Here is a 919,447-nt window from a genome sequence, read left to right on the forward strand (position 1 = left end):
AGTAGCCCTGCCACCGCGACGCCGACCAACCATCTGTTTTTAAGCATCGTTTTCTCCTTTGGAAACGAAACCCAGCGATGCGGCGCCGCCAGCGGCCTCGCCCGAGACCGATCGTCGCAATACGTGCGAGGCGAGCGCCACATCTGTCCAATGAAATAGCTTGCAGGTCAAAGCGTACACGGCTTGTGTGACGAGGCCAGTCGCGCGAGCCCGGGCTCGCCGCAGAGGCGTTGGGGCGGCGCCGCATCGGTCGTCTGCGGCTGAATTGACAAATTCCGGTAATATTGCGGGTCGCCGCGCCGCCCCATAAAGGGGCAGAGCAAGCCGGCCATTGCATTGAACGAGAGAGCGTGTCGTGAGCGAAGTAATCGAAGTGACGGAATTCAAGAGCTGGGTCTGCCTGATTTGCGGTTGGATCTACAACGAGGAAGACGGTCTGCCCGAAGAAGGTATCGCACCGGGCACGCGTTTCGCCGACATTCGGGAAGACTGGCGCTGCCCGCTGTGCGACGTGGGCAAGGCGGAGTTCGCGGTGGTGGAGTTTTGACAGTGAAATGACGTTGGGGCGATGCGCGCGGTTGCGTGCGCTTCGCCAGATGCTCAGGTAGTTTGCGCGGCCTGGCAGGCGATGTCTGCGGGGCCGTTTGTTTTTGCGGGATTTGTGCGAGGCGCGGGCGGCTGCTGGCTTGGCTCTCCTTTTGCCCGCGCCGGTTTGATATACTCTGCGCTCGCCGATCTGTCCGGCTCGGTCCCTCTCCCTGTAGTTCAATGGATAGAACAAGTGCCTCCTAAGCGCTAGATACAGGTTCGATTCCTGTCAGGGGGACCACCTAAGCTCCAAACGATCACCACGTTTCACCACAGAACCCCGCTCAGCCCAGCCGAGCGGGGTTTTTTGTTGCCAACGTCGCCAAGGTTTCACCATTAACAGCGGGGGTACATCGGGGGTACTTATAGGGGTACCGTGACATACCCCCTCGCGAGATACCCCCAATGGCACTGACTGACACCGCGATCAAGAACACAAAGGCCGCCGAGAAGCCGAACAAGCTGTTTGACGGCGGCGGGCTGTTCCTGCTAATCACACCCGCTGGTCAGAAGTACTGGCGTCAGAAGTACCGGTTTGGCGGCAAGGAGAAGCTGTTAGCGATTGGCGTCTATCCTGATGTTGGCTTGGCGGCTGCACGAAAGAAGCGCGACGAGGCGCGCGAGCTGCTGGCGGCTGGCATTGATCCGGGCGAGGCAAGAAAGGATGACAAGCGCTTGCGCGCCCTGAGTGCGGCGAATTCATTCGAGGCGGTCGCGCGGGAGTGGTTTGAAGGGCAGCGAGGCGGATGGACGGCGGGCTATGCCGAGAAGGTCATTGCGTCGCTGGAGGGCGACGTGTTCCCGTCCATTGGCTCCCGCCCTATCGCTGAGATCGAGGCTCCCCGCCTGGTCGAACTGCTGCGCACCATAGAAGCGCGAGGCGTCCGCGAGACGGCGAAGCGGATATTGCAGCGTAGCCGGGCCGTGTTCCAGTCCGCCATCATGACCGGGCGATGCGCGCGCAACCCGGCAAGCGACGTTGACGCCGCCGTCATCCTGAAAAAAGGGCCGGGAGTACAGCACATGGCCCGCGTGAAGGCGCTGGAACTGCCCGAACTGATGCGAGACATAGGCGCGTACAGTGGCGACCTTGTAACCCGTCTAGCGCTTGAACTGATGGCATCACGTTCGTCCGAACCGGCGAGTTGATCGGCGCGACATGGGACGAGATCAATGTCGAGGCGGCGGAATGGCGGATTCCCGCCGAACGCATGAAGATGCGAACCCCACATGTCGTCCCGCTGAGCCGCCAGGCGCTCGCTGTCATCGAACAGTTACGCACGCTCAACGGTAACCGGGAATACGTGTTCCATAGCCCGCAGAGCCGGGGCCGATCTCGAATAACACCATGCTCTACGCGCTGTACCGGATGGGCTACAAGTCCCGCATGACTGGACACGGGTTCCGGGACGACGCTCCGTGAAATGGGCTACTCGCGTGACTTGGTGGACCGCCAGCTAGCGCACGCCGAACGCAATCAGGTATGGGCTGTTTGATGACCTGCGAGGCCGCACGGCGGGCGGCGTGCTGTCGGATGATGTGCGCAACCTGTCTGCGAAACATTACGGCCACGCAGGGCCGCGATTCGTCGAAGCGCTCGTTAGCAACCTTCGTTCAGGTTTCAGGCTGGCCGATGCGCTGCAACCCCTTGTTGACCGGTTCGGAGCATCGGAAGGTCAGGAACGGCGGGCGGCGCGCACCTTTGCTATCTGCGCATTGGCGGGGGAACTGTCGGTGCTGTGGGGTGTGACGCCGTGGGCCATCGGAGATCCGATCAAGTCAGCAATCCAAGCATTCAATCTTTGGCGCGGCCGTCGTTCAACCAACGGCCAGAGCGCGGAACATGCCGCGATCCTTCGTGCTGTCTCCGACTTCATCGACCGGCACAGCGACAGCCGCTTTTCCAATATTGAGGGCAGCGCGGACCTTGTGCGGGATCGGGTCGGCTACTGGAAGCAGGATGGCGAGCGCCGACTTTATCTGTTCTCGTCTGGCGGCCTGCGTGAAGCGACGAAGGGTTACGACCTCACGCGGGTAACGGCCGCACTCGAAAAGGTGGCGGCGCTCGTCGACACCGACAGCGGGAAGCGCTCGAAAACCACCAGAACACCGGATGGACGCACGACCCGCCTGTATCACGTGGACGCCGGAAAACTGGCGGAGGGCGAGTGATGCCCAGCCGATCAATTGCCCGGTGCAACAGGTGCAACACGTGCAACACGCCCGCCAGTAAAGGCGTTCGGGCGTTGCACCGTTCATTCGTCAACGTGCAACAGGTGCAACAGACGCAATCAGGAAGCCCGTGCGATGTTGCACCTGTTGCACCTTCCTGTTTTCCGGTGCAACAGCTGGAAGGCCCACCCCAGAAGGCTGTTGCACCTGTTGCACTTGTTGCACCACAGAACACAGGAGGAAGCCGTGATTACTAATCCGAACGCCACCCGGCTATCTGACCGTATCGTGATGCATCCGGCAAATTGAGCAACCGGGCGCGCAGCCGCTATGGTTCGCGCGCCCAGAAACAGCAGGAGATGTTCAGATGGCGAACGGAAAGCAGATCACGCAACCGGCGCAGATTACGCAAGTGGATGACGCCGCCGAGAAGAAGGCACGAGAGAGAAAGGCCGAGGTCTCAAAAATTTCCGCTGACCTGATGACTACACCGTCATTTTGCAATGCGCTGACTAGCAGTGAATTCATCAACGGCGCTATAAAGCAGTTCGGCGACGTGAGCATGATGGACCTGGCCGGTGAAGTGAAAGAGCAGGTCGCAAAGGTTGTCGTCGAAGGCGACATGGCATACCCGGAGGCCATACTCATATCTCAGGCTATGTCGTTGAGTTCAGTCTACAACCGCTGTGCCGAACTGGCCGGCGTGAACATCATAAATAAGTTGCCGCAAGCGGAAGTCCTAATGAGGATGGCCCTGAAGGCGCAATCCCAATGCACGCAGACCTTGCGAGTCCTTGGCGAGCTGAAAAACCCGAAGTCGGTTGCATTCATCAAGCAGCAGAACAATGCGCACCAGCAGCAAGTGAACAACGGGACCGCGCCGCCGACTGTCGCACGCGTACACGAGGAAAAGCCGAACCAATCAAACGAACTATTAACTGACAACCGGGACGAGCAACATGGGGCGACGCTGGACACTGGAGCAACGAGCGCGGCAGGCCGAGCGCATCAGACAGTGGAAGCCGTGGGAGCAGTCGACAGGGCCGACGACCGACGAGGGTAAAGCCGTGTCATCGCAAAACGCAGTTGTGCATGGTCTACGGGCGCGCGAATGGCTCGACTATCAGAAGCGCATCAATGATCTATTGCGGGCCTGCCGGGAGCGACTGAACCAGGTTTAACAATCACGGACCCCGCCCCGTGCGGGGTTTTCACTGTGCGGTTTCTGAACGCTCAGGGCCGCTGGGAGATAAGCGGGACGGGCCAGTGCGGAGGATCGCATCGGGAATTTCCGAACGGCTTTCGCGACCAGTAGTTGGATGGTGCCTAGATGGATTCGCGCGGCGGCGCGGTGTCGTGCCTGTGTGGATTCGCCGCCCGGCGGGCTTGCGCGAGTGTGGGTGAGCCGCTGGGCGAAAAGCGTCATCAAGGCACGCGCGCCGCCGAGGTACGCAGCGTGGTACGCACCGAAAGCGAAGTTGCCACGCGCGAAGTTGCCACTCATGTTGCCACGGGAAACGCCTGTTTCCAGTGCCGCAGTTTCCACCGTGTTTCCACGAAAAGGCAGGGTAGTCAGTCGCGGTTTCCATTGTGGTCTCCCCGGTTTCGGGGCGTTTGGGAGCTGCAGCTGCAGGGTTGCGCGCCTACAAAAAAGAGCCCGCCTAGGTGGGCGGGCTAAATCCATAGTCCAGGGGATAGACATGGAGGAGACGCGGATAACGGGCTTGGCTGCTGGTCCCGCTGACGAGGCACATCGCCATGAACTAAATCTACATGCGATCGGTACGTCGTGCCATCGCACTAAGGTATAGCGGTCCTCACACACGAGTATTGGAAGTCATACGAAGGTTTAACGGAGCCGCGGCAACCGGCACGCAGTCCCGTCCTGCTGATCGGGCGCTGTTCGATTTGGAGTGAACGCGCCGCCGATTCCGGCGGATGGCCTGTCTTTGCGAAATAAACCCAGTCGCAATTCGCAGCGGCGTCAAATAATATGCCGCCCTTAGACAGAATATGCCGCCCTTAGACAGGGCAATTGCATCAAAAGACCGGCATTCCAAGCACTCGAGCCCGATAGTGTTCATCGAATCCGGCCTTGAGCCGCTTGTTCTTTATGCCGACCTTGGTGGCTTTGTCAGCGCGCAGTAGATTCGACACGATGCGGCGCAAGATCGCGAAGTTTTGCGCCGCATTGTCCACCCGGGCACGACATTGATCCTCGCCAAAGGCAACATCGAGCACCCAATGCATGCTGTTTTCGATGGCCCAGTGAGGGCGTACCGCCTCGTTGATCCGTTTCGGGTCAGCAGGCAGGCTGTTCACGTAGTACCGCCGCTCCAGCGAAGCACGGCCGTCGATCTCGCGGGTGGCCTCAACCATCGCCACCGAGCGCAGGCCGGCCCATTTGCCGTCCTCATCCAGCCAGTCAATCATGTCGGTCGCAACGCACTGGCGCGTCTCGATTCTTCCGTGCACTTTCTTGCCTGTCTGACAGTGCTCAGCGAAGCGCACGCTGCGCAGGGACTGTGTGCGCTGTGCATCGAACAGCTGCACGATCGCTTCATGCAAGGCAGGCTGGTTGCCTTTGACCGCAAGCACATAGTCGGCACCTCCAGCCACGAACTTCGCCGCGATCTCCCGCTGGCAACCCATCGCGTCGATCGTCACGATCGCACCCTTGAGCAGCAAGGCATCCAGCAATGCCGGGATCGCGGTGATCTCGTTGCTTTTGTCGGCAGTCCTCACCTGACCCAAGGTCGCCCCCAACGCGCCGCAATAGGCCGATACCAGATGGATCGCGCTACGCCCCATGCCGTGCGAGCGCCGTACCGTCTTGCCGTCAATTGCCACCACCTGGCCCGCGACTGCAGGACAGATACCGCTTACCCACCGCACAAAGCAAGCCTCGAACTGCCGCGCATCAAGCGCTGCGAATACGCGCCCGAACGTGTCATGCGAGGCAATCCCGTTGCGCAGCGGCAAGTACCGGCGCAGCCACTCCAGTTGTCCTTGCCCCCACAAAGCGATCCCCACCCAGCCGTCGGCACCTGACAGGATCGCCGCCAGTGCAACCACCAGCATTTCCATCAGATCATGCTCCGGGGTGCGTACACGCGGGTCCTTCAGGTCCCCAAACGCGTCTTGCAAACTCAACGGCTCGTATTCGTCGTCCACTCTCGGCCCTTGGCAAAACCAAGAGTTAACGCTTCTTCGCAGCAGTTTACAACCCCCATTCGTAACCCATTGGGTGTAAACAATTTTTCATGCGATTGCCCTGCCATGCGACCCACGCCACCGAGGAAACGCGGGCATCCTCCCAGTCTTGAGCGCCCTCGACAGAACCGGCCATGGAGACGACATGACTCCGGTTACATGGACACCCCAAATCAACCTTATGGCGTCCACTTTTCGGGGACCAGATCATCAGCGACAGGTGTCTGACCATGGTGAATGACGCTGACTAGGGTTCATTGGATTGGCGACGTATGACTTGTCTGTGATGGGGGGGACGCAAGGATTACGCCATAAACCTGCAGACCGATTCCTCCCGGTGACAGTGCCGGAGCCCGTTAGCAAGCTATTCGTGCTTCCTGCGGTCGGCGCCGCGCGGGCTACGGCCGCGGTCGTGGCGAGCGGTATTCGCTATAGACCGAAGGCATGAATCTTGTGATCGCTGCCGCCCGCAACGAACAGCTGTCCGTTCACGACGGTCGGCGATGCGAAGATGCCCCCGGTGATCCGGTCAGCCGGCGCTAGGCTATCGGTGCTCCAGAGTACATTTCCAGTCGTCGCGTCCAAGGCGAACACCTGGCTTGCGACGCCATCGGCGTAGTACACGACGCCGTTTGCGACGATGGGCGAAATGGCGGGGTTGTTCTTCGTCGCGTTTGCGCCGATCGGCTGCTGCCAGGCAAGGCTGACGGAACAGTTGCTGCCAACGGCCAGCGCGAGGAGCCCGTGGTTGTTCAACGCGACAGGTGAGTCGGACGGCGCCGCGACGTAAAGTTGGTTCAACACCGGATCGAACGCAGGCTGGCCGATGTTGACGCCGGCACTCGAACTCTGGGCAATCGCCAACGTCTGGATGGGGCCTGACTGCTGGATGGTGGCCCGGTTATAGATGAACAGGTTGCCGCTCTTTTGGTAGGCCGCAAGCATCGTTGGGCAGCCGGGACGCTGGAACAGCACCGCCGTCGCACCGAAGTCCACGTCTGGCACAGCAACGGTCGGAGCGAGCGGCGAGTTGGACGCGGCCGCCGCCAGCGTTGGGGTTAGCTTGACGACGTGTTCTGCGAACCCGGCATTTTCCGGATTGGCGAAAGCGTTTCCCGTTAGCGCGTAGACGACTGTCCCGTCAGGCGGGATCGATACGCCTCCCGCACCCCAGATGCCGCCCCCTTCCGGCCCGTTCGCACCGGTCGGGTACCAGCGTGCCAGAATCGTCGGCGGGTTGCTGGTCGATACGTGGACGAGCTGTCCATGGTACGGCCGGGTATCGCACGGGTCGCCGGCCGTAGCGACGTATAGCGAGGTGCCGATGATCGCGGGGCTGCCGTAGACGAACGTCCTCGGCCAGGAATTCGCCGCGTCGGGAATAGGCAGGTTGAAGCCGGGCGTATCCGCGCCGGTTGCGAGGTTGTATGCGTGCAGGTAGCCTCTGCCGCTCACGATGTATAGCCGGTTGGTGGAACGATCGATGGTGGGCGTCCCCATGAAACCGGCGTTGCCGCCCGACAAGGCCAAGTCCTCGCAGCTGGTTTGCACGGCAGGCACGCTTTGTTGCCAGATGATGGCCCCGGTGGAAGCGTTCAGCGCGAACGTGGTCCCCAGCAGCGTCGCCGCATAGACGACATCGGTCAACGTGCCGTTGATGTTCACGCCTGTAGCCAACGTCGGCTGAGTCAGGATGGCGCCGCCAAGGTCGGTCGCCCAGTGCGTCACCAAGCCCTTGCGCACAGTGGTCGGGTTAAGCACGGTCTCGACGGGGTTGTTCCCGGTTCGCTGCATGTCCATGCCGAATGTGGGCCAGTCGGTCGCCGTGAAGGACGAGGCAGCCGCTGCTCCGGGTGTCCGGGCTCGTGTCGCGGCGCTCACAGCCGCAGGCGCCTGGTATGGCGCGTTCGCCGTCAGCGTCGGACCCTGACCGCCGGGGACGCTGGGCGGAAGGTGGCCGTTCACGAAATTCTGTTGGCTCACCGGCGATCCATCGAGCGCACTGGCGGGCGGCATGTTCGGTTTGGCGGACGAACCCGAGGGGCCATGAGGCGGCATTGGAGAGGTTTGCGCGAGCGCGCTTAAGCCGGCAAAAATGGCGAGAATCATAGTGGCGACCCGCTCAACCTTCTTAAGACCGGCGTGTGCGGTGGTCATGGGGACACCTTCGGGAACGTGGAGTTGGTGCGCTTATCGTGTGAAGACAGCACACCGACGGCCTTTGGCCGTAGCACCCTTGCTTAAGACCCGCTTCAGCGTGCGGGTGGCGGTGACGTTACAGACAGAAAGAGCCCAAGAAGAGCTCGGGAAGGACGGCACGCCAGCGAATATATCTTAGTATTCCGTCATGCGAAATTCAAACGCATGGGCTGGCCGCCAGGACCATCCTGGAACCCAGCATCTCGCAACGTTACCCAAAAAGCCCCGCTCCGCCTTGCGCGACGGGGCTTTTTGCTGCCATCATCCCGCAAGGTTGCCCGATTGAAATCAGTGCGATCAGGGGCATTTTTGGGGCAACCGGCAAATGCCCCCATTGCCGATGCCCCCAACAGATGGCGAAAACCGCCGCCCCGCTCACAGACATACAAATCCGCAAGGCCAAGCCCTCCGAGAAACCGTACAGGCTGGCTGACGGCAAAGGCCTCTACTTGGAAGTGATGCCCAACGGCTCTCGTTACTGGCGCATGAAGTACCGGTTTGATGGCAAGGAGAAGCGCGCCGCATTCGGTGTTTCCCCGTTTCGCACAATCTGGCCCTAGTCGAAGCCCTGCGCAATGTGGCAGACCGCAAAGGTATGACGGTCGCGCAACTAGCGATTGCGTGGGCGGCAGCGCAGGGTGCGGACGTTGTGCCCCTGGTGGGCGCCCGCACGCGAGCGAGACTTGCCGAGGCTCTCGGTTCAGTTAGCCTTCCGCTCACGGATGATGACCTCCTGGAAATAGAGCGCGTCATACCGAAAGGCGCTGCGGCGGGGGAGCGTTATGCATCGACTCTTCTCGCCGAGCTGGACAGTGAGAAGCGGCCCTCGGAGCGCTAATTCACTGCGAGCGGCTGAAACTGGCCGAACCCAGGTCGGCGCCGGCCTCGCAGGATCGCTAATCGCAGCAGATATGCGAAAGGAATGGGCCGACACTGAACTGCCCTTCGTCGTCACACCGCCGCAACAACCGTTTCCGAACTACTACGGTCTCACGCGTAATCGAGCGGTCGGACGCTATTGATCTCAGTCGGGTTCAAGGATCAACGCTAACTCGCATAGTCCGTCTGGCCGGCCGGTCAAAGTACGACGACGAACAGTTGGTACCGACCTCGGCGAGCGGCAGACTTGACCAGTGCTTCAAGATTGCAAGACAAACGTCGGCTTTTGGCACGTAAGTGTAAGCGTTCGTCCCCTACCAACAGGAAATTCACAGTTTGTCGCGACGATCTTGCGGTCTTCAGTTAGGTTGCCGAAGCACTCGTCGTGCTGATCGAAGCGGGGATACCCAACTCATTTGTCCCAGCAGAATTTACTTTTTGCGCATTAAACGTTCCCTAAAGTCGATCGTCCCGCTGTCGTTATGTAGGTGGGTTCGATACTGATGTTCGGCCCGCGCAGCAGGCGCCACATCGCCGCCTGCTATCGCGCGTTACGCGGTGCGGTACCTTGGGGACAACATGTTTTCGACGATAAAAGGCCGCCTGGCGCTGGCCATGGCATTCTTGAGCGCGCTTCTCGTGGCAATCGGCACTGTCGGCCTGATCGGCATGAGTCGCTCGAACTACACGACCTACGATCTCTTCACAAACGAGATGCCGAGCGCGGTGTCAGTCGGAAACGCCGAGATGTTCATGGCACGCGAACGCCTGAGTTTCGATCGCGCCGCGATGAACGCCGGCACGCCCGCCGCGGAAGAGGCAATCGGCCGCGGTGCGCTGATGCGCAAGACCTCGGACGAGGCCTGGGCGACGTATGCGGCATTGCCGCAAGGCCCGGGCGAAAAGCAACTGGCTGATACCTTCAATCGCCAGCGGCTCGCACTACAAAAGCTGCTGGAAGAGAGCTACGCTGAGGTACGCTCCGACGACCACGACAGAATCATTGCTGCTGCGAATGCCATGCAGGTCGCGTTCAATCAGTTTGCCAAGTCGGGCGTCGAGTTGCGCAAATTCCAGTTCGAGGCTGCCAAAACGGCGTACGACGAGGGTCAGGCGACTTTCAACCAATTCCGCGCGCTCGGCATTTCGGCCATTTTGCTGGGGTTGGCCGCAGCGGGCTACTCATGGTTCTCATTGCGTCAGAAGATCGCACGTCCACTCGATACCGCGCTGGCCCAATTTGACGCGATTGCCTCGGGCGACCTTCGCCGCGACGTCATCGTGACTTCGAACGATGAAATGGGTCAGTTGCTTCGCGGCCTCTCGAAGATGCAGACAAGCCTCGTCAATACGGTGCGCACGGTACGCTCAGGCAGCGAATCGATCGCCTCGGCCACGAGGCAGATCGCGGCGGGCAATATCGATCTGTCGTCGCGCACGGAAGAGCAGGCGTCCGCGCTGCAGCAAACGTCGTCAAGCATGGATGAACTGACCGGCACCGTGAAGCAGAATGCTGACAACGCGCGCCAGGCCAGCTCGCTTGCCGCGAACGCGTCGGAAATCGCGGACAAGGGCAGCCGCGTCGTTTCGCAGGTAGTTGAAACGATGGGCGAGATCAATCAGAGCTCAGCAAAAATTGCAGACATCATCACGATCATCGAAGGCATTGCGTTCCAGACGAACATTCTCGCGCTGAACGCGGCCGTGGAAGCGGCGCGCGCCGGCGAGGAAGGGCGTGGCTTTGCCGTCGTTGCGGGCGAAGTGCGCTCGCTCGCCCAGCGCTCGTCGGCGGCCGCGAAAGAAATCAAGCAGCTCATCGACAATTCGGTCGAACGCGTTCAGTCGGGTACCTCGCTAGTCGATGAGGCGGGTCGCACGATGGCTGAAATTATCGGCGCAGTGCAGCGCGTGACCGACATCATGGGCGAGATCGCGGCAGCATCCGCAGAGCAGAGCAGCGGTATCGAACAGGTGGCACGCGCGGTGACGCAGATGGACGAAGTCACACAGCAGAACGCGGCGCTCGTGGAGGAAGCAGCAGCAGCGGCGCAATCGCTTGAACATCAGGCCGGTGCGTTAAGTACGGCTGTCGCGACCTTCCGCCTTCGCGATGAAGCGCCGCTCGGCATCTCCCCGGTGGTGAAGCCGAGGACGGAAACGCCTGCACTGGCTGCGCGCCTTGGGGCGCCAAAAATGTCCCAGGCGCGTGTCGAGTACCCGGCCGACGGACCGCAGCGGGCGACGGTACACGCCGAATGGGAAACGTTCTGAACTGAGCACGGCAACGCCGGGCGCCCACCCGCGCGCTTGCTGAACAGTGAAGTCGATACTCGCTTTGTGGACGCGCGGGCGGGCACTCCGCGAGGCCGAGATGAGGTTGGCAGGGCACCCGCCGGCGAACATAGTCGAGTGAATAGCGGCTATCAGTGGCCTGCTGACCACGTAGGCGCTACACCCCCTGAAAAATTGAACGGAATGCACGTCCCCGATCTGAAACCGAAGCACACAGCCATCCTGGTTGCAACTGAAGCCGTCGCCGACGCGGAACTGGTCTCCACCCTGATCCACTTGGCTGGGTAATGCGACTGCTTCGCCGGTCATTTCCTTGGCGATGGAGCGAAGGTCAGGATCAGGCAATCAGCACTCCACCGTCAGCACCGGCTGATTTATCAACAGAGCAGGACAAAAATGCGCTCGCCAGGTCTTACCGACGGTCGATCGGTATCGGACAACGAAGCGGTCACGCCCGAATACGTCTATCTCGGCCGCCAGCCGATTCTCGATCGCAACGGAACATTGACTGCGTTCGAATTGCTCTTCCGCGCGCAGGCCGGCAATTTCGCGCAGATCACGGATGATGCAACCGCCACGGCCCAGGTCATCGCGCGACTCGTCGGCGATGTCGGTCTCAGTACTGCGCTGGGCGATCGCGCCGGCTACGTGAACGTCGAGCGGTCGGTGTTGATGTCCGACATTGTCCGGTTGTTGCCGCCAGAGCGTTTCGTGTTGGAGATCCTCGAAACTGTCACGTTCGACGATGCGCTATTCAGGCGCTGCCAGGAACTGCGGCGCGTTGGTTTCCGCTTTGCGCTGGACGATGTTTCGCAACCATCCGCTCGGCTGGTCGAATTTCTGCCATGCGTCGATATCGTCAAGATCGACCTCCTCGATTGCCCGCGCAAACACCTTGCCGAACTCGTCGGCGTCGTCAGGCAGCATGGGAAATTATTGCTTGCGGAAAAGGTCGAAACACCGGAAGACCGTGACGCCGCCATGCGCGCCGGCTTCGAACTGTTTCAGGGCTACTACTTTGCGAAGCCGCAGACGCTGACATCGCGGCGTATCAGGCCATCGCGTGAAGCACTGTTGCGCCTGCTGGTGCTGTTGAGCGAGGAACCGGAGATTGCCGAGCTCGAAGCCGAACTCAAGCTGAATCCGCACCTCGTGATGCAGTTGTTGCGGTTACTCAATTCGAGTGCATTCGGGCTTGGCCACACGATTTCCTCACTGCGCGCGGCGATCATGGTAGTCGGCACGCGACAGATCACGCGCTGGGCGCAGTTGTTGCTCTTCGCAAATGAGAGTCTGTTGGCACTGCGCTGCGATCCCCTCGCGCAACTGTGCGGCACGCGCGCGCGTTTCATGGAACTTGTCGCCGGCCGGCTGCGTCCCGGTGACGAGCGATTTGCCGATACGGCGTTCATCACGGGCGTCTTCTCGCTGGTCCATGTCCTGTTCGGCGGTGCGCTTGAAGACGTTGTGTCGACGCTGCCGATTCACGCCAGTATTCGGCGGGCCCTGCTCGAAAAGGGCGGCCAGTTAGGTCTGTTGCTGAACGCCGCTGAGGCAGCCGAATCTGGCGAACTCAACGCGATCCGCGCGGCGTGTGATGCGCTGCATGCCATTACCGCGTGCGAGCTGACCGCGCTCGGGCTCGCTGCGGCCGCCTGGCATGACGACCATGTGCGTGACGTCCACAGTCCCTGAACAGCCGTACTTAACGCACGCCGGGTCGACATCGGGGTTTGTACCAATGAAAATATCGAGAAGGGACGCCGTAATACCGCCCTGCATCCAACGATGCATTGGTCGGGAAGCGGGGATGAAAGCAAACGTTTGCGTACAACTGTGGTTGTCATTACTCGCGCGCTTCGCCTGTTTGACCGCGATCATCGGATATGACGTCTGGTTGTTGCGCCGACTGCATCGAACGGCCTGGGTGCCGGATCATCACCATCCGATCGTGATCACGGAATGCAAGCTGTAACGTGACACGTTGTTATTGGGTTCATGCTGAGAAAAGACCAACATGTTCGACGCCGAAATTGCCGCGACGCTCCTGAACCGGTGGGACCTTAAGCGCGCGTCCCCCGGTGACCGGCCACCGCTGAACCTCTTGCAGGAAGGCAACCTGCATTTCAAGTATCAAGGTGGCAATATCGGCGCGGACGATTCCGCCGCAGACCGATGCCTTCGCGTTGAATGCCTGACATTCCCGGACGGATCGCGCGCCTTGCGTGTAGCTGAGTCAGATGGACAGAGCGGCTGGTCGCGGTGGACGGCTGCCGAGCCGATCCGAACACGCGAAACGAGCGCATGCATCGAGCATGTCGACATCTCTTAGCCTCATTTTGCGTTGGCTTTTTGTGGTCGCCGAAGCCCTTGCACTGATACGGTTCTTCGCGGCCTGCTGACAGCGGGAGTCCCGCCGCAACGGATAACTGAGCCTTGCCGGAGTCGCGCTGTGTGACGCCTCTCGATGCCGGCAGCACAAGGCACGCATGCAGATCTCCTCGGGTATTACGCACCCACCGTCGCGCTTATGCTCGTCGGATCTACGTCGTAGCGTTCCCTGCAAGTAGTCGGCTTTAGTGATATTCGACACCTCATCCCGCTACGCCGCCTCAAATCCGCGTCTTGTTCGTCAGGCCAGCGCTTTACCTTCAGCTTCCTCCAGATTCGCGGTCGTCCGCGACACCCTTGCCATTCGGCTAACACTTCCGCTCGCCGGGTGTGTAGAGGACTCTCATCTCCAAGTACGGCGCCCTGCCGGGCGCACGAAAAAAGCCGACAGAATTGCGTCGGCCGGAAGGTTCTGAGGATTCCGAGGGCCATGCCAGAACCTGAGAGGCACGAATTATTGCATTGTCTTCGTCGCCAATTCGCACGGATAAAACTAGGGTGTACACCTATATTCCATTCACCTTTTCCGTCCGTAAACATTTGCAATGTCCATTTAATACGTCCCGGCGGTCAAAAAGAACATGGATAGGCTAACGTTTGCGCAGAAGCTTTGGTTGCCGTTGCTCTTGAGCCTTGCCTGTCTGACCGCAATGACAGGGTTTGACGCGTGGTCATTGCATCAGGTGCGAATCGAAGAACGCGAGAACGACCTGGCGAACAACGCCGACAATGTGGTCAGCCTGGTTCGTCACTATCCCGACCTGGTGCTGCACGGGGTGCTCACGCGTGACGCCGCGCAAAAGGAAGCAATCGAGCGCATCAAGGCCATGCGCTTCGGCAAGGACGGCTACTACACCGTCATGACCGATGAACCGAGGATGTTGCGGCACCCGTTCAAACCTGAACTGGTGGGTCGGGCGCTTGGCGATTTCAAGGATGCCAACGGCACGCTGCTATATCGCGATGCGGTCAATATCGCTAAAGCAGCCGGCGCCGGTTTTATCCGCTATGTGTGGCCACGTCCGGGCGAGGACCGACCGATTCCGAAGCTCACGCGCGTCGCGACCTTCAAGCCGTGGGGCTGGACTTTTCTGAATGGCGTCTACATAGACGACATTGATACCGCGTTCTACCGGTCCCTTATCGAGTCCGGGTCCGTCCTGACCGCTGTTGCAGTGGCGCTGTCAGTCCTGGTTATCGTGATTAATCGAGGGTTGCAACGCTCACTCGGTGGCGAGCCGGCTTCTGCAGCAGAAGCCGCGCGCCGCATTGCAAGCGGCGATCTGAGCGTCCCGGTCAGTTCCAGCGGTGCGAGTTCAGACAGTCTGCTATCTACGATTGAAACGATGCGCGCGCAGCTTGCCCGCACCGTCGGTGCGATCGGAGGTTCCACCGAATCCATCGCCTCAGCGACAAAGGAAATCGCCGCCGGCAACAGCGACCTTTCCCAGCGTACGGAGGAGCGGGCCGCATCACTTCAGGAAACGGCATCGAGCATGGAACAGATGACGTCCATGGTGACAAACAATGCAGACAATGCGCTCCACGCCAACGAGATGGCAAGCACGGCATCAGACATTGCCGCCGGGGAAGCGAACTGGTCGAGAGGGTGATCGGGACTATGCAGGAAATCTCGAACTCATCGGCCAGGATCGCAGAGATCGTCAGCGTCATCGAAGGTATCGCGTTCCAGACAAACATCCTCGCCCTGAACGCAGCGGTCGAAGCCGCGCGGGCCGGCGAACAGGGGCGCGGGTTTGCCGTCGTGGCAAGCGAAGTGCGAAGCCTTGCCCTGCGCGCAGCGGCCGCAGCCAAGGATGTGAAGGCTCTGATCGGGGAATCGGTCAACCGGGTCGAGAGTGGCTCCGCGCTGGTTGCTGAAATCGGAACTGCCATTCGGGAAATTGTTGGTGCGGTCAAGCGCGTCGACGCGATCGTCCACGAGATAGCGGCGGCCTCGAACGAACAAAGCGCGGGCATCCAGCAGGTCGGCAAAGCGATTTCCCAGATGGACTCAATAACTCAGCAGAACGCGGCGCTCGTTGAGCAGGCAGCGGCAGCCGCTCATTCACTTAGCGGACAGGCTAGCGGCCTGGCGGACATCGTCGAGGCATTCCGGCTGGAGGCCGCCGATCGTGGCGAAAGTAACGCGGATCATCGCCGGGGAGCAATGGAGAGGGTCCATGTCGCGTTCGCTTAGACCCGTCGTTCGTTGGCTCTTTGTGGTGGCCGGCGTCGGCGCGCTGATATGGTTCTTCGCAACCTACTGGTAGTACTGTCGCGCCACAGGCGGACATCTGACGCGGGAGAAGGTCAACCCGGGGGCGGCAATTCACCGTACAACGAGGCGAACCAGGTGGTTCTGGCGTGACCCAGGACCTGTTTTGGCAATCAGACTGTGCAGGCGTCGGAGGGAGTTCACATGAACGTGGTGAAGACCGAGATTGGACAACTGGAGAAGGCGCTGAATGTCCTGATCTGGCGTCCGCGACTTATTCGTCGCGACTATTGGACAATGCAGATCGAACGCTTGCTGGCACGCACTCCCCTCACTGTGCAGGACAGGCAGCGCTTACTCGCGCTGCTCGACCTCCTTGGTCGCACAGGTGAATCGGGCGATTGAAAGAAAACTACCCGACAGTCGGGACGTCTTCTGAATGCAATGGTGCCCTTTAGCGACCTGCGTCGTCAGTCGGCGGCCTTGCGGTACACGCGGTAACAACGGGGAACGCGGACACTGGCTGCCGAGGCCATCTCGACAGAGTATCCGCCTGCAGTTGTGGTCACAATCTCGCGATGAACACTTTCGATGCCGAACTTGCAACTAGCCGCAAACGCTTTTAATGCCTGGCGTTTCCCGGCGGTCCGTGCAATTGCGGCAACCAGGAGCGTGATGCCGGTAGCCCGGCCGTGCATGCGACGACGATCGAGGCCAGGGTGAGGTCGCCCGCTCCACCGGTATGTGGTGAAAATTGCGTAACTAGCGTGCCGGCCGTAATAACGGCACTCAAGGAGCTCTACATCGTTTCGAGCGCAGCCGCACAGCGCGGTGCTCACGGGCTGGATGTTCTTGACGCCCAATGGAAGGCCTTGTATCGGGCGACCCGGCAGGCGAAAGTGATCACGAGCCAACTGTTGCCCGGGAGTGAAACCCAGGCCAGTGCGCTACTGCGCGAACTGGCAGAAACGTGCGCGAAGCTTCTTGACCGCCACGCCTCCACTCAGGGCTGCCCGACCGCGGTGTGGCGCGAAATACCCCGGCTTGGGCGCGAGGTTTACGAATGTCTGAATCTCTTCCCCACTCACCGAACCTGAACAAGGATCAAGCGCGACTCATGTCTGAGTTTAGTGCCTCGCTGGGCCGGATAGCCCGCCCCGCCCGTGACCGGCGAATCCCTGGCCGCAGGTTCCCTGGGGAACCCGAGGGTCACTGCCAGCGCCTCCGAGTACTTCGAGTAGACACTGGACGGTCGGGGCAGACGAGTAGCGCCACGGGTGTCGCAATTGCACGAAGGTCGGACTACACATGAATGCTCGCAGCCAAGGGCGGACCACTATTCCAGCCGTTCCAGAATTGTGGGAGAGGCGATGAACCCTGACGGAATTCACAAGGCCGCGTTGTTGATGATGTCGCTCGGCGAAGACGAGGCGGGCGAAGCCTTCCGGTTCCTCGGCCCACGTGAGGTGCAGAAAATCAGTTCCGCGATGGCCGCGCTGAGAAACGTTACACGTGGCTCCATCGACGCCGTGCTGCAAGACTTTATCAAGGAAGCAGAAACGCACACCTACCCGCATCACTACTACAACATGACAGCCGAGGGGATTCTCAACCTCTTCGGATCTGCGATCAATGTCGAACGTGTGTCGTACCGGAATCGACAACGGCCATCTGGTCGATTTACTGGATCATGAGCGACTGGGCCGATGGTCTCGACGAGAATGCGCTGAAAGAATTCAAAGCGCTCACGGTCGAAGAAATTCCGCAGGGACCGCCGACGTTGCTGGATCGATCGTTTGTGAAGCAGTAAAGCGCAAAAAAGAATCTCGACATTGCGAGTTCGACGACTGTGATCGCGAAACGCGTTTGAGACGAGGCCAGTCCAACGGCTCCATTATTTTTGCATCGGCCGACGGACACTTTGCTCGTATATCGAAGGATCGACGACGTTCATCTGATCCTTTGGGCGTTCACCAAAAACTCGCTCGAAGTCGTCGGGACCCAGAATGTCAGCAGCGTCGTGGAGAAAAGACGAATAGGCCTGGTTCAGCTCCGAGGCGGACGGAACATCGCTGCCCTGCGGGGCATGTTGCAAACGCTCGACCCGCACCATAAATACGCGTCGATGATTCATCAACGACTTGATCTTCGCATCCGCGTCGGGACCCTTCAAAGTCGCCTGTAGATGCTCCTGAAAATCATCGACATCGGATTCCTGATGTCCTGGCTTCATGGCGTTACTCCCGCTTGGTGTCGAGCACTGAATCTTCTTGCTCGCCCATGCAGCATGCTGCTTGCCGTATGTTCCGAAGATCGCGATGCTCAACCAGTAGCCCCTGCACATGCGGACCGTAACCGGAACTGCTCCACCGCTGCCGGTCCCCCACAGAATCTGATTTGACAGCTGATGGCATACACCATCGAGACCATAGCTGAAAATCGTTCCACGAGCGGCCGGATCGATGTTCGAGTCCACATCGGGCTTACATAGACAACTAGCATAAAGCAGATTTGCCGCGCCGGAAGCCAAAAAACCATCCGCACTGACAGGCGTCCCACCTCGGGCGTGGAAGCTGCCCCAGCTGTACCAATAGTGCTCGCCAGCGATCAGGACATCCGCCAGCGCTGGGTAAATCTTCACGCGGCTGTCGTAGGTCGTCACCCATGTATGGTCGACCACGGAATCCTGGAAATACGCCGGAACGGACCACGCGAACAATGTAACGGCGCTCATTGCTTCACCTTTTCGTCCGGTCGCATCACAGAACTGCCGCGCGATTCTCGCCCGATAAGCCGGTAAGAACTTTACTCACCTCAAAGGTTATACATCTCGTAGTTCAACGTCCAGCCGACGCCCCGCACGGACGCGGCCATGCCGGTCCAGCTCATCGACGGTAGAAACTGAAACGACGACAGCGCATGCCAGGCGCTCACGCGCGCATGACCGAACGCTTGGGGAACGCCCCGCACGAACGCGACGAGCGCGATAAACAACGCGGTGAGAATCCAGTAGAGCGGCACGACCCGCGCGTTGCGGGCGCAAATGAACGAGCGCGCCGACTGGATTCCCGACGGCAAACCCCGAGTCACCTGCGCCATCACGAAGCCGGAGATCACGAAGAAGACGTCGACGCCGATTTCGCCATAGCGCGACACGCGCGGAAAAACATGGACGAGCCAGCCATGCGCGGCGACGATGCCGTCGGTATGAAACGCGCCGACGCCAAGCGCGGCGAGCGCGCGCAACGCCTGAATTGATCGATCCTTCCTGATACCTGTCACGCCCTTCGATCCGGCAAAGTGCGTAACGGGGCATGGTAGCGCAGAGCGTCGCACGATGCCGCGTGGCCGGGCGCGTCCGATTCGCGCCCGCCCGGCCGAGCGGTCAAGCTCGCGAAACGCTCAGGCCATCAAGCCGGCCGCTGCGGAATATTCAGGCCGCGCGCCACCGCCGGACGCTCGACGAACGCCGCCAGCACGCGCCGCACGTTCGGGAAGTCGTGAATGCCGACCAGTTCTCCCGCCTCATAGAAGCCGACCAGATTGCGCACCCACGGGAAGATCGCGATATCGGCGATCGAATACTGATCGCCCATCACCCATGTGCGTCCTTCCAGGCGCTGCTCCAGCACGCCGAGCAGCCGCTTCGATTCGGCGATGTAGCGATCGCGCGGACGCTTGTCCTCGTACTCCCTGCCAGCGAATTTGTGGAAGAAGCCGACCTGGCCGAACATCGGACCGATGCCGCCCATCTGGAACATCACCCACTGGATCGTCTCGTAGCGCCCGGCGGCGTCCTGCGGGATCAGCCGGCCGCTTTTGTCGGCGAGATAAATCAGGATCGCGCCCGATTCGAACAGCGGCAGCGGTTTGCCGTCGGGACCGTTCGGATCGAGGATCGCCGGAATCTTGTTGTTCGGGTTCAACGACAGAAACGCCGGCGTCATCTGATCGTTGGTATCGAAGCGCACCAGATGTGGCTCGTACGGCAAGCCGGTTTCCTCGAGCATGATCGAGATTTTTACGCCATTGGGCGTCGGCAGCGAATAGAGCTGAATCCGGTCCGGATGCTCGGCCGGCCATTTCTTCGTGATCGCGAAAGCGGATAAATCGGTCATGGGTTCGGGTCGCCCTATGGGACAGAAATTGCAAGACCGCCCAATATAAACCGACTCGCCACAACGCGTGCGAGGCCGCGTGAAGACCTTACAAACGCTGCGGCAACGGCGCCGCTCGCGATCGGCGGTTCACCACAAGTCCTTCGTCGCCGTACCCGCGCGCACGTTGAAGCCATCGCGCCACAGCGCCGCGCCGACCGTCAGCAGCAGCGTCTTTTCGGTGCCGTCGAGCAGTTCCCACGCGGCCGCGAGCCACGTCGCGAAGTTCGCGCAGGTCGCTTCGAGATCTGGCGGCGCCTTGCCTTCCAAATACTGCCGTTCGAACATCGAAAGTATCTTTGCGGGTGTCATGGGCGCGACCTCCTGATGGGATTGCGCCAAGTCTAAAGGGCTCGCAGCGCGTGCGGAATGCCGATCATCGCGATCACGGGTTACTCCCAGGCCGGCCGCCGCGCCAACGTCAGCCGCGACCCATCTTGTGAAATCGGACGCGTCGTGTCCGACCTACGCCGTACAAAAAACAAAGGCGCCGCGACGATCGCGACGCCTCCGCCGTTACGGCAACCTGCACCGAACGGGTTCTCAGTGACGGCCGCGCTTTGCATCGTCCCTAGCGTCTTCCTTCGCATCGCCATAGGCCTTCTGCACCTTGCCGGCGCCCTGCTGCAGGTCGCCCTTGAGTTCCTTCGCAGGGTCGTTCGTGGCCTTGCCGATGCCCTTGTTGACCTTGCCCTTGACCTGCTCGCCAACGCCCTTCACTTGATCCTTGTTCATGCTCGGCTCCCATATGCGTAGTCGACAGAGATGCCGGCGCGGTATTCCGCCGGTGTGTGGGAAGTAGCAACGGCTGTTCCCGGGAACTGCTCCGCGCGCGGGGCCGCGGCACCGACGAACGCCGACGCGCGATCTGGCAAATTTTTTATCAAAAGGCCTAAAGTCTCGCCGCGCACCGCCGTAAATCCGTTCAGGGAGGAGTCATGGACCGCACGGACACTACGATTTCGGGATCATCGCAAGCTGCGTTGATCGACCACGACATCGCGCACATCGCGCGGGTGATGCACGTATCGCTGCGCGGCGATTTCGGCGGTCCGATCCTGCCAGCCACCTATTGGCGCAAACGACTGACCGCGCTGGTCGACAGCGGCCAGCTTTCTACCGCCCAATTGGACAAAGTCGACAGCCTGCTGCTGCAACTCGATCGGCTGGCCTCGACGCCGCTGCCCGAATGGGAACGCTTCGCGCCCGCGCCGACCTCGCGATTCGAGCCGGCTGACCCGGTGAAGAAGGTGAAGTCGGCCTGACCGCAGCCGCCCCAGCCGCTGCACCCGCACGCGTCGCGCTAGGCCGGCACGCGGCTCGTCTTGCGCGCCGCAAATAAGCGGCCGGGCACGAGTTCGCGGCCGCCAACACACCTCGCAACGCCGGAAACCAGCGTCACAGGACAAACGTATATCCGCATTCGTGACAGGCATGTTTCGCCGCAGACAAATGCAGCAGCGCGACGTATCGCGGAAAATTCCTGATCAGTCGGCGCCGCCAATAGGGAAAGGGGCGACCTTAGGTCATAAAAATTCCAAGGACGCCTCGTGACCCTCGCCGCCCGGTTCGACCTGCTCAAGCAGGCGCGCGCCCGTTTCACCCAACGCGAAATCGCAGACCATGTCGGCAAGGACATCAAGACGGTGCGTCGCTGGGAAAAAGGTGAAACGCCTTGTCCCGCGATGCTGGAACCCGCGTTGCGCGATCTGCTGCGGCAAGGCGCGCGTGAGGCGCAACACGCGGGCGACGCGGCGCGCTTCCGCTTCATCGATCTGTTCGCGGGTATCGGCGGCATTCGCATGGGCTTCGAGGCGCACGGCGACGAATGCGTGTTCACCAGCGAGTGGAACGAGTTCTCGACGCGGACTTATCGCGAGAACTACGGCGACAACTCCGCGAGCGGCGGCGCGCACGCGCTGATCGGCGACATCGTCACGTTTCCCGCCGAGGACGTGCCGAGCCACGACGTACTGCTCGGCGGCTTTCCGTGCCAGCCGTTTTCGATCGCCGGCGTCAGCAAGAAAAACGCGCTTGGCCGGCCGCACGGCTTCGAATGCACGACCCAGGCACGCTGTTTTCGACGTCGCGCACATCATCGCCGCGAAGCGCCCCGCCGCGTTCCTGCTCGAAAACGCAAAGAACCTGCTGTCGCACGACAAGGGCCGCACCTTCGACGTGATCCTGCAAACGCTGCGCGACGAGCTCGGCTACGAGGTGCACTACCGCGTGATCGATGGCCAGCATTTCACGCCTCAGCATCGCGAGCGCATCATCATGGTGGGCTTTCGCGGCAAGACCAGGTTCACGTGGGACGACCTGCGCCTGAAGCCGCGCGACGCGTGCAGCCGAAGTACACGCTCACCCCGAAGCTATGGGCGTATCTACAAAACTACGCTGCCACCCTCTGGTCCGGCGCGACCCATCTCCGCGGGCGCAGATCCCCTACCATCCAGTGAACGCTTCAACGCACAAGATTTGTCGACCGCCTTCTTGAAATACAAGAAACCGCCTTGCGACGAAGTGCGGCGTAGCAAGGCTATGCATCCATCAGTAGCTATAGTTTTCAGCAATTATCGTAAATGCCTTGTGCTCACTTCATTCGTGCTTCCTATCGATCCGTGAGGTGTTCTGGGTGCACCATCGCTCGCCGTGTAAAGCTGACGTTAGAACTCGAATTTAATGAACGGAGTAGACCAGACGACAAGTCACGCGTTGAGACTTTCCCCCGCCTGCTTAAAGACACTGGCTTTGGAGACAAACCCGATAAATCGCATCAGCACGAATTTCATGGCGTAGTAGCCCTCAAGGCGATTTTCGGGACGGATCGCACCGAAATGAATGCAATTTTTCGGTCCGGGGCAACGATGTGCGGGACACTGCGAAGGTCACGTGATACGACGCCCGCATTGACCATCCCACGCGCACCGAGTACCGCCTTTATTTTCAACAGAACGACGTCATGGCGTGCGCCCAAGCTGGGGACAACATCCTCGTGGGATCCGACGGTACGGGGCAGCCCAACTTCATCCTCGTCCCAAGCGGAGCTGAAGGCCATACGCCTGGGATCAATAGCTGACAGCCTGTTTGAACGCCCTCGACGTCGATTCTTGATACGACTTGTTTGTTTGTATCGCGACACAAAGGCGCAAAAAGACATGACGACGGCCCAATCATTCGTCACCGAGGTCGAGACGAAAGCATAGTGCCGCACGACGATGGCAAATAGTCTATCGCGCCGGCACAATCACCGAATCGCGGAACTCACTTCATAGCGTGGGCCGTTTTCATCACGCTCGTGACATACGGCATCATCAGGCGTGCGACTTGATCGATAACTGGAACGACCACACTGTTCCCAAATTGCCGATAGGCTTGAGTATCGCTAACGGGTATCACAAAATCATCCGGAAAACCCATCAGTCGTGCGCACTCACGAGGCGTGAGACGCCGAGGCCGCTTTTTGCCTCCTTGCGAGAGCAAAATTTCACTCCCGTCTTTGAAATAGCGCGCTGACAACGTGCGCGTAACGCTCTCCGGGTCGACTAATCCATATCCAAACCCGTTGCCTGCCGCACGGTGCTTGTCCGCATACCCTTGAAGATATGTCCACAGATTCGGTGTCAACGTGTACTTGTCTTGGACCTTTTGCAGTTCATGGTCGAAGAATCGATTGCCGTCGTGCGCAAGCACAGGCTCCGTGCCATCTGTCTTGTGTAGGATCGATCCAAGTCGCGGACCCACTGCTGGAAGTTCGAGTGCGCTGAAATCGAAGTCCGTGCTCTGCCGAAAGCCAACAATCACGATTCGCTCACGATGCTGAGGCGTAAAGTGTTGACCGTCAATGACCTTGTAATGGACGTCGTACTTTAGTTCATTTCGCAAGACCGACAAAATCGTTCTAAAGGTATTCCCCTTGTCATGCGAAATAAGATTCTTAACGTTTTCCAAGAGGAAAGCTGCCGGCCGTTTTGCGTCAATGATTCGCGCCACATCATAAAAGAGCGTGCCCTGAGTTGTGCACTCAAAGCCATGTGGCCGCCCCAACGAATTCTTTTTGCTGACACCTGCAATGCTGAATGGCTGGCAAGGAAAGCCAGCTAACAGTACGTCATGTGAGGGAACGGCGCCCGACGGGAACGCGGTTATATCACCAATAAACTGATGATCATGTTGTGAGCCGTAATTCTCCAGATACGTCTTTTTTGAGAATTCATTCCACTCGCTCGTGAAGACGCAATGACCTCCAAATGACTCAAAGCCACGACGTATGCCTCCAATCCCCGCGAATAAATCGATAAACCGAAACTTCGCAAATGCCGGCGTGCGTGGCCTCTTCATTTTCGCACTGATCAATTCCCGCAAGGCCGCTTCCGCAATTACAGGGAATTGACCGCCGTTTGCCTCCCACCTCCGGATCGTGCGCACATTCCGGCCGATTCGCTCGGCCAGTTCGCACTGGGAATAAAGCTCCAGGGCTTGACGTAGGAGTTGCTGCGGCGCGGACATTGTCATATTTATCGACTTTGGGAATTTTAGCGGACATTTTGGCCATTCGCTTTCCGTATGTCCAGGATTTCGTTCCGTTTGCCGCGCGAAGAACTGGGCAGGTTTCGGCGAGGAGTCGGCGATACGATGAGCTTCACTGGATCCCCCGCCTGGGCCGCGTTGCGACGAATGGCCCGGGCATGCCGTACCGAGGATTGGTACACTATCGGTTCAAAGCCAATTGGTGGTTGATAAAAGATCGACAAACCGAACTCGTATGTGGTGCCGCCGGTCAGGCCGTGGCCCACTGACGGAGCCGCCCGCGGCGCATTCAAGTGTATTGGAGCGTTCCGGGCCCCGGCGGGCGGGATCGGCTGTCTAAACTGGTGAAAGGTTGATCGAAGCATGGAACCGAAGTTCTACCGCGGCTGGCACCTGGCAAAATCGGACATGGAATACAAGGCAACGGAGTTCGAGTGGGCACTGATCCGCTTCTACGAGTCTTTTTCGCGCTTCGTGCTAACGACCGGCATGATCACAATTGCGGCGGACGTTGACATCAAGTACCAGGAGCACGTCATCCTGCATGTGATCCGCATGCAGGATCGGCCGAAGAATAGTGCGACCATTGCGCGGCTGATGAATCGGGATGACATCCCAAACATTCAGTACAGCTTGCGCAAGCTTGAATCGGCCGGACTGATCGAAAAACAGAAGGACAAGAACAGCAAGACTTATTCGTATACGGCGAGCGAGCTCGGAGTGAAGCTCACCGACGAATACAATAAGGTCCGGCAGGAGATTCTCGTCAAGCGCTTCGAAGAGATCAGCGACGTTGATGAGAAATTCGAGCGCTGCGCGCGCTTCATGTCGCTGCTGACGGGAATTTATGAAGAAGCAGCCCGTGATTCGGCGACGATCACGCCGCAAACCGACGAGCCGCCGCCGAAACCGAAGACTTCACGCAAATCCGCATAACCGTCGGCGCGACCACGCGCGCCGGCTCGCGCGAACGTTACAGTGCCGGATGAAGTTTGTGCCAGTGGGTGGCGTGCTGGAACGCCATGCCGGCGCGGCACAACAGGGCTTCGGCGCCATGCGCCGCGACGAACTGGAAGCCGATCGGCAGGCCGACTTCCGTGAGTCCGCACGGCAATGTGATCGCAGGGTGGCCGCTGGAGTTGAACGGCGCCGTGAACTGGATGAGGCGCGCATTGAGCTCGGGGTCTTGCGCCAGCGCGCCGAGCTGTTCATGGGTCGGCGCAGCGAACGGCTGCACCGGCACGATCAGCAGATCGAGTCCATGCATCAGCCGGTTGATCTTGCCGCGTAGTGCGGCGCGGTTCAACAGCACCTGCTGATACGCCATTGCGCTGGTTTCGCGCCCAATCTCGATCAGGCGCGTGAGCGCCGGGCCGTAGTGCGCCGCGAGCCGCGGATAGGTATCGGCGTGATCCACCGCCACTTCGACGCCACAGTTCACCTGCCACTCGTCGACTACCGTGCGCACATCGGGAAAGCTCACTTCCTCGACCTGTGCACCGAGGGACCTCACCGCTTCGACGACCTGCGCGAGCGCACGCACGATGACGTCGTCGGTGCCGTGGCTGTTCCATGCCGGGTCGATGCCAATTCGCAGTCCGCGTAGATCGTGCGCGTCGTTCGGTAACGCGAGCTTCGACTCGGGCAACGAGGTCGGATCGAGCGGATCGTGCCCGGCAATCGCACCGAGCAGAAGCGTCGCGTCGGCGGCATTGCGGGCCATGGGCCCGGCATGATCGAGACTGGCACCCAGCGCAAACACACCATGACGACTCACACGTCCCCACGTCGGCTTGATGCCGGTGAGACCGTTAGCCGCTGAAGGGAAGCGGATCGAGCCGCCGGTATCGGTACCGAGCGACGCATAGCACAGGCCAGCCGCCGTCGCGACGCCGGAACCGCTCGACGAAGCGCCCGCCCAGTGCCCCGGATGCCACGGATTGACCGGCTCGGCGATCTCGGGGTGATGCGTTGCGAATGCGCCCTCCGTGAGCTGAAGTTTGCCGAGCACGATTGCGCCGGCACCGCGCAGCCGCTTGACGGCGGTCGCGTCTTCGGTCGGCACGAAGTTGCGATGAATGATTGTGCCGGCGGCAGTCGGCGAACCCGCGCACCAGTACAGGTCCTTCACCGCCAGCGGTACGCCGTGCAGCGGCCCGAGCGCCTCACCATTCAGCACTTTTCGTTCGGCTTGGCGCGCGGATGCGAGCGCCTCTTCACGCATTACGAGCGCGTAGCTGTGCAGCGTGGCGTCGAGCCGCTCGATGCGTTCAAGCATCGCGGTCGTGACTTCCACGGGGGAGATCTCGCGCGTGGCGATCAGGTGCGCCAACTCGCGCACCTCCATGTAGTGCAGTCCGGAATGGGACATGGTCAATCTGCCTCCGTACTCAAAGTCCGAGCTCTGCGCGCTGCCGCGTGAGCGTATCGATCACGGCGTACATGATCTTGTGCGCGCAAGGCATCAGGTCGGGAATGTAAGTCGCGCCCATGCCGCCCAGCCCCTCGGCCACCGGCACCGGCGAGCGTTCGGCGGGCCATGGCCAGCCGATGCGCGCGGTCGGAATGCCGAAGCGGCGCAACGCGGCACCGTCGGTCTGACCGCCGAGCAGCTCGGGTGTCGGATGCGCACGCTGCTCGATATGCTCCCAGCCGCGCCGCGCGGACTGCACGATCCAGTTCGACGGGGACGTCGTGCCGCCGGGCACGGAGCCATACATTTCCCAGTCGAGATCGAAATCGGGATGACGCTCCCGTAGTGCCGCGACGAATGCGGCGAACTGCGCCTTCACTTCGCCCGGTGAGGTACGGGGATTGATGCGCACGTCGAAGAAGATCTCGGTGACGGCCGAAGGAAACGCCGGCCGTTCAGGCCAGCCCGCCCGCACGCCCGAGATCCAGCCGTGCGGCTTGACCGCGCCGGACGTATTGCGCTCGGCGTACTCGATCAGCCATTGTTCCAGCTCCAGTATCACGTGCGCGGCGGGCACGACCGAGCTGCGAAAACCCGGCGTGTCACGCGGCACACCCGCGTAACCGAGCGTGCCTTTGACCTTCAGCTTGAACCAGCCCATGCCGGGCTCTTCGTGATAGACCCAGTTCCAGGGCTTCATCACGATCGCAAAATCGGGCGCGACGCCGCGGCTCAACAGGTGCGTGACGCCCGCGGACATGCCCGCGTGGTCACGCGCGGCAAGATCGACGGGCATGCCGCCATCGGCCATCGCGACGATCAGGTCGCCGACCAGCGGCACGTCGGCTTCGATCAGCGCGGTCGCGACTTCGGTGAGCGTCGCGATCATCCCTTTGGGGTTCGACGCGCCAAGGCCATAGACCCAGTCACCTTGCATGCGTGCGCGCGGCTTCAGGTCCGCGAAGTCCGGTGGACCGATCCACGGGTCGTCGCTTTCGTCGCCTTCGAGATGGGTGTCGATCGGCGCGTAGAGCATCAGCGCGGCACCGCCGCCGCTGCCGCGTTTCTCCGCGACGACGTTGCCGGTGCGCTCGTTCATGGGCCGATAGCTCGAGTTCAGGCCGACGCGCGCCAGATGGCTGACCATGAACTGGCTCGCGTCGCGCGCCGCGCCGGTCGGGCTGTGAATGTCCGTGAGTTCGAAGAGCAGCTGTTGCAGCCGCCGCGCGTCGAGCTTTGCGCAGGCCCGGTCGTACCAGGCCTGTTGCTCGGGAGAAAAGGGCAGTGGCGTAGTGCTGACCACGATGGATACCTCCAGATTGCGTTGCGATGTGTGGTCAGTTCGACGGCGCGAACTGCTCGGCGTAGATGTTTTCCGGTCGCAGGCCGAGATTCACGAGCTTCGTCGTGGCGGCCTCGATCATGCGCGGCGGACCGCACAGATAGGCGACGGCGCTTTCATGCGCTATGTCGCCTTCGCTGATCGCATCGACGGGATTGCCGGCGAGCAGTTCCCCGCTCGCGTGGTGGTCCACCGAAACACGCGTCGTGAGATTCGGCAGCCATTGCCGGCGCAGTTCCAGATCGTCGAGGCAGAAAAGCTGCTCGGGCGTAGCACAGCCGAAGCTCAGCAGGATCGGCGGCTTGCGTCCGGGCTGGCGACGCAGCGCGTCGATCATCGACAGGATGGGCGCGAGGCCGGTCCCGCCCGCCACCATGATGTGCGGTGCAGGTACCTTCTCACGCAGGAAGAAACTGCCGAACGGGCCTTCGATTTCCAGGACGTCGTCGGGTTTCGCCTCGTGCTCCAGCCACTTCGACATCACGCCATCTTCAAGCACACGAATCAGCAGTTCGAGCTTTGGCAGGTCGGCCGCCGTGCTGGCGGGCGAATAGCTGCGCGTGACATTCGTGCCCGGCACGCGTACCTGAATGAACTGCCCCGGCTTGAAGTCGAGCCATGCGCCTTCGGCCAGTTCGAGCCGCAGGCGCACAACGTTCGACGCCACTTTCTCGACGCTGTCGACGAATGCGTGCGCCTTGACCGCCTGCACGTCGGCCGCATCGCTCGCATAGTTCAGCGTGAACGTGCAGTCGGTTTCAGGTTCGGTCAGGCACAGCAGCCGGTCGCCGGCTTCGTATTCGCTGCGCAGGAGCGTCGAGCTGGCGCCCGCGCGCATACCGGCGTGGCCCTCGACAAGCTTTGCCACGCAGCTCGAACAGGAACCCGACCGGCACTGGTGGATGACCGGGATACCTGCGGCGAGGGCAGCGTCCAGCACGCTCACGCCCTGCTGCACGGCAACCGATGTCGCTTTCCCGTCGCGGAAGTTCAATGTGACGTATTTAACGGAAGACATACGGATACCTTCAGTGCTGCTGTGATTAGTGTTCCTCTTCGATCTTCTCGACGAAGTACGAAGGACGTTTGCCGTCTGCGGTCCGCTTCATGCGGATGCTCGACGCCTTGATAGTGCCGTCGATCCCATTGCCGGGCTTGGCGATGCCACGATTCCAGCGTGAAGCGATCTTGCGCCAGGTGATCGGCGACACGTCGGTTGCAACGAGTTGTTCGTTGTCCCAGCCGGTGCCGTCAGCATAGAAGTCCTGCATCGCTTCGCGTGCGTACAGGTCGCAGTTGTTGAAGCCATGCAGGCACAGCGGCTTGAACAGATAGTCGTAGCGATACTTGAAGTCCTTGCGCTCCTTGTCGGTCGGGCACACGCGCGCGAGGATTTCCCAGTACTCGTAGGTGTCGTCGGTGATCGGCACATACCACTCGAACTGGACGACATGCTCTTCCGGCCAGTTCTCGACCATCAGCACGCCGGGCAGGAACACGGAGGTGCGGTACGGGCGGGCATTGACGTTCTCGACCTTCAGGTCGACTCTCTCGTTCTCGAGGACAGGGTCCCACTTCTCTGTGAAGAGCCATTGCACGAGCCCCTTCGGACCGTTCTCGTCTTCGACCGGCGCGATACAGTCGTCTGCGGTCGGCACGATGCCAAGCGGCAGCACCCAGTCCTTCGCATGAATGATCGCGTTGTCCTTGTGCACGAGGATGTGTGCGTTATCGAAACCGTTTTCGCAGGCGATGCGCCAGTTCGCGAAACCCGTGCGGTGCATGCCGTATGCGACGACGTCCTTGTCCAGCAGGCTTGGCGCGGACGGCCACAGCGGATGCGGGAAGCGTTCGTCGTTCTCCGGGAAGCGGATGGGCAGGTCGTGCGCAAGCGGCGGCACGTCTTCATCCGGATAGTCGTCTTCGCGCACGAAGACGAAGATCATGCCGGCGATTTCCTCGACCGGATAGGTCGTGATGCCCGTTGTGCCAATCAGCTTGTCGTCCGGATTGCCGGCGATGGTCGCAAGCTTGCCGCTTTCCAGGTCGAACGTGAAGCCGTGGTACCAGCAGCTGATCGTGTCCTTGGTCAGACACATCGGCTTGGCGGAGAGCCGCACGCCGCGGTGAATGCACTGATCCTTCAGCGCGTAGATCTTGCCGTTCACGCGGCGCAACACGATCTGCACTCCGCAGATCTGGATGCCTTCGACGGCATCTTCCGGCAACTCATGGCTGAACAGCGCCGGATACCAGTGGTTGATGAAGCCCCATGCCGCGTCCTTGTACGGCTGGTACTGGCTCTGGACTTTCGCGTCATTGACGCGGGCATCGCTGATCTCGTTGAGTCTCTGACCGGTGCTGCGCCGGCGGACGATGGGCGTGTCGCTCATGGAGTGCTCCTTGATGTGTGGGCTGGGCGCGTCTCGTGACCGCTCACGAGCGCTGATTTCTGTACAGCTTGTCGAGGTTCGATGCGCCTCGCCGTGCGCCTCTCGACCGATGCTGTGAGTGAAGACTACGAAATCATAAATTGACAGTCAATTTATTTTCAATCAATCTTCCGTCGTACATTGATTGCAAATCGATCGAACGTGATGCGATAAAAATCGGTGAAGGCCCGTGGGAAGGCGCTTAGCGGGCGATTTGCGGATTTGCAGCGGGTGCCGCAGCGGGCAATCTCACCAGGGTTGTCCCTGGCGATGCAGGCGGCAAAAACGAGACCGGGACGAACACCTGCCGCCGTTAAGAGCGTCACGCAGGCAAAAAAAGCGGCCCGAAAAGCGGCCGCCTGACAACTCGCCGGTCGGCAGGCGCAGCAAAGGCTATTGACGAAAGGAAGAGGAGAACGCGGTGAAACTGAAGCAGTCCGTACTACTAATCGGCTTGGCGTTGGCCGCCAATGCCCATGCGCAAAGCAGCGTCGAAGTCTACGGGATCATCGACACGGGCGTGATGTACGTGTCGAACGTGGGCGGCCACAGCAACTGGCTGGCTGATCCCGACACGATAGCGCCGAACCTGTTCGGCTTTCGCGGAACCGAAGATCTCGGCAATGGCCGGAAGGCGATCTTCAAGCTCGAAGGCATGTTCAGCGTGAACAACGGGGAATCCAGCAACGGGCTTTTCGGGCATGAAACCTATGTGGGATTGCGTGACGAGCGATGGGGCACGCTGACCGCCGGCAACCAGATCGACTTCATGTTCTATTCGCTCGTGGTCGACCACTGGGGTCCGGCTTTCCCGTTCGTCAATTCACTGGGTCTGCGGCAAGGCTCGTTCTCAGGGCTGAACATTCCGGGGCCGCCGGGTAATAACTCGTTCGACTTCGATCGCACACTCGGCGCTCCGATCGCGAACTCGGTCAAGTACATGAGCCCGACAATCGGTGGCCTCTCGATGGGCGCGCAGTACAGCTTCGGCGGACAGGCTGGTTCGTTCGGTCAGGATAGCGGGCAGAGCTTCGGCCTGAACTATCACATCGGCACCGTCGCGCTGAATGGCGCGTACACGTACGTCAAGTATCCCGAGTTGAACAACGGCAACGACGGTATCCGTAACATAGGTCTCGCCGCTTCGTGGGTCGTGGGGCCGACAGTGCTGGCCGCGATGTACACGAGCACGCAGAACACGCAGAACGGCGCCCGTGTCGGCGTCTACGAGGCCGACGTGACGTGGACGGCCTCCCCGTTCCTGCATGCGAATCTCGCCTACCAGTACATGAAAGGCAACGACGTCTTGAAAGACCAGAAGGCCAGTCAGGAGACGTTGTCGCTCATGTATTCGCTCTCCAAACGCACGAGCATTTACTCAGCGCTGGCGCTACAGCAGGCCTCGGGCGGTCCCGCCTGGATTTCACTTGTGCCAGGACCCGCCTCGGGCGGCCGGCAGACGGCAGTCGACATCGGTTTGCTGCATGTGTTCTGACGATATGACCTCAGCGCGGACGCTCGCTCAGCAGACTGTGGCGGCGGCACCGCGCTTCTCGACTGGCGCCGGCCAGTCATGCCCCACTGAACCCAAACAGGAGACACCATTTTGAACACCCGCTCAACCATGCGCGCAATGCGCGTTCACGAACCCGGTGGCCGCTTCGTGCTCGACACGATCCCGCGCCCCGAGCTGCTGCGTCCGACCGACGTCCTCGTCGACGTGAAGGCGTCCGGCGTCGTCCCGAATCTGCGCAACGTAATGAGCAATTACGGCGAGCGTGCTTACCTCACCGTGCCGGATCTGCCCGCTATCTACGGGCTGGACGCGGCCGGCGTGGTTGCCGAGGTGGGCAGCGCCGTAACCGGCCTCGTGCCGGGCGATCGTGTCTATATCAATCCGGGCCGCTCGTGCGGATCGTGCGACGCGTGCCGGACAGGTCAGTCGATCAACTGCGTGGCCTTCACGTTTCAGGGCTACTTCGGCTTTGGCCCGCAATCGAAGACGATGTACCGGCAATACCCATACGGCGGCTTCAGCGAGTTCGCAACGGCGCCCGCCGACGGCCTCGTCAAGCTGCCTGAGGCAGTGAGCTTCGAGCAGGCGGCGCGTTTCGGCTACCTGGGCACCGCGTATTCGGGCCTACGCAAGGCAGGCGTCGGTGCGGGCCGGACCGTGCTGATCGTGGGCGCAAGTGGCACGCTGGGTCTGGGGGCCGTGCAGATCGCACGCGCGATGGGCGCGACTCGTATCCTGTGCGTCGCGCGCAACGAGGCGCTTCTCGCCCGAGTGCGTGCGCTCGATCCGCAGCGCATCCGCACGTTTTCGCACGGCACCGGCTCGCTGGCCGACTGGGCCCGTGAGCAGACGGACGGAGTGGGCGTCGACGCGGTCATCGACGCGATCGCGCCAGGCGCCTCGCATCAGGTCACGCTCGACAGCATGGAGGCACTCAGGCGCGGTGGCCGGCTCGTCGAAATCGGCGCGATGACCGACCCACTGCCGCTGAACCTGCACGAGATGATGTGCGCGCAGGTCAGCGTGATCGGCTCACTCTGGTTCTCGGTTGCCGAAGGCCAGGACCTGGCTGCAATGGCCGCGGCCGGCACGCTCGAGCTCGGCGTGTTCGAACACCACCGCTACACGCTCGACCAGGCCAACGAAGCACTCTCGGAAGCGGAAAAACGCGCTGGTGGCTTCGTCAACGTCGTCATCGTTCAATGAAACAGCCCGAATTGAACAGGAGAACATCATGGTAAGACGCGTCGTGACAGGCGAGAAAGACGGCAAGTCAGTCATCGTCTCCGATGGCCCCGTCGCCAATACGCACGACTACGCAGCCGTGCCCGGCTTCCAGACTACGCTGGCATGGGCGACGCTGCAGGACGTGGCGCCCCTGCCGCACGACGGCAAGGACCCGGTGGTCGGCATTCAGTCGGTCGTGCCCGATCCGCATGGCACGCGCCTGCTCGTCGTGCAGTTCCCGCCCGAGAGCTCGCTCGATTCCGGCGACTTCGACCCGGTTGCGGCTGGCGCGGAATACGAAGCCCATCTGCCAGGCCTCGCCCAGGCGTTCGAACCCGATGGCTCAGGCATGCACCGCACCACGTCGGTCGACTACGACATCATCGTTTCCGGCGAACTGTGGCTCGAACTCGATGACGGCGAGATCCGCCATTTGCAGGCGGGCGACATCGTGATCCAGAACGGCACGCGCCACGCGTGGCGTAACCGCGGCACGGTGCCGGCGGTGATGGTGGCGGTATTGATCGGCGCCGAGACGCAGGCAGCGCGGTAACGGCAAACGAAGTGAGAGAGCAAACGATGAGTCAGCAAGCAGAACATCCCCACGACGGGCCGCCCAGGGCACCACGCGCCGAAACGCTGGAATGGAGCGACGCGATGTTGCTCGGTCACGCGCCGATCGACGCCGCGCACGAAGAGTTTGTCGAAGTGGTGACGGCGCTCGCCGGTTGTACGCAGCATACGGCGCTGGCCTGCTTGCAGGCGGTGGAGGCGCATCTGCTGTCCCACTTCGCAGTCGAGCAGGAATGGATGGAAAAGACTGATTTTCCCGCCGCCGAATGCCATCTCGACGAGCACCAACGGGTGATGGAGGCCGTGCAAAAGGTGAATGCACTCGCAGCCATTGGCCAGGTCGGCCTGCAGGACGTCAAGCGTCTCGCACAGGCATTGGCCGACTGGTTTCCAGGTCACGCCGACTATATGGATTCGGCATTGTCGGCGTGGATCAACAAGAAGATGCATGGCGGCGCACCCGTCGTGTTGCGACGCGATCTGCAGGTGGCCGAAGTGGCCTGAACGAAGTAACGGAGCTAAACATGATCATGAAGGACAAGGTGGGACTCGTAACGGGCGGCGGCTCGGGCATGGGGCGCGCGGCGGCGCTGGCGCTGGCGCGCGAGGGCGCGATCGTCGTGCTCGCTGGGCGTGGTGAAGAAAAGCTTGCGGCAGTGAGCGACGAAATCCAGCGAGCCGGCGGGCGCGCGGAAATCCGCTCGGCCGACGTTTCGCGTCGCGAGGACAACGAGGCGCTCGTCGCATTCGTCGAGTCGCGCTTCGGCAGGCTCGACTTCGCATTCAACAACGCGGGCGGCCACGCAGACTTCAAGCCCATCGACCAGACTCCAGTCGAAGAGTCGGAATGGGTGATCGATCTGAACTTCAAGGGCGTCTATTACGGCGTCAAGTATCAGGTTGAAGCGATGCTGCGCGCGCGCGGCGGGGCGATCGTCAACAACGCGTCCATCTTCGGCTTGCGCGGCATGAATGGCATCGCTCACTACGTTGCAAGCAAGCACGCAGTAGTCGGCCTCACGCGCGCAGTCGCGAAGGAATATGCCGGTAGCGGTATCCGCATTAACGCCGTGTGTCCGGGCGCAACCGAGACGCCGAACTACATGCGCTCGACCAACGGCGATGTGCACCTGCTCGACGACATGATTCCGATGCGCCGCATCGGCCAGCCTCATGAAGTCGCCGACGCGGTGCTCTGGCTGCTCTCCGACAAGGCGGCCTACGTGACGGGCACCAGCCTGTCCGTCGACGGCGGCATGACAACCTGAACGACAGTTTCAGGCTCACGGGACACAAGGAGAAAGAACGATGAAATCGAATCGTGCAGCACGGTATATCGGCGGCGCGCTCCTCGCGCTGGTTGTCTTCGGTGCGAATGCCAAGGGAGCAAGTGCAACCGCTTCGACGCCGGCTGCAAGCGCGGCTTCGGGCGAGAGCAAAAGCGCGGCGCGCGCAGCGAACCGGGAACTGCAGAAGAAAGTGCGCCGCGCGCTGGCTCACACCAAGGGCCTCAACGCGTCGGGCATTGCAGTACGCGCGCACGACGGCACGCTCACTTTGCAGGGGTGGGTGCCGGAGCAGTCGCAAATCCGGCTTGCATTGCGCACGGCGCAAGGTGTGCCCGGTGTCGTGTCGGTGAACAACCAGTTGACCATACGGCCAGTGGGACAGTGAGACATCGTCCCGGCGCGGGCGTTCAGGCGTTGAACGGTCACGCCCGGGACGACGAATCAATGTGGAATCAGGCAAAAGAAATCGAACAAGATCGCCGGCGGCAATCTCGAGTTGTCGGCGCGCACGGAGTCGCAGGCGGCGTCGCTAGAAGAGACCGCTTCATCGATGGAGCAACTGAGTTGGACGGTCAAGCTCTGAACGCCGAAAACGCCCGCGAGGCAGACCAGTTGGCCCGTTCGGCCTGCGAAGTGGCCGTTCGCGGCGGCGCTGCGGTCGGGCGCGTGGTCGAGACAATGGCGTGGATCGACGAGTCGTCGAGGCGGCGCGCGCAGATGATCAGGGGCGTGGGTTCTCGATAGTGGCCTCCGAAGTGCGCAGTCTGGCGACGCGTTCGGCCGAAGCCGCGAAGGACATCAACGTCCTGATCGACGACTCCGTGTCGAAGGTCGGTGCGGGCAGCCGGCTCGTCCACGAGGCGGGAGCGACGACGACCGAGGTGGTCGAAAGCATCCGTTGCGTCGCCTCCATCGTGGGCGAGATCTCGGCGGCGAGCCAGGAGCAGTCGGCGGGCATTGCCCAGATCAATCGCGCGGTAATGCAGATGGATGACGCGGTGCAACCGAGTTCTGCGATGGTGGAAGAAGCCGCGGCCGCCGCAAACGCGCTGCATGACGAGGCAGGTCAACTGACCCGTGTCGCGTCGGCGTTCAGCCTGGAGGCGCAGTCAGCGGTTTGAGTGAGTGCCGGTCGGCTCCGGAGAAATGCCCCTCGGCCACGAAGGGCGAATGAGTAGTGGAAGCAGTCTCTTGATTTTACGTTGGCATCGCTAATTAAACATTTTGATACGCCGAATGGCGCTACGTTTGGAGAGAGTCATGTCTAGCTCGATTGAATTGGCGCAGGAAGACGAAGTCGATGTCTCAACCGTCCGGGTGCCGGACAGCTCGCGCATGCCGAAGTTCGCACTCACGATGGCCTGGTGGGGGTTGTGCAGTGCGATGGTGTATCTGATCATCGGCGCAACGCTGGCGCTTTACTACGGCACGACCAACGCGCTGATCGGAATGCTGATGTCGGTGATCGTCTATTCCGCCGTGAACTATGTACTGACGAACCATGCAATCCGCACGGGCCTTTCCGTGTCGCTTTTCTCCCGTGTGCTGTTCGGCAGCGCAGGCGCTGCGCTGGCCACGCTGATATTCGCGGCAACCGTCATCTACTACGCCGTCTTTGAGAGCTCGGTCATCGCGGTGGCCTTGAACAGTCTCTTTCCGTCTGTTTCCTATCCATTGGCGTGCCTGATCGTGGTCGCCTATAGCGTGCCTCTGGTCTTCGGCAGCGTGCAGAACTGGCTCGACAAGCTCAACGGTGTGCTCCTGCCTTTTTACGCGGCCGGTCTGATCGCAGCAGTGGTCGTAGCGACGACAACGCGTGGCTATAGCCCGGCGTGGATGCAGTTCGGCGAGTCGTCGAAAGGACCCGCTGTGTCGAACGGCTGGTGGGACTGCTTCGTCTATTACATGGGCGTCTGGCTCTTCATGCTCGCCGCATTCGACTTCGCCCGCTTCGGCAAAAAACAGCATGCCCGCTACCACAGCCTGATCAACTTCGGCATGCCGTTCTGGATTGTCACCTTCATGGTGAACGGCATCGTTGGGATTTATCTCGTCAGTACGATCTCCGGGCAAGGTGCACTTTCCGAGGTGTCGGTCGTGCTCGCGCTGCTCAAGCTGATGGGGCTCTGGGGACTCGCGTTTCTCGTCGTCACGCAGACGCGCATCAACACCGCAAACTACTATCTCGCGACGATCAACACGCAGGCGCTGTTCGAAGCGGGGCTCGGCCTGAAGCTGCCGAAATTCGTCTGGACGATCGCCGTCGGCGCGATCGTGTACGCGCTGATGCTGTCCGGCATCTTCTCGAAGCTGCTGCTCGCGCTCGCGTATCAAGGGGTGTTCGTCGTCGCGTGGGTGGCGGTGGCGCTTGCTCATATCCTCTCGCACAAGTCGGAGCGGACTTCCGACGACACAGTTGAAGCGTCCCTGCGCGACGTGCCGACCTTCAACGCGGGCGGACTGATCGCGTGGTTTGTTGGGGTCGCGGCTGGCATTGGCGTGATGAGCGGACCGGAATCGATCCACTCCTTTTCCGCGCCGGCGACGTTTGTGATTTCGGTCGCGGCGTACCTGATGGTGTCGACCTATACGAAGCGCTCCGTACCGATCGCGACGTAGTCACGCATTTGGCTTCAATAAGGGCCTGGAGTTCGCGCCCGGTTCATCCTGACCTGTCTGACCAACGGGGCTGCGCTCACAACAAGTCTGCGGCCCCCTATTTCATCAAGGAGCAAAGTAATGTCAGATCCGACGATCATCCGCCGCCGCACGGTGAGCGGCGGCAATGGTGGTACATCGAGTCAGTATCAGCCCTATCGGGACGCTGCATGGGGCTTCGTCAATCATTGGTATCCGGCGCTTTTCAGCCGCGAACTGGTGGAGGACCAGGTGGAAGGCGTGCAGATATGCGGGATTCCGATCGTATTGCGGCGCGCGAACGGCAAGGTTCATGCGCTCAAGGATCAATGTCTGCACCGTGGCGTTCGCCTTTCCGAAAAGCCGATGTGCTTCAACAAGAAGACGATCTCGTGCTGGTATCACGGCTTCACGTTCGACCTTGAAACGGGCAATCTTGCGACCATCATCGCGAACCCGGAAGACAAGCTAATTGGCACGGTCGGCATTACGAGCTATCCGGTGCACGAAGTAGCGGGGATGATCTTCGTGTTCGTGCGTGACGACGATTTTCCGCTTGCGGACGTTCCCCCGCTGGAACAGGACCTGCCGGTGCGCTTTCCGACGCACAGTGACCGCTACCCGCACCCACTGTGGCCGGCCGTGCCCAGTCTGCTCGACGAGAACGCGGTCGCGATGGGCATTCACCGGATCGGCTTTACGAACTGGCGCATTGCGTGCGAGAACGGCATCGACAACGCACATCTACTGCTGCACAAGGACAACAGCATCATTCACGCGATGGAATGGGTCCTGCCGCTTGGCCTGTTGCCGAACGGCGAAGACTGCGTGGAAGTCCTCGAGGACCCGGACGGGCCCAAGGGCATGCTGCAATGGCTCGGTACGGACAAATGGCAACCGGTGCTGGAAAACAAGGAGCTCGGGCTGAAAGTCGCCGGACTCGTAGGCCGGCCCTATCGGACTTCGATTGTGCTGCCGGGACTCGTGGCGGTCGAGAACTGGCCGGGCGAACATATGACCCAATTGGAGTGGTTCGTGCCGATTACCGACGATACACACGAGTACTGGGAGGTGATCGTACGTATTTGCAATACTCCGGAGGAACTGGAAGCGCACAAGTACCGCTATGAGCGTGTCTACGAGCCGCTGGCCCTGCACGGCTTCAACGACTGCGATATCTATGCGCGTGAGTCGATGGAGGACTTTTACGGCGATGGCACAGGCTGGGAGAACGAGAAGATGGTCGCAACGGACATTTCAGCCGTCACCTGGCGCAAGGTGGCGTCGCGATGGAATCGCGGCATCGCGAAACCGGGACGGGGCGTGCCGGGCGCACGAAAGGACAGCAGCCTGCGCTTCAAGCGCGCGGCGGACGGCAAGCGAATGACCTATAAGACGGAGCAGATCGAAGACTGATCTGCGCCTTGTGCCCCCTTCCCCGGACTTTGCACCGGGAAGGGAGGCTTTTCGTCGGGGGTCAGGTCTGGTTCAGGTTTCTTTCCGCCTTATCACGCTCGGCGCCGATCCGGTGGCTGGCGCGCTTTTTTCAGCCCGCGGGGCGATGGTGGCGGCGTCGCGAGCTGCCTCATCGTAGATCCCGGTAAGCAGAGACATGAAGCGCCCGTAGCGCTCGAACTTTTCCTCCGGGTCGTTGATTTCCCCAAGGCGCTGGACCAGTATTTCTTTTCGAACCTTGTAATACTCGTCCGTCAATCGAATCCCCAGATCGCTCGCAAAATACGAGTACGTCTTGCTGTTCGTGTCCTGTCGCTTCTCGATCAATCCAGCGGCTTCCAGCTTTCTCAGGCTGTACTGGATATTGGGAATATCGTCGCGATTCATCAATCGTCCGATCATGGCGCTCGTCTTGGGGCGGTCCTGCATACGGATGACGTGAAGGATTACGTGCTCCTGATGTTTGAGATCGACGTTCGCTGTAATCGTAACGACGCCGGTTGCCAGAACGAAGCGGCTGAACGATTCGTAAAACCGAATCAGTGACCACTCGAACTCGGCGATCTTGAACTCGGTGTCCGATTTTGCTAGGTGCCACGACCGGTAGAACCTGGGATCCATTGCTTGACTCGCTCATTAAAAGTTGTCGATGGGGGAATGCGGCCCAATTGGTTGGGCCGCCGACGGATACCGGCATCACCAGAGAGTTCCGCGTGGGTAGCTAGCTACTTGCTGCGATGAGGCACGGACAATGGATTATCAATCGACAAAATATTGAACAACATTGGATGTCCACCAGTACTCGTGGGCGTGTGGAAACGCCATTTTTGCTGCTGAGCGCGAGATTGCCGGTCAGGTCGATCGAGTTTAATACGTCGAGCTTGTCAATCGAACATCGCTAGCACAAGAAAGCCCCTCGGGGAACCAACACAATGCTCTTCATGGCTTCATTGTTTAGCCCGTCGAGAGCGACTGTTGCCCCAAAAGCCTTGGCTCGATCCAGAAATATATGCAAGGCGGATACGTCAAATTCGAACACAGGAACGCATCCGCTCCCGACGAACTCATCGCCAAAATCATTTAGCAGCAACCCGAAGCGGACTTCACCGAGCGAGAATTCGGTCCACTTATCCGACCTGCGGTTCGGCGCGCGTTCCAACAGGTTTTCCCAGAAAGCAGAACTGCGTTCCATGTCCGACACTTTCAAATAGGTGGTTCTAATCCGCATTGAATGCTCCAAGAACGTTTTCGGAAAGACGCAACAGATAAAGAGGTTTCAAAAGTTTCACGTGAACAATTAATTGTCCACGATCTATGCACGAATATAGACTGACCGTTCGTGGCCGAGCATCGCCTCATGCGACTGGCATATCCCCAGCAATAGGCAGTTGCTTTCCCATCTCGAACGCACGAAGCTCGTAGCCAAGTTCCTGATACAAATCGACCGCCTGTTCATTAAACGCCCAAACGGTCAGCCTCATGTCGTTGGCACCGTTTTTTCGTGCCCACTCTTCAGCAAGTTTCATCAGCGTGCTCCCGACGCCGCGTCCCCGCAGTCGTTCCAAAACAGCGACTGAGCCAATGCGGCCAACGGTCAACGGTTGCAACAGTGGACTTGTCGGCTGCATCACTTGAACGGTGATAAAGCCGACCGCCGTGCTGCCATGCTCGGCGAGAAACATGGCTCGATCTTCTCCCTGAAGGCTAGATAGCCAGTGCGGCTTGTCTCGAGCGAACTCTTCAGTGGCGTTTGCATAGACGTCAGGACGTGCCTGATGGTGGATCGCGTTCAAGATTTGACCCAACTCGCAAATTTTCAAAATGTCGTCCACGGTTGCGCGGCGATAGCTTATCGAGTCGGTCATCTTCAGCTCTTGATGGTGGGGAAATAAAAAAAGGCGCCTTAAGCGCCTTGGTCGTTTGCACATGGAATTGACCGTGAGGTCGAATTCCTTGCTATGGACGTAACGACCCACGGCGCAGCGGATAGCGACCGTGATGATGGTGGTGAGCCTTGCTCGGGACGTTACGAAGTTCCATGCTGTCAATATTGGCACAAAAACAATTTCTGCGTGAGTACATTATTTTTTTGAGTGGCGGCTGTGTCTAACCGGGCATTTCGGCCAGCAACGCCCATCGCTCGTGGTCGCGCCATTCGCCATTTATGCGGAGATAGCGAGGAGAAAAACCTTCCTGTTTAAAACCCAACCGCCGCACAAGTGCGATCGACGCAATATTCCCTGGTTGAATATTTGCCTCCACCCGATGCAATCCAAGTTCGCTGAAAGCATAGATCACAGCTGCCCGTACCGCGTCCGTCATCAACCCTGCCCGGGCGAAGTTCGACATTCCGTAATACCCGAGATAGGCGCTGCGAAAAGCGCCCATTACTATTTCGTTAATGTTCACCACACCGACAATTTGAATCGATGCCACTTCACGCGCAATGAGGCCGACGTTCGACCCGGTGAGACCACCTGAAAACCAGTTATCGAAGCCCGTTTGATCGGTAAAGGATGTGACCCAAGGCAGGTGATAGTCCTGACTTGCTGAGTTTGCGGCGATCAAATCGGCGGCGTCGGCACGGATCACTCGGCTTAGCTGAATGCCACTCATGATGCTCCATCGTATAGGCGTGTGCAGGGCTTGAATTGTCGCCGATCCAACAGAGATGGATCAATCTCCGGAGTTGGCCGAACAGGGTCCGACAGGTTTCTCAGTCGTCTAGCTCAATGCGATAACGAAGAGTTTCCGCGAATCCATAGGCGGCGGTCTTTTTGAACCGGTCAATCAGGACACCACTGCATGCTGCGATCACCCGCTGTGAGGCTATATTTTCAGGATCAACCGTTAGTTCCACGTAGGGCAAGCCTTGCAGCCTCGCTTCGCCAAGCATCAAATTGAGCGCCTGCTTGGCGTAGCCGTTGCCTCGCTTCCACGGCACGACTGAGAAGCCGATATGTCCGAGCACATACGGCGGCAATTCGGCAGATCCAGCCTGCCAACGAAATCCGATCGCACCGCTAACATCGCCGTCCCAAATCCATCGGATGGTGCCTGGAAGACGGGCAACGGTCGAGCCATCGGGCAAAGGAATCGGGCCGCCTGATGCGGTCGGATCATCCAGCCCGTCGACGAATGCCTGTGCGTTCAACTCGATAGCATTCAACTGTTCGCGCGCAGCGACCTCCTTACGAACATTGTCAGGTGACCATCCCGCCTCAAGGGCCGAAACGTAGCTTGCCAGCAACGCAGTCGTAGGCCTCAAGAGTTCGATCTCAGTTGTCATTTTCTTCGCCTCAGGAGGAATGATTGACAACAGTTTAAGCGGCGGCGTCGAGTGTCTCAAAGTGGCCGGTCCGTGCCGGTGATCTAGCCACGAGACACGAGTCAATATGGGCTCTCCTCGTCGATGAGCTCAACAAGATGCGCTCTATTGACGGGCGCAGCATAAGGCTCGGGCCAGTATTCGACAATCTTAGTTATCTTCCCGGCTTCGGCTGAGAAAAACGATATGGCTCGCGCCGTCAACGCACCGTCGGTAACGGTCACATCGGATACTGCTTCATGACCGGTGTTGGCGACGACTCGGTTCACCGTAAAGCGCCAGGGCCCTTCTGCCGGATACTCCGAGTTCATTTGCGCAAACCGCGCCGCGCCTCTGATGCGTTCGTTCGACTGGGGCCATTCGAGGATGAATTGCTCACTTAGCACCGACTCGACTGACGCAAAGTCGTTTGAGCTCATGAGTGTCCAAAATTCGTGGACGAGCGTCGAGATATCAGTAACAGTTGCTGTCATAGCTCTTCCGCGTCAATCTGAATTAAGAGAATTTCGAAGGCTGATTGAAAATCATCTAGCGGACCTCCTGCCGCCGAACCCGGTCCGATAGCTGAATTGAGAACCGCTTGCCGGCCCGCAGCGGATGATCGTCGCAAGTCGGCCCCACAAGATACAGTCACTGCTCCCCGAAGCGGTCACTCGGAATCATCGTCTTCGTGTTCGTGAATTTTACCGAGCCGACGCTTCCGCTCATGGGATTTGGGACGTCAAGCCGCAAATGGTCGTATCGTCGTGTCTCAACGTCATGCCAGGTTCGAGTTTCAGCGAAGGTGCCGTTGAGACATTTGTCGTCAACTGGATGCGGTCGTCCAGCGAGCCCCACGTGTATTGCACTTCCTTCAGCGCGATATCTGTGAACGAGCGTATCGTCTGGTCACGGGCTGATATCGCTGGAGTTCCGTGCAACTTCATAAGCTCGGATAACGTATTGATGAAGTTCGCGGGAGTAAACGATTCAATTTTTGTGACTGCAGCGAGACGGCCATCGCAGAAGTTGAGATGAAAAATTTCATATGCTCCGGTGTTTGATTGATATCGATTGATCACCGTGAAACCTTCCAACTGCTGCATCGTCTCGCCCCGTGCGCTCGCGCTACGTTCGATCGTGGATTTGTTCTCGCCGCTGACGAAGTCCCATGCATCAAATGCCATGCTCCTTGTCGCGACGATCAACGAGATAATCGGCACCAAAAATAGGACTCTCATGTCGTGTGGTCTACAGATACCGCTGTTGTTTTTGGGATCAGTTTGCGTTGCCTTCAACCTGTGCGACTTTTATCAGGCCAAGCGACTGAGGCAGACGGGTCATTAGTACACTTCTGTCGAGATTCATGCCGGTTGTCGACGATTCGTGCGAGCCTGTCCAAAGACCGTTGTTGGCCGGCCGCTGCCGATCACGCGTAGCTGGCTTGTCATCAGCTTTTAGAACTTGCGGAACAAATCGTCGATCGAATACGGTAATGCCAGTTCGGGCATTTCGTGCCTTTTGAAATACCGGGTGGACTTGGTTTCGGTGTCGGTAGGAATTCCGGAACCGCCAGTGATCTTGCACTGAAACAACGTCGCAACGTATTCAACCTGATCGCCATTGGGATACGTGTACCGGAATGCTCGGCCGCCGAAGACGCCAAGAATGCCATGAATGCGGATGGCGTATCCAGTCTCTTCCATCATCTCCCGGGCAATTGCTTCTTGGGGGCTTTCACCCAGTTCGATTCCCCCAGCTGGCAAACTCCAAGCCTCATCCGAAGATTTCTCTTGCAAGAGAAGTCTGCCCTCGTGATCGTGAATCACCGCCCCAACCGACGGGCTCAGTATCAAACCATTCCCGACCTTCTGTCTTAACCAACCGATGTAGCTCTCGTCATTCAAACTGCCACCCGCATAGGAAAGTCGAACCGTTGAGATAGAAAACCGAACCTCGACATCGGAGGCGATTGTCGCGGATCTGAACGGCCTTGTCGAACGGCCGAAAGTGGCCGGCGGATTCAACCGGTGGATGCAACACACTGAAGACTGCGCAAGCAGTGGGAGTGTTGCAGATGAAACAGCGACGCCGGATTTACTACAGCGAGAAGCAGAAAGCGCTGATGTGGGAACGTTGGCGGAAGGGAGAGTCTCTCCAGAAGATCGCCCAGCTTTTTGACCGGAACCACTCGTCTGTACAGGGGATTCTGGCTGAGACAGGTGGAATCCAGCCACCACAAAGGCATCGATCGGGATTGGCATTGACGCTGGAGGAGCGCGAAGAGATCTCACGGGCACTTGCGGCCGACGATTCGATCCAGTCAATCGCCATGCGACTTTCGCGAGCTCCCTCCACCATCTGTCGTGAGATCAAACGTAACAGCGGCCCGGACGGCTATCGGGCAAGCCACGCCGATCAGCTCGCGTGGGATCGCGCGCAGCGACCCAAAGCCTGTAAACTGGTTGAGCACCGGATGTTGGCGCACATCGTGGCAGCCAAGCTACAACTGCAGTGGTCACCGCAGCAGATCGCCGGATGGCTCAGACGCGCGTACCCAGACAACGAGGACTACCACGTGTCCCACGAGACAATCTATCGTTCTCTCTTCATACAGGCCCGTGGGGCCCTGAAGAAGGAGTTGCTGGAGCACCTGCGGCGCACCCGGGCCATGCGCCGTTCGCGCCATCACACGCTAAAGACGGAGGATCACGGCAGGATTCGCGACACCGTATCGATCAGCGAACGCCCGGCTAGCGTTGAAGACCGCGCGGTACTGGGCCACTGGGAAGGTGATCTGCTGTGCGGTAGCGGCAGCAGCCAGATTGCGACGCTCGTCGAGCGCCAGACACGCTATGTCATGCTGGTGAAGATCGCCAGCAAGGACAGCGAAACGGTCATCAATGCGCTCATCAAACATGCCAGCAAGTTACCGCAGGAACTCTACAAGTCGCTCACCTGGGATCGGGGGACGGAGATGGCCGGGCACAAGCGCTTCACCGTCGCCACCGACATTGCCGTCTACTTCTGCGACCCGCAACATCCCTGGCAGCGTGGGTCGAATGAGAACACGAATGGACTATTGAGGCAGTACTTCCCGAAAGGTACCGATCTGTCAGTGTATTCGCAGGCCAAACTCAACGCCGTGGCAAGACGACTGAACGAGCGTCCAAGAAAGACACTGGACTACGAGACGCCCGCCGAACGATTCCAGCAAACTATTGCATCCACCGGTTGAATCCGCCGCCCGACTGCCGTCGCATGCAAAACAGGTAACGTGACCCGTCAACCCGTCGATTGTTCCAGAATCAGCCGTTGAGGCGGTGCGGATAGCCCGACCCGTCCTCACCGAATCAAACCGCGAGTCGAGCGATCAAGGAATTCGTAAAAAGGCTTAACCTCGGCATGGGCTGTTGCAATCTCAGCGATCTCCGGCTTTGCTTCGTCAAGCGTCTTCCCGCTCCTGTAGAGCAGCTTGTAGGCATTTCGGATGGCTTGTATCGCCTCCTTGCTGAAGCCACGGCGCTGTAGCCCGGTGGTGTTCACTCCGACTGGTGAGGCGTGGTTGCCTTGGGCAATTACAAACGGCGGCACATCTTGCGCGACACCAGAACAGCCTCCCACCATAACGTGCGCGCCGATGACGCAGAATTGATGGACTGCGCACATACCGCCGATGATCACGTGATCATCCACGATAACGTGACCGCCTAGCGTTGCATTGTTTGCCAGAATGCAATGGTCGCCAACGATGCAATCGTGGGCAACGTGAGCGTTGACCATCAGAAGGTTGTCGTTTCCAACCTTGGTGATACCGCCTCCTTGGACCGTGCCGCGATGGATCGTGACACTCTCCCGGATTCTGTTGCGATCGCCCACTTCCACGACGGTCGGCTCTCCGGCGTACTTCAAATCCTGATTGTCTTCTCCGATCGTGGCGAAAGGGTAGATTGCGTTGTCTCGACCAATGCGCGTGTGCCCACTTACGACAACGTGCGACTTAAGTACGGTGCCCTCGCCAATCTCGACGTGACCGCCTATGCAGCAATAGGGACCAATGCGAACGCGAGCCCCGATGATGGCACCTTCTTCAACAACTGCACTCGGGTGGATGACAGCCGTTTCGTCAATCACAAACGTAGCCTCTCAGGAATGTCAGCATTGGACTTTAGCTTAAATAAAATGCCTGGGCAGCAAGCCGTGGTTCGCTTTCCGGGCTGGTTAAGTAAGTCTTCAATTTCGCTCGGCGCATAGCTTTCAATTTGCTATCGACAACTGAAGCCAGCAGAGATTGTTGACGATCGTGGCCCATGTCCCGACCGTCCGAAATTGGACGATCAGTGCCTCATGCGATTTGCATACGGAGCCAGCGCCCGCCGGCGAAGGCGGGTGGCTGTCCGCGCCCCGCACTTCCGACGTTCAAGCATCCCTCACTGGAACGGCTGCTCATTAATGGCAGAGGAGACGTACACGCAATCAGCTTTGGGCGGCCGGGCGGCTAGCCCATTTAGAATCCACGCAGTCTTCCACTGCGGCGGGCTACGAGGATCGCCGCGCGCATGTTCATCGAATATGCGATCGCGGACCTTTCTAAAGAAGCCGGAGAAGGAGACTCGATCTCAGCATTAAGCGATGCGCGCAGCATCGAGTCCAACCTCCTCGCACAACCAGTCGCAGAAGCACTTCACCTTCTCCGTGTTGCGCTCGTTCACGCGATACGACAGAAAATGCGTCTCGCGGGAGATCGGCTCGAAGACATCCGCGCCCAGCTCAACCAGTTCACCGCGCGACAACTCGCGCTCGGCGAGACGCGTGGTTTCGAGCGCGACGCCCATCCGATCGACAGCGGCGGAGATCGCGAGCGCCCCGCGATCGAACGAGGGCCGCGCCCGCGACGGGAACGGGAGTCCGTTGAGCGCGAACCAGTCGGACCACGTCACGCGGCTGAGCTGGGAATCGATCAGCGTCATTTCCCCGATCTGCTTCTCGATGGGAACGCCGCTTCGCACGAGCGCAGGCGAACACATCGGCACGATGCGTTCTGCGCCGAGCGCGCGTGTCACGATGCCCGCGCGCTCGTGTGCGACCGCGTATGAGATGGCGACATCGACTTCATGCACCCGGGTGAGGTCGATCGGCTCGGGACCGGACGACAGACGGATCGTCACGCCCGGATGCGCCTGCGTGAATTCAGGCAGGCGCGGACCGAGCCACTTGGCGGCGAAGCTCGGCGCGCTGTGCACCGCGAGCACTTGCGCATCGGGCGCGAGCGCGACCTCGCTGCATGCAGCCTCGATCACATCGAACACGCGTCCGAGGCTCTCATAAAGGCGCCGTCCTTCCGATGTCGCTTCCACCCGCCGATTGCGCCGATGAAACAGCGGCCGGCCGAAATATTCTTCGAGTTCCTTGACCTGATGACTGATCGCGGACTGCGTCAGATGCAGTTCCTCGGCCGCGAGCGTGAAGCTCTCCAGCCGCGCGGCCGCTTCGAAGGCGCGCAGCAGCACGAAATTGGGAATTCGTCTCATGTCTTTCACCGAAACATGAATGTGGTTCATCTTTGTATGAACAGCCGTCGTTTGTCAATGACGGCAGCGACCGCGACCATAGGACCCATCGAAGCAATCCGCTTCGACCGGTTCAAACCTCACTTAAAAAAGGAGTCGACCCATGGCAGCAGTGATGGAAACGCGGCCGCAGGCGCTGATCAAGGACGGCAAGGTTTCGATCTATCAGCCGGAGCAGGGAGGGCTCATCTTTCCGGAGCTTCCGTCATTTTCGAATCCCGCCGCGCAGCGGCAGCATGTGAAGGAACGGCTGGTCGGCGCCTGTCGCGCGTTCGCCCAGCAAGGGTTCGACTACGGGTTCGCCGGACATCTGACCGTGCGCGATCCCGAGAATCCCGGCCTTTACTGGACCAATCCGATGGCCATTCACTTCTCGCAAGTGAAGGTCTCGAACCTGATCTGCGCGGACCATCAGGGGCACGTCGTCGAGGGGCGCCATGCAATCAACCGCGCGGGCTTCGTGCTGCATGCGGCCGTGCACGAGATGCACCAGGACATCGTCGCGATGTGCCATGCGCATACGGTCTACGGCACCGCGTTCGCGTCGCTCGGCAGGCAACTCGAGCCGATCACGCAGGACGCCGCGGCGTTCTACGAGGATCACGTCGTGATCGGCGACGAGGCGGGGCAAGTAGCCGTCGAGGTGAAGGCGGGTCACAAGGTCGCGAACGCGTTCAAGGACGTGAAGGCCGCGATCCACCAGAATCACGGGCTTCTGACGGCAAGCCGGCACAGCATCGAATCGGCGGCGTTCTGGTTCATCGCGCTCGAACGGTGCTGCCAGCAGCAACTGCTGGTCGAGTCGACCGGCATCGCACCCAAGCTCGTCACGCCCGAACGCGCGCGCTACAGCCGCGAGCACGTCGGCAGCGACTACATCGGCTGGCTGCACTTTCAGGCGATCTGGGACGACCTCGTCGCCACGCAGCCGGACATGTTCGACTGATTCCGTAGAAGCAGTCCGAGCACGGCGACAACGCGAGACGAGCGCTAAAAAACGCAGCGTTGCGCCGCAACCTGAACACCAGGAGACACCACAATGAGTTCCCCCAGTCCGGTTGCGTATTACCAGGGCAGCGAGTCGTCCACCTATGCGAAGGTGACATGGCGGCTCTTGCCGTTTCTGTTCCTGTGCTATCTATGCGCGTATCTCGATCGAATCAACGTGAGCTTCGCGAAGCTGCAGATGCTGCAAGCGCTCAAGTTCAGCGACGCGGTCTATGGCGCGGGCGCCGGCGTCTTCTTCGTGGGCTATCTTCTCTTCGAGGTGCCCAGTAACCTGATCCTGCTGCGCGTCGGCGCGCGCCGCTGGATCGCCCGCATCATGATCACCTGGGGCATCGTCTCGGCGGGCATGATGTTCGTCAGAACGCCGATGAGCTTCTACATCATGCGCTTCCTGCTGGGCGTCGCCGAAGCGGGCTTTATCCCCGCGATCCTGCTCTATCTCACGTACTGGTTCCCGGCCTCGCGCCGCAGCAAGGTCACCGCGCTCTTCTTGACGGGCATTCCGATGTCGGGAGTCGTCGGCGGGCCGCTGTCGGGCTGGATCATGAATCATATGAATGCATCGCACGGGCTGGCGGGCTGGCAATGGCTGTTCCTGATAGAAGGCATTCCGACCGCGATCCTTGGGCTGGTCGCGTTCTTCTATCTCGACGACAAGCTTGCCGATGCGAAGTGGCTCACAGACTCGCAGAAAGCCATGCTCGAAGCCGGCCTGAAGGACGAAGAGCCGGCTCACGCGCTGCATTCGGTGAAGGACGGCCTGATGCATCCGAAGGTGCTGCTCCTGAGTGCGATCTACTTCTTCTTCACGATGGGCCTGTACGGCGTGAGCTTCTGGCTGCCCACGCTCGTCAAGGCGAGCGGCGTGGCCGATCCGCTCAATATCGGCCTGCTTTCCGCGATCCCTTACGCGGCGGCGGCCGTCTCCATGCTGCTCGTCGGTCAGAGCTCGGACGCCCGCGGCGAGCGGCGCTGGCATCTCGCGTTGCCCGGGGTGGTCGGAGCGGCCGGACTGTGCACGAGCGTCGCGTTCGCCCATTCGACGCCAATCGCGATGATCGCCCTCACGATCGGCGCGATGGGCGTGATGACGACAATTTCGCAGTTCTGGGTGTTGCCGCCCGCTATCCTGGGCGGCGCCGCTGCGGCGGCGGGGCTTGCGCTGGCGAATTCGGTCGGCAGCGTATCGGGTGTCGTGAGCCCTTACGTGATCGGGCTGATTCAGACAGGCACGGGATCGACCGGCAACGGCGTACTGGGGCTGGCGGCGAGCCTGATCATCGGCAGCGCGCTCGTCTTCACCGTGCCGGCCGCACTCGTGAACGGCCGGCGCAAGCGGGCTTGAGCGAAGTCCCGCTCCATGCAAAGACCCAGCGTTCGCGGGATCATCGCATCAGCTCACTTTTTCTTCCTGCCGATTGCTCAGCACCTGCCCGAGCCGCTCGACGAGATTCTGCCGCGCCCGAGTCGTATGAAGATCGGTCAGTTCCGTCGCGCGCTGCGGGTCGCCATCGGCGATGGCCGCAGCGATGGCTGCGTGCTCGTCCCAGATCGCCTGGCGCTGCCCCGACGACTGCAGCACCGCGCCCATCACCCGTCGCAGATGGACCCAGTGCATCTGCGCGGTCTCCACGATTAGCGGATTGCCCGACGCGGCATAGATCGCGGTATGGAACGCCATGTCGGCATCGATCATCGCCTTCACGTCGTCGCCCTTCGACGCGCGGCGGCCGTTCGTGATCAATGCCTTGTCCAGCTTCGCGCCGCGACCGGCGGCAAGACGCGCGGCGAGCGAGTCGAGCGCGCCGCGGATTTCATAGAGATGGCTGATCCAGGCCGCGTCGAGCGGAGTCACGAGCAAACCCCGACCGGGCGCGTCCTGCACCAGTCCGTCCTTCTTGAGCAAGCGCAGCGCCTGCAACACCGGCGAGCGCGACACCGCAAGTTGCTCGGCGATTTCTTCCTGCGTGATGCGCGTCCCGGGCGCGAGCGTCCCAGAGCTAATGGCATCGAGCAGCACCTTGTAGACCTCGTCCACGTAGTCGGTGCGCGCCTGAAGCTTGAGCAGTTTCGTCGCCATGATCAAAGCTCGTTTTTGGATACAGAATACGGCAAGGGTATAACCGCACCGCGGGACGCGTCAATCTCCGGCGCTAAAGCGAAAAGGTGAATCTCCGCGTTTACCCATAGAGACATCGCCGTATCGCGCGACTAATCTTTGGATACAGAGTACGGTGTTCTGAATTTCGAGTTCGGCGTTCAAAGTGCCGGCGACTGACCACTCCACCACCTCAAATAGGATTTGCGATGACGATCAAGGAAGACAAGCTGGAAGGACAGAAGACGAGCGGCGGCAATGTCGTGTCGAAGAAGCTGATTCCGTACGGCGGTTACTACACAAGCAAGGTGCCGGGCCACGATCCCGAGCTCACCGAGACCGGCCCCGGTACACCGATGGGCGAGTTCATGCGCGCGTTCTGGCATCCCGTGTGCTTGTCGATCGAACTGACGGACACACCGCGTTATCTCAAGATCCTCGGCGAGGAACTGGTGGCGTTTCGCGATGGCAGCGGGCGCGTGGGCGTGCTGCATGCGCATTGCGTGCACCGCGGCGCGTCGCTCGAATACGGCGCGATCCAGGAGCGCGGCATCCGGTGCTGCTATCACGGCATGGTGTTCGACGTGGACGGCACGTGCCTGCATGTGCCGTTTCCGAAGGGCGAAGAGAAGGAAGCCGAGAAATACGCGTGCTCGATCCAGCAGGGTGCGTACAAGGCTGTCGAGCGCAACGGCCTCGTGTTCGCGTACATGGGACCGCCCGATGCCGAGCCGCCCTTTCCCGAATGGGAAGGCGACTTCACGGTGTTGCCGGGCGACGAGCTTGTGCCGTACAGCAACTTCCAGCATTGCAATTGGCTGCAGGTGCAGGACAACGCCGCCGACAACTATCACCCCACCGCGCTGCATGCCGGCAAGAATGTCGTGAATGGGCAGTACCAGGGCACGACATTCGACGAGGTCGGCGCGGCATCGATGGAAGTCGCGCCCGACATGCACTTCGTGCCGGTGCAGCAGGGCCGCAGCCTCGCCTGCGCGGGCGCGCGTCGAGTCGATAAGGACCGGCTCTTCGTGCGCGTGCAACATCAGGTGCTGCCGAATCTGAGCCTGCATGCGTACACGTCGGAAGACGGATCGAAGAAGAAGCTGTTCAGCCGCTTTCACATCATCCGATGGACCGTTCCCGTCGACGACGAGAACAGCAAGATGATCGGCTGGCGCGTGATGGGGCCGGGCATCGATACGCGCGGCGTCGGCAAGAAGGAACTCGTCGGCTATGAGTCGATCGACTTTCTCGAAGGACAGGTCGCGATGCGGCGCCCCGAGCGCTTCGGCGAATACAAGCTCGAAGATCTGCCGCCCATTCCGCCGAATCATCGCGAGCGCGAGAACTACAAGGCCGCGCAATACGCGCCCGGCGACTACGAAGCGATCATCAGCCAGCGACCGATCGCCGTGCACGCACTCGAGAACCCGACGAAGTTCGACGCCGGCCTCTTCCTCTTTCGCAAGTTGCTACGCGATGCGTTGCGCGGCACGAATCCGGCGGCATCGGCGCAGAGCTTCGCCGAGTGGTTCCGTGCGAACGCGGGCGCACCCAACAGCTATTGCTCGGGCAACGTGTTCGAGATTCCCGAAGGCGACACGGTCGAAGAAGAAGTCGCGCGGCGCCGCAAGGTCACGAAGACGATCGTCTCGATCCTCACTGAGAGCGAGCGGCTAAAGGCGCATGAACGCGCAGTGTTCGTGCGCGAGAAGTTCGAGGAACTCGAACAATCGATGAAGAACTGAAGCGCCACGACAAGCAAGGGGCGCGTTGCGCGCCTCGTGCGGCGAATCGGGATTCGGCAGCACATATGAGGGATCAGGAAAATGGCAAGCGAACAGACATCGAACTCCGGCGGCAGCACGCTCCAGTTGCTCGTGCGGCAGGTTCGTTTCGAAGGCAAAGGCATCAACTCTTATGAACTGGTCGATCCGTCCGGCGCCGAGTTGCCGGCCTTCACTGCCGGCGCTCATATCGACATCCATCTCGGCGACGGCCTCGTGCGCCAGTATTCGCTGTGCAACGCACCCAACGAGCGCCATCGCTATGTGATCGCCGTGCTGCGCGACGAGCGCGGCCGTGGCGGATCGAGAGCGCTGCACGAGCGCGTGCATGTGCAGGACATCGTGCGCGTGAGCCGTCCGCGCAACCAATTTCAGCTCGTCGACGATGCGCGCAGGGTGATCCTCATTGCGGGCGGCATCGGTGTGACGCCGCTCACGTCGATGGCGCATTGGTTGGAGGATGCCGGCATCGAATACGAAATGCACTACTGCGCGAGAGATGCGGACTGTGCCGCGCTTTCCGGGGAACTCGAGCCGATGCGCGTGATCGGCCGCGTGCACTTTCACTTCGACGGCGGTGATCCGAAGGCGGGGCTCGACATCCGCCGCTTGCTGAGCGAGCCGTCGCACGGCGTGCACGTGTATTACTGCGGTCCAGCTGGTTTCATGCAGGCATGCGCGGATGCGAGCGCGCACTGGCCCGCCGGCACCGTCCACTTCGAGCACTTCAAGGCGCCGGAACGAAGCGAACCCGCGAGCGCGGCGAACGATGTGGCGGACACGTTCAGCGTGAAGATCGCGAGCACGGGACAGATGATCGAAGTCGCGAACGATCAGAGCATCGCGGACGCACTCGAACAAGCGGGCGTCGCAATCGAAACATCGTGTCATGCGGGGCTGTGCGGGACATGCAAGGTGCGGTATCTGTCCGGGGAAGTTGAGCACAACGACTGCATTCTCAACGACGACGAGAAGGCCGAATTCCTGACGGCCTGCGTATCGCGCGCGAGAAGCAAGGTACTGGTGCTCGATCTTTAGCCGAGATGTTCGATTAGACTCGCGATGGAGCTGTAGCCTCTCGTGCGCAAGGGGCCGTTGTCGGATATGAGGCCGACCTCCGTATGTCTCTTCTCACGCACGGACGAAAGGCTGATGATGGCCGGACACCGCCGACGGAAGGGATCGAAGCTAATCTCGCCCACCAGCTTTGACAAAGGCGAGCCAGTTCCAGGTCACACCCATCCGCTGATTTCCTCGTTGGGTGGATTCGGTCCGGACATTTAGCACAGTCCTCAAGCTATGGGCACTTGCTAACCGAATGGTCTCTGCTGCCGAAACATCAAACATTCGGCGTGGCTGAATGCAAGCACAGTTGCAGTTAATCCGAGCACGCGCGTCGCGTCAGTTTCAGTCATTTCGAGCAGGAAGCGGCGTCAATTGCAAGCACAGTCGTTTTCAAATCCAAGTCGCTACAATTAATGGTCGGTCCAGCGCCTGGCCGAGCCCGTCTTTATGACTGGCGCATAGCGTGTGGGGGCCGGCTCCGCCTCTTGATTGCCTTATCAGAAGCCGTCCGTCAGCGGCTCGCAGCGTATGCGAAGGCGCTGGCAAGTGGAGATTTACTTATGCGTAGCTCCGAAATTCTCTTCTATCAGAGCGAGGCGCTGCGCCCGCATCGCCTGACGCCGCGCGAATGCGCGCGACTGATGGGCTTTCCCGACGCCTTCAGGATTCCGGTCAGCGATACGCAGGCCTACCGGCAGTTCGGCAATAGCGTCGTGATGCCGGTGATGCGCGAAGTGTCGCGTATCATGCTCCCGCATGTGCAAACCCTGCTTGCCCACCCCACCCGCGATGCATCAAAACACTCCCTGCCGCTCTACGCGTGAGCGGCCGCGCGACCCATTGGCCCGCTGACGATGGTCGATATCGTCGATAGCGCGACGCGCAGCCGGATGATGTCCGGCATTCGCGGCCGCAATACCAAGCCGGAGATCCTGATCCGCAGCCTGCTGCATCGGCGGGGCCTGCGCTTTCGGCTCAACGCGCGCGATCTGCCCGGCCGCCCCGACATCGTGCTGCCGCGCTATCGCGCGGTGGTGCTCGTGCATGGCTGCTTCTGGCATGGCCACGACTGTCATCTGTTCAAATGGCCGCAGACGCGGCCCGACTTCTGGCGCGACAAGATCGGCCGCAATCGCAGGAACGACGACAAGGTGCGCGCCGCGCTGCTCGCGAGCGGCTGGCGCGTCGCGGTGGTGTGGGAATGCGCTTTGCGAGGCGCGAATTGCGATATCGCGGGCGTGATCGAGCGGCTCGTAGCGTGGATCGGAAGCGACGCGCCGGAGTTGGAGGAACGCGGCTGAAAACCGCGCGCGAGCTGCCCTGCTCGCGCGAGTCTCGCGGCCGCTGGTGCTACACTCGAAAGGCTCACCCGGCGCGCTTTCGAGATGCCTTCGAGGCACGCTTCGGCAGCGTTTTCCGGGTGCTTCCCGGCGCTTTCGCGGCACGTCCTCACGCGCTTCGGCATGCCACGAGATGCGCCTCGCCCGCCGCGACATCGCGCACTCTGACGATCCCAGAACCAATCAACAAGGGAGGCACATCATGGCTGACTTCCGTCTCTGGTCCGACGATTTTCCCACCAACGGGTTCATGCCGAGAGCCCACGAGTACAACGACAAGGCGTTCGGCGGCGACGGCGAAAACATCTCGCCGTCGCTGCAATGGGAAGCGCCGCCCGCGGACACGCAAAGCTTCGCGCTCACCGTTCACGATCCCGACGCGCCGACCGGCAGCGGCTTCTGGCATTGGGTCGTCGTGAACATTCCGGCCGACGCGCGCTCGCTGCCGCGCAACGCCGGCAAGGCCGACGGCTCGCTGCTGCCGCAGGGCGCGATGCAGGTGCGCAACGACTATGGGACCGTCGGCTTCGGCGGCGCTGCGCCGCCGCGCGGCGATCGCACGCATCGCTATATCTTCCGGCTGCATGCGCTGAAAGTGCCGCATCTGCCGGTCAGCGCGGAAACCACCAACGCGGTCGCGCGCTTCATGACGCACCTGAACGAAATCGATTCGACGACCCACACGGGCCTTTACGAACTCAAATAACGCACGCGCGGCGCCGGCGCCCGGTAACACCGGCGGCGCGCCGACCGATACGCCTGCAGCGGCCAGCGCGTGAGCCGCGCGCAGGCGCGCCAACATCTCCGACAAATCAAACAATCGATGCACGCACCCTCCCCGCGCACGGACGGCTCGACGCCGTCCACTTCCCGCTTCGAAGGCAAGGAACTGGGCCTACCGGTTCCACAACGCTACTGGGCGATGCTCGTCATCGCGCTCTCGCTGACGCTCGCGGTGCTCGACAGCGCGATCGCCAACGTCGCGCTGCCGACGATCGCGCGCAACCTCAATGCGAGCGCCGCCGCGTCGATCTGGGTCGTCAACGCGTATCAGCTCGCCATCACGATCTCGCTGCTGCCGCTGGCGTCGCTCGGCGACCGCATCGGCTACCGGCGCATTTATCTGTCGGGCCTGATCCTGTTCACGGTCGCGTCGTTCGGTTGCGCGCTGTCGAACTCGCTGGCGACGCTCGCGCTCGCGCGAGTGGTCCAGGGCTTCGGCGCGGCCGGCATCATGAGCGTGAACACCGCGATCGTGCGCATGATCTATCCGCCCACCCAGCTCGGGCGCGGCGTCTCGATCAACGCGATGGTGGTGGCGGTGTCGTCGGCGGTCGGGCCGACGGTCGCCTCGGGCGTGCTCGCGGTCGCGAGCTGGCCGTGGCTGTTCGCGATCAACGTGCCGATCGGGATCGCGGCGATCGTCGGCGGCTTCAAGGCGCTGCCGATGAACCCCGGCCACGAGTCCCCGTATGACTATCTGAGCGCGGTGATGAACGCGTTCGTGTTCGGCCTGCTGATTTTCGCGGTCGATGGCCTCGGCCACGGCGAGCATTTCGGCTACGTGACGCTCGAGGCGCTCGGAGCGCTGGTAATCGGCTACTTCTTCGTGCGTCGCCAGCTGACGCGGCCCGCCCCGCTGCTGCCGATCGACCTGCTGCGTATTCCGGTGTTCGCGCTGTCGGTCGGCACGTCGGTCTGCTCGTTCTGCGCGCAGATGCTCGCGTTCGTGTCGCTGCCGTTCCTGCTGCAGGAAACGCTCGGCATGTCGCAGGTCGAAACGGGTCTTTTGATGACGCCGTGGCCCGCGATCATCATCATCGCGGCGCCCATTGCCGGCGTGCTGTCGGACAGGATATCGGCCGGCTGGCTCGGCGGCGTCGGGCTCGCCGCGATGACGGTCGGCCTGCTGCTGCTCGCGACGCTCGGGCCTCACCCGGACGCGCTGCAGATTTCGTGGCGCATGGCGCTGTGCGGCGCGGGCTTCGGCATCTTCCAGTCGCCGAACAATCGCACGATGCTGTCGTCCGCGCCGCGCGAACGCAGCGGCGGCGCGAGCGGCATGCTCGGCACCGCGCGCCTGACCGGGCAAACGCTCGGCGCGGCGCTGGTCGCGCTGATCTTCGGCGTCGCGCCGCAGAGCGGGACGATCATCGCGCTGTATGTGGCCGCGGGGTTCTCGGCGGTCGCGGCGGTCGTCAGCACGATGCGGGTCATGCAGAAGGTGGCGCAGCCGGCCTGAGGGCTGTGGCCGCTACGCGCGCAAGACATGCACGATAAAAGGCGCGCATCGCACGAGGCGATGCACGCCTTTTTGCTTTGATCTTCCCTGTCACTCCATGCACGACGTGAGCGGCATACGCGCGGCCCGCGCGGGCCGCGCGTGTCGGCTCAGGGTGATGCCGTCACGTCAGCGAGCTTTACCGCTTTGGCCGTCACCGAAGACGCGGTCGCGACGTGGCGCAGATCATCGAGCAACGTATCGCGCCACACCGACAGGTTGCTCTCGCGCATCGGCTCCATCATGTCCGCATGACGCGCCTGACGTTCGGCGAGCGGCATCGCTAATGCGCGCTCGAGCGCTTCGGCCATCTGCGACAGATCGAACGGATTGACGACGAGCGCGCCCGGCAACTGCTCGGCCGCACCCGCGAATTGCGACAGCACGAGCACGCCCGGATCGGCCGGATCCTGCGACGCGACGTACTCCTTGGCCACCAGATTCATGCCGTCGCGCAGCGGCGTCACATAGCCGACCTGCGACTGGCGGAAGAGCGCCATCAGCAGATTGCGTTCGTACTTGCGGTTCAGATACTGGATCGGCGTCCAGTCGAGCTGCGCGAACCGGCCGTTGATGCGGCCCGCCTCGCCTTCGAGCGTTTGCCGGATGCGCTGATAGGTCTGCACGTCGGCGCGGGTCGGCGGCGCGATCTGCACGAGCGACACGCGGCCGTGCCAGCCGGGCGCGTTCTGCAACAGCCGCTCGAATGCCTGGAAGCGCTCGACCAGCCCCTTCGAATAATCGAGCCGGTCGACGCTCATGATCAGCTTGCGCCCGCGCATGCCGTCGCGCAGGCTGCGCACCGCCTTGCGGTCGGTGAACTGCTCGGCGGCCTTCGCGATCGCATCGGGATAGATGCCGATCGGGTACGCGCCGACCTTCAGGAAGCGGTCGTACGCGTGCACCATGCCGTCTTCGCTCGACGTGCCGTGGTGACCGCGCTCGATATAGTCGACGAACGACTGGCGATCCGCCTCGGTCTGAAAGCCGATCACGTCGTAGCTGCACATCGCCTTGACGATCTCCTCGTGAGGCGGGATCGTGCGCAACACTTCGGGCACCGGAAACGGAATGTGCAGGAAGAAGCCGATCGGGTTCTTCACGCCGAGTTCGCGCAGGCAGCGCGCGAACGGCAGCAGATGGTAGTCGTGCACCCAGATGATGTCGCTGGGCTTGAGCAGTTCCTTGAGCTGCTTCGCGAGCGTCGCGTTGACGCGCTGGTAGCCCGCGTAGTCTTCGCGGTTGTAGCGGGACAGGTCGTTGCGATAGTGGAAGGTCGGCCACAACGTGGTGTTCGAAAAACCGCGGTAGTACTCGTCGTAATCGCGCTTGGTGAGGCCCACGGTCGCGTAGGTGACGTTGCCCTGCTTCTCGATCACGGGCGCGGATGGCTCGCTGACCGTTTCGCCGCTCCAGCCGAACCAGACGCCGCCGGTCTCCTTCAGTGCGTCCAGCACGCCGATCGCGAGCCCGCCCGCTGCCGGACGCGCTTCCTGAATCGGTGCGACACGATTCGATACCACGATCAATCTGCTCATTAGTGCTCCATTGTTTCGTTGTATGCGGAATTGCGCCAAAACGGTGCACGCAAGCACCGTGCCGATATATGGGAGATCGGAAATAAAGTTGTATAAAAATGTGACAAAACGAGCAAATCCCCGCAATCATCAAGGATGGCGAAGAAAATTTTTCTGTTAAATCCGACGAATGCGACGGTCTTTCTTACCGGCATTCGGTCGCCCGGACACTCCGCCCGGGTGCTACGCTGCCTCAGGCATCCTGCTCCGACCCCAGATCGCGCTGGTATTCGAGCCCTTCCTGACGCACCCCGCCCTGGTTGTGCTCGCCGTCCGGCGGCGTGTGCGGGGCGATCCGATTCTGCGCGGCCGGGTCCGGCGACACCACCGGCTCAGTCTCGACCTCGGCCGGCCGTGGCCCGCGCTTGGAGTGCCGCGCGGAACGTCGCAATGCGGGGTGTCTCATGATCGTGCCTCCGGGGGAAGCCTGCCGCTTGTCGCGGCATCCCTACAGTCTAGGGGGCGAAACCGTAAATTGCCGGTAAAACATGCGCCGGCTTTGTAACAAATACAGCAATGCGCTGCACCGCTCCAGAGCATGGCCCGGTGCATCGAGTGCGCAACAGAGCGCCGACATCGAGGTCGTATCAACATTGCCGTGGTCGCGACAGGCGGTCGGCGGCCTGAGGCGTTTGCGTTGGCTGCGGCGGCGGATCGCCGATCGGCGGCGTGACTGGTTCGACGGGTTCGATCGGATCGGGTGTCGGGCCGGGGATCGTGTCGGGCTCGGCCGGGTCCGGCGGCGCGACGGGCGGTGCAGTGGGGGGCTCGACCGGTTCGGGCCGATGAGCGTGCAACGGCCTGGACGGCGCGGAAACGGCAGCGTAATGCGGCAGGTGCAGCATGTCGGTGACCTCGTTTTGCGTTCCACTGGAGGGCAGCAAGGCTTGTGCCGTTCGGGTGTCCGCCCGGAAGCCCGGGCGGGCGGATGCTGGGGACGGGGATGACGTGCGAACGAGCGCGGATCAGGCGTCCGCGCCGCCGAGTGCGCGTGATTCGTCGGTGGGATCGCCGTCGTCGCGCGCATCGTTGCCGTACTCGACGAGCCGGTTGTACAGGGTCTTCAGGCTGATGCCGAGAATTTCCGCGGCCCGCGTCTTCACGCCGCCGCATTGCTCGAGCGTCGCAAGAATCAACTGACGGTCGGCTTCCGCGAGCGAGGTGCCGAACGGGATCGTGATCGCGGTGCCGGCCGCGGGCTTCGACAGCGTGATTTGCAACGGCACCGTCGCCGTGCTATCCGAATCCCCGCTCGACATGATGTGCGCGCGCTGCACGTAGTTCTTCAGCTCGCGCACATTGCCCGGCCACGGATACGACAGCAGCATCTCCTTCACCGCGACAGGAAAATGCTTCTTCGTGCCGTGACGCTCGTTGAGCTCATCGAGGAACGACTGCGCGAGTAGCTCGACGTCCTTGCCGCGATCGCGCAGCGGCGGCAGGCTGATCGGAAACACGTTCAGCCGGTGGTACAGATCGAGCCGCAGCTTGCCTTCGAGCACCGCCTGCTCGGGATCGCGATTGGTGGCCGCGATCAGACGCACGTCGGTTTCGATTTCCTTGGTCGTGCCTACGCGCATGAACATGCCGGTCTCGAGCACGCGCAGCAGCTTCACCTGCAGCTCGATCGGCATCTCGGTGATTTCGTCGAGGAACAGCGTGCCGCCGTTCGCGCGCTCGAAATAGCCCTTGTGCTGCCGGTCCGCGCCGGTGAACGAACCGCGCTCGTGGCCGAACATTTCCGATTCGATCAGGTTCGGCGAAATCGCGCCGCAGTTGACCGCGAGGAACGCGTGCTTGCGGCGCAGGCTCAGCTCGTGCAGCGTCTGCGCGGCAACTTCCTTGCCGGTGCCCGATTCGCCGACGAGCATCACCGAGGCCGCCGTCGGCGCGACGCGGCTGATCTGGTCGTAGACCTCCTGCATAGCCGGCGAATTGCCGAGCATCAGACCGAAGCGGCCCATGCGGCGCAACTCGCCGCGCAGCGTGCCGATTTCGGCCTTCAGGTCGCCGGCGCGCGGCAGGCGCGACAGGATCGACTTCACGCGCTGCATGTTGATCGGTTTCACGAGGTAGTCGGCCGCGCCCATTTTCAGAGCGCTGACCGCCGACTCGACCGTCGCGTGGCCGGTGATCACGATCACTTCGACGCCGGAGCGCGGATCGAGATCTTCGAACAGATCGACCCCGCTGCCGTCGGGCAGCTTCAGGTCGGTGAATACGACGTCCGGCATCTGCCGGATCAGTTGAATACGCGCTTCGCGCAGATCGCCCGCGGTGGCGGTGGTCAGCCCGTCTTCCCCGATGACGGCGGAAAGTGCCTCGCGGGTACCTGCGTCGTCATCGACAATGAGTACATGTGGCATCGCGTTTCGAAAGCCTGCAAGCGTGGGTCAGAAAATATGCGGAACATGCCAATGGGCATGCCGCTGGGTCGGGTCGGCTGCATGACCCGGAATCGACTGCGTTCCGTTCAGCCGACCATTCGATGAAAAACGGCAACAATCACGGGCAAGTTCGCACCGATTTCCGCGTCATTGTTGTCAATTTATCTATTATACGGCTTTATAAGGTTCATTTAACAATCCCGTTCCAGGCGCCGGCCGCAGGCCGCTTGATTCGAGCGAACCGCGTCAGCCGCGCGGAAACGGCCATGCGCGGGGTTCGCCGTTGACCTGCCCCGAGCCGTTGGCGCTGTGCGAGGCGGGCGCCAGTTCGGTCGACAAGGTCGCCGGCGCCGCCACCGCGCCGCCCTCGTTTTCCCAGCGGCTCAGCTCGCGCGCCGGTGAGACCTGGCCCGTGCGTTTGTGTTGCACGTAGCGAACCGCCAGGAAGCCGCCGATTGCCATCAATGCGCCAAAAAAACCAATTGCGGGTCGTGTCATCATGAACTCCTTGGATCGTGATGCGGATGAATGCAGCCGTGCCAAGCGTGCGCCGCGTCTAACGCGCGACCAGCACGCCGAGCAGAAAACCGGTGCCCGCCGCGAGCGCGAGCGAGCGCCACGGGTTATGGCGCACATAGTGCTCGGTGCTGACCGCCGCCTCGCGATACCGGCGATGCACGTTGCGTTGCGCATCGCCGAGCGCCGATTGCAGCGTTTCCACGTGCGTGCCGAGCCGGTCGCGCAAGGCATCGACACCTTCGCCCGGCACATTGGCGGCGAGCCGCAGCATTTCCTCGGAGTCCCTCAGCAGCACCCGAAGGTCCTCGACGATCTTCTGTCCGCCGAGTGCAAGTTGTTGCGTGGTGGTGTCAGTCATCGTTCACTCCTCGTCTGATTCGGCGTTCGTGAGTTGCCGCGGAATCGGTGCGTCGACCGGTGCAACAGTTCGGGCTTCGGGCGCACGATGCAGGTTGCCGGTTTGCGCTGGCCGGCGGCGCTGGGACGTAGCAATCAAAGCTCGCACGACTCGATCAAACGGTCAATGAGGCAATGCATGTGCCCGGTATATTTACCGCTTCAGCGCACTGATAAAGCCAATCTCGCGCACTTTCGACCGATTGCGCCCACGGCTATTTCAGCGGCTGCCAGTTCGATTGCCGGAATCAGTGTCGAAGTGGTTAAATCGTCTTTTATGAGATAGTGGCCGTACGGTCTATCGCATTCAAGGCCTGCGCGCCGCAACACGAACTCCATTTGCACAGGACTTCCCTTTTTATGGCGTCAATCGATCTGGACTCGCCCACCGTGTCCGCCGGCGGCAATGCTTCGCCACAGGCGAAGCAGCGCGTCGCGGACGCCGTCGCGGGACTGAAATCGTACGGGCTGCTGTACGGCTCGTCGCCGGTAATGCTCGATCTGTACGAGCAGATCGAACGCGTCGCCAATACCGACGCGACCGCGCTGATCATCGGCGAATCGGGCACCGGCAAGGAGCTGATCGCCCGCACCATCCACGAGCGCAGTGGCCGCAAGGACGGCGCGTTCGTCGCCGTGAACTGCGGCGCGATTCCCGATGAGCTGATCGAAGCCGAACTGTTTGGCCACGAAAAAGGCAGCTTCACCGGCGCGGTCCAGGGCCGCGTCGGCTACTTCGAACATGCGAACGGCGGCACGCTGTTTCTGGACGAAATCACCGAAATGGCGCCGGTGCGCCAGGTCAAGCTGCTGCGCGCGCTCGAAACCGGCACGTTCTATCGCGTCGGCGGCAACGAGTTGATCAGCGGCAACGTGCGCGTGATCGCCGCGACCAATCGCGACCCCGCGGTGGCCGTCAAGGAAAACGGCTTGCGCGAGGATCTGATGTACCGGCTCGCGGTGTTTCCGCTGCGCGCGCCGCCGCTGCGCGAGCGCGAAAACGATCGCGAACTGCTCGCGCAACACTTCCTCGCGCAATTGAATCAGCAGGAAGGCACCAACAAGAGCTTCAGCAAACGCTCGATCGAAACGCTGCGTTCATGGTCGTGGCCGGGCAACGTGCGCGAGTTGAAGAACGCCGTGTATCGCGCGTTCATTCTCGCGGAAAAGACGGTTGAATTGCCGCATCCGCATCTTGCGTCGCGAGTCAAGAAAGCGGTCACGCAAGGCGACGCGATGAGCGTGTGGATCGGCACGCCGCTCGCCGACGCGCAGAAGCAGATCATTCTCGGCACCCTCAAGTACTGCGGCGGCGACAAGCGGCGCGCTGCCAAAGCGCTCGGCGTGAGCCTCAAAACGCTGTACAACCGGCTGAGCGCATACGGCGACGAAAGCGGGGAAGACGAAGCCGACTCATAGGCACGGTGCAACGCGAGCCGTCCGCCGATGGCGACGGCCAGCTGTTGTGTCGTTCGTCATGAACCCTTCGCCGCGCGTTTCGCGGCGCCGGATTCACCTGCTCAACGTCTCACGCCGACGGCAAATTCACCTGATGTCCGAGATACCTGGCAGAGCCAGGCAAGCCCGCCCATCCATGCAACAGAAAACATCGCAGCGCACGATGTTTTGCAATTTCTTGCATTTTTTCCCTGCCAATTACAAAACCCATCCTGCACAATGCGGCAGCGTAATAAACGACGTGTCCTTCGTTTACACGCGCGAAGCGTGAACGCAGGCACCTGTACGGGCAGGGATGGGAGAAATGCAAAAGAACATGGTGTGGGCTGTCAACGCGAAGTCCGTCGTCGCTGGCAAGCGCCCGCACGTAACAGCGCTGATCGCGCTGGCGCTGGCGGTGTCGTCGGCATTGAGCGGCTGTAGTTCGTTGTACACGGAAGGCGCGGTCGCGGGCGCCGGTGTCGCGGGAGCCGCGGTCGCCAACACGGTCACCAGCAATGCGGCGGTCGCGACCGGTATCGGTCTTGGCGCGGTGGCCGCCGCGCGCGCGGGTGTGCAGTACTCGGAGCGCGTGGTCCACACGAATTCGCAGAACAGCATCGCGCAGGCGGCCGGTCCGCTCGAGGTCGGCGCGGTCGCCCCGTGGAGCATCACCCACTCTTTCCCAATCGAAGACGACGAACACGGCCGCGTGACCGTCAGCCGTCTGATCAGCACCGGCCCGCTCGACTGCAAGGAAATCGTCTTTTCCGTCGATCAGAACGCAACGCGCGACAAGCCCGCGAGCAGCGCGTTCTACATCGCATCGGTGTGCCGTGATGGTAAGGACTGGCGTTGGGCATCGGCCGAACCCGCCACCGAGCGCTGGGGTGCGCTGCAATGAAATTTCGTTCGCTTGGCGTTCCGATGGGTGATCGGATGCGGCTCATCGCGGCCGGCGCGCTATGCGTCGGCGCGAGCCTGCTGGCGAGCGGCTGCGCGTCGATCGGCGCGGCGAGCGGCGCGGCGGCGGGTATCGCGTCAGGCCTCGTGACCAGCAATCCGGCCGTCGCGCTCGGCGTCGGCGTGGCCGTGCAGGCCGCGACCGACGAAGCGGTCGCGCGCTACATGCGCAGCATGCACAAGGATCAGCAGGATCTGATGGCGGCGCTGGTCGGCACGATGCCGGTCGGCGAAACGAAACCGTGGTCGGTCAAGCACACCTTGCCGATCGAAAACGGCCACGGCGAGGTGCGCGTGACCCGCGCGTTCAGCTCGGCGCTCGCGCTGTGCAAGGATTTCGTGTTCTCGGTGCAGGACGGCGACGGCCCGAATGCGCCCGAGAGGTGGTTCACCGCGAGCGCGTGCCAGCAGGACAAGGGTTGGAAGTGGGCAACGGCCGAGCCGGCGGTTGCACGCTGGGGCAATCTGCAATAAAAAAGCGGCGAGGTTTTCCTCGCCGCTTTTTTATCTGTACCGCAGTCGTTTCCGCGGCAACTTTGGCTTAAGACTCCACGTCTTCCAGACTGAAGATTTCAGTCTGGTCGTTATACGAAAAGATCTCGCCGTAACGGCCCCAGTTGATGACCGCGTCGAGCGTCTCTTCTGCCGCGCTGTCCGACAGGAAGTCCTCGAGCTCCTGCTCGAAACGCACGCGCGGCGCGCGATGTCCCGGCCGCTCGTTCAACACCTTCTTGATCCGCGCCGCGAGCGGCACGTGCCGCAGCAGATGCTCGGCGAACATCATCTTCCGTTCCTGCGTGCCGAACTCGGAGAACACGCGCGCCGGCGGCGTCAGGAAAATGTCGCCCTCGCGCACGTCGGCGAAACCGAGGTGCTGCAGCACTTCGGCGATCGGGAACAGATCGTCGACCTCCAGATGCAGCGAGCGCGCGATTTCCGGCATGTCCGCGCGGCCGTGATACGGCGCGGCGGCGAGCGTTTCGATCAGACCGGCCATCAGGTTGGTCGACACGTGCGGCAGCCAGCTACCGAGCTCCAGCCCCTTCTTGGTCTTTTCGTCGGTCTGACGCGCGGTCATCTTCGCGTAGATCTCGTCGACGAGGCGGCGGAATGCCGGGTCCAGACGGTTGCGCGGATGCTTGAACGGCACCTTGATCTCGGCGATCACGCGGCCCGGGTTCGACGACAGCACCAGAATGCGGTCGCACATGAACACCGCTTCCTCGATGTTGTGCGTCACGATCAGCACCGCCTTGATCGGCATGCGCCCCTGAGTCCAGAGATCGAGCAGGTCGGTACGCAGCGTTTCGGCGGTCAGCACGTCGAGCGCGGAGAACGGCTCGTCCATCAGCAGCAGCGTCGGATCGACGACGAGCGCGCGCGCAAAGCCGACGCGCTGGCGCATGCCGCCCGACAGCTCGCGCGGATAGGCGTTTTCGAAACCGTCGAGGCCGATCAGGTCGATCGCGGCGAGCGCGCGCGTGCGCCGCTCCGACGCGCCGACGCCTTGCGCCTCGAGACCCGCTTCCACGTTCTGCAGCACGGTCAGCCACGGAAACAGCGCGAAGGTCTGGAACACCATCGCGACACCCTTCGCCGGACCTGCGAGCGGCTTGCCCATGTACGTGACTTCGCCGTCGGTCGGCTCGATCAGACCGGCGATGATGCGCAACAGCGTCGACTTGCCCGAGCCCGAACGGCCAAGCAGACCGACGATCTCGCCCTCGCGCAGCGACAGATTCGCGTCGTCGAGGACGAGCAGTTCGCCCTGCGTCTTGTTGAAGCCGCGGCACACGTCCTTCACGCGCAGGATTTCCTCGCCGAGGCGCGGCGGCTTCGGCGGCGTCTGGATCGGCGCGGCGGTCATAGCAGCTTTAGGATTTTGCATCGCGTTAAGCCTTCATTTCTCAATCTAGACGGAGCTTGCCTTCGGCGTAGGCGTACATCGGACGCCACAGCAGACGGTTGAAGAGGGTCACGAACAGGGACATCACGGCGATGCCCACGATGATCTTCGGATAGTCGCCCGCCGCGGTAGTCTGCGCGATATAGGCGCCGAGGCCATGCGCGGCGACCTTGGTATCGCCCCACTGCACGAACTCGGCAACGATGCTTGCGTTCCACGCGCCGCCCGACGCGGTGATCGCGCCGGTCACGTAGTACGGAAAAATACCCGGCAGCATCGCCTGACGCCACCACTGCCAGCCGCGAATGTGGAAATTCTTGGCCGCCTCGCGGTAGTCGTTCGGATACGAGCTTGCACCGGCAATCACGTTGAACAGGATATACCACTGCGTGCCGAGCACGATCAGCGGCGACAGCCAGATGTCTGGATTCAGGTGAAAGCGCACGATCGCGATCACGAACACCGGGAACAGCAGGTTCGCCGGGAACGCCGCGAGGAACTGCGCGAGTGGCTGCACCTTTTCCGCGAGCGCGGGGCGCAGGCCAATCAGCACGCCGACGGGCACCCAGATCACGGAAGCGATCGCGATCAGCACGACCACGCGCAGGAGCGTGATCAGGCCCAGCACGAACACGTGGCCGATCTCGTCGAGCGTCACGCCAGTACGCACATACAGGAACACGCGGTACACCACATACACCGTGGCGAGCAGCACGATCGCCGCCCAGACGATGTCGCCGAGCTTCGAGTTCTTCTCGCGCTGCGGGATGTGAAAGCGCGGCGCGCTGAACGCTGGCAGTTGGAAGCGCACCCGGGCCGCGCGCGCGAACATCCAGCCCAGCGGCACGAGCAACCGGTGAATCAGCCGCGTGCGGCGGATCAGGTCGAGCAGCCACGATTCCGGCGCATCGCCCGAACTCGTGAACTCCATGCGGAACTTGTCCGCCCACGCGACGAGCGGACGGAACAGCAACTGGTCGTAGGCGAGAATCACGACCGTCATCGCGAGGATGACCCAGCCGATCGCGTGCAGGTTCTTGTCGCTGATCGCCTGCGCCAGGTAGGCGCCGATGCCCGGCAGCTTAATCGTGTTATTGCCGACCGTAATCGCCTCGGAAGCCACGACGAAGAACCAGCCGCCCGACATCGACATCATCATGTTCCAGATCAGGCCGGGCATCGAGAAAGGCACTTCGAGTTTCCAGAAGCGCTGCCATGAAGTCAGATGAAAGCCGCGCGAGACTTCGTCGAGATCGCGCGGCACCGTGCGCAGCGACTGATAGAAGCTGAACGTCATGTTCCACGCCTGGCTCGTGAAGATCGCGAAGATCGCGGCGAGTTCGGCGCCGAGCACGCGGCCCGGGAACATCGCGAGGAAGAACGTGACCGTGAACGAGATGTAGCCGAGCACCGGCACCGACTGCAGGATGTCCAGAATCGGCACCAGCACGAGACCGGCGCGGCGGCTCTTGGCGGCCAGCGTCCCGTAGACCAGCGTGAAGATCAGCGACGCGACCATCGCCGCGAGCATGCGCAGCGTGGTGCGCATCGCGTACTCGGGCAGGTTGGCCGGATCGAGCGAGATCGCCTGCGTGTTGAGCGTCGACATCGGCGCGAGCGTCTCGTGAAAGCCGATCGACGCCATCGCGATCAGGCAGATGATCAGCGGGAACGCGACGAAGTCCCAGCGGTTGGGCAACACGCGCCATGCCGATGCATTGGCGGTGCGCTTCAGGTCGAAGCTGAAATCCATCAGATGCCCTCCCTCTTCAAACAGGCATTCGAACGCTCGAAGGAGGCCGCGGCTGCTCCGCGGCGGTCTATGGGTCGGTCCGGAAAGCGGAAATCAGGCATGGCAAAACGCGCGTGCGTGGTAAATCGTTAGCGTTGGAGACACATGGGCCGGCAATGGACAGGTTCGTGAACGCGTCGCCCACGACCACAACCATCACGCCGAACTCCTGTCGCCGCAGGCGCCGCCCGAGGGCTGGCGGGCTTTCCTCGTTTTGGACGGCACGACACTACACCATCCTATGTTTCAGGCACAACCTTTTGGCCGCAAATTGCGAGGCGGCGCCGCGAGGCCGTGGCGTAAGGCTTCAGCAAGCCCCGGCACGCGTCGCCGCGCCGCACCGTACCCTGCTGCCGCGTACTTCAGGGTGACAGGTCGCGAGGCCGTCTCGCGGCGTGGCGCACAAGCCACATCGGCGCGTCGCCCCGGCCGTCGTCGCTCGATCGCTCCATTGGCCCGCACAGCTATCAAGAAAGCGGCGCGACTGCCGTTAAGAACCTGATCGGCGCGGCATATGCAGGCGGCATCCCAGCAATAACGGTGGCATCGTGCTCCGCGACGGTTAAAATCGGGAAACGACGTACCTGTTTATCCAGCGGTTCATCCCGGACATGGCGACGGCGCAGCGCGCCTCGCTCGCGACGGGATGAAACCGCAGCTGATGCAGATAACGACACAGCGTTGAGAGCGCGCTGCCCACGAACGAGCAAGTTGCATGTCACAGCCAGACGGATCAGAGGGTCGATGAACAGGACAATCTTGCGCCAGGTAGCCGGGCCGGTCAGCTTCGTGCTGATCGTACTCGTCTGCTGGTTCGTGGCTGGCATGGTCGCGGACCGGATGGTACAGCAAGAGCTGGACGCGGCGTTGCGCACGCAGCGGCAAATGTCCACGTCGATCGTCGACAACATGGCTGAAGTGATTGCCAGCGATCTCGCGATGTCCCGCGCCATCCCCGCAACCATGGCCGAAATGGACGTGGTCCAGCGTGCCCTGGTGCAATCGCAGAATTATGCCGTGAACGGCGAGGCGGCGGAACCCGCCTTGCGGGCCGCCTTGCTCAAGGATCCGAAGATGGCCGCGGTCAGCAGGTTCCTGCACGAAGCGCAGGGCTTCTCCGGGCTCGATCAGGTCTGGATCGTCAACGCGAACGGGATTTGCGTCGCGTCGAGCGGCACGATGTCGAACCCCGAGGGCGCGCAGCAATCGTTCGTCGGCGTGGACATGCGCGCGCGCGGCTATCTGACCAACGCGCTGCTCGGTGCATTCTCCGAAGCCTACGGCGTGGGTCGCGCGAGCGGAGAGCCGGGCATCTTCATCGCCGCGCCGGTGTACGCGGACGGGCTGCTGGTCGGCGCGGTGGTCGCGAAGGTCGGCATCGCGCGGTTGCGCCACTGGGTCGCGCACGCGGGCACCTTCGTGTCCGACGACAACGGCGTCATCATCATGGCGCACAACAGCGCGCTCGAAGGCCACGCGTTGCCGAACTCGCGCGTCACGCTGATGAGCCCCGCCGAGCGGCGCATCGTCTACCGCCGGGAGACGTTCCCCGACATGCTGATCCGCGAAGACACGCAAGTGCGTGAGCAGGCGCCGTGGGTGCCGGCGTCGGTCGCCGCGCAGCTGTTCGGCATGATCGAACGGCCGGCCCCGGCTCTCTATCAGAACCGCGGCGGCCTGAACTCGGGGCTCTCCGCGCACCTGGTCGATCCGCTCGCCGCGTGGCCGGAGCTGCTGCGCAACCACAAGCGCGACCACCTGCTGGTGTTCTTGACGCTGGCCGGCACCGTCGCGCTCGCGTGGGTGATCACCGTGTCCTACGTGCGCGAGCGGCGCCACCATCGCGCGACACGCGATCTCGCCGAGCAGTTGCAGTCGGCCAATACGCTGCTGTCGGCGGAGGCGCGGCACGATGCGTTGACCGGCGCGCTGTCGCGGCGCTATTTCCTCGACCTGCTACGCCACGAGATCGATCGCGCGCACGCGGGGCGCGAGCCGCTGTGCATGGCGATCGCCGATCTCGACCACTTCAAGCAGATCAACGACCGCTTCGGCCACGCCGCCGGCGACCGCGCGCTCGAACATTTCGTCGATACGTGTCGCGCCGAGCTGCGTGGCTCCGACGCGGTCGGCCGGCTCGGCGGCGAAGAGTTCGGCCTGCTGCTGCCGGCCACCGATCTGACGGGCGGGCGCGAGGTCGTCGAGCGTCTGCGGCTGCGGTTGAAAGCGGTGCCCTCGCCGAAGCTGCCGGCCTCGGCGGGGCTGAGCGTGAGCATCGGCATCACCGAACTGTCGCCCGACGATCTGCCCGAGCGCCTCATGAGCCGCGCCGATACCGCGCTGTACGCGGCGAAGACCGGCGGGCGCGACCGCACCGAAGCACTGCGGCCCGACGATACGGCGCCGCCTACGCGCACGGCGGTGAATGCCTGGTGAATGCCTGGCGCTCGCCGAAAGATTCAGCGCGCGACGGTATCGCCCTCTCCGCTCAGCCAACCCACGCCGACCCCCTACCTGCGCTGAAGACGACGCCGAGCCTCCCGCAACGAAGCAGGTATCATCAATCCTGATATCGGATTGTCACCACCGCACTAACGGGAGATTCGCATGAAGGGAAATCTGGTGATCGTCTGTCGCGATCACGACGCTGATGCATTCGACCATCTGCTCGCCGAATACGGTGCGTTCCAGACGCGTCTGTCGTCGACCGCGTGGTATCTGAAACTGGAGGTCGCGCCGGACCTGATTCAGGAGGAAATACTCGCGCGTCTCGGCAAATATACGACGCACTATATTTTCGAGGCGGAATCGGTGACATGGAATACCGTCGATAGCGAAACGGCGAACGCGTTGAATACGCTGTTTTCGGACTGAGCTCTCGCCGCTCGCGATGCCGACGCCCCGCGCTCATCGCGACTCCAACACCCCTGCTTCTACCAGGCGATTTCCGAGGCGGTCGCGACCCGCGGCAACACGTCGAACGGAAAACTCATCAACACCCGCAATCCGCGGCCGCCATGATTGCCGATTTCCCATTCACCGCCCGCGCGCCGCACGAGCCGCTCGACGATCGCAAGGCCCAGGCCGCTATGGCCGTTGCCGCCGCGCGCCGGATCGAGCCGCACGAACGGCCGGCTCGCGCTGATCAGGTCCTGGGCGGCGATGCCCGTGCCGTTGTCGCTAATTGATAGCGTAAAGCCCTGCGGTGTGCGCGCGGTCGCGACGACCACCGGCGGCGCGCCATACGCATGCGCGTTGTCGATCAGATTCGACAGAATCCGGTCGAGCGTGGCCGCCGGCAGCAGAAATGACGGCCCGGCGTTCAGTTCCGTGCGCACGGTCGGCGCACTGGCAGCCACCGCCCGATAGCTGCGCACGACACGCTCGCACTGCGCATCCACTTCCACGGGTTCGCTGCGGTCCGCGCCGTCGTGCGCGAACAGCAGGAACTGCTCGACGATATGCGTCATCGAATCGACGTCGCGCACGACGCCGTCGCGCGTCTTCGCGTCGTCCATCATTTCGGCGCGCAGCCGCAGACGCGCGAGCGGCGTCTTCAGGTCATGCGCGACACCGGCAAGCATCACCGCACGATCGTTCTCGGTACGCGCGACTTCCTGCACCATTTGATTGAAGCCATGGGTGAGTTGCCGCAACTCGCGCGGCCCGCGCTCGGGCACCGGCGGTACCGGCAGCCCGCGACCGAAGCGCGCCACCGCCTGCGCGAGCAAGCGCAGCGGCCGCTGCAGCGCCCACGCGGCGAACAGCGCCGCCATCACCGCAAACGAGAAAATGATGACGAGCCACAAGACCGTGCGGTCGAGCGAGCGCGGCATGCGCAGCGGCTGCACCGGCACGACGATCCAGTTCTGATCGGTCGCGGCGCGCACCCATAGCGTGGGCGGAGCGCCGGGCGGACCGACGCGCACCTGGGTGTCGGCCGGCATGCGGTCGCGCACGTCCTCGACGAAACGCACGAGCGGCGGCGGCATGTTAGCGCTGGCCGCCGGCACGTCCGGGCTCGCCGGATCGACCAGCTTCACACGCGACGGCAGCGGTTGATCCGGTGTGCGGGCGACGTGCTGACGCACCGCGTCGACGAGGAAGGTCGCTTCCTCGACCGCGTAGCGCGTTTGCAGTTGCGAACGTTCGAGTCGCATCAGCGCATACCACGCGAAATGCGACAGCAACAGCACCGCGACGACGAGCAGCGCAAGCCGCCCGAACAGCGAATCAATGGGCCGACGCATGCTGCTCGCCGTCCGGCACGAACACGTAACCACGGCCGCGCACGGTCTGGATGAAGCGCGGCGTGGATGGATCGGTTTCGAGAATGCGACGCAGGCGCCACACCTGCACGTCGATGCCGCGGTCGGTGCCGTCGTACTCGGGACCGTGCAGCAGTTCCAGCAGGCGCTCGCGCGTGAGCGTGCGCATGGGGTGATTGACGAAAATCTTCAGCAGCGCGAACTCGCTGCCCGACAGCGTGAGCGGCTTGTCTTCGAGATGCAGCGTACGCGACTGGAAATCCAGCGTGAAGCGGCCGAAGCTGAACGGCTCGCGCTGCTCGGGCGCGGCCGCCGACGGCAGCGTGCGGCGCCGCCGCAGCACCGCCTGCACGCGCGCGAGCAGTTCGCGCGGATTGAACGGTTTGCCGAGGTAATCGTCCGCGCCGAGTTCGAGCCCGACGATACGATCGACGTCGTCCGCACGCGCGGTCAGCATGATGACGGGGATATCGTCGCCCGACGCGCGCAGCTTGCGCAGCGCGGTGAGGCCGTCCACGCCTGGCATCATCAGGTCCAGCACGATGAGGTCGGGGCGCTCGCGCTCGAGGCGCCGTTCGAGCGAGCCCGCGTCGTGCAGCACTGAAACTTCGATGCCCTGACGGGCGAGATAGTCGCGCAACAGATCGCGCAGTTCGACGTCGTCGTCGACGACCAGAATTTGAGTAGCCATGGAATGAAGTTTAACGCGCAGCCAAAAGGGATTTCGTTTTCCAAACGGTCTGAAGGGTTACCGGGTGTTACGGTGAAAGCCACACGTAATTGCTGGTAATAGCGGCGTCCGGGCGCGTAACACGGCGGCGCACGCGGTTCTCTACGCTGTGCCTTACCGAGTGCAGGCAGTCCAAAGACCGGTTGCTTCGTCGGCTATTCCATTACAAGGAGCCTCATATGTCCACCAAAAAGATGTCGCGCGTTCTCGCCGTTGCTGCCACCGCTCTCGCCATCGGCGCGGGCGCCGCTTACGCCGCCCAACCCGCCGAGCAGGCGCACGGCGGGCCCGGCGGCTGGCATGGCCATTTCATGAAGGAACTGACCCAACTCCACGACCAGCTGAAGCTGAACGCGGATCAGGAAAAGCTGTGGCAAAACGCGCTCGATACGATGAAGCAGAACCACGAAGCGATGCGCGCCAACCACAAGCAGGTTCAAGATCAGTTCAAGGCCGCACAGCAACAGCCGATCCTGGACCTGAACGCGATGGCCGCGACGCATCAGCAGATCGAGCAGAAGGACGCGCAACTGCGTCAGCAAACCACCGACGCGTGGCTGAAGTTCTATAACGGCCTGAACGACCAGCAGAAGACCACCGTCAGCACGGCGCTGAAGCAGCGCTTCGCGCGGATGGAGCAGCGTCACGAGAAGATGCGCGAGCGCTGGGAGCATCACAAGGGCGCGGCGTCGGCGCCGGCCGCCAATCAATAAGCGGCGCGTTGCATCCGGGAGGCGGGCCAGGGAGGGCGCCTCGCTAATAGAAAAACGCCACGGAAGATGTTTTCCGTGGCGTTGCTGTTTGGCGCTGCTCGCTGCCCGATCGGCGGCCCGCGCGAATCAACTGCTTGAATCAGCCGTTCAACTGACCCAGATCGAACAGCAGCACTTCCGCGTCGTCGCCCTTTTCCAGCGTCACCGTGTCGACGTCGCTGAGCTTCGCGGCATCGCCCGCCTCGAGCACCGTGCCGTTCACGCTCAGCGTGCCGCGCGCGACGTGCAGATAGCCGAGGCGCCCCGCCGGCAGCGCGAACGTCGCGTGTTCGGCGCCGTCGAACAGTCCCGCGTAGATCGACGCGTCCGCATGGATCGTCACCGAGCCGTCGCGGCCGTCGGGCGACGCGATCACGCGCAGGCGGCCGCGCTTGCTGTCGGCGTCAAAGCGCTTTTCCTCGTAGCCGGGCTGGTCGCCCGCGCGGCGCGGGATGATCCAGATCTGCAGCAAGTGCGCGAGTTCGTCGCGCGACGCGTTGAACTCGCTATGCTGCACGCCGGTGCCCGCGCTCATGCGCTGCACGTCGCCGGGACGGATCGTCGAGCCATTGCCCATGCTGTCGCGATGCGCAAGCGCGCCTTCGAGCACATACGTGACGATCTCCATGTCGCGATGCCCGTGCGCGCCGAAACCCTGACCGCCGGCGATGCGGTCTTCGTTAATCACGCGCAGCGGCCCGAAGTGCACGTGCTCGGGGTCGCGGTAATCGGCAAACGAGAAGCTGTGATACGAGTCGAGCCAGCCGTGGTTGGCGTGACCGCGTTCTGCGGAGCGGCGAATCTCGATCATGGAAAGTCTCCCGGTAAGTAGTCAATCAGAGCGATGTTGGGAATGTAGGGGTTGCGCCCCCCCATAACAATCGTGCGCGACCGCACCGCAGCGTTCCATCGCTGCATGCAATCGCGCGGGCGGCGCGACCGGCGAGCCTATTGCGCGGACAGCCCGACGCCCGGCAGCCCGGCGCCCGCAAAACCGCGCCGGCGTCGCCCACGCACAACGCGTTGCACGGCGTCTTGCCGCTCGATGCCGAGCTGCGCTGGCAGCTTGCCGCTGTTCGGGTAAAATACCGCGCTTTTCAAGCCGCGTGGACGTCCCGCGGGACGTGCAGGCCGCGCCGGCAAGCCTCGGCGGGCGGGCCGCAACCGGTGCGCGACGGGCTTCGACTCGGCACCAAACCGTGCGAGCCGCGCCCGATAAGCACCGAACGCGCCCGACCGGCGCGCCACGTCGGACGAACCGCCCGCGCAAGGACGACCAGAGCGCGGCGACAATCCCTGCGGCACGGCAATTTTGACCGCCTAGAATAGCGACCGTCTGCCCTCGGCCGGCGCTCGTCGAGTCGTGTCATCACGACGATCAGTTTGATTCAGGAGAAACATGAAGAAGTTCGCACTGTGCGTGGCTCTGGCAGTCATGGCCACCGGCGCGATGGCGAAAGAATGGAAAACGGTGCGCATCGGGGTCGACGCCAGTTATCCGCCGTTCGAATCGAAGGCGCCTAATGGCGACATCGTCGGTTTCGATGCCGATCTGACCCGCGCGCTGTGCGCGAAGATGAACGTGAAGTGCGTGTGGGTCACGCAGGATCTCGATGGCATCATCCCGGCGCTGAAAGCTCGCAAGTTTGACGCGATCGTTTCCTCGCTGAGCGTCACCGACAAGCGCCGCGAGCAGATCGACTTCTCCGACAAGATGTTCGACGCGCCGGCCCGCATGATTGCGAAAACCGGTTCGCCGCTTCTGCCCACCCCTGAATCGCTGAAAGGCAAGCACGTCGGCGTCGAGCAGGGTTCGACGCAGGAACAGTACGCCAAGGCCTGGTGGGAGCCGAAGGGCGTGCTCGTCGTGTCGTACCAGAATCAGGACCAGGCGTACGCGGATCTCGCGTCGGGGCGCCTCGACGCCGCGCTGCAGGACGAAGTGCAGGCCGACGCCGGCTTTCTGAAGACGCCGCGCGGCAAAGGGTTCTCCTGGGCCGGTCCGGAAGTGAAGGATCCGCAGACGATCGGCGAAGGCACTGCGATCGGTCTGCGCAAGGGCGATGCCGAGCTGAAGGCGAAGTTCAATCAGGCGCTCGCCGAGGTTCATCAGGACGGCACGTTCAAGAAGCTCGAAAAGCAGTACTTCGATTTCGACATTTATCCTGGCCGTTGAGCGAAACAGGCAGGATACTGCGTGGTAAGCCGGCTCGTGCCGGTGGCAGTGAAAGCGGCAACGAAGGTGGCGACGCCAGGCAGTAGATTCAAAACAATCCGAGACGAAAGTCCCACAAGCGCGCTGCAGGAGCACCAACGTTTCTGCAGCATGATTTGCACAGCGGTACGCTGTGCGCCGCGGATCACGGCGAGCCAGGCGCTCGTCCCCGACGCGGCGCTACGTGGACCGCGTCTTTCGCGGTGCGCGAGAAGCGCATCGTCGTGGACTACCTATGTTCCTTCAAGGCTACGGCCCGCTGCTTCTCAGCGGCACCTGGCAAACCGTCAAGCTGGCGGTGTTCTCGCTCGCGCTCGCGTTCGTGCTCGGCCTGCTCGGCGCGGCGGCGAAATTGTCGAAGAACCGTCTGTCGAACGGCATCGGCACCGTGTATACGACGCTCGTGCGCGGCGTGCCCGATCTCGTGCTGATGCTGCTGCTGTTCTATAGCATCCAGATCTGGCTGAACAACCTGACCGACGCGTTAGGCTGGGAGCAGATCGACATCGACCCGTTCGTGGCCGGCGTCGCGGTGCTCGGCTTCATCTACGGCGCGTACTTCACCGAGACGTTCCGCGGCGCGTTTATCGCGGTGCCGCGCGGTCAGCTCGAAGCGGGCGCCGCCTACGGCATGACGAGCTGGCAGGTGTTCTCGCGCGTGATGTTCCCGCAAATGATGCGCTTCGCGCTGCCGGGCATCGGCAATAACTGGCAGGTGATGGTCAAGGCGACGGCGCTCGTGTCGATCATCGGTCTCGCCGACGTCGTCAAGGCCTCGCAGGACGCCGGCAAGGGTACCTTGCGGTTCTTCTTCTTTACCCTGCTCGCGGGGGCGATCTATCTCGTCATCACCACAGTGTCGAACTTCGTGCTGATGTACCTCGAAAAGCGTTACTCGACCGGCGTGCGAAAGGCGGATCTATGATCGAGATCATTCAGCAATACTGGCGCAACTATCTGTTCACCGACGGCTATCGCTTCACCGGTGTCGCGATCACGTTGTGGCTGCTGGTCGTGTCGATCGGCCTGGGCTTCTGTCTGTCGGTGCCGCTCGCGGTCGCGCGCGTGTCGAAGAAGAAATGGCTCGCGGGCCTCGTGTGGCTCTATACGTACATCTTCCGCGGCACGCCGCTCTACGTGCAGCTGCTGCTGTGCTACACGGGTCTCTACAGCCTCGAGATCATCCGCAACAACGAGCTGACCAACGCGTTCTTCCGCGACGGCATGCACTGCACGCTGCTCGCGTTCACGCTGAATACCTGCGCGTACACGACCGAAATCTTCGCGGGCGCGATCAAGGCGACGCCCTACGGCGAGATCGAAGCGGCGCGCGCGTACGGTATGTCGTCGTTCACGCTGTACCGGCGCGTGATTCTGCCGTCGGCGCTGCGCCGCGCACTGCCCTACTACAGCAACGAAGTGATCCTGATGCTGCACGCGACCACCGTCGCGTTCACGGCCACGGTGCCGGACATCCTGAAGATCGCGCGCGACGTGAACTCCGCGACGTACCAGTCGTTCAATGCGTTCGGCATCGCCGCGCTGCTGTATCTGTGTATTTCTTTCGCGCTCGTGTGGCTGTTCCGCCGCGCCGAGCGTCGCTGGCTCGCTTACCTGCGGCCGCAAGGCAAGTAACTGCGCGTCCCTGGACAAGCAAGCTCGTTAAGGATCCTGATGAACTCCAAGAAGCAGAAGCTCTTCGTCGACGAGCTTCACAAAAAGTACGGCGACAACGAAGTCCTCAAGGGCGTGTCGCTGAAAGCCAATGCCGGCGACGTGATCAGCGTGATCGGTTCGTCCGGTTCGGGCAAGAGCACGATGCTCCGCTGCATCAACTTTCTCGAACAGCCGAACGCGGGGCGCATTTTCGTCGACGGCGAGGAAGTGCGCACGCAGACCGCCAGGAACGGCGCGTTGCGCGTGTCGGACCCGAAGCAGTTGCAGCGCGTGCGCACGAAGCTTTCGATGGTGTTCCAGCACTTCAATCTGTGGTCGCACATGAATGTGCTCGAGAACATCATCGAGGCGCCGGTGCATGTGCTCGGGCTGAAGCGCAAGGAAGCCGAGGACCGCGCGCGCGAATATCTGGAGAAGGTCGGTCTCGCGCCGCGTCTCGAGAAGCAGTATCCGTCGCATCTGTCGGGCGGCCAGCAGCAGCGTGTCGCGATCGCGCGGGCGCTGGCGATGCACCCCGACGTGATGCTGTTCGACGAGCCGACCTCCGCGCTCGACCCGGAGCTCGTCGGCGAAGTGCTGAAGGTAATGCAGAAGCTCGCCGAGGAAGGCCGCACGATGATCGTCGTCACTCACGAAATGGGCTTCGCGCGCAACGTGTCGAACCACGTGATGTTTCTGCACCAGGGCCGCGTCGAGGAAGAAGGCCATCCCGACGAAGTGTTCAGGAACACGAAGAGCGAACGTCTGAAGCAGTTCCTGTCGGGCAGTCTCAAGTAATAAAATTACCCGCCACTTATGATGCGAACGGCATCGCAAATGTAGTCAATGTAGTTTTACAAGGCGCTTACGAGCGCCTTTTGCGTTTCTGCCACGTCCTTCCACCCGGCCATTCGAACGACGAAAAAGCGCCGAAAATCCCAAAAAACGGGCCATTCGGGCCAAGTTTTCGCCCTACCCTGCCACTTTTGACTCGTCAATAGTGGCAATCCTTAATGCGCCCCCTTGCAGGCCGCGATTTCCTTGCCGAACAAGGCTTTGCGCCTTTTCCCGAGGAACTGCTTCGGGTGCCGGCGCGCATTCGTATTGCAATTTGGCGACACCCCTTATGGACGGTACTAATTTCTTCTTCCAGTTAAAGTTATTTTTGATAAATTGGTAACCAAAGTAGCAAAACAAAGTTGATTAAAAGTAGTTTCACTTCAAAACACAGAGGAGAACCGGTCGGCGTGGGATCGGCATGATGCAAAGATAGCTCGACGCTACATGTCATGACAGGAGAATCCCTATCCACCCGCCACTCTCCCTGGTACCGCTTTCTGTTCGGTGCTTATCGCGTCCGAACACCACTCGCAGTACTGGGTTTCTTTTTTGACAGGGTATGGAGGAGAAGATGAAGAAAGCTTTGCTCGTCGCCGCGCTGATGTCGGCCGGCGTTGTTGCACACGCTCAGAGTAGCGTCACGCTGTATGGCCGTTTGGATGCAGGTCTCGAGTACATGTCGGGCGTCCCGACCGGCGCTAACGCCAACGGCGCGGCCAACACCAGCTCGAACCGCTTCAAGGCGGAAAGCGGCGACTGGGGCACCAGCCTGTGGGGCATGAAGGGTGTCGAGGACATCGGCGCCGGCAACAAGATCCTGTTCCAGTTGGAAGGCTCGTTCAACACGATGACGGGCGCAGGTCCTGGCGGCGGCGGTCTCTTCAATCGCTGGGCAACGGTCGGTATTTCGAACAACCAGTACGGTACGTTCACGATGGGCCGCATGCTCTTCATCTCGAACGGCGTGTGGGACTTCGACCCGTTCGGTCAGTCGAACTGGTCGTCGGCATCGCTGGTGCGTGGCCGCAACTGGCCGCAGTCGAGCAACAACTTCGCGTACCAGTCGCCGAAGATCGCAGGCTTTGACTTCTACGGTCAGTACGCGCTGTCGAACGCGACGAGCTGGAACGGTAACGGCTCGACGCCGCAAGGTCGCGAAGCTGGCGCGCAGATCACCTACACGACGTCGCTCTTCCAGGTCCGCGGTCTGTACGACGAAATCCGCAACCCGGCGAACGGCCAGTTGTGGGGTGGCCCGGTCGCCAACAACGGTATCAATACGGCTAACACGGCCAACGGCGTATTCGCTGCATCGCGCGAGTACTCCGCTCTGCTGAACGTGTTCCTCGGCCAGTTCAAGATTCAGGCTGCTTACCAGGCGGTCCGTTCGGCAGGCGCTACGGGCGTTCTGCCCGGTCAGCCGACCACGCTCAATCACGAATGGGGCGGTGTGACGTGGCAGGCAACGCCGGCTGCAGCACTGATCGCGGCGGTCTACCACGTGAACGGCAACAACGGCGCGGGCAATGCGACGATCTACACGGTTGGCGGTTCGTACAACCTGTCGAAGCGCACGCTGCTCGATCTGCAGGCCGCGACGGTGCGCAACAGCCGTAATGCTAACTTCGGTCTGAACGCGAACAATGCGGGCTTCGCCGCTGCAACGGACAACCCGCTGCAAGGCCGCCAGCAAAGCGGCGTGTACGCAGGTATCCAGCACTCGTTCTAATCGAACGGTGCGCCCCGAGGGTCATCCCTCGGGGTGTAACACGAATTTCTTCGAGAGAATCTTTTTCACGCTGCTGCGAGAGGCGCGTATCGGTGCGATATCCGCAAGGGTATTGCACCGTTTTTTATTCGGCGCACGGTTTTTGCCGTTGCGCGCACCGGGCCGGTGCGTGATTGCGTCGGCTTATACCGCTGCTTCGTTCTCTTCGCCGGTACGGATTCGGATCACGCGCTCGACGTCCGAGACGAAGATCTTGCCGTCGCCGATCTTGCCGGTACGCGCCGCGCCGATGATCGCGTCGATGACCTGATCGCACTGGTTGTCCGCGACCACGACTTCGATCTTCACTTTCGGCAGAAAGTCGACCACGTATTCCGCACCACGATAGAGCTCGGTATGCCCCTTCTGGCGGCCGAACCCCTTGACCTCGGTAACGGTCAGGCCGGTGAGGCCGACTTCCGCGAGCGCCTCGCGCACTTCGTCGAGTTTGAACGGTTTGATGACTGCGGTGATGCGCTTCATGGCGAACCTCGTCTCTTGATGGGAAGAGTGGAAAGGGAAAGGATGATTTTTATTCTACGCCGCGCCGGATGCATTGCGGCATCCGCGCGCGGATGTCGTCTTTCACTCCACCGGTTCGGTGTAGCGCGACGTGATCGGATAACGCCAGTCGCGGCCGAACGCGCGATGCGTGACGCGAATGCCGATCGGCGCCTGACGGCGCTTGTACTCGTTGATCTTGATCAGGCGCGTGACGCGCTTCACGTCGTCGACCTGATAACCCGCCGCGATGATCTCCGCGAGCGAACGGTCCTCCTCCATATACATGCGCATGATCGCGTCGAGTACTTCGTATTCGGGCAGGCTGTCCTGGTCGGTCTGGTTCTCGCGCAGCTCAGCGGACGGCGCGCGCGTCAGAATCCGCTCGGGAATCACCTCGCGCGTCGCAAACGTGGTGGCCGCGTTGCGATAGCGGCACAGCCGGTACACGAGCGTCTTCGCGATGTCCTTGATCACCGCGAAGCCGCCGGCCATGTCGCCGTACAGCGTGCAATAGCCGACCGCCATCTCGCTCTTGTTGCCGGTGGTCAGCACGATCGAGCCGAACTTGTTCGACAGCGCCATCAGCAGCGTGCCGCGAATGCGCGCCTGAATGTTCTCTTCGGTCGCATCTTCGGCGCGGCCCGCGAACTCTTCGGCGAGCGAGCCGCGGAACGCGTCGAACATCGGCGCGATCGCGATCTCGTCGTAACGCACGCCGACGCGGCGCGCCATCTCGGCGGCGTCGCTGGTCGAGATATCGGCCGTGTAGCGCGACGGCATCATCACCGCGCGTACCTTGTCGGCGCCGAGCGCATCGCATGCAACGGCCAGCACAAGCGCCGAATCGACGCCGCCCGACAGACCGATCAAAGCACCAGGAAAACCGTTCTTGCCGATGTAGTCGCGCACACCCATGACGAGCGCCGCGTAGACCTGCGCTTCGATCGACTGCTCCGGCGCGATCGCGGCCGCCAGCGGCGTGCCGTCGTCGAACTCGACGATCGCCGTGGCTTCCTCGAACTGCGCGAGCTTCGCGACGAGTTCGCCCCGCGCGTCGAGCACGAACGAACCGCCATCGAACACGAGTTCGTCCTGGGCGCCGACCATGTTCACGTAGACCATCGGAATACCGGTCTCGCGAATGCGCGCGCGCAGGATGTCGAAGCGCACCGCTTCCTTGTTCAGGTGGTACGGCGAGCCGTTCGGAATCAGCAGCACCTGCGCTCCCGCGGCCTTTGCCATCTGCGCGGCCGACGCATGCCACGCGTCCTCGCAGATCACGACACCGTACTTGACGCCAGCGAGTTCGAACACGAAAGGCTGCGGGTCGGAGGCGAAGTAGCGTTTCTCGTCGAACACCTCGGTGTTCGGCAGATCCTGCTTGCGATAGGTGCCCTTCACTTCGCCGTCGACGATCAGCGATGCCGCATTGAACGTATCGACTGGCGGCAAGCCGCGCTCGATCGGCGCGTTTGCATTACCATGGCCGTTCGCCGGGCGGTGCGCGAGGTTGTCCGACCCGTCGCGCAGCGGATGGCCGACGATCACATGCAGACCGGTGAACGGCTTCAACTGTGCGGCGAGATCGGCCAACGCGGCCGCGCTCGCGGTGTAGAACGCGGGGCGCAGCAGCAGGTCTTCGGGCGGATAACCCGACAGCGCGAGTTCAGGCGCGACCAGCAGCTTCGCACCATCGCTGTGCGCGGCGCGCGCGGCGGCGACGATCTTCGCGACGTTGCCGGCGAAGTCGCCGACGGTGACATTGATTTGAGCAAGAGCGATTCGGGTCTTCATGGCAGGATCGACAGGCAAGCCTTCACGGCTCGCGGTACCGCGGCTCGATGGCTCGACGGGATTGAACAAACCGGATAAACCAACTCAACGAACGACGTGGCAGCTTCAGTTTCACGGCGCCGCGCCGGTCATTGCACACAGTCACTCAGATTGAACCAGCAACGTATCGATTATCGCACGGGCATTCTGGCATCGCCCTCCGAGGTGGACGCCGCCGAGTGGAACGCCCTCCTCGCCGCGCAGCCGCAGCCCACGCCGTTTTTGCGGCACGAGTTTCTGAGCGCGCTCAACGCGACGCAATGCGCGGTTCCCGACACCGGTTGGGCGCCGCAATTCGTCACGCTGACCGACGCGCGCACGGGCATGCTCGCGGCGGCGGCGCCCGTCTATCTGAAGGGACACTCGTACGGCGAGTACGTGTTCGACTGGGCCTGGGCCGACGCGTACAAGCGCAACGGCCTGCCCTATTACCCGAAGCTGCTGTGCGCGGTGCCCTTCACGCCGGTACAGGGCAACCGGCTGCTGTCGGCGAACGAGCATGCGTTGCGCCATCTCGCGGCCACGTTGATGGCGTTCGCCGAGCAGGCCGAGGTGTCGTCGCTGCATGTGCTGTTTCCGACGCAGAGCGAAGCGGACGCGCTCACCGATATCGGCATGATGCAACGCGAAGGCGTGCAGTTTCACTGGCTCAACGACGGCTATCGCGACTTCGAAGACTTTCTGTCGACGCTCGAACAGAAGAAGCGCAAGAACATCCGCGCCGAACGGCGCAAGGTGCACGAGGCCGGCATCACGATGCGAAGGATCCGCGGCGCAGACATCGAGGATGCCGACTGGCGCTTCTTCAGCAAGTGCTATCGGCAAACCTATCGCGAGCATTTTTCGAGTCCGTATCTGAACCTCGATTTCTTCCGGATGATCGGCGCGTCGATGCCGGAGAATCTGCTGCTCGTGATCGCCGAATATGAAGGCAAGCCGATCGCGAGCTCGCTCGTCGTCTATCAGCGCGACGAGAAAACCGGCGGCACCTTGTATGGCCGCTACTGGGGCGCGCTCGAACACGTGCCGTGCCTGCACTTCGAAACCGCGTACTATCAGCCGCTCGAATTCTGCATCGAAGAAAAGCTCGGCGCATTCGAAGGCGGCGCGCAGGGCGAGCACAAGATGGCGCGCGGCTTTCTGCCCACGGTCACGCGCTCGACGCATTGGCTCGCGCACCCGGCGTTCGCCGATGCGGTCGGCCATTTCCTCGATAACGAAAAAAACAGCATCCACGCGTACGTGGACGAGCTGCGCGAACACAATCCATTCAAAGGCTAGAAGCGCGGTTATGGCGTGGTTTCTCTATCTGCTCGAATGCTCGGACGGCAGCGTCTATACCGGCATCGCGACCGATGTCGCTGCTCGCTTCGACAAACATCTGAGCGGCACGGGCGCGCGTTATACGCGCTCGCGCAGGCCGGTGCGGGTGCTGGCGTCGTTCGAGCTGGCGGACCGGTCGAGCGCGTCGAGCGCCGAGTATTGGGTCAAGCGGCTCACGGCGGCCGATAAACGGGCGTTGGCGGCCGGGATGTTCACGCTGCAGTCGGTGTTGCCGGTGGCAGCGGTGAATGACGTCGCGGAAGACGGTGAACGTTCCGACTGCTGAGTCGAGCTATCCCCTCGCCTCCCGCATCCGCTCCGTCAGCAGCCGATGCACCCGCGCCAGCTCGCCCACCACATCTGCTTCCAGCGACGTCAACTGCTCGCGAGCGGGTAACTCGAGCCGCACCGGCCGTAACGTGCGATTCAGCGCGGCCTCGATCGCCGCGCTCGTCGCCTCGACCCATTCGTCGAGTTCGCTATGCAGGTCGCGACGGTTCGCGGTGAGGCGCAATTGCGTCGCGGTGCCGGCCATCCGTCGCAGCAGGCTCAGCACCGTCAGCGTGACCGTATCGGCCATCGAGTCCTCGAGCTTTTCGAGCCGCGCGCGGCCAATCGCTTCTTCCGCGTTGTTGCTGGTGAGGCCCGCAGCGCGGCGCAATTGCTCGATCTCCTTGCCGCCGTGTCGAGGCGCTTCGAGCGACGCGCGCAGATACGCGAGATTCGCGCGCACCGCGTCGCCGAGATAGACGCGCACATCGAGCTTCTCGCGCGTCGGCCATAGAAGGAACGTCGCGAGCAGCGCGAGCACGCAACCGAGCACGTTGTTGCCGAGCCGCGTCAGCGCGAACGTCAACTGGTTGGCGCCCGGCGTCGCGAAGTCGGCGACCAGCACGAAGGTCGGCGTCAGGAACAGCACGAACAGGCTGTAACTGACGGGGCGCAGCGCCATCGTCGCCATCACCAGCGGGAACACCGCGAGCGAGATACCGAGCGGCGAATGAATCGCATAGCCGATCGCCGCCGCGAGCACGCCGCCGACGATACTGCCCGTCGCGCGTTCGATGCTGCGCGGCCAGGTCGCGGCGATCGACGGCTGCAGGATCAGCAGCGTGGCCATCGTGGCCCAATAGCCGAACGGCAGACCGAGCGCGCGAATCACGACGAAGCCCGCCGTCGTCGTCACGCCGACACGCGCCGCATGGCGCAAGCCGACCGACTGCCACGACAGGTTGGCCTTCAGCGTCGACCACGCGCGCGCCGTATAACGCGCGACGCACGCGCTCCACGGCTCGACGTGCACCTCACGCGGCGCGAAATCGACGAGCTCGAAACCGGATTGCAGCTTCACCGGTTCGAGCAACGCCCTTTCGAGCCGATGCGCGAGACGCCGCAGACGCGCCTGCTGGTCCGCGAGACGTTCCCAGCGCGCGTCGCCGGTCGCGCTGCCGATGTCGCTGAGCACTTCGCCGATCGCATTGAGCGAGCGCACCGCGCGTTGCGTGCGGCGCGGATCGTCGGGCACTTTCGCGCCCGCGCCCGACACTGCGATCAGATACGCGAACAGCGCTTCGCCGTCGGTCAACAAGCCGAGCAGCGTGTCGTAGACGGCCGCGCCGCCCGCTTTCGATGCGGGCACGCTCGCCAGCGCATCGCGCGAACGTTCGAGCGCCGCGCGCGCATCGGCGCGAAACCGCGCGGCATGCGTGGCCCATTCGCGCGGCGCGGCACGTCCGCCGACAAGCCGCGCGCTATCGAACGCGACATCGGCGAGGCGCAGATACACCGCGCGCAACGACGCGCGGCTCGCGCCGAATGGATGAATGCGCCACACCGTCAAGCTCAGCACGATCGCGAACAGGCAGCCGACCAGGTAGACGCCGAGAAACGCAACACCGGTACGCGCGTCGTGCATCGGCCGATCGACCATCACGACGCAGGCGGTCGCCGTGAGGATCGTCACCTGCGACGTGGCCGCGCCCCAGATGCGGCCGAACGCGCCGAGCGTCGTGAACGCGAGCACCGCGAGTGCGGCGAACGTGGTGCTCGCGGCGGACGCGAATGCGGCGATGCCGCCGCACAGCGTCGACAGCAGCGCGAAGCCCATCATCGACATGAAGCGCGCGCGGTTCGAGCCGGCGGCATCGGCGAGGCAGGTCCAGAACGCGCCGATCGCGGCCCACGCGAACACTGGATCGTGCAGCAGGTTGCCGAGCGCGAGCATCGCCGTCGACGCGCATGCTGCTCGCAAGCCCTCCGACAGATTCGCCTCGCTCGCCGCGAACGACACCATCCAGACCGGCCGCTTGCGGTAGATCGCGGTGACGACCGAATGCAGCCGGGTCGACCAGCGCGGCGATGTCGAGTGGGACTTGCTGCGGTTCATCATCCGGACAGTGGGTTTGGTTAAGCTTATGGAAACGCGCGGGGGGTGCCGAAGTGAGTTCGCGCGCGCAAGGGCGTGCGACGAATGATAAGGGTTTACACCTAAATATAAAAATGCGTTCCGTTCATCGCGGCAATGCGTTCAGCTTATGTGCGCGAGACGAAAATCGTGGCGCTCTTTGCACGGTAGACGAACGCCGCGCAAATCACATGAAAAAACCGCGCGGTCCTTGCGGACTCGCGCGGTTTTCGTACTGCACGCAGCGAGCGGATGAACCGCGGCGCGCTTACTTCTTGTAGTTCGCGACGCCTTCGCTGATTTCCTTGTGGGCAGCATCGACGTCGGCCCAGCCTTCGACCTTCACCCACTTGCCCTTCTCGAGCGCCTTGTATTGCTCGAAGAAGTGCTTGATCTGGTCCTTCAGGTACGCCGGCACGTCGTCGATCGACTTCAGGTTCGCCGTCATCGGGCAGATCTTGTCGTGCGGCACAGCGATCAGCTTCGCGTCGACACCCGACTCATCGGTCATCTGCAGCATGCCGAGCGCGCGGGCACGCACGACCGAGCCCGCCAGCAGCGGGAACGGCGTGATTACCAGCACGTCGACCGGATCGCCGTCGCCCGACAGCGTCTGCGGAATGAAGCCGTAGTTGGCCGGATAGCGCATGCCGGTGCCGATGAAACGGTCGACGACGAGCAGGCCCAGGTCCTTGTCGGCTTCGTACTTCACCGGGTCGCTTTGCGCCGGGATTTCGATGATGACGTTGAAATCCTGCGGAAGGTCTTTGCCTGCGGGAACGTGATTGAAGCTCATGAGCGCTCTCTGAAGGGGATGGAAATCGAAGGCGGCGAACGGCGCACGGGCTGCGGATGCGGTGCGAACTGTGTGCGAACCGCGAACGTCGGGCCCTGATGAAACCCTCTCGCCCCGAACGACGGGGCCGCGCACCGGACCGTACGGAATGCGCCATTATAGCCAATCGGCAGGTGGCATCCGCGGTCGGATCGGCGCGATAATCGTCTGGCGAGTCTCGCTTCGCGTCTCTACCGTTTTGTGTCTCCCTTTCGAACCCGCGCCGCCGCACGCCGGCCGCACGTCATCAAGGAGCATGCATGGAAGAAGCACGGCATTTCATCGGCGGCGAGTGGTGCGCCGCTTCCGGCGGCGAATCGATCGCCGTACTCGATCCCTCGGACGGCCAGCCGTTCACGCGCATCGCGCGCGGCACCGAGGCCGATATCGACACCGCCGTGCACACCGCACGCGCAGCGTTCGACGGCGCATGGGGCGCGCTGAGCGCCGCCGAGCGCGGCCGCGTGCTGTACCGGCTGTCGCTGCTGGTGGCAGCGCGCCAGGAAGACCTTGCACAGCTCGAAGCGCGCGACACCGGCAAACCGCTCAAGCAGGCGCGCGCCGACGCCGCCGCCCTGACCCGCTACTTCGAGTTCTACGCCGGCGCGGCCGACAAGCTGCACGGCGAAACCCTGCCCTACCAATCCGGCTACACGGTGCTGACAATCCGCGAGCCGCACGGCGTGACCGGCCACATCGTGCCGTGGAATTACCCGATGCAGATCTTCGGGCGCAGCGTCGGCGCGGCGCTCGCGACCGGCAATGCGTGCGTCGTCAAACCGGCCGAGGACGCGTGCCTTTCCGTGCTGCGGGTCGCAGAGCTCGCCGCCGAGGCCGGCTTGCCGGCCGGTGCGCTGAACATCGTGACCGGCTATGGACACGAAGCGGGCGCCGCGCTCGCGCGTCATCCGGGCATCGATCACATCTCGTTCACGGGCTCGCCCGAAACCGGCAAGCTCGTCACGCAGATGGCCGCCGAAAACCACGTGCCGGTCACGCTCGAACTTGGCGGCAAGTCGCCGCAAATCGTGTTCGCCGACGCGGATCTCGACGCCGCGCTGCCAGTGCTGATCTCCGCGATCGTGCAGAACGCCGGGCAAACCTGCTCGGCGGGCAGTCGCGTGCTGATCGAGCAGGCGATTTACGAGCCGCTGCTCGACAGACTCAGCAGCGCCTTTCAGGCGTTGCGCGTCGGGCCGTCGAATGCCGACCTCGACTGCGGACCGCTGATCAGCGCGAAACAGCAGCAACGCGTGTGGGACTTTCTGTCGGACGCGCAACACGACGGCATCGCGATGGCCGCGCACGGCGAGGTGATTCCCGAAGCGCCCGAAAGCGGCTTCTATCAGGCCCCGACCTTGCTGCGCGACGTGCCCGCGAGCCACCGCCTCGCGCGCGACGAAGTGTTCGGTCCGGTGCTCGCCGCGATGTCGTTCCGCGACGAAGCCGAAGCGCTCGCGCTCGCGAACGGCACGCAATTCGGGCTCGTCGCCGGCATCTGGACACGCGATGGCGCGCGCCAGATGCGCCTCGCCCGACGGTTGCGCTCGGGCCAGGTGTTCATCAACAACTATGGCGCGGGCGGCGGCGTCGAATTGCCGTTCGGCGGCGTCAAGCATTCGGGACATGGCCGCGAGAAAGGCTTCGAGGCGCTGTATGGCTTTACGGTGCTGAAGACGATCGCGATCCGGCACGGCTAGCGGGTGCCGTAGGGCCCGCTCGCGAGCAGCGCGAGCAGCACGTTACACGCAACAACGCATCGCTCTATCCATCACAAACAACGGAGACATCATGCGGTTGACAGGTAAAACGGCCATCGTCACGGGTGGCGGTTCGGGTTTCGGCGAAGGCATCGCAAAGACCTTTGCGCGCGAAGGCGCGAACGTCGTGGTCAACGACCTCAACGGGCCGGCCGCCGAACGCGTCGCGAGTGAGATCGCGATTGCGGGCGGCAAGGCGATCGCCGTCCCCGGCAACGTCGCGCAACGCGACGACTGGCGCACGCTGCGCGAGGCCGCGCTGCAAGACTTCGGCAGCGTGCAGATCGTCGTCAACAACGCGGGCACCACGCATCGCAACAAGCCGGTACTCGAAGTGACCGAGGCCGAGTTCGACCGCGTCTATGCGGTGAACGTGAAGAGCATCTACTGGAGCGTGCAGGAGTTCGTGCCGTATTTTCGCGAGCAAGGCGGCGGCAGCTTCATCAATATCGCGTCGACGGCGGGCGTGCGGCCGCGGCCCGGGCTCGTCTGGTACAACGGCAGCAAGGGCGCGGTGATCGTCGCTAGCAAGTCGCTCGCCGTTGAGCTGGGGCCGGAGCGGATTCGCGTGAACTGCGTGAATCCGGTGATCGGTGAGACCGCGCTGTTGTCCGAGTTCATGGGGGTTGAGGATACGCCGCAGAACCGGCAGAAGTTCCTGGCAGGGATTCCTCTCGGGCGGTTTTCGACGCCGCAGGATATTGCGAATGCGGCGCTGTATCTGGCTTCGGATGAGGCGGAGTTTATTACCGGCGTGTGCCTCGAAGTGGATGGGGGGCGCTGCGTGTAGCGGTAGGTGAAGCGCTGCGCACGCACAGCGTGCGCAGTCAGTGTTTTCCCCCAATATCGATTCGTCCTGCAAAAGACCTGGCGCGGATAGAATCGTTCAGCGACTGCACTTCAATTCCATAAAAAAGAGGAGACATTGTCATGGCTAGTCCTGCAAATCCGCTGCGCCATCCCGGCGCTGGCGCGCCGCCTTCGACGTTCGAAGAGGCGACTTATCGCAAGGTTACCTGGCGGCTCGCGCCGCTATTGATGCTCTGCTACATCGTTGCGTATCTGGACCGCGTGAACGTCGGCTTCGCGAAGCTGGGGATGAGCACGGATCTTGGCTTGAGCGATACCGTGTATGGCTTCGGCGCGGGGATTTTCTTCCTCGGTTATTTCATCTTCGAAGTGCCGAGCAACGTGATCCTGCATAAGGTCGGCGCGCGTGTCTGGATCGCGCGGATCATGATTTCGTGGGGCGTGATATCCATACTGACGATGTTCGTCACCACGCCGACGATGTTTTATGTGATGCGCTTTCTGCTCGGGCTTGCAGAGGCGGGCTTCTTTCCTGGGATTATTTTGTATCTCACCTACTGGTATCCGGCACATCGGCGTGGACGGATGACGACCTGGTTTATGACCGCGATTGCGTTGTCGGGGGTGATTGGTGGGCCGGTGTCTGGCTATATCCTGAAGAACTTTAATGGCGTGAACGGGTGGCACGGGTGGCAGTGGCTGTTTCTGCTCGAAGGGGTGCCGTCGGTGTTGGTTGGGATCATCGTGTTTGTGATGCTCGATGATCGGATTTCGAAGGCCAAGTGGCTCACCCGGGAAGAGCAGCAGTTGCTTGAGAGTCAGGTGTCGGCTGAGGAAGCGACCAAGCACGATATGCCGATTCGGCAGGTACTCACTAGCGGGCGGGTGTTGATGTTGAGCCTCACCTACTTTTCGTTTGTGATGGGCCTTTATGGGGTGAGCTTCTGGTTGCCGACGATTATCAAATCGACCGGCGTCACCGATGCGTTTTTGATTGGGCTGCTATCGGCGGTGCCGTTTGCGGCGGCTGTTGTGACGATGGTCTTTGTGGCGCGGAGTGCGGATTGGTCGAGGGAACGACGCTGGCATATTGCGTTGCCGGCGTTTCTTGGTGCTGTGGGGCTCGTGCTTTCCGTCGTTTGGGCGCATAACACCTTGCTTGCCATGACTGGGTTGACGCTGGCTACTATGGGCATCCTCACTACACTGCCGTTGTTTTGGAGTTTGCCTACGGCGATTCTTGCAGGCACCGGCGCCGCTGCCGGGATTGCGATGATTAATTCGATTGGGAACCTTGCCGGTTTCCTTAGTCCTTATGCTGTGGGGTGGTTGAAGGAGGTTACTGCGGCGAACGACTCAGGCATGTATATGCTCGCGGCGTTTATGGTGCTTGGCGGTTTGCTTGCTATTAGTGTGCCGGCGAGGATGGTTGATAAGTGAACGGAATCGCTGCTGCGAGAGTCTAGCGACACTCGTTACTGGCCCCTCTCTTCTTACAAGCGGAAAGCCCCGAAAAACGGGGCCTTCCGCTAAGGCTTCGGAAGAAGCATTGTGGTGCAAAAGGAACGACCCAACGAGGCAAGTGATCGAACAGGCCGAGCGCCCCGTATGACTTCCTATCAGAACAGACGTACAGCGTCCGTTGCTGTCAAATGGGTGACGAAAAACATCGCGGTCAAACCTGGCCAAAATTTCAATGACCGCCGCGGCTTACTTCCGACTGCGGCAATACAGGCGAAAGCACTCGACGGTCCCGAGTACACCACGCCAGAAAAGCGTTGACGCCAATATCGCCCAGCTCACGAAGCGCGATATAAGCGGGCAGATCATCTGGCATCGTAGGCATCCCACCATCTACAAACGTTGCCTTGAGGTTCTCGATGTCTAGCCCGAAGACGTGTTCGATTGCTTTTATCTGTCGGTTTCTAGACTTCGAAGCGAACCGTCACTCTTGCCCCTTGCGGCTGATATCGTCGATCATTCTCTGTAGTGAGAACACGTTGTCTCCGGTTAATGCGCCGGCATTCGCGCGGCGGCAAAGCTTCCGCCGAGATAGCCGATTGCCCGAAAACTATCCCGCCAATCATGCCTGTCACAACGGCGCCCGGTCCTGTCTCCACACCAATCATGGCCCCCGCTGCTGCGCCTATTCTTGCCCCAGCTATTGCGCCTCCCCAGCCGCCCATCTGTCGCACCGCCTCTTTTTCAATGGGGCGAACCGACGCCGCCTTAAACGACTGATCGGTAGCAACCGAAAGATCGTAAGCTGTGAATGCAATGCTGAACACCTGGACTACGCGCACATATTTCAGCAAACCTAGGCCAACAGGAACGACATCAGCGCAAAGATCCGAAGTGCAATTTGCTCAGGCCGCGTTCCTGATGAATCCGCAGCGCAGCGAATGTTATCAGGCTAGCAGCCAGGAAGAGGCGCCCCACGAGTGCACCTGCGCCCGCTAGTGAGCCAGTAAATCAGTATCGACTCGACGGCGGCGGGCAATCCGACCCACAGTGCGGCGTTCAGGTGGTAGTTTCGTGTCGCCAGCAGGCAAGAGATCGCGAACAAGCCCAATACGACAGCAAGCATGACGGCTTTTACATAAACCGTGTGCAGCAACTCATCCGGCTGTGTCATGCGGGGATACACCGCTCTGGTGGGCGTCCCCCAGGCCGTTACGCCGGCCCGGCTAGCATCAAGCGGATGGCCTAACTCGTGGCGCTCGAACCCGGAAGCGCTTCAGCATCCCCTGCATTGGCGCTTCAACGTAACGGAAACATAGCCATCCCGAAACACACACGGCGACAATCGCAATCAGCGCAGCAAAGGCACCCGTTGCAGTACTGATACCGGCGTGAACATGAAGGACCTTTTCCATCGCTCCGATGGCATAGGGGTGAAGCAAATAGATGGAGTAGCTCGCTGCGCCCATTTGAGCTAGCACAGGGTTGCGGAATATGACTCCCGATCGTTCAAGCCCAAGAAGTGAAACGATGATAGCGAATGCTGGCATGCCATATCTTGCAACCCGCTGGAATCCCTCTGGATCACCGAAGACCGCGTTGAGTCCGGCTATCGTGATTACGCTGAGAATCGCTACCGTAACCCATATCGCAGGTTTGATCCGGCCGAAATGATTGCTCCGGAAAATCCAGTAGCAGGCGACACCAAGACAGAACTCCAGCACCAAGGGCTGCATCAGATAGTTGGCAATGAGATTTCCAGTTCCGTGTGCCGATGCAAAACCGCACGCCAGAATGAGAATCACACTGCTGAGTAAGGTGGCATATTTTGCGCGGACACATAAAATCGATACCGCAACGACTAGGTAGAAGAACATCTCGTAGATTAGGGTCCATCCATTTCTAAGCAGTGGTCCCCAGTTGCCATTTTCCTTGATATACGGAATGAACAGAAGCGACTTGACGAGATAGGAGGCACCTTCTGTCGTCGTGTTCAACCATTGGGGCTCGAGGACAGCGATCGCATACACACCAAAGGTCAGCAGCCAGTATAGCGGGACAATTCTTGCAATTCGCTTGGCGAGAAACGCGCGTCCATCCGAAGGCGCGATGTACGACATGATGAAGCCGCTGATGACGAAGAAAACATCCACGCCGACTTGTCCGAAGGGCATGGCGCCGAGGTGATAGGCTACAACGCTTAAGGCGGCCACAGCTCGCGCCACTTGAATATTCTTCAGCGTGCCGGCATGCGCATCCATCGCGAGACCTCTCTTTTGGGACCATTAATGAGAATTCCACGACGATTACCTTTGAAAGCGACAAGACACTGTCGCTTTCGGCCGCATGCATGCAAGCGCCCCCCTTCGAGCCAATGTGCTGATAGGGTGTCAAATAGCATCCCGCCGATTGCATTGTTTTGAATGATATGAACGCCCCCACCCAGTCGGTCCGTGTGAGCGATCCACTGCTATGCGGATTTCTACCGTATTGAGAAGTGGTTGATCATATTCATCTGCTCAACCGAACCGGGGGTCTGTCATGGCATATACGATCGTGGGTGTGGACATCGCAAAGAATGTAATGCAGGTTCACTGGGTGGATCCCGAGAGCGGCGAAATCGTGAACCGGCCGGTCAAGCGAGCGGCGTTTCTCGAATACTTTACCAACCGCAAATCCTGCCTTGTCGGCATGGAGTCGTGCAGCGGATCACAGCATTGGGCCTGACGGTTGATCGAAATGGGGCATCAAGCTGACAATTGCCTGCGCATCTCTCGCGGTGAGATCTGACAGACGATACGGACCACGCTGAGCGGACGTTCAAACCGAATTTCACAGCCGATATCCCATTTAGCGTCGGTGCGGCGTTAGGAACCATCCATGAGAATCGTCAAGGTGCCCAGTCTTATCGGCGGTCATGCTACACCGGACCTCTCGGCGGCTACGTGGTGCGTCGTGTTGCTTGTGCTATGCATTGTGGCAACGGCCCACGACTCGGTGCTGCCTGCGAAATTTCTGCTCGACGAGCTCGTTATCAGCGACCGGATGAAGACCGTGACAAAAGTTGAGGCGTACGGAGATTCGTTCGACAACCTGGCGTGGATCTTCAAGTATTTCAGCTTGACCAATCCTGGGATAACGCTGATTGGCTTCGCCGCCTCGGTCCTCAGTTTGACCATCGCGGTTTGGAGGGCACGAGTTGAGTCCCTTACCGTTATCGAAATGGTTCTTGTCGCTTTCTGGCTTGTCAATCAGACTGTGTATGTCGGTCTGCCTTCCAAGGAGATTGTCATTGCGCTTCTGATGCTCGTGGTATTCAGCCTGCACGGCTCCCGAGCGGTGATGCCCATCTTCGCCATTGGCGCGATGCTTGTGGCAGTTTATTTCCGATCGTATTGGGCCATTACCTTATGCGCGACGTTCGTCTTGTATTTCGCGCCGCCATTTATGAGGCGGCCAGTCGCTCTTCTGTTCATGGGACTCTTGCTGTTCGCAGTGGTGTCCGTGGTGTTTGCCAATGTCTATGGTCAATCGATTGAATTTGCGCGCCAGGCCGTCAACCAATACCGCGATGAGAATGACGCCAGCTCAATCATCCAGCCTTTCTTCAACGGCGACGGAATGATTATCGGCATCGTGAATGTTGTGCTCACATGGACTACCTTTTTCGTGCCACTAAGGTTGATAACGTCCGGGTCGCCACTCCAGACTGCTGGCGGCATTGGCGTGTTTCTTACCTTCGTCATGCTTTTCAATCGCTATCGCCTGGTGATTGCACTCTTTCCCGCGATGCAATTCGATAGGCTGTGTTTCTGTTTCCTCTTCAGTTTCATCGCCACTCAGGCCTTGTTCGAACCGGACTATGGGTCATATCTCAAGCACCTGTCGCCGATTTCACCCATCATCCTTTATCTGATACTTCGCCTTCGCGGACTCAAAATCTCTAACGAAATGAGTCGAAGGGTCGTTAACCCGTAGTCGGCTCTGTTACCCCCTTCATTGTTTCGGCAACGAGGAGGCCACGGCTAAACCAATACTCGATGACGAATTGTGGTCCCTGATCGAACCTCTTCTGCCACGACCGAAGCCACGACGAACCCGGTACCCGGGGTGCAAGCCGCTGGACGACCGGGCCGTATTGACCGGCATACTATTCGTGCTGCAGGCGGGTATTCCGTTGGAAATACTTCCTCAGGAAATGGGCTGCTTCTCCGGCATGAGTTGCTGGCGCAGACTGTGCGACTGGCAGCAAGCCGACGTTTGGGACCGGTTGTACGAGGTGCCACTGGCCAAACTCCGGTCAGCCGATCGCATCGACTGGTCACATACTGTCATCTATTGATCCTCCATTTGTGCGGTTGGATCAGGTCAAAAGCAGGACCGGATCTCAGCGGTTCGAAGCACCATCTCATCACGGAAGCGCAGGGCATCCCACTCGCGTTGATCCTCACGAGCGCGAATCGCAACGACGTGATTCAACTGCTGCTGCTCGTCGAGGCCATTCCCCTGATTCACGGCAAGCGCGGCCGGCCGCTGTCAAAACCCAAGGTTGGGCAGACCGATCGCGGCTACGATCACGACAAGTTCCGTCGCCCGCTACATGCCGCTGGCATTGCCACGCACATTGCCCGCCGTGGCGAACCGCGCGGCAGCGGCCTCGGCAAGACCCGATGGGTCGTCGAGCGTACCGTTGCCTGGTTGCACAACTTCCGGCGTTTTCGCGTCCGGTTCGAACGCCTCGTTCTCATGCATGAGCCATTCATGAAAATCGCCTCCTGTGTCAACCATTTGGCGACAACTACAAATTTCATTGCGTTAGGGCTTCTTAGGAAACTGGCATTGTCGCAAGGCTCCGATCAAAACCTTCTAATAGCAACTTCTCAATGAGCGAACCAAGACGCAACTTTCTAGCAAGGCTTGCGACAGGTGCCGGCGCTGTGATCGGAGGATGCGCGGCCGCCACGGGTGCAACATTGACGGCGCAACGAGAAGACAAACACCAGGCGGTCAATCTGCTCGATTGCATGTCGTCGAGAGTGTGCAAGGATGCATTATCCGGGAAGCCGTTGCTGGATCACACGCGCGAGTTTCAGGCCGCACTCGACATTGCCGCTTCCGCGCTCATCGTCCCGGAGAATTGTGTTTTCAATCTGACTGGGCCACTCAGTGTAAATAAGAGAATTCGCCTTTCGGGCGGCGGCGAACTGCGGTTCACAGCCGGCATTGCGAACGCCGCGGCGATCACCGTGAACGCAAGCGGTTGTGACTTCGACGGCGTGTTTATCACCAATCCCAATCTTCTTCAGGAACGAACAGGCAATAGAAATGTGGGTATCTTGTTCCGGGCAAATATTGGAAGCGTGACGCATTCGACTATTTTCCAGTTTCAGAACGGCATACAGGTTGAGTCGGACGGGGAATACCATGACTTCACCATTGCCAACAACAAGATCTTGGATTGCATCGGAGCAGGAGGAGGACCGGCCGACACCCAATCCGAGTACGGCGAAGATCGGGGAGACGGCATCACAATCTGGGGCTGCTGTGCCACCGTGACCGGCAACCTCGTGACGGCCAAGGCGGGACAGGATTGTCGCACAGGCATTCATGTCGAGGGGCTGGCGGAATACCATGCGTACTCGTTTCCACTGCAAGATAACCAGTGCACGATCGTTGGCAACGTGGTGCGAGGCGCGTTTCGCAGAGGCGTGGTGACAGAGAACGTCAACAATACCGCGATCACAGGCAATACGTGTGAAGGCTCGACGTGGTGGGGTATCGCGGTGGTTCGCTCGCGTTCATGCACGGTGATGGGTAACGCCGTGATAGTCAGCCGTCCGGCTAGTGACCGGTCAGGTTCCAGTTATGCGCCGATTCGGGCTGGAATCCAGGTGTATGGCGGCGCAATTCAATGCATCATTTCCGGCAATACCGTGGATTTGACTCAAGGCTCGGCCGACGCAGCCATTTCCCTGCAAGGACTGAATCCGGACTCGGTCGCGGTCTTGCCCAAGCAGCAGGCCACGGCAAACGGCACGCCGAATATCACGCTCGCCACAGCTAATCCCGCTATCCAGATCGGGCAGCGCATCAGCGGCACAGGTGTTCCACCTCTTACGTATGTGCTGAGCGTTGCTGGCGCCGCCGTGGTCGCGAGCCAGTCTATCAAGGCGGGTTCGCTTGATCTGACTTTCACCTGGCACGACCGGGGTCAAGGCATCACTGTTACAGATAACAGTGTGTCCTGCCTTGCTGCTGGGCATGTGATCGGCATCTGGGCGCAAAGCCAGGATTACCCCACCATCAGTAATAACAGTCTTCGAGCAATGGGAGACTTTGGAATTAGCTGCTATGACGTCGCCGATCCGGTCGTGAACGGCAATACGGTAATTGGCCAGAACAGCCCGCGCAACGGCATCGATCTTCGCTCGAACACAAGCGCGGCCGTATTGGTCGGCAATATCGTGGAAGGCTTCAACGGACCAGATGCAGTCGGCATCGCGGTGGAGGGCCGGGTTGGCGGCGTCATCTCGGGAAATTTCTTGCGAGACTGTAAGACCGACATCGATCTATACCGGTGCAAATCTATGTCGGTGACGGGGAACAGTTCAGCGGGTTGTTCGCGTCACTACGCCGTGGAAAGCAGCGAGCGCATGATCGTGGAGAACAACGCGAATTGCTAACGCTGCACAGCCGTTGCGGCGAAATTTTTTCGACGCGACAACACGGGCCGCATGCGCTCTTCTATAACCTGCGGAAGGTATCAATAGAAGAGAGTCAATTAAAGGTCAGTTCAAAAAAGAACCGCGGAGGGCGGATTACTTTCCGCATAACGGCTGACCTTGGATGTCTGAACAACGGACCAAGGAATGCCAGCACCCGTCATCGATGACAAACTGTGGGCACTGATCGAACCACTATTTACGTCGCACAAGCCGGAGCAAGCGATATCGTGGGCGCCTGCAGGCTCGGACCTTGCAGCGCTCAATGGCACCAAGGGCGGTCCGTAGGACTGTCCGAATGGCCCACTCTGGCCGATGGCCGGTCCAGCAGGATCCGACTTTGAAAGTCAGCAGTTTGATGGCGGATTCAACCGGTCGAATGACCGTGTTGCAGCGACGGCGAACGGCTGCACCTGGCCGGTTGTACCCATTCAGTTCTGGTGCCGCAAAGCTGCCGCTGCCGCAGGGAACGGCGGCCTTCGGAACGAGGTTTCGGCGTCATCAGAACAATGCTGCGATATCGCGAATTGGGTGCAGTGCCAGGTTATTCGTCATCGTCCCCGTGACGATGATGGTGCTCCCAGCCCTGTGCCAACCATGGTCATGGTGCCAGTGCCTGTCACGGTCGTCATTGTATTCGTACCCATAGCCATACCCGTAGCCATAGGCCGGAGCAGGCACGTAAGTCACTGGTGGCGCCTCATAGACCACTGGGGGCGGCGCGACATAAACTGGCCCCGGCGCGCCAAGGTAAACACCAAGGTCTACATAAGCCAGCGCCGCGCCCGAAGTGCACGCTGCGGAAACGCCTGCAATACACAAAATGAAGGTGCGCTTCATCCCTTGCCCAACCTGATTGCCCAGCAGCCCGCCTGCCACCGAACCGCCTACTGCGCCGAGCCCGGTGGTCGGCTCTTGCGTTTGGACTGCGTTGACCGCGACAACTTCACCTGCATTAGGGTCGACGGCAACGGGTCGAGGTGGCGGCTGGGTGGCATTACGGTAAATATCGTCGTGCGCGTACCTGGGCGCTGGCGACGACGCACTGCTATGGTGGTGATGAACATGGGGTTCGCTCACCGTGTTGGTCCGCGTGCCTTGTTGCTCCGCATACGGTTGAGCCGAGTCGAGCGGCGTGCTGGCTGGCTGCGCGGCCACCGCTGCAGTTTGCGACAGCGGCGGCGTTACCGCTCGGGATTTCGGAAGCAGACCGGTCATTGCGGCGATGCCGGTGAGATTTGCAAGCAGTAGTAGCTCGCCGGGACGCGTTGGCATCACCCGCTCCAACGGGCCACGGATGCGTCACGCGCCTGCAAGCGATCCGCGTGCGGTGCGCGCCGCCGGTAGAGTCGTGAAAATGAAAAGTGCTTCGACTACTGTGGACCGCACGCAAGCAAGTCGACTCATAGAGAAAACAATGGCCGGTCACCGCGGCCATTATCGACTGGTCCTGCGCAAACTCCCGCATCAATCCTGTTCCGCCACCCGCCCCGGCTGCACAGCCGGCATCCTGCGATAGATAGTGTTCCGCGAGACCCCGAGCGCACGCGCCGCGGCAGACACGTTTCCGCCATAGCGCGCCAGCGTCATCGCAACCACAGAGGTGGCAACATCCTGCAGCCGAGCACCGTCGGGCAGCGACGCATCGCCAGCAGCAGGCGCATTCGCAGCCGAACCGGCCGAAAGGGCTGCAGAGCTCGAAGCGGCCGACGCAGCAGAGTCCCCCTGTCCAAGCTCGCCATCGCCGCAACCCGCGCCCCCCACATCATCCAGAAAATCATCCGGCAAATGCTCCCACCGAATCACCCCATCCTCCTCCACCATCGCCGCCGCAGTGCGCAGCAGATTAGCCAGCTGCCGACAGTTACCCGGCCACGCATGTCGCCCGAACGCCGCCATCACATCAGCCGAAACGCTGAGCGCCTGCCGCCCCCCGCTTTCGACTGATTCCCACAGCAACATCTTTTGAACGACGACCGCGAGATCGCTCCGCTCACGCAACGCCGGCAACCGAACCGCAAGCCCGTTGATCCGATAGTAAAGATCCTCGCGAAACTGGTTCTGCGCAATCATCTCGCGCAAGTTGCGGTGTGTCGCGCAAATAATGGCGACATCAACAGGAACCGCCCGCGTCGCCCCAAGCGGCGTCACAACCCGCTCCTGCAAAACACGCAGCAACCGCACCTGCAACGAATGCGGCATATCCCCAATCTCATCGAGAAACAGCGTGCCTCCATGCGCCTGCATCAGCTTGCCGATCGCCCCTTTACGCCGCGCGCCGGTAAACGCTCCCTCTTCATACCCGAATAGCTCGGATTCGATCAGCGACTCCGGAATCGAAGCACAGTTAACCGCCACAAACGGCCCATCACCTCGCGGCGAATCGTTATGAATCGCTTGCGCGAGCAACTCCTTGCCGGTACCGGTCTCGCCGGTGATCAGAATCGGAATATCCTTGCCGAGCACCCTGTGAACCTTCGCGATCAGTGCGGACACACGGGCATCGCCAGTATCGAGATCGCCGAGCCGCGACAGTCCCGCAGCCGGTTGACGCGCATTCGCACACACCGGTCGCGGCGCGACAGCACCCTGCACATCGACGGCCCCACGCCCCAGCCCAAACGACGACCGCCTGAACTGCCCGCGCGCGCAAACCACCGCACCGTTGTGCAAATTCAGCAGCAGATGCGGCGCGACGCCATGCGTCAACCGGTCGATCAATTGCGCATACGAGATCTGAAACAGCGACGACAGCGTATGCGCGCGCAACGCAGCGAGCGAAAAGCCCAACTGAAACTGCGCACTCCGATTGGCGGACAGAAAGCGACCATCATCGGTAAACGCAATGATCCCTTCCATCAGCGTGCCGAGAAATTCCGGCCGTCCGTGGAAAGACACTTGCAGCACGTCGCGAAACGCTGTCGAGAACAGATGGTTTTCGATCATCTGCACCGACATCTTCGCGAGCGCCATCGTGTGCTGGTGATAGCTGCGGTGGTCGCCCGTCACGTCGAGCACGCCGGTCAGATCGCCGTACGGATCGAGAATCGGCACGCTCGAACAGGTCAGGAAGCGGTTTGCCGCCAGATAGTGCTGATCGCCATGAACGACCATCGCACACCCCTCGGCCAGCGAGGTACCGATCGCGTTGGTCCCCTGACGATCCTCGGCCCAGTTCGCGCCAGGCCGCAGCGCCACTTTTTCCGCGCGATGCAGAAAGTCGTCGTCGCCGATCGAATGCAGGATCAACCCTTCGGCGTTGGTCAGCACGATCATGCTTTGCGTATTGACGATCTGCTCGCGCAGCGTCTCCATGACCGGCATCGCATGCGCGCACAGCACCTGGTTCTGTTCGCGCTTCAGCGCGAGTCCCTTGTCGGACAGGATGTCGTAATCCGGCCGGATCGATGCGCGCAGGCCGAACGTCTCGGAGCGTTCGTGGGCTTTCTGGATCGCCGGTGCGGGCCAACCTTTGGAGCGGTTAGCCGCCGCCACGCCGAGCGGATGAACGTCGTCGCGCATTGTCTCCTCCTGAATGCGCCCAGGTCGTGCCGGACGCTTCGATGCGTGTCAACAGAATACTCCCTTTGTCATTCCGCCCGACGCGTGCGGCGACCTCGCGCGGGCCCGCATCCTTGATCTGCGTCAGCGTCGGCCGAATCTGCGGCGTTTCTGAACACCCGCTGCCCGCGCAACTGTTCCGAAACGGAACACTTCCGCCATGCAGCTCACCGTAATCCCTGAAATATCCCACTTCGATGCATTGGTACGGTTCGTGCCTGATGTGGTCCCGCGCAGTCACCCGATCAACATCACAAAACGGAGACAAGTGATGAATCCATTTGACCTGAAAGCCCTCGGCATCGACATCGAGTATCCCTATCGCCAGCGTTACGAAAACTACATCGGCGGCAAGTGGGTACCGCCGGTCGGCGGCGACTATTTCGACAACGTGTCGCCGATCAACGGGCAGCCGTTTTGTCGCGTGCCTCGCTCGAGCGCTGCCGATATCGACCTCGCCATCGACGCCGCGCACGCAGCGCGCCGCAAATGGGCGAAGACCTCGGTGACAGAGCGCGCGAACCTGCTGCTGGCGGTGGCCGAGCGCATGGAGAAGAACCTGAAGCTGCTCGCGGTCGCCGAGACGATCGACAACGGCAAGCCGCTGCGCGAAACGATGGCCGCGGACCTGCCGCTCGCCGTCGATCATTTCCGCTATTTCGCGGGCTGCATCCGCGCGCAGGAAGGCGGCATCTCGGAGATCGACGACAACACGGTCGCTTATCACTTTCACGAGCCGGCTGGGGTGGTCGGTCAGATCATCCCGTGGAATTTTCCGCTGCTGATGGCGGCATGGAAGCTCGCGCCCGCGCTCGCGGCCGGCTGCTGCGTCGTGATGAAGCCCGCCGAGCAGACGCCTGCTTCGGTACTCGTGCTGGTCGAACTGATCGGCGACCTGTTCCCTCCCGGGGTCATCAACATCGTCAACGGCTTCGGCAAGGAAGCGGGCGAAGCGCTCGCCACCAGCAAGCGCATCGCGAAGATCGCGTTCACCGGCTCGACGCCGGTCGGCAAGCGCATCCTGCACGCAGCCGCGGACAACCTGATCCCGTCGACGGTCGAACTCGGCGGCAAGAGCCCGAACATCTTTTTCGCCGACGTGCTCGATCGCGACGACGCGTTCCTCGACAAGGCGCTCGAAGGTCTCGCGATGTTCGCGCTGAATCAGGGCGAAGTGTGCACGTGCCCGTCGCGCGTGCTGGTTCAGGAGTCGATTTACGAGCGCTTCATCGAGAAGGCGATCGCCCGGGTGGAACGCATCAAGGCCGGCCATCCGTTGAACCTCGAAACGATGATCGGTGCGCAGGCATCGCAGCAGCAGCTCGACAAGATCCTGTCGTATATCGACATCGGCCGGGACGAAGGGGCGCGGTGTCTCGTCGGCGGCGAGCGCGCAACGCCTGGCGCCGGCCTCGGCGAAGGTTTCTACGTGAAGCCGACGATGCTGTTCGGCAACAACGATATGCGTGTGTTCCAGGAGGAGATCTTCGGGCCGGTCGCTTCGGTGATGACGTTCAAGGACGAACAGCAAGCGATCGAACTCGCGAACGACACGTACTATGGCCTGGGCGCGGGCGTGTGGACTCGCGACGGTACCCGCGCTTACAAGATGGGACGCGAGATCGAGGCGGGACGCGTGTGGACCAACTGCTATCACCTGTATCCGGCGCATGCGGCCTTCGGTGGCTACAAGCAGTCGGGGATCGGGCGCGAAACACACAAGATGGCGTTGTCGAACTATCAGCAGACGAAGTGTCTGCTGGTCAGCTATCAGGCGGAAGCGCTGGGGTTCTTCTAAGCGAAGGGCGCGTCGTCTATGGACGGCGCATGCCGGCTCTCCGGTGACCCAGCTCCAAGTCTGAATACTATTCCTTCCCAACCCCCTCGACATAGTTATCAACCGCACTGCTCACGGTCGGATGAAAGCACGCATCGCCAATCAGATCGGTCAACTCGAAGCGTCTGAGCTTGTCGCGAACCGGATCCTTCATCTCTGCGAAGTGCAGCGCGATCCCGCGCTCGTCGAGCGTGCGCGTCAGTTCCCGCAGCATGTCGGCGGAGGTGACGTCCACGCTCGTCACCGGTTCGGCCGCCACCACCACACGCCGCACCGGTGCCGGCGATTCGGCGACGGCTTCCTGCAGGCGCTCCTGAAACTGCTCGGCATTCGCAAAGAACAGCGGTGCATCCCAGCGAAACAGCACGAGCCCGGGGATTCGCTGGGCATGCGGATAGCGCTGCAAGTCGTGATAGCCGCGCAAACCTTCGACGCGACCGAGCACCGCGTAGTGCGGTCGCCAGCCGTCCCACAGAAATTCGATGACCGCGATCACCACCGCGAAGCAGATGCCGGGAATCGCACCGAACACCGCGACGCCGGCAAAGCAGGCCATCGACAGCCAGAACTCCCATTGCTGGATGCGGAAAATCCGCTTCAGGTCCGTGATCTCGAACAGACCGATCGCCGCCGCGATGACGACCGCGGCGAGCGCACTGTTGGGCAGGTAGCGCATCAGATTGGGCGCGGCCATCAGCAGCGCCGCGACCGCCAGCGCGCCGACGACGCCCGTCAGTTGCGTCTTCGCACCCGCCGCCTCGGCGACCGGCGTGCGCGACGAACTGCTGCTGATCGGGAAGCCGTGGAACAGGCCGGCCGCGAGATTGGCCGCGCCGAGCCCGACCATCTCCTGATTGGGGTCGACGCGGCTGCGAAAACGTGCCGCAAAAGTTCGCGACAGCACGCTGGTATCCGCGAACGAGATCAGCGCGACCGCGCAGCCGCCGAGCAGTATCTTGACCAGATCGGCGTCGGTGACCCACGGCAGCGCAAAGGTCGGCAGGCCTTGAGGAATCTTGCCGAGCACCTTCACACCAATGCTATCGAGGTGCAATGCGGTTACACACAACGTCGCAACGATCACGGCGATCAGGATGCCCGGCAGCTTTTCGAAGCGCTTGAGAAACAGGATCAGCACGAGGCTTCCAGCGCCCACCGCGAAGCTATACCAGTTGGATTTGCCATCGGCGATGGCCTGCACGAGGCTCACGATGTCCCGCAATGGCCCGCGCTCTTCGATCGAGATGGCAAACAGTTTGGGCAGCTGACTGATCAGCACGGCGAGCGCAATGCCGTTCATATAGCCGTAGCGAATGGGTTTCGACAACAATTCAGTGATGAATCCCAGCCGCAGCAAGCCCATCACGATACAGAACAGGCCGGACACGATCGCCATCATGCTGGCCGCCGCGATCGCGCGCGACGGGTCGCCCGCAGCGATTTGCACGACGACCGCCAGAATCGGAGCGGCGAGCGCGGAGTCGGGACCGAGCACGAGAATCCGGCTCGGACCGAACAGCGCATACGCCAACAGCGGAACGATCGTCGCGTAGAGGCCGTACACGCCAGGGACGCCGGACGCCTCCGCGTAAGCGATCCCAACCGGCACCAGCATCGTGGTCAGCACCAGTCCCGCCGTCAGATCGTTCGGCAGCCAGCTCAGCCGGTACGCCTTGAGCACCGTCAGTCCCGGCAGCCAGCGCATCCAGCGGTGTGCGCTGCTTACAGCAGTCTGTTCTTTGCGAGGAACTGGCCTGTCCGCTTCCATTTTTGGAATGTCCGTAGTCGAGGACGCCGCACCACGGTTTGTGGACGGTACCGTCATTCGAAGGATAGTCCAGACATTCCGTCGGCGACAGGGATGAGGCCGACCGGCCGCGCATCAGGACCGCTGGCGCCTCAGCAGCCACGCGACGCCCCCGGCCAGCGCCATCACTGCCGCGCCGTACACCGCATGGCGATGCCGATCGGTGAACATCTGCCAGCAGTACGCACGCGCTTCATCATCGAAGCGACCATGCGAAGTGTAGTGGCCCGGCACCGGCTCGTAGAGATTCGCGGGCGCATCGGCGGGCAACGGTTCATCGGTCAATTGCCCGTCGTAACCCGCACGCGCGAGATAGCGGTCGAGCAGCGTCGGCGCGATCCGGTTCGCGAGGATCGCCTTGACCGTCGACCACCCGACCCACACCTGCCGCCGCCGATGGGTGGCCGCAAAGTAGATCGCCCGTGCCGCCACTTCCGGCTGAAACACCGGCGCCACCGGCCGCGCCTTGCGCCCCGTGCGATTGAGCGCCCAGTCGAATTGCGGCGTATTGACCGCGGGCAGATCGACCATCGTCAGATGGATATCGACTCCGTCGTGCAGCAACTCGGAACGCAACGAATCGGTGAAGCCGCGCACGGCAAACTTCGCGCCGCAATAGATCGACTGCAACGGCACCGACCGGTACCCGAGCGCCGAGCCGACATTGACGATCGTCCCGTGCCCGCGCGCGCGCATCACGGGGAGCGCCGCCAGCATGCCGTTGACCTGCCCCAGATAGGTCACCTGCGTGCCGCGTTCGACATCGCGCGCGCTGAGCGCCGACACCGGCGCAAACGCGGTCGCCATCGCGACGTTGACCCAGACGTCGATGCCGCCCCACTCGCGCTTCACACGCTGCGCGGCGCGCTCGATCGCGTCGGCATCGGCGACATCGGCCGCAATGGCGAGTGCGCGCACGCCATAGGTCGCGGCGATCTCCTCGGCGGCACGAGCGAGCCGTCGCGGTTCGCGCGCGATGAGCCCAACGTCATAGCCCTGCCGCGCAAATTCGGACGCGCTCGCGCGCCCCACGCCGGCACTTGCCCCTGTAATGACGACGACGCCCTTGCGCTCGACGTCGCCGCTGCGGGTCCCGGTTTGCACCGTCACAGCGTCGCTGGCCACTTTGAACACCTCCGAGGTTGCGCATCCAGTGAGGTGGTGAAGCAAAGCGCAGTCCCGACGATTCGAGCTGGGGATCTGCGAATTGCGCGCGAGTCCAGCGCACGCTCGGCCGGCGGGACGCCGGAAAAACAAATGGCCGCAGCGCGGGGCTGCGGCCATCAGGTAGCGGTTTGCGGGGCTTGCGCGCTTCAGCGCATGGCCGAAAGCGCCGAACTCACGTCACATTCATCGCCAACGCACTCTCGCGATAGTGCTGGCTCGCCTTGTCGGTATCGCCCAACTGCTCGTGCAGACGCGCGAGCGCGCGATGCGAGCGGATCTTCAGCGTCTCGTTGTCGGCAAGCTTCAGCGCGCGTTCGAGGAACGACTGCGCCTTGCCCCACAACTGCTGATGCAGGCACAGGCGCCCCAGCGCGAACATCAGGTCCGCGTCTTCCGGCCGATCCTTCTGCCACGCCTCGGCCTTCTGGATCAGCGGCAACGCATCGCCGCCGGCCGTGTCCGGATAGCGTCGCAACAGGCGCGCATCCCAGTTCTGCGCGAGCGCCTCCTCGACGATCTTGCGCGCCTCCTGCGGACGGTTCAGCGCGACCAGCAGTTCGGCGGCGGTGTCGGCGAGGCGCGGCGAATGACGCTCGGTCGCCGACAGCGAGTTCCACAGTTCGAGCAGCGCGTCCGCATTGTGGCGACGATCGCGCAGCAGATTTTCCGCCGCCAGTTGACGCAGCCGCACCGCGACCGCCGGATGGATCGCCTCGCGCTTCTCCAGCGTCTTCACGAGCTTCAGCACTTCGCCCCAGTTCTTCAGCTGCTGCTGCGCGCGCAGCATGATTTGCTGCGCGTGAATGCGCCGCGCGCCCTGCGATTGCATCTCGGTCAGCGCATTGAGCGCGCCGTCGGCGTCGCGGCCGTCGGCGCGCATGTCGGCGGTGGCCATCAGGCGCGCGTCCTGCCAGTCGGCTTCGTCGATCTGCGCGAGCCATTCGTCGCGCCGCGCGTACTCATGCATGCGATGCGCGGCGGTCGCCGCGATCAAACCGGCCGCGCCCTTGTTGTCGCCATTCGTGAGCGCGTCCTTGGCGGCCTTTTCCGCGCGCGAGAAACGCCCCGCGTACAGGTTGCCGATCGCGTCGCGCAACGCCGCATGCGCCTTCGCGACACGCGCGCGTGCGCGGTACGCGGCGACGCGCTGCGGCATGCGCCAGACATTGCGGACGATGCGCAACAGCGCATAGAGCAGGATGAACAGCACCACTAGCCCGACGACGAACAGATTCAGCGACATGTCGACGCGGTACGGCGGATAGATCAGCAGCACTTGCCCAGCGTCGAAGCGCCCGCCCACCGCGAGCACGACCGCGACGGCGAACAGCGCCGCGAGCCATAGGAGTCCCCGGATCGCCATGATTAACCCCGGTTCCGGTATTGATTGACGGCCTGCAGGCTCGTATCGAGGTTCGGCAGCTCGACGGCGGCCGAACCGGCGTCCACCTGCTTGACCAGATCGATGACCGTCTGCGTGTCTTTCGACGACGCGTCGAAGTAGCGCGTCAACGCGGACTGCGCCGCCTGCAGGTCGGACTTCAGCGTGGTCTGGTTGCGCGACAGCAGCGCGAGACGCGCCGACAGCAGACGCAGCTTCAGGTTCTCGCGCACGAAGTAGCCTTGATCCGGCGTGACCAGCATCGCGTCGGCGTTGTCGATACGGCGCACCTGCACGAGGCTCGTCAGCTGTTCGCCGATGCCGTGCGTGACCTCGTCGATCCACACTTCCCAGCGCGGCTTGCCGGTGGCCGCGGCCACCTTCGCGGTGTCGGCCCACGTGGCCGCATGCGGCGTGGCACGCGGAATCGGTGCTTCACCCGACAGCGGCAGGCCGTTCACGTGATCGATCGCGTTGTCGAGCTTGATCGCGAGGCCGGTCAGATCGGTGGACGGCGCGGCCTTCAGCTTGTCGATGTCCTGCGCGATCGCCTTGCGCACCGCGACCGCCTGCGGACTGTCCGACGCCGCGAGGCGTGTATCGGCGCTTTGCAATGCGAACAGCGCGAGCTGCGTATTGCCGGTCAGCTGCAACTGCTGGCTCGCCGCAGACAGCATCTGCCCGACTTCGGCGAGCGTCCAGTCGTCGCGATTGCGCGCGAGATCCGCGTATTGCTGTTGCAGCGCCTGCTGCGCGGCCTGCGCATCGGCGAGCTTGCCTTCGAGCTGCGCGACCTGCGAGTCCGATTGATGCACGGTGGCGAGCGCCTGGTCGATCTTGATGCGCAGTTCGTTGGTCTGCGTGTCGTTGGCCTGCTGACGCTGCGCGAGTTCCTGCTCGGTGCGCACCAGCTTGCGGTTCATCGCGAAGCCGCCCACGCCCGCCGCGCACGCGATGACCACGATGACAAACCACAGCAGCGGTCCGCTCGTGCTGCGGCGCTTTTGCGCTTCGTACGGCGTGAAGGGTTGGTTCGGCGGCAAGGCGGCGCTTGCGGGCGGCTGAGGTGAGGCGTTCGTGGATGCGTTCGTTTCAGTCATGCGTGATTGAGCCGGGTTGGACGATACCGGTTGGACGACGGGAGGCACGGCGGCCGCGGCAACGAGGGCTCGGACTATGCGCTCGTCGCCCGCGCCGGACACCGTAATCCTATCAAAACCCAATGCCCGCGCGGTCTGCGCGATGCGCGGATGCGGCGTGACGAGCGGCGCGTGTTTGAGCTGCTCGAGCTCGCCGGCGGTCAGATGCTCGTGCGCGAGTTCGTGCAGATTGCGTACGCCTTCGGAGCTGGTCAGAAGCCATGCGTGCGGCGTGCCCGCGAGCAGTTCGTGCACGCGCGCCCATGCGCCGATCGACGGCTCCGGCACGATGCGCCGGTAAGCGGCCACCGCGTCGACTTCGGCGCCGGCTTCACGCAGGCGCTCGCTCAGCCATTCGCGGCCGCCGTCGCCGCGCACGATCAACACGCGCTTGCCTTCGAGGCCCGCGGCACCGAGTTGCGCCTCGATCGCGGCAAACAGGCTCTCGGAGTCGAAGCTCGTCGATTCGTCGTCGGCGCCCGCGGCGGGGCTGATCACGCGATGCTCGGGCGCGCTGACGCCGTGGCGCGCGAGCGCATGCACGCTGCCGGGGCCGACCACGCCGATCGGCAGCGCATGCGGCCAGATATCGTTCTGGCGCGCGAACGCGTGATCGACTGCGTTCGGCGACACGAACACGACGAGCGCGTAGCGTTCGAGCGACGCGAGCGCGGCGCACAACGGCGCGTCATCGATGACGGGCGCGATGTCGATCAGCGGGAAGTCGAGCGACGCGAGTCCGGCTGCTTCGAGCTGTTCGACGAGTTCGCTCGACTGGCCGGCCGGCCGCGTGATCACGACCGTGAAGGGCGCCTTCTCGGGCGAGACGGCGGCCATCACTCGCTGGCCGCCGCGCCGGGCGCGGCCGCGGGACCGCTCGCCGTGCTGAGCGCGCGGACGATGTCGAGGGCACCCTGCTGCACGAGCGAGTGCGCCACTTCCTCGCCGAGCGCGAGCGCGTGTTCGACGGTGGGCGCCGGCGCCGACGCCTGCGCGCTCAGCACGCGCTGGCCGTCCGGCGTCGCGACGATGCCGCGCAGATGCAGCGCGCCATCGCCCCAGGTTGCGTAGGCGGCGAGCGGCACCTCGCAGCTGCCGCCGAGCGCGCGCGATACCATGCGCTCCGCTTCGACGGCCGCCGCCGTGTGCTGATGATGCAGCGGCGCGAGCCATGCGGCGAGGTCCGCGCGATCGGCGCGAATCTCGATGCCGAGTGCGCCCTGGCCCGCCGCGGGCAGACTGTCCTCGGGATCGAGCAGCGCGCGGATGCGATCGGCGAGACCCAGCCGCTTCAGCCCGGCCGCGGCCAGAATGATCGCCGCGTAATCGCCGCGATCGAGCTTGGCGAGTCGGGTATCGAGATTGCCGCGCAACGGCCGCACGTCGAGATGCGGATAGCGCATGCGCAGCATCGCCTCACGCCGCAGGCTCGAGGTGCCGACCACGGCGCCGGCCGGCAGCGCGGCGAGCGAGTCATACTGAGTGGACACGAGCGCATCGCGCGGGTCCTCGCGCTCCATGATGGTGGACAGCGCGAAACCGGCCGGCAACTCCATCGGCACGTCCTTCAGCGAATGCACCGCGAGGTCGGCGCGGCCATCGGCGAGCGCGGCTTCGAGCTCCTTCACGAAGAGCCCCTTGCCACCCACCTTCGACAGCGTGCGATCGAGAATCTGATCGCCACGTGTCGTCATTCCGAGGATTTTTACGTCACAAGATGGATATAATTTGTGCAGCGCACATCGCACATGCTCGGCTTGCCACATGGCAAGGCGGCTCTCTCGCGACGCAATCACAAGCGTGTGGGGTGGCGTGGAAAACGTCTCGGTGTTCATTAGCTTGCTGCTGGATGTCGGGATGGAATAACAATCAATGTTAGCACGCGGCCTCGTTCGCGCCCTTTGGTTCCAAGGCACGGCGAAGCGCCGTGCGCAAGCGATATCGACGGAGGAGACGGGCTTCGCGTCATGCGCGAAAGGCCCCCATTCCGCGTTGTCACGTACGGTCGTTCGCACACTGCGCGGCGGCATGCGGGATGATGCAATGCGGCGAACATGCTGAGGCAATGCCTGCCGCGGGTTCGTCCCAGCGCGGGCTGGCAGCCCGTGGCCCCTCTCTCCCTCGTCGGCGTCGCGCGATTCGGCAGCGCTCTTGTCGTTCCGCGTACGCGGTGCGGCACGCGCGGACCGCTTCGTAGTGGGTCGAGCAATCGCGGTGTGCAGTCGCCGTTTCAAGTCTCCTCCGTTGCAGTTGCACTAGCAGTCCGTCTTGTAGTCCGTTGCGTAGTCCCTGTTGCACGCAGTTCACGTTGCACTTGCTGGTGGCAGTTCCGCAGTCGCAGTTCATCAATCAACAGACCCTGGCTTCCCCGAGGAAACTCATCGTGACGTCTTCCGGATCGGCGCGCCCCGCCCGCCGCAACACTGCCTCGCCCACCGCTCGCCCGGCCGACGCCGCGGCGCCTGACGCCCTGTCCGACGTTGTCGCGCACGCCATATCGTCGAGCGTCGGTCAACCTGGCGACACGCGCGCCGACCAGCGCGCCAGGCGCCGCGCCCTCGCCGCTCGCGCCACCAAAGCCCCGAAGGCCGCGCAGACCTCGGTGCCCGTCAAGCAGGACAAGGCGCAAAAGGCGTCGAAAGCCGGCAAGGCCAGCAAGGCTGAACAGGACGCGACGTCGGCCACCGCGCGCAAGCCGGCCAAGGCCAAGGTCGATGGCGACACAACACTCCCGCGCGCCGCGAAACCGTCGAAACTGAAGGACCTGCCGCAGGCTCAGTCCGCCGCCGCGACCACCGCGAAGAGCAGCGGTCGCACGCGCGAGGACAAGGACCACCCGTTGTTCCAGGACATCCGCTATCTCGGGCGTCTGCTCGGCGACGTGCTGCGCGAGCAGGAAGGCGAGGCGGTGTTCGACATCGTCGAGACGATCCGGCAGACGGCAGTGCGTTTCCGTCGCGAGGACGACAGCGCCGCCGCGCAGACGCTCGACAAGAAGCTGCGCACGCTGACGCCCGAGCAGACCGTCAGCGTCGTGCGCGCGTTCAGCTACTTTTCGCATCTCGCGAATATCGCCGAGGACCGTCACCGCAACCGCCGTCACCGAATTCACGCGCTCGCGGGCTCGGCCTCGCAGCCGGGCACGATCGCCCATGCGCTCGAGCGGCTCGCCGCGGCTGGTGCCGCCGCGACACCGGTGCTGCAGCGGTTTTTCGACGACGCGCTGATCATGCCGGTGCTGACCGCGCATCCGACCGAAGTGCAGCGCAAGAGCATTCTCGACGCGCAGCACGACATAGCGCGTCTGCTCGCCGAGCGCGACCAGCCGCTGACGAACCGCGAGCGCGCGCACAACGAAGCGATGCTGCGCGCGCGCGTCACGTCGCTGTGGCAAACGCGCATGCTGCGCGACTCGCGTCTGACGGTCGCCGACGAAATCGAAAACGCGCTGTCGTACTACCGCAGCACCTTCCTCGAAGAACTGCCGGCGCTGTACGCCGACATCGAGGAGGCGCTGAAGGAGCATGGCCTCGAAGCGCGCCTGCCGCCGTTCTTCCAGATGGGCAGCTGGATCGGCGGCGATCGCGACGGCAATCCGAACGTCACCGCCGAAACGCTCGAAAACGCGATCACGCGGCAGGCCGCGGTGATCTTCGAGCACTACCTGGAGCAGGTGCACAAGCTCGGCGCGGAGCTATCGATGTCGAATGTGCTCGTCGGCGCGAGCGATGCGCTGAATGAGCTCGCGGCCATCTCGCCCGACCATTCGCCGCATCGCACCGACGAGCCGTATCGTCGCGCGCTGATCGGCATATACACACGGCTCGCGGCGAGCGCGCGCGTGCGCCTGGGCGAAGGCAGCGTGCCGCTGCGCAGCGCCGGCCGAGGCGCGGCGCCGATCCGGGCGCTTCCCTACGACGACGCCGCCGACTTCGTGCGCGACCTCCACGTGCTGATGGACTCGCTCGCCGAGCATCACGGCGCGCCGCTCGCCGCACCGCGTCTCGCGCCACTCGCGCGCGCGGCCGAAGTGTTCGGCTTCCATCTCGCGAGCATCGATCTGCGACAAAGCTCCGACATCCACGAAGCGGTAATCGCCGAGCTGCTCAAGCGCGCCGGTGTCGAGGACGATTACGCGGCGTTGCCGGAAGCCGACAAGCTGAACGTGCTGGTCGCCGAGCTCGCGCAGCCGCGCGCGCTGCGCGTGCCTTCCGCCGACTACTCCGAGCTCGTGAAAAGCGAACTCGCGGTGCTCGAGGAAGCGCGCATGACGCGCGAGAAGTTCGGCGCGCGCGCGGTGCGCAACTACATCATTTCGCACACGGAGACCGTTTCCGATCTGGTCGAGGTGATGCTGCTGCAGAAGGAAACCGGCCTGTTGCGCGGACGCCTCGGCGACGAGCACGACCCCGCGCGCGCCGGCCTGATGGTGATCCCGCTGTTCGAGACGATCCCCGACCTGCGCAACGCGCCGCACATCATGCGCGATCTGATCGCGCTGCCAGGCATTAGCGCGCTGATCGAACATCAGGGCAACGAGCAGGAAGTGATGCTCGGCTACTCGGACAGCAACAAGGACGGCGGCTTCCTGACGTCGAACTGGGAGCTGTATCGCGCGGAGCTTGCGCTCGTGTCGCTGTTCAACGAACGCGGCGTGACGCTGCGTCTGTTCCATGGGCGCGGCGGCACCGTCGGGCGCGGCGGCGGCCCGACCTACCAGGCGATCCTGTCGCAGCCGCCGGGCACCGTCGACGGTCAGATCCGTTTGACCGAGCAGGGCGAAGTGATCGCGAGCAAGTTCGCGAATCCGGAAATCGGCCGGCGCAATCTGGAAACCGTCGTGGCCGCGACGCTCGAAGCGTCGCTGCTGCCGCACGACCACACGTTGGCCGAGCTGCCGGTGTACGAGGAAACGATGCAGCAGCTGTCCGATACGGCGATGGCCGCGTATCGCGCGCTCGTCTACGAAACGCCGGGGTTCAAGGAGTATTTCTTCGAGTCGACGCCGATCGCGGAGATCGCCGAGCTGAACATCGGCAGCCGCCCCGCGTCGCGCAAGCTGCAGGATCCGAAGCAACGCAAGATCGAGGATCTGCGCGCGATTCCGTGGGGCTTCTCGTGGGGTCAATGCCGGCTGCTACTGACCGGCTGGTACGGCTTCGGCAGCGCGGTGGCCGAGCACCTCGACAGCGCGCCGTCCGACGCCGAACGCGCGCGCCGTCTCGCGCTGCTGCAGAAGATGCACAAGAGCTGGCCGTTCTTTTCGAACCTGATGTCGAACATGGACATGGTCATCGCGAAGACCGACCTAGCGGTCGCGTCGCGTTATGCCGCGCTCGTGACCGACAAGAAGCTGCGCAAGCATGTGTTCGAGCGCATCGTCGCCGAGTGGGAACGCACGTCGAAGGCGTTGTCGGAGATCACCGGCAAGAGCGACCGGCTCGCCGAGAATCCGCTGCTCGCGCGCTCGATCAAGAATCGCTTCCCGTACCTCGATCCGCTCAATCACCTGCAGGTCGAACTGCTCAAACGCTACCGCGCGGGCGACACGAATGCGCGCGTGCGGCGCGGCATTCATTTGAGCATCAACGGAATCGCGGCGGGGTTGCGCAATACCGGTTGAGGTTGCCGCATTGGTGGACAAAAAGCCGGGTGTGGCCGACGCAGGTCACACCCGGCTTTTCTCATTGCGCGAATCCAGCCGCTACAATGGAGCCCGCCATGTACCAGTACAAGTTCATCAATTATTCTGGTATCTCAATTACCCCCTCCACGCGCAGCCGATAGCATGACGACGCCGTCCTCCGCCGATCACCCGCCGCCGCTCGACGCCACCCCGGCCCGCGCGCTCGGCGACTTCATCCGCGCCCATCGCGAGCGGCTGTCGCCGCAGGCGGTCGGGCTGCCGCCGGGGCCGCGTCGCCGCACGCCCGGTCTGCGGCGCGAGGAAGTCGCGCAGCTGTGCGGCGTGAGTCCGACCTGGTATACGTGGATCGAGCAGGGTCGGCCAGTGTCCGCTTCCGCCGATGCGCTCGCGCGCATCGCGGTCGCGTTGCGGCTATCGCGCGCCGAGCGCGCGTATCTGTTCGAGCTGGCCGCGCAACGCGATCCGGCCGACCCCGACCCCGCCGCCGCCGATGCGCCCGCCACGCTGCTGCAAACCGTGCAGCTCATCGACACGCCCGCCTACGTGCTCGACCGGCAGTGGAATGCGCTTGCGTGGAACGAGCGCGCGGCCGATCTGTTCGTCGGCTGGCTCGACGGCGCGCACGACCGCAACCTGCTGCGCTACACATTCACCGAGCCGGCCGCGCGCGCGTTGATCGTCGATTGGGAAACGCGCGCGCGGCGGCTCGCCGCCGAATTCCGCGCCGACTCGATCCGCCATCTGAACGATGCGCCCACACGTGGGCTGATCGATTCGCTGTCGGCCGCGAGCGACGAGTTCGCACGCTACTGGGCCTCCCAGGACGTCGGCGGGCGCGAAGGTGGCAGGCGCGAGTTCAACCATCCGCGCGACGGGCGCATCGTTTATGACCAGATCACGTTCAAGCCCGCGCATCGCGAGGATCTGAAGCTCGTGGTGCTGGTGCGCGAATAGGCCCGCGATGGGCGGCAGCGCTTTGGCCGCCCTCCCCCGGTGTTAAAATCTTCGTCTTTCTTCGCTGCGGCGGCGCTTTTGCACGATTCGCGCACTCGCGTTGCCAGCCTCTTCACCGCTCGTTTTTACCGCCCAACACCATGACGTCCCAACTGCACAAAAAAGGCGAAGCCTGGTCGGCTCGCTTCTCGGAGCCGATGTCGGAACTCGTCAAACGCTACACGTCGTCGGTTTTCTTCGACAAGCGTCTGGCGTTCGTCGACATCGAAGGGTCGCTCGCGCACGCGTCGATGCTCGCCGCGCAGAAGATCATTTCCGCCGACGACCTCGCCGCGATCCAGCGCGGCATGGCGCAGATCAAAGGTGAAATCGAGCGCGGCGAGTTCGAATGGCAGCTCGATCTCGAAGACGTGCACCTGAACATCGAAGCGCGCCTGACCGCGCTGATCGGCGACGCCGGCAAGCGCCTGCACACCGGCCGCTCACGCAACGACCAGGTCGCGACCGACATCCGCCTGTGGCTGCGCGGCGAGATCGACCGCATCGGCGAGCTGCTCACCGAACTGCGCGCGGCGCTGCTCGAGATCGCGGAGAAGAACGCCGCGACCATCATGCCGGGCTTCACGCACCTGCAGGTCGCGCAGCCCGTTACGTTCGGCCACCATCTGCTCGCGTACGTCGAAATGTTCTCGCGCGACGCCGAGCGCATGATCGACTGCCGCAAGCGCGTGAACCGTCTGCCGCTCGGCGCGGCCGCGCTCGCCGGCACCAGCTATCCGATCGACCGTCACGCCGTGGCGAAGACCCTCGGCTTCGACGGCATCTGTGCGAATTCGCTCGATGCAGTCTCCGACCGCGACTTCGCGATCGAATTCACGGCCGCCTCCGCGCTCGTGATGACGCACGTGTCGCGCTTCTCCGAAGAACTGGTGCTGTGGATGAGCCCGCGCGTCGGCTTCATCGATCTGGCCGACCGTTTCTGCACCGGCTCGTCGATCATGCCGCAGAAGAAGAACCCGGACGTGCCCGAACTCGCGCGCGGCAAGACCGGCCGCGTGAACGGCCATCTGATGGCGCTGCTCACGCTGATGAAGGGCCAACCGCTCGCGTACAACAAGGACAACCAGGAAGACAAGGAGCCGCTGTTCGACACCGTCGATACCGTCGCCGACACGCTGCGCATCTTCTCTGAAATGGTCGCCGGCATCTCGGTCAAGCCGCAGGCGATGCGCGACGCCGCGCTGCAAGGCTTCTCGACCGCGACGGACCTCGCCGACTATCTCGTCAAGCGCGGCCTGCCGTTCCGCGACGCTCACGAAGCAGTCGCGCTCGCGGTGCGCGTGTGCGCCGATCGCGGCTGCGATCTCGCGGACCTGACGCTCGACGAAATGCGCGGCGAACTGCCGAACGTCGCGCATCTGATCGGCGAGGACGTGTTCTCGTATCTGACGCTCGAGGGCTCGGTGGCGAGCCGCAATCATCCGGGCGGCACCGCGCCCGAGCAGGTGCTGGCCGCGGTGAAAGTGGCGCGTGCGGCGTTGAGGTAATCGACGCCTGGGCAGCGCCGTGAGTCTCAGCTTGCGGCGCGGCTGGTTGAACCGGGATCGAAAAGGTGGACCCGTTTGGCGGGTTCGCCTTTTTTATTGCCGCGTGTGAATGGCGAATCGAAGGCAAAAGAAAGCCCGCCAGAAGCGGGCTGAAAAGACTTCCACCGATACCTCAGCAAGAGGCCATCAGAGTGTAGGCGGGTTTCGCTCGCCGACCAATGCGCGCACATTTCCGGCCATTACAGCGGAAAGCAAAACGCGTCAGCGGGGCGCACGCACAATGACATCCGGCGGGCGAACGCCAATTGAATCCCGACGGTTTTTGACTACCATTCAATCAGGTTCTCCTCGTGGTTCGTCGACCATGCTCTCTCGCACTTCTCCCCCTCGTGTTTCTCACCGTGTGGCTCTGCGCTCCTTCACGGCCGCTCGCATGCATCGGCTATCGCTCGTCGCGCTCGGTGTTGTCGCCGTAGCCGGTTGCACGATCACACCGCTGACGCCGCACGAAACCGTCAGCACACCGGTGGCCGCGATCAACAGCGCGACGCTCGATCAATATCGCGAGGCGGTCGCACGACGGATCGTCGAGCGCAATCCGTCGTATGTGCTCCAGGGCAGGCCTCAGCCGATGCTGCGCTCGCTGGTGGTGGTGTCGTTCACGGTCGATCGTGATGGACACATCGTCGAGTCGTCGGTGTATCGCACGAACGGCGACGACGAAGCCGAAAGCACCGCGCTCGCGACGCTGCGCCGCTCGGCGCCGCTGCCGCTACCGCCCGGCAAGCTGCTGAATGGCCGCGGCCAGCTCGAGCTATTCGAAGACTGGCTGTTCAACGACAACGGCAAATTCCAGCTGCGCGAGCTCGCCTCGCCGCAAGCGGAAGCGTACGACTGAGCGCGGTTGGCGCGTGCGCTGACACGCACCGCCCAGCGCATCCGCGCATGGGTCGGCCACGCGCGAGCTACTCGAGTCATCGCGCATAACTCATAAAGCCCCTCTCGTTGCCGCGCAAACTTACGCCGCCATTGCTGCGCGACGAGCGCGCTCGCTATAATTTTCCGATTCCCCGCGCCGGAGCCTTCCGGCATGGCTCACGCCGTCCGCACACCCGCCGGCGCGGCGCATGAGCCGACTGCAGTGCCGCGCCGCCACCCCGCGTGCGGCGCCCAAACCTATACCTCAACGAGGATGCCGCCGTTGCGCGCCGCCTGTCTGCGAAGACGGCTCAGCGCGCCGCGGCCTCATACAATTGGAGACCCTGCATGTCCACTTCGCCGATTTCCGCCGCTCAGCCCGCAAGCGGGCAAAACAGTAGCGCGCGGATCATCTTCGCGAGCTTCATCGGCACCGCGATCGAGTTCTACGATTTCTATGTCTACGCGACCGCCGCGGCGCTCGTGATCGGACCGGTATTCTTCCCGCATGGCTCGGCCACCGCCCAGGCGCTGTCGGCGTTCGTCACGTTCGGCATTGCGTTCGTCGCGAGACCGATCGGCTCGTTCCTGTTCGGCCACTTCGGCGACCGCATCGGCCGCAAATCGACTCTGGTTGCGTCGCTGCTCGTGATGGGCCTGTCGACCACGCTGATCGGCTTCGTGCCGGGCTACGACGCGATCGGCAGCCTCGCGCCGATCCTGCTGTGCGTGCTGCGTTTCGGCCAGGGTATCGGCCTCGGCGGCGAATGGGGCGGCGCCGCGCTGCTCGCCACCGAAAACGCGCCGGCCGGCAAACGCGGCTGGTTCGGCATGTTCCCGCAGCTCGGGCCCTCGATCGGCTTTCTCGCGTCCAACGGCCTGTTCTTCGCGCTCGCAATGTCGCTCTCCGACGAGCAGTTCCGCAGCTGGGGCTGGCGCGTGCCGTTCATCGTCAGCTCGGTGCTCGTCGCGCTCGGGCTGTACGTGCGGCTGAAGATTGCCGAAACGCCCGCGTTCCAGGTAGCGATCGAGCGCAAGGAGCGCGTGCGCGTGCCGATCGCGACGCTGTTCTCGCAGCACTGGCAGCCGACCGTGCTCGGCGCGCTCGCGATGGTGGTCTGCTACACGCTGTTCTACAACGCGACGACGTTCTCGCTGTCGTACGGCGTCGGGTCGCTGCATATTCCGCGGCAGACGTTCCTCGGCCTGCTGTGCGTCGCGGTCGTGTTCATGGCAATCGCGACGCCGCTGTCGGCCCGTGCAAGCGATCGCTTCGGGCGCAAGCCGGTGCTGATCGTCGGCATCATCGCGGCGATCCTGTCGGGCTTCACGATGGCGCCGCTGCTCGGCAGCGGCGAGCCGTTGCTCGTGCTGCTGTTTCTCGTGATCCAGCTGTTCCTGATGGGCGTGACCTTCGCGCCGATGGGTGCGCTGCTGCCGGAACTGTTTCCGACCAACGTGCGCTATACGGGCGCCGGTGTCGCGTACAACCTCGGCGGGATTCTCGGCGCGTCGGTCGCACCGTATATCGCGCAGGTACTCGCCGCGCACGGCGGCTTGGCGTGGGTCGGCGCGTACGTGTCGGTCGCCGCGGCCGTGAGCCTTGTCGGCGTGCTGTGCATGCGCGAGACGCGTGATGAGAGTTTGATGAAATGATGCAAGGCGCATCGGCGAAACAACGCTTCCGTCGATGCGCGTTTGCCGAGGTTCGATCGATGCTGGACCCGCGCAGTTTTTACGCGTCTGCGGCAGCATGCAGCAGGCATTATTTCCTCGCTGTTTCCGCGGGCCGGCCCGGGTAAAACCCCCGCCTTGCGCGTCCTTTTGACTTGCCTATACTCCCTGACATAACCCTATAAAAAACGGGGAGATCCGCATGAACGTCCATCTTCACAATGCCGATATCGTGACGATCATCGCGCTGGCTTTGCTCGGCTCGCTGCTGCTCGCGCTGCGCTTCCGTCCGACGACATGGAAATCCATCGTCGTCGAGGCGCTGGCCGCGAACGCCGCGGCCATTGCCGCGGTGGTCGCGTTCGAAATGCTGGTCGCCTGAGGCTGGTGCTCCGGGCCTGAGCACGGCGCGCGGCTTAGCGGTAGTAGTAGCCGTGATGGTTGTAGCCACCGCCGCCGTAGTAATAGCCCGGCGCCGGCGCGACAACGCAGCCGCCGAGTGCCGATGCGAGCAGCGTGCCGGCCACGAGAGTCAGGATCAAGCGTTTCATGTTGTTCTCCATCGAGTCAGATTGATTCGAGCGCAAACCCCGAATGACCCGATTGGACACGATGCGCGCCGCTGCGAACGTTGCCATTTGTAAGGGAACATCACCGAGCGGTTACAGGACCGGCGCGCTGGATCGGCGCGTTCGATCGACCCGCACCGCTGCCGCCGGATCGCGCCACCATGGCGGAAAACACCGCCTATACTCCGTTGAGCGCACTGTTGCGATAGAAGCCTTGCTGGCCGCGCCAGCGTCGCCGCAATCGAGCGGGTCAACGCGCGCCGTGCGAGCCTCGACGCGCCGCGGCGTATCAGCTTGCCGCCTTGGCGTCCGCGCATCGGACGCTTCGGCCTCAAACGAAAAGCGACAGTTTTAACAGACGTGTAATCGATTCCTCTCCGCCCGCTGTTCCCCGACACGGGCGTTGTTTGAGGCGCGACGATGCAGTCCCCGCCAGCAAGGGCGGACTACGCATCGCGCCTCTTTTCTTTTGCGCAAACGATTGCGCGAGCGGGCGAACGGACTCAGGCGGCGGCTGATCCGTGCTGCATCGCGAGCACAGGCTCTGCCGCGTACACGTAATCGATCGCTTCGAGCGCCGCGCTGATGGGCGGCACCGAGTGGCCGTCGCCGATCGAGGTCGAGCGATACGGCGCCTCGACGCCGCAATGCAATGGCGACGTCGCGACGAAGATCATCACGGTGCGCTTCTGCAGCGCATGCGCGAGGTGCACGAAACCCGTATCGGTACCGACCACGAGCGCGCACGCGCCGATCATCTGCGCAACTTCAGTCACACTCAATCGCGGCAGCACGGTCGCGCCTGGCACCTGCGCGGCGATCTGCCCGGCTTCGGCAAGCTCACCGTCCGAACCCCACGGCAGCACCACCCGAAAACCGCGCTCGCTCAACTCGCGTCCAAGCGCCGCCCAGTGCGTGAGCGGCCATTTCTTGTCGGCTTTCGAGGTGGCGTGAAAGAGCGCGGCGACAGGCGCGTCGTGCGTCGCGAACGGCTGCGGGACGGTTTCGGGTAGCTGCAGGTCGTAGATGGGCGGCCCTTCCACTTCGTAGCCGAGCGCCTCGCTGGCGCTGATGCGCATGCCGTGCCACGCGTTGCCTTGCGGACGTGGGCCGAAACGCCCGGTGTAGGCGAACGCGGCGCCACCCTCGCCCAGATCCTGCGATTGATAGCCGATGCGCCGCGACGAGCGCGCGAGGAAGGCGATGATCGCGCTCTTGTAGACGCCGTGAATGTCGATGATGTAGTCGTAGCGATACGCGCGCAGCTCGGCGATCGATGCCCAGATCGCCTTCAGATCACTCCAGCGACGCGCCTTCTTGAAGCGGCGCAGCGGCGCGCACAGCACGCGATCGACGCCCTGGCTCCAATGCACGACGTGCGCAAATGCTTCGTCCGCCGCCCAGTCCACCTGAACGCCAGGAAATGCGCGTTTGATGTCGGCGACGACTGGCAACGCCTGCACGATATCGCCTAGTGAAGTGACCTTGACGATAAGGATTCGCTTCATTGAGGGTCTGTTGGTTGTTCGAAATTGAAAGTATTCTAGCTGACCTTCTTACCGATCCCCGCCAAATGGCCGTTGCGCGCGGTTCGATTCTCAATACGGCGCGTTACAGCAAAAAGATATCCGCCTCACGATTCACTTCACTTCATTATTTCAAACATCTTTCACGTATTCTGGTTGGTCCCGCACGCTTTATACTTGGCCCTTTGCACGAATCTAATTCATGTCCCGGCCCTTCCCTTCCCGTTCGCCCGCTGTCATGCGTCACGCAAAACGCCTGTGGCGGCAATACGGCATCTTCTGGCTCGGTGCCATCGCCGTCGGCCTGGTCGCGGTGCTGTATGCGCGTCTGATCGACTGGGGGTATGACGCGTTTCTCCATGTCCGGCAGCGGTATGTGTGGGCGCCGCTCGTGATCACGCCCGCGGTCGCCGCACTCGCGGTCTGGCTCACGCGCAAGTTCTTTCGCGGCTCCGAGGGCAGCGGCATCCCGCAGGTGATCGCGACGCTGCACATGAAACAGCGCGGATACGGCACGCGGCTGCTGTCGCTGCGAATTCTGCTCGGCAAAATCGGCGTGTCGTTTCTCGCGATTCTCGGCGGCTTTACGATCGGCCGTGAAGGACCGACCGTGCAGGTCGGCGCCGCGCTGATGTTCAATCTGCGCCGGTTCTATCCGCGCTCGAATGCGCAGATCGAACGGCAGCTCGCGTTGGCGGGCGCGGCAGCGGGTTTGTCGGCGGCGTTCAATACGCCGCTCGCGGGCGTCGTATTCGCAATCGAGGAATTGACGCGCAGCTTCGAGGCGCGCACGAGTGGCGTGCTGATCACGGCGATCATCATCGCGGGTGTGGTCGCACTCGGCCTGAACGGCAACTACACGTATTTCGGCACGATCCAGATCGGCGCGCATTTTCCCGATCTGCTCGCCGTCGCGGTGGTGCTCACCGCGATCGTGACGGGAATCGCGGGCGGTATTTTCGGCTGGCTGCTGCTCAATACCGCGCGCTGGATTCCGGAACCGCTGCGTCAGTTGCACGGCGAGCGGCCGGTCGTGTTCGCCGCGCTGTGCGGCTTCGCGATCGCGGTGGTCGGCGTGATCTCGGGCGGCACGACGTTCGGCAGCGGCTATACGGAAGCGCGCGGCCTGCTCGAGGGACACGAGCAGTTGTCGGTGTTCTATCCGTTCCTGAAGATGATCGCGATGGTCGGCTCATACCTGCCCGGCATTCCGGGCGGCATCTTCGCGCCGTCGCTGTCGATCGGCGCGGGCTTCGGCAATCTGCTGCACATGGTGTTCGATTCGATGCAATTGCCGATGCTGATCGCGCTCGCGATGGTCGGCTATCTGGCCGCAGTCACGCAGTCGCCGATCACCTCGTTCGTGATCGTGATGGAGATGATCGATGGCCACGCGCTCGTGATTTCGCTAATGGCCACCGCGTTGATCGCGAGCCGAGTGTCCCGCCTGTTCGCGCCGCCGCTCTATGAGTCGCTCGCCGAGCGCTACGTGGCGCCGCTGCCGCAGCCCACGCCTGCGCCAGTGCCGGAAGTGCCCGAGGTCGAGGTGCCGGAAGCGGAAAGCGAGGACGGCGAGCCGCGCGCCGACGATGCCGCAGACGACATCACGACGGATACCTCCGACTCGCCGCGTCAGTAGATGCGCGAGGGCGACGCGAGGCTGACGTTGCGCGTGTAACGGCACCGCTGGAGTGCAACGGTCATTTCGACAGGGAAATGGCGAGCGCCGTGGAGATGCGAAGAGATGGCTTCAGACAGAAGCCCGAGAACGAGCCGAACGCCGCACGGCATCGCATCGCTCCGACGCGACGCCATGCGACGTCCTGCACATGATGCGAGATGGACCGCGGTCCATCCGAAGCTCAGGCCTGCGGTATTTCGATCTTGACTTCGAGCACTTCGAGATCGTCCTGACGCTCGAGACTGACGCGTATGTCGTCGTCGGAAATCTTCACGTACTTCGAGATCACGGCCACCAGTTCGCGTTGCAACGCAGGCAGATAATCGGCGGGCGCATGGCCGCCGGCGCGCTCGTGCGCGATGATCAACTGCAGGCGTTCCTTCGCTACCGACGCGGACTTCTTTTTCTCGCCCAGCAAAAACGAAAGAATCGACATTACGTGCGCTCCCCTTACTTGGTGCCGAAGAGGCGCTGCAGCAGCCCGGGCTTCTGGTAATCGACAAAGCGAAGCGATTTCTGCTCGCCGAGGAAACGCGACACGACGTCCTTATAGGCTTCGGCCACATCGGTGCCGTCCATATGCACGGCCGGCAGACCCTGGTTCGACGCGTGCAGCACCGCTTCCGATTCCGGAATCACGCCGATCAGATCAATGCGCAGAATTTCCTGGATGTCGGTCAGCGACAGCATTTCGCCTTCGCTGACGCGCTTCGGGTTGTAGCGGGTGATCAGCAGGTGCTCCTTGATCGGTTCCTTGCCTTCGATCGCGCGCTTGGTCTTCGACGACAGGATGCCGAGAATGCGATCGGAGTCGCGCACCGACGACACTTCCGGGTTCGTCACGATCAGCGCTTCGTCGGCGAAGTGCATCGCAAGCAGCGCGCCCGACTCGATACCGGCCGGCGAATCGCAGACGATGTATTCGAAGTCCATCGCGATCAGATCGTTGATGACCTTTTCGACACCTTCCATTGTCAGCGCGTCTTTATCGCGCGTCTGCGAGGCCGGCAGAATGAACAGGTTCTCGCATTTCTTGTCTTTGATCAGCGCCTGATTCAGATTCGCTTCGCCCTGGATCACGTTGATCAGGTCGTACACGACGCGGCGCTCGCAGCCCATGATGAGGTCGAGGTTGCGCAGGCCGACGTCGAAGTCGATCACCGCGGTCTTGCTGCCGCGCAACGCGAGGGCCGACGCGAAGCTCGCGCTCGTGGTCGTTTTGCCCACGCCACCCTTGCCCGAAGTCACCACAATGATTTTTGCCATTACCCTTACCTTGTGTTCATCAAATGCGTCAATTGGTGCGCGGCCCGCCTCGCCGTGAAACGCCGCGTGCCGCAATCGCTCGGGGCAGCGCGTTTCGCGGCGCTTTACGTGAGCCGCAGCGGTTCGATCATCAGTTTTTCTTCTTCGAGCCAGATCTGCACCGCCTTGCCGAGCACGTCGGCCGGCAGCGGGTTCTCGGTCGTTCGATAGATGCCCGCAATCGAGATCAGTTCCGGTTCGAGACACGTGCAGAAGATGCGCGCGTCGTGATTGCCCTGCACGCCGGCCAATGCCCGGCCGCGCAGCGGCGCGTAAATGTGGATGTTGCCTTCCGCGATCACCTCGGCGCCATAGCTGACCAGACCGAGCACGACCAGATCGCCTTTTGCGTAAATACGCTGCCCCGAGCGCAACGGCTTGTCGACCACGAGCGTTTGCGGCGACGTGGCAAGACGCACCGGCTCGGCGGCAGGCGTGGGTTCGACGGCAGCGGCCGTGCCCGTGGCCGCACTGGCGGTTGCGGATGCAGAGCTGGCGGACGCGCTCGTGCCCGCGCTTGCCTCGGTGCCTGCTGCCGCGTTTGCCGCGCTCGCCGTGCTGTCCTCATCGGCCTGCTTCGCCGGCGCGCCGCGACGATCGCGCGCTTCGAGCAGCGGCAATCCCGACTCCGTCGCCCACTGTTGCTCCGCATTCGCGACCACGCCGACCGGACGCATGCGCACGCTGTCGAGCAGTTGCGCGATGTCGGCGAGCGGCACGCGTTCGTTGCCGGCGAGACGCCGCACGTCGATCGCGACGACGTCGTTAGCGAAGAATTCGGGGGTCGCCTCGAAGCGTCGCGTCAGCTCGGCACGCATCGCATCGAGGTCGGTCGTTTTGACCACGAACATCAGCGTGTCGACAGAGCCGCTGCGCAGTTCGAAAAAGGGCGATTTCTTGGGCGACATAGCGTTCGGCGAAAAATTTTGCGTATTTTACAGGCGTACACGCGCGCGGCCACTATTTTTCCCGGGAGAATCGGTGCTCGCGCGCGCGAGCAACGCGTGTCGTCGATGCGATCGACGCGCGACGGTGCGAAAGAAACGCTGGCCGGAAAAAGACCGTGATGAAGGGACGGCGAAGACGAGCGGCGCGCGCGACGCGCCGCTTGGGCGATCACTGCTGTAACACCTGCGAAGTAGTCGGCACGTGCCGCACCAGCAGACTCTCGACCTGCTCGGGTGCGCGCTCGACGCGCCGGTGCTCGCCGGTCGGGCCAAAGCCGAGCGCTTCGTAAAAGCGCATCGCGTTGCGGTTCGCGTCGGCGACCCACGCGTAGATTTCCGTGGCGCCCGCATTTGCGAGCCAGCTGCTCGCGGTATCGACGAGCAGCTCGCCGCCGCGCAGATGGCGCACGGCCGGCGCCACCCACAACTCGCAGACGAACGCGCGGCGCGCCGCGGTGTCGTCGAAATGCGCCTCGATCAGCCCGGCCGGATGGCCCTCGGTATAGAGCAGGAATGTACCGACGGACTGCGAAACCGCGTGATTCGCCGCGGTCGCGTCGAAACTGGCGGCATCGGCCGACAACGCGTCCTCGAGCGTCGCGCCGAAGGCGTACGGCGCCTCCCGCAGCGAGGCAGTGCGGAGTTCGCGAAAAACGGCGCCCTGATCAGCAGTGATGCGGCGAACGGTCAATGACGGACTCATGCAGACGAAAACCCCTGGAAACCCTAACGCGTAGCTTTAACCGAACCGGCCGGCGAGTCAAATTTATTATTGACCACAATAGGCGGTTCCGCTCACGGCGCGTCGTAGTCGCCCGTGCCGTCCGGCCACGGCGTCAGCAGTTCATAGCCGTCGTCGGTCACGGCGACCATGTGCTCCCACTGCGCCGACAGCGAGCGGTCCTTCGTGATCACGGTCCAGCCGTCGCGCTGCACCGACGTGCCGGCGCGGCCCGCGTTGATCATCGGCTCGATCGTGAAGACCATGCCCGGCTTCAGACGCGCCCCCTGTCCCGGCTGGCCGTAGTGCAGCACCTGCGGGTCCTCGTGATAGACCTTGCCGATGCCGTGTCCGCAGTAGTCGCGCACGATCGAGAAGCCCTCGCGTTGCGCGATCTTCTGGATCGCGTGGCCGACGTCGCCGAGCGTCGCGCCCGGCTTCACCTCGCGGATGCCGGCCACCATCGCCTCGTAGGTCGTGTCGATCAGCGCACGCGCGACCGTGCTCGGCTGGCCGACGCAGTACATGCGGCTCGTGTCGCCGAAATAGCCGTCCTTGATGATCGCGACGTCGATGTTGATGATGTCGCCATCCTTCAGGATCTCGTTGCGATTCGGGATGCCGTGACACACGACATGATTGACCGACGTGCAGACGGTCTTCGGAAAGCCCAGATAGCCGACGTTGGCCGGAATCGCTCTCTGCGTGTGGACGATGTAGTCGTTGCACAGCGCGTCGAGGTCGTCGGTGGAGACGCCAGCCTTGATGTGCTCGCCGATCATTGCCAGCACATCGGCCGCGAGGCGGCCCGCAATGCGCAGCTTCGCGATATCGTCGGGAGTCTTGTAGGTAATGGCCATGAATTCAGTCGATGTGAGTCGCGGGTCAAGCGCGAGATGACCCGCCGCGCCCGAAAGCCCGGCGGCCCGCAACCGCCACTCGATCGGGCGATTTCGGGCAATTGTACAGAGGATCGCGGATGGACCCCGCGCAAATCGGCTGACGCGGTGCGCGGGAGGAGGCGGTGGCGCTATCGGAGCTATGCCGTGGCGCGCGCCCGAATCACAATGACGGGCTTTTGCCCGGCCAGCTTGCAGGCCTGTTCGTTCAGATGGACTAACGGCAAAGGGACTCGAACGATCATCGAGCCGGACATCGTGATCGTTCAGTTTCCCGAACTAAATTTCGGGCGTCCCGTCATGCCGCCCGCTGCGTTCCGCCCTTCGCCATATCGTACGGATCACGCTGATTGCGGGCGTACTGCTTCGGCGCCATTCCCGACCAGCGCCGGAACGCGCGAATGAACGCCTTCTCCGACGCATAACCGCCGCTCTCGGCGATTTCGATCAGACGCCGCCGCGGATCGCGCAGCGCACCGCTCGCAAGGTACATGCGATAGGAGGTCAGATCCCCGAGCGGCGTGTCGCCGAACAGCTCGACGAAGCGCGCGCTAAAGCGCGAGCGCGACATGCCCGCCGCCGACAGCGATTCGACGGTCCAGTTCCGCTCGGGCTGCCGATGCAGCAGATCGAAGCGGCGATCGCGCGCGTGACCAGCATCGTCGGTGAAATTGCGCAGGCATCGCGTGAGCAGAGCGATGGGATTTAGCAGGTGAGCATCGCGATCACGCAGATGGACGAGGTCACGCAGCAGAATGCGGCGCTCGTCGAGGAAAGCGCGGCGGCGGCTGCGTCGCTCGCGGATCAGGCGCGGGCGTTGAGGGAGGAAGGGTTTCGGGTGGGATGAGACGCCCGTCCCCTCGCCTCGATACGCTGAAGGTAAGGGTTGGGCGCCGCTGTCAGGCCCGGCGACGTGCTGCCCTTGACACCGGGCAGCACCGATTCCCACTGACGCGCAGGGCCGCTTGCGTCGATATCCGCGGCTTAGTTGTCGGGATGGGCGGCCGTGAAGCTTTGGAACGCACTGTACGACGGATTCAACGGCGAGCCGTTCATCACGATGCCGAAGGTCTCGTTGCCGCTGTCGAGCACGTAATACATGACGCTTTGGATATTGTGCGTCTTGCGGTTCTGATAGAACTCGCCGAGCTTCGTCGTGATGTAGTTCCCACGATAGGTCTCAGTTTGCTCCGGTCCGGTGTTCCACTCGGTGACGATGAACGGCACGCCATACCGGGCCTTGCAATAGATCGGCAGATCGAAGCCTGGCTGCGCGCCGTCCGTCCCGAGGTCGAACAGATCGCCATACACCTCGTAGTTGTGCCACGTGGTGATGTCCCAGCGCACGGTCGGGTGACCGCCGCTACCATCCGGTTGCATACCGTCCCACAGCGCGTCCGCCGCGCCGACATCGTTCACGCAGAAGTTGATGCCGCATTTGGCGTTGGACTGAACCGACTTCACGCCGTCGATCATCCCGCGCATCACGCCGCGCATCACCGGCCAGTTCGCGTTGTTGAAGTCCGACGCCCTTGTGCCCGCACAGGTGAAGTCGAGCACGGTGGCGTTCGTCCGCGTCAGCTCATTGCCGCATTCGTAGATCGTGACGCCATACGGCTTCAGTGCGTTCGCGATGCCCTGAGCTACCGCGTAACCCTGGCTGTAAGCGGCATTCTCGCCAGCCATCAGGTTGCCGTTGGAGTCGTAGACGCCCTGACTGATCAGCACGATCAGCGTCATCCCCGCCGACTGGAAAGCCTGCGCGAGCCCGATCACCGCGTTCAACTGGGTCGACGTGTTGGTGCAGCCGACGCGATAGCTCGTGCAACCCATGCCCTTCAGGATCGACACGATCTGTTGGGGCGTGTAGTTGTAGTCGAAGTGACCGTTCATGCCGTAGAACATGCCGGCGGACGGTGCGATCGCGATGCGCGGATCGTTACAGGGCAACCACTGGCCGGCGGTGTCGTTGTTCACGTAGAACTGGCCACCCGAGCCGCAATGCCAGATCTTGCCGCCGTACCACAACACGAGCGAGACGTTGTACGTATCGCCGACCGTCGCCCCGTTCCGGTAAATGACGCCATTACTCAGCGTCCAGATCGCGCCGGACTTGTCGATGATGTACGGCGAATCGGGCAGCGAGGTGCCGTCGGCCGAGGTGCCGCCAAGGCGCGGGTCGTTGCAGCCCGTCCAGCCCGAGCCCGTCCATTGGTAGAACTGACCACCCGTACCTTCGTGATAAATCACGCCGCCGTAAAACAGCACGAGCGAGACGTTGTAGGTGTTGCCTGCTGCCGACCCGTTGCGGTAGACCGAACCTCCGGAAAGAGTCCAGACGTTGCCGGAGTTGTCCGTGATGGACGTGGCGGGCGGCATGGAGATGCTGTTCGGGTCGCTCGTCTTCGCAGTCGGCGTTGTATTGCTCGATGCACCGGACGCACCCGAAGCTGCCGCTGCACCGGAAGCACCGGTCGCGGCGGCTGCCTTGCCACTCGCGTTCGATGACCCACTGCCCCCACCACACGCGGCCAAAAGATAACTTGCGCTCAGGGCCGTGAGGCCCCCAATGAATTGACGTCGTTTTATCATCGCGGAGTAATTCCAAAGGTCGGGAAAATTCCCGATAAAAAGACCAAAAGGTGAATTCGCTGTGATTCGGACGGACAATGAATAAGGATTCGCTGCAAAAAATTTGCAGGCCTTAAAAAACTGTTGTCCTGAAGTGCTTAGAACGCACGTCTGTGTTGTCCGATTGAACCGATGCGCGAAGTGCTCCTCGCGGTGATTCAGATTGACAGGGCTGGGTGCGCGTTGGTTCGCAAACGTTTGCGGTGCGAACCCTTTACCGATTCATTGCCGAAGCTTTCATTTTTAGGAAAATCCTTCCTGTAAAAGCTTCTGACGGCGTAAATCGTACCCTGAACGAATGACCGAGCCCACCCAAAAATCGTATTTATTTGTAAAAAAGGCACTTCTTGCGGAGATCTGTGGGGTCGGCGAAGATTCGCACTTTCACAAGTCGATCGGGGGGCGGGTCACCCGCAAATTTTCTGACTTCGACCCCTTATAGCGTGCAATAGCCACGCCCCGAGTATTCCGATATATGAATTAGGGGACCGTGCAGCACGGATGACTTAAGATACTTGTATGGAAATGAGATGAAAAAGACCACGAGCAACGAATGGCTCATGTAAAAAATTGAAACAAAGGATTTCGCCAAAATAGAAATGATGCTTGAATAATTTCGAATTGCCTTGGCAAAGCCGTTCGAGAATTCAAAGCAAAAAACCCCTTGAACTCGGTGAAATCAAGGGGTTTCAGAATTTGGCGGAAAGGGTGGGATTCGAACCCACGGTACGGGGAAACCGTACGCCTGATTTCGAGTCAGGTACATTCGACCACTCTGCCACCTTTCCGGGTATTCCAACTCGTTACTTCTTCGTCGGATCCAAGCGGGCCGTTGCTTGGGAGAAAAAGATTATATCAGCTCGAACAAGTTTTCCAAGCCCCCGTCGAAAAAACTTCTGGAAAATTTTCGCGGGACCTCGATGCCGTTCGCGGCATCGTCAGACACGCGACGACACCGCGCCTGCAGGCGCATCGGCGACGCTCAGGCCGCCGGCACTTGCAGCCGCTCGACGCCGCCGAGGTAAGGCCGCAGTGCCGTGGGCACTGTCACCGAGCCATCGGCGTTCTGGAAGTTCTCGAGCACCGCGACGAGCGTGCGGCCCACCGCGAGACCCGAGCCGTTGAGCGTATGCACGAGCTCTGGCTTGCCCTGCGCGTTGCGGAAGCGTGCCTGCATGCGTCGCGCCTGGAACGACTCGGTATTCGAGCAACTCGAAATCTCACGATAGGTGTTCTGCGCGGGCAGCCACACTTCGAGGTCGTAGGTCTTCGCTGCGGAGAAGCCCATGTCGCCGGTGCACAGCGTGATCACGCGATACGGCAGTTCGAGCTTTTGCAGAATCGCCTCCGCATGGCCGACCATCTGCTCGAGCGCGTCGTACGATGCGTCTGGCGCTACGACCTGCACCATCTCGACCTTGTCGAACTGATGCTGGCGGATCATGCCGCGCGTGTCACGGCCATACGAGCCCGCTTCCGAGCGAAAGCACGGCGAGTGCGCGGTCAGCTTGATCGGCAGCGTGTCCGCTTCGACGATGCTCTCACGCACCGTGTTCGTCAGCGAAATTTCCGAGGTCGAGATCAGGTACTGCGTGACCGTGTTTTCACCGCCGCCCTTTTCGACGCGGAACATATCGTCCGCGAACTTCGGCAGCTGGCCCGTGCCGTACAGGATGTCGGGATTGACGATGTACGGCGTGTAGATCTCGGTATAGCCGTGCTGCTGCGTGTGCGTGTCGATCATGAACTGCGCGAGCGCGCGATGCAGCCGCGCAATCTGGCCGCGCAGCATCGTGAAGCGCGCGCCCGACAGCTTAGCGCCGGTCTCGAAGTCGAGGCCGAGCGGCGTGCCGACGTCAACGTGATCCTTGACCTCGAAGTCGAACTGACGCGGCGTGCCCCAGCGGCGCACTTCGACGTTGCCGGCTTCGTCGTTGCCGACCGGCACGCTTTCGTGCGCGAGATTCGGCACGTCGAGCAGCAGATCGGACAGACGCTTCTGGATGTGTTCGAGCTTGACCGCCGACGCCTTCATCTCGTCGCCGATGCCGCCGACTTCGGCCATCACCGCCGACGTGTCTTCGCCGCGTCCTTTCATCGCGCCGATCTGCTTGGACAGGCTGTTGCGGCGCGCCTGCAGTTCTTCGGTACGGGTCTGGGTATCGCGGCGCTCCGCTTCGAGCGCGGTGAAGGCCGCGACGTCGAGGGTATAGCCGCGGTCGGCGAGGCGCTTTGCGACGCCGTCGAGGTCTTTGCGCAGCAACTGGATGTCGAGCATGGGATGGGACGGATGTTCGTTGTATGAAAACGCGATTTTAACGCACCGGCAAAGGCGAAACGCCTCAAGCCTTCTTCGGCTTGTTGTCGGCGCGCCACCGCGCATCGAGCTCGCCAAGGCGCGCGAGCTTCTCGCCGATCTTGCCTTCGAGACCACGCGGTGTCGGCTCGTACCAATGCGGCTCGCGCATGCCGTCAGGCAGATAGGTTTCGCCGGCCGCGTACGCATCGGGTTCGTCGTGCGCGTAGCGGTAGTCGTGGCCGTAGCCGAGTTCCTTCATCAGCTTCGTCGGCGCGTTGCGCAGATGCACCGGCACCGCGCGCGACTGGTCCTTGCCGACGAAGCGCCGCGCCTCGTTGTACGCGTTGTACCCGGCATTCGATTTCGGCGCGACCGCCAGATAGATGATCGCCTGCGCAAGCGCGAGCTCACCTTCGGGCGACCCCAGACGCTCGTAGGTTTCGGCGGCGTCGAGCGTGATGCGCGCGGCGCGCGGGTCCGCGAGGCCGATGTCTTCCCACGCCATGCGCACGATGCGACGCGCGAGATAGCGCGGGTCCGCACCGCCGTCGAGCATGCGGCAGAACCAGTACAACGCGCCGTCCGGGTTGCTGCCGCGCACGGATTTATGCAGCGCGCTGATCTGGTCGTAGAAGGCGTCGCCGCCCTTGTCGAAGCGGCGCAGATTCTCCGCGAGCGCGCTGCCCAATAACGCGCCGTCGATTTCGGTGGTCTTCTGCCGGGCGGCCGCGCGCGCGACGATCTCGAGGTTGTTCAACAGCTTGCGGCCGTCGCCGTCGGCGGATCCGATCAGCGCGGCGCGCGCTTCGTCGGTGAACGTGAGGCCGCCGAGTTCCTTCCGCGCGCGCTCGAGCAGCTCGCCCTGTTCGTCGTCGGTCAGGCTTTTCAGCACGTAGACGGCGGCGCGCGACAGCAATGCGCTATTGACCTCGAACGACGGATTCTCGGTCGTCGCGCCGACGAACACGAACAGGCCCGACTCGACGTGCGGCAAGAACGCGTCTTGCTGGCTCTTGTTGAAGCGATGCACTTCGTCGACGAACACCAGCGTCTGATGGCCGTTCGCGCGATGGATCTGCGCGGTTTCGACCGCCTCGCGGATATCCTTCACGCCCGACAGCACCGCCGACAACGCGATGAACTGCGCGTGAAACGCATCGGCCATCAGCCGCGCGAGCGTGGTCTTGCCGACGCCCGGCGGGCCCCACAGGATCATCGAATGGGCCTCGCCCGATTCGAACGCGACCCTGAGCGGCTTGTTCGCACCGAGCAGATGCGACTGGCCGATCACTTCGTCGATATTGCGTGGCCGCAGGCGTTCGGCGAGCGGAACATTGGCACGGGTTTCTTCAAACATGACGTTTTGGGGATAATCTCGGCTTTCCGGGGCACGCACCGCTTCGGAGCAGCGCCTCGCGGGACAGGCGCAAAGCCCGCGCCCGGCCGGAAACACAGGCACGAACGCGGGCAACGTCCTGCATTATGACAGTGACGGCGGCCAGGCGATGGTCGACCCGGGGCGCCGGCAACGCAAAGAATCACAGCACCACCAACAGGAACGAACATCAGATGGCTCAAGATTCTGTCGCCGGCGACGCCGGCTCCACCTACGCGCCGCTCACGCCGGTGCCCGATGCGCGCCGCGCGTTTCGCACCGGCGACGCGTTCGCGCTGTGGTTCTCGCTCGGCATCGGCCTGCTCGTCGCCCAGGCGGGCGCGCTGCTGGTGCCGGGGCTGTCGCTGCCGCATGCGCTCGTCGCGATCGTGCTCGGCAGCGTGATCGGCGTCGTGCTGCTCGCGCTCGTGGGCGTGATCGGCACCGACACCGGGCTCGCGGCGATGTCGTCGCTGCGTCCGACGCTCGGCGTGCGCGGCGCGTCGGTGCCGGCCGTGCTGAACATGGTGCAACTGGTCGGCTGGGGCTCGTTCGAGGTGATCGTGATGCGCGATTCCGCCGATGCGCTCGCGAAACAGGCGTTCGGCCTGTCGATGCCGCTCATGTGGACCGTGATCTTCGGCGTGCTCGCGACGCTGCTCGCGATCAGCGGCCCGCTGTCGTTCGTGCGGCGCTTTCTGCGCAAGTGGGGGATCTGGCTGCTGCTCGCGGGCGCCGCGTGGCTTACGTGGAACCTGCTCGCGCGCCACAATCTCGCGGACCTGATGCGTCGTCCCGGCACCGGCGAGATGTCGTTCGGCGGCGCGGTCGACCTCGTGGTCGCGATGCCGCTGTCGTGGCTGCCGCTGATCGCCGACTACACGCGCTTCGGCCGCCGCGCCGGCGAGACGTTCCGCGGCACGCTATACGGCTACGGCATCGCGAACATCTGGTTCTATGCGCTCGGCGCGGTCTATGGGCTCGCGGCCGGCGGCGGCGATGCATTGCTGACCGGCGCGCTCGCGCAAGCGGGCGGCGGGTTTGCGCTGCTGCTGATTCTGATCGACGAAATCGACAATGCGTTCGCCGACATCCACTCGGCCGCGGTGTCGACCGGCACGTTCTGGACACGCGCGAGCGTGCCGTTGCTGTCGGCCGCGTTCGGTGCGCTGTGCACGCTGATCGCGCTGCTCGTGCCGATGGCGAAGTACCAGAACTTCCTGCTGCTGATCGGCTCGGTATTCGCGCCGCTGTTCGGCGTCGTGCTGATAGATCACTTCATCGTGCGCAAGCGTCGCGTCGACGCCGCGGTGCTCGCCGATGTGCGCGGCCGCTACGGCTTCTCGGGCGGCTGGCACCTGCGCGCGTTCGTCGCGTGGGCGATCGGCATCGCCTCGTACCAGGTGATCAATCAATGGCTACCGAATGTCGGCGCGACGCTGCCGTCGCTCGCGATCAGCGCGGTATGCTATTACGCGTTCGTATCGGCGCGCAAGACCGCGTATGCGTGAGCGCGTCATCCTGAGCGCGTTGCATCAGACGCAGCTGTCACAAAAATAAAAAAGACCTGCAATCCATATGCAGGTCTTTTTTTGTGACCGTCGAACGGCCAATCACAGTGCGCGCGGCGGGCTATTTTTTCGCCGCTTTGCGTCGACGCGATTCGGCCTTGCGACACAGATCCGTGAGCAGCCAACGGGCGACAGTCTCCGGCCGATTCGGCGCATACGAGGCGAATTTGCTCTCGTTCGCGAAATGGACGACGACGGTGCCCGTCATTACGCGATAAGCTCCGGCGTAGTTTATGCCGTCCAGTTCCACACTTAGCGCGTGGGTGGTTTCATATTCCGCGAAAGTCAAAATAATGCGATATCTCGAAACGAGACATTATCGCTACGATTTTTCGGGAGTCAAAGAAATATGCAATTGGTTGCATATTAAATCATCACCGGCGGTAATAGTTGCGTCTTCCGCTCTAAAACCCAAATAACGGGCTGCCGAATACGTTAGATAACCTGACTGCCTTACTGCCGTTCAAGCGGAACCGCCGGCGTATCGGCGAAACGCTCAAGCGCGCGATTGCCTTCCCGATGGGCTTCGGCCTCATCGATAAAGGTTTTTTCACTATATGCAACGACCTTGAAACCACTTCCGGCCGCGCGCGGAACCGTTATTCCCCAATGCCACCCGCCCTCCTGCTGAAACACATGGAGGGATGGGGACAAGCGTGAATCGTGTGAAGAAGACAATCTCATGACATGCCTCACCTTTCCAGACATCTGAAGCGACAACCAGTTTCGATCAGTTTAGGCGTTATTTTGTTGCGTCGCAGCAAAAAAATTGTTAGAGATTGCGCACCCAATCCTGGAAAATGATCGGACGCGTCAAATCCAGCCCATGAGCAACGCCGGTCTTTCCAGTCTCGCACTAAATCATTACGTCTGCCGGTACGACGATTTCATGTTCGTCGCGGCGCCGGGCGCGCATCCCCAAGCAATCCACGCGCCGCGAAATAAAAAGCCGCGCTCGACAAGCGCGGCTTCGCGGGCGTTTGCAAAGGCGCCACGTGTCGGCGCCTACCGCGCGGTTTATCCGTTGATCACATCCGCGCCCTTCGGCACCGTGAACTTGAATGCATCGAGCGGCAGTTGCGGATTTTTCTGGATGTTCGAGAACGTGAGCAGCGTCACGTTACCGAACACGTCGTGCAATTCCATCGCCTCGAGATTGCCGTCCTTGAAGCCGATGCCGACGCGCTCGAACTGCGTGTCCTTCGCCTTCGGCGTCAGTTCGAGCCAGTCGATGCCGGCCTTCACGCCCGCGTCGCGCAGCGAGAAGTTCTTGTCCAGATCGTTGCTGCCGAACAGGATCGCCGCCGGGCTTGCGCCGAGCGCGTTGCCGAGCGGGCGCACCGTCACCTGGTTCAGATCCTTGTCGTAGACGTAGAGCTTGTCGCCGTCCGCCTGCAGCAATTGCGAGTAGGGCTTCTGGTATTGCCAGATGAACTTGCCGGGCCGCGCGAACATGAACGTGCCGCTCGACGTGGTCGGCCTGGCCGGGTTCGCGGTGGACAGCGCGCCGCTCGCGCCCTGCGCCTTGCTCGGCGCGCGCACTTCCTGCTGCACGAAGGTGCCGCGCGCCGAATGGACCTGCGCGATGAATGCCTTCAGTTGCTCGGTGCCGCTCGCGAACGCGTGCGAGGCGACGAGCAGCGACGCACCGATCGCGACACTGCCCACGGCGCGCGCGATCTTGCGCATGCCGCGGGACACGCGCTCGCCGAGGCGGCCCGCTCGACGCTGTCGGGCATCCTGCTGCGCGATTGCTTGCATAGGTTTTTCTCCCTTGAATGAATTCGGTGATGGGCTGCGCCGGCTCGATGCACTCGCTGCACCCAGAGCGACTGGCCCGGCGTCGAGCCGAAATGGCGCACCCGACGGTGCACGCGGCGTCGCTCGCGATGGCCGCAATGGCTCGTTGCGGCTATTCCGCCTCGCGCGCCGGCGCCAGGATCTCGCGATTGCCGTTCGACGACATCGCCGACACCACGCCCGAATTCTCCATCTGTTCGAGTAGACGCGCCGCCCGGTTGTAGCCGATGCGCAGGTGCCGCTGCACGAGTGAAATCGACGCGCGGCGATTCTTCAGCACGACGTCGACCGCCTGATCGTACAACGGGTCCGACTCGCCTTCGGTGGACGCGGTTCCCGCCGAGCCTTCGTCGCCCTCGCCGCTCACGCCGCCTTCGAGAATGCCCTCGATATAGTTCGGCTCGCCCTGCTCCTTGAGCTTGTCGACGACGCGATGCACTTCATCATCCGACACGAACGCGCCGTGCACGCGCACCGGCAAACCGCTGCCTGGCGGCAGATAGAGCATGTCGCCCATGCCGAGCAGCGACTCGGCGCCCTGCTGGTCGAGAATCGTGCGCGAGTCGATCTTCGACGACACCTGGAACGCCATACGGGTCGGCACGTTGGCCTTGATCAGGCCGGTGATCACGTCGACCGACGGACGCTGCGTAGCGAGAATCAGATGGATGCCGGCCGCGCGCGCCTTCTGCGCGATCCGCGCGATCAGCTCTTCGACCTTCTTGCCGACGACCATCATCAGGTCGGCCAGTTCGTCGATGACGATCACGATGTTCGGCAAACGCGTCAGCGGTTCCGGATCGTCCGGCGTCAGGCTGAACGGATTCGGCAGCTTCTCTTCGCGCTTGGCCGCTTCGTCGATCTTGTTGTTGTAGCCACCGAGGTTGCGCACGCCGACCTTGCTCATCAGCTTGTAGCGGCGCTCCATTTCGGCGACCGCCCAGTTCAGCGCGTGGCCCGCCTGGCGCATGTCGGTGACGACCGGACACAGCAGATGCGGGATGCCTTCGTAGACGCTCATCTCGAGCATCTTCGGATCGATCAGGATCATGCGCACCTGCTCGGCGCTCGCCTTGTACAGCAGCGACAGGATCATCGCGTTGATACCCACAGACTTGCCCGAACCAGTCGTGCCGGCGACGAGCAAATGCGGCATCTTCGCGAGATCCGCGCACACAGGCTTGCCGCCGATGTCCTTGCCGAGACCCATCGTGAGCGGCGACGCGGCATCGGCATACACGGCCGAGCCGAGGATTTCGGACAGGCTCACGGTCTGACGGCGCTGGTTCGGCAGCTCCAACGCCATGTAGTTCTTGCCCGGAATCGTTTCGACGACGCGAATCGACACGAGCGACAGCGAGCGCGCGAGATCCTTCGCGAGATTAACGATCTGACTGCCCTTCACGCCCGTGGCCGGCTCGATTTCATAGCGCGTGACGACGGGCCCCGGATACGCGGCGACCACGCTCACGTCGACACCGAAGTCCTTCAGCTTCTTCTCGATCAGGCGCGACGTGAATTCGAGCGTGTCCGCGGAAATGGTTTCCTGCGCGGCCGGCGCGGGGTCGAGCAGCGAGATGGGCGGCAGCGTGGAGTCGCCGGGCAGATCGGTAAAGAGCGGCACCTGGCGTTCCTTCTCGACACGCTCCGACTTCGCCGGCGTGGCGAGCGGCGGCACGATCACCACGGGCTCGTGCTCCTCGATGCGCACGCGGCCCTTCTCGACCTTGCCTTCGCGCTTCACGGCGGCCGCTTCGCCGAGCTTGCGATCGAGCCCGGCCTCGCGGCGCAGCTTCGCGAACGTCACCGCGGAAATGATCGATTCGCCGACCTTCTCCGCGACCGACAACCACGAAAAACGAAAGTACAGCGACAGCCCGATCCCGAGACCGAGCAGCAGCGCGAGCGTGCCACCGGTGAAGCCGAGCGCATGCGAGATGCCGCGCGCGACAGCCTCGCCGATCACGCCGCCCGGCGCGCGCGGCAACTGAACCTTCAGCGACCACATGCGCAGCGCCTCGAGGCCGTTGCACGACAGCAGCACGAGCATGAACGCGAACGGGTCCGCGAGCCAGCTGACGCCGCGCGGCGCGTCGTTGTCCTGCGGCTCTTCGTTGCGGGTGATGCGCCTGTAGTTCGCGGAGATGTGGCGGCCGAGCAGCACGATCCACCAGTAGGCGGACAGGCCGAACAGCAGCAGCAGGATGTCGGAAGTCCACGCGCCGACGCGGCCCGCCCAGTTCGAGATATGGTCGACCTGCGCGGCATGGGTCCAGCTCGGGTCGTGCCTGCTGTAGCTGACGAGCGACATCAGCAGGAACACGCCGAGGGCCACCTGCAGAATCCAGCGGATTTCGGTGAAGAGGCGCGACATGCGGTGCGGCAATGCCTGCGCGCTCGCGGTATAGGGAGCTTTTGCCATTGATCCTGTTGCCTGGGGTAGCCGGTTCAGGCTGAAACTGCCGCCGGGAACGCGGCCCGAGCCTCGCCGCGCACGGCTTCGGGCCCGATCCCGGCTACCGGAAACTTCGATCCGGGCTATTGTAAACGCTGTCTCCCGCGCGAGGCTGTAAATGACGGTAACTTGACTGTTTGACCACAGACGCATGCGCGAGGCGCGCTGAATTCGTCGTATCGCGCCGCGGGCTCGCCCCGAGCGCCCACGCCGCCACGCTATCGCGGCGATCAGAAAGCTTGATGGCGCAGCGGCACGCCCCGCCCTTTATAATGCCCGACTGATACCCATCTACAGTTTCAGCTCAAAAACGCACGGCTACGCAGCGGCGAGCCGCGCGCCGTACAAGGATTCGATCATGCCCGCAACTGCAACGAAACACGCCAAGGTTCTGATTCTCGGTTCCGGTCCCGCCGGCTACACGGCGGCGGTTTACGCGGCGCGCGCCAACCTCGCGCCGGTGCTCGTCACCGGCATCGCGCAAGGCGGCCAGCTGATGACCACGACCGACGTCGAAAACTGGCCCGCCGACGCCAACGGCGTGCAAGGCCCGGAACTGATGGCGCGCTTCCTCGAGCACGCCGAGCGCTTCAATACCGAGATCATCTTCGACCACATCCACACGGCGAAGCTAGATGAGAAGCCGATTCGCCTGATCGGCGATTCGGGCGAGTACACGTGCGATTCGCTGATCATCTCGACGGGCGCATCGGCGCAGTATCTCGGCCTGCCGTCGGAAGAGGCGTTCATGGGCAAGGGCGTGTCGGCCTGCGCGACCTGCGACGGCTTCTTCTACAAGCAGCAGCACGTCGCCGTGATCGGCGGCGGCAATACGGCCGTCGAAGAGGCGCTGTACCTCTCCGGCATCGCGAAGAAGGTGACCGTGATCCATCGCCGCGACAAGTTCCGCGCCGAGCCGATCCTGATCGACCGTCTGCTCGCGAAGGAGAAGGAAGGCGTCGTCGAGATCAAGTGGAACCATGTGCTCGAAGAAGTAACCGGCGACAACTCCGGCGTGACCGGCCTGCGCATCAAGCACACGCAGACTGGCGAGACCACCAACATCGCGCTGCAGGGCCTGTTCGTCGCGATCGGCCACAAGCCGAACACGGACATCTTCGAAGGTCAGCTCGAGATGAAGAACGGCTACATCATCACGAAGGGCGGCCTGAACGGTTTCGCGACCGCGACCAGCGTGCCGGGCGTGTTCGCCGCGGGCGACGTGCAGGACCACATCTATCGCCAGGCGATCACGAGCGCGGGCACCGGCTGTATGGCCGCGCTCGACGCGCAGCGCTATCTCGAGACCATCAATGAGATGGCCGGCGAGCACGCGATGAGCGCTGAAGCGGACCGCTGATCCGGCAGCGCGCTGCCGGATGGCGAGACGAAGTCCCGACAAACGGGCGCGACAGTAGAATGACGGTGGCGCAGCGCTGCTGTCATTGGCTCACGAAGGCCGCGGCTGAAATGCCGGCGGCCTTTGTCGTTTTTGCCGCTTTGTCAATGTGCGTCGAGCGCATTGGCAGCACCACCGACCGACCTTTCCGCCTGTATTGCCACCATGCCGAAGAATCAGCCCCATCCGAACGAACCGAAACGCCCGCAAGCCGCCACGCGTCCCGCGCCCGCAACGGCTGCGCCCGCCGTCGCACCGAAGCTCGATCGCGCATCGGGGCTCGCCGGACTCGGTGCGTTGCGTGAAGCGTTGAAGGGCGAAGCCGAGCGGCGCGAGTGCGAACAGGCGGCGGCGCGAGCGGCGCAGCGCGAAGCGGCCGCGGACGCCGATCTGTTCCGCCGCGAGATCGGCGAAGTCGCGCCGCTGCCGATTCCGCCGCGCGCGACGCTCACGCGCAATCCTCCGCCGCCGCTGCCGGTGCAGACGCTGCTCGACGAGGAAGCGGTGCTGCACGAAGCGATCTCCGACGAATTCGACCCCGAAGTGCTGCTCGAAACCGACGAAACGCTGTCGTATTGCCGCCCCGGCGTGAGCCGCGACGTAGTGCGCAAGCTGCGGCGCGGCGACTGGATCGTGCAGGCGCAGATCGACCTGCACGGCATGCGGCGCGACGAGGCACGCGAGGCGCTCGCGGAATTCATCCGCGAATCGGTCAAGCGCGGCCTGCGATGCCTGCGCGTGATTCACGGCAAGGGTTTGGGGTCGATCGGCAAGGAGCCGGTGCTGAAGGGCAAAGTGCGCGCGTGGCTCGTGCAGAAATCCGAAGTGATCGCGTTCTGTCAGGCGCGCCCGCATGACGGCGGCGCCGGCGCGGTGGTCGTGCTGTTGCAGCCGGGGTCGTTGCCGCCGCATGGGGCAAGCGCGAAGGTCTGAGGTCGATTTTTTCAGCCGTCGTTCGTCGTGGGGTAAACGGCCAGCCTGGCCGTCGCGCGGTGTGGCTCTCGTCGTCACCGCGTAGTCGTGCTGTGCAACCGTCAAAGGTGATCGCGATGCCCGTGCTGCTTTATGCCCATCCGTTCTCGTCCTACTGCCAGAAGGCCCTGACCGCGCTGTACGAAAACGGTACGCCGTTCGAGATGCGCGTGCTCGCGCACGACGACCCGAAGGTCATGGCCGAATTGGCCGCACTGTGGCCGATCAGGCGCTTCCCGGTGCTCGTCGACGGCGGGCGCACGGTGGTCGAGGCGAGCATCATCATCGAATATCTGGGCCTGCATTATCCGGGGCCGGTCACGCTGTTGCCCGCCGATCCGCGCGCAGCGCTCGAGGTGCGCACGATGGACCGCTTCTTCGACAATTACATTTCGACTCCACAGCAAAAGGTCGTGTTCGATAGCCTGCGTCCCGAAGCCGAGCGCGACCGGCGTGGCGTCGCCGATGCGCGCGCGCTGCTGGACACATCGTACGCATGGCTCGACCGTCACATGGCCGAGCGCGAATGGGCCGCCGGCGACAGCTTCAGCCTCGCCGACTGCGGCGCCGCCCCGTCCCTGTTCTACGCCGACTGGACGCACCCGATCGACCCCGCGTTCGCGCACGTGCGCGCGTACCGGCAGCGGCTGCTCGCGCGGCCCTCGTTCGCACGCGCGGTCGACGAGGCGCGGCCCTACCGGCCGCTATTTCCGTTGGGCGCGCCGGAGCGGGATTGAGCCACGAGCGGCGGTCGCAGATGCGCGCGAACCAGGCGCGGCAGACAACCTGTTTTGCTGGCTGTAGACTTCCTGTCGTGTCGCAAACCTGCCCCGCCCTTCTTCTGGCTCACCACCCACAAGGCACACCATGGACCGTTTCGAAGCGATGGAGATCTTCACCCGCGTGGTCGAAGCGAACAGCTTCACCAAGGTTTCGGAATCGCTCGATCTGCCGCGCGCGAAGGTCAGCCGCACGATCCAGGCGCTCGAGGAACACGTCGGCGTGCGGCTCCTGAACCGCTCGACGCGCCAGGTCAGCGTGACCGAAGACGGCGCATCGTTCTACGAGCGCTGCGTGCGCATTCTCGCCGACGTCGCCGATGCCGAGTCGTCGCTGTCGAGCAAGCGCGAGAATCCGGCCGGGACGATCCGCGTCGACACCTCCGGCACGCTCGCGCGCTCGCTGCTGCTGCCCGCGCTCGACGACTTCTACGCGCAATACCCCGCGATCGACGTGCGCCTTGGTCTCGCGGACCGCAACATCGATCTGATCCAGGACGGCGTCGATTGCGTAATCCGCATGGGCACGCTCGACGAGTCGAGCCTCGTTGCGAAGCGCATCGGGCTTGCGCGCATCGTCACGTGCGCATCGCCCGCGTATCTGCGGAAGTTCGGCACGCCGACCACACTGGCGGAGCTCGGCGAGCATCGCGCGGTCAACTACGTGTCCGCGCGCAGCGGCAGGACCTTCCCGTTCGAATACGAAGTGGACGGCGAAATCGAGCGCGTCGCGATGGATAGCACGCTCGCCGTCAACGACGGCTCGGTGTACATCACGGCGGCTGTGTTGGGCCACGGCATCATCCAGCCGTCGCGCTTCATGGTCGCCGAGCTGATCGAGCAAGGCGCGCTCACGGAGATTCTCGGCAACTACACGAGCCCCGGTACACCGCTGTCGATTCTGTATGCGCATCGCCGCAATCTGAGTTCGCGGCTACGCGCGTTTATCGACTGGGCCAGCGAGCTCGCGCGCAACAATCCGGACTTGCGTTTGCCCGAGGCGGCGTAACGGCTGCAAAAGAACAAAAGCCCCATGCGCAATTCAACGCATCGGGCTTTTCCGTAGCGACGAATTCAGCGCTTACGCGACGACTTACGCAATCCGCTCTTCATTCGCCGGATCGAACAACACCGCCTTCGACGTATCGAACAGCAGCGTCGTATTCTTCTCCGGTTGCGGGTTCGACGCCGGGTGCACGCGGCTCACCGCGCGCTTGCCGTTGATCTGCGCGAACACCAGCGTGTCCGGACCAGTCGGCTCGATCACGTCGACCTTCACTTCGACCGGCTGCAGCTTCGCGTCGTCGCCGTGCGCGCCGCGCGCATCGGTGATGCGTTCCGGACGCAGGCCGAGAATCACGTTGTTGCCGACGTGCGAGCGCACCTTCGCCGAATCGAACGGCAGCACCAGCACCTTGCGCGCGACGCCCGTATCGAGTTCGATACCGACGCCCGAGCCCTGCTCGACCAGCTTGCCTTCGATGAAGTTCATCGGCGGTGCGCCGATGAAGCCCGCGACGAACAGGTTCGACGGCGAGTCGTAGATTTCCTGCGGCGCGCCGAACTGCTGAACGATGCCGTCCTTCATCACCGCGATGCGGTCGCCGAGCGTCATCGCTTCGATCTGGTCGTGCGTCACGTAGACGATCGTCGTGCCGAGGCGTTGATGCAGCAGCTTGATTTCCGAGCGCATCTCGATGCGCAGCTTCGCGTCGAGGTTCGACAGCGGCTCGTCGAACAGGAACATCACCGGATCGCGCGCGAGCGCGCGACCCATCGCGACGCGCTGACGCTGGCCGCCCGACAGCTGACCCGGCTTGCGATCGAGCAGATGCTTGATCTGCAGCGTGTTCGACACACGCTCGACAATCTGCGTCTGCTCCTGCTTCGGCACCTTGCGGATGTTCAGGCCGAACGAGATGTTGTCGCGCACCGTCATCGACGGATAAAGCGCGTACGACTGGAACACCATCGCGATGTCGCGATCTTTCGGCGACAGGTTGTTGACCGTCTTGCCGTCGATCTGGATCTCGCCCTTGGTCACGGTTTCGAGACCGGCAATCATGTTGAGCAGCGTCGACTTACCGCAGCCCGAGCCGCCGACCAGAATCAGGAACTGGCCGTCTTCGATGTCGATGTTGACACCCTTCAGAACCGGCACCCCGTTCGGGTAGGTCTTGTACACGTCACGGATGGAAAGGCTTGCCATGCTGTGAATCCTCTAGTCTCTGGTACTGCTTGAAAACGTCTTGTCAGGCGACGACGGCACGCGTTCGGTGAAACGCCGTCGCTCCAGGGTGATTTAGCCCTTCACCGCGCCCGCGGTCAGGCCGCGCACGAAGTAACGTCCGGCGATGATGTAGACGAGCAGCGTGGGCATCGCCGCGATGATCGCGCCGGCCATGTCCACGTTGTATTCCTTCACGCCGGTCGAGGTGTTGACGAGGTTGTTCAGCGCCACGGTGATCGGCATCGAATCGACGCCGGAGAACACGATACCGAACAGGAAGTCGTTCCAGATCTGCGTGAATTGCCAGATCAGGCACACCATGAAGATCGGCAGCGACACCGGCAGCAGGATCTTCGTGAAGATCGTGAAGAAACCCGCACCGTCGATACGCGCGGCCTTCACGAGTTCAGCCGGCACGCTCACGTAGAAGTTGCGGAAGAACATCGTCGTGAACGCGATACCGTAGATCACGTGCACGAGCACCAGACCGCTCACCGTGTTCGCCAGGCCGAGGATGCCTTCGAGGCGCGCCATCGGCAGCAGGATCGCCTGGAACGGAATGAAGCAGCCGACCAGCAGCATCGTGAAGATCGGATCGGCGCCGCGGAAACGCCAGTGCGTGAGCACGTAGCCGTTGAACGCGCCGATGATCGACGAGATCAGCACCGCCGGAATCACCATGCGCACCGAGTTCATGAAGAACGGCTGCATGCCGTCGCAGCGCACCCCCGTACACGCGCCGCTCCACGCCTTGACCCACGGCGCGAAACTCCAGCTCGTCGGCGGCGTCAGCAGGTTGCCGGTGCGCAGCTGGTCGATGTCCTTGAACGAAGTCGACAGCATCACGTACAGCGGGAACAGGAAGTACAGGGCGAACAGAACCAGGGCCGCGTAAATGACGGCACGGCTAATCGTCATCTTAGGCTGCATTGCGGGTGCTCCTCGATTCCAGATACATCAGCGGCACGAGCACGGCCACCACGGTAGCGAGCATCATGATCGACGATGCCGCGCCGACGCCGAGCTGCCCACGGTTGAACGAAAACGTGTACATGAAGATGGCCGGCAGCGACGACGACGTGCCCGGACCGCCGGCGGTCAGCGCGACGACCAGGTCGAACGTCTTGATGGTGATGTGACAAAGGATCAGCAGCACGGAGAAGAACACCGGCCGCATGCTCGGAATCACGATCTTGCGGTAGATGGTCGGCAGGTTCGCGCCGTCCATCTGCGCGGCCTTGAAGATCTCGCTGTCGACGCCGCGCAAACCGGCGAGGAACAGCGCCATCACGAAGCCGGTGGACTGCCAGACCGCCGCGATCACGATACAGAAGATCGCCCTGTCCGGGTCGCCGAGCCAGTTGAATGAGAAGCTCGTCCAGCCCCAGTCGTGAAACACCTTCTCGATGCCGATGCTCGGCGTCAGAATCCATTGCCACGCGGTGCCGGTCACGATGAACGACAGCGCCATCGGATACAGGAACACGGCGCGCAGCGCGCCTTCGTTGCGGATCTGCTGATCGAGCAGGATCGCGAGCAACAGACCCAGACCGATGCAGATACCGATGAACGGAATGCCGAACCAGCCGAGGTTCGCGGCCGAAGTCCAGAACACGTCGTTCTGGAACAGTTCGCGATAGCGGTCGAGACCCGCGAACTCCCACCGAGGCATCAGCCGCGAAGTAGACAGCGACAGATAGCCGGTGATTGCGATAAAGCCATACACGAAGATCAGGCTGATCACGACGCTGGGTGCGAGCACCAGCTTCGGAATATAGCGATCGGCAAGGGCCGCCATGGGCGACGTGCGGCGGGCGACGGTGGCCGTTTTCCCGTTCCCGCTGATGGAAGCAGTCACTACTCGACTCCTGCTGAAACTGTACCGCCGGGCTGCCCGTGCACGCATGGCGCGGGACCGCGACGGCCTGGGTGTGACTCCATGAAACCAGGGTGAGCCGCGTGGCACCGGACTGCGCTGCGAACGAAAGCAGCGAGGTCCGATCCCCCACGGCCCGAAGGGCGCGCCCGGTGCTTCGGATGCAAGCCGCCGGGCGCAACGCTTCGTACTTACGCTTACTTGGTCTTCGCTGCCTTCGCGAGAGCCTGAACCGCGGTCTTCGAATCTTCCTGCGAGTTCATGAACTTCGTGACGACGTCGGAGATCGCGCCTGCCGCGGCATCCGGCTGAGCCATGCCGTGAGCGAGCGACGGCACATAACCGCCGGCCTTGATCGCAATCTGCTCATCCGCGTACGACTTCTTCGCGCAGTCGTCGAACTTGTCCATCGGCACGCCGAGACGCACCGGGATCGAGCCCTTGTACAGGCTGAACTGCTCCTGGAACGCCGGCGACATGATCGTCTTCGCGAGCGCGAGCTGGCCCGGCGTCGCGGCCTTCTGGCCTTTCTGCTGGAAGAACACGAACGAGTCGACGTTGAACGTGTAAGCCTTGTCGGTATTCGGCACCACCGCGCAGATGTAGTCCGTGCCCGACTTCTTGCCAGCGTTGGTGAACTCGCCCTTCGCCCAGTCGCCCATGAACTGCATGCCGGCCTTGCCGTTGATGACCATGGCCGTGGCGAGGTTCCAGTCACGGCCCGTACGGCCCGCGTCGAAGTAGCCCTGGATCTTGCGGACCGTGTCGAACACCTGAACCATCTTTTCCGAGGTCAGCGTCTTCTCGTCGAGGTCGACGAGCGCCTTCTTGTAGAAGTCCGCGCCTTCCGACAGCACGACGTCTTCCCACAGCGTCAGGTCTTGCCACGGCTGGCCGCCCATTGCGATCGGCTGAATGCCCGCGGCCTTCATCTTGTCGGCCACCGCGAAGAACTCAGGCCACGTGGTCGGCACCTTGCCGCCTGCCTTGTCCAACGCTGCCTTGTTGATGTACAGCCAGTTCACGCGGTGCACCGAGAACGGCGCGGCGACGTAGTGGCCGTCCGCTTGGATGATCTTGTCGATTTGCGGCGGCAGGTTCTTCTTCCAGTCGCCCGCGACCGAGTCGATCGGCACCAGCACGCCCTGCGAAGCCCATTCCTGGATCAGCGGACCCTTGATTTGCGCGGCGCTCGGTGCGTTGCCCGAGATCACCTGCGTCTTCAGTGCCGTCATGGCAGCCGCGCCAGCGCCGCCCGCGACCGCGAAGTCCTTCCACGTGTAGCCCTGCTTCGTCATGTCGTCCTTGAGGACGCCGACGGCCTTGGATTCGCCGCCCGAAGTCCACCAGTGCAGCACTTCGATCGACTCGGCGGCCTGCACGGCCGACACGCCACACATCAGACCCGCAGCGCACAGAGCGCCCATGATCGCGCGAAATTTCATTGCTTATCTCCTCCAGACACCTGAACAAAAAAACGAATGGCCCCTGATGTCGCCAGGGTGCTGTGGTTGGTTCAAACAGGCAAAACACTGGGCGATCGAGCACGGTCGGGCGCATGCGCGAAGGCATGTGCCGGCGGACCGATGTCCGGCCGCTGGACGCTCAAGAGGTGAGTGGTTCGGGATGCAACTGACTGTCTCCTCTTTTGATTTTTGCCTGCCCGCATCGCGCTGCAGACTCGAGGTACCTCATACGCCAACTCGACGCCAGCCTGACGTCGGCTGCGGGCAACGACCCCGCAAGCCCGTCGACTCCCCGGCTTTCCATAAGGTCCGCCGGCACCCTGCTGGCGCGTACCGGAAGGCGTTGTCCCATTGTCCGTTAGCGTGCCGGGGACGCCCGCCGATTCGCAAAAAGTGTGCATTCCGTCAGTACAGCGCACGCTTTTTTCATCGAATTAACGCTACCTCTTGATTTGGATTGTAGTTAAACTACAATTCAGTGTCAAAAAATATTTTATCGGACTACGGTCGCTCTTCCGGGGCGCTGCGCGTGCAGTGTCCGATCAGCGCGGCGGCCCTTCAGGACATCGACGGAGACTCATGCATACCGACACAAGCTTCACCTTCGTTCTCTTCGGCGGAACCGGCGATCTGTCGATGCGCAAGATCCTGCCCGCGCTGTTCGAGGCGCACCGCGCGGGCGGCATGCTCGCCGACAGCGGCAAGATCGTCGCGGTCGCGCGGCACGTCGAGGATCGCGGCGAGTATCTGCAGTGGGTCGACGGGCACGTCAAGCCGCATGTGTCGAAGAACGGCCTCGACGAAGCCGCGTGGACGAGCTTCCTCGCGCGCATCGAGTTCGTGAAGATCGATCTCGGCAATCCGGATGACTTCGCGCAACTGCGCGACGCGATCCAGGAGATGCCCGGCATCCGCGTGTTCTATCTGGCGACGGGTCCGTCGCTGTTCGTGCCGATCTGCCATGCGCTCGCCGCGGTGGGCCTGAACCAGAACGCGCGCATCGTGCTCGAGAAGCCGCTCGGCTACGACCTGAAGTCGTCGAACGCAATTAATGATGCGGTCGGCGAAATCTTCGCGGAAGAACAGATCTACCGGATCGACCATTACCTCGGCAAGGAGCCGGTGCAAAACCTGCTCGCGCTGCGCTTCGGCAATGCGCTGTTCGAGCCGCTGTGGCGCCGCGAGTGGGTCGAAAGCATCCAGATCACGATCGCCGAGGAGCTCGGCGTCGAAGCGCGCGGCGATTTCTACGACAATACCGGCGCGCTGCGCGACATGGTGCAGAACCACCTGTTGCAGTTGCTGTCGATCGTCGCGATGGAGCCGCCCCACTCGATGGATTCCGACTCGGTGCGCGACGAAAAGCTGCGCGTGCTGCGCGCGCTCAAACCAATCGAGCCGCAGGAAATCGGCAAGGTTGCGGTGCGCGGCCAGTATCATTCGGGCGTGATCCGTGGCAACACGGTCCCGGCCTACGCGACCGAGCACGGCGTGAAGCCCGATAGCTCGACCGAGACCTTCGTCGCGCTGAAGGTCGAGATCGAGAATTGGCGCTGGGCCGGCGTGCCGTTTTTCCTGCGCACGGGCAAGCGGCTCGCCGACCGCGTCGCCGAGATCGTCGTGAATTTCCGTGCGGTGCCGCATTCGGCGCTTGGCGCGTCGGCGCTGCGCGCGGGCGCGAACCGCCTCGTGATCCGTCTGCAGCCTAACGAGACGATTCGTCTGTACTGTCTCGCGAAGCAGCCCGGCGAGGGTATGAACCTCGCGAGCGTATACCTCGATCTCGCGTTCGACCGGTTCTTCCGCGAAGGCCAGATGGAGGCCTATCAGCGGCTGCTGCTCGACGTGATCAACGGGCGCCTCGCGCTGTTCGTGCGGCGCGACGAACAGGAAGCCGCGTGGCGCTGGGTCGAGCCGATCCTCAACGAGTGGAAGGCCTCGACCAAGCCGCCCAAGCCGTACGCGGCGGGCACGTGGGGACCGTCCGCGGCGAGCGCGATGCTCGCCCAGCACGGCACCTGCTGGCTCGAGGAAGAGAATTGAGTTTGATGAATTGATGGACGGCGCCGCGCGCAATGAACACTTCGGCGCGCGGCGCCGGCAACACCACCGACGAACTGAACGGAGTCGCGCCGGTATCGCGTCATGCGTCCGCAGGCCACCCGCCTTGCAGGCATCGCGCGAGAGCAGTCAGGCTGATTCCGCAGACCTAACAAGAAAGCAGCACGGAGGAGAAGTGATCGAGCTTCACGCTTTCGACGACCAGCGCGCCCAATCCGACGCGCTGGCGAAAGCGGTGGGCGACGCGTTACATGCGTCGCTTGCCGCACAGGCGGCCGGCACCGGCACGTCAACCCCGCTCGCGCGCCCGGCCATGCTAGCCGTGTCCGGCGGCAGCAGCCCGCGTCCGTTCCTGCAAACGTTGTCGACGCAGACGTTCGACTGGCCCCGCATCGCGATCACGCTGGTCGACGACCGCTGGGTGCCGGAGACCGATAGCGCGAGCAACGCGCAGCTCGCGCGCGCCACGTTGCTGCAGAACGCGGCGCAACACGCGACCTTCTGGCCGCTCGTCGACACCACCCAGGATCTGCATTCGCACGTCGCCGCGCTGAATGCGGACGCGCGCTTCGCCACGGCGCCCGACATCGCGGTGCTGGGCATGGGCGAAGACGGCCACACCGCGTCGATCTTCGCCGACGCGCCCGAATGGAATCACGCGATCAACACGACCGAGCGTTTCGTCGCCGTGCATCCGGGCGCGGCGCCGCACGCGCGCGTGAGCTGGTCGCTGTCCGCGCTGAAGGACGTGAAGCATCTGTTTCTGCTGATCGCAGGGCCGCGCAAGATGGACGTGCTCAACGCCGCGTCCGCCGCGCTACAAAAAAATGCCATCTCGCAGCTGGCAAACGACAAGGGAGTGAGACTCGATGTCTACTGGTGTGCAAACTAAGGCTGTGCCGGGCGCGGTCCAGCACGCCGATGGACCGAGGCTCCTGGCCGACATCGGCGGTACCAATGCGCGTTTCGCGCTCGAGACGGGCCCCGGCGAAATCGGCTCGGTGCAGGTCTATCCTTGCGCCGACTACCCGAGTGTCGCCGACGTCATCAAGAAGTATCTGAAGGACATGAAGATCGGTCGCGTCAATCACGCGGCGATCGCGATTGCGAACCCGGTCGACGGCGACCAGGTCAGCATGACCAATCACGACTGGACCTTTTCGATCGAAGCGACGCGCCGCGCGCTCGGCTTCGACACGCTGCTCGTCGTCAACGACTTCACCGCGCTTGCGATGGCGCTGCCCGGCCTCACCGACACGCAGCGCGTGCAGGTGGGCGGCGGCCAGCGCCGGCCGAACAGCGTGATCGGCCTGCTCGGCCCCGGCACGGGCATGGGCGTGTCGGGTCTGATCCCCGCCGACGACCGCTGGATCGCGCTCGGCAGCGAAGGCGGCCATGCCACCTTCGCGCCCGCCGACGAGCGTGAAGATATCGTGCTGCAGTACGCGCGCAAGAAGTGGTCACACGTGTCGTTCGAACGCGTGGCCGCGGGTCCCGGCATCGAGATGATCTATCGCGCGCTCGCGGGCCGCGACAAGAAGCGCGTGCCGGCCAGCGTCAATACGGCCGATGTGGTCAAGCGCGCGCTCGAAGGCGAGCCGCTCGCGGCCGAATCGGTCGACGTGTTCTGCGGCATTCTCGGCACCTTCGCCGGCAATATCGCGGTGACGCTCGGCGCGCTCGGCGGCATCTATATCGGCGGCGGCGTCGTGCCACGCCTCGGCGAGTTCTTCGCGCGTTCGTCGTTCCGCCAGCGCTTCGAGGCGAAGGGCCGCTTCGAGGCGTATCTGCAGAACGTGCCGACCTATGTGATTACCGCCGAGTACCCGGCGTTCCTCGGCGTATCGGCGATTCTGGCGGAGCAGCTGTCGAACCGCGCGGGCGGCAGCTCGTCGGCGGTGTTCGAGCGGATTCGCCAGATGCGCGACGCGCTGACGCCGGCCGAGCGCCGCGTCGCCGATCTCGCGTTGAACCACCCGCGTTCGATCATCAATGATCCGATCGTCGATATCGCGCGCAAGGCCGACGTCAGTCAGCCGACCGTGATCCGCTTCTGCCGCTCGCTCGGCTGCCAGGGGCTGTCGGACTTCAAGCTCAAGCTCGCGACCGGTTTGACCGGCACGATTCCGGTCAGCCACAGCCAGGTGCATCTCGGCGACACCGCGACCGACTTCGGCGCGAAGGTGCTCGACAACACCGTGTCCGCGATTCTGCAATTGCGCGAGCATCTGAACTTCGAGCACGTGGAACGCGCCATCGACCTGCTGAACGGCGCGCGGCGCATCGAGTTCTACGGACTCGGCAATTCGAACATCGTCGCGCAGGACGCGCACTACAAGTTCTTCCGCTTCGGCATTCCGACCATCGCATACGGTGACCTGTACATGCAGGCGGCCTCGGCCGCGCTGCTCGGCAAGGGCGACGTGATCGTCGCGGTGTCGAAGTCGGGGCGCGCGCCCGAGCTGCTGCGCGTGCTCGACGTCGCGATGCAGGCCGGCGCGCAGGTGATCGCGATCACGTCGAGCAACACACCGCTCGCGAAGCGTGCGACGGTCGCGCTGGAAACCGATCACATCGAGATTCGCGAGTCGCAACTGTCGATGATCTCGCGCATCCTGCACCTCGTGATGATCGACATTCTCGCTGTCGGTGTGGCGATTCGGCGCGCGATGCCGAGCGACGACGTCGCCGAGACGGTCGAGAAAGCGCGCGAAGGCGCCGACGACGACGCGACGGCCGTGCTCGACTGGCTCAGCCACGGCGCTGCTTCGTCGGCGCGCGACTGAGCCTCCGCTCACGGCTGTCCCGATCCGCTTGCGGTGAACGAACCCGCGGCGTGTGCATCGTCTTCGATGCGCCCGCCGCGGGTTTTCCTGTTTGGGGACGCGAAAAGCGACCGATAATAGGCGCTCTATCTCCTGGCCGAACCGCTTTGCCATGATCATCCGCCCGCATCTCCACTGGTTTCGCATGCTGCTCGCATGGCGCGGCTCGGTGCTGCCGCAGTTGCTGCCGCGGCTCCTGCTGATCTTCTTCATCTCGATCATTGCGCTCGCCGCACACGATCATCTGCTGCCCGTCAGCCTGAACCTGAGCTCGATCGCGCCGTTCTCGCTGGTCGGCATTGCGCTCGCGGTGTTTCTCGGCTTTCGCAACAATGCGAGCTACGACCGCTGGTGGGAGGCGCGCAAGCTGTGGGGGCAGTTGCTCAATGAGTCGCGCTCGCTGACGCGCCAGGCGCTGACGCTGCCGTCGCGCGAGTTGCCCAAAGAAGAAGCCGCCGCGTTTCTGGCGATACTGAGCGCGCTCCCGCATGCGCTGCGTCATCAGTTGCGCAAGACCGAACCGCGCGACGACCTTGCCGCGCGGCTGCCCCGCGCACTGTTTGAACGTGTAATTCGATCGCGCTACAAGCCAGCCGCGCTGTTGCTGTGCCTCGGCGAATGGGTGCAGCGCTCGGCACGCGCGGGGGCGCTCGATCCGATGGCGGTGCTCGCGTTCGACCGCAATCTGAGCGGACTGTCGGATGTGATCGGCGGGTGCGAGCGCATCGCGTCGACGCCACTGCCGTTCGCGTATTCGGTGATGATCCACCGCACCGTGTACTTCTTCTGCGCGTCGTTGCCATTCGGACTCGTCAATAGCATCGGCATTTTCACGCCGGTGTTCGCGGTGTTCGTCGCGTACACGTTCATGGCGCACGAAGCGATCGCGTCGCAGCTCGAAGAACCGTTCGGCACCGACGACAACGATCTCGCGCTCAACATGATGTCGGCGATGATCGAGGATGCGATGCGCGATCTGCGCGGCGAGCCGGCACTCGCGCTGCCGCAGCCGCGCGAAGACCGGTATCAATGGGATTGAATGCGCGGTGGGCGGCGCCGGTCGGCGGCCGTCAGTGGTTGCCGGCCGTTTCGGAGAGCCGTTTGATCGTCGCGACGCGCGCGCCGATGATGTCGATACGCCCGTGCTCGTCGACGAGGCGCGTCGACGCCGTCAGATACGCGCTCCACGCGCGTTGCGCGTGCACGAGCGTCGGCCGCGATTGCGCCGGCATCTTCGATTCGAGCACACGGTAGTAGCGCTTCAGATCGAACATCGCGTGTTCGCACCGCGCGTCGGCATTGCAAGCGCGCGGCCGGCGCGGCGCCGGACCGTTCGCATCGGCGAGCGCGCTGCGCAGCGCGAGCGCGCGGTCGCGCACCGGCTGCAGCTGCATGTCGGCTTCGGAAAGCACGTACATCGAACCCTGGGTCGTGGCGAAGACCGCGGCGAGCAACTGCTTCTCGGCATCGCGCGACGCAAGCCAGCTCGACTGGCTCCTTTCCCACAGCCTGCGCCGCGCGGGCGGCAGCTTCGCAAGCAACTGCTGGTACGCGTTGTCGACCGCGACCTTCCAGCCGATGCGCGCAGCGTCCATGCACTGCACCTGCCCCATCGTCGTCGACATGTCGGCGCGCGCGAGACACGCGCGCATCGACGCGTCGATCGGATCGGCGGCGGCCACCTCGGCATGCGCCGCCGGACTCGCGATACCGCCGAACACCACCGTGCCGGCCGCCAGCGCGAAGGCCAGCATGCCGGCCCCGCGCCGCCAGCGGCCGATCGCTGCCAGGCCCGGCAGAAACGTCACCCACCCCATCGTCAGATGCGCACGCAATCGACGAAGTATTCGATGCGCCCGTTGACCATTTCGCCGACGAGCCCGTGGATATCCGTATGGAAACCCGGGAAGCGCTCGTTGAACTCGCGCGCGAAACGCAGATAGTTGACGATGGTCCTGTTGAAACGCTCGCCCGGAATCAGCAGCGGAATGCCCGGCGGATACGGCGTCAACAGGATCGACGTGACACGGCCTTCGAGCTCGTCGATCGGTACCCGATCGATCTCGCGGTGGGCGAGCTTCGCGAACGCGTCGGACGGCTTCATCGCCGGCTCCATGCTCGACAGGTACATCTCGGTCGTCAGACGCGCGATGTCGTTCGCGCGATACACGCTGTGGATCTGCTGGCACAGGTCGCGCAGGCCGACACGCTCGTACATCGGATGATGCTGCACGAACTCGGGCAGCACACGCCACAGCGGCTGGTTGTTGTCGTAGTCGTCCTTGAACTGCTGCAGCTCGGTCACCATCGAGTTCCAGCGGCCCTTCGTGATGCCGATCGTGAACATGATGAAGAACGAGTACAGGCCCGTCTTCTCGACGATGATGCCGTGCTCGGCCAGGTACTTCGTGACGATCGCGGCCGGAATGCCGGTTTCGCCGAAGCCGCCGTCCATGTCGAGACCCGGCGTGACGATCGTCGCCTTGATCGGATCGAGCATGTTGAAGCCTTCGGCGAGCGGGCCGAAGCCGTGCCACGCGTCGTTGGGGCGCAGCATCCAGTCGTCGCGCGAGCCGATGCCTTCCTCGGCGAACTGGTCCGGGCCCCACACCTTGAAGAACCAGTCGTCGCCGTATTCGGTGTCGACCTTGGTCATCGCGCGGCGGAAGTCGAGCGCTTCAGCGATCGACTCCTCGACGAGCGCGGTGCCGCCCGGCGCTTCCATCATCGCCGCGGCCACGTCGCACGACGCGATGATCGCGTACTGCGGGCTCGTCGACGTATGCATCAGATACGCCTCGTTGAAGCGATGCTTGTCGAAGCGGCTGTTCTTCGAATCCTGCACGACGATCTGCGACGCCTGCGAGATGCCGGCGAGCAGCTTGTGCGTGGAGTGCGTCGCGTACACCATCGCGCCGATGCGCGGACGGCCCGCGCCGATAGCGTGCATGTCCTGATAGAACTCGTGGAATTCGGCGTGCGGCAGCCACGCTTCGTCGAAGTGCAGCGTGTCGAGCCATTCGCCCAACATCTCCTTGATCATCTCGACGTTGTAGATCACGCCGTCGTAGGTGCTTTGCGTGATCGTCAGAATGCGCGGCTTCAGGTTCGGGTTCTTCGCGAGCGCTTCGCGCGCGAACGGGTTCGCCTCGATCTTCTTGCGGATGTTCTCCGGTTCGAACTCGCTGCGCGGAATCGGGCCGATGATGCCGAAGTTGTTGCGGGTCGGCGTCAGAAACACCGGGATCGCGCCAGTCATCGTGATCGCGTGCAGGATCGACTTGTGGCAGTTGCGGTCGACCAGCACGATGTCGCCGGGCGCCACCGTGCCGTGCCAGACGATCTTGTTCGAGGTGGAGGTGCCGTTGGTCACGAAGAACACGTGGTCGGCGCTGAAGATCCGCGCGGCGTTGCGCTCCGAGGCCGCGACCGGACCGGTATGGTCGAGCAGCTGGCCCAGTTCGTCGACCGCGTTGCAGACGTCGGCGCGCAGCATGTTCTCGCCGAAGAACTGGTGGAACATCTGGCCGAGCGGGCTCTTCAGGAACGCGACGCCGCCCGAGTGACCCGGGCAGTGCCACGAGTACGAACCTTCTTCCGCGTACTGCACCAGTTCCTTGAAGAACGGCGGCGCAAGCGAGTCGAGATACACCTTCGCCTCGCGGATGATATGGCGCGCGACGAACTCCGGCGTGTCCTCGAACATATGGATGAAGCCGTGCAGCTCGCGCAGGATGTCGTTCGGCAGATGGCGCGAAGTGCGCGTTTCGCCGTACAGGAAGATCGGAATATCGGCGTTGCGGCGGCGCACTTCGGTCACGAACGCGCGCAGCGCGACGATCGCGGCGGCAAGCTCGGGCGTCTCGCCTTCGACGACCACGTTATCGACGTACGGCAGCAGTTCGTCGTCGTCGATCGACAGGATGAAGCACGACGCGCGGCTCGACTGCTGCGCGAACGAGGTCAGATCGCCGTAGCTCGTCAACCCGAGCACTTCCGCGCCTTCTTTCTCGATGGCTTCGGCCAAAGCCCGGATGCCGGAACCCGAGATGTTCTCGGAGCGGAAATCTTCGTCGATGATGACGACGGGAAAACGGAACTTCATGGGCGATTCTCCAAAAAGAAAACGACCGCTGCGTTACGTAAAAAGCGCAGCGGTCACCCGAATAACTGGTGGGTCAAGATGCTGCCGGCGTCACGTTTTCGGCAACGTGACGCCGTGCTGACCTTGATACTTGCCGCCGCGATCCGCGTACGACGTTTCACAAATCTCGTCGCTTTCGAAAAACAGCACCTGGGCGACGCCTTCGTTCGCGTAAATTTTCGCAGGCAATGGTGTCGTATTCGAGAATTCGAGCGTGACGTGGCCTTCCCATTCCGGCTCGAACGGCGTCACGTTGACGATGATCCCGCAACGCGCGTATGTCGATTTGCCGAGGCACACGGTCAGCACGCTGCGCGGAATACGGAAATATTCGACCGTGCGCGCGAGCGCGAACGAGTTCGGCGGGATGATGCAGACGTCGCCCTTGAAATCGACAAACGACTTCTCGTCGAAGTTCTTCGGATCGACGATCGTCGAGTTGATGTTGGTGAAGATCTTGAATTCGTCGGCGCAGCGGATGTCGTAGCCGTAGCTCGAGGTGCCGTAGCTGACAATCTTCCGGCCGTCTTCGGAGACGCGAACCTGATCGGGCGCAAACGGCTCGATCATCTTGTGCGACTCGGCCATGCGCCGGATCCACTTGTCAGATTTGATGGTCATAGGTGAGAGCTGCTCGACGTGAATATCAGGAGTGACGAAAGGTAGATGAAAACGGCCGCCCGGCGCTTCGGCGCCCAGCCGGCGAAGGCCGCTCATTTTACGCGATCACGGAGACGCTGCCGCCGATGGCGCGAGCCGCGCCCGATGAAGGAGGTCCGCCGACTGGCACGACGCCGTTGCGGGGCGGGTCACCGAACGGCGGCCGAGCGGCGAGAGCGCGCTCGCGGTTCACTGCTGGCGAATCACGCCGCAGGCGATCGCCGCGCCCGCGCCATGCTGAGGGTACGCGTAGGGATCGGTCGCGTCGTGGTGGAGCAGTACCGCGCGCTGCAGCACCGAGCGGATGCCGTCGAGCGACACGTCCGGCGCGACGATGAAGCCGGTGGCCACGCCGTTCGCGTCCGCATGGATGTTGCCGAGATCGCCCTCGACGCGCGCGCCGGCCTTGAGCCGTTCGGCTGCCGGCGAAAACACCGGACCGGCGCTGGAGCCGTCGGCGGCGTTGCAGTCGCCGCGCTCGTGCACCTGCAGCGCGTGGTCGCTGTTGGGCGGCAAGCCCGTGAGATTGTAGGTGACCTGGACGCCGTCCGAGCGCTCGATAAACGTCACGAGGCCGTGCGCCTGATTGCCCACGGTGGGCAGCAATTGCGCGTCGGCGCGCTTTTCCTGTGGTCTCAGGAATACGCCACAGCCGCTCAACAGCACACAGCTGGCAGTCAGGACGATGAACGCATGTACCGCGTGCCCGTCGATTCGTTTTCCCATGCGATCCTCTTGTCGGCCTGGCGGCCGCCCCTGCGGCCGCCGAGCCGAACTCGTGAAGTCGACATGATACCGCGAGAGTTCGTGAAAATAGGGATCGAGATCGCCCCTAATCCCTCGCCCGAACGGCCGCTCAGGTGTTCTGCACGACGATGTTCGGAAACTTCGAGCTCATGTCGCGCGCGCGCTCGGCGATATGCACCGCGACCTTGCGCGCGATCGAGCGATAGAGCTCCGCAATGCGCCCGTTCGGGTCCGCGACGACCGTGGGACGGCCCGAGTCGGCCTGCTCGCGGATCGTGATGTCGAGCGGCAGGCTGCCGAGCACGTCGACGCCATACTCCTTGCCCATGCGCTCGCCGCCGCCGGCGCCGAAGATGTGCTCCTCGTGCCCGCAATTCGAACAGATGTGCAGGCCCATGTTCTCGACGATGCCGAGAATCGGGATGCCGACCTTTTCGAACATCTTGAGGCCCTTCTTCGCGTCGAGCAGCGCGATGTCCTGCGGCGTCGTGACGATCACGGCGCCCGTAACCGGCACGCGCTGCGCGAGCGTCAGCTGGATGTCGCCGGTGCCCGGCGGCATGTCGACGATCAGATAGTCGAGTTCGTGCCAGTTGGTCTGGCGCAGCAGCTGTTCGAGCGCCGAGGTCGCCATCGGGCCGCGCCACACCATCGGGTTGTCCGCCTCGATCAGGAAACCTATCGAGCTGGCCTGCACGCCGTGGCCGGTCATCGGGTTCATCGATTTGTCGTCGGGCGATTCGGGGCGGCCCTCGATGCCGAGCATGGTGGGCAGCGACGGGCCATAGATGTCGGCGTCGAGAATGCCGACCGCCGCGCCTTCGCTCGCGAGCGCGAGCGCGAGATTCACGGCGGTCGTGCTCTTGCCGACGCCGCCCTTGCCCGAGGCCACCGCGACGATGTTCTTCACGCCGGGCAGCAGTTTCACGCCGCGCTGCACGGTGTGCGCGGCAATCTGTTGCGAAACCTCGACGCGCACGTTCGCGACGCCGGGCACCGCGCGCAGCGCGTCGGCGAACCGCTGGCGGATCGCGTCGAACTGGCTTTTCGCCGGGTAGCCGAGCGTCACCTGAATGCTGACCGCGTCGCCCTCCACAACCACGTTGCGGATGCTCTTCGCGGCCGCGTACGGCGCGCCCGTGTTGGGGTCAGTGACGGCCGCGACGGCGACGTCGACCAAAGCCCGATCGATACTCATTGATACTCCGTGGGGAAGAGGTGCGGCGCGGCGAGATGGACCGATCGGCCACGCGGCGGAATTTGCAAGAAATTGTTATGCGGCATTGCGAAAAACGAGCGTGCCGGGCACCCTTCGGGGCACGCGGGACGCCGTAGGGTCGCATCGCTGCGTGTTTCAGGCATTATTGTAGTGTCTGACGGCAGACGGTGCCGGAAGACCCTTCTTCGCTGTAGGACCGCGCGAAGCAAGGCGCAGGAATCGTTCCCGAACTTTCTGAATGGTCGCTGCATTGCCGGAATGTTCGCTGCATAGACTGACCGCTTCCCGCTGGTTTATTCGCACTCGAAAGGAAATCAGAATGAATGCAAGAATCATGACTCGCGTGGCCGTATTCGCCGTGGCCGGCTCGCTGGTGGCCGGCTGCGCAACCCAACAGGGCACCAACACAGCAGTCGGCACCGGCGTGGGCGCTGGGGCCGGCGCGGCGATCGGCGCGATCTTCGGCGGCGGCAAGGGCGCGGCGATCGGCGCGGCCACCGGCGCCGCGGTGGGCGGCATCACCGGCTACAACTGGGACAACATCCGCAACCGCATGTCGGGCGCGACCAAGGGCACCGGCACGCAGATCACCGAGCAGCCGGACGGCTCGCTCAAGCTGAACATTCCGAGTTCGGTCACGTTCGACACCAGCAGCTACGCGATCAAGCCGTCGTTCGCACCGGTGCTCGACCAGCTCGCGCAGACGCTGCAGCAGAATCCGGAAGTCGTCGCGTCGGTCGTCGGCCATACGGACAGCACCGGCTCGCTGCAATACAACGAAACGCTGTCGGTCAATCGCGCGCAGAGCGTGACCGGCTATCTGGCGCAACGCGGCATCGCGCCGCAACGCCTGTCGGCCACCGGCATGGGCCCGAACCAGCCGATCGCCGACAACAACACCGAAGCCGGCCGCGCGGCCAACCGTCGCGTCGAGATCTATCTGCGCGCGACGGCCCAGCACGCGACGCAATAAGGGCAAGTCTCAAGGATAAGGCGCCGCCGGGCCGGCCGGGCGTTTCAGCCGCACGCGCCCGGCTTGCGGGCGGGACGAGCCGCCGGACCGGTTTGTCGACCGATCGAAAAAAATTTCGAACTCTGCGGAAAATCTGCGGTCTGTGTTTACGGTACGTGGCTGGCGAAGCCATCACGTCACCATTCTCCTCTTGTCGTTGTTGCTCCGGGGTTTATCGACCCCGGTTTTTTTTGCCCGCGCGGTTTTGCCCCCGCTTCGCCAGGCGTCGTTCCTGGCTGTCCCCCACCGCAGCGCCCGCCCCCATCCCCCTCTGTTCCGCGCGTCCAGCCCCGCCGCGCCCCGCCCGCGTGCGGCGTGCGCCCTGCTAAAATCACCGTTTCGTCCCACCGCAGGCACCCCCGATCCTTATGTCAGCACCCGCCACCGATCTCCCAGCAGGCGAGCCGTCCGGCCGCCGTCAGATTCTCGTCACGTCGGCCCTTCCTTATGCGAACGGGCAGATTCATATCGGCCATCTGGTCGAATATATCCAGACGGACATCTGGGTCCGGGTGCTGCGAATGCACGGCCACGAGGTCTACTACGTCGGCGCTGACGACACGCACGGCACGCCGGTGATGCTGCGCGCGGAACAGGAAGGTCTGACGCCGAAACAGCTGATCGATCGCGTCTGGCTGGAGCACAAGCGCGACTTCGACAGCTTCGGCATTTCGTTCGACAACTACTACTCGACGGACTCCGACGAAAACCGCGTGCTCAGCGAAAACGTCTACCTCGCGCTGAAGGAAGCGGGGCTGATCGACGCGCGCGAGATCGAACAGGCGTACGACCCGGTCAAGGAAATGTTCCTGCCGGACCGCTTCATCAAGGGCGAGTGCCCCAAATGCGGCGCCAAAGACCAATACGGCGACAGCTGCGAAGTCTGCGGCTCGACCTACCAGCCCACCGAGCTCGTCAATCCGTACTCGGTCGTCTCGGGCGCGACGCCGATTCGCAAGACGTCGACGCACTACTTCTTCCGCCTGTCCGATCCGCGCTGCGAGAACTTCCTGCGCGCCTGGGTCGGCGGCCTCGCGCAGCCGGAAGCCACCAACAAGATGCGCGAATGGCTCGGCGACGCTGGCGAAGCCAAGCTCGCCGACTGGGACATTTCGCGCGACGCGCCGTACTTCGGCTTCGAGATTCCGGGCGCGCCCGGCAAGTATTTCTACGTGTGGCTCGACGCGCCGGTCGGCTACTACGCAAGCTTCAAGAACCTCGCCGAAAAGCGCGGCCTCGACTTCGACGCGTGGGTCCGCAAGGGCTCGACGGCCGAGCAGTACCACTTCATCGGCAAGGACATCCTGTATTTCCACACGCTGTTCTGGCCCGCGATGCTCGAGTTCTCGGGCCATCGCACACCGACCAACGTGTTCGCGCACGGCTTTTTGACCGTCGACGGCGCGAAGATGTCGAAGTCGCGCGGCACCTTCATTACCGCGCAAAGCGTGATCGACACCGGCCTGAACCCGGAATGGCTGCGCTACTACTTCGCGGCCAAGCTGAACAGCACGATGGAAGACCTCGACCTGAACCTCGACGACTTCCAGGCGCGCGTGAACAGCGACCTGGTCGGCAAGTACGTGAACATCGCGAGCCGCGCGGCCGGCTTCCTGATCAAGCGCTTCGACGGCCGCGTGCAGGACAGCGCAATGCATCATCCGCTGCTCGGCACGCTGCGCGCGGCGCTGCCGCAGATCGCCGCGCACTACGAGGCGCGCGAGTACAGCCGCGCGCTGCGTCAGACCATGGAGCTCGCCGACTCGGTCAACGCCTACGTCGATACCGCCAAGCCCTGGGATCAGGCGAAAGACCCGGCCAACGCGGTCGCGCTGCACGAGACCTGCAGCGTCAGCATCGAGGCGTTCCGTCTGCTGTCGCTGGCCCTGAAGCCGGTGTTGCCGAAGCTCGCCGAAGCGGTCGAGGCTTTCCTCGGCATCGAGCCGCTCGTGTGGGCCGACGCCACCGTGCCGCTCAGCTCGGCGCGCCCGATCAACGCGTACAAGCATCTGATGACGCGCGTCGATCCGAAGCAGATCGAGGCGCTGCTCGCCGCCAATCGCGACTCGCTGCAGGCCACGCCGGAAGCGGCGCCGGCCGACGCGAAGGCCAAGGCGAAGGCCCACGCCAAGGCCGTCGCCGCGAAGGAAGAAGAGTCCGGCATCATCACGATCGACGACTTCGCGAAGGTCGATCTGCGCATCGCGAAGATCGTCGACTGCAAGGCGGTGGAAGGCTCGGACAAGCTGCTGCAACTGACGCTCGACGTCGGCGAAGAGAAGACCCGCAACGTGTTCTCGGGCATCAAGTCCGCCTATCAGCCGGAGCAGCTGATCGGCAAGCTGACCGTGATGGTCGCGAACCTCGCGCCGCGCAAGATGAAGTTCGGCATGTCCGAGGGCATGGTGCTGGCGGCATCGGCGGCGGACGAGAAGGCCGAACCGGGCCTCTACGTGCTCGAGCCGCACAGCGGCGCGAAGCCCGGCATGCGCGTGAAGTAACGCGCGGCGTCTTCGGGCGCCTGGGCCTCACCTCGCCGCAGGCAGGTATGACGAAAAAGGCACGCTTCCAGGCGTGCCTTTTTTATGTTGCCCGCGTCACCATGAGATCCGATCGAAGCGCCGCGTGTACAGCACGTCGGCGCCATAGAACGTGCCGCCATACACGACCAGCGACCAGTATCGCGTCAGATTGATCGTCGCCTTGATCGCATTGCTCGCCGACTGCAACCCCTGCTCGTAGCCGATCACCAGCCGCTCGTTGATCGCCTTCGACACCATCACGACTTGCGGATCGGTCAGGCCGACGTCGCTGCGGCCGATCGAAAACTCGTCGAGCCCGACGGTCTGCGCGATCCGATGACCCGTCGCGCTGCCGAGCAGCGCGAGCGCGGTCGTCATCGTGCTCTGCTGGCCGAGGTTGTTACCCTGGTCGGTGCCGTGGCCGAACAGCAGCCACGACAGTTTTTCATTGTCCGGCACGCTTGGCTCCGACACGAGCCGCGCGACCGGCGCCTGCAGCGTGCCTGTTACCTGCACGCCGGCCTCGACCTGCTGGTTGCGGCGCATCGCGAGAATGTTGATGCCCGGATTCGTGACCGGACCGTTGAACGTGAAGAAGCCGTTCTCGATCGTGAGCTTGCGGCCGAATGCGGTGTAGGTCGAACCCGGTGTGACGCGCACGTTGCCGACCGCACGCAGCGGCGTATTCGGCGCGCTCGTCGCGGTGATCGTGCCGGCGAGGCCGAGATCGGCGCCCTTGCCACGGAAGCGGAAGGCGTTGCCGAGGCCGATCTCGATGTTGGCGCGTGGCGCGAACGGGCTCGCCGGCCGCTCGCCGCCTTCGGACGGACGCGGCCGGCCGCCCGAGCGCGTGCCGTCCGGGCGGATGATCACCACGTCGTCGCCGAGGCTCGGCGCGGCCTGCTCGGGCAGATCGAACAGCGCGCTGTCGACCACGAATTTGCCGTCGATCACGGGGCCGCGCTCCACGGCGCCGTTCGAGATGTTCGCACTGCCCGACAGCGACAGATGGCGGTCCGGCGACGCGAACACATCGAGCTTGTCCGCGACGATGCTCGCGGTCATGTCGGGCTCCGAGCTGTCGAGACGCACGCGCCCAGTCGCGCGCAGCGTGCCGCTCGCGCCGTGGAACTCGACCTGCTGGAAGTCCACCATGTTCTGCGACAGCGCGATGCGCACGACCCCGTCCTTCAGTTGCACGCTCTGGCTCACGACCGTCGCGGACAGACCGTCGCCGGTCAGCGCGCCGGTCACGTTCGGCTTCGCGACGGTGCCGCCGAGCGCGAGCTTCAGCGCGAGATGGCCGTCGAGCAGATAGCTGGGGCCGAGCAGGCCGCCCGTCGTGCGCAGCGACGGCACGTTCGCGTTCACGTTGCCCGACAGCGCGCTTTGCGGATCGACGCTCAACATGCCGTCGCGCAGCACGAGCGGCGTGTGCGCGTCGGCATCGATCACGCCGACGCGGCTCGCCTGCGCATGCACGGTCGCGCTGAGCCGGTTGCCGCCGGTGAATTCGGCGCGCGCTCGGACGTCGCCAATGCCCATCGACGCGAGCCCGCGGCCGATCTCGACCGTCACGTCGCCGCTGCGCCGGCGCAGCTCGATGTGGCCGCTCGCCGTCGCGCCGAGCGAGAAGTCCCAGTCGCCGTCGAACACGAGGTCGGTGCGCACGGCGGGCGGCTCGCCGGTGATCTGGCGACGCAGCTCCTGCAAGTGCGCGAGCGACACGTCGGTCAGACTGCCGGCCGACTGGATGCGGCCGTGGTCGAACGCGAATGACTTCAGGGTCAGCACCGAGCCTTCGATCGTCAGGCGCGTCGCGCCGAGCGTGAGGTGCCCCGGCCCGGCGCTGACCGCGAGCGGCGATTCGAGATTGAGAGCCGGCGTGCCGCGATTCTGCAAACGCGTGACGGTGCCGTCCCAGCGCGAGCCGTCGCGCGTGTCGGTCAGCTTGCCGTTGGCGGCGAGCGTCAGATCGAGCGGCCGGTCCTGCAGCTTGCCGGTCGCGGTGGCTTCGAGCGTGTGGTTCGCGCGTGTGCCGGACAGGCGGGCGGTCAGCGTGGCGAGGTCGACGCCGCCCGCGCTGACATTGCGCGCGTCGGTCGTGAACGCGAGCGCGCCGTTCGCGCCGTCGCGCAACTCGGCGTGGCCTTCCGCGTGGCCGATGCGGTTGCTCGCGAACACGACGCTGTCGGCCTTGTAATTCAGCGTGACGTTCGGATGCGCGAACGAGCCGGTAACGTCGCCGTCCGCAGCGACCGCGCCCGCGAGGCGGAAGCCGAGCCGATCGAGCTGCCGCGCGTCGATGCCGAAGCGCAGCCGGTCGCCGGCTGCGCCGAAGCTGCCTTGCAGATTCACCCGGTTGCCCGCCACCGAAAGATTCGCGTGGCTCGGCAGGATTCGCGAGCCGGCCAGCTGGATCATGCCGCCGCCCGTGAGCGGCAAGTCGTTGTAGACGCTCGGACCGAGCGTGAATTCGGCGCGCGTCGTGAAGACCGGCGCGAGCACACCTGCTGCCGTGACCGTGGCGTTCACGCGCGCCTCGATCCGGCGCGCTGGCGAACCTGCATGCGCGGCTGCGCGTGGCGCAGGGCCCGCGCGATGCGCGGGCGGTGGCGTCCTGCGCTCGAGCACTTCGGTCTGCACCGCAGCCTGCGCGGTGTTCTTTGCGATGGCGGCGGCCTGATCGCCGGGCGCCGAAGTCTTCGCGCCGGCGGTGCTGCCCACGAGCGCCGCGGCTTGCGCTTGCCGCTCACGTTGCGCGCCGCTCGCGGCGGACGCGCCGGATGTCGTGACGGGCGTGCGGGCGGGCATCTGCGAGGTCAGCGACAGCGGATCGAAATCGGTCAGTTGCGCCTTCAGGTTGTAGGTCGAGTTCTCATCGTGCTTCAGCGCACCCGATAGATCGATGCGGCCGCGGCCCGACGTGACGCGCACGTCGTTGAAGCTGATGCGTGCCGGGTCGAACGTGATCTTGCCCTGGGCGCGCAGCGCGGCGGCGGGGTCGGCGAGATCGAGCGTCAGGGTCTGGATGTCGTCGTTCAGGCGGATGCCGATCGGGCCGGACAGCTGCGTCGGCCGCACGGTCGCCTGCAGCGCGTTCAGGTCGAGCCGCGCGACGTTCAGATCGAGCCGGCCGTGCCGGCCGCTCAGCGCGCCGCCGCCGGTGAGCGTCGCATTGCGCACGAGCCGCACGTTCAGGTTCGAGATGCTCTGTGTGTGGGCGTCGAGGCGCACGTCGGCGTTCGCATCGATCAGCGGCAGCAGTTTCTGGTCGATGGCACCGGGTTTCGCGTTGACGATCGAGACATGGCCGGCGACGGCGAAACCCGCCGCCGGTTTGGCCGGCGCGTGGTGGCCGCCGAAGACGTGGTCCGGATGGCTGGCGGCCGACGGTTTCGCCGCGCTGGCTGTGCCAGGCGCGGTCGCCGCGCCCTGCTCCACCGGCTGCAGTTCCGCGCGCACCGCCAGATCGGCCAGCGGCGCACCCGGCGCAAAAGCCTGCGGATTCACATGATCGAAGCTCAGCGTCGCGCGCTGCAACGGCACTGCGGCGAACGGCGCCGCTTCGACCCGCGCGTGGCCGGCGAGCTTCATGCCGCTCGCATCGAGCTCGGCGACGAGCTGCTCGAGCGTGCCGCTCAGGTGGCCGGCCACCTGCACCGCTTCATCGTTGATCTTGCCCGCATAACCGACTTCGCCGCTGAGCGGAAACGGCCGCACGCCATCGAGTTTCGCCGCTGCCGTCAGCGCCCCGAACGGCGTGTCGAGCCGATCGATCGCGGCCTCGTGATGACGCCCGTCGCTGCGGCCGTGAAACGCGAAGCTGGACAGCTCCGTCGTCGACGCGCCCTGGTGCAGCAGCAGCCGCGCGACCTGCACGTCGCGAATCTCCAGCTGCATCGGTAGCTGCAGATCCGGCGGCACGCTCAGCGGCTCGCTGGTGCTCGACGACGGGCCGACGCGTGCCTCGATCGTGCCGACGTGCAGGTAGTCGATCGTGAACCGCCACGGCTCGCGCGCGAGCGCCCAGCTGCCCGCGACGCGGTCGATCTCGATGTCGGTGCCGCTGCCGTCGAGGCTGCGCCAGCGCACGTCGCGCAGTTGCACGCCGCGCGCGAGCGTGCCGCCGTCGAGCGTGCCGGCGAGCCGGCCGCCGAGCAGCTTCACGGCCGCGTGCCACGCGTACGCGGTGCCGCGCTCGGTTGTCAGCGCCCCGTACAGCAGACCGACCGCGAGTGCGGCGAGCAGTACCAGCATGACCACCGTGCCCGCGACCGCCTTCAGCAGCAACCGGCCCCAGCGCCGCTTCGGCGGCGGCGTGTCGGGCGGCTGCTGCCCATCCGGCGGTCCTGGCGGCATGGCGCCGGGCGGCTGCGCGGGGGGCGGGGCGGTGACGTCGGTGGTCATGCGTGAATGCGATGGCAAATAAGGTAGAGGGTTGTCGTCAAAACGTCAGAACGCGATGCCGAGCGTGATATACGGCCGCACCCTGTTATCGCGGATCCCGTAAGCGACATCGAGATTGACCGGGCCGACCGGGCTGCGCCAGCGCGCTCCGACGCCGGCGCCCGGATAGAAAACTTTTTCGCCCCAGGTGTCGGTCGCGGTGCCGATGTCGAAGAACACGGCCGCGCCCCAGTTGTGCGAGAACCAGTGCTGGTATTCGGCCGCGCTCGTCACCAGGTACTTGGTCGGCAGGATCGAGCCGGCGACGTTGTTACCGATGCTCTGGAAGCCGTAGCCGCGCACCGAGTTCGAGCCGCCCGCGCGGAACAGCAGCGACGCCGGAATGCCCCTCGAGCTGCCGCTCGTGAATACGCCGCCGAGTTCGGCGCGGATCAGCACGATGTCGTCGACGCCGATCGGGAAATACTGCTGGCCGCGCGCGTAGCCGCGGATGAACGACTGGTCGGCGAGCAGACCTTTCACCGCGAAGCCCGCCTCGACGTGCATCAGGTTGCCGCGGCGCGGGAACAGCGGGTCGTCGGTGTCGCGCCGCGTCCACGACCACCCCGGCACCAGCGCGTGCGCGCGGGTCGGCGGCGCCGCGTTCTGGTTGAGCTGATCGTCGTAGAACAGCAGCGAATAGCTGTAGTCGAGGAACTGCGACGTACGCGAGCGTTGCACGCCGCCGCGGATGCTGTAGATGCGCGTGTCGGAGACGTCGGTGGTCGTGTACGACGCGAGCACGCTATTGGTCCACCCGTGTTTGCCCGGCGGCATCGACAGCTGGATCTGCCCGTATTGCTGCGTCTTGTCGGCGCGGCCCTCGACGGTGAACGGCCACGCCGCGCCGAACGTGTTCAGATACGTGTAGCCGCCCTGCACGAGCGGGCCGTTGTCGGTCGAATAGCCGACGCCGCCGCGGAAACTGTGATACGGAAACTCCGACACCTTCACGTGCACCGGCGTGTCGAGCGGCTTGGCGGGGTCGTTGTCGAGGTCGATCGCGACGCTCGCGAAGTACGGCGTGTTCTGCAGTTGCCGCTGCAGTTCGGCAACGGTGCGCGTGTCGTAGATGTCGCCCGGCGAGATCGGATTGACGTTGTGGACAATGCGTTCCGGATAGCGCTTCGTGCCCTGCACGTCGAGTTGGCCCATCGTGAAGGTCGGCCCGCTGTCGTAGATCACCGACAGCTTCGCCGTGTGCGTGCGCGGATCGATCAGCGCCTCCGAGTGGTAGATCTTCGCGGCGAGGTAGCGGCGCGATTGCAGCTCGCGCAGCGACGCGTTCTTCGCGTCGTCCCAGTCGCCCTGTGAGAACGGCTGGCCCTCGCGCAGCGAGAACGCGAAGCGCGTCGCGTTTTCGCGCGACGGGTCTTCGGTCAGCACCGCGCCGCGAAACGACAGATCGACCGACGTGACTTTTGTCTGCGGGCCCGGCTCCACGCGCACGGTGACCTGCCGCAGGTTGTCGACGGTGCGCACGTCGGTGCTGACGAGCGGCGAGAAATAGCCCTGCGTCGCGGCGAGATCGCGCACCTGCTGTGGCGTCGCGGTGATCAGGAACGAGAACTGGTCGTCGGTGACGTCAGGCCGCGTCGCGAAACGCGAGATATCGAGGTGCTGTTCGAGCAGCCGGCGCAGCGCGCGCGGCTCGGCGACCACCTCGACCTTGTAGCTCGGTGCCTTGCTCGCCGCGTGAGCCTTGCCCACGGCGAGCAGCCACATCAGGAGGCCGAGGCCGATGGCGAGCGACACACGCAGCCAGCACCGCGCGAGCGCCTTGCACGCACGCGCGCGCCCGCGCGCCTGGCCGGTCTCGCCGCGCAACGCACGCGGCATGTCGATCGTACCTCCCGCCAAACAGGACCTCCGGCCAATGAGTGAATTCTCGCGCCCCGGCCGCGCATGCGAACGAGGCATGCTATTTGACCACAACGCGACCCCGATCGGCCTCTCTCGTGCCCCCGGCGGAGCCCCGCGCTTCATCTCAAAAATGGGTGGCCCGCGGCGATTTTCGACCGCGCGCGACGCATGCGGTAAAATCGCGGACGACGGCGCCCTCCCCGCGGCACCGCGCAGCGGCCAGCCCAAGAGCCGCCACCCTATCCACCACGGACGTCGAGCCATGTATCAATCGGACATCACGCAGTTCCTGAACCAGCTCAAGCAACAGAAGCCCAATCTGGAGGCCGAGCAACGCAAAGGCCGCGCACTGCTGTGGGACAAACAGCCGATCGATCTGGAAGAGCGCGCCGAGCAGAAAGCTTCGCGCGTGCAGCAGACGCCTTACTCGTACTACCAGAATTTCTAAGCGCCCCAGTCACGCCGACGATGAGTCACGCTGACAAGGTGCATGGTCCGCTTCACGGTCCGATACACGGCCCGGTTCACGGCCCAGCGCCGGCACCGTCCGACACCGCGCTTTCCACGCCCGCCACCGATTCGACGCCCGACACGGTCGACGGCGTCGCGTTCGCGCGTCTGTACGGCGAGCCGCTGTTCAAGCTGCCGAACGATCTGTACATCCCTCCGGACGCGCTCGAGGTGTTCCTCGAGACCTTCGAGGGGCCGCTCGACCTGCTGCTGTACCTGATCCGCAAGCAGAACTTCAACGTGCTCGACATCCCGATGGCGGATGTCACCGTGCAATATCTCGGCTATGTCGAGCAACTGCGCAAGACCAATCTCGAACTCGCGTCCGAGTATCTGCTGATGGCCGCGATGCTGATCGAAATCAAGTCGCGCATGCTGCTGCCGGTCAAGAAGGCCGACACCGGCGAGGAAGCCGAAGACCCGCGCGCCGAACTGGTGCGCCGCCTGCTCGAATACGAGCAGATGAAGCTCGCCGCGCAACGCATCGACCAGTTGCCGCAGCTCGGGCGCGATTTCCTGCGCGCCGAGGTTTACATCGAGCAGAGCATCACGCCGCGTTTCCCCGACGTGAACAGCGACGACCTGCGCGCCGCGTGGGCCGACGTGATCAAGCGCGCGAAGCTGGTCCAGCATCACAAGATTTCGCGCGAGGAGCTGTCGGTGCGCGAGCACATGAGCCTGATCCTGCGGCAGTTGCAGAATGCGCGCTTCATCGAGTTTTCCGATCTGTTCGACACGAGCCGCGGCGTACCGGTCGTCGTCGTGAATTTCATCGCCGTGCTCGAGCTGTGCCGTGAATCGCTCGTCGAAATCACCCAGGCGGAGCCGTTCGCGCCGATTTACGTGCGGCTGGCGTATCTGCCGGCCTGAGTGCTGAATGACGGCCGCTTGACGGCCGGACCGCGGCCGGACCCTGGAAATCTCGCTACGAAAACCATCGCAGCGAACCCTGGCAGGCCTCAGCGGGGAGCGCGCGGCAAGTGCGTCGCGCGCCGCTCGGAAGTGCCGCCGCGTTTCGGTGCGTCCGCTGCCCAAATCCACTACAATCCGCGCTCCGAACCCGTCATTTGCCGGTGAGGCGATGACCCGTGCGATTCCGCCAGGTATCGCGCCAACCGGATCGCGCGCCGCGCGAGCCTATCCCTGTCCGATCATGAAAGTCATCAGCTCGATCCATGAATTGCGCGACCAGTTGCGCGGCCAGAATCGCACGGCCTTCGTGCCGACGATGGGCAACCTGCACGAGGGCCATCTGTCGCTGATGCGCCTCGCGCGCCAGCACGGCGACCCGGTCGTGGCGAGCATCTTCGTCAACCGCCTGCAGTTCGGCCCGAACGAGGATTTCGACAAATATCCGCGCACGCTCGAAGCCGACATCGAGAAGCTGCAAAAGGAAGGTGTCTACGTGCTGTTCGCGCCAACCGAAAGGGACATGTATCCGGAGCCGCAGGAATACCGCGTGCATCCGCCGCACGATCTCGGCGACATCCTCGAGGGCGAATTCCGCCCCGGCTTCTTTCACGGTGTGTGCACGGTCGTGATGAAGCTGATGTCGTGCGTGCAGCCGCGCGTCGCGGTGTTCGGCAAGAAGGATTACCAGCAGCTGATGATCGTGCGCCAGATGTGCCACCAGTTCGCGCTGCCGACCGAGATCGTCGCCGCCGAAACCGTGCGCGACACCGACGGCCTCGCGCTCAGCTCGCGCAACCGGTTCCTTTCGGCCGCCGAGCGCGCCGAGGCGCCGATGCTGGCCGCCGAACTCAATCGGGTGCGCGACGCGGTGCTCGCGGGCGAGCGCGACTTCGCGAAGCTCGAAGAGTCGGCCAAAGCGACGCTCGCGGCACGCGGCTGGAATCCCGATTACATCGCGATCCGCAAGCGCTCGAACCTGATCGCGCCCGGCGCGCAGGACGCCAACGCACCGCTCGTGGTGCTGGCCGCCGCGAAGCTCGGCGCGACGCGACTCATCGACAACCTCGAAATCTGACGCCGCAACCGTCCGCGCGAACACAGTTACACTGCGCAGTCACACAGGATTGGATTGATCATGCAACGCAATATGCTGAAGTCGAAGATTCACCGCGTCGCGGTCACGCACTGCGAGCTCCACTACGAGGGCTCGTGCGCGATCGACGAAGATCTGCTCGAAGCGGCGAACATCGTCGAAAACGAGCGTATCGACATCTGGAACATCAACAACGGCGAGCGCTTCTCGACGTACGCGATCAAGGGTGAGCGCGGCAGCGGCATGATTTCGCTGAACGGCTCGGCCGCGCGTCGCGCGCAGCTCGGCGATCTGGTCATCATCGCGGCGTTCGCGGTGGTCGACGAGGCGGAGTTGAAGGCGGGCTGGAAGCCGGACCTCGTGTTCGTCGATGAAAACAACAAGATCAAGGGCAGCCGCGACCACGTGCCCACGCAGGCCTGGAACTGAGCCAAGCTCAGCTTGACGCTTGACTGATGGCGGGCAGCTCCCGCCTCAGCCCTTCTTCCCCGCGCCGTTCGTCCACTCGACGATCGGCTGCCACTGCTCCAGATCCTTCTCCACGCGGCTTTTCGCGACGTCCCACAGCGTCAGGCCGTGCGCCGCGAGCTGCACGTAGTTCTGCGTGTCGCGCAGAAAACCGAGCACCGGCAGCTTCAATCCCTCGACGAAGCGATGCAGCTGCTCAGCCGAGCGCGTGCGCGCATCGACGCGCATGCCGACCACGCCGACCTCGATCGCGCCCTTCCTGACCGCCTTTTCCTTCGCCAGCCGCTCGAGAAATTCCTGGGTCGCGAGAATATCGAACAGCGACGGCTGCAACGGCACGATCACCTTGTCGGCGAGATCGAGCGCGATGTTCAGGCGATTGCCGTGCAGGCCGGCCGGCGTGTCGACGACCGCGTGCTCGAGGCCTTTCGGCGGCTTGGCCGGCGTGTCGGGATTGACCTCCCAGGTTTCGATGTTCGGCAGCGTGGCGGGCCGTAATTCGAGCCACGCATGCGCGGAGTGCTGCTTGTCGAGGTCGGCCAGCGCGACCCATTCGCCCGCCGCTGCGAAATAGCCGGCCAGATTGGTCGATATCGTGCTCTTGCCCACGCCGCCCTTCGGATTCGCCACCACAATCACCGACATGAAATCTCCCGGAAAGAAGGCTGGACGCTGCCAGCCGGTTTGCCGCGCTATTGCTCCATTCCCGCCGATCCGTTGTGACCGGCGCCGGCGGGCCCCACGATCGCTGCCGTTCGAAGTTCGGATTCCAGGGACGCCCACCGGTCCAGCCGTTGATAATATCGACAAATTCAGCGCGGCCGAAGCCCCCACATCGCGAATCGGCCGCTCCAACCCGCCGTTTTTTTCGACAAGGACCTGAATCTCATGAGCAAACTGCGCCCGGAATACACGGTCGAACGCCTGCTGGAGCGCCAGAAGGGCACGCTGCCGGACCTGCTGGGCCTGCGCGTGCTGACTGTGGACCAGGGCACGCTGGTCGCCGAACTGTCCGTGCGCGAGGAGCTGCTCGCGCCGAACGGCTTCCTGCACGCGGCCACGGTGATCGGCCTCGCCGACACCGCGTGCGGCTACGCGTGCATCGCGCATCTGCCCGAAAACTCGCGCAGCTTCACGACGATCGAGCTGAAGAGCAACTTCCTCGGCACCGCGACCCAGGGCACGATCCGCGCGGTCGCGAAGGGTGTGCACCTTGGGCGCAGCACGCAGGTCTGGGACGCGACGGTCACCGGTCCGGATGGTAAGACCATCGCGCTGTTTCGTTGCACGCAGATGGTGTTGTACTGAGCGAACCGCCCGCGCAGCAATCGCGTTCAAGCCGATAAAAAAGGCCGGCCCAAAGCGTCACCCCAGCGCCGCGAACAGCCTGCGCATATCGACGTGCCCGGCCAGCGTATCGGCCAGCCGCTCCAGCGACGCCTCGCGCAACGCCGGATAGTCGACCGCTTCGGCATCGCTCAAACCCGCCCATGCGAGCAGCGCCGCGCACGCGGCCGGCGTGTCGAACAGGCCATGCACGTAGGTCGCGAGAATCTGGCCATCGGCGGATATCGCGCCATCGGGACGGCCAAAGTCCGCGCCGCCCTCGTGGGGGCCAGCGTGGTCGAGTCGCAGCGCCGGCGTGTCCAATGCCGGCCCGCGCGTCTCGCCCATATGAATCTCGTAGCCGGCGACGTCCGGCGTGCCGGGCAGCGCCAGGCGCCCGGTCACATTCTTGAGCGTCTTGTCGCGCGTGAGCACCGTCGCATAGTCGAGCCAGCCGAAGCCCGCGAAGGTGCCCGGCGCGCCCTCGACGCCATGCGGATCGGCGATCTCGCGGCCGAGCATCTGCATGCCGCCGCAAATGCCGATCACGCGGCCGCCGTAGCGCAGATGCCGCGCGAGCACGTCGTCCCAGCCCTGTGCGCGCAGAAACGCGAGGTCGTCCGGCACGTTCTTCGAGCCCGGCAGGATGATCAGATCGGCGGCCGGCGGCCGCGTACCCGCGCGCACATAGTGAAAATCGACCTGCGGATGTGCGCGCAACGCGTCGAAGTCGGTGTGATTGCTGATGTGCGGCAGCACCGGCACGACCACGCGCAGCAGACGGCGCGAATCAACGCTCGCCGCCGCGCGCAGCTCGGGCGGCAGCATGTCCTCGGCGTCGAGCGTCAGGCCATGCAGATACGGCACGACGCCGAGCACCGGCTTGCCGGTCTTCGCTTCCAGCCAGTCGAGCCCTGGCTTCAGCAGACCGATGTCGCCGCGAAAGCGGTTGATGATGAAGCCGCGCACGCGCGCCTGCTCGCTGTCGGACAGACACGCGAGCGTGCCGGTCAGGTGCGCGAACACGCCGCCGCGATCGATGTCGGCGACCAGCACGACCGGGCAGTCGACCGCCTCCGCGAAACCCATGTTCGCGATGTCGCGCTCGCGCAGATTGATCTCGGCCGGACTGCCCGCGCCTTCGACGAAAATCGTGTCGTACGACGCGCGCAGCCGCGCATACGACTCCAGCACCGCCTCGAACGCGATCGGCTTGTAGTCGTGATACGCGCGCGCGTCGAGATTCATGCGCGCCTTGCCGTGGATGATCACCTGCGCGCCGCGATCGCTGGTCGGCTTCAGCAGCACCGGGTTCAGATCGGTGTGCGCGTCGATGCCCGCGGCGAGCGCCTGCAATGCCTGCGCGCGGCCGATCTCGCCGCCGTCGACGGTCACCGCGCTGTTCAACGCCATGTTCTGCGGCTTGAACGGCGCGACCCGCGCACCCGCGCGCCGCGCGAGGCGGCACAGTCCCGCGACCAGCGTGCTCTTGCCCGCGTCGGACGTGGTGCCCTGGATCATCAGCGTGCCGCGGGGCACGGGCAGGGTGTCGGGAGGAATGGGCATTCGGGTCACGGCGGTGCAGGTGGAAGATGGACAGTGGCGTTGCAATGCAATCGAGCGGCATTATCCCATCGCGCCGGTACAATCATAGGATGACTCTCCGCGACCTCACCTTCGTCCTCGGCGGCGCCCGCTCGGGCAAGAGCGCGCATGCCGAGCGGCTCGCCAGCGACAGCGCCCTCCCCGTCACCTACATCGCCACCGCCCGCGTAACCGACGACGCCGAATTCAACGCGCGCATTGCGCATCATCGCGAGCGGCGGCCCGCGCGTTGGGGGCTCGTCGAAGCGGACGACGACCTCGCCGGCGCGCTCGCGCAACACGACGCGCCGGGCCAGTGTCTGCTGATCGACTGCCTGACGCTGTGGCTCGCAAACCTGCTGTGTCCCGCCGGCGGCGCGGCGGCGCCGCTGTCGCACTACTACGAGCAGGCCGCCGCGTTCGAAGCGGCGCTCGCCGGCGCGCGCGGCAAGATCATCGTCGTCAGCAACGAGATCGGCCTCGGCGTCGTGCCGCTCGGCGAAGCCACGCGTCTTTACGTCGACGAACTCGGGCGCTTGAATCAGCGCATCGCCGCGTTGAGCAGCGCGGCCACGCTGATGGTCGCGGGGCTGCCGCTCGTGCTGAAAAGCGCGATCCGCGAGTGATGGCGCCGCTGACCATGCCGCTGGTCGCGACGCTCGCGGTCGCGGGCGTCGCCGTCGATCGCTGGTTCGGCGAACCTAGCCGCCGGCATCCGCTCGTCGGTTTCGGTAGCTGGGCCGCGCGCATCGAGGCGCGCTTCAATCACGACCGGCGTCTGCGGCTCAAGGGCCTGCTCGCATGGGCGCTCGCCGTTCTGCCGCCGGTGTTGATCGCGTGGTGGCTCGTCGCCGTGCTGCCGTTGTTCGCGGCCTGCGCGCTGCATGTCGCGCTGCTGTGGTTCGCGCTCGGCGCGCGCAGCCTGCGCGATCACATCGCGCCGATCGCGCGGGCGCTCGGCCAACGCGATCTCGCCACGGCACGTGAATTGACCGCACGGATCGTCTCGCGCGACACCGCACAGTCGGACGAAGCAGCGCTCGCGCGCGCCGCGATCGAATCGGCGCTCGAAAACGGCAACGACGCGATCTTCGGCGCGCTGTTCTGGTTCGCGCTCGCGGGCGGGCCTGGCGCGCTCGGCTTTCGCCTCGCCAATACGCTCGACGCGATGTGGGGTTATCGCACGCCGCGCTATCTGCGCTTCGGCTGGGCCGCCGCGCGCATCGACGACGTGCTGAACTGGATTCCCGCACGGCTGACCGCCACGAGCTACGCGCTGCTCGGCGACACGCTGACCGCCTGGCGCTGCTGGCGCGAGCAGGCGCCGCGCTGGGACAGCCCGAACGCGGGCCCGGTGATGGCCGCCGGCGCCGGCAGCCTGAACGTGCTGATCGGCGGGCCGGCCGTGTATCACGGCACGCTCGAGCATCGGCCGACGCTGGGCTTCGGGCGTCCCGCCGAGGCGCGTCATGTGGGCGCCGCGTTGATGCTGGTCGAACGCACGGTGATTCTCTGGCTGGCCGTGCTGATCGTGCTGGCGTTGTTGAGCGTGCCGTTTCATGGCTGAGCGGAACGACGCGCGTAGCGATGGGATGAGCGCATGAGCGACTGGACGCAACCGCGCGAGCACGCCGCAAGCAGCCCGATCGCGCACGGCGGCAACCTGCACGAAGCTGCGGCGCGCTACGGCATTGCGTACGCGCAGTGGCTCGATCTGTCGACCGGCATCAATCCGCACGGCTATCCGGTGCCGCCGCTGCCCGCCGACGCGTGGCGCCGTTTGCCCGATGAAGGCGACGGCTTCGCCGAGCGGGCCGCGCGCTACTACGGCGCGCCCGATGCCGCGCACGTGCTGCCCGTGGCCGGCAGCCAGGCGGCGATTCGCGCGCTGCCCGCGTTACTGTCGCCCGCGACGGTCGGCATCGCGCCGCTGACCTACGGCGAGTACGCTCCCGCGTTCGCGCGCGCCGGACACGCGGTCGCGCCGCTCGACGTGCATCACGACACGCTGCCCGCCGCGCTCACGCACGTCGCGATCGTCAACCCCGACAATCCGACCGCCACGCATATCGATGCCGCCAGGCTGCTGCACTGGCACGCGCAGTTGCGCGAACGCGGCGGCGCGCTGCTCGTCGACGAAGCGTTCGCCGATACGCTGCCGGCCGCGCGGGTCGCGTCGCTGGCGGCGCATACGCATCGGGACGGGCTCGTCGTGTTGCGCTCGCCCGGCAAGTTCTTCGGACTCGCGGGTGTGCGCGCCGGCTTCGTGCTGGGCGCGCCCGCATTGCTCGCCGCGTTGCGCGACAGGCTGGGGGCGTGGACGGTCAGCGGTCCCGCGCGTCATGCGGTGAGCGCCGCGTTCGACGATGCCGCGTGGCAAACGCGGATGCGTGAGCGGCTCATCGGCGACAGCGCGCGGCTTGCCGCGCTGTTGCATGCGCACGGTTTCGCGACACGCGGCACGCCGCTTTTCGCATGGACCGACGATGCGCGTGCCGCTGCGTTGCATGAAGCGCTCGCGCGGCGCGGCGTGTGGACGCGTCTTTTTCCGCCATCGCTTCGGGTGCCATCGGCCAGCGTGCGCTTCGGGCTGCCGGGCGATGAAGCCGAATGGACCCGCTTCGAGCAACAGTTGCAACAGGCGGTTGACTCGATCGATACCGCGCGGTCGAGTTAGCGCAGTGACCTTCGCACCCAAGCCGCTCAACGCTTCGTGATCCGCCCTCGTCCGATGATCCACTTTGCTCGTTCCATCCGCTTTGCCCCGCCCGCGCATGGCTTCATCCATTGGTTCGGCGCCGCAGCGCTCGCGCTGACCGCACTGAGCGCACTGAGCGCGCACGCCGCGATCACCGTCACCGACGACAGCGGCGCGACCGTCACGCTCGCCGCGCCCGCGCAGCGCGTGATCAGCCTCGCCCCGCACGTGACCGAATTGCTGTACGCCGCGGGCGGCGGCCCGAAGATGGTCGGCGCGGTGTCGTACAGCGACTATCCGCCCGAAGCGAAGCAACTCCCGCGCGTCGGCGACAACAAGGCGCTCGACCTCGAACGCATCGTCGCGCTGAAACCGGACCTGATCGTCGTGTGGCGGCACGGCAACGCGCAGCGCCAGCTCGAACGCTTGCGCGAGCTACACGTGCCGCTCTTTTTCAGCGAGCCGCGCCGTCTCGACGATATCGCCGTGTCGCTGACCAAGCTCGGCCGGCTGCTCGGCACATCGGCGAGCGCGGATGCGGCGGCGGCCGCCTTCCGCGACGACATCGCCCGTCTGCGCGCGCGGTATGCGAACCGCCCGGCCGTCAGCGTGTTTTATCAGGTATGGGACCGGCCGCTGATGACGCTCAACGGCGAGCACATGATCAGCGACGCGATCACGCTATGCGGCGGCCGCAATGTGTTCGCGGACCTGCAGCCGCTCGTGCCGACCGTGTCGACCGAAGCGGTGCTCGCGGCGAATCCTCAGGCGATCGTCACCGCCGCGCCCGGCGCGACGCGGCCCGACACGATGCTGCCGCAACTCGACACATGGCGCGCATGGCCGGATCTCGCGGCCGTCGCGAACAACAACCTGTTTGCGATCGACGGCGATCTGATCAATCGCCCCGCGCCGCGCATCGCGCAAGGCGCGCGGCAACTGTGCGAGGACCTCGAACTGGCGCGCTCGCGCAGAAAGCAACCCGCGCCATGACGGCGCCGCGTGTGGCGAGAAAAAGGGATCAGTTTTCCCGATGACCACGCGTGGTCACGCATTCCATCGCACGAGCGACCACTGCAGCGTCTCGTCGTTACGTCGCAACCAGACGATCCCCGTCATATCTAGCGACCACTGCACGCAATGCGCGAGCGGCACCTCCAGCACCCACGACGCGATCGCGCGCATCACGCCCGCGTGCGTGACTACGTATGCGGGCGACAGCTCGCGCGTCAGCGCGAACGCATCGAACCACGCTCGCACACGCGCGACGAATTGCGCGACGCTCTCGCCGCCATGCGTGCGCGCATGTTCGAAATTGGCGGCCCAGTCGTCGAGCAGCGCGCGATCGATCGTATCCCAGCGCTGCGCTTCCCAGTCGCCGAAATCCATTTCCTTCAAGCGCTCGTCGTGGCTGACCACGCAGCCGAAGTCGTTCGCGATCTCGGTCGCTAGCGCGGCGCAGCGCGTCAGCGGACTCGTGATCAGCACACGCGGCGCCGGCACCTGCAAGCTCGCGAGCTTCACCGCCAACGCATTGGACGTGACCTCGGCGCTCTCCGCCAACGCGACATCACTATTGCCGTAACAAACCCCCGCCTCGAGCGCGACAGCGGGATGTCGAATCAGGACGATATCCATGCAAGCCCCACCAGGTAGATGCTCAATTCGAAGATCTGCTGCGCGAAGCCGAGGCAATCGCCGGTATAGCCGCCGATGCGTCTGACGAAATAACGGCCCATCGCAAAGCGCAGCGCGAACAGCACAGCACACGTGAGCGCGGCAAAACGCCAGTCGGGCATGCCGGGGCCGTTCGGCCACAGCAGCCACGGCAGACCGAACAGCGCGGCGCACAACAGCGCCGGCCCGCTCAGACGCTGCGCGACCGGCTTGGCTTTGCCGGCCGCGCGCACATAGTCGAGCGTGGCCAGGTAACTGATCGCGCACGCGCGGCTCGCGCCATGCGCCGCAAGCATCAGGCTTGCGGCGCGCAGCGGTGGCAACGCCGCGAGCGTTTGCCACTTGATTGCCAGGGCGATCACGAGCGCGATGGTGCCGAAAGCACCGATGCGCGGGTCCTGCATGATGCGCAGCGCATCGTCGCGCGTATAGGCGCCACCGAACGCATCGATGCAATCGGCGAGACCGTCCTCGTGAAATGCGCCCGTGACCACGAGCGACGCGGCCATCGACAGCAGCACCGCGACACTCGCCGGAAACACGCGGAGCGCGGCCACATAGACGAGCGCGCTGAGGCCACCGACCAACACGCCGACGAGCGGAAAATAGCGCGCCGCGGCGTTCAGATAATGCGGCTCGAAGCCGACCCAACGCGGCACGGGCACGCGCGTGAAGTAACCGAGCGCCGTGAAGAAATAGCGCAGTTCCGCGAGCGGGTTCATGAACGTGGCGAGTGCAGGTTCACGGCGCTGCGGGCCGAGCTTCGCGTTATCGCGAAGCGCGTGCTCACGCGCTTCACGGTTCGCGATCGGCGACGCTCGCCGAATCAAAGCTGGCCATCTCGTTGACGAAGGCCACCGCCGCGCGCAGCAACGGCACCGCGAGCGCGGCGCCCGTGCCTTCGCCGAGCCGCAGGTCGAGCGACAGCAGCGGCTGCGCGCCGAAATGATCGAGCATGCGCCGATGCCCGGCCTCGTTCGACGCATGCGCGAACACGCAGTACTCGCGTACCTCGGGCGAGAACGCATCGGCAACCAGCAGCGCGGACGTCGCGATGAAGCCATCGACGAGGATGGTCATGCGCGCCTCGGCGGCCGCCAGATACGCGCCCGCCATCATCGCGATTTCGAAGCCGCCGAAGGTCGCGAGCACGTCGAGCGGCGCGCGTGCATCCGCATGGCGCGCGAGCGCCGCCGCGAGCACGTTGCGCTTCTTCGCGAGTCCGGCGTTGTCGAGACCGGTGCCGCGGCCGACGCAGTCGTCGATCGGCACACCGCACAGGCGGCTCATCAGACACGCGGCCGCCGAGGTGTTCGCGATGCCCATCTCGCCGAAGCCGATCACGTTCGTGCCGAGCGCCGCGTGATGACGCACACGCGCGGCGCCCGCCTGCATCGCGGCGAGCGCTTCGGCGTGCGTCATCGCGGCTTCGTGTGCGAAGTTGCGCGTGCCGGGGCCGACCGGGATGTCGACGAGTCCGTCCGTGGACGGCAGCGGCGTCGCGATGCCCGCGTTGACCACTTCGAGTTCGAGACCCGCGACGCGACTGAGCGCGTTGATCGCCGCGCCGCCAGCGATGAAGTTCGCGACCATCTGCGCGGTCACCGCTTGCGGATACGGGCTCACGCCTTCGGCGGCGATGCCATGATCGCCCGCGAAAACGATCATCGCGGCACGCTGCACGGTGGGACGCGTACTGCGTTGGATCAGGCCCATCTGGCGCGCCAGCGTTTCGAGCCGGCCGAGGCTGCCGGGCGGTTTGGTGCGCGTATCGATGATCCGTTGCAGCTCGGCGCGCAGCGTTTGATCGAGCGGGGCGACTTCGGGCAAACCGGTCAGGAGTGGGATGCGAGTCATAGGTAGGATCGAAACAAGGAATAGGAGTAAATAATCAGCCTGACTGTGCGTCATGACCGGCAGGCGATTCGTGACGCGCGCGCGGCGCGGGAATCAGCGCCTCGTGCTCGCCGTCGCGAATCAGAATCAGCGGATAGCCGAACGCGCGGCTCGTCAACGCGGGCGTCAGCACGTCGCGCACCGGGCCCGCATACGCGCCGCCCGCGCCGTCGAGCAGCAACGCATGCGTCGCGAAGCGGCGTGCAAGGTTCAGGTCGTGGCAGGAGAACAGCACGCTGCGGCGCGGTTCGCGTGTCCATGCGACGAGCGCTTCGAGGCAGTCGATCTGATAATGCAGGTCGAGGTGCGACAACGGTTCGTCGAGCAGCAACAGCGGCGCGTCCTGGCACAGCACTGCCGCGAGGGCAACGCGCTGACGCTCGCCGCCCGATAGCGTCAGCACGTCGCGCACCGCGAAGTCCGCGAGGCCGAGCCGTTCGAGCGCCGCCCGCGCGGCCGCGCGATCCTCGTCGCGCTCCCAGCCCCAGCCGCCCAGATGCGGGAAGCGGTTTAGCAGCACGATGTCGAGCACGCTTGCGTTGAACGCATCGGCCGCGCTTTGCGGCATCAACGCGCGGCGCCGTGCGAGCGGCAGCGGCTGCCAGTCGGCCACGCGCACGCCATCGAGTTCGACATGGCCCGCCGCCGGATGCAACAGGCCCGCCAGCGTCGACAGCAAGGTCGTCTTGCCCGCGCCGTTCGGCCCGGCGATGCACCAGATTTCGCCCGCATGGAACGTGTGCGTGAACGCGTCGAGCAAAGTGCGCGCGCCGGCGCGCAACGTCAGGCGCTGCGTGCTCAGCATGGAAGGGGAGGGGCTGGGTTCGGCTCGCATCATCGGCGGCGTTTGAGAAGCATCCACAGGAACACCGGCACGCCGACCAGCGACGTGATCACGCCGACCGGCAATTGCGCGGGCGCGATCACGGTACGCGCGATCAGATCCGCGCCCATCACCGCGACACCGCCGCCGAGCGCGGCCGCCGGCAGCAGCATGCGCTGATCGTTGCCGAACGCGAGCCGCAGCATGTGCGGCACGACGAGACCGACGAAGCCGATCGTGCCCGCGGTCGTCACCGCCGCGGCTGCCGCCAGCGACGCGACCAGGTACACACGCAAACGCAGCGGCATCACCGCGACGCCCAACGCCTGCGCGGCCGCGTCGCCGCGCAGCAACACGTTCAGACGCGGCGCGGCCGGCACGATCGCAAGCAACACGAGCGCGAGCGCGATCAGCGCGGTCCACGGCAGCGCGCCGCCGCTGAGGTCGCCGGTGAGCCAGAACAGCATGCCGCGCAGACGGCTGTCGGGCGCGAGATTGAGCAGCAGCGTGATCAGCGCGCCCCACCCGGCCGCGATCACCGCGCCGGTCAATAGCAAACGGGGCGACGTGTCTTGCGGCTCGCCGCGCCATAGCTCACGACGCGCGAGGCCGAGCACCAGCAGGATCGACACGAACGAACCCGCGAACGCGCTCGCATCGACGATCCACCATGCGCCGCCCGCGATCATCGCGACGAGCGCGAACGTGGCCGCGCCGCCCGACACGCCGAGCACGTACGGCTCGGCAAGCGGATTGCGCAGCAGCACCTGCAGCAGCGCGCCGGCGAGCGCGAGCAACGCGCCGCACGCGAAGCCCGCGAGCGCGCGCGGCAAACGCAACGTGCGCACGATTTCGCCGGCGAGATCGTCTCTGCCCGTGCCGCCGAACGTGTGCGTCGGCACGAGCGCCGCAAGCACGCGCGACGGCGCGAGCGGCACGCTGCCGAGCACCAGCGAGGCGCCGAGCACCGCGATGGCGGCGAGCGCGAGGCCGAGCCAGATCGCGGCCGCGCGTTTCGCGTTCATCGGGCGCGGCGTCGCCATCGCGGCGCACAGCGCAGCGGACGCGCGACTCATCCGCGTGCGCTCACGCATGCGACCACCCCGGCGCGCGCGTCACTGCTGCTGCCAGCCGAGCGTGACATACGCACCGCGTCGCGGCGAGTTATACGAGTAGGCCGTTTCATAATCCTTGTTGAACAGATTGTCGATTTGCGCACTGACGTACCACGCTTTGGTGACGTTGTAGCGCGCCGACAGATTCACGATGCCATAACCGCCGAGGTTGCCGGTGCTATCGGTACGCGGACCGCTGACAATCCACTCGCCGCCAACCCGCCATCCACCGATGCTGCGATTCACCGCGAATGACCCGAACCGACGCGCGCGCCGCACGAGGTCGGTACCGTTGTCGAGATCGACCGGGTTCTGCAGCGTCACCGTTGCGCGCACGTCGGTCTTGCCGACATGACCGCTCCACGATCCTTCGAGTCCCTGCACCTTCGCATGGCCGACGTTCTCCGCGAGGTAGATGCCAGGGATCGTCTGCACGTAGTCAATCAGATTCGTATAGCGCGTCTGGAATGCATTCAGACGCATCACGCCGAGCGCATCGGTCGCGTACTGCAAACCGGCTTCGACCGAATGACTGCGCTCGGGCTGGATCGACGGGTTGCCGCTGATCGGATAGTACAGATCGTCGAAGCTCGGCGCGCGGAACGCATCCGAATAGCTTGCGGTTACCTTCCAGCGCGACGTGATGTCGAATCCGTAGCCGAGATAGTAACTGTTCGCTCCACCGAAATCCGAGTACTGGTCGCGTCGCACGTTGGCCTGTATCTGGTTGCGGCCGAAGCGCGCGCTGTAGCCCGCGAAGACCGAATCGACGTGACGGTCGGGCGCGGCGAACGTGTCGGAGTCGAGCGTCTGGTCGAGATGCTCGTAGCCGAATTGCAGCTTCTGGTTCGCGGCGAACGCGAAATCGTTCTGCCACGTGTACTGGCGATTGTCGGTATCGAAGCGGCCGTTGTAGATGCCATTGGTGTTCGACACGCTGCGGTCGTCGCCCTCGGCGACCGTGAAGTGGGTGGTCCACCAGTCGGTCAGCTTGCCGTTCGCGAATACCGACACCTGACGCACCTTGCTATAGAGATTGTTCAGATCGGTGGGCTCGCCGTATGCATTGTCGTAGCTGTTGTCGTTGTTCGACTGGAAGTAGCTGACGCCCGCGTCCCACCTGTCGGTGAACTTGTGACGCAGCGACGCGCTGATGCTCTCGTTCAGATTGCCGTTCGCGTTCGGATTCGCGGCCGGCGCCTCGAGCGGATTGAGCGACGAAAAGCCGTCGTCCTTCGTGCGCGCGAGCGAGATGTTGAAGGTCGTGCGCCCGTCCTGATCGAGCGCGCCGTTCACGCCGGCCGTTTGCGTCTGCGTGTGATAGCTCCCGTAGCCGACCGAAAAATTGAAACGCGGCGGATGATCACCGCCGTCTTTCGTGAACACCTGCACGACGCCGCCGATCGCGCCCGAGCCATACAACGCCGACACGTTGCCGTTCACCACTTCGACGTGATCGACCTGATCGAGTGGAATCTGCGCGAGCTGAGCGGAGCCGAGGCTCACCGAATCGACGCGCACGCCGTCGATCAGCAGCAGCGATTGCGTCGACGATGCGCCGCGCAGAAAGAGGCTCGTGGTCGAACCAGGGCCACCCGTGCGCGAGATTTGCGCGCCTGGCGCGAGTTGCAGCAGGCCGGGCAGATCGGTCGCGGTCGTGTCGGCGATGTCCTGCTGATCGAACTGCGTGGTCTGCGGAATCGCATCGCGCAACGCTTGCGGTCCGCGTTGCGCGGTCACGACGATCGGCGACAGCACGTTGCCCGACGCATCGGCGGAGGCGGCATTGGCAGCGATTGCAGCGTTTGCGGCGGTGGCATCCGTGGCGGACGATGAAGACGAATGCGGCGTCGCGGATGCGGACGCAGGCTCGGCGCTTTGCGCATGCACGACGAGCGGCAGGCTCGCGAACGCGAGCAGCGTTGCGCGGGCGATGGGGGACAGCATGGGATGACATTCCTGTGGATAGCGTGCGCGGCCTGCTTCCCCGCGGGCCGACGCGTCACGAGGCGTCCCCTTGTTCAACGTTTTCGCGGGGGACGTCCCTCTTTTCTGGCCGGTATCCGGGCTACGACACATCGATCCCGCCTTCCCACGCGTGACGCGCAGTGGCACACTCGCACGTTGAACTTCCAACCTTGCGATCAGGACCGACCTGCATGAGCACATCACATGCGGTCGCTTACCGTTGCGGGGGCAGCGCAGGTTCGCGCATCCGGTTTTGGCACCGCGCGCGCCCTGCTTCCCGTTTAACTGCGCGCGCCGAGAAGCGCGCGCGGGCACCAGAGTGCGGGAAGTTTACGAGCGGCCTCGCGGGGCGTCAAGAAAGGTCAACCGGAGCGCAATCGGTTCTGTTGAATGCAGGTTATTGTCCGATGGATTACCGGTTTTTTACCTTATGGTCGACGACACGACACGCAACGAACCGGCACGAAGCGATGCTGTTACGTCTCGAAACGAGACAATTGTCGGAACCTGTAATATTCCGCGCTAAAATGCGATGTCTTTAGAGGACGCAGCACATGCTCACCGAACTCGAATCACTCTCCCAGAACATCGGCAAGCTGATTGCGATCAGCCAGCGCCACAACGAAGCGCGGCTCGCGCTCGAAGAGCAGCTCGCACAAACGCGTGCCGAAGTACAAGCCACGCATGCGGAACTCGTGCAATTGCGCGAAGAGCGCGACGCGCTGCAGGCGGAACGCGACGCGCTGTCCGCCAAGATCGACGACGCTCAGGTGCGCCTGAATGCGATTCTCGAAAAATTGCCGCGCGCACGCGCGAGCAGCGAACCGGATAACCAGCTCGATCTGCTCGAGTCCGCCCAGCCCGAACACGAGGAAGCGGAAAGCGACGTGAGCCGACACGGAGAAAGCGCATGACCACCAAGCAGATCGAGGTATCGATTCTCGAAGTACCCTATCGTCTCGCCTGTTCGCCGGAAACGGAAGGCGCGCTGCTCGAGGCGGTCGCGCGCGTCGACGCCGAGATGAAGAAAATTCGCAGCGGCAGCAACGTGCGCGGCACCGATCGCATCGCGGTGATGGCGGCGCTGTCGCTGGCATCGGAACTGCTTAAGCTGCAAAGCAGCGTGCGGCACGGAGAAGCATTTCCCGCTGAAGAAATCCGGCGTACAATGCAGCAAATGAACGAACAGCTAGGTACTGTGATCGAGCAGTACAGCTTGCAGTAAGCAGTAATGGGCCGGTTTCGAACCGGTCACGTGTTCAACGGTATGTGTTGTAGCTTCATCGGTTTAGCTTCCCTGCCTGGTTCGCCAAGGTCATATATTCCTTGAACCAATGCCATGTGCACGGTTGCGGAAATTTGTAGCACGGGTGTGCGCGTCACTCAGTCTGATGTACCCGAAGTGTTGCTAACTGCGACCAATTCTGAACCCTCGGTTCAGGATGCCGGCCTAGCGGCTAAGGCGGGGACCTTATCTGGAACGGCATCGGACTTCGGTTCGATGCCGTTTTTGTTTGGTCGTCGTTTTTTCGTTTGAGCGCCTTTTTCAGGGGCTTTTCCGTACGCGCCTGCTGTTGTTGCGCTTCGTTCAATCTCACACGCTCACTCCGATTCATGCGCTACTGGCTGATGAAGTCCGAACCGGACGAAGCAAGCATCGACGACCTCGCCAACGCACCGCATCGCACCTTGCCGTGGACCGGCGTACGCAACTATCAGGCGCGCAACTTCATGCGCGACGTGATGCAGGTCGGCGACGGCGTGCTCTTCTATCATTCGAGCTGTCCGGAGCCCGGCATCGCGGGCATCGCGGAGGTCTCGTCGACCGCGTATCCGGACCCTACGCAGTTCGATAAAAAGAGTCCGTACTACGACGCGAAATCGTCGCCGGAAACGCCGCGCTGGATGCTCGTCGACGTCGTGTTCAAGAAGAAAATCGCGCTGATTCCGCTTGCCGCGCTGCGCGAGCATGCCGAATTGCAGGACATGCGCGTGCTCGCCAAAGGCAACCGCCTGTCGATCACGCCGGTGACCGACGCCGAATGGCGCTTCATCACTAATCAGCTGGTTTAAGGGCGAACGCGCGACGCGGCACTTGTCGTGATCGCATCCAGGTCATCGTTTCCGATGCGGCGGCGAAGCACTAATTGGGGAACCAAGCGTCGGTAAAACACGCCTAATCGGTCGACGAAAGCGTGAGCTCGAACTGACCGCTCGACGGCAAGCCGATCCATTCGCCAGCGCATCCGTCAAACCGCGCGCCACCACCCGTCGCTCGCGTCGAACGTGCACAACCTGTTCAAACAAGGATTCCAGTCATGACGACAAAAACCGCACGGTCCCTCGCACTCGCGCTCGCCTTGGGCGCGCCTGTGGCACTCGCACTGAACCCTGCGCCCGCTCGAGCGCAGACCATGATGCCGCAGCCTTCGGGCGTGCTGTCGTTGAATGCGCAGGCGAGCGCGGAAATCCCGCAGGATGAAGTCGAAATCACGCTGTTTTACGAACAGGAAGCGAGCGAGCCGTCGTCGCTGACGTCGACGCTGAACGAACGCGCCGACGCGGCATTGCAGAAAGCGCGCGGCGTCAGCGGCGTGACCGCGCGCTCGGGCGCGTTCTCGATCTTCCCGTCGACGGACCGCGACGGACGCATCTCGACGTGGCGCGGCCGCGCGGAAGTCGTGCTCGAATCGCGCGACTTCGCTGCGGCTTCGAAGCTCGCCGGACAGATGGCATCGATCATGCAGGTTGGCAACGTGCGTTTCTCGCTGTCGCCGGAAGCGCAGCGCGCGGCCGAACAGCGGCTCAGCGGCGAGGCGATCAAATCGTTTCGCGAGCAGGCCGCGGCGTCCTCGCAGGCGTTCGGCTTTAGCGGCTATTCGATCCGCGAGGTCAACGTGAATCACAGCGGCGTGATGCCGCGTCCGGTGATGATGATGAGCGCACGCGCGATGGGCACCGACGCGAAGAGCGCGCCGCTGTCGCTCGAAGGCGGCACGTCGACGGTGACGGTCAACGTGTCGGGGTCGGTGCAGATGAAGTGACGCGCAAGCGCAAGCCCAAACAGAAAACGCTTGCTACGCTGGCCGAGCGCCGCTCAGTTCGCGCCAACCGCCTGCGCCGGCTCGCGACGCCCACGGCGATACGCCCACACCATCAGGCCGATGCCCGCGAGAATCATGGGCAGCGACAGCCATTGACCCATCGACAGCCCCATCGCGAGCAGGCCGAGGAAATCGTCCGGCTCGCGCGCGAATTCGACCGTGAAGCGCGCAAGGCCGTAGCCGATCAGGAACATCGCGGAAATCGCGCCGAGCGGCTTCGGTTTGCGCGAGAAAAAGATCAGCACGAAGAACAGCGCCACGCCTTCGAGCGCGATCTCGTACAGCTCCGACGGATGTCGCGGCAGCATGTGATATTGCGCGAACACTTCGTTCAGATGCCATTGCGCGGCCAGTTGCGGATGCGCGGCGAGCCATGTGGCGTCGTCAGGTGCGGCGCCGGGAAACAGCATCGCCCACGGCGCGGACGGCTCGGTCACGCGGCCCCACAGCTCGCCGTTGATGAAGTTGCCGAGGCGTCCCGCCGCGAGGCCCGTGGGCACCATCGGCGCGACGAAGTCGGTGACTTGCAGCCACGAGCGCTTGCGCTGATAAGCGAACAGCATCATCGCGATCGTCACGCCGAGAAAGCCGCCGTGAAACGACATGCCGCCTTCCCACACCTTGAAGATGTCTAGCGGATGCGCGAAATAAAAGCTCGCCTTGTAGAACAGCACATAGCCGAGCCGGCCGCCGAGGATCGTACCCAGCACGCCGTAGAACAGCATGTCGTCAATATCCTTCGGGGTCCAGCCTTGCGCGGCGACGTACGGCAGCCGCAGCCGCAGTCGGGCGACGACGATCGCCGCGACGAACGCGACGAGGTACATCAAGCCATACCAGCGCACGGCGAGCGGCCCCAGATGGATGGCGACAGGGTCGAAATTGGGGTGAATGAGCATCGTGTGGTTATGGGCAGTTCAGGTTCGAAAGCAGTTTTTACAGGGAATCAGAAGCGGGATCTAGACACGCGACGCGACGCTCGCCGCATGCGCGCGCACGATGTCGATGAAGCCCGCCAGCACCGGGCTGACCTCGTCGGTGCGCCAGACGAGGCCCGTCTCGATCGCGGGCACCGACTCGGACAGCGTCCGGTACACGACGCCCGTGCGCCGCAGGTTACGCAACGATTGCGGCACCAGCGCGACGCCCATGCCGGCCGACACGAGACTCACGATGGTCTGCATCTGGATCGCCTCCTGGCCGATCCGTGGCGCGAGGCCCGCAACGCCGTAGCAATCCATAATGATGTCATAAAAGCCTGGCGCGAGACGCCTTGGGAAGATCACGAGCGGCGCGTCGGCGACATCGCGCAGGCTGACGGGCGCGTCGAGCCATTCGGCGGCGGGGTCTTCAGCAGCGCTGCCCTTGCCGTTTGTGTTCACGCTGCCCCCCAAGCGTTGCGCCATCTCCGTCGACAGCGCGATCACGAGCGGCTCGCGCGCGATCGGCAGCCACGACAGCTGCGCCGCATGCCGCGACGGCAGCGGCGCGATCACCAGACCCGCGTCGATACGCCCGGCCACCAGTTCCTCGACCTGCACGTCGCTGGTCGCCTCGGTCAGTTCGAGCCGCACGCGCGGATGCCGCGCGCCGAAATCGCGCAGCAGCAGCGGCAGCAGGCCGTAATCCGCAGTCGACACGAACGCGAGCGACAGCACGCCCGCCTCGCCGCGCGCGAGGCTCTGCGCGAGCGGCCTGAGCCCTTCCGCGGCCGCGAGCAGCCGCTGCACCTCCGGCAACAGATCGGCGCCGACCGCCGTCAACTCGACCGAGCGCTTGGTGCGCGCAAACAGTTCGACGCCGAGCGTCTCCTCGAGCGCGCGGATCGCCTGCGACAGCGGCGGCTGCGTCATCGACAGACGCGCGGCCGCGCGCCCGAAGTGCTTTTCTTCGGCGACGGTGACGAAATAGCGCAACTGGCGCAGGTCGGGGATCGTGGGCAGCATGATTAATATATTTTACGACCTGAACAACCGCGAATAATACACACGACGCGTGTCACGCAAAACCGCCTGTTTGCACGGTCTGGCGGAACTACACTGAACGGATGCGCGCGCACGCCGCCGCGCGCTTTCATCAGAACAGCCAGACTGGAGCGCCCCATGGCCTACAACCGTCGTTCGAAGAACATCACGCAAGGCATCGCGCGTTCACCGAATCGCTCGATGTACTACGCGCTCGGTTACCAGAAGGAGGATTTCGACAAACCGATGATCGGCGTCGCCAACGGCCACTCGACGATTACGCCGTGCAACGCCGGCCTGCAGCGTCTCGCCGACGCGGCCGTCACCGCGATCAGGCGCGCCGACGCGAACCCGCAGACCTTCGGCACGCCGACGATCTCGGACGGCATGTCGATGGGCACCGAGGGCATGAAGTACTCGCTCGTGTCGCGCGAGGTGATCGCAGATTGCATCGAGACCTGCGTGCAAGGGCAATGGATGGACGGCGTGGTCGTGATCGGCGGCTGCGACAAGAACATGCCGGGCGGCATGATCGGCCTCGCGCGCATGAACGTGCCGGGCATCTACGTGTACGGCGGCACGATCCGGCCTGGCAACTGGAAAGGCACCGATCTGACGATCGTGTCGTCGTTCGAGGCGGTCGGCGAATTCACGGCGGGCCGCATGTCGCAGGAGGATTTCGAGGGCATCGAGAAAAATGCGTGTCCGTCGACCGGTTCGTGCGGCGGCATGTACACGGCCAATACAATGAGCTCGTCGTTCGAGGCGCTCGGCATGTCGCTCATGTATTCGTCGACGATGGCGAATCCCGACCAGGAGAAGGTCGACTCGGCCGCCGAATCGGCGCGTGTGCTCGTCGAAGCCGTCAAGAAGGATCTGAAGCCGCGCGACATCATCACGAAGCAGTCGATCGAAAACGCGGTTGCCTTGATCATGGCGACCGGCGGCTCGACCAACGCGGTGCTGCACTACCTGGCGATCGCGCACGCGGCCGAGATCGAATGGACGATCGAGGACTTCGAGCGCATGCGCAAAAAAGTGCCGGTGATCTGCAACCTGAAGCCGTCGGGCCAGTACGTCGCCACCGATCTGCACAAGGCGGGCGGCATTCCGCAGGTGCTGAAGATCCTGCTCGACGCAGGGCTTCTGCACGGCGATTGCATGACGATCACCGGCAAAACGATCGCCGAGGAGTTGAAGGACGTACCAGCCAAGCCGCGCAGCGATCAGCAGGTGATCTTCCCGATCGACAAGGCGCTCTACGCCGAAGGCCATCTCGCGATCCTGAAGGGCAATCTGGCCGAGGACGGCGCGGTCGCCAAGATCACGGGGCTGAAGAACCCGGTCATCACGGGCCCGGCGCGCGTGTTCGACGACGAGCAGAGCGCGCTCGAAGCGATCCTCGCCGACAAGATCGTCGCCGGCGACGTCGTCGTGCTGCGCTATCTTGGCCCGAAGGGCGGCCCCGGCATGCCGGAAATGCTCGCGCCGACTTCGGCGATCATCGGCAAGGGGCTCGGCGAATCGGTCGGGCTCATCACCGACGGCCGCTTCTCGGGCGGCACCTGGGGCATGGTGGTTGGGCACGTCGCGCCGGAGGCGTTCGTCGGTGGCACGATCGCGCTCGTGCAGGAAGGCGATTCGATCACGATCGACGCGCACCAGCTGCTGCTGCAACTGAACATCGACGATGCCGAGCTGCAGCGCCGCCGCGCCGCATGGCAGGCGCCGAAGCCGCGCTACACCCGCGGCGTGATGGCCAAGTATTTCGCGCTCGCCCAGCCGGCGAATCGGGGGGCGGTGACGGGGTAATGACCGGGGCCGGCGTGGCCCGCCCCGACAGGGATAACCCGCCGCCGCGCTACGCAAAGACGCAAGGGGCGCACGAAAATCCGTGCGCCCCTTTGCTCTTATAATGCGTGGACCACGAGCCGGGCATCTGCACTGGCGGAGACCATAATGACATCGATGTCGTACGCAGCCGTAGCAGCCGCTGTTGCGCTCGCCGCCGCATTGAGCGCCGCCAGTCCCGCAGCCCGTGCCGAAGCAGCCGGGCTCGTGCTCGCCCAGCAGAAGAACTGCATGAGCTGCCACTCGGTCACCCGCCCGTTCATGGGGCCGGCGCTGCACGACGTTGCTATCCGGTATGCGGGACGCGACGACGCCGCGACCTATCTGAAGCACAAGATCCTCGATGGCGGCACCGGCGCATGGGGAACCGTACCGATGCCTGCGAACACGCAACTGACGCCCGATCAGGCGGCCACGCTGGCGGCTTGGGTGCTGACGCTCAAATAACGGCGCTCTCAGGTCACCGCGGCGTCAACGCGAGTGCCGCGCGATTTCTTCTTCCACCGCTTCACGTACCCAATCGGTCATCTCGGCTTCGAGCGTCTGCGCGACCTCGCGGGTGATCTGACTCACGAGCAGACTCGTGTGCTGCTGCACTGCATCGCGGCAGCGCGCCTCGATGATGCCGCGCCCCTCGCCCGTCAGAAATCGCTGGAAGCGTCCGTGCAAACGTGCGGCGAGCGTGTCGGCATCGAGTGTGGGCTGAGCGGGAGCGGCTTCGTGCGCGCCTTCATGGTCGATATCCGGCGGCACGGTCGCGCCGGCTTCGAGCGGTATGAAGGGCTCGGTACGATCGAACACGCCGGGCGACACCTCCACGTCCTCATGCAAGTCATCATGCCCATGTCGCACATGAATGCCGTGATGCGGCCGTGCGTGTTTTCTCGGGTGCGTGTGATCAGCCACGCGCGGCTGATGAAGCTCGGTCTGTGCGAGAGGCTCGTGCTCCGCCGCATGCGCGGCTTCTCGCGTCGGCATCGGCTCCGGCACGAGCACGGGCTCCGGCGAACTCAGTTGCTCGGGCGTGGGCACCGGTTGGGGCGCGAGTACCGGCTCGGGCGCCAGCGTCGGGTCGGCTTGATGCGCGGGCGGTGGCACGAACGCGGGCTCCGTGCGGGAAGCGGGCTCGGGCACCGCCGCCGGTTGCGCGACGGCTGGGGTTGCGGGCTCGGCGCCCGGCTGGGATGCAGGCGCGGCGGCATCGGTCGACGCCTCGCGCGTCTCGCGCGCGCGGCCCGGCACGAGGACCTCGTTCAGGACCGGAATCGAATTGTCGTGGGGATCGGACACGTGCGCTCTCCGTGTTTGAGTCGAAGCCAGGGCAGGCGGTCCGTATGCCGCGTTCCTCGCGGCCATGACGTGCAGCGCAACGAACTAGCCGCCCTGCTTGTAGTTGTTCAAAGCATAGCCGCGATCGCGATAGAAGCGATAGCGCTCGCGGCCCGCAGCGAGTTCCTCGTGTGCGTTACCGACCACTTCGAGCAATCTTTCGAAGCGCGCGAACTGCGCCGGCACCGTTGCGCCCAGATTGAGCAGCACCTGATGATGCGGCACGTCGTCGAGATTCGTGGCCAGCACGACGGGCGTGTCGGCGGCAAGCGGCGTGCCCGCCATGCAATGCGGCACGAAGTCGAGGGGCGAGAAGGTCCACAGCATTTCGTCGAAGGCGCGCAGGCGCGCGGGCTCGGCCAGCACGACGAGCGGCTGGCCCGCCAGATACGCCTTGCGCACGAGGCGGCACGCGTACAGCAGCGAATCGCCGACGTTCGAGTGAAAGTCGATTCTCGTCATCGGCCGCTCCGCCCCGCTTGCCGCGCGCCGTGCGCGCGCTTACCGCACTGCGTCATTGGCCGGCGCGGTCGATCAGGAACTGCGCGAGCAGCGGCACCGGACGGCCCGTCGCGCCCTTCGCGGTGCCGCTCTTCCACGCAGTGCCGGCGATGTCGAGATGCGCCCACGGGTACGAATCCGTGAAACGCGACAGGAAGCATGCGGCCGTCACGCTGCCCGCCGGACGCCCGCCGACGTTAGCGACGTCCGCGAAGTTCGACTTCAGCTGGTCCTGGTACTCGTCGTCGAGCGGCAGGCGCCAGGCCGGGTCGGCCGCTTCGCGCGACGCGTCGAGCAGTTCGCCCGCGAGCGCGTCGTCCTTCGAGAACAGGCCGCTGTTGTGATGGCCGAGCGCGATGATGCAGGCGCCCGTCAGCGTCGCGATGTCGATAACCGCGGCCGGCTTGAAGCGCTCCGCGTAGGTGAGCGCGTCGCACAGAATCAGGCGGCCCTCGGCGTCGGTGTTCAGCACCTCGATCGTGAGGCCCTTCATGCTGGTGACGATGTCGCCCGGCTTGGTGGCCGTGCCCGACGGCATGTTCTCGACGGCCGGAATGATGCCGACCACGTTGATCTTCAGGCCCATCTCTGCGACCGCGCGCAGCGTGCCGAGCACCGAGCCCGCGCCGCACATGTCGTACTTCATCTCGTCCATGCCCTCGCCCGGCTTCAGCGAGATGCCGCCCGTGTCGAACGTGACGCCCTTGCCGACCAGCACGACCGGCGCGGCCTTCGCGGCGGCGCCCTGGTACTGCAGCACGATGAACTGCGCCGGCTCGACCGCGCCCGCGGTGACCGACAGGAACGAGCCCATCTTCAGCGCTTCACACTGTTTCTCGCCGAGCACCTCGACCTTCAGCTTCCAGTCTTTCGCGAGCTTCTTCGCGGTGTTCGCCAGATAGATCGGCGTGCAGACGTTGCTCGGCAGATTGCCGAGCTCGCGCGTCAGGTCCATGCCGTTGGCGAGCGCGGCGCCCTGCTTGGCGGCGAGCTTGGCGGCCTTCTCGTCACCGGTGTTGACGCTGAACACGATGCGCTTCAACGCGCGCGGCGTGTTGTCCTGCTTGCTCTTCATTTGCGTGAAGCGGTAGGTCAGCTCGCGCAGCGCGAGGATCGCGGCGCGCACGCACCAGTCGGCCGTGCGTTCGAGCACCGGCAGTTGCGCGAGCGTGAACGTGACCTGCACGATCTTCGTGCCGAGCAGCGCGCGCCATGCGGCGCGGACCGCCTCGCCGTAGGCTTTCTGACTGAAAGCATCCTGTTTGCCGAGGCCGACGAGCAGCACGCGCGACGCGCCGATGCCCGACACCTCGTGCAGGAACAGCGTGGTACCCGCCTTGCCGTCCATGTCGCCCGCCTTGATGATGCGCGTGAGCAGGCCCTTGGTGGCCGCGTCGATCTCGAGCGCGGCGCCCGACAGCGTTTGCGACTCGAACACACCGATCACGATGCAATCGGATTTCCCGGTCAGGAAACCGTTCGTCGAGCCTTTGGTCCAATCACAGGCTTTTATGCTAAAGTCCATCGCGCTTGTCCTCGGATAAAATCTGGGCTTAGGATGAAAGCCGCAATTATCCGCTATTTTTCCCGCGGCGGCTGCACCGGAGGCGTGACGGGAACGAACCCGAGCGTCGCCGTGAGCGCCCCCTCTCGTCATCAATAATGATTTTCGAACGCTCCCTCCAGCGCGAGCTCGCGTACACGGCTGGCGCCGTGTTCATGGTTCTCCTCACGCTCGTGCTGACGACGATGATGATCCGCATCGTCGGCTTCGCGGCCTCGGGCGAGGTCGACCCGCGCGACGTGCTGGTCCTGATCGGCCTCACCGTGATTGGCTATCTGGCCATCATGCTCGTCGCGACGCTGTTCGTGTCGATCCTGTTCGTGCTCACGCGCTGGTACAAGGACTCCGAGATGGTCGTGTGGCTGTCCTCGGGCGTCAGTCTCACGCAATTCATCAAGCCGATCGGCATTTTCGCCACGCCGATCATCATCCTGATCATGTTCTTCGTGTTCGTCGGCTGGCCGTGGTCGAACCAGCAGAGCAAGCTGATCCGCGCGCGCTTCCAGCAGCGCGACGAAGTCTCGCTGCTCGCGCCGGGGCAGTTCCGCGAATCGCCGAGCACGCACCGCGTGTTCTTCATCGAGAAGATGTCGCCCGACCAGGGGCATGTGGAAAACGTGTTCGTGACGAGCACCGAGGGCGGCAAGGTCAACGTCGTGGTGTCGAAGAACGGCCACATCGAGACGCACAAGAACGGCGACCGCTTCGTCGTGCTGGAAAACGGCCGCCGCTACGACGGCGAACCGGGCCACCCCGATTTCCGCATCATGGAGTTCGAGCGCTACGGCGTGAAGATCCAGAGCCAGCCGGTCGTCAATACGCCGACCACCACCGGCTTGCCGACGCTCACGCTGCTGCGCAATCCCACTAAAGAGAACCTCGCCGAATTCGCGTGGCGCGCGGGTCTTCCGTTGATCGCGATCAACCTGGTGCTGCTCGCCATTCCGCTCGCGCACCAGAACCCGCGGCGCAGCCGCACGATCAACCTCGTGATGGCCGTGTTGATCTACCTCACTTATTCGAATCTGCTGAACGTCGTGCAGGCGTGGATCGAGCAGGGCAAGATGTCGTTCGGCGTCGGGCTCGTGATCCTGCACGTGATCGTGCTCGGGATCGTCGCGTTCATCTTCTGGATGCGGGTGCGCAACCGGCCGCTATTTACGCGCGCCATGTTCAGCCGTTCGCAGGGAGCCTGACCGATGCGCATTTATGAAAGGTATTTCGCGCGTCAGATCTATCTCACGTTCGTCTTCATCCTGTTCGCATTTTCAGGTCTGTTCTTCTTCTTCGACCTGATCAACGAACTGAACTCGGTCGGCCACGGCAACTACAAGTTTCAGTACGCGGTGCTGCGCGTCGCGCTGCAAACGCCGTCGCGTTTCTACGAAATCATTCCGGTCGCGGCGCTGATCAGCGCGATCTACGTGTTCGCGCAGATGGCGGCGAACTCCGAATACACGATCTTCCGCGTATCAGGCCTCGCGACGAATCAGGCGCTGCGCTCGCTGCTGAAGATCGGCATTCCGCTCGTGATCGTCACCTATCTGATCGGCGAAGTGGTCGGCCCGTATACGGATCAGCTGTCCGAGCGCGTGCGGCTCGAGGCGCTCGGCTCGTCGGTGTCGAGCAACTTCCAGTCGGGCGTGTGGGTCAAGGACACGCTGACCGAGCGCGCCGACGGCGAGCAGGTCACGCGCTTCGTCAACGTCGGCGAGCTGAAGCCCGACGCGACGATCAGCAACGTGCGCATCTACGAGTTCGATTCGAAGTTCCGCCTGTCGAACATTCGCATCGCGCAGAGCGGCCGCTATCAGCCGCCGGGCCACTGGCTGCTGACCGGCGTGACCGATACGCAACTGCTCGACGTGGCCCCCGCTCCGGGTACGCCGGCAGATGCGCTCAATCCGGTCTATCGCGCGAAGCAGGTCACGCTGCCCGAGTATTCGCTGCGCTCGGAGCTGACGCCGCAGATCCTGTCGGTGCTGCTGGTGTCGCCGGACCGGATGTCGATGTTCAATCTATTCCGCTATATCCAGCATCTGACCGAAAACCATCAGGACACGCAGCGCTATGAAATCGCGCTGTGGCGCAAGGTGCTGTATCCGTTCGCGGTGTTCGTGATGCTGGTGCTGTCGCTGCCGTTCGCATATTTGCATACGCGCGCGGGCGTGGTCGGCGTGAAGGTGTTCGGCGGCATCATGCTCGGCATGAGCTTCCAGCTGTTCAACACGCTGTTCTCGCATATCGGCACGCTCAATACGTGGCCCGCGCCGTTGACCGCGGCGACACCTGGGCTCGTCTACCTGGTGCTGGGGCTCGTAGGGTTGAAGTGGGTCGACCGGCACTAACGCCAGTGCGTTGAGGGGCATCGTCAGGAGCTGATGCGATGGCTATGCACGGACTGATTCTGTTTGGCCACGGCGCGCGCGATGCGCGCTGGCGGGAGCCGTTCGAGCGGCTCGCCGACAAGCTACGTGCCGCGCGCGCGGCGACGGGCGAAGCTCCTGCGGTTACGCTCGCCTTTCTCGAACTGATGGAACCCGACCTGCCGACGGCCGTCGCGCAACTCGTCACGCAAGGCTGCGATGCGATCACCGTGGTGCCGGTGTTCTTCGGGCAAGGCGGTCATGTCCGCAAGGATTTGCCCGCGATCGTCGATCATTGCCGCGCCGCGCATCCCGGTGTCGAGATTCGCTGCGCGGTGGCGGTCGGCGAGGATGATTCGGTGCTGGATGCGCTCGCGCAGTATTGCCTGCGGCAGCTCTGATTTTTTCGTTCTGGTTGCTCAGATTCGCCGCTCTCGGGTCGGCCCTGCCGAGGATATTCAGGCCGCGACCAGCATCCCATTCGACGAGTGCTTCGCCTCGGTCTGCCGCGCCGCGAACGCCTCGCCGATCATCAACAGACTCGGCTGCGACGCATCGACCCAGCGCTGCGCTTCGCCGGCCGCAAGATCTTCCAATGTCAGCGTCAGCATGCGTTCGCGCGGCGTGCTGCACGCCTCGACGATCGCCACGGGCGTCGTCGCGGGCTTGCCAGCATCGATCAGTTGCTGCGCGATCTCGACGCCGCTGTCGCGGCCCATGTAGAACACCAGCGAATCGGCGTTGACCTGCTCGCGGATCTCATCGGAACCTGGCGCGCGGCTGAACGTCGCGAGCGCGACGCTGCGCGACACGCCGCGCAGCGTCAGCGAACGCTTCAGCGTGGCCGCGCTCGCCAGCGCGGCGGTGATGCCCGGCACGACTTCATACTCGATGCCCGCGGCTTCGAGCGCGCGCATCTCTTCGTCGGCGCGGCCGAACAGCATCGGATCGCCGCCCTTCAAACGCACGACCACGCCGTGCTCCAAAGCCGCATCGACGATCTGCTTGTTGATGAACTGCTGGGCCGTCGATAGCTGGCCGCAGCGCTTGCCGACCGCAATGCGCTTCGCCCGCGTGGGCGCGTAGTCGAGCATCGCCGGCTCGACCAGCGCGTCGTGCAGCACGACGTCGGCGGCGCCGAGCAGCCGCGCGCCGCGCACCGTAATCAGGTCCGCGGCACCGGGTCCCGCACCAATCAGATAAACCTTACCCATTTACATCAACCTGTTCGTTGGAGCGTACGCGGCGGCGCGTTGCGTCGCCTGTGTGGCCCATCCGTCGCCTGCTAGCCTTGCCGTGCTCAGGCGGAAAACGCGCGGATCATGCCGGCGGCGACCGTGTGGTTCGTTGCCTCGTCGATCAGCACGAATGCGCCGGTGCCCTGATGCGAGTCGTACGCGTCGCACACGAGCGGCTTCTGCAAGGTCAGCGCGACACGACCGATGTCGTTCATCGCCAGTTCCTTGCGATCGGTCGCCTGCGACAGCGTATGCACGTCGAGCACTTCCTTGATCGCGCCGATCTTCGCGAACACGGTGCTGGTGGTCTGCTTCAGCAGATACTTACGCTGCGTCGACAGCGGCGCGTCGTCGAACCAGCAGAGGTCCGCTTCGAGCTTCTTCGCCGGCTCCGGTGCCGCTTCGCGCAGCACGAAGGTGTCGCCGCGCGACACGTCGACATCTTCCGCGAGACGGATCGTCACCGTCTGACCGGCGAACGCACGGTCCACCTGTGCGGTGCCGCCGACCACCGGCGCGATGATCTCCGCCACGGTCGCTTCGCGATTGGCCGGCAGCACGACGATCGTGTCGCCGAGCTTCACTTCACCCGATTCAACACGGCCCATGTAGCCGCGGAAATCGTCGGCCTGACTGCCGTCCTGACGCGCAACCCACTGCACCGGGAAGCGCAGCGCCTCGCCGCTCGCGGTTTCGACCGGCAACGCTTCGAGCACGTCGAGCAGCGGCTCGCCCGCGTACCACGGCATGCGCTCGCTCGCCGTGACGATGTTGTCGCCCTTCAGCGCCGACACCGGCACGAAGCGCACATCCTGCAGACCGAGGTGACGCGCGAGCTCGACGTACGCGTCGCGGATCTCGTTGAAGCGTGCTTCGCTGTAGTCGACGAGGTCCATCTTGTTGATCGCGACGATCGCGTGCTGCAGCCCGAGCAGCTTGACGATCGCGCTATGACGCTTGGTTTGCGGCAGCAGTTGCGCGACGCCGTTTTCGAACGTCACGCGCGTCGCGTCGACGAGGATGATCGCCGCATGCGCGGTCGACGCGCCCGTCACCATGTTGCGCGTGTACTGCTCGTGGCCCGGCGTATCGGCGATGATGAACTTACGCTTGGCGGTGGCGAAGTAGCGGTAGGCGACATCGATCGTGATGCCCTGCTCGCGCTCGGCTTCCAGGCCGTCGGTCAGCAGCGACAGATCGATTTCGTCGCCGACCGTGCGCTTGTTTTTCACGCGCGACAGCGCCGAGAGCTGGTCGCTCAATACAGCCTTGCTGTCGTACAACAGGCGGCCGATCAGCGTGCTCTTGCCGTCGTCGACGCTGCCCGCGGTGATGAAACGCAGCACGCCGAGGTCTTCTGGTTGATGAATACTGCTCATGATTTTCCTTGTCCCTCTGTCGGCCGGAGTTAGCGCTTCAGCGCTTACTCCGGTCCCAAGTGTGCTTAGAAATAACCCTGCTTCTTGCGCTGTTCCATTGCCGCTTCCGACACCTGGTCGTCCATCCGCGTCGCGCCGCGTTCCGTAATTTCGGTGACGGCCGTCTCGGCGATGATCTTCTCGAGGTCGTCCGCGTCGCTTTCGACCGGGCAGGTGCAGCTGATGTCGCCGACCGTGCGGAAACGCACGATCGCCTGTTCGCTCGTCTCACCCTCGCGCATCGGCGTGAGCGGCGTGACCGGCACGAGCAGGCCGTTGCGGCGCACGATCTCGCGCTGGTGCGCGTAGTAGATCGACGGCAGTTCGAGCTGTTCACGCGCGATGTACTGCCACACGTCGAGCTCGGTCCAGTTCGAGATCGGGAACACGCGCATGTGTTCGCCGTTGTGCAGACGCGCGTTGTACAGGCTCCACAGTTCCGGGCGCTGCGCCTTCGGGTCCCACTGGCCGAATTCGTCACGGAACGAGAAGATGCGCTCTTTCGCGCGGGCCTTTTCTTCGTCGCGGCGCGCGCCGCCGATCATCGCGGTATAGCCGTATTGCTCGATGGTTTCGAGCAGCGTCACCGCCTGCGCGGCATTGCGCGAATCCGTTTCGCGACGCAGACGCACGGTGCCGCGCTTGATCGAATCTTCAACATGGCCGACCACCAGTTCCGCGCCAATCTGTTGCGCGCGACGATCGCGGAAGTCGATCACTTCGTCGTAGTTGTGGCCCGTGTCGATATGCACGAGCGGGAACGGTAGCTGCGTTTTGCGGTTCGCACCGAGGCCGAACGCCTTCAGTGCGAGCGCGAGCACCACGACGGAATCCTTGCCGCCCGAAAACAGCAGCGCCGGCTTGCTGCATTCGGCGACCAGTTCGCGCAGGATGTGAATCGACTCGGCTTCGAGCCAATCGAGGTGATCCATCCGGTTGACCGTGTTGGCAAGCGGAGCGTTGACAGTGGAATCGAGCGTGGTGCTCATGGCGGGTCCTTCGTTGGTTCGTCCGGCAAGCGCTGCTCGCACGGGCGAAAGTATTCAGATCGGTTTCGGCGTAGTGCGCCGCAAGCTCGGTTCGCGGCGCTCAGGCCGACGCGTTTTCGTTGCGCTCGACCGCAATCGGAGTAATCGCCGTGATGTGCAAGCCGCATTCCTTCGTATCGCGCGACTCCCACCACCAGCGCCCCGCCCGGCTGTCTTCGCCGGGGCGGATCGCACGCGTACACGGCTCGCAGCCGATGCTCGGATAACCGCGCGCATGCAGCGGATTGACCGGCACGTCGAACGCACCAAGATAATCCCAGACTTCGGCTTCGGTCCAGTCCGCGAGCGGATTGAACTTGGCGATGTTGCGCGCGCCGTCGTGCTCTTCCTCGTGCAGCTCGGCACGCGTGACCGACTGCTCGCGACGCTGCCCGGTCACCCAGGCGCTGAGCTCGGCAAGCGCGCGATTGAGCGGCTCGACCTTGCGGATCTCGCAGCAGCGCTTGCGCAGCTCGACGCTTTCGTAGAACGCGTTCAGGCCGTGTTCGCCCACATACTGTTCGACCGCGGCCGGCTGCGGATGAAACTGCTCGATGTCGTAGCCGTAGCGCTCTTTCACGCGATCGAGCATGCCGAGCGTTTCCGCATGCAGACGGCCCGTGTTCAGCGAGAAGATGCCGATCTTCACGCCGCGCGACAGGATCGCGTGCGTGAGCAGCATGTCTTCGGCCGCGAGGCTGCTTGCGAGCTTCACGTTCGCGTGACGCGCCGCGATCGAGTCGAGCAGCGCGTCGAGACGCTCGACCTTCGCTGCCAGCTCCGGGCTCAACGATTGCGCGGTGCTCATGCCGGAACCTTGTCGGCGCCAGCCTGCGCGGCACGGCGGCGGAACAGCGGCGACGTGTCCACGGCGCCCTGGTACTGCACGCTAAAGTCGTCGAACGCTTTCAACGCGTCGTTGATGTCCTTGTCGGCGCGCAGTGCATACGCGTCGAAGCCGCAGCGGAACATGAACGTGATCTGGTCGCGAAGCACGTCGCCGATCGCGCGCAGTTCGCCCTTGTAGCCATAGCGCTCGCGCAGCAGACGGCCGATGCTGTAGCCCCGGCCGTCGCGGAACACCGGGAAGTCCACGGCGATCAGCGCGAGCTTGTCGAAGTCGCCGGCGATATCCGCCGGTTCGCTATCCGGCGCGAGCCACACGCCGAGGTCGGCGGCGCTACGCGCAGCGACGAGCGCTTCACGCTCGGCCTGCCACAGCGCCAGCGGTACGATGACCTTGCCGGCCGGCAGTTCGCTCACTGCCGGCAAAGCGCCGTCTTCCGCGGCACGCACGACGCTCCAGGCGTCGTTGACGATCGCGCGGTTCTTGATGATAGAAGCCATCTGTTCATTATCCTTTCGCGGTTACGCGTGAGCCGGTTGACGCGCGGCGTACACGCGCTCCTTGAACGGCGCGATGCCGATGCGGGTGTACGTATCGATGAAACGCTCGCCTTCCTGGCGGTTTTCCACGAACGTATCGATCACCTTCGTCATCACGTCGGGCATTTCCTCGGCCGAGAACGACGGGCCGATCACACGGCCAAGGTGAGCGCCGGTCGCGCCGGTGCCCTGCTCGCCGCCGAGCGTCACCTGGTACCACTCGGAGCCGTCCTTGTCGACGCCCAGAATGCCGATGTTGCCGACGTGATGGTGACCGCACGCGTTGATGCAGCCCGAGATGTTCAGCGACACGTCGCCGAGGTCGTACACGTAGTCGAGATCGTTGAAACGTTCCTGGATCGCGAGCGCGATCGGAATCGACTTCGCGTTCGCGAGCGAGCAGAAGTCACCGCCCGGGCACGAGATGATGTCGGTCAACAAGCCGATGTTCGGCGTCGCGAAACCCTGCGCCTTGGCCTTTTCCCACAGCGCGAACAGGTCACGCTTCTTGACGTCGGCGAGGATCAGGTTCTGTTCGTGCGATACGCGGACCTTGCCGAACGAGTATTCGTCGGCCCAGTCGGCGACCGCGTCCATCTGCACGTCCGTCGCGTCGCCCGGCGCAACCGTGGTCGGCTTCAGCGACAGCGTGACCGACGCGTAGCCCGCCACCTTGTGCGGACGCACGTTACGCTCGACCCAGCGCGCGAACGCGCGGTTTTCGAGCAGATGCTTTTCGAACGACGTATCGGTGTCCGGCAGTTTGTCGTAAGCGGGCGGCGCGAAGTATTGCGTCACGCGATCGACTTCGGCCTGCGTGAGCGTCGACGGGCCGTCCTTCAGGTGCTGCCACTCTTCTTCGACCTGCGCGGCGAACTTCTCCGGCGACAGCGCCTTCACCAGAATCTTGATACGCGCCTTGTACATGTTGTCGCGGCGGCCGTAGCGGTTGTACACACGCAACACGGCTTCGCTATAGGTCAGCAGGTGCTGCCACGGCAGATCGCGGCGGATCACCGCGCCGACGATCGGCGTGCGGCCCAGACCACCACCGGCGAGGATGTCGGCCACCAGTTCGCCCTGTTCGTTCTTGCGCAGATACACGCCCATGTCGTGGATCTGCACAGCCGCGCGGTCTTCCTTCGAACCCGACACGGCGATCTTGAACTTGCGCGGCAGCCACGCGAATTCGGGGTGGAACGTCGACCATTGCCGAAGGATTTCGGCCCACGGACGCGGATCGACCACTTCGTCGGGCGCGACGCCGGCGAATTGGTCCGCGGTGATGTTGCGAATGCAGTTGCCCGAGGTCTGAATGCCGTGCATCTGCACCGAGGCGAGCTTGCGCAGAATCTCCGGCGTTTCTTCGAGCTTGATCCAGTTGTACTGGATGTTCGAACGCGTCGAGAAATGGCCGTAGCCGCGGTCGTGCTCACGCGCGATCTGCGCGAGCACGCGCATCTGGTCGCTGCGCAAGTTGCCGTACGGAATCGCGATGCGGTGCATGTACGCGTGGCGCTGATAGTACAGGCCGTTCTGCAGCCGCAGCGGACGGAATTCCTCTTCGCTCAATTCGCCCGACAAGCGGCGGCGAACCTGATCGGCGTACTGCGCGACCCGTTCATCGACGATGGTCTGGTCGTACTGATCGTATTGGTACATTCGGGGGCCCCAATTTTTTCGAAACTTGCTTGACACGCGACCGTCCGGCTCGGCCGCGGCTTGAATACCGGCTTTGTCAGCTATCGCAAGCGAGCGTTTAGACCCATCGCTCATTTGCTTATAACAAATACAGATATCCATATTGAAAAAGATGGACAGATCGTAATAAACTCGCCTTATATTTCAAACGACTAAAAAATTCTTTTTATATGCGGCGAGGTTATATATGAACCTGCACCAATTCCGCTTCGTCCGCGAGGCTGTGCGGCAGAACTTCAACCTCACCGAAGCGGCCAAGGCGTTGTTTACCAGCCAGCCGGGCGTCTCGAAGGCGATCATCGAGCTGGAGGACGAACTTGGCGTCGAAATCTTCACCCGCCACGGCAAGCGCGTGCGCTCGCTGACCGAGCCGGGCCGCATCATATTGCAATCGGTCGAAAAAATCCTGCAGGAAGTGGAAAGCCTGAGGCGGGTCGGCAAGGACTTCGCGGCGCAGGACCAGGGCAATCTGACGATCGCCGCGACCCACACGCAGGCGCGCTACTCGCTGCCCGCGGCGATCGCGGAGTTCAAGAAGCGCTTTCCGAAGGTTCACCTTTCAATTCTGCAAGGCAGTCCCACCCAGGTCGCCGAAATGGTGTTGCACGACCAGGCCGACCTCGCGATCGCGACCGAGGCGATCTCGAACTACAAGGATCTGGTGTCGCTGCCCTGCTTCCAGTGGCACCACGTCGCGGTGATGCAGCCCGACCATCCGCTGCTCGACCGCAAGCTGCTGGCGCTCGACGACCTGACCCAGTACCCGCTGATTACGTACGACAACGCGTTCGCCGGCCGCACCAAGATCAATGAAGCGTTCCGCCTGCGCGGGCTGCATCCGGACATCGTGCTGGAGGCGATCGACGCCGACGTGATCAAGACCTACGTCGAGCTGGGCCTCGGCGTCGGCATCATGGCCGACATCGCGTTCAACGCCGAGCGCGACCGCCATTTGCGCGCGATGCCGGTCGGCCATCTGTTCGGCAGCAACGTGACGCGCGTCGCGCTGAAACAGGGCGCGTATCTGCGCAGCTACGTGTACACGCTCGTCGAGCTGCTGTCGCCGAGCCTGAACCGCAAGCTGATCGAGCAGGCGCTGAATGGGGAACACGAAACCTATGAGCTTTGAACCGCTTCCATACCGCTCTCTCGCTACGGAGACCTTCCGATGAAGTTGCATAACAATAAAGTACGCAACACCCTGCGCGGCCTCGCGGCCGCGGCGCTGCTCGTCGCCGGCGCGGCGCACGCCGACCTGAAAGTCGGCATCGACCTGTCGAACACGGGGCCGGCCGCCGTCATCGGCATCACGAGCAAGAACGCGATGCTGATGTGGCCGCAGACGATCGCCGGCCAGAAAGCCGACTACATCTTCCTCGACGACGCGTCCGACCCCGGCAACGCCGTGCGCAACATCCGCAAGCTGATCACCGAGGACCACGTCGACGTGATCGTCGGCCCGAACATCACGCCGGCCGCGATGGCCGCGCTCGATCCGGTCGCCGACAGCCAGACGCCGATGATCACGCTGATCGGCTCGGCCATCGTCGTCGAGCCGCAGGAAGGCAAGAAGGTCTGGGCCTACAAGATGGCGCAGACCGATAGCGCGATGGCCGACGTGATGACGCGCTACATGTCGAACCACGACGTGAAGACGGTCGGCTTCATCGGTTTCGCGGATGGCTACGGCGAAAGCTGGCTCAACGAGTTCAGCAAGTTCGCGGCGCTGCGCCATATCCAGCTGGTCGCGACCGAGCGCTACAACCGCACCGACGCGAGCGTGACCGGCCAGATCCTGAAGCTGATGGCCGCGAAGCCCGACGCGATCCTGATCGCCGGCGCGGGCACCCCAACGGTACTGCCGCAGCGCACGCTGATCGAGCGCGGCTACAAGGGCCCGATCTATCAGACGCATGGCATCGCGACGCCGGAGTTCATCAAGCTCGGCGGTAAAGACGTGGAAGGCACGCTGTTCCCGACGCAACCGGTCGTCGTCGCGCGCACGCTGCCGGCCGATCATCCGTCGAAGAAGGCGGCGCTCGCGTTCGTCGACGCGTACGAGGCGAAGTACGGCCCCGGCAGCGTCACGCAGTTCGCGGGCGACGCGGCCGGCGTGTACCCGCGCCTGCAGGACGCCGTCGCGCGCGCGTCGAAGACCGCGCAGCCGGGTACGCCGGCGTTTCGCGTCGCGTTGCGCGACGAGCTCGAACACGCGCATGAGCTGGTGGTGCCGAACGGGGTCGTCAATACGAGCCCGAAGGATCACGTCGGTCTCGATCAGCGGGCGAGCGTGATGGGCACCATCAAGAATGGCAAGTTTGTTTACATGAGCCAGTAATCCGGCATCGGGGCGCCGATCGGGTGCCCCTGACGGCGGCTTCGCGAACGTGGACGCCGCCGTTCGTGCAGCGGGCACCCCATCCGCTTGCATCTGCCTTTCGGTAGAACTTCCCTCACAGCGCGTCCGCACGATCGGCCACACCGCGCCAGCGAACGCCTACACTGCATGGGTCCGCTTCTCCGTTGGCGCATTGCACGCAGGCGACGCATGCTGCGTCACGGTCAACGCGTTGCCCGTCCGGCAGACCTGACCACGCGAACGCTGCCGGAGCACAACATCCACACGGGAGCCATGATGGCCACCGCTTCGATCGCAGAGAACGCCAGCGCTGGCATCGTCACCGTTGCAAGCACCCATGCGGGCGACGCGACCGCCGAGCATCTTCAAGCCTTGATTCTGGAGCGAGGGCTGACGGTTTTCGCGTGCATCGATTTCAGCGGTGACGCTGGGCGCGAGGGACTGGCGATGCCGTTCAGCCGGCTCCTGATCTTCGGCAATCCCAAAGCCGGTACACCGTTGATGCAACTCGCGCCGACCGCCGCGCTCGATCTTCCTTTGAAGGTGCTCGTCTGGGAGGACGCGGACGGCCGTGCGTGGCTATCGTTCAACTCGACGGCCTATCTTCGTGAGCGGCATGGTCTGCCGGACGACTTGATGAAGCCGGTGAGCGGTGTGGCCGCCCTCGTCGATGCGGCCGCGCGGTAACGCGTCAAACGAAGGAGACCGCCATGTCCATGCACGCTCTGATCCTCAGCCAATACAACGGCCCGCTCGAATACACGACGCTGCCCCGCCCGGAACCCGCTGCCGGCCAGGTCCTGGTGCGCGTCGCCGCGAGCGGCCTCAATCCGCTCGACATCAAGATTCGCGCGGGCGAAGCCGCGCACGCGCAACACCCGTTGCCGCTCGTCCTCGGTATCGACCTCGCGGGCACGGTGGAGGCGCTCGGCGATGGCGTCGGCGGATTCGCTGTCGGCGACAACGTGTATGGCATGACCGGCGGCGTCGGCGGCATTCAGGGGTCACTCGCCGAGTACGCTGCGGTCGATGCCGCCCTGCTCGCCCATGCGCCGCGCAATCTGTCGATGCGCGAGGCCGCCGCGTTGCCGCTCGCGTTCATCACGTCGTATGCGGGTATCGTCGATCGCGCGCATCTGCAAGGTGGGACCAAAGTGCTGGTCCAGGGTGGCGCCGGAGGGGTCGGCCACATCGCCGTGCAACTGGCGCGCGCGCTCGGCGCCGACGTATATGCAACCGCGAGCGCACACAATGCCGAGCTGGTTCGGCGGCTCGGCGCGACGCCGATCGACTACCGCGCACAGACGGTCGAACAGTACGTGGCGAGTTTGACCGATGGCGAAGGATTCGATCTGGTCGTCGATACGGTAGGGAGGGCCTCGCTCGATGCGTCGTTTGCCGCGGTCCGGCACTTCGGGCACGTGGTCAGTGCGCTTGGCTGGGGGACGCATGCGCTTGCGCCGCTCTCGTTTCGCGAAGCCAGCTATTCAGGGATCTTCACGCTGTATCCGTTTCTGACCGGTCGATATCGCGCGCACCTCGGCGAGATGATGCGCGAAGCGACGCGGCTCGTGGAAAGCGGCGCGATCGCGCCCGTGGTCGATCAGACACGGTTCGATTTGCGCAGCGCGGACGAGGCCTATCAGCTCGTTGCCAGTGGGACTGGACGTGTGAAGGTGGTGGTCGACGTGGATACCGCGCAACGCTGACCCGGTCACGAACAACCCGTCGAAATCAGCGCCGTCACCCGACTCAGGTATGCTGGGCCCTTCGTAACCGCTTCCGTTCAAGGGGAGACCATGCGGCGCGTTGTATTCAATCAGAAAGGTGGCGTAGGCAAATCGACCATCGTCTGCAACCTGGCGGCCATCAGCGCGAACGAAGGTCTGCGTACGCTGGTGATCGACCTCGACGCCCAGGCGAATTCGACCCAGTATCTGCTCGGCCCGCAGGCGAGCGAGGTCAACCCCACTGTCGCGGGCTTCTTCGAAACCGCGCTCGGCTTCAGCTTCAGGCCCGTGGAAGCAACCTCGTTCATCCACCCGACGCGCTTCGAGAATCTCGACGTCATGCCCGCCCATCCCGACCTCGACACTCTCCACGGCAAGCTCGAATCGCGCTACAAGATCTACAAGCTTCGCGACGCGTTGAACGAACTCGACATGTACGACGCTATTTACATCGACACGCCGCCCGCGCTGAACTTCTACACGCGCTCGGCGCTGATCGCCGTCGAGCGTTGTCTGATTCCGTTCGACTGCGACGACTTCTCGCGTCGCGCGCTCTACACGCTGCTCGAAAACGTCAAGGAGATCCAGCAGGATCACAACGACGGGTTGCAGGTGGAAGGCATCGTCATCAACCAGTTCCAGCCTCGCGCGAGCCTGCCGCAGAAGCTCGTCGACGAACTGATCGGCGAAGGCTTGCCGGTGCTGGGGTCGCGCTTGTCATCGTCGGTGAAGATCCGTGAGTCGCATCAGCTGGCGACGCCCGTCATCCATCTCGATCCGGGGCATAAGCTCGCGCAGGAGTATCGGGCGTTGCATCGGGAGCTGAGCGAGTGAGCCGGAGCGCGGCGCCGAAGCGCGAGCGCGAGCCACCCTTCTTCGCTGTCGCTGAGCGGGTCGTGGTTCATCGCGTGTTTTCGTCCATAGTCCCCGACCGCATACCGTCGGCATAATTGTTAAAGTAACGCTCTCGTCAATCAGCCGCCGCAGTCCCCATCATGCGCACCACCCGAGCCATCCACGCCGTCGAGCGCCTGAAAACGCGCACCGGCAACCCGCGCTTCGCCGCGATCAGTCTGTCCGGCGGCCTGTTCTACCTGGTCGACAAATCGAGCGGAGCCGACAAGAAAGTGTCGGACCCGCTGACGCTCGACGACTTCGTCAAGTTCGTCGACGCCTACGGCCCGCAGAAACCGCGCAAGGCCAGCAAGCTCGATATCGCGTTCGAAGCGCAGATCAAGAAAAGCAAGGGCGGTTGACGCTTCGGCAGCTTCGCCGACCTGGCGTTTCGTTGCAACGCTTCACGCCTCTTCGATCTCCACCCACCGTCCATCCGTCGCACTGCTTTTCAGCACCGCCTCGATAAACCGCAAACCGTCGACGCCATCATCGACCGTCGTCAACAGCAGGCTCTCGGCTGGTGGCGGGCGACCAACGTTCAACGCATCGATCTGCAACGCCGCATCCAGGTACAACTGCGCGAACGCTTCCAGATAGCCTTCCGGATGCCCGGCCGGCACGCGCGTCGCATGCGCGGCAACCTGACTTTTCACCCGAGCGCGCGTCAATCGTTCGGCAGCGCCGCCCAACGGCGTGAACCACAAGGCGTTCGGCTCCTCCTGATCGAACGCGAGTCCCGCCTTCGTGCCATACACGCGCAAGCGCAGCGCGTTTTCCGCGCCGCTCGCCACCTGGCTCGCCCACAACATGCCGCGCGCGCCGTTCGCATAACGCAGCATTGCCTGCACGTGATCGTCGACACGACGCCCCGGTACGAACGTGTGCAACTCGGCCGACAGCGCACGCGGCATCATCCCCGTGACGAAAGCGGCCAGTTGATACGCGTGCGTGCCGATATCGCCGAGGCACCCGGCCGGCCCCGCCAACGCCGGATCGGTGCGCCAGCTTGCCTGTCTGTTCGCGCCGCCTGTTTCGACCGGCTCGGCGAGCCAGTCCTGCGCATACTCGACCTGCACGACGCGAATCTCGCCCAGTTCGCCACGTTCGACCAGCTCGCGCGCATGCCGCACGAGCGGGTAGCCCGAATAGGTGTGCGTCAACGCGAACAGCCGCTTTTTTGACTGCGCGAGCTTTGCGAGCGCCTCACCTTCGGCGAGCGAAACCGCGAGCGGCTTGTCGCAGATCACGTGGATGCCGGCTTCGAGAAACGCCGTCGCGACCGGCGCGTGCAGATGATTCGGCGTGACGATCGCGACCGCGTCGATGCCGTCCTCGCGCGCGGCCTCGGCGCGCGCCATCTCGCGCCAATCCGCGTAGCTGCGCGCGATGCCCGCTTCGACGGCGCTCGCCCGCGCGCGCTCCGAATCGGACGACAACGCGCCCGCCACCAGTTCGAAACGATCGTCGAGCCGCGCGGCGATCCGGTGCACGGCGCCGATGAACGCGCCCTGCCCGCCGCCGACCATCCCCAGCCTGAGCCTTCTTCGCTGCATTGTTTGCGCTCCCATGTGTTGCGTCGGCTGTAACCGCCCGACTGTCAGATGCCGAGCACGCTCTTTAGCTGCGCGGTGTCGACACCGCTTCCCGCGAAGTCATCGAACGCACGCTCGGCCACGCGGATGATGTGCCGGCGAATGAACTCCGCGCCTTCGCGCGCGCCGTCGTGCGGATGCTTCAATGCGCATTCCCATTCGAGCACGGCCCAGCCCGGAAAATCGAACTGCGCCATCTTCGAGAAGATCGCGCCGAAGTCGATCTGTCCATCGCCGAGCGAGCGAAACCGCCCCGCGCGTTCGACCCAGCCGCTGTACCCGCCGTACACGCCCTGCTTGCCGGTCGGACGAAACTCCGCGTCCTTCACATGAAACGCCTTGATGCGCTCGTGGTAGATATCGATGAACGCGAGATAGTCGAGCTGTTGCAGCACGAAGTGGCTCGGGTCGTACAGGATGTTCGCGCGCGGATGCTGATCGACCGCAGCGAGAAAGCGCTCGAACGTCACGCCGTCGTGCAGGTCTTCGCCCGGATGCAGTTCGTAGCAGACATCGACGCCGGCCGCGTCGAACGCATCGAGAATCGGCGTCCAGCGGCGCGCGAGCTCGTCGAACGCGGCTTCGACGAGACCGGCCGGCCGCTGCGGCCACGGGTACACATACGGCCACGCGAGCGCGCCCGAAAACGACACGTGCGTGCTCAGGCCCAAACGACGCGACGCCTGCGCCGCGAGCTTCATCTGCGCGATCGCCCATTCGGTGCGCGCCGCCGGATTGCCGCGCATCTGCGGCGCGGCGAAGCCGTCGAACAGCGTGTCGTAAGCCGGATGCACGGCGACCAGTTGCCCTTGCAGATGGGTCGATAGTTCCGTGATCGCGACGCCCGCGTTGTCGGCGCTCTCGCGCAGTTCGTCGCAATACGCGTCGCTCGCGGCCGCCTTGTCGAGATCGATCAGGCGCGGGTCGCACGGCACCTGGATGCCCTTGAAGCCGAGACCCGCGGCCCAGTCCGCGAGATGCGCGAGGTTGTCGAACGGCACGTCGTCGCCCATGAACTGTGCGAGAAAAATCGCCGGCCCTTTGATGGTTTTCATCGTACGGTTCCTCGAACTTTGCGCGCGGGCCGCGCCCGCGCGTGCTAGACGATGCCCGGCGCGCCGCTCAGAACGGCGAGTCGGGGAAATAGAACTGCTGGGCGTTTTCCTTCGTAATCAGCACCGACGGAATGATCGTGGTGGCCGGCAGCTTGTCGCCCTTCAGCCGCGCTTCGGCCGTCAGCTTGATCGCGTCGTAGATGAATTTCGGCGAGTACGACACGTCGGCCTTGATCATCGGCGCGCCGTCCATCACGTTCTTCACCATGCCCTTCGAGCCCGCGCCGCCGAACACGATCTTGATGTCGTTGCGCTTCGCCTGATCGATGGCCTTCAGCACGCCGACCGCCATGTCGTCGTCGGCGGCCCATACGGCGTCGATGTGCTTGAAGCGCGTCAGGTAGTCCTGCATCACCTTGAACGCGTCGTCTCGATTCCAGTTCGCGTATTTCGCGTCGAGAATCTTGATATCCGGATAGTTTTTCATCACGCCGGTGAAGGCGGTCCAGCGTTCGTTGTCGAGCGTGGTCGGAATGCCGCGCAGCGCGACGACGTTGCCCTTGCCGTCGAGTGCCTTCGCCAGATATTCGGCGGGAATCTTGCCGAACGCGGTGTTGTCGCCGGCCACGTAGGCATCCTGCGCGCTCGTGTTCGTCAGGCCGCGATCGACCACCGTCACGTACACGCCTTTCTTCTTCACCTGCTCGACCGGCTGGGTCAGCGTCGCCGATTCGTACGGGAAGATCACGAGCGCGTTGATCTTGTTGACCGTCACGAGATCCTGCAACTGGTTCGCCTGCTCGGGCGCGTTGGCGGCCGTTTTCACGATCACTTTCAGATCGGGATGCGCCTTCTCGAGATCCGCCTTCGCCTTGTTCGCCCACCAGACGATGCCGCCGGTGAAGCCGTGATCGGCCGTCGGAATCGCGACGCCCAGCGTGACCTTGTCGTCGGCGCGCGCCGCGCCGCTCGTGCCCAGTATCCCCAACGCCAGCACGCCGGCGCCGATCGCTCGAATGACTTGCTTCATGGTGTGTGTCTCCAATCATGAGGCGTTCGCTCGCCCCGATTTTTCGGACCTGCCGTTGGTTTACCGCGCCTGCCTTGCTACGCCTGCTTTGCTGCGTTTTCTTCGCTGCGCTGTCGTCACTGCGGCGCCGCCGCCTTGAAGCGCTCCGCTAGCGCCGCCCACGCTGCACGAACGCGACGAAAATAATCACGACGCCCTGCACCGCCGCGTTCAGATACACGCTGATGATGCTGGTCAGGTTCAGGATGTTCGCGATCACCGACAGCAGGATCGCGCCGATCACGGTGCCGATCACGCGTCCCTCGCCGCCCTTGAGCGCGGTGCCGCCGACCACCACCGACGCGATCGCTTCGAGCTCCCACAACAGGCCCGTGGTCGGCGTGGCGGAGCCGAGGCGCGGCACGTAGAGCACGGTGGCCACGCCCACGCAAATCCCCAGCAGCACGTACGTGACGATCTTCACCGTATCGACGCGAATCGCCGCAAAACGCGCGACCTGTTCGTTCGAACCGATCGCCTGCACGTGCCGGCCGAACGCGGTGCGATTGAGGATCAGCGCGCCGCCCGCCGCGACCACGAGAAACACCCAGATCGGCACGGGCACGCCGAACAGGCTCGCGTAATAGACGGGACCGTAGAGGTCCGATAGAGAATCATTGAGCGTCAGCGCGCCGCCATCGGCGAGCCATGTCAGCACCGCGCGAAAAATCCCGAGCGTGCCCAGGGTGACGATGAACGGCTCGATGCGCCCTTTGGTGATCAGCAGCCCATGCGCGCAGCCGAACAGCGCGCCGAGCACGAACGCCGCGACGATGCCGATCGTCACGATCACGAGCGGCGGCAACGCATGACCGGCGGCGCCCGCCGCGAGCCCGTTCATCAGCCAGATCATGATGCCCGCGATCAGCGCGGCCATCGAGCCGACCGACAGATCGATGCCGCCCGAGATGATCACGAAGGTCATGCCGACCGCGATGATGCCGATGAACGACGTGCGCGTAAGCACGTTCATCAGGTTGTCGAGCGTCGCGAAGTCGCGATTGAGCAGCGTGCCGACGATGCACAGTACGATCAGTCCGGCGAGCGGCCCGAGCGTGTAGAGCCGCTGCGCGACGCGCAGCGCGCGCCGTGATTGCACGGCTTCAGTGGGTGCCGGTCGCATGAGCGATCAACTCCTCTTCAGTCAGATGCTCGAGCGTCAGCGTCGCTTGCAGATGTCCCGCGCGCATGACGGCGACGCGATGACACAAGCCGATCAGCTCGACCAGTTCGGATGAAATGACGATTACCGCGCGGCCCTGCGCGGCGAGACGGTGAATCAGGAAGTAGATGTCGCGTTTCGCGCCGACGTCGACGCCGCGCGTCGGCTCGTCGAGCACGATCACGTTCGGGTCGGGCTGCAGGAACTTCGCGAGCGCGAGCTTCTGCTGGTTGCCGCCCGACAGCATGCGCGCGCGGCTCGACAGGTTGCCGGTACGAATGCCGAATTCGCCGACGGCCTTCTGCAAGGCCGCGCGCCCTGCTTTCATGTCGAGCAGCGGATGCGCGTAGCGTTCGAGCGTCATCAGCGTGACGTTGTCCTGCAGACTCAGGTCGACGTGCAGACCCTTGCCCTTACGGTCCTCGCTCAGATACGTGAGACCGTGGCGCATCGCGTCGCGCGGGTTCTTCAGATCGACTGCCCGGCCGGCGATTTCAATCGTGCCGCCCGTGCGTTTGCGCAAGCCGATGATCGCCTCGAACGCCTCGGTGCGGCCCGCGCCGACGAGGCCCGCGAAGCCGAGCACTTCGCCCGCACGCACCTCGAAGCTTAGATCCTCGACCCAGTCGGGCACCGTCAGGCCGTTCACACGCAACGCGATCGGCGTGTCGGCGGGCACCGTCTGCTTGTCGGGGAACATGTCGGACACGTCGCGCCCGACCATCAGGTTCGCCATCTGCTGACGTGCGAGCCCCGCGGTTTCACCGCGCGCGACGAAGCGGCCATCGCGCATCACGATCACTTCGTCGGTGATGCGCTCCACTTCATCGAGCTTGTGCGAGATGTAGACGATCGTCACGCCATCGGCCTTGAGCTTCAGCATCAGCGCGAAGAGCCGTTCGGTTTCGGCGGGCGTCAGCGTCGCGGTCGGCTCGTCCATGATCAGGAGACGCGCGCGGCGCGACAGCGCCTTCGCGATCTCGACCATCTGCTTTTCCGCGACGATCAGCTCGCGCACCTTCGTGTCCGGCGCGCGCTCGAGCCCGACCTGCGCGAGATAGCGCGCAGCGTCGCTGCGCATCGCGGCATCGTCGACTAACCAGCCGCGGCGCTTCTCGTGACCGAGGTACATGTTCTGCGCGATCGTCAGATGCTCGGCGAGGTTGAACTCCTGGTGGATCAGCACGATGCCCTTCGCCTCGGCGTCGCGTGAGCCGGCGAAGCGCTGCGCGTGGCCATCGACCAGCACGCTGCCTGACGTTGCCGTTTCATAACCGGCGAGGATTTTCATCAGCGTCGACTTGCCCGCGCCGTTCTCGCCAAGCAGACCGTAGATGCGGCCGGGTGCGAGTTCGAAGCTCACGCCGTGCAGCACGCGCACGGGCCCGAAGTCCTTGCGGATGTCGTCGAAACGGATCGCGAGGCTCATGGCTCACGCACTCCCACGGATCACGAGGCGATGCGGCAGCAGTACGCCCGGCACGTTGGCCTGCGGATTCGCGAGGCGTTGCAGCAGCAGACGCGCGGCGGTCTCGCCGAGCTCGCGCATCGGCTGCGCGATCGTCGTGAGCGGCGGATCGATCTGCGCGGCGAGCGAGATGTCGTCGAAGCCGGCCACCGCGACGTCGTCGGGCACGCGCTTGCCGACGCTGCGCAAGCCGTGGATCACGCCGATCGCGAGCGTGTCCGACACCGCGAAAATCGCGCTCGGTGCATCGGGCTGCAGCATCAAGCCGGCCACGGCCGAGGCGCCCGCCTCGTAATCGAGGCTGTTCAGATTCATGCGCCAGCGCGGATCGGGCGCGATGCCCGCGTCGCTCAAGGCGTCGAGGTAGCCCTGCTGACGCTGGCGCGCATACAGATAGTCGACGTCGGAATTGATCAAGCCGATGCGCCGGTGGCCGCGCGTGAGCAGGTGGCGCACGGCGTCGCCCGCCGCGCGGTAGTTGTCGATGCCGACGTACGGCACGCCCATTTGCGGATCGAACTCGCAGCACGCGACCCACGGCAGCGCCTGCGACGCTTCGCCGAGCGCCTGCTGGATCGTCGCCGGATCGAGGCAGATCGCGCCGTCCGCGCGGCGCCGCCGCAGCATGTCGAAGTAGCTGCGCTCACGCCCCGGGTCCGCGCCGGTGTCGCATAGCAGCATGAAATAGCCGTGCTGACGCGCGACGCTGTCGATACCGCGCACGATCTCCGCGTAAAACGGATTGCCGAAGTCCGGCACCATCGTCAGCAGCAGGCGGCTTTCGGCGGTGCGCAGATTGCGCGCGAGTTCGTTGACGCGGTAGCCGCTCGCGTCGATGGCGGCGAGCACCCTGTCGCGGGTGGCGGGCCGCACGTTCTCGTGGCCGTTCAACACGCGCGACACCGTCGCGACCGATACGCCCGCCTGCTCGGCCACGCCGGCGATCGACGGCCCGTCGGCCGCGCGCGGAGAGCGCCTCTGCGGCTGAGGTTGCGGTTGACTGCTCGCGCCGGACACCACGGCCGGCGACGATCGGGACGGCGTTCGGGACACACGACCTCGCAGCGAAAATGTAATCGATTACATTTTGTGGCGATGGCGATGCGAATCGCAAGGATGGATCGCTAGGGATTAACACGGGGGCCGCCCGGCCTGGCGCTTGCCCGCGAGCGGCCGGCGCGAGTCAGCCATTTGGTACAATCCCGCAGTTCCCCTGACGCGGCTTGCGATGCGAATGCCTTGCTCCGAAGCCGTGGCCGCCGGCCATCCGCCGGGGCCGGGTCAGGACGAAAGTTAGCGGCAGCCGCCGCCCGCTCGCCAAACCAAAACCGCCGAATCCACCATGAACATCGAGCAAGCGCGTTTCAACATGATCGAACAGCAGATCCGCCCCTGGGAAGTGCTCGACCAGGACGTGCTGAATTTGCTGTCGATCGTCAAACGTGAGAACTTCGTCCCCGCCGCTTACCGCGATCTGGCTTTTGCGGACTTCGAAGTGCCGCTGCCGACCGGCCAGCACATGCTGGCGCCGCGCGTCGAGGCGCGCGTGCTGCAGGAGCTCGCGGTGAAGAAGCACGAAAGCGTTCTGGAAATCGGCGCGGGCTCGGGTTACATGGCGGCGCTGCTCGCGCATCGCGCGCAACACGTATTGACCGTCGACATCGAACCGGAACTGGCCGAATTCGCGAAGAGCAATCTGATCGCCAACGGCGTGCTGAACGTCGAAGTCGCAACCGGCGACGCCGCGCGCGGCTGGACCGGCGCGGCACCGTACGACGTGATCTGCGTGTCGGGCGGTTTGCCGGTGCTGCCGCAGGAAATTCTCGAACAGCTGAAGGTCGGCGGCCGTCTCGCGGCGTTCGTCGGCAGCGCGCCGGTGATGAAGGCGCAAGTCATCACGCGCATCGACGAAAAGCAATACCGCATCTCCGACGTGTTCGAAACCTATGTCGAGCCGCTCGCCAATGCGGTGCAGCCGGCGCGGTTCAGGTTCTAAGCGGCTCTTTTTCGCCGCGCTTCGCGCTGTATTGTTGATCCGGACGAGCGGCGAGTAAGCCGTCGTCCTTTTAACTGGATGTCTCGCTGATGCAAAACCTGACCGCTCCCGCACTCGCCGAATGGCTCGCCGATACCTCGCGCCCCGCACCCGTGCTCCTCGACGTACGCGAGCCGTGGGAACTGCAAACGGCGTCGATCGCCGGCATCGTGTCGATCCCGATGCGCGAGATTCCCGCGCGCAGCGAAGAACTCGATGACGACGCGCAGATCGTCTGCATCTGCCATCACGGTGCGCGTAGCGCGCAGGTCGCGATGTTCCTCGAATCGCGCGGACACACCAACGTGTTCAATCTGCAAGGCGGGATCGACGCGTGGTCGCGTCAGGTCGATCCGTCGGTTCCGACTTATTGAGTCGAGCTCGATAGACGCGATGCGAAACATTTGGTGATTGAAGGCGGGACAGTCGCTCCAGAAGCGTTCGACTGAGCTTCATCGAACAGTACGTATCATTTCACGACCCCTTGAAGTAAATCCCGAACCATCGGTCCAAGACACTGGCAAACGGAAAGCCGACCCTCGCGAGTCGGCTTTTTTGTACCCACGCCGTGTGAATCAGCGCCATACCACGGACCGAAATCCCACCGAAGCCGAACCCGACGCCTCGATAGCCGCGCTCGCGTCCGATGAACCGGGTGCGCTGCCCTCCGCCTTTCGCGTGCTAGCAGGCGAGCACTGTCCATTTCCCCGCCCTGCACCCGTTCGCGCATGTCGGGCCTCCTTGTTCCGCATCACTAGTCGTCCGATGTAGCCAGAGCGCACGACATGCACAAAGACGCGGCGCACTGATGCCGCCGATGCACCGCCGATGCACGCCGATGCCCCGCGCGCGCCACCGGCGCTTCGCTGGCGGCGAAGTACGCTTCGTCGCGGCACGACACGCACCCGAACGAAGCGCGGCGCGCGCGACTGCACCAGTTTCGCGCCGCGGCACCGATGGCTCGACGCGCCGCCCTCGCGCCGATAGCCGCGCCGCAATGGGCATCGCACGCGCACCGCGTCGAGTGTGTCACATGGCATGTGCCTTGCAGTAGACGAGCGGCTACTCGTGCGAGCTCAGCCAGGCTGGCTGAAATCGACGCTCATAAACATTGACCATCAATGACAAGGGGAAAGCACATGAAACGTCGCAGTCTGTTGAAGTACGGCTCCATGTCCGGCGCGCTCGCGCTCGCCGGCCGCGTGCCGTTCGCGCACGCGCAGTCCGGTAGCGGCCCGATCAAGGTGGGCATCCTGCATTCGCTGTCCGGCACGATGGCGATCTCCGAAACGTCGCTGAAAGACACCGCGTTGATGACGATCGCCGACATCAACAAGAACGGCGGTGTGATGGGCCGTCAGATCCAGCCAGTGGTCGTCGATCCGGCGTCGAACTGGCCGCTGTTCGCCGAGAAGGCGCGCCAGCTTCTGACGCAGGACAAGTGCGCGGTCGTGTTCGGCTGCTGGACCTCGGTGTCGCGCAAGTCGGTGCTGCCGGTGTTCGAGGAGCTGAACGGCCTGCTGTTCTATCCGGTGCAGTACGAAGGCGAGGAAATGTCGCGCAACGTGTTCTATACGGGCGCCGCGCCGAACCAGCAGGCGATTCCCGCGACCGAATACCTGATGAGCGCCGAAGGCGGCGGCGCGAAGCGCTTCTTCCTGCTCGGCACGGACTATGTATATCCGCGCACGACCAACAAGATCCTGCGCGCGTTCCTCAAATCGAAGGGCGTGCAGGAAGCCGACATTCAGGAGGTCTATACACCGTTCGGCCACAGCGACTATCAGACCATCGTCGCGAACATCAAGACCTTCTCGCAAGGCGGCAAGACCGCCGTGATCTCGACCGTGAACGGCGATTCGAACGTGCCGTTCTACAAGGAGCTCGGCAACCAGGGGCTGAAGGCATCGGATGTGCCGGTCGTCGCGTTCTCGGTCGGCGAAGAGGAGCTGCGCGGTATCGATACGAAGCCGCTCGTCGGCAATCTCGCGGCCTGGAACTACTTCATGTCGTTGCGCAATCCGTCCAACGAGAAGTTCAAGAAGCAATGGGCCACGTGGGTCAAGGACAACAACCTGCCGGGCGGCACGAAGCGCGTGACCAACGATCCGATGGAAGCGACCTTCGTCGGCATGCATATGTGGAAGCAGGCGGTCGAGAAAGCAAAGAGCACCGACGTCGACAAGGTGCGCGTCGCGATGGTCGGCCAGACTTTCGCCGCACCGTCGGGCTTCACGCTGGAGATGGACGGCAACCACCATCTGCACAAGCCGGTGATGATCGGCGAGGTACGCGCGGATGGCCAGTTCAACGTCGTGTGGCGCACCAAGGGACCGATTCGCGCGCAACCGTGGAGCCCGTTCATCGCCGGCAATGCGGGCAAGCCGGATGTGGTCAGCTCGATTCCGGCGTTCCTGCGGCGCGCGCGAGTCGCATGACTTGTCGGCGTGAGCCTCGTCGCGGCTCGCGGCGGCAATGTGGCGCGCGGCTCACCGCGCGTGTATCGCCGCTTCGGTCGCGACGCGCGACCTGCGTGCCGACGCGCGCGCGCGTGACCCAGACGCGCTGCGCTTCGCGCCGCCGCGCGTTCGCTGCGTCGCGCGGCGTGACCGCGCACGCCAATGCGCGGCAACGTCCCGCTGAAGCGGCGGCGACGTCTGCGCGACGCCCTCGCGCTCTCGAGCGGCTCATCGATTCAACCAGTGCAAAAGGCCATCATGGCGTTTTCATTTCCGACTTCCGTACGACGACGCGGCGCGAAGCTCCTGCTGCTGCTCGCGGTCCTTCTCGCCGCCGCGCCGGGCGCTGCATTCGCGCTGACCCAGGCCGACGTCGCGCCGCTCGCTGGCGACGACTTCGAGGCGAAGTCCGCCGCGATCGACAAGCTGATCGCCACGCACGATGCCGCGTCGCTCGCGGTGCTCAAGGCGCTCGCCGACGACAACGCGCTCGCCACCGACGCAGGCGCGGTACTGCTGCAGGACGGGGACGCCACCCGCGATGCCGTCACCGGCCAGCCCGTCGCCACGAGCGACGCGCAACCGGTCACGCTGAACAACCTGCTGCGCTCCAAAGTGGCGGGCGCGTTGTCGGGTCTGCAACTCGCCTCGCCCGATCGGGCGACACGCGCAGCCGCCGTCGATGCGCTGCTGCAAAACCCCGATCCGTCGATCAAGCCACTCGTCGACGCGGCGCGCGCAAAAGAAACCGATCCCGCTCTGAAGAAACGTCTCGACACGCTGTGGGCGATGAGCGCATTGCACGACCCGGATCCGGCCAAGCGCCTCGAAGCGGTGCAACTGGTCGCCGCGCGCCACGACCTCGACATGAACGAACTGCTGCGCCCGCTGGTCGCGAAGAAAGCCGACGGCACGTTTGCCGAAGCCGACGAACGCGTGCGCGCGGCCGCGCAAAGCGGCATCGATGAGCTCGATGCGATCCAGCGCCGCAGCCAGATCGCGGGCACGCTGTTCGCGGGGCTGTCGCTCGGCAGCGTGCTGCTGCTCGCCGCGCTCGGCCTCGCCATCACGTATGGCCTGATCGGCGTGATCAACATGGCGCACGGCGAATTCCTGATGATCGGCGCGTACGCGACCTACGTCGTGCAGAACCTCGTTCAGCGCTTCGCGCCCAATGCGTTCGACTGGTATCCGCTGCTTGCGATACCGGCCGCGTTCGTCGCGGCGGCGCTGGTCGGCATCGTGCTCGAACGGCTCGTGCTGAAGCACCTGTACGGCCGCCCGCTCGAAACGTTGCTGACCACCTTCGGCGTGAGCCTGATCCTGATTCAGGCAACTCGCATGCTGTTCGGCGCGCAGAACGTCCAGGTCGTCAATCCGTCGTGGATGAGCGGCGGCGTGACCGTGCTGCCGAATCTGATCCTGCCGTACAACCGGCTCGCGATTCTCGCGTTCTCGCTGATCGTCGTTGCGATCGCGTGGGCCGTGCTCACGCGCACGCGGCTGGGTCTGTTCGTGCGCGCGGTCACGCAGAACCGTCGCATGGCCGCGTGCGTCGGCGTGAAGACCGCGCGCGTCGATTCGTATGCGTTCGCGTTCGGCGCGGGCATCGCGGGGCTCGGCGGCTGCGCGCTGTCGCAGATCGGCAATGTCGGGCCGGACCTCGGCCAGAGCTACATCATCGATTCGTTCATGGCGGTCGTGCTCGGCGGCGTCGGCCAGCTCGCGGGCACCGTGCTCGGCGGCTTCGGGCTGGGACTCGTCAGCAAGGCGATCGAACCGTTCTGGGGCGCGGTGCTCGCGAAGATCGCGGTGCTCGTGCTGATCGTGCTGTTCATCCAGAAGCGTCCGCAGGGCATGTTCGCCTTGAAGGGCCGTAGCGCGGAGGCATGAGATGACATCGGCTACTTCATCGGCAGACCCCGCTTCCGCTTCGTCGTCGCGCGCCAGTGCCGCTGGCGCTGGCGGCGCGCGCGAGTCCAACACCGGCTTCGCGCTCGGCCTGCCACCGCGGCCCGCGCTGTTGTCGCGTCGCGCGTGGCTCGCGCTGATCGCGCTGATCATCGTGTTCGGCCTCGGCGTGCCGTTCGCCGCGCTGGTGATTCCGGAGACGAGCGCCTTTCATCTGTCCGCGTATGCGATGACGCTGACCGGCAAGTTCATGTGCTATGCGATCGCCGCGCTCGCACTCGATCTGGTGTGGGGCTACTGCGGCATCCTGAGTTTGGGTCACGCCTTGTTCTTCGCGCTCGGCGGCTACGCGATCGGCATGTACCTGATGCGCGCGATCGGCCACGACGGCAAGTACGGCAGCGATCTGCCCGACTTCATGGTGTTTCTCGACTGGCACCAGTTGCCGTGGTACTGGCAGGGCACGCAGCATCTCGGCTACGCGCTCTTGCTTGTGGTGCTGGTACCCGCCGTGGTCGCGTGGGTGTTCGGCTTCTTCACGTTCCGCTCGCGCGTGAAGGGCGTCTATCTGTCGATCATCACGCAGGCCATGACCTTCGCCGCGATGCTGCTGTTCTATCGCAACGAGACGGGCTTCGGCGGCAATAACGGCTTTACCGACTTCAAGCGCATCGGCGGTTTTCCGATCACGCATCAGGGCACGCGCGCCGCCTTGCTGCTCATTACGTTCGCGGTGCTGATCGCCGCGTTCATCGGCGCGCGCGCGATCGTCACGTCGAAGCTCGGCCGCGTGGTGACCGCGGTGCGCGACGGCGAAACGCGGCTGATGTTCCTCGGCTACAGCCCGCTCGCGTACAAGCTGTTCGTGTGGACCGTGTCGGCGGTGCTGTGCGGCATCGCGGGCGCGTTGTACGTGCCGCAGGTCGGCATCATCAATCCGGGCGAGATGTCGCCGGGCAACTCGATCGAAATGGCGATCTGGGTGGCGGTCGGCGGACGCGGCACGCTGATCGGCCCCATCATCGGCGCGTTCGCCGTGAACGGTGCGAAGAGCTTCTTCACGGCGAACTTCCCCGAATACTGGCTGTTCTTTCTCGGCCTGATCTTCGTGCTGGTGCCGCTGCTGCTGCCGAACGGCATCATGGGGCTCGCCGATCTGCTGACGCGTAAAAGGAACCGCTGATGAACGAAAACCCGATGGTTCCCGATCTGGATTTACCCGAAGCACCACCGGAACGCTCGCTGAGCGGCGTCGCGAGCATGGGACACGCGGTCGTGCCCGGCGAGATCGACGTATCGCACGGCACGATCCTCTACCTCGAAGACGTGACGGTCAGCTTCGACGGCTTTCGCGCGCTGAACGCGCTGTCGCTCGCGATCGACGCGGGCGAACTGCGCTGCATCATCGGCCCGAACGGCGCGGGCAAGACGACGATGATGGACGTGATCACGGGCAAGACCGCGCCCGATCACGGCAAGGTGTTTCTCGGCCAGTCGATCGATCTCACGCGCATGAACGAACCGGCGATCGCGCGCGCCGGCATCGGCCGCAAGTTCCAGAAGCCGACCGTGTTCGAGCAGCATCCGGTGTGGGAAAACCTCGAACTCGCGATGAAGACCGACAAGGGCTGGTGGGCGTCGCTGCGCGCGCGGCTCGATGGCGACGCGCAGGCCCGCATCGAGGAAACGCTCGCGCTGATCGGGCTGGAAAGCGAAGCGCGAAGGCTCGCCGGCGAGCTGTCGCATGGCCAGAAGCAGCGCCTCGAAATCGGCATGCTGCTGATGCAGCAACCGGCGCTGCTGCTGCTCGACGAACCCGCGGCCGGCATGACCGACGACGAAACGATGCAACTCGCCGAATTGCTCAACCACCTGCGCGGCACCTGCTCGATGATGGTCGTCGAGCACGACATGGAGTTCGTCGCGGCGCTCGCGGGCGACACAGGCAAGGTTACGGTGATGGCCGAAGGCCGCGTGCTCGCGCACGGCACGCTCGACGAAGTCAAGCGCGACGAGACGGTGATCGAGTCTTATCTGGGCCGCTGATTGCTCCCGGAAGCGGCACCGCATCGTCAACCCGACAGGACGACTGAACAATGCTCGAAGTAGACCGACTGAACCAATACTACGGCGGCAGCCATATTCTGCGCGACGTGAAGCTCACGGTGCCCGACGGCAAGCTGACGGTGCTGCTCGGGCGCAACGGCGTCGGCAAGACCACGCTGCTGCGCTGCCTGATGGGCGTCGTGCCCGCGAAAAGCGGCGCGATCGCGTGGCGCGGCGAACAGTTGATGAAACTGCCGACCCATGCCCGCGTCACCCAGGGGCTCGCCTACGTGCCGCAGGGCCGCGATATCTTTCCGCGCCTCACCGTCGAGGAAAATCTGCTGGTGGGCGCGGCGAGCAGAAGGGCGCCGAAAAAAATCCCCGAGCGCATCTACGAGCTTTTCCCGGTACTGAAGGACATGCGCAACCGGCGCGGCGGCGATCTCTCCGGCGGTCAGCAGCAACAGCTCGCGATTGGCCGCGCGCTGATGAGCGAGCCGCAACTGCTGATCCTCGATGAGCCGACCGAGGGCATCCAGCCGTCGATCATTCAGGACATCGGCCGCACGCTGCGGCAGCTCGTCGAGGACATGGGCATGACGGTGCTGCTGGTCGAGCAGTATTACGACTTCGCCAAAGCGATCGCCGATCGTTACTGGGTGATGAGTCGCGGCGAGATCGTCGCGGGCGGCGAGGGGGCGAACATGGATACGGATGGGGTAAGAGGGTTGATTGCCGTGTAAGCGAGCTCAAGTTATCCGCCGCGCAACCGTTACACAGGCTAGGCAACGCCGCAACGGTTCGACGAGGTGGACACCATGAACGACAACAAGCAGGTCAGACGCGAGTTTTACAGAAACCCAGCCTCCTATTGCAGGGTGATGAACGTCGTGTCGGCGGTCACTTTCGGTCTATTCGAGGTGGACAACGGCGGTACGGTCGGCATGCTGTCGGTGCGCTGGGAGAAGCTCGGCAACGAACTCGCGCCCCAGCTGCACGCGTATTACGACAGCTGGCACGTGCTCGCGTCGTTCCCCGACGTTCTCGCGAGAATGGCCGGGACGACCGGGCCGTCGTGTTCGCCGGAAGCTTTCTGTCAGCTATTGCTCGACTGCGGATTCATCAATCGCGCGGAACGGGGCGTGGACGATCACGCCGAGCCGACACTAGTACGCTAGACGCCGCCGCGATACGGCCTGGGTCGGCGACACAACATCGATATAGAGGGAGAAAAGCATGTCCGTGACGGTTCATGTCGAATATCAGTATTGCCAACATGGCAAGAAAGCAATCCAGACAGGCAGCGACTCGTTGACCGTCCAGGAAAACACCCCCCGCGCGATCCTTGCGTTGCTGCGACTGTTGCATCCGCAGTGGGAGGGCATCAAGGTGCTGTCGGTGACCGAGGCCTCGCCAGAAGGGGCCGCATCGTAGCCGCTTGCGCGGCTTCCGCGCTTCGACACGCGTGCTATCCTCGCCGCACGCCGATTCCCCCATCCATCCGCATGTCGCTTCACGAAAATCACGCCACGCTCGCCGCCGGGCACACGCCGTGGCGCGCGCGACTCGAACTCGGCTTCGTCGGCGGCGACGCTCGCACGACGCTCGCGCACCGGCGGCACGACGGACCGCTGCGCGTGCAACGGCCGCTCTATCCGGAAGGCCCGGCGATCTGTCACGCGGTGATCGTGCATCCGCCCGGCGGCGTCGCGGGTGGCGATCAGCTCGACATCGACATCACGCTCGCCGCGCACACGCATGCGGTGCTGACGACGCCGGGCGCAACCAAGTGGTACAAGTCGAACGGCCGCGCGGCGCGGCAGCGCATCGCGCTGCGTGTCGGTGAGCACGCGAAGCTCGACTGGCTGCCGCAGAACAACATCGTGTTCGATCATGCGAACGCGCAACTCGATTTTTCGTTGACGCTCGGCGCCGGCGCGAGCGCGATCGGCTGGGACGCGACCCAGCTCGGACGCCAGGCGGCCGGCGAACGCTGGTCGGCGGGTAGCTTGCGCGCGGTGTCGCGCATCGTCGGCGCGAATGGCGAGCTGCTGTGGTTCGAACGCGCGAGCCTCACCGCCGACGATCCGCTGCGCGGCGCGCCGCAGGGGCTCGCCGGCTTTCCGGCCTACGGCACGCTGTGGGCCGTAGGCGCCGCTTGCGACGACGCGCTCGCCGAATCGCTGAGCGCGCAACTGCCGTTCGACGATACGTTGCGAGCGGCCGCGTCGTGCGTGACGAACGGCGTGCTGCTCGTGCGCGCGGTGTCGCGCTCGATGGAAACGCTGCAGCACGCGCTCACGCGCTGCTGGCTGCAATTGCGGCCGGTCGTGCATGGTGTCACGGCGGTGCCGTTGCGGATCTGGTCGACCTGAGAGCACGGCTTCCCGCTTTCGTCTTCATCACGCTCTTTGCGCACCAAGGCGGCGCACGCGCACGCCCCAACCATGTGCGCGAACTGGCGCAGCACGCCGCCACGCCGCGCCGCAGAGGGATGGCACACAGCTTGCGTTGCACTCGCCACTTCGCGGCCGGCCACGATGAAGCCAGCGACGACCCGACTCCAACGACACTACCACCGCTCACGCCCATGACCCGCACTCTCTCCCGCTCCGCGCGCCGCGCCTTGCTGGCCGCATTGCTCGCCCTGCCCATCGTCGCCGATCTCGCGTTTCATGCGGGCCCCGCGCACGCCGACACGCTCGACAACATCGCCAAGGCCGGCGTGCTGAAGGTCGCCGTGCCCGAGGACTATCCGCCGTTCGGCTCGGTCGGCCCCGACATGAAGCCGCAGGGCTATGACATCGACACGGCCGCGCTGCTCGCCAAAGCGATGAACGTGAAGCTCGAACTCGTGCCGGTCAACAGCGCGAACCGCATTCCGTATCTGCAAACGGGCAAGGTCGACCTCGTGATCTCGTCGCTCGGCAAAACGCCCGAGCGCGAGAAGGTGATCGACTTTTCGAACGCGTACGCGCCGTACTACCAGGGCGTGTTCGGTCCCGCCGACATCAAGGTGAGCGGTCCCGCCGATCTCACCGGCAAGACCGTCGGCGCGACGCGCGGCGCGCTCGAGGAAATCGGTCTCACGCAGATGGCGCCGAACGCGACGATCAAGCGCTTCGAGGACAACAACGCGACGATCGCCGCGTTCCTGTCCGGCCAGGTGCAACTGATCGCGGCCGGCAACATCGTCGCGGCCGCGATCCTCGCGAAAAATCCGCCGCGCCGTCCGGAGCCGAAGTTCGTGATCAAGAACTCGCCGTGCTTCGTCGGCATGAACAAGAACGAGCCGCGCCTGCAACAGAAGGTCGATACCGCGATCGCCCAGGCCAAACACGACGGCACGCTCGGTGCGATGTCGAAGAAGTGGTTCGGCGCACCGCTGCCCGCCGACCTGTAATTTTGCAGACGCGGTGGCATGCGCGGTCGCAAACGCAGTTGTAAGCGCGCCGTTAGCCGGACTTGATACCGTGATCGGCTGATCGCGCGACGCCAGGACCCCGTCACCGCGGCGCGACCACGACGCCGCCACGACACATCAAACGCCGAGACCCACACCCGATGAAGCTGACACCTCGCGAGAAGGACAAGCTGCTGATCTTCACCGCCGCGCTGCTCGCCGAACGGCGCCGCGCGCGCGGCCTCAAGCTGAACTATCCGGAGGCGGTCGCCTTCATCACCGCCGCGCTGATGGAAGCCGCGCGCGACGGCAAGAGCGTCGCCGAGGTGATGCACTATGGCACCACGCTGCTCACGCGCGCCGACGTGATGGAGGGCGTGCCCGAGATGATCCCCGACATCCAGGTCGAAGCGACGTTTCCCGACGGCACCAAGCTCGTCACCGTCCATCACCCGATTCCCTGAACTCCTCTTCGTCAAGGCAGGCCCCATGATTCCCGGCGAACTCCTCATCGACGACGGCGAGCACGAACTGAACGCGGGCCGCGCGACGGTCACGGTGGTCGTGTCGAATACCGGCGACCGTCCCGTGCAGATCGGCTCGCATTATCATTTCTACGAGGTGAACGACGCGCTGTCGTTCGATCGCGAAGCGGCGCGCGGCTTTCGCCTGAACATCGCGGCGGGCACCGCGGTGCGCTTCGAGCCCGGTCAGGAGCGCACGGTCGAACTCGTCGCGCTGGCCGGCGAGCGCGTCGTCTACGGCTTCAACGGCAAGGTGATGGGCAAGCTGTGATGCGCTGCCCGCGCCCTGGCGTTTCGACCGCCCTGCTCCGCCTTGCCTTGCCTGTCGCTCATTTCGGACCCACACCATGACACTACGCATTGGCCGCCGCGCGTACGCGGAGATGTTCGGCCCCACCACCGGCGACCGCGTGCGCCTCGCCGACACCGAACTGCTGATCGAGATCGAGCGCGACTTCACGACCTACGGTGAAGAGGTCAAGTTCGGCGGCGGCAAGGTGATTCGCGACGGCATGGGCCAGTCGCAGCGCGTGCATGCCGAGGTCGTCGATACCGTCGTGACGAACGCGGTGATCCTCGATCACTGGGGCATCGTGAAGGCCGACATCGGCATCAAGGACGGCCGCATCGCGGCGATCGGCAAGGCCGGCAATCCGGACATCCAGCCGAACGTGACGATCGCGATTGGCGCGGCCACCGAAGTGATCGCGGGCGAAGGGCTGATCGTGACCGCGGGCGGCATCGATACGCACATCCACTTCATCAGCCCGCAGCAGATCGAGGAAGCGCTCGCGAGCGGCGTGACGACGATGCTCGGCGGCGGCACCGGCCCCGCGACCGGCACGAATGCGACGACCTGCACGCCGGGGCCGTGGCATCTCGAACGCATGCTGCAAGCGGCCGACGGCTATCCGATGAACCTCGGCTTTCTCGGCAAGGGCAACGTGAGCCAGCCGGCCCCGCTGACCGAACAGATCGCCGCGGGCGCGATCGGCCTGAAGCTGCACGAGGACTGGGGCACGACGCCCGCGGCGATCGACAACTGCCTTGGCGTCGCCGACGATACCGACACGCAGGTCGCGATCCACACGGATACGCTAAACGAAGCGGGCTTCGTCGAAGCGACCGTCGCCGCGTTCAAGGGCCGCACGATCCACACGTATCACACCGAAGGCGCGGGCGGCGGCCACGCCCCCGACATCATCAAGGTGTGCGGCGAAGCGAACGTGCTGCCGTCATCGACGAATCCGACGCGGCCCTACACGGTCAACACGCTCGACGAGCATCTCGACATGCTGATGGTGTGCCATCACCTCGATCCGTCGATCGCCGAAGACATCGCGTTCGCCGAATCGCGGATTCGCCGCGAGACGATCGCCGCCGAGGACATCCTGCACGATCTCGGCGCGCTGTCGATGCTTTCTTCGGATTCGCAGGCGATGGGCCGCGTCGGCGAAGTGATCATCCGCACGTGGCAGACCGCGCACAAGTTGAAGGTGCAACGCGGCGCGCTGCCCGAGGACAACGCGCGCCACGACAATTTCCGCGCGAAACGCTATGTCGCGAAGTACACGATCAATCCGGCGATCACGCACGGCATCGCGCATGAAGTCGGTTCGATCGAACCGGGCAAGTGGGCCGACCTCGTGTTCTGGGAGCCGGCGTTCTTTGGCATCAAGCCGTCGCTGATCCTGAAGGGCGGCATGATCGCGATGGCGCAGATGGGCGATCCGAATGCGTCGATTCCGACGCCGCAGCCCGTGCACTATCGCGAGATGTTCGCGACGCGCGGCGGAGCGCTGGGCCGCACGTCGCTGACCTTCGTGTCGCAACTCGCCGCCGATGCGAACGTGGCCGAACGCTATGGTTTGCAGAAACGCATCGTCGCGGTAAAAAACTGCCGTAACGTGACGAAGGCCGACATGATTCACAACGCGTGGCGCCCGAACATCAGCGTCGATCCGGAAACCTACCAGGTGATCGCCGACGGCCAGTTGCTGACCTGCGATCCGGCCACCGTGCTGCCGATGGCGCAACGCTATTTCCTGTTCTGATCATGCGTACACTGAACAAACTTCTCGCGCCGCATCTGAAGATCGCGCCGGTACTCGTCAAGCGTGCGCCGACTTTGACGCTCGCGTTCGATGAACGTCGCAAGAGCCGTCTCGCCGCGACGCTCGATGACGGCGAGGAAATCGCCTTGCTGTTGCCGCGCGGCACCGTGCTGCGCGATGGCGACGTGCTCGTCGCCGATGATGGCGGGCTCGTGCGTGTCGTTGCTGCTGATGAAGCCGTGCTTGTCGTACGCGCATCGGACGCGTTGACGTTGACGCGCGCCGCCTATCACCTCGGCAATCGTCATACGCCGGTCGAAGTGGGCGCCGATTATCTGAAGCTCGAATACGATCCGGTGCTCGCCGACATGCTCAAGCGCATCGGCGTGACGGTCGAGCAGGTGTCGCTGCCGTTTCAGCCTGAAGCCGGGGCGTATGGCGGTGGACATAAGCATGGGCACGACGAGACGTTCGCCGAGGACTATGCGATCGCGCAGCAGGTGTTTGGTGAGCATCACGGGCATGAGCATGCGCATGAGGGTTCTCCGCACTCGCACGATCACGACCATGACCACGTGCACGACGAAACGTGCGGACATGAACACCACTCGCATCACCATGCGCATCGCTGAACTCACCGCGCTGCTGCATCTCGCGTCGCCGGCGCTGCCGATTGGCGCGTTCAGCTATTCCCAGGGACTCGAAGCGGCGATCGAAGCGCAGCTCATCACCGATGCCGACTCCGCGCGCATATGGATTGAACGCGGCCTGACCGACGTGCTCGCGCGCGGCGAGTTGCCGTTCCTCGCGCAGCAGATCGAGCGCTGGCGCACGCACGACGCCGTGGAACTCGCCGACGCCAACGCCGAATTCCTCGCGAGTCGCGAGTCCGCCGAACTGCGCCGCGAAACGGAGCAGATGGGCTGGTCGCTGCGACAACTGTGCGTGTCGCTCGAATGGGGCGATGTGGCGAGGCGCGAAACGCTCGCGTCGCTCACGCCACTCGCGCTGCCGAGCGCGTTCGCATTCGCCGCCCACGCGCACAATGCTCCGGTCGATGCCGCGCTCGCCGCCTATGCGTTCAGCTGGGTCGAGAACCAGGCCGCCGCCGCGTTGAAGGCGGTGCCGCTCGGCCAACTCGCGGGGCAGCGCATCATCGTCGCGCTGCGTGAGCCGATCGACGCGGCCGTCGCGCGCGCGCTCGCGACCTCGCGCGACGACCTCAACACGTTCGCACCGCAGCTCGGCATTCTGTCGGCGCGCCACGAGTCGCAGTATTCGCGGCTCTTCCGCTCGTAACACGATTCCCACGATCCATCATGAACGCACCTCATCATCCTGCTTCCCATACCGCGACCCAGACCCGCACGAAGAAGCTGCCGCCGCTGCGCGTGGGCGTCGGCGGCCCGGTCGGCTCGGGCAAGACCACGCTGCTCGAAATGCTGTGCAAGGCGATGCGCGACCAGTACGACCTCGTCGCGATCACGAACGACATCTACACGAAAGAGGATCAGCGTCTGCTGACCGTCGCGGGCGCGCTGCCGGCCGAGCGCATCATGGGCGTCGAGACGGGCGGCTGCCCGCACACGGCGATCCGCGAGGACGCATCGATCAACCTCGAAGCGGTCGACCGCATGCTCACGCGTTTTCCGGATGCGGACATCGTGTTCATCGAATCGGGCGGCGACAACCTCGCGGCGACCTTCAGCCCGGAGCTGTCGGACCTGACGATCTACGTGATCGACGTCGCGGGCGGCGAGAAGATTCCGCGCAAGGGCGGACCCGGCATCACGAAGTCGGATCTGCTCGTGATCAACAAGACCGATCTCGCGCCGCTGGTGGGCGCGAACCTCGACGTGATGGCATCCGATGCGAAGAAGATGCGCGGCGAGCGGCCGTTTGTGATGTGTAATCTGAAGGTGCTCGAGGGTCTCGACGACGTGGTTAAGTTTATTGAAAAGAAGGGGTTGTTGAAGGTGTAAGCAAGTGACGCTTCACTCGCCAGGATGGCGTTCGCACTTCTTCGCTGAGCGCGCGGGTCCCTGCGCCGAAAACCCAGTTGAGCTCTAAAAAGTACAACAGAGTCGGGCGTCCCTTTTTTGCTAACCGCGGCACCACAGTCACCCCTATTCCGGCAACAACGCCGCCAACACATCCACCGTCCTCGCCGTCGCCCCGCGATGCCTCGCCGCAAACGCGGCAGCCGCACCGCCCATCGCGAGCCGCCGCGACTTGTCGCCGAACAGCTCGCGCAGCGCGCGCGCCAGATCGGCCGGGTCCTGCACCTGCACGGCGGCACCGGCCGCGACCGCATCGGCGGTGGCTTGCGTGAAGTTGAACACGTGCGGCCCGATCAGCACCGGCACGCCGACCGCGCACGCTTCGATCAGGTTCTGTCCGCCAAGCGGCAACAGACTGCCGCCGATAAACGCAAGATCCGACGCCGCGTAGTAAGCGCCCAACTCGCCCATCGAATCGCCGAGCAGCACGTTCACGTCGCGAGGCAGCGGCGCCACGCCATCGTCAGCGGTGCGCGCCGCCGACGCGACCTTCGCATCGGGCGCCCAACTCGATCGGCGTTCGAGCCGCAACCCCGCTTTCTCGACGAGCGCCGCGACTTCATTGAAGCGCTGCGGATGACGCGGCACCAGAATCAGCAGCGCATCATCGATGCCTAGCGCCGCGAACGCCTCGAGCACGAGCGCTTCTTCGCCCTCGCGCGTGCTCGCCGCGACCCACACGGGCCGCGTGCCGATCGCCGCGCGCCATGCGTGGCCGCGTGCCGCGAGTTCGGGCGGCGTGCTCATGTCGAACTTCAGATTGCCGAGCACCGCGACATTGCGCGCGCCGAGCGAGGTCAACCGCTCGGCATCGGACGGACTCTGCGCGAGCACGCGCGCGAAGCCGCCGAACACGTCCTTCGTCGCACCGCCGAATTTCGCCGCGCGCTTGAACGAACGCGCCGACATCCGCGCGTTGGTCAGCACGAGCGGCACGTCGGCGCGACGGCACTCGTCGATCAAGGTCGGCCACACCTCGGTTTCCATCACGAGACCGAGCGACGGCCGCCACACGCGCAAGAAGCGCCGTACCGCATGCGGCATGTCGTACGGTAGATAACTGCGCAACACGCGGTCGCCGAAAATCTCGATGCCTGTCGCACGGCCGCTCGGCGTCATGTGCGTAAGCAGAATGCGCGCGTCGGGGCGCGCATTCATCAGCGCATCGATCAGCGGCTGCGCGGCGCGCGTCTCGCCGACCGACACCGCATGCACCCAGATCAACGGCGCGCTGTCTTCTGGCAAGCGCCCGCGCGAATAACCGAAGCGCTCGCCGATATGCTCGCGATAACCGCGCTCCTTGCGCGAACGGATCAACAGACGCAGCACCGCAAGCGGCGCGATGAGCCACCAGAGCGCGCGATAGATCGCCCTTAGCATCGGCGCCCCGCGTGATTCGGAAAGCGCAGCGCGCTCACGCGCGCGATGCGGGCCGGCATCTGCCCGGCCTTCGAATCGACCGCCGCGCTCAAACCAGCGCCCTGCCCTTCAGGCGCTCGAGAATGCCGAGCGGCGCGCATTCCGGCTGCGCCATCGCCTTCACTGGCAGGAAGAAAGTCTGCTCCAGCATGAACTGGCCGGACATCACCGCATGCGAGGTCTGATCCGAGAAACACACCCACACGCTGCCCGGTGGAAACGGCATGGTTTGTTGCGGGCTCGTCTTCTGATAGTCGAGGTCGGCCTTCATGCCATCGTGCAGACTGAGCATCAGATGATCGTATTCGCTGCGCAGCGATTTGGTCACATGCAGCAGGTTCAGCAGCCACGCGGAGCCCGGCATCTGCGGCTTGATACGCGGCAGGAAGCGCCGCGCCATGTCCTCGAACGGCTCGCCGACGCGCCATACGCGCGGCACGCCATGCGGATTGACGTTGGTGAACACGCGCAGGATGCGCTCGCCGTAATTCGGCCGCGACGGAAACGCGTCGACGTGCAGACGGCTATCGTCCTTGCGCCACGAGGTTTCGCGTGTCTCGACCTGATGCAACCGCAGGCTCGTCGGCGCGACACGCAGCTTGCCGCTGTACTCGGGAAAGAGCCCGTCGACGAGCGTGCGCGCATTCGCCTGATAACGCGCGATCAACGCGCGCACCGCCGACTGCGTGACCGCATCGCCGGCCACGCCATGCAGCGCGCCGCCGTTCGGTTCGAGGCTGATGTTCTTGCGGTTCGGATCGGCGAGCGCCGGGTCGAGCAGCGCCTGCTCGCCACCGTCGATCGCGAAGCGCAGGTTCGGGAAGTACAGCACCTTGCCGCGCTCGACGCCGGCGAGCAGCGTCTCACGCGGCACGGACAGATTGCAGCCGTGCCAGTCGGCGTTCGCTACTTCGATGATCTGGGATTCGTTCATGGTCGCCCTTTGGAACGGAGGGTGCGCAAGGCGAAGCGCACCGACAGGTTGCAGCAGGTGCTGATGCCTGCCGGCCCGGGTTACAACAGCCCGAAGCCGGCAAGCGCCGACTTCACCTGCTGCAGCGTAGGCGGCTGCCCCGCCGCACCGAGATTGACGACGTTCGGCGACCAGTAGCCGCCGGTGCGCCACGCGGTCGAGAAATTGTACAACTCGAGCGTGGGCCGCTTCAGCGCCGCCGCGATGTGGACCAGACCTGTGTCGACCCCGACCGTCGCGGCCGCGCCATCGATCAGCCCCACCACCGCCGGCAGCGACAGCTTCGGCGGCACGATCGCGGCCGCGCCGAACTCTTTCGCGAGCCGCTCGCTGGTCGCGCGCTCGGCGTCGCTGCCCCACGGCAGCACGATCGACGCGCCGCGCCGCACCAGCGCTTGCCCGAGTTCGATCCACGCGGCATCGGGCCACTGCTTGTCGGCGCGCGAAGTCGCGTGCACGAAGACCACGTACGGCACCGGCAGATTCAGATTCGCCTGCGACAGCGCGAGCGCGGCGCGGCCCGTGTCGAGGCCGAAGTCGATGTCGTCGGTGGGTTGCGGCGGCGGATCGTTCAGCGCCGCGGCCACCAGTTGACGCGTGCGTTCGACCACGTGCGTGCGCGGCGCGATCGGCACGCGCCGCCCGTAGAAAAAGCGCACCGGCCATTCGTAGCCGGCGCCGTCGGTACGGTTGCCGAGGCCGACGAGCGGTCCGCGCGCCATGTTCGCGAGCCACGCGGTCTTGATGAGGCCCTGGCAGTCGATCACCAGATCGTAGTGCTCGGCGGCGAGCGCGCGGCGAAACGCGCCGATCTCGCGCCAGTTGTCGACGGACAGGATGCGCTTGCGCCAGCGCCGCAGCGACACCGGAATCGCGCGCCGCACACCGCTCACGAGTTCCACGAGCCCGACGAAGCTTTCCTCGACGAGCCAGTCGATCTGCGCGTCGGGATGGCGGCGCCGGATGTCGGCGATCACGGGCATGTTGTGAACGACGTCGCCCAGCGACGACACCCTCACGATCAGTATCTTTTGCGCGCTCAAGAGTGGGAAAACCGGCTATCCGGCATCGAAGATGCGTTGAAAGGACCGCAATTCTAGCGCGCCGTCCACGAAAGACATGAAAAACGCGGCGCGGTAAGGCAACCCGCGCCGCGTTCGGTAGCGGCGACGCTTCGAGCCGTCTTGACGAACTTCGAAGCGCCGTGCCGCATCAGCCGTTAGAACGGCAGTTTCGCATCGGCCTTCTCCGCGAGAATCACGCGGCGGAAGTCGTCCTGGATGCGTTTGAGCGCCGCGTCGTTGTCGGCCTCGAAACGCATCACCACGACCGGCGTCGTGTTCGACGAACGCGCGAGGCCGAAGCCGTCCGGATACTCGACGCGCAGACCGTCGATCTTCACGACGTTGTCCGCGCCGGTGAACTTCGCGTTCTGCTGCATACGCGCGATCAGCTCGAAGTTCTCGCCTTCCTCGAGTTTCAGTTGCAGCTCGGGCGTGGAGTGCGAGTTCGGCAGCGAGTTCAGCAGCTTGCTCGGGTCGGCGACACGCGTGAGGATCTCAAGCAGACGCGCTCCCGTGTACAGGCCGTCGTCGAAACCATACCAGCGGTCCTTGAAGAACACGTGGCCGCTCATTTCGCCAGCCAGCGGCGCGCCGGTTTCGCGCAGCTTCGCCTTCACGAGCGAGTGGCCGGTCTTCCACATCAGCGGCTCGCCGCCCTTGTCCTTGACCCACTTCGCGAGATTGCGCGTGCACTTCACGTCGTAGATGATCTGCGCGCCCTTGTTGCGCGACAGCACTTCTTCGGCGAACAGCATCAGCTGACGGTCCGGGTAGATGATCTGGCCGTCTTTGGTGACGACGCCGAGGCGGTCGCCGTCGCCGTCGAACGCGAAGCCGATTTCCGCATCCGTTTCCTTCAGCGCGCGAATCACGTCTTCGAGGTTCTCCGGGTGCGCCGGGTCCGGGTGGTGATTCGGGAAGTTGCCGTCGATTTCGGTGAACAGTTCGACGAGTTCGCAGCCGAGCTTCCTGAACAGCTTCGGCGCGAGCCCACCGGCCACGCCGTTGCCGGTATCGACGACGATCTTGATCGGACGCGCGAGCTTCACGTCGCTCGCGATGCGCTCGAGATACGCGTCGGCGATGTCGTACTCGGCGTAGCTGCCGCTGCCGTCGGCGAAGTTCTCGTCGACGATGCGCTGATGCAGCGCGAGGATCTGCTCGCCGTAAATGGCCGCGCCGCGCAGCACCATCTTGAAGCCGTTGTAGTCCGGCGGATTATGGCTACCCGTCACGACGATGCACGAGTCGACGCGCCGCTCGCCGCCCGCCAGTTTCAACGGTACGCTCGCCGCGAAGTAGCCGACCGGCGTGGGCACCATACCCACGTTCACGACATCGACGCCGGCCGCACGCAAGCCGTCGGACAGCGCCCCGATCAGCTCGGGGCCCGACAGGCGTCCGTCGCGCGCGACCACGACCGCGTCGCCGCCCTGCGCACGCACTTCGCTTCCGAATGCGCGACCGATGGAACGCGCGGCGTCGGCGTCGAGCGTCTTGCCAATGACGCCACGAATGTCATAGGCCTTGAAAATGGATTTGGAGATCATGTTGGCTCACTTGCGTGCAATGGAAAATTTTGACCTGCGCACCGACCTCGACCGGTAACAATCGCCGGCAAAAACGCGCTAAAAATTCGCGTTAAAAACCACGGTAATACTCGCGTTAAAAACACGTGTTGCCGCGCCTCGATGCGACCTTGCCGGAAGCGGTCCGGTTCCAATTTATAATTGCGCTTTTCTGACCAGCCTGAATATCGCCATTCTAATGCTTAGACGCCCTCCTTTTGTAAAGTTGCCGTGGCTGCCGGCCGGGCGGGCGAATGCGCATAGCGCCGCATGCATGGCCGTACGAGGCGGCTTGACCGACGCGCAGCGGCGAGCGGCCAACGGATGCTGACACTCAAGCGCTTCGCCAATCCCGACGTCACCCGAGCGTTCACGAACATCGTCTGGCTGGGTCTCGAGCGGCTCACGCAGATCGGCGTCGCAATCGTGATCAGCGGCATGCTCGCGCGTTACTTCGGGCCCGAAACCTTCGGCAAATGGCAGTACGCGAATACGCTGCTGCTGGTGCTGTCGCCGATCACCTGGGTCTGCGGCGCGGAAATCCTCGTACCGACCATCGTCAACCGGCCGCCCGAACAACTCGGCACCGTCCTCGGCAGCGCGTTCGCGTTGCGCTTTTCCGTCTCGGCCGTTGCGCTGCTGCTTACATGGCTCGGCATTGCGCTGCACTTCTTCGAACCGCTCGTCGGTGCGATGCTCGCCGGCCTCGCGGTGACGATGCTGTTTCGCGAGCCGTTCGTCGGCGTGATCAACGCGTGGCTGCAAAGCATGACCTACAGCAAGCCGCAATTGCTGACCAGCATGAGCACCGCGGTGATCAAGGCGGGTCTCGTCTATCTGCTGGTGCGCGCGACGGCCGCGCCCGCGCGTTTCGGCTGGCTGTGGGCGCTCGAATCGGCGGCGATCGGCGCGGTGCTGTTGCTCTACTTCATGCGCCGGCATGGCGGCAAGCTGGGCTGGCACGTCGAACGTTCGCTCTTCAGGCACTTCGCGAGCGCGGGCACCGTGTTCTGGCTCGGGCTGATCTGTATGTATCTGTTTCTGAAACTGGACCGGCTGATGCTTGAACGCGCGATTTCGTTCGCCGACCTCGGACGCTACTCGGCCGCCCAGCAGTTGAATGAAAACTGGATCACGCTCGCGCTGATGCTCGCGCAAACCATTGCGCCCGCATTCGTCTACCGCGTGCAAGGCATCGCGCAACTGCGCCGCAACATGTGGCGGCTCACCGCGCTGACCGCCGTGCTGATGGTGTGCGGCGCGTTCGTGCTCGATCTGCTCGCGGGCTTCATCATCCGCCGTGTGTTCGGGCCGGACTTCGAAGGCGCGATCGAAATCTTCCGCTGGGCGGTGTGGCTGTCGGTGCCGGCCGGCATCGAGGCGATCGGCAATCTGGTCGTGCTCAAATATCAGGCCAAGTTCGTGTTGCTCGCCAAGTGGCTGCTCGCGCTCGCCGTCGCGTTCGCGGTCAATCTGCTGGCGATCCCGCGGCTCGGCGCGTATGGCGCGCTCGTCGGCCTCGCGGCCGGCTATCTGGCGGCCGTCTCGGTCAATCTTTATTACATCCGTTTCAAATTGCGCCCATGACGAATTCATCCGCCACCGCGCAAACCACGCTCGACGACGTCGCAGTGCTGATACCCGCCTATAACGGCCAGGCGGACGTCGATTCTACGCTCGCGTCGTTCGAAGAAAGTGCGCTGGTGCACGTACTGATCGTCGATGACGGCAGCATGCCGCCGATCGTCGCGCCCACGCTGCCGAACCTGAAGATCGAAGTGCTGCGCATGGCGCAGAACGGCGGCATCGAGCGTGCGCTGCGAACCGGCATCGACGCGCTCGCGCAGCGCGGCTTTCGCTATGCGGCGCGCATCGACGCGGGCGATCGCGCGGTGCCACAGCGGCTCGCGAAACAGCGCGCGTTCATGGAAGCGCATCCGAACGTGGCGGGCCTCGGCATGTGGACCCAGGTCGTCACGCGCGCGGGCGAGCCGCTTTTCATGCTGACGCCGCCGGCCGAGCCGAACGTGATCCGGCGCCAGCGCTTTTTCCGCTCGTGCCTCGCGCATCCGTCGATGATGCTGCGTATCGATGCCGTCCGCACAGTCGGCAGCTACCGCGCCGCGTATCGTTCGGCGGAGGACCTCGATCTGTTCGTTCGTCTGATGGAACGCTACGACTGCGCGAATCTGCCGGAACTCGGCCTTTTCTATGAGCTGAACGAAGGCGGCATCAGCGCGACGAAACGGCGCCGGCAGATCGGTTCGACGCTGCGTTTGCAGTTGCGCTACTTCAACGTGGCCAATCCGTACGACTGGTTGGGCCTCGCGAAGAATCTGTTGCATCTCATGCTGCCTTATCGCACGTTGCAGCGGGTCAAGCGCGCGCTGCTCACGCCGCGCGCGAGCCGTTGAGTCGCGCCGCGTGTGAGCGCTGTCGTTGCCGCTGTCGCTTCATTCGCTGAGTTTCGCGCCGCATCGTAGGGCGCTGTATTCGTATCAATGGTCCACACTTCATTCAACGCCCGGCATTTCTTCGCATGAAGCCCTCTTTCAAGTCGACGCCCGCGCTACGCATTACACTCGTTTGCAACACGGCCTGGGCAATCTATACCTATCGGCAAGGGCTGATCCGCACGCTGATCGGGCGCGGCGTCGACGTGACGGTGCTCGCGCCGCGCGACCGCACGTTCGAGTTGCTCGCCGCGATGGGCTGCCGTTGCATCGAGCTGCCGATGGCGTCGAAAGGCACGAGTCCGGGCGAAGATCTGCGCACGCTCGTCGCGCTCTATCGGCAGTACAGGACCATCCGTCCGCATGTCGTGTTTCACTACACGATCAAGCCGAACATCTACGGCTCGATCGCCGCGAAGCTGGCTGGCGTGCAGTCGGTGGCGGTCACCACCGGGCTCGGCTACGTGTTCATCCAGCACAGCCGCGCCGCGCAGATCGCCAAAAGGCTGTATCGTTTTGCGTTCCGCTTTCCGCGTGAAGTGTGGTTCCTGAATCGCGACGATCAGGCCGCGTTCATCGACGGCAAGCTGCTCGTGCATCCGGAGCGCGCGCGGCTGTTGCACGGCGAGGGCGTCGATCTCGAGCAGTTCGCGTTCACGCCGCTGCGCGAGCGCGCGGAGTTTCGCTTCCTGCTGATCGGGCGGCTGCTGTGGGACAAGGGCGTCGGCGAATACGTCGAGGCCGCGCGGCAATTGCGCGCGCGCTACCGCCACGCGCGCTTTCAGCTGCTCGGGCCGGTCGGCGTCGACAATCCGAGCGCGATCACGCGCGACGAAGTCGCCGCGTGGGAACAGGAAGGCGTGATCGAATATCTGGGCGAGGCGCACGACGTGCGGCCGTTCATCGCCGACGCCGATTGCGTGGTGCTGCCGTCGTATCGCGAAGGCGTGCCGCGCACGCTGATGGAAGCGTCGGCGATGGGCCGGCCGATCGTCGCCACCGACGTGCCCGGCTGCCGCGAAGTAGTGGCCGACGGCGTCAACGGCTTGCTGTGCGAAGTGCGCAATGCGCAGAGCCTCGCCGCGAGTCTCGCGCGCATGCTCGACATGAGCGGCGCGGAGCGGCGCGCGATGGCGGAACGCGGCCGGCAGAAAGTCGCAACCGAATTCGACGAACGCATGGTCGTCGAAACCTATAAAGACCTGGTGCAAAAAATCACGGGTGTTTTACTTTAATGGGAGCAACAGCATGACCACGAAGGGCACGATTCTGGTAACGGGCGGCGCGGGTTTCATCGGCTCGCACACCTGCGTCGAACTGCTGAACGGCGGCTACGACGTCGTGGTGATCGACAACCTCGTGAACAGCAAGCGCGAAGCGGTGCGGCGGGTCGAGAAAATCACCGGGCGTGCGGTGAGCTTCTATGACGACGACGCGCGCGACGCAGCCGCGCTGCAGCGGATTTTCGATGCGCATCCGATCACCGGCGCGATTCATTTCGCGGCGCTGAAAGCGGTCGGCGAGTCGGTCGCGAAGCCGATCGAGTACTACGCGAACAACGTCGGCAGCCTGCTGACGCTACTCGGCGTGATGCGCGATCGCAACGTCAAGCAGTTCGTGTTCAGTTCGTCGGCAACGGTGTACGGCGTGCCGAAGAGCTCGCCTATCGACGAATCGTTCCCGCTGTCGGCGACCAATCCGTATGGTCAATCGAAGCTGATCGCCGAGCAGATCCTGCGCGATCTCGAAGTGTCGGACCCGTCGTGGCGCATCGCGACGCTGCGCTACTTCAATCCGGTCGGCGCGCATGAAAGTGGCCTGATCGGCGAAGATCCGGCCGGCATTCCGAACAACCTGATGCCGTACGTCGCACAGGTCGCGGTCGGCAAGCTCGACAAGCTGCGCGTGTTCGGCGGCGACTACGAGACGCCCGACGGCACCGGCGTGCGTGACTACATCCACGTGGTCGATCTCGCGCGCGGGCATCTCGCCGCGCTCGATGCGCTCGTCGAGCGCGATGCGAGCTTCGTCGTCAATCTCGGCACGGGCCAGGGCTATAGCGTGCTCGACGTGGTGCGCTCGTTCGAGAAGGCGTCGGGGCGGCCGGTGCCGTATGAGATCGTCGCGCGCCGCCCGGGCGATGTCGCGCAGTGTTTCGCGGACCCGAGCGCGGCCGAGAAAATCATCGGCTGGCGCGCGCAGTTCGGCATCGAGCGCATGTGCGCGGACCACTGGCGCTGGCAGTCCACAAATCCGCAGGGGTTTGCATAAAGCGCTTCGGCACCAGCGCATCCCGTTAAAAAACGGCGGCGGCATTCGCGTAGCGCGGATGCCGCCGCCGTTTGCTTTGGCGCTCACCTCGTCAGAACGGTGAGCGCCGTGGCTGGTGAACGCGTTACGCCGTTGCCCCTTCCAGCTGGAACACCGCGACCGCATCACGCAACGCCATCGCATGCTCCTCCAGCGACTTCGCCGCGGCCGCCGCCTGCTCGACGAGAGCCGCGTTGTGCTGGGTGACCTCGTCGATCTGCGACACCGCCTTGTTGACCTGCTCGATACCGTCGCTCTGTTCGAGCGCCGACGCCTCGATCTCGCTCATCACGCCGGTCACGCGCTCGACGGCCGTCAGCGCTTCCTGAATCGTCTTCTGCGCATCCGACACCAGCGAGGCACCCTCCTCGACCTTTGCCGCCGACTCGCCGATCAGCTCCTTGATCTCCTTGGCCGCCGCGCCCGAGCGCTGCGCGAGGCTGCGCACTTCCGAGGCGACCACCGCGAAGCCGCGTCCCTGCTCGCCCGCGCGCGCCGCTTCGACGGCCGCGTTCAACGCGAGAATGTTGGTCTGGAACGCGATCCCCTCGATCATGCCGATGATCTCCGTGACCTTGCGCGACGACTGGCTGATGCCGTCCATCGTCTCCGTCACGCGCGACACCACCTTGCCGCCGCGCGAGACCGTATCGAGCGCGCCGTGCGCGAGGCGGTTCGCCTGCTTGGCGTTGTCGGCGTTCTGTTTCACGGTCGCCGACAGCTGCTCCATGCTCGCCGCGGTCTGCTGCAGCGCGGCCGCCTGCTGCTCGGTGCGCGCCGACAGATCGGCATTGCCCGAGGCGATCTCGTTCGCGCCCTGTGTGATCGCGCTCGTGCTGCCGCGTACTTTGCCGACCGTTTCGACGAGGCCGTCGCGCATCCGCGTCAGCGCGCCGAGGAGCTGGCCCATCTCGTTGCGCGATTTCACCTTGATCGCGCCGCTCAGGTCGCCGGCCGCGATGCGCTCGAAGTGCTTGACCGTCGCGTTGACCGGCTTGATCAGCGCCGACGACAACGCGACGCGCGCGCCCACCGCAATCACGAGCGCGATCACCGCGATCGCGCCGAACAGCACTGTCGCGAGCTGGAAGCGTCGCGCGCCGGTCGCGGCCTGCTGATGCTGATTGTCCATCTGCGCTTTTTCGAGCGCGTCGATCGCTTTCGAGTACGACGCGTACAGGCTGTTCGCCGTGTCGCCCTGGATGTTGCGGAAGGTGTTGAAGTCGAAATCGGTCAACGCCTTGAATTCCGGCTCGATCGCCTTGTCGACGAGCGCCGCGCGCGCGTCGCCGACGCTCTGCGCGAGCTTGCGCTCGGCGTCGCTCTCGAACGGGCCGGCCATGTAGTTGCGGAAGTCGTGGTTAGATTCGAGCAGCACCTTGTGCGCGGCCGGCAGCAGATCGTCGGTCTGCTTGCCGACGCTGAACAAGGTCTGATAGGTGCCCAATGCGAGCTGCACCTGCAGAAGCTTCTCGGAACTCGCCTTCAGATGCGACAGCGCGACCGCACTGCGCTGCGTGTCGTCGAGGCTGTCGTTGGCGAGCTTCAGCGCGCCGTAGCCGACAGCGATCACCGTCAAAAGGAAGGCGACGAATACGCTGATCACGAGCGTCAGTCCGCCACGAATTGTGATGTTATTTAGCATTGGGTCTCCGGAACGCCTTTGTTGCGCGCGACTTACACTTCGTCGCATCCAGGTTTACGGTTGCGGCGCGCGCGCGCCGCATAGGGGGAATCCATGAGGAGCGAGCGCTCACGGGCCTGTGCGGGCCGCTTCGGTCTCGCTATCTGGGATTTTTTGCTGGCCTGGATGAAAGCTTCGCGCCCGTGCCGCGCGCCGGCCGCCGCACGTTTCGTTTGTATAATTCCGCGTCTTCGCTCAGGCCCACTTTCATGCTTAGTTTCGCGCTCGGCTTTCTCGTCTCTCTGCTGATCACGCTGTTGATCGTGCGCTATGCGCATCTGCATGAAAAGTTCTCGACCGACACCGATCTGGCCGGCGTCCAGAAATTCCACGTGCGTCCGGTGCCGCGCATCGGCGGGATCGGGATTCTGGTGGGGCTGATCGTCTCCGCGGTGCAATTGCATCGCGCGTATCCCGCCGTATCGGGCAGCATTCTTGGGCTGGTCGCGTGCGGCATGCCGGCGTTCGGCTCGGGGCTCGTCGAGGATCTGACCAAGCGCGTGTCGCCGCTCGCACGCCTCATCTGCACGATGGCGGCGGCCGCGCTCGCCTGGTTCTTTCTCGACATCGCGGTCACGCGCATCAGCGTGCCGCCGCTCGACTTTCTGCTGTCATATGCGGCGATCTCGTTCGTGGTCACGGTGCTCGCGGTCGCGGCGCTCGCCAACGCGATCAATATCATCGACGGCTTCAACGGCCTCGCGTCGATGGTCGCGTTCATGATGTTCGCGTCGCTCGCGTATGTGGCGTTCCAGGTGCACGACCCGGTCGTGCTGTCCGCGTCGTTCATGATGATGGGCGCGGTGCTCGGCTTCTTCATCTGGAACTTCCCGGCCGGGCTGATTTTTCTCGGCGACGGCGGTGCTTACTTCATCGGCTTCATGCTCGCCGAGCTGTCGATCCTGCTCGTGATGCGCAATCGCGACGTATCCGCGTGGTATCCGGTGCTGCTCTTCATGTACCCGATCTTCGAGACCTGCTTCTCGATCTACCGCAAGAAGTTCATTCGCGGCATGTCGCCGGGCATTCCGGATGGCGTGCATCTGCATATGCTGGTCTACAAGCGGCTGATGCGCTGGGCGGTCGGCGCGCGCACCGCGCGCGAGCTGACGCGCCGCAACTCGCTGACGTCGCCGTATCTGTGGCTGCTGTGCCTGATCGCGGTCGTGCCGGCGACGCTGTTCTGGCGGCACACGCTGCATCTGTTCTGCTTCGTTGTGGTGTTCGCGGCGACTTATGTGTGGCTTTACGTGAGCATCGTGCGGTTCAAGTCGCCGCGGTGGATGGTGGTGCGGAAGGGGAAGCGGTGAGGTGCGAGCAGAGACCGAAAAGGTGCACGTCGATTTACGGTCCCGCGAATGATCGCTGGTGTCTGAAGGGCCCGACGTCCATGAAAACGCCCTGATGAGCTACCCGTATCCAATGGCCGACACGGCGCTGACTCGAAATCCGTTTCATTCGGTCCGAGATAGAGCAATGCATCCTTCTTGCACGCGAAATTCATCGGAATTCTTCAAAACGCGAATTCGCGCCGAATGCGCTTCCTACGAAGCTATTGCTAACACACGGCAATATCCGCTTTAGCGCATCGATGCAGGTTCACCCACGTCTTGGCGACGTCCGTGCCCAGCTTGATCCAGACAGCCCAGGAGCGGTAGCTCGTCGGTGCCATCGCGAAGCCGTCACCCGCATCCGCCTGCCTCTTCACCCCACCGCGCCGGTAGCGCACCGGCTCTCGCATCGGACTCCAAGCGGTGGTACCGGCCCGATGGAAGCATTTCCCGCCCGCTCAAGAGTGAGCTCGATCGTCATGTTCACGAGGAGATGCAATCTCGCTCGCGTGCGGTTCTGCTACTCGATGTGGCGCGCCAGTTCATGCGCCAGCTCTTCGGCGTAGCTCAGCGCTTCGCTCTCGACCGTATATACGGTGTCGCCCGTAAAACGGTTGTGCGACGGAGGTGTCTTGCTGTGATCGATATGGACGATCATGACCGTCCATGCACCTTCCGATGTCTTGGGAGCGTTGAATCTAAACTCGTGCGCACCGACAAAAAATGCCTTTCCGCTCATATCCGTCTCCGCATCCGCCAAAAACATATTATGCGCGCCACTGCGCATTCCGGTCACCGTGGCGCATGCGCCTGAGGATCGTTCAGCACTTCCCGTCTGCGACGCCCTGACGAGCGGCAGCCGGGAGCGATCAGCCACCTCCCGGCACACCGTCCGGCGCACGAATCCGCCGTGTGAAACAGACATCGGCTCGCGCAACTACAACACGGCGCCGATTTGATCTTATGGGAGAATCGTGCCCGCGGGACGAACGCCCGTCATATCAACGTGAATTGGCCGCCCAAATGATATCCAACGCAACTGAGGACACCACAGCAGCACAGATCGCCGTCCTGATCCCTTGCTACAACGAACAGACCACCATCCGTGCCGTCGTGCAGGATTTCGCGGCCCATCTGCCGGGCGCTTCGATCTACGTGTTCGACAACAACTCTTCGGACGCCACGATCGAGCTCGCTCGCGAGGCTGGCGCGACGATCCGCTCGGTGCGACTGCAAGGCAAGGGTAACGTAGTGCGACGCATGTTCGCGGACGTCGATGCGGACGTCTATGTTGTTGTTGACGGCGATGACACCTACGATGCGGCTGACGCGCCTGCTTTCGTCGACAGGCTGCTCGCGGAAGATCTTGACATGGTCGTCGGCGCACGCGTCTCAGACGAAGATGCGGCATACCGTCGAGGGCACCGCTTCGGTAACGTGATGCTCACAAGGTTTGCGGCGCATATTTTTGGTAACTCATTTTCAGACATGTTGTCCGGTTATCGCGTGTTTTCGCGGCGTTTCGCCAAATCGTTTGCCGCCCATTCCAGAGGTTTCGAAATCGAAACGGAACTGGCCGTCCATGCGCTCGAACTGCGCATGCCGGTTGAAGAGATGCAGACTCGCTACAAGTCTCGACCGGAAGGCTCCGCCAGCAAGCTGAACACCTATCGCGACGGCGCACGCATTCTGTTCATGACTTTGCGCCTGTTCAAGGCCGAGAAACCGCTGGTGTTCTTCTCGATCGGCTTTGCGATATGTGCTCTGGCGTCGATCGTGCTCGCCGTGCCTGTTTTGCAAACCTTTGTCGAAACGGGCCTCGTGCCCCGTCTGCCAACCGCACTGCTGTGCGCGGCTCTGATGCTGTTCGGCGCGCTGCTACTGGTCTGCGGACTCGTCTCCGACACGATTACCCGCGGTCGCGCCGAGGCGAAACGGCTTGTCTACCTGAGTTTTCGCGAGCCGTCGCAACAGCGTCGGGCCCGCTAATGAGACGTCAACTAATTCGTTTCACACTCGTCGGAGCAGCAGGATTCGTGGTCGACACGTCTGTGCTGTATCTCGCCCTGCACGCCGGCGCCGGCTATTACATCGGTCGGCTACTGTCTTTTCTGGCGGCCGTTTTTGCGACGTGGCTATTGAACCGGCGCTTTACGTTTGGCGCGGCTAGTGCAGCTTCCGCCTCCGGCAGCCATCCCGCGCAGAGCAGTCAATCCGGAAACATCCTGCGCGAGGGCGGCAAATATCTGGTCGCGATGTGCGGCGGCGGCGCAGTCAATTACGCGACGTATTGCGTTTGCGTGGCCCTGCTGCCCGATTTCGCGATGCTGCCCCTGGTTGCAGTAGCGGCGGGATCACTGGGTGGGCTCGCCCTCAATTTCGTATTGGCTCGCCGCTGGGTATACCGGCCGTCTTGCTGACTCCCATCTCCGACTCATGCTCAACCATCTCAAGCATACCAATCCAGAACGACCCGACCGTGGACTCGGGCGGTGGTGTTCGATCGGTCCTGGCAGCGAGCGTGCCGCACTGATCGCGCGATACGTCGTTCCCATACTATTCGGTCTCTACGCGTTGCTGCTCGGCCAGGATAACAACTGGGATATGCGGAACTATCATCTGTACAACGGATTCGCGTTCCTGCACGACAAACTGGCAATCGATCTGGCGCCGGGCGGAATGCAGACTTACTTCACCCCAACGCTTGATGTGCTCACGTGGCTGCTGTACGCGTGGTTGCCGGCGCCTCTAATCGGGTTTGCTCTGGGCGTTTTGCACGGCCTCGCATTCGTGATCGTATTCGACATCGCGCGGTGCGTGCTGGACGGCGAGACCCCGAGGCGTAACGAGCGAACCTCGCTGTGGATTGCACTCGCAGGCGCCCTCACCGCCAACTACCTCAGCGGCATTGGCAACAGCATGGGCGACAATACGACCGCCCTGCTGGTGCTGCTCGCGGTATCGCTGACACTGAAGCATTGGGACATGCTGGCACAGGCCTCGCTGCGTGCCGTCGCGCTTGGGCTGACGATCGGAGCATTGACCGGCGTCGCGTCGGGCCTAAAACTGACCAACGCGATCTACGCGATCGCGCTATGTGCCGGCTGCCTCGTGCACCCAGGCAACGCGATCACCCGTCTGCGTATCGGGATCGCTGTAGGTATGGGCGTAATCGTTGGACTCGCCGCGAGCGGCGGGTACTGGTTCGCAACGATGTGGCGCATATTTCGAAATCCGTTCTTTCCACAGTTCAGCAATCTCTTTCCGAATCCGCTGGTGCCCCCCATCGGAGTCGCGGATTTACGCTGGTTTCCCCGAAGCGTGCTGGATGCGCTGCTCTGGCCTTTTATTTTTTCATTGCACTCACAGCGAGTCAGTGACACGCCGATCCGCCAGGTCATCTGGGCACTCCTCTATGCGGCGGCGATCCTATGGGTGGCGCGCGCGGTCTGGCGGGCATTGAACGCACGAAGGGCCACGTCGCTGACGTCGCGACAAGCTTTCGTGCTGGTATTCATTGCGGTCGGCTACGTCATGTGGCTCAAGACTTTCAGCGTCTATCGTTACGTCGTCGCGATGGAAGTGCTGGCGCCGCTCGCACTGTATGTTCTCATCGACGACATGCTGCCTGGCAGGGCCGGAAAGCGTATCGCCACATGGCTGATCGCATTCGCGACGTTAGTCGTCGTTGCGCATGGCGCGCCGACCTACGGACATGTTCGCTGGGCCCGAAAAGGATTCCATGCCGACACTCCGGCAATCAGCGATCCGCGCCGCACCACCGGCGTCCTGCCAGGGGGAGCGCAAGGACTGAGCTGGCTCGTCACCCAATTTCCGCCGGACGTCGCATTCGTCACGCTGGATCCGAACGTCCTCGTCACCTCGCGCTACAACGAACGTCTGAAAGACATCATCGCGCAGCGCGGTGGCCCGGCCTATGTCGTCCTCGGCGATGTCGAGAATAGTCGTCTCGAGACCGTTCGAAAGGCACAGGCACTCGCGGACGAGACTGGGTTTCTGCGATCGGAATGGGGCTGCACCCTCGCGCGCCGCGTGATCGACGGGCTCCGTTTGCCTCTCGTACTGAAGCCGGGAGAAGCCGACCGTTGCCGTTTCGCGCTGCGCGCCAGCGACGAGGAAGACTTGCAGGCAGAAAACGCCGCGCAGGCAAAAAAGACAGCCGCGTCGCTCGAGGCACATGGACTACGCATGACCTCGACGGCTTGCGGCACTTACCACGGCTGGATCGGCAACCATTCGATCGTGTATCAATGGTGCCCGATTGAATTGCTCCGTTGAGGCTGTCGATGCCTCACGGCGCAGCCGAGGCAACGTTGGACGCCACGAGCGCTTCAGTTCCTAAGTAGCACCGTGATTCAGTGGCTACCGTCACGCATGGCGTGACCGCCCCATCGAGCGATCGGCTGCCGCGCCCATTTTGTCGCGGACGCTAGCCTGCGGCGCGAATCCAGCGCCGCCACTTCGCGTCGACGCACAAGCCGACCATCGCCAGCACGCCATACCATGCAATGCAGATCGTCCATTGCATGGCTGTAGTCGTCCAGGTAGCCATGATCGCCAGCACGGACCCGCACAGCATCAACGCACCGTACGTCAGCGCCACGCGCGCGTGACTGCCGGTCATTTGCACGAGCCGTTGATAATAATGCTGGCGGTGCGCCTCCCAAAAACGTTCGCCACGCGCCAGCCGAGCTAGCAAAGTTACGGTCGCATCCGCGACGAACGGTGCAAAAACCAGCGGGGTCATCCACACAGGCCAGGCACCGTGTTGCCAACCCCAATAGCCCAGAGCGCCGGCCAGGAACCCGAGCGGAATCGAACCCATATCGCCAAGGAACACGCGCGCCGGCTGGAAGTTGAACAGCAGGAAACCCACTGCTGCTCCAGCAATGGCTGCGCAGATCGATGCGAGGTCGCCGTGCGTCGATGACGCGGCGAGCGCATAAGTCGAGAATCCGAACAGCGTCATGCCGCCTGCAAGACCGTTCGAGCCGTCCATGAAGTTATACAGGTTGACGAGCCAAACGAGCGCCACGCCCACGACGATCGCGAACCACCAGCTAATCCCGTTGGCGCCGGCCACTACCGCCACAGCAACGGCAAGCACGTGCGCCGCGAAGCGTACCCGCGCCGGCAGTCCCCGTCGGTCGTCAATCTGTGACACGACACCGAGCAACACAGCACTGGCTGCGATCCATCGCAGAGAAGGCGCATACAGGACGATCGCCAAGACAGTGGTTGGCAATACGCCCCATCCTCCAACGCGTGGTATTGGGCGCTCGTGCAGCGAGCGATGATTGGGAATGTCGACCGCGATGTCCCATGCCCACCCCGTACGCAGCAGTAGCGCGAGAATTCCGGAGCACAACACTGCGGAAACAACTCCTATCGTCACTAGCAAGCCGACATCCGACAATTGCAGTTGCCCCGACATCAATGTTCAGCCCGGTATGCACGCACTGTGTGCGCGAGCCCTTCTGCAACCGACCAGGGCGGTGTCCAACCAATATCATCGCGCAGTTTCGAAATGTCGAGGCGCAACGGGCTGGTTAGACGGTCGACTTGTGCGATACGGCCGGTCAGACGGCCAAGCCCGCGCAGCAATGCAACCGGCACCGGCACGAGGCGCGTTGGCCTGGAAAGCGCCAATGCGATGGCGCGCACCATGTCGGGTACGGTGAGATCATCGCCATCGCTGACATGAAAGACCCCTTCGGTGGACTCGGCACGTGTCGCGAGCAGTCGGATCGCGTCCGCGAGATTGCCGACGTAGATCATGCTGCGACGCGCGTCGATCGCGCCCAGCGGCAGTGGAATGCCACGGTCCACCACACGGATCAAGCCTCGGAAGTTGGCCCGCACGCCGGGTCCATAAACGAGCGGCGGTCGCACCGTGACGATCTGCATGCCGTTGGCACGACCGAATGCCGCAAGTTCGCGTTCCGCTTCGAGTTTTGACACGCCATATGGATCTGTCGGGCTCGCCGGATCGTCTTCGCGCCACGGCCGGCCTGGCTCGCTTTCGCCGAGCGCCTTGATGCTGCTGACGAATACGAAGCGCCGCGCGCCCGCGTGGAAGGCCGCCGACGCCGCATCCAAGGCTCCTCGCACGTTGACGGCGCGATGTTCGGCAAGCGGATCGGCCGCGCGGTCCTGCATCACATGCACGCGCGCGGCCAGATGTACGAATACATCGACGGGCCCAATGGCAGGATTGCCGCGCGCAATGCTAGCGAAATGATCATCGGGAATCACAAGCTCGGTCGCCCCTTCTACTACCGACGACGAGCGGCGCACCAGTGCGGTTACCCCATGTCCGGCATCCCGCAGGACGCTGCACAACGAACGCCCGACGAAACCATTCGCGCCGCTGACGGCGATCTGCATGACTTTATTCCTCTCTAGCCCACCGGTCTGTCGCATGATTTCGTGCGTTCGATCGTGTATGTCGTCAAACCCCGCTACGCGGCGAGCGAGCCGTAGACGTCGAAGGTCTGGCGAACCGTTGCGTCCCACGTGAGCTCCGATGCGCGCGCCAACCCTTTGGCAATCAACGTAGCGCGCAGCGCCTCGTCGTACAGTAGCCGCTCGAGTCCTGTCGCGATCTCGTCGACCGAGTATGGATCGACTTCCAGCGCTGCGCCCGCCGTCACTTCAGGTAGCGAAGTGACATTCGAAGTCAGCACCGCGACGCCACTCGCCATGGCTTCGGCCACGGGCAAGCCAAAACCCTCAAATAACGACGGATAGGCGAATACGGCGGCCGACGAATAGAGCTTCAGAAGCGACTCTCTTGCCAAATAACCCGGCAAGATGACCTGTTTCGCTCGCGCCAGCCGCTCGATGTCACGCAAGAGGCCGGAATTCATCCAGCCGTCAGCGCCGATCAGCACGAGCGGAAAGGCTTCCCGCACGTCGGCAGGCAGTTTCGCGAACGCCGCCACAAGTCGCGTCAGATTCTTGCGGGGCTGCAGCGTACATACGGACAGGATGAAGCCTCGTTGCCTGAGCCCCAGTTTGGTCAGGAAGGACTCGCACTCCTCTGCCCGATGCGGTCGAAAGCAAGGCTCGACACCGAGAGGAATGGACACCACCTTCTCTTGCGGCAAACCATAGACTTCGATCGCGTCGCGTCGCGTGTACTCGCTGACCGCGATGACTTTCTGGACCTGTTTGAGCGTGTCCGGGAGATTCCTGTCGAGATAGTCGACGGCGGCCTGCGGATGAAACTCTGGGAAGTGACGATGGGAAAGATCGTGGATCGTCACGACACTGGGCCCTCTATACGGAGACGCGACGAAGTTCGTCTCATGATAAATAAAGCCCCGGCGCGCGCATTGTGCCCGCAGATCCGCGGACTTAATACGCCGCACCACCGTGCGCCCGTGATACACGCCGGGGAGACTGCGCGCCGCGCGCAGCAGACTCGCCTTCCACCCCTCGCTGAATTGCGCTCCCGCCTCCAGCAGATTTTCCCCGGACAACAGCCCGGTGACTCCGCGACGATCGTAGTATTTCGAGCCGACCCACCCGCCGATTTCCTCGATGTCGTCTCGCTCGAAGAGCCCTTCCAGAAGATGCTGGGTGTAATAGCCGATGCCGCTTCGCGGAGGCCGCAACGAGTTCAGGTCGTAAAGCAGTTTCATTTGAATATTGTGTGGCTGGCGAACTCGAACCGATCACGAAGCGCGAGGCGCTCGCCTGTTGTAGTCTTAGGCGGGAAGAGACGGCCGCCATCCGCGCGTCAGTTGCGGGCGGCGCGTGCGTCGTTGGTGGACGTGAAGCCCTGCAGCACCGGCGCGCTCGTCGGCTGGTACTCCGCCACCCAGCGACGCAAGTCCCGCCTGACTTCGTCGTCGCTCGGTATACGGTGTTGCATGAGCCACGGCAACAAGTCGTCGAGCAGGTGATCGGGCACTTCGCGCGCCTTTGCAATGCGCAGTTTCGGATGCATCGTGCGAGTAGTGGTCTCGTCCTCGGCCAGCAGCTCTTCGTAGAGCTTTTCTCCCGGTCGCAGACCAGTGAAGCTGATCTTGATCTGCTCTCCGCTGAACCCGTATATCCGGATCAAATCTCGCGCGAGATCGACGATGCGAACGGGCTCGCCCATGTCCAGAACGAAGATTTCGCCGCCTTGCCCCATGCTGGACGCCTGCAACACGAGTTGCGAGGCTTCCGGGATCGTCATGAAAAAGCGGGTGATCTCAGGGTGGGTGACGGTGACGGGCCCCCCCTTCAGGATCTGCTGCTGAAACTTGGGTATCACACTGCCTGCGCTACCCAGCACGTTGCCAAAGCGCACTGTCTCGAACCGGGTGTGTTGGGTGGTTTGTTGCAGCGCCTGACAGGCCATCTCTGCAAGCCGCTTGCTCGCGCCCATCACGTTGGTCGGATTCACCGCCTTATCGGTCGAAATCAGCACGAAATGGCGGATGTCATGACGGATTGCCGCCCGCGCGACGCGATAAGTGCCCAGCACGTTGTTGCGCACGGCCTGCCACGAATTCAGTTCCTCCATCAGCGGGACATGCTTGTAGGCGGCTGCGTGAAAGACGATGTGCGGCGTGAAGCGGCTCATGATCTGATCAAGTAGTACCGAGTCTTTTGTGTCGCCGACCATCGGAACGACCGACAACTCCGCGAAATGCTCGCGCAACTCTTCGTTGAGCCGGTAGATTGCATATTCGGAGACATCCAGCGCGACGAGCTGCGCGGGTACAAAGCGCAAAATCTGTCGACACAGCTCTGAACCGATCGACCCCCCTGCGCCCGTCACCATAACGACGCGGCCACGCAGCAACGCTTCAACATGCGGCATGTCAATCTTGACCGGCTCGCGGCCCAGTAAATCTTCGAGATCGACATCGCGCACTCGCGACAGGAAACCGCCCTGCCCTTCAGTGACCGCCGTCAGCGCCGGCAGCACCATTGCCCGCACGCCGGCGCGCACGCATTGGGTAGCGACGCGACGCTGCGCCTCCGACGAGGCGGAAGGAATCGCGACGATGGCATGCTCGACGCGTAGATCGGCGGCCCAACGCGGCAGATCGGCAATCGCGCCATGCACCTTGTGCCCGTAGATCTCGCGGCCTTGCTTGGCAGGATCATCATCGAGCAGGCCAACCAGCCGCCACTCGCTCGAGCGCGACAGCTCACGGGCCAGACTGGCCCCCGCAGTGCCAGCACCGAGGACCAGTACCGGCTTGCCTTGCGCGATCAGCCCACCATAACGGTGGAATTCCTTCGTCGCCCGGTATAACGCTCGCGAGCCCCCCATGACGAGGAACAGTAACAGAGGCGAAACAACCAACACCGAGCGGGGAATAGTAGGCACAGGTTGAAACAGGACCGAGCCGATCATCACCAGCAGCAATCCAGCAACGACGGCCTTCGAAATTCGCACGAGGTCCGGCAGACTCGCAAAGACCCACATGCCGCGGTACAGACCAAATACCCGGAACATCGCAGCATAGGTAACGACGACCCAGCCCAGCGCCACTGTTCCGCTATGCCAGAAGGCCGGTGGAACATCGCCGTTGAAGCGGATCATGTAAGCGGCCAGCCACGTCAGCGTCACTGCGAACAGGTCAAACGCGAACGCGCTCAGCGACAACCATGAGGACTTGAATCGCACGGTTATGGTCATCGATAGGGTCCAAGCAAACTAATGGATAACGGATTCAATCGTAGCGCACGGTTAATCCGTTCGGAAACGCACATCAGCAACAAGGCAGGCCGCAAAGCATCGAGTTGCCAATAGCAGCTTCCGGCTAGCAAATTTTACGCCCAGCAATCGCGCGCAGTGCCTGCCGAGAAAGGTCAAAATGTAACAAACCTGGCGCGGAAGGCGACCATCCGGAGACCGCGGTGACGCTAGCTCTTTGGTGGCAGTTGCGCGGAGTCAGCGGCGCACCGCTGTATCAAGCCCCAGCGACGTACTCCAGCGCCGGCGCCAACGAAGCCGCCAATTATGGCAAATTTTTCAAATTCTTCTCTCAGCTCGCCAAGGCGCGATAGACATCGCAGGTCTGCTGTACGGTCGAATCCCACGTGAGTTCCGCAGCGCGGCGCAAGCCCTTCGCAGCAAGCTCGGCACGTAATGGCGCATTGTTGAGCAGCGCCTCCAGCCCCTCCGTAATGGCATCGACTGACAGCGGATCGACCTCCAGCGCCGCGCCGCCCGCCACTTCCGGAATCGACGTGACGTTGGACGTCAGCACTGGCGTGCCGCTCGCCATCGCCTCGGCAACCGGCAAACCAAACCCCTCGTACAGCGATGGGTATGCGAATACCGTCGCCGATGCGTACAAGTGAAGGAGATCGGCGCGTTGAAGATAGCCAGGCACGACGATCTCGCGTGCTGCGACCATGGACTCAACCAGCGACAGCAGCTCGCTGTTCTTCCAGCCATCGGCACCGATCAACACCAGCGGAAACTCACGGCGGACAGAGGTCGGTAGCCTGCCAAATGCCGCAACAAGACGCGCCAGGTTCTTCCGCGGTTGCAGCGTACATACCGAAAGCACAAAACCGTCGCGACGCAGCCCTAGTCGTTCAAGTGTGGGCGCACATTCGGGTGCGGCATACGGGTGGAAGCTTGCATCGACGCCGAGGTAGATCGTCACAACTTTGTGCTCGGGCACATCATAGAGTGCGAGTAATTCCCTCTTGGTGTACTCGCTATCGACAATGATCGTGCGAGCCTGCTCTAGCGTTCGCGGCAGGCCTCTATTCAGATGGTCGACCGCAACCTTCTGATGGAACTCGGGATGTCGCCGGTGCGAGAGGTCGTGGATAGTGACGACGGTCGGCCCCCGATACTGCGATGCAATGAAATTGGTCTCGTGGTAGACGTAGCCACGCGTTGCGAAATCATCGCGCAACACTCGCGAGGCTCTGCGATGCATCGCCGTACGAAGGGGCTGCAAGGCCGGCAGGCGGCGGAGTGAACTCATCAGCGAGGGAGATGCACCGTTAGCGGCACCGGGCATAACGGGCGCCGCTATCTCCCCGTCCACGAGCCTTGACAGCTTTTCGCCCTGGAATATCTCCGACACCATCCAGCCCGCCACGTCCTGGACGTCTGACCGCGCGCGCAGTCCTTCCAGTAAATGCTGGGTGTAATACCCGATGCCACTTCGCGGCGGGCGTAGTGAATTGAGGTCGAACAGCAACTTCATTACAGTGTTATCCCTTATCGCCTGGCCGAAGAGGCGTCATGATACGCGAGTGAATTGAGCTTCGGAGGGATCTGCGGACAATGGCGCGATCCGGCAGCGGCGCCGGTCATACGAAACACCTGGTTACAATTTCGCTGCACCAACGTTCGAATAAGGCGCATCCCGGCGGCACATCGCCCTCTGCAATTCGGCAAGTCCGCGCATGCGCTTTGCGCTCATACCTGGAAATGGCGTTTTGGCGGATTGGAATCCGCTAGAATGACACGTTCTTCAGAACGTGCGCCTTACTCGTCAATGAAAATTATCCCCGTCATCATCTGCGGCGGCGCCGGTACACGGCTGTGGCCTGTCTCTCGCGAAACGTTCCCCAAGCCGTTGCTCAAGTTGGCAGACGGTCAGAGCTTGCTGCAGAAGACCTTCCTCCGCGCAACGCATGTCACTGAAGCGCCCGAAGTCTTGATCGTGACGAACCGGGAAACCTACTTCCTGATTAAAGACGAATGTGTTGAAGTAGACTCTGTCGCGTCGCAGATTGGATTCATTCTTGAGCCGACCGCGCGCAATACCGCGGCGGCGATCGGCGTAGCGGCAGAGGTGGTGCGTCAACGCCATGGGCCTGAAGCGGTGATGCTGGTCATCCCGGCGGACCAGTTGGTTCAGGACGAGGACGCTTTTCGTCTCGCGACGGAGCGTGCTGCGGCAGCGGCCAATATGGGTGCACTCGTGACCTTCGGAATCCGCCCGACCGCTCCAGAAACGGGCTACGGATACATCCAGCACGAAGAGGCCGAGGTGACCGGTTCGAAAGGCGTACATAAGGTAGCCCGCTTCCTCGAAAAGCCCGAGTTCAGCGTGGCGGAGCGTCTGGTCGCTGAAGGCACTTACCTTTGGAATGCCGGCATGTTCTGCTTCCGGGCGGACACCATGCTCGAAGAGCTCGCGCAACATGCGCCGGCCGTACTGGAACCATCGCTAGGCGCGGTCGAACACGCCAAATGTAGTACCTCCAGCGACGGCTACATGATCGAACTCGACGCGACTCAGTTCCGCAAAGCAGAGAACATTTCGATTGACTATGCGGTTATGGAGCGTTCCAGCCGGGTTCAGGTCGTGCCTTGCGAAATGGGCTGGAGCGACATCGGATCGTGGCAGTCCATCAGCGATCTTACGGCGCCGGACGAGCGCGGCAATCGGATTGACGGCATTGCTGAACTGCACGACGTGGACAACTGCTTCATCCGCAGCGACGACGGCCGACTGATCGGCGCGGTGGGCATTCATGATCTGATCGTCGTGGACACGTCGGACGCACTGCTGATCGCTGCGCGTGACCGCGCGCAGGACGTCAAACACATCGTTGGCCGACTGAAGGCCGCGAATCACGATGCATTCCGCCTGCACCGCACGGTGCATCGCCCATGGGGCACCTACACCGTTCTGGAAGAAGGTGAGCGCTTCAAAATGAAGCGTATTGTGGTGAAACCGGGCGCCTCCCTGTCGCTGCAGATGCATCATCATCGTAGCGAGCATTGGATCGTGGTGAGCGGCTGTGCGGAAATCGTTAACGGTGACAAGGTCATTTCGCTTCAGCCAAACGAGTCGACTTATATCCCGGCCGGTCACAAGCACAGACTGATTAATCCCGGCGTAATGAACCTTGTCCTGATCGAGGTGCAATGCGGCGAGTATCTGGGCGAAGACGACATCGTCCGCTTTGAGGACATCTACGGGCGCGCTCCGGCAAACTGACACCCCAACCAGTTGGCCGCCGGGCGTTGGCGGTCAACGACGGGGCTTTCCATTCGCGCCGACGCGAGACGCACCACGTGTCCTCGACTTGCGACCTTGCAGGCGCCGGGGCTTTCTGCTGGCGTGAGCCAATTGGCCTGAACCTGCCTGCGCTGAACGACAATACTAGCGGGATCTATGCGCGTTCTACATTTCTATAAGACCTACAAACCTGACTCGATGGGAGGCGTCGAAGAACTGATCGGCCAGATCTGCTCCGGCGCAGCCAGGCATGGCGTGACCAGTGAAGTGTTGACCGTGAGCAAGGACACCACGACGATCGATTTCGGCGATCACCTGCATCACCGGGCCAAGCTCGACATCGAGATCGCGTCGTCCGCATTTTCGATGGCGGCGTTCAAGAAGTTCTCCAGACTGGCGGCGCACGCTGACCTGATTCACTACCATTATCCGTGGCCGTTCGCGGACATCGTGCACTTCGCGACGGGCGTCGACAAGCCGTCGGTCGTCACCTACCATTCGGACATCATCCGGCAGAAGGTGCTTTTGCAGGTCTACAAGCCGTTGCGCGACCGCTTTCTGTCGAGCGTCGATGCGATCGTCGCGACATCTCCAAACTATCTGGCGACGAGCGACGTGCTGCAACGGTATCGCGACAAGGTCGAGGTGATTCCGATCGGGCTGGACAGCGACAGTTATGCGCCGCCGAGGGAAGACAGGCTGCGCTACTGGCGCGAGCGAGTGGGCGACAAATTCTTTTTGTTCGTGGGCAACCTGCGATATTACAAGGGGCTGCATGTGCTGCTCGACGCGCTGCAACGCACTGAGGTTCGCGTCGTGATCGTCGGTGCGGGGCCTGTCGAACGCGAACTGCGCGCACAAGCCGCAAGACTCGCGTTGGCCCATGTGGATTTTGTCGGGCCGGTCGCAGACGACGACAAGATTGCGCTGCTCACGCTGTGTCGCGCGCTCATGTTCCCGTCGCACCTGCGTTCGGAGGCGTTCGGCATTTCGCTGCTGGAAGGCGCAATGTTCGGCAAGCCGATGATCTCGACCGAGATCGGCACTGGCACGTCGTACGTGAACGTCAATGGCGAGACCGGTCTTGTCGTCCCGCCGAGCGATCCCGCTGCATTGCGCGACGCCATGCAGCGGTTGTGGGACGACGATGCGATGGTCACGGAGTTCGGAATAGCGGCGGCAAAGCGTTTCACAGCGAACTTTACGGCAGACAAAATGGTTCGCTCCTATGTCGATCTTTACGAGAAGCTGGTGAGCTAATGCAAATGAACATGCCCGACGCGCCAATCCGACGGACGGACAATAACCTGTCGCTCGCGCCTGGCGAAATGACCAACCATCAAGGGTGCTTCGAGATGAACGTTGCAAAGACCCTGACAATCGCAATTGTCGCGCCTTGCTATAACGAGGCCGAAGTTCTTCCAATTTCCATTCCTCGGCTGCTCGCGCTGGTAAGAGAGCTGGCGGACAAACATGGCTGCTCCCCGGATAGCTATGTGGTTCTGGTTGACGACGGATCGAAAGATTCGACGTGGGAGCAAATCGAATCGGCGGCCCACGCCTACCCAAACACTATACGTGGGCTAAGGCTTTCGAAGAACGCTGGGCATCAGAACGCACTCGTCGCAGGACTAACATACGTAACCGGCAAGTGCGACGCGGCTATCAGCATCGACGCGGACCTGCAGGACGACTTAGCTGCGTTGCCGAAAATGATCACCGAGCATCGCGCCGGCGCGGAAATCGTGCTTGGGGTTAAGGCGTCGCGTGCGGATGACCCCTTTCTAAAGACGCTAACAGCGACAGTGTTTTATCGGGGAATGAAATGGATGGGGGTTGAACTTGTCGAGAACCATGCAGACTGCCGCTTGATGTCTGAGCGCGCATTGGAAAATCTGGCAAAGTTCCCCGAGTTTGTTCTTTTTTTGCGTGGGTTGCAGCCACTCCTGCACGGCAGGATCTCGACTGTTAGGTATGACCTGTCCCCCCGCCCGGCGGGCCACAGCAAGTACGGCATCAAGAAGATGCTGGGACTTGCACTGAACGGCATTACGTCTTTCTCGACGACGCCGCTGCGCATGATCACGTGGACCGGCGCGATTGTGTTCGCTGTCTCGCTTCTTTTCGCACTGACCGCTTTCATCAAAGCGCTTTCCGGCGAGACGCTTCCTGGGTGGGCGTCGATCACTGTGCCTCTGTATTTGCTGGGCGGCCTCATTATGCTGTCGATCGGCGTTGCCGGTGAATACATCGGCAAGATTTACCTTGAAGTCAAACATCGTCCCCGCTTCCTGGTAGACGAAGTCGCCCACTTTGGGAATCGTGTCGATGAATAAAGTAACCAGCACCGCAGTGCGACCGCTCAACGATGCGCCGAAGCAAAAAGATAGCCCGCTGCTGGGTTTGAGTGGCGCCGGGGCTAAAGTACTGGCCGCTTCAGTGCTAGTGTGGGCACTGTTTTCAATGCCAACGATCCTTTGGTCGCAATTGTTCCCCTTGGACATGGGGGGAATTTTTCTTATTGGCGAACATTTCCGCAGTTGGGTTCACTGGATCTTGTCTCCGTATAATGGTGCCGGACGATATTTTCCTTTCTACTGGCTTTACCACTCCGCAGAGTACGAGATCTTCGGGTCGCACGTCGGTCCGTATTTTTTTGTCCAGAGTTTGGTCTTTCTGGCGGCCACCCTGTTGAGCTGTCAGATCATTTATCGGCTGACAAAACGGCATACGTATGCAGCGATACTACTACCGCTCGTCTATGTCAGTTCACCTGTGGCCGAAAACCTTAACACTATTGGCAAAGCCGAACCGCTTTCTTATCTTTTCCTGGTTGCCATCATCGCATTGTTCGCGCGGCGGTATCTATCCAATGCAGCGTTGAATATACGGGATGGTATTGGCATCGCCGTCATCTTCACTCTCGCGATTTGGACTAAGGAAACCTCCGTCGCATTGTTGGGCTTTGCGTTGACAGGTGTCGCACTATCGCTTGGCGCGTGGCGATTCGCAAAGATAGATTGGGCGCTTACTTCGGCGAAGAGGTTTGGCGCGCTGGTTGTATGGCTGCTATTCGGCCTTGCATGGGCGAAGATACCCTATGCCCTGTTCGCAAAAACCAATGCGAGCACGAATTACACTGCATATACGATTACCCTCAAACTGATAAAAGAAAATATAGCCTTCTACGCTACGCAGCAGCCTGACGTGATGTTCTTCGGGTTGCTGGCCTTGCTGCTGCCTTTCTTCGCGCTCAAGGAAATGATCACCCGTCGTGAGGCGCGTACAGATGATGCCGTTCGCGGCCTTATTTTTGTCTTCAGCGTTTGTGCAATGTCATGGGCTTATTACCTTGCACTACTGGTTTGGCGCTGGGCGATGCCCTATTACATGCTCATCCCTGCGGTGATGTTCAAATGTTGCGTGGTCTATTGGCTCTATTTACTTGCCTGGCGGCTCAGACGCAAGCCAGTACTGCGATACAGCCTCTACTCGTTGATCGCACTATTTGCCCTTGCAGGTGCCCTGTGCACTTACTATGTCACGATTAGTCAGATCGAGTATTCGCGGATCTACACGAGCGCGATTGAAGAATACAAGCAAATCGCAACGGAGAAACAAAATCTCGTAATTGAGTCCTATCCTTTCTATGCTGAGCAGATCATCAATACTCCAAATCTGCTTTCACCTGCAAACCCATGGTCGGGTCGGGTGAAAGGGATCGCGGACCTCTTGGACCCCGCGGCACTCAATCCTGAATTGATGGCAATTCTCGACGTGACGCCCGCGCAGATTGAACAGAACAAGAAAAGTCTACCGCGCAAGGGCGACTATTTGCTTGTGTTCACTGGCAGCAAGCTGGCCACATGGTTCCTCCGAGGCGTCACACCGTATTACAGGCCGGAATCACTGCTCAAGAGCGAGAAAATGTATCCCATGCATCTCGTTTCGGAACAGACCACGTCAAGTCCCGCGATTTTTATCCATACATGGACGCATCGCCCGAAATCTGCGACGACGTGGCTTGGTTACAAGCTTTATCAGATCGATGGAAACGAGCCGCGCTACCTCTGGAACGGACGTTACCCGGATGGGTGGATGGGAGCTAGAGGCACGCTCCACATAAATCCGGAATTTAGCCAGCCGGTGATCGTGCGCGTTAGCGCGCCGCCATTTACGCTTCCGAACAGGGTAACAATTACCAAGAATGGCCGACCTTTTCAAGTCATCGAATTAACCGACACAAACGAAAGGGCTGTCCAATTGCGCCCATCTAGCAGCGGCACCGACGTGTTCGACTTCACCATCGAACGGACTTCGACACCGCACATGCTTGGCCTATCTGATGACAAGCGTGAACTAGGAATTCGGATCTCGCTGGATATTGACGGATTGCCCGGCAGTTAGACCGACGAGCGATCGTTGCCGGAAAGGGTTCGATGGCAAGGCGATCTCGTAGCGACGAGCGTCCCCTCTTGTCCCCGCGGTTGGCCCACGTTACCATCTATGGGCTTGGCAAAAACTCATTATTGGTGACGCGATTCCCTGGAGCATCGACCACGCCACCTATTTAATTTACCAAGGAGTTCGATTGCTCTATCTAGACGTCGTCTGCGAGTATTTTGGCCAATTTGATTCAACTGTTAAACATTGTCCGAGGTGAATTTTGTGAGCGTAGATTGGATTAATTCACTTCGTACGGCAGTGTTATTTTCGGCGTATATTGCGGTAAGCTGTGTGGGTTTGTTCTTGATAAAATCGGCCGGTTCATGGAAATCCGTAACGTTTTTGTTTGGTTTTTCGCTCTATGCCGGTGGAGCAGTCATGTGGATGGTAATCCTTCGTCTCTTGCCGCTTTCATTCGCATTCCCTATTGCTGCCGGCTCGCTTGTGATAGGCACCATGCTAACGGGCGCCCTTTTTCTTAAGGAAACCGTAGGTGTTTGGCAGTCTGTCGGGGCTGCAATGATCGTCGCTGGCATTTCTCTAATAGCTGGAACGCGTTGAGAGGCTTTATGGATAACAGTGTTGAGCAGCAACGGCAGCATTTCAACGAGATTTCGGAAAAATATTTCAGTGCAAGAAAGGATCCAAATCATCTCTTGTTGAAAGAGTTGATCTGGAAGAACTTTCTTTCGCGCAATAAGCGGATAGCGCCAGAAATCCGAAGAGTGTTGGAACCCATGTGTGGCATGGCGGAAGGATACGATATTCTGTCGAAACACCTCATTGAACACATGGAATATCACGGGTTTGACTATAGTGAAAAAATGGTCGAATTCGCTAAAGAAGTGCGTCCTACGCTGTTCATAGAGTGGGATGACGTAACGAGTTTCAAAGCGTCCGAAAATCCGTACGACATGATCATTCTGATTGGCGGACTTCATCACGTTTATTCTCGCGCACCAGAAGTTATAAAGAATTTGGCGCAGTCTTTGCGGTCCGGCGGCTACTTTATAAATTTCGAACCAACACAGAATAATTGGTTGACTCGCTTTGTTAGAAATCGCATTTACAAGTCAAACGATATTTTTGACGAAGACACCGAACAAGGATTTGACTATTCAGATCTTGATCGATATTTCCGTGAAGCGGGGTACACCAAGGTTGACCAGGTATATCCGGGATTGTCTGCTTACGTTTTATACTACAATCCGGATGCGTTCCCACTCTTGAATATTGGCGGGAAAGCAGCCGTCAGATTTTTATTCGCGCTCGATCGCTTATTTTGGGGGAATCTGATCGGTCGAAAACTCTCGTTTGCCACAATGAGCTTATGGAAAAAGAGCTAAAAAATTAACTGGCTGTCAGAGGGAAAGGTAGTTTCGGCGTTTTGTAGAGCGCTTACGGCTGCCTTAGTAACATGCATACTGGGTATAAATGGACCAAAATGAAGTCGCGACCAAGCTATTTGGCCCCCCTGTTCTTTTCCATGGCATAGGAGCTCTGAAAGTGGCCCTATGTTACGGCCTCTTGGTGGGCTCCTTTTCCACAGTGCGCCGGCACTTCAGCGCCGAAGACCGGCACCGCTGGCGACTGCCATGACGACGCAATGTGTGAGTCGTTCTTCGGCGCGCTCGAGGCGAAACTGCTGACGCGCGAACGCTTCGAAACGCCAGAGCAAGCGCGGTGTGCGATCTTCCGCATCATTGAAGGCTGGGTACAACGTCCGTCGCCTTCACAGCAGTCCTATGCTACTGCTCGCTGGAGCAGCAACACGAAAAGAGATAAAAGCCTTCACGACGCGGATTGCCCACTGTCGGGTAGCGTCGTGGTCGTGATTCCGACCCGCCGCCCGCCCGTGGACGACCCGCGAGTCAACACCGAACGGAGGACACGTTCCGTAAGCACCTCACGACGACCGTCGTAGACGGCGGCGAGAACCGACATCAAAGTGGTGCCCATCATTTTCGATTTGATGGACATCACTGTGACAGAGTCGGAAGCCAGGCCGGGTAGCCGCAAGGAACGCCCGAATTATGATCGCGAGTTTCGACGCCGGCTTGCGGCCGCGGCATGTGAGCCTGGTGCGTCGGTCGCGAAGCTGGCGCGGGACAATGGCATCAATGCAAACATGCTGTTCACCTGGCGGCGTCGCTATCGCGAGCAATTGCAGGCGGAAACGACGTGCCTGATTCCAGTGGCGGTGGTTCATGAGACGCCGCCGCAGCGCGTGGCGATGCCCCCAGATGCAAGGGACGTCTGCAACCGGACTGCACGAGCCGGGACGATCGAGATCCGGTTCGGTGACGTGGTAGTCAAGGTCAACGGCGTTGTCGACGCCGACACGCTACGCGTCGTCCTGGGGAGCGTGCGATCGTGATCTCTCTACCCACGGGTACACGCGTCTGGCTGGTGGCAGGCGTCACCGACATGCGCTGCGGATTCCAGGGGCTGGCGGCGAAGGTGCAGACGGCGCTCAAGGACAATGCGCTGAGTGGCAACGTGTTCATCTTCCGGGGCCGGCGCGGCGATCTGGTGAAGGTCATGTGGGCGACCGAGGACGGGCTCTGGCTTCTTGCGAAGCGGCTTGAGCGTGGTCGCTTCGTCTGGCCGCAGGCCGATGGCGGCAAGGTCCATCTGACGGCGGCGCAACTGTCGATGTTGCTCGAAGGCATCGATTGGCGGCAGCCGCGTCGTACGGCTGCGCTGTCGATGTTGTAAACCGAGCAGAAGGCTCGTAAACTGCGCCGCATGTCGAACGGCGCCGAACTTCCTGACGATGTTGAAACTCTGCGGGCCTTGCTGGTCGAGGCCCGTGCCCAGCTTGCCGAGCGCGATCTGGAGATCGGGCAGCTCAAGGCGCAGATCGACAAGCTCAAGCGCATGCAGTTCGGCCGCAAGTCCGAGCAGTTGGACCGGGAGGTCGCGCGGCTCGAAACCGCGCTCGAGGACTTGACCGGTGAGCGTGGTGTCGCTGATGTGCGACGCGCCCGCCAATCAAGCGCGAGCACGCCTGTGGGCAACGCATCGCCAAAAGAAGCGCTGCCGCCGCATCTGCCACGCGAAGAACGTGTACTGGAGGCTGACGCAACGTGTCCGAAATGCGGCAGCGCGATGCAGCCTCTCGGAGAAGACGTGTCCGAGCAGCTCGCCCGCGTCGCGGCAATGTTCAAGGTGATTCGCACGATCCGGCGCAAGACGGTCTGTCCGTGCGGCCACCACTTCTCGCAGCCGCCGATGCCCGGCCTGCCGATTACGCGCAGCATTGCCCATCCGAGCCTGCTGGCCGACATCCTCGTCTCGAAGTACGCTGACCACGCGCCGTTGTACCGGCAGTCGCAGATTGCCGCGCGCGACGGCGTGAAGCTCGACCCGGCCAGCATGGGCCGCTGGGTCGGCCAGTGCGAGGCCCTTTGCGTGCCGCTGACCGAGGCGCTGCGCCGCTACACGGTGGCACCGTCGAAGCTGCACGCGGATGACACGCCGATCCCGGTGCTCGAACCGGGCAGGAAGAAGACAAGGACCGGGCGACTGTGGGTGTATGTGCGCGATGACACCCGTTCGGGCTCGACCGAACCGGCCGCGGTGTGGTTTGCTTACTCGCCCGACCGCAAAGGCATCCACCCCCAGACCCATCTCGCTGGATTCGAGGGCATCCTGCAGGCCGACGCCTACAGTGGCTTCAACGAGCTGTACGAGAGCGGCAAGATCCGTGAAGCTGCATGCTGGGACCACGCGAGACGGTACCTCTACGACGTGCATGCCCGAACGCCTACCGAGGCGACCCGAGAGGTGCTCGAACTGATCGGTGGACTTTACGGCATCGAGGCGGACATCCGTGGCAAACCCGCTGCTGAACGGCTGTGCGTGCGGCAGGAGAAAAGCGTGCCGCTGCTCGCGACCATCAGGACGTGGATGACGGACAAGCTCGCAACGCTGTCGAAGAAATCCGAACTGGCCAAAGCGATCCGTTACTCGCTCAACCAGTGGGACGCGCTCGCGCTGTACTGCGAAGAGGGTCGTGCTGAGATCAGCAACGCCCTGGCCGAAAACGCGCTGCGCTGTGTGAGTCTGGGCCGCAAGAACTTCCTGTTCGCCGGCTCCGACAGCGGAGGCGAGCGGGCAGCCGCGATGTACGGTCTGATCGGCACATGCAAGCTCAACGGGATCAACCCGCGCGCCTACCTCGAATACGTCCTGACCCATATCGCTGACCATCCCATTAACCGCATCGACGAACTGTTGCCCTGGAACGTGGTCACGAAGCTGCCTCGGCAGTCTGGCCCATCGGCGTCTGCTGACACGTAACCCGGTTCCCGATCATGCCTCACGCGGGCGCCGCGTTGCGGACGGCCGTCGCGAGGTGCTTACCACGTTCCACCGTAAAACTCAACTGCAAATCTATCCGTCGAGGCGGGTCAATCTCGATACAACCCTGATCGGCTGATGGAACCGCTCGGCTATATCCCGTCCGCTGAGGCTGAGGCTGAGGCAAACTACTACAGGCAACTCAGAAATGCCGCTGACGTACCTGCGATAACTTAAAGCCACCAGCTGCCACGATTCCCGGGGCAGTTCAGACGATCATCTAGCCGCTTTCCTGGCAACGAATAGCCGCCCCTCATCCGAATTGCGCTCATAGTTGTGAAAGTCTTGAAACCGTGGCCCGTTTCCGCGTGGGAACCATTTTTCATTGAATGGATGTTCGGCCTGAACCTCAAGTCCGAATTCGCGAAATCTCTCTTCCCACCATTCCCACGACTTGAGTGTCACGTGATATGGGTTACCGTCTGGGTCGTTGTATTCCACAAAGGAGACGGACCCGATGAAGAACCCGTCGTCCCGCAGGTGCTTGCGAACGTTTGCGAAGAGGGAGGGTAACCCTTCCTCTTCAATATGCTCGAGCACTTCCCACATCGTGACTAGGTCAAATTGGCTGACTGCGTTGGTATCCCTGTCCACAAAACTGAATTCACGCGTGATGTCACAGGTGAACAAGTTGTTCCCAAGCAATGGCCAGTAACCAATCTTGTTCCGCCGGCAAAAATCCGAACCATCGATGCCGACCGCTAGAACACCGTTCATCGCGAACTCGTAGACGATTCCCGCTGCCCCGGTTCCGAGATCTAATGCATGCATGTCCTTACCGAGAGCAGCGATGCAGTTCTGAACAAACAAAGTGGGGCGGGACACGCCTTCCATTGTCGAATCCGGGCTCAGATGATCATTACTCTCATACGCGATTGGAAAATCGGTCTTCAATTCGATGAGTCTCGCAGCGTCGAACACGACACTGTCCGAGAACGTCCGGGAGGCGGACATCGTCTCTACATACATCTTCAGCAGAAAATCGATCTGATAGTTCGACGCCAGCACGCCTTGACGTGTCTCGTATTCGAGCGTCCGTGATCGTTCTTCCACGATACGCAAGAGGTCATCAATCGTCCGTGATCGCTCTTCCACGACACGTAACAGGCTATCCATCGCAGAAAGTTGGGAGATGAACATCGTCGACCTCTCATCCGCAGTTGCGAGGAGAGTCTCGATATGTGCAATGCGCGTTCGCAAGTCATTCAATCTTTCCAATGGCTCGAGACGCTTATCAAGATCCCGAACCTTCGCGTCAATTTCTGCAGACCGCAAATCGGCAATTTGCGTCAGGTTCAATAGATGATCCAGACTGGCACGTACATCCGGTTCAAAGGAGGTACTCAGCTTCGGTTCGCGCCTGGTTGTATTAGCTAACCGCCGCAAGATCGAAAGCATTAAACTTTTGGTAGAACCGTTAGACATCGTCAACTTCTGTCAAGTGGATTGTGCTTCAGCGTGCTGGACGCGGACATTCAACTCAGATCGAAGTTCTAGGTCGCAAACACCATCGAACACGTACTCCCTGTTCTTCAGTATCACTGTGAAGTGTCCGGCATCGTCGGCCCAGTGAAGCACCTGCTGGTTCCCGTAATATCGGTCGTGTTCGCGAGCGACAACCGCCTGGACTTCATAGAGGTTCGCTCCCAGCGTGCAGCGACCGCTGAATCTCACTGTAAAGCGATCCCCCTTCGCGAACTTCCGGCTCCAGAACGCAGTTTCGGGCGCAGATTCGAATCGGCGCATGTCCTCGTTCAAGGTACCCCAAGTGGTGACCTTTATGCCCTCTTTGCTAACGATTCGGAAGGCTACGTTAAGGCTATCGATATCGACATTACACACGCACTCTATCGCTAGCGTGATCTCGTCACCGGCGTAGAGCACACTCTGAGGGTTCCCTTGGCCATCGAATACGTCGACCTTCCGAATTTCGACTTCCCTGCTTCCATAAGATTTTTGTGGGCTTTGCGTCTTCAATGTCGTCTGGCTACGCTGCTGCAGGTCCAGGAAGGCGGCCTCTTCTTGCTGCTGCAAAAACTCCCGGTAGGCGAACAAAACATCCGACGTGCCGCCGCATTTCTGCGCGTGGCCGGCATTCAGAAACACAGCCCGCTGCGTCAGCGTTCGAACGATCTCCTGGTCATGCGAAACGAACAGCAACGTCGTGCCGTTGTTCAACAACTTCTCGATCTGTCGATAGCAACGCTTCTGAAAAAGCGCATCGCCTACCGCAAGCGCCTCGTCGACAATCAGAATGTCCGGTTCGACCTGCGTTTGAACAGCGATCGCCAGACGCACGACCATACCGCTCGAATACGACTTAACTGGTTGATCAATATGCTGACCGATGTCCGCAAAGCCGACGATCGCATCGTACTTCTGCTCGATCTCCTGGCGACTGAAGCCAAGGAGTGCTCCATTCAGAAAGACATTTTCCTTGCCCGTGAACTCGGGATTGAACCCAGACCCGAGTTCGAGCAACGCGGCGACGCGGCCGTTGGTATTGACGAGGCCCGTCGTAGGTGACAACGTGCCCGTAATGATTTGCAGCAGCGTACTCTTGCCACTACCGTTTCGTCCGACGATGGCAAAGGCCTCGCCGCGGCGCACGTCGAACGACACATCTTTGAGCGCCCAGAATTCGCGGAAGTAATCTCGCGGTGGGCTGCCCGTCAGTCGGTTCAGCCGCGGCAAAATGAACTGCTTCAGCCGATCACTCGGCTTGTCGTAAAGCTCGAAGCGTTTTGACACGCCTTGTACACTGATCGCAATATCGTTAGATGACATCGGCGAAACCCTTCCGCGTTTTCTGAAACCACGCATAGCCAAGCCACGCGATGACCAACGCTGTCGCGCCATAAATGGCAAGGGCCGACCAGTCCGGCAGTTGCCCAAATAGCAGTACCGCTCGCGCTTGCTCGATGATCAGGGTAAGCGGATTGAGCATGAGCCATGGCCTGATGGCCACCGGCAACGCTGTGATTGGGTAAAAAACCGGAGATGCAAAGAGGAGTACGGTCATGATCAGACCAATGGGCTGAGCCACGTCTCTCAGGAATACGCCCAGCGACGCAAGCGCCCACGCGATGCCAACGGTCAGCATGATCAGCGGTAGCAGGACAAGTGGCATGAAAATGACCGTCCAGTGTATGAAGCCGTTGAACAGGACAAAGAACGCGAGCCAGACCGCCAGACTAACGCAAGCATGGAACAGTGCTGTTCCGAGTGCGGCGACGGGTAGGATTTCCAGCGGAAAAATAATCTTCTTGACGTAACTTACGTTGTTCACGATCAACATCGGCGCCTGCGTCAGCGTCTCGGCGAACAAGGTATGAATGATCATGCCGACGAACAGCAGAAGTGCAAACTCCGTTTTGCTTGCGGGAAGGGCTCCCCCCCACCGAGCCTTGAACACCACGGAGAACACGAAGGTGTAAATGGTGAGCAACAGCAGTGGGTTGAAGAACGACCACATCACGCCCATCACTGAGCCTTTGTAGCGTCCGATGACGTCGCGACGAGCCATCTGCAAGATCAACTGACGGTTCGCCCACAGACTGCGGACAAGAGCCGCCAGCGATACCGGTTTGTTTTCGTGGGGATTCATATAGCAATGGAACCATTAGGCCGGCTAGTCGGACGCGTTTGATCAGCTAGCGCGTTTGACGCGACGGCCGATTTTCGTCCTCAGCAGATTGAGCCGCTCGCCTACGCCCTTCTCCCGCAGCGCTTCGATCTGATATAGCACCCAACGCCGGCTAAGGCGCGAATACGGCACCGAAGCGGGCACGGCGACCACACGCGGCGCAAGTGAAGGCATTTCGCGGAAATAACCACGATATACAGTGAACACTTCAGGACAGAAGTCGCCGAGGAGTTTGTTCTCCATTCCCTGGTCCCATTTGCCCGTGGGGAACGGCGCCTGAATATCGATGAGCACCGTCGACGGAATCTCCTGCTGAATCTTTTGCTCACCGACAAGCGCAGCAAGCGGCTTGCGATGCAGATACGGAAGTGCAAGATTCAGATTGGCCGGCAACGATGCACGCCGGAATATCAGGCGCGCGTAACCGATTGGCGCATCGTCGTTCAAGAAGCCGAATTCCAGCAGCTCGGATACCGTATGCACGGTCGCGTCGCCATTTTTGATGATAGCGGCGGTGGTTGCGCAGTGTCGTTGCGGATCGCGAATCAGACTGCCGGCGAGCACCTGCACGTGGTTTGACAGAAGACGTTCGTTCGGCGCGACGAACATCAGCGCGTCGACATCTCGCGCGTCGTCGACGATTTCCGCGATGACGTTGCCGAGCTTACGTTCGCCTTTGACGAAACCGGTTGGGCCGTGATCGAAGAAATCCAGCTCCAAAACGCGGACTGCCGGGCTCGTGCTTACAAGGCTCTCTTCGATCTCGGCGCGGTGTTCGCGCGCCTCGACGCGATCGATCACGAGCACTGGCTCGATGTCACGGTAGTCTTGCGCCGCGAGACTCGACAGATGTGACTCCCACGATCTCCTTGGAGAATTCGGGAACCAGGAAATATGCGCCGACTTTCAGCTTCGCCGAGTTGTCGCGCAGTCCCTGCCGCGCAAGCAACTCTTCCTTGCGATGCTGATAGCCTAGGTACAAATCGCTCAGATTGCGGATCAGGCTAAATTTCTCGCGGAAAATCTGCTGCGCCTTCTCGATCTTCGCGAGCGCAAGCTCCGGGTTGGCCTTTGCCCACTCGATATGCGCGAGAATGTCCTCGCATATTTTTGCGACCGAGCAACGACTATCGATATACAGCAACGCATCGCCGAAGTACTTCGACGCAAAACGGTTCTCGTCACAAATCACGAGTGCGCCGGCGGCCACGCTTTCGAATAGCCGGTTCGACATCAACTCGGACTCCTTGTGAGCCGCCGAGGACAGCACGAGCGAAATTCCGGCCTTCGAAATCTCGTCGATCATGGAGATACCGTCGAACGGAATTTCCTTTACGTAGCTCTGGTAGCCCGCCCAAACCTTGACGTTCAGAAAGACAGCCGGACCGTAGATGCGCATCGCGCCGGTCTGGTCCAGACGCTTCAGCACGTCCTGGTGGCGCGACTGCCCGCCATTGACGGCTTCCCAGTTGATCCCGACATAGAACAGTTTGTGGTCGCCGAGCGAAGGCGGTCGCACAATGTCGGCGAGAGAGTGGTAAAGATTGAAATGCGCGGGCAAATGCGTCGGCGCGTTGCGAATCATCCGGGCGACATGATCGTCGGCGGCCGTCGAACTGCAGCTCACGAAATCGTCGTGCGACAGCAGATTGCGCGAGGTTCGCTGATAACCCCACTCATGATAGAACTGCAGCGGGTTCCACAGCGCGACGAACGAGAACACGTCGTAGTACTTTGGCGTGTCGTAGTGCAAGTGCAGGACGAAATCGACGAGCTGCCTGCTGACCACCGTGCTCGGGTCCTGAAGGAGCGTGCCGTCGGCGTGGATCTCGATGCATTCAACGCCTATCGCTGCGGCCGCGATCTTCAGACGCGCAATACACTCGTCTTCGGCTGTCTTCAGTTTCGGCCATAGCTTGACCACGGCGAAGCGGCCAATCAGTCCGGTGGGCAGTTTAAAGTTGTTGGAAACGCTGTTGTTCATGCCCGCTCATCTCGGATGCAGATATCGCACTGGAACGGGTGCAAGCCTCGCGACCAGCACCAAGTGCCCTACTTATCAAGGAATGCCGTGCAACGATCGTTGCCTGCGGGTTAGAGTCGACCGTTTCCACCCGACGTTGCGAACAGCCTGAGCAAATCGTCGTACGAACTCTGCAAGCCGCTGCGCTCATCGACCTTGGGGCGCCATCCCAGCGACAAGATGCGGGAACTGTCCAGAAGCTTGGCCATCGTACCGTTGGGCTTGGACGTGTCGTACACGATTTCCCCCTTGAAACCCACCACATCCGCGATCATGGTGGCCAGTTCAGCGATCGAGTGATCGAAACCTGGGCCGACGTTATAGAGGTCGTATTGCGTATCCGCAGCCATCAAGCATTTCATCGCGTCGGCCAGATCGGCGACGTGAAGCAGTTCGCGGCGCGGCGTGCCGTCGCCCCATACCACGAACTCTTTCTTGCCCGCGAGTTTCGCCTCGTGCGTACGACGCAGAATACCAGCCACCACATGGCTGTGCTGTGGGTGATAGTTGTCGCCCGGCCCATACAGGTTGGGGGGAATCACCGAGATGAAGTTGCTGCCGTGCTGCTTCCTGTACGCGCGACACATTTCAATGCCGGCAATCTTGCTGACCGCGTACGCCTTGATGTTCTGGTCCAGCGGCCCGGTGAGCAGCGCTTCTTCCTTGATAGGCTGTTCCGCCTTGGTGGGATAGGTGCAATTCGACGCGACAAACACCATTTTCTTCACGCCAAAGCGATGTGCTGCGTTGATGACGTTGGTCTGCACCATGATGTTGTCGTACAGAAAATCCGCCGGCAACGTAGCATTCGCGTGGATGCCGCCCACCTTCGCACCGATGTGGAAGATCATTTCCGGGCGGTTGCGTTCCACCCACTCGAAGACCGCATGCTGGTTACAAAGATCCAGTTCCTGACGTGACGTCAGCAGAAGCTCCGCGTTCTCGTTTGCGAAGCTGCGAACCATCGCGGACCCCAGCATGCCGCGGTGACCCGTGATCCATACCTTCGTGCCTGCGAAGAATTGAGCAGGTCTTTCTGCAACCAGAGAGTCTTTTGTCTCAGCCATTCGACGGCCCCTTAAAAGAGTTCACACCGGCGTGCCGCTACACGCCGGTGAAATTAATCATGCTTAAGCGCGACTCAACCTTGCAGGGAAGTCTGCGCCGCTCTGGTAGTCTCAGCCACTTCCTCGCCGCGCCGCACCATCCATTCGATCGTGTCCGAAAACGCAATTGGCATGATATCCGGAACTAAGCGCTGCAATTTTTCAGCCGATCCCACCAGCAACCTGACTTCGTTGGCTCTCACGAACTGCGGGTTGATGCGAATCTGGAGTTCGTGACCAGACACGTTTCGCACCATCTCGACCACTTCCTGAAGCGTATACGGTCGCCCGCTGCAGACGTTGACGACTTCACCAGCCGCGTCCGCCTCGAGCAGCGCGCGGTAGATATACGCCACTCCACGGACATCGGAAAAGTCACGCGCGACGTCGAGATTGCCGAGTTCGATGAACGGCTGCTTGTCCACGAATGACGCGACGATCTTCGGCACCAGAAAGCGCTCCGACTGACCGCAGCCGGTGTAGTTGAAAGGCCGGGTGATCAAGATCGGCAAACGGTCGAACCACGTGCGCACGAGGTGCTCCATCGCGATCTTGCTCGCACCGTAATGATTGACCGGTGCAGGCGTCATGCTCTCGTCGACTGTGCCCGGCGTATTACCGTAGACGTTCGCGCTGCTGGCGATCACGATCTTGTCCGGCCGATGCCCCGTGTCCGCGCAAGCTTGCAGCAGATTCAGCGTCCCCATCACATTGACACGGTACATGTCGAGCTTGTCGTCATCCGCCACGAAGCTGCTTGCAGCGAGATGGACGATATGGGAAGGCCGGACGACGTCGATGACGTGCCGGCACTCCTCCAGCGACGTGATATCGAGCACATGCTCGCCCGGTCCCGGAGCAGACATCACGCTGCCGCTCACGTCGTACCCAGCGCGCAGTAACTCATCACGCAAGTAGGCACCCGTGAAGCCGCTTATACCCGTGATGAACGCACGGCGCATGCTCGCCTCAATAGGACTGACCAATCTTGTTTCTCCGCAGATCGGCTTCCACCATCATTGCGCAGAGACCTTCCAGCGTCGTCTTGGGCTCCCAGCCCAGCTTTTCTTTGGCTCGCGTGGCGTCGCCGATCAACAGGTCGACTTCCGCCGGGCGATAAAATTTGGGGTTCACCCTCACAATCACCTTACCACTCGATACATCGACACCTTCTTCCTTTTCGTCCTTACCGCGCCACTCGATGTCGGTGCCGATCGCACGGAAGGCCATAGTCACGAAGTTGCGGACAGTTACGGTGCGATTGGTCGCAAGCACGAAAGTGTCCGGTTCATCGACCTGGAGCATTCGCCACATGCCTTCGACGTACTCTTTCGCGAAACCCCAGTCGCGCTGCGCATCAAGGTTGCCCAACTCAAGGACATCGAGTTGGCCGAGTGCAATCTTCGCGACCGAATCCGTGATCTTGCGCGTGACGAATTCACGCCCGCGCAGCGGCGATTCGTGATTGAACAGAATGCCGCTCGTCGCAAAAAGGTCGTACGATTCACGGTAGTTGACGGTCATCCAGTGCGCGTACAACTTGGCCACACCGTACGGGCTGCGAGGATAGAAAGGCGTGTCTTCTTTCTGCGGCACGGCCTGGACCTTACCGAACATTTCCGAGGTGGAGGCCTGGTAATAGCGAATAGAACGGTCGGTAAGACGAATGGCTTCCAGCAGATTCAGCGCTCCAACACCGGTGATTTCTGCAGTCGTGGCTGGCTGGTCGAACGAGACACCGACAAAACTTTGAGCGGCAAGGTTGTACAGTTCGCTCGGCTGGGCCTTTTCTAGCAGGCGCAGTGTAGAACCCAGGTCGGTCAAATCATGCTCGATCAGTCGGAGCTTCGGATGGTTAGTAAGACCGAGTTCTTCCATTCGCCAAAAGTGCACCGAACTCGTACGCCGATACGCGCCGTACACATCGTAACCTTTTTCAAGCAGCATCTGAGTCAGATATGCCCCATCCTGCCCTGTAATGCCAGTCACAACTGCGCTCGTCAATTCCGTCTCCGATGATGACTTCTCCGCCCCATGCGACGTGCCCTAACGCGAAGAAAAAAGTTAATAAATCGGGGCGATTATAGCGGATCTCTATTTCCCCCCATTCCTGTGCGCGACTCTTGGCAATGCCGACAACGTTTGCTTCATGCTCACGCCACCGGCTCGGTAATAATGCACTGAGAGCACTCATTTCTGACTTTTTTACCGCGCCAACTGTCGTCTGTCAGTTCAACCTGCAAATTGAGCGTCAAATCGAGTGCACGCGAACAAGGATTGCTCGCCGCATGCGGCGGCTAACGGGCCACGCGAGTCTTTCTCGTTGGCCGATATTGTACTCCGGCCTCCTTTTCATAACGCTCACAGGTAGCTTACGTAAATTGGCGAGGCCCCCTCGGCAGAAGAACGGCCGGCAAACCATGCGCAACACGCGTTGCCGCATGAATCGCGAGTGCGCGCGAGCTTCTCGTTCGACATCCGCGAATTGATGGGACGTCTCGCAGGCGTCGGATAGTCGGCGGTGGGGTTCGGCGGCGTTTTTGGCTTGCTCGGCAAGTCTGCTAGCTCGAAGATGGCCGATGCGAAGGCGTGCCACGAAGTCGCGCCGCCGGCGCACAGGTGATAAACACCCGAGCGCTCGCCCCACCACTTCGCGCTGGCCTCCGCGGCGAATGCCCTGCGCGACCAGATGGGAACTCAGCCCGATCAACAGCGTGCCCAAGAACGCGCACACCGACGAGACTGCGTGCTGCCTCAGCGCCCAATAAATCGCCCACAACTGCAGCAGTGCGCACAGGTAGATCCACGCGCCGTATGTCTGCGCGACCGGGCCGAGGAACGGCCCGAGCAACTTCGTGACGATCGCCAATGGCAGGTTGCCGTCCATGAACACGATATTCGTGCCGACAGGAAAATCGCTCGTCCCGATATGTCCAGGCGGAAATTGCCACGGCGCGCTACGGAACAGGTTGATTGCGGCCAGGTTCCGCCGGTAGTCCCCGATGTACAACCATTCGAGATGCGAAGGACGCAAGGCCGACAGGCGGCGATGATTCGGATGCGGGGCCGCGCTGTGCGCCCGCCTCACGAAAAAACGAATCGCTTGTCGAGTTGGTATTTCACTACATAGCCGATCGTGAGGCCAATGGCGCCGCCGACGAAACGCGCTGGCTCGGAATGAAAGATGGCGTCCGCTCCGAACTCGAATCCCCAGAAGATGACCGTGGTCGCCACGCCCATCAACGAGTACAGGAAGAAACTCGCCACGCCATGCGAAATATTCTTGTGGCGGTAGCGAAAGATCCAGATCTTGTCGAGTACGAACTTCAGCACGAGGCCGCCTCCGGTGCCGACCAGCACCGAGAGCAGCACGTCGAAACGGCCGCCATAAGCCATCAGCGACAGCTTTTGCAGACCTATGTTCGCGGCGATGGACAGCGCCGCGAAGAGCGCATAAAGGACCACGAGGTGGGGCGTGGCGAGTGATTTGGCCGATGAATTCACGGTATCGATGCGTTGATGTATCGAGTGCCGGAAACGGTCGGCCTTCGCGAGCGCGACAGGCCGACCGCCTTCCATTACAACGACAGACGGTTATAGATGCGGCGCGGAATCGATCGAATGATGAGCATGATGCCCGCCCAGAACCACGGGGTGTACAGCACGTCGCGGTGACGCGACACGGCTTTCACGATATCGGCGGCCACGGCTTGCGGCGTCGCCACGAGGGGCTTGGGCAGCGGCAGGCCCTGCGTCATCGGCGTGGCGACGAAGCCCGGCTTGATCGTCACCACGTGTGCGCCGACCTTCTTCAGGCGCGCATTGAGCCCTTCGCAGAATGTGGCCAGTGCGGCCTTCGCACTGCCGTACAGGTAGTTCGATGGACGACCCCGATCCCCTGCGACCGAGGCGATCACCGCCAGGGTGCCGCTGCGCTGCTGCTCGACGATGTTCGCGAAACGCGTAAGCAGTGCGATCACCGAAACGACGTTCGTCGTGAATTCGCGCACCGCGACGGCCGCGTCGCGCTCGCATTCATGCTGATCGGGCAAGGTGCCCGGCGCAACCAGCACGATGTCGATGCTGCCGAGGGCGCTCTGGCATGCCTGCACAACGGCCGCGTGCGCATTCAGATCGTCGATGTCCAGATGGTGGCAGGTGACGAGCTCGGCGCCGCGCGCCTTCAGGTCGTCTGCAGTTTCCTGAAGGCGCCGCGCGTTGCGGGCGACCAGCGCGAAGCGCACGCCCGGCCCATTCCATGCACGTGCACAGGCGGAAGCGATGGCCGAAGTTGCACCAATGATCACGATGTTCTTCATAAGCGAGTCGTTCGCTCCCAAAATCGAGAAAGCAATGCAGGGTCCCTCAGTGCCTCCAGATCCGTCCAACGGGGGTAGGCTGCGCGAAAATCGTTCCCCGACATGTGCGCATCCTTTGCCGGATAGAGACGTCCACCGCTCTCGCGGACGATCGCATCGAGCGTGTCGAACAGGCGCTGGTTCGACGCCTCGCGCTGCGGGAAGTCGAGCGCAAGGGAAGTCCCCTCCCGCGGAAAGGACAGCCACCCCGGCGACAAAAGATCACCGCAGCGCTTGAGCACGGCGAGGAACGAGCCGGTGCCGCTGCGCGAAATCGCATCGAGCACTTCGCGTATAGCTTCGCGTGCGCAACTCGGCGGAATCACGCATTGATATTGCTGGAAGCCGGAGCGGCCATAAACTCGGTTCCATTGCAACAGCGCGTCGAGCGGATAGAAATAGCTATCGTATCCGACCTTCGCCTTTATCTCGCCCGCAACCTGGCGGCGATAATACGTCTCATTGAGCACGCGCAGCGTTACCTTGTTGAACACAGGGACTGGTGAGACGATCGGAATCGTGTGCTTCTTGCGGCGCTCGACTGCGAGCGGCCCTTCCGCCGCATGGTCGCCGACCATGAAGATGCCACGTCCGAGCGCCGCACCGCGGCTTTGGCAATCGATCCATGCGACGCTGTATTCATGAAGCGGATCGAGGCGCTCGGACAGGACAAAGAATTCGTCAACGTTGTCGAAGCGGATGCTCGATACATCCATCAAGCTCGTGCGGATCGGCATGAGTTGAATCTCAACCCAGGTAATCAGTCCCGTGAGCCCCAGTCCGCCGATGGTCGCGCCGAAAAAATCGGCCTCTGCGCCAGCCCCGTCCCCAGGGGTACATTCGTGCTCGCTGCCATCGCTGCGCAGTAGGCCGAAGCGGCGCACGTAGCGGCCGAAGGTACCTCGCACGTGATGATTCTTGCCGTGAACGTCATTGGCCACGGCTCCGCCAAGCGTGACGTACTTGGTCCCCGGCGTAACCGGCAGCATCCAGCCGCGCGGAATCGCGAGCTCGAGAATCATTTCCAACGTTACGCCCGCCTCCGCGCGCAACACGCCGCTCGCGGTGTCGAAGTTGATCAGACGATCGAGGCCGCGCATGCACACGACATGGCCCGAAGACGCGAGACAGCTGTCGCCATAGCTGCGGCCCTGGCCAAATCCGAGCGTCGTGCCGCTATGTGAAGCGGCCGCGCGCCACGCCGTTACAACTGCGTCGCGCCACGCGGGTGTGTGCGGATTCTGCGGTGCATACGGATAGAGCCCCCAGGACTGAACGTGCGCCATCTTCTAGATCGCCAACCAGAAAACGATGGCGCACAACCCGATTACCACCCAACTACCACGATCCTTGGCGGCGAAAACGACAGGATCGTCATGCATGTGACCGCGATGGGCGATGATCCAGATACGGCTTACCCAGTAGAGTAGAAGCGGGCAGGCAAGCCAAATATATTGGGGATGGCGATACAGCAAACGTGTATTGTCGTCCTGGATATAGAGAGCCAGCACCAGCACCGACAGATAGCCCGCAGCCGCACCGAGCGATGAGACGAGCGACAGGTCAGCCGCCACATATCCCCGGCCCCGCGTCTTGACGAGTCCGCGCGCCTGCAGCAGATGCAGTTCGGCAAAGCGCTTGACGAGGGCGAGGCTCAGGAAGATGAACATCGAGAAGGCGAGCAGCCAGAAGCTCAGTCGCGCGTCGATGGCCGCGCTCCCCGCAACGATGCGCGAAGTGTAGAGGCAAGCGAGTGCCACCACGTCCACCATGACTTGCCTCTTCAGATAGAACGAATAGGCGAGCGTGAGCGCGTAGTACGCGAACAGCACCAAGGTAAATCGGATGGGCAACAATACGTGGGCGATACAGAATCCGATCACCATTAAAACCGGAAATAATATTGCGCCCTGCCATAGCGGCAAAGTCCCTGCCGCGAGCGGGCGCCGACGCTTGGTCGGGTGATGCCGATCGTCCTCGAGATCGAGCAGGTCGTTCAGCAGGTAGACGCTCGACGCGCACAGCCCGAACGAAACGAAACCGAAGACGGCCGCGGCGAGCAGATGCATCGACGATACCTCGTGCGCAGCCAGCAGCGGCAAGAAAATGAGCAGGTTCTTGAGCCATTGATGCAGCCGAAATGACTTCGCCCAAACCTTGGTACGCGGCGGACGCGTCTCGATGACGTTCTCGACATTACCTTGCCTGCGCGCGACCCGCTCGACTCCTACCGACGGATTGACCACGTAGGCACGGTCGGCGGCCTGCCACACGGCGATGTCCGCGTGCGAATTTCCGGCGTAGTCGAAGCCCTTTTCGCTGAATTCGGCGACGAGCCGATCGCGCTTGTTGCGCGAGCTCAGATTGACGTTGCTATTGGTAGCGAAGGTTTGGTCGAACAGACTCAGGTGATCGGCAATCGCGTACGCGAAGCGCTCATGGCTCGCGGTGGCGAGGACAAGGCGGCGCCCGGCGGCGCGTTCCTGCTTGAGCCATTCCAGCACCTTCTCGTCATAGGGCAGCACCGTCACGTCGATATCGGTCGTCTCAGCGAGACGGGACTTGAGCCCGGGCTTGCCAAAGCGCATCAGCCAAAGCAGCGGCTGATAAAAACGATGAGGCGCGGCCTTGAAAAACGCAAAGACGGATTCGATCAGAACGTCGGAGCGCATCAGCGTTCCATCGAGATCGACTACGAGGGGCTTTTGGCTCATTTGAATGGCCTTGAATTCCGAAAAATGTGAATGAGCAAAAGGCTGCTCCGCTCCTCGTGACATTGAATGATGGCAGTAAGTGACGGCCGGCGCGAGAGTCTCGCTCGCCAGAGACGCTGCGTCAGCAACGATTGACAGGCGACCTCGGAAACCCATCCGTCAGGCACAACCTCAACGCATCCTTCCAATGCGGCGCGGCGAGCCCGAACACGCGCGCCAGCTTGCCGTTCGACATTCTGGAATTGGTTGGGCGCTTCGCGGGCGTCGGGTAATCCGCGGCCGGAATCGGCAGCGTGTTCGGCCTGTTCGGCAAATCCGCGAGTTCAAAGATCGCCGACGCGAAACCGTGCCACGACGTCGAGTCGCCCGCGCACAGGTGATAGATGCCCGAACGCTCGTCCCACCACTTCGCGCCGTCTTCGGCGGCGAAGGACTGCGCGCACAGATGCGCGCTCAGCGCCGCGATCGTATTGCACCAGGTGGGCGCGCCGAACTGGTCGGCCACCACCTTCAGCTCCGGACGATCGGCGCCGAGCCGCAACATCGTCAGCAGAAAGTTCTTGCCGCGCGTGCCGTACACCCAGCTCGTGCGCAATACGAGGTGATTCACTCCGCTCGCCGCGATTGCCTGCTCGCCCGCGAGCTTGCTGCGGCCGTAGACGTTCTGCGGATCGGTTGGATCGTCTTCGACGTACGCGCCTTCTTTCGTGCCGTTGAACACGTAGTCGGTCGAATAGTGGATCAGCGCGGCGCCGAGCTTTTTCGCCTCCTCGGCGAGCACGCCCGGTGCTTCGCCGTTGATGCGCATTGCCAGGTCGCGCTCTTCTTCGGCCTTGTCCACCGCCGTATAAGCGGCCGGATTGACGATCAGCGCGGGACGCACGTCGCGCACCACCGCGCGAATCTGATCGAGGTTCGACAGATCGAGCCGCGAGCGGTCGACCGCGACCACGTTGCCGAGCCCTTGCAGCGTGCGCGCGAGCTCATAACCGACCTGGCCGTTCACGCCGGTGACGAGGATGGTCCGTTTCGCGTGATGTGCGGTCATGCGATCCTCTTATGCGTAGACTTCGGCGTCGGCGAGACGCTTGCCCGCCGCATCCTTGGCCGCGAGCAGCGGCTCGAAGTCGACCGGCCATTCGATCCCGATCGCCGGATCGTTCCACACGATGCTGCGCTCGTGCTCGGGGAACCAATAGTCCGTGGTCTTGTAGAGGAACTGCGCGGACTCCGACAGCACGACGAAGCCGTGCGCAAAACCGGGCGGCACCCACACCTGCCGATGGTTCTCGACCGACAGCGTCACGCCGACCCACTTGCCGAAGTTCGGCGAGTTCTTGCGGATGTCGACGGCGACGTCGAACACCTCGCCCTCGACCACACGCACGAGCTTGCCCTGCGCATGCTGGATCTGATAGTGCAGACCGCGCAGCACGCCTCTCGCCGAACGCGAATGATTATCCTGCACGAACTCGACGCCCGGCTCGACCTTCTCGGCGAATTCGAGCGCATTGAAGCTTTCGAAAAAAAAGCCGCGCGCATCGCCGAACACCTTCGGCTCGATGATCTTGACTTCGGGCAGTGAGGTTGCGGTTACCTGGATGGCCATGCGACGTGATCCGTGAGAATGTTTTGCAGGTATTGCCCGTAGGCATTCTTCGCGAGCGGTTTGGCGAGTGCGAGCAACTGCTCGCCGTCGATCCACTGGCGCCGGTACGCGATCTCTTCCGGGCACGCGACCACCAGACCCTGGCGCTTTTGCAGCGTTGCGATGAAGGTCGCGGCTTCGATCAACGAATCATGCGTGCCGGTGTCGAGCCACGCATAACCGCGGCCCATGATCTCGACGTTGAGCGCCGCGTTCGCGAGGTAGCGCGAGTTCACGTCGGTGATTTCGAGCTCGCCGCGCGGCGACGGCTTGATGTCCGCGGCGATGTCGCAGACCTGCTTGTCGTAGAAGTACAGACCCGTGACCGCGTAGTTCGAACGCGGCTTGAGCGGCTTCTCTTCGATCGACAACGCGCGGAACTGCTTGTCGAATTCGACCACGCCGTAGCGCTCCGGGTCCTGCACGTGATACGCGAACACGGTGGCGCCGTCGGTCTGATCGTCGGCGCGTTCGAGGTGCTTCGCGAGATCGTGGCCGTAAAAGATGTTGTCGCCGAGAATCAACGCCGACGGATCATTGTTCACGAACTCGCGGCCGATGATGAACGCCTGCGCGAGCCCATCCGGCGACGGCTGCACCGCATACTGGATGTTCATGCCCCACTGGCTGCCGTCACCGAGCATCGCCTCGAAGCGCGGCGTGTCTTGCGGCGTGGAGATGATCAGCACGTCGCGAATACCCGCCACCATCAGCGTGGACAGCGGGTAGTAGATCATCGGCTTGTCGTACACCGGCAGCAGCTGCTTGGAGACGACGTGCGTGATCGGATACAGGCGGGTGCCCGAGCCGCCCGCGAGAATAATGCCTTTGCGCGCCATTGCCGTGCCTTTACGCGCGCTGCGCGTAGTTGGTCTCGACCCACTTCCGGTATTCGCCCGAAGCGACTTCGTCGACCCATTGCTGGTTGTCGAGATACCACTGAACCGTTTTGGCGAGCCCCGTCTCGAACGTCTCCGCCGGCTTCCAGCCGAGTTCGCGCTCGAGCTTGCGGGCGTCGATCGCGTAACGGCGGTCGTGACCCGGACGATCTTTCACATAGGTGATCTGGTCGCGATACGAGCCGGCCGCCTTCGGGCGCTGCTGGTCGAGCAGGTCGCACAGCGTGTGCACGACCTCGAGATTCTTCTTCTCGTTCCAGCCGCCGACGTTGTACGTCTCGCCCGGCGTGCCGCGCGCGAGCACTTCACGAATCGCGCTGCAGTGGTCGCCGACGTACAGCCAGTCGCGCACGTTCTGCCCGTCGCCATACACGGGCAGCGGCTTGCCGCCGAGTGCGTTGGCGATCATCAGCGGAATCAGCTTTTCGGGAAACTGGTACGGGCCGTAGTTGTTCGAGCAGTTGGTGGTCAGCACCGGCAGGCCGTACGTGTGGTGGTAGGCGCGCACGAGGTGATCCGAACCCGCCTTGGTCGCCGAATAGGGGCTATTCGGCGCATAAGGCGTCGTTTCGGAGAACTGCGGATCGGTTGCCGACAGCGAGCCGAACACTTCGTCGGTCGACACGTGCAGGAAGCGGAACGCGGCGCGCTCCGCAGCGCCCAGCGTGTTCCAGTAGCTGCGCGTCGCTTCGAGCAGCGTGAAGGTCCCGACGACGTTGGTTTGCACGAAATCGGCCGGACCGTGGATTGAGCGATCCACATGGCTCTCGGCCGCGAAATGCAGCACGGCGCGCGGCTTGTGCTCGGCCAATAGCGTGTCGAGCGCGGCGCGATCGCAAATGTCGACGCGCGCGAAAATGTGTTTGGGATTGCCCTGTAGCGACTTCAGCGTGCCCAGGTTGCCGGCGTAGGTCAGTTTGTCTACGTTGAGCACCGCTTCGTCCGACGCATTCAGCCAGTCGAGCACGAAATTAGCGCCGATAAAGCCGGCACCGCCCGTTATCAGGATCATGTAATTCCTTTGTCGATGTGAGTGGCGCCCGGAATCGACTCGCCGACCTTCCCATGATGCGTGATGGTTTGCGATTCTGCAGCAGTCCGTTGCATCCGCCTGTGCGCAAGCAAACGCTCGGACGCTATTCTTATGATGACCCGATTATAAGGTTGTCCACGCCAAAACTCGAACCCAACAACTTGAAACAGCTTCACCAGCCTGGTTGCCGTTGACTGTCGTAGTGACCATTTATGCGGCCGATAGCGCGAACCGGGCACAGAAACGCTATGCCATCTCGCGATCGACACCGCCGGTGAATCGTGTCAAGCCGAGCGGACGCCGCCGCGACACGTGCCGAGCCCGACGCGTGTCGGCGTGTCGGGTTCGTCGCGGCCGGACACCGCTTCGATCACGGTATGGCCACGCCCGGTCAGCTTCTCGACCAGATAGCGGCCGGTAAAACCGTTCGCACCGGTGACGAGCGTGCGAAATGATCGCTTCGCCGCAGAAGACGATATGCTGGCTTCGTTCACGAAAGAGTCATCCTGTTGTTGTATTGGAATCGCGCGCGGTCCATGCGGGGTTGCCGCCGTGCCGTGTTACGGCGGTGTTCCACCCGCGTCCCGCAACGTGATCGCACGATACGCGAACCCCAAACGGGCTATTATGTCACGCTAGCTTGCTGCTCCGCCCAGCGTGGCACGCGCCGTGCAGCACCGCGCGTATCGAATCGCCTTGATTTCCTCGATGACACCCCTCAACGCTTCCAGTACCTCCGCTCGCCTCGCCCCTCTTGCTTTCGGCGATCTGCAAGGCTGTCGCGCACCGTTTCAGAAACTGCTCGCCAAAGCCGCGCCGCCGGACGGCACACCGCTGTGGTTCGCCGGCGATCTGATCAACCGCGGCCCCGACTCGCTCGACACCTTGCGCGACGTGATCGCGCTCGGCGAGCGCGCGGTGCCGGTGCTCGGCAATCACGATCTGCATCTGCTGTCGGTGTCGGCGGGGATTCGCAAGTCGAAGAAAGGCGACACGATCGAAGACATCCTCGCCGCGCCCGATGCCGCCGATCTGCTCGAGTGGATACGCCACCGCCCGCTCGCGCATTTCGACAACGGCATGCTGATGGTGCATGCGGGCGTGCTGCCGCAATGGGATGCGACGCTGACGCTCGAACTCGCCGACGAGTTGCAACGCGCGCTGCGTGCGCCGAACTGGAAAGATACGCTTGCCGGCTTGTACGGCAATGAACCGAACCGCTGGAAGCCGGGCCTGAAGGGTATCGAGCGGCTGCGCGTCACGTGCAGCGCGTTGACGCGCATGCGCTTTTGCAGCGCCGATGGCGTGATGGATTTCAGCAGCAGCGGCACGCTCGCATCCACACCGAGCGGCTGCATGCCGTGGTTCGACGTGCCGTCGCGCCAGACCGCCGACGTGACCGTCGTGTTCGGTCATTGGGCCGCGCTCGGCCTGATGTTGCGCGACAACCTGATCGGCCTCGACTCGGGTTGCGTGTGGGGGCACAAGCTGTCGGCGGTACGGCTCGCGAAAAACCCGGCTGAGCGGACGTTGACGCAAGTCGATTGCGATTCGTGCGGCGGGCCGCGCGGGGGCAACTAACAGAAGACGGCGACGCGGCCCGGCAGCGCCGCCGCTTAGACCGAGCGGCGCGGCTGATCGACGGGCTCGATCAGCGTTTCCGCCGTCCCGGCAGCGTCGCTCGACGACGCAGCATCTTCAACGTCGCCCTCTTGCGCGACCGTCCCCGCCACTGCGTTGCCGGCCTGCATGTCCCGCAACGCGTTCGCCACCACCTGCTGAGCCTGCGCCGCGAGCACCCGCCGGTCCGCGTCCGGCGCGAGCGGTGCGCCAACATATACGTGGGCGGTCAGAGGACCACCACGCAACAGCATGTCGAGCGAGTCGGACAACGACACGTCGACGATATATGCGGGTGCCGTCGACTGCCGGCCCTGCGCGTCCTCGTACATGATGCACAGCGGCTGCACCGGCACACCGGCCGACACCGCGGCCTGGAACATGTTCGCGTGAAACGGCAGCAACTCGAGCCCGTTCGACGTCGTGCCTTCGGGGAACACGCACATCAGTTCGCCCGCGCTGAGCCGTGCGGCGAGTTCGTGCATGATGCGCTTCGCGTCACTGCGCTTCTCGCGCTGGATGAACACCGTATCGAGCTGCTGCGCGAGCCATCCGACCACCGGCCATTGCCGGATCTCCGCCTTCGACACGAACGGCGTCGGCCGCCACGCGTTGATCACGTAGATGTCGATCCACGAGATGTGATTGGCGACGACGAGCGCGCCACGATCGAGCCGCGCCGCGTCGTTATGCACGACGAGGCGCATGCCGCACAGCCGCAGCATCTTCAGCGACCACGCTCGATTGAGCGCGTGACGCCGCTCGGCGCTCGCGTTCGGAAAGCGCGTCGCGACGGTCCACATGCCGTGCAGCAGATGCGTAATGAGACGGACCTTGCGTAACGCGAGCTTCATGGCCGGAGCTTTCCTTGACTGGACCGAAACGATACCGCTCAGCGCTGTTCGTAGGCGAGCTGACCGGACACGACGGTCGCGCGCACCTGTGCCGGCAGTTCGTAGCCGAGGAACGGCGTGTTGTGCCCCTGGCTCTTCAGCGCACGCGGCTCGACGCGCCAGTGAGCGTGACGGTCGAACACGAAGAGGTCGGCCACCGCGCCGAGCGCGATACGGCCAGCCGCTTCGAGGCCGAGCACCTGCGCCGGAGCCGCGGTGATGCGATTCAGCGCGGTCGCAAGCGGCACGCCCGCTTCGTCGGCCCACTTCACCGTCAGCGACAGGAACAATTCGAGGCCGGTTGCGCCCGGCGTCGCTTCGGCGAACGGCAGCAGCTTTTCGTCGTCGTCGACCGGCGTGTGCGCGGAGCAGATCGCGTCGATCGTGCCGTCGACGAGGCCCGCGCGGATCGCTTCGCGATCGCGCTGCTGGCGCAGCGGCGGATCGAGCCGGAACTGCGCGTCGAAATAGCCGATGTCGAGGTCGATCAGATGCACGTGGTTCACGGTGACGTCGCACGACACCGGCAGGCCCTCGCCCTTCGCCGCGCGCATGAGCGCCACGCCCGCCGCCGACGACACATGCGACACATGCACGCGCGCGCCGGTCACGCGCACGAGTTCAAAGATTGTATGCAGCGCGATAGTTTCGGCCGCCACCGGGACACCCGACAGCCCGAGCCGCGACGCCAGCGCGCCGCTCGCGGCGACGCCGCCCTTGCCCAGATACGCATCGACGGGACGCAGCCACACGGTGAAACCATAGGTCTTCGCGTATTGCAGCGCGCGCATCAGCACCTGGGTATCGACGATCGGCGTGTCGGCCTGCGAGAAGCCGACGCAGCCCGCCTCGGTCAGCTGCACCATCTCGGTGATGGTCTGCCCTTTGAGACCGACCGTCAGTGCGCCGAGCGGATACACATGCGCCTTGTTCAGATTGCGCGCGCGGAACTTCAGCATTTCGACGAGGCCCGGTTCGTCGAGCGTCGGATCGGTGTCCGGCGGACATACGAGGCTCGTCACGCCGCCCGCGAGCGCCGCGGCCATTTCCGAGCCAAGCGTCGCCTTGTGCTCATAGCCCGGCTCACGCAAACGCGCGCACAGGTCGACGAGACCCGGCGCGATCGACAGGCCGCGCGCGTCGATCGTGCGCTCTGCCTGGAAGCCGGCCGGCGCGTTGCCGAGGGCGGCGATCTCGCCCGCCTCGATAAAGATGTCCTGCTGCTGTTCGGTGCCCGCTGCCGGATCGATCAGCGTGCCGCCTTGAATATGAATCTTCATGCGCTGCCTTTGTTAAACCTGTGGTTCAGCCTATCGTTCGGCTTCCTGATCAGGCGTTGCTTAGTCGTTGTTGCCCGCGACGATCCCCATCACCGCCATGCGCACCGCGATACCGAACGTGACCTGATTCAGGATCACCGATTGCGGGCCGTCCGCGACCTGCGAGTCGATCTCGACGCCGCGGTTCATCGGGCCGGGGTGCATCACGATCGCGTCGGGGGCGGCAAGCGCGAGACGCTCGGGCGTCAACCCCCAGCTCTTGAAGTACTCCTGCGACGACGGCAGCAGCGCGCCGCTCATGCGTTCGTTCTGCAGGCGCAGCATGATGATCACGTCGACATCCTTGAGACCTTCGTCGAGGTTGTGGAACACGCGCACGCCCATCTGTTCGATGCCGCCCGGCAGCAGCGTGCGCGGACCGATCGCGCGCACTTCGGGCACGCCGAGCGTGGTCAGCGCATGAATGTCCGAGCGCGCGACGCGCGAATGCAGGATGTCGCCGACGATCGCCACGCGCAGCTTCGTGAAGTCCTTCTTGTAGTGGCGGATCGTGTACATGTCGAGCAGACCCTGCGTCGGGTGCGCGTGACGGCCGTCGCCGGCGTTGATCACGTGGACCTGCGGCGCGCAGTGCTGCGCGATCAGGAACGGCGCGCCGCTCGACGCATGACGCACGACGAACAGATCCGCGTGCATCGCCGACAGGTTGTTGATCGTGTCGAGCAGCGATTCGCCCTTGCTCGTCGACGACGCGTTGATGTTCAGATTCAGCACGTCGGCCGACAGCCGCGTGGCCGCGATCTCGAACGTGGTACGCGTGCGCGTCGAGTTTTCGAAGAACAGGTTGAACACCGACTTGCCGCGCAACAGCGGCACCTTCTTCACTTCGCGATCGGTCACGCTGACGAACTGGTCGGCGGTCTCGAGAATGTGATTGACGATAGCCTTCGGCAACCCCTCGATCGACAGCAGATGTTTGAGCTCGCCGTTCTTGGTGAGCTGCGGGTTGCCCTTCAGGAAGCCGTAGCGGAAGCGCTCGGATGCGCTAGCGGAGGAATCTTGCGGAGCCGGGGTGGCGGTGTTCATGATGTACCTGCTTCAAATACGGGCTTCAACGTGCTCGAGGTCGGCGCGTCGCTCGCGCGAGGTTCAATCGACGCGTGCTTCAGTGTGAAAAGAGAACCGCTGGCCGCCCGCGCCGTCGTCTTCACGGGCCAGCACGAGCGTCGCGTCGGCCGGCACGTCGACCACGCCGCCGACGAAGCGCGCCGCCACCGGCAACTCGCGTCCACCGCGATCGGCGAGCACCGCGAGTTCGACCGATGCCGGCCGGCCGTAGTCATACAGCTCGTTCACCGCCGCGCGAATCGTGCGGCCGGTGTACAGCACGTCGTCGACCAGCACGATGCGCCGGCCATCGACCTCGAACGGCAGCGAGGTCGGTCTTGCTTGCGCGTGCAGCCCTTTCTTCGCGTAGTCGTCGCGATGCAGCGCGACGTTCACCACGCCAAAGCTCGGCAGTTTCAGATCGCGCGCGAGCCGCTCGGCGAGCCACGCGCCGCCGCTATGGATACCCGCCAGAACCGCCGCTTCGGCACCGTCTTGCGTGGCGGCGAGATGGTCGCCATACGCCGCTCGAATCTGGTCGAGCAACGCGCGATACAGCGCTTCGGCGTCAATGGAACTCATGATCGTCGGAAAGTCCGTCAAGATATTGCTGGAGGATGATGCTCGCGGCTTCGGCATCGAGCATGTCGGCGCGGGCATTGCCGGCGCGGATTTCCGCCTCGGCCTCGACCGACGAGTAGCGCTCGTCGACCCACGTGACCGGCAGATTGAAGCGGCCGTTCAGCTGGTTGCCGAAGCGCTTCGCGAGTTGCGTGCGCTCGTGCGGTGTGCCGTCGGGATGCATCGGCAGGCCGACCACCAGCGCATCGGGCTTCCATTCGGCGATCAGCTTGCCGAGCGCTTCGAAGCGGTACTCCTTGCTGCGGTTCTGCACGACGACGAGCGGCCGCGCGCGGCGCGTCAGCGAATTGCCGACTGCCACGCCGATGCGTTTCTCTCCGTAGTCGAACGCAAGCAGCGTCGCCTCACGTCCGACCGGCAGATTCATGCGCGGCCCCTCATGCGTGCCCGGCCTCGCCCGACAGCATCGACAACGACACGCCGAGCAGCGCGAGCGCCGCTTCGAGACGATCTTCGGCGGGCACGTCGAAAACGATCTTCGGATCGGCCTCGACCGTCAGCCAGCCGTTCTTGGAGATTTCGTCTTCGAGCTGACCCGCGCCCCAGCCGGCGTGGCCGAGCGTCAGCAGGAAACGCTCCGGACCGCTGCCGCTCGCGACGGCCTCGAGCACGTCTTTCGACGTGGTCATTTCGAGCCCGCCCGGCACCGACATCGACGACGTGTATGCGCTGCCGCCTTTCGGATCGTGCAGCACGAAGCCGCGCTCGGTTTGCACCGGGCCGCCGAAATACACGGGGACATGGAGAAGCGGTTCGATCTCGAGCTTCAGATCGATGCGACTGAAGAGCGCCTGCAGGTCGATATCGGTCGGCCGGTTGATCACGAGGCCGAGCGCGCCGCGCTCACTGTGATCGCAAAGGTAGACCACCGTTCCTGAAAACGTGGGATCGGCCATGTTCGGCATGGCGATCAGGAACTGGTTGGTCAGATTGATGCGATCGGTACTCTTGGACATAGTTCGGATTTTAGCAAAGACGATGCGCGATGGCGGGCTGCTTCGAGCACTGCAACGCGTTGGTTGCACGCTACGCGACGCGCCATCGACGCCGGATCAAGTTGCACTCTATCACGCGCGCGACTTGCGCCATGCCGCGATCAGGCGCCGAAACACCGCGTAGAACGGCACGTTCGGCGCGCGTCGCCAAGTAGCGGGATTGTGACTTGTCACAATGGATTTCAGCGGGTTCGGCGCGCGTCGGTCGAGGCGTTGCGGATGCAATTCGCGCGCCACGTCGCGCGTTTGGTCCGGCCCGGCATGCGCTTCACGCGCCGCCCTGCTCGATCGCACGCGTGAGCGCGGCGAGCGCCGCCTGCGTGAAGCTGCCGCCGGCCGGCCCAACGCCCGCGGCGACCTTGTGCAGCGACGCACGCAAAGCCTCGGCGGCCTGCTCGAGCGTGTCGGCCGGCGGCGCGCCGACCATCACGTGCGCGCGCACCGCCGGCGTCGCGACGCCCGCATGCGCACGACGCCGCCATGCGAGACCGAGCGCGTCGGCGAGCAGCGCCACGTGACCGAGACCGAGTGCGCAGGCGGCCGAGCCGAGCCGGTAGGCGGCGTCGCCTGCCTGCAGCGCTTCGCTCGGGTCGGCTTTTTCCGGCTGATCGGCCGCGCGCGCATGGGCGGCGAGCGCCTCGATGGACGCGTCGGCGGTCTGCAGGAAGTCTTCGTACGCGTTCGCGTTGACGCTCAGCACGCCGAGATCGCGCGTGTGCGGCAGCGACTGCGCCTCGAGCGCACTCGCCTCCCACAGCGCTTCCGACGACTGCGTGCCGGCGACGTGCCAGTCGACGGTCAAGCCATAATCGTGCAGCACCTCGACCTGGTCGGCGTCTTGCGCGGCCGCGCCGAACAGCGCGTAGTCGCGCCACAACAGCGCGAGCGTCGCGCGCACCAGCGAACGCGGCGCGCGCTCGATACCGCGCGCGTGATCGGCGAGCGCCAGGTTGCAGCGCGCGTAGAAGCGCCGCGCCTCGATATCGCGGATTGCGTGGCCGCGCGCGCGCAGCGCCTTCGCGCAGGCGCGCGCGAGCCGCCAGAAGTCATAGGGATCGGGGCCGGCGAGTTCGGTAAACACGGCGTCGAGCTCGTCGAGCGCGGCGTTCGTGACCGCAAGCGCCACCGCGCTGCCTGTGTCGGCCTGCGAGCGCAGCACCGGCAGCAACGCGCGCTCGTAGCGCGCCCGCAGATGGGCAAGCTGATCGGCCGATTGCGCGTGCAGCGAAGCCGGCGGCACTGGCCGCGCGCACAGCGCGAGGTCTTCGAACGCGACGGCGGAGCCCGGCGTGGGTTCGATGAGTTGCGCGCACAGCTCGCGGTAGTGGTTAAACAGCGTCGGCGAGCAACTGAGCTCGCGCAGATTGTGACGCTCGAGCGCCGCGCGGAAGTCGCGCAGCGCCGCGCCGAACACTGGCCGCGCGCTTTCCGCTTCGGCTGGCTCGCCGCTCGCGAGCGGCGAGAGCCGCACGAGGGCGTCGGTGAAACGCTGCGCGCTGAGCCAGCCCACCGTGCGCAATGCATGCGACGCGCGCAGCAGCGCGGCACCGCTCTCGTCGCGCTGCTCGAACGCGAGCGACGCCTCGGCGAGCGCGAGTTCCGCAGGGCGGACCGCACCGCCGCGCGGGTTCGGCAGTGCATCGATGGAAACGGGTGCTGCGGATCGAAGAGTCATGGGCAGGCGACACGAAGCTGACGGGGCCGTCGCTTCGCGCCGCATGCTGAGTGAGCGGCCACCGCGCGAACCGGCGACAGGACAATGACAGACTACCGTTGCGACACGACGCGACCGGCGATGTTCCGCGCCGGCGCGCTCAGACAGGCGCCGGGCGCGCCGGACGCATCAAGCGATTGCAGCAATTGCGCGGCGGATGACGCCGCTGACTTTTCGGGATCGAAGCTCAGGGTTCAGGTTCGGGACCGAATCTCGGGACCCGGTTTGGGGGCCGAAGCTTCCGGCGTGTCGCACGAACCCATCAAACCGCGACGCCGGAACAATGATCAAGCGACTCGAACGACCGACCGGCTGACGGCAGCTTGCCGACTTCAGATCTGGACCATTTCGAAGTCTTCCTTGCGCGCTCCGCACTCCGGACACGTCCAGTTGATGGGCACGTCTTCCCAGCGCGTGCCCGGCGCAATGCCTTCGTCGGGCAAGCCGGCCTCTTCGTCGTAAATCCAGCCGCAAATCAGGCACATCCAGCTTTGATATTCCATTCTTTTGTCGCGTCATTGAGTCCGTGGAAGCGGGAGCCATGATGGTACCGTGTTGCCGCCCCCATGCCTAGCAGTCGAAAACGCGCAATCGTAGCGTGGACCGGGCTTCGGCGGTGCGCCCGCGCGCCGTGCGGACGACGCTTGCGGCGTCATTCCGCACGGCGGTGGGGGCATCCGGCAGCGCGATATAGGGCGTCCTCGGCAAGCTCGCGGCGCTAGCGTGGCAACCTCAAAGCGATCCCCGCCGCGCGAAAAAACGCCCTCTCCACGGTTTAGGCCGCATAATTGAGCCAATTGCGCATTGCGCGCCGAAATCCTGCTTTCTTTATCCATTTTCATGCCCAGCGACACGCCTCCGATCGTCCTCACCTTCGGTCTCTCCGACCCCACCGGCGGCTCTGGCCTGCAGGCGGACCTGTTGACACTTGCCAGCATGGGCTGCCACGGCGTTTCCGTGCTCACGGGCTATACCGTGCGCGACTCGGCGAATTGCGACGAAGTCACCGGGCTCGACCCGGACGTCGTCGCGACGCAGGCGCGCATGCTGCTCGAGGACATGCCGATCGCCGCATTCAAGGTCGGCGCGTGCACGCGCGCCGAAGTGGTCAGCGCGATCGCGGAAGTTGTCGCCGACTACGACGACATCCCGCTGATCCTCGCCCCCGACTTCACGCTCGACGACGAACACGTGCTCGCCGCCGACGAACTCCGCGAAGCGATCGCCGATCTGCTCGCGCCGCAAACCACGCTGCTGGTCGCCGACTCGGCGACGCTGCTCGCGCTCGCGCAGCCCGACGGCGACGCGGAGGCGCCGAGCCTCGACGCGGCGATCTCGCATCTGCTGTCGCAGGGCTGCGAGTACATTCTATCGACCGAAACCGGCACGCATCGGCTCGTCAACACACTCTTCAGCGAGGACGGCCAGTTGCGTCAGGACATGTGGGACCGCGCGCCGCATCGGTTGACGGGCCTGACCGATACGCTCGGCTCCGCAATCGCCGCGCTTCTCGCCAACGGCCAGGAGCCCGCGGAAGCGGTGCGCGAAAGCCAGGAGTATCTGTATCAGGCAGTGCGCAATGCGTTCCGGCCCGGCATGGGGGCGTACACGCCCGATCGCTTCTTCTGGGCGCGCAGCAGCGATGAAGACGAAACGCCGCCCGCGCAAGGCAAGGGCGCGGCGCCGGGGGAAGCGCGGCACTGACCTCGCCATTCGTCGGCATCGACTGAAAGCCCGCTGTCAGCCGTTTTTTTCATTCATGCGAATTTCGCGATTGGCGCAACTTTCCATTCGACGATCCTGCGCGATCCGCTCGCGCGCCAGATCTCGCACTACCGGGTATACGGCGAACGGCAAGAACGGCCAGATCACGCGCGGCGTCAGCGTGTCGGCGACCGAGGCCCTGGCGCTGCAAGGCGTACTGTCGCTCGACGAGTGGGTCAGCGAATCGCTCGGCGGCAGGAACCTGTTCGTGCAGATGCTGAGCGGCGAGCCGGCGGCCAACGAAGCGAGCCTTGCCGTGGCGCAAATCCATTTGCGCGAACAGATCGGTACCGTCGGCGTCTGCGAGGACATGAGCGAATTCTTATTGCGGCTGTGCGGTTCGACGGGGTTGAAATTACCGTTCTGTTTCGAATCGAATCGCATCCATGGCGCGCCGAAAGGCAAAGCTCACGTAAGCGAAGCAGCAAGACAAAAGTTCATCGACGACAATAGCCTTGATTACGAGCTGTTCCGCGACGCGAATCGAATCGTCGAAGCCTATGCGAAAGAAACGGGCAGCGTCTTTTCGAATGCGCTCGAATTGGTGCGCGTGATTCAGTCCGAAATAGATCAGCTCGAGAATCCGCACGTCTATAACTCAACGTATTTGGGCATCGATGGCTCATTCCTGTCGCGCGTGCATGAGGTGATCGGCCGCTTCGATCTCGCGCCGATCGACACCTATCTGGAGTTCGCGCGAAGCCGGCGGCGTCCGCTCGCCGACCTGTTCGACGGTTTTGTCGACACGGTGCGCGACGGCGTAGTGTGCGGCTGGGCCGTCAACCTGAACGAGCCGCAGCGGCAGGTACCGCTCGCGGTGCGGGTCGGCACGCGGATCGTCGCGACCGGCTGCAGCGGTGAGCCGCGGCCCGAGGTGGCGAGCGCCGGCTATCCGAGCGCATACAGCGGATTTTCGATTCCACTGCCGAACGATATCCCGGAAGCCTTTCGCGTTACCATTGCCAATTCCACCGAAAGCCTGCACAACGCCGGCACGTGGCGGCAAGGCTGGCACTGCGAATGAGCCAGAAGAGCCAAGAGAACCTATCCATGAAAGAGCCGCCCCAATTCGTGCAACGCTTCCACGGCAAGATCGCGGTGCAGGACCGCATACGCATGTTCGATCAGATGCCCACCACGATCTGGCTGACCGGCCTGTCCGGCGCCGGCAAATCGACGCTCGCGTTCGCGCTCGAGGAGCAGCTGATCGCGCTCGGTCACGCCTGCTATGTGCTCGACGGCGACAACATCCGCCACGGTCTGGCGAGCGACCTTGGATTCGAGCCCCACGACCGGCGCGAAAACATCCGCCGGGTCGCGCACGTCGCCCAATTGATGAACGACGCGGGTCTGATCGTGATTTCCGCACTGATTTCGCCGCTACGCGAAGATCGGGCGATGGCGCGCGAGATCATCGGAGCCGACAGGTTCGTCGAAACCTACGTGTCCGCCTCGCTCGCCACCTGCGCGAGCCGCGATCCCAAAGGTCTTTACGCGAAAGCGAGGTCTGGCGAGATCAGCTCGTTCACCGGCTTATCAGCGCCCTATGAAGCGCCGATCGATCCCGACCTGCACGTCGACACGGGCACGCTGAGCCCCGCGCAAAGCGTCGCGCAGATCTTCCACTACCTGCGCGAAAAGTGCCTCGGAAGGTCCTCTCATCGCACGGCTCACGCCGCGGGCGCCTGATCCGGCCAAAAAGGGCGTCCCGAAGCGCTCCCCAGCAAGCACATCAACGCCGGCCCCAAACGAAAAAAAACCCGCCTAAGCGGGTTTTTTTCGTTTGGGGAAACGCCTCGCGGCGCACTCCCCACATGGACTTCCAGCCGGGCCCCGTCCGTGATCCAGACGCGCGGCAGTTCAACCACGCGGCCGGACCACGAGGCCCGAGCGGAATTACATGTCCATGCCCATGCCGCCCATGCCGCCGGGCATGCCGCCAGGCATCGGAGCATCTTCCTTCGGCAGTTCACAGACAGCTGCGTCGGTCGTCAGCAACAGGCCAGCAACCGAAGCTGCGTTTTGCAGCGCCGTGCGCGTCACCTTCGTCGGGTCCACGACACCTGCGTCGACCAGGTCGACGTACTCGCCGGTCGCTGCGTTGTAGCCGTAGTTGCCCTTGCCAGCAGCAACCGCTGCCACGACGACACTCGCTTCTTCGCCACCGTTGGCGACGATCTGGCGCAGCGGCTCTTCCATGGCGCGCAGAACGATCTTGATACCTGCGTCCTGATCGGCGTTAGCGCCCTTCAGGCCAGCGATTGCCGTACGTGCACGGATCAGCGCGACGCCGCCGCCTGCCACGATGCCTTCTTCCACAGCCGCGCGCGTTGCGTGCAGTGCGTCTTCGACACGTGCCTTCTTTTCCTTCATTTCGACTTCGGTCGCAGCACCGACCTTGATCACCGCAACACCGCCTGCCAGCTTGGCAACGCGCTCTTGCAGCTTTTCACGGTCGTAGTCCGAGGTCGCTTCTTCGATCTGCGTGCGCACTTGCTTGACGCGAGCTTCGATGTTCGCTGCTTCGCCAGCGCCGTCGATGATCGTGGTGTTTTCCTTGCCCACTTCGATGCGCTTCGCCTGGCCCAGTTCAGCCAGCGTTGCCTTCTCGAGCGTGAGGCCGGTTTCTTCAGCGATGACCTGACCGCCGGTCAGGATCGCGATGTCTTCCAGCATCGCCTTACGACGATCGCCGAAGCCCGGAGCCTTGACGGCAACGGTCTTGAGGATGCCGCGGATGTTGTTGACGACCAGCGTTGCGAGCGCTTCGCCTTCGACGTCTTCAGCGATGATCAGCAGCGGACGGCCAGCCTTCGCGACTTGCTCGAGCACCGGCAGCAGGTCACGGATGTTCGACACCTTCTTGTCGTGCAGCAGCACGAACGGGTTCTCGAGCACGGCGACTTGCTTGTCCGGGTTGTTGATGAAATACGGCGACAGGTAGCCGCGGTCGAATTGCATACCTTCGACGACGTCCAGCTCGTCTTGCAGCGACTTGCCGTCTTCGACGGTGATCACGCCTTCCTTGCCGACCTTGTCCATTGCTTCAGCGATGCGCTCGCCGATCGACGAATCGCTGTTCGCCGAGATCGCGCCAACCTGGGCGATTTCCTTGTTGGTCGTGCACGGCTTGCTGATCTTGCGCAGTTCTTCGATTGCCGCTGCAACAGCCTTGTCGATGCCGCGCTTCAGGTCCATCGGGTTCATGCCCGATGCGACGTACTTCATGCCTTCGCGGACGATCGATTGCGCGAGAACCGTAGCGGTCGTCGTGCCGTCGCCTGCGTTGTCGCTGGTCTTGGAAGCGACTTCCTTGACCATTTGCGCGCCCATGTTCTGGAGCTTGTCCTTCAGTTCGATCTCTTTCGCGACCGACACACCGTCCTTGGTGACCGTCGGGCCGCCGAAGCTGCGCTCGAGAACCACGTTGCGGCCCTTCGGACCCAGCGTGACCTTCACGGCGTTGGCGAGAATATTCACGCCTTCGACCATCTTGGCACGGGCGGAATCACCGAATACGACGTCTTTAGCTGCCATCTTCTAACTCCTTGAATACTTTGGATATAACCGGGGAAGTAGCGAGCTTGCGCTTACTTCTGGACCACGGCCATGATGTCTTCTTCGCGCATCACGAGCAGTTCGTTGCCGTCGACCTTGACGGTCTGGCCTGCGTACTTGCCGAACAGGACGCGGTCGCCGACCTTCACGTCGAGCGCAATGGCTGCGCCCTTGTCGTCGCGCTTGCCCGGGCCGACTGCGAGGATTTCACCTTGATCCGGCTTTTCCGCTGCGGCTTCGGGGATCACGATGCCCGACGCGGTCTTGGTTTCCTGATCCAGACGTTTGACGATCACGCGATCATGCAAAGGACGAAGGTTCATACATACTCCTCTCTGATTGAGACTGAAGAACGCTGAGAAAAACCCGGCTGGCCGAGCCAACCGGAGATGTTGTTAGCACTCTCGTGCAGCGAGTGCTAATTATATGGACGGGCGGTGACAAATTCAAGAAGCGGGGAACTCTGTCGAGATCACTGATGCTTGAACTTATTCGCTCAAGCTTGAGCCTGCCCCAAGGCGAAGAGTCGGTCGTTGGGAATTTTCTCTATAAAAACAATGCTTACCGACGCATGACGCTGACATTCGGCCCCTCGCAAAGCGAACGGCGGGCCACGACGAGGCAGCGACCGCGGAGCGGAGCGCCGGCTCGTAACGTCAAACCTAGGGAATTCCCGGAGCGCGCGCCGCTGCCGCCGCTGCAGTAGTCAGCCCTGCCCCGCCTTGGGGCGACTCTCCATTTGATGAGGTTTGCGGCTGGGGCGAGTTGAAGATCTGCGGGAGGTTGAATCGATGTCTGGACGTCGCGACAACAATCTTGGGGCTATAACTGGATGCGAAAGATTTGAGATTTTTCCACTCTGAAGATCAGTGAAAGATGTGTCCAACCGACGAGTCGGTAATTGCGCTCTTCCAAATAGCGAAATATGGCGGAATCTATCACTTCCCTGATCGATGCCAACGTCGTTTCCACAATAATGATCTTCGGTTTGTATCTGCCGATATCGATCGATCGCAAGGCTTCGAAATCGTGACCTTCCACGTCGATGGAAAGCAGATCGATTTCCTGACTGGCGTAGGGACTGTGCTCCAGAACGTCGTTCAACGTGGTGGTTTCAACAGTCCGGACAGAGGTGGGCTGATGGCCTTCTGTCGCAGCGAATGCGGGGTCTATGGTTGAAGTCAACCCATAATTGGAGAAATTATAAACTTCCTTGACCTGTTTCTCGTTGGAGATGGCCGCGCATACATTTACGTCGCCAGTCCGCGCAAGAGAAAACGCTTCGATTTTCACCGGATCCATGTCTATGTTGATACCGCGCCAACCACGCTTGTACAGCGCATGCGTGTTCGAGAATTTGACAGGGTGGTATGCACCCACGTCTACATAAATCCCCTTATTACACCGCGGACTGATTATTTCGCGCAATACTACGTCTTCCCCAAACTGCGAATAGTACAAACGCGGTCCGCGCGTTATCCAGGTCTTACGAACGAGCCAAAGGAAGTGTCCCAACGTCTTGAAGTTCACGATAGTCGCTCCCCAACATGGAAAGGCAACGGCAAAAGATCAAACAGCGTTTGACCTGTAGACTTGTCCAGCAGAAGGTCGGTCCTGTATTGCGTTGCTAATTACGCGTCGCCAATGCGGCACAGGGCCGACGGAACGATATTCGCGAACTAGATACATGCTCGAATAATCGCTCAGACTAAGATCTGCAGCTACTCGACGCATGGCTGAACACTGAGCAAAAGTCATAAATTTTGTATCTTTGGCCGAAACCGTGGAGTGGCTTAAAAACTTCCGGTTTGAGCCGGGTCCCGTGTTTCAGCCTCCCGACAGCGCCCGTTCACTTCACTTCTGCGCAGGCCGGTGCAACGCATTACCCGCCATCCACTTGAGCCGTTCGCAATTGACCTTGATGCGCGCCGCGAATTCCTTCGGATCTCGCTCGCGCAGTGCGTTCATCTGGCCATTGGTGATGTCGGCGCGGTGCCAGCCCGTGTCCCAGTGCTGATCGAAATCGGTCGCACCGGTCAGGACCTTTCGGAGCCGCTGCTTATAGGCGCCGATCCGCTCGGGCGACACGTCGCAAAACGCCTGCGCGAAGCTTGCGCGCTCGCCCGCCGTCTCCGCGCTCATATCGGCGTCGCTCGCGCCGCTCGCTAGCGGCGCGGCGAGCGACAGCACCGACAGACAGAACGCTGCGCAAAGCGGCCGATAGCGATACGATAGGTTTTTCATCTTCGACTCCTGACGATCCTTCGTGGCGACCAGGGATTGTCCCGATCTTAAACGCCGCCTCGCCGATTGTGTCCTGATTGCACTGCACGATGGCGTTTTCGCGCGCTATCCGATGCATCGCGTGGCCAAACCGCGGTGCTACGCTCGTTAGAGCGGCATTCGCGACGTGCCCGTTCCGGGGAGCCGTGGCGCAAGCACCGCAACGCCACGGCCTATCGGCAGGCCGCGACAGAAGCACGAGCGCCAGGCATGAGAACGAGCTCGAACACGACGCGCAACGAGCACAGAACGAAAGCACGACACGAAATCAAACACAAAAAGGCGAGACATCGCTGCGGGAGTGACTGCGATGGCATTTAGAACATATACCGTACTGACGCTGTTGGTGACGAGCACTGCCGCGTTCGCGTGGCGGCCTGTCACCTATCCGATCCGAAGTCAGAGCCCTTACGAGCGCAGCATCGACAACGCGATGTGCTACGCCGAGGCGAACCGCGTGACCGGGGTCAACATGGCCCACGAGTCGCAGATTCCACCGCGTCAGCCGCCCGCGGCCAAAGGTGCGTCGACCGGCGTACCGTCGAAGCCGCCGCTTCCGCCTAGTTCCTTCTCAGCCACGCCGCTGCCGTGGAGCGCGAGCGCGCCCGAAGCCGCGAGCGCGCCGTTGGCTGGCGCGCAAGCGCCTGGCGGCGCATCGTCGGCGAAACCGGTGGACGAAGCCGCGGCCGGCGCCAGCGCGCCAGGCGCGCCAGCCACCGCGGCGGCGAATGCACCGCCGAACGCATCGGCAGCGGCAACGGGCCCCAGTGCGACCGCGGCACCCGGCGCGTCGGATGGGGCGGCCGCTTCGCTGCAGGCCAACGCGGCGTCGAACGTGAAGCTGCCGCCCCTGCCCGCGCCCGAGCCGCCGATGACCCGCTATTGGGCCGCCTACGGCGCGTGCATGCAGGCGCGCGGTTACGTCGTCCAGTAGTCCGGCCGACGCCGCTTGCGGGCGTCGTTGCATTCATTCTTTTTGATGGCGCCGCCCTTCGGCGCCAGTGGAGCGACACGGCCATGCCGCGCGACACGATCTCCGACCAGCCATTTTTCCATCACTGCGCATACTGCGGCGTGCCGCTGTCGGGCCGCTTTTCGCCGTGCCCCGCATGCCATGCGCTGCCGCTCGATTCGTTCGATACGGACGACAAGCCCGGCGAGCGCTCCGCGCGATCCCGGGCGCTGAGCGCATCGCGCACGCAACTCGAACCGCTGCCAGCGGCCGCGAGCTTGCCTGCGGACCGTTCGTCGCGACGCTCCGCGCAAACGAAGATGAGCCCCTACGATCTGATCGACGAAGCGACGTTCGAGCCAGGCGGGCGTCGACGGCGGCATCCGCTCGCGCTTGCCGCAGCCGCGCTCGCGACGCTCGGCGTCGTGTACGTCGGCTTCGTTCTACTCAACGACGACGATGCGAGCGTCGACACGCCGCTCACGGTCTTCGGCACGGTGCGCCCGGACAACCCTGGCCAAGCCCCTGCACAGAACGTTGCGCAGAATGCGGCGCCGTCGGTTGCCGCGGCGCCGAAGCCCGCGTCGACCGTCGCACAACCGCCTCGTCCCGTTGTCGTCGCGCGGCAACAACCGGCGAACGTGCACGCGGCCCCCGTCGCGCCACCGGCACCGCCCGTCGTGGCAACCGCGTCCACCGTAGCGCGATCGTCACCGCCGGTCGTCACGACCGCGCCTGCCGTAGCGCGATCGAGCCCGCCTATCGTGGCGACCACGCCGACCGTCGCGCCATCGTCAACGCAGGTCGTTGCGACCGTGCCCGCCGTCGCGCCATCGTCAACGCCCATCGTGGCGACCACGCCGACCGTTGCGCGACCGACACCGCCGGTCTTCACGACCGCGCCTGCCGTAGCGCGATCGGCTCCGCCCGTCGTGGCGACCGCGCCCGTCCCAGCGCGACCGTCAACGCCCGTCGTTGCGACCGCGCCGACCGTAGCGCGACCGACACCGCCGGTCGTCACGACCGCGCCCACCGTAGCGTCAACGAAGACATCGGGCGCGGCCATCTCCGCGCCTACGCCGCGTGGCACGGCGGTCGCGTCGACCAACACCAACGCCAGCACCAACACGATGGCCGCCCCGCTCACGCAAGCCGACAAACAGCGCGCCGACGCCGAGCGCAATCTGAAAGCCGCGCACGGCTATCTGCAACGAGGCAATCTGTCGGCGACCAAAGCACGCCTCGCCGCCGTCATCACCGCGCAGCCCGGCAATCGCGACGCGCGCAGCATTCGCGCCCAGGTGAGCACGCTAGAGCAGCAACGGGACGCATTGCTGAGTCTCGCGCGCGGCTGCGGCAACGTCGGACGTTGGGAGTGCGCGTCGCACAACGCCAACGAAGCGTTGCGGATCGATTCGAGCAGCAAGGCCGCGCAGCGGCTCGTCGCGCTCGCGTCGCACGAGTCGGCGTGGCAAACCATGCAACCGACGGCGGAAGAGTCGCGCGAATTGCGCGATCTGCTGCGTCATCACTAAGGATTGCGAGGTATCTCGCGGGACGGCGGCACGGGCGTGCAGTCGATCACGCCCGCCCGCGTGGCGCCCGAAAGACGCGCGGCTGGCAGCAGTGTCAGCCGGCGATGCTGTCGTAGCCGTAATAGCCGCCCTGATACCCTGAGCCGAGGAACGCCGCTTCCTGCGGCACGTCGGTGAGCAGCACGCCGCGCAGACCAACGCCACCGTTACGCAGTCGTTTGGTGGTTTCGACGATCTCATGCAGCGGTTGACGCCCATGCCGCACGACGAGCAGCGTCGTCGCCGCGTATTTGCCGATCAGCGTCGAGTCGGTCACGGCGAGCACCGGCGGCGTGTCGATGATCACGACGTCGTATTGCGGCTTCAGCACCTCGAGCATCGCTTCGAAGCGTTTGCTCATCAGCAGCTCGGCCGGGTGCGAGGGCAGCGTGCCTTTCGCGAGCACGTCGAGGTTGGGCAGCACGTCGCGCTGGATCATCGCGTCGAGATCGCCGCCGCACAGCACGTCGGATAGTCCCGGCCGATGGCTGATGCCGAAATGCGAATGCACGTCGCCGCGTCGCATGTCGGCGTCGATGATCAGCACGCGCTTGTTCGCCGACGCGACCAGCGTCGCCAGATTCACCGACAGGAACGACTTGCCCGCATCGGGCCGCGAGCCGGTGATCATCACGACGTTGTTGGCCGCATGATCGAGCGACAGCTGCAGCGAGGTGCGCAGATTGCGCACCCCTTCCACCGCGATATCTTCGGGCGCCTGTTGCGCCAGCACATGCTGCCCGCGCTGGCGCAGCGACACTTTTTCCTGCAGGCGCAATTGCGTCTGGCTGCGCGGCACCACCGCGAATACCGGCACGCCGAGCATCCCCTCGAGTTCGTCCGGGCGCTCCACGCCGCCGCGCATCGCGCGCCGCAAGAGGACCAGCAGCAAGCCGAGCGCGAGGCCGCCGCCGAGGGAGATCAGGATCACCAGCATGCGCTTCGGCCACACCGGATCGTCGGGCGTTTCGGCGAAGTCCACCACGCGCACGCCGCCCACCTGCCCCGCCTGCGCGACCCGCAGTCGCTGCACGCTGTTGAGCAGGTTCGTGTACAGATCGGTGTTCACGTGCACGTCGCGCTGCAGACGCAGCGCGGTCTGCTCGGTGTCGGGCATCGTCGAGACGCTGTGGTTCATCGTGCTCTGCGCGCCCTGCAACGCGGCGATCTGCGCATCGAGCGCGGCGACCATCGGATGATTCGGCGTAAAACGCTGCAACAGCTCCGCGCGCTGCTGCTGCAGATCGAGCAGCTTCGTCTTGTTGTCGACGATCTGCTGCAGCAGCAGCTTGCTTTCTTCACCGAGATCGACGGTGCCATGTGTATTGCGGAACTTGCCGTAGCGCTCTTCCGCATCGTCGAGCGCCTTGCGCGCGTCGGGCAGTTGCTGTTCGAGATACGCGAGCGTATGGTCGGATTCGGTCGAACGGCTCGCAAGATCCTGCCGCACGAACTGGCGCGCCACGTTGTTGACGATCGCCGCGGTCAGCGCCGGATCGGCGCCTTCGAGACTCACGCGGATCACGCCGGAGTCCTCCGCCGTTTCCTGCACGACCATCGTCTTCGCCAGACGCTCCACCGTGCCGAGCGTCGACGCGCGCGTCAGCTCGAAACGCGAGCCGGGCGCGCCGATCAGTGTGTCGACGTGCAGCGTGACCGGGCCGACCGCGGTATCGGTTTGCACGGTCTCGCCGACGCGCCCCGACAGGATCGCGCTGCCGTGAGGATCGCGCAGCATGAAGGTGTTGCCGGCGCCCGCGATCAGCGTGAAGTTCTCGCCATACAAGTCCTTCGACGTGTCGAAGCGCGACACCGCGATGCTCTCGTTGCCCCACGCGAACCCGCGCAGGTTGACGAACGACGGCAGCCGGAACCACCAGTGCCCATTCACGAGGCCGGCGATCTTGCTGCCGATCACCGGCAGATAACGCGGCTTCGCCGTGATGTCGAGGTGCAGCGCCCGGACCGCCTCCTCGGTGACGAGACGCGACTTCAAAAGCTCGATCTGCGCCGCGGTCGACGGCTTCGAATCGTACGCGCCGGGAAGCGGCGCCGCCGCGTCCCGGCCGTTCGCATTGACGTTCACCGCGTTCGCCGTCCTGTCCTGGACGTGAAACAGCACGTCCGAACGATAGACCGGCGGCGTGAGGAACGCGTACGCGCAACCGAGCGCGAGCGCGATCAGCGTCACGGTGAGGATCGTGCGCCAACCGCGCACGATCGTGCGCGCGTAGTCCGACAGATGCGACTGCCCCGGTTCATACACGCCGGCGTAACGATTTTCGTAATTGATTGCCATGTTTTCACCCAACAAGGCCTGCCGGTTCAGATATCGCGTCACGCATGCGTCACTTCGACACGACGACTCCCGTCACCGCCGCGTTGATCGCAGGCAACAGCAGGTTCAACACACGGTTGAAGCGAACCAGACCGCCCTGACCGACGTACACGATGTCCTTCGGCTGCAGCTCGAACTGGTTCGCGAGCAGCATCGCCACCGGCGAGGTCGCATCGAGGTGATAGATCTGCGGCGAGTCGCTGGTCGAATCGCGGATCACGAACAGCTGCTGCCCCGAGGCCGTGTTCGAGTCGAAGCTGCCGCCGTCGGAGATCGCCTGCGACAGCGTCAGCGAGCCATTGCGCAACGGCAGCACCGTGGCCGGCTTGTTGACTTCGCCCATCACGTAGACGCCGCTGTCTTCGCGCGCGTTCACGCGCACGGTATCGCCCGGCTGCAGATAGATATCCGACGGATTGCGGCCGCGCTTGACGAGGTCGTCGATGTTCAGCCTATAGGTCTTGCCGTCGCGGATCAGATCGACCCGGCTGCGATCCGCGGTCGTGTTGAAGCCGCCGCTCAGGCCGATCGCGTTCGTCAGCGACAGCGGAATGTCGTTGATCGATTGCGTGCCCGGTGTGCGCACTTCGCCGTCGATATACACCGTCGCGTTGCGAAACGACGCGACGCGCACCGTCACCTCGGGCTTCTGATAGACCTTGCTCAGCCGTTGATGCAGCTCGCGCTGGATCGTCGCGACGTCCTTGCCGGCGACGTGCAGGTTGCCCGCGTACGGAAACTGGATGTCGCCGTTCTCGTCGATCAGGAAGCCCGGAATTGCATCGGCAGGGCGCGAGGTCGTCGGCGGCTGTCCCAGCGCGGCCGCGAGTTCCGGGTGATCCCACACGACGATCTGCAGCACGTCTCCGGGGCCGACCCTGTAGACGGCCGGCTTGCCGAACAGACCCGTCGTCGTCGGCGGCAACACCGAGGCAGTCTGGTCGGCATTCATCTTCTTCAGCAGTTCCAGATTGATATCGGTAATCGGAATCTGCTTCTGCTGCGAGGCTTCGGTACTGAATTCGCCACCCGTGTCCTGAACCGCGGCAGGCGTGATCATCCGTTGTCCCGGTACGATCTGACATCCGGAAAGCAATGCTGCGCTTGCGAAAACCACAAGACTTCCTGTGCGAAAACCAAGTGAGCTCATGATCTTTACTCCTTCGCCCCGAGGCGTTGTTATCGACTTTCTAGTAAGCGTTTCGATGCACCAGTCCGGCGACAATCGTCGCGCCGATGATCCGCATGTCGAGTGCGAACGACCAGTGACCCAGGTAGTACAGGTCATGTTCGACGCGACGCTCCATCTTCTCGATGCGGTCGGTTTCGCCACGGAAGCCGTTGATTTGCGCCCAGCCCGTGATTCCCGGTTTGATCCGGTAGCGATTGATATAGCCCGCGACCACCTTCTGATAGAGGTCGTCGTGCTCGAGCGCATGGGGACGCGGTCCTACGACCGACATGTCGCCACGCAACACGTTGAAAAATTGCGGCAGTTCGTCGAGGCTCGTGCGACGCAGAAACGCGCCCACTTTCGTCACGCGCTTGTCGTTGCGCGTCGCCTGGCTCAAGGTGCCCTTCGCTTCGGTATGCACCCGCATCGAGCGGAACTTGTAGATCGTAAACACACGGCCGTCCGCGCCCTTGCGCTTCTGTTTGAACAGCACCGGTCCGCGCGAGGAGAGCTTGACCGCGATCGCGATGCCAAGCAGCAGCGGCGCGAGGGCAACGATCGCGGCCGCGGCGAACAGCCGGTCGAAGATTTCCTTTTTCAGCATCGCGTTGGCCGACAGCGGCGAGGCGACCAGATTGATCGCCGGCACGCCGAGCAGATCGACCACGCCACTGCCTTCGAACAGCGCATGGCTGCGCACGTCCGGCATGAAGCGGATATTCACGAGGTCGTCGCGGAACTCGTCGATCAGCGCGCAGATCAGCGGCTCCTCGGACAGCGACAGCATCAGCCATAGCTCGTGCACGTCGTTGGAGCGGATGTAGTCGGCCAGCAGATCCACGCGATCGAACACCGGCACGCTCGGTTTCGTCACGCCGGAGTCGTCCGGGCGCGTGTTGTAGACGGCGGTCGCGCGAAAGCCCGCGGTCGGCGCCGACTCGATGCGGCGCAGGAGCGCATCGCACTGCGAACCGCTGCCGACGATCGCCACCTGATGCAGGTTCATACCCGCGCCGCGCGCCCGCGCGAGCACCGCGTGCGTGATCACCCGATTCGCGATCAGCATGCCACCCGTCGTCGCGGTCCAGTACGAGAACCACAGCCGCGACACGATATCGATGCGATGCAGCGAGTACATCAGCACGAGCGCGCAGGCCTGCACGATCAGCCACGCGAGCGACACCTGACCGGCGAGCCCGAGCTTCGAGCGGCCGCGCCATGACTCATAGACGCCGAACGCGGGGAAGATCGCGAGCGCGAACGCAGCCGAAAACATCACCAGCGCCCAGTAGAAACCCGACTGCCCGAGATAATCAAAGCGGATCCGCGACGCCACGGTCGCACCCGCCAATACCAGAGCGACATCGAAAATCCGCGCGAGCAGATCCTGAAACTTGCGCATTTCACTTACCTCGTTCTGCCGTTCCTGTACGCAAAAAGGGGCGTGCATGGGCTGCCTATGGGCAGCGGCCGTAGTTGTCGTCAAACCTCACGATGTCGTCTTCGCCGAGATAGGTACCCGACTGGATTTCGATGATTTCGAGCGGCACCCTGCCGGGGTTTTCGAGCCGGTGACGCGTGCCGAGCGGAATGTAGGTCGATTCGTTTTCGCTGAGCAGGAACTGCTCTTCGCCGCGCGTGACGAGCGCGGTGCCGCGCACGACCACCCAATGCTCAGCGCGATGATGATGGAGTTGCAGCGACAGCTTTGCGCCGGGCGTCACGACGATGCGCTTGACCTGGAAGCGCTCGCCGCGATCGATCGAGTCGTAGAAGCCCCACGGGCGCCGCACCTTGCGATGCGCGTCGGCCTCCGGCGCGTGCTGCGCCTTGATGCGCGACACGAGCCCCTTGACGTCCTGCACATGCGAGCGATCCACCACGAGCACCGCGTCGGCGGTCTCGACCACGACGACGTTCGCGGTGCCGACGCACGCGACGAGCCGCCCTTCCGAGTGCGCATAGCAGGACACCGCGCCTTCGAACGTCACGCGGCCGCGCCCGGCGTTGCCGTTCGGGTCCTTCTCCATCGCGGCCCATACCGCGTCCCATGAGCCGAGGTCGGACCAGCCGGCTTCGAGCGGGATCACGACGCCGGGCGGAATGACCGCGGCTCGACTTTGAGCTTGCATATCGTTCTGTGGCGCGCCTTGCGCTTCGACGTTGCTCGCGCTGTCGTCTTGCGCCGGCGGCGGTTCGGTCAAACGCTCCATCACCGCGTAGTCGATCGAATCGGCGGGCGCGTCGAGGAACGCGTCGTGCGATGGCCGGAATACGTCGCCGTCCTGCTTGCCGCTCGCGAACGAGGTTGCGCACGGCGCATGCATGTCGGGCCGCAGCGCCGCGAGCGTGTCGAGCCACACGCGCGCACGCACGATGAAGATGCCGCTATTCCACCAGTAGGTGCCCGCCGTCAGGTATTGCCTTGCGATTTCCTCGGCGGGCTTCTCGACGAAACCGTCGATCGCGTGGCCGCCAGCGGCCAATGCCGCGCCGATACGGATATAGCCGAAGCCGGTGTCGGGACGCGTCGGCGGCACACCGAGCGTCGCAATCGCGCCCTCGCTCGCGTGGTGCGCCGCGCACGCTAGCGCGCGCTGCAGGGCAGGCACGTCCGCGATCGCGTGGTCGGCCGGCATCACGATCAGGATCGCGTCGTCGCCGGCCGCGCACGCGAGCGATGCCGCGAGCGTCAGCGCAGGCGCCGTGTCGCGGCGCGCAGGCTCGACGATCAGACGCGCGTCGACGCCGTTTTCATGCAACTGTTCGGCGATCACGAAGCGATGCTCCTCGCCGCACACGACGATCGGCGAAGCGTCGACGCTCCAGCCCGCCGGGAAGCCCTCGAGCCGCCGCGCGGTCGCCTGCAGCAGCGAGTCGGAGCCGACCACGTCGATCAGCTGCTTCGGGAAGTTCTCGCGCGACACCGGCCAAAGCCGCGTGCCCGAGCCGCCCGCGAGAATGACGGGGACGATGTGCGCGCAGCGCGCGCCAGCAACCCCGGCGCTTGCGCCGTTCGGCTCGACGGATCGGGCGCTCACACCTGCCTGCGTCAACATATCGGGAATCCTTTTCGATCTGCAAGGTACGACGAACAACGGACCAGTCCCCGCCTTTCACGCGCGGTTACCGGGCTGGCTCCGTCGGTGCTACTCGCCTGCCATACGGCGGCTTTGAATCCTGAACTCGGTCGGCGAAATCCTCATCCGCTTGCGAAACACTTTCGCGAGCCGGTCGCCGTTGCCCATCCCGGTGCGCCGGGCGATCTTGTCGACCGGCAATTCCGATTCGGTCAACAGGCTGCACGTCACCGCGAGGCGCTCGTGCAACAGGAAACTCGACGGCGTGATACCCATTTCCATCTTGAAGCGGCGCAGAAAGTTGCGCTCGCTCATCGCCGCGAACTGCGCGGCATCCGCAATCGAAATCGCCTGCTGGCAGTTTTCCTGCAGCCAGCGCGCCGCCGCGCGAACCTTGTCGCCGGGACTCATGCCGCCGTCCTCGCCGAGCAGCGGCGCGAGGTTCGTGCACGAGTCGGACAGCAGCCGCTCGGCAGCCGAGCGCGCGGTCGCGTTGCCCAGATCGCGCTTGATCATCGCGAGCGCGCTGCGCATCGATTCCAGCCGGTCGTTAAGGTCGACGACGCCCTGCTCCGCCGAGCCCGCGCCATTTCTGGCCAAGGCCGGCTGGTGCGGGTCGCTCCCGTCCTTGTCCTCGGGCAGGGCCGCCGCGTCGAGCACCGCGCGTCCTTCGGCGATCGGCCGGATCATCGCGGTGTTGCGACGCACGCGCCGCAGCCAACCAAGCAGACGCTCATCGCGCGCCGCCGACGCCGCGCCCTTGCCGCCCGCCACATAGAGCGCGTCGAAGCCGGCGTAATGGCGCGCGTCGAGTCCGTCGGTCCATACGCGCAAACCCGACGACGAAGTCACCATGCCGCCGCCGGCGGACAAGAACGATACGTCGTACAGCCATGCGCCCGAACCGGAAGTGGCGAGTTCGTTGGCAGCCTGGAACACCTCGGCGATCACGCCCGCCCCTTGCAGCGAGCAGTCGTTGAACAACAGAATCGCGACACGACGCACGCCCTTGTTCGGAGCATGCACCCAGCGCAGCATTGCAGACTCGAGACTCGCGCAGGTCATAGTCATCCTCTCGACAGAAAACGATCTACTACACCTTTTACGATCACGCACAATGCGAACCCCGCGCAGTGCATCATAGCGACGGCCTCCGGCGCTCCGCCGCCATGTCCGAAAGTGCAGACATATTGGCGCTAGGACTACGTGATCGGCCAGTGCAATTCGGCACAATGCCGAAATGACCGTCTTTTCAATGGATTAATCGTCTAACCGCATATGGTTGAATATGCACTCGCAAATCTTAAGGCAATTTAGAAAATGAATGCGTACGCCAGCGCACACTGCGGGGCTACTCGAAAAACGGCGTGTCTCCGCCTTATGTACCCACGGAGGCGTATTTTAAAAGAGATTTTTGCCGTAATTGGCTATTGATGAGTGGAACACCCCCCGCCCCTACCAAGCGTGCCCGGCTGCATCGACAACTTCCCCTGTCGACCCGCGCAAGCGCCGCGCAACCGACCCCTTCCGCCGTCCAATGCAAGCACTCAACGCGCCAGAACAGATTATTTAATCTATTTTTATTGATGGCGGGAATATAAACGTGGCGATTAACGTTTCAAACCTGAAACACGGATATCGGACGACTTTAGCGCCCCTGCAATAGATGAGCCAATGACGGAATAAGTCGGGTGCGAGCGGGTGCATTTCCGCCAACCGATTGCGGAAATGGACTGCGAGGTTTCCGCAAAGGGGGTTGGGGACAGCGAACGAAGTCTGCCATCCCTATGCAACGACTGTGACACCCGTCGAGAACGCGCCGCGCAATGGCACGACGCGACGATAGTTCGGCGTCGCCTGACAGGTTTACGGCGGGCAAGCGCACATAGAAGTGGTTCTGAACGGGTTACGATGCCCCCGAGAAACGCGCTGGAACCGCACACATGAACGGCATTTCATGGATCACGCTGATACTTGCCACGATGATCGGCGGGTTCCTGTTCGCAATGATCGGCGTGGTGCTGCTCGCGCTGCTGCTCGGCAGCGTATCGGACCGGCTTTCGAGCAACGACGAGACTCGCCAGGACTCCTAGGGCCTGTTCACGCTAATAACGGGCTTGCGCTGGCCGCCAGAAGGGCCGAGCGCAAGGATTGCGACGCAACGAATACTCGACGTATTCGCAAGGAGCATGACGCGGCGATCGGCCCTTCTGGCGGCCAGCCCCTTGAAGGTTTTTTTAAAACAGGGGAAGCCCGTTATTAGCGTGAACAGGCCCTAGCTACTTCGAAAGATCCTCGAGCGCGACATCGCGCGTCTTCGGTCCCAGCGTACCGATCGCGACCATGACGATCGCCATTGCCCCCGAGATGAACACGAACACACCGTTCACGCCGAAGCGACCGAGGCAGGCGGCGATCACGAACGCCGAGAACATCGCCGACATCCGGCTCCACGAGTAAACAAAGCCGACCGCGCGCGCGCGGATGCCGGTCGGAAACAGTTCGGCCTGGTACGCGTGATAGCTGTATGAAATGATGTTGCCCGCGAGCACGAGGCACACGCCGAGACTCACGAGCAGCACCGTCTCCCGCGCCTGGCTGAACGCGAGTCCGCACACGACGTTGACCGCCGCCATGCAGACGATGACGGTCTTGCGCTCGAAGCGATCGGCGATCAGTAGCCCCAGCAACGGCCCGAGCGGCGCCGCGATCGCGATGATGCTCGCGTACATCAGACTCGTCGTCACCGTGATGCCTTGCCTGATCAGCAGCGTCGGAATCCAGTTCGCGAAGCCGTAGTAGCCCATCGTCTGGAACACGTGAAAGATGATCAGCATCAGCGTGCGCCTGCGATACGGCGGCACCAGCAGATCGCGAAACGCCGCGCGCGCGCGCACCGGTTCAGGCAGCGCCGGCTCGGGCAACGGCAGGCCGCATTGGCGCCGATACTCGCGTGCGACGCGTGCTTCGAGACGCGTCATCACCGCGTCGGCTTCGTCGAGGCGGCCTTTTTGCGCGAGCCAGCGGGGGCTCTCCGGCAAGCCGCGGCGAATCCACCACACCACGATCGCGCCGAGCGCGCCGATCAGCACGACCACACGCCAGCCGTCGAGGCCGAACACGTGTTGCGGCACCAGCAGATACGACAGAAACGCGACGATCGGCACCGCGCAGAAGCCGACCGCCTGCGAGCACGCCGAAGCGCGCCCGCGAATGTGCTTCGGCACGAGTTCGGAAATATACGTGCCGATCGTGACGATCTCGACGCCGATGCCGATTCCCGCGATAAAGCGCCAGCAGTTCAATCCGAGCGCCGTGTGCTGGAACGCCATCACGACGTTGGCCGCCGTGTACCACAGCAGCGACCAGGTGAAGATCGCGCGCCGGCCGAAGCGGTCGGCGAGAAAGCCGCAGGCCGCCGTGCCGATGAACAGGCCCGCGAACAGCGCGGCGATGAAACTCGCGACGCCACTCGTGCCGAACAGGCCGCGCGTCGTGGCCGTCAGCAGGCCGCTGTGCACGAGTCCCGGCGCGATATAGCCGGAGTACATCAGGTCGTAGAGTTCGAAGAACATGCCGAAGCTCAGCAGCATCACGAGCTGCCAGATCGTGCGGGTCGCGGGTAGCCGGTCGAGCCGCGCGGAAATGCGCGCGCCGTCGAGCGCGATCGCGCCGGCGCGGTCCGAGCCTGCTGCATCCGCGCCCGCGTCCGTGGGTGAGCCGTCGAGCGCGCCGGCATCGCCGAGCGCCGTTGCGTACATCGCCTGATTCGACGATTTCATCGTCTGTCTCCAGAATTATTGGTCTATTGCCCGCTGCACCGGGTCAAGCGCGGCACGACGCTCATGCAGCCGCGCGCGGCGCGCGCGATTCCACGCCACCGCCGAGCTCCGCGATCCGCGCGTCGTCGAACCCGAGTTCGCGCAGCACCTCGACGGTGTGCTCGCCGATCTTCGCGATCGGCCGACGCGGCCCGAGACGCGCACCGTCGAGCGAAATCGGCAGCAACGGCATCGCGGTTTCGCTGCCGTCGTCGAGCGTCAGCGGCACCAGGCCGCCGCTCGCGTTCAGGTGCGGATCGTCGAACAACTCCTCGGGCTTCGTGATCGACGCGAACGGAATGTGATTGCGCTCGAACAGCGGCACGAGCGTCGCGCCGTCGAAACGGCTCAGGCTTTCGCCGAGCGTCTGCAGCAGCCAGCCGCGCGCGAGCACACGGTCGTTGTTGGTCGCGAGGCGCGCATCGGCGAGCAGATCGTCGCGTTCGAGAATCGCGCACAGCGCGCGCCACTGCGCGTCGCCGGTCGCGGCGATGAACATCTGCTCGCCGTGCGCGAGCGTAAACACGTCGTAGACGGCCCAGGCGCTGATGCGCTCGGGCATCGGCGCGGCGGCCACGCCGGTCGCCGCGAACTGCTGCATGTGCTGCGCCGAGAGCAGCACGCAGTTCTCGAACAGCGCGCTCTGCACCTCCTTGCCGCGGCCGCTCGCGTGCCGCTCGTGCAGCGCCGCCAGCACGCCGATCGCGCCGAACATGCCGCCCATGATGTCGTTGACCGAGCTGCCCGCGCGTAGCGGACGGCCCACCGGACCGGTCATGTACGCGAGGCCCGCCATCATCTGCACGACTTCGTCGAGCGCCAGACGATGTTCGTACGGACCATTGAGAAAGCCCTTGTGGGACACGTAAATCAGCCGCGGATTGCGCTCGCGCAACGTCGCGTAATCGAGGCCGAGACTCGCCATGCGGCCGGGCTTGAAGTTTTCGACGAAGACGTCGGCGCTATCGACGAGTTGCTTCAGCGCGGCGAGACCGGCTTCACTCCCGAGATCGAGCGCGACGCTCTTCTTGTTGCGATTGAAGGTGCGGAAAAAGCCCGCGCCGGTGCCGAGCAGCCGGCGCGTGCTGTCGCCGCGCGGCGGCTCGACCTTGATCACTTCGGCGCCGAGGTCGCCGAGAATCATGCCGCAGGTCGGACCCATCACCATATGCGACAACTCGATCACGCGGATGCCAGCGAGCGGCAAGGTACCCGGTTGCGGCGTGGACGTCGACGACGAAGCTGAAGTAGCGGAGGAAAGCGGAGTCATTGCGGCACCTGCGGAACAGAAGAATGGGGACAACGCAAAGATTCGGCGTCGCTGGCGGAGTCGCGCGCGACCGCTTGCGCGTGCGCGAACTGTTTCGGCAATCCCGCTCGCGCGAGATAGCCGTACAGCGGCTCGCCCGGCAGCGCTTGCGCCAGCACCGCGCGCGATGCGAGTAGCCGCGCGATGTCGATACCGGTGTCGTAGCCCATGCTGTGGAGCATGAACACGAGGTCTTCGGTATTGACGTTGCCGGTTGCGCCCGGCGCATGCGGACAGCCGCCGAGACCAGCCAGCGACGCATCGAACTCGCGGATCCCGTGCTGCAGCGCGACCAGCGTATTGGCGAGCGCGAGGCCGCGCGTGTCGTGGAAATGCAGCGAGCGCAGCCTGTCGCCCGCGATGTCGCGCACCAGCTCGATGACCTCGCCGACCTGACGCGGCGTCGCTTCGCCGGTCGTATCGCCGAGCGCGATTACGTCGGCGCCGGCCTGCACCGCGGCGCGCGCGATCGCGGCGATATCCGCGTACGGCACGGCGCCCTGCAGCGTGCAGCCGAACACCGTCGACAAACCGGCGATCAACTCGACGCGGCGCCCGCCTGCCGGGGACGCGCCATCGATCAGCTCACGCATCGCGGCGAACGCGTCGATCATCTCGGCGGGTGTCTTGCGCACGTTCGCGGCGCTATGCGCGGCGCTCACCGAAATCGGCGCGACGATGCGCTCTACGCCAGCCTCGAGCGCGTGCCGCGCGCCTTTCAGGTTCGGCACGAGCGCGGTCACGCTGAGATCGTCGTAGCTACGGGCGTGGGCGACCACGTCGGCGGCGTCCGCCATTTGCGGCAGCAGCTTCGCCGGCACGAACGAGGCGACTTCCATGTGGCGTACGCCGGCCGCGTAGGCGGCGTCGATCCAGCGCCGCTTGTCGTCGGTGGACATGATGCGGGCAATGCTTTGCAGACCGTCGCGCAGACCGACTTCGGTCACGACGACGCGCTCGCGGGTTTCATTCATTGGCTGGAGTCCTGGTCGTGGACGCGGGCATCAGAAGCCCGTGGAATGGAAGTGATGCGCTAACTGGATCACAGCGTGCCCGCGTGACGACGCGCGGCAAAGTCTGCTTTGACGAAGCACACCATCGCCGCTCGCGATGGCCGCTCAGGCCGATGGGGCGGGCTTTGACGCTCGCCTGGGTGAAATGCCTAGGGGTTTGTCTGTGGAGGTGGCGAAGGCGCGGGTGACGAGGTGCGTCGCCCGTCTTACATCGCGCCCAGCAGATGCTCGAGCAAACGCGCGGCCGCCAGAGTCAACGCCGCGCGATCGCGCATGCAGATGACGAAGCGCCGCTCGGCCCAAGCCTCGCGCAACGGCACGGCGACGATGCCGTACTCGTCGGCCGCATGGCGCGGCAGCGCCTCGCGCGGCAGGATCGCGACCGCGAGACCCGCCTGGATGAAGCGATAGGCGGCATCGAACGTCGATACAAAGGTGCGGTAATTCAACTCGCTGCCCTTCTCCAGCGCGATGCGCTGCATCAGCGCATTGACCGACGCGTTCGATGCGAGCCCCAGATGATCGAACCCGAGCGTCTGCTCGAAGCCGATCTGCGTCTCGCCCGCGAGCGGGTGCGTGCGCGGCACGATCAGCGCGAGATGGTCGGCGCGATACGGCAACGTGTCGAGACTGCCGAGCGGCACGGTATCGCGGCAGACGCCCAGATCGGCGATGCCCTCTTCGAGCCCGCGCACGATGTCCGCGCTGACGCGCTCCTCGACGTCGACGCGAATCGCAGGATTCGCCTGAAGAAACGCCGACAACGCCTCGGGCAAAAACTCCACCATCGACGACACGTTGGCGAGCACGCGCACATGCCCACGCGCGCCGGCCGCGTATTCGCTGAGCTCGGCCTGCAGGCGTTCGTGGCCGCGCATGATGAGCCGCGCGTGGCGCAACAGCGCTTCGCCGGCGGCGGTCGCGCGCACGCCGCGCTGGCTGCGCGACAGCAACGCGACATCGACGAGCGCTTCGAGATCGGCGAGCCGCTTGCTGACCGCCGACGGCGCGATGAACTCACGCTCGGCCGCGCGCGCGATCGTGCCTTCCTCGCACACGGCGATGAACAAGCGCAGCGTCACCTGATCGATTTGCCACATCGGCGAAGCGGATTCGTGGGTTGGGGGTGGGGGAAATTATGGTTGATCGTTGAAAACTGTGGAGGGATTTCTGGCGCTTGCGGTTTCGGAGATTTTCGACAATTCCCACGCTTGGCGCTCAAATGGAAAGCCCCGCAAAGCAGGTCGGCTATTGCAGTAGTACGATTCGAAGCTTCGAACCTATTGTGCTTCGGGTGGCGCGACTTCGATAGAGTCCAGCGTTTCCGCAATTGAAGTGGTTCCACGTAGTTCGCTGCCCGTTATTTGCCGACCGTGGCTATCAAAAAACTCGGTTTTAGTATCGATTACAAGAGTCACGATGATATCGTTGAAAGCTAATCGACCCTTCTGCGTAGGCGGTCGGAAGAAGCAGGGTACAGAACAACCAGGCGCTGAGTGCCTGTGCTAAACGTTTGTTTATCCATAACTCTATTCCTCGATGGTGGCGCCGGTTTGCGTGACCCGGCTTTGCGGAGACGACCGAAAAAAGCCCCACCGTAGCGGGGCATGATGGCATGTGCGAGCATCAGCGCGATCTGATTGAGGCGTTACGCATGGAGCGGAGCCGCGTCCCTCCATCATTTGCGTCGAAGTCGTATTTGTCTTCTTTAGAAAAAACGTTCAGTTCGATGATTCAGGAAGCCGGGCGACGACGGGTGAGGATGTAATCAGGCATGCCGTTGGCCAACGCCGCGCGCCAACTCGAACGCAGCGGCGCCGATCTCATGATTCTCGCGACGAACACGCGCCGGAAGATTCAGTGCTGCCCGGCTTCGATACCGCCGCCTTGCATGACGAGGCGGCGGTGCAGTGGGCGATTGGAGGAGAGTGACGATGGGCTCGAGGCCTCGATCCCGCGCGAATCGTGTTGCATCTATTCACGCGCGCAGGGGCGAGCGCAACGACTACCTTTCAGCGGCGACGGTAGAGAAGGCTATTCCGGCTGGCTTGACTGGCGGACGCGCGAAAAACGGCCGCAAATCCTGATAGGTTTGATTCGGCGTTGAATCGGCGCGCCGGTTCAACCCTGCGCCGATTCAATGCGCCGATTCAACGTACACCGCAAACCCGCGCCAGACAAAGCGCTCAGCGGGCGCGTTGATTGTTTGACAGGCGTATGCGCCGATTCTGAAATTGAGTCTGCTCTAACGACAGATGAGGTTTCAGATGCAGATGGTCAACTCGCTGATGCAGCGCGCTGGATTGCTGCAAGTCCTGCCGACTGATGAAGCCGCCGCTGTGCTTAACCGCAAGCCGCAGACGTTGCGCAAGTTGGCCTGCCTCGAAAATGGTCCGATCCGCATCAATGGTCGTCTCGCCTGGAAAGTCTCGGACCTCGCCCTGCTGCTGAACGGAGGCGCAGCATGAGCACGCTTCCGATACTTCCGGCTTTCACCAAAGCCTGGATCAAGGGTGGCCGCCATGACGTCCTGCCCGTCACGCTGCTGCAATTCTATGGAGAGGCGCTGCGCAAACGATATGCGCCTTGTTGCTGTGTGTCGTGCTGATTGTCTTGTTTTTCTTGGGCCGGCGGCAGGAAGTGTCAAGTCGCTTGCCAGGCGAGGGCGGCCGGAGCCGTTCTGATGCGCAATGAATCACATGTGCCGGATTTTCTTTAACGATTGTCAAGATGCGCCTATCTCATATTGTTTCCGTTGACCTCGCGAAATCTAAATGGTCAGTTAACGGGTTTTACAGCCAATGCTGTGTCGCTGGTCTTTTCAAGGAGCAGGGAGTGGCAGAATTCGACCCGTTAAGCCAGGGTATCACGGGGCGCCAGGCGTGCCACCTGTCGGTGCCAGGCACCGACAGCGCGTCAGCCTTATCGGTCTTTTCGTTCACGGCCACCGAGACGATGGGCGAACCCAACGTCGTCCATATCGAGTTGACCCACCCGCAGCAACTGCTGCGCTCGGACTATCTCAACCTCGATGCGGTGTTCACCATCGTGGCCGTGGACGGGACCGTACGGAAGTTCTCGGGCTATATCGAGCGCTTCTCGACCATTCAGACAACGAAGGATTTTACGAAGTATGCGATCACGCTGAGGTCGCACTTCGGGCGGCTCGCCGCCGTCACGACCACCCATCCGTACCAGCACCTCACAACACCGCAGATCATCCAGGCCATCCTGCGCCGGCACGGCATCCCGGATCACCTGGTAGCGTTCCGCCTGCGCCGCCAGTATCCGGTTCACCTGTGGCGCTTCCAGTACCAGGTGAATGATCTGGCCTATGTCCAGACGCTGATGCAGAAGGCCGGCATCTACAGCTATATCGTGGAAACGGAACATGGCGACATGACCGTTTTCGCCGATGACATCGACCACTACCGCTACGACGAGCCGCAACGGATCGTGCCGTACCGCGAGGCGGCGGGACTCGAAGCGGACGGGGTGGAAGCCGTCACGGCCATCCGGACCCATACCGTGACGGTGCCGCAATCGTTCATCGTGGCAGACTACAACCCGGAAGGCGCCTGGGAGCGTTTGCGCGACACGGCGAATGTCGCGCCTGCCGATCCGACCACCTACGGCCAGCCGTACCTCTATGGCACGAACCACCTGGACCAGGCGGGCGCAAAGTGGGAGGCGCAGCTGCGCCACGAAGCGGCCATTGCCCGCCAGGTGGTCTACGAAGGCGGGAGCAACCTGCTCGCATTGCAGTGCGCAAGCGTACTCGAAACGGATATCGTGCTGCCCGATGCGCCCAAAGGTCAGGTCGTGATCGAGGTCACGCACAGCGGCGCGCGTGACGCGTCCTACACCAACAGCTACAAGGCGATCCCTGCCGACCGGCGTTTCCGGCTGGAACTGGAGCCGGAAAAATGGGCCAGGGTAAGCGGCACACTCAGCGGGCGGATTTGCAGCCCGGACAAATACACCTACGGTTACCTGAACGCGGCGGGCTACTACGTGGTTCGGCTCGATGCCGATTTCGGCACCTGGCCCAACGGCGGTGAGAGTGTGCCGCTACGTCTCGCGAAACCGTTTGCAGGCAAGCAGCAGACCGGCATGCATTTCGTCGCGCTGGACAATGACGAGGCGGTCATTTCCTTCCGGGACGGCGACCCGGACAAGCCTGAGATTGTCGCGTTTCATCATCACAGCCAGGCGCGCGACCTGGTGACGAATGACCGGCGCTGGCTGTCGCGCAACATGATCCGCACGCAGAAAAACAACAAGCTGCGCATGGAGGACTGGGAGGGTCAGGAAGGCATCAAGCTCAGCACGGAGCACTCGGGCAAGTCGCAGCTGAATCTCGGCTACCTGGTTGACAGCAAGCTCGAATATAGGGGCGAAGGGTATGAGCTGAGATCGTCGGGCTGGGGGGCGCTTCGCGCAGGCAAAGGCGTGATGGTTACGACCTATGACCGTCCCGGCGCCACCGGCAAGCAGCTTGACATGCAGGAGACCATCGCGCAGCTTGAAAGCGCGCTGGCGACCGCAAAGGCGCTCGCCGCATCGGCCGCGAGCGCGAAGGCCGAGCCAGCCGATACCGACGCCCAGCAGCAGATGAAGGACGATCTGGACGGCCTGAAGAAGCCAGGCCTGCTGATGAGCACGCCCGCATCGGCGGGCATCGTCGCGGGCGGCGGCGTGCAGTTTTCGGCGCAGGAGAACATCAACGCCGTGGCTGGCAAAAACGCCGACTGGAGCGTGGTCAAGCGCTTTACGATTGCGGCGGGCGAAAAGATATCGCTGTTCGCGCAGAAACTTGGCATCAGGATTTTTGCTGCCAAAGGGCCGGTCGAATTTCAGGCCCAGAGCGGCCCGATGTCGTTCATTGCGGACAAGGATGTGACCGTTGCAAGCGTCAACGGCAGGGTCAACCTCTCCGCAGCGAAGGAAATCATCCTCGAATGCGGCGGTGCGTTCATTCACATGAAGGACGGCAGCATCACCTTGGGCGGCCCGCTCGACCTGTTCATCAAGACGATCACGGTGCAGAAGAAAGGCAAGGCATCGATGCGCAATCCCGTATCGCTTCCGCCTGTGCCAATTGAGCAGAACCCGGACGAACTGTACACGCAGATGTTTGATGTCAGCACTGTTGTGAAAAGCCAAGGGGATGGACTTACGCTCGCTAACCAGCCCTATCACATCTATTTGCCCGATGGCACGCTCAAGCAGCAGGGCGTGCTGGTCGAAGGCTCGACGTTTAGCGTCAGCACAGCGGAACCGGTAAAGGTCAGGTGTGAAATTGGAGCCGGGGATTGGAAGGTGGTCGAAGACGCCTACGATTACCCTGAACTGGAAGACGCCGCCGCGCAGGCTTGAGACAGTCTTGCTCTTTAAAGTAACTTGTGAAAGGTAACAGATGACTCATCCGCATCACGCACCGCATCCGGCAGCCCCCAAGGCTCCGCCAGCGCCCTACGTCAAAGTGACCTTCCTGTTCAGGGACACCCTGCAAAAGCCGATTGAAGGACTGTCGGTACTGGTTAAGGCCGGCGCGGGCGCACCGCAAGCGCCTGAATGGAAACTTGGACAGGACCGTGACGATCCGCCAGCCGTGAATCCGGCATCTGCACCGGGTGGAGCATCGGCCCCTGGTGAAGCATCGGCTTCAGCGCCAACGGTAAGCAACAGGACGGAAGTGGTTACAGACGCTAACGGATATGCCGTGACAATCCAGAACGCCGCGCGTAGCCAGCCGATCGCTGTCTGGGTAAAGAACCGGAGTGGGAAGTACGTGTTGAAGGCGACAGTGACGCCCAAAAAGGATATCAGCGCGTTCACCGTTGTCAGTCCCGAGTATCACCTGGAAGCGACGACGAAGCTAACACCGAAGGATGAACTTGAGCAGGAGCTGGATTTACCTGTTGTGAAACAAGACGAGGTCATGACGATCGAACGCCTGGTTAAGGATTTTGGCCCGTACATTGGCTGGTCGCAGAAGGTCACCGAGCAGGGGCAGGTTAAGAAGGACTTTCCGACAAAAAAGAAGGATGTGACCGAGGATGCGACGACTCATAAGAAGACAACAAAAATTACGATAGAGCACCACTATAAGGTTGTCGATACGAACAAACCCATGACCGTCGCATTTAACGTATTAGGTTCGCGGCTCAACTACCCCAAGACAATTGAAATATCAGAGGCCAAATTCCAAGCAGTTGCGAACGAGTTAAAAGTCGAAGTGGCCGCACTCAAAGCTGTTGCGGCGACAGAATCATCTGGCACCCCCTTTTGTCACAATGGGCTGCCGAAAATTCGGTATGAGCGACATTATTTTTTTCGGGCAACTCAAGATAAGTCACATTGGGAAGATCGGGATATTTCAAAATTGCCGAATTTGTTTCCTAAGTATCCTGATCTTTGCTTGCCAAAGGTAGGAGGATATTCAATTGGAAGAGCAAGGGGAGACGACGGTGGATGGGGACATGAAGACGGCGATGTAATGTACCAATACGAGCGATTAGGAAGGGCGGCGAATTTAAGTCTTCCCGCTTCGATTATGGCGTGCTCATGGGGGGCATTTCAAGTCATGGGGTTCTTTTACTATCGAATGGGATATTCAACCCCAATGGAGCTGGCAAACAAGGCGATGATGGGTGTGGATGAGCAATTCGAAATATTTGTAGCGTATATGACGAAGGTTAGCGCAGGAGCTTTGGATGCCCTTCAAAAAAAGCACTGGGATAAGTTTGCGAGTAGCTACAACGGAGGGGGCTATCCGCCTGCCTATCCGGCACGGATGGAGGCGCATTACAATGAATTCAAGTAAAATATTTCGCCTGTTTTGCGCCGTTGTGGGATTTTTGTTCTGGCATTTTGCAGTGGCCGGTGTGGTTTCTTTATATGATGAATCTAGATTCGTGACGTTTTCGGATGGTCAAAAAATTTACGGACTCTATTCTGCTCATAATGAATTGTTTTATTGCAATTTCTTGTTTATGTCGAAAAAATCAGTTCACGATCGGGATGAAAATGTACCGATAGAAACATTTTCTCTTGATTATCAAAGGCATGGATATACATATGCTCAGATCGAGCATAATTCTTTTATTCGTGGAGTTTTATCAAAAAATGGAAACACCGTAACGATAAGTACTGAAAGGCCTCAGGGCGGATGTCAAAGTGCAGCTGGATTGTTTTCGGGTGATGGGGGTCTTCCTTACACAGAGATAGCGAAAACTTCCGGCATGGGAATTGGTGTTGTTAACAGGAGGTCGTTTATTTATCAGAATCCGGATTCAATAAATAAGCATGGCTATCTTTTGCCGGGAGACATGGTTGTTGTGATTAATAAAAAATATAATTATTCATATATTCGTTATGTCAATCCCGATATGCTAATCGAAGATGACGATAAAAGGCACATCTCAACCGGCTGGGTCCGCTCAGCTGATCTCGTGAACCCATTCCCGGCAGCGAGTAAGCAATGATTGATTTCATTTGTTTTGGCGAATCCACCGACATAACAAAGCCACGAACAGTGCAAATACTGGGGGGATAGTGAATGGGCGCATTCCGCACGCGGGACCCGGTTGCCTACGTGATCATGTTCGAGAAGGACGATGGAGAACGCCGCTATCTCGGCAGCGAATTGGCGGATGGACAGGTGGCGCTGCGCTGCTACCCGTCGCCTTTCGATGCACTGCTTGATATCTCGCGGAATCCCGCAGTCGTTGTTGGACGAGAACAATCCATCGTCATCCATCCGGTCGATGCACTGCGGCCGGAAGCGGGCGGGACACCAGGCGACCGGCCGGTGATCGCCTGCGTTCATGTCGCGTGGCGGGCGTGTTCGGGCAAACTGCTGATTCGCCCGGACGGCATGCCGGATGCCGTGCTGTCCACCTCGCCTGAACTGGAGTCGGGGGGGGGGGCACTGTACGGAAACTGCCAGGCGGGCTGTTGCGTCTGATTGATGAAATTCATGAGCAGGCAGGGCTGTTTGCCTGGAACGAAACAGTGAATACCTTCTCGGACTGGAGTGAACGCGACCTGCGGGCGCTGGCGCATCAGGCGTGGCGGGATGCGCCGACGATGGAAGCGGATCGCGCGGAACCCGGTTTTGACCAGTTCGCGCTTTACGACCCGGAGTTCCGGCAATGGCACTTCGTTCAGGCGGATGAGGTCATCGCATCAGCCTGACGTTCTGATGCCCGTTACGCCGCCTCCGGCAGCGCGGCGCTTGCTCGGGGCCGAGGTCGTAGACCCGTTGAAATCCTCTATGAGAGGCATAAATTTTCTAAGCATTCGAATCACCGCTTTGATGCGGCAAACGCCGATATTTCCAGCGAAAAACACTATACGCGGAAAAAACTTGACAAGGCTGGGCATCCCATCGCCCCGAACGATCGATATGGTGCAGACCAGTATGAACGTTTCGAGCGCGCATACCTGCTGGATGCGGATGCAGCGATCCAGGCCTGTTCGTGGGGTAAATTTCAGGTGCTAGAAGAGAATTGGAAAGATTTGAGATTTCAGACGATTCAGCAGTTTCTGGAGGCGGCTTGCACTTCCGAGCGCAGACATCTTCTCGATCTTTTTATACCATTCGCTCTGAGCAAGAGTGATCCAAAGCATGGCAATGGGACGTTGAGAAATGCGTTAATTGAGAAAAACTGGGTAAACGCCGCCTGGCTCTACAATGGACCGGGCTACAGTGAAAATAACTACGATGACCAACTCAAGAAAGCATATGAAAAAATCAAAACTGGTGCTCTGCGCGTTTAGCATATTCGCTGCATTGTGCGGACAAGTGGCCTTTTCGAAAACTATCTCCCTTGATAAGCCTGAAGCCGTATTTGATAATCGGCTAGAGTTGGCTGTAAAGCAGCGACCGGAATTTTCCTGGTGGGACGGGCAGGATACATATCGAGCAAGATTTGAGAATGGGAGTACCTACTTTCTTTCGTCAAGCACGATGCTTTCGCCAGTCGTAAAGCCTGTTACCCACGGGTATCCTGGCGGGCGTGGCTGGTGCGAATTCGATTTCTTTGACCAAAACTACAGGTACGTGAATGGCATCCGGGTCAATATTCAGGACCATAGCGACACCAACGTCTGCAACTGGATTGAAGGCGTTTCTGCCGTGACATATAAGGGTCAGCCCGCATTGCTCACCACGGTTCAATACCATCGCGGCATCGACCCGGCCAAGTCGATAGACGAGATCGGGAACAACTATCACCGTTTCACTGCGCTGCTTGTGCTGACCCCTCACTCGGACGGTTCACTCTCGATCCGCCAGGACGATAGTTGCCTGGGTCCGGGGAACCAGTTTGGCGAGCTTGCTACCGCACGAAAACGGCTTGCTGAATGTAACCAATAGCACGAGCCCTCCTTGCGGGTAGGCATTTTGACTGTTTCGCCTTTGTTAAAAAATATTTCGTGGCAGCCTTTCTAAGAATGAGGACGTGAAATTGAATTTTTTTCGCAGATTTGATTGTGCAAAAATTCTTTCTTACTTGCCCTGTTTACGGCGGGCATGGTCCACGCAGCCGTATTGCCAGCAAACATTGTCAAACTCATACCGAAGGGGTTTGAGGTATTGAGCTACGCAGTGGGCCAGCTACCTGATGATAATCGTCAAGACTATCTGATCGTCATCCATCATCCTGTTGACACTATGCACCGGCCATCTGGGGGTTGGCCATCGTTTTTTTTGAGCACGTAATACTCGTCGTGAGTGCGAATTTTCGACGTCAGCGCTGAGGCTGCCGTGCGACCGCGGCAATCGCACGCCCATGCATAACCCAGGGCGTCGGCCATTTCGTAACCGTTCGAATACGACCGAAGCCTATCCTGCGGAAACCATTCGCCAGTTTCGACGTTCATCACCATTGCAGACGGCATTGGCGGGAAGTTTGAGTATATTGAATAGGTGACACGACAAACTTGGCACTCTTCCTCGCCCGCGGCACCTGTCTTTTTCTGTTGGCCCATTTGACCTCTTTTGATTTTCCATAAAACACCCGGCGAATTAAGCATCTAAACGGGGGCACGGTCAATGATTTTAATTTGAGACAAAACTTCATTGACAGATATTAACGATTGCTCTGGCCATCTCATTTTTAGGCGAATTTTCCCCGATATCACGGCCAAACAAAAAAGCGGCATTGAGCCGCAATGCCGTTCAATTAAGCCACTGAGCGGCATTTTTGTTTTCTGGCAAAAAAGCCGTTGTAAGCGAGCGCGGCGATGTTAGCTTTCATCGCCATGCTGGCCGATCCGCTGAAGCGAGTCATCGCGCGTCGAGTCTCACCCATCCCCGCCCTTGCCCGCGATTTTCGGTCTGGCTATGCTGGCGGGTGCGCCGGCTGCCCGCAGGCGACCGCCCCAACCAGAACAACGCTCGAGAACCTGCCCATGTCCACCACCAGTCTGTTTTTCACCGCTGCCGGCGTCGGCCTCGCGATCGCCGCGCCGGTCGGTCCGATGGGCATGCTGTGCATCCGCCGAACGCTGAGCGGCGGTCCGCGAGCGGGACTCGCGATCGGCTTCGGCATCGCCAGCGGCGACGCGGCCTACGGGCTGATCGCGGCGCTCGGCCTCGTCGGCATTTCGCAGTTCATGCTCGCGTACGACCGCCCGCTGCATCTGCTCGCTGGCCTGTTCCTGCTGTATCTCGGCGTGCGCGCGCTGCTGCAGAAGCCGTCCTCTGAAACCGCCGACGGCAATGGCAATGGCAATTGCAACGGCAAGCTCGCGCAGATCGGCCGCGCCGGCGCGCTGCGTGCGTACGCGAGCGCGCTGCTTTTGACGCTGACCAATCCGCAGACCGTCATTATGTTCGCGGCGCTATTCACGACGCTCGCGCCACGCGGCGCGTTCTCGCCGGCCATCGCGCTGACGACGGTCGGCGGTGTGTTCGCCGGCTCGATCGCGTGGTGGTGCTGTCTGGTGACCATGGTATCGCTCGCGCGTCACGCGATCGGCAGCAGGCTTCGCGTCGCAATCGATCGCGTGGTCGGCCTTACGCTCGCGGCGTTCGGCGTCGTCGAAATCCGCCGCGCGCTCTGAGCGGCACCTCACACGCCATGCGGCACACCGGTGCCGTACACGCCGAACGCAGCCCGCTGCCAGCGGCAACGCGCTCACCCTGAGCAAGTGCCGCACGCTGGTGCGGCAGTTTTGCGACAATAGCGCCTTTCGCCGCTGAGGCGACAGCCGACGCGGCCGTGCGGCGCACCGCACGCCGCCGCACTCACCCGCCCCGGCGCGTACGCCGGTCTTGCCGCCCAACCCTTCACCCGCGCTGCGTCAGCTGTCCGCTCAATGGCTCTACCCCACATCAATCTGCTGTACTCCGTCTCCGGCCTGTTCGTCGGCTTTCTGGTCGGGCTGACGGGCGTCGGCGGCGGCTCGCTGATGACGCCGATCCTCGTCCTGCTGTTCAAGGTGCACCCTGCCACCGCGGTCGGCACCGACCTGCTGTACGCGGCCGCCACCAAGGCGACCGGCACGCTGGTGCACGGGCTGAAGGGCTCGGTCGACTGGCAGGTCACGCTGCGCCTCGCGGCCGGCAGCGTGCCCGCGGCGACCGTCACGCTGATCCTGCTGCATCGCTATGGAATGGATACGCCTGGCGCGGGCCGGCTGATCCAGGTCGTGCTCGGCGCGGCGCTGCTGATTACCGCGATCGCGCTGGTGTTCCGTCCGCAGCTCGCGGCGCTCGGCGCGCGCAAGCAACGTGCGCCGAGCCAGGCACGCACGCTCGCGCTGACCATGCTGACCGGCGCGACCCTCGGCGTGCTGGTGTCGTTGACGTCGGTGGGCGCGGGCGCGATCGGCGTGACGGTGTTGTTGCTGCTGTATCCGATGCTGCCGACAACGCGCATCGTCGGCTCCGACATCGCGCACGCGGTGCCGCTGACCTTGCTCGCGGGCGCCGGACATTGGCTGCTCGGCTCGATCGACTGGTCGATGCTGCTGTCGCTGCTGGTGGGATCGCTGCCCGGCATCGCGCTCGGCAGCTATCTGGCCTCGCGCGCGCCGGATGCGCTGCTGCGCAATCTGCTCGCCGCGACGCTGACGCTGGTCGGCGTGCGGCTGGTGTTGTCGTGAGGCGCTGAAGACGCGTCAACCGCGCACGCCGCAACCCGTGTCTATTTGAAAAACCGGCAGGTCAGATCGGCCTCGAACTGCCTGACCCACTGACCGTGGCGGTCGTAATACGACTGTGACCAGCTGCCGCGCCGCACGGTGACGACCCGCTCGTGCGCCGGCTCACCGGGTGCCGCGCTCGCGCTGATGTGGAAATGCGCGGGCGCGAAACCGTGGCGCGCGCACACCAGTTCGAATGCCGCGCGATCGCCGATCGGCAGATCGATATAGCGAAACAGCGTGGTTTCCATGACCTTGGCTCCCCCTTCCCTGCTGGTCACAGTACGCCTCGCGATGCGTCGGTAATGTGTCGCAGCGCACGAATCCGCGACGGCCGCGCCTCCATCGCGACCTGTGCGTGTGGCAAGCCGCATTGCTGCGGTCCCGCAAACCTCGCGAGTGCCACGTGCTAAAACCGGCGGCGAAAAAAAAGCTCCGGCGATCACGCCGGAGCCTCCGAATTGATAGACAGACCTCGCGACGCGATGCAAGCGCGGCGTCAAACCGTCTTCGCGACGCCGACGACGGCGCCCATGCACCACGCCGCTGCGCACCACCGCGCGACGCGGCCCGTGCGGCGCCGCGCGCGCACGCGCATCGCTTACTGCTGCATCACGGTCAGCTTGTTTGACACCGACGTCACGCCCGCGACACCCTTGGCGGCTTCCCCGGCCGAATCGATCTGACCCTGGTCCGGCACCGTACCGGTCAGCGTCACTGCGCCGCCGCGCGCGCGCACGGCGATGTTCGACACATCGAGACCCTGGGTCTTGGTCAGCGCGGCGCGCACCTTGCGGCCGAGTTCGTGATTCGCGTGCTTGCCGGCCTTGACTGCGGCTGCCGCCGACGCCGTATCGGTTGCCGGAGCGTTTTGGGCGTAGACGTTGCACGCCACCACCATCGCCACAACCGGACCCAGTGCTTTCAGAAAACCGACCGTCTTCATAGCTCTCTTCTCCTTGGTTTCACATTGGACCGCATGAACAAGCGGCATCGTTACGACTACGGGCGGCCGTCCTCGCGCGAACGCGCGCGTGAGGTTCGGCCGGCAACGGCTGTGACACGATGTGCAAGAGGCGAGAGACGCCGATTACCAGTAACCGGCCAACCGCGACGTCCGCCGACGCACCCGGTTCTTGTCCGTCTTGCCGGGGTCGCGCCGCAAACGTTGGATCGCGGTAGCGATGCACAATTTAATCTAGCCGGCACAGAAGCGCAAAGGGTTTAGCGCGTGGCGTGGCGCGCCGACAGCAGGTGCGTCATGCGTGCCGGATAGAAGCGGACACGCTCCGTGATCGCGCAAAAATTTGCACGGGCATCATGCCAGCGCTCATGCTGGCGGTTCACCGCGACGCTCACCATTTGTTACGCGTTTGTCGGCGTGACGGGCGGCTACGCGTTTCGCGGCCGCGCCGATCTCAGGTACCATCGGCGCGACGCGTGCTGGCGCGCACCGCCCAAGCCGCCTTCGCGCATTCGAGTCCGATCGACCGCCGCTTTCAGATGATCCGATGAAGCCTGACACCGGCCGCACCCGCCCTACCCGTCTCGTCGCCCGTTTTGTCGCGATCTCGTGGCGCGACCTGGCGGTCTCGTTCGGCCCGCTCGTGCTGCTCGTGATCGTCGCAATCTGGGCCGCCGTGCGGCTGATCCAGCCCGCGCCGCCGAATACGCTGACGATTAGCGCCGGTCCCGTCGGCAGCACCTTCTGGATCGCCGCGCAGAAGTACAAGACGATCCTCGCGCGCAACCGCATCACGCTGAACGTGCTGGCCTCGCAGGGCTCGCAGGAAAATCTGAAGCGGCTGTTGGATCCGAACGCAAACGTCGACGCCGGTTTCGTGCAGAGCGGCATCGCGCCCGCCGGGCTCGACAAGGACAAAAGCCTGATGTCGCTCGGCAGCGTCGCTTACGTGCCGCTCGCGATCTTCTACCGCGGCGCCCCCGTCGACTGGCTGTCCGGGTTCAAGGGCGAACGCCTCGCGATCGGCCCCGAGGGCAGCGGCACGCGCGAGCTCGCGCTCGCGCTGCTGAAGGCCAACGGCATCGTGCCCGGCGGTCCGACCCAACTGCTGCCGCTGACGGGCGACGCAGCCGCCGACGCGCTGATCGACGGCACGATCGACGCGACCTTCCTCGCGGGCGACTCTGCGCAGCCGGCCGTGATGGGCAAGCTCTACCGCACGCAGAACGTGCGCTTCTACGATTTTTCGCAGGCCGACGCGTACACGCGCCGCTTTCCGTACCTGACGCAGCTGAAGGTGCCGATGGGCGCCTTCGACCTTGGCAAGAACCTGCCGGCGAACTCGATCAGCATCGTCGCGCCGACCGCCGAACTGATCGCGCGCGATTCGCTGCATCCGGCGCTGTCCGATCTGCTGATCGAAGCCGCCCGCGAGGTGCACGGCGGCGCGACGACGATGCAGCGCGCCGGCGAATTCCCCGCCCCGCTCGCGCACGACTTCCCACTTTCCGACGACGCCGCGCGCTACTACAAGTCGGGCAAGAGCTTCCTGTACCGGACGCTGCCGTTCTGGATCGCGAGTCTCGCGGACCGCCTGCTGGTGATCATCGTGCCGCTGATCGTGCTGCTGGTGCCGGCGCTGCGCGTCGTGCCCGGGTTGTACGCGTGGCGCGTCAAATCGCGCATCTATCGCTGGTACGGCTCTCTGATCGCGATCGAGCGCAGCGCGCTCAGCGAACATTCGTCGGCCGAACGCGCGTCGCTGATCGAGCGGCTCGACGCGATCGAAGACTCGGTCAACGGCATGAAGATGCCGCTCGCGTACGCGGACCAGTTCTACGTGCTGCGCGAGCACATCGGCTTCGTGCGGCGACGGCTCACGGAAAGCCGCGACACGCGGGGCGGGCTGAACGAGGCCGACGAGCAGGCGGCCGATAAAGTCAAAGGCTGAGCACCTCTGACGACACCGCCGGAACTACGCCCACCTGCCGCCACCAGGGGATATCGACCGGTGCAAGCCAGGACCGCACCTGGTAAGATCGCTACAATTTTGATGAGATAACGGACGCACCGTCCGCATCGTCCGACACAGGCAATCCGGGAGACATTTATGACCGTTGGCATCGACGCCCAACAGCGGCAGTGGTTTTACGATTTCGTCTCGCCGTTCACCTACCTGTTGCTCGAGCAATACGACAAATGGCCCGGCTTCGACTTCGCGTTCACGCCGGTCGTGCTGAACGATCTGTATCGCCACTGGGGCCAGCGCTCCGCGTACAGCGTGCCCGCCAAGCGCGCCTTCATGTACCGGCACGCGCTGTTTCGCGCGGAGCAGCTCGGCATTCCGTACAAAATGCCGCCCGCCCATCCCTTCGATTCGACGAAGCCGCTGCTGCTCGCGACCGCCGCGAACGGCGACGTGCAATTCGTGCGCGAGATTTTCCGCTTCATCTGGCGCGACGGGCGCGATCCGTCGAGCGACGAAGCGTTCGCCGAGCTGTGCGAGCGCGTCGGCAAGCCGGACGGCCCGGAACTGATCCAGGACGAAGCCGTGCAGGCGCAATTGCAGCGCAATACCGCCGATGCGATCGAACTCGGCGTCTATGGCGTGCCGACGTTTCGTCTGAACGATCAGCTGTTCTGGGGCGAGGACGCGCTGCCGATGGTGCTGTACTGCGCGCGCACGCCGAACTGGCTCGAATCGCGCGAGGTGAAGCGGATCAGTTCGCTACCGTGGGGGCTGCCGGACAAGCCAACACCGGCATAACACGGCGGCCGCAGCGGGCCGCGCCCTGGTTGCGGCTTCGGCCCGAACGGCTCGATGCCGGCAGGCGTCGCGCTGATGCCGGCCATACCGCGCCCGCTATGCCGCCGAAGCGCAAACGGGCCTAAGGTTAAGCTTTCGCACCCCATGCGCGCGCCGCGCGGCGAGCTCATCGGCAGCGCCCGCGCCACCACGCTTCGATCATGGACGACACCGCCGCCTCACTCGATATCTGGCTCGTGCGCGTGCTGCGCACGCTGCTCGTCGAGCGCAGCGTCACGCAGAGCGCGTTGCGGCTGAACCAGACCCAGCCCGCGATCAGCACCGCGCTGCGCAAGCTGCGCGAAACGCTCGGCGATCCGATTCTGGTGCGCGGCAAGTCGGGCATGGTGCCGACCGAATACGGCGAGTCGCTGCTCGCGGCCGCGCAGCGCGTGTTGCGCGATGTCGATTTCGTCGCGACGCCGCATGGCGATTTCGACCCGAGCCGCTCGCGCCGCACTTTTCGCGTCGCCGCGCCCGACTATCTGAACGATTTCTTCATGCCGACCGTGATCGCGCGTTTTCGCGAAGCGGCGCCGCATGCGCGGCTCGAAATCGAATCGCTGGGGCCGCTGCTCGATCATTCGGCCGCGCTCGACGCCGGCGAACTCGATCTGGTGATCGGCAACTGGCCGAAGCCCGATCCGCGCTTCGAGCGCAGCGACCTGTTCGCCGATACCGTCGTATGCATGATGCGCGCGGACCATCCGCTGACACACGAGCCGCTCACCCGCGAAGCCTATCTGGCCGCGCCGCATCTCGCGCCGACGCCCTACAGCGGCGCGCGCGGCGGCGCGATCGATACCGGCTTCGCGCGGGCGAAGGCGAGCCGGCGCATCGTCGCGACGCTGCCCTACTTCGGGCTCGTCGCGCAGACGCTTCTGCAATCCGATCTGATCTTCACGACGACGCGGCGCTTCGCGATGCACTACGCGAGCATGTTGCCGCTCGCGGTCGTCGACGTACCGATCGCGTTTCCGCGCATCCGCTGCTATCAGTTGTGGCATCCGCAGCCGGATCGGCCGAGCGATATCGGCTGGCTGAGGACGTTGATGTCCGAGGTGTCGGGTGAGCTGGTCGCGCGCAAGCCCCCGTTGCGCCGTCGTATGGCCTAAACCGTGATCTGCGCCGTTGCGCGGACGTGGCTCGCGGCCTGCCCCAAAGCATGAACCGTCGCGGCCTGCCGTGTCCTCAGTCGCAGCAGTTGCGCGCACACCGCAATCGCGATCGCGGCAGGCGCCTTGTCGACGATCCCTTCGACGCCGATCGGGCAGGTCATCTCCGCGAGCCGCTCCAACTCCACGCCTCGTTCGAGCAGTCGCCGCTCGAACTTCACGCGCTTCGTGTTCGAGCCGATCATGCCGAAGTAGCTGAAATCACGCCGTCGCATGATGCGTGAGGCCAGCGAAAAATCGAGCGCATGGTTGTGCGTCATCACCAGAAACCACGCGCCGGGCGGCGCCGCGTCGACGATCGCCTCGGGCGTGTCGGTCGCTTCGACCTGCACATTGGGCGGCGTTTCGTCGGGGAACAGCTCGTCGCGTTCGTCGACCCACTGGACCACGCACGGCAGGCTGCCAAGCAGATGCACGAGCGCATGGCCGACGTGTCCCGCGCCGAACAACACGATATGCATCGGCGCCGGCCGCGGTGCAAGCTCGGGTCCGGTCCCGCCCGGACAATAATTCAGGCGTGCTTCCATATTGCGCTCCCAACTCGTTTGCCACTCGCCATCACGCCTGCCGCGCGGCCGCCGTCGCGGCCCGCACCGCGCCGACCGCCTTCAGGATTTCCTCGCTGGTCGCGGGCGCATTGAGCGGCGGATTGACCTGATGGCCGCCGACCGCCGACACCGCGTCGCGCACCGCGAAGAACACCGAGAACGGCAGCAGCAGCGGCGGCTCGCCGGTCGCCTTCGAACGATGGATGCTGTCTTCCGCGTTGCGGTTCCTGAACAGCCTGACATTGAAAACCGGCGGCACGTCGTTGACGGTCGGGATCTTGTACGTCGAGGGCGCGTGCGTCATCAGCTTGCCGCCGGCGTCCCACCACAGCTCCTCGGTGGTGAGCCAGCCCATGCCCTGAATGAACGCGCCTTCCACCTGGCCGACGTCGAGCGCCGGATTCAGCGAGGCGCCGACGTCGTGCAGCGCATCGGCGCGCAGCACGCGCATTTCGCCGGTCAGCGTGTCGATCACGACTTCCGATACCGCCGCGCCATACGAGTAGTAGTAGAACGGCCGTCCTTGCAGCTTCGACTGATCCCAGTAGAGCTTCGGTGTCGCATAGAAGCCGTCGGACCACAACTGGATGCGCGCGAGATAAGCCTTCGCGACCACTTCCTCGAACCGGATGGCGACCTCGCCGACCATCACGCGATCATGCGCGAAGCGCACGTCTCGCGGATTCACGCTGCCCGCGCCGAAGCGCTCGGCCGCGAACGCGGCGAGCCGCTCGCGCAACTGGCGCGCGGCGTCCTGCGCGGCTTTGCCGTTCAGGTCGGACCCGGTCGACGCGGCCGTCGCAGACGTATTGGCGACCTTGCTGGTATCGGTCGCGGTCACCCGAATCCGGTTGAAACCGACGCCGAGTTCATGCGCGACGACCTGCGCGACCTTCGTGTTCAGCCCCTGGCCCATTTCGGTGCCACCGTGGTTCACGAGCACCGAGCCGTCGGTGTAGATATGCACGAGCGCGCCGGCCTGGTTGAAGTGCGTGACGTTGAACGCGATGCCGAACTTGACCGGCGTGAGTGCCAGGCCCTTCTTCAGGATCTCGTTGTTCGCGTTGAATGCGTCGATCTCCTTGCGGCGCACGCGATAGTCGCTGGTCGCTTCTAGTTCGTCGATCAGCTCGTGAATCACGTTGTCTTCGACCAGCTGGCCGTACGGCGTCTGGTTGCGTTCGGTCTTGCCGTAGAGATTGCGGCGGCGCACGTCGAGCGCATCGATGCCGCACGAGCGCGCGACGTTGTCGAGGATGTACTCGATCGCGAACGCGCCCTGCGGGCCGCCGAAGCCGCGAAACGCCGTGTTCGACTGCGTGTTGGTCTTGCCGCAGAAGCCGTCGATCGAGACGTCCGACAGCCAGTACGCGTTGTCGAAGTGGCACAGCGCGCGCGTCATCACCGGACCCGACAGGTCGGCGGAAAAGCCGCAGCGCGAGGTCATGTCGACCGCGACGCCTTCGATCACGCCCTCTTCGTCGTAGCCGACTTCGTAGGTGTAGTGGAAATCGTGACGCTTGCCGGTCACCATCATGTCGTCGTCGCGATCCGGGCGCAGCTTGACCGGGCACAGCAGCTTCCACGCGGCGAGCGCGGCGCAGCAGGCGAACAGCGCCGACTGCGATTCCTTGCCGCCGAAACCGCCGCCCATGCGCCGACATTCGATCAATACGTTATGCGATGCAACGCCCAACGTCTGCGCGACGAGGTGCTGCATTTCGGTCGGATGCTGGGTCGAGCAGTAGACGTGCATGCCGTCGTCGTCTTTCGGCACCGCGTACGAGATCTGCCCTTCCAGATAGAACTGCTCCTGGCCGCCGAGCAGCATCTCACCGGCGTCGCGATGCGCGGCGCGCGCGATTTTCGTGCCGGCGTCGCCGCGCGCGAGCTTCATCGGCGGCAGCACGAACTGGTTCGCGGCGCGCGCCTGCTGCGCGCTCAGCACCGCCGGCAGTTCCTCGTAGACCACCTCGGCGCGCCGTGCGCCGAGACGCGCCGCCTCGTGCGATTTCGCGACCACCATGAACATCGGCTGGCCGACGTATTGCACGACGCCGTCAGCGAGGATCGGATCGTCGCCATGAACGATCGGGCCGACGTCGTTGACGCCGGGGATGTCGTCGGCGGTGAAGACCGCGACGACGCCGGGTGTCGCGCGCACATTGTCGAGCGCGATCGAGACGATCTTCGCGTGCGCCTTCGACGACAGCCCCAGCGCCGCGTGCAGCGTGCCGGCCAGCTCGGGGATGTCGTCGGTGTAGGTCGCGCGGCCGCTTACGTGCAGATGCGCGGACTCGTGCGGGCGCGACACGTGCACCTGGGTGAAGTCGTCGAGTTCCTGAAGCTCTTTCAGGAACGGTTCGGCTTGCTGGTTCATGGTTGTGTTCTCCGTATCCTTGAACGCGCGGCGCTCAGGCGCTCGCGCCGGCCGGCGCGACCGCGCGCACGTCGAGCGCGCTCTTCGGCAGCGGCTGCCGCGCGCGCGTTTCGAGCCAGAAGCGGTACAGCGTGTTCTTCGCCGCTTCGAGCCGGTAGTCGCTGGTCGCGCGCATATCGGTGAGCGGCGCGTAGTCGGTGCCCAGCGCGAGCATCGCGGCCTGCGCGGTCGCCTCGTGCCATTCGGCGTCGCGCAGCACGGCTTCGGCCTGGAGCGCGCGCTTCGGCGTTGCGGCCATGCCGCCGAACGCGATGCGCGGCTCGCGGATCGCGTCGCCGTCGGCGATGAACGAGAACGCCGCGCAGACGGCCGAGATATCCGAATCGAAGCGCTTCGACAGCTTGTAGGTACGAAAGCGCAGGTTCGCGCGCGCATCGCCGCGCGCGGGAACCTTCAGACCGACGACGAACTCGTGCCCGGCCATGTCCTTCTTCTGATACGCGAGGTATAGGTCTTCGAGAGGCATCTCGCGCTCGATGTCGCCGCCACGCACGATCACGCGCGCGCCGAGCGCGATCAGCCCCGGCATCGAATCGCCGATCGGCGAGCCGTTCGCGATGTTGCCGCCGAGCGTGCCGGCGTTGCGGATCGGCAGCGACGCGAAGCGCTGCCACATTTCGGTCAGCTCTGGGTACTGCTTCGCGATCTCGGCATACGCTTTTTCGATGCTGACGCCCGCGCCGATCTCGATCCAGTCGTCATTGGTTTCGAGCTTTTGCAGCTCGGCGACCTGTCCGACGTAGACGAGGTCGCCGAGCTCGCGCATCTGCTTGGTGACCCACAGGCCGATGTCGGTGCTGCCCGCGAGCAGGCGCGCGGCCGGTTCCTGCTGTTTGATCCGCGCGAGCGCCGCGACCGTGCGCGGCGCGGCGAAGCGCTGGCCCGCGTGCTCGTACTGAAACGTGTCGCGGCGTTCGAGCGTCGCGAGCGTGTCGGCGAGCGCCTTTATGTCGACTGGCGCTTGCGGCGCGGGCGCGTCGAACATGCGCTCGGCCGCATCGACGATCGGCCGGTAGCCGGTGCAGCGGCACAGGTTGCCGGTCAGCGCATTGCCGATCGCCTCGCGCGACGGCACCGTGCGGTTCGCGCAGCCATGCTCGTGACCGTGCTTCTCGTAGAGCGCCCACATCGACATGATGAAGCCCGGCGTGCAGAAGCCGCACTGCGAGCCGTGGCAGTCCACCATCGCCTGCTGCACCGGATGCAGCGAGCCGTCCGGCTGGCGCAGGTCTTCGACCGTGAAGAGCGCGCGGCCGTCGAGGGTCGGCACGAACTGGATGCAGGCGTTGACCGCCTTGAACTCGACGCCGCCCGCCGGATTGCGCTCGCCGATCACGACGGTGCAGGCGCCGCAGTCGCCTTCGGCGCAGCCCTCCTTGGTGCCGGTGCAATGCGCGTCCTCGCGCAGATACTGCAGCACCGTGCGGGTGACGGGCGCGTCCTCGATTTCGCGGATCGCGTTGCGGTGATAGAAACGAATCGGCTCGGTCATGTTTCGGTGCTCTCGTCTGTTCTGGGTGCGCGCGGACGCGCCGCGTCGATGGTTTGAAAGCTATCACCGTCAATAAACCTAACCCATAGCCTGAATCGCATGGGGGACATATTGTTCGCGCGATATGACCCGCCATTGATTCATCCCATTTTTTGAGCAAACTCTGCAAAGGAATCGGTTCCATGGGAGAATCATGCCTTCCCGCCGAATTCAAGTCTGGTTTTCCCGATGTCCACCGACTCCGCGTCCGCCCGCAGCGAATTTGCGACGACCCTGCACATCATTCCGGTCGTCTTTTTCACCTTTCTTTGCTACCTCGCGATTGGTATTCCGCTCGCGGTGCTGCCCGGTTATGTGCACGCCGACCTCGGCTACAGCGCGGTGCTGGCCGGCGCGGCGATCAGCGTGCAGTACCTCGCGACGCTCGCGTCGCGGCCGCTCGCGGGTCGCTCGGCCGATACGCTCGGGCCGAAGCGCACGGTGTCGATCGGTCTGCTCGGCTGCGGCGCGAGCGGCGTGCTGCTGTTGCTCGCCGCGCTGACCGCTCACTGGCCGGGGCTGAGCCTCGCACTGCTCGTGTGCAGCCGGCTCGTGCTCGGTTTCGGCGAAAGTCTGTGCGGCACCGGCGCGATCCTGTGGGGGATCGGCCGGGTCGGCACGTCCAACAACGCCCGGGTGATCTCGTGGAACGGCATCGCGACCTACGGGGCACTGGCGATCGGCGCACCGCTCGGCGTGATGATCTCGCGCTCGATCGGCTTTAGCGCGCTCGGCATTCTGGTGATCGCGCTCGCGGGGCTCGGCTACTACCTCGCGCGTCTGATCGCGCCGGTGCCGGTCGTGCACGGCGAGCGGATGTCGTATCGCAGCGTGTTGACGCGCGTGCTGCCGCACGGTATGGGTCTCGCGCTCGGCTCGGCCGGCTTCGGTTCGATCGCGACCTTCATCACGCTGTTCTATGCGGCGAAGCACTGGCCGAATGCGGCGCTGTCGCTGACGCTGTTCGGCACGCTGTTCATCGGCGCGCGCCTGCTGTTCGCGAACACGATCAAGACCTACGGCGGCTTTCGTGTCGCAATCGTGTCGTTCTCGTTCGAATGCGCGGGTCTGTTGATGCTGTGGCTCGCGCCCGAGCCGCATATCGCGCTCGCGGGCGCCGCGCTGACGGGCTTTGGCTTCGCGCTGGTGTTTCCGGCGCTCGGCGTCGAGGCGGTCGGGCTCGTGCCGCCGGCGAGCCGCGGCGCAGCGCTGTCCGCGTACTCGGTGTTTCTCGATCTGTCGCTCGGCATTACCGGGCCGCTGGCGGGGTATATCGCCGGCGAGTTCGGTTACGGCTCGGTGTTCCTGTTTGCCGCGATCGCGGCTGCCGCGGCGGTCGTGCTGTCGACGGTGCTGTATCTGCGCAACGCGAAAGTAACCAGTCTGTCGACCGCGCAGTAAGCACTCGCCGTGAACGCGCGCAACGAACGCGCGGCGCTGACGCAACAAGGCCGCGACGCGCAAAGTCTTCACGACGCGCGCCGCGGCCGTTCGATCCCGCTGTCCATCCTCGCGGCTATTCCCTCTCCGCCGCCATCTCCTGCTTGATCGTCGTCTGCGCGCGCACCGCGATCTGGCCGTGATTGATTCGGCTCGATACGTTGTACACGCCGATCAGCATGAACAGCTCGGTCGCGGCCACCGAGCACGCGGTGCCGACACCGCCCCAGAAGTAGATGCTGATCGGTGCCTGCACCAGATGGAACAGCGCGCCGTAGATATAGATCCGCTTCAGCAACGACTGATTGCCCGACGCGATGATCGTCAGCATCACCTGGGTCGTCGTCATGCCGACGATCGCCGGCACGAACACGAGAATGCGCAAAATGCGGAAAGTCTCGCCGAATGCCTCGCCGAGAAAACGTCCGACGAACCATTCGCCGAGCACCGTAAAGCCGACCAGAATCAGCACCGCCGACGCCGCGAACGCGAGCATGAAACCGCGGTTGACCTTGTGGATATAGGCGATGTCGTTGCGCTCGTAAGCGACGCAGATCTTCGGAAAGAACGCCTGGATGGCCGGCGCCGTGCACGCGCGTAGCGCGTTGGTGAGTCGCTCGGCCGCCACGTAATAGCCGACCGCGCCCGGGCCGCTGATCATGCGCAGCATGATCACGTTCGCGTACATGTACACGGACGTCAGCGCCGAACCGAGAAAGATGTGATACGCCTCTTTCGCCTCGGCCATCACGTCGGCCCAAGTGACCCGCACGGTCAGCAGGATCTCGCGCTTCCAGATCAGCGCGCCCATCAGGATCACGCCGCACACGAAGGTCGGCGCATATTGCAGAGCGGCCGCGAGCATCACGTCGTCGCGAGTCCTCACGAACAGGAACAGCGGAATCAGCAGACCCACGCGCGTCGCGAGCAGCGTGCCCGCGAGCACCGGCAGGCGCTGCGTGCCTTCGTAGAAGCAGCCGGGCGTCAGCACGCCGCCCCAGATCACGAGCGAGCCCAGCAGCGTCGCACCGCGCTCCTGCGGCGACATGTGCGCGGCGAAGGCCCAGCCGACCAGCACCAGCGAGCACAGCAACGCGAGAATCGTGCGGCCGATCGTGGTCGACCAGTAGATGCGGTTCACGACCTCCGGGTTATCGATGTGCACCGCCACCTTGCGCGCGCTCGACAGTCCGAAGCCGAAGTCGACGATGACGAGAAGAATCTGCGAAATCGATTGCGCGTAACCGATCACGCCCAACCCGGCCGGCCCAAGTACGTGCGACAGATACGGCAACGTAACGAGCGGCAGCACGTAGTTCAGGGCGTACACCGAATACAGCGCGATGATGACGTTTCTCGTCGACACAATCGTCCTGTCTGCAGTAGGCGGTTAAAACTCAGGTCGAAAAAACAGAATACGACACGAAAGCAGGTTCACTTAGTACGATATCGATCTTGTTGTAGCGATCGTCTTCGCCATTTGCGTTCAACACCGCGCCCTTCACCGCATTGCCGATCAGATTGCTTACCACGGTCTTGTAGTTGGCGTCGGTTGCGTCGGTTGCGAACAGGATTTCGGCGAGTAGAGCATGGCCGCGTGTGGCCGCGCGCAACACCACCCGGCCCGAGGTCGAGCGCAGCACGTTGATCGAGATGCGCGTCGTCTCCTGCGACACGGTCTGGTTTCCGCAATGCAGCGCCGCCGCGACGCCGCCGCGTTCGTAGCCGACGCCGAGATTCAACGCATGCACGAGGCTCGCGTCCTTGCCGCCCGCGATCGCGCCGCCGCCCGGATACGCCTTGGCGTAACCGACGATCGTGTCACCCGCGCGATCGCCGAAATTGCCCTGAATCGTGATGCCGTCGAGCGGTGTGCTGCCCGGCGCGGTAGAACTGCCGTAGACGAACTGCGGGCCGTCGCAGCCGGCGTTCTCGTCGTCCTGGCCGGGACGGTAGCGATTGCCGACGATCGTCGCCGCCTGCTGGTAATCGATCTGGATGTGGCAACTCTGACCGGGCGGCACATCGAGGTACGACGGATGGCCGCGCGTCGAGAATTTCCAGCGGCCGATCTTGCCGTCGCCGCCGCAACCGTTGCGCGAGAAGTAATTGCCGTTCACCACCTTGCCCCAGTTGCCGCTCTTCATATAGACGCCGGCACAGCCATTGCGATCGAACACCGCGCCGACGATCAGCGACTCCGCGCCGAGAATCACGCCGTGTCGCGCGTTCCATTCCCAGCGTCCGCCGATCACCTGCCAGAAGTTGTCGACGATATCGGCGCCGGCCGTATGGCAGAACATGCCGACGCAATTGATCAGCGAGCCGTCGGTGTGCTCGGTCGCGTAGAAGCCGCGCTCGCACATGTACGCATAGCAGCGCTCGAGCGTCGAGGTGACGCCGAGTTCGTAGCCCGCGCGCGAAAAACCGATCGCCGTGCAACGACTAGCCCCGGCCGACGTACCGAAGTGGATGCCGATCGCCGTGTTGCCGGTGTGCGCCGGATAGTTGGCGAGGTAGTAGATGACCTTGTCGTAATGCGCGGGCCGCACCTGCACATGCTCGACGAACGCCGAGTCGCCGAGCGTCAGCGCCGCCGACCTCGGGCCGCCCGAGTCCTGTCTCTCCAGCACGGTCGCCCCCATCGCGATGTCGGTGATCACCACGTATTCGCCGCCGCCGTCGCCGCGCAGTCTCGAGCCGTTCGCGGTGGCCAGGTCGCCGGTGTAACGCCAGATGCCGCGCGGTAGATACAGCCCGCGCGCACCACTCGCGAACGCTTCCCTGAGTTCAGCGCCGCAGTCGTAACCGGACGCGCCGCGCTGGATCGCCGCCAGCCGGTGCGGATCGACGAAGCGCGCGACGCTGACCTCGAGTCCCGCGACGATATCGCTGAGCGTCTTCAGATAGCTCGGCGCAACCGGTTCCGATGCGGCACGCTCGGGCACGGACGCGGCGACGCGCAGGATGCCGCCGGCACCGTCGCCCGCGCCGTTACCCATACTCGCGAACGCGTCGCGCTCGCGCAGCGCGTGCCCCGTCGCGCGCGCGACGCCCAAATCGGCGGTGCTTGCACTGGCCCCGGCCAGGCCGCCGAGCAGGAACGTCTTGAGCGCCTGTCGCCGGGTTTTCATCTAGCCTTCCCCCATTGCGTTACTCCGTTTTTTTTCACGTCGAGAGATCGACAGGCGTCACTCCACCGTGATGCTTTGCGCCTGCTCGGCGGCCACCTGACGCGCGCTCACGGTCATGGGAACCGGCACCGCACGCGCCTTCGCGCTGCGAATCAGGCCCTGCACGCCTGGCGGTCTGAACAGCGGCACACGATACTTGCGGCTGAAACGCCACAAGCTGTTCATATGCCGGCGCCCCGCCTTGCTCAGGAAGCCCGCTGCCGACGCACGCTGATGCTCGTGCGTGAGTCGCGCGCCCGGCACGCACAGCACGCGGTAGCCCGCCTGCCAGATGCGCGCGCAAAAATCGACGTCCTCCATATAGAGAAAGAAGTGCTCGTCCATGCCGCCGAGTTCGCCGAATAACGCGCGCCGCACGATAAAGCCCGTGCCCAGCACCCAGTCGGCCTCGAACGGCGTGCCCGCGGCCCACGCTTCGCGCATCATGTGGTTGTCGATGCGGCGCTTGAACGCGCCGAGCCGCCCGAGCGGCGAACGCCGGCCGAGTATGTCGAGCACTGAATAAAACCGCCGCGCGGAAAACTGCCGCTCGCCATCCGGATAGACCAGATCGAGACCGACGAGGCCGACATCCTTCTCCGTTCTGAACAACTGCACCGCGTTTTCGAGCGATGTATCGACGAAATAGGTGTCCGGGTTCAGCACGAGCACGAGCTCGCGCAGACAGCCGACCATGCCGAAGTTGACGCCGGCTCCGAAGCCGCGATTGATCGACGTTTTGACGAGCCTCACTCCCGTCGGTAGCGTCTCCCTCAGATAGGAAAACGAATTGTCGGGTGAAGCGTTGTCCACCACGACGATGTCCTCCTTATCCGCAATCGAAAGTTCGAGCACGGAGCGAACGCAATTTCCGACCAGTTTTGGCGTGTTGTAATTGACGATCACAACGCTAAACATTCCCTTCAGGTTCATCCCCACCTCCTGCTTTACATCAGGTGTTCGTGGAATTACCCCCAAACACGGCTTTCTGGTTCTTGCACCTTGCTTCGCGCTCTTCGCGCGCACTACCGACTACTCACTGCTCGTCCGCGCGACGCAGACGATCTGGAGCGCACTGCCTTCCCGTTCGCTACGTGCTGTTTGGACGCGGTCCGCCCACGTAATCGAACACTGGCAATGTCATCAGGATGAAGAGAAACGGAATCACTTCGATCGATTGATAGAAGAGCGTTTGAAATAAAGCGGCCCAGACGCACAACGAAATCCGGCTCGCGCTGCTCGCGAGTTTCGTCACCGATATCAGCACGCCGTAATAGAAGATCGCGCCCATCAGGCCGATATTCAGAATCTGCTGCAGCACGCTCGATTCGACGACGCCGAACTCCTGTTTCACCGGCTCGGGTGCCGAGTTCGTGACGAGCCCAAAGTACGTGCCGGCGATCACGTTGACCGGCAATACGAGCGACTTGGCCTTCTCCCATGCTTCGGTGCGGCCGTCGTTGCCGTCCGATTGCGGATCGGTCGCGCCCATGAGCCGTTCGGTGCCGACGTTGACGACACTATCGTTCTGACTGCTCACGGCGACGCCGAAGATCATGATTGCCATCGTCGCGAACACGGTGGCAACGATCAGTTTCGCGTTTCTCGTGATGAACTGGATCGGCGCCTGCACGAACGCGAGCCCGAACGTGCCGAGAATGATCAGCATGCCGCTACGCGACAGCGCCGAGAAAATCGCAAAGCTGAGCACCGCGCACGCGAGGCCCGACAGCACGTTCTTGCGCACCAGATAGTCGACGCCGCACAGCGACGCGGCAATCGCGACGAACAGCGGGTAGTGCAGATAGCTGCCGGTCAGCGACGGCGCGCGCAGATTGTCGAAGCCGTACGTCGCGCCGGGCAGATCGATCGGGAAAACGTTCTGCTGCTGCGCGAGCGCGACGGCCGCCTCGATCAGCGCGATCAGCACGAGCCCCGCATAGGCGACGCGCGGCCGCACGAAGCGCTTCTGATAGTTCGAGATCGTGTAGAAATAGATGAACAGCGTGAAGATGAAGACGAACAGATAGGACGGCCCGAGCTCACCGGTGAGCGCGAGCGTCGCGACGATCGACAGCCCGGTCGAGAACAGCATGCCCACGAGGAAGCCGAACGACAGGCGTCCTTCGTCGCGGAAGTAAGCGGCAATCGCCGTCGGCGAGATGTACCACACGAGCAGCCCGACGATGCCGCCGACCTGGATCAGATAGGCGGCGTCCTTGCCGATCAGATACTCGAGCACGCCGCGCGAGGCACACAGCACGACGGCCAGCAGATAGGCGATGGTTGCGATCATGGCGTCAGGCCTGATACGCCACGGAGGCGTTGACGTTGACCGGATCACCGCGGTAGATGCGCTCGATCACGTCCTGGAACTCATCGATTTCGCAGACGTTGAGCAAGGTGCCATCGTGCTCGACGCCTTCCGCGCCGAGCGGCGTCGAGACGACAGGCAGTTTCGCCGCGAGCATTTCGAGCGTCTTGAGCTTGACGCCGGCGCCCGACAGCAGCGGCACCACGCCGATATCGGCGGACTCGAAGTACTTGCCCGGATTTTCGACGAAGCCGGTCACGCAAATATCGTCGCTATTCAGGCGCTTTACGCGGTCGCTCGGATCGGAGCCGACCACGAACAGCTTCAGTTGCAGGCCGCGCCGGCGCAGCGGCAGAAAAATCGTGTCGACGAAATTGAGCAGCGCCTCTTCGTTTTCACGGCGTTGCATCGCCCCCCAGAACAGGATGTTGCCTTTCTCGACCGTGTCTTTGGAGCGCCGCACTTCCTTCAGAAACGCCGGCAGTGAGATCGGCACGACCTGCAACGCGCCGACCCCGGGGTACAGGCCGTTGATCAGCTGCGAGTCCTTGCTGGACAGCACGAGCACCTTGTCGGCCAGCTTCAGCAGACGCTGCTCGAGCATGAACGTCTGCCGGATGAACAGCCATCCTTCGATGGACTTGATGCGCAACATGACCTGGATCTGCAAGTCATGCGCGCACATCACGATCTTCACGCGGTCGTGGAAACGGTCGCGCAGATTCTGGGCATACGCAAAGCATTGCGAGAACTCGAGCCGCACGGTGTCGTATCGGTTCCTGTCGACGAGCTCGCAGAGGAACTTGCCGATCGCGGGTTTATAGCGCGAGAACAGGCGCGGTGAAAAAGTCAGCGGATTCGCGAGGAACGACGGGATCAGGTCGAACCGGCTCACGTACTGGATGTACACGTTGCGCACGTTCGCGCGGAACTCGATGTCCTTTTCGTCGACCGGCACGCGCGACACGATCAGCACGTCGAGCTCCGATTCCGCGCTCAGTTTGACCAGGTAGTCGTAGGCCAAACGGTGGCCAGCTTGCGGCGCGTTTTTCTGAGGCAGAAAAGGCGTGACAAATAGCTGTTTCATCCGAGTAGTCCCTTGCCTGTACGGTATGCGCCCGGTAAGCGCGGCCGTAAGATCCCTTCGCATTGCCATGTTGGTTTTCTGAGCGGTCCAGTCGGGCGCTACGCCCCGCTCCGCGGGCGCGTCGCGAACCAGGCGCCGCGCTTATCTGTCGTACGGTTTGTAGATGTAGGCCGCGTAGCGATAGCGTCCGTAGCCGTAGCTGTAGCGTCCCGGCCGCATCCGCAGTCCGTTCATGATCACGCCGCGCACCGGCAGACCGACCTTCTGCATCTGGCGGACCGACTCACGCAGCTCGCCGATGCCCGTGACACCCTGACGCGCGACGAAGAACGTCGTCCCTGCCACGCAGGCGAGCCGGACCGCATCCGCGGCGAGCAGCACCGGCGGTCCGTCGAGCAGTACGACGTCGTAGCCGGTCGCGACCTGGCGCAGCACCGCTTCGAGCCGTGTGTTCGACAGTACGTCGCTCGGGCTCGTAACCTGGCGGCCGCTCGCGATGAAGTCGACACCCTGGAAACGGGTCGCGCGAATCAGCTCTTCGGGACGGTGCGCGCCCTGGATCAGATCGGTGAGGCCGGGACCGCGATCGCCGCCGAGATGCCGATGCAGGAAGCCGCGACGCAGGTCGCCGTCGATCAGCAGGACGCGCTTGCCGGTCGCACCGATTACCGCGGCGAGATTCAGCGACACGAACGACTTGCCGATGCCCGGCGTCGGGCCCGTGATCAGCACAATCTGGTTGCGCGCCTTGGTCATCGTGAATTCGAGCGCGGTGCGAAAGCCACGCAGACTTTCGATGGCCGGATCGATCACCGCTTCGCCCGCAAGCACGAGCGCCTTCGATTCCGGACGGCGACGGCTGTGCGCGAACCGCTCTTCCTGACGGCTGAACGGCACGCTCGCGTAGACCGGCAAACCGGTGCGCAGCTCGACTTCGTACGGATCGTCGATCGCGTCGAACAGACGCTGACGCACGAGCGCGATCACCGAGCCGACGAACACGCCCAGCATCAGCGCGCCGATGATGATCAGCAGCGGCTTGGGCCGCACCGGCGTATCGGGAGCGACGGCGCCGTCGACGATGCGCACGTTGCCGGCCTTACCCGCCTTGATCAGCTTCAGCTGTTCGAGCGTATTGCGCAGCGACGTATCGAGCTCGGTGCCGACCTGCACGTCGCGCTGCAGGCGCAGCACGTTCTGTTCGAGCGGCGGCAGCGATTGCGTCCGGCTCGCGAGATCTTTCGCTTCCTGTTGCGCCGCATGCAACTGCGCGTTGACCGACTGCACGGCCGGATGCTGGTCGGTGAAGCGCGTCAGCAGTTCATTGCGCTTCTGTTGAAGTTCCGCGAGCCGCGTCTGCGTCTGAACCGACAGTTGCAGCAGGTTGGTCGCTTCCTCGCCGAGATCGACGGTGCCATGCTTCGCGCGGAAGTCGTTGAAGCGCGTTTCCGAAGCGGAAAGCTGCTGGCGCATTTCCGGAAGCTGTATTTCGAGGAAACGGATCGAACGCTCCGCTTCCTCGGATTTGCGCTTCAGGTTCTGGCTCACGTATTCGCCAGCGATGGTCGCGAGAATCGCGCTGATCCTCTTCGGATCGCTGCCTTCGAGCGACACGCCGAGGATGTCCGATTCCTTGCCTTTTTCCGAGATCGTCAGTTCCTTGCGCAGCTTTTCGGTCGTCGTCAGCGCGGACTGGCGCCGCACTTCGAAGGTCGCGCCGGGCTTCGCCTCGATCCGGTCGACGACGAGCGTGAGCGGCCCGTAGTTGGTCGTCGCGGTCAGCGGTTCGCCGACCGTGCCGTCGAGCTTCAGCTTGCCGTATTGCAACTCGTAGCTCGATCCCTCGCCCATCTTCAGTACGAACGGACGGTCGAATAGCTCTTCGGGGACGTCGAACTTCGACACCGTGATGCGCTCGTTGCCGTACACGTAGCCGTGCGGTCCCGGCGTCGACAGACGATCGGAATGACGGCCGAGCCAGCGGCCCAACAGCGGGAAGTAGCGCGGCGCCGCTTCGATGTCGAGATTGAGCTTCTCGACCGCGCGGCCCACCACCATGCGCGAGCCGATCACCTGCGCCTCGCCTGACGTCGCGGTCTTCACGTCGAACATCGCGGACACGTCGCCGATCACGCTCTTGGACGAGGTACCCGCGTTCTCCTCGACCTGCACCAGAATGTCCGCGCGATACACGGGTTGGGAGAACACCGAATAAGCGATGCCGAGCGCGACCGCGATGGCCGTCGTGATGGCAATCAGCTTGCGATTGTCGTACAGCGCATCCAGATAGTTCGCGAAGCCTGCCGGCGGATGTTCGATGTTGTTGTTCCGGCTATCGAACGGTGTACTGCTTTGGTTCATGCGAGTTCTCCCAAAGTCTCGACGGTTTGCCACTTATTCTCGGCGCCGGGACCGGCACGTCGCCGCATCCAGTCATGCCTGTGTCCATCGAGCTGACCGCCTCGATCGGACGGGGGTAGCTGATTTACGCCACATCGGCTACCTTTGTGTGTAACAGCGCCTATGCGAAGTCGGCTCTTTTCCCTAACATCGCACCACATGCTTTCTTACGGACCCCGAAATGAACAAACTTCTTGCCGCCGTATTGCCGGTATTGCTGACCGCCCAGGTGGGTTACGCGCAGAGCATCGTGTCCGCCGCCTCTTCCGCTTATGCGCCGCGTTATGTGGCCAAACACTCGCAACTCGACGCGATGACGCCTCATGCGGCCAGTTCCACCACGCTCTACGGCTCCTCGTCGGATTTCGCGTACGCTAAAAAGAACCGCTATGTCGCGCCCAACGTGTACACCCAAACGAAAAACAGCCTTCCGAAGCAGAAACGTACAAGCGTTGCACAGCCTGTCCGCGGCAAGAACTCAGCGGACCCCTACGGCAGCGATTTGTGGAATTCAGACCAGACCTACGCGTCTCCCGATACCTCCGATCCGTACAGCGCGCGCTGAGCTGTAGCGCATCACCGTCTGGATCCCCCGTATCGCCGATGTGGCCGCTTGCGGCCACATTCCTGTTTGGTTGAACTGACTGCCTGGCCCGGTAGCGAAGGTTCCCCGATTAGCCGCGTCTCGTCCGCCGTTTTTCCACGCAAACGCTCACGACATACACATGCTTTTGTTCTGATGAGTCTGGCTTTTTCGCCGACCCACTGAGCCGATCATCGCCGACTCCGCGCCGTCACCGCGGCCTCGTTTACCCTGTCGAACCACGCGCTTCAGCGCTCGATAAAATACCTTTCCTTGGCGATCATAATATTCAGAGAGCCCGTCCTTACAACGTTCGGCAGCGCACACAAAAGCCGATTGCCACAGGGTTGCTTCAGACAAATCACGCGATAAGAAACGCGTGTGTTAAAGCTACGATAACGGCGCGGATATACACGCCGTTTGCCACAATCAGCGCCGGCTATTTTCAGGGCACCGGACGCGGATTATCCGCATAGCGCGCGCGTCGGCGCGACGATGCGAGGTGCGTCGAACTTTCGCCGATGTGCATGATTTCAGCCAGACGCCGCGCGTAATGCTCGGGCAGATATTCTTCGACGTCGTACTTTCTGTGTTCATCGGCAAGATGAATGGCGAGTTCGCCGAGCGCCTGTTTCAGACTGCCCGGATCGAACTTGAACTTGATCTTGTTGCCGACCGATTCCGCGGTCACCGCCATGCTGCCGCCATCGCGAACCAGCACCGGCAGACCGAGCATCGCCGCCTCGATCACGACAAGGGGCGCGTTCTCCGCGCCCACCGACGGCACGACCACCGCATCGGCGAACTCGCGCATGGCGGGAAACAACTGCTGCTGCGGCATCGTGCCGAACAGGATCAGCTTGCGCTGTGCGATCAGCGACGCGTAGCGCTGCTCGATCGCCGCGCGGTCCGGGCCGTCGCCGTAAACGCCGATGCTATTGATGCGCTCGAAGCCCGCCGCCTCGCAGAGCGTCAGAAATTGCAGCAGGCCTTTCTCAGGCGAGATCCGTCCGACGAACGCGATGTTGAAGCGCTCCTTGTCACGCACCGTGACAATTGGCATCGCGGTCGGCACCGCCGACGGATTGTGCACGATGACCGTATTCTCGATGCCGACGCGATGCAGCGCCTGCTGCATGAACAGGCTCGGACACAAGATCCTGTCGAACACGCGCGCAGGCTGATAGGCCGCGCGCACCGCGTGCCACCACGCCTTCGTCATCAGATCGTGCACGAGGCCCTTCGGCGTCGGCCGCAACGTGAAGACCGCGCGTGTGCGCAGCACGTCGAGCGGCAGAATGATCGGACGCTTATCCTTGTCGAAGTACTGCAGCGACGGGTTGTAGTAGACGAGATGATAGTCGTGGCAGGTGTGATACGCGCGGTAACCGAACTGACGCTCGTGCCGCGCGATCACGCTGAGAATGGAAGGCGACAGCACGTTGTGGTAGTTGTGCACCATCAGCCGATGCGGCCGGAAACGATGCAGCGCCTTTTCGAGCGCGCGCGCGGCGGTCGTGTTCCAGGAGCGCGACAGCATCGTCGAGCGCGCGGAAAACTGGCTATCGTCGAAACGCTCGACCTCGACGCCGGGCAGCGTGCCCAACAGCTCGGCCGATTGTTGATAGACCACTTCCGCGCCGCCCATGTGCGCGTAATCGTTGATCACCAGTACCCTGCAGCGCTGCATGTTCTCCTCCTGTCGTATGTCCCTCGTGCCGTCTCGCGAAAAACCCGGACGGCTTTGCCCGGACGAACCGCTTCGTCCAGGCGCTCCCTCTGTTCAAAACTGCGGAAACTTGCCGCGCCAGCCTCCACCCTCGCGCAGATACCGCAGAAACAGTGCAATGCCGCTCAATTGCGCCGCGAAGCGCAGCGTCGATGCCGCATCGTCGATGATGATCGTGCGTAGCCGGTACGGATCGGTGTGCTGATCGTTCCAGCCGATGTCGCAGGTGCGCGCGGTTTTGAAGCCCGCGGCCCGCACGAACTCCACTTCGCGTTCACCGTAATTGCCGTTCGGATACGCGAAGTGCTCGCACGGTTGTTGCAGCAGCGCCGCGATCTCATGGCGGCTGTCGCGGATTTCGGCCTCGCTTTCAGCGTCGCTGCAATGCGTGAGGATCGGATGGAAGCGCGTATGCGCCTGGAAGTCGATGTGCTCGCGCATCGCCTGCATCGCTTCGATCGACAGGCCGGTCGGCCGGTCGTCGCCGTCCTGCTGGTAGCCTTGGGCCGCCAGCGCGGCGAGGCGCTCGTCGTTCGTCATCCGCTTCAGACGTTCGTGGCCGACGCGCAGCGAGCCCGGATGCAGCCACCAGTGACTGCGTGGCCGTCCGACGATGCGGCTGCACAGGAAGATCGTCGGGCGCACGTTGTGCTTGATGAACACCGGCAACAGCTTCGCGTTGCCCGCGTGGCCGTCGTCGAGCGTGATCGCCACGCGTGGCCGGCCGCGGCCGGGCGCGCTGACGTCGGTCAACGGCACGAACTCGCACAGCTTGCCGAGATAAGTCAGGTGACGGTCGAGCGTGTCCGGATCGGGATCGTGATAAAGCAGCACGGCCACGCGATCGCGCCACAGCACCTTGCGCGTGAACCAGGCGAGACCCGAAATCAGGACGAAGCCCGCGAGCATCTCCTTCACGAGCAGCTTGTAGCGCTTCATGCGGCGCCCGCGGTAGCTGTCGGACAGGTGCGAGCGCGCAGGCGCGCCAGTTGCCTGGGTTTTATTCACCTGAGCGCTCCGGCATGGGTGCATGGGCGACGGGCCACGTGCGTTGCCGCGCACCCGCTTTCAACGAACCGATAATGTGCCGCGCCACGGTCGGCGACGCGTGCTTGGTTCCATAGACGAAGCGCATCACGGGCCCGAAGCTGTGCGCGCACGCGGGTCCGATCACATAGAGGCCGCGCACACGCGTTTCGTAATGCGACGTCAGGTCGGGCATGCCGCCCTGATTCGAAATCGCGTCGGCCAGATCTTTGGACAGGAACGCGTGCTGCCGCATGTCGGTTTTGAAACCGGTCGCGGCGATCACGTGATCGGCGCTCACCCGCGCTTCCTTGCCGTCGGTCAGCACGCTCAGTACGACGCGGTCGTTTTCGACCGCCGCGGAGCGCACCACGGTGCGATGCGAAATCTGCACCTTGCCGACCACGCGATCGTGCAGCCACCACGCGCCGGACGCGCCGTACGTGTGCTCCATGATCTGCTTGCGGCGTCGCGGGTCGAGCATGTGGAACACGCCCGGAAACTCGGACAGGAACAGCGAGCGCCAGCCGCGCCCCAGTCCCGCGTCGGGCCGCTTGATGCGCGACAGGATGTTGCGACCGCCCTGCGGCCGCTCATGCCACACCACGCTGCTCTCGCGCATCAGCACATGCGCGCGCGCGCCGAGCTCGTTGAGCAGCGCGGACAGCCCGAGCGCCGACTGCCCGCCGCCGACGATCGCAATGTCCTTGCCGCGCGCCCACTCGAGGTTCCCATACAGCTCCGAATGCGACGCATATTGCGCCGGCAAGTCCCGCAGCGCCGGCGGGGTTTGCGCGAAGCCCTTCAGGCCGAGCGCGATCACGACTCTGCGCGCGGCGAGCGAGCGGCCGTCGCTCAGCGACAGCTTGAACTGATCGCCGACGCGGCGCAATGCGAGCACGTCGACCGGCCGGATTTCGCCGACCAGATTCGACTGGAACCACAGCCCGTACTCGACGAAGGTTTCGAGCGTCAGCGCCATGCCGAGCGGTTGGTAAGGCAGTCCTTTCAGGCGGCAGTAGTCTTCGACGGTAAAGCCGCTGCGCGGCGCGTGCAGGCTCGACGCGAAAGCCTCGGAGCGCAGCAGCATGCCGGGCGGCATGTAGTTGCGCCACGCTCCCATCGGTTCCCCGAGGATCTGGTGATCCACGCCGGCGGCCTTCAGATGCGCGGCCAGAGAAGATCCGTAGGGCCCCGCGCCAATGATGATGGTATCGGTCAAAGACATTGCTGGTCTCCAGGGGGAACGGCTTGCGTCGCCAGCGTCAGGCTTTGGCCTGACGCGACTCAGGCGCCCTGATCGCTTTTTTCCAGCTGCGCTTCATGCGTCGCAGCGGATTCATCACGACATAGTGCTGCAACGCTGGTAACGGATCGTTCCAGCGGAAATAGCCATCGAAAATTTTTGTGCGCTCGCTCAGCAATTCGGGCGGCGGCCGGTCGGAAAACGTCGCGCGCCACGCAACCGGTTGCCGGCTCAGGCGCTCGACGGGCAATGGCAGGCCGAGTTCATGGCGGTACGCGGCAAGCGGAATGTTGACGCCGCACAGCGTCGCGATCTCCTCCTGCCAGTCCGTGCGGCCGACCGTCGGCTCGACCATCACGAACTCGTTGTAGTTGTCGTCCCACTTGTACTCGATGCTGCCCATGCCGTCGAAACCGGCCAGCTCGGCGAAGCGCCGCGTCAGCGGTTCGAGCGTCCCGCGCGCTTCGGGCGCGGCCACGCAGATCGCGGTATTGCCGACGCCCGGCGGCGAGCTCAACACCTTGCGGCCGGTGAACATGCTGACCACGTTGCCGTCGGCGCCGCGATAGAACAGCGTGAAGTGGATGTTGCTGTCAGGCCCCTCGATCCACTCCTGCGCGATGATGCCGCCCGGCGTCGCGAGCATCGCGATAGCGCGATCGCGTGCCTGCTGCAGCGTGTCGACGCGCACCGCGCGTTCTTTCTCGCCGCGCAGCACGTTGCGCTTGTCGTCCGGTTTCAGCACGCACGGGTAGCGCAATTCGGCCAGCCGTTCGATGTCGGCAAGCTTGTCGAGCACGACCGAGCGCGGCACCGGAAAGCCATGCCGCTGCGCGAATTCGTGAAAGCGCGCCTTGCTCGACAACATCTTGACGGTGTCGTCGGCCGGCAGGCGGAACCGATACCAGTGCGACAAAGCCGCCCGATTTTCCGACACGGCATGCACCGCGTCTTCGTCGGTCAGAATCAGAACTGGCAGACGATCGAACCGCTTGCCGAGTTCGATCATTTCATCAACGAATATTTTCCCGACAAAACTCTTTACCTGATGCGCATGAACGTGTCGGCACCACGTCGCCGCGCGGGTCCTCGTATCGACTGCGATAACCGGAACACGGGCCTGCGCGAGCGATCGCGCCACCCCCAGTCCGTTCAACTCTGCTCCAACGATAACTCCTGCCGATTGACCTGAGTCGTATGCGCTCGCCATAGTGTCGATATCCTTGCTTCGTACGTGCGCGGACCCTCGAAGACAGACTTCGAGACTCCGCGCAATCGAATTATCGAATCGGATAGAAATCCTTTTTATCGCCTCGCGGGGGCGCTTTGGCGTTAAAGCCTGGTTCCGGCGGCATGCATGCATGAGCGCGGCAGGCGCGTCCTGGCACGCGCCGTGTGTCGAATCATGGTCTTGCGATTTACCGCAGCGTGAGCATTGCGCTGCTCTCGCCGTGACCTACTTTACGTTTCGGCCTGATCTCGATACGTGCGCCGGCGCACAGAGAACAATAGAAAGCAGGAAAGGAAGAAAAACCCTTTAAAAAGGCGCAGAGCCTTATTCGGTAAGGGTTTCGACGATTTCTTCATTGTTATGTAAAAAGGTTGCGAAGCATTAATTTATTGCAGCGCGATAATGGCGGAAAAAAACTTTCTAATGGGGCTATAAAGTGCTGGATCGCACAAAAGATATGCGCTGCGAATGCTATTCGTAGCGCGTCGGGAAAATGCTTATTTACCTTCGCTCAAGCCGCGCTCGAGTGCCGCGACTCCCGCCGGCAGATCGACCTTGACGCCGAGATCGACCATCGTGCGCCCCAGCGCATGCACGGTGCGAAACAGGTTGTGCTCGCGGCACTGTTCACCCATCTGGCCGATACGCACGATCGGCAGACCGAACGAGCCCGAGATTTCCACCTGATGCTGCCGCGAGATATGCGCGCAGACGTCGGCGGGACTGAGGCCGTCCGGCACTTCGATGCCGACCACCGAATTCAGCCGGCAATTCTCCGGCGCATACAGTTGCAGGCCCATCGCGGTGACGCCTTGTTGCAACGCGAGCGAGCATTTCAGATGGCGCGCGAAGCGCTTCTCCAGCGTCTCCGCGCAGACGAGCCGCAGCGCCTCGTGCAGCGCGAGCACGCCCGACACCGGCGCCGTGTAGTGATACCCGGCGTTGTGCCAGAAGTTTTCCGCCAGCGACGCATCGAGGCACCAGTGCGTATTGGGCACCGTGCGGCCTTTGACGCGCGCCCAGGCCGCGTCTGAAAACGCAATCAGCGACACGCCCGGAATCGATGACAAGCCCTTCTGGCCGCCGGTGATCACCGCATCGATGCCCCAGGTATCCATTTCGAGCGGCATGGTGCTCAGCGTGCAGACCGCGTCGACGATCACGAGCGCGCCCGCTTCCTTCGCAAGCGCGGCGATGTCTTTCAGATGATGATTCCACACGGTGTTCGAGGTCTCGCCCTGCACGACCGTGACGACCTCGGGACGCTCGCGGCGCAGCGCGTCGGCGATCTGGTCGAGACTCGCGACCGTGCGGTCCGCGACTTCGAGCATGCTCACGCGCGCGCCGACGCGCCGGCCCATTTCGCCCATGCGGTCGCTGAAGAAGCCGTTCTTGATGCACAGCATGCGCGTGCCTTCCCACGCGAGATTGGAGATCGCCATCTCCATCGCGCCCGATCCCGGTCCCGCGACGCCGAGCACCCACTTCGACTGCGTCTGGAACACGTAGCGCGCCATCGTTTTCACCTGGTTCACCACCTTCGCCATCGTGCCGCCCAGATGGTTGATCACGATCGCATTGGCCTTCGCGACCGCGACGGGAATCGGCACGGGGCCGGCGCCCATCATCAGCAGCGGTTCTTCGGGAAGGATGGCGTCGAGTGATTCGACTATCGGACAGGGGACGGACGAAGCAACGGTAGTGGAGGTCGAAGTCGGCACGATCGGTGTATGAATGTGAAGCGCAAAGGAACGAACGGCCTCGCGGCAGGCACGCCGCTCGAGGCCGTTCGTCCGATCATTCACCGAACCGTGTGATTGCGCAAGTTTTTTGGCCAAGGTAGCCAGCCGTCATGCGCGAGCGGTACCCGCGTTCACCACATCACCCTACTCTTTCATCCGCGAAGTCGCCTAACATCGAGAAACAGCTTCTTCGGAGCCCGATATGCGCACGATCCTGTTCAGCAGTCGTCAATACGACGTCGATACATTCACCGAGGCCAATGCCGCGCATGGCTATGAACTGCATTTCCAGGAATCCCCTCTCGACAGCGAGACCGCGATCCTCGCGCATGGCTACGACGTGGTCTGCCCGTTCGTCAACGACAGCGTCGACGCCGCCACGCTCGAACGGCTTCATGCGGGCGGCACGCGCATGATCGCGCTGCGCTCGGCGGGCTTCAATCACGTCGACCTCGCGGCGGCCGAGCGGCTCGGCATGCCGGTCGCACGCGTGCCGGCCTACTCGCCGTACGCGGTCGCCGAACATGCGGCCGGGCTGATTCTCGCGCTGAACCGGCGCCTGCCGCGCGCGGTCGCGCGAACGCGCGAAGGCGACTTCTCGCTGCATGGGCTGCTCGGCTTCGACCTGCATGGCAAGACGGTCGGCGTGATCGGCGCGGGCATCATCGGCCGGGTGTTCGCGCGCATCATGGCGGGCTTCGGCATGCAGGTGCTCGCCTACGATCCGGGGCCGCCGGCCGACGAACTGCTCGCGCTCGGCGCGCGCTACGTGCCGCTCGATACCTTGCTCGCCGAATCGGACGTCGTCAGTCTGCATTGCCCGCTGTTGCCCGACACCTATCACCTGATCGACCGCGCCGCGCTGGCGAAGATGAAGCGCGGCGCGATGCTGATCAACACCGGGCGCGGCGGGCTCGTCGAGGCGAACGCACTGATCGGCGCGTTGAAGGACGGCCAGCTCGGCCATCTCGGGCTCGACGTGTACGAGGAAGAAGGCGGCATCTTTTTCGAGGATCATTCGAATCTGCCGCTACAGGACGACGTGCTCGCGCGTCTGTTGATGTTTCCGAACGTGATCGTCACCGCGCACCAGGCGTTCTTCACGCGCGAGGCGATGACCGAGATCGCGCAGACCACGCTCGCGAACATCGCGGCGTGGCAGGCGGGCACGCCGCGCAACGTCGTGCAGGCGGGGTAGCCGTGATAACCGAGGCGCACGCGAATTGCCGCCGACCGCGAAAGTCAGACGTCGCTGTCGCTGCCCAATTGGGTCGCGCGAATCGCGGTGCGGGCATCATCGGCCGCGCCGCACAGCTCACGGAGCAATCCCGCCTCGCGCTCGTGCACTTCGACCGGACACCAGCGCGCGCCCGCCTCGGCCAGATAGCGCGCGCGATGCTGGCCGTTGCGAAACGCCACCACCCCCTCGCGCTCGATGCCGACCCAGCCGAGCAATCCCGGCGCGCGACGCGTGGAGATCGTCACGTAGGGCATCTGCGGAATCCGCGGGCTGTCGGGATCGAGAAACTCGCGAATGCCGCGGACCTTGCCCGCGTGCCATTCGGCGACCGGCTTCAGCACGTAATCGGTGTTGTCGCGATTCGCGCACACGAGCAGCTTGCGCAGATCGACGAGCACGACCTGGTGACGTGTGCCGTCGGCGACGAAGACGCGCTTCAGACGCACATGGTCGTACCACGCATGCTCGTGCAACGGCACGATCCAGACAGCTTCGGCGTAGCCCGGCGCGGGTGCCGGCGATGAATTGGGCAAAGGCAGGGACAAAGGCAGGCTCGGCAAGCTGGCGGCAGAACGCCAGAGCATTAATAGAGCGCTAACGCTACGAGCCGGACGTGACGGAAACATGACAGCCTACCGGATTAATTACGCCGCATGAGCGCACGGCAACACTGCCTGATCGACAGGCAATCGGGGAGCTTCAGATACCCTTCAGATATACACAACGATGATAGCCTTCCAATATTTGAATAACCATGTGCGAATCGAGTCGAATGACGGCAACGGCGTCGCTACGATCGTGCTGGAGAGGCCCGCGCGGCGCAATGCGGTCGATCGGCAGGTGGCCGAGGCGTTGAGCGCTGCGTTCAGCCGCTTCGAGGCCGAGCCGGCGTGGCACGCGGCCGTGCTGTTCGGCGCGGGCGGCACGTTTTGCGCGGGCGCGGACCTCGGCGCGCTCGCCGACGCTACGCGCCGCAATGAGCTGCACGCGGACGGCAGCGGCCCGGGGCCGATGGGACCGACACGCACATGCTTCAGCAAGCCGGTGATCGCCGCGATCGCCGGCTATGCGGTGGCGGGTGGGCTCGAGCTTGCCGCGATGTGCGACCTGCGCGTCGTCGAGGAAGATGCGGTGCTCGGCGTGTTCTGCCGGCGTGTCGGCATTCCGCTGATCGACGGCGGCACGATCCGGCTGCCGCGACTGATCGGTCTGTCGCGTGCGCTCGATCTGATCCTGACCGGCCGCGCGGTCGATGCGCGCGAGGCGCTTTCGTTCGGGCTCGCCAACCGCGTGGTGCCGAAGGGCGAAGCGCGCGCGGCCGCCGAGCAACTGGCCGCGGAGCTCGCCGCGTTTCCGCAGGCGGCGCTGCTCGCCGATCGTCGCTCCGCACTCGAGAACAGCACGCTGGACGATCTCGCCGAGGCATTGCGGCGCGAAGGCGCGGGCGGCTACGCGGCGGTCTTCGCCGAGGGCGTGGCAGGCGCGGCGCGCTTTGCATCCGGCGCGGGCCGTCATGGCGACGCGTTCGACGCGGATCGCGGATAAGTCGGCGCCGCGCGATCGGTGACAGGTTTGCAATCGCCGGTCGCGACACCCCGCGCGCACGAGACCTGGGTTACCCGAAACGAACAGGAGGAAATGCGATGGCGACGATCTACCGGGAAATCGCCGTGGCAACCATCGCGGCCGATGCATGGGCCGCGCTGCGCGATCCCGCCGAGGTCGCCCGCGTATTCGCGGGCGTGCTGATCGCGGCGCGCATGGAAGGCGACCTGCGCTGGGTCACCTTCGCCGACGGCACCGTGGTCGAGGAACGCGTGATTGCCGTCGACGATGCCCACATGCGGCTCGCCTACTCGGTGGGCGGCGGGCGCTTCGAGCATCATCATGCGACGCTGCAGGTCGTGGCCGACACGTCCGCACATTGCCGCGTGATCTGGATCGCCGACTTCAAGCCCGACGATCGCAGCAACGTGGTCGAAGCGCTGACGGATGCGGGCTGCGCGGCACTCGGGCGCAACCTCGCGCGGCGCTGAACGGCGCCCGGCGGCTCGGGCTCCCGCCGCCGCGTTCCACAAAAAACAACAGCTTTCCTGACAGCCTGCAGGCCAGATTTGACTTAGGTAGAATCCCCTACTGTTTTTCCCTATCCGGCGACAGCGTTTCCGCCTTCGGAATCGCCCGCCCGGCGCCCGTTTTTCGCGCCGCTTCGCGCGTCACACTCCATCATCGCCATGCCATTGCCTCTGCTTGCCCTTGCCGTTGCCGCGTTTGGAATCGGTACCACCGAGTTCGTCATCATGGGCCTGTTGCCCGATGTCGCGCGCGATCTGTCCGTGTCGATTCCGGCGGCTGGCATGCTGGTGTCCGCGTATGCGCTCGGCGTCACGATCGGCGCGCCGATCGTCGCGATCGCGGTTGCCAACATGCCGCGCAAAAAGGCGCTGATGAGCCTGATCGGCGTGTTCATCGTCGGCAATCTGCTTTGCGCGATCGCGCCGGGCTATGCGGTGCTGATGGCCGCGCGCATCGTCACCGCGTTCTGCCACGGCGCGTTTTTCGGCATCGGCTCGGTGGTCGCGGCCGGGCTCGTCGCGCCGAATCGCCGCGCGCAGGCAATCGCGCTGATGTTCACCGGCCTCACGCTCGCCAACGTGCTCGGCGTGCCGCTCGGCACCGCGCTCGGCCAGGCGGTCGGCTGGCGCGCTACTTTCTGGGCCGTGACCGGCATCGGCGTGCTGGCGGCGGCCGCGCTCGCGGTGTGCCTGCCCGCGAAGATCGAGATGCACAAGGCGAGCCTCGTGCGCGAATTCAGCGTGCTGAAGAACCCGCAGGTGCTGATGGTGCTCGGTATCAGCGTGCTCGCGTCGGCGAGCCTGTTTTCGACCTTCACCTACATCACGCCGATTCTCGAAGACGTGGCCGGCTTCACGCCGCACGCGGTCACCATGGTGCTGCTCTTGTTCGGCCTCGGCCTGACGGTCGGCAGCACGCTCGGCGGCAAGCTCGCGGACTGGCGGCTGATGCCGTCGCTGGTCGCGTTCCTGATGGCGATCGTCGTGATCCTGTGCGTGTTCGCGGGCACGATGCACGCGCGCACTCCGGCGATGCTGACCGTGTTCGTGTGGGGGGTGCTCGCATTCGCGATCGTGCCGCCGCTGCAGATGTTGATCGTCGATCGGGCGAGCCACGCGCCGAATCTGGCGTCGACGCTGAATCAGGGGGCGTTCAACCTCGGCAACGCGACCGGCGCGTGGCTCGGCGGCATGGCGATCGGCGCCGGCGCGCCGCTGACGACGCTGCCGTGGGTCGGCGTCGCGACCGCGCTCGGCGCGCTGTTGTTGACATTGTGGTCGGTGTCGATCGAGCGGCGGGTGGCCGTGACGGGGTGAGCCGGCCGGCTCGAAGTCGTCCGCGTCTCACTGGTACGGTATTGCGTCAGCGCTCGCGATCGGCGTCGATGAAAACGGCCGGCCACGATGCCGTGATCGGCGTGCTGTTGTGCGCGGCGCTCGCGTTTCTGGCGGCGGCGCGGTGGGAGCGCCGGCGGATCTCGCTGCGGGCGCCGAATTGACGAATAGACGCTAATTGCTGGCTTTTACGATCTATACGCAGGGTGATAATCTCAACCCACGTTGCGCGGACACTCGACAAACGGCCCATACTTCGTGGCGCCGCCGCAAGCAACGGGGAGTCCGCCATGGTCTCGATGCGCCTGTTGCTCCGTGCCAGCCTGTTGGGCACGGCGATCGCGGTAGCCGCGATCGTCGCGGCGAACTGTGGAGGCGGCGGAGGCGGAGACAGCAGTGCCCCGACGGGCGCGAGCGTCGGCGCCGGCGGTAGCGGCGCATCCGGCGCATCGACCCCGGCCGCAGCGAGCGGCGGCACCACCAGCGGTGGCACCACGAGCGGCGGCACCACCACCGGTAGCACCGGCGGCTCGGGCACCGCGATGGGGGGCACATCGGCGGCAGCCGTGCACGACGTGCTCACCTATCACGACGACATCGCGCGCACCGGCCAGAACCTCGGCGAAACCACGCTGACGCCCGCCAACGTGGCGGCTTCGACGTTCGGCAAGGTCGGCTTCTTTAGCGTCGACGGCAAGGTCGACGCGCAGCCGCTATTCGTCGCTTCGCTGGCGATCGCGGGCGGCACGCACAACGTGCTGTACGTCGCGACCGAGAACGACAGTGTGTACGCATTCGATGCCGACACCGGCGCGACCCTGTGGCAGGTGCGCACACTCGGCACCGGCGAAACCCCGAGCGACGACCTCGGCTGCACCCAGATCGTGAACACCATCGGCATCACCTCGACACCGGTGATCGACCGTTCGCGCGGCACGCACGGCACGATCTACGTGGTCGCGATGTCGAAGGACGCGGCCGGCGGCTACCATCATCGCATTCACGCGCTCGACCTCGCGACCGGCGCCGAGCTGCTGAACGGTCCCACCGAAGTCGCCGCCTCTTACCCGGGCACCGGCGCGGGCAATACGAACGGCGTCTTGCCGTTCACCACGTCGTTGTACGCGGAGCGCGCGGGGCTGCTGTTGCTCGGCAACACGGTCTACACGTCATGGACCTCGCACTGCGACCACGGCGGCTATACGGGCTGGATCATGGGCTACGGCGCCGACACGTTGCAGCAGACCACCGTGCTCAACCTGGCACCTAACGGCATCGGCGGCGCGATCTGGATGAGCGGCGCGGGACCGGCGTCGGACGGCTCGTCGATCTATCTGCTCGATGCCAACGGCACCTTCGACACGACGATGACGTCGAGCGGCTTCCCCGCCAACAACGATTTCGGCAATACGTTCCTGAAGCTCGGCACGGCGGGAGGCCTGTCGGTGGCGGACTACTTCGCGATGACGAACGTCGTGCACGAGTCCAACGACGACATCGACCTCGGCTCCGGCGGCGCACTGGTGCTGCCGGACCTGACCGACGCGGGCGGCACCGTACAGCATCTGACGCTCGGCGCGGGCAAGGACAGCACCATCTACGTGCTGAATCGCGACTCGATGGGCAAGTTCAACCCGACGGCCGACAACATCTATCAGGAGATTCCCGCGCAGCTGGCCGGCGGCGAGTTCGGCATGCCCGCCTATTTCAACGGGCGCGTGTATTTCGGCTCGGTCGGCGATCATCTGAAGGCATTCACCGTGACCAACGCGAAGCTGTCGATCACACCGACCGCGCAAAGCGCGATGACGTTCGCCTATCCCGGGACGACGCCGAGCATCTCGGCGAACGGCACCACGAACGGCATCGTGTGGGCCGCCGAAAACGGCACCGTCGCGGCCCTGCATGCGTTCGACCCGATAACGCTCAACGAGCTGTACAACAGCAACCAGATGGGCACGCGCGATCAGTTCGGCACGGGCAACAAGTTCATCACACCATTGATCGCAAACGGCAAGGTGTATGTCGGCACGACGAATGGGGTGGCCGTATTCGGGTTGCTGGGTGGGTGAAGCGGACGACGCGCCGATTAATTGCGACACGGTACGCCCAAGGTCTCGCACAAACGACGAGGGCCGGCATTGCGCGCCGGCCCTCGCTCATCGTGACTGCCGCGCGCTCACCCTCGCGCCGGCAGAACCTCTCCGGCACACGCGCCGAACCCCACGCGATACCCGTTGCCCTGGCACCAGCCGACGAGCGTCAACTCATCGCCGTCCTCGATGAACGTGCGCGTGCCGCCCTCCTTCAACGCCAGCGGCTTCTTGCCGTTCCACGTCAGCTCCAGCAGGCTGCCGTACGAATCCTCGGTCGGCCCGCTGATCGTCCCCGAGCCCATCAGGTCGCCCACCCGCGTATTGCAGCCCGCCACCGTGTGATGCGCGAGCTGCTGCGCCATCGTCCAGTACATGTATTTGAAGTTGGTCCGCGCGATCGTGCTCGCTTGCCGCGCGGGTTGCGCACGCAATGTCACTTCGAGGTGAATGTCGAACGCATGCTTTCCTCGATGCCGCAGATAGGCGAGCGGCTCTGGCTCCTGCACCGGCTGCGCGACGCGGAAGGGTTCGAGCGCATCGAGCGTGACGACCCACGGTGAGATCGTCGTCGCGAAGGTCTTTGCATTGAATGGGCCGAGCGGCACGTATTCCCATTGCTGGATGTCGCGCGCGCTCCAGTCGTTCAGCAGCACCATGCCGAAAATGTGCGCCTCCGCGTCCTCGCACGCGATCGGCTCGCCCAGCGCATTGCCGCCGCCGATGATGAAACCCGTCTCCAGTTCGATATCGAGCTTGCGGCTCGCGCCGAACACCGGACGCTCCCGGTCGGGCAACTTCAGCTGACCATTGGGACGACGCACCGGCGTCCCGCTCACGACCACCGACGACGCCCGTCCGTTGTAGCCGATCGGCATCTCCGACCAGTTCGGCAGCAGCGCATTCTTCGGATCGCGGAACATCGCGCCGACGTTGGTCGCGTGTTCCTTCGATGAATAGAAATCCGTGTAGCCCGGAATCTGCACCGGCAGATGCAGACGCGCATCGGCCGCGCGCACGAGCACCTTCGCGCGCAACGCGGCATCGTCGCGCAGCGTCGCGGTGTCGCGCGCGAGCAGTTCGCTCAGCTGGATACGCACGCTGCGCCACACGTCGCGGCCAAGCGCGATGAAATCGTTCAGCGCATCGCGCGCGAACACGTTGTGCGCCGGCACGTTCAGCAGACCCGCGGCCTGCAACGCGGCGAGATCGACGATCCGATCGCCGATCGCGACGCCCACGCGACGCGCGTCGTTGCCATGGTCGCTGAAAATGCCGAACGGCAGGTTCTGGATCGGGAAGTCGCCAGCCGGGTCGTTGGCCGACTCGATCCAGCTCTTGCGCGACGCATCGAGCGTCGCCTGGAGATCGTTCACCGCGTTCATCGTTGCTCCGGATTGAAGTGTTTCTTGAGGCCTTGCCAGCACTCGGAGTAATGCGCCTGCAATTGCGCGGTTTCGAGCGCGAAGCGCGTCGGCTTGATCAGCGTGCGGGTCTCGAACATGAAGGCCATCGTGTCGTCGACCTTCTTCGGCACCGAGGTATCGAGATGCGACGCCTTCTCGAACGTGTCCGCGTCCGGGCCGTGTCCCGTCATGCAATTGTGCAGGCTCGCGCCGCCGGGCACGAAGCCCTCGGCCTTCGCGTCGTAGACGCCATGCACGAGGCCCATGAACTCGCTCGCGACGTTGCGATGGAACCAGGGCGGCCGGAACGTATCTTCGGCGGCGAGCCAGCGCGGCGGGAAGATCACGAAGTCGATCGTATCGACACCCGGCGTGTCGCTTTGCGATTGCAGCACGAGGAAGATCGACGGATCCGGATGGTCGAAGCTGATCGAGCCGATCGTGTTGAAGCGGCGCAGGTCGTATTTGTACGGCGCGTAGTTGCCGTGCCATGCCACTACGTCGAGGGGCGAATGGCCGGTGTCCGCGCGCCACAGATTGCCGTTCATCTTCGCGACGAGTTCGAACGCGCCTTCGCGGTCTTCGTACGCGGCGTGCGGCGTCAGGAAATCGCGTGGATTCGCGAGACCGTTGGAGCCGATCGGCCCCAGTTCCGGCAGACGCAGCAGCGCACCGAAGTTCTCGCAGATATACCCGCGCGCGCTGCCGTCCGGCAGGCTGACCGCGAAGCGCACGCCGCGCGGAATTACCGCGATCTCGAACGGCTCGATATCGACGTGGCCCATTTCGGTCGCGATATGCAGGCGCCCTTGTTGCGGCACGATCAGGAGCTCACCGTCGGCGCTGTAGAAGAAGCGATCGCGCATCGAGCGGTTCGCCGCGTAGAGATGAATCGCGCAACCGCTCATCGCTTCGGCCGAGCCGTTGCCCGCCATCGTGACCCAGCCGTCGATGAAATCGGTCGGTTCGCTGGGCATCGGCAGGGGGTCCCAGCGCAGTTGGTTCGGCGGCGTCGGCGGCACCTCGGCGAAGTTCGCGACGAGCCGCTCCGACGGCATCGACGTGAACGGCTTGTGCATGGCCGCCGGACGAATCCGGTACAGCCACGAGCGACGGTTGTGACCGCGTGGCGCCGTAAACGCCGTGCCGGAAATCTGTTCGGCATACAAACCATAGGCCGCGCGTTGCGGCGAATTGCGGCCGGTCGGCAACGCGCCCGGCAACGCCTCGGTCGCGAATTCATTCGCGAAACCCGACTGATAGCCGGGCTCGATTTCAGGCCGCAGGCGTTCGTCGGCCGGCGTACGTGTTGAGGTATCCATACAAGGTTCTCCGCGAGTTGCTCGATTCTTTCCCGGTCGATACGTGATTTTTGCAGTCAGGCTCAGGCCGGCTCCGCTTCGGACGCTCGGTTGGGTTGCCGCGTCGCACCGGCGAGCACGACCACCAGCAGCGCCGAGCACAGCACCGGCAGCGCCGCCGCATGAAACAGCGCGGCATTCGACCAGTTCAACGCGATCAGCTGTCCGCCGACGAGCGGGCCGATCACGGAACCGATCCGGCCAATGCCGAGACTCCAGCCGATGCCGGTCGAGCGCAGCGCGGTCGGATAGAAATGCCCGGCAAGCGCATTGACGGCCGGCTGTCCGCCGACCACACAGAAGCCGCCCGCGAACACGACGACGAGCAGCCACGGCAGCACATGCGCGACCGCACCGATCGTGCCGACTGCGACCGTGGCTACCGCGAAGCACGCGAACAGCACGCGCACGAAACCCATGCGCTCGATGAACCAGCCGAGCAGCAGCGTGCCGATTACACCGCCCGTCTGCAGCACCGTGCCGACGATCACGGCCGTGCCCGGCGTGTAGCCGGCGTCGCGCATTACGGTGGGCAGCCAGTTCGACAGGAAGTACAGCACGATCAGGTTCATGAAGCTGATCGCCCACAGAATCAGCGTGACCGGCCCCCGGCCCGCGCGGAACAACTCGGCGACCGGCGCGCCGTCGCTGCGCTTTTCGCTGACGACGAGGCGCGTGTTCGCGTCGATCGGCAAGGCCGGGTCGAACTTCGCAAGCCAACTCACCGCGCGCTCGCTGCGGCCCTTCAGCGCCAGAAACTGCAGCGACTCTGGCAGCATCGCCAGCATCGCGAACGCGAGCAGAAACGGCACCGCGCCGCCAACCCAGAACACCGCGCGCCAGCCATAGGCCGGAATCAGCGCAGCGCTGACGAAGCCGCCGACCGCCGCGCCGAGCGTGAAGCCGCACGACACCAACATCATGCGCTTGACGCGATGCGCGGGCGTCGAGAATTCGCCCACCAGCGCCATCGCGTTCGGCATGATGCAGCCGAGCCCGAGACCCGTGATGAAACGCAGCGTGATCAGCGCGGGAATCGTCGCTACGAACGGCGTGGCGAGCATCGACAGCGAGAAGAAGAACGTCGCGCCGATCAGCACCGGTCGGCGGCCGATGCGGTCGGCCAGCACCGACAGCCCGAGCGCGCCCAGCAGCATGCCGAACAGGCTCGCGCTGAAAACCGGGCCAAGCGCGGTTTTTGCGACGTGCCATTCGGCGATTACGCTGGGCGCGACATAGCCCATCGCCTGCGCGTCGAAACCGTCGATCAGCAGACACAGCCCGCACAGTGCAAGCAGCATCGCCTGAAAAGTCGGGCGATCGGTTTCAGCGAGCACGCGCTCGACTTCGATCACATTGGCGGCGGGTTGGTCACTCATTGGGTCGTCCCCTCAGGCTGGCTAAAATTGCGTTTTACGAATAGTAAAACGAATTACGAATAGTGAAACTAACGTATACCCTTGGAAACACGCCCGCGAACCTCGTCATTCCGCGCTCAGCCCCGGCCGATAAGCGTGAGGCCAATAACGATATGAGCATTTTGTTAATCTGCGCAGGGCCCGTACTGCTACCATCAGTGAATGCGGCCATCGCGTCGCGCTGCCACGCGCCCGGTGCGCGTTCATCGTCGCCTTTCATATGCCTTCATGATTTCGCCGACCATCCCCGATCTGATCGCCCGCGCCGCTCATCACCCGTTTCTCGGCGAGCATCTGGCATTGGGGCAAGGCGCGCACGCCGGCATCGCGCTCGCGCATTTCGACGGCATCGAGCTGACGAGTGCCTACGAGCCGATCTTCGACATCAGCGTGCACGCGCTTGCGCAGTCGCTGTCATGCGGCCCGGAAGGGGTCGACCGCTTCGGTGATGAACTCGGCTTTCAGGCGGTCACACACCGGCTCGACGCGCCGCCGTTCGAGGTGTTCGATCCGTTCGACAACATCGCCGACGATCAGCAGCTGGTCGCGCTAGACCGCATGTCGCGCGCGCTGCACGCAATCAACTTCTTCGGCCCGCAGCGGCATGGGTTGCTGTTTCTGCGGGTGCACGAGAGGCTGTTGAAGAGCGTGAAGTACGACCACGGCCGGCATTTTTCGAGCGTGCTGACCTCGTTCAATTTGAGTCCGACGCGCATCGTGATCGAGTTGCCGGCGGCGGCGGTCGCACACAAGACGTTCCTGGGCTATCTGACGCGCAGCTATCAGCACTACGGGTTCAAGGTGGCGGGCAATCTGTCGAACGCGGGGCAGATCCTGTCGGTATCCGAAACCGCGCGGCTCGACTTCATCAAGATGGATGCGGCGGCCGCATTGCGCGACGCGACCGTGAAGCCGCTCGTCGGCTACGCGGGCCGGCTGCGGGTGCCGCTGATTTTCAATCGCGTGATGGATGAGGCGCAATTCTCCGCGCTACAGCAGTACGACGTGCGGTTCGTGCAAGGGCCATTATTCAACGCGCATTATCACGACCGGGCGGCGTGACACGGTGTGGGCCCGGTTAGCCGGGGCGCCCCGGCATTACCTCAGCCCGGCTCCCCCAGCCGCGCCGCGAGCGCCTTCAGGCGCGGCGCGACATTCTCGCGAAATACTTCCTCCCCCATCGACGACGCCGGCCCGCTGCAGCTGAGCACGAGCCAGCGCTTTTCGCGCGGCTCGCGAAACGGCACCGCGACTGCGTTCACGTCGTCATGCCACGCACGAAACGAGTAGCAGCATCGCTCGTTCGCGAACGCGGCGATCTCCTGTTCGGCTTCGGCGACGAGCATCGCCCCCACTCTGCCAGCCGCTTTTTTCAGTTCCGCGAGTAACGCGGTACGCACGTCGGGCGGCTGCACGGCGAGATAGGCGCGGCCCATCGAGCTCGTCAGCATCGACAGTTTCGAGCCGGATGCGAGGCCGAGCGTCAATGCGGTTTCGCTGCGAATCGTCTCCAGATACACCATGTCGAGCCCGTCCCGGCACCCGAGCGAGACCGCCGCGCCGACCTCGCGCGCCAGGCTGCGCAGGTGCGGGCGCGCCAGTTCGAGCATGTCGGTGCCCGACAGCAGCGCGAAACCGAGCGACAGCACGCCCGCGTCGAGCGCATATTTGCCGTGTCTCTCGTCCAGCCGCAGATAGCCGAGCACGGTCAGCGTGTAGGCGAGCCGGTTCACGGTTGCCTTCGGCAACCCCGTGCGTTCGACGAAATCCCGATTGCCGAGCATCGTCTCGCCTGGCCGGAACACGCGCAACAGGTCCAGCCCGCGAGCAAGGGCGACGACAAATTTGCGTTCGTCGAGCGGAGCGCAGAAAGTGGATGGCAGCGTCATAGGGTGATACACTCGGGCGTCGTTTGCAAAACATTGTTTCGCAAAGCGGAACTCTAGTCAAGCTGGTTCTGAGCAGGAAATCAGGAGATACGTCATGGCCGTAGCCGCGCAGTTTCACTGGGAAGACCCATTGCTGCTGGATCAGCAGCTCACCGAAGACGAACGTATGGTGCGCGATGCCGCTGCGGCTTACTCGCAGGACAAGCTGCTGCCGCGCGTGCTGGAGGCGTTCCGCCACGAAAAGACCGATATCGGGATCTTTCGCGAAATGGGCGAGCTTGGCTTGCTCGGTCCGACGATTCCCGAACAGTACGGGGGCCCCGGTCTGAACTATGTCGCGTACGGGCTGATCGCGCGTGAAGTGGAACGCGTCGACTCCGGCTATCGCTCGATGATGTCGGTGCAGTCGTCACTGGTGATGGTGCCGATCTACGAATTCGGCTCGGACGCGCAGAAGGAAAAATATCTGCCGAAGCTCGCGCGCGGCGAGTGGATCGGCTGCTTCGGCCTGACCGAGCCGAACCACGGTTCCGATCCGGGTGGCATGGTCACGCGCGCGAAGAAGGTCGATGGCGGCTACTCGTTGTCGGGCTCGAAGATGTGGATCACCAATTCGCCGATCGCGGACGTGTTCGTCGTATGGGCGAAGCTCGAGGAAGACGGCGAGGACAACATCCGCGGCTTCATTCTCGAGAAGGGCTGGAAGGGTCTGTCGGCACCGGCGATCCACGGCAAGATCGGTCTGCGCGCGTCGATCACCGGCGAGATCGTGCTCGACGAAGCGTTCGTGCCGGAAGAGAACATCATGCCGGGTGTCAGCGGCCTGCGCGGTCCGTTCACGTGTCTGAACTCGGCGCGCTACGGCATCGCCTGGGGCGCGCTCGGGGCGGCCGAAGCGTGCTGGCACATCGCGCGTCAGTACGTGCTCGATCGCAAGCAATTTGGCCGGCCGCTCGCCGCGAACCAGCTGATCCAGAAGAAGCTCGCCGACATGCAGACCGAAATCACGCTCGGCCTGCAAGGCGTACTCCGCCTCGGCCGCATGAAAGACGAAGGCACGGCCGCAGTCGAAATCACCTCGATCATGAAGCGCAATTCGTGCGGCAAAGCGCTCGACATCGCCCGCCTCGCGCGCGACATGCTCGGCGGCAACGGTATTTCGGACGAGTTCGGCGTCGCCCGTCATCTGGTGAACCTCGAGGTCGTCAACACCTACGAAGGCACCCACGACGTTCACGCGCTGATCCTCGGCCGTGCGCAGACCGGTATTCAGGCGTTCTTCTGATTCCGATGCTGGTGCATCGATAATGCCAAAAAGCCGGTTCCTTCGAACCGGCTTTTTGGTTCATGCCGCGCCGCTTACGGGTTCGGCTGCGGCGTCAGGCGCAGGTACGGACGCAACGCCTTGTAGCCCTTCGGGAATTTCTGCTTGATGACTTCCTCGTCCTTCAGCGACGGCACGATCACGACGTCATCGCCCTGCTTCCAGTTGCCCGGCGTCGCGACCGAGTGACTGTCGGTCAGTTGCAGCGAATCGATCACGCGCAGCACTTCGTCGAAGTTGCGGCCGGTGCTCGCCGGATACGTGATGATCAGACGCACCTTCCTGTTCGGATCGATGACGAACAGCGAGCGCACCGTGAACGTTTCGTTCGCGTTCGGATGAATCATGTCGTAAAGCCCGGAGACCTTGCGATCCCCATCCGCGAGAATCGGAAAACCGACGTTGGCGGCCTGCGTCTCGTTGATGTCCTTGATCCACTCCTTGTGCGACTCCGCGCTGTCGACCGACAACGCGATCGTCTTCACGTTGCGCTTTTCGAACTCGCCCGCGAGCTTCGCGGTCAGGCCCAGCTCGGTCGTGCAGACCGGCGTGAAGTCGGCCGGATGCGAGAACAGCACGCCCCAGCTATTGCCGAGCCACTCGTGGAACCTGATGCGGCCAATGCTCGACTCCTGTTCGAAATCCGGCGCAATGTCGCCAAGACGTAGACTCATAGTGCATCTCCTGTAGGTATTCGGAAGGTATCCGGATAAGGTCGCGGGCGTGTGCCCGCGGCGGCCCGTCACGATAAAGCATAAGGCCGCGGTGGTACATGGCGAACCAACATCGCGTCAGGACTTTATGCCTTTTTGTAATTTTCTCCCGTTTGACGGAAACTTTGCGGGACAGATCAACTCAATCCGATACCGGGCTGGAACAGAGTGCCCTCAAACGGGTGTCTGGACGCCACACGCTGCCGGGAACGGATCGTGCGGCTGCGGCATGCAACCGGCACTATGCTCGCCAGCGACCGTTTCTTTGGTTACGATTTACGCGTAGCGTGAGACAAAGGGAGCTGTCAATGTCGGAAGTCAACAAGGAGAGATTGATGTCGGATATCAAAACCGTCCTCGCGGACGCTGAAGACCTGCTGAAACAGGCCGCGAGCGCTACCGGCGAACGCGCGTCGGAACTGCGCGAAACCGCGCTGACGCGCCTGAAGCAGGCGAAAGAAAAGGCAGCCGACGTTCAGGTCGTGGTCGTCGAAAAAGGCAAGAAGGCCGCCCGCGCCACCGACGACTACGTGCACGAGCATCCGTGGGCGTCGATCGGCATCGCCGCGGGCATCGGCGTGGTGGTCGGTTTGCTGATCAATCGCAAGTAAAGGCCGGTGAGGCCGCCGGAGCAGGCATGTCCGGCGCACCGGCGACACGGGCGGACCGGCGCGAGCCTCGCCGGTCCGCTTCTGCTGGCGCGCGCGCGCCGGCCAGGCCCTCACGCGCAACGCCCACAGCCATGACGACCGAAACACACTCGCAGCGCGCAGAACGCAGCCCGTTGCGCCGCATTCTCAGTTCCGTGTTTGCGATCCTGCAGACGCGGCTCGAACTGGCGGGCATCGAACTCGCCGAAGAAAAAGACCGCCTGCTCGGCGTGCTGTTTCTCGGTCTTGCCGCGATGATGCTCGCCACGATGGCCTTGATCGCGTTGACCGCACTCGTCGCCATTGCCTTCTGGGACACCTACCGATGGCAGGCGCTTGCCGGCATCACCGCGGTCTACGCGATTGCCGGGCTCGCCTGTGCGCTGAAGGCGCGCAGCGGTTTGCGCAACGCGCCGATGGTATTCGAAGCGACCATCGCGGAGTTCGAAAAGGATCGCGAAGCGTTTCGCAGCCGCGACTGATGGGAAAGTTCGTCTGCATCCGATCCATCGCCTCACCCTCACTGCCGCCGACACGCCATGAGCCCCTCCCGTCCTGATACCGCCTTTCGTAACAAGCGCCATCCGTCGAAGGATCTGAGCGCGCCGCATCTGCGGGCGCTGCGCAAGGAATTGCTGCTCGTGCGCGCGGACGTCGAGCGCGTCGAGCTCGCACAGGCCACCTTCGAACTGCGCCAGGCCGTCACGCATTTCAGCTGGCTCAGGTTCGTGATCCCCGGCTTCGGCGGCGTGCGCGTCGGTAAAGGGCCAAAGGCGAGCGTGCTCAACGCGGGCACGATCGGCGCGTTGCTCAAGCAGTACCCGCTCATCAGCTCGATCGCTTCGCTGTTGCTCGCCAAACCGCTGCGCGCGACGGTCGTCGCGAGCGCGAAACCCGCGCTCAAGTGGGGCAGCCTTGCGCTCGGCGCGTGGGAAGCGTTCCGGATCTGGCAACAGATGAAGAACGAGTCGGCGGCGGCGCGGGCGGCCGCGGCGGCTTCCGCTACGGCGCAGTCGGCGGCGACGCAGGACGATTCGATGCGAAGCGGCTATTGAGGTCGTGGCCGCTGCGGGTGGCAGCGATCTATCGGACCTCCCGCTCGCAAGGTTGCGCGTGTCGGCCTTCAATCACCCGCTAACTGGTATTCCAGCATTCGCTGCTTGTGGGCGTCGCGCCGCTCGCATCGTTTCTATTGCCTCGCTGACCCGTCGCATCTAGCGTGAACGTGCCGCACGGGTCGTCGCGCATCGGGCCCGCTTCCGCGGGCGCCGCTTCGATCGAATAGCCGCCGTTCGTATCGTCCGCGGGCAGCACGCGCACTCGATACACCGGGGCGCCGAACTGCGGCGCCTGATCGATACCCGGTGGCAAGGCCGGCGCCCCATCGCTCGCCGCGGCCTCGACGAATTGCGCAGCCCGATATAACGCCGACGCCGCATCGATGCGATGCGTGCGCGCAATGTGGCTGCGATACGAAGGAATCGCAAACGCGGCGAGCGTGGCGGCAATCGCGAGCGCGATCACGAGTTCGAGCAGCGTGAATGCGGATGTGTTCGGCCTTTTCATACGTGTCCAGTCGGTGCGTTCTTCAGAATGGTCTTGCTGCAACGCTCCGCCAATGACGTTCGATCGCGCCATCTTCGGTCACGACCTCCATCTGCAACCAGACCTGCGACTCGCTGCTCCGCCCGAAGCCGCGCGCGGTCAGCAGATAAGCGCTGGCGTTGGGTCGACTCGCGAGACGCCAAGGCTCGATCAGGCATTGCGGCGCGCGCGATGATCCCGGCCATTGCGCCACAGGCGTGATGGCGCCTGCGTCGAACGCGGTTTCAAGCCTCCATTGAGTCGGCTCGCCGAATATGAGCGGTGCATCGGGCGCGTCGCCACTTGCCGATAGCACGTTGCGCTCGCACAAGCTCAGCGCCGAATCCGCCGCGTGGAAAGCCTGCAGATAGTCGCGCACATTGGTCGCCGCGCGAGCGGCCGCGAGCGATGTTTCGAACCATATCGCGGACGTGGCGAGCATCATGGCCGAGATCAACAGCACGATGGCTAGCACGACGCCGCGTTGATGTGCCCGTCGGGCACCGCCCCGACAATTTTGCCTGCCTAATTGTTTCGCTGTTCCGCCTGGCCCGCCGCATATGTCGTACGCGCGGCCGCGTTGCGTTGCTGTGTCGCGATCCATCACGACGACACCTCCGCGCGATTACGCAGCGCAACTCGGCGGGAAAACACCTGTCGAGGCCGCAAGTCGGTACCGAGTGTACTCACGCCATCGCAGTCGATGTACTTCGAACGCTGTCCTTGCGGCGCGCCGCGCACCAGCACGCAGACATCGACCGCAACGACGTTCGCCCATTGATCCGCCGCCACGGCCGACGCAGTCACCGCATTCGCCGCGCCGTCCAGCCAGTAGCGCAACCGCACGCGCTCGACGCCTTCGACCAGCGGCTGCGCGGACCCCGCATTGCCGCTGCCCACGCAGTAAAGCTCCGGCTCGCCCGTCGAGCCGCTGACGTTGGCGAAGTAGCGATTGACCACCGGCGCGCCCTCATCGCCAAGGACCGCGTCGCTGCTTTTGACGGCTTGTCCGACACAGTCGGTGACCTGACCGCTCGACGATGGCCATGTCGATACGACGTCTGCGACGTAACGGATCGCGACGCCATCGGAGCCGGTGCTCAACGTGGTGCAAGCGAGGCTATCGTCGGCGCCGGTCGGACGACCGCCCGAGCAGCCGAATAGCGCAGGCGCCGCGTTGTAGCCAATGATATTGGCAGGAACGAAGCCGGCCATCTGCAATTGCTGGCCGATCAGCATCAGCGCGGTCAAGCCCGCTTCGCGAATCCGGGTCGCGTTGCTCGCCTGCACGAACGCGTTGCGCTGCGCCGTGTAAAGGGACACGGCGCCCGCGATCACGATCAACCCGAGTGCCATCGCGATCAGGAATTCGATTAGCGTATGACCGAGTGGGCAATGCGGCCGCTTCATTTCGCGAACGCCAACGCGACACACGACGATCCAGCCGGTGCATCGACGTCGCCGCAAGGCTCCGCCGGCTCGGCGCTCGCATCGCCCAAAGCGGGCCGGTCCCGCACGGACGCCCACGTCACGCGCGCCGCCGCGACCGCGCCGCTCTCGCCAATCGATGCGTCGCCGTGCGGCAGCAGAACGCTCGCCCAGGTGCGCCATTGATTGAGCGCGACATCGCCCGTGGAAGGCGTGCGCGTCGCTTCGGCAATCGAGTCGGCTATCCACGCGGCGCTCTCGCGCAGCGTCATCGCGCGCGCTTCGCGTGCGGTCCACACCTGAACCGCGATCAAACCCAGCGCGCTCACCGCGACCAACGCGACCGCCAGCATCACCTCGATCAACGAGCTGCCATTACATGTCGATGCGTGCACACGCAAACCGGTCTTGAATGCGGGCTGTCTCATGACGTCGCTCCGCACGCGCCCTCCGAGATCCGCGCGCGACCTCCTGCAGCGACACTGATACAGCGCCGCCACGGGTTCCCCTGCATCGATTTCGATGGGCTTCGCGGCGCGATATCAAAACTTCGAAACGCGCCGATCAGTTGCCCAGCCGGCGGCGTGAACGTCATATCCGTCTGCACGCCGGTGATGCTCACCGCCGCGAGCGCCGGCTGCGCGCGCAACAACGACGGCTTGCCGCCACGTTCGGCGAATACGGCCCAGCCGCAGGCCCAATCGGCGATGCCGCCGGCGCAGGCTTGGCCCGACACGAGACAGACGCGCGCTGCATCGACGCGGCACACCGTGATGCGCGCACCGCGCCGCAGCGCCTCGCTGCGGGCGTAGGCGAACGTGGACAGCAGCGCCTTCGCGCGCGCGTCGACCTGATCGCGCATATGCCATGCGGCGAACGACGGCACCGCCATCACGGCCATCAGCATCACGAGCGCTGTCACCGCCAGCGTTTCGACGAGTGTGAAACCGGCGCGCGATGGCCGGTAAATCCCCTTGAATTTCATCTGCATCCCTGAGCGTTACGAACGGATGCAGCCAATCTAGCGATTTGCGAGCGCGCCGACCATCGTCCGAACGGCCAGGTGGCATTCAGACGTTAGCGGGCGCAACAATGCACGTGACGATCGATCACGGAGGCGGGAGAAGCGATGCGTGAAAAAAAGCGCGAAATGCGCGAGGCGATGGATGCGCATGACCGCAGCTCAGCTGCGAAACGCGTGCGCTCAGCGCTTGCGGGAAGGCTTGGGCGGGGAAGAGGCGCGGCGGAATTCCTCGATCACGTCCTCGAATTCGGAGACGTCTTCGAAGCGCCGGTACACGGAAGCGAAACGGACGTAAGCGATCGTGTCGAGCGCGCGCAACTCGTTCATCACGAGTTCGCCGAGGCGCTCGCTACGCACCTCTCGCTCGCCGCTGCCGAGCAGCTGATACTCGATACGGGCGACAGCCGCTTCGATCGCGTCCACCGCAACCGGGCGCTTGCGCAGCGCCAGTTGCATGCTCGCGACGATCTTGCGGCGATCGAATTCCGTGCGCGTGCCGTCCTTCTTGACGACCGACGGCAACGCCAGCTCGACCCGCTCATACGTCGTGAAACGCTTGTCGCAGGCCGGGCAGCGGCGGCGCCGGCGGATCGTCGCGCCGTCTTCGGATACGCGCGAGTCGACGACTTGCGTATCGGCGTGGCGGCAGAAGGGGCAATGCATGGTTTAGCCGTAAACCGGAAAGCGCTTGGTCAGATCGGCGACCTGAGCCTTCACGCGCTCGACCGTCGCGGCATCTTCCGGGTTGTCCAGCACGTCGGCGATCAGGTTGCCGACCTGCTCGGCTTCCTTCACGCCGAAGCCGCGCGTGGTCATGGCCGGAGAACCGAGGCGGATACCCGAGGTCACGAACGGCTTTTCCGGATCGTTCGGGATCGCGTTCTTGTTGACAGTGATGTGTGCCGAGCCGAGTGCCGCTTCCGCGGCCTTGCCAGTGATCTTCTTCGCGCGCAGGTCGACCAGCATCACGTGGCTTTCGGTGCGACCCGACACGATGCGCAGACCGCGCTTGACCAGCGTTTCAGCAAGCACACGCGCGTTCTCGACGACCTGCTGCTGATACGCCTTGAATTCCGGCGAAAGCGCTTCCTTGAACGCGACGGCCTTCGCGGCGATCACGTGCATCAACGGACCGCCCTGGATGCCCGGGAAAATCGCCGAGTTGATCGGCTTCTCGAACTCGGCCTTCATCAGGATCACGCCGCCGCGCGGGCCGCGCAGGCTCTTGTGCGTGGTAGTGGTGACGAAATCCGCGTGCGGCACCGGGTTCGGATAAACGCCCGCGGCGACGAGACCGGCGTAGTGCGCCATGTCGACCATGAAATAGGCGCCGACCGACTTCGCGATCTTCGACATGCGTTCGAAATCGATGCGCAGCGCGAACGCGGACGCGCCCGCTACGATCAGCTTCGGCTTGTGTTCTTGCGCGAGCTTCTCGGCGGCGTCGTAGTCGATGTCTTCGGCTTCGTTCAGGCCGTAGCTGACCACGTTGAACCACTTGCCCGACATGTTGACCGGCGATCCGTGCGTGAGGTGGCCGCCGTGCGCAAGGCTCATGCCCATGATCGTGTCGCCCGGCTTGAGCATGGCGAAGAACACGCCCTGGTTCGCCTGCGAGCCCGAGTTCGGCTGCACGTTCGCGGCTTCGGCGCCGAACAGCTGCTTCACGCGGTCGATTGCCAGCTGCTCGGCAACGTCGACGTATTCACAGCCGCCGTAGTAGCGCTTGCCCGGATACCCTTCGGCGTACTTGTTCGTGAGTTGCGAGCCTTGCGCGGCCATCACGGCCGGGCTCGTGTAGTTTTCCGACGCGATCAGTTCGATGTGCTCTTCCTGACGGCGGTTTTCCTGCTCGATGACCTTCCAGAGTTCAGGATCGACGTTGGCGATGGTGCTTTGGGCTCTGTCAAACATACGGGTTCCGTTGAGTGTTTTCAGGTTGACCGGATCGTGCGCCGAATCCTGCGTAGAGGGTACACAGCGGGGTACGCAGCGCTGTGGGCGGCGAGGCTTGCCCTGACGTGGCGAGTGGAGAGTCGCCGCATGCGCGAGGCAGGCCAGCCACCGTCAGCGCAGATTAATGCGCGCGGTTCACGGCTGCCCAGGCGAACGGCAAAACGGCACCCTGCGCTTCACGGTGGGTTGTTCCACCTTGAACCCGATTGGTTGAATCGGCTGAGTCGGACGACTCGGTTCTATCGCCAGTCACGCAGGGTCGAGCGCGTTAGTGTATTGGAAGAGACCCGAATAGGCAACCGACTTGCGGATGCTCCGGCGGCCCCTGGCGGGGCCTCCGGACGGTCCGGCGGCCCCGCCGCGCAACCATCTGAGGAAAGCTCGCCGGTCGCGCCGCGCACCCGTTGCGCGCCGCCGCGGCAGCCGCCGATCCGGCTCGTGCATCCTTGCCGCAGCGTGGCATTGGAAGTACGCTTTGGGCCTTTGTCTCTTACCGACCAGGGAACTGCAATGATCGTGTTTGTCACAGGAGCGTCGGCCGGATTCGGCGCCGCCATCGCCCGCTCGTTCGTCAAGGGCGGCCATCGTGTCGTCGCCACTGCACGCCGCAAGGACCGTCTGCAAGCACTCGCCGACGAGCTCGGCGACGCGCTGCTGCCGTACGAGCTCGACGTGCGCGATCGCGCCGCCGTCGAAGCCGTGCCCGCCTCGCTGCCGGCGGACTTCGCCGCGCTCGACGTGCTCGTCAACAACGCCGGCCTCGCGCTCGGCACCGAGCCGGCTCACAAGGCAAGTCTCGATGAATGGAACACCATGATCGAGACCAATTGCACGGGCCTCGTGCAGGTTACGCATGCGCTGTTGCCCGGCATGGTCGAGCGCAACCGCGGGCATATCTTCAATCTGGGTTCGGTGGCGGGCCGCTGGCCGTACGCGGGCGGCAACGTGTACGGCGCGACCAAGGCGTTCGTGCGCCAGTTCAGCCTGAACCTGCGCGCCGAGCTCGCCGGCACCGCGCTGCGCGTGACCGACATCGAGCCGGGTCTGTGCGGCGGCACCGAATTCTCGAACGTGCGTTATCGCGGCGACGACGACAAGGCCGCCAAGGTCTACGAAAACGTGCAACCGCTGACGGCCGAAGACATCGCCGATTCCATCTACTGGATCGCCACGCGCCCAGCCCACGTCAACATCAACACCATCGAGCTGATGCCGGTCGCGCAGTCGTTCGCCGGTCTGTCCGTGCATCGCGGCTGAGTTTGAAGGCGGGCGGCGGCGGCCGCCGCTACCATCGGTCGCGCCGCCGCCCATCATCGTGCTGGCTTTTTCCTGCGGCACGTCGATAGCCGCTCCGCCAGTCCCGGCGCGGCCGGCAAAGCCGGCTCCTATCGCCGCCGACGCCCGCCACAAGCAACTCACACTTCGAAACAGACCCCGGGTTGTGCGTTCCGGTAGAATGCGCCGCATGAATATGTCGACCAGCCAGCCAGGCACGGAAATCGGCTATACGTGGCCCATCCGCGTGTACTACGAAGATACCGACGCCGGCGGCATCGTGTTTTACGCCAATTACCTGAAATTTTTCGAACGCGCTCGCACCGAATGGCTGCGCGCGTGCGGCGTCGACCAGCATCGGCTTGCGGAAGAAAACGACGCGATTTTCATCGTGCGCAGTACCGCGGTCGATTACCGGGCTCCGGCCCGGCTCGACGACATCGTGAAAATTGTCAGCCGGATCGAGCGTCTTGGCCGAGCTTCGGTAGACTTCGTGCAGGAAGCATGGCGCGAAGGCACGCTGCTTGCCACCGGTTCGGTCAGGGTTGGCTGTGTGGACCGCGCGACGCTGCGGCCAGCCGCAATCCCGCCCGCGGTTCTCGCCGCGCTGCGGCACGGGCCGGGCCCTGGCGAGAGCGCGGACTGAACGGCGGCGGGCATGTCAACGGACGATACCTGAGCCTCGTTGTTACGGGGCCAGTGAACTCATACCGGTCAGGTAACACAAAGCATGGTTCGGCTTCGATATCGCCGAAGCTTCCGTTTTGCCCACGGCAAGCTTGAAGCGGCCTTGCAGCCGGACGCCCCCTTCCCGGGACGTTAAAACGAACCTTTATGAACACTACACAAGATCTGTCGATCGTTTCACTTGTACTCAACGCGAGCCTGCTGGCCCAGGCCGTCATGGCTCTGCTGCTGTTGCTGTCGCTACTCTCCTGGACTTTCATCTTTCGCAAGTGGTTTGCGATTCGCCGGGCGCGCGCGCAAACTGAACGCTTCGAGCGTGATTTCTGGTCGGGCGGCGACCTGCAGGCCCTGTATCAGAGCGCCGCGAACAACCGTCACACGATCGGCGCGCTCGAGCGGATTTTCGAGTCCGGTATGCGTGAATTCCTGAAGGGCAAAGAGAAGCGCCTGAACGATCCGGGCGCGATTCTCGACGGCGCCCGGCGCGCGATGCGCGCGGCGTTCCAGCGCGAAATGGACGTGCTCGAAGCGAATCTCGCGTTCCTCGCGTCGGTCGGTTCGGTCAGCCCGTATATCGGTCTGTTCGGCACGGTGTGGGGGATCATGAATGCGTTCCGCGGCCTCGCCAATGTGCAGCAGGCCACGCTCGCGAACGTCGCGCCGGGCATCGCCGAGGCCTTGACCGCCACCGCGATCGGCCTGTTCGCCGCGATTCCGGCCGTGGTCGCCTACAACCGCTACGCGCACGACATCGACCGTCTGGCGATCCGTTTCGAAACCTTCATCGAAGAGTTCTCGAACATCCTGCAGCGCCAGGCACACTGAGGAGGCCAAGATGGCAGGCTCCCGTTCCTCCAGCATGCGCGGCTCGCGCTCGCGTCGCGCAATGGCCGACATCAACGTCGTGCCGTACATCGACGTGATGCTCGTGCTGCTAGTGATCTTCATGGTCACGGCGCCGCTCGTCGCGCCGTCGATCGTCAATCTGCCGACCGTCGGCGGCGCGGCGCCCCAACAGCAGACGCCACCCGTAATCGTCAACATCCGCGCCGACGGCAACATGAGCGTCAAGTACAAGGACGACTCCGGCACGCAGCAGCAGGAAGACATGACGAAGGCTGGCCTCAACGGTTTCATCGCCGATCGGGCACAATCGCACCCCGATCAGCCCGTCGTGATCGCCGCCGACAAAACCGTGAAGTACGAAGTCGTGATGAACGTGATGTCCGAGCTGAAGGCTCGGGGCGTCAAGCGCGTCGGATTGCTCGTCAAATCGCAATGATCCGCAAGAACTCCGAATACCCGCTTCAGCCGCCGCGTGAACGCGGCACCGGGCGAGCTTTTCTGTTCGCGCTGGTGATGCATGCGCTGCTCGGATTCTTCCTGTATCACGGCATCCAATGGCAGAACAGCACGCCCGAGGGCGAGCAAGCGGAACTGTGGACAGAGGTGCCGGATTCCGCGATTCCGCGTCCCGTCGTCACGCCGCCGCCCGCGCCGGTCGCCCCTGCTCCGCCCGTGCGCGACGAACAGGCCGACATCGCGCTGCAGGAAAAGAAGCGCCAGCAGCAGGAAGCGGCTCGCGCGGCCCAACTGGCCGAACAGCAGCGCCAGTTGAAGCTGAAAGAGCAGCAGGAAGCGGAAGCGAAGCGTCAGCAACAACTGGCGGCCGAACAGGCGGCCCAGCTCGCGGCGCAGAAGGCCGCGAAGCTCAAGCAGCAGCAGGCGCAACAGCAGCAACAGCAGCAGGCCGAGAAGCTCAAGCAACAGCAGCTCGCCGAGCAGCAGAAGCAACAGCAACTGAAAGAACAGCAGGAGCAGCAGCAAAAGCAGGCTCAGGCAGAAGCGCAGAAGAAGGCCGAGGCGGAGAAAGCGGCGAAGGCCAAGGCGCAAGCCGATGCGGCCGCGCAGGCGAAAAAGCAGATCGACAACGAACGTCGCGCGCGGCTTGCGCAGATGCAGGGTCTCGCTGGCGGCGTGGGCGGCAGCAGTTCGAGCAGCAACGGACTGGGCAAGAGCGGAACGGGTAGCGGCTCGGGCGGCACGGCGGCATCGCCGGGTTACGCGGACAAGGTACGACGGCTGGTGCTTCAGCATGTGAACTGGGGCGGCGAAACGGAAGGTCTCGAGACCGTGATCGCCGTGCGTTGTTCGCCGGACGGCAATCAGTTGAGCGCAAACATTACCCACAGCAGCGGCAACGCCGCGTGGGACGCCGCCGCGTTGCGGGCGGTGAGAGCCTCCGATCCGATGCCTCGGGACGTCAATGGCAAGACGCCGGACTACTTTACTATCACGCTGCGTCCGGCGGCTTGATGTGCAGGCTGACAGCCGACCGGCGGCCAACGCCGCGCCCCACCCGGCGCGGCGTTGCGCGGGAACGAAATAGCCGTTTTCCGGTCTGTCTGCTGTCTTCGAGTATTAAGTAAAACCGTTTTGAGGAACCCATACAGCATGAGTTTGATGACCAAGCTAGGCCTGCGAACACTCGTGGCAACGTGCCTGATCGGCGTCGGCGGCGCCGCCAACGCACAACTCAACGTCCTCGTGACGGGCGTCGGATCCACTCAGTTTCCGATCGCAACGGCGAATTTCGCCAATGAAGCGAACTCCCCGCAGCAGGTCAGCACGATCGTGCGTCAGGATCTGCAACGCAGCGGCAAATTCACGAATATCGACGCAGGCTCGACGCCGGTGTCCGAGACCGATTCCGTCGACCTCGGCGCATGGAAGGCGAAGGGCGCCAACGCGTTCGTCGCGGGCAGCGTGAACCGCCTGCCGAACGGCCAGTACGAAGTGCGCTTCAAGCTGTACGATACGGTCAAGGGCGAAAGCCTCGGCGGCCTCGTGCTGGTGAGCCCGGAAAGCGGTCTGCGCATGAGCGCGCACAAGGTCGCGGACTACATTTACGCCAAGCTCATGGGCAATCGCGGCGTGTTCGCCACGCGCCTGTCGTATGTGATCAAGTCGGGCAACCGCTACCAGCTGCAGATCTCGGATTCGGACGGTCAGGACGCGCACATCGCGCTGTCGAGTCCCGAGCCGATCATCTCGCCGGCCTGGTCGCCCGACGGCACCAAGGTCGCTTACGTGTCGTTCGAGAAGAAGAAGCCGATCGTCTATATCCACGACCTGCCCACGGGCCGGCGCATCGTCGTATCGGACCAGAAGGGCAACAACAGTGCGCCGGCGTGGTCGCCGGATGGCCGCACGCTCGCCGTCGCGCTGTCGCGTACCGGCAATACGCAGATTTTCGCGGTCAACGCGGACGGCAGCGGTCTGCGTCGTCTGACGCAAGGCAGCTCGATCGACACCGAGCCGACCTACTCTCCTGACGGTCAGTGGATCTATTTCACGAGCGACCGCGGCGGCGCACCGCAGATCTACAAGATGCCGGCGCAAGGTGAAAGCGCGGGCGGCGCGCAACGCGTCACGTTTACGGGCAGCTACAACACCAGCCCGCGTGTGAGTCCTGACGGCAAGGAGCTTGCCTACATCTCGCGCGTCGGCGGTGCGTTCAAGCTGTACATCCAGGACCTGCAAGGCGGAACCGCCACGGGCCTGACGGACACGACACATGACGAATCGCCAAGCTTCGCGGCGAACGGTCAGTACATTCTTTACGCCACTCAGGTGAACGGCCGTGGCGTGTTGGCCGCAGTATCGACCGACGGTCGCACTCGGCAGGTCCTGTCCGTTCAGGGGGGCAGCGTACGCGAGCCGTCCTGGGGCCCGTTTATGCAATAACGTTGATGCAATAACACAAGGAGAGTAATCAAATGATGTCCAAACTTCGTTTCGCATTCGCCGTCGTGATGGTCGGTGCACTGGCCGCATGTCACTCGGGCGTCAAGCTCGACGAAAACGCCAACAAGGGCGCTGGCTCGGCCCAACCGAACCCGAACGACGTCGCGACGGTCAACGTCGATCCGCTGAACGATCCGAACAGCCCGCTCGCGAAGCGCAGCATCTACTTCGACTTCGACAGCTACTCGGTGAAGGATGACTATCAACCGCTGCTGCAACAACACGCGCAATATCTGAAGAGCCACCCGCAGCGTCACGTGCTGATCCAGGGCAACACCGACGAGCGCGGCACCAGCGAATACAACCTCGCACTCGGCCAGAAGCGTGCTGAAGCCGTGCGTCGTTCGCTGTCGCTGATGGGCGTGTCGGATTCGCAAATGGAGGCCGTGAGCCTCGGCAAGGAAAAGCCGCTGGCAACGGGTCATGACGAAGCGTCGTGGGCACAGAACCGCCGCGCCGACCTCGCATATCAACAGTAAGTCAACGGGTGATGAGCCGAATGACGCATCGTTTCTCCTGGCTGCGGTTTGCCGCAGTGGCCTGCGTCGCAGGCACGGCCCTCACGGCCGTGCCCGCCCATGCGGGCATGTTCGACGACGATCAGGCCCGCCAGGCCATTCTCGATCTGCGCTCGAAGACCGATAGTCTGTCGAGCCAGCTATCGGCGGCGCAACGCACGATCCTCGATCAGTCCAACCGTCTCGACCAGCTCAACCAGCAGGTCGCGACGCTGCGCGGACAGAACGAGGACATGGCGAACCAGCTCACGACGCTGCAAAAGCAGCAGAAGGACTACTACACCGATCTCGACACGCGCCTGAAGAAATTCGAGCCGCAGCAGCAGACGGTGGACGGCGTCCAGGGCGAGGTGCAGCCGGGTGAAACAGATGCGTTCAACGCGGCTTCACAGCAATTCCGCAGCGGCGACTTCAAGAACGCGGCGGCATCGTTCCGCAGCTTCATCTCCAAATATCCGAACAGCCCCTATCAGCCGACCGCGCAATACTGGCTCGGCAACGCGCTGTATGCGCTGCGCGACTACAAGGGTTCGACGGCGGTTTGGCAAGGTGTCGTGAAGAACTATCCGCAGCATCCGCGTGCACCGGAAGCGCTGCTCGCGATCGCGAACAATCAGCTCGAACAAGGCCAGAAGGCCGCGGCGAAAAAAACGCTCGAGCAGATCGTCGCGCAATACGCCGGCTCGGACGTCGCGCAGTCGGCGCAGAACAAGCTGTCGCAGATCAAGTAGATCGTGGTGTTGGATTGATCACGTTTTGATGTAGTTGGCAGTAACGCGCAGTGTCCGAATTGATAACCACGCGCGCCTCTCGCTGGAAAGCCCGGGTAGTGATGCCCGGGCTTTGCATTTTGGGCCGATGGTCTTGCAGAGTTGACAGGGCATTGGTGCGCCGATATAATTTCGCTTCTCTTTTGGGTCGTTAGCTCAGCTGGTAGAGCAGCGGACTTTTAATCCGTTGGTCACAGGTTCGAATCCCGTACGGCCTACCAAAAGATTCGAGGGCTGACATGCGAAAGCACGTCGGCCCTTTTCTTTTTCCTTTGCCCGCGTGTGCAAACAGGTACGCGCGCGGTAAACGAGCCGCCTCTTCCCGCCCGCCTCAATGTAGCCTACCGTTCAGGCACTGCCCTCCGCCCTCCAACACCGCCAAAAAACACCCGGCATCGCGCAACGACATCGCGCCAACGCGGCAGCGCATTCTTATCTTTTTAGTAATTTTCGATTCATGTTTGTGCCACGGGTGGTTTGTAGCCTCGCGACTTGCAATACCGGCTGCAACTTTTAAAAAATTTCACCCACCCTACTCAAACACACAGAATGCAAACCACCCTGAAGGCGCTTCCGATCGCGTTTCTGATCTCCGCCATCTACGGCTGCGGCGGCAGCACCCAAAACACGAGCACAAGGCACCACGAGCAGCACCCCGGCCACGACGACGACGCCCTCGACTTCCGCCAGCAACTACACGGCTGGCAACCTGCTGGTCTCGCGCACAGCCTATGACCCGGCGTTCGCTCTGAGCGGCACACTGCCTTATAACGCGACGCCCACGAGCACCAATGCAGCCCCCGTGACCGAAACGCTGTCTGAGCAGTTGTGGGTCGACTTCAAACTCGACGACCACGAATGATGATCCGCTAACGCCCCACCGTACCCAAGACGTCATTCGCTCAACGGAATGGAGTCCATGCTCCCAATCTATACGCAGTACTAGTCTGAATCCACTCGACGTGAAACCGAAACAAATCCTGTCCACACTGATCGCCGGCAGCGTCGCTTCCCTGCTCGCGCTGTCGAACGTCCATGCGGCGACGGGCGCCAACGCCGATCAATTCGAAATCGCGAAACGCTATGGCCTCGAAGGCGGCGAGCGTTGGGATTACGTGGCGTACGACGCAGTTCGGCAGCACCTCTTCATCAGCCGCGACAGGCACGTGCAGGTGATCGATACGCGCACCGGCAAACCGGTCGGCGAGATCGCCAACACCGACGGCATGCACGGCTTCGCGTTCGTGGAGGACCTCAAGCTCGGCTTCGTCACCAACGGCCGCGCCAATACGGTGAGCGTCGTCGATCTCGACACACTCAAGGTCGTCGACAGCATCAAGGCCGCGGGCCCCAATCTGGACGGCATCCTCTACGTGCCGGCCTTGCGGCGCATCTTCGTGAGCAATGGCCACGACGGCAGCGTCAGCGCAATCGACGTCGCGACGCGCAAGGTGGTCGCCACGATGAGCGTGGGTGGCAAGCCGGAGGCGCTCGCGGCGGACAGCCACGGGCACGTGTTCGTCAATGTGGAAGATCGCGCCGAGATCGTCGAGATGGACGGTCGGTCCTCGACGGTGCTGGCGCATTGGCCACTCGCGCGGTGCGAGTCGCCGACCGGACTCGCGATCGATCCGGCGAGCGAGCGCCTGTTTTCGGTTTGCGCCAATCACCGCATGATGAACGTCGATGCTACGTCGGGCCGTCGCGTGGCCGAGGTGCTGATAGGTGGTCACCCCGACGCGGCGGCTTTCGATCCGGCCTTGAAGCTCGCGTTCAGTTCGAGCGGCGCGGACGGCACGCTGACGATCGTGCATGAAGACAATGCGGACCGTTACACGGTCGCGCAGAACATGCCAACGCTGGAAGGCGCGAAAACGATCGCGCTCGATGAACAGCAGCACCGGATCTATCTGGTGTCGTCGAAGTTCGGCGCGGCCGACCCGGCCACGGCTGCCAATCCTCATCCGCGCTCATCCGCGCGCGACGGTCATCCCCGGCACGTTCGAAGTGCTCGAGACGCAGCTCAAGGCACGCTCACGCGCGGCATCGACGCACGGCCGCCCGTTGATCGCGGCGGCGCATCAGACATCGGTTCGCCTAGATGAGGCCGTGCGCGACGCCGCTCGACGTCGCCCAGCGCTCGCTGTCGTTCGACACGCCGAAATCGGCGGCCCGTAGTGAAACGGTGGCCGAGCAGGCCGTCCCACGCTTTGCGCTGGCGCGCGCGAGGATGCGCTGCTCGTGCACGTAGAAGAATTCGAGTTGGCGCGCGTCGGACGCTTTTCGTTCGAGCTCGAACACATCCTCGAACACGCGCCGCGACAGGTGAAAACGCTGAAGTCCGCGGCCAAGCCGGATCTGAAAGACAACACCGTCGCTGTTATGCGGCACCGCTGCCCAGATAAGCGGAATGCTACTCATGGAGCCCCCGTAACTGGATCTTCACGTCAGGAACATTGACGATTTCATCCTCGCACGGATAAACGCACGGCGCGACTTGTCAAAATTAAACAACGTTGATTTGGCGTTTTCGCGACAGTGGCAGGTGTTGCGACGCAACGCCCCATTGATCGACGACGCACCGATCTGGAACGAATCCTTACTCGACAGCAGTCCGTCGCTTGCGCCGCGCGGTCGTTCGTCGGGTACGATGCAATGCGGCCCGATTTAATTTGCCACGCTTCTCGCTGTCTTTTCGGTGGCCGGCCATGCAGGGAATCATTCGCTTTTGCGTCGTCGGGAATCCACACGCAAGGAATATGCGTTGGCTCGTTTGCGTCTTGCCACGAGCCGCCTTATGCGCGCTGAGTCAGAAGCTGAAAAGACGCTCGCCACTTGCTGGATGAAGGCGTGGGCAAGCGTCATCGGCGATGCGCAGTTCCCTAAGCTTCCTTACCGACCGGCCACACCCAAAGCGAGGCGGCGCTCCCCGCCAAGGGCCCGCGATTGACATCTGCCGTCGCTCGAACTGAATGGCGACGCGGCGACATCGTCGCGCACTCCGACCCATTCACTTGACCGTATGGTTCGCCACCTCACTGACCGTCTACGCCCTCTGCTCGCATGATCGCTTCACGACGCCTTAGAGCGTTCGCGACAAAGACAGCAACAAAGAAGAGACGACAAAACGGCGAGCGCGGGACCCGAGATGAGTCAGCAGATCATCAACACCGGCTTGCAGCAACTGCGCGATAAGGTCTCGCCTTATCGATGGTATCCGACGTTGCAGATCGGCATTTCTTGTCGCTTCTGAGGTGCAGCGCACGGAAACCGTCGCAGTACTATAAATTTGCAAAGGACTTTTCACATTCCGATTGCATAAAAAACAAACGAAAGAAAGAGCGATACGACCTTCGCTTTTTCTGGTTATTTATCGAGATGAAAAGATATGCAATGATCGCCGCCGAATCAGCGGAGCATGTCTGAACCTTGCGCGAGCATACGTTCCGGCAACCCCACGGCGTATTGCTTTTTCATTGAACCGATAATGACCACCTTTCTGTTCGATCTGCTGTCGAACCTCGCCTTGTTCGCCATCGTATCGATGGCCTGTCGACTGTATAACCGGTTCGGGTCGGGTGCCGCGTTGAGCGGCCCTGCGATTTTCATCGTGCTCGCGCTGGCCGCGTGCGTGCTCGACGGCTTGTTGACGTTCGTCGTGTTCGCCGACGCGCAGAACCGCTATGGACAATTCGCGCTGCCGATGTCGTTTCTTCAGCGTGCCGGCGCGTATGCGCTAGCGATCGTGATCGCGTTCTCGTGGCATCGGATGTCGAGGCGCCGGTGCGCCGTGAAAAACGCCCCGGACAACGCGGTTGTCATCCAGACGTCACCGTACTCCGAATCGCGGCTGCGCATGTGAACCCGGCACGCCCCGACCGGCTATTCACGTACGCCCCGCCATGTTTCATCTCTTTATTGCCGCGCGCGAGCGGTGCAGGAACGGTCCTTGCGCATGCGGGCGCCGTCGGCTATAACTCCCGAAGACCGCGCGTTGTGGGTCATGGCACCACCGTCGTTCAATCCGTTGATGGCAACCTGTAACGAGGAAACATCTTGGATATCGAAACCGTACGTGCATTCATCATGACCCGTGGCATCGACATCGGCACCAAGGTCGTCGGCGCAATCGTGCTGTGGCTCGTCGGCCGCTGGATCATCGGGCTGATCTCCAACCTGTCGCGCAAGCTGCTCGCACGCAACGGCCGGGTCGACCCGACACTCGCCCACTACCTCGCGTCGATTCTCGCCGGGTTGCTGAACCTGCTGCTCGTCCTCGCGATCCTGGAAATCTTCGGTGTGCAGACGACGTCGTTCGCCGCGTTGCTCGCCGGCCTCGGCCTAGCGATCGGTACTGCGTGGGGCGGCCTGCTCGCGCACTTCGCGGCCGGCGTGTTCATGCAGGTGCTGCGGCCGTTCAAGGTCGGCGATTTCGTCATGGCCGCGGGCGTCACCGGCACCGTGACGGAGTTGGGCCTGTTCGGCACCACGATCGTGACGCCGGACAACGTGACGACCATCATCGGCAACAACAAGATCTTCTCCGACACGATCTCGAACTACAGCGTGCTGCCGTTCCGGCGCGTCGAGCTGACCGCGAAGATCGCCAATGGCGTCGATCCGACCGATGCGATCGCGCGTTTGAAAGCCGCCGTCGCGAAGATTCCGAACGTGGCCGAAAACCCCGCGCCGGATATCGAGGTCTTGAGCTTCACGCCAGAAGGACCGCTGCTGTGCGTGCGCCCTTACTCGTCCAACCAGAACTACTGGCAGGTCTACTTCGACACCAATCGCGCGATCGTTCAGACCTTCAAGGAAGCCGGCTATCCGACGCCGGAAACGCCACTCGCACCGCGAGCGATCACGCGCGATTGATCTGATCGAACCTCCGCGCGCACCCGACACGGGTCGTCGGCATGGCGGCATGAAAAAAGGCGTCGCGAGATTCGCGACGCCTTTCGTGTTTTCAAGGCCCGAAATACCGCAAACAACTCGTCATCCACGCGTACTCGCGTTCGCGCCATTCTTGCGCAGCATCTTCCACAGCGCGCCGAGCACGATCGGCACGATCGCCGCGCCGATACCGACCAGCACGATCACGTTCAGATACTGACGGATGAACGGGATGTTGCCGAAGAAATAGCCGAGCAGTGTCAGCAGCAGCACCCACGACAGCGCGCCGACAACGTTGAACATCTGGAAGCGGCTCCACGTCATCGACGACGCGCCCGCGACGAACGGCGCAAACGTCCGCACGACCGGGATGAAACGCGCGAGCACGATCGTCTTGCCGCCGTGCTTTTCATAGAAGTTGTGAGTCTTCTGCAGCGCGGCGCGATCGAGAAAGCGCTCGAGCACCGGAATGTGCGTATTGAACACGCGCGGTCCGATCGCGCGGCCGATCAGATAGTTGGTCGTATTGCCCGAGACCGCCGCCACCAGCAGCAACAGGATCAGCAGCCCGAGATGCATGTGCCCGGTCGCGCAGAACGCGCCGCCGATGAACAGCAGCGAATCGCCCGGCAGAAACGGCAGCACCACGAGCCCCGTTTCAGCGAACACGATCGCGAACAGCACCGCGTAGACCCAGACACCGTACACGTGAATGAAGTCTCCGAGAAACTTGTCGATGTGCAGGACAAGATTGGCGAAATGTAGCAGCGTATCCAAGGAACGTCCTTTTAAACCGGTATGTGCGTAGAGGGAAAACGGCCGCCGCGCGACCCAGCAACAAGGGCAGCAAGCGGCGAGCCGACCGCTGCGAATTGACCGCGACATGATACCGAAAGTGCCTCGGGTCGAATGAAAATCTGCTGGTTGGGCGTCTGCGCGGCGGGGTGCGCCAAGTCGCTATAATTTCGCCATGTCCGAATTCTCCGAAACGCCTGCGGGCACCGCGGCCGCGGCCGCACCTTCCGACGCCTCTCGCGCGGCGCCCGCGCCGCGTCCGTTGCGCGCCATCCAGCCGCTACCCGATCAATTGATCAGCCAGATCGCCGCCGGCGAAGTGGTCGAGCGGCCGGCGTCGGTAGTCAAGGAGCTGCTCGAGAATGCGCTCGACGCGGGCGCGCAGACGCTGCGCATCCTGCTCGACGAAGGCGGCGTCAAACGCATCTCGATCACCGACGACGGCTGCGGCATCCCCGAGAACGAACTCGTGCTCGCCCTGACGCGCCATGCGACCAGCAAGATCCGCTCGCTCGCCGAGCTCGAAGCGGTCGCGACGCTCGGGTTCCGCGGCGAAGCGCTGGCGTCGATCGCGTCGGTCGCGCAGATGAGCATCACGAGCCGCACCGCAGATGTGCCGCACGCGGTGCGCATCGACGCGGAAACCGGCGTGCTGAGTCCCGCCGCCGGCACCCAGGGCACGACGATCGAAGTCCGCGAGCTGTACTTCAACACCCCGGCACGCCGCAAATTCCTGAAAAGCGAACAGACCGAACTCGGCCACTGTCTTGAACAGATCCGCCGCGCCGCGCTCGCGCGGCCGGACGTCGCGATCTCGGTGCTGCACAACGGCAAGGCCGTCGAGCACTGGAACGCGAGCGAGCCGCCCGCGCGGGTTGCGAAGATTCTCGGCGAGACGTTCGCGACCGCCCATCTGCCGCTCGACGAATCCGCCGGTCCGCTTGCGATCTACGGCTGCGCCGGTCTGCCGACCGCGAGCCGCGGTCGCGCCGATCAGCAGTATTTCTTCGTCAACGGCCGCTTCGTGCGGGACAAGCTGCTCACGCACGCGGTGCGCGCCGCGTATGAAGACGTGCTGCACGGCGAGCGTTATCCATCGTACGTGCTGTTCCTCGATCTGCCGCCCGAAGGCGTCGACGTGAACGTACATCCGTCGAAAATCGAGGTGCGTTTCCGCGATTCGCGCTCGATCCACCAGTTCGTGTTCCATGCGGTACAGCGCGCGCTCGCGCGGCACGCGGGCGCGTCGCCTGAAACGACGGCGGGCGGGCATGCGGCGCACCTGGAACCGTCGGCCGGTGGACCGGCTTCATCTGGTTCGCCGCCGCCGGGTGTCACAAGCGGCGTAGGCGACGGCATTGGAACGGGCGCCGGTCTTTCGAGCGGCGCGGGCTTCGGCGCGGGAAGCCGCGGCGTCCTTGGCGGCGGCAGCGGCTTCAGCAGCTTCGGCGCCCCGGGCGCCTCGCAGCCTGGCAACACGTGGATGCGCCAGGCACGCATGACGCAAGGCACGCTGCCGGTCGCGCAACCGCTCGCCGGTTACGACGCGCTGTTCGGCCGCAAGGATCCGCTTGCCGGCCGGGTCGAAGGTGCGTCGCTGTTCGAAGCGCGCGACTCCGCAACCGACACGACGTCGCCATACGACGCAGCGCCGTTCGCGTCGCGCCCCGCTTCCCCCGCATTCGACGCCACCGACGACCAGCCGCTCGGCTTCGCGCTCGGCCAGATCCACGGCATCTACGTGCTCGCACAGAACCGCCAAGGGCTCGTGATCGTCGACATGCATGCGGCACACGAGCGCATCCTGTACGAGCAGTTCAAGAGCGCGCTCGCCGACCGCGCAATCGCCGTGCAGCCGCTGCTGATCCCGCAGACGATGCAGGCCGATCCGGTCGAAATCGGCACGGTCGAGGAAGAGAGCGATACGCTCGATGCGCTCGGCTTCGACCTCGCGGTGCTGTCGCCGACCACGCTCGCGATCCGCGCGGTCCCCGCGTTGCTGAAGGACGCCGACCTGCAAGCGCTGGCGCGCGCGGTGCTGTCCGACCTACATGCATTCGGCGGCTCGCGCGTGCTGACCGAGCGTCAGCACGAACTGCTCGGCACGCTCGCGTGCCATCACGCGGTGCGCGCGAACCGGCGTCTGACGCTCGACGAAATGAACGCGCTGTTGCGCCAGATGGAAGCGACCGAGCGCGCCGATCAGTGCAACCACGGGCGTCCGACCTGGTATCAGCTGACGCTGGCCGATCTCGATCGGCTGTTCATGCGCGGGCAGTAACGCCGCTGCGTTTCGATCACACCGTTGCGCCGCGCGCCCGCTTGCCCATGACGTCACGCCCTACCCCCATCCCGTGCCTGCTCGGCCCGACAGCGTCCGGCAAGACCGCCGCCGCGCTCGCGCTCGCCGCGCGGCGGCCGGTCGAAATCATCAGCGTCGACTCGGCGCTCGTCTATCGCGGGATGGACATCGGCACCGCGAAGCCGACCGCGGAAGAACGCGCGGTCGCGCCGCATCATCTGATCGATATCGTCGATCCAGCCGACTCGTACTCGGCCGCGCAGTTTCGCGCCGATACGCTGCGGCTCGTCGGAGAAATTCATGCGCGCGGGCGGCTGTCGCTGTTGGTCGGCGGCACGATGCTGTACTACAAGGCGCTCACGCAGGGGCTCAACGACCTGCCCGCCGCCGATGCCGAAGTACGCGCGAGGCTCGACGCCGACGCCGCCCGCGACGGCTGGCCGGCGCTTCACGCGCGGCTCGGCGCGCTCGATCCGGTCACGGCCGCGCGTCTCGCGCCGAACGATTCGCAGCGCATCCAGCGCGCGCTGGAGGTGTTCATGCTGACCGGTCAGCCGATGTCGACGCTGCTCGCCGCGCCCGCGCGCACCGACGACGCAGCATCGGCACGCTTCGTGCCGGTCGCGCTGGAGCCGTCCGAGCGTGGCGTGCTGCACGCGCGCATCGAGCAGCGCTTCGATTCGATGCTCGCGCACGGTTTCGTCGATGAAGTGGTGAAGCTGCGCGCGCGCGGCGATCTACTGCCCGAGATGCCGTCGATGCGCTGCGTCGGGTATCGGCAGGTGTGGGAATACCTCGATGGCGCGGTCGACTATCGGACCATGCGCGACAAGGGCGTCTTCGCGACGCGGCAACTCTGCAAGCGGCAGCTCACGTGGTTGCGCAGCATGCCGGAAAGACAGGTGGTGGATTGCTGCGATCCGCACGCGACGGCGCGGGTGGTGGAGTTGATCGAAACGCTGGTTTGAGGCGCCGATCAGCGTGAGGGAATCGGAGGGACGTAAAGCGGGAATTTGAAGCGGGAAATGTGAAGCAAAGGATTCGAAGCCCGCGCGGCGCACCATTGCGGCACGCCACGCGAGCCCTCGTCCACCTTTAGACCACGACCGTCTGCGCTTCACCCGCTGCGCTCTCACGGACCGTGCCGATCTTCCAGACCTGCTCGCCCGCCGCGGACAGCAGACCGATCGCCGCTTCGGCATCCGCCGCGGACACGATCACCGCCATACCGATACCGCAGTTGAACACGCGATGCATCTCCGCATCGGCGACGCCGCCGTGCTTCTGCAGCCACGAGAACAGCGGCGGCAGCGGCCACGCGCGATGGTCGAGCTCGGCCGTCAGGCCTTCGCGCAGCACGCGCGGAATGTTCTCGACCAGCCCGCCGCCCGTGATGTGCGCCATACCCTTGACCTCGATCTGCTGCATCAGCGCGAGCAGCGGCTTCACGTAGATGTGCGTCGGCGCCATCAGCGCGTCGGCGAGCGTGCGGCCGTCGAAATCCGCGTTCAGATCGGGATTGGCACGCTCGATGATCTTGCGCACGAGCGAAAAGCCGTTCGAATGGATGCCGCTCGACGCGAGCCCGAGCACCACGTCGCCCGACGCGATCTTGCTGCCGTCGATGATCTTGCTCTTTTCGACCGCGCCGACCGCGAACCCAGCCAGATCGTATTCGCCGTCCGGGTACATGCCCGGCATTTCCGCGGTTTCGCCGCCGATCAGCGCGCAGCCCGACAGCTCGCAGCCGTGCGCAATGCCCTTCACGACGGTCGCCGCCGTGCCGACGTCGAGCTTGCCGCAGGCGAAATAGTCGAGGAAGAACAGCGGCTCGGCGCCCTGCACGAGGATGTCGTTGACGCTCATCGCGACCAGATCCTGGCCGACCGTGTCGTGCTTGTTCAGCTGGAACGCGAGACGCAGCTTGGTGCCGACGCCGTCGGTGCCGGACACTAGCACCGGTTCCTTGTACTTCTTCGGCACTTCGAACAACGCGCCGAATCCACCGATGCCGCCCAGCACGCCGTCGCGCAGGGTTTTCTTGGCAAAGGGCTTGATGGCGTCGACGAGCGCGTCACCCGCATCGATGTCCACGCCGGCGTCGCGATACGACAAACCTTGGGCCGAATCGGTTGAATGCTCGGCGGATTTCGGTTGATTCATGGGGAAAAGCTCGAAGGTCGGTAAAATGCGATTTTACCCGATGCTGGCCCCCTGGCTGGAATTCACGCGACGCGCGGCCTCACGACCCGGCGAGCACGCTTCACGACAACTGAGCGCCTGGCAACGGTCCAGGCCCCGAGGTCCGGGCCACTCGCGGCCTGAGCCTCATTTTCGGCATTAACCTACTGTGCTTCGTCAACTGACGCTCGATCTCGGCACCCCGCCGCCATCGACATTCGACAATTTCTTCGCCGGCGCGAACGCCGAGCTGGTCACGCGCCTGCGTGAGCTCGACGATGCGCTCGCCTCCGGACCGGTCGCCGATCGCACCTTCTACATCTGGGGCGAAGCCGGCAGCGGCCGCACGCACCTGCTGCAGGCGCTCGTGCACGAAGCGCCGCCGGGGCATGCGCGCTTCGCCGGCCCGCAAAGCAGCCTCGCCGCCTTCGGCTTCGATCCGCGCGTCGCGCTCTATGCGATCGACGACTGCGATGCGCTGTCGGCCGCGCAGCAGATCGCCGTGTTCAACCTGTTCAACGAAGTGCGCGCGCATCCGACCAGCGCGCTTGTCGCTGCGGGCAACGCGGCGCCGATCGGCATGACGGTGCGCGAAGATTTGCGCACGCGCCTCGGCTGGGGACTGGTGTTTCATCTTGCGCCGTTGCCCGACGACGCGAAGGCCGCGGTATTGAAACGCGCGGCGCGCGAGCGCGGCATCATGCTCGCCGACGACGTGCCGGCCTACCTGCTCACGCACTTTCGCCGCGACATGCCAAGCCTGATGGCGCTGCTCGACGCGCTCGACCGCTTCTCGCTCGAACAGAAACGCGCGGTCACGCTGCCGCTGTTGCGCACGATGCTCGCGTCGCCCGACCCCGCCGCCGCGCCGGGTTCACACGCCGCTCTTCCCGCTTCAAGTAAAATAGGCCCCCATGGCTAACCTTGCACTCTTCGATCTCGACCACACGCTCATTCCCACCGACAGCGACCACGAATGGGGCCGCTTCATGGTGAAAAAAGGCATGGTCGACGCCGAAAATTTCGCCCGTGAGAACGATCGCTTTTACGCCGACTACAAGGCCGGCAAGCTCGACATTCACGCTTATCTCATCGCCATGCTGACGCCGCTCGCGAAGTACACACGCGCACAGCTCGCCGACTTTCACGCGCAGTACATGCACGAGGTCATCACGCCGGCCATCCAGCCGGTGGCGCTCGAACTCGTGAAACAGCATCGTGAAGCGGGCGACCTGTGCTGCGTCGTCACCGCGACCAACGAGTTCATCACGCGGCCGATCGCGCAGGCGTTCGGCGTCGACACGCTGATCGCGTGCGAGGCGGAGACCGTCGGCGGCGAGCCGCACGGCGCCTACACCGGTCGCCCGACCGGCACGCCGAGCTACAAGGAAGGCAAGATCGTGCGCACCGAAATGTGGCTCGCATCGCTCGGCAAGAGCTGGAGCGACTTCGAGCACAGCTATTTCTATAGCGATTCGCACAACGACATCCCGCTGCTCGAAAAAGTCACCGATCCCATCGCGACCAATCCGGACGACACGTTGCGCGCCCATGCGCAGGCCAAAGGCTGGCGCATCCTCGAACTCTTCCAACCCTCGTGATCAAGAAACTCATCCGCAAGCTATTCGGCCAGGACACGGCGACCGCTGACGACACGCTCTCCCCCGCCGCCAGCGTCGACGGCAATGCCAATGGCAAGCCGCCGGCGCGCGGCAAGTCCGTATCCGGCACGACCGCTTCCGGCACGGCCGCGCGGCCGCGCCGCAAGTCCGCAGGAGCCGCTGCTGCCGCGAAAGCGCCGCGCGAGCCGGACGTACCCGTCATCATTCCGCACGACGTGCACGGCATCGACCCCACGCTGATCTCGCGCAATGCGATCCGCGTGACCGAGGGCCTGCAACAGGGGGGCTTCCGTGCGTTCATCGTCGGCGGCGCGGTGCGCGATCTGCTGCTCGGCGTCAAGCCAAAAGACTTCGACGTCGCGACCGACGCGACCCCCGAACAGGTGCAGAAGCTGTTCCGCCGCGCGCGCATTATTGGCAGGCGCTTCCAGATCGTGCACGTGCAGTTCGGCCAGGAAATCATCGAGACCTCGACGTTCCGCGCGCTGGTCGATTCGCCCGCGGCCGACGCGCCGCCGCCGAAGCGTCTGAAGCGCGACGAGCTCGACCGCCGCACCCACGCGGTCGATGCGAGCGGCCGCGTGCTGCGCGACAACGTGTGGGGCGAGCAGCACGAGGACGCCACGCGCCGCGACTTCACGATCAACGCGATGTACTACGATCCGGCCACGCAAACCGTGCTGGACTACCACAACGGCATGGCCGACATGCGCGCGCGCCTGTTGCGCATGATCGGCGACCCGGCCACGCGCTATCGCGAGGATCCAGTGCGCATGCTGCGCGTCGTGCGCTTCGCCGCCAAGCTCGACTTCGACATCGACGACGCCACGCGCGCGCCGATCGAGAAGATGGCCGATCTGATCAACAACGTGCCCGCCGCGCGTCTGTTCGACGAAATGCTGAAGCTGATGCTGTCGGGTCACGCGCTCGCGTGCCTGAAGCGATTGCGCCAGGAAGGCCTGCATCACGGGCTGTTGCCGCTGATCGACGTCGTGCTCGAGCAGCCGACCGGCGAAAAATTCATTTCTCTGGCACTCTCTAACACAGATGCACGCGTGCTCGCCGGCAAGCCGGTGTCGCCGGGCTTCCTGTTCGCGACGCTGTTGTGGCACGACGTGCAGCAGCGCTGGCAGAAGTTCGAGGCCGAAGGCGAGTATCCGGTGCCCGCGCTGCATCGCTCGATGGACGAAGTGCTCGACATGCAGACCGAAAAGCTCGCGATCCACAAGCGCTTCTCGGCCGACATGCGCGAGATCTGGGGCCTGCAGCTGCGCCTCGAAAAACGCTCGGGCCGCAGCGCGCTGAAGCTGCTGGAACACCAAAGATTTAGAGCGGGGTATGATTTCCTCCTGTTGCGCTGCGCATCGGGCGAACTCGACGAGTCGGTCGGTGCGTGGTGGACGGAGTTCATCGAAGGAGACGCCGCCGCGCGCGAGACATTGCTCACGCAAGGCGGGAAGGACCGGAGCCCCAGAAAACGACGGCGGCGCGGTGGCGCCGGAAGCCGCAAATCAGGTGACGGGGTGGAGGGCGGCTCGTCCGCCGAACGCACGGACAACGACGCGGGCCGCGAAGGCTCGCACGAAGACTGACGCGGCGTTCGCGGAAAAGCCGTCAAAACGATAGTTGCAGGAAGATATGCCATGACGGTTGCTTATCTTGGCCTCGGCGCGAATCTCGGGGACGCGCGCCAGACCCTGAAAGACGCGGTGGTGTGCCTCGCACAACAGCACGCCATCACCGTGCTCGCCAAATCGAGCCTGTATCGCACTGCCCCGATCGACGCGGGCGGCGACGACTTTTTCAACTGCGTCGTGAAGCTGGAAACGACGCTCCCCGTGCGGCATCTGCTCGCGCTGTGCCACAAGATCGAGCATCAGTTCGGCCGTGAGCGGCCGTTCCGCAATGCGCCGCGCACGCTCGATCTCGACATCCTGCTGTATGGCGATCAATCGATCGACGAAGCCGATCTGATCGTGCCGCACCCACGCCTCGTCGAGCGCGCGTTTGCGCTGGTGCCGCTCGTCGAGATCGACGCGGCGATCGTCATTCCGCTGCATGGCCGGGCCGCCGCGCTGCTCGACAGCGTCAGCGATCAGCGCATCGAGAAGGTGAAGTCGCCCTGCCTGTGCCCGATGCTCAATGCGCTGACCGGCAATTCCGCCGAGAAAGGCCGTTGCGAATGAGTTCGCCGCCGCTCACGGTCACCGCGCCGCAGCTGCGCCCGCCGTTCGGCTATATCGCGATCGAGGGGCCGATCGGCGTCGGCAAAACCTCACTTGCGCGGCGCCTCGCGCAACGCTGGTCGATGCATGAACTGTTCGAACGCTCGCAAGACAATCCGTTTCTTGAACGCTTCTATCGCGACACCACGCGGTATGCGCTACCGGTGCAGTTGCACTTCGCGCTGCAACGCGCGCAGCAGGCGCAGGAAGTCAGCGCCGCGCAGGCGAGCGGCACGCCGCTGATCGCCGACTTCATCACGCAGCGGAACGACATCTTCGCGCGTCTGACCTTGCAGGAAGACGAGTGGCAGTTGTACCGCGCGCTTGCCATGCGGCTCGAGGTCAGCGCGCCGGAGCCGGACTTCGTCGTCTATCTGCAGGCGAGCCCAGAGGTGCTGTTCGCGCGCATCCAGAAGCGCGCGGTGCCGATGGAGCTGCAGATTTCCGATGCCTATCTGCGCGCTCTGTGCGACGCGTACAACGAGTTCTTCTACCACTACGACCGCACGCCCGTGCTGACGGTCAACGCCGAACACCTGAATCCGCTCGACTCCGACGCGGACCTTGCGCTGCTCGCCGAACGCATCGAGACGATGCGCGGCCGCAAGGAATTCTTTGTTAAAGCCACGTCGCTGTAAGCGGCGCGGCTAGTTCATTTTTTTCACTGGATTGACCATGACTTATTTGCAGGAAGCGAGCCGGAGCGCGATCACCGTGCCGAAACTGCAGGCAATGCGCGACGCTGGCGAAAAGATCGCCATGCTCACCTGTTACGACGCGAGCTTCGCCGCGCTGCTCGATCGCGCGGGCGTCGACGTGCTGCTGATCGGCGACTCCCTCGGCAACGTGCTGCAAGGCCAGGCGACCACGCTGCCGGTGTCGCTTGCCGACATCGCGTATCACACGGCGAGCGTCGCGCGCGCGCGGCCGTCGGCGCTGATCGTCGCGGACCTGCCGTTCGGCACCTACGGCACGCGCGAAGACGCATTCAGGAGCTCGGTCGAACTGATGCGCGCGGGCGCGCAGATGGTCAAGCTCGAAGGCGGCGAATGGCTCGCCGACACGGTGCGGTTTCTGGTCGAGCGCTCGATTCCGGTGTGCGCGCATGTGGGTCTCACGCCGCAGTCGGTGCATGCGTTCGGCGGCTTCAAGGTGCAGGCCAGGACCGAAGCGGGCGCGAGCCAGTTGCTGCGCGATTCGCTCGCCGTGCAGGAAGCCGGCGCGCAATTGATCGTGATGGAAGCGATCCCGTCGCAACTCGCGGGCGAGGTCACGCAGCAGCTGCGCATTCCGACGATTGGTATCGGCGCGGGCCTCGGCTGCTCGGGTCAGGTGCTGGTGCTGCACGACATGCTCGGGATTTTTCCTGGCAAGCGACCGCGCTTCGTGAAGGATTTCATGCAGGGGCAGCCGAATATTCAGGCGGCCGTCGAGGCGTATGTGCGGGCGGTAAAGGACGGCACGTTTCCCGGCGCCGAGCACACGTTCTGATGCTTCGTTGCCGCGCGAGCGCGCGGCATTCCCGTATTTTTCAGTGCTCTAACCAACTAGCCGTGCCGGCACCGCGCCGCGCAACGCGTTGCACACGAGCAGCGCTTCGGCGTTCAGCACATCCGCCCGCGTCAGCACTTTTTCACCTGCCCGCAAGCCCGACGCGTCGTCGAGCAACACGCTTCGCATTACACCTGGCAGCACGCCTGACGCGAGCGGCGGCGTCCACCATTGTCCCGCGAGCTTCACGAACACGTTCGACCTGCCGCCTTCGGTCAGTTCGCCCCGTTCGTTGAAAAACAGCGTATCGAAGCCGCCCTTCGCCTCGGCTTCCCGCCAGCCGCGGTCGTAGTCTGCTCGGCGCGTGGTCTTGTGGCGCAGCAGCGGATCGGCGGCGTGGGTCGGCGCGAACTGCGCTTCGGGACCGAGCAGAACACCAACGATCGCATCCGCCAACGGCGCAAGTATCGCGGCCGAGATCTGGGTCACCCCGCTCTTGCTCAAAGCAAGCCGCATACGATGCGGCATCTGCGCCGGGAGCGTGGCGCACTGCGCTGAAATCTCCTCACGAATGCGCGCTTCGTCGAACCCGAAGCCAAGCGTCGCGGCGCTCGACGACAAGCGCCGCAGATGTCGTTCTACGTGCCGCACGCCATCTTCCCGCGTGGCGTACATCGTTTCGAACAGTTCGAAACCCGGCTCGGCGCCCGTCAGAAAACGTGCTTTCAATCGACACTCCTCGTGCTCGTCGGCGGCCACGCTGTCGAGCACGATGCCCGCGCCGATGCCCAGGCTGCCGCGCAGACCGTTCGTGCCACCGTCTGACGCCGATGACACGGTCAATGTCAACGTGCGAATCGCGACCGACATGCAGAAGTCGCCGCAATCGTGATCATCGCCCGGCGCATCGAGCCAGCCGATCGCGCCGGTATAGAGCCCGCGCGGCGTGCTTTCCAGTTCGTCGATCAACTGCATCGTGCGATGCTTCGGCGCACCGGTAATCGAGCCGCACGGGAACAGCGCGCGCAGGATCGTCGCGAACGAGGTGCCGTCGAGCAACATCGCCTCGACCGTCGACGTCATCTGCCACACCGACGCATACGGCTCGACCGAAAACAACGCCGGCACGCTGACCGAGCCGATCCGCGCGACTCGCGACAGATCGTTGCGCAACAGATCGACGATCATGACGTTCTCGGCGCGGTTCTTCGGATCCGTGGCCAGGAACTCGGCGTTACCCCGGTCGACGGCAGGATCTTGTGAGCGCGGCGCCGTGCCCTTCATCGGCCGCGCGCGCAACGTCGGGCCGTGCTTTTCGACGAACAGTTCGGGCGAACACGACAGCACCCACGCATCGTCCGGCAACGCGATCAGCGCGCCGAACGACACGGGCTGGCGCGCGCGCAACCGCCGATAGAACGCGAGCGGCGAGCCGAACACGTCGAAGCCGAGGCGGTACGTGTAGTTGACCTGATAGGAATCGCCCGCGCGGAGGGCGGCGTGAATCGCGTCGATCGCCGCGTCGAACTCGGCGCAATCGACGCTCTCGCGCACGTTCGCCGTGCCCGCGACCGACGGCTCCAGAGCGCCGTTGTCGCGCGTCATCAGCCACGCGTCGACCTCGTCGCGCGAAAGCTTCGCACAGCGTTCGAACAATAAAAAACGCAGCGAGGCATTGCCACGCTGCGTTTCAGAAGACCGGCGCGCATCGAAACCCATCAGCGCGCGGCCAAATTCATAATCGGCGAGCACGACAGCGTGCAAACCGCTCCGGGTATCCGCCGCGACGCTTTCGCACACGCCTTCGAGCTGCGCCGCGTCCGTGCAGACCCGCTCGCGCACGAAACCCGTGTACAAGCGGCTGGACGGAAGCGCCGCCGTTGCACCGCAATCGTCGAGCAACGCGAACACCGCGCCGCGACTGTCCACCGTCATACTGACCGCCGAATCAAATCAATCGAAAAAGCTCTTTACGCGATCGAACCAGCTCTTGCTTTGCGGACTATGCCGCGAACCGCCTTCCACGAGCGCCTTTTCGAACTGCTTGAGCAGATCGCGCTGCGCTTCGGTGAGCTTGACCGGCGTTTCGACCTGCACGTGTACGTACAGATCGCCGGCGATGCTCGAACGCAACCCCTTGATGCCCTTGCCGCGCAAACGGAACGTCTTGCCGGACTGCGTGCCCTCCGGCACCGTGAAGCTGGCGCGACCGGCGAGCGTCGGCACTTCTATATCGCCGCCGAGCGCCGCGGTAGTGAACGGGATCGGCATCTGGCAATGCAGATCGTCGCCGTCACGCTCGAACACCGAGTGCTGCTTGATATGAATCTCGACGTACAGATCGCCCGACGGACCGCCGTTGATGCCCGGCTCGCCATTGCCGGCCGAGCGGATGCGCATGCCGTCGTCGATACCGGCCGGGATCTTCACTTCGAGCGTCTTGGTTTCCTTCACCTTACCCGCGCCGTGGCAGTGATTGCACGGCTCGGGGATGTAGGTACCGGTGCCGTGGCACTTCGGGCAAGTCTGCTGGATGCTGAAGAAGCCCTGCGACATGCGCACCGAACCCGAGCCGCTACAGGTCGGGCAGGTTTCCGGCTTGGTGCCCGGCTTCGCGCCCGAGCCATGGCAGACTTCGCACGAAACCCAGCTCGGCACGCGAATCTGCGTGTCGTAGCCGTGCGCGGCCTGCTCGAGCGTGATTTCCATGCTGTAGCGCAGATCGGCGCCGCGATACACCTGCGGGCCCGCGCGGCCGCCTCCGCGTGCGCCGCCGCCGGCCGCCTGGCCGAAGATGTCGCCGAAGATGTCGCCGAATGCATCGGCAAAGCCGCCGAAACCTTGCGCGCCGGCCCCACCCATGTTCGGATCGACGCCCGCGTGACCGTACTGATCGTACGCGGCGCGCTTTTGCGAATCCGACAGCATTTCATAGGCTTCCTTCACCTCCTTGAAATGCTCTTCCGCATCCTTGTGGCCCGGATTGCGGTCGGGGTGGTGCTTCATCGCGAGCTTGCGATAAGCCTTCTTGATTTCGTCGTCGCTCGCGTTCTTTGCGACGCCCAGAACCTCGTAGTAATCCCGTTTCGCCATATCGGTTCAACGCCACCGCGCAAAGCGACGCGGTAGCTCCTTGTGAATGCTGTGGAGTCTCACGACTCGTCCGGCCGCTGTCTGCGCCGCGCCAGGGCACGGTTCAAAACAACGCCCTCCATAAAACAAACGTGCCCGGAGAGCCCCAAAAAGGCTCGCCAGGCGCGAAAACCGCTCTTGCACTCGAGGCGCCCCATGGGCGCCGATCTCGTGCAGCCGGGCCGTGCACATCGCTGTGCACGGCTTTACGGTCGGATGCCGACCTGGCTTTAGTCTTTCTTCACTTCCTTGAAGTCAGCGTCGACCACATCGTCGGCCTGCTGGCTCGCACCCGCCGATGCACCGGCACCGCCCGCCGCGCCCGCCGCCGCTTCGGCACCTTGCGCAGCCTGCATGTCGGCGTACATCTTCTCGCCCATCTTCTGCGAGGCCGTGGCCACCGCTTCGATCTTCGCTTCGATCGCGGCTTTGTCGCTCGAGTTGCTCTTCAGCGTGTCTTCGAGGTCCTTCAACGCAGCTTCGATCTTGTCCTTCTCGCCAGCTTCGAGCTTGTCGCCGTACTCGGTCAGCGCCTTCTTCGTGCTGTGGACGAGCGCATCACCCTGGTTGCGGGCGTCGGCCAGCTCACGCAGCTTGTGATCTTCTTCCGCGTTCGCTTCGGCGTCCTTCACCATCTTCTCGATTTCGGCTTCGGACAGACCCGAGTTCGCCTTGATCGTGATGCGGTTCTCCTTGCCGGTCGCCTTGTCCTTCGCGCCGACGTGCAGAATGCCGTTCGCGTCGATGTCGAAGCTCACTTCGATCTGCGGCACGCCGCGCGGTGCCGGCGGAATGCCTTCGAGGTTGAACTCGCCGAGCAGCTTGTTGCCCGCTGCCATTTCGCGTTCGCCCTGGAACACCTTGATCGTCACGGCGCCTTGATTATCATCAGCCGTCGAGTAGACCTGCGCGTGCTTGGTCGGGATCGTCGTGTTCTTGTTGATCATCTTCGTCATCACGCCGCCGAGCGTTTCGATGCCGAGCGACAACGGGGTCACGTCGAGCAGCAGCACGTCCTTGCGGTCGCCCGACAGAACCTGGCCCTGGATCGCGGCACCAACGGCCACGGCTTCGTCCGGGTTCACGTCACGGCGCGGGTCCTTGCCGAAGAACTCCTTCACCTTTTCCTGCACCTTCGGCATACGGGTCATACCGCCGACCAGGATCACGTCGTCGACTTCACCGACCTTCACGCCCGCGTCCTTGATCGCGACGCGGCACGGCTCGATGGTGCGTTCGATCAGGTCTTCGACCAGCGCTTCCAGCTTGGCGCGCGTGATCTTCAGGTTCAGGTGCTTCGGACCCGATGCGTCCGCCGTGATGTACGGCAGGTTGATTTCGGTCTGCTGGCTCGACGACAGCTCGATCTTGGCCTTTTCAGCCGATTCCTTCAGGCGCTGCAGCGCGAGCACGTCTTTCGACAAATCGACGCCCTGCTCCTTCTTGAACTCGCCGATGATGTAGTCGATGATGCGCTGGTCGAAGTCTTCTCCGCCGAGGAACGTATCGCCGTTCGTGGATAGCACTTCGAACTGCATTTCACCGTCGACGTCCGCGATTTCGATGATCGACACGTCGAACGTACCGCCGCCCAGGTCGTACACCGCGATCTTGCGATCGCCCTTTTCAGCTTTGTCCAGACCGAACGCGAGAGCCGCGGCGGTCGGTTCGTTGATGATCCGCTTGACTTCCAGACCGGCGATGCGGCCGGCGTCCTTGGTTGCCTGACGCTGGCTGTCGTTGAAGTACGCCGGCACCGTGATCACGGCTTCCGTGACGGTCTCGCCAAGGTAGTCCTCAGCGGTCTTCTTCATCTTGCGCAGGACTTCGGCGGAGATTTGCGGCGGCGCGAGCTTCTGGTCGCGCACTTCGACCCACGCGTCACCGTTGTCGGCCTTGATGATCTTGTAGGGCATCAGGCCGATGTCCTTCTGCACCTCCTTCTCTTCGAAGCGGCGGCCGATCAGGCGCTTGACCGCGAACAGCGTGTTCTTCGGGTTCGTGACCGACTGACGCTTGGCCGGCGCGCCGACCAGGATCTCGCTGTCATCCATGTAAGCGATGATCGACGGCGTGGTGCGCGCGCCTTCCGAGTTCTCGATGACCTTGACCGAGTTGCCTTCCATGATCGCCACGCACGAGTTGGTCGTGCCGAGGTCGATACCGATGATTTTGCCCATTTTTACAAATCTCCTGACTTTGATCGCTGCGGAAAGCGCCCGGTTGACCCATTTGGCGGCGGGACGATCCGCTCTCAATTCATACCTGCACTCAAAATAAGTGCGGCCACATCGTTTTCAAGACCTCTTTTGCGATGCGGTCTTTAATTTTTTTCAATCACGGGGCGAGGCGCCTGAATCTTCCTGCGAGCCCGCTCCGTCAGTCTGCGCGGCGCTCCCGGCGTGGTTCGCCGGAAGTGCCTGAATCGATGGGATCTTTGCGGCACGTAGCGAGGCGAAGCGACGCAGCAGACGCCACCGGCGCAAACGCCCGGAGCGATTGTCGACGTGATTACTTCGGCGCCGCGACGGTCACGAGCGCGGGACGCAGTACGCGATCCGCGATCACAAAGCCCTTTTGCAGCACCGCGACGACGGTGTTCGGCTCCTGGTCGGCCGGCACCATCGAAATGGCCTGATGGCGATGCGGATCGAACTTTTCGCCGACCGGATTGATCGCCATGACGCGCCCCTTCTCGAGCGCGCCGCTCAACTGCCGCAGCGTGAGCTCGACGCCTTCGCGGACCTTCTGCAAGTCGTCGGACGAATGGGCGACGGCCGCCTCGAGACTGTCGACCACCGGCAGCAGATGCTCGGCGAAGCTCTCGATCGCAAACTTGTGCGCCTTGGCCACGTCTTCCTGAGCGCGACGGCGCACGTTTTCGGTTTCGGCCTTCGCGCGCAGGAAGCTTTCCTGCAACTCGGCGATCTTCGCCTGAGCGTCGGCCAGCGCCTGCTCGGCGGCACCCTGGGCCGGTTCCGCGGGGGCGCCGGTGTCCGGCTGTTGAGCAGCGGCCTCGGCCGCCTCGGCGGCCTGGCGCGCGGCTTCGTCGGCGGGCGTGGGATTCTGGCTCGTCGGGTTCTCTTGCGTGTTTTCCATGTCGCTGAAAGTCGTTAAAAAGTAAAAGCCAAAGGCGGTGCAAGCCGTTCCGACACATTGCGATTCATGCTTTGCAAAATCGCGACACGCGTCTTCGCGACGATCCGCCAGACCGGACCCCAGATGGGGCCCGAAAAAGCCGTTTCAAGCGGGTCGAGGGTTTTTTCGCACCACCGACGTGCGGGCGAAATGCGCCGTAACAAGCCTCAACGTGGCGCAATCAGATAGAGATTGAGTGCGGCCCGCAACTGACCTATTCTCCAGTCATGGAGCGGCAACGCCACGTTAACCCTAATCTGACGTAAGCTTACCGACACCTGACAGTCGTTCCGAAAGCCTGTTTCAGCCCATCAAGGGGAGTACCGTGAAGCTGACCTTTGCAATCGGGGTGGTCGCACTGGTACTGATCGCGGGCACCACGACCATCTGCATGTCCGGTGCGGTCAACGACCACACCACCGAGTACGGCGGCGCACACGCCACCGTGGAGCAGTTTTTCAATCCCCACCTGAAAATCTGTCGATAGTGCGCCGGTCGCGTTTGGTCGGTCGGCCATGCAGCGCGGCGGCCGGCTCGTGGTACACCTTGCGCCGCTCCTGCTCGACCTGCCGCTTCGCCTTGCTCTGCGCGGTTTCCACATAAAGCGTCTGCGCGACGCTCGCCGGACCGCGTACGTCGCATACGCCCAGCACTTCCACCTGCCACACGTAGCGCTCGATCTCGATTTCGACCAGATCGCCGACACGCACGTCCTTCGCCGGCTTCACGGCCACGCCGCCGATACGCACCCGCCCCTTGTCGACCGCCTCCGCGGCCAGCGAACGCGTCTTGAAGAAGCGCGCGGCCCACAGCCATTTGTCGATGCGCAGTTTCGTGCCCGGTTCGGTTGAAATGCGGTAGTTCATCTGCGTATTCAAGCTCCTGTCGTGTGCGGCACCGGCACCGCCTGCACGGGCCAGCCCTGCAGATGCTGCGCAACGATTTCGCCAAGCGCGGCAACCCACGGGTGCGACGCGTTCAGACAGGCGATCCGGTGAAACTCCTTGCCACCCGCCTGCAGAAATTCGTCGCGCACTTCCATGCCGATTTCCTCGATCGTTTCGAGGCAGTCGGCGGTGAAACCCGGGCAAAACACGTCAGCACGCCGCACGCCTGCCGCGCCGAGCTCCTTCAACGTTGGCGCCGTGTAGGGCTGCAGCCATTCGGCCTTGCCGAAGCGCGACTGGAACGTGATGCGGCATTCGACCGGCGTCAAATCGAGCGCCTGGATCAGCAGCGCGCCGGTCTGCTGGCATTGCTCGTGGTACGGGTCGCCGAGGTCGAGCGTGCGCTTGGGCACGCCGTGGAAACTGAGCACGAGCTTGTCGCCCGCCGCGAAATCGGGGCGGCCGTGCAGATGCCAGTAGTGGTGCACCTGTGCGGCGAGCGCCGCGATGTACGCCGGGTGATCGGCGTACTGGCGCACGGTGCGGATTTCCGGCTGGTTGCGCATGCGTTTGAGCGCGGAAAAGGCTTCGTCGAACGCGGTCGCAGTGGTCGACGCCGAATATTGCGGATACATCGGCATCAGCAACACGCGCTCGGCGCCCGCGAGCTTCAGCTGGTTCAGCATCGCCGGAATGCCGGGCGTGCCGTAGCGCATCGCGTAGTCGACCAGCACCGTGTAGTCGTTCAGTTGCAGCAGATGGCGCAGGCCTTCGACCTGCTTTTCGGTGTGGACGCGCAGCGGTGAGCCCTCGGGCATCCACACCGCCGCGTACTTTTTCGCAGAGCTGCGGCCGCGAAACGGCAGAATCAGCAGACGCAGAATGAGCTGCCACAGCAGCGCCGGAATTTCGACCACGCGAGGATCGGACAGGAACTGCGCGAGGTAGCGGCGCACCGCGCGCGGCGTCGGCGCGTCGGGCGTGCCGAGATTGATCAGCAACACGGCGACGCGATGCGACGTGGCGTTCTGCGAAGGCCGCTCGAGGTCGAAGCGCATAGGTAGCAGAAATCACCGCATCATGCGGCGAGTCGATTCAATGGAGATTCATTATAGCGGCGCGGGTTCTGTCCGGCGCCGCCAGACCCTGGCCATTCGGCCGATTGGCAGGCGCCGCGCGTTCGCGCATCATGGTCGCCACGGACTGCGATGACGCCAGTTCCGCGGAGCCCGAGAACTACTGCTGGCTGAGCGTTATGGACAACAGCCGCGCGGTTATGTCCACGATCGGAATCACGCGGTTGTAGGCCATGCGGGTCGGTCCGATCACACCGAGCGTGCCGACGATCTTGCCGTTCACCTCGTACGGCGCGGTGACGACGCTCATTTCCTCGATCGGTACCAGATTCGATTCGCCGCCAATGAATATTTGCACGCCCGCCGCGTGACTCGACACGTCTAGCAACTGAAGGAGGCTGGTCTTCTGGTCGAACACATCGAACAGCTTGCGCAGGCGCGCCATGTCCGACGAAAGATCGGCGACTTCGAGCAGATTGCGCTCGCCCGAGATCAGCACGGTCTCGCCGGTGTCGGATTCGTCGGTGCTCGCGGTGACGGCCGCGTGCATCAGCGAGGTCATGTCGCCACGCAGCTCGTCGATTTCCTCGCGCAGGCGGCGGCGCACCTCGTCGAACGAGAGGCCCGCGAAGTGCGCGTTGATGTAATTGGAGGCTTCCACCAGCTGCGAAGGCGAAAAGTCGCGCTGGGTGGCGAGGATGCGGTTTTGCACGTCGCCTTCGGGCGTCACGATGATCAGCAGAATGCGCTGATCGGACAGGCGCATGAATTCGATCTGCTTGAACACGTGGCTGCGACGCGGCGTGAGCACGACGCCGGCGAACTGCGACAGATTTGACAGCACGCTCGCCGCCGCGGCGACGATCTTCTGCGGCTCGCCCACCTGCAGCGTGGTCTTGACGGTGCGCGTCACCGCCTCCTCGTCGGCGGCGGATTCGACCGTCAGCATCGTGTCGACGAACAGGCGGTAGCCGCGTGGCGTCGGAATGCGCCCTGCCGACGTATGCGGACTGATCACGAGCCCCAGATCCTCGAGGTCCGACATCACGTTGCGGATCGTGGCCGGACTCAGTTCGAGGCCCGAATAACGTGACAGCGTGCGCGAGCCGACCGGCTGACCTTCGGCGATGTAGCGCTCAATCAGCGTTTTGAGGAGGGTTTGTGCGCGAGGATCTAGCATGACGAAAAATTTTAGCTCAATGGCACCGCAGCCGCGAGCGCCCGCGGCGCCCGCTCCCGCCGAATGCGCCGCCGTCAGCAGGCTCGCACGTCATCAGGTCTTCACCATTCTAACGATAATCGCGACATACGCAGACGCCCTGCGTGCGCCGCCCCACAACCGGGTTGGTCAGCGGTTCTTTTCAGGCCCTACCTATGGTGTAATGCCGGCATGCAAGTGACCAGCCAGTTCAAGACCGTCGCGCTCGTCGGGCGCAGCAATACGCCAGGCATCGGCGAGCCGCTGACCGCGCTCGCCGCGTGCATCGCGAAGCTCGGCCTCGAAGTCGTGTTCGAAGCCGACACCGCCGCCGAAATCGGCGTGACCGACTATCCGGCGCTGCGTCTCGCCGAGATCGGCGCGCGCGCCGACGTCGCCGTGGTGCTCGGCGGCGACGGCACGATGCTCGGCATCGGCCGCCAGCTCGCGCCGTATCGCACGCCCTTGATCGGCATCAACCACGGGCGCCTCGGCTTCATCACGGACATCCCGATTTCCGACATGCGCGAGATCGTGCCGCAGATGCTGTCCGGCAATTTCGAGCGCGAGGAGCGCGTGCTGCTCGAAGCGCGCATCGTGCGCGACGGCACGCCGATCTACCACGCGCTCGCGTTCAACGACGTGGTGGTCAACCGCAGCGGCTTCTCGGGCATGGCGGAGCTGCGCGTGTCGGTCGACGGCCGCTTCATGTACAACCAGCGCTCGGACGGCCTGATCGTCGCGACGCCGACCGGCTCGACCGCGTACGCGCTGTCCTCGCAGGGGCCGATCCTGCATCCGCAACTACAGGGCATCGTGCTCGTGCCGATCGCGCCGCACGCGCTGTCGAACCGGCCGATCGTGCTGCCCGACGAATCGAAGGTCGGCATCCAGATCGTTTCCGGGCGCGAAGTGAACGTCAATTTCGACATGCAGTCGTTCACGTCGCTGGAGCTCGGTGACACGATCGAGGTGCGCCGTTCGCGCCACACGGTGCCGATGCTGCATCCGGTCGGCTACAGCTACTACGCGACGCTACGCAAGAAGCTGCACTGGCACGAGTACCCGTCGCACGAAGAAGACCCGCGGCCGTAAGCGGCACTTTGATTTCGCACGCCGCCGCGGCCGCCACCCGAATCCCAAGCTCACCCGACGACCTCCATGCTTCGCCACCTCTCGATACGCGACTTCGTCATCGTCGCCGCGCTCGATCTCGAATTCGACAGCGGCTTTACCGTTTTCTCGGGCGAAACCGGCGCCGGCAAATCGATCCTGATCGACGCGCTCGCGCTGGCACTAGGCGCGCGCGCCGAGGCGAGCGTCGTGCGCACCGGCGAGAGCCGCGCCGACATCACCGCGGAGTTCGAGACGCACGCACAGGTCGATCAATGGCTCGACACGCAGGCGCTCGGCGCGGACGACGACGGCCAGCACGGCGGCACCGTGATGCTGCGGCGGGTGGTCGACGCGAACGGCCGCTCGCGCGCGTTCATCAACGGTACGGCGGCCACGCTCGCGCAGCTGCGCGAGGTCGGCGAGATGCTCGTCGATATTCACGGCCAGCACGCGCACCAGTTGCTGATGCGCCCGGACGCGCAGCGCGAGCTGTTCGACACGCACGCGGGCCTGTCCGACCTGGCCGCCGCCGTCACGCGCGCGTGGCGCACGTGGCGCGACAAGGCGCAGGCCGTCGAGCAGGCGCAAACGCGCGATCGCGAGCTGCAACTCGAACGCGAGCGACTCGCGTGGCAACTCACCGAACTCGACAAGCTCGCGCCACAGCCGGGCGAATGGGAAGAAGTCAACACCGAGCATCGGCGGCTGTCGCATTCCGCGAATCTGATCGACGGCGTGCAGGGAGCGCTTGGCGCGCTGTCCGAATCGGACGACGCGATGATCACGCATCTCGGCTCGATCGTGTCGAAGGTGCGCGACCTCGCGGAGATCGACCCCGCGCTGAACGACGTGCTCGCCGCGCTCGAACCGGCCGAAATCCAGTTGCAGGAAGCCGCGTATTCGCTGAGCCACTACGCGCAGAAGCTCGAGCTCGATCCGGAGCGGCTCGCGCAGGTCGAAAAGCGCCTCGACGCGCTGCACTCGGCTGCGCGCAAGTTTCGCCTGCGGCCTGAGACGCTGCCGGAAGAACACGCAGAGCGGCGCAAGCAGTTGGCCGCGCTCGACGCCGCCGCCGACCTCGACGGCCTGCGCGCCGCCGAGGCGCAAGCGAAGGAAGTGTTCGTCGCCGAGGCGAAAAAGCTGTCGAAGGCACGCGCGAAAGCAGGCAAGGCGCTCGGCGAGGCGGTCACGACCGGCATGCAGGAACTGTCGATGAAAGGCGGCAGCTTCGAGGTCGCGCTGGTGCCGCTGCCCGAAGGCGGCGCGCACGGGCTCGAGCAGATCGAGTTTCGCGTCGCCGGTCATGCCGGCGTGCCGCTGCGGCCGCTCGCGAAGGTTGCGTCAGGCGGCGAACTCGCGCGTATCAGTCTCGCGCTCGCAGTGATCGCGAGCGCGGCCAGCCCGACACCGACGCTGATCTTCGACGAAGTGGATACGGGCATCGGCGGCGGCGTGGCCGAAGTGGTCGGACGGCTATTGCATCAGCTCGGCGAGGCGCGCCAGGTGCTGTGCGTGACCCATCTGCCGCAGGTCGCCGCGCGCGGCGATCATCATTTCCAGGTCGCAAAGACGAGCAACGGCACCGGCGGCACGCTCAGCAGCGTGAGCTCGCTCGACAAGGCGAGCCGCATCGAGGAAGTCGCGCGCATGCTCGGCGGCCTCGAAATCACGGCGACCACGCGCAAGCACGCGAAGGAAATGCTGGCCGCCTGAAATTGCGCCGCGCATAGGCGGCCGCACACGGCTGGGTCGGCCTGGCCGGGACGTCACACCGATCCCGGCCGCGCATGATGCGCTACGCGAAGTGCGTGAGCGCCATTACCCAAACACCCTCTTCCACAACGCCAGCACCGCCTCGCGCTCGGCCGCCACCTGCGCCGGATCGACCCGCGCCTTCTCCATCCCATCGAGCCGCAGCGTGTGCTGCAGCTTGCGATAGCGCCGATAGGCCGCGCCGACCGTCTCCGCTTCCGCTTCGCTCATCAGCCCGAAACGCGACACCTCACGCAGCAGCGCGATATTGCCGGTATTGCGGATCAGCTCGGGATCGCGCGCCGCATGCAGCAGCACCCAGTACTGCACGGTGAACTCGATATCGACCATGCCGCCGCGGTCGTGCTTCAGGTCGAACAGCGCCGGCGTATGGTTCGGGTGTCCCGCCTCGACACGCGCGCGCATCTCGACGATCTCTTTCGCGAGCGGCGCCGCTTCGCGCGGCGTCGTCAGCACCTGTTCGCGGATCGCCTCGAACTTCGCGCCGATCTCCGGATCGCCCGCGCAGTAGCGCGCACGCGTCAGCGCCTGATGCTCCCACACCCACGCGGTATTCGCCGCGTCGCCCTCGCGCAACTGGTAGCGGCGGAACGCATCGAGGTCGGTGACGAGCAGGCCCGACTCGCCGTTGGGCCGCAGCCGCAGGTCGATGTCGAACAATGTGCCGGCGCCGGTCGCGGTGGTCAGCCATGTGATCAGACGCCGTGTGTAGGTTGCGTAGACGTCGGCGGCGGCATCGTCGGGATCGTCGTACAGGAAGATCAGGTCGAGGTCCGACGCGTAGCCGAGCTCCTTGCCGCCGAGCTTGCCGTAGGCGATCACCGCGAAGCGCGGCACGTCGCGATGACGTTTGGCCAACTGCTTCCACACGGCTTCGATCGTCACGTCGAGCACTGCGTCGGCGAGCTCGGACAGCCGGTCGCTGACGTGCTCGACGGACAGCTTGCCGGCAAGATCGATCAGCAGAATGCGGAACACCTCGGCCTGATGCGCGTGACGCAGCAGATCCATCTGCTGCTCGACGCCATCGGCGGCGGCGAGCCGCAAACACAGCGTACGCTTGAATTCAGCCCAGTCGAACGGACTGTTGATCGCCTCGACGTCGAGCAGCTCGTCGAGCAGCTGCGGATGGCGGATCAGATAGCCGGCCGCCCAGCGCGAGCCGCCCAGCACCGACAGCACCTGGTGCAGCGCCTGCGGATACTCGGTCAGAAGCGCCAGATACGCGCCGCGCCGGCTCACCGCTTCGAGCAGATCGAACAGGCGGGCGACCGTATCGCCGCGCCGCCCGGCCGGCTCCAGCGTGCGCGCGGCTTCGAGCGCGCGCTGCGCGACGATGTCGAAACGCTGCCGGCTGCGCTCGTTCAGGCCCGCGTAGCGCGACGAACGCCACACCGCCTGCAGCCGGGCGAGCAGCTCACCGGGCTCGGCCACCCCCAGTTCGACGAGGCGCGCGCGCAGTGCGTCGTCGGCGCTATCGTCGGCGAGCGCGCTGCTCCATACCCACGCGGCCGCGCCGTCCTCGGGCGCGCCGCAACCGTCGCGGCCGCCCACCTTGTCGGCGAAAATCTGGTCGAACTGCTGTTCGACGAACTCGCGGTGCGCGTCGAGCTTCGTCATCAATTGCGGGTAGTCGTCGCAGCCCATCGCGCGCGCGAGCGCCATGCGGTCGTCGGCATCGATGGGCATCGCGTGGGTCTGCGCGTCGTTGCGATATTGCAAACGATGCTCGAGCTCCCGCAGAAAGCGATACGCCTGCGACAGCTTCACGCACACCGACGGGTCCATCAACCCATGCGTGGCCGCGTGGCGCAGCACGGCGAGCGTCGGCCGCACGCGAAAGCCGGCGTCCTGGCCGCCGCGGATCAGCTGGAACACCTGCGCGCTGAATTCGATTTCACGGATGCCGCCACGGCCGAGCTTGATGTCGTCGGCCTTGTCGGGGCGCATCGACGCGCGGCGCTGCGCCTCCTGGCGGATCTGCAGATGCAGCGCGCGAATCGCGCTGATCACGCCGAAATCCAGATAGCGTCGATAGACGAACGGCGTGACGATCGCCCCGAGCTGCTTCTGCAGCCGCTGCGCCGAGGCGCTCGCGCCCTCGGACACGAGCCGGCCCTTGATCCACGCGTAGCGCTCCCACTCGCGGCCCTGCACATAGAAATACTCTTCGAGCATGCCGAGGCTGCATACGAGCGGCCCCGAATCGCCGTTCGGCCGCAGACGCATATCGACGCGAAACACGTAGCCGTCGGCGGTGACTTCGGCGAGCGCGCCGATCAGCCGCTTGCCGAGCCGCGTGAAGAACTCCTGGGTCGCGAGCGGCGAGCGCTGGCCGCCGGCGGTCTCGCCGTCGTCCTCATAGACGAAGATCAGGTCGATATCCGACGACACGTTCAGCTCGCGCCCGCCGAGCTTGCCCATACCGACCACGCCGAGCGTGAGTCGTTCGCCCTGCTGGTCGCGCGGCTCGCCATACAGTGCTTCGAGCTCGGCGCTCAGCACCGTCAGCGCGCGCTGGATCGTCGTTTCCGCGAGATCGGTCATCGCGCCGGTGACTTCGGCGATATCGGCCTCGCCGGCCAGGTCGCGCTCCATCACCGCACAGAATACTTCGGTGCGCAGCTGGCGCAGCGCGCGCTTCAGCGCATCTTCGTTGACCGGCGCACCGGCTGGGCCCGCCGCCTCGGCGCACAGTTCGTCGAGACGCGCGTCGATGCGCTCGCGCGTCAGCGGTTCGTCGGCCAGCGCGCCGACATGCGCGACCAGTTGCGGGCGGGCCGCGGCGGCGCGCGCGGCATAGTGCGAATAGCTGGAACTCAGGAGGGTGGCGTCGGTCATCAAAAATCTGGCTCGCTCGTTGCTTGATCGAATTTGTCCGGCGGTATTCTGACGGTGTCCGGGTATCGTTCCGGGGTCGTTGTCGTGACGTTCCGTCGTGCCATCGGCACACGGCGACAAGCGTGCCGAACCGCATGCCGGACGGCCTCGCCAATCCGCGTCACGGGCCGTCGGACAGGGTTTGCAGGAGGTCCGCCGACGCTTTCCCGTGTGATACATTTCGTCGTTAACACGCAAAACTACCATACGCCCAGCCGCCGCAGCATGTCCGAGCGAAACGAATCCGCCGACCCGCAAGCCCCCCCGCAGGTCCGGCATGTGAGCGGAAGCGACCACATCGTGCTGCGTCGGACGTTGCGCGTGCTCGCCACGCTCGCGCTCGTCCTCTATTTCATCGCGGGCGGACTGTTTCTGGGTTTGCGCTACGTGGTGCTGCCGCGCGTCGACACGTTCCGGCCGCGCATCGAAGCCGCGGTCTCCGACAAGCTGCGCACCCAATTCACGATCGGCCGGCTCGCGCCGCACTGGAGCGGCTTCCAGCCAGGGCTCGATGTCACGAATCTCGTCATCCGCGATCACGACGGCCTACCCGCGCTGACGATTCCGCACGCCACCGCGTCGGTGTCCTGGCGCTCGTTGTGGGAGTTTCATCTGGCGCTGTCGAGCCTGATCGTCGATCAGCCGGACGTGCTGGTGTCGCGCAGCGAGGACGGCGTGCTGTCGGTCGCGGGCGTGCCGGTGCCGACGCGCCACAGCGGCAACGACGCGCTGTCCACCTGGTTGTTGCGTCAGCAGGCGATCGTCGTGCGCGGCGGCGTGCTGCGCTGGCGCGATGCGACGCGCAACGAATCCGAACTGGCGCTGCGCGACATCCGCCTCGCGATCCTCAATGACGGCCGCGACCACCGCATGGCGCTGCAGGCGCCACCCGACGGCCAGGTGCTGAAAGGCCCACTCGACTTCCGCACGCACTTCCGCCACGCGCCGCTCTCCGCGATCGGCAAGCCGATCAACTGGAGCGGGCAGGTGTACATGTCGACGGGCCCGGTCGATCTGCCGACGCTCGCGCGCTACATCCAGTTCCCGATCGAGACGTTCGCCGGCCGCATCGACAATGCAATCTGGATCGACTTCAGCGAAGGCCGCATGACCCAGGCGACCGGCCAGTTGAACGGCAACGACGTCGCGATGCGCGTGCGCCCGACCCAGCCAAGGCTGCTCGTGCCGATCGCCCACTTTCTGTGGCGCGTCGAGGCAAACGAAGGCGAGTACCGGCTGCAGCTGTCGGACCTGCGTGCCGAGCTCGGCCAGCCGCCGCTCGAAGACGGCACGCCGCTCACGCGCATCCTGCGCTTCCGGACCCTCGACAGCCGCTACCGGATGGCGTCGCAGCAGCATGGGCAGCTTTTGAGCGTCAGCGGCGATCGCGTCGATCTCGGCATCCTCGCCGAATTCAGCCGCGCGCTGCCGCTGCCGCGGCACTTTCTCAATGAACTCGTGCGCATCAATCCGCGCGGGCGCGTCGCGAACTACGTGATCGAGCTCGAGCGCGGCAAGCCGGAATCCGGAGAAGTGGGCAGCGACCGTCGGCCCACGGGTGCTGAACCGATCGAGCGTTATCGCTTCAAGGGCGATTTGCAGGGCATCAGCTTTGCCGCCCAGGAGCCGGGGCCGGGCCTGACGCCGCGCGGCCACCCGCGCGCCGGCGTTCCTGGCATCGAAAACCTGTGGGGCAACGTCGACGCCGATGAAAAAGGCGGCCACGCGAACCTCGATACGACCAACGTGGCGATCACGCTGCCGGGCGTGTTCGACGATCCGCGTCTCACGCTTGCGCGTCTGCACGGCCGCGCCGACTGGACGATGGGCACGAAGGCACCGGGCGACACGCGTCCCGCGTTCGCGGTCAAGCTCAACGATTTCAGCGTATCGAACCCTGACGTCGAGGCGAGCGCGACTGCGAGCTACAGCAATCCCGGCCACGGCCGCGGCTCGCTCGACCTGAAAGCCGACTTCCAGCGCGCGCAGGTGACGCACATCGCCCGCTATCTGCCGACCGCGGTCAGCGAAAAGCTGCGCATTTACCTCGGCCACGGCTTGCAGGCTGGCGTGTCGCGTGGCGGCACGATCGAAGTGCACGGCGACCTGACCAAGTTCCCCTACGCGCGCGACCCCGACGCCGGCATCTTCCGCATCGTCGCGCCGTTCACCGGCGGCAAGTTCGATCCGACGCCGTTCCCGCCGCGCAACATGCGCAACGGCACGCCAAACGTTTGGCCGCCGCTCGACGGAATCGACGGCGTGTTCGAACTCAAGCAGAACGTGCTGCGCTTCGACATCGACCGCGGCCGTTACAAGCGCGTCGCGCTGACCGGCGTGAACGGCCGCATCGACGACCTCGGCACCAAAGGCTCGAACCTCACCATAGAGGGCAACGGCCGCGGCCCGCTCGCCGATATGCTCGACTACGTGAACGGCAGCTCGCTCGGCATCATGGCGCGGCACCAGACCGAAAAGATTCGCGCGGAAGGGCCCGCGTCGCTCGCGCTGAAGCTGACGATCCCGCGTACGCCGAAGCCGCATATCGGCGTGGAAGGCGCGCTCGGCTTCCAGAACAATCGCCTGAGCGTGAGCAATGCGCCGTCGCTGTCGCAGCTGAACGGCCGGGTGCGCTTCACCGAGCGCACGGCCGAAGTCGAGCGGCTCTCCGGCCAGTTCCTCGGCGGTGACGTGCATGCGAACGGCGGCTTGCGGCAAGACGGCACGTACGCGCTCGCACTCAACGGCCACATCGCCGTCGATGCCGCGCGCGAACTGCATCTGCATGGCCCGGCCGCACAGGTGCTCACGCATATGAGCGGCAGCGCGCCTTATGCATTGCGCGTCACCGGCGCGAAGGGCCGCCTGCCCGAGGTCAGCGCCAACTCTGATCTGAGCGGCCTCGGGCTCGATTTTCCAGCGCCGTTCAAAAAGACTGCCGGCACACCGATGCCGCTGCACTTCTCGGTCAATCCGTCGACGGTGCCGGGCGAAGCCGGCCTCGAACGCGCCGACCTGACGTTGGGGCCGGTCGCCGCCGCGTATCTGCTGCGCTATCGGCCCAACGCGCAGCCGCGTACGTCACCGACCGTCGTGCGCGGCGCGATCGGCGTGAACCGGCCGGTCGACCTGCCGTCCGAGGGCGTGGTCGCCGTGGTGGACATCAAGGAGTTCAATGCCGACGCCTGGCGCGTGCTCGCCGCGCAGCTGCGCGCGGGCGCGAGCGCGGACGGGGCGAATGGCGTGAACGGCAGTGCGAACGGCGGTAATACCGCCAGCAGCGCGGCCACACCCGCGGCCGCGCCGAATCCCATGCTCACGCAGTTCCTGCCGAACCGCTTCGCGCTGCACATCGACATGCTTACGCTGCTCAAGCGTCACTGGGACAACGTGATCGTCGGCGCGTCGCACGCGGACCGCACGTGGCAGGCGAACATCGCGTCGAATCAGGTGTCGGGCCACGTGTCGTGGCTACCGGGAGCGACCCGCGAATCGCCGGGCGAACTGCAGGCGCGCTTCGCGCGCGTCGTGATTCCGTCGGTCGCGGACAAGGACCTGCTTGGTCCGGCGATGTCGGCGCCCGCGCTGAACATGCCGTCGATCGATCTGGTCGTAAACGAACTGATCGTGCACGATCGCAACGTCGGCCGGCTCGAGGTCGATGCGCACAACTTCGAAGAAAACGGCGTGCCGGTCTGGCAGCTCGACAAGCTCGACGTGACGAACCCCACCGCGACGCTGACCGCGACCGCGAACTGGCGCACCTCGACCGAACTGCCCACCTCGGCCGACGAAGCCATGCCGCGCCGCACCGTGTTCGATTTCAAGCTCGACATCAAGGATGCCGGCGCGATGCTCGAGCGCTTCGGTCTGCCGAGGACGCTCAGGGGCGGCACCGGCTCGATTCAGGGCAAGGCCGTGTGGCAGGGCGGCCCGACCACGATCGACTATTCGACGCTGAACGGCAACCTCGCGCTGGATCTACACCACGGTCAGATCCTGAAGGTCGATCCGGGCGTCGCGACGCTGCTCGGCGTGCTGAGCCTGCAAAGCCTCGCGCGCATCGCCACACTCAATTTCCGCGATGTGATCGGCGAGGGCCTGCCGTTTTCGAGCGTGACGGGTACTGCGCATATTCATGACGGCATCGCCCGCACCGACAACTTCAGGATGGTGACCGCGCCGGCCCGCGCCGAGATGGTGGGCTCGGTCGACATCGCGCAGAAGAGCCAGGACCTGCACCTGCACGTAGTGCCGACCGTCAGCGCCGGCTCCGCGGTGATCGCCGCGACGGTCATCAATCCGCTGATCGGCCTCGGCGCGCTGATCGCCGATATCGCGTTCACACATGGGGTGTCGCACGTATTCGCGCGCGACTACGCGATCACCGGCTCGTGGTCGAAACCGCACGTCGAGCGGGTGACGGGCGAACGGGGTAAGATTGACGCTCCGGCTTCGGCCGTGGAAGCGCACTGAGCTCCGGCTTCCCTGGCGCCGCCGTCTCGAACCACGCGGCCGCTCGTGCCGCTCTATCGACTCAATGCGCCAACGGGGCCGAGCCAGCCCAGAACCATGCATGCGGCGCCCGCGCTTCACACCGCCGCCCGCCGGGAGTCTTTCGACACGCTCATGAGCGAAACACACGTCACTTCATCCGCATCCGCCGCAACGTCCAGCGGCCTTGTAGCCAGCCCCTTCCGGGTTGCCGCGCTGCAGATGGTCAGTTCGCCGGATCGCGATCGCAATCTCGCCGACGCAGAGCGCCTGATCACCGAAGCCGCCGCCGACGGCGCGCAACTCGTGCTGCTTCCCGAGTATTTCTGTTTCATGGGCTTCAAGGACACCGACAAGCTCGCCGTGCGCGAGCCGCATCAGGACGGCCCGATCCAACGCTTTCTCGCCGACGCCGCGCGCCGCCACCAGATCTGGGTGATCGGCGGCACCCTGCCGCTGAACGCACCGGAGCCGTCGCGCGTACTGAACACGACGCTGGTGTTCGACCCGAACGGCAACGAGGCCGCGCGCTACGACAAGATCCACCTGTTCAACTTCGAAAAGGGCGAAGAATCGTTCGACGAAGCGCGCACGATTCGACCCGGCACCTCGGTGCAAAGCTTCGAGGCGCCATTCGGCCGGGTCGGCCTGTCGGTCTGCTACGATCTGCGCTTTCCCGAGCTGTACCGGCGCATGGGCGACTGCACGCTGATCGTGGTGCCGTCCGCGTTTACCTACACGACCGGCCGCGCGCATTGGGAGCTGCTGCTGCGCACTCGCGCGATCGAAAACCAGTGCTACGTGCTCGCCGCGGCGCAAGGCGGCAAACATGAAAACGGCCGCCGCACCTGGGGCCACAGCATGCTGATCGACCCGTGGGGCGAGATCGTCGCGGTGCGCGATGAGGGCGCCGGCGTGGTCGCGGGCAACCTCGAACGCGCGCGCATCGACGAGGTGCGGCAGAGCCTGCCGGCATGGCGTCATCGCGTGCTGACCTGAAACCGACATTGAAACTGCGGCGCCTGCCACGCATATTGCGACGCAGGCGCTCCCCGACCCCTTCGTATCGAGCAGAACATACTTCGCATGAACATCATCGAACCCGGTATCCGTAATCTCGCCGCCGCCAAGGACATCCTCCTCACGCCCTATGGTCTCGACGAATCGCTGCTCACGCGCACGCTCGCCGAAATCTTCACGCACCGCGTCGACTACGCGGACCTGTACTTCCAGACCACCCGCAGCGAAGCGTGGAGTCTCGAGGAAGGCATCGTGAAGTCGGGCAGCTTCAGCATCGATCAGGGTGTCGGCGTGCGCGCCGTGTCGGGCGACCGCACCGCGTTCGCCTACTCGGACGACCTGTCGCCCGAAGCGATCCGCCAGGCGGCCATCGCCACACGCGCGATCGCCAAGACAGGCGGCGGCAAGCAGAAGATCAAGGCGGCGTCGTCGCTGACCGGCATCGCCGGGCGCGATCTGTACCTGCCGTCCGACCCGCTGCATTCGCTCGACGCCACCGCCAAGGTCAAACTGCTCGAGCGCATCGAGCAGATGGCGCGCGGCCGCGACCCGCGCATCCAGCAGGTGATGGCGGGCCTCGCCGGCGAATACGACGTGGTGCTGGTCGCGCGCAGCGACGGCGGCTTCGCGGCCGACATCCGGCCGCTCGTGCGTGTCTCGGTGACGGTGATCGCCGAGCAGAACGGCCGCCGCGAGATCGGCAGCGGCGGCGGCGGCGGGCGTTTCGACTACGGCTATTTCACCGATGAAGTGCTATCGCGCTATGTCGACGATGCGGTGCACGCCGCTCTCGTCAATCTCGACGCGCGTCCGGCGCCGGCCGGCGCGATGACCGTCGTGCTCGGGCCGGGCTGGCCCGGCGTGCTGCTGCACGAGGCGATCGGCCACGGGCTCGAGGGCGACTTCAACCGCAAAGGGTCGTCGGCATTCGCGGGACGCATCGGCGAGCAAGTCGCCGCGAAGGGCGTCACCGTGGTCGACGACGGCACGCTGCCGAATCGTCGCGGCTCGCTCAATATCGACGACGAAGGCAATCCGACCCAGTGCACGACGCTGATCGAGGACGGCATCCTGAAGGGCTACATCCAGGACACGCTGAACGCGCGTCTGATGAAGATGCCGGTCACCGGCAACGCTCGACGCGAATCGTACGCGGCGCTGCCGATGCCGCGCATGACCAACACCTACATGCTGAACGGCGACAAGGACCCGCAAGAAATCCTCGCGTCCGTGAAGAACGGCCTGTATGCGGTGAACTTCGGCGGCGGTCAGGTCGACATCACGAACGGCAAATTCGTGTTCTCGGCCTCCGAGGCGTACATGATCGAGAACGGCAAGATCACGTATCCGGTCAAGGGCGCGACGCTGATCGGCAGCGGACCGGAATCGCTGAAGTACGTCACGATGATCGGCAACGACATGAAGCTCGATTCGGGCGTGGGCGTGTGCGGCAAGGAAGGCCAGAGCGTGCCGGTGGGCGTCGGTCAACCGACGCTGCGCATCGAGCGGATGACGGTCGGCGGCACGGCCTGATTTCGTCGCGGATGCACGCTTCGCGCACGCAAGGCGAGAAGCGTGCGGGTTTTCCGCATTTTTCGACGCCCCAGCTTGTCAGCCGAGCCTGTACCGGGTTATAAAGTCACTCACCCTTTTTGACCAGCGACGCATTCACTTCGCCATGTCCGCCAAATTTTATTTTTACTTTTTTTGGTATCTCAGACCGCTGGCGGATCGAGAGGGGTGTTAGTGCACGCAGGACACCGAGAATTCCCGAAAAACCGCCAGCTAGCCTGGCGGTTTTTTTTCGGCTCACGCTTTTCGATACCTGACTGACATTTTGTCGTTGACCATTTTTTGATCGTCGTCCGCTCTGGCCTCGCTGTTTGATCGCTGACTGATCGCCCCCGTTGCCCGCGCGAACACGCTACGAACCGATTCAGGAGAACAACATGCCCCCGCACAATACCGATGATGTCCGCATCCGCGAATTGAAGGAACTCACGCCGCCCGCTCACCTGATCCGCGAATTTGCCTGCGACGAGAAGGTTTCCAACGTGATCTACGACTCGCGCACCGCAATGCATCGCATTCTGCACGGCATGGACGATCGTCTGATCGTCGTGATCGGACCGTGCTCGATTCACGATCCGAAGGCCGCGATCGAATACGCGGGGCGTCTGATCGAGCAGCGCAAGCGCTTTGCCGGCGAACTCGAAGTCGTGATGCGCGTGTACTTCGAAAAGCCGCGTACGACGGTGGGCTGGAAGGGTCTCATCAACGACCCGCATATGGACAACAGCTTCAAGATCAACGAAGGTCTGCGCACCGCGCGCGAGCTGCTTCTGCGCATCAACGAACTCGGCCTGCCGGCCGGCACCGAGTACCTCGACATGATCAGCCCGCAGTACATCGCGGATCTGATCTCGTGGGGTGCCATCGGCGCGCGCACGACCGAATCGCAGGTGCACCGGGAACTGGCTTCGGGACTGTCGTGCCCGGTCGGCTTCAAGAACGGCACGGACGGCAACGTGAAGATCGCCGTCGACGCGATCAAGGCCGCCTCGCAGCCGCACCATTTCCTGTCGGTCACGAAGGGCGGCCACTCGGCGATCGTATCGACCGCGGGCAACGAGGACTGCCACGTGATTCTGCGTGGCGGCAAAACGCCGAACTACGACGCCGACAGCGTCAACGCGGCCTGCGCGGACATCGGTAAGGCGGGCCTCGCCGCGCGTCTGATGATCGATGCGAGCCACGCCAACAGCTCGAAGAAGCACGAGAACCAGATTCCTGTGTGCGCGGACATCGGCCGTCAGATTGCCACGGGTGACGAGCGGATCGTCGGCGTGATGGTGGAGTCGCATCTCGTCGCGGGCCGCCAGGATCTGCAGGAAGGCTGCGAGCTCACGTACGGGCAGAGCATTACCGATGCGTGCATCGGCTGGGATGAGAGCGTCGCCGTGCTCGAAGGCCTTGCCGAAGCGGTCAGGCAGCGCCGCGTCGCGCGCGGCAGCGGCAACTGAACACCTGCCCCCGCAGCCACTGCGGGGGCTTGTCGGCAGTCCGTGGAAGAAACCCGGTTCAATATCGAACCGGGTTTTTTATTGGCCATTCGGACGAATGGTAGTCAGCCTGCCGCCTCGATATCGTCATAACTCGTTGCCTGGTCGCTTACACGCTTGACCAGGCTGGAGAATGCGTATAAGATTTTATACACGAGGTGGCGATGGAGCAGGAAAAAGAAATTCGCTGGTTAGGCTCCCGCTACTGTGATTTGCTCGTTTTTCCCGACGAAGCACGTCGTCTCGCAGGGTTTCAGCTTCACAAGATTCAGTCAGGACTCGACCCTGACGACTGGAAACCATTCGAGTCTATCGGCGCGGGAACGCGCGAAATTCGCATCAGAGACCAGGACGGCATTTTTCGCGTGATGTACGTGACCAAATACGCCGAAGCGCTGTACGTGCTGCATTGCTTTCAGAAGAAAACGCAGAGGCTCGGACCGCGCGACAGAAAAATTGCCGAAATGCGCTACCGCGCCATCACCCATTACAGGACCACCCAGCCATGACGATCGACACCAACATTCGTCACGTAACGCGAGCCGGCGCGAACGTGTTCCTCGAACTCGGTTTTTCCGCCGAGGAAGCGAAGCGCCTTCACGATGCGTCGCAAAAGCAGATCAACGACACGCGGCTGCTCAAGGAACAGCTGATGACCGAGCTGTCCACGTGGATCGAACAGCATCATCTGAAGCAGGCCGAGGCGGCCGAAATTCTGATGGTGTCGCGCCCGCGCGTGTCCGACGTCGTCAACAAGAAAACCAACAAGTTCACGATCGACACGCTCGTGGAAATGCTGAGCCGCATCGGCAAGCCGGTCACGCTCGCCGTCGGTTGAGCGTCGGCTCGTGCGAAGCACCATGCGTGTCTATGCGCACATGTGCGTCGCCATTCAAGGCGCGCCGCGATCGTGCTGCCAGAGCACGTCGGTGCCGCCGTCCGCGCGATTGAGCACGCGCGCCAGCACGAACAGCAGATCGGACAGCCGGTTCACGTACTGACGTGGCGCCGCGTTCAGCGCCTCGTATTCGCCAAGCGCGACGATCGCCCGCTCCGCGCGGCGGCAAACGGTACGGCACACATGCGCGAGCGCGGCCGCGCGCGAACCGCCCGGCAGAATGAATTCCTTCAGCGGCGGCAGCGTGGCGTTGTAGTCGGCGAGCCAACCGTCGAGCTGCGCGAGATGCTGTTCGGTAATCATCGTGTGACCGGGAATGCACAGCTCGCCGCCCAGATCGAACAGGTCGTGCTGGATTGCGACCAGCGCCGCGCGCACGTTCTCGGGCAGCTTCTCGCACAACAGCACGCCGAGATTCGAATTGAGTTCGTCGACGTCGCCAATCGCGGCGATACGCGCGCTGTCCTTGCGCACGCGGCGGCCGTCGCCGAGACCGGTGGTGCCGTCGTCGCCGGTGCGAGTGGTGATCTTGCTGAGGCGATTGCCCATGACGTCTCCCATGCATTAGTGACGATGCTGCCAGCTGGTTTGTCCATATTGCACGCATCGCGAAATCGCCGCCATTATATGAGCGGAAGCCGCCCCAGCGCCGCCTGGTGGGCGAACGGCGTAAAATGAAACAGTTGCTGCAAACAGACCGTTATCTAAAGAAACTTTCATGGGACCGGAGTAAGCGCTGTAGCGCTAACTCCGGTCGACACAGGAGACATGCGTGAACCATCCCGTGCCGCCGGCGCCGCTACGCCGGCCGTTTCCCGCCGCATTGCTGAACCAGCTCAAAGCCGCTTTCGGCGATCGGGTCTCCGTTGCCGAAGCCGTGCGTGCGCACCACGGCCGCGACGAATCACCGTTCGATCCGCAACTGCCTGACGCCGTCGTGTTCGCGCGTACAACCGAAGACGTGCAAACCGCCGTCAAGCTGTGCGGCCAGTACGACGTGCCGATCATTCCGTACGGCAATGGCTCGTCGCTCGAAGGACATCTGCTTGCCGTGCAAGGCGGCGTGTCGATCGATCTGTCGGAAATGAACCGGGTGTTGTCGATCAACGCCGCAGACCTGACCGTCACCGTCGAGCCCGGCATCTCGCGCAAGCAACTGAACGAAGCGCTGCGCGACACCGGCCTGTTCTTCCCGATCGACCCCGGCGCGGACGCGAGCATCGGCGGGATGTCGGCAACCCGCGCGTCGGGTACCAACGCCGTGCGCTACGGCACGATGCGCGAGAACGTGCTCGGCCTGACGGTCGTGCTCGCCGATGGCCGCGTGATCAAGACCGGCTCGCGCGCGCGCAAATCGTCGGCGGGGTACGACCTCACGCGCCTGTTCGTCGGCTCGGAAGGCACACTCGGCGTGATAACGGAAATCACGCTGCGCCTCTATCCGCAGCCGGAGGCGGTGTCGGCCGCGGTGTGCACGTTCCCGTCGATGGGCGACGCGGTGCGCGCGGTCATCGAGACGATCCAGATCGGCGTGCCGATCGCGCGTGTCGAGTTCGTCGATTCACTTGCGATCCGCTCGATCAATCGCCATTCGAATCTGACACTGCGCGAAGCGCCCACATTGTTCTTCGAATTTCACGGCACCGAGGCCGGCGTCAAGGAACAGGCCGAACTCGTGCAGGAAATCGCCGCACAGAATGCCGGTGAAGGCTTCGAATGGGCGACGCGCCCCGAAGACCGCAGCCGTCTGTGGAACGCGCGTCACAACGCCTATTTCGCGATGCTGCAACTGAAGCCCGGCTCGCGCGCGGTGACCACCGACGTCTGTGTGCCGATCTCGCGTCTCGCGGAGTGTGTGGTCGAAACGGAGCAGGATCTGTTGGCGTCGCCGCTGCCCTGCCCGATCGTCGGCCATGTCGGCGACGGAAACTTCCACGTCGCGATCCTGATCGACCCGGACAAGCGCGAAGAGCTCGAGGAAGCCGAGCGCCTGAACCATCGCATCGTGCAGCGCGCGCTGCGGATGGACGGCACCTGCACCGGCGAGCATGGCATCGGCCTGCACAAGATGGGCTTTCTGCTCGAGGAGCACGGCGACGTCGCGGTCGACACGATGCGCTCCATCAAGCACGCGCTAGACCCTCGCAATCTGATGAACCCGGGCAAGATTTTCGCCTGGGCGGCGGCCTGATCGACACTGCGCATGGCGGCCGCGGCAAACCGCTGACACGCCCAGCGGCAACCGCGCCAAGCTGAACACGCAAGTGATGCGAAGCAGGCAGCACGAAACAGCCGGCTCGAACCACGAAGCCGGACCGGCGCAAGCCACGAGGAGACAACTCACATGAACGCACCCGCTGAACTGTCGGCCGAAGTCCTCGCGCGGCGTCAGCGCGAAGTCGCGCAGGCGCTGATGGCCGTGTTGCCGACCCACTGTCTGCTGTATCGCGAAGAAGACACCGTCGCGTACGAATGCGACGGACTCGCTGCGTACCGGCGTCTGCCGCTCGCGGTCGTGTTGCCGGAAACCGAGTCGCAGGTGCAGCGCATCGTGCAGATCTGCCATCGCCTCGAGGTGCCCATCGTGCCGCGCGGCGCGGGCACCGGCCTGTCCGGCGGCGCGATGCCGATTCGGCACGGCGTGGTGGTATCGCTCGCGCGCTTTCGCAAGATCGTCGAAGTCGACTCGTACGCGCGCATCGCGACCGTGCAGCCGGGCGTGCGCAATCTGGCGATCTCCGAAGCCGCGGCGCCGTATGGTCTTTACTATGCGCCGGATCCGTCGTCGCAGATCGCCTGCACGATCGGTGGCAACGTGTCAGAGAATTCGGGCGGCGTGCATTGTCTGAAGTACGGCCTCACCGTGCACAACGTGCTGCGCGTGCGCGCGGTCACGATGGAAGGCGAGATCGTCGAATTCGGCTCGCTCGCGCCTGACGCGCCGGGGCTCGATCTGCTCGCGGTGCTGATCGGCAGCGAGGGCATGTTCGCGATCGTCACCGAGGTCACCGTCAAGCTGATCCCGAAGCCGCAAACGGCGCAGGTCATCATGGCCAGCTTCGACGACGTCGTCAAAGGCGGCGACGCCGTTGCGGGCATCATCGCGGCGGGCATCATTCCGGCCGGCCTCGAGATGATGGACAAGCCCGCCACGCGCGCGGTCGAGGAGTTCGTCAACGCGGGCTACGACCTCGACGCGGCGGCGATCCTGCTGTGCGAATCGGACGGCACGCCCGAGGAAGTCGCGGCCGAGATCGTGCGCATGACCGCGGTGCTGCGCGAGCATGGCGCGACCCGTATCCAGATTTCACGCACGGAAGCCGAGCGCCTGCGCTTCTGGTCCGGGCGCAAGAACGCGTTTCCGGCCGCCGGCCGCATTTCGCCGGACTACTACTGCATGGACGGCACCGTGCCGCGCCGCAGTATCGGGCCGCTGCTCGCGCGCATCGAGGAGATGGAGAAGACCTACCAGTTGCGCTGCATCAACGTGTTCCATGCCGGCGACGGCAACATGCACCCGCTGATCCTGTTCAACGGCAACGACCAGGACGAGTGGCATCGCGCCGAGTTGTTCGGTTGCGACATCCTCGAAGCTTGCGTCGAGCTGGGCGGCACGGTGACGGGCGAGCATGGCGTCGGCATCGAGAAGATCAATTCGATGTGCGTGCAGTTCTCGCCCGAAGAGCGCGACACGTTCCACGCGGTTAAGCGAGCATTCGACGCGCCCGGCCTGTTGAACCCCGACAAGGGCATCCCGACGCGGGCGCGCTGTGCCGAATACGGCAAGATGCACGTGCGCGGCGGGCTGCTGCCTCATCCCGAGCTGCCGCGCTTCTAGCGGCTGGCGTTTGCAGCGCGCATCCGCTCGCCGCGCCCGCGCTGATGCTCGCGCGGCCTGCGCGGCGCTTTGCGCGCGCCCCTCCAGACCGATGCCGCGCCCCGTCATGCGGGTGCGCTCCGGCTTGCCAGCGAGCCGCCGCCCGGTACAATCAAACGAAACACGACGAGCAGGACACCATGGAAGAGGACGACATCGTCGCCGTATGGTCCGAACGCGTGCGTTCGGCCAGCGCCGAGGGACGCGCGCTGCGCATACGCGGCGGCGGCACCAAAGACTGGTATGGCCAGACGCTGGAAGGTGAGATCCTCGACACGCGCGCTTATCGCGGCATCATTGCGTACGATCCGGCCGAGCTCGTGATCACCGCGCGCGCGGGAACACCGCTGCTGGAAATCGAAGCCGCGCTCGCCGAGCACGACCAGATGCTGCCGTTCGAGCCGCCGCACTTCGGGCCGCAGGCCACCTTCGGCGGCTGCATCGCCGCTGGCATTTCGGGGCCGCGCAGGCCGGCCGTCGGCGCCGCGCGCGATTTCGTGCTCGGCGCCGTCGTGATGAACGGCCAGGGGCAGGTGCTGCACTTCGGCGGCCAGGTCGTCAAGAACGTCGCGGGTTACGACGTGTCGCGGCTGCTTGCGGGCTCGCTCGGCACGCTCGGGCTGATCCTCGAGCTGTCGGTCAAAGTGCTGCCGCGGCCGCAAGTCGAAGCCACGCTGAAGTTCGACATGAACGGCACCGATGCGGTACGCAAGCTCAACGAATGGGGCGGCCGGCCGCTGCCGATCACCGCGAGCGCATGGCGCAACGGCACGCTCGCGGTGCGCCTGGGCGGCGCGGAAGCCGCGGTCAAGGCAGCGCGCACCGGGCTCGGCGGCGAAGTCGTCGATGCGGTCGAAGCTGAACGCTTCTGGGCCGGCCTGCGCGAACAGACCGATTCGTTTTTCGCGGGCATTCCGCCGAAGGCCGCGCTGTGGCGCCTCGCGCTACCGTCGATCACCGAGCCGCTGCAGCTGCCCGGCGCGCAACTGATGGAATGGGGCGGCGGCCAGCGCTGGTGGATCACCGACACCGACGCGCAAACCGTGCGCATCAGCGCGAAACAGGCCGGCGGCCACGCGACCATCTTCCGCGGCGGCCACGGCTACGACCGCAGCGCCGGCGTATTCACACCGCTGCCCGCGCCGCTGATGAAAATCCATCGCGGCCTCAAACATGCATTCGACCCGGCCCGCATCTTCAACCGCGGCCGTCTCTACTCCGACTTCTGAGCGACGCGATGCAAACCAACCTCGCGGACTTCATTCGCAATACGCCCGATGGCAACGAAGCGGACGCCATCCTGCACAAATGCGTGCATTGCGGTTTCTGCACGGCCACCTGCCCGACCTACCAACTGCTTGGCGACGAGCTCGACGGCCCGCGCGGGCGCATCTATCTGATCAAGCAGATGGTCGAAGGCGCGCCGGTCACGCGCAGCACGCAGGTTCACCTCGACCGCTGCCTGACCTGCCGCAATTGCGAGTCGACCTGCCCGTCGGGCGTGCAATATGGGCGGCTCGTCGAAATCGGCCGCAAGCTCACCGAAGAGAAAGTCAAGCGTCCGCTCAATCAGCGGCTGATGCGGCGCCTGCTCGCGAGCGTGCTGCCGAACAGCGCGATCTTCACGCCGGCGATGCGTCTGGGTCAGCACGTGCGCGGCCTGCTGCCGAAGAAGCTGCGCGACAAGGTGCCCGCGCGCCAACGCCCGCTCGCATGGCCGGGCGCAAAACACGAACGCAAGGTGCTGATGCTGGCGGGCTGCGTGCAACCGTCGATGATGCCGAACGTCAACATCGCGACCGCGCGCGTGTTCGATGCGCTCGGCATCGAAACGCTGATCGCGCCCGACGCCGGCTGCTGCGGCGCGATCCGCCTGCACCTCGGCTACCACGACGAAGCGCTCGACGACCTGCGCGCGAACATCGACGCATGGTGGCCCTACGTCGAACAGGGCGTTGAAGCGATCGTGATGAACGCGTCGGGCTGCGGCGCGACGGTCAAGGAATACGCGCACCTGCTGCGCCTCGATCCGAACTATGCCGAGAAGGCGCGCCGCATCGTCGAATTGACGCGCGACGTCTCCGAGGTCCTGTCCGAGTTCGAAGAAAAGCTCGTCGCCATCACGCGCCGTCGCTCGGTACACACGGTCGCGTTTCATCCACCCTGCACGCTGCAGCATGGCCAGCAGATCCGCGGCAAGGTCGAGCAACTGCTCAGCGCGCTCGGCGTCGAAGTGCGCCTGCCCGCCGACAGCCATCTGTGCTGCGGCTCGGCCGGCACCTACTCGCTGCTGCAGCCGCGCCTGTCGTACGCGCTGCGCGACCAGAAGCTCGAGCGTTTGCAGGCGCAGGAGCCGCAGGTGATCGTGTCGGCGAACGTCGGTTGCATCGCGCATCTGCAAAGCGGTACGTCGACGCCGGTCGCGCACTGGATCGAATTGGTCGAGCACATGCTGTCCGTATAATCGGGCCATCGTCTTCGCTGAACACCGGTTCGTTCCATGTCCGATCTGCCTCACAATCTCGCCGACGTTCACGAGCGTATCGCCAGGGCCGCGCAAGCGGCCCACCGCGACGCGCAGTCCGTGACGCTGCTCGCGGTCTCCAAGACGTTTCCCGCCGATGCCGTGCGCGCCGCTCATGCGGCCGGTCAGCGCGCATTCGGCGAGAACTACGTGCAGGAAGCGCTCGACAAGATCCAGGCACTTGCCGATCTGCGCGCGTCGCTCGAATGGCATTTCATCGGACCGCTGCAATCGAACAAGACGCGGCCCGTCGCCGAGCATTTCGACTGGGTACATTCGGTCGATCGGCTGAAGATCGCGCAGCGGCTGTCGGAGCAGCGCCCGGACAACCTGCCGCCGCTCAACGTGTGCCTGCAGGTCAACGTCAGCGGTGAAGCGTCGAAGAGTGGCGTCGCCATCGCCGAGGCGGCCGCTATCGCGCAACAGATCGCCGCGCTGCCGAAGCTGAAGCTGCGCGGACTGATGTCGATTCCCGAACCTGGCGGCGATCTCGCAGAACAACGCGCGCCGCATCGCCAATTGCGCGAGCTGTTCGAGCGCTTGCGTAACGACGGGCTCGCGCTCGATACGCTGTCGATGGGCATGTCGGCCGATCTCGAAGCAGCCGTGCTCGAAGGCGCAACGATCGTGCGCGTCGGCACCGCGATCTTCGGCGCACGCGATTATTCCCGCTGAGCTTTTCCACGGGCCTTGCGCGAACCTGGCTGCGCGAAGCCCTCACCGCATCTCATCTGAACCTATCCGGACCATCATGAAAATTGCGTTTATCGGCGGCGGCAACATGGCCGCGGCGTTGATCGGCGGCCTCATCAAGCGGGGCGTCGCGCCCGCGGACCTGTACGCGATCGATCCGAACGAAGACGCGCGCCAGCGCAACGAGCAGCAATTCGGTATCCGCACCGGCGCGGCCGCCGACGTCACGCTCGCCGACTACGACGCGGTCGTGCTCGCGGTGAAACCGCAGATCCTGAAGAGCGTAGCCGGGACGCTGGCGCCGCATCTGCGCGCGTCGCAACTCGTCGTCAGCATCGTCGCGGGCATTCGCATCGACGACATGTCGCGCTGGCTCGCTGGCCACAACCGCGTCGTGCGCGTGATGCCGAATACGCCGGCGCTGATCGGCATGGGCGTCACGGGTCTCGTCGCCAGCGGCAGCGTCGACGAAGGGGGCCGCGCGCTCGCGTCACAGGTGCTCGGCGCGGTCGGCGAAACCGTCTGGTTCGACGACGAAGCGAAGATCGACGCGGTCACCGCGATCTCGGGCAGCGGGCCGGCCTACGTGTTCTATTTCATCGAAGCGCTGCAGGAAGCCGCGCGCCAGCTCGGTATGGACGAAGCGCAGGGCCGCGCGCTGGCGGTCGCGACCTTCACGGGCGCCGCGCAACTTGCGGCCAATTCCGACGAGCCGCCGAGCGTGCTGCGCGAGCGCGTGACATCCAAAGGCGGCACGACCGCGGCAGCGCTCGCCTCGTTCGAAGCGAGCGGCATCAAGGACGCGATCGTGCGCGGCGCACTGGCCGCCGACGCGCGGGCGCGCGAGATGGGCGACGAATTCGGCAAGCAGTAACGCGAACCGGCGTCGAAAGGAAACAGCGGAAACAGACACGCCGTAGCGCGACTGTCCTTCTTCTAATCAGGGCAGGCGCCTACGGCGTGTAGAAACGCAGCGGTCTGAAGCCAGAAAAGCGCTGACGCGAATTAAAACGAAGCCACCACGTAATGCGCGGCGATCCCCGCGAACAACGCGCCGCCGAGCCAGTTGTTGTGACGGAACGCGGCAAAGCACTGCATGCGCTCGCGATGGCGGATCAGCGTGTAGTGATAGATCGCGCAACCCACCGCGACCGCCCAGCCGAGCCAGTACAGCGGACCAAACCCGAGCGTCACGCCAATGCCGACGTAAATCCCGAGCGTCACTGCATAGCACAGCATGACCGCGGCCACGTCGAAACGGCCGAACGTCAGCGCCGACGTACGGATGCCGATCTTGATGTCGTCGTCGCGATCGACCATCGCGTATTCGGTGTCGTACGCAACGGCCCAGAAGATATTCGCGACCAGCATCACCCACGCGAGCAGCGGCACGTGATCCTGCACCGCGGCGAACCCCATCGGAATACCGAAGCCGAACGCGATGCCAAGATACGCCTGCGGAATCGCGAAGAAGCGCTTCATGAACGGATACGTGCCGGCGACGAACAGCGCGACCATCGACAACTCCTTGGTCAATGCATTGAGCGGCTGAATCAGCAGAAACGCGATCAGCGACAGCACGGTTGCCAGCACGACCGCTTCCCACGCATTGATCTTGCCGGACGTGATCGGCCGGTTCTCGGTGCGCTTCACGTGACGGTCGAAATCGCGGTCCGCGTAGTCGTTGATCGCGCAGCCGGCCGAGCGCATCAGCACCGTGCCGAGCGTGAAGATCACCAGCAATTGCCACGACGGATGACCGCCGGACGCGATCCACAGTGCGTTGAGCGTCGGCCACAGCAGCAGCAGGCTGCCGATCGGCTTGTCCATGCGCACGAGGCGCAGATACAGGGGAAATCGGGCGAACATGGGACGAATTCGGTGAAGTGCGAACACGGTGCGCCTATTTTACGGGAAGCGCACGGCGGCCCAGGATTCGCACGGCCGCGTATCGAAGTGCCACGCGCTCGCATCAGTGCGTTACGCGGCAGCGGCGCAAAAAACAAAGCCTCCCGTGCAGGGAGGCTTGTGCGTTTTTAGCACGGCTCAACTGCGCCAAATCAGGCGAGCAGCGAGCGCAGCATCCATGCGGTCTTTTCGTGTGTCTGCATACGTTGCGTGAGCAGGTCGGCGGTCGGCTCGTCGTTGGCGGCTTCCGTCGACGGGAAAATCGCGCGCGCGGTGCGCACCACGGCTTCCTGACCTTCGACCAGCTGACGGATCATGTCTTCCGCGGCCGGCACGCCGTCCGCTTCGGGGATCGACGACAGCTTCGCGAAATCCTTGTAGCTGCCCGGCGCATGCACGCCCAATGCACGGATGCGTTCGGCGATCGAGTCGACCGCGAGCGCGAGTTCGTTGTACTGCGTTTCGAACATCAGGTGCAGCGTATTGAACATCGGACCCGTGACGTTCCAGTGGAAGTTGTGGGTCTTCAGGTACAGCGTGTAGGTGTCGGCGAGCAGACGCGACAGCCCTTCGGCGATCTTCTTGCGATCCTTGTCGCTGATCCCGATGTTGACGTGCTGTACTGCTGTTGCGGCTTCTTTCTTGGCCATGATGACTCCTTTGAAGAGTGATACGAACCGGTCGGCAGATGACGGTCTGCGGAAACACGAATAAAACGTCCGACAGTGTAGCGTGAATGCCGCAAGGATTGCGCAACACGTGCCCGAGAGCCTTGCTGCGCGGCCATTCTGGCGGTACTGCGCTCAGCCGCCCAGCGCGTGTTGCAACGCCTGCGCGGCGATTACCGCAAAGCCGCTCGCGACGATCGCAAAGCCCAGCGCCTTGCGAAACATCAACGCCTGCCATTGCGCCTGCTTGCCCGGCGCGACGGCCCGACCGCCGATGCTCGCCATCATCATCCGAATCATGATCGTACTCCGGGTTCGTCTCGTGACGGCCCGCAGCAATGCGCCGCGCCGTCGATTACTTTGACACTGCTTTGCCATCCGCCGCGTATATGACGCCTAGCGGTTCCTGCCTTCCCGCAACGCGGCGAGCGCCGCGATCACACCTTCCGCGTAAGCCGGATCGGCGCGGCGGAAATGCTCGATCTGACGCGCGACGATTTGCGGCGGCACGCCGTCGATATGTCGCGCGATATTGGCGAACAGACGCTCACGGTGCGCGTCGTCGAACAGCGCGAACAACATGCGCGGCTGCGTGTAGTAGTCGTCGTCCTCGCGATGCTCGTAACGCGCGACCGCGCCCGCCGCGAGCGGCGGCTCGGACGCGTTCTCGTCCTGCACGAAGTCGCCGAAGCGATTCGGCTCGTAATTCACGTTGCCGCCGCTATTGCCGTCGGTGCGCATCGCGCCATCGCGATGAAACGAATGCGGGTTCGGCACGCGCGGCGCATTCACCGGAATCTGGTGATGATTGATGCCGAGCCGGTAACGCTGCGTATCGCCGTACGAGAACAGCCGCCCCTGCAACAGACGGTCCGGCGAAAATCCGATGCCCGGCACCACGTTCGCCGGCGTGAACGCCGCCTGCTCGACGTCCGCGAAATAGTTCGCCGCGTTGCGATTCAGTTCAAGCGTGCCGACGTCGATCAACGGATAGTCCTTCTGCGACCACACCTTCGTGATGTCGAACGGATTGAAGCGGTAGTTCGCCGCATCCGCTTCCGGCATCACCTGAATTGCGAAGCGCCACTTCGGGAAGTTGCCCGCATCGATGCTGCTCACGAGATCGCGCTGCGCGCTTTCGCGGTCATTGGCGACCACCTGCGCGGCTTCGGCGTCGCTGAAATTTTCGATGCCCTGCAGCGACTTGAAGTGGAACTTGACCCAGAAACGCTCGTTGTTCGCGTTGATGAACGAGTACGTGTGCGAGCCGAAGCCGTGCATCTGCCGGTAGTTCTTCGGAATGCCGCGATCGCTCATCAGAATCGTCACCTGATGCAGCGACTCCGGATGAGTCGACCAGAAATCCCACGCGGCGACATTGCTGCGCAGATTCGTGTACGGATCGCGCTTCTGCGTATGGATGAAGTCCGGGAACTTCAGCGGATCGCGGATGAAGAACACCGGCGTGTTGTTGCCGACCACGTCCCAGTTGCCTTCTTCGGTGTAGAACTTGATCGAGAAGCCGCGCACGTCGCGCTCGGCGTCGGCCGCGCCACGCTCGCCGGCCACCGTCGAAAAGCGCATGAAAAGCGGCGTTTCCTGGCCGACCTGCGCGAATACCTTCGCCTTCGTGTAGCGCGAAATGTCGTGCGTGACCGTCAGCGTGCCGAACGCGCCCGAACCCTTCGCGTGAACGCGCCGCTCGGGAATCACTTCGCGATCGAAGTGCGCAAGTTTTTCGAGCAGCCAGACGTCCTGCAGCACCACGGGGCCACGCGGGCCGGCGGTCATCGAGTTCTGGTTATCGGCGACGGGCGCGCCGGCGGCATTGGTGAGCTTACGTTCGGACATGGGCACTCCTGCGTGGTTTCTATCGAATCGGGGGAAAAGCATGCGGCATCCGTGCGCGACGGACGCCGTCACGGGTAGGCACGTCAGGCGGCCAGCACCCGGTCGGCCAGCAACGACACGGCGACCGTACGGATACTCGGCGCGGCGACCGTCGTGGCCGGTTGCGCGGGAAAAGCGTGGATGGGCTGTGAAACCGCTTGCATGGTGTTTTCCTCCTGGCTTGTCTCGCGCCCCGACTCGGAGTCTGGGCGCTGAGCCTTGTCGAATAAGGGGATCGGGCGATCCATGGAGGAAACTATAGCAATATCTATCGAATATTCGTATTTGATTAAATTAATCTATTCGATAGGGCTTGCGCCCTTTTTTGCGGCAGGCCGCACCGGTGTCCGGCGCGGCTGCGGATGATGGCGAGTCAGTTGACGGCGGCCGGCAGATCGAGCTTTCTGACGCCCGGCAGGTCGCACGCGGCGATTGCTTCGCAGATCGCGTCGATCGCGGGCATGCGCGTGAAGCTCTTGCGCCACGCCAGCACGACGCGGCGATCGGGCACCGGCTCGTCGAACGCGACATAGCTGAGCAGGCCCGCGTCGATACCGCCCGCATGCGGCTTGACCTCGTGCACCGACATGCGCGGCAGCACGGTAATGCCGACGCCGCTTGCGACCATGTGACGAATCGTTTCGAGCGACGAGCCCTCGAAGGTCTTCTGGATGCCGTCGGCGTTCTGCGAAAAGCGCATCAGCTCGGGACACACGCCCAGCACGTGATCACGGAAGCAGTGGCCGCTGCCGAGCAGCAGCATGGTTTCCTGCTTCAGGTCGTCGGGGTCGATCTTCGGGCGGCTTTCCCATGCGTGGCCGGACGGCAGCGCGACCACGAACGGCTCGTCGTACAGCGGACGCAGCATCAGCCCGGTTTCGGGAAACGGCAGCGCCATGATCGCCACGTCGATTTCGCCCTGCTTGAGCAGCTCGATCAGTTTCAGCGTGAAGTTTTCCTGCAGCATCAGCGGCATCTGCGGGACGCGCTGGATCATCTGCTTGACGAGCGTCGGCAGCAGGTACGGCCCGATCGTGTAGATGACGCCGAGGCGCAGTGGACCGACCAACGGGTCCTTGCCCTGCTTGGCGATTTCCTTGATCGCGAGCGTCTGCTCGAGCACGCGTTGGGCTTGCGTGACGATCTGTTCGCCGATCGGCGTCACGCTGACCTCGCTGGTGCCGCGCTCGAAAATCTGCACGTTCAGCTCGTCTTCGAGCTTCTTGATGGCGACGGACAGCGTGGGCTGGCTGACGAAACACGCTTCGGCGGCCCGGCCGAAGTGCCGCTCGCGGGCCACCGCCACGATGTATTTCAATTCGGTGAGCGTCATTCGGGGATCAATCAGTCCGATGGATTCGATAGGTTCTAGTTATACACCTATAGGGTCGGTTCGCCAACTTTTTAGCCGTTGCGCTTGCGGCGGGCACGGCGGTCAGGCTTTCAGATACTGCTCGCGCGCACCGAGCCAGCGCGCCAGATGCTGAATGACCACGTCCGGATATTGGTCGAGCAGCGTCGCGGCGGCTTCGCGCGCCGGCTCGATCAGGTGCTGATCGTTCTGCAAGTCGGCGAAACGCAGCATCGCGGCGCCTGACTGCCGCGCGCCGAGGAACTCGCCGGGCCCGCGGATTTCGAGGTCGCGGCGGGCGATCTCGAAGCCGTCTGTGGTTTCGCGCATCGTTTGCAGGCGCGCGCGGGCGGTCATCGACAGCGGTCCGGTGTAGAGCAGCACGCAGACCGACGCGGCGCTGCCGCGCCCCACGCGTCCGCGCAACTGATGCAGCTGCGCGAGACCGAAGCGCTCCGCATGCTCGATCACCATCAACGATGCGTTCGGCACGTCGACACCGACCTCGATCACCGTGGTCGCGACCAGCAGCTGGATCTCGTTGCGCGAGAACGCGTCCATCACCGTGGCCTTTTCGACGGGCGCGAGGCGCCCGTGCACCAGCCCGACCTTCAGCTCGGGCAGCGCGGCCACCAGCGTCTCGTAGGTCTCGACCGCGGTTTGCAGCTGCAGGGTCTCGCTTTCCTCGATCAGCGGACACACCCAGTACACCTGGCGCCCCGTCAACGCCGCCTCGCGCACGCGGCCGATCACCTCTTCGCGGCGCGCGTCGGACACGAGCTTCGTGAGGATCGGGGTGCGGCCGGGCGGCAGTTCGTCGATCGTGGAGACGTCGAGGTCCGCGTAGTAGGTCATGGCGAGCGTGCGCGGAATCGGCGTCGCCGACATCATGAGTTGATGCGGCTGGAAGTCGGCCGCGCCGTCGGCGGCGCCCTGCGCCTTCGCGCGCAACGCGAGCCGTTGCGCGACGCCGAAGCGATGCTGTTCATCGACTATCACGAGCCCGAGGCGCGCGAACTCGACCGCGTCCTGGATAATCGCGTGCGTGCCGATCACGAGCTGCGCGGTGCCGAGCGCGGCCGCTTCGATCGCGGCGCGCTTCTCCTTGGTCTTCAGACTGCCCGCGAGCCACGCGACATTCACGCCGAGCGGCTCGAGCCAGCCGCGCAATTTGCGCGCGTGCTGCTCGGCGAGAATTTCGGTCGGCGCCATCAGCGCGGCCTGGTAGCCGGCGTCGATCGCCTGCGCGGCGGCGAGCGCCGCGACGATCGTCTTGCCGCTGCCGACGTCGCCTTGCAACAGCCGCTGCATCGGATGCGGCTGCGTCAGATCCAGCGCGATCTCGCCGCCGACGCGCTGCTGCGCGGCCGTCAGCGAAAACGGCAGCGCCTTCAGCAGCCGCGCGACCAGCGCTGACTCGTCGCCGAGCTTGCGGCGCGGCATGGCCGGCGCGGCGCGCGTGCGCCGCTCGTCGTGCGCGCGCTTCAGCGACATCTGCTGCGCGAGCAGTTCCTCGAACTTGATGCGCACCCAAGCCGGATGCGTGCCATCGATCAGCGCCGTTTCGTCCGACTGCGGGCCCGGATGATGCAGCGTGCGCACCGCGTCCATCAGCGCCGGCACCCCGAGCGGGTCGAGAAACGCGCGCGCGACCGGCGCGGGCAGCAGCTCCGGCAGCGACGTGCGCGCGAGCGCGTTGTCGATCGCCTTGCGCAGATACGCCTGCGACACGCCCGCGGTGCTCGGATAGACCGGCGTCAGCGCCTGCGGCAGCGGCGTGTCTTCATCGACGACGCGCACGGTCGGATGCACCATCTCCATGCCGAAGAAGCCGCCGCGCACGTCGCCGCGCACGCGCAGGCGCGCGCCGGGCGCCATCTGCTTGACCTGCGAGCCGTAGAAATTCAGAAAGCGCAGCACGAGCTCGTCGCCGTCGGCGTCGCGCAGCTTCACCAGCAGCTGCCGGCGCGGACGATAGGCGATCTCATTGTCGAACACCACGCCTTCGGTTTGCGCGATGCCGCCGGGCAGCAGGTGAGCGATCGGCGTCAGCGAGGTTTCGTCTTCGTAGCGCATCGGCAGATGCAGCACGAGGTCGATGTCGCGTGTGAGGCCGAGTTTGGCGAGCTTGTCGGCGGTTTTGACGGGAGCTTTGGCTGCAGGTTTGGCGGCGGCCTTCGTCGTAGCCTTGGTTTTAGCGGCGGGTTTGTCGCCGTTCGCGGAGCCGGCCGCGAATTCATCGGGAGAGTCGCCCGCGGCGGCGCCGGCATGGTCGCCGTCGCGCCCGGCATCGTGGCCGGCGGCCATCATGCCACCTTGCGCGCCACGTTCCGCCGCATCCCGCCCCCCCGCCTCCGCCCGCGCACCGCGGCGCCTCGGTTCGGCGCCCGCTTCGAGGGTGGCAACGGACGATCGGCGGTCGGACAAAGGCATGGGCAGCTTCGCAAGTACAATATCGGCTGTTGTCGAAAAGAAGTCGTGCCGCCCTTCGCGCGTCCAGCGTAGGCAGGATGCGGCACAAAGCGCGCGGGCCGCTTCGGCGTCCCGCCATCATAGCCGCCCGGCTCCGGCTTCGGCTCAATTCAGTCCCAAATCCGTCCCAACCCGCTTCCAGTCGTTCGCATGTTTACGCTTTCCGATTTCGATTTCGATCTGCCGCCCGAGCTGATCGCGCAAGTCGCGCTGCCCGAGCGCAGCGCAAGCCGTCTGCTCGACGTGGACGCCGCAGGCGCCGCCGATGGCGCCGCGCGCCTGATCGACCGCCGCTTCACCGAACTGCCCGAGTGCCTCGCGTCGGGCGATCTGCTCGTCTTCAACGATACCAAAGTGCTGAAGGCGCGCTTCTTCGGCCAGAAGTCAAGCGGCGGCAAGATCGAAGTGCTGGTCGAGCGCCTGACTGGCGAGCGCAGCGCGCTCGCGCAGATCCGGGCGAGCAAGAGCCCGCAGGCAGGCACGACGATCCGTCTCGCGGATGCGTTCGACGTCACCGTCGGCGAGCGCGTCGATCAGTTCTACACGCTGCATTTCCCCAACGACTGCCTGACGCTGATCGAGCAGTACGGCCGTCTGCCGCTGCCGCCGTACATCGAGCACGACCCCGACGCGACCGACGAAACCCGCTATCAAACCGTATTCGCGCAGAACCCGGGCGCGGTCGCCGCGCCGACCGCCGGCCTGCACTTCGACGACGCGCTGCTCGCGAGGCTCGACGCCCACGGCGTCGAACGCGCAACGCTGACGCTGCACGTCGGCGCGGGCACGTTCCAGCCGGTGCGGGTCGAAAAAATCGCCGAGCACAAGATGCACAGCGAGTGGTATCACCTGCCGCAATCGCTCGCGGACAAGATCGCCGCGACGAAAGCGCGCGGCAACCGCGTGATCGCGGTCGGCACGACGTCGATGCGCGCGCTCGAAGCCGCCGCGCGCGACGCCGAAGCGGCCGGCCATCCGCTCGCCGCGGCGAGCGCGGAAACCGACATCTTCATCACGCCGGGCTACCGGTTCCGCGTGGTCGACCGGCTGGTCACGAACTTCCATTTGCCGAAATCTACGCTGCTGATGCTGGTGTCGGCGTTCGCGGGCGTCGAGACGATTCGCGCCGCGTACCGTCATGCGATCGACGAGCGCTATCGCTTTTTCAGCTACGGTGACGCGATGCTGCTCACGCGGCGCGATGCATGAGCCGGTTCGAGCACTGCTTCAGCGTATTGGCAGTTTTCCTGGCCGCCGCGATCCCTCGTGGCGGTTTTTCATTGATTGCGCCGGACTGTTTTCCGGTAGCACCGGAGTGATCCCCATGACCCTCGGTCATCCCTCGCAACAACCTGCCCACGAGCGCCCCGAGAACGGCCTCAAATTCGAACTGCTCGGCACCGACGGTCAGGCGCGCCGCGGCCGCGTCACGCTCAATCACGGCGTGGTGGAGACGCCGATCTTCATGCCGGTCGGCACCTATGGCACCGTGAAGGCGGTGCAGCCGCGCGAGCTCGACGAAATGCACGCGCAGATCATCCTCGGCAACACGTTTCACCTTTGGCTGCGACCCGGCCTCGAAACCATCGAGGCGCACGGCGGCCTGCACGGCTTCATGGGCTGGAAGAAGCCGATCCTGACCGACTCGGGCGGCTTTCAGGTGTTCTCACTCGGCGATCTGCGCAAGATCACCGAGGACGGCGTCACATTCGCATCGCCGATCAACGGCGACCGGCTGTTCCTGTCGCCGGAAGTGTCGATGCAGATCCAGAAGGTGCTGAACTCGGATATCGTGATGCAGTTCGACGAATGCACGCCGTACGCGACCAACAACATCCCGACCTCGCACAAGGAAGCCGCCGAATCGATGCGCATGTCGATGCGCTGGGCGCAACGCTCGATCGACGAATTCCAGTGCCTCGGCAATCCGAATGCACTGTTCGGCATCGTGCAGGGCGGCATGTTCGAGGATCTGCGCGACGAGTCGCTCGCCGGCCTCGCGGAGAAGAACTTCCACGGCCTCGCGATCGGCGGTCTGTCAGTCGGCGAGCCGAAGGAAGACATGATGCGGATCCTGAACCACATCGGCCCGAAGCTGCCGGCCGACAAGCCGCACTACCTGATGGGCGTCGGCACGCCGGAAGACCTGGTGGCCGGCGTCGCGGCCGGCGTCGACATGTTCGACTGCGTGATGCCCACGCGCAACGCGCGCAACGGCTGGCTCTTCACGCGTTTCGGCGACATCAAGATCCGCAACGCGACGCACAAAAACTCGCTGCGCCCGCTCGACGATCAATGCGGCTGCTACACCTGCCGCAACTTCACGCGCGGCTATCTGCACCACCTGCATCGCGTCGGCGAAATTCTCGGCGCGCAGTTGAACACGATCCACAACCTGCATTACTACTTGGAACTGATGCAGGAAATGCGCGATGCGATCGAGGCGAAACTGTTCGACGCGTTCCGCAAGCGCTTCCACGAAGATCGCGCGCGCGGCGTCGAACCGTCGTCCTGACGGCGCGATAGCTTACAATTTACTTTCGCCCCGGGGCTGAATTTGCCCCGAATCGGACCTTTAAACGGTTGATCCCAAAGCCGATTCGCCGCGCCGGCGCGCGTGTGGCCGGTGGTAGAATAACCGGCTGATTTTTTTGATCGTTTGACTGATAACGGAGAGACCAACGTGTCGTTCATTTCCAATGCCTTCGCGCAAGGCGCAGCAGCAGGTGGTATCGAATCGAACCTGATGAGCTTCCTGCCGCTGATCCTGATGTTCGGCGTGCTGTACTTCATCATGATTCGCCCGCAAATGAAGCGTCAGAAGGAACATCGCAATATGCTCGCAGCGATGGCCAGGGGCGACGAAGTCGTGACGAACGGCGGCATCGTCGGCAAGGTGACGAAGGTGGGCGAAGCCTACGTCGGCATCGAAATCTCGGAAGGCACGGAAATCACCGTGCAAAAGGCGTCGGTCACGACAATTCTCCCGAAGGGCACGATCAAGTCGCTGTAAGGCCTGCACTCCCCGCGTCCGGTGCGGCCTCGCCGGCGGTTCAGGCACTTCGCTGAACGGCCCGCGCTCATCGCCGGACGCATTGCATCCAAGCCAACCTTCCCGTTGGACCACTCATGAATCGCTACCCCCTCTGGAAATACGCCGTGATGCTGGTGGCTCTGGTCATCGGCCTCGTGTACACGCTGCCCAATCTGTACGGCGAAGCGCCGGCGGTGCAGGTGTCGAGCGGCAAGGCCACGGTCAGGCTCGACGCCACCACGCTAGCGTCGGTCGAAGCCGCGCTCGCGGGCAATCAGATCAAGCCGACCGCAATCACGTTCGACAACTCGCAGAACAACGCGAACATCCGGGTGCGCCTGACGGACACGGACACGCAGTTGCGCGTGAAAGACCTGCTGCAGAAGTCGCTCAATAGCGACCCGAACGATCCGCAGTACGTCGTCGCACTGAACCTGCAAAGCGCGTCGCCGACCTGGATGACCGCGCTGCACGCGCTGCCGATGTACCTCGGTCTCGACCTGCGCGGCGGTGTGCACTTCCTGCTGCAGGTCGACATGGCCGGCGCGCTGAACAAGAAGCTCGATTCGGACGCCTCGGACGTGCGCACGCTGCTGCGCGACAACAACGTGCGCGACGGCGGCGTGAATCGCGTGAACCAGTCGGTGGTAGTGAATCTGGCCGATCAGGCCACGGCGGACGCGGCGCTCAAGCTGCTCGGCCGCAGCGTCAGCGAATTGCAGTGGGCGTCTCAGCCGAACACCGGCGCGGACGGCGGCGTGCAGCTCGTCGGCACCTTCACGCCGGCCGTGCAGCGCGCGGTGCAGGACGCCGCGCTCAAGCAGAACATCACGACGCTGCATAACCGCGTGAACGAACTCGGCGTGGCCGAGCCGGTGATCCAGCAACAGGGCACGGACCGCATCGTGGTCGAGCTGCCGGGCGTGCAGGACACCGCGAAGGCGAAGGACATCATCGGCCGCACGGCGACGCTCGAAGCGCGCCTCGCCGATCCGGTCAACACGCATCCGAACCCGAACGACCCGGTGCCGCCGGGCGATGAACTCTTCACTCAAGGCAACCAGACGCCGGTGCTGCTGCGCAAGCAGGTGATCTTCACCGGCGACCGCATCATCGACGCATCGGCGGGCTTCGACGAGCATCAGCGTCCGTCGGTCAACATCCGTCTCGATTCGGCAGGCGGCCGCGCGGTGCGCGCAGTGTCGCGCGACAACATCGGCAAACCGATGGCGATGGTGCTGTTCGAACGCGGCAAGGGCGAAGTGCTGACAGTCGCGACCATTCAGTCGGAACTGGGCGACCGCTTCCAGATCACCGGCCAGCCGACCCCGCAAGCGGCCGCCGACCTCGCGCTGCTGCTGCGCGCCGGTTCGCTCGCCGCGCCGATGGAAATCATCGAGGAACGCACGATCGGCCCGAGCCTCGGCGCCGACAACATCAAGAAGGGCTTCCACTCGGTCGTGTGGGGCTTCGCGGCGATCGCCGTGTTCATGATCGCGTACTACATGCTGTTCGGCGTGATCTCGACGATCGGCCTGTCCGTGAACCTGTTGCTGCTGGTCGCGGTGCTGTCGATGCTGCAGGCCACGCTCACGCTGCCGGGTATCGCCGCTATCGCGCTCGCGCTCGGTATGGCGATCGACTCGAACGTGCTGATCAACGAGCGCGTGCGCGAGGAACTGCGCCACGGCGCGCCGCCGCAACTGGCCATCCAGAACGGCTACGCGCATGCATGGGCGACGATTCTCGACTCGAACGTGACCACGCTGATCGCCGGCCTCGCGCTGCTCGCTTTCGGCTCCGGTCCGGTGCGCGGCTTCGCGATCGTCCACTGTATCGGCATACTGACGTCGATGTTCTCGGCGGTGTTCTTCTCGCGCGGCCTGGTCAACTTCTGGTACGGCGGCAAGAAGAAGCTGAAGTCGCTGTCCATCGGCCAGGTGTGGCGTCCGCAAGCGGCGGCCGCCGGATCGGCTGCGTACGCCGGCGGCAACAGCCTCGGCAGCAGCGACGCCGCGACCGACACCGCGCAGGCCATCGCCACGGCGAAGGCAAGCTCGAAGGCAAGCTCGAAGGCACCGGCCGCGGCCGGCTCGCAGGGTCGCGCGAAGCCGTCCGTGCGCCGCCGCAATGCGCCGGGCACACCGACGTCGAATAACTCGACGCCGCAGAAACCGGGTTCATCCCGCTGAGTCCCGGAGAACAAGACCATGGAATTTTTCCGTTTCCGTAAAGACATTCCGTTCATGCAGCGCGCGTTGATCTTCAACGCGATCTCGCTGATCACCTTCCTCGCCGCCGTGTTTTTCCTCGTGCATCGCGGGCTGCATCTGTCGGTGGAATTCACCGGCGGCACCGTAATCGAGGTGCAGTATCCGGGCGCGGTGCCGCTCGACCCGGTGCGTAACACGCTCGGCAAGCTCGGCTATGCCGACGCGCAGGTGCAGAACTTCGGCTCCTCGCGCGACGTGCTGATCCGTCTGCCGCTGAAGACGGGCTACACGTCCGCGCAGCAGAGCGAGCAGGTGATGGGCGCGCTGAAAGCCGACACGCCGGAAGTGCAGTTGCAGCGCGTCGAGTTCGTCGGTCCGCAGGTCGGCAAGGAGCTCGCCACCGACGGTCTGCTCGCGCTCGCCTGCGTGGTGGCAGGCATCGTGATCTACCTGTCGTTCCGCTTCGAATGGAAGTACGCGGTCGCCGGCGTGATCGCCAACCTGCACGACGTCGTCATCATTCTCGGCTTCTTCGCGTTCTTCCAGTGGGAGTTCTCGCTCTCGGTGCTGGCCGCGGTGCTCGCGGTGCTCGGCTATTCGGTCAACGAGTCGGTCGTTATCTTCGACCGGATTCGCGAAACCTTCCGCCGCGAACGCAAGATGACCGTGATCGAAGTGATCAACCACGCAATCACCAGCACGATGTCGCGAACCGTCATCACGCACGGCTGTACACAGATGATGGTGCTGTCGATGTTCCTGTTCGGCGGCCCGACGCTGCACTACTTCGCGCTCGCGCTGACGGTCGGTATTCTGTTCGGTATCTACTCGTCGGTGTTCGTCGCCGCGGCTCTTGCCATGTGGTTCGGCGTCAAGCGCGAAGACCTGATCAAGGACAAGAAGGAACGCGTCGATCCGGACGATCCGAACGCGGGCGCGCAGGTTTGACGCGCGCGTAACCGCTGAGGATTGCGCGAACAAAAAAAGGCCGGTTCTGTCGAACCGGCCTTTTGCGTTTACGTACGCGGTCGTTACCGCGTCATTCCTAGCGGAACCCCAGCTTGCGCCGCGCGCCGATCAGCGCCGCGATGCTCAGCAGCGCGGCAAACATCACGTAGTAGCTCGGCGCTGCCTTCGAACCGGTCGCGCTGATCAGCCACGCGATGATGAACGGCCCGAAGCCGCCGAAGATCGTCACCGCGATGTTATACGCGAGCGACATGCCGGTCGTGCGCGTCTGCACCGGGAATATCTCCGACAGCAGTCCCGGCGTCGCGCCAAAGTAGCCGCTGACGAGAAAACCGAACACGATCTGCCACACGATCAGCGTGCCGAAGCTCGGATGCGCGATCAGGAGCGCGAACGCCGGATAGACGAGCACGAACAGCAGCACGGCCGCCCCCAGCATGATGCGTGTGCGTCCATGCAGGTCCGACCAATGCCCGGCCACCGGCGAGAACACCATCTGGATCAGACCCGTCACCGCGATCGCCGAGAACGCGACCGACGGCGCGAGCCCCAGTTGCCGCACGCCATAGGTCGGCATGAACAGCATCAGATACGCGGACACGGTCCCGAGGATCACCACGCCCATCGCGATCACGAGCCGCAGCTTCTGCGTCGCGAACGTATCGCGCAGCGGCGTCTGCGTCGTTTCGGCGGCGAGGAATTCGGGCGTCTCGTCGAGCCTGGTGCGGATGTATAACGCAACGGGCCCGATCAGCAGACCGAAGAAGAACGGCACCCGCCAGCCCCACGATGCCATCTGTTCCGGCGACAGCTGGCCGGTCAGCAACGCGCCGAAACCGGCCGCGAGCAGCGTCGTCAGGCCTTGGCTCGCCATCTGCCAGCTCGCGTAGAAGCCGCGCCGGCCCGGCACGTGCTCGGCGAGAAACGCAGTCGCGCTGCCGAATTCGCCGCCGGCCGAGAAGCCTTGGATCAGCCGCGCGAGCACGAGGATCAGCGGCGCGGCGAGACCGATGCTCTGGTAGGTCGGCAAAATCGCGATGATCAGCGTGCCGCTCATCATCAGCAGGATGGAAAGCGTGAGCGCCGCCTTGCGCCCGGCGCGGTCCGAGTACGCGCCGATCACGATCGCGCCGAGCGGCCGCATGAAGAATGACACGCCGAACGTGCCGAGCGTGAGCAGCAGCGATACGGTCTCGTTGCCGGCCGGAAAAAACAGCTTGGAGATGGTCACGGCGAAAAAGCCGTACACCACGAGGTCGAACCATTCGAGCGCGTTGCCGATCGAGGCGGCCACCACCGCGCGCCACGAATTTTGCCGGCTTCCCGCGACGCTTGCTGCTGTCGTTGCATTCATCCAGATCTCCTGTACTGCGCGAAATATTTATCGACACGAACGCATAACGTCCGCCCAGGCCATCCCGGCAACGCGCAGCACCGGCATGACTGTTTGCGCTCTATTTAACTGAAAAAATAAAAGTGTTGCGAGCGACAAATGGCCGATGCGCGCCACCATGGCCGAGGCGTTCGCTACGGGCGACAAAAAACCGCTTCGTCGGTGAACGACCGAAGCGGTTTTCGTATTGCGGCGCAGCGCGGATCGAATCGCAACAGCGGCCCGCGCGCGGCGCCGGCCGCGAAGCTGCCGGCGCGCCTACTGCTGCTTGATACCTTCCGACTGGATATGCAGGCGCGTCTGCATGCTGAAGCCGTACTTCGCGCCGAACTCCATGCCGTAATCGGCGCGATTGAATTCGGTGCTCGCCTCGACGCCGCATACTTCGCGCTTGAGGACCGGGTGCTGCATGCACTTGAACGAATCGATCTTCAGATTCACCGGCTTCGTGATGCCGCGAATCGTCAGCGCGCCGATCACCTCGACGGGCTTGTCGCCGTCGAACTTGATCTCAGTGCCCTTGTAGGTCACGGTCGGATACTTCTCGACGTCGAAGAACTCGGCGGCCCTCAGGTGATCGTCGAGCTTCGGGTTACCGGTCTGCACCGAAGCGGGATCGACGGTGACGTCGATGGTGCCGGTTTTGGCCGCGCGATCGAGCGTCACCGTTCCCGTGGTCTTCGTGAATTTGCCGCGCCAGATCGACAGACCGCCAAAGTGGTCGGCCTCGAAGCTCGGAAACGTATGCATCGGATCAAGCAGATAGGTATCGGCGGCGAAGGCGCCGAGCGACAGCGACGAAGCCAGCGCGCCAACAGCGATCAACATGGACGTTTTCAATTCGTGCTCCTGTTTTGCGTTGAAAATCGCGGTGCAACCTGCGATGGGAAAGCGGCCGCGCCCCACGTGGCCCGGCGGACCTCGCGATCGCCGTGCGCGTTACGTGCGCGCGGCGACGATATGAAACTTGATCACCACCTCGTCGGCGACGACCGATGTGTCCTTCCATTCGCCGGTGCCGATGTCGAATTGCGAGCGCTTGATCGGCAGCGCGCCGTCGAAAGTCTGCATCGCGCCCTGCTGGCCGACCGTGACCGGCACCACGACCGTCTCCGACTTGCCCTTGATGGTCAGCTTACCGGTCACCTTGAACTGGTTGCCGCCGGCCGGCGCGATCGCGCTCGACACGAACGTCGCGCTCGGAAAGGTCTTCGCGTCGAACCATTCCTTGCCGCGCACCTGCTCGTTGTAGCTCTCGTCGCCGAGATCGTAGCTGGCGACATCGATGTTGAGCTGCGCGCTGCCGGCCGTCGGTTTGGCCGGATCGAAGCTGACCTGCGCCGTGAACTTGTTGAACTTGCCTTCGACCGGCACGTTCATCTGCTTCGAGGTGGCCGTCACCGAACTCTTCGCGACGTCGACCTGCGCGAGCGCCGCGCCCGCGGCGCTCAGCGACGCCGCCGCGAACGCGGCCAGCATGTAGCGATAAAACGAAACCTTCATGGTTGTCCTTATTTGAGGAAAGGGAGCATGCGCGACAGCAGGCCGTCGCGATCGAGCCATTGATGCTTGAGCGCCGCCGCGGTGTGTAGCGCGACCAGCACGAGCAACGTGTAATTCAACGCGATGTGCACGTTCTTCAGCACTTCCTTCAGGTGCGGATCGGGCGCGATGATTCGCGGCAGCGGAATCAGCCCGAGGTAGACGACCGGCACGTTCGCCGCCGAGCTATACAGATAGCCGGACACGGGAATCACGATCATCAGCACGTACAGCAACAGATGTGTGACATGCGCGGCGCCACGCTGCCAGGTGGGCATGCGGCGCGGCATCGGCGGCGCGGCGTGGGTCGCGCGCCACAGCACGCGCACGATCGCGAGCGCGAACACGGTCACGCCGATCCATTTGTGCCACGAGAAATAGCGCAGCTTAGTGGGCGTGAAGCCCGGGATGTCGGTCATCACCCAGCCGAGCGCAAAGCCGCAGACGATCAGCAGAGCGATCAGCCAGTGAAAAGCGATGGCGGTCCGCGTGTACGACTCCCGGGTACCGAACGATGGATTGAGTGTCATGACAGTTCAACGCAGGCTGTTAGAAGTTAACGGCGCGCCGCGGCCAGCTATTCCGCGATCACCGCCGCGCATCGGCGCTGCGCGCGCGGCCGATGCGGCGGATATCATCGCCGCGCAAGGCCGCCGGGCATGCCACGGGCGCCATGCTACCCCAAGCGCGAGAAGCTGGCTGGAGCGCGTCGGCGGAACCGGCCCGAATTTTGCGGCGCAATGGCCCCAAGGCGTCGCGCCACCGCCCTTGCGTTGAACGATTCGGGGACGGAAAGCCCCGAAGCGACGCAATTTCAGGCCCGGACCAGCGCGCGGCGGGGACGGCGCCACGCCCCGCGCCGCGCGCGGCTCGCCTCGGTCGCGAGGCCGCGTTTGGTACTATTGCTGCTCACCGCCGCCCGACCCCTCGTAATGAGCAAGCCTTGCACGCCGCCATTACCTCGTTAGCCCATCTGCCGCATGGAACATGACAACCTGATCGCGTGCCATGAATGCGATACGCTGTTCCGCAAGCCACGGCTTGTCGGGCGCGTCGCCGCGCGTTGTCCGCGCTGCGGCGCGTCGCTCTACCGCGGCGTCTCGCGCAAGCTCGACGCGATCTGTGCACTGACACTCGCCGCGCTGATCACGTTCGTGATCGCGCAGGGCTTTCCGATCGTCGAACTCGAAACCAACGGCATCACGTCACAGACTACGCTGTTCGGCGCGCTCGTCGCGCTGTGGGGCGAGGACATGGAGATCGTCGCCGTGATGGTGTTCTGCTCGACGATCCTCTTTCCGTTCACCGAACTCGTCGCGCTGCTGTACGTGCTGGTGCCGCTACGCGCCGGCTACGTGCCCGCGCACTTCAATCGCGTGCTGCGCGCGATCCAGTTCGTGCGGCCGTGGGGCATGATCGAAGTGTTCATGCTCGGCGTGCTGATCACGATCGTGAAGATGGTGAGCCTCGCGCGCGTGATTCCCGAGGCGGCGCTGTTCGCGTTCGGCGCGCTGACGCTGATGTTCGCGGTCGTCGTCACATTCGATCCGCGCGTGCTGTGGGATGTCGCCGACGAGATCGACGCGAGCGGCGATCGGCCGTTGCCGCGCACGTCGGCCGACAGCGCGGCGGTCGCGGTCGGCTCGCTCGCCGGTCCGCCGGCGCCGTCCGCGCTCGCGGGCTCGACCAGCGGCAACGCTGGTGGCCCAACCAACAGCACGGCGGAGGGCACCCAGCCAGGCTTGCCGCCCACGCCGCGCGAAGGATGAGCCCGCGATGAAATACGTCACCGCGAAACGCGCGGGCCTGCTGTCCTGCCATTCGTGCGGGCGCGTCGAACCGCGCATCCGCTCGGTCACGCCGCAGCACTGCGGCCGCTGCGGCGCGCATCTGCACTCGCGCAACCCCGACAGCCTGATGCGCACATGGGCACTGCTGATCGCCGCGGCGCTGCTGTATATTCCGGCGAACCTGCTGCCGGTGATGCACACGTCGTCGCTGCTCGGCTCCGAGGACGACACCATCATGAGCGGCGTCGTCTATTTCTGGACCTCCGGCGACTGGCCGCTCGCGATGATCGTGTTCATCGCCAGCATCCTGGTGCCGATGCTGAAGCTCTCGGTGCTCGTGCTGCTCACCGTCACCGCGCAGCGCCGCTCGCGCTGGCGTCCGCAACAGCGCACGACGCTGTACCGGATGGTCGAGCGGATCGGCCGCTGGTCGATGCTCGACGTGTTCGTCGTCACGCTCACCGTGGCGCTCGTGCGTTTCAAATCGCTGGCCGAGATCACTGCCGGGCCGGGCGCGATCGCGTTCGGCTCGGTCGTGATCCTGACGATGCTGGCCTCCATGCAATTCGATCCACGACTCATCTGGGACCCCGTGGAAAGCAGTACCCCAACACCTCAGGATCTCGACCATGACTAGCCCGCAAGGACCGACGCCCGCTTCCGATGACGCGCCGCGCAACGATTCGAACGGACCCAGACTGCCGCCCCAACTGCCCGACCCCGACATCGAACCACGCAGCCGCTGGCTGCCGTCGCTCGTCTGGGTGATTCCGCTGATCGCCGCGCTGATCGGCATCGCGCTCGTGATCAGGTCGGTTACCGAGCGCGGCCCCGTGATCACGATCAGCTTCATCAGCGCGGAAGGGCTCGAGCCGGGCAAGACCAAGGTCAAGTACAAGGACGTCGATGTCGGTGCGGTGAAGACAATCACGCTGTCGCCGGATCTGTCGCACGTGCTCGTGCAGGTGCAGCTCACCAAGGAAGGCGGAAAGTTCGCGGTCAAGGACTCACGCTTCTGGGTGGTGCGTCCGCGCATCGGCGCGAGCGGCGTTTCGGGTCTGACGACGCTGCTGTCCGGCTCGTACATCGGCGCCGACGCGGGCCGTTCGTCCGATAGCGAGAGCAACTTCGTCGGCCTCGAAACGCCCCCGCCCATCACCGGCGACCAGAAAGGCCATCAGTACACGCTGCACGGCGATTCGCTCGGTTCGATCGACATCGGCTCGCCGATCTTCTATCGGCGCGTACAGGTCGGCCAGGTGGTCGGCTTTTCGCTCGACAAGAGCGGCACCGGCGTGACGATGCAGGTGTTCGTGTCGGCGCCGTTCGACCAGTACGTCGGCACCAACACGCGCTGGTGGCATGCGAGCGGCGTCGATCTGCGGCTCGATTCGAGCGGCTTCAAGCTGAACACGCAGTCGCTCGCCACGGTGATCGTCGGCGGTCTGTCTTTCCAGTCGCCGCCCGGCCAGAACATGGGCCCGCAGGCGCCGAACAACCAGACCTTCCGCCTCGGCTCGGACGAAGCGGACGCCATGCGCGAACCGGACGGCGTGCCCTTGCGCGTCGTGATGAACTTCAACCAGTCGCTGCGCGGGCTGTCGATCGGCGCGCCGGTCGATTTCCGCGGCATCGTGCTCGGCCAGGTGACCAATATCGGCATCGACTACGATCCGAAGACGCAGAGCTTCACGATGCCGGTCACGATGAACCTGTACCCGGACCGCCTCGGCAAGCGCTTCCGCGAGAGCTCGCCGCAGCCGGGCACGCTCGCCGGCGAGAACCTGCTGCAGGAACTCGTCAGGCACGGCCTGCGCGGCCAGTTGCGCACCGGCAACCTGATCACGAGCCAGCTGTACGTGGCGCTCGATATCTTCCCGAAAGCGCCGCCGGCCAAGGTCGACGTGACGACCGATCCGCTCGAGCTGCCGACCATTCCGAACACGCTCGACGAACTGCAACTGCAGGTCGCCGACATCGCGAAGAAGCTCGACAAGGTGCCGTTCGACCAGATCGGCGCGAATCTGAACACCGCGCTGAAGAACGCCGACCAGCTGTTCTCGCGTCTCGACAAGGAAGTCGTGCCGCAGGCGCGCGACACGCTGACGGCCGCGAAGCAGACCTTCAGTTCGGCCCAGGCGACCTTGCAGCAGGATTCGCCGATGCAGTCCGACGTTCATCAGGCGTTGCAGGAACTGACGCGCACGTTGCAGTCGCTGAACGCGCTGTCGGACTACCTCGAGCGTCATCCCGAATCGCTGTTGCGCGGTAAATCAGGAGATAAACCATGATGTCTGCCCGGCTCCCCCGTCCGCCGCGCGCGCTCGTGCGCGGTGCCGTACGCGGCGTCGCGTATGGCACCGCGCTGGCTGCGGCTCTCGCCATCGCGGCGTGCTCGTCGCCGTCGAGCCGTTTCTATACGCTGGGTGGCGCGGATAGCGCAAGCACCGCTGCGAATGGCGCGGCGCCGGCCGTTGCGCGCACGAGCGCCGCGCCTGCCTGGCTGATCGAAGTCGCGCCGGTCAACGTGCCGCCGCAGGTGGCGAGAAATCAGCTGGTCGTGCAGACGGGGCCGACTCAGGTGCAGTTGCTCGAACAGGAGCGTTGGGCGTCGCTGCCCGGCGATGAAATCCGCCGCGCGTTGTCGACGAATCTGACGCAGCAGCTCGGCACCATCGATACGTTCGGCACCGCGCACCCCGACGACGCGGCCGTCTACCGGATCGCCATGAACGTGCAGCGCTTCGAGTCGTGGCCCGGCTCGCATGCGTTGATCGATGCGGTGTGGAGCGTGCGAGCCGTGCGCAGCAATGCGGTGATGACGTGTCGCAGCGTGGTCAGCGAGACGGTTGGCGGCGGGTACGACGCGCTCGTCGATGGACATCGGCGCGCGCTCGCGGAAGTGTCGACACAGATCGCGATGGGCGTGCGCGCGATGGCGGCAACGGCCGTCGCTTCCACGAACACGACGGGCCGGCCTTCGTCTCCGGCCAGACCGGCCGCGGCGCCGGCCGTGCCGCCCTGTCCTTCGGCGGGAACGGCCGCGGGAGCCGGCGCCTGACAGTCCCGGCTGGCGCGGCGAGCTCAACGGTGTCCGGATGCCGGCGGGCGTCGCCGGCCAAAGCGGGACGCGAGGCGAGATGACGCGACGACAGACGACGACAGCCCGGCGCGCCAATCGCGCCGGCCCGCCGATCTCGACCGCGTACAATAGCGCCTTATCCAACGCCTTGCGGCAACCTCAATGTCCTTCGATTTCTTCCTTCCTTGCCCGCGCGGGCTCGAAGTTCCGCTCGCGGCCGAACTCGCCGAAATTGCCGCCAAACATCTGAACGGCGCCGCCTTCACGGACGGCGCCCAGGTACCGGGCGGCGTGCATTTTCGCGGCGGCTGGGCCGCCGGCATGGCAGCCAATCTGCACTCGCGTCTCGCGAGCCGCGTGCTGCTGAAAATCGCGCAGCGGCCCTATCGCAGCGAGCAGGACATCTACGCGCTCGCGCTCGAGCAGCGCTGGGAACAGTGGTTCTCCGCGCACGATACGCTGCGCGTCGACGTTACCGCGATCAAGTCGCCGCTGCGCAGTCTCGAGTTCACGACGCTGCGCGTGAAGGACGCGATCTGCGATCGTCTGCGCGAAAAAAGCGGCGCGCGGCCGAGCATCGACACCGCGATGCCCGACGTGCGCGTGTTCGCGTTCCTGACCGCGACCGACTGCACGCTGTACCTCGACACTTCCGGCGATCCGCTGTTCAAGCGCGGCTGGCGTCTCGACAAGGGCGCGGCGCCGCTGCGCGAAAACCTCGCGGCTGGGATTCTGCGTCTGACTGGCTGGCAGGCCGACACGCCGCTCTACGATCCGATGTGCGGCAGCGGCACGTTCCTCGCGGAAGCGGCGCAGGTCGCGTTGAACATCGCGCCGGGCGTCGAACGGCGCTTCGGCTTCGAGAAGCTCAAGCAGTTCGACGCGCGGAGCTGGCAAGCGCTGAAGGGCGCCGCGCTCGAAGCGAAAGACGCGGCGCGCGGCTCGCGCGGCGCGGATCTGCAGATTTTCGGCAGCGACATCTCCGGCGACATGCTCGAAAAAGCGCGCGCGAACTTCGAGCGCGCCGGCTTGCCGCCCATTTCGCTCAAGCAGCTCGATGCGCGCGACATGACGCCGCCTAGCTCGGCGCCGGGCATCCTCGTCGCGAATCCGCCGTATGGCGAGCGGATCGAAGTGCGCGGCCGCAATGCGCGCGGCGAGCTTCGCGAAGGCCGCGGCAATCGCGACGACGACGGCTTCCGCCGCATTCAGGAAGAAGCGCCGGACAGCGAGTTTTTCCAGTTGCTCGGCAATGCGTTGAAGCAGCGCTTTGCCGGATGGCATGCGTTCATCCTGACGTCGGATCGCAAGCTTCCGGGGCAACTGCGGCTGCGAGAATCGACGAAGACGCCGCTCTTCAACGGCGCGCTCGAATGCCGGCTGTTCCGCTTCGATCTGATCGCGGGCAGCGTGCGGCAGCGTCCGCAGGGCGATACGCCGGCGGCTTGAGGCTGTTTCTAGCGGGGCGGCGCGCTGTCGTCGCCCTGTCGTCATCGCGTCGCTCGAAAAGCAGGCCACGCGCATGAGCGATGTGGTCGGCGTGTTTCAGTTGCTGGTGGGGTGAAGCGGGCGCGTCTTCGCACCCTACTGCCACCACGCTGTCAGCAGCACCCCCGCACACTCCTTCTCACGCCATCCGGCGCTTGAACGGCCTACTGCCAACCGAAGGAGAGTGTCATGTCCGCATTGCCCAAAGTCGTTGCCTGGTTCGAAATCCCGTCCGTCGATTTCGATCGCGCGGTGCGCTTTTACGAAGCCGCGCTCGACGCCCCGTTGAATCGACAGGAGATCGGCGGCCAGCCGATCGCCGTGTTCAGCTACGAGGAGCCCGCGAGCGGCGGCGCGGTCGTCCATAGTCCGTCGATGACACCCGGCGCCGACGGCGTCACCGTCTACCTGAACGCGCTGCCCACCGTCGACGCGGCGCTTGCGCGCATCGAACGGGCGGGCGGCAAGACTGACGGCCCGGTGATCAAGCTGCCGCAGGACATCGGCTATATCGCGTTCTTCACCGATACCGAAGGCAACCGCGTCGGCCTGCATTCGCGCACCAACGGCTAAGCGCGCCTGAAGCCGCCGCGCCCCAACCGAAGGCCGCCATGCGGCGCTATCATCGCGGGACCGTCCCCCTCCTCCTCTACCCGACGCCCACGATGACGCGCCGCGCCGACCGCCTGTTCCAGATCGCCGAACTGCTGCGCGGCCGGCGCCTGACCACCGCTCAGCAACTGGCCGACTGGCTGAACATCTCGCCGCGCACGGTCTATCGCGACGTGCGCGATCTGCAATTGTCAGGGGTGCCGATCGAAGGCGAAGCGGGTATCGGTTATCGGCTGTCGCGCTCGGCGAGTCTGCCGCCGCTCACCTTCACCGCCGACGAACTCGCCGCGCTCGCCGCCGGCGCGCGCATGCTCGAATCATGGGGTGGCGCGGGCTTCGCGAGCGGCGCGCGGGGCGCGCTGGCCAAAATCGCATCGGCGATGCCCGCCGACAAGCGCGCGACACTCGAACGGCTCGCGATCTTCGCGCCGTCGTTTCACATCAAGGGTGATTTTTCGACGCAGCTCGACACGCTGCATCGCGCGATCGATGCGCGCCAGGTGGTGCGCTTCGCGTACACCGACGCGAACGGCGCCGACACCGAGCGCCGCGTCTGGCCGCTCGCGCTCGCGTACTGGGGCGCGCGCTGGACGCTCGGCGCATGGTGCGAGCTGCGTGCTGATTTCCGCAACTTCGGACTGGAGAAGATGCGCGATCTCGAAGTGCTCGAGACGTATCCGGATCAGGAAGGCAGGCGGCTCGCGGATCTGCTGCGGCACGTAAACGCTAGGCCGAAAATATGAAAAGGATCGCGGCGCGACGCACCGCGATCTCAGGGACTGTTTACCGCTAACGAGCTACTCGACCGACTTCACCATATCCTCGATCACCTTCTTCGCGTCGCCGAACACCATCATCGTCTTGTCCATGTAGATGCGTTGATGGTCATTGGGTCAAGCTCCCTATGAAAGCCCGCCGCATCAGGCTTACGGCCGGGGTGCCTGGCGATTCAGGCGGTTATCGCAGGTAAAACGCATTCCGGTAAGTCCAGTTACCGGCATTGACCCGACGCGAAATTTTTCGCGTCCGCGAAAAATCACGCGGCCTGCCAAGGGTTCACAAGGGAGACGCCCGTTGCTACGAAATCAGCGACATTTCGCGTCACCACGGTCATACCATGAACGATCGCCGTAGCGGCGATAAGCGCATCACGCTCCGAGCGCCGATCCGGTACATGCAAGCGTGCGCAGCGTAAGGCAACGCCCGTATCGACAGGCAGCACGCGATCCGCAAATTCAGTTAAGACGTGCTCATCGAGCCATGCGCGCAGCAACGCGCCTTGGCTCGGGTCGCTGCGCTCCTTCAGCAAAACGCCCGTTGCCAGCTCCATGATCGTGATTGCAGAGACAAAGAGCGCCGAAGCATCGACGCTCTTTGCCCAGGCGACGAGGTTGGCATCCGCCCTGCGCCCCTTACGGAGTTCTGAAACGACATTCGTATCGATAACAAACATCAGAGTTCAGCCGGCCGGATAGATATATCCACGCGCGGCGGATCGAATTCAATGTCAGCAACCTCGGGCATGGCCAAGGCGTCCACGATGTTGCGACGCTGTCGGGCGAGAAGCCAGTATTCCTCGATGCTCAGCAAAACATGAGCGGGCCTGCCGCGATCGGTGATGAATACAGGGCCGTCTTTGGTAGCCTTTTTCGCCCGGGTCACGTCTTGATTGAGTTCCCTGCTGGATAAGGTCGTAATCGTCATATTCACTCCGCCACTTAATGTAGTAACGTTACTACATATCAGGAGCGTAGGCAAGTCACTATGTTGTGAGTTCCGAAAGAGAAATTTTTCGCGTCCGAGAAAATCCGCGAAAACGAGGCGGGCAGCGTCCTCGCTCGCTACTCGCTCTCTTTCCGGCGAGCGAGTATCTCGGCTAACTGGTTCTCCAGTTGGTGTCGAAGGCGGCGCAGCCCATCCAATTTGGTCGTCTGCTCCGAATAAAACCTGAAAAGCGCTGGAGGGTCGTCGGCCTCCGAAAGCGTCGCGTCACTGGCTTCTTTGGCCGTCGAAAATTCAGGGCCCAGCGTCATAGCATTTTCCACGCGGGTAATTTCTTTGGTTACAGCCACGAGGTTGGCCTTTACTCGAGCCATTTCATACTTGGTCGCCGCGATCGAGGGATTCATGTTCTTTAGGCTGCGCCAGATGCGATGTGCCCCAGCTGAATAATCTTCCTGGATCGGGACCGCTTCGAGGAATTCGGCCAGGTCGCGGGCTTCGACAGTGGCGACACGCTGATCGCGAACCGTTGCAGCTTCTTCGATGGACTCCTCGCTAAGCTCCGGGCTCTCCGTTTTCTTAACATATGACAAAAAGCGCGGCACCGCATAAATCTGGAAGTCCTGTCCGGTCTCCGTTATCAGTTCTTGCCGCAGTGCCGGCAATGCGCAGATTTTCTTTCCTTCGACTTCAAGGACCCAATCCTCCTTCTGGTCGTCGCTCACAAAGACGATGGGGGATTTCTCTGTCTTGGCTAGGTTTATCACTTCCTTCCAGATGAGGGCATCGCCAACGCCACCATCGGGCTTTTTCGTGTCTTCCGTACCAGGCGGGATACCAGCCTTGATCCGTTCCAGCGCCCACTTGCGATACTTCGCCAGATCTTCCTCAGACGGGGAAGGCAGAATTTTTCCTTCGAGCAGTCGCGCCAACTCGTCCAACACGAAAATCTTCGTTAGCCAGCAGGTCGGGGTGCGTCTTTTGAAGTTCAGCCACTTCATCGATGAACGGCTGAAACGATACAGCGAGTCGCGCTCTCAGATGGTCGGCGTTCAATAGTCCATTTTTTCGATCGTGTTTCGAAATAGCTTTCTCGATGGTTTCTTTGGCGCTTTGCGCTGCGTTCAGCACCTCCCGATAGGCTCTCCGCTGTTCGCCAATGACGGTGACCCGGTTCCGAAAAAACTCCTCTGCTACCTGATAAGGCACGCGCACGCGATCGCCGACGGCCTGAATTTGCAGAAAGCAGCGCTACACGCGTTGACTCGGTGTACCGGTAGACGTTGAGCAATGCGTTGGTGTCGAATACTACGAGACCGGTTTCCCAAATTTTCTTGGCGTCATCTTCTGTGGGTTTGAAGTGACCCGGAAACTCTTTTTTCATAGTTGCTCTCTCGCGTCGGCTGGCGAGACGGCTGCGCCTCAATCATTGCCAGTATCTTACCCGGACGACCCCACGCAACGGACCTGCTCGCTCAGCAGTTCGCGGCGTAAAAGGGCCGATGCACCTCTCATGTCAAGACCGTCATTTGATACCGCTTGGGCTGGCAAACTTGGTTCCCTGTTTGCCGAAAACGCGAGCAGCGCGTTTTCGGCCCGACCTCCCATATCTTCGGGTACGCGAAAATCACTTCAGGAAACCGCATCAGCGATCGCCATCTCATTTTTCGCGTACGCGAAAAATCAAGCTTCGCCCCTCCTTCTCCGATGTCGGGGCACTCGCGGAGTGCCCCCAAATTTCCTGACTGGCCGTTGAACGCTTCGCGCAAGCTGATCCGCTGCCCTTCAGGCTGCAGAGAATTCGCCACGCGTACACCGACGCGAACGTAGCCGACACCGAGCGCCGCGTCTGGCCGCTCGCGCTCGCGTACTGGGGCGCGCGCTGGACGCTCGGCGCATGGTGCGAGCTGCGTGCTGATTTCCGCAACTTCGGACTGGAGAAGATGCGCGATCTCGAAGTGCTCGAGACGTATCCGGATCAGGAAGGCAGGCGGCTCGCGGATCTTCTGCGGCATCTGAACGCGAAGCCGAACAGATGAAAACGATCGCGGCAAAGGATCGCGGTGACCCACCGCGATCCTGACGCATGTTCACCGCTAGCGATCTAGTCGACCGCCTTCACCATATCCTCGATCACCTTCTTCGCGTCGCCGAACACCATCATCGTCTTGTCCATGTAGAACAGGTCGTTGTCGAGCCCGGCGTAGCCCGCCGCCATCGAGCGCTTGTTGACGATCACGGTGCGCGCCTTGTACGCCTCGATGATCGGCATGCCCGCGATCGGCGACTTCGGATCGTTCTTCGCGGCCGGATTCACCACGTCGTTCGCGCCGAGCACCAGCACCACGTCGACCTGGCCGAACTCGCCGTTGATGTCCTCCATCTCGTACACCATGTCGTACGGCACTTCGGCCTCGGCGAGCAGCACGTTCATGTGACCCGGCATGCGGCCGGCCACCGGGTGAATGGCGTACTTCACCTCGATGCCCTTCTCGACCAGCTTGTCGGTCAGCTCCTTCAACGCGTGCTGCGCGCGCGCGACGGCCAGCCCGTAGCCCGGCACGATCACGACCGTTTCCGCGTTGCCCATCATGAACGACGCGTCATCGGCCGAACCCGATTTCACCGGACGCTGCTCCGCTGAGCCGCCCGCGGCCGCGCCCGGCTCGTTGCCGAAACCGCCGAGGATCACGTTGAAGAACGAGCGGTTCATCGCGCGGCACATGATGTACGACAGGATCGCACCCGACGACCCCACCAGCGACCCGGCGATGATCAGCATCGGATTGTTCAGCGAAAAGCCGATGCCCGCCGCCGCCCAGCCCGAGTACGAGTTCAGCATCGACACGACGACTGGCATGTCCGCACCGCCGATCGGAATGATGATCAGTACGCCGAGCACGAAGGCGATGATCGTCATGATGATGAACGGCAGCCACGACTGCGTGAGGAAGAAGAGGACGCCGAAGCCGAGCATCGCGAGCGCGAGCATCAGGTTGATCAGATGCTGGCCGCCGTAGACGACCGGTGCACCCTGAAACAGCCGGAACTTGTACTTGCCCGACAGCTTGCCGAACGCGATCACCGAGCCGCTAAAAGTAATCGCGCCGACGAAAGTGCCGATGAACAGTTCGATGCGGTTGCCGTACGGCAGGAAGCCCTCGATCGGCACGTCGGGATCGACGAGGCCGAACGCGGCCGGCTCCGACACCACCCCATACGCGATGCACACGGCCGCGAGACCGATCAGCGAGTGCATCGCCGCGACCAGTTCAGGCATCCTGGTCATCTCGACGCGCGCGGCGACGAACGCGCCGATCGCGCCGCCGATCACGAGCCCGAACAGCAGCAGGCCGAGACCGAGACCGAGATTGGAGCCAAGTGCTTCGGCCTGCCGCGAGATCAGCGCGATGGTCGTCAGAATCGCGATCGCCATGCCGACCATGCCGAAGGTATTGCCGACGCGCGCGGTCTTCGGATTCGACAGACCCTTGAGCGCCTGGATGAAGCAGACCGACGCGACCAGATACAGCAGCGTGACGACGTTCAGGTTCATTTACGTACCCTCCTTGCCGCCAGCCGGTAGTTTCCTGGGTTCCTTCTTCTTGAACATCTCCAGCATTCGCCGTGTGACGAGAAATCCGCCGAACACGTTGACGGCCGCGAGCGCCACCGCGATCGTGCCGAAGAACTTTCCGGCGCTGCCGACGGTGAGACCGGCCGCGAGCATCGCGCCGACGATCACGATCGCCGAGATCGCATTGGTCACCGCCATCAGCGGCGTATGCAACGCGGGTGTGACGTTCCAGACCACGTGATAGCCGACGTAGATCGCCAGCACGAAGATGATCAGGTTGATCACCGTGTGATTGATGACTTCCATCTTCGGCTTCCCCCTATGCGTTGCGCGTGACCTGGCCGTCGCGAGCCAGCAGCGTGGCCGCGACGATGTCGTCCGCGAGATCGATGTTCAGCGTGCCTTCCTTGGCGATAATCAGCTTCAGGAAGTCCAGCACGTTGCGCGCGTACAGCGACGACGCGTCGGCGGGCACCATCGCGGCGAGATTCGTATAGCCGACGATCTGCACGCCATAGCGCACCACCACCTGGTCCTCCTCGGTCAGCGGACAATTGCCGCCGCGCCGGCCGTCGACTTCCGCGCCGCGGCCGGCCGCGAGGTCGACGAGCACCGAGCCCGGTTTCATCGCCTGCACGGTTTCGACCGACAGCAGCGTCGGCGCGGGGCGGCCTGGAATCAATGCGGTCGAGATCACCACGTCGGCCTGCTTCGCGCGCTCGTGCACGAGCGCCGACTGGCGCGCGAGCCACGACGGCGGCATCGGCCGTGCATAGCCGCCCACGCCTTGCGCGGCCTCGCGCTCCTCGTCGGTCTCGTAGGGCACGTCGAGGAACTTCGCGCCGAGCGACTCGATCTGCTCCTTGACCGCCGGGCGCACGTCGGACGCCTCCAGCACGGCGCCGAGGCGCTTCGCGGTGGCGATCGCCTGCAGGCCAGCCACACCCGCGCCGAGAATCAGCACGCGCGCGGCCTTCACGGTGCCGGCCGCGGTCATCAGCATCGGCATGAAGCGTGGATATAGCGTCGCCGCGAGCAGCACCGCCTTGTAGCCGGCGATGTTCGCCTGCGACGACAGCACGTCGAGGCTTTGCGCGCGCGTGGTGCGCGGCGCGGCTTCGAGCGCGAACGCGGTGACGCCGGCCGCGGCGAGCTTGCCCGCGTTGTCGGCGTTGAACGGATCGAGCATGCCGACGAGCGTCGCGCCGCGCTTGAGCAGCGGCAGTTCGGAATCGGTGGGGGATTGGACTTTGAGGACGAGATCTGCGCCGAATGCAGTGGCGGCATCGACGATTTCCGCGCCCACGGCCGTATAGGCGTCGTCGGGAAAGCTCGCGCCGGCGCCGGCGCCGCTCTGGAGCGTGACCCGGTGGCCTTGCGCCACGTATTTCTTGACCGTCTCGGGCGTCGCGGCAACGCGGGTTTCATGCGCGCGCGTCTCGGCTGGCACTCCGATGTGCATCGTTGTTCCTCCTCGACTTCCTGTTTGACGACAGACCTGCCGACGAGGCTCGCCGGCTTGCACATGCAACGGCTAACGCAGGCCCCACTTTAACCGGAAACCGCCACATCACAAATATCGGGGTCGATGCGAATGCGCGGCAGACCGCCAAACTGGTACGGATCGGTCGCGATCCCTCCTCGAACGCGCTGCGAACCGGCTGCCAGCGGTCACCGGCCGTAGCTTGGCCCAGCGCCCGCCCGCCGCCCGGCAGCCGGCGCGCATAACCGGTAAAATGCGCACCCATGAAACCGGAAACCTGGCTGCCGCACGTGACCGTCGCGGCGATCGTCGAGCGTGACGGGCGCTTCCTGCTAGTCGAGGAACACACTCCCGCCGGCCTGCGCCTGAACCAGCCCGCCGGCCACCTCGAGGCGGGCGAAACGCTGCTGGAAGCGGTGGTCCGCGAAACGTTCGAGGAAACCGCGCATCCGTTCGTGCCCCAGGCGCTCGTCGGCATGTACATGACCCACTTCGAGCGGCCGGACCGCGCGGGCACCACGTACCTGCGCTTCACCTATTGCGGCGCGGGCGGCGAGCCGGACCCGGCGAGTTCGCTCGATCCCGACATCGTCCGCGCGCTGTGGATGAGCCCCGATGAGTTGCGCGCGTGCCCCGAGCGGCATCGCACGCCGCTCGTGATGCAGTGTATCGACGATTACCTGGCCGGCCGGCGTTTCCCGCTCGACTTCGTCCATACGCATTCGGTTGGGCCGAAGCAATAAGGCCGTCACGAGCGGCCCCATAGATCCGTGCAGTCATGCAGCACCCAGTGAGTACCTTATGAACAAGCGTAAAGTCGTAGTAGGCATGTCGGGCGGCGTCGATTCGTCGGTCACCGCGTGGCTGCTGAAGGAACAGGGCTACGACGTGGTCGGCCTGTTCATGAAGAACTGGGAAGACGACGACGACAGCGAATACTGCTCGACGCGCCAGGACTGGATCGACGTGGTGTCGGTGGCGGACCTGATCGGCATCGACGTCGAGGCGGTCAACTTCGCGGCCGAGTACAAGGACCGCGTGTTCGCCGAATTCCTGCGCGAATATTCGGCCGGCCGCACGCCGAATCCGGACGTGCTGTGCAACGCCGAGATCAAGTTCAAGGCCTTCCTCGATCACGCGATGTCGCTCGGCGCGGAAACGATCGCGACCGGCCACTACGCGCGCGTGCGCGAGAACGATGGCCGCTTCGAGCTGCTGAAGGCGCTCGACCATACCAAGGACCAGTCTTACTTCCTGCATCGGCTGAACCAGGCGCAGTTGTCGAAAACACTGTTCCCGCTCGGCGAGATTCCCAAGACGAAGGTTCGCGAGATCGCCGCGCAGATCGGCCTGCCGAACGCGAAGAAAAAGGATTCGACCGGCATCTGCTTCATCGGCGAGCGGCCGTTCCGCGACTTCCTGAACCGCTATCTGCCGACCAGGCCCGGCCCGATGAAGACCACCGACGGCAAGATCGTCGGCGAGCACATCGGCCTCGCGTTCTACACGTTCGGCCAGCGCAAGGGCATCGGTCTCGGCGGCAGCAAGGACGGCAGCGGCGAGCCCTGGTTCGCCGCCGGCAAGGATATTCCGACGAATACGCTGTACGTCGCGCAGGGACACGACCATCCGTGGCTGCTGTGCCATACGCTTTCGGCGGGCAACACGAGCTGGGTCGCGGGCGAGCCGCCGGCCGACGGCTTCGCGTGCGGCGCGAAGACGCGCTACCGACAGGCCGACGCGGCGTGCACGTTCAACGCCTCGGCGGGAGGCGGTTCGGGCGAAGGCCTCTTCGAACTTACCTTCGACGCCGCGCAATGGGCCGTCACGCCGGGCCAATCGGCGGTGCTGTACGACGGCGACGTGTGCCTCGGCGGCGGCATCATCGAACGCGCGATGACCGGGCAACCGGCCGAACTGCCGCAGGATCAGGCGCCGAAGCAAACCCGCGCGCAGCGTCGCAAGCAGGCGCACAAGCCAAAGCAGCCGCAAGGCCACGCGCAGGACGAGCCGCCAACCCCGCGGCAAAAAGCGGCTCTGCTCGGCGCGCGTTGAGCGATGCATAACGGCGGGCGCGGCGGGTCGTACCACTCCGGCAGGTTCGCGCCGTTCACTAAGTTTCCCCCGCCTTGCGCATTCACACACGCTTCACCTTCGCGTGCAACGCTTGGCTTCCATTCGCAGGCCTTATCTTCGGGCTTCGCCGGTCCGCGCCGCACCTTGACCCGCAACCGCCAGTTTTCCTTCGCGACCGGTAGCGCCCGCGCCCCCGTGCGGACGATCCCGCCGCAATGATCTTCACTGCACTGGAGTCCTCATGTTTTCTCGACGCTATCTGGCCATGTGGTGCGCAATCGCGCTCACCGCGGCATGTGCCGCGCTCGCCGCGACGCATCGCCTGTCGTGGTTCTGGATCCTCGTGCCGGCCGCGCTCGTCGCGCTCGGCGTGTTCGACCTGAGCCAACAGCGCCATGCAATCCTGCGCAATTACCCGCTGTGGGGCCACCTGCGTTTCATTTTTGAATTCATCCGCCCCGAAATCCGTCAGTATTTCGTCGAAGACGATACAGACGAAAAGCCGTTCTCGCGCGCGCAACGCAGCATCGTCTATCAGCGCGCGAAGAACGATGTCGACAGCCGCCCGTACGGCACGCGGATCGACGTGAAGGCGGTCGCGCACGAATGGATCAGCCACTCGCTCGCGCCGACCACGCTCGACGGTCACGACTTTCGCATCGTCGTCGGCCCCGATCGCGCGCGGCCGTATTCGATGTCGATCTTCAACGTGTCGGCGATGAGCTTCGGCTCGCTATCGGCCAATGCGATCATGGCGCTGAACCTCGGCGCGAAGAAAGGCAACTTCGCGCACGACACCGGCGAAGGTTCGATGTCGAAATATCATCGCGAACATGGCGGCGACATCATCTGGGAAATCGCGTCCGGCTATTTTGGATGCCGTAACGACGACGGCACCTTCAACGCCGGGAAGTTCGCGAAGCAGGCCGCCGAACCGCAGGTGAAGATGATCGAGGTGAAGCTGTCGCAAGGCGCGAAGCCCGGTCACGGCGGCGTGCTGCCGGCCGCGAAGATCACGCCCGAAATCGCCGAGACGCGCGGCGTGCCGATGGGCCGCGACTGCATCTCGCCGGCGACGCACTCCGAGTTCTCGACGCCGCGCGAGCTGCTCGAATTCGTGGAGCGGCTGCGCACGCTGTCGGGCGGCAAGCCGACCGGCTTCAAACTGTGCATCGGGCATCCGTGGGAATTCTTCGGTATCGCCAAGGCGATGCTGGAAACGGGCATTCTGCCGGACTTCATCGTCGTGGACGGCGCGGAAGGCGGCACGGGCGCGGCACCGCTCGAATTCACCGATCACGTCGGCGTGCCGTTGCAGGAGGGGCTGCTGCTCGTGCACAACACGCTGGTCGGCATCGGTCTGCGGCAACGCATCCGCATCGGCGCGAGCGGCAAGATGATCACCGCATTCGATATCGCGAAGACGCTCGCGATCGGCGCGGACTGGGTCAACGCGGCGCGCGGCTTCATGTTCGCGGTCGGCTGCATCCAGGCGCAGACCTGCCATACCGGCCGCTGTCCGACCGGCGTCGCGACCCAGGATCCGGTGCGCCAGCGCGCGCTGGTGGTGCCGGACAAGGCCGATCGCGTGTTCAACTTCCACCACAACACGCTGCACGCGTTGCAGGAAATCATCCAGGCGGCCGGGCTCCGGCATCCGGCGGAGCTGCGCGCGCATCACATCGTGCGGCGCGTGTCCTCGCATGAGGTGCGGCTGATGTCGGATCTGCTCAAATATCTCGAACCTAACGATCTACTCAACGGCAACTATCGCTATACGCTGTTCGAGACGTACTGGCCGATCGCGCAAAGCGATTCGTTCTCGCCGAAGGCGGAGCTGGCGGCGAGCTGAACGTGCGCGCGGCCCTTGCCGCGTCGCCTGTCGCCCAAAAATCGCATCGCGGCCCGTCCGACCCCGCAAAACGGGCCGCCCCCCTTCCTTTCCGCTAAAATCTCGGGTTTAGCACTTCGCTCCACGGCCCCGTCGCGCGCTTAGGCGCACGCGGAATGGCCCCATGCCCGAAAGGCACTTCATGCTCACGTTTCAGCAAATCATCCTGACCTTGCAGTCCTACTGGGACAAGCAGGGCTGCGCGTTGCTCCAGCCGATCGACATGGAAGTCGGCGCGGGCACGTCCCACGTCCATACGTTCCTGCGCGCGATCGGCCCCGAGCCGTGGCGCGCCGCCTACGTGCAGCCGTCGCGCCGCCCGAAAGATGGTCGCTACGGCGAGAACCCGAACCGTCTGCAGCACTACTACCAGTATCAGGTGGTGCTCAAGCCCGCGCCGGAAAACATTCTCGACCTGTACCTCGGCTCGCTCGAAGCGCTCGGCTTCGACCTGAAGCAGAACGACGTGCGTTTCGTCGAGGACGACTGGGAAAACCCGACGCTCGGCGCATGGGGGCTGGGCTGGGAAGTGTGGCTGAACGGCATGGAAGTGACGCAGTTCACGTACTTCCAGCAGGTCGGCGGTCTCGACTGCAAGCCGGTGCTCGGCGAAATCACCTACGGGCTCGAGCGCCTCGCGATGTATCTGCAGAAGGTCGAGAACGTCTACGACCTCGTCTGGACCGAGTGGGAAGAACAAGGCCCGAACGGCCCCGAACTGCGCCGCCTGACCTACGGCGACGTGTATCACCAGAACGAGGTCGAGCAGTCCACCTACAACTTCGAGCACGCGAACGTCGATCTGCTGTTCACGTTCTTCAACAGCTACGAAGCGGAAGCGAAGCGCATGATCGATGCGCAGATCGCGCTGCCCGCCTATGAACTCGTGCTGAAGGCCGGCCACACGTTCAACCTGCTCGACGCGCGCGGCGCGATTTCGGTCACGGAACGCGCGGCGTACATCGGCCGGATTCGCGCGCTGTCGCGTATGGTCGCGCAGGCCTACTACGACTCGCGCGAAAAGCTCGGCTTCCCGATGCTCGGCAATCCGGTGCACGGCGTGCCGGGCCTCACCACCGACGAGCAGGAAGCCGCGATGCCCGCGTGGGCGCCTCCGCTGAAAGTCGAACGCAAGATCGACCAGGACTGACGAGAACTTCAACCAATGACTCAATCTCAACACGCTACCCTGCTCGTCGAGCTGCTGACCGAAGAACTGCCGCCGAAGGCGCTCGCGCGTCTCGGCGACGCCTTCGCCGAAGGCATTGCGCAGCGCCTCGCGGCGCGCGACCTGATCGAAGGCGAGCCGTCGTTCGAACGCTTTGCTACGCCGCGTCGTCTCGCGGTGACGATTCACAGCGTGCGCGCGGTCGCGCCGGAAAAACACGTGCGCGAAAAAGTGCTGCCGGTTTCCGTCGCGCTCGATAAAGACGGCCAGCCCACCGCGCCGCTCGCGAAGAAACTCGCCTCGCTCGGCTTCCCCGACTTCACGGTGAACGACCTCGAACGCGCCCAGGACGGTAAAGCCGAAGCGTTCTTCCTGCGCTACGCGGCGCCGGGCGCGACGCTCGCCGACGGCTTGCAGGGCGCGCTCGACGAAACGCTCGCGAAGCTGCCGATTCCGAATCCGATGACGTATCAGCGCCCCGACGGTTCGAGCGTGAAATTCGTGCGCCCGGTGCATCGTCTGACCGCGCTGCACGGCGAGGAAATCGTGCCGGTCAGCGCACTCGGCATCGACGCCGACGACACCACGCTCGGCCACCGCTTCCTGTCTGAAGGCTTCGTGCAGATCCAGCACGCGCAGTCGTATGCCGAAACGCTCGAACACAGAGGCCGCGTGATCGCGAGCTTCGCGAAGCGCAAGGAATCGATCCGCTCGCAACTGCTCGCACAAGCCGGTGACGACAAGGTCGTGATGCCCGAAGCGCTGCTCGACGAAGTGACGTCACTGGTCGAATGGCCGGTCGTCTATGAGTGCCGCTTCGAGGACGAATTCCTGCAAGTGCCCCAGGAATGCCTGATCCTGACGATGCAGACGAACCAGAAGTACTTCGCGCTGACCGATGCGAACGGCAAGCTGCGCTCGCGCTTCCTGATCGTGTCGAACATCGAGACGGCGACGCCGGTCGAGATCGTCGAAGGCAATGAGCGCGTGGTGCGTCCGCGTCTCGCCGATGCGAAGTTCTTCTTCACGCAAGACAAGAAGAAACCGCTCGCGGATCGCGTGCCACTGCTCGCGAACGTCGTTTATCACAACAAGCTCGGCTCGGCGCTGCAACGCGTGGAGCGGCTCGAAGGGCTGGCCGGCGCGATCGCCGCACTGACCGGCGCCAACGTCGCGCTCGCGACGCGCGCCGCGCGCCTCGCGAAGGCCGACCTGATCACCGACATGGTCGGCGAATTCCCCGAGCTGCAAGGCACGATGGGCACGTACTACGCGCGCCACGACGGCGAGCCGGAAGAAGTCGCGCTCGCATGCTCGGAACACTACCAGCCGCGCTTCTCGGGCGACGCCTTGCCCACCACCGCGACCGGCACCGTCGTCGCGCTCGCCGACAAGCTCGAAACGCTGGTCGGCATCTGGGGCATCGGCCTGCAGCCCACCGGCGAGAAAGACCCGTTCGCGCTGCGCCGTCATGCGCTCGGCGTGCTGCGCATTCTGGTCGAGAAGCAGCTGAACGTCGACTTCGTCGAGCTGCTGCGCATCGCTTATGCGCAATTCGCCGGTGTGCCGAACGTTGCCGATTCGACCGACGCGATCTACGAATTCAGCATGGACCGCCTGCGCGGCCTGCTGCGCGAACGCGGCTACGCGGCCGGCGAATCCGACGCGGTGCTCGCGCTGAACCCGACGCGGCTCGACGACCTCGTCGCGCGCCTCGACGCGGTGCGCGAATTCGCGTCGCTCGCCGAAGCGGCGTCGCTCGCGGCGGCCAACAAGCGTATCTCGAACATCCTGAAGAAGTCGGAAGGCGTGACGAATGGCGGCGTGCAGCCCGGCTTGCTCACCGAGGCAGCGGAGAAGGCGCTCAACGCGCAGCTCGAACAGGTCACGCCGCGCGTGCAATCGCAACTGGCCGTGCGCGACTACACCGGCGCGCTGACGGCGCTGGCCGCGCTGCGCGAACCGGTGGACACGTTCTTTAACGACGTGATGGTCAACGCCGAAGACCCCGCGTTGCGCGCGAACCGTCTGGCTCTGCTCGGCGCGCTGCATCAGCAGATGAACTGCGTCGCCGATATTTCCCGACTCGCCGCCTGAGCACCGCGCCATGCCGATCAAGAAAGTGGTGATCCTCGACCGCGACGGTGTGATCAACGTCGACTCCGACGCGTTCATCAAGTCGCCGGACGAATGGGTCCCGCTGCCCGGCTCGCTGGAAGCGATCGCACGCCTGAACCAGGCGGGCTATCGCGTCGCGATCGCGACGAACCAGTCGGGCATCGGCCGCGGTCTGTTCGACATGGATGCGTTGAACGCGATGCATCTGAAGATGCACCGGATGGCGGCGGCGGTCGGCGCGCGCATCGAAGCGGTGTTCTTCTGCCCGCACACGGCGGAAGATCACTGCGATTGCCGCAAGCCGAAGCCCGGCATGCTGAAGATGATCACCGAGCGATTCGAAATCGATCCGGCGCATACGCCGACAGTCGGCGATTCTCTGCGCGATCTGCAGGCGGGCGCGGCGCTCGGTCACCCGGTGCATCTGGTGCTGACCGGCAAGGGCCGCAAGACCCTCGCCGCGGGCGGCTTGCCCGAAGGCACGATCGTGCACGACGACTTGCGCGCGTTCGCGCTCGACTTTCTCGCCGACGCTCAGGAGTAAACGCGCACCGCGCGCTCCCAACCCTCACCGACCACGCCGATGCGCTTTATCCGTTCCCTGCTGCTGCTGATTTATTTCGTTGTGGTCACGGTGCCGTACGCGACCGCATGCTTCATCGCGTTTCCGTTCCTGCCCGCGGAAAACCGCTACTGGATGGCGGCCGGCTGGTGTCGTCTGACGCTGTGGACGGTGCGCTACCTGAACGGCATCCGCTACCGTATCGAAGGTTTCGAGAACCTGCCCAACGGCCCGGCCGTGCTGCTGTCGAAGCATCAGTCGGCGTGGGAAACGCTCGCATTTCCGGCGATCATGCCGCGCCCGCTGTGCTACGTGTTCAAGCGCGAGCTCTTGTATGTGCCGTTCTTCGGCTGGGCGCTCGGCATGCTGAAGATGGTTCACATCAACCGCAAGGCAGGCAAATACGCGTTCGTATCGGTCACGAACCAGGGCAAGGCCCGCATGGCCGAAGGCGCATGGGTCATCATGTTTCCGGAAGGCACGCGCACGCCGACCGGCAAGCAGGGCAAGTACAAGACCGGCGGCGCGCGCTTCGCGATCGCCACCGGTGCGCCCGTCGTGCCGATCGCGCACAACGCGGGCCGCGTGTGGCCGCGCAACTCGTTTCTCAAATATCCGGGTATAGTCACGGTGTCGATTGGCAAGCCGATCGACACGACGGGGCTCACGCCCGACGAAGTGAACACGCGCGTCGAGCAGTGGATCGAAGCCGAGATGCGCCGCATCGATCCGACTGCCTACAGCGCGGCGGCTAACGATTCCGCCGCCGCTCCCATCTGACGCGCCACGCCCTCGAAGTCCGAAGGCGTATTGCGCGAAGCGAAGCCGATGCAGAAGTCTCCCACGCCGCAGCCCGCCGCGGCGCTCGAAAACCGGCAGCTCGATCTCCCGCTCTTCGCCGAGCCGGGGTCGACGTCGTCGTCTCCTTCACCTTCCGCGCCGGGTTCATTGGGCTCAGCGCCGGCCCTGCCGCCCGCCGCACCGCTCGCGCCGGACGGCAGCAAGCTACGTAGTCTCACCATCGGCTCACGCACGCTGCATTACGCGCTCAAGCGTTCCGCGCGCCGCTCGATCGGCTTTGCGATCGACAGCACCGGCCTCACGATCACCGCGCCGCGCTGGGTCACGCTCGCCGATATCGAAACCGCGATCACCGAAAAACAACGCTGGATTTTTACGAAGCTGATCGAATGGCAAACGCGCGTCGAGCAGCGTGCATTGCCGAAGATCGACTGGAAAGACGGCACCGAAGTGCCCTACCTCGGTCAGCCGGTGCGCGTGACGCTCGGCGCGCCGCAAGGCGTGCTCGCGTTCAGCGCCGAACATGGGTCGCTGCAATTGCCGCTGCCGTTGCAAGCCGACCCGCAGCAGATCAAGGATCGCGTGCAGGGCTGGCTGCAAGGAGAGGCGAAGCGGCTGTTCGGCGAGCGTCTGGCGATCTACGCGCAGAAGCTCGGCGTCAACTATCGCGCGTATGCGTTGTCTTCGGCGGCGACGCGCTGGGGCAGTTGTTCGAGCGACGGCAAAATCCGCCTGAACTGGCGGCTCATCCACTTTCCGCTGTCAATCATCGACTACGTCGTCGCGCACGAGCTGTCGCATCTGCGCGAGATGAATCACAGTCCGCGCTTCTGGCAGACGGTCGAATCGATTTTTCCGGAATTCCGCGAGGCGCGGCAGACACTGAAGTCGCATCCGCCGGAGCTGTTGCCGACGCTTTGAGGCCGGGCGCTATCTATGCGAGAGCGCTTTCGCGGACTGCAACAGATCGGCGAGCATCACGCCGCGCCTGTCCGGGCTCGTGTCGCGGCCGGTCATGAAACACAGCGCCGCAATAGGCAGTCCCGCACGGTCGCGAATCGGCGCTGCCATACAAAGCCTGAACGCATTCGAGAGTCCTTCGGTGCAGCAGTAGCCTCGTTCTTTTGCGGTCTGCACGTCATTCAGGAATTCGTCGAATTCGATATTCACCCCGTTGTCGAGGATGAAATCTTCGGCCGGAATGAGCGCGCGAATCTCGTCGGCATTCAGGTGACCTAGCAGCAGACGTCCCGTGGCGGTCCACGGAATCGGCACTCTCACGCCGATGTCCGAACTGATGTTGAATGGCCGGGCACTGTTCTCGGACAACACGACCGTGTACTTGTTGCCTTCCAGCATGCACAGCTGCGTGGTCTCGTCGTACTTCCGTACCAATGCCAGAATGGATTGATGCGCGCGGCTAATCAGATCGTTGTGCGTTGCATAGTCGGACCCGTAGTAGTGCATCTCGCGCCCGAAGAACACGCTCCCATCCGCGGCCGCCTCGAGCCAGCCCACTTCCGCGAGAATCGCGACCAGCTCGTAAATGCTCGAACGCGGTGCGCCGGTCGCCTCGATTAATTCGCGCATGGTCAGCGGGCGTTGGGCGACGTGCAATTGCCGGAACATCGCGATGACGCGATCCACGCCTCTCGCCCGAGACGATTCTGTTACAGCCATGCGTTCACTCCGTAAAGCGTTCATCCGACCGGTTGTCTTTCAAGCGACGGGAGTTTATCGCGCGCTGACCCGCGAAAGCGACTTTCAGGCCGCGACAGGTCAATGGTCGAGAACTCTGTGCAGAAACTGCCGCGTGCGATCGTTCGCGGGATTGACGAAGATCTGTTCCGGATCGCCCTGCTCGGCGATGACGCCCTTGTCCATGAAGACGACGCGGTCGGCGGTCTTGCGGGCAAAGCCCATTTCATGCGTAACGACGACCATCGTCATGCCGTCGCGCGCGAGCCCACGCATCACCTCGGTGACCTCGCCGACCAGCTCCGGATCCAGCGCGGACGTCGCCTCGTCGAAGAACATGATGCCGGGCTCGACCGCGAGCGCTCGCGCAATCGCCACGCGTTGCTGCTGACCGCCCGACAACTGGCTTGGATAGTGTTCCGCGCGGTCCGCGAGCCCGACACGGTCGAGTGTGTCCATGGCGCGCTTGCGCGCGTCGTCCGGACTCATGCGGCGTGCCTTGATAAGCGCGAGCGTGACATTGCCGAGCGCGGTCTTGTGAGGAAACAGATTGAACTGCTGGAAGACCATGCCGACATGGCCGCGAATCTCTCGCGCTCGGCGCGGATCATGCATGGGCACATCGTTGACCCAGACCTCGCCGGAATCGGTGGTCTCCAATCCCGCCATGATTCGCAAGACCGTGCTCTTACCCGAGCCGGATGCGCCAATGAGCACCAGCACCTCGCCCGAGCGAACCTGGAGATTGATTTCGTTCAACACCCGAATCGAACCGAATGCTTTGCTGACGCCCGTCAGTGAAATGATGGGTCTGGTTTGGCTTTGGTTACTCACGACAATCTCCTGCGGTCATGGTGGCGCACCCATTGCGAGAGCGGGAAGCACACGGCGAAGTAAATGAGTGCGACGAGTCCGTAGATTTCCACGGGCTTTCCGACCCGGTCGACGATGGCCTGGCCACCATGCATCAACTCGGACATTCCGATCATGCTGACGATCGACGTGTCCTTGATGAGCGACAGATACTGACCGACGAGAGGCGGCAACACGATCTTTCCCGTCTGAGGCAGCACGACGAACGAGAACGACTGAGCCCGCGTGAGGCCGAGGATCTGAGATACCTCCCATTGACCTTTGGGTACCGCCTCGATCCCTGAGCGGAAGATTTCGGCGATGTAGGCGCCCTGATAGATGCTCAAGCCGATGACGCCGGCTGCGAAGACGTCGATCGCGTAACCGAAGTACGACACGCCGAAATAGATGAACATCAGCGTGATGAGTACCGGCGTGCCGCGAAACAGCTCCGTATAGAGTCTGGCAATGCGGGCTGTGCCCCACGGTCCGAACGACCGCAAGACCGCGGCGAAAAGACCGATCAGCGTGCTGCCCACGATGGACGCAATGGAAAGCAACAGCGTCGTCACCAGACCCTGCAGCAGGATGGAGAAACTGGTTTTCAGCAATTCGACTGACATGATCCAACTCCAATCCGGGAATCAGGCCCGTTTCGTCCGGCGCATGAAGCCGGTCCCGAAACCGGTGCGCGCCGGCATGACGAGGGGAGGATGGAAGATCCGCGCTCCGAGCTGGCCCGCAAGCCAGGACAGTACGTTACTGAGCACGAGATACGCGACGAGCGTCACGCTGAACGTCTGAAGGTAGAGAAGCGTCCGCGAGTTGATCACGGTCGCAGTGCCGGTCAACTCCGGCAACGCAATGGCGGATAGCAGCGACGTACCGAGCAGCAACTGGATCAGGTAGTTGACGATGGCCGGATAGACCGCGCGCGTCGCCTGCGGTAGCACGACCTCGACGAAGATCTGCGCGCGTTCGAGACCGAGAATGCCGGCGGCCTCGAGTTGTCCGCGCGGCACCGACTGTATGCCGGCGCGGAACACTTCCGATAGGTAAGCACCGACGTTGACGCCGAGCGCAATGACGCCCGCCCAGTATGCGTCGAGCGAAATACCCGCCGACGGCAGACCGAAGAAAACGATGAAAATCTGCAAGAGAACAGGCGTGTTGCGGATGATTTCAACGTAGCCGCGAGCAATCAACCGAAATGGCGCGAGCGGAGAAACGCTGGCAAGCGCGGTCAACAAGCCGAGGACTAGCGCCAGTACGAATGCCAGCACGGTGACTTGCAACGTCAGCCAGCTCGCGCTCAAAAACTCGGGCACGTAGCCCCACAGAGTGAGCCACTCGTAACTCATCTCACCCTCCGCATCGTTCGAGTTTCATTGGATATCGGCATCTCGCGCTCCTCAAAACTGCGGATTGAGCGGGTAGCGCGGATCGGTGCCGAACCACTTGTTGTAGAGCTGCGCGTTGAGCTTCGACGCATTGACGTTGAAGAGGAACAGATTCAGGTAGTTGAGCCATTCCTGATCGCCGGCCTTGACACCGAACGCGTTGTATTCGAGCGGGACCAGCGCTTCGTTCGTGACGGCAAGTTCAGGATCGAGCTTGGCCTGATACGCGAGAAAGTTGTTGTCCTCGATCATCGCGTCGGCCTGCCCCTGCTTGACGGCAAGAATCGCGGCCTGCGAGCTGTCGTATTCCTGGATCTTGATCGGGATATTCAGCGAGCGCACTTCGTCGCCATTGGTCGAGCCCTTGACCGTCGCAATCGTGCGACCGCCCATGTCCTTGATCGACTGAACGCCACTATTTTTTCTGACCAGCAGTGCTTCGCTGGCAACCACGTAGGGGGTCGTGAATTCGATTACTTTCGCGCGCTCCAGATTACGCGTGAAGTTGCAGAACACGACATCCACTTTGCTGGTCTGCAGATTCGGAATCCGGTTCGCGCTCGTCGTATTCACGACCTCGAGCTTCACGCCCATCTGCTTCGCGAGTTCCTTCGCGAGGTCCACGTCATAGCCGTCTGGTTGGCCGTCCTTGTTATAGAACCCGAACGGCGCGAACGTCAGGCAGTCGCCGACGCGCAGCGTGCCTCGCTGCAGCACGGCCTGAAGCGTCGAGGGGGATGCCGCTGCGCTCTGCCCTGGCGTGGCAACCTTGGTGCAGCCAGAAATTGCGAGCAATCCAGCAACAGCGAACAGGAAGGCGGCTTGGGCGCCTCGTTTGGCAAGCTTCATGGCAGGGTCCTAAGCGGAGAAGAGTGGTCCGGAGCGGACGAATCGGCTTTAGCGCCTGTCTGCACGCTCAGCGAATCGCCGGGTCACGCATCGATTGTCCGGTATATCAGACTGTTATCTGACAAACCGGATTGATGCTGAGTGTTGGACGCTAATATCAAACCGGCAACCGCACACAAACCCTTATTGCCTATACTTTTTTGTTCAAATAGGTCCGTTCGAATTCCACGCGGCACATCGAGTCCGCGGTGGGCCGGGCGGCCGGCGCGGCGTCGGGCTCACGCTATACGGCAATCATTTACAATTGCCGCAGGTCGACGCATTTATCGACAAACTATCAAAGGAGTCCTCATGCGAATCTTGCATACCATGCTTCGAGTCGGTGATCTGGATGCATCGATCCGGTTCTACACCGAAGTTCTAGGAATGCGCCTGCTTCGAAAGAACGACTACCCGGACGGGAAGTTCACTCTCGCATTCGTCGGTTACGAGGACGAATCCGAAGGCGCAGCGATCGAACTGACGTACAACTGGGACACGAGCAAGTACGACCTCGGAACCGGCTACGGTCACATCGCCCTCGAAGTCGACGACGCCTATGCGGCATGCGAGGAAGTGAAGAAACGCGGCGGTGTCGTTACACGCGAAGCGGGGCCCATGAAACACGGCACGACTGTCATCGCCTTCGTCGCCGATCCGGACGGGTACAAGATCGAGCTGATACAGAAGAAGGGGCGAGTCGACTGACGTCCGGTGGCGGGCACGAGTCGCGCTGTCAGCCAGAACGATGAAAACACAGCCCGGCTTCACGTTGCACCCGGCGAATTGACGCCGGGCGAATTCGCCCGGCAATCTTGCCTCGTGCCGACGCCATCAAAAAACGCCGACTACTGACGCTCGGCGTTGCCTGCAAGAAAATCAGGCAACTCAGACGCATCAACGACCGGCATCCGAGCGCGCCCACCGAAATCCCTACGGCTCGGCGCGCGCTCGCAGAAGACAGGGCTTCGGCTCGCGCAGGCAGGTTTGCTATCGTATGGCCTTCGCCGCGCACCGGACCGACCGGCTCGCCGTGCACTCTCCACCTCTTCACCGCACCGCCATGAGCACGACCACTGCCCTGCCCGCGCGCCGCGCCCCGGATAGCTTCGCGATCCTGTTGATGATCGGCCTGTGCGCAATCTGGGGGCTGCAGCAAGTCGCGATCAAGACCACCAATGCGGCGGTGCCGCCGGTATTTCAGGCGGGGCTGCGCTCGACGATCGCGGCGCTGCTCGTGTGGGCATGGGCACGCTCGCGCGGCACGCCGCTCTTTCGCGATGACGGCACGCTCGGCGCGGGCCTGCTCGCGGGCGTGCTGTTCGCGGCCGAGTTCGTCTGCATCTTTCTCGGCCTGACGCTGACGAGCGCGTCGCGCATGGCGGTCTTTCTGTACACGGCGCCGTGTTTCACGGCACTCGGCCTGCACTGGTTCGTCGATGGCGAACGCATGCGGCGCATCCAGTGGCTCGGCATCGTCGTCGCGTTCGGGGGGATGGCGCTCGCGTTCGCGGACGGCTTCCTGCACACGGACGCGGGCACGGCTGCAAGCGCGGCCCACGGCTCGACGCTCGCGGGCGCGGCCGGCGATGCGCTCGGCGTGCTCGGCGGCATCGCGTGGGCCGCGACCACGGTGGTCGTGCGCGGCTCGCGGCTCGCGCGGACGAGCGCGAGCAAGACGCTGTTCTATCAGCTGACTGTGTCGGCGGTGGTGCTGCTCGCGCTGGCGCTGGGGCTCGGCGAGGTGCGCGTGGAAAGCGTGACGCCGCTCGCGCTCGCGAGCCTCGCGTATCAAGCCGTGATCGTCGCGTTCGTCAGCTATCTGTTGTGGTTCTGGCTGTTGACGCGTTACATCGCGTCGAGGCTGTCGGTGTTTTCGTTTCTGACGCCGCTGTTCGGTGTCACCTTCGGCGTGCTGCTGCTCGGCGAGTCGTTCAGCGCGCGCTTTCTGATCGCCGCGCTGCTGGTGCTGAGCGGCATCGCGCTCGTCAACGCGCCGGCGAAACGGTAAGCGGGCTCGACGGCGGCGCCCTGCCGCCGTCGAGCGTCGAATCTATTCCGGCGCAGCGGCCGAGCGCGCCGCCACCGCTTGCGCCACTCTCACGTATTCGGCGACCGGCACGTCCTCCGCGCGGCGTTGCAGATCGAAGCCGAGCGCGTCGAAATCGACGGTGTCGCGCAGCGCGGCAAGCGTGTTGCGCAACATCTTGCGACGCTGCGAGAACGCCGCCGTCACCACCCCGCCGAGCACGCTTTCGTCGACCACCGGCAGTTCGTGCCGCTCGTACGGAATCATCCGCACGATCGCCGAATCGACCTTCGGCGGCGGCTGGAACGACTCGGGCGGCACGTCGAGCTGCTTGTCGATCACATAGCGGTACTGCAGCATCACCGACAGGCGACTGAACGCCTTCGTGCCCGGCTCCGCCACCATCCGCTCCACCACCTCGTTCTGCAGCATGAAGTGCTGATCGATCACGCGCTCCGCGAACGCCGCCAGATGAAACAGCAGCGGGCTCGAAATGTTGTACGGCAGATTGCCGACGATGCGCAGCGACGCCTTGTCGCCCGGTGCCGCGAGCGAGCCGAAGTCGAACTCGAGCGCGTCGCCCGCGTGCAGTTCGAGCAGGTTGCCGAACTTCGTTTTCAGACGGCCGATCAGATCGCGGTCGAGTTCGACCGCGTGCAGCGGCGTCTCGGGCGTCGCGAGCCGCTCGATCAGCGGCTCGGTCAGCGCGCCGAGGCCCGGACCGATTTCGACCATGCGCTCGCCGCGCTGCGGCCGGATCACGTCGACGATCGAATCGATCACGCCCATGTCGACCAGAAAGTTCTGACCGAAACGCTTGCGCGCGAGATGGCCCTGGTGCCGGCCTTGCTGTCTGCTGGTGGACATCGGAGCAACGCTAGAAAGAAAACTGCTTGAGAATGAAAGACGTACCGGTGGAAACACGTCGCCGCGCGGCGCGTCACGCGCGCCGCATCCGCTCACGTCAACCGCCCGTCAGCCCGCGCGACGATGCTGCGCCATCGACACCGCCGTGTCGACGGCGGCCATCAGGCTACCCGCGTCGGCGCGGCCGGTGCCGGCCAGATCGAGCGCGGTGCCGTGATCGACCGAGGTGCGGATGATCGGCAGGCCGAGCGTCACGTTGATCCCTTCGCCGAACGTCGCGAATTTCAGCACCGGCAGGCCCTGGTCGTGGAACATCGCGAGCACGCAGTCGGCTTCGTCGAGATAACGTGGCTGGAACAGCGTGTCGGCCGGATACGGACCGCGCGCGTCGACGCCCTCGCCGTTCACCTGCCGCAACGCCGGCGTGATCACGTCGATTTCCTCGCGGCCCAGATAGCCGTTTTCGCCAGCGTGCGGATTGAGCCCCGTCACGAGGATGCGCGGCGCGGGCAAGCCGAAGTGGTGACGCAGGTCGTGATCGATGATGCGCAGCGTTGCAACGAGGCTTTCGATCGTCAAAGCCGCCGACACGTCCTTCAACGGCAGATGCGTGGTCGCAAGCGCGACGCGCAGCGGCCGCTTGCCGGTGCCCGCGAGCATCATCACGACGCGCGGCGTATGGGTGCGCTCGGCCAGATATTCGGTGTGGCCGGTGAACGGCACACCCGCGTCGTTGATCGTGCTTTTTTGCAGCGGCGCGGTGACGATCGCGTCGAACCTGCCGGCCACCGCGCCGTCGATCGCCGCATCGAGCAGATCGAGCACATAGCGGCCGTTCGCGGCGTCGAGCTTGCCTGCCTGCGCTGGTGCGCCAAGCGAGTGATGTTCGAGCCGCACGCGCGGGCCCTGCGCGAGCAGCGCGGCCCAATCGACGCCGACCGCGCGCGCCCGCTCAGCGAGCAGTTGCGCATCACCGAGCACGGTGAATTGCGCCTGCGGCCAGTGCGCCGCCGCGCCGGCCAGCGCCTGCGCGGTCAGCTCGGGACCGACGCCGGCGGGCTCGCCGGTCGTGATCGCGATCTGCAGCGGGCGGTGGGTGGGCTGGGCAGCGCTGGTCATCGCATTGGCTCTGTTATTGCACGTTCGCCGTGGTCGGCTTCACTTCGACGTACGCGGTATCGCGCAGCTCGCGCAGCCAGTCGGCATATGCCTGTTCCGCCTTGCGCTGGCCGATGGCCTGACGCGCGAGATCCATCTGCTGCGCAATCGAGCCTTCCGCATCGCGGCGGCCGAGCACCTGAATCAGGTGGTAGCCGTATTCGCTGCGCACCGGGTCGCTGATCTGACCGTCCTGCAGCGAGTTCATTGCGCGCTCGAACTCGGGCACCGTCTCGCCCGGGCTGACCCAGCCGAGGTCACCGCCTTGCGACGCCGAGCCGTCCTGCGAGTAGGTGCGCGCGAACTTCGCGAAGTCGCCGCCGGCGGCGATCTGGTTGCGGATGTCGAGCAGCTTCTGGCGTGCCTGCGGTTCGGACAGACCGTCGCCGACGCGCAGCAGAATATGGCGCACGTGCGTCTGCACGAGCTTCGGCGCGTCCGCGCTGGTGCCCTGGCCGGCACGGCGCTCGACCAGACGCACGATCTCGAAGCCGTCGTTGGTGCGGATCAGATCCGGATTGATCTCACCCGGACGCAGTGCCGACGCAGCCTTCACGAACTCGGGCGGCAGCTTCGACGGCGCGAGGAAGCCGAGATCGCCGCCGTTCTTCGACGCGTCCGGCGCCTGCGAATTGGCTTTCGCGAGCTTTTCGAAATTCGCGCCGCCCTTCGCTTCGGCGAGCAAACCCTCGGCCTTCTTCTGCGCCGCCTCGATGTCGGTCTCGGACGCGTTCAGCGGCGCCTTCACGAAAATGTGCTGGACGTGCAGGTCGTTCGTCTGGCCGGCGCCCGGGCCGCGCTGGCTGGCGATATAGTTCGCGACCTCGGCGTCCGTCACCGTGATCTTGCTGTCCACTTCCTTCTCGCGCAGACGCGACAGCGTCAGCTCCGTGCGCGCGTCGCTCGAGAAGGTGGTCCAGGGCACGCCTTGCGCCTCGATGCGCGCGCGGTACATGGCGAGCGACATGTTGTTCGCCTGCGCGAGACGCTCGAGCGTGCGCTGCACGGCTGCGTCGTCGATGGTGATGCCGTCTTCCTTGGCCTTCTGCAGCTGGATGCGCTCGAGCACCATCTGCGTGAGCACCTGCTGGCGCAACTGGTCCGTCGGCGGCACCGGAGCGTTCTGCTGGTTCAGCCGGTGCGCGATCAGACCGACCCGCTCGTCGAGCTCGCGCTGCGTGATGACACCGTTGTTGACCACTGCGGCGATGGTGTCCACCGTCTGGCCGCTATTGCCGCCCAATGCCTGCGCCTGTACCGACGCGACTGGAACGAAGGACGCCGCGGCGACGAGACCCGCCGCGAGTATTGCCAAGCGAAGCTGTTTCATGATTGCCACAGATACTCCAATGATGTCGGGCGCTTCGCCCGTCTTTTCGCAAGCCGTGAATGACCGGGCGACCGTCATTCGTAGTTGGTGAACCGCGACTCCGGCGGTGGCGGTGGCGGCAACGGCGTGTAGCCGGCGACACTGCTGCGGAACGCGGTCATCAGCCCGTTGTCGACGCTCGACAAGCCCTTGAACGTCAACTGCGCCAGAAACCGTGTGCTCGACTGATTCTGTCCCGACGAGTTCAGGCCGTTCGCGTAGCGCTGGATGCCGGCGCCGAGCGTCCAGCAGTCCGCGTCGTATTGCAGGCCGACCAGGCCGTCGACGATACGGTGGCCACCGAGGTCGTAGTTGAACCGGCCGACACCGTACATCCGGTGCGACAGCGGCCATTGGCCCGAAATCAGCACCTGATTGATCGGCTGGTTGTCGAGCGTGGTGTTGGCGCGCGTGTAGCGGTACGCGACGTTGATGACCTTGCCGCTCTCCGGACTGAATCCGAAGCCGACACTCGTCTTCGTGAGTTGGTTATTGTCCGCATTATATTGGAACGCCGTTTCCGAAGCGAAACCGGCGCCCAGCTTGATCGATGCACCCGCGATCAGGTCCGAGTGCGTGGCCTGGGTACTGGTCTGGCTCGGCGTCAGCGTGACGCGCTGATCACGGAAGTAGTACTGCTGCGCGATCACGAAGCGCGCGCGTTCGTCGCCGGTGGCCGCGTTGATGAAGCGCGTGGTGAGACCGGCGGTCAGGCGGTTCGCGTCGGCGATCCGGTCGTTACCGACGAACGTATTCGGCGTGAAGATCTCCGCGAGACCGAAGTCGGATTCGGCGGTATCGAACAGCGGCGCGTTGTTCTGGTTGCGGTACGGCGTGTACACGTAGTACAGGCGCGGCTCCAGCGTCTGGATATAGTCCGCGCCGAAAATGCGCACCGAGCGCTCGAACGTCAGTCCCGTGTCGAACGTGAAGGTCGGAATCGACTCGGTGAAATTCTTCTGCGCCCCCGGCACGTTCGCCAGATCGGTGCCGATGTTGTTCAGGTTGTACGACGCAAAGTGCCACTGCACCTTCGGCGTGACGAAGTAGCCCGGCCCCACCACCGAATACGACAGGTACGGGTTGAACAGCACCCGCTGGCCTTCGGTCAGATCCCCGGTGGTGATGCGGAAGTTCGTGTAGTCGGCTTCGGCGCCGAAGTCGAAGCCGCCGATGTTGTACTTCGCGTACTTGACGTTCAACTGCGGCTCGCGGCCGTACGGCGCGACCGACGGCTCCAGCGTCTGCCAGTGCTGCTCGCGCGCGAGCACGGACCACGGTCCGTTGTTGTAGGTCAACCCGGCTTCCTGCTGATACAGGAGCTGGGTGCCGTTCATGAACTGGTTGACCGACGACGCCAGGTCTTCCGGATAGGTGTTGTCCGAAACCTTGTTGTAATAGATGTAGCCGCCGAAGCCGTTACCGAAATTCTGGTTGTGCTGGATGTACAGCGCGTAGCGGTTGGTCTTCGTCAGACGATCGTCGGGCAGAAATTCACCGGTGATCGACCCGGAATACGTTGGCGACAGATAGCGGAACGTGCTCTGCAACTGCACACCGCGCTTCGAGATCAGACGCGGCGTGACCGTCAGATCGCGATTCGGCGCGATGTTGAAGTAATACGGCACCGACAGCTCGAAACCGTTCGTCGAGCTCAGCGAGAACGTGGGCGGCAACAGGCCGCTGCGCCGATCGCCCGACAGCGGGAACGACAGCCACGGCGACGCGAACACCGGCACGCCCTGGAAGAACAGCACGCTGTTATAGGCGACGCCTTCGTCCGCGCCGGTGTCGAAATCGAACTCGCTGCCCTTGATGTACCAGGCCGGATTGTCCGTGCACGCGCACGCCGTGTAGGTGCCCTTCGTGAACACGGAGCGCTCGGCGTCGAGCAGGTCGACGCGCTGCGCGCTGCCCGAGCCGCCAGTCAGCGTGAAGTGGTACTTCGGTGCGGTCATGAAGCCTTCGGTCGAATCGACGCGCAGATGCGCTTCGGGTCCGATGAAGGTATTGCCGGTATTGATCACGTGGACATTGCCGTACGCATCGGCCATGTCCGTGTCCTGATCGTAGTGCAGCGCGTCGGCCTTGATCACGGACGTGTTGTGCCGCACTTCCGCCGAGCCCTTGGCGGCCAGATCCTGGTCGATCGTGCCGCTCGCGTGGTCGCCGAGCACGAAGGTGGCCGGCCGCTGGCCCGTCTGCAACGGATGATCCTCGAGCTGCGGCGCAAGCTGCATGCCCCACGGCGGGTAGACCGCCTGCGGTTGCGCAGCTTCCCCCACCAGCTGGGCGTGCGCAAGCGCGGGCATCAGGCCCGGAACGGCGATCAGCGCCGCGACGAGCCGCCTTTTGCGCGGCACTACTGCACAGGAAGGAGTGGTATCGGAAAGCTGTCTGGGCGGCATGTATCGTTTGGCGAGTCGACCCGTGCGCAAGCTTTCGTCGTCACGATCCACCGCCTGCACACCGCGACCGTTAGAGTCGGCTGCACGTCTGGATTCCCAATTTGCCGAGTAATAAGGCGGGCGGTAAAACGGAGCACGCGAAAGCTGGCGTGTGAGTCGCGTCAAAAAAGTCGTGGGGTATTATATGGCAAGACGTTGTCCCCAAGAATTTGCCGCCGCTTTTCATGACGCTGCCTTCCACCCAAGATTTCACCGACCCCCGTCTCTCCCTGCTCAAGGCCTGGCTGCAAGGCCACGCGGCGCGCCATGCGCTCGAGCCCGACACCCTCGTTCCGGCCTCGTCCGACGCCAGTTTCCGTCGTTATTTCCGGCTCGCGGGTAAGGCGCCGCAAGGCAACGGCGCGGCCACGCTGATCGCCGTCGACGCGCCGCCGCCCGAAAAATGCCGCGAATTCGCGCAGATCGCGCAATTGCTCGCCGCCGCCGGCGTGCACGTGCCGCGCGTGCTCGAGGCCGACTTCGACGCGGGCTTCATGCTCGTCACCGATCTCGGCACCGCGTCGTATCTGGGCGCGCTGACCGACGCGCAGGCCGCGGGCGACACGCGCGCGGCTCGCGCGCTGATGCGCGACGCGCTCGACGCGCTGATCCGCTGGCAACTCAGCTCGCGCGAAGACGTGCTGCCGCCGTTCGACGAAGCGTTCCTGCACCGCGAGATGGAGCTGATGCCCGAGTGGTTCATCGGCCGGCACCTTGGCCGCGAGGTCGATGCCGCCACGCGCGCGCAGCTCGATCGCACGTTCGCGCTGCTGATCGCGAGCGCGCGCGCGCAGCCGCAATGCTTCATGCTGCGCGATTTCATGCCGCGCAATCTGATGATCGCCTCGGCGCCCAACCCGGTGAACCCCGGCGTGCTCGACTTCCAGGACGCGGTGTACGGACCGATCACATACGACGTCGTGTCGCTGCTGCGCGACGCGTTCCTCAGCTGGGACGAGGAGTTCGAGCTCGACTGCTTCGCGTACTACTGGGAGCGCGCCAAAAAAGCCGGCCTGCCGGTCGATGCCGATTTCGGCGAGTTCTACCGGCAGCTCGAATGGATGGGGCTGCAGCGGCACATCAAGGTGCTCGGCCTGTTCTGCCGCATCAACTACCGCGACGGCAAGGCGCATTACATGAACGACCTGCCGCGCTTCATCGGCTATGCACGCAAGGTGGCGGAGCGTTACGCGCCGCTGCGCGGGTTCGCGAAACTGCTCGACGACCTCGACGGCCGCGCGCAGGAAATCGGCTACACCTTCTGACCGATGACGATGTCCGTAAAGAAAGCGATGATTTTCGCCGCGGGCCGCGGCGAGCGCATGCGTCCGTTGACCGACGCGTGCCCGAAGCCCTTGCTCGAAGTGGGCGGCAAGCCGCTGATCGTATGGCAGATCGAACGGCTCGCGCGGGCCGGCATCCGTAGCATCGTGATCAATCATGCGTGGCTCGGCGCGCAGCTCGAAGCCGCGCTCGGCGACGGCTCGCGCTGGCAGGTCGAGCTGCGCTATTCGCCCGAGCACGAGGCGCTGGAGACCGCGGGCGGCATCGCGCAGGCGCTGCCGCTACTGACCGACGAGGGCGCGGATCAGGTGTTCGTCGCGGTGGCCGGCGACGTGTACACCGATTACGACTACGCCGCGCTGCACGCGCACGCCGGCGCGCTGAAGGCGCTGCCCGAGCCCGGCATGCATCTGGTGATGGTGCCGAACCCGCCGTTTCACCCGAACGGCGACTTTGGTCTCGTCGACGGCATGCTGTCGCCCGACGCGCAGCCGCGCCTCACTTTCGGCAGTTTCGGGCTGTACGACACGCGCATGTTCCGCGATCTGCCGCGTGGCACGCGGCGCGCGCTGAGCCCGTATTACCGCGGGACCATCGCGCGTGGGCTCGCGAGCGGCGAGCTGTACGAAGGGTTGTGGGAGAACATCGGCACCCAGGCGCAGCTGGAAGCGCTCAATCGGCTGCTGCGCGCGCGCTGAGCTTTACTTCGCCGGGCTCTCACCTGCTCCGACTGCTTCCGCTCTTTCCACCGCATCCGTGGTCTGCGCGGCGCGCTGCTGCAGCGCCCACATCTGCGCGAACAGGCCGTTCGCGCGCAACAGCTCCGCGTGCGTGCCGCGCTCGACGATGCGCCCTTTGTCCATCACGATGATCTGCTGCGCGTGCACGACCGTCGACAGCCGGTGCGCGATGATCAGCGTCGTGCGTTCGCGCGCGATCAGGTCGAGCTCATGCTGGATCGCGCGCTCGGAGCGTGAATCGAGCGCGGATGTCGCTTCGTCGAACAGCAGGATCGGCGGATTCTTCAGGATGGTCCGCGCGATCGCGACGCGCTGCTTTTCGCCGCCGGACAGCTTGAGCCCGCGCTCGCCGACCGGCGTGTCGTAGCCCTTCGGCAGACTCTCGATGAACTCGTGAATATGCGCGGCGCGCGCCGCCGCGATCACTTCGTCGCGCGTCGCCGACGGCCGACCGTACGCGATGTTGTAGTAGATCGAGTCGTTGAACAGCACCGTGTCCTGAGGCACGATGCCGATCGACGCGCGCAGCGAATCCTGCGTGACGTCGCGAATATCCTGCCCGTCGATGCGGATCGCGCCGCCCGTCGCGCGGTCGAGATCGTAGAAGCGGAACAGCAGCCGCGCAAGCGTCGACTTGCCCGAGCCGCTGTGGCCGACCACCGCCGTCGTCGTGCCGGCCGCGATCGTAAAGCTCACGCCGTGCAGAATCTGCCGCGCGGGCTCGTACGCAAAGCTCACGTCGTCGAAGCGCACCTGCGCGCCGCTCACTTGCAAAGCCACCGCATTGGGCGCATCGGGCACTTCCTGCGGCGAGCCGAGCAGCGAGAACATGCGGTCCATGTCGGTCAGGCTCTGCTTCAGCTCGCGATAGACCACACCGAGAAAATTCAGCGGAATATACAGCTGCAGCATGAACGTATTGATCAGCACCAGGTCGCCGAGCGTCAGGCGCCCGGCCATCACGCCCTGGGTCGCGCGCCACAGGATGAACACGAGCCCCGTGCCGATGATCGCCTGCTGCCCGAAGTTCAGCGCCGACAGCGAACGCTGCGACTTGATCGCCGCCGCGCGATAACGCTTCAGGTTTTCGTCGTAGCGGCTCGCTTCCCACTCCTCGTTGCCGAAGTACTTGACGGTCTCGTAGTTCAGCAGCGAGTCGATCGCGCGCGAATTCGCCTTCGAATCGAGCTCGTTCATCGTGCGGCGAAAGTGCGTGCGCCACTCGGTGACCTTCACCGTGAACGCGATGTACACCGCGAGCGCGACGAACGTGACGATCGCGTAATAGGCCTCATATTTGACGACGAAAAAGCCGAGCACGAGGCCGACTTCGACGAGCGTCGGCAGGATGCTGTACAGCGAATAGGAAATCAGCTGCGTGATGCCGCGCGTGCCGCGTTCGATATCGCGCGACATGCCGCCCGTCTGCCGCTCCAGATGAAAGCGCAGCGACAGCCCGTGCAGATGGCGGAACACCTTCAGCGCGAGTTGGCGCACCGCGCTTTCGGTCACTTTCGAAAACAGCATTTCGCGCAACTCGGTGAAGAGCGACGTCGATAGCCGCACCACCGCATACGCGACCACCAGCAAGCCGACGCCGCCGAGAAGCACGATGCCGGGCGCGTCCTGCGCGCGTCCGAGCGCCGTCAGATGCCGGACCGACGCGAGACTGTCGACGATGCGCTTCATCACGACCGGCACGCCGAGGTTCGCGACCTTCGCGCCGATCAGGCAGCTGAGCGCGAAGCCGACTCGCCATTTGTAGGTGGCAAGGTATGGCAGCAGCGACAGGATCGTTTGCCAGTCGTTGCGGGGTGCGGTAGAAATCGGCGAGGGTTCGGACGAAGGAGCGCGGCGCATAAATCGTGGGAAGAGTGTGGAGCTGCCGGAGTTCGCAGCGGCGCGCGGCTCGCGCGCTTCGCTGGGTGCTTTCCCGTACAATTCCTGATCTTTCTATTGTCGCAGAAGCCGACTGGCGGCGCTTTGCATGGCCTACTGTCGAACTGGCCCAGCCGTTCCGTCAATGCGCGTCAATACACTCGAATACGTTTCCCAAGGATGTCCCGATGACCGATCTTCTTCAACTTCCGTCCAAGCCGTGCGCGCTGCGCGTTATGCCGCAGCCATCGGACGCGAACATTCATGGCGACGTGTTCGGCGGCTGGATCATGGCGCAGGTCGACATCGCCGGCTCGATTCCGGCAAGCCGTCGCGCGAATGGGCGGGTTGCGACGATCGCGGTCAATTCTTTCCTGTTCAAGCAACCGGTGTTCGTCGGCGATCTGCTGAGCTTTTACGCGGATATCGTGAAGACCGGCAATACGTCGGTGACGGTGTCGGTCGAGGTCTACGCGCAGCGGATGAGCCTCTCGCAGGACGTCGTCAAGGTCACTGAAGCGATCCTCACCTACGTGGCCACCGACAGCGACCGCCGGCCGCGCGCGCTGCCCGCGCTGGACTGAGCCGGCGAGGATGCTTAAGCTAGCGATTCCACGCGTCACGCGCCGCGCCACCCGCTAGCCGTTCCAGCGGATCAGCGCACGAGGCCCGGGGCGCCCCATAGTCGCTCTTCTCATGGAAACGAGATGAAACTGATCGGAATGCTCGACTCGCCCTACGTGCGGCGCGTCGCCATCTGCATGAAGCTGCTCGCGCTCGACTTCGAACATCAGTCGATTTCGGTATTCCGCACCTACGAGCAGTTCGCGAAGATCAATCCGGTCGTCAAAGCGCCGACGCTCGTCGCCGACAACGGCGCGATCCTGATGGACTCGACGGTGATCCTGCAGTATCTGGCAACGCTCGCCGGCCCCACCCCGCTGTTCCCGACGCAAGCCGAGGCGGCGTTGCGCGCCGCGCGTCTGACGGGTCTCGCGCTCGCCGCGTGCGAAAAGAGCGTGCAGATCGTCTACGAGCGCAATCTGCGGCCTCAGGAGAAGCAGCATGAACCGTGGGTCGAGCGCGTGCGCGCGCAACTGCTCGCCGCCTATGCCGAACTCGAACGCGAGTTGGGCGAAGGGCCGCTGCCCGACACGCAGCAGCAGTTCAGCGCGGCAGACGTGGCCGTCGCCGTAGCCTGGCAGTTCACGCACATGATGCTGCCGGAGGCGGTCAGCAAGGCCGATCATCCGCAGCTCGAGAAGTTTTCCGCGTTCGCGGAAAGCCTGCCGGTGTTCAAGGACACGCCGGCGGAGTGACCGGCGTTGGACGCGACGCGCGGCGACACCCGTCGCCGCGTCGCGCTCCCCTCACACCGGCTCCAGCTCCGCCACCAGCCCGCCGTGCAGCAGTTCGGAAATCCCTTCCGTCGATAGCGGCTTCGCGAAATAGAAGCCCTGCATTTCGTCGCACGCGCGTTCCTTCAGGAAGTCGAGTTGCGCGGACGTTTCCACGCCCTCGGCGATCACCTGCAACTTCAGCGAATGGGCGAGCGCGATGATCGCCGACGTGATCGTCTCATCGTCGCCCGATACGCCGATATCCGACACGAACGAGCGGTCGATCTTCAAGCGGTCCACCGGGAAGCGCTTCAGATAGCTGAGGCTCGAATAGCCGGTGCCGAAGTCGTCGATCGCGAGGCCGATGCCGAGCGCGTGCAGTTCGTTGAGCATCGACACCGCTTCTTCCGCGTTGCGCATGATCGTGCTTTCGGTCAGCTCGAGTTCGAGGTACTTCGGTTCGAGTCCGGTCTCGTCGAGCACCTGCATCACGAGCTTCGCGATGTCACGCTGCTGGAACACCCGCGCCGACAGATTCACCGACACGCGCGCCGGCGGCAGGCCTTGATCCTGCCACGCCTTGTTCTGCCGACACGCCTCGCGCAGCACCCACTCCGACAGCGGCCCGATCAGCCCGCTTTCCTCGGCGAGCGGAATGAACGACGACGGCGGCACGAGCCCGACCTCGGGATCGTGCCAACGCACCAGCGCCTCGATGCCGACGATCTGTCCGCTGCCGATATCGACCTGCGGCTGATAGTGCAGCAGGAACTCGTTGTCGCGCAGCGCGCGGCGCAGGCGTCGTTCGAGATTCAGGCGCGCGCCCGCGCTCGCGTTCATCTCCGGCTGATAGAACTGGAACGTGTTGCGCCCCATGTCCTTCGCGCGATACATCGCGACGTCGGCCTTCTTCATCAGCGTTTCGGCATCCTCGCCGTCCTGCGGGAACAGGCTTGCGCCCATGCTGCAGCCGACGTACAGCTCGGTGCCGTCGAGCCACACCGGCTCGGCGATCGACGCCCGCACGCGCTCCATCCACGTGATCAGCGATTGCTCGTCGACGGTGTCGGTCATCACGATCACGAACTCGTCGCCGCCGTGGCGCGCAACCGTGTCGCTGGTGCGCGAGCAGCGCGCGAGCCGTTCGGCGACTACGCCGAGCAGCCGGTCGCCGACGCTATGGCCGAGGCTGTCGTTGACGTTCTTGAAGCCGTCGAGATCGAGGAACACGACCGCGACGCCCGAATGATGCCGCTGCGCGACGACGAGCGCATGTTCGAGTCGGTCGCGCAGCAGGTTGCGGTTCGGCAGCCGCGTAAGGCCGTCGTAGTTGGCCTGGTATTCGAGCTGCTCCTGATAGCGGATTAGCTCGGTCACGTCGTTGACCACGCCGATATGATGCGTGATCACGCCTTCCGCGTTCGGTACCGGCGCGATGAACAGCTGATTCCAGAACAGCGCGCCGTCCTTGCGATAGTTGCGCACCACCGCGCTGACCTCGCGATTCGCCGCGAGCGCCTCGCGGATCAACGCGACGCCTTCCTGGTCACGGTCGTCGCGTTGCAGCACGCGGCAGTCTTGGCCGATCACCTCGGCGGGATCGTAGCCGGTGATGCGCATGAACGCCGGATTCACGTATTCGATCAGATTGCCCGACGGCGACGGCGCGGTGATCAGGATCGCGTTGACGCTCGCGTCGAGCGCCCGGCTTTGCAGACGCAGCGCGAGATCGGCGCGCTTGCGCTCGGTGATGTCGGTGTACGAGCCGAGCACGCCGATCACCTGACCGTCGCCGTCGGTGAACGGTAGCTTGCTCGTGACCGTCGTGCGATGCACGCCGTCGATCACGAAGTCGACCTCGAAGTTCATCTTGGGCACGCCGGTATTCACGACTTCGCGATCGTGCTGGGTCAACAGGTCGGCGAACGCGCGCCACGCCAGGTCGGCGTCGCTCTTGCCGACCACCTGTTCGGGATACGCGAGCCCTGCGTCGCGCGCGAATGCCATGTTGCAGCCGAGATAGCGCGAGTTCAGGTCCTTCCAGAAGATGCGCTGCGGAATGTTGTCGATCACCGCTTCGAGCATCTGATTCGAGCGCTGCGCTTCGGCTTCGGCGTTGATCTGGTCGGTCACGTCGTCCGCCAGCACGAACGAGGCGTCGCGGCCCATGAAGTTCAGTGCGTGATAGGACACGTTGACGCTGAGGATCGAGCCGTCCTTGCGCCGATGCCGCCAGATGCCCGCCATCGTGTGGCTCTGGCGGAGATCGGCGCTACGCTGCAGATGCGTCTCCAGGCGGCCGATTTCCGAGTTCGGGCGGATCGCGCGGATCGTCATGCCCAGAAACTCCTCTTCCGTGTAGCCGTATTGCTGGATCGCGGCCTTGTTGACGGCGAGAAAGCACAGCGTGTCGCGATCGAAGATGTACATCGGCACGGTGTGATCGTCGAACAGGCCGCGAAAACGCTCGTCGTTGCGCACCAGCGCGCGGGCGCTGCGCAGTTTTTCGCGCGCGCTGTTCTCGCGCACGCCGAACGTGAGGAACAGCAGCACGCTGCCGGTGAGCATCGTCACGAGCAGCACGAACATCGCGCGCTCGCTGTCGCTCGCCGATGCCGCGAGCCAGCTCTGCAACGAGCGGTTTTCCTCGCTGCGCAACGTGGCGAGCGCGGCTTCGACGCGCTCTAGCGCGGGGGCAAGATGCGAGTTCGACGGCGCAGGGTCGAGGGATGCCTCGAATGGCGCATCGAGGGGGGCCGCCCCTGGTGCTTCGGTCGATGCCGCGTGCGCCGCGCCCGACGCCGCACTTGCCGCTCCTGGCAGGTCACTCGCATGGTTGCGCAGCGTGTCCTCGAGATCGTGCTGCAACGCGTGCCGCGCCGCGCTCAGGCTGGCGAGCGCCCCCGACATGTACGGCTCGCTCGCGAGCTCGTCGCGCAGTGATTGCTCGCGGCTCGCGAGTGTGTTCGTCATCGAAGCGGCCGCGTCGGGCGGCACCGGCTTGCCCGATTCTTTCAGGCGGTGCAGAGCGGCGAACGCGTGATCGAGCGCGGCGTGATACGCATCGAGGTTCTGGCGCACGCTGGTCGAGCGCGCGAGGCGCGCATCGGCGTCGCGCTGCCCGCGAATCTGCGTGTACGCGACGAACGCATTTGCACCGACCGCGACGACCACGACCGCAATATTGATCAGCAGTCGCTTCGATAGAAAAGGATTCATGGGTTCCGAACGTCAATCGTTCCGAGGGCGGGAGAGCGCGCTCGCTGCCGGTGCGTCGGGCCGCATCGATGCAAGTCTTTTACGCGCCAACCTTTGGTTATCGGCAGCGATCGGAAGCGGGTTGAGGGTCGGCGTGAAAAAAATCTGATGATTTGGGGGAAGGCTGCGAGTTGGTGGGGGCGCCTGGCTGGGAGCGGCTAGCCGGCCGCACCTAGCCGGCCGCTCCAAATTCCTTCATTGCCGGGACGAAATCGTGGCTCGCCTCGGGCTTGCGCGACAGCTTCGCGAGCACATAGCGTTTGAAAGGATCGAGCTCGGCCCAGCGCGCGACGCTCGGCGCGGCGAGACCGGCCAGCCCCGCCTGATGCGCGACACCGTCGGGCACGCTGTCGGTTTGACGCCAGGCCGGCGACTCCTCCGGCGTAAACCACTCCGGTTCGACGTTCGCGTGCGTGCGCAGCATCTCGAACAGCGCGTGATCGAAATTCGGTTCGATCTGCGTGTCTTCTTCGACCGGGAAACGCGCGAGCAGCTTGCGATCTTCGAGCGGCAGTTGCTGCCACTGCGCGAGCGTGATGCGCAGCCCGAAACGGTCGAGATTGAAGCGCACCGACATCGGGATATAAGTGAAATTCTCCGAAGACGCGACTTCGAAGTCGAACAGAAGCGGTGCTTCGTTGAGTCCCATGTCAGTGCTCCTTGTCGGTGGCGGACAGCGTGCGGGCGTCGCTTGAGGTATTTTAGAACCTTATTCGCGCGACGGCGCCCCGCGCGGCGGCCGCCGCGAAGCATACGGCGAGGCCCGCGCACCCTTTGACGCGCGGCATGATACAGGAGTAAAGCAGCTTGAACGGACAGGAAAACGATCGCGCAACCGAGGGGGCGAAGGCCCAGCCCCACGCCCTCGACAGCGACGAACAACCCGGCGCGGTGCAACTCGAAGTGCGCCGCCATCGCGGCGCGGCGGTTGAAACCGCCACCGATCACGTCGGCCAGGAGTGGCCGGTCGCGCTCGTGTTCAACGGCATCTCGCACGCGGTGATGATGTGCACGCCGCGCGATCTCGAAGCGTTCGCGGTCGGCTTCGCGATTTCGGAGGGGATCGTCGAGCGCGGCAGCGACATTCAGGACATCGAGGTCGAATTGCACGGGCACGGCGAGCTGCCGCATGCCGAGGTGCAATTGCAGGTCGTGCAGCAGGCGTTCGCCGGTTTGAAGGAAAAGCGCCGCGCGCTCGCCGGGCGCACCGGCTGCGGCGTGTGCGGCATCGAAAGCATCGATCTGCTGGATCTGAAACCGCAGCGTGTACCCGACACTGGCTTCTTGCAGCGGCTCTCGCCCGATGCGATCGCACGCGCCGCCCGCGCGCTGCCCGAGCACCAGGCGCTCACTCGTTTGACGGGCGGCCTGCACGCGGCCGCGTGGTGCGATTCGCAAGGCGCGATCCACCATGCGTTCGAGGACGTCGGCCGCCACAACGCGCTCGACAAGCTGATCGGCCAGCTCGTGCTCGATCGCGCCGATACGCGTGACGGTTTCGTGTTTCTGTCGAGCCGCGCGAGCTACGAGCTGGTGCGCAAGGCCGCGCGCGTCGACGTGCCGATGGTCGCGACGATCTCGGCGCCGTCGTCGCTCGCGATTGCGATCGCGCGTGAGGCGGGCGTGCGGCTCGTGAGCTTCTGCCGCGAAGGCAGCTACGTCGATTACGACACGTGGCAGCAGCAAGCTTGAGCGATTGACGCGGCGCAGCGACGATTCACGGCTAACCCACACGAAGCCCGCCTGCGTCGCACACCCCTTAGTCGAACCGCCGGAAATCCGGCTTGCGCTTCTCGAAGAACGCCTTGAACGCCTCGCGCGCTTCGGGCGCAAGCAGCATCTTGCCGAAGTGCACGGCTTCCTCGGTCATCTGCGTCTGCAGTTCCTGCTGGCTCGCGCGCTTCATCAGGCTCTTCGTCACGCGCAACGACGACGCCGGCAGCGCCGCCAGCTTCGCGGCCTGCGACGCCGCGAACGCGTCGACTTCGCCCGCCGGCAGCACGCGATTCACGAAGCCCATGCGGTGCGCTTCGGCCGCGTCGAACGCCTCGCCGAGCAGCAGTTTTTCCGCCGCCGCCTGATAGCCGGCCACGCGCTGCAGCAACAGGCTCGACGCTGCTTCCGGGCACAGCCCGAGCTGCGTGAACGGCAGCGAAAAGCTCGCGGTGTCGGCCGCGTAGACCAGATCGCAATGCAGCAGCAGCGTCGTGCCGATGCCGACCGCCGGCCCCGCGACCGCCGCCACCACCGGTTTTTCCGCAGAACCCAGCGCGCGCAGGAACTGGAACACCGGCGAGGTTTCGCCAACCGGCGGCGACTTCATGAAGTCCTCGAGATCGTTGCCCGCGCTGAACATGCCCGCGCTGCCGCGAATCAGGATCGCGCGCACCGACGCGTCGCCCTGCGCTTCTATGAGCGCGTCGGCCATCGTCTGATACATCGCGGCCGTGATCGCGTTTTTCCTGGCGGGCCGGTTGAAGCTGATGGTCAGCACCGCGTCGGCGCGCTCGACCAGAATATCCGTCGTCATCCCGTTCATCTCCTTGTGCTCCTGCTGAATGTAAAAACGGTTCGCAAGCCGGGCGGCCTGCGAACCGTTGCGCGGTCCCTGGTGGATCACAGAGGGATCCCCGTTCGATCAGCGGCTCACAGACGCTCGATGATGCCCGCCGCGCCCATGCCGGTACCGACGCACATCGTTACCATGCCGTACTTGTAGTTGCGGCGGCGCAGGCCGTGCACCACGGTCGCCGCACGAATCGCGCCGGTCGCGCCGAGCGGATGGCCCAGTGCGATAGCGCCGCCGAGCGGGTTGATCTTCGACGTATCGAGGCCGAGGTCCTGGATCACCGCGAGGGACTGCGCGGCAAACGCCTCGTTCAGCTCGATCCAGTCGAGGTCGTCCTGCTTCAGGCCGGCGGCTTTCAGCGCGGCCGGAATCGCTTCCTTCGGGCCGATGCCCATGATTTCCGGCGGCACGCCGCGCACCGCGAAGCTGACGAAGCGCGCGAGCGGCGTCAGGTTGAACTGCTTGAGGATTTTTTCCGACACGACGATCAACGCACCCGCGCCGTCCGACGTCTGCGAGCTGTTGCCGGCCGTGACCGAGCCTTTGTTCGCGAATACCGCGCGCAGCTTCGCCAGGCCTTCCATCGACGTGTCCGTGCGCGGACCTTCGTCAAGCGACACGTCGCGCGCCTTCACGCTGATTTCGCCGGTCGCGAGATCGGGAAACCGCTCGGTGAGCGTGTACGCGGCGATTTCGTCGTTGAATTCGCCGGCTTGCTGCGCGGCGATCGCGCGGCGGTGCGATTCGACCGAGAACGCGTCCTGCGCTTCGCGGCTGATCTTCCAGCGCTCGGCGACCTTCTCCGCGGTCAGGCCCATGCCGTACGCGATGCCGACGTCTTCGTTGCGATCGAAGATATGCGGCGACAGCGACGGCTTGTTGCCCATCATCGGCACCATGCTCATCGATTCGCAGCCGCCCGCGATCATCGCATCGGCCTCGCCGACGCGGATGCGGTCCGCGGCCATCGCGAGCGCGGTCAGACCCGACGCGCAGAAGCGGTTCACCGTGACGCCGCCGACCGTGTTCGGCAGGCCCGCGAGCAGCGCGCCGATTCGCGCGACATTCAGACCCTGCTCCGCTTCCGGAATCGCGCAACCGACGATCGCGTCTTCGATCACGCCGGTGTCGAGGCCGGGCACCTGAGCGACGGCCGACCTGATCGCGTGAACCAGCAGCTCATCCGGACGTGTGTTCCTGAACATGCCGCGCGGCGCCTTGCCGATCGGCGTACGGCTCGCGGCGACGATGTATGCGTCTTGCAATTGCTTTGCCATTTGGAAATCTCCTTTGTCGGCAAGTCGCTCAGTTGTGCACCGGCTTGCCGGTCTGCAGCATGCCCATGATCCGTTCCTGCGTCTTCTGCGTGCCGAGCAGCTCGACGAACGCGCGACGCTCGAGTTGCAGCAGCCATTCTTCGTCGACGAGGCTGCCCGCTTCGACGTCGCCGCCGCACATCGCTTCCGCGATCCGGCTCGCGATCAGGAAATCGTGCTCGCTGATGAAGCGGCCGTCGCGCATGTTGACGAGCGACGCCTTGATCGTCGAAATCGCCGAGCGGCCCGCGACCGGCACTTGCGTCGCGCGCAGCGGCGCACGGTAGCCCGCCGCGGCGAGGGCGCGCGCTTCCTTCTTCGCGACGTCGAGCAGTTCGAACACGTTGAAGACGATCGTGTCGGAAGGCTTCAGGTAGCCCATCGCGCGGGCGTCGAGCGCGGAGGTCGACACCTTCGCCATCGCCGCGTTCTCGAACGACTTCTGCATGAACTTCAGCAGATCGTTCGTCGCGCCGACCTGGCTTGCCGCTTCGGCCGCGCGCAGCGCCGCTTCCTTCAGGCCGCCGCCCGCCGGCACCAGACCCACGCCGACTTCGACGAGACCCAGATAGCTCTCGATGTGCGCGACGCGCTTCGCGCTGTGCAGCGCGAGTTCGCAGCCGCCGCCGAGCGCGATGCCCGAGATCGCCGAAATCACCGGCACGTTCGCGTACTTCACGCGCAGCATGCCCTGCTGGAATTTCTTCACGAACGGCTCGATGCCCTTCGCGCCACCCATCATGAACGCGGGCATCGCTTCTTCGAGGTTCGCGCCCGCCGAGAACGGACCGCCCGGCGTGCCGAGCTTCAGCGATGTGGGCTGCCACACGACGAGGCCCTTGTAGTCCTTCTCGGCCAGTTCGATCGCCTGCGTGAGCCCTTCGATCACCGCCGGTCCGATCGTGTTCATCTTGCTCTTGAACGACACGATCAGCACGTCGTCCTCGCCCGCGCGATCGTCGACCCATGCGCGCACTGCATCGGTCTCGAACAGCGTCTTGCCGTAGGTCTTCGGATCGGCGCCGGTTTCGCCGACGAGCGGCGCGCGGAACACCTGCTTGCTGTACACGTCGAGCGACGAGCGCGGCACGAAGGTCTGCGTGGCCGGCGACCATGAGCCTTCAGCCGTGTGCACGCCGCCCTTCTCGTCAACCGCGCCTTCGAGCACCCATGACGGCAGCGGCACGTTGGCGAGCGCCTTGCCAGCCGCGATGTCTTCCTGCACCCATTCGGCGACCTGCTTCCAGCCGGCCGTCTGCCAGCCTTCGAACGGACCTTCGTTCCAGCCGAAGCCCCAGCGGATCGCGAGATCGACGTCGCGCGCGTTGTCGGCGATCGATTCCAGATGGACGGCAATGTAGTGATAGACGTCGCGGAAGATCGACCACAGGAACTGCGCCTGCGGGTGCTGCGTTTCGCGCAACAGCTTCAGACGCTCGGCAGCCGGACGCTTCAGGATGCGGCCGACGAGTTCGTCTGCCTTCCCGCCTCCGTCGATATACGCACCCGTGTTCGGATCGAGCACCTTGATCGCCTTGCCTTCCTTCCTGTAGAAGCCGGCGCCGGTCTTCTGACCGAGTGCGCCCTTCTTCACCAGTTCGGCGAGCACGGTCGGCGTTTCGTAGACCGGCAGAAACGGATCGTCCGGCAGCGTGTCCTGCATCGTCTTGATCACGTGCGCCATCGTGTCGAGACCGACCACGTCGGCGGTGCGGAACGTCGCCGACTTCGCGCGGCCGAGGCGCGCGCCGGTCAGGTCGTCCACTTCGTCGAAACGCAGGCCGAACTTCGCGGCTTCGGCAATCACCGCAAGGATCGAGAACACGCCGACGCGGTTCGCGATGAAGTTCGGCGTATCTTTCGCGCGCACGACGCCCTTGCCGACCACGCTGGTCAGGAAGGTTTCGAGCTGATCGAGAATTTCCGGACGCGTTGTCGCGGTCGGGATCAGTTCGACCAGATGCATGTAGCGCGGCGGATTGAAGAAGTGCACGCCGCAGAAGCGCGCCTTCAGTTCGTCCGCGAAACCTTCGGACAGTGCGGTGATCGACAGCCCCGACGTATTGGTCGCGAAAATCGCGTTCGGGCCGAGGTGCGGCGCGACCTTCCTGTACAGGTCGTGCTTCCAGTCCATGCGTTCGGCGATCGCTTCGATCACGAGGTCGCACTCGGCGAGCTTCGTGATGTCGTCGTAGTTCGCGGGCTGGATGTATTGCGCGTCGTCCTTCACGCCGAACGGCGCCGGCGACAGCTTTTTCAGATTCTCGATCGCCTTCAGCGCGATCCCGTTTTTCAGGCCTTCCCTGGCGGGCAGGTCGAACAGCAGCACGGGCACCTTGGCGTTGATCAGGTGCGCGGCGATCTGCGCGCCCATCACGCCGGCGCCGAGCACGGCTACCTTGCGAATGATCAGATTGCTCACGTCGTTTCTCCGGAGAGTTGTGCGATGGCGCGAAGCGTCAGCCATGCTTCGCGCGATGTGTGTGGCCTCGCTCGATGTGCGAGCGTCAGAACAACGCTTCTTCGACGTCCATCATCGGCTTCGAACCGGCGCGCGCCTGGCGGATCGTCATCGCCGTTTCGGGCAGCAGCTTCGCGAAGTAGAAACGCGCGGTCGCGAGCTTCGCCTTGTAGAACGGATCGCCCGACGCCTGTTTGTCGAGCGCGATACGAGCCATGCGCGCCCAGAAGTACGAGAACACCAGATGGCCGACCGTGCGCAGATACGGCACCGCCGCGGCGCCGACTTCGTCCGGGTTCTGCATCGCCTTCATGCCGATTTCCATCGTCAGTTTCTGCACCTTTTCGCCGATCTCGGCGAGCGGGTTCACGAACTCCTGCATCTCCGGCTTGATGCCTTCGGCTTCGACGAATTCGGCGACGAGCTTGCCGAACTTCTTCATCTTCGCGCCCATGTCGCCGAGCACCTTGCGGCCGAGCAGGTCGAGCGACTGGATGCCGTTGGTGCCTTCGTAGATCATGTTGATGCGCGCGTCGCGCACGTACTGCTCCATGCCCCATTCGGCGATGAAGCCGTGGCCGCCGTAGATCTGCATCGCGTGATTGGTGCCTTCGAACGCGTTGTCCGACAGGAACGCCTTCAGGATCGGCGTGAGCAGGGCGACGAGGTCGGCGGCTTCCTTGCGCTCGGCTTCGTCGGCGTGCGACAGCTCCTTGTCGATCTGCAGCGCCGACCAGTACGAGAACGCGCGGCCGGCTTCGGCGTAGGCCTTCTGCGTGAGCAGCATGCGGCGCACGTCCGGATGCACGATGATCGGATCGGCGGCCTTTTCCGGCGCCTTCGGGCCGGTCAGCGAACGCATCTGCAGCCGCTCTTTCGCGTACGTGAGCGAGTTCTGATATGCGACTTCCGTGAGACCGAGGCTCTGCATGCCGACGCCGAGACGCGCGGCGTTCATCATCACGAACATCGCGTTCAGACCTTTGTTCGGCTCGCCGACCATCCAGCCCTTCGCGTTGTCGAGATTGATCACGCAGGTCGCGTTGCCGTGGATGCCCATCTTGTGCTCGATCGAGCCGCACTTCGCGCCGTTGCGCTCGCCGGGCTCGCCCGCTTCGTTTGGCACGAACTTCGGCACGATGAACAGCGAAATCCCCTTGGTGCCCTTCGGCGCATCCGGCAGACGCGCGAGCACGAGGTGAACGATGTTCTCCGCCATGTCATGCTCGCCGCTCGAAATGAAAATCTTCGTGCCGCTGATCGAGTACGAGCCGTCGCCATTCGGTTCGGCCTTCGTGCGCAGAATGCCGAGGTCGGTGCCGCAATGCGGCTCGGTCAGACACATCGTGCCGGTCCAGACGCCTGCGACGAGCTTCGGCAGATAGCGCTGCTGCAGTTCCGGCGTGCCGTGCGCGTGCAGGCATTCGTACGCGCCGTGCGACAGGCCCGGATACATCGTCCACGCCTGATTCGCCGAGTTCAGCATTTCATAGAGCGCGTTGTTGACGAACGCGGGCAGTCCCTGGCCGCCGAATTCCGGGTCGCAACCGAGCGCCGGCCAGCCGGCTTCGACATATTGCCGATAGGCTTCCTTGAAGCCCTTCGGCGTGGTCACGACGCCGTCGCCGGCATACGTGCAGCCTTCCTGGTCGCCGCTGTGGTTGAGCGGGAACAGCACTTCGGAACAGAACTTGCCCGCTTCCTCGAGCACCGCGTTGATCGTGTCGGCGTCGAGTTCGGCGTGCTTCGGCATTTGCCGAAGTTCGGCCTCGACGTTGAGCAGTTCGTGCAACACGAATTGCATGTCGCGCAGCGGCGCGGCGTACTGTCCCATGACTCTCTCTCCCTAGTTTGACAAAAAGCCAGGCCGTTGCCCGGGTCCGTGGTCGGACCTTCTGCGCCGCGCGTTTCCGGTAGATTCCGGCGACGCCGCTAACGGCTTTCGCTTTGATACGAATCAATCAGTTTTTCCAGCGCGGCCCACGTGAGACGCACCGCATCCGGCAGATGCAGAAAGCGCGCGTCGTGATGCAGGCCGAGCGTGACGCTATACAGTTCGAATAGCATCAGCTGCGGGTCGGTATCGGCGCGCAGATGCCCTTCTTCCATCGCTTGCGAGATCGCGCGCGTGAGCGCCGCACGCCACGTCGTCACGCTCGACACCAACTGCTCGCGCACCTGGCTGTCCGCGCGGTCGTCGTATTCGACGGCGCCGCTGATGTAGATGCATCCGGTCGTGACTTCCTGAATGCGTTTCTCGATCCAGCGGGAAATCATCGCGCGCAAGCGCGGCAGACCACGCGGCTCGCGCAGGCTCGGGAAAAACACCTCGTCTTCGAAACGGCGGTGGTATTCGCGCACGACCTCGATCTGCAGATCCTCGCGCGACCCGAAATGCGCGAACACACCGCTCTTGCTCATCTGCATGCGCTCGGCCAGCAAACCAATCGTCAGACCTTCCAGTCCGTCTCGGCCTGCCAGATCGAGTGCTGCATCGAGAATCGCGGCTCGGGTTTGTTCGCCTTTTCGCATAGCTGTTTTACCGTTCTAATGTGACCGAATTGAAAATCGAACGGCCGTACTATTATTGAATGCTTGCCGTCCGCGAAACAAGGACTTTATTAGAAACCGGTTTCTAACCGGCTTCTAATTTTGCGGCTTTCGACCATCAGATCAATCAGATTTTTAGAGGCGTTTGCCTTGAATCGATGGTTGCCGATTGGCGCGCGCGTGTTCTATTTCTTTGCCCCGGTTCGCTGGCGCCGATTGATGGCCGACATGATGCGGCAAGCGCGGGCTCTCGTGCGAGCGGTATTAGTCGTAGCCGCCCACGGTCAGCAGCTTCATCGCGATGCGGTAGCTCGTGTACGCGATCCAGCTCAGCGCGCGCACGCGCGCCGGTCGCGATTCGTAGTGCGCTTCATCGATTGGGCGCGCGTCCGTGAACGCGTCGAGGATCGCGTCGCGCAGTTTGGGGATCGACGGATCGTTCACGAGCACGACGTTCGCTTCGTTGTTCAGCATCAGGCTGAGCGCATCGAGATTCGACGAACCGACCGTGCCCCAGTTCGAATCGACCACCGCGACCTTGCCGTGCAGCAGCGTCTTCTCGTATTCGGCGATCTGCACGCCCGCGCGCAACAGCGCGTGGTACAGGAACGGCACGGCGTAATCGAGCGCCTTGAACTCCTTGCGCCCGATGATCAGCTTCACGACCACGCCGCGCCGCGCCGCGAACACCAGCGCGCGACGCAGTTTGCGCCCCGGCATGAAGTACGGATTCGCGAGCAGGATTTCGTGGCGTGCCTGGCCGATCGCGGCCAGATAAGCTTTTTCGATCGCGCGGCGGTTGATCAGGTTATCGCGCGCGACGAATGCGACGCACGGCTCGCCGCCGGCCCACAGTGCCTCGTTGCGGCGTCGCCGGCGTCTGCGCAGACTGCCAAGCGAGTTGGCGCCCTGCGGCGACAGGTCGGGCTTCATCGAATCGAGCGGCCGATGGCCGACGCGAATCCGCCGCCACTGCACCTCGATCGCATCGCGCACGTCGGCGACCACCGGCCCGCGCAACCCGACCGCGAAGTCCCAGCGCCGGTACGGCAGCTTCTCGCCGTTGTTCTCGTAATCGTCGACGATATTGATGCCGCCGCAATACGCGATCTGATCGTCGATCACCGCGAGCTTGCGGTGCGTGCGCGAAAAGCCGAAGCGGCCGAACAGATGCGGGTTGTAGATGCGATGCTCGATGCCGCCAGCCGGCCATTGCTCGAACATCTTCAGGCGCGCGGTGCCGACGCCATCGGTGATCACGCGCACTCTGACGCCGCGCGCGGCAGCGCGAAGCAGCGCCTCGCTGACCGCGTGGCCGGCTTCGTCGTCGCAGAAGATGTAGGTTTCGAGCGCGACGTTGTGCTCGGCCGCGTCGATGCGCTGGATCAGCGCATCGAAGAAATCGTCGCCGGAGCGCAGCAGCTCGACCTCGTTGTTACTGGTGAAGCGGTAGCGCTGCCAGTAACGACGGCCGAGCAACGTGTGCCGGAGACGCGCGAAACGGCCCGAGCCGCCTGCGCTCACTGGCCACGCTCCCCGGCCAGCGGGCCGGATTGCGGGTCGACCGGGCGTGCGGCGAGCCGCCGCGGCAACTGCAGGATCGCATCGGCATTCGACGACGAAAAGCAGCGCGATGCGGCCTCTTCATATGGCAGCCACACATAGGCGGTGTGTTCGCGCGGCGCGAGCGTCACGTCGATGCACTCGGGGACCTGCAGGCTGAACCAGTGCTCGGTGTTGTAGAGCACGCCCGCTTCGTAGCGGTAACGGAATTCCGGGTAGATCTCGTAGTCGATCGAGTACTGCCAGTCGAACAACCCGCTGCGCGGCACCAGTGCGCCGCCGATCATGATGCCGGTTTCCTCGCCGACTTCGCGCACCGCGGTGTCGGCGAGCGGTTCGTCGAGCCGGTCTTTCGAACCCGTCACCGACTGCCAGAACGCCGCATGATCGGCGCGCTCGAGCAGCAGCACGTCGAGCGCAGGCGTATGAATGATGACGAGGACGGACTGCGGAATTTTCGGCGGTTTCGGCATGGCTCAAACTGGGCGCGACGAGACGCGCGGTACATGTCGGATGACGGTCGAAAGGGTCTGGAAAGCAGTGGCTTCACTGTAACGCAAAAAATGAAAAAGACGCTCAGGTGGAGATCACCTCAGCGCCTTTTCGTTTCGCTCGTGTGGTTTTTTTTTGCGGCCGCCGGCCCACTGGCCGGCACACGCAAGACCGCTGGCTGGCCGCGCGCGGCGGCCGCGGTTTTACGCCTTCGGTTCCGGCGTACGCAGACGGATGTGCAGCTCGCGCAGCTGACGCTCGTCGACTTCGCTCGGCGCCTGCGTGAGCAGATCCTGCGCGCGTTGCGTCTTCGGGAACGCGATCACGTCGCGGATCGAGTCGGCGCCAGCCATCATCGTGACGATGCGGTCCAGACCGAACGCGATACCGCCGTGCGGCGGCGCGCCGTATTGCAGCGCGTCGAGCAGGAAGCCGAACTTCGCCTGCGCTTCTTCCGCGTTGATCTTCAGCGCACGGAACACCTTGCTCTGCACTTCCTCACGGTAGATACGCACCGAGCCGCCGCCGATTTCCCAGCCGTTCAGCACCATGTCGTAGGCCTTCGCGAGGCAGCGCGCGGGGTCCGTTTCGAGGTACTCGAGGTGCTCGTCCTTCGGGCTCGTGAACGGGTGATGCGCGGCGACGTAGCGGTTGTCTTCCTCGTCGTACTCGAACATCGGAAAGTCGACGACCCACAGCGGCTTCCAGCCGGACTCGACGAGACCGTTGGCCTTGCCGAATTCCGAATGACCGATCTTCAGACGCAGCGCGCCGAGGCTGTCGTTGACGACCTTCGCGCGATCCGCCGTGAAGAAAATGATGTCGCCGTCTTGTGCGCCAGTGCGCACGACGATCGCCTTCAGCGCTTCGTCGTGCAGGTTCTTCACGATCGGGCTTTGCAGACCGTCACGGCCCTTCGCCGCTTCATTGACCTTGATCCATGCGAGGCCCTTCGCGCCGTAGATGCGCACGAATTCCGTATAGCTGTCGATGTCGCCACGCGACAGCTCGCCGCCCTTCGGCACGCGCAGTGCCGCGACGCGCCCGTCCTTCGTGTTGGCCGGGGTGCTGAACACCTTGAAGTCGACGTCGCGCATCGCGTCGGTCAGCTCGGTGAATTCGAGCTTCACGCGCAGGTCCGGCTTGTCCGAACCGAAGCGGCGCATCGCTTCCGCGTATTCCATGACCGGGAATTTCTCGTCGAGCTCGACACCGATCGTCGTCTTGAACACGTGACGGATCATCGCCTCGAACAGATCGCGGATTTCCTGTTCCGACAGGAACGAGGTCTCGCAGTCGATCTGCGTGAATTCCGGCTGACGGTCGGCGCGCAGGTCTTCGTCGCGGAAGCACTTGGTGATCTGATAGTAACGGTCGAAGTTCGCGACCATCAGCAGCTGCTTGAATAGCTGCGGCGACTGCGGCAGCGCGAAGAACTGGCCCGGGTTCGTACGCGACGGCACGAGGTAGTCGCGCGCGCCTTCCGGCGTGCTCTTCGTCAGCATCGGCGTTTCGATGTCGATGAAGCCCTGCTCGTCGAGGTACTTGCGCACTTCGATCGCGACGCGGTAGCGCAGACGCAGGTTGTGCTGCATCTGCGGACGGCGCAGGTCGAGCACACGATGCGTGAGGCGCGTGGTTTCCGACAGGTTGTCATCGTCGAGCTGGAACGGCGGCGTGACCGACGCGTTCAGCACGATCAGCTCGTGGCACAGCACTTCGATCTTGCCGCTCTTCAGCGAGGCATTGGTCGTGCCTTCCGGACGGCCGCGCACGACACCCTTGACCTGCACGCAGAACTCGTTGCGCACGCCTTCGGCGACCTTGAACATGTCCGCGCGATCCGGGTCGCAGACGACCTGAACGAGCCCTTCGCGATCGCGCAAGTCGATGAAGATGACGCCGCCATGGTCGCGGCGGCGGCTTACCCAGCCGCACAGCGAGACGGATTGGCCCAGCAGTTCTTCGGTCACCAGACCGCAGTATTCAGATCTCATCGACATGATGTTTGTCTTTCGTTTTGCATTGGTTGAACGGCGCGCCGCGGACGATCCTGCATGAAGCGTTGCGCGCCGGCATTAGAGCGGAGGCTCGACGGTGGCGCGGCGCACCGGCGCCGGCGGCGGCGCGGACGGCGCCACGACGCCCATCGAGACAATGTACTTGAGCGCAGCGTCGACCGTCATGTCGAGCTCGATCACTTCGCTTTTCGGCACCATCAGGAAGAAGCCGGACGTCGGGTTCGGCGTGGTCGGCACGTATACGCTGACGTAATCTTCCTTCAGATGGTTGGCCACGTCGCCGCCCGGGATGCCGGTCAGAAACGCGATCGTATAGGACCCGCGGCGCGGGTACTCGATCAGCAGCGCCTTGCGGAATGCATTGCCACTGCTCGACAGCAGCGTGTCGGACACCTGCTTCACGCTGGTGTAGAGCGGGCCGACCACCGGAATGTGCGCGACCAGCAGTTCCCACCACTTCACGAGCTTCTGCCCAATGAAGTTCTGCGTCAACAGCCCGACGACGAAGATGAACGCGAGCGTGAGCACCGCGCCGAGGCCCGGCAAGCGATAGCCGATAGTGCGTTCCGGCTGCCACGAGGTAGGCAGCAGCAACAGCGTCTGGTCCATCGTGCCGATGATCAGACCGAGCACCCACAGTGTGATGGCCAGGGGCACCAGCACCAGCAGGCCGGTCAGAAACACCGATTTGAGTGTGAATTTCTTCGTCGTCATGTGTACCGCCAGAAAGCTGCGCGGGCCGAAGCCCATGCGCGGTAGATACGCCGCCCGCGCGGGGCGGCAGTCCCACTAGGCGCTGCCGGAACCGCTCGGGCTCGTGGCGGCGGGCGCTGCGGCGGGGGCCGCGGGCGCGGCAGCCGATGCAGCCGATGCAGCCGGGGCAGCGGCTGCGGCCGGCTCGGACTTCGCTTCCGACGCGGCCGGTGCGCTCGTGCTGCCGCGGAAATCGGTCACGTACCAGCCGGAGCCTTTCAACTGGAAGCCGGCGGCCGTGAGTTGTTTGCTAAAGGTGTCTTTTCCGCACTCGGGACACTGGGTCAACTGGGGATCGCTCATCTTCTGGAGCACGTCCTTCCCGAAACCGCATGACCCGCAACGATAAGCGTAGATCGGCATGATCCTTTCTTACTCCAAATGCCTGCTGAAATCTTGTAAACGCTTGCAAAGCCTTGAATTATAGCCGCAAACGATGTCCGTTCCCCGGATTTCGGGAAGCGGACGCACTACGCGCCCGCCACCGCGCCAGATGGGGACGCCCTCCGGACCTCTCAAGAGCGGCGCGCGTGGCGTTAGCCGCGACGCCGCCAGGCGAGCCAGCGCTCGCGTCCGGCGAATACGGCGATCGAGTCGTCGACCGCTTCGTCTTCGACCAGCTCGAAGTATGGCGTGAGCAGCGCATCGAGCTCGCCGCGTTCGACGCCGAACGGCGGCCCTTTCGGCGTCGCGCCGATGAAAAAGATGCCCGCCAGCAACCCGCCGGCCGGCAGCAGTTCGCCCATGCGCTGCGCGTAGTCGGCGCGGCGCTCCGGCGGCAGCGCGCAGAAGAATGCGCGCTCATAGATCCATGCCGGTGCGAACGGTGGCGCATAGGTGAAGAAATCCGCCTGCTCGACCAGCGATGCATGCGCGCCGAGCTGCTCGCGTGCCGCCGCCACGGCGGCTGCCGAGAAGTCGATCGCGCGTACCGGGATGCCCCGGCGCGCGAGCCATACCGCTTCGTGCGCGCTGCCGCAGCCTGGAATCAGCACGGCGACGTCGCGGTGCCGTTCGGCGAACGCGCGAAACGCGGACGTCACGCCCGCCTGATCCCACGGCGTGAAATGACGCTCGAAGCGTTCGTCCCAGAACTCGGGCGAGCTGGGATCGCGGGTCGCGAAATCGGGCGCGGAGGGTTGGATCGGATCGCTCATCGGAATCTATCCTCCATAAGCCAGTACCAGGAACGCACGCGCCAGCATCGCGCCGACGCCGACCGCCACGCCGAACAGCAGCAGGCCTTGCAGCAGACGGTTGGTGCGCTTTTGCTCGAGCAGGATCTGGCGGATCACGTCGTCGTTCGCGCCGCCCACCGGATGATGGTGCTCGGCCAGCATGTTATGGACGAGGCGCGGCAACTGCGGCAGCGTCTTGCTCCATTGCGGCGCCTCGATCTTCAGACGCTCGTACCAGCCGCGCAAGCCGATCTGCTCGTTCATCCAGCGCTCGAGATAGGGCTTCGCGGTCTTCCACAGATCCAGTTCGGGATCGAGCGAACGGCCGAGGCCTTCCACGTTCAGCATCGTCTTTTGCAGCAACACGAGCTGCGGCTGGATCTCGACGTTAAAGCGCCGCGACGTCGAGAACAGACGCAGCAGCACCTGGCCGAGAGAAATGTCCTTCAGCGCGCGATCGAAGTACGGTTCGCAGACCGCGCGGATCGCGCTTTCGAGCTCCTCGACACGGGTGGTCGGCGGCACCCAGCCCGACTCCAGATGCAACGTCGCGACGCGATGGTAGTCGCGCTTGAAGAACGCGAGGAAGTTCTGCGCGAGGTAGTTTTTGTCGAAGTCCGACAACGCGCCGATGATGCCGAAGTCGAGCGCGATGTAACGGCCGAAGTGCGCGGGATCGAGGCTCACCTGAATGTTGCCGGGGTGCATGTCGGCGTGGAAAAAGCCGTCGCGGAACACCTGCGTGAAGAAAATTTCGACGCCCTCGCGCGCGAGCTTCGGAATGTCGACGCCCGCCGCGCGCAACGTATCGACCTGGCTGATCGGCACGCCGACCATGCGCTCCATCACCAGCACCGTGGGCGTGCAGAACTCCCAGTACATCTCGGGCACGAGCAGCAGGTCGAGCCCCTGGAAGTTGCGCCGCAACTGGCTGCCGTTGGCGGCCTCGCGCATCAGGTCGAGCTCGTCGTGCAGGTATTTGTCGAATTCGGCGACCACCTCGCGCGGCTTCAGGCGTTTGCCGTCGGCCCACAGACGCTCGGCCCACACGGCGATGTCGCGCAACAGCGCGAGGTCGGAATCGATCACCGGCAGCATGTTCGGGCGCAGCACCTTCACCGCGACCGCCTTGCCCGCATGCTGGCCAGCCTTCACCTTCGCGAAGTGGACCTGTGCGATCGACGCGCTCGCGACCGGCACCCGCTCGAAATCGTCGAACAGTACGTCGACCGGCGCGCCGAGCGACTTTTCCACGAGCGCGATCGCGACCGCCGAATCGAACGGCGGCACCTGGTCTTGCAGCTTGGCAAGTTCGTTGGCGATATCGACCGGCAGCAGATCGCGACGGGTCGACAACACCTGGCCGAACTTGACGAAGATCGGCCCGAGGCTTTCGAGCGCGAGCCGCAGACGCACGCCCGGCGGCGCATCGAACTTGCGACCAAGCGTCGTGATGCGCAGCAGCAGACGCACGCGCCGGTCGTTGATGCGGCTCAACATCATTTCGTCGAGGCCGAAGCGGATGACCGTGAAAAATATCTTCAGAAAACGCAGAAAACGCATGGCTGGGCCCGGTGACTAGCGCGTGCCGCGCGACGTGGCGGCGCCGCCCGGCGTTTGCGCGCCGCGGGCTTCGACCTTCTGTTCGATGCGCTCGATGCGCTTTTCGACGCGCGCGAGCGAATCGCGCGCGCGCGCCAGCTCGACGTTGAAGTCAGCGAGCGCGGTGCGGCGCACCAGCTGCGGATTTTCGTCGAGCAGGTACTCGGCGGCGGTATCGAGCAGATTGCGACCGGTGCGCTGCACATGCTCGCCGACTGAGCGGACTAGCGACGTGATGCGCCACGCGGGTCCATCACCGATCAGCTTCGCGAGATCTTCCTCCGGCTCCCAGCGCAGATGCTCGGCGAGCTTCGCAATCACGGTCGCGAACTCGGCGTCGCCCTCGATCTTCACGTGCTTCATCACCGCGGCCTGGCCACCTTGCAGGAAGGCCGGCAGTGCGTCGGACGGCACCGAGATCGTCACGTCGAACTGATGCGCATCGGCTTCGTCGAGCGAACCGAGATAGCCGTCGGGCTGCACGAGCAGCGCGAGCACGACCGGCTGACATGACAGGCGAGCGGTCTTGCCCGCGTACGGGGCGAGGCGCTCCCGGGCCCACGATTCGCGGACGAGCAGATGATTGACAGCAGCAGCGAAGGGCTTGGCGGCGAGGGTCATCGAAGGTGGCAAGAAAAAACCCGCGCGAGCGAGGTGCTTGCGCGGGCTCCCATTGTAACGTCCGTTCGCTTCGCGGCCTGCTATGCCGAACGGCCTAAGCCATGCGCGAAGTCAGGAATCGCTATGCCGTGGCCGGCTCTTTTCGAGGCAAACGCGACTCGATGCTTCGGCATGTCAGTGTTGCTCGACCTGCTGGATGCCGGCAAGCAGCCAGCCTTCGCCAGTGCGGTTCGCCTTCGTCAGATTCCAGACTTCGACGAACGGCTCGGCCGCCGCGCCCGGCTCCTCGCGGATCAAACCGGAGAAGCGCACGCTCGCGAAGTATTCGTTCGCGCGCTCCTCGACGCCGAGCAGCTCGGCGTTCAACTGCACGACGTCGGTCTGGTTCGGCTGCGTGCCGCGCGACGCGAGATCGACGCGCACTTCGGCGAACGTTTCCGGCGTCGTGAATTCGCGGATGTCCTCGACGTTGCCGACGTCCCACGCCGCCTGCAGGCGCACGAAGTACACCTTCGCGTTACGCAGAAACGCTTCCGAATCGAAGCCGGCCGGCACCGACGGCGTCGCGCCGAGCGATGGCGTGGTCAACGGATTGCCCTGCGGTTCGAGATACGAGCCGGTGGGCGGCGCCGTGTAACGCGGCTCCTGAATATAGTCGGTGCCTTTCGTGTTCAGCGACGGCGCCGTGCCCGCGTAGGCAGGCTGCGCCGCATCGCGCTTACGGCCGGTGAAGCGGCGGATGAGCCAGATCACCACAATCGCGATCAACGCGATCACGATCACGTTCGCGAACATGCCGGCGAACGCCTCGCCGAGCCCGAAATGCGACAGCAATGCGGCGATGCCGAGACCGGCCGCGAGACCGGCGATGGGCCCGAGCCAGCGATTGCGGTTCGGCGCGGCGGGCGGCGTGGGCTTAGTCGCAGGCGCCGCCTGCGCGCTCTGCTGCGTGGCCTGATTGTTCTGCGCCGGCTGGGACGGCGGCGTCGTCTGGCGCTGCTGCTGCAGACTGTTCGATTGACGGCCGAAGCTGCGGCCTCCGCCCATGCGGCGTGCTTCGGCGTCGAGAGAGGCAAGAGTGCCGGCCATCAGCAGACCGACCATCGCGATCAGTCCGATTCTTCTCGCCAGCGACCCCCTAACCTTACGAGTAGATAACAAATTCAAATCGGACATTTCGCACTTTCCTTTAAAAATCGACGGGTTAGGGACTCTAGTATTTGGACCCCACATGCAAAGCTACCACGCCAGCTGACAAATTGTAATATTTGACGCCGTCGAGACCAGCTTGTTCCATCATAGTTTTCAAAGTTTCCTGGTCCGGATGCATGCGGATCGATTCCGCCAGGTACTGGTAGCTTTCCGCGTCCTTGGCGAAGCGCTCGCCGAGCCACGGCAACACCTTGAACGAATACAGATCGTAGACCTTCTTCAGCGGATCCCATACCTTCGAGAACTCGAGCACGAGCAGCCGCCCGGCCGGTTTCAGCACACGACGCATCTCGGCGAGCGCGATGTCCTTATGTGTCATGTTGCGCAAGCCGAACGCGACCGTCACGACGTCGAAGTAGTTGTCCGGAAACGGGATTTTCTCGGCATCGCACAGCAGCGCCGGCGTGATGATGCCCTTGTCGATCAGCCGGTCGCGGCCCACGCGCAGCATCGATTCATTGATGTCGGTATGCCAGACCTCGCCGGTTTCGCCCGCCTGTTTCGCGAATGCTTTCGACAGGTCGCCCGTGCCGCCCGCGATGTCGAGCACCTTGTAGCCCGGCCGCACGTTCGCCTGGGCGATCGTGAACACCTTCCACGCCCGGTGCAATCCGCCCGACATCAGGTCGTTCATCAAGTCGTAGTTGGCGGCCACCGAGTGGAACACCCCCGCCACCTTCTGCGCCTTGTCCTGTTCGTCGACCGATTGAAAGCCGAAGTGGGTTTTGCTCATCGCGCTCGTCCTTTCGCGTGTTCTTGAATGTTGCGCCGCTCGAGCGGCGTTCGGGGGCGAATCGTATCAGTGACAGTGCCCGTGCGCAGCGGCGGCGGGCACCATCGGCGTGTCGCGGTCGATGCCGGCCGCTGCCAGCTTGGCGAGATACGCGCGCCAGAGTTCATCCTGACGCACGGCCATGTCGTATAGCAGGTCCCACGAATAGATGCCGGTGGCGTGTCCATCGGAGAAGCTCGGCTGCAGCGCGTAGTTGCCGACGCCTTCGATCATCGTGATCGTCACGTCGCGCTTGCCGGTCTGCAGCGTTTCCTGGCCGGGCCCGTGGCCCATCACTTCCGCCGACGGCGAATACACGCGCAGCAGTTCGAACGGCAGCCGATACGCTTCGCCGTTCGCGTACTGCAGTTCGAGCACGCGCGACTTCGAATGCAAGATCACGCCTGTCGGCACCGGCGTCTCGGGAGTCAATCCGCTCATGTTTGGCCTCATCAGATAAACGGCGGGTGATAACGTCGAATCGGCCGCCTCGCACGCCGACGGCAGTCCGGCGATGCGCGGCGACGGATTCAGCGACGCTCAGCCCAGCGCCTGTTCGATTTCCTGCCGCACGGCTTCGCGCAGCAGCGTGGCTTGCGCGCGGCGCGACGACAACATCGCTTCGGACACCGTGCGCTGGCGCGGCGCCCAGATCGGCAGGGGGAAATGCGCGTCGTTCGAGAAACGCGGAATCACGTGCCAGTGCACGTGCGGCACCTGGTTGCCGAGGCTCGCGAGATTGACCTTCGCGGGCTGCATCACGCGTCGCTGCGCACGCTCGACCGCGTACACGGCCTTCATCACGTGATCGCGCTCGTCGGCAGAAAGATCCGAAAACTCGGCAACGTGAGCGTTCCAGATGACCCGGCAAAAGCCCGGGTAGTCGTGTTCGTCGGCGAGGACGACTCGCAGCGCGTCGCCCTGCCACAGCACATCGCCGCCGTCTTCACGGCAAAAAACGCAGTCCATCGTCGTCCTCGGCAAAAATCGTTGGTCGTGCCATTAAACCAGCACGCGCTCGATTCCGCCATTGTTCGCCCGTTGAACGTAGTCCGCCATCCAGTTTTCACCGAGCACGTGACGTGCCATCTCGACCACGATGTAGTCCGCCTCGGTACCCGCGTCTTCGTTGTAACGCGACAGCCCTTGCAGGCACGACGGGCAGCTCGTAAGGATCTTGACGTCGGTCGAACCCGCGTTTCCCTGATTAGGCTGCGGACCGTCGCCGGCCTTCAGCACCGAACCGTTCGGCGCGCCCGCGGCGCCGGCCGATGCATTGGCCGGATTGATCGCGTTCGCGCCCGCTTCGGCGACGAGAGGGATGCCGCGCAGCTTCGCCGCGCCCTTGCGGATTTCTTCTTCCTTGCGGAAGCGCACCTGGGTCGAGATGTCGGGACGCGTGACCGCGAGCGTGCCCGATTCGCCGCAGCAGCGGTCGTTCTTCTCGATCTTGTAGCCGTCCTGCTCCGAACCCATCAGCTGATTGACGAGCTTGACCGGGTCCATCGTCTTGATCGGCGAATGGCACGGGTCGTGGTACATGTAGCGCACGCCGTTCACGCCATCGAGTTTGATGCCTTTTTCCAGCAGATACTCGTGGATGTCGATGATCCGGCAGCCCGGGAAGATCTTTTCGAATTCGTAACCGGCGAGCTGGTCGTAGCACGTGCCGCACGACACCACCACCGTCTTGATGTCGAGGTAGTTCAGCGTATTGGCGACGCGGTGGAACAGCACGCGGTTGTCGGTGACGATCTGCTCGGCTTTGTCGTACTGGCCCGAGCCGCGCTGCGGATAGCCACAGCACAGGTAACCCGGCGGCAGCACGGTCTGCACGCCCGCCTCCCATAGCATTGCCTGAGTCGCGAGACCAACCTGCGAGAACAGCCGCTCGGAGCCGCAGCCCGGGAAGTAGAACACCGCTTCGGTGTCGGCGGTGGTCGTCTTCGGATTGCGGATGATCGGGACGATCTTGTTGTCCTCGATATCGAGCAAGGCGCGCGCGGTCTTCTTCGGCAGGTTGCCCGGCATCTTCTTGTTCATGAAGTGGATCACCTGCTGCGTGATCACCGGCTTGCCGACCGTGGCGGGTGGATGCGCGGTCTGCTTCTTCGCGAACTTCTTCAGCACTTCGTTGCCGAGGCGCTGCGCCTTGTAGCCGACGCCCATCATCGCGGTGCGCGCGAGGTTGATGGTCTGCGGGTTGGTCGCGTTCAGGAAAAACATGCCCGCGGCGTTGCCCGGGTTGAACTTCTTCTTGCCCATCTTGCGCAACAGGTTGCGCATGTTCATCGTCACGTCGCCGAAGTCGATCTTCACCGGGCACGGCGTCACGCACTTGTGGCAGACAGTGCAGTGATCGGCGACGTCGTTGAACTCATCCCAGTGCTTGATCGACACGCCGCGGCGCGTCTGCTCTTCGTACAGGAACGCCTCGACCAGCAAGGACGTGGCGAGAATCTTGTTGCGCGGGCTGTACAACAGGTTCGCGCGCGGCACGTGCGTCGCGCAGACGGGCTTGCACTTGCCGCAGCGCAGACAGTCCTTGATCGACTCGGAAATCGCGCCGATATCGGACTGCTGCATGATCAGCGATTCGTAGCCCATCAGGCCGAAGCTCGGCGTGTACGCGTTGCGCAGGTCCGCGCCTTCGAGCAGCTTGCCCGCGTTGAAGCGGCCATGTGGATCGACGCGCTGCTTGTACTTGCGGAATTCGCCGATCTCGTCGTCGGTCAGGAATTCGAGCTTCGTGATGCCGATGCCGTGCTCGCCGGAGATCACACCGTCGAGCGAACGCGCGAGCTTCATGATGCGCGCGACCGCCGTGTGCGCGTCCTGCAGCATCTCGTAGTTATCGGAGTTGACCGGCAGGTTCGTGTGGACGTTGCCATCGCCCGCGTGCATGTGCAGCGCGACGAACACACGGCCGCGCAGCACCTGCTTGTGGATCGCCTGGGCTTCGTCGAGAATCGGCTCGAACTCGCCGCCGTTGAAAATCTGCCGCAATTCGGCGCGGATTTCCTGCTTCCACGACACGCGAATCGTGCGGTCCTGCGCGAGGTGGAATACGGTTGCGTCAGGTTGCGCGTCGACGCGATCAGCGAACTTTTCGGCGAGCGACTCGTAGCCGAGGCCGACCAGGTAGTGCTGCGCCTCGCGCAGCGACAGGTCGAGCTTGCCGCGCACGAATTCCCAGCGCGTGCGCACACGCGCGAGCAGGTCGAGCGCCTGCTGCACGCGATCCTCGAGCAGCTCGGCGCTCGGAATTTCGTTCGCGTCGTCGCTCTTTCCGAGCGGCAGCTTGCCGCCCTTGAAGAACGCTTCGAGCGCGTCGACCAGTTGCAGCTTGTTCTTCAGCGACAGCTCGATGTTGATGCGCTCGATGCCGTCCGTGTATTCGCCCATGCGGTCGAGCGGAATCACGACGTCTTCGTTGATCTTGAACGCGTTGGTGTGCTTTGCGATCGCGGCCGTACGGCTGCGGTCGAGCCAGAAGCGCTTGCGGGCCTCGGCGCTGACGGCGACGAAACCTTCGCCGCTCTTGCCGTTGGCCATGCGCACGACTTCGGAGGTGGCCTGCGCGACCGCGTCCGCGTCGTTACCGACGATATCGCCGATCAGCACCATCTTCGGGAACGCGTTGCGTTTGCTCTTGGTCGCATAGCCGACCGCGCGCAGATAGCGCTCGTCCAGATGCTCGAGGCCGGCCAGAATCGCGCCGCCCTGGCGCGAGGTCTCGAACAGATAGTCCTTGATTTCGACGATGCTCGGGATCGCCTCGCGCGCCTGGCCGAAGAACTCGAGACAGACGGTGCGCGTATGCGCAGGCATCTTGTGCAGCACCCAGCGCGCGGACGTGATGAGGCCGTCGCAGCCTTCCTTCTGCACGCCCGGCAGACCGGCGAGGAATTTGTCGGTGACGTCCTTGCCGAGGCCCTCCTTGCGGAACACACGGCCCTTGATGTCCAGCGCTTCGGTGCGCAGCAGTTTCTCGCCCGGCGCGTAGTTGCCGTCGAACCATTTGAGCTCGAAACGTGCGACTTCAATGTCGTGGATCTTGCCCATGTTGTGCTCGAGACGCGTGACTTCGAGCCAGTTCCCTTCCGGGTCGACCATGCGCCACCACGCGAGGTTGTCGAGCGCCGTGCCCCACAGCACCGCCTTCTTGCCACCCGCGTTCATCGCGACGTTGCCACCGACGCAGGACGCGTCGAGCGAGGTCGGGTCGACCGCGAACACGAAGCCGGCCTGCTCGGCCGCTTCGGTCACACGTCGGGTGACGACGCCCGCGCCCGAGAAAATCGTCGCCACCTTGCGATCGACGCCCGGCAATTCGGTCATTTCAACCGGGCCGAGCTGTTCGAGCTTTTCGGTGTTGATGACGGCCGAGAACGGCGTGAGCGGCACCGCGCCGCCCGTGTAGCCGGTGCCGCCGCCGCGCGGAATCACGGTCAGGCCGAGTTCGAAGCAGGCCTTGATCATGCCGGCGATTTCGGCCTCGGAGTCCGGCGTCAGCACGACGAACGGGTATTCGACGCGCCAGTCGGTCGCGTCGGTCACGTGCGAGACGCGCGACAGGCCGTCGAACTTGATGTTGTCTTTCTGCGTGACCTTGCCGAGCACGCGCGTAGAACGGCGGCGCAGGTCGTAGGTCTGCTGGAATTCGCTGGCGAATTGGTCGATCGCGCGGCGCGCGGCCTGCACCAGCTTTTCGACGCGCGCGGCGCGATCGACGCCGGCTTCGTCGCCGTGTTCGCGCAGATCGGCGCGGCGGCGCTTTTCGATTTCGGCGAGACGGTGATTGAGCGCCTCGATCAGCAGCGCGCGGCGCTTCGGATTGTCGAGCAGGTCATCCTGAAGATACGGATTGCGGCGCACGACCCAGATGTCGCCGAGCACTTCGTACAGCATGCGCGCCGAGCGGCCGGTACGGCGTTCGGCGCGCAATTCGGCGAGCGCATCCCAGGCTTCGTTGCCGAGCAGCCGGATGACGATTTCGCGGTCGGAGAACGACGTGTAGTTGTAAGGAATTTCGCGCAGACGCGCTTCGGGATCGGCGGCCACCGCGGCGGCGCCGTGCGGATCGAAAACTTGAGGTGCGTTCATGTTTGGACGACTCGGTAGGTCGGCCTGGCGCGCTCGTCACGAGGCGTCGGCCAACAATGCGCGTGGGGCGCAATGCTTGAAATCTTCTAGGGCTTCCAGGGGCGCGAACACGACCGGCGGCCAACTCACGGCAGTCGCTTCGCGGCGCTCAGAGACAGCTACACGATCGCGCGCGGCGGATATGCCGCTCCGCCGCGGGGCACGATTCGCGCGGAACGGGCATTAAATGGGCGATCCGAGGCTGCCAGTGCATCTTCCGATCCTTATTCCAAAATGGAATTCTACCGCATCATCCTGCCACGCGTTGCCGGCGGGAATCGGGGCGGCGGCGGGGGTTCGGGGGATTTGGCGGTGAGTTTGGCGCAATTTCGCACGCCGTCTCATTGGCCGACCGGACGGCTTGGCAAACTTCGATCATGCAGTTCACAAACGTTCACAAAAGGCCGGGCTAGGGGCGTGCCACCCTTCCCCGGCGCGCGCGGAACGGCCGGAGCGGGCACCGTTGGCGCTATCATTGACGTTTTCCCGTCTTAACAGCGCACCGCGCCACCCGCATGGCTTCCCACGACTACCTGAAAAAGACCCTGACCGCGCGCGTCTACGACGTGGCGCGCGAGACCGAACTCGAACGCGCGCCGAACCTGTCGGCGCGGCTGCGCAACCCGGTCTATCTGAAGCGCGAGGACAATCAGCCGGTGTTCTCGTTCAAGCTGCGCGGCGCATACAACAAGATGGCGCATATTCCGGCCGAGGCGCTCAGTCGCGGCGTGATCACCGCGTCGGCGGGCAATCATGCGCAGGGCGTGGCGTTGTCGGCGGCACGCATGGGCGTGAAGGCGATCATCGTCGTGCCGGTGACGACGCCGCAGCTCAAGGTCGACGCGATCCGCACGCACGGCGGGCCGACCGTCGAGGTCGTGCAGTTCGGTGAGTCGTATAGCGACGCCTATGGTCACGCGGTCAAGCTGCAGCAAGAGCGCGGCCTGACCTTCGTGCATCCGTTTGATGATCCCTACGTGATCGCCGGCCAGGGCACCGTCGCGATGGAAATCCTCAGCCAGCACCAGGGCCCGATTCACGCGATCTTCGTGCCGATCGGCGGCGGCGGTCTCGCGGCTGGTGTCGCCGCATACGTGAAATCGGTGCGCCCCGAGATCAAGGTGATCGGCGTGCAGACCGATGATTCGTGCGCGATGGCCGCATCGTTGAAGGCGGGCGAGCGCGTGACGCTGAACGAAGTGGGCCTGTTCTCCGACGGCACCGCGGTGAAGCTCGTCGGCGAAGAAACCTTCCGTCTGTGCCGCGAATATCTCGACGAAGTGCTCCTGGTGAACACCGATGCGCTGTGCGCCGCGATCAAGGACGTGTTCCAGGACACGCGCAGCGTGCTCGAACCGGCGGGCTCGCTCGCGGTGGCCGGCGCCAAGCAGTATGCCGAACGGGAAGGCATCGAGAACCAGACGCTGATCGCGATCACATCGGGCGCGAACATGAACTTCGACCGCATGCGCTTCGTCGCCGAACGCGCGGAAGTAGGCGAAGCGCGCGAAGCGGTATTCGCGGTGACGATCCCCGAAGAGCGCGGCAGCTTCAGGCGCTTCTGCGAGCTGCTCGGCACGCGCAGCGTCACCGAGTTCAACTACCGGATCGCCGACGCGAACTCGGCGCATATTTTCGTCGGCGTGCAGATCCGCAATCGCAGCGAATCGGCGCAGATCGCCGGCGCCTTCGAAGCGCACGGTTTTGCCACCGTCGACCTGACCTTCGACGAACTGTCGAAGCAGCACATCCGCTACATGGTCGGCGGCCGCTCGCCGCTCGCGCGCGACGAACGACTGTTTCGCTTCGAGTTTCCCGAGCGTCCGGGCGCGCTGATGAGATTCCTGTCGTCGATGGCGCCGAACTGGAACATCAGCCTGTTCCACTACCGCAACCAGGGCGCGGACTACAGCTCGATTCTGGTCGGCATTCAGGTGCCCGGGAGCGACCATGCGGCGTTCGAGCGCTTCATCGAAACGCTCGGCTATCCGTGCTGGGAAGAGACGAAAAACCCTGTCTATCGTCTATTTCTCGCCTGATCTCTTCGAACCGGAACGCAACGATGGCGCTTTCGCTCGTCGACAAACTGGTGGTCGCAATCTCGTCGCGCGCGCTGTTCGACTTCGAGGAAGAGAACCGTGTCTACGAGGCCGGCGACCTGAAGGCTTACGAAGCGTTGCAGCGCGAGCGTCTGAACGTGCCCGCGAAACCGGGCGTCGCGTTTCCGCTGATCCGCAAGCTGCTTGCGCTGAACGCCGGCGGTCATCGCGTCGAAGTGGTGATCCTGTCGCGCAGCGATCCGATCAGCGGTCTGCGCGCGTTTCATTCCTGCCGCGAACACGGGCTCGCGATCGAGCGCGGCGTGTTCACGCGCGGCCGAGCGCCGTTCGGTTATCTGAAGCCGCTGAACGCTTCGCTGTTTTTGTCGGCGAATCAGCAGGACGTGCGCGATGCGCTCGCCGCTGGCTTCCCAGCCGCACGCGTGTTGCCGGAATCGGCGAAAATGGCGAGCAAGTACCCGGACGAAATCCGCATTGCGTTCGACGGCGACGCGGTCTTGTTTTCCGACGAAGCGGAACGCATCTTCCAGCAAGACGGCCTGCGCGCGTTCGTCGGTCACGAGATCGACAACAAGCATCTGCCGCTCGCGGACGGTCCGCTCAAGCCGCTGCTCGAAGCACTGCACCGGTTGCAAAAACTCGCGGACGCGGCCGCGCCGATGCGCATTCGCACGGCGCTGGTGACGGCGCGCTCGGCGCCCGCGCATGAGCGAGCGATCCGCACCCTGATGGCATGGAACATCGAAATCGACGAAGCGATGTTCCTCGGCGGCCTCGACAAAAGCGCATTTCTGCGCGAGTTCGAGCCCGACTTTTTCTTCGACGACCAGATCGGCCACTGCGAATCGGCCCGCGTCGTAACGGCGACAGGGCACGTGCTGAGTGGCATCGTGAACGCATCATGACACCCGAACAATCCCCGCTCGGCAAGTCCTCGACTTACACCGAACAATACGATCCGACGCTGCTGTTTCCGATTGCGCGCAGCCATGCGCGCGAGGCGATCGGCATTACCGCGCGACTGCCGTTTTTCGGCACCGACATCTGGAACGCCTACGAGCTGTCGTGGCTGAACGCGCGCGGCAAGCCGCAGATCGCGGTCGCGACGTTCTTCGTGCCGGCCGACTCGCCGAACATCGTCGAGTCGAAATCGTTCAAGCTGTATCTGGGCTCGTTCGCGCAGACTGCGTTCGCCTCGGCCGAGAGCGTACGCGACACGATCAGGCGCGACGTGTCCGCGTCGTGCGGCGCGACCGTGTCGGTACATCTGAGCACACCGCACGAATTCGGCAAGCTGAAAATGGAAGAATTCGACGGCCTGTCGCTCGACCGGCTGGAACTCGAGGCGAGCGTCTATCAGCCGGACGCGTCACTTTTGAGCGCGGCGCACGACGAAGCGCCGGTCGAGGAAACGCTGTTCTCGAACCTGCTGAAGTCGAACTGCCCGGTGACCGGTCAGCCGGACTGGGGCAGCGTGCAGATCCACTACACAGGCTCGCAGATCGATCACGCGGGCCTCTTGCGATACATCATCTCGTACCGCAATCACACCGGGTTTCATGAGCAATGCGTCGAGCGAATCTTCGTCGACATCATGAAGATGTGCAAACCGCTGAAGCTCGCCGCCTATGCGCGCTACACGCGTCGCGGCGGGCTCGACATCAACCCGTTCCGCACCAACTACAACCTGCCGATGCCGGACAACATGCGGCTCGCGCGGCAGTAATTCCAAGAAAAAAAACAGCGGTAAACGCGACGAGGGCACCGCAGGCCATTACGACCTGCGGCGCCCTCGTCACATGAAAGCCATCAAAGCGATCAGGCCGCCGGCTTCTTATAAGCGACGCAATCCACCTCGACCTTGCAGTCGATCACCATCGACGACACCACGCACGCGCGCGCCGGCGGATTCTCGCCAAAATACTCGCGAAACACCTTGTTGAACGACGCGAAGTCGCGCGGGTCGTCGAGCCACACGCCGCAACGCACGACGTGCTCGGCGCCATAGCCCGCTTCCTTCAGGATCGCGAACACGTTCTGGATCGCCTTGTGCGATTGCTCGACGATGCCGCCGTTGATCACTTCGCCGTTTTCCATCGGCGTCTGGCCCGACACGAACAGCCAGCCGTCCGCCTCGACCGCGCGCGCGAACGGCATCACCTGACCGCCCGTTCCCTTTCCGCCTTCCACGCCATATCGCTTCATCGTCACACTCCTTAAAAAGTCGGGCACGCGCGGCGCCCTCGCCGCGCGTGCCGCCATCAATCGATAAAAAATCAGAACGCGCCCTGCGCATCGCCCTTCGACGGCGCGCCGCGCGTGACGAACCGGCCAGCCCGCTCGCCCGTCACCGCGCCATCGCGATACGACAGCACGCCGTTGACCCATACCGCGTCGATGCCGGCAGCGGGCTGCTGGGGCTTGTCGAACGTCGCCACGTCATGCACTTTCGCCGGATCGAACAGCACGAGGTCGGCGTGATAGCCGATATGCACTTCGCCGCGTTGCGCGAGTCCGAAGCGGCGCGCGGACAGGCTCGTCATCTTGCGCACCGCTTCCTCGAGCGGCAGCAAAGCGGCATCGCGCGCATAGTGACCGAGCACGCGCGGAAACGCGCCCCACAGTCGCGGATGCGGCAGCGGGTCGTTCGGCAGGCCGTCGGAACCGACCATCGTAGCCGGATGCGACAGGATGCGCCGCACGTCGTCTTCGGACATGTTGTGATAGACCGCGCCGGCCGGTTGCAGGCGCTTGCCCGCCTCCTGCTGCGAGACGCCCCATTCGGCCGCGACTTCCTTGATCAGCTTGCCCGCCATTTCCGGATGCGGCTCGGACCACGTGATCGTGATGTCGATGTCGCCTGTCACCTGCTTCAGATCGAGCGTCGACGAGCTGCGGTTGTACGGATAGCAGTCGCAACCGACCGGCTGCCCGCCGCGCGCGCCTTCGAGCGACTTCAGCACTTCGACGCTGCGCCCCCAGTTCGACGGCCCCGCGCACTTCAGATGCGAGATCACGACCGGCACACGCGCATGACGTCCGACGCGGTAGGCCTCGTCCATCGCCTCGAGAATCGCGTCGAACTCGGTGCGCATATGGGTCGTGTACAGCGCGCCCGCGGCCGCGAGCGGCTCGGCGAGCGCCATCACTTCCTCGGTCGGCGCGGCGAACGCCGAACCGTATGCGAGCCCCGAGCTGAGACCGAGCGCGCCGTGCGCGAGCGCTTCCTCGAGCTGCGCGCACATGCGCTCGATTTCCTCGGCAGTCGCCGCGCGATCGAGCCGGTCCATCTGGTTATTACGCAACGCCGTGTGGCCGATCAGCGCGCCGACGTTCACCGCCGGCCGCGCGGCGTTCACCGCGTTCACATAGTCGGCGAAGGTCGGGTACTGGAACGCGTCGCGCTCGCCGAGCAGGTTCATCGGATCGGGCGGATCGCCCTTCAGCGATACCGGCGACGCGCTGATCCCGCAATTGCCGACGATCACCGTCGTCACGCCCTGGGTGATCTTGGGCAGCATCTGCGGCGAGCGGATCACATGCGTGTCGTCGTGCGTGTGTACGTCGATGAAGCCCGGCGCGAGCGCGCGCCCGTCGGCCTCGATCACCTCTTCGGCGAGCCAGTTCGACAGATTGCCGATCGCGGCGATGCGCCCGTCGCGGATCGCCACGTCGCGCTCGACGGGCGGCGCGCCCGTGCCGTCGTACAGTTGCGCGCCGACGATCAGCGTGTCGGCGGCTTCGGGATGCGAATGCATGGATCAATCTCCTAACGGTTGTCGATCGCCGCCGCCGCGGTGCGTGTCGAGCGCGTGCTTCATGCGGCGCAGCAATTCGCGGCTCTCGTCGCCCTGACTGACGGCAAGTTCGGTGACGAGCACATCGAGCGCCATCATCATCGCGTAACGGGACGACGACGGCTTGTAGATGAAATCGGTTTCGAACGCGACGATCGGGATCAGCCAGTTGGCGAGCTTCGCCAGCGGCGACGCGGGCGCGGTCAGCGCGACCACCGTCGCACCGTAGCTGCGCGCGATCTTGCAGTTCTCGACCATCTCGGGCACGCGCCCCGTGGTGGACAGCGCGATCACGACGCACTCGCGCGACACCGTGCTCGCCACCATGCGCTGCAACAGCCCGTCCTGATAGGTTGCGACCGGGCGGCCGAGGCGCACGAGCCTGAAACGCATTTCGTCAGCGAGCGCGGTCGAGCCGCCGCCCATGCCGAACACGTAGATCATGCGCGCATTGCGCAGCGCGGCCGCCGCTTCGGCGAGCGGCGCCTGGCGCAGCAGTTGATGATTGTGCGCGAGCGCCGTTTGCAGCTCGTCGAAGACCCGCGTGGCGATCGGCTCGGGTGCGTCGCTTGCGGTGTCGCGCTCGAGAAACCGCTGACCGACCGCGGCCGCCTGCGCGAGCCGCAGCTTGAGTTCGCGCACGTCGCGGCAGCCGACCGCCTTCGCGAAGCGCGTGACGGTCGCGATGCTGACCTCGGCCTGCTGTGCCAGCGCGCCGATGCTCGCGCGCGACGCGCCGGTCAGATCGTCGAGGATCAGCGCGGCGACCTTGCGTTCGGCCGAGCGCAACTCTGGCGCGCACTCGGCAATGCGCGCGACGATGTCGAAAGCGAGCGGTTCGGCGCTACGGTTCATGGCAGGCGGTGGGGTTCGCGGCACGGCTTTCGCGGCCCTCCGGGGGCCTTCGAAACCCATGGTACTAAATAACATTCTTTCAGACATCGTACTTTCGATAACATGGTAAAGTCAAATCTGACTCAATTTACCCGGACGATGGAGCACGGAGACATGAAAGTTACAAACTATCAGGGCGCGACGATTGATCCTTATAGCAAGGGCTTGGGCATGGTTCCGGGCACGAGCGTCCAGTTGAAGGACGCCGCGCGCCTCGAGTGGAACCTGCTCGCCGAGGACGTCAGCCTGCCGGCTGCCGTACTGTACGAGGATCGCGTCGAGCACAACCTGAAGTGGATGCAAGCGTTCGTTGCCGAATACGGGGTCAAGCTCGCGCCGCACGGCAAGACCACGATGGCGCCGCAACTGTTTCGCCGTCAGCTCGAAACCGGTGCGTGGGGCATCACGCTCGCCACCGCTCATCAGGTGCGCGCGGCGTACCACGGCGGCGTCTCGCGCATCCTGATGGCGAATCAGCTGGTGGGCCGTCACAACATGATGATGATCGCCGAATTACTCAGCGATCCGGATTTCGAATTCTTCTGCCTCGTCGATTCGGCTGAGGGCGTCGAGCAACTCGGCGAATTCTTCACCTCGGTGAAGAAGTCGCTGCAGGTGCTGCTCGAACTCGGCGTGCCGGGCGGACGCACCGGCGTGCGCGACGAAGCGCAGCGCAACGCGGTGCTGGACGCGATCGCGCGCTATCCGGACGTGCTGAAGCTCGCAGGAGTCGAACTGTACGAAGGCGTGCTGAAGGAAGAACCCGAAGTGCGCGCGTTCCTGCAAGGCGCGGTCGCGGTCACGCGCGAGCTCGTCGAGCAAGGGCGTTTCGCGCGCTCGCCCGCTGTGCTATCGGGCGCGGGATCGGCGTGGTACGACGTGGTCGCCGAAGAGTTCGCGCAGGCGACGCAAACCGGCAAGGTCGAGGTCGTGCTGCGCCCGGGCTGCTATCTGACGCACGACGTCGGCATCTATCGCAAGGCGCAGACTGACATCTTCAAGCGCAATCCTGTCGCGAAGAAAATGGGCGAAGGCTTGCTGCCGGCACTGCAATTGTGGGCGTACGTGCAGTCGATTCCCGAGCCGGATCGCGCGATCATCGGCCTCGGCAAACGCGACTCCGCGTTCGACGCAGGCATGCCGGAGCCGGCGCGCCACTATCGCCCGGGCCAGCAAGCGCCCCGCGACATCGCCGCGAGCGAAGGCTGGGAAATCTTCGGTCTGATGGACCAGCACGCGTATCTGCGGATTCCCGCCGGCGCCGATCTTAAAGTGGGCGACATGATCGCGTTCGACATCTCGCATCCGTGCCTGACGTTCGACAAGTGGAAGCAGGTGCTGGTCGTCGATCCGCAGTATCGCGTGAAGGAAGTGATCGAGACGTTCTTCTGATCGGACCACGCCGCGCTGACTGAAGCGCGATCTGTTCCGCTAAAGAAAAAGGCTGTGCGCCCTTGGGCTCACAGCCTTTTTTATCGCCACGTGCGAAGTAGCGATCACATGCGTTGCGCCGCCTCGTCGCCAGCGGTCTCCTGCGGTGCGGCGGCCACGGTCGCGGCGCTGGCGTTGGCCGTCACCTCGCCGATGCGCGTCTCCAACATTTTCAGCGCGCCCGACAATGCCGCGAGCGCCTCATCCGGCAACCCGGCCATCGTGTCGTGCAAGAACGCATTGCGACGCGGCAGGCTCGCTTCGGTCGCGGTGTTGCCCGCTTCGGTCAGGCGCACGTTGGTCACGCGGTTATCGCGCGTATCCATGCTGCGCGCGATCCAGCCCAACCCTTCGAGCGCCTTCAGCTGTCGCGTGAGCGCGCCAGGATCGACGCGCAACCGCTCGACGAGCCGCTTCTGCGACGACTCGCCGGCCTGCTCTCGCAGCGCGAGCAGAATGCGCCAGCGTGGCAACGGATGCCCCACCTGGGCCTCGAATGCCGACATGAACGCCCGATAGGTGCGACCAAATTGCTGCATGACTGCAACGCGGTCCTGTTCTTCCATAATCTGCCCGTCCAACACCAAGTCCAAAAATCAATCTGCGTGAATCACCGGCTCGAGCTTGCGCTGCAGCTTGACCCGCGGAACGCGGCGGGTTTGCCACACCGACACGACGGCGATCACCGCGGCCATCGCGAGACCCAGATGAATCGCCCCGACCAGCGACTCGCGCGCGCTTTCGAGCAGCATCGCGCCGTTGTGGCCCGCGTGCGTCAACTGATTGACGAGCGTGGTCTGCGCATCGCGGTTGATCAGAATCTGCGGATCGCCGAGATCGGCGAACCAGTGCGACGCGCCCGCGCCTTCGAGCGCATTGCGCACACCGCTCTTGTACATGTGGGTCACGAGCGTGCCGGTCAGCGCCGTGCCGATCATGCCACCGATCATCCGCAGCGACTGCAGCAGCGCGGTCGCGATGCCGAGGTGTTCGCGGCCCGCGGTCTGCTGCGCGAAGATCGTCAGGTTCGGCATCACGAAGCCGAGCCCGAGGCCCCCGACGACCATGAACGACATCAGCACCCATTGCTGCATCGAACGGGTCGCGACGACGATGCCAAGGCATGACAGCGCGACCATCGCAAAGCCGATGTACAGCATCAGGTTCGGATTCTTCACCCGCGACACGACACGCCCGTTCGCGATACTGCCGATCGTGATGAACACGACGAGCGGCGTGATCACGAGGCCCGCCTCTTTCGGCGACATGCCGAAGCCGCCCTGGAACAGCAGCGGTGCGTAGAACAGCAGCGAGAACATCGTGAAGCCGCCGAGCACGGCCAGCGTGAACAGCGCGGCCAGACTGCGGTTGCGGAACATGTCGACGGGCAGGATCGCGGTCGGGCAGCGCTTTTCCCATTTCCACAGCGAGATGGCCGACGCGACGGCGAGCCCGAGCAGCGCGAACGCGCTCAGCGTGATGCCGTGCTTCGGCAGCAATTCGACGGACAGCTGCAGTGAGCCAAGCGCGATCGCGATCAGCAGCGCGCCGGGCCAGTCGAGCCGCATTTTTCCGGTATGTTCGACGTGTCGCAGATGCGGCAGGAAACGCCAGACGAAAAACAGCGACAGCAGCCCGACCGGCAAATTCACATAGAACACCGAGCGCCAGCCGTAGTACTGCGTGAGAAAACCGCCGAGCGACGGGCCGACCGCATTGGCGATCCCGAACGCCGAGCTCATCAGCACCTGCCAGCGCAGCCGCACGACGGAATCGGGGAACAGATCGGGAATGCATGCGAACGCGGTGCCGACGAGCATGCCGCCGCCAATGCCCTGCAACCCGCGCGCGAGCACGAGAAACAGCATGTTGTTGGCCGCGCCGCACAGCACCGAGGCGCCGGTAAACACGACGATCGATGCAATCACGAATGGCTTGCGCCCGTAATAATCGCCGAGCCGCCCGAAAATCGGCACGGTGATCACCGAGGTCAGCAGATACGAGGTTGCGACCCATGCGTACAACTCGAAGCCTCGGAGTTCGGACACGATGGTGGGCAGCGCGGTGCCGACCACGGTCTGGTCGAGTGCGACCAGCATCGTGACGAACGAGATGCCGAGCATGGCCAGCAGGGATTCGCGGAATGGTAAGACTTGCCCACTCGAATGGTGGGCGGCGGTATGGACAGCCATTTTTGATGGAGCAAAAGTTGACGTGTCAAAAGATTGGGAATCATATCACGGTGGGACGTTCCAACCGGGACGGAACGCGTCTTGCAACGCGGTAGACTGACCTTGAAGTATCCAGGACACGACATGCCAGGGAGGCCCATGCAGCCGAGTTCGCTCGCAGCACCATCCTTATCGGAGCAGGATCTCGCCGCGCTGCGGCGCGCGAAACACCAACTCGAAAGCCCCGCGCTCACGATGAAGCTCGCGAGCGTCGTCGGCGCGCCGATCGAGAAGCTGCTGTCGCGCATTCCGGCGTTCGCCAACCAAAAAGTGTCCGATGCGACGCAGGCCGCGTTGCGCAAATGTCTGTCGATCGCGCTACGCACGCTCGGCCGGCGCGACGACGCCAAGCTTCTCGCGCCTGACAAGCCGAACAACCTGCTGCACAAGTTCGCGGTCGCGACCACCGGCGCGGCCGGCGGCGCGTTTGGATTGGTCGCGCTGCCGGTCGAGCTGCCGGTCACGACTACGCTGATGTTCCGCTCGATCTGCGACATCGCGCGCAGCGAGGGCGAGGACCTAAGCTCGGTCGACACGCAGCTGCAATGCCTGACCGTGCTCGGCATGGGCGGTACATCGAGCGAGGACGACGACGCCGACCTCGGCTACTTCTTCATGCGCGGCGCGCTAGCGCAGGCGGTGTCGAAGGCGTCGTCCGAGGTAGCCAGCAAGGGCTTTACGACCCACGGCTCGGCGGCGCTGCTGCGGCTGCTCAACGCGATCGCCGCGCGCTTTTCGGTGCAGGTCAGCGAACAGATCGCTGCCAAATCGATTCCCGCGATCGGCGCGGTGCTCGGCGCGATGGTCAACACCGTGTTTATCGATCACTTCCAGCAGGTCGCGCACGGGCACTTCACCGTGCGGCGGCTCGAGCGGCAATACGGCCACCAAATGATCGAAGCCGTCTATCGGACGCTCGACGTCACGCTCGACGCCTGAGCCCTGTTCGCGGCGCGGCTCGTCGCGCGTCGCACGAACGCGGCCGCGCGATCGAGCGCGCGGTTCGCCTCCGGCATGAACGGCGCGAACATCGGCCACACGTGCGGCAGGTTTTTCCACACCTCGCATTCGCAATCGACTCCTGCCGCGCGTGCGTTGTCGGCGACGCGGCGCGCGTCGTCGAGCAGCACCTCGGTGCTGCCCGCCTGCAAGAACAGCGGCGGCAGACCGCGCAGGTCCGCATAGACCGGCGACGCGTACGGATGCGTGGCCGGCGCGTCGCCGAGATAGACCTTGGCCGCGCGCTCGATCGAGGCGCCACAGAACATCGGATCGACGCTGTCGTTGGTGCGAAGGCTCGCGCCGGTCGTCGCCAGATCGGTCCACGGCGAGAACAGCAGGCCGCCAGCGGGCATCGGTGCGCCGGCGTCGCGCAGCGCGACCAGCGTGGCGAGCGCGAGGCCGCCGCCGGCCGAGTCGCCGGCGACCACGATCGAGCTCGGTGCGATGCCCATCGCGAGCAGTTGTCGATAGGCGGCGGTGGCGTCGTCGAGCGCGGCCGGAAAGCGATGCTCGGGCGCGAGGCGGTAGTCGAGGGAGAAGAGCCGCGCGTCGGCGCGGGTAGCGAGAGCGAACGTTAGCGACCGATGCGTGCGCGGCGAGCAGAAGTAGTAGCCTCCGCCGTGGCAATACAGGACCGTCGGCTCCGCGCCGCCGGCCGTGCCGCCGTCCACGCGTTCCAGCCATTCCCCGACGAGCGGCGCGTCGGCCGCGCCATACGTTTCGCGAAGATGCCAGCCGCGCGGCGCGCGTGGCGACCACACCCGCTTCGCGGTCAGCGCGCGCGCCCTTTCGACGTTGATGGACGGTTTGAGGGTTTCGGGCCGGAACTGCCTGCGCAAATACCAGCAAGCGAGCGCGCTTTGCCAACTCATCGGGACATGCTCCTTCGTTGAAGTCCCGTCATGGTACGGGCAGTGGCGGGGACGCCGTCGGTTGGCGGGTTCTAACGGTGTGAAGCTGCTTGTGGCCGCGGCACGCGCGCTCGGCCCACGCGAGGCCCACGCCTAGTTCGCCGGCAACACCTGCCCGCGAATTTCGCCCGTCGGATTCTGCGCGGTATGAACATTGAAGTACCACTGCCCCGCCATCAGATCCGTGACCTGCTGCTCGGTCAGCTTCGCCGTGCCTTTGATCGGACTCGCGAGGCCATTCTTCTCGATCGGCACCTGGACCTTCCCGTTCTGGCCAACCGGCGCGGGACCGTGGAAATGCGCGGCGGTGACCGGACCGCTCAAGCCTTCGTAAGTAACAGTCCACTGCAGCGATTGGGTGGCGGTGTCGAAGGTCGCATTCAGCATGCCGTGCCCGTGACTCACGCGCGGCGGCACTTCGCTCGACGGCTGGAGATTCGCCTTCAGCGCAACCGTATCCGCGAACGCAGCGCCCGACGCAAGCGCCCACACCACTACGGCCAGATTCAATTTTCGCAGCGAAACCATGGTCTTCTCCGGACATTGACGCGCCGCCGCGGCACCCGTGCCGGCCGTGCGGAGCTTCCACATACTAGTGCAAATCATTTGGAGCCGGTGAGGTTGGGGTGGTGGCTTGCGCGGGCCGCCTTAATTCGAACCGGACTGTGATTAAAACAGAAGGCCCGATGGGCAAACTGCGCAATGCGCAAAGGCGTTCGTCAAATATGCCTAAAATACAGGCGAAAACGTAGCGCGAAATCGTTTTAATCGATTTAATCGAAAAGTTAATTGCGCGATTTGTAATAAATAAATGACGCTATTCCTGGTATGCTTCGATTTGCGAGAAGTGACTCCTTCATCGAAGGATGTCTCCAAACCTTTAACGCGGCTTCGGCCGCGTTTTTTTTCGTCCCGATTTTGGTCGCGGCCGTTTGAATCGGCCGCGTATTCGCGCGAGGTCACCGCCCGCCGCCCGCTCGGCGAGCAATGCGGCCTGCTGTTCGATGCCATCGAGCATCGCCTCGCATTGGCGGATTAGCGCATGCCCCTCGTTACGCAACTGCTCGGCCGACTTCGCGACAATGTCGCGACGATAGGCTTCGAGCGCGTGTACGAGTGGCTGATACTGCAGCACGCTGGCCGCCCCCATCACCCGATGCAGCCACTCGGGCACCCGCCCCATGTCTTCGCGTTCGAGTAACGTCGCAAGCGCGTTGAAGTCTTCGCGCATCGACGAGACGAATGAACCGAGCAACGCCTTGACCGTCGACCCGCTTCCCCATAACTGCGTCATGTGTGCCAGTTCGATGGGCACGTACGGTTCGACACCGACGCGCCGAATGATCTGCCGCTCGCCGGCCAGCGCAGACGATTCGCGACCGCATGTTTCTGCCGGCGCGGGGTGCCGAACGGTGTCGGTGCCAAACCAGCGGCTCAGGTAGTCGCGCAACGTGGCGAGCCGAGTCGGCTTGATCAGACTGTCGTCCATGCCGGCTTCGCGACACAAACTCAGGTCGTCGGGCGCGGTGTTGGCCGTGATGCCAAGTATCGGCAGACGCTGCGCGCCGCCGCGCAGTGCCTCCGCTTCGCGGATACGGCGAGTCAGTTCGTAACCGGACAGGTTCGGCATGTGACAGTCCGTGATCAGGCAGCCATAGCTCGTGCGCTCCAGTGCGAGAAGCGCTTCGGCGCCGTCGTTCGCGACGTCGCACGCGAACCCCAGCAGGGCGAGTTGATGGCGGATCAACTCCTGATTGACTGGGTGATCTTCCGCGACAAGAATCAGTCGCCCGCTCGCGATCGCGCGTTCACGATCGAGCCGCGGCGCGACGCCATCGGTCGAGAACGGCACGCCTGTCGCTCGCGGTGTCATCGGGGACATCGACGACAGGCCCGTCATCGCGGCCGCGCATGCGGCGCCGAGGCCGCGCCACGAAATCGGATTGACGCTCACGCGCACCTTGTCGTCGAGGATGCGGTAACCCGTCGGCTTCGGTTTTTCGGTCAGCGTGACGACACGCGCATTTGCGCCGATCTGTACGGGCAACGTGACGTCCTCGCCGACGAACAGCAGATCCGCGCGGCTCAGCACGTCGCTTTTGCCCTGCGTCGCCGCAGCGGCCGAGAGGCTGCGCAGTTCGAGCCCGAGCGCCTCGCCGAAGTGTACGAGGGCTCGGCCGATGCGCGGATCTCGCGTGATCACGACGGCGCTTTTGCCGCGCAGACCGTTGATCGAATAACGCTGTTCGACGATCGGCATCGTCAGCCGCACGATCATCCTCGTGCCGTGGCCGGGTTCGCTGCGCAGCGCGAGCGTGCCGTTCATCAGGTCGATCAGCTTGCGGCAGATCGTCAGCCCAAGGCCCGTGCCGCCGAAGCGCCGCGTGGTGGACGACTCGGCCTGCACGAACGGCTCGAACAGGCCCGCCTGCACGTCCGGCGCGATGCCGATGCCGGTGTCCTCAACGGTCAGCTCCAACGTCTGCGACTCCGCGCGATCTTCGACGACCGCTACGCTCACACCCACCTCGCCCTTCGGCGTGAACTTGATCGCATTGCCGAGCAGATTGAACAGAATCTGGCGCAGACGCACGCTGTCGCCACGGAGCGTCGCTGCGGCGTCGGTCGCGATGTCGACGCGCACTTTCAGCCCTTTTTCGTGGGCGCGCCCCGCAAGCAGGCCGACCGCGTTATCGACGAGCTCGCGCAGATCGATCGGCTCGGCTTCGAGCGTGAGCCGCCCCGCCTCGATCTTCGAATAATCGAGCAAATCATCGAGAATCTGCAGCAGCGCGCCCGCCGACTCATGGATCATGCCGAGCATTTCGCTCTGATCGGTACTGAGCGGCGTGCGCTCGAGCACTTCGACGAGACCGAGCACACCGTTCATCGGGGTGCGGATTTCGTGGCTCATCATCGCGAAGAAGTCGTCCTTCGCGCGCGAGGCCGCCTCGGCCACATCGCGTGCCCGCGCGAGTTCCTCCGAACGCGCGCGCTCGACGCTCGCATCGACCCAATAGCCGCTCCAAACGACGCTGCCATCGGCTTCTCGCCGCGGCACCAGCTCGGCCCGCACCCACTTTAGTTGACCGGCGTTTTCCAGGCGGAACTCCATATGCACTGGGGAGGCACAGCTCGCGGAGCGCTCCAGCCCGGCGACAACGCGCGGCCGATCCAGCTCCGACACTCGTTGGAAATCGACTCGTGCCCCCCCATGCCAATCACCCTCGCCGAGCAGATGCCGCGTGTCGCCGCCGATGTACGGGAAGGAATACGCGCCGGACGGCGAGCGCCGCAACTGGAACACGACGGCGGGCAACGAGCGCGTGACGTCGAACAGGCGCCGTTCGGTTTCGCTCGCGCGCATTTCAGCGCGCCGGATGTCGGTGATGTCGACCATCGTGCCAAGCACGTACGCCGGATGCCCATCGCTGGCCTCGCAGACGCTCGTCCAGAAAATCCCATGCCGCGTCTCGCCAGCGCCGTCCTCGAACTCGAGTTCGACTTTCGCGATGCCGCCGCCGCGCAGGATCTCGCCCGTGATGTCGTCGAGCACGCGGCTGTTTGCGTCACCCCATGTGCCGACCTCGGTCGTCGTGCGCCCGAGCACGTCCTTCCGCTCCAGCCCGCACGCTTTCTCATAGGCCTCGTTGATCGCGATGTACCGTCCGTCCAGGCCTTTCGCGATGAGCGGATACGGCACCGTCTTCATCATCGTTTCCTGGAAGTTCAATTGCAGTGCGAGTTCGCGCTCGGTCTGCTTGCGTAGCCGGACTTCGCGTTGCAGCAGCACGTACGCGCGCAACGTGACCAGCAGCACGACGCCGATGCCGATCAGCACCGGCAGCAGCCGCACCGCGGTCACGCTCCACACGGCGTTGTCCGGCGCGGCGGGACTCACCCACTTGCGCCGGATGCGCTGCTTTTCGGCTGCCGGCATCGCCTGCAACGCGCGATCGATCAGCTTGACGAGCGGGCTCAGATCCTCGCGCACAGCAAAATACAACGAGTCGGATTCGCCGAGCGAGTCGAGCACCCTGAGCGCGCCGACGTAGTGCTGCCGCAGTTGCACGTTGATCGCGGCCGCGTTGCCGACCAGCACGTCGGCCTCGCCGCTCACGACCATGCGCAGCGCATCGCCCAGGCTCGCCGCGACAACGATGTGATCGACCGGCACCGCTTCCAACGCGAGCGGCACCGAGCCGGCCACGTGCGGCGACATCACAACGCGGCACGACGTGATGTCGTCGAACGAGCATGGGGGCGGCGCGCCGCTCCGCCCGACGATCACCAGCGGATCGCTCTCGTACACACGGCTATGGTCGGCGCCTACCAGAAGCGCGCCGCGACTCGATGTGGAGGACAGCATCGCGAGGTCGCCACGCTGGAACGCTTCAACGGCGGCGGCCCAGTCGGCCATGCGCGCGCGGTTGAACACGACACCGAGCGTGCTGCTCAGGTACGCGAGGTAATCGGCGGTCAGACCGACGGGGCGACCTGCGGAATCAATATAGCTGAACGGCGCCCAGTCGTTGTCGAAGCCGACCTGCAACGGCGGCAGCGAACGCAGCCAGTTCTTCTCTTCCGGTGTCAACGTGAAGCGTGGTGCATCCGGCGCGGGCGCCGCGTTGAAGTTGCCCGACAGCCAGCGCGCGCGTATCGCGGCAGTCTCGGCGGGATTCATCGACACGAGCGCGCGGTTCAACTGATCGCGCAAAGCAGGCTGGCGAGGCGATACGGCAAAGCGCAGATCGAGCGCTTTGCCGCCTTGCTCGAACGCTACGCGCAAATTGCGATACGCGTCGGTCGCCAGTTCGTATTGCACGACCGGCGTGAAGCCGAAGTAGACGTCTGCATCGCCATGCAGTAGCGCGTTCAGCGCTTCGTGCGTGCTCGCGAACGAGACGATACTCGCGCGAGGAAAACCTGCGCGCAACAAACGCTCACGCGCAAAACCGCGCTCGATCGCGATACGCGCGCCAGCGAGGTCAGTGGGGTGCACATGCCGGGTGTCGTCGCGACGCACGACGGCCGAGGCGAACGAGTGGAAGTAAGGAGCCGTAAAGCTGAGGCAGCGCTCGCGCTGCGGTGTGCGCGCTATGCTCGTCAGCAGGTCGACCTCGCCGGCGCAAGCCGCGGCGACCAGCTTGGCCATATCGGGAAAGCTCTTCGTCTCGATGACGACGTTCGGCCCCACGAGCGCGCGCAACAGGTCGCCGCTGACGCCGGCGAGCCGGCCGCCCAGCGGAATGTCGAACGGCGCCCAGCCTCCTTCGAGAATGCCGACCGTCAATCTGGCAGGAAATGCAATGGGTGACGACGCGGAAGAACCCGCTCCCACTGCGGAAATTACGGGTGACTGTGACGCAGCGCCGGCAGGCCCGGCCATGCAGACCGCATCCGTAACCGCCAGCAGAAAAAACGCGAGCCAACGCGTCATTGAGTAGCGTTGCGAGCGCGGCCACAGACACCGCGACAAACGCCGCAGCCCCGATGTCAGCACCGCATCGACCGGAAGTGGTGAGTACCGTCCCTCGCTCACGAAACGTCACCCTGCCCGTCCACCAGCGACACCGAGGACGAATCGGCTCCGCCGTCCAGAAACGAAAACAGCGCGCCAGCCGCGATTGCTCCAGCCAACGGCGCGGCCCAGAACAGCCACAACTGATCCAGCGCCCAGTTGCCGACGAACAGCGCCTGCGCGGTCGAGCGTGCGGGATTGACCGCTCCATTGGTGATCGGAATGGACACCAGGTAGACGAGCATCAGACATGCGCCGGTGATGAACGGCGCAATCGTTGCCACCTCTTTTCGAACGACGACCAGCAGGCATACTCCGACGAACACGAACGACAGCACGAATTCCACGACGAGCGCCGCATGCAATGGATAGTCGGCGGGCGAATGAGCGCCGAAGCCGTTCGCCGCGAATTCACTCGCGGAGAGTTCGAAACCTGGCCGGCCGCTGGCGAGGTAGGCGAGAAGCGCCGCGGCGACTATTGCGCCCCAGATTTGCGCAGCGATATAGGGCAAGACATCACGCACGGGAAAGCGCTGCGCGATCGTCAGGCCGATGGTGACTGCAGGATTGAAATGCGCGCCGGAAAACTTGCCGAAGACATAGCTGCCGATAGCAAGCGCAAGACCGAACGCCAACGACGTTTGCAACGCGCCAGTGGCCTGCAGCACGCCTGTGGTGTCCAGCACCGTACTGCCGCAGCCGACGAACACGAGCCATGCCGTACCCACACCCTCGCTGCACAATCGCTTGCCTAGCGCAACCATCTCTATCCCGTCCATCAAGTATGAGGCACAGACGCCAAACGATCGCGCGAAGACGTCTGCACCGGATTCCCCTGATCCATTGGTAATCGGATCACGGACTCGCCACTTGGCAGTTGCGGCGCAAGGCGCGCAATGACAGGCGGCCAAGATTATTGGGTGCTCCCTACGTCACGGCAATCAGATAAGTCTGATAAGGGTTACCTCAAAGCCATCGAGAAAGAATTTGTGACCATTGCTGCGCCTCATATCAGCCCAACCTGAGTGGCGTAGTTGATCAGGTCGGCTTCTGTTTCCAGTCCGAGCTTGCGCATCGCGCTGCGTTTTTGCGTGCTGATGGTTTTGTCGCTACGTCGCAGACGTGTGGCGATCTCGTGCACCGCGAGACCTCGCACATAGAGTTGAAACACCTCCCACTCGCGTGCGCTCATCACACCGCCGCGCCGGGGCGGAGCAGGCTCCGCGGCCGCGAGTGCGGCCCGAACCTGTTCCGATAAATGGGTGCCCCCGGCGGCAACGGCTTCGATTGCATCGATCAATGCGTCCACGGCGTCGCGCTTGTCGACGATTCCAGTCACGCCGATATTGCGCAAGCCGGCCAACACATGCGCGCGCCCAATCATGGTCAGCACGACCACGTGGGGATGCGGCGTGCGCCGTAGCAGCCGACGCAATAGCGGCACTGCGCTGGCGTCTCCGTCGAGTCCCGGCATGCCGATGTCCGACACGACGACGTCGCATGCGCAGGCATCGAGCAGCTTCGCGAGACCACGGGTGTCGGCAGCTTCGCCGACAATTTCGATATTCGGCTTGTCGCGCAGCAGAGATCGGACGCCCGCGCGAATAGAGTCGTGATCGTCTGCCACGACGACGTGAATCTTGTTTGTCATTCTTTTCCGTGACTTTTTTATGGTGTCGATCGGCATACCGCACGAAATGTGTCCCCTGGTTATGCCGATATATTCGCCGCGCGCCTGCGCAGTATGTTGCCGCCCGGTTAACGGCTTTGACCAAGCCCTTCTGGCACTACGCCATACTCGACTGCGAAGCGAAACAGTTCGGCGTCGCTATTCAGCGACAGCTTGCGCATGGCCGTGCACTTCTGCGCGCTGATCGTCTTCACACTACGTCCCAGCCGCGCGGCGATTTCCGTGACGCCGAGTCCTGACGCGTACTGCGTAAAAACCTCGAACTCTCGGCGAGACAGGGTGGCGCGCACGAAGTCGAGACGTTGCGTCAGCGTGACATCGGCCAGCATGGCGCGTACCGCCGGACCGACAAAACATTCGCGCGCCAGCGCCATGACCACCGCCACGTGGATCAGATCGATACGATCACGTTTGCTCAGCAGCCCATCCACGCCGAGCGACATCACTTTGCGCAGCGTCGCCGCCTCCGTCTCCATTGTCAGAATGACGAGCGCCACGTTGGGATAGCGTGCCTTCAACTGCCTGACGACGTCGAACCGGTTGTCGTTGTTCCCTCCTGGCATGTAAAGGTCCATCAGCACGATATCGCAAGGACTGCGATCGACTTCGATGAACAGTTCGGCGACATCCGCCGCGCGGCCAACCACCTTCAGGTTCGGATAGTTGCCAATCAGATTTTCTATAGCCAGCAGAACCAGCGGATGATCATCCGCAATGATCGTTCGAACAGGCGTTCCTGATGCAGCCATGAGGTTCATCGTCTGGCGCTCCTCGATACTTTCATTTCTCGACACCTTGTTATGAGTGACCGGCGCTCACGCAATGGTCGAGCAATTCTTTTGCGACAAACATCAGAGCGCTCTGAAATGGAACGAACAACCGTATGCCTGATGCTTAGTCTTCCGATTCGAGGAGGACCGTGCCGCAGGCGCGCACACAGGAAAAAAGCGCGGGGTCGTCGTTGACGCCAAGCCGCGCCATCGCTTCGCGCTTGTGCCGGCTCACCGTGCGGCGATGGCAGCCGAGCGCCACCGCGATCTGCACGATGGACTCGCCGTTCACGAGCCTGCGCAGAATGTCGGTCTGCCGCTTCGATAGCAGCAGGGCCGACACGAACCTACCGTTGTCCGGCTGCAAACGCGCGAGCGTTTCGACTACGGAGCGGCCCAGGTAGCGCGCGCCGCGCGCACTGTCGCAGACGGCTTGCGGCAGTTCCTCGAGCGACTCGGCTTTGCCGATCACACTGACCGCGGCATCGGCGACGACGACACGCAACATCGCGGCATTCGTCTGCCCGGTCACGACGACGACGCGCAATGACGGCCACTCGCCACGAATGCGCTGGATCAGGCCGCGTCCGTCGCCAATCTCGCCGGCAGGTTCCGGCATGGAAAGATCGACGACGAGCACGTCGCACGGTGTGTGTTGCAGCAATGCGATCAACGCAGTGGGCATCTGCGCCTGACCCACGACGGACAGACCTTCGTGCGCCTCCAGTATCGATTTCAGGCCAAGCAGGACGAACGGGTGATCGTCCGCCAGAATGATTCGAAGATTTGTCACGATTAGTCTCGCTCGTTACAAGAATGGTCGAAATGCGCGCGGCAGTAGCTGTGCAGGCGGCAGGCGTCGACCTGCGTCGTGGCACTCAAGCGACGTGCCGCAAAAGCCATCTGATCACCCTCGCAAATTCACGACAATCGGAGCGTTCCTAATCCAGCTCAATAATCGGGACAATTTATAGTTCTACCAAGCAATATGCACACCGTGATTCGAATCGAATCAAAATCAATTCGGCCACGCAAAGCGGGCGCTGTTCGCCCCAACGTTTTACGCTGCATCGCAAGCACGCGTCGCGCGCATCGCACGCGTCGACGCGGCGCGCGGAAACACCGGCAATGCGAGCAACGCGCAAGCGCTCGCCACCGTCCACACCAGCGGCCATGCTCCGATAGACAGCAGCGCCGGAATCGCGAGCGGCGTCACGAACAGAGTGAGGAACACGCAGGTGTTGCCCATTGCGAGCGCGGTGCCCGCGCGGCGAGTACCGGCGAGCGTCGCGAGTTCGGTGAACGCGACGCCGTGCCACGCCGACGCGCTAACTCCGCCGAGTACGATCATTAGCGCGAACGGCGCGACCGCCCCGGCGCGACGCAGGCCGATGAGCCCGGTCGCGAGCGCGAGCAGCACGAACAGCACGGCGGTCAACAGACTGCATGCCCGCATATACGCGCGGCGATTGCCGCGCCGGTCGGTCCACGCGCCGCTCCAGACCCGCGCGATCGCGGCGCCAGTCTGCACCGCGGCCATCGTCGCGCTGATCGCGAACACGCCTGCACGCCCGAAGTCGTGCAGGAACACCGTGCCGAATGTGATCACGGCAATCTGCGGCATGCACAGCGCGCCCGCGCCGAGCGCGACGCGCCAGATCGCGATGTCGCGCAATGGGGAGATCATCGGCTGCGGTGCGCTGACGCTCAAGGAGTCCAACCCCCAACCGTCCGCCGCCGCGGCACGGGCCGTCGCAGCGGCGGGCGCTCCTTTGGGCGCCAGCGTATCGTCCGCGTGTGCGGGCTCGTGCAGCCAGCGCCACGCGAACCATGCGGTGATCGCGCACGCCAACGCCAGCACCGCATAGGCGCTCGCAAAACCAAAGTGCGAGGCGAGCACCGGCAGGACCACTGCGCCGAGTCCACCGCCCGCCGGCACGGCGGTTTGGCGGATGCTCATCGCGAGGCCGCGCTCGCCTTCGCGAAACCACGCCATCACCGCTCGGCCGCTCGATCCGTTGACGCTGCCGCCCAGCAGTCCGACCAACAGCAGCCCGAGCGCGAGCGGGACGATGCCGGGCACATGCGCGCCGCCCGGCGACACGAACAGCGCGAGACCGGCGAGCGCGACCGCGGTCGACAGCAAGCCGAGCAGCAGCACCCGGCGATCGCCCCAGCGGTCGGTCAACAGCCCCCACGGCAACTCGCTGACCGCAATGCCCAGGCCGAGCATGCCGAGCACGAGGCCGAGCCCGTGGTTGCCCAGGTGGTAGTCCGAGCGCAGGAACACCGCCGTCGTCGGAATCCCCGAAAATGCCGCCGAAAAGCTCGCATTCGCGGCAAAACCAACGCCGAGCACCTTCCAGCGATGCCGCGCGCCGCGCTCGCCGGTGCCGCCCGACGCTGTCATCGATCCGTTTTCCATCACACCCTCCGCGTGTCATTCGGGGGTATGCTACGGCTGGACATTCCATCGGCAAAGCCGGAAATTTAGATCTCCACCATCGGAAAAACCGAATCTTGAGCCAGCGTGGTTTCGACCTTGCGCAGTTGCGGACCTTCGTCGCCGTCGCCGAATCGGGCGGGGTGTCGGCAGGCGCGGAGCGCGTGTTCCTGTCGCAGTCGTCGGTAAGCGAGCAGCTGAAGAAGCTCGAGGAGCGCGCCGGCCAGCCGCTCCTCGTGCGCGGCCGGCAGGGTGTGAGTCCGACGTCCGCGGGCGAGCGCCTGCTCGAGCATGCGCGCCGCATCATCGCGATGAGCGAAGCGGCCTTCGACGACCTGCAAGGCCGCTCGCTCGACGGCGAGCTGCGCATCGCGATCACCGATTACTACCGGCCGCACGATATCGCGCGCATCCTCAAGACGTTTTCGGAACAGCATCCGCGGCTGAAGCTGCACGTGACGGTGCTGCCGAGCGCGGTGATCGACAGCGGCGCGGACGATTACGCGTCGTTCGACATCGGTTTGTCGGCGCGGCTCGTCACAGGCCAGCTGCGTGCACGCGGCGCGGGTGCCGGTGCCGCGAGCATCGTCGTGCGGCGCGAAAGGCTGCTATGGGCCAGTTGCGCCGATGCCGCCACCCGCCCCACCGCGCCGTATCAACTGGTGCTGCTGCCGTCGACGTGTCAGTTGCAGCGCTTCGTCGTCAAGCTGCTCGACGAACACAAGGTACCGTACGTGGTGTCGCATTCGGCGTCGGGCGTCGCGGGCCTGCAACTCGCATTGAAGGCGGGGCTCGGGATTTCCTGTCTGAACGAGTCGTCGCTCGGCGGCGGCGTGGTGGCGTGTGCCGCGAACTTCGGCTTGCCACCGCTGCCCGCCATCGAGTTTCATCTGCTGCCGCGGCGTCCGGGCGAAAGCGAGTTGGTCAGCAATGCACGTGATGCGCTCGTGCGGCTGTTCGCATGACGCACAAATGAAATTCACAGCAAAATTTATCGATCGACATCAGCTAATCACATTTACATGATGCATTGCGATCGATAAGCCGCGGCGCGACGATCGCGACGCAGCACTGCTCGATGTGCCACGGCGTACTCGGCACCGTGCAGGTCACCGCGCCGGCGCTCGCCGGGCAGAACGCCGACGTGACCTACAAGGAATTGCGCGACTTCCAGAGCGGCCAGCGGCAAAGCGCGGTCATGCAGGCAATCATCGCGGGACGCAGCGACCAGGATCTGCACGATCTGGCGGCGTACTACGCGTCGCTCCCGTTCCCCGCGGCGGCCGAGAAGACCCGAGCCGGCGAAGGACCCGATGCGACCGCAACCAGGCTCGTGATGCAGGGCGACCCGCAACGCAATATCGCACCGTGCGCCGCGTGTCATGGCCAACTCGATCGCAAGGGCGCGGCGCCGTGGCTCGGCGGACGGTCGGCGGCCTATCTGGCCGCGCAGTTGCAGGCGTTCGCTTCGGGCGCGCGGCGCAACGACATCAACGAGCAGATGCGCAATGTCGCGCGGCAGATGACGCCCGAGGAAATCAATGCCGTGGCGAGGTATTACGCGGCCATGCAGTAGTGGGACGGTGAAAGGTCGCGGGTTGACGCGGCGCAACGGCTCGCGTCACGCCGCGACAAACTCGCTGTCCAGTCTCCGCTCGCCGGCAACACCGGCCAGCTTCGCGCCGGGCGCTGGAGCACGGCTGCGCGATTCGCTGCCGGTCCGGAACACCGCCACCGCCGTCGACAGGCGCCGCGCCTGATCTTCCAGCGAACTCGCCGCCGCGGCCGCCTGCTCGACGAGCGCCGCGTTCTGCTGCGTGACCTCGTCCATCTGACCGACCGCGCGATTGACCTGATCGATGCCGGTGCTCTGTTCGAGCGCCGCCGCCGCGATCTCGTTCATGATGGAACTGACGCGCGCGATCGCGCCGACGATGTCGTTCATCGTCGTGCCCGAGCGCTCGACGAGCTGCGAGCCCTGCTCCACGCGGGTGGTCGACGCGTCGATCAAGCCCTTGATCTCCTTGGCCGCCGCCGCGCTGCGCTGCGCGAGCGAGCGCACTTCGCTCGCGACGACCGCGAAGCCGCGTCCCTGCTCGCCCGCTCGCGCCGCCTCGACTGCGGCGTTCAGCGCGAGGATGTTGGTCTGGAATGCGATCCCCTCGATTACGCCAACGATATCGGCAATCCGCCGCGAATCGTCGACGATGCCGTGCATCGTGCCGACCACCTGCTCGGTCAGCTCGCCGCCCTGCGCGGCCAGCGTCGAGGCGCCCTGCGCGAGCGAACTCGCCTCTTTCGCGTTGTCGGCCGTCTGCTTGACCGTCGTGGTCAGCTCTTCGATGCTCGCGGCCGTTTCCTCGAGCGCCGCCGCCTGCTCCTCGGTGCGTTGCGACAGATCGGCGTTGCCGGCCGCGATCTCGCTGACGCCGGTATCGATCGATTCGGTACCTTGACGAACCGCGTTGACGGTCCCGATCAGCGACTCCTGCATCTTGCGCAGCGCGGCCGCGAGACGGCCCATTTCGTTGTCGCTGAGCACCTCGATGCGGCCGCTCAGGTCGCCGTTGGCGATGCGCTGGAACTGCGCGATCGTCGCATCGACCGGCGCAACGATTGCACGCACGAGCACGAGGCGGGCGAGCAAGCTGCCGACCAGCGACAGCGCAATGCCGATCGCCACCGCCGTGCTGATCGCATAGAACAGGTCCTGCGCATCCTTATAGCGCTGTGCGCCGTGATCAAGCTGCAACTGCTCGAGCGCGAGCATGGCCTTCTCGTACGCGCTGTACAGCGACGGCAATTTATGCGCCTGCAATAGCTGGAAGGCGTTGGTATCGCTCGACTTCAGCGCGGCGAGCGTCGGGTCGACGCCGTCGTGCAGGAACGCGTCGCGCTTCTGCTGCATGTCGGCGATCAGACGCTGCTCATCGGCATCCGTGCCCGCATGGCTCAAATAGTGGGCAAGCCGCTCGTCAGAGGCTTTGCGGTACTGATCGAAGCGCTTGAGCACGGCGCTTGCGCCGTCCTGATCGTTCAGCGCGACGAGCGACGCGTACGTGGCGAGCGCGAGCCGCAGGCGCAGCAGTTGGCCGGCGCTGCCTTCGAGGTCGGCGACGGCGGGCGTGTCGACCGTGTACATCTGTTGCAGCGACGCGTTCGACGAGCGCAGCGACAACAATCCCGCGGCCGCGCCGAGCAGCAGCACGATGCCGAAGAACACGATCATCAGGGTGAGGCTGGTGCGAATCGACAGCTTTTTCAACATCGGACTGGTCTCCTTGGGCTGCCCGGCCGTTCGTTCAGTATCGTTGACGATAGCTGCACGGCCACGCAGGCTGCGCCCACGCCGTTCGGCCCGGTCCGCAACTTATCTGAAAATTAAGCAAACAGCACATTCGGGACAACGGCGTATCGGCCGAAAACTTTATGGTTGATCGCTCGCCCGGCTTGCGTTACATCAATAAAGTCTCGAAGCCCGTTTGCTGAAGCTCTTCTGTCGAAGCCCCTTCCTGCCCGGAGCGCGCCCATGTCGGAAATCGGTTCGGCCGTACTCGTGTTCGCGCTGCTACTGATCGCCACCGGCCTCGGCGTCGGGGTGCGGCCGCTGCTGCCGGAAGAGCACAAGGCACACGAGACCGTACAGCTCGTGCAGCTCGTGATCGGCATGCTGGTGACGTTCGCCGCGCTGGTGCTGGGTTTGATGACGGCATCGGCGAAAGCGAGCTTCGATACCGCGTCGAACGATATGCGCAGCTATGCGGCAGAGCTGATCGAATTCGACGCCACATTGCGCGAGCTCGGCAGCGCGGCCGACGAATCGCGGCGCCTGTTGCGCCAGTACACGGCGGCGGCGATCGCTTCGACGTGGCCGCACGAGCCCGCGCCGAGCGGCGACTATCCGCACGATCTTGGTCCGCCGGACAATCCGCAGCAACTCGAAAACGTGCGTTTGGGCGACATGCTGACCACGGTGGGGCGGCAATTGCGACAACTGCGCACGCAGGATGCCTTGCAGCAACGTGCGCTCGATGACGCGTTGACGCAGTACCGGCGCGTCATCGACGCGCGCTGGAAAATCATCGAGGAAGCGCACAGCTCGATTTCGCAGCCGTTCTTCAAGACGTTGACGTTCTGGCTAGGCGTGATCTTTCTGAGCTTCGGGTTGATAGCGCCGCGCAATGCGCTGGCGCTGGTGACGATATCGCTGGGAGCGGTTTCGATTGCTTCGGCGGTTTATGTGATCGTCGATCTCGACACGCCGTTCACCGGGCCGATCGTGATTTCGAGCCTGCCGTTGCGGGATACGTTGGAGCATTTGAGGCGGTGAGTTTCTGACGGAATGCTCCATCCGCGCGTGTGACGTAAAAAAAAAAGCCTGTAACCACGAGGGCTACAGGCTTGTTGTTTACACCTTAAAAAAGGTAATCGTCAGAACGGAATATCGTCGTCCATCTCGTCGAAGCCGCCGCCAGCCGGCGCGCTCGGACGGCTCGCACCGCCACCGCCGCTACCGCCACGCGAACCGCCGCCCGACGACATCGCGCGACCACCACCACCGCCGCCGCTACGCTCCGACGGCTCGCCACGGCTATAACCGCCTTCATCGCCGCCACCCATCGACGCGCCGCCGCGGCCGCCGAGCATCTGCATCTGCTCCGCGACGATCTCGGTCGAGTAACGATCGGTGCCGTCCTGCGCCTGCCACTTGCGCGTGCGGATGCGCCCTTCGAGGTACACGGACGAGCCCTTCTTCAGATATTCCGCCACGATTTCCGCGAGGCGGCCGAAGAACGCGACGCGGTGCCACTCGGTGGCTTCCTTCATCTCGCCCGACGCCTTGTCCTTGTAGCGGTCCGTCGTCGCAAGGCGGATGTTCGCCACTGCGTCGCCGCTCGGAAGATAGCGGACTTCCGGATCGGCGCCGAGGTTGCCGACCAGAATGACCTTGTTCACGGATGCCATGAATTTCTCCTGTTGATTCCTGTTGCAGGCGGCGCGGCACTACGCAGTTCGCGTCTCACGGCCGGCAGGCCCGAGACCAGAAGAGCGCCTCTGCCCGCCGCCGGGTGAGTTCTGGATGATTCGGGAGGTGCCCCGAGTACGCTGTGTTATGCCTTGCGCGGCGGCTGTTTCATCTTTGCGGCGATTATAAGCCAGCAAAATACCAGCCCGGAGCAGGCGAAGAAAACCGCGCTCTGGCCGTTCACCTTCAGCAGCCAGCCGCCGACCATTCCGCCCAGCGCAAGACCGATCGACTGCGTGGTGTTGTACACGCCGGCCGCGGCTCCCTTGCGGGTACCGGGCGCGAGCTTCGACACCAGCGAAGGCTGCGAGGCCTCGAGAATATTGAAGCCGAGAAAGTACACGAACAGGATCGCCGCCACACTCAGAATCGTATGCGGAGCAACGCCCAATAACAACTGGCCGATCAGGATAAGAGCGATCGCCGACAGCAGCACGATCTTCATCTTGCCGCGCTTCTCGGCGGCGATGATCGCCGGCACCATCATCACGAACGACAGCCCCATCACCGGCAGATACACCTTCCAGTGTGAAGCGACCGGCAGCCCGCCCGCTTCGAGAATGCGCGGCACGACGAGGAACAGCGCGGTTTGCGTGGCGTGCAGCACGAGCACGCCGAAATTCAAACGCAGCAACTCGACGTTGTGCAGCACTTCGGCGAACGGCGCGCGCACATGCACCGGCTTCGGCGCATCGGGCACGACCCATATCACGACGCCGATCGCGAGAATCGAGAACACGCCGACCAGCGTGAAGAGCCCGCTCATGCCCAGCCAGTGGAACACGATCGGCGCGCCGACGATCGCGACCGCGAACGACACGCCGATGCTGCCGCCGACCATCGCCATCGCCTTCGTGCGATGTTCCTCCGAGGTCAGATCGGCGATGAACGCGATTACCGCCGACGACACCGCACCCATCCCCTGAATCACGCGGCCGACGATGATCCACGTCATGTCGTGCGCGGCCGCCGCGACGAAGCTGCCGATCGCGAAGATCAGCAGGCCCGTCGCGATCACCGGCTTGCGGCCGACCTTGTCGGAGATCCAGCCATAGAAGATGTAGAGCATCGACTGCGTGACGCCGTACGCGCCGAGCGCGATGCCGACGAGCAGCACGTTTTCGCCGCCGGGAATGGTCTTCGCGTAGATCGAGAACACCGGCATGATCATGAAGAGACCCAGCATGCGCAGCGCGAAGATGGCGGCAAGCGATACAGTCGCGCGCAGTTCGGGCGCGCTCATGCGTGTGGAGATGGCGGACGGATTGGACATCGAAGCGTTGTTTGAATGAACCGGGCGGCGAGCCCGTGGACAGCCTTGGCCGCCGGCACAATGGAGCGGAACGAACAGGCGGGCGGCCAACCCCGGCATATCGGCGGGTCCGCGCCGACGAGGCGCGCAAAGCCCGTGGCCCATCGTCCCCGCCGACGCACGCCCCTCGCGGCATCTTGTACTCACGGAAAACGGCCCCAGTTACGCCTTTTTCCCGCTGTCAGCACGCCGTAACGGCGGTCTGGAAAAGTCGTTATAGTAGCAGGTTTGGCCTCTTTCCCTTTCCGCAGTTCATGGAATAAATCCGTGGAACAAATCCGTATTCGTGGGGCTCGCACCCACAACCTGAAGAACGTCAATCTCGACCTACCGCGTCACAAGCTCGTCGTTATCACGGGGCTTTCGGGCTCCGGCAAATCGTCGCTGGCGTTCGATACGCTGTATGCGGAAGGCCAGCGGCGCTACGTCGAAAGTCTGTCCGCCTATGCGCGGCAGTTCCTGCAGCTGATGGAAAAACCGGACGTCGACCTGATCGAAGGCTTGTCGCCGGCTATCTCGATCGAGCAGAAGGCGACCTCGCACAATCCGCGCTCGACGGTCGGCACCGTCACCGAAATCCACGATTATCTGCGCCTGCTGTTCGCGCGCGTCGGCACGCCCTACTGCCCCGATCACGAGATTCCGCTCGAAGCGCAAAGCGTGTCGCAGATGGTCGACGCGGCGCTCGCGCTGCCTGAAGAAACGCGCGTGATGATCCTCGCGCCCGTCGTCAGCGATCGCAAGGGCGAGCACACGGATCTGTTCGAGGACATGCAGGCGCAAGGCTTCGTGCGCTTTCGCGTGCGCTCGGGCGGCGGCACCGCCAACGAAGGCACCGCGAAAATCTATGAAGTCGACTCTCTGCCGAAGCTGAAGAAAAACGACAAGCACACGATCGACGTCGTGATCGATCGTCTGCGCGTGCGCCCCGACGTGAAGCAGCGCCTCGCCGAATCGTTCGAAACGGCGCTGCGTCTCGCCGACGGCCGCGCGATCGCGCTCGAAATGGATACGGACAAGGAGCACCTGTTCAGCTCGAAGTTCGCCTGTCCGATCTGCTCGTATTCGCTGCAGGAACTCGAGCCGCGCCTGTTCTCGTTCAACAACCCGATGGGCGCGTGCCCCGAATGCGACGGCCTCGGCCAGATCACGTTCTTCGATCCGAAGCGGGTGGTCGCGCATCCGTCTCTATCGCTCGCGGCGGGCGCGGTGAAGGGATGGGACCGGCGCAACCAGTTCTACTTCCAGATGCTGCAGAGCCTCGCGGCGTTCTACGACTTCGACATCGACACCGCGTTCGAGGATCTGCCGGAGAAAGTCCGCAAAATCCTTCTGTACGGTTCCGGCAAGCAGGAAATTCCGTTCTCGTACATCAACGAGCGCGGCCGCACGTCGGTGCGCGAGCACGTGTTCGAAGGGATCATCCCGAATCTGGAGCGGCGCTACCGCGAAACCGATTCGTCCGCGGTGCGCGAAGAGCTCGCCAAATACCAGAATAACCAGCCATGCCCGGCGTGCGCGGGCACGCGGCTGCGTCGCGAGGCGCGCTTCGTGCGCATTGGCGCGGACGGCGACGCGCGCGGCATCTTCGAAATCAGCGGCTGGCCGTTGCGCGACGCGCTCGGCTACTTCCAGACCCTGCGCCTCGAAGGCTCGAAGCGCGAGATCGCCGACAAGGTCGTCAAGGAGATCGTCGCGCGTCTGATGTTCCTGAACAACGTCGGGCTCGATTACCTGTCGCTCGAACGCAGCGCGGAAACGCTGTCAGGCGGCGAAGCGCAACGCATTCGCCTCGCTTCCCAGATCGGCTCGGGGCTGACCGGCGTGATGTACGTGCTCGACGAACCGTCGATCGGCCTGCATCAGCGCGACAACGACCGCCTGATCTCGACGCTCAAGCATCTGCGCGACCTCGGCAACTCGGTGATCGTCGTCGAGCACGACGAGGACATGATCCGCATGGCCGACTACGTGGTCGACATGGGCCCGGGCGCGGGCGAGCACGGCGGCATGGTGATCGCCGAGGGCACGCCGAAAGAGGTGCAGAAGAACGCGGCGTCGCTGACGGGCCAATACATGTCCGGCGCGCGCACGATCGAATACCCCGACGAGCGCAAAGATCCCGACGAGCGGCGCCTGCGCATCGTCGAGGCGTACGGCAACAATCTGCACAACGTCACGCTCGATCTGCCGGTGGGTCTGCTGACCTGCGTGACCGGCGTGTCCGGCTCGGGCAAGTCGACGCTGATCAACGACACGCTGTATCACGCGGTCGCGCATCATCTGTACGGCTCGGCCACAGAGCCGGCGCCGTACGAGTCGATCGAGGGCCTCGAGCACTTCGACAAGGTGATCAACGTCGACCAGTCGCCGATCGGCCGCACGCCGCGCTCGAATCCGGCCACCTACACGGGCCTTTTCACGCCGATCCGCGAACTGTTCGCGGGCGTGCCGGCCGCCAAGGAGCGCGGCTACGATCCGGGCCGCTTCTCGTTCAACGTGAAGGGTGGGCGCTGCGAATCGTGCCAGGGCGACGGCGTGCTGAAGGTCGAAATGCACTTCCTGCCCGACGTGTACGTGCCATGCGACGTGTGCCACGGCAAGCGCTACAACCGCGAAACGCTCGATATCCAGTACAAAGGCAGCAACATAAGCGAAGTGCTCGACATGACGGTCGAGCACGCATACGAGTTCTTCAAGGCCGTGCCGGTCGTCGCGCGCAAGCTGAAAACCCTGCTGGACGTGGGCCTCGGCTATATTCGCCTAGGTCAGTCGGCCACCACGCTGTCGGGCGGCGAGGCGCAGCGTGTGAAACTGTCGCTGGAACTGAGCAAGCGTGATACCGGTCGCACGCTATACATCCTTGACGAACCGACTACCGGCCTGCACTTTCACGATATCGCGCTGTTGCTGGAAGTCATACACCGGTTACGTGACCAGGGTAATACCGTCGTGATCATCGAACATAATCTCGATGTAATCAAAACTGCGGACTGGGTCATCGATCTCGGCCCCGAAGGCGGCGCCGGCGGCGGGCAAATCGTCGCCCAGGGCACGCCCGAGCAGGTCGCGAAGTCGAAGGCCAGTTTTACCGGCAAATATCTGGCGCCGCTGCTCAAGCGCGCCGCCACCACAAAGTAACGCTGCACTACCGAGGTTGGAGACGGGATAAGCCATGACCAAGCGTAATCAGGCGCGCGAAGAAGATCGGGTGCAGGACCTGCGCCCGCGCCCGGTCAGGCTGACCAGCGACATGAGTCTGCCGAAGCTGTCGGCGGTCGAGATCGGCAGCTACGTGGTGATGCTGTTCGGCATGTGGGCGGTGATCGAACTGAAGTTGCTCGGCGCGCTGCTCGCCGGGCTGCTGGTGTTTCAACTCGTGCATACGATCGCGCCGCGCATCGAGCGTCACATGTCGAGCAAGCGGGCGCGCTGGCTCGCGGTGGTGATTCTGTCGACGGTGATCGTCGGCGCGCTGACGGGACTCACGCTCGGCATCATCTCGCATTTCGAGAACGACGTGCCGAGCGTGCAGGCGCTGCTCGATCAGGCCATGCAACTGGTCGACCAGGCGCGCGGCAGGATTCCTCAATTCGTCGCGAACTATCTGCCGGTCGACACCGAGCAGATGAAGACGAAGGCCGCGGAACTGATGCACACGCACGCGAACATGCTGCAGCAAAGCGGCACGACCGTGGCGCGCGCGTTCACGCACGTGCTGCTCGGCATGATCATCGGCGCGATCATCGCGGTCGGCGCGCAGAAGCATATCCAGCGGCTGCCGCTGTCCACCGCGTTCGTCACGCGCGTCACGCGTTTTGCCGACGCGTTTCGCCGCATCGTGTTCGCGCAGGTGAAGATCTCCGCGCTTAACACGGTGTTCACCGCGATCTTCCTGCTCGTGATCCTGCCGGTTTTCCATGACCGGCTGCCGCTGTCGAAGACGCTGGTGCTCGTCACGTTCATCGTGGGTCTGCTGCCGGTGATCGGCAATCTGATCTCGAACACGATCATCGTCGCGGTCGCGTTGTCGGTGAGTTTTCCGGCGGCGATCATGTCACTTGTGTTCCTGATCCTGATTCACAAGCTCGAGTACTTCCTGAACGCGCGGATCGTCGGCGGGCAGATCGAGGCGCGCGCGTGGGAGCTGCTGATCGCGATGCTGCTGATGGAAGCGGCGTTCGGTCTCGCCGGGGTCATCGCGGCGCCGATTTTTTATGCGTACATCAAGCGGGAGCTGATTTATTTGCGGTTGGTGTGAGTTGGGCCGAATCGAGTACCAAAAGTCAGCACTCACTAGCGCTCTGCAGCACACGCGGCAGTCCACGCAGGCGACGAATGCGCAAGCGGCACTTCGGTGCCGCTTTTTTTTGCTTCCCGCGACCTTTCATCGTCGCCTCTTGCTGACAGAAAACTTGCAGCCGACCGCGCCAACCCCTAAGATGCGAACAATTCCTATTTACACCCGGTCCGCATCGTGACGTTTCGCCTGATCTCCCAACCGCGTCTCCGCCTAGGTCCCTGTTGCGCGTTGCCGGCTCGCGCATGAGACGCCAGCTTGTCCGCCTGCACCGCTGGTTCGGCGTCGCGACCGCACTGTTTCTGTTCGTCGCGGGCCTTACGGGCGCGATCATCGCGTGGGACCACGAGCTCGATGCCGCGCTGAACCCATCGTTTTACCAGGCTCGCACGGCCGGGCCGACGCTGTCCGGCCTCGAACTGGCGAATCGCGTCGAAGCCGCCGATCCGCGTCTTCGGGTGACCTATCTGCCGCTCGCGGTCGAACCGGGCCACACGCTGCAGATGATGGTGCTGCCGCGCACCGATCCGGCGACGAAGCAGCCCTATCCGCTCGATGCCGCGCTGAACCCATCGTTTTACCAGGCTCGCACGGCCGGGCCGACGCTGTCCGGCCTCGAACTGGCGAATCGCGTCGAAGCCGCCGATCCGCGTCTTCGGGTGACCTATCTGCCGCTCGCGGTCGAACCGGGCCACACGCTGCAGATGATGGTGCTGCCGCGCACCGATCCGGCGACGAAGCAGCCCTATCCGCTCGATTTCAATCAGATCGCCGTCGATCCCGTCACCGGCGAGATCCAGGGACGCCGCGAGTGGGGCGCCGTGTCGGTCGCGCGACTCAACCTGATTCCGTTCATCTACAAGCTGCACTACACGCTGCAGCTGCCGTTTACCGGCGGTGTCGACCTTGGCACCTGGCTGATGGGGATCGTCGGCATCGTGTGGCTCTTTGACAGCGTGATTGCGCTGTGCCTGTCGTTTCCGAGCCTGAAGGCCTGGCGCAAGTCGTTCACGTTCCGCCTGAAACGCGGCGGCTATGCGTTGACGTTCGATCTGCACCGCTCCGGCGGCGTATGGATCTGGGGCCTGCTGGCGATCGTCGCGCTGACGTCGATTTCGATGAATCTGTCGTCCCAGGTGGTGCGGCCGATCGTGTCACGACTGTCGACGCTGACACCCGATCCGTTCAGCAACCCCGAAATCCTGCGCGCGCCGCAACCCGGCGATCAGGTGCTGAGCCGCGAGCGCATCGTCGAACTCGCCGGGCAGGCCGGCAAGGAAATGCATGTCGCCGCGCCGCCGGGCGGGCTCTACTACGCCGAATTCATGCACGCGTATGGCGTCGGCTTCTACACGTCCGGCAACGACCACGGCGACACCGGCCTCGGCAACCCGTGGATGTATTGGGACGCCGCCACCGGCAAGCGGCTCGCCGCGCGGATTCCCGGCCAAGGCACGGCCGGCGACATCTTCCTGCAGGTGCAGTTTCCGCTGCACTCGGGGCGCATCCTCGGTCTCGGGGGCCGGATTCTGATCAGCGCGGTGGGGGTGGCGGTGGCCGTGCTAAGCGTCACGGGCCTGCTGATCTGGCTGAAGAAGCTGAACGCGCGGCGTCGTTCCGCGCAAAACGCGAATCTCGCGAGAAGCACGGGCGGCGCGGCAGCGCGTTCGTAACACGAGCAGGTAAAGGGCCGCGCCGACCTCGACCGGCGCAGTGTTACTGGCGCGGCTCCTAGCGGAACACCACCGTCTTGCTGCCGTTCAGCACGACGCGATGCTCCACGTGCCACTTCACCGCGCGCGCGAGCGTCACACACTCGACGTCGCGGCCGATCGCCGTCAGTTGTTCCGGCGTCATGCTGTGGTCCACGCGCTCGACTTCCTGCTCGATGATCGGGCCTTCGTCGAGATCGGTCGTCACATAGTGGGCGGTTGCGCCGATCAGCTTCACGCCGCGGTCGAACGCCTGGTAGTAAGGCTTCGCGCCCTTGAAGCTCGGCAGGAACGAGTGGTGGATGTTGATCGCGCGGCCGGCGAGCGCCTCGCACAGACTCGGCGACAGGATCTGCATGTAGCGCGCGAGCACAACGAGGTCGGCCTGATGCTCGTTGATCACTTCGAGCACGCGCGCTTCCTGCGTCGTTTTCGCTTCGGGCGTGCCGCCGAGCAGCGGGAAATGATGGAACGGGATGTCGTAGCTCGCGGCGAGCTGGTAGAACTCCTTGTGGTTCGAGATGATCGCCGGGATGTCGATGTTCAACTGACCGGTGCGGTAGCGGAACAGCAGATCGTTCAGGCAGTGGCCGATCTTCGACACCATGATCACGACGCGCGGCTTCACGTTCGCGTCGTGCAATTCCCAGCTCATGCCGAACTGCTCGGCGAGTGTCACGAACGACGCGCGCAGCGCGTCAAGCCCCGGATCGCCGCCCACCTGCTGAAAATGCACGCGCATGAAGAACTCGCCGGTGCGGCTGTCGCCGAACTGCGCGGAGTCAAGAATGTTGCTGCCCCGCTCGAACAGAAAGCCCGACACGGCGTGAACGATGCCGGGCCGGTCGGCGCACGACAGTTTGAGGATAAAGCTGTGATCGGTCGACATGACCTCGGTGACTCCCTTCTTCAATGCGTGGTTTGTTTCAGTGGGTACTGGCTGCACGGGTTGAGCTTGACTGATGAGCCTGAGCTAGGCCAGCGCCGGCGGCGCGAACAGCACGTCGATGCCCTCGCACGCGTCCTCGTCGATCCAGCGGCGGCGCAGCAGGCAATCGAGCGTCGCGAGGCTGGCATCGACGGTCAGCGCGCCTTCCTCGATCCAGCGCGCGACTTCGTCGATGCGCGCGAGCCGGTGTTCGCCCACTTCGCCGTCCTGGTTGCGCGGCGCGAAGTCGGCGGGCAGCGCGAGGTCATAGATGAAGATCTGCTCGGCCTGCGTGCCTTCCGGCAGCGATTGCAATACATGCGCGGTGCGGCCCGCGACCGCGCTCGCCGCGATCTCCGCCGGAATGCCCGCCTCTTCCCAGCACTCCTTGACGATCGTCTCGGCGATGCCGAAACCCCAGCCGATCCCGCCTGCGACGACGTTGTCGAGCATGCCGGGGTCGGTCGCCTTGGTGTCGCTGCGGCGCGCGATCCACAATTGCGGCGCGCCACGGGGCACCCCGCCAAAGGACGCTCCGCCAAAGGGTGCTCCGCCATCCGCATATTCTACGACGCCGTTCAGATGCACCGCGTAGGTCATCGTGCCGAAAAAGCGCGACGCCGCGCGCTCGATATACGCGAGCGGCGGCGCGTCGAACGCATTGCGGATCGCGTACGTCTCGTTGCGCCAGCCGGGGATGCGACCATCGGCGGCAAGCGCGCCGATCACGGAAGCGAGCGCCGCGCTGCGCAGATCGACGGTATCGAACGTGGCGGAGAGCGTCACGCCCTCGTTCGCCATCTCGAAAACGTCGGGCCAGCGCGCGAGCAGCGGCACGTCGCGCTCGCGAATCCACCCGACCGGTTCAACGCCGATCAGAAACGGCCGATGCGCGTTCGCGTCGAAGCGGCGCGCGGAGGTGATGCAAGGCAAAGTCATCGGAAAACTCCAAACTGTCCGCCGTCGTGGCGAACCGGGGCAAAGCAGGAGCGGGCGGATTGCATGACGAGTGTCAGTCGCGCAAGGCGACGCGAATCCCGATCGCGATGAACGTCGCGCCGGCCACGCGATCGAGCCACAGGCCCACGCGCGGCCGCCGTCTGAGCCAGCCGCCGATGATCCCCGCGCACACGCCGAATAGCGAAAACACAACGACGGTCTGCAGCATGAACAGCGCGCCGAGCTCCAGCATCTGCACGGTGACGCTCTGCGCGCCGTCCGGCTGCACGAACTGCGGCAGAAACACGACGAAGAACAGCGTGACCTTCGGATTCATCAGATTGCCGAGCACGCTCTGGCGAAACACCGTCGAAAGCGGCTGCGGCGCACGCTCGTGCGCGGTCGCGAGGCCCTGGCTGCGCAGCGCCTTGATGCCGATCCACACCAGATACGCGGCGCCGGCAAGCTTGATCGCTTCGAACGCGAGCGGCGACGAGCGCAGCAGCGCGGCGACGCCGAGTGCCGCGAGTGTCGTATGAAACATGATGCCGGCGGCAAAGCCGAGCGCGGCGACCAGGCCGGCCGCGCGGCCCTGCGAGATGCCGCGCGCGAGCACCTGCAGATTGTCCGGGCCGGGCGCCACGGTGATCGCGATCGAGGTGGCAAGAAACAGCAGGAAATTGGGCATCGTGGTGGCCTTCTGGTTGGGCGACTGGTGAACCCTGATGGGTGAGCCATATCGTTGAGCCCGGTTGGTTTTGTTCGGCCAACGGGGCTTGTGCGGCTCGTGCGAATTTAGCCGCTGGTACGGAGGGAAACGCTACCGCGCGTCACGGCACGCGCCGTGACTACCTACCCCGGTTCAATGACCGTCGAAACTCGTCACGGTATAGAGCGCAAGACCGCCCTCGCCCAGCAGCTTCGAGCCGCCCAGCTCCGGCAGATCGACGATCGCCGCGCCTTCCACGACGACCGCGCCGAGCCGATCGAGCAGCAGTTTGCCGGCCATCATCGTGCCGCCGGTCGCGATCAGATCGTCGATGATCACGACGCGGTCGCCCGGCTCGCACGCATCCTCGTGAATCTCGACGGTCGCGGTACCGTATTCAAGTTCATACGATTGCGAGATCCGCTTGTACGGCAGCTTGCCCGCCTTGCGAATCGGGATGAAGCCAATGCTCAACTCATGCGCGACGATCGGCCCGATGATGAAGCCGCGCGCATCGAGCCCGGCAATGTACTCGAGCTTCGCGTCGATATAGCGCTGCACGAACAGATCGATCAGCACACGCAGCGACTTCGGCTCGCGCAGCAGCGGCGTGATGTCGCGGAACTGCACGCCCGGCTGCGGCCAGTCGGGCACCGTGCGAATGTGACTTCTGATGTAGTCGGCCGCATCGAGCGGCGCGCTCGCGAGCGCCTTGGACATGATGTCTCCGGATGGACCTCGACAGGTCCGGTGAAAAGCTTGAATCAGGGTCGCCCGGCAGAACGGGCCCGGCTCACGGGTTCAGGCCGCGGCCGCGCGGCGATGCTTCGACAGCCGCTCCTCGGCTTGCGCCAGTTGTTCGGGCAGACCGCGCAGCACCACGATGTCGCTCGCGCGCAGTTTCGTCGACGGGTCCGGTTCGACGCCGCGGATGCCGTGCCGGCGGATCGCGGTCACTTCGACACCGAGTTCGTACAGGCCCACCTCGGCGAGCGTACGGCCCACCGCGTCGGCGCTCTCGTCGACCGGCACCGATTGTAGCCGCACCTGCTCGTGGCCGTCGTCGTCGTCGATATCGTCGGCGCCGTGGAAATAGCCGCGCAACAGCGAATAGCGTTCGTCACGCATCTCCTCGACGCGCCGCACCACGCGCCGCATCGGCACACCCATCACGACGAGCGTATGCGACGCGAGCATCAGGCTGCCCTCGACGATCTCCGGAATCACCTCCGTCGCGCCGGCGGCGAGCAGTTTCTCCAGATCGGCATCGTCGACGGTGCGCACGATGACCGGCAGCGTCGGCTCCATCTCATGAATGTTGTGCAGCACGCGCAGTGCCGACGGTGTGTTCGCGTAGGTGATCGCGATCGCGGCCGCGCGATGCAGGCCGGCGGCCAGCAGCGACTCGCGCCGCCCCGCGTCGCCGAACACGACCGATTCGCCGGCTGCCGCGGCCGCCGCGACACGGTCGGGATCGAGGTCGAGCGCGACATACGAGAGCCCTTCATGCTCGAGCATGCGTGCGAGGTTCTGCCCGGCGCGGCCATAGCCGCAGATGATTACGTGGCCGCTCTGCTTCAGGCTTTGCGTGGCGATGCGCGTCATCTCCAACGACTGCATCATCCATTCGGTCGACGACAGCCGCAGCACGACACGATCCGCGTTCTGGATCATGAACGGCGCGGCGAGCATCGACAGCAGCATCGCGGCGAGAATCACCTGCAACAGCGTCGCGTCGACGAGATGCCGGTCGAGGATCAGGTTCAGCAGCACGAAGCCGAACTCGCCCGCCTGCGCGAGACCGATGCCAGTGCGCATCGCGACGCCCGGCGTCGCGCCAAACAGCCGTGCAAGGCCGGTAATCATGACCATCTTCAGCAGTACCGGGCCGAGGAAAAAGGCCAGCACGACGAGCGGATGCTCCCAGATCACGCGCGGATTGAGCAGCATGCCGGTGGTCACGAAGAAGAGCCCGAGCAGCACGTCGCGAAACGGCTTGATGTCCTCTTCGACCTGATGCCGATACGGCGTCTCGGCGATCAGCATGCCGGCGATGAACGCGCCGAGTGCGAGCGACAGCCCGAATTTGTCGGTGATGAACGCGGCGCCGAGCGTCACCAGCAGCAGATTGAGGACGAACAGCTCCTGCGAGCGGCGCCGCGCGACCACGTTGAACCAGCGCGTCATGAAGCGCTGCCCGACGATCAGCAGTAGCGCGAGGGCCACGACGATCTTGATCGCCGCGACGCCGAGCGCGCTGACCAGATTCTCGGAGCGGCCGCCGAGCGCCGAAATGATGATCAACAGCGGCACCACCGCGAGATCCTGAAACAGCAGCACGCCGAAGATATTGCGGCCGTGCTCGGTTTCGATTTCGAGCCGCTCCGCGAGCATCTTGCTGACGATTGCCGTCGACGACATCGCCAGCGCGCCGCCCAGTGCGACGCTCGCCTGCCACGTGATATGCACCCAACGCTCGAGCAGGAAGCCGAGCGACACGGCCACCGCGACCGTGCCGATCACCTGCAGCAAGCCGAGTCCGAATACGAGCCGGCGCATCGTGCGCAGCTTGGCGAGCGAAAACTCGAGCCCGATCGAGAACATCAGGAACACGACGCCGAATTCCGCGAGATTCTGCGCCCCCGCCGAATCGGGAATCAGCCCGAACGCATGCGGCCCGACGACGATGCCGACCGTCAGGTAGCCGAGCATCGGCGGCAGATTCAGGAAGCGAAAGATCACCACGCCCGCCACCGATGCCAGCAGCAGAAACAGCGTCATTTCGAGCGGGGAAATCATCGGCAAAAACGCATGGGTGAAGCGTCCTCGTTCGTCAGCGGAACCGCGCACGAGAACGCCGTGCGACATGATTGTTTGGGCCGGCAAAAAAGCTGCAAAAAGACGGCAAAGCAGCTGAAAAAGGGATTGTCGACAGGCCGATGCAGACAGCGGCTCGGCACAGCAGGCCCGGCGCGGCGAACAGGCGCCTTTGCTATACTCCGCGAATGATAGCGAAAATCAATGGCGACAGGGCACTCACGCTTGCTCGCGACGTACTCGACATCGAAGCGGACGCCGTGCGCGCGCTTCGCGACCAGCTCGACGGCAGCTTCGTCGGCGCGGTCGATTTCATCCTGGGTTGCCGTGGACGCGTGGTCGTCTCCGGCATCGGTAAATCCGGCCACGTGGCCCGCAAGCTCGCGGCCACGCTGGCAAGCACCGGCACTCCCGCGTTCTTCGTGCACCCGGCGGAAGCAAGCCACGGCGACCTCGGCATGGTCACCGCCGACGACGTATTTGTCGCGCTGTCCAATTCGGGCGAAACCGAGGAGCTGATGGCGATCCTGCCGCTCATCAAGCGGATCGGCGCGAAGCTGATCGCGATGACGGGCCGCCCGGGTTCCAGCCTCGCGCAACTCGCGGACGTGCATCTGAATTCCGGCGTCGCGAAGGAAGCCTGTCCGATGAATCTCGCGCCCACCGCCAGCACCACCGCCGCGCTCGCGCTCGGCGATGCGCTCGCGGTCGCGGTGCTCGACGCGCGCGGCTTCGGCCGCGACGACTTCGCGCGCTCGCATCCGGGCGGCGCGCTCGGCCGACGCCTGCTCACCTACGTGCGCGACGTCATGCGCACCGGCGACCAGTTGCCGCAGGTCACCCCCGAGGCAACCGTCAGCGATGCCCTCTTCCAACTGACCGCGAAGCGCATGGGCATGACCTCCGTCGTCGACCGCGAGGGCCGTGTGACGGGAATCTTCACCGATGGCGACCTGCGCCGCGTGCTCGAACGCGACGGCGATTTCCGCCAGTTGCCGATCGCCTCGGTGATGACCGCGGGCCCGCGCACGATCGGGCCGGATCATCTCGCGGTCGAAGCCGTGGAACTGATGGAGCGCTATCGTATCAATCAGATGCTGGTCGTCGACGAAACGGGCAAGCTGATCGGCGCGCTCAACATGCACGACCTGTTTTCGAAGAAGGTGATCTGATGGCCGTTGCTCCCCCTACCGCTACCGAACGCGCAAGCCGCGTGAAGCTGATGATTTTCGACGTTGACGGGGTACTGACCGACGGCGGCCTGCTGTTCACGGCGGAAGGCGACACGATGAAAGGCTTCAACTCGATGGACGGCCACGGCATGAAGCTGCTGCGCCAGGCCGGCATCGAAACGGCGCTCATCACCGGGCGCAAGTCCGGCATCGTGGCCGCGCGGGCGAAAGAAATGAACATCGCGCACGTCTACCAGGGCGCGCAGGACAAGCCACAGGCGTTCGCCGACCTGCTGCGGCAAACCGGCCTCACCGCCGAGGACTGCGGCTACATGGGCGACGACTGGGTCGATCTCGCGGTGATGCTGCGCGTCGGCTTCGCGGCCGCGCCGGCCAATTCGCATCCCGAAGTGATCGCGCGCGCCCACTGGGTCAGCGAGTCGCGCGGCGGTTACGGCGCGGCGCGCGAAGTGTGCGACACGCTGCTGCGTGCCCAGCACAAATATGAAGCACTGCTCGCGGCGGCGTGCAGCGGCGAGCAACGGGGCCTCGTGGGATGAACCAGTTTCGCCTGACTTCGCTGATCCCGCTCATCGCGATGGCGGCGCTCGCCGGCATCACGTGGTGGCTGCTGCAAGCCACGTTGCCGCGCAAGACCGACGACGAGGTGCGCCCGAAGGAACACACGCCGGACTACTTCGCCGACAACTTTTCGGTGTCCGAGCTCGACCAGTCGGGAGCGACGCAGTACCGGCTGGCCGCGCAGTCGCTGGTCCATTACGAGGACGACGAAATGAGCGACCTCGTCAAGCCGGCGATGCGTGCGTTCCAGCCCGGCAAGCCGATCGTCACCGCGACCGGCGACACGGGCACGGTCAACGCGGATGCGTCGATCGTCAATCTGTACCAGAACGCGCGCATCCTGCGCGCGCCCGGCGGCGGCGATCCGCAGATGCAGGCCGATTCCGAGCATTTCAGGGTCCTCGTCAACGACGATGTGATCGAGACTGAAAAGCCAGTTAAACTTCAGCGCGGCATGTCCGTGATGACTGCCAGCGGCATGAAATACAACAATGTCACCCGGTTTATGCAACTGTTCGGCAATGTAAGAGGCGCAATCGCCGCGTCCGATTCCGGCCACTAAGCCAACGCATACCGGGTAATCCATTCCAGGCGTGACTGCATGAACGAATCGCACCCCCGTTTTGATACCGGCCGTTCGCGCGCGTTGTCCGCGTGCCGCGCCGCACTCGCTGCGCTCGTCGTCGCGCTGCCGCTCGTCGGCTTCGCGCCGCTTGCGCACGCGGACCGCGCCGACAAAGACAAGCCGCTGAACATCGAAGCGGACAACATGACTTACGACGACCTGCGTCAGGTCAGCATCTTCACCGGCCACGTGGTGGCCACCAAAGGCACGATCCTGATCAAGGCCGATCGCGTCGAAGTGTCGCAAGACCCGCAGGGCTACCAGTTCGCGACCGGCACCTCGAGCGGCGCCAATCTGTCGTATTTCCGCCAGAAGCGCGAAGGGCTCGACGAATACATCGAGGGTACGGCCGTCCGTATCGACTACGACGGCAAGCAGGATCTGACCACGCTGACCACCAACGCGACGGTGCGCCGCCTGCAGAGCATGACGACGCTGCTCGACCAGGTGCACGGCAGCGTGATCACCTACGACGGCCAGAACGACTTCTATACCGCGAAGGCAGGCAAGGACGTCGCAGGTCCGGGCAACCCGACCGGCCGCGTGCGCGCGATGCTGTCGCCGCGCAACGCCGGCGCCGCGCCGCTGACCGGCGCGTCGGCCACGCTCACACCGTCCAACTCGATCCAGGGAGCGCCGAACCAGTGAGCACCATGAGCAGCACCATCGCGCCCCTCCCCCATCGGAAGCCGACCGGCACCAGCAGTTCGCTGGTCGTGCGCAATCTGAAGAAGCGCTATGGCTCGCGCACGGTCGTCAAGGACGTGTCGCTCGACGTGAAGAGCGGCGAAGTGGTCGGCCTGCTCGGCCCGAACGGCGCCGGCAAGACCACGTCGTTCTACATGATCGTCGGCCTCGTGCCGCTCGACGCCGGCGAAATCGATCTGGACGGCAAGTCGATCAGCCTGCTGCCCATTCACAAACGCGCATCGCTCGGCCTGTCATATCTGCCGCAGGAAGCGTCGGTGTTCCGTAAGTTGAGCGTCGAGCAGAATATTCGCGCGGTGCTGGAATTGCAGCACGACGAAAACGGCAAGCGCCTCGGCAAAGACGTGATCACGTCACGCGCCGAAGCGCTGCTCGACGAGCTTCAGATCGCGCATCTGCGTGAAAATCCGGCGCTGTCGCTGTCGGGCGGCGAGCGTCGTCGGGTTGAAATTGCGCGTGCGCTGGCTACCAATCCGAGCTTCATTCTGCTCGACGAACCGTTCGCCGGCGTCGACCCGATCGCGGTGCTGGAAATCCAGAAAATCGTCAAGTTCTTGAAGCAGCGCAATATCGGCGTCCTGATTACCGACCACAACGTGCGCGAAACGCTAGGTATCTGCGATCACGCATACATCATCAGCGACGGCAGCGTGCTGGCCGCCGGCGCGCCTAGCGACATCATCGAAAACGAAAGCGTGCGGCGCGTCTATCTGGGCGAGCACTTTCGCATGTAAGCACACACGGCGTCCCCGGCCACGCAAGCGCGCGCGGCCGGCCGCGGCGCCATTTTTTTGCGGCACCTGCACATTCGTTGTCTGGCGGCGCAGGGTGGCGCCGCGCGGCGCGCCAAATTGGGTGTACCCAAAAATTGCGAGTGCCGCAAGGTATCGCGGTCGTGGCAAACTCTCTACAATGAAACTCAACTTGCCATGAAAGCCAGCCTCCAACTCCGCCTATCGCAGCATCTTGCGCTGACGCCGCAACTGCAACAGTCCATCCGGCTGCTTCAGTTGTCGACGCTCGAACTGCAGCAGGAAGTCGCCATGGCGATCTCGCAGAATCCTCTCCTCGAAAACGAAGAGGAGTGGATCGCGAGCCCGTTGCGGGTGGCAGCCGACGGTTCCGTGATCGCCCAGACACCGGGCTCCTTGGCGCCGGCCGATCCGATGGCCGGCAACGGTTCGGCATCGTCCGAGGGCAGCGGCGAGCGAGCCGAAAGCGGCGAGCCGCAGGGTGTCGACGAATACAATGGTCTTTCGGGCGACGGCGGCGGCGATACCTCGCAGTGGAACCTGGACGACTACGGCCGCTCCGGCAACGCGTCGGACGACGACGACCTGCCCCCGCTGCAAATCCACGAATCGAGCACGTCGCTGCGCGACCACCTGATGGCGCAACTACGTGTGACCCAGGCGAGCCAGCGCGACCGCGCGCTCATCACGTTCCTGATCGAATCGCTGGACGATGACGGCTATCTCGCCGCCACGCTCGAAGAAGTGCTGGCCGACCTGCCCGAAGAACTCGAAGTCGACGTCGACGAACTGAACGCCGCGCTTGCGCTGCTGCATAGCTTCGACCCATCTGGTGTCGGCGCGCGCTCCGCGTCCGAATGTCTGAAGCTGCAGTTGCTGCGGCTCGAACCATCGCCCACGCGCACGCTTGCGCTAGACATTGTCGGCCATTACCTGGAGTTGCTCGCCGCGCGCGACTTCACGCGGCTGCGCAAGCACCTTAAGGCCAGCGACGACGATCTGCGCGACGCGCATCTGCTGATCCGCTCGCTCGAACCATTTCCGGGCGCGGCCTACGGCAAGGCCGAGGCGGACTACGTGGTGCCCGACATCATGGTGCGCAAAACGGCACAGGGCTGGCAGGTGGAGCTGAATCCCGAGGTAGTGCCAAAGCTGCGGATTAACCATCTGTACGCGAATATTCTGCGCAATAACCGCGGCGATCCGGGGAGCGGTTCGTTGCGCCAGCAACTGCAGGAAGCACGCTGGCTGATCAAAAATATCCAACAGCGTTTCGAGACGATCCTGCGAGTTGCACAGGCAATTGTCGAGCGTCAAAAGAGCTTTTTTGTGCACGGCGAAATTGCCATGCGCCCCTTGGTTTTGCGGGAAATAGCTGATACGCTGGGCCTACACGAGTCGACTGTCTCGCGTGTGACAACCGGTAAATACATGCTGACCCCATTCGGGACGCTGGAATTCAAGTACTTTTTCGGCTCACACGTTTCGACGGACACCGGCGGCGCGGCCTCCTCCACGGCCATTCGCGCGCTGATCAAACAACTGATAGGAGCGGAAAACCCGAAATCGCCACTTTCAGACAGTCGCATAGCCGAACTGCTGGCGGAACAGGGCTTCGTGGTCGCACGGCGCACCGTTGCGAAATACCGCGAGGCGCTCAAAATCCCGGCAGTCAACCTGCGCAAGTCTCTGTAGCCCGCCGCGTTTTGCAGCGGGCATTTCCGGCCGCTCCGCACCTGGCGGACAGGCCGGCCGCTGCGACCTGCCAGATGTCCGTCACCGGGGGGCGACACAGGCAAGCCGTCAGATCGACCGGACCTTTGTCATTGTGCGGACCAAGCGGCCATTAGCTTGGAGAAGCACTATGAATCTCAAGATCAGTGGACACCACCTCGAAGTAACGCCTGCGTTGCGCGAATACGTGATCACCAAACTGGACAGGGTGCTAAGACATTTTGATCAGGTCATCGACGGCAGTGTGGTCCTCTCGGTCGACAACCATAAGGAAAAGGAAAAGCGTCAAAAGGTGGAAATCAACCTCCATCTAAAGGGTAAGGATATCTTCGTCGAGAGTTGTGACAGTGATTTGTACGCTGCGATCGATCTGATGATCGACAAGCTCGACAGGCAGGTGATACGCCACAAGGATCGTCTGCAAGGCCATCAGCACGAAGCGATCAAGTATCAGCCGGCGCCGCAACTGGACGTGCCGCCGCAATAGGAGAAATTAGAGGGAATTCCTCATTTCCCTTGAACTCGTCGAGCCGCCCGCGACCGGGCGGTTTTTCGCTTCAGGGCCCGGTTCCCGCTCACCGCCGGTGCGTCTCGCCGAGGCCGACCCCAACCATTCCCGCAGACGTTTGCGCAGCGCGACATGTGCCGCAGCGCAAGCGCTGAAAAACCTGATACGCATAGATGGCGCGCCGCACCATCGGCCGTCACCCTGTTCTATAATGTTCCGGTTACCATCGGGGTCAAGCCAGCTCTGACGAAGTACGGCCGATCGAAGTCTAACGCTTTCGCGATCGACTCTGACCGTCCGTCTTCGCCAGCATCGAACGAATGGAACGTCACTCAACCGCCCCGGTGGGGAGAACTCAGGCCACGTTTTCGCCTGTCAACATGAATCGTTTAGCCAAATTTCTTCCCCTCGAGAACGTCGTCATCGGACTATCGGTCACCAGCAAGAAACGCGTGTTCGAGCAAGCGGGCCTGATCTTCGAGAATCAGAACGGCATCGCCCGCAGTACCGTCACAGACAATCTTTTTGCGCGAGAACGACTCGGCTCGACCGGGCTCGGCGAAGGCGTCGCGATTCCGCATGGGCGGATCAAGGGCCTCAAGCAGCCGCTCGCCGCATTCGTCAGACTCGCCGAACCCATCCCCTTCGAAGCGCCGGACGGCCAGCCGGTCTCGCTGCTGATCTTCCTGCTCGTCCCCGAACAGGCCACTCAGCAGCACCTCGAAATTCTTTCCGAGATTGCGCAATTGCTGTCCGATCGCGACGCCCGCGAGCGGCTGCACACTGAAGAAGAACGCGAGTCGTTGCATCGCCTGCTTACTCAGTGGCAACCTTGATGCAACGGCGGCGGTAGTTCATGCACGCACACACACGCAGGTAAGGCCCGGCAAGCGGCTCACACTGGAGTCACTGACTCATGGATACGTCCAGCATCAACGCCCAGAGCATTTTCGACGACAACGCCGCCATGCTGAAGCTCAGCTGGCTCACGGGGCATGAAGGCTGGGAGCGCGGCTTTTCTTCGGAATCGGTCGCCAATGCCACGTCGAGCGCCGACCTCGTCGGCCACCTGAACCTGATCCACCCCAACCGGATTCAGGTGCTCGGCGACGCTGAAATCGACTACTACAAACGTCAGACCGACGAAGACCGCTCGCGCCACATGGCCGAGTTGATCGCGCTGGAGCCGCCGTTTCTCGTCGTCGCGGGCGGAGTCGCGGCGCCGCCTGAGCTGGTGCTGCGCTGCACGCGCTCGTCGACGCCGCTGTTCACGACGCCGACCTCGGCGGCTGCGGTGATCGATAGTCTGCGCCTTTACATGTCGCGCATTCTCGCGCCGCGCGCGACGCTGCACGGCGTGTTTCTCGACATCCTCGGCATGGGCGTATTGCTGACCGGCGACTCGGGCCTCGGCAAGAGCGAGCTCGGCCTCGAACTGATCAGCCGAGGCCACGGTCTCGTCGCCGACGACGCTGTCGACTTCGTGCGCCTCGGCCCGGACTTCGTCGAAGGACGCTGTCCGCCGCTGCTGCAGAACCTGCTCGAAGTTCGCGGCCTCGGTCTGCTCGACATCAAGACGATCTTCGGCGAAACGGCGGTGCGCCGCAAAATGAAACTGAAGCTGATCGTGCAACTGGTGCGCCGCCCCGACGGCGAATTCCAGCGGCTGCCGCTGGAAAGCCAGACCGTCGACGTGCTCGGCCTACCGATCAGCAAGGTGACGATCCAGGTGGCCGCCGGCCGCAACCTCGCGGTGCTGGTCGAAGCGGCCGTGCGTAACACGATTCTGCAGCTACGCGGTATCGACACGCTGCGCGATTTCATGGATCGGCAACGTCTCGCCATGCAGGATCCCGATAGCCAGTTTCCCGGCAAGCTGATCTGAAGCCCGACGCAGCGCCATGAAGCGCCCGCAGAAGGCAGGCCGCGGGCACGCGCATGGAGGCCAGATGCTATGATGAAATCTACGCTTTCGACGACTCCATGCGCATAATCCTGATCACCGGTATCTCCGGCTCCGGCAAATCGGTTGCCCTGAACGCGCTCGAAGACGCGGGTTATTACTGCGTCGATAATCTGCCGCCGCGTTTCCTGCAGCAACTCGCCACCTACCTCGCTGCGGACGGCCAGGATCGTCTCGCGGTCGCGATCGACGCGCGCTCCGGTTCGTCGCTCGACGAAATGCCCGCGATGATCCGCGACCTCAAGCGCTCGCACGACGTGCGCGTGCTGTTCCTGAGCGCGAGCACGCAGTCGCTGATTCAACGCTTTTCCGAAACGCGTCGCCGCCATCCGCTGTCCGGCTCGCCTGCACACGACGCGGACGTTGGCCTGCTCACGTCGCTCGCTGAAGCGATCGAACGCGAGCGCGAACTGGTCGCAGGACTTGCCGAATTCGGCCATCAGATCGACACGAGCAATCTGCGCGCGAACGTGCTGCGCGCATGGGTCAAGCGCTTCATCGAACAGGAGGATGCGGGGCTCGTGCTGATGTTCGAGTCGTTCGGCTTCAAGCGTGGCGTACCGCTCGACGCGGATTTCGTATTCGACGTACGCACGCTGCCGAACCCATACTACGATCATGAATTGAGGCCGCTCACCGGCCTCGACAAACCGGTCATGGATTTTCTCGATGCGCAGCCGGTCCTCCACGAGATGATCGACGACATCGAGAAGTATCTGTCCAAGTGGCTACCGCATTTCCGCGACGACAATCGCAGCTACCTGACCGTCGCAATCGGTTGCACGGGCGGCCAGCACCGCTCGGTATTCATCGCGGAGACGCTTGCCGCGCGTCTCGCAACATCGGCGAATGTGATTGTGCGGCACCGCGATGCGCCGGTCGACGTCGGCGAATCATCGAAGCTGGTGGCTTAACCTGCCGCATCGCGCGGCCTTAACCCGAAGCGTTGCGCTATGTCCTCTACGCCTACTGTGTACGCCGATTTGCCGCTGTTTCCGCTGCATACGGTGCTATTTCCCGATGGCTTGCTGCCGCTCAAAATCTTCGAAGCGCGCTACCTCGACATGGCGCGCGACTGTCTGCGCGAAAAAACACCGTTCGGCGTTTGCATGCTGAAAAGCGGCGCCGAAGTCGCGCGCGAGGAAGAACCTTCGGTACCCGAAACGATCGGCTGTCTCGCCGAAATCGACGAGTGCGACGTCGAAGCATTCGGCATGCTGCTGATTCGCGCACGCGGCACGAAGCGCTTTCGTCTGTTATCGCATCGCGTCGAAGCGAGCGGTCTGCTGGTCGGCATGGCCGAGCCGCTCGTCGATGATCTCCCGCTCGAGGGCAATGAGCTATTGGCCAAATTCGGCGCGTGCGCGGAAGTGCTCGAGCGGATCATCGCAACGATCCGCGAACGCGATCCGGACAGCCTACCGTTCGCCGAGCCGTTCCGGCTCGACGATCCGTCGTGGGTGTCGAACCGTCTCGCCGAGGTGCTGCCAATCGCGTTGCGCGCGCGGCAAAAGCTGATGGAGTTAACCGATGCCGGCGCGCGCATCGACGTCGTGCATCACTACATGCAACAGCATCAGTTGCTGTGAAATCCTGAAGTCGTGAAGGCTGACGCGCCGGACCGAAGTCGCTCGCTCAGCACTTCCGATTCATTCCGCTAGAGCAACGAACCATGCAGACTGGCGAGCAGCTTGCGCACCGGCGCCGGCACGCCGAACGAATCCAGATCGCTGAGCGCAACCCATGCGGTGTCCGCATCGTTGAGCGCGGCCAGGGCGCCGACACCGCGATCAAACTCCGCAAGCCGCGGTTCGATATCGAGCTTGAAATGCGTGAATACGTGCGAGAACGACGCGAGCGCGGACACTTCGCCGTCGCCGCCGAACGCGCGCGCCCGCTCGGCCAGCGATGCTTCGTCGGCAGCTTCGGGCAGACTCCACAGCCCACCCCAGATGCCCGACGGCGGACGCCGTTCGAGCATCACCGCATTGCCGTCGCGCAGCACCAGCATCCACGTACGGCGTGTCGGCACCGCTTTCTTCGGGCGCGCGGTCGGCAATTCACGTTGACGTCCGGTGACGTTGGCAACGCAGTCCGGCGCGAACGGACAGCGCGTGCAATCGGGTTTGCCGCGCACGCACAATGTCGCGCCGAGATCCATCAAGCCCTGCGTGTACCCGCTGACCTCCGCGTTCGACGCATTCGACGGCAGCAGTGATTCCGCGAGCGTCCACATTGCATTCTCGACTTTCTTCTCGCCCGGAAAGCCTTCGACGCCGAATACGCGCGCAAGCACGCGCTTCACGTTGCCGTCGAGAATCGTCGCGCGCGCGCCGAACGCGAACGACGCGATCGCCGCGGCCGTCGAGCGGCCAATGCCGGGCAACTCGGCGAGCTCATCGACCGACGCGGGAAACGCGCCACCATGCTGCTCGACGACGACCTGCGCGCAGCGATGCAGATTGCGCGCGCGCGTGTAGTAGCCGAGGCCGGCCCACAGCGCCATCACGTCATCGGACCGCGCGGCGGCGAGCGCGGCGACATCCGGGAAACGCGCGAGAAATTTCGCGTAGTACGGAATCACCGTCGACACCTGGGTCTGCTGCAGCATGATTTCGGACAGCCAGATGCGATACGGATCGCGCGTGTTCTGCCACGGCAAATCGTGGCGGCCGTGCTGGCGCTGCCACGCGATCAGCCGCGCGGAAAACTCGGGCATCGGCGCAAACGCGGGCGTGGTGTAGGACGCGCTGAAGTGCGCGCCGGTCGTTGGGGTCAGGCGGGAAGGCATCGAGAATCTAGCGCTGGCAAGTGGGACAGAAGTACGTAGAGCGTTGTCCCTGCACGATCTGTTTGATTGGCGTTCCACACACGCGGCATGGCAGGCCCGCGCGATCATAGACGAAGTAGTCGAGCTGAAAATAGCCGCTTTCGCCGTCGCTGCCGACGAAATCGCGCAGCGTGCTGCCGCCCTTGTCGATCGCGGCGGCGAGCGTCACGCGCACGGCATCGGCCAGCAGTTCATAACGCACCAGCGACACGCGGCCCGCCGCGGTGGTCGGCCGGATGCCCGCGCGAAACAGACTCTCCGACGCGTAGATATTGCCCACGCCGACCACGATGTCCCCCGCCAGCAACGCCTGCTTCACCGACACCTTGCGCCCGCGCGTCGACCGATGCATCAGCGCGCCCGAAAAAGCCGGCGAGAAAGGCTCGACGCCAAGGCTCGCGAGCAGCGGATGTTCAAGGATGTCGCCTGCTTCGCGCGGATGCCACAGCACCGCGCCGAAGCGGCGCGGATCACGATAGCGCAGGATAAAGTCGTCGAAGATCCAGTCGACATGATCGTGCTTCGCCGCGGCCGGCGGATGCGGCACATGACGCAGAACGCGCAACGTGCCCGTCATGCCGAGGTGCACGATGAACCACCCTGCGTCGATTTCGAACAGCAAATACTTGCCGCGTCGCTCGACTTTGCGCACCACGTGGCCACGCAAGGTTTTCGCAAGGTGGGCCGGAATTGGCCAGCGCAGCGCGGCCGTCCGCACGTCGACGCGCTCAACCTTGCGCCCGGACACATACGGTTCGATCCCCCGTCGGGTAACCTCGACTTCTGGCAACTCTGGCATGGCTGATTGGTCTGCTACTTGCGTGAGTGGTTGTGCGCGTATTGTAGCGAGCGCGTTACAATCGACTGAAACATTGAACGGATTTCCATGAACGTGTCCTTCGTGAAGCTGCTTTCAAAGCGCCGCGCGCGCGTGTCCAACGTGCCGCTCGCCGTGTTCGCTCGCCGGATGCTCGGTGCAGCCGCGCTCGGATTGTGGGCGCTGGCCGCCGTGCCCGCGCATGCGCAGGACCCGTCGCCGGATTCCGACGACACGTCGGTCACGATGCCGGACCCGCTGGGTCCGGCAACATCTGAAGAAGAAAAGTCGCTGCCCGGCGTACCGCTGTCGAGCCAGATCGTCTTCCAGGTGCTGGCCGCCGAGATCGCGCTGCAGCGCGACCAGCCGGCACCGGCCTATCAGACCTACCTCGCTCTCGCGCGCGACACTCACGACCCGCGCATGGCGCAACGCGCCACCGAAATCGCGCTGGCCGCGCAAAGCCCGTCGGACGCGCTCGCCGCCGCGCAACTGTGGCAACAGTACGCGCCGAGTTCGGAACGCGCCGCCCAGCTCGACGCGTCGCTGCTCGTGCTGTCTGGCAAGCCTGACGATGCGTCCCCGATCCTGTCGCAAGAACTGGCGAAGATACCCGAGGAAAATCGCGGCAGCGCGATCCTCGCGCTGCAACTGCTGTTGTCGCGCGGCCCGAACCGCGTCGGTGGCCTGCACGTGTTGCAGGACCTGCTGAAGAACGACATGAACCGGCCGGAGGCGCAACTGGCCCTCGCACGTCAGCAGTTGCTGGCCGACGACGCGCCGGGCGCGCACAAGTCGCTCGAGCAGGCGCTCACGATCAAGCCTGACTATCTGCCGGCGGCGTTGATGCTGTCGCAAATGGGTCCGGAGGAGCGCAAGGAAGGCATCGCGTCGCTCGAAAAGTACGTGCAGCAGAATCCGAAATCGCATGACGCACGGCTCGCGCTGGCGCAGATGTATCTTGCCAGCGACCGTCTCGACGACGCGCAGAAGCAGTTCGAGCTCATGCGCAAGACAAACCCCAACGACTTGACACCGCTGATGGCACTCGCGCTGATCAAGATCCAGCAGAAGAATCTCCCCGAGGCGCAGACGTATCTGATGCAGTACGCGCAGCAGGCCGAGAAGACGCCGGGTGCCGATGCGGGCCAGGCCTACATCTACCTCGCGCAGCTAGCGCTCGAACAGAAGAATGAGGCGGGCGCGAGCGACTGGCTGAACAAGATCTCTCCAGCGAGTCAACAATACCTGGCCGCGCAGATTACCCGCGCGCAACTGCTCGCGAAACAGGGCAAGACCGAAGAGGCGCGCCAGTTGCTCTCCAACTTGCAGACCTCCGATCCGCGTGATGTGGCGCTGATCGCGCGCACCGATGCGGCGATCCTGTTCGACGCGAAGCGCTACCCCGAGGCCGAAGCGCGTCTGGAGCAAGCCACGGCGAACTTTCCCGACGACCCCGACCTCACCTACGACTACGCAATGGCCGCCGAGAAAACCGGCCATTACGACGTCATGGAAGCGCAGTTGCGCAAGCTGATCCAGACGCAGCCGGACAATCCGCAGGCGTATAACGCGCTCGGCTATTCGCTCGCAGATCGCAACCAGCGCCTGTCAGAGGCGGACAAGCTGGTCGAGAAGGCCTCGGCGCTTGCACCGAACGATGCGTTCATCATGGACAGCGTCGGCTGGGTCAAGTACCGGATGGGTAATACGGCCGATGCGATCAGGCTGCTGCGCAAGGCATACAGCCTCCAGCCGAACGCGGAAATCGGCGCACACCTCGGCGAAGTGCTGTGGAAGGCCGGCGAGCAGGAACAGGCGCGCGCCGCGTTTCGCGAGGCTCGCAAGCTCGAACCCGACAACGAGACGCTCGTCAAAACGTTGCAACGTCTTCAGGTAAACAATCTTTGATGCGTCTTTCCCGTTTGATTTCTTTTTCCCGGGCGCCTCGCGGCATCGCGGTTAGTTTCGCGGCGGCGGCGGTTGTCGCGTTGGCCGGCTGCGCGTCGGTGAAGCCGCGGGGGCCGTCCACGTCGAACGCCGCCACCGAAGTCACCGCGCAGACGAGCCGCTCGTATCAGGGCCGCTTCGCGATCCAATACAACGATCAGAACGGCCAGCAGCGCAACGCTTACGGCAATTTCTCGTGGCAGGAAACGGGCGACACGGTCACGCTGCAGTTGCGCAATCCGCTTGGCCAGACGCTGGCCATCGTGACTTCGTCGCCGGCTTCGGCCACGCTCGAATTGCCGAACCGCCAGCCGCTCACCGCCGATAACGTGTCGACGCTGATGCAGAACGCGCTCGGCTTCACGCTGCCGGTCGAAGGGTTGCGCTACTGGCTGCAACCATCGCCGGCGCCGACTTCGCGCGCGAAGACCGAGAAGGATCCGGAGCAACCGTCGCGCCTGAAGCAGATCACCCAGGACGGCTGGACGATCGACTATGTGGCCTATGCCGATGCGCCAGCCACCGGCGTGAAGCGCCTCAATCTGAGCCGCTCGGAGCCGCCACTTGACATCAAGCTCGTGCTGGATCAGTGAGTCGTTCTTGCTGGCGCCTTTTGTCACAGCATCCGCTCACGTAACCTTGCTACCCGTTTGGGGCGCCACAGTGGCGCAGTAGCCTTCACTCATGATCGAAACAACCAATTCGCTGCGCGACTGTCTCGCGCCAGCGAAACTCAATCTCTTCCTGCACATCACCGGCCGTCGGCCGGATGGTTATCACACGCTGCAGACGGTCTTCCAGTTGCTTGACTGGGGCGACACGCTGCACTTCACGCGACGCGACGACGGTCTCATCACGCGCCGCACCGAAATCGCCGACGTGCCACCCGAGCAAGACCTGACCGTACGCGCCGCGACGTTGCTGAAGGTACATACGGGCTCCCGCGAAGGCGTCGATATCGGAATCGACAAGCGCCTGCCAATGGGCGCGGGTCTCGGCGGCGGCAGTTCCGATGCGGCGACGACGCTGCTCGCGCTCAATCGTCTGTGGAAGCTCGATCTGCCACGTCAAGAGTTGCAGGATCTTGCGTTGAAGCTCGGCGCGGACGTGCCTTTCTTTGTATTTGGAAAAAATGCGTTTGCAGAGGGTGTCGGAGAATCATTAGACGTTGTACAATTGCCGCCGCGTCACTTCCTGGTAGTGACGCCGAGGGTGCAGGTTCCGACTGCAGCGATTTTTTCCGAAAAAGCGTTGACAAGAGATACAAAGCCCCTCAAAATTACGGACTTTCCTGCAAAACGCAGCTGCAACACTGAATGGCCAGAAAGCTTCGGCCGGAATGACATGCAGCAGGTTGTCGTAGGAAAGTACGCGGAAGTAGCGCAAGTGTTGCGGTGGTTTGAAAGCATCGCGCCAGCGCGGATGTCCGGATCGGGTGCCAGCGTTTTTGCAGCGTTCCGTAGCAAAGCTGAAGCAGACGCGGCGCAAGCCAAACTGCCCGGCGAGTGGAACAGTGCAGTAGCAGCGGGCTTGGATCAGCATCCACTCTTTGCTTTCGCGTCATAAGTTTTGCATCGTCGAACGAAACTCCACGTTCGGCGGAGCTCAAAGTTAGTGTAGGGGAGTCGCCAAGCTGGTTAAGGCACCGGATTTTGATTCCGGCATGCAAAGGTTCGAATCCTTTCTCCCCTGCCAAAAATTCTCGCAGTTCGCTGTAGTTCGCATTTCTCCCGCCCCCAGCCTGAAGTAGGTGCACGATGAGCAGCCATGACGGCCTGATGGTTTTTACTGGCAACGCAAATCCCGCGCTTGCACAGGAAGTCGTCAAAAACCTCGGTATTCCCCTCGGCAAAGCAATGGTTAGCCGTTTCTCGGACGGCGAAATCCAAGTCGAGATTCAGGAAAACGTGCGCGGCAAGGATGTCTTCGTCCTGCAATCCACGTGCGCGCCGACTAACGACAATCTGATGGAACTGATGATCATGGTCGATGCGCTCAAGCGCGCATCCGCAGGCCGGATCACCGCAGCCATTCCCTACTTCGGTTATGCCCGTCAGGATCGTCGCCCGCGTTCGGCGCGCGTCGCCATCTCGGCTAAGGTCGTGGCGAACATGCTGGAAATCGCCGGCGTCGAGCGGATCATCACGATGGATCTGCACGCCGACCAGATTCAAGGCTTCTTCGACATCCCGGTCGACAACATCTACGCAACGCCCGTGCTGCTCGGGGATCTGCGCAAGCAGAACTACGACAACCTGATGGTAGTTTCGCCGGACGTCGGCGGTGTGGTCCGCGCCCGTGCATTGGCGAAGCAACTCAATAGCGATCTCGCGATCATCGACAAGCGTCGCCCGAAGGCGAACGTCGCCGAAGTGATGAACATCATCGGTGAAGTCGAAGGCCGCACCTGCGTGATCATGGACGACATGGTCGACACGGCAGGCACGCTGTGCAAGGCCGCGCAAGTTCTGAAGGAACGCGGCGCGAAGCAGGTATTCGCGTACGCTACCCACCCGGTTCTGTCGGGCGGCGCGGGTGAGCGTATCGCCGCTTCCGCACTCGACGAACTCGTTGTCACGGACACGATTCCGCTCGGCGAAGAAGCCCGTTCGTGCGCGAAGATCCGTTCGCTGACGAGCGCCGGTTTGCTCGCCGAAACGTTCTCGCGCATCCGCCGCGGCGATTCGGTGATGTCGCTGTTCGCTGAAAGTTAAGCATTTGCGAAGACGCCGCGTACCGCTTCATGCGACACGCGGCGTTTTTGCACAATCGGCATGAACGAACGAAGGTTCATGCCGCTATCCTGGGCCTCAGCCATTACGGCTTCGAGGCCCTGTTTTTACTGCCTGGTCGCGGGCAGTGCATTGGAGATTCAACATGAAAGTAGTCGCTTTCGAGCGTTCCCTGCAAGGTACGGGTGCGAGCCGCCGCCTGCGTAACTCGGGCAAGACCCCGGGTATCGTTTATGGCGCTGGTGCTGACACGCAACTGGTCGAACTCGATCACAACGCCCTATGGCACGCGCTGAAGAAAGAAGTTTTCCACTCGTCGATCCTCGATCTGGAAGTGGCAGGCAAGTCGCAACAGGTTCTGCTGCGCGACGTGCAATACCACCCGTTCCGTCAGCTCGTGTTGCACGTGGACTTCCAGCGCGTCGACGCGTCGAAGAAGCTGCACACCAAGGTGCCGCTGCACTTCTTGAACCAGGAAACCAACCCGGCAGTGAAGCTGTCGAGCGCGGTGATCTCGCACGTCCTCAACGAAATTGAAATCGAGTGCCTGCCGTCGGCACTGCCGGAATTCATCGAAGTCGACCTCGCGAAGATCGAAGCCGGTCAATCGGTTCACGCGAAAGACATCCCGCTGCCGGCAGGCGTGGCACTTGTCGCCCACGTCGACGCGGAAAACCCGGTGGTCGCTGCTGCAACGATCCCGGCTGGCGCAATCGCTGAAGACGCAGCTGCTGCTGAAGGCGGCGAAACGCCGGCCGCTTAAGAGCCTTCCGGTTCGAAGCAAGCAATCCTCTCGATCCGTTTCCTATGAAACGGTCGATGTGACCCGCCGAGGTTCGCCCTGGCGGGTTTTTTTTCGGCTTTTTTAGTCCGGTACGTTTCACTTCCGGACTTGGTGGACTCACGCAATCATGATCAAGCTGATCGTCGGGCTCGGCAATCCGGGCGCCGAATACACCGCGACGCGTCACAACGCCGGCTGCTGGCTGGTCGATCAACTCGCGCGCGAGGCTGGCACCGCGCTGCGCGACGAGCGGCGATTTCACGGCTTTTACGCGAAAGCGCGGTTGCATGGCGAGGAAGTGCATCTGCTCGAGCCGCAGACCTACATGAACCGCTCTGGTCAATCGGTCGTCGCGCTCGCGCAATTCTTCAAGATTCTTCCCGACGAGATTCTCGTCGCGCACGACGAGCTCGACATGCCACCCGGCAGCGTCAAGCTGAAGCTCGGCGGCGGCAGCGGCGGGCATAATGGGCTGAAGGACATCAGCGCGCATCTGTCGTCGCAGCAATACTGGCGGCTGCGGATCGGCATCGGCCATCCGCGCGATCTGATTCCCGAGAGCGCGCGCGCCGGCGCGAAGCCGGACGTCGCGAACTATGTGCTGAAGCCGCCGCGGCGAGAAGAGCAGGAGGTCATCGACGCGTCGATCGAACGCGCGCTCGCGGTGATGCCGCAGATCATCAAGGGCGAGCTCGAACGCGCAATGATGCAACTGCATCGCAATAACCGCTGACGCGCGCCGCATCCATCGACACCCGCAATCGACCCCGCAAGGAGAATCGCTTGAGCCGCTATTGGAGCGACATTGTTCACCGTCTGACGCCGTACGTGCCGGGAGAGCAGCCCGCGCTCGCGCATCCGGTGAAGCTGAATACCAACGAGAATCCGTATCCACCGTCGCCGCGCATACTAGACGCGATCCGCCGCGAGCTCGGCGACACGGCCGAGGCACTGCGCCGCTATCCCGATCCTAGCGCACGCAAGCTGCGCGAAACGGTCGCCGCGTATCACGGCATTCGCGCCGAGCAGGTGTTCGCGGGCAACGGCTCGGACGAGGTACTCGCGCTAACGTTCCAGGCCTTGCTCAAGCACGACAAGCCGCTGCTGTTTCCCGACATCACTTACAGCTTCTATCCGACCTACGCGAAGCTGTTCGAGGTCGACTACCGGACCATCCCCCTCGACGACATCTTCGCGATCAACGTCGACGACTACACGGTGCCCAACAGCGGCATTCTGTTTCCGAATCCGAACGCGCCGACCGGCCGGCCGCTGCCGCTCGCGGAAATCGAGCGCCTCGTTGCGAGTCATCCTGATTCGATCGTGGTGATTGACGAAGCGTATGTCGATTTCGGCGCCGAGTCGGCGATTGCGCTGATCGAGCGCTATCCGAATCTGCTCGTCGTGCAGACCGTGTCGAAGTCGCGTTCGCTCGCCGGCATGCGCGTCGGCTTTGCGTTCGGCGATCCTGCGTTGATCGATGCGCTCAATCGCGTGAAGGACAGCTTCAATTCGTACCCGCTCGACCGCCTCGCGCAAGTCGCGGCCACCGCCGCCTACGAAGACGACGCGTGGTTTCGCGAATGCTGCGCGAAGGTGATCGCGAGCCGCGAACGGCTTGCGGCGGAATTGACCGCGCTCGGTTTCGAGGTGGTGCCATCGGCCGCGAATCTGCTGTTCGCGCGGCATGAGGGGTATGACGCGGCGACGCTCGCGTCGCGGCTGCGGCAAAAGGAAATTTTCGTGCGGCATTTCAACGCGCCGCGCATCGACCAGCATTTGCGGATCTCGGTCGGCACCGACACCGAATGCGACATACTGCTCGACGCTTTGCGCGGCATTTTCAGCGCTTACGTCGGATAACGGAAACGCCGCCCCCAAAAGAAAACGGCGAAGGCCCGCAGGCCTTCGCCGTTTTCTTTTGCGCGTCACCCGCGAACGTCAGGTGCGCTTGGCGGCCTGCAAGGCGTGATATTTCGCCATCAAACCTTCGCGCGTTTCCAAGTGGTTCGGGTCACGCGGAATGCACTCGACCGGACACACCTGAATGCATTGCGGCTCGTCGAAATGACCGACGCACTCGGTGCACTTCTTCGGGTCGATCACATAGATTTCCGGGCCCATCGAAATCGCGTCGTTCGGGCACTCGGGCTCGCAGACGTCGCAATTGATGCACTCGTCGGTAATCATCAGGGCCATTCTGCCACCCACTTTCCTAGACAAAACAATACATTATAGCTTTTTCGCCCTCGCACGGCCGCGCAATCCCGCGCCAGGATCGTGGACGGCTGCGCTTCTCGGCCAGGTAGCCTTCGTCGCAAACTGGTTGGCGTATGCGCTGTTCAACGCCAACTGGATGCTGAACATGCCATTCGACACGCGGGAATTGCCGGGCTGTTTCGGCAACAAGGCCAGCAGTGCCTTCATCACATACAGAATGATTAGCGCCCCGGCGAGGTCACCCACAAACATCGTGAAGAAGCTTTCGAACCAGTTCTTCGTCGTACCGACCAGTGCGAACCACAGGTGGTGAAACAGCGCATTTGCTCCCGAATAGGCGACAGCCAGAACAAGCAGCCGCTTCGGCGTCAGGTTCGTCAGCGATGCGCGCAGATCGAAATACTCGAGCGCAAACCGGTAGACCAGATACGGTGCCAGTGACCCAAGCAAAGCGCCTGCTATTGCACGCACCGGGTCATGCGGAAACCAGTACAGAAAGTCTGTAATCAGTCCGGCAAGCAGCAGGCCGATTGCACCATCGAACCCAACCAGCAATGTGCTGAGAAGCCGAACACCAGACGGCAGGAAAATCCAGTTGACGCCTCGCACGAAAGACGTGTGCGTAAACACCTCCTGATTGACCCACAGCGACGCCAGGAACGCGATCAGGGTCCCAGCGATCGACCAAAAATGCAAACGTAAGCTAGACATTGCGGTGAGCCATCCTCGGTTGCTTTTGCCGAATGCATCATAGCGTGCCCGTATGGCGTTCCGCGAGCACAAGCAGCAGGCTTTCGTTCACAGATATCGTGACGCTCACGGAAAAAATTTCGCGAGGCCCTCAAGTTCTGCGCGACGCGGCCGAAAAACCATGTATAGCTTTATGCCCGGCTCGACTAGCATGCAGAGCAGCGTCCATATTGATATGCTTTTTATAGCGATGAACCTGAGAGAACAGACTGGAACGGAACGCGCTATCCAGACGAACCGGTCGCTATCGGCACGCCGACCAGTAGGCCGTCCGCCTGCTGCATGGCTCGCGTGCTATCCCGTCTTTCAAGATGCGTTGCTCGGCTGTGAAACAAGGTTGGGGGCGCTTCCTGACTTCGTCAGGCGCGCTGCTTTGGAAAGACTGGGTGGCTCCAATTATTCGTGTGTGCCCACTTCAGTACTTGATGAAGTCCGCGCCTCTTACCTGGAACTTCGCAGCACATGCGTCGCAGAAGAAGTACGTCGATACTTGTCTGATACCGAGGACAGTCTGCTGGCGTCACACGAATCGTCGGACGCCCTTGAAACCCTGGCGGCGGGAATGCCGCGGATGCTGGTTCCGCCTGTCGCTCGCCCTCCGTGTCTACTGAGTTCTGGCAACGGAATGTTTCTCGGGGGCTGGGCGCGGTTTGTTGCGTACTGGTGTCGGAAAGACCCAACGATTCCGTTACTCGCGGTAGATTGGCCGATCCTCTATGGGCACGTAGCGGCCTACAGCCTTCGCCACTTGATCGACGATCATAGTGTTGCATCGAGCGGTTGAATCCGCGTGCGGAAAGCAGCCAATCGTCCTCCAGCGATGGCTCGAGCTGATCACCCGCACGAACCTTGCCAACGCGGGACTTTATCGTTATAGTTTTTATAACGGCCAAACCTGAGAGAAATGGTTCGCGTGGAATGCGCTGTCCGGACCGACCGGTTTTCTGGCTCGCGCCGACCGGTCGGTTACGTTTTATCGGTTGCATAACGGCAAAAGCCCATGCTCAACCTGCTTTTTCCTTTTATACCCATGCAAAAGAGAACGATGCCGTACGCTGAGCGCGCCGGACGAATCGCCGCCACACATCAAGAGGAAGCTTTGGCGATACACCGCATACGGCGCCACCGTAGCGATGATTCCGGCGGCGATTGACAGCACAGGGTCGTACGGGAAGAAATAGAAGAGGTCGACGAGCAAGCTCGCTAATAGCAAGCCAATTGCGCCATCGCCCCCATGAAGCAAGGTGCTCAATAGTCTGACTCCTGACGGCAGGTAGATTCAGTCCACGCCCCGGACGAACTCGATGTGCGTGAAGACTTCCTGATTGATCCAGAGCGACAGCGCGAACGCGATTGCCGTGCCCGCGACCGGGAGCAAATGCAAACGTAAGCTGGACATGGAGATAAAATAGGGAAGCCCGGTTGTCGCTGGGCAGCATCAAGGTTCGCTTTTCGCGCTCGGGTGAGCGGCGTTTTCGTTGGAGCGATGGTCATGGGCCGCCCTGCTGATATCTATCTTCGATTTCTTCAATTGACCGAAGCACTGCGAGGTCTTCCCTCACTTCCCGCGCTCGATCCGCTCGAAGAAAAGATCCTGGAGTTCGTCGCTCGCATGAGGCAAAAAAACGAACGCCTGTCGGTTCGAGACATGATGGCCCAAAGTGCGCTGGGGTCGCCGGCTACCTTGCATGCCCGTATCACGTCAATGCGCGAAAAGGGCTGGCTCCTGCTCAACGACACCGAAGACGCTCGCCGCAAACAGGTCGAGCTGACGCCCGCGGCCCTCCGGCACTTCGACAAACTTGCCGAGGCGTTCACCAAAGCCGCAAAGGGAAGCTGACATTGTTCTGCTTCGGTTAAGCCGGCACTATCCGGTTAGGACAAACTCCTCATTCCTATTGCAATGCCCGTCTGGTTGCTCCGCCCCGGCAATTCCACGTATGCGGCATCTGTCACCCTGTTGAAATCCATCGTACCGTACCGGTGCGCTTCGTCAGTTCATACTCGGCGAATTGGACAAAGGTATATCGATTGCCCACGCCCGTATCGATCAACCCGTTTCGTTTTGCGAATGCCGCCAGCCGGCATAGAGCTTCACCCGGCACAACTCGTACATGGCATTGACGTTGAAAATCTTTTGGTGGTTATTCGTGTCGTCGCGAAGCTGCTGGACGCCGGCCGCAACATTGAACGGACCATCAGAATTGGAAGCGAGGAAGTTCGCGAGGCTTCCGGCCGGGAAGTGACCCGGTATCTGCCCCGAGAAGCCATTGGCGCCGCTTATCTCGTTGCTGCGGAACGAGTGCATCGCGCCGGATGTACAGCCGATCGAACTGGCCTGCGTACCAGATCGAGTTTTCGGCCGCGAGCCCCGCTTCGAGTGCCCACGGCAGTCGTGACTTTTTCCGGATAGGGTTCCGTAGGAACCTGACAAGCCGGCTTGACAATTGATGATCGCCCCGTTTGCGATGAAGAGACGATTCTTGTTCTTCGCATCATCATTGACATCACTGCTTGCGCGAACCATCGAATACACCGATGCCCGTGCGTAACGACAGGATCGACGTTCGCCGCCAATACGGCTCGCCAACATTACTTGGAACAGCCGACTGATGCACCTGGCGCCGATCACCGAGGCCTGGCCGGTCTTGATCCGTCAAAACCGGCATTCGCGCGACTCAGGCTCACGTCCCCTGAGCGCCGTCCTGCGGATCCAGCGAAGCGACCTTCTCCTTCAGCCATTTTTCCACGGACGGGAACACGAACTTGCTGACGTCGCCGCCCAATTGCGCGATCTCGCGCACGATCGTGCCCGAGATGAACTGATACTGATCGGACGGCGTCATGAACATCGTCTCGACGTCGGGCAGCAGATAACGGTTCATGCCCGCCATCTGGAACTCGTACTCGAAGTCCGACACCGCGCGCAGCCCCCTGACGATCACCCGCGCGTTGTTGGTCCGCACGAAGTCCTTCAGCAGCCCCTTGAAGCTCATCACCTGGACGTTCGGATAGTGGCCGAGTACCTCGTGCGCAATCGCGAGGCGTTCCTGGAGAGTGAAAAACGGCTTCTTGGCACGGCTGTCGGCCACACCCACCACCAGCGTGTCGAAAATGCTCGACGCGCGCCGAACGAGGTCTTCGTGACCGCGCGTCAGCGGGTCGAACGTGCCCGGGTACACGGCGACTACCATGAGACTTCTCCTCTCTTCAGACAAAAGGGCACATCCGGGCGACACATTTCGCACCGGCGCGGATGACGATAAACCGCCCGGCCCTTTTTTGGAACGCGCATTATTCCTTATTTTCGCGCTGCAGCAAATGAAAGTGCACAGCGCCCGCTTTGCCCTGCCGCACGAGTTTCCAGCCTGACAGCAGCTCGTGAGCGGCCGGTTCGAGCGCTTCGCCGGCCTCCACATAAAGATAGCCGTCGGCGCGCACGAGCGGCACGGCCACCGCGAGCGCCTTGCCGAGCAGGTGGGCATCGAACGGCGGATCGAGGAACACGACGTCGAACGAGCCTGGCGCGAGACTCGCCGCAAGACGCAGGCCGTCCGCCTCGGCGATTTCGATCATGCGCGCATCGAGCCGCTGCTGGTTTGCGCGCAACTGGCTGGCAGCGCGCGCATGGCGCTCCGCCATCAGCACGCGAGCGGCGCCGCGCGACGCGGCCTCGAAGCCGAGCGCCCCACTACCAGCAAACAAATCGAGGCAGTGCTGGCCGTCCAGACGCTGGCCGAGCCAGTTGAACAGCGTTTCGCGGACGCGGTCGGGCGTCGGGCGCAAGCCGTCCAGATCGAGCACGGGCAGCGGCGTGCGTTTCCAGTCGCCGCCGATGATGCGAATGGCATGCGGTTTGCCACTTTTGGACGAAGCGCCAGCGGCGCGTGAAGGTGCTAAACGAGGCATGCAGTATCGTGCAGTTTCAGCTAGGTGATGAACACGCCCGCGGCGTCGATGCGCGCGGGCCGGAGCGCTCACGTTACCACAGGGGTGGCGCGCGTCCAGCCTGGCCGAGCGGCCGATACGACGCGCCACGGCACGCCTGATAAAATGTGCGGCTGCCAGCGCCCCGCCTTTTCGCATCCCGGCGCTGCCCACCGCTTCGCCGGTCCCGTGCCGGCTGCGCGCATCGGCGCGCTCTCCCATACGTCAGATCATGTTCAGCTTTTTCAAACGATTCAAGGGCTCGAAAGAGTCCGATACCGCCGCAGACGAATCGCTGGCGGCGCAAGACGGCGCGGCACCCGAGGCCGAGGCCGCACCCGTTGCGCCCGCCGAACCCATCGAGCCTAACGCGCCCCCCGTTCCGCCTGCGGCCACGACCATCATCGAGCCGCAGCCCGAGCCGCCAGAGGCCGTGCTCGATACCGTTGAAATCGTCCCACCGCCCGTGCAGGACGTCGGCGCGAAGCGCTCGTGGCTCACGCGCCTGAAGAGCGGCCTCGCGAAAACCAGTTCGAACCTGACCGGCATTTTCGTCGGCACGAAGATCGACGAGGACTTGTACGAGGATCTCGAAGCCGCGCTGCTGATGTCGGACGCCGGCGTCGAGGCGACCGAATTCCTGCTCGAAGCGCTGCATGAGAAAGTGCGCAGCGAACGCCTGACGGATCCCCTGCAGGTCAAAACCGCCTTGCGCGCACTGCTCGTCGAATTGCTCAAGCCGCTCGAAAAATCGCTGATGCTCGGCCGTGCGCAGCCGCTCGTGATGATGATCGCCGGCGTCAACGGCGCGGGCAAAACCACGAGCATCGGCAAGCTCGCGAAGCATCTGCAGAGCTTTGACCAATCGGTGCTGCTCGCCGCCGGCGACACGTTCCGCGCCGCCGCGCGCGAGCAACTCGCGGTGTGGGGCCAGCGCAACAACGTGACCGTGGTCGCACAGGAAAGCGGCGACCCGGCCGCGGTGATCTTCGACGCGGTCGGCGCCGCGCGCGCGCGCAAGATCGACGTGTTGATGGCCGACACGGCCGGCCGCCTGCCCACGCAACTGCATCTGATGGAAGAACTGCGCAAGGTGAAGCGCGTGATTGGCAAGGCGCAGGACGGCGCGCCGCACGAAGTGCTGCTCGTGATCGACGCGAACACCGGCCAGAACGCGCTCACACAGGTCAAGGCGTTCGACGACGCGCTCGGACTCACCGGCCTGATCGTCACCAAGCTCGACGGCACCGCGAAGGGCGGCATCCTTGCGGCGATCGCGCGGCAGCGGCCCATTCCGGTGTATTTCATTGGCGTCGGCGAAAAGGTCGAGGACCTGCAGCCGTTCAGCGCGGAGGAGTTTTCGGACGCGCTACTGGGCGGCTGATCGCGTGATCGTTGCGGCGCTCGCGGCGAACCAAAGGAAAAGGGCACTCCGCGGAGCGCCCTTTTTTCGTTTCAAGCTGCCGTCGACGTGTCAGCGATCCCGGGCTCACTCCGCGTCCGGCTGCACGCCCGGCGCCGCGCGCGCGAACGCATCGAGTTGCATCGCGTGATCGTAGATGCGCTGGATCGTCGGAAACTTTGCGGTGTCGACCTTGAAGCGCTGCGCGTTGAATACCTGCGGAATCAGGCACGCGTCGGCGAGTGTCGGTGCGTCGCCGAAACACAGTTTGCCGGTGCGCGCGTCGCCGGCAAGATGCGTCTCCAGCGTCGCGAAGCCAGCGTCGATCCAGTGCCGGTACCACGCGTCCTTCGCGTCGTCGTCGACTCGCAGCGTGTGCTTCAGATAGCGCAGCACGCGCAGATTGTTCAGCGGATGAATTTCGCACGCGACCTGCAGCGCCACCGAGCGCACATACGCGCGATCGAGCGGCGCCTTCGGCAGCAGCGGCGGCTCGGGATGCGTCTCCTCGAGATACTCGATGATCGCGAGCGACTGCGGCAGCAAATGACTGCCGACGGCGAGCGTCGGCACGATGCAGTCGGGGTTGATCTTGCGATACTCGGGCTTCAGCTGCTCGCCGCCTTCGCGCACGAGGTGCACGGGTACGTAGTCGTACGACAGGTTCTTCACGTTCAGCGCGATGCGCACGCGATACGACGCCGAGCTACGGAAATAGCTGTAGAGCTTCATGTTGTCTGCCTCCTCCACCTGCACGCAAGCCGTCTCAGACGACGCGCACGCTGAACTCGCCGAGCCCATCCACGCCGCCCTTCATCAGGTCACCCTTCGCGACCGCGCCGACGCCTTCCGGCGTGCCGGTGAAAATCAGGTCGCCAGGCCGCAGTTCGAACAGCGTCGACAGATACGCGATCGTCTCGGCCACCGACCAGATCAGCTGCGACACATCCGCGCGCTGCTTGTCCTCGCCATTCACCGACAGCCAGATCTCGCCCTTGCCGATGTGACCAACCGTCGAAGCCGGATGGATCGGGCCGAGCGGCGCCGAGTGATCGAAGCCCTTGGCGGTATCCCACGGACGACCCATCTTCTTCGCTTCGCCTTGCAGGTCGCGGCGCGTCATGTCGAGACCGAGCGCGTAACCGTAGACGTGATCGAGCGCGCAGTCGACGGGGATGTCTTTGCCGCCCTCGCCGATCGCCGCGACCATTTCCATTTCGAAATGGACGTTCCTGGTCTGCGACGGATACGGGAATTCGCCGGTCGTGCCCAGCGCGACGTACACGATCGCATCGGCCGGCTTCGTGAAGAAGAACGGCGGCTCGCGGTCCGGGTCGTGGCCCATTTCACGCGCGTGCGCCTCGTAGTTGCGCCCCACGCAGTAGATGCGGCGCACCGCGAACTGCTCGCTCGACCCCACGACCGGCACCGCGACCTGCGGTGCGGGTGCAAATACGTAACTCATCCCGTTCTCCGTTTTCCGATGTGCGCCGCCGAGGCGGCGAGAAACATCGAGTGTAACGCGCGGCACGGCGCGGGTGCGCGTCAGGCGGCCCGTCGCGCGCCACTGCTTGGCCGCTTCGTTGCTGTTCGCCCGCTCGCCATAGATGCGATACTCACACCGAACTGTTCCCCGAATGGCGTAGCGAACCGCCAGGCGCGGCACGCCACCCGCCTCTTGCGCACGATGACCGACTCCACCGATACCACTTCCCCCTTCCCCTGGGCCCGATTCATCAAGGAAATCGGCCGCGGCCCGAATGGCGCCCGCGCGCTGACCGCCGACGACACGCGCTCGCTCTACACCGCGATGCTCGACGGCCGCGTCGACGATCTCGAACTCGGCGCGGTGCTGCTCGCGTATCGCGTGAAAGGCGAGACCGCCGACGAACTCGCCGCGATGCTGGCCGCCGCGCATACATCGTTCGAGCCGGTGCGGCTGCCGCACGGCGCGTTTCGGCCGGTGTCGATTCCGTCGTACAACGGCGCGCGCAAGCAGCCGAACCTCGTGCCGCTGCTCGCGCTGCTGCTCGCCCGCGAAGGCGTGCCGGTGCTGGTGCACGGCGTCACCGAGGATCCGGGTCGGGTGACGAGCGCGGAAATCTTCACACATCTGCGCATCGCCCATGCGCAGTCGCACACGCAGATCGAAGCTGCACTTGCGGAGCGCCGCGTCGCGTTCGCCTCGATCGACGTACTGGCGCCCAAGCTCGCGCGCCTGCTGGCGCTGCGCCGGCGCATGGGCGTGCGCAATTCGACGCATACGCTCGTGAAGCTGCTGCAGCCATTCGCGCCCGCGGGATTGCGGCTCGTGAACTACACGCATCCGCCATATCGCGACAGTCTCGCTCAGCTGTTCGTCACGCATCCCGATGCGGCCGTCGGCGGTGCTCTGCTGGCGCGCGGCACCGAAGGCGAGGCGGTCGCCGATACGCGCCGCCAGGTGCAGGTCGACTGGCTGCATGACGGCATCTGCGAGACGCGGCTGCCGCACTCGCGCTCGTCGCCCGATGCGCCCGAAGTCGAGCTGCCCGAAGCGCGCGACGCGGCGACCACGGCCGCCTGGATCGACGCCGTGCTGCGCGGCGAAGCGCCGGTGCCTGGCGCGATCGAGCGGCAGGTCGAGCTGATCGTCGATATCGCGAAGACGGCGGCCTGACGGCCGCGGGTTGACAGGCCAACGCACGCGCCGCGCAGCTCGCGCTGCTGGCGGGCGCGGATCGCATCGAAGGCTGTCTGTTCGGCAATGGCGGGCGCACCGGCAATGTCGATCTCGTCACAGTCGCGATGAATCTCGACGCGATGGGTATCGATAGCGGTCTGGATTTCTCGGATCTCGCGAGATCAGGCGCGTGGCGGAACGGTGCACGCGGCTTCCGGTGGCGGCGCGGCATCCGTATGCGGGAGAGGTAGCGATGCGCGGCACGTGCGAGGCGCGCGACGCGGATGCCGATGTAGACGAGCACGGCGCAAACAGCCGCGACAAAGCTGGCGAATGCGCGACCGCGTGAATTCGCGTTGGGCCTCGAGTCTGCGGCAGCGGAGTGCACACCCGCATTCCGCTGCCGCCGGAGACGCGCTCACGAGGCGCGCCCGCGCGATGAAAATCTCACTCGAGCGCGCAACGCGTCGCCTGCCACGCGATCAGTCGCCACTGCCCGTCTTCGTGCGTGTGAATCGCGGTATAGGCAATCGGAAACAGGAGCGCGCCGTTGTTCGCCTCCATCTCGATCAGCGCGCGGCCCGTGACGACGTAGGTCTCACGCCCGGCCGGCAAGATATCCTGCGACTGCACCTCGATTTGCCGATAACGGCGGCGCCCCGCGGTGATCCCGTCGATGAACTGCCGCTTCGTCTCGCGCTTGCCATTCGTATGGACGTAGCTCACGTTGTCCGCGAGCAGCGTGTCGAGCGACTGCCCATCGCCATCGACCATCGCGCGAAAACGCTCTCGCTCGAGCCCGCGAATCGCTTCGATCATCTTTGCCGCCATTGCAGAGCCCCTCGAACACCGCGAGCCGCAGGCGGCCACGGTCAGAAGTGATATTGCAAATATAGCTGGCTGAAATTTATACCAGGATTCGGCTCTTTGATACCGCCATTGGAGACATGCTGGAAGCGGTAGCCGGCGACATACTGCTCACGAGCGCCGAACTGCAGCCCGACGCCCGCCATCTCGGCTAACTGGAACGCCGTGCCCAACGTGAAGTCGGAAGAAATGCGTGGGCTGGTCAGCAGCCGGACGCCGGCACCCAACTCGATGAATGGCCGCACCGAACCCGACGACCTGATTAAGCGGATCACCGGCGTCACGCCGATCTCGCCGATGTTGTCGTGAACGTTTCCTTCCTTGATGTGCCACCAAGCGACGTGCGCCTCGCCGGTCAGCGCGAAATGCCAGTCGCCGATCTGCCACCAGGTCAGGTTTGGATCCCAGACCGCGCCGAGATCGAGCGTCCTGACGTGATGATCGCCGACGCCAGCGGCCACCTGCACGCCGAACTGCTCAGCTTGGGACGCGCCCGCCGCGCCCAATAGCAGAACGAGCGGAACGGCAAACGTGCCTTTTAGAGTAAGCCCACGCACCACAAGATTTTCCTTTGCATCCGCCCCATGCTGCCGAGTATTAAGCGAGCGCCCCCTTTATTTCAAGGACGAATTCAAGAGCAAGTATCTCCCAGATAATGTCACCGGTAAGCAATTATTCTCTTTTAATCTGGGAGATATCAGTCAATCATTACCCCGCAAGCGCTAAGAACGGTACTTTGTACAGGTCCAACGCGCGAGGCAAATAGAGCGTACGATGACTATCAAGGTTCGAAACCCAATAGGATTTTCGGGAACTCGGATGTCCCTCCGACCTCTAAGTGTTAGCACTCGGCAGATCTGAGTGCTAACATCCATCGCTGGAGTCGTTTACTGAGTACGCTATTGTCTGATTCCAAAGGAGCTTCACACGTGAGCCATGCAATGACCCTTCCGAGTACTTTGAGCCCGTCGTCGGCTAAGGCCGCTCCGGCAGGTGCACTGGCGCTCTCGCATTCCTCGCTGCTGTCCGGTCAACTGGGCAACATTGACGCCTACATCCAGGCGGTCAACCGGATTCCGATGCTGACGCCGGCGGAAGAACGCCAGTTCGCCACCGAATTGCGCGAACACGACAATCTGGAGGCCGCGCGCCGCCTGGTGCTGTCGCACCTGCGACTCGTCGTGTCCATCGCGCGTAACTACCTCGGTTACGGGTTGCCGCACGCCGACCTGATCCAGGAAGGCAACATCGGCCTGATGAAAGCGGTCAAGCGCTTCGATCCCGAGCAAAACGTGCGCCTCGTGTCGTACGCGATGCACTGGATCAAGGCCGAGATCCACGAGTACATCCTGCGCAACTGGCGCATGGTGAAGGTCGCCACCACCAAGGCGCAGCGCAAGCTGTTCTTCAACCTGCGCAGCCACAAGCAGGGGCTTGGCGCGTTCACGCCGGACGAGATCGACGGTCTCGCGAAGGAGCTGAACGTGAAGCGCGAAGAGGTCGCGGAGATGGAAACGCGTCTGTCGGGCGGCGATATCGCGCTCGAAGGTCAGGTCGAAGACGGTGAAGAGTCGTACGCGCCGATCGCCTATCTGGCCGACTCGCATAGCGAGCCGACAGCCGTGCTGGCTTCGCGTCAGCGCGACCGGCTGCAAAGCGACGGCATCGCAAGCGCGCTCGACGCGCTCGATACGCGCAGCCGCCGCATCATCGAAGCGCGCTGGCTGAAGGTGGCCGACGACGGCTCGGGCGGCTCCACGTTGCACGAGCTGGCCGACGAGTTCGGTGTGTCGGCCGAACGTATCCGCCAGATCGAAGCCAGCGCGATGAAGAAGATGCGCGGCGCGCTGACCGAATACGCGTAAAGCGTCGAAGCCATGGGCGCGTCAATTGTGTCCCGCCCATGACATAGAAAAAAACGACACGCGTTGATCGGTCGCGCCATTTAGCGACCATCGCGCTCAAGCCCCGCCCTCGCAAGACGGCGGGGCTTTTTCATTCTTTTCGCCCTTTCTTGCGTCCCCGCGGCCGCCCTTCGCGTCGGCCCGCCAGCAAGCCGGCCTGTCGAGGCCGGTAAGCCTTTCTTGACGTATCGCAAGTCCGGTAGCAATACTGCACAGACGCGGCAAGTTTCGCGACGTGTTGCCGCATGGCTAAACCTGAGCGCGCGAGGTTCACCTCCTACAATCGGCATGCATTCGCCAGACTGCCTGACGGCCAGGGCGGTCTGGATCCAGCCGGAGTCACCGGCGTGAAGTCGTCTTCGACCGATCATGACCATAGCCCTCAATCGCAGCAGCACTGTCCGGTCGCGCTTGCGCGGCCGATTCACCAGGTGGGTGCGCGGTCCAACGCTGGCGCGCGATATCGCCATCATCCTCGCCATCAAGTTCGTCCTACTGATGGCGCTCAAGTACACATTCTTCAATCATCCACAGGCGCAGCACATGATGCTGCCGCCTGAACAGGTCGCGCAGGCGCTGCTGTCGGTGCCCGCCCCGCATCCGTCTCGAGGTGATCAACATGCCCGTTAGCGAAGTCGTAGAACTGTCGCGGTTCCAGTTCGCCATCACGGCGCTTTATCACTTTCTGTTCGTGCCGCTCACGCTCGGTCTCGCCTGGTTGCTCGTCATCATGGAATCGGTCTACGTGATGACCGGCAAGCAGATCTACAAGGACATGACGCAGTTCTGGGGCAAGCTGTTCGGCATCAACTTTGCAATGGGCGTCGCGACGGGCCTCACGCTCGAGTTCCAGTTCGGCACCAACTGGGCTTATTACTCGCATTACGTCGGCGACATTTTCGGCGTGCCGCTCGCCGTCGAAGGGCTGATGGCGTTCTTCCTCGAATCGACGTTCGTCGGTCTGTTCTTTTTCGGCTGGAACAGATTGTCAAAAATCCAGCATCTAATCGTCACGTTCTGTGTCGCGCTCGGTTCGAACCTGTCGGCGCTGTGGATTCTGATTGCCAACGGCTGGATGAACAATCCGGTCGGCGCGAAGTTCAACTATCAGACGATGCGCATGGAGCTCGACAGCATCGGCTCGGTGATCTTCAACCCGGTTGCACAGGTCAAGTTCGTGCACACGGTATCAGCTGGATATGTGACCGCGGCGATGTTCGTACTCGGCGTGTCGTCGTGGTATCTGTTGAAGCGCCGCGACAGCGAGTTCGCGCTGCGCTCGTTCGCGATCGCCGCCGGCTTCGGCCTCGCGTCGGCGCTGTGCGTGATCGTGCTGGGCGACGAATCCGGCTATCGCACCGGTGAAGTCCAGCAGATCAAGCTCGCCGCGATCGAATCCGAATGGGAGACCGCGCCCGCGCCGGCACCGTTCACGATATTTGGCATCCCCAATCAGAAAGAGCAACGCACCGACTATGCGATCCGTGTGCCGTACGCGCTCGGCATTATCGCGACCCGCTCGCTCAACGAACCCGTGGTCGGCCTGCGCGAGCTGATCGCCCGAAACGAAGGTCGCATCAAGGACGGCATGCTCGCCTATTCGGCGTTGCAGCGGTTAAAGGGCGGCGACTCCAGCGACGAGGCGCATGCGGAGTTCGACAAGTACAAGGACGATCTCGGCTACGCCCTGCTGCTCAAGCCGTTCACGCCGAACGTCGTCGACGCGACGCCAGACCAGATCGCCGCGGCGGCAAGAAGCACGGTTCCGCCGGTGTTGACACTGTTCTTCTCGTTCCGCACGATGGTCGGCCTTGGCCTGCTGTTCCTCGCCACCTTCGTGCTCGCCTTCTGGTTCTGCGCGCAGCGCACGTTGCTGCTCGAAAAGCGCCGCTGGTTTCTGCGCTGGGCGGTCATCGCGATTCCGCTGCCGTGGCTCGCCGCCGAGCTCGGCTGGATCGTCGCGGAAATGGGCCGCCAGCCGTGGAGCATCGCGGGCATTCTGCCGACCAACCTGGCCGCGTCGACGCTGACGCCGCGCGATCTGTATCTGAGCATCGGCGGCTTCGTGCTGTTCTACACGGGGCTGTTCGTCATCGAGATCATGCTGATGTTCAAGTACGCGCGGCTCGGCCCTTCGTCACTGCATACGGGCCGCTATCACCACGAGAACGGACAGCCGGTGACGCAGCCACTGTCGAACACGGCCGCATGACGCACCGCTGCACTGCCCCGAAGGAGAAACCCATATGGACTACGCAGTTCTCAGACTGATCTGGTGGGTATTGATAGGCGTACTGCTGATCGCCTTCGCGCTCACCGACGGCTTCGACATGGGCGCGGCGATCCTGCTGCCGTTCATCGCCAGCACTGACTCCGAGCGACGCATCGTCGTGAACACGGTCGGCGCGACGTGGGAAGGCAACCAGGTCTGGTTCGTGACCGCGGCCGCCGCGATGTTCGCCGCGTGGCCGCTCGCCTACGCGGCATCCTTCTCAGGCTTCTACTTCGCGATGCTGCTCGTGCTGTTCGCGCTGTTCTTCCGCCCGGTCGGCTTCGACTATCGCGGCAAGCGCGAGGATCCGCGCTGGCGCAACGCGTGGGACTGGGGCCTCTTCATCGGCGGCTTCGTGCCGGCGCTGGTGTTCGGTGTCGCGTTCGGCAATCTGCTGCAAGGCGTGCCGTTTTCGTTCGATACCGATCTGCGCGTCACCTATCACGGCAGCTTCTTCGGCCTGCTCAATCCGTTCGCGCTGCTGACGGGACTCGTCAGCGTGGCGATGCTGGCCGCGCACGGCGCCGCGTTCGTCAAGTGGAAGACCGACGGCGTGGTTCACGAGCGCGCATCGAAGGCGCTGCGGCTCGCGGCGCTGTGCACGGTGGTGCTGTTTCTCGTGGCGGGCGCGCTCGTCGCGACGATGATCGGCGGCTATCAGATCGTCGATGCGCCGCCGCTCGACGCCGTCTCCAATCCGTTGATGAAGACCGTGATCGGCGCGCCGGGTTTGTGGCTGACCAACTACGCGCTTTACCCGTGGATGGCGATTGCGCCGCTCGCGGGTCTCGTCGGCGGGGTGCTCGCGGTGCTGCTCGCGCGTTCGCGCTTCGAGGCGACGGCGTTTCTGTCGACGTCGCTGATGATCGTCGGCTTGATCTTGACCGCGGGCTTCTCGATGTTCCCGTTCATCATGCCTTCGTCGCTCGACGGCCGCAGCAGCCTGACCATGTGGGATTCCACATCGAGCCGCATGACGCTCGAGATCATGCTGTTCGCGGTGATCGTGTTCCTGCCGGTCATCCTGCTCTATACGGGCTGGGTGTATCGCGTGATGCGCGGCAAGGTGACCGCCGCGGCGATCAAGGAAAACCACCATTCGATGTATTGACCGGCGCGACGCTTCAACAGAAAACTCGCCAGGCGCCACACTCTGGTCGTAAACGCGAAAGCGGCACCTTGGGACCAGGTGCCGCTTTTTGATTGGCGTGCTGCGATCGCCGTGCAACTCAACAGCGCTCGACAACCATCAACCGATCACGCCGGCACCGGCGCCGCGCCCGCGCCGCCGCCTTGCGACGACAGGCGCTCGGCCAGCTTCTGCACATAGCGCTGCGCGGCCTCGCCGACGACGATATGGAACGTGTCGGTCGACACCCACGCGGTATCGAGCGTCGCGAGCCGCTGACGATCGACCGCCGACGGATCGCGCACGACCACGCGCAGACGCGTCGCCGCGACCGCATCGAGCGACACCACGTTGTCCGCGCCGCCGAGCACGGCGAGCCAGCGCAGCGGATCGGGATCGAGCGGACCGCCTTGCGCGTCATCGGCGTACCCAGCGTTTCGCGCGACCGGCGCGGCAGCGGTACCCGCCGCGGCAGCAGCCGGCGCCGATACAGCAGCACCCGCCACCTTCACCGCGTCGCCCTGACGCTGCGCGATCGCCGTACGCATCTCATCGGCGATGATGTCCGCCTCCGGTCCGATGATCACCTGCACGTTGTTCGCGCCGCGCTTGAGCACACCGCGCGCACCAATCGACTTCAGTTCGCTTTCGGAGACCTTGTCCGCATCGACGACAGACAGACGCAGACGCGTCGTGCACGCATCCACGACCGACAGATTCGCCGCGCCACCGAGCGCCGCGATATAGCGCTGCGCGCGCGGCACGGCCGCCCCAGCCGCCGGCGCGACGAAACCGCCCGCCGCGAACGACTCGACCTGCTCGTCGGCAGCGGCGGGCTCACGGCCCGGCGTCGCCATGTTGAACTTACGGATGAAGAAGCGGAACAGACCGTAGTACACGACCGAGTACACGATGCCGAGCGGAATCGCCCACCAGCCCTTCGTCGACAGACCGAAGTTCAGCACGTAGTCGATGAAGCCCGCCGAGAACGTGAAGCCGAGGTGAATCCCGAGCGCCGAGCAGATCGCGAGCGACAGACCTGTCAGCAGCGCGTGGATTGCATACAGCACCGGCGCGAGGAACATGAAGCTGAACTCGATCGGCTCGGTGACACCGGTCAGGAACGACGTGAGCGCCATCGAGAACAGCAGGCCGAACACCATCGCGCGACGCTCTTTCGGCGCCTCGTGATACATCGCGAGACACGCGGCCGGCAGGCCGAACATCATCACCGGGAAGAAGCCGGTCATGAAGGTGCCCGCGGTCGGATCGCCAGCGAAGAAGCGGTGCAGGTCGCCCGTGACGGGCGCACCGCCCGCCGGCGTGAAGGTGCCGAACACGAACCACGTCAGCGAATTGAGGATGTGATGCAAGCCCGTGACGAGCAGCAGCCGGTTCAGCACGCCGAACACGAAGGCGCCGAGCGCGCCGGCCGTCGTGAGCCAGTGGCCGGCCACGTCGATCGCGTTCTGCACCGGCTCCCACACATGCCCGAATACGATGCCTAGCACCACGCAGACCACCCCTGTAACGATCGGCACGAAGCGTTTGCCGCCGAAGAACGCCAGGTAGTCGGGCAGCTTGATGTCCTTGTAGCGGTTGTACAGCAGCCCAGCGACGATGCCCGCGATGATCCCCGACAGCACGCCCATGTTGAGCTTGTCGTTGATGTCCTTCATCACCGCGATCTGCACCAGATAGCCGATCGCGCCAGCCAGACCCGCGACGCCGTTGTTGTCTTTCGCGAAGCCGACCGCCACGCCGATTGCGAACAGGAGCGGCAGGTTGTCGAAGATCGCGCCGCCCGCATCGGCAATCATCTTGATGTTGAACACGTCGGGCTGGCCGAGCCGCAGCAACAGGCCGGCCACCGGTAGCACCGCGATCGGCAGCATCAGCGCGCGTCCCAGGCGCTGAATCTTCAGAAACGGATTTCCATCCATCGGTATCTCCAATTTTGTCTCGTAGGGGTACGTCTTGGTTGAGTGGTGCAGCTATACGGAGAATCGCGCCGCGCGTGAAGGCAGACGTGCTGCCGGGCGCACGGCGTGCGGGTTCTCAAATTCGTTAGTGTTTCAGTCGAGGGGCCACGTGGCGCGGCTTGCGGCTCTGACCGCCTGCGCCGAGTCGAGCGCTAGCGCATCGCGGGCGCGCTGGCGACACAGCTGATAGTCGAGCGTGCGCACGCGTGCCTTGATGCCTGGCACGGAGACCGGATCGACCGACAGCTCGGTCACACCGAGGCCCACCAGCAGCGGCATCGCGAGCGGGTCGCCGGCGAGCGCGCCGCACACGCCGACCCATTTGCGGTGCTTCGCGGCACCTTCGACGGTCGCCGCGATCAGGCGCAGCACCGCCGGATGCAGGCCGTCCGCCTGCGCCGCGAGATCGGGCTGGCAGCGGTCCATCGCGAGCGTGTATTGGGTCAGGTCGTTGGTGCCGATCGACAGGAAATCGGCGTGCTGCGCGAGCTGATCGGCGAGCAATGCAGCCGACGGCACTTCGATCATCACGCCAACTTCGACCGGCTCCGATCTACCCGCTTCGCGTGCAAGCTCGTCGATGCGCTTGCGGATGCGGATCAGTTCACCCGCATCGGTGACCATCGGCAGCAGGATGCGTACGGCGCCGACCGGACGCACCGCGAGCAGGCCACGCAGCTGGTCGTCGAGCAGATCGGGGCGCACCTGCGCGAGGCGCACGCCGCGCAGGCCGAGCGCGGGGTTCGGCTCGGGCGGCAGCGTCAGATAATCGACTTCCTTGTCCGCGCCGACGTCGAGCGTGCGGATGATCGCGGTGCGGCCGCGCAACGCATCGACGATCGCCTGATAGCTGTGGCGATGCTCATCCGCGCTCGGCGCGGCCGGGCGGTGGATGAACAGCAGCTCGGTGCGCAGCAGGCCGACCGCGTCCGCGCCGTTGTCGACCGCGGCGTTCGCGTCGTCGAGTGTGGCGATGTTGGCGGCCACTTCGATCGCGCGGCCGTCGGAGGTCGCCGCTGCCTGCTGCGACGTGCGGCGATTCGCTTCGCGCACGTCGGCGAGGCGGCTGCGTTCGCGTCGCGCGCGTTCGACGTCGAGTTCGGTCGGCGCGAATTCGAACCGGCCGGTGCTCGCGTTCACCACCACCTGAGTGCCCTCGGGTATCGCATGCAACGCGTCGCCGAGCGCGACCAGCGTCGGAATGCCCGCCTGACGCGCGAGAATCGCCGCGTGCGAGGTCGCGCCGCCACGCGCCATCACAAGCGCGGTCACGCGCGTGCGATCGAGCGACGACAGATCCGACGGCGTGAATTCGTCGGCTGCGAGCACCGCCTCGTCCGGCAGCGTGCGAGTCGCGCTGCTCGCGTAGCCGAGCGCGCGCTGCACGCGCTTTTCGATGTCGCGCAGATCGGCGGCCCGCTCGGCGAGCAGTGCGTCCTCCACATTACTCAGAATGCCTGCTTGCGCGCGGATCGCTTCGCGCCACGCAAAACCGGCGCTCTTGCCGAGGCTGATCAGATTGCGCGCGGCGTCGAGCAGTGTCGGATCTTCGAGCAGCACGCGATGCACCGCAAAAATCCCCGCCTCGCCGACCGAGCCGCGTTGCGACGCATTGCGCACGATCGTATCGAGATCGGCGTCGACGGTCGCGATGGCCTTGTCGAGCAGACGGCTTTCCGCCGCCGACGTGCCGCTCGCCTGCTCCGGCGGCTCGAGATGCGCGTCGTCCCAGCGCACCAGCTTGCCGAGCGCGATGCCCGGCGCCGCGCACACGCCCGCGAGCGTGTTCGGCGCGAGCGGCTCGCCCGCGGCGGGCGGCGCAACGACTGCCGCCGGTGCGGCCGCTTTCTGTTCGCGCTTCTGTTCGACCTCGCCGTGCGCTTCGCGCGTCAGTTCGTCAGCGATTGCATCGACCGCCGCCTGCGCGTGCGGACCGACGCCGAGCAGCTCGACGCTTGCGCCTTCGCCAGCACCGAGTCCAAGCAGACCCACCACGCTTTCGATCGGCGCCTTGCGCCCGTCGTAGCGCACCTCGACCCGTGCGTCGAAGCCGCGCGCCGCTTCGCGCGCCCGGGCCGCGGGCCGCGCATGCAGGCCGCCCGCGTGCGTCAGCGTGATCTGCCGGCGCGCTTCGTCCATCACGTGCGCGGCGCTCGCCTCGCGCACCGCGTCGTGGCTGACGCCCTCGCGCGCGCGCAGCACCAGCAGCGGTGTTTCGCCGGCCTTGACATGCCCGTTCGGCGCCCGCTCGATGATCTCGAACGCATCCGAATTCGCAATCGCGATCACCGAGACGAGGCTCGGCGCATTCAGCGCGATCTGATCCTGATCGAACTCGATCAGCACGTCACCGGCGCGCACCTGCGCGCCCTGCTCGACCATCGGCACAAAACCCTTGCCGTTCAGCCCGACTGTGTCGATACCGATATGCAGCAGAATCTGCGCGCCCTCGGCGCTCTCGAGCGTTACCGCGTGGCCGGTGCGCGCGAGATGCCTGACGACGCCGTCGCATGGCGCGACGAGCCGACCCTCGAGCGGATCGACGCCGATGCCGTCGCCGAACATGCCGCCCGAAAACACCGGGTCCGGCACCTTCGCGAGCGGCACGACCGGGCCGGTCAGCGGTGCAAGCAAAACAATGTGATTCTCGGAATGGCTCATCAAGTTGGACTTCTCGACACGTCGCATCGTCATTCTCGTCAGTGAGTTTCGGTGACTTTGTTGAGATGGCGAGGCGCGTCGGGATTGCGCCCGCGCGCGGCGGCAAGATCCGCGGCCATCACGTAAAAGGACAGGATGGCGGCGATCGGATCGAGCGCTGCGTGAGCGGTGGCGACGAGCGGCAGCGAGGCTTGCGCGACATCATCGGGCGCCGCGAGCAGCACGCGCGCGCCGCGCGCGCTCATGTCGTGCGCGAGTTGCAGCAAACCCGCCTGCTCCGGGCCGCGCGGCGCGAACACGAGCAGCGGATAGTCGCGGTCGATCAGCTCCATCGGCCCATGACGCACTTCCGCGCTCGAAAACGCTTCGGCCTGGATGCCGGAAGTTTCCTTCAGCTTCAGCGCGGCTTCCTGCGCGATTGCGAGGCCAAGACCGCGGCCAATCACGATCATCCGTTCGATACCGCGCAACTCGTTCACGGCCATCGACCAGTCGAGCCGGCCCGCGCGTTCCAGCGCGTCGGGCAGCGTATTCAGTCCATCGAGCAAGTCGGCGTCGTTCTGCCAATGCGCAACCAGCTGCGCGGAGATCGACAGCATGGCGATATAGCTCTTGGTCGCCGCGACGCTCAGTTCGGGACCGGCTACGAGCGGTAGATGCCATTCGCACGCGTCGGCCAGCGGCGAGCCCGGTGCGTTCACGGCGGCGACCGTCAACGCGCCGGCCGCGCGCAACGCGTTCATCGTGCCGACGAGGTCAGGGCTCTTGCCCGATTGCGAAAACGCGAGCGCAAGCTGGTCGCGCACCTGCAGCGGCGCCTGCTGCAGCGTCGCTACCGACATCGGCAGCGACGCGACCGGCACGCCGAGGCGGCTCATCGTCAGGGATGCAAAGTAGCTGGCGGCATGGTCCGAGCTGCCGCGCGCGACGGTCAGCGCGACATGGCGCGGCTGTTGCGCGAGCTTCGCGGCGAGCGCCGCGACGCGCGAGGTGTCCTTGAGCTGCTCGGCTACGGTTGCGGCGGACGCGAGCGCTTCCTTAAGCATATTCGACAATGGCTTCTCCTTCGACGTAGGTCGCGCTCAGCGCCAGCTCGCGGTCGAATACGACCACGTCGGCCCACGCACCGCGCGCGATGCGGCCGCGGTCCTCGATGCCGAGATAGTCGGCGGCGTAGCGTGACAAACGGTGGGATACATCGGCGATCGGCAGGCCGATCGAGACGAGATTGCGCAGCGCCTGATCCATCGTCAGCGTGCTGCCCGCGAGCGTGCCGTCGGCCAGACGTACGCCGCCGAGGCACTTGGTTACGTGCTGGCTGCCGAGGCGGTATTCGCCGTCGGGCATGCCGGTGGCCGACGTGCTGTCCGTCACCACATACAGGCGCGGAATCGCGCGCAGCGCGGTGCGGATCGCCCCTGGATGCACGTGCAGCAGGTCGGGAATGATTTCGGCGTATTCAGCATGCGCAAGCGCAGCGCCGACGAGGCCAGGGTTGCGGTGATGCAGCGGCGACATCGCGTTGAACAGATGCGTGAAGCCGCACGCGCCGTGCTTGAGCGCGGCGACCGCGTCGTCGTAGGTGCCGAGCGAATGGCCGAGCTGCACGCGTACGCCGCGCGCCGCCATCTCCGAGATGATCTCCATGTGGCCGGCGATCTCGGGCGCCAGCGTGACGACGCGGATCGGCGCGATCGACAGATACTTGAGCACCTCGTCCATCACCGCCGATACCGCCGCGTCCGGCTGCGCGCCGAGCTTGCCGGGGTTGATGTACGGCCCTTCCAGATGCACGCCGAGCACGCGGGCGCAGCCCGGCGTGCGCACCCGCGTGACGTTGCCGAGCCCCGCGACGACGTTCATCAGCTCGTCGCGCGGCGCGGTCATGGTCGTTGCGAGCAGGCTCGTGGTGCCGTAGCGCGCATGCGTGCGGGTGATCGTTTCGATCGCGTCGCCAGCTTCCATCACGTCGGCGCCGCCGCCGCCGTGCACGTGCAGATCGATGAAGCCGGGCAGGATGTACGGTGCGTCGTTTGTCGACGGATCGACGCGCTCGCCGGACAGCGTCGTGATGCGGCCGTTTTCGTATTCGAGCGTGCCGTGGATCCACCCTTCGGTGGTGAGTATGTTTCCGGTCAGCATGAGTCTCTCTGGTGCGTGATACGTATGCGGCAAATGGCGTCCGCCCGACTTGCGGCCGGGGAGGGTCGCGCAGCTCAGGTCCGCAATTCAGCGACGAAGTCGTAGTAGTCGTCGCGGCAATAGGTGTCGGTCAGCTCGATCGCGCGTTGATCCGCGCTGTAGCCGATCCGGGTGATGACCAGCAGCGCGGTGCGCGGTTCGATGTCCATCAGCGCGGAGATTTCGCTCGACGCGTTGACCGCGCGGAAGTGCTGCAACGCGCGCACGACCGCCGCGCCGCGCTGCTCGAGATAGCTGTACAGCGAGTCGCCGATCACGAGCGGATCAGGCACGATCGCGACTGGCAGCGCCGAATGTTCGACCGCCATCACGATGCCGTCCGCGCGCCGCAGCCGCCGCAGGCTCGTGACGGCCGCGCCGGGTGACAAGCCGAGGCGCAGCAGCTCGTCGCGATTGGCGGTGCGCACGTCGCGTTCGAGCCAGACCGAATCGGGCCGGAAACCGCGCTGCTGCATCTTCTTCGTGAAGCCGGTGAGACGCGACAGCGGATCTTCGACGCGCGGCGTGATGAAGCTGCCCGCGCCGCGCGCGCGCCGGATCAGCCCCTGCTCGACCAGCAGTTCGATCGCCTTGCGCGCGGTGATGCGCGACACGCCGATCGCGTCGGACAGCGTACGCTCGGAAGGCAGCGCCTCGCCGGCCGACCAGACACCGCAATGGATCGCCGTCGCCAGGTTGCGCGCGAGCTGCAGGTAGAGCGGCGTGACGTTGCGCACGTCAGGCATCAATGCGGACCAGCGAGTTTCCATGGGGCTCCAAGGACGCCGTGAGCAATACAGCCCGGAAAGTTGAGAGCCCATTATATAACCAACATAATACCAGTCAACGGACTGGTTCCATGGCGACCCGGATCCCCGGAAAACCTTGCTGCGCGGGGATCACAGCAGGATTCAAAGGCTCCGTCGGAGGAAATTGCAGACCAGGACTTTCCCGCATCGCACGCATTTGACGATACCAGCGAGTCGGTATCGGCTCCTGGTGGTATCAAACCAGCCCAAATAATCAATACCTATTTAATACCAGTTGGTGTCTCGCGGCGGTGGAGTGGCTTTGTAAATAAGGGTCGTGCCGATATAGTGCGCTGTACCGACCATAAAAAGTCCCGGGGAGCCGCCCTTGACAGATTCCGAGGCGCTGCGGCGCGCTCAGGCCGTCCGCCATTTCAATCGCTTCTATACCCAATGCATCGGAGCCCTGCACGAGCATCTGGCTCGAAGCGAGTTCTCGCTGACGGAAGTGCGCGTGCTGCACGAGCTATCGCGCGCCCGCGCGCAGACCGCGTCGGTGCTCGGGCGCGCGCTCGGGCTCGATAGCGGCTATCTGAGCCGCCTGCTGACCAGTTTCGAGCGACGCAAGCTGATCACGCGCCGTCCGTCCGACACCGACGCACGCCAGTCGCTGATCGCGCTCACCGAGCACGGCCACGCGATCTACGCGCCGCTCGAAGCCGCCGCCATCCACGAAGCACTCGGCCTGCTCGACAGACTCAGCGCGCTATCGCAGGAGCAGTTGATCGCCGCGATGAAGCTGATCGAGCGCCTGCTCGGCGACAAGCCGAAGCACGAACTCGTGGTGCTGCGTCAGCCGCGCGCCGGCGAATGTGGCTGGCTCGTGCATCGTCAGGCGCAGTGGTTCGCCGCGCAGTACGGCTGGGATCACACGTTCGAGGGCTTGCTCGCGCGCGTCGTCGCCGAGTACGCGCAGCGCAACGATCCGCTGCGCGAGAAGTGCTGGATCGCCGAACAGGAAGGCCTGGTGGTCGGCTCGGTTTGCCTCGTCGGGGTCTCGACGACGGTCGCGGGCGTGCGCCTGCTGTGGGTCGAACCGGACGTGAGGAGGCTCGGCATCGGCACGCAGTTGCTCAGCGAATGCGTGCGCTTCGCGCGGCGCGCGGGCTACACGAAGCTCACGCTGACCACCGCGAGCGCATTGGCGGAGCCACGGCGGCTTTGTGAGCGCGCTGGGTTCGAGTTGGCCGGCAGCGCGGCGCAGCGCCGCTTCGGCCAGGATCTGATGATCGAAAGATGGGAGCTGGAGCTATAAAAAAAGCACGCGCCTGTACGGCGCGTGCCCTTTCTGATGCCATGCGGCTGCGCTTGCGATCGCGCTGAACGCGTCGCTTAGAACGACGGCACCATCGAACCCTTGAACTGCGTCTTGATGAACTGGCGCACGTCTTCCGACTGATACGCCGCGACCAGCTTCTTCACCCATTGCTGATCCTTGTCCTTCGCGCGCACGGCGATCAGGTTCGCGTACGGGCTGTGGATGTCTTCGAGCGCGATCGCGTCCTTGGTCGGCTGCAGGCCGGCGGCCAGCGCGAAGTTCGTATTGATGACGGCGGCGTCGATGTCGGCGAGCGAACGCGGCAGTTGCGCGGCGTCAAGCTCGACGAACCTGATCTTCTTCGGATTGTCGACGACATCGAGCGGCGTCGCGTTGTTGCCTCCCGTGGCCGCGCCGTCTTTCAGCTTGATCAGCCCTTGCGCCTGCAGCAACAGCAGCGCGCGATTTTCGTTCGACGGATCGTTCGGCACCGCGACCTTCGCGCCCTGCGGCAGGTCCTTCAACGACTTCAGCTTCTTCGAGTACGCGCCGAGCGGCGAGATGTACGTGAGGCCCGCGTTGACGAGCTTGTAGCCGCGCTGCTTGATCTGGCTATCGAGGTACGGCTGGTGCTGGAAGCTGTTGGCGTCGAGGTCGCCCGCGTCGAGCGCGGCGTTCGGCTGGATGTAGTCGTTGAACTCGAGGACCTTCACGTTCAGGCCTTCGCGCTTCGCGACCTTGGTGACGACTTCCCAGATCTGCGCGTCCGGGCCGCCGATCGTGCCGACCTTGATGACCTTGTCGTCGGCGTGCGCGCCGAAGCTGGTCAGGATTGCCGCACCGGCGACGACTGCGGTGAGGGCTTTGAGGATATTTCTGCGCTGCATGTGATTCTCGCTGTTGCGGTTCGACGTTTGAGTCGATGGCTCGATCGATGTCGGAGCCGGATGAAAAATGCGCGGCGCTCCGGTTCGTGCTGGCGCGCCGTCGGCCAAGCCCAAAATTGTTTCATATGGGCGGTAAGTTTGGGAAATACCCTTACCGCATATGGTTATGCGGAGCGCAAGCGCAATGGCTTGCGCAACGCAAAACCCGCGGCTGACCGATAATCCAGAGCCGTAGCCGCGCACGGCCCATTCACTCACCACTGAGAACGACCATGTACGTGATCAACCTGATCTACACCGCCCCGCTCGATCGTATCGACGACGCGCTCGACGCGCATCGCGCGTTTCTCGCGGAGCAGTTCGACGCGGGCATCTTTGTCGCGGCCGGCCCGAAAGTGCCGCGCGACGGCGGCATCATCCTCGCGGTTCGTATCGAGCGCGACAGGCTGGATCGCATTCTCGCGAGCGATCCGTTCGCATTGCAACAGCTCGCGCGCTACGAGGTGACGGAGTTCAAGACGACGCGTCTCGCGCCGGGGCTGAATTTGCCGATTCCGGTCTGAGCGCGAGTTGCGAAGAGGAGATGGATGCGGGGAGGTGTGAGCGGGGCCGCTTTAAAAAGCCGCCTGCGATGCGCGTCAATCGAGCAGCAGCTTGATGTCATGCACCCATGGTGTCGCGCCTTGGCCATCGCGCGCGAACAGACGCAGCTTGCCGTCCGTGTCGAACACATAGCTCGCGGCCGTGTGGTCCATCGTGTAGCTATCGGGCGTCTTGCCCGGGACCTTCGCGTAGTACACGCGGAAGTCTTTCGCGACCTTCGCGAGCTGTTCTTCGCTGGCGGGACGCAAGCCCACGAAGCTCGGATTGAACGCCGGCACGTATTGCGCGAGCAACTGCGGCGTATCGCGCTCGGGGTCGACGGTGACGAACAGCACCTGCACGCGCTTCGCGTCCTCCGGACCGAGTTGCTGCAACGCCTGTGACAGCTCGGCCATCGTCGTCGGGCAGACGTCCGGGCAATGCGTATAGCCGAAGAACAGCACGACGACCTTGCCTTTGTAGTCGGCAAGCGTGCGGACCTTGCCGGACGTGTCGGGCAACGAGAAATCGCTGGCGAATTGCGTATTGCCGGTGATGTCGACATTCGTAAAAGCCGGCGGCTGCTTGCCGCAACCCGTCATCAGCAATGTGCCGCCCAGCGTGGCGCCGAGCGCGCAAGCCATCACAGCGGCGCGCGCGATGCGCGCAAAGCGATTGTTGAGCATGGTGTTACGCGCCTATCACGACGCGCGCGTAGTGGTCGATCAGCAGCGCGGCGAACAGCAGCGACAGATAGACGATCGAATAACGGAAGGTTTTGCGCGCGAGCTCGTCCGAATACTCCCGGTAGATCTTCCACGCATAAGCGAGAAACACGGCGCCGAGCAGCACCGCCGACGCGAGATACACAACGCCGCTCATGCCGGAGATGAACGGCATCAGCGTAACCGCGAACAGGATGACCGTGTAGAGAAGGATATGCAGGCGCGTGTACTTTTCGCCGTGCGTGTTCGGCAGCATCGGCAGGCCGGCGTTTTCGTAGTCCTTGCGGCGATACAGCGCGAGCGCCCAGAAATGCGGCGGTGTCCACACGAAGATGATCAGCACGAGGATCCACGCGTCGCCGGGTACGTGGCCCGTTACCGCGGCCCAGCCGAGCGCGGGCGGCATCGCGCCCGACGCGCCGCCGATCACGATGTTCTGCGGCGTGACTGGCTTCAGCAGCAGCGTATAGATGACCGCATAACCGACGAACGTGGCGAGCGTGAGCCACATGGTAAGCGCATTGGCGAACGTGTACAGCGTCCACATGCCGAGACCGCCGAGCACGGCCGAGAACAGCAGGATCTGCGGGGTGGTGATTTCGCCGCGCGCGGACGGACGCCACGACGTGCGGCGCATTTTGGCGTCGATCTGCTGCTCGACAAGGCAGTTGATCGCGAAGGCGGCGCCGGCCAGCAGCCAGATGCCGACGGTGCCGCCGATCAGTACGGTCCATGGCACCATGCCCGGCGTCGACAGGAACATGCCGATGACCGCGCAGAACACCGCAAGCTGCGTAACACGCGGCTTGGTCAGTGCGAGATATTGGGAGACCCGGCTGCCGGGCGTTTGGGAGAGTGTTGTGCTGTCCATGTGAGTCACGCTGGCGCGGCTTCGCGCGCAGGGAGCGCGGCGCGGCCGGGACGGCTAAAAGCGATCCGAAAGTTTAACATAACGAGCAGCAGCAGCAGGGTCGCGGCCCCGCCGTTATGGGCGACCGCAATCGGTAACGGCCATTGCAGCACGATGTTCGACAAGCCGGTGACGAACTGGATCAGCACCACCAGCAGCACGCCGTTGGCGGGTCGCCGCAGTGACTCGAAGCGGCGCATCTTCAACGCGAACCACACCAGATAGGCGATCACAGCGAACGCGAACGTGCGATGCGTCCAGTGAATCGCGACCAGCGCATCCTGCGTAATCATGTCGCCGTCGCCGGTCATACCGAGCGCGCGCCACAGGTGGAAGCCGTGCGCGAAGTCCATCGGCGGAATCCATTGGCCGTTGCAGGTCGGGAAGTCGGTGCACGCGAGCACCGCGTAGTTCGTGCTGACCCAGCCACCGAGCGCGATTTGCAGCACCAGCAGCGCGAGACCCGCGAGCGCGGCCACGCGCCAGCGCGCGGCCTCGGGCTCGTAGACCGGCAGCGGCGTCAAACGCGCCGCGAGCCAGCCGAGCGTGCCGAGCAGCGCCAGGCCGAGCAGCAGATGGGTGGTCACGATGATCGGCTGCAGCCTCATAGTCACGGTCCACGCGCCGAACACGCCCTGCACGACGATCAGCAGCAGCAGCGAAGTCGGCCACCACGGCGACACATGCAGCGGACGACGCTTGATACGCGCCGTCCAGGCAATGATCGTCTGCGCGATGATCAGCACGCCGATCGCCATCGCGAAGTAGCGATGGATCATTTCGATCCACGCCTTCGTCATGCTGACGGGGCCGCTCGGCATCGCCTGATAGGCCGCGGAGATCGCCGCATGGGCGATGAACGGCGACGACGTGCCGTAGCAGCCGGGCCAATCCGGGCAGCCGAGGCCCGAATCGGTGAGGCGCGTGAAGCCGCCGAACATCACGAGATCGAGCGTCAGGAAGGTGGTGAGCCAGACCAGCTTGCGGAATTTGTTGTCGTCGGCCTTGACCCACACGTAGGACAACGGCAGCAACGCGATACACACGCCGATCAGGCCCAGTTGCAATACGAACATCTCATTTACCCAGGTTGGGGCGTCAGCCGATGGTCGACCATTTGAGCAGCTTGGCCAGGTCGCCTTTGATCTTGCTCGGGTTCGCGTCTTTCGGAAAACGCATCATCAGATTGCCGTTCGGATCGACCAGGTAGATGTGGTCGGTGATCCGCGTGGCGGTGTCGGCGGGCAGCCACGCGGCGACCTGCGCCGGATCGGCGATCAGCATGTCGGTGTTAGGGTAGGCGGTTTGTATCACGTCCGCGACCTTGTCTGCATCGGTGCGCAGCCACACTTCCATGACGCGCTCGCGTTCCGGGCCTTGAGCTGCGCGAATTTGTCGCATGAAGTAGAGCTTCGTCACGCAGGCTTTATCGCACGCGCTGTTGTCCACTGAGATCATGAGCCAGCGGCCATGCAGCGAGGCGAGCTTGAGCGGCTTGCCGTCCGCGCCGGTGACCATGAGCGAGTCCGGGATCGGCCGTTGCGGCTCGATCAGCGCGCCGTAGTTCGTGCTGCCGCCGGTCGGCTTCACGACGTAGTACATGAAGTACGAGATCGCGATCGGCGCCGCGCAGATCACCGCGAGCAGCAGCAGCACCCAGCGGCCGCGCCGCCACGAGCCCGGGCCGTTCGGTTGGCCGGGCATCGCTTTGGCCGCGGCGGGTTTGCCGCTGGGTTTGCCAGCTTCCGGCGAACGGGGAGTTTGAGTCGACACTACAGAACCTCTTTCAATGTTTGGACGGCGGCGAGCCGTGCCTTGCGTTCCTCACGCGCCCGGCGCGTGCTCTTTTTTGCCCGCGCGGCGCGCCGCATACAGACCGAAGGCGAGCGCGGCGGCGGCCATGCCCCACCACTGCAGCATGTAGCCGTAGTTGCGCTCGACGCCGGTGGTCGGCGCGGGCCAGTCGCGCACCAGGCCGTCGCCGACATCGCCGGTCTGCTGGATCACGAACGATTGCAGCGGCAGCCCGGTCTCCGCGGCGTACGAGCCGACATCGAGATTCTGCCGGATCAGGCGATGCGCGGCCGATCCGCCCTCGCCGAGCTCGAACGCGCGCGACGCGTCGGCACGCGCAATCCCTTCGATCTCGACCTCGCCAGACGGCGTCGTGTACGGCGCGATGATCTCGCGATTGCTCAGGTTGCGCGGCAGCCAGCCGCGATTGACGAGCACGTAGCCGCCGTCGGCGAGTTTAAAAGGCATCACGACGTAAAAGCCCGGCTGATCGTTATACGGACGATTATCGAGGTATACGACCTTGTCCGTGACGAAACTGCCGCGCGCTTTCACGCGATGAAACTCGACGTCCTTCAGCGCGAGCGGCGCCGCGCTGACCGGCAACGCGGGCGCGTTCTCGAACTGCGTGATGCGCGCCTCGAGCGCTTCCTTCTGATGCGCGCGATCGCGCTGCCAGAAACCGAGCCGCATCGTCACGACGACGACCAGCAGGATCAGCAGCGCGGGAATCAGGCGAAACTTCATTGCGGGCGCTCCGGCATCGCGCTCAGGGCCGCCGGGAACCGGCGGCAGACGCCCGCTCGCGGTGCGATAATGAATGTCTTGCCACTGCGCTTTCCGGTTTCAGTTGGTTCCATGCACATTATCGTTCCCATCGCCTTTGCTCTCATCATCGCCAGCATGGTGTCGGCGCTGTATTTCATGATGCACGACAAAGGCAAGACCAAGCGGATGGTCTGGTCACTCGCCACGCGGGTGGGCCTGTCGATCTCGCTGTTCCTGTTCATCCTGTTCGCACACTGGATGGGCTGGATTCAGTCGACCGGGATTCCGTACGGGCGCTGACGCTCGCGGATAGGTCGCCGCCGCATCCCCGTCAGCGGCAAATTTTCCTCGCCGCCAAACAAAACGCCGCCCTGAGAGGTCGAGGGCGGCGCTGCATTCATCATTGCATACTGCTCGTGCGCGCCGCCTGAACGGCGTTGCGCGCACGGATCTTGCCGCATTACAGCCAGTACACGACGACGTACAGACCGAGCCACACGACGTCGACGAAGTGCCAGTACCAGGCCGCGCCTTCGAACGCGAAGTGATGTTCCGGCGTGAAGTGACCGCGGATCAGGCGCACCAACACGACGGCGAGCATCGTGCCGCCGAGGAACACGTGAAAGCCGTGGAAGCCGGTCAGCAGGAAGAACGTCGAACCGTAGATGCCCGAAGCCAGCGTGAGATTCAGCTCGTTGTATGCATGGAAGTATTCGAAGCCCTGCAGGAACAGGAAGCTCACGCCCAGCACGAGGGTCGCCGCAAGCCACGCCATCGCCTTCTTGCGATGGTTGTCGCGCAGCGCGTGGTGCGACACCGTCAGCGTCGCACCCGACGACAGCAGCAGCGCCGTGTTGATGGTCGGCACCGGCCACGGCTGCATCGACTTGTAGGTGCCCACGAGTTCGGCCGGGCCGTTGTTCGGCCACACCGCCGTGAAATCCGGCCAGATCAGTTTGTAGTCGAGGCTTCCGAGTTGATGCAGCGCGATTTCGCGGGCATAAAACAGCGCGCCGAAGAATGCGCCGAAGAACATCACTTCGGAGAATATGAACCAGCTCATGCTCCAGCGGTACGACCGGTCGACGTTCCTGCCGTACATGCCGCCTTCCGACTCCGCGATCGCGTCGCCGAACCAATGCCACAGCGTAAAGAGCAGCCACAGCAGACCGATGAGCACGCCAAGCGGCGCCCAGGTATGGTCGTTGATCCAGGCCGCAAGCGATCCGAGCATAACCAGCAACCCCGTAGCGGCGCTGATCGGATGCCGCGACGGATGCGGTACGAAATAGTACGGGCTCTCGTTTTGACCGCTCATTCTTGATTCTCCACTTCAGTCCAGTTGTTCCGGAATCTCCGGCTGTATCTTCGGCGGCGCGTCGATACCGCACCGCTTCTCTCTAATTCGTGGGCTCTTCTTTGCTGCTGTGCCCTGCTCTTGCCTCAACCGACCACGAGGCGCACGACCAGAATCAGCACCCCGATCAGAACCGCCGCGCCGATCAGCGCCGCCACGATCACATGCAGCGGGTTCAGTTGCGTCGCGTCCGCCTCGAGATCGCGGCGCTTGCGCACGCCGAAAAACGACCAGAACACCGCGCGCATCGATTGACCGAAACTGCTCTTGCGCGGACTGCCGCCGTTATCGTTCATCTCGCTTCGCCTTCCTTCGTTCGTCCGCGGCTCGCGCCGTCAAATCTGCTTCAGGCCGGCTTTGCGGAAGTGGCTGCCGCGCTGGTCACTGCATCGTTCACTGCATTCGCCTTCGGCGCCGCATCATCCGCACCAGGCGCGGCCGGCGTGTTCAACTCGAAAAACGTGTACGACAGCGTGATCGTCTTCACGTCCTTCGGCAACTTCGGGTCGACGACGAACACCACCGGCATCTGCTTCGTCTCGTTCGCGTTCAACGTCTGCTGCGTGAAGCAGAAACACTCGATCTTCCTGAAGTACTCGGTGGCCTGCTTCGGCGCGTAGCTCGGAATGGCCTGCGCACGGATCGTGCGCGACTGCTCGTTGCTGACGTCGTACATGACCGTCGTTACTTCGCCCGGATGCACGTCGAGACTGCGCTGCTTCGGCTTGAAACCCAACAGGCCCCGCGCGTTCGCATCGAATTCGATCGAAATCGTGCGGCTCATGTCGACCTGCGTATTCTTCGCCTCGCGCGCTGAAACGTCGCGCTGCACGAGGTTGTTCACGCCGGTGATCTGGCAGATCGCTCGATACATCGGCACCAGCGCGAAACCGAAACCGAACATCATCAAAGCGACGACAAACAGCTTGATCAGCATCGAACGGTTGAAAGAGCGGTCGGCCTCGGCCGGCGGTTGCGTCGACATCTGAATCCTCAACAGACCTGCACACGGACTGCGAATGCGGCGTTAGCTGAACCAGCATTGCTTCAGAATGGCGCTCGCAAAAAACACCGCGGCGATCGCGAACATCACCAACCCTATCCGCCTGTTGCCCGCGCGAATCTGCTCCGGCGTACGTCTTTCCTGTGGATTGCGCGTCATGCTCGACTTTCTGAGTACGGTTCTTGACTGGCGAGGCCGCCGCGCGAAGCGCCCGAGTCCGGTGGCGGCATGTCGCGCCGCCGGAACCCGGCACCTCGCCGGAATAGGCTTACTCGACGGTCGGCGGATGCTCGAACGTGTGGAACGGAGCCGGGCTCGGTACGGTCCACTCGAGGCCCGTTGCGCCGTCCCACGGCTTGTCGCCCGCTTCTACGTGCTCGCCACCGCCACGGTAGGCCGGCAGCGCCACCGCGAACAGGAAGTACACCTGTGAGAGACCAAAGCCGAACGCACCGATCGAGATCACCTGGTTCCAGTCGGTGAACTGCGCCGGATAGTCGGCATAACGACGCGGCATGCCGGCGAGACCGACGAAGTGCATCGGCAGGAACGCGAGGTTGAAGAAGAACATCGACGCCCAGAAGTGGATCTTGCCGCGCGTTTCGTTGTACATCCAGCCGGTCCACTTCGGCGACCAGTAGTACCAGCCGGCGAACAGCGCGAACAGCGACCCCGCCACCAGCACGTAGTGGAAGTGCGCGACCACGAAATAAGTACCGTGATACTGGATGTCGAGCGGCGCCATGGCGAGCATCAGACCCGACAGGCCACCGAACGTGAACACGATCAGGAAGCCCACCGCGAACAGCATGGGCGTTTCGAAAGACAGCGAACCGCGCCACATCGTCGCGACCCAGTTGAACACCTTCACGCCGGTCGGCACCGCGATCAGCATCGTCGCGTACATGAAGAACAGCTGGCCCGTCACCGGCATGCCGGTCACGAACATGTGGTGCGCCCACACCATGAACGACAGGATCGCGATCGACGCGGTTGCGTACACCATCGAGCTATAGCCGAACAGCGGCTTGCGCGAGAACGCCGGGATCACCTGCGAGACGATCCCGAACGCCGGCAAGATCATGATGTACACCTCGGGGTGCCCGAAGAACCAGAAGATGTGCTGGTACATGACCGGGTCGCCGCCGCCTGCCGCATTGAAGAACGACGTGCCGAAGTGACGGTCGAACAGCACCATCGTGATCGCGCCCGCGAGAACCGGCATCACGGCGATCAGCAGGTAAGCGGTGATCAGCCAGGTCCAGACAAACATCGGCATCTTCATCAGCGTGAGGCCGGGTGCGCGCATGTTCAGGATCGTCACGACGATGTTGATACCGCCCATGATCGACGAAGCACCCATCAGGTGGAGCGCGAAAATCGCGAAGTCCATGCCCGGGCCCATCTGCGTGGAGAGCGGCGCGTACAGCGTCCAGCCCGCGGCGGTCGCGCCGCCCGGCGCGAAGAACGAGCCGACCAGCAGGACGGCCGCGACCGGCAGCAGCCAGAAGCTGAAGTTGTTCATCCGCGCGAAAGCCATGTCCGATGCGCCGATCTGCAGCGGCACCATCCAGTTCGCGAAGCCGACGAACGCCGGCATGATCGCGCCGAACACCATGATCAGCCCGTGCATGGTGGTCAACTGGTTGAAGAACTCGGGACGCATGATCTGCAGACCCGGCTCGAACAGCTCGGCACGGATCATCAGCGCCATCACGCCCCCGGACAGGAACATGGTGAACGAGAAGATCAGGTACAGCGTACCGATGTCCTTGTGGTTGGTTGCGAACAGCCAACGGCGCCAGCCGTGCGGCGTTTCGTGGGCATGGTCGCCGTGCACATGCTCGTGGCCCGCGACTACATCGTGTCCGATGCTAGACATGACAATCTCCTAAAGCGAATTCTGCGGTGCTGACCATGAACACGTCAGGCTGCCGGGCTAATCTGAACGCGCCGGGCTTCCTTCGCGTCGGTGCCGCCGGTGATCGTTTCCGGCTTCTTCAAAATAATATGGTCTTCGGCAATGCCGGCTGCTTTCAGCGCGTCGCGAACGGCTTCGGCACGACTCTTCGCGAGCTTCGCGTTGACGTCGGCGGAGCCGGTTGCGTCGGTGAAGCCCGACAGCGTGAATTTCGCGTCCGGATGCGCCTTCGCGTAGGCCGCGGCCGCGTCGACCGCCGCTTTCGCGTCGGCCGGCAGCGTGCTCTTGCCGGTCTCGAAGTAGATGCTCGCCGGCAGCGCGGCCTCTGCGTTGTTCGAAGCAGCCGCGCCAGCCTCGTTGCCCGATGCGGCCGGTGCGGAAGCCGCTTCCGCGCCCGATGCTGCTTCCCCGCCCGATGCCGCAACGGCGCCGCTCGCGGCAGCACCGGCGTTGGCCAGATGATCGCCGCCTTCCGGCAGCTTGCCGTTGCGTGCGTCGGCGACTTGCTTCGGCTGCAGAATGTCGCCCGTGTGGTTGCCCCACGAGTTACGTTCGTACGTGATCACCGAGGCGATTTCGACGTCGTTCAGCGTCGGCGCCCACGAAGGCATCGCGTTCTTGCCCTTCAACACGAGGCTCACGTGCTGCCCGATCGGACCGTTGGCGATCTTGCTGCCGTCGAGCGCCGGGAACGCGCCCGCGCCCTTGCCGGTCGGCTGGTGGCAGACCGCGCAGTTCGACGCGTAGACCTTGCCGCCGCGTTCCATCAGCTCGGCCATCGTGTAGGTCTTGTTCGGATCGTCCTGGCCGGCGGCCATTTTCTTCTTCTGCTCGTCGACCCATTTCGCGTAGTCGTCGGCAGACAGCACCTCGACGACGACCGGCATGAACGCGTGTTCCTTGCCGCACAGTTCCGTGCAGAAGCCGCGGAACGTGCCGGTGCGGTTGGCCTTGAACCACGTGTCGCGCACGAAGCCCGGAATCGCGTCCTGCTTCACGCCGAAGGCCGGCACGTACCAGGAGTGGACCACGTCGTTCGCGGTGGTGATGATGCGGATTTTCTTGTCGACCGGCACCACGAGCGGGTTGTCGACTTCCTGCAGATAGAGCGTGGAGATCGGCTCGCGCCCTTCGGTTTGCGCGCGCGGCGTGACGAGCGTGGACAGGAAGCCGATGCCCTCGCCCGGCCCCTTCACGTAGTCGTAGCCCCACTTCCACTGGTAGCCGGTAACCTTGATCGTGAGGTCGGCGTTCGAAGTGTCCTTCATCGCGACGACGGCCTTGGTGGCGGGCAGCGCCATCAGCACGACGATGATGAACGGCACGATCGTCCAGATGATTTCGACGGTGGTGCTTTCGTGGAAATTGGCAGCGTTGTGGCCTTTCGATTTGCGGTGCGCGAAGATCGAATAGAACATCACGCCGAACACACCGATAAAGATCACGGTGCAAAGGCCCAGCATGAACATATGGAGGCTGAACAGCTCCTCAGCGATTCTCGTTGCAGGCGGCTGGAGATTGATCGCGTTGACGGCGGGGCCGCCCGGAGCATCGCCCACTGCCAGGGCGGCACCGGCGAAAAGCAGTCCGCTCGTCGCCAGCACGCTCATGAGCGCTCGCTTGATTGTTTTCATAGCTTCCTTACCCAAATTTTCCATTCAAACCCCTCGACCCCGCTGGCAGCGTGTCGCGCCCCCTTGAACGTCGCGCGTCCAGCACCATCTAACAGCGTGCCAGCCACATACGCAGTTCGCCTGCGAACTGCGCGCGCCGATTCTGCGCGAGATGTTGCCCGATCATGATCGTCTGCCCGCGCGAGACCAGCTTGATCTGATCGCGCGGCGTTGCGCCCGGCTCTATCCGCACCCAGCGCGGATTGAATTCGAACTGCATAATCTGCTCGGCACTGACCTGCTCGATCACGAGCCGGTTCGGAAACAACCGGATGCGCTCGTAATCGACAGCATGTCGCGCATATATTGCAAACGCGATACCTACGGCCAGCAATTCGATTCCGGTGAACGGCAACACCAGCCAGGCCCCGACCAGAAACAGCATGAAAGCAATTGCCAACGAGAACAACGCAAGCGACACGTACAGACAGACGAATTGCCGCGGCGATATCGAACAGTTGCGCTTCATGGTCCAGTCCCTGAGGATCGGTTCTGAATCCGCCAGCAGATAATCTGATGCGCCCATCGCTGCCTCCTGCGAATCGTCGCGTCCGGCCTGCCTTCTTTTACTTCCGGATGCATCTCGCGGCCGCCGTTCGTGTCACTGTTTACAGCATCACTCGCGACCGCGCCAACCCCTACCGCATCACTTCATTTTGCAGCCCCCGCGCCCTCGGGCTTGCCACCCCAAATGTGGGAACCTCGGGTGACAAACTGACGCATTATAGGCGCGATCCATAGCATCGACAAGCAAGCCCCGATCGGCCCGCAAGCCAGGCGCGACAAGCCTTCGCGCCATTTTGCCCGGCATTTTGCGGCTCTTTTGGAGGGCAAATCCCAGGCATAACGGATGTCCTCTTTACCGCTTTTGCAACACGTCAGCCGCACCGTCGGCAAGCAGTTGATGACAGCGCCGCAATCTGCTATCCACGCTTGCCCGGACCTCGTCCGATGTCCTCGAGCCGCACAATGCCATGTCCTTCCGCCGTGGTGCGCGGCACGGCCTTCCATGCGTGTCCGTAGATCACCTCGAAGGTCAGCGCGATCGTGCCGTCGGCGCGCCGACGCGCTTCGAGCGCGGCGAGCAGGGCTTTGTGCAACCGACGCGCGAGCGCGCCGTCATGCGCATCGCGCTCGAACGGATACGCGCCCCAGCGGCGCACGTCCGCGAGCAGCGACTCAGGCGACCTGTAGGTGATCGTCAGCGTCTCCTGGTCCATCACCGGAATCTCGAAGCCCGCCTCGACGAGCATGTCGCCGAGATCGTGCATGTCGACGAAGTCGATCACATGCTTGCGAGACGCGACGCCGTGCGCGGCCTCGATCTCGGCGTAGGCACCACGCAACTCTTTCAGCGTGTCGGGGCCGAGCGTGCTGAACATTAGCAGGCCGTTGACCTTCAGCACGCGCTGCCATTCGGGAAAGACCAGATCGGGCCGCGAGTGCCAGTGCAGCGCGAGGTTGGACCAGATGAATTCGAATGCGCTGGACGTGAACGGCAGCGCGGAGAAATCGGTTTGCGCGAAGCGCGGGCCACGCGCGCCGAGCGCCTTGCCGAGCGAGGCGGGAAGAAAACGCCGCCAACTGGTGTCGCCGGCATCGTGACGCAGCGCGCGGCGGAGCATGCCGTGCGACAGATCGGCGCCGAACACCGGCGCCTCGGGAAAGCGTTCGCGCAATGCGGGGAGGTCTTCGCCCGCGCCGCAACCGGCGTCGAGCACGCTCGAGGGCGCCACCTTGATGTAATCGAGACGCTCGCGCATGCGCTGCGCAATCTCTCGCGGCAGGAACGCAACCTCGTCGAAGGTAGCGGCGCGACGATCGAAAATACGCCTGAGGCGCCGTGAATCGTAGGCCGGACGGCCAGATTGAGCGGAGGTTGGGGACATGTGTGTCGTGCTGGCGTGAGCTCGAAGTATACTCGTTCGTTCCCCTTCATTCAGCGAGAACGGCTTTCACCGGCGCTCATTCGTGCGATTCCAGTCATTTTCTTCGTCGTGTCGAAATCAGATGTCGCGTTTTGCGCGCGGTCTGCATTCGGCATGGCCGCGGGCCTTGAACGCCGCGCTGCCGAATCTGTGCGCGCTGTGCGGCAATTTGTCGCATAAGACGTTGTGCGACGGTTGCGACGCGGCCTACTGGAATGAGAGCCGGCTGCGCTGCACCGTTTGCGCGGTGCCGTTGCCGGCGTCACGCTGGGTCGCGCAGGCGCGGTATCGCTGCGCGGATTGCGTGGCCGAGCCGCCGCCGTTCGACGCGAGCTTCGCGCTCGCCGACTATCGCGCGCCGCTCGATACGCTCGCGGTCGGCCTGAAGTTCCGTGCCCGGCTGATGCTCGCGCGAGACTTCGCGCAACGCCTCGCGCGGCTCGCTGAAGCCAATTGGCGCGACGCGGCCGAGCGGCCCGACGTGATAGCGCCAGTGCCGCTCGCCGGTCGCCGTCTGGTCGAGCGCGGCTACAACCAGGCCTGGCAGATCGCGCGGCCGCTCGCCCGGGCGCTCGGTGTGCGCAGCGACCCGACGCTGCTCGAACGAACGCTCGACACCGCGCCGCAATCGCGCCTCGATCTGGATGCGCGCCGGCAGAACGTCGGCCGCGCGTTTCGCGTCGCGCGCCCAGTGCGCGGCCTGCACGTCGGCATCGTCGACGATGTGATGACGAGCGGCGCGACGCTCGAAGCGCTCGCGCATACGCTGAAGGCCGCCGGCGCGCGGCGGGTTACGAACTTCGTCGCGCTGCGCACTCCGAAAAACTAGCTTTTACGTGGTCTTCTTATGTTCAACGTCGTTCTCGTAGAACCCGAAATTCCGCCCAACACCGGCAATGTGATTCGCCTGTGCGCGAACACCGGCGCCCGGCTGCACCTGATCGAGCCGCTCGGCTTCCCTCTCGACGACACCAAGATGCGGCGCGCCGGCCTCGACTATCACGAGTACGCGGAAATGAACGTGCATGCCGATTGGGACGCGTTCATCGCGAAAGAAACGCCCGACGCGTCGCGCATGTTCGCATTCACGACCCGCGGCTCCGGGCGCTTTCACGACCACGCGTTTCAACCGGGCGACTGGTTCGTGTTCGGCGCCGAAACGCGCGGCCTGCCCGGCACAGTGCTCGAGCGCTTTGCAAACGAACAGCGCGTGCGTCTGCCGATGCGTCCCGGCAATCGAAGTCTGAATCTGTCGAATACGGTGGCGATCGTGGTGTTCGAAGCGTGGCGTCAGGCCGGCTTCGAAGGCGGCGCCTGACGGCGTTCGAGCTCGGCCTCGTAGCGTGCGAACATCGCGTCGTCGAAGCACGCGAACGTCACGTGCTTCATGTGTGGTGTGCGCGGCAACGTGTCGAGTACGGTCGCGACCGCGATGCTGACCGCATCGTCGGCGGGGAAACGGTAGATACCGCAGCTGATCGCTGGAAACGCGATGCTCGTGCACTGAGTTTCGCGCGCGACTTCGAGTGAGCGCTGATAGCACGATGCGAGCAGGTCGGCTTCGCCATGCGCGCCGCCACGCCACACTGGACCGACCGCATGAATCACATGCTTCGCGGGCAGACGATAGCCGGCGGTGATTTTGGCGTCGCCGGTCGCGCAGCCGCCGAGCGTTTCGCATTCGCGCAGCAACTCCTTGCCGGCCGCGCGATGAATCGCGCCATCGACACCGCCGCCACCGAGCAGCGAAGTATTCGCGGCATTGACGATCGCATCGACGGCGAGCGTCGTGATATCTACCACGCGCGCTTCGAGCGTGCACGTGCCTCGACTGAGATTGAAGGTGGGCATGGCAACCTCGCTGACCCGAGTCTCGTTAACGAAGTGGACAACCGGGCGAGGCAGCCGTTCAACGCGAATTTCCGCTAAACGGCTGAGAGAAAAGGCTTTATTCCGCCTTCGAGTCGCGCCGCAGTAACGCGCTAACCGCATCGCGCGGCGCCACGCCGTCGAACAGCACCGCGCAGACCGCCTGCGTGATCGGCATTTCGATTGCATGAGCACGTGCGATCGAGAGTACCGCCTGCGCGCAGCGCACGCCTTCGGCCACGTGACCAAGACCGCCGAGGATGTCGCCGAGTGTGCGGCCCGTGGCGAGTTGCAGGCCCACCGTGCGGTTGCGCGACAGATCGCCGGTAGCAGTCAGAATCAGATCACCGAGGCCGGTCAACCCGGTAAAGGTTTCCGCGCGCCCACCGAGCGTCACGCCAAGCCGCGACATTTCGGCGAGGCCGCGGGTGATCAGCGCCGCGCGTGCATTGAGGCCGAGGCCGAGGCCATCGGCGATGCCCGTGGCGATGGCGAGCACGTTTTTCACCGCGCCGCCCACTTCGACGCCGACGACGTCGTCGCCGGTATAGATTCGCATCGCGCCGTGATGGAACGCCGCGACCGTGCGTTCGCGGCACGCCGCCGACGAGCTCGCGATCGTCAACGCAACCGGCAGCCCCTGCCCGACTTCGCGCGCGAAGCTCGGTCCGGACAACACGCCGTTGCTCGCATGCTCGGGCAATTCCGCCGCGACCGCCTGATGCGGCAACAACTGCGAATCCGCTTCGAACCCCTTGCACAGCCACACGATATGCGCAGGCACCGTGCGCGCATCGCGCATCGCCCGTAACAGACCGCGTAGGCCAGCCACGGGCGTCGCGACCACGCATAGCGCGTCATCGTCGAGCGCGTGATCGAGCGCCACGCCGAGATCCGCTTCGTAGCGAAGCGCGGGCGGCAACGCGACGCCCGCCAGATAGCGGGCGTTTTCATGCGAAGTGGAAAGCTCGGCGATGAGCGCGGACTCGCGCGCCCACAACACCGTGTCGTGCCTTACGGCCAGATGGCCGGCGAGGGCGGTGCCCCAGGCGCCAGCGCCGAGAACGGCGATTTTCATAGCCGGCACTGCGCGCGGCGCCTTAATGCGTGACGCCTTTTTGCGCCGCGCCGTCCTGCTGGGCCGCGCTCATCTGAGCGAGACGCTGCTCGTACAGCGCCTGGAAGTTGATCTCGGCGAGGTGGATCGGCGGGAAGCCGGCGCGGGTGATCGCATCGGCGATGTTCGAGCGCAGGTACGGGAACAGGATGGTCGGGCAGGCAATCCCGACGAGCGGATCGATCTGCTCGGCAGGAATGTTGCGAATGTCAAAAATGCCGGCCTGTTTAGCTTCGATCAGGAACGCGACCTTGTCCGACACTTTGGCCGTGACCGTGCCCGTCACGAGAATTTCAAACACGGATTCGGCGAGGCGCTCGGCCTTCACGTCGACTTCGACTTCGACCGACGGCATTTCCTGCTCGAGGAAGATGCCCGGCGAATTCGGCTGCTCGAGCGACATGTCCTTCAGATAGATGCGCTGGATGTTGAAGAACGGCTGGTTATTCTCGTCGGACATGATGTGATTCCTGATAGGTGTGCGTGGCGGCGGCCGATGCACGCATGGGCCGCCAGATTATTGCGCCGGCTCGCCGGCTCCACGAGGAGCGCGTGCGCCGGCTTATCGAGTGGTCCGCCCGCTCGCGCGGCGCGAAACGCGCGAACTCAGGCTGCTTCGAGCAGCGGCGTCAGACCGCCCGCGCGATCGAGCGCGGAAAGGTCATCGTAGCCGCCCACATGCGTCTCGCCGATGAACACCTGCGGCACCGTGCGGCGACCGGTCCGGGTCATCATCTCCTCACGACGGGCCGGGTCCTTGTCGATCAGTACTTTCTCAACGAGCTCGACGCCGCGCGACTTTAAAAGACGTTCGGCCATCTGGCAATACGGGCACACCTGGGTGCTGTACATGATCACTTTGTTCACTTGGCTGCTCCTTGTTTCACAACCGGCATACCGGCTTTCTGCCAGGCGTCGACGCCGCCCTCGAGAACATGGACTTCCGCGTATCCCGCTTCCTGCACGATACGCGCGGCCTTGTTCGATTGCTGGCCGGTCTGGCACACCAGCAGCACCGGGTTGCTCTTGTTCTTCGCGAGTTGCGTCACTTTCGCCTGCAACTCTGCGAATTCGAAATGCCGTGCCGCGGGCAGGTGCCCCTTGGCGTAATCGGCGGACGGCCGCAGATCGATGACCGCCGCGTTGCGCCGGTTGATCAGTTGGGTGGCTTCAGCGGCCGACAGGCCGCCACGTCCACGCCGACTGATGGTCGGCCACAGCAGCAACCCACCAGAGATAAGGACGATTGCGATCAGGACAAGGTTTGTGTATTCGGTGAAAAACTTCACGGAAGATCCGCCGGAAAGAGAGAAATCGAAAGGGCCAACCCGAGCATTATAAAATAACCGTTTGACGCGATGGCGATGCGCCGCCCGAGGCGCCGCACAGCGCGAGACCGCTTCCTCACTACCGACCGGCAACTCTCATGTACAAACTCGTTCTCATCCGCCACGGCGAATCGACTTGGAACAAGGAAAACCGCTTCACCGGCTGGGTCGACGTCGACCTCACCGAGCAGGGCAACCTCGAGGCGCAGCAGGCGGGCGTGCTGCTCAAGGAATCGGGCTATACGTTCGACATCGCCTACACGTCGGTGCTCAAGCGCGCGATCCGCACGCTGTGGCATGTGCAGGACCAGATGGATCTGATGTACCTGCCCGTCGTGCATTCGTGGCGCCTGAACGAACGCCACTACGGCGCGCTGTCGGGTCTGAACAAGGCCGAAACCGCCGCGAAGTTCGGTGACGAGCAGGTGCTGGTCTGGCGCCGCAGCTACGATACGCCGCCGCCCGCGCTCGAGCCCACCGACGAGCGCGCGCCGTACACCGATCCGCGCTACGCCAGGGTGCCGCGCGAGCAGCTGCCGCTGACCGAGTGCCTGAAAGACACGGTCGCGCGCGTGTTGCCGCTGTGGAACGAGTCGATTGCGCCCGCCATCAAGTCGGGGCGCAGCATCCTGATCGCCGCGCACGGCAACTCGATCCGCGCGCTGGTCAAGTACCTCGACAACATCTCGGACAGCGACATCGTCGGCCTCAACATCCCGAACGGCGTGCCACTCGTCTATGAACTCGACGAGAACCTGAAACCGATCAAGCACTACTATCTCGGCGACCAGGACGCGATCGCCAAGGCGCAAGCCGCGGTCGCGAGCCAGGGCAAGGCGGGCTGATCCGGCATTTCCGGGCGCGGCCCCACGCCACGAAAACGCGCGGGGCCGCACGCGGACAACCGGGCCGGCAAGAAATTCTGTATTGCGCCCGGCGGTCAGATTCAGAGGCCCGCTGCAGGGTTCACCGTAGCGGCGACCGCATCCGCTGGCCTTGCGCGGCAACTCTCAGTCCCGACCCGCCGAGTGCCATGTCGTACGGCTCGCCATCCGCGGGCCGGGTCGCAAGAACCAGGACCTTCCCGTACTGTCGAAGCACGATTGCCTGCACCGCGCCCTGAGCAGGCGGGTGTGCAGTTATACTTGTCCGTCCAATCTTTATCGACGCTGCCACGCGCTTCCGACCGCAACAGACTCTATGCGAAAGAACCTGAAAAATATCGGCCTGATTGCCGCGGGCCTTGCTACCGGTGTCTTTGCCACCCTGCAATACTCCGCCTCGGCCCAGCAACCCGCTAGCGCCGCGGTCGCCCCGCTGCCGCTAGACCAGCTCAGGCTCTTCGCCGAAGTGTTCGGGCAGATCAAGCACGAATACGTCGAACCGGTCGACGACAAGAAGCTGCTCACCGCCGCGATCAAGGGCATGGTGTCGAGCCTCGACCCGCACTCGTCGTACCTCGACAAGACCGACTACCAAGAGCTGCAGGAGCAGACCAAGGGCCGCTTCGCGGGCCTCGGCATCGAAATTTCGTCGGAAGACGGGCTGATCAAGGTGATTTCGCCAATCGAAGACACGCCCGCGTTCCGCGCCGGCATCCGTCCGGGCGACCTGATCACGCGCATCAACGACAAGCCCGTGCGCGGCATGACGCTCGATCAGGCGGTCAAGCAGATGCGCGGCGACCCGGGCACCAAGGTCACGCTGACCATCTTCCGCAAGACCGATGAGCGCACGTTCCCGCTCACCGTCACGCGCGCGATCATCAAGGTGCAGTCGGTGAAGGGCAAGATCGTTGCGCCGGGCTTCGCGTACGTGCGCATCACGAGCTTCCAGGAACGCACCACGCCTGACCTCGCGGCCAAGCTGCAAGATCTCGCGCGCCAGGAGCCGAACCTGAAGGGTCTCATCCTCGACCTGCGCAACAATGGCGGCGGCCTGCTGCAAAGCGCGGTCGGCGTCGCGGGCGCGTTCCTGCCGCCGAATTCGGTGGTGGTGTCGACCAACGGTCAGATTCCGGATTCGAAGCAGATCTATCGCGACACCTACGATAACTACCGTCTGCAATCGTTCGACAGCGATCCCCTCAAGGACGTCCCGGCCATCTTCAAGACCGTGCCGATGATCGTGCTGACCAACGCGTATTCGGCGTCGGCGTCGGAAATCGTCGCGGGCGCGCTGCAGGATCAGCACCGCGCGCTGATTCTCGGCAAGACCACGTTCGGCAAGGGTTCGGTGCAAACCGTGCGCCCCATGACGGCCGACACCGCCCTGCGCCTGACCACCGCGTATTACTACACGCCGAGCGGCCGTTCGATCCAGAACAAGGGCATCCGCCCCGACCTTCCTGTCGACCAATACGCGGACGGCGATCCGGACGACGCGCTCGTGACCCGCGAAGTCGACTACTCGAATCACCTTGCGAACACGCAGGATCCGAACGAGAAGAAGGAAGCGGAGCAACGCGAGCAGGAGCGCATGGACCAGTTGCGTCAGCTCGAAGAGCAGAACGACAAGAAGACGCCGGAACAGCGCCAGAAGGAGCGTGACCGCAAGCCGGTCGAGTTCGGTTCGGCCGACGACTTCATGCTGCAACAGGCGGTCGACAAGCTCGAAGGCAAGCCGGTTCAGGAATCGAAGTCGCTGATGGAGCGCCGTCTCGCGCAGAACAAGCCGGGCACGTCGGCCTCCGCGCCGGTCGCGGTGAAGCCGACGCAACCGGTGCCGGGCGCATCGGGACCGGCGCCGGCTTCGGCACCGGCTCCTGCTGGCAAGTAAACTGGCAAAGGGAGCGAACCCCCACGTGTCTTCGCAGCACGATCGTCTGCGAAGACACGCCACAACAGTTTCAGCGAAAGCCCCCGCCTAACCGGTGGCGCATCACGGCAAGCCGCAACAGCCACACTCCCCGCGCGATTAAAATATCAGCCACGAATGCGCGCGGCGGCCCCTCGGCCTGCCTCTCCTTGCGCGACACAGCGACACAGCGACATAGCGACACATCCCACGCGCCCCGCCATGAATGACGATCAACTCCTTCGCTACTCCCGCCACATCCTCGTCGATGAAATCGGCATCGAGGCGCAGCAGCGTTTTATCGACGCCCACGCGATCATCGTCGGCGCGGGCGGGCTCGGTTCGCCAGCCGCGCTGTATCTTGCGGCGGCGGGCGTCGGCCGTCTGACGCTCGTCGATGCCGATACCGTCGACCTGACCAATCTGCAGCGGCAGATCCTGCACGTGAGCGCGTCGGTTGGACGTAGGAAGGTCGAGTCCGGGCGCGACATGCTCGCCCAGATCAATCCCGAGGTCGTCGTCAACGCGGTGGCCGAGCGCGTCGACGATGCGTGGCTCGACCGCGAGGTGCCGCACGCGAGTGTCGTGCTCGATTGCACCGACAACTTCGCGACGCGTCACGCGATCAACCGCGCGTGCGTCAAGCATCGCGTGCCGCTCGTGTCGGGCGCGGCGCTGCGCTTCGACGGCCAGATCAGCACTTTCGATTTCCGCGATGAAGCGTCGCCGTGCTACGCGTGCGTGTTTCCCGAAGACCAGCCGTTCGAAGAAGTCGCATGCTCTACGATGGGCGTGTTCGCGCCGACGGTCGGCATCATCGGCTCGATGCAGGCTGCCGAAGCGCTGAAGGTGATCGGCGCAATCGGCACGCCGCTCGTGGGCCGCCTGACGATGCTCGATTCGCTGCGGATGGAGTGGAACACGATGCGCATCGGACGTCAGCCGGATTGTCCGGTGTGCGGCCACGCGCACGGCTCTTGAGGCGGTTCTGCACTGCCCGTTCGCGTGACGCCGAAATAGCAAAACGCCGCACATGTGCGGCGTTTTTTCGTTCAACGAGGCACAACGATGCGCGTCAGATCAAACCAGCGCGACCCGCTTGAGCGCCGCCTGCACCTCCTCCGGCTCGAACGAAGCCAGCACGTCGGCAACGGGTTTTTCGAGCGTCTTCAGATGCGAGCGCAGCACCTCCTGCTTGACTTCGAGGAGTTGGCTCGGATGCATCGAAAATTCGGTCAGACCCATGCCGAGCAATAGACGCGTCAACGCCGGATCGCCCGCCATCTCACCGCACACCGACACGGGCACGCCCGCGCGTTTCGCCTCGCGCAGCGTAAACGCGATCAGATGCAGCACGGCCGGATGCAGCGGGTCGTACAGATGCGCGACCGCGTTGTCCGCGCGATCGATCGCGAGCGTGTACTGAATCAGATCGTTGGTGCCGATCGACAGGAAATCGAGCCGCTTCAGAAACAGCGGCAACGCGATCGCGGCCGCCGGGATCTCGATCATCGCGCCCACCTGCACGTTCGGATCGTAAGCGATACCCGCGTCGTCGAGTTGACGCTTCGCTTCGCGGATCAGATCGAGCGTCTGGTCAATTTCCTGCGCGCGTGCGCGAGCATCGGGATCAGGATCTTCACCCTGCCGAACGCCGACGCGCGCAGGATCGCGCGCAACTGCGTGAGGAACATCTGCGGCTCGGACAGGCTCCAGCGAATCGCGCGCAAACCGAGCGCCGGATTCGCGGCGGTCTCGTAGCCGTCGCCGCCCATCGAATCGAGCGGCTTGTCGGCGCCGACGTCGATCGTGCGGATCGTGACCGGCAAGCCGTTCATCAGTTCGACCGCGCGACGATACGCGCTGAACTGCGCCTCCTCTTCGGGCATCCGGTGCTTGTGATTCATGAACAGAAACTCGGTGCGGAACAGACCCACGCCGGTCGCGCCCGATTCGACCGCCGCGCGCGCGTCGTCCGGCAACTCGATGTTCGCGCACAGTTCGATGCGCGTGCCGCACAGCGTTTGCGTCGGCGAGAACTTGAGCCGTTGCAGCTTGCGCTGCTCGAGTTCCTTCTCGCTTTGCCGGTACGAGTATTCCTCGAGCACGATCGGCGCGGGATCGACGATCACGATGCCGTGGTCGCCATCGACGATGATCAGATCGTCCTGGCGGATCAGCGCGCTCGCATGCTGCACGCCAACCGCGGCCGGAATGCCGAGGCTGCGCGCGACGATCGCGGTATGCGACGTGCGCCCCCCGAGATCGGTGACGAAGCCCTGAAACGTCTGCGTCTTGAACTGCATCATGTCGGCCGGCGCGATGTCGTGCGCGACCACGATCATCTCGTCGCACGCGCCATGCACGTTGCCGACGATGCCCGGCGCGCCCGCGAGCGCCTTCAGCACGCGCTCGACGACCTGCTCGATATCGGCCTTGCGCTCGCGCAGGTATTCGTCTTCGATAGTGTCGAAATGGCGCGACAGTCTTTCGAGCTGTTCGGTCAGCGCCCATTCCACGTTGTAGCGGCGCGTGCGGATCAGGTCGATGGTTTCCTGAACGAGCATGACGTCGTTCAGGATCATCGTGTGAACGTCGATGAACGCGCCCATTTCGCTCGGGGCATCCGCGGCAAGATCGGCGCGCAATACGTTGAGTTCTTCATGCACGCGTTGCTGAGCCGCGCGAAAACGCCCGACCTCCCCTTCGATCTGGAGCGGTTCGATCAGATAGTGGTCTACGTCGAGTGCTGCCGGGGCGATCAGATAGGCCCGCCCGATGGCGATACCGCGTGACACGGGAATTCCATGCAGCGTGAATGACACGCGCACCTCCTCTAGTTGTGTAATGCCGCGGCAAACCGCTGCAATGCTCTCAGACTGTACTGGGCATTATAAATTCCGCGCCTTTTTGAAGTAAGTCAGCGGTGTGTGCAGCGCAGCACGGATTATCGCAATGCGGTGCCCTCGTACCCGGCGAAGCTTTATACCCGTCGCGCAAAACATATGGTTTAAACATTGAAAACGCATGTCGCCTTAGCACTCTTCCCGATGGCTTTCGCGCCGCTTCTAGATCCCTTTAGTCTCGATTAACAGCGCGCCTCTTCTGATATTCAGATGTCGGCGCACGAAAAAAAAACCGCGGACTGAGCCGCGGCATTTTCGGGTTTGTCGAACGCAAAACGCGCGGCTTTATTGACCTTCGCCAAATTTATCGGCGATCAGTTTCAGGAGCGCGTCCATCGCGTCCTGTTCGTCGGTGCCTTCCGTTTCGATCAGCACGGTACTGCCGATGCCCGCGGCCAGCATCATCACGCCCATGATGCTCTTCGCGTTGATACGACGGCCATTGCGGCTCATCCAGATTTCCGCCTGGTAGTTGCCCGCGAGTTGCGTCAACTTGGCCGACGCGCGCGCGTGCAGCCCCAGCTTGTTCACAATTGTCGTTTCCTGTTGCAGCATGTGATGGTCCGAAGCGCGGGTGAATGAAATGGTGAAAAGTGTTACTGCAAAGCGGCTTCAATGCGATCGGCACCGTTGTGAAACCGCTTGAATCCGTCGAAGCTTGCCTGCGAACCAGCCCGGCTTACAGGCCGGTCGCGTCGGTCTTTTGCGTCAGATCGGCATCGGCCGGCAAAGCGGGAACACAGTCGGCGGCCGCCGCGTCAGGCGGCAGCGCCGGCAGGCACTCGGCAGCGCACGCTGGCGGCGTGACCGGTGTCGGCATCGCCGGTCCGATCGCGTGCACGCCCTTGGTCGCGCCGGCGAGCGCCTTGTCGACGAGCGTGTCGAGCGGCGTCGCGCGATAGCAGACCGCGCGCACCAGCATCGGCAAATTGACGCCGCACAGCACACGCACGTCCGGCACGGTGGCGAGCCGGCCCGCGATGTTGGCCGGCGTCGCGCCGAACATGTCGGTCAGCACGAGCGCGCCGTTCTCTTCCTTCAGCCGCACGACTTCCGAATTCGCGAACGCGACGACCTGCGCAGGATCGCAATCCGGCGACACGTCGATCACGCCGATACGCGCCGGCAAACCGCCATAGATGTGGGAAACGCAATCGCGCAACGCGGTGGCGAATGGAGCGTGCGCAATGATCAGAATGCCTGCCATGTCAGCCTTACTGCAAAAGAACGGCCCCAAAACCGTGGACCGGGACTCGAGCCCGGATCGCCATCGCCCCGGACCGGCCGTGGGTCGCGAGGGCGGGAATGCATCGTCGGGCGAGCGGGCATTGTAGCAGCCTCATTTTCGCGCCAATTCCGACGGCACGCCTGATGCGGATTTACTACACAGATTGGGGGTGCCGCCGGCCAATCAAGGCCGCTGCGTCGGCGCGCCACGCGTCAGCCGACCGCGCGCTCCAGCGCGTCGACGAACATCGCGGCGACGTCGAAGCCGGTCTGGTCCATGATCTCGCGGAAGCACGTCGGGCTCGTGACGTTGACTTCGGTGAGCCAGTCGCCGATCGCATCGAGTCCGACCAGCAGCAGGCCGCGCGCCGCCAGCACCGGCGCGAGCGTATCGGCGATCTTGCGATCCTGCTCGCTGAGCGGCCGCGCGACGCCCAGTCCGCCGGCCGCCAGATTGCCGCGCACCTCATTACCCTGAGGAATGCGCGCGAGCGAGTACGGCACCGCTTCGCCGCCGATCAGCAGGATGCGCTTGTCGCCTTCCTTGATCTCGGGGATGAATTTCTGCGCCATCACCGAGCGCGCGCCGTCGTGGCTCAGCATTTCGACGATCGAGCCGAGGTTCATGCCGTCCGCCTTCACGCGGAATACGCCCATGCCACCCATGCCGTCGAGCGGCTTCAGGATCACGTCGCCGTGCTGTTCGTGGAACGCGCGCAGACGCGCCGGGTCGCGCGTGACCAGCGTCGGCGCGACGAACTGCGCGAACTCGCCGATTGCGAGCTTCTCCGAATGATCGCGGATCGCCTGCGGTTTGTTGAAGATGCGCGCGCCGCCACGTTCGGCCAGTTCGAGCAGCCATGTCGACGTCACGTATTCCATGTCGAACGGCGGGTCCTTACGCATCACGACCGCGCCGAAGCTCGCGAGCGCGCGCGGCGTGGCGGCATCGGCGGCGAACCAGACATCACGACGCAGATCCGTGGTATCGCCGACGATCGCAATGCGCTCCACGTTCGCCTCGACATCGCCGCCCGTCCACGCCAGATGCTTCGGCTCGCAGGTGTGCACCGTGTGACCGCGCCGCGCCGCTTCGGCCATCATCGCGTAGGTCGTGTCTTTGTAGATCTTGAAATGGCTGAGCGGATCGGCGATGAAAAGAATGTCCATGAAAGTCCCGGTGCGCCCTGACAGGCGTGACATTGTTCGTCAATATAGTGTTTGAAGACGGCGATGGCGGCCCGCGTGCCGCCATCTTGCCGCGCGGGGTGGCTTAGACCTGGATGGCTTCGGGATCGGTCTTTTCGAGCTCGACCGATGCGGCCAGCAGGCCCAGCCGCGCCACGACGCCATACATATAGAAGCGGTTCGGCGGCGCCGCGCCGGGCTTCGCGTGCGCATCGGGCAGCGCCGTGTGTTCGAAGCCGAGCGGCACGAAGTGCATGCCCGGCGCGTTCAGGTTCTGGTCGCGCTCGCGGCTGCCGTGCACGCGATAGAAGCCGCCCACCACATAGCGGTCGATCATGTAGACGACCGGCTCGGCGACTTCCTCGCCGATGCGCTCGAACGTGTAGACGCCTTCCTGCACGATCACGTCGTGCACTTCGAGGCCGTCTTTGGTCGCGGCCATGCGCGTGCGTTCGCGCTTCGTCAGCGCGGCGACTTCCGACGCGTCGTGCACGGTCATCACGCCCATGCCGTAGGTGCCCGCATCGGACTTGATCACGACATACGGTTTTTCGGAGATGCCGTACTCGCGATACTTGCGCGCGATCTTCTTCAGCACGCCGTCGATCGCATCGGCAAGGGCTTCCTCGCCTGTGCGCTGCTGGAAGTCGACGCCCTCGACGTGCGCGAAATACGGATTGATCATCCACGGATCGATCTCGACCATCTTCGCGAACTTCTTCGCGACGTCGTCATAGCACGAGAAATGCATCGACTTGCGACGCACCGCCCAGCCCGCATGCAGCGGTGGCAGCAGATACTGCTCGTGCAGGTTTTCGAGCACGGGCGGAATACCGCCGGACAGATCGTTGTTCAGCAGGATCGAGCACGGGTCGAAATTTTTCAGACCAAGGCGCCGCTGCGAGCGCTCGAGCGGTTCGAGCACCAGCTTCTGGCCGTCCGACAGCGCGATCGTGACCGGGCCGTTGATGGTTTCGTCGAGCGTGCCGAAGCGTACGTTCAGACCCGCCTGGCGCATGATCGACGCAAGCCGGGCGACGTTTTCGAGGTAGAACGCGTTGCGGGTGTGACGCTCGGGAATGACGAGCAGATTCTTCGCGTCCGGGCAGATCTTTTCGATCGAGGCCATCGCGGCCTGCACCGCGAGCGGCAGAACTTCCTGCGGCAGATTGTTGAACGCGCCGGGAAACAGATTGGTGTCGACCGGCGCGAGCTTGAAGCCCGCGTTACGCAGATCGACGGAACAGTAGAACGGTGGCGTGTGCTCCTGCCATTCGAGCCGGAACCAGCGTTCGATAGCGGGCGTGGCGTCGAGGATCTTCCGCTCGAGGTCGAGCAGCGGGCCGTTTAACGCCGTAACTAGGTGCGGAACCATTGATCACTCGCAGACTGGAGAAAAAAGATTGTAGAGCAAATGCTTTGTCCATTTGGGGACGGTTTCTCCATTCGCAAGCAGACTCGAATGCATTCTCCCTATCCCGATGATAGGCGCGGAAAATCGCCGTTCGCAACCCAATCAGCAAGAAAAAAGCCCGCCATGAAGGCGGGCGAAATTGCTGCGCTTGCTTAACCATTTTTCTTACTGACGGGCCCGCGAGCGCGGGCCGAACCGGGACAGGTTCTCCGTTATTCGACTTTCTCGCCATGCAGGCTCACGTCGAGGCCTTCGCGCTCCTGCTCTTCGGTCACGCGGATGCCTATCACCATGTCGATGATCTTCAGCAGCACGAAGCTCACCACGCCGCTGTAGATCAGCGTCGTCAGCACGCCCTTCGCCTGCAGGATCACGCTGCCGTCCGCGCCGCCGATGTCCTTGACCGCGAACACGCCGGTCAGCAGCGCACCGATGATCCCGCCGATGCAGTGCACGCCGAACGCGTCGAGCGAATCGTCGTACCCGAACTTGTGCTTGAGCCACGTGGCCGACCAGAAGCAGACCACACCCGCGACGATACCGATCACGAGCGCCCCGAGCGTGCCAACGAAGCCCGACGCCGGCGTAATCGCCACCAGACCCGCGACCGCGCCCGACACGATACCGAGCACTGACGGCTTACCCTTGGCCGCCCATTCGGCGAACATCCACGCAAGCGCCGCCGCGGCGGTCGCCACCTGCGTCGCGAACATCGCGAAGCCGGCACGGCCGTCCGCTGCCACGGCCGAACCCGCGTTGAAGCCGAACCAGCCGACCCACAGCATCGCGCCACCGATCAGCGTGAGCGTCAGGTTGTGCGGCGCCATCGCTTCCTTGCCGTAGCCGACGCGCTTGCCGAGCACCAGACAGCAGACCAGACCCGCGATACCGGCGTTGATGTGCACCACCGTGCCGCCCGCGAAGTCGAGGATGCCCGCGCTAGCCAGCCAGCCGCTCGGCTCCCACACCATGTGCGCGATCGGCGAGTAGACGATGATCGACCACAGCGTCATGAACACCAGCATCGCCGAGAACTTCATGCGGTCCGCGAACGCACCGGTGATCAGCGCCGGCGTGATGATCGCGAAGGTCATCTGATAGACGAAGTAGACCGTTTCGGGGATCGTCGGCGCGAGGTGGCTGACGGTCAGCGTCGTGGCCTTGTCGCCCTTGATGTAGTTCATGCCCGTCATGAATACGCGCGAGAAGCCGCCGATGAACGAGCCGCCAGGCGTGAACGCGAGGCTGTAGCCCACCACGGTCCAGACGATCGTCACGACACAGGTGATCGCGAAGCTTTGCATCAGCGTCGCGAGCACGTTCTTCTTGCGGACCATGCCGCCGTAGAACAGCGCGAGACCCGGGATCGTCATGAACAGCACCAGCGCGGTGGAGGTCAGCATCCACGCGGTGTCGCCGGAGTTGATCTTCGATGAATCGACCGAGAACGGTGCGGTCGGGGTGGCCGGCGCGGCGGCGGCGGCGGCCGATGCGTCGGCGGCGGCAGCCGAGGCAGCCGGGGCAGCGGCTGCGGCAGAGGCGTCCGGTGCGGGCGCGCTCGCCGTCGTATCGGGAGCGGAGGCGGCTGCGGGAGCGGACGCATCGTCCGCGAGGGCGGTGCCGACACCGCCCGCGAGCAGCGAGCCGGCCATCAGCAGGGACATCATTAGTTTGCGCATCTTGGTTTTCCTCTTGTCGCTATCCGTGTCGCTATGTTCTGGTCTTTTACAGTGCGTCCGCGCCGGTCTCGCCGGTGCGGATCCGAACCACCTGCTCGATCGGCGTGACGAAGATCTTGCCGTCGCCGATCTTGCCGGTACGCGCGGCGCGCTCGAGCGCCTCGATCGCCTGATCGACGATGTCGTCCGATACCGCCGCTTCGATCTTCACCTTCGGCAGAAAGTCGACAACGTATTCGGCGCCCCGATACAGTTCGGTGTGACCCTTCTGCCGTCCGAAGCCTTTGACTTCGGTCACCGTGATGCCCGACACGCCGATCGCCGACAGGGCTTCGCGCGCTTCATCCAGCTTGAACGGCTTGATGATTGCGGTAATGAGTTTCATGAAATCCTCGCTAGTTGTTGCTGATCCGTTGGGCCCCGTGGCGTACCCGTGACGGCGGTCTCCTGCGCTACCGGGAAAAGCGCCCTGGCAGTGCGTGCGCGGGGCAGTAACAGCAACTCTTATGCCATGTTGTGTCGGAGCGCGCCTCGCGCGCTCGGCGCACCGCGCCCGAGCGGCCTTGTCCGAACGGCCAGCGGCGCGGCGGGCGGTGGCGCGGCGGGGGGATCGTTGCTAGAGTGTTCGAACGTTCTGAACGCGAGGGCACGCACCAAACACGCTCACGCGGCCGCGGCAACGAATACGTCGCGCGCACCAGGATCGCCCGTTCGCCATAACGGGGCACGGGCGCAATGAAACATGCACACTTTTTGTGCACCAAGGGGAACACGATGAAACAACCAAACGACGTTTTTAGCGACTTCCAGGCTCGCGTCAGCGATCTGTTCAAGAATTCGCCGGCCAAGGATGTCGAACGCAACGTCAAGGCAATGCTGTCACAGGGCTTCTCGAAGCTCGATCTGGTCACGCGCGAGGAATTCGATACGCAGACCCAGGTGCTCGTGCGTACGCGCGCGCGCCTCGAAGAACTCGAGCGCCGCGTCGCAGAGCTCGAGCAGAAATTGCCGCTCACGCAGACGCCGTAAGCGCTGCTGGCAGCTTTCGCGCTGCGCAGTGCCGCACATCACAGGCAAGCGGGCCGTGACGTCATCAGCGTTTTAGGGGATTTGCGCGCGCTGTGAGCGCGCCGTCCGACGGGAGAGAATATGTCGCTTGCCGTGGTGCGCAGCCGCGCGCCGGCCGCTGGCCGTGCGCCCGAAGTGACCGTCGAGGTTCACCTCGCCAATGGACTGCCGTCCTTTTCGATCGTCGGCCTGCCCGACCTGGAAGTGCGCGAGAGCCGTGAACGCGTGCGCGCGGCGCTGCAGAACTGCGGTTTCGATTTTCCAGTCCGCCGCATCACCGTCAACCTCGCGCCCGCCGATCTACCGAAAGAATCCGGTCGTTTTGATCTGCCGATCGCGCTCGGCATCCTCGCCGCAAGCGGGCAGATTCCCGCCGAATCGCTACTCCATCGCGAGTTTGCCGGCGAGCTCTCGCTGACCGGCGCGCTGCGGCCGATGCGCGGCGCGTTCGCGATGGCCTGCGGCACCGCGCGCGGCGCTCTGGCGAACGCCGGCGATGCCGACGCTTCCTCTGAAGCGCGTTCTGCGTTGCCCGCCCTCCTCGATCAACTAGCCGCACCGGCCTTCCATACCCCACAGCTTTACCTGCCGGCCGCGAGCGCGGCGGAAGCGGCGCTCGTGCCCGGCGTCGACGTGTTCGGCGCCGCCGATCTGCCGTCGCTATGCGCGCATCTCGCAGGCTCGGCGGACGCGCGTCTTAGTCCGGTCGCCGCTCCCGAGCTCAACGAGCACGCCGCTGCCTCGGCGCCGGACATGGCCGACGTGATTGGCCAGCGCGCCGCTCGGCGCGCACTCGAAGTCGCGGCGGCCGGCGGCCATCACGTGCTGCTGATCGGGCCGCCCGGCGCCGGCAAGTCGATGCTCGCGGCACGCCTGCCCAGCTTGCTGCCGCCCATGACCGACGACGAAGCGCTCGCCTCCGCCGCGCTACTGTCCGCGAGCCGCATCGGCTTCAAGCCGTCGCAGTGGCGCCAGCGGCCGTTTCGCGCGCCGCACCATTCGTCGAGCGCGGCGGCGCTGGTCGGCGGACGCAATCCGCCGCAGCCTGGCGAGATCACGCTCGCGCATCTGGGCGTGCTGTTTCTGGACGAGCTTCCCGAATTCGATCGCGTGGTGCTCGAAACGCTGCGCGAGCCGCTCGAAGCTGGCCGCATCACGATCTCGCGCGCCGCCTGGCAAGCGGATTTCCCCGCCGCCTGCCAACTGATCGCCGCAATGAACCCGTGCCCGTGCGGCTGGCGCGGCGATCCGGGCGGGCGCTGCCGCTGTACGCCTGAAGTTGCGGCGCGCTATTTGCGTAAATTGTCGGGACCGCTGCTCGACCGCATCGACATCCAGCTCGAAATTCCAGCACTGACCGCCACCGAACTCGCGGCACGCGCCGCGACCACCGGCGAAGCAAGCGTGGCGATCGCACAGCGCGTGAGCGCTGCGCGCGAGCGGCAACTGGCCCGGCAAGGCAAGACCAACCGCGAGCTGGACGGACGCGAAGTCGACGATGTATGCCGCCCGGACGCAGCGGGCGAGGCGCTGCTGCGCGAAGCCGGCGAGCGCTTTGGCTGGTCGGCGCGGGCCTACTACCGGGTGTTGAAAGTCGCGCGCACCGTCGCGGACCTGGCTGGCGCGGCTATGCCGCGCGCCGCGCAGGTCGCCGAGGCAATCCAATACCGTCGCGCTTTTGGCTCGTTATGAGGAGAAAAAACGACTGTCAAGACTTGACTTATTCACATATGCGCGATCCTGTTAGATTTTGATACAACTCAAAAGCGCGCAGACGAGCACCCCGCTAAGCCACTGATTTAATTGTATTTTTTTAGATGCCCTACGCCTGTGGATTTTGCCGAAAGGCCCGCCTGATGGGCTTTTGCGGTCATTGAGGCGAACTTCTCAACAGAGTTATCCACAGGCTGTGCGCGTAACTCAAAAATCTCAACGTAAACCGGCAATTAGCGTACAAACTTGCGAAGGAACTTTCACTGAGTTCCGCACTCTGGGCGCGCCCGATCGGCCAAAAATACCGCATTTAGTACAGCTGGAACGACGAAAAAAACTGGTCGACCTGGTCTTGCGGCAGCGGTTGATCGGCGATGATCGCCGCCTGGTACACGTGACGGCCGCGCGCGACGAGCCGCGCATACACCGTGCGTGTCTCGTGTTTGGCGCCCGCCGCGCCGCTCAGCGTCATTTCCAGCCCCGATATCTTGCCGCCAGCCGCCAGCGGGATTTGCACAGAGTGAGCATCGGGCGTCGCGCCGACATTGCGCGCCAGTCCCGCGCGCAGGAAATCGAGCGCGGCACGCTGGGTCGCGTCGCTGTCGTCGGGCAGCATCACGGTGCCGACCGCAAAGACCGCATTGCCCGCTTCGGCGGTCTGCATTGCCATCTGCATCGGTGTGCCGCCGATCTGCACCGCGCGCTGATCGTCGCCCGGCTTCGCTGGGAAGTCGACCGTGTAGCCCCTGTCGTTGTTCATCACGGTGCGCCAGTCGAAGGTCGGTGAGCAGGCGCTGAGCGCGACGCCGAGCGCCAACGCGGCCGTCGCCGCGCCGATCACGGTTCGAGCGTGACCGGATCGCGTGAATGCGCGGAGAAATAGGTCCGCCGGTTGGAAGATGCCCGCACGGCGGGCGGACAATCTGCTGGTCAACGGAAAACGGCAAGAAACGCGGGCAAGTAAAGAGCAGACGCGAAGAACGGTTCGGAGCATGGGACGGAAGATCGGGCTTGCGGAGCGTAAAGCGCCATTATCCGCTGACCGACTGCCGGGCCCACGCGCGGAGCGCAGCCGTCCCGCCATTTCGGCGCAGCCGAACGCATTGGAGCTACAATAGAAAACCTATTCAGTACCGGCCCACGGCCATTACACCGCCCCATTGTTCCGCGCCGCGCGCGACTCACGAGGTTCCGTCCATGAGTGCCAATTCACCGACCGCCGTCCGGCGCAAGAACCCGCTTCGCTATCTGATTGCGGTGGCCGTGGCCATTGCGCTCGCCGTCGCCGGTTACTTCGCGTTTGCCGGCCAGCAGCGCGTCCCGGATGCGACCTTCACGCTGCTATCGGGACAGAAGCTCACGACCGCGGACCTCAAAGGCAAGGTTTATCTGGTCAACTTCTGGGCAACGAGTTGCGACACCTGCATGAAGGAAATGCCGCAGATGGTCGAGACCTATAACCGCTTCAAGGGCCAGGGCCTCGAATTCGTCGCGGTGGCAATGAACTACGACGCGCCGATGTACGTGACCAATTACACGCAAACGCGTCAGCTGCCGTTCAAGGTCGCGATGGACGACGGCTCGGCCGCCAAGCAGTTCGGCAACGTGCAGCTCACGCCGACCACCTTCGTCGTCGATAAAGACGGCAAGATCCTGAAGCGCTATGTCGGCGAGCCGCAGTTCGCGGAACTCGACCAGTTGCTCGCGAAAGCGCTGAAGGCTGGCGCGGCTTAAGCCGGCGCAACCAGATCCCCACGCGCCGGCGCAACCTCCCGCCGCCGGCGTCCGCCTCCTCACCGCTCCCCTTCCCCTTTGGCCGCAAGGCCATATCGCTTGATCTTCTCGTAGAGCGTCGCCTTGCCGAGCTGCAGCCGGTCCGCCGCGACCGCGACCACGCCCCCCGCCTGCTCCAACGCCTCGGCGATCATCGCGCGCTCGAACTGCTCGACACGCTCCTTCAGCGGATGGGTGGCCCCGCCGTCTTCGCCGAACGACAGCACCGGTTCGTCGGCGATGCCGAGCACGAAGCGGTCGGCGGCATTACGCAGCTCGCGCACGTTGCCCGGCCAGTCTCGCTGCATCAGACTCGCACGTTGGCGATCAGTGAGCATCGGCGCCGGCCGCTGATAACGGACGGCAGCATCGAGCAGGAAATGCTCGAACAGCGGCACGATGTCCTCGCGACGCTCGCTCAAAGGCGGCAGCGCGATCGTCACCACGTTGAGCCGGTACAGCAGATCGCGACGGAACGAGCCATCCGCGACGTGCTCGGCCATGTCGCCCTTTGCAGCCGCGACCACGCGGCAATTGACGCGAATCGGCTGATTCGAGCCGAGCCGTTCCAGCACGCCGTCCTGCAGCACGCGCAGCAGCTTGACTTGCAGCGCGAGCGGCATGCTCTCGATCTCGTCGAGAAACAGCGTGCCGCCCGACGCATGTTCGAGCTTGCCGATCCGCCGTTTGGCCGCGCCGGTGAACGCGCCCGGCTCGTAGCCGAACATCTCCGATTCGAACATCGGCTCGGGCAGCGCGCCGCAGTTCACTGCGATGAACGGCTTGTCACGCCGTGGCGACAGCTCGTGCAGGCTGCGCGCGATCAGCTCCTTGCCCGCGCCGGTATCACCGTTGATCAGGACGGACGCATCGGTCGGCGCGACGTTGGCGATCAGCCGCCGCACCTGCTCGATCGCCGGACTGCGGCCGATGATGCGCGGCGCGACCGCGTTCTGCCCGGCCAGCTCACGGCGCAGCGCGAGGTTTTCGAGCACGAGCTTGCGGCGCTCCAGCGCGCGCCGTACGGTTTCGATCAGCCGCTCTGACGCGAACGGCTTTTCGATGAAGTCGTAGGCGCCGTCGCGCATCGCCTGCACGGCCATCGAGATATCGCCGTGGCCGGTGACCAGAATCACCGGAACGTCGGGCGCTCGCTCGTGGCACTGCGCGAGCAGGTCGAGACCGCTCGCGCCGGGCAGCCGGATATCGCTGACGATCACGCCGGAGAAGTCCGCGCTGATCAGCTTCGCCGCGGCCTCGACCGACGCATGGCCGACCACGTCGAAGCCCGCCAGTTGCAGGCTCTGCACGCTCGCGCGGCGCACCAGTTCGTCGTCTTCGATATACAGCACTTGCAGGCCGTCGTTCATTGCGTGTTCCGGGTGATTCTTCGGGGTGAAATCAGGAGCCCGCGGTCAGCGGATCGTGCGAGGGGCTGGTCTGCACGCGCGCGCGACGCAGCGTCAACACGAATGATGCGCCACCGTGCGGCGCGTTGCGCGCGACGAGCGAGCCGCCGCAATCGCGCGCGATCGACGATGAAATCGCTAGACCAAGGCCGAGCCCCTGGCCCATTTCCTTCGTCGTGAAAAACGGTTCGAACAGGTGCGGCAACACGTCGTCGGGAATGCCGGGGCCGTTGTCGCCGACCGCGATCGACAGGTTCGCGACGCCGGCCGCCACCTCGACCGTGATACGCGGCGGGTTCATGCCGGCGGTTGCGTCGAGCGCGTTGCCGAGCAGGTTGATCAGCACCTGTTCGAGCCGCAGATCGTCGCAATTCGCGACCAGCTCCGGATGATCGTCGGCGAGATTCAGCGGCGTGCGCGCGCCGCCTGCCGCAGCGGCAGCGGCGGTGTCGTTGTCGGCCTCGGTATTGATCAGCACGAACTCGAGTTCGACGCCCTGGAGGCGCTTTTGCAGCAGCGCGACGACGTTGCGCAGGGCCCGCACGATCGACGCGCGCGCGCTGCGCGGCCGCGCACGGCCGACGAACAGCTTCAGCTGGTTCGTGATCTTGCCCATGCGCTCGGTGAGCGCCGCGATCGCTTCGAGATTCTCACGCGCCGATGCCTGATCGCCGCGTTCGAGCAGCACGCGCGTGTTATCGGAAAAACTGCGCAGCGCGGCAAGCGGCTGGTTCAGCTCGTGCGTGATGCCGGCCGCCATCTGGCCGAGCGCGGCCAGCTTGCTCGCCTGGATCAGTTCGTCTTGCGCGGCGCGCAGTTCCTGCTCGGCGCGTGTACGCTCGCCGACTTCCTTGTGCAACTGCTCATTCGCCTCGGACAGATCGGCGGTGCGCTCGGCGACGCGCTGGTTCAGCTCGGCATAGGCCTTCTGCAGCAGCGCGCGGCTGCGCATCATTTCGCGCACACGCGCGCGCCGCATGCGCCAGTAGAACGCGAGCAGCACCAGCGACACATAGCCGAAGCCGGTGACGATGGTCGCCTTGCGCGCGTCGGCATCGACCGGATCGACCGGCGACATCGTGATCAGATGCCAGTCCGGCTCGCCCATGGCGTGACGTGACGCGAGAAAGCGCGGCGCGGAGCGCCCGCCGCCGATGCGCAGGATCTGCGCATTACCTTCGAGCATGCGCTCGACCGTCACCGGTAGCGGCTCGATCGGCTGCTGCGCGTACTGGCGGGCCTGGTAGATCGAATCGGCGATCTGGCCGGGCAGCGGCCGAATCGTGTGGTACTTCCATGCCGGAACCGACGACAGGAAGATCACGCCATGATCGTCGGTAACGACGAGCGGCTCGGACGCGTCCACGCCCTGAAACCATTCGAGATCGAGCTTGACGACCGCCACACCGACGATCTTGCCGTCGCGCCGCACCGGCTGCGAGATGTAGTAGCCGGGCGCCTGCGAAATCGTGCCGATGCCGAAGAAGCGGCCGACTCCGCCTTTCACCGCATCGACGAAATACGGCCGGAACTGATAGCCCGCGCCGACGAAGCTGCCCGGCCCGCGCCAGTTGCTGGCGGCGACGCAGTAGCCGTCGAGCGAAATGATGTAGGTGACCGTCGCGCGCGCGTGGCGGTTCAGGTCTTCGAGATAGAGATTCGCGCGCTTGACGTTGGCTGGGTTCGGATCGATCAGCACGTCCTGCACGATCGGATACTCGGCGAGCAGATACGGCAGCGATTCGTAGCGTTCGAGCGTGCTCTTGAGCGCGCTCGCGGTGCGCTCGGCGCGCACGGCGGCGTTGCGCCGCAGCGTGTCGACACCGCTTTTCCACGCAAGGCTGTAGGTGAGCCAGCATGCTGCCGCGAGCCCGGCTGCGAGTGCGATGAAAATCAGCAGGCGGCGGGTCACGTTGGCAAAGTCCGATCGATGTGCATCGGACATTGTGGCATAGGGCCGCAAGGCGTCGCCGCCAGACGCGTCGCGGGCTGGGCCGCGACTTTTGCCGGCGGTCTCGCCGCCAGACGCCTCGGAAGGACGCGCGGACGCCGGTTTCATGCTTAAGCGTCCGCGCTGGTCACGACAAGGTTGGCGAGGCGCGACTCAAACGCCGGCCGGCTCTTTGACCGCCACATCGCCGCGCAGCACCTCGTTCAGCTTGCTGCGATCGAGCTCCTTTTCCCAGGCCGACACGACGACCGTCGCGACACCGTTGCCGACGATGTTCGTCAGCGCGCGGCACTCGCTCATGAAGCGGTCGATGCCAAGGATCAGCACCATGCCCGACAGCGGAATCGTCGGCACCACCGCCAGCGTCGCCGCGAGCGTGATGAAGCCCGCGCCGGTCACGCCGCTCGCACCCTTCGAGGTCAGCATCGTCACCGCGAGCAGCGTCAACTGCTGGCCCCACGTGAGGTCGGTGTTGGTCGCCTGAGCGATGAACAGCACCGCCATCGTCATGTAGATGTTGGTGCCGTCGAGGTTGAACGAGTAGCCGGTCGGCACCACGAGGCCCACTACCGAGCGCGAGCAGCCGAGCTTTTCGAGTTTCAGCATCAGTTGCGGCAGCGCGGCTTCGGACGAGCTCGTGCCAAGCACGATCAGCATCTCTTCCTTGATGTATGCGACGAAACGCAGGATGTTGAAGCCCACCGCCCGCGCGATCGCGCCGAGCACGACCACCACGAACACGATCGAGGTCAGATAGAACGTGCCGACCAGCTTGAGCATCGGCAGCAGCGAGCCGATGCCGTACTTGCCGATCGTGAAGGCCATCGCGCCGAACGCGCCGATCGGCGCGAGCTTCGTGATGATGCGCACCATGCCGAACAGGATGTGCGAGAGCCCTTCGATGAAGTTGGTCACCGGCTTGCCCTTCTCACCGGCCGTCGCGAGCACGGCGCCGAACAGCAGCGCGACCAGCAGGATCTGCAGGATCTCACCCTGCGCGAACGCCGACGACAGCGTGTCCGGAATGATGTGCATGAAGAAGTCGACCGTCGACTGGCCGTGCGCCTTCGCGGCATACGACGCAACCGCGCGGCCGTCGAGCGAGGCCGGGTCGACGTTGAAGCCGGCGCCGGGTCGCAGCAGGTGCGTGGCGGCGAGGCCGAGCACCAGCGCGAAAGTCGAGACGATTTCGAAGTACAACAGCGCCTTGCCGCCGACGCGTCCAACCTTCTTCATGTCCTCCATGCCGGCGATGCCCGTCACGACCGTGCAGAAGATGATCGGCCCGATCACCATCTTGATCAGCTTGATGAAGCCATCGCCGAGCGGCTTCATGTCGATGGCGAGATTCGGGTAGAAATGCCCGAGTACGATGCCGACGATGATCGCCACGATCACCTGGACGTACAGCACTTTATGGATAGGTTTCTTCACGATGGTTCCTGCGAGGGATATGAGCTGATGACCCGCCGCGAGGCGCGACACGCGAACGAAACGTCGTCGCGCGGGCGCACCTTGGCGGACCGCTGCAAAGACGACGAATTCAGAAATACCGGGAAGGGAAATCGGACACTTTGTCTCCTTGCTTTTTTGTCGGGCCGTGGCGGCCACGCGCTTTACTTTGCAAGATCGATGCCAGTTTGATTTCAGACTGGAAGCCTTGATTTTTATGGGTTTTCCAGCGCAGCTCGGCACTCGCCGTCCGGGTTTCCGGAAATCCGGACGAGCGCCGTCGGGGAATCCGGAATTCGGTGCGCGCGCGTTTGCGGGGAAACCCGCAGGGGTTTGTGCGGAGCTTGCCAGTGCGACGTCACTTCAACAGATCGATCCGGTCCGTGCAGATCATGTCGACGCCCCATTCTTCGAGCAACCGCGCGCGCGCCGGATCGTTCACCGTGTAGGCGAGCACGCGCAGCCCGGCCGCGCGGATCTGCGCGACCAGCGGCTCGCTCAGATAGCGGTGACTTGCGTGCAGCGAGACGCAGTCGAGTTCGCGCACGATGCGCAGCCAGTCCGCCGGCACCTGCTCGAACAGCATGCCGCGCGGCAGCGACGGCGCGGCATCGCGCGCGGCGGCGAGCGCGTCGAAGGAAAACGACGACAACAGCGGCGGCGTCTGCCCTTGCCAAAGCTCGAGCGCGCCTTGGGCGACGAGTGCGCCGGTGATGACTTCGCGGCCCGGGCACGGCTTGATCTCGATGTTCGCCGTGATGCCGTCGCGCTCGCAACGCTCGGCCGCGTCGGCCAGCGTCGGCAGCCGCGTGCCGGCGAACTCCGCACCGCGCCAGGCGCCGGCATCCAGAGCGGCGAGTTGCTGCCATGTGTGCGTGACCGCCGGCCCGTGCCCGTTGGTCGTGCGATCGAGCGTGTCGTCGTGCAACAGGAACAGCGCGTTGTCGGCGGACAGCTTCGCGTCGAATTCGACCATGCGATAACCGTAGCGCACGCAGGCGTCGAAACCGGCCAACGTGTTTTCCGGCGCAAGCGTACCGCCGCAGCGGTGCGCGATCAGCCTCGGATAAGGCCATTGTGCGGAGGTCCCGCGATCCATCGGGGTTGCCACGTCTCGTTTCCTTGCTGATAGAAGAGCGGTCTATGAAAAAAGCCCGCACATCGGCGGGCTTTTCGTTTCTGCGGGCATGAAGCGAGGCAACAGCGGCGAGGCGCCGGCGCGTCAGACCACGCCGGCTCCATGCGCCTGCAAGTCGGCGTGATAGCTCGAACGAACCATCGCGCCCACCGCGGCGTGCGTGAAGCCCATCTTGTACGCCTCTTCCTCGTACATCTTGAAGGTGTCCGGATGCACGTAAGCGCGGACCGGCAGATGGTGCTCCGACGGCTGCAGGTACTGGCCGATCGTCAGCATGTCGACGTCGTGCTCGCGCAGATCGCGCATTACCTGCAGGATTTCCTCTTCGGTTTCGCCGAGGCCGACCATCAGGCCGGACTTGGTCGCGACGTGGGGATGCAGCGCCTTGAAGTCCTTCAGCAGCTTCAGCGAATGCGCGTAATCCGATCCCGGTCGCGCTTCCTTGTACAGACGCGGCACCGTTTCGAGGTTGTGGTTCATCACGTCGGGCGGCGCCGCGTTCAGAATGCCGAGCGCGCGGTCGAGGCGGCCACGGAAGTCCGGCGTCAGGATTTCGATACGCGTTTGCGGCGACAGCTCGCGCGTCTGACGGATACATTCGACGAAGTGCGCCGCGCCACCGTCGCGCAGATCATCACGGTCGACGCTGGTGATCACCACGTACTTCAACTTCAGCGCAGCGATGGTGCGCGCGAGGTTGGCCGGTTCGTCGGCGTCGAGCGGATCGGGACGGCCGTGGCCGACGTCGCAGAACGGGCAGCGGCGCGTGCACTTGTCGCCCATGATCATGAAGGTCGCGGTGCCCTTGCCGAAACATTCGCCGATGTTCGGGCAACTCGCCTCTTCACACACCGTGTGAAGATTGTGCTCGCGCAGGATCTGCTTGATCTCGTAGAAGCGCGAATTGCCGGTGGCCGCCTTGACGCGGATCCAGTCCGGTTTCTTCAGCTTTTCGATCGGGACGACCTTGATCGGGATGCGCGCGGTCTTGGCTTGCGCTTTCTGCTTCGCGGTTGCGTCGTAGGCGGCGGGGGCCGGCACGCCTTCGGGCGCGGGGGTGGCTGCTGCGGAATTCGCGGTTACGTCAGTCATTCGTTCGATCCAGTCAGGCGGTGAGCGCACCGGCCTGCGGTTGGGCGACGGCCGCGGGATCGCCGTCGAGGTTTGCGGTGAGACTTGCTGCGAGGGTACGGGCCACGTCGTCCCAGCCGGCGGCGGCGCCGAGCGTCGCCATGTCGACTGTTTCGAGCCCCGCGTAGCCGCATGGATTGATCGCGAGAAACGGCCGCAGGTCCATGTTCACGTTCAGACTCACGCCGTGATAGCTGCAGCCGTTGCGGATTTTCAGGCCAAGCGCCGCGATCTTGGCGCCGGCATGGAGCCCGGCGTCGGGCCCGGGCGCCACGTAGATGCCGGGGGCGCCCGCCTTGCGTTCTCCGGCGAGATTATACGCCGCCAGGGTGTCGATCACGGCCTGCTCGATCCGGGTGACCAGCTCGCGCACCATCAGCTTGCGCCGGCGCAGGTCGAGCAGCAGATATGCGACCACCTGGCCGGGCCCGTGATACGTGATCTGCCCGCCGCGGTCGACCTTGACGAGCGGAATGTTGCTGTCTGCCGCGAGCAGGTGCGCCGGATCGCCGGCCTGGCCGAGCGTGAAGACGGGCGGATGTTCGACGAGCCAGATTTCGTCGGCGGTGTCGGCGGTGCGGGCGTCGGTGAAGGCGCGCATCGCGTCGAAACTGGCTTCGTAGAGTTCGCGGCCGAGCCAGCGCAGCGTGGGCGGCTCGATGGCAGGTAAAGGAGACGGAGAGACCGGGGTGGCGCACATGATTCCGGGAGTTTACCGAAATCTCGGAAACCGCGCCCGAGGCCACCGGGAACCTGCGCAGCCGGGGCCGGTACGCTGCCGGCCCCGTCGTCATGCGCGGCTTTTGCGCCGCGCCACCGTCAAACGGTGCGCCAGCCGCCGCGCACACGCATCATCCAGCGCTCGCCGATGCGAGCGAGCCAGTTCAGCGCGCGCTCGTCGCAGCGCGTCGGCACCGAGAACGTAACCTTCGCGAACGTGGCGCCCTCGGCGCTGAGCCAGAGCCGCTCGCCGCGCCGCAGATGCAGCGTCTGCCCGGGCTGCAGCCAGTAGTCCTTCGTGTCGTCGCTGCGCGTGACCCACACCGCGCCGCCACGCACGCGCAACTTCGTGCTGCGCGCGACCTTCAGCGGCAGCGTGTCGCCAGTGCGGATTTCATATGCAATGCTAGAGGAAATTTCTCGCATGAGGCCCTCGCCAAAAATCGTTTCATGACTAGAATCCTAGGTGCAGCAAGGACTTGGTCAAAACGATCAATTTTCACGTCTATGTGAGAAATATTGCGATGGACCTGCGTCAACTCCCCGCCCTGAACGCGATCAAGGCGTTCGAAGCCGCCGCCCGCCACGAAAGCTTTTCGCGCGCCGCCGACGAGCTGTTCGTCACGCACGGCGCGGTCAGCCACCAGATCCGCGCGCTCGAGGCCGAGCTCGGCGTGTCGCTGTTCGCGCGCGACGGCAAGCGCGTGCGCCTCACCGAAACCGGCCGCCGCTACGCAACGCAGGTGCGCGCCGCGTTGATGGAGCTCGCCGACGCGACTCGCGCGATCCGTGCCGGCGACCGCGAGCGGCGCCTCGTGATATCGATGCTGTCGTCGTTCGCGGCCCGCTGGGTGACGCCGCGCATCGGCAGCTTTATCGAGGCAAATCCGCAGTGGGATCTCGAGTTGCTGACCACCAATGCGCTGACGGACTTCGCGCGCGACGACGTCGACGTCGCGATCCGTTTCGGCTTCGGCAAATATCCGGGGCTGCACGCCGAGCTGCTGCTCGACGAGATTTTCTTCCCCGCCTGCTCGCCCAACTTCAACGGCGGCAAGCTGCCGCAAACCCCGGCCGATCTCGCCAAAGTCCCGCTGCTGCGCTCCGACGACGAGCTATGGCGCCCATGGTTCGACGCCGCCGGCCTCACCGACTGGCCGGAGCCGAAGCGCGGCGTGCTGTATCAGGACTCGTCGAATCTGTTGCAGGCGGCCGTCGACGGCCAGGGGGTCGCGCTGACGCGCCGCTCGCTCGCGATGCACGAAATCGCGGCGGGCCGGCTCGTGCGGCTCTTTGATGTGGATGGGCCGAGCCCGTGGCAATACTATTTGGTCTGCCTGCCGCAGATGCTGGGGACCGCGCGGGTCAAGGCGTTTCGCGACTGGGTGTTCGACGAGGTGGCGCGCTTCAGGCTGCTGTTCGATCTCGCCTGCGAGGCGGGTCCCGCGGCGAGCGCGCGCCTGGCAGCGCAGGGAGTGACGGCGGACGCGTTGCGCGTTGCGCCATAAGATGAAAAACCGCGCGCGGTGTTACAGCACGACCTTGACCATCGGATGGCCGGTCAGCGCACGATAGATGTCGTCGAGATGCGCACGGCTCGTCGCCCGCACGTGGACGGTCAGCCCCGTGTAGGTGCCGCTGCTCGACGGCCGCGTCTCGACGCGCGACGCATCGACCTCGGTATCGAACACGCGCACCACTTCGACGATCGTCGCGGCAAACTCGGGGTGCGATTTGCCCATGATCTTGATCGGGAAATCGCAGGGGAATTCAAACAGTGAGTCGTTCTCGGGATTCATTCTCTACTCCTTCTTCCGCCGCGGCGGCTTCAGCCGCCTTGGCTCGCTGATACGCCGCAAACAGCTCCGCAAACACCGCGCCCGGGTGGCCCGCGCCGACCGGCGCGCCATCGAGCCGCGTGACCGGCAGCACTTCCCTGGTCGCCGAGCTGACGACGATTTCATCGGCCGCGCGCACTTCAGCTTCGGTAATGTCGCGCGCTTCGAAGCGGATACCGCATTCGGCCGTCAGCTCCTCGATGAGCCCATAACGGATCCCTTCGAGAATCCTGTTGCTGCGCGGCGGCGCGGCCAGCACGCCATCCTTCACGATCCACACGTTCGACGACGACCCTTCGGTCAGCAAACCATCGCGGAACTGCAGCGTCTCGAAGGCGTCGTTTTCGGCCGCGTATTGCGCCATCAGCACGTTGCCGAGCAGCGACACCGACTTGATGTCGCAATTGAGCCAGCGACGATCCTCGGCGCTCACGCACGCGACACCGCTCGCGCGCTGCGCGGCGTCGGGCAGGTTCAGCGGGGTGACCATCACGAACACGGTCGGCTTCACGCCGGCCGGAAATGCGTGAGCGCGCTTCGCGACGCCACGCGTCACCTGGATGTATGCGATCGCGTCCTGATCGGCACGCAAGCCGCCGTCCGTCTCGTTGACCTTGACCACGCGTCCGATCAGCTCGCGCCAGCCAGCGTCGTCGAGCGGATTGGCGATGCCGATCTTGCCGACCGAGCGCGCGAGACGCGCCAGATGCTGCTTCAGACGAAACGCGGTGCGCCGTCCGCTCGCGTGCGCGTACAGCGGCGCCACTTCGTAGATGCCGTCGCCGAAAATGAAGCCGCGGTCGAGCACCGGCACGCGCGCTTCGGACAACGGCACCAGTTCGCCGTTCAGATGAACGATCGGGTCCGGCGAAACCCCGGAGACAACGGTCATTGCGACGTAGCCCTTATTTTTTCTTGTTGAACATCAGCATCAGCGAATCCCACACGCGGCCCACCACACCGGCTTGCTGCACCGGCTGCAGCGCGACTACCGGGAATTGCGCGAGCACCTTGCCGTCGGCGACGAGCTTGGCGGTGCCGATCTGCTGGCCGTTTGCGATCGGCGCGACGAGCGGATCGTTGAGTTCGATCTGCGGCTTCGCCTTGTCGGCGGCGCCCTTCGGCAGCGTGATGTACTGGTCGCTCTTCACGCCGACCTGCACGCTGTCCTGCGAACCCTTGTAGACGCGCGGCGTGGCCACGACCTGGTTCGCCTTGTACAGACGCGTCGTGTCGTAGGCGGTGTAGCCGTAGTTCAGCATCTTCAGGCTGTCCTGCACGCGGTCGTGCTCCTTGGTCTCGCCCATCATCACCGAGACGAGACGGCGCGACGCGTCGGTCGTGCCCGGCAGCGGACGCTTCGCGCTCGCGATCAGGCAGTAGCCGGCCGCTTGCGTGTGACCGGTCTTCAGACCGTCGACGGTCGGGTCGATCCACAGCAGACGGTTGCGGTTCGGCTGCTTGATCTTGTTGTACGTGAATTCCTTGACCGAGAAGATGTTGTAGTACTCGGGATAGTCGCGAATCAGGCGGGCCGACAGGATCGCGAGATCGCCCGCCGTGGTGTAGTGCTGCGGGTCGGGCATGCCGTTCACGTCGGCGAAATGCGTGTGCGTCATGCCGAGCTTTTGCGCCTCCTTGTTCATCATGTTGACGAACTGCGCTTCGCTGCCGCCCACCAGTTCGGCGAGCGCGATCGCCGCGTCGTTGCCCGACTGCACGATCATGCCGTACACGAGGTCGTGCACGGTCACCGGCTTGAGCGCCTCGATGAACATGCGTGATTCGTCGTTGCGCACGCGCCGCACGGCTTCGCTCGGCTCGATGCTCTGATCCATCGTGATCTTCTTCGTGTCGAGCGCCTCGAACACGAGATACGCGGTCATCAGCTTGGTCAACGACGCCGGCTCGACGCGCTCGTCGGCATTGGCGGACGCGAGCACCTGGTTGCTGGTCGCGTCGACGAGAACCCACGATCGCGCGTTGACGCCCGGCGGCGGCACCTGCGCGAACGCGGTGCTGGCGACGAGCATGGCCGGCAGCACGAGGCCGACGGCGATGGCGCGATTGAGCGGAGTGGGAACGAAAGAAGCGAGTGACGGGAATGACGTGCGGCCAGAGGAGGAGAAACGCATAGGGTCGATTCGTGCAGAAAGATACGTTGCGCGACAACGCGCGGAGTTGGGGGAGCCGGTCGGCGGGGCATCTGGCCGTAAAACGGCGGGCGCCCGTTGGACTGATGGCGACGCAATCGGTTCGCGAGCGCAGCGCTGCGCACCCGGCCGCGCCCTCCCGCGAAATGATTCCGCGGCGCGCGATTCTGCCGGCTGGGCGGCGCTGTGCCCAAAAAAAGAGCGCTCATTATACGCGCGCTACCAGGTCAGTTTCGCGCGCGTGTCGCCGATTTGCACACGTTTGCGCGCACCTGTCCCCCGCAAAATGCGCGTCGCGCGTTTTCAGCGCCAGGCGTCGACGATGATCCGCTTCAGGATGTGAAGCTTGCGATGCAGAAAGTGCTCGGCGCCCGGAATCACGACGACCGGCAGTTCTTGCGGCCGCGCCCAGTCGAACACGGACTGGACGGGAACGGTCTCGTCGACTTCGCCGTGAATCACGAGTGTGCTTTCGGGCACGGGCGCGACGTCCCAGCGGCTCGCCGCGGTACCGACGAACACGATGCGCTCGATTTCCCGGCCTTCATCGCGCAGCTTCGCCGCGACGTGCGACAACACCACGGTGCCGAACGAAAAGCCCGCCAATACGAGCGGCAGATCGCCGTAGTCCGGATCGGCGCGCATGTGTTCGAGCACCGCGCGCAGATCGTCGCGCTCCCCGACGCCCGCGTCGTGCTCGCCCTGAGTCTGGCCGACGCCGCGGAAATTCGACCGGTAAGTGACGTAGTTCAGTTGCACGAGCGTGCGCGCGAGGGTCTGCGCGACCTTGTTGTCCATCGTGCCGCCAAACAGCGGATGCGGATGCGCGACGAGCGCGATGCCGCGCGGCGCGGCGCCTTTTTCGCGCACGCCGTCGGGCAGGTCCTGCGCGACCTCGATCTTGCCGACCGGGCCGTCGATCAGATACTTCTTCGTGTTGACGTTCATCGGGATGGATCGTTTTGTGGTTCGCGTTATTGATCGATCTTCAGACGCTCGACGATCTTGCCGTTCGCAAGATGCGATTCGACGATCTCGTCGATGTCGCTCTCGTCGACGTAGGTGTACCAGACCGCCTCGGGATACACGACGAGCGTCGGGCCCAGTTCGCAGCGATCGAGGCAGCCGGCCTTGTTGATGCGCACCTGGCCGGGCCCGGCGAGGCCAAGTTGCTTCACGCGTTTTTTCGCGTATTCCTGCATCGCCTGTGCGTTGCAGTTCGCGCAGCTCGGACGCTCGGCGCCGGGGTCGCGTTGATTCAGACAGAAGAAAACGTGGTGTTTGTAGAAGGAATCCATGATGTTCGGGAGGTGAGCCTGAAAGGAAGTGCAATGGCGGTGCGGACGATTATAGCCACCGGGCTGTGCAGGCGTCGGGACCTGGCGGCCGGCGCGCAAGCACGTCACGCCCGCCTCGCGCGCCGTTTGAGCCACGCCCGCTCGACCGCGAACGCGAGCCACACCAGCGCCGCGTAGGGCCATATCCACGCGAGCCAGCGCGCGAGCCCGTTGAAATGCAGATAGCGTCCCTGCCGCCAGTCGGCGAGCACGGCGTCGAAATATGGGTTCACCGACAGCAGATTGACGAACACGAGCGCGACGACCAGCGCGACCCCGGCGAGCGTCGCACGTAACCGCCGCCGCAGCGGCAGCGCGACGAGCGCCGCGACGGTGCCGCACACGAGTCCGATTAGCGCGCCGGGCGTCGCCCAGTCGAACGCGAGGCCTGATTGCGATTGCAGGAACGTCGCGCCGGCCTTTACGCACAAGGTCGCGACGATGAACACGAGCAGCAGGCGCACGCGCGGCGCATGACGGCGTGCCGGCAGCGACGCAAGCGCGAGCGCCGCGAATAGATTCAGCGCCGTGATCAGCGCTTCCCACGTGTTGTCGTCCAGCCACGCGGCCGCCGCCGCCGGCCATGCGCCGACATGCCACGCGGACGGCGTCCACGCGAGCAGCGCGTCCTGGGTGGCCGGATCGACGCTCAGCCACAGCGCGCGCGGCCAGTTGCCGAGACCGAACAGACGCGGCGACGGATACATCGTCGCAAACGGCCACGCGGCGACGAGGCACGCGAGCGTCGCATGGCCGCGCTCGAACCACAGCAACCGCAAACGCCTGAGCAGGCCGCGGTCGAGCAGCGCGCCGGTCAACGGCGACATCATCGCCGCGCCGACGAGCACGCCGAGCGTGTTGGCGGCGAGGTCGAGATTGGAAGCGACGCGTGTCGGCAGATAGGTCTGCACGGCTTCCATCGTGCCCGACAGCAGACCGCCCAACACGAACGCGAGCGCGACGGCCAGCGTGCCGCGCCAACGCGGGTACACCGCGAGCACCACCAACGCGCCGAACGGCATATAGCCGAGCACGTTGGTGACGACGTCGAACGCCGTCAGGTACTGCGGCATCGGATCGAACAGATAGGCGACCGGCGCGATGCCGAGCGAGCGCCAGCCCGAGAACGGATACCACGATCCGTAGACGATCAGCGCCGTGTAAAGCAACAGCGCCTGACGGGCCAGCGTCGACGGGCGGCGCAGCCAGGGGCGTTCGCTCATGCAGCGCTCCGTTGCGTGCGCTGCCCGCCCGTCATTGCGCGGCGACCAGCGCCTGCGAGCCGAGCCACGTGGCGATCTGCGCGACGAGGTCGTCGCTGGCCGCGGCGAGCGCCCGCGCGCCGCCGGCCGCATCCGCCGAATGCGCGGGCGCGTGCGCGACGAAGGTCTGCTGGCCGATCACCTTGCCGCCCTGCATCAGCGTCGCGCGCGCGGTGATCGCGCCGTGGCTGTCCGTCTGGCTGTCGAACACCTGCTCGAACTCGGTCAGATCGACCCGCAGCACCGGCGCGGTCACGCCGTCCGCGCCCGTCAGCACGGTGCCGCGCTCGCTCAGCGCATTGCGCAGGCGCTGCGTCAGCAGTTGCGACGGCATCATCGTCCAGTGGCTGTTGGCGTAGGCGGCCGTCTGCTGCGCGTCGGCGTAGCTCAGCCGATAAGTCAGCCGGTCGGATTCGAGCACGGACGGCGCGCTGACCTCCAGCACCTTGACGGCCGGCAGCCGGCTCGCCGCGGCGGCCTGCGGCGGTGGTCCGAAGTCGTAGCGGATGTCCGAGACCACCGCGGACGTGCCCGCGCAGCCCGCCGCCAGCACGCCGAACGCGAGCAACGCCGCGAGCGTGGCGCGCGAGGACAACAGTCGGTGAATCGAGCGTGACATGAGCATCTTCCTGTGTTCTAGCCTGCGGAGTTAGTGGGCTGCGGGCGCGGCGGCAGCGGCGGGCCACGCGAAGCCGGCCTCGCCCGGACCCGGCGCCGGGCGCGGCGCGCCGAACAGCACGCTGCGCGGATTGGTGTTGAAGGTGTCGGCGGCGCGGTCGATCGATTGCGCCGCCGAGCGCACCTCCTCGGTCAGCGAATTCACGCGCGGCAGCGTCTCGTAGCCGACCCGGGCGGACAGATCCTGCAGCGACGAGTTCATCTGCGTGAGCGCATTGCCCGCCTGCTGCGCGGCCGTGCCGACCTTGTTCAGATTGCGCTCGAGGGGCCCGTCCGGACGGTTCAGGCCCGTGATCATCTGGTTGGTCGACGCGAGCGTGCGGTTCAGCTGGTCGACCGTGCCGGGCAGCTTGCTGGCGACGGGCCCCATCTCACGCGTGAGCGTCGCGACGCCCGAGGCCGCCTGCGCGATGCTCGCCGCCGTGTCGTGCAGCTGCGCGACCATTTCCGGCGACAGCATGTCGTTCACGTTGTCGGTCACTTTTTCGAGCTTGCGCAGCAGCACCTCGCCGCGTTGCTGCAACTGGTCGAACAGACCCGGACGCATCGGCAATTGCGCGACCTTTTGGGCCGACGACGGCAGCGGCGTCGGATCGCGCCCGGTATCGTCAAGCTGGATGAACGCGATGCCGGTCACGCCTTGCAAGCCGAGACTGCCGAACGTCGAATGCGTGATCGGCGCGTGCTCGTCGACCATGATGCGGATCAGGATCTGCCCCGGATGTGTCGGATCGAACTTGATCGACTGCACACGGCCGACGTCGAGCCCGCGAAAGCGCACCGCCGCGTCCGCAAAGAGGCCGGTCACGTTGGTGCGCGCGATCAGGTCGTACGGCACCCGCACGGTGCGGTCGACGTTGAACAGATACGCCGCCACCGCGATCGCCGCCGTCAGCACGACCGTGAAGAGCCCGGCCCAGAACGCATGCGCTTTGTTTTCCATTGTCAGTTTTCCTGGTTCGTAGCGGCCCGGTTCATGGCGGCCCGCCTCACAGCGGCAACTCGGACGACGCCGGCTCGAGCGCCGCCTGCGGCAGCTTCGCGCGGCGCTCCGGCGGCAGCGCCTGCAGCGCGCGGCGCCCGCGCAGGCCGAGGAAATATTCGTGGATGAACGGATGGTCGACGCCCGCGGCCTCCTCGACCGGCGCGTTGACGAGCACTTTGCGATCGGCAAGCACGGCCACGCGTGTCGACAGTGCGACCATCGTATCGAGATCGTGCGTGATCATCACGACCGTCAGACCGAGCGCGCGATGCAGCCCTGAGATCAGCTCGACGAATTCGTCGGATGCCTCCGGGTCGAGGCCGGCGGTCGGTTCGTCGAGGAACAGCAGTTCGGGTTCGAGCGCGATCGCGCGCGCGATGCCGACCCGCTTGATCATGCCGCCCGACAGCGCCGATGGCATCTTCGACGCGTGCTTGCACGGCAGTCCGACCATTTCGAGCTTCAGCATCACGATGTCGCGCAGCAGGTCTTCGGGCACCTTGCCGAGTTCGCGCACCGGTTGCGCGACGTTGTCGAACACGGACAGCGACGAGAACAGCGCGCCGCGCTGGAACAGCATGCCAGAGCGGCTGCGCATCAGCAGCGCGGTGTCGGGCGAGATCGTTGCGAGGTCTTCGCCGAACAGCTTGATCGTGCCCCTCGACGGTCGCTCGAGGCCGAGAATCTGCCGCACCAGCGTGGTCTTGCCCGAACCCGAGCCGCCGACGATCGACACGATCTCGCCGCGCCGCACGTCGACGCTCAGATGCTGATGCACGATGTTGCGGCCGTAGCGCTTGGTGATGTCGATCACCTCGATCACCGGCTCGGCGATCGACGGTACGGGCTGGCCGCGTACGGCTTCGGTTAGTGGCGCGATCATCCTAGCCCCACCCTCTGAAAGAGGATCGCGAACACCGCGTCCGCGAGAATCACGATGGTGATCGACGTGACCACCGAGGTCGTCGTGCCTTCGCCGAGACTCTGCGAATTGGCTTTGATACGGAAGCCGAAATGGCAGCCGGCGATCGCGATCAGCATGCCGAATACCGCGCCCTTGCCAAGCCCGATCCACAGGTTCGCGATCGGCACGACGCTCGGCAGCTGGCGCGCGAAGAAGCTCATGTCGATGCCGAGCACGAGCTTCGCGGCGAGCGCGCCGCCCGTCAACGAGATCACGTTGGTCCACATCACGAGCAGCGGCATCGCGACGGCCAGTGCGATCACGCGCGGCAGGATCAGCCGCAGGCCGTGCGGGATGCCCATTACGCGCATCGCGTCGAGCTCCTCGGTCACGCGCATCACGCCGATCTGCGCGGTGATCGCCGAGCCCGAGCGGCCTGCCACCAGAATCGCCGACAGCACCGGGCCGAGTTCGCGAATCACCGCGAGGCCGAGAATATTGACGATGAACTGGTTCGCGCCAAAGATGCGCAATTGCTGTGCCGACAAATAGCTCAACACGATGCCGATCAGGAACGCGACCAGCGCGGTGATCGGCAGCGCGCGGGCGCCGGCGTTGTAGACGTTCGCGGAGATTTCGGTCCACGGCGTGAGTTTCGGCTTGCGCAGGATCGCGAGCAGATCGAGCACGAAGCGCCCGAGCATCGCGACGCCGCCCTGCATGTGCTCGACGAACGAGAAGAGCCCGAGGCCGAGACGCGTAAAGGGATCGAGGCGCTTGACCGGCTCGGCGCTCTCGCGCACCGTGTCGAGCAGCGCGATGCGCTCGAAGATGTCGCGCTGCGTGTCCGTGAGCGCGGTGCCCGGCGGCATCTTGCGGCCCCACACGCGCCACAGCGCCTGACCGCCGACGTGGTCCATCCTGTCGACGCGCGACAGGTCCCACTCGCCGATGCCCTGCGCGCCGGTCAGCGAACGCAGTTGCGGAATCACGTGCCCGGTGTCGCGATCGCGCGCGAGCGCGAGCGCCGTCCACTGGCCCGAGAGACGGACGATCTTGCCTTGGCTGCCGGCCGCGACTTCAAGGCCGGGCGGAGTGTCGTAGTTCAAGGATCGCGTGAATCTGGTTATCGGATTAGCGGCCATTGTAACGAAGGCTCGGCCGCCGGTCCGCACTGATGCACGTCGATCGGCGTCACCCCTCCACCGCTGCGCATTCGAGTCCCGGGCGGGTTCGCTGTGGCTACAATATGGGACATGAATGCCTCCAAGACTCCCGCCTCTCCGTCCGCAGCGACGAGCACGGCACCAGCCTCGTCGTCGGCTTCGACCGACTGGCGTATCGATCGCGAACGCGCGGTCAAGCTGTTCGGCTCGCATGCGCATGACTGGCCGATCGAAATCGTCGAAGAAACCGGTTCGACCAACGCCGACCTGATGGCCCACATGAAAGCACTGCCCCGACGCGCCAACGCGCTGCCGCGGCCGATCGTGCGCGTCGCGTATCTGCAGACCGCTGGGCGCGGCCGCCGCGGGCGGCCGTGGTACGCGGAGCCCGGCAACGCGCTGCTGTTTTCGGTCGCGTGCGTCTTGCCGCGACCGCTCGAAGGTCTCGCTGGCTTGAGTCTCGCGGTGGGCGTCGCGCTCGTCGACGCGCTGCGCTCGCTGCCGGTCGCGGGTCCCGGACAGATCGCGCTGAAGTGGCCGAACGACGTGCTGCTCGAAGGCGACAAGCTCGCCGGCATCCTGATCGAAACCGCGTGGAGCACCGACGACGCGAGCGCGGTCGTGATCGGCATCGGCACCAACGTGAAAGGCGCCGACGAACTCGCGGCGAAGGTCGGCGCGCTGAACGCCGAGGTACCGCCGCAGGCGCTCGGCACCGTGCCGACCGCGTTGCAACGCGCGCTGCCGAACGCGAATCTGACCGATACGCTGGCAGCCGAATTGAACGCGCTCGAACCGATGCTGCAGCGCTTCGGCGCCGAAGGCTTCGCGCCGTTCCAGCCGCGCTGGAACGCGGTGCATGCTTACGCGGGCCGCGAAGTCGTGCTGCTCGAACAAGGCCAGGAGCTCGCGCGCGGCGTGGCGGCAGGCGTTGACGAGCGTGGCCAGTTGCTGCTCGATACGGCTGAGGGCCGCCAGAGCATCGCGACCGGCGACGTGTCGCTGCGCCTCGCCCACGGTGTCGCATGACGCAGCGCGCGCCATATCTGCTGATCGACGCGGGCAATAGCCGGATCAAGTGGGCGCTGGTGCAGCCCGATGGGACGCAGTTGGCGAGCGGCACGCTCGCGCATGACGAGCTTGCCGGGCCACGCGCGCGGTCGGGTGCGCAACCCGGTTGGACTGACTGGCCGGCGCCATGCGGCGCGTGGCTCTCCAACGTCGCGGGCGCGGAGGTCGCGACGCACATCGCGGCGCTCGTCGACGCGCACTGGCCGCGACTGCCGCTCGCGACGATCCGCGCAAGTGCCCGTCGATGCGGCGTGACCAATTGCTACACGACACCGGACTCGCTCGGCAGCGACCGCTGGGCCGGCATGATCGGCGCGCACGCGACCTTTCGCGGCGAGCATCTGCTGCTCGCGACCTTCGGCACCGCGACGACGCTCGAGGCCTTGCGCGCCGATGGCGCGTTCATCGGCGGATTGATTGCGCCGGGCTGGACGCTGATGATGCGCTCGCTCGGTGAGCACACCGCGCAACTGCCGACGCTCGACGCCGCGCGCGCGCGCGGTCTGCTCGACGCGGCCGATACCACCGGCGCGGGCCGTCGCGGGCCGTTCTTCGCAACGGATACGCCGCGTTCGCTGTCGGCGGGCTGCACGCTGGCGCAGGCCGGATTAATCGAGCGGATGTGGCGGGACCTGCAGGATGAGTGGCAGGTGCCAGTGCGTCTCGTGGTCAGCGGCGGCGCCGCCGACGAAGTGGCGAGCGCCCTGAAAGTGCCGCATACTCGCCACGATTCGCTGGTGCTGTCAGGGCTTGCGCTGATCGCAGCCGAGGATACGGCGCGGCAAGGCGGCTGATTGCCTGCCGTAGCTAGCGTTCGATTCACGACCGCGTGGCGCGTGATGTACGTGTAGAACGTGCGCCGGAGTTGCGCGCAATTCGCCGCCCATTTTCCGAACCCGAGTTTCTCCCGCACGCCCCAGGCTCAACTTCTTTCTGAATTGGAAACACCCACAATGCTTCGCTGGCCGATCGCCATTCTGATTGTTGTCAACGTGCTGGCTTTCGCCGCGCTGCTTGGCGCCTTCGGCCCCACACCCACCGCCAGCGGACGCGAGCCGAATCATCTGAACCGCCAGATTCATCCGGACTGGCTGAAGGTGCGGCCGGTCAGCGCCGCCGATGCGGCCGACCAGGCGGTGGTCGGCGGACCCGCGCCGCAGGCGCCGATTTCGACATCGGAGTTGCCGCAGTAATCAGGGGAGCGAGGCGGTCGGTTAGAAGTGCAGCAGTGCGCCGCGCGTATTGCGGCAACGGGCGGCATCAATCCTGCGTCCGCACCTTCTTCAACAGCGCGGTCGTCGAGCGATCGTGCTCGAACGCAATCGCGAGCGCCTTGCCGCCCCAACCGCGCACGAGCGCCGATTCGGGAAGCGAGTCCATGTCGTAGTCGCCGCCCTTCACGAGCACGTCCGGGCGCAACGCGGAAATCAGCTCGACCGGCGTCTTCTCGCCGAAGCCCACCACGTAGTCGACACTTTCCAGCGCCGCTAGCAAGGCCATGCGGTCGGCCTCGTTGTTGATCGGCCGGTCGTCGCCTTTGCCGAGCATCCGCACCGACGCGTCGCTATTCACACCAACGATCAGGCACGCGCCCAGCGCCTTGGCGTCGGCCAGATAGGTCACGTGACCACGATGCAGGATATCGAACACGCCGTTCGTAAACACGACGGGCGCGCGCAGCGAAGGACGAAGCTTCACCAGGGCATCGCGCGTCAGAATCTTGCGTTCAAAGATGGCGGTCATCGCACGGTCACAGAGTTGGGGAATTGGGGAGTTGGGGCGTTACGGGAACACAAATGCCAGGTGCCGTCACGATACACGGTGGACGGCCCGAAGCAAAACGGTCCGGCAAGCTCACGCTTGCCGGACCGCCGTTTGATACGGTGCTGAAACGCCTGAGTCGTTACGCCGGCTGCTGCGCCGGGTTTTGTTCAGCGGCTTGCAGACGCGCGACCACTTCCTTGCGATAACGGTTCAGTTCCTGCGCGGTGTTGAACGTGCGTTCGAACAGCAGCGACAGGTTGTGCAGAATGCGCTCGATGACCTTCTTTTCCCAGCCGTCGTCGAAACGGATCTGCTCGTCGAGCCAGCGCTCGAGCCATTCCGGATCCGGCAGACGCGACTGGATCGTGTCGCGCGGGAACAGCGCCTGGTTCACGTGCAGGTTGGTGGGGTGCAGCGGCTTTTCGGTGCGACGCGCCGACGCCATCAGCACGCCGATCTTCGCGAACGCGGCACGCGCGATGTCGCCGGTTTGCGCCATCGCCTTCTTCATGTAGCGCAGATACGCGCCGCCGTGGCGCGCTTCGTCGCGCGAGATAGTTTCGTAGATGTGCTTGATGACTGGCTCGGTATGCCATTCGGCGGCGCGGCGATACCAGTGATTCAGGCGGATTTCGCCGCAGAAGTGCAACATCAGCGTTTCCAGCGGTGGTGCGGGATCGAACTCGAAGCGCACTGCGTGCAGTTCCTCTTCGGTCGGGACCAGTTCCGGCTTGAAGCGGCGCAGGTACTCCATCAGCACCAGCGAGTGCTTCTGCTCCTCGAAGAACCACACGCTCATGAATGCGGAGAAATCGCTGTCGTGATGATTGTCACGCAGAAACATTTCCGTGGCGGGCAACGCCGACCATTCGGTGATCGCGTTCATCTTGATCGTCGCCGCCTGCTCGTCGGTCAACAGCGATGCATCGAATTTGTCCCAGGGAATGTCCTTCTCCATGTCCCATCGAACGGATTCGAGCGATTTATAAAGTTCCGGATAAAGCATGGTGTTCATAGTCCCACCCCTGTTCTGCACATACTGTGTGTGTCTGTTGCTGCTACGTGTAGCCGTTTTTACCTACGACGAACGGACGTGCCGTTTATCGGCCAAGCATTCAATTTTACGCGTTAATCAGCCGCCCAGAAGCATCGGGCAGCAAAGAAGTCCGGGCTTTTGTATTGGCGCCTGAAGCGTGAATCAGGCACCGTGGCCAACCGTGGGGAGGGATACCCTTTGCCTGAGGTCGAGCCAGTCTGGGTCGACAACCGCACGTCCCGCCCTGCACCGGTAGCGCCGGCGGCGAATGACGCGAAGGCGGCGGGATTGATTGTTTTCGGCGCACGCCCCAAAGCCAGATCAAGCTTACACAATCATAGCACGCGCCTCCCACGAAACCCGTGACAGAAGCGGCGCGAGCGCACTGTGGCATTGACTTCTCTCAATAAAATCGGCGATTCGCGCGGGCGGAAACCGCCGGCGTTGTAATACAGCAAAAACGCAGGCGATGGGTTGCCTTCGTCATCGGGCACTGATTCGCGGGGCGACAGGCGGAGGAAACGCAGACTCGACCGCGCTCCTTTTGTCGTTGCTGTCGCTGTCGCACCGGGTGCGAGCGCGTTGCCCGCACTGCCCGCTTACCTCGACTTTTTCATTGTCGCCGCGCTCGTCCCCTCGCCCGACGCGCGTTTGGCCGACGGCGCGGCGCGCTTCGCCGCCGGCCGTTTGACGGCGGGCTTCGCGTTTTGCGCGGCGGCGCCCGACGCTTCGGCGCCCGACGCATCGGCGCCCGACGCATCCGCGGCCTTCGACGGTTCCGGCTTGCCCTGCGTGCCCCCGCCCGCCGCGGCGACCGCGACGGACGGCTGCGTCATCGCGAACTGCGCGATCTGGTTGAACTGCGATTGCAGCAGATTCCACCACGCGGATGCATCGAAAGCGGGCGCCGCGGGCGCTTCCTCTTCGTCGCTGGCGGCCTGCGTGGCGCTTTCGGGCGTGGGCTCGGCCGGCTTCGTCCAACTTGGCGCCGGGGCGGGGCGCGGGGCGGCGTTCGGCGCGTCACTTGCGGCGGCACCCGACGCAGCAGCGGCCGCCTGCGACATCGACGATTGCGCGAACGCGCCGAACGCGCGCAGCGTCGCGAGCGTCGCACGTTGCACTTCGAGCGCCTGGATCGCCGACTGCAGCATGCTCAGATTCAGCTTCAGCCATTGCTCGACCGCGCGCATGTCGGTGATGCGCTTGTCGAGTTCCTCGACGCTCGTGAGCGGCGCCATCATGTCGGACATCATCGACAGCGACGGACTCGTGCCCCCACCCGGCTGCGCGCCCGTCATGGCGGCGCCGAACGGCGACAGCCGCATCATGCTCCACATGCGATCGAGCATTTCAGCGGGCGGAAAACCGGGAAAGCCGGGAAAGGGCGGCGCGGAGCCAGTGGTGTCGGTCATGGTTGTCGCCTCGGTGCTAGATGATAGGTGGAGCGCGCGATGCCGCGCGCATCGATTCGATCATACCGTGTGGGGTATGACATCACGATCGTTCGTCGTTACGTGGACCGCCCGCGCCAAACTCGGGCGCGCGCCGCTCGCGCAACGAGCTCAGGCCTTCGCGCACGTCGGGCCCCGCGAAGCCCATGAATTCCAGCGCGAGCGACGTGTCGAACGCCGGCCCCGCCGTGCGCAGCCAGTTGTTCAACGCATACTTGGTCCAACGGATGGCGGTTTGCGAACCGTCGGCCAGCTTGCGCGCGACTTCGAACGCCTTTGGCAGCAGATCGCTTTCGTCGACGGCCAGCGACACGAGCCCGATGCGCTCCGCCTCCTCGCCGCTCACCGGCTCGCACAGCAGCAGGTAGTACTTCGCCTTCGCCATGCCGCACAAGAGCGGCCAGACGATCGCCGCATGATCGCCCGCGGCGACGCCGAGGCGCGTGTGTCCGTCGATGATGCGGGCCGTCTTCGCCGCGATCGAGATATCGGCGAGCAGCCCCGCGACGAGCCCCGCGCCGACCGCCGGCCCGTGCATCGCCGACACGATCGGCTTGCCGCAGTTGATCACGTTGTAGACCAGATCGCGCGCTTCGCGCCACACACGCGTGCGCACCTCGAAATCGTTCGCCATGTCCTCGACGAGCTGCAGATCGCCGCCGGCCGAAAAGCCTTTGCCCTCGCCGCGAATGATCGCGACGCGCGTATCGGGATCGCGATCGATGTCGCGCCAGATTTCCGCGAGCTCGTAATGCATGCGTGCGTTCGCGGTCGCGAGGCCACTTTTATTCGCGCCCTCGCCGCTCATCACGACTTCGAGCACACCGTACGGATGACGCTGTAAACGCAGCGACTGGTAGTGCGCGTAGTACGCGTCGTTCGGTTGCGATGGCTGAGGCATGGTGAGCAGTCCGGAGGAGATTCGTTCAGTCGCGCGCGGAACGCCGCGATCCGTTCAATGCGGCTGATAAAGCCACTTGCCATTGGTGATTTCGACCATCACGCGGGCGCGCTGATCGAGCCCGAGATGATCGGTCGCGCTCATGTTGACGACGCCATTGGTGTCCGCGAGACCGCGTGTTCCTTCGAGCGCGTCGCGCAGCGCGCGGCGAAACGGCGGCGTGCCGGGCGCGCCGGCTTTCAGCGCGAGCGGAATCGCATGCTCGAGCAACGCGCCCGCGTCCGACGTGTACGAACCGAATGCCGACACGCTGCCCGCGCCGTGCCGCGCCTCGAAGCGCTCGATGTAATCGAGCGCGAGACGCCTGGCCGGATGATCGGCCGGCAATTGCGTGGCGACCAGCACCGGGCTCGCGGGCAGGAAGGTGCCGTTGCAATCGGCGCCGCACACGCGCAGGAAGTCGTTATTGCCGACCCCGTGGTTGTGATAGATGACGCCCTTGTAGCCGCGCTCGCGCAGCGTTTTCGGCGGCAACGCGGCAGGCGTGCCGGCCGCGCCGACCACCACCGCGTCGGGATGGGTCGCGAGAATCTTCAGCACCTGGCCGGTCACGCTCGGATCGGTGCGATTGAAACGCTCGCTCGCGACGACGTCGATGTGATGCAGCTGCGCGAACTTCGCGACCTCGGCGTAGAACGTCTCGCCGAGCGCGTCGGCCTGGCCGATGAACGCGATTGTCTTCACGCCGTGTCCGCTCGCATGCTCGGCGATCGCCGAGGCCATCATCGCGTCGGTCTGCGGCGTCTTGAAGACCCAGCGACGTTTCGCGTCGACCGGTTCGATGATTTTCGCGGACGACGCGAGCGAGATCATCGGCGTCTCGCCCTCGGCGACCACGTCGATCATCGCGAGCGAATTCGGCGTGATCGACGAGCCGATGATCGCGTCGACGTGATTCTCGCTGATGAGCTTCCTGGTGTCCTGCACGGCGTGGGTCGTGTCCGATGCATCGTCGAGCACGATGTATTCGACGTTCTGCCCGCCGATCTGTTTTGGTAGCAGCGCGACCGTGTCGCGCGCGGGAATGCCGAGCGACGCGGCCGGCCCGGTCAGCGACAGCACGAGACCGATCTTCACCTGCGCAACCGATGTCAGCGGCAACGCGCAGGCAAGCGCGGCGCACAGCGTCGCGGCGCGCCGCGCGAAGCGCCGACCACGTTGACGCAAGCCACGCTCGCTCGTGCGCGCTTCAACGGGCGACGCGCAAGCGCGCCGACGTCCAGCTGCGGAGAAGTCCAATCGCGGCATGCTGTCTCCTCACGTCGGGGTTTTCGTTGTGATGTTTGCCGCAGTGTAGCCGCGCGCGCAAGTGGCGGCATCGGGCGAAACCCTTTCGCGCGTGCCGCCCGCGTCAAAGCATTGCCGCGTGAGCGTCGCGCTTCATTCGAGCGGCGCGATGCTCTGCTCGATCGCACCGAAAATCGACTTGCCCGCATCGTCGAACATTTCGATCCTCACGGTGTCGCCGTATTTCATGAACTCCGTTTGCGGCGCGCCGTGCTCGATCGTTTCGAGGCAGCGCTTCTCGGCGATACAGCAGTAGCCGCGTTTCGCGTCCTTGTTCGACACCGTGCCCGAACCGACGATGGCACCAGCACGCAGATTGCGCGTTTTCGCGGCATGCGCGATCAGCTGACCGAAGTGAAACACCATATCGGTGCCCGCGTCGGGCTGGCCGACCTTCCTGCCGTTCCAGTGGACGATCATCGGCCGATGCACGCGGCCTTCGCGCCAGTGTTCGCCGAGCTCGTCGGGCGTCACGGCGACCGGCGCGAACGAGGTGGCCGGCTTGCTCTGGAAAAAACCGAAGCCCTTCGCGAGTTCGGCGGGGATCAGGTTGCGCAGCGACACGTCGTTGACGAGCGTGACCAGCCGCACGCCGCGCAGGGCCTGCTCGGGCGTCGCGCCCATCGGCACATCGCCGGTGACGACCGCGACTTCGGCCTCGAAGTCGATGCCGTACTCTTCCGATGCGCACGCCACGTCGTCGCGCGGGCCGATGAAGTCGTCGCTACCGCCCTGGTACATCAGCGGGTCGGTCCAGAATTCGGGCGGCATTTCCGCGCCGCGCGCGCGCCGCACGAGCTCGACGTGGTTCACGTACGACGAGCCGTCGGCCCACTGGAACGCGCGCGGCAGCGGCGCCATGCACTCTTTGGCGTCGAATGAAAAGCTGTTGCGCGCACGGCCCTGGTTCAGCGCATCGTAAAGGTCGTGCAGTTGCGGCGCGTAGAAGGCCCAGTCGTCGAGCACGCGCTGCAGCGTGGGCGCGATCGTGTCGGCGATGGCCGCCGTGTGCAGGTCGCGGGACACGACGATCAGTTGACCGTCGCGCGTGCCGTCCTTCAGCGAGGCAAGTTTCATAGAGCTGTGAACCGTGTATTGGTGACGATGGAAGGAATCTATTCTACGATGGTGAATCGGCGCGGCCCAATATCTGCGTGTTCGTCGTCGTGTCACCGTAGCCGTCTCCATTACGATCACCGAACGCGCTGCCCGCGCTTTTGCACATGTCCGCCAACGCCCGCTCCGGCATAATCCGCACCCGCACCGACCCCGCGTCCGCCGACGATCTGCTCGATCCCGGCCATGCAACCGACGCAACCGGCGCCGATGACGAACCCGGCGAACCCGGCGAAGAAAAACTGCGCTCGGGCATCCAGTCGATCGAGGTCGGTTTCAGGCTGCTCGACGTACTGACCCACGAGCCGCGCGCGATGATGCTGCGCGATCTCGCGCAGCGCGCGGGCATGAGTCCGGCGAAGGCGCATCGCTATCTGGTCAGCTTTCTGCGTCTCGGCGTGGTCGCGCAGGACCCGCTGTCGGGCCGCTACGAACTCGGCGGCTTCGCTTTGCAGCTGGGGCTCGCGCGGCTCGCTCGCGTCGACGGTGTGAAGCTCGCGCGCATCGCGCTCGCCGAACTGCGCGACCGGCTCGACCTGACCGTCGGCATCGCGGTGTGGGGCAATCAAGGACCGACGATGGTGCACTGGATGGAGTCGAGCTATCCGGCCAAGGCGTCGCTGAAGCTCGGCGACGTCATGCCCTTGCTCAGTTCGGCGACCGGTCTGCTGTTCGCCGCCTATCTGCCGTCCGGCAAGACCGCCGCGATGCTCGAGCGCGAGCTGGCCGACTCGCGGCGCTCGTCGTATAGCGGCGCGCCACGCACCCGCGAAGACGTCGACAAGGTGCTCGCCGAGGTGCGCGAGCACGAGGCTGCGCGCGTCGAAGGCATGCTGTTGCCGACGATCCACGCGTTTTCGATGCCGGTGTTCGATTCGACCGGCGAACTCGCGCTCGGTCTGGTCGCGCTCGGCCATGAAGGCGCGTTCGATATCCGCTGGGGCGGCGAGATCGATACCGCGCTGCGCGATTGCGCGCGCAAGCTGTCGTACGAACTCGGCTATAGCGCGACGCCGCGTAGCGACAACGGTTGATACGCACCGATCCTTTCAAGCTCTCACCGATTCAAGCGCCGATGGATTCTGCTTCCGCCAACCGCCGTCATGATCGCCTGCCCGCTTTTGGTAGCGGGCCGGGACGCGGCGCGCGCGCGTGGCGCTGGATCGCCGTCCTCGTGGCCGTCGCGGTTGTGCACTGGATCGCGGCGCAATGGTTCGAGCGCAATCGCGTGGATCTGAATCCGGCGAATCACGAGCATGTGCCGGTGCAGGTCGCGCTGCTGACGCCCGAACGGGTCGAGCGTCAACCCGCGCCACAGCCCGCCGTGCCGGCACCGCATCCGCCCTCGCCAGCACGCAAGCCCGCGGCGAGGCCGCCGCGCGAGCAGCATGTGATGACCGCGTTGCAGCCGGCCAAACCGAACGAGCCCGCGGCCACGCCGGCATCGGAGGTGGCGGCTAGCGAGCCACCCGCCACCGCGAACGCGAATACATCGGCCCATGCGAATGCCAGCGGCGCCGTCGCGAGCGCCCCTGCCGCGGCCAGCGCGCCGCAAGCGTCGCAGGGCGTGAAGTTTTCGGTACCGCCGTCGGCCGAACTCGACTACGACACGTTCTACAACGGCGTGCGCAACGCGCCCGGCACGATCCATTGGGCGAACAACGGGCAGGGCTACGAAATGGTCGTATCAGTGCCGCTGCCGTTCGTCGGTCCGTTCGTGTTTTCGAGCCACGGCGACATCGATGCCTTTGGCCTCGCGCCGGCTCAGTACAGCGAAAAGCGTGGCCGTCGCGCCGAAGACATCGCGATCTTCAATCGCAACGACAAGAAGATTGGCTTTACGCGCACGCCCGCCTCGTTGCCTTTGCCCGACGGCGCGCAGGATCGCTTCAGTGTCGTGATGCAGCTCGCGAGCCTCGTGCGCGGCGATCCTGACGCCTATAAGCCTGGCGTGACGCGGCAGTTTTTCGTCGTCGATACCGATAGCGGGGAGAGTTGGCCGATCGAGACGATCGGCGACGAAACGATTCGCGCCGCGCAAGGCTATCTGCAGACGCGTCACTTCAAACGTCTGCCGCGGCACGATGGCGACCAGCGCCGCGTCGACGTGTGGCTCGCCCCGTCCCTCGGCTGGCTGCCGGCGCGCATCCTGCAGACGGAGCCGAACGGTACCCAGTTCGAATTGGTGTGGCGCGGCAAGCTGAATGTCGATGGCACGTCGCCGGATGACCGCGGCAATGGTGGCGCGCCGGCCACGCCTGCTGCACCCGCAGTCCCCGCTGCCGCGGGCCCTGCAACGGCGGCGCCAGCTCCGGCCGACGCATCGGCAGTAACACCCGAGGCCGCCCCCGCTGCACCGGTCGATTCGACCGCTCCGACCATCATCAAACCGTGACACTTTTCGTGACACAGTGTCACGAGCAGATCTGCTCGAGATCGGCGAAACTTCCTTTGCAACGTTGACTCGCACGTCAATGGAGCCCCCGTTCGCGCGAACGAGGCGACCCACCGCGCTTTTTCACTGCGTTTCCTTCAAAGGAGTCCGCATGCAAGTGAACATCAACGGTATCGACACACGCTACGTGCTCAGCAACGAAGGCGGCGGCCCGTGGCTCACGTTCATCCATCAGTTGGGCGGTGATCTTTCCATCTGGGATCAGATGGCCGGCTATTTTCGCGACGATTACACGGTGCTGCGCTACGACGTGCGCGGCCACGGCCACAGCGCGGTTGCGCGCGAGCCGTTCACCATGCGCGATCTGGCCGACGATCTCGCCAAACTGCTCGATGCCCTCGGCGCGCGGACGACGCACCTGGTCGGCCTGTCGCTCGGGCGGCATGATTGCGCAGCAGTTCGCGCTCGACCATCCATCACGCATCGACACGCTGACGATTGCCGACAGCACCGGCGGCACTCCGCCCGAGAATCGTGAGTTGTGGAATCAGCGCGCCCACACCGCGCGCAGCGACGGCATGGAGGCGCTGTTACCGTCGACGATCGCGCGTTGGCTCACGCCCGACTTTCAGACCGGGCATCCCGAAGCGGTCGAGCCGATCCGTGAGACATTTGCGCGCACTTCGCCGGAAGGTTTTGCGATGGCCTGCGAGGCACTGCGCGATTTCGACCTTCGCGGCCAGCAAGGCGCAATCCGCTCGCCGACGCTGACGGTGGCCGGACGTCACGACACTGGCACGCCCCCTGCTGCTACGCAGGCAATAGCGGAGGCGATCGAGGGCGCCCGCTTCGAGTTGCTGGACGCCGCGCATCTCGCGCCAATCGAGCAATCACACCGTTTTGCCGCCTTGCTTGAATCGTTTCTGGAGCGGCGAGTCTAACCGTCAGGTCCGGAGTTTTTACCTGCGTCGTCCGGACCCACCCCTTGAATTCCATCCCACATGCTCCACCTACGGTGCAGAAAGGGCAGGAGCCCAACGGAAATAAGGAGTGTCGCCATGCAAATGATCTATAACAGCCCTAACTACTGTGTCGTCGAGTTTCCTCCGCAGGAAGGTCAGCTGGCCATGAAGTCGGGCGGCTATGAGATTGTCGACAAGAACATGCAGCGCGAAATCTACATCGATGGGGCAATGGCGGCGCGTTTTCGCGAGCATGTGCAAAAGCTGATCGAAGGCGAGCCGACGCTCGACGAGGTTGATGAATTCCTCGGTCAATTCGACAGTCTGATGCAGCAACCGGTGGTCCTGCATTGACCGGAGGTGTTCAGCTGGCGCTCTGGCGACATCGATCGACCGCACCGCGCGGCTTTGGCGGCGGGTTCCATCAAGCGGTCGGCGGCAGCGAAACGGCCCGGCAGGCTTTGGCTTGCCGGGCCATTTTTTATTGCATCGTTTGTTAGCGCGTTTCTGAGTTCGCGGCGCGGCGCGTTCGCATCGGTCGATTTTGCCGGCCGCGCCTCGCACTCTCCTCCGCGCCGGGCGCATCCGCCCGGCAGCGGCTACAATGACAGGCTTTCCGCCAACGCCGGCGCAAGCCCTCGTCCGCCATGACCCAGCCTGCTCAATCCATCATGCCAGTCCGTTCGGAGCCCGCCTACACCCGCGGCGCAGCGCTGCCCGCGCTGCTGAACTCGCGCATCCTGATTCTGGACGGCGCGATGGGCACGATGATCCAGCGCTACAAGCTCGACGAAGCCAGCTATCGCGGCGAGCGCTTCAAGGACTACGCGCGCGACATCAAGGGCAACAACGAACTGCTGTCGATCACCCAGCCGCAGATCATCGCCGAGATTCACGAGCAGTATCTCGCGGCGGGCGCGGACATCATCGAGACCAACACGTTCGGCGCGACCACGGTCGCGCAGGCCGACTACGGCATGGAATCGCTCGCCGTCGAGATGAACATCGAATCGGCGAAGCTCGCGCGCGTCGCGTGCGACAAATACGCAACGCCGGACAAGCCGCGCTTCGTCGCCGGCGCGATCGGCCCGACGCCGAAAACCGCCAGCATTTCGCCGGACGTCAACGATCCGGGCGCGCGCAACGTGACCTTCGACGAACTGCGCGCCGCGTACTACGAGCAGGCGAAAGCGCTGCTCGACGGCGGCGCGGACCTGTTCCTCGTCGAAACGATCTTCGACACGCTGAATGCGAAGGCCGCACTGTTCGCGCTCGACGAGCTGTTCGAAAACACCGGCGAGCGTCTGCCGATCATGATCTCGGGCACCGTCACCGATGCGTCGGGTCGCATTCTGTCGGGCCAGACCGTCGAGGCCTTCTGGAACTCGCTGCGTCACGCGAAGCCGCTCACGTTCGGCCTGAACTGCGCGCTCGGCGCGGCGCTGATGCGTCCGTACATCGCCGAGCTCGCGAAGCTGTGCGACACCTACGTGTCGTGCTATCCGAACGCCGGCCTGCCGAACCCGATGAGCGACACCGGCTTCGACGAATTGCCCGCGGATACCTCTGGCCTGCTGAAGGAATTCGCCCAAGCGGGGCTCGTGAACATCGCGGGCGGCTGCTGCGGCACGACGCCCGAGCACATCGCGGCGATCGCGAAGGCGCTCGCCGAGCTGAAGCCGCGCAAGTGGCCGAGCCAGTATCGCGACGCGGCCTGAGTCCGCCGGAAACACTTCGCCCCGACGCCTGCACGCACTGCACGTCCCTTAACGCACGCACCCGACTCGCACACACGCCATGACCGATCACACCATGCGCCTTGCCGGCCTCGAGCCGTTCAACGTCACGTCCGGGACACTCTTCATCAACGTTGGCGAACGCACCAATGTGACCGGCTCGAAGGCGTTCGCGCGAATGATCCTGAACAATCAGTTCGACGAAGCATTGGCCGTCGCGCGCCACCAGGTCGAGAACGGCGCGCAGGTAATCGACATCAACATGGACGAGGCGATGCTCGATTCGAAAGCGGCAATGGTCCGCTTCATGAATCTGATCGCGTCGGAGCCGGACATCGCGCGTGTGCCGATCATGATCGACTCGTCGAAGTGGGACGTGATCGAGGCGGGTCTCAAGTGCGTGCAGGGCAAGGCGATCGTCAACTCGATCTCGCTGAAGGAAGGCAAGGAAGCGTTCGTTCATCATGCGAAACTGATTCGCCGCTATGGCGCGGCCGCCGTCGTGATGGCGTTCGACGAACAGGGCCAGGCCGATACGTTCCAGCGCAAGACCGGGATTTGCAAGCGCTCGTACGACGTGCTCGTCAACGAAGTCGGCTTTCCGCCCGAGGACATCATCTTCGATCCGAACATCTTTGCGATCGCGACCGGCATCGAGGAGCACAACAACTATGCGGTCGACTTCATCGAAGCGACCCGCTGGATCAAGCAGAACCTGCCGTACGCGAAGGTGAGCGGCGGCGTGTCAAACGTGTCGTTCTCGTTCCGCGGCAACGATCCGGTGCGCGAGGCGATTCACACCGTGTTCCTCTATCACGCGATCCAGGCGGGGATGGACATGGGCATCGTCAACGCGGGCCAGCTAGGCGTGTATGCCGAGCTCGATCCCGAACTGCGCGAACTCGTCGAAGACGTCGTGCTGAATCGCCGTCAAGACGGCACCGACCGCCTGCTCGAAGTCGCCGACAAGTTCAAGAGCGGCGCCGCGAAGAAGGAAGAGAACCTCGAGTGGCGCAACCAGCCGGTCGAGAAGCGTCTCGCGCATGCGCTCGTGAGCGGCATCACCACGTTCATCGTCGAAGACACCGAGGAAGTGCGCGCGAAGATCGCCGCTGCAGGCGGCCGTCCGATCAACGTGATCGAAGGTCCGCTGATGGACGGCATGAACATCGTCGGCGACCTGTTCGGCCAGGGCAAGATGTTCCTGCCGCAGGTCGTGAAGTCGGCCCGCGTGATGAAGCAGGCGGTCGCGCATCTGATCCCGTTCATCGAGGAAGAAAAGCGCCAGCTCGCGGCCGCCGGCGGCGACGTGCGCGCGAAGGGCAAGATCGTCATCGCAACCGTAAAGGGCGACGTGCACGACATCGGCAAGAACATCGTGTCGGTGGTGCTCCAGTGCAATAACTTCGAAGTGGTCAACATGGGCGTGATGGTCCCGTGCAGCGAAATCCTTGCGAAGGCCAAGGTCGAGGGCGCGGACATCATCGGGCTGTCGGGCCTGATTACGCCGAGTCTCGAAGAAATGGCCTACGTCGCATCGGAAATGCAGCGCGACGACTACTTCCGCGTCAAGAAGATTCCGCTCCTGATCGGCGGCGCGACGACCTCGCGTGTGCACACGGCGGTGAAAATCTCTCCGCACTACGACGGGCCGGTGGTCTACGTCCCGGACGCGTCGCGCTCGGTATCGGTCGCCTCGAGCCTGCTGTCCGACGAGGGCGCCGCGAAGTACATCGACGAACTGAACGCCGATTACAACCGCATCCGCGATCAGCACGCGAACAGAAAAGCACAGCCGATGGTCACGCTCGCGCAAGCGCGCGCCAATAAGACGAAGATCGACTGGGCAGCCTATCAGCCGGTCAAGCCGAAGTTCATCGGCCGGCGCGTGTTCAAGAACTTCGATCTGAACGAGCTCGCGAACTATATCGACTGGGGTCCGTTCTTCCAGACGTGGGATCTCGCCGGCCCATATCCGGCGATTCTCAACGACGAGATCGTCGGCGAATCGGCGCGGCGCGTGTTCTCCGACGGCAAGTCGATGCTCGCGCGCCTGATTCAGGGCCGCTGGCTGCAGGCCAACGGCGTGATCACGCTGTTGCCGGCCAACACGGTGAACGACGACGACATCGAAATCTACACGGACGAATCGCGCACCGAAGTCGCGCTGACGTGGCGCAATCTGCGTCAACAGAGCGTGCGGCCGGTGGTCGACGGGGTGATGCGACCGAACCGCTCGCTGGCCGACTTCATCGCGCCGAAGAACTCGGGCGTCGCCGACTACATCGGCATGTTCGCGGTGACGGCGGGTCTTGGCGTCGACGTGAAGGAGAAGCAGTTCGAGAAGGATCTCGACGACTACAGCGCGATCATGCTGAAGGCACTCGCGGACCGGCTCGCCGAAGCATTCGCCGAAGCGTTGCACGCGCGCGTGCGGCGCGACCTGTGGGGCTACGCGAACAGCGAAACCCTCTCCAACGACGAGCTGATCGCCGAAAAATACCGCGGCATCCGCCCGGCGCCAGGCTATCCGGCCTGCCCCGACCATCTCGTCAAGCGCGACATGTTCGACGTGCTGCAGGCGAACGAAATCAACATGAGCGTGACCGAATCGCTGGCGATGCTGCCGGCCGCGAGCGTGTCGGGTTTCTACCTCGCGCATCCGGACAGCACCTATTTCTCGGTCGGCAAGATCGGCGCGGATCAGCTCGACGACTACGCGCAGCGGATGTCTCTCACGAAAGCGGACGCCGAGCGCGCGTTGGCGCCGTTGCTTTGAGCATGAAGCGATACGTGGCCGGGCCGTGCGGCCCGAGCCGCGCGTGCGCGACTATATCGAGTCCGAAAGACTGAATATTTGGCGCCACGGCAATTTCGGCTTTGTAGACTGAGTCGGCTTTCATCCCGTCAGGCGCGAGCACAACGCGCCGGCTTACCGAGATTGCAACCGTCAACGGAGAAAAATCGTATGAAGAAGCTGACACTGTTATTGACCGCTGTTTCGCTGGCCGCGGACGCTTCCGTGGCGCTCGCACAACCCGCCGCGCCGGGCGGATCGAGCGCGGTCAGCTCCTACTCGCCCCCCACCGAGGCGCATGTCAAAAAGGCGAAGAAGCAAAAGATGAAGAAAGGCGCGGCAGCGTCGGCGGCCCCCGCGAGCCAGTGAGCGGCGAGGCGGACAAGCCCTCTGAATGACAAAGAGCCCGCGTCAAGCGGGCTCCTTTCTTTGAGTGCGCCCCAAAAGCGCTTATGCAGGCCTTCCGAGACCGGGCCGCGGCGCTCGGGACCCAGCAGAAATCAAAGCCCCCAGACGATATCCGCGTTTTCCTTCTGCGCCGCGCGCAGCATGTCGAGGAACGGATACGCGCGCTGCGCGAGACCGGGCGGAATCTCGTGACGATCGCGGCCGTCTTCGCCCTCGTGGAAATGGCCCTCGTGCTCGGCGCGCTCCTGCTTGTCGGAGGTGATCGCCGCTTCGAGCTTCTCGATGGCCGGGCCCAGTTCGTCGTGAGTAATGACGCCCCTCTGCCCAAGGCGTTTGCCGACAATGCCGACCAGATACTGCGCCAGATTCTCCAGCATCATCACGTCCGGGCAGGCGTGGCACTTGAAAGTAATCAGCATGACTGTTCCCTTTTTCGTTATGTCGGGCTAACGCATGAGCGTCCCAAGGGCGGCAACAGCGCGCGCCTGACGTGGCGCCGGCAAGGCGCGGCGGCCACAGCCCCTCGTGGGCAACTCATTGAACATATTAGCACCTGCTAAAATCCGTCTGAACGGAAAAGCGCGCCGCCCAGCGCCACGTATGGCAAGGCTCGACGAGCATCGCGCACGTGTGCAGGCGGGGGCGTCGAACCATCGGCCGCAATCCGCATGCCGCGCGAGCCTGCGTGCCGGCGGGCCGCCGAGCGGAGCCCACCGCGTTGCGCTGCTTGCGTTGCGTCTCGTCGCATCGCCTGGGGGACAGTCTGCCGGCAGCGGGGCCATCAGCGCCGCAAAGCGCGGCGGCGTTCTACACTTGCGACACCGGCCTCGGCCGGCGCCTCTTCCGCCTTACCGGATTGCCTCACTGGACTCGCAACAAGCATGCTGCCCGCACATAAACACACACTCGAAACACTGCTCGCCGAGACGGTGAAGCAGGTCGCAACTGCCACCCAAGGCGCGACGGAAGCCGCCTTCGTCTCGCCCGCCATCGCGCTGGAGCGCCCGAAAGTCGCCGCGCACGGCGACGTCGCGTGCAACGTCGCGATGCAGCTCGCCAAGCCGCTGCGCGCCAATCCGCGCCAGCTCGCGCAACAGATCGTCGATGCACTGCTCGTCAATCCGCAGGCCAAAGGCCTGATCGACACCGCCGAAGTGGCGGGCCCCGGCTTCATCAACCTGCGGCTCACGGCCGCAGCCAAGCAAGGCGTGATCGCCGCCGTGTTCGCCGAGAAAGACGCGTACGGCCGCTCACGGCGCGACGCCGGCAAGCACGTGCTGATCGAGTTCGTGTCCGCCAACCCCACCGGCCCGCTGCACGTCGGCCACGGCCGCCAGGCCGCGCTCGGCGACGCGCTCGCGAACGTGCTCGCGTCGCAGGGCTGGGACGTGCACCGCGAGTTCTACTACAACGACGCCGGCGTGCAGATCCACACGCTCGCCCTGTCGACCCAGGCACGCGCACGCGGCCTCGCCCCCGGCGACGAAGGCTGGCCCGCGTCGGCCTATAACGGCGAGTACATCGCCGACATCGCGAAAGACTATCTGGACGGCATCACGGTCGCGGCGAGCGACGGCGAGCCCGTCACCGGCGCGCGCGACGTCGATGACCTCGAGGCGATCCGCCGCTTCGCGGTCACGTATCTGCGTCGCGAGCAGGACATGGACCTGCAGGCGTTCGGCGTGAAGTTCGACCAGTACTACCTGGAATCGTCGCTGTACACGGAAGGCCGCGTCGAGAAAACGGTCGACGCGCTGATCGCCGCGGGCAAGACCTACGAGCAGGAAGGTGCGCTGTGGCTGCGCACCACCGACGACGGCGACGACAAAGACCGCGTGATGCGCAAGACCGACGGCACCTACACGTACTTCGTGCCGGACGTCGCCTATCACGTCGCGAAGTGGGAGCGCGGCTTCACCAAGGTCATCAACGTGCAGGGCTCGGATCACCACGGCACGATCGCGCGTGTGCGCGCAGGTCTGCAGGGTCTCGGCATCGGCATTCCGAAGGGCTACCCAGACTACATCCTGCACAAGATGGTCACGGTCATGCGCAACGGCGAAGAGGTGAAGATCTCGAAGCGCGCGGGCAGCTACGTGACGGTGCGCGACCTGATCGAATGGTCGGGCGGCGCGACGCCGGGCTCGGAAGCGGCCGTCGATCTGATCGACGAGGAAACCATTCGCCGCGGCCGCGACGCAGTGCGCTTTTTCCTGATCTCGCGCAAGGCGGACACCGAGTTCGTGTTCGACATCGACCTCGCGCTGAAGCAGAACGACGAGAATCCGGTGCACTACGTGCAGTATGCGCACGCGCGCATCTGCTCGGTGATCGCCGAGTGCAACGCGCGCTACGGCCTGGACGAGAACGCGCTCGCAAGCGTGGATCTTGCGCCGCTGACAAGCGAGCGCTCGATGGCGCTGCTCAACAAGCTCGCCGAATTCCCAGACATGCTGCAGCACGCCGCCGACGAACTCGCGCCGCACGCGGTCGCCTTCTACTTGCGCGAACTCGCCGGCGAATTTCACTCGTTCTACAATGACCGTGCCGAGCGCGTGCTGGTCGACGATGCGGCCGAACGCAACGCTCGCGTCGCGCTGCTCGCGGCCACGCGCCAGGTGCTGGCCAACGGTCTCGCGACGATCGGCGTCTCCGCTCCCGTCAAGATGTAACTCCTCTAGCGTAATATGCGCGCGGCCGTCGTTATAATCGGCGGCCGTTCCTGGATTCTTTTTGCAGGTGATTCGTACGATGGCAAAACCACGCCGCACAACAAAGCAATCGAAACAAACCGGGGGCACTTTTCTCGGCATCGTGCTGGGCCTGATCGTCGGCCTGGCGATCGCGGTAGTGGTGGCGCTGTATATCACCCGTGCACCTACGCCGTTCGTGTCGAAGGTCGCGCCGCCAGCGGCGACCGACAACGGTGCGAGCCAGGCGCAATACGATCCGAACCGTCCGCTGCAGGGCAAGACGCCGGGCCAGCCGGTGCCGCAGGCCGCGCAACCGGCTCCGCCGAACACCGCGCCGGGCCAGACCAACGCCCAGACCCAGTCGGGCATGCTCGAAGAACCGCAGATCGTCGAAGTGCCGCCGTCGACTGGCAACGCAAATAACAACGGCACGGCGGTCGCGCCGAATCCCGCGCAAGAGAACGGCACCGGCGGCATCGTCGCGCCGGCGCCGGCGAAGAAGCCGCAGACGTCGAGCGCGCCCGCCGCCACCGCGGCAGGCTCCGCGCCTAAGAGCCCGAACGCGACCACGGCCGCCAACGCCAAGCCGGGCTCGGCTGCCGCTCCGGCACCGGGCGAGGCGAACACCGGCTATTTCCTGCAGGTCGGCGCGTACAAGACCGCCGCCGATGCCGAACAGCAACGCGCGCGCCTCGCGTTCCAGGGCTTCGAATCGAAGGTCACCCAGCGCGATGCCGGCGGCGTCACGTACTACCGCGTGCGCATCGGGCCGTTCTCGAAGTTCGAGGACATGAATTCGAGCCGTCAGCGTCTGTCGGACGCGGGTGTCGATACCGCGGTGATCCGCTTCACCAAACAATAAATAAACGGTAATGCCGGCTCGCACGGTGCGTAGAACTATCCGCGCGGCGCGCGGGTCACAAGCACGATGGCCGCTTCGACCTGTATTGTGGCGGGCGGCCACACCGAATCCGACCAGCGGCGACGGGCCTTTCGCATGGCGTCGCCGCGCTACCGCCTTATCTAGGTCTACACAACATGAAAAAGCTGCTGAGCATCCTGTTTCTCTCGCTGGGCCTGATCGGGGCCAGCGCGCATGCGTCGCCGACCGCGCCGGTTGCCGGCAAGGACTACACCGTGCTGGCCTCGCCGCAACCGACCGACGTGCCGGCCGGCAAGATCGAAGTCACCGAATTCTTCTGGTACGGCTGCCCGCATTGCAATGAATTCGACCCGTTCCTCGAAGCCTGGGTCAAGAAGCAGGGCCCGGACGTCGTGTTCCGCCGCGTGCCGGTCGCCTTCCGCGACGACTTCATCCCGCACTCGAAGATGTACCACGCGCTCGACGCGCTCGGCGTCGCGAACGAACTGACGCCGAAGGTGTTCAACGAAATCCACGTCAACAAGAACTATCTGCTGACGCCGGAAGACCAGAGCAAATACCTCGCGACGCTCGGCGTCGATCCGAAGAAGTACATGGAAGCGTACAACTCGTTCTCGACGCAAAGCGCGCTGCAGAAGGACAAGAAGCTGCTCGACGACTACAAGATCGATGGCGTGCCGACGCTCGCGGTGCAGGGCAAGTATGAAACCGGCCCGGCCGCGACCGGCACCCTGCCGGGCACGATCCAGGTGCTCGACTACCTCGTCTCGCAAGTCCGCGCCAAGAAGATGTAATCACGAGGCGCCGGTATGACCTCTCCGCTGAAGGTTTTCATTACCGGCGCTTCGAGCGGCATCGGCCTCGCGCTCGCCGGCGAATACGCACGGCGCGGCGCGATTCTCGGCCTCGTCGCCCGCCGCGGCGACGCGCTCGCCGCGTTCCAGCGGTCCCATCCCCAGAACACCGTCTCGATCTATGCAGTCGACGTGCGCGACGCGGAAGCGCTCGCCGATGCGGCCGCGCGCTTCATCGCCGCGCACGGCCTGCCGGACGTCGTGATCGCCAACGCCGGGATCAGCCGCGGCGCGCTGGCGGGTCACGGCGATCTGCGCACGTTCCGCGAGGTGATGGACATCAATTACTTCGGCATGGTCGCGACGTTCGAGCCATTTGCCGCCGCGATGGCCGCATCGAAGCGCGGCACGCTGGTCGGCATTGCGAGCCTCGCGGGCGTGCGCGGCTTGCCCGGTTCGGGCGCGTACAGCGCGTCGAAATCGGCGGCCCTGAAGTATCTCGAGGCGTTGCGCGTCGAGATGCGGCCGTTCGGCGTCGGGGTCGTCACGATCGCGCCTGGCTATATCCGCACGCCGATGACCGAGCACAATCCGTACAACATGCCGTTCCTGATGGACGCCGACCGTTTCGCGGCGAAGGTCGCGCGGGCGATCGAACGGCAGACATCGTTCGCGGTGTTTCCGTGGCAGATGCGCGTGGCCGCGATGCTGCTGCATGTGCTGCCGCGCTGGCTCTACGACCGCGTGTTCGAACGCGCGCCGCGCAAGCCGCGCGCCGCCACCGAGTAAGCCATGCAGTCCCGTGCCGTCGATGCAGCCGGCGTCGCGCACGAATCCGCGGGCACCGACGCGCGCATCGTGTCGCTGGTGCCGAGCCTCACCGAAACGCTGTTCGCGCTCGGCCTCGAGCGGCAGATCGTCGGGCGCACCGGCTTTTGCGTGCATCCGCGCGACAAGGTCCGGGCGGTGCCGAAAGTCGGCGGCACGAAGGCCGTCAAACTGGACGCGATCCGCGCGCTGCGCCCCACCCATCTGATCGTCAATGTCGACGAGAACGAACGCGACACCGTCGAGCAACTGCGCGCGTTCGTGCCGCACATCGTCGTCACCCATCCGCAGACGCCGCGCGACAACCTCGCGCTGTTCGCGCTGCTCGGCGCGATCTTCGGACGTGAAGAAGAAGCGCGGCGCTTGAGCAACTCGCTCGAAGCGCGTCTGCGCGAAGCCGCCGCTCACGCCTTCGCCGCGCAGAGCGTGCTGTACCTGATCTGGCGCGAACCGTGGATGAGCGTCGCACGCGACACGTACATCGCCGCGATGCTGCGCCTCGTGAACTGGCATACGCTGCCCGACGTGCGCGGCGGCAGCGCGGGCGCCGCGCGTTATCCCACGCTCGACTTCGACGACGCGCCGTGGCTCGCGCAGGTCGAGCGCGTGCTGCTGTCGAGCGAGCCGTACCGCTTCACGGCCGCGCATCGCGATGCGCTCGCGCGCGATCCGCGTCTCACCGGCAAGCGCATCGATCTGATCGATGGGGAAATGACGTCGTGGTACGGCGTGCGCGCAATAAGTGGCATCGGCTACCTGCTGCGTCAGGCCGCCGCAGCCTGAGGCGGCAGCATGGGCGCGCCGCCCCCATATGGATATGTCGATTAAAGTGTTGTCGCCAAAATGGCCCTTCGATAAGCTTGCGCGAAGGCGCGCCGCCGGCCAGGCCTCGAAGGCCGGCCCCCATGCCTCAGGCCGGGATCGCCCGACCTGTACGACGGCGCCGGGAACGTATCACAATCGTGGCGACGCGCGCGTCGGGACCGCTGACCTGCCCGCTCACGCATCGCCGCCATAAACACAACCAGACGCACTGCCTGACTGCGCTCGTTACCGGAGATCCTATGCGCTTCAAACTGCTCGCAGCCGCCATCCTGCTCACCGCGCCCGCGCTCGTGCTCGCCAAACCGTTGACCGTCTGTACCGAATCGAGCCCCGACGGCTTCGACGTCGTGCAGTTCAATTCGCTCGTCACGACGAATGCATCGGCCGACGTGATCTTCAACTCGCTGGTGTCGTTCGACGAAGCCGCGAAGAAGGTCGTGCCCGCGCTCGCCGACAAGTGGGAAGTGAGCCCCGACGGCCTGACGTACACGTTCCACCTGCGCCCCAACGTGCAGTTCCAAACCACCGACTACTTCAAGCCCACCCGCGCGCTGAATGCCGACGACGTGATCTTCACGTTCGACCGCATGCTCAACGACAGCAATCCGTGGCACAAGGTGGCGGGCGCGAGCGGCTTCCCGCATGCGCAATCGATGGGGCTGCCGAAGCTGATCAAGTCGATTACCAAGGTCGACGACAACACGGTCAAGTTCGAGCTGAACGAGCCGAACGCGACGTTCGTGCCGATCCTGACGATGGGCTTCGCGTCGATCTATTCGGCCGAGTACGCGGACCAGTTGCTGAAGGCCGGCAAGCCGGTCGATCTGAATGCGAAGCCGATCGGCACCGGCCCGTTCGTGCTGAAGAGCTATACGAAAGACGCGGTGATCCGTTATGACGCGAACCCAACCTACTGGGGGCCGAAGCCGAAGATCGAGCGCCTGATTTACGCGATCACGCCCGACGCGACCGTACGCGCGCAGAAGGTGAAGGCTGGCGAATGCGAGATCGCGCTGTCCCCGAAGCCGCAGGATCTCGCCGACGCGAAGAACGACAAGTCGCTCGCGATCGTGCAGACGCCCGCGTTCATGACGGCCTTCGTCGCGCTGAACACGCAGCAGAAGCCGCTTGAAAACCAGAAGGTGCGCGCCGCGCTGAACATGGCGTTCGACCGCACGACATATCTGAAGACCGTGTTCGACAACACCGCGACGCCAGCCGTGAACCCGTTTCCGCCGAATACGTGGAGCTACAACCACTCGATCAAGGGCTGGCCGTACGACCCGGCGAAGGCGAAGAAGCTGCTCGCCGACGCGGGCTATCCGAACGGCTTCGAAACAACGATCTGGGTGCGTCCGAATGGCAGCGTGCTCAATCCCAATCCGAAGGCCGGTGCCGAACTCCTGCAGGCCGACTTCGCGAAGATCGGCGTGAAGGCGGACGTAAAGGTGATCGAATGGGGCGAGCTGATCAAGCAGGCGAAGCAGGGTCAGCATGACACGCTGTTCATGGGCTGGGCCGGCGACAACGGCGATCCGGACAACTATCTGTCGCCGCTCTTCAGTTGCAACGCGGTTAAGTCGGGCATCAACTTCGCGCGCTTCTGTAATCAGGATCTCGACAAGCTGATCGCCGACGGCAAGGCCACGGCCGATATCGCCAAGCGCACCAAAGCGTACGAAGCCGCGCAGCAGATCATCCATGACGAAGCGCTGTGGATTCCGCTCGGCTATCCGACCGCTGCCGCGATCACGCGCACGAACGTGAGCGGGTATCACGTGAGTCCGTTTGGTCGGCAGAATTTCGGGGCGGTGGTGGTGCAGTGATTTTGCACTGCGGTTAGCGCACGCGGCCCTGCAAGAAAGCCCGGTTTTTGAACCGGGCTTTTTTTATTCAACGCGCGAATTGGCTGGTTGCACCTGACACTGCGTAACCTTTTTTCGACGCGATCTCGGGCCTTGGCCCGCCAGACCGATTCCTAATGCAATTTTCCTCAGGCAAGAAGCTGAGTTGCTTGCAAAGTGAACTCTACAACCGGCGAGCCCAGCAACTACGCGACGCTGCCTCTGACTTGCCGTTGAAGTAGTTCGCGCGAAAGGACGCCTGGCATCGTTGCGCCGCTCAGTGCCTCCGCGTAGCGCGGACCTATTCGTCCTCGTTTCTACGCCCGCAGCCAACGGCCGAGATCACACCGCCGCAAACCGAATCACCCCATCCGCATCCTGCGTCCGCTTCAAATCCCCCGCCCGCCACAGCAGATGCAAATGCGCGAGCGCCTCACCCATCGCGAATGTCATCTGATGGATATCGAGCTGGCGCTTGAACATCAACGGCACGATATCGGCGGCGCTGCGCGGCTTTTCCGCGCATGCTTCGCGCACTTCGGCGAGCCGCGCGTCGTGATGCTCGCGCAGTTGCTGAATGCGCGTGCGCGCGCCGCGAAACGGCTTGCCATGCGACGGCAGCACGAGCGTGTCTTCAGGCATCGTTTCGTAGCGGCCGAGCGACTCCAGATACAGTTCGAGCGGCGAACCCTCGGGCTCGATATCGAACACCGACACGTTGGTCGAAATGCGCGGCAGCACCATATCGCCGGAAATCAGCGTGCGGGTTTCCGCGCAGTGCAGCGCACAGTGTTCCGGCGAGTGGCCGAAGCCCGTCACCACGCGCCACGTCCTACCGCCAATCCTCACGTCCTCGGCTTCGCGCAAACGACGGTATTGCCCCGGAATCGCCGGCACGAGGCTCGCGTAGTAGCTATTGCGATTGCGCAGTTTCTCGAGCGATTCGGCGTCGGTCAGACCGTGCCGCGCGAAGTGCCGCGCCGCCGCCTCGCCACCCGCGTTAGACCCATCGCCGGTTGCCATCACGCGCGCCTGCATGTATTCGCCGAGCGTCATCCACAGCCGCGCATCCCAACGCTTTTTATCGCCACCGCCGCACACCCAATGCGCGAGGCCGATGTGATCCGGATGGCAATGCGTGACGATCACGCGCAGCACCGGCAGGCCGTCGAGCACCGATTCGAACACGCTCTCCCAATTCGCCTTGATTGTGTCCGACGTGATGCCGCAATCGACCACGGTCCAGCCTTGCTGGCCGTCGATCTCATCGCGCAGCAGCCACAGGTTGATATGGTCGAGCGCGAATGGCAGCGGCATGCGCAGCCAAAGCACGCCGGGCGCGACTTCCATCGTGCGGCCCGCGTCGGGCATCGTGTCGTTGAAGGGGTATTCGAGCTGGTGTTCGAGTGCATTCATGGGGACTGTCTTCCTCCGACGACCCTCCGGCATGGCGAGGTGTGCGATGCCGGTCGGCCGGGTTGTGGTTGCTTTCCGCTCAGGTTGACGATAACGTAAACGTCGATTCTATCGTCCAATCCGGTTTTGTGCCGGCCAAGCGGCTACGAGATGTCCCGATGAATACGCAATACACGATCACCGAGCTCGCGCGCGAATTCGACGTCACGCCACGCGCGATCCGTTTCTACGAAGATCAGGGTTTACTCGCACCGAGTCGCGAGGGTTCGAGCGGCTTGCGGCGCGTCTATTCGGGCCGCGACCGCACGCGTCTGAAGCTCACGCTGCGCGGCAAGCGGCTTGGCTTTACGCTATCGGAGATTCGCGACCTGCTGGACGCCTACGAATCGCCGACCGACACCGTGCCGCAACTGCACGCGTTTCTCGCCACGGTCGCGCGTCATCGCGAAGTGCTCGAACGTCAGCGCGAAGATCTCGACGCGACGCTCGAAGATCTCGCGCAGTACGAAGCGCAGGCGCGCGCGCTGCTCGATGGCGCGAGGCACGACGCGAAGCCTGCCTGAAGCGGCCTGACTCTGACCGGCGTTTGCGGAGCGCGCGTGATGAATCATTTCCCCAAGCTGTTATCGTCGCAAATCGGTTTCGACGTCGCGCAGACGATGCTCGAAGGATTCGACCGTCACTACCGGATCTTTCGCGACGCGGCGATCCACGCGAAGACGCTGTTCGAAGCCGGCGACTGGCACGGCCTGCAAAGGCTCGCGCGAGACCGCATCACGTCGTACGACGATCGCGTGCAGGAATGCGTGCAGTTGCTCGAAGACGAGTACGACGCGGAGAACATCGACGGCGAAGTGTGGCAGCAGATCAAGCTGCACTACATCGGCCTCCTGACCACGCACCGTCAGCCGGAATGCGCGGAAACCTTCTTTAATTCGGTTTCCTGCAAGATTCTGCACCGCTCGTACTTCAACAACGATTTCATTTTCGTGCGCCCGGCGATCTCGACCGAATACATCGAGAACGACGAACCGGCCGCGAAGCCGACCTACCGCGCGTATTACCCCGGTACTGATGGACTTGCCACAACGCTCGAACGGGTCGTCACGAACTTCCAGCTCGATCCGCCGTTCGAGGATCTGACGCGCGACGTCGCCTGCGTGATGCAGTCGATTCGCGAAGCGTTCGGCGTGTTCGACGAAGCGCCGAACTTCCAGATTCACGTGTTGTCGTCGCTGTTTTATCGCAACAAGGCTGCATATATCGTCGGGCGCATCATCAACGGCGAAGCGCTGCTGCCGTTCGCGGTGCCGCTGCGTCACGTGAAACCGGGCCTGCTCGCGCTCGACACCGTGCTGCTCACGCGCGAGCAGTTGCTGATCATCTTCAGCTTCTCGCACTCGTATTTTCTGGTCGACATGGAAGTGCCGTCCGCGTATGTCGAGTTTCTGCGCACGATCATGCCGGGCAAGCCGAAGGCGGAAATCTATACGTCGGTGGGTCTGCAGAAGCAGGGCAAGAATCTGTTCTATCGCGATCTGCTGCATCACCTGAAGCATTCGAGTGACCGCTTCATCGTCGCGCCCGGCATCAAGGGGCTCGTGATGCTGGTGTTCACGTTGCCGTCGTTCCCCTATGTGTTCAAGCTGATCAAGGACAACTTTCCGCCGCCGAAGGAAACCACGCGCGCGCAGATCCAGCAGAAGTATCTGCTCGTCAAACGTCATGACCGGCTCGGCCGGATGGCCGACACGCTCGAATATTCGAGCGTCGCGCTGCCGCTCGCGCGGCTCGACGAAACGCTGTTGCGCGAACTCGAAAAGGAAGTGCCGTCGCTGATCGAGTACGACGGCGACAACCTCGTGATTCGCCATCTGTACATCGAGCGACGCATGGTGCCGCTCAATCTGTTCCTGCAGAACGGCAACGACGACGACGTCGAGCACGGCATCAACGAATACGGCAACGCGGTGAAGGAGCTGATCCAGGCGAATATCTTCCCCGGCGACTTGCTGTACAAGAACTTCGGTGTCACGCGACATGGCCGCGTCGTGTTCTACGACTACGACGAGATCGAATACCTGACCGACTGCAACGTGCGTGCGGTGCCGGCGCCGCGCAACGAGGAAGACGAAATATCGAACGAGCCGTGGTACGCGGTCGGTCCGCACGATATTTTCCCGGAGACATACGGCACGTTCCTGCTCGGCGATCCACGTGTGCGGCGCTCGTTCATGCGGCATCACGCGGATTTCTTCGAGCCCGAGCTGTGGCAGCGATACAAAGATTTTCTGTTGAAGGGCGAGCTGCCCGATTTTTTCCCGTACGACCGGAGCGTGCGCTTTTGCGTGCGCTATCCGGAGCGGTTCGCCGAAGCAACCGATGCGCAGGCGAACGAGCCAGATGTGCGCGTGGCTTGATGAATCCCACGAGGGTTCGCAGCAGGCAACGCGCGGCGGTAGCCATCCAAGCTATGAAAGGAGCTGAACCATGAGTGACGCAAATCAAAGTGGTATTCACGCCGATCCGATCGTGATCGTCAGCGCGGCGCGTACGCCGATGGCCGGCTTTCAGGGCGACTTCGCGTCGCTGAGCGCGCCACAACTCGGCGCGGTCGCGATCAAGGCGGCAGTAGAACGAGCGGGGCTGAAGCCCGAGCAGATCGACGAAGCGGTGATGGGTTGCGTGCTGCCCGCCGGCCTCGGCCAGGCGCCCGCGCGCCAGGCCGCGCTCGGCGCGGGTCTGCCGCTCGCCACTGGCTGCACGACGGTCAACAAGATGTGCGGCTCCGGCATGCGGGCGGCGATGTTCGCGCACGACATGCTAGCCGCAGGTTCGCTCGACGTGATCGTCGCGGGCGGCATGGAGAGCATGACGAACGCGCCCTATCTGCTGCCGAAAGCGCGCGGCGGCATGCGCATGGGCCACGGCCAGGTGCTCGACCACATGTTCTACGACGGCCTCGAAGACGCCTACGACAAAGGCCGTCTGATGGGCGCGTTCGCAGAGGAATGCGCGGCGTCGTTCGACTTCACTCGCGAGGCGCAGGATGCGTTCGCGGTCGAGTCGTTGAACCGCGCAAAGCGCGCGAACGAGGACGGCTCGTTCGACTGGGAAATCGCGCCGGTCACCGTAGCGGCCCGCAACGGCGACGTCACGATCGCGCGCGACGAGCAGCCGTTCAAGGCCAATCTCGACAAGATACCCACGTTGAAACCCGCGTTCAGCAAGACCGGCACCGTGACGGCGGCGAACTCGTCGTCGATCTCGGACGGCGCGGCCGCGCTCGTGATGATGCGCGAGTCGACCGCGAAACGGCTCGGCGTGGCGCCGCTCGCGCGCGTCGTCGGTCATTCGACGTTCGCGCAGGCGCCCGCGAAGTTCACCACCGCGCCGGTCGGCGCGATCCGCAAGCTGCTCGGGAAGAACGGCTGGCGCGCCGGCGAAGTCGATCTGTACGAGATCAATGAGGCGTTCGCGGTCGTCACGATGGCCGCGATGAAGGAGCATGATTTACCGCACAACAAGGTCAACGTGAACGGCGGCGCGTGCGCGTTAGGCCATCCGATCGGCGCCTCGGGCGCGCGCATTCTCGTCACGCTGATCGGCGCGCTGAAGAATCGCGGGCTGAAGCGCGGTGTCGCGACGCTGTGTATCGGCGGCGGCGAGGCGACCGCGATGGGTGTCGAACTGATCTGACGCAGCCACCAAAACTTCGAGGAATACGATGAAAACAGTGTTGATCGTCGGTGCATCGCGAGGCATCGGCCAGGAATTCGTCCGGCAGTACAGAAAGAGCGGCTGGCGCGTGCTCGCGACCGCGCGCGACGGCGCCGCGCTCGACGCGCTCAGCGAACTCGGCGCCGAAACCTTCGCGCTCGACGTCACCGCGCCCGAAGACATCGCGGCGCTCGGCTGGAAGCTCGACGGCGAACGGCTCGATGCCGCGATCCTGGTGTCGGGCGTGTACGGTCCGCGCACCGAAGGCATCGAAACGATCACCGCCGAGGACTTCGATTACGTGATGCACACGAACGTGCGCGGTCCGATGCAGCTGCTGCCAATCCTGCTGCCGCTCGTCGAGGAAACGGACGGCGTGCTCGCAGTGATTTCGAGTCGCATGGGCAGCATCGCCGACGCAAGCGGCACGACCGGCTGGCTATATCGCGCGAGCAAGGCTGCGTTGAACGACGTGCTGAAGCTCGCGTCTCTCGACGCGCAGCGCGCGACCTGCGTGTCGTTGCATCCGGGCTGGGTGCGCACCGACATGGGCGGCGCGCAGGCCGCGCTCGATCCGGCGCACAGCGTCGCCGGGATGCGCGAGGTGCTGGCGCAGGCGGCGGCATCGCGCGACGCGTTCCACGGCCGCTTCTTTCAGCACGACGGCACGCAGCTCGACTGGTAGACAACTACGTTGCATGGGACCGGAGACACGCTCATGGTGCTTGATCAGGATCACCTGATGGTGCGCGACGCGCTGCGCACCTTCGTGCGCGAAGCGATCACGCCGTACGCGGCGCAATGGGACCGCGAGCGCAGCTTTCCGCGCGACGTGCACCGGCAGCTCGCCGAGCTGGGTGCTTACGGCGTGCTGGTGCCCGAAGCGTATGGCGGCGCCGGCATGGACGCGCTCGCGCTCGCGTTGATCCTCGAAGAAATCGCGGCCGGCGACGGCGGCACGTCGACCGCGATCTCGGTGAACAATTGCCCCGTGTGCAGCATCCTGCTCGCTTATGGCAACGACGCGCAGAAGCGCGACTGGTTGACGCCGCTCGCGCGCGGCGAGATGCTCGGCGCATTCTGTCTGACCGAGCCGCAAGCGGGCTCGGATGCGTCGGCGCTGCGCACCACCGCGACACGCGACGGCGACGCGTACGTGCTGAACGGCGTCAAACAGTTCATCACGAGCGGCAAGAACGGCGACGTCGCGATCGTGATGGCCGTCACCGACAAGGCCGCTGGCAAGCGCGGCATCAGCGCGTTCGTCGTGCCCACCGGCACGCCGGGCTACGTGGTCGCGCGCGTCGAAGACAAGCTCGGCCAGCATTCGTCGGATACCGCGCAGATCGTGTTCGAGGATTGCCGCGTGCCGGCCGCGAACCTGATCGGCGCGGAAGGCGAAGGCTACCGGATCGCGCTGTCGGGTCTCGAAGGCGGGCGCATCGGCATCGCTGCGCAAAGCGTCGGCATGGCACGCGCCGCGTTCGAGGCGGCGCTGACTTACGCAAAAGAACGCGAGAGCTTCGGCACGCCGCTGTTCTCGCACCAGGCGGTGCAGTTCCGTCTTGCCGAGATGGCGACCCAACTCGAAGCCGCGCGTCAATTGATCTGGCATGCGGCGTCGCTGAAGGACGCGGGCCAGCCGTGTCTGACCGAAGCCGCGATGGCAAAACTGTTCGCCTCCGAAGCGGCCGAGCGTATCTGCTCGGCCGCCTTGCAAATTCACGGCGGCTACGGTTATCTGAGTGACTTCCCGGTCGAGCGGATTTACCGCGACGTGCGCGTGTGCCAGATCTACGAAGGCACGAGCGACATCCAGAAGATCCTGATCGCTCGCGCGCTCAACTGAAATTTCAATGAACAAGCCATTGTTGTCACTGCAAAGACCTGTCGACTGTCCGTGCGGCGGCGCGGCGCCCGACGCACGAGGGGGCACCGCGACCAAAGCCCCGCGTTTCGCGCAATGCTGCGGCCGCTATATCGACGGCGGCGAAGCGGCGCCGCGTGCGCTCGAACTGATGCGCTCGCGCTATAGCGCGTACGTGCTCGGTGCAACCGACTACCTGCGCGCGACGTGGGACCCCAGCACCTGCCCCGCCGATCTCGACGTCGATCCCACCGCGCCCGACGCGCCCCGTTGGCTCGGACTGCAGATCAAAGGCTTCGCCGAAAGCGATGCCGATCACGCGACCGTCGAATTCATCGCCCGCTACAAAGTGGGGGGACGTGCTTATCGGTTGCATGAATCGAGTCGATTCGTGCGCGGCGATGATGACCGCTGGCGTTATGTCGCTGGCGACGTCAATGAGTAAATGAAGAGCACGCGACGATTAAGTAATCGCTGCATTCCGCGCCGAAGCTTTCTCGTGCCTTTCACTCGCTCTCGACAAACTTTATAAAAGGCCTGTGCAAAGGCCTCTTTTCGTTCCTTTCACGCGGGCTTCTTCGTTGGCCTCGCACCACAGCACTTACACGACCTTTACTCATCGCTTCCCGCCACATATCCCCGGCCCTTGCCCGGCAAGGCTTTGAAGCCTCGTTCGCACATGCAGCAATTTTTTCGTCACGGGTTCTCCTTGATTGCACAAAACAAAATTGTCGTGCCAGGATGAGTCCGTAGTTTCATGACGTCACATTGCGAGAGCGGGTCATACCGGCTCCGCAACATGCAAAGGAAGGCTGACCGGCCGCTGATCGAACGCGAGCCGCGCGGACTCCGGCAGCATCAAGTGACGTTCATCCTCGGCGCGTGGGGTCGCGCCGGCCGTTGGGTTCATCCCGTGTGATCTCGATTTGCGTGCGTGTGCTTCCCGCAACGTTCGCGAGTGAGTCTGTTTGTGTCGAAATCGCGAACGAAAGCTGAATGTCAGCAGCGTTTTGCGCAACCGGACAGCACGGAGTTCAGGACAGGTCTTTAAAGCAGGTGCGTCAATGGTGTTGAGCAAAGTTCTGACGAAGTGTGCGGCGATCTGCGCCGCGGCCACGTGTGCTGTCACGATCGCGCACGCCGATCCGCTCGCCTACTCGTCCCATTCCGCACATAACGCGACGCCGTCGAGCGATACCCAGGGACCGCTGTCGCGCGCCCGCGTGCCGCGCCTCGCTCTGGACGACGACGTCTACATGCCCACCGCTCACCTGAACGAAAAGATCATCCGCGTGCCGGTCGACGCCGCCGGAACGGTCACGCTTGAAACCACGATCTACAAGCCGGACGGCCCCGGCCCGTTCCCGATGATCGTCTTCAACCACGGCAAGATTCCGGGCGACCCGCGCACGCAGGAACGCAGCGACCCGCTGGCGTTCGCGCGCGAATTCGTGCGCCGCGGCTACGTGGTCGTCGCGCCGAACCGCCAGGGCTTCGGTCACTCGGACGGCGTCTACGAGCAGGACGGCTGCGACGTCGAGCGCAACGGCCTTGGCCAGGCCGGCGACGTCGCAGCGACGATCGATTACATGTCGAAGCAACCTTATGTCGATGCGACGCACATCGCGGTGGCCGGCACCTCGCATGGCGGTCTTGCGACGATCGCATACGGCACCGAAGCGGCGCCTGGCGTGCGCGCGCTGATCAATTTCTCGGGCGGTCTGCGCCAGGACGCCTGCGAAGACTGGCAAGGCAATCTGACGCGCGCATTCGGCGCGTACGGCGAAAAGACTGCGGTGCCGTCGCTGTGGCTCTATGGCGATAACGATTCGGTGTGGAACGCGCCGCTCGTGGCAGGCATGTACGCCGCGTACCAAGCACACGGCGCGAGCGTGAAGATGGTCGACTTCGGCCACTACAAGAACGACGCGCATCGGCTGGTCGGCGACCGCGACGGCGTGCACGTATGGTGGCCGGCCGTCGAAGCGTTCCTCGCACGCGCCGGTATGCCGACTGCCGTGCAGTATCACGTCGCCGATCCGGCCGCGCCGAAGGCAACCGGATTCGCCGCGCTCGACGCGGTCGACTCGGTGCCGTACCTCGACAACGAGGGCCGCAATGGCTATCGCAACTTCCTGCATCAGTATCCGAGCCGCGCGTTCGCGGTGTCTGACTCGGGCGCGTGGTCGTGGGCCGAGGGCGGCGACAATCCGATGTCGGTGGCGGTGACGAATTGCCAGAAGCAGAGCTCCGATCCGTGCCGGTTGTATGCGGTCGATAACGCGGTCGTGTGGGGCAATCAGAACTCGCAGACGGCGGATGCGGGTGATGCCGATGCCAACGGCCGGAAAGCGATTGCGAGCCGGGAGTGAAGTGCGAATAGAGGCGTGAATCGCGCCTGATTCTGATGTGCCGCAAGCCCGCCGTATCGGCGGGCTTTTTCTTGTGCGCTCCGTTCCCCCGCAAAAAACACCTCGTCACCCCACATTCTGGCCAGTAACAGCCCATTACTTTGACGTCGCTATCTCCGTCGATTGGCGAGCTTCCCTCACGAAATCGAACGAGCTGCATCGAACGATGCTAAACCTCGATGCCACCGCGAAAAACGAGCATTTCGCGGTTGATGCGCGCGACCAAATAAACCGCTAATCTCGACCCCGCGCACTCGCCGAGGCTTGCGTGCGTGGCAAAAAAGCACCTTGGAGTACCTCTTTGGAAAAGTCAGCAGTCCCCCCGGTCGCCCCTGAAGACTGGGTCGCCCGCAGCCTGCGCGCGGTGTGGCATCCGTGCACGCAGATGAAGCACCACGAACGCCTGCCGTTGATCCCCGTCGCGCGCGGTCAAGGCGCGTGGCTGTACGATCGCGCCGGTCATCGCTATCTCGACGCGATCAGTTCGTGGTGGGTCAATCTGTTCGGTCACGCGAACCCGCGCATCAACGCGGCGCTGAAAGATCAGCTCGATACGCTCGAACACGCGATGCTCGCCGGCTGCACGCACGAGCCCGCCGTCGAACTCGCGGAACGTCTGCACGCGTTGACCGGCAACACGCTCGGCCACGCGTTCTTCGCGTCGGATGGCGCGTCGGCGGTCGAGATCGCGCTGAAGATGAGCTTTCACAGCTGGCGCAACCGGGGCTACGCCGACAAGCAGGAATTCGTCTGCATCGCCAACAGCTATCACGGCGAGACGATCGGCGCGCTCGGCGTGACCGACGTCGCGCTGTTCAAGGACGCGTACGATCCGCTGATTCGTCACGCCCACGTCGTCGCGTCGCCCGATGCGCGGCTCGCGCAAGCGGGCGAAACCGCCGCCGACGTCGCGCGCCGCGCGCTCGACAATGTGCGCGCGCTGTTCGAGGCGCGCGCGAACCGCATCGCCGCACTGATCGTCGAGCCGCTCGTGCAATGCGCGGCCGGCATGGCAATGCACGACGCGTCGTACGTCGCCGGATTGCGCGCGTTATGCGACAAGTACGCCGTGCATCTGATCGCCGACGAAATCGCGGTCGGCTGCGGCCGCACCGGCACGTTCTTCGCGTGCGAACAGGCGGGCGTGTGGCCGGACTTCCTGTGTCTGTCGAAAGGCATCAGCGGCGGCTATCTGCCGCTGTCGATCGTGCTGTCGCGCGACGAGATCTTCGCGGCCTTCTATCACGACGACACCGCGCGCGGCTTCCTGCACTCGCACTCGTACACCGGCAATCCGCTCGCGTGCCGCGCCGCGCTCGCGACGCTCGATCTGTTCACGAGCGACGACGTGCTCGTCGCCAACGCGCGCAAATCGGCGACGCTCGAGGCCGCGCTCGCGCCGCTCGCCGAGCACGCGCAGGTGCGCAATCTGCGTCAGCGCGGCACGATCTTCGCGTTCGACGCAGTGATCGACGATCCTCAGCAAGCCAAAACGTTCTCGCGCCGCTTCTTCGAAAACGCGCTGCAACGCGAGCTGTTGTTGCGCCCGATCGGCACCACCGTGTACCTGATGCCGCCGTACATCCTCGACGACGAAGAACTCGCGCTGCTCGCCACGCGCACGCGCGACACCTTCGACGCCACGCTCGCGGAGGCCCGCTGATGCATCTGCTCGACACACTCGCCGAAGGCCTGAAGGAAATCGACGCGCGCGGCCTGCGCCGACGCCGGCGCACCGCCGACACACCATGCGCCGCGCACATGACGGTCGACGGCCGTGAAATCATCGGCTTCGCGAGCAACGACTATCTGGGCCTTGCCGCGCATCCGCAATTGATCGACGCGATCGCCGAAGGCGCGCGGCTGTATGGCGCGGGCAGCGGCGGCTCGCATCTGCTCGGCGGTCATTCGCGTGCGCATGCGCAACTCGAAGACGATCTCGCCGAATTTGCCGGCGGCTTTCTCGACGATGCCCGCGCGTTGTATTTCAGCACCGGCTATATGGCGAATCTCGCGACGCTGACCGCGCTCGCGGGCCGCGGCACGACGCTGTTCTCCGATGCGCTCAATCACGCTTCGCTGATCGACGGCGCGCGGCTGTCGCGCGCGGATGTGCAGATCTATCCGCACTGCGACGTGGATGCATTGAGCGCGATGCTCGAAGCGTCGGAGGCGGACGTCAAGGTGATCGTGTCCGACACGGTGTTCAGCATGGACGGCGACATCGCGCCGCTGCCGCGTTTGCTCGAACTCGCCGAGCGGCACGGCGCATGGCTGATCGTCGACGATGCGCACGGCTTCGGCGTACTGGGTCCGCAAGGCCGTGGCGCGATCGCGCAGGCCGCGCTGCGCTCGCCGCATCTGATCTCGATCGGCACGCTGGGCAAGGCGGCGGGTGTCTCCGGCGCGTTCGTCGTCGCTCATGCGACCGTGATCGAATGGCTCGTGCAGCGTGCGCGTCCGTATATCTTCACGACCGCGTCGGTGCCGGCGGCCGCGCATGCGGTGTCGGCGAGTCTGCGCATCATCGGTGGCGAGGAAGGCGATGCGCGCCGCGCGCATCTCCAGCAACTGATCGAACGCACGCGCGCGTTGCTGAAGGCGACGCCGTGGCTGCCCGTCGATTCGCATACGGCCGTGCAACCGCTGATCATCGGCGCGAACGATGCGACGCTCGACATCGCCGCGTCCCTCGATCGCGCGGGGCTGTGGGTGCCCGCAATCCGTCCGCCGACCGTGCCGACCGGCACGTCGCGCCTGCGCATCTCGCTGTCGGCCGCGCACTCCCATGCGGATCTCGACCGGCTCGAGGCTGGCCTGCAACAAGTCGGAGCGCGCGCGGCATGAGCAACATGATTAACGATGACGGCGCGCTGTCGCTGTTCGTCACCGGCACCGATACGGAAATCGGCAAGACCTTCGTGTCGTCGGCGCTATTGCGCGGCTTCGTGCGCGAAGGCCTGCAGGCAGCCGCGATGAAGCCGATCGCGGCGGGCGCGTTCGAAGTGAACGGCGTGCTGCACAACGAGGACGCGGATCAGCTCGACGCCGCGTCGAGCGTGCTGCTGCCGCCCGCCATGCGCACACCGTATCTGCTGAAGGAACCGGCCGCGCCGCACATCGCGGCGGCGCTGGAAAACGTCTCGTTCGATCTCGAGCACATCGTCGCGTGCCACAGCCAAGCGCTGAAGCTCGCCGAGGTCGTCGTGGTCGAAGGTGTCGGCGGTTTTCGTGTGCCGTTGACCGCAACGCAGGACACCGCCGATCTCGCCGTCGCGCTGAAGCTGCCGGTGGCGCTGGTGGTCGGCATGCGGCTCGGCTGCATCAGCCACGCGCTGCTGACTGCCGAAGCGATCGCCGCGCGCGGTCTAACGCTCGCGGGCTGGGTCGCGAATCGCATCGACCAGGACATGACCTTTCCCGACGAAAACATCGCGTCGATTCGCGCGCATCTTGCGCAAGCGTACGACGCGCCGTTGCTCGGCGTCGTGCCGCATATCAGCCCGCCGTCGCCGGAGCTTGCAGCGCAACAGCTCGACATTCGACGGCTTCTGCAAACGCTGCGCCAACTGCGCGCGGCATAGCGCTGCCCCGCAGCGCCGAACCCAAATTCATCCGTTTACGAGGATCGATCACATGACACAACTGAATATCGCAGCGGGCACCGCCGAACCGAGCGCCGCCAACAGCAATCCGACCGCAGCCGCCACTGAAGCGAAGCCGCTCGCGCGCTGGCGCGTCGCCGATATCGTCGCGTTGTACGAACTGCCGTTCAACGACCTGCTGTTTCGCGCGCAGCAAACGCATCGCGAGCATTTCGACGCCAATGCGGTGCAACTGTCGACGCTGCTGTCGATCAAGACCGGCGGCTGCGAGGAGGATTGCGCATACTGTCCGCAATCGGTGCATCACGACACGGGTCTCGTGGCCGACAAGCTGATGCCGGTCGACGAAGTGCTCGCCGCCGCGCAGGTCGCAAAGCAGAACGGCGCGACGCGCTTTTGCATGGGCGCCGCGTGGCGCAATCCGAAGGACCGCCACCTGGAGCCGATCAAGGACATGATCCGCGGCGTGAAGGCGATGGGCCTCGAAACCTGCGTGACGCTCGGCATGCTCGAAACGCACCAGGCACAGGCGCTGCGCGATGCGGGCCTCGACTACTACAACCACAATCTCGATACGTCGCCGGAGTTCTACGGCCAGATCATTTCGACGCGCACGTATCAGGATCGGCTCGACACGCTCGAACGCGTGCGCGACGCGGGCATCAACGTGTGCTGCGGCGGCATCGTCGGTATGGGCGAATCGCGCCGCGAGCGCGCGGGGCTGATCGCGCAGCTCGCGAACATGGAGCCGTATCCGGAATCGGTGCCGATCAACAATCTGGTGCAGGTGCAAGGCACGCCGCTGACCGGGACCGAAGCGATCGATCCGTTCGAATTCGTGCGCACGATCGCGATTGCGCGCATCACGATGCCGCGCGCGATGGTGCGTCTGTCAGCCGGCCGCGAGCAGATGGACGAGGCGTTGCAGGCAATGTGCTTCCTCGCGGGCGCGAATTCGATTTTCTACGGCGATCAGTTGCTGACCACGAGCAACCCGCAGGCGGAAGCGGATCGCAAGCTGCTCGCGCGCCTGGGGATTCGCGCTGAGGCTGCGCAGCAGATGCCGGTCGAGCAGAGTGGGGGCGAGCATGGGTGTGCGCATGGGCATGGGGATCACAGCGTGGCGAATTGAGTCGCGGAACTGTTTCGTCGATATGTCGCATGCGCCAGGCGTGTGCGAATAGAAAAGTCTGCCTCGTTTTGCGAGGCAGCCTTTTCTTTTGACGCAAAACCCGGCGCTTACTTCCGATCAACAATAATCTGATCGAACGTCCCCCCATCGGAGAAGTGCGTGTCCTGCGCCTTTTGCCAGTTGCCGAACATCTCCTCCACCGTGAACGTCTTGATCGGCTTGAACTCGGCCGCGTGCTTCGCAAGCAGGTTCATGTCGCGCGGACGCAGATGATGCTGAGCGATGATCTCCTGCGCGGCCGGCGACGACAGATAGTCGAGATATGCCTGCGCTTGCTTGCGCGTGCCACGCTTGTCGACGACCTTATCGACGATCGACACCGCTCACACGAGCGCATGCGACGCGGTTTCGATCGCCTCTTCGCGAAAGCGCAGCGGCGCCGCGCAATGCACGAGCGTATCGACGAAATACTTCGCGCGCGGCCACGGTCCGAACCCCGCCGCCGTGTTGATATGCCCCGCGTCGCCGAGATTGACGAACGCGCTGCCGAGACGCTGCGCAAGATTGCGCGCGTCGGCGAGCGTCATCCACGGATCGGTTTCGCTGCCGATCAGGATCGACGGCACGCCCAGACGTCGCGCGTCGAACGGTCCCGCGAATTCGAACCTGCGCGGACTCGCAGGCGCGACGAATAGCACGCCGACCACCTCGCTGGCGAGCGCGCCCTGCTGCAATGCATGCGCGGTCGCGAGGCAGCCAAAGCTATGCGCAGCCAGCACGAATGGACCGCGTTCGCGCGCGAGTAGATCGCACAACGACTTCGCCCATCGCGCGAGATCGGGCGCGTCCCAGTTGGCCTGCTCGACGCGCAACGAGTGCGCGAACTGCCGCTCCAGCCATGTTTGCCAATGCGCGCCTTCGCTGCCGTGCAAGCCGGGAACGGTGACGAGCCGTGGCAGCCAGCTCGATCGGGTGCATGAAAGCATGTGCGTGCCTCGCTGCGCAAGGAATCCAGGCAATCATTGTCCCGCTCGGTCGCGCATCGATGAACCAAGTTTTTGTGCTTTCGTTATCGGGCAAACGAAGAAATGCGCGGGTACGCGCGAACTCGACGCCCACCACGGCATCCATCTCGAAGCGCACGTGCGTGCGCAAACGCGCGCGATTCGCGTCGAAAAAGTAGAATGAAGCCTATTCATACCGGGAGGAGACCCGATGCCGCACGCGTCGTCCGATTGCCGTCGCGCGCTCCGGGTCCGTCCCGCTCATGCCCACATCGACGCCGACGCATTCCGGACCGCATGAAAATACTCTTCTACGCACCGCACACCGAAGCCGCCGCGTGGCTGCACGACTTTGCGCGCGCTCTGCCCGCCGCCGAGCTGCGCGAATGGAAGCCCGGCGACACCGGCCCAGCCGATTTCGCGGTGGTCTGGCGTCCGCCGCGCGAGATGCTGGCCGGACGCAATACGCTGCGCGCGATCTTCAATCTCGGCGCTGGCGTCGATGCGATTCTCGCGCTCGAACGCGCGCATCCAGGCACGTTGCCGCCCGAGGTGCCGTTGATTCGCCTCGAAGATACCGGCATGGGCGCGCAGATGGCCGAGTACGTGACGCATGCGGTGCTGCGCTATCTGCGCCGCTTCGACGAATATCAGGTGCTGCAAGGCGAGCGCCGCTGGAAAGTGCTCGAGCCGCATCCGCGCGCAACGTTCACGGTGGCTGTGCTCGGGCTCGGCGTGCTCGGCACGCAGGTCGCGCAAACGCTCGCTTCGTTCGGCCTGCCGGTGCGCGGTTATAGTCGCGGCGAGAAGCAGATCGATGGCATCGCGACGTTCGCCGGCGACGCGCAATTCGATAGCTTCCTCGACGGCGCGAAGGTGCTCGTCAATCTGCTGCCGCATACACCCGAAACCGAAAGCGTGCTGAATGCGCGAGTCTTCGCGAAGCTCGCGCGCGGCGCATATCTGATCAACGTCGCGCGCGGCGCGCATCTCGTCGAAGCGGATCTGCTCGCTGCGCTCGCGAGCGGCCAGCTCGCCGCCGCGACGCTCGACGTGTTCCGCGAGGAACCGCTGCCCGCCGATCATCCTTTCTGGCGCGAGCCGCGCATCACGATCACGCCGCACACGTCGGCGCTGACGTTGCGCGAGGACAGCGTCGCGCAGGTCGCGGACAAGATCGGCGCGATGATGCGCGGTGAGCAGGTGAGCGGCGCAGTGCAACTGGAACGCGGCTACTGAGTGAAACCCGCGCCCGCACGCGTCGCAGGCGTGCGGGCTGAATTGAACTGCAGCAACGCGGCAGCCCCCATCCCGGATGGGACAGCGATAAAACCGCATCGGATCGGAGACACATCATGGCCTTACCGAAGCAAGTGAAAATTGTCGAAGTGGGTCCGCGCGACGGGCTGCAGAACGAGAAGGAATTCGTGCCGACCGCGACCAAGATCGAGCTGATCAACCGTCTGGCGGCGGCGGGCTTCCGCAACGTCGAGGCAGCGTCGTTCGTGTCGCCGAAATGGGTGCCGCAGATGGCCGACGGCGCCGACGTGATGGCCGGCATCGAGCGCCGCGACGGCACGATTTACTCGGTGCTGACGCCGAACCTGCGCGGTTTCGAAGGCGCGCTCGCCGCGCGCGCCGACGAGATCGTCATCTTCGGCGCGGCGAGCGAGGCGTTCTCGCAGAAGAACATCAACTGCAGCATCGCGGAGAGCATCGAGCGATTCGCGCCAGTCGCCGCGGCGGCGAAACAACATAAGCTGCGGATTCGCGGCAGCGTGTCGTGCGCGCTCGGCTGCCCGTACCAGGGCGAAGTGCCGGTCGCGTCGGTCGTCGACGTCGTCAAGCGCTTCGCGGCGCTCGGCTGCGACGAGATCGATATCGCCGACACGATCGGCGTCGGCACGCCGAAGCGCACCCGCGAAGTGTTCGAGGCCGTGACCGAAGTATTTCCGCGCGAGCATCTCTCGGGACACTTTCACGACACCTATGGCCAGGCGCTCGCGAACATCTACGCGGCGCTGCTCGAAGGCGTCGAGATTTTTCACGCGTCGGTCGCGGGGCTCGGCGGTTGCCCGTATGCGAAGGGCGCGACCGGCAACGTCGCGACCGAAGACGTGCTGTATCTGATGAACGGCCTCGGCATCGAGACCGGTATCGACCTCGCCCAGGTGGTCGAAATCGGCGACTTCATTTCGACCGCGATCGGCCGGCCCAACGTGTCGCGCGCCGGTAAAGCGCTGCTCGCGAAGGCCCGTAGCGAAGCGAATACCTGCGTATAAACGCTCTATCCATTTTCAATCAGGATCCCCAACGATGAACGACCTCGCGTCCTTCGACTCCGACGATCTCGCCGCGCTGCCCGACTCGGCACGCCGCGTCGCGCTGCTGCTGCGCGAACGCGGTCACGCGGGGCGAATCGTGATGCTGCCGGAAACCGGCAAGACTTCCGCCGAAGCGGCCGCCGGACTCGGCTGCTTGGTCGCGCAGATCGCGAAGTCAATCCTGTTCCGGCGCCGCGAAGACGACACGCCGGTGCTCGTGATCGCGAGCGGCGCGAATCGCGTCGACGAAAAGAAAGTGGCCGCGCAGGTCGGCGAGATCGGCCGCGCGGACGCGAAGTTCGTGCGCGAAAAGACCGGCTATGCGATCGGTGGCGTGTGCCCGGTCGGTCACGCGACCGAGCCTGTCACGTTGATCGATGCGGATTTGCTCGAGCTGGAGAGCCTGTGGGCGGCCGCCGGTCATCCGCACGCGGTGTTCAATCTGACCGCGCAGGAGCTGATCTCGCTCACAGGCGCGCCGGTCGTCGATGTCGCGTTGCGCGAGCCGGCCTGAACACGATGGGGAGCGGCAACGATTACGACGACAGGGACGACGGCGGTTGCGTGCGATCGCCGTGCATCAGCGTGTGCAGGATGGATGCATCGACCGGCTGGTGCGAAGGATGCCTGCGCACAATCGACGAAATCGCCGGCTGGTCGACGCTCGACAACGACGCGAAGCGCGCGGTGTGGGACGCGATCGAAGTGCGCCACGCGACGTTAATGGCGCTGCGCACGACATCGACGACGAAGGAGAAGCAATGAACGCCGCGCCTCGCATCGTGTCGCCCGGTGAGACGTTCAGTTCGACGCTCGAGTTGTCGGTGGATTCGATCAAATCGTTCGCGACGCTCGTCGTCGATCTGAACCCGTTGCATCACGATGAAGCGTACGCCGCGCAAAGCCGCTTTGGAGGCTTGATCGCATCGGGCACGCAACCCACCGCGTATTTCATGGCGCTGCTCGCCACGCATTTCTCTACTTACGCGCAACCGCTCGGCCTCGAATTCGATATCAAGCTGAAGAAGGCAGTGCAGGCGCACGACACGCTGACGATCACGTGGCGCGTGCACGACGCTCACTGGAAGCCGAGCCTGAACGGCGATCTGACCTATCTCGAAGGTTCGGTGGTCAATCAGCGCGGCGAGCTGATGTTGACGGGTACCTCGACGATCCTCGTGATGCCGAAGCCCGACGCGGTCGTGGACGCGCAAGCGAGAACGGTCGCACCATGATCGCACTGCCCGCATCGATCCAGATGTTCGAGCGCGGCTGGCTGTCGTCGAACAACGTGCTGCTCATTGACGACAGATGCGCGGCGCTCCTCGATACCGGCTATGCGACGCACGCATCGCAAACGGTCGCGCTGGTACGCAATGCGTTGCGCACGCGGCCGCTCGATCTGATCGTCAACACGCACCTGCATTCGGATCATTGCGGCGGCAACGCACTGTTGCAGGCAACGTGGCCGTGCCGCACGCTGATTCCGTCATCCGAAGCCGATGCCGTGCGCGACTGGGACGAAATGCGCCTCACCTTTCGCGCGACCGGTCAAACCTGCGAACGCTTCGGTTTTACTGGCACGCTCGCGCCCGGCGCGCGCTTGCGGCTCGGCGCGCTCGACTGGCAGGTGCTCGGCGCGCCGGGCCACGATCCGCATTCGCTGATGCTCTATTGCGCGGACGAACGCTTGCTGATCAGCGCGGACGCGCTATGGGAAAACGGCTTCGGTGTGATCTTTCCCGAACTCGAAGGCGAAAGCGGCTTCGCCGAGCAGCAGGCCGTGCTCGACCTGATCGCAACGCTCGACGTGCGCGTCGTCATCCCAGGCCACGGCGCACCGTTCACGCACGTCGAAGCGGCGCTCGAACGCGCGATGTCGCGCGTCGCCTGGTTGCGCGCCGATCCCGCGCGCAACGCAAGGAACGCGCTGAAGGTGCTGATCGTATTCAAGCTGCTCGAAGTCCGCGAGATGAGTGTGGACACGCTTTTGCGCATGCTCGACGACGCGGCCGTGATGCGCTCCGCCGCGTCGATGCTGAAGCCGCGCGGCGAATGGCCAGCGTTGCTGAAGGGAATGATCGGGGAACTCGCGGCGAACGGTGGACCGCTCGAAGTGGACGGCACGCGCATTCTCGCGCGGCCTTGAACGTGTGATTGGCCCGTGCGGCGGAAAAGCGCACCGGAACGCAAAACCGTTCCCACAAAAAGAAAGCCGCTCGACGAAGCGAGCGGCGGAACATCTGTTGGACGTGATCAGCGTCGCTACCAATGATACGCGTGTGGGTTTTTGCATCGCATCGGTGATTTCCCTACGGAAATTTGACGCCACGTTTTACGAAGGCATACACGATCTGTCATCAAACGGCGTTAGGCGCTTGAACGCTTGCGCGTTATTCCGGAATCCGTAGCAATATCCGATTGAATGTCGAATCGGCACTACGTGGACGATAGGCGCTTTCTCTGCGGCACGATCCGCCACCCGAGATTGACGCCCGCCGCCGCCAGTAGAATCAGCGCGGCGCCGAGCACCTGAATCCATGCGAGCGTCTGTCCGAACGCAAGCCGGTCGACGATGATCGCGACCACCGGATAGATGAACGACAACGCGCCTGTCATCGACGTCGGCAGCTTCTGGATCGCGCCATACAACAGAACGTACATGAGACCGGTATGGACGACGCCGAGCACGATCAGTTCGAGCCACTGCGCGCCGTTTGCCGGCAACGCGTCGAAGCGTACGAACGGCGCGAGCAACAGCACGCCGAGCGATACCTGGATCAGCGCGAGCAGATGCGGCGGCGTGCCCTTCAGCCGCTTCGTGATGATCGACGACACCGCGTACATCGCCGCCGCGCCGACCGCATAGGCGACGCCGACCAGATACTGCCCCGGCACCGCGAGCACGGCCGGCTCGACCTTCACGACGAACACGAGGCCGACGAACGCGACCACGAGCCACGCAATCGTCGATGCGCTGATGCGCTCGCGAAACACCAGCGCGCCGAGCCCGACCAACATGAACGGCTGCGTGTTGTAGACGGCCGTCGCCATCGAAATCGACGCGCGTGAATACGCGGCGAACAGCAATACCCAGTTCACGACGATCGCCGCGCCGCCGAGCAACGCGAGGCTCAGCATCTTCCACGAAAACAGCTCGCGGCGGAACAGGCCGAGTACGGCACACACGAGCGCGAGCGTCGCGCCGCCGAAAATGCAGCGGAAAAACACCACATTGAAGGGGCTTTGCTGCGACGACACGACGAGCCAGCCGATCGTGCCCGACATCAGCATCGCGATGCTCATCTCCGCCGCGCCACGGCGGATGTTGCTGGGCGAACTGCTCGAGGTCGTGACGGAAGCGTTGTTTGAAGCCATGATTCGATCCCGGATTGTGACTGCATAACTGGCAGTGTAATTAATCCACCCGCGCGAATACATGGCTAAACTTAAGCGTTACCGCATTTTCACCTCATAAACGAAGGCCGTCATGAGCAAACGCCTTGCATCGATCGCCCCGGTCGCACTCGACGAAACCGACCGCGCATTGCTCGCCGCGCTCGCGCAGGACGCGCGTCAGCCGGTCAGCGAACTCGCGCGCGTCGTCGGCTTATCGGCGCCCAGCACCGCCGAACGCGTGCGGCGGCTCGAAGCGCAGGGCGTGATCGAGCGCTTCGCCGTGCAGATCGATCCGCGCGCGCTCGGCTTCACGCTGCAGGCGATAGTGCGCGTGAAGCCGCTGCCCGGGCAGCTGCATCTGGTGGAGGAAGTGATCCGGCGCATTCCGGAGTTCGTCGAATGCGACAAGGTGACCGGCGACGACTGTTTCATCTGCCGCCTGTACCTGCATTCGATCGAGCAGCTCGACGAGATCCTGTCGAAAGTGACCGAGCGCGCGGAGACCAGCACGGCGATCGTCAAGTCGACGCCGGTCGCGCGACGGCTGCCGCCACTCGGCTAACGAAGGTCCATCGCAGGTCAAACGAAGGTCGCGCGAAGCAGCCCGGCGCTTATTGTTCGAGCGTCTCGAAAAACGACAGCATCTCGGCGACCAGTTCGTCCGGCGCTTCCTCGGGCAGATAGTGCCCGCACGATAGCGCGCGGCCGCTCACGTCGCGCGCGACATGCCGCCATTCGTCGAGCGCATCGAAGCATTTTTCGATCACGCCCTTGTCGCCCCACAGCACCCGCAGCGGACAGCCGATCTTGTTGCCGCGCTCGATATCGGCGCGATCATGTTCGAGGTCGATGCCCGCCGACGCGCGATAGTCCTCGCACATCGCGTGCACCGCACCCGGTTTTGCGAGCGCCGCCCGATACGCGTCGAGCGCGGTGGGATCGAACGGTGCGAGACCCGCGTGACGTCCGCCCATCACCGCGTCGACATAGGCGGCCGGATTTGCGCCGATCAACGTTTCGGGCAGCGGCTCGGGCTGGATCAGGAAGAACCAGTGGAAGTAGTGCGTTGCGAACGCGCGGTCGGTGGCTTCGTACATCGCGAGTGTCGGCGCGATATCGAGCAGCATCAAACGCTCGACCGCCTCGGCATGATCGAGCGCCATCCGGTGCGCGACGCGCGCGCCGCGATCGTGCGCACAGACGAGGAAGCGCTCGAAGCCGAAGTGGCGCATCACCGCGACCTGGTCGGCGGCCATCACGCGTTTCGAATACGGTGCGTGCGCGGCATCGCTCGGCGGTTTGCCCGACGCGCCATAGCCGCGCAGATCGGTTGCGATCACCGTGAAGTGCTGCGCGAGCGGCGCGGCGCAGCGTTCCCAGATCAGATGCGATTGCGGATGGCCGTGCAGCAGAAGCAGAGGCGGCCCGGCGCCGCCCTTCACTCCGAAAATGTCGACATCGCCCACGGCGACGCGAAAAGACGTGAAATTTTCGAAGGCCATGACGTCTCGTTGATCGTTTGAGGTCCGTGCATTGTAGAAGGCCAACAGGTCCGTGCGAGGTGGGATATCCCACGCAGACATGGAACCTGAATACTCCTTCGAACCGTTCCAAACGGGCCTACCGCGCGCGGGTCGCCCACTTCGCCTATAATCGAACGACCGTTCTTAAATGTTTGGCGCGACTTCGGCATGCCGGTTTCGTTCGACTGCCACACGCATTCGCCGGTCAACACGCCGCAAGCCGTGTGCCGCTAAACTCATTCATCTATTCGCCGGGCGCACGTCGCACCGGTTGGCCCAACCTGGAGACTCGCACCATGGCATTGCCCGCCGTTCTGCAAAACCTCGCGCTGCCCGTCGTCGCTTCGCCGATGTTCATCGTCAGCTATCCCGAACTCGTGCTGGCGCAGTGCAAGGCCGGTATCGTCGGCTCGTTCCCTGCTCTCAACGCGCGTCCGGCCGAGCTGCTCGACGAATGGCTGACGCAGATCCAGGCGCAACTCGCCGGGCACAAGGCCGCGAACCCGGATGCGGTGATCGGCCCGATCGCGGTCAATCAGATCGTTCATCAGTCGAATGAGCGGCTCGAGCACGACGTGCGCGTCTGCGTCGAGCACAAGGTGCCGATCTTCATCACCAGCCTGCGCGCGCCGGCACGCGAGATCGTCGATGCGGTGCATAGCTACGGCGGCATCGTGCTGCACGACGTGATCAATCTGCGTCATGCGCAGAAGGCGCTGGAAGCCGGCGTCGACGGGCTGATTCTGGTCGCATCGGGCGCGGGCGGCCACGCGGGCACCACCTCGCCGTTCGCGCTGGTCGGCGAGGTGCGGCGCATTTTCGACGGTCCGATCGTGCTGTCGGGCTCGATCGCGAACGGCGGCTCGATTCTCGCCGCGCAGGCGATGGGCGCGGACCTCGCGTACATGGGCACGCGCTTCATCGCGACCAAAGAGGCGCACGCGGTCGACAGCTACAAGCAGGCGATCATCAATGCGAAGGCGTCGGACATCATCTACACGAATCTGTTCACCGGCGTTCACGGGAACTACATCCGCGAGAGCATTACGAACGCGGGCCTCGATCCCGACGCGCTGCCCGAATCGGACAAGACCAGGATGAACTTCGGCGGCGACAAGGCGAAGGCGTGGAAGGACGTCTGGGGCGCGGGCCAGGGCGTCGGCCTGATGGACGACGTGCCGGACGTCGCCGAACTCGTGCGGCGTCTGAAGAACGAATACGACGATGCGAAGGCGCGGCTCGGCATCGCGCGCTGAGGTGAAGAACGGAGCGGGCCGGGGCGCCCGCTCGCGGCCTACATATTCCGCCGATACTGCCCACCCACCTCGAACAGCGCGTGGGTGATCTGCCCGAGCGAACACACGCGCACCACGTCCATCAGCACCGCGAACACGTTGCCGTCGTCGATCACCGCGCGCTTCAGGCGTTCGAGCGCCTCGGGCGCGGCCTCGCGGTGGCGCGTCTGGAAGTCGCGCAACCGCCGCAGTTGACTCTGCTTCTCCGCGTCGGTGGAACGCGCGAGCACCAGCGGCCGCGGCGCTTCATGCGGATGCGCGCTCAGGAACGTGTTCACGCCGACGATCGGATACGAGCCGTCATGCTTGCGATGCTCGTACAGCATCGACTCGTCCTGAATCCGTCCGCGCTGATAGCCGGTTTCCATCGCGCCGAGCACGCCGCCGCGCTCTGTCAGCCGCTCGAACTCGGCGAGCACAGCCTCCTCGACCAGATCGGTCAATTCATCGATCACGAAGCTGCCCTGATTCGGATTCTGGTTCTTCGCGAGCCCCCATTCGCGATTGATGATCAGTTGGATCGCAACTGCGCGGCGCACCGATTCCTCGGTCGGCGTCGTGATCGCTTCGTCGAACGCATTGGTGTGCAGCGAGTTGCAGTTGTCGTAGATCGCGATCAGCGCCTGCAGCGTCGTGCGGATGTCGTTGAAATCGATCTCCTGCGCGTGCAGGCTGCGGCCCGACGTCTGCACGTGATACTTGAGCTTCTGACTGCGCTCGTTCGCGCCATAGCGCTCGCGCATCGCGACCGCCCAGACGCGTCGCGCGACGCGGCCGAGCACCGCGTACTCCGGGTCCATGCCGTTCGAGAAGAAGAACGACAGATTCGGCGCGAAGTCGTCGATCGACATGCCGCGCGCAAGATACGCCTCGACGTAGGTGAAGCCGTTCGCGAGCGTGTACGCGAGCTGCGAGATGGGGTTCGCGCCGGCCTCGGCGATGTGATAGCCGGAAATCGACACCGAATAGAAATTGCGCACGCCGTGTTCGACGAAATACGCCTGAATGTCACCCATCACCTTCAGGCTGAACTCGGTCGAGAAGATGCAGGTGTTCTGCCCCTGGTCTTCCTTCAGGATGTCGGCCTGCACGGTGCCGCGCACGTTTTCGAGCGCGGCGCGGCGCGTTGCCGCGAGTTCGGCTTCGGTCAACGGGCGGCCTTGCTGTTGCTCGCCCAGCGCGATCTGCTGGTCGATCGCGACGTTGAAGAACATCGCGAGGATCGTCGGCGCGGGGCCGTTGATCGTCATCGAGACCGACGTATCCGGCGAGCACAGATCGAAGCCGTCATACAGCGTCTTCATGTCGTCGAGCGTCGCGACCGACACACCCGAATTGCCGACCTTGCCGTAGATGTCCGGGCGCTCGTGCGGCTCCTCACCGTAAAGCGTCACCGAGTCGAACGCGGTGGATAGCCGTTTGGCCGGCATGCCTTCCGACAGCAACTTGAAGCGACGATTCGTGCGCTGCGGATCGCCCTCGCCCGCGAACATGCGCGTCGGGTCCTCGTTCTCGCGACGAAACGGAAACACGCCAGCGGTGAATGGGAAATAGCCGGGCAGATTGTCGAGCATCAGCCAGCGCAGGATCTCGCCGTGATCGACGAATTTCGGCAGCGACACTTTGCGGATTTCGGAGCCGGACAGCGTCGTGACCGTCAGCGCGGTGCGGATTTCGCGCTCGCGGATGCGCACCACATGTTCGTCGCCCGCATAGGCGGCCACCGTTTGCGGCCACGCGTCGAGCAGCTTGCGTTCGCGCTCGCCGAGGGCGGCGTCGCGTTGGTCGATCAGCGCATCGAGCGACGAGCCGTCGCTGCCCGCCTCGCCGAGCATGCGGCGCGTCTCGACGATCTGCCAGCGTTCCCGCGCGATTTGCGCCTGCGCGTCGGCCCGCGCTCGATAGCCGCGTACCGTCTGCGCGATGTCGGCCAGATAGCGCACGCGCGCGGGCGGCACGATCGCATGCAGGTTGCTCGAAAAGCGCAGGCCTTCGGTCGCGCCGAGCCGTGCGCCGCCCTCGCGCAGGCCATGCGTGCGCAGCGCATTAGCGATGCGCCGGTACAGCGCGGTCACGCCGTCGTCGTTGAAGCGCGACGCGATCGTGCCGAACACCGGCATCGCGTCGGGCGATGTCGCGAAGTCCCCGCGATTGCGCTGCACCTGCTTCGCGACGTCGCGCAGCGCATCCTGCGCACCCTTGCGATCGAACTTGTTGATCGCGACGAAGCTCGCGAAGTCGAGCATGTCGATCTTCTCTAGCTGGCTCGCGGCGCCGAACTCCGGCGTCATCACGTACAGCGATTCGTCGACGAACGGCACGATCGCCGCATCGCCCTGACCGATCCCCGAAGTCTCGACGACGATCAGATCGAAGCCCGCCACCTTGCACAGCATCAGCGCGGCGGGTAGCGAATCGGAGAGTTCGGTCGATGCCTCACGCGTCGCCATCGAGCGCATATAGATGCGGGCGCCGCCGCCCCAATCGCCGATCGCATTCATGCGGATGCGGTCGCCAAGCAGCGCGCCGCCGGATTTTCGGCGCGACGGATCGATCGCGAGCACGGCGATGTTCAGCGTGTCGCCGTAATCGAGCCGGAAACGGCGGATCAGCTCGTCGGTCAGCGACGACTTGCCCGCGCCGCCGGTGCCGGTGATGCCCAGCACCGGGATGCGTGGCGCTTGCGCGAGCGTCGCTAGCTGGTCGCGCGCGGCGGCGTCGACGCTGTTCGTTTCGAACGCGCTGATCAGTTGCGCGAGGCGGCGGAAGATCGGCGCGGCGGGATCGGCGGGGTGCGAGCCAGGAGCAGTGCCAGCGTGCGGAGCATGGGCCTCACCGCAACGCGGCAATGGCCGCGCGGCCAGCTCGGCGAGCCATTCGCGCACCGGCGTCGGCCGCGCCGCGTCGGCCGCGCGCGCCCCTTCGACGCAGCGGGCGATCATGTCATCGATCATGCCTTGCAGACCGAGCCGCTGACCGTCGTGCGGCGAATAGATTTTTTCGACGCCGTCGCGTTCGAGCGCGGCAATTTCCTCGGGGACGATCACGCCCCCGCCGCCGCCGAATACCTTGATGCGCTCGCCGCCGCTTGCACGCAGCAAATCCACCAGGTAGCGGAAGTATTCGTTGTGGCCGCCCTGATAGCTCGACACGGCGACGCCGTCGGCGTCCTCGTTGAGCGCGGCAGTCGCGACTTCGGCGACGGAGCGGTTGTGGCCGAGGTGGATCACCTCGACGCCGCTTGCCTGCAGGATGCGCCGCATGATGTTGATCGACGCGTCGTGGCCGTCGAACAGCGCGGCGGCGGTGACGAAGCGCAAGCGCCGGCCCGCGGGCAGCTTGTGGCTGCCGGCACGCTGCGGCGTGGACAGATCGGTCATGTCTCCCCCAGATCATTTGCCTGACGGGTGTTCACAGTCAGTATATAGAAATGGGGTAACACGGCGCCGGGGCGCGGGGCGGGCGATTGGCGACGTAGGTTCGGTGCTTCGCGAAACGCTACCGCACCGCCAACGCCTTGATCTCGTCGAGCGACGGCCACAGCGATTCGCTTGCGAACCGCGCCGCCAGAAAATCGACGAATGAGCGCACCTTGGCCGATAGATGCCGTCGGCTCGTGTAGACGACGTGGATCGGCAGCTCCCGCGGCGGCACCTGGTCGACGAGCAGCGGCACGAGCCGCCCTTCGGCGAGATCGCTGCCGATCACCTCGGTGCCCAGCATCGCGATGCCCGCGCCATGCAGCACGACCACGCGCTGCGCCTCGAGCTGATTGACGATCAGGTTGCCCGACAGGCGCACACGCGAGCCCGCGTCGCCGGTCGCGACTTCGAGCGCCGATACGCCCGCGTACTGCAGATAGTTGTGGCGCGCGAGATCGGCGACGCTCTTCGGCGTGCCATGCTTGCGCAGATAGGCGGGCGATGCGCACAGCACCAGATGCGCGGTCGCGATCTGCCGCGCGATCAGCGACGACGACTTGAGCCCGCCAGGCGACGCGCGGATCGCGACGTCGAAGCCCTCGTCGATCAGCTCGACGACGCGGTCGGACAGTGTCATATCGACGGTGACCTGCGGGTACTGCGCGGCGTAGTCCGCGACCGCGGCCATCACGTGATTCAGGCCGAACGCCGACAGCGACGACACCCGCAGCCGCCCGTGCGGCACGACGCTTGCCGCGCCGACCGCCTGGCCGGCTTCGTCGAGCTCGGTGAGCGCCTGACTCAGCCGCTCGTAGTACTCGCGGCCTGCCTCGGTCGGCGCGACGCGGCGCGTGGTGCGGTTCAGGAGCCGCGCGCCGAGCTGCTGCTCCAGATGCATCACGTGCTTGCTCGCCATCGCCGCCGACATCTCCATCTTCTCCGCCGCGCCGACGAAACTGCCGGCTTCGACCACGTGGCGAAACACTTTCATGCTGACGAGGGTGTCCATCTCAGTCGCTCGCTTCAGGAATCAATCGACGTCATTTTGCCGGGTTTATCAAAAAGACGGCAGCAAACGCTTGTATTCGGCGGCAACCGAAAACGACAAAGCCCGCGTTCCGGGCGGAACGCGGGCTTTGCGGTGACACCGTGGGCCGAGATCAGAACTTCGCGCGCAACCCCGCGCCATATGTATTGCCGCTCGACTGACCGGTGATGTGGTCATACAGGTACGCGGCATAGACATCGGTGCGCTTGGACAGCGGATAGTCGTAGCCGACCGCCGCCGTCTGGCGCGTCTGGTTAGAACCGCCGCCGTTACGCGAATACGCATACGACGCCATCACCGTGCCCGGCCCGAACGGCACCGTGACGCCGCCCTGTCCCGTGTTGACGTGCCAGCTCGTGACCTGCTGGTCGTTGTACGTGTACATGTACTGGCCGTACAGCTTGACGAACTTCAGGTCGTACGACACGCCCGCCTGCGCGACGCTCTGGCTGCGCAGACCCGGCACGCCCGACGTTTCGAAGCTGCCGAGGTCGCCCGGCACGTTGTTGAAGTTCACGTACTGGTACACCGCGGTCGCCGCGAACGGCCCGTGGAAGTACAGCACCTGGCCGCTCCACTTCTTCGCGCCGTTCTGGGTCGTGTTGCCGAGCGCGTACATCGCCGTCGCCGACAGACCGTTGAAGTTCGGCGTCGCGTACGACACCGCGTTGTTCCAGCCGGAGTCGCCGGTCACGCCCTGGTCGGTCGTGTAGGTCGGGAACGTGCCCAGGCCGAGGTACACGTGATAGACCATCGGCGAGAACCAGTACGAATCGACGAACGGGTTGAACAGGATCGTCGACACGAACAGCGGCGTAGTCAGACGGCCGGCGGTCACCGTGCCGTACGGCGATTCGATGCCGACGTAAGCATTGCGCGAGAACGTCGTGTCGCCAGTGAAGCGGCCGTACTCGCCGGTTTGCGCGCGGAAGAAGCCTTCGATAGTGAAGATCGCCTTGTAGCCGTTGCCCAGATCCTCGGTCCCCTTGAAGCCCCAGTACGACGTCGACATGCCACCGCCCGACACGACCACCGCGGTCTTGCCACCCGGAAACTTCTGCGAGCCGACCCATTCGTCGACCTGGCCGTAGAGCTGCACGCTCGATTGCGCGAACGCCGACGACGCGCCCGCCAGCGCGGCGACGCATGCGGTGGCCTTGAGAGTAGTCTTCAGCGCGCTGCTGAGGCTTGTGTTCATGGATTCTCCAATTTTTGTCAAAAGGGTGTGGCTGTGCGAAAGGGGGAGCTCGCGCGAAACGTTGTTGTTATCCGTTCGATCGTCGAGTCAATCTGGGCGGGTTCCATCTTTGCGGACCATTTTTATAAACAAAAATATCGCTGCTTATTGCGGGTATATCGGTCTGATTAGTTTGGTCGGTTATCGGCTTGATACGACGCTTCAGAGCGGACTGGCGCCGCCCCCTGGACGCAATGCGGCATGCGGCGAACGGCGCGCCACAGCGTGCGTGAACGCCTTAAATGACGGGCCGATGACGCGACGCGGCAGAATGCCAAGATTTGACGCTGACCGGTACTTGGATGCCGAGTGTTTTCAAAAAAGTGTGGCGTCGAAACGTCAGATTCGGGGCTACGGCGCAGAGGGAGGCGCGCGAAGCCGCGCGAGGGATCGCGGGAAGGGATCTGGAAGACGGGTTTCGGGACCGCGGTTGTCGCGGTTAGGTGGTTTGCGAAATCGCGCTCAGCTAATTCCGATACGGTGAACCGCCCGGCTGCCGCGGATCGTCGGCGGGGCGTTGCATCGGGCGCGCTGCGCCACGCTCTTCGTTGTAACGGGCGACGTCGGCGCGGATCGAGCCGTTGCGTATCGGCATGTTGGACGGGGGATGCGGCACCGGACGCGACTCCGCGCTGACCGGCGTAATCGCGCCCGCATAGCTGGACGGATCGCCGACACGGCGCATGCCGGACTTGTAGCTGCCGAAGCCGTAACCGAAATTGGCGTCCGCGATACTCGGGCTGCCGCGCTGCGCGCGTGCGTCATGAGAAGCCGTCGCATTGTGCGAGCCGCGCGGAGCAGGTGCGCCGCCCGCACCGGAATAACGGCCGTCGCCACGCATCTCCATGCGCGGTGCGCGCCCGGCAGCGTCGCGCGAATAAGCGCCGCCCGCGGCGGCACCGCCGCCATGCGGCCCATCCGTCCCCTTCGCATAGGCGAACGAGCACAGCACGGCGATGACCGCGCCCCACGCCCAGTGCCTCGTTCTCGACAACCCGTCCACCTTGTGACTCTCACGCCCGAAGACTTGCCTGAAATCCACCGTTCGAGCTGCGATGGACCTGTTGCGGGAGGAGAAAAGCGCCGCGTTCGTGTCGCGGCGCAGGGCATCCCTGCGGCGTTTGAACGAGTAATTTATGGTCGAGGGCAGAGGGTGTCGAGCCAAAAAGTGTTAGGTCTCGTCGGTGGATGTAACACCCTGTTACTGCGGCGTTTTTCCGCGCCGGAGCCCTCATGCGGACGCGCCTCGGCGGCTTGCTGGCCGGCGTTTTCGCCTGGTCCGCGCGGGCGCCGGTTGTCGCAAATAAACGGCGCTTGCAACGTCAACGGTTAAACGGTTTGTCGCGGGAAAGCACCTCGCCAATACTGAAACCTGGCACGTCGCTCAAATGGGCTCGGCCTGATTGGGGAGTCAATGCGCAAATCTCATTAATCGATTCGGCAAATGAATTTGCGTTTTCAATCGGTTTTCGACAACAATAGCCGCTTTCCATTGGCATGGACCCCGCCCTGACAGGCCCGTCCCATGCTTACACCGCCTCATTGAATCGAGATTGCGACATGGCCCGCGCGAAATTCCTGCCCGATAACTTCACCCTGTGCCTCGTCGGCACCGTGATCCTCGCCAGCTTCCTGCCCGTTCATGGACAGGCCGCCGTGGGGTTCGACTGGGTGACGAACATCGCGGTCGGCCTGCTGTTCTTCCTGCACGGCGCCAAGCTGTCACGCGAGGCGATCATTGCGGGCGCGACGCACTGGCGCCTTCACGTCGTGGTGCTGCTGAGCACGTTCGCGCTGTTTCCGCTGCTCGGCCTCGCGCTTAAACCGGTCCTCTCGCCGCTGGTCACGCCGTCGCTCTACGCCGGCGTCCTCTTCCTCTGCACGCTCCCATCGACGGTCCAGTCGTCGATCGCGTTCACGTCCATTGCCAAGGGCAACGTGCCGGCCGCGGTATGCAGCGCGTCCGCCTCGAGCCTGCTCGGCATCTTCGTCACTCCAGCACTCGTCAGCGTCATCGTGACGAATCAGGCCGCGAGCGGCGGTGCGTCGCCGTGGCATACGATGGGCAACATCGTGCTGCAACTGCTCGTGCCGTTCGTTGCCGGCCAACTGCTGCGCCCGCTGATCGGCAAGTGGATCGAGAAGAATCGCGGCGTGCTGAAGTTCGTCGACCAGGGCTCGATCCTGCTCGTGGTGTACGGCGCGTTCAGCGAGGCCGTCACCGAAGGCCTGTGGCACACGATTCCGCTGTCGGCGCTCGGCGGCCTCGTCGTGGTAAACGCCGTGCTGCTCGCGCTCGCGCTGGCCGTGACGATCTTCGCGAGCAAGCGGCTCGGCTTCAACCGCGCGGACCAGATCACGATCATCTTCTGCGGCTCGAAGAAGAGCCTCGCCGCCGGCGTGCCGATGGCCAAAGTGATCTTCGCGTCGCATGCGGTCGGCGCCGTGGTGCTGCCGCTGATGCTGTTCCACCAGATCCAGCTGATGGTCTGCGCCGCGCTCGCGCAACGCTGGGGCGCCCGCGACCTCAGCGGCGAGAACAATGCCGCGGCGCGGCGACCCGCCGCCGCCGTCGCGCGCCGTTGAAAACACACGCAATGCAAACAGGACATTCATAAGCGCCCTCCCTGAGCGTCGTTTTGATCGTGTAAAGCAAGCCGCCTTCGGGCGGCTTTTCTTTTGGCTCTTCACTGGCCTTTGTCGTTATTTCACGCGCAAACGCTCTCGCTGTCGCCTCGGCCGGATGGCATAGGACGATTCTCGAACCGTCTCGAAAACGGCATCCCGCGTGGTGTTTAGTTGTTTTTACTAAACACTTTAATTTCAAATAAGTCCATAAAATACGGGTATTTACGGGTATCATACGGGCGTTTTGCGGGCAGCTTCAGCTGCGTTTTACTATACAATCGCCCGACCTGAACCCGTGCTGCCTCGCCTCGCGCGGCAGCTTCATTCGATGGCCACAACCATCCGCGACGTCGCCCGCGCGGCCAGCGTTTCGATCGGCACCGTGTCGCGCGCGCTCAAGAATCAGCCGGGCCTTTCCGAGGCCACGCGCGAGCGCGTCGTCGAAGCGGCGCGCCAGCTCGGCTACGACCCGGCGCAGTTGCGTCCGCGCATCCGCCGGCTAACTTTCCTGCTGCATCGTCAGCACAACAACTTCGCCGCGAGCCCGTTCTTCTCGCACGTGCTACACGGTGTCGAAGACGCGTGCCGCGAGCGCGGCATCGTGCCGTCGGTACTGACTGCCGGGCCGACCGAGGACGTAATTCATCAGATGCGCCTGCACGCGCCCGACGCCGTCGCGATCGCCGGCTTCGTCGAGCCCGAAACGCTCGCCACGCTGGTCGCGATGCAACGCCCGCTGGTGCTGATCGATCTATGGTCGCCGGGCTTGCGCTCGGTCAATCTCGACAACGCCGGCGGCGCCACGCTCGCGATGCGCCATCTGTTCGCGCAGCAGCGCAAGCGCGTCGCGTTCATCGGCGGCTCGCTCGCGCATTTCAGCATCGCCGAGCGCGCGCTCGGCTACCGGCGCGCGTTCTTCGAAGCGGGACTGCTGTTCGATCCGTCGCTCGAAGTGAACATCGACGCCGGGCTCGATCCCGACACCGGCGCCGCGCGCGCGATGCAGCGCCTGCTCGACGCGCCGGGCCCGCGCCCCGACGCCGTATTCGCATTCAACGACGCCGCCGCGCTTGCCGCGCTGCGCGTGTGCCTCGCGCGCGGCCTCAGCGTGCCCGACGACATCGCGATCATCGGTTTCGACGACATCCCCGCCGCCGCCCACGCTACCCCGCCGCTATCGACGATCGCGGTCGACAAGGAAGCGCTCGGCCGACGCGGGGTCGAACTGCTGCTCGAAGACTCACCCGCCGAACTCGAAGTCCGCTTGCCCGTTCAACTCGTTGCCCGTGCCAGTACTTTGGTGAAAACTCCATGACGCTAACCGATCCGCTTCAACTTTCCACCGACGCGGCGAAGGCGCCGCCGGTCGCCAGCTTCCGCAAGCGCGAGTTTCTGCTCACGCACATCGAGGACACGCTGCGCTTCTACGCGCCGAACGTGCTCGACCCGAGCGGCGGCTTCTACCACTTCTTCCGCGACGACGGTTCGATCTACAACCGCACCACGCGCCACCTGGTCAGCAGTTGCCGCTACGTGTTCAACTACGCGATGGCGTACCGGCAGTTCGGCGACCCGAAGCACCTCGAATACACGCGCCACGGCCTGCGCTTTCTGCGCGACGCGCACTGGGACTCGCAGCACGAGGGCTACGACTGGGAAATCGAATGGCGCGACGGCAAACAGCGCACGCTCGACGCGACGCGCCACTGCTACGGCCTCGCGTTCGTGCTGCTCGCGTACTCGCACGCGGCGATGGCCGGCATCGAGGAAGCGAAGCCGATGATCGGCGCGACCTTCGAGTTGATGGAGCACCGCTTCTGGGACGCCGCCGCCGGCCTCTATGCCGACGACGCGTCGGCCGACTGGCGTGTCAGCACGTATCGCGGGCAGAACGCGAACATGCATACGACCGAGGCGCTGCTCGCCGCGCACGAAGCGACCGGTCATCTGGTGTATCTCGATCGCGCCGAGCGCGTCGCGTCGAATATCACGCTGCGCCAGGCGAAGCTGTCGCAAGGGCTCGTGTGGGAGCACTTTCACGCGGACTGGTCGGTCGACTGGCACTACAACGAAGAGGACAGCTCGAACATCTTCCGTCCGTGGGGCTTTCAGCCCGGTCATCAGACCGAATGGGCGAAGCTGCTGCTGATTCTCGAACGCTTCCGTCCGCTGCCGTGGCTGCTGCCGCGCGCGATCGAACTGTTCGACGCCGCGATGACGCACGCGTGGGACGAAGACCACGGCGGCCTCTACTACGGCTTTGGCCCCGACGGCACCGTGTGCGATCACGACAAGTACTTCTGGGTGCAGGCCGAAACGTTCGCGACCGCCGCGCTGCTCGGCAAGCGCACCGGCAACGAGCGCTTCTGGGACTGGTACGACGAGATCTGGCGCTATAGCTGGACGCACTTCGTCGATCACAGGTACGGCGCCTGGTATCGCATCCTGACCTGCGACAACCGCAAGTACAGCGACGAAAAGAGCCCGGCCGGCAAGACCGACTATCACACGATGGGCGCGTGCTACGAAGTGCTCGCCCATGCGCTCGGCGAAAACGCTGCGGTTGAATCAGCCGCTCCCGCCGCAGCGGCTTCCGCGGAGAAAGCACAATGAACGCGACGACCGAACTCCCCGTTTTCATATCCGCCGGCGACATCCTGACCGATCTCGTGCGCACCGGCGCATCGCACTGGCTGTCGCGTCCGGGCGGCGCGGGCTGGAACGTCGCGCGCTGCGTCGCCCGGCTCGGCCTGCCGACCGCGAGCGCGGGCTCGCTCGGCGTCGATAACTTTTCCGACGAGCTGTGGGACGCGAGCGTCGCGGCCGGCCTCGACATGCGCTTCCTGCAGCGCGTCGAGCGCCCGCCGCTGCTCGCGATCGTGCATCAGACGCATCCGCCCGCGTACTTCTTCATGGGCGAGAACGGCGCCGACCTCGCGTTCGATCCGGCGAAGCTGCCCGCCGGTTGGATGAACGCGGTGAAGTGGGCGCACTTCGGCTGCATCAGCCTCGTGCGTCAGCCGCTCGGCGACACACTGGCGAAGCTCGCCGCCGAGTTGCGTTCGCACGGCGTGAAGATCAGCTTCGATCCGAACTATCGCAACCTGATGGAGCACGGCTACGAGCCGACGCTGCGTAAGATGGCCGCGCTTGCGGATCTGATCAAGGTATCGGACGAAGACCTGCGCATGATCTTCAAGACCAGCGATGAAGCCGCCGCGCTCGCGCAACTGCGCGCGATGAATCCCGCCGCCACCGTGCTCGTCACGCGCGGCCCCGAAGCGGCGATGCTGCTAGAAGGCGCCGCGCTGATCGAGGCGAAACCGCCGCGCGTCGAAGTGGTCGATACGGTCGGCGCGGGCGATGCGTCGATCGGCGGTCTGCTGTTCAGCCTGATGAGCGCGCCGCAACGCGGGTGGCCCGAGCATCTCGCGTTTGCGCTCGCGGCCGGCGCGGCGGCTTGCGGCCACGCCGGCGCGCATGCGCCGACGCTCGACGAGGTGGTCGCGCTGCTATAAAACGCGGCGCTGTAATTCTGCTGCCCTGGGGCGCGCGTAGCGTAACGGATGTCGAGCACGTCGCGCGGCGCGAAGCCGCCCCGGGCGGGAACCGATCCCGCCATGCCGTGCTAGGATGAAAATATCGAAACCTTTGCGAAAAGGAGCGAGGCCATGGAGGACGTCACCTACACCAAAGGGCTCTACACGGCCACCGCGTCGATAAGAGAAGTCGCACATGACGCCTGGCAAGGTGTCGTCACCCTCGCTCGCGACGAAGGCGAACCCAGCGCCGATCAGGAAACCACGCTCTACGAAGTCGACTCGACGTCGTCGACGCCAGGAGAAGCGCTCGAAGAAGCCAAAGCGCTCGCACATCGTATCCTCGGGGAAATCGAACTGTAGGCCGAACCAAGGGGCAGCGCGTCGCGCGTCCTCGCGCATCGGCGCGCCGCTGCCGGATCGGCCGGCTGGAGGCGATCATGGCTGAGCAGCTGTTCCAATACGGCGTGTATTCGATCCACGTTCGTCCGCTCGAACTCAGTGGCGCGCGCTGGGACGCGGAATACGAAATCCGTCATCGCGAGAAGGCCGTCAAGGCGTGGACCACGGTCGGCGGCGACGCGGGTTATGCCGAGCAGTCCGAAGCGGTGGAAAGCGCGCATCGGCAGGCGGTCGACGATATCGAGCATGGAGCGGGAATTCCGAAGCCGCGCGTGTTTCCGTGACGGCGGGGGGTGGGTGTGGCGCGCGGCTGCGCCCAACCCGCACGCCGCGCGTGATGCAACCTGACCCAGCCTGAAATCCGGGACGCGCCCGGAAGCATTTCGACGACGGCATCGCGCAACCTCGCACCGTGGCGATACATCGCGCCGCGCCGCCTTCGCACCGCGCGGAAACTCGCGCAGCGCGCACAACGCGCCATGCTAGGCTGTGCACGTCTTCATCCCCACGAGCGCGTGATGGCAAGCGAACCGTCAGACCGTTTTTCCACGCTCGGCGACACCGACACCGACGCAAGCGCGCCGAGGCGCCGCGCGCGCGGCAGTCGCGAAATGCGTCTCGACGATCGCGTGGTGATCGCGCACGGCATGCCGACGCCGCTGTGGCAAGACCTGTATCACCGTGCGCTCGGCGTGCGCTGGCCCGGGTTCTTCGTGTCGCTCGCGCTGCTGTTCCTGCTGCTCAACACCGTGTTCGCCATGCTCTACATGCTCGGCGACGCTCCTATCGCGAATCAGTTTCCGAAGGGCTTCGCCGGCGCGTTCTTCTTTAGCGTCGAAACCCTCGCGACGGTCGGCTACGGCGACATGCATCCGCAAACCGTCTACGCGCACTGGATCGCGACGCTCGAAATCTTCATCGGTATGTCGAGTATCGCGTTGGCGACCGGGCTGATCTTCGCGCGCTTTTCGCGGCCGCACGCGAAGATCATGTTCGCGCGCTACGCGGTGATCCGGCCGATCGACGGCCGCATGACGTTGATGGTGCGCTCGGCCAACGCGCGTCAGAACGTGATCGCCGAGGCACGCGCGCGGCTGCGCATCATGCGCCTGGAGACCTCGATCGAAGGCTTTACGCTGCGCAAGCTCTACGACCTCGCGCTGGTGCGCGACCAGCACCCGGTCTTCAAGCTCGGCTGGACGCTGATGCACATCATCGACGAAGCGAGTCCGCTGTTCGGCGAAAACGCCGAATCGTTGAAAGGCCGCGACGTGTCGCTGCTGCTGACGCTCGAAGGCATCGACGAATCGACGTCGCAAACCATGCAGGCGCGCCACATGTGGACTTGCGACCAGATCGTCTGGCAGCACCGGTTCGTCGACATCATGAGTGAGCGCGACGGCGTGAGCCACATCGACTACGCACACTTCGACGAAATCGTGCCGCTCGATGCGGCACCGCTCCAACCGGACCTCGCGGCGAACACGGCGCAATAGCAATAGCCATCGTCCCATTCGCCGCCTCACGACACCCCAGGGCATACCCGAAGCGCGCCGCCGCGTGGCAAATCCGGCTCAAAAGCGGGCCGAAACGCGCGACTCATCGCGCCCATTCGCGCACGCCCGATTAAAGAAGAAATAATTCACTCTCACGAGCGCTAAAAAATAGAGTCTCTTTCGCTGCGCGGCATCCGTGACTCCACCGCCCGCGCGCGAAGCCAGAACCTTGGAGACTCCCCCATGACCGCTCGCCTGCCCATCGACGGCACGCCCGCTCTCGCCGACTACAAGCTGTCCGACAATCTCATCGCGACGCGCGGCCGGATCTTTCTGACCGGCACTCAGGCGCTCGTGCGCCTCGCGCTGATGCAGCGCGCGCTCGACAAGACCCGCAACCTGAACACGGCCGGCTTCATCAGCGGCTATCGCGGCTCGCCGCTCGGCATGGTCGATCAGCAGTTGTGGAAGGCGAAAAAACTGCTTGCCGCGAGCGATATCCGCTTTCTGCCCGCGATCAACGAAGAACTCGGCGGCACCGCCGTGCTCGGCACGCAGCGCGTCGAAGCCGATCCCGAGCGCACCGTCGATGGCGTATTCGCGATGTGGTACGGCAAAGGCCCGGGCGTCGACCGCGCGGGCGATGCCTTGAAGCACGGCAACGCGTACGGCTCGTCGCCGCACGGCGGCGTGCTGGTGGTCGCGGGCGACGATCACGGCTGCGTGTCGTCGTCGATGCCGCATCAGAGCGACTTCGCGATGATCGGCTGGCATATGCCGGTCGTGAATCCGTCGAACATCGCGGACATGCTCGAATTCGGCCTGTATGGCTGGGCGTTGTCGCGCTTCTCGGGCGCGTGGGTCGGCTACAAGGCCATTTCGGAGACCGTCGAATCGGGCTCGACCGTCGATCTCGACGCGCTGCAAACCGGATGGACACCGCCACCGGAATTCGAAGCACCAGCCGGCGGTCTGCACAACCGCTGGCCCGATCTGCCGAGCCTGACGATCGAAGCGCGTCTGCACGCGAAGCTCGACGCGGCGCGCCAGTTTGCGCGCATGAACAGTATCGACAAATGGATCGCGCCGAGCCCGCACGCCAATGTCGGCATCGTCACGTGCGGCAAGGCGCATCTCGATCTGATGGAAGCGCTGCGCCGGCTCGATCTGACGGTCGCCGATCTCGACGCGGCCGGCGTGCGCATCTACAAGGTCGGACTGTCGTTTCCGCTGGAGATGACGCGCATCGACGCGTTCGTGTCGGGTCTGTCCGAAGTGCTCGTGATCGAAGAGAAAGGCCCGGTCATCGAGCAACAGATCAAGGACTATCTGTACAACCGCACACAAGGCACACGACCGGTCGTGATCGGCAAGCACGCCGAAGATGGCACGTTGCTGCTGTCGTCGCTCGGCGAACTGCGGCCGTCGCGCATTCTCCCGGTGTTCGCGAACTGGCTCGCGAAGCACAAGCCGGCGCTCGATCGCCGTGAACGCGTCGTCGATCTGGTCGCGCCGCAGATCCTGTCGAACGCGGCGGACAGCGTGAAGCGCACGCCGTACTTCTGCTCCGGCTGCCCGCACAACACGTCGACGAAAGTGCCGGACGGCTCGATCGCGCAGGCGGGCATCGGCTGTCATTTCATGGCGTCGTGGATGGAGCGCGACACGACCGGGCTGATTCAGATGGGCGGCGAAGGCGTCGACTGGGCCGCGCATTCGATGTTCACGAAAACCCGCCACGTATTCCAGAATCTCGGCGACGGCACCTACTTTCACTCCGGCATTCTCGCAATCCGCCAGGCGGTCGCCGCGAACACGACGATCACCTACAAGATCCTCTATAACGACGCGGTCGCGATGACGGGCGGCCAGCCGGTCGACGGCAGCATCTCGGTGCCGCAGATCGCACGTCAGGTCGAAGCCGAGGGCGTATCGCGCTTCGTCGTGGTCAGCGACGAGCCGGAGAAATACGACGGCCATCACGGCCAGTTTCCGCAGGGCACGACGTTTCACCATCGCAGCGAGATGGACGCGGTGCAGCGTCAGTTGCGCGACATCGACGGCGTGACCGTGCTGATCTACGACCAGACCTGCGCGGCCGAAAAGCGCCGGCGCCGCAAGAAGGGCGAATTCCCCGACCCGAACAAACGGCTCTTCATCAACGAGGAAGTCTGCGAAGGCTGCGGCGATTGCGGTGTCCAGTCGAACTGTTTGTCGGTGGAACCGGTGGAAACCGCGCTCGGTCGCAAGCGCCGCATCGATCAGTCGTCGTGCAACAAGGACTACTCGTGCGTGAACGGCTTTTGCCCGAGCTTCGTCACCATCGAAGGCGGTACGCTGAAAAAAGCCGCGGGCGTCGCGTGCGATCCGCAGGCGCTCGCCGCGCACGTCAACGCGTTGCCGATTCCCGCGACGCAACTCGATGCCGCGCCGTACGACATCCTCATCACGGGCGTCGGCGGCACCGGTGTTGTGACGGCCGGCGCCTTGATCAGCATGGCCGCGCACCTCGAAGGCAAGAGCGCGTCGGTGCTCGACTTCATGGGCTTCGCGCAGAAGGGCGGCGCGGTGCTGTCGTTCGTGCGCTTTGCCGCCCGCGACGAATGGCTGAACCAGGTCCGCATCGACACGCAGCAGGCCGACGTGCTGCTCGCCTGTGACATGGTGGTCGGCGCGAGTGCCGATGCACTGCAGACGGTGCGACATGGCCGCACCCGCATCGTCGTCAACACGCATGCGATTCCGAACGCGAGCTTCGTGCAGAACCCGGATGCGACGCTGCATGCCGACGCGCTGATCGACAAGATGCGTCACGCGGCCGGAGAAGAGCGTATGTCGACGTGCGACGCGCAAGCGCTCGCAACGCGTTTTCTCGGCGATACGATCGGCGCGAACATTCTGATGCTCGGCTTCGCGTGGCAGCTCGGTCTCGTGCCGGTGTCGTTCGCCGCGATGATGCGCGCGATCGAACTGAACAACGTCGCCGTGCAGATGAACCAGCTCGCGTTCTCGATCGGGCGCATGGCCGCGGCTGATCCCGCCGCGCTCGAATCGCTGTGGCAGTCGCGTCATGCACCGAAGCCGAGCGTGCGGGTCGATACGCTCGACGAGCTGATCGCCCATCGCGAAGCACGGCTGCTCGCGTATGGCGGCGCGGCTTATGTGAAGCGGTATCGCGCGCTCGTCGATGCGGCGCGGCGCGCGGAAGCCGCCGTCGATGCGGCGAGCGAGCGCGTGACGCGCGCGGTCGCGACCACGTTCTACCGGCTGCTCGCGGTAAAGGATGAATACGAAGTTGCGCGTCTGCATACGGATGCCGCGTTCCGCGATGCGCTCGAAGCGCAGTTCGAGGGCGTCGCCGGCAAGGACTTCACGATCCGCTTCAACCTCGCGCCGCCGACGCTCACGCGCGCGCAGCCCGGCGCCGTGCCGACGAAGAAAACCTATGGTCAATGGATGTGGCCCGTGCTCGGCCTGCTCGCGAAATGGCGCGGTCTGCGCGGCTCGGCACTCGATCCGTTCGGCCGCACGCTCGAGCGCAAGATGGAGCGCGAGCTCGCGAGCGATTACGAAGCCACGCTGCAACGTGCGCTAGCGAAACTCGACGCGGGCCATCTCGACGACGTCGCGAAACTCGCTGAACTGCATGCGCGCGTGCGCGGGTATGGGCACGTGAAACTGGCGAATCTGGCGGGCGTCAAGCGTGGTGAGCGTGACCTCGCTGCGCGCCTCGGCATCGATGCGGCGACGGGTGTCGCGGTGAAGAAGTCGCTCGAGGAGATGAAGGGCGCCGGGCAATTGCGCGGCATTCCGGTGGTAGTCGCGAAGTAAGCGGTTCGTTGCGCTGCTCACCTTTGCATCGCGTCGAGCAGCGCCCTCACCTGCATCACCTTCGCCGGATCGACTGGCGCGAGTCCGTTGCCGTTCACGCGCACGCCGGAGCCGAAATGCACGGCCTCGACGTGCGTTTTGCTCACGAACTCCGCGACCCCATCGACCGTCAAGCCGGCACCGGCGAGCACCGTGCAATGCGAGCCGGCAGCCTGCCGCAGCAGTTCGCCGATCGTCGCTTGCGCCCGCAGCACCGACGGCTGTCCGCCCGACGTCAGCACATTCGTCACCGCCTCGAAACCGAGCAATACGTCGAGCGCTTCGCGCAGATCGCGCGCCTCGTCGAACGCGCGATGGAACGTGATCGCGAGTCCATCGGCAGCTTCGCACGCGCGCGCCAGACCTTCGCGGTCGATCGCCCGCTCGGCATCGAGCATGCCGATCACGATGCCGTTCGCGCCGGCCGCCTTGACGGCCCGGATGTCGCGCAGCATCACCGCGTAGTCGTCGGCATCGTAGACGAACGCGCGGCTATGCGGCCGCACGATCACGTTTACGGGTACACCGGCTGCCCGGACGCCGACCGCTGAAACGACCGCCTCGATCAACCCCACACTCGGCGTCAGTCCGCCCTCGCCCATCGCGGTGACGAGTTCGAGACGGTCGGCACCGGCCTGCGCGGCAGCGCGCGCATCGGCGACGGTCGTGGCAATCACTTCGAGCAGCACGGACATGAGCGCAATCTGGTGTCGTTGAAAACGACATCATGTCAGATGCGCGCGTCGCGTTCGTCTTCGACCCAGTCGATATCGCCGCACAGCACGCAGGTCTCGCTGCCGACGCGCGTTGCCACCGACAGCGTCACGCACGGCAACGCCTCGTTGATCGACAGATACGGCCGCGTCACGTGCACGCGCTCCGGCGCATTGATCGCGACGCTGAAGTATGGACGACGCAGCCAGTTCGCGCCCTGCGCGTCGGCGAGCGGCAGAAAGCGCGTTTCGTGCGCCGCGCGATCGGCGCGCAGCACCACGTTGCGGCCGGCCTGGCGCCCCTTCGCGTCGAGCAGAAAACAGCGCGCCACGTGATCGAGCGCGAGGAAATTCCAGCACACCTCGTCGAGCGGCTCACCGGCGGCGAGACGCTCCGCGGCGCGCTCGAACGCGCGCAGATACGGCGCGAGCCGACTCGCGCTGCGCCGCTCGCGTGCCTCGGCCTGCTCACGATAACGCTCGGTGACTTCGCCGATGCAGACCGCCGCGTGGATCGCATCGGCAACACCCGGATTCGGCCGGCCAAAGAAAAAGCCCTGCACGAAGTCGGCATTGCAGGCGAGCGCCATCTGCGCTTCGTGCTCGGTTTCGACGCCCTCGATCAGCACCAGCTTGCCCGCTTCGTGCAGCATCGCCACGAGCCCCGGCAGGATCGTCGCCATGTCGGCGCGATGCGCGGCATGCGACAGCATGACGCGGTCGAGCTTCACGATGTCGGGATTCAGTTGCCAGATCCGCTCGATGTTCGAATGGCCGGCGCCGAAATCATCGAGCGCGATCAAGAAGCCCCGCTCGCGAAAGTCGCGCACTGCGTCGGCAAGTCGATCGAGATCTTCGGCGCTCTGCTCGAGCACTTCGAGCACGACGCGCCGCGGCGACAGATCGAGCCGCCGCAGATTGGCGAGCAAAGCGGCCGCGAGATACGGGTCGGTCAGCACGCCCGGGTGCACGTTCAGAAACAACCATTCGCGCTCGGCGCCGAGCACCTTGAAGTTCTCCAGATGCAGCGTCTGCGCCAGCCGGTCGATCTGCAGCGCGTCGCCGAGGCGTGCGGCCTCGCCGAACACATCGAGCGGCGACACCGCGCGATCGAGCGCGTCGTGCGCGCGCAGCAAGCCCTCATAGCCGACCGCGCGCAGGTGCGACAGACTGAAAATCGGCTGGAACACGCTGGTAAGCGTCAGTTCGCCGTGCTGCACCGAATACCTTTGAAGGCCCGAGGTCACCTCGACCTCGAAGCCGTGCGGCATGCTCGCCGCCCTGTCCTGTTGCGCAATGCTCATGCAATCCTCTCACGCGAGAGCCGGCCGGTCCGAACAAGACCGGCAACGAGGCCGATGGTCTCTCAAAATGTGCGTCGTCATTACCGGTTAAGCAAGGTCCATGCGCGCGGTGGCGCACACTGCGCTGTAACTCGCTCGAAAGAGTGCACCGGCGACAGCGCTCGTGCGCCGCCCGTGGGCGTCGCGCGCACCGTTGCGGTGCACGGATTCGCAGGCCGCGTCGCGGCGAAGCTCGCGGCAACTGCGTGCGCCGCCGGGCTACACTCGACCCTGCGCATCGCGCCCTCTCCCGGGACACCCCCCTTCATCCCCCGAAACACACGATGGAAATTGTCTTTACCGTCCTGATCCTGCTACTTGCCGTCGCCGCGTCCGGCATGCTGACCCGCGCGCTGCCGTTCAAGCTGCCGCTGCCGCTCGTGCAGATCGCGATCGGCGCGATGCTCGCGTGGCCGCGCCTCGAATTGCACGTCGCGTTCGATCCGGAAATCTTCATGCTGCTGTTCATTCCGCCGCTGCTGTTCGCGGACGGCTGGCGCATCCCGAAGCGCGAGTTCTTCATGGCGCGCCGCGCGATCCTGATGCTCGCGCTCGGTCTCGTGTTCATGACGGTGCTGGTGGTCGGTCACTTCGTGCACGCGCTGGTGCCGCAGATCTCGCTGCCGGTCGCATTCGCGCTCGCCGCCGTGTTGTCGCCGACCGACGCGGTCGCGCTGTCCGGCATCGCCGGTAAGGGCAAGATTCCGGTGCAGCTGATGCATATTCTCGAAGGCGAGGCGCTGATGAACGACGCGTCAGGCCTCGTCGCGCTGAAGTTCGCGATCGCCGCCGCGCTGACCGGCGCGTTCTCCCTGCGTGAAGCGTCGGTGAGCTTCGTGATCATCGCGGTGGGCGGCCTCGCGGTCGGCGCGGCGGTGAGCGCGGTGTTCAGCTTCGTGTCCGCGCGCTTCCTGAATCTCAACGAAGAAGGCGATCCCGCGCCGGGCGTCGTGATGACGCTGCTGATCCCGTTCGCCGCCTATCTGACCGCCGAGCGCTTCGAGCTGTCGGGCATTCTCGCCGCGGTCTCCGCCGGCATGATGATGAACTACGCGAGCATCGCGGAAAAATGGCAGGTCGCCTCGCGCGTGCGGGCCACGAGCACGTGGACGATGATCGAGTTCGTGTTCAATGGCATGGTGTTCATCATGCTCGGCCTGCAGTTTCCGCACATCCTCGGCCGCGCACTGCTCGAAGCGCACGAAACCAACGACGCGCAGGTCGCGCTGCTGATCGGCTATATCGTTGCGGTGGCGCTCGCGCTGTACGCGATGCGCTTCGCGTGGGTGTGGCTGCTGCGCTGGTTCGCGAGCCGCGGCGCGACGAAGCACGGCGTCGCGAACGCAGTGCCCGGGTTGCGCATGGCCTCGGTGACGACGGTGGCCGGGGTGCGCGGCGCGGTGACGCTCGCGGGCGTGCTGTCGCTGCCGGAGGTGCTGCCGAACGGCACGCCGCTGCCGGGACGCGATCTCGCGATCTTCATCGCGTCGGGCGTGATCCTGCTGTCGCTGCTGGTGGCAGTGGCCGCGTTGCCACTGCTGCTGCGCGGCTGGCGGCGCGGCAAGGACCCGCATGCCGCCGAGGAAGCACTCGCGCGTACGCTCGCCGCGCAGTCCGCGATTCGCGCGGTCGATCATCTGCACGACACGGAATGCGCGGACCTCGATGAATCGGCTCAGGCGTATGCGACCGATGTAACCGCGCGGGTAATGGACCTGTACCGCCGCCGCCTGGCGACGCTCGACGACGAACAGGCGCCACGCGAACTCGCGCGCAGCGCCGATGCCCTCGAATTCCGCATGAAGCTCGCGGCGATGCGCGCCGAGCGCAAGACGCTGCTCGACCTGCGCGACACCCAGCGCATCAACGACGAGACGCTGAACAAGCTGATGCGCGAGGTGGATCTGTCGGAGACGGCGCTGACCGCGCGCAAAAGGTAGGAGTTGGCTGCCGCATCGACATCGGCACCGGCGCTTGAAATGCCAGTGCCGATAAAAGACGCTCAGGCCACCGGCCCTTGCGTCGGCTTTCTTCTCAACAGCGCGTACAGGATGATCGCGCCGAACGTCGCGGTGCCGATGCCGCCGAGCCCGAAGCCGCCGAGCTTCAGCGAGAAGTCGCCGGCGCCGAGCACGAGCGTGACGGCCGCGACGATCAGGTTGCGGTTGTCGGAGAAGTCGACCTTGTTGACGACCCAGATGCGCGCGCCCGTCACCGCGATCAGCCCGAATACGACGATCGACACGCCGCCCAGCACCGGTCCCGGAATCGTCTGGATCACCGCGCCGAACTTCGGCGAGAAGCCGAGCACGAGGGCGATCAACGCGGCGATCACGAACACCAGCGTCGAATAGATCTTCGTGACCGCCATCACGCCGATGTTCTCCGCGTATGTGGTCACGCCGGTACCGCCCGCGAAGCCGGACACGATCGTCGCGAGCGCATCGCCGAGAAACGCGCGGCCGATATAGCGGTCGAGGTTCTGGCCCGTCATCGCGCTGACGGCCTTGATGTGGCCGAGGTTTTCGGCGACGAGGATCACCGCGATCGGCGCGAGCAGCGTCATCGCGTGCGGGTCGAACACCGGCGACATGAAGTTCGGCATGCCGAACCACGCGGCGTTCGCGACGATCGAGAAATCGATCGGCTTGCCCATGCCGAGGCCGTTCGTGACGATCGCGTAAATGACGTAGGCGAGCAGAAGGCCGACCAGGATCAGCAGACGCTGGAGCATGCCGCGCGTGAACACCGCGACCGCGCCGACGCATAGCACCGTGACGAGCGCCATCCACGACTCGAAATTGCTGCCGCTCACGCCATGCACGGCGATCGGCGCGAGGTTCAGACCGATCACGCAGACGATCGCGCCGGTCACGACCGGCGGCATCAGCGTTTCGATCCAGCCCGTGCCGACCGCCGCCACGATCAGGCCGATCACCCCGTACGCGACGCCGCACGCGATGATGCCGCCCAACGCGACCGCAATATTCGGGTTCGCGCCGTGTCCGCCGTAGCCGGTCACCGCGATCACGAGGCCGATGAACGCAAAGCTCGAACCGAGATAGCTCGGCACGCGCCCGCCGACGAGCACGAAGAACAGCAGCGTGCCGATCCCCGACATGAAGATGGCCAGGTTCGGATCGAAGCCCATCAGCAGCGGCGCGAGCACGGTCGAGCCGAACATCGCGACGACGTGCTGGACGCCCATCGCGAACATCTGCGGCCACCCGAGCCGTTCGTCGATGCCGACGATGCCGCCTTCGGCGGCGGCAGGCTGGCGGCGCCAGCGGGGGAAATAGGATGCGGCCATCGCGGGGATTCTCCTCAGGGTCGGCGTGGTGTGTGCCGATCACGCGCTGCGGCGTGGGTCCGGCAAAGTTACGCGCGAGTTTACGGAGAGCAATAAGGGCTGGCAAGCGGGCCGACAAATGGCTCGGAAAACGAGCCGCGGAAGCGGGTCAATTCGCGCGGCGCGCGAGCAGCGACACGGCGATCCCGAGGATCGCGCTAGCCAGCAAGACACTGATCGCAAGCACGTTGTTCGGTCGGCGCGTCACTATGCGTTTCTGGTTCTGACATGCGCTGGACGTCGCGCGTGAAGAAGCGCATGCGCCAGAACGGCACGCCAGAAGTCCCGTTCGGCGGGGGTTTTCGTCCGATCGCCAGATTATCCAGGCGCCGTCCAATTATTCGGATAGCAAACGCGAATTGGCTGGATAGTTGGCCTCGCCACTTGGGTATTCAATCGAGCCTGTCACGTTCAAACGATTGGACACAAGGAGAGAGACACATCATGAGCGAGAAGCGCAGCGCCTCGGAATGGCGCGAATTCGTCAGCGGCTGTCTGGACTTTCGCCCCGCGGAAGGCGTGTACCGGATTGCCCGCGAAATGTTCACGGAGCCCGAGCTGTTCTCGCTCGAGATGGAGCACATCTTCGAGAAGGCCTGGATCTATGCGTGTCACGAAAGCGAGATCCTCAACAAGAACGATTTCCTGACGATGCGCGCTGGCCGCCAGCCGCTGATCATCTCGCGCGACGGCGCCGGCAACCTGAACGCGATGATCAACGCGTGCCAGCACCGCGGCGCGACGCTCACGCGTATGACCAAGGGCAACCAGTCGACCTTCACGTGCCCGTTCCATGCATGGTGCTACAAGAACGACGGCCGGCTCGTGAAGGTGAAGGCGCCGGGCGAATACTGCGACGAATTCGACAAGTCGGTGCGCGGCCTGAAGAAAGCGCGCATCGCGAGCTACAAGGGCTTCGTGTTCGTGAGCCTCGACGTCGACGGCACCGACACGCTCGAAGACTATCTCGGCGACGCGCGCATCTTCTTCGACATGATGGTCGCGCAGTCGCCGACCGGCGAGCTCGAAGTGCTGCCCGGCAAGTCGACCTACACGTTCGACGGCAACTGGAAGCTGCAGAACGAGAACGGTCTCGACGGCTATCACGTGAGCACCGTGCACTACAACTACGTGGCGACCGTGCAGCACCGCATCGAGTCGAATGCGAAGAAAGGGGATAACCCCAGCGGCACGCTCGACTACAGCAAGCTCGGCGCCGGCGACAGCGAAACCGACGACGGCTGGTTCGCGTTCAGGAATGGCCACAGCGTGCTGTTCAGCGACATGCCGAATCCGCAAGTGCGTCCCGGCTACGAGAGCGTGATGCCGCGGCTCGTCGAAGCCTATGGCCAGGACAAGGCCGAATGGATGATGCACCGGCTGCGCAATCTGAATGTCTACCCGAGTATGTTCTTCATGGACCAGATCAGTTCGCAGCTGCGCATCGTGCGGCCGGTCGCGTGGAACAGGACCGAGGTCATCAGCCAGTGCATCGGCGTGAAGGGCGAGTCGGCGAAGGATCGCGAGAACCGCATCCGTCAGTTCGAAGACTTCTTCAACGTGTCCGGCATGGGCACGCCCGACGATCTCGTCGAGTTCCGCGAGCAGCAGCGCGGCTTCCAGGCGCGCCTCGAACGCTGGAGCGACATCTCGCGCGGGCATCACAAGTGGGCCAGCGGCGCGACCGCGAACTCCACGCTGCTCGGCATCGAGCCGAATCTGACCGGCACCGAGCTGACCCACGAAGGGCTTTACGTGAACCAGCACGGCACCTGGCGCGACACGATCCTCAAGGGTCTCGACAAATCCATCGAATCGCAGGGAGAGCAGGCATGAGCCAACTCCAACACTCCGTCGAGCAGTTTCTGTATCTGAAGGCCGATCTGTGCGACAAACAGCAATGGGACGGATATGTCGACCTGTTCGATCCGCAGAGCGTGTTCCATGTGCCGCAGTGGGATTCGGAGCACGTGTACACGACCGATCCGAAGCAGGGCATGTCGCTGATTTACTACTCGGATCGCGCCGGTCTCGAAGACCGCGTGTTCCGGCTGCGCACCGGCAAGTCGGCCGCGTCGACGCCGCTGCCGCGCACGATGCATCAGATCAGCAACGTGCGTCTGAGCGAGCGCGAAGATTCGAGCGTCGAAGCGAACGTGAACTGGTCGACGCTGTACACGCGTCACGGCTCGACCGACTACTTCTACGGCCGCGCGGTGTACGACCTGCAAGCGTCGGGCGATAGCTGGAAGATCAAGCGCAAGCACGTGCTGCTGCTGAACGACCACATCAACGCGGTGCTGGATTTCTACCATCTGTAAGCCGGGAGCACGACGATGAAACATAAGGTCGCGTTGAGCTTCGCCGATGGCAAAACCGCGTTCTTCGATGTGAGCCCGAACGAGCTGCTGCTCGACGCGGCGCTGAAGAACGGCGTGAACATTCCGCTCGACTGCCGCGAAGGCGTGTGCGGCACCTGCCAGGGGCGCTGCGAATCGGGCGACTACACGCTCGATTACGTCGACGACGAAACGCTCAGCGAAGAAGACCTCGCGCAGCGCAAGATCCTGTCGTGTCAGACGCGCGTGAAGTCGGATGCGTCGTTCTATTTCGACTTCGACTCGACGCTGTGCGAAGGCGCCGGCACGAGCACCGTGTCCGCGAGCGTGGTCGGCGTCGAGCTGGTGTCGGCGACGACCGCGATTCTGCGTGTCGATGCGAGCGCGCTTGAGCGTCAGCTCGATTTTCTGCCGGGCCAGTATGCGCGCGTGAAGGTGCCCGGCACCGAAGAATGGCGTTCGTACTCGTTCGCGAATCATCCGAACGCGCGCAACGAGTTGCAATTCCTGATCCGTCTGCTGCCCGACGGCATGATGAGCAACTATCTGCGCGAACGCTGTAAGGCCGGTGATACGGTCGAGTTCGAGGCGCCGCTCGGCGCGTTCTATCTGCGCCAGGTCGAGCGTCCGCTCGTGATGGTGGCGGGCGGCACGGGACTCTCTGCCTTCCTCGGCATGCTCGACGACATCTCGGCGAAACGCAATGTCGCGCATCCGGTGCATCTGTACTATGGCGTCACGAATGCAGCCGATCTGTGCGAGACCGGACGCATCAACGGCTACAAGGCGAGCATCGAAGGATTCGCGGTCGAGACCGTCGTGATGAATCCGGCGCCGGAATGGTCGGGCAAGACTGGGCTGATTCCCGAGCATTTCGACCGCTCGTTCCTCGAATCGAATGGCTTTGACATGTACGTGTGCGGACCGCCGCCGATGGTCGAAGCGATCAAGACCTGGCTCACCGAGCAGGGAATTCGGGATTACCGGCTGTTTTACGAGAAGTTCGGCGAAAGCAACACGCGATAGGACGTTCTAACGCCGCGCCGCGCGCTTCAGCGTCTCGGACGGCGACTCGCCGAACAACGCCTTGTACTCGGTCGAGAAACGGCCGAGATGGGACATCCCCCAGCCCAACGCCACCGACGAGATATTGCGCACCGAGCGGTCGTCGAGAATATCGCGCCGCGCCGATTCGAGCCGGTAGCGTTTCAGATACGCGATCGGCGCACAGCCGAAATATTGACGGAAGCCGTCGAACAGCTTGAAGCGCGACACACCCGACGCGCGCTCGATGTCTTCGAGCGTGATCGGCTCGCGCGCGTTGTCGTTAATGAACTGGCGCGCGCGGGTCAGATAATGCGGTGGCGTCGGCGCGGACGCGTTGGCCAGCTGTTCCGAATAGTTATGCGGCTGTGACAGCAGCAGCCCCTTCAGCAACGTCAGTTCGAATTCGCTGGACATGTAAAGCTGCCCCAGCGACGGTCCCGAGCGCTCCATCTCGCCGGCCAGGAACTTGATCATGCGCCACCACGATGCCTGGTCGCCGGCGGCTGCGTCCATGTCGGGCTGGAACACGAGCGGCGCTTCGACGGGGCGTTGCAGCATCGTCTGCAGCACCTGTTGGAGCGCGGAGCGCGGAATCGCGACGTGCAGCTTGCGGCAATTGCCGGTAATCGCGAGATCTTGCGATTCCTGCGGACTGACAATCAGACCGCAATCCTGATCCGACAACCACCTCTTGCCGTGTGCTGCGAGCTCCTGTTGACCGACCATCGGCAGGCTCACGCTGTAGCAGTTCAGCGGACTGCTCTCACTCACCGCGACCGTCACGTCGGTGCCGTATTCGACGTAGCCTATCGTCGTCGCCATCGAACGAAGTACGGTGCCGGACTGGTGGAAGCGCAAGCGCTCTGGATGACTGACCTGGAGGCCGTGGGGGCCGCAGATGGACGCCATCCAGTTGCGTGCGCCGTCTAGGTCGTTTAACGCGGCACGGAGGTCGCGATTGCCGGGGTCCGGAGTTGACATACGTGGAGACGAGCTATTGAGGTGCGTGCCCCGAGGGCAGACAGTCCATCAGGGCGCAGAACGGGGGACATGATGGGATTGGCTAAGCCTACCTCAACCGTGACCGCTCTGGGTGGACGAATGAAACATTGTCCTCGGGGTAAAGCACCGCTGTGCTGGCATGGAGAGTTGCTGCCAAATGGAAAAGAGACCGAAATTCAAACGAAAGGCGATGCATTCACACCCATTTAAATACGCGCAAAACCGTGCAAGCTTCTAATTTTTCGGTTATTGCGTTGTCTGTTGCGGAGAAGGGCAGCGCGGTGGCCGGCCCGAGTTCTCAACACGACGCAGCACATCAGCGACAGCTCGACGAAGATCGGGGCCATCATGGCGATCACCGAGGTGGTGTTGCGTTTCAGACCAACATTCTCGCGCTGAACGCGGCCATCGAAACGGCGCGCGCCCGCGAGCAGGAACGCAGCTTCGCGGTGGTGGCAAGCGAGGTGCGCAGCTTTGCGCAACGCTCGTCGAGCGCGGCCAAGGGGATCAAGGACCCGATCGCGACGTCGGTCGACCGGATCCGCGACGGCTCGGCGCTCCCTGGCGAAGCGGGGAGGACGATGAACGAGGTCATGCACGCCGTCGCACGCGCGACCGACTTGATCGCAGAGGGGTGGGATAAGTTCTGACCGGTGCTTTTTCGCCTGCGCGTCGCGCCTGCTGTTCCCGAAGGCACGGCACGCGGTCAAGTCGTTCATCGAGGGCAATGACGATATGCGTTTGTCGATGTAGAAAAACAAAAACCGGCGCGAGGCCGGTTTTTGTTTTGCGAGGAGGAGGATCGAACTCCCGACCTTCGCATTGCGAATGTAAAAACATCACCATAAAGGACAAGGCTTCTAGCGTTCAATTTGATTATTTGCCACAATGTCGCCACAGTTCATTCGAGCGAGCATCGAGAAATGCCGACTATCCGAAAGCGTGGACAATACCAATGGGAGGCGCAAGTACGCCGACGCGGCTACCCGGCGCAAAGCAAGACCTTCAATACCAAGGCCGAGGCGGAAGCCTGGGCCAACATGATCGAATCGGAAATGTCGCGCGGTATATGGGTCAGCCGCAGCGAGGCTGAGGCGACGACGCTCTTCGAGGCATTGAAACGCTATGAGGAAGAAATTTCGCTATTAAAGAAGGGCGCTGCGCAGGAATCATCCATTATCAAGACCTGCCAGGCAGTTGATCTAGCGAAGCGGCCGCTCGCCGCAATACGGAGCGCAGACATAGCGAGGCTCCGAGACGAATGGCTGAAGAACTATAAGCCCGCGACAGTGCTACGCCGATTAGCGGTACTGTCCCACGTGTTCAACATCGCCCGAAAAGAATGGGGCATGGAAAGCCTCTCGAATCCGGTCGAGCTGGTGCGAAAGCCACAGCCTAACAACGCACGCACTCGTCGCATCGCTGCCGGCGACGCGCTTGCCGTTGCACCTAGCGGGGAAGAGCCCGAGTCAGAACGCGGCGCGCGAGACGGTGAGCTTGAACGCGTGGCGAGGACTAGTGGCTCGGCGCTGCTACCGCCCATCATTTGGCTAGCCGTGGAAACTGCGATGCGCCGGGGCGAGATTGTGTCGCTGTTGTGGATGCACGTCGACCTCAATCGCTGTGTTGTGCATCTACCGTCGACGAAGAACGGGAACGCCCGCGACGTGCCGCTGTCTTCGCGCGCCAGTGGAGTGCTCCAAGCATTGAAAGACTCCTATGACGCCAAGGACAATTCGACCGAAGACGGCGAAAGCGACGCCGACCGCGTGTTCGAGATTCGAAGCGACGCTGTTACCAGAGCCTTCGAGCGCGCAGTGGCACGCGCCCGCAAAATTTACGTCGATGAGTGCCGGGCGGCCAAACTAAAGCCGGATGGCAAGTTTTTGACCGACCTTCGCTTTCACGACCTGCGGCACGAGGCGACTTCCCGCTTGGCGTCGATCTTCCCAATGCACGAGCTGACAAAGATAACCGGCCACAAAGACCCACGCATGTTGATGCGTTACTACCATCCGCGAGCCGAGGATCTGGCAAAGAAACTATCGTAACTGCAACGGCAGCTTGCTTGGCGTCACCCCTCATTGGGTCTCGCTCTCCGAAGCTCTTTCGAGTGCGTTCTGCCGGGCTATTCTTCCGCGAAGAAGTCCTCGTCTAGCCGCTTGAACTCGATCCTACGGCTGACGCGGACGCCAACGCCATATTCGATCATCAGATCGGTAAGCCGGTCCCCGTCGATCAAGATCACGCGCTGCGCGAGATGTTTGACATAGTCGCGCGCCTGGCTGCTGAAGGTGGAGGTGGTGACGAACACGCCCTTAGTAGCGCCGTGGCCGACAAGGCTCCCGACGAAGGCCTGCACATCGGGGCGGCCAACTGTTGTGTCGGCATAGCGTTTGGCCTGCACATAGACCCGGTCCAGCCCCAGCCTGTCCTCGTTGATGACGCCATCGACCCCGCCGTCACCCGAACGGCCGAGCTGGGTCGCCGCGTTTTTATGCGATCCGCCATACCCCATGGCGATCAGCAAATCAACGATCAGTTGCTCGAAAAAGGCCGGGCTGTTCTGGATGATGCGTTCCAGCAGTTCCGCCCGAAGGGCTGATTGCACGGCCTGATAGGCCGACTCAACCTGCTCCTCAGGAGTTTCGGTTTCGGCTGAGGGGACGATGACAGCCGACGACGGGGCATCGTCATCTGCCGATTTCGACGCGCTGTAAAAATCGCGGAAGCCCTCATAGTCCTTCAGCTCGTTCACCCCGATCCGCGCGGGATTGGAAGCCAGCAGGGCCCGGCCCGCATCGGTCGCGATGAAGCGCCCTCGTTTCGGCGAGGCGACAAGGCCCGCCTTCGACAAGTAGAATTTTGCCCAATGGATGCGGTTGTGGAGCAGGCGTTGCCGCCCACTGGGCAGCATTTCTTCGCGTTCGGCGGGACTGAGGCCGAGATCGTCAGCAATGCGTTCGGCGGCATCGGCCACGCGCTGTTCACCAGCGGCAGCGAGGCGCAGCACAGGCAGCATCAACGTCTGGTAATCAGGAATGGCCATGGAATCAGGCGGCCTTCTTGCGACCGCGCTTGGCTTTCGGCGCGGCGGCACGTTCTGCCCGGATGCGTTCGAGCAAAGCGCTGGCGGGTTCGTCGACTGGGTCTCGCGGCACCAGTTCGCCCTTGAAAGCCTTGGCCAACACCGATTGGTCGAGGTGATCGATCAGCTTGCGGGCGCTGTTGGCATCGCCTGCGAGGCGATTTACCCAGGACATAGCGGTATCAATCTTCCGCACGATTTCGACCTGTTCCGCATATGAACATAGTGGCACCGGAAGATTGCGGCATATTTCCAGCGTTAGATTGCTCTGACCAGCGGTGGCTTTCGATCTTGATACCGCCCATCTGGTGAGGACATCCGTAAGCAGCCATTGAGATAGAAATGCTGGCAGAACTGAAGCGATCGGACGGAACACCGCAATGGCCTGATTGATGTTCCACTCTGCGTATTGGCTTGGAACTACACTTACCTTTCCTAACGGCGGTCCTACAATATTCATCAAAACATCGCCGGGGAGAACCTTTGAGCGTCCGAGAAAGCCCTTATGAGTGACATTGGAAACAAACGTAGGGTCGATGGTGAAGTCAAGGGTACCGTCAAAGGTAAGATTGTAGACCTTGATGAAAGGGACTTCGCCATCGCTGGATGACATTAAGTCTGATCCGGGTGTGGTGCCTTTTGTTATGAAGCCACAAATTGCCTCAGCCCGGACCCAATCCCAGCCCTCTGGAAGTTTAAAAGGTCGATCGGTCTCGACTACACTGACGTTTTCGCATTGTTTCAAACGCTGCTCATTCGTTTCCAGCAAGCGCCGACGTTCGTGCGAAACCGTCGTCACGGACAGCGTCGCTGGACAATGGTTTTCCCGCCATTCACGCGTCAAATCGCCCCGGAAGGCGGCGGCGAGGATCGCCTGTTTGTATTTCTCGACAAGGCGGGGGATGTGGTCGAGATGGTCGCGGGCGCGTCTGGATTTGCCGGTGAGGCTGTCGATCTTCGCCACGATCCGCTGCTGTTCGGAAAGTGGAGGAAGGGGAAAACGCACCGCAGCCAAGGCACCTTGCGGCAGGTGCTTAATAGTTGTACCGGTGAAATGGCCGTTCAGGTTGCCCGCATCGTAGGACCACCGTAGAAATGCTGTCAGAAGATGTGGAGCTATGCCGGCTCGTGGGCGAAGGCGCATGAGCGCCTTTTGAAATGTCAAATCGGTAGCACCGTTTTGCCACACAGCGGAACGCCCTGGCTCACCGCCCTCACAAACAAGAATATCTCCGTCGCGAACGCTCAAGGTGGATCGCTCTTCAGGAGACATCGGCATCTGCAGGATGTCACTGAGATCGAAGTTACCCCAGCGAACATTGATATTGCGAAGATAAGGCGTCGGCTCCCCCTTGTTTTTTGCCTTGTCTAACATCTTGCCCAGCTTGATGTCGGCAATCGCGCCAATATCCACATCAGCCCAACCTGCTGGCAAATCACTCATTCCGCTGCCTCCGCAATAGCAGCAGCCTCTTCAACGCCATCCGGCTCCAACTCGTCCGAAAGCGTTTCAATTTCCTCCAGCGCGGCCTTCAAATGGCCGATGATGGCGGCAGCAATGTCCGCCGGTTCGGTCAGCGCCTCTTCGGCCTCCGCCTCGGTATCGCGCAGCCAGCTTATGTCGAGATTGTCGTTGCGATCGGTGATAGCTGCACGGTCGAACTTGCGCCAGCGGCTGTCTTCACCCTGGTCCTGCCGTGCGGCTTTGCCATTGGCATCAGCGCCATAGGCGGCCTCGAAATTAGCGAAGTCGGCAACCGTCAGCGGACGGGTCTTGCCAAAGGCGGGCATGTTCGCCCGCATGTCATAGACCCAGACGGCCTTGGTGTTTCCTTTGTCGCTCTTGCCGCGCTGCAAAAACAGCACATTGGTTTTGACGCCCTGCGCATAGAAGATGCCGGTTGGCAGACGCAGGATGGTATGCAGGTCGCACAGGTCCATCAGCCATGTGCGTAGGCGGCGACCGGTATTATCCTCGAACAGCACGTTATCAGGAACGACTACAGCAGCGCGCCCGCCCGGGGCCAGTGCGCGCACGATATGTTCGACGAAGGCAAGCTGCTTGTTCGACGTATCAGCCGTGATCGAGAAATCGGATCGGGTCGGACGACCGCCCCCCTTCTTGGTGCCGAAGGGAGGATTGGTCAGAATCAGATTGGCCGTGGGCAGCGCCTCGCCATCGGGGGAGAGCGTATCGATATTCTCCATTCCGCCTTCGATGCCATGCAGCAGCAGGTTCATCATGCTCAGGCGATGGGTATCCGGCACCAACTCCGCGCCCGAAAAGGCGTTGTGGCGCTGGAAGAAGGCCTGTCGCTCGGTCAGGCTGTAGAGATCGTCGGTGTGGTCCTTGATGTAGCGATCGGCGGCGACGAGGAAGCCCGCAGTTCCGCCTGCCGGGTCCTGGATCACCTCCCCCGGCTGCGGCTGCATCAGGCGCACGATGCAGTCGATCAGCGGGCGGGGCGTAAAATATTGCCCGGCGCCGGATTTCTTGTCAGCCGCGTTCTTTTCCAGCAGGCCTTCGTAGAGGTTGCCCAGTCCCTCTTCGCGGGCGGAGAACCAGTCGAGCTGATCGATGTTGGAGGTCAGCGCCTTGAGGTTGGTCGGCTTGCGCAGTCGAGTCTGGGCGTCGATGAAAATCGCGCTGACCAACTCGTCCTTCGCCTTGCCGAGTTCGAGCAGCATCGCCTTGTAATAATCGAGCTGTTCCATGCCCTCGCGCTTGGCGAGCAGGCCCCAGCGCCAACCTTCCGGCAATCGCTCCTCCTTGCCGGTTTCCTCCAGCATCTTGAGGAACAACAGGTAGGTCAGTTCCGTCACATATTCGTTATAGGTGACGCCATCGTCGCGAAGGACATTGCACAGGCCCCAGAGCTTGGCGACGATATCAGTGGTGGTGCTCATTTACGCGGTCTTCTTCCACAATTCTTCATTAATCCCGGCGAGGATGCTTTCCAGCTCCCCGCCGAACACTTTATTAAGGCGATCGAAGCCGCCATCAGCGATGAACGGCTCCCTGTCGATGGTGGCGCGGTCCACCACGATTTCTTTTTCAATCTGTTCGCCGATCCGCTTGAGCCAGCGTTTCTGCGGATCTGTCCATGCGCGGCTCGCCATGATCGCGCGCATCGCGTCCCGCACGCGGTCTTGATAGGGAATCAGCGCGTCGCCCAGCGCGGCCTGACGGACGAAGCCGATGATCGAGGCGGCGATTTCCTCATTGCGCGCATCGGCCCAAGCACGGCGCAGATTAGCGTCTGAAAAGCCCTTGGAGTCGAGGGCAAGGCGCAATTCCTTCAGATCGGCGCGGGTCAAATCACGAGGTCGCTGCACGACGAGTTTCAGCGCGGCGATCGTGTTGACATTATCTCGCACGAAAGCGGCGAAACTGTCCAGGAAATCCTCTGGCTTCGCGGCGCTTCCATAACCGCGCGACACATCGACGACCTGATCCGCGTGCTTGGAAATCGGGACATAGCGGGGATTATCGCCATTAGCCTGCCAATCGAGGATCGGGCCGATCGCGGAGCGGTCCTTCAGCCATGCGGCAAGGCCCGGCGCATCGCCGGAAACGACCCGTTGCAGCATAGCCTCCGGCGTTTCACCTGCTTCGGCCTCGAACTGCTGCCGTGCCTCGTCAGTCAGCTTCATGATCCGGCGGCGCAGCTTCACTGCGAGCTGTTCGCGAATGGCCTCCCGCTGCTCATCGTTTTCCGCTTCCGTCATTTCCTGGACAAGCTGGGCGAAGCTGATAGACGGGTTGACGACGACAGGCTTCATGTCGGTCATGTTCTGGAGATGCGGATAGAGATCGACGGCGTCGAAAATCCGGAAAACCTCTTTGCCTATTTCCGGACACTGGCGCGTCGCACGGCCGATCATCTGTTCATACAGGATGCGGCTATTCACGCGGCGCAGGAACACGAGATTCGTGATCTTCGGCACGTCGATGCCGGTGGTGAGCAGATCGACCGTCACCACAATTTGCGGATTGGCATCATTGCGGAACGAGCGAATCCAGTTCTTCACCTTGTCCACGCTGCCTGTGATTTTCTTCACGGCGGCATCGTCAATTTCGCCATATTGCTTAGCGAAGCCGGTCTTGATGGCGCTGACCACTATGTCTGCATGGGCATCGGTAGCCGCGAAGATCAGCGTTTTGCCGGGTAGCGCCGGATCAATGTGCCGTGCCAGCTCCTCCGCTACGACGCGGTTGAACTCCGGCGTAATGACCTGGCGGTTGAATGCCTCGATCGCGAAACGGATTTCGTCTGGAGCGTGGGCCAGATCGACTTCGCCGGTCCGGGTGTTGAGCAGCTCAAGCTCCTCATCCTTCTCGAACTTGATACCGGCACGCGCCAGCGCGGTTTCGATGCGGATCGGTGGCTCGTGGTCGATCAGGAAGCCATCGACCACTGCCTCGCGATAGGAATAGGTGAAGACCGGATCGCCGAAAATGTCGGTAGTGTGCAGCGCAGGCGTGGCGGTCAGGCCGATCTTTACAGCATCGAAATAGTCCAGCACGCGCCGATATTTGGAGATGTAATCGTCCTGCCCCCGGAAGCTGAGTTCGGCGTCGGACATTTCCCGATCGAGCAGATAGCCGCGATGGCATTCGTCGATGACCATCAGGTCATACTGGTCAACGGGTGGAACCGATGCCCCATCGGCAGAGAACAGCACGCGCTTCACCAAGCCCTGGATCGTACAGATGTGGACTTTAGTTTCCACATCGGGCGTCACGTCGCCAAGCCCCTTGAGGCCGAAGATTTCCGCAAACGTCTTGCCGGAGACGACCTTGGTGGTCGAAAACTCTCCTTCAGTCTGATCACCAAGGGCGCTGCGATCGACGACGAAGCAAATGCGCCGGAACCGCTTGGCTGACAGCAAACGGTACAACATGGCGATGGCGAGCTTGGTCTTTCCGGTGCCGGTTGCCATCGCGACCAAGACCGCCCGTTGCTCAGCAGACAAGGCTGCTTCTACCGAGCGGATCGCGCTTTCCTGATAGTGGCGGAGCGGAAATCCGAACTCGAATGACTGCGCTTGCAGGGCGGCGTCGGCAGCATCCTGATCGACTTCAAGCTGACCGGTCAGGCCTTCCGGTGTCGGCCAGTCGACCAATGCACGGCGATGGTTTGCGGCGCGACGGGTATCGCGGAACCAGATGCCGCTCTCGGTCTCAATCTGCTTAAGATAGGATCGGCCATTCGCGCTGAACACAAATGGCACCTTGTGCTCACCCCAAGGGCCACCGGCATAACTGAAATCGGCGCTGTCCTTGATACCGGTCGAATAGCGCTCAGCCTGGTCGATCGCAGCGGACACGTTCTTCCGCCGCCGCTTCGCCTCCACGACGCCGACTAGGGTGGCGCCGACAAACAGGGCGTAGTCAGCGGGACCATTTGCGGTTGGCCATTCAGCGATGGCGAGATTATGGCCTTTGGCTGGGCGAACACCATTGCTGTATCGAAGGTCACGGGTATCGACCTCCCATCCGCGGTCGCGCAGTTGCTGGTCTATGAGCGCGCGCGTTTCCGCCTCGTCGAGGTCGATCTTTACCGCAGCCTTCTCACCCCGCTCCACCAATTGGGCAGCCTCAGCGCGAGGGGCGGTTTCCGCCTCGGCTTGGAGCGCGGCGAGCTTGCTTGTGACCTCTGCCTTCTCGGCATCAATGTCCTGGGCGATCTTCTCCCAGGCGGCACGCTCCTCAGCCTCGCGCGCCAATCTCTCTTCTACCGCCTCACGCGCGTGAGCCTGTTCTTCTGCTTCAAGGCGAGCGCGAACCGCATCGCCCTCAGTTTCCGCTACTCTTTGCCTGAGCTTTTCAATCTCTTCGCGGAGCGCAACCGTCGCATCGACGGGCTGGCGCGGCGGCACAAAGGCACCTGACCGAAAGTTCGCAGCGCGGCCATAGGTCCGATGAAACCAGATGCCAAGCGACCAAGCGAACTTCAGCGCCGTAAGAGCGGTAGAGTGGTCGCCCGTTGCTTCATGCACGGCGCTGTTGCCGGCCTTCCGCAGGGCATGAAAAATATCAGCGGCTTCCTTCGGAATCAGGCGGTCATACGACAGGCGCCGCAGAGTTTCTTCGAATGTTTCACGCTCATCACGATAGACAGCGTGATGGGCAGCGACTAGCTTCGCCATCAACTCAGCAAACTGCCGCAGCTTGACGATCGCTGTAGAGGGATCGCTAGGGAAATAGCTCTCCGCAAGGCCACCGAGGGTCACTAATTGTTTATTGTGCGGTCCCAAGAAACCGAAGTTCAACGAATCCACTGCTTCCCCCGTCCATTACCAAGTGGCGATGCGCAACTAAGGTCATCGGTGCATCGGGGCAACGACGCCGACGTGCTTGTAGAGCGTGGTACGGGAAACGCCGTAGCGTCGGGCCACGTCGGCAACCTGAACTTCCGGGTCACGCAGCAGCGCCTTAATCTCGCGCACCTGCTTCTCCCCCAGCTTGGGCTTGCGACCGCCAGAGCGGCCTCTGGCACGCGCAGCCGCAAGCCCAGCATGGGTGCGCTCACGGATTAGGCCGCGCTCGAACTCCGCAAGAGCTGCGAAAACGTGGAAGACCAGCTTGCCCGAAGCGCTATTCGTTTCGATCTTCTCGGTGAGGCTCTCGAAGCCAATTCCCGAGCGTTCCAGCTCGGCGACGATCTGCACGAGATCGGGCAGGCTGCGCCCGAGCCGATCCAGGCGCCTTACCACCAGCGTGTCGCCGCTGCGCAGGGCTTTGCGGCATTGCTCGAGCTCGAGGCGCGCGGCGCTCTTGCCACTCGCCGCCTCCTCATAGATGACACGGCAACCAGCCTGCTGAAGCGCATCACGTTGCAGCTCTAAATGCTGGTCCTCGGTGGAAACTCGCGCGTAGCCGATTCGCTGATTCATTGACACAACCGGGACGTTGAAAACTGGACGGGAATATTAACCTGACAATTGGGCTTCGGATAGTCTGCGACGGGAATTTTTGACGTGTTCAGAAAACCACCGTTTTCTTGACTGGCACTCAACACCCGCGCTTTCGGGGTTGCCGATGATAACCAACGGTAAATGGACAAGCTTAACGGCTTGGAGGCGTACGTGTGCTCGATCCGGCCGGACTATCCGGCGTGGGCTCACTAGCTTGCTGCGCTTTGCGTATGTTGCGGTCTAGCCGCCGGGCCTCCTTCTCCAGTGCGTCAATCTGCCGGAGGAATGGGCGCATCTCATCCAGCAGTCGGGCTTCCCGCTCCTGAAGCTGCGGGATCACGTGCGTGTAATCCCACTCGTATTGTTTCAGTGCGAGCCGCGTATCAGACCACGCACGATCAATCGGGCGCAGGTTGGCCCGCAGCTCGCGCAGTTCCTGCCAGATGGCTTTCTGCCGTCGCTGGTCGGCCTTGATACGGGCCATCCGCGACAATTCTTCAGCCAGTTCGGGGCTTATGGTCATGGACCGTGTTTGATGTAGGAAAAGATAGTCGAACTCCCGACGTCGGCGTTACGCACGCCGCGCTCTCCCATCCGAGCTATCCCCCGATCAGGCGCGGCGAGTGTAATCGTAATCCATCCCGTGCCCGATCTAGGAATGACAGTTTTTCCTAGTGCACCCGCAGAGCTTTTTGCAGCAGAGATGTGTGCGGGTTCGAGTCCCGCACACCCAAAAGTAGCGCATCTGATTGACTTTCTTCGGCCGGCACCCCGTGCAGGCAAGCTAGGCCGGTGCTAACGGGGTTGACGTAACGGTTCATCTACCGCCAAAAAGAAAAACCGCCCCGCGATCACCGACGGGGACCGCCCGCCGTCAGACGCAGTCCGGCTAGGAGGAGTAGTTCAAGAATAGAATCTGAGCGGCTCTTTGGGGCTGGGCGCGGCCGTTCGAGCGTCTCGCAACGAAACTTTCGTGGACACCTGCGAAGCAGTTGCCCGACCGACGTTCACGTGTGTCGGTGGGCTTTTAACTTTCACCAAATCGATACTGCATCTATGACGAGACGCGCTGCCGGATATCTGATCCAATTCGACGAGGAACGCCGCGGCTTCCTCCTGAGGGAGGTGCGCGACCTGACGCAAGGTTTTTCAGATGCTCTTAGTAGCGACGATTGGCCAATTCGGCAATGGGAAGTTTGTGGCCTCCTTTTTGCGCCGGGCGAGATCACTCACTGGGCACTCGCAAGAAAGGGAAAACGCGTCGCTACAGGCAAAGTTCGAATTGAGTTTACTGAGGTCAGCCCCACAAGCATTCGCATCGCCGACGTGGCCGAAAGAATGGGACCGTCAATCCAGAAAAATATCATTAGCAGCCGCTCGGGAACGGGCGGGGCGGTGCCGTCAGGAACCTGGCAGAAACTCAAAACGGTCATAGGTCAAGTCAGCGCTGAATCGCTCCAGATCATCGAGCGCTTGGAGCGCTTGAGGGATCAGAGCACCGAACATATCAACCGACCAGGCACGGTGATAGTGGCGCAGCAGCGGGACGCCGTGGGGCTGGCGCTGGATGTGTTTGACCAAACGGGGAGGTTGCGCAAAGCGTCACTCCAAGGATGGACTGCACCCGATGGCGATCATTTGACTTCGTTCCTTGATGGTTTAGCAGGTATAAGAACAATAGAAGATCAGCTGATTGCTCACGACGCAGCAAAGTTCCCCGGCACGGACTCGGCTCGGCACACCTCAATTGGAGCCGTCTTTGCCTCTGGCAATCGCAAGCTTGAAGTGTTCAATGTGAACCGAACCGCGATAGAGCATGCGCTCGGCGTAGACCTGCTATACCTCAATGAGCCCTTCGAGGCTTGGACAATGGTCCAATATAAGTGCATGGAACGTGCAAAAGACACTCCAGAGGCTTCAGCAGTTTATCGCCCGGACGAACGTTTTGATGCGGAATTGGCTCGTATGATCGAATTCCGCAATACAACGGAGGACCAATGGCAAATCGCCGACGGAAAAAGTATGTACAGGCTTTCCGGAGACGGTTTTTTCTTCAAGCTATGCTCGCGCACACAGTTAGAAGTGTTGTCAGAGGCACTGCTCCCGGGCATGTATCTCGCACGCGAGCACGTTCAAGCTGTATTGGCCGATCCTGCAGCATTGGGTCCCCGAGGCGGCCGCCAAATCACGTTCGAAAACACCGCGCGCCACCTGAGCAACACTCTTTTCGCTGAGCTTCTTCGGGATGGGTGGATCGGCACGCGTGGAGTTAGCTCGGCTCAGGTAGCGGATATTGTCCGCACCAGTCTAAGTTCAGGTAGAGCGGTCGTCGTTGCTCGCGCCAGGCCAGTGGGAGCGCCTGCGAATCCTATGCGAACGCTTGCGGAGCTAGATCTTTAAGCAAGGGGTCTGCTAAAAGTTCTGTGTGGCAATCTCAGCGCAATAATAAGCGCGGCCAGATGACCATTTCGGATGTCCATTAGACTTTTCAAAGCCTTAATCGCGATCTGTCACGAGTTGACTAAAAACTGATCGTTCCCTCGACGCCATTGGCTTGCCTTTTTCCATCGGCTGTTTCTAGCTGCGGATTCAACCGGTTGATTCCACAGCCCAGAGCGGACATTAGCTCTCCTGGCGTTGATATCTGCTCCGGGGTCGGTCAGCGACATTCGAGCCGCGCCTGGCGTGCGTATAAATACCCCTTTGCCGCGGGGCCTCGCCGTTAAACACGGATCCGCTCAACCTCGTCCAGACTGATTTCGTCGTGTCGCCGGTCGTATAGCTGCGTGGTGCGCGTCGACGCATGGTTCGCCATCGCCGCGGCGTTCTCGAGCGTGCCCCCATTCTTCAGGTAGGCGGTGATACCGGTCGCGCGGAACGTATGGTTGCCGATCGCCGTGCCAATGCCGGCCGCGAGCGCGCGCCGGCGCACCATCGCATACGCGTTCGCCTGTGGCAACGGGGTGCTGCTGAGCCGCCCGGTGCCGCGCGCCACCGTGCGAAAGAGCGGTCCTTTCGGTTCACCGGCGATACCGGTGCCCTCTAGGTACGCGTGCAGATATGCTTCCAGCGTGTGGTGACAGGGCATCTCGTGCCGCCTACCACCCTTTTCACGAAGGCGCACCCACAGGCGCCGCTGCTGCACGTAGACGTCCTCCACGCGCATCGCCAGCGCCGCGCCCACCCGCGCGAATGAAAACACCATGAGCGCGATCAGCGCGCGGTCCCGCAGGCCAATGGGTGTGCTCACATCAATGCTGTCGAGCAACTGCCGCGCCTCGGTGGGGTCCAGCACGGGCGTGGCACCGGTGCGGGCCGAGTGAGCAGGGCCGCGCACTGAGGCGGCCGGGTTGTGCGGGATGATCTGGCCGGTCACCAGCCAGTCGAACAGGTGGCGGATCGCCGCGAGCCGCTGCTTGACGGTCGGCGCCGACAGCGCCTGCGTCTGCAGTTCGATCCAGGCGGCCACATGGAGTGGCTGTACGGAGGTGATTGAGGTCACGCCGGCGCCGGCGCACCACGTGAGGAAATCCCCCGCCGCGCGCGCATAGGCTCGGCGCGTGTGTGGGTTGCGGATGGCCGACGCGAAGAACTCCAGAAAACGCACCCCGGCGCGATCACCGGCGGCGGTCACGAGCACAGGAACAGCCGGCGAGGTTAGCGACAAGGCATGATTCATGGCAGTGGTCCGAAAAGACGCTCCAGCACGTCATCCAGCGACGCAAGCGGCGTAAAGGCGCTACGCGGGACAGTCCGTTGGCCAAGTCGCGGCAGTTTCATGCCTTCCGCATTGGCCTTCGTGTGGGTCGCGATCTTCAACGTCCGGAGGTCCGGCAGTGGCTGGCCGGGCGAATTACCGAACCACAGGAAGGAGTGGAAATCCAGCGCATCGGTGACCACGATCCAGAGGATGCAGCCGCTGGGCTTGTCCATCAGCTTCAGACTCGCCGTGACGCTCGCCCGTTTGCCACCGGCCACCATCACCTTGAACTGGATGTGGCGAACAGTGGGGCCGTAGCTCATCACGAGGTCATAGCCGCCCGCGTCGAACTCGGAGCGCAGCACCTCGAGCGGGCAGGGTTAGCCGACGTGCCCCCCTCACTCTGTCGCCGCCTGATAGGATCAAGCGCCGCATTCCCAAATTCATATCCACACCCCCGCTTCGCGGGCGGTTGAGATAGCCCCCCTCAACCGCGCACGTCCGTGGGCGTGAGCCGTGGCCAGTGCAAGCCGGGAAAAAACAGTTTTGCAGAGCCGGGGGTTCGCCGAGGCTCGCGCCCCTAAAACCCTATCGCACTTTGTTCAGCCGGTACAAAATGCTGTCTTTGGCGTCTGCAAGGTAAATTGGCCCGATCGTGAATACCTTTAAAATCAATTACATAGAAGAATTTCTAGATTCGGCCGAGAATGTACCGATCTACAGGCTATTGGGTAAAGCTTCTTACGACCGCGTCGAGGAACTGCTTCTTCCCGATCGCGGGAAATATGACCACCTGTATTTCACAGCCAAGTTCACTGGAAACGCGATCCGGCGTTGGCGTGTAAATTCGATCGATCGAACACCCAGCACCGCTACCGCTCCGGCGTCATGCAACATTGTGCTCAAAGCCTACAATGGGCCTGTCGAAACCTATCTGGAAACCACGCTAAGCAAGGGCGGGAAAATCAGCGCCCTTATGAAACCGGGCACGCTGGTTGAAGTTGACTATGGATTTATTCCCGCATTAGTTAGATACAATGGCGCTTCAAGTTTGGATAGTTCCAACACCGACGCACTGCTAAAGGGCGAGATGCATAAGCGCCGCCTTGCTATTGTTGTAAGGGCAAGCAGTAAAGCCGTGCAGGTTATTCCGGTAACGTCCAAAGAACCGGGCGCTGGCGATAAGACCTGCTTCGAGATTTCGGCCGATAGCTTGAAAAATCTGGTTAGATACTCCACATCTGGAAGTCAGAGCTGGGCGCTTTGCAGCATGGTCGATTCTGTTTCCACGAGTCGCGTGTTACCGGCCGAAACGTTCAACAGCAAAGGTGGAAGCGGGCGCTCGACCCTTTATCCCGAGGGCTTATCACGGGACGAAAGAATCTCAATGATTTCTTGTCTCGCGCATTTTATCGGACTCTCAAACTATGAAGAGCTTCGCACCGTTGCCGAGGAGCTAAAGGATCTAAAAGCGAAGCAAAAGCGGAATGAGAAGAAAGTCGCAGCTATGGAAAAGGAAGCAGCTTACAGGCAAGCTATGCATGACGTGGCCTCAGACATGGCCAAAGACTGCAAGCGCGACCTAAAAGCGATGATTCAGGAGCGAATCGAGTTCAATGCTGAACTTGCCGCGCTTGAAGGGGCCAACGCGACAGAAGGCGTAGCTGGCTAACCTGTTGCTCAAAGTTACCTTAAGGTATAGAATGGCAATTGGTGGGGATGTGCTGGAGCAGTACCAGCCCCTTGCGACGGGCCGACCGAGTCTATGACCCCTAGGCTTTACTGTGGAAACAAAGATCTTAGGAAAAACCGCCTTCTAGGCGGTTTTTTTTGCTCTCGCCGATCCTGCCTCTACCGCGAGCCGAGCGGCCGCCGAAACACCTGCATATCTTTCCGACCGCCGCCGCGATCCGCGAAGCATAGGTACAAGTGCAGTCCTCGTACAGCCGCAGATGACCTTACCCGGACCGCGCTTTCCGTACCTTGCGGTCCAGCTTTCTCACCTGTTTCTCAAGCGCCTCGATCTTGTCGAGATAGGGCCCTAGCTGATCCATAATTCGGGCCTCCCGTTCCTTTAGCTGCTTGACCGCGAACGCGTAATCCCGCTCGTACCTCTGTCTAGCGACCCGCGTATCGGACCATGCACGGTTAAGGGGCTCGCTCTCTTTTCTCAGCTTACGCAACTCGCGGATAGCGGCCTTCAGTTCTGCCTCGTCTGCCAATTCGGCGGCCAGCTCGGGATTCATTAAGGGCCTTTTCGCACGCACGGCTTGGTTGCTTGCTGAACTCGTTCACAGCTCAAGAGCGTCTTCAATCCAGAGCCAAAGTATGCGAAAACGCCGTCGCGTTTCATATCGCACCTTTCAGCAGAGCAGAGCTACATTCCTAGGATCTTGCCGACCGCCCCATTAAACTCGCGAGTAGCGTTTTCGACCGCAGTGTCGCCCTTGTCGCCTAAGTCGTCCGAGTTCGCGTCGAAAACTCCTTGCAGCGTCAGGTACGCTGAGATGATCTTATCTTGCCGGCCACCTCCGGCGCAGGCATACACGGCCTCCCCCAGTGCTTCCATGAAGTAACCCCGTCTTCCGCCTGTCAGGCGATCAGAGTCGTCTTCCAAGTCTTCCACCTTGAACGCTTCAATATCTGCCATGCTTTCCCTCCGGCGGGTTGGTAGAGCGTCGTTGGATATTGCGCACGATAGCAGGCATACGGAATGTCGTGTCAGCGTCGACAAGCAGCTACGCGGCCCGTTACACTCACCGAAGCACCCTGATCCAAACAGGCGCGGTCATGAGCACCAAAGCGACGAAAAAGTTGAAGTTGGCCAGCCTTCCCGTGCAATGCGATCCGGGCGGGCCCGTTGACGGCAACGGGCAGCCCGACGTGCCACGGGGTGGCCCGGAACCGGATATTCCCGCGAGTCCCGCATGCATGCCGCCACTTGAGCAGCTGCGTGGCTCGGTGGTGCGTTACGACAATCCGACCGATCCGGTGTGGCCCGTTGACCAGGAGCACGACTGAGGGCGAAGTGCCGGCAAGATGCCTTCCAGTGTGTGGATGGTCGCGGCGACCTTCGGACGGCTCCCCCTTCCGCGCCGGTCCAAGTGCATGGCATTGAGGCCGCTCGCCAGTGCACCGGCATAGTCGTCGGCGAGCGTGTCTCCAACCATTAGCGCCCCGCTCGGCGCCACGTCGAGCTGTTCACAGACCCAAGAAAAAATACGCGGATCAGGCTTCAGCCAACCGACCTCGAACGACCATGCGCAGGCATCCGGCACGAACGGCAACAGCCGTAACAACGGTCTGGCGTACGGCGCGGCCAGATTGGAGACAATGCCGATCCTGACGCCCGACGCGCGCAGGCCCTCCAGAACCCCGATGACTTCGGGATACAAGTGAATACTGGCCAGCTCGGCGGCAAGTTCCTCCTCCAGCGTAGCCAGATCCACATTCTTCACCCGCAGTTGATCCGCCGCCTCGCCCAGCGAGAGCGGCTGGGTCATGATCATTTCACGCGCGCGTCGGCGGTCCGGATGAAACCGGGCGAGCCGGGCAAACGGGCGACGTTTGATGCGGATGTCGCAGAGTGTCCCGAAGGCGTCGAAGAGAATGGCGTTGACAGTCATGGCGTGCTTACCCCATCAATGGCCCTACCGGCGACAGCAGCAGCGCAGTCGCCCACTATTCGTCACGTCAATCCTCGCCTGTGGCGACATCGTCAACCCGGACGGCAAACACCGCCCGGCGCTTCCGGCCTACAAACTCCTTCGCGAACGATTCAAGGAATCCACTATATCGGCGTGAGCCCACCATGGCGGCCGCGTCCTTGTCAAAGATTTCGGGGGTGGTCTGAAACATGAAGCGGATGAGTTGATCCACTTGGCCGATCACCAGCTGCACATCGTCCCCCACGCGAGCGGTCTCGGTCAGCGTACGCATCATGGTCGCCGCCAGGCGCTGCTCCATTTCGCGTAGTTCGTCCAGGATCGACTCATCGGCGAAGTATCGCTCGAGGGCTACCGTGAGCACCGCCGAAACAGACGTCGACCGAGCCTCCGCGGCCTCCTTTAGATGTGCTTTCAGATGCGAATCGAGACGTACGGTCAAGTGCTCCTTCATGTGTTCTCCATGTGTCACAATATTCCCGAGCTTGGTCGCAATGTAACACACCAGAACCCTTGCTCTAATTGGGTTTCCACGCCGAAATGGGAAATTACGTAATACACTCTTTATGTTCCACTCGCCTTGATTTTCGGGGTTTGATTCAGAATTGCGGGTGTAAATCCGGCACGGCACAGAGGCGAGAGGGTACAAACGAGGACAGAAAGGGGACAACGTCGAGAAAGAGTCTGCGCGATCAGGCTATTGCTCCGAAGGTGCGCGCGCGAGGTGCACTCCGTGTGCGTTTCGTGGGCAGCCCGTGTGCATACCGAATGACCGTGTGCAATCGGAGTGCGTAGCGTGTGGCGGGCGTGTGCACGCGGTGTGCAAGTCTGCATCACACAAAAATGTCCAACACCGAATGTGCCTACCGATCCTCAAGGCTGTGGTCGGGCTTGCATGTGCGCCATACGGTCATGCAAAGGACGTCAGATACGCCAAAAAAAAGTTGCTTATCGCGGTCCCTAGGACTGCTGCATGCATTTGATCTACGTTGATCGATGTCACTTCGAAAGGATCGAGCGCGGCGACAACGACCGTTGAGCTCGTCGGCTGAAGTTTGTGGAATGCGCTTGCTATGACGGCGAAGGCAACAACTTCCACTGAGATCGAGGCTACGCGGTGAGCTTCACGCGCTTGGCGGGTGTATATGATCGGCGGCTGCCTAACGAGATAAAATTTCTGGCGAAAGGGCTCAGCTTTCATAACTACGGGGCAGCATCCTCATATGACAGATGATATTCGGACATCTTCGACGGAAGAGAAACGGCGAGACCGTATCAGGACAGTCGTTCTGATGCATGAGTTGATGAGAAGGACAGGCTCAGCAAATCCGAATCAGTTTGCGCAGTGGTTTGATGATGCAACTGCGTCGTGGACATGCGAGGAATTGCAAGAACACGGGCCCGACGAAAAGATTAAACAGGTCACGGCAACAAAGGATCAAAAGAAATGGTATCGAATCGCTAGAGGACAGCAGGCGCTTTCAGAAAGAGCGTTGGGGCAGCTGACAAGGCTGTTTCCTGACGCGCGACAATATTTCGTCGAAGGACCGGACTTGTTGTGGAAGGCACTCTGGGGGCCTGTTCATCGCCTTTGGGACGTCTGCGCCTGTATTGCTTACGATGTTCCTTTCGTGCCAAATTCCGAGAGCGACGACGGTCTGCCGGTGATCGTTACGACGTACGCCGGTCCTGATTTTAAGCTCGACGAGTCTTTATATAACTTCGAACGCGGCCTACTTGCGTGGGAAGATCATCCCTACGATCGCGAATTTCAACTGTTTGACTTGTCTAATTCGATCGCGTTCTACAGGCTACATCAAGCGCTCAACGCATTAGCCCAGATCGACGGTGTTGGCGCGTATAGGTGTGTTCGCATGTGCATGGACGCCCGGGAACTATGGGACCAGTTTGTCGCCTTGAGCACCTTCAGCACGTTTTGCGTGTTTGAGGCGATCAACAACGAACTCACTGAGATAGAAATTCGCCGCCTGAAGAATGAGCCATCGTATCGCAAATCAGTCGGCATTGACGTAGACGACATTGAAGAGTATTCGAAGTGGCCGACCACCTTTTGCACTAGCCAACAGAGAATGGAAATCTTGCAAGTCCCACCGTGGTCGCCGTTTCAGCCGCGCAAACCTGAAAAGATCGCGCCGCGAAATCTGTCAGTTAGCGTCCGAGATTCTCACGAGTGCCGGGAAGCTCCCACCCAGACAACACCGGATCTGCGATTCGATTATTCACACCCTGTGAAGCCCTGACACGTTAAAGATTATAAAAGTTAAAAAAACGCGCGCGCGCGTTACGGATCCGTAAATCGCCTTGAACACCCCAGACGGCGGGCCTTCGGTAACTCGCCCGGTGGGTGAAAACACGAGGTCCCTGTGGGCGAAAACACGTGCCTATCCACAGAAAAACGTGGGTGATAACACGTGTCTCAGGACGACGCGCCCCTACTTGGTGGGCGATAACACGTGTCCTAGGACGACGCGCCCTACTTGGTGGGTGATATACGGGTCTTAGGACGACGTGCCCCTTCCTGATGGGTGATAACACGTGTCCAGCGACGACGTGCCCGTACATGGTGGGTGATAACACGTGTCCTAGGACGATTCGCCTCTACTTGGTGGGCGAAACCACGATGTCTGCAGCTCCGAAAGCTTCGTAACGGCCCGGGTCATTTTGCGATGATCCTTCGTGTACATCGTGACCGTGTCGTTTTGAGCTAACAACAGCCGGTATTCTGGCAAAGAGTCAGCAATCATCACCTCACGAACCATGCGCCGAAACTCATTCAGCGTCGCCTTGCTACCGGTTTTCTGTCGCAGCAGCTCTAAGCCGATCAGTGCGGCCGGCTGGCGCCCGCAATGCTTCCGCGCCAGTTCGTAAAGACGGCGCTCGAGGGGCCTTCTCAGGCGAAAGTAGTCCTTATGCAGCGTGAACACTTCAAACGACTGGATAGCGTTGAATAGCCAGATCGACAACGTGATTTCCACGGCTGTCACCATGGCTGGCCGCTTCTCACTGGCTACTGTCCTCCAACCATCGATGAGCCCGAACCCTTCATCGATCTGAATTCCCCCCGTTGAGATGTTGGTTGTCACGGTGGTGCCCTGCAACCGCCTCAGAGACAGCTTGAGCGCCCTGTAGTCGGCGCCGCTTGCCCCACGGCCAGTAGTCTTGAAAAAATCATATGCCGCGAAGCGAACCGTTCGATATTTCGCGTCTGGCAGCTGGAGGTCCGCTGCCGCGGTAAGCTGCGAGGTCGCGTAGATGAGGACATCTTTATCATGTTGCGTCGCACGTCCAAGAACGCTCGGTGTGACAGTTATCCGACGTTTGCCGTCTTGACTAGTCCATTGCTCGATCGCAAGGTCAGGTCGTGTAGAAAGCGAAAAGATCGGCACTTCCATGCTCGTCGCATCGGCTTTCAGAGCAAATCCAAGGAGATCGGCGAGAAAAAAATCGCCGTGGCATCGCGGCCTCGTCAATTTCCCGCTCCGATCGACTGCGTCCTGAGGCTGGTCCAAATCCTAGGCCCTCGCCGCGGGCTGCGAATCCGCCTGCGTTGCCTCGGAAAGTCGCTTCTTTCTTGCGAGTTCTTCGGCCTTTGTGGGGCGGCCGCGCCGCGCAGCCTCAACCGGCGCCGGCGCCTTGCGCGAAGCACCGTCGACTAAGACGTGGCTTGCCAGCCACTGCTCGACATCTTCGACTCGCCACAAAAGCCGCTTCGTACCTGGAATTCGGCATATTGGAGGAAGTGCAGCTGGATTGCGGGTAGCGTCGCTGCGAATGCTGGCAACACTTTTTCGCAGGTATTCAGATAGCTGATCGACGGTTAGAAGCGCTTGCATGTTGGCCGGGTGGGCCAAGGCGAATCATGCACTTGGCCGCAATGGGTTGCGAATGCATGCAAGGTTCGTCGGTTCAACCGTTGCGATCACGGTATTTTCCGAACAAATTTTTTCCACCTCGTCCCCGCGTCGTGCAGGGCAACGGAGCCGCCACAAATTTGCCACACCCGGTATGCAAAAACCTGCGACGATAAGCAAAACAACGCACTACATCGCAAGACGTAGTGCGTTGTTTCTAAAGAAAAACTTGGTGGAGAGGAGGAGGATCGAACTCCCGACCTTCGCATTGCGAACGCGACGCTCTCCCAGCTGAGCTACCCCCCCAACAAAAATAATTCTAGCACAGCCATTTTCCCTTTTGCCAAGCCTCCAGCCCCGGGAAAACCTCATCTGGACGGCGCGCCCGCGAGCACCCAGTCGACGACCGCGCGGATATCCGCATCGCTCATCGATTGATGGGCCGGCATTGGAATCATGCCCCATACGCCGGAGCCGCCGTCCTTCACCTTGCGCGCGAGTTTGGCCGGCGCCTGCGCGTCGCCCTTGTACTTCGCGGCGATTTGCTGGAACGACGGACCAACCAGCTTGCGATCGACGGCGTGACAGCCCATGCATGCATTCGCAGCGGCGATCTGCTGGCCGCGCGGCTCCTCGGCCGCGCGAGCACCTGACGTTATCGTGCCGGCGAGCGCGCCCACCGCCAACGCGAACACGAAACCCGCACGCGTCATACCGCGCATCAAGGCACCGCCTTCGGATTACCCGGCCGCACCGACGTCGACGAGTTGACAGGCGCAGGCGCCTGCTGATCGAGCGGACGCGCGCTCACCGACGAATCGGGAATCGCGCCGACCGTCGGCTCGCTGACTTCGGGCTGCGAGGCGGCCACCGGCGCCGTCGCACCGGCGGCCGCAGCAGCTTCGGCTTCCTGCGGCTGGATGTACTGGAACACCTTGACCACCTGCACGACGCCCGGCACGCGGCTCGTGACGTCGGCGCCGATATTGCCCTCATTCATCGTGACGAGGCCCATCAGATAGACGTTGCCGCGCTCGGCCACGACCTTGAAGTTGTTCGCCGAAATGTTCTTCTCGGCGATCAGAGCGGTCTTCACGCGCGTTTCGAGGTAGGTGTCGTTGGTGCGCGACGAGAACGAACTCGCCGGCGTGATCGCCAGTTCATTGACGATCGTATTCACGTTGGTCATGTTCCGCACGATGCTCTCGGCGCGCTGCTTGGACGCCTCGCCCGCGACCTCGCCGGTCAGCAGCACGCGGCGGTTGAACACCGTGACGTTGACGTGCGCGGAGTCCGGCAGATTCTGGCTGATCTGCGACAGCGCCTTCACCTGAATCTCGCGATCCTCGGTCTGCGCGCCGAGCGTGCGGCGGTCGGTCGCCATCAGCGCGCCGCCGCCCGCCGCGGCCCCGACCGCGAGAAAACAGCCTTGCAGCGTGGCCGACAGGCCCGCCGCGACCCCGACCACGAGCACGGTTCTCACCAGTGTCTTCTTGATGCGGAAAACGCTCATCAACTAGCTCTCCTTCGAAATCAGTCTCAGTCTTCGCCGAGCAACATGGCATCGATGCCGTCGCACAGGCAATGGATGGTCAACAGGTGCACTTCCTGGACGCGCGCCGTGCGGTCGGACGGCACGCATACGTGGATGTCGGTGTCGCTCAGCACGTCCTGTGCGCGTCCGCCGCCCTTGCCGGTCAGCGCAACGACGATCATTTCGCGCTCATGCGCGGCTTCGATCGCGGCGAGCACGTTCGCGGAATTGCCGGATGTGGTGATCGCGAGCAGCACGTCGCCGGGCTGACCGAGCGCCCAGACCTGTTTCGCGTAGATCTGTTCGAACGAATAGTCGTTGGCGATCGCGGTGAGCACGGAGGTGTCGGTGCTGAGCGCAATGGCCGGCAGACCTGGCCGCTCGCGCTCGAAGCGGCCAATCAGCTCGGCCGCGAAATGCTGCGCGTCGGCGGCCGAACCGCCGTTGCCGCACGCGAGGATGCGATTGCCGTTCGCGAGCGCGGCGAACATCGTGTCGATCGCGGCGGCGATCGGCATCGACAGGGTTTCGAGGGCTTCGAGTTTGACTGCCGCGCTGTCGCGGAAGTGTTGTTGGATGCGTTCGACTGACATCGAGTCTCTATCTTGTACCGCGAATGGACCGCACTGCGCGGCCGTGTTGTGAAGTCATACTGCCTGGCTGTGGCCGCCGATGAGCTCGCGCGGCACGCGAGCGCAAGTTTATCGCACTCACGCGCGTTGTCTGCGCTGTCGGTCAGACTTCGTCGGCGCGAAACGCATCGCGCAACCACACGAGCCTGCCGCTCTCGAACGCGACGACGTCGAAACGGCACGCGGGTTCGTCGCGCGGGCCACGGTTCGTCGTGGCGCGCGTCGCGAGATAGTGCCGCGCCGCTCGCACGATGCGCTGTCTCTTCTGCCAACCGACGCTCGCAGCGGCACCGCCATAATGCCGCTGCGCACGCGCGCGAACTTCGACGAACACCAGCGCGCCGTCACGATCACTCATCACGAGATCGATCTCGCCGCCCCGACATGTGACGTTGCGCGCCACGAAGCGCAGACGCTGGCGCTGCAAATACTCTCGCGCGCGTGCTTCGAAAGCCGCGCCGACGGATTTGGACTGGTGAGCGGCGGAAAAGTTGTGGGCGGTTTTTGGACCGGCGTTTATGGGCATCTTTTGCGCAGTCTTCTGCACGGCCTGCTCGCGCAAGCCCACATGGCACAATGTCGGCCTCGTTCCGTCTGTTTGTGTCTTCCGTGTCATGACTCCTCTCTCCGAACTCGCGCAAGGGCAGCAGTACCCCGCCGCCGCGCTGTATGTGGTGGCCACGCCGATCGGCAACATCGCCGACATCACGCTGCGCGCGCTGCACGTGCTCGGACTCGCGGATCGCATCGCCGCCGAGGACACCCGCAACACCGGTCAGCTGCTCGCGCGCTACGGCATCTCGAAGCCGCTCGTCGCCGTGCATCAGCACAACGAGCGCACCGCCGCGCAGCGCGTGATCGAGTATCTGCAGGCCGGCGAGCGCGTGGCCTACGTGTCCGACGCGGGCACGCCGGGCATCTCGGACCCCGGCGCCAAGCTCGTCGATGCCGTGCGCGAGGCCGGCTTCGTGGTGGTCCCGCTGCCCGGCGCGAGTGCGCTCGCCACCGCGCTCAGCGCGTCCGGCGACTGGGTCGCGACGTTCTCATTCCTCGGCTTCCTCCCGCCGAAGCCGAAGGCGCGCGCCGCCGCCTTGCAGACGCTCGCGCAACATCCTCATGCGATGGTGTTCTACGAAGCGCCGCACCGGATCGTCGAGACGGTGCAGGCGCTCGCAGATGCGTTTGGCGGCACACGCCGTCTGCTGATCGCGCGGGAACTGACGAAGTTACACGAAGCCCTGCACCAGGGCACCCTGGCCGAAGGGCCAACGTGGCTCGCTGCCGACGCGAACCGGCAGCGTGGCGAATTCGTGCTGGTGGTCGAAGGCGCGGCACCCGAAGCGGCCGGCGAGCACGATCACGACGCGCTGCTCGGCATCCTGCTGGAAGAATTGACGGTGAGTAGCGCGGCGAAGGTCGCGGCGGCGCTCACGGGCGCATCGCGCAACGTGTTGTACGCGCGCGCGCTGGCGCTGAAGGAAGACAAGCCCGAAACGTGAGGGTCGGGCCCGGCGGGTAAAAGGCTGACGGCAACAGAAAAGGGCCGCATGTCGCGGCCCTTCGATTTTCTGCAGACGGTTGGTTCAGCCGACGCGGCATCATCGCCACGGAGCGTCACATCACTTGTTCGAGTCCGAGTTCGACGCAAGCGTCTCGTTCAGCTCGGCGCGCGCTTCCTGCTGCGTGAGCCCTTCGATCTTGACCCGCGCGGTGCCGGCGTGGCGCATGTCGAGCATGGCGGCGGCCGCCATCGACAGGTCGATCACGCGGCCGCGGGCGTACGGGCCGCGGTCGTTGATCCGTACGATCACCGAGCGCGAATTGGCCGGATTGGTCACGCGCACGTACGAGCCGAGCGGCAGCGTGCGATGCGCGGCCGTCAGGGCATGCATGTCGTAACGCTCGCCATTGGCGGTGCGGCGACCGTGGAAGAAGCGTCCGTACCACGACGCGCGTCCGATCTGATGGAAGTCTGCGACGTCGACGCCGTCGTCGGTTAGCGGCTGCGCGTCAGCCAGCGGCGACGCGGGCGCGTTCGACGCGCTCGGGCTCGAGGCCGGCGCGCTACTGAACGATTGCGGTCCGAAAGAGCTCAGGTGCGCGTTCTTTGTACTCTGCGGCGTGTCGTTCGCGGACGTATCGCGCGCGCCCGGAGGCGTGGCACAGCCGGCCAGTACAAAAAAGGCAAAAAGAGTCCCTAGACCACGGGTTAGCCGAGTTTTCATAAGACGTGCAATCACATTGTCGAGCCGCGTCACCCGCGAAACTGCTGGGTATGTTGCTTGCGGCTCCGGCGGTAGGGACGACAACGCGCCGCGCGAAAAAGCGCAGTACATCAAAGCCCGGATACGGCTCACTCAGCCGCTACCGCTCGGTTAATTTTCACGTCTGGCGCAACCTGTCCCCGGCAGCCTGACCAGACCCCACATGCCGCCAACTGAACGTGGCAATGACACGTTCTTGCGCGCGCAACTCAGCGCGCAGGAACGGCGGCGTAGGCCCCACCCAGCGTCACGGAGATTAATTCCGTAGCAGGCGCGCGGCGCCTGGCTGGATAAGACGTGTGCATCGAACGCATCGATACTGGATGGCCGTCGGCACTCCGACAGCCCTTACTTGAACGGCGAGCGGCATTCCCTTTTTGTGGGAACGCATCGCCTTGTGGCAGCACAATTCCTAGTGCATGGAGTCCATTATACCCAAAACTTTTTTTTGGGATGGTGAGCTGCTCAAAAACTTGATCAATCTTCACATTTATCGCAAAAATGGACTTACGAAAGACCGGGACGGGCCGTGAGCCGGCCTGGTCGCATGGGCGGCGGAGGCTGTCGCGAGGCCCGGTACAATCAACGTTTTTCCAGCGCGTCGTCCAGCCATGAAAGTCACCCTGATCCCCGTCACGCCGTTCCAGCAGAACTGCTCGCTACTCGTTTGCGAGGCCACCGGGCGCGCTGCCGTCGTCGATCCGGGCGGCGACCTTGACATGATCCAGCGCGAGATCGCGCGGCAGAACGTGACCGTCGAGAAGGTCTTGCTGACCCACGGCCACATCGATCATTGCGCCGGCGCGAAGACACTCGCCAGCCACCACGGCGTGCCGATCGAAGGTCCGCATCCCGACGAGCGCTTCTGGCTCGACAAGCTGCCGGACCAGAGCACGCGCTTCGGCTTCCCGGCCGCCGACGCCTTCGAGCCGGACCGCTGGCTACAAGACGGCGACACCGTGCAATTCGGCGACGAATCCTTCGAGGTCTACCATTGCCCCGGCCACACGCCGGGCCACGTGGTGTTCTTCAGCCGCGCGCACCGGCTCGCGCTGGTTGGCGACGTGCTGTTCGCCGGCTCGATCGGCCGCACGGATTTCCCGCGCGGCAATCATGCTGACCTGACCCGCTCGATCCGCGACAAACTCTGGCCGCTCGGCGACGACGTCACGTTCGTGCCCGGCCACGGCCCGACCTCGACGTTCGGCGCCGAGCGCCGCACGAATCCCTACGTCGCAGACGGAGTGGGCGCATGAGCAGCGAAATCTATGTGAGTACCGACGTCGAAGCGGACGGCCCGATCCCCGGCCCGCATTCGATGCTGAGCTTCGCATCCGCCGCATACACCGAAGACAAGCAGCTGATCGCGACGTTCTCGGCGAATCTCGAACTGCTCGAAGGCGCAGCGCCGCATCCTGTGCAGGCAGCGTGGTGGAAGACCCAGCCGGAAGCGTGGGCGGCCTGCCGCCAGGACTTGCAGAAGCCCGAGGCGGCCCTGACCGCCTATGTCGAATGGGTCGAGGCGCTGCCGGGCAAGCCGGTGTTCGTCGCGATGCCGGCCGGCTTCGACTTCACCTACATGTTCTGGTACATGATGCGCTTCGTCGACCGCTGCCCGTTCTCCTGGTCGGCGCTCGACATCAAGACGCTCGCGTTCGCGATGACTGGCCTGCCGTACCGCAAGAACATCAAGCCGCGCTTTCCGAAGCACTGGTTCGACGAGCATCCGCACACGCACATCGCGCTCGACGACGCGATCGAGCAGGGTGCCCTCTTTTGCAACATGCTGAAGGACTTGCGCGCGCGTCAGCCTGAGCTGCCGGGGGACGCTAAGGATGATGGGGACGGCTCAGGGCAAAACGCCGCTCCCGACCCGGTAAATTAGGCAATCTCGCTCGCGAGAGCCGTTTTACATTGCGTTTCGTTTTCGCGCCCTCTACCATGCGTTGATACGGCGACGCTAACGGAGGCGCAGTTGACACTCGATACGTTCTCACAGAAGATCCTGCGCCTACTGCAGCTCGACGCACGTCGTTCCGTGCAGGAAATCTCCGACCAGGTCGGGCTGTCGAGCACGCCATGCTGGCGGCGCATCAAGGACATGGAACAGTCGGGCGTGATCCAGCGCTACACGGCGCTGCTCGATCGCGAAAAACTCGGCTTGCATGTGTGCGCGCTCGCGCATATCCATCTGACGCGCCACACCGAAGGCGGCGTCGAGCAGTTCGAGCGGGAAATCGCCACCTGCCCCGAAGTGACCGAGTGCTACAGCACGACCGGTGAATCCGATTACATCCTGAAGATCGTCGCGCCGGACATCAAGGCGTACGACAGCTTCCTGCACGAACGCATTTTCAAGATTCCAGCCGTCGCGCAGGTGCGGACGAGCGTCGTGCTGCGCGAAATCAAGTTCGATACGCAGTTGCCGTTGTGACGCATGCCGCCGCTGCGGGCGGCATGAAGGTTCGTGGTATCGGGTGTCCGAAACTCATCGGACTCAGGCGGCGTTGTGAGGCTCCGTGGCGATTGACCGACCGCCGGGAGCGACGCCAGTCTTGAGTTCCGCCGCCGAACCGCCTTGCGCGGCCGAGATATCCCGTTGCAGAAGCACCTCTAGCTTGCGCGCGCCGAGACGACGCTTGAGCGCCTCCAGATCGACGCGCCCAAGCGACTGCGCCTCGCTTTCCAGCAGACGCGCGGCCTCTGGGCCGTCTGCAGCGCGCCCTTCAACGGACGCCGCCGCCGGTAACACCACCTCCACGTCGAGCCCGGTGCTCAGGTAGTGCAGATTTATCGCAGCGGCCTGCAAGCCCCAGGCCGCCAGCGCCGCGTCGACCTCGGCAGTCACGCGCTCCCGCGGCGGCAGATCGACCGGTGGATGCGCGAGCGCATCGTTTTCCGGATCGACGTGGATCAGCGCGTCGAGCACGCGCTTGTCGGTCAGCACACGCAGACGCGCCGACTCCGCGATGTAATGCCCTTCCGATACCGAAATCATTGGATCGACCAGAATGTGCGCGTCGACGAGCGCGAAATCGCCCATCTTGCGCGTACGCATTTCGTGCACGTCACGCACGCCAGGGGTGGCCATCAGCAATGCGCGCATGTCGGCCGCGGCGGTTTCGTCGAGCGCGCGGTCCGACAGATCCTGCAGCGCGTCCCAACCGAAGGTCCAGCCCATGCGCGCGACCATGAAGCCGACGATTGCCGCTGCGATCGGGTCGAGCAACCGCAAGCCGGCGAGACTGCCGATCACGCCGATCCCCACCACCAGCGACGACGCCGCGTCCGAGCGCGCGTGCCATGCGTTCGCGATCAGCATCGCGGAACGCACGCGCTTCGCCTCGCGCAGCATGTAGCGAAACAGCGCTTCCTTGCAGACCAGCACGAGCGCCGCGACCGCGAGCGCGCTCATGTGCACGGCGGGAATATTTTGCAGGTCGGCGAGCCGCGTACCGGCGCGCCACAACATGCCGACGCCGACCGAGATCAGCAGCGCGCCGAGAAATAACGACGCCACCGTCTCATAACGGCTATGCCCGTAATTGTGATCCGCGTCGGGCTTGGCCCCGCTGTGCCGATTGGCAATCAGCACGACAAAATCGGAAATAAGATCGGCAAGAGAATGGATACCGTCGGCAACTAGCGCCTGCGAATGCGCGATCGTGCCGATGGCGATTTGCAGCGTCATCAACACGCTATTGAGCGCAATACTCGCAAAAGTACTTTTGCGCGCAACGCGTTGTTTCTCGGTGGTTTGGGCGATCGCGGCGGACTGCATGCTGAAGAGGCAAAAAGGTCTATTGTTGTTATTGTACCCGCCGCGAATCGCGCGCGCAGGGAAAATCGGAAAAAACCTTTTTAAATCAATTGTTTATCTAAACGAAAAGCATTCGCGTTCCAGTCGCCTTAAGCGCATGTGACAAAAAACTCGGCGCCGCAAACGACGAAAGCCGCGCCCTGAACGGTGCGCGGCTTTTTGAGATTCTGCAGCAGGCTATAAACGCGGTGGATTGCCGCTATTCGTATTGCGTGCGGCCAACCCTCACTGCCCGCCTGATCGTGATTACTTCTGGATCAGAAACTTTTCGCGATCAAGACCTGCAATCCAGCGCGGCGGCTTGCCGCGACCGGACCATGTGCTGCCGCTTTCCGGATCGCGATATTTAGGCGCGACGCCTGCGCGCGGTCGGCTCGCTTTAGCGCCTTTCGGTGCGCGGCCGCCGCCGAGTTCGCTCAGCGAAATGCCGTAATCCGCCATCTTCTGCTTGATTTCATTCAAGACTTCCGCGTATTCGCGCGACTTCGCTTCTTCAATCTGCTTTTCGAGCTTCTCGCGCTGCGCGAGCAGTTCCTTGTAAGAAGACATAGGTTCCCTTGTGGTATGGATAAATGACCGCCGGTCTTTTGCCGACTCGCCTTTGAAGGTTTCATGCCTCGGAATTTGACGGCGAGATTAACACAAAATAGAAAGGCTGGATAAGCAACCGGAAAAAATTAATTTAAATTCGTTTCAAAAAGTTTCCTGCGCTGCTTTTGGGCCCGGACTACGGCCTTTCAAATCGCTGATTTCGCATGTCGCTGAAAAAAGTCCACTGCCATGCATATTCACACGATTTAACTATCAACAAATGAGACTTGAGCCGTCTATTGCGCATCGAACATTTCACGGCATGAAAGCTTTGGCTTGGACAAGCCGCGCAGTATTGAGACAAAGACGCCGTTCGTCGCGACTGGCGCATGCGTGCTTTCCCGATAAACGATAAATGCTTAATCCGCATGCCGCTCGATGCAGACTTCGAGCGCGGCGTGCAATGTCCCGGTATCGGACCGGGCGCCATCGAACGCGAAACGGTGGCGCACGCCGTTGCGTTTCAGATCGGCGCCATAACGGTCGACACCCAGCAATTCGACGCCGCCCGCGCCACTCAGCCGGTGACCGAATTCCGCGATCAGCGCGTCCTCCTCGCCGACTGCAAGCGGCGGCAGCGGATCGAGCTCGGCGCCGTCGAGCCAGCCCATCGCGCCAAAGCCGCCGATGTAGCGCAGCCGCTGGACCTCCATGATCCAGAACGTGAAATCGCCCAGCATGAGGTAGCGCGCCGCGTCCGGGTGATAGCGCAGGTAGCGCCGCGCCAGTTCCGGGCTCGAGCCGACCGGCCCAAAGCGGCCAAGCAGCGTGACGCGCTGGCCGCCCAGCACGTCGCCGTCGGGTGCGTCGACGGCCAGAAAACCGGCGCGCGGATCGGTGTGCAGATTGTGCGTGTGCTCCGCGAGCCAGCTCACGAGGATCGTCGGACGATGCCGCGGGTCCGGCGCGAACGGCAGCACCGACGGATACGGAAAGCCCTCGGGCTGGCGAGCGTGCGTGGCAAGCGTGCCGATCGTGGCCGTGTGCAGCAGATGCAGCGGAGCGTGAGCCGGAATGTTCAACTGAGCGTTCCTCGGTGAATTAAGGAATGAACGGAAAGCGGCGAGTGGTAGAAAAGTCGCCGCGCACGGCAATGCAAAAACCAACTGCGGCGGTCCATGGCATGACAGCCGGCAATACCGCCAGGTTGCATCCCCAGCCTATCAATCGTATGCGCCCGATCCCACGGCTCCAAGCATTCGCCACCACGCTTCGATAGAATCGAAGATCCGCTTTCAATGCGCTTTCTCGCGCACTTCGCCTCGAGATCTCCGTGCCCGATCACCAAGCCTCCGAATTCGCCGTCCTGCCCGCCGCGCATCGTAATCTGTCCGTCACCGCACGGCAACGCGCACGCATTGCCACGATGGCGGTATTTTTTATCGCCGGCATGATGTACGCATCGTGGGGCGTGCACGTGCCGACGGTGCGCGACCGCTTCCATCTGAATCCGGCGATGCTGTCGTTCGCGTTGTTCGCGGTGGCGGGCGGATCGATCGGCGCGATGGTGACCAATGCGTCGTGGATCGCGCGGGTCGGCACGCGCCGCGCCTGCCTGACCGGCGGCCTCGCGATGGCCGCCTGCGCCGCGCTGATCCTCGTCGTGCCGGCGTACTGGATCTTGCTGATCGTGCTGGCCGTCTTCGGCGCGGGCTTGGCCACGCTCGACGTCGCGATGAACGCCGAAGCGAGCGCCGTCGAAAAGGCGCTCGGCAAGCCGATCATGTCGTCGCTGCACGGGATGTTCAGCCTTGGCGGCATGTTCGGCGCGGCGGTGGGCGGGGCGCTGCTGTCGCGCGGCATGGCGCCGGCTCTGCATCTCGCGCTCGCCGCGGCGGCCAGCGCGCTCGTGCTGGTGCTCGCGTGCCCGTCCGTGCTGCCGCACGTGCCGCACGCCGAGCATCCCGATGCTGCGACGCCGCGCGCGAGCCGCTGGCGCTCGCCCGCGTTGTGGGCGCTCGGCACGATGGCGCTGGTCGCGCTGATCGCCGAAGGCGCGATGTACGACTGGGCCACGGTCTATATGCGCGATGTCGTGCTCTCGACGCCCGCGCTCGCCAGCGCCGCCTACGCGGCGTTTTCCGGCGGCATGGCGGCAGCGCGCTTTGCCGGCGACGCGGTGCGCGCCCGCTTCGGCGCGCCGCAACTCGTGATGATCAGCGCGGCGCTCGCCTGCGCCGGGATGGTCGACGCGCTGCTGCTGCCGAATCCGGTGGCCGCGCTCGCCGGCTTTGCGCTGATTGGCCTGGGCCTCGCGAACATGATGCCGGTGCTGTTCGCCGCGGCCGCGAGCGTGAAGGGCATCCACGCGGCCGAGGGGCTCGCGCACGTCGCGGGGCTGGCTTATTTCGGGTTGCTGCTCGGACCGGTGATCATCGGTGCGGTCGCGCAGGTGACCAATCTGACGATCGGGCTGTCGGTCGTCGCTGTGTGCGCAGCGATGATCGCGCTCGTCGGGCCGAAGGTGCTGCGGCATTTGAAGATCTGACGCAAAAGCAACGCCAAAAAGAAGAGGCACGCAAGCCTGCGGCCCACGTGCCTCTTTAGCGGCAGATCGAAGTGCGGCCCGACGCCGCCTTCGACCACACCGAATTTACATCTTCACGACGTCGAGCAGCGTCTTCTTGCCTTGCTTGTAGTTGTACAGCGAGATCACGCCGTGCTGCAGGTCGCCCTTCGAGTCGAACGTCGTTTCGCCGATCACGCCCTTGTAGTCGGTCGTCGGCATCGCTGCCAGGATCTTCGCCGGATCGGTCGAGTTAGCGCGCTTCATCGCGTCGACGATGATGTACACCGCGTCATACGTGAACGGCGCGTAAATCTGGATCGGCTGGCCGAAGCGCTTCTCGTACTTCGTTTCGAACGCCTTGCCGCCCGCCATCTTTTCGAGCGCCATGCCGGCTTCCGAGCAGACGATGTTGTCGGTTGCGTCGCCGGCCAGGTCCGACAGCTTGTCGGTACACACGCCGTCACCTGCCAGCACCTTCGCGCGCAGGCCGAGCTGCTTCGCCTGCTTGGCGAACGGGCCGCCGGTCGCGTCCATGCCGCCGTACATGATGGCGTCGGGATTTTCACCCTTGATCTTCGTCAGAATCGCGCGGAAGTCGACGGCCTTGTCGTTCGTCGCGTCGTGCGACACGACGTTCATACCGAGCGACTTCGCCGTCTTCTCGAATTCGTTCGCGAGACCCTGGCCGTAAGCGGTCGAGTCGTCGACGATCGCGACGCTCTTCACCTTCATGCCCTTCGCCGCGTAGTTCGCGAGAGCCGGGCCTTGCTGAGCATCGGTCGCGACGACGCGGTAGGTCGTCTTGAAGCCTTGCTGCGTGTAGGCCGGGTTCGTTGCCGACGGCGAGATCTGTACGATGCCCGCATCGCTGTAGATCTTCGATGCCGGGATCGAGGTGCCCGAGTTCAGGTGGCCGACCACGGCGACGACCTTGTCGTCGACGAGCTTCTGCGCAACCTGCGTAGCCGTGCGGGGGTCAGCCGCGTCGTCCTGCGCGTCGAGTTGCAGCGTGACCTTCTGGCCGCCGATCGTCAGACCCTTCGCGTTGATTTCCTCGATGGCGAGGCGCGCGCCGTTTTCGTTGTCCTTCCCCAGGTGAGCGATACCGCCAGTCAACGGCGCGACGTGACCGATCTTGACGACCGTGTCGGCCGCGGCCGATGTTGCCAACGTCGCGAACAGCAGCGCCGCGGCGCTGATCGGCAACAGCTTTTGAATTTTGATGTTCATGTAAGTCTCCAGTTTCGGTCAAAACAACGTAATCGCCCTGTGCCCCGCTTCCCCTACACGTGTCGCTCAGTCCCGTGGACGACCACGCCGGTTGCATCGTTCATGCACTTGGCCAGTACGTTTACCGGACTGTTTGTGACAGTTGGCAAACCGTACTTGCGCGCAAGTGTAGGCCATCAAATTAATTTGGGGGAATTTTTTGAGAAAGTGGGAACAACACTAATAGCGCAGTTCCCGGGCGAACCGCTCGCGGCTTGGGCGAGCGGGCTGGAAAGCCCCAGCCCATGCGGGTTTCCGCTAATTTGGAAGTTTCTCCGCGGGCGCGGATTTAGCCTTTTTCCGGCTTCTGTCACATATGATTCGAAGGGTTTTTCGACTCAAAAATGTGGCGTGCCGCACAGGATTGTGACTGCGGTAAAGAACTTAAATCAGCCTTAAATCGGCAATGCAATCAATGCAAGAACGCGGCGATTCGCACGGAGGCCGCCCGCCATTCCTGCTCGAGTTGCGCCATCAGCTCGATCGCGCCGATTGCTTCGGCGCGCGCGTGGCCAAGCGGCGCACCCTGCCCCGCCCACAACGACAGGTAATCGCCGTTCTGCGCACGCGCCGCGGTTTGCCGCAGCTCCTGCGTCAACGCGTTTTGCACCGGATACGGCGCGATGCTGTCCGCCGATTCGCGCAAACGCTGCATCAACGGATTGCGGATGCCGCGCGCGTGGCGGCCCGTGATCGCGCGCGTCACCGTGGTCGAGGTATCTGACATGCCGCGCACGCGGGTTTTCCATACCTCGGGAATCGCGCTCTCGCGGGTGGTCAGAAACGCGGTGCCCATCACCGCGGCTTGCGCGCCGAGCGCGAGTGCCGCGACGATGCCGCGACCGTCCATGATGCCGCCGGCCGCGAGCACCGGCAGACCGGTCGCGTCGACCAGTTGCGGCACGAGCGCCATCGTGCCGACCAGCGCATCTTCGAATGCGCCGATGAACGTGCCGCGATGCGCGCCCGCCTCCGCGCCTTGCGCGGCGACGGCATCGGCGCCCGCATCGCGCCACGCGATGCCTTCGGCAACATGCGTCGCAGTCCCAACTACATAGCTGCCGCTCGCGTGCAAACGCTCGACGTCGTCCGCTGCTAGCAGTCCGAACGTAAAGCCGGCGACCGGCACCCGCAATTCGATCAGCGTTTCCAGTTGCGCGCGAAAGTCAGGCGCATAGCGTGCGAGCGGCTGTCCCGGCGGCAAGCCGAGATCGGCGCGCAGCGGATCGATTGCGTCGAGCGCGCGGCGCACGGTGGCTTCATCGGGCGAGACCGGATCGAGCACGAACAGATTCACGCCGAACGGGCGATCGGTCAGCGCGCGAATCGCCGCGACCTCGCTCGCGATCTTCTCGGGTGCCAGCGCCGCCCCCGCGAGAAAACCAAGTCCGCCCGCATTGGATACCGCCGCGACGAGCGCCGGCGTCGTCGCGCCGCCGGCCATCGGCGCCTGCACGACGGGTACCCGCATCTGGAAGTGCTCGGCGAACGGCGTCGCGAAACTGTCTTCATTCATGTTCGTTTCCTTCGGGCGCAAAGCCGTCGATGTGCTGATTCATGCGCTCGCCAACCTGTTTGCGAGAGGCGCTGACACGCGCGAGCCATCACGCGCTGACTGTACCGACACTGTACCGACACGCGCCATCGCGGAGAAATGAATTATCGAGATCGTTTCAATCGCCTTACGAGAATCGAAGCACGCCGCATCACCCGCGAGGACCCGTCCCGCCTCGCTGCAAGGCGGTTCTTTTGATGGCAAACTAAGCGCCCGTTGCAGGGCCTCGTGGCCTTGAGCGTTTCGTACACACCGACCTCGCGCGGCGGTCGCGCGAGTCAATGGAGAACAGCATGAGCACGACTTCCCGATGGATCGACATCCCCGCCGGCAACGACAGTTTCGGCGGCTACCTCGCGCTGCCGAAGGGCGGCAAGGGACCGGCCGTCATCATCATTCAGGAAATCTTCGGCGTGAACGGCCATATCCGCTCGGTCGCGGATCAGTACGCGCAGGACGGCTATGTCGCGTTCGCCCCGGACGTGTTCTGGCGCGTGCAGCCGCGCGTCGAATTGACGTATGACGGCAAGGATCGCGAAAAGGGCATCGAGCTGATGCAGAAGACCAAGGTCGACGACGCGGTCGCCGACCTCGGCGCCGCCGCGGCCGCCTTGCGCGCGCTGCCGGAAGTGACCGGCAAGATCGCGGCGATCGGCTACTGCTTCGGCGGCCGTCTCGCCTATCTGGCCGCGGCGGCCGGTTCGGTCGACGCCGCTGTCGCCTACTACGGCGGCGGCATCCATAACCATCTCGACAAAGCCGCGAACATCAAGGTGCCGATGCAGTTCCACTACGGCGAGCTCGACGCGCATATTCTGCCGTCGGACATCGGCCAGATTCAGGAGCGCTTCGCGGGTCGCGCCGACGTGCAATTCAACATCTACCCGAACGCCGATCACGGTTTCAACTGCTCGGAGCGTGCGTCGTACAACCAGCACGCGTCGGCATTGGCGCATGGCCGCACGCTGACGTTCCTCGGCGAGCGGATGTAATCCGCGGTTCCGGCATTCAGTCGGACCGCCGCGTTGCGCATGTGATCGCAAGCTCGCGCATTTGAAGTGCGCACTCGAATTCACATGAGTCACGTCGGCGCTCAACTCGGGTACTCTGTGCAAGACGGCGTGTCGGCCGACACGCCGTCTTTTCACATGTGCGACGCGCGAGCGGGGCAACGCGATGTCGAGCGAAGCGCCCCAGTCGCGCCTGCATGGCCGGCCACGAATTCGACGCAGCATGCCAACCGACCGCGAGGGCTCAACCGACGTGCAATCAGACTATCTCGCTCATGACGCCATCGGCCTCGCCGAGCTCGTGCGCACGCGCCAGGTCAGCGCGCGCGAATTGATCGACGTCGCGATCTCGCGCACCGAGGCCGTCAATCCCGCGATCAACGCGGTCGTTCTGAAGGACTACGATGCGGCCCGCCAACGTGCGTCGCGCGAAGACGCGAATCGCGCGAATACCGTCGACGGCGCGAACGGAACGGACAACCCCACCGCCCACGCCGCGCTCGCCGGCGTGCCGTTCCTGATCAAGGATCTCGGCGCGCCCGTTGCGGGACTGCCCATGGCAATGGGCAGCCGACACTACCGCCACTTCATTCCGACTCAGGATGCGCCGGTCGTCGCGCTCGCGAAAGCGGCGGGTCTGAATATCTTCGCGAAGACCAGCACGTCCGAGCTCGGTCAGATGCCTTATACGGAGCCCGAACTATTTGGTGCGTGCCGTAATCCGTGGAACATCGATCACACGCCGGGCGGTTCGAGCGGCGGCGCGGCGGCGGCGGTCGCTGCCGGCATCGTACCGCTCGCGCATGCGTCGGACGGCGGCGGCTCGATCCGGATTCCGGCGTCGTGCTGCGGACTGTTCGGCCTGAAACCCTCGCGCGGTCGCGTGCCGCGCGCGGCGCAGGCCAGCGCCGGCGAACTCGGCATCGATCACGCCGTGTCGCGCAGCGTGCGCGACAGCGCGTTGCTGCTCGATCTGCTGGCCGGCAACGCCGAGCGGCCGACCGGCGCGCCCGGCACCTTTCTCGGCGCGACGCGCGAGCCGTGCAAACCGCTGACGATCGCCTACGTGACCGAGCCGATGCTCGCGCCGTCGTTATCGGCCGATGCCCGCGCCGCGCTCGACGACGCCGCGCAACTCGCGAGCTCACTCGGCCATCGTCTGGAGCCGGTGTCGCTCGGCGTCGATTTCGCGGCGGTCCGTCATGCGTTCCTGACGCTGTGGTCGGTGACCGCCGAGGACCTCGTGCTGAACGCGGAGCGCATCACCGGCCACAAGCCAACGCGCGGCGAGTTCGAAATTTCGACGTGGGCGATGGCGCACGTCGGCCGCAAGCTCGGCGAACAGGGCTTGCCGGCCGCACTCGACGAACAGCGCCGCATCACCGCGCGTCTGACCGACCTGCTGAACCGCTACGACGTGCTGTTGTGCGCGACGCTCGCGTCCGCGCCGATCAAGATCGGCGAGATGCGGCCAAGCTCGGTCGAGCGCATGCAGATGCGCGCGGTCACCACGATGCCGCTAGAACGATTGATGAAGAAACTGCTGTTCGAAGCGTCGAACAAGGCATTCGCGTGGGCCGGATGCACGGAACTGTTCAACCTTAGCGGCCAGCCAGCGATGTCGGTGCCTTTGTACTGGAATGCGCGCGGGCTGCCGATCGGCGTGCAGTTCGCGGCGCGTAACGGCGGCGAGGCGACCCTGTTCAGACTCGCCGCGCAACTCGAGGCGGCACGGCCGTGGTTCGACAGGCGGCCACCATTGATGAATGCGCGCCGCTAAAAGTCCAACGGCCCGCTGCAATGAAGCTTTGAAAAACCGGCCCGGCCTGCGCAGCGCAGCCTGCGCCGCGCGCGGCGCGAAGCGCCACGATGCGCACAATCACGGGATGCGCCGCGGTACTGCGGCGCATCCCGTGCATGCTTGCAAGCACCTCCAGCGCAGGCTTGCTCAGGCCTTCTTGTTATAGGCGCTGCACCATCCCGTGGCCGCGACCTGCTTGCCCGCGAACATCGGGCAGCCGCCGTAAGCGTCGCCCGCCTTGCCCTGGAAGAAGCTGCAGTTGCTGCATTGCTCGCCAGGCGTGTATTTGGCGAATTTCGCCTTGTCGACCTTGCTCGCGTCCGCCTTGTAGCCAAGCGCCTGCGCGGTCGGATCGGTTTCGGAGACTTTCGGCGCGTCGGCGAACGCCTGGCGCGACAACGCGAGCGTCGATGCCACGCCGATGCTGGTGATCAAAAACGTACGACGGGAAGATCTCATGGGGAACGCACTCCATTTATATGGGAATCAACGCCGTTCTTATGACAGCGTTCGCCAAGCATAGCAACGTAGCCGTCGCCCGTGAGATTCCAAATGCTAAAGATAAGCGGATCGGTACGGTGCAAACCCGGCTTCAAGCCCGCCCGCTCAGCTCGCAGACCCGCTGCGCAATCGCAAGCGATGCCGTCAACCCCGGCGACTCGATGCCGAACAGATTGACGAGCCCGCGCACGCCATGCGCGGCCGGCCCCTGGATCACGAAGTCCGCGGCGGGCTCGCCCGGGCCGGACAGCTTCGGACGAATACCGGCGTACGCCGGCTGCAACGCGCCATCGGGCAAGGCCGGCCAGTACGCGCGAATCGCCGCATAAAACGACTCCGCGCGACGCGGATCGACGTCGTAATTGATCGCGTCGACCCATTCGACGTCGGGACCGAAGCGCGCCTGGCCGCCCAGGTCGATCGTCAGATGCACGCCGAGGCCGGCTTCGTTCGGCATCGGATAGATCAGGCGGCTGAACGGCGCGCGCCCCGACATGCTGAAGTAATTGCCGCGCGCGAAGTACAGCGGCGGCACGTGGCGCGCGTCGAGTCCGCGAATCTTGCGCGCGAGTGCGTTCGCATGCAGACCTGCGCTGTTGATCACGCAGGCAGCGCTGATCGTGGTGGGCGCCGCACCGCCGACCGCGATGGTGAAACGGCCGTTGTGAGCCTCGATAGCCTCGACCGGCGCATGGAACGCGCACACGGCGCCGTCGCGCTCGGCATCGCCTTGCAGCGCGAGCATGTACTGATGACTATCGACGATCCCCGTCTGCGGCGAAAACACCGCTTCCACGCATTCGAGCGCCGGTTCGAGCGCCTGTGCCTGATCGCCGGTGATGCGCATCAGGTCGAGCACGCCGTTGTCGCGCCCTTTGGCCATGATGCTTTCGAGCTGCGGAATCTGGTTTCGCGACGTGGCGACGAGCAGTTTGCCGCAGCGCGAATGCGGCACGTTGCGCTCGGCGCAATAGTCATACAGCATTTCGCGGCCGCGCACGCACAGCGTGGCCTTCAGCGATCCGCGCGGATAGTAGATGCCCGCGTGAATCACTTCGCTGTTGCGTGAACTCGTGCCCACGCCGATGGCGTCGGCGGCCTCCAGCACGATCACCTCGCGCCCGCGCGCCGCCAGCGCGCGCGCCGTCGAGAGGCCGATCACACCGGCGCCGATCACTACACATTCGATCTGATCCATATCCTTTGACGCGGCGCATTGGGCCGCGCGCTGCCTCGTTCAGCCGATGGAAGGAAGACAAGTACGGCACCTCGCCGCCGCGTTCCGTTTGTTGTCGAACGCATCTGTCCGATGGTCTGCTTATGTCTTTTTATCACCGCCACGGAAAATTGTACGACTCGGTACAGACAGAAGTGACAAACGTTCGTGCGCGCCGACTAGGCGATGGGGGCGCAAGCTGGCTCGCTTCCACGCTCCACATCGAAAGTAGCAATAATTGCCGCGGCATTCACCACGCAGGCTGTACGAATTTGCCGGGACAGCGCCCCAAATTCCAGAGAAGCGGGGCGTTGGTGCAAAAAACCGACCGAAAACCTCAAAAACCGATCGGTTTTCGCCGGTTTCCGTAATCCAGGCGGATATCGGCGGGCTCGATCTGGTCGCGTCCCGCGATGCGCGCCGCGCCGAAGCCGTTCAGGATCGCGCGGCGCATCTCGCGCGGCGACGCCCGCTTGAGCGCATCGAGCGTCGCATCGCCAAGCGTCTCCGGAAAGCGCAGGCCCCAGTTGTGCGCGCCGCGGATCTCGTCGTAGATCGATTGCGCGATGCGTCGCGCGCCGGCGTGGTCCGGCGGCGAGATCTCGTAGACGTTCATGCGGTTCAGGATCGGCTCGGGGATCGCGCGTTCGTCGTTGGCAGTCGCGATCCAGATCACGTTGCCCGCGTTGATCGGTATCTCGGCGAACTCGTCGATGAAGCTCTGGGCGGTGTCGTGTTCGAGTAGCGCGTACAGCGCGCCGAGCGGATCGTATTGCGAATCGCCGCTCGCCTTGTCGATTTCGTCGACGGCGATCACCGGGTTCGCGTAGCTGCCGTTCACGAGTGCATCGAACACCTTGCCCGGCTTCGCGTTCTTCCATTGCGACGACGCGCCCGACAGAATCCAGCCCGCCGTTAGCGAACTCATCGCGACGTATTGATACGCGGTGCCGAGCAGGCGCGCGAGCTGCTTCGCGAAATGCGTCTTGCCGATGCCCGGCTCGCCGAGCAACAGGATCGGCATCAGTTCGAGCCGGTCCTCGGTTTCGAGGCACAGCGCGACCTGCTTGCGGATGTCGTCGAGCGGTGCGGAAAAATTGGGCAGCGCGCCGATCAGATCGTCGATCGACGGCATCCGGTTCGGCTTCACGCAGAATCGCAGATTGCCGGTTTTCAGCATCTTTTCGTAGGTTGTGCGCAGCGCCTCGTTCGCGCCCTCGCCGAGACCGTTCAGCGCGCTTTCGACCTCGTCGAGGTCATACACCCGGCTGAACGAGGCCACGGCGATTTCCTGTTTGACCATTGCTGTCGTCATCGCTCACCCCGTTTGGCTGATTCTGCAGCGGCGGCGCCTTGTGAGCGCCGGTTCGAGTCCAGTGTAGCGAGGACATAAACACGTGCAAGCCAGCAGTCATGCGGCTCTGCTGCTAACGATCGCTGGCATCCCATCCTTATCTGGAATGGATTGTTGCTGAACCGGACCTCGTCGACCGTGTCAGAAATCGTCGCGGCCATCGGGGGTAAGATGGCTCTCTAATTGCTACGAGGCACCCACGCAACCGACGCGTGAGCGGAGATCCTTTTTATGTGGAAAACCAGTATCGTGGCCATGCTGCTTGGCGCTTCGTTGCTCGCCCACGCGCAACAACGGCCAGCGCAGCAGGTCGTGCAATGGCAGCTGCAGGTGGTGAAAGATGGCCAGCAGATCGATTCGTTCGACGGCACCACCACCGTCGGCCAGGCACGCACGGATACGCATCACCAGGTCGTGCAACACGAGGTCGGCTGCAAGGACCAGCCGGCCGGCAACATCGATCTGTCACGCACGATCACGGTGTCGCCGCTGCGCGTCGATCCCGAGGGCGTGATGTTTTCGATCGACACGCAGGAAACGCTCGAGGACGACAATGCGCGGCGCACCGACATCGGCTGCAAGCTGCCGCCGCAGCCGCGCCAGGTGAGCGCGAGCCACCCGGGTCTCGTGGTGCCGCCGGATCAATGGGCGAGCTGGACGATCGTCGATCACAATCCGAACCTCGTGTACCGCGTGCATGCGAACGTCGTGAGCAATGGTGCGAACGGCAACGGCACGAACGGCGGCATGAGCGGCAATGGCGCCGCGACCGGCAGCAGCAATCCGAACTGACAGGAACCGCGCGCCTTACCGACGCGCTCAAACAGAACACGTGGATAACGCGGCATGCGAAACCCAGAAGAACTGATCCGCGAGAGCCTCGCGCCGAACGATTTCGTCGCGGTGAGCTGGAACCTGCACAAGGGCCGCACACCGCTCGGTTTTCAGGCCTGGCAGGCGATGCAGCGCTGGGTTCAATCGACCCACGCGGACGCATACTTCCTGCAGGAAGCGATGGCGCGGCGTATGCCGTCGCCGGTATTGGCGAGCAGTTTCGGCACGCCGATGGGCGATCCACTGACCGACGTATGGCACTGTCAGGCAACCGAAATCGCGCGCGCGCTCGAACTCGAAGTCGCGCTCGGCCCGAACGTGTTCAAGCCGTCATGGCGGCACGGCAATGCGATCCTGTCGCCGCATCCGCTCGATCTCGGCGGCCGCTGGGACATCTCCGCGCACCGCTTCGAAAAGCGCGGCCTGCTGGTCGCGCGTGCGACGTTCGGCGGACGACTCGTCACGTTGCTCTGTGCGCATCTCGCGCTGACGCGTCCGGCGCGGTTGCGGCAGATGGACTGGATCGCGCACTGGATCGCGAAGGAAGCCCCCGACGGTCCGCTCGTGCTGGCCGGCGATTTCAACGATTGGCGCAACGACTCGGTGCCGCTCTTTCGCGAGCATGGCTTGCAGGAAGTCGCTACGCTGCTCGGCGAACCGGCGCGCACGTTCCCGGCGTTCTCGCCGGCGCTGTCGCTCGACAAGATGTTCGTGCGCGACATGCAGCCGGTCGAATGGATCCAGCCGGCGCAGGAGACCGCGTGGCTGTCAGATCATTTGCCGTATATGGCGAAGTTGCGGCTGGAGTGAGCGCTTCAGTTGGTTGAGCTTTCGCCAACGGAACGCGCGTCCCCCTCACTCGCGATGCGGAGTCCAGCTCAACGCCGCTTCGATCTCCTCCCCCGGCTGCAATACGCAGCCACCGACGTGTTCTTGTGTACCAACCGCGTTGAAGCAATCGGTCGTATTCGTGACCGGTTCCACGCATAGCTGCGGATCGTTGGCCGGCGCGAACACGACCAGATGATCGAACGGCGCGTCGGCACGCATCGTCAGATTGCGGCGCTCGTCAGGCCACGAGATCGTCGCCACGCGCGACCAGTTCGAAAAGTTGTTGTCGAGATCGAACGCATCGGGCGACATGCCCGCGCGCAATGCGTCGACGGCCGGATGCGGGCCGAGATGCGTCGGCAGTACGTCGGTGTCCGCGTGCCACATCGCCTGCACGTCGGCATGGATGCGCGTCGCCGCGGTGCGCGGATAGTACGGATGATGGCCCATGCCGAACGGCATCGGCCGGTCGGCGAGATTGCGCGCGGACATCGTGATGTGGAGCGCGCCACCGCGCAACTCGATACGCTGCCGCGCGCGATAGCGAAACGGCCAGTCGCCGGTCATGCTCGCATCCGGCTCGTGTTCGAAGTGCAGGTCCACCGCGCTTTCGCTGCGCGCGCCGACGCGCCACGGATGCCGCCACGCATTGCCATGCAGCGCGTGGGCGAAACGCGGGTCGTTGCCGGCGAGATCGATCGTCGCGCCGTCGAACGCGAAGCGCGCATCGCGAATCCGGTTGCAGTATGGGAACAGCGGAAAGCTCGCCATGCGCAGCGCATCGCGTGCTTCGAACGCTTCCGGCAGCGCCGGCCGCAGCCAGTGCAACGGACCTTCCGGCGTGACTTCGTAGAACGCCGCGAGCGCGCCGCCAACGTCCGGCGCGAGCACCGCTCGCAACCCACCGGCCGACAACGTGACGAGGCGCGCGGCGATCGCGGGATCGTCGAGCCATGAGCGCTGAGTCGCCGATCGAGTCATGGCCTGTGCCTCGCGCGGCCGGGCAGATTCAGGGAAACGTCGCGCATGGTCAGACGAGGCGAAACCGCGAGCGGAAAGCGACATCAACGTGCATTCATATCTCCTTTGACGTGCCGCGCACCCCGCGGCCGGCGAACCACCTCAGTCCGCCCCGAGCGAGAATCGCACGACACCGCACCACCGGTCAATATTATTAGTAATAAATTCGTTAAAAAAGCGCCGGTAACGGATCGTCAGCTCGGTTCCCAAATGGATGGTTAGCGTGCGTTGCCGCGCGCATATTATTAGTGGTACCGTCAGCAGCATGATGCCGCTGGCATTCCCCTGCTTCAGCGCCGCCTCCGCGCGGCCCGCACAATGAAAAAATCGACTCAACGCCGTCCCACCATGACCGACATCGCCAAGCTCACCGGCGTGTCGCAATCCACCGTTTCGCTGGTGCTCAACAACGCGGCCGGCGCGAAATTCTCCGATGCGACCCGCAACAAGGTGCTGAAGGCCGCGCACGACCTCGGCTACCGGCTGTCGCTGCGCGCGCCGGTAGCGGCATCGAGCGACGAGCGCAACCTGATCGTCTATCTGGCCGACGAAATCTCGACGAGCCCGCACCCGGTCGTCAACATCGACGGCGCGCGCGACGCCGCGTACGCGAGCGGCAAGATGCTCGCGGTCTACTCGACGCACGGCAACGCCGACATCGAAAAACAGGTACTCGACACGGTCCTCACCAATCCGCACGTGTTCGGTGTGATCTACGCGACCGTCTACACGCGCAAGGTCGCCCCGCCGGCCGCGCTGTCGCAGGTGCCGACCGTGCTGCTGAACTGCTACACCGGCGACAGCACGTTCTCGTCCGTGGTGCCAGCCGAGGTCGCGGGCGGCCATCTGGCGACCGAGTACCTGCTGCAGGCCGGCCACCGGCGCATCGGCTACATCAACGGCGAGCCGTGGCAGGACGCCGCGAAAGACCGCCTGAAGGGCTACCGCACCGCGCTCGCGACCGCCGATCTGCCTTTCGCGGCCGAACTTGTGCGCGACGGCGACTGGAGCTCGGGCCTCGGCTTCGAGCTGACGCTGTCGCTGATGCGCGAGGCCAATCCGCCCACCGCGATCTTCTGCGCCAACGACCTGAGCGCGATCGGCGCGATCGAGGCGCTCAAGCAGCTCGGCCTGCGCGTGCCCGAGGACGTGTCGGTGCTCGGCTACGACGACCAGGAAATCGCGCGCCACACGCATCCGCCGCTGTCGACGGTGGTGCTGCCCAACTACGAACTCGGCCGCTGGGCCGTCGAAACGCTGCTGCAGGAAGAGCACAACCGCGCGGCCGGCGCGCCGGTGCGCCATCGCACGGTCAAGCTTGATGGACCGCTGGTCGAACGTACCTCGGTCAGGGTAATCACCGAGGCGAAACCGGTGACAACTAATATTATTAGTGATTGACCGATAATAATTCCTGGTGGAATAATCGGCACGTCGGGTCGGGAAGAAAGCGCACCGGTGGGTCATAGCCGATGGCACGCTCGCCGGCGAAAAAACGTCGGCGCCCCAACTGGACAGAGGCAAGCCCGAGTAGCACAAAAAGCAAATAAACCGTCACCGGTTACTGGAGGAAGACATGGCGTCGCTCAATACGCAGTCGCGCATGCACGCGCGAAAGCAGCAGATTCGTCCGCTGGCAGCTTCGCTGCTGGCCCTGGCAATCGGTGTCGGCGCGGCGGCCGCGCACGCCGACGACGCATTACCGAAGTTGCCGACCAAGACCCCGTTGAAGGTCGGCTTCGCGCAGACCGAAAGCAACAACCCGTGGCGTCTCGCGGAAACCCGGAGCTTCAAGGACATCGCCGCGAAATGCGGCTGGCAGATCGTGATGACCGACGCCAACGGCTCCAACTCCAAACAGGTCTCCGACATTCAAAGCATGATCGCCCAGCACGTCGATCTGCTGGTGTTCCCGCCGCGTGAAGAGAAGCCGCTCGCGCCGGTCGTGCTGCAGGCGAAGAAGGCCGGCATTCCGGTGATCCTCGTCGACCGCGACGTCGACCAGTCGGTGGCGAAGGCTGGCCGCGACTACATCACGTTCATCGGCTCGGACTTCATCGATCAGGGTCACCGCGCCGCCGACTGGCTCGTCAAGGCGACGGGCGGCAAGGCGAAGATCATCGAGCTCGAAGGCACGACGGGCGCGTCGGCCGCGAACGATCGCAAGAAGGGTTTCGACGAAGTCATCGCGAAGAACCCCGGCATGACGATCATCGCGTCGCAAAGCGGCGACTTTGCGCGCGACACCGGCCGCAAGGTGATGGAAACACTGTTGCAGGCGCATCCCGACGTGACCGCCGTGTACGCGCACAACGACGAAATGGCGCTCGGCGCGATTGCCGCAATCAAGGCGGCCGGCAAGCAGCCGGGCAAGGACATTCAGATCGTCACGATCGACGGCACCAAGGGCGGCATGGACGCGATCGCGGCCGGCGAACTCGGCGCGAGCGTGCAATCGAGCCCGTTCTTCGGCCCGCTCGCCTGCGACGTCGCGCAGCGCTATGCGAAGGGTGAAAAGATCCCGACCTGGATCAAGGTGTCCGACCGCTTCTACGACAAGGAAAACGTGCAGCAGAACATGCAGTACGGCTACTGATCGCAATTATCGGGAAGCGCCCCGGGCGCATCATTTTCCCGGGGACTCCCTTCGGCGTTGTAGCAGGAAGTCGCCCGCCTTCCATGAATGTCTCCTCGTCGGGCGGGTGGTGGGAAGGCTTCGAAGCGACGCGCCCGTGACCGACGGACCGTCGCTTCGCTTTTATGCGGGCGTAGCATGGGCCGGGCGCGCTGGCGCGACGGACCCCGCGTCGCCAGCAACAGCGCAGTCGGCAATATCGACAGCATCCGCATCAGGAGAACTCTCGTGACGGAATCTGGCAAAGAGACGCCACACTCCCCCTTACCCGTTCGCCGCTGCTCGAGATGCAGGACATCGGCATCAGCTTCGGCGGCGTACCCGCGTTGCGCGGCGCGAATCTGAGCGTCGCCGCGGGCGAAGTGCACGCGCTGATCGGCCAGAACGGCGCCGGCAAATCGACACTGATCAAAATCCTGACCGGCGCCTATCGGCGCGGCTCGGGCAGCGTGAGATTCGAAGGCCTCGAGGTCGATTTCCGCACGCCCAAGCAGGCGCGCGAAGCGGGCATCAGCACGATCTATCAGGAGATCAACCTGGTGCCGTTCCGCTCGGTAGCGGAAAACATCTTTCTCGGCCGCGAGCCGCGCCGCTTCGGTCTGATCGACTGGCGCACGGTGCAGCAGCGCGCGGCCGCGCTGCTCGATTCGTTCGGTTTGCAGATCGACGTGAAAAAGCCGGTCGGTCGTTACTCGACCGCGATCCAGCAAATGGTGGCGCTTGCGCGCGCGGTGTCGTCGGACGCGAAGATGGTGATCATGGACGAATCGACGTCGTCGCTCGACGAGCGCGAAGTCGAACTGCTGTTCACCGTCGTGCGCAAGCTGCGCGACGACGGCCGCGCGGTGATTTTCGTCTCGCACCGGCTCGACGAGCTGTACGCGCTGTGCGATCGCGTGACCGTGATGCGCGACGGCCAGACGGTCGTGCAAAGCACGATGGTCGAGATGGACAAGCTGCAGCTCGTCACGACGATGCTCGGCCGCTCGCTCGCCGCGGTCGTGCAAGACGACACGGCCGCGCGCGAAGCGAATCTCGCCAGGCGCGGCAAGCAGGTGATCGGCGCGACGCAGCTCGGCGCGCCGCCGAAGGTCAACGGCGTGTCGCTCGACGTGCACGCGGGCGAGGCAGTCGGCTTGGCCGGTCTGCTCGGCTCGGGCCGCACCGAAACGATGCGGCTGATGTTCGGCGCCGATCCGCTGGCACAAGGCGCGCTGGCGATCGGCGGCGAGAAAGTCGCGCTGAAGTCGCCGCAGGACGCGATCGCGCGCGGCCTCGCCTACCTGACCGAAGACCGCAAGGGCGAAGGCATCGTCCCCGAGTTGTCGGTGCGCGACAACCTGACGCTCGTCTGTCTGCGCACGCTCGCGAAAAACGGCATCGTCGACGTGAAGAAGCAGCAGGCGATCGTCGAACGCTTCATCGCGTCGCTCGGCATCAAGCTGCGTTCGGCCGATCAGCCGATCCGCGAGCTATCGGGCGGCAACCAGCAGAAAGTGCTGCTCGCGCGCTGGCTCGCGGCCGAGCCAGCGCTGCTGCTGCTCGACGAGCCGACGCGCGGCATCGACGTCGGCGCGAAAGCCGACGTCGCGAAGATCGTGCGCGAGTTGCGCGACGCGGGGCTCGCGGTACTGCTGTCCGCGTCCGAGCTCGAAGAATTGACCGCGGTCGCCGATCGCGCGGTCGTGATCCGCGACGGCCGCACGGTCGCCGAACTGAACGGCGCCGACATGAGCGAGACCGCGATCATGGACGCGATCGCCTACGGCAGCGAGGGCCAATCGGCGCTCGCGCAAGCCGCGCAATCGGCACACATCGAAGACGCCTTGGAGGGCGACCGTCATGGCGCTTAAGCTGCATTCGAATTCGCTGCGCAGCGATGCGGCGGGCGCCGACACCACCGTGATGCACTCGACCAATACCCGGCCCACACGGTCCGCGAGCACCGTGCACAAGTGGCGCCATCTCGCGATGCAGCGCGAAGTGATCGTGCTGCTCGCGATGGTGCTGTTCAACCTGATATTCACGCCGCACTTCTGGTCGTTGCAGACGTTCAACGTGAACATGACGCAGGTCGTGACGATCGTGATCGTCGGCATCGGCATGACGCTGGTTGTCGCGACGGGCGGCATCGATCTGTCGGTGGGCGCGTCGATGGCAATTTCGGGCGCGCTTGCGCCGATGCTGTTCCTCAACATAGCGGGGCCGCTCGGCATCGGGCTTGCGTTCGTGCTGCCGGTAGTCGCGGCGGCCGCATGCGGCGTGTTCAACGGCCTGCTCGTCACGCGACTATCGGTGCAGCCGATCGTCGCGACGCTCGTGCTGTTCATCGCCGGACGCGGCATCGCGCAGGTCGTCACCGACGGCAGCCTGCAGGCGTTCAACACGCCAGCCTTTCAGTGGATCGCGCTCGGCAAGGTCGCGGGCGTGCCGTTCCAGGTGCTGCTGATGCTCGCGCTGGTCGGCGCGTTCGCGTGGATCGTGCGCAAGACGTTGTTCGGCCAGTATCTGCTGATCACCGGCGGCAACGAAAAAGCCGCGTATCTGTGCGGCGTGCCGACCGCTACCGTCAAGATGATCGCGTACACGCTGTGCGCGGCGCTCGCGGGCCTCGCGGGGCTGATCTCGATCTCGGTGAATTCGTCGTCGGATGCGAACGTCGTGGGGCTTGGCGTCGAACTCGATGCGATTGCGGCGGTCGCGGTCGGCGTCACCGCGCTGACGGGCGGCAAGGCGTATATCGGCGGCACGCTGATCGGCGCGCTGATCATCCAGTTGCTGCGCTATACGCTGCTCGCGCACGGCATTCCCGATGCCGCCGCGCTCGTCGTGAAGGCCGGCATCATCGTCGCGGCGGTTTACGTGCAGCGGCGCTCGCGCTGATTCTGGCGCTGGCGCTCACGCTCATTTTCACGATCTGCGGGCAACCTTTCCGGATTCGATGCGATGAAAAAGAATCTCCCCATCCTGCTCGCGCTCGCGGGGCTCGTCGTCTTTGGCCTCGTGCGCTACGACCACTTCGGCTCGGCGTACAACATCACGTCGTTCTGGCGCTACAACTCGATGTTCGCGCTGATCTCCATCGGCATGGCCTTCGTGATCATCACGGGCGGCATCGATCTGTCGGTCGGCACGGTCGCGGCGCTCGCGAGCGTGGTCGCCGCGTTGACGAGCGTCTTCGGCGGCTGGGTCGCGGTGCTGGCGGGTTGCGCGGCCGGGCTCGCGGTCGGTGTGCTGAACGGCGTCATCATCACGCGGCTCAAGATCCTGCCGTTCATCGTCACGCTGGCGACGAGCCTCGGCGCCCACGGCGTCGCGCTGTTGCTCGGCAAGAACGACGCGGTATCGATCGCGGCCGATTCGAACTTCGGCAACTTCGGTCAGGGCGACCTGTTCGGGCTGCCGATTCCGGGACTCGTCGCACTCGTCGCCGCGGTCGCCGGCTGGCTCGCGCTGCGCAGCACGCGCTTCGGGCGGCACTCGCTCGCGATCGGCGGCAGCGAAGAGGCCGCGCGGCTGATGGGGCTGAACGTCGACCGCACGCTGGTGATGGCCTATGCGGTCAGCGGGCTGCTCGCCGGCATGGCGGGCGTGATTCTCGCCGCGCAGTTCGGCGCCGGGCAGCCTAACGAAGGCGTCGGTTGGGAGCTGTTCGCGATTTCGGCGGTCGTGCTTGGCGGCACGCTGCTGACCGGCGGCGAGGGTTCAGTCGCGATGACGATTGCCGGCGTGCTGCTGCTCGGGCTCGTGTTCAATCTGCTGAACTTCGAGAACGGGCTCGGGTTCATCAGTCTGTCCGCGTACTGGCAATCCGTGATTCGCGGCGTGTTCCTGCTACTCGTGATCGTGCTGCAGGCGCGCGTGTTGAAACAGCGCGGAAAAAAGCGGGTGCCGGCGGTGTGAGCAAGCGGCACCCGCGAATTGGCGTCATCAATTCCATCGGACAGAATTTCCTTACTTGATCGAGGCTTGCTGCCACAATCGCCGCCCCCGACCCATATCTGTGTACCGATAGACTCGCCGCGAAACCGTGTGACCGTGACACGTCCCCGACGCGTCACGACGTCCCCGATCGTCGTCCCCGGTTTCCTTATTGACTGTCGGTGCGCAACGTCCAGACGGTCGCCGTATTCGTGGCGTCGTCTACCGCGGCGAACTGCAAGTGGCGCTTGCTATCGAGGCCGAATGCGAGGCCGAACGCGGAGCCCGGCGCAGGGTCGACCGACATTTGAGCGACGAATTGCCCGTCGACGGTGAACTCGACGATTTCGCTGGGACGTTTCGGGTCGGGGTTGACCGCGTCGCCGTTCGCGGTCACGAGATGCCCGTTGGGTGCGAGCGCCAGCGCAAGCGGACCGTGCAGGTGTTTGTTGTCCTGATAGATCATCCGGCCGATGCCGCCATCGTGTTTCGCGCCCGCAGCGCCGTAAATGGCGAACACCGCGTTGTCACCGGTCGAGGCGACGTAAAGCACGTCATGCGATGGGTCGTAAGCCAAGCCTGTCGGGCCGACCACTAGTGCTGCTGGGTCGGTGCGGTGCAGATAGCCTGACGCGATGATGGTCGAGCTTGGCAGCATCTGAACGCCATCCTCGCCGATGGCAAGATCGATCCGCGCGACCTTCCCGTTCAATACATCCGAGACGAAGACCCGGACGAATCGCCCCCCGTCGATCACGGTGAGATCCCAGGGGCCGCCCAGCAGGTTGGGATCTTTCAGTTCCTTGACGAGCCCGCCCTGAGGATTGATGACGAGCAGCGAGCCCGGCGCGACGACGTTCTTGCCATCCGTGGTCGGCACATTGCCCACCAGCACGAAGCCGCTTCTCAGCACGGCGAGCGCCGTCGTGAGACCGAGATTGTGTCCCTGGAAGAAAGTCACCGGATCGCTGTTGGACACGAGCTTGACGATCGTCGTACCGGTTCCCTGCAAATTCGACTTCGCATTGAAATTCGACACCACCACATCGCCGGGTTTGAGCGTGCTCCAGGACGGCACGCCGACCGGCACGAACGCCATGCCGTACGGATTGACATCGCCGTTGGCCGGAACGGTCGATGAGGTCACCGACTGCGGCGGCAAAATCGCCTCCTGCGCCTCGGCCCCGACCGTCCCCAACGCTAAAACCAGCAGACCGGCTCGACACAGCGCGCGACGCACGCGGCGCGATGCGCGTGCCCGTATCACCAGCCCGTCGAAGCCAGTGTTTGAACCGAATGCAGAAATCGCACGAGAAGCTTCCATTCGACACCTCCCACTCGCATGGGCGGCCGCAGCCGCCAGGACGAGTCGCGCAGCCACCGCACTGGCTGGCTTAGCGCGACTCGCGTCCTGCGTAAACGAGGCAACGTCGTGCGTATTCCCCAAAAAGTCGCGGCGCGCAAACGATAGTCGAAAGCGAGTCGAGCTCGATGGCGCCGGCAGGGTTCCGCCCCATTTGCCAGTTTTATCAGCAGGGTCAATGCTGCAGCGCACGCCGCCTTTCGGTATCATCTTGAAAATGTCGCCCTTGCGGCGCGTCGCTTTCGCGCCTGCCGGGCAGCCAATGGCAGCCGGCCTTCGCGGCGTTCGCCGAATCGCCGTACCCCGCTGAAGCACGGCCGCACTCACGCCAATGTACTTCGCGGCGCCAGCAAGCCGGCGCCGCCGCTTCCCGGTTGGCAACCCGCTTTACCACGCCCGACCGCCGCGCCGCGGCCCCGCCCCGGCGGGCACGGTAAAATGGCGGATTGCGCGGGAGCCCCGACCACGGGTCAGCGCAGCATCGCCCCTTGCCGTGCCGGCCGGCTCAGACGACTGGCCGCCTTTGTTTTCGCACTATCCAAGAAGCCATGAGCAACCTGAATTCACAAACCGTCCTGAGCGTCCATCACTGGACCGATACGCTTTTCAGCTTCACCTGCACGCGCGATCCGTCGTTCCGATTCGAAAACGGCCAGTTCACGATGGTGGGCCTGCAGGTCGAGGGCAAGCCGCTGCTGCGCGCATACAGCCTCGCCAGTGCGAACTACGAAGAACATCTCGAATTCCTCAGCATCAAGGTGCAGGACGGCCCGCTCACATCGCGTCTGCAGCACCTGAAGGTCGGCGACGAAGTGCTGATCGGCAAGAAGCCGGTCGGCACGCTGGTGGCCGACAACCTGCTGCCGGGCAAGACGCTGTGGCTGTTGTCCACCGGCACGGGCCTCGCGCCGTTCATGTCGATCATCAAGGATCCGGACATTTACGACCGCTACGAGCGCGTGGTCCTGACGCATACCTGCCGTTTCGTCGACGAACTCGCGTACAAGGAATACATCACCGAGCACCTGCCGGCGCATGAACACCTCGGCGAGTTCGTACAGGAAAAGCTGCTGTACTACCCGACCGTCACGCGCGAAGCGTTCCAGAACCGCGGCCGCATCACCGAGCTGATCGAAACCGAAAAGCTGTTCGCCGACCTCGGCGTGCCGGGTTTCTCGCTCGAGGACGACCGCGTCATGCTGTGCGGAAGCCCGCACATGCTGCGCGACACGCGCAAGCTGCTCGAAGACGCGGGCTTCAAGGAAGGCAGCAACAACGAGCCGGGCCATTACGTGGTCGAAAAGGCCTTCGTCGGCTAAGCCGGCCGGCATTCTTCTTCGCGGCCAGCGCGCTGCGAATTCCAAAAAGGAGCCTCCGGGCTCCTTTTTTGTTGCTCCGTTACAAATCGGAGCCCGTTGCATTACCTTCGCTGTCAGAATTCCTCTGACAGCACGAGTCGGCGGTAAACATCATGTGATCTCTGAAGACTCCGCGCTAAGCCTTTCTGCGACTGCTTTTTTAATCTTTTTGAGATATCATCGCGCCGCGAGACCAGACGAATTCATGCACCGATCGTCGTCGACCCGAGTTGTTACTGAATGTAAATTTCGTTACGTTGGGCCATCGTGTTTCGTCCGACGCGAAACCTCGTGATTCGCAGGCTTTGATTCCGTCTGCGCGTGCCCGCTTCGCCGTCCACTCTGCTTCCTGAGAGGGAAATTCATGGATACGTCGACCGCCGTCCCGTTCAACGCTGCGCTGGCTTCGTCCGCGCAGCGTGATGGCTTCGACATGCCATCGCTCGCCGCGCGCGAGATCGAGCGGCTGCGCGCGCGGGTACGCGAGCTGTCGGCCGAATTGGTCGATGCGCAGGAAAGCGTGCGCCGTCATGTCGCGCGCGAGCTGCACGACGGCGTCGGCGCCGAGCTGACTGCGACGCGCTTCGCGCTCGCCGGCATCGAAACCTGGCTGCCCGCCGACGCGCCGCCGCAATGCGCGGCCGCGCTCGCGGTCGCGAATCGGTCGCTCGACGCCGTGCAGGCGGCAAATCGCGACGCCATCGCGCAACTGCACGCGCCGTCGTTCGAGACAGGCCTCGCCGGCGCGCTGGAGTGCTGGGCCCGCGACTTCTCCATGCGCACCGGCTTGCGCACCACCTTCACCTGCAGCGTCGACGCGCGGCTCGCGCGCCTGCCCGCCGATGCCGCGCTCGGCGTGTTCCGCGTCGCGCAGGAAGCGCTGAACAACGTCGCGAAGCACGCGCGCGCGACCTGCGCCGAGCTGCGCGTCGAAACCGGTGCGCGTCATCTGAGGCTCCTCGTCAGCGACGATGGCATCGGCCTGCCGCGCGGCGCGCGCGAACGCGGTGGTCAGAAAAAAACGGGCGATCATTTCGGCCTCGCCGGCATGCAGGCGCGCTGCGCCGCATTCGACGGCACGCTGCGAATCAGCGCGAGGCGCACGAGCGCCGGTCATGGCGGGGACAGCGGCACTGGCAACAACGGCGCCATCCCCCCGCGCGGCACCCTGATCCAGGCCCGCTTCGCGTGGCACGCGCTGCTCGCGGCCGCCCCAACGCCGCGCGCCGCACGGCGCGCGCTTCAATCGTGAGCCCGCGACCATGAGCCTGCGCATCCTGATCGTCGAAGATCACGCGGTGGTTCGCCAGGGCGTTCGCCAGCTGCTGCTCGATCGCGGCGTCGCGCGCGAGGTCGCCGAAGCGCAAAGCGGCTCCGAAGCGCTCGACCTGGTCGTCCACCAGTGCTTCGACGTCGTGCTGCTCGACATTTCGCTGCCCGACATGAATGGCGTCGAGGTGCTCAAGCGCCTGAAGCGCAAGGCGCCGCGCGTCGCGGTGCTGATGTTCTCGATGTACCGCGAGGACCAGTATGCGGTGCGCGCGCTCAAAGCCGGCGCGTCCGGCTATCTGTCGAAGACGGTCGATGCCGCGCAGATGATCGGCGCGATCCAGCAGGTCGCGGCGGGCCGCAAGTACGTGAGCCCCGCGATGGCCGAGGCGCTCGCCGACTACGTGTCGTTCGACGGCGAGCAGTTGCCGCACGAAAAGCTGTCCGATCGGGAGTACCAGACGCTGTGCATGCTCGCGTCAGGCAAACGTCTCACCGATATCGCGGCCGCGTTGTCGCTGTCGGTGAAGACGGTCAGCGTGTACCGCACGCGGCTGCTCGACAAGATGAAGCTGCGCAACAACGCCGAGCTGACCTTCTATGTAATGAGCAACCGCCTCGTCGATCTGAACCCCGCGATGGCGGGCTAGCCCAGCAGACGCCGCCAGCCGTGCCCGCGGCGTTGCGCCGCGGTCGTCCGATCGTGGCGCCGGCGCAAACGGAAAGATTCCATCCTCATCGATTGACTATTCAGTAAATAGCTTCACCTCCTGGCGGGAGTTTCCGCCCATCGCCTTGGCCCAGAAGACGCCGCGCGGACCGGCCCGGCGACACGCATCCGCTAGAATCGCGGGTTTTCCCGACATTCGGCGCGCAACACGCGTGCACCACTGGAGACCCACGCCAATGTCCCTGTTTCGCAAAAAGAGCGTCGAGCACATGCTTGCGGCGAGCGCTCAGACCGCCGGCCTGAAAAAGGCGCTGGGCGCGCTCGACCTGACTTTCCTCGGCGTCGGCGCCATCATCGGCACCGGCATCTTCGTGCTGACCGGCACGGGCGCCTTACAGGCCGGCCCCGGGCTGATGATCTCGTTCCTGATCGCGGCGATCGCCTGCGGCTTCGCCGCGCTCGCCTACGCTGAATTCGCATCGACGATTCCGGTCGCCGGTTCGATCTACACGTACTCGTACGCGACGCTCGGCGAGCTGGCCGCGTGGATCATCGGCTGGGACCTGATGCTCGAGTACGGGCTCGCGACCTCGGCGGTGTCGGTCGGCTGGTCCGGCTATCTGCAGTCGCTGCTGTCGGGCTTCGGCGTGTCGCTGCCGATGGCGCTGACCGCGGCCCCCGGCGCCGTCCCCGGACACGAAACGCTGTTCAACCTGCCCGCCTTCCTCGTGATGATGGCGATCACCACGCTGCTGTCGCTCGGCGTGCGCGAATCCGCGCGAATCAACAACATCATGGTTGCGATCAAGGTCGTCGTCGTGCTGCTCGTGATCGGTGTCGGCGTGTTTCACGTCACGCCGGCCAACTGGCACCCGTTCATGCCTCACGGCTGGAGCGGCGTGTTCGGCGCGGCTGCGGTGATGTTCTTCGCGTTCATCGGCTTCGACTCGGTGTCGTCGGCGGCCGAAGAAGTGAAGAATCCGAAGCGCGACCTTCCGATCGGCATCATCGCGTCGCTCGGCGTGTGCGCGGTGCTGTATGTGGCCGTGGCCGCGGTCGTCACCGGCATCGTGCCGTCCGGGAAGTTCATGGGCATTTCGCACCCGGTGTCGTACGCGCTGCAACTCGCGGGGCAGAACTGGGTCGCGGGCTTCATCGACCTCGGCGCCGTGCTGGGCATGCTGACCGTGATTCTCGTGATGGCCTACGGTCAGACGAGGGTGATCTTCGCGATGTCGCGCGACGGCCTGCTGCCCGCGAAGCTGTCGAAAGTGCATCCGCGTTTCGCGACGCCGTTCTTCACGACGTGGCTCGTCGGTATCTTCTTCGGCCTGATCGGCGCGCTGGTGCCGCTCAATGTGTTGGCCGAGCTGATCAATATCGGCACGCTCGCGGCGTTCTCGATGGTGTCGATCGCGGTGCTCGTGCTGCGCAAGACGCACCCGGAGCTGCCGCGCGCGTTCCGTTGCCCTGGCGTGCCGGTCGTGCCGGTGCTCGCGGTCGCATCGTGCCTGTTCCTGATGCTGAATCTGCAAGGCATCACGTGGGGCGCGTTCGTGATCTGGCTGCTGATCGGCATGGTCATCTATTTCGGCTACTCGCGCCGTCATTCGAAACTGGCAAAGTAATGCGGCGCCGTTTCGATGAAGCCACGCCAATGAGCTGAATGCTCGCGAGCGTGGCCTCGCTTTCCGCTGATCTATCGATGCGCCCCGTCATGCTCCGCAGACGGGGCGCTTGTCTTTGCGGCGTCCCATTCCGTGGCCGCCATGCTCTCTTCGTGCGCTCGCGCGCGGCGACACACTTCCCCTCATAGCGCGCCCGCGCGATTTGTGCTTTACTTTTCGGCAGACTTGTAAAACCCGTAGTACCCTCATCGGACCCAGCGAATCGAAGTCAGCACGCAGTCGAAGCAAAGCAGAGGGCAATAACAATCACAGGTCCGGTCTCACCCACAGCAACAATCTTGCATGGGATCGTGGTCTGCGCCGAGGCAGGGATCGATACGCCAACGCGCTCGCTCCGATCAATCGCGATAAACGCATGGGACCGCAGTAAGCGCCGAAGCGCTAACTGCGGTCGACAAAGGAGACAGCTTCATGGCGATCAGCATCAGTCTGACGGTCAATGGCGCGCCCGTGAGCGCCTCAGTCGACCCTGGCACCCTGCTTGTCCAGTTCCTGCGCGATCAACTCCGTCTGACCGGCACCCATGTCGGCTGCGATACGGCGCAATGCGGCGCCTGCACCGTGCATCTGAACGGCCGCGCGATCAAGTCCTGCAACATCCTCGCCGCGCAAGCCGATGGCGCCGAGGTCACGACCATCGAAGGGCTCGCGCACAACGGCGCGCTGCATCCGATGCAGGCCGCGTTCAAACACTGTCACGGTCTGCAATGCGGCTTCTGCACGCCGGGCATGGTGATGAACGCGGTGTCGCTGGTGCAGCGTCAACCCGATCTGACGGGCGACGAGGTGCGCGAGCAGCTCGACGGCAACCTATGCCGCTGCACGGGCTATCACAACATCGTCAAGGCCGTGCTCGAGGGCGCCGCGGGTATGAAGTCCGCCGCATCGAGCGCATCTGCCGGCGCGAATGCCGCCGGCGCAACCGCCGCTTGAGGAGCCGACGATGAACGCACCCGATACACAGAGCCTGATTGGCGCCGCCGTCGAACGCAAGGAAGACTATCGCTTCCTGACCGGCAAAGGCCAGTACACCGACGACATCGTGCTGCCGCAGCAAACCTACGCGGTGTTCCTGCGCTCGCCGCACGCGCACGCGAAGATCAGAAGCATCGACACGAGCGCGGCCAAACAGTCGCCGGGCGTGATCGCGATCTTCACCGGCGCGGATCTCGCCGCCGAGAACGTCGGCGGACTGCCGTGCGGCTGGCTGATCCACAGCACCGATGGCAAGCCGATGAACGAGCCGCCGCATCCGGTGATCGCGCATACGAAGGCACGGCACGTGGGCGATCAGGTCGCGCTCGTGATCGCTGAATCGATCAAGGCGGCGAAAGATGCGGCCGAACTGATCGAAGTCGATTACGAAGAACTGCCGGCCGTCGTCGATACCGCGCATGCGGCCGACCCGGGTCAAGCGGCCGTGCACGACGAAGTGCCCGACAACGTCTGCTACAACTGGGGCCACGGCGACAAGGCCGCGACCGACGCCGCGTTCGCGAAAGCCGCGCACGTGACCACGCTCGATATAGTCAACAACCGCCTCGTGCCGAACGCGATCGAACCGCGCGCGGTCAACGCGAACTATTCGGCGCAGGACGACAGCTACACGCTGTACGTCGCGAATCAGAACCCGCACGTCGAGCGGCTGCTGATGGCCGCGTTCGTGCTGTCGCTGCCGGAATCGAAGCTGCGCGTGATCGCGCCGGACGTCGGCGGCGGCTTCGGCTCGAAGATCTTCCTGTACGCCGAAGACGTCGCGCTCACCTGGGCGTCGAAGAAGATCGGCCGGCCGGTCAAATGGACGGCCGAGCGCTCCGAGGCGTTCCTTTCCGACGCGCACGGCCGCGATCACGTGACCAAAGCCGAGCTTGCGCTGGACGCCGACGGCAAGTTCCTCGCGATGCGCGTGCATACAATCGCGAACATGGGCGCGTATCTGTCGACGTTCGCGTCGAGCGTGCCGACGATCCTGTACGCGACGCTGCTCGCCGGCCAATATGCGACGCCCGCGATCTACGCGGAAGTGAAGGCCGTCTTCACCAACACCGTTCCCGTCGATGCGTATCGCGGCGCGGGCCGGCCGGAAGCGACGTTCGTCGTCGAGCGTCTGGTCGAAGCCGCGGCGCGCGAGATGAAGCTCGACCCCGCGGAAATCCGCCGCCGCAATTTCATCACCCAATTCCCGTACGCGACGCCGGTCGGCCTCACCTATGACACCGGCGACTACAACGCGATCCTGTCGCGCGCGCTGACGCTCGCGGACGTCGAGGGCTTCGCCGCACGCCGGCAGGAATCCGAAAAGAACGGCAAGCGCCGCGGCCTCGGCTACTCGTGCTACATCGAGGCATGCGGTCTCGCACCGTCGAACATCGCGGGCGCGCTCGGCGCGCGCGCGGGCCTGTTCGAAGTCGGCCAGATTCGCGTGCACCCGACCGGTTCGGTGACCGTGTTCACGGGCTCGCATAGTCACGGCCAGGGCCATGAGACGACCTTCGCGCAGGTGGTCGCGGATCGCCTCGGCATTCCGCTCGAAAGCGTCGAGATCGTGCACGGCGACACCGGCCGCATCGCGTTCGGCATGGGCACGTATGGTTCGCGTTCGATCGCGGTCGGCGGCTCGGCCATCTCGAAGGCCCTCGACAAGATCGAAGCAAAGGCGAAGAAGATCGCCGCGCATCTGCTCGAAGCGTCGGCTGAAGACATCGAGTTCAAGAACGGCGTGTTCCGCGTCGCGGGCACCGACCGCACCAAGGCGTTCGCGGAAATCTCGCTCGCCGCGTACGTCCCGCACAACTATCCGCTCGACGTGCTCGAACCGGGGCTCGAAGAAAGCGCGTTCTACGATCCGACCAACTTCACGTATCCGTCGGGCGCGTATATCTGCGAGATCGAAGTCGATCCGGACACCGGCGTCTCCCGCATCCAGCAGTTCACCGCGGTCGACGATTTTGGCAACGTGATCAATCCGATGATCGTCGAAGGTCAGGTGCATGGCGGGCTCGGGCAAGGCATCGGCCAGGCGATGCTCGAGCGCTGCGTGTACGACAACGACAGCGGCCAGTTGCTGTCCGGCTCTTACATGGACTACGCGATGCCGCATGCCTCAGACCTGCCCGACTTCACGGTCGAAACGTCGAAGGGCACGCCGTGCACCCACAATCCGCTCGGCGTCAAAGGCTGCGGCGAAGCGGGCGCGATCGGCTCGCCGCCGGCCGTGATCAACGCGATCATCGACGCGCTCGCGCCGCTTGGCGTGACCAATCTGCAGATGCCGGCCACACCGCATCGCGTGTGGTCCGCGATTCAAGCGGCGAAGCAAGCCTGACCCAACGATCCTGAGCGGAGCATTCGACATGTATTCATTCGAGTATCAACGCGCGACGGATCCGCAAGCGGCCGCCGCAGCCCTCACCGCCGACAGCGACGCGAAGTTCCTCGCCGGCGGCCAGAGCCTTCTGCCGACGATGCGCCTGCGTCTCGCGCAGCCGTCGCAACTGATCGACGTGACGCGCATTCCCGCGCTCAAGACGATCACCGTCGACGCCAACACGGTGACGATCGGCGCAGCCGTCTGTCACGCGGACGTCGCCGAACACGCGGACGTGCGGCGCGTGTTGCCCGCGCTCGCGGAGCTGGCCGAGAATATCGGCGATCGCCAGGTGCGCGCGCTCGGCACGATCGGCGGCTCGCTCGCGAACAACGACCCGGCCGCGTGCTACCCGGCGGCGGCGATGGGCCTCGATGCGACGATCGTCACGGACCGGCGGCGCATCACGTCAGGCGATTTCTTCGTCGGCATGTACGAGACCGCGCTCGCGCCCGACGAGCTGATCGTCGCCGTCGAGTTTCCGGTGCCCGAGCGTGCCGCATACGAGAAATTCCGCAATCCGGCCTCGCACTTCGCGCTGGTCGGCGTGTTCGTCGCGAAGTCCGCGAGCGGCGTGCGAGTTGCGGTAACGGGTGCGGCGGCGTCGGTATTTCGCGTGCCCGAGCTCGAAAGCGCGCTGTCGGCGAACTTCACGCCCGAGGCGGCGCGTGCAGTGAGCGTATCGCCCGACGAGCTGAACGACGACATGCACGCGAGCGCCGCGTATCGCGCGCATCTGATTCCGGTGCTCGCCGCGCGCGCGGTCACGAAGGCAAATGCCTAGCGATCCGCGCTGAGCCGTCCGGCTTGCCGCGCCCACACCACGGCGCGCGCAAGCCGGCTTCATTCACTTCGCGAGCCGGCGCGACGGTTCGACGCCGGGCTCGCGGCCATTGCGTTCTTCACACGCGTCACGCTTGCCATGGCCTGTCGCACAGATTCAGGACCACCATGCAGCCGGCTTCGATCGACGACACCCTCGCCCAGCTCGCCGCCCAACGCTATTTCGCGAGCCGCGAGCTCGCGACCGCACTGTATCTCGCGCTGCGCATGGAGCGGCCGTTGTTCGTCGAAGGCGAGCCGGGTGTCGGCAAAACCGAGCTCGCGAAAGCCGCGGCGGGCATGCTCGGCACCACGTTGCTGCGGCTGCAATGCTATGAAGGCCTCGACACCGCGAGCGCGCTTTACGAATGGGACTACCCTCGCCAGATCATGGCGCTTCGGCTTGCCGAAGCGAGCGGCGAGCGCCCCGACAACGACACGCTGTATCGCGGCGAATTCCTGCTGAAGCGTCCGCTTCTGCAGGCGTTGATGCCCGACGAAAACCATCCCGGCGCGCGGCGCGTGCTGCTGATCGACGAAATCGACCGCGCCGACGAACCGTTCGAGGCATTCCTGCTCGAACTCCTTTCGGATTTCCAGGTATCGATTCCCGAATACGGCACCGTGCGCGCGACGCAGCCGCCGCTCGTCATCATGACGTCGAACCGCACGCGCGAAGTTCACGACGCGTTGAAGCGCCGCTGTCTGTATCAATGGATTGGCTATCCGGACCGCGATCGCGAACTGGAGATCGTCGCCGCGCGCGCGCCGCAAACGTCGGCGCAATTGCAGCGGCGCGCGGTCGACTTCGTGCATCGGCTGCGCGGCATGGATCTGTTCAAGGCGCCCGGCATCGCCGAGACGATCGACTGGTGCCGCGCGCTCGAAGCGCTGTCGGTCACGGAGCTCGATCCGCAATCGGTGCAGAACACGCTCGGCGTGCTGCTCAAGTATCAGGACGATCTCGCGCGTGTGGATGCCGCGCAGATCGCGCAGTGTCTGTCCGGGTGAGGGTGATTGGCATGACGAACGGAACCGGCTCTGGCAGGCTCGACGACACGAACCAGCACACTGCGCCCACGCTCGCGCGCAACGTCGTCCATTTCGTGCGCGTGCTGCGCGGCGCCGGCTTGCCGATGTCGCCCGCACAAGCAGTCGACGCACTCGCCGCGTTGCAGTGGATCGACCTCGGCCGCCGCGACGACGTGCACGCCGCGCTTGCCGCGCTGCTCGTCACCGCACCCGACGAACGCGAACTCTTCAATGCCGCGTTCGATCTCTTCTGGCGCGACCCCGATTGGGAAGGCAAGCTGCGCGCGCTGCTGCTGCCGAAAGTGCGCGACGGGCTGCCACCGCCGAAGCGCAACAACCGTCTCGCCGATGCGCTCGCGGTACGCCTGCCACCGTCGCCGCATCTGAATGCGCCGCGGGAAACCGAGCAGCACGAGTTGCATGCGCAGTTGACGTTCAGCGCGGAAGAGCGGCTGCGTCATCGCGATTTCGACACGCTGAACGCCGACGAATGGCGCACGCTGCGTCATCTGATTCGTGGCCAGCGGCTGCCGCTCGCAACCGAATCGACGCGGCGCCTGAAGGCGGCATCGCACGGCACGCATGCGGACTTGCGCGCGAGCGCGCGGCATGCGGTGCGCGCCGGTGGCGACTGGACCGTGTGGAAGTATCGCAAGAGGGTCGAGCGCAAACCGCCGCTCGTGCTGCTGCTCGACATTTCCGGCTCGATGAGCAACTACTCGCGCGCGGTGCTCTACTTTTGCCACGCGTTGTTGCAGTCGCGCGAACGTCTGCAGGTGTTTCTGTTCGGCACGCGGCTCACGAACGCGACGCGCGCATTGCGCGAACGCGATCCGGACGTCGCGATCGCGACGCTCAGCGACCAGGTGGTCGACTGGTCGGGCGGCACGCGCATCGGCGCGGCGCTCGCCGAGTTCAACCGACGCTGGGCGCGCCGCGTGCTCACTGGTCGTGCGACGGTGCTGCTCGTCACCGACGGTCTCGATCACGAAGCGATCGACGTGCTCGATACCGAAATGGCGCGCCTCGCACGCTTCGCGCATCGCATCGTGTGGCTCAATCCGCTGCTGCGGTTCAGCGGCTTTACTCCGAAGGCGCGCGGCGTGCAGGCGATCCTGCCGTATGTCGACGCGCATCGTCCGGTTCATAATCTAGACAGTCTCGCAGCGTTCGGCCACGATCTCGCGCAACTGACACGCGCGCCTCGCCACGCCGTCGCCGCGACGACACTCGCAGGAGCAACGTCATGGAATTGAGCGAAACTCATACGCTGCCGGTCGCGCAGCAGCAAACCTGGGACGCGTTGAACGACACCGAGATTCTGCGCGCTTGCATTCCCGGCTGCGAAAGCATCGACCCGGACGGCGAAAACGCGTACCTGGTCACGCTGAGCGCGGCGGTCGGCCCGGTCAAGGCGCGCTTCAAGGGGCGCATGCAACTGACCGATATCGACGCGCCGAACACCTACACCATTGTGTTCGAAGGCCAGGGCGGCGCCGCGGGTTTTGCCAAGGGCAACACGCATGTCACGCTCGAAGCCGACGGCGATGCCGCGACGAAGCTCTCTTACACCGCCAATGCGCAGGTCGGCGGCAAGCTCGCGCAGATCGGCTCGCGGCTCGTCGACGGTGCAGCGCGCAAGATTGCGGGGGAGTTTTTCAAGCGCTTGAGCGTCCAGCTCTCGGGAGACAATAGCGCTCATGAAACAGCGGAAGGCGACGCCCCGGTGCATACCGAAACCGAAGCCGAAGCCGCATCCGCCTCCGAGCAAACGGAATCGAACGAGGCCGCGGACGGCGAGTCCGGCGGCGAAGCAAAGAAAGGGAAGAAATCATGGACAGCGTGGATCTCGAAGTTCTGAAAACCAGCGCCCGCTGGCTGGCGGACGGACATCGTGCGCTCCTGGTGACGGTCGTGAAGACGTGGGGCTCGTCGCCGCGTCCCGAGGGCGCGACGCTCGCGGTGCGCGACGACGGCCTCGTGGTGGGCTCGGTGTCGGGCGGCTGCATCGAAGACGATCTGATCGATCGCGTGCGGCAACGGGGCATCGAGCAGACACATCCGGAGGCGGTGAAGTACGGCATCACGGCCGAGGAAGCACATCGCTTCGGCCTGCCGTGCGGCGGCACGATCCAGCTCGTGCTCGAACCGTTGGCACGGCAAAGCGGCATCGCCGAGCTGTGTCACGCGGTCGAAAATGGCCGGCTCGTCGCGCGCGAACTCGACATGACGACGGGCGCGGTTCGGCTCGACAACGCACAGGCGACCGACGGCGTGCATTTCGACGGTGAGCGTCTGTTGACGATCCACGGGCCGCGCTACCGGATGCTAGTGATCGGCGCCGGGCAGTTGTCTCGCTACCTGTGTCATATCGCGGTGGGGCTCGATTATCAGGTGACGGTCTGCGATCCGCGCGAGGAATACACCGAGGAATGGGACGTGCCGGGCACGAAGATCGTGCGCACGATGCCGGACGATACCGTGATCGACATGAAGCTCGACGAGCGCTGCGCGGTAATCGCGCTCACGCACGATCCGAAGCTCGACGATCTCGCGCTGATGGAAGCATTGAAGACGCCGGCGTTTTATGTCGGCGCGCTCGGCTCGCGCAGGAACAATCAGGCGCGACGCGAGCGCCTGAAGGAGTTCGATCTGAACGAAGCCGAACTGGCCCGCTTGCATGGACCTGTCGGCATTTATATCGGCAGCAGGACGCCCCCCGAGATCGCGGTGTCGATTCTGGCGGAGGTGACGGCGGCGAAAAATGGCGTGTCGCTGCCGACGCTATTGCAGGTCGAAGGCGCGAAGGCCGCGCGGGAGATTGCGGCGTCGGGTGGCGCCGCTTGCAGCGTGTAGCCCGCCGACATCACGCAATCCGCGTAGGAACGTGGTCACGATGACGCGCGACGGCGCCACCCATTTCGACAGCGACGTCTGCACGCCCGACGTTTTCACGCGCATGCGTCCCGCGATCGAAGCGATTGGGCGGGACGTGCGCGCGGAGGTGATCGTCAGATCGACGTTGGTGGAGTCGTCGAATGTGGTGTCGCAGGCGCCTTGACCGTCAGGACGTCAAACCGGCCACAACGGCCCTTCCTGCATCGCGCCGATCTGCTCGCGCATCTCGAGGATGCGATCTTCCCAGTAGCGCTGCGTGTTGAACCACGGAAACGCGGCCGGAAACGCCGGATCGTTCCAGCGGCGCGCGAGCCATGCCTGATAGTGAATCAGCCGCAACGTGCGCAGCGCTTCGATCAGATACAGCTCGCGCGGCTCGAATTCGCAGAAATCCTCGTACCCGGCGAGCAGATCGGTCAGCGCGCGCGACGCCTCCGCACGCTCGCCCGGCAGCAGCAGCCACAGATCCTGAATCGCGGGCCCCATGCGGCTGTCGTCGAAATCGACGAAATGCGGGCCCGCGTCGGTCCACAGCACGTTGCTCGGATGACAGTCGCCGTGCAGACGCAGCCCGCGAATCTCGCCAGCCCGCTCGAACGCGCACGCGACGCCTTCGAGCGCGAGATTCACGACGGTTTCCCACGCGGTGCGCAGATCGTCGGGAACGAAACGGTGCGCGAGCAGGAAGTCGCGCGGCTCGTAGCCGAACGTGTGGATGTTTAGCGTGGGACGCTCTGCGTAGTCCTGGGTCTGCCCGATCGCATGAATGCGTCCGATGAAACGCCCCAGCCATTCCAGCGTGTCGCGCCGGTCGAGATCCGGCGCGCGACCGCCGCGTCGCTCGAAGACCGAAAAGCGGAAGCCGTCGAAGCTATGCAGCGTGCGGCCGTCGAGCACGCGCGCGGGCACGGCTGGGATCTCGCGCGCGGCGAGTTCGGCGACGAACGCGTGCTCTTCGAGAATCGCCGCGTCGCTCCAGCGCTCGGGGCGATAGAACTTCGCGACCACGGGCGGACCGTCTTCGACGCCGACCTGATACACGCGATTTTCGTAGCTGTTGAGCGGCAGCAGACGGCCGTCGGTACGCACGCCGGTCGTTGCGAGCACGCCGTCGATCGCGTCGAGCACGGTTTCCGGCGTGAGCCGCGCGAATGGCACGGCGCCATCGGCGCCGGCCTCGGGATAGGAATTGTCGGGAATGGTGTCGTTCATGCCCCGCATTGTGCGCCGCGCCGCGGGTAAAGACGAGGGCGGCGACTCGCAATGCGTCCGTGGCATCGCTAGAAATACGGGCTGATCTGGGACGCGCCGTGAATCGTCGCGCGCATCGGCCCACAGCGATGCTCGCGAGCCGAACTCACCTTACAGCATCACTACAGCCCGCACCTGCCTGTCACGCAACGGCAATGAGCAACCGGTAAGTCTCTCGTTCAATGCGTCTGCGCGCCGGCCGGACGTATCAGATCGCCAGTATCGATCAGATCTTCCAGGAAAAAGGGTTCGGTATTGAGTTGCTGCGAGGCGCCGGGCTCGCCGGCGTACCACGCCACCATCGCCATGTCGCCAAGAATGCGCATGACGATTCCGCGCGCGCCTTGCGGCACGGCGATATGTACCGATCGGACAATGGAACCGACTTCCATGATAATTCCCCGCTTCCCTTAGCCGGCTTTATGATTTCACGCCGGTCGAGGTGATGATAAAAACGCCGCTTCGCATTTGACGTTGCGTGCGCACTTAATCTGTCCTGTCGCGCGCATGGCGCGTGAAGGTTCGAGTCATTGTTCCCGCTTTGCGGGGCTTTGGGAAGGCGAATAGAAGGCTTTCACCAGTCGTTTCGCCCTATTCCCATTACGCTGCGCACGGCCGATGATCTCGGCGTCAGACGTCGTAATGCAGACCATCATAAACCCTGCGGGGGGAGACATCAAAAACGTGCACGGCCAGAACGAGCTGCCAGATGCGGGCGCCGCGCAGCTTCGCACCTGCCTTCGCGCCGAGGTGCGCGCCTGCGTTTCCGATCCGCGCGGTGCGGTCGCCGCTCATTTCATCCGTCTGCGCTAGTCATGTGGATCGTTCGTCTCGCGCTACGGCGCCCCTATACGTTCGTCGTGCTGGCGCTGCTGTTGCTGATCGTCGGACCGTTGACCATTCTGCGCACGCCCACCGACATCTTTCCGAACATCGATATTCCGGTGCTCTCGGTCATCTGGTCGTATAACGGCCTGCCCGCCGACGAAATGGAGCGGCGCATCGCGCTGAACTACGAGCGCGGCTTGTCAGTGGCGGTCAACGATATCGAACATACGGAATCCACATCGCTGAACGGCATCACCGTCATCAAGATCTTTTTCCAGCCGGGCGCGAATATCGACGAAGCGCTCGCCGAGGTCACCGCGCTGTCGCAATCACAAGTGCGCTCGCTGCCGCCCGGCATCACGCCGCCGTTCATCCTGCGCTACAACGCGTCGACGGTGCCGATATTGCGGCTCGCGTTGTCGTCCGCGTCGCTGACCGAGCAGGAACTCTACGACTTCGGCAATAACTTCCTGAAGACGCAGCTCGCCACCGTTCCGGGCGCATCCGCGCCGCTGCCGTATGGCGGCAAGCAGCGGCAAATCATGGTCGACATCGATTCGCGCAAGCTGCAGGAGCGCAATCTGTCGCCAATCGACGTGGTCAACGCAGTCTCCGCGCAAAATCTGATCCTGCCCTCGGGTACCGCGAAAATCGGCTCGACCGAGTACTCGGTGGAAATGAACGGCAGCCCCGATTCCCTCGCGGGGCTCAACAACATTCCGATCCGCACCACGGCAAACGGCACCATCTATATCCGCGACGTCGCGCACGTGCGCGACGGCTACCAGCCACAGACCAACATCGTGCGCGTGAACGGCCAGCGCGCCGCACTGCTGACGATCAATAAAAGCGGCAACGCGTCCACGCTCGATATCGTCGACCGCATCAAGACGATGATGCCGACGCTGCGCAATCTGGTGCCGCCGTCGCTGAATATCGACCCCGTCGCCGACCAATCGCTGTTCGTGCGTGCATCCGTGCAGGGCGTATTGCGTGAAGCGCTGATCGCCGCGTGCCTGACGGGCCTGATGATTCTGCTGTTCCTCGGCAACTGGCGCGCGACGCTGATCATCGCGGTATCGATTCCGTTGTCGATGATCACGTCGATCATCGCGTTGTCCGCGCTCGGTCAGACGATCAACATCATGACGCTCGGCGGGCTCGCGCTCGCGGTCGGGATTCTCGTCGACGATGCGACCGTTGCGATCGAAAACATCAGCCATCAGCTCGAACAGGGCAAGACGCTAGAACAGGCGATTCTCGACGGTGCGCATCAGATCGCGATTCCGACGCTGGTGTCGACGCTGTCGATCTGTATCGTGTTCGTGCCGATGTTTCTGCTCACCGGTGTCGCGCACTATCTGTTCATTCCGCTTGCCGAAGCGGTGGTGTTCGCGATGCTCGCGTCGTACTTCTTCTCGCGTACGCTCGTGCCGACGCTCGCGAAATATCTGCTGCGCTATCACCACAAGCCCACGGATTTACACCACGCACCGGTGCAAACGCGCAATCCGTTCATGCGCATGCACTACGCGTTCGAGCGCGGTTTCTCGCGTTTGCGCGAGCGCTACCGCGTGTTTCTCGAAGCGCGTGTCGCGCGACCGGGACTGTTCGTCACGCTGTTTCTCGCCTGCTGTTGCGCTTCGTTGCTGTTGCTGCCGTTTATCGGCCGCGACTTTTTCCCCGCCGTCGATGCCGGCACGATCGCGCTGCACATGCGCGCGAAAACCGGCATGCGCGTCGAGGAAACCGCGGTGCTGACCGATCGTGTCGATGCGCGCATCCGTCAGCTGATTCCGGCCGGTGAACTGCATTCGATCATCGACAACATCGGTCTGCCGGTGTCAGGCATCAACCTTTCGTACAGCAACACGGGCACGATCGGCACGTCCGACTCGGACATCCTGATCACGCTGAACCCCGATCATCATCCGAGTGCCGGCTATGTGCGCAAATTGCGGCGCACGCTCAGCGACGAATTCCCCGGCATGCAGTTCGCGTTTCTGCCTGCCGATATCGTCAGTCAGACGCTCAATTTCGGCATGCCGTCGCCGATCGATATCGAGATCGTTGGCCGTGAGGTGGCCGCCAATCGCGCGTTCGCCGCGAACCTGCTGCACCGTCTGCGCACGGTGCCGGGTCTCGCCGATGCGCGCATCCAGCAGCCCGCCGATCTGCCGCGGATCTTCATCGACGTCGATCGCACGCGCGCGCAGCAAGCGGGTTTTTCGCAGCGCGATATCGCGAGCAATCTGTTGATCACGCTGTCGGGCAGCCAACAGACCACGCCGACGTTCTGGCTCAATCCGCGCAATGGCGTCAGCTACAACGTGATCACGGAAGCGCCGCAATACACGATCGATTCGCTGCAATCGCTCGCGAACATTCCGCTCAACGCCAACGGCCGCAGCAACATTCTCGGCTCGCTCGCGACGATGCGCCGCGAAGCCGGCAACGCGGTGCTGACGCACTACAACGCGCAGACCACGATCGACATCTACGGCACCGCCGACGGCCGCGATCTCGGCGGTGTGTCCGACGACATCCGCAAGGTCATCGACGCATCGAAAACCGAGCTGCCGAAGAGCTCGACGATCGAACTGCGCGGCCAGGTGCAAACGATGAACGCGTCATTCTCGGGCCTGCTCGCCGGTCTGCTGTTTGCGGTGCTGCTCGTGTATCTGCTGATCGTCGTCAACTTCCAGTCGTGGCTCGATCCGTTCATCATCATCACTGCGCTGCCGGGTGCGCTCGCGGGCATCGTGTGGATGCTGTTCCTCACGCACACCACGCTGTCGATTCCTGCCCTCACCGGCGCGATCATGTGTATCGGCATCGCGACCGCGAACTCGATTCTGGTGATCAGCTTCGCGCGCGAACAGTTGCTGCTGCACGGCGACGCGACGCGCGCTGCGATCGAAGCGGGCTTCACACGTTTCCGCCCGGTGCTGATGACCGCGCTCGCAATGGTGATCGGCATGGTGCCGTTGGCGATCGGGCTCGGCGAAGGCGGCGAGCAGAACGCGCCGCTCGGACGCGCGGTGATCGGCGGGCTCGCGCTCGGCACGCTGGCCACGTTGATCTTCGTACCGGTCGTGTTCTCGATGATCTATCGACGGCTCGCGGCGCGGCATCAGCGTGCCGCGGAACATGTGGTGCAGAAACCATGAACGTCCAGCACGCGATGACCGTACAAGCCGGCACGCGCACCGTGCGATGCCACGGCATAAGAGGCAGCATCGACTGCCCACGCAATTTCGAAGGGGAAGTTTGATGGAAGCACAACGTCCCGGCGGCTCAGGTTCAGGCTCTGGTTCCGGTGGCCACACCGCGCATGACCCGGCGAAAGCGCGACGCGCGCGCCTGATCATGATCGCCGCCGCCGTCGCCGTGCTCGCGCTCGCCGCGCAAGGCATCTGGTCGCGCCACGATGCGCATGCGGCGCTCGAACGCGATGCCGAGCACGCGAGCCAGATGAGCGTCGAAGTCGTGCAGCCGCAGAAGTCGTCGGCCGGGCTCGATCTCGTGTTGCCCGGCAATGTGCAGGCCTTTCTCGATACGCCGATCTATGCGCGCACCAACGGCTATCTGAAGAAGTGGTACGCCGACATCGGCGCCCGCGTGAAGAGCGGCCAGCTGCTCGCGGAAATCGACACGCCCGAAGTCGACGACCAGTTGCGCGCCGCCCGCGCCGACCTCGCGAACGCCGAAGCGAATTACGCGCTCGCGAAGAGCACAGCCGATCGCTGGACAGATATGTTCAGCAGCAAGTCGGTGTCGAAGCAGGAGACTGACGAAAAAGTCGGCGACATGCTCGCGAAAAAAGCCACGCTCGACGCCGCGCGTTTCAACGTCGCGCGACTCGAAAAGACGCAGTCGTTCCAGAAGGTCTATGCGCCGTTCGACGGCACCGTGACCGCGCGCAACGTCGACGTCGGCGCGCTGATCGACGCGGGCAGCTCGGGTGGTCCCGCGAAGGAGCTGTTTCATGTCGCCCAGGCGGACCGCCTGCGCGTCTACGTGAACGTGCCGCAGGCATACGCGCAGCAGGTTCGCGCGCAGCAGAGCGCGTTTCTGACGCTGACCGAGACGCCGTCGCGGCACTACCCGGGCACGGTCGCGCGCACCGCCGGCGCGGTCGATCCGCAGCAGCGCACGATGCTCGCCGAAGTCGACGTCGACAATCGCAGCGGCGAGCTGTTGCCGGGCGCGTACGCGCAGGTGCATTTCGCGCTCGGCGCGGGCACGGCGCCGTTCACGCTGCCGGGCAACGCATTGCTGTTCCGCCCCGACGGCGTCAAGGTCGCGACTGTCGATCCGCAGCACAAGGTGAAGCTGCTGCCGGTATCGCTCGGCACGGACTTCGGCACGCGCGTCGCGATCGTGTCGGGTTTGCAGGGCAACGAGCAGGTGATTCTGAATCCGCAGGATTCGATCGTCGATGGCGCGCCGGTGCGGATCGTGCCGCGCAAGGCGGAAAGCGGTGCGGCTTCGGAGGGCGCGGCTGGGGCGGCGGGTGCGACCGGCGCGGCGGGCAGCTCGCCGGCGGCGCAAGGCGGCGCGCGGTCGGCCGCGAGGACGTGATCATGAAGAGGTCGGTTTGGCGGCGCGTGGTTGCGTCATTGGCTTGGTTCGCGGCTGGGTCGGCGAGCGTTTCCGTTTGCGCCTCGGCAGTTGCGCTGAGCCTCGCCGGCGCGCTCGGCGCCTGCACCGTCGGCCCGGACTACGTGAAGCCCGCCGCCGTCACGCCCGCGACCTGGCGCGAACTCGAAGGCACCGGCTGGAAGCCAGCGCAACCGGCCGATACGCTCACGCGGGGCGCGTGGTGGCGCATCTACGGCGACGCATCGCTCGATGCGCTCGAACCGCAGGTCGCGAGCGCGAACCAGGACGTGCAGGCCGCCGAAGCGCGCTTTCGCGCGGCGCGCGCGACCGTCGCGCAATATCGCTCGCAATTCTTCCCGGTGGTCACCGCGGGCGCCCAGTATTCGCGCACGCGGACCTCGGAGAACGTGCTGCATAAATCGACCGCCGGTCTCACGCTGAACGACTATCTGATGCAGGCCGACGCGTCGTGGGAGCCGGATCTGTGGGGCCGCGTGTCGCGCAGCGTCGAAGGCGCGAAGGCCGGCGCGCAGGCGAGCGCCGCCGACGTCGACGCCGCGCTGCTGTCGATGCAGGCCGAGCTCGCCACCGATTATTTCGAGCTGCGCGGACTCGATCAGGAGAGTCAACTGCTCGACGACACGATCAAGGCCTACCAGCAGGCGCTCGAACTGACGCAGCATCGCTACGCCGGTGGCATCGCGACCGACGCCGATGTCGCGCAGGCACAAGCACAGCTGAAGACGACCCAGGCGCAGGCGCTCGACCTCGGCGTGCAGCGCGCGCAGCTCGAACATGCGATAGCGATCCTGATCGGCCAGCCGCCTTCTACTTTCACTTTGCCGGTCGCACCGCTCGTCGCGATGCCGGTAGTCGCGGCGACCGGCGTGCCGTCCGGCTTACTCGAACGGCGTCCCGATATCGCGGCGGCGGAGCGGCACGTCGCCGCGATGAACGCGCAGATCGGCGTGGCCACCGCGGCGTTTTTCCCCAACCTCGTGCTGGCCGTGACGGGCGGCCTCGAAGCGACCAATTACAGCCAGTGGCTGCTCGCGCCGAGCCGGCTATGGTCGCTCGGGCCGACGCTCGCGGGCACGCTGCTCGACTTCGGCGGCCGCGCGGCGGTCAAGGAGCAGGCGCGCGCGCATTACGACGAAAGCGTCGCGCAATATCGGCAGACGGTGCTGAACGCGTTCGGCCAGGTCGAGGACAATCTCGCCGCGCTGCGCGTGCTCGAACAGGAAGCCGCCGCGCAGGACGACGCGGTCGCGGCTGCGCGGCGCGCTCTCGCGGTCGTGTCGGACCGCTACCGGAACGGCGCGATCACCTATCTCGACGTGGTCGTCGCGCAGACGACCGCGCTGACCAACGAGCGCAACGCGGTCGCGATCGCGCGCCGCCGGATGGCCGCGAGCGTCGCGCTGGTGAAGGCGCTCGGCGGCGGCTGGGATACGTCGGCACTGCCGGGCGACGACGCGCTCGTGCATCCGTCGACGGCGACTTCGGGGGCGACGCGGGCGCCGGCGCCGGGCAGTGAAGCCGGGGCGCACGGCTAGCGCCGGGAGATAGGCGCGCGACGTACTGCGAATGGAGCGCTGCGGGCACACCGCGGCGTCGCGGTCTAGCGCACGCCGCTCCGATAGCACGCCGCGTTACCCGCGACGCCGGCTTGAAACGCGTTTTCAGCGTATCCTTAACACTTTTGCGCGTTTCCGTGTGACCCAAGGAGTTTTGTTGTGACCCTGCCGCCGCAATCCCAGCGGACTGCATCTGCCGTTCCCTCCCGCGGCGCAGCTTCCGCTGCTTCCGCGAGCACCACCACCGTGTCGGACATCCCTTATCTCGAACGCGGCTCGCGCGCGTACTGGCGTGCCAGCCTCGCGCTGCTGTTCGCCGGCTACGCGACGTTCTCGTTGCTCTACTGCGTGCAGCCGCTGCTGCCGTCGTTTTCCGAAGCGTTCAACGTGACGCCGGCGCAAAGCAGTCTGTCGTTGTCACTATCCACTGCCGCGCTCGCCCTCGCGATCTTCGTCGCCGGTTTCGTCTCCGAGGGTTGGAGCCGGCACAAGCTGATGACGCTGTCGCTGACGGTGTCGTCGGTGCTGACGATTGGCGTATCGGTCGCGCCGCACTGGCACCAGCTGCTCGTGCTGCGTACGCTCGAAGGGCTCGCGCTCGGCGGCGTGCCGGCCGTCGCGATGGCTTATCTCGCCGAGGAAGTGCATCCCGACGGCCTCGGCCTCGCAATGGGCCTGTACGTCGGCGGCACGGCGATCGGCGGCATGGCCGGGCGGGTCATCACGGGCGTGGTCGCGGATCTGTTTTCGTGGCGCGTCGCGATCGGGCACGATCGGCGTGCTCGGCCTGCTGTCGATGCTCGCGTTCCGCGCGCTGCTGCCACCGTCGCGCCATTTCGTGCCGCGCCGCGGGCTCGGCTTCGCGCATCACCGCACGCTGCTGTTGCGACAGTTCACGCGACCGGGTCTGCCGCTGCTGTTCCTGCTCGGCTTCGTGCTGATGGGCAGCTTCGTCACGCTGTACAACTACATCGGCTACCGGCTGCTCGCGCCGCCGTATCGGTTGAATCAGACGGAGATCGGCGCGATTTTCATCGTCTATCTGGTTGGCGTGGTCGCGTCGCCATGGTCCGGGCGCATGGCGGACACGTTCGGCCGCGCGCGCGTGCTGATCGGGAGCCTGCTGCTGATGGTGTTCGGCCTCGCGCTGACGATGCTGCATCCGCTCGCGGCGATCGCGACCGGGATCGCCTGCGTGACGTTCGGGTTCTTTGCCGGGCATTCGGTCGCGAGCGGCTGGGTCGGGCGTCTGGCGAAAGACGCGAAAGGCCAGGCCGCTGCGCTGTATCTGCTCGCGTACTACATCGGCTCGAGCCTGGTCGGTTCGTATGGCGGCCATGTGTGGGCCGGTCATGGCTGGAACGGTGTCGTCGGGCTAGTCGGTGCGCTGCTCGTGATCGGCTTGATCGCGGCGAGCCGCCTGCGCGGGCGCGAATAGCCCGGCGCATCGGTCGCGTTGCGCGGTGCAGGCACCGCGAGCCGGCCGCAATCAGCCAATCCGCATGGATCGGCGGCAAAACGAAAGGCTTGCGTAAGCGAACGTTTGCTATTTCCCGCCGCGTTTTGTTGCACCGCGCCAATCGCCGCAGGCCGCGCCGCGCCTGGGTTCAGCAGCTTACGAATAAGCGCCGACGCGCCAGCTTGCGCCGTCGCGCCGTTCCATCGGTCTCCTATACTCGATTCGTGCAATGGGGCTGCATGATTTCGAAGCCGCGGCCTCTGCTGGAACGACATAGCAACCATCCCGCATGGGAGGAGACGAAGATGACCTACTTTACGATCGGCGATTTCATCCTGGTCATTCCGATGGCATTGGCGGGCGCGCTATTCGTGGGCGCGCTGCCCTGCAAGACCGAGTTGCGACACAACGGGCTGCGTGTGCTGGGCGCGCTGATCGGTGTAATGTGCGCGGTGGCGCTGGTCGAGGGTCTGCCGGCGCTCGTGTAGCGGCGCGGCGAAATACCTGCAAAAAAGCCGCACGCTGTGCGTGCGGCTTCGTTTTGCCCTTGTGTCCGTCCGCCTGTTGCGCGGACGGCTCCTCACGCGATCAGATCGCCTGATCGGTCGACGGCTTTTCCCACAGATTGATCCCGCCTTCGGTCGCATAGCGATCGATTTCGGCGAGTTCGTCGGCCGAGAATGCGAGGTTCTTCAGCGCGCCGACGTTCTCGCGCACCTGCTCCGCGCGGCTGGCGCCGATCAGCACCGACGTCACGCGTGGATCGCGCAACGCCCACGCTAGCGCCATCTGCGCGAGGCTTTGACCACGGCGCTGCGCGATGTCGTTGAGCTTCCGCACGTGCTCGATGTTCTGCGGGCTCAGATGCTCGTCTTTCAGCGAACCGCCGCCCGGCTTGTTGACGCGCGCATCGGCGGGCACGCCGTTCAGGTACTTGCCGGTCAACAATCCCTGCGCGAGCGGCGTGAACGCGATCGTGCCCGCGCCGACTTCGTCGAGCGTATCGAGCAGATCGTGTTCGATCCAGCGGTTCAGCATGTTGTACGACGGCTGATGGATCAGCAGCGGCACCTTGTATTCGCCGAGCAGCTTCGCCATTTCGCGCGTCTTCGCCGACGAGTACGACGAGATGCCGATGTACAGCGCCTTGCCCTGCTGCACCGCGCTCGCGAGCGCGCCCGCGGTTTCCTCGAGCGGCGTATGCGCGTCGAAGCGATGCGAATAGAAGATGTCGACGTAATCGAGGCCCATGCGCTTCAGGCTCTGATCGAGACTCGCGAGCACATATTTGCGCGAGCCGCCGCCCTGGCCGTACGGACCGGGCCACATATCCCAACCGGCCTTCGACGAAATCAGCAACTCGTCGCGATACGGTTTGAAATCGTCCTTGAACAGACGGCCGAAATTGGTTTCCGCGCTGCCGTACGGCGGGCCGTAGTTGTTCGCCAGATCGAAGTGCGTAATGCCGAGGTCGAAGGCCGTGCGCAGGATGTCACGCTGCGTCGAGATCGGCGTAGTGTCGCCGAAGTTGTGCCACAGGCCGAGCGACAGCGCCGGCAGTTTGAGACCCGACTTGCCGCAGACGCGGTATTGCATGTCCGAATAGCGTTCTGAAGCTGCTTCGTAAGCCATTGCTAGTGTCCTTGTCGATGAGATCGCCCGAGGATGGCGGGCGTGAGGATTCGCGCGTTGCGGGAGGCGTGCTGCCGGGAAAATTTGTTGTTGTGGCGTCGCCGCAGTGCGGCCGGACCGCTATGTTAGCCAATCGACGCGGCGCTTGCAGCGCAACCAGTATGCGGGATGGACGAGCACGCACGCCTCACCTACACTCTGGCCGGTTCAGGTTGATGGGAGGTGCAGATGACGAAAGCGATTTCGATCGCGCTGATTGTCGGCGGTAACGTGCTGCTGTATTTCGGCGGGCAGGCGTTCAATTCGGTGAGCAGCGACGTGTCGCGCTTCTTTACCGGCTCGCCGAGCAACAAGGCGATCGTGCTGATCGTCGCGGGCGTGGTGGCGACGCTCGCCGGGCTGACGGGAATCGCGATGTCGGGGCGCAAGCGCTGAGCGTCGGCGCGAGGCCCGCGACCAAAATAATCTAGAACGCGATCTCGGGCTTCGCGGCCGAGCGGGTGCCGGGCAGCGGCACATTGCTTGCGCCGTGATAGGTGAACACCAGCGAGAACTTCACCTCATCGCTGAGATTCTTGCCGGCCGAGTGCAGCGTGTTGCAGTGAAAGAACACCACGTCGCCGGTCTTCAGTTCGGGCGACACCGCCCTGCGGATCGCAGCCTCGTTCTCGGCGAGATCCGCGCGGAAAAACTTCGCTTCGTCGAAACGGTCCGATGTGAACGCCGCGCCGTGCGATTGCGGCACGAACCACAGCGCGCCGTTATCGACGGTTTCCGGGCCGACAGCGAGCCACACCGACACCAGATCGTCGCGCTCGAACGACCAGTAGCGCACGTCGCGATGCCAGCCGGTCAGGCTGCCGTACGCGGGGTGCTTGGTCATCATGCAGTTGTGATGCGCGCGCGACAGACGCGGCTCCTCGCCAAAATACAGCTCCATCCAGCCACGGATTTCGGACGCGGTCGCCCATTGCGCGAACGCGGGGTGACGACCGTACGCGTCGAGCAGGCGCCGCACCGTATGTCCGCCCGGAGCATCCTTCGATGACGGCGCGCCCGGATACTGCAAATCAGCTTCGAATTCGATCGGCGCCGCCGCTTCCTGCAGCTGCCGCTGCGCGATCCGCTTCAGTTCGTCGCAACGCTCGGGCGACACGAGTCCTGGCACGACGACAAAACCCTGCTCCCGCAACGTTTGAATCTGCTCTTTCTTCGAATGGAGTGACATGGCGTTCCGTTACCGTCGACTAACTGATGTTCGATTGTAAAACGGGCGCGATCGGGATGCGTTGGTTCACCGCGAGAGGCCCCTGCGTCCTGCTGATCTTTTGCGCCGCTCGCCTTCGCTTTTCGCGGCGCGCCAATGCACCGGTTTCAGGCGCGCGGCGCGCCCGCACCGCACATTCGCTGGGCAAACGCGCACGCAAATCGCCCGTAAAGGGTGACTGCAAACTGGCATCCGCGACGATTCGATCCGCGAAGAAATCCAGTCTCACGGGTAATAACCGACTTTCTGACGTCACGATTCCCGTGTAGTCTGCTCGCATGTCGATCGTCGCTTACGCAGTTTTCTGTTGCGCGCAGGCCGTCAGGGCCCGTGCCGTCGGTTTCTCCGCGTTGTACCTTCGCTGCGCTGTGCGCCGTGTTTCGCGTCGCGATCTCCCGCGCCACGACCCGCACCGAATTTCCCGCTTTCAGGCCGTTCATCGCAACCCCGTCATTGGCACATATGGTGCTGTTTGTCCGTGCACATCCGGTGCACGCGCCGACGTGCGGTTCATTGCCTAAATGTGAAGCCATGCATACTCTTTTGAGCACCCGTCTTACCCGCGCCGCGCTGAAAGCGGCGCGTCCCGCGCGCCGCCATATGATGCGAGCGCTGCGCCATCATGCCGCGCGCACCCGCGCGCTCGGCGAGCAGTGGCGCGACGCGAAGGCCGTCGACGGCTTTCGCACCTGGTTCCATACGTTCTTCTCGGCGCTACGCCAGCAGAGCGGCACGCGCCGTCTGTCGCTGCGCACGCTGCTGCGCAAACCGACACCGTTGCGCCTCGCGGTCGCGAAACGCGCGCCGGCGGTGCGCACGCCTGCGAGCCGCCGACCGCGTCGCCTGTCGACGAGCAGCAGCGGGTGGTTCGCGTTTGCGTTTGCGAGCCGGTGAGATTGCTGGGCCGGTGAGTTGCAGTTGCGCGTCGAGTGGCTAGACCGCTGATCTGCTGACCGGGTGGGCGTTCACCGCTGGGCTGACTTCGAGCGCCGCAAGACTTCGAGCGCGCCGCCTCGACGAGGTGCTTCGCGCGGCGGCTTCGCTACTCCATCGATCGACAAAGAAAAACCCCGCCGGCTCACGCCGGCGGGGTTTGTTTGCTTTCAAGCGGCGATCGGCTCGCGCTTATTCGGCAAGCGCCGCGACCGGCTCAGTGCCTGCCGCTTCGGCGAGTGCGAGCGCCTTGTCGGTGGCTTCCCACGTGAATTCCGGCTCTTCGCGGCCGAAGTGACCATACGCCGCGCTCTTCTCGTAGACCGGGCGCAGCAGGTCGAGCATCTGGATGATGCCCTTCGGACGCAGGTCGAAATGCTGACGCACGAGTTCCGTGATCGTCGCATCCGACACGCGGCCGGTGCCGAACGTGTTGACCATCACCGAGGTCGGCTGGGCGACGCCGATCGCGTACGACACCTGGATCAGGCAGCGCGACGCGAGGCCCGCGGCCACGATGTTCTTGGCGACGTAACGGCCGGCGTACGCTGCCGAGCGGTCCACCTTCGACGGATCCTTGCCCGAGAATGCGCCGCCGCCGTGCGGCGCCGCGCCGCCGTACGTATCGACGATGATCTTGCGGCCCGTCAGACCGCAATCGCCCTGCGGACCGCCGATCACGAAACGACCGGTCGGGTTCACGAGGAACTTGATGTCACCCTTGATCAGTTCGGCCGGCAGCGTCGGCTTGATCACCTCCTCGATCACCGCTTCGCGCAGCGTGTCGAGATCGATGTCCGGCGAATGCTGGGTGGACAGTACGACGGTGTCGATCGAATGCGGCTTGCCGTCGACGTAGCGCACGGTGACCTGCGACTTGGCATCCGGACGCAGCCAGGGCAGACGGCCGTCGCGGCGCAGATTCGCCTGACGCTCGACGAGGCGGTGCGACAGGTGGATCGGCAGCGGCATCAGTTCCGGCGTTTCCTCGCACGCGTAACCGAACATCAGGCCCTGGTCGCCCGCGCCTTGATCGAGGTTGTTGTCGTGCGCGCGGTCCACGCCCTGGGCGATGTCCGGCGACTGCTTGTCGTAGGCGACGAGCACCGCGCAGCCGCGGTAGTCGATGCCGTAGTCGGTGTTGTCGTAGCCGATGCGCTTGATCGTGTTGCGCGCGATCTGGATGTAGTCGACGTTCGCGGTGGTGGTGATTTCACCGGCCAGCACGACGAGACCCGTGTTGCACAGCGTTTCGGCCGCGACACGCGAGTACTTGTCTTGAGCGAGGATGGCGTCGAGGATCGCGTCCGAGATCTGGTCCGCGACTTTGTCGGGATGGCCTTCGGAAACGGATTCGGAAGTGAAGAAATAGTCATTTGCCACGTTGCAGACTCCTGTTAGTGGTTACGGTTGCGTTCCACGTAGCCGACTTCGGGAGTCTGAAGCGGCGACGCTTTAGCGGATTACCTGACCGATGGACGCAAAACCCATGGAAACCCATGGATCGCACCCGCCGGCTTCGCCCCGCAAGTTGTCTATTAACTCGGCGAAGCCCTTATTATAGCGACTTCCCTTGAATGTCACAGAGTCAAAACGAGTGCGGTATCACGTCTATTTTTCCGCTTTCCACAATTTCGCCCCCTGCGGCGCCGCGCGCCTGGAGGCTGCATGCTGAGCCGCTACGGCGCGAAGCTCGCGATCGGGCTGCTCAAACTCTTTGCGCTGTTGCCTTATGGCTTCGTCGCCCGTCTCGGTAACGGGCTCGGCTGGCTGCTCTACCAGATCCCGAGCCGTCGCAAGCGCATCGTTCATATGAATCTGAAGCTGTGCTTCCCCGACTGGAGCGACGAGCGCCGCAAGGACGTCGCGCAAAAACACTTCCGTCATGCGATCCGCAGCTATCTCGAGCGCAGCGTGCAGTGGTTCGGCTCGGCGAAGAAGCTCGAAAAGCTGATCCAGCTCGACAGCGCGATCGACCTGACGGATCCGAACCTGCCGCCCACATTGTTTCTCGGCTTTCATTTTGTTGGCATCGAGGCCGGTTCGATTTTTCTGAACTACTCGCTTAAGCGCCAGTGCGGCTCCCTCTATCAGCCGATGTCGAATCAGCAGCTCGAGGCAGTCGCGAAAGCAGCGCGCGCGCGTTTCGGCGCGGACATGGCGAGCCGCGCGGATAGCGCGCGCGTCGTGCTGCGCTGGCTGCGCGAACGCAAACCGGTGATGCTCGGCGCGGACATGGACTACGGCGCGCGCAATTCGACGTTCGTGCCGTTCTTCGGCGTGCCGACCTGCACGCTGACCGCGGTCGGCCGTCTCGCGAAGGTCGGGCACGCGCAGGTCGTACCGTTCATCGGCGAGGTGCTGCCGAACTACAAGGGCTACCGGCTCAGGGTCTTCAAGCCTTGGGATAACTATCCGACCGGCGACGATGACGCTGATGCGCGACGCATGAACGAGTTTCTCGAAGAGCAGATTCCGCTGATGCCCGAGCAGTATTACTGGGTGCACAAGCGGTTCAAGACACGCCCGCCGGGGGTGCCGGGGGTGTATTGAAGGTGGGGCTGGGCTCCTTTCCTGCCGTACCGTTTCCGATGTGCCAACGTGTATCATCTGCAATTGGCCGAGCACGGCTCCAATGGGTGATTCACCCAACAGCCGGTGAGGCCGGGATTTTCGGCTCCGCCCGTACGCGCGAAGCCCTAGGCAGCAACGGATACACGGAAAACGTGAAGCTCAAATTCACCAAAATGCACGGCGCGGGCAACGACTTCGTCGTACTCGACGGCTATACCCAACCGGTTGATCTAACCACGGCGCAGGTGCGCGCGTTGGCGGACCGCCATTTCGGCGTCGGCGCCGACCAGTTGCTGCTGGTCGAAAAGCCGACCGTCCAAGGCGTTGATTTCAGATATCGCATCTTCAATTGCGACGGCGGCGAGGTCGAACACTGCGGCAACGGCGCGCGCTGCTTCGTCAAGTTCGTGCGCGAGCGCGGTCTCACCGACCAACGCAGCGTGCGCGTGCAGGTCCAGAAAGGCACGATCACGCTGACGATGCAGGACAACGGCGAAGTGATCGTCGACATGGGCACACCCGTGTTCGATCCCGAACTCGTGCCGTTCGCGACGAAGGGTCTGCAAGGCCGCCGCGAAGGCGCGGATACGCTCTGGCCGCTGGACGTGAACGGCACGACGCGCTGGATGTCGGTGGTGTCGATGGGCAATCCGCACGCCGTGCAGGTCGTCGACGATGCCGAGGTGTTCCCGGTGCTCGTCGAAGGTCCGGCCATCGAGCGGCACACGCGCTTCCCGCAGCGGGTCAACGCGGGCTTCATGCAGATCGTCAACCGCAACGAGATCAGGCTGCGCGTCTACGAACGCGGCGCGGGCGAAACGCTCGCGTGCGGCACCGGCGCGTGCGCGGCGGTCGCGGCCGGCATCCGGCGCGGGCTGCTGGATTCGCCGGTGCTCGTACATACGCACGGCGGCGATCTGACCATCACGTGGGACAGCGCCCACCCAGGCGCGCCGCTACTGATGGCCGGCCCCGCAGCCACCGTCTTCGAAGGGGAGATCGAGTTGGCCGAAGAGGCGTCGAACGCCTCGTTGGACTCGTCGCAGCACAATCCGTCCAGCCCGGCCGACATGGCGCCCTCCGTCTAACTCATTGACCGACGCGCCGCCGTGAGGCGGCCATCCCGTAGTCCTCTAGCCGAAACCATGAACGAACGCGAAGTCGCCGAATACCTGCTCGCCAATCCCGAATTCTTCGTCGAACACGCGGAAACGCTCGCGACGATCCGGCTCGCGAACCCGCACGGCAAAGCCGCGGTGTCGCTGCAGGAGCGGCAGATGGAGATGCTGCGCGACAAGAACAAGCATCTGGAGCGGCGTCTTGCCGAACTGCTGCGCTACGGTCACGAGAACGACAGCATCGCGTCGAAATTCAACCGCTGGACCATCCGTGTGATGGCCGAGCGCGATCCCTACGCGCTGCCGCGCACGATCGCCGGCGGTCTGCGCGACATCTTCGACGTGCCGCAAGCGGCACTGCGCGTGTGGGACGTCGCCGAGCCGTATGCGCAGGCGGACTTCGCGCGCCACGTCAGCGAGGAAGTGCGCATTTTCGCGGGCAGCCTGAGCACGCCGTACTGCGGCGCGAACACCGGCTTCGAGGCCGCGCAATGGCTCGCGCAAGCTGCGGTCGCGCCCAACGGGACGACCAACCCGGCGGCAAGCGCGACAACGAGCGCGACCGACGACCTCGGCGTCGCGTCGAACGGGACGGCGCAGAGCACCGAATCGATCGCGCTGCTCGCGCTGCGCGACCCCGAAGGCGCCGAAGACGCGCCGACGTTCGGCCTGCTCGTGATGGGCTCATCCGACCCGCGACGCTTCCACGAAGGCATGGCCACCGATTTCCTCACGCAGATCGGCGCGCTCGCGAGCGCCGCGCTGAGCCGGCTGCTGCCGCGCTGAGCCGCGCCACGCAACGTCACCCGTACCGTGACCGCCGCCGACCCGATCGCCGCCTACCTGTCGCATCTCGAGCACGAGCGGCGACTGTCGGCGCACACGCTGCGCGGCTACACGCATGAGCTCGCGGAACTGAAGCAGCTCGCCAAAGGCCGAGCGCTCGAAAGCCTCGCCGCCGTCGACATCCGCGGCGCCGTCGCGCGCGCGCATGCGGGCGGTCTCACCGCGCGGTCGATCGGCCATCGGCTGTCGGCATGGCGTGCGTTTTATCGCTGGCTCGCGGGCCAAGTCGAGTTGCCGGCCAATCCGGTCGCCGCGGTGCGCGCGCCGAAGCAGGCGAAAACGCTGCCGAAGGCGCTTTCCGTCGACGACACCGCACGCCTGATGGACAGCCCGCCCGCCGACTCGCCCGAAGGCCTGCGCGATCACGCGATGCTCGAGCTGTTCTACTCGTCGGGCCTGCGCCTCGCCGAACTGGTCGGCCTCGACGTGCGTTTCGCCGACGTCGACGGCTATCGCTCGGCCGGCTGGCTGAAACTCGATTCCGGCGAAGTCGAAGTGCTCGGCAAAGGCAATCGGCGTCGCGTCGTGCCGGTGGGCAGCAAGGCGGTCGCGGCGCTGAACGCATGGCTCGCGGTGCGCGAACCGATGGTCCGCCACGATCCGCATCCGCTGTTCCTGTCGGCGCGCGGCAACCGGCTGTCGCCGAACGTCGTGCGCGAGCGCGTGAAGCGCGCGGCGCTCGCCGCCGGCATTCCGGCCAACGTGCATCCGCACGTGCTGCGTCATTCGTTCGCGACGCACGTGCTGCAGTCGAGCGGCGACCTGCGCGCCGTGCAGGAGCTGCTCGGCCACGCGAGCATCACCGCGACGCAGGTTTATACGGGCCTCGATTTCCAGCACCTCGCCCACGTCTACGACAGCGCGCATCCTCGCGCAAAGAAACGCAACTGATCACGCGACTGACGCCGCGCGCCACGACGCGCCGCCTTCGCTTGCACTTTACCTACACCTGATGAATACCGTTACGCTCAAACCGTCGAAAGAAAAATCGCTACTACGCCGGCATCCGTGGGTCTATGCCAATGCGATCGAGCACGTCGACGGTCGCCCCGCGCCCGGCGCGACCGTGCTCGTGCGCGCGCACGATGGCCGCTTTCTCGCCCGCGCCGCCTACAGCCCGCACTCGCAGATCCGCGCGCGCGTCTGGAGCTTCGACGAAGCCGAGCCGATCGATCACGCGTTCTTCAAGCGCCGCGTGCAGCGCGCGTTCGCGCATCGTCAGGCGATGGTGCGCGACACCGGCGCGGTGCGGCTGATCTTCGGCGAGGCGGACGGTCTGCCGGGCCTGATCGTCGATTACTACGTCGCCGACGTCGCGGATCAGCGCAGCCAGATAGTCTGTCAGTTCATGGCGGCCGGCGTCGAAGCGTGGAAGGACGCGATCGTCGCGGCGCTGGTCGGCGCGACCGGCTGCCCGAACGTCTACGAGCGCTCGGACGTGTCGATCCGTCAGAAGGAAGGGCTCGAGCAGATCACGGGCGTGCTCGCCGGCGAGCCGCCTTCCGAGAAGCTGATCGCGAGCGAAAACGGCGTGCGCTATCACGTCGACGTGCGCAACGGCCACAAGACCGGCTTCTATGTCGACCAGCGCGATAACCGCCTGCTCGTGCAGCAGTTCGCGAAAGACCGCGACGTGCTGAACTGCTTCTGCTACACCGGCGGCTTTTCGCTCGCGGCGCTCAAGGGTGGCGCGAAGCGCGTGGTGTCGGTCGATTCGTCGGGGGAAGCGCTCGCGCTCGCGCAGCAGAACGTCGCGGCCAACGGCTTCGACGCCGACCGCGCGAACTGGCTAGACGCCGACGCGTTCAAGACATTGCGGCGCCTCTACGACGAAGGCGAACGCTTCGACCTGATCGTGCTCGATCCGCCGAAATTCGCGCCATCGCGCGAGCACGTGGACCGCGCGTCGCGCGCGTACAAGGACATCAATCTGACGGGCCTGAAGCTGCTGCGCCCGGGCGGTTTGCTGTTCACGTTCTCGTGCTCGGGCGCGATCGATCCCGAGCTGTTCCAGAAGATCGTGGCGGGCGCGGCCGCCGACGCACGCGTCGACGCACGCATCCTGAAGCGCCTTGGCGCGGGCGTCGATCATCCGCTGCTCACTGCGTTCCCCGAAGGCGAGTATCTGAAGGGGCTGCTGTTGCAAATCGCCTGATCGCCCTTATTTCCCGGTGATTGCGCGTGGCGGCGGCGGCAGCGGCCAGCCTCCCGCGCAGGCGGCCATCAGCCGGCCGCAGGGCGGCCGCCCCTGCGCCCGGCTGGCAAATATGTTCCAATAACCGGCTGGACAGGGCTCGCGCCATCTGGCTGCGGCGGCCCGCCTAACGCATCTGGCTAGCCTTGCGCGCTAGCGTCCGATCACGCACCGTTACACGACTTACAGGCGACCCACATGATTCCAGTCACCATCCTGACCGGCTTTCTCGGCAGCGGCAAAACCACCCTGCTCAAGCGCATCCTGAACGAAAAGCACGGCATGAAGATCGCCGTCATCGAGAACGAGTTCGGCGAAGAGAACATCGACAACGAGATCCTCGTGCAGGACACGAGCGAGCAGATCATCCAGATGAGCAACGGCTGCATCTGCTGCACGATTCGCGGCGACCTGTCGCGCGTGCTCAACGATCTGGCCGCGAAGAAGCAGGCGGGCGAAGTGGACTTCGACCGCGTCGTGATCGAAACCACCGGCCTAGCGAATCCGGGCCCGGTCGCGCAAACCTTCTTCATGGACGACCAGATCGCGAGCGAATTCCTGCTCGACGCGATCATCACGCTGGTCGACGCGAAGCATGCGAACCATCAGCTCGACCAGCACGAAGTGGTGCAGCGCCAGGTCGGTTTCGCGGACCGGCTGTTCATTACGAAGGCCGATCTCGTCGACGAGCGGCACGTGGGCGATCTGCGCCACCGTCTGCTGCACATGAACCCGAAGGCGGCGATCAAGGTCGTCAATTTCGGCGAGGCGGACATCAAGGAAATTTTCGATCTGCGCGGCTTCAACCTGAACTCGAAGCTCGAAATCGATCCGGACTTCCTGAGTGAAGACGAACACGCGCATAGCCACGCGCACGCGCACGACGAGCACGGCCACACGCAAGGCGACCATGACCACGATCACGCCAATTGCGATCACGAAGGCCATGATCACGGACATCACCACCATGCGCATCACGACGACAAGATCAAGTCGTTCGTGTACCGCAGCGATCGTCCGTTCGATCCGAACAAGCTCGAAGACTTCCTCGGCGGCATCCTGCAGATCTATGGCGAGCACCTGCTGCGCTACAAGGGTGTGCTGTACATGAAGGGCGTCGATCGCAAGGTCGTGTTCCAGGGCGTGCATCAAATGATGGGCAGCGACCTCGCCGCAAAATGGCAACCGGCCGAGAAGAAGACCAACAAGATGGTGTTCATCGGCATCGAACTGCCGCGCGACCTGATCACCGACGGTCTCGACGCCTGCCTCGCCTGAGCGGGCGCAGCGCCGTCGCGCAAGCAAGCCTCGGAGCAGCCCACGACACGCCGCGCGCAGCGCGGCATGCACCGTGCTAGTTGTAGTGCGGTGAGACGCCCGCCGCCGACTGCGCGGGCGTGAATCCTCTGCTGAAACGGCGACGCCGCGGCGCCGAGGACTTTCGAATCCAGGTCATATGAAAAACGCGTGAAAACCCTGCTGTATTAAAGCGTGCACGACCATCGCTTTTTGGCTTTCTGCGCGTTATATTTTCGGGATATCGCTGCGCCGCAGGCCGGCTTTCAGCAGTTGCGGTGCCGAATTGTGATTCAGTTACAATACGTGCCCACTGGAGAATGACAACGAATTGCCCGGTCGCGCGTATCCCGCGACGGGCCTGAAACGGCGCCGGAAAATCTTGTCCGGAGACCCGCCGAAAACGCCGGCGGGCACGGCCTGAAAGGGCACGCGCTCGTCGGCGAGCGATGCCTCAGGAGCATGTGTGAATCGGTTTCCAGAGGAGTTCGGCCCCGCAGCGGCGTAGCTAGCAACGCCCGGTGTGTGGGCGCCAGGCGCTTCGGCGTCACGACAGTCCAACGTTCGTGGCCACCCTGCGCTGCGCGTCCGCGCGACGCGTTTGCGGGCAATACGAAAGTGCGGGCACTATGAGTTTTGCCTCACATTGAAGAAGTAAGCCAGATGACGACGAAACGACTCTTGACCGAAGCCGAAATCCTGAAGATGAGCGACAAGGATTACATGAATGAGGATCAGCTCGCCTTCTTCAAGAACAGGCTCGAACAGTTGCAGGCGGACATTCTCCGCAATGCCGGCCAGACGACCGAGAACCTGCGCGAAACGGTCATCGTGCCGGACCCGGCCGATCGCGCCACGATCGAGGAAGAGCATGCGCTCGAACTGCGCACGCGCGACCGCGAACGCAAGCTGCTGAAGAAGGTGCAGCAATCGATCGCGCGAATCGAGGCGGGCGACTATGGCTGGTGCGAGGAAACCGGCGAGCCGATCGGCATTCCGCGTCTGCTCGCGCGGCCCACGGCTACGCTGTCGCTCGAAGCCCAGGAGCGCCGCGAACTGCGCCAAAAGCTGTTCGGCGACTGATTATCTGCGGCGCGGCTTCGGCTTGGCGCCCTGAAAACGCTGCTTCGTCGAGAGGCGCACGGTGAACCGTGCGCCTTTTCTTTTTGCGCGACATCCGCGCATGCTCCGCCATCCGTCCCGCCCCGCCGTCCCTTCCCGCCTCGTTTCTCAGGCTCCCTGAGCGGATTCTCAGTTTTTCGTCCTAGGCCTTCCGGCGGATCTTGATATGACCGCGCGCGCCCTAAAATAGATCGGACATGCGCTCATGAGCGCGCCAGCCGGCGCGCCGTCCGCTGACTGGATTCATGCGGTAGCACACAGCGCTGCCGCGTCCTACCTGTTTTGCAAAGAGGAACGCATATGGAGCAATTTCACGGCACGACGATCGTTTCCGTGCGCCGGGGCAACACGGTGGCGCTCGGCGGCGACGGCCAGGTCACGCTCGGCAACATCGTCATGAAAGGCGGCGCGAAGAAGGTCCGGCGCATCTACAACGGCAAGGTGCTAGTCGGCTTCGCCGGCGGCACGGCGGATGCCTTCTCGCTGCTCGACCGCTTCGAGGCGAAGCTGGAAAAACATCAGGGCAATCTGACGCGGGCGGCCGTGGAGCTCGCGAAAGACTGGCGCACCGACCGCATGCTGCGTCGTCTCGAGGCGATGCTGATCGCCGCGGACGCGACCACCACGCTCGTCATCACCGGCAACGGCGACGTGCTCGATCCCGAAGGCGGCATCTGTGCGATCGGCTCGGGCGGTGCGTACGCGCAGGCGGCCGCGAAGGCGCTTGCCGACAACACCGAGCTGTCGCCGCGCGACATCGTGGAGAAGTCGCTGGAAATCGCCGGCGACATGTGCATCTACACGAACCATAACCGCGTCATTGAGACGATCGAGTAAGGACCCATCGATGAGCACCATGACCCCCGCCGAGATCGTCTCCGAACTCGACAAACACATCATCGGCCAAGGCCGCGCGAAGAAAGCCGTGGCGGTCGCGCTGCGCAACCGCTGGCGCCGTCAGCAGGTCGACGATCCGCTGCGCCAGGAAATCACGCCGAAGAACATCCTGATGATCGGACCGACCGGCGTCGGCAAGACCGAAATCGCGCGGCGTCTCGCGAAGCTCGCGGACGCGCCGTTCATCAAGATCGAAGCGACCAAGTTCACCGAAGTCGGCTACGTGGGCCGCGACGTCGACAGCATCGTGCGCGACCTGATCGAAATTTCGGTCAAGCAGACCCGCGAAACCGAAATGCGCAAAGTGCGGACCAAGGCCGGCGATCTGGCCGAAGACCGCATCCTCGACATCCTGCTGCCAACCGCACGGCCGGTCGGCTTCGGTTCGAGCTCGAGCTCGACCGACACCGCCGATGAAGGCAGCACGACGCGTCAAACGTTCCGCAAGCGCCTGCGCGAAGGCCAGCTCGACGACAAGGAAATCGAGCTCGACGTCGAGCAGCCGCAGGTCGGCATGGACATCATGGGGCCGCCGGGCATGGAAGACATGACCGAGCAGATCCGCTCGATGTTCGCCAACATCGGCGGCGGCAAGAAGATGCGCCGCAAGATGAAGGTCAAGGAAGCGCTGAAGGTGCTCACCGACGAAGAAGCCGGCAAGATGCTGAACGACGAAGAGGTGAAGAGCAAGGCGGTGCAGAACGTCGAGCAGAACGGCATCGTGTTCCTCGACGAAATCGACAAGATCGCGTCGCGCAACGAAGCGGGCGGCGGTGAAGTGTCCCGTCAGGGCGTGCAGCGGGATCTGCTGCCGCTCGTCGAAGGCACGACGATCAACACCAAGTACGGCATGGTGAAGACCGATCACATCCTGTTCATCGCGAGCGGCGCGTTTCATCTCGCGAAGCCGAGCGACCTGATTCCCGAGCTGCAGGGACGCTTCCCAATTCGCGTCGAGCTCGATTCGCTGTCGGTCAACGACTTCGAATCGATCCTCGTGTCGACGGACGCGAGCCTCGTCAAACAATACCAGGCCCTGCTCGCGACAGAAGACGTGCACCTCGAATTCGCCGACGACGGCATCCGCCGTCTCGCCGAGATCGCGTACTCGGTCAACGAGAAGACCGAGAACATCGGCGCGCGGCGTCTATATACGGTGATTGAAAAACTGCTCGAAGAAGTGTCGTTTTCGGCCGGCAATCATTCGGGCCGTGCAGTGCAGATCGACGCGGCGTATGTCGATCGCGCTTTGAACGAAGTCGCCGAAGACGAGGATCTGTCGCGCTACGTGCTGTGACATGCGCAGTGACAGCGTGAAGCGCTGATGCATGAAAAAACGGGCTGCCTTCGCATGGGCAGCCCGTTTTGTTTTGTGTCGCCCTTCACGCGGCGGCGCCTCGAGCAGCCAGCGCCGCGCCAGACGATCGCCGCCTACTGCTTCACCGGCCGCTTCGCCAACTTGCGCTGCAACGTGCGCCGATGCATGTTCAACGCGCGCGCGGTCGCCGAGATATTGCCGTTGTGTTCTGCGAGCACACGCTGGATATGCTCCCATTCGAGCCGCGCCACCGACAGCGGCTGCGGATGCTCGATCGCTTCCTCGGCCTGCAACGCGCTCGCCTCGCTTTGCAGCGCCGACAGGATCGTCTCGACGTTGGCGGGCTTTGCGAGATAGTTGTCGGCGCCGTCCTTGACCGCCTGCACCGCGGTGGCGATGCTCGCGTAGCCGGTCAGCACGAGCATGCGCGCATCGGGCTGCAGATCGCGTAACGGCGCGACGAGCGTCAGGCCGGAGTCGTTGCCGAGGTGCAGGTCCACGGTGATCTCGCTGAACTTCTGCTGATTCGCGAGCCGGATCGCCTCGTCCGCGTTGTGTGCTTCGCTCACCGTGTAGCCGCGCCGCGTCAAGCCGCGCGCGAGGATGCCGGAGAACACTTCGTCGTCGTCGATCACCAGAAAATTCTTTTCGCTCATGCCTGTCTCTCCGTGTTGGATGGCGCGGCGCCATGTGGGCTCGCTCCGGAAATCTTGCGCGCGGCGAGCGGCAGTCGCAGCACCGCACGCGTGCCGCGCGGCCGTCCGCCGTTGGCGTCGGTCAGCTCGATCGATCCCTTCAGACGCGCCGCCGCCGAAAACGCCAGATACAGGCCGACGCCGTGACCGCCCTGCGTGCTCTCCACCGGCATCGCGCCGAGCGAGCCTCGCAGCGCGGCCGGAATGCCCGCACCGTGGTCGCACACTTCGAACACGATCTGGTCGCCGTGTGGCGCGAGCGCGCAGGACAGTGTCACGTGATCGCGGCTCGCGCGCGCGGCGTTGTCGAGCAGGATCGTCAGTATCTGGCTGACGGCCACCGTGTCGTTGAGACTGACATCGGCGGGCGGTGTGCCAAGCCGCTCGAACTTCACGTGAGGATGGCGCAGGCGCCATTGCCCGGCAAATGATTCGAGCCATTCGTCGACCGGCTGGCGGTTCGTCGTGGTCGTTGCGCGGCTGCGCAACCGCGCGAGCGCCGAGGTGCAGAGCATCATCTGCTGCTCGAGCAGCTCGAGATCGGCGCGGTAGGGGGCGAGTCCCGCGTCGGTCCGCGCCGCGTCGCGCAATTCTTCGGACAACATCGCGATTGTAGACAGAGGGGTGCCGATTTCGTGTGCCACGGTGGCCGCCTGCACGCCGAGCGCGACCGCCCGTTCGTCGTGGAGCAAGCGCTGCTGCGCTTCTCCAAGCGCTGCGTCACGTAGCCGCAGCGCTCGGGACATGCGCGCGACGAACCACGCAATCAGCCCCACGCTGACCATGAAGTTGACCCACATGCCCGAGCGGTAGTAGTCGAACAGGTTGGCGGGATTCTCGAGATTGAGCGGCACGGAATCGAAACTGAGCATCGCGTAGCAGGCGACCGCGAACGCCGCGAGCCATGCCATCAGATACCACGGCAGCACGGCCGCCGCGATCGCAAGCGATGGCAGATACAGCGACACGAACGGGTTGGTGGTGCCGCCGGACAGGAACAGCAGCGCCGACAACGCCCCGAGATCGACCCAGATCTGCCCGAACAGCTCGAGGTTGGACTCGGGACGCTGCTGCGACACGCGCCACCACGTGAGCGCGTTGAACAGCACTTCGAGCCCGATCACGAGCAGCATCGCGGGCAACGGCAGATTGGCGCCGATGAAGACCTGCACGAACGCGATCGTCAGCAGCTGACCGATGATCGCGAGGCTGCGCAGCCAGAACAGATGACCGAGATTGACGCGGCCGGTGTTGGTTATACGGTGCATGACCCTAGTCTACCCGTTAGCCGCCGCGGCCTGAGCCAGTGGCGCCACGGCAGATGAAGCCCGTTGCTTCGCCGCCGCGGCCAAACTGCACCCGCTCGACGACGCCTCGCTCGACGCGCTCATCGCCGCATTGCTCGCGCAGCAGCGCCCTGCCGGAGGCGCTCGAACTCGCCGCCATTATTGCCCCACTCGACCCGGGAAACGCCGTCGCACAATTCCGCGCCGGCTACACGCTCCAGATGGCCAGCCGGCACGCCGACGCGATCGCCCCGGATCGGCAGCCGCGGTTCGGCGAATGGGAGCCGGCGCTGGAAGAGATTGCGCGCGATCTGCGGGCTGGTGGCGCAGCATCGCCGCGCGTCGGCGGTTTCTGATCGCCCCGGACAAACCGGACCATCACGGCCGCTCATGCTCACTCGCCTCGTGTGTCGCCTGTGCAATCTCCGCGGCAAGACACTCCGGGCACAGACACCGGCCGCCTGGCTTTAACCGCTCGACCGATAGCGGCGGCAGCGCGCGGCACCAGCAGTTGGACGGCTCGGTCTGCATGCCGCAGTCGAAAGCATTGCCGCAGCGCGGACAGCGTGCGCTGCGTTCGGAGCGGGGGGAAGACGATTTCATCGCAGGTCGGCGCACAGAACCGGGGACATTGATCAAGCCATGATGCCATGACTGACACGCTCAGGTGCAGTCGTCCGTTCGGCCAATGCACAGCCGTCATGCAAGTGCGTTACGCTTGCTGTTCGCCGCCCCGCGGCCCGTTATGGTGCGGTACGCCAAGCCTGCACCGCCGTCGCTCGCGCCGCGGCCGAAAACCCTGTTGCAGCGCGCCAGTCCTGTACAATTCGCGCTGTTTTAACTGTTCCGTGCCTGAGCCTGCCGCCATGTCCGAGCTTCCCGACCTCTCGCAGATTGCGCCCACCCTGAAAGCCGAAATTCTGGCCGAGGCGCTGCCTTACATCCGTCAGTATCACGGTAAGACCGTGGTCATCAAATACGGCGGCAACGCCATGACCGAAGAACGTCTGAAGCAGGGCTTCGCGCGCGACGTGATTCTGCTGAAGCTGGTCGGCATCAACCCGGTCATCGTGCATGGCGGCGGTCCGCAAATCGACCAGGCGCTTAAGAAAATCGGCAAACAGGGCACGTTCATCCAGGGCATGCGCGTCACCGACGAAGAGACGATGGAAGTCGTCGAATGGGTGCTCGGGGGCGAGGTGCAGCAGGACATCGTGATGCTGATCAACCATTTCGGCGGCCACGCGGTCGGCCTGACCGGCAAGGATGGCGGCCTGATCCACGCGCGCAAGATGCTGATGCCGGATCGCGAAACTCCGGGCCAGTACGTCGACATCGGCCAGGTCGGCGAAGTCGAGTCGATCAACCCAGCGGTCGTGAAGGCGTTGCAGGACGACGCGTTCATTCCGGTGATCTCGCCGATCGGCTTCGGCGAAGACGGCCTGTCGTACAACATTAACGCGGATCTCGTCGCAGGCAAGCTGGCGGTCGTGCTGAACGCCGAAAAGCTCGTGATGATGACCAACATCCCCGGCGTGATGGACAAGGAAGGCAATCTGCTGACCGACCTGTCGGCGCGCGAAATCGACGGTCTGTTCGAAGACGGCACCATCTCCGGCGGCATGCTGCCGAAGATCTCCTCCGCGCTCGATGCGGCGAAGAGCGGCGTGCGCTCGGTGCACATCATCGACGGCCGCATCGAGCACTCGGTGCTGCTCGAAATTCTGACCGAACAGCCGTTCGGCACGATGATCCGCTCGCATTGATCGTTGCGGCATCCCCGGCGCAGGGGTTGCGTCCGAGCGGCGCGACGCCTGTGCCCCGCCTCGCGGCCGGCAGTCCATGCGCGCCCACGAGCGTTGATGCGGCAATCTCTGCGCATCCGCAGCATGAAACGTCCGTCAGGGACTGAAGAAATCCACCATGCGCACCCCCACTTCGCGTCGCCGCCGTCCTGACCTCGCGGGCGGCAAGCCCGTCTGGCTGTTCGATCTAGACAATACGCTGCACCGCGCGTCACATGCCATTTTCCCCGCGATCAATCGCGGCATGACCCAGTACATCATCGACGCGCTGCAAGTCGACATCGACGAAGCCAACCGTCTGCGCACCGGCTACACGCTGCGCTACGGCGCAGCACTGCTTGGTCTCACGCGCCACCATCCGCTCGACGCGCACGACTTCCTGAAGGTCGTGCACACGTTCCCCGACCTCTGCTCGATGATCCGCCACGAGCGCGGCGTTGCGCGTCTGATCGCGGCGCTGCCGGGCCGCAAGATCGTGCTGACCAACGCGCCCGAAACGTACGCGCGCGCGGTGCTCGCCGAGTTGCGCATCGAGCGGCTATTCGAGCGCGTGATCGCGATCGAGCACATGCGCGATCGCCGCCAATGGCGCGCGAAGCCCGATCACGCGATGCTGCGCCGTGCGATGCGCGACGCGCACGTGTCGCTGAAAGACGCGATCCTCGTCGAGGACACGCGTTCGCACCTGAAAAACTATCGACGGCTCGGCATCCGCACCGTGTGGATTACCGGGCACCTGCCGCGCAAGCCGCACGCGGACGGTGTACCGACGCGCCTGCCGGGCACCGGCCGGCCGCATTATGTCGACCGCAGCATTCGTTCGCTAAAATCGCTACGACTGGGCACGCGCTCGGTTCGATGGAAGGGACGCTAGCCGGGACAGTAGGGACGAAAGCCGCCAACGACATCAGCCGGAGGACGACGGCCATGCAGCCGATCGACAAGCCTGACGAAACCTCAGCCGCAGCCTCTTCCGCGGCGCCGGCCGCCACACGCGCGCCGCGTCCGAAGCCGGGCGAGCGTCGCGTGCACATCCTGCAGACGCTTGCCAGCATGCTCGAGGCGCCGAAGAGCGAAAAGGTCACCACGGCCGCGCTCGCCGCCCGGCTCGGTGTGTCGGAAGCCGCGCTGTATCGCCATTTCGCCAGCAAGGCGCAGATGTTCGAAGGGCTGATCGAGTTCATCGAGCAGACGCTGTTCGGTCTCATCAACCAGATCACCGGTCACGAAAACAACGGCGTGCTGCAGGCGCGCGCGATCGCGCTGATGCTGCTCAACTTTCCCGCGAAAAATCCCGGCATGACGCGCGTGCTGACCTGCGAGGCACTGATCGGCGAGCACGAGCGACTCACCGAGCGCGTGAACCAGATGCTCGAACGGGTCGAGGCATCACTAAAGCAGTGCTTGCGGCTCGCGCGGACCGAAGCGCTTGCCCGTGCGGATAACGACGTCACAGGCAACGCCGGCCCGCAGACCGCACCGCAATCCACCGCGTTGCCTGCCGACTACGATCCCGCAATTCGCGCGAGCCTGGTGGTGAGCTACGTGATCGGCCGCTGGCATCGCTATGTGCGCAGCGGTTTCGCGCGGCCGCCCGCCGAACACGCGGACGAGCAACTGCTGCTGATTCTTCAGTAGTCCGCGAGGACTCGCACCCTTCGCGCGGCATCGCCCATGCCGCTGCCGTGCGGAATTTTCCGCTATACTTTGCGCCTGATGTTGCCGCTGCCTTCCGATGCATAACGGACCGCGCCAAGGCATCCCGAAACACGTTGCACCCGGTTTCACACCCATTCACGCGCCGATTTGCTGACTCGATTGCGGGCGCGCGAACCCTTGGCCCTAGGCCCGCGGTTCACTATAAATGCGGCTAAAGAGGTCGTCAGCTGCGCACACCGTCCTTCTCTTCGTGCTTCGCCGACGCCGTTTAGCCGCCCTGTTGACTCAATGGCGGAATGAATGGAATCCATCGGCATCGTCGCTCCCCAAAAAATGCATTTCACCGAGCCGCTGCCATTGCGCAACGGCAGCTCGCTCGCAGGCTACGACCTGATGGTCGAGACCTACGGCACGCTCAATGCCGCGCGCAGCAATGCGGTGCTCGTGTGCCACGCGCTGAACGCATCGCATCACGTGGCGGGCGTGTACGCCGACAATCCGAAGGACATCGGCTGGTGGGACAACATGGTCGGCCCGGGCAAGCCGCTCGATACCGACAGGTTTTTCGTGATCGGCGTGAACAACCTCGGCTCGTGCTTCGGCTCGACCGGGCCGATGAGCATCGACCCCGCGACCGGCAAGCCGTATGGCGCGACCTTTCCGGTCGTCACCGTCGAAGACTGGGTCAACGCTCAGGTGCGCGTCGCCGACGCGTTCGACATCAAGCGCTTCGCCGCCGTGATGGGCGGCAGTCTCGGCGGCATGCAGGCGCTCGCGTGGAGCATGATGTATCCGGAGCGGGTCGCGCATTGCATCGTGATCGCGTCGACGCCGAAGCTGTCCGCGCAGAACATCGCGTTCAACGAGGTCGCGCGCTCGGCGATCCTGTCGGACCCCGACTTCCACGGCGGCAACTACTACGCGCACGGCGTGAAGCCGAAGCGCGGCCTGCGCGTCGCGCGGATGATCGGCCACATCACGTATTTGTCGGACGACGACATGGCCGAAAAATTCGGCCGCTCGCTGCGTCGCGCGGAAGGTGCGCTCGATGACTACAACTTCAACTTCGACGTCGAATTCGAAGTGGAATCGTATCTGCGCTATCAGGGCGACAAGTTCGCCGACTACTTCGACGCGAACACCTACCTGCTGATCACGCGCGCGCTCGACTACTTCGATCCGGCCAAGGCCTTCGACGGCGATCTGACCGCCGCGCTAGCGCACACCACCGCGAAGTATCTGATCGCGAGCTTCTCGACCGACTGGCGTTTCGCGCCTGCTCGCTCGCGCGAACTGGTGAAGGCGCTGCTCGACCACAAGCGCACGGTCACCTACGCGGAGATCGACGCGCCGCATGGCCACGACGCCTTCCTGCTCGACGACGCGCGCTATCACAACCTGCTGCGCGCCTACTACGAACGCATTGCAAACGAGGTCAACGCATGAACCAGCGAGCACTTGATTACCTGGCATCGCGCCCGGACTTCCGCGCGATCGCCCGCTGGGTCGAACCGCGCGCGACCGTGCTCGATCTCGGCTGCGGGGACGGCTCGTTGCTGTCGCTGCTGAATGAAGAACTGGACGTGCAGGGCTACGGCATCGAGATCAACGACGCCGGCGTGCTCGCCGCGACGCAGAAGGGCGTCAACGTGATCCAGCAGAATCTCGAAGACGGCCTGCGCCTGTTCGAAGACGGCAGCTTCGATTTCGCGGTGCTGTCGCAGACGCTGCAGACGATTCATCAGACCGCGGCGATCCTGCGCGAGACGGTGCGCGTCGGCAAGCAATGCATCGTGTCGTTTCCGAATTTCGGCTATTGGGCGCATCGGCTGTCGGTGTTGCAGGGGCGTATGCCGGTGTCGAAGTCGCTGCCTTATCAATGGCACAACACGCCGAACGTGCGTGTGCTGACGATCAAGGACTTCGAAGCGCTCGCGCCGGAAGTCGGCATCGAGATTCTCGATAGCGTCGTGCTGCATGACGGACAGGTGGTGCGTTGGGGCGTGAACTGGCGTGGTAGTCTTGGGGTCTATCGCGTCAAGAAAAGCTAACGTCACTTATCCACATGTCGAACCCGCCGCACGAGGCGCCCGCACTTACCGCTCACGAAGAACATCCCGGCTGGCGCGCGTTTTTGAATACGCGCATGCTGATTTGCGTCTTTCTCGGCTTCACGTCGGGATTGCCGCTGTTTACGCTCGTCTACCTCGTGCAGGCGTGGCTGCGCTCGGAAGGCGTCAATCTGAAGGAAATCGGCCTCTTCGCGCTGATCCAGTTTCCGTACACCTGGAAATTCGTCTGGGCACCGCTGATGGACCGCTACGTACCGCGCGTGCCCGGCTGGCGGCCCGGCAGACGGCGCGGCTGGATGCTCGTCACGCAAGTGCTCGTGGCCGGCGCGATGGCGACGCTCGGTTTCGTGTCGCCACGCGAATCGATCTGGACCGTTGCCGCGCTGACCGCTCTGGTCGCGTTCTTCGGCGCGAGCTCCGACATCGTGATCGACGCGTACCGGCGTGAATTGCTCAGCGACACGCAGCAGGGCCTCGGCAACGCGGTGCACGTGAACGCGTACAAGATCGCGGCGCTCGTGCCCGGTTCGCTCGCGCTGATTTTGTCCGATCATCTGCCGTGGAGCACCGTCTTCATCGTGACGGCCGCGTTCATGCTGCCGGGCGTTCTGATGACGCTGGTGGTGCGCGAGCCCGAGGTGCACGGCGAGCCGCCCAAGAATCTGCGCGAGGCGATCGTCGAGCCGTTCAGAGAATTCATTCAGCGCGACGGCTGGCGCAGCGCACTCTTCGTGCTCGGCTTCATCTTTCTCTACAAGCTCGGCGATACGATGGCGACCACGCTGTCCACGTCATTCTTCCTCGACATCGGTTTTTCGCGCACGCAGATCGGCGTAATCGCCAAGACCACGGCGTTCGGCGCGAGTCTCGCAGGCGGCATCGTCGGCGGGATCTGGCTGATGAAGATCGGCATCGGCCGCGGCTTGTGGATCTTCGGTTTGCTGCAGATGGTGTCGACGCTCGGCTTCGCGTGGCTCGCCCATCTCGGCCCGGACTCACCCGGACTTGCCGCGATTTACGACATTGCCGTCGCACTGAGCCAGGGGACGACGAAGCTGCTGTCGTTCGTCGGCATCGACTGGAGCGTGCAGCTCGATCCACGCTCGGTCGCGCTCGCGCTCGTGTACGGCTTCGAGACCTTCGCCACCGGTCTCACGATGGCCGCGTTCACCGCGTATATCGCGAGCACCACCGATCCGCGCTACACCGCGACGCAGTTCGCGCTGTTCACGAGCCTCGCGTCGGTGCCGCGCACGCTCGCGTCGGCGGCGAGCGGCTATGTGGTCGCGCGGATGGGCTGGTTCGACTACTTCATCCTCTGCACCGCGCTGGCGGTGCCCGGCATGCTGCTGCTGGTGCGTATCGCGCCGTGGAGGGACCGGTCGTGAAGGTACCGATTCCGACCCGCGCGCGCCGCACCGCACTCGGCGCCGTAAGCGTCCTCGGTTGCGCAAGCGTCGCGCTGGCGATGCCGGCGGGCGCATATGCGGCCGGCACGCCGACTGGCGCGAGCCCGGTGAGCGGCGCACAAGCGCCCGCGCCGCCCGCCGCCGCCGCGACCACCAGCGGTGCGACGCCCAACCCGGCCCCGATGCCTGCGGCCAGGTCCGCGACCAGCGGCGCCAGCGCCGCGGAAAACGCGACTTCGGCTGCAGCCGGCAACAGCGGCAACAACAGCGCCGGCGGTGCCAATCCTGGCGCGAATAACAGCACCGGTGCCAACGCCGGTGCCCCGAGCACGCCCAGCGCTAGCGGTAGCGCTCCGGGCGCCGCCACCTCCGGCTCCGCGCTGCAGCCCGCGCAACCGCCCGCCACCGCCAAAGCGCCCGCCGCGGCATCGGCTCCCGCGGCCGTCCCGCCGCCCTACTACGTGAGCCCGCAACTGCGCTACGGCGGCTACATAGTGTTCCGCAACCTGATCCCGTCGTCGATGCTCGAGGCGCAGGCCGCCGAGGAGTTCAGCCAGATCGTCTACGGCGCCAGCCACGCGAACCGCCTGTACGGCGAGACGGACGCGCGCGTGACGCGCGTGCGCTCGATCATCGACCGGATGATTCCGTACTCGTTGAAGTGGAACGAGCGAGCCAAGCTCTGGAAGTGGGAAGTCGCGGTGGTGCGCTCGAACGACATCCGCATGTACTGCCTGCCGGGCGGCAAGATCGTTGTCTATAGCGGGATTCTCGATCGCGTCCGCCTGAACGACAACGAGGTCGGCATGCTGATCGGCCATGAGATCGCGCACGCGTTGCGCGAGCACGCGCGCATGCGGCTCGGTCAGTTGCAGGCGAGCCAGCTCGATTCGTCGGGCACGATCCCGCAACTGTTCGGCCTCGCCGATCTGGGCATGGCGCCGCTCGGCATCGGTTCGCGTCTGCTGGAAATGAAGTACGAGAGCACCGACGAAACCGAAGCCGACGTGATTGGCAGCGATATCGCGTCGCGCGCCGGCTTCGATCCGCGCGCGGCGGTCACGCTGTGGGATAAGCTCGCGCAGGCGACGCGCGGCAATCGCGAGCAGGGCTTCATCTACGTGCACCCGTACACACCGGCGCGCCGCGACGACATCATCAAGCGGCTGCCGGACATGCTGCCGCTGTACGCGAAGGCAATCGGCAAGAGCGTCGACGAGTTGCCCGATTATTCAGGCATCGGCAGGCCGACCCGCAAGCCGGCGCGCGACTGATACCTCGGTTCTACGACTGCTGGCGGGCCACGGTGCTGCACGCGCCGCGGCCGGTGGGCTTACTTTCCGACCTGATGGTCGTAGTCGACGGTCAGCGGCGCATGGTCGCTGAACTTGATATCGCGGAACACGTCGGTGCGCTTCGCCTTGCTTGCGATGCCCAGCGTCGCGATCTGGTAATCGATCCGCCACCCGACGTTCTTCGCATACGCCTGACCGCGATTGCTCCACCACGTGTACTGCTCGGGCCGCTGGTCGAGCGTGCGGAACACGTCCACATAACCGACGTCGTCGAACAGTTTGTCGAGCCATGCGCGCTCTTCGGGCAGGCAGCCCGAATTCTTCTGGTTGCTCTTCCAGTTCTTGATGTCGATTTCCTTGTGCACGATGTTCACGTCGCCGCACACGATCACCTCGCGCTCCTTCGCCAGCTCGGCGAGATGCGGCATGAACTCGTCCATGAAACGGAACTTGGCCTGCTGGCGCTCGTCGCCGCTCGACCCCGACGGCACATACACCGAGACCACCGACAGCTTGCCGAAACGCAGCTCGACATAGCGCCCTTCCGGGTCGAACTCCTCGCTGCCGAAGCCGATGACCACTTCGTCCGGCTCATGACGCGTATAGACGCCCGCGCCGCTATAACCCTTTTTTACCGCATGCTGGAAATAGCCGGTGAAATCATGCGGCGCCATGAACTCCGGCGTCATGTCATCCTGCGAGCATTTGATTTCCTGCACGCAAAGCACGTCGGCGCCCTGTTCGCCGAACCAGTCGAAAAAGCCCTTCTTCGCCGCCGAGCGGATGCCGTTGAGGTTGGCGGTAATCACACGCAACATGTCTTTCCTCTTTTGTTCGATTCGTTTCTGAAGCCAAGGGGCAAAGCCGCGTTCACTCGACCTTGATTCCCTTCAGCGATTCTTTGGCCGGCGGATATTCGAGCTTCAGCGCGTCGAGCGTGCGCAGCAGCAGTTCGGCTACCATCACGTTGCGATGCGTCTTCGAGTCGGCCGGAATCACGTACCACGGCGCGTATTCGGTCGACGTCGCGGCCAGTGTCTCGCGATACGCGGACTGATATGCGTCCCACTGCTTGCGCGCATCGAGATCCGACACGTCGAATTTCCAGTGCTTCAGCGGATCGTCGATGCGCTCCTGCAAACGCACACGCTGCTCGTCCCTTGAAATGTGCAGCATGCACTTGAGGATCGTCGCGCCGCTGTCGGCGAGCATCTCCTCGAACTGACGGATGTGGCGGCACCGCTGCTGGAACGCCGCGGCGTCGAGCGCGCCCAGCACGGTCGGCACGAGCAGGTCTTCGTAGTGACTGCGGTTGAAGATCGTCAGCTCGCCGGCCGCGGGTGCCTGCGAATGCACGCGCCACAGGAAATCGTGCGCGAGTTCGACGGGCGTCGGCGCCTTGAACGGCACGATGCGCAAGCCGAGCGGGTCGACTTCGTGAAATACCGCGCGGATCGTGCCGTCCTTGCCGCTCGTGTCCATGCCTTGCAGCACTAGCAGAACGCGGCGCTTGCGCTGCGCGTGCAGCCGCTCCTGCAGGTTGTCGAGCAGCAGGCCTACTTCCGACAGACGCGCGCGGTCCGCGTCTTTCGAGCCGCTCGAAAACGGCTTCGCCTTCGGGTCGAAGTGGTCGAGCGAGAAGTGGTTTTTTTTCTTGCCGTCGTCGAAGTACGGCACGCGGAAATCGTCGAGATCGGGTTGCTTTGTCATGCATACACTCCAAGGGCTACGCTTACCTACGCTTAACCGGCTGAAGCGAGTCCGCAAAATAAAACGGGCCGTTGCCCTGCTTCGATCCGGCAACGGCCCGTGGTGATACGGGCGCGATTACGCCCGGCCGCGGCACTTCAACTCAGGACAACTTCTTCTTGAGCAATTCATTGACCTGAGCAGGGTTGGCCTTACCCTTGGTTGCTTTCATCGCCTGGCCGATCAGTGCGTTGAACGCCTTTTCCTTGCCGGCGCGATATTCGTCGACCGACTTCTGGTTCGCGGCGAGCACTTCGTCGATGATCGTTTCGAGCGCGCCGATGTCCGAAATCTGCATCAAGCCTTTCGCCTCGATGATGCGATCGGCGGCGGCTTCGTCGGTGGCCTTCTCTTCCCAGATCGCGAGGAAGATTTCCTTCGCGATCTTGTTCGAAATCGTGCCGTCGGCAATACGCTGCAGAACCAGCGCGAGCTGCGCGGCCGATACCGGGCACGCGGCAATGTCGAGGCCTTCGCGGTTGAGCTGCGACGACACTTCACCCATCACCCAGTTCGCCGCGACCTTCGCGTTGGCCGCACCGACCTTGGCGACCACCGCTTCGTAGTAAGCGGCCGTCGCCTTGCTCGAAGTCAGCACGTTCGCGTCGTACGGCGTGAGTCCGTACTGCGACACGAAGCGCCGCTGGATCGCTTCCGGCAGTTCCGGCATCTCGCTCTTCACGCGCTCGACCCACGCGGCGTCGATCACGAGCGGCATCAGGTCGGGGTCGGGGAAATAGCGGTAGTCGTGCGCGTCTTCCTTGCTGCGCATCGAACGCGTTTCGCGCTTGTCCGGATCGTACAGACGCGTTTCCTGCACCACCGTGCCGCCGTCTTCGATCAGTTCGATCTGGCGACGCACTTCGTACTGGATCGCTTCCTCGAGGAAGCGGAACGAGTTCAGGTTCTTGGTCTCGGTGCGCGTGCCGAATTCCTTCTGGCCGACCGGACGCACCGACACGTTTGCGTCGCAGCGGAACGAGCCTTCCTGCATGTTGCCGTCGCAGATGCCAAGCCACACGACGAGCGTGTGCAGCGACTTCGCGTAGGCAACGGCCTCGGCCGCGCTGCGCATTTCCGGCTCGGTGACGATTTCGAGCAGCGGCGTGCCGGCGCGATTCAGGTCGATGCCGGTCATGCCCGCGAAGTCTTCGTGCAGCGACTTGCCCGCGTCTTCCTCGAGGTGGGCGCGCGTCAGGTTGATGGTTTTCTCGTACGCTTCCTTGCCCGCCTTTTCATTGGCCGGCACCTGGATCGTCACCTGACCGCCCTGCACGACGGGAATTTCATACTGGCTGATCTGGTAGCCCTTCGGCAGGTCGGGGTAGAAATAATTCTTGCGCGCGAAGATGCTGCGCGGCGCCACCGTTGCGCCGATCGCGAGGCCGAACTGAATGGCGCGTTCGACGGCGCCGCGGTTCATCACCGGCAGCGTGCCGGGCAAGGCCAGATCGACGGGGCTGGCCTGCGTGTTCGGCGCGGCGCCGAATTGCGTCGCGGTGCCCGAGAAGATTTTCGAATGCGTCGACAACTGCGTGTGGGTCTCCAGACCGATCACGACTTCCCATTGTTTGGTCATGGTGCTCACACTCCTGCCGGTTCCTGGCGGTGCCAATCGGTCGCGCGCTGGAACGCGTCGGCCACCTGCAGCATCCGGGCTTCATTGAAATAGTTGCCGATGATCTGCAGACCGACCGGACGCTGCGCGTTCGCGCCCGCGCCGAAACCGCACGGCACGCTCATGCCCGGCAGGCCGGCGAGGCTCACCGACAGCGTGTAGATGTCGGCCAGATACATCTGCACCGGATCGTCGCCCTTCGCGCCGATGTCCCACGCCACCGACGGCGCGACCGGCCCCATGATCACGTCGCACTGCTTGAACGCTTGCTGGAAGTCCTGCGCGATGATGCGGCGGATCTTCTGTGCCTGCAGGTAGTACGCGTCGTAGTAGCCGTGCGACAGCACGTAGGTGCCGACCAGAATGCGGCGCTTCACCTCCGGGCCGAAGCCTTCGGCGCGCGACTTCTTGTACATGTCGAGCAGATCGCGGTACTCGGCCGCGCGATGGCCGAAGCGCACGCCGTCGAAACGCGAAAGGTTCGACGAGGCTTCCGCCGGCGCGATCACGTAATAGACCGGGATCGACAGTTCGGTTTTGGGCAGCGAAACCTCGACGAGCGTCGCGCCGAGCGCTTCGTACTGCTTCAACGCGGCGTCGATCGACGCGCGCACGTCGTCGGCGAGACCGGCGCCGAAGTACTCCTTCGGCAGACCGATGCGCAGACCGGCGAGCGGCTTGTCCGTGCCGTCGTCCTGCCACGACTTGCCGAGATAGCGCGTGTAGTCCTCGCGCTCGTGCGAGAGGCTCGTCGAGTCGCGCTCGTCGAAGCCGGCCATCGCGTTGAGCAGCGTCGCGCAGTCCGCGGCGCTTTGCGCCATCGGGCCGCCCTGGTCGAGCGACGACGCGAACGCGATCATGCCGTAGCGCGACACCCGGCCGTACGTCGGCTTAATGCCGGTGATGCCCGAGAACGACGCCGGCTGGCGGATCGAGCCGCCGGTGTCGGTGCCGGTCGCGGCGGGCGCGAGACGCGCGGCCACGGCGGCAGCCGAGCCGCCCGACGAACCGCCCGGCACGGCCTTGCGGTCCCACGGATTCTGCACGGCGCCGAAGTACGAATTCTCGTTGGACGAACCCATCGCGAATTCGTCCATGTTGGTCTTGCCCACGCACACCATGCCGGCGTTCTGCAGACGCGCGACCACGGTCGCGTCGAACGGGCTTTCGTAGTTCGCGAGCATCTTCGAGCCGGCCGTGGAGCGCCAGCCTTTCGTCACGAACACGTCCTTGTGCGCGATCGGCAGGCCGACCAGCGGGCCCGCGTGGCCGGTGTGCAGCAGCGCGTCGGCGGCTTTCGCCTGCGCGAGCGTCAGTTCCGGATCGACCTGAATGAACGCGTTCAGGCTATTGGCCGCGTCGATCCGCTTCAGGTACAGCTGCGCCAGTTCAACTGCGGAGCATTCCTTGGCCGCGAGCGCGGCGCGCAGTTCGCTCAAACTTTTTTCATGCATTGCGTTTTATCCTGGAAAGCGCGGCAGCGTGGTCACGCCGCCGTGGAGGCGTTCGGTTGCCCGTCGGCAGACCGGCCCGGCAAGGTTCGCGGAGGACGCGCGTCTGGACCACGGAGGCTCGCGCCGACGCCAGACCCGGGGGCTGCCCGGCGGGTCTTATTCGATCACCTTCGGCACGAGGTACAGGCCGTCCTGAACGGCCGGCGCGGGGCGCTGGAAAGCCTCGCGCTCGACCGTCTCCGTGACGGCGTCGTCACGCAGACGCAGCGCGACGTCTTCGATCTGCTCGATCGGGTGGGCAAGCGGCGCGATGCCGGTGGTATCGACCGCCTGCATCTGCTCGACCAGGCCGAAAAAATCATTGAGCTGGGCACGCGTGTGCTCGGCGTCGGCATCGGCCAGTTCGAGCCGCGCGAGATGCGCGATGCGTTTTACATCGGTCAGGGTCAGAGCCATGCAGTCACCGGAAAGGGTGGAATGTCGCAGCAGTTAAAAAAGTCGCGTTTTAACAGCGGGTTACGACAAGATAGGACAATCCAGAAAAAGGAGCGGCAACGACAAAATGTGCGCTCCGTTTCCTTCAAAACATCCAAAATTATAAGGTATGATTACGCGTTCGACCCAAACCCGGACCGACTTACCAAGGCCTTACGGACAATTCCAAGAACGTCCGGCGCTTTCCGCCCTGGCTTTGCAACGGCCTCCGGTAGACTCCCCCGCGGCTTCAAGTTCATGTGGCGTCGCTACCGCCCGGTTGAAGCTGTTATTTTTCCGCTGCCGCCCTACGCATACGGTGCGAGGCCCGGCCCCCAGCGAGACAGGATTTTGAATGTTCGGTTTTTTGCGCAGCTACTTCTCCAACGATCTGGCGATTGACCTCGGCACCGCCAACACCCTTATCTACATGCGCGGCAAGGGCATCGTTCTCGACGAACCGTCGGTCGTGTCGATCCGCCAGGAAGGCGGCCCCAACGGCAAGAAGACCATTCAGGCAGTCGGCAAGGAAGCCAAGCAGATGCTCGGCAAGGTGCCGGGCAACATCGAGGCGATCCGCCCGATGAAAGACGGCGTGATCGCCGACTTCACCGTCACCGAGCAGATGATCAAGCAGTTCATCAAGACTGCTCACGAATCGCGCATGTTCTCGCCGTCGCCTCGCATCATCATCTGCGTGCCGTGCGGTTCGACCCAGGTCGAGCGTCGCGCAATCAAGGAAGCCGCGCACGGCGCGGGCGCCTCGCAGGTGTATCTGATCGAAGAGCCGATGGCTGCCGCGATCGGCGCGGGCCTGCCGGTGTCGGAAGCAACGGGTTCGATGGTCGTCGACATCGGCGGCGGCACGACAGAAGTCGGCGTGATCTCGCTCGGCGGCATCGTGTACAAGGGCTCGGTGCGCGTCGGCGGCGACAAGTTCGACGAAGCGATCGTCAACTACATCCGCCGCAACTACGGCATGCTGATCGGCGAACAGACCGCCGAAGCTATCAAGAAGGAAATCGGCTCCGCGTTCCCGGGCTCCGAAGTCAAGGAAATGGAAGTGAAGGGCCGCAATCTGTCGGAAGGCATTCCGCGCAGCTTCACGATCTCCAGCAACGAAATCCTCGAAGCGCTGACCGATCCGCTGAATCAGATCGTGTCGTCAGTGAAGATCGCACTGGAACAGACGCCGCCGGAACTCGGCGCGGACATCGCTGAGCGCGGCATGATGCTGACCGGCGGTGGCGCCCTGCTGCGCGACCTCGATCGCCTGCTCGCCGAAGAAACCGGCCTGCCGGTGCTCGTCGCCGAAGACCCGCTGACCTGCGTCGTGCGCGGCTCGGGCATGGCGCTCGAACGCATGGACAAGCTTGGCAGCATCTTCTCGTACGAGTAAGCGAGCCTTCCTCCCATGTCAGTAGCGCGGATCTGGCACACGGCCCCTTGCGGGCCGCTTTGTCGTTGGCTGGGCCGACCAGCCTCCGCGCACTGACCGCGCGCGCCTTGCGCGTCGCCGTCTCACCCAACCGCTCACGCCCCCGGCGCCGACCATGGAATACAGTCCGCCGCCCCTGTTCAAGCAAGGCCCCTCCGCTCTGGCCCGACTGGTGTTCTTCGTCGTGCTGGCGCTCGCCCTGCTGATCTCCGATGCCCGCTTCCAGACGCTCGAAATCGTCCGCGGCGTGCTCGGCGCGGGTCTCTATCCTTTGCAGCGCGCAGCGCTCGTGCCACGCGACATCTTCATGGGCGCCGCCGACCTCGCCGTGACGAGCGCCACGCTACGTGACGAGAACGCGAAGCTGCGCGCGAAGGATCTGCGGCTGTCGCAGCAAGCCAATCTGGCCGCGTCGCTCGCCGCCGAAAATGCCCATCTGCGCGCGCTGATGCAACTGTCGCAGAGCCTCACCACGCAATCGCTGCCCGCCGAAATCCAGTACGACACGCGCGATCCGTTCACGCAGAAGGTCGTGATCGGACGCGGCGCGCAGCAAGGCATCCAGAACGGCTCGCCGGTCGTCGACGAAGATGGCGTGATCGGCCAGGTCACACGGGTGTTCCCGCTTCAGGCCGAAGTCACGCTGCTGACGGACAAGGACCAGGCGGTGCCGGTCGAAATTCTGCGCACCGGCTTGCGCAGCGTGATCTACGGTACGCCAAAGGGCGACACGCTCGATCTGCGTTTCGTGCCGATCAGCGCCGACGTCCAGACCGGCGACGAGCTCGTCACGAGCGGCCTCGACGGCGTGTATCCGCCGGGGCTGCCGGTCGCGAAGGTCGTGCGCGTCGACAAGCAGGCCGACACCGCGTTTGCGCGCGTGGTCAGTCTGCCGGTCGCCGCGGTGCGCGGTGCGCGTCAGGTGCTCGTGCTGCACGTCCAGAACAACGCGCCGCCGCGCCCGGCGGACGAACCCGACGCGGCAACCGTCGCAAAGGAAGCGAAAGCGAAGAAGGGCGCCAAAGCAGGGGACAGCAAGGGCGCGGCGGACAAATCCGCCGCCAAGCCAGCCGACAGGAACGCCGCCGACAAAGCGCCGACCGAAAAGCCCGCAGCCAAATCCGTGGAAAAGGCGCCGGGCAAAGCTGCGGCCGACAAGAAGTCCGAAAAGCCCGCAGCCGACCGGAAAGCCGAAAAGCCGGCCGCCGCGAAGAACGTGAAGCCGCAAGCCGAGCCGGGGGCTCAGCCATGAATCGCCCGCAATACATCCTGCAGCCCGTCAACCCGTACTTCATCGCGTTCAGCCTCGCTTCCGCGTTCCTGCTGAACCTGATGCCGTGGGGGCGTCTCGCCGGCGTGCCCGATTTCGTCGCACTCGTGCTGCTGTTCTGGAATGTCCATCAGCCGCGCAAGGTGGGCATGGGCATCGCGTTTCTGCTCGGTCTGCTGATGGACGTGCACAACGCGAGCCTGCTCGGCGAGCACGCGCTCGCCTACACGCTGCTGTCGTACGGCGCGATCACGATTCACCGCCGCGTGCTGTGGATGTCGCTCGGCGTGCAAACGTTCGCGGTGATGCCGCTGCTCGTCGTCGCGCAACTGGTGCCGTTCGTGATCCGGTTGTTGACCGGCGCGGCGTTTCCGGGCTGGAGTTATCTGATCGACGGTTTCGTCGAAGCTGCGCTGTGGCCGGTCGCCAGCATCTTGCTGCTGATGCCGCAGCGCCGCCCCGCCGACCCGGACGATACGCGCCCCATTTGATCCCGCATCTGGCCCACCGGCTGCGGCCCATTTTGGCGCACACTCTTGATGGCCGCATGCCGGCCTTTTGCAGAATCGCATGACCGAATTCAAGGACACTCAACAGCAGCTCACGAAATTCCGCCTGCGCGTCGCGGCGGCGGGCCTGTTCGTGTTTGTCTGCTTCGGGCTGATCGGCTTTCGCTTCCTGTTCCTGCAGGTCTGGCACTACAGCAAGTACTCGCTGCAAGCCGATGAAAACCGCATCTCCGTCGCGCCGATCGTGCCGAACCGCGGCATCATCACCGACCGGAACGGCGTCGTGCTCGCGAAGAACTACTCGGCCTATACGCTCGAAGTCACGCCGTCGAAGCTGAACGACACGCTCGATAACGTGATCGACAACCTCGCCACCGTCGTGTCGATCGATGCGCGCGACCGTCGCCGCTTCAAGAAGCTGCAGGAAGACTCGAAGAACTTCGAAAGTCTGCCGATCCGCACGCGCCTGACCGACGACGAAGTCGCGCGCTTTACCGCGCAGCGCTTCCGCTTTCCTGGCGTCGAAGTGCGCGCGCGGCTGTTCCGCCAGTACCCGCTCGGGCCCACCGCCGCGCACGTGATCGGCTACATCGGACGGATTTCGCAACGCGACCAGGACCGCATCGACGATGCCAGCGATCAGAACGACAGCGATCCGGACCACTACGATCCGCGTCTTGACGCGAACAACTACAAGGGCACCGATTACATCGGCAAGATCGGCGTCGAGCAGAGCTACGAGACCGAGCTGCACGGCCAGACCGGTTTCGAGGAAGTCGAGGTGACGGCGGGCGGCCGCCCGGTGCGTACGCTGTCGCGTACCCAGGCGACGCCGGGCAACAACCTCGTGCTGTCGCTCGACATCGGCCTTCAGCAGGTCGCCGAGCAGGCGTTCGCCGGACACCGCGGCGCGCTCGTCGCGATCGAGCCGTCCACCGGCGACGTGCTCGCGTTCGTGTCGGCGCCGAGCTTCGATCCGAATTCCTTCGTCGACGGCATCGACCAGCAGACCTGGGACGAGCTGAACAACTCGCCCGACCATCCGCTCCTGAACCGGCCGCTGCACGGCACCTATCCGCCAGGCTCGACCTACAAGCCGTTCATGGCGCTCGCCGCGCTGACGCTGCACAAGCGCACGCCGAGCTGGGGCTTCCAGGACCCCGGTTACTACACGTTCGGCGGCCACACGTTCCGCAACGACGTGCGCTCGGGCCAAGGCTGGATCGACATGAACCGCGCGATCGTCGTGTCGAACGACACGTACTTCTACATGCTCGCGCACGATCTCGGCGTCAACAACATCGCGAACTTCATGAAGCCGTGGGGCTTCGGGCAGATCACCGGCATCGACATCGCCGGCGAAGCGAAGGGCATCCTGCCGTCGACCGACTGGAAGCGCCACGCGTACCGCCGCCCCGAGCAGCAGAAGTGGTACGAAGGCGAAACGGTCAGCCTCGGCATCGGCCAGGGCTACAACTCGTTCACGATCCTGCAGCTCGCCCATGCCACCGCGACGCTCGCGAACAACGGCGTCGTGATGAAGCCGCACCTCGTGCGCGACATCGAGAATCCGATCACGAAGGACATGCGGCCGGTGGTGCGCGATCCGAGCGACAAGATCGCGGTCAAGCAGCAGGACATCGACTTCATCAAGCGCGCGATGGAAGGCGTGGTCACGAACGGCACGGCGGCCAAAGTGTTCGCGGGCGCGCCATATCAGGCGGCCGGCAAGACCGGTACCGCGCAGGTGTACTCGCTGCAAGGCGCGAACTACAAAGGTCACGCGGTTGCGGAGAATTTGCGCGATCACGCGCTGTTCATCGCCTTCGCGCCGGCCGATCAACCGAAGATCGCACTCGCGCTTGTCGTCGAAAACGGCGGCTGGGGCGCGGAGGCGGCCGGTCCGATCGCGCGCAGGGTGCTCGACTATTACCTGGTCGGCAAGAACAAGCCCGGCGCGGAAGAAGCGGCCGTCGCGGTAGCGGCATCGACCACGCTCGAAGCATCCGCGCCGCAGGTCGGCGATACGCCGGCCTCGCATGAGGACGCTCACTCGCTCAAGATTGCGGCGGGCTTTACGGCACTGCCGATGCCGGGGGCGGCGGCTGCCGCGGTGGCCTCCGGTGCGTCGGCGGCTGTTGCGGCTTCGGGCGCGAATGGCGCGTCTGCGCCGGTGGCGGCGTCGGCTGGCGCGGCGGCAACGGTGCCGGCCAGCGCGCCGGCAGCGGCTTCGGCCACCGCGGCGCGCGCGGCCTCGGCGGCGAAGCCAGCATCGGCTTCGTCCGCGGCAAAGAAATCCGCGTCGCGTACGTCCGGCGCCCCGCACCAACCCCGTCCGGCAAGCGAGCCGGCGCCGAGCGTCGCGGCACCATCGCGCGAGAACAGCTTCCAGGGCGCGTCGCCGCGCCAGCCGGCCGCCGGCGGCATCGGCGAATAAGGAGAAAGGCATGCAATTCGACAAGCGCGCCTGGCTCGAGCGCATCAAACGGATGTTCGTAGGCTTCGACCGTCCGCTCGCACTGATCGTGTTTCTGCTGCTGTGCGTCGGCATCGTCACGCTGTACAGCGCGACACTCGACATGCCGGGCCGCGTCGAAGACCAGTTGCGCAACATCCTGCTCACCTTCGTGCTGATGTGGGGGCTCGCCAATGTGCCGCCCAATACGCTGATGCGCTTCGCGGTCCCGCTCTACGCGTTCGGGATCGCGCTACTGGTCGCGGTCGCGATGTTCGGCCTTACGCGCAAGGGCGCGAAGCGCTGGATCAACGTCGGCGTGGTGATCCAGCCATCGGAAATCCTGAAGATCGCAACACCGCTGATGCTCGCCTGGTACTACCAGCGCCGCGAAGGCGTGATGCGCTGGTACGACTACCTGGTCGGCTTCGTGATCCTCATCGTGCCGGTCGGCCTGATCGCGAAGCAGCCCGACCTCGGCACGGCCGTGCTGGTGTTCGCGGCCGGCCTGTTCGTGATTTATTTCGCGGGGCTGAGCTTCAAGCTGATCGTGCCGGTGCTGATCGCGGCCGTGATTGGGGTTGGGTCGATCGCGGCGTTTCAGGACAAGATCTGTCAGCCCGAAGTGCAGTGGCCGCTGATGCACGACTACCAGAAGCACCGCATCTGCACGCTGCTCGATCCGACCTCGGACCCGCTCGGCAAAGGCTTCCACACGATTCAAGCGGTGATCGCGATCGGCTCGGGCGGCCCGCTCGGCAAGGGTTGGCTGAAGGGTACGCAGGCGCATCTGGAGTTCATCCCCGAGAAGCACACCGACTTCATCTTCGCGGTGTTTTCGGAAGAGTTCGGTTTGGCAGGCGGAATCGTGCTGCTCACGCTGTACATGCTATTGATCGCGCGCGGGCTCTACATCGCGGCCAACGGCTCGACATTGTTCGGGCGATTATTGGCCGGCTCGTTGACGATGGCGTTCTTCACGTACGCGTTCGTCAATATCGGCATGGTGAGCGGGATTCTGCCGGTGGTCGGCGTGCCGTTGCCGTTCATGAGTTACGGCGGCACCGCACTGACTACATTAGGCGTCGCGATCGGGCTGATCATGAGCGTCGCGCGACAGAAGCGGTTGATGCAGAGCTAACCGCCGCTAGCGGCACGCGGCAAACGACAATGCAAAAAAGGGCGCTCGTTGGGAGCGCCCTTTCGCTTTATTGCTGCTTCATTACTGCGGCTTCACTTCCTTCTGATCGCGCAGTTGCGCGCTCAACTGCTGATACTTCAGGCGCGCGGCCGGATCGCCCTGCGCCGCCGCGGCCGCGTAATACGCGCGCGCCACATTCAGATTCCGATCGACTCCATCGCCACCACGCTCGTAGAACGAGCCGGTCACGTACTGCGCGGTCATGTCGCCGCCCTGCGCCGCTTTCTTGTACCAGACGAACGCCTGCTTGTTGTCACGCTCGGTACCGCGTCCGTCGAGGAACTGATTCGCGAGCGCGAGCTCCGCCTGAACATGGCCCTGCGCGGCCGCCTTCATGAACCAGCGATGCGCCTCCACCGGATCGCGCTCGACGAACTCGCCATCGTCGTACATCTTGCCGTACACGTATTGCGCGTGCGACATGTTCGCGTCGGCGGCCTTGCGGAGCCACTTCTTGCCTTCGTCGACGTTGACCGGCGTGCCTTCGCCGTTGAGCAGCATCATCGCGTAGTTGAACTGCGCAAGCCGGCTGCCGCGCTCGGCGGCCTGGCGGAATTCGGTCAGCGCCGCGCCAAGGTTGCCGGCGTTGTAGTCGGCGACCGCGGATTGCGTCTGCGGATCGTTCGCCTTGGCGACGTGATCCTGTGCATACGCGGCATTCCACGTGCCACTAGCGAGCAACGCCGCCGCGATGGTCGCTTGCGCGCTCACCCGCGCGATCACCCGCGCGATCATCCGCCCGGCACCGCCCTGCACTCTGCCGTTCATGACCTCACCTCCTGTAATGCCTGGCGCGTCGCGCGCAACATCCAGATCACGTCGGCGGCCAGCGCCACGAAGCGAAACCCCGCGTCGCGATGCTGCCGCGCGCTGGCCACGTCCATCGCGAAGATGCCGGCGGCAATGCCGGCTTTGTCCGCCGCGCTGACGATACGCGCCGTCGCCGCCTGCACGTCCTCGTGTTTCGCGTCGCCAAGATGACCAAGGCTCGCGGCCAGATCGGCCGGACCGACGAACAGGCAATCGACGCCCGGCGTCGCCGCGATCTGCTCGACCTCCCGCAAGCCGCGCGCCGATTCGATCTGCACGATCGTCGCGATCTGTGCGTTGGCCGTCTGCACGTAATCACGCCGCATGCCGTAACCGGCCGCGCGCACGACGCCCGCGACGCCGCGCAGGCCGTCGAGCGCCTCGGCGGTCGGATATTGGGTGAGCCGCACGGCGCGTGCCGCGTCGTCGGCGGATTCGATGTTCGGGAACATCAGCGTGCGCGCGCCGGCGTCGAGCACGCGCTTGACGAGCCACGGCTCGCTCGCGGGCACGCGCACCACCGGCTCGCTCGGCAGATGGGCGGCGGCGATCGCGCGCAATTGCGACTCGACGCCGCCGCTATCGTTGGGCGCGTGCTCCATGTCGATCAGCAGCCAGTCGAAGCCGGCGTGCGCGAGTGCTTCGGCGGCGGCCTCGCTGCCGAGCGACAACCACAGCCCGAACAGCGGCGCGTTGTCCTTCAGACGTTGTTTGAGGGAGTTGGTGAAGGTGCTCATCGGCTGGCCTCGCGCGGGTTTGCAATGCGAAGCGGGGCCAGATAGCGAATCAGACAGGCACCGGGGCGCTGACGGCCTCGTTGCCTGCTGCGACGCGATGCGGTGACCGGCATGTCTCGCTCCGTGTGTTGGTCGGAACGATCATACCGTGACAATAACGCGAGAGTTCGCTCGCGCGGCGGGGCGTGGGTTCAGGTGGGAAGCGAGTCGCGGACCACGTCGGCCCAGCAATTCGGCGTCTCGTACAGACGCACTTTGTGCAGGCGCAGGTTCACGCCGTAGTGCGCGTCGTAGACGTTCGCGAGAATATCGAACGCAATCGCGGCGAGGTTTTCGACGGTCGGAATGCGATCGAGCACGACCGTCTTGTGACCCGCCATGCTGTCGAGGAAGCCACGCACCTGCGTGTCGCCTTCGTAGACGAGAAAAGCATGGTCCCACTTGTCGACCAGGTGCTCGTTTGCGAGCGACTTCACGTCGGCGAAGTCCATCACCATGCCGCGATCGGGCGCGCCTTCGGTGTCGACCAGATCGCCTTGCAGCGTGATTTCGAGCACGTAGCGATGGCCATGCAGATTGCGGCACTGGCTGCGGTGATCGGGAATGCGGTGGCCCGCGTCGAATTCGAGTTTTCGGGTAATCGTCAGCACGGCAAATCAGGGAATGTTCAGATACTTGTGAGTCTGCATCGACAGGCGCCACTGCGGATGACGTTTGCACCAGTCGATCGCGAGCTTAGTGTTGATGTCGCGCGACGGGCCGTCCATCGGTTGGACGAGGAAATACTCGAAGTCGAGCTTGGCGTAGTCGTCGAGGCGCTGGTTGTCCTGCGGAATCACGACCTTTAGTTCGTTGCCCTTCGTCACGACGAGCGGCGCGTCGGCCTTCGGGCTCACGCAGATCCAGTCGATCGTGTCGAGCACCGGCAGCGAGCCGTTGGTCTCGATCGCGATCTCGAAGCCGGCCGCGTGCAGCGCGTCGACGAGCGGCTGATCGATCTGCAGCATCGGCTCGCCGCCGGTGCACACGACGAAGCGTTCGCCCTCGCCTTGCGGCCATTGCGACGCGATCATCGCGACCAGTTCGTCAGGTGTGCGGTACTTGCCGCCGTTCTCGCCGTCGGTGCCGACGAAATCGGTGTCGCAGAACCGGCAGACGGCTTCCGCGCGATCCTCTTCGCGGCCCGACCACAGATTGCAGCCCGCGAAACGGCAGAACACGGCCGGCCGCCCGGCATTCGCGCCCTCGCCCTGCAACGTGTAGAAAATTTCCTTGACCGCGTACGTCATGCTGCTTTCTGTCCTGTGTTCCTGAATCAATGATGGGCGCTCTCGCGCGAGCCGTCAGACCGGCTCGGTGACTTTTTCGCCGGCGAGGTAGGCCTCATAGCCACGTTTGCGCAACCGGCATGCTGGGCATTCGCCGCAGCCGAAGCCCCATGAGTGCAACTCGGCCCGTTCGCCGACGTAGCAGGTATGCGTCTCGACGCGCACCAGTTCCACCAATGCGTCGCCGCCGAGTTCGCGCGCGAGGCGCCACGTGTCGGCCTTGTCGAGCCACATCAGCGGCGTCTCCAGCGCGAAGCGCTTGTCCATGCCGAGATTCAGCGCGACCTGCAGCGCCTTCATCGTGTCGTCGCGGCAATCGGGGTAGCCCGAGAAGTCCGTCTCGCACATCCCGCCGACCAGCACCTGTAAACCGCGCCGATACGCGATGGCCGCGGCGATCGTCATGAACATCAGATTGCGGCCCGGCACGAACGTGTTCGGCAACCCATTGGCCGTGGCTTCGATTTCGATCTCGCGCGTCATCGCGGTGTCGCTGATCTCACCGAGCAGCGACAGGTCGATCGTGTGATCGTCGCCGAGACGGTCGGCCCACGCCGGAAACGCACGCACGATGGCCTGACGGAATCCTTCGCGGCATTCGAGTTCGACACGATGACGCTGACCATAATCGAAGCCGATCGTTTCGACTGTGTCGTAACGGTCGAGCGCCCACGCGAGACACGTGGCGGAATCCTGGCCGCCGGAAAACAGCACGAGCGCGCTACGCTTAGCGTCTTTGCGGATCACCGTGATACTCCGTGAATGAGACTGCCACGTCGCGCTGCGCGAGGTGCGCCATGCAAGCGGCGCGACGTGTGCCGGCACTGTGCCGGCCCAAAGCAGTATAGGTCGCGCGTTGCGCGGGAACGTGGCTGGGCGCTTATACCGCCGATTGTCGGGCGAAGGATTGGGTGCTTCGGTGCGACTCCATCGGCACCGTATTCGCGCGGTGCACGACCGTGCGACGCCTGCATGCAAGTCTTTGAACTGGCGCGATTTTATCACGCGACACCGAATGTCGCCGACGCCAGCTGTCCCACGCGCGCGGCTTCAACTGCGTGGCAAGCCGAAATGACGACTTGTCCGCCAAACGGAAAAGCCCCAGGAATCTTGCGATTTCCTGGGGCTGAATCCTGGTGGCCTGGGGCGGAATCGAACCACCGACACGCGGATTTTCAATCCGCTGCTCTACCAACTGAGCTACCGGGCCAACGAAGAACGAAACTATATCAAGCGATCCGAAGTTCAGCAAGTCCTTTCATAAGGAATTTGGCCGAGCCGCGTTTGCATGCAACACGTGGCGCTCACTCCCCTTTGTTCTTGCCGAGATCGACACCGAGTTGCTTCAGCTTGCGATAAAGATGCGTGCGCTCGAGACCGGTCTTCTCCGCGACACGCGTCATGCTGCCGTTCTCGCGCGCGAGGTGATATTCGAAGTACGCGCGCTCGAACGCATCGCGCGCATCGCGCAGCGGAATGTCGAACGAGATCGACGCGGTTTGCGCGACGAGCGCGCCGCCGGCGACGCCATCTGACGACAGTATCGGCAACGCGGCCGCCGACGCGACTGACGATGCGGTGACCGGCAACGCCGGCTTCGCAGCCACGCCGCCAGGCACGGCCGCCGCGTTACCACGCGCGAGTCCCTGCTCGACCGCCTTTAACAGCTTCTGCAACGCGATCGGCTTTTCGAGGAAGTTGAGCGCGCCGATCTTCGTGGCCTCGACCGCGGTGTCGATCGTCGCGTGACCGGACATCATGATGACGGGCATCGTCAATTGACCTTGCGCGGCCCATTCCTTGAGCAGCGTCACGCCGTCGGTGTCCGGCATCCAGATGTCGAGCAGCACGAGGTCCGGCGCCTGACGCAGACGGAACTCGCGCGCCTCCTGCGCGTTTTCAGCGGCCTCCACGACGTGTCCCTCGTCGCTGAGGATCTCCGAGAGCAGTTCCCGGATGCCCATTTCATCATCTACCACCAGGATGGTTGCCATTTACGCTGCCCTTGTCTGCACTGTTGCTTTTGTCGTTCCCTGCGACGCGCCGCCGTGCGCCGGATGCGCACCCGAACCAGGTGCACCCGGCTGCGCGGAGTCGTCCGCCAGCTGAAGGAAGAGAATCGAAATCTGCGCGCCTTCGATCACGTCGCCGGCCTTCATGCGATTGCGAATGTCGATGCGCGCGCCATGTTCGTCGACGATCTTCTTGACCATCGCAAGTCCCAGACCCGTACCCTTGGCCTTGGTCGTCACGTACGGCTCGAACGCGCGCGTGAGGATACGCGCGGGGAAGCCTGGTCCGTTATCCGACACTGTCAGACGGACCGCGACGCGTGCCTTGCCTTGCGCGTCGGGGTCTCCGTATTCTACTGTCCTCGTCTCGAGCAAAACACGCGGATGCGCGACTTCGGCGACCGCGTCCTGCGCGTTCTGCAGAAGGTTGTGGATCACCTGACGCAACTGCGTCGCGTCGCCGCGTATCGCGGGCAAGGCCGCGAGCTCGACCTGGATCGCGCCCTTGCCTTCTTCGATACCGTACAGCGTGAGCACCTCGCTGACCAGTTCATTCAATTGCAGATGCGCGAGTACCGCGGGCGGTGTGCGCGCGTAGTCGCGGAAATCGTCGACCATCTGCTTCATCGCGGCGACCTGATTGACGATCGTCGTCGCGCCGCGCTTCAGCACGTCCGCATCCGACGGCGCGAGCTTGTCGGCGAGCTTCATCTGCAATCGTTCGGCCGACAGTTGAATCGGCGTGAGCGGATTCTTGATCTCGTGCGCGAGGCGCCGCGCGACTTCGCCCCATGCGATCGAACGCTGCGCGGAGATCACGTCGGAGATGTCGTCGAACACGATCACGTAGCCCGCGGTCTGCATGTCTTCAGCGTCGCGCTCGTTCGCCGCGACGAGGCGCGCGCCGCGCACGAGCAGCGTGAGCGGCTCGGTTTCGCCCGGCACCGGCACCGAGAACTGTTGCTGCCAATGGCCGTTGTGGTCATGGCCGTCTTCACTCGCCGCTTCGCGATCGGCGAATGCCTTGCGCACCATCGCGCCGAATTCGCCGAGCACGCCGATCTGATCGAGCGAGAAACCGAGCACCGTCTGGAACGGCTGACGGAAAATCCGCTCAGCGCCTCGATTCGCGGTGGTCAGCCGGAATTGCCGGTCGAACACGAACACACCCGCGGTCAGGTTCGCGAGGATGCTCTCGAGATACGCCTTCGAATGCTCGAGCGCGATACGATTTTTCTCGACCGCCCCGCGCGCTTCCGACAATTGCCGCGTCATCGCGTTGAACGACTGTGTGAGGAAACCGAGTTCGTCGCGCGACTTGATCTCGCGCTTTGGCGTGTAGTCGCCCTCGGTGATTTCCTTCGTGCCCTGCGCGAGCAGGAATAGCGGCCGCGCGAGCTGATTGCCGAGCGCCAACGCGAGCATCATCGCGATGAAGGTCGCGAGAAACAGCGACAGCGTCAACGTGCCGATGTACATCTTGCGCAGGCCGGTGCGGCCGAGCGCCTTCTCCTGATACTCGCGATACGCGCGCTGCACCGAGTCGGCATTGCGCGCGAGTGTCGTCGAGACCGGCTGCGTCAATTGCAGGAAGCGCTCGGCGGGCTGCAATAGCGACGCGTTGGCATCGGGAATACGCTGCACCACGCGCAGACGCAGTGCGCCCTTGCCGCCCTGCGCATTCGGATCGCCGTCCACTTCGCCTTCGATCGCCGCATAGCCGTGGCCACGCGCCTGCTCGATCATCAGCGGCGTCGGCAGATCGTTCGGCAGCAGCATCGCGTAGTTGCCGGACGCCTGCGCGACCACGTGCATGTCCGGCGTCGCGCCAGACATGCTGCGGGTCGGCTCGACGATCGTTGCGTCCTGCACGCCGAACTGGTCGCGCAGACGCAGCAGCGTCAACGTGGTGCCGGCCGCATCCGCGCTCGCGAGCTGCTCGGACATCAGACGCGCCTTCGTCTGCAGATCGGACAACGACGCGTCGAGCATGCCGCGCCCGAGATTGAGGCCGGACGCGAGCGCGGTTTCGACGTTCACGTCGAACCACGACTCGATGCTGCGCGACACGAACTGATACGACACGATGTAGATGATGCCGCCCGGCACCACACCGACCAGCGCCATGAAGAACGCGAGCTTCGCGAGCAGCCGTGTGCCGAATTTACCCGTGCGTAATCGCACGATGATGATGACGACGAGCGTCACCACCACCAGCAGAAAGATCAACGCGACCGCGACGTTGGCCGCATACAGCCACTGGTAATAGCGGTCGAAGAATTCGGTATTCGCGCTGGCGGCGGCCAGCAACACGAGCAGCAACACGGCCGTCACCGCGACCGTCGACACGAGCACGCGCACGACGATGCTGCTGACACTGGTGGAAGATGAGCGCACTTTATTTAGCACGATCGGCGGCCGTGAAAGTGAAGCGCTTCCAATCGGAGGCGAGGTTCCAGTCGCGGTTGTTCACCGCGTCGATCTGGAACGGCTTGGGCATCAGCCCGATGTCGAGTTGCATGCGCACCGACGCGTTATAGGTTTCGCCGACCCGCACCTGATTGCGGTCGATCACGTGCCACGACGTCACGTGCTTGATCACCGCGAGCGCATCTTTGAGCGTGGAAAAGCCGAGCTGCAAGCCGCCCGACTGCACGCTCGACACGCGATATTCGCGCGTGAGCGGCTGGAACGACAGCCGCAAACTTTGCGACACGCTGACCGGCTGCTCGTCGAACCAGTACCAGCGCGGCCGGCTCAGTTCGAAATCGGTCGTGAAATAAAGCGGAATGCCTTTGTTGACCGCGTCTTCGAGATTGCTGTTCAGCTCGAATTCGAAATGCGCGTCGAGACTCCAGCCGCCGTTGTCGGCCTGCAGCGACGCCCGCTGCACCGCGATCGAGTCAGCGTGCGCCGCGCCCGGCGCTGCAAGCCACACGGCCAGCGCGATCCAGAGCACGGCAGCGAGCCGAAGCGGGAAGAAGCGTTTTATGGTCACCGTTTCTGAAAGCGCGCGTAGAAAAATCCGTCGTGGTCTGAGTTCGTGCCGGCGCTGAATTCAGCGGGTCGTCCAGCATGAGAACCGGCCGATGGGTCGGCGGGCGCGCGGGCAACTGAGGGTAAAAGCTGCCCCGGCGCGTCCAATCGTACCGCATCCTGATGCTGGTTTCCAAACCACTGTGCCTGCAACTCGCCCTCTTCGGGGAAGATCGAACAGGTAACGTAAAGCAACTCGCCGCCCGGTTTCACGAGCGGCCACAGCGCGTCGAGAATGCGGCGCTGTTCGGCGACGAGCGCGGCGATATCGGACTGGCGACGCAGCCAGCGAATATCCGGATGACGCCGCACGATGCCCGACGCCGAGCACGGCACGTCGGCGAGGATGCGGTCGAACGGCTGGTCGAGGTCGTCGTGCCATTGCGCGGGGTTGCCCGCGTCGCCGATGCGCACTTCCGCTTCGAGCTTCAGACGCCGCAGGTTTTCGCCGATGCGGCGCGCGCGAGACGCATCGCTTTCGAGCGCGATGAGTTGAATGTTGGCGAGTTCGAGCAGATGGCCGGTCTTGCCGCCTGGGGCCGCGCATGCGTCGAGCACGCGCATGCCGTCACGCACGCCGAGCAATTGCGCGGCGAGTTGCGCCCCTGCGTCCTGTACGGATACGACACCTTCGCTGAAGCCCGGAATGCGCTCGACCGGCATTGGCGTCGCGAGCGTGACCGCGTGCTCGCCAGCCTTGCTTGCGGCGATCTGCTGGCGTTGCAGCACTTGCAGATAGGCGTCGACCGTCGAATGGCGCGCGTTCACGCGCAACGTCAGCGGACCTTGCGTGTTGCCGGCGGCCAGCACCGATTGCCACGCCTCGGGCCATGTGCGCTTCACCGCGTCGATCCACCAGGCCGGATAGTTCCAGCGCGCTACTTCATCGGCTTGCACGGAGGCGAGCAACGTGTCGCGCTCGCGCAAGAAGTTGCGCAGCACCGCGTTGACGAGCCCCTTCGCGAACGCGAACTCGCGACGCGCGCCGATCACCTTGACCGCCTGGTCGACGACCGTGAACGGCGTGTAGGCGGCGCTCGCTTCGTCGTCGACGAGCAGCGCGAGCGCGCCCGCGAGCATATGCGCAACATGCGGCGGAGGCGCCTTCTTCACCAGCTTCGCGATCAGCCACTCGGCGGTCGCGAGACGGCGCATCGTGCGATAGGCGATATCCTGCACCGCGCCGCGCGCCGCTGCGGCGTTGCCCTCGGGCACCGCCACGAGAACGCTTTGCAGCGCCGCGGGCAAGGCCGCGCCGAGACGCACCGCGCCGACGGCCTGGGCCGCGCAATCGAGTGCGAACCCGAGCGATTCGGGCGACAGATGCAGCGGCGACAAACGGGATTCGCGCGAACGCGCCGACGAGGAAGCAGAACGCGAAGAAGGCTTTGAAGTCATTAAGGGAGCAAGGGCAAGCCGCACGGTGCGCGCGGCGCAATCAGCGCACATTGTAGCGTGGCGCCGGTGGGGCGCCGCCATGCGTGGGTGTTCGCCGTAGACGCTGTCGCGCGGTGGCGACGAACGATGCGAAAAAAAGCGGGCCTCGCGGGCCCGCTCTTCAGTAATTCAGGCTCGACGCGCCGAGCGACGCGGCGCCTCAGTCGAAGCGCCCGGTGCGCGCCATTTCCATCAAACGCGCGATGCGTTCCTCGGTCGCCGGGTGCGTCGAGAACAGACTCGCGATACCGCCGCCCGACAGCGGATTCATGATCATCATCTGCGCGGTGGCCGGATGCGCCTCGGCCGTCGGGAACGGAATGCCGCTCGCATAGCGATGGATCTTGTCGAGCGCCGACGCCAGTGCCTGCGGGTCGCCCGAAATCTGCGCGCCGCCCCGGTCGGCTTCGAATTCGCGCGCACGCGAAATCGCCATCTGGATCAACGCGCCCGCAATCGGCGCGAGCAGCGCAACCGCGATGCTCGCGATTGGGTTCGCGGGACGGCCGTTTTCGTCGCGGCCGCCGAAGAACATCGCGAAGTTCGCCAACGCGGAAATCGCGCCGGCCATGGTCGCCGAAATAGTCGAGATCAGAATGTCGCGATGCTTCACGTGCGCGAGTTCGTGCGCCATCACGCCGCGCATTTCGCGCTCGGACAGTACGCGCAGAATGCCGGTGGTCGCCGCGACTGCCGCGTGCTCCGGGTTGCGGCCGGTGGCGAACGCGTTCGGCGCGTCTTCGTTGATCAGGTAGACGCGCGGCATCGGCAGGTTCGCGCGCGTGGCGAGATCGCGCACCATCCGATAGAACTGCGGCGCGCTGTTTTCGTCGACTTCCTGCGCGTTGTACATGCGCAGGACCATCTTGTCGGAGAACCAGTACGAGAAGAAATTCATCCCAAGGGCGATCACGAGCGCGACCATCATGCCGCGCGACCCGCCGATCATCCCGCCGATCACGATGAAAAGGGCCGTAATCGCGGCCATCAACATCGCGGTTTTCACCCAGTTAAACATGTCTGCAACTCCTTGCCCCGAGCGTGGCCTTCATCTCCGTGCCGCGCGATTGCGGCGCCAGATTGTAAGCGAAATGTTAGATATGGGCGATGCGGGAAAATTCAATTATCGCGAGGCGGTCGCGAGTTTGATGCCGAGGCCGACGAACGCGCTGCCGACGCCGCGATCGAGCCAGCGCTTGACTGCAGCTTTGCCCGAGAAACGCTGCGTGACGCTTCCCGCGATCCACGCGACGAAACTGTTCCAGACCATGCTCATCAGCACGAAGACCGCGCCGAGCGTGAGAAACGCGAAGGTTTTGTGTTCGCTGCCCGTCGCGACGAATTGCGGGAAGAACGATACGAAGAACAGCACGACCTTCGGATTCAGCACGTTGGTCCAGAAGCCCTGCAGGAACAGCTGCCGCAGCGACTTCGGCGTGGACGGCGCGCGCGCGTCGCCGACCGGCGCATCAGCGGCCGGCTTCGCGAAAATCAGGCGCCCCCCCAGATAGATCAGATAAATCGCGCCGACGATTTTGACTATGGTGAACGCCGTGGCCGACGCGGCCAGCAGCGCGGTCAGCCCAAACGCGCAGGCAAGCGAGTGAATGCAGCAGCCCGCCGAAATGCCGAGCGCCGACATCAGCCCCGCGCCGCGGCCCTGGGCGACGCTGCGCCCGACGATATAAGCGGTATCCGGCCCCGGGGTGATGTTCAGGAGAAAAACCGCGACGATGAAAAACTCGAAATGGACGATGCCGAACATGTGATGAACCCTCGAAAACCTGGTCTGCTGCATGGAGGATTCTAACGCGCGTCGCGCTCGCGGCGGGCGCGGAGACACCGGCCGAATGGACGATGCTCCGGCGTGCGAGACGCGCTTATTGCGCCTCGGGAAGCTGGAAGCGCTGGCCCGCGGCGAGCGGCGAGCCAGCAAGGAATTCGCGCACCGGCAGGCGCTTGCCGCCGGGCTTCTGCAATTGCGTCAGACGCAGTGCACCTTCGCCGCAAGCGACCAGCACGCCGTCGGGCGCAACCTCGACGATGGTGCCTGGCGCCTTGCTGCCCGACGCCGGCGAGGCCACGGCGGTGGCGGCCCAGATCTTGACGGTGCTGCCGTCGTCGAGCGTGCCGGCGCCGCCGGGGAACGGGTCGAACGCGCGCACCTGACGCGCAAGCGCCTCGGCCGGCCGGCGCCAGTCGAGCGCCGCTTCGTGCTTGGCGATTTTCTCGGCGTAGGTCACGCCGTCGGCCGGTTGCGGGATCGACGTCAGCTTGCCGCTGCGCTCGAGCTCGATCAGTGCGTCGACGATCAGTTGCGCGCCGTCCCCGGCGAGGCGGTCGTGCAGGGTGGCGGTGGTGTCGTCGGCGGAGATGGGGGTGCGTACTTCGGAAATCATCGCGCCGGTGTCGAGTCCAGCGTCCATCTGCATCAACGTAATGCCGGTTTGCGCGTCGCCTGCCTCGATCGCGCGATGAATCGGCGCCGCGCCGCGCCAGCGTGGCAGCAGCGACGCGTGGATGTTGATGCAGCCGAAGCGCGGAATGTCGAGCACTTCCTGCGGCAGGATCAGTCCGTAGGCGGCGACAACCATCACATCGTGCGGCGTCGCGCGCAGTTGCTCGATGCCGGCGGCGGCTTCCTGTGGATATTTGCCAGCGCGGCGCAGCGACGTGGGCTGCGCAACTGCGAGGCCGTGCTCCTGTGCGTAGCGCTTGACTGGACTCGCCTGCAGCTTCATGCCGCGACCCGCCGGCCGGTCCGGCTGCGTCAAGACGAGCGGCACGGCAAACCCGGCGCCATGAATCGCGGCCAGCGCGGCCGCGGCGAATTCCGGTGTGCCGGCAAAGATGACGCGCAACGAATGACTCATGAATGGGGCGGTAGGCAAGTTGAAAGCGCGTTACATCGCGTGGGCGAGCTTCTTCATCTTGCTCTTGATGCGCGTTTGCTTCAGCGGCGACAGATATTCGACGAACACGCGGCCCATCAGGTGATCCATTTCGTGCTGGATGCACACGGCGAGCAGCCCCTCGCAATCGAGATCGAACGTTTCGCCCTTCGCGTTGAGCGCACGCACGCGCACTTTCTCGGCACGCTCGACGTTGTCGTAGATCCCGGGCACCGACAGGCAGCCCTCTTCCGACAACTTCCTCTCATCGCTCGACCAGACGATTTCCGGGTTGATGAACGCGAGCAGTTCGTCGTGCGTTTCCGACACGTCGATCACGATCACGCGTTCGTGCACGTCCACCTGGGTGGCGGCGAGCCCGACTCCGGGCGCCGCGTACATCGTTTCGGCCATGTCCGCGACGAGACGGCGGATACGGTCGTTGACCTCCGGGACTGGCTTCGCCACCTTGTGCAGCCGTTTGTCCGGGTAATTGAGGATGCTCAGTAAAGCCATGATTTCGAGTGTGATTTGAGACGCCGCCAACCGTTGGAGGCTCGCGTTGGCCATTTGGCCAGGTTGTGAGCCCGTCGTAATACGCAGAGGATAGATGGTGTCGAACCGGTTCGATTCAACGCGCCTCGTGCGCCCGACGACGAACCCGCGCCGGTAAGCGCGGCGCCGCGATTATTCGCGGCTCATTGCCGTTGTATTTCCGCGTTTTTATTTCGGATGATGAAAATTCTAGCATGGCGCCCGCCTGCCCGCAGGCCCCGCCAGAGGAGCGACCGCATGCAGACCTTGCCCGCAACCCGTATCGAACTTGCCGCCTGGCTGCGGTTGTCAGTTGCGCCGGGCCTCAAACCCGCGGCGTTGCGCCTGTTGCTGGGCGCATTCGGGCTGCCGCAGGCGCTGTTGGCCCAGTCGCCGGAGACGCTCGCGGAGGTCGCCGGTGACGCCGCGGCGCGCGCGGTGCTGGCGCCGCCGGGTCCAGCGCTCGACGGCCAGCTCGATGCGGTGCTCGCATGGCGCGAGCAGCCGGGCAACCAGATCGTCACGCTCGACGATCCCGCCTATCCGCCCGCGCTGCTGACCATGCCCGATCCGCCACCGCTCCTATATATAAAGGGCCGGCTTGATCTGCTGCATACGCGCGCGGTCGCGCTGGTAGGCAGCCGCAGCGCGACGCCGCAGGGCATCGAGGATGCGCGGCGGTTCGCGCGAGAACTGTCGGCGGCGGGGGTGACGGTCGTATCGGGGCTCGCACTCGGCATCGACGGCGCCGCGCATCGGGGCGGGTTGGAAGGTGTCGGCGGAACGGTCGCGGTGGTCGGCACCGGCGCGGACCTCGTCTATCCCGCCGCGCATCAAGCACTCTCGCGGCAGATCGCGGCGCAGGGTGCGATTCTCTCGGAGTGGCCGCTCGGCACGCCGGCACGCGCCGCCAACTTCCCACAGCGCAACCGGCTGATCGCTGGGCTGGTCAGCGGAGTCGTGATCGTCGAGGCGGCTATGCGTTCCGGTTCGCTCATTACCGCGCGGCTTGCCAATGAGATGGGGCGCGACGTGTTCGCGTTGCCCGGATCGATTTACGCGCCGTTGTCGCGCGGCTGTCATCGGATGATCAAGCAGGGAGCGCGGCTCGTGGAAACGCCTGACGAGGTGCTGGAGGAACTCGGTTTTGCCCGGCGGCCGGCGGGCGATGCGAGACGCTCGACGAAGCGGGCCGTGCCGCTGGAGCATGCGGGTTTGCACGTTTCGTCGGGTGGGACCGCTTTGCCCGCTACGACCACAGCCTTCGCCGACTCACGGTCGTCCGGGCCGGCCTCGCAGCCGGCGCTCGCCCCTGACGCACAGCGTCTGCTCGCCGCGCTCGGCCATTCGCCGACCACGCTTGAAATTCTCGCCGCCCGTACCGAGATGGAGAACGCCGCCCTGCACGCCGCCTTGCTCCGGCTCGAACTCGCCGGCGAGGTCACGCTGCTGCCCGGCGGCCGCTTCATGCGAGCCCATCATGACTGAGCCGAGACTGACCGGCGTCAATGCAGATTGGCAACTTTTCGCGACCGGCCATGCTACATTCGCGCCAAAGCACCCGACAAAGCACACAAGGAAATCACTTCATGCCCGCGCTGAACCTCGACACCGACCAGGACCGGATCGCCGAGCGCGTCAACGAACCCGACACGCTGTTCGTTGCATGCCTGTGCGCGGAGTGGTGCGGAACGTGTCGCGAGTACCGGGACTCCTTCAACCAACTGGCCGAGCGGCACCCGGAAGTCTGTTTCGCATGGATCGACATCGAAACTCATGCGGATCGGTTCGACGATCTGGACGTCGAGAATTTCCCGACCGTCCTGATCGAAGACTCGGTGACGACACGGTTTTTCGGTACGGTTTTGCCACAGGTGTCGATCGTCGAGCGGATGCTGTCGGATCTGACCGCGCTGCCCGGCGTAACCGGTGCGCCAAAGCTTCGGCCGGCGCTGGCGGTCGCCTGAAGGCGGCCTCGCGCACCGCCCGGTCAAACGGAAAGCCTCGCGGCGCGCGGCATGCGGCACAGGCCCCCGCCGATCACGTGGGACAGCATCGCGGCTGGCATCACTGTCCGCACGCGGCGTTTGCCGCAGTTGATCAACCGCCGGACGCGCAATTATGATGACGCGCTTTTATGGCACTTGGCCCGTTGGGTTCGCGCCTTGTGCTATAAAGCGGTCGTTATTGGGTCGAAAGAGGTCTCAAAGCGAGCGCCGCGCGCCATGTTGGCGCTCAAGGCCACCAACCCGGATCTACCAACCTCACATCGAGTCATGTCCAAAGCACTGATCATCGCCGAAAAGCCTTCTGTCGCGAACGACATCGCGCGCGCTTTGGGCGGCTTTACCAAGCATGACGAGTACTACGAAAGCGACGACTACGTCATTTCGTCGGCAGTGGGCCACCTGCTGGAAATCGCCGCGCCCGACGACTACGAAGTCAAGCGTGGCAAGTGGAGCTTTGCCAATCTGCCCGTCATTCCTCCGCATTTCGATTTGAATCCGATCGCGAAGAGCGAGTCGCGCCTGAAGGTGCTGACCAAGCTGATGAAGCGCAAGGACATCGACCGTCTGATCAACGCATGCGACGCGGGGCGCGAGGGCGAACTGATTTTCCGCCTGATCGCGCAGCACGCAAAAGCCAAACAGCCGGTGCAACGGCTGTGGCTGCAGTCGATGACGGCCGGCTCGATCCGCGACGGTTTCGCGCGGCTGCGCAGCGACGAAGAGATGCAGCCGCTCGCCGACGCGGCGCGCTGCCGCTCGGAGGCGGACTGGCTCGTCGGCATCAACGGCACGCGCGCGATGACCGCGTTCAACAGCAAGGGCGGCGGCTTTTTCCTGACCACGGTCGGGCGCGTGCAGACGCCGACGCTATCGATCGTCGTCGAGCGCGAAGAGAAGATTCGACGCTTCGTGCCGCGCGACTACTGGGAAGTGAAGGCGGAGTTCGTCTGCGCGGCCGGCTTCTACGAAGGCCGCTGGTTCGACCCGAAATTCAAGCGCGACGAGTTCGACCCGGAGAAGCGCGATTCGCGCCTCTGGGCGCTGCCCACGGCAGAGACAATCGTCGCGGCTTGCCGCGGCCAGCTCGGCACGGTGACCGAGGAGTCGAAACCGTCGACGCAGTTGTCGCCCGCGCTCTTCGACCTGACCAGCCTGCAGCGCGAAGCCAACGGCCGCTTCGGCTTTTCGGCGAAGAACACGCTGGGTCTCGCTCAGGCGCTGTATGAAAAGCACAAGGTACTGACCTATCCGCGAACCGACGCGCGGGCGTTGCCGGAAGACTATCTGGACACGGTCAAGCAGACGCTCGGCATGCTCAAAGAGAGCAACAACTACCTGCCGTTCGCGAAGCAGGTGCTCGACAAGGGCTGGGTGAAGCCGAACAAGCGCATCTTCGACAACTCGAAGATCAGCGACCACTTCGCAATCATCCCGACGCTGCAGGCGCCGAAGAATCTGTCCGAGCCGGAGCAGAAGCTCTACGACCTCGTCGTGAAGCGCTTCCTCGCCGTGTTCTTCCCTGCCGCCGAATCGCGAGTGACGACGCGTATCACCGAGGTGGTCGGCCACCACTTCAAGACCGAGGGCAAGGTGCTCGTCGAGCCGGGTTGGCTGCAAATCTACGGCCGTGAAACCAGCGGCGACGACGCGAACCTCGTGCCGGTGCAGAAGGACGAAAAGGTCAAGACCGACAAGATCGCCGCGCAGCAACTGATCACGAAGCCGCCCGCGCGCTACAACGAAGCGACGCTGCTGTCGGCGATGGAAGGTGCGGGCAAGCTGGTCGAAGACGACGAGCTGCGCGAAGCGATGGCGGCCAAGGGGCTCGGTACGCCGGCGACGCGTGCGGCGATCATCGAAGGTCTGCTCACCGAAAAGTATCTGATCCGCGAAGGCCGCGATCTGATTCCGACAGCCAAGGCCTTCCAGTTGATGACGCTGCTGCGCGGCCTCGGCGTGAAAGAACTCACCGCGCCGGAACTGACCGGCGAGTGGGAATATAAGCTGTCGCAGATGGAACGCGGCAACCTGCCGCGCGACGCGTTCATGCAGGAAATCGCGCGCATGACGCAGACCATCGTCAAGCGCGCGAAGGAATACGATTCCGACACGATCCCGGGCGATTACGCGACATTGCAGACACCTTGCCCGAATTGCGGTGGCCAGATTAAGGAAAACTACCGGCGTTTCGCGTGTTCGAAGTGCGAGTTCTCGATCTCGAAGATTCCGGGTGGCCGTCAGTTCGAGATCGCCGAAGTCGAAGAACTGTTGCAGAACAAGACGATCGGGCCGCTGTCGGGCTTCCGCAGCAAGATGGGTCGGCCGTTCTCGGCGATTCTGAAACTGTCGCTCGACGACGAGATCAAGAATTACAAGCTCGAGTTCGACTTCGGCCAGGACGCGGCCGGCGAAGACGGCGAGCCGCCCGACTTCTCCGATCAGCAGCCGGTCGGCGCGTGTCCGAAGTGCCAAGGCCGCGTTTTCGAGCACGGCATGAGCTACGTCTGCGAAAACTCGGTGGCGAATCCGAAGTCATGCGACTTCCGTTCCGGCAAGGTAATCCTGCAGCAGGAAATCGCCCGCGAGCAGATGGCCAAACTGCTCGAGGAGGGTCGCACCGATCTGCTGACGAACTTCAAGTCGTCGCGTACCGGCCGTAACTTCAAAGCTTTCCTCGTCAAGCAGAACGACGGCAAGATCGGCTTCGAATTCGAGAAGAAGGAGCCGGCGGCGGCGAAGACCGCAGCGGCGAAGACTTCGGGTGCTCGTTCTGCGGCCAAGGCGATGCCGGAAGCGGACGAAGGTGATACCGCGGTGGCCGTGAAGGCCGAGCCGGCGGAAAGGAAGGTGGCGGCGAAGAAGGCGCCCACCGCCAAGACCGCGGCGGCCAAGAAGGCACCGGCGAAAAAGGCCGCGGCGCGAAAAACCGGCTAGTAAGGCGAGATTCGGATCGGCGGCTCGCGGTCGTAGCAGGAATAGCTACATTAGCCACCGCAGTCGGCGATCCGTGCACAGCCCGCGGTGTGTCCGCATCGGTCCATGAAAAAAGAAAAGGCGCAGTCACTTGAGGTGACTGCGCCTTTTTAATGCCCGCCCGCATCGCTGCGGGCTTCGACATTCAGAGATTTACAGCGGCGACAACGCCGTCGGGCGTGGGCTGCGATTGGACGACTTCGTCATCGGCTTCGGCACGGCCGGCGACAGCTCGCTATCGAGAAGCCGCGACAGCGGCTCGGCGCCATCGAACGCTTCCGGTGCGCGCGACTCGGCAGTCTCGAGCGCGTCCGAAGTCGCCGGACGCTCCAGACCGTCCTTGATCCACTGCTCGCCGAGCACGCTGTTCGGCGTCTGGTTGAAGTGCTCGACCAGATGGTCGATGAACGTGCGCACCTTGGCCGGCAGGTGACGGCGGCTTGGGTACGCAATATTGATCTCGACCTGCGGCAAACGGTAATCGCCGAGCAAACGCACGAGCCGGCCGCGCGTCATGTCGCGACCGATCAGATAGCTCGGCAGAATCGCGGTGCCCATGCCGAGCAGCGCAAACTGTCTCAGCATCTCCGTGTTGTTCGCGACGATCACGTTCGACGGCCGCACGCGCACTTCGCCTTCCGGCCCCGTGAACACGCGTTCATCGCCCCAGTATTCGGATGGCAGGCTCAGGCACGGGTGCTCGAGCAGATGTTCGGGACGCGTCGGCATGCCATGCTTTTCCAGATAAGCCGGCGTTGCGCAGACGGTCATGCAGCCCGTAGTCAGACGCCGCGTAACGATGCTCGCGCTGCGCATTTGCCGCGCGATCACGACGCCGACGTCGAAGCCCTCCTCGACGAGGTCCACCTGACGATCGACCAGCGTGACGTCGGGAATGACTTTCGGATAGCGCTCCGCGTACGTTTGCAGCACGGGCGCGAGGTTATGCAGCCCGAACACGACGGGCGCGACGATGCGTAGCGTGCCGACGGGTTCGTGATTGCGAGCGACCACCATCTGTTCGACGTCTTCCAGTTCGTCGAGAATCTGACGGGCGCGCTCGAGGTAGACCTGACCGGATTCGGTCAGCGACAAGCTGCGGGTCGTGCGATTGAGCAGCCGCGTACCAAGACGGCCCTCGAGGTCGGCGACGTGACGGGTGGCGACCGCGTTGGAAATATCCATCGCGCTCGCGGCGCGGGCAAAACTGCCGAGATCCGCCACCTTGACGAAAACTCGCATCGACTGCAAATGATCCATAGGACAACTCCCTGCCTTGTTACTGCTTCCTGACAATTGGTGAAAACCAGTGAAGCGAACTTGGAATTCTCCTACGACTCGCAAAATCGTGCAGAAGTTGCCCGCAAAACAGGAAATATTGTCAATTTTGGTACGACTGTGTCGATAAAACCGGGGTCTGACCAACGATTATTCCCAAATCAAAAACAATCTGCTGCGCTGCAGCTTGCTCTGTCTTTTTTGTTCGAACAGACGCAACGGCCGTTCGGCCGTTGCGGAATTCGAAAAGACGGAAATAAACCGGGCGCTCAATGAAAAACCGCCCGAGGGCGGTTTTTTTGTGCTGAGTGAGCACTCACATAATCAAGCTGTGAGTTTTTCCTCGAGCGCGCGCTTCGCCTCAGTCAGTGCCGGCGGCAGACCGTGTTGCAGCGTGTCAAACAGCTCCGTGTGCAACATGAGCTCGTCGCGCCATGCAGTGTCATCGACGGAAATCACCTGCTCGAACTGCTCGCGGCTGAAGTTCAGTCCGCTCCAATCGATGTCCTCATAGTGCGGCGAAATGCCGAACGCATGCTCTTCGCCCTGCGCGGTGCCTTCGATGCGGCCGACCATCCAGCTCAGCACGCGCATGTTCTCGCCGAAGCCCGGCCATACGAACTTGCCGTCCACGCCCTTGCGGAACCAGTTCACGCAGAAGATTTTCGGCAGCTTCGCGCTCAACTGCCGCAGACGCTCGCCGGTCTTCAGCCAATGGCTGAAATAGTCGCTCATGTTGTAGCCGCAGAACGGCAGCATCGCGAACGGATCGCGGCGCACCACGCCCTGCTGTCCAGCCGCCGCGGCGGTGGTTTCAGAGCCCATCGTCGCCGCCATGTAGACGCCCTCGACCCAGTTGCGCGCTTCGGTGACGAGCGGCACGGTGGTCGAGCGGCGGCCACCGAAGATGAATGCGTCGATTGCGACACCGGCCGGATTCTCCCAGTCCGCGTCGATCGATGGGCACTGCGAAGCCGGCGCCGTGAAGCGCGCGTTCGGATGCGCCGCCTTGCGGCCGGTTTTCTTTGCCTCGGCCGGCGTCCAGTCCTTGCCCTGCCAGTCGATCAGATGCGCCGGCGGCTCGTCGGTCATGCCTTCCCACCAGACGTCGCCGTCGTCGGTCAGCGCGACGTTTGTGAAGATCACGTTTTCCTTCAACGTGGCGAGCGCGTTGTAGTTGGTCTTTTCGCTCGTGCCCGGCGCAACGCCGAAGTAGCCGGCTTCCGGATTGATCGCGTACAGGCGGCCGTCCTTGCCCGGCTTGATCCACGCGATGTCGTCGCCGATCGTCGAAATTTTCCAGCCGTTCAGGCCCGCCGGCGGGATCAGCATCGCAAAGTTGGTCTTGCCGCACGCTGACGGGAACGCCGCCGCCACGTGATGCTTGCGCCCTTCCGGCGAGGTGACGCCGAGAATCAGCATGTGTTCGGCGAGCCAGCCCTCGTCGCGGCCCATCGTCGATGCGATGCGCAGCGCGAAGCACTTCTTGCCGAGCAGCGCATTGCCGCCATAGCCCGAGCCAAAGCTCCAGATTTCGCGCGATTCGGGGAAATGCACGATGTACTTGGTCTTGTTGCAAGGCCACGACACGTCCTGCTCGCCCGCCGCGAGCGGCGCGCCGACCGAATGCACGCACGGCACGAACTCGCCGTCCTCGCCGAGCACGTCATACACCTTGCGGCCCATGCGCGTCATGATGCGCATATTGGTCGCGACGTACGGGCTGTCGCTCAACTCGACGCCGATATGTGCGATCGGCGAGCCGAGCGGGCCCATCGAGAACGGCACCACGTACATCGTGCGGCCGCGCATCGCGCCATCGAACAGGCCGTCGAGCGTCGAGCGCATTTCGGCCGGGGCGATCCAGTTGTTGGTAGGGCCGGCGTCCTCGGCGCGCTGCGAGCAGATGAAGGTGCGATCCTCGACGCGCGCGACGTCGGACGGATCGGACCAGGCGAGATAGGAATTGGGACGCTTGGCGGGGTTGAGTTTCTTCAGGGTTCCGGCTTCGACCATCTGCGCGCACAGGCGGTCATATTCTTCCTGCGAGCCGTCGCACCAGACCACTTTTTCAGGCTTGGTCAGCGCGGCGATGCGCTGGACCCAGTCGATCAGCTTGCGGTGTTTGACCCATGTGGGCGCCTCGATAGTTGGCTGCCCTTCGAACGAGGGATGATTCATCGACTTGTCTCCGTTTGAAGCAATAGAAAAACGGTACAAGCCCGCGGGACGCTGCATGCGAGAGGCATTGAATTCATCGCGCCGACGTGTCAATTTTTCCAATGTCGGCGCATGATTGCGCAGATCGTCCTGGGCCACACAGCTTGCCAGGCGGAGGCGCGCTTCCTACAAGGCTTCTGCAACCTTGTGTAAAGCGGCTTGCCTCAACACGCAACAAACTGCTAAAAACGTTCTCAATTCGCCTTCACGTAGCGTTGCCGTTCTTTTGTGCGCGACAGCTTCTACGGTAGGGCATCTAGCCAGACTAACGTGTGACCTAAGTCACATGGTGGGACAGTCAGCATAACATTCCGTTCGCACCAACGAGGTGCGCCGCAAATTACATACCATGAAGATTGCCATCCTCGACGATTATCAGGACGCCGTTCGCAAGCTCGACTGCTTTCACTTGCTAGCCGACCAGGAAGTCAAAGTATTCAACAATACCGTGCGCGGTCTCGGACAACTTGCGAGCCGTCTTGCGGAAGTCGACGCCCTCGTCCTGATTCGCGAACGTACCCGCATCACGTCGCAACTTCTAGACAAGCTGCCGCGTTTGCGCATGATCAGTCAGACTGGCAAAGTGTCGAGCCACATCGATCTAGCGGCCTGTACCGAGCGCGGCATTGCCGTGCTCGAGGGCAGCGGTTCGCCGGTCGCCCCGGCCGAACTGACGTGGGCACTCATCATGGCCGCCCAACGGCGTATTCCGCAATACGTGGCAAACCTTAAACAGGGCGCCTGGCAGCAGTCGGGGCTGAAGACGTCGGCGCTGCCGCCGAACTTCGGTTTGGGGCAAGTGCTGCGCGGACAGACGCTAGGGATCTGGGGCTACGGCAAGATCGGCCGACTGCTCGCCGGCTACGGCAAGGCGTTCGGCATGAACGTGCTGATCTGGGGCCGCGAGCACTCGCGCGAAGCCGCTCGCGCCGATGGCTACAGCGTCGCGGCGAGTCGTGAGGAACTGTTCGAGACCAGCGATGTGCTGTCCCTGCATCTGCGTCTGCACGACGACACGCGTGGCATCGTCAAGCAGGACGATTTGATGCGCATGAAACCGACCGCGCTGCTCGTGAACACGAGCCGCGCCGAGCTGCTCGAAGAGAATGCGCTGGTGAACGCGCTGTCGCACAACCGTCCGGGGATGGTCGCGATCGACGTCTACGAAAGCGAGCCGATCCTGCAAGGCTACAGCCTGCTGCGCATGGAGAACGTGATCTGCACGCCGCACATCGGCTACGTGGAGCGCGAGAGCTACGAACTGTATTTTTCGGCGGCGTTCAACAACATCCTCGCGTTCGACGCCGGCGATACCGCCAGTGTCGCGAATCCGGAGGCGTTGCAGGGCGGGCGTCGGCGGTGATTGGTGGGCGAGGCGGCCGGCGGATCATCTGTGTGCCCGCCCCGCCGCGCCGCTCATCGCGCTTCGTGCGCTCCCGCCTCCATCAATGCAGGGATGCGTTCGAGGAAGACCTCGCCGTCGGCACGGCCAAGGTTATAGGCGTGCACCATCTGCGACGGACTCGTGTAATCCCAACTCGAAATCGGCACCTTGCGCGACGGTTGCACGTAAAGCCGCTGCTGCACGCCGTGTGGCACGACGAACATCCGCGGCCGCGGATAAAGACGCGTGACCATCACGAGCACGTTGCCCGGCGCGTCGGCATCTAGCGCGCCGACCGGCACGTTGTCGACCATGCCGCCGTCCAGCACCGGCCGGCCGTTGCGCCGCAGAACCGGCGTGAACGGCGGTGTACTCGACGATTGCAGGATCAGGTCGGCCAACTCGTCGACGCTCGCGCAATCCTGCGCGCGCACGAATTCCGGATGAAAACCGAGCGTCCGACCGAGCGTCGGATGCAGCGTCTTGCGCACGATTTTTTGATGTTGTACGCGACCAGCCCCGCCGCGACCGCACTTCTCGCGCCGAGCCAGCGCGGCAGATGCGACACGCCGATGCGGATTTCCGGCGCCTGCGCGAGCCTGGAAAACTTGTCGCCATAGATATCGAGCAGCGCCTGACGGTAGATCCGGTAATGCGGGAACACCGACTCGCCGCGCAGCAGATTGCCCCAGTAGGCGTTGCGCGTGTTGTGGCGCAGTGCGTCTTCGTAATAGCGCATAACCCAGTCGGAGTCGCCGCGCGTGTAAATCATGCACGCGGTTGCGGCGCCGGCCGAAATGCCGGTGATCACGCGCGGACGGATGTCGATCTGCGGCTGCACGACGTCCCAGAAACCCGCCTGCCACCAGCAGCGGTTGCCGCCGCCGGCGAATACGACCTGATCGAACATGCTGCTTTTCCTTCGCGCAGATTGTGTTGGCGGCCCGCTCGGGTCCGACGCGCATTCACTCGAGCAGCGCGTAAGTGGTAGTGGCTTGAACCGCCATGTTGCCGCCTTCGTCGAACAGTTCGACTTCGCCAAACACGAGATTGCGGCCCATGCGCAGCACGCGCGCCTTGATCAGAACATCGCCCTTGCGGACCGCGCGCATGAAGTTGATGTTCAGCGACACCGTGCTCATCGGCTTGAAGCCGCCGAGCGCGGCGGTAATGGCGACGACCATCGCCGTATCCGCGGCCGCCATGAATACCTGGCCGCTGATCATGCCGCCCGAGTGTCGCCACTCGCCAGAGAACGGCAGACGCAGCGTGGCGCTTTGCTCGTCGACCTTGATCGGCGTCAACGTGAGCGCCCGGACCCATGGGGCAAGAACTCGGTCGAGCAGCTCGGTAATCTCTTTGTCATCCATGGGAATCCCCGGGTGAAAGCCGCGATGCTGCGTGCGGGAGGTGTCCGCGACATGATACCGGCAGCGTTGGACGCGTCGATGTTTTCCGGATGGCGGCGTTGTCGAGGGAACGCTCAAGTTCGGGCGATGCGATCTTTTTAATAACACTGCGAAGAGGGCTTGGCAATCTCGAAAAGATCCTGCATAATTTCGCTTCTGTTGGGGCGTTAGCTCAGTTGGTAGAGCAGCGGACTCTTAATCCGTAGGTCGAGTGTTCGAGTCACTCACGCCCCACCAAGGAATTCGCTTTAGAATCAAGAAACTATGCCGCTCTAGCCAGCGGCATTTTTTCTTTCTGCTCCCCGGCACTTGACCAAAACTTGACCGTGCCAGCGTGGGCGGCCAGGTGGCTGGGAGCAAGGTGGGCGTACTTCTGCACCATCTCGACGGTTTCCCATCCCCCCAACTCCTTCAGCACCATCAGCGGCGTGCCGCGCTGGACGTGCCAGCTTGCCCAGGTATGGCGCAGGTCGTGCCAGTGGAAGTCCTCGATGCCGACCGCCTGGCAGGCGCGCTCGAAATCCCGCGTGTCGATTTGCTGAATGCGGGCATCCTGCCCTTCTCCTCGCGTGAAAACGAGTCGCTCCGCCAACTTCAAGCGGCGAGTTAACACGCCTGCCGCATCGTCGTTCAAAGGCACCGGGCGGGCACGCTTAGATTTGGCCTCTTCATGCGTGATCCACGCATTGCACTGTGCCAAATCGACTTGGGACGGCGTAAGCCCAAACAACTCGGATTGACGCATTCCCGTGGCGACCGCCACAATGGCAGCGTCACGCATCCAGGGCAACCGCAGCGCATTGATGAGCGCTGCGATAACCTCGGGCGACTCCCATCGGACACGTACGTCCGGCTCGAAGTACCGGGGGAGCTTGGGCACCCGGTCGATCCACTCCCATGCCGCGCACAGATTCAGCAGGCGTTTGATGGTGGCGATATACCGGTTGCGCGTACTACCGGTCCCTTCGCTTTGAAATCCGCCTCTGCTTCCGCACTTTTAAAGCCGGAGCGTGCGGGGTCCGACATGTCCAAGGTTTCGTCGAACACTCGTGCGCAGTCTGCAAACCGTTGCTTGAGTTCCATCGATATGGGCAACGTGTTCGGGTCGACGTCGCCGTACATTCCGGGTGACATGTCCCATATGGGATGACATTGATAGTCGGCCATTACCTTGATCTTTCTCATTTGACGCTCCCCCTTGGATTCGCACCCACAATAAACCCATTGCTTCCGACTGTAACGGCGATCCGTTGTTGTTGACCATTCACCGTCACTTGATAGATATGTCGGCCAGTGCCCGAACCTTGATAGCCAACGATATTTCCTTCGGTTACGGCTTGCATTACAACCTCGGGGATTTGTGCTGGTGACACGCCCATGTTCGCGAACTCTGCACCATGTTCTTCGATGATGTGTTGGAGGCCGGCGCTTGAACTGCCGGTTTCGAGGAAAACACTGTCCTTGGGCACGAAGCTCTTGTGTCCCGCCCGCGCCTGGATCAGCGTTCCGTCCACACTGAAGTGCTCGCCCGAGAGTAGGCACTTCTTCTCGGCGATCGCCACGACGGCCAGCGAATTGCGTTACATGGGACACACGCTGACCGACAATCGGCATGGCCTGGTGGTCAACGCGTGCGTGACGCGCGCTGACGGGCATGCCGAGCGCGAAGCGGCCAAGGTCATGTCAACGACGCGCGGCAAGCGGCAGGAGATGCGAGCGCAGAAATCACGCTGGGCGCAGACCTGCTCAACGATCTCGTCGTGCCATTCTTCGACAGCTACGGCATCCCGCTCGCACGGGTGCTGACCGATCGGGGTACCGAGTATTGCGACAACCCGGAGCACCATGAATACGAGCTTTGTCTGGCCGTGGAGAACATCGATCACACCCGCACCAAGGCGCGTTCGCCACAAACCAACGGCATCGTCGAGCGGCTTCACAAGACCATGCTCAACGAGTTCTATCGCATCGCCTTCCGCAGGACGATCTACGACTCGATCGCCGCCTTGCAGAACGATCTCGACGTGTGGCTTGACCAGTACAACAATGAGCGCGAACATCAGGGACGATGGTGCTACGGCAAGACGCCTATGCGTACCTTTCTCGATTCACTCGAACTTGCCAGGGAGAAGTTGATTCCTCACTGAATCGTCTTCCTGAATTCGCTTCCCCGACTACCTGTCAGGTCCGGTCCAGGCTAATACATCTGAGGCGCGAATTTCGCACCATTCGCCGCAAGCGTATTGAGATCTGCCTGACTAACCGCCGTGTTTGTGGCTACTCGATGTCAAGCTTGTGGCCGCCTTTAGCGAAGTCGGCTTTTATATCGTCCAATATGAGTTGCTTCTCTGTCGGCGAAATCCGAATGGCCTCATCTGGCGGATCCCAGAAACTGATGGTATCCGAGTAGACGACAAAGCCGAGCTTGTCATTCCCGGGGAAGAACATCTCCCCCCCCACCGTTGCAATCCGGTCCATGACTTTCACCTTGATGTGCCCTCGTGATACGTCAATAATCATTACTTGCCTCGGGTAAAGATGACCTTGCTTGAACCTGTTGCAGGGTCGATAGTTGTGATTTGGGTCACCTTGGGATTATTCATCAACGCCGGCAATTCTGCCGTTTCCCAAACGTTGCCAGGTCTGAGATTCGAGCCGATGACTGCGCGCACGGATCCCGATGCTCCTGCCGCATACTGCGCGGAAATGTCTTGCCAAGCTTGCACCACCGCAGGATTCGACGCGTCCCATGCTGGCATCTGGATTCCGTTTTGCGCGATCAACGTTTCGAGCGTCGTGCCGCTGTTCAGTTGGGCGATTTGGGCTGCAATGTCTTGCCCCCCCACTCCGTTAGTTCGCCCTGACCAGAAGAATGCCGTGTTAGGCTCCGTCGCAACTGGGTTGCTGTTTGTGGCCGAAGCCGCCCCAGTCAAAACCGCAGCACCCGTCCCCGCCGGCATCCCATTCACACCCGCAACGACCTCGCCCCCGAGTATTGCCATCTGATTGGCGCAAAGAACGAGATTTGCGGAACACGCTGCGACAATCTCCGGACCGAACAGGACTCCACCGGCTAAGACTGCGCCGCCTACCGCAACAGTGGGCAAATTGTTGGCCAGCGTTTTGCCAACTCCCGCCGCGACCTGTGATTCAGTTACCGCTTGCTGGGCCTGCTGGTTCGCGATGCTCGTCCAGGCATTCGACACCGCTGCGGAAACGTTCTGTGCCGCTGCAACCGCCGATTGCATATGGAGCAACGAACCCAGGTCATTGTTGAGCGCCTCGTTCCCACCGTACATACCGCCCGCTGCACCGTTCTGCCCTGCCGCTAACGCAACGGCCCCGCCAGTCAGTGTCGCTAGGGCGGCCACCAGTGCGGTTTGTTCGGAGGTCAATTGCTGAGCCTGCGGGTCGGTCCCGCTCAGAACGAACGGCGTCGCGACCGAACTCACCCCTGCACCTATTGCGCCGCCCCCGCAGCCCGTTCCGCTCGCCACGCTGGCAATGCAGCCCAACGCAGCATGTTCCAGCACGTTCTGAAGCGTGAGTGGACCGGACGTATCCCCAATCGTATAAGCCCCAACCGCTGCGAGATCGCTGATTCCAGCCGTCTTCAGACTATCGAGAAAACTCCCACCGTCGATAGCCGTCTCAACCCCTGCGTTGATCGTCGCGGTCGCACCAAGCGCAGCAAGCTGAGCCGGCAAATTGGTCGCCGCAGTCGACCCTGCCTGAGTAACTTGCCCAAGCGAATTGCCAATATTGCTGATACCCGCAAGCTGCCCCAACGTGCTCACATTCTGCGGAAGGCTATCCAGCCCCTGGTCGAGATTGCCCAGTCCGATCGACCCCGTGGTACTGTTATAGGTGATGCCGTTAGTCAACCCGGCGGTCAAAGCACCAACCGCACCCGCTTCCAGCAACGCACCGAAATCCAATCCATTGCCCGACGCAATCTGGCTGGCCGCGCTTCCCGCCATCCCCGACAGCGCGCCGACAACAATGGACTCACCGAGTGTCATGCTCGCCATCGCCACACCCATCGCTGCCGCTGCCGCCCCTGCCGTCACGATCGATGCCGCAATCGCAATCGCAGCCACCACAAACGTCGGCAGTCCGCCGCCTTGCTTGACGAAGTCCGTATGCAGATCGTCGCTCACCGAAGTCTGCGTAAAGTTCATACCCAGCGACTGCTGCAACTGCGCCAGCACCTGCTGCGTGCCAGCCTGATCGACGGTGCCGTCGGCATTGAGTTTTTGCAGCGCCCCGCCAATCTGATCCAACGTCTGCACGTTGAGATCCATATTCGCCGCGCTCATGAAACCACCCGGCTGAACCGTCGTGCCGGTGGTATCGATGTAACCGCCCTTGACCGAACTCCAGACTTGGCCGATATCGACCTGATTCGCCTGGTTGGTCAGCGTGTCAGTGTTGACCGTGAGCGTGCCGGAAGCAGTAATGCTGCCGGTATTCAGAATGCTGCCGCCGCTACCCTTGTCGAAATTAAGCGTGACGTCCTGCCCCGAGATATTGCCGCCCGCCGACATCGCACTCGTGTTGGTCGGCAGATAAACCTGCGGCATCAGCGCCGTGATCGTCGGACAGGTGTTCAATGCCGGCCCCGTCGCCGTACACGACGGATCCGGAACGGTCTGCTCCACGTACCAGAGCATCGGTTTGTCGAGCGCGTTGACCTGCGCCTGCGTCAGCGCATCGCCCAGTTGCAGGTTGTTCGCCGTCGCGTAGTCGAGCGCGTTCTGATACAGATCTGCTTTTTCCTGCTCCGTCACCGACGTGTTGGTCTTGCTGTCGTACGTCAAGCCATCAATAAAACTTGCCTTGCCTGTTTGCTGCAAGGCCGCCTGCTGCAAGACCAGATCCTCTTCCTGCGGGTTGTAATAGAACAGCGTGGAACTCGGCTGAAGATTTGGCGGAAGCGCATTGAGCAGATTCTGCGGGCCCAGGTTGCCAAGCGTCGACGTGCCGAGCGAACTATCGACATACGAAGCCGTTCCCGCCACCGCAGTCGGGATCGCGCCGCCCACCTGATGCTCCAGCGTGATGCTGATGCCAGGCATATTCACCGGGCTGAGCGAAATAACCTGCGACGGCCCATTAACACGCGGCGTATAGGTGTTGGCCGTCGTGATGCCATTGATCAGCTTCTGGCCGGTCAGCGTCACCGACGTGCCGATCACGTTGCCGACGTTCTGGATCTGTCCGCCGGACGTAATGGTCAGATTCGGCGCCTGAATCGTAGCCGCGATATTGCCGACCGGCTGCGGCGGATCAATCGTGCCCCCCGTGTTCGTATAGGCACTGCCATAGAGCGCCGTGCACTCGGCCGGCGACCCGCAAGCCCAGACGTCATGACGTTTGTCCGGGCTGAACATGCCCGTTTCCTGCACCCAGTGCGAGTGCCAGTACGCATTGAGCGTCTGTGCCTCATTCACCACCGGACCCGCCACGGCGATAGTCGCCGCATTTCCGGCACTAATCAGACTACCGATGTTAGTCAGGCTGCCCGCATTGATCTGCAGGTTATTGCCCGCGCTGATCACCGAGGAACTGCCCGACTGCTGGTCGACATAACCCTCGCAGTAGCTCTCCCTGTAGCCACCCGCCGTCATACAACCCGAATACTGCTCATTCGAACCGTAGTCCTGATGCACAGGCACAGGTGGCGGTAGTGTGTTCGTTATCGCGCCCGACACGTTGAGCGTGATGTTGTTGCCCGCCACGATTTCGCCCGACGTGTTGGTCAATCCTTGCGCAGGGGTTGTCGAACTCGCAGTCGTATCGACACCGCCGATCACGATGTCGTGACCAGCGAGAAGGTTGCCATACGTATTGCTGACCTGGCCGGCGGCGATAACGAGGTCGTTGCCGGCGTATATCGTCGCGCTCTGCTGCGCGTAGCTGAAACTCGTTGTCGTCGGGTTGTCTCCCCGATAGCCCATTCCGGCGGCGCACTCGCTGGCCGACACGCCCGTCGCGCACCCAGGCGAACTGCTCGTCGACGTGATGCGCTCACCCTGGTTGCTGAAGGACTGGGCTCCACTTGCGTTGAAATTGCGGCCCGCATAGATATTCCCGCTGTTGACGAGGTTGCCGCCCGAGAGGTTCACATCCTGACCGGCGACGATCAATCCTTGCTGGCCAAACGTTGTGGTCGTGGTCGTGATGCTCGCAGGAACCGACGCAGTCGAATTGAACGTAGCCGTACTTTCGCCGCCCACGTATCCCCCAAGCTCGTAGGGGATCGGCGCGTTATAAAGGCCGACGCTCCCCAGCGCCTGCAGTTGCGCCATGAAAGCGTTGAGTTGTGTCTGGTCGACCGTGTCCACGACCGTCGCCGTCACATCTCCAAGCGAACCGTTATTCAGCGATTGAAGGTTGAAGTTGACATTGCCGCCGGCAGAAATGATGCCATCGGCGTTCGACAGCGAACCTGCGGTCAGCGTGATGTTGCCCCCCGCCATGATGGTGCCCGGCGTGCCGGCGCCTGGAGCCGTGACAGTGCGATCGATACCCGGCAGAGCGATCGTCTGATATGAAACGCCGGCTTGCTGCAAATTGCTGCCGACCTGCGTCGGCTCCGTGAGTTGTGCGCCATACATGCCGGTCAAGGCGGCGTTGTGCGCCACGTCGAGCACGCCATTCGCCAGGTCGGGGCCCAGGTCGGACAAGGTCGCGTTGTAGGTATAGGTCGCGTCGTAATACGATCCGCCGTTGCCGCCCGTGAACCCATAAACCGTCTGCGTGCCGACCACTATCGAGCCATACAGTGACGGGTCGTCGGCCGCCGAAACCACTTGGGTAGACGATGTCAAACCGCCCTGAACACCATCGTTGACGACCGCGCCCGCATTGATGGTGATGTTCCCCGCGGCCGAGATCGTGCCCGTCGTATTCTGCAGCGTGCCGCCCAGCGAAAACTGCATGTTGCCGTTGGACTGGGTCGTCGCGCCCTGGTTGTCATAGTTACCCCCGTTGATCGAAAGCAGGTTGCCCGCTTCCACGGTGCCACGATTCGTGGCGTTGCCGTTGAGCGTCAGCGCGTCGTCCGCATGCATCACCGCGCCGACCGCGTTGTTCAAGGTGCCGTTGAACGTTACGTCGTTGCCGGCGACCTGACCGAAGTTCGTGAACGTGCCATTGGTCGTGATCGTCAACGGCGCCGTGCCGGTCATCGTGCCGTAGTTGTTGACGCCGTTCAGCCCCGTCAGCGTCACACTTTGACCGCCATAACTCCACGTTCCGGTGTTATTGATCGACCCCGCGGTAATCGAGAGCTGACCGCCCTGGCTAATCGTTCCCTGCGACGGATCAAACGCCATGTTCACGGCGCTGATGCCCATGTTGCGCTGCGCGAGAATCTGGCCACTGGCGTTGTAGAACGAACCGTCCCCGCCGTTGATCGTCAGCGAGACGTCGCCAGTCGTCGGGCCACCGGGTGCATTCGGATTTCCCGCGAAGATGAGCCCGTTCTGGTTATTCAACGTGCCCGTGTTGATCGATAGGCCGTTCACGGCCATCAATGATCCGCCTGAGTTATTCAGGCTACCTGCAACGGAGATATTCGTCGTCGAGCCATTCACGAGGCCCGCGTTGGTGAAGTTCGTCGCGTTGATCGTCGTCGTGGTCGTCGACGCCAGCGACGCGTTCGCCGCATTCGTCAGACTCGGGGCAGACACGTACAACGCACCCCCGGACAACACCTGGCTCGCGTTGTAAAAGCCATTGCCGGAGGTCAGCGTCGCCGCGCCGACCACATCTATCGCGGCGCCGACCAATGAGAGCTGATTCGACGCCGAGGCCGTCAAGGTCCCGCCGACAATCGCCGAACCCAAGGTCACATTCGTGCCACTGAACTGCATGTTGCCAGTCGACACCATCGACGTCTGGCTCGCATCGAGCGTACCCTGCGCGCTCACGTTCACATTCTTCGAGCCGCCTTGCGAGCCACTCAACGTGACATTGCCGCCGTTCAGCGTGAACTGCCCCGCCACCGTGCTAGTCCCGCTCAACGTGAGCGTCTGCCCGGCGCTCATCGTCGCATCGCCGTTCGCCGAGACGCCCGCCACGTTCACATTGCCGTGCGTGCCCGCGACATTGACCGTGCCCATCGACGACACTGCGCCGATCACGGTCGCGTTATTGGCCGCCTGAATCGCCACATTGCCGCCGGACTGCACGTTGCCGCTAAAGCCAACACTGCCGCCCGTGGAATTTGCCGTCATATTGCCCACGGCCGTCGTCGCGCCGAGCGACATATCACCAACCGAGGTCGCCGTGAACAGGCCCGCGCCCTGAATCTCCCCAAGCGTGATGGCGCCGCCCGCCCCGACCGTGATGTCCTTGCCGAACGTCAGCGAGCCACTGCCGTTGACGGAGCCGCCTGCGTTGATAGTGGCGAGGCCGAGGCCGAGGAATGCGCCGGTCAACGTAGCATTGCCGCCTGAATTAATCGTCGTGTCGCCGTTGACGAGTCCACCATTCAGCGCCAGCGCGCCGCCCGACGTTACCTTCAGATTGCCTTGACTCGTCACCGCGCCGCCAACGCTCAAAATGCCGCCGCTCGCGCTCAACGTGACATCGGAATTCGCGCCGACCGTGCCGCTTGCCGCGAGATTGCGGCCCGCGGTCACCGTGAGCGCGCCGACAGCCGAAGCATTTCCGCGGATCGTCGCATCGCGCATGGCCGTCACGCTGAGCGACGCCCCGGAGGCAAGCGTGCCGCCCACGCTCACATCGCCCGCGCCATCGTGTCCTTGCGCCTGCAACGCAATCGCGCCGCCGGCTTGCGCCGAGCCCATTGACAGATCGTTGCCCGCTGTCGCATTCAAGGTGCCGTTGGTCGCGACGATGCCGCTCACACCGATGCTGCCGCCCGCGTTCAGCGTAGCCTGCTGGCCAAACGCGACGGAACCCGCGTTGATCGAACCGCCTGCCGTCAAGGTGCCCACGTTCTGTGCGCCGATGCCACCGGTCAGCGTCAGGTCGCCAGCCGACGTGAGTTGCGCATTGCCGCCCACCGTCGTCGCACCGGAGAAAGTCAGTGGCTGGCCAGCGTTCGCATTCAGATTGCCTTGCGTCGTGACATTCGCTGCACTCGCGCTGCCGCTGGTCGCAGTGAGCGTCAGATCGCCTGCCGAGTTGACGTCGGCGAGCGCGATACTGCGCGCGGCATCGATCGTCGTCGTACCGCCTGTGTTGATCGCACCACTCACGCCAACATCGCGTGTCGCCTGCAGCGCCAGCGTACCGAGCGCCGTAGCCGTGCCGCTGAGTGTTACGTCACCGCCGCCCGCGTTACCGTTTGCGGTCACGGCAAGGTTGCCGGTCACCGCCTGCACGCTGCCCAGGCCCGCGTTGTTGCCACCCGTCACCGTGACGCTCGCGCCTTGCAGCGCGCCGGTCAATGCGAGGTCGTGCGATGCATTCAGCGTCGCTGCCTGAGCAAACGCCGCCGTACCCGCACCGTTGATGTCATGCGATGCCGCCAGCGTGCCGCCGAGCTGGCCGGCAAGCGCGCCGGTCAGCATGATGTCGCGGCCCGCCTGCGCGGTCACATCCTTGGCCGCGTTGATCGTGCCACCGAGTTGCGTATCGAGCGCGGACGTCAGGTTCAATGCGCCAGAGGTGGTCGTAGTGCCGGTCAGCGCAATGCTGCCGGACGCTGCCGTAGCGGTGAGATCGCCTGCCGTGGTTTGCACCGTGCCGTTCACCGTCACGTTTCGTTGCGCAGCAAGCGTCAACGAATCGCCGGTGGTCAACGAACCGCTGACCAGCACGTCGCGCGCGCCGCTTAGCGTGACCAGACCGGGCGCCGTCGCCGTACCCGTGATCGCCGCATCGCCACCGCCGACGTTGCCGTTTGCAGTGAGAGTCAAGGTCGTCGCCGAATTGACGTCGTGCAGCGTGGTGCTGTCGCCGCCCAGCGCATTGATCGTGTTCGCCTGCACGCCACCGGTCAGCGCGATATCACGTTGCGCCGTGTAGTTCGCCGCTTGCGTAAACGCCTGCGTACCGGCACCGCCGATATCGCGGCCTGCCGTCACAAAACCGTTCGCCTGGCCGATCAGCAAACCGTTCAACAGCGCATCACGGCCCGCATTCAACGTTGCGTCGCCGACTGCGCTCGTGCTCGCGCCGAGCGACAGATCCAGACCCGTCGCGATGTTCAGCTTGCCGCCGCTGTTGATGCCGCCCGTCGCGTTCAAACTGCCCTGCTGCGCGTTGAGCACCGCATCGCCGACCGACTCGACCGCGCCTGCGACGTTGATATCGTGTTGCGCGTTAATGCCGACGGTCGTGCCGCTGGCGATCTTGCCTGTCGTCGCCACAGTCACATCGTTCTGGGCCGTCGCCGTCACCGCACCCGCGGCGGCAACGGACCCATTGACCGTGAGATTGCCCGGGCCATTGGCCGTGTTCGTACCAATCGCGCTCAACGCGACGGTGCTAGCCGATTCGACGTTGTTCACGCCGATGTTGCCCGCCGCCGTCACCTGAACCGCCTGGCCCTGGATCAGCCCGCCTTGCGCCACATCGCGGCCCGCGTTCAGCGTAGCCGCCTGCGTGAAGGTCATCGTGCCCGCGCCGACGATATCGCGACTCGCCGTCACGATGCCTTGCCCCTGTCCGGCAAGCATGCCGGTCACGTTGACGTCGCGCGCTGCGTTGAGCGTCGTATCGAGCGCAGCGGTGGTCGTGCCACCGAGGTTGATGTCGGAACCGGCCTGCGCGTTGAACGCGCCGTTGCTTGCAATCGTGCCCGTCGAACTGACGCTGCCGTTCTGCGCGGTCAGCGTGGTGTCGTTAGCCGATTGAATCGACCCGCTGATGCCGATGTTCTGCCCGGCGTTCAGCGTGACCGCCGCACCGCCCGTCACCGCACCGGTGATGTTCAGATCCTGAGTCGCCGCAAGCGCGAGGCTCGATGCCGCCTGCACGTCATGCAACGTTGCAGAGCCGCCCGCATTCGTCTGCACGGTACCGCCGCGCAGCGAACCCGACAGGTTCGTATCGCCACCGGAACTGACGTTCGCCGCGAGGCCGAACGCGCTGGTCGCCGCGCCCGCAATCGTGCCGCCGGCCGTCAACGTGCCGTTGCCTTGCGCGACAACCGAGCCGTTCATCGTCAGGTTCTGCCCGGCGTTGACAGTCAGGTCTCCGAGCGCGGAAGTGCCTTGCGTACCGAGGTCGACCGATTGCGCCGCATTGATCAACAGGTTGTCGCCCGACTGAATGTTGCCGGTACTCCTCAGCGAGCCCGCTGCATTCGTCAGCGTGACGTTGTCATTCGACGCGACGCTGCCGGCGATCGACGTGTTGCCGCCGCTCGTCACGTTCAGTGCGTTCGCACTCTGCAACGCGCCATTGATCGACGTATCGCCGCTAGAAGTCAGCGACGCCGTCGACAACGATGCAACCAGGCCGTTGACCGCCAGCGTGCCGCCGTTCGCCGCGACTTGCAGCGCCGAGTTCGCCTGCACGTTGGTCAACGTCACCGAATGACCCGCCGTCAGCGAGACGCCCGCGCCTTGCAACGCGCCGGTCACCGACAAGTCGTTCGCAGCGGTGACGTTCGCATCCTGGACGAAACCGCTGCTGCCGCCCGCGATCACGTCATGGCCCGCGCTGAGCATCGCCGCCCCCTGCCCCGCCAGCGTGCCACCGATGGTCAGGTCAAGCCCGGCCGTCAGCGTGGTATCGCCGGTTACGCTCGTCGCACCGGTCAGCGCAACATCATGCGCGCCATTGACGACGAGGTTCGCCGCGCCGTTCAACGTGCCGCTCGAATTCACGCTGCCATTCATCGCCGCGACCGACAGATCGCCAACCGCCTGCACGGTGCCCGCTGCGGCCACGGCAACATTGCGCTGCGCCGTCAGCGTGACCTGCGAACCACCCGCCAGCGTGCCATTGACGACCACATCGCGCGCCGCCTGCACGTTTGCCGCGCCAACCGAAGCTGCGTTGCCGTTGAACGTCACGTCGCCACCACCCGCCGGGTTGCTGGTGATACCATTCGCCGCAACGTTGAAAGCGCCGCCCGCCTGTACGTCGGCGAGACTCGCGTTGTTGCCCGCCGTCACTTGCAGACCATTGGCGAGCAGCTTGCCGGTGAACGCGACGTCCTGTCCTGTCGTCAACGTACCGTTCTGGCCGAACGCCACCGACCCGCTGCCGGTGAGATTGTTCTGTGCATTGAACACGCCATCCTGCTGCACGATGACCACTCCCGGAACGTCGAGGTTGCGGCCTGCGCTCACCTGCGCGTCAGTTCCAGCGAGCAGCGAACCCGCTATCGAGATATCGCGCGCGGCGTTGGCGGCGAGCGTCGTGCCACTCGCGAGCGATCCGCTCACTGAGAAGTCCTGGCCTGCCGTCACCATGACGGCCTTCTGCGCGGTGGCCTGCCCAACCACACTTGTGTTCTGACCGGACGTCAGCGCGAGGTTATTGCCGCTTTTGATCGTTCCGTTGTTCGTCACGCTGCCTTGCGTCGCGGTCAAGCCGAGATCGCTCGAGGTCTGCAGCGCGCCGTTCACGTTGACGTTGCGCTGCGCTGTCGCCTGCAACGTACTGCCGTTGGTCTGCCCGTTCATGTTGATGTCGCGCGCGGCCTGCAAGCTCGTCGCGCCGCTCATCACGGAAGTGCCGTTCAGGTTGATATCGCCTGTGCCGTCGTTGCCTTGCGCCGTCACCGCGAGCGCGCCGCCGGTCTGCACGTCGCCAAGCGTGACGTTCGCGCCGCCCGTGACCGCCGTGTCGCCGTTCGATTGCGCATTCGCCACGTTGACGTTGCCGCCCGCCGTGACGGCGAGCTTGCCGCCGCTCTGAATCGTGCCGGTCGACGTGACGTCGCCGTTCGCATTGATCGTGTAGCCGCTGATGCCGACGTGCGCGCCGGTCATCGACAGATTGCCGCTCGCCTGCAGCGTGGCCTGCTGTTGCGCGGCCGAACCGTTCACCGTCAGGTCACCGTTCGACGACAGCAGCAAATCACCGGTATTCGCGGCCATCTGCGCATCGGTGCGCACCCCCATGCCGGCTGCGGTGCCGATCATCTGGATCTGGCCGGCGGTCATCGCGCCGAACGCGGTGGCGTCGATGGCAAGACCATTGTTGGCATGGCCATTGGCGCTATTGATCGCGCTGGCCGAGTTGTCCAAGCCATTCGCCGACGTCGCATACGTGGTGCCGTTGCTGCTCACCGCCGACGGCAGCACGAACTGGCGCCCGGCAATCGCGTTGATCCGTTGGCCTGCATACAGCGGTGCATTGATCCCGATGGTTTCGCCGATCAGTTCGATCGTGCCGACCGTGCCTTCAATACCGGCACCCGGGCCATTTACGCCCGCGTTGCCTTCGATCTGAATATGGCCACCGGTCACGCTATAACCGACCGCTTGCGCGTTATCGAAGTCGGTAACCGTGCCCTTGAGATCACTCAGAAACTGGGGCGTACCGGTCGACAGCGTGACGCCGATCGTATTCGTGAACCCCGTGCCGTTGGTCGTAATGCCGTTGGGATTCACGATGATGACGGTGGCTGGCGCACCGAACACTTCGAGCGGCCCGTTGAGCAGGCTCGCGTACGCGGCGCCCGTCGACGTCACCTGATTGACAATCACGCTCGCTGGGCGGCCCACGAGATTTGGATTCGCCTGCAGATCGCCGCCGGTGAGCGACGTGCCGCCCATCTGGCTGTTATTCAGAATCAGCCCGACCGGATCGATGTTGAAGCTCTGATACTTGTTGAGCGAAATCCCCGCCGCGTTCGGCGCGGTGATGTTCACGACAGGGACGCCGCCACCCGCGCCGGTGGTCTGCGTGATCTTCGGTTGAAACGTGATCGGCGCGGTCGGATCGACAATCGGCGCGGCCTGCGCCATTTGCATCGCAAAGCGGATACGCACCGCGCTCAGGTCAATGATGCGTTCCCATGCTTCGTCGTCCAGACGATGGCTTCCGGCAGCCAGCACCCCGGCAGCGTCACGGCTTTGCTCGAACGTGATCGAGAGCGGTCCGGCGAACAGCGTCAACGCGACCAGCGCCGAGACCGCGCGCTGCCACACGCGATACGCACGCGCAGGCATCGGCACCGACCAGCGCAGCCGCGCGGACTGCATGCCGCGATCGTGCCGCTCGTCGTGTGCCTGACGGTTTTGCTCGAGTTGTCGTAAAGCGTTGCGCGTGGACGCGTTCATGGTCTTTCTCGTTTTTCTTCGTTTCTTGTCTGGCGTGAAGCGGATTGGCCGCCCCGCTTCACGTGCAGCAGATATTTCCCCGTCCGCTGCACTCCGTGATTCAAAGCTCTGTCACACGGAGATTTGCCGCTCTCGTGAATAGAGAACGGCCGCTCATTTTTCGAGTCAGGTTCCCCCAGCCACGTCCTTCTTTGGCGCGGTGGGCAACAGGTCTTGTGCGCGTACCTTGGGTTTGCCAGGTTCGAAGACCCAGGCTTTCGGAATGTCCCCCGCTGTCTGGCCGCTGCTGTGAACGAAGGGGCCCAGTTGTTCCAGCATCTCGGCCGCGTCCCAGCCGGCAACCTTCATGGTCAATACCGCGTCGTCGTTGAACATCCGGATGTCTGCCGATTCCTCATGTCTGTTTGTTCCTCCACCACCGCTGGGGATGATGATTGGCACGTAATAGGCAGTCTTTTGCATCATGCTGTAGTCAAACCCCGAACTGCGGACGAGGTCGCCGGTCGGTGCAAGCGCGCCCGACATTGCAGGCGGAACGACCATGAAGTATTTGAATCCATGCTGTTGCGTCAGCTCAGCGCAGCGGTACAGGAAGTACTTGTGCACCGCCTGTTGTGTCGAGTACCCGTTGCCCCAGAACTGAACATGCAATGTCTGGTCATCGATCTGCCTGTCCTTGTACCCACCCGTCAAACCTTCCGACTGATACGGAGTGGCGCATCCCGTCAGGGCCGCGGTCGCTGCCAGCGCCGCGAAGGCAAGTACCGTTTTCTTGATGTTCGACTTCATTTCCCCGATTCCTTCTTTCTGATCAAACTCGCAAAAGGGCCCGCTGGTGCGCAAGGCAGCCGCTGACCTGCCTGTCGATCGCTTTTACTGCTGCTGAATGCGTGCGTTTTTCATCAGATCGACCACGACCTGTGCCGTGGCTTTCTCCAGCGCGACCTGTTCAAGCTGCTTGCGCAGCGCGTCCTTGATCTCGTCGTATTGGGGAATCTGCGTTGGACGCTTTTCGTCGACACGCAGAATCCAGTACGCGTCGCCGATTTGCACCGGCGTGCTCGACACGCCGCCTTGCGGCAACTTGACGAGCGCTTCGGCGAGCGGCTGTGGCCAGTTCTGTGTGATACCGGCCTGAATCGGCGTCTTGAACGAAACCCAGTTCATCGCGCCGCCTTGCGCCGCGCCCGGGCCCTGGCTGTACTGCTTCGCGAGTTGCGCGAAGTCGGTGCCCTTCTTCAGTTGCGTGAGCACCGTCTGAGCGGTGTCAGCATCTTTCACTGCGATCGCACTCGGCTTGTATTCGTTGTCACCGAGGGTCGCGACGATCGCGTCGTATTTCGCCTTCACATCGGCATCGGTAACGGGTGTGGGCTTGACCTGATCGCGCAGATACGCGGCGGTCATCGCGGCCGTCTTCGCCTGTTCGACCGCGGCCACGACTTGCGGACGCGATTCGTAATGCTGCTTCTCGGCAGCCTGGCGGAACAGTTCACGCGCGATCAGCTGATTCTTGACCGACGCGCGCAACGCGGGCGTATCCGGCACGTTCAACGCACGCACGGCCTGGTCGAGTTGGTCCTGCGTAATCACGACGTTGTTGACGCGTGCCACGCCGTTGGCCGGCAACGGACCACCGATGGCATCCGCTGCCTTGTCGGCCGAAGGTTTTGCCTTGGGCCTGTTGGCCGCATGCGCTGCAGGCAGCAAACCGGCCGCAAGACCGAGCGTGGCGATCAACGTGGCGTTGCGAATCCTGACTGTGATCGGACGATGTTTCATATGAACCTCTTCAGAGTGACCAGTTGAGTGTGGCGAGCAGCACGGTGGCTTTTTTCCCGAGTGCTGCGGGTTGGAGCAAGGCCTGACCGAGCAGCACCTCGCTAGTGACGGTTTGTGTTCTGTAGCGCCATTGCGCGCGCGCGCCGATGCCGGTGCCCATGAGCGTCGGCCAGCCGCCCTGCGCGACCAGATGCGATTTGCCGCCGTCGAGAAAGACGTACGGTTCGAGATGGGCGTCGTGCCAGACCGGCACGTTCTGCCACGCGGCCTCGTTGCGCAGATAGAAGCCGCTGTCGCCGGCAATCCCGCCTTCGGTAAAGCCGCGCACGGAATCCATGCCGCCGAGGAAGATCTGCTCGTTGCCGAACATCGCGACGTGGCTGTACTGGCCGCGCAACGTGCCGCGATAGGTCCATTGCGTGCCCGCCAGGGTGCCGAGCGCGACCTGTAGCGTGGCGGTGGCGTCGACTTTGGTGAACTGGCTGTGTGCATCGACTTCGTCGATATCGGGGGCATCATGACTCGCGGAGAGCCACGGCAAGCCTTGCGACACGCCGACGTCCCACGTCGCGGCCGCGGCCTGATCGTGCGCGACGAAGCGACGTAAGCCATTCAGGCCGACGCGCAACACCGTGAGGTCCTGCGGCGCCAGGTCGATTCCGTTCAGGCTGCGTTCCGTACGCATTTTGGTGAGCGTCACGTCGACGCTGGTGCGTCCGGTGCGCGAGCGCGTCAACACGTCGTTCCAGCCGAGAATCTGGCTGAATGTGCGGCCCTGGAGCAGCGCGACATCACTGATGATCTGCTGGTATTCGGATAGCGACGTCGTGTAGCTGAACGTCTGATAGCCGTACGGCGCCGCCGCGGAAAACACCACCGCGTTGCTGTCCTGCGTGCCGACGTAGCTGAACGACAGCGACTCCTGCAAGCCGGTCAGGTTGTCCGCTTCGACACCGGCGCGATAGCGCAGCGTGCCGGTTTGCGAGCTGCCATAGTTGTCGATGCCGAGGTCGTAGAAAACGCGGTCGCCGTAGTGGTTGGTGATCGCCACCACCGAATCGCCCGGCGTCTCGCCTGGCATGATCTGGATTTCGGCCTGGTTGCGGCGCAGCCGGTTGATCTGGTCGACACCCTGTTCGAGATCCGGCAAGCGCAGCACGTCGCCCGTGCTGTCGCCGAAGGACCACGCGGTGCCCGCGTCGGTCAGCAGGCCGCCGCCGTGTGTCCTGTACCACGGCTCGTTCGGATCGCGCGGACGCAGCGGTTTGCCATTCAGCGTGAAGGCCGACACTTTGCCGTCGACGATGTTGATTTTCAGCGTACCGGAGGCAAGATTCTGCGCGCCGAGATACGCACGCGTCGTGATGTAGCCGCGCGCGATGAACGCCTCGGTCACACGGCGCAGCAGCAGGTTGATACGGTTGCGGCCGAGTTGCTTGCCGATGAAAGGCGCGGCGATCCTGTCGAGCTCACTTTTGCCGAGTGCGGTGTCGCCGATGAAATCAATGTGGTCGATCTTGAACAGCGGCTCGACGTCGGGCAGCGTTTCGACATCCGCGCCTTCAGGCAGATTGACCACTGTCGGCTGCGGCACTTCGATCTGTGGAGGCGGCTGCTGGATTTCGTCGCGCCGCTGGCGATCGCGTTGCTCTTGCAGGAGCCGTTGCGCCGGATCCTGTTCGGCGCGCGCGGGTGCACCGAACGGCACGCCGCCTAATGCCGCCGCGTTCGGCAAACCCGGCGGCGTTTGCGCGAACCCGCGCACCGCTGCCGCGCCGGCGAGTATCGCCAGCGTGCAACGCGCAAGCCCGGGCGTGCGGCGCTTCATGGTCCGGGTCATGGCCCGCTTTATAGCCCGCCTCATAGCCCGAACCACGACACGAAGCCGAGATGGTTGTGATTGCCGATCGTGACCGGTGCGCGATACGGCGCGCTAATCGTGTTCACGCCGCCCGCGGCTTTGATGTCGCCGGGCGCGTTGAACGCGCCACCTTCAATATCCGCCTCGCCGGTCAACTCGACCTGGCCGCTGCCACCGATGAACAGACCACCCGTGTCGGCCGCAAAGATCGCTGACCAAGCGTTACCGAACCACGCTTTGAGGTCGTGCGTACGGTTGATCGCCGTGTAGCCAAGTACAGCTTGTGCGAGGGTTTTAGGCGCGTCGAGTTTGAGCGTGCCTTCCGCCGACACCAGGCCACCCGTGTTGGTGATCTGCGTGCCGGCTTTCAGCGCGATGTCATTGTTCGCCTGGATCACGCCGCCGTAGCCCTGCACATTGCTCGACGAACTCGAACTGCAGAAGAAGAAACACGTTTGATGAAACGACGCCTGACCGGTGAAGATCGCCTGCGTCAGTAACTGGTCGCGCGCGGTGATCGAAATCGAGCCGCCGACGGTCGGATTCTTCGGGTCGATTTGCGCGAGAATCGTGCCGCCGATGTTGTGCACGTTCTGCGCGGCAATGGTCACGTTGCCGACGTTGGCGCTCATGTAGGAGAGTTTGTCCGGATCGGCGAGCGCACCGTAGTCGACATTGAAACCGTCGTCGCGATGTTCGACGAAAATCAGGCGCCAGCTACGGTCTGAATAACTGACCGGCGCGCCGCCGTTCACGCCGCTCGAATGATCGACGATGTTGTCGACGTCGCCGCCTGCAGTGATCGTAAGATTCTGGTTCGACAGAATGCGTGCGTTCTGATTCGTCACGGAGCCGCCGGCCGTCACGGACACATCGCCGGCCGCGCCGTACACGACGCCGAGCAGGCCCGTGGGTGTCGACTGATTCAGTATGTTGCCGGTGGCGTTCAACGTGACCGCGGCGAGCGATGCCGTATCGAGCGCGTTCTTCTGCTGGCCCTGTATCAGCGAACCGACGTTGGTGATATCGCCGGTACTGGTCAGCACCACGCCGCTGGTGGTCGAAGCGATCACCGACTGCGCCGTGGCGTCCTGCGCCAGCGCGATGCCCGCGCCGCTCACATCGACACCGGCATTGGCGAGCACGCTGCTGCCCGTCAGGCTGACGGCGCCGCTCGCGGTCAAGGTCGCCGAACCACTATTCGCCTTCAGCTTCGTGTCCGACAACGTCACGCTGTCCTGCACCTGCAAGTCGAGATTGTTTTGCGCCGTCAAAGAAGTATTGGAGAACTGCACCGACCCGTTCGACGACAGCGTGAAATCGCCGAGCGACGCGTTCATCGGCCCGGCGCTGCGCACGCCCGGACCTTTGTCGGTGACGATCAGTTGCACGCGGCCGCTGGTCAGACTGCCGGCGGCGGTGATATCGATGGCGAATGAGCTGGCCGTGGCCGCACTGGTGGATGGACTCAGCGTGAGCCAATCGTTGCTGTTGTCGTTCGGCGAAACCGCCGTGTTCAGCGTGACATTGCTGTTGCCCGCCACGGCGCGCACGTAGGCGGTCTGCGACGTGAAGCCGTTGGTGAGCGGCCCGTTGATCTGCACATTCTTCGCGATCAGATCGAGTCCGATCAGCGCGCTCGCCAATCCCTGCGGTCCGACGACGATCGTCCCGGTGCTGGTGTCGAGCACGATGTCGCGTTCCGGAATGCCCGCCACCGGAATGGTGTCCTTGAAACTGACGTGTCCGGTAGTCAGTGCGACACGGCCCGTATTGACGAATGAACCGCCATTAACCGTAATGCCGTTCGGATTGGCCAATACCACGTTCGCACGCGAGCCGAGCACATCGATTCGACCGCTAATAACACCAGGATTGGTACTCGTTACCTGATTGACAATCGTTCGAGCATTGATACCGACGTTATTAAGCGAAGCGCCGGCTGCGTCTACATTGAAACTGCTGTAGGTATTACTCGAAACGCCCGCAAAGGCTGGAGCGATACTGACCGTCTGATGGCCATTTGCAGCTGTTGAAACCGAGGTTAATGTTCCCCCGTCAACAGTTATGCCAACCGCATATATAGTGCATGGCGCGGCAGCGAGTGCGGCGATAATAAGCCTGAAATGAAATTGACGCAGACGTCCGCTCCCATGGCGGGCGCTGCTTCCCCGTGCGCTACTGGACATTCCTGTTTCACGCAACTGTTCGTTGCGGGTTCTCTTGGTAGATTCGTTCAATACGCAAACACGACCTCGCGGCCGCAGCATTCGTAAGACGAATAACGGCCCGTGCCGAGAGGTACTTTAGAAACATCTGGAAATATTTTTATTACGTTTTGCCTTCAGAAACGGAAAGTCGGCAAAAGCACATCTCGGCAAGGCATATTGCTGGACTGGAGTCCGCGCGAGCGCAATAGCCAGAACGACTGCCAGAGCTATTACCAAGGCCTCGATCAGAGCATCGAGCAGACCAACACGGTCCCGAACTTTGGGAAAAACAGTGACCGACGCGCAAAGCAAGCTCGCACAGTTGCAGACCAGTGGCGCACAGTCAGGCGCAGAAGCTCCGAAAGATCTGGAGGCGCTGAAACAAGCCGCCGTCAACCGCGAAGGCGGCGCGATGGCAGCTGTTCGCGGTTTTGCTGCGTTGCGTAGAAGTCCAGCAGCGCACAGGGTTGTCGCGCAGTTCGGTGTATGCCCGCATGAATCCCGCAGACCCTGCGTATGACAGTAGTTTTCCCCTACCGGTCAATGTCTCCGCCAAGGGCAGTGGCGTGAGCAACCGCTGGATCGCGGCTGAGGTTGATACATGGATTCCCTCCACCTTATCGTCCAGCACGAGACTCCGCCAGCGGAAATCGACGTCTGTCCAGCGCAGCCCCGCCCATTCCTCGCGTCGAGCACCGGTGATCAGCAGGCCTTGCAGGTAAGCGCTATGAACCGGGTTGGCAATCTGGCGAACCTCGCGAAACCACACCGTCAGTTGCTCCCGCTGCAACGAGTCGCCGTCCTTGGCCCTGACGCATGGGACAACGTCGCGAACATCCCGTGCCTTGTAAGCATCGGTTGGAACAATGCCCTTGTAGGCTGGCGCATCGTCCACCCAGCGGCTGTGCGGCGACCCAGGTTGCGATCAGCAAGCACGACCTCGATGTCCAGACAAAGATGTCGGACACGATCTTCCTGGACCCGGTCGCCGATTCGAAAAAGACTGTTTTCGTGCAGATTCGCAATACCTCCGACAAGGCTGATTTCGACATCGCGGCTGACGTGAAAGCGGCTGTCTCGGGCAAGGGATACCGCATCGTCGGAGACCCCGACCACGCGCAATATATTCTTCAGGCAAACATCCTGCAGGTAGGCAAGGTCGCTCCGTCGGCGGCCCAGGAAGCATTCGGCGGATATGGCGCCCCTCTTGGCGGTGCCTTCCTTGGCGCGGCCGCCGCGGCATCGTTTGGTAGCACGCATGCCGCGCCGATCGCTGGCGCGGCCCTCGCTGGCGGCCTGATTGAACTGGTCCCAACGCTGCGTTAAAGATGTGTACTACACCGCCATTACCGACGTGCAAATCAAGGAGCGCCAGCACAGTGGCGTAGCGAGCCACGAAAACTCCACACACAACCTGCACCAAGGCAACAGTGGCGGCACAACCGTGACCTACAGCGAAGATACGAACTATCGTACGTATCAGACCCGCATCTTGAGCGTCGCCAACAAGGTGAATCTCGAGTTCGCTGAAGCAGCGCCGCCGCTGCTCAGTGGGCTGGTGCGCGTTATCGCTGGCTCGTTTTAAGCCAAACATCGACAACCAGCGCGAGGTAGCACATCGCTGAAATTCAGAAAGGGTTGCACGCGAAAGCGTCGCAACCCTTCTTCATCTCCGGCGCAGAAAAATCAGGAGCGACCGGTCACCCAACTCCCATCTGCGCGACCCTATTCCTGCCACCGGCCTTTGCCGTATACAACGCCTCATCGGCAGCCCGAACGACGACGCTGACATCCCTCACCCGATCCGACCGCGACGTGGTCGCGCCGATGCTGACCGTCACGCGACCGAACTCGCAGCCCAGGTGCGCGATGCCTAACTCGCCGATCGCCACGCGGATGTTCTCGCCGACCACCCCGGCACCGGCGACGTCGGTATCCGGCAGCACCACGACGAACTCCTCGCCGCCGTATCGACCGACGCAATCGCCCGGCCGCTGGATCGCCCTGCGGATGCAGCGCGCGACGGCGGTCAGCGCGACGTCGCCGGCCTGGTGACCATACGTATCGTTGTAGGCTTTGAAGTGATCGATATCGACGAACAGCAGCGACAACACGCTGCCCGTGCGGCGCGCGCGCAGCCATTCGCGGTCGAGCGTTTCGCACAGCGCGCGGCGATTGGGCAGGCCGGTGAGTCCGTCCGTGCCGGCAAGCCGTTCGAGCTCGTGCTCCACCCGCTGTCGCCGCCGCAACTCGGCGCCGAGCCACGCCGCCAACACGATCACGCCGATCCCGAAGATCAGCATCAGCGAACCGATCGTCAGCGCGCGCCCCCACCAGCTCGCATAGATATCGTCGGTCGCCTCGGCGACCAGCACGATCAGCGGCAATTGCGGAATCCGTCTGAACGAGTAAAGCCGCTCGGCGCCATCGAGCGACGAAGACGCGATAAAGCTGCCCTCGTCTTTCGCGAGCAGGTGCTGGAAGAACGCCGTCGTGCTGATGTCGCTGCCCGTCACGTGTCGATCGTCGGGCCGTCGCACGATGACCGTGCCGTCCGTTCTGACGATCGACACCGAGCCATGCTGCCCGATCCGCAGATCCGCGAACAGGCTCGTGAAATACTCCTGATCGATACCGAGCGCGACGATTCCCGCAAACGATCCGTCGGGCCGGGACAGTCGCCGGCTCAGCGCGATGCTGCGCGAACCGGGTCTGAGTCTCGAGTAGTACGGCGCGCTGACATCGAGCCCGAGATCCGGATCTTCGCGATGAATCCTGAAGTACGGACGGTCCGAGAGGTTTCCCCCGCGCGGCACGTCGCTATCCGAATCGATCACGACGTTGCCCACTGCGTCGATCACCACTATCGCGCCGACGTATTGCCCGGTCGCCGCGCGATCGAACAGGATCTCGCGCCGCAGACGCGGCGAATCGAGCACGCCCGGACGCCCGAGGCCATCGGCGACGGCCTGCAGCGACAGCGCGTACAGCTCGAAATTGCGCGCGATGTCGCGCTCGGTGATCGTCGCGACATCGCGCGTCGAATCGAGTGCGCGCGCAATCGCATCCTCGCGGCTCTGATACAGCGCGTAGCCACACAGAGCGAGCATCGCGAGCACCACGCCGCATCCCGCGTAGATGACGCCATCGCGTGGCATCCGCCATCTGTGCGCCCGTGCGATCAGCACGCAAAACCGGCCCTTTCTTTTGTGGATCATGTGCTCTGCGTTTCCAACGGCGGGAGTCAGTTTGTCGAAGTGCTCACTACGCTTACGGTTTGTTGGGACAGAGCACCCAGCAGATAGCGAATCCATACGCAAGTGGAATCACGCATTTGCTCTCGCACCAGCCGCCGAATAACGCGATACACAGCTCGCTCGTTTCTTCCGCAGTTTTCTGCCTGCTCACATGGAGACCCACACGCACTCCCTTTCGACTGCGCGTTTCCAGCGGAAACGGACCGGTCTATCGATACTGATGCAAGGCATTCACCGCGCGCCGAATCCATTGGTTTTTTGCGCGAAGGTTGTTAAACCCTGTATCGCCGGTTTTTCGAGGCTCCGGACTGTTTATCGGGTCGAATATTCGCCCCGCTGCATAGGGGCACATCATAAGTTTTCGATAATCAGAATTTACCTGATAATTCAAAAATTGTTCTTCCTCGGCAACGTTTGCGCGTGTTTATTTTTAAATCAAACGCGTGTTTGTTATCGCGTTATCGCGTCGTCGCATTATGTTTTTGTGATCCGTTGAAGCCGCATGCGGATTTACCCAGCTTTTCGACTGGGCAATTTCCTTCAATACACGCCCTCGCCGTCTCGTTACCGTTGAGCGTCGCAATCCATTCGCACACTCACGTTTCGAGGCATCCGATGACCGCATTACTCTCGATGGCCGCGTTCGCGCTCGCCAGTTCCATTTCTCCCGGCCCGGTCAACGTCGTCGCACTGAGCGCCGGCGCGCAGCACGGGCTCGCCGCGAGTCTGCGGCACGTCACTGGCGCGACGGTCGGTTTCACGTTGCTGCTTCTGTTGATCGGCCTTGGCCTGCACGAATTGCTCGCGCGCTTTCCCAATCTGATCGAGATCGTCAAATGGGCGGGCGTGGGCTTTCTGCTCTACATGGCCTACAAGCTCACCATCGACAACGGCCAGCTCGGCGCGGACAAGCCCGCGCGCGGGCCGTCGTTCGCGCACGGTGCGGCCATGCAATGGCTCAATCCAAAGGCGTGGCTCGCGTCGCTGGCCGGCATGAGCGCGTATGCGGCAGGCGGCGACGGCGGGCTCGTCTGGCAATTCACGGCGCTGTACTTCGTGATCTGCTATCTATCGATCGCGAGCTGGGCGTATGCCGGCACGTTTTTGCGCAGGCATCTGCGTGAAGCGAAGCGGGTCCGGGTGTTCAATCGCGTGATGGCGGCGCTGCTCGCGCTCAGTGCGATGTATCTGCTCGTGGAATGACGCGAGCCGCGCCTGCTTCCTGACGTGGCTTCATGCCGCATCACGCTCGGCTGCGATATTGACCCGGCGTCGCCGCCACCAGCCGCTTGAAGGTGCGCTGCAAATGCGCCTGATCGGCGAAGCCGGCATCGAGCGCGACATCGGCGATCAGTGCCCCGAGCCGCAGTTGCGCGCGACTGTACTGGATGCGTCGGTTGATCAGATACGCGTGGGGCGTCATGCCGTAGCGCAGCTTGAACGCGCGTATCAGGTGCGACGCGGACAGCCCGGCGGCTTCGCACACATCGTCGAGTTTCAGCGCGCGCGTGCAGTTTTCGGCGATGTACTCCGCGGCGCGCGCGAGTTGGCCGCTCACGGCACGCTCGGGCATGCTCGCCGGATTGAGCGTTTGCTGCACGCTGGAGAAGAAGGTGATGGCCGCGCTTTCCTTGCGCAGGGTGTCGTTGTCGTCGTCGTTACTGGCGAGAATCGCGCAGAGCCGGTTCAGGCCGTCGAACAGCGCGGCATCGAGCGTCATGATCTGCGAAAACGCGCGGAACGCATGGTTCTCGTTGAAGCCCAGCTCGTGTTGCAGTTTCGTCAACCACGCAACGTCGACGTGCAGCATCCGATACGACCACCGCTCGCCGGCAACCGGGTTGCACGCGTGCACATCGTCGGGGTTCATCATCACGACGGCGCCTGTGCCGACCCATTCCCGCGCGTGGCGGTTCAGATACACGCTGCGGCCTCCCGTCACGGCGCCGATCGAAAACGTTTCGTGCGAATGTTTGGCGTAGCAGACCTTGCGGCCATCGTCGATGGAACGCGCCTCGATGAACGGCAGCGCCGCGCTGCGCCAGAAGCGCGGCGCGTCTGCGCCTTTTGCGCGTGCGGTGTTCGCAGCGCTTGCCGCTTCGATCGTCTCGCTCATGCGCGCTCTCCGGTTGATCCGCCGACTTCGCCGTTGTCTCCGACTTCGCGAAGCCTACGTATCGTAGCCGTCAAACGCATGGCCAACAAGCGAACGCGCGGCGCCGCTCGTAAACGGCGCCGCCGCCCGAACGCTACGCGATTACTTCGCGCTGACGTCGATATTGCCGAGATATTTTGCGGCAAGCGTCTTCACCGTGCCGTCGGCTTGCACCTTAGCGATCGCGGCGTTCAGCTGATCGCGCAGCGCGGTATCGCCCTTGCGAATGCCGTATGCGATGCCGCTGCCGAGAATCTTGTCGTCACGCACAGGCTGACCGACGAACGCGTAGCCCTTACCTTCGGGCTTCGACAGAAAGCCCGTTTGTCCGGCCGGCGCGAGCACGAGCGTGCCGTCGAGACGGCCAGCCGTCAAATCGGCATAGACCTGGTTCTGATCCTGATACGGCAGCACGATCACGCCGGCCGGTTCCCAATGCACCTTAGCGAAGGTCTCCTGAATCGAGCCTTGCAGTACGCCGATGCGCTTGCCCTTCAGCGACTCAGGCGTCGGCTGCAAACCGCTGTCGCTGCGCGCGATCAGCTGCGACGGCACGCGGTAGACGACGGTCGTGAAATCGATCGCCTGGCGGCGCTGCTCGGTCGCATTCATCGCTGAATTGATCGCGTCGAACTTGCGGCCTTGCAGCGCCGGAATCAGGCCGTCGAACGAGGTTTCGACCCACTTGCACGTCATGTGCGCGGCCGCGCAGACCGCGTTGCCCACGTCGATATCGAGCCCTTGCAGTTCGCCGTTCGGTCCTTTCGACTCGAACGGCGGGTACTGCGCTTCGAGGCCGAAACGCAGCGTCGCGGTATCGGCGGCGCTTGTGGCCGACGATGTTGCGAGCGACGCGCCGGCACAGGCCAGCGCCAACAAGCACTTGAGCAACTTCATAACATCTCCCTTCATACTTCGAATACTTCGACGACTTCGATACTTCGAGTGGCTCTCGCGCGCTCAGATTTCACACAAACGCCGCGCGCCTTCGAGCAGCGTCGCGTCGTCCTTCGAGAAACTCAGGCGAATCAGCCCCGAATCCGTGCCGTCGGTGTAGAACGCCGACAATGGAATCGTCGCGACACGCGCATCGCGGATCAGGCGCAGCACGAAATCGCTGTCGCTTTCATCGGAGAAGCCGCGGAACCGGGCGAGCATAAAGAAACTGCCTTCGCTCGGCAACAGCTCGAAGCGCGACTCGCGCAGCGCATGCGCGAGCAGATCGCGTTTCTTCTGATAGAAGTCGGACAGGCCGAGGTAGCTGTCGCGATTGGCGAGCGCGTCGACGAACGCGTGTTGCATCGGCGTATCGGCGGAGAACACCATGAATTGATGGACCTTGCGGATCTCGTCCATCAGCGCGGCGGGCGCGAGGCAATAGCCGACGCGCCAGCCGGTCACGTGGTACGACTTGCCGAACGACGACACGATCACGCTGCGCTCGGCGAGTTCCTGATGGCGCGCCATGCTCTGATGCTTCGCGCCGTCGAACACGACGTGTTCGTAGACCTCGTCGGACAGAATCACGATGTCGGTGTTGCGCGTGAGCGCCTTCAGCCGCTCGATATCGGCGTCGCTAAAAATCGTCGCGGTCGGATTGTGCGGTGTGTTGACGATGATCATGCGCGTCCTCGGCGTGATCGCGGCGGCGACTTCATCCCAGTTCACGCGGAAGTGATCGAGCGACAGCTTGATCGCGACCGGCATCGCGCCCTGCAGGCGCACGATCGGGCCGTAGCTGTCGAACGACGGCTCGAAGTAGATCACTTCGTCGCCCGGATGCACGAGCGCGCTGATCGTCGAATAAAGACCTTCGCTCGCGCTCGCGAGCACGGTCACCTCGCTGGCGGGGTCGTAGCGCACGCCGTACAGCGTTTCGACCTTATCTGCGAGCGCTTCGCGCAGCGCACCGATGCCGGCCATCGGCGCGTACTGGTTGTGGCCGGCGCGCATCGCCTGCGCGACGCCGTCGAGGAGCTTGGGGTCCGGCGCGAAATTCGGCGCGCCCTGCGACAGGTTCAACGCATCGTGTCGCGCGGCCAGTTGGCCGATCACGGTAAAAATGGTGGTGCCGACGTCCGGCAGCTTCGAGCGGGCTTGCATGGCGCTCTGCATAAGACTTTCTCCCTTTCTACACCCGCCGGCGGCCGCGCGAATGGCGGCGGCGGGGCGTTCCTTCCGGTGGGGTGATTAGGCATCAGTCAAAGAACGCTCACAATCGAAACTTTGTCATGCGCGGCATGCGTTTTCTTCATGGCGCGCGCGAAGCCGCTCTACGCAGGCCTAAGCCGGCGGGTTCATGGCTTGCGGGGACGCGGTGTGGATTTCGGGGAATGCGGGTAACTGCGTAGGTATGAAGGAATGTGATGCTGAGCGGCGCGGTTGCGAAAACGGCCGCTGACGCGGCCGTTTTTCGAATTATTGGACTTTCAAGGAAAGTCGGAGCTTCGGGGAATCAGGCTTCGTCCATCAAACGAACCTTGACCTTGCGTCCCTTCAGCTTGCCCGCGCTAAGCCGGCGCACCGCCTCGCGCGCGATGCTGCGCTCCACCGCGACATAGGTCGACATGTCGGTCACGTTGATCTTGCCGATCTGCGAGCCGGCGAAACCGGCGTCGCCGGTCAGCGCGCCGAGCACGTCGCCGGGACGGATCTTGTCCTTGCGGCCGCCGAGGATCTGCAGCGTTTCCATCGGTGGCAGCAGCGGTTCGTTGCTGCCCGCCTTCAGCTCGGCCAGCTTGTGCCATTCGACGTCGCGCTTGTGTGCCTGCTCGATCCCGCCGACCCGCCCCATCTCGTCCATGCTCGCGAGACTCAGCGCCCAGCCTTCCTGATCGGCGCGGCCCGTGCGGCCGATGCGATGCGTGTGCACTTCCGGGTCCGGCGTCACGTCGACGTTGATCACCGCTTCGAGTTGCGCGATGTCGAGGCCGCGCGCGGCGACGTCGGTCGCGACGAGCACCGAGCAGCTGCGGTTCGCGAACTGGATCAGCACCTGATCGCGCTCGCGCTGATCGAGTTCGCCGTGCAGCGCAAGCGCATGGAAGCCCTGCGCGCGCAGCACGTCGAGCAGATCGCGGCACTGCTGCTTCGTATTGCAGAACGCGATCGTGCTGACCGGACGATAGTGATTCAACAGCAGACCGACCGCGTGCAGACGCTCGTCTTCGGTCACTTCGTAGAAGCGCTGACGGATCTTGCTGTCGCCGTGCCGCTCGGCGAGTTTGACTTCCTTCGGGTTTCGCAGGAATTGCTGGCTCAGCTTCGCGATGCCCTCGGGGTACGTCGCCGAAAACAGCAGCGTTTGGCGCTCTTTCGGGCATTGCCTGGCGACCTTCGCGATGTCGTCGAAGAAACCCATGTCGAGCATGCGGTCGGCTTCGTCGAGCACGAGCGTGTTCAGCGATTGCAGATCGAGGCTGCCGCGTTCGAGGTGATCCATGATGCGGCCCGGCGTGCCGACCACGACGTGCGCGCCGTGCTCGAGACTCGCCGTCTGCGGACGCATCGGCGTGCCGCCGCACAAGGTCAGCACCTTGATGTTTTCTTCCGCGCGCGCGAGACGGCGGATTTCCTGCGTGACCTGATCGGCGAGTTCGCGTGTCGGGCACAGCACCATTGCCTGCGTGCCGAATTTGCGTGCGTCGAGACGCGCGAGCAGCGCCAGCGAAAACGCCGCGGTCTTGCCGCTGCCGGTTTTCGCCTGAGCGATCAGATCTTGACCGGCGAGCGCGATCGGCAGGCTCGCGGCCTGGATCGGCGTCATCTCGACGTAGCCGAGCTGCGTCAGGTTCGCGAGCGTAGCGGGCGGAAGCGGCAGCTCGCTGAATGCGGCGCCGGCGGGGGTGGGACTGTTCATAGGATCGTCTGTAGGAATCGCGATTACTCGGCCATCGGGCCCTGATCGGGGCGGCCCGGCAGCTGCTCGTAAAGCACCTCGCCGCCGTCGCCGTCGAAACGCTCGACGTAATTGCGCGCGCCGCACAGCGGGCAGCGGAACAGCAGCCCCTGGCCTTCGTTCTTGATGACGACGTCGGATTGCTCCCACTGCGCGCCGCAGGACTGGTTTCTACAGGTGAACACGTTGATTCTCCAACTGGATTCGATGATCGATCGGCAAGGTCGCACGCGCGGCCTTGCCGTGTATGGGGTTGCCGCGCCGGCGCTGCGTCGTGACGCGATAGCGCTCGACGTCAAGCATGGCGTTAGCCGAGATGCGTATGCCGCGGAGACGGCACGGCCACATCCATGTCGGTCAGGCCGTGCACGATGCCGCAGTCTTCGACCGGATGCTCGCCGTGGCATTGGTCGCGCAGCGTCGTCAGTTGCGCCTTCAGCTGCTGCAGTTCTTCGATACGCGTGTCGACGTGCGCGATGTGCTCGTCGACCAGCGTATGCATGCCGCCGCAGCCGTTCGCCGGCGCGTCGGTCAGACGCAGCAATGCGCGGATTTCGTCGTGAGTCATGTCGAGCGCGCGGCAATTGCGGATGAAGCGCAGGCGCTCGACATGCTTTGCCGTGTAACTGCGGTAATTGGCTTCGGTGCGCTCCGCCTCGGGCAGCAGGCGCTCTTTTTCGTAGAAACGGATGGTTTCCGTCGTGCAATGGGCGATTTTCGCCAGTTCGCCGATTTTCATGGACCCTTCCTCCACGCGGCCTTGACCTTGTAGTGGCTTCAGGGTGTTTACTAGACCACAAATCGCACGAGGAAGCCACCAATGCCTGACACCAGCCGTATTGCCACCGATTGTCCGGAACGGGACGAAGCCTGTACGCACGGGGGTTGTGGCGACGTTGATGCGCGGCGCGGCCATGCTTATGGCAGGGGCACGGGTGAGGGATGCGGGCATTCGCATGGCGGTGAACATGCTTGTGGCGCCGACGTGGGCGGCGGTGATCGGCATGAAGGGCACGACCATCAGGACGGTCATGATCACGGCCACGCCCATGATCACGCTGCTGTCGCTTGCTGCGCCGCTAGCGCTTTTGCGCCTGCGTCGCTGCGCCTGCCTCCGTCCGAAGCCGTCGGCCACGACCTTCGCACCGCAATCCGCATCCTGCAGATGGACTGCCCGACCGAGGAAGCGCTGATCCGCAAGAAGCTCGGCCGTATGCCGGTCGTGCGTAGCATGGACTTCAACCTGATACAGCGCGTGCTGACTGTCGTCCACGCGCCGGATGCGCTCGAGTCGGTGCTCGCCGCCCTGCGCTCGCTCGACTTCACACCCGAACTGGCAAGCGACGCCGGAAAGGGTGGGAACGCCGACGCGGTGCCCCAAGCAGCCACTGACGCAATGCGCAAGCCGTGGTGGCCCCTGATCTTCGCCGGCATCGTCGCGGGAGCCTCAGAAGCCGCTAGCTGGCTCGGCGCACCGGTCTGGGTGGTGGCGGGTATGGCGATCGTCGCGATTGCCTCCTGTGGCCTCACGACATATCGCAAGGGCTGGGTCGCGCTGCGCAACGGCAACTTGAACATCAACGCGCTGATGAGCATCGCCGTGACCGGCGCGGCGCTGCTCGGCCAGTGGCCCGAAGCCGCAATGGTGATGGTGCTCTTCACGATCGCCGAGCTGATCGAGGTGCGCTCGCTCGACCGCGCACGCAACGCGATCGAAGGACTCATGCGGCTCACGCCCGAACAAGCCAGCGTGCAGCAGCCCGATGGAGCGTGGCAGCCCGTCCGCGTCGACGCGATCGTGCCCGGGACGCTCGTGCGCGTGAAGCCGGGCGAGCGGATCGCGCTCGATGGCGAAATCGTCGCGGGCCGCTCGAGCGTCGATCAGGCGCCGATCACCGGCGAGAGCCTGCCCGTCGACAAGGCGATCGGCGACGCCGTTTTCGCCGGCACGATCAACCAGGCGGGCTCGTTCGATTATCAAGTGACGGCGGCCGCCGGCAACACGATGCTCGCGCGGATCGTCCACGCGGTCGAGGAGGCGCAGGGCACGAAGGCGCCGACACAGCGCTTCGTCGATGAATTCGCGCGCGTTTATACGCCGATCGTGTTCGCGATTGCACTCGCCGTCGCTCTGGTCCCACCACTCGTGTTCGGTGGAGCGTGGCACGCGTGGGTGTACAAGGCGCTGGTGCTGCTCGTGATCGCGTGTCCATGCGCGCTCGTGATTTCGACGCCCGTGACGATCGTCAGCGGGCTCGCGGCCGCGGCGCGCAAGGGGATTCTGATCAAGGGTGGCGTTTATCTCGAACAGGGTCGCAAGCTGACCCGGTTGGCACTCGATAAGACCGGGACGATTACGCACGGGAAGCCGGTCCAGACGGAGTTTGAGGTGGTCGGTGACGCGGGTGAAACGTTCCGATACCGCACGGTCGCGGCAAGCCTCGCGGGCCGCTCCGACCACCCTGTTTCGATGGCGATTGCTGCCGCCGCCAATGACGACGGCGTCGAACACCTGCATGTCGATGCATTCGAAGCGATCGCTGGACGTGGCGTGCGCGGCGATATCGACGGTATCGGGTACTGGCTCGGCAATCATCGCTTGGTCGAGGAACTCGGCCGCTGCTCGCCGCAACTCGAAGCGCGTCTCGATGCGCTCGAAGAGCACGGCAAAACCGTCGTGATGCTCGCCGATGCGCAGCGCGTGCTCGCGCTGTTTGCGGTCGCTGACACGGTGAAGGAAACGAGCCGCGCCGCCGTCGCCGAATTGCGGCGGCTCGGCGTCGGCACCGCGATGCTGACCGGCGACAACCGTCATACCGCCGAGGCGATCGCGCAGCAGGTCGGCGTCGATGAAGCGCGCGGCGATCAGTTGCCCGAGGACAAGCTCGACGCGGTCGCACAATGGTCGAGCGATGGCGCGACGGTCGGCATGGTCGGCGACGGCATCAACGATGCGCCCGCGCTCGCGCGCGCCGACATCGGCTTCGCGATGGGTGCGATGGGTACCGACACCGCGATCGAAACCGCCGACGTCGCGTTGATGGATGACGATCTGCGGAAGATTCCGGCGTTTATCCGGTTGTCGAAGGCGACGTACGGGGTGCTGGTGCAGAACATCGCGCTCGCGCTTGGCATCAAGAGCGCGTTCCTCGTGCTGACGTTGATGGGCTTCGGCACGATGTGGATGGCGGTGTTCGCAGATGTCGGTGCGAGTTTGCTGGTGGTGGGGAATGGGTTGAGGTTGTTGCGCAAGTGAGTGGGCGTGCGAGGTTTACACTCGTTTCGTCCTACTCTGAACCGTCGTTCACGGCAGGATGCGTCGGAGTGCTGGCTAGCAGCTCATCGCTGTCGTCTTTCAAGCCCACCCCTGTAAGTCTCAGCTTCCTCGCCTGCGTGAGCAGGTAGTGCAGCTTGTGCGCGGCCTGCGGATAGTCGAGGCCTTGCGGGCGCACGTTGGAAATGCAGTTGCGCTGGGCGTCGCTGCACCCCGTTTTCGGCGCGTACGTGACGTAGATGCCGAGGCTATCCGGCGAACTCAAACCCGGTCGCTCGCCGATCAGCATCACGACGATCTTCGCGTCGAACAATTCGCCGATCTCGTCGCCGAGTGCGACGCGTGCCTGACGCGCGACCACTACGGGACCGATGGTCCAACCCGCGAGCTTTGGATGTATAGCTTGCAGCAACGGTACAGCCTGCTTCGATGCGGCGAACGCCGATAGACCATCGCCGATCACAAACAGCACATCGCTTGATTGCGATGGCAGTCGGGCAAGCGTCGCGCGACTCTCCTCCGACAGCCGCCGCCCAAGATCAGGGCGCCTCAAATAATGCTCGCGATCCGGCGCGGCGCTATGCACGTCGAGCGTGTTGAAACCTTGCGCGCGCAGTTGTGCGTGCAGCGGATCCACGTCGAGCGGATGGTGCACGGCGTCGCGCGCCTGCGCATGCGCGAGATTGAACGCGAGCAACGGCGCGGTCGGCAGGCTGTGGCCCGCGCGGCCCAATGCGATGCGTGCCTGCGTAAACCGACGCAGTGCGCTCCACGGGTCCTTGTCGAGTGCGTCGTTCTCGTTCATGCGATCCCCATCCAGTCGCGCGCGCCTTCGAGCAGCGGTTGCCGCGCCGATGCGCCGATCAACGCGCCGCGTTCGTCGATGATCTGCATCGATGCCAGCCATTCCTCGAATTCCGGCGCGCGCCGTAACCCGAGCACGTCGCGCACGTACAGCGCGTCGTGAAAGGACGTGCTCTGATAGTTGAGCATCACGTCGTCCGCGCCCGGCACGCCCATGATGAAATTGATGCCCGCTACGCCGAGCAGCGTCAGCAGATTGTCCATGTCGTCCTGGTCCGCTTCGGCGTGGTTCGTGTAGCAGATGTCGCAACCCATCGGCACGCCGAGCAGCTTGCCGCAGAAGTGATCCTCGAGACCCGCGCGCGTGATCTGCTTGCCATCGTACAAATACTCGGGGCCGATGAAACCGACTACCGTGTTCACCAGAAACGGCTTGAACTTGCGCGCGACCGCATAGGCGCGCGCCTCGCAGGTCTGCTGGTCAACGCCGAAATGCGCATCCGCCGACAACGCGCTGCCCTGCCCCGTTTCGAAGTACATCAGATTGCTGCCGACGGTGCCGCGTTGGAGCGACAGCCCCGCCTCGTACGCTTCCTGCAGCAGCGCGAGCGAAATGCCGAAGCTCGCGTTCGCTTTTTCGGTACCAGCGATCGACTGGAATACGAGATCGACCGGCGCCCCTTTTTCTATCGCGGCGATCGTGCTCGTCACGTGCGTGAGTACGCACGACTGCGTCGGTACCTGATAGCGCTGGCGGAAGTCGTCGATCATCTGCAGCAGCTTCGTGATCGCGGCGAGGTTGTCGCTCGCGGGGTTGATGCCGATCAGCGCGTCGCCGCAGCCGTACATCAGGCCGTCGAGCATCGAGGCGGCGATGCCTTTGACGTCGTCGGTTGGGTGGTTCGGTTGCAGGCGTACGGACATGCGGCCCGGTAAACCGACCGTGTTGCGAAAGCGGGTGATGACCGGGCGTTTACGGGCGGCGGTGATCAGGTCCTGGTTGCGCATCAGCTTTGAGACTGCGGCGACCATTTCTGGTGTTAGGCCCTCGGTGATGCGGGTGAGTGCGTCTGTGTCGGTTGTAGTGCTGAGTAGCCAATTGCGGAAGTCGCCTACTGTCAGATGGGAGATTTCGGCGAACGCTTGGGGCGAGTGATCGTCGATGATCAGTCGGGTGACTTCGTCGGTTTCGTAAGGGATCAGCGGTTCTTTTAGGAACGCGCGCAGCGGGACCTCGGCGAGCGCCATTCTGGCGGCGACTCGCTCTTCTTCGCTCGCTGCCGCGATGCTTGCGAGTTCGTCGCCCGAGCGTTGCGGGCTCGCTTTCGCGAGCAGGGTCTTCAGGTCGGCGAAGCGGTACGTGCGACTGCCGACCGACTCGGTGTAGCTCATGTTTGCGGCTCCATCGCCTCGCGCGAACGCGGGTAGGAATGGGACCGGCGGTTACATGCTGCAGGGTGCTGGCTGCCGGTGCTGGTGCTGGTGCTGGTGCTGGTGCTGCGCACCACACGATAGCGCCAAACGGCGGCAGCGTCACGTTGCGGAAATTGGGGCTGTTTGCCGATGCTGTGTTTGGTGCTCCTGCTCGCGTCCACGGGGCGCGGTCAACAGGCGCTTAATTCGCTTCGTGCGCACCGCTTGATATCCGCAGGATTTGGTAAACGGCCGATACTCGCTGACGTGATACTTTGTTCGTATCCTCTCGCGCCAATTTTCTGCGGTCCAGTCATGAACGAATCAGACCATCGGGCTCGATACGAGACGCGACTCGCACGCGTGCTCGACCATATCTACGATCACCTCGACGAACCACTCGATATCGGACGGCTTGCGGAGATTGCGTGTCTGTCGCCGTATCACTGGCACCGGATTTATCAGGCGATGTATGGCGAGACGGTCGCGACGACCGTGCGGCGTCTACGGTTGCATCGCGCAGCGTGTTTTCTTGCGAGAAGTTCGATGCCGATTGCCCAGATTGCCGAGCGTTCGGGGTATAGCAGTTTGCAGTCTTTTTCGCCACGTTCCGCGCGGTGTTTGGTGTGCCGCCGGCGCAGTATCGCAGGCAAGGCAGGCATAGCGGGTTTCGGCCGGCGCTTTCAGGAGACGATCAGATGACGATGATTCGTGAGGTCGTGATTCGTTGTGTGGAGCCGATGGAGATTTTGTCGGTCGATCATGTCGGACCTTATATGCAGATCGGAAGGGCTTTTGATGCTTTGTTTGGGTGGCTTGCGAAACATGATCTGCTCGAGGCGCAGATGCGGATGATCGGGGTTTACTTCGATGATCCGGGAGTGGTCGAGGAGAAGGCGTTGCGGTCGAAGGCGGGTGTGTTGTTGCCGGGGCCTGTGATGGCTGAAGTGGCTTCGGCTGTTGGGACGGGTGGGGAGGTTTCTGTCACGCGTATACGCGGTGGGGAATATGCGGTGTTGCGGCAGGTTGGGCCATATAGCGATATGCGAGCGGCTTATGAGTGGTTGTACGGGATCTGGCTGGTGCAGTCTGGGAGGGAGGCAGCGGATGCGCCGGTGTTTGAGGAGTATGTGAATAGTCCCAAGGAGACTGCGCCTGCGGAGTTGGTTACGGAGATTGGTTTGCCGTTGGGGTGAGGTGTGGGTGGCTGGGTTGGTGCTCGCTGGTTCTGCGTCCTGCGATGTTGCTGTTGTTATGTGCGTATACGTTGCGCGTGTTCGGCGTGCTTCTCCGGTTTTTATAGTCTTTGTATATGTACACGTAGTAATAGTTAACAAGTGGGGCGTTCGGCTGTGGATAACCTGGAAGTTCGTTTACGGATCAACGCGCTGCAGAATCGATAACCCTTGGGAGCGCGGGCGGACAGGATAACGGAGCCAGGGAGAAGTTTTAGCCGACCAGTTAACGCGGCGCATTTATCAAGATTTCGCCCACAATGTGTTCGGCTGTTTTTACAAAAGTTGTCCAAAGGGGGATGTGGATAAGTAGCCTCGAGTGAAAGGCCATTTTTTGAAGATCTCGTTAGCGGCAACTGAATAGCGGCGACCCGCGGATCTCCAACGGCAGACTATCCAAAGTCGAGACTCGCAAACCGGAATTTCTCCATGAGGGGCGTTGCAACTGCCACTCGATGCGATTCGCAGATCGTTGATTGCGTTTGGTATTTGCGGCGATGCGTTGGTCTTCGATCAGGACGAACGCGGGTCCGATGAAACGTTGCGATATGGCTTTTTGATAAGACTCAATCGACGCTGTGTTGCGCAATCGACACTTACCACCAGCCGGGAGCAGCAAGCCAGCCCTTCACTTAACGTGTTGATGAACACCTGGGCGCAGCGGGGCTCATTTGAAGCGCAGAAAGCAAATCTCCGCGCGTTTTTCGTAACAGCCCAAAGCAATGCTGTTCCTGCCGGTCTCAACGGAATTACGGGGCACGTGTCGGTGTCGGCTTAAGCGCAGTGGTAACCAGGTTGGCTATTGCCTTCTTCGTTTGCTCCGTCGCGCTTTCGTCGTACCCGATTGTCACGCCCCGTTCGACACAGGGGTCCGCGTATGAGAACGGCAGGTTGCTTTTGACGTTAAGCAATTGTCCCACGCTGCGTTCTTCCCATGCACAATTGCGCACTGTTTGCGCTTTCGGCAGGGGGGTTGGATGTGCGAAGGCGCGCGCATCGAAAATATGGTTAACCCCGGCAAACTCGGTCAGCTCTACGTCCGCCCCCTTGGCTTTCAGCCGTTCCACATAGGCCTTGCAAGGCGCGACCGGGTCGTAGTTGTCTGCGCTTCCATGGAATAGGCGAATGGGAGCCTTTGATACGTTGTCGTCATCGAGGTAGTGGGCACTGCAGTCTGGGTAAAGCGGAACATAGGCTGCAAATCCTGGAGTGGACGCATCGGCATGCGCTTTCTGGAAGCGCACCATGCTCGCGTAGAGCGTGTCTTGTCCTCCACGGGAAAAGCCCATTAGCATCACGCGGCTCGCGTCGACATGAGGGTTTTTGGAAATAAGGCTGAGCGCGCGATACGCGTCTTCTGTCTGGGCAAGTCTGCCAAGCTGACTCTGGTCATTAATTGTGTTTTCTATGCCTCGGCTCGTGAAACTGTCGACAACGAAAGTGGCAACCCCCAACGACAGGAACCACTGCTCCCATTCCGCTATCTGGCCGCCGATACCCCCAGACGGGTGCAGCAGTATGACGGCGGGCAGCCTGTCGGTCCCGGGTCGAGGCAGCCGCAATTCACCCGCTATCGTCACGCGCTTGCCGTCTTCGCTTCCGGCCAGAAATTGCTCGTCTGTGAGCGTCATCGACTCGAATGGAATGACTTCCATTCGCGCCACCTGCGCGTAGGGGACGCGCGGAATGCAAAGGAGCACGAGGACTAGCAAAAGGAACGGCAAGCCTTTCACACTTGCGAACATGGCCGTCTCCCTTGAGTACGGACGGAGTTATTTATGCAGCGTTATAGGCGGTCCGGGCAGGAATGCAATGCAAATGACGGAATTGTCGTGATATGACAGACGGTGACGGCAGACGGCAGACGGCTTTTAGCCGTCCGGAGTCGCCGAGCGCGGTCGGCGCGCCGCCTTCCGGTAGGGCTGGGTTGCCGAAGCCGGATAGGCGCGCGACCTGATGACGCGCAGCGTGGCCAAACTACTATCTGAATCACGCACGGCATTTGACCGGCGTCAGCCGCCCCGCCTCCCTTTCGGAAAAATCGCATTCGGGTCTGCGTCGGCTCGTCGCGTTCATATCGTCGCACCCTCCGCGCGAGGTCGCTGCGCTATCGATAAAGCGACCGTGGCAGATGAATATAGCAGTATCAGCACGTCGACGTATTGTTCATCAGCCTGACTATTAATAAAAAGACCCATAAGTTTCTCAACTTATGGGCCCGTTTTTCTCAGGTTATGCGTCTACCTACAACAACCCTCAAACGTCGATATTCCCCGCCCTCAACGCATTCGACTCAATAAAAGCCCTGCGCGGCTCCACATCATCCCCCATGAGCGTAGTAAAGATGCCATCAGCAGCAATAGCATCCTCAATCTGCACCCGAAGAAGACGCCGCACCGCAGGATCCATAGTCGTCTCCCAAAGCTGCTCCGGATTCATCTCCCCGAGGCCTTTATAGCGCTGCTTGGACATATTCCTCTCAGCATCAGCCAGCAGCCACTTCATCGCACTCTTAAAGTCGGTGACAGCCATACTCCGCTCCCCACGCTTGATCACAGCGCCAGTGCCAATCAACCCCTTGAACGTATTAGCGGTATTCACAAGCTGCTGATAATCCGCGGTCAGCTGAAACTCTTCATCGAGCACGGAGATCTTCTGATTTCCATGATGCGTCCGCGCGACGCGCAACGAGCGCAACTCCCGCACCGGGTCATACATCGTGGTCACCTTCACCTCAGGCTTCAGCGCATCATCCCGCAGCTTCGTTTCGAGCGCGCGAGCCGATGTCTCGGCCGCCTGCTCGCTGGAGAGATCGATAACAACGCCATCCATCACCGCCTCAAGCGCACCAGCGTCATACAGACGGCTGAGTCGATTAACCACCGCCTGCGCCAACAGATAAGCCCGTGCCAACTCACCCAACGCATCCCCAGTAATCGGAGTCGCGCCTTCAGCAGCAAGCAACTCCGACCCTTGCAACGCGAGCCGAAGAATATGAGCGTTCACTTCCGACTCATCCTTCAGATACCGCTCATCCTTACCCGCCTTGATCTTGTAAAGCGGCGGCTGCGCGATATAGATATACCCGCGCTCGATCATCTCCGGCATCTGCCGGTAGAAGAACGTCAACAATAGCGTCCGGATGTGCGCGCCATCGACGTCCGCATCGGTCATGATGATGATGCGGTGATAGCGCAGCTTGTCGAGGTTGTAGTCTTCCTTACCGATCCCGCACCCAAGGGCGGTAATCAGCGTAACGATCTGCTCGGAAGAAAGCAGCTTGTCGTAACGCGCCTTCTCGACGTTCAGCACCTTCCCGCGCAGCGGCAAGATAGCCTGAAACTTCCGATCACGCCCCTGCTTCGCCGATCCACCCGCCGAGTCACCCTCGACGATATAAATCTCGGACTTCGCCGGATCCTTCTCCTGGCAATCCGCGAGCTTCCCAGGCAAACCAACACCATCGAGCACGCCCTTGCGCCGGGTCATCTCACGCGCCTTGCGCGCCGCATCGCGCGCACGCGCTGCATCGACGATCTTGCCGCAGATGATCTTCGCGTCGCCCGGCGTCTCGAGCAGGAATTCCTCGAGCGCCTTTGCGACCACTTCTTCGACCGGCGCGCGCACTTCCGACGACACCAGCTTGTCCTTCGTCTGCGAGCTGAACTTCGGCTCCGGCACCTTCACCGAGAGCACACACGACAGCCCTTCACGCATGTCATCGCCCGACGTTTCGACCTTCGCCTTCTTCGCGACCTCATGATCGGCAATGTACTTGTTCAACACACGCGTCATCGCGGCGCGCAAACCTGTCAGGTGCGTGCCGCCGTCGCGCTGCGGAATGTTGTTCGTGAAGCACAGCACGTTTTCGTTGTAGCTGTCGTTCCACTGCATGGCCACTTCGACGCCGACGCCATCCTTCTCGCCCATGATGTGGAAGATGTTCGGGTGCAGCACGGACTTGTTCTTGTTGATGTACTCGACAAAACCCTTCACGCCGCCGACGAATGCAAAATCCTCTTCCTTGCCCGAGCGCTGATCCGTCAGACGAATGCGCACGCCATTATTGAGGAACGACAGTTCGCGAATCCGCTTCGCCAGAATGTCGTAGTGATATTCGACGTTGCCGAAAATCGTTTCATCGGCCATGAAATGCACTTCGGTGCCGCGGTTTTCGGTGTCGCCGATCACCTGTATCGGCGAGACGGTCACGCCGTCGATTTCTTCGAGCACGCGGTTCTGCGGCACGCCACGGTGGAATTCCATGAAGTGCTTCTTGCCGTCACGGCGCACGGTGAGGCGCAGCCATCGCGACAGCGCGTTCACGCACGACACGCCCACGCCGTGCAGGCCGCCCGACACCTTGTAGCTGTTCTGGTCGAACTTGCCGCCGGCGTGCAGCTCGGTCATCACGATTTCGGCGGCGCTGCGCTTCGGATCGTGCTTGTCGTCCATCTTCAGGCCGGTCGGCACGCCGCGGCCATTGTCGGTGATCGAGATCGAGTTGTCCGCGTGGATGATCACCTGGATGTCGTTGCAATGCCCGGCGAGCGCTTCGTCGATCGAGTTGTCGAGCACTTCGAACACGAGGTGGTGCAAACCGGTGCCATCCGATGTATCCCCGATGTACATCCCAGGCCGCTTGCGCACGGCGTCCAGACCTTCGAGGATCTGGATGGACGAGGCGCCGTAGCTGTTATCGGGCTGCGTATTGTTCGTTTCAGTCATGGATTTTTTCCGGTTCTGCGTTACTGCAAGGTTGCTGCTCTGTACTTTTCAAAACGCCATAAAAACGCCAAAGGGGCGCTGCGCCCCTTGGTGTTTTTCTTGATGTTGGACGTGTCAGATGCGCATCGGCATCACCACGTACTTGAATTCGTCGTTCTCGGGAATCGTGATCAACGCGCTGGAGCTGGCATCACCCAGGCTCACCTGCAGCATGTCGACCTTCAGATTCGCGAGCACGTCGAGCAGATACGTGACGTTGAACCCGATATCGACGCTGTCGCCGTCGTAAGCGATTTCAAGTTCTTCCTGCGCCTCTTCCTGATCGGCGTTGGTCGACATGATCTTCAACTGGCCCGGCTCGACGATGCAGCGCACGCCCTTGAACTTATCCGACGTCAGAATCGCCGCGCGTTGCAGCGAACGCTGCAGTTCTTCGCGGCCAATCTGGAATTTGTTCTTGTGCGACTTCGGAATCACGCGCTGGAAGTCGGGGAACTTGCCTTCCACGAGCTTCGATACGAGTTCAACCTGACCGAACGTGAACTTGACCTGCGTCTGCGCGATGTCGATCTTCAGCGTATCGTCGATGTCTTCGAGCAGGCGCTGCAGTTCGAGAATCGTCTTGCGCGGAATGATCACTTCCTGGCGCGCGAACGAGCCCTCGATCTTCATCGACGAGAACGCGAGACGGTGACCGTCGGTCGCGACCGCCATCAACTGGTCGCCGTCCACCACCAGCAGCATGCCGTTCAGGTAGTAACGGATGTCCTGCTGGGCCATCGAGAAATGGACCATGCCGAGGAGCTGGCGGAACGTCTTTTGAGGAACCACCAGGCTCGCGCCGTAGTCTTTGGCCTGAGCGACGGTCGGAAATTCGTCCGCGGCGAGCGTTTGCAGTGCAAAGCGGCTCTTGCCGGATTGCACGGTCAGGCGCTTGTCGTTCAGCGTCAGCGTGACCTGGCCGTCAGGCATCGCACGCAGAATGTCGAGGAGCTTGCGCGCCGCCACCGTGGTCGCGACCGAATCGCCGCCCACACCGAAATCGGCGCGCGTGGTGATCTGCAACTCCAGGTCGGTCGACAGGAACGATACCTCAGGACCGTTCTTGGTGATCAGCAAATTGGCGAGGATCGGCAACGTATGGCGGCGTTCGACGATGCCGCTCACGGTTTGCAGCGGCCTGAGGAGGTTATCGCGTTCGGTCTTGACCAGTTGCATAGGGTTCCTTCGTTGATATAACGGCCTGCACGCCTTACGGGACAAGCTTTTCAGCGTGCAGCCACGGCTCCCCGCCGGCGCCCTGAAAAGCGCCCGACACGGCGTGAAATCCGCCCGTCGCCGCCGGGCGGTTAAACCTGTATTGTGCCTGAAAACGGGACCGCCTCACTAAAATGGGGGCGAGTTCGGGAATAAACAGGTCGATTTTGTAGGGCGTGGTCCGGGTTGCCGCCGGTTTGTCGCGCCGCTGCGCGGCGCTACCGGTTCGCAGGCTCGTTTTTCCGCCACTTCTGGCCGGTTGCGCCGCAAATTCGTCACGGGTTTGCCGCGCCTTTTACGTCGCTTCTGCACGCTTACCGTCGCGTTCCTTGTCCTTTCCCCTTCGGACCCGACAGCGGCGCCGGGTTGTGAGTCCCCTGCCCGTTTCTCTATTTCACAGCGTTTTCGCGGCCTCATTCAACCGCTGCGTAGCCGCTTCCAGCGTTTCCTGCCGCCGACGTCCATTTCACGGTCGCGTGCCGCCAGCCCGTTTAGCCCTTCAGCGTCTGCTCCAGCACATGCAGTTCGTGATTCAGCTGCGCGTCCTTGCTGCGCTCGTCGGCGATCTTGCGCACCGCGTGCAGCACCGTCGTGTGGTCGCGCCCGCCGAAAAGCTCGCCGATTTCCGGCAGGCTCTTCTGCGTCAACTCCTTCGCGAGGTACATCGCGATCTGCCTCGGCCGCGCGATGTTTGCCGGACGCTTCTTCGAATACATGTCCGCGACCTTGATGCTGTAAAAGTCGGCGACCGTTTTCTGGATGTTTTCCACTGAAATCTGCCGGTTCTGCACCGTCAGCAGGTCTTTCAGCGCTTCCTTGGTCAGTTCGATCGTGATTTCGCGGCCGTGGAACTTCGAATACGCGAGGATTTTGCGCAGCGCGCCCTCGAGCTCGCGCACGTTCGAGCGGAGATGCTTCGCGACGAAGAACGCGACGTCCTCATTCAGGCTCACGAACTCCGATTGCGCCTTGCGCATCAGAATCGCGACGCGCATTTCGAGTTCGGGCGGCTCGATCGCCACCGTCAGGCCGGAGTCGAAGCGCGAGATCAGGCGATCGTCGATACCCGAAATTTCCTTCGGATACGTATCGCTCGTGATGATCACTTGCGCCTTGTTGGCGACCAGCGCCTCAAAAGCGTAGAAGAATTCCTCTTGCGTGCGCGACTTGCCCGAAAAGAACTGAATATCGTCGATCAGCAGCAGGTCGAGCGAGTGGTAGTAGCGCTTGAAGTCGTCGAACGCCTTGCGCTGGTACGCCTTCACGACATCGGACACGTACTGTTCCGCGTGGATGTAGCGAATCCGCGCGCCGGGTTTGTCCATCAGCAACTGATTTCCGATAGCGTGGATCAGGTGAGTCTTGCCGAGGCCCACGCCACCGTACAGGAACAGCGGGTTATACGAAATGCCGGGGTTGTCGGCGACCTGGATCGCCGCGGCGCGCGCGAGCTGATTCGCCTTACCGGTCACGAAGTTGTCGAAGGTCAGCACGGGGTTCAGCTTCGAGCGCTCGTACATCGAGTCGCTCTCGCTGGATGCCACCGCGCCCACGCCTTGGCCTGGGCGCCACGTGCGGCGTCCGGCGGCGGCTTCGTTCGCGTCCAGGCTCGGCAAATCGAGGTCTGCGGCGTCTTCGGCGGCGTTGCGCGCATTCGCGTTTTGCGCTGCGAGCGCCGCAGCCGCGGCTGCGGGATTCGCGCGCGCGGCATGCGCGGCCTGCACGGCGCCGACAGCCGCATCGACGGCCGCGCCGCCGCCGGCATTACCGCCCTGCGGCGCGGCCGAAGTCGGGCGTGCCGACGACGGAGCCGGCGCCCCGGCCGCTGGGCCACGCATGCCGGCCTTCGGATCCAATACGAATTGCACGTCCACCGGCGCATGCCAGAAATCGCGGGCCATATCCGCGATGCGGCCGGAGAACTGGCTCTTGACCCAGTCGAGCTTGAAGCGGTTCGGCGCGGCAATGCTCAACGTGTTCGCATCGGCGTCGAAGGCGACCGGGGCCAAGGGTTTGATCCACGTCACGTACTGCTGGGGCGTAAGCTCACGCTCCAGCAATGCGGAACAGTGTTGCCAGAATTCGTTCATCAAGTTGCTATCGTTATGGTGTGCACGGCGGTCGCCGCTGCCCCAGTCGCGCGCGCGCAACAAGGCCCTGAGCAGCCAGGCGTAACGGCCCCAGGCGCCTGTGCCACAACGGTCTGCGGGACAAGCGTGCCGGAGCGGCGTGCAACATTTTTGGGAAGTAAGGCGAGATTCTAACGCCAAAACGGACCCGAAAGTGAGTTATCCACAGGGACCGATCGCCTTGTCCGGCAAACCCCGGCTGCACCGGACGACGGCTAAACTATTGACGGCCAACGGAAAAGCAGTTTAAATAGCGGGTTCCGCGAAAACCAATTTCAGCGAACCACCGGCCATTGCGCTTTCCAGCGATGATCGCGCGGTTTTTTTCGATCAAGTGAGAGCAACATGAAACGTACTTACCAACCTTCCGTTACCCGTCGCAAGCGCACCCATGGCTTCCGCGTTCGCATGAAGACCGCTGGCGGCCGCAAGGTCATCAACGCACGTCGCGCGAAGGGCCGCAAGCGCCTCGCGATCTAAGGCAAGCGGATTGCGCGCTGTGACCGAAGCCTGCGGCGAAGCGGGAGCGGCCGGGGCGCAGCAACCGGGCTCGGTTCCGTTGCGAGCGCAAGCCGCCTTCCCCAAAGCCGCAAGGCTGCTAAAAACGGATGAATTTTCATCCGTTTTTCGTTTGCGGCCGTGGCGCCGTACCGCTCACTTCGTTGTGTACGGCCGGCCCACCGGCAACGAGGCGCGTCTTGGCCTCGTGATCGGTAAGAAGTATGCGCCGCGCGCGGCCACGCGGAATCTGGTGCGCCGGATCGCGCGCGAAGCCTTCCGGCTGCGTCGCGCGGAATTCGGCGGTTGGGATGTGCTGCTGCGTCTACACACGCGTTTCGACAAAAAAGCTTTGCCGAGCGCGTCGTCGTCGCCGTTGAAGGCGCTGTGCCGCAGCGAAATCGAGGCGCTGCTCGACAAGGCAGCGCGCGAAATTACCCGTCGTCAGGTGCCGCCCGCGGAGGCGCCCAGGACGGAATGACGCAGTGACCGCCCGCACCACGGTCGCCGCAGCGGGCGTTGCGCCGGCAGCTTCAGAGCGCGGGCGTCGTCCTGTACTTCACGTTGCGCGGCGCCATACCGCCGCACCAGTCATGCAAACGGTTCTCTTCGCTTTATTGCGCTTTTACAAGCTTGCCGTGAGCCCCATGCTCGGCAACCGGTGCCGTTTTTACCCTTCCTGCTCTGATTACGCGCGCGAGGCAATCCAGTATCATGGCGCCGCGCGCGGGACTTATCTCGCCGTGAGGCGTGTTTGCCGCTGCCACCCGTTTTCCGCGGGCGGCATCGATCTCGTCCCGCCACCCACTTCTGAAAAGCGCTGACGCGCCGTTCCATCGACACTGAGACAACGCATGGATATCAAACGCACCGTCCTATGGGTCATCTTTTTCATGTCAGCTGTCATGCTGTTCGACAACTGGCAACGCGACCACGGACGCCCGTCGATGTTCTTCCCGAGCACGACGCCGACCCAGACCGCCGGCAGCGCCGCGCCGGGCACCACGACACCGGGCACCCAGCCGGCCGATCTGCCGGCCACCAACGCGGCCGCGCCGGGCAACGCGCCAGCGGCCGAGCAATCGCAGCTCGTGAAGTTCGGCACCGACGTCTATAGCGGCGAAATCGACACCCGCGGTGGCACATTGTCGCGCCTGTCGCTCGTCAAGCAGGGCGACGGCAAGCAGCCAGATTTCGTGATCACGCTGTTCGACAAAACGAACAATCACACGTATCTGGCGCGCACTGGCCTGCTCGGCGGTGACTTCCCGAATCACAACGACATCTTTACGCTGATGCCGAATCAGCCGACCCATCTGGCCGACGGCCAGAACTCGTTCCAGATGAGCTTCGAGTCGCCGGAAAAGGGCGGCCTCCGGGTCATCAAGACGTATACGTTCACGCGCGGCAGCTACGTGATCGGCGTCGAGACGAAGGTCCAGAACGTCGGCACCACGCCGGTGACGCCGCAACTCTATATGGAACTCGTGCGCGACGACCAGCCGGTCGAAACGCCGCGCTTCTCGCACACGTTCATCGGACCGGCTGTCTACACGAACGAGCATCACTTCCAGAAGATGACGTTCAGCGATCTCGACAAGAACAAGCAGAACTTCGCGACGTCGGCCAACGACGGCTGGGTCGCGATGGTCCAGCACTACTTCGCGTCGGCCTGGATTCCGCAGGAAGGCGTGAAGCGCGAGTTCTACGCCGAGAAGATCGATCCGTCGCTGTATCGCGTCGGCATGAAGGAGGCGATGCCGACCATCCAGCCGGGCCAGACCGTCAGCGTGTCCGCGCGTCTGTTCGCCGGTCCGGAAGAAGAAAAGATGCTCGCAGGTATCGCGCCGGGTCTCGATCTGGTGAAGGACTACGGCTGGGTCACGATCATCGCGAAGCCGCTGTTCTGGCTGCTGTCGAAGATCCACAGCTATGTCGGCAACTGGGGCTGGTCGATCGTGCTGCTCACGGTGCTGATCAAGGCGGTGTTCTTCCCGCTGTCGGCCGCGAGCTACAAATCGATGGCGCGCATGAAGGCGATCACGCCGCGCATGCAGGCGCTGCGCGAGCGTTTCAAGGGCGATCCGCAGAAGATGAACGCGGCGCTGATGGAGCTGTACAAGACCGAGAAGGTCAATCCGTTCGGCGGCTGTCTGCCGGTCGTGATCCAGATTCCGGTGTTCATCTCGCTGTACTGGGTGTTGCTGTCGTCGGTGGAAATGCGCGGCGCGCCATGGATTCTATGGATCCAGGATCTGTCGCAGCAGGACCCGTACTTCATCCTGCCGGTCCTGATGGCCGTGTCGATGTTCCTGCAGACCCGCTTGAACCCGACTCCGCCGGACCCAGTTCAGGCGAAGATGATGATGTTCATGCCGATCGCGTTCTCGGTGATGTTCTTCTTCTTCCCCGCAGGTCTCGTGTTGTACTACGTCGTAAACAACGTGCTGTCGATCGCGCAGCAGTATTACATCACGCGGATGATGGGCAGCTCGAAGGCGAAGCCGGCCTGATGTTCCGTCCGGCGGCGGCCCGCAGGGCCGCCTTGACGCAAGCTGAAAACGAAAAGCCGCCCGGTGCGAACCGGGCGGCTTTTTTTATGGTGCGGTTGAAGAAAATGCGGCGGGCGGCTGCGCTTGAGTTTCGTCGTTCACTCTTCGTCGGAATCTTCGCCGTAAAAACGCACGATCATTTCCTCGACCAGATTCCGGTCCTTCGGGGTCAACGATGCGATCTTCGAAGCGAGTTCGATCGTTTCGGGTGTCGGCGGATATTTTTCGCCACGTGCCATCGGTCGTGCGCTGGCGCCGGGCGGTGGTCCGTAATGGAGCCAGTGCTCCTTGACGTTCAACCATTCGGCGAGGGTCCGCAACTTGTCCGGCTTCGGAATCGTCGTGCCCGTCAGCCATTTGTGTGCGGTCTGGGGCGTCACGGGCCGCTCGCCGTAATAGCGAAGATTGAATTGCTCGGCGAGTTTGGTCCCGCCGCGGATTTTCAGCGGCTCGAGCAGATCCTTCAGCCTCTTGGCGAAGGCGGCTTTTTCTTTGTCGGTCGGCATGGGCCAGATTGTGCAATTCAGAGTTCAGCCAGTTGACAACCGATCAAGCTTTGCTTTCTCTTATTTGAGATAGTTTTAGCTTGCAGCGCGCGCCCCATAACGCGTTGCGCGAATTTGATTTTTTTCATCTCTCGATTGCCAGGCTTGGCTTTGCCCGAACTGCAGTTCCTGCCGAGTCTCAACTGTTCCTAAGTAGGGCGGTAATGATCCTAGCTTAATTGGGATAAATCCGAGTTGTTCAAACGAAAGGTGCAAACGGGCACGTCATCCGCTTCGCGTCCTGGTCGCCAGCCCTTCAGTGCGAGGCGCGCGCGTTACAATGCCTCGCGCCGGCTCGACCGACGCGGCCCTGCCCTGCCCCTCCCGTTTCGCCCGACTTCACATGCTCACGACCGACTCCGATTCCATCGTTGCCATTGCTACCGCGCCCGGCCGGGGAGGCATCGGCGTCGTGCGGATTTCGTTCGGCCGCGCTGGCGCGGCGGCGGCCCAGCCGTTGATGCAGGCCCTCACCGGCCAGACGCTCGCGGCGCGTCACGCGAGCTACGTGCCGTTTCTCGACGCGAGCGGCAATCCGCTCGATCGCGGCATCGCGCTGTACTTTCCGGCGCCGCATTCGTACACCGGCGAGCACGTGCTTGAACTGCAAGGCCATGGCGGCCCGGTCGTGCTGCAATTGGTCCTGCAGCGCTGCATCGACGCCGGCCGCGCGTTCGGTCTACGGCTCGCCGAGCCCGGCGAATTCACGCGTCGCGCGTTTCTGAACGACAAGCTCGACCTCGCGCAGGCCGAGGCCGTCGCCGATCTGATCGAGGCGAGCACCGAGGCCGCCGCGCGTTCGGCCGGCCGCTCGCTCGACGGCGCGTTCTCGCGCGACATCCACGCGCTGGTCGAAGAGGTGATCACGCTGCGGATGCTGGTCGAAGCGACGCTCGACTTCCCGGAAGAGGAAATCGACTTCCTCGAAGCCGCCGACGCGCGCGGCAAGCTCGCGCGCATACGCGAGCGTCTCGCGCACGTGCTGAGCGAGGCGCGCCAGGGTGCGTTGCTGCGCGAGGGTCTGTCGGTCGTGCTGGCGGGGCAGCCGAACGTCGGCAAGTCGTCGCTGCTGAACGCGCTCGCCGGCGCCGAACTCGCGATCGTCACGCCGATCGCCGGAACGACGCGCGACAAGGTCGCGCAGACGATCCAGATCGAAGGCATCCCGCTGCACGTGATCGATACGGCCGGCCTGCGCGAGACCGAGGACGAGGTCGAGAAGATCGGCATCGAGCGCACCTGGGGCGAGATCGAGCGTGCGGACGTGGTGCTGCATCTGCTCGACGCGCGCGCCGGAATGACGGCCGACGACAAAACGATCGCCGGACGCTTTCCGCGCGGCGTGCCCGTCGTCCGCGTGCTGAACAAGACCGATCTGACAGGGCTCGCGCCCGCAACGCAGGCGCTCGACGCCGACCTCGAACTTAGCGAGGTGCGGCTGTCGGCGAAGAAGGGTGACGGCGTAGCGCTGCTGCGCGACGAACTGCTGCGGATTGCCGGCTGGCAGGCGGGCGCGGAGAGCGTCTATCTCGCGCGCGAGCGGCACCTGATCGCGTTGCGTGCGGCCGACGAGCATCTGGCGACCGCCGCCGCGCATGCGGAACAGAACGCGCAGGCGCTCGATCTGTTCGCCGAGGAATTGCGGCTCGCGCAGGATCAACTGAACTCGATCACCGGTGAGTTCAGTTCGGACGATCTGCTCGGCGTGATTTTCAGCCGATTCTGTATCGGCAAGTAACGCCGAACTTGTGCGTCGGCACAATCGGGCCGTCATATAGCCTCTCGTGGCCGAATCGGCGGCGCCGCTGCGCACGCGAAAATCGCACTCCGTCGACCAAAAACCCATCGGATTTTTGGTACACAACCGGGCAAAGGTTTAAAATCCACGCTGTCCGAGCCTGAACGTACAGCGTCCCCAAAGCATGCCCCGCCTCGCCACTCCGCTCACCGAATCCGAGATCCGCGCGCTCGAACCGCGCGCGACCCGCTACTGCGTCGCCGACGGCAACGGCCTCGTGATCGAGGTCATGACGACCGGCACCAAGGTCTGGCGCTTCCGCTATACGTTGAACGGCAAGCGTCAGCCGCTCGCGACCATAGGCGATTACCGGATGATTTCGCTGCGCGTCGCGCGCGCGAAGGCGCAGAGGTACGCGGCGCTCGTCGCGCAGGGCATCTCGCCGGTCGCCACCGCGCGGCGCGATCGCGGTGCCGAGAGCAAGGCCGACGTGCTGCGCGAAGCGGCCGAGCTTTATCTCGCGACGGCGCTGGCCGGCAAGTCGGATGAATATCGCCGCACCACGCGGCGCGCGCTCGACAAGGACGTGCTGCCCGCGATCGGCAACAAGCCGATCGGCGCGGTCACCGCTGACGACGTCGTCGCGATCTGCGAGCGCATCAAAAGCCGCGGCTCGCCGAAAATGGCGCTGCACACGCGCAACGTCGTGAAGCGCCTGTACGCATACCTGATCGGGCGCCAGCTCGCGACCAGCAATCCCGCGGAAGTCGTACCGGCGCGCTCGATCGCGACCTTCGACAGCCGCACCCGCGTGCTGTCCGGCGCCGAGATCGGTGTCATGCTGCGCACGATCGACACATCCAATATCCGCCGTCCGCTGAAGCTCGCGCTGCATCTGCTGGTGCTGACGATGGCACGCAAATCGGACCTCGTCGAATCGACATGGGCCGAGTTCGATCTCGACAACGCGCTGTGGACGATCCCCGCCGCGCGCCTGAACGCGCGCCTGAACGCGCGCGAGGACCGCGTCGTCCGTCTGCCGCGTCAGGCGGTTGCGCTGCTGCGCGAGCTGCAGCGCGGGCGCACCAGCGAGACGTTCGTGTTCCCGAGCGTCAGGGGCGACGATCGGCCGATCGCGAAAAGCACGCTGAACCAGGCAGTCAAGGCATTGGGGCTCGACGTGGAGCATTTCGTGCTGCATGACTTTCGTCGCACCGCGTCGTCGCATCTGCGCGACATGGAACAGCAATCAGCCGCGGGGGGCGATATCGCGAAGCATGAAGCAACCGACGAAGCGGCGTGGCAGCGTCGCATGCTTCAGAGTTGGGCGGAACTTTGTCGATAGCCAGATGGAAGTCGCGCGGCAGACGGCGAACGGGACGGCTTGACGGCTTTGTCATGGGTTTTGGCGCCATGTGACGCTTGCCGTCAGGCCGGTAACAGGCTGGTACACAGGCTAATGCGAGCTCGCCCAGACGCTAAGCAAATAAAGGAAAAATCATCAAAAAAACAGGTTTCCAAACCGGGCGCAAATGCGCCTTTTTTCGCTTCTCTGGACCGTTTGACATCGTCGTTCTTTCCCCGCTTCCTTCGCCTACACTGAGAGATGGATGCAAGCCGATACGGAGGTTCCGATGCCTGAATCAATGCTCGCCTATCTGATGGGGCCCGCCGTCATGCTGGTGGTCGGCTTTGCCATCTGGATGATGTCGCGTCACCGCGACCCGTCCAGGCCGCCCAGGCTTGAGCGCTGGCTCGACACGCATTACGCGGAGTGGCTGCATCACAAGCATTAAGCCGTGCCTCAAATGGAAAAGGCCGTCGCATTGGGCGACGGCCTTTTTGTCTGCGCGTTGTTCGGCTGAATCATCCGCGCATCAGAGCCGTGCCGCGCTCACCACTGCGGCTCGGGTTGCGGTTGCGCGTAGCCGTACCGTCCGGGCGGCGGTGCGCCGCACGCGACATAGGCGCGCTGATACTGGTCGTAACAATATCCGGGCGGCGGTGCCGCGTAAGCCGGCGCGGGCTGGTACGCAGGCTCGGCATAGACCGGCTGCGGATACGCGACCACCGGCGCCGGCGTCAACGCCGAGGTGACCACCGCGCCCAGCACCGCGCCGCCAATCAGCGCACCCACCACATCACCGCCGTGTCCGTGCGCGGACGCCTGGCCCGCCACCGTCAAACTACCCGCCATTACCAACGCCACTGCGATCTTTTTCATATTGAGCTCCCGCCGTTCAGGCATGGACGAATTGTCGCCGGCGCGCGCGGAAATAGATGCTGCAGTTGGTAACCGGACATTAACTCTGTAACAGGTGCATAACGTTGGACGCGTTAACCCATCGCATTGCGCTGCTTTTGATCCAGGCATCGCGAGGAAGATCGCCGCGCTGGCCTTGATGCGGGCGCCGACTATTATCTGACCAATGGCACTCGTCAACGAGCGCCTCGCCTCCCCGCAAGCGCCGCCGGCGTCGGCCTGCATCGCGCGAAACACGACGGCAAGAATCAGGTGGCCGTGAGCGGCTGAGTCTGGCGCCGCCCTCCTCAACCTTCGGTTTACGCCGCCACGGCGCGCGTATAGCGCTCAGCCGGCGCGCTGCGCGACAGATTCGGCTGCAGATGCAAACGCGCGCTGTTCAGACGCTCCCAGTCGGCGGCATCGGGCAACGACGGGATCGTCACCAGCTCGCCCTGGTCGAGACCGACAAGCGCCGCGTCGACCATGTCCTCGGCGCTCATCACGATCTGCGAAGGCAGGTTCTCGACCGCGAGACCCGCGCGATCCCAGAAGGCGGTGCTCGTCGCGCCCGGCAGCACCGCTTGCAGCCGCACGCCCTTGTCGCCCACCTCGTGATGCAGCGACTGCGTGAGGTTCAACACGTACGCCTTGGTGCCGCTATAGGTGCCGTTCAGCAATTCCGGCGCCAGCGCGACGATCGATGAGATATTGATCACCGTACCGGCGCCGCGCGCGATGAAGCCCGGCAACACTGCCGCCGTCAGGCGCGTGAGCGAGGTCACGTTCAGCTCGATCATCTGCTCGAGTTCATCGATGTCGGAGTCGATCAGCGCCGCGGTCGCGCCGACGCCCGCGTTGTTGACCAGCATCGTGATGCCGCGCTCGGCGCGCAACTGGATCTCGATGCGGCGCACGTCGGCCTTGTCGGTCAGATCGGCGCTGACGGTGCTCACGCGGCGGCCCGTTTCCTTCGTCAGCCGGTCGGCGAGGCTGCTGAGGCGCGCGCCGTCGCGCGCGATCAGCAGCAGGTCGTAGCCGCGTCGCGCGAGCCGGTCCGCGTAGACTGCGCCGATACCCGACGATGCGCCCGTGACCACCGCCGTACCCTTGCCTTCGTTCGAATTGCCTTGTACGCCCTTGTCTGCCTGCGTTGCCATTGAAGCTCTCCTTGCGGGCTGCGCATGATGCGGCCGCCCTGTCCGGTGAATGGGACCATCCGTGAACTCGCCGCCTGGCGGCTTTGCGCTGATACGGCGGTGTTGACGAGCTGAGTTTAGGCGCGTACCGTTTTGTCTCAAATGTCGTATTTACCTCGTTTAAGGACATCACATATGAAACGCATCGGCGTGGTGGTCTTTCCGGGCTTTCAGATCCTCGACATGGTCGCGGTATCGATTTTCGAACTCGCCAATCAGGACACCGACGAGCCCGCGTACGACGTCGCGGTGATCTCCGAGCACGGCGGCATGGTGCGCAGCTCGGCGGGCGTCGAGGTCGCGACGCGGCCGTTCGGCGATCCCGCCTACGACACGGTGATCGTCACCGGCGCGATGGAGATCGCGCCGTCGTCGCCGGGGCTGCTCGCGTTTCTGAACGACGCCCTCGCCGCCTCGCGCCGCACCGCAAGCATCTGCACCGGTGCGTTCGTGCTCGCCGAAGCGGGCATCCTCGACGGCCGCCACGCGACTACGCACTGGGCGCATGCGCGCGATTTACAACGGCGCTTTCCGCGCGCGCGGGTCGACGAGGACCGTATCTTCATCGTCGACGGCTCGGTGTGGACGTCGGCCGGCATGACCGCGTGTATCGATCTGTGCCTCGCGCTCGTCGAGAACGACCTCGGCGTCGCGGTTTCGCGCGCGATCGCGAAAAAGCTCGTGGTCTATCACCGGCGCACCGGCGGGCAATCGCAGTACTCCGCGATGCTCGATCTCGAACCGAAATCCGATCGGATCCAGAACGCGCTGTCGTATGCGAAGAGCCATCTGCGCGAGCCGCTGACTGTCGAGCAACTCGCCGACGTCGCGCATCTGAGCCCGCGCCAGTTCAGCCGCGCGTTTCGCGACGAGACGCGCCAGTCGCCGGCCCGCGCGATCGAGGCGCTACGTGTCGAAGCGGCTCGCACAATGCTCGAAACCGGCCGTCATTCGATCGAAACCGTCGCAGCCGACACTGGCTTCATCGACCCCGAGCGGATGCGGCGCGCGTTTTTGCGCGCGT

At 63.8% G+C, this 919,447-nt stretch carries 809 protein-coding genes, 8 tRNA genes, 1 other RNA gene, 26 pseudogenes and 2 riboswitches (2 of these 846 only partly in view); of the genes and pseudogenes, 413 read left to right on the forward strand and 431 right to left on the reverse strand.

The window, feature by feature from the left end; translation table 11 throughout:
• Positions 1-47, reverse strand: partial view of a DUF4399 domain-containing protein gene (locus OKW45_RS28090; protein ID WP_018419857.1) — the 5' portion only. It extends 355 nt beyond the left edge of the window; 47 of the gene's 402 nt are visible here — the first part of the coding sequence; the start codon lies at positions 45-47; the stop codon falls past the left edge of the window.
• Between the two features lie 308 nt (positions 48-355).
• On the opposite strand from OKW45_RS28090, the gene OKW45_RS28095 reads away from it, so the two are divergent.
• From OKW45_RS28095 to OKW45_RS28115, 5 genes and pseudogenes are all read left to right on the forward strand, one after another.
• Complete coding sequence (locus OKW45_RS28095; RefSeq protein ID WP_018419856.1) at positions 356-547, forward strand: rubredoxin; 192 nt, start codon at positions 356-358, stop codon at positions 545-547.
• A 207-nt stretch (positions 548-754) separates the two neighbouring features.
• Positions 755-829: transfer RNA gene (locus OKW45_RS28100), tRNA-Arg, on the forward strand.
• Between the two features lie 164 nt (positions 830-993).
• Positions 994-2,078 (forward strand): annotated as a pseudogene (locus OKW45_RS28105) (tyrosine-type recombinase/integrase); the annotation flags it as partial.
• Between the two features lie 34 nt (positions 2,079-2,112).
• Positions 2,113-2,760, forward strand: coding sequence for a hypothetical protein (locus OKW45_RS28110; RefSeq protein ID WP_429472374.1), 648 nt, complete (start codon positions 2,113-2,115; stop codon positions 2,758-2,760).
• 367 nt (positions 2,761-3,127) lie between these two features.
• Positions 3,128-3,823, forward strand: a complete 696-nt coding sequence (locus tag OKW45_RS28115; RefSeq protein ID WP_429472376.1) for a hypothetical protein — start codon at positions 3,128-3,130, stop codon at positions 3,821-3,823.
• A 977-nt stretch (positions 3,824-4,800) separates the two neighbouring features.
• Here the strand turns inward: OKW45_RS28115 and OKW45_RS28120 are convergent.
• Together OKW45_RS28120 and OKW45_RS28125 are read right to left on the reverse strand one after the other, a co-directional pair.
• Complete coding sequence (locus OKW45_RS28120; protein WP_429472378.1) at positions 4,801-5,934, reverse strand: ISAs1 family transposase; 1,134 nt, start codon at positions 5,932-5,934, stop codon at positions 4,801-4,803.
• 468 nt (positions 5,935-6,402) lie between these two features.
• Positions 6,403-8,130, reverse strand: a complete 1,728-nt coding sequence (locus OKW45_RS28125) for an outer membrane protein assembly factor BamB family protein (protein ID WP_429472379.1) — start codon at positions 8,128-8,130, stop codon at positions 6,403-6,405.
• A 395-nt stretch (positions 8,131-8,525) separates the two neighbouring features.
• On the opposite strand from OKW45_RS28125, the pseudogene OKW45_RS28130 reads away from it, so the two are divergent.
• The 9 genes and pseudogenes from OKW45_RS28130 to OKW45_RS28170 form a co-directional block, all read left to right on the forward strand.
• Positions 8,526-8,711: pseudogene (locus OKW45_RS28130) on the forward strand (Arm DNA-binding domain-containing protein); the annotation flags it as partial.
• 56 nt (positions 8,712-8,767) lie between these two features.
• A complete protein-coding gene (locus OKW45_RS28135) occupies positions 8,768-9,010 on the forward strand; it encodes an aldo/keto reductase (RefSeq protein ID WP_018419854.1) in 243 nt (80 codons plus the stop codon).
• 620 nt (positions 9,011-9,630) lie between these two features.
• Complete coding sequence (locus OKW45_RS28140; RefSeq protein ID WP_429472381.1) at positions 9,631-11,322, forward strand: methyl-accepting chemotaxis protein; 1,692 nt, start codon at positions 9,631-9,633, stop codon at positions 11,320-11,322.
• A 417-nt stretch (positions 11,323-11,739) separates the two neighbouring features.
• Entirely contained in the window at positions 11,740-13,038 is a 1,299-nt protein-coding gene (locus tag OKW45_RS28145) for an EAL and HDOD domain-containing protein (RefSeq protein ID WP_429472383.1), read from the forward strand.
• 115 nt (positions 13,039-13,153) lie between these two features.
• A complete protein-coding gene (locus OKW45_RS28150) occupies positions 13,154-13,318 on the forward strand; it encodes a hypothetical protein (protein WP_429472385.1) in 165 nt (54 codons plus the stop codon).
• Positions 13,319-13,360: 42 nt separating this feature from the next.
• Positions 13,361-13,675 carry a hypothetical protein gene (locus tag OKW45_RS28155; protein ID WP_018419849.1) on the forward strand — a complete coding sequence of 105 codons (315 nt, stop codon included), beginning with the start codon at positions 13,361-13,363 and terminating at the stop codon, positions 13,673-13,675.
• A gap of 640 nt (positions 13,676-14,315) precedes the next feature.
• A pseudogene (locus tag OKW45_RS28160) lies at positions 14,316-15,934 on the forward strand (methyl-accepting chemotaxis protein).
• A gap of 222 nt (positions 15,935-16,156) precedes the next feature.
• On the forward strand, positions 16,157-16,357 hold the full coding sequence (locus OKW45_RS28165; protein WP_429472387.1) for a hypothetical protein: 201 nt from the start codon (positions 16,157-16,159) through the stop codon (positions 16,355-16,357).
• 965 nt (positions 16,358-17,322) lie between these two features.
• Positions 17,323-17,520, forward strand: a pseudogene (locus tag OKW45_RS28170) (magnesium and cobalt transport protein CorA); the annotation flags it as partial.
• 326 nt (positions 17,521-17,846) lie between these two features.
• Here OKW45_RS28170 and OKW45_RS28175 read toward each other — a convergent pair.
• From OKW45_RS28175 to OKW45_RS28195, 5 genes are all read right to left on the reverse strand, one after another.
• Positions 17,847-18,686, reverse strand: a complete 840-nt coding sequence (locus OKW45_RS28175; RefSeq protein ID WP_429472389.1) for a hypothetical protein — start codon at positions 18,684-18,686, stop codon at positions 17,847-17,849.
• A gap of 80 nt (positions 18,687-18,766) precedes the next feature.
• Positions 18,767-19,234 carry an acyltransferase family protein gene (locus tag OKW45_RS28180; protein WP_429472391.1) on the reverse strand — a complete coding sequence of 156 codons (468 nt, stop codon included), beginning with the start codon at positions 19,232-19,234 and terminating at the stop codon, positions 18,767-18,769.
• A gap of 128 nt (positions 19,235-19,362) precedes the next feature.
• Entirely contained in the window at positions 19,363-20,070 is a 708-nt protein-coding gene (locus OKW45_RS28185; protein WP_429472393.1) for a glutathione binding-like protein, read from the reverse strand.
• A 129-nt stretch (positions 20,071-20,199) separates the two neighbouring features.
• Positions 20,200-20,421 carry a hypothetical protein gene (locus tag OKW45_RS28190; RefSeq protein ID WP_026225675.1) on the reverse strand — a complete coding sequence of 74 codons (222 nt, stop codon included), beginning with the start codon at positions 20,419-20,421 and terminating at the stop codon, positions 20,200-20,202.
• A gap of 231 nt (positions 20,422-20,652) precedes the next feature.
• The gene (locus tag OKW45_RS28195; protein ID WP_018419840.1) at positions 20,653-20,844 is read right to left on the reverse strand and encodes a CsbD family protein; all 192 of its coding nucleotides are present in this window, start codon (positions 20,842-20,844) and stop codon (positions 20,653-20,655) included.
• Between the two features lie 203 nt (positions 20,845-21,047).
• On the opposite strand from OKW45_RS28195, the gene OKW45_RS28200 reads away from it, so the two are divergent.
• Together OKW45_RS28200 and dcm (OKW45_RS28205) are read left to right on the forward strand one after the other, a co-directional pair.
• Positions 21,048-21,374 (forward strand): hypothetical protein, encoded by a 327-nt coding sequence (locus OKW45_RS28200; protein WP_429472395.1) that lies wholly within the window; start codon positions 21,048-21,050, stop codon positions 21,372-21,374.
• A gap of 285 nt (positions 21,375-21,659) precedes the next feature.
• Positions 21,660-22,508 (forward strand): annotated as a pseudogene (gene dcm, locus OKW45_RS28205) (DNA (cytosine-5-)-methyltransferase); the annotation flags it as partial.
• An 865-nt stretch (positions 22,509-23,373) separates the two neighbouring features.
• Here the strand turns inward: dcm (OKW45_RS28205) and dcm (OKW45_RS28210) are convergent.
• On the reverse strand, positions 23,374-24,624 hold the full coding sequence (gene dcm, locus OKW45_RS28210; protein ID WP_429472397.1) for a DNA (cytosine-5-)-methyltransferase: 1,251 nt from the start codon (positions 24,622-24,624) through the stop codon (positions 23,374-23,376).
• Positions 24,625-25,002: 378 nt separating this feature from the next.
• On the opposite strand from dcm (OKW45_RS28210), the gene OKW45_RS28215 reads away from it, so the two are divergent.
• On the forward strand, positions 25,003-25,575 hold the full coding sequence (locus OKW45_RS28215) for a winged helix DNA-binding protein (protein WP_018419835.1): 573 nt from the start codon (positions 25,003-25,005) through the stop codon (positions 25,573-25,575).
• Between the two features lie 37 nt (positions 25,576-25,612).
• Here the strand turns inward: OKW45_RS28215 and OKW45_RS28220 are convergent, their stop codons facing one another.
• From OKW45_RS28220 to OKW45_RS28235, 4 genes are read right to left on the reverse strand one after another with little or no spacing between them, the layout of a single operon-like run.
• On the reverse strand, positions 25,613-27,010 hold the full coding sequence (locus OKW45_RS28220) for an amidase (RefSeq protein ID WP_429472399.1): 1,398 nt from the start codon (positions 27,008-27,010) through the stop codon (positions 25,613-25,615).
• A gap of 19 nt (positions 27,011-27,029) precedes the next feature.
• The gene (locus OKW45_RS28225; protein WP_429472400.1) at positions 27,030-28,355 is read right to left on the reverse strand and encodes a M20 family metallopeptidase; all 1,326 of its coding nucleotides are present in this window, start codon (positions 28,353-28,355) and stop codon (positions 27,030-27,032) included.
• Positions 28,356-28,389: 34 nt separating this feature from the next.
• Positions 28,390-29,412, reverse strand: coding sequence for a ring-hydroxylating dioxygenase ferredoxin reductase family protein (locus tag OKW45_RS28230; RefSeq protein ID WP_026225672.1), 1,023 nt, complete (start codon positions 29,410-29,412; stop codon positions 28,390-28,392).
• A 25-nt stretch (positions 29,413-29,437) separates the two neighbouring features.
• Complete coding sequence (locus OKW45_RS28235; RefSeq protein WP_429472402.1) at positions 29,438-30,787, reverse strand: aromatic ring-hydroxylating dioxygenase subunit alpha; 1,350 nt, start codon at positions 30,785-30,787, stop codon at positions 29,438-29,440.
• A gap of 460 nt (positions 30,788-31,247) precedes the next feature.
• Between OKW45_RS28235 and OKW45_RS28240 the strand changes: the two genes are divergently transcribed.
• The 9 genes and pseudogenes from OKW45_RS28240 (at position 31,248) to OKW45_RS28280 (ending at position 39,484) form a co-directional block, all read left to right on the forward strand.
• Positions 31,248-32,321 carry a porin gene (locus OKW45_RS28240; protein WP_018419830.1) on the forward strand — a complete coding sequence of 358 codons (1,074 nt, stop codon included), beginning with the start codon at positions 31,248-31,250 and terminating at the stop codon, positions 32,319-32,321.
• Positions 32,322-32,450: 129 nt separating this feature from the next.
• Positions 32,451-33,548: an alcohol dehydrogenase catalytic domain-containing protein gene (locus OKW45_RS28245; protein ID WP_429473377.1), complete on the forward strand. Its 1,098-nt coding sequence runs from the start codon at positions 32,451-32,453 to the stop codon at positions 33,546-33,548.
• A 28-nt stretch (positions 33,549-33,576) separates the two neighbouring features.
• Positions 33,577-34,122, forward strand: a complete 546-nt coding sequence (locus tag OKW45_RS28250) for a cupin domain-containing protein (RefSeq protein ID WP_429472404.1) — start codon at positions 33,577-33,579, stop codon at positions 34,120-34,122.
• Positions 34,123-34,148: 26 nt separating this feature from the next.
• Entirely contained in the window at positions 34,149-34,646 is a 498-nt protein-coding gene (locus OKW45_RS28255) for a bacteriohemerythrin (RefSeq protein ID WP_113061893.1), read from the forward strand.
• Positions 34,647-34,666: 20 nt separating this feature from the next.
• Positions 34,667-35,410: an SDR family NAD(P)-dependent oxidoreductase gene (locus OKW45_RS28260; protein ID WP_429472405.1), complete on the forward strand. Its 744-nt coding sequence runs from the start codon at positions 34,667-34,669 to the stop codon at positions 35,408-35,410.
• Positions 35,411-35,450: 40 nt separating this feature from the next.
• On the forward strand, positions 35,451-35,816 hold the full coding sequence (locus OKW45_RS28265; protein ID WP_429472407.1) for a BON domain-containing protein: 366 nt from the start codon (positions 35,451-35,453) through the stop codon (positions 35,814-35,816).
• Between the two features lie 81 nt (positions 35,817-35,897).
• Positions 35,898-36,552, forward strand: a pseudogene (locus OKW45_RS28270) (methyl-accepting chemotaxis protein); the annotation flags it as partial.
• Between the two features lie 139 nt (positions 36,553-36,691).
• Complete coding sequence (locus OKW45_RS28275; RefSeq protein ID WP_429472408.1) at positions 36,692-38,050, forward strand: purine-cytosine permease family protein; 1,359 nt, start codon at positions 36,692-36,694, stop codon at positions 38,048-38,050.
• 120 nt (positions 38,051-38,170) lie between these two features.
• The gene (locus OKW45_RS28280) at positions 38,171-39,484 is read left to right on the forward strand and encodes a Rieske 2Fe-2S domain-containing protein (protein WP_429472410.1); all 1,314 of its coding nucleotides are present in this window, start codon (positions 38,171-38,173) and stop codon (positions 39,482-39,484) included.
• Positions 39,485-39,556: 72 nt separating this feature from the next.
• Here the strand turns inward: OKW45_RS28280 and OKW45_RS28285 are convergent, their stop codons facing one another.
• The 8 genes from OKW45_RS28285 to OKW45_RS28320 all read right to left on the reverse strand — a co-directional run bounded on the left by OKW45_RS28285 (position 39,557) and on the right by OKW45_RS28320 (position 44,737).
• Entirely contained in the window at positions 39,557-40,144 is a 588-nt protein-coding gene (locus OKW45_RS28285) for a winged helix DNA-binding protein (protein ID WP_429472412.1), read from the reverse strand.
• 277 nt (positions 40,145-40,421) lie between these two features.
• Positions 40,422-40,751, reverse strand: coding sequence for a VOC family protein (locus OKW45_RS28290; RefSeq protein ID WP_429472414.1), 330 nt, complete (start codon positions 40,749-40,751; stop codon positions 40,422-40,424).
• A 127-nt stretch (positions 40,752-40,878) separates the two neighbouring features.
• Positions 40,879-41,388 (reverse strand): GNAT family N-acetyltransferase, encoded by a 510-nt coding sequence (locus OKW45_RS28295; RefSeq protein ID WP_187619027.1) that lies wholly within the window; start codon positions 41,386-41,388, stop codon positions 40,879-40,881.
• Between the two features lie 241 nt (positions 41,389-41,629).
• The gene (locus OKW45_RS28300) at positions 41,630-42,139 is read right to left on the reverse strand and encodes a GNAT family N-acetyltransferase (RefSeq protein WP_429472416.1); all 510 of its coding nucleotides are present in this window, start codon (positions 42,137-42,139) and stop codon (positions 41,630-41,632) included.
• A 100-nt stretch (positions 42,140-42,239) separates the two neighbouring features.
• Entirely contained in the window at positions 42,240-42,812 is a 573-nt protein-coding gene (locus OKW45_RS28305) for a GNAT family N-acetyltransferase (RefSeq protein ID WP_429472418.1), read from the reverse strand.
• Between the two features lie 101 nt (positions 42,813-42,913).
• The gene (locus tag OKW45_RS28310) at positions 42,914-43,324 is read right to left on the reverse strand and encodes a nuclear transport factor 2 family protein (RefSeq protein WP_429472420.1); all 411 of its coding nucleotides are present in this window, start codon (positions 43,322-43,324) and stop codon (positions 42,914-42,916) included.
• Positions 43,325-43,555: 231 nt separating this feature from the next.
• A complete protein-coding gene (locus tag OKW45_RS28315) occupies positions 43,556-44,017 on the reverse strand; it encodes a hypothetical protein (protein WP_429472422.1) in 462 nt (153 codons plus the stop codon).
• 270 nt (positions 44,018-44,287) lie between these two features.
• Entirely contained in the window at positions 44,288-44,737 is a 450-nt protein-coding gene (locus OKW45_RS28320; RefSeq protein ID WP_429472423.1) for an NUDIX domain-containing protein, read from the reverse strand.
• Positions 44,738-44,907: 170 nt separating this feature from the next.
• Here OKW45_RS28320 and OKW45_RS28325 point away from each other — a divergent pair, with 170 nt between their 5' ends.
• Positions 44,908-46,068 (forward strand): IS30 family transposase, encoded by a 1,161-nt coding sequence (locus OKW45_RS28325; RefSeq protein WP_429472425.1) that lies wholly within the window; start codon positions 44,908-44,910, stop codon positions 46,066-46,068.
• A 107-nt stretch (positions 46,069-46,175) separates the two neighbouring features.
• Here OKW45_RS28325 and lpxA read toward each other — a convergent pair whose 3' ends face one another.
• Complete coding sequence (gene lpxA / locus OKW45_RS28330) at positions 46,176-46,961, reverse strand: acyl-ACP--UDP-N-acetylglucosamine O-acyltransferase (RefSeq protein ID WP_429473378.1); 786 nt, start codon at positions 46,959-46,961, stop codon at positions 46,176-46,178.
• A 494-nt stretch (positions 46,962-47,455) separates the two neighbouring features.
• A complete protein-coding gene (locus tag OKW45_RS28335) occupies positions 47,456-48,361 on the reverse strand; it encodes a LysR substrate-binding domain-containing protein (protein ID WP_429472426.1) in 906 nt (301 codons plus the stop codon).
• A 142-nt stretch (positions 48,362-48,503) separates the two neighbouring features.
• Here OKW45_RS28335 and OKW45_RS28340 point away from each other — a divergent pair, with 142 nt between their 5' ends.
• Entirely contained in the window at positions 48,504-49,346 is an 843-nt protein-coding gene (locus OKW45_RS28340; protein WP_429472428.1) for a class II aldolase/adducin family protein, read from the forward strand.
• A gap of 93 nt (positions 49,347-49,439) precedes the next feature.
• Positions 49,440-50,753, forward strand: coding sequence for an MFS transporter (locus OKW45_RS28345; protein ID WP_429472430.1), 1,314 nt, complete (start codon positions 49,440-49,442; stop codon positions 50,751-50,753).
• Positions 50,754-50,801: 48 nt separating this feature from the next.
• On the opposite strand, the gene OKW45_RS28350 is transcribed toward OKW45_RS28345, so the two are convergent.
• On the reverse strand, positions 50,802-51,488 hold the full coding sequence (locus tag OKW45_RS28350; protein WP_018419802.1) for a GntR family transcriptional regulator: 687 nt from the start codon (positions 51,486-51,488) through the stop codon (positions 50,802-50,804).
• A 227-nt stretch (positions 51,489-51,715) separates the two neighbouring features.
• On the opposite strand from OKW45_RS28350, the gene OKW45_RS28355 reads away from it, so the two are divergent.
• The 6 genes and pseudogenes from OKW45_RS28355 (at position 51,716) to OKW45_RS28380 (ending at position 57,943) form a co-directional block, all read left to right on the forward strand.
• On the forward strand, positions 51,716-53,257 hold the full coding sequence (locus OKW45_RS28355; RefSeq protein WP_429472431.1) for a Rieske 2Fe-2S domain-containing protein: 1,542 nt from the start codon (positions 51,716-51,718) through the stop codon (positions 53,255-53,257).
• A gap of 81 nt (positions 53,258-53,338) precedes the next feature.
• Complete coding sequence (locus tag OKW45_RS28360; RefSeq protein WP_429472433.1) at positions 53,339-54,334, forward strand: PDR/VanB family oxidoreductase; 996 nt, start codon at positions 53,339-53,341, stop codon at positions 54,332-54,334.
• A 596-nt stretch (positions 54,335-54,930) separates the two neighbouring features.
• A pseudogene (locus tag OKW45_RS28365) lies at positions 54,931-55,185 on the forward strand (DNA cytosine methyltransferase); the annotation flags it as partial.
• A gap of 30 nt (positions 55,186-55,215) precedes the next feature.
• Positions 55,216-55,662 (forward strand): very short patch repair endonuclease, encoded by a 447-nt coding sequence (locus tag OKW45_RS28370; RefSeq protein WP_429472435.1) that lies wholly within the window; start codon positions 55,216-55,218, stop codon positions 55,660-55,662.
• Between the two features lie 241 nt (positions 55,663-55,903).
• On the forward strand, positions 55,904-56,407 hold the full coding sequence (locus tag OKW45_RS28375; RefSeq protein WP_018419796.1) for a YbhB/YbcL family Raf kinase inhibitor-like protein: 504 nt from the start codon (positions 55,904-55,906) through the stop codon (positions 56,405-56,407).
• Between the two features lie 117 nt (positions 56,408-56,524).
• Entirely contained in the window at positions 56,525-57,943 is a 1,419-nt protein-coding gene (locus tag OKW45_RS28380) for an MFS transporter (RefSeq protein ID WP_429472437.1), read from the forward strand.
• A 149-nt stretch (positions 57,944-58,092) separates the two neighbouring features.
• Here the strand turns inward: OKW45_RS28380 and otsA are convergent, their stop codons facing one another.
• The 4 genes from otsA to OKW45_RS28400 all read right to left on the reverse strand — a co-directional run bounded on the left by otsA (position 58,093) and on the right by OKW45_RS28400 (position 61,925).
• On the reverse strand, positions 58,093-59,520 hold the full coding sequence (gene otsA, locus OKW45_RS28385) for an alpha,alpha-trehalose-phosphate synthase (UDP-forming) (RefSeq protein WP_018419794.1): 1,428 nt from the start codon (positions 59,518-59,520) through the stop codon (positions 58,093-58,095).
• A gap of 232 nt (positions 59,521-59,752) precedes the next feature.
• Positions 59,753-59,965, reverse strand: a complete 213-nt coding sequence (locus OKW45_RS28390; RefSeq protein ID WP_026225665.1) for a hypothetical protein — start codon at positions 59,963-59,965, stop codon at positions 59,753-59,755.
• A gap of 181 nt (positions 59,966-60,146) precedes the next feature.
• Entirely contained in the window at positions 60,147-60,395 is a 249-nt protein-coding gene (locus OKW45_RS28395; RefSeq protein WP_026225664.1) for a hypothetical protein, read from the reverse strand.
• A 129-nt stretch (positions 60,396-60,524) separates the two neighbouring features.
• Positions 60,525-61,925 carry a sigma-54-dependent transcriptional regulator gene (locus tag OKW45_RS28400; RefSeq protein ID WP_429472439.1) on the reverse strand — a complete coding sequence of 467 codons (1,401 nt, stop codon included), beginning with the start codon at positions 61,923-61,925 and terminating at the stop codon, positions 60,525-60,527.
• On the opposite strand from OKW45_RS28400, the gene OKW45_RS28405 reads away from it, so the two are divergent.
• Positions 61,919-62,233 (forward strand): hypothetical protein, encoded by a 315-nt coding sequence (locus OKW45_RS28405; protein ID WP_429472440.1) that lies wholly within the window; start codon positions 61,919-61,921, stop codon positions 62,231-62,233. The genes OKW45_RS28400 and OKW45_RS28405 overlap by 7 nt on opposite strands.
• Here OKW45_RS28405 and OKW45_RS28410 read toward each other — a convergent pair.
• Positions 62,193-62,444, reverse strand: coding sequence for a hypothetical protein (locus OKW45_RS28410; RefSeq protein ID WP_429473379.1), 252 nt, complete (start codon positions 62,442-62,444; stop codon positions 62,193-62,195). The two genes, OKW45_RS28405 and OKW45_RS28410, sit on opposite strands and share 41 nt — an antisense overlap.
• A 58-nt stretch (positions 62,445-62,502) precedes the next feature.
• Positions 62,503-62,823: an ElaB/YgaM/YqjD family protein gene (locus tag OKW45_RS28415; protein ID WP_184009493.1), complete on the reverse strand. Its 321-nt coding sequence runs from the start codon at positions 62,821-62,823 to the stop codon at positions 62,503-62,505.
• A gap of 398 nt (positions 62,824-63,221) precedes the next feature.
• Here OKW45_RS28415 and OKW45_RS28420 point away from each other — a divergent pair, with 398 nt between their 5' ends.
• From OKW45_RS28420 to OKW45_RS28430, 3 genes are all read left to right on the forward strand, one after another.
• A complete protein-coding gene (locus OKW45_RS28420; RefSeq protein ID WP_018419788.1) occupies positions 63,222-64,280 on the forward strand; it encodes a sigma-54 interaction domain-containing protein in 1,059 nt (352 codons plus the stop codon).
• Between the two features lie 343 nt (positions 64,281-64,623).
• Entirely contained in the window at positions 64,624-65,202 is a 579-nt protein-coding gene (locus OKW45_RS28425) for a hypothetical protein (RefSeq protein ID WP_429472442.1), read from the forward strand.
• On the forward strand, positions 65,199-65,735 hold the full coding sequence (locus OKW45_RS28430) for a hypothetical protein (protein ID WP_429472444.1): 537 nt from the start codon (positions 65,199-65,201) through the stop codon (positions 65,733-65,735). The genes OKW45_RS28425 and OKW45_RS28430 overlap by 4 nt, the downstream gene beginning before the upstream one ends.
• A gap of 67 nt (positions 65,736-65,802) precedes the next feature.
• Here the strand turns inward: OKW45_RS28430 and OKW45_RS28435 are convergent, their stop codons facing one another.
• Positions 65,803-67,149, reverse strand: a complete 1,347-nt coding sequence (locus tag OKW45_RS28435; protein WP_026225663.1) for an ABC transporter ATP-binding protein — start codon at positions 67,147-67,149, stop codon at positions 65,803-65,805.
• A gap of 19 nt (positions 67,150-67,168) precedes the next feature.
• A complete protein-coding gene (locus OKW45_RS28440) occupies positions 67,169-68,920 on the reverse strand; it encodes an ABC transporter permease (RefSeq protein WP_018419784.1) in 1,752 nt (583 codons plus the stop codon).
• 783 nt (positions 68,921-69,703) lie between these two features.
• Here OKW45_RS28440 and OKW45_RS28445 point away from each other — a divergent pair.
• On the forward strand, positions 69,704-71,395 hold the full coding sequence (locus OKW45_RS28445) for a sensor domain-containing diguanylate cyclase (protein WP_018419783.1): 1,692 nt from the start codon (positions 69,704-69,706) through the stop codon (positions 71,393-71,395).
• 171 nt (positions 71,396-71,566) lie between these two features.
• Positions 71,567-71,833, forward strand: coding sequence for a hypothetical protein (locus tag OKW45_RS28450; RefSeq protein WP_429472446.1), 267 nt, complete (start codon positions 71,567-71,569; stop codon positions 71,831-71,833).
• A gap of 59 nt (positions 71,834-71,892) precedes the next feature.
• Here the strand turns inward: OKW45_RS28450 and OKW45_RS28455 are convergent, their stop codons facing one another.
• Both OKW45_RS28455 and OKW45_RS28460 read right to left on the reverse strand, forming a co-directional pair.
• Positions 71,893-73,209 carry an ATP-binding protein gene (locus tag OKW45_RS28455; protein ID WP_018419781.1) on the reverse strand — a complete coding sequence of 439 codons (1,317 nt, stop codon included), beginning with the start codon at positions 73,207-73,209 and terminating at the stop codon, positions 71,893-71,895.
• A complete protein-coding gene (locus OKW45_RS28460; protein ID WP_018419780.1) occupies positions 73,193-73,918 on the reverse strand; it encodes a response regulator in 726 nt (241 codons plus the stop codon). Before OKW45_RS28460 ends, OKW45_RS28455 begins: the two co-directional genes overlap by 17 nt.
• Before the next feature lie 218 nt (positions 73,919-74,136).
• On the opposite strand from OKW45_RS28460, the gene OKW45_RS28465 reads away from it, so the two are divergent.
• Positions 74,137-74,670 (forward strand): periplasmic heavy metal sensor, encoded by a 534-nt coding sequence (locus tag OKW45_RS28465; protein ID WP_018419779.1) that lies wholly within the window; start codon positions 74,137-74,139, stop codon positions 74,668-74,670.
• Positions 74,671-74,809: 139 nt separating this feature from the next.
• Here OKW45_RS28465 and OKW45_RS28470 read toward each other — a convergent pair whose 3' ends face one another.
• Complete coding sequence (locus OKW45_RS28470; RefSeq protein WP_018419778.1) at positions 74,810-75,520, reverse strand: pirin family protein; 711 nt, start codon at positions 75,518-75,520, stop codon at positions 74,810-74,812.
• Positions 75,521-76,108: 588 nt separating this feature from the next.
• Here OKW45_RS28470 and OKW45_RS28475 point away from each other — a divergent pair.
• The 5 genes from OKW45_RS28475 to OKW45_RS28495 all read left to right on the forward strand — a co-directional run bounded on the left by OKW45_RS28475 (position 76,109) and on the right by OKW45_RS28495 (position 81,149).
• Positions 76,109-76,885: an ABC transporter substrate-binding protein gene (locus tag OKW45_RS28475; protein WP_429472448.1), complete on the forward strand. Its 777-nt coding sequence runs from the start codon at positions 76,109-76,111 to the stop codon at positions 76,883-76,885.
• Positions 76,886-77,159: 274 nt separating this feature from the next.
• Complete coding sequence (locus OKW45_RS28480; RefSeq protein ID WP_184007926.1) at positions 77,160-77,849, forward strand: ABC transporter permease; 690 nt, start codon at positions 77,160-77,162, stop codon at positions 77,847-77,849.
• Positions 77,846-78,559, forward strand: a complete 714-nt coding sequence (locus OKW45_RS28485) for an ABC transporter permease (RefSeq protein ID WP_018419774.1) — start codon at positions 77,846-77,848, stop codon at positions 78,557-78,559. Before OKW45_RS28480 ends, OKW45_RS28485 begins: the two co-directional genes overlap by 4 nt.
• Before the next feature lie 39 nt (positions 78,560-78,598).
• Complete coding sequence (locus OKW45_RS28490) at positions 78,599-79,378, forward strand: ABC transporter ATP-binding protein (RefSeq protein ID WP_018419773.1); 780 nt, start codon at positions 78,599-78,601, stop codon at positions 79,376-79,378.
• Between the two features lie 613 nt (positions 79,379-79,991).
• Entirely contained in the window at positions 79,992-81,149 is a 1,158-nt protein-coding gene (locus OKW45_RS28495; RefSeq protein ID WP_429472450.1) for a porin, read from the forward strand.
• A gap of 183 nt (positions 81,150-81,332) precedes the next feature.
• On the opposite strand, the gene glnK is transcribed toward OKW45_RS28495, so the two are convergent.
• Both glnK and OKW45_RS28505 read right to left on the reverse strand, forming a co-directional pair.
• Entirely contained in the window at positions 81,333-81,671 is a 339-nt protein-coding gene (glnK, locus tag OKW45_RS28500; protein ID WP_018419771.1) for a P-II family nitrogen regulator, read from the reverse strand.
• A gap of 102 nt (positions 81,672-81,773) precedes the next feature.
• Positions 81,774-83,486: an NAD+ synthase gene (locus OKW45_RS28505; RefSeq protein WP_429472452.1), complete on the reverse strand. Its 1,713-nt coding sequence runs from the start codon at positions 83,484-83,486 to the stop codon at positions 81,774-81,776.
• Between the two features lie 150 nt (positions 83,487-83,636).
• Here OKW45_RS28505 and OKW45_RS28510 point away from each other — a divergent pair, with 150 nt between their 5' ends.
• Both OKW45_RS28510 and OKW45_RS28515 read left to right on the forward strand, forming a co-directional pair.
• A complete protein-coding gene (locus tag OKW45_RS28510) occupies positions 83,637-84,806 on the forward strand; it encodes a GNAT family N-acetyltransferase (RefSeq protein ID WP_184021330.1) in 1,170 nt (389 codons plus the stop codon).
• Between the two features lie 10 nt (positions 84,807-84,816).
• Positions 84,817-85,134 carry a GIY-YIG nuclease family protein gene (locus OKW45_RS28515; protein WP_429472454.1) on the forward strand — a complete coding sequence of 106 codons (318 nt, stop codon included), beginning with the start codon at positions 84,817-84,819 and terminating at the stop codon, positions 85,132-85,134.
• A gap of 6 nt (positions 85,135-85,140) precedes the next feature.
• Here the strand turns inward: OKW45_RS28515 and OKW45_RS28520 are convergent, their stop codons facing one another.
• Together OKW45_RS28520 and ppa are read right to left on the reverse strand one after the other, a co-directional pair.
• Entirely contained in the window at positions 85,141-87,237 is a 2,097-nt protein-coding gene (locus OKW45_RS28520; protein WP_429472456.1) for an FUSC family protein, read from the reverse strand.
• Positions 87,238-87,520: 283 nt separating this feature from the next.
• Positions 87,521-88,048, reverse strand: a complete 528-nt coding sequence (gene ppa / locus OKW45_RS28525) for an inorganic diphosphatase (protein WP_429472458.1) — start codon at positions 88,046-88,048, stop codon at positions 87,521-87,523.
• A gap of 299 nt (positions 88,049-88,347) precedes the next feature.
• Between ppa and OKW45_RS28530 the strand changes: the two genes are divergently transcribed.
• The 4 genes from OKW45_RS28530 to OKW45_RS28545 all read left to right on the forward strand — a co-directional run bounded on the left by OKW45_RS28530 (position 88,348) and on the right by OKW45_RS28545 (position 92,439).
• A complete protein-coding gene (locus OKW45_RS28530) occupies positions 88,348-89,787 on the forward strand; it encodes an aldehyde dehydrogenase family protein (RefSeq protein WP_018419765.1) in 1,440 nt (479 codons plus the stop codon).
• Positions 89,788-89,878: 91 nt separating this feature from the next.
• Complete coding sequence (locus OKW45_RS28535; protein ID WP_429472460.1) at positions 89,879-90,637, forward strand: SDR family oxidoreductase; 759 nt, start codon at positions 89,879-89,881, stop codon at positions 90,635-90,637.
• 140 nt (positions 90,638-90,777) lie between these two features.
• Entirely contained in the window at positions 90,778-92,097 is a 1,320-nt protein-coding gene (locus tag OKW45_RS28540) for an MFS transporter (RefSeq protein ID WP_429472462.1), read from the forward strand.
• A 168-nt stretch (positions 92,098-92,265) separates the two neighbouring features.
• The gene (locus tag OKW45_RS28545; RefSeq protein ID WP_429472464.1) at positions 92,266-92,439 is read left to right on the forward strand and encodes a hypothetical protein; all 174 of its coding nucleotides are present in this window, start codon (positions 92,266-92,268) and stop codon (positions 92,437-92,439) included.
• Between the two features lie 911 nt (positions 92,440-93,350).
• On the opposite strand, the gene OKW45_RS28550 is transcribed toward OKW45_RS28545, so the two are convergent.
• On the reverse strand, positions 93,351-94,379 hold the full coding sequence (locus OKW45_RS28550) for an acyltransferase family protein (protein ID WP_429472466.1): 1,029 nt from the start codon (positions 94,377-94,379) through the stop codon (positions 93,351-93,353).
• Positions 94,380-94,659: 280 nt separating this feature from the next.
• Here OKW45_RS28550 and OKW45_RS28555 point away from each other — a divergent pair.
• From OKW45_RS28555 to OKW45_RS28570, 4 genes and pseudogenes are all read left to right on the forward strand, one after another.
• Positions 94,660-94,842: pseudogene (locus tag OKW45_RS28555) on the forward strand (IS110 family transposase); the annotation flags it as partial.
• Positions 94,843-94,998: 156 nt separating this feature from the next.
• Complete coding sequence (locus OKW45_RS28560) at positions 94,999-96,096, forward strand: hypothetical protein (RefSeq protein ID WP_429472468.1); 1,098 nt, start codon at positions 94,999-95,001, stop codon at positions 96,094-96,096.
• Between the two features lie 55 nt (positions 96,097-96,151).
• Positions 96,152-96,897 (forward strand): annotated as a pseudogene (locus OKW45_RS28565) (IS5 family transposase); the annotation flags it as partial.
• Between the two features lie 104 nt (positions 96,898-97,001).
• Complete coding sequence (locus tag OKW45_RS28570) at positions 97,002-98,801, forward strand: NosD domain-containing protein (RefSeq protein ID WP_429472469.1); 1,800 nt, start codon at positions 97,002-97,004, stop codon at positions 98,799-98,801.
• Between the two features lie 540 nt (positions 98,802-99,341).
• Here the strand turns inward: OKW45_RS28570 and OKW45_RS28575 are convergent.
• The gene (locus OKW45_RS28575) at positions 99,342-100,115 is read right to left on the reverse strand and encodes a hypothetical protein (RefSeq protein ID WP_429472471.1); all 774 of its coding nucleotides are present in this window, start codon (positions 100,113-100,115) and stop codon (positions 99,342-99,344) included.
• A gap of 192 nt (positions 100,116-100,307) precedes the next feature.
• Complete coding sequence (locus OKW45_RS28580) at positions 100,308-102,362, reverse strand: sigma-54-dependent Fis family transcriptional regulator (protein WP_429472473.1); 2,055 nt, start codon at positions 102,360-102,362, stop codon at positions 100,308-100,310.
• Between the two features lie 310 nt (positions 102,363-102,672).
• Between OKW45_RS28580 and OKW45_RS28585 the strand changes: the two genes are divergently transcribed.
• Positions 102,673-104,199: an aldehyde dehydrogenase family protein gene (locus tag OKW45_RS28585; RefSeq protein WP_429472475.1), complete on the forward strand. Its 1,527-nt coding sequence runs from the start codon at positions 102,673-102,675 to the stop codon at positions 104,197-104,199.
• 67 nt (positions 104,200-104,266) lie between these two features.
• Here OKW45_RS28585 and OKW45_RS28590 read toward each other — a convergent pair whose 3' ends face one another.
• The 5 genes from OKW45_RS28590 to hemC all read right to left on the reverse strand — a co-directional run bounded on the left by OKW45_RS28590 (position 104,267) and on the right by hemC (position 111,567).
• A complete protein-coding gene (locus OKW45_RS28590) occupies positions 104,267-106,006 on the reverse strand; it encodes a SulP family inorganic anion transporter (protein WP_026225661.1) in 1,740 nt (579 codons plus the stop codon).
• Between the two features lie 114 nt (positions 106,007-106,120).
• Entirely contained in the window at positions 106,121-107,149 is a 1,029-nt protein-coding gene (locus tag OKW45_RS28595) for an SDR family oxidoreductase (protein WP_429473380.1), read from the reverse strand.
• A gap of 235 nt (positions 107,150-107,384) precedes the next feature.
• Positions 107,385-108,575, reverse strand: a complete 1,191-nt coding sequence (locus tag OKW45_RS28600; protein ID WP_429472477.1) for a heme biosynthesis protein HemY — start codon at positions 108,573-108,575, stop codon at positions 107,385-107,387.
• A 2-nt stretch (positions 108,576-108,577) separates the two neighbouring features.
• Positions 108,578-110,569: a fused uroporphyrinogen-III synthase HemD/membrane protein HemX gene (gene hemDX / locus OKW45_RS28605; RefSeq protein WP_429472479.1), complete on the reverse strand. Its 1,992-nt coding sequence runs from the start codon at positions 110,567-110,569 to the stop codon at positions 108,578-108,580.
• Positions 110,569-111,567, reverse strand: a complete 999-nt coding sequence (gene hemC / locus OKW45_RS28610; RefSeq protein WP_429472481.1) for a hydroxymethylbilane synthase — start codon at positions 111,565-111,567, stop codon at positions 110,569-110,571. The genes hemDX and hemC overlap by 1 nt, the downstream gene beginning before the upstream one ends.
• Positions 111,568-112,115: 548 nt before the next feature.
• Here hemC and ppc point away from each other — a divergent pair.
• From ppc to OKW45_RS28640, 6 genes are all read left to right on the forward strand, one after another.
• Positions 112,116-115,355 carry a phosphoenolpyruvate carboxylase gene (gene ppc / locus OKW45_RS28615; RefSeq protein ID WP_429472483.1) on the forward strand — a complete coding sequence of 1,080 codons (3,240 nt, stop codon included), beginning with the start codon at positions 112,116-112,118 and terminating at the stop codon, positions 115,353-115,355.
• A 165-nt stretch (positions 115,356-115,520) separates the two neighbouring features.
• Positions 115,521-116,333, forward strand: a complete 813-nt coding sequence (locus tag OKW45_RS28620) for a helix-turn-helix transcriptional regulator (protein ID WP_429472485.1) — start codon at positions 115,521-115,523, stop codon at positions 116,331-116,333.
• A gap of 140 nt (positions 116,334-116,473) precedes the next feature.
• Positions 116,474-117,880 carry an argininosuccinate lyase gene (argH, locus tag OKW45_RS28625; protein ID WP_429472487.1) on the forward strand — a complete coding sequence of 469 codons (1,407 nt, stop codon included), beginning with the start codon at positions 116,474-116,476 and terminating at the stop codon, positions 117,878-117,880.
• Between the two features lie 364 nt (positions 117,881-118,244).
• Positions 118,245-118,778 (forward strand): energy transducer TonB, encoded by a 534-nt coding sequence (locus tag OKW45_RS28630; RefSeq protein ID WP_429472489.1) that lies wholly within the window; start codon positions 118,245-118,247, stop codon positions 118,776-118,778.
• Positions 118,779-119,146: 368 nt separating this feature from the next.
• On the forward strand, positions 119,147-120,454 hold the full coding sequence (locus OKW45_RS28635; protein ID WP_018419749.1) for an MFS transporter: 1,308 nt from the start codon (positions 119,147-119,149) through the stop codon (positions 120,452-120,454).
• Positions 120,455-120,674: 220 nt separating this feature from the next.
• On the forward strand, positions 120,675-120,854 hold the full coding sequence (locus tag OKW45_RS28640; protein ID WP_018419748.1) for a hypothetical protein: 180 nt from the start codon (positions 120,675-120,677) through the stop codon (positions 120,852-120,854).
• 34 nt (positions 120,855-120,888) lie between these two features.
• Here OKW45_RS28640 and OKW45_RS28645 read toward each other — a convergent pair whose 3' ends face one another.
• Together OKW45_RS28645 and waaC (OKW45_RS28650) are read right to left on the reverse strand one after the other, a co-directional pair.
• Positions 120,889-121,023, reverse strand: coding sequence for a hypothetical protein (locus tag OKW45_RS28645; RefSeq protein ID WP_429472491.1), 135 nt, complete (start codon positions 121,021-121,023; stop codon positions 120,889-120,891).
• A gap of 521 nt (positions 121,024-121,544) precedes the next feature.
• A complete protein-coding gene (gene waaC, locus OKW45_RS28650) occupies positions 121,545-122,549 on the reverse strand; it encodes a lipopolysaccharide heptosyltransferase I (RefSeq protein WP_018419746.1) in 1,005 nt (334 codons plus the stop codon).
• A gap of 220 nt (positions 122,550-122,769) precedes the next feature.
• Between waaC (OKW45_RS28650) and OKW45_RS28655 the strand changes: the two genes are divergently transcribed.
• Positions 122,770-124,206 carry a chloride channel protein gene (locus OKW45_RS28655; protein ID WP_026225656.1) on the forward strand — a complete coding sequence of 479 codons (1,437 nt, stop codon included), beginning with the start codon at positions 122,770-122,772 and terminating at the stop codon, positions 124,204-124,206.
• 223 nt (positions 124,207-124,429) lie between these two features.
• Here OKW45_RS28655 and minE read toward each other — a convergent pair whose 3' ends face one another.
• The 6 genes from minE to OKW45_RS28685 all read right to left on the reverse strand — a co-directional run bounded on the left by minE (position 124,430) and on the right by OKW45_RS28685 (position 128,691).
• Positions 124,430-124,684: a cell division topological specificity factor MinE gene (gene minE, locus OKW45_RS28660; RefSeq protein WP_008922443.1), complete on the reverse strand. Its 255-nt coding sequence runs from the start codon at positions 124,682-124,684 to the stop codon at positions 124,430-124,432.
• Between the two features lie 14 nt (positions 124,685-124,698).
• Positions 124,699-125,514 (reverse strand): septum site-determining protein MinD, encoded by an 816-nt coding sequence (gene minD / locus OKW45_RS28665; RefSeq protein WP_018419744.1) that lies wholly within the window; start codon positions 125,512-125,514, stop codon positions 124,699-124,701.
• Positions 125,515-125,618: 104 nt separating this feature from the next.
• A complete protein-coding gene (gene minC / locus OKW45_RS28670) occupies positions 125,619-126,461 on the reverse strand; it encodes a septum site-determining protein MinC (RefSeq protein WP_018419743.1) in 843 nt (280 codons plus the stop codon).
• Positions 126,462-126,669: 208 nt separating this feature from the next.
• On the reverse strand, positions 126,670-127,203 hold the full coding sequence (locus OKW45_RS28675; protein WP_026225655.1) for a GNAT family N-acetyltransferase: 534 nt from the start codon (positions 127,201-127,203) through the stop codon (positions 126,670-126,672).
• A gap of 92 nt (positions 127,204-127,295) precedes the next feature.
• Positions 127,296-128,081, reverse strand: coding sequence for a type I methionyl aminopeptidase (map, locus tag OKW45_RS28680; protein WP_026225654.1), 786 nt, complete (start codon positions 128,079-128,081; stop codon positions 127,296-127,298).
• Between the two features lie 337 nt (positions 128,082-128,418).
• Positions 128,419-128,691, reverse strand: a complete 273-nt coding sequence (locus OKW45_RS28685) for a helix-turn-helix domain-containing protein (RefSeq protein ID WP_429472493.1) — start codon at positions 128,689-128,691, stop codon at positions 128,419-128,421.
• 63 nt (positions 128,692-128,754) lie between these two features.
• Here OKW45_RS28685 and OKW45_RS28690 point away from each other — a divergent pair.
• Positions 128,755-128,967 (forward strand): annotated as a pseudogene (locus tag OKW45_RS28690) (methyl-accepting chemotaxis protein); the annotation flags it as partial.
• A gap of 137 nt (positions 128,968-129,104) precedes the next feature.
• On the opposite strand, the gene OKW45_RS28695 reads toward OKW45_RS28690, so the two are convergent.
• From OKW45_RS28695 to OKW45_RS28710, 4 genes are all read right to left on the reverse strand, one after another.
• Positions 129,105-130,712: a hypothetical protein gene (locus OKW45_RS28695; RefSeq protein ID WP_429472495.1), complete on the reverse strand. Its 1,608-nt coding sequence runs from the start codon at positions 130,710-130,712 to the stop codon at positions 129,105-129,107.
• A 736-nt stretch (positions 130,713-131,448) separates the two neighbouring features.
• A tRNA-Ser gene (locus OKW45_RS28700) sits at positions 131,449-131,539 on the reverse strand.
• Between the two features lie 194 nt (positions 131,540-131,733).
• The gene (serS, locus tag OKW45_RS28705) at positions 131,734-133,029 is read right to left on the reverse strand and encodes a serine--tRNA ligase (RefSeq protein WP_018419735.1); all 1,296 of its coding nucleotides are present in this window, start codon (positions 133,027-133,029) and stop codon (positions 131,734-131,736) included.
• 64 nt (positions 133,030-133,093) lie between these two features.
• Positions 133,094-134,407, reverse strand: coding sequence for a replication-associated recombination protein A (locus tag OKW45_RS28710; protein WP_429472497.1), 1,314 nt, complete (start codon positions 134,405-134,407; stop codon positions 133,094-133,096).
• A gap of 212 nt (positions 134,408-134,619) precedes the next feature.
• Between OKW45_RS28710 and cytX the strand changes: the two genes are divergently transcribed.
• Positions 134,620-135,936, forward strand: coding sequence for a putative hydroxymethylpyrimidine transporter CytX (gene cytX / locus OKW45_RS28715; RefSeq protein ID WP_429472499.1), 1,317 nt, complete (start codon positions 134,620-134,622; stop codon positions 135,934-135,936).
• A 513-nt stretch (positions 135,937-136,449) separates the two neighbouring features.
• Here the strand turns inward: cytX and OKW45_RS28720 are convergent.
• From OKW45_RS28720 to OKW45_RS28730, 3 genes are all read right to left on the reverse strand, one after another.
• Positions 136,450-136,680: a hypothetical protein gene (locus OKW45_RS28720; RefSeq protein WP_084754041.1), complete on the reverse strand. Its 231-nt coding sequence runs from the start codon at positions 136,678-136,680 to the stop codon at positions 136,450-136,452.
• Positions 136,681-137,013: 333 nt separating this feature from the next.
• On the reverse strand, positions 137,014-137,757 hold the full coding sequence (gene lolA / locus OKW45_RS28725) for an outer membrane lipoprotein chaperone LolA (RefSeq protein WP_018419731.1): 744 nt from the start codon (positions 137,755-137,757) through the stop codon (positions 137,014-137,016).
• A 151-nt stretch (positions 137,758-137,908) separates the two neighbouring features.
• On the reverse strand, positions 137,909-140,218 hold the full coding sequence (locus tag OKW45_RS28730) for a DNA translocase FtsK (protein WP_429472501.1): 2,310 nt from the start codon (positions 140,216-140,218) through the stop codon (positions 137,909-137,911).
• Positions 140,219-140,609: 391 nt separating this feature from the next.
• On the opposite strand from OKW45_RS28730, the gene trxB reads away from it, so the two are divergent.
• From trxB to OKW45_RS28750, 4 genes are all read left to right on the forward strand, one after another.
• A complete protein-coding gene (gene trxB, locus OKW45_RS28735) occupies positions 140,610-141,611 on the forward strand; it encodes a thioredoxin-disulfide reductase (protein WP_018419729.1) in 1,002 nt (333 codons plus the stop codon).
• Positions 141,612-141,815: 204 nt separating this feature from the next.
• The gene (locus tag OKW45_RS28740) at positions 141,816-142,583 is read left to right on the forward strand and encodes a Smr/MutS family protein (protein WP_018419728.1); all 768 of its coding nucleotides are present in this window, start codon (positions 141,816-141,818) and stop codon (positions 142,581-142,583) included.
• Between the two features lie 116 nt (positions 142,584-142,699).
• Positions 142,700-143,359, forward strand: a complete 660-nt coding sequence (locus tag OKW45_RS28745) for a glutathione S-transferase family protein (RefSeq protein WP_429472502.1) — start codon at positions 142,700-142,702, stop codon at positions 143,357-143,359.
• Between the two features lie 130 nt (positions 143,360-143,489).
• The gene (locus tag OKW45_RS28750) at positions 143,490-144,410 is read left to right on the forward strand and encodes a LysR family transcriptional regulator (protein ID WP_018419726.1); all 921 of its coding nucleotides are present in this window, start codon (positions 143,490-143,492) and stop codon (positions 144,408-144,410) included.
• An 84-nt stretch (positions 144,411-144,494) separates the two neighbouring features.
• Here OKW45_RS28750 and OKW45_RS28755 read toward each other — a convergent pair whose 3' ends face one another.
• The 4 genes from OKW45_RS28755 to OKW45_RS28770 all read right to left on the reverse strand — a co-directional run bounded on the left by OKW45_RS28755 (position 144,495) and on the right by OKW45_RS28770 (position 148,952).
• Positions 144,495-145,610, reverse strand: a complete 1,116-nt coding sequence (locus OKW45_RS28755) for an ABC transporter ATP-binding protein (protein WP_429472504.1) — start codon at positions 145,608-145,610, stop codon at positions 144,495-144,497.
• A 93-nt stretch (positions 145,611-145,703) separates the two neighbouring features.
• Positions 145,704-146,561 (reverse strand): carbohydrate ABC transporter permease, encoded by an 858-nt coding sequence (locus OKW45_RS28760; protein ID WP_429472506.1) that lies wholly within the window; start codon positions 146,559-146,561, stop codon positions 145,704-145,706.
• Positions 146,551-147,489 carry a carbohydrate ABC transporter permease gene (locus tag OKW45_RS28765; protein WP_184007835.1) on the reverse strand — a complete coding sequence of 313 codons (939 nt, stop codon included), beginning with the start codon at positions 147,487-147,489 and terminating at the stop codon, positions 146,551-146,553. The genes OKW45_RS28760 and OKW45_RS28765 overlap by 11 nt, the downstream gene beginning before the upstream one ends.
• A gap of 215 nt (positions 147,490-147,704) precedes the next feature.
• Complete coding sequence (locus tag OKW45_RS28770; RefSeq protein WP_184021114.1) at positions 147,705-148,952, reverse strand: ABC transporter substrate-binding protein; 1,248 nt, start codon at positions 148,950-148,952, stop codon at positions 147,705-147,707.
• Between the two features lie 600 nt (positions 148,953-149,552).
• On the opposite strand from OKW45_RS28770, the gene zwf reads away from it, so the two are divergent.
• The 4 genes from zwf to OKW45_RS28790 all read left to right on the forward strand — a co-directional run bounded on the left by zwf (position 149,553) and on the right by OKW45_RS28790 (position 154,898).
• A complete protein-coding gene (gene zwf, locus OKW45_RS28775; RefSeq protein ID WP_429472509.1) occupies positions 149,553-151,016 on the forward strand; it encodes a glucose-6-phosphate dehydrogenase in 1,464 nt (487 codons plus the stop codon).
• Positions 151,017-151,209: 193 nt separating this feature from the next.
• Positions 151,210-151,926 (forward strand): 6-phosphogluconolactonase, encoded by a 717-nt coding sequence (gene pgl / locus OKW45_RS28780; RefSeq protein ID WP_429472511.1) that lies wholly within the window; start codon positions 151,210-151,212, stop codon positions 151,924-151,926.
• Positions 151,904-153,820, forward strand: a complete 1,917-nt coding sequence (locus tag OKW45_RS28785) for a bifunctional transcriptional regulator/glucokinase (RefSeq protein ID WP_184007830.1) — start codon at positions 151,904-151,906, stop codon at positions 153,818-153,820. The genes pgl and OKW45_RS28785 overlap by 23 nt, the downstream gene beginning before the upstream one ends.
• A 151-nt stretch (positions 153,821-153,971) precedes the next feature.
• A complete protein-coding gene (locus OKW45_RS28790) occupies positions 153,972-154,898 on the forward strand; it encodes a bestrophin family protein (protein WP_429472514.1) in 927 nt (308 codons plus the stop codon).
• A 31-nt stretch (positions 154,899-154,929) separates the two neighbouring features.
• Here OKW45_RS28790 and OKW45_RS28795 read toward each other — a convergent pair whose 3' ends face one another.
• The 5 genes from OKW45_RS28795 to apbC form a co-directional block, all read right to left on the reverse strand.
• Positions 154,930-155,694 (reverse strand): lysozyme inhibitor LprI family protein, encoded by a 765-nt coding sequence (locus OKW45_RS28795; RefSeq protein ID WP_429472516.1) that lies wholly within the window; start codon positions 155,692-155,694, stop codon positions 154,930-154,932.
• Positions 155,679-157,964 carry an arginine/lysine/ornithine decarboxylase gene (locus tag OKW45_RS28800; protein WP_018419715.1) on the reverse strand — a complete coding sequence of 762 codons (2,286 nt, stop codon included), beginning with the start codon at positions 157,962-157,964 and terminating at the stop codon, positions 155,679-155,681. Before OKW45_RS28800 ends, OKW45_RS28795 begins: the two co-directional genes overlap by 16 nt.
• 90 nt (positions 157,965-158,054) lie before the next feature.
• The gene (gene dcd, locus OKW45_RS28805) at positions 158,055-158,624 is read right to left on the reverse strand and encodes a dCTP deaminase (RefSeq protein ID WP_008924193.1); all 570 of its coding nucleotides are present in this window, start codon (positions 158,622-158,624) and stop codon (positions 158,055-158,057) included.
• A gap of 228 nt (positions 158,625-158,852) precedes the next feature.
• Positions 158,853-159,389: a superoxide dismutase family protein gene (locus tag OKW45_RS28810; RefSeq protein ID WP_429472518.1), complete on the reverse strand. Its 537-nt coding sequence runs from the start codon at positions 159,387-159,389 to the stop codon at positions 158,853-158,855.
• A gap of 130 nt (positions 159,390-159,519) precedes the next feature.
• Complete coding sequence (gene apbC, locus OKW45_RS28815) at positions 159,520-160,608, reverse strand: iron-sulfur cluster carrier protein ApbC (RefSeq protein ID WP_018419712.1); 1,089 nt, start codon at positions 160,606-160,608, stop codon at positions 159,520-159,522.
• A gap of 340 nt (positions 160,609-160,948) precedes the next feature.
• Here apbC and OKW45_RS28820 point away from each other — a divergent pair, with 340 nt between their 5' ends.
• Both OKW45_RS28820 and metG read left to right on the forward strand, forming a co-directional pair.
• Positions 160,949-161,602, forward strand: a complete 654-nt coding sequence (locus OKW45_RS28820; protein WP_184007820.1) for a YiaD family glycine zipper/OmpA-like lipoprotein — start codon at positions 160,949-160,951, stop codon at positions 161,600-161,602.
• 407 nt (positions 161,603-162,009) lie between these two features.
• On the forward strand, positions 162,010-164,142 hold the full coding sequence (gene metG / locus OKW45_RS28825) for a methionine--tRNA ligase (protein WP_429472520.1): 2,133 nt from the start codon (positions 162,010-162,012) through the stop codon (positions 164,140-164,142).
• 96 nt (positions 164,143-164,238) lie between these two features.
• Here the strand turns inward: metG and OKW45_RS28830 are convergent, their stop codons facing one another.
• Together OKW45_RS28830 and OKW45_RS28835 are read right to left on the reverse strand one after the other, a co-directional pair.
• Positions 164,239-168,573, reverse strand: a complete 4,335-nt coding sequence (locus OKW45_RS28830) for a translocation/assembly module TamB domain-containing protein (protein ID WP_429472522.1) — start codon at positions 168,571-168,573, stop codon at positions 164,239-164,241.
• A gap of 45 nt (positions 168,574-168,618) precedes the next feature.
• Positions 168,619-170,451: an autotransporter assembly complex protein TamA gene (locus tag OKW45_RS28835; protein ID WP_429473381.1), complete on the reverse strand. Its 1,833-nt coding sequence runs from the start codon at positions 170,449-170,451 to the stop codon at positions 168,619-168,621.
• Positions 170,452-170,737: 286 nt separating this feature from the next.
• On the opposite strand from OKW45_RS28835, the gene OKW45_RS28840 reads away from it, so the two are divergent.
• The 4 genes from OKW45_RS28840 to panD all read left to right on the forward strand — a co-directional run bounded on the left by OKW45_RS28840 (position 170,738) and on the right by panD (position 173,419).
• Entirely contained in the window at positions 170,738-170,923 is a 186-nt protein-coding gene (locus OKW45_RS28840) for a DUF3460 family protein (protein ID WP_013088716.1), read from the forward strand.
• A gap of 20 nt (positions 170,924-170,943) precedes the next feature.
• Positions 170,944-171,855, forward strand: coding sequence for a segregation and condensation protein A (locus OKW45_RS28845; protein ID WP_429472524.1), 912 nt, complete (start codon positions 170,944-170,946; stop codon positions 171,853-171,855).
• A 283-nt stretch (positions 171,856-172,138) separates the two neighbouring features.
• The gene (gene panC, locus OKW45_RS28850) at positions 172,139-172,972 is read left to right on the forward strand and encodes a pantoate--beta-alanine ligase (RefSeq protein ID WP_018419706.1); all 834 of its coding nucleotides are present in this window, start codon (positions 172,139-172,141) and stop codon (positions 172,970-172,972) included.
• 60 nt (positions 172,973-173,032) lie between these two features.
• Positions 173,033-173,419: an aspartate 1-decarboxylase gene (gene panD / locus OKW45_RS28855; RefSeq protein WP_008924033.1), complete on the forward strand. Its 387-nt coding sequence runs from the start codon at positions 173,033-173,035 to the stop codon at positions 173,417-173,419.
• Positions 173,420-173,464: 45 nt separating this feature from the next.
• Here the strand turns inward: panD and OKW45_RS28860 are convergent, their stop codons facing one another.
• Positions 173,465-174,103 (reverse strand): ParA family protein, encoded by a 639-nt coding sequence (locus OKW45_RS28860; RefSeq protein WP_018419705.1) that lies wholly within the window; start codon positions 174,101-174,103, stop codon positions 173,465-173,467.
• Between the two features lie 243 nt (positions 174,104-174,346).
• Between OKW45_RS28860 and OKW45_RS28865 the strand changes: the two genes are divergently transcribed.
• The gene (locus OKW45_RS28865; RefSeq protein ID WP_018419704.1) at positions 174,347-174,766 is read left to right on the forward strand and encodes a PaaI family thioesterase; all 420 of its coding nucleotides are present in this window, start codon (positions 174,347-174,349) and stop codon (positions 174,764-174,766) included.
• 57 nt (positions 174,767-174,823) lie between these two features.
• Here OKW45_RS28865 and OKW45_RS28870 read toward each other — a convergent pair whose 3' ends face one another.
• Positions 174,824-176,350, reverse strand: coding sequence for a cobyric acid synthase (locus OKW45_RS28870; protein ID WP_429472526.1), 1,527 nt, complete (start codon positions 176,348-176,350; stop codon positions 174,824-174,826).
• Between the two features lie 89 nt (positions 176,351-176,439).
• Between OKW45_RS28870 and cobU the strand changes: the two genes are divergently transcribed.
• Genes cobU through OKW45_RS28890 form a run of 4 tightly spaced genes read left to right on the forward strand, consistent with a single transcriptional unit; the run spans position 176,440 to position 180,059 of the window.
• On the forward strand, positions 176,440-176,994 hold the full coding sequence (gene cobU / locus OKW45_RS28875; RefSeq protein ID WP_429472528.1) for a bifunctional adenosylcobinamide kinase/adenosylcobinamide-phosphate guanylyltransferase: 555 nt from the start codon (positions 176,440-176,442) through the stop codon (positions 176,992-176,994).
• A complete protein-coding gene (cbiB, locus tag OKW45_RS28880; RefSeq protein WP_429472530.1) occupies positions 176,994-177,935 on the forward strand; it encodes an adenosylcobinamide-phosphate synthase CbiB in 942 nt (313 codons plus the stop codon). The genes cobU and cbiB overlap by 1 nt, the downstream gene beginning before the upstream one ends.
• A 33-nt stretch (positions 177,936-177,968) precedes the next feature.
• On the forward strand, positions 177,969-179,045 hold the full coding sequence (cobD, locus tag OKW45_RS28885; protein WP_429472532.1) for a threonine-phosphate decarboxylase CobD: 1,077 nt from the start codon (positions 177,969-177,971) through the stop codon (positions 179,043-179,045).
• Positions 179,046-179,099: 54 nt separating this feature from the next.
• Positions 179,100-180,059, forward strand: coding sequence for a cobalamin-binding protein (locus tag OKW45_RS28890; protein ID WP_429472534.1), 960 nt, complete (start codon positions 179,100-179,102; stop codon positions 180,057-180,059).
• 54 nt (positions 180,060-180,113) lie between these two features.
• Here OKW45_RS28890 and cobC read toward each other — a convergent pair whose 3' ends face one another.
• From cobC to OKW45_RS28920, 6 genes are all read right to left on the reverse strand, one after another.
• Positions 180,114-180,704, reverse strand: a complete 591-nt coding sequence (gene cobC, locus OKW45_RS28895) for an alpha-ribazole phosphatase (protein WP_018419698.1) — start codon at positions 180,702-180,704, stop codon at positions 180,114-180,116.
• Entirely contained in the window at positions 180,689-181,465 is a 777-nt protein-coding gene (locus OKW45_RS28900; RefSeq protein ID WP_429473382.1) for an adenosylcobinamide-GDP ribazoletransferase, read from the reverse strand. The genes cobC and OKW45_RS28900 overlap by 16 nt, the downstream gene beginning before the upstream one ends.
• Positions 181,466-181,538: 73 nt before the next feature.
• Positions 181,539-182,600 (reverse strand): nicotinate-nucleotide--dimethylbenzimidazole phosphoribosyltransferase, encoded by a 1,062-nt coding sequence (gene cobT, locus OKW45_RS28905; RefSeq protein ID WP_429472536.1) that lies wholly within the window; start codon positions 182,598-182,600, stop codon positions 181,539-181,541.
• 34 nt (positions 182,601-182,634) lie between these two features.
• A complete protein-coding gene (locus OKW45_RS28910; protein ID WP_429473383.1) occupies positions 182,635-183,477 on the reverse strand; it encodes an ABC transporter ATP-binding protein in 843 nt (280 codons plus the stop codon).
• A complete protein-coding gene (locus OKW45_RS28915; RefSeq protein WP_429472538.1) occupies positions 183,474-184,538 on the reverse strand; it encodes a FecCD family ABC transporter permease in 1,065 nt (354 codons plus the stop codon). Before OKW45_RS28915 ends, OKW45_RS28910 begins: the two co-directional genes overlap by 4 nt.
• Positions 184,539-184,577: 39 nt before the next feature.
• Entirely contained in the window at positions 184,578-186,524 is a 1,947-nt protein-coding gene (locus OKW45_RS28920; protein WP_429472540.1) for a TonB-dependent receptor domain-containing protein, read from the reverse strand.
• A gap of 90 nt (positions 186,525-186,614) precedes the next feature.
• Positions 186,615-186,879, reverse strand: a riboswitch (cobalamin riboswitch).
• A gap of 220 nt (positions 186,880-187,099) precedes the next feature.
• Here OKW45_RS28920 and OKW45_RS28925 point away from each other — a divergent pair.
• The 5 genes from OKW45_RS28925 to OKW45_RS28945 all read left to right on the forward strand — a co-directional run bounded on the left by OKW45_RS28925 (position 187,100) and on the right by OKW45_RS28945 (position 189,589).
• Positions 187,100-187,459 (forward strand): ATPase, encoded by a 360-nt coding sequence (locus OKW45_RS28925; protein WP_429472542.1) that lies wholly within the window; start codon positions 187,100-187,102, stop codon positions 187,457-187,459.
• The gene (locus OKW45_RS28930) at positions 187,456-187,770 is read left to right on the forward strand and encodes a cell division protein ZapA (RefSeq protein WP_018419691.1); all 315 of its coding nucleotides are present in this window, start codon (positions 187,456-187,458) and stop codon (positions 187,768-187,770) included. The genes OKW45_RS28925 and OKW45_RS28930 overlap by 4 nt, the downstream gene beginning before the upstream one ends.
• A 66-nt stretch (positions 187,771-187,836) precedes the next feature.
• A non-coding RNA gene (gene ssrS, locus OKW45_RS28935) (6S RNA) lies at positions 187,837-188,018 on the forward strand.
• 141 nt (positions 188,019-188,159) lie between these two features.
• Positions 188,160-188,618 carry an EVE domain-containing protein gene (locus OKW45_RS28940; RefSeq protein WP_429472544.1) on the forward strand — a complete coding sequence of 153 codons (459 nt, stop codon included), beginning with the start codon at positions 188,160-188,162 and terminating at the stop codon, positions 188,616-188,618.
• Between the two features lie 245 nt (positions 188,619-188,863).
• Positions 188,864-189,589, forward strand: a complete 726-nt coding sequence (locus tag OKW45_RS28945; protein WP_429472546.1) for an SIMPL domain-containing protein — start codon at positions 188,864-188,866, stop codon at positions 189,587-189,589.
• Between the two features lie 53 nt (positions 189,590-189,642).
• Here OKW45_RS28945 and lgt read toward each other — a convergent pair whose 3' ends face one another.
• Together lgt and OKW45_RS28955 are read right to left on the reverse strand one after the other, a co-directional pair.
• Positions 189,643-190,548 carry a prolipoprotein diacylglyceryl transferase gene (gene lgt / locus OKW45_RS28950; protein ID WP_429472548.1) on the reverse strand — a complete coding sequence of 302 codons (906 nt, stop codon included), beginning with the start codon at positions 190,546-190,548 and terminating at the stop codon, positions 189,643-189,645.
• A 60-nt stretch (positions 190,549-190,608) separates the two neighbouring features.
• Positions 190,609-191,595, reverse strand: a complete 987-nt coding sequence (locus tag OKW45_RS28955) for a LysR family transcriptional regulator (protein ID WP_429472550.1) — start codon at positions 191,593-191,595, stop codon at positions 190,609-190,611.
• A 156-nt stretch (positions 191,596-191,751) separates the two neighbouring features.
• On the opposite strand from OKW45_RS28955, the gene ilvD reads away from it, so the two are divergent.
• On the forward strand, positions 191,752-193,425 hold the full coding sequence (gene ilvD / locus OKW45_RS28960; RefSeq protein WP_018419686.1) for a dihydroxy-acid dehydratase: 1,674 nt from the start codon (positions 191,752-191,754) through the stop codon (positions 193,423-193,425).
• Positions 193,426-193,572: 147 nt separating this feature from the next.
• The gene (locus OKW45_RS28965; protein WP_026225642.1) at positions 193,573-193,911 is read left to right on the forward strand and encodes a c-type cytochrome; all 339 of its coding nucleotides are present in this window, start codon (positions 193,573-193,575) and stop codon (positions 193,909-193,911) included.
• Between the two features lie 24 nt (positions 193,912-193,935).
• Here OKW45_RS28965 and OKW45_RS28970 read toward each other — a convergent pair whose 3' ends face one another.
• From OKW45_RS28970 to OKW45_RS28980, 3 genes are all read right to left on the reverse strand, one after another.
• Positions 193,936-194,754 (reverse strand): DUF2486 family protein, encoded by an 819-nt coding sequence (locus OKW45_RS28970; RefSeq protein ID WP_429472552.1) that lies wholly within the window; start codon positions 194,752-194,754, stop codon positions 193,936-193,938.
• Between the two features lie 84 nt (positions 194,755-194,838).
• Positions 194,839-195,255, reverse strand: a complete 417-nt coding sequence (locus OKW45_RS28975) for a DNA polymerase III subunit chi (RefSeq protein WP_018419682.1) — start codon at positions 195,253-195,255, stop codon at positions 194,839-194,841.
• Positions 195,256-195,307: 52 nt separating this feature from the next.
• A complete protein-coding gene (locus OKW45_RS28980; RefSeq protein ID WP_429472554.1) occupies positions 195,308-196,819 on the reverse strand; it encodes a leucyl aminopeptidase in 1,512 nt (503 codons plus the stop codon).
• 137 nt (positions 196,820-196,956) lie between these two features.
• Here OKW45_RS28980 and lptF point away from each other — a divergent pair, with 137 nt between their 5' ends.
• Genes lptF through OKW45_RS28995 form a run of 3 tightly spaced genes read left to right on the forward strand, consistent with a single transcriptional unit; the run spans position 196,957 to position 199,625 of the window.
• Positions 196,957-198,054: an LPS export ABC transporter permease LptF gene (lptF, locus tag OKW45_RS28985; protein ID WP_429472556.1), complete on the forward strand. Its 1,098-nt coding sequence runs from the start codon at positions 196,957-196,959 to the stop codon at positions 198,052-198,054.
• 3 nt (positions 198,055-198,057) lie between these two features.
• Positions 198,058-199,206, forward strand: coding sequence for an LPS export ABC transporter permease LptG (lptG, locus tag OKW45_RS28990; RefSeq protein WP_018419679.1), 1,149 nt, complete (start codon positions 198,058-198,060; stop codon positions 199,204-199,206).
• 38 nt (positions 199,207-199,244) lie between these two features.
• Positions 199,245-199,625 carry a sirohydrochlorin chelatase gene (locus tag OKW45_RS28995; RefSeq protein ID WP_018419678.1) on the forward strand — a complete coding sequence of 127 codons (381 nt, stop codon included), beginning with the start codon at positions 199,245-199,247 and terminating at the stop codon, positions 199,623-199,625.
• Between the two features lie 57 nt (positions 199,626-199,682).
• Here OKW45_RS28995 and cobA read toward each other — a convergent pair whose 3' ends face one another.
• The 6 genes from cobA to OKW45_RS29025 form a co-directional block, all read right to left on the reverse strand.
• The gene (gene cobA / locus OKW45_RS29000; RefSeq protein ID WP_018419677.1) at positions 199,683-200,438 is read right to left on the reverse strand and encodes a uroporphyrinogen-III C-methyltransferase; all 756 of its coding nucleotides are present in this window, start codon (positions 200,436-200,438) and stop codon (positions 199,683-199,685) included.
• 86 nt (positions 200,439-200,524) lie between these two features.
• Positions 200,525-201,841: a sulfate adenylyltransferase subunit 1 gene (locus tag OKW45_RS29005; RefSeq protein ID WP_018419676.1), complete on the reverse strand. Its 1,317-nt coding sequence runs from the start codon at positions 201,839-201,841 to the stop codon at positions 200,525-200,527.
• A gap of 65 nt (positions 201,842-201,906) precedes the next feature.
• Positions 201,907-202,869, reverse strand: coding sequence for a sulfate adenylyltransferase subunit CysD (gene cysD, locus OKW45_RS29010; RefSeq protein WP_429472558.1), 963 nt, complete (start codon positions 202,867-202,869; stop codon positions 201,907-201,909).
• Between the two features lie 100 nt (positions 202,870-202,969).
• Positions 202,970-203,716 (reverse strand): phosphoadenylyl-sulfate reductase, encoded by a 747-nt coding sequence (locus tag OKW45_RS29015; RefSeq protein WP_429472560.1) that lies wholly within the window; start codon positions 203,714-203,716, stop codon positions 202,970-202,972.
• Entirely contained in the window at positions 203,713-204,255 is a 543-nt protein-coding gene (locus tag OKW45_RS29020) for a DUF934 domain-containing protein (protein ID WP_429472562.1), read from the reverse strand. Before OKW45_RS29020 ends, OKW45_RS29015 begins: the two co-directional genes overlap by 4 nt.
• Positions 204,256-204,276: 21 nt before the next feature.
• On the reverse strand, positions 204,277-205,956 hold the full coding sequence (locus tag OKW45_RS29025; RefSeq protein WP_018419672.1) for a nitrite/sulfite reductase: 1,680 nt from the start codon (positions 205,954-205,956) through the stop codon (positions 204,277-204,279).
• A 226-nt stretch (positions 205,957-206,182) separates the two neighbouring features.
• Between OKW45_RS29025 and OKW45_RS29030 the strand changes: the two genes are divergently transcribed.
• The 6 genes from OKW45_RS29030 (at position 206,183) to OKW45_RS29055 (ending at position 211,340) form a co-directional block, all read left to right on the forward strand.
• Entirely contained in the window at positions 206,183-207,124 is a 942-nt protein-coding gene (locus OKW45_RS29030) for a CysB family HTH-type transcriptional regulator (RefSeq protein WP_018419671.1), read from the forward strand.
• A gap of 39 nt (positions 207,125-207,163) precedes the next feature.
• On the forward strand, positions 207,164-208,333 hold the full coding sequence (locus tag OKW45_RS29035) for an ABC transporter substrate-binding protein (protein ID WP_429472564.1): 1,170 nt from the start codon (positions 207,164-207,166) through the stop codon (positions 208,331-208,333).
• Positions 208,334-208,543: 210 nt separating this feature from the next.
• Positions 208,544-209,041, forward strand: coding sequence for a DUF302 domain-containing protein (locus tag OKW45_RS29040; protein WP_429472566.1), 498 nt, complete (start codon positions 208,544-208,546; stop codon positions 209,039-209,041).
• A 23-nt stretch (positions 209,042-209,064) separates the two neighbouring features.
• The gene (locus OKW45_RS29045; protein WP_429472567.1) at positions 209,065-210,063 is read left to right on the forward strand and encodes a zinc-dependent alcohol dehydrogenase family protein; all 999 of its coding nucleotides are present in this window, start codon (positions 209,065-209,067) and stop codon (positions 210,061-210,063) included.
• Positions 210,064-210,153: 90 nt separating this feature from the next.
• The gene (locus tag OKW45_RS29050) at positions 210,154-210,918 is read left to right on the forward strand and encodes a ParA family protein (protein WP_429472569.1); all 765 of its coding nucleotides are present in this window, start codon (positions 210,154-210,156) and stop codon (positions 210,916-210,918) included.
• A 161-nt stretch (positions 210,919-211,079) separates the two neighbouring features.
• On the forward strand, positions 211,080-211,340 hold the full coding sequence (locus OKW45_RS29055; protein WP_429472571.1) for a hypothetical protein: 261 nt from the start codon (positions 211,080-211,082) through the stop codon (positions 211,338-211,340).
• Positions 211,341-211,382: 42 nt separating this feature from the next.
• Here the strand turns inward: OKW45_RS29055 and OKW45_RS29060 are convergent, their stop codons facing one another.
• The 6 genes from OKW45_RS29060 to OKW45_RS29085 all read right to left on the reverse strand — a co-directional run bounded on the left by OKW45_RS29060 (position 211,383) and on the right by OKW45_RS29085 (position 218,380).
• Positions 211,383-212,534, reverse strand: a complete 1,152-nt coding sequence (locus OKW45_RS29060) for a Gfo/Idh/MocA family protein (RefSeq protein ID WP_429472572.1) — start codon at positions 212,532-212,534, stop codon at positions 211,383-211,385.
• 44 nt (positions 212,535-212,578) lie between these two features.
• Positions 212,579-213,628 carry a sugar phosphate isomerase/epimerase family protein gene (locus OKW45_RS29065; protein WP_429472574.1) on the reverse strand — a complete coding sequence of 350 codons (1,050 nt, stop codon included), beginning with the start codon at positions 213,626-213,628 and terminating at the stop codon, positions 212,579-212,581.
• 67 nt (positions 213,629-213,695) lie between these two features.
• Complete coding sequence (locus tag OKW45_RS29070; RefSeq protein WP_018419664.1) at positions 213,696-214,658, reverse strand: substrate-binding domain-containing protein; 963 nt, start codon at positions 214,656-214,658, stop codon at positions 213,696-213,698.
• 148 nt (positions 214,659-214,806) lie between these two features.
• A complete protein-coding gene (locus OKW45_RS29075; protein WP_018419663.1) occupies positions 214,807-215,820 on the reverse strand; it encodes an ABC transporter permease in 1,014 nt (337 codons plus the stop codon).
• Complete coding sequence (locus tag OKW45_RS29080; protein ID WP_429472576.1) at positions 215,801-217,288, reverse strand: sugar ABC transporter ATP-binding protein; 1,488 nt, start codon at positions 217,286-217,288, stop codon at positions 215,801-215,803. The genes OKW45_RS29075 and OKW45_RS29080 overlap by 20 nt, the downstream gene beginning before the upstream one ends.
• 3 nt (positions 217,289-217,291) lie before the next feature.
• Positions 217,292-218,380: a LacI family DNA-binding transcriptional regulator gene (locus OKW45_RS29085; RefSeq protein ID WP_429472578.1), complete on the reverse strand. Its 1,089-nt coding sequence runs from the start codon at positions 218,378-218,380 to the stop codon at positions 217,292-217,294.
• 289 nt (positions 218,381-218,669) lie between these two features.
• Here OKW45_RS29085 and OKW45_RS29090 point away from each other — a divergent pair, with 289 nt between their 5' ends.
• From OKW45_RS29090 to ureG, 17 genes are all read left to right on the forward strand, one after another.
• Positions 218,670-219,323, forward strand: coding sequence for a protein-L-isoaspartate O-methyltransferase family protein (locus OKW45_RS29090; protein WP_429472580.1), 654 nt, complete (start codon positions 218,670-218,672; stop codon positions 219,321-219,323).
• An 89-nt stretch (positions 219,324-219,412) separates the two neighbouring features.
• Positions 219,413-219,736 carry a rhodanese-like domain-containing protein gene (locus tag OKW45_RS29095; protein ID WP_018419659.1) on the forward strand — a complete coding sequence of 108 codons (324 nt, stop codon included), beginning with the start codon at positions 219,413-219,415 and terminating at the stop codon, positions 219,734-219,736.
• Positions 219,737-220,501: 765 nt separating this feature from the next.
• Entirely contained in the window at positions 220,502-221,800 is a 1,299-nt protein-coding gene (gene urtA, locus OKW45_RS29100; RefSeq protein ID WP_429472582.1) for an urea ABC transporter substrate-binding protein, read from the forward strand.
• A gap of 279 nt (positions 221,801-222,079) precedes the next feature.
• Positions 222,080-223,714 carry an urea ABC transporter permease subunit UrtB gene (urtB, locus tag OKW45_RS29105; protein ID WP_429473384.1) on the forward strand — a complete coding sequence of 545 codons (1,635 nt, stop codon included), beginning with the start codon at positions 222,080-222,082 and terminating at the stop codon, positions 223,712-223,714.
• 1 nt (position 223,715) lies between these two features.
• Complete coding sequence (urtC, locus tag OKW45_RS29110; protein WP_429472584.1) at positions 223,716-224,915, forward strand: urea ABC transporter permease subunit UrtC; 1,200 nt, start codon at positions 223,716-223,718, stop codon at positions 224,913-224,915.
• Positions 224,915-225,778, forward strand: coding sequence for an urea ABC transporter ATP-binding protein UrtD (gene urtD, locus OKW45_RS29115; protein WP_187611808.1), 864 nt, complete (start codon positions 224,915-224,917; stop codon positions 225,776-225,778). Before urtC ends, urtD begins: the two co-directional genes overlap by 1 nt.
• A 50-nt stretch (positions 225,779-225,828) precedes the next feature.
• The gene (urtE, locus tag OKW45_RS29120) at positions 225,829-226,521 is read left to right on the forward strand and encodes an urea ABC transporter ATP-binding subunit UrtE (protein ID WP_429472586.1); all 693 of its coding nucleotides are present in this window, start codon (positions 225,829-225,831) and stop codon (positions 226,519-226,521) included.
• Between the two features lie 75 nt (positions 226,522-226,596).
• Positions 226,597-226,956, forward strand: coding sequence for a hypothetical protein (locus OKW45_RS29125; protein ID WP_113061892.1), 360 nt, complete (start codon positions 226,597-226,599; stop codon positions 226,954-226,956).
• 58 nt (positions 226,957-227,014) lie between these two features.
• A complete protein-coding gene (locus OKW45_RS29130; protein ID WP_018419651.1) occupies positions 227,015-227,212 on the forward strand; it encodes a hypothetical protein in 198 nt (65 codons plus the stop codon).
• A gap of 71 nt (positions 227,213-227,283) precedes the next feature.
• Entirely contained in the window at positions 227,284-228,153 is an 870-nt protein-coding gene (locus OKW45_RS29135) for an urease accessory protein UreD (protein ID WP_429472588.1), read from the forward strand.
• A gap of 215 nt (positions 228,154-228,368) precedes the next feature.
• Positions 228,369-229,181 carry a transporter substrate-binding domain-containing protein gene (locus OKW45_RS29140; protein ID WP_429472590.1) on the forward strand — a complete coding sequence of 271 codons (813 nt, stop codon included), beginning with the start codon at positions 228,369-228,371 and terminating at the stop codon, positions 229,179-229,181.
• A 161-nt stretch (positions 229,182-229,342) separates the two neighbouring features.
• Complete coding sequence (gene ureA, locus OKW45_RS29145; RefSeq protein ID WP_008923043.1) at positions 229,343-229,645, forward strand: urease subunit gamma; 303 nt, start codon at positions 229,343-229,345, stop codon at positions 229,643-229,645.
• A gap of 25 nt (positions 229,646-229,670) precedes the next feature.
• Positions 229,671-229,976 (forward strand): urease subunit beta, encoded by a 306-nt coding sequence (locus tag OKW45_RS29150; RefSeq protein ID WP_013088655.1) that lies wholly within the window; start codon positions 229,671-229,673, stop codon positions 229,974-229,976.
• 76 nt (positions 229,977-230,052) lie between these two features.
• Positions 230,053-231,759, forward strand: coding sequence for an urease subunit alpha (ureC, locus tag OKW45_RS29155; RefSeq protein ID WP_429472592.1), 1,707 nt, complete (start codon positions 230,053-230,055; stop codon positions 231,757-231,759).
• Between the two features lie 2 nt (positions 231,760-231,761).
• On the forward strand, positions 231,762-232,391 hold the full coding sequence (gene ureE, locus OKW45_RS29160) for an urease accessory protein UreE (protein WP_429472594.1): 630 nt from the start codon (positions 231,762-231,764) through the stop codon (positions 232,389-232,391).
• On the forward strand, positions 232,378-233,058 hold the full coding sequence (locus OKW45_RS29165; protein WP_184007949.1) for an urease accessory protein UreF: 681 nt from the start codon (positions 232,378-232,380) through the stop codon (positions 233,056-233,058). The genes ureE and OKW45_RS29165 overlap by 14 nt, the downstream gene beginning before the upstream one ends.
• Before the next feature lie 20 nt (positions 233,059-233,078).
• Positions 233,079-233,741: an urease accessory protein UreG gene (gene ureG / locus OKW45_RS29170; RefSeq protein WP_184007713.1), complete on the forward strand. Its 663-nt coding sequence runs from the start codon at positions 233,079-233,081 to the stop codon at positions 233,739-233,741.
• Between the two features lie 144 nt (positions 233,742-233,885).
• Here ureG and waaA read toward each other — a convergent pair whose 3' ends face one another.
• From waaA to OKW45_RS29190, 4 genes are all read right to left on the reverse strand, one after another.
• Complete coding sequence (gene waaA / locus OKW45_RS29175) at positions 233,886-235,199, reverse strand: lipid IV(A) 3-deoxy-D-manno-octulosonic acid transferase (protein WP_018419643.1); 1,314 nt, start codon at positions 235,197-235,199, stop codon at positions 233,886-233,888.
• Between the two features lie 88 nt (positions 235,200-235,287).
• Positions 235,288-236,172, reverse strand: coding sequence for a Kdo hydroxylase KdoO (gene kdoO, locus OKW45_RS29180; RefSeq protein ID WP_018419642.1), 885 nt, complete (start codon positions 236,170-236,172; stop codon positions 235,288-235,290).
• 80 nt (positions 236,173-236,252) lie between these two features.
• Complete coding sequence (gene waaC, locus OKW45_RS29185) at positions 236,253-237,254, reverse strand: lipopolysaccharide heptosyltransferase I (protein WP_184007710.1); 1,002 nt, start codon at positions 237,252-237,254, stop codon at positions 236,253-236,255.
• 176 nt (positions 237,255-237,430) lie between these two features.
• Positions 237,431-238,825 (reverse strand): phosphomannomutase/phosphoglucomutase, encoded by a 1,395-nt coding sequence (locus OKW45_RS29190; RefSeq protein ID WP_429472597.1) that lies wholly within the window; start codon positions 238,823-238,825, stop codon positions 237,431-237,433.
• Between the two features lie 342 nt (positions 238,826-239,167).
• Here OKW45_RS29190 and OKW45_RS29195 point away from each other — a divergent pair, with 342 nt between their 5' ends.
• The 4 genes from OKW45_RS29195 (at position 239,168) to galE (ending at position 243,567) form a co-directional block, all read left to right on the forward strand.
• Positions 239,168-240,430, forward strand: a complete 1,263-nt coding sequence (locus OKW45_RS29195; RefSeq protein ID WP_429472599.1) for an oligosaccharide flippase family protein — start codon at positions 239,168-239,170, stop codon at positions 240,428-240,430.
• Positions 240,427-241,257: a glycosyltransferase gene (locus tag OKW45_RS29200; protein WP_429472601.1), complete on the forward strand. Its 831-nt coding sequence runs from the start codon at positions 240,427-240,429 to the stop codon at positions 241,255-241,257. Before OKW45_RS29195 ends, OKW45_RS29200 begins: the two co-directional genes overlap by 4 nt.
• A gap of 125 nt (positions 241,258-241,382) precedes the next feature.
• Positions 241,383-242,531, forward strand: coding sequence for a glycosyltransferase family 4 protein (locus OKW45_RS29205; protein WP_018419637.1), 1,149 nt, complete (start codon positions 241,383-241,385; stop codon positions 242,529-242,531).
• A 13-nt stretch (positions 242,532-242,544) separates the two neighbouring features.
• Positions 242,545-243,567, forward strand: a complete 1,023-nt coding sequence (galE, locus tag OKW45_RS29210; RefSeq protein WP_429294630.1) for a UDP-glucose 4-epimerase GalE — start codon at positions 242,545-242,547, stop codon at positions 243,565-243,567.
• 124 nt (positions 243,568-243,691) lie between these two features.
• On the opposite strand, the gene OKW45_RS29215 is transcribed toward galE, so the two are convergent.
• Entirely contained in the window at positions 243,692-245,251 is a 1,560-nt protein-coding gene (locus OKW45_RS29215) for a methyl-accepting chemotaxis protein (protein ID WP_018419635.1), read from the reverse strand.
• 248 nt (positions 245,252-245,499) lie between these two features.
• Here OKW45_RS29215 and OKW45_RS29220 point away from each other — a divergent pair, with 248 nt between their 5' ends.
• Positions 245,500-246,600 carry an MraY family glycosyltransferase gene (locus OKW45_RS29220; RefSeq protein ID WP_018419634.1) on the forward strand — a complete coding sequence of 367 codons (1,101 nt, stop codon included), beginning with the start codon at positions 245,500-245,502 and terminating at the stop codon, positions 246,598-246,600.
• A gap of 541 nt (positions 246,601-247,141) precedes the next feature.
• Here OKW45_RS29220 and OKW45_RS29225 read toward each other — a convergent pair.
• The gene (locus OKW45_RS29225; protein WP_429472604.1) at positions 247,142-247,546 is read right to left on the reverse strand and encodes a hypothetical protein; all 405 of its coding nucleotides are present in this window, start codon (positions 247,544-247,546) and stop codon (positions 247,142-247,144) included.
• Between the two features lie 98 nt (positions 247,547-247,644).
• On the opposite strand from OKW45_RS29225, the gene OKW45_RS29230 reads away from it, so the two are divergent.
• Genes OKW45_RS29230 through OKW45_RS29240 form a run of 3 tightly spaced genes read left to right on the forward strand, consistent with a single transcriptional unit; the run spans position 247,645 to position 250,920 of the window.
• The gene (locus OKW45_RS29230; RefSeq protein WP_429473385.1) at positions 247,645-248,610 is read left to right on the forward strand and encodes a glycosyltransferase family 2 protein; all 966 of its coding nucleotides are present in this window, start codon (positions 247,645-247,647) and stop codon (positions 248,608-248,610) included.
• Positions 248,610-249,041: a GtrA family protein gene (locus OKW45_RS29235; protein WP_429472606.1), complete on the forward strand. Its 432-nt coding sequence runs from the start codon at positions 248,610-248,612 to the stop codon at positions 249,039-249,041. Before OKW45_RS29230 ends, OKW45_RS29235 begins: the two co-directional genes overlap by 1 nt.
• Positions 249,042-249,057: 16 nt before the next feature.
• A complete protein-coding gene (locus OKW45_RS29240; RefSeq protein WP_429472608.1) occupies positions 249,058-250,920 on the forward strand; it encodes a hypothetical protein in 1,863 nt (620 codons plus the stop codon).
• Between the two features lie 151 nt (positions 250,921-251,071).
• Here the strand turns inward: OKW45_RS29240 and OKW45_RS29245 are convergent, their stop codons facing one another.
• The 5 genes from OKW45_RS29245 to OKW45_RS29265 form a co-directional block, all read right to left on the reverse strand.
• Positions 251,072-252,076, reverse strand: a complete 1,005-nt coding sequence (locus OKW45_RS29245) for an MraY family glycosyltransferase (protein ID WP_184007686.1) — start codon at positions 252,074-252,076, stop codon at positions 251,072-251,074.
• Complete coding sequence (locus OKW45_RS29250) at positions 252,076-253,029, reverse strand: NAD-dependent epimerase/dehydratase family protein (RefSeq protein ID WP_429472611.1); 954 nt, start codon at positions 253,027-253,029, stop codon at positions 252,076-252,078. Before OKW45_RS29250 ends, OKW45_RS29245 begins: the two co-directional genes overlap by 1 nt.
• Before the next feature lie 74 nt (positions 253,030-253,103).
• A complete protein-coding gene (locus tag OKW45_RS29255) occupies positions 253,104-254,288 on the reverse strand; it encodes a glycosyltransferase family 4 protein (RefSeq protein ID WP_429472613.1) in 1,185 nt (394 codons plus the stop codon).
• A 98-nt stretch (positions 254,289-254,386) separates the two neighbouring features.
• Positions 254,387-256,288 (reverse strand): polysaccharide biosynthesis protein, encoded by a 1,902-nt coding sequence (locus OKW45_RS29260; protein ID WP_429472615.1) that lies wholly within the window; start codon positions 256,286-256,288, stop codon positions 254,387-254,389.
• A 349-nt stretch (positions 256,289-256,637) separates the two neighbouring features.
• Complete coding sequence (locus OKW45_RS29265; RefSeq protein ID WP_429472617.1) at positions 256,638-257,822, reverse strand: glycosyltransferase family 4 protein; 1,185 nt, start codon at positions 257,820-257,822, stop codon at positions 256,638-256,640.
• A 258-nt stretch (positions 257,823-258,080) separates the two neighbouring features.
• Here OKW45_RS29265 and OKW45_RS29270 point away from each other — a divergent pair, with 258 nt between their 5' ends.
• From OKW45_RS29270 to tnpC, 9 genes are all read left to right on the forward strand, one after another.
• Complete coding sequence (locus OKW45_RS29270) at positions 258,081-259,571, forward strand: mannose-1-phosphate guanylyltransferase/mannose-6-phosphate isomerase (RefSeq protein ID WP_429472619.1); 1,491 nt, start codon at positions 258,081-258,083, stop codon at positions 259,569-259,571.
• Between the two features lie 177 nt (positions 259,572-259,748).
• Positions 259,749-260,852, forward strand: coding sequence for a glycosyltransferase family 4 protein (locus tag OKW45_RS29275; RefSeq protein WP_429472621.1), 1,104 nt, complete (start codon positions 259,749-259,751; stop codon positions 260,850-260,852).
• A gap of 5 nt (positions 260,853-260,857) precedes the next feature.
• Positions 260,858-261,928, forward strand: a complete 1,071-nt coding sequence (locus OKW45_RS29280) for a glycosyltransferase family 2 protein (RefSeq protein ID WP_260328068.1) — start codon at positions 260,858-260,860, stop codon at positions 261,926-261,928.
• The gene (locus OKW45_RS29285; protein ID WP_429472623.1) at positions 261,921-263,999 is read left to right on the forward strand and encodes an ArnT family glycosyltransferase; all 2,079 of its coding nucleotides are present in this window, start codon (positions 261,921-261,923) and stop codon (positions 263,997-263,999) included. The genes OKW45_RS29280 and OKW45_RS29285 overlap by 8 nt, the downstream gene beginning before the upstream one ends.
• Positions 264,000-264,260: 261 nt before the next feature.
• Positions 264,261-264,599, forward strand: a complete 339-nt coding sequence (locus tag OKW45_RS29290) for a DMT family transporter (protein ID WP_429472625.1) — start codon at positions 264,261-264,263, stop codon at positions 264,597-264,599.
• Positions 264,600-264,607: 8 nt separating this feature from the next.
• A complete protein-coding gene (locus OKW45_RS29295; protein WP_429472627.1) occupies positions 264,608-265,384 on the forward strand; it encodes a methyltransferase domain-containing protein in 777 nt (258 codons plus the stop codon).
• 602 nt (positions 265,385-265,986) lie between these two features.
• Positions 265,987-266,415 (forward strand): IS66-like element accessory protein TnpA, encoded by a 429-nt coding sequence (tnpA, locus tag OKW45_RS29300; protein ID WP_429469452.1) that lies wholly within the window; start codon positions 265,987-265,989, stop codon positions 266,413-266,415.
• Positions 266,412-266,756, forward strand: coding sequence for an IS66 family insertion sequence element accessory protein TnpB (gene tnpB, locus OKW45_RS29305; RefSeq protein WP_429472629.1), 345 nt, complete (start codon positions 266,412-266,414; stop codon positions 266,754-266,756). The genes tnpA and tnpB overlap by 4 nt, the downstream gene beginning before the upstream one ends.
• Positions 266,757-266,786: 30 nt before the next feature.
• On the forward strand, positions 266,787-268,343 hold the full coding sequence (gene tnpC, locus OKW45_RS29310; protein ID WP_429472631.1) for an IS66 family transposase: 1,557 nt from the start codon (positions 266,787-266,789) through the stop codon (positions 268,341-268,343).
• A gap of 276 nt (positions 268,344-268,619) precedes the next feature.
• On the opposite strand, the gene OKW45_RS29315 is transcribed toward tnpC, so the two are convergent.
• From OKW45_RS29315 to OKW45_RS29400, 19 genes and pseudogenes are all read right to left on the reverse strand, one after another.
• Positions 268,620-269,702, reverse strand: a complete 1,083-nt coding sequence (locus OKW45_RS29315) for a methyltransferase domain-containing protein (protein ID WP_429472633.1) — start codon at positions 269,700-269,702, stop codon at positions 268,620-268,622.
• Between the two features lie 138 nt (positions 269,703-269,840).
• Positions 269,841-271,190 carry an ABC transporter ATP-binding protein gene (locus OKW45_RS29320; RefSeq protein WP_429472635.1) on the reverse strand — a complete coding sequence of 450 codons (1,350 nt, stop codon included), beginning with the start codon at positions 271,188-271,190 and terminating at the stop codon, positions 269,841-269,843.
• Entirely contained in the window at positions 271,180-272,010 is an 831-nt protein-coding gene (locus tag OKW45_RS29325) for an ABC transporter permease (RefSeq protein ID WP_184007663.1), read from the reverse strand. Before OKW45_RS29325 ends, OKW45_RS29320 begins: the two co-directional genes overlap by 11 nt.
• A 42-nt stretch (positions 272,011-272,052) precedes the next feature.
• On the reverse strand, positions 272,053-272,850 hold the full coding sequence (locus tag OKW45_RS29330; protein WP_429472637.1) for a hypothetical protein: 798 nt from the start codon (positions 272,848-272,850) through the stop codon (positions 272,053-272,055).
• A gap of 16 nt (positions 272,851-272,866) precedes the next feature.
• Complete coding sequence (locus OKW45_RS29335) at positions 272,867-274,033, reverse strand: glycosyltransferase family protein (protein WP_429472639.1); 1,167 nt, start codon at positions 274,031-274,033, stop codon at positions 272,867-272,869.
• Positions 274,034-274,143: 110 nt separating this feature from the next.
• Positions 274,144-275,139, reverse strand: coding sequence for a GDP-L-fucose synthase family protein (locus OKW45_RS29340; protein ID WP_429472641.1), 996 nt, complete (start codon positions 275,137-275,139; stop codon positions 274,144-274,146).
• 74 nt (positions 275,140-275,213) lie between these two features.
• Positions 275,214-276,140, reverse strand: coding sequence for a GDP-mannose 4,6-dehydratase (locus tag OKW45_RS29345; protein ID WP_429472643.1), 927 nt, complete (start codon positions 276,138-276,140; stop codon positions 275,214-275,216).
• A gap of 7 nt (positions 276,141-276,147) precedes the next feature.
• Complete coding sequence (gene gmd / locus OKW45_RS29350) at positions 276,148-277,182, reverse strand: GDP-mannose 4,6-dehydratase (RefSeq protein WP_429472645.1); 1,035 nt, start codon at positions 277,180-277,182, stop codon at positions 276,148-276,150.
• A 357-nt stretch (positions 277,183-277,539) separates the two neighbouring features.
• Positions 277,540-277,879, reverse strand: a pseudogene (locus tag OKW45_RS29355) (sugar nucleotide-binding protein); the annotation flags it as partial.
• A 36-nt stretch (positions 277,880-277,915) separates the two neighbouring features.
• Positions 277,916-278,266 (reverse strand): annotated as a pseudogene (locus OKW45_RS39665) (DUF6311 domain-containing protein); the annotation flags it as partial.
• Entirely contained in the window at positions 278,263-278,682 is a 420-nt protein-coding gene (locus OKW45_RS29360) for a GtrA family protein (protein WP_429472647.1), read from the reverse strand. The gene OKW45_RS29360 and the pseudogene OKW45_RS39665, both read right to left, overlap by 4 nt.
• Positions 278,683-278,756: 74 nt before the next feature.
• Positions 278,757-279,497, reverse strand: coding sequence for an SDR family oxidoreductase (locus OKW45_RS29365; protein WP_429472649.1), 741 nt, complete (start codon positions 279,495-279,497; stop codon positions 278,757-278,759).
• Complete coding sequence (locus OKW45_RS29370; RefSeq protein ID WP_429472651.1) at positions 279,494-280,822, reverse strand: FAD-binding oxidoreductase; 1,329 nt, start codon at positions 280,820-280,822, stop codon at positions 279,494-279,496. Before OKW45_RS29370 ends, OKW45_RS29365 begins: the two co-directional genes overlap by 4 nt.
• A gap of 3 nt (positions 280,823-280,825) precedes the next feature.
• Complete coding sequence (locus OKW45_RS29375) at positions 280,826-282,250, reverse strand: UbiA family prenyltransferase (RefSeq protein WP_429472652.1); 1,425 nt, start codon at positions 282,248-282,250, stop codon at positions 280,826-280,828.
• Between the two features lie 121 nt (positions 282,251-282,371).
• Complete coding sequence (gene rfbD, locus OKW45_RS29380) at positions 282,372-283,298, reverse strand: dTDP-4-dehydrorhamnose reductase (RefSeq protein WP_018419596.1); 927 nt, start codon at positions 283,296-283,298, stop codon at positions 282,372-282,374.
• Between the two features lie 9 nt (positions 283,299-283,307).
• Positions 283,308-283,859, reverse strand: a complete 552-nt coding sequence (gene rfbC, locus OKW45_RS29385; protein ID WP_429472653.1) for a dTDP-4-dehydrorhamnose 3,5-epimerase — start codon at positions 283,857-283,859, stop codon at positions 283,308-283,310.
• Positions 283,844-284,737, reverse strand: a complete 894-nt coding sequence (gene rfbA / locus OKW45_RS29390; protein WP_429472655.1) for a glucose-1-phosphate thymidylyltransferase RfbA — start codon at positions 284,735-284,737, stop codon at positions 283,844-283,846. The genes rfbC and rfbA overlap by 16 nt, the downstream gene beginning before the upstream one ends.
• Positions 284,738-284,747: 10 nt before the next feature.
• Entirely contained in the window at positions 284,748-285,809 is a 1,062-nt protein-coding gene (rfbB, locus tag OKW45_RS29395) for a dTDP-glucose 4,6-dehydratase (RefSeq protein WP_429472657.1), read from the reverse strand.
• 305 nt (positions 285,810-286,114) lie between these two features.
• Positions 286,115-286,324, reverse strand: a complete 210-nt coding sequence (locus OKW45_RS29400; protein WP_429472659.1) for an NAD-dependent epimerase/dehydratase family protein — start codon at positions 286,322-286,324, stop codon at positions 286,115-286,117.
• A gap of 214 nt (positions 286,325-286,538) precedes the next feature.
• Between OKW45_RS29400 and OKW45_RS29405 the strand changes: the two genes are divergently transcribed.
• Positions 286,539-287,411 carry a symmetrical bis(5'-nucleosyl)-tetraphosphatase gene (locus OKW45_RS29405; RefSeq protein WP_429472661.1) on the forward strand — a complete coding sequence of 291 codons (873 nt, stop codon included), beginning with the start codon at positions 286,539-286,541 and terminating at the stop codon, positions 287,409-287,411.
• Positions 287,412-287,446: 35 nt separating this feature from the next.
• Here OKW45_RS29405 and OKW45_RS29410 read toward each other — a convergent pair whose 3' ends face one another.
• The 8 genes from OKW45_RS29410 to OKW45_RS29445 form a co-directional block, all read right to left on the reverse strand.
• A complete protein-coding gene (locus OKW45_RS29410; RefSeq protein WP_429472662.1) occupies positions 287,447-288,304 on the reverse strand; it encodes a lysophospholipid acyltransferase family protein in 858 nt (285 codons plus the stop codon).
• A gap of 38 nt (positions 288,305-288,342) precedes the next feature.
• Positions 288,343-289,623 carry a dihydroorotase gene (locus OKW45_RS29415; RefSeq protein WP_429472663.1) on the reverse strand — a complete coding sequence of 427 codons (1,281 nt, stop codon included), beginning with the start codon at positions 289,621-289,623 and terminating at the stop codon, positions 288,343-288,345.
• A gap of 60 nt (positions 289,624-289,683) precedes the next feature.
• Positions 289,684-290,709: an aspartate carbamoyltransferase catalytic subunit gene (locus tag OKW45_RS29420; protein ID WP_429472664.1), complete on the reverse strand. Its 1,026-nt coding sequence runs from the start codon at positions 290,707-290,709 to the stop codon at positions 289,684-289,686.
• A gap of 63 nt (positions 290,710-290,772) precedes the next feature.
• Positions 290,773-291,312, reverse strand: a complete 540-nt coding sequence (gene pyrR / locus OKW45_RS29425) for a bifunctional pyr operon transcriptional regulator/uracil phosphoribosyltransferase PyrR (protein ID WP_429472665.1) — start codon at positions 291,310-291,312, stop codon at positions 290,773-290,775.
• Entirely contained in the window at positions 291,299-291,739 is a 441-nt protein-coding gene (gene ruvX, locus OKW45_RS29430; RefSeq protein ID WP_018419586.1) for a Holliday junction resolvase RuvX, read from the reverse strand. The genes pyrR and ruvX overlap by 14 nt, the downstream gene beginning before the upstream one ends.
• Before the next feature lie 10 nt (positions 291,740-291,749).
• Positions 291,750-292,328, reverse strand: coding sequence for a YqgE/AlgH family protein (locus OKW45_RS29435; RefSeq protein ID WP_018419585.1), 579 nt, complete (start codon positions 292,326-292,328; stop codon positions 291,750-291,752).
• Positions 292,329-292,635: 307 nt separating this feature from the next.
• The gene (locus tag OKW45_RS29440; RefSeq protein ID WP_429472666.1) at positions 292,636-294,042 is read right to left on the reverse strand and encodes a FimL-related protein; all 1,407 of its coding nucleotides are present in this window, start codon (positions 294,040-294,042) and stop codon (positions 292,636-292,638) included.
• A gap of 371 nt (positions 294,043-294,413) precedes the next feature.
• Positions 294,414-294,584 carry a rubredoxin gene (locus OKW45_RS29445; protein ID WP_006047743.1) on the reverse strand — a complete coding sequence of 57 codons (171 nt, stop codon included), beginning with the start codon at positions 294,582-294,584 and terminating at the stop codon, positions 294,414-294,416.
• Between the two features lie 337 nt (positions 294,585-294,921).
• On the opposite strand from OKW45_RS29445, the gene OKW45_RS29450 reads away from it, so the two are divergent.
• The 3 genes from OKW45_RS29450 to cysC all read left to right on the forward strand — a co-directional run bounded on the left by OKW45_RS29450 (position 294,922) and on the right by cysC (position 297,534).
• Positions 294,922-295,785 (forward strand): hydroxymethylpyrimidine/phosphomethylpyrimidine kinase, encoded by an 864-nt coding sequence (locus OKW45_RS29450; protein WP_018419581.1) that lies wholly within the window; start codon positions 294,922-294,924, stop codon positions 295,783-295,785.
• A gap of 70 nt (positions 295,786-295,855) precedes the next feature.
• Positions 295,856-296,869, forward strand: a complete 1,014-nt coding sequence (locus OKW45_RS29455; protein WP_429472667.1) for a chondroitin 4-O-sulfotransferase — start codon at positions 295,856-295,858, stop codon at positions 296,867-296,869.
• A 26-nt stretch (positions 296,870-296,895) separates the two neighbouring features.
• Positions 296,896-297,534, forward strand: coding sequence for an adenylyl-sulfate kinase (gene cysC / locus OKW45_RS29460; protein ID WP_429472668.1), 639 nt, complete (start codon positions 296,896-296,898; stop codon positions 297,532-297,534).
• Between the two features lie 207 nt (positions 297,535-297,741).
• Here the strand turns inward: cysC and groL are convergent, their stop codons facing one another.
• The 4 genes from groL to OKW45_RS29480 form a co-directional block, all read right to left on the reverse strand.
• Complete coding sequence (gene groL / locus OKW45_RS29465) at positions 297,742-299,382, reverse strand: chaperonin GroEL (protein ID WP_018419577.1); 1,641 nt, start codon at positions 299,380-299,382, stop codon at positions 297,742-297,744.
• 53 nt (positions 299,383-299,435) lie between these two features.
• Positions 299,436-299,726, reverse strand: a complete 291-nt coding sequence (gene groES / locus OKW45_RS29470; protein WP_008923887.1) for a co-chaperone GroES — start codon at positions 299,724-299,726, stop codon at positions 299,436-299,438.
• 499 nt (positions 299,727-300,225) lie between these two features.
• Positions 300,226-300,933: an FkbM family methyltransferase gene (locus OKW45_RS29475; protein WP_035470460.1), complete on the reverse strand. Its 708-nt coding sequence runs from the start codon at positions 300,931-300,933 to the stop codon at positions 300,226-300,228.
• A gap of 324 nt (positions 300,934-301,257) precedes the next feature.
• On the reverse strand, positions 301,258-301,647 hold the full coding sequence (locus tag OKW45_RS29480; RefSeq protein WP_429472669.1) for a hypothetical protein: 390 nt from the start codon (positions 301,645-301,647) through the stop codon (positions 301,258-301,260).
• Positions 301,648-301,996: 349 nt separating this feature from the next.
• Here OKW45_RS29480 and OKW45_RS29485 point away from each other — a divergent pair, with 349 nt between their 5' ends.
• Positions 301,997-302,620, forward strand: coding sequence for a hypothetical protein (locus OKW45_RS29485; RefSeq protein ID WP_429472670.1), 624 nt, complete (start codon positions 301,997-301,999; stop codon positions 302,618-302,620).
• A gap of 83 nt (positions 302,621-302,703) precedes the next feature.
• Complete coding sequence (locus tag OKW45_RS29490) at positions 302,704-304,173, forward strand: hypothetical protein (protein ID WP_429472671.1); 1,470 nt, start codon at positions 302,704-302,706, stop codon at positions 304,171-304,173.
• Positions 304,174-304,267: 94 nt separating this feature from the next.
• On the opposite strand, the gene OKW45_RS29495 is transcribed toward OKW45_RS29490, so the two are convergent.
• The 5 genes from OKW45_RS29495 to OKW45_RS29515 form a co-directional block, all read right to left on the reverse strand.
• The gene (locus OKW45_RS29495) at positions 304,268-306,511 is read right to left on the reverse strand and encodes a polysaccharide biosynthesis tyrosine autokinase (RefSeq protein WP_429472672.1); all 2,244 of its coding nucleotides are present in this window, start codon (positions 306,509-306,511) and stop codon (positions 304,268-304,270) included.
• Positions 306,512-306,560: 49 nt separating this feature from the next.
• Positions 306,561-307,700, reverse strand: a complete 1,140-nt coding sequence (locus OKW45_RS29500; protein WP_429472673.1) for a polysaccharide biosynthesis/export family protein — start codon at positions 307,698-307,700, stop codon at positions 306,561-306,563.
• 40 nt (positions 307,701-307,740) lie between these two features.
• Complete coding sequence (locus OKW45_RS29505) at positions 307,741-309,126, reverse strand: undecaprenyl-phosphate glucose phosphotransferase (protein ID WP_429472674.1); 1,386 nt, start codon at positions 309,124-309,126, stop codon at positions 307,741-307,743.
• Positions 309,127-309,181: 55 nt separating this feature from the next.
• Positions 309,182-310,783 carry a sugar phosphate nucleotidyltransferase gene (locus OKW45_RS29510; RefSeq protein WP_429472675.1) on the reverse strand — a complete coding sequence of 534 codons (1,602 nt, stop codon included), beginning with the start codon at positions 310,781-310,783 and terminating at the stop codon, positions 309,182-309,184.
• Between the two features lie 90 nt (positions 310,784-310,873).
• Positions 310,874-311,869 carry a helix-turn-helix domain-containing protein gene (locus OKW45_RS29515; protein WP_026225620.1) on the reverse strand — a complete coding sequence of 332 codons (996 nt, stop codon included), beginning with the start codon at positions 311,867-311,869 and terminating at the stop codon, positions 310,874-310,876.
• A gap of 878 nt (positions 311,870-312,747) precedes the next feature.
• Between OKW45_RS29515 and OKW45_RS29520 the strand changes: the two genes are divergently transcribed.
• Positions 312,748-312,897, forward strand: a complete 150-nt coding sequence (locus OKW45_RS29520; RefSeq protein ID WP_018419568.1) for a hypothetical protein — start codon at positions 312,748-312,750, stop codon at positions 312,895-312,897.
• A 186-nt stretch (positions 312,898-313,083) separates the two neighbouring features.
• Here OKW45_RS29520 and OKW45_RS29525 read toward each other — a convergent pair whose 3' ends face one another.
• From OKW45_RS29525 to OKW45_RS29540, 4 genes are all read right to left on the reverse strand, one after another.
• Positions 313,084-314,586 carry an MFS transporter gene (locus OKW45_RS29525; protein ID WP_429472676.1) on the reverse strand — a complete coding sequence of 501 codons (1,503 nt, stop codon included), beginning with the start codon at positions 314,584-314,586 and terminating at the stop codon, positions 313,084-313,086.
• Positions 314,587-314,647: 61 nt separating this feature from the next.
• Positions 314,648-315,895, reverse strand: a complete 1,248-nt coding sequence (locus OKW45_RS29530; protein WP_429472677.1) for a CaiB/BaiF CoA transferase family protein — start codon at positions 315,893-315,895, stop codon at positions 314,648-314,650.
• The gene (locus tag OKW45_RS29535; protein WP_429472678.1) at positions 315,892-316,908 is read right to left on the reverse strand and encodes a hydroxymethylglutaryl-CoA lyase; all 1,017 of its coding nucleotides are present in this window, start codon (positions 316,906-316,908) and stop codon (positions 315,892-315,894) included. Before OKW45_RS29535 ends, OKW45_RS29530 begins: the two co-directional genes overlap by 4 nt.
• 245 nt (positions 316,909-317,153) lie before the next feature.
• Positions 317,154-318,047 carry a LysR family transcriptional regulator gene (locus OKW45_RS29540; protein ID WP_429472679.1) on the reverse strand — a complete coding sequence of 298 codons (894 nt, stop codon included), beginning with the start codon at positions 318,045-318,047 and terminating at the stop codon, positions 317,154-317,156.
• A 1,167-nt stretch (positions 318,048-319,214) separates the two neighbouring features.
• On the opposite strand from OKW45_RS29540, the gene OKW45_RS29545 reads away from it, so the two are divergent.
• From OKW45_RS29545 to OKW45_RS29595, 11 genes are all read left to right on the forward strand, one after another.
• Positions 319,215-319,415: a hypothetical protein gene (locus OKW45_RS29545; RefSeq protein ID WP_018419563.1), complete on the forward strand. Its 201-nt coding sequence runs from the start codon at positions 319,215-319,217 to the stop codon at positions 319,413-319,415.
• Positions 319,412-319,555, forward strand: coding sequence for a hypothetical protein (locus tag OKW45_RS29550; RefSeq protein ID WP_429470565.1), 144 nt, complete (start codon positions 319,412-319,414; stop codon positions 319,553-319,555). The genes OKW45_RS29545 and OKW45_RS29550 overlap by 4 nt, the downstream gene beginning before the upstream one ends.
• Before the next feature lie 287 nt (positions 319,556-319,842).
• The gene (locus tag OKW45_RS29555) at positions 319,843-322,326 is read left to right on the forward strand and encodes a type VI secretion system Vgr family protein (RefSeq protein WP_429473386.1); all 2,484 of its coding nucleotides are present in this window, start codon (positions 319,843-319,845) and stop codon (positions 322,324-322,326) included.
• 40 nt (positions 322,327-322,366) lie between these two features.
• A complete protein-coding gene (locus tag OKW45_RS29560; RefSeq protein ID WP_429472680.1) occupies positions 322,367-323,776 on the forward strand; it encodes an N-acetylmuramidase family protein in 1,410 nt (469 codons plus the stop codon).
• On the forward strand, positions 323,763-324,437 hold the full coding sequence (locus tag OKW45_RS29565; protein ID WP_429472681.1) for a hypothetical protein: 675 nt from the start codon (positions 323,763-323,765) through the stop codon (positions 324,435-324,437). The genes OKW45_RS29560 and OKW45_RS29565 overlap by 14 nt, the downstream gene beginning before the upstream one ends.
• 74 nt (positions 324,438-324,511) lie before the next feature.
• On the forward strand, positions 324,512-324,919 hold the full coding sequence (locus OKW45_RS29570; RefSeq protein ID WP_429472682.1) for a hypothetical protein: 408 nt from the start codon (positions 324,512-324,514) through the stop codon (positions 324,917-324,919).
• Complete coding sequence (locus tag OKW45_RS29575) at positions 324,910-325,149, forward strand: hypothetical protein (RefSeq protein ID WP_429472683.1); 240 nt, start codon at positions 324,910-324,912, stop codon at positions 325,147-325,149. Before OKW45_RS29570 ends, OKW45_RS29575 begins: the two co-directional genes overlap by 10 nt.
• 72 nt (positions 325,150-325,221) lie before the next feature.
• Complete coding sequence (locus tag OKW45_RS29580) at positions 325,222-325,734, forward strand: N-acetylmuramidase domain-containing protein (RefSeq protein ID WP_429473387.1); 513 nt, start codon at positions 325,222-325,224, stop codon at positions 325,732-325,734.
• A complete protein-coding gene (locus OKW45_RS29585) occupies positions 325,700-326,332 on the forward strand; it encodes a hypothetical protein (RefSeq protein ID WP_429472684.1) in 633 nt (210 codons plus the stop codon). The genes OKW45_RS29580 and OKW45_RS29585 overlap by 35 nt, the downstream gene beginning before the upstream one ends.
• Before the next feature lie 1,037 nt (positions 326,333-327,369).
• Positions 327,370-328,023: a LysE family translocator gene (locus OKW45_RS29590; RefSeq protein ID WP_429472685.1), complete on the forward strand. Its 654-nt coding sequence runs from the start codon at positions 327,370-327,372 to the stop codon at positions 328,021-328,023.
• A gap of 255 nt (positions 328,024-328,278) precedes the next feature.
• Positions 328,279-329,067, forward strand: coding sequence for a sulfite exporter TauE/SafE family protein (locus OKW45_RS29595; RefSeq protein WP_018419554.1), 789 nt, complete (start codon positions 328,279-328,281; stop codon positions 329,065-329,067).
• Positions 329,068-329,108: 41 nt separating this feature from the next.
• Here the strand turns inward: OKW45_RS29595 and OKW45_RS29600 are convergent, their stop codons facing one another.
• The 3 genes from OKW45_RS29600 to OKW45_RS29610 all read right to left on the reverse strand — a co-directional run bounded on the left by OKW45_RS29600 (position 329,109) and on the right by OKW45_RS29610 (position 330,468).
• On the reverse strand, positions 329,109-329,357 hold the full coding sequence (locus tag OKW45_RS29600; RefSeq protein WP_184007584.1) for a hypothetical protein: 249 nt from the start codon (positions 329,355-329,357) through the stop codon (positions 329,109-329,111).
• 350 nt (positions 329,358-329,707) lie between these two features.
• Positions 329,708-330,052 carry a BON domain-containing protein gene (locus OKW45_RS29605; RefSeq protein ID WP_018419551.1) on the reverse strand — a complete coding sequence of 115 codons (345 nt, stop codon included), beginning with the start codon at positions 330,050-330,052 and terminating at the stop codon, positions 329,708-329,710.
• Between the two features lie 278 nt (positions 330,053-330,330).
• Positions 330,331-330,468, reverse strand: coding sequence for a hypothetical protein (locus OKW45_RS29610; protein ID WP_429472686.1), 138 nt, complete (start codon positions 330,466-330,468; stop codon positions 330,331-330,333).
• Between the two features lie 149 nt (positions 330,469-330,617).
• Between OKW45_RS29610 and OKW45_RS29615 the strand changes: the two genes are divergently transcribed.
• The 3 genes from OKW45_RS29615 (at position 330,618) to OKW45_RS29625 (ending at position 333,991) form a co-directional block, all read left to right on the forward strand.
• Positions 330,618-332,021: a TAXI family TRAP transporter solute-binding subunit gene (locus OKW45_RS29615; RefSeq protein WP_429472687.1), complete on the forward strand. Its 1,404-nt coding sequence runs from the start codon at positions 330,618-330,620 to the stop codon at positions 332,019-332,021.
• 159 nt (positions 332,022-332,180) lie between these two features.
• Positions 332,181-332,837 carry a 2-hydroxychromene-2-carboxylate isomerase gene (locus OKW45_RS29620; protein WP_429472688.1) on the forward strand — a complete coding sequence of 219 codons (657 nt, stop codon included), beginning with the start codon at positions 332,181-332,183 and terminating at the stop codon, positions 332,835-332,837.
• A gap of 200 nt (positions 332,838-333,037) precedes the next feature.
• The gene (locus OKW45_RS29625; RefSeq protein WP_429472689.1) at positions 333,038-333,991 is read left to right on the forward strand and encodes a LysR substrate-binding domain-containing protein; all 954 of its coding nucleotides are present in this window, start codon (positions 333,038-333,040) and stop codon (positions 333,989-333,991) included.
• Here the strand turns inward: OKW45_RS29625 and xdhC are convergent.
• The 3 genes from xdhC to xdhA are packed head-to-tail and all read right to left on the reverse strand — an operon-like array spanning position 333,988 to position 338,531.
• Complete coding sequence (xdhC, locus tag OKW45_RS29630) at positions 333,988-334,578, reverse strand: xanthine dehydrogenase accessory protein XdhC (protein ID WP_429472690.1); 591 nt, start codon at positions 334,576-334,578, stop codon at positions 333,988-333,990. The genes OKW45_RS29625 and xdhC overlap by 4 nt on opposite strands.
• 31 nt (positions 334,579-334,609) lie before the next feature.
• Positions 334,610-336,979 carry a xanthine dehydrogenase molybdopterin binding subunit gene (xdhB, locus tag OKW45_RS29635; RefSeq protein ID WP_429472691.1) on the reverse strand — a complete coding sequence of 790 codons (2,370 nt, stop codon included), beginning with the start codon at positions 336,977-336,979 and terminating at the stop codon, positions 334,610-334,612.
• Positions 336,980-337,013: 34 nt separating this feature from the next.
• A complete protein-coding gene (gene xdhA / locus OKW45_RS29640) occupies positions 337,014-338,531 on the reverse strand; it encodes a xanthine dehydrogenase small subunit (protein WP_429472692.1) in 1,518 nt (505 codons plus the stop codon).
• A gap of 228 nt (positions 338,532-338,759) precedes the next feature.
• Here xdhA and OKW45_RS29645 point away from each other — a divergent pair, with 228 nt between their 5' ends.
• Positions 338,760-339,971, forward strand: coding sequence for an MFS transporter (locus tag OKW45_RS29645; protein WP_429472693.1), 1,212 nt, complete (start codon positions 338,760-338,762; stop codon positions 339,969-339,971).
• A 115-nt stretch (positions 339,972-340,086) separates the two neighbouring features.
• Here OKW45_RS29645 and OKW45_RS29650 read toward each other — a convergent pair whose 3' ends face one another.
• The 6 genes from OKW45_RS29650 to OKW45_RS29675 all read right to left on the reverse strand — a co-directional run bounded on the left by OKW45_RS29650 (position 340,087) and on the right by OKW45_RS29675 (position 348,945).
• Positions 340,087-341,376 (reverse strand): oligosaccharide flippase family protein, encoded by a 1,290-nt coding sequence (locus OKW45_RS29650; RefSeq protein ID WP_184007566.1) that lies wholly within the window; start codon positions 341,374-341,376, stop codon positions 340,087-340,089.
• Between the two features lie 31 nt (positions 341,377-341,407).
• Positions 341,408-343,144, reverse strand: coding sequence for a hypothetical protein (locus tag OKW45_RS29655; protein WP_429472694.1), 1,737 nt, complete (start codon positions 343,142-343,144; stop codon positions 341,408-341,410).
• A gap of 57 nt (positions 343,145-343,201) precedes the next feature.
• Positions 343,202-344,116 (reverse strand): glycosyltransferase family 2 protein, encoded by a 915-nt coding sequence (locus OKW45_RS29660; RefSeq protein ID WP_429472695.1) that lies wholly within the window; start codon positions 344,114-344,116, stop codon positions 343,202-343,204.
• A gap of 157 nt (positions 344,117-344,273) precedes the next feature.
• Positions 344,274-345,479, reverse strand: a complete 1,206-nt coding sequence (locus OKW45_RS29665; RefSeq protein WP_429472696.1) for a hypothetical protein — start codon at positions 345,477-345,479, stop codon at positions 344,274-344,276.
• Positions 345,480-345,483: 4 nt separating this feature from the next.
• The gene (locus OKW45_RS29670; RefSeq protein ID WP_429472697.1) at positions 345,484-346,584 is read right to left on the reverse strand and encodes a glycosyltransferase; all 1,101 of its coding nucleotides are present in this window, start codon (positions 346,582-346,584) and stop codon (positions 345,484-345,486) included.
• Positions 346,585-346,725: 141 nt separating this feature from the next.
• A complete protein-coding gene (locus tag OKW45_RS29675) occupies positions 346,726-348,945 on the reverse strand; it encodes a GNVR domain-containing protein (RefSeq protein WP_429472698.1) in 2,220 nt (739 codons plus the stop codon).
• Positions 348,946-349,165: 220 nt separating this feature from the next.
• Here OKW45_RS29675 and OKW45_RS29680 point away from each other — a divergent pair, with 220 nt between their 5' ends.
• Positions 349,166-349,549 carry a hypothetical protein gene (locus OKW45_RS29680; protein ID WP_429472699.1) on the forward strand — a complete coding sequence of 128 codons (384 nt, stop codon included), beginning with the start codon at positions 349,166-349,168 and terminating at the stop codon, positions 349,547-349,549.
• Positions 349,550-350,012: 463 nt separating this feature from the next.
• Here the strand turns inward: OKW45_RS29680 and OKW45_RS29685 are convergent, their stop codons facing one another.
• The 5 genes from OKW45_RS29685 to OKW45_RS29705 form a co-directional block, all read right to left on the reverse strand.
• A complete protein-coding gene (locus tag OKW45_RS29685) occupies positions 350,013-351,257 on the reverse strand; it encodes a glycosyltransferase (protein WP_429472700.1) in 1,245 nt (414 codons plus the stop codon).
• A gap of 93 nt (positions 351,258-351,350) precedes the next feature.
• Positions 351,351-352,235 (reverse strand): polysaccharide deacetylase family protein, encoded by an 885-nt coding sequence (locus OKW45_RS29690; protein ID WP_184007938.1) that lies wholly within the window; start codon positions 352,233-352,235, stop codon positions 351,351-351,353.
• 61 nt (positions 352,236-352,296) lie between these two features.
• On the reverse strand, positions 352,297-353,550 hold the full coding sequence (locus tag OKW45_RS29695; protein WP_429472701.1) for an FAD-dependent oxidoreductase: 1,254 nt from the start codon (positions 353,548-353,550) through the stop codon (positions 352,297-352,299).
• Between the two features lie 37 nt (positions 353,551-353,587).
• Positions 353,588-354,577, reverse strand: coding sequence for a carboxylate--amine ligase (locus tag OKW45_RS29700; RefSeq protein ID WP_429472702.1), 990 nt, complete (start codon positions 354,575-354,577; stop codon positions 353,588-353,590).
• A gap of 719 nt (positions 354,578-355,296) precedes the next feature.
• Positions 355,297-356,427, reverse strand: a complete 1,131-nt coding sequence (locus OKW45_RS29705; protein WP_429472703.1) for a pyridoxal-phosphate-dependent aminotransferase family protein — start codon at positions 356,425-356,427, stop codon at positions 355,297-355,299.
• A 316-nt stretch (positions 356,428-356,743) separates the two neighbouring features.
• On the opposite strand from OKW45_RS29705, the gene OKW45_RS29710 reads away from it, so the two are divergent.
• The gene (locus tag OKW45_RS29710; protein WP_018419530.1) at positions 356,744-357,739 is read left to right on the forward strand and encodes a 2-hydroxyacid dehydrogenase; all 996 of its coding nucleotides are present in this window, start codon (positions 356,744-356,746) and stop codon (positions 357,737-357,739) included.
• A 44-nt stretch (positions 357,740-357,783) separates the two neighbouring features.
• On the opposite strand, the gene OKW45_RS29715 is transcribed toward OKW45_RS29710, so the two are convergent.
• Complete coding sequence (locus OKW45_RS29715) at positions 357,784-358,365, reverse strand: plasmid fertility inhibition factor family protein (protein ID WP_429472704.1); 582 nt, start codon at positions 358,363-358,365, stop codon at positions 357,784-357,786.
• Between the two features lie 142 nt (positions 358,366-358,507).
• On the opposite strand from OKW45_RS29715, the gene OKW45_RS29720 reads away from it, so the two are divergent.
• The 4 genes from OKW45_RS29720 (at position 358,508) to OKW45_RS29735 (ending at position 363,263) form a co-directional block, all read left to right on the forward strand.
• Positions 358,508-359,326 carry a crotonase/enoyl-CoA hydratase family protein gene (locus OKW45_RS29720; RefSeq protein WP_026225614.1) on the forward strand — a complete coding sequence of 273 codons (819 nt, stop codon included), beginning with the start codon at positions 358,508-358,510 and terminating at the stop codon, positions 359,324-359,326.
• A gap of 98 nt (positions 359,327-359,424) precedes the next feature.
• Entirely contained in the window at positions 359,425-359,817 is a 393-nt protein-coding gene (locus OKW45_RS29725; protein ID WP_018419527.1) for an SRPBCC family protein, read from the forward strand.
• Between the two features lie 198 nt (positions 359,818-360,015).
• Positions 360,016-361,173 (forward strand): MFS transporter, encoded by a 1,158-nt coding sequence (locus tag OKW45_RS29730; protein ID WP_429472705.1) that lies wholly within the window; start codon positions 360,016-360,018, stop codon positions 361,171-361,173.
• 308 nt (positions 361,174-361,481) lie between these two features.
• On the forward strand, positions 361,482-363,263 hold the full coding sequence (locus tag OKW45_RS29735; protein ID WP_429472706.1) for an outer membrane protein assembly factor BamB family protein: 1,782 nt from the start codon (positions 361,482-361,484) through the stop codon (positions 363,261-363,263).
• Positions 363,264-363,370: 107 nt separating this feature from the next.
• Here OKW45_RS29735 and fahA read toward each other — a convergent pair whose 3' ends face one another.
• The 3 genes from fahA to OKW45_RS29750 all read right to left on the reverse strand — a co-directional run bounded on the left by fahA (position 363,371) and on the right by OKW45_RS29750 (position 367,430).
• Entirely contained in the window at positions 363,371-364,669 is a 1,299-nt protein-coding gene (fahA, locus tag OKW45_RS29740) for a fumarylacetoacetase (RefSeq protein WP_429472707.1), read from the reverse strand.
• Positions 364,666-366,012, reverse strand: a complete 1,347-nt coding sequence (gene hmgA / locus OKW45_RS29745; RefSeq protein WP_429472708.1) for a homogentisate 1,2-dioxygenase — start codon at positions 366,010-366,012, stop codon at positions 364,666-364,668. Before hmgA ends, fahA begins: the two co-directional genes overlap by 4 nt.
• Positions 366,013-366,074: 62 nt before the next feature.
• Complete coding sequence (locus tag OKW45_RS29750; RefSeq protein ID WP_429472709.1) at positions 366,075-367,430, reverse strand: MFS transporter; 1,356 nt, start codon at positions 367,428-367,430, stop codon at positions 366,075-366,077.
• 267 nt (positions 367,431-367,697) lie between these two features.
• Between OKW45_RS29750 and OKW45_RS29755 the strand changes: the two genes are divergently transcribed.
• On the forward strand, positions 367,698-368,531 hold the full coding sequence (locus tag OKW45_RS29755; protein ID WP_429472710.1) for an EAL domain-containing protein: 834 nt from the start codon (positions 367,698-367,700) through the stop codon (positions 368,529-368,531).
• Between the two features lie 41 nt (positions 368,532-368,572).
• Here OKW45_RS29755 and OKW45_RS29760 read toward each other — a convergent pair whose 3' ends face one another.
• Positions 368,573-369,358 carry an IclR family transcriptional regulator gene (locus tag OKW45_RS29760; protein WP_429472711.1) on the reverse strand — a complete coding sequence of 262 codons (786 nt, stop codon included), beginning with the start codon at positions 369,356-369,358 and terminating at the stop codon, positions 368,573-368,575.
• 94 nt (positions 369,359-369,452) lie between these two features.
• Between OKW45_RS29760 and OKW45_RS29765 the strand changes: the two genes are divergently transcribed.
• On the forward strand, positions 369,453-370,643 hold the full coding sequence (locus OKW45_RS29765; protein ID WP_018419518.1) for an acyl-CoA dehydrogenase: 1,191 nt from the start codon (positions 369,453-369,455) through the stop codon (positions 370,641-370,643).
• A gap of 74 nt (positions 370,644-370,717) precedes the next feature.
• Here the strand turns inward: OKW45_RS29765 and OKW45_RS29770 are convergent, their stop codons facing one another.
• Positions 370,718-371,356 (reverse strand): peroxiredoxin, encoded by a 639-nt coding sequence (locus OKW45_RS29770; RefSeq protein WP_429472712.1) that lies wholly within the window; start codon positions 371,354-371,356, stop codon positions 370,718-370,720.
• Positions 371,357-371,703: 347 nt separating this feature from the next.
• On the opposite strand from OKW45_RS29770, the gene OKW45_RS29775 reads away from it, so the two are divergent.
• The 3 genes from OKW45_RS29775 (at position 371,704) to OKW45_RS29785 (ending at position 373,100) form a co-directional block, all read left to right on the forward strand.
• Positions 371,704-372,006 (forward strand): ElaB/YgaM/YqjD family protein, encoded by a 303-nt coding sequence (locus tag OKW45_RS29775; protein ID WP_026225611.1) that lies wholly within the window; start codon positions 371,704-371,706, stop codon positions 372,004-372,006.
• 131 nt (positions 372,007-372,137) lie between these two features.
• The gene (locus OKW45_RS29780) at positions 372,138-372,527 is read left to right on the forward strand and encodes a phage holin family protein (RefSeq protein ID WP_429472713.1); all 390 of its coding nucleotides are present in this window, start codon (positions 372,138-372,140) and stop codon (positions 372,525-372,527) included.
• A gap of 57 nt (positions 372,528-372,584) precedes the next feature.
• Complete coding sequence (locus tag OKW45_RS29785; RefSeq protein WP_018419514.1) at positions 372,585-373,100, forward strand: DUF3318 domain-containing protein; 516 nt, start codon at positions 372,585-372,587, stop codon at positions 373,098-373,100.
• Between the two features lie 79 nt (positions 373,101-373,179).
• Here OKW45_RS29785 and OKW45_RS29790 read toward each other — a convergent pair whose 3' ends face one another.
• The 7 genes from OKW45_RS29790 to glyA form a co-directional block, all read right to left on the reverse strand.
• A complete protein-coding gene (locus OKW45_RS29790) occupies positions 373,180-373,611 on the reverse strand; it encodes a type IV pilin protein (protein ID WP_018419513.1) in 432 nt (143 codons plus the stop codon).
• 22 nt (positions 373,612-373,633) lie between these two features.
• The gene (locus OKW45_RS29795; RefSeq protein WP_018419512.1) at positions 373,634-374,104 is read right to left on the reverse strand and encodes a pilus assembly PilX family protein; all 471 of its coding nucleotides are present in this window, start codon (positions 374,102-374,104) and stop codon (positions 373,634-373,636) included.
• 128 nt (positions 374,105-374,232) lie between these two features.
• Complete coding sequence (locus OKW45_RS29800) at positions 374,233-375,039, reverse strand: type IV pillus assembly protein (protein ID WP_018419511.1); 807 nt, start codon at positions 375,037-375,039, stop codon at positions 374,233-374,235.
• A complete protein-coding gene (locus OKW45_RS29805; protein ID WP_429472714.1) occupies positions 375,036-375,485 on the reverse strand; it encodes a type IV pilus modification PilV family protein in 450 nt (149 codons plus the stop codon). Before OKW45_RS29805 ends, OKW45_RS29800 begins: the two co-directional genes overlap by 4 nt.
• Complete coding sequence (locus OKW45_RS29810; RefSeq protein ID WP_429472715.1) at positions 375,482-376,048, reverse strand: GspH/FimT family pseudopilin; 567 nt, start codon at positions 376,046-376,048, stop codon at positions 375,482-375,484. The genes OKW45_RS29805 and OKW45_RS29810 overlap by 4 nt, the downstream gene beginning before the upstream one ends.
• Before the next feature lie 213 nt (positions 376,049-376,261).
• On the reverse strand, positions 376,262-376,744 hold the full coding sequence (gene nrdR, locus OKW45_RS29815; protein WP_008919734.1) for a transcriptional regulator NrdR: 483 nt from the start codon (positions 376,742-376,744) through the stop codon (positions 376,262-376,264).
• 3 nt (positions 376,745-376,747) lie between these two features.
• Positions 376,748-377,995 carry a serine hydroxymethyltransferase gene (glyA, locus tag OKW45_RS29820; RefSeq protein ID WP_184007510.1) on the reverse strand — a complete coding sequence of 416 codons (1,248 nt, stop codon included), beginning with the start codon at positions 377,993-377,995 and terminating at the stop codon, positions 376,748-376,750.
• A 178-nt stretch (positions 377,996-378,173) separates the two neighbouring features.
• A riboswitch (ZMP/ZTP riboswitch) is annotated at positions 378,174-378,300 on the reverse strand.
• A 247-nt stretch (positions 378,301-378,547) separates the two neighbouring features.
• On the opposite strand from glyA, the gene ydfG reads away from it, so the two are divergent.
• From ydfG to OKW45_RS29875, 11 genes are all read left to right on the forward strand, one after another.
• Complete coding sequence (gene ydfG, locus OKW45_RS29825; RefSeq protein WP_018419507.1) at positions 378,548-379,294, forward strand: bifunctional NADP-dependent 3-hydroxy acid dehydrogenase/3-hydroxypropionate dehydrogenase YdfG; 747 nt, start codon at positions 378,548-378,550, stop codon at positions 379,292-379,294.
• A gap of 199 nt (positions 379,295-379,493) precedes the next feature.
• Complete coding sequence (gene ybgC, locus OKW45_RS29830) at positions 379,494-379,958, forward strand: tol-pal system-associated acyl-CoA thioesterase (RefSeq protein WP_018419506.1); 465 nt, start codon at positions 379,494-379,496, stop codon at positions 379,956-379,958.
• A 188-nt stretch (positions 379,959-380,146) separates the two neighbouring features.
• A complete protein-coding gene (gene tolQ, locus OKW45_RS29835; RefSeq protein WP_006047860.1) occupies positions 380,147-380,824 on the forward strand; it encodes a protein TolQ in 678 nt (225 codons plus the stop codon).
• Positions 380,825-380,834: 10 nt separating this feature from the next.
• Positions 380,835-381,281 carry a protein TolR gene (gene tolR / locus OKW45_RS29840; protein ID WP_026225609.1) on the forward strand — a complete coding sequence of 149 codons (447 nt, stop codon included), beginning with the start codon at positions 380,835-380,837 and terminating at the stop codon, positions 381,279-381,281.
• Positions 381,278-382,315: a cell envelope integrity protein TolA gene (gene tolA / locus OKW45_RS29845; RefSeq protein WP_429472716.1), complete on the forward strand. Its 1,038-nt coding sequence runs from the start codon at positions 381,278-381,280 to the stop codon at positions 382,313-382,315. Before tolR ends, tolA begins: the two co-directional genes overlap by 4 nt.
• A gap of 138 nt (positions 382,316-382,453) precedes the next feature.
• A complete protein-coding gene (gene tolB / locus OKW45_RS29850; RefSeq protein WP_018419503.1) occupies positions 382,454-383,746 on the forward strand; it encodes a Tol-Pal system beta propeller repeat protein TolB in 1,293 nt (430 codons plus the stop codon).
• 32 nt (positions 383,747-383,778) lie between these two features.
• Entirely contained in the window at positions 383,779-384,285 is a 507-nt protein-coding gene (pal, locus tag OKW45_RS29855; RefSeq protein ID WP_018419502.1) for a peptidoglycan-associated lipoprotein Pal, read from the forward strand.
• A 20-nt stretch (positions 384,286-384,305) separates the two neighbouring features.
• Positions 384,306-385,055 (forward strand): tol-pal system protein YbgF, encoded by a 750-nt coding sequence (gene ybgF, locus OKW45_RS29860; protein ID WP_184007500.1) that lies wholly within the window; start codon positions 384,306-384,308, stop codon positions 385,053-385,055.
• A 184-nt stretch (positions 385,056-385,239) separates the two neighbouring features.
• Positions 385,240-385,315 (forward strand) — tRNA-Lys (locus OKW45_RS29865).
• A 328-nt stretch (positions 385,316-385,643) separates the two neighbouring features.
• The gene (locus OKW45_RS29870) at positions 385,644-385,829 is read left to right on the forward strand and encodes a hypothetical protein (RefSeq protein ID WP_429472717.1); all 186 of its coding nucleotides are present in this window, start codon (positions 385,644-385,646) and stop codon (positions 385,827-385,829) included.
• A 227-nt stretch (positions 385,830-386,056) separates the two neighbouring features.
• Positions 386,057-387,199, forward strand: a complete 1,143-nt coding sequence (locus tag OKW45_RS29875; RefSeq protein WP_429472718.1) for a YncE family protein — start codon at positions 386,057-386,059, stop codon at positions 387,197-387,199.
• Here OKW45_RS29875 and OKW45_RS29880 read toward each other — a convergent pair.
• Entirely contained in the window at positions 387,192-387,515 is a 324-nt protein-coding gene (locus tag OKW45_RS29880) for a hypothetical protein (RefSeq protein WP_429472719.1), read from the reverse strand. The genes OKW45_RS29875 and OKW45_RS29880 overlap by 8 nt on opposite strands.
• Positions 387,516-388,581: 1,066 nt before the next feature.
• Here OKW45_RS29880 and OKW45_RS29885 point away from each other — a divergent pair.
• Both OKW45_RS29885 and OKW45_RS29890 read left to right on the forward strand, forming a co-directional pair.
• Complete coding sequence (locus OKW45_RS29885; protein WP_018419497.1) at positions 388,582-388,956, forward strand: hypothetical protein; 375 nt, start codon at positions 388,582-388,584, stop codon at positions 388,954-388,956.
• A gap of 194 nt (positions 388,957-389,150) precedes the next feature.
• Positions 389,151-389,969, forward strand: coding sequence for a mechanosensitive ion channel family protein (locus tag OKW45_RS29890; RefSeq protein WP_184002283.1), 819 nt, complete (start codon positions 389,151-389,153; stop codon positions 389,967-389,969).
• A gap of 120 nt (positions 389,970-390,089) precedes the next feature.
• Here OKW45_RS29890 and OKW45_RS29895 read toward each other — a convergent pair whose 3' ends face one another.
• Positions 390,090-390,764: a VTT domain-containing protein gene (locus OKW45_RS29895; RefSeq protein WP_429472720.1), complete on the reverse strand. Its 675-nt coding sequence runs from the start codon at positions 390,762-390,764 to the stop codon at positions 390,090-390,092.
• A gap of 193 nt (positions 390,765-390,957) precedes the next feature.
• Here OKW45_RS29895 and mutL point away from each other — a divergent pair, with 193 nt between their 5' ends.
• Both mutL and miaA read left to right on the forward strand, forming a co-directional pair.
• Positions 390,958-393,063 (forward strand): DNA mismatch repair endonuclease MutL, encoded by a 2,106-nt coding sequence (mutL, locus tag OKW45_RS29900; protein ID WP_429472721.1) that lies wholly within the window; start codon positions 390,958-390,960, stop codon positions 393,061-393,063.
• A gap of 47 nt (positions 393,064-393,110) precedes the next feature.
• Positions 393,111-394,052: a tRNA (adenosine(37)-N6)-dimethylallyltransferase MiaA gene (gene miaA, locus OKW45_RS29905; RefSeq protein ID WP_429472722.1), complete on the forward strand. Its 942-nt coding sequence runs from the start codon at positions 393,111-393,113 to the stop codon at positions 394,050-394,052.
• Between the two features lie 127 nt (positions 394,053-394,179).
• Here miaA and purM read toward each other — a convergent pair whose 3' ends face one another.
• Entirely contained in the window at positions 394,180-395,247 is a 1,068-nt protein-coding gene (gene purM, locus OKW45_RS29910) for a phosphoribosylformylglycinamidine cyclo-ligase (protein ID WP_018419492.1), read from the reverse strand.
• A 187-nt stretch (positions 395,248-395,434) separates the two neighbouring features.
• On the opposite strand from purM, the gene hda reads away from it, so the two are divergent.
• The 6 genes from hda to panB are packed head-to-tail and all read left to right on the forward strand — an operon-like array spanning position 395,435 to position 400,603.
• A complete protein-coding gene (gene hda / locus OKW45_RS29915) occupies positions 395,435-396,187 on the forward strand; it encodes a DnaA regulatory inactivator Hda (protein ID WP_018419491.1) in 753 nt (250 codons plus the stop codon).
• Positions 396,180-396,866, forward strand: a complete 687-nt coding sequence (locus OKW45_RS29920; RefSeq protein WP_018419490.1) for a histidinol-phosphatase — start codon at positions 396,180-396,182, stop codon at positions 396,864-396,866. The genes hda and OKW45_RS29920 overlap by 8 nt, the downstream gene beginning before the upstream one ends.
• Positions 396,863-398,479, forward strand: coding sequence for a polynucleotide adenylyltransferase PcnB (gene pcnB / locus OKW45_RS29925; protein ID WP_429472723.1), 1,617 nt, complete (start codon positions 396,863-396,865; stop codon positions 398,477-398,479). Before OKW45_RS29920 ends, pcnB begins: the two co-directional genes overlap by 4 nt.
• Before the next feature lie 51 nt (positions 398,480-398,530).
• The gene (gene folK / locus OKW45_RS29930) at positions 398,531-399,073 is read left to right on the forward strand and encodes a 2-amino-4-hydroxy-6-hydroxymethyldihydropteridine diphosphokinase (RefSeq protein WP_429472724.1); all 543 of its coding nucleotides are present in this window, start codon (positions 398,531-398,533) and stop codon (positions 399,071-399,073) included.
• Positions 399,070-399,750 carry a deoxynucleoside kinase gene (locus OKW45_RS29935; protein ID WP_429472725.1) on the forward strand — a complete coding sequence of 227 codons (681 nt, stop codon included), beginning with the start codon at positions 399,070-399,072 and terminating at the stop codon, positions 399,748-399,750. The genes folK and OKW45_RS29935 overlap by 4 nt, the downstream gene beginning before the upstream one ends.
• Before the next feature lie 37 nt (positions 399,751-399,787).
• The gene (gene panB / locus OKW45_RS29940) at positions 399,788-400,603 is read left to right on the forward strand and encodes a 3-methyl-2-oxobutanoate hydroxymethyltransferase (protein ID WP_090803121.1); all 816 of its coding nucleotides are present in this window, start codon (positions 399,788-399,790) and stop codon (positions 400,601-400,603) included.
• A gap of 48 nt (positions 400,604-400,651) precedes the next feature.
• Here the strand turns inward: panB and pabB are convergent, their stop codons facing one another.
• From pabB to grpE, 4 genes are all read right to left on the reverse strand, one after another.
• Entirely contained in the window at positions 400,652-402,538 is a 1,887-nt protein-coding gene (gene pabB, locus OKW45_RS29945; protein ID WP_429472726.1) for an aminodeoxychorismate synthase component I, read from the reverse strand.
• A gap of 18 nt (positions 402,539-402,556) precedes the next feature.
• Positions 402,557-403,696: a molecular chaperone DnaJ gene (gene dnaJ / locus OKW45_RS29950; RefSeq protein ID WP_018419484.1), complete on the reverse strand. Its 1,140-nt coding sequence runs from the start codon at positions 403,694-403,696 to the stop codon at positions 402,557-402,559.
• Positions 403,697-403,965: 269 nt separating this feature from the next.
• Complete coding sequence (gene dnaK, locus OKW45_RS29955; RefSeq protein WP_018419483.1) at positions 403,966-405,915, reverse strand: molecular chaperone DnaK; 1,950 nt, start codon at positions 405,913-405,915, stop codon at positions 403,966-403,968.
• 331 nt (positions 405,916-406,246) lie between these two features.
• Positions 406,247-406,834 (reverse strand): nucleotide exchange factor GrpE, encoded by a 588-nt coding sequence (grpE, locus tag OKW45_RS29960; protein ID WP_429472727.1) that lies wholly within the window; start codon positions 406,832-406,834, stop codon positions 406,247-406,249.
• Between the two features lie 364 nt (positions 406,835-407,198).
• Here grpE and OKW45_RS29965 point away from each other — a divergent pair, with 364 nt between their 5' ends.
• Complete coding sequence (locus OKW45_RS29965) at positions 407,199-407,360, forward strand: hypothetical protein (RefSeq protein ID WP_184002309.1); 162 nt, start codon at positions 407,199-407,201, stop codon at positions 407,358-407,360.
• Here the strand turns inward: OKW45_RS29965 and OKW45_RS29970 are convergent.
• The 3 genes from OKW45_RS29970 to hrcA form a co-directional block, all read right to left on the reverse strand.
• Entirely contained in the window at positions 407,332-407,739 is a 408-nt protein-coding gene (locus OKW45_RS29970; protein WP_429473388.1) for an RNA-binding S4 domain-containing protein, read from the reverse strand. The two genes, OKW45_RS29965 and OKW45_RS29970, sit on opposite strands and share 29 nt — an antisense overlap.
• Before the next feature lie 8 nt (positions 407,740-407,747).
• Entirely contained in the window at positions 407,748-408,818 is a 1,071-nt protein-coding gene (gene hemH, locus OKW45_RS29975) for a ferrochelatase (RefSeq protein ID WP_429472728.1), read from the reverse strand.
• Positions 408,819-408,996: 178 nt separating this feature from the next.
• Positions 408,997-410,016 carry a heat-inducible transcriptional repressor HrcA gene (hrcA, locus tag OKW45_RS29980; protein WP_018419478.1) on the reverse strand — a complete coding sequence of 340 codons (1,020 nt, stop codon included), beginning with the start codon at positions 410,014-410,016 and terminating at the stop codon, positions 408,997-408,999.
• Between the two features lie 210 nt (positions 410,017-410,226).
• Here hrcA and OKW45_RS29985 point away from each other — a divergent pair, with 210 nt between their 5' ends.
• Both OKW45_RS29985 and recN read left to right on the forward strand, forming a co-directional pair.
• Positions 410,227-411,129: an NAD kinase gene (locus OKW45_RS29985; protein WP_018419477.1), complete on the forward strand. Its 903-nt coding sequence runs from the start codon at positions 410,227-410,229 to the stop codon at positions 411,127-411,129.
• 66 nt (positions 411,130-411,195) lie between these two features.
• Positions 411,196-412,863, forward strand: coding sequence for a DNA repair protein RecN (gene recN / locus OKW45_RS29990; RefSeq protein ID WP_429472729.1), 1,668 nt, complete (start codon positions 411,196-411,198; stop codon positions 412,861-412,863).
• A 105-nt stretch (positions 412,864-412,968) separates the two neighbouring features.
• Here the strand turns inward: recN and glnE are convergent, their stop codons facing one another.
• Positions 412,969-415,764 (reverse strand): bifunctional [glutamate--ammonia ligase]-adenylyl-L-tyrosine phosphorylase/[glutamate--ammonia-ligase] adenylyltransferase, encoded by a 2,796-nt coding sequence (gene glnE / locus OKW45_RS29995; RefSeq protein ID WP_503129162.1) that lies wholly within the window; start codon positions 415,762-415,764, stop codon positions 412,969-412,971.
• Positions 415,765-416,028: 264 nt separating this feature from the next.
• On the opposite strand from glnE, the gene OKW45_RS30000 reads away from it, so the two are divergent.
• From OKW45_RS30000 to tldD, 3 genes are all read left to right on the forward strand, one after another.
• A complete protein-coding gene (locus OKW45_RS30000) occupies positions 416,029-420,279 on the forward strand; it encodes a YhdP family protein (RefSeq protein WP_429472730.1) in 4,251 nt (1,416 codons plus the stop codon).
• Positions 420,280-420,432: 153 nt separating this feature from the next.
• On the forward strand, positions 420,433-421,296 hold the full coding sequence (locus OKW45_RS30005; RefSeq protein ID WP_429472731.1) for a carbon-nitrogen hydrolase family protein: 864 nt from the start codon (positions 420,433-420,435) through the stop codon (positions 421,294-421,296).
• Between the two features lie 87 nt (positions 421,297-421,383).
• On the forward strand, positions 421,384-422,850 hold the full coding sequence (tldD, locus tag OKW45_RS30010) for a metalloprotease TldD (protein ID WP_429472732.1): 1,467 nt from the start codon (positions 421,384-421,386) through the stop codon (positions 422,848-422,850).
• Between the two features lie 106 nt (positions 422,851-422,956).
• Here tldD and OKW45_RS30015 read toward each other — a convergent pair whose 3' ends face one another.
• Positions 422,957-423,130 (reverse strand): hypothetical protein, encoded by a 174-nt coding sequence (locus tag OKW45_RS30015; RefSeq protein ID WP_429472733.1) that lies wholly within the window; start codon positions 423,128-423,130, stop codon positions 422,957-422,959.
• A 136-nt stretch (positions 423,131-423,266) separates the two neighbouring features.
• Between OKW45_RS30015 and aroG the strand changes: the two genes are divergently transcribed.
• The 3 genes from aroG (at position 423,267) to OKW45_RS30030 (ending at position 425,217) form a co-directional block, all read left to right on the forward strand.
• Entirely contained in the window at positions 423,267-424,340 is a 1,074-nt protein-coding gene (gene aroG, locus OKW45_RS30020) for a 3-deoxy-7-phosphoheptulonate synthase AroG (protein WP_018419471.1), read from the forward strand.
• 203 nt (positions 424,341-424,543) lie between these two features.
• Positions 424,544-424,888 carry a type II toxin-antitoxin system RelE/ParE family toxin gene (locus tag OKW45_RS30025; protein ID WP_429472734.1) on the forward strand — a complete coding sequence of 115 codons (345 nt, stop codon included), beginning with the start codon at positions 424,544-424,546 and terminating at the stop codon, positions 424,886-424,888.
• The gene (locus OKW45_RS30030; RefSeq protein WP_018419469.1) at positions 424,885-425,217 is read left to right on the forward strand and encodes a helix-turn-helix domain-containing protein; all 333 of its coding nucleotides are present in this window, start codon (positions 424,885-424,887) and stop codon (positions 425,215-425,217) included. Before OKW45_RS30025 ends, OKW45_RS30030 begins: the two co-directional genes overlap by 4 nt.
• A gap of 54 nt (positions 425,218-425,271) precedes the next feature.
• On the opposite strand, the gene OKW45_RS30035 is transcribed toward OKW45_RS30030, so the two are convergent.
• A complete protein-coding gene (locus OKW45_RS30035) occupies positions 425,272-425,826 on the reverse strand; it encodes a cob(I)yrinic acid a,c-diamide adenosyltransferase (RefSeq protein WP_429472735.1) in 555 nt (184 codons plus the stop codon).
• A gap of 223 nt (positions 425,827-426,049) precedes the next feature.
• Here OKW45_RS30035 and OKW45_RS30040 point away from each other — a divergent pair, with 223 nt between their 5' ends.
• The 6 genes from OKW45_RS30040 (at position 426,050) to proC (ending at position 433,245) form a co-directional block, all read left to right on the forward strand.
• The gene (locus OKW45_RS30040; RefSeq protein ID WP_429472736.1) at positions 426,050-427,468 is read left to right on the forward strand and encodes an FAD-linked oxidase C-terminal domain-containing protein; all 1,419 of its coding nucleotides are present in this window, start codon (positions 426,050-426,052) and stop codon (positions 427,466-427,468) included.
• 153 nt (positions 427,469-427,621) lie between these two features.
• A complete protein-coding gene (locus OKW45_RS30045) occupies positions 427,622-429,115 on the forward strand; it encodes an FAD-linked oxidase C-terminal domain-containing protein (RefSeq protein WP_429472737.1) in 1,494 nt (497 codons plus the stop codon).
• Positions 429,116-429,294: 179 nt separating this feature from the next.
• The gene (glcE, locus tag OKW45_RS30050; RefSeq protein ID WP_184002334.1) at positions 429,295-430,383 is read left to right on the forward strand and encodes a glycolate oxidase subunit GlcE; all 1,089 of its coding nucleotides are present in this window, start codon (positions 429,295-429,297) and stop codon (positions 430,381-430,383) included.
• An 8-nt stretch (positions 430,384-430,391) separates the two neighbouring features.
• Positions 430,392-431,618, forward strand: a complete 1,227-nt coding sequence (gene glcF / locus OKW45_RS30055) for a glycolate oxidase subunit GlcF (RefSeq protein WP_429472738.1) — start codon at positions 430,392-430,394, stop codon at positions 431,616-431,618.
• A gap of 36 nt (positions 431,619-431,654) precedes the next feature.
• Positions 431,655-432,353 carry a YggS family pyridoxal phosphate-dependent enzyme gene (locus OKW45_RS30060; protein WP_429472739.1) on the forward strand — a complete coding sequence of 233 codons (699 nt, stop codon included), beginning with the start codon at positions 431,655-431,657 and terminating at the stop codon, positions 432,351-432,353.
• 76 nt (positions 432,354-432,429) lie between these two features.
• Entirely contained in the window at positions 432,430-433,245 is an 816-nt protein-coding gene (proC, locus tag OKW45_RS30065) for a pyrroline-5-carboxylate reductase (RefSeq protein ID WP_429472740.1), read from the forward strand.
• A 131-nt stretch (positions 433,246-433,376) separates the two neighbouring features.
• Here the strand turns inward: proC and ubiA are convergent, their stop codons facing one another.
• From ubiA to recG, 6 genes are all read right to left on the reverse strand, one after another.
• Positions 433,377-434,240 carry a 4-hydroxybenzoate octaprenyltransferase gene (gene ubiA, locus OKW45_RS30070; protein WP_429472741.1) on the reverse strand — a complete coding sequence of 288 codons (864 nt, stop codon included), beginning with the start codon at positions 434,238-434,240 and terminating at the stop codon, positions 433,377-433,379.
• A gap of 191 nt (positions 434,241-434,431) precedes the next feature.
• Positions 434,432-434,929: a Dps family protein gene (locus OKW45_RS30075; RefSeq protein ID WP_018419460.1), complete on the reverse strand. Its 498-nt coding sequence runs from the start codon at positions 434,927-434,929 to the stop codon at positions 434,432-434,434.
• A gap of 153 nt (positions 434,930-435,082) precedes the next feature.
• Positions 435,083-435,247, reverse strand: coding sequence for a hypothetical protein (locus OKW45_RS30080; protein ID WP_429472742.1), 165 nt, complete (start codon positions 435,245-435,247; stop codon positions 435,083-435,085).
• 96 nt (positions 435,248-435,343) lie between these two features.
• Positions 435,344-436,798: a catalase gene (locus tag OKW45_RS30085; protein WP_429472743.1), complete on the reverse strand. Its 1,455-nt coding sequence runs from the start codon at positions 436,796-436,798 to the stop codon at positions 435,344-435,346.
• A gap of 412 nt (positions 436,799-437,210) precedes the next feature.
• Positions 437,211-438,170, reverse strand: coding sequence for a LysR substrate-binding domain-containing protein (locus OKW45_RS30090; protein WP_018419456.1), 960 nt, complete (start codon positions 438,168-438,170; stop codon positions 437,211-437,213).
• A 102-nt stretch (positions 438,171-438,272) separates the two neighbouring features.
• Positions 438,273-440,621 carry an ATP-dependent DNA helicase RecG gene (gene recG, locus OKW45_RS30095; protein ID WP_429472744.1) on the reverse strand — a complete coding sequence of 783 codons (2,349 nt, stop codon included), beginning with the start codon at positions 440,619-440,621 and terminating at the stop codon, positions 438,273-438,275.
• A 189-nt stretch (positions 440,622-440,810) separates the two neighbouring features.
• Here recG and queA point away from each other — a divergent pair, with 189 nt between their 5' ends.
• The 5 genes from queA (at position 440,811) to secF (ending at position 446,855) form a co-directional block, all read left to right on the forward strand.
• Complete coding sequence (gene queA / locus OKW45_RS30100; RefSeq protein WP_429472745.1) at positions 440,811-441,869, forward strand: tRNA preQ1(34) S-adenosylmethionine ribosyltransferase-isomerase QueA; 1,059 nt, start codon at positions 440,811-440,813, stop codon at positions 441,867-441,869.
• A 115-nt stretch (positions 441,870-441,984) separates the two neighbouring features.
• Positions 441,985-443,175, forward strand: coding sequence for a tRNA guanosine(34) transglycosylase Tgt (gene tgt / locus OKW45_RS30105; protein ID WP_429472746.1), 1,191 nt, complete (start codon positions 441,985-441,987; stop codon positions 443,173-443,175).
• Positions 443,176-443,343: 168 nt separating this feature from the next.
• Positions 443,344-443,673, forward strand: coding sequence for a preprotein translocase subunit YajC (gene yajC, locus OKW45_RS30110; RefSeq protein WP_018419452.1), 330 nt, complete (start codon positions 443,344-443,346; stop codon positions 443,671-443,673).
• Positions 443,674-443,789: 116 nt separating this feature from the next.
• Positions 443,790-445,886 carry a protein translocase subunit SecD gene (gene secD / locus OKW45_RS30115; protein WP_429472747.1) on the forward strand — a complete coding sequence of 699 codons (2,097 nt, stop codon included), beginning with the start codon at positions 443,790-443,792 and terminating at the stop codon, positions 445,884-445,886.
• 18 nt (positions 445,887-445,904) lie between these two features.
• The gene (secF, locus tag OKW45_RS30120) at positions 445,905-446,855 is read left to right on the forward strand and encodes a protein translocase subunit SecF (protein ID WP_018419450.1); all 951 of its coding nucleotides are present in this window, start codon (positions 445,905-445,907) and stop codon (positions 446,853-446,855) included.
• A gap of 97 nt (positions 446,856-446,952) precedes the next feature.
• Here secF and OKW45_RS30125 read toward each other — a convergent pair whose 3' ends face one another.
• From OKW45_RS30125 to OKW45_RS30140, 4 genes are all read right to left on the reverse strand, one after another.
• Positions 446,953-448,230: an MFS transporter gene (locus OKW45_RS30125; protein ID WP_429472748.1), complete on the reverse strand. Its 1,278-nt coding sequence runs from the start codon at positions 448,228-448,230 to the stop codon at positions 446,953-446,955.
• 297 nt (positions 448,231-448,527) lie between these two features.
• Positions 448,528-449,097, reverse strand: coding sequence for a YceI family protein (locus OKW45_RS30130; RefSeq protein ID WP_026225605.1), 570 nt, complete (start codon positions 449,095-449,097; stop codon positions 448,528-448,530).
• A 111-nt stretch (positions 449,098-449,208) separates the two neighbouring features.
• On the reverse strand, positions 449,209-449,772 hold the full coding sequence (locus OKW45_RS30135; RefSeq protein WP_018419447.1) for a YceI family protein: 564 nt from the start codon (positions 449,770-449,772) through the stop codon (positions 449,209-449,211).
• Positions 449,773-449,780: 8 nt separating this feature from the next.
• Positions 449,781-450,341 (reverse strand): cytochrome b, encoded by a 561-nt coding sequence (locus OKW45_RS30140; protein WP_018419446.1) that lies wholly within the window; start codon positions 450,339-450,341, stop codon positions 449,781-449,783.
• 450 nt (positions 450,342-450,791) lie between these two features.
• Here OKW45_RS30140 and OKW45_RS30145 point away from each other — a divergent pair, with 450 nt between their 5' ends.
• The 7 genes from OKW45_RS30145 (at position 450,792) to OKW45_RS30175 (ending at position 457,526) form a co-directional block, all read left to right on the forward strand.
• Positions 450,792-451,580 (forward strand): paraquat-inducible protein A, encoded by a 789-nt coding sequence (locus tag OKW45_RS30145; RefSeq protein WP_429472749.1) that lies wholly within the window; start codon positions 450,792-450,794, stop codon positions 451,578-451,580.
• Positions 451,581-451,587: 7 nt separating this feature from the next.
• Positions 451,588-452,238 (forward strand): paraquat-inducible protein A, encoded by a 651-nt coding sequence (locus OKW45_RS30150; protein WP_184002362.1) that lies wholly within the window; start codon positions 451,588-451,590, stop codon positions 452,236-452,238.
• A complete protein-coding gene (locus OKW45_RS30155) occupies positions 452,231-453,892 on the forward strand; it encodes a PqiB family protein (RefSeq protein ID WP_429472750.1) in 1,662 nt (553 codons plus the stop codon). The genes OKW45_RS30150 and OKW45_RS30155 overlap by 8 nt, the downstream gene beginning before the upstream one ends.
• A complete protein-coding gene (locus OKW45_RS30160) occupies positions 453,889-454,662 on the forward strand; it encodes a PqiC family protein (RefSeq protein ID WP_429472751.1) in 774 nt (257 codons plus the stop codon). The genes OKW45_RS30155 and OKW45_RS30160 overlap by 4 nt, the downstream gene beginning before the upstream one ends.
• A 183-nt stretch (positions 454,663-454,845) precedes the next feature.
• Positions 454,846-456,132, forward strand: coding sequence for a THUMP domain-containing class I SAM-dependent RNA methyltransferase (locus tag OKW45_RS30165; protein ID WP_429472752.1), 1,287 nt, complete (start codon positions 454,846-454,848; stop codon positions 456,130-456,132).
• A gap of 228 nt (positions 456,133-456,360) precedes the next feature.
• Positions 456,361-456,744, forward strand: coding sequence for a VOC family protein (locus OKW45_RS30170; protein WP_018419440.1), 384 nt, complete (start codon positions 456,361-456,363; stop codon positions 456,742-456,744).
• Positions 456,745-456,782: 38 nt separating this feature from the next.
• Positions 456,783-457,526: a helix-turn-helix transcriptional regulator gene (locus OKW45_RS30175; protein ID WP_429472753.1), complete on the forward strand. Its 744-nt coding sequence runs from the start codon at positions 456,783-456,785 to the stop codon at positions 457,524-457,526.
• A 293-nt stretch (positions 457,527-457,819) separates the two neighbouring features.
• Here OKW45_RS30175 and OKW45_RS30180 read toward each other — a convergent pair whose 3' ends face one another.
• From OKW45_RS30180 to OKW45_RS30195, 4 genes are all read right to left on the reverse strand, one after another.
• On the reverse strand, positions 457,820-458,239 hold the full coding sequence (locus OKW45_RS30180; protein WP_184003177.1) for a type II toxin-antitoxin system VapC family toxin: 420 nt from the start codon (positions 458,237-458,239) through the stop codon (positions 457,820-457,822).
• Complete coding sequence (locus OKW45_RS30185; protein WP_184002374.1) at positions 458,236-458,487, reverse strand: type II toxin-antitoxin system prevent-host-death family antitoxin; 252 nt, start codon at positions 458,485-458,487, stop codon at positions 458,236-458,238. The genes OKW45_RS30180 and OKW45_RS30185 overlap by 4 nt, the downstream gene beginning before the upstream one ends.
• Before the next feature lie 137 nt (positions 458,488-458,624).
• Complete coding sequence (locus tag OKW45_RS30190) at positions 458,625-459,449, reverse strand: PIN-like domain-containing protein (protein WP_429472754.1); 825 nt, start codon at positions 459,447-459,449, stop codon at positions 458,625-458,627.
• Positions 459,394-459,747, reverse strand: a complete 354-nt coding sequence (locus OKW45_RS30195; RefSeq protein ID WP_429473390.1) for a PIN-like domain-containing protein — start codon at positions 459,745-459,747, stop codon at positions 459,394-459,396. The genes OKW45_RS30190 and OKW45_RS30195 overlap by 56 nt, the downstream gene beginning before the upstream one ends.
• Before the next feature lie 551 nt (positions 459,748-460,298).
• Between OKW45_RS30195 and OKW45_RS30200 the strand changes: the two are divergent.
• A pseudogene (locus OKW45_RS30200) lies at positions 460,299-460,544 on the forward strand (helix-turn-helix transcriptional regulator); the annotation flags it as partial.
• Positions 460,545-460,609: 65 nt separating this feature from the next.
• On the opposite strand, the gene OKW45_RS30205 reads toward OKW45_RS30200, so the two are convergent.
• The 3 genes from OKW45_RS30205 to OKW45_RS30215 are packed head-to-tail and all read right to left on the reverse strand — an operon-like array spanning position 460,610 to position 463,544.
• Positions 460,610-462,061 (reverse strand): NAD(P)(+) transhydrogenase (Re/Si-specific) subunit beta, encoded by a 1,452-nt coding sequence (locus tag OKW45_RS30205; protein WP_429472755.1) that lies wholly within the window; start codon positions 462,059-462,061, stop codon positions 460,610-460,612.
• A complete protein-coding gene (locus tag OKW45_RS30210; RefSeq protein WP_018419437.1) occupies positions 462,062-462,388 on the reverse strand; it encodes an NAD(P) transhydrogenase subunit alpha part 2 in 327 nt (108 codons plus the stop codon). It lies immediately after the preceding gene.
• A 13-nt stretch (positions 462,389-462,401) separates the two neighbouring features.
• On the reverse strand, positions 462,402-463,544 hold the full coding sequence (locus OKW45_RS30215) for a Re/Si-specific NAD(P)(+) transhydrogenase subunit alpha (RefSeq protein WP_429472756.1): 1,143 nt from the start codon (positions 463,542-463,544) through the stop codon (positions 462,402-462,404).
• A gap of 284 nt (positions 463,545-463,828) precedes the next feature.
• On the opposite strand from OKW45_RS30215, the gene OKW45_RS30220 reads away from it, so the two are divergent.
• From OKW45_RS30220 to OKW45_RS30255, 8 genes are all read left to right on the forward strand, one after another.
• The gene (locus OKW45_RS30220) at positions 463,829-464,308 is read left to right on the forward strand and encodes an NUDIX hydrolase (RefSeq protein WP_018419435.1); all 480 of its coding nucleotides are present in this window, start codon (positions 463,829-463,831) and stop codon (positions 464,306-464,308) included.
• 58 nt (positions 464,309-464,366) lie between these two features.
• On the forward strand, positions 464,367-465,620 hold the full coding sequence (gene mnmA, locus OKW45_RS30225; RefSeq protein ID WP_429472757.1) for a tRNA 2-thiouridine(34) synthase MnmA: 1,254 nt from the start codon (positions 464,367-464,369) through the stop codon (positions 465,618-465,620).
• A gap of 262 nt (positions 465,621-465,882) precedes the next feature.
• Positions 465,883-467,493: an FMN-binding glutamate synthase family protein gene (locus OKW45_RS30230; RefSeq protein WP_429472758.1), complete on the forward strand. Its 1,611-nt coding sequence runs from the start codon at positions 465,883-465,885 to the stop codon at positions 467,491-467,493.
• Positions 467,494-467,674: 181 nt separating this feature from the next.
• Positions 467,675-468,682 carry a glycine--tRNA ligase subunit alpha gene (gene glyQ, locus OKW45_RS30235; RefSeq protein ID WP_429473391.1) on the forward strand — a complete coding sequence of 336 codons (1,008 nt, stop codon included), beginning with the start codon at positions 467,675-467,677 and terminating at the stop codon, positions 468,680-468,682.
• Positions 468,683-468,697: 15 nt separating this feature from the next.
• A complete protein-coding gene (gene glyS, locus OKW45_RS30240; RefSeq protein WP_429472759.1) occupies positions 468,698-470,797 on the forward strand; it encodes a glycine--tRNA ligase subunit beta in 2,100 nt (699 codons plus the stop codon).
• Positions 470,798-470,807: 10 nt separating this feature from the next.
• On the forward strand, positions 470,808-471,362 hold the full coding sequence (gene gmhB, locus OKW45_RS30245; protein ID WP_429472760.1) for a D-glycero-beta-D-manno-heptose 1,7-bisphosphate 7-phosphatase: 555 nt from the start codon (positions 470,808-470,810) through the stop codon (positions 471,360-471,362).
• A gap of 39 nt (positions 471,363-471,401) precedes the next feature.
• Entirely contained in the window at positions 471,402-472,160 is a 759-nt protein-coding gene (locus OKW45_RS30250; RefSeq protein ID WP_018419429.1) for a lysophospholipid acyltransferase family protein, read from the forward strand.
• Between the two features lie 48 nt (positions 472,161-472,208).
• Positions 472,209-473,102 (forward strand): M48 family metallopeptidase, encoded by an 894-nt coding sequence (locus OKW45_RS30255; protein WP_429472761.1) that lies wholly within the window; start codon positions 472,209-472,211, stop codon positions 473,100-473,102.
• A gap of 9 nt (positions 473,103-473,111) precedes the next feature.
• Here OKW45_RS30255 and OKW45_RS30260 read toward each other — a convergent pair whose 3' ends face one another.
• The 5 genes from OKW45_RS30260 to OKW45_RS30280 all read right to left on the reverse strand — a co-directional run bounded on the left by OKW45_RS30260 (position 473,112) and on the right by OKW45_RS30280 (position 476,980).
• Positions 473,112-473,861, reverse strand: a complete 750-nt coding sequence (locus OKW45_RS30260; RefSeq protein WP_429472762.1) for an IclR family transcriptional regulator — start codon at positions 473,859-473,861, stop codon at positions 473,112-473,114.
• Positions 473,862-473,960: 99 nt separating this feature from the next.
• Positions 473,961-474,713 carry an amino acid ABC transporter ATP-binding protein gene (locus OKW45_RS30265; RefSeq protein ID WP_429472763.1) on the reverse strand — a complete coding sequence of 251 codons (753 nt, stop codon included), beginning with the start codon at positions 474,711-474,713 and terminating at the stop codon, positions 473,961-473,963.
• Positions 474,710-475,354: an amino acid ABC transporter permease gene (locus OKW45_RS30270; protein WP_018419425.1), complete on the reverse strand. Its 645-nt coding sequence runs from the start codon at positions 475,352-475,354 to the stop codon at positions 474,710-474,712. The genes OKW45_RS30265 and OKW45_RS30270 overlap by 4 nt, the downstream gene beginning before the upstream one ends.
• A gap of 21 nt (positions 475,355-475,375) precedes the next feature.
• On the reverse strand, positions 475,376-476,092 hold the full coding sequence (locus OKW45_RS30275; protein ID WP_018419424.1) for an amino acid ABC transporter permease: 717 nt from the start codon (positions 476,090-476,092) through the stop codon (positions 475,376-475,378).
• A 51-nt stretch (positions 476,093-476,143) separates the two neighbouring features.
• On the reverse strand, positions 476,144-476,980 hold the full coding sequence (locus tag OKW45_RS30280; RefSeq protein WP_026225601.1) for an ABC transporter substrate-binding protein: 837 nt from the start codon (positions 476,978-476,980) through the stop codon (positions 476,144-476,146).
• Positions 476,981-477,331: 351 nt separating this feature from the next.
• On the opposite strand from OKW45_RS30280, the gene gloA reads away from it, so the two are divergent.
• Positions 477,332-477,727 carry a lactoylglutathione lyase gene (gene gloA, locus OKW45_RS30285; protein WP_018419422.1) on the forward strand — a complete coding sequence of 132 codons (396 nt, stop codon included), beginning with the start codon at positions 477,332-477,334 and terminating at the stop codon, positions 477,725-477,727.
• 355 nt (positions 477,728-478,082) lie between these two features.
• Positions 478,083-479,030, forward strand: a complete 948-nt coding sequence (locus OKW45_RS30290) for a DMT family transporter (RefSeq protein WP_018419421.1) — start codon at positions 478,083-478,085, stop codon at positions 479,028-479,030.
• Between the two features lie 42 nt (positions 479,031-479,072).
• Here OKW45_RS30290 and rsmA read toward each other — a convergent pair whose 3' ends face one another.
• The 4 genes from rsmA to OKW45_RS30310 form a co-directional block, all read right to left on the reverse strand.
• Positions 479,073-479,915 carry a 16S rRNA (adenine(1518)-N(6)/adenine(1519)-N(6))-dimethyltransferase RsmA gene (gene rsmA, locus OKW45_RS30295; protein WP_018419420.1) on the reverse strand — a complete coding sequence of 281 codons (843 nt, stop codon included), beginning with the start codon at positions 479,913-479,915 and terminating at the stop codon, positions 479,073-479,075.
• Between the two features lie 108 nt (positions 479,916-480,023).
• Complete coding sequence (pdxA, locus tag OKW45_RS30300) at positions 480,024-481,034, reverse strand: 4-hydroxythreonine-4-phosphate dehydrogenase PdxA (RefSeq protein ID WP_429472764.1); 1,011 nt, start codon at positions 481,032-481,034, stop codon at positions 480,024-480,026.
• A 13-nt stretch (positions 481,035-481,047) separates the two neighbouring features.
• Positions 481,048-482,412 carry a peptidylprolyl isomerase gene (locus OKW45_RS30305; RefSeq protein WP_026225600.1) on the reverse strand — a complete coding sequence of 455 codons (1,365 nt, stop codon included), beginning with the start codon at positions 482,410-482,412 and terminating at the stop codon, positions 481,048-481,050.
• Between the two features lie 65 nt (positions 482,413-482,477).
• Positions 482,478-484,850: an LPS-assembly protein LptD gene (locus tag OKW45_RS30310; RefSeq protein ID WP_026225599.1), complete on the reverse strand. Its 2,373-nt coding sequence runs from the start codon at positions 484,848-484,850 to the stop codon at positions 482,478-482,480.
• A gap of 224 nt (positions 484,851-485,074) precedes the next feature.
• Here OKW45_RS30310 and OKW45_RS30315 point away from each other — a divergent pair, with 224 nt between their 5' ends.
• Positions 485,075-486,154, forward strand: a complete 1,080-nt coding sequence (locus OKW45_RS30315; RefSeq protein ID WP_429472765.1) for an aminoglycoside phosphotransferase family protein — start codon at positions 485,075-485,077, stop codon at positions 486,152-486,154.
• A gap of 3 nt (positions 486,155-486,157) precedes the next feature.
• On the forward strand, positions 486,158-486,871 hold the full coding sequence (gene murU, locus OKW45_RS30320; protein ID WP_429472766.1) for an N-acetylmuramate alpha-1-phosphate uridylyltransferase MurU: 714 nt from the start codon (positions 486,158-486,160) through the stop codon (positions 486,869-486,871).
• A 3-nt stretch (positions 486,872-486,874) separates the two neighbouring features.
• Here the strand turns inward: murU and OKW45_RS30325 are convergent, their stop codons facing one another.
• A complete protein-coding gene (locus OKW45_RS30325; RefSeq protein WP_018419414.1) occupies positions 486,875-488,773 on the reverse strand; it encodes an ABCB family ABC transporter ATP-binding protein/permease in 1,899 nt (632 codons plus the stop codon).
• Between the two features lie 206 nt (positions 488,774-488,979).
• On the opposite strand from OKW45_RS30325, the gene OKW45_RS30330 reads away from it, so the two are divergent.
• Positions 488,980-489,375, forward strand: a complete 396-nt coding sequence (locus tag OKW45_RS30330; protein WP_018419413.1) for an acyl-CoA thioesterase — start codon at positions 488,980-488,982, stop codon at positions 489,373-489,375.
• A 123-nt stretch (positions 489,376-489,498) separates the two neighbouring features.
• Complete coding sequence (locus OKW45_RS30335; RefSeq protein WP_429472767.1) at positions 489,499-490,110, forward strand: glutathione S-transferase family protein; 612 nt, start codon at positions 489,499-489,501, stop codon at positions 490,108-490,110.
• A 51-nt stretch (positions 490,111-490,161) separates the two neighbouring features.
• Here the strand turns inward: OKW45_RS30335 and OKW45_RS30340 are convergent, their stop codons facing one another.
• The gene (locus OKW45_RS30340) at positions 490,162-493,350 is read right to left on the reverse strand and encodes a sensor domain-containing protein (protein ID WP_429472768.1); all 3,189 of its coding nucleotides are present in this window, start codon (positions 493,348-493,350) and stop codon (positions 490,162-490,164) included.
• A gap of 211 nt (positions 493,351-493,561) precedes the next feature.
• On the reverse strand, positions 493,562-494,038 hold the full coding sequence (locus OKW45_RS30345) for a nitrate reductase associated protein (protein WP_018419410.1): 477 nt from the start codon (positions 494,036-494,038) through the stop codon (positions 493,562-493,564).
• A 158-nt stretch (positions 494,039-494,196) separates the two neighbouring features.
• Here OKW45_RS30345 and fdhD point away from each other — a divergent pair, with 158 nt between their 5' ends.
• Positions 494,197-495,081, forward strand: a complete 885-nt coding sequence (gene fdhD, locus OKW45_RS30350) for a formate dehydrogenase accessory sulfurtransferase FdhD (RefSeq protein ID WP_429472769.1) — start codon at positions 494,197-494,199, stop codon at positions 495,079-495,081.
• Between the two features lie 67 nt (positions 495,082-495,148).
• On the opposite strand, the gene OKW45_RS30355 is transcribed toward fdhD, so the two are convergent.
• The 18 genes from OKW45_RS30355 to OKW45_RS30440 all read right to left on the reverse strand — a co-directional run bounded on the left by OKW45_RS30355 (position 495,149) and on the right by OKW45_RS30440 (position 517,605).
• On the reverse strand, positions 495,149-495,919 hold the full coding sequence (locus OKW45_RS30355) for an enoyl-CoA hydratase (RefSeq protein WP_429472770.1): 771 nt from the start codon (positions 495,917-495,919) through the stop codon (positions 495,149-495,151).
• Between the two features lie 116 nt (positions 495,920-496,035).
• Positions 496,036-497,235 (reverse strand): acetyl-CoA C-acyltransferase, encoded by a 1,200-nt coding sequence (locus tag OKW45_RS30360; RefSeq protein WP_018419407.1) that lies wholly within the window; start codon positions 497,233-497,235, stop codon positions 496,036-496,038.
• 28 nt (positions 497,236-497,263) lie between these two features.
• A complete protein-coding gene (locus OKW45_RS30365; protein ID WP_429472771.1) occupies positions 497,264-499,696 on the reverse strand; it encodes a 3-hydroxyacyl-CoA dehydrogenase/enoyl-CoA hydratase family protein in 2,433 nt (810 codons plus the stop codon).
• Positions 499,697-499,781: 85 nt separating this feature from the next.
• A complete protein-coding gene (locus OKW45_RS30370; protein ID WP_429472772.1) occupies positions 499,782-501,569 on the reverse strand; it encodes an acyl-CoA dehydrogenase C-terminal domain-containing protein in 1,788 nt (595 codons plus the stop codon).
• Between the two features lie 98 nt (positions 501,570-501,667).
• On the reverse strand, positions 501,668-502,267 hold the full coding sequence (locus OKW45_RS30375; protein WP_184002426.1) for a TetR/AcrR family transcriptional regulator: 600 nt from the start codon (positions 502,265-502,267) through the stop codon (positions 501,668-501,670).
• Between the two features lie 282 nt (positions 502,268-502,549).
• Positions 502,550-503,809 carry a cardiolipin synthase ClsB gene (clsB, locus tag OKW45_RS30380; protein ID WP_429472773.1) on the reverse strand — a complete coding sequence of 420 codons (1,260 nt, stop codon included), beginning with the start codon at positions 503,807-503,809 and terminating at the stop codon, positions 502,550-502,552.
• Positions 503,806-504,321: a dihydroneopterin triphosphate diphosphatase gene (gene nudB, locus OKW45_RS30385; protein ID WP_429472774.1), complete on the reverse strand. Its 516-nt coding sequence runs from the start codon at positions 504,319-504,321 to the stop codon at positions 503,806-503,808. The genes clsB and nudB overlap by 4 nt, the downstream gene beginning before the upstream one ends.
• A gap of 222 nt (positions 504,322-504,543) precedes the next feature.
• A complete protein-coding gene (gene aspS / locus OKW45_RS30390) occupies positions 504,544-506,343 on the reverse strand; it encodes an aspartate--tRNA ligase (protein WP_429472775.1) in 1,800 nt (599 codons plus the stop codon).
• 75 nt (positions 506,344-506,418) lie between these two features.
• A complete protein-coding gene (locus OKW45_RS30395) occupies positions 506,419-507,075 on the reverse strand; it encodes a DUF502 domain-containing protein (RefSeq protein ID WP_026225597.1) in 657 nt (218 codons plus the stop codon).
• 75 nt (positions 507,076-507,150) lie between these two features.
• A complete protein-coding gene (locus OKW45_RS30400) occupies positions 507,151-507,477 on the reverse strand; it encodes an FmdB family zinc ribbon protein (protein WP_429472776.1) in 327 nt (108 codons plus the stop codon).
• A 173-nt stretch (positions 507,478-507,650) separates the two neighbouring features.
• A complete protein-coding gene (locus OKW45_RS30405) occupies positions 507,651-508,271 on the reverse strand; it encodes a methyltransferase domain-containing protein (RefSeq protein ID WP_429472777.1) in 621 nt (206 codons plus the stop codon).
• A 6-nt stretch (positions 508,272-508,277) separates the two neighbouring features.
• A complete protein-coding gene (gene ubiB, locus OKW45_RS30410) occupies positions 508,278-509,855 on the reverse strand; it encodes a ubiquinone biosynthesis regulatory protein kinase UbiB (RefSeq protein ID WP_018419397.1) in 1,578 nt (525 codons plus the stop codon).
• A 15-nt stretch (positions 509,856-509,870) separates the two neighbouring features.
• Entirely contained in the window at positions 509,871-510,515 is a 645-nt protein-coding gene (locus OKW45_RS30415; protein ID WP_429472778.1) for a ubiquinone biosynthesis accessory factor UbiJ, read from the reverse strand.
• Between the two features lie 174 nt (positions 510,516-510,689).
• On the reverse strand, positions 510,690-511,691 hold the full coding sequence (locus OKW45_RS30420) for a Tim44 domain-containing protein (protein ID WP_429472779.1): 1,002 nt from the start codon (positions 511,689-511,691) through the stop codon (positions 510,690-510,692).
• Between the two features lie 37 nt (positions 511,692-511,728).
• Positions 511,729-512,460 carry a bifunctional demethylmenaquinone methyltransferase/2-methoxy-6-polyprenyl-1,4-benzoquinol methylase UbiE gene (gene ubiE, locus OKW45_RS30425; protein WP_429472780.1) on the reverse strand — a complete coding sequence of 244 codons (732 nt, stop codon included), beginning with the start codon at positions 512,458-512,460 and terminating at the stop codon, positions 511,729-511,731.
• A 66-nt stretch (positions 512,461-512,526) separates the two neighbouring features.
• Positions 512,527-512,940: a gamma-butyrobetaine hydroxylase family protein gene (locus OKW45_RS30430; RefSeq protein ID WP_429472781.1), complete on the reverse strand. Its 414-nt coding sequence runs from the start codon at positions 512,938-512,940 to the stop codon at positions 512,527-512,529.
• Positions 512,941-513,039: 99 nt separating this feature from the next.
• A complete protein-coding gene (locus OKW45_RS30435; protein ID WP_018419392.1) occupies positions 513,040-513,468 on the reverse strand; it encodes an HIT family protein in 429 nt (142 codons plus the stop codon).
• 33 nt (positions 513,469-513,501) lie between these two features.
• Positions 513,502-517,605 (reverse strand): DUF3683 domain-containing protein, encoded by a 4,104-nt coding sequence (locus OKW45_RS30440; RefSeq protein WP_018419391.1) that lies wholly within the window; start codon positions 517,603-517,605, stop codon positions 513,502-513,504.
• A gap of 554 nt (positions 517,606-518,159) precedes the next feature.
• Here OKW45_RS30440 and ilvA point away from each other — a divergent pair.
• Genes ilvA through queF form a run of 3 tightly spaced genes read left to right on the forward strand, consistent with a single transcriptional unit; the run spans position 518,160 to position 521,430 of the window.
• The gene (ilvA, locus tag OKW45_RS30445; RefSeq protein WP_429472782.1) at positions 518,160-519,683 is read left to right on the forward strand and encodes a threonine ammonia-lyase, biosynthetic; all 1,524 of its coding nucleotides are present in this window, start codon (positions 518,160-518,162) and stop codon (positions 519,681-519,683) included.
• A 23-nt stretch (positions 519,684-519,706) separates the two neighbouring features.
• A complete protein-coding gene (locus tag OKW45_RS30450) occupies positions 519,707-520,609 on the forward strand; it encodes a 5'-nucleotidase (protein WP_018419389.1) in 903 nt (300 codons plus the stop codon).
• Positions 520,606-521,430: an NADPH-dependent 7-cyano-7-deazaguanine reductase QueF gene (gene queF, locus OKW45_RS30455; RefSeq protein WP_429472783.1), complete on the forward strand. Its 825-nt coding sequence runs from the start codon at positions 520,606-520,608 to the stop codon at positions 521,428-521,430. The genes OKW45_RS30450 and queF overlap by 4 nt, the downstream gene beginning before the upstream one ends.
• A 92-nt stretch (positions 521,431-521,522) precedes the next feature.
• Here the strand turns inward: queF and OKW45_RS30460 are convergent, their stop codons facing one another.
• The 3 genes from OKW45_RS30460 to OKW45_RS30470 form a co-directional block, all read right to left on the reverse strand.
• Positions 521,523-521,909: a RidA family protein gene (locus OKW45_RS30460; protein WP_008923846.1), complete on the reverse strand. Its 387-nt coding sequence runs from the start codon at positions 521,907-521,909 to the stop codon at positions 521,523-521,525.
• Positions 521,910-521,980: 71 nt separating this feature from the next.
• Complete coding sequence (locus tag OKW45_RS30465; protein WP_018419387.1) at positions 521,981-523,462, reverse strand: N-acyl-D-amino-acid deacylase family protein; 1,482 nt, start codon at positions 523,460-523,462, stop codon at positions 521,981-521,983.
• A gap of 3 nt (positions 523,463-523,465) precedes the next feature.
• On the reverse strand, positions 523,466-524,356 hold the full coding sequence (locus OKW45_RS30470; RefSeq protein ID WP_429472784.1) for a MurR/RpiR family transcriptional regulator: 891 nt from the start codon (positions 524,354-524,356) through the stop codon (positions 523,466-523,468).
• A gap of 153 nt (positions 524,357-524,509) precedes the next feature.
• Here OKW45_RS30470 and OKW45_RS30475 point away from each other — a divergent pair, with 153 nt between their 5' ends.
• Positions 524,510-525,787, forward strand: coding sequence for an amino acid deaminase (locus OKW45_RS30475; protein WP_429472785.1), 1,278 nt, complete (start codon positions 524,510-524,512; stop codon positions 525,785-525,787).
• Between the two features lie 104 nt (positions 525,788-525,891).
• Here the strand turns inward: OKW45_RS30475 and OKW45_RS30480 are convergent, their stop codons facing one another.
• Complete coding sequence (locus OKW45_RS30480; RefSeq protein ID WP_429473392.1) at positions 525,892-526,392, reverse strand: MarR family winged helix-turn-helix transcriptional regulator; 501 nt, start codon at positions 526,390-526,392, stop codon at positions 525,892-525,894.
• Positions 526,393-526,422: 30 nt separating this feature from the next.
• Positions 526,423-528,018: an MDR family MFS transporter gene (locus OKW45_RS30485; protein ID WP_026225595.1), complete on the reverse strand. Its 1,596-nt coding sequence runs from the start codon at positions 528,016-528,018 to the stop codon at positions 526,423-526,425.
• Positions 528,019-528,156: 138 nt separating this feature from the next.
• Here OKW45_RS30485 and OKW45_RS30490 point away from each other — a divergent pair, with 138 nt between their 5' ends.
• Complete coding sequence (locus tag OKW45_RS30490; RefSeq protein ID WP_429472786.1) at positions 528,157-528,996, forward strand: EcsC family protein; 840 nt, start codon at positions 528,157-528,159, stop codon at positions 528,994-528,996.
• Here OKW45_RS30490 and OKW45_RS30495 read toward each other — a convergent pair.
• From OKW45_RS30495 to OKW45_RS30530, 8 genes are all read right to left on the reverse strand, one after another.
• The gene (locus OKW45_RS30495; protein WP_429472787.1) at positions 528,963-529,931 is read right to left on the reverse strand and encodes an alpha/beta hydrolase; all 969 of its coding nucleotides are present in this window, start codon (positions 529,929-529,931) and stop codon (positions 528,963-528,965) included. The two genes, OKW45_RS30490 and OKW45_RS30495, sit on opposite strands and share 34 nt — an antisense overlap.
• 132 nt (positions 529,932-530,063) lie before the next feature.
• Entirely contained in the window at positions 530,064-530,498 is a 435-nt protein-coding gene (locus OKW45_RS30500) for a CHRD domain-containing protein (protein WP_429472788.1), read from the reverse strand.
• Between the two features lie 352 nt (positions 530,499-530,850).
• Positions 530,851-535,410, reverse strand: a complete 4,560-nt coding sequence (locus OKW45_RS30505) for an ATP-binding protein (RefSeq protein WP_429472789.1) — start codon at positions 535,408-535,410, stop codon at positions 530,851-530,853.
• 98 nt (positions 535,411-535,508) lie between these two features.
• Entirely contained in the window at positions 535,509-536,255 is a 747-nt protein-coding gene (gene aqpZ, locus OKW45_RS30510; protein WP_429472790.1) for an aquaporin Z, read from the reverse strand.
• Positions 536,256-536,497: 242 nt separating this feature from the next.
• Positions 536,498-537,142, reverse strand: a complete 645-nt coding sequence (locus OKW45_RS30515; RefSeq protein ID WP_429472791.1) for a response regulator — start codon at positions 537,140-537,142, stop codon at positions 536,498-536,500.
• 107 nt (positions 537,143-537,249) lie between these two features.
• Entirely contained in the window at positions 537,250-537,939 is a 690-nt protein-coding gene (locus OKW45_RS30520) for a response regulator (protein ID WP_429472792.1), read from the reverse strand.
• Positions 537,940-538,075: 136 nt separating this feature from the next.
• Positions 538,076-538,744: a response regulator gene (locus OKW45_RS30525; protein ID WP_429472793.1), complete on the reverse strand. Its 669-nt coding sequence runs from the start codon at positions 538,742-538,744 to the stop codon at positions 538,076-538,078.
• Between the two features lie 267 nt (positions 538,745-539,011).
• Positions 539,012-540,376: an MFS transporter gene (locus OKW45_RS30530; protein ID WP_429472794.1), complete on the reverse strand. Its 1,365-nt coding sequence runs from the start codon at positions 540,374-540,376 to the stop codon at positions 539,012-539,014.
• A 95-nt stretch (positions 540,377-540,471) separates the two neighbouring features.
• Here OKW45_RS30530 and OKW45_RS30535 point away from each other — a divergent pair, with 95 nt between their 5' ends.
• Both OKW45_RS30535 and OKW45_RS30540 read left to right on the forward strand, forming a co-directional pair.
• Positions 540,472-541,359, forward strand: coding sequence for a LysR family transcriptional regulator (locus tag OKW45_RS30535; RefSeq protein ID WP_018419373.1), 888 nt, complete (start codon positions 540,472-540,474; stop codon positions 541,357-541,359).
• A 71-nt stretch (positions 541,360-541,430) separates the two neighbouring features.
• Positions 541,431-541,970: pseudogene (locus OKW45_RS30540) on the forward strand (c-type cytochrome); the annotation flags it as partial.
• A 45-nt stretch (positions 541,971-542,015) separates the two neighbouring features.
• Here the strand turns inward: OKW45_RS30540 and OKW45_RS30545 are convergent.
• A complete protein-coding gene (locus tag OKW45_RS30545) occupies positions 542,016-543,662 on the reverse strand; it encodes a methyl-accepting chemotaxis protein (protein ID WP_429472795.1) in 1,647 nt (548 codons plus the stop codon).
• Between the two features lie 261 nt (positions 543,663-543,923).
• Here OKW45_RS30545 and OKW45_RS30550 point away from each other — a divergent pair, with 261 nt between their 5' ends.
• A complete protein-coding gene (locus OKW45_RS30550; RefSeq protein WP_429472796.1) occupies positions 543,924-544,724 on the forward strand; it encodes a bestrophin-like domain in 801 nt (266 codons plus the stop codon).
• 101 nt (positions 544,725-544,825) lie between these two features.
• Here the strand turns inward: OKW45_RS30550 and OKW45_RS30555 are convergent, their stop codons facing one another.
• On the reverse strand, positions 544,826-545,359 hold the full coding sequence (locus OKW45_RS30555; protein WP_018419369.1) for a single-stranded DNA-binding protein: 534 nt from the start codon (positions 545,357-545,359) through the stop codon (positions 544,826-544,828).
• Positions 545,360-545,505: 146 nt separating this feature from the next.
• Entirely contained in the window at positions 545,506-546,693 is a 1,188-nt protein-coding gene (locus tag OKW45_RS30560; protein ID WP_184027022.1) for an MFS transporter, read from the reverse strand.
• 306 nt (positions 546,694-546,999) lie between these two features.
• Here OKW45_RS30560 and uvrA point away from each other — a divergent pair, with 306 nt between their 5' ends.
• The 3 genes from uvrA to OKW45_RS30575 all read left to right on the forward strand — a co-directional run bounded on the left by uvrA (position 547,000) and on the right by OKW45_RS30575 (position 552,705).
• Positions 547,000-549,873: an excinuclease ABC subunit UvrA gene (gene uvrA, locus OKW45_RS30565; protein WP_018419367.1), complete on the forward strand. Its 2,874-nt coding sequence runs from the start codon at positions 547,000-547,002 to the stop codon at positions 549,871-549,873.
• Positions 549,874-549,907: 34 nt separating this feature from the next.
• Positions 549,908-550,993, forward strand: coding sequence for an AI-2E family transporter (locus OKW45_RS30570; protein WP_018419366.1), 1,086 nt, complete (start codon positions 549,908-549,910; stop codon positions 550,991-550,993).
• 284 nt (positions 550,994-551,277) lie between these two features.
• Positions 551,278-552,705, forward strand: coding sequence for a PepSY-associated TM helix domain-containing protein (locus tag OKW45_RS30575; protein ID WP_429472797.1), 1,428 nt, complete (start codon positions 551,278-551,280; stop codon positions 552,703-552,705).
• Between the two features lie 58 nt (positions 552,706-552,763).
• Here the strand turns inward: OKW45_RS30575 and purU are convergent, their stop codons facing one another.
• From purU to OKW45_RS30600, 5 genes are all read right to left on the reverse strand, one after another.
• Positions 552,764-553,633: a formyltetrahydrofolate deformylase gene (gene purU, locus OKW45_RS30580; protein WP_018419364.1), complete on the reverse strand. Its 870-nt coding sequence runs from the start codon at positions 553,631-553,633 to the stop codon at positions 552,764-552,766.
• Positions 553,634-553,717: 84 nt separating this feature from the next.
• On the reverse strand, positions 553,718-554,611 hold the full coding sequence (locus OKW45_RS30585) for an NUDIX hydrolase (protein ID WP_429472798.1): 894 nt from the start codon (positions 554,609-554,611) through the stop codon (positions 553,718-553,720).
• 73 nt (positions 554,612-554,684) lie between these two features.
• On the reverse strand, positions 554,685-555,299 hold the full coding sequence (locus OKW45_RS30590; protein ID WP_018419362.1) for a LysE family translocator: 615 nt from the start codon (positions 555,297-555,299) through the stop codon (positions 554,685-554,687).
• A 174-nt stretch (positions 555,300-555,473) separates the two neighbouring features.
• The gene (locus OKW45_RS30595; RefSeq protein WP_018419361.1) at positions 555,474-556,040 is read right to left on the reverse strand and encodes an adenine phosphoribosyltransferase; all 567 of its coding nucleotides are present in this window, start codon (positions 556,038-556,040) and stop codon (positions 555,474-555,476) included.
• An 81-nt stretch (positions 556,041-556,121) separates the two neighbouring features.
• Entirely contained in the window at positions 556,122-558,119 is a 1,998-nt protein-coding gene (locus OKW45_RS30600) for a monovalent cation:proton antiporter family protein (RefSeq protein WP_429473393.1), read from the reverse strand.
• Positions 558,120-558,325: 206 nt separating this feature from the next.
• Between OKW45_RS30600 and kdsD the strand changes: the two genes are divergently transcribed.
• The 11 genes from kdsD (at position 558,326) to OKW45_RS30655 (ending at position 567,770) form a co-directional block, all read left to right on the forward strand.
• Positions 558,326-559,309, forward strand: a complete 984-nt coding sequence (kdsD, locus tag OKW45_RS30605) for an arabinose 5-phosphate isomerase KdsD (RefSeq protein ID WP_018419359.1) — start codon at positions 558,326-558,328, stop codon at positions 559,307-559,309.
• Positions 559,309-559,869, forward strand: coding sequence for a KdsC family phosphatase (locus OKW45_RS30610; RefSeq protein ID WP_429472799.1), 561 nt, complete (start codon positions 559,309-559,311; stop codon positions 559,867-559,869). The genes kdsD and OKW45_RS30610 overlap by 1 nt, the downstream gene beginning before the upstream one ends.
• Positions 559,866-560,453: an LPS export ABC transporter periplasmic protein LptC gene (lptC, locus tag OKW45_RS30615; protein ID WP_429472800.1), complete on the forward strand. Its 588-nt coding sequence runs from the start codon at positions 559,866-559,868 to the stop codon at positions 560,451-560,453. The genes OKW45_RS30610 and lptC overlap by 4 nt, the downstream gene beginning before the upstream one ends.
• Before the next feature lie 39 nt (positions 560,454-560,492).
• Positions 560,493-561,164 (forward strand): lipopolysaccharide transport periplasmic protein LptA, encoded by a 672-nt coding sequence (lptA, locus tag OKW45_RS30620; protein ID WP_018419356.1) that lies wholly within the window; start codon positions 560,493-560,495, stop codon positions 561,162-561,164.
• Between the two features lie 17 nt (positions 561,165-561,181).
• Positions 561,182-561,958, forward strand: a complete 777-nt coding sequence (gene lptB / locus OKW45_RS30625) for an LPS export ABC transporter ATP-binding protein (protein WP_429473394.1) — start codon at positions 561,182-561,184, stop codon at positions 561,956-561,958.
• 195 nt (positions 561,959-562,153) lie between these two features.
• Positions 562,154-563,671 carry an RNA polymerase factor sigma-54 gene (locus OKW45_RS30630; protein WP_429473395.1) on the forward strand — a complete coding sequence of 506 codons (1,518 nt, stop codon included), beginning with the start codon at positions 562,154-562,156 and terminating at the stop codon, positions 563,669-563,671.
• A gap of 169 nt (positions 563,672-563,840) precedes the next feature.
• On the forward strand, positions 563,841-564,197 hold the full coding sequence (hpf, locus tag OKW45_RS30635; protein WP_008921708.1) for a ribosome hibernation-promoting factor, HPF/YfiA family: 357 nt from the start codon (positions 563,841-563,843) through the stop codon (positions 564,195-564,197).
• Between the two features lie 341 nt (positions 564,198-564,538).
• A complete protein-coding gene (locus OKW45_RS30640) occupies positions 564,539-565,054 on the forward strand; it encodes a PTS sugar transporter subunit IIA (protein WP_084754016.1) in 516 nt (171 codons plus the stop codon).
• Positions 565,055-565,134: 80 nt separating this feature from the next.
• Entirely contained in the window at positions 565,135-566,103 is a 969-nt protein-coding gene (gene hprK, locus OKW45_RS30645) for an HPr(Ser) kinase/phosphatase (RefSeq protein WP_008921706.1), read from the forward strand.
• A 98-nt stretch (positions 566,104-566,201) separates the two neighbouring features.
• Entirely contained in the window at positions 566,202-567,095 is an 894-nt protein-coding gene (gene rapZ, locus OKW45_RS30650; RefSeq protein WP_429472801.1) for an RNase adapter RapZ, read from the forward strand.
• 39 nt (positions 567,096-567,134) lie between these two features.
• Positions 567,135-567,770 (forward strand): LON peptidase substrate-binding domain-containing protein, encoded by a 636-nt coding sequence (locus OKW45_RS30655; RefSeq protein ID WP_026225589.1) that lies wholly within the window; start codon positions 567,135-567,137, stop codon positions 567,768-567,770.
• 68 nt (positions 567,771-567,838) lie between these two features.
• Here the strand turns inward: OKW45_RS30655 and mutY are convergent, their stop codons facing one another.
• Together mutY and mutM are read right to left on the reverse strand one after the other, a co-directional pair.
• On the reverse strand, positions 567,839-568,972 hold the full coding sequence (gene mutY / locus OKW45_RS30660) for an A/G-specific adenine glycosylase (protein WP_429472802.1): 1,134 nt from the start codon (positions 568,970-568,972) through the stop codon (positions 567,839-567,841).
• A gap of 7 nt (positions 568,973-568,979) precedes the next feature.
• Entirely contained in the window at positions 568,980-569,810 is an 831-nt protein-coding gene (gene mutM, locus OKW45_RS30665) for a bifunctional DNA-formamidopyrimidine glycosylase/DNA-(apurinic or apyrimidinic site) lyase (protein WP_184002541.1), read from the reverse strand.
• Between the two features lie 87 nt (positions 569,811-569,897).
• Here mutM and OKW45_RS30670 point away from each other — a divergent pair, with 87 nt between their 5' ends.
• The 8 genes from OKW45_RS30670 (at position 569,898) to hisC (ending at position 577,157) form a co-directional block, all read left to right on the forward strand.
• Positions 569,898-571,739, forward strand: a complete 1,842-nt coding sequence (locus OKW45_RS30670) for a tetratricopeptide repeat protein (RefSeq protein ID WP_429472803.1) — start codon at positions 569,898-569,900, stop codon at positions 571,737-571,739.
• A complete protein-coding gene (gene lolB, locus OKW45_RS30675; RefSeq protein ID WP_429472804.1) occupies positions 571,739-572,371 on the forward strand; it encodes a lipoprotein insertase outer membrane protein LolB in 633 nt (210 codons plus the stop codon). Before OKW45_RS30670 ends, lolB begins: the two co-directional genes overlap by 1 nt.
• Before the next feature lie 91 nt (positions 572,372-572,462).
• Entirely contained in the window at positions 572,463-573,344 is an 882-nt protein-coding gene (gene ispE, locus OKW45_RS30680; protein WP_018419346.1) for a 4-(cytidine 5'-diphospho)-2-C-methyl-D-erythritol kinase, read from the forward strand.
• 52 nt (positions 573,345-573,396) lie between these two features.
• A tRNA-Gln gene (locus OKW45_RS30685) sits at positions 573,397-573,473 on the forward strand.
• A 62-nt stretch (positions 573,474-573,535) separates the two neighbouring features.
• Positions 573,536-574,492 (forward strand): ribose-phosphate pyrophosphokinase, encoded by a 957-nt coding sequence (locus OKW45_RS30690; protein ID WP_018419345.1) that lies wholly within the window; start codon positions 573,536-573,538, stop codon positions 574,490-574,492.
• A gap of 163 nt (positions 574,493-574,655) precedes the next feature.
• Positions 574,656-575,273, forward strand: a complete 618-nt coding sequence (locus OKW45_RS30695) for a 50S ribosomal protein L25/general stress protein Ctc (RefSeq protein WP_018419343.1) — start codon at positions 574,656-574,658, stop codon at positions 575,271-575,273.
• A 148-nt stretch (positions 575,274-575,421) separates the two neighbouring features.
• Complete coding sequence (gene pth, locus OKW45_RS30700; RefSeq protein WP_018419342.1) at positions 575,422-576,027, forward strand: aminoacyl-tRNA hydrolase; 606 nt, start codon at positions 575,422-575,424, stop codon at positions 576,025-576,027.
• A gap of 50 nt (positions 576,028-576,077) precedes the next feature.
• Positions 576,078-577,157 (forward strand): histidinol-phosphate transaminase, encoded by a 1,080-nt coding sequence (hisC, locus tag OKW45_RS30705; RefSeq protein WP_429472805.1) that lies wholly within the window; start codon positions 576,078-576,080, stop codon positions 577,155-577,157.
• Between the two features lie 78 nt (positions 577,158-577,235).
• Here the strand turns inward: hisC and OKW45_RS30710 are convergent, their stop codons facing one another.
• The 3 genes and pseudogenes from OKW45_RS30710 to OKW45_RS30720 form a co-directional block, all read right to left on the reverse strand.
• A complete protein-coding gene (locus OKW45_RS30710) occupies positions 577,236-577,493 on the reverse strand; it encodes a YfhL family 4Fe-4S dicluster ferredoxin (protein WP_018419340.1) in 258 nt (85 codons plus the stop codon).
• 33 nt (positions 577,494-577,526) lie between these two features.
• Positions 577,527-578,297: a hypothetical protein gene (locus OKW45_RS30715; protein ID WP_239499027.1), complete on the reverse strand. Its 771-nt coding sequence runs from the start codon at positions 578,295-578,297 to the stop codon at positions 577,527-577,529.
• Between the two features lie 1,069 nt (positions 578,298-579,366).
• Positions 579,367-579,663: pseudogene (locus tag OKW45_RS30720) on the reverse strand (hypothetical protein); the annotation flags it as partial.
• 93 nt (positions 579,664-579,756) lie between these two features.
• Here OKW45_RS30720 and OKW45_RS30725 point away from each other — a divergent pair.
• The gene (locus OKW45_RS30725; RefSeq protein WP_187619205.1) at positions 579,757-580,104 is read left to right on the forward strand and encodes a winged helix-turn-helix domain-containing protein; all 348 of its coding nucleotides are present in this window, start codon (positions 579,757-579,759) and stop codon (positions 580,102-580,104) included.
• Between the two features lie 210 nt (positions 580,105-580,314).
• Here OKW45_RS30725 and OKW45_RS30730 read toward each other — a convergent pair whose 3' ends face one another.
• The 3 genes from OKW45_RS30730 to rsmD form a co-directional block, all read right to left on the reverse strand.
• Complete coding sequence (locus tag OKW45_RS30730; protein ID WP_429472806.1) at positions 580,315-580,791, reverse strand: hypothetical protein; 477 nt, start codon at positions 580,789-580,791, stop codon at positions 580,315-580,317.
• A 157-nt stretch (positions 580,792-580,948) separates the two neighbouring features.
• On the reverse strand, positions 580,949-581,458 hold the full coding sequence (gene coaD, locus OKW45_RS30735) for a pantetheine-phosphate adenylyltransferase (protein ID WP_062125937.1): 510 nt from the start codon (positions 581,456-581,458) through the stop codon (positions 580,949-580,951).
• 100 nt (positions 581,459-581,558) lie between these two features.
• Positions 581,559-582,173: a 16S rRNA (guanine(966)-N(2))-methyltransferase RsmD gene (gene rsmD / locus OKW45_RS30740; protein WP_018419335.1), complete on the reverse strand. Its 615-nt coding sequence runs from the start codon at positions 582,171-582,173 to the stop codon at positions 581,559-581,561.
• 250 nt (positions 582,174-582,423) lie between these two features.
• Between rsmD and ftsY the strand changes: the two genes are divergently transcribed.
• Positions 582,424-583,575, forward strand: coding sequence for a signal recognition particle-docking protein FtsY (gene ftsY / locus OKW45_RS30745; protein ID WP_429472807.1), 1,152 nt, complete (start codon positions 582,424-582,426; stop codon positions 583,573-583,575).
• Positions 583,576-583,680: 105 nt separating this feature from the next.
• On the opposite strand, the gene maiA is transcribed toward ftsY, so the two are convergent.
• Both maiA and OKW45_RS30755 read right to left on the reverse strand, forming a co-directional pair.
• Complete coding sequence (maiA, locus tag OKW45_RS30750; RefSeq protein WP_018419333.1) at positions 583,681-584,325, reverse strand: maleylacetoacetate isomerase; 645 nt, start codon at positions 584,323-584,325, stop codon at positions 583,681-583,683.
• A 34-nt stretch (positions 584,326-584,359) separates the two neighbouring features.
• Positions 584,360-585,058 (reverse strand): fumarylacetoacetate hydrolase family protein, encoded by a 699-nt coding sequence (locus OKW45_RS30755; protein ID WP_429472808.1) that lies wholly within the window; start codon positions 585,056-585,058, stop codon positions 584,360-584,362.
• A gap of 222 nt (positions 585,059-585,280) precedes the next feature.
• On the opposite strand from OKW45_RS30755, the gene ybiB reads away from it, so the two are divergent.
• A complete protein-coding gene (ybiB, locus tag OKW45_RS30760) occupies positions 585,281-586,252 on the forward strand; it encodes a DNA-binding protein YbiB (RefSeq protein WP_429472809.1) in 972 nt (323 codons plus the stop codon).
• 29 nt (positions 586,253-586,281) lie between these two features.
• Positions 586,282-586,505, forward strand: a pseudogene (locus tag OKW45_RS30765) (hydroxymethylglutaryl-CoA lyase-like TIM-barrel protein); the annotation flags it as partial.
• A gap of 197 nt (positions 586,506-586,702) precedes the next feature.
• Here the strand turns inward: OKW45_RS30765 and OKW45_RS30770 are convergent.
• The gene (locus tag OKW45_RS30770) at positions 586,703-587,086 is read right to left on the reverse strand and encodes a nuclear transport factor 2 family protein (RefSeq protein ID WP_429472810.1); all 384 of its coding nucleotides are present in this window, start codon (positions 587,084-587,086) and stop codon (positions 586,703-586,705) included.
• A gap of 41 nt (positions 587,087-587,127) precedes the next feature.
• Positions 587,128-587,682, reverse strand: coding sequence for an acyloxyacyl hydrolase (locus OKW45_RS30775; protein ID WP_429472811.1), 555 nt, complete (start codon positions 587,680-587,682; stop codon positions 587,128-587,130).
• A gap of 369 nt (positions 587,683-588,051) precedes the next feature.
• On the opposite strand from OKW45_RS30775, the gene rpoH reads away from it, so the two are divergent.
• The 4 genes from rpoH to cydB all read left to right on the forward strand — a co-directional run bounded on the left by rpoH (position 588,052) and on the right by cydB (position 592,409).
• Positions 588,052-588,987, forward strand: a complete 936-nt coding sequence (gene rpoH, locus OKW45_RS30780; RefSeq protein WP_429472812.1) for an RNA polymerase sigma factor RpoH — start codon at positions 588,052-588,054, stop codon at positions 588,985-588,987.
• Positions 588,988-589,395: 408 nt separating this feature from the next.
• A complete protein-coding gene (gene cydP, locus OKW45_RS30785; protein ID WP_018419327.1) occupies positions 589,396-589,656 on the forward strand; it encodes a cytochrome oxidase putative small subunit CydP in 261 nt (86 codons plus the stop codon).
• A complete protein-coding gene (locus OKW45_RS30790) occupies positions 589,646-591,238 on the forward strand; it encodes a cytochrome ubiquinol oxidase subunit I (protein WP_429472813.1) in 1,593 nt (530 codons plus the stop codon). Before cydP ends, OKW45_RS30790 begins: the two co-directional genes overlap by 11 nt.
• Before the next feature lie 34 nt (positions 591,239-591,272).
• The gene (gene cydB, locus OKW45_RS30795) at positions 591,273-592,409 is read left to right on the forward strand and encodes a cytochrome d ubiquinol oxidase subunit II (protein WP_018419325.1); all 1,137 of its coding nucleotides are present in this window, start codon (positions 591,273-591,275) and stop codon (positions 592,407-592,409) included.
• A 146-nt stretch (positions 592,410-592,555) separates the two neighbouring features.
• Here cydB and nagE read toward each other — a convergent pair whose 3' ends face one another.
• The 5 genes from nagE to OKW45_RS30820 all read right to left on the reverse strand — a co-directional run bounded on the left by nagE (position 592,556) and on the right by OKW45_RS30820 (position 600,021).
• A complete protein-coding gene (nagE, locus tag OKW45_RS30800) occupies positions 592,556-594,370 on the reverse strand; it encodes an N-acetylglucosamine-specific PTS transporter subunit IIBC (protein WP_018419324.1) in 1,815 nt (604 codons plus the stop codon).
• Between the two features lie 132 nt (positions 594,371-594,502).
• Positions 594,503-597,070 (reverse strand): phosphoenolpyruvate--protein phosphotransferase, encoded by a 2,568-nt coding sequence (gene ptsP / locus OKW45_RS30805; RefSeq protein WP_429472814.1) that lies wholly within the window; start codon positions 597,068-597,070, stop codon positions 594,503-594,505.
• A gap of 38 nt (positions 597,071-597,108) precedes the next feature.
• Positions 597,109-598,125 carry an SIS domain-containing protein gene (locus OKW45_RS30810; RefSeq protein ID WP_429472815.1) on the reverse strand — a complete coding sequence of 339 codons (1,017 nt, stop codon included), beginning with the start codon at positions 598,123-598,125 and terminating at the stop codon, positions 597,109-597,111.
• Complete coding sequence (nagA, locus tag OKW45_RS30815; protein ID WP_018419321.1) at positions 598,109-599,212, reverse strand: N-acetylglucosamine-6-phosphate deacetylase; 1,104 nt, start codon at positions 599,210-599,212, stop codon at positions 598,109-598,111. The genes OKW45_RS30810 and nagA overlap by 17 nt, the downstream gene beginning before the upstream one ends.
• Positions 599,213-599,286: 74 nt before the next feature.
• Complete coding sequence (locus OKW45_RS30820) at positions 599,287-600,021, reverse strand: GntR family transcriptional regulator (RefSeq protein ID WP_026225580.1); 735 nt, start codon at positions 600,019-600,021, stop codon at positions 599,287-599,289.
• Between the two features lie 367 nt (positions 600,022-600,388).
• Between OKW45_RS30820 and OKW45_RS30825 the strand changes: the two genes are divergently transcribed.
• On the forward strand, positions 600,389-601,315 hold the full coding sequence (locus OKW45_RS30825; RefSeq protein ID WP_429472816.1) for a bifunctional helix-turn-helix transcriptional regulator/GNAT family N-acetyltransferase: 927 nt from the start codon (positions 600,389-600,391) through the stop codon (positions 601,313-601,315).
• 77 nt (positions 601,316-601,392) lie between these two features.
• Here OKW45_RS30825 and OKW45_RS30830 read toward each other — a convergent pair whose 3' ends face one another.
• Positions 601,393-602,205, reverse strand: a complete 813-nt coding sequence (locus OKW45_RS30830; RefSeq protein ID WP_429472817.1) for a MetQ/NlpA family ABC transporter substrate-binding protein — start codon at positions 602,203-602,205, stop codon at positions 601,393-601,395.
• Positions 602,206-602,477: 272 nt separating this feature from the next.
• On the opposite strand from OKW45_RS30830, the gene OKW45_RS30835 reads away from it, so the two are divergent.
• Positions 602,478-602,768 (forward strand): YciI family protein, encoded by a 291-nt coding sequence (locus tag OKW45_RS30835; protein ID WP_018419317.1) that lies wholly within the window; start codon positions 602,478-602,480, stop codon positions 602,766-602,768.
• 75 nt (positions 602,769-602,843) lie between these two features.
• Here OKW45_RS30835 and OKW45_RS30840 read toward each other — a convergent pair whose 3' ends face one another.
• The 5 genes from OKW45_RS30840 to OKW45_RS30860 are packed head-to-tail and all read right to left on the reverse strand — an operon-like array spanning position 602,844 to position 606,963.
• On the reverse strand, positions 602,844-603,473 hold the full coding sequence (locus OKW45_RS30840) for an SCO family protein (protein WP_018419316.1): 630 nt from the start codon (positions 603,471-603,473) through the stop codon (positions 602,844-602,846).
• Between the two features lie 4 nt (positions 603,474-603,477).
• Positions 603,478-604,383 (reverse strand): heme o synthase, encoded by a 906-nt coding sequence (cyoE, locus tag OKW45_RS30845; RefSeq protein ID WP_026225578.1) that lies wholly within the window; start codon positions 604,381-604,383, stop codon positions 603,478-603,480.
• 5 nt (positions 604,384-604,388) lie between these two features.
• The gene (locus OKW45_RS30850; protein ID WP_429472818.1) at positions 604,389-605,498 is read right to left on the reverse strand and encodes a COX15/CtaA family protein; all 1,110 of its coding nucleotides are present in this window, start codon (positions 605,496-605,498) and stop codon (positions 604,389-604,391) included.
• Between the two features lie 22 nt (positions 605,499-605,520).
• A complete protein-coding gene (locus OKW45_RS30855) occupies positions 605,521-606,195 on the reverse strand; it encodes an SCO family protein (protein WP_429472819.1) in 675 nt (224 codons plus the stop codon).
• A gap of 51 nt (positions 606,196-606,246) precedes the next feature.
• Entirely contained in the window at positions 606,247-606,963 is a 717-nt protein-coding gene (locus tag OKW45_RS30860; protein ID WP_018419312.1) for an SURF1 family protein, read from the reverse strand.
• A gap of 111 nt (positions 606,964-607,074) precedes the next feature.
• Here OKW45_RS30860 and OKW45_RS30865 point away from each other — a divergent pair, with 111 nt between their 5' ends.
• The gene (locus OKW45_RS30865) at positions 607,075-607,284 is read left to right on the forward strand and encodes a twin transmembrane helix small protein (protein WP_008921867.1); all 210 of its coding nucleotides are present in this window, start codon (positions 607,075-607,077) and stop codon (positions 607,282-607,284) included.
• A gap of 160 nt (positions 607,285-607,444) precedes the next feature.
• On the opposite strand, the gene OKW45_RS30870 is transcribed toward OKW45_RS30865, so the two are convergent.
• The 8 genes from OKW45_RS30870 to OKW45_RS30905 all read right to left on the reverse strand — a co-directional run bounded on the left by OKW45_RS30870 (position 607,445) and on the right by OKW45_RS30905 (position 614,827).
• Positions 607,445-608,302: a cytochrome c oxidase subunit 3 gene (locus tag OKW45_RS30870; RefSeq protein ID WP_429472820.1), complete on the reverse strand. Its 858-nt coding sequence runs from the start codon at positions 608,300-608,302 to the stop codon at positions 607,445-607,447.
• A 125-nt stretch (positions 608,303-608,427) separates the two neighbouring features.
• The gene (locus OKW45_RS30875) at positions 608,428-608,637 is read right to left on the reverse strand and encodes a DUF2970 domain-containing protein (protein WP_018419310.1); all 210 of its coding nucleotides are present in this window, start codon (positions 608,635-608,637) and stop codon (positions 608,428-608,430) included.
• A 50-nt stretch (positions 608,638-608,687) separates the two neighbouring features.
• Complete coding sequence (locus OKW45_RS30880) at positions 608,688-609,326, reverse strand: cytochrome c oxidase assembly protein (protein WP_429472821.1); 639 nt, start codon at positions 609,324-609,326, stop codon at positions 608,688-608,690.
• A 42-nt stretch (positions 609,327-609,368) separates the two neighbouring features.
• A complete protein-coding gene (locus OKW45_RS30885) occupies positions 609,369-609,503 on the reverse strand; it encodes a cytochrome oxidase small assembly protein (RefSeq protein WP_018419308.1) in 135 nt (44 codons plus the stop codon).
• Positions 609,504-609,612: 109 nt separating this feature from the next.
• Positions 609,613-611,226 carry a cytochrome c oxidase subunit I gene (gene ctaD, locus OKW45_RS30890; RefSeq protein ID WP_018419307.1) on the reverse strand — a complete coding sequence of 538 codons (1,614 nt, stop codon included), beginning with the start codon at positions 611,224-611,226 and terminating at the stop codon, positions 609,613-609,615.
• A 44-nt stretch (positions 611,227-611,270) separates the two neighbouring features.
• A complete protein-coding gene (coxB, locus tag OKW45_RS30895; protein WP_026225577.1) occupies positions 611,271-612,923 on the reverse strand; it encodes a cytochrome c oxidase subunit II in 1,653 nt (550 codons plus the stop codon).
• Positions 612,924-612,987: 64 nt separating this feature from the next.
• Positions 612,988-613,464 carry a DUF2244 domain-containing protein gene (locus tag OKW45_RS30900; protein ID WP_018419305.1) on the reverse strand — a complete coding sequence of 159 codons (477 nt, stop codon included), beginning with the start codon at positions 613,462-613,464 and terminating at the stop codon, positions 612,988-612,990.
• 397 nt (positions 613,465-613,861) lie between these two features.
• Entirely contained in the window at positions 613,862-614,827 is a 966-nt protein-coding gene (locus OKW45_RS30905) for a methyltransferase domain-containing protein (protein WP_026225576.1), read from the reverse strand.
• Between the two features lie 121 nt (positions 614,828-614,948).
• On the opposite strand from OKW45_RS30905, the gene OKW45_RS30910 reads away from it, so the two are divergent.
• Both OKW45_RS30910 and trmL read left to right on the forward strand, forming a co-directional pair.
• Positions 614,949-615,695 (forward strand): phosphoribosyltransferase family protein, encoded by a 747-nt coding sequence (locus OKW45_RS30910; protein WP_429472822.1) that lies wholly within the window; start codon positions 614,949-614,951, stop codon positions 615,693-615,695.
• Positions 615,696-615,713: 18 nt separating this feature from the next.
• Positions 615,714-616,184, forward strand: a complete 471-nt coding sequence (gene trmL, locus OKW45_RS30915) for a tRNA (uridine(34)/cytosine(34)/5-carboxymethylaminomethyluridine(34)-2'-O)-methyltransferase TrmL (RefSeq protein ID WP_090802877.1) — start codon at positions 615,714-615,716, stop codon at positions 616,182-616,184.
• Here trmL and OKW45_RS30920 read toward each other — a convergent pair.
• The 5 genes from OKW45_RS30920 to OKW45_RS30940 form a co-directional block, all read right to left on the reverse strand.
• Positions 616,157-616,717 (reverse strand): O-acetyl-ADP-ribose deacetylase, encoded by a 561-nt coding sequence (locus tag OKW45_RS30920; protein WP_018419301.1) that lies wholly within the window; start codon positions 616,715-616,717, stop codon positions 616,157-616,159. The two genes, trmL and OKW45_RS30920, sit on opposite strands and share 28 nt — an antisense overlap.
• A gap of 97 nt (positions 616,718-616,814) precedes the next feature.
• Entirely contained in the window at positions 616,815-617,813 is a 999-nt protein-coding gene (locus OKW45_RS30925) for an NAD(P)H-dependent glycerol-3-phosphate dehydrogenase (RefSeq protein WP_429472823.1), read from the reverse strand.
• Positions 617,814-617,835: 22 nt separating this feature from the next.
• Entirely contained in the window at positions 617,836-618,312 is a 477-nt protein-coding gene (gene secB, locus OKW45_RS30930; RefSeq protein WP_018419299.1) for a protein-export chaperone SecB, read from the reverse strand.
• Positions 618,313-618,458: 146 nt separating this feature from the next.
• Positions 618,459-618,719 carry a glutaredoxin 3 gene (gene grxC, locus OKW45_RS30935; RefSeq protein WP_018419298.1) on the reverse strand — a complete coding sequence of 87 codons (261 nt, stop codon included), beginning with the start codon at positions 618,717-618,719 and terminating at the stop codon, positions 618,459-618,461.
• The gene (locus OKW45_RS30940) at positions 618,716-619,141 is read right to left on the reverse strand and encodes a rhodanese-like domain-containing protein (RefSeq protein WP_018419297.1); all 426 of its coding nucleotides are present in this window, start codon (positions 619,139-619,141) and stop codon (positions 618,716-618,718) included. The genes grxC and OKW45_RS30940 overlap by 4 nt, the downstream gene beginning before the upstream one ends.
• A 137-nt stretch (positions 619,142-619,278) precedes the next feature.
• Between OKW45_RS30940 and gpmA the strand changes: the two genes are divergently transcribed.
• The 3 genes from gpmA to OKW45_RS30955 all read left to right on the forward strand — a co-directional run bounded on the left by gpmA (position 619,279) and on the right by OKW45_RS30955 (position 622,957).
• Positions 619,279-620,025 (forward strand): 2,3-diphosphoglycerate-dependent phosphoglycerate mutase, encoded by a 747-nt coding sequence (gpmA, locus tag OKW45_RS30945; RefSeq protein ID WP_429472824.1) that lies wholly within the window; start codon positions 619,279-619,281, stop codon positions 620,023-620,025.
• A gap of 355 nt (positions 620,026-620,380) precedes the next feature.
• The gene (locus OKW45_RS30950) at positions 620,381-621,958 is read left to right on the forward strand and encodes a S41 family peptidase (protein ID WP_018419295.1); all 1,578 of its coding nucleotides are present in this window, start codon (positions 620,381-620,383) and stop codon (positions 621,956-621,958) included.
• 240 nt (positions 621,959-622,198) lie between these two features.
• Positions 622,199-622,957 (forward strand): HesA/MoeB/ThiF family protein, encoded by a 759-nt coding sequence (locus OKW45_RS30955; protein ID WP_018419294.1) that lies wholly within the window; start codon positions 622,199-622,201, stop codon positions 622,955-622,957.
• A gap of 99 nt (positions 622,958-623,056) precedes the next feature.
• Here the strand turns inward: OKW45_RS30955 and ptsP (OKW45_RS30960) are convergent.
• The 7 genes and pseudogenes from ptsP (OKW45_RS30960) to OKW45_RS30990 all read right to left on the reverse strand — a co-directional run bounded on the left by ptsP (OKW45_RS30960) (position 623,057) and on the right by OKW45_RS30990 (position 630,775).
• Positions 623,057-624,801, reverse strand: a pseudogene (gene ptsP, locus OKW45_RS30960) (phosphoenolpyruvate--protein phosphotransferase).
• A gap of 366 nt (positions 624,802-625,167) precedes the next feature.
• On the reverse strand, positions 625,168-625,437 hold the full coding sequence (locus OKW45_RS30965; RefSeq protein WP_018419292.1) for an HPr family phosphocarrier protein: 270 nt from the start codon (positions 625,435-625,437) through the stop codon (positions 625,168-625,170).
• A gap of 124 nt (positions 625,438-625,561) precedes the next feature.
• Complete coding sequence (locus tag OKW45_RS30970) at positions 625,562-626,089, reverse strand: PTS sugar transporter subunit IIA (RefSeq protein WP_018419291.1); 528 nt, start codon at positions 626,087-626,089, stop codon at positions 625,562-625,564.
• Between the two features lie 233 nt (positions 626,090-626,322).
• On the reverse strand, positions 626,323-627,279 hold the full coding sequence (gshB, locus tag OKW45_RS30975) for a glutathione synthase (RefSeq protein ID WP_429472825.1): 957 nt from the start codon (positions 627,277-627,279) through the stop codon (positions 626,323-626,325).
• 103 nt (positions 627,280-627,382) lie between these two features.
• Complete coding sequence (gshA, locus tag OKW45_RS30980) at positions 627,383-628,672, reverse strand: glutamate--cysteine ligase (protein ID WP_018419289.1); 1,290 nt, start codon at positions 628,670-628,672, stop codon at positions 627,383-627,385.
• Between the two features lie 251 nt (positions 628,673-628,923).
• A complete protein-coding gene (locus tag OKW45_RS30985; RefSeq protein ID WP_429472826.1) occupies positions 628,924-630,390 on the reverse strand; it encodes an ammonium transporter in 1,467 nt (488 codons plus the stop codon).
• A gap of 46 nt (positions 630,391-630,436) precedes the next feature.
• The gene (locus OKW45_RS30990) at positions 630,437-630,775 is read right to left on the reverse strand and encodes a P-II family nitrogen regulator (RefSeq protein ID WP_013088261.1); all 339 of its coding nucleotides are present in this window, start codon (positions 630,773-630,775) and stop codon (positions 630,437-630,439) included.
• A 389-nt stretch (positions 630,776-631,164) separates the two neighbouring features.
• Here OKW45_RS30990 and OKW45_RS30995 point away from each other — a divergent pair, with 389 nt between their 5' ends.
• Both OKW45_RS30995 and OKW45_RS31000 read left to right on the forward strand, forming a co-directional pair.
• On the forward strand, positions 631,165-631,419 hold the full coding sequence (locus tag OKW45_RS30995; RefSeq protein ID WP_018419287.1) for an accessory factor UbiK family protein: 255 nt from the start codon (positions 631,165-631,167) through the stop codon (positions 631,417-631,419).
• A gap of 120 nt (positions 631,420-631,539) precedes the next feature.
• Complete coding sequence (locus tag OKW45_RS31000) at positions 631,540-633,150, forward strand: YifB family Mg chelatase-like AAA ATPase (protein WP_429472827.1); 1,611 nt, start codon at positions 631,540-631,542, stop codon at positions 633,148-633,150.
• 331 nt (positions 633,151-633,481) lie between these two features.
• Here OKW45_RS31000 and OKW45_RS31005 read toward each other — a convergent pair whose 3' ends face one another.
• On the reverse strand, positions 633,482-634,165 hold the full coding sequence (locus OKW45_RS31005; RefSeq protein ID WP_429472828.1) for a hypothetical protein: 684 nt from the start codon (positions 634,163-634,165) through the stop codon (positions 633,482-633,484).
• A gap of 203 nt (positions 634,166-634,368) precedes the next feature.
• Between OKW45_RS31005 and OKW45_RS31010 the strand changes: the two genes are divergently transcribed.
• Complete coding sequence (locus tag OKW45_RS31010) at positions 634,369-634,905, forward strand: TlpA disulfide reductase family protein (protein WP_018419284.1); 537 nt, start codon at positions 634,369-634,371, stop codon at positions 634,903-634,905.
• A gap of 59 nt (positions 634,906-634,964) precedes the next feature.
• On the opposite strand, the gene OKW45_RS31015 is transcribed toward OKW45_RS31010, so the two are convergent.
• From OKW45_RS31015 to OKW45_RS31045, 7 genes are all read right to left on the reverse strand, one after another.
• The gene (locus tag OKW45_RS31015; protein WP_018419283.1) at positions 634,965-636,314 is read right to left on the reverse strand and encodes a sigma-54-dependent transcriptional regulator; all 1,350 of its coding nucleotides are present in this window, start codon (positions 636,312-636,314) and stop codon (positions 634,965-634,967) included.
• Between the two features lie 31 nt (positions 636,315-636,345).
• Positions 636,346-638,412, reverse strand: coding sequence for a sensor histidine kinase (locus OKW45_RS31020; RefSeq protein WP_429472829.1), 2,067 nt, complete (start codon positions 638,410-638,412; stop codon positions 636,346-636,348).
• Between the two features lie 45 nt (positions 638,413-638,457).
• Positions 638,458-639,738 (reverse strand): dicarboxylate/amino acid:cation symporter, encoded by a 1,281-nt coding sequence (locus OKW45_RS31025; RefSeq protein WP_429472830.1) that lies wholly within the window; start codon positions 639,736-639,738, stop codon positions 638,458-638,460.
• Positions 639,739-640,114: 376 nt separating this feature from the next.
• Positions 640,115-640,867: a glycerophosphodiester phosphodiesterase gene (ugpQ, locus tag OKW45_RS31030; protein ID WP_429472831.1), complete on the reverse strand. Its 753-nt coding sequence runs from the start codon at positions 640,865-640,867 to the stop codon at positions 640,115-640,117.
• 111 nt (positions 640,868-640,978) lie between these two features.
• Positions 640,979-641,986: a lipoyl synthase gene (gene lipA, locus OKW45_RS31035; RefSeq protein ID WP_429472832.1), complete on the reverse strand. Its 1,008-nt coding sequence runs from the start codon at positions 641,984-641,986 to the stop codon at positions 640,979-640,981.
• A gap of 13 nt (positions 641,987-641,999) precedes the next feature.
• Entirely contained in the window at positions 642,000-642,725 is a 726-nt protein-coding gene (lipB, locus tag OKW45_RS31040) for a lipoyl(octanoyl) transferase LipB (RefSeq protein WP_429472833.1), read from the reverse strand.
• Between the two features lie 119 nt (positions 642,726-642,844).
• Complete coding sequence (locus OKW45_RS31045) at positions 642,845-643,171, reverse strand: DUF2917 domain-containing protein (RefSeq protein ID WP_026225570.1); 327 nt, start codon at positions 643,169-643,171, stop codon at positions 642,845-642,847.
• A 98-nt stretch (positions 643,172-643,269) separates the two neighbouring features.
• Between OKW45_RS31045 and OKW45_RS31050 the strand changes: the two genes are divergently transcribed.
• The gene (locus OKW45_RS31050; RefSeq protein ID WP_429472834.1) at positions 643,270-644,253 is read left to right on the forward strand and encodes a transcriptional regulator GcvA; all 984 of its coding nucleotides are present in this window, start codon (positions 643,270-643,272) and stop codon (positions 644,251-644,253) included.
• 21 nt (positions 644,254-644,274) lie between these two features.
• Here OKW45_RS31050 and OKW45_RS31055 read toward each other — a convergent pair whose 3' ends face one another.
• From OKW45_RS31055 to OKW45_RS31100, 10 genes are all read right to left on the reverse strand, one after another.
• Positions 644,275-644,544 (reverse strand): DUF493 family protein, encoded by a 270-nt coding sequence (locus OKW45_RS31055; RefSeq protein ID WP_018419275.1) that lies wholly within the window; start codon positions 644,542-644,544, stop codon positions 644,275-644,277.
• Positions 644,516-645,475: a D-amino acid aminotransferase gene (locus OKW45_RS31060; RefSeq protein ID WP_429472835.1), complete on the reverse strand. Its 960-nt coding sequence runs from the start codon at positions 645,473-645,475 to the stop codon at positions 644,516-644,518. The genes OKW45_RS31055 and OKW45_RS31060 overlap by 29 nt, the downstream gene beginning before the upstream one ends.
• Positions 645,476-645,488: 13 nt before the next feature.
• Positions 645,489-646,718 (reverse strand): D-alanyl-D-alanine carboxypeptidase family protein, encoded by a 1,230-nt coding sequence (locus OKW45_RS31065; RefSeq protein ID WP_429472836.1) that lies wholly within the window; start codon positions 646,716-646,718, stop codon positions 645,489-645,491.
• A 321-nt stretch (positions 646,719-647,039) separates the two neighbouring features.
• Complete coding sequence (locus OKW45_RS31070) at positions 647,040-647,684, reverse strand: alpha/beta hydrolase (protein ID WP_184002647.1); 645 nt, start codon at positions 647,682-647,684, stop codon at positions 647,040-647,042.
• Positions 647,685-647,710: 26 nt separating this feature from the next.
• Complete coding sequence (locus OKW45_RS31075; RefSeq protein WP_018419271.1) at positions 647,711-648,034, reverse strand: (2Fe-2S) ferredoxin domain-containing protein; 324 nt, start codon at positions 648,032-648,034, stop codon at positions 647,711-647,713.
• A 104-nt stretch (positions 648,035-648,138) separates the two neighbouring features.
• Positions 648,139-649,296 (reverse strand): VanZ family protein, encoded by a 1,158-nt coding sequence (locus OKW45_RS31080; protein ID WP_429472837.1) that lies wholly within the window; start codon positions 649,294-649,296, stop codon positions 648,139-648,141.
• A gap of 31 nt (positions 649,297-649,327) precedes the next feature.
• Complete coding sequence (locus OKW45_RS31085; protein WP_429472838.1) at positions 649,328-649,954, reverse strand: ABC-type transport auxiliary lipoprotein family protein; 627 nt, start codon at positions 649,952-649,954, stop codon at positions 649,328-649,330.
• Between the two features lie 30 nt (positions 649,955-649,984).
• The gene (locus OKW45_RS31090; RefSeq protein ID WP_429472839.1) at positions 649,985-650,956 is read right to left on the reverse strand and encodes an MlaD family protein; all 972 of its coding nucleotides are present in this window, start codon (positions 650,954-650,956) and stop codon (positions 649,985-649,987) included.
• A 46-nt stretch (positions 650,957-651,002) separates the two neighbouring features.
• A complete protein-coding gene (locus tag OKW45_RS31095) occupies positions 651,003-651,881 on the reverse strand; it encodes an ABC transporter ATP-binding protein (protein WP_429472840.1) in 879 nt (292 codons plus the stop codon).
• Positions 651,878-653,011 (reverse strand): MlaE family ABC transporter permease, encoded by a 1,134-nt coding sequence (locus tag OKW45_RS31100; RefSeq protein WP_018419266.1) that lies wholly within the window; start codon positions 653,009-653,011, stop codon positions 651,878-651,880. Before OKW45_RS31100 ends, OKW45_RS31095 begins: the two co-directional genes overlap by 4 nt.
• A gap of 147 nt (positions 653,012-653,158) precedes the next feature.
• Here OKW45_RS31100 and OKW45_RS31105 point away from each other — a divergent pair, with 147 nt between their 5' ends.
• From OKW45_RS31105 to OKW45_RS31115, 3 genes are all read left to right on the forward strand, one after another.
• Entirely contained in the window at positions 653,159-654,097 is a 939-nt protein-coding gene (locus OKW45_RS31105; protein WP_018419265.1) for a biotin--[acetyl-CoA-carboxylase] ligase, read from the forward strand.
• On the forward strand, positions 654,094-654,933 hold the full coding sequence (locus OKW45_RS31110; RefSeq protein ID WP_429472841.1) for a type III pantothenate kinase: 840 nt from the start codon (positions 654,094-654,096) through the stop codon (positions 654,931-654,933). The genes OKW45_RS31105 and OKW45_RS31110 overlap by 4 nt, the downstream gene beginning before the upstream one ends.
• A 159-nt stretch (positions 654,934-655,092) precedes the next feature.
• Entirely contained in the window at positions 655,093-655,332 is a 240-nt protein-coding gene (locus tag OKW45_RS31115; RefSeq protein WP_018419263.1) for a hypothetical protein, read from the forward strand.
• Between the two features lie 67 nt (positions 655,333-655,399).
• Here OKW45_RS31115 and rfaE2 read toward each other — a convergent pair whose 3' ends face one another.
• The 6 genes from rfaE2 to OKW45_RS31145 all read right to left on the reverse strand — a co-directional run bounded on the left by rfaE2 (position 655,400) and on the right by OKW45_RS31145 (position 661,715).
• Positions 655,400-655,882, reverse strand: coding sequence for a D-glycero-beta-D-manno-heptose 1-phosphate adenylyltransferase (rfaE2, locus tag OKW45_RS31120; RefSeq protein WP_018419262.1), 483 nt, complete (start codon positions 655,880-655,882; stop codon positions 655,400-655,402).
• A gap of 160 nt (positions 655,883-656,042) precedes the next feature.
• Positions 656,043-656,918, reverse strand: a complete 876-nt coding sequence (locus OKW45_RS31125; protein WP_026225569.1) for a ferritin family protein — start codon at positions 656,916-656,918, stop codon at positions 656,043-656,045.
• A gap of 620 nt (positions 656,919-657,538) precedes the next feature.
• Positions 657,539-658,351 carry a PhaM family polyhydroxyalkanoate granule multifunctional regulatory protein gene (locus OKW45_RS31130; RefSeq protein WP_429472842.1) on the reverse strand — a complete coding sequence of 271 codons (813 nt, stop codon included), beginning with the start codon at positions 658,349-658,351 and terminating at the stop codon, positions 657,539-657,541.
• A gap of 82 nt (positions 658,352-658,433) precedes the next feature.
• Entirely contained in the window at positions 658,434-659,291 is an 858-nt protein-coding gene (locus tag OKW45_RS31135; protein ID WP_429472843.1) for an enoyl-CoA hydratase/isomerase family protein, read from the reverse strand.
• 54 nt (positions 659,292-659,345) lie between these two features.
• Positions 659,346-660,599 carry an ABC transporter substrate-binding protein gene (locus OKW45_RS31140; RefSeq protein WP_429472844.1) on the reverse strand — a complete coding sequence of 418 codons (1,254 nt, stop codon included), beginning with the start codon at positions 660,597-660,599 and terminating at the stop codon, positions 659,346-659,348.
• Positions 660,600-660,731: 132 nt separating this feature from the next.
• Complete coding sequence (locus tag OKW45_RS31145; RefSeq protein ID WP_018419257.1) at positions 660,732-661,715, reverse strand: fumarylacetoacetate hydrolase family protein; 984 nt, start codon at positions 661,713-661,715, stop codon at positions 660,732-660,734.
• Positions 661,716-661,861: 146 nt separating this feature from the next.
• On the opposite strand from OKW45_RS31145, the gene OKW45_RS31150 reads away from it, so the two are divergent.
• From OKW45_RS31150 to OKW45_RS31180, 7 genes and pseudogenes are all read left to right on the forward strand, one after another.
• The gene (locus OKW45_RS31150; protein ID WP_429472845.1) at positions 661,862-662,788 is read left to right on the forward strand and encodes an IclR family transcriptional regulator; all 927 of its coding nucleotides are present in this window, start codon (positions 661,862-661,864) and stop codon (positions 662,786-662,788) included.
• 41 nt (positions 662,789-662,829) lie between these two features.
• Complete coding sequence (locus OKW45_RS31155) at positions 662,830-664,149, forward strand: DUF3108 domain-containing protein (protein WP_429472846.1); 1,320 nt, start codon at positions 662,830-662,832, stop codon at positions 664,147-664,149.
• Positions 664,150-664,300: 151 nt separating this feature from the next.
• Positions 664,301-665,090: pseudogene (locus OKW45_RS31160) on the forward strand (alpha/beta fold hydrolase).
• A gap of 117 nt (positions 665,091-665,207) precedes the next feature.
• Positions 665,208-665,465 (forward strand): BTH_I0359 family protein, encoded by a 258-nt coding sequence (locus tag OKW45_RS31165; RefSeq protein WP_018419253.1) that lies wholly within the window; start codon positions 665,208-665,210, stop codon positions 665,463-665,465.
• A gap of 293 nt (positions 665,466-665,758) precedes the next feature.
• The gene (locus OKW45_RS31170; RefSeq protein ID WP_429472847.1) at positions 665,759-666,829 is read left to right on the forward strand and encodes a homocysteine S-methyltransferase family protein; all 1,071 of its coding nucleotides are present in this window, start codon (positions 665,759-665,761) and stop codon (positions 666,827-666,829) included.
• 67 nt (positions 666,830-666,896) lie between these two features.
• A pseudogene (gene metH, locus OKW45_RS31175) lies at positions 666,897-669,626 on the forward strand (methionine synthase); the annotation flags it as partial.
• 189 nt (positions 669,627-669,815) lie between these two features.
• The gene (locus OKW45_RS31180; RefSeq protein ID WP_187618044.1) at positions 669,816-670,013 is read left to right on the forward strand and encodes an acid-shock protein; all 198 of its coding nucleotides are present in this window, start codon (positions 669,816-669,818) and stop codon (positions 670,011-670,013) included.
• 131 nt (positions 670,014-670,144) lie between these two features.
• Here OKW45_RS31180 and OKW45_RS31185 read toward each other — a convergent pair whose 3' ends face one another.
• Positions 670,145-670,471 carry a DUF1840 domain-containing protein gene (locus OKW45_RS31185; protein WP_018419249.1) on the reverse strand — a complete coding sequence of 109 codons (327 nt, stop codon included), beginning with the start codon at positions 670,469-670,471 and terminating at the stop codon, positions 670,145-670,147.
• A gap of 462 nt (positions 670,472-670,933) precedes the next feature.
• Here OKW45_RS31185 and argS point away from each other — a divergent pair, with 462 nt between their 5' ends.
• From argS to OKW45_RS31215, 6 genes are all read left to right on the forward strand, one after another.
• A complete protein-coding gene (gene argS, locus OKW45_RS31190; RefSeq protein ID WP_429472848.1) occupies positions 670,934-672,724 on the forward strand; it encodes an arginine--tRNA ligase in 1,791 nt (596 codons plus the stop codon).
• Between the two features lie 79 nt (positions 672,725-672,803).
• A complete protein-coding gene (locus tag OKW45_RS31195; protein WP_035470531.1) occupies positions 672,804-673,607 on the forward strand; it encodes an SPOR domain-containing protein in 804 nt (267 codons plus the stop codon).
• Positions 673,608-673,783: 176 nt separating this feature from the next.
• On the forward strand, positions 673,784-674,422 hold the full coding sequence (locus OKW45_RS31200) for a thiol:disulfide interchange protein DsbA/DsbL (protein ID WP_018419246.1): 639 nt from the start codon (positions 673,784-673,786) through the stop codon (positions 674,420-674,422).
• A gap of 15 nt (positions 674,423-674,437) precedes the next feature.
• Positions 674,438-675,211: an SDR family oxidoreductase gene (locus tag OKW45_RS31205; RefSeq protein WP_018419245.1), complete on the forward strand. Its 774-nt coding sequence runs from the start codon at positions 674,438-674,440 to the stop codon at positions 675,209-675,211.
• A gap of 3 nt (positions 675,212-675,214) precedes the next feature.
• Positions 675,215-676,033 carry a helical backbone metal receptor gene (locus OKW45_RS31210; protein ID WP_429472849.1) on the forward strand — a complete coding sequence of 273 codons (819 nt, stop codon included), beginning with the start codon at positions 675,215-675,217 and terminating at the stop codon, positions 676,031-676,033.
• 281 nt (positions 676,034-676,314) lie between these two features.
• The gene (locus tag OKW45_RS31215; RefSeq protein WP_429472850.1) at positions 676,315-677,901 is read left to right on the forward strand and encodes an ABC transporter substrate-binding protein; all 1,587 of its coding nucleotides are present in this window, start codon (positions 676,315-676,317) and stop codon (positions 677,899-677,901) included.
• A gap of 360 nt (positions 677,902-678,261) precedes the next feature.
• On the opposite strand, the gene OKW45_RS31220 is transcribed toward OKW45_RS31215, so the two are convergent.
• Positions 678,262-679,335, reverse strand: a complete 1,074-nt coding sequence (locus tag OKW45_RS31220) for an MBL fold metallo-hydrolase (protein WP_429472851.1) — start codon at positions 679,333-679,335, stop codon at positions 678,262-678,264.
• Positions 679,336-679,493: 158 nt separating this feature from the next.
• Between OKW45_RS31220 and OKW45_RS31225 the strand changes: the two genes are divergently transcribed.
• The 11 genes from OKW45_RS31225 (at position 679,494) to bioB (ending at position 692,070) form a co-directional block, all read left to right on the forward strand.
• Positions 679,494-679,898, forward strand: coding sequence for a MerR family transcriptional regulator (locus tag OKW45_RS31225; RefSeq protein WP_018419241.1), 405 nt, complete (start codon positions 679,494-679,496; stop codon positions 679,896-679,898).
• A 39-nt stretch (positions 679,899-679,937) separates the two neighbouring features.
• Entirely contained in the window at positions 679,938-681,755 is a 1,818-nt protein-coding gene (gene aceK / locus OKW45_RS31230; RefSeq protein ID WP_429472852.1) for a bifunctional isocitrate dehydrogenase kinase/phosphatase, read from the forward strand.
• Positions 681,756-681,825: 70 nt separating this feature from the next.
• Positions 681,826-683,034: an acetyl-CoA C-acetyltransferase gene (locus OKW45_RS31235; RefSeq protein ID WP_429472853.1), complete on the forward strand. Its 1,209-nt coding sequence runs from the start codon at positions 681,826-681,828 to the stop codon at positions 683,032-683,034.
• A 28-nt stretch (positions 683,035-683,062) separates the two neighbouring features.
• Positions 683,063-683,740 (forward strand): SDR family oxidoreductase, encoded by a 678-nt coding sequence (locus OKW45_RS31240; protein WP_429472854.1) that lies wholly within the window; start codon positions 683,063-683,065, stop codon positions 683,738-683,740.
• A 33-nt stretch (positions 683,741-683,773) separates the two neighbouring features.
• Positions 683,774-684,904 (forward strand): acyl-CoA dehydrogenase family protein, encoded by a 1,131-nt coding sequence (locus OKW45_RS31245; RefSeq protein ID WP_018419237.1) that lies wholly within the window; start codon positions 683,774-683,776, stop codon positions 684,902-684,904.
• Between the two features lie 7 nt (positions 684,905-684,911).
• A complete protein-coding gene (locus OKW45_RS31250; protein ID WP_429472855.1) occupies positions 684,912-685,367 on the forward strand; it encodes a YchJ family protein in 456 nt (151 codons plus the stop codon).
• A 619-nt stretch (positions 685,368-685,986) separates the two neighbouring features.
• Positions 685,987-687,294, forward strand: a complete 1,308-nt coding sequence (locus OKW45_RS31255) for a dienelactone hydrolase family protein (RefSeq protein ID WP_429472856.1) — start codon at positions 685,987-685,989, stop codon at positions 687,292-687,294.
• 340 nt (positions 687,295-687,634) lie between these two features.
• On the forward strand, positions 687,635-688,996 hold the full coding sequence (bioA, locus tag OKW45_RS31260) for an adenosylmethionine--8-amino-7-oxononanoate transaminase (protein ID WP_429472857.1): 1,362 nt from the start codon (positions 687,635-687,637) through the stop codon (positions 688,994-688,996).
• Positions 688,996-690,180, forward strand: coding sequence for an 8-amino-7-oxononanoate synthase (bioF, locus tag OKW45_RS31265; RefSeq protein WP_429472858.1), 1,185 nt, complete (start codon positions 688,996-688,998; stop codon positions 690,178-690,180). Before bioA ends, bioF begins: the two co-directional genes overlap by 1 nt.
• Positions 690,177-690,917 carry a dethiobiotin synthase gene (gene bioD / locus OKW45_RS31270; RefSeq protein WP_429472859.1) on the forward strand — a complete coding sequence of 247 codons (741 nt, stop codon included), beginning with the start codon at positions 690,177-690,179 and terminating at the stop codon, positions 690,915-690,917. The genes bioF and bioD overlap by 4 nt, the downstream gene beginning before the upstream one ends.
• Before the next feature lie 52 nt (positions 690,918-690,969).
• A complete protein-coding gene (gene bioB / locus OKW45_RS31275) occupies positions 690,970-692,070 on the forward strand; it encodes a biotin synthase BioB (protein WP_018419231.1) in 1,101 nt (366 codons plus the stop codon).
• A gap of 107 nt (positions 692,071-692,177) precedes the next feature.
• Here the strand turns inward: bioB and OKW45_RS31280 are convergent.
• Both OKW45_RS31280 and OKW45_RS31285 read right to left on the reverse strand, forming a co-directional pair.
• Positions 692,178-692,450 (reverse strand): annotated as a pseudogene (locus OKW45_RS31280) (sulfate ABC transporter substrate-binding protein); the annotation flags it as partial.
• 3 nt (positions 692,451-692,453) lie between these two features.
• A complete protein-coding gene (locus OKW45_RS31285) occupies positions 692,454-693,056 on the reverse strand; it encodes an RBBP9/YdeN family alpha/beta hydrolase (RefSeq protein ID WP_429472860.1) in 603 nt (200 codons plus the stop codon).
• Between the two features lie 315 nt (positions 693,057-693,371).
• Between OKW45_RS31285 and OKW45_RS31290 the strand changes: the two genes are divergently transcribed.
• From OKW45_RS31290 to OKW45_RS31315, 6 genes are all read left to right on the forward strand, one after another.
• On the forward strand, positions 693,372-694,313 hold the full coding sequence (locus OKW45_RS31290; protein ID WP_429472861.1) for a 2-hydroxyacid dehydrogenase: 942 nt from the start codon (positions 693,372-693,374) through the stop codon (positions 694,311-694,313).
• A 116-nt stretch (positions 694,314-694,429) separates the two neighbouring features.
• Positions 694,430-695,356: a hydroxymethylglutaryl-CoA lyase gene (locus tag OKW45_RS31295; RefSeq protein ID WP_429472862.1), complete on the forward strand. Its 927-nt coding sequence runs from the start codon at positions 694,430-694,432 to the stop codon at positions 695,354-695,356.
• Positions 695,357-695,390: 34 nt separating this feature from the next.
• Positions 695,391-695,912 (forward strand): YbaK/EbsC family protein, encoded by a 522-nt coding sequence (locus tag OKW45_RS31300; RefSeq protein ID WP_429472863.1) that lies wholly within the window; start codon positions 695,391-695,393, stop codon positions 695,910-695,912.
• A gap of 5 nt (positions 695,913-695,917) precedes the next feature.
• Positions 695,918-696,163 carry a DUF1289 domain-containing protein gene (locus tag OKW45_RS31305; RefSeq protein WP_429472864.1) on the forward strand — a complete coding sequence of 82 codons (246 nt, stop codon included), beginning with the start codon at positions 695,918-695,920 and terminating at the stop codon, positions 696,161-696,163.
• Entirely contained in the window at positions 696,160-696,633 is a 474-nt protein-coding gene (locus tag OKW45_RS31310; RefSeq protein WP_429472865.1) for a MaoC family dehydratase, read from the forward strand. The genes OKW45_RS31305 and OKW45_RS31310 overlap by 4 nt, the downstream gene beginning before the upstream one ends.
• Positions 696,630-697,547 (forward strand): MBL fold metallo-hydrolase, encoded by a 918-nt coding sequence (locus OKW45_RS31315; protein ID WP_429472866.1) that lies wholly within the window; start codon positions 696,630-696,632, stop codon positions 697,545-697,547. Before OKW45_RS31310 ends, OKW45_RS31315 begins: the two co-directional genes overlap by 4 nt.
• Before the next feature lie 290 nt (positions 697,548-697,837).
• Here OKW45_RS31315 and OKW45_RS31320 read toward each other — a convergent pair whose 3' ends face one another.
• On the reverse strand, positions 697,838-698,776 hold the full coding sequence (locus tag OKW45_RS31320) for a DMT family transporter (protein ID WP_429472867.1): 939 nt from the start codon (positions 698,774-698,776) through the stop codon (positions 697,838-697,840).
• A 112-nt stretch (positions 698,777-698,888) separates the two neighbouring features.
• Between OKW45_RS31320 and OKW45_RS31325 the strand changes: the two genes are divergently transcribed.
• Complete coding sequence (locus OKW45_RS31325) at positions 698,889-699,359, forward strand: Lrp/AsnC family transcriptional regulator (protein ID WP_429472868.1); 471 nt, start codon at positions 698,889-698,891, stop codon at positions 699,357-699,359.
• Positions 699,360-699,408: 49 nt separating this feature from the next.
• Here OKW45_RS31325 and OKW45_RS31330 read toward each other — a convergent pair whose 3' ends face one another.
• Complete coding sequence (locus OKW45_RS31330) at positions 699,409-700,299, reverse strand: alpha/beta fold hydrolase (RefSeq protein WP_429472869.1); 891 nt, start codon at positions 700,297-700,299, stop codon at positions 699,409-699,411.
• Between the two features lie 317 nt (positions 700,300-700,616).
• Here OKW45_RS31330 and OKW45_RS31335 point away from each other — a divergent pair, with 317 nt between their 5' ends.
• Positions 700,617-701,576, forward strand: coding sequence for an NAD(P)H-dependent flavin oxidoreductase (locus OKW45_RS31335; RefSeq protein WP_429472870.1), 960 nt, complete (start codon positions 700,617-700,619; stop codon positions 701,574-701,576).
• Between the two features lie 38 nt (positions 701,577-701,614).
• Here the strand turns inward: OKW45_RS31335 and icmF are convergent, their stop codons facing one another.
• From icmF to OKW45_RS31355, 4 genes are all read right to left on the reverse strand, one after another.
• Complete coding sequence (gene icmF, locus OKW45_RS31340; protein ID WP_429472871.1) at positions 701,615-704,995, reverse strand: fused isobutyryl-CoA mutase/GTPase IcmF; 3,381 nt, start codon at positions 704,993-704,995, stop codon at positions 701,615-701,617.
• Between the two features lie 118 nt (positions 704,996-705,113).
• Positions 705,114-706,046: a LysR family transcriptional regulator gene (locus tag OKW45_RS31345; RefSeq protein WP_018419218.1), complete on the reverse strand. Its 933-nt coding sequence runs from the start codon at positions 706,044-706,046 to the stop codon at positions 705,114-705,116.
• 151 nt (positions 706,047-706,197) lie between these two features.
• Entirely contained in the window at positions 706,198-707,283 is a 1,086-nt protein-coding gene (locus OKW45_RS31350) for a porin (RefSeq protein ID WP_018419217.1), read from the reverse strand.
• Positions 707,284-707,788: 505 nt separating this feature from the next.
• Positions 707,789-708,325 (reverse strand): hypothetical protein, encoded by a 537-nt coding sequence (locus tag OKW45_RS31355; RefSeq protein WP_035470529.1) that lies wholly within the window; start codon positions 708,323-708,325, stop codon positions 707,789-707,791.
• 230 nt (positions 708,326-708,555) lie between these two features.
• On the opposite strand from OKW45_RS31355, the gene OKW45_RS31360 reads away from it, so the two are divergent.
• From OKW45_RS31360 to OKW45_RS31400, 9 genes are all read left to right on the forward strand, one after another.
• Positions 708,556-708,804, forward strand: a complete 249-nt coding sequence (locus tag OKW45_RS31360) for a hypothetical protein (RefSeq protein WP_429472872.1) — start codon at positions 708,556-708,558, stop codon at positions 708,802-708,804.
• 78 nt (positions 708,805-708,882) lie between these two features.
• Positions 708,883-709,908, forward strand: coding sequence for a bile acid:sodium symporter family protein (locus OKW45_RS31365; protein ID WP_018419215.1), 1,026 nt, complete (start codon positions 708,883-708,885; stop codon positions 709,906-709,908).
• A 370-nt stretch (positions 709,909-710,278) separates the two neighbouring features.
• Positions 710,279-711,265: a LacI family DNA-binding transcriptional regulator gene (locus tag OKW45_RS31370; protein ID WP_018419214.1), complete on the forward strand. Its 987-nt coding sequence runs from the start codon at positions 710,279-710,281 to the stop codon at positions 711,263-711,265.
• Positions 711,262-712,563: an AGE family epimerase/isomerase gene (locus OKW45_RS31375; RefSeq protein ID WP_429472873.1), complete on the forward strand. Its 1,302-nt coding sequence runs from the start codon at positions 711,262-711,264 to the stop codon at positions 712,561-712,563. Before OKW45_RS31370 ends, OKW45_RS31375 begins: the two co-directional genes overlap by 4 nt.
• Entirely contained in the window at positions 712,560-713,468 is a 909-nt protein-coding gene (locus tag OKW45_RS31380) for a carbohydrate kinase family protein (protein ID WP_429472874.1), read from the forward strand. The genes OKW45_RS31375 and OKW45_RS31380 overlap by 4 nt, the downstream gene beginning before the upstream one ends.
• Positions 713,469-713,621: 153 nt before the next feature.
• On the forward strand, positions 713,622-713,852 hold the full coding sequence (locus OKW45_RS31385) for a hypothetical protein (RefSeq protein ID WP_018419210.1): 231 nt from the start codon (positions 713,622-713,624) through the stop codon (positions 713,850-713,852).
• Between the two features lie 77 nt (positions 713,853-713,929).
• On the forward strand, positions 713,930-714,175 hold the full coding sequence (locus tag OKW45_RS31390; RefSeq protein WP_018419209.1) for a hypothetical protein: 246 nt from the start codon (positions 713,930-713,932) through the stop codon (positions 714,173-714,175).
• A gap of 234 nt (positions 714,176-714,409) precedes the next feature.
• The gene (locus tag OKW45_RS31395) at positions 714,410-715,387 is read left to right on the forward strand and encodes an ion channel (RefSeq protein WP_018419208.1); all 978 of its coding nucleotides are present in this window, start codon (positions 714,410-714,412) and stop codon (positions 715,385-715,387) included.
• Between the two features lie 243 nt (positions 715,388-715,630).
• Positions 715,631-719,218, forward strand: coding sequence for an indolepyruvate ferredoxin oxidoreductase family protein (locus tag OKW45_RS31400; RefSeq protein WP_429472875.1), 3,588 nt, complete (start codon positions 715,631-715,633; stop codon positions 719,216-719,218).
• A 17-nt stretch (positions 719,219-719,235) separates the two neighbouring features.
• Here the strand turns inward: OKW45_RS31400 and OKW45_RS31405 are convergent, their stop codons facing one another.
• Both OKW45_RS31405 and OKW45_RS31410 read right to left on the reverse strand, forming a co-directional pair.
• Positions 719,236-719,952: a copper homeostasis protein CutC gene (locus OKW45_RS31405; RefSeq protein WP_429472876.1), complete on the reverse strand. Its 717-nt coding sequence runs from the start codon at positions 719,950-719,952 to the stop codon at positions 719,236-719,238.
• A 35-nt stretch (positions 719,953-719,987) separates the two neighbouring features.
• Positions 719,988-721,274 carry an EAL domain-containing protein gene (locus OKW45_RS31410; protein ID WP_018419204.1) on the reverse strand — a complete coding sequence of 429 codons (1,287 nt, stop codon included), beginning with the start codon at positions 721,272-721,274 and terminating at the stop codon, positions 719,988-719,990.
• A gap of 323 nt (positions 721,275-721,597) precedes the next feature.
• Between OKW45_RS31410 and OKW45_RS31415 the strand changes: the two genes are divergently transcribed.
• On the forward strand, positions 721,598-723,253 hold the full coding sequence (locus OKW45_RS31415; protein ID WP_429472877.1) for a Na+/H+ antiporter: 1,656 nt from the start codon (positions 721,598-721,600) through the stop codon (positions 723,251-723,253).
• A 62-nt stretch (positions 723,254-723,315) separates the two neighbouring features.
• Here the strand turns inward: OKW45_RS31415 and OKW45_RS31420 are convergent, their stop codons facing one another.
• Entirely contained in the window at positions 723,316-724,623 is a 1,308-nt protein-coding gene (locus tag OKW45_RS31420; protein WP_429472878.1) for a solute carrier family 23 protein, read from the reverse strand.
• A 483-nt stretch (positions 724,624-725,106) separates the two neighbouring features.
• Here OKW45_RS31420 and antA point away from each other — a divergent pair, with 483 nt between their 5' ends.
• Genes antA through antC form a run of 3 tightly spaced genes read left to right on the forward strand, consistent with a single transcriptional unit; the run spans position 725,107 to position 728,027 of the window.
• Entirely contained in the window at positions 725,107-726,498 is a 1,392-nt protein-coding gene (antA, locus tag OKW45_RS31425) for an anthranilate 1,2-dioxygenase large subunit (protein WP_429472879.1), read from the forward strand.
• Positions 726,495-726,983 carry an anthranilate 1,2-dioxygenase small subunit gene (gene antB, locus OKW45_RS31430; protein WP_429472880.1) on the forward strand — a complete coding sequence of 163 codons (489 nt, stop codon included), beginning with the start codon at positions 726,495-726,497 and terminating at the stop codon, positions 726,981-726,983. The genes antA and antB overlap by 4 nt, the downstream gene beginning before the upstream one ends.
• 15 nt (positions 726,984-726,998) lie before the next feature.
• Positions 726,999-728,027 (forward strand): anthranilate 1,2-dioxygenase electron transfer component AntC, encoded by a 1,029-nt coding sequence (gene antC / locus OKW45_RS31435; protein ID WP_429472881.1) that lies wholly within the window; start codon positions 726,999-727,001, stop codon positions 728,025-728,027.
• A 6-nt stretch (positions 728,028-728,033) separates the two neighbouring features.
• Here antC and OKW45_RS31440 read toward each other — a convergent pair whose 3' ends face one another.
• Positions 728,034-729,029, reverse strand: coding sequence for an AraC family transcriptional regulator (locus OKW45_RS31440; RefSeq protein WP_429472882.1), 996 nt, complete (start codon positions 729,027-729,029; stop codon positions 728,034-728,036).
• Between the two features lie 272 nt (positions 729,030-729,301).
• On the opposite strand from OKW45_RS31440, the pseudogene OKW45_RS31445 reads away from it, so the two are divergent.
• Positions 729,302-729,682, forward strand: a pseudogene (locus tag OKW45_RS31445) (methyl-accepting chemotaxis protein); the annotation flags it as partial.
• A 291-nt stretch (positions 729,683-729,973) separates the two neighbouring features.
• The gene (locus tag OKW45_RS31450; protein WP_429472883.1) at positions 729,974-731,101 is read left to right on the forward strand and encodes a site-specific integrase; all 1,128 of its coding nucleotides are present in this window, start codon (positions 729,974-729,976) and stop codon (positions 731,099-731,101) included.
• Positions 731,102-731,178: 77 nt separating this feature from the next.
• Here OKW45_RS31450 and OKW45_RS31455 read toward each other — a convergent pair whose 3' ends face one another.
• The 7 genes from OKW45_RS31455 to OKW45_RS31485 all read right to left on the reverse strand — a co-directional run bounded on the left by OKW45_RS31455 (position 731,179) and on the right by OKW45_RS31485 (position 739,668).
• Positions 731,179-732,099 (reverse strand): restriction endonuclease, encoded by a 921-nt coding sequence (locus OKW45_RS31455; RefSeq protein ID WP_429472884.1) that lies wholly within the window; start codon positions 732,097-732,099, stop codon positions 731,179-731,181.
• 4 nt (positions 732,100-732,103) lie between these two features.
• Positions 732,104-733,582: a restriction endonuclease subunit S gene (locus tag OKW45_RS31460; RefSeq protein ID WP_429472885.1), complete on the reverse strand. Its 1,479-nt coding sequence runs from the start codon at positions 733,580-733,582 to the stop codon at positions 732,104-732,106.
• A complete protein-coding gene (locus tag OKW45_RS31465) occupies positions 733,579-735,045 on the reverse strand; it encodes a class I SAM-dependent DNA methyltransferase (protein WP_429472886.1) in 1,467 nt (488 codons plus the stop codon). Before OKW45_RS31465 ends, OKW45_RS31460 begins: the two co-directional genes overlap by 4 nt.
• Positions 735,046-738,414, reverse strand: coding sequence for a type I restriction-modification system endonuclease (gene hsdR, locus OKW45_RS31470; protein WP_429472887.1), 3,369 nt, complete (start codon positions 738,412-738,414; stop codon positions 735,046-735,048).
• A gap of 51 nt (positions 738,415-738,465) precedes the next feature.
• Positions 738,466-739,038, reverse strand: a complete 573-nt coding sequence (locus tag OKW45_RS31475; protein ID WP_429472888.1) for a recombinase family protein — start codon at positions 739,036-739,038, stop codon at positions 738,466-738,468.
• A gap of 172 nt (positions 739,039-739,210) precedes the next feature.
• A complete protein-coding gene (locus OKW45_RS31480) occupies positions 739,211-739,582 on the reverse strand; it encodes a hypothetical protein (RefSeq protein WP_429472889.1) in 372 nt (123 codons plus the stop codon).
• A gap of 12 nt (positions 739,583-739,594) precedes the next feature.
• Positions 739,595-739,668 (reverse strand) — tRNA-Thr (locus tag OKW45_RS31485).
• A 447-nt stretch (positions 739,669-740,115) separates the two neighbouring features.
• On the opposite strand from OKW45_RS31485, the gene OKW45_RS31490 reads away from it, so the two are divergent.
• Positions 740,116-741,459, forward strand: a complete 1,344-nt coding sequence (locus tag OKW45_RS31490; RefSeq protein ID WP_429472890.1) for a hypothetical protein — start codon at positions 740,116-740,118, stop codon at positions 741,457-741,459.
• Between the two features lie 322 nt (positions 741,460-741,781).
• Here the strand turns inward: OKW45_RS31490 and OKW45_RS31495 are convergent, their stop codons facing one another.
• Positions 741,782-742,738, reverse strand: a complete 957-nt coding sequence (locus OKW45_RS31495) for a tyrosine-type recombinase/integrase (RefSeq protein WP_429472891.1) — start codon at positions 742,736-742,738, stop codon at positions 741,782-741,784.
• Positions 742,735-743,124, reverse strand: a complete 390-nt coding sequence (locus OKW45_RS31500) for a hypothetical protein (RefSeq protein ID WP_429472892.1) — start codon at positions 743,122-743,124, stop codon at positions 742,735-742,737. The genes OKW45_RS31495 and OKW45_RS31500 overlap by 4 nt, the downstream gene beginning before the upstream one ends.
• Before the next feature lie 290 nt (positions 743,125-743,414).
• Between OKW45_RS31500 and OKW45_RS31505 the strand changes: the two genes are divergently transcribed.
• Complete coding sequence (locus OKW45_RS31505; protein WP_429472893.1) at positions 743,415-744,431, forward strand: hypothetical protein; 1,017 nt, start codon at positions 743,415-743,417, stop codon at positions 744,429-744,431.
• Between the two features lie 286 nt (positions 744,432-744,717).
• Here the strand turns inward: OKW45_RS31505 and OKW45_RS31510 are convergent, their stop codons facing one another.
• The 4 genes from OKW45_RS31510 to OKW45_RS31525 all read right to left on the reverse strand — a co-directional run bounded on the left by OKW45_RS31510 (position 744,718) and on the right by OKW45_RS31525 (position 746,878).
• On the reverse strand, positions 744,718-745,005 hold the full coding sequence (locus OKW45_RS31510; RefSeq protein WP_429472894.1) for a hypothetical protein: 288 nt from the start codon (positions 745,003-745,005) through the stop codon (positions 744,718-744,720).
• 131 nt (positions 745,006-745,136) lie between these two features.
• The gene (locus tag OKW45_RS31515; protein ID WP_429472895.1) at positions 745,137-745,409 is read right to left on the reverse strand and encodes a hypothetical protein; all 273 of its coding nucleotides are present in this window, start codon (positions 745,407-745,409) and stop codon (positions 745,137-745,139) included.
• Positions 745,410-745,728: 319 nt separating this feature from the next.
• Entirely contained in the window at positions 745,729-746,385 is a 657-nt protein-coding gene (locus OKW45_RS31520; protein WP_429472896.1) for an HAD family hydrolase, read from the reverse strand.
• Positions 746,386-746,452: 67 nt separating this feature from the next.
• Positions 746,453-746,878, reverse strand: coding sequence for a hypothetical protein (locus OKW45_RS31525; RefSeq protein ID WP_429472897.1), 426 nt, complete (start codon positions 746,876-746,878; stop codon positions 746,453-746,455).
• An 838-nt stretch (positions 746,879-747,716) separates the two neighbouring features.
• On the opposite strand from OKW45_RS31525, the gene OKW45_RS31530 reads away from it, so the two are divergent.
• A complete protein-coding gene (locus OKW45_RS31530) occupies positions 747,717-748,685 on the forward strand; it encodes a hypothetical protein (RefSeq protein ID WP_429472898.1) in 969 nt (322 codons plus the stop codon).
• Between the two features lie 342 nt (positions 748,686-749,027).
• On the opposite strand, the gene OKW45_RS31535 is transcribed toward OKW45_RS31530, so the two are convergent.
• The 6 genes from OKW45_RS31535 to OKW45_RS31560 all read right to left on the reverse strand — a co-directional run bounded on the left by OKW45_RS31535 (position 749,028) and on the right by OKW45_RS31560 (position 752,988).
• The gene (locus OKW45_RS31535; RefSeq protein ID WP_429472899.1) at positions 749,028-749,954 is read right to left on the reverse strand and encodes a replication initiator protein A; all 927 of its coding nucleotides are present in this window, start codon (positions 749,952-749,954) and stop codon (positions 749,028-749,030) included.
• A gap of 572 nt (positions 749,955-750,526) precedes the next feature.
• Positions 750,527-750,602, reverse strand: a tRNA-Ala gene (locus tag OKW45_RS31540).
• A 62-nt stretch (positions 750,603-750,664) separates the two neighbouring features.
• On the reverse strand, positions 750,665-751,018 hold the full coding sequence (locus OKW45_RS31545) for a c-type cytochrome (protein WP_018419165.1): 354 nt from the start codon (positions 751,016-751,018) through the stop codon (positions 750,665-750,667).
• Positions 751,018-751,809 carry a BON domain-containing protein gene (locus OKW45_RS31550; RefSeq protein ID WP_018419164.1) on the reverse strand — a complete coding sequence of 264 codons (792 nt, stop codon included), beginning with the start codon at positions 751,807-751,809 and terminating at the stop codon, positions 751,018-751,020. Before OKW45_RS31550 ends, OKW45_RS31545 begins: the two co-directional genes overlap by 1 nt.
• Positions 751,810-751,835: 26 nt before the next feature.
• Positions 751,836-752,423 (reverse strand): phosphoheptose isomerase, encoded by a 588-nt coding sequence (locus OKW45_RS31555; protein ID WP_429472900.1) that lies wholly within the window; start codon positions 752,421-752,423, stop codon positions 751,836-751,838.
• A gap of 142 nt (positions 752,424-752,565) precedes the next feature.
• Positions 752,566-752,988, reverse strand: coding sequence for a YraN family protein (locus tag OKW45_RS31560; RefSeq protein ID WP_429473396.1), 423 nt, complete (start codon positions 752,986-752,988; stop codon positions 752,566-752,568).
• Between the two features lie 88 nt (positions 752,989-753,076).
• Here OKW45_RS31560 and rsmI point away from each other — a divergent pair, with 88 nt between their 5' ends.
• On the forward strand, positions 753,077-753,961 hold the full coding sequence (gene rsmI, locus OKW45_RS31565; RefSeq protein WP_429472901.1) for a 16S rRNA (cytidine(1402)-2'-O)-methyltransferase: 885 nt from the start codon (positions 753,077-753,079) through the stop codon (positions 753,959-753,961).
• A gap of 120 nt (positions 753,962-754,081) precedes the next feature.
• On the opposite strand, the gene OKW45_RS31570 is transcribed toward rsmI, so the two are convergent.
• A complete protein-coding gene (locus tag OKW45_RS31570; RefSeq protein ID WP_429472902.1) occupies positions 754,082-754,687 on the reverse strand; it encodes a septal ring lytic transglycosylase RlpA family protein in 606 nt (201 codons plus the stop codon).
• 650 nt (positions 754,688-755,337) lie between these two features.
• Here OKW45_RS31570 and OKW45_RS31575 point away from each other — a divergent pair.
• The 3 genes from OKW45_RS31575 to OKW45_RS31585 all read left to right on the forward strand — a co-directional run bounded on the left by OKW45_RS31575 (position 755,338) and on the right by OKW45_RS31585 (position 757,160).
• Positions 755,338-755,982 (forward strand): MBL fold metallo-hydrolase, encoded by a 645-nt coding sequence (locus tag OKW45_RS31575; protein WP_429472903.1) that lies wholly within the window; start codon positions 755,338-755,340, stop codon positions 755,980-755,982.
• The gene (locus OKW45_RS31580) at positions 755,979-756,611 is read left to right on the forward strand and encodes a 3'-5' exonuclease family protein (RefSeq protein ID WP_018419158.1); all 633 of its coding nucleotides are present in this window, start codon (positions 755,979-755,981) and stop codon (positions 756,609-756,611) included. Before OKW45_RS31575 ends, OKW45_RS31580 begins: the two co-directional genes overlap by 4 nt.
• A 90-nt stretch (positions 756,612-756,701) precedes the next feature.
• On the forward strand, positions 756,702-757,160 hold the full coding sequence (locus OKW45_RS31585) for an Lrp/AsnC family transcriptional regulator (RefSeq protein ID WP_012431468.1): 459 nt from the start codon (positions 756,702-756,704) through the stop codon (positions 757,158-757,160).
• A 63-nt stretch (positions 757,161-757,223) separates the two neighbouring features.
• Here the strand turns inward: OKW45_RS31585 and OKW45_RS31590 are convergent, their stop codons facing one another.
• The 3 genes from OKW45_RS31590 to OKW45_RS31600 form a co-directional block, all read right to left on the reverse strand.
• Positions 757,224-758,507, reverse strand: coding sequence for a cation diffusion facilitator family transporter (locus OKW45_RS31590; RefSeq protein ID WP_429472904.1), 1,284 nt, complete (start codon positions 758,505-758,507; stop codon positions 757,224-757,226).
• Between the two features lie 285 nt (positions 758,508-758,792).
• The gene (locus OKW45_RS31595; protein WP_008921239.1) at positions 758,793-759,095 is read right to left on the reverse strand and encodes an H-NS histone family protein; all 303 of its coding nucleotides are present in this window, start codon (positions 759,093-759,095) and stop codon (positions 758,793-758,795) included.
• Between the two features lie 401 nt (positions 759,096-759,496).
• Complete coding sequence (locus tag OKW45_RS31600; RefSeq protein ID WP_429472905.1) at positions 759,497-760,159, reverse strand: HugZ family pyridoxamine 5'-phosphate oxidase; 663 nt, start codon at positions 760,157-760,159, stop codon at positions 759,497-759,499.
• A 251-nt stretch (positions 760,160-760,410) separates the two neighbouring features.
• Between OKW45_RS31600 and OKW45_RS31605 the strand changes: the two genes are divergently transcribed.
• A complete protein-coding gene (locus OKW45_RS31605; RefSeq protein WP_429472906.1) occupies positions 760,411-761,625 on the forward strand; it encodes an MFS transporter in 1,215 nt (404 codons plus the stop codon).
• A 105-nt stretch (positions 761,626-761,730) separates the two neighbouring features.
• On the opposite strand, the gene OKW45_RS31610 is transcribed toward OKW45_RS31605, so the two are convergent.
• Together OKW45_RS31610 and OKW45_RS31615 are read right to left on the reverse strand one after the other, a co-directional pair.
• Entirely contained in the window at positions 761,731-762,876 is a 1,146-nt protein-coding gene (locus tag OKW45_RS31610) for a branched-chain amino acid ABC transporter substrate-binding protein (protein ID WP_018419153.1), read from the reverse strand.
• Between the two features lie 451 nt (positions 762,877-763,327).
• Positions 763,328-764,431 carry an NAD(P)H-dependent flavin oxidoreductase gene (locus OKW45_RS31615; protein WP_429472907.1) on the reverse strand — a complete coding sequence of 368 codons (1,104 nt, stop codon included), beginning with the start codon at positions 764,429-764,431 and terminating at the stop codon, positions 763,328-763,330.
• 332 nt (positions 764,432-764,763) lie between these two features.
• Between OKW45_RS31615 and OKW45_RS31620 the strand changes: the two genes are divergently transcribed.
• Positions 764,764-765,462 carry a dienelactone hydrolase family protein gene (locus OKW45_RS31620; protein WP_429472908.1) on the forward strand — a complete coding sequence of 233 codons (699 nt, stop codon included), beginning with the start codon at positions 764,764-764,766 and terminating at the stop codon, positions 765,460-765,462.
• A gap of 241 nt (positions 765,463-765,703) precedes the next feature.
• Positions 765,704-767,260: an amidase gene (locus tag OKW45_RS31625; protein WP_429472909.1), complete on the forward strand. Its 1,557-nt coding sequence runs from the start codon at positions 765,704-765,706 to the stop codon at positions 767,258-767,260.
• Positions 767,261-767,428: 168 nt separating this feature from the next.
• Here the strand turns inward: OKW45_RS31625 and OKW45_RS31630 are convergent, their stop codons facing one another.
• From OKW45_RS31630 to OKW45_RS31640, 3 genes are all read right to left on the reverse strand, one after another.
• Positions 767,429-767,740: a high-potential iron-sulfur protein gene (locus OKW45_RS31630; protein WP_026225561.1), complete on the reverse strand. Its 312-nt coding sequence runs from the start codon at positions 767,738-767,740 to the stop codon at positions 767,429-767,431.
• A gap of 133 nt (positions 767,741-767,873) precedes the next feature.
• Entirely contained in the window at positions 767,874-768,980 is a 1,107-nt protein-coding gene (locus OKW45_RS31635) for an NAD(P)/FAD-dependent oxidoreductase (protein WP_018419147.1), read from the reverse strand.
• 355 nt (positions 768,981-769,335) lie between these two features.
• The gene (locus OKW45_RS31640) at positions 769,336-770,313 is read right to left on the reverse strand and encodes an AAA family ATPase (protein WP_018419146.1); all 978 of its coding nucleotides are present in this window, start codon (positions 770,311-770,313) and stop codon (positions 769,336-769,338) included.
• A gap of 270 nt (positions 770,314-770,583) precedes the next feature.
• On the opposite strand from OKW45_RS31640, the gene OKW45_RS31645 reads away from it, so the two are divergent.
• Together OKW45_RS31645 and OKW45_RS31650 are read left to right on the forward strand one after the other, a co-directional pair.
• Positions 770,584-771,144, forward strand: coding sequence for a hypothetical protein (locus OKW45_RS31645; RefSeq protein ID WP_018419145.1), 561 nt, complete (start codon positions 770,584-770,586; stop codon positions 771,142-771,144).
• A 54-nt stretch (positions 771,145-771,198) separates the two neighbouring features.
• A complete protein-coding gene (locus OKW45_RS31650; protein ID WP_018419144.1) occupies positions 771,199-771,996 on the forward strand; it encodes an endonuclease/exonuclease/phosphatase family protein in 798 nt (265 codons plus the stop codon).
• 45 nt (positions 771,997-772,041) lie between these two features.
• On the opposite strand, the gene OKW45_RS31655 is transcribed toward OKW45_RS31650, so the two are convergent.
• On the reverse strand, positions 772,042-772,998 hold the full coding sequence (locus OKW45_RS31655; protein ID WP_429472910.1) for an aldose 1-epimerase: 957 nt from the start codon (positions 772,996-772,998) through the stop codon (positions 772,042-772,044).
• 387 nt (positions 772,999-773,385) lie between these two features.
• On the opposite strand from OKW45_RS31655, the gene OKW45_RS31660 reads away from it, so the two are divergent.
• The 5 genes from OKW45_RS31660 (at position 773,386) to OKW45_RS31680 (ending at position 779,575) form a co-directional block, all read left to right on the forward strand.
• Positions 773,386-774,438: a LacI family DNA-binding transcriptional regulator gene (locus tag OKW45_RS31660; protein ID WP_429472911.1), complete on the forward strand. Its 1,053-nt coding sequence runs from the start codon at positions 773,386-773,388 to the stop codon at positions 774,436-774,438.
• 175 nt (positions 774,439-774,613) lie between these two features.
• A complete protein-coding gene (locus OKW45_RS31665) occupies positions 774,614-775,633 on the forward strand; it encodes an ABC transporter substrate-binding protein (protein ID WP_018419141.1) in 1,020 nt (339 codons plus the stop codon).
• A gap of 326 nt (positions 775,634-775,959) precedes the next feature.
• On the forward strand, positions 775,960-777,525 hold the full coding sequence (locus OKW45_RS31670) for a sugar ABC transporter ATP-binding protein (RefSeq protein ID WP_429472912.1): 1,566 nt from the start codon (positions 775,960-775,962) through the stop codon (positions 777,523-777,525).
• Positions 777,526-777,577: 52 nt separating this feature from the next.
• Positions 777,578-778,555 carry an ABC transporter permease gene (locus OKW45_RS31675; protein ID WP_429473397.1) on the forward strand — a complete coding sequence of 326 codons (978 nt, stop codon included), beginning with the start codon at positions 777,578-777,580 and terminating at the stop codon, positions 778,553-778,555.
• A gap of 63 nt (positions 778,556-778,618) precedes the next feature.
• Positions 778,619-779,575 (forward strand): ABC transporter permease, encoded by a 957-nt coding sequence (locus OKW45_RS31680; protein ID WP_429472913.1) that lies wholly within the window; start codon positions 778,619-778,621, stop codon positions 779,573-779,575.
• A gap of 187 nt (positions 779,576-779,762) precedes the next feature.
• Here OKW45_RS31680 and OKW45_RS31685 read toward each other — a convergent pair whose 3' ends face one another.
• Positions 779,763-780,917 (reverse strand): hypothetical protein, encoded by a 1,155-nt coding sequence (locus OKW45_RS31685; RefSeq protein ID WP_429473398.1) that lies wholly within the window; start codon positions 780,915-780,917, stop codon positions 779,763-779,765.
• 587 nt (positions 780,918-781,504) lie between these two features.
• Here OKW45_RS31685 and OKW45_RS31690 point away from each other — a divergent pair.
• The 12 genes from OKW45_RS31690 (at position 781,505) to OKW45_RS31745 (ending at position 794,223) form a co-directional block, all read left to right on the forward strand.
• Positions 781,505-782,275: a ferredoxin--NADP reductase gene (locus OKW45_RS31690; RefSeq protein ID WP_018419136.1), complete on the forward strand. Its 771-nt coding sequence runs from the start codon at positions 781,505-781,507 to the stop codon at positions 782,273-782,275.
• A gap of 403 nt (positions 782,276-782,678) precedes the next feature.
• Complete coding sequence (locus OKW45_RS31695; protein ID WP_429472914.1) at positions 782,679-783,566, forward strand: sensor histidine kinase; 888 nt, start codon at positions 782,679-782,681, stop codon at positions 783,564-783,566.
• Between the two features lie 10 nt (positions 783,567-783,576).
• Positions 783,577-784,233 carry a response regulator transcription factor RqpR gene (rqpR, locus tag OKW45_RS31700; protein WP_429472915.1) on the forward strand — a complete coding sequence of 219 codons (657 nt, stop codon included), beginning with the start codon at positions 783,577-783,579 and terminating at the stop codon, positions 784,231-784,233.
• Between the two features lie 256 nt (positions 784,234-784,489).
• Positions 784,490-785,881 carry a branched-chain amino acid transporter BcaP gene (gene bcaP, locus OKW45_RS31705; RefSeq protein WP_429472916.1) on the forward strand — a complete coding sequence of 464 codons (1,392 nt, stop codon included), beginning with the start codon at positions 784,490-784,492 and terminating at the stop codon, positions 785,879-785,881.
• Between the two features lie 471 nt (positions 785,882-786,352).
• Positions 786,353-786,874, forward strand: a complete 522-nt coding sequence (locus OKW45_RS31710; RefSeq protein WP_018419132.1) for a (2Fe-2S)-binding protein — start codon at positions 786,353-786,355, stop codon at positions 786,872-786,874.
• A gap of 10 nt (positions 786,875-786,884) precedes the next feature.
• On the forward strand, positions 786,885-789,266 hold the full coding sequence (locus OKW45_RS31715) for a xanthine dehydrogenase family protein molybdopterin-binding subunit (protein ID WP_429472917.1): 2,382 nt from the start codon (positions 786,885-786,887) through the stop codon (positions 789,264-789,266).
• A 28-nt stretch (positions 789,267-789,294) separates the two neighbouring features.
• Positions 789,295-790,092 carry an FAD binding domain-containing protein gene (locus tag OKW45_RS31720; RefSeq protein ID WP_429472918.1) on the forward strand — a complete coding sequence of 266 codons (798 nt, stop codon included), beginning with the start codon at positions 789,295-789,297 and terminating at the stop codon, positions 790,090-790,092.
• 167 nt (positions 790,093-790,259) lie between these two features.
• A complete protein-coding gene (locus OKW45_RS31725; RefSeq protein ID WP_090802637.1) occupies positions 790,260-791,141 on the forward strand; it encodes an AAA family ATPase in 882 nt (293 codons plus the stop codon).
• A gap of 11 nt (positions 791,142-791,152) precedes the next feature.
• Entirely contained in the window at positions 791,153-792,418 is a 1,266-nt protein-coding gene (locus tag OKW45_RS31730; protein WP_429472919.1) for a vWA domain-containing protein, read from the forward strand.
• Entirely contained in the window at positions 792,409-793,023 is a 615-nt protein-coding gene (locus OKW45_RS31735; protein WP_429472920.1) for an SRPBCC family protein, read from the forward strand. The genes OKW45_RS31730 and OKW45_RS31735 overlap by 10 nt, the downstream gene beginning before the upstream one ends.
• Positions 792,996-794,018, forward strand: coding sequence for an XdhC family protein (locus tag OKW45_RS31740; RefSeq protein ID WP_429472921.1), 1,023 nt, complete (start codon positions 792,996-792,998; stop codon positions 794,016-794,018). Before OKW45_RS31735 ends, OKW45_RS31740 begins: the two co-directional genes overlap by 28 nt.
• Before the next feature lie 40 nt (positions 794,019-794,058).
• The gene (locus OKW45_RS31745; RefSeq protein WP_429472922.1) at positions 794,059-794,223 is read left to right on the forward strand and encodes a hypothetical protein; all 165 of its coding nucleotides are present in this window, start codon (positions 794,059-794,061) and stop codon (positions 794,221-794,223) included.
• Positions 794,224-794,234: 11 nt separating this feature from the next.
• On the opposite strand, the gene OKW45_RS31750 is transcribed toward OKW45_RS31745, so the two are convergent.
• From OKW45_RS31750 to OKW45_RS31760, 3 genes are all read right to left on the reverse strand, one after another.
• Positions 794,235-795,281: a serine/threonine protein kinase gene (locus tag OKW45_RS31750; protein ID WP_429472923.1), complete on the reverse strand. Its 1,047-nt coding sequence runs from the start codon at positions 795,279-795,281 to the stop codon at positions 794,235-794,237.
• A gap of 209 nt (positions 795,282-795,490) precedes the next feature.
• On the reverse strand, positions 795,491-795,703 hold the full coding sequence (locus tag OKW45_RS31755; RefSeq protein WP_018419122.1) for a hypothetical protein: 213 nt from the start codon (positions 795,701-795,703) through the stop codon (positions 795,491-795,493).
• Between the two features lie 238 nt (positions 795,704-795,941).
• Positions 795,942-796,106: a hypothetical protein gene (locus OKW45_RS31760; RefSeq protein WP_018419121.1), complete on the reverse strand. Its 165-nt coding sequence runs from the start codon at positions 796,104-796,106 to the stop codon at positions 795,942-795,944.
• Between the two features lie 20 nt (positions 796,107-796,126).
• Here OKW45_RS31760 and OKW45_RS31765 point away from each other — a divergent pair, with 20 nt between their 5' ends.
• The 5 genes and pseudogenes from OKW45_RS31765 (at position 796,127) to OKW45_RS31785 (ending at position 804,268) form a co-directional block, all read left to right on the forward strand.
• Positions 796,127-799,309, forward strand: coding sequence for an efflux RND transporter permease subunit (locus OKW45_RS31765; RefSeq protein WP_429472924.1), 3,183 nt, complete (start codon positions 796,127-796,129; stop codon positions 799,307-799,309).
• 103 nt (positions 799,310-799,412) lie between these two features.
• Positions 799,413-800,723: an efflux RND transporter periplasmic adaptor subunit gene (locus OKW45_RS31770; protein ID WP_429472925.1), complete on the forward strand. Its 1,311-nt coding sequence runs from the start codon at positions 799,413-799,415 to the stop codon at positions 800,721-800,723.
• Between the two features lie 2 nt (positions 800,724-800,725).
• Positions 800,726-802,300, forward strand: a complete 1,575-nt coding sequence (locus OKW45_RS31775) for an efflux transporter outer membrane subunit (RefSeq protein WP_429472926.1) — start codon at positions 800,726-800,728, stop codon at positions 802,298-802,300.
• Between the two features lie 180 nt (positions 802,301-802,480).
• Positions 802,481-803,759 (forward strand): annotated as a pseudogene (locus OKW45_RS31780) (MFS transporter).
• A 326-nt stretch (positions 803,760-804,085) separates the two neighbouring features.
• Positions 804,086-804,268, forward strand: a complete 183-nt coding sequence (locus OKW45_RS31785; RefSeq protein ID WP_090805541.1) for a hypothetical protein — start codon at positions 804,086-804,088, stop codon at positions 804,266-804,268.
• Between the two features lie 100 nt (positions 804,269-804,368).
• Here OKW45_RS31785 and mgrA read toward each other — a convergent pair whose 3' ends face one another.
• Positions 804,369-805,412: an L-glyceraldehyde 3-phosphate reductase gene (mgrA, locus tag OKW45_RS31790; protein WP_429472927.1), complete on the reverse strand. Its 1,044-nt coding sequence runs from the start codon at positions 805,410-805,412 to the stop codon at positions 804,369-804,371.
• Between the two features lie 228 nt (positions 805,413-805,640).
• Between mgrA and OKW45_RS31795 the strand changes: the two genes are divergently transcribed.
• Positions 805,641-805,847 carry a DUF3185 family protein gene (locus OKW45_RS31795; RefSeq protein WP_429472928.1) on the forward strand — a complete coding sequence of 69 codons (207 nt, stop codon included), beginning with the start codon at positions 805,641-805,643 and terminating at the stop codon, positions 805,845-805,847.
• A gap of 31 nt (positions 805,848-805,878) precedes the next feature.
• Here OKW45_RS31795 and OKW45_RS31800 read toward each other — a convergent pair whose 3' ends face one another.
• Both OKW45_RS31800 and OKW45_RS31805 read right to left on the reverse strand, forming a co-directional pair.
• Entirely contained in the window at positions 805,879-806,640 is a 762-nt protein-coding gene (locus tag OKW45_RS31800) for a phytanoyl-CoA dioxygenase family protein (protein ID WP_429472929.1), read from the reverse strand.
• Positions 806,641-806,659: 19 nt separating this feature from the next.
• Positions 806,660-806,959 (reverse strand): hypothetical protein, encoded by a 300-nt coding sequence (locus OKW45_RS31805; protein WP_162633917.1) that lies wholly within the window; start codon positions 806,957-806,959, stop codon positions 806,660-806,662.
• A gap of 251 nt (positions 806,960-807,210) precedes the next feature.
• Between OKW45_RS31805 and OKW45_RS31810 the strand changes: the two genes are divergently transcribed.
• Positions 807,211-807,573: a hypothetical protein gene (locus tag OKW45_RS31810; RefSeq protein WP_018419112.1), complete on the forward strand. Its 363-nt coding sequence runs from the start codon at positions 807,211-807,213 to the stop codon at positions 807,571-807,573.
• A gap of 231 nt (positions 807,574-807,804) precedes the next feature.
• Here the strand turns inward: OKW45_RS31810 and metK are convergent, their stop codons facing one another.
• A complete protein-coding gene (gene metK, locus OKW45_RS31815) occupies positions 807,805-808,995 on the reverse strand; it encodes a methionine adenosyltransferase (protein ID WP_018419111.1) in 1,191 nt (396 codons plus the stop codon).
• Positions 808,996-809,280: 285 nt separating this feature from the next.
• Here metK and OKW45_RS31820 point away from each other — a divergent pair, with 285 nt between their 5' ends.
• From OKW45_RS31820 to hslU, 9 genes are all read left to right on the forward strand, one after another.
• Positions 809,281-810,165 (forward strand): lipid A biosynthesis lauroyl acyltransferase, encoded by an 885-nt coding sequence (locus OKW45_RS31820; protein ID WP_018419110.1) that lies wholly within the window; start codon positions 809,281-809,283, stop codon positions 810,163-810,165.
• Between the two features lie 173 nt (positions 810,166-810,338).
• Entirely contained in the window at positions 810,339-811,274 is a 936-nt protein-coding gene (dapF, locus tag OKW45_RS31825; protein ID WP_429472930.1) for a diaminopimelate epimerase, read from the forward strand.
• Between the two features lie 57 nt (positions 811,275-811,331).
• A complete protein-coding gene (locus tag OKW45_RS31830; protein ID WP_018419108.1) occupies positions 811,332-812,090 on the forward strand; it encodes a DUF484 family protein in 759 nt (252 codons plus the stop codon).
• A gap of 27 nt (positions 812,091-812,117) precedes the next feature.
• Positions 812,118-813,041, forward strand: coding sequence for a tyrosine recombinase XerC (xerC, locus tag OKW45_RS31835; RefSeq protein WP_429472931.1), 924 nt, complete (start codon positions 812,118-812,120; stop codon positions 813,039-813,041).
• Between the two features lie 61 nt (positions 813,042-813,102).
• Positions 813,103-814,305 (forward strand): class I SAM-dependent rRNA methyltransferase, encoded by a 1,203-nt coding sequence (locus OKW45_RS31840; protein ID WP_429472932.1) that lies wholly within the window; start codon positions 813,103-813,105, stop codon positions 814,303-814,305.
• Between the two features lie 237 nt (positions 814,306-814,542).
• Complete coding sequence (locus tag OKW45_RS31845) at positions 814,543-815,622, forward strand: CobW family GTP-binding protein (RefSeq protein ID WP_018419105.1); 1,080 nt, start codon at positions 814,543-814,545, stop codon at positions 815,620-815,622.
• 681 nt (positions 815,623-816,303) lie between these two features.
• The gene (gene dksA / locus OKW45_RS31850) at positions 816,304-816,723 is read left to right on the forward strand and encodes an RNA polymerase-binding protein DksA (protein WP_008923580.1); all 420 of its coding nucleotides are present in this window, start codon (positions 816,304-816,306) and stop codon (positions 816,721-816,723) included.
• A 339-nt stretch (positions 816,724-817,062) separates the two neighbouring features.
• Positions 817,063-817,599, forward strand: a complete 537-nt coding sequence (gene hslV, locus OKW45_RS31855; RefSeq protein WP_018419104.1) for an ATP-dependent protease subunit HslV — start codon at positions 817,063-817,065, stop codon at positions 817,597-817,599.
• Between the two features lie 10 nt (positions 817,600-817,609).
• Positions 817,610-818,956 carry an ATP-dependent protease ATPase subunit HslU gene (hslU, locus tag OKW45_RS31860; RefSeq protein WP_018419103.1) on the forward strand — a complete coding sequence of 449 codons (1,347 nt, stop codon included), beginning with the start codon at positions 817,610-817,612 and terminating at the stop codon, positions 818,954-818,956.
• A 134-nt stretch (positions 818,957-819,090) separates the two neighbouring features.
• Here hslU and OKW45_RS31865 read toward each other — a convergent pair whose 3' ends face one another.
• Positions 819,091-819,633 (reverse strand): response regulator transcription factor, encoded by a 543-nt coding sequence (locus OKW45_RS31865; RefSeq protein ID WP_018419102.1) that lies wholly within the window; start codon positions 819,631-819,633, stop codon positions 819,091-819,093.
• Positions 819,630-820,940, reverse strand: coding sequence for an ATP-binding protein (locus tag OKW45_RS31870; RefSeq protein ID WP_429472933.1), 1,311 nt, complete (start codon positions 820,938-820,940; stop codon positions 819,630-819,632). Before OKW45_RS31870 ends, OKW45_RS31865 begins: the two co-directional genes overlap by 4 nt.
• Positions 820,941-820,993: 53 nt before the next feature.
• Here OKW45_RS31870 and OKW45_RS31875 point away from each other — a divergent pair, with 53 nt between their 5' ends.
• On the forward strand, positions 820,994-821,314 hold the full coding sequence (locus OKW45_RS31875; RefSeq protein ID WP_429472934.1) for a hypothetical protein: 321 nt from the start codon (positions 820,994-820,996) through the stop codon (positions 821,312-821,314).
• A gap of 22 nt (positions 821,315-821,336) precedes the next feature.
• On the opposite strand, the gene OKW45_RS31880 is transcribed toward OKW45_RS31875, so the two are convergent.
• Complete coding sequence (locus OKW45_RS31880) at positions 821,337-821,561, reverse strand: cysteine-rich CWC family protein (protein ID WP_084754011.1); 225 nt, start codon at positions 821,559-821,561, stop codon at positions 821,337-821,339.
• 263 nt (positions 821,562-821,824) lie between these two features.
• Here OKW45_RS31880 and argB point away from each other — a divergent pair, with 263 nt between their 5' ends.
• The 7 genes from argB (at position 821,825) to OKW45_RS31915 (ending at position 829,177) form a co-directional block, all read left to right on the forward strand.
• The gene (argB, locus tag OKW45_RS31885; RefSeq protein WP_018419098.1) at positions 821,825-822,724 is read left to right on the forward strand and encodes an acetylglutamate kinase; all 900 of its coding nucleotides are present in this window, start codon (positions 821,825-821,827) and stop codon (positions 822,722-822,724) included.
• Between the two features lie 157 nt (positions 822,725-822,881).
• Complete coding sequence (locus tag OKW45_RS31890; RefSeq protein ID WP_429472935.1) at positions 822,882-823,637, forward strand: pyrimidine 5'-nucleotidase; 756 nt, start codon at positions 822,882-822,884, stop codon at positions 823,635-823,637.
• 53 nt (positions 823,638-823,690) lie between these two features.
• Entirely contained in the window at positions 823,691-824,401 is a 711-nt protein-coding gene (slmA, locus tag OKW45_RS31895; protein WP_018419096.1) for a nucleoid occlusion factor SlmA, read from the forward strand.
• 321 nt (positions 824,402-824,722) lie between these two features.
• A complete protein-coding gene (metX, locus tag OKW45_RS31900; protein ID WP_429472936.1) occupies positions 824,723-825,868 on the forward strand; it encodes a homoserine O-succinyltransferase MetX in 1,146 nt (381 codons plus the stop codon).
• Positions 825,865-826,473, forward strand: coding sequence for a methionine biosynthesis protein MetW (gene metW / locus OKW45_RS31905; protein ID WP_429472937.1), 609 nt, complete (start codon positions 825,865-825,867; stop codon positions 826,471-826,473). The genes metX and metW overlap by 4 nt, the downstream gene beginning before the upstream one ends.
• 14 nt (positions 826,474-826,487) lie before the next feature.
• Positions 826,488-827,882: an AmpG family muropeptide MFS transporter gene (locus OKW45_RS31910; RefSeq protein WP_018419093.1), complete on the forward strand. Its 1,395-nt coding sequence runs from the start codon at positions 826,488-826,490 to the stop codon at positions 827,880-827,882.
• Positions 827,864-829,177: a M48 family metallopeptidase gene (locus OKW45_RS31915; protein WP_018419092.1), complete on the forward strand. Its 1,314-nt coding sequence runs from the start codon at positions 827,864-827,866 to the stop codon at positions 829,175-829,177. The genes OKW45_RS31910 and OKW45_RS31915 overlap by 19 nt, the downstream gene beginning before the upstream one ends.
• A gap of 59 nt (positions 829,178-829,236) precedes the next feature.
• On the opposite strand, the gene OKW45_RS31920 is transcribed toward OKW45_RS31915, so the two are convergent.
• From OKW45_RS31920 to gatC, 5 genes are all read right to left on the reverse strand, one after another.
• Positions 829,237-830,016, reverse strand: coding sequence for an exodeoxyribonuclease III (locus OKW45_RS31920; protein WP_018419091.1), 780 nt, complete (start codon positions 830,014-830,016; stop codon positions 829,237-829,239).
• A gap of 52 nt (positions 830,017-830,068) precedes the next feature.
• Positions 830,069-830,908: a PPK2 family polyphosphate kinase gene (locus OKW45_RS31925; RefSeq protein ID WP_018419090.1), complete on the reverse strand. Its 840-nt coding sequence runs from the start codon at positions 830,906-830,908 to the stop codon at positions 830,069-830,071.
• A 142-nt stretch (positions 830,909-831,050) separates the two neighbouring features.
• Positions 831,051-832,526 (reverse strand): Asp-tRNA(Asn)/Glu-tRNA(Gln) amidotransferase subunit GatB, encoded by a 1,476-nt coding sequence (gatB, locus tag OKW45_RS31930; protein WP_429472938.1) that lies wholly within the window; start codon positions 832,524-832,526, stop codon positions 831,051-831,053.
• 5 nt (positions 832,527-832,531) lie between these two features.
• Entirely contained in the window at positions 832,532-834,019 is a 1,488-nt protein-coding gene (gene gatA / locus OKW45_RS31935) for an Asp-tRNA(Asn)/Glu-tRNA(Gln) amidotransferase subunit GatA (protein WP_429472939.1), read from the reverse strand.
• Between the two features lie 156 nt (positions 834,020-834,175).
• Positions 834,176-834,475 (reverse strand): Asp-tRNA(Asn)/Glu-tRNA(Gln) amidotransferase subunit GatC, encoded by a 300-nt coding sequence (gatC, locus tag OKW45_RS31940; RefSeq protein ID WP_018419087.1) that lies wholly within the window; start codon positions 834,473-834,475, stop codon positions 834,176-834,178.
• Positions 834,476-834,848: 373 nt separating this feature from the next.
• Between gatC and OKW45_RS31945 the strand changes: the two genes are divergently transcribed.
• The 5 genes from OKW45_RS31945 to rodA all read left to right on the forward strand — a co-directional run bounded on the left by OKW45_RS31945 (position 834,849) and on the right by rodA (position 841,306).
• Positions 834,849-835,892: a rod shape-determining protein gene (locus OKW45_RS31945; RefSeq protein ID WP_004189550.1), complete on the forward strand. Its 1,044-nt coding sequence runs from the start codon at positions 834,849-834,851 to the stop codon at positions 835,890-835,892.
• A gap of 154 nt (positions 835,893-836,046) precedes the next feature.
• Positions 836,047-837,183, forward strand: a complete 1,137-nt coding sequence (gene mreC / locus OKW45_RS31950; RefSeq protein ID WP_429472940.1) for a rod shape-determining protein MreC — start codon at positions 836,047-836,049, stop codon at positions 837,181-837,183.
• On the forward strand, positions 837,180-837,692 hold the full coding sequence (mreD, locus tag OKW45_RS31955) for a rod shape-determining protein MreD (protein WP_018419085.1): 513 nt from the start codon (positions 837,180-837,182) through the stop codon (positions 837,690-837,692). The genes mreC and mreD overlap by 4 nt, the downstream gene beginning before the upstream one ends.
• 79 nt (positions 837,693-837,771) lie before the next feature.
• On the forward strand, positions 837,772-840,147 hold the full coding sequence (gene mrdA / locus OKW45_RS31960; protein ID WP_429472941.1) for a penicillin-binding protein 2: 2,376 nt from the start codon (positions 837,772-837,774) through the stop codon (positions 840,145-840,147).
• Between the two features lie 10 nt (positions 840,148-840,157).
• A complete protein-coding gene (gene rodA, locus OKW45_RS31965; RefSeq protein WP_018419083.1) occupies positions 840,158-841,306 on the forward strand; it encodes a rod shape-determining protein RodA in 1,149 nt (382 codons plus the stop codon).
• A gap of 81 nt (positions 841,307-841,387) precedes the next feature.
• Here the strand turns inward: rodA and OKW45_RS31970 are convergent, their stop codons facing one another.
• From OKW45_RS31970 to def, 14 genes are all read right to left on the reverse strand, one after another.
• On the reverse strand, positions 841,388-842,134 hold the full coding sequence (locus tag OKW45_RS31970; protein ID WP_429472942.1) for a tetratricopeptide repeat protein: 747 nt from the start codon (positions 842,132-842,134) through the stop codon (positions 841,388-841,390).
• Positions 842,131-842,913 carry an HpcH/HpaI aldolase family protein gene (locus OKW45_RS31975; protein WP_429472943.1) on the reverse strand — a complete coding sequence of 261 codons (783 nt, stop codon included), beginning with the start codon at positions 842,911-842,913 and terminating at the stop codon, positions 842,131-842,133. The genes OKW45_RS31970 and OKW45_RS31975 overlap by 4 nt, the downstream gene beginning before the upstream one ends.
• 191 nt (positions 842,914-843,104) lie before the next feature.
• Positions 843,105-843,560 carry a 6-carboxytetrahydropterin synthase QueD gene (gene queD, locus OKW45_RS31980; protein ID WP_026225556.1) on the reverse strand — a complete coding sequence of 152 codons (456 nt, stop codon included), beginning with the start codon at positions 843,558-843,560 and terminating at the stop codon, positions 843,105-843,107.
• Positions 843,561-843,569: 9 nt separating this feature from the next.
• The gene (gene queE / locus OKW45_RS31985; RefSeq protein WP_429472944.1) at positions 843,570-844,202 is read right to left on the reverse strand and encodes a 7-carboxy-7-deazaguanine synthase; all 633 of its coding nucleotides are present in this window, start codon (positions 844,200-844,202) and stop codon (positions 843,570-843,572) included.
• A 54-nt stretch (positions 844,203-844,256) separates the two neighbouring features.
• Positions 844,257-844,988: a 7-cyano-7-deazaguanine synthase QueC gene (gene queC, locus OKW45_RS31990; RefSeq protein WP_018419078.1), complete on the reverse strand. Its 732-nt coding sequence runs from the start codon at positions 844,986-844,988 to the stop codon at positions 844,257-844,259.
• A 387-nt stretch (positions 844,989-845,375) separates the two neighbouring features.
• A tRNA-Phe gene (locus OKW45_RS31995) sits at positions 845,376-845,451 on the reverse strand.
• 94 nt (positions 845,452-845,545) lie between these two features.
• Positions 845,546-846,235 carry a response regulator transcription factor EsaR gene (esaR, locus tag OKW45_RS32000; protein WP_018418968.1) on the reverse strand — a complete coding sequence of 230 codons (690 nt, stop codon included), beginning with the start codon at positions 846,233-846,235 and terminating at the stop codon, positions 845,546-845,548.
• The gene (locus tag OKW45_RS32005; RefSeq protein WP_429472945.1) at positions 846,236-848,662 is read right to left on the reverse strand and encodes a sensor histidine kinase; all 2,427 of its coding nucleotides are present in this window, start codon (positions 848,660-848,662) and stop codon (positions 846,236-846,238) included. It abuts the gene before it with no gap.
• Positions 848,652-849,251, reverse strand: a complete 600-nt coding sequence (locus OKW45_RS32010; protein ID WP_013088051.1) for a DUF4390 domain-containing protein — start codon at positions 849,249-849,251, stop codon at positions 848,652-848,654. Before OKW45_RS32010 ends, OKW45_RS32005 begins: the two co-directional genes overlap by 11 nt.
• Positions 849,248-850,687 (reverse strand): 16S rRNA (cytosine(967)-C(5))-methyltransferase RsmB, encoded by a 1,440-nt coding sequence (gene rsmB, locus OKW45_RS32015; protein WP_429472946.1) that lies wholly within the window; start codon positions 850,685-850,687, stop codon positions 849,248-849,250. The genes OKW45_RS32010 and rsmB overlap by 4 nt, the downstream gene beginning before the upstream one ends.
• 199 nt (positions 850,688-850,886) lie before the next feature.
• A complete protein-coding gene (gene htpX, locus OKW45_RS32020) occupies positions 850,887-851,744 on the reverse strand; it encodes a zinc metalloprotease HtpX (RefSeq protein ID WP_018418965.1) in 858 nt (285 codons plus the stop codon).
• A gap of 105 nt (positions 851,745-851,849) precedes the next feature.
• A complete protein-coding gene (locus OKW45_RS32025; RefSeq protein ID WP_429472947.1) occupies positions 851,850-852,491 on the reverse strand; it encodes a LysE family translocator in 642 nt (213 codons plus the stop codon).
• A 115-nt stretch (positions 852,492-852,606) separates the two neighbouring features.
• Positions 852,607-853,599 carry a methionyl-tRNA formyltransferase gene (gene fmt / locus OKW45_RS32030; protein ID WP_429472948.1) on the reverse strand — a complete coding sequence of 331 codons (993 nt, stop codon included), beginning with the start codon at positions 853,597-853,599 and terminating at the stop codon, positions 852,607-852,609.
• Between the two features lie 30 nt (positions 853,600-853,629).
• Positions 853,630-854,133 carry a peptide deformylase gene (def, locus tag OKW45_RS32035; RefSeq protein ID WP_429472949.1) on the reverse strand — a complete coding sequence of 168 codons (504 nt, stop codon included), beginning with the start codon at positions 854,131-854,133 and terminating at the stop codon, positions 853,630-853,632.
• Between the two features lie 276 nt (positions 854,134-854,409).
• On the opposite strand from def, the gene dprA reads away from it, so the two are divergent.
• The 3 genes from dprA (at position 854,410) to OKW45_RS32050 (ending at position 859,094) form a co-directional block, all read left to right on the forward strand.
• Complete coding sequence (gene dprA / locus OKW45_RS32040; protein ID WP_429472950.1) at positions 854,410-855,639, forward strand: DNA-processing protein DprA; 1,230 nt, start codon at positions 854,410-854,412, stop codon at positions 855,637-855,639.
• A gap of 101 nt (positions 855,640-855,740) precedes the next feature.
• Positions 855,741-856,118, forward strand: coding sequence for a thioredoxin family protein (locus OKW45_RS32045; RefSeq protein WP_018418960.1), 378 nt, complete (start codon positions 855,741-855,743; stop codon positions 856,116-856,118).
• A 309-nt stretch (positions 856,119-856,427) separates the two neighbouring features.
• Positions 856,428-859,094 carry a DNA topoisomerase III gene (locus tag OKW45_RS32050; RefSeq protein ID WP_429472951.1) on the forward strand — a complete coding sequence of 889 codons (2,667 nt, stop codon included), beginning with the start codon at positions 856,428-856,430 and terminating at the stop codon, positions 859,092-859,094.
• Between the two features lie 192 nt (positions 859,095-859,286).
• Here OKW45_RS32050 and OKW45_RS32055 read toward each other — a convergent pair whose 3' ends face one another.
• Positions 859,287-860,393, reverse strand: a complete 1,107-nt coding sequence (locus OKW45_RS32055) for a LysR family transcriptional regulator (RefSeq protein WP_018418958.1) — start codon at positions 860,391-860,393, stop codon at positions 859,287-859,289.
• 60 nt (positions 860,394-860,453) lie between these two features.
• Here OKW45_RS32055 and OKW45_RS32060 point away from each other — a divergent pair, with 60 nt between their 5' ends.
• Positions 860,454-860,687 (forward strand): hypothetical protein, encoded by a 234-nt coding sequence (locus OKW45_RS32060; protein ID WP_429472952.1) that lies wholly within the window; start codon positions 860,454-860,456, stop codon positions 860,685-860,687.
• A 48-nt stretch (positions 860,688-860,735) separates the two neighbouring features.
• On the opposite strand, the gene OKW45_RS32065 is transcribed toward OKW45_RS32060, so the two are convergent.
• On the reverse strand, positions 860,736-862,592 hold the full coding sequence (locus OKW45_RS32065; RefSeq protein WP_429472953.1) for a phosphoenolpyruvate carboxykinase (GTP): 1,857 nt from the start codon (positions 862,590-862,592) through the stop codon (positions 860,736-860,738).
• A gap of 388 nt (positions 862,593-862,980) precedes the next feature.
• Between OKW45_RS32065 and OKW45_RS32070 the strand changes: the two genes are divergently transcribed.
• Entirely contained in the window at positions 862,981-863,994 is a 1,014-nt protein-coding gene (locus tag OKW45_RS32070) for a D-2-hydroxyacid dehydrogenase family protein (protein ID WP_429472954.1), read from the forward strand.
• A gap of 53 nt (positions 863,995-864,047) precedes the next feature.
• On the opposite strand, the gene OKW45_RS32075 is transcribed toward OKW45_RS32070, so the two are convergent.
• From OKW45_RS32075 to OKW45_RS32085, 3 genes are read right to left on the reverse strand one after another with little or no spacing between them, the layout of a single operon-like run.
• The gene (locus OKW45_RS32075; RefSeq protein WP_429472955.1) at positions 864,048-864,416 is read right to left on the reverse strand and encodes a patatin-like phospholipase family protein; all 369 of its coding nucleotides are present in this window, start codon (positions 864,414-864,416) and stop codon (positions 864,048-864,050) included.
• Positions 864,404-864,925, reverse strand: a complete 522-nt coding sequence (locus OKW45_RS32080) for a patatin-like phospholipase family protein (protein WP_429472956.1) — start codon at positions 864,923-864,925, stop codon at positions 864,404-864,406. The genes OKW45_RS32075 and OKW45_RS32080 overlap by 13 nt, the downstream gene beginning before the upstream one ends.
• Positions 864,926-864,980: 55 nt before the next feature.
• Entirely contained in the window at positions 864,981-865,385 is a 405-nt protein-coding gene (locus tag OKW45_RS32085; protein WP_429472957.1) for a PaaI family thioesterase, read from the reverse strand.
• A gap of 200 nt (positions 865,386-865,585) precedes the next feature.
• On the opposite strand from OKW45_RS32085, the gene OKW45_RS32090 reads away from it, so the two are divergent.
• Positions 865,586-865,661 (forward strand) — tRNA-Lys (locus OKW45_RS32090).
• A gap of 25 nt (positions 865,662-865,686) precedes the next feature.
• Here OKW45_RS32090 and OKW45_RS32095 read toward each other — a convergent pair.
• The 3 genes and pseudogenes from OKW45_RS32095 to OKW45_RS32105 form a co-directional block, all read right to left on the reverse strand.
• Positions 865,687-866,376 (reverse strand): annotated as a pseudogene (locus OKW45_RS32095) (tyrosine-type recombinase/integrase); the annotation flags it as partial.
• The gene (locus OKW45_RS32100; RefSeq protein WP_429472958.1) at positions 866,337-866,609 is read right to left on the reverse strand and encodes an immunity protein CdiI family protein; all 273 of its coding nucleotides are present in this window, start codon (positions 866,607-866,609) and stop codon (positions 866,337-866,339) included. The pseudogene OKW45_RS32095 and the gene OKW45_RS32100, both read right to left, overlap by 40 nt.
• Entirely contained in the window at positions 866,606-866,986 is a 381-nt protein-coding gene (locus OKW45_RS32105) for a hypothetical protein (RefSeq protein WP_429473411.1), read from the reverse strand. Before OKW45_RS32105 ends, OKW45_RS32100 begins: the two co-directional genes overlap by 4 nt.
• Before the next feature lies 1 nt (position 866,987).
• Here OKW45_RS32105 and OKW45_RS32110 point away from each other — a divergent pair.
• A pseudogene (locus tag OKW45_RS32110) lies at positions 866,988-867,571 on the forward strand (integrase core domain-containing protein); the annotation flags it as partial.
• 130 nt (positions 867,572-867,701) lie between these two features.
• Here the strand turns inward: OKW45_RS32110 and OKW45_RS32115 are convergent.
• From OKW45_RS32115 to OKW45_RS32145, 7 genes and pseudogenes are all read right to left on the reverse strand, one after another.
• The gene (locus tag OKW45_RS32115) at positions 867,702-867,944 is read right to left on the reverse strand and encodes an Imm74 family immunity protein (protein ID WP_429472959.1); all 243 of its coding nucleotides are present in this window, start codon (positions 867,942-867,944) and stop codon (positions 867,702-867,704) included.
• Positions 867,944-879,646 carry a two-partner secretion domain-containing protein gene (locus OKW45_RS32120; RefSeq protein WP_429472960.1) on the reverse strand — a complete coding sequence of 3,901 codons (11,703 nt, stop codon included), beginning with the start codon at positions 879,644-879,646 and terminating at the stop codon, positions 867,944-867,946. Before OKW45_RS32120 ends, OKW45_RS32115 begins: the two co-directional genes overlap by 1 nt.
• 165 nt (positions 879,647-879,811) lie before the next feature.
• Positions 879,812-880,435, reverse strand: coding sequence for a CC0125/CC1285 family lipoprotein (locus OKW45_RS32125; RefSeq protein ID WP_429472961.1), 624 nt, complete (start codon positions 880,433-880,435; stop codon positions 879,812-879,814).
• A gap of 84 nt (positions 880,436-880,519) precedes the next feature.
• Positions 880,520-881,428: a peptidylprolyl isomerase gene (locus tag OKW45_RS32130; protein ID WP_429472962.1), complete on the reverse strand. Its 909-nt coding sequence runs from the start codon at positions 881,426-881,428 to the stop codon at positions 880,520-880,522.
• A gap of 10 nt (positions 881,429-881,438) precedes the next feature.
• Positions 881,439-883,268, reverse strand: a complete 1,830-nt coding sequence (locus tag OKW45_RS32135; RefSeq protein ID WP_429472963.1) for a ShlB/FhaC/HecB family hemolysin secretion/activation protein — start codon at positions 883,266-883,268, stop codon at positions 881,439-881,441.
• A gap of 20 nt (positions 883,269-883,288) precedes the next feature.
• Positions 883,289-885,478, reverse strand: a complete 2,190-nt coding sequence (locus OKW45_RS32140; protein WP_429472964.1) for a two-partner secretion domain-containing protein — start codon at positions 885,476-885,478, stop codon at positions 883,289-883,291.
• A gap of 628 nt (positions 885,479-886,106) precedes the next feature.
• Positions 886,107-886,400, reverse strand: a pseudogene (locus OKW45_RS32145) (site-specific integrase); the annotation flags it as partial.
• A 56-nt stretch (positions 886,401-886,456) separates the two neighbouring features.
• On the opposite strand from OKW45_RS32145, the gene traT (OKW45_RS32150) reads away from it, so the two are divergent.
• Both traT (OKW45_RS32150) and traT (OKW45_RS32155) read left to right on the forward strand, forming a co-directional pair.
• Entirely contained in the window at positions 886,457-886,825 is a 369-nt protein-coding gene (traT, locus tag OKW45_RS32150; RefSeq protein ID WP_429472965.1) for a complement resistance protein TraT, read from the forward strand.
• Positions 886,800-887,084: a complement resistance protein TraT gene (traT, locus tag OKW45_RS32155; RefSeq protein WP_429472966.1), complete on the forward strand. Its 285-nt coding sequence runs from the start codon at positions 886,800-886,802 to the stop codon at positions 887,082-887,084. Before traT (OKW45_RS32150) ends, traT (OKW45_RS32155) begins: the two co-directional genes overlap by 26 nt.
• 115 nt (positions 887,085-887,199) lie before the next feature.
• On the opposite strand, the gene OKW45_RS32160 is transcribed toward traT (OKW45_RS32155), so the two are convergent.
• A complete protein-coding gene (locus OKW45_RS32160) occupies positions 887,200-888,717 on the reverse strand; it encodes a sensor domain-containing diguanylate cyclase (protein ID WP_429472967.1) in 1,518 nt (505 codons plus the stop codon).
• Positions 888,718-889,371: 654 nt separating this feature from the next.
• On the opposite strand from OKW45_RS32160, the gene OKW45_RS32165 reads away from it, so the two are divergent.
• Positions 889,372-889,959 (forward strand): LysE family translocator, encoded by a 588-nt coding sequence (locus tag OKW45_RS32165; protein WP_018418951.1) that lies wholly within the window; start codon positions 889,372-889,374, stop codon positions 889,957-889,959.
• 40 nt (positions 889,960-889,999) lie between these two features.
• On the opposite strand, the gene OKW45_RS32170 is transcribed toward OKW45_RS32165, so the two are convergent.
• The 6 genes from OKW45_RS32170 to cadR all read right to left on the reverse strand — a co-directional run bounded on the left by OKW45_RS32170 (position 890,000) and on the right by cadR (position 895,548).
• Positions 890,000-890,872: an AraC family transcriptional regulator gene (locus OKW45_RS32170; protein WP_429472968.1), complete on the reverse strand. Its 873-nt coding sequence runs from the start codon at positions 890,870-890,872 to the stop codon at positions 890,000-890,002.
• Positions 890,873-891,013: 141 nt separating this feature from the next.
• Positions 891,014-891,808 (reverse strand): ABC transporter substrate-binding protein, encoded by a 795-nt coding sequence (locus tag OKW45_RS32175; RefSeq protein WP_429472969.1) that lies wholly within the window; start codon positions 891,806-891,808, stop codon positions 891,014-891,016.
• Positions 891,809-891,871: 63 nt separating this feature from the next.
• Positions 891,872-893,026: a pyridoxal phosphate-dependent aminotransferase gene (locus OKW45_RS32180; protein WP_429472970.1), complete on the reverse strand. Its 1,155-nt coding sequence runs from the start codon at positions 893,024-893,026 to the stop codon at positions 891,872-891,874.
• Between the two features lie 340 nt (positions 893,027-893,366).
• Positions 893,367-894,770 carry an ATP-dependent RNA helicase DbpA gene (dbpA, locus tag OKW45_RS32185; protein WP_429472971.1) on the reverse strand — a complete coding sequence of 468 codons (1,404 nt, stop codon included), beginning with the start codon at positions 894,768-894,770 and terminating at the stop codon, positions 893,367-893,369.
• A gap of 23 nt (positions 894,771-894,793) precedes the next feature.
• A complete protein-coding gene (locus OKW45_RS32190; RefSeq protein WP_429261517.1) occupies positions 894,794-894,994 on the reverse strand; it encodes a hypothetical protein in 201 nt (66 codons plus the stop codon).
• A gap of 122 nt (positions 894,995-895,116) precedes the next feature.
• Positions 895,117-895,548: a Cd(II)/Pb(II)-responsive transcriptional regulator gene (cadR, locus tag OKW45_RS32195; protein ID WP_184002962.1), complete on the reverse strand. Its 432-nt coding sequence runs from the start codon at positions 895,546-895,548 to the stop codon at positions 895,117-895,119.
• Between the two features lie 81 nt (positions 895,549-895,629).
• Here cadR and OKW45_RS32200 point away from each other — a divergent pair, with 81 nt between their 5' ends.
• Entirely contained in the window at positions 895,630-898,065 is a 2,436-nt protein-coding gene (locus OKW45_RS32200; RefSeq protein ID WP_429472972.1) for a heavy metal translocating P-type ATPase, read from the forward strand.
• Positions 898,066-898,096: 31 nt separating this feature from the next.
• On the opposite strand, the gene eutC is transcribed toward OKW45_RS32200, so the two are convergent.
• Both eutC and OKW45_RS32210 read right to left on the reverse strand, forming a co-directional pair.
• Complete coding sequence (gene eutC / locus OKW45_RS32205; RefSeq protein WP_429472973.1) at positions 898,097-898,888, reverse strand: ethanolamine ammonia-lyase subunit EutC; 792 nt, start codon at positions 898,886-898,888, stop codon at positions 898,097-898,099.
• Complete coding sequence (locus OKW45_RS32210) at positions 898,885-900,279, reverse strand: ethanolamine ammonia-lyase subunit EutB (protein ID WP_429472974.1); 1,395 nt, start codon at positions 900,277-900,279, stop codon at positions 898,885-898,887. The genes eutC and OKW45_RS32210 overlap by 4 nt, the downstream gene beginning before the upstream one ends.
• A 336-nt stretch (positions 900,280-900,615) precedes the next feature.
• On the opposite strand from OKW45_RS32210, the gene OKW45_RS32215 reads away from it, so the two are divergent.
• The 3 genes from OKW45_RS32215 (at position 900,616) to OKW45_RS32225 (ending at position 902,313) form a co-directional block, all read left to right on the forward strand.
• On the forward strand, positions 900,616-901,002 hold the full coding sequence (locus tag OKW45_RS32215) for a helix-turn-helix domain-containing protein (RefSeq protein WP_429472975.1): 387 nt from the start codon (positions 900,616-900,618) through the stop codon (positions 901,000-901,002).
• Positions 900,999-901,496, forward strand: coding sequence for an AraC family transcriptional regulator (locus tag OKW45_RS32220; RefSeq protein ID WP_429472976.1), 498 nt, complete (start codon positions 900,999-901,001; stop codon positions 901,494-901,496). The genes OKW45_RS32215 and OKW45_RS32220 overlap by 4 nt, the downstream gene beginning before the upstream one ends.
• Before the next feature lie 478 nt (positions 901,497-901,974).
• Positions 901,975-902,313: a hypothetical protein gene (locus tag OKW45_RS32225; protein WP_429472977.1), complete on the forward strand. Its 339-nt coding sequence runs from the start codon at positions 901,975-901,977 to the stop codon at positions 902,311-902,313.
• On the opposite strand, the gene OKW45_RS32230 is transcribed toward OKW45_RS32225, so the two are convergent.
• The 4 genes from OKW45_RS32230 to dnaA form a co-directional block, all read right to left on the reverse strand.
• Positions 902,285-903,280, reverse strand: coding sequence for a dienelactone hydrolase family protein (locus OKW45_RS32230; RefSeq protein WP_429472978.1), 996 nt, complete (start codon positions 903,278-903,280; stop codon positions 902,285-902,287). The two genes, OKW45_RS32225 and OKW45_RS32230, sit on opposite strands and share 29 nt — an antisense overlap.
• A 511-nt stretch (positions 903,281-903,791) precedes the next feature.
• Positions 903,792-906,263 (reverse strand): DNA topoisomerase (ATP-hydrolyzing) subunit B, encoded by a 2,472-nt coding sequence (gene gyrB, locus OKW45_RS32235; protein ID WP_429472979.1) that lies wholly within the window; start codon positions 906,261-906,263, stop codon positions 903,792-903,794.
• 114 nt (positions 906,264-906,377) lie between these two features.
• On the reverse strand, positions 906,378-907,481 hold the full coding sequence (gene dnaN / locus OKW45_RS32240; protein ID WP_018418935.1) for a DNA polymerase III subunit beta: 1,104 nt from the start codon (positions 907,479-907,481) through the stop codon (positions 906,378-906,380).
• A 530-nt stretch (positions 907,482-908,011) separates the two neighbouring features.
• Positions 908,012-909,610, reverse strand: coding sequence for a chromosomal replication initiator protein DnaA (dnaA, locus tag OKW45_RS32245; protein WP_429472980.1), 1,599 nt, complete (start codon positions 909,608-909,610; stop codon positions 908,012-908,014).
• 384 nt (positions 909,611-909,994) lie between these two features.
• Between dnaA and rpmH the strand changes: the two genes are divergently transcribed.
• The 4 genes from rpmH to yidC all read left to right on the forward strand — a co-directional run bounded on the left by rpmH (position 909,995) and on the right by yidC (position 912,660).
• Positions 909,995-910,129, forward strand: a complete 135-nt coding sequence (gene rpmH, locus OKW45_RS32250) for a 50S ribosomal protein L34 (RefSeq protein ID WP_004198824.1) — start codon at positions 909,995-909,997, stop codon at positions 910,127-910,129.
• Positions 910,130-910,148: 19 nt separating this feature from the next.
• Positions 910,149-910,628, forward strand: coding sequence for a ribonuclease P protein component (gene rnpA, locus OKW45_RS32255; protein WP_429472981.1), 480 nt, complete (start codon positions 910,149-910,151; stop codon positions 910,626-910,628).
• 112 nt (positions 910,629-910,740) lie between these two features.
• The gene (yidD, locus tag OKW45_RS32260) at positions 910,741-910,971 is read left to right on the forward strand and encodes a membrane protein insertion efficiency factor YidD (protein ID WP_167050029.1); all 231 of its coding nucleotides are present in this window, start codon (positions 910,741-910,743) and stop codon (positions 910,969-910,971) included.
• A gap of 30 nt (positions 910,972-911,001) precedes the next feature.
• A complete protein-coding gene (gene yidC, locus OKW45_RS32265; protein ID WP_429472982.1) occupies positions 911,002-912,660 on the forward strand; it encodes a membrane protein insertase YidC in 1,659 nt (552 codons plus the stop codon).
• A 137-nt stretch (positions 912,661-912,797) separates the two neighbouring features.
• Here the strand turns inward: yidC and OKW45_RS32270 are convergent, their stop codons facing one another.
• Complete coding sequence (locus OKW45_RS32270; protein ID WP_018418931.1) at positions 912,798-913,205, reverse strand: helix-turn-helix domain-containing protein; 408 nt, start codon at positions 913,203-913,205, stop codon at positions 912,798-912,800.
• Between the two features lie 382 nt (positions 913,206-913,587).
• Between OKW45_RS32270 and mnmE the strand changes: the two genes are divergently transcribed.
• From mnmE to OKW45_RS32285, 3 genes and pseudogenes are all read left to right on the forward strand, one after another.
• Positions 913,588-914,982, forward strand: coding sequence for a tRNA uridine-5-carboxymethylaminomethyl(34) synthesis GTPase MnmE (gene mnmE / locus OKW45_RS32275; protein ID WP_018418930.1), 1,395 nt, complete (start codon positions 913,588-913,590; stop codon positions 914,980-914,982).
• Between the two features lie 184 nt (positions 914,983-915,166).
• Positions 915,167-916,370: pseudogene (locus OKW45_RS32280) on the forward strand (tyrosine-type recombinase/integrase).
• 246 nt (positions 916,371-916,616) lie between these two features.
• Positions 916,617-916,778 (forward strand): hypothetical protein, encoded by a 162-nt coding sequence (locus OKW45_RS32285; RefSeq protein WP_184002982.1) that lies wholly within the window; start codon positions 916,617-916,619, stop codon positions 916,776-916,778.
• Positions 916,779-916,876: 98 nt separating this feature from the next.
• Here OKW45_RS32285 and OKW45_RS32290 read toward each other — a convergent pair whose 3' ends face one another.
• Positions 916,877-917,206, reverse strand: coding sequence for a hypothetical protein (locus OKW45_RS32290; protein WP_018418927.1), 330 nt, complete (start codon positions 917,204-917,206; stop codon positions 916,877-916,879).
• Between the two features lie 338 nt (positions 917,207-917,544).
• Positions 917,545-918,384 carry an SDR family NAD(P)-dependent oxidoreductase gene (locus OKW45_RS32295; protein WP_429472983.1) on the reverse strand — a complete coding sequence of 280 codons (840 nt, stop codon included), beginning with the start codon at positions 918,382-918,384 and terminating at the stop codon, positions 917,545-917,547.
• Between the two features lie 174 nt (positions 918,385-918,558).
• Between OKW45_RS32295 and OKW45_RS32300 the strand changes: the two genes are divergently transcribed.
• A protein-coding gene (locus tag OKW45_RS32300) for a GlxA family transcriptional regulator (RefSeq protein WP_429472984.1) crosses the window boundary here: on the forward strand, positions 918,559-919,447 show its 5' portion. The gene runs 47 nt beyond the window's last position; the window shows 889 of its 936 coding nt (coding positions 1-889); the start codon lies at positions 918,559-918,561; its stop codon lies off the right edge, out of view.

This window comes from Paraburkholderia lebeckiae (assembly GCF_050436225.1).
Lineage (GTDB): Bacteria > Pseudomonadota > Gammaproteobacteria > Burkholderiales > Burkholderiaceae > Paraburkholderia > Paraburkholderia tuberum.

Excerpts from the sequence above, each read along its gene's own strand:
- OKW45_RS28115 (WP_429472376.1), top strand. The coding sequence starts at position 3,128 with ATGGCGAACGGAAAGCAGATCACGCAACCGGCGCAGATTACGCAAGTG.
- OKW45_RS28125 (WP_429472379.1), bottom strand. The coding sequence starts at position 8,130 with ATGACCACCGCACACGCCGGTCTTAAGAAGGTTGAGCGGGTCGCCACT.
- OKW45_RS28135 (WP_018419854.1), top strand. The coding sequence starts at position 8,768 with ATGACGGTCGCGCAACTAGCGATTGCGTGGGCGGCAGCGCAGGGTGCG.
- OKW45_RS28140 (WP_429472381.1), top strand. The coding sequence starts at position 9,631 with ATGTTTTCGACGATAAAAGGCCGCCTGGCGCTGGCCATGGCATTCTTG.
- OKW45_RS28145 (WP_429472383.1), top strand. The coding sequence starts at position 11,740 with ATGCGCTCGCCAGGTCTTACCGACGGTCGATCGGTATCGGACAACGAA.
- OKW45_RS28150 (WP_429472385.1), top strand. The coding sequence starts at position 13,154 with ATGAAAGCAAACGTTTGCGTACAACTGTGGTTGTCATTACTCGCGCGC.
- OKW45_RS28155 (WP_018419849.1), top strand. The coding sequence starts at position 13,361 with ATGTTCGACGCCGAAATTGCCGCGACGCTCCTGAACCGGTGGGACCTT.
- OKW45_RS28165 (WP_429472387.1), top strand. The coding sequence starts at position 16,157 with ATGAACGTGGTGAAGACCGAGATTGGACAACTGGAGAAGGCGCTGAAT.
- OKW45_RS28175 (WP_429472389.1), bottom strand. The coding sequence starts at position 18,686 with ATGAGCGCCGTTACATTGTTCGCGTGGTCCGTTCCGGCGTATTTCCAG.
- OKW45_RS28185 (WP_429472393.1), bottom strand. The coding sequence starts at position 20,070 with ATGACCGATTTATCCGCTTTCGCGATCACGAAGAAATGGCCGGCCGAG.
- OKW45_RS28190 (WP_026225675.1), bottom strand. The coding sequence starts at position 20,421 with ATGACACCCGCAAAGATACTTTCGATGTTCGAACGGCAGTATTTGGAA.
- OKW45_RS28195 (WP_018419840.1), bottom strand. The coding sequence starts at position 20,844 with ATGAACAAGGATCAAGTGAAGGGCGTTGGCGAGCAGGTCAAGGGCAAG.
- OKW45_RS28200 (WP_429472395.1), top strand. The coding sequence starts at position 21,048 with ATGGACCGCACGGACACTACGATTTCGGGATCATCGCAAGCTGCGTTG.
- dcm (WP_429472397.1), bottom strand. The coding sequence starts at position 24,624 with ATGACAATGTCCGCGCCGCAGCAACTCCTACGTCAAGCCCTGGAGCTT.
- OKW45_RS28215 (WP_018419835.1), top strand. The coding sequence starts at position 25,003 with ATGGAACCGAAGTTCTACCGCGGCTGGCACCTGGCAAAATCGGACATG.
- OKW45_RS28220 (WP_429472399.1), bottom strand. The coding sequence starts at position 27,010 with ATGTCCCATTCCGGACTGCACTACATGGAGGTGCGCGAGTTGGCGCAC.
- OKW45_RS28230 (WP_026225672.1), bottom strand. The coding sequence starts at position 29,412 with ATGTCTTCCGTTAAATACGTCACATTGAACTTCCGCGACGGGAAAGCG.
- OKW45_RS28235 (WP_429472402.1), bottom strand. The coding sequence starts at position 30,787 with ATGAGCGACACGCCCATCGTCCGCCGGCGCAGCACCGGTCAGAGACTC.
- OKW45_RS28245 (WP_429473377.1), top strand. The coding sequence starts at position 32,451 with ATGCGCGCAATGCGCGTTCACGAACCCGGTGGCCGCTTCGTGCTCGAC.
- OKW45_RS28250 (WP_429472404.1), top strand. The coding sequence starts at position 33,577 with ATGGTAAGACGCGTCGTGACAGGCGAGAAAGACGGCAAGTCAGTCATC.
- OKW45_RS28255 (WP_113061893.1), top strand. The coding sequence starts at position 34,149 with ATGAGTCAGCAAGCAGAACATCCCCACGACGGGCCGCCCAGGGCACCA.
- OKW45_RS28260 (WP_429472405.1), top strand. The coding sequence starts at position 34,667 with ATGATCATGAAGGACAAGGTGGGACTCGTAACGGGCGGCGGCTCGGGC.
- OKW45_RS28265 (WP_429472407.1), top strand. The coding sequence starts at position 35,451 with ATGAAATCGAATCGTGCAGCACGGTATATCGGCGGCGCGCTCCTCGCG.
- OKW45_RS28275 (WP_429472408.1), top strand. The coding sequence starts at position 36,692 with ATGTCTAGCTCGATTGAATTGGCGCAGGAAGACGAAGTCGATGTCTCA.
- OKW45_RS28280 (WP_429472410.1), top strand. The coding sequence starts at position 38,171 with ATGTCAGATCCGACGATCATCCGCCGCCGCACGGTGAGCGGCGGCAAT.
- OKW45_RS28285 (WP_429472412.1), bottom strand. The coding sequence starts at position 40,144 with ATGGATCCCAGGTTCTACCGGTCGTGGCACCTAGCAAAATCGGACACC.
- OKW45_RS28290 (WP_429472414.1), bottom strand. The coding sequence starts at position 40,751 with ATGCGGATTAGAACCACCTATTTGAAAGTGTCGGACATGGAACGCAGT.
- OKW45_RS28295 (WP_187619027.1), bottom strand. The coding sequence starts at position 41,388 with ATGACCGACTCGATAAGCTATCGCCGCGCAACCGTGGACGACATTTTG.
- OKW45_RS28300 (WP_429472416.1), bottom strand. The coding sequence starts at position 42,139 with ATGAGTGGCATTCAGCTAAGCCGAGTGATCCGTGCCGACGCCGCCGAT.
- OKW45_RS28305 (WP_429472418.1), bottom strand. The coding sequence starts at position 42,812 with ATGACAACTGAGATCGAACTCTTGAGGCCTACGACTGCGTTGCTGGCA.
- OKW45_RS28310 (WP_429472420.1), bottom strand. The coding sequence starts at position 43,324 with ATGACAGCAACTGTTACTGATATCTCGACGCTCGTCCACGAATTTTGG.
- OKW45_RS28315 (WP_429472422.1), bottom strand. The coding sequence starts at position 44,017 with ATGGCATTTGATGCATGGGACTTCGTCAGCGGCGAGAACAAATCCACG.
- OKW45_RS28325 (WP_429472425.1), top strand. The coding sequence starts at position 44,908 with ATGAAACAGCGACGCCGGATTTACTACAGCGAGAAGCAGAAAGCGCTG.
- OKW45_RS28335 (WP_429472426.1), bottom strand. The coding sequence starts at position 48,361 with ATGAGACGAATTCCCAATTTCGTGCTGCTGCGCGCCTTCGAAGCGGCC.
- OKW45_RS28340 (WP_429472428.1), top strand. The coding sequence starts at position 48,504 with ATGGCAGCAGTGATGGAAACGCGGCCGCAGGCGCTGATCAAGGACGGC.
- OKW45_RS28345 (WP_429472430.1), top strand. The coding sequence starts at position 49,440 with ATGAGTTCCCCCAGTCCGGTTGCGTATTACCAGGGCAGCGAGTCGTCC.
- OKW45_RS28350 (WP_018419802.1), bottom strand. The coding sequence starts at position 51,488 with ATGGCGACGAAACTGCTCAAGCTTCAGGCGCGCACCGACTACGTGGAC.
- OKW45_RS28355 (WP_429472431.1), top strand. The coding sequence starts at position 51,716 with ATGACGATCAAGGAAGACAAGCTGGAAGGACAGAAGACGAGCGGCGGC.
- OKW45_RS28360 (WP_429472433.1), top strand. The coding sequence starts at position 53,339 with ATGGCAAGCGAACAGACATCGAACTCCGGCGGCAGCACGCTCCAGTTG.
- OKW45_RS28370 (WP_429472435.1), top strand. The coding sequence starts at position 55,216 with ATGGTCGATATCGTCGATAGCGCGACGCGCAGCCGGATGATGTCCGGC.
- OKW45_RS28375 (WP_018419796.1), top strand. The coding sequence starts at position 55,904 with ATGGCTGACTTCCGTCTCTGGTCCGACGATTTTCCCACCAACGGGTTC.
- OKW45_RS28380 (WP_429472437.1), top strand. The coding sequence starts at position 56,525 with ATGCACGCACCCTCCCCGCGCACGGACGGCTCGACGCCGTCCACTTCC.
- otsA (WP_018419794.1), bottom strand. The coding sequence starts at position 59,520 with ATGAGCAGATTGATCGTGGTATCGAATCGTGTCGCACCGATTCAGGAA.
- OKW45_RS28390 (WP_026225665.1), bottom strand. The coding sequence starts at position 59,965 with ATGAGACACCCCGCATTGCGACGTTCCGCGCGGCACTCCAAGCGCGGG.
- OKW45_RS28400 (WP_429472439.1), bottom strand. The coding sequence starts at position 61,925 with ATGCCACATGTACTCATTGTCGATGACGACGCAGGTACCCGCGAGGCA.
- OKW45_RS28410 (WP_429473379.1), bottom strand. The coding sequence starts at position 62,444 with ATGACACGACCCGCAATTGGTTTTTTTGGCGCATTGATGGCAATCGGC.
- OKW45_RS28415 (WP_184009493.1), bottom strand. The coding sequence starts at position 62,823 with ATGACTGACACCACCACGCAACAACTTGCACTCGGCGGACAGAAGATC.
- OKW45_RS28420 (WP_018419788.1), top strand. The coding sequence starts at position 63,222 with ATGGCGTCAATCGATCTGGACTCGCCCACCGTGTCCGCCGGCGGCAAT.
- OKW45_RS28425 (WP_429472442.1), top strand. The coding sequence starts at position 64,624 with ATGCAAAAGAACATGGTGTGGGCTGTCAACGCGAAGTCCGTCGTCGCT.
- OKW45_RS28430 (WP_429472444.1), top strand. The coding sequence starts at position 65,199 with ATGAAATTTCGTTCGCTTGGCGTTCCGATGGGTGATCGGATGCGGCTC.
- OKW45_RS28435 (WP_026225663.1), bottom strand. The coding sequence starts at position 67,149 with ATGCAAAATCCTAAAGCTGCTATGACCGCCGCGCCGATCCAGACGCCG.
- OKW45_RS28440 (WP_018419784.1), bottom strand. The coding sequence starts at position 68,920 with ATGGATTTCAGCTTCGACCTGAAGCGCACCGCCAATGCATCGGCATGG.
- OKW45_RS28445 (WP_018419783.1), top strand. The coding sequence starts at position 69,704 with ATGAACAGGACAATCTTGCGCCAGGTAGCCGGGCCGGTCAGCTTCGTG.
- OKW45_RS28450 (WP_429472446.1), top strand. The coding sequence starts at position 71,567 with ATGAAGGGAAATCTGGTGATCGTCTGTCGCGATCACGACGCTGATGCA.
- OKW45_RS28455 (WP_018419781.1), bottom strand. The coding sequence starts at position 73,209 with ATGCGTCGGCCCATTGATTCGCTGTTCGGGCGGCTTGCGCTGCTCGTC.
- OKW45_RS28460 (WP_018419780.1), bottom strand. The coding sequence starts at position 73,918 with ATGGCTACTCAAATTCTGGTCGTCGACGACGACGTCGAACTGCGCGAT.
- OKW45_RS28465 (WP_018419779.1), top strand. The coding sequence starts at position 74,137 with ATGTCCACCAAAAAGATGTCGCGCGTTCTCGCCGTTGCTGCCACCGCT.
- OKW45_RS28470 (WP_018419778.1), bottom strand. The coding sequence starts at position 75,520 with ATGATCGAGATTCGCCGCTCCGCAGAACGCGGTCACGCCAACCACGGC.
- OKW45_RS28475 (WP_429472448.1), top strand. The coding sequence starts at position 76,109 with ATGAAGAAGTTCGCACTGTGCGTGGCTCTGGCAGTCATGGCCACCGGC.
- OKW45_RS28480 (WP_184007926.1), top strand. The coding sequence starts at position 77,160 with ATGTTCCTTCAAGGCTACGGCCCGCTGCTTCTCAGCGGCACCTGGCAA.
- OKW45_RS28485 (WP_018419774.1), top strand. The coding sequence starts at position 77,846 with ATGATCGAGATCATTCAGCAATACTGGCGCAACTATCTGTTCACCGAC.
- OKW45_RS28490 (WP_018419773.1), top strand. The coding sequence starts at position 78,599 with ATGAACTCCAAGAAGCAGAAGCTCTTCGTCGACGAGCTTCACAAAAAG.
- OKW45_RS28495 (WP_429472450.1), top strand. The coding sequence starts at position 79,992 with ATGAAGAAAGCTTTGCTCGTCGCCGCGCTGATGTCGGCCGGCGTTGTT.
- glnK (WP_018419771.1), bottom strand. The coding sequence starts at position 81,671 with ATGAAGCGCATCACCGCAGTCATCAAACCGTTCAAACTCGACGAAGTG.
- OKW45_RS28505 (WP_429472452.1), bottom strand. The coding sequence starts at position 83,486 with ATGAAGACCCGAATCGCTCTTGCTCAAATCAATGTCACCGTCGGCGAC.
- OKW45_RS28515 (WP_429472454.1), top strand. The coding sequence starts at position 84,817 with ATGGCGTGGTTTCTCTATCTGCTCGAATGCTCGGACGGCAGCGTCTAT.
- OKW45_RS28520 (WP_429472456.1), bottom strand. The coding sequence starts at position 87,237 with ATGATGAACCGCAGCAAGTCCCACTCGACATCGCCGCGCTGGTCGACC.
- ppa (WP_429472458.1), bottom strand. The coding sequence starts at position 88,048 with ATGAGCTTCAATCACGTTCCCGCAGGCAAAGACCTTCCGCAGGATTTC.
- OKW45_RS28530 (WP_018419765.1), top strand. The coding sequence starts at position 88,348 with ATGGAAGAAGCACGGCATTTCATCGGCGGCGAGTGGTGCGCCGCTTCC.
- OKW45_RS28535 (WP_429472460.1), top strand. The coding sequence starts at position 89,879 with ATGCGGTTGACAGGTAAAACGGCCATCGTCACGGGTGGCGGTTCGGGT.
- OKW45_RS28540 (WP_429472462.1), top strand. The coding sequence starts at position 90,778 with ATGGCTAGTCCTGCAAATCCGCTGCGCCATCCCGGCGCTGGCGCGCCG.
- OKW45_RS28545 (WP_429472464.1), top strand. The coding sequence starts at position 92,266 with ATGACTTCCTATCAGAACAGACGTACAGCGTCCGTTGCTGTCAAATGG.
- OKW45_RS28550 (WP_429472466.1), bottom strand. The coding sequence starts at position 94,379 with ATGGATGCGCATGCCGGCACGCTGAAGAATATTCAAGTGGCGCGAGCT.
- OKW45_RS28560 (WP_429472468.1), top strand. The coding sequence starts at position 94,999 with ATGAGAATCGTCAAGGTGCCCAGTCTTATCGGCGGTCATGCTACACCG.
- OKW45_RS28570 (WP_429472469.1), top strand. The coding sequence starts at position 97,002 with ATGAGCGAACCAAGACGCAACTTTCTAGCAAGGCTTGCGACAGGTGCC.
- OKW45_RS28575 (WP_429472471.1), bottom strand. The coding sequence starts at position 100,115 with ATGCCAACGCGTCCCGGCGAGCTACTACTGCTTGCAAATCTCACCGGC.
- OKW45_RS28580 (WP_429472473.1), bottom strand. The coding sequence starts at position 102,362 with ATGCGCGACGACGTTCATCCGCTCGGCGTGGCGGCGGCTAACCGCTCC.
- OKW45_RS28585 (WP_429472475.1), top strand. The coding sequence starts at position 102,673 with ATGAATCCATTTGACCTGAAAGCCCTCGGCATCGACATCGAGTATCCC.
- OKW45_RS28590 (WP_026225661.1), bottom strand. The coding sequence starts at position 106,006 with ATGGAAGCGGACAGGCCAGTTCCTCGCAAAGAACAGACTGCTGTAAGC.
- OKW45_RS28600 (WP_429472477.1), bottom strand. The coding sequence starts at position 108,575 with ATGGCGATCCGGGGACTCCTATGGCTCGCGGCGCTGTTCGCCGTCGCG.
- hemDX (WP_429472479.1), bottom strand. The coding sequence starts at position 110,569 with ATGGCCGCCGTCTCGCCCGAGAAGGCGCCCTTCACGGTCGTGATCACG.
- hemC (WP_429472481.1), bottom strand. The coding sequence starts at position 111,567 with ATGAACACCGAGACGTTTTCCACGCCACCCCACACGCTTGTGATTGCG.
- OKW45_RS28620 (WP_429472485.1), top strand. The coding sequence starts at position 115,521 with ATGACGACGCCGTCCTCCGCCGATCACCCGCCGCCGCTCGACGCCACC.
- argH (WP_429472487.1), top strand. The coding sequence starts at position 116,474 with ATGACGTCCCAACTGCACAAAAAAGGCGAAGCCTGGTCGGCTCGCTTC.
- OKW45_RS28630 (WP_429472489.1), top strand. The coding sequence starts at position 118,245 with ATGCTCTCTCGCACTTCTCCCCCTCGTGTTTCTCACCGTGTGGCTCTG.
- OKW45_RS28635 (WP_018419749.1), top strand. The coding sequence starts at position 119,147 with ATGTCCACTTCGCCGATTTCCGCCGCTCAGCCCGCAAGCGGGCAAAAC.
- OKW45_RS28640 (WP_018419748.1), top strand. The coding sequence starts at position 120,675 with ATGAACGTCCATCTTCACAATGCCGATATCGTGACGATCATCGCGCTG.
- OKW45_RS28645 (WP_429472491.1), bottom strand. The coding sequence starts at position 121,023 with ATGAAACGCTTGATCCTGACTCTCGTGGCCGGCACGCTGCTCGCATCG.
- waaC (WP_018419746.1), bottom strand. The coding sequence starts at position 122,549 with ATGAAGCGAATCCTTATCGTCAAGGTCACTTCACTAGGCGATATCGTG.
- OKW45_RS28655 (WP_026225656.1), top strand. The coding sequence starts at position 122,770 with ATGTCCCGGCCCTTCCCTTCCCGTTCGCCCGCTGTCATGCGTCACGCA.
- minE (WP_008922443.1), bottom strand. The coding sequence starts at position 124,684 with ATGTCGATTCTTTCGTTTTTGCTGGGCGAGAAAAAGAAGTCCGCGTCG.
- minD (WP_018419744.1), bottom strand. The coding sequence starts at position 125,514 with ATGGCAAAAATCATTGTGGTGACTTCGGGCAAGGGTGGCGTGGGCAAA.
- minC (WP_018419743.1), bottom strand. The coding sequence starts at position 126,461 with ATGTCGCCCAAGAAATCGCCCTTTTTCGAACTGCGCAGCGGCTCTGTC.
- OKW45_RS28675 (WP_026225655.1), bottom strand. The coding sequence starts at position 127,203 with ATGAGTCCGTCATTGACCGTTCGCCGCATCACTGCTGATCAGGGCGCC.
- map (WP_026225654.1), bottom strand. The coding sequence starts at position 128,081 with ATGGCCATTACCTACAAGACTCCCGACGATATCGCGAAGCTGCGCATT.
- OKW45_RS28685 (WP_429472493.1), bottom strand. The coding sequence starts at position 128,691 with ATGTCGCGCTCGCGCTTTAGCGCGCGCTTCGTCGAGCTGTTCGGCGAC.
- OKW45_RS28695 (WP_429472495.1), bottom strand. The coding sequence starts at position 130,712 with ATGATAAAACGACGTCAATTCATTGGGGGCCTCACGGCCCTGAGCGCA.
- serS (WP_018419735.1), bottom strand. The coding sequence starts at position 133,029 with ATGCTCGACATCCAGTTGCTGCGCAAAGACCTCGACGGCGTCGCAAAG.
- OKW45_RS28710 (WP_429472497.1), bottom strand. The coding sequence starts at position 134,407 with ATGTTTGAAGAAACCCGTGCCAATGTTCCGCTCGCCGAACGCCTGCGG.
- cytX (WP_429472499.1), top strand. The coding sequence starts at position 134,620 with ATGGCTCAAGATTCTGTCGCCGGCGACGCCGGCTCCACCTACGCGCCG.
- OKW45_RS28720 (WP_084754041.1), bottom strand. The coding sequence starts at position 136,680 with ATGAGATTGTCTTCTTCACACGATTCACGCTTGTCCCCATCCCTCCAT.
- lolA (WP_018419731.1), bottom strand. The coding sequence starts at position 137,757 with ATGCAAGCAATCGCGCAGCAGGATGCCCGACAGCGTCGAGCGGGCCGC.
- OKW45_RS28730 (WP_429472501.1), bottom strand. The coding sequence starts at position 140,218 with ATGGCAAAAGCTCCCTATACCGCGAGCGCGCAGGCATTGCCGCACCGC.
- trxB (WP_018419729.1), top strand. The coding sequence starts at position 140,610 with ATGCCCGCAACTGCAACGAAACACGCCAAGGTTCTGATTCTCGGTTCC.
- OKW45_RS28740 (WP_018419728.1), top strand. The coding sequence starts at position 141,816 with ATGCCGAAGAATCAGCCCCATCCGAACGAACCGAAACGCCCGCAAGCC.
- OKW45_RS28745 (WP_429472502.1), top strand. The coding sequence starts at position 142,700 with ATGCCCGTGCTGCTTTATGCCCATCCGTTCTCGTCCTACTGCCAGAAG.
- OKW45_RS28750 (WP_018419726.1), top strand. The coding sequence starts at position 143,490 with ATGGACCGTTTCGAAGCGATGGAGATCTTCACCCGCGTGGTCGAAGCG.
- OKW45_RS28755 (WP_429472504.1), bottom strand. The coding sequence starts at position 145,610 with ATGGCAAGCCTTTCCATCCGTGACGTGTACAAGACCTACCCGAACGGG.
- OKW45_RS28760 (WP_429472506.1), bottom strand. The coding sequence starts at position 146,561 with ATGCAGCCTAAGATGACGATTAGCCGTGCCGTCATTTACGCGGCCCTG.
- OKW45_RS28770 (WP_184021114.1), bottom strand. The coding sequence starts at position 148,952 with ATGAAATTTCGCGCGATCATGGGCGCTCTGTGCGCTGCGGGTCTGATG.
- zwf (WP_429472509.1), top strand. The coding sequence starts at position 149,553 with ATGCATACCGACACAAGCTTCACCTTCGTTCTCTTCGGCGGAACCGGC.
- OKW45_RS28785 (WP_184007830.1), top strand. The coding sequence starts at position 151,904 with ATGTCTACTGGTGTGCAAACTAAGGCTGTGCCGGGCGCGGTCCAGCAC.
- OKW45_RS28790 (WP_429472514.1), top strand. The coding sequence starts at position 153,972 with ATGATCATCCGCCCGCATCTCCACTGGTTTCGCATGCTGCTCGCATGG.
- OKW45_RS28800 (WP_018419715.1), bottom strand. The coding sequence starts at position 157,964 with ATGAAGTTCCGTTTTCCCGTCGTCATCATCGACGAAGATTTCCGCTCC.
- dcd (WP_008924193.1), bottom strand. The coding sequence starts at position 158,624 with ATGACCATCAAATCTGACAAGTGGATCCGGCGCATGGCCGAGTCGCAC.
- OKW45_RS28810 (WP_429472518.1), bottom strand. The coding sequence starts at position 159,389 with ATGGGAAAACGAATCGACGGGCACGCGGTACATGCGTTCATCGTCCTG.
- apbC (WP_018419712.1), bottom strand. The coding sequence starts at position 160,608 with ATGAGTATCGATCGGGCTTTGGTCGACGTCGCCGTCGCGGCCGTCACT.
- OKW45_RS28820 (WP_184007820.1), top strand. The coding sequence starts at position 160,949 with ATGAATGCAAGAATCATGACTCGCGTGGCCGTATTCGCCGTGGCCGGC.
- metG (WP_429472520.1), top strand. The coding sequence starts at position 162,010 with ATGTCAGCACCCGCCACCGATCTCCCAGCAGGCGAGCCGTCCGGCCGC.
- OKW45_RS28830 (WP_429472522.1), bottom strand. The coding sequence starts at position 168,573 with ATGACCACCGACGTCACCGCCCCGCCCCCCGCGCAGCCGCCCGGCGCC.
- OKW45_RS28835 (WP_429473381.1), bottom strand. The coding sequence starts at position 170,451 with ATGCCGCGTGCGTTGCGCGGCGAGACCGGCCAGGCGCGCGGGCGCGCG.
- OKW45_RS28840 (WP_013088716.1), top strand. The coding sequence starts at position 170,738 with ATGTATCAATCGGACATCACGCAGTTCCTGAACCAGCTCAAGCAACAG.
- OKW45_RS28845 (WP_429472524.1), top strand. The coding sequence starts at position 170,944 with ATGAGTCACGCTGACAAGGTGCATGGTCCGCTTCACGGTCCGATACAC.
- panC (WP_018419706.1), top strand. The coding sequence starts at position 172,139 with ATGAAAGTCATCAGCTCGATCCATGAATTGCGCGACCAGTTGCGCGGC.
- panD (WP_008924033.1), top strand. The coding sequence starts at position 173,033 with ATGCAACGCAATATGCTGAAGTCGAAGATTCACCGCGTCGCGGTCACG.
- OKW45_RS28860 (WP_018419705.1), bottom strand. The coding sequence starts at position 174,103 with ATGTCGGTGATTGTGGTGGCGAATCCGAAGGGCGGCGTGGGCAAGAGC.
- OKW45_RS28865 (WP_018419704.1), top strand. The coding sequence starts at position 174,347 with ATGAGCAAACTGCGCCCGGAATACACGGTCGAACGCCTGCTGGAGCGC.
- OKW45_RS28870 (WP_429472526.1), bottom strand. The coding sequence starts at position 176,350 with ATGCCCATTCCTCCCGACACCCTGCCCGTGCCCCGCGGCACGCTGATG.
- cobU (WP_429472528.1), top strand. The coding sequence starts at position 176,440 with ATGACTCTCCGCGACCTCACCTTCGTCCTCGGCGGCGCCCGCTCGGGC.
- cbiB (WP_429472530.1), top strand. The coding sequence starts at position 176,994 with ATGGCGCCGCTGACCATGCCGCTGGTCGCGACGCTCGCGGTCGCGGGC.
- cobD (WP_429472532.1), top strand. The coding sequence starts at position 177,969 with ATGAGCGACTGGACGCAACCGCGCGAGCACGCCGCAAGCAGCCCGATC.
- OKW45_RS28890 (WP_429472534.1), top strand. The coding sequence starts at position 179,100 with ATGATCCACTTTGCTCGTTCCATCCGCTTTGCCCCGCCCGCGCATGGC.
- cobC (WP_018419698.1), bottom strand. The coding sequence starts at position 180,704 with ATGGATATCGTCCTGATTCGACATCCCGCTGTCGCGCTCGAGGCGGGG.
- OKW45_RS28900 (WP_429473382.1), bottom strand. The coding sequence starts at position 181,465 with ATGAACCCGCTCGCGGAACTGCGCTATTTCTTCACGGCGCTCGGTTAC.
- cobT (WP_429472536.1), bottom strand. The coding sequence starts at position 182,600 with ATGACTCGCATCCCACTCCTGACCGGTTTGCCCGAAGTCGCCCCGCTC.
- OKW45_RS28910 (WP_429473383.1), bottom strand. The coding sequence starts at position 183,477 with ATGATGCGAGCCGAACCCAGCCCCTCCCCTTCCATGCTGAGCACGCAG.
- OKW45_RS28915 (WP_429472538.1), bottom strand. The coding sequence starts at position 184,538 with ATGAGTCGCGCGTCCGCTGCGCTGTGCGCCGCGATGGCGACGCCGCGC.
- OKW45_RS28920 (WP_429472540.1), bottom strand. The coding sequence starts at position 186,524 with ATGCTGTCCCCCATCGCCCGCGCAACGCTGCTCGCGTTCGCGAGCCTG.
- OKW45_RS28925 (WP_429472542.1), top strand. The coding sequence starts at position 187,100 with ATGCTCACCGAACTCGAATCACTCTCCCAGAACATCGGCAAGCTGATT.
- OKW45_RS28930 (WP_018419691.1), top strand. The coding sequence starts at position 187,456 with ATGACCACCAAGCAGATCGAGGTATCGATTCTCGAAGTACCCTATCGT.
- OKW45_RS28940 (WP_429472544.1), top strand. The coding sequence starts at position 188,160 with ATGCGCTACTGGCTGATGAAGTCCGAACCGGACGAAGCAAGCATCGAC.
- OKW45_RS28945 (WP_429472546.1), top strand. The coding sequence starts at position 188,864 with ATGACGACAAAAACCGCACGGTCCCTCGCACTCGCGCTCGCCTTGGGC.
- lgt (WP_429472548.1), bottom strand. The coding sequence starts at position 190,548 with ATGCTCATTCACCCCAATTTCGACCCTGTCGCCATCCATCTGGGGCCG.
- OKW45_RS28955 (WP_429472550.1), bottom strand. The coding sequence starts at position 191,595 with ATGCTGCCCACGATCCCCGACCTGCGCCAGTTGCGCTATTTCGTCACC.
- ilvD (WP_018419686.1), top strand. The coding sequence starts at position 191,752 with ATGGCCTACAACCGTCGTTCGAAGAACATCACGCAAGGCATCGCGCGT.
- OKW45_RS28965 (WP_026225642.1), top strand. The coding sequence starts at position 193,573 with ATGACATCGATGTCGTACGCAGCCGTAGCAGCCGCTGTTGCGCTCGCC.
- OKW45_RS28975 (WP_018419682.1), bottom strand. The coding sequence starts at position 195,255 with ATGACGAGAATCGACTTTCACTCGAACGTCGGCGATTCGCTGCTGTAC.
- OKW45_RS28980 (WP_429472554.1), bottom strand. The coding sequence starts at position 196,819 with ATGGACTTTAGCATAAAAGCCTGTGATTGGACCAAAGGCTCGACGAAC.
- lptF (WP_429472556.1), top strand. The coding sequence starts at position 196,957 with ATGATTTTCGAACGCTCCCTCCAGCGCGAGCTCGCGTACACGGCTGGC.
- lptG (WP_018419679.1), top strand. The coding sequence starts at position 198,058 with ATGCGCATTTATGAAAGGTATTTCGCGCGTCAGATCTATCTCACGTTC.
- OKW45_RS28995 (WP_018419678.1), top strand. The coding sequence starts at position 199,245 with ATGGCTATGCACGGACTGATTCTGTTTGGCCACGGCGCGCGCGATGCG.
- cobA (WP_018419677.1), bottom strand. The coding sequence starts at position 200,438 with ATGGGTAAGGTTTATCTGATTGGTGCGGGACCCGGTGCCGCGGACCTG.
- OKW45_RS29005 (WP_018419676.1), bottom strand. The coding sequence starts at position 201,841 with ATGAGCAGTATTCATCAACCAGAAGACCTCGGCGTGCTGCGTTTCATC.
- cysD (WP_429472558.1), bottom strand. The coding sequence starts at position 202,869 with ATGAGCACCACGCTCGATTCCACTGTCAACGCTCCGCTTGCCAACACG.
- OKW45_RS29015 (WP_429472560.1), bottom strand. The coding sequence starts at position 203,716 with ATGAGCACCGCGCAATCGTTGAGCCCGGAGCTGGCAGCGAAGGTCGAG.
- OKW45_RS29020 (WP_429472562.1), bottom strand. The coding sequence starts at position 204,255 with ATGGCTTCTATCATCAAGAACCGCGCGATCGTCAACGACGCCTGGAGC.
- OKW45_RS29025 (WP_018419672.1), bottom strand. The coding sequence starts at position 205,956 with ATGTACCAATACGATCAGTACGACCAGACCATCGTCGATGAACGGGTC.
- OKW45_RS29030 (WP_018419671.1), top strand. The coding sequence starts at position 206,183 with ATGAACCTGCACCAATTCCGCTTCGTCCGCGAGGCTGTGCGGCAGAAC.
- OKW45_RS29035 (WP_429472564.1), top strand. The coding sequence starts at position 207,164 with ATGAAGTTGCATAACAATAAAGTACGCAACACCCTGCGCGGCCTCGCG.
- OKW45_RS29040 (WP_429472566.1), top strand. The coding sequence starts at position 208,544 with ATGCTGCGTCACGGTCAACGCGTTGCCCGTCCGGCAGACCTGACCACG.
- OKW45_RS29045 (WP_429472567.1), top strand. The coding sequence starts at position 209,065 with ATGTCCATGCACGCTCTGATCCTCAGCCAATACAACGGCCCGCTCGAA.
- OKW45_RS29050 (WP_429472569.1), top strand. The coding sequence starts at position 210,154 with ATGCGGCGCGTTGTATTCAATCAGAAAGGTGGCGTAGGCAAATCGACC.
- OKW45_RS29055 (WP_429472571.1), top strand. The coding sequence starts at position 211,080 with ATGCGCACCACCCGAGCCATCCACGCCGTCGAGCGCCTGAAAACGCGC.
- OKW45_RS29060 (WP_429472572.1), bottom strand. The coding sequence starts at position 212,534 with ATGCAGCGAAGAAGGCTCAGGCTGGGGATGGTCGGCGGCGGGCAGGGC.
- OKW45_RS29065 (WP_429472574.1), bottom strand. The coding sequence starts at position 213,628 with ATGAAAACCATCAAAGGGCCGGCGATTTTTCTCGCACAGTTCATGGGC.
- OKW45_RS29070 (WP_018419664.1), bottom strand. The coding sequence starts at position 214,658 with ATGAAGCAAGTCATTCGAGCGATCGGCGCCGGCGTGCTGGCGTTGGGG.
- OKW45_RS29075 (WP_018419663.1), bottom strand. The coding sequence starts at position 215,820 with ATGCGACCGGCACCCACTGAAGCCGTGCAATCACGGCGCGCGCTGCGC.
- OKW45_RS29080 (WP_429472576.1), bottom strand. The coding sequence starts at position 217,288 with ATGAGCCTCGCGATCCGTTTCGACGACATCCGCAAGGACTTCGGGCCC.
- OKW45_RS29090 (WP_429472580.1), top strand. The coding sequence starts at position 218,670 with ATGAACATCGAGCAAGCGCGTTTCAACATGATCGAACAGCAGATCCGC.
- OKW45_RS29095 (WP_018419659.1), top strand. The coding sequence starts at position 219,413 with ATGCAAAACCTGACCGCTCCCGCACTCGCCGAATGGCTCGCCGATACC.
- urtA (WP_429472582.1), top strand. The coding sequence starts at position 220,502 with ATGAAACGTCGCAGTCTGTTGAAGTACGGCTCCATGTCCGGCGCGCTC.
- urtB (WP_429473384.1), top strand. The coding sequence starts at position 222,080 with ATGGCGTTTTCATTTCCGACTTCCGTACGACGACGCGGCGCGAAGCTC.
- urtC (WP_429472584.1), top strand. The coding sequence starts at position 223,716 with ATGACATCGGCTACTTCATCGGCAGACCCCGCTTCCGCTTCGTCGTCG.
- urtD (WP_187611808.1), top strand. The coding sequence starts at position 224,915 with ATGAACGAAAACCCGATGGTTCCCGATCTGGATTTACCCGAAGCACCA.
- urtE (WP_429472586.1), top strand. The coding sequence starts at position 225,829 with ATGCTCGAAGTAGACCGACTGAACCAATACTACGGCGGCAGCCATATT.
- OKW45_RS29125 (WP_113061892.1), top strand. The coding sequence starts at position 226,597 with ATGAACGACAACAAGCAGGTCAGACGCGAGTTTTACAGAAACCCAGCC.
- OKW45_RS29130 (WP_018419651.1), top strand. The coding sequence starts at position 227,015 with ATGTCCGTGACGGTTCATGTCGAATATCAGTATTGCCAACATGGCAAG.
- OKW45_RS29135 (WP_429472588.1), top strand. The coding sequence starts at position 227,284 with ATGTCGCTTCACGAAAATCACGCCACGCTCGCCGCCGGGCACACGCCG.
- OKW45_RS29140 (WP_429472590.1), top strand. The coding sequence starts at position 228,369 with ATGACCCGCACTCTCTCCCGCTCCGCGCGCCGCGCCTTGCTGGCCGCA.
- ureA (WP_008923043.1), top strand. The coding sequence starts at position 229,343 with ATGAAGCTGACACCTCGCGAGAAGGACAAGCTGCTGATCTTCACCGCC.
- OKW45_RS29150 (WP_013088655.1), top strand. The coding sequence starts at position 229,671 with ATGATTCCCGGCGAACTCCTCATCGACGACGGCGAGCACGAACTGAAC.
- ureC (WP_429472592.1), top strand. The coding sequence starts at position 230,053 with ATGACACTACGCATTGGCCGCCGCGCGTACGCGGAGATGTTCGGCCCC.
- ureE (WP_429472594.1), top strand. The coding sequence starts at position 231,762 with ATGCGTACACTGAACAAACTTCTCGCGCCGCATCTGAAGATCGCGCCG.
- OKW45_RS29165 (WP_184007949.1), top strand. The coding sequence starts at position 232,378 with ATGCGCATCGCTGAACTCACCGCGCTGCTGCATCTCGCGTCGCCGGCG.
- ureG (WP_184007713.1), top strand. The coding sequence starts at position 233,079 with ATGAACGCACCTCATCATCCTGCTTCCCATACCGCGACCCAGACCCGC.
- waaA (WP_018419643.1), bottom strand. The coding sequence starts at position 235,199 with ATGCTAAGGGCGATCTATCGCGCGCTCTGGTGGCTCATCGCGCCGCTT.
- kdoO (WP_018419642.1), bottom strand. The coding sequence starts at position 236,172 with ATGAACGAATCCCAGATCATCGAAGTAGCGAACGCCGACTGGCACGGC.
- OKW45_RS29190 (WP_429472597.1), bottom strand. The coding sequence starts at position 238,825 with ATGATCTCCAAATCCATTTTCAAGGCCTATGACATTCGTGGCGTCATT.
- OKW45_RS29195 (WP_429472599.1), top strand. The coding sequence starts at position 239,168 with ATGCTGACACTCAAGCGCTTCGCCAATCCCGACGTCACCCGAGCGTTC.
- OKW45_RS29200 (WP_429472601.1), top strand. The coding sequence starts at position 240,427 with ATGACGAATTCATCCGCCACCGCGCAAACCACGCTCGACGACGTCGCA.
- OKW45_RS29205 (WP_018419637.1), top strand. The coding sequence starts at position 241,383 with ATGAAGCCCTCTTTCAAGTCGACGCCCGCGCTACGCATTACACTCGTT.
- galE (WP_429294630.1), top strand. The coding sequence starts at position 242,545 with ATGACCACGAAGGGCACGATTCTGGTAACGGGCGGCGCGGGTTTCATC.
- OKW45_RS29215 (WP_018419635.1), bottom strand. The coding sequence starts at position 245,251 with ATGCTAAATAACATCACAATTCGTGGCGGACTGACGCTCGTGATCAGC.
- OKW45_RS29220 (WP_018419634.1), top strand. The coding sequence starts at position 245,500 with ATGCTTAGTTTCGCGCTCGGCTTTCTCGTCTCTCTGCTGATCACGCTG.
- OKW45_RS29225 (WP_429472604.1), bottom strand. The coding sequence starts at position 247,546 with ATGTCTGTTTCACACGGCGGATTCGTGCGCCGGACGGTGTGCCGGGAG.
- OKW45_RS29230 (WP_429473385.1), top strand. The coding sequence starts at position 247,645 with ATGATATCCAACGCAACTGAGGACACCACAGCAGCACAGATCGCCGTC.
- OKW45_RS29235 (WP_429472606.1), top strand. The coding sequence starts at position 248,610 with ATGAGACGTCAACTAATTCGTTTCACACTCGTCGGAGCAGCAGGATTC.
- OKW45_RS29240 (WP_429472608.1), top strand. The coding sequence starts at position 249,058 with ATGCTCAACCATCTCAAGCATACCAATCCAGAACGACCCGACCGTGGA.
- OKW45_RS29245 (WP_184007686.1), bottom strand. The coding sequence starts at position 252,076 with ATGTCGGGGCAACTGCAATTGTCGGATGTCGGCTTGCTAGTGACGATA.
- OKW45_RS29250 (WP_429472611.1), bottom strand. The coding sequence starts at position 253,029 with ATGCAGATCGCCGTCAGCGGCGCGAATGGTTTCGTCGGGCGTTCGTTG.
- OKW45_RS29255 (WP_429472613.1), bottom strand. The coding sequence starts at position 254,288 with ATGAAACTGCTTTACGACCTGAACTCGTTGCGGCCTCCGCGAAGCGGC.
- OKW45_RS29260 (WP_429472615.1), bottom strand. The coding sequence starts at position 256,288 with ATGACCATAACCGTGCGATTCAAGTCCTCATGGTTGTCGCTGAGCGCG.
- OKW45_RS29265 (WP_429472617.1), bottom strand. The coding sequence starts at position 257,822 with ATGAAGTTGCTGTTCGACCTCAATTCACTACGCCCGCCGCGAAGTGGC.
- OKW45_RS29270 (WP_429472619.1), top strand. The coding sequence starts at position 258,081 with ATGACACGTTCTTCAGAACGTGCGCCTTACTCGTCAATGAAAATTATC.
- OKW45_RS29275 (WP_429472621.1), top strand. The coding sequence starts at position 259,749 with ATGCGCGTTCTACATTTCTATAAGACCTACAAACCTGACTCGATGGGA.
- OKW45_RS29280 (WP_260328068.1), top strand. The coding sequence starts at position 260,858 with ATGAACATGCCCGACGCGCCAATCCGACGGACGGACAATAACCTGTCG.
- OKW45_RS29285 (WP_429472623.1), top strand. The coding sequence starts at position 261,921 with ATGAATAAAGTAACCAGCACCGCAGTGCGACCGCTCAACGATGCGCCG.
- OKW45_RS29295 (WP_429472627.1), top strand. The coding sequence starts at position 264,608 with ATGGATAACAGTGTTGAGCAGCAACGGCAGCATTTCAACGAGATTTCG.
- tnpC (WP_429472631.1), top strand. The coding sequence starts at position 266,787 with ATGTCGAACGGCGCCGAACTTCCTGACGATGTTGAAACTCTGCGGGCC.
- OKW45_RS29320 (WP_429472635.1), bottom strand. The coding sequence starts at position 271,190 with ATGTCATCTAACGATATTGCGATCAGTGTACAAGGCGTGTCAAAACGC.
- OKW45_RS29325 (WP_184007663.1), bottom strand. The coding sequence starts at position 272,010 with ATGAATCCCCACGAAAACAAACCGGTATCGCTGGCGGCTCTTGTCCGC.
- OKW45_RS29335 (WP_429472639.1), bottom strand. The coding sequence starts at position 274,033 with ATGAACAACAGCGTTTCCAACAACTTTAAACTGCCCACCGGACTGATT.
- OKW45_RS29340 (WP_429472641.1), bottom strand. The coding sequence starts at position 275,139 with ATGGCTGAGACAAAAGACTCTCTGGTTGCAGAAAGACCTGCTCAATTC.
- OKW45_RS29345 (WP_429472643.1), bottom strand. The coding sequence starts at position 276,140 with ATGCGCCGTGCGTTCATCACGGGTATAAGCGGCTTCACGGGTGCCTAC.
- OKW45_RS29365 (WP_429472649.1), bottom strand. The coding sequence starts at position 279,497 with ATGAAGAACATCGTGATCATTGGTGCAACTTCGGCCATCGCTTCCGCC.
- OKW45_RS29370 (WP_429472651.1), bottom strand. The coding sequence starts at position 280,822 with ATGGCGCACGTTCAGTCCTGGGGGCTCTATCCGTATGCACCGCAGAAT.
- OKW45_RS29375 (WP_429472652.1), bottom strand. The coding sequence starts at position 282,250 with ATGAGCCAAAAGCCCCTCGTAGTCGATCTCGATGGAACGCTGATGCGC.
- rfbD (WP_018419596.1), bottom strand. The coding sequence starts at position 283,298 with ATGACCGCACATCACGCGAAACGGACCATCCTCGTCACCGGCGTGAAC.
- rfbC (WP_429472653.1), bottom strand. The coding sequence starts at position 283,859 with ATGGCCATCCAGGTAACCGCAACCTCACTGCCCGAAGTCAAGATCATC.
- rfbA (WP_429472655.1), bottom strand. The coding sequence starts at position 284,737 with ATGGCGCGCAAAGGCATTATTCTCGCGGGCGGCTCGGGCACCCGCCTG.
- rfbB (WP_429472657.1), bottom strand. The coding sequence starts at position 285,809 with ATGATCCTGATAACGGGCGGTGCCGGCTTTATCGGCGCTAATTTCGTG.
- OKW45_RS29405 (WP_429472661.1), top strand. The coding sequence starts at position 286,539 with ATGACACCCCTCAACGCTTCCAGTACCTCCGCTCGCCTCGCCCCTCTT.
- OKW45_RS29410 (WP_429472662.1), bottom strand. The coding sequence starts at position 288,304 with ATGAAGCTCGCGTTACGCAAGGTCCGTCTCATTACGCATCTGCTGCAC.
- OKW45_RS29415 (WP_429472663.1), bottom strand. The coding sequence starts at position 289,623 with ATGAAGATTCATATTCAAGGCGGCACGCTGATCGATCCGGCAGCGGGC.
- OKW45_RS29420 (WP_429472664.1), bottom strand. The coding sequence starts at position 290,709 with ATGAACACCGCCACCCCGGCTCCGCAAGATTCCTCCGCTAGCGCATCC.
- pyrR (WP_429472665.1), bottom strand. The coding sequence starts at position 291,312 with ATGAGTTCCATTGACGCCGAAGCGCTGTATCGCGCGTTGCTCGACCAG.
- ruvX (WP_018419586.1), bottom strand. The coding sequence starts at position 291,739 with ATGAATCTGCCGGTCGGACGTGAGGCGACGCTGCTTGCGTTCGACTAC.
- OKW45_RS29435 (WP_018419585.1), bottom strand. The coding sequence starts at position 292,328 with ATGTCCAAGAGTACCGATCGCATCAATCTGACCAACCAGTTCCTGATC.
- OKW45_RS29440 (WP_429472666.1), bottom strand. The coding sequence starts at position 294,042 with ATGACTCTTCGATCCGCAGCACCCGTTTCCATCGATGCACTGCCGAAC.
- OKW45_RS29445 (WP_006047743.1), bottom strand. The coding sequence starts at position 294,584 with ATGGAATATCAAAGCTGGATGTGCCTGATTTGCGGCTGGATTTACGAC.
- OKW45_RS29450 (WP_018419581.1), top strand. The coding sequence starts at position 294,922 with ATGCCCAGCGACACGCCTCCGATCGTCCTCACCTTCGGTCTCTCCGAC.
- cysC (WP_429472668.1), top strand. The coding sequence starts at position 296,896 with ATGAAAGAGCCGCCCCAATTCGTGCAACGCTTCCACGGCAAGATCGCG.
- groL (WP_018419577.1), bottom strand. The coding sequence starts at position 299,382 with ATGGCAGCTAAAGACGTCGTATTCGGTGATTCCGCCCGTGCCAAGATG.
- groES (WP_008923887.1), bottom strand. The coding sequence starts at position 299,726 with ATGAACCTTCGTCCTTTGCATGATCGCGTGATCGTCAAACGTCTGGAT.
- OKW45_RS29480 (WP_429472669.1), bottom strand. The coding sequence starts at position 301,647 with ATGAAAAACCTATCGTATCGCTATCGGCCGCTTTGCGCAGCGTTCTGT.
- OKW45_RS29485 (WP_429472670.1), top strand. The coding sequence starts at position 301,997 with ATGGCATTTAGAACATATACCGTACTGACGCTGTTGGTGACGAGCACT.
- OKW45_RS29490 (WP_429472671.1), top strand. The coding sequence starts at position 302,704 with ATGCCGCGCGACACGATCTCCGACCAGCCATTTTTCCATCACTGCGCA.
- OKW45_RS29495 (WP_429472672.1), bottom strand. The coding sequence starts at position 306,511 with ATGGCAATCAATTACGAAAATCGTTACGCCGGCGTGTATGAACCGGGG.
- OKW45_RS29500 (WP_429472673.1), bottom strand. The coding sequence starts at position 307,700 with ATGAGCTCACTTGGTTTTCGCACAGGAAGTCTTGTGGTTTTCGCAAGC.
- OKW45_RS29505 (WP_429472674.1), bottom strand. The coding sequence starts at position 309,126 with ATGCGCAAGTTTCAGGATCTGCTCGCGCGGATTTTCGATGTCGCTCTG.
- OKW45_RS29510 (WP_429472675.1), bottom strand. The coding sequence starts at position 310,783 with ATGTTGACGCAGGCAGGTGTGAGCGCCCGATCCGTCGAGCCGAACGGC.
- OKW45_RS29515 (WP_026225620.1), bottom strand. The coding sequence starts at position 311,869 with ATGACCTGCGCGAGTCTCGAGTCTGCAATGCTGCGCTGGGTGCATGCT.
- OKW45_RS29520 (WP_018419568.1), top strand. The coding sequence starts at position 312,748 with ATGAACGGCATTTCATGGATCACGCTGATACTTGCCACGATGATCGGC.
- OKW45_RS29525 (WP_429472676.1), bottom strand. The coding sequence starts at position 314,586 with ATGAAATCGTCGAATCAGGCGATGTACGCAACGGCGCTCGGCGATGCC.
- OKW45_RS29530 (WP_429472677.1), bottom strand. The coding sequence starts at position 315,895 with ATGACTCCGCTTTCCTCCGCTACTTCAGCTTCGTCGTCGACGTCCACG.
- OKW45_RS29535 (WP_429472678.1), bottom strand. The coding sequence starts at position 316,908 with ATGAATGAAACCCGCGAGCGCGTCGTCGTGACCGAAGTCGGTCTGCGC.
- OKW45_RS29540 (WP_429472679.1), bottom strand. The coding sequence starts at position 318,047 with ATGTGGCAAATCGATCAGGTGACGCTGCGCTTGTTCATCGCCGTGTGC.
- OKW45_RS29545 (WP_018419563.1), top strand. The coding sequence starts at position 319,215 with ATGCAGATGGTCAACTCGCTGATGCAGCGCGCTGGATTGCTGCAAGTC.
- OKW45_RS29550 (WP_429470565.1), top strand. The coding sequence starts at position 319,412 with ATGAGCACGCTTCCGATACTTCCGGCTTTCACCAAAGCCTGGATCAAG.
- OKW45_RS29560 (WP_429472680.1), top strand. The coding sequence starts at position 322,367 with ATGACTCATCCGCATCACGCACCGCATCCGGCAGCCCCCAAGGCTCCG.
- OKW45_RS29565 (WP_429472681.1), top strand. The coding sequence starts at position 323,763 with ATGAATTCAAGTAAAATATTTCGCCTGTTTTGCGCCGTTGTGGGATTT.
- OKW45_RS29570 (WP_429472682.1), top strand. The coding sequence starts at position 324,512 with ATGGGCGCATTCCGCACGCGGGACCCGGTTGCCTACGTGATCATGTTC.
- OKW45_RS29585 (WP_429472684.1), top strand. The coding sequence starts at position 325,700 with ATGAAAAAATCAAAACTGGTGCTCTGCGCGTTTAGCATATTCGCTGCA.
- OKW45_RS29590 (WP_429472685.1), top strand. The coding sequence starts at position 327,370 with ATGTCCACCACCAGTCTGTTTTTCACCGCTGCCGGCGTCGGCCTCGCG.
- OKW45_RS29595 (WP_018419554.1), top strand. The coding sequence starts at position 328,279 with ATGGCTCTACCCCACATCAATCTGCTGTACTCCGTCTCCGGCCTGTTC.
- OKW45_RS29600 (WP_184007584.1), bottom strand. The coding sequence starts at position 329,357 with ATGGAAACCACGCTGTTTCGCTATATCGATCTGCCGATCGGCGATCGC.
- OKW45_RS29605 (WP_018419551.1), bottom strand. The coding sequence starts at position 330,052 with ATGAAGACGGTCGGTTTTCTGAAAGCACTGGGTCCGGTTGTGGCGATG.
- OKW45_RS29610 (WP_429472686.1), bottom strand. The coding sequence starts at position 330,468 with ATGGTGAGCGTCGCGGTGAACCGCCAGCATGAGCGCTGGCATGATGCC.
- OKW45_RS29615 (WP_429472687.1), top strand. The coding sequence starts at position 330,618 with ATGAAGCCTGACACCGGCCGCACCCGCCCTACCCGTCTCGTCGCCCGT.
- OKW45_RS29620 (WP_429472688.1), top strand. The coding sequence starts at position 332,181 with ATGACCGTTGGCATCGACGCCCAACAGCGGCAGTGGTTTTACGATTTC.
- OKW45_RS29625 (WP_429472689.1), top strand. The coding sequence starts at position 333,038 with ATGGACGACACCGCCGCCTCACTCGATATCTGGCTCGTGCGCGTGCTG.
- xdhC (WP_429472690.1), bottom strand. The coding sequence starts at position 334,578 with ATGGAAGCACGCCTGAATTATTGTCCGGGCGGGACCGGACCCGAGCTT.
- xdhB (WP_429472691.1), bottom strand. The coding sequence starts at position 336,979 with ATGAACCAGCAAGCCGAACCGTTCCTGAAAGAGCTTCAGGAACTCGAC.
- xdhA (WP_429472692.1), bottom strand. The coding sequence starts at position 338,531 with ATGACCGAGCCGATTCGTTTCTATCACCGCAACGCGATCCGCGAAATC.
- OKW45_RS29645 (WP_429472693.1), top strand. The coding sequence starts at position 338,760 with ATGTCCACCGACTCCGCGTCCGCCCGCAGCGAATTTGCGACGACCCTG.
- OKW45_RS29655 (WP_429472694.1), bottom strand. The coding sequence starts at position 343,144 with ATGAAAACCCGGCGACAGGCGCTCAAGACGTTCCTGCTCGGCGGCCTG.
- OKW45_RS29660 (WP_429472695.1), bottom strand. The coding sequence starts at position 344,116 with ATGAACCTGAAGGGAATGTTTAGCGTTGTGATCGTCAATTACAACACG.
- OKW45_RS29665 (WP_429472696.1), bottom strand. The coding sequence starts at position 345,479 with ATGATCGCAACCATCGCCTATCTGCTGGCCGTCGTGCTGTGTGCCTCG.
- OKW45_RS29670 (WP_429472697.1), bottom strand. The coding sequence starts at position 346,584 with ATGAAACAGCTATTTGTCACGCCTTTTCTGCCTCAGAAAAACGCGCCG.
- OKW45_RS29675 (WP_429472698.1), bottom strand. The coding sequence starts at position 348,945 with ATGAACCAAAGCAGTACACCGTTCGATAGCCGGAACAACAACATCGAA.
- OKW45_RS29680 (WP_429472699.1), top strand. The coding sequence starts at position 349,166 with ATGAACAAACTTCTTGCCGCCGTATTGCCGGTATTGCTGACCGCCCAG.
- OKW45_RS29685 (WP_429472700.1), bottom strand. The coding sequence starts at position 351,257 with ATGCAGCGCTGCAGGGTACTGGTGATCAACGATTACGCGCACATGGGC.
- OKW45_RS29690 (WP_184007938.1), bottom strand. The coding sequence starts at position 352,235 with ATGAAGCGCTACAAGCTGCTCGTGAAGGAGATGCTCGCGGGCTTCGTC.
- OKW45_RS29695 (WP_429472701.1), bottom strand. The coding sequence starts at position 353,550 with ATGTCTTTGACCGATACCATCATCATTGGCGCGGGGCCCTACGGATCT.
- OKW45_RS29700 (WP_429472702.1), bottom strand. The coding sequence starts at position 354,577 with ATGATCGAACTCGGCAAGCGGTTCGATCGTCTGCCAGTTCTGATTCTG.
- OKW45_RS29705 (WP_429472703.1), bottom strand. The coding sequence starts at position 356,427 with ATGATGGGCGCCGGCCCCGTGCCGATTCCCGTCGCGGTCGCGAAGGCC.
- OKW45_RS29710 (WP_018419530.1), top strand. The coding sequence starts at position 356,744 with ATGCGCACGATCCTGTTCAGCAGTCGTCAATACGACGTCGATACATTC.
- OKW45_RS29715 (WP_429472704.1), bottom strand. The coding sequence starts at position 358,365 with ATGCTCTGGCGTTCTGCCGCCAGCTTGCCGAGCCTGCCTTTGTCCCTG.
- OKW45_RS29720 (WP_026225614.1), top strand. The coding sequence starts at position 358,508 with ATGATAGCCTTCCAATATTTGAATAACCATGTGCGAATCGAGTCGAAT.
- OKW45_RS29725 (WP_018419527.1), top strand. The coding sequence starts at position 359,425 with ATGGCGACGATCTACCGGGAAATCGCCGTGGCAACCATCGCGGCCGAT.
- OKW45_RS29730 (WP_429472705.1), top strand. The coding sequence starts at position 360,016 with ATGCCATTGCCTCTGCTTGCCCTTGCCGTTGCCGCGTTTGGAATCGGT.
- OKW45_RS29735 (WP_429472706.1), top strand. The coding sequence starts at position 361,482 with ATGGTCTCGATGCGCCTGTTGCTCCGTGCCAGCCTGTTGGGCACGGCG.
- fahA (WP_429472707.1), bottom strand. The coding sequence starts at position 364,669 with ATGAACGCGGTGAACGATCTCCAGGCGACGCTCGATGCGTCGCGCAAG.
- hmgA (WP_429472708.1), bottom strand. The coding sequence starts at position 366,012 with ATGGATACCTCAACACGTACGCCGGCCGACGAACGCCTGCGGCCTGAA.
- OKW45_RS29750 (WP_429472709.1), bottom strand. The coding sequence starts at position 367,430 with ATGAGTGACCAACCCGCCGCCAATGTGATCGAAGTCGAGCGCGTGCTC.
- OKW45_RS29755 (WP_429472710.1), top strand. The coding sequence starts at position 367,698 with ATGATTTCGCCGACCATCCCCGATCTGATCGCCCGCGCCGCTCATCAC.
- OKW45_RS29760 (WP_429472711.1), bottom strand. The coding sequence starts at position 369,358 with ATGACGCTGCCATCCACTTTCTGCGCTCCGCTCGACGAACGCAAATTT.
- OKW45_RS29765 (WP_018419518.1), top strand. The coding sequence starts at position 369,453 with ATGGCCGTAGCCGCGCAGTTTCACTGGGAAGACCCATTGCTGCTGGAT.
- OKW45_RS29770 (WP_429472712.1), bottom strand. The coding sequence starts at position 371,356 with ATGAGTCTACGTCTTGGCGACATTGCGCCGGATTTCGAACAGGAGTCG.
- OKW45_RS29775 (WP_026225611.1), top strand. The coding sequence starts at position 371,704 with ATGTCGGAAGTCAACAAGGAGAGATTGATGTCGGATATCAAAACCGTC.
- OKW45_RS29780 (WP_429472713.1), top strand. The coding sequence starts at position 372,138 with ATGACGACCGAAACACACTCGCAGCGCGCAGAACGCAGCCCGTTGCGC.
- OKW45_RS29785 (WP_018419514.1), top strand. The coding sequence starts at position 372,585 with ATGAGCCCCTCCCGTCCTGATACCGCCTTTCGTAACAAGCGCCATCCG.
- OKW45_RS29790 (WP_018419513.1), bottom strand. The coding sequence starts at position 373,611 with ATGAAAAGGCCGAACACATCCGCATTCACGCTGCTCGAACTCGTGATC.
- OKW45_RS29800 (WP_018419511.1), bottom strand. The coding sequence starts at position 375,039 with ATGAAGCGGCCGCATTGCCCACTCGGTCATACGCTAATCGAATTCCTG.
- OKW45_RS29805 (WP_429472714.1), bottom strand. The coding sequence starts at position 375,485 with ATGAGACAGCCCGCATTCAAGACCGGTTTGCGTGTGCACGCATCGACA.
- OKW45_RS29810 (WP_429472715.1), bottom strand. The coding sequence starts at position 376,048 with ATGCAGATGAAATTCAAGGGGATTTACCGGCCATCGCGCGCCGGTTTC.
- nrdR (WP_008919734.1), bottom strand. The coding sequence starts at position 376,744 with ATGCATTGCCCCTTCTGCCGCCACGCCGATACGCAAGTCGTCGACTCG.
- glyA (WP_184007510.1), bottom strand. The coding sequence starts at position 377,995 with ATGTTTGACAGAGCCCAAAGCACCATCGCCAACGTCGATCCTGAACTC.
- ydfG (WP_018419507.1), top strand. The coding sequence starts at position 378,548 with ATGATCGTGTTTGTCACAGGAGCGTCGGCCGGATTCGGCGCCGCCATC.
- ybgC (WP_018419506.1), top strand. The coding sequence starts at position 379,494 with ATGCGCCGCATGAATATGTCGACCAGCCAGCCAGGCACGGAAATCGGC.
- tolQ (WP_006047860.1), top strand. The coding sequence starts at position 380,147 with ATGAACACTACACAAGATCTGTCGATCGTTTCACTTGTACTCAACGCG.
- tolR (WP_026225609.1), top strand. The coding sequence starts at position 380,835 with ATGGCAGGCTCCCGTTCCTCCAGCATGCGCGGCTCGCGCTCGCGTCGC.
- tolA (WP_429472716.1), top strand. The coding sequence starts at position 381,278 with ATGATCCGCAAGAACTCCGAATACCCGCTTCAGCCGCCGCGTGAACGC.
- tolB (WP_018419503.1), top strand. The coding sequence starts at position 382,454 with ATGAGTTTGATGACCAAGCTAGGCCTGCGAACACTCGTGGCAACGTGC.
- pal (WP_018419502.1), top strand. The coding sequence starts at position 383,779 with ATGATGTCCAAACTTCGTTTCGCATTCGCCGTCGTGATGGTCGGTGCA.
- ybgF (WP_184007500.1), top strand. The coding sequence starts at position 384,306 with ATGACGCATCGTTTCTCCTGGCTGCGGTTTGCCGCAGTGGCCTGCGTC.
- OKW45_RS29870 (WP_429472717.1), top strand. The coding sequence starts at position 385,644 with ATGCAAACCACCCTGAAGGCGCTTCCGATCGCGTTTCTGATCTCCGCC.
- OKW45_RS29880 (WP_429472719.1), bottom strand. The coding sequence starts at position 387,515 with ATGAGTAGCATTCCGCTTATCTGGGCAGCGGTGCCGCATAACAGCGAC.
- OKW45_RS29885 (WP_018419497.1), top strand. The coding sequence starts at position 388,582 with ATGACCACCTTTCTGTTCGATCTGCTGTCGAACCTCGCCTTGTTCGCC.
- mutL (WP_429472721.1), top strand. The coding sequence starts at position 390,958 with ATGTCCGAATTCTCCGAAACGCCTGCGGGCACCGCGGCCGCGGCCGCA.
- miaA (WP_429472722.1), top strand. The coding sequence starts at position 393,111 with ATGACGTCACGCCCTACCCCCATCCCGTGCCTGCTCGGCCCGACAGCG.
- purM (WP_018419492.1), bottom strand. The coding sequence starts at position 395,247 with ATGAATCAACCGAAATCCGCCGAGCATTCAACCGATTCGGCCCAAGGT.
- OKW45_RS29920 (WP_018419490.1), top strand. The coding sequence starts at position 396,180 with ATGGCTAACCTTGCACTCTTCGATCTCGACCACACGCTCATTCCCACC.
- folK (WP_429472724.1), top strand. The coding sequence starts at position 398,531 with ATGACGGTTGCTTATCTTGGCCTCGGCGCGAATCTCGGGGACGCGCGC.
- OKW45_RS29935 (WP_429472725.1), top strand. The coding sequence starts at position 399,070 with ATGAGTTCGCCGCCGCTCACGGTCACCGCGCCGCAGCTGCGCCCGCCG.
- panB (WP_090803121.1), top strand. The coding sequence starts at position 399,788 with ATGACTTATTTGCAGGAAGCGAGCCGGAGCGCGATCACCGTGCCGAAA.
- pabB (WP_429472726.1), bottom strand. The coding sequence starts at position 402,538 with ATGACGGTGGACAGTCGCGGCGCGGTGTTCGCGTTGCTCGACGATTGC.
- dnaJ (WP_018419484.1), bottom strand. The coding sequence starts at position 403,696 with ATGGCGAAACGGGATTACTACGAGGTTCTGGGCGTCGCAAAGAACGCG.
- dnaK (WP_018419483.1), bottom strand. The coding sequence starts at position 405,915 with ATGGGCAAAATCATCGGTATCGACCTCGGCACGACCAACTCGTGCGTG.
- grpE (WP_429472727.1), bottom strand. The coding sequence starts at position 406,834 with ATGGAAAACACGCAAGAGAACCCGACGAGCCAGAATCCCACGCCCGCC.
- OKW45_RS29970 (WP_429473388.1), bottom strand. The coding sequence starts at position 407,739 with ATGAACTACCGCATTTCAACCGAACCGGGCACGAAACTGCGCATCGAC.
- hemH (WP_429472728.1), bottom strand. The coding sequence starts at position 408,818 with ATGCGCTTCGACCTCGAGCGGCCTTCGCAGAACGCCACGTCGCATCGC.
- hrcA (WP_018419478.1), bottom strand. The coding sequence starts at position 410,016 with ATGCTAGATCCTCGCGCACAAACCCTCCTCAAAACGCTGATTGAGCGC.
- OKW45_RS29985 (WP_018419477.1), top strand. The coding sequence starts at position 410,227 with ATGCAAGTGACCAGCCAGTTCAAGACCGTCGCGCTCGTCGGGCGCAGC.
- recN (WP_429472729.1), top strand. The coding sequence starts at position 411,196 with ATGCTTCGCCACCTCTCGATACGCGACTTCGTCATCGTCGCCGCGCTC.
- glnE (WP_503129162.1), bottom strand. The coding sequence starts at position 415,764 with ATGACCGACGCCACCCTCCTGAGTTCCAGCTATTCGCACTATGCCGCG.
- OKW45_RS30000 (WP_429472730.1), top strand. The coding sequence starts at position 416,029 with ATGTCCGAGCGAAACGAATCCGCCGACCCGCAAGCCCCCCCGCAGGTC.
- OKW45_RS30005 (WP_429472731.1), top strand. The coding sequence starts at position 420,433 with ATGAGCGAAACACACGTCACTTCATCCGCATCCGCCGCAACGTCCAGC.
- tldD (WP_429472732.1), top strand. The coding sequence starts at position 421,384 with ATGAACATCATCGAACCCGGTATCCGTAATCTCGCCGCCGCCAAGGAC.
- aroG (WP_018419471.1), top strand. The coding sequence starts at position 423,267 with ATGCCCCCGCACAATACCGATGATGTCCGCATCCGCGAATTGAAGGAA.
- OKW45_RS30025 (WP_429472734.1), top strand. The coding sequence starts at position 424,544 with ATGGAGCAGGAAAAAGAAATTCGCTGGTTAGGCTCCCGCTACTGTGAT.
- OKW45_RS30030 (WP_018419469.1), top strand. The coding sequence starts at position 424,885 with ATGACGATCGACACCAACATTCGTCACGTAACGCGAGCCGGCGCGAAC.
- OKW45_RS30035 (WP_429472735.1), bottom strand. The coding sequence starts at position 425,826 with ATGGGCAATCGCCTCAGCAAGATCACCACTCGCACCGGCGACGACGGC.
- OKW45_RS30045 (WP_429472737.1), top strand. The coding sequence starts at position 427,622 with ATGAACGCACCCGCTGAACTGTCGGCCGAAGTCCTCGCGCGGCGTCAG.
- glcE (WP_184002334.1), top strand. The coding sequence starts at position 429,295 with ATGGAAGAGGACGACATCGTCGCCGTATGGTCCGAACGCGTGCGTTCG.
- glcF (WP_429472738.1), top strand. The coding sequence starts at position 430,392 with ATGCAAACCAACCTCGCGGACTTCATTCGCAATACGCCCGATGGCAAC.
- OKW45_RS30060 (WP_429472739.1), top strand. The coding sequence starts at position 431,655 with ATGTCCGATCTGCCTCACAATCTCGCCGACGTTCACGAGCGTATCGCC.
- proC (WP_429472740.1), top strand. The coding sequence starts at position 432,430 with ATGAAAATTGCGTTTATCGGCGGCGGCAACATGGCCGCGGCGTTGATC.
- ubiA (WP_429472741.1), bottom strand. The coding sequence starts at position 434,240 with ATGTTCGCCCGATTTCCCCTGTATCTGCGCCTCGTGCGCATGGACAAG.
- OKW45_RS30075 (WP_018419460.1), bottom strand. The coding sequence starts at position 434,929 with ATGGCCAAGAAAGAAGCCGCAACAGCAGTACAGCACGTCAACATCGGG.
- OKW45_RS30080 (WP_429472742.1), bottom strand. The coding sequence starts at position 435,247 with ATGATTCGGATGATGATGGCGAGCATCGGCGGTCGGGCCGTCGCGCCG.
- OKW45_RS30085 (WP_429472743.1), bottom strand. The coding sequence starts at position 436,798 with ATGTCCGAACGTAAGCTCACCAATGCCGCCGGCGCGCCCGTCGCCGAT.
- OKW45_RS30090 (WP_018419456.1), bottom strand. The coding sequence starts at position 438,170 with ATGACGCTCACCGAATTGAAATACATCGTGGCGGTGGCCCGCGAGCGG.
- recG (WP_429472744.1), bottom strand. The coding sequence starts at position 440,621 with ATGCCTTTGTCCGACCGCCGATCGTCCGTTGCCACCCTCGAAGCGGGC.
- queA (WP_429472745.1), top strand. The coding sequence starts at position 440,811 with ATGTTTACGCTTTCCGATTTCGATTTCGATCTGCCGCCCGAGCTGATC.
- tgt (WP_429472746.1), top strand. The coding sequence starts at position 441,985 with ATGACCCTCGGTCATCCCTCGCAACAACCTGCCCACGAGCGCCCCGAG.
- secD (WP_429472747.1), top strand. The coding sequence starts at position 443,790 with ATGAATCGCTACCCCCTCTGGAAATACGCCGTGATGCTGGTGGCTCTG.
- secF (WP_018419450.1), top strand. The coding sequence starts at position 445,905 with ATGGAATTTTTCCGTTTCCGTAAAGACATTCCGTTCATGCAGCGCGCG.
- OKW45_RS30125 (WP_429472748.1), bottom strand. The coding sequence starts at position 448,230 with ATGAATGCAACGACAGCAGCAAGCGTCGCGGGAAGCCGGCAAAATTCG.
- OKW45_RS30130 (WP_026225605.1), bottom strand. The coding sequence starts at position 449,097 with ATGTTGATCGCTGTTGGCGCGCTGGCTTCGTCGCTGTCGCTCGGCGCC.
- OKW45_RS30135 (WP_018419447.1), bottom strand. The coding sequence starts at position 449,772 with ATGAAGGTTTCGTTTTATCGCTACATGCTGGCCGCGTTCGCGGCGGCG.
- OKW45_RS30140 (WP_018419446.1), bottom strand. The coding sequence starts at position 450,341 with ATGACACTCAATCCATCGTTCGGTACCCGGGAGTCGTACACGCGGACC.
- OKW45_RS30145 (WP_429472749.1), top strand. The coding sequence starts at position 450,792 with ATGGAACATGACAACCTGATCGCGTGCCATGAATGCGATACGCTGTTC.
- OKW45_RS30150 (WP_184002362.1), top strand. The coding sequence starts at position 451,588 with ATGAAATACGTCACCGCGAAACGCGCGGGCCTGCTGTCCTGCCATTCG.
- OKW45_RS30155 (WP_429472750.1), top strand. The coding sequence starts at position 452,231 with ATGACTAGCCCGCAAGGACCGACGCCCGCTTCCGATGACGCGCCGCGC.
- OKW45_RS30160 (WP_429472751.1), top strand. The coding sequence starts at position 453,889 with ATGATGTCTGCCCGGCTCCCCCGTCCGCCGCGCGCGCTCGTGCGCGGT.
- OKW45_RS30165 (WP_429472752.1), top strand. The coding sequence starts at position 454,846 with ATGTCCTTCGATTTCTTCCTTCCTTGCCCGCGCGGGCTCGAAGTTCCG.
- OKW45_RS30170 (WP_018419440.1), top strand. The coding sequence starts at position 456,361 with ATGTCCGCATTGCCCAAAGTCGTTGCCTGGTTCGAAATCCCGTCCGTC.
- OKW45_RS30175 (WP_429472753.1), top strand. The coding sequence starts at position 456,783 with ATGCGGCGCTATCATCGCGGGACCGTCCCCCTCCTCCTCTACCCGACG.
- OKW45_RS30185 (WP_184002374.1), bottom strand. The coding sequence starts at position 458,487 with ATGACGATTACGACCTTATCCAGCAGGGAACTCAATCAAGACGTGACC.
- OKW45_RS30205 (WP_429472755.1), bottom strand. The coding sequence starts at position 462,061 with ATGAACCTGAACGTCGTCACGCTGCTGTATCTGGTCGCGTCGGTCTGC.
- OKW45_RS30210 (WP_018419437.1), bottom strand. The coding sequence starts at position 462,388 with ATGGAAGTCATCAATCACACGGTGATCAACCTGATCATCTTCGTGCTG.
- OKW45_RS30215 (WP_429472756.1), bottom strand. The coding sequence starts at position 463,544 with ATGCACATCGGAGTGCCAGCCGAGACGCGCGCGCATGAAACCCGCGTT.
- OKW45_RS30220 (WP_018419435.1), top strand. The coding sequence starts at position 463,829 with ATGAAACCGGAAACCTGGCTGCCGCACGTGACCGTCGCGGCGATCGTC.
- mnmA (WP_429472757.1), top strand. The coding sequence starts at position 464,367 with ATGAACAAGCGTAAAGTCGTAGTAGGCATGTCGGGCGGCGTCGATTCG.
- OKW45_RS30230 (WP_429472758.1), top strand. The coding sequence starts at position 465,883 with ATGTTTTCTCGACGCTATCTGGCCATGTGGTGCGCAATCGCGCTCACC.
- glyQ (WP_429473391.1), top strand. The coding sequence starts at position 467,675 with ATGCTCACGTTTCAGCAAATCATCCTGACCTTGCAGTCCTACTGGGAC.
- glyS (WP_429472759.1), top strand. The coding sequence starts at position 468,698 with ATGACTCAATCTCAACACGCTACCCTGCTCGTCGAGCTGCTGACCGAA.
- gmhB (WP_429472760.1), top strand. The coding sequence starts at position 470,808 with ATGCCGATCAAGAAAGTGGTGATCCTCGACCGCGACGGTGTGATCAAC.
- OKW45_RS30250 (WP_018419429.1), top strand. The coding sequence starts at position 471,402 with ATGCGCTTTATCCGTTCCCTGCTGCTGCTGATTTATTTCGTTGTGGTC.
- OKW45_RS30255 (WP_429472761.1), top strand. The coding sequence starts at position 472,209 with ATGCAGAAGTCTCCCACGCCGCAGCCCGCCGCGGCGCTCGAAAACCGG.
- OKW45_RS30260 (WP_429472762.1), bottom strand. The coding sequence starts at position 473,861 with ATGGCTGTAACAGAATCGTCTCGGGCGAGAGGCGTGGATCGCGTCATC.
- OKW45_RS30270 (WP_018419425.1), bottom strand. The coding sequence starts at position 475,354 with ATGTCAGTCGAATTGCTGAAAACCAGTTTCTCCATCCTGCTGCAGGGT.
- OKW45_RS30275 (WP_018419424.1), bottom strand. The coding sequence starts at position 476,092 with ATGAGTTACGAGTGGCTCACTCTGTGGGGCTACGTGCCCGAGTTTTTG.
- OKW45_RS30280 (WP_026225601.1), bottom strand. The coding sequence starts at position 476,980 with ATGAAGCTTGCCAAACGAGGCGCCCAAGCCGCCTTCCTGTTCGCTGTT.
- gloA (WP_018419422.1), top strand. The coding sequence starts at position 477,332 with ATGCGAATCTTGCATACCATGCTTCGAGTCGGTGATCTGGATGCATCG.
- OKW45_RS30290 (WP_018419421.1), top strand. The coding sequence starts at position 478,083 with ATGAGCACGACCACTGCCCTGCCCGCGCGCCGCGCCCCGGATAGCTTC.
- rsmA (WP_018419420.1), bottom strand. The coding sequence starts at position 479,915 with ATGTCCACCAGCAGACAGCAAGGCCGGCACCAGGGCCATCTCGCGCGC.
- pdxA (WP_429472764.1), bottom strand. The coding sequence starts at position 481,034 with ATGACCAGCGCTGCCCAGCCCACCCACCGCCCGCTGCAGATCGCGATC.
- OKW45_RS30310 (WP_026225599.1), bottom strand. The coding sequence starts at position 484,850 with ATGCCGCCCAGACAGCTTTCCGATACCACTCCTTCCTGTGCAGTAGTG.
- OKW45_RS30315 (WP_429472765.1), top strand. The coding sequence starts at position 485,075 with ATGACGCTGCCTTCCACCCAAGATTTCACCGACCCCCGTCTCTCCCTG.
- murU (WP_429472766.1), top strand. The coding sequence starts at position 486,158 with ATGACGATGTCCGTAAAGAAAGCGATGATTTTCGCCGCGGGCCGCGGC.
- OKW45_RS30325 (WP_018419414.1), bottom strand. The coding sequence starts at position 488,773 with ATGCGCCGCGCTCCTTCGTCCGAACCCTCGCCGATTTCTACCGCACCC.
- OKW45_RS30330 (WP_018419413.1), top strand. The coding sequence starts at position 488,980 with ATGACCGATCTTCTTCAACTTCCGTCCAAGCCGTGCGCGCTGCGCGTT.
- OKW45_RS30335 (WP_429472767.1), top strand. The coding sequence starts at position 489,499 with ATGAAACTGATCGGAATGCTCGACTCGCCCTACGTGCGGCGCGTCGCC.
- OKW45_RS30340 (WP_429472768.1), bottom strand. The coding sequence starts at position 493,350 with ATGAATCCTTTTCTATCGAAGCGACTGCTGATCAATATTGCGGTCGTG.
- OKW45_RS30345 (WP_018419410.1), bottom strand. The coding sequence starts at position 494,038 with ATGGGACTCAACGAAGCACCGCTTCTGTTCGACTTCGAAGTCGCGTCT.
- OKW45_RS30355 (WP_429472770.1), bottom strand. The coding sequence starts at position 495,919 with ATGACGACGGATATTCTGGTCGAGCGCGCCGACGCGGTGCTGACCATC.
- OKW45_RS30360 (WP_018419407.1), bottom strand. The coding sequence starts at position 497,235 with ATGGCAAAGCAATTGCAAGACGCATACATCGTCGCCGCGAGCCGTACG.
- OKW45_RS30370 (WP_429472772.1), bottom strand. The coding sequence starts at position 501,569 with ATGGGACAGTACGCCGCGCCGCTGCGCGACATGCAATTCGTGTTGCAC.
- OKW45_RS30375 (WP_184002426.1), bottom strand. The coding sequence starts at position 502,267 with ATGCGAAAAGGCGAACAAACCCGAGCCGCGATTCTCGATGCAGCACTC.
- nudB (WP_429472774.1), bottom strand. The coding sequence starts at position 504,321 with ATGCCGAAACCGCCGAAAATTCCGCAGTCCGTCCTCGTCATCATTCAT.
- aspS (WP_429472775.1), bottom strand. The coding sequence starts at position 506,343 with ATGTCGATGAGATCTGAATACTGCGGTCTGGTGACCGAAGAACTGCTG.
- OKW45_RS30395 (WP_026225597.1), bottom strand. The coding sequence starts at position 507,075 with ATGACGACGAAGAAATTCACACTCAAATCGGTGTTTCTGACCGGCCTG.
- OKW45_RS30400 (WP_429472776.1), bottom strand. The coding sequence starts at position 507,477 with ATGCCGATCTACGCTTATCGTTGCGGGTCATGCGGTTTCGGGAAGGAC.
- OKW45_RS30405 (WP_429472777.1), bottom strand. The coding sequence starts at position 508,271 with ATGAGCGATCCGATCCAACCCTCCGCGCCCGATTTCGCGACCCGCGAT.
- ubiB (WP_018419397.1), bottom strand. The coding sequence starts at position 509,855 with ATGCGTTTTCTGCGTTTTCTGAAGATATTTTTCACGGTCATCCGCTTC.
- OKW45_RS30415 (WP_429472778.1), bottom strand. The coding sequence starts at position 510,515 with ATGACCCTCGCCGCCAAGCCCTTCGCTGCTGCTGTCAATCATCTGCTC.
- OKW45_RS30420 (WP_429472779.1), bottom strand. The coding sequence starts at position 511,691 with ATGTCCGATTTGAATTTGTTATCTACTCGTAAGGTTAGGGGGTCGCTG.
- ubiE (WP_429472780.1), bottom strand. The coding sequence starts at position 512,460 with ATGAGCAAAACCCACTTCGGCTTTCAATCGGTCGACGAACAGGACAAG.
- OKW45_RS30430 (WP_429472781.1), bottom strand. The coding sequence starts at position 512,940 with ATGAGCGGATTGACTCCCGAGACGCCGGTGCCGACAGGCGTGATCTTG.
- OKW45_RS30435 (WP_018419392.1), bottom strand. The coding sequence starts at position 513,468 with ATGGACTGCGTTTTTTGCCGTGAAGACGGCGGCGATGTGCTGTGGCAG.
- OKW45_RS30440 (WP_018419391.1), bottom strand. The coding sequence starts at position 517,605 with ATGAACGCACCTCAAGTTTTCGATCCGCACGGCGCCGCCGCGGTGGCC.
- ilvA (WP_429472782.1), top strand. The coding sequence starts at position 518,160 with ATGGCTTCCCACGACTACCTGAAAAAGACCCTGACCGCGCGCGTCTAC.
- OKW45_RS30450 (WP_018419389.1), top strand. The coding sequence starts at position 519,707 with ATGGCGCTTTCGCTCGTCGACAAACTGGTGGTCGCAATCTCGTCGCGC.
- queF (WP_429472783.1), top strand. The coding sequence starts at position 520,606 with ATGACACCCGAACAATCCCCGCTCGGCAAGTCCTCGACTTACACCGAA.
- OKW45_RS30460 (WP_008923846.1), bottom strand. The coding sequence starts at position 521,909 with ATGAAGCGATATGGCGTGGAAGGCGGAAAGGGAACGGGCGGTCAGGTG.
- OKW45_RS30465 (WP_018419387.1), bottom strand. The coding sequence starts at position 523,462 with ATGCATTCGCATCCCGAAGCCGCCGACACGCTGATCGTCGGCGCGCAA.
- OKW45_RS30470 (WP_429472784.1), bottom strand. The coding sequence starts at position 524,356 with ATGAACCGTAGCGCCGAACCGCTCGCTTTCGACATCGTCGCGCGCATT.
- OKW45_RS30475 (WP_429472785.1), top strand. The coding sequence starts at position 524,510 with ATGAAAGTTACAAACTATCAGGGCGCGACGATTGATCCTTATAGCAAG.
- OKW45_RS30480 (WP_429473392.1), bottom strand. The coding sequence starts at position 526,392 with ATGGAAGAACAGGACCGCGTTGCAGTCATGCAGCAATTTGGTCGCACC.
- OKW45_RS30485 (WP_026225595.1), bottom strand. The coding sequence starts at position 528,018 with ATGGCTGTCCATACCGCCGCCCACCATTCGAGTGGGCAAGTCTTACCA.
- OKW45_RS30490 (WP_429472786.1), top strand. The coding sequence starts at position 528,157 with ATGCAGCCGAGTTCGCTCGCAGCACCATCCTTATCGGAGCAGGATCTC.
- OKW45_RS30495 (WP_429472787.1), bottom strand. The coding sequence starts at position 529,931 with ATGAGTTGGCAAAGCGCGCTCGCTTGCTGGTATTTGCGCAGGCAGTTC.
- OKW45_RS30500 (WP_429472788.1), bottom strand. The coding sequence starts at position 530,498 with ATGGTTTCGCTGCGAAAATTGAATCTGGCCGTAGTGGTGTGGGCGCTT.
- OKW45_RS30505 (WP_429472789.1), bottom strand. The coding sequence starts at position 535,410 with ATGACGCGTTGGCTCGCGTTTTTTCTGCTGGCGGTTACGGATGCGGTC.
- aqpZ (WP_429472790.1), bottom strand. The coding sequence starts at position 536,255 with ATGGTTGCGCTAGGCAAGCGATTGTGCAGCGAGGGTGTGGGTACGGCA.
- OKW45_RS30515 (WP_429472791.1), bottom strand. The coding sequence starts at position 537,142 with ATGACAAACAAGATTCACGTCGTCGTGGCAGACGATCACGACTCTATT.
- OKW45_RS30520 (WP_429472792.1), bottom strand. The coding sequence starts at position 537,939 with ATGAACCTCATGGCTGCATCAGGAACGCCTGTTCGAACGATCATTGCG.
- OKW45_RS30530 (WP_429472794.1), bottom strand. The coding sequence starts at position 540,376 with ATGGAAAACGGATCGATGACAGCGTCGGGCGGCACCGGCGAGCGCGGC.
- OKW45_RS30545 (WP_429472795.1), bottom strand. The coding sequence starts at position 543,662 with ATGTTGAAAAAGCTGTCGATTCGCACCAGCCTCACCCTGATGATCGTG.
- OKW45_RS30550 (WP_429472796.1), top strand. The coding sequence starts at position 543,924 with ATGTCGGAAATCGGTTCGGCCGTACTCGTGTTCGCGCTGCTACTGATC.
- OKW45_RS30555 (WP_018419369.1), bottom strand. The coding sequence starts at position 545,359 with ATGGCATCCGTGAACAAGGTCATTCTGGTCGGCAACCTCGGCGCCGAT.
- OKW45_RS30560 (WP_184027022.1), bottom strand. The coding sequence starts at position 546,693 with ATGTCCAATCCGTCCGCCATCTCCACACGCATGAGCGCGCCCGAACTG.
- OKW45_RS30570 (WP_018419366.1), top strand. The coding sequence starts at position 549,908 with ATGACCAAGCGTAATCAGGCGCGCGAAGAAGATCGGGTGCAGGACCTG.
- OKW45_RS30575 (WP_429472797.1), top strand. The coding sequence starts at position 551,278 with ATGAGACGCCAGCTTGTCCGCCTGCACCGCTGGTTCGGCGTCGCGACC.
- purU (WP_018419364.1), bottom strand. The coding sequence starts at position 553,633 with ATGTCGACCGATCACAGCTTTATCCTCAAACTGTCGTGCGCCGACCGG.
- OKW45_RS30585 (WP_429472798.1), bottom strand. The coding sequence starts at position 554,611 with ATGACTTTGCCTTGCATCACCTCCGCGCGCCGCTTCGACGCGAACGCG.
- OKW45_RS30590 (WP_018419362.1), bottom strand. The coding sequence starts at position 555,299 with ATGCCCAATTTCCTGCTGTTTCTTGCCACCTCGATCGCGATCACCGTG.
- OKW45_RS30595 (WP_018419361.1), bottom strand. The coding sequence starts at position 556,040 with ATGTCCAAGGCGCTCGCGAGCGCGCCGCTCGATGCGGCCGACTACATC.
- OKW45_RS30600 (WP_429473393.1), bottom strand. The coding sequence starts at position 558,119 with ATGATTTCCCCGCTCGAAATGACGCTGTTTCTGCTGCTGGCATCGGTG.
- kdsD (WP_018419359.1), top strand. The coding sequence starts at position 558,326 with ATGATAGCGAAAATCAATGGCGACAGGGCACTCACGCTTGCTCGCGAC.
- OKW45_RS30610 (WP_429472799.1), top strand. The coding sequence starts at position 559,309 with ATGGCCGTTGCTCCCCCTACCGCTACCGAACGCGCAAGCCGCGTGAAG.
- lptC (WP_429472800.1), top strand. The coding sequence starts at position 559,866 with ATGAACCAGTTTCGCCTGACTTCGCTGATCCCGCTCATCGCGATGGCG.
- lptA (WP_018419356.1), top strand. The coding sequence starts at position 560,493 with ATGAACGAATCGCACCCCCGTTTTGATACCGGCCGTTCGCGCGCGTTG.
- OKW45_RS30630 (WP_429473395.1), top strand. The coding sequence starts at position 562,154 with ATGAAAGCCAGCCTCCAACTCCGCCTATCGCAGCATCTTGCGCTGACG.
- hpf (WP_008921708.1), top strand. The coding sequence starts at position 563,841 with ATGAATCTCAAGATCAGTGGACACCACCTCGAAGTAACGCCTGCGTTG.
- OKW45_RS30640 (WP_084754016.1), top strand. The coding sequence starts at position 564,539 with ATGGAACGTCACTCAACCGCCCCGGTGGGGAGAACTCAGGCCACGTTT.
- hprK (WP_008921706.1), top strand. The coding sequence starts at position 565,135 with ATGGATACGTCCAGCATCAACGCCCAGAGCATTTTCGACGACAACGCC.
- rapZ (WP_429472801.1), top strand. The coding sequence starts at position 566,202 with ATGCGCATAATCCTGATCACCGGTATCTCCGGCTCCGGCAAATCGGTT.
- OKW45_RS30655 (WP_026225589.1), top strand. The coding sequence starts at position 567,135 with ATGTCCTCTACGCCTACTGTGTACGCCGATTTGCCGCTGTTTCCGCTG.
- mutY (WP_429472802.1), bottom strand. The coding sequence starts at position 568,972 with ATGCCTTCCCGCCTGACCCCAACGACCGGCGCGCACTTCAGCGCGTCC.
- mutM (WP_184002541.1), bottom strand. The coding sequence starts at position 569,810 with ATGCCAGAGTTGCCAGAAGTCGAGGTTACCCGACGGGGGATCGAACCG.
- OKW45_RS30670 (WP_429472803.1), top strand. The coding sequence starts at position 569,898 with ATGAACGTGTCCTTCGTGAAGCTGCTTTCAAAGCGCCGCGCGCGCGTG.
- lolB (WP_429472804.1), top strand. The coding sequence starts at position 571,739 with ATGCGTCTTTCCCGTTTGATTTCTTTTTCCCGGGCGCCTCGCGGCATC.
- ispE (WP_018419346.1), top strand. The coding sequence starts at position 572,463 with ATGATCGAAACAACCAATTCGCTGCGCGACTGTCTCGCGCCAGCGAAA.
- OKW45_RS30690 (WP_018419345.1), top strand. The coding sequence starts at position 573,536 with ATGAGCAGCCATGACGGCCTGATGGTTTTTACTGGCAACGCAAATCCC.
- OKW45_RS30695 (WP_018419343.1), top strand. The coding sequence starts at position 574,656 with ATGAAAGTAGTCGCTTTCGAGCGTTCCCTGCAAGGTACGGGTGCGAGC.
- pth (WP_018419342.1), top strand. The coding sequence starts at position 575,422 with ATGATCAAGCTGATCGTCGGGCTCGGCAATCCGGGCGCCGAATACACC.
- OKW45_RS30710 (WP_018419340.1), bottom strand. The coding sequence starts at position 577,493 with ATGGCCCTGATGATTACCGACGAGTGCATCAATTGCGACGTCTGCGAG.
- OKW45_RS30725 (WP_187619205.1), top strand. The coding sequence starts at position 579,757 with ATGGGCCGCCCTGCTGATATCTATCTTCGATTTCTTCAATTGACCGAA.
- OKW45_RS30730 (WP_429472806.1), bottom strand. The coding sequence starts at position 580,791 with ATGGTTCGCGCAAGCAGTGATGTCAATGATGATGCGAAGAACAAGAAT.
- coaD (WP_062125937.1), bottom strand. The coding sequence starts at position 581,458 with ATGGTAGTCGCCGTGTACCCGGGCACGTTCGACCCGCTGACGCGCGGT.
- rsmD (WP_018419335.1), bottom strand. The coding sequence starts at position 582,173 with ATGCCTCGTTTAGCACCTTCACGCGCCGCTGGCGCTTCGTCCAAAAGT.
- ftsY (WP_429472807.1), top strand. The coding sequence starts at position 582,424 with ATGTTCAGCTTTTTCAAACGATTCAAGGGCTCGAAAGAGTCCGATACC.
- maiA (WP_018419333.1), bottom strand. The coding sequence starts at position 584,325 with ATGAAGCTCTACAGCTATTTCCGTAGCTCGGCGTCGTATCGCGTGCGC.
- OKW45_RS30755 (WP_429472808.1), bottom strand. The coding sequence starts at position 585,058 with ATGAGTTACGTATTTGCACCCGCACCGCAGGTCGCGGTGCCGGTCGTG.
- ybiB (WP_429472809.1), top strand. The coding sequence starts at position 585,281 with ATGACCGACTCCACCGATACCACTTCCCCCTTCCCCTGGGCCCGATTC.
- OKW45_RS30770 (WP_429472810.1), bottom strand. The coding sequence starts at position 587,086 with ATGGCGGCAAAGATGATCGAAGCGATTCGCGGGCTCGAGCGAGAGCGT.
- cydP (WP_018419327.1), top strand. The coding sequence starts at position 589,396 with ATGACCATAGCCCTCAATCGCAGCAGCACTGTCCGGTCGCGCTTGCGC.
- OKW45_RS30790 (WP_429472813.1), top strand. The coding sequence starts at position 589,646 with ATGCCCGTTAGCGAAGTCGTAGAACTGTCGCGGTTCCAGTTCGCCATC.
- cydB (WP_018419325.1), top strand. The coding sequence starts at position 591,273 with ATGGACTACGCAGTTCTCAGACTGATCTGGTGGGTATTGATAGGCGTA.
- nagE (WP_018419324.1), bottom strand. The coding sequence starts at position 594,370 with ATGGATGGAAATCCGTTTCTGAAGATTCAGCGCCTGGGACGCGCGCTG.
- ptsP (WP_429472814.1), bottom strand. The coding sequence starts at position 597,070 with ATGAGCCATTCCGAGAATCACATTGTTTTGCTTGCACCGCTGACCGGC.
- nagA (WP_018419321.1), bottom strand. The coding sequence starts at position 599,212 with ATGCTGACCGGAAACATACTCACCACCGAAGGGTGGATCCACGGCACG.
- OKW45_RS30820 (WP_026225580.1), bottom strand. The coding sequence starts at position 600,021 with ATGGAAACTCGCTGGTCCGCATTGATGCCTGACGTGCGCAACGTCACG.
- OKW45_RS30830 (WP_429472817.1), bottom strand. The coding sequence starts at position 602,205 with ATGCAGCGCAGAAATATCCTCAAAGCCCTCACCGCAGTCGTCGCCGGT.
- OKW45_RS30835 (WP_018419317.1), top strand. The coding sequence starts at position 602,478 with ATGTACGTGATCAACCTGATCTACACCGCCCCGCTCGATCGTATCGAC.
- OKW45_RS30840 (WP_018419316.1), bottom strand. The coding sequence starts at position 603,473 with ATGCTCAACAATCGCTTTGCGCGCATCGCGCGCGCCGCTGTGATGGCT.
- cyoE (WP_026225578.1), bottom strand. The coding sequence starts at position 604,383 with ATGGACAGCACAACACTCTCCCAAACGCCCGGCAGCCGGGTCTCCCAA.
- OKW45_RS30850 (WP_429472818.1), bottom strand. The coding sequence starts at position 605,498 with ATGTTCGTATTGCAACTGGGCCTGATCGGCGTGTGTATCGCGTTGCTG.
- OKW45_RS30860 (WP_018419312.1), bottom strand. The coding sequence starts at position 606,963 with ATGAAGTTTCGCCTGATTCCCGCGCTGCTGATCCTGCTGGTCGTCGTC.
- OKW45_RS30865 (WP_008921867.1), top strand. The coding sequence starts at position 607,075 with ATGCACATTATCGTTCCCATCGCCTTTGCTCTCATCATCGCCAGCATG.
- OKW45_RS30870 (WP_429472820.1), bottom strand. The coding sequence starts at position 608,302 with ATGAGCGGTCAAAACGAGAGCCCGTACTATTTCGTACCGCATCCGTCG.
- OKW45_RS30875 (WP_018419310.1), bottom strand. The coding sequence starts at position 608,637 with ATGAACGATAACGGCGGCAGTCCGCGCAAGAGCAGTTTCGGTCAATCG.
- OKW45_RS30880 (WP_429472821.1), bottom strand. The coding sequence starts at position 609,326 with ATGTCGACGCAACCGCCGGCCGAGGCCGACCGCTCTTTCAACCGTTCG.
- OKW45_RS30885 (WP_018419308.1), bottom strand. The coding sequence starts at position 609,503 with ATGACGCGCAATCCACAGGAAAGACGTACGCCGGAGCAGATTCGCGCG.
- ctaD (WP_018419307.1), bottom strand. The coding sequence starts at position 611,226 with ATGTCTAGCATCGGACACGATGTAGTCGCGGGCCACGAGCATGTGCAC.
- coxB (WP_026225577.1), bottom strand. The coding sequence starts at position 612,923 with ATGGAAAATTTGGGTAAGGAAGCTATGAAAACAATCAAGCGAGCGCTC.
- OKW45_RS30900 (WP_018419305.1), bottom strand. The coding sequence starts at position 613,464 with ATGGGCGCATCAGATTATCTGCTGGCGGATTCAGAACCGATCCTCAGG.
- OKW45_RS30905 (WP_026225576.1), bottom strand. The coding sequence starts at position 614,827 with ATGTCCCCAACCTCCGCTCAATCTGGCCGTCCGGCCTACGATTCACGG.
- OKW45_RS30910 (WP_429472822.1), top strand. The coding sequence starts at position 614,949 with ATGTCGCGTTTTGCGCGCGGTCTGCATTCGGCATGGCCGCGGGCCTTG.
- trmL (WP_090802877.1), top strand. The coding sequence starts at position 615,714 with ATGTTCAACGTCGTTCTCGTAGAACCCGAAATTCCGCCCAACACCGGC.
- OKW45_RS30920 (WP_018419301.1), bottom strand. The coding sequence starts at position 616,717 with ATGCCCACCTTCAATCTCAGTCGAGGCACGTGCACGCTCGAAGCGCGC.
- OKW45_RS30925 (WP_429472823.1), bottom strand. The coding sequence starts at position 617,813 with ATGAAAATCGCCGTTCTCGGCGCTGGCGCCTGGGGCACCGCCCTCGCC.
- secB (WP_018419299.1), bottom strand. The coding sequence starts at position 618,312 with ATGTCCGACGAGAATAACCAGCCGTTCTTCAACATCCAGCGCATCTAT.
- gpmA (WP_429472824.1), top strand. The coding sequence starts at position 619,279 with ATGTACAAACTCGTTCTCATCCGCCACGGCGAATCGACTTGGAACAAG.
- OKW45_RS30950 (WP_018419295.1), top strand. The coding sequence starts at position 620,381 with ATGCGAAAGAACCTGAAAAATATCGGCCTGATTGCCGCGGGCCTTGCT.
- OKW45_RS30955 (WP_018419294.1), top strand. The coding sequence starts at position 622,199 with ATGAATGACGATCAACTCCTTCGCTACTCCCGCCACATCCTCGTCGAT.
- OKW45_RS30965 (WP_018419292.1), bottom strand. The coding sequence starts at position 625,437 with ATGCTGCAACAGGAAACGACAATTGTGAACAAGCTGGGGCTGCACGCG.
- OKW45_RS30970 (WP_018419291.1), bottom strand. The coding sequence starts at position 626,089 with ATGGCAGGCATTCTGATCATTGCGCACGCTCCATTCGCCACCGCGTTG.
- gshB (WP_429472825.1), bottom strand. The coding sequence starts at position 627,279 with ATGGACATTCTTTTCATCGCCGATCCGCTCAGCCATTTCAAGATCTAC.
- gshA (WP_018419289.1), bottom strand. The coding sequence starts at position 628,672 with ATGGTTCCGCACCTAGTTACGGCGTTAAACGGCCCGCTGCTCGACCTC.
- OKW45_RS30985 (WP_429472826.1), bottom strand. The coding sequence starts at position 630,390 with ATGCGCAAACTAATGATGTCCCTGCTGATGGCCGGCTCGCTGCTCGCG.
- OKW45_RS30990 (WP_013088261.1), bottom strand. The coding sequence starts at position 630,775 with ATGAAACTCATTACCGCAATCATCAAGCCGTTCAAGCTGGATGAAGCG.
- OKW45_RS30995 (WP_018419287.1), top strand. The coding sequence starts at position 631,165 with ATGAAACAACCAAACGACGTTTTTAGCGACTTCCAGGCTCGCGTCAGC.
- OKW45_RS31000 (WP_429472827.1), top strand. The coding sequence starts at position 631,540 with ATGTCGCTTGCCGTGGTGCGCAGCCGCGCGCCGGCCGCTGGCCGTGCG.
- OKW45_RS31005 (WP_429472828.1), bottom strand. The coding sequence starts at position 634,165 with ATGCTCCGAACCGTTCTTCGCGTCTGCTCTTTACTTGCCCGCGTTTCT.
- OKW45_RS31010 (WP_018419284.1), top strand. The coding sequence starts at position 634,369 with ATGAGTGCCAATTCACCGACCGCCGTCCGGCGCAAGAACCCGCTTCGC.
- OKW45_RS31015 (WP_018419283.1), bottom strand. The coding sequence starts at position 636,314 with ATGAACGACGGCCTGCAAGTGCTGTATATCGAAGACGACGAACTGGTG.
- OKW45_RS31020 (WP_429472829.1), bottom strand. The coding sequence starts at position 638,412 with ATGAAACCGGCGTCCGCGCGTCCTTCCGAGGCGTCTGGCGGCGAGACC.
- lipA (WP_429472832.1), bottom strand. The coding sequence starts at position 641,986 with ATGACTGACGTAACCGCGAATTCCGCAGCAGCCACCCCCGCGCCCGAA.
- lipB (WP_429472833.1), bottom strand. The coding sequence starts at position 642,725 with ATGTGCGCCACCCCGGTCTCTCCGTCTCCTTTACCTGCCATCGAGCCG.
- OKW45_RS31045 (WP_026225570.1), bottom strand. The coding sequence starts at position 643,171 with ATGCGAGAAATTTCCTCTAGCATTGCATATGAAATCCGCACTGGCGAC.
- OKW45_RS31050 (WP_429472834.1), top strand. The coding sequence starts at position 643,270 with ATGGACCTGCGTCAACTCCCCGCCCTGAACGCGATCAAGGCGTTCGAA.
- OKW45_RS31055 (WP_018419275.1), bottom strand. The coding sequence starts at position 644,544 with ATGAATCCCGAGAACGACTCACTGTTTGAATTCCCCTGCGATTTCCCG.
- OKW45_RS31060 (WP_429472835.1), bottom strand. The coding sequence starts at position 645,475 with ATGACCGTTGTCTCCGGGGTTTCGCCGGACCCGATCGTTCATCTGAAC.
- OKW45_RS31065 (WP_429472836.1), bottom strand. The coding sequence starts at position 646,718 with ATGCGTTTCTCCTCCTCTGGCCGCACGTCATTCCCGTCACTCGCTTCT.
- OKW45_RS31070 (WP_184002647.1), bottom strand. The coding sequence starts at position 647,684 with ATGAACGTCAACACGAAGAAGTATCTGATCGACGGCCCGGTCGGCAAG.
- OKW45_RS31075 (WP_018419271.1), bottom strand. The coding sequence starts at position 648,034 with ATGGATTCCTTCTACAAACACCACGTTTTCTTCTGTCTGAATCAACGC.
- OKW45_RS31080 (WP_429472837.1), bottom strand. The coding sequence starts at position 649,296 with ATGAGCGAACGCCCCTGGCTGCGCCGCCCGTCGACGCTGGCCCGTCAG.
- OKW45_RS31085 (WP_429472838.1), bottom strand. The coding sequence starts at position 649,954 with ATGTCACGCTCGATTCACCGACTGTTGTCCTCGCGCGCCACGCTCGCG.
- OKW45_RS31090 (WP_429472839.1), bottom strand. The coding sequence starts at position 650,956 with ATGGAAAACAAAGCGCATGCGTTCTGGGCCGGGCTCTTCACGGTCGTG.
- OKW45_RS31095 (WP_429472840.1), bottom strand. The coding sequence starts at position 651,881 with ATGATCGCGCCACTAACCGAAGCCGTACGCGGCCAGCCCGTACCGTCG.
- OKW45_RS31105 (WP_018419265.1), top strand. The coding sequence starts at position 653,159 with ATGAATGCCTCCAAGACTCCCGCCTCTCCGTCCGCAGCGACGAGCACG.
- OKW45_RS31110 (WP_429472841.1), top strand. The coding sequence starts at position 654,094 with ATGACGCAGCGCGCGCCATATCTGCTGATCGACGCGGGCAATAGCCGG.
- OKW45_RS31115 (WP_018419263.1), top strand. The coding sequence starts at position 655,093 with ATGCTTCGCTGGCCGATCGCCATTCTGATTGTTGTCAACGTGCTGGCT.
- rfaE2 (WP_018419262.1), bottom strand. The coding sequence starts at position 655,882 with ATGACCGCCATCTTTGAACGCAAGATTCTGACGCGCGATGCCCTGGTG.
- OKW45_RS31125 (WP_026225569.1), bottom strand. The coding sequence starts at position 656,918 with ATGAACACCATGCTTTATCCGGAACTTTATAAATCGCTCGAATCCGTT.
- OKW45_RS31130 (WP_429472842.1), bottom strand. The coding sequence starts at position 658,351 with ATGACCGACACCACTGGCTCCGCGCCGCCCTTTCCCGGCTTTCCCGGT.
- OKW45_RS31135 (WP_429472843.1), bottom strand. The coding sequence starts at position 659,291 with ATGCCTCAGCCATCGCAACCGAACGACGCGTACTACGCGCACTACCAG.
- OKW45_RS31140 (WP_429472844.1), bottom strand. The coding sequence starts at position 660,599 with ATGCCGCGATTGGACTTCTCCGCAGCTGGACGTCGGCGCGCTTGCGCG.
- OKW45_RS31145 (WP_018419257.1), bottom strand. The coding sequence starts at position 661,715 with ATGAAACTTGCCTCGCTGAAGGACGGCACGCGCGACGGTCAACTGATC.
- OKW45_RS31150 (WP_429472845.1), top strand. The coding sequence starts at position 661,862 with ATGTCCGCCAACGCCCGCTCCGGCATAATCCGCACCCGCACCGACCCC.
- OKW45_RS31155 (WP_429472846.1), top strand. The coding sequence starts at position 662,830 with ATGGATTCTGCTTCCGCCAACCGCCGTCATGATCGCCTGCCCGCTTTT.
- OKW45_RS31165 (WP_018419253.1), top strand. The coding sequence starts at position 665,208 with ATGCAAATGATCTATAACAGCCCTAACTACTGTGTCGTCGAGTTTCCT.
- OKW45_RS31170 (WP_429472847.1), top strand. The coding sequence starts at position 665,759 with ATGACCCAGCCTGCTCAATCCATCATGCCAGTCCGTTCGGAGCCCGCC.
- OKW45_RS31180 (WP_187618044.1), top strand. The coding sequence starts at position 669,816 with ATGAAGAAGCTGACACTGTTATTGACCGCTGTTTCGCTGGCCGCGGAC.
- OKW45_RS31185 (WP_018419249.1), bottom strand. The coding sequence starts at position 670,471 with ATGCTGATTACTTTCAAGTGCCACGCCTGCCCGGACGTGATGATGCTG.
- argS (WP_429472848.1), top strand. The coding sequence starts at position 670,934 with ATGCTGCCCGCACATAAACACACACTCGAAACACTGCTCGCCGAGACG.
- OKW45_RS31195 (WP_035470531.1), top strand. The coding sequence starts at position 672,804 with ATGGCAAAACCACGCCGCACAACAAAGCAATCGAAACAAACCGGGGGC.
- OKW45_RS31200 (WP_018419246.1), top strand. The coding sequence starts at position 673,784 with ATGAAAAAGCTGCTGAGCATCCTGTTTCTCTCGCTGGGCCTGATCGGG.
- OKW45_RS31205 (WP_018419245.1), top strand. The coding sequence starts at position 674,438 with ATGACCTCTCCGCTGAAGGTTTTCATTACCGGCGCTTCGAGCGGCATC.
- OKW45_RS31210 (WP_429472849.1), top strand. The coding sequence starts at position 675,215 with ATGCAGTCCCGTGCCGTCGATGCAGCCGGCGTCGCGCACGAATCCGCG.
- OKW45_RS31215 (WP_429472850.1), top strand. The coding sequence starts at position 676,315 with ATGCGCTTCAAACTGCTCGCAGCCGCCATCCTGCTCACCGCGCCCGCG.
- OKW45_RS31220 (WP_429472851.1), bottom strand. The coding sequence starts at position 679,335 with ATGAATGCACTCGAACACCAGCTCGAATACCCCTTCAACGACACGATG.
- OKW45_RS31225 (WP_018419241.1), top strand. The coding sequence starts at position 679,494 with ATGAATACGCAATACACGATCACCGAGCTCGCGCGCGAATTCGACGTC.
- aceK (WP_429472852.1), top strand. The coding sequence starts at position 679,938 with ATGAATCATTTCCCCAAGCTGTTATCGTCGCAAATCGGTTTCGACGTC.
- OKW45_RS31235 (WP_429472853.1), top strand. The coding sequence starts at position 681,826 with ATGAGTGACGCAAATCAAAGTGGTATTCACGCCGATCCGATCGTGATC.
- OKW45_RS31240 (WP_429472854.1), top strand. The coding sequence starts at position 683,063 with ATGAAAACAGTGTTGATCGTCGGTGCATCGCGAGGCATCGGCCAGGAA.
- OKW45_RS31245 (WP_018419237.1), top strand. The coding sequence starts at position 683,774 with ATGGTGCTTGATCAGGATCACCTGATGGTGCGCGACGCGCTGCGCACC.
- OKW45_RS31250 (WP_429472855.1), top strand. The coding sequence starts at position 684,912 with ATGAACAAGCCATTGTTGTCACTGCAAAGACCTGTCGACTGTCCGTGC.
- OKW45_RS31255 (WP_429472856.1), top strand. The coding sequence starts at position 685,987 with ATGGTGTTGAGCAAAGTTCTGACGAAGTGTGCGGCGATCTGCGCCGCG.
- bioF (WP_429472858.1), top strand. The coding sequence starts at position 688,996 with ATGCATCTGCTCGACACACTCGCCGAAGGCCTGAAGGAAATCGACGCG.
- bioD (WP_429472859.1), top strand. The coding sequence starts at position 690,177 with ATGAGCAACATGATTAACGATGACGGCGCGCTGTCGCTGTTCGTCACC.
- bioB (WP_018419231.1), top strand. The coding sequence starts at position 690,970 with ATGACACAACTGAATATCGCAGCGGGCACCGCCGAACCGAGCGCCGCC.
- OKW45_RS31285 (WP_429472860.1), bottom strand. The coding sequence starts at position 693,056 with ATGCTTTCATGCACCCGATCGAGCTGGCTGCCACGGCTCGTCACCGTT.
- OKW45_RS31290 (WP_429472861.1), top strand. The coding sequence starts at position 693,372 with ATGAAAATACTCTTCTACGCACCGCACACCGAAGCCGCCGCGTGGCTG.
- OKW45_RS31295 (WP_429472862.1), top strand. The coding sequence starts at position 694,430 with ATGGCCTTACCGAAGCAAGTGAAAATTGTCGAAGTGGGTCCGCGCGAC.
- OKW45_RS31300 (WP_429472863.1), top strand. The coding sequence starts at position 695,391 with ATGAACGACCTCGCGTCCTTCGACTCCGACGATCTCGCCGCGCTGCCC.
- OKW45_RS31305 (WP_429472864.1), top strand. The coding sequence starts at position 695,918 with ATGGGGAGCGGCAACGATTACGACGACAGGGACGACGGCGGTTGCGTG.
- OKW45_RS31310 (WP_429472865.1), top strand. The coding sequence starts at position 696,160 with ATGAACGCCGCGCCTCGCATCGTGTCGCCCGGTGAGACGTTCAGTTCG.
- OKW45_RS31315 (WP_429472866.1), top strand. The coding sequence starts at position 696,630 with ATGATCGCACTGCCCGCATCGATCCAGATGTTCGAGCGCGGCTGGCTG.
- OKW45_RS31320 (WP_429472867.1), bottom strand. The coding sequence starts at position 698,776 with ATGGCTTCAAACAACGCTTCCGTCACGACCTCGAGCAGTTCGCCCAGC.
- OKW45_RS31325 (WP_429472868.1), top strand. The coding sequence starts at position 698,889 with ATGAGCAAACGCCTTGCATCGATCGCCCCGGTCGCACTCGACGAAACC.
- OKW45_RS31330 (WP_429472869.1), bottom strand. The coding sequence starts at position 700,299 with ATGGCCTTCGAAAATTTCACGTCTTTTCGCGTCGCCGTGGGCGATGTC.
- OKW45_RS31335 (WP_429472870.1), top strand. The coding sequence starts at position 700,617 with ATGGCATTGCCCGCCGTTCTGCAAAACCTCGCGCTGCCCGTCGTCGCT.
- icmF (WP_429472871.1), bottom strand. The coding sequence starts at position 704,995 with ATGACCGATCTGTCCACGCCGCAGCGTGCCGGCAGCCACAAGCTGCCC.
- OKW45_RS31345 (WP_018419218.1), bottom strand. The coding sequence starts at position 706,046 with ATGGACACCCTCGTCAGCATGAAAGTGTTTCGCCACGTGGTCGAAGCC.
- OKW45_RS31350 (WP_018419217.1), bottom strand. The coding sequence starts at position 707,283 with ATGAACACAAGCCTCAGCAGCGCGCTGAAGACTACTCTCAAGGCCACC.
- OKW45_RS31360 (WP_429472872.1), top strand. The coding sequence starts at position 708,556 with ATGCGGACGCGCCTCGGCGGCTTGCTGGCCGGCGTTTTCGCCTGGTCC.
- OKW45_RS31365 (WP_018419215.1), top strand. The coding sequence starts at position 708,883 with ATGGCCCGCGCGAAATTCCTGCCCGATAACTTCACCCTGTGCCTCGTC.
- OKW45_RS31370 (WP_018419214.1), top strand. The coding sequence starts at position 710,279 with ATGGCCACAACCATCCGCGACGTCGCCCGCGCGGCCAGCGTTTCGATC.
- OKW45_RS31375 (WP_429472873.1), top strand. The coding sequence starts at position 711,262 with ATGACGCTAACCGATCCGCTTCAACTTTCCACCGACGCGGCGAAGGCG.
- OKW45_RS31380 (WP_429472874.1), top strand. The coding sequence starts at position 712,560 with ATGAACGCGACGACCGAACTCCCCGTTTTCATATCCGCCGGCGACATC.
- OKW45_RS31385 (WP_018419210.1), top strand. The coding sequence starts at position 713,622 with ATGGAGGACGTCACCTACACCAAAGGGCTCTACACGGCCACCGCGTCG.
- OKW45_RS31390 (WP_018419209.1), top strand. The coding sequence starts at position 713,930 with ATGGCTGAGCAGCTGTTCCAATACGGCGTGTATTCGATCCACGTTCGT.
- OKW45_RS31395 (WP_018419208.1), top strand. The coding sequence starts at position 714,410 with ATGGCAAGCGAACCGTCAGACCGTTTTTCCACGCTCGGCGACACCGAC.
- OKW45_RS31400 (WP_429472875.1), top strand. The coding sequence starts at position 715,631 with ATGACCGCTCGCCTGCCCATCGACGGCACGCCCGCTCTCGCCGACTAC.
- OKW45_RS31405 (WP_429472876.1), bottom strand. The coding sequence starts at position 719,952 with ATGTCCGTGCTGCTCGAAGTGATTGCCACGACCGTCGCCGATGCGCGC.
- OKW45_RS31410 (WP_018419204.1), bottom strand. The coding sequence starts at position 721,274 with ATGAGCATTGCGCAACAGGACAGGGCGGCGAGCATGCCGCACGGCTTC.
- OKW45_RS31415 (WP_429472877.1), top strand. The coding sequence starts at position 721,598 with ATGGAAATTGTCTTTACCGTCCTGATCCTGCTACTTGCCGTCGCCGCG.
- OKW45_RS31420 (WP_429472878.1), bottom strand. The coding sequence starts at position 724,623 with ATGGCCGCATCCTATTTCCCCCGCTGGCGCCGCCAGCCTGCCGCCGCC.
- antA (WP_429472879.1), top strand. The coding sequence starts at position 725,107 with ATGAGCGAGAAGCGCAGCGCCTCGGAATGGCGCGAATTCGTCAGCGGC.
- antB (WP_429472880.1), top strand. The coding sequence starts at position 726,495 with ATGAGCCAACTCCAACACTCCGTCGAGCAGTTTCTGTATCTGAAGGCC.
- antC (WP_429472881.1), top strand. The coding sequence starts at position 726,999 with ATGAAACATAAGGTCGCGTTGAGCTTCGCCGATGGCAAAACCGCGTTC.
- OKW45_RS31440 (WP_429472882.1), bottom strand. The coding sequence starts at position 729,029 with ATGTCAACTCCGGACCCCGGCAATCGCGACCTCCGTGCCGCGTTAAAC.
- OKW45_RS31450 (WP_429472883.1), top strand. The coding sequence starts at position 729,974 with ATGCCGACTATCCGAAAGCGTGGACAATACCAATGGGAGGCGCAAGTA.
- OKW45_RS31455 (WP_429472884.1), bottom strand. The coding sequence starts at position 732,099 with ATGGCCATTCCTGATTACCAGACGTTGATGCTGCCTGTGCTGCGCCTC.
- OKW45_RS31460 (WP_429472885.1), bottom strand. The coding sequence starts at position 733,582 with ATGAGTGATTTGCCAGCAGGTTGGGCTGATGTGGATATTGGCGCGATT.
- OKW45_RS31465 (WP_429472886.1), bottom strand. The coding sequence starts at position 735,045 with ATGAGCACCACCACTGATATCGTCGCCAAGCTCTGGGGCCTGTGCAAT.
- OKW45_RS31475 (WP_429472888.1), bottom strand. The coding sequence starts at position 739,038 with ATGAATCAGCGAATCGGCTACGCGCGAGTTTCCACCGAGGACCAGCAT.
- OKW45_RS31480 (WP_429472889.1), bottom strand. The coding sequence starts at position 739,582 with ATGACCATAAGCCCCGAACTGGCTGAAGAATTGTCGCGGATGGCCCGT.
- OKW45_RS31490 (WP_429472890.1), top strand. The coding sequence starts at position 740,116 with ATGACGAGACGCGCTGCCGGATATCTGATCCAATTCGACGAGGAACGC.
- OKW45_RS31495 (WP_429472891.1), bottom strand. The coding sequence starts at position 742,738 with ATGAATCATGCCTTGTCGCTAACCTCGCCGGCTGTTCCTGTGCTCGTG.
- OKW45_RS31510 (WP_429472894.1), bottom strand. The coding sequence starts at position 745,005 with ATGAATCCCGAGCTGGCCGCCGAATTGGCAGACGAGGCAGAACTGAAG.
- OKW45_RS31515 (WP_429472895.1), bottom strand. The coding sequence starts at position 745,409 with ATGGCAGATATTGAAGCGTTCAAGGTGGAAGACTTGGAAGACGACTCT.
- OKW45_RS31520 (WP_429472896.1), bottom strand. The coding sequence starts at position 746,385 with ATGACTGTCAACGCCATTCTCTTCGACGCCTTCGGGACACTCTGCGAC.
- OKW45_RS31525 (WP_429472897.1), bottom strand. The coding sequence starts at position 746,878 with ATGAAGGAGCACTTGACCGTACGTCTCGATTCGCATCTGAAAGCACAT.
- OKW45_RS31530 (WP_429472898.1), top strand. The coding sequence starts at position 747,717 with ATGCATGAGTTGATGAGAAGGACAGGCTCAGCAAATCCGAATCAGTTT.
- OKW45_RS31545 (WP_018419165.1), bottom strand. The coding sequence starts at position 751,018 with ATGCGCGGTATGACGCGTGCGGGTTTCGTGTTCGCGTTGGCGGTGGGC.
- OKW45_RS31550 (WP_018419164.1), bottom strand. The coding sequence starts at position 751,809 with ATGAGCGTTTTCCGCATCAAGAAGACACTGGTGAGAACCGTGCTCGTG.
- OKW45_RS31555 (WP_429472900.1), bottom strand. The coding sequence starts at position 752,423 with ATGTCAGTCGAACGCATCCAACAACACTTCCGCGACAGCGCGGCAGTC.
- OKW45_RS31560 (WP_429473396.1), bottom strand. The coding sequence starts at position 752,988 with ATGCCCATAAACGCCGGTCCAAAAACCGCCCACAACTTTTCCGCCGCT.
- rsmI (WP_429472901.1), top strand. The coding sequence starts at position 753,077 with ATGACTCCTCTCTCCGAACTCGCGCAAGGGCAGCAGTACCCCGCCGCC.
- OKW45_RS31570 (WP_429472902.1), bottom strand. The coding sequence starts at position 754,687 with ATGAAAACTCGGCTAACCCGTGGTCTAGGGACTCTTTTTGCCTTTTTT.
- OKW45_RS31575 (WP_429472903.1), top strand. The coding sequence starts at position 755,338 with ATGAAAGTCACCCTGATCCCCGTCACGCCGTTCCAGCAGAACTGCTCG.
- OKW45_RS31580 (WP_018419158.1), top strand. The coding sequence starts at position 755,979 with ATGAGCAGCGAAATCTATGTGAGTACCGACGTCGAAGCGGACGGCCCG.
- OKW45_RS31590 (WP_429472904.1), bottom strand. The coding sequence starts at position 758,507 with ATGCAGTCCGCCGCGATCGCCCAAACCACCGAGAAACAACGCGTTGCG.
- OKW45_RS31595 (WP_008921239.1), bottom strand. The coding sequence starts at position 759,095 with ATGTCTTCTTACAAGGAACTGCTCGCGCAGCGCGAGAAGCTCGAAAAG.
- OKW45_RS31610 (WP_018419153.1), bottom strand. The coding sequence starts at position 762,876 with ATGAACATCAAAATTCAAAAGCTGTTGCCGATCAGCGCCGCGGCGCTG.
- OKW45_RS31615 (WP_429472907.1), bottom strand. The coding sequence starts at position 764,431 with ATGAATGAAGACAGTTTCGCGACGCCGTTCGCCGAGCACTTCCAGATG.
- OKW45_RS31620 (WP_429472908.1), top strand. The coding sequence starts at position 764,764 with ATGAGCACGACTTCCCGATGGATCGACATCCCCGCCGGCAACGACAGT.
- OKW45_RS31625 (WP_429472909.1), top strand. The coding sequence starts at position 765,704 with ATGCCAACCGACCGCGAGGGCTCAACCGACGTGCAATCAGACTATCTC.
- OKW45_RS31630 (WP_026225561.1), bottom strand. The coding sequence starts at position 767,740 with ATGAGATCTTCCCGTCGTACGTTTTTGATCACCAGCATCGGCGTGGCA.
- OKW45_RS31635 (WP_018419147.1), bottom strand. The coding sequence starts at position 768,980 with ATGGATCAGATCGAATGTGTAGTGATCGGCGCCGGTGTGATCGGCCTC.
- OKW45_RS31640 (WP_018419146.1), bottom strand. The coding sequence starts at position 770,313 with ATGACGACAGCAATGGTCAAACAGGAAATCGCCGTGGCCTCGTTCAGC.
- OKW45_RS31645 (WP_018419145.1), top strand. The coding sequence starts at position 770,584 with ATGTGGAAAACCAGTATCGTGGCCATGCTGCTTGGCGCTTCGTTGCTC.
- OKW45_RS31650 (WP_018419144.1), top strand. The coding sequence starts at position 771,199 with ATGCGAAACCCAGAAGAACTGATCCGCGAGAGCCTCGCGCCGAACGAT.
- OKW45_RS31655 (WP_429472910.1), bottom strand. The coding sequence starts at position 772,998 with ATGACTCGATCGGCGACTCAGCGCTCATGGCTCGACGATCCCGCGATC.
- OKW45_RS31660 (WP_429472911.1), top strand. The coding sequence starts at position 773,386 with ATGACCGACATCGCCAAGCTCACCGGCGTGTCGCAATCCACCGTTTCG.
- OKW45_RS31665 (WP_018419141.1), top strand. The coding sequence starts at position 774,614 with ATGGCGTCGCTCAATACGCAGTCGCGCATGCACGCGCGAAAGCAGCAG.
- OKW45_RS31670 (WP_429472912.1), top strand. The coding sequence starts at position 775,960 with ATGCAGGACATCGGCATCAGCTTCGGCGGCGTACCCGCGTTGCGCGGC.
- OKW45_RS31675 (WP_429473397.1), top strand. The coding sequence starts at position 777,578 with ATGCACTCGACCAATACCCGGCCCACACGGTCCGCGAGCACCGTGCAC.
- OKW45_RS31680 (WP_429472913.1), top strand. The coding sequence starts at position 778,619 with ATGAAAAAGAATCTCCCCATCCTGCTCGCGCTCGCGGGGCTCGTCGTC.
- OKW45_RS31685 (WP_429473398.1), bottom strand. The coding sequence starts at position 780,917 with ATGGAAGCTTCTCGTGCGATTTCTGCATTCGGTTCAAACACTGGCTTC.
- OKW45_RS31690 (WP_018419136.1), top strand. The coding sequence starts at position 781,505 with ATGAGCAACCTGAATTCACAAACCGTCCTGAGCGTCCATCACTGGACC.
- OKW45_RS31695 (WP_429472914.1), top strand. The coding sequence starts at position 782,679 with ATGGATACGTCGACCGCCGTCCCGTTCAACGCTGCGCTGGCTTCGTCC.
- rqpR (WP_429472915.1), top strand. The coding sequence starts at position 783,577 with ATGAGCCTGCGCATCCTGATCGTCGAAGATCACGCGGTGGTTCGCCAG.
- bcaP (WP_429472916.1), top strand. The coding sequence starts at position 784,490 with ATGTCCCTGTTTCGCAAAAAGAGCGTCGAGCACATGCTTGCGGCGAGC.
- OKW45_RS31710 (WP_018419132.1), top strand. The coding sequence starts at position 786,353 with ATGGCGATCAGCATCAGTCTGACGGTCAATGGCGCGCCCGTGAGCGCC.
- OKW45_RS31715 (WP_429472917.1), top strand. The coding sequence starts at position 786,885 with ATGAACGCACCCGATACACAGAGCCTGATTGGCGCCGCCGTCGAACGC.
- OKW45_RS31720 (WP_429472918.1), top strand. The coding sequence starts at position 789,295 with ATGTATTCATTCGAGTATCAACGCGCGACGGATCCGCAAGCGGCCGCC.
- OKW45_RS31725 (WP_090802637.1), top strand. The coding sequence starts at position 790,260 with ATGCAGCCGGCTTCGATCGACGACACCCTCGCCCAGCTCGCCGCCCAA.
- OKW45_RS31730 (WP_429472919.1), top strand. The coding sequence starts at position 791,153 with ATGACGAACGGAACCGGCTCTGGCAGGCTCGACGACACGAACCAGCAC.
- OKW45_RS31735 (WP_429472920.1), top strand. The coding sequence starts at position 792,409 with ATGGAATTGAGCGAAACTCATACGCTGCCGGTCGCGCAGCAGCAAACC.
- OKW45_RS31740 (WP_429472921.1), top strand. The coding sequence starts at position 792,996 with ATGGACAGCGTGGATCTCGAAGTTCTGAAAACCAGCGCCCGCTGGCTG.
- OKW45_RS31745 (WP_429472922.1), top strand. The coding sequence starts at position 794,059 with ATGACGCGCGACGGCGCCACCCATTTCGACAGCGACGTCTGCACGCCC.
- OKW45_RS31750 (WP_429472923.1), bottom strand. The coding sequence starts at position 795,281 with ATGCGGGGCATGAACGACACCATTCCCGACAATTCCTATCCCGAGGCC.
- OKW45_RS31755 (WP_018419122.1), bottom strand. The coding sequence starts at position 795,703 with ATGGAAGTCGGTTCCATTGTCCGATCGGTACATATCGCCGTGCCGCAA.
- OKW45_RS31760 (WP_018419121.1), bottom strand. The coding sequence starts at position 796,106 with ATGAGCGGCGACCGCACCGCGCGGATCGGAAACGCAGGCGCGCACCTC.
- OKW45_RS31765 (WP_429472924.1), top strand. The coding sequence starts at position 796,127 with ATGTGGATCGTTCGTCTCGCGCTACGGCGCCCCTATACGTTCGTCGTG.
- OKW45_RS31770 (WP_429472925.1), top strand. The coding sequence starts at position 799,413 with ATGGAAGCACAACGTCCCGGCGGCTCAGGTTCAGGCTCTGGTTCCGGT.
- OKW45_RS31775 (WP_429472926.1), top strand. The coding sequence starts at position 800,726 with ATGAAGAGGTCGGTTTGGCGGCGCGTGGTTGCGTCATTGGCTTGGTTC.
- OKW45_RS31785 (WP_090805541.1), top strand. The coding sequence starts at position 804,086 with ATGACCTACTTTACGATCGGCGATTTCATCCTGGTCATTCCGATGGCA.
- mgrA (WP_429472927.1), bottom strand. The coding sequence starts at position 805,412 with ATGGCTTACGAAGCAGCTTCAGAACGCTATTCGGACATGCAATACCGC.
- OKW45_RS31795 (WP_429472928.1), top strand. The coding sequence starts at position 805,641 with ATGACGAAAGCGATTTCGATCGCGCTGATTGTCGGCGGTAACGTGCTG.
- OKW45_RS31800 (WP_429472929.1), bottom strand. The coding sequence starts at position 806,640 with ATGTCACTCCATTCGAAGAAAGAGCAGATTCAAACGTTGCGGGAGCAG.
- OKW45_RS31805 (WP_162633917.1), bottom strand. The coding sequence starts at position 806,959 with ATGCGAGCAGACTACACGGGAATCGTGACGTCAGAAAGTCGGTTATTA.
- OKW45_RS31810 (WP_018419112.1), top strand. The coding sequence starts at position 807,211 with ATGCATACTCTTTTGAGCACCCGTCTTACCCGCGCCGCGCTGAAAGCG.
- OKW45_RS31820 (WP_018419110.1), top strand. The coding sequence starts at position 809,281 with ATGCTGAGCCGCTACGGCGCGAAGCTCGCGATCGGGCTGCTCAAACTC.
- OKW45_RS31830 (WP_018419108.1), top strand. The coding sequence starts at position 811,332 with ATGAACGAACGCGAAGTCGCCGAATACCTGCTCGCCAATCCCGAATTC.
- OKW45_RS31840 (WP_429472932.1), top strand. The coding sequence starts at position 813,103 with ATGAATACCGTTACGCTCAAACCGTCGAAAGAAAAATCGCTACTACGC.
- OKW45_RS31845 (WP_018419105.1), top strand. The coding sequence starts at position 814,543 with ATGATTCCAGTCACCATCCTGACCGGCTTTCTCGGCAGCGGCAAAACC.
- dksA (WP_008923580.1), top strand. The coding sequence starts at position 816,304 with ATGACGACGAAACGACTCTTGACCGAAGCCGAAATCCTGAAGATGAGC.
- hslV (WP_018419104.1), top strand. The coding sequence starts at position 817,063 with ATGGAGCAATTTCACGGCACGACGATCGTTTCCGTGCGCCGGGGCAAC.
- hslU (WP_018419103.1), top strand. The coding sequence starts at position 817,610 with ATGAGCACCATGACCCCCGCCGAGATCGTCTCCGAACTCGACAAACAC.
- OKW45_RS31865 (WP_018419102.1), bottom strand. The coding sequence starts at position 819,633 with ATGAGCGAAAAGAATTTTCTGGTGATCGACGACGACGAAGTGTTCTCC.
- OKW45_RS31870 (WP_429472933.1), bottom strand. The coding sequence starts at position 820,940 with ATGCACCGTATAACCAACACCGGCCGCGTCAATCTCGGTCATCTGTTC.
- OKW45_RS31875 (WP_429472934.1), top strand. The coding sequence starts at position 820,994 with ATGAAGCCCGTTGCTTCGCCGCCGCGGCCAAACTGCACCCGCTCGACG.
- OKW45_RS31880 (WP_084754011.1), bottom strand. The coding sequence starts at position 821,561 with ATGAAATCGTCTTCCCCCCGCTCCGAACGCAGCGCACGCTGTCCGCGC.
- argB (WP_018419098.1), top strand. The coding sequence starts at position 821,825 with ATGTCCGAGCTTCCCGACCTCTCGCAGATTGCGCCCACCCTGAAAGCC.
- OKW45_RS31890 (WP_429472935.1), top strand. The coding sequence starts at position 822,882 with ATGCGCACCCCCACTTCGCGTCGCCGCCGTCCTGACCTCGCGGGCGGC.
- slmA (WP_018419096.1), top strand. The coding sequence starts at position 823,691 with ATGCAGCCGATCGACAAGCCTGACGAAACCTCAGCCGCAGCCTCTTCC.
- metX (WP_429472936.1), top strand. The coding sequence starts at position 824,723 with ATGGAATCCATCGGCATCGTCGCTCCCCAAAAAATGCATTTCACCGAG.
- metW (WP_429472937.1), top strand. The coding sequence starts at position 825,865 with ATGAACCAGCGAGCACTTGATTACCTGGCATCGCGCCCGGACTTCCGC.
- OKW45_RS31910 (WP_018419093.1), top strand. The coding sequence starts at position 826,488 with ATGTCGAACCCGCCGCACGAGGCGCCCGCACTTACCGCTCACGAAGAA.
- OKW45_RS31920 (WP_018419091.1), bottom strand. The coding sequence starts at position 830,016 with ATGTTGCGTGTGATTACCGCCAACCTCAACGGCATCCGCTCGGCGGCG.
- OKW45_RS31925 (WP_018419090.1), bottom strand. The coding sequence starts at position 830,908 with ATGACAAAGCAACCCGATCTCGACGATTTCCGCGTGCCGTACTTCGAC.
- gatB (WP_429472938.1), bottom strand. The coding sequence starts at position 832,526 with ATGACCAAACAATGGGAAGTCGTGATCGGTCTGGAGACCCACACGCAG.
- gatA (WP_429472939.1), bottom strand. The coding sequence starts at position 834,019 with ATGCATGAAAAAAGTTTGAGCGAACTGCGCGCCGCGCTCGCGGCCAAG.
- gatC (WP_018419087.1), bottom strand. The coding sequence starts at position 834,475 with ATGGCTCTGACCCTGACCGATGTAAAACGCATCGCGCATCTCGCGCGG.
- OKW45_RS31945 (WP_004189550.1), top strand. The coding sequence starts at position 834,849 with ATGTTCGGTTTTTTGCGCAGCTACTTCTCCAACGATCTGGCGATTGAC.
- mreC (WP_429472940.1), top strand. The coding sequence starts at position 836,047 with ATGGAATACAGTCCGCCGCCCCTGTTCAAGCAAGGCCCCTCCGCTCTG.
- mreD (WP_018419085.1), top strand. The coding sequence starts at position 837,180 with ATGAATCGCCCGCAATACATCCTGCAGCCCGTCAACCCGTACTTCATC.
- mrdA (WP_429472941.1), top strand. The coding sequence starts at position 837,772 with ATGACCGAATTCAAGGACACTCAACAGCAGCTCACGAAATTCCGCCTG.
- rodA (WP_018419083.1), top strand. The coding sequence starts at position 840,158 with ATGCAATTCGACAAGCGCGCCTGGCTCGAGCGCATCAAACGGATGTTC.
- OKW45_RS31970 (WP_429472942.1), bottom strand. The coding sequence starts at position 842,134 with ATGAACGGCAGAGTGCAGGGCGGTGCCGGGCGGATGATCGCGCGGGTG.
- OKW45_RS31975 (WP_429472943.1), bottom strand. The coding sequence starts at position 842,913 with ATGAGCACCTTCACCAACTCCCTCAAACAACGTCTGAAGGACAACGCG.
- queE (WP_429472944.1), bottom strand. The coding sequence starts at position 844,202 with ATGACGTACGCGGTCAAGGAAATTTTCTACACGTTGCAGGGCGAGGGC.
- esaR (WP_018418968.1), bottom strand. The coding sequence starts at position 846,235 with ATGGCAACCATCCTGGTGGTAGATGATGAAATGGGCATCCGGGAACTG.
- rsmB (WP_429472946.1), bottom strand. The coding sequence starts at position 850,687 with ATGACTTCAAAGCCTTCTTCGCGTTCTGCTTCCTCGTCGGCGCGTTCG.
- htpX (WP_018418965.1), bottom strand. The coding sequence starts at position 851,744 with ATGTTTAACTGGGTGAAAACCGCGATGTTGATGGCCGCGATTACGGCC.
- OKW45_RS32025 (WP_429472947.1), bottom strand. The coding sequence starts at position 852,491 with ATGTTCGGCATCGTCCATTTCGAGTTTTTCATCGTCGCGGTTTTTCTC.
- fmt (WP_429472948.1), bottom strand. The coding sequence starts at position 853,599 with ATGAGTCATTCGTTGCGCGTCATCTTTGCCGGCACACCGGAATTCGCC.
- def (WP_429472949.1), bottom strand. The coding sequence starts at position 854,133 with ATGGCTTTACTGAGCATCCTCAATTACCCGGACAAACGGCTGCACAAG.
- dprA (WP_429472950.1), top strand. The coding sequence starts at position 854,410 with ATGCAGACCTTGCCCGCAACCCGTATCGAACTTGCCGCCTGGCTGCGG.
- OKW45_RS32045 (WP_018418960.1), top strand. The coding sequence starts at position 855,741 with ATGCCCGCGCTGAACCTCGACACCGACCAGGACCGGATCGCCGAGCGC.
- OKW45_RS32050 (WP_429472951.1), top strand. The coding sequence starts at position 856,428 with ATGTCCAAAGCACTGATCATCGCCGAAAAGCCTTCTGTCGCGAACGAC.
- OKW45_RS32055 (WP_018418958.1), bottom strand. The coding sequence starts at position 860,393 with ATGGATCATTTGCAGTCGATGCGAGTTTTCGTCAAGGTGGCGGATCTC.
- OKW45_RS32065 (WP_429472953.1), bottom strand. The coding sequence starts at position 862,592 with ATGAATCATCCCTCGTTCGAAGGGCAGCCAACTATCGAGGCGCCCACA.
- OKW45_RS32070 (WP_429472954.1), top strand. The coding sequence starts at position 862,981 with ATGAAGATTGCCATCCTCGACGATTATCAGGACGCCGTTCGCAAGCTC.
- OKW45_RS32080 (WP_429472956.1), bottom strand. The coding sequence starts at position 864,925 with ATGTTCGATCAGGTCGTATTCGCCGGCGGCGGCAACCGCTGCTGGTGG.
- OKW45_RS32085 (WP_429472957.1), bottom strand. The coding sequence starts at position 865,385 with ATGGATGACAAAGAGATTACCGAGCTGCTCGACCGAGTTCTTGCCCCA.
- OKW45_RS32100 (WP_429472958.1), bottom strand. The coding sequence starts at position 866,609 with ATGAGAAAGATCAAGGTAATGGCCGACTATCAATGTCATCCCATATGG.
- OKW45_RS32115 (WP_429472959.1), bottom strand. The coding sequence starts at position 867,944 with ATGATTATTGACGTATCACGAGGGCACATCAAGGTGAAAGTCATGGAC.
- OKW45_RS32120 (WP_429472960.1), bottom strand. The coding sequence starts at position 879,646 with ATGAACGCGTCCACGCGCAACGCTTTACGACAACTCGAGCAAAACCGT.
- OKW45_RS32125 (WP_429472961.1), bottom strand. The coding sequence starts at position 880,435 with ATGAAGTCGAACATCAAGAAAACGGTACTTGCCTTCGCGGCGCTGGCA.
- OKW45_RS32130 (WP_429472962.1), bottom strand. The coding sequence starts at position 881,428 with ATGAAACATCGTCCGATCACAGTCAGGATTCGCAACGCCACGTTGATC.
- OKW45_RS32135 (WP_429472963.1), bottom strand. The coding sequence starts at position 883,268 with ATGACCCGGACCATGAAGCGCCGCACGCCCGGGCTTGCGCGTTGCACG.
- OKW45_RS32140 (WP_429472964.1), bottom strand. The coding sequence starts at position 885,478 with ATGTCCAGTAGCGCACGGGGAAGCAGCGCCCGCCATGGGAGCGGACGT.
- traT (WP_429472965.1), top strand. The coding sequence starts at position 886,457 with ATGTCGGACACGATCTTCCTGGACCCGGTCGCCGATTCGAAAAAGACT.
- OKW45_RS32160 (WP_429472967.1), bottom strand. The coding sequence starts at position 888,717 with ATGATCCACAAAAGAAAGGGCCGGTTTTGCGTGCTGATCGCACGGGCG.
- OKW45_RS32165 (WP_018418951.1), top strand. The coding sequence starts at position 889,372 with ATGACCGCATTACTCTCGATGGCCGCGTTCGCGCTCGCCAGTTCCATT.
- OKW45_RS32170 (WP_429472968.1), bottom strand. The coding sequence starts at position 890,872 with ATGAGCGAGACGATCGAAGCGGCAAGCGCTGCGAACACCGCACGCGCA.
- OKW45_RS32175 (WP_429472969.1), bottom strand. The coding sequence starts at position 891,808 with ATGAAGTTGCTCAAGTGCTTGTTGGCGCTGGCCTGTGCCGGCGCGTCG.
- OKW45_RS32180 (WP_429472970.1), bottom strand. The coding sequence starts at position 893,026 with ATGCAGAGCGCCATGCAAGCCCGCTCGAAGCTGCCGGACGTCGGCACC.
- dbpA (WP_429472971.1), bottom strand. The coding sequence starts at position 894,770 with ATGAACAGTCCCACCCCCGCCGGCGCCGCATTCAGCGAGCTGCCGCTT.
- cadR (WP_184002962.1), bottom strand. The coding sequence starts at position 895,548 with ATGAAAATCGGCGAACTGGCGAAAATCGCCCATTGCACGACGGAAACC.
- OKW45_RS32200 (WP_429472972.1), top strand. The coding sequence starts at position 895,630 with ATGCCTGACACCAGCCGTATTGCCACCGATTGTCCGGAACGGGACGAA.
- eutC (WP_429472973.1), bottom strand. The coding sequence starts at position 898,888 with ATGAACGAGAACGACGCACTCGACAAGGACCCGTGGAGCGCACTGCGT.
- OKW45_RS32210 (WP_429472974.1), bottom strand. The coding sequence starts at position 900,279 with ATGAGCTACACCGAGTCGGTCGGCAGTCGCACGTACCGCTTCGCCGAC.
- OKW45_RS32215 (WP_429472975.1), top strand. The coding sequence starts at position 900,616 with ATGAACGAATCAGACCATCGGGCTCGATACGAGACGCGACTCGCACGC.
- OKW45_RS32220 (WP_429472976.1), top strand. The coding sequence starts at position 900,999 with ATGACGATGATTCGTGAGGTCGTGATTCGTTGTGTGGAGCCGATGGAG.
- OKW45_RS32230 (WP_429472978.1), bottom strand. The coding sequence starts at position 903,280 with ATGTTCGCAAGTGTGAAAGGCTTGCCGTTCCTTTTGCTAGTCCTCGTG.
- gyrB (WP_429472979.1), bottom strand. The coding sequence starts at position 906,263 with ATGACTGAAACGAACAATACGCAGCCCGATAACAGCTACGGCGCCTCG.
- dnaN (WP_018418935.1), bottom strand. The coding sequence starts at position 907,481 with ATGCAACTGGTCAAGACCGAACGCGATAACCTCCTCAGGCCGCTGCAA.
- dnaA (WP_429472980.1), bottom strand. The coding sequence starts at position 909,610 with ATGAACGAATTCTGGCAACACTGTTCCGCATTGCTGGAGCGTGAGCTT.
- rpmH (WP_004198824.1), top strand. The coding sequence starts at position 909,995 with ATGAAACGTACTTACCAACCTTCCGTTACCCGTCGCAAGCGCACCCAT.
- yidD (WP_167050029.1), top strand. The coding sequence starts at position 910,741 with ATGCAAACGGTTCTCTTCGCTTTATTGCGCTTTTACAAGCTTGCCGTG.
- yidC (WP_429472982.1), top strand. The coding sequence starts at position 911,002 with ATGGATATCAAACGCACCGTCCTATGGGTCATCTTTTTCATGTCAGCT.
- OKW45_RS32270 (WP_018418931.1), bottom strand. The coding sequence starts at position 913,205 with ATGCCGACCGACAAAGAAAAAGCCGCCTTCGCCAAGAGGCTGAAGGAT.
- mnmE (WP_018418930.1), top strand. The coding sequence starts at position 913,588 with ATGCTCACGACCGACTCCGATTCCATCGTTGCCATTGCTACCGCGCCC.
- OKW45_RS32285 (WP_184002982.1), top strand. The coding sequence starts at position 916,617 with ATGCCTGAATCAATGCTCGCCTATCTGATGGGGCCCGCCGTCATGCTG.
- OKW45_RS32290 (WP_018418927.1), bottom strand. The coding sequence starts at position 917,206 with ATGAAAAAGATCGCAGTGGCGTTGGTAATGGCGGGTAGTTTGACGGTG.
- OKW45_RS32295 (WP_429472983.1), bottom strand. The coding sequence starts at position 918,384 with ATGGCAACGCAGGCAGACAAGGGCGTACAAGGCAATTCGAACGAAGGC.